The sequence below is a fragment of the Endozoicomonas sp. SCSIO W0465 genome, from assembly GCF_023716865.1.
Lineage (GTDB): Bacteria > Pseudomonadota > Gammaproteobacteria > Pseudomonadales > Endozoicomonadaceae > Endozoicomonas.
The window spans coordinates 328,358-1,251,103 of the sequence record NZ_CP092417.1 but is presented as its reverse complement, the minus strand read 5'-3'; the positions used below and the strand labels follow the sequence as shown (position 1 = coordinate 1,251,103).

Genomic DNA, 922,746 nt, shown 5'->3' with positions numbered 1-922,746 from the left:
TTACCATCATCATTGAGAGCTTCAACATACTGCCGGTTGCCCCCATTGACCTCTCCCGAATCGTTCTGGAACAATTGCCGGGCCTGGTTTCATGGATGTTTGCCAGTGCCCTGTTGATGGTGGTGCCTGCCATTATTTCCCTGCTGATTGTCTCGTTTACCTTTGGCGTAATGAACCGCTCGGCACCACAGTTCAATATTTTCAGCCTCGGCTTCCCGCTGACCATGCTGGGTGGGCTGATTATTTTAATGCTGGTCAGCAGTCAGTTTTCAGGAATATTTGTTCGATTCACTGAAGCAGGGCTGGAAGCTCTTTCCAGCCTGCTGATATAAATGAGGGTTCTCAAGAATGGCCGATGAACCCCAACAGGAAGAACGCACCGAAGAGCCTTCCGAACGAAAAATCCAGAAAAGCCGGGAAGAAGGTCAGGTTCCCCGCTCCCGGGAGCTGGTGACTACCGCACTGATTGGCGGTACCTTGCTGGCTATGTGGTTTAGCGGCAACCTGATCAGCCAGCAGTTGCAGAGCGTTATGCGCACCAGTTTCACCTTTGATAAGGCCGTGCTTCGTCAGGAAAACTGGCTGAAAAGCCATTTGATTAACAGCCTGACCGAAGGGTTCTCCGGGCTGATGCCTTTTTTCCTGCTGATCACCCTGGCCACCGTTGGTGCTTCTCTGGCACTGGGAGGCTGGCTGTTCAGCAATAAACTGCTGCAGTTTAAAGGCGAACGCATCAGCCCGCTGAAAGGACTGCAGCGGATGTTTTCTGCCCGCTCACTGATGGAAGTGGTCAAGTCCATAGCCAAACTACTCTTGCTTGGCTTTTGTCTCTGGCTCACTGCCCAGTGGTTTTTTACCGAATTAATGACCATTAACCAGTTATCTATTACCACTGCCCTTTACCTGGGAGCAGGTTACCTGGTTAAGGCTATTGCGATGATGACTCTGGCGCTGGTGATTATCTGCATCATCGATATTCCATTTCAGCAATGGAGCCACTTACGCAAGTTACGCATGACACATAAAGAAATGCGTGATGAAATGAAAGAGCTGGAGGGGCAGCCTGAAGTTCGCTCCCGCTTGAAGGAAAAGCAGCAGGAAATTGCCGGACGACGTATGATGCAGGCGGTACCGGGAGCCGATGTGATCATCACCAACCCGACACACTTTGCCGTGGCTATTCGCTACGACCAGAACCGGGCAAAAGCGCCCTATCTGGTGGCCAAAGGCGTTGATCAGGTTGCCCTAAGAATTTGTGCAGTAGCCAGGGAATATAATCGCCCGGTGATTCAATCACCGGTTCTGGCCCGGGTGGTTTATCACACGACAGGACTAAACCAGGAAATAGCCGACGAGCTGTACATAGCTGTTGCTAAGATACTGGCTTACATCAAGCACCTGAATGACTATCAGGCTGGAAGAATGCCCACAAGGCCAGAAATGCCGGAACCAGAGGTTCCCCGGGCTTTTCAGGAAAAGTGGGATAAGCAGGGATAAACAGGCTTTATAACAAGGACCAGACAATGATCAGGGAAGCTCAACGTCTGCTGGGAGAATTATCGGGCAAAACCAATGGACTGCGTATTGGCATTCCATTGATCGTGCTAATGACCCTCGGCATGGTAACACTCCCCATGCCGCCTTTTATGCTGGATGCTTTTTTCACCTTTAATATAGCCCTCTCCCTGCTGGTTCTACTGGTCAGTGTTTACACGCTCAGGCCACTGGATTTTGCGGTTTTCCCAACCATTCTGCTGGTATCTACCTTACTCCGTCTTGCACTGAATGTTGCATCAACCCGTGTCGTTTTACTGAACGGTCATACTGGCCCGGATGCTGCCGGTAAAGTGATTCAATCTTTTGGTGAAGTGGTTATTGGCAACAACTATGTGGTCGGCCTGGTGGTATTTGCCATTCTGGTCATTATCAACTTTGTCGTGGTCACCAAAGGGGCCGGCCGAATATCAGAAGTCACCGCCCGTTTCACTCTGGATGCTCTTCCTGGCAAGCAGATGGCCATTGATGCCGATTTGAATGCTGGCATCATTGACCAGCAAAAAGCCCATGACCGACGGGAGAGTGTACGACGGGAGGCAGATTTCTACGGTTCCATGGACGGTGCCAGTAAATTTGTCCGTGGCGATGCGGTGGCAGGGCTGCTGATTCTGGCCATCAATATTATTGGCGGCATGCTGATCGGTACGCTTGGGCAGGGGCTCAGTGCCGGTGAGGCCTTTACTGTCTACTCACTGTTGACCATTGGTGATGGTCTGGTCGCCCAAATACCCTCACTCTTGTTATCGACAGCTGCAGCCATGATGGTCACCCGGGTTTCAGAATCCGCCGATATGGGAGACCAGGTATCGGAACAGATGCTGTCGTCCCCCAAAGCCATGATGCTGACGGGTGTTATCCTGATCGTCATGGGGCTGGTTCCCGGAATGCCATTTATTCCTTTTGTGGGCCTGGGTGCATTGGTCTTACTGTTATTCTGGTGGCTCAGCAAAAACTCCCCCCCCGCAGAACCGGACAATACCAAAGAGCAGCAGGAGCAAAGCTCGCCGGATACCCCCTGGTCCTGGGGGGATATTCCGCCGGTAGATACGTTGAAGATGGAACTTGGCTTCAGGCTTATTACCCTGGCTGACGAAAAACAGGGTGGCCAGCTGCTAACCCAGATCAAGGGTATCCGCAAAAGCCAGTCCCGCCAGCTGGGCTTTCTGGTTCCCAGTGTTCATATCAAAGACAACTTAAGCCTGAAACCCGATAGTTATACCATTGAATTAAAGGGAGTCACCGTCGCTGAAGGTCAGGTTGACCCTGGAAAGTTATTAGCTATCAACCCTGGTGAGGTATTTGGGGAACTTAATGGTTCCCCAACCAAAGATCCTGCTTACCAGCTGGATGCACTCTGGATTGAACCACACGACAGAGATCATGCATCAGGACTGGGCTATACCGTCGTTGATCCCGCCAGTGTCATGGCAACCCATCTGAATAAAATCATTGATGAACATGCCAGTGAACTGCTTGGTCACGATGAAGTGGAGCAGCTGGTGGATAAGCTGCGTCATTACTCCCCGAAACTGGCCGATGAGTTAATTCCCAAAAAAATTTCCATCAGTATCTTTTCCAAGGTACTCAGGGAATTATTGATGGAAGATGTACCGGTCAGTGATATTCGTACAATCGGCTCTACGCTGTTGGAGTCCTCGGAAAATAACAAGGAAACCTGGCAGCTCACTGCTGAAGTCCGGGTCGCCCTGCGCCGGGCTATTGTACAGAACCTGATCGGTCATCAGCAGACGCTGCCTGCGGTTACCATGAGTCCAGAGCTGGAGCAGGTCATCATGCAGAGTTTTCAACAGGCAGTAAAAAACAGCCATTTCTCACCGGACTCCCTGCCACTGGAGCCGGGCATTGCTGAACAGCTTCAACAGCAGCTACCCGTTGTTGCTGATAAGTTGATCGCTGAAGGAAAGCCTCCAATCATGCTGGTAAACGATACCATTCGCCCGGCCATGGCCCGCTATGCAAGACTGTGTACCGATGGCATGCATGTATTGTCGTTTAATGAAATCCCTGAAAATAAAGAAGTCATTGTTGTGGGCAAAGTCGGGTAAAACCATGCCCTTAAAAGAAAACATAAAAGAAAAGTTGTTTGTTTTTAAGGCATGATAACGGTATCGTGAATTAGGCTATTTCATAAAAAAAGCTGACAAAGCTTGCGCTTAATGTTCGATTAGCGTTCCCTGTGGACAGGATTTTTCATGGACAGGAAGTCAAAATCATCACTGAACAGCCGGGGGCTGTCAGGTGCTGCAAAAGTACAGAAGGTACACTCTTCTTCCGAGTTCAAGGATCTGGAAACCTATGATCTGACCAACCCGGATTATAAAATTCATGATTTACTGCCCACCCTTGAGTTGATCAACCAGCGTTTTTCACAGCTGTTCCGGCACGCCATCAGCAGTATTTTCCGGTGTAATGTTGATGTGCATTTTGACAGCGTTGACTCATTACAGGTAGGCGATTACCTTGCTAATGAATCAACACCCGATATCAAACATATCTATAAATCAACCACTCTGAAATGCTCTGGCTTTATGGCCATTGAGTCCCCGATGTTATTCTCACTGGTTGATATTTTCTTCAGTGGATCCGGAGAAAGTGTAAATCCAAAACGAAATGAACTGACGACAGCTGAAGTCAGAATTCTACAGAGGGTTCTGAAAGCCGCCGCCGATAAACAGACAGAAGCCTGGGGAAGTATACTCTCGTTTAAAATCAAGCTGGCTGATAATTACAACAGCCCAATTTCAACACTGTTTCGATCTGACACGGAAATTATTCTCCTTAGCCAATTTACGCTGCAGCTGGGCAGTCAATCCTGCGCATTCCATATTGTCATGCCCTATCAGGCACTGGAGCCGGTCAGAGAAAAGCTTCAGGCATTTAAATTTGCTGAACAGGATCCTCTCTGGCAACGTAATATGCTGATGGGACTGATGCAGGCTCCACTGGAAATGTCCTCACGTCTGTGTGAAGTTGATATCAGCCTCAGGGATGTGATGCGACTCAAGCCCGGCCAGATCATTCAGGCCGATGTCCCCCCCAATGTTACCGTCAAAGTTGCAGGCGTACCCTGCTATAAAGCGTCGGTATGTACCGTGCAAAACAGTCTGGCCATCAAGATCACCAAAAAATTGCATAACGAAGAAGTAGAGGTGTACCAGCACGAGGAGAAGGAAATCCATGAGTAACGAACAAGACGACAGCGTTACCCCAAATGACAGCATGAGCTTCCAGGACAGCCTGGAATCTGAACAATCCACCCAGCCCGTTGAAGAGACAGCAAATCTCCCCCAGGCCATGAGTGACCTGGGGATGATTCTGGATATTCCCGTCACCCTCTCGCTGGAACTGGGCAGCACTAAAATTAATATCGGTGATTTGATGCGCCTGAACAAAGGCTCTATTGTTGAACTGGAAAAAGAGGCATCAGAGCCGTTGGAAGTGATGGTGAATGGCAAGCTCATTGCCTATGCCGAGGTCGTGGTTATTCATGATAAATACGGCATTCGTTTCCTGGATGTGGTCAGTGAATCAGAAAGACTGAAGCATATTTCCTGAATGAAAAACAACAACAATAAATACAGGCTGATGACGTTTGCATTATCAGCCTTCTTTTGCTTTTTTGCTGCTGACAGTTTTGCCGAGTCAGGCCTGCCACTGATTACGGTAACCAACAACGGGGATTCAACGGAGTACAGTGCCAGTCTTCAGATCCTGATTCTGATGACATTACTCAGCTTTATCCCGGCAGCATTATTGATGATGACCTCGTTTACCCGGATCATCATCGTTCTGGCTATTCTCAGGCAAGCACTGGGTTTACAGCAAACACCGCCTAATCAAGTGTTGCTGGGCATTACACTGGCGTTGACAATACTGATCATGACCCCATTATTTGAAGACATTTACGCCGTGGCAGTGGTTCCCTATCTGGAAGATAGCAAGACCTTGCTCGAAGCATTTGCCCAGGCAAGCTTGCCAATCAAAGACTTTATGTTGAAGCAAACCAGAGAAACGGATCTTGAACTGTTTTTCGGTATCGCCAAACAGGACATACCGGTAAATTTGACGGATACGCCATTATCCATTGCAATACCTGCTTTTGTGACCAGCGAACTGAAAACCGCTTTCCAGATCGGTTTTATTATCTATATCCCCTTTCTGGTCATTGACCTTGTGGTAGCCAGTGTTTTGATGGCAATGGGTATGATTATGCTGTCACCACAGATGATCTCTCTACCATTTAAATTAATGCTGTTTGTTCTGGTGGATGGCTGGGCAATGATTATGGGAACAATGGCATCCAGCTTTTTTTAAATGACTTTTAAAAAACGGACGCCAGAATAATAAATAATCATCAAACTTCTTCCTGATTACCACCGACCCTACGTCGTGAGCCAGCTGCTATAATAAACGTCGATAGTCATGTGTTTTGGAGGTAAAACTGATGTGTAAAAACACCATTCAGTTCCAAAAAGGCCTTGGCATTATGCAATTTCTGGCTAATTACGGCAGTGAAGAGCAGTGTGAGAACGCGCTGTCCTCTTGGCGCTGGCCAGATGGCTTCCAATGCCCGAAGTGTGGCTCCCGCAGTTTCTGCAAGCTTCACCGGAAAGCTGAATTCCAGTGCAATTGCTGCCGTTGCCAAACCTCGCTTACCAGTAACACTATCTTTGACTCAACAAAGCTGCCTCTAGCTAGTTCTCGTCCAAAAACGCATCAGGCAATCATAATTAGATTGTACGTGCGTTTTGATATTTCCTGAAATTCCAGAGAGCCGCAAAAACTCTTCCCTTTTTTTCTCTAATCTGGGACGGATATTGGAGAAAAACGCGAAAAGCAGGCAGAAAACATCCTCCCACCATGCTGGAAAGGTACTTTCATGTAGCGTGGAGGTGGCTATCAGGATGGTGCCGGGTGTCTGGCCAGAATCACCAGGTTGTAACAGACCACCGATAACCAGCAATGAGAATCAAAACGCTCAGAACCCTTGCAGTGGCAACGTGATAGCCCAAAACATCTCTTTAGCCACGAAATTCCCGCTTCAATACCTGCCCGGAAGCGAAAGAGCGTTTTATACACATACTGACTTTTAGTCATCTCTTCGACTTCAAGTCCGCGCTTCTTATTAAAAGCTACATCGCTGATTCCCATGGCCTTGGCTTTTTCCAAATTAGCGCGACACGCGTATCCGCCGTCACCGCTTGTCTGGCGAGGTACACGACCATAAATTTCTTTTTGTCTTTCCATCATCGGAATGAATTGGTCCGAATCCGCTGGGTTACCTTCCTCAATAACCAGGTCCAGGATCAATCGACTTTTTCCCTGAACCAGGTTCAGTTTATGGCCATACTGTACTTGCCGCCTGTCTTTTACGATGATATCCGTATGGGGTTCATACAGGCTAACCACTTTTTCCTGGGCTGGCACCTTTTCACCCTTAAAGACCCTGCGCTCTGTCTGGGAGACTATTGCATCCACCAGGGGTAACAGGTGATCCACATCGGCCTGCCACTTGTCGGCATCATCAGCCAGGAGACACTGCCCCTGCTGACGGGCGTTTGCTAGCGTGACAGTAGCTTCGATAAGTACCTTCCGGGATTTTCGGGTCAACTGCAGCAGTTTTTTATAATGCTGATGCCGCTCTTCTTTGCCAGCGTAGATGCATTTTCTGGCCGCATCTTTTACGGCTCGGTTGTGATGGGTATATTCATAAAGCGGTGTCGCTGTCAGTGTTTGTCCCCGTTCCAGCAGCCGACAAATTTCTTTAACGGAACTGGCTAAAAGATCACTGTCGCAAGGAGGTTTGATATCCGATTCGGTGACTGTGCTGTCAATAGCCACAGTGCGCCCTTTTTCAATACCCTGATCTTTAGCGGTCATTAGCTGACAGTTATTAATCCGTTCCCATGTAGATGCAGTAAGAAGGCTGATGAGCCCATGCAAACTGGAGCGACTGGGGCGCTGGTTTGGTTCGAGGCGACAAAAGTCTCGAAAGAGCATGGAGTCCATCAAAACAAACGACAAGTAGTCATAATCACAATTCAAATACTGTTTCAGGAGTGCCGCACGAAGAACGGATTCTGCTGATAGTCCGTTCCGCCCAGTGTTCTGTTTATCACCAGAACTTAAGTCCTCATAAATCCAGTCATTGAACTGTGGATGGGCGTCAAGCCATTGCGAGATACCGGAAAGCTGGGAGCAGATTTCATGAGGTACGTAATGGAGTTCCATACTACACTGCGGGTTGCGTTTTTTGCGCATTTGGAGTCCTCTGTTTTTGGCAATCCCTTATGTTTCTTGCTCTTGGGAAGTTTAGTCGCCAGATAGCAGTAGGGCTCCACTTAATTTTTCAGGATAAAATCTACAGTTTTCAATTGGTTGTGTTTTTGGACGAGAACTAGCTACCTGGTTTCTGGGTATCTATCTCGTCACCCAGAATAAAGCGGGGATTTCTTGCCTGACGCTTCATCGACAACTTGGCATTTCCTACAATGCCGCATTGCGCATGAAACACAAACTCATGCAGGTCATGATGGAAAGAGATAACAGCTGGCAGTTGAGTGGTTTTGTTCAGATTGATGACGCCTATTGGGGCGGAGAGCGCCACGGAGGCCGCCGGGGCAGAGGCTCAGAGAACAAAGCCCCCTTCGTGGCCGCAGTTCAGACAGATGCTGATAACCACCCTATCTACATGAAGTTCAATGCCGTTGATAACTTCCGGCGAAAAACCATTCAGGAGTGGGCAGAACATGCCCTGAAAAAGGGTGTCCGGGCCGTCAGCGATGGCTTGTCCTGTTTCCGGGGTATTGAAGATGCCGGATGCCAGCACACAGCCATCATTACCGGTGGTGGGCATGCATCCATGGAGAATGAGTTGTTCACCTGGGTAAATACCATGCTGGGAAACGTGAAAACAGCGATTACCGGTACTTACCATAAGCTCGACCCCAAGCATCTGGGCCGTTATCTATCAGAGTTCAACTATCGGTTTAACCGGCGTTTTGATATGCCTTCAATGATCTCAAGGCTAGGTCGGGCTGCAGTCAATACAGCACCGATGCCGGATCGACTTCTCAAACTGCCAGACGTCCAGTGGAAACCGGGTTAGCCATCAACCGATAATTGAAAGTCAGTTGACGTATTAATATCATTATTTCGAATGATGATGTGGGTCTTTGCTTGTTCGGAGCGGTTATGAAACCGAATTTAGTTGATAATCTGGAGAACAAGCCGTCATGATGCCTGCTCCACCGGTAATACTGGAGAGGTTCTATTATTTCTTTACCGGGTTATAGACATTAGGACTTACGCATTGATGACACCGATAAATTTTGGTAGGAGGTGATCCTTCCCCTTTGCAAAACTCTCAATGAAAGCGCCTATTGTCTCTTTAAACAGCCCCCGTTGGTGCTGATAAATATTCGTAAACTCCTGCTCTATCTGCATTTTCTGGAGATAAACAAAAGCTAAAATTGCAGCAAATATATGGTTTCTGACGGGTCGTTCGCTGCGAACCTGAAAGTGCTCAATATGGCAAACCTGCTTGATCGCCCTGTGAAACTGTTCGATCTGCCAGTGCTGGTCATGGATCTGCTTGAAGTCATTGCGTTCAAAAGGGACTTCCTCTGGCAAGTAAACCACGTAGTGGCGACGCTGGTCTTTTAGCATCGTCCTGAACAACCGGATCTTACCGAAGTCTTTGAGCCATACATCCAGACCATTGTCGGGGATGTCGAGGTGTTGAACCTGCTGCCATTTACCTTTTTCCAGTGATACTGTCCTGTTTTTCTCAACGGCAAACATAAACCCAGTCTGATGGTTTTTAATCGTCTTCAGGTTAGTCGTGCAGCTGTACCAGGAGTCACCGGTAACGAACGCTGGCTTCAGCCCCCATACCAGCACTTCAATCAACATTTCACGGAAGTAGTCGTTTTTTGTCTTGTCTTCCGATTTGTCGTATATCCTGTAATTCACCGGCATATGGCGCCCGGATACGTCGGTGTAATAAAGGGTGATGAGGTTAACTCCCTTAACCACTCGGTGATGTTTACCCGACCAAAAGTGGCCAACCAGTGCCACGGAGTAGCTATAAGGTTTGTCGAGCACGCTGTCATCAACGCTCAGGGTGCCGCCAATAGGGTTTAAACTTTTGACTGCTTCATCGTACATATCTTTGGGCTGATAGTTTTCACGCTTAAGAAAGCGGTTTGCGCTATCGTGAGAAAAGTCGGTAACCTCGGCCAGTCTTGTGCATGTTGATGATTTTGGCTCACTAATCAAAAAGCCAATGTATTTTGCAAGAGTGCATCGTGCAGTGGTCGGTCGAGTGGTAGTTCTCACTTTCATCCCTGAAGACATCTGTTTTTTGGCATTATCAAATTTTAGAGCCTGTTGTCAATGCGTAAGTCCTAGACATAAAGAATGAAAAGCTGCACGTATATTCTTAAATTATCTTTCCCTGTGTCATGACGTACGATCAGTGGTAATCAAAAACTTCTTTTAGTATTGCCCGCTCAATCAGCTCAGCCTTTTCCCGGAAAAATTTCATCCTGGCATAGAGTTTTAACACTTCCTCGTGGGCCTGACAGGCCTGCTCCTGCTCCAGGTCGGACCAGCAAGGTACCGGTAATTGCTTTAAATCCTGACTGTGGATAAATGGCACATTATTATCTGTACGTATGGAATCAATCAGTTTCTGGCCCGTCTCAGACTTCAGAAATCGAAACAGGACAACCGGGCTATGGAGCCCATTACCAGGCTTTTGTCGTAAGATAACAAAGGACTGGCCAGCAACCCAGTTATTGCCACATAACTCTGGAACTAATGCCAGTTTTCCCGCCTGCCCCTTTATCGCCAGCAATATATCGCCAGCTTGTAATGTCTGCCCTTTCGCTCTTTGCAATTTGTCAGGACCAATCTGAACAGCACGTTTTGGTGCTTCAACTAATCCGGCATCGTTTATATCATTGACAGTCACTTCCATGAATATCCGGATATCCTGCTGATGCTCCACACCTCTCAACGCCTGGGCCCGAATAATTTCAAACCCATCGTCCAATGCTGAAACCGCTCCGGTGGAACGAAAAACCACGGAACGATTGGCTCCCAAATAATGGCCCGGATCCAGTGGGAAATTGGTATCGCCAGCACTCAATAAATCAGTGCAATTTACCTGATAACTGACTCTGGTATTTCCGGGATCCCGGATTTCTTCGACAATCACATCCGGGCTATTTAATCGATACTTTGCTTCTCCACGCCTTTTCACCGCGACGGCCTTAAAATAATCGTTATCACTGTTGATAAAGCAAATTGTATTGGACGTATCCCCCCCAAAAACAAGAACAAACAAGGGCTGTGCCCGCCCTGGTAATAAACCGGAAGGTAAACGGATAACTCCGGAAAGACGTCCATCCTTAATCAATTTTTTCCGGAAGTTTCGGCTTTCAGCGGTATTTTTCAGGAGAAAACGACCAGGGATCACCAGAACCATTGAGCCACTGCATTGGTGAAGCATATGAGTAACAAACAATATTTCCTTCTGACGTATGCCCGAAGAAAACCGGCCAAATAGATCCCTGACTTCATTCACCTTATAGCAGTGATCATGCAATAAAACACCGACACCGTAAGAAAATTTTTTAAGCCTGCCATGTTGGAAAAAAGCCGGATTCAAGACCGGGTCGCCTTCTTGCAGAGTCACATGGCTACTCAGTAAAGAAATAAGAGAGGGCATTGTCTCAGGCTGGGGGTGTTCAGAGAACAGCTGTATACTTTGGCCTTTCAGTAAAGGCATGAAGCCAAAGGCTCCGTCGCCAGAAAGATAAATATTGTGCTGAAGGTCTTTTGGTAACAGGTTGACCATCAGATCTCTAACCTCCGTGGGCAGGGATGGCCGAACTTGTAGATATTTACCATAAAGAATATCCGGCAGCTCATCATACCTGATAAGCCCATGTCGCCTTGCTGTAGCAAGAGAAGCCGTTAGTCGTTCAAGTTCTGAAGAAGGAATAATCTGGAGATAGTGTTGGTAATTTGACCACGCTGAATTCCAGACAGGATCACTTCGAAAGGCTGAAACGCCTGACAGACCTGCTGAAATTATTCCTGCCATCAATGATTGGTCAGCAGTATTGTAGATATCCCCGTTAAACCGTATCTCTTCATTGAGCAGACCATGCTCACTCAAGTAGCACCAGGTTAATAGCTGCCCCATCAGATGAATATAATCCGGATACCAGCTGTTTTTTCTGAGCTGATCCGGTGCCAGTGCATTTACTATCTCTCTTCCCATTATCTATCCCTGATGAAATTAAAAGAAAATAAGCAGCAGATGAACGTAGTCAATGAAGCGTATATTTAATCATCTGCTGATTTGATATTTCGCTGCAGAAAAAGCTAATCAGCAGATGATTAGCCATTTCATGTGCGGATTTTTCCTGATGACATACTGAAAAGCATCCAAATATATTACAACCCGGTCTGGACTTTATTTTCTGCGATCACCCGGGCATCCACCACCTTTCCTGAGGAGCGATTGCGAACCCGGATAGTCTCAGACATTAAGCCACTTTCCAGCGCAATACCGGCCATGGCAACATACAGGTTGTCACGCCCCGCCAGTATGGTGACCACTTGCCCCTTCTGAACCAGATAATCAGGAACCAGGGCACTCCCGGAAACCAGACTACCTATTGACAGTGAGCGCCTCAGCTGTCGCCCGGATACCTGTTCAGGCTTCTGGAAAAACTCTCCTCTCAATTTCTCCCAGGAAACACTCAGAAGCTGCAAAGCATCTTCAGTGATGATATCTCCACGGGATAACGCCTTACGAACATGAACCGCAGGAACCTGAACATCTACATCGGCAGTCACATAATGTCGCCATTGCCCGGGGCACTCAACGTTCAGCCTTAACTGGCCAACAGGTGGACGATGATCAGACCGTCTGGAAACCCTCAGAGTCTGCTGACAATGTCCGGGGATCTTTTTTAATGGTCTTACCGTTATCGATTGGCTGGCATCAGGGTAGGCTTGCAGGAAGTCGCCAAGAGACTTATCTAAATAGTTGGCAACCTGATCATTAATGGTCTCTTCAATCGACGGCCGGGCTGCGGAAAGAGGCGTGCTGCCAAATAGCAATGGGGCAAAAAGTAATGAGGTGAAAATACCGGACAGAAGCGGTTTTCTGAATGACATATGCGATCCCTGCTTTTGCTCATTCAGCAATCAGGCTATCACAATCATCTATTTATGGGAAAACCAGTATCAATATCGTTGTAAGACTTCTTCCAACTCACGTTTCATCAGTTGATCTGCTCGTTTTCTGTTTTTGATGTGTTCCTTATGGGAAAGATGCTCCAGCACCCGAGTTTTTTTCTTCTGCTCTTCAAGGCTGGTTTCCAATTGCTCAAAGTTCTGCTGCTTCGCGGCTAGTTTCTGATCCAGTAATAATAAAACGTCGTTAACCAAAGCGGAGAACTGATTTCGATTCCAGCATGACAAGGCATTAACGGTATGGCCAAAATTCAGGGCACTGCTGCGTTGAGAACCAGTGATCAGCTGTTTCTGCTGATCAAGCGCCAATACTTCGGTTTGTGCCACAGCAACCTTTTGTTGCAGCCGTCTGGTTTGGCAATCCATCGCTTTGCAGAGACTCTTAAGCTGCTGCTCATCAGCCATGGGTCAACACTTCCTTTCTTAACATCATGCGATTAAGCAGCTGGGTGCTATCTTCCGGGTTCACCTGTTCAAAGCGGCTCTGTTGAAGAAACTGCTCCATGGACGGCCGCAGCTCAATGGCACGATCCAGCTCAAGATCAGCTCCCGCCTGATAGGCACCAATGGCCATAAGCTCCTGAAATTGGTTATACCTGGCATAGTAGCGACGAAAGTGACCGGCATTTTCCCGGTGACGTTCATCCACCACCTGGGGCATCACCCGACTTATCGATTTGTCCAAATCAATGGCCGGGTAATGCCCTTTTTCGGCAAGTTCCCGACTCAATACAATATGCCCATCCAGTACCGAACGAGCACTGTCTACTATAGGATCCATCAGGTCATCGCCATCCGCCAGAACGGTATAGACGGCAGTAATAGCGCCATTGCCTGAGCCTGTGCCAGAGCGTTCCAGCAAAATGGGAATTTTACTGAATACCGAAGGAGGAAATCCCCGTGAGGCAGGCGCTTCCCCCATGGCCAGTGCAACCTCTCGATGCGCCTGGGCATATCGGGTTAATGAGTCCATCAGCAGTAAGACTGACTTTCCCTGATCCCGGAAGTACTCTGCAATGCGATGACAATAGGAAGCTGCACGAATTCTTCTGACCGGAGATTCATCACCCGGCGCAGCAACCACGATGGTGCGGGCCATCCCCTCTGCTCCCAGGGTATTTTCAACAAACTCTTTCACTTCCCTGGAGCGCTCACCGATAAGCCCGACCACCGTTACATCCGCCTGAGTGTTTCTGGTCATCATGCCAAGTAATGTACTCTTACCGACACCACTCCCCGCTAACAGTCCAACTCTCTGCCCCTGGCCTAAAGTTAACAGTCCATCAATTGCCCTGATCCCAACGTACTGCGGGGTATCAACAGCTCTTCTATGCATTGGATTGATAGGGTGAGGCAAAGCAGGTATCCGCTCGTTGACAACCAGTGGCCGGTTATCCAATGGTTGCCCCATGGCGTCTATCACACGTCCAATGAGTCCACTGTCGATCGGTATACTTTTATTCGCTGCTGCCGGAATAATCAGGTCACCCGGAGCCAGGCCATCCTGATGATTAGACAATGACATAAGGAAAGACTGATTTTTATTAAATCCAACCACTTCTGCGTCAAACTCCCCCCCCGATCGTGAGCGAATACGACACAGCTGGCCAACAGGTAATTTGATACCTGTCGCCTCAAGCAATAAGCCATTGATTGAGGCGATCTTGCCAGTGACGGTGGCCACGGGAACGCAACGCAAGCGATTGATCAGGTTATCACCATCCATTGTCAGCCCCGTCATGAAGAGACCACCTCCAGGTCTGCAGGCAGAGATTCCCGGATAATATCCAGACATTGCATCAGCCTGCTCTCCAGCCGGGCATCGGCCTCTCCATCACTGGCAACAATACGACAGTCTCCGGGAGTCAGCTCATGACTGACTGACAGTTGCCATGGAATACCAAAATCAGGTTTCACCTCTCTGAGAAGCTCTGCATCCTGCCCGCAAACAAGAATCGAGTACTCATCACTCTCAGGTATAAGATCCAGTGTCTGGCGAATAATCTCGACAATTTGTCCCTGTTGCGTACTGACCTCCTTACGAACCACCTGACGGCATACTTCTTCCACCACCTGCCCAAGCCAGACAGACAGTTGTTCACGATTTTTAAGGTGCTCAGTCTGAAGTGATGCCAGTTCTTTATGAAGGTTCTCAAGAAAGGCTTTATGTTGTTCAGAAACCTGCTGCGCCTGACTGGCTACTTTATTGGAGGCTTCCTCAAACCCCAGACGCCTTCCTTCTTCATAACCCCGTTGATAGCTTTGCTTCTCAACTTTTTGCAACTCTGCAACATGTTGTACCTTTGCAGCATTATTGTCTGCCAGCGCTTTTTCGTTGGCGTCTAAGCTCTGCACGTTATTTGAATTATGGATAGCGGGTTCTGGCTTGATAGCGTGAGTCTGGTAACTTTTTTCTTTAAATGGGCCTGCTTCGCTTTCAGTAGAAACTGCGCCATTGTGCTCCTGAATGGACTTACGATCATGCACGGGAAACTGAAACCGTTTATAGGCTGCTGTCTCAGGCTGCCAGATCCTGTTTCTGTTTTTCATGGTAGCCTCTTGGCAATTACTCGATCATCTCTTCATCATCATTGAAGCTCAGCTCAATTTCGCCACTGGCCGCCAGCTGCCGAGCGATGCGCAGAACATCATTCCTTGCGCCCTGCACCTGGCTGGCACGGACAGAACCGAGGTTTTCAATATCTTCCAGAAGAAACTTTGCAGTACGTTTGGTCATGGTAGCCAGAATGGCATCCATCACATCCTGAGCCACGCCCTTAAGCGCCAACGCCAGAATATCCTGACTGACATCACTGATAATTCTGCGCAATACATCCTCATCCAGACGGACAATGTGCTCGAAAACAAACATCTGTTGTTCAATTTTTTCTGCCAGCTTCTTATCCTGCTCTTTAAAGAAGCCCAGGACATTTTTAACAGTAGTTTCCCCCATCCGGTTCATAATATCGGCAACCTGTCGTAGGCCACTGACCGTGGTGTTATGGCTGGTGCCCAGTCGGCCAATATTGTCATCAAACATCCGGTTCAGTTCTTGCAAAATGGAAGGGTGGAGTTCTTCAAGTCTTGCGACCCTGGACAAGAGATCCTGATGAGAGGCGACCGGCAATCGCTGCAATACTTCAGCGGCCTGTTCTGGTTCAAGATAGGTCAGAACGACAGCCTGCAACTGAGGGTGTTCACCCGCAATCAACTCGGTAATGGTTGCTGAGTCCATTAACTTCATGGTTTCCAGAGAGTTATCTTCATCACCAAAAATGGAGTCCATCACCCCCTTTGCTTCTTTATCTCCCAGGGCCAGCTTCAACGTCTTATCCAGATACCCCCGGGATGAACCGGTTAAACCGCTGTCATAACGATAGGTGTGAAAGAAAAGTTCCAGAACTTCCTGCACCTGGTCACGTTTCAGTGGTGCCATGGCGGCCATTGAAGCACTGATCTGGCGAACCTCTCTCTGGCTGAGATGCCCCATTACCTTGGCTGCACCTTTCTCACCCAGGCTCAGCAGTAAAATAGCAATATCTCTGGTCGTCGGCTGTCGTAAAGCCAGTGCTGTCGAATCAGTCATAGCTGCTCATCCATAATTTAATGACCTGGGCAACCCGCTCAGGCTGCTTGGTCGACAGTTTTCTCATATGAGTTATCTGGGTTTCAAAGTCTGCCAGTTCAGGAGGGAGCAAATTGAACGTTTCGTCAAACAGAATACGGCGCTCATTTTCTTCTCCTTCCTGACTGTCCTGTGCACCACCTTCAACCAGTGCCGGTAAAGACTCTTTAGGAGGCTCCAGATTAACGGTCAGCTGCTTCATTAATGGACGAATAAGAAACATCAGCACCATAACCGCCAGTAACGTGCCGCTACCATATTTGACGTAGTACAACGCCTGAGGTTGCTGCCACCAGGCAAGGGGCTCCGGAGCAACACTTGCCACAGGCACAAACGGTGCCGTGTGAATACTGATCTGATCACCTCTTGCCTGATCCAGACCGGTGGCATCAATGATCAACTGACGGATACTCTCCAGTCTGGCCTGATCCCAACTCACCGTTCCCAGCGCCTGATCGGGCTTCTCGTTAAAAACCACCGCTATACTGAGCTTGTCGATCCGACCCTGCTGATTGGAAACCTGTCGTACCACCTTGTCGACCTCATAATTACGCACAAACTCAGACTGGGTACTGGTTTCAGTATCACCCTCAGGGCCGGTCTCTTCCGGCGGCTGATTACTCAACGTACCGGGAACACCTCTTGCCTGACCACCGGTATTGATCCGCTCTTTACCCTGCTCGCTGCGCAACACGGCGGTACCGGGGTCAAACTGTTCAACGGTCTGAATAACTTTTTCAAAGTCAACGCTGGCCGTTACCTGGGCCCGATAATTTCCCGGGCCTACCAGTGGCTCCAGCAAATGACTGATTCTTTCCTGGTAACGGGATTCCACCTGTTGCTTGAAATCAAACTGCCTTGAGACCTCTCCCAGAGCACTGTTATTCAGCAGAACCTCTGAAGAGAGCAGCTTGCCACTTTGATCAATGACCGACACATCCTCTCTATTCATATTGGCGACACTGGTAGCGACCAGATTGATAATGCCTTCTATCTGTTCAGAGCTCAGCCGGTAACCCGCATAAAGACTTACAAAAACAGATGCCGATGGTTTTTCCTGACGCCGGATAAAGCTGCTTCTCTTGGGAATGGCCAGGTGAATCCGTGCGTTTTTGACCGGTTTCAGACTGATAATGGTTTGGGCAAGTTCACCCTCCAGCCCTCTGAGGAATCGAACCCCCTCAACAAACTGGCTGGTGCCAAGCTCCTGTTGATTCAACGCATCAAGGCCTTCAGGGGACCTTGCCTGAACGCCCGCAACGGAAAGCTTCATTCTGGCTTCACTGAGTCGGCCGGCATCGACCAATACCTGGCCAGACTCCGGGTGAAGCTTATATTCCATACCTTCCCGGTCGAGGACTTCAACAATGCTGGCGACATCGTATAATTCCTGATTACCGTATAGCGGTTGGTAATCCGCAGACTGAGACCAGAGCCAGAACACCACCAGCAACGCTATACCAGCGGCCAGCATGACCATCATGATGGTTTGATAGCCACGATTATCCTGAATAAATGATCGTGCCCTCTCCAGATATACCTGCCAGGATGCTTTGACTTGCTCTTCCTGACCAGAGGCCTCCGGTGGGCTATCAGCTACCGTTTCTGCCATGGCTTATTCTGCCTTTACCTAAAGATTAAATTTGCATACGCATGATTTCTTCATAGGCTGCTACTGCCTTGTTTCTGACCTGTAGCAGTGCCTGAAAAGAGATACTGGCCTTTTGGGTAGAAATCATGGTTCCAAGAAGATCCTGGGACGCACCGGTATCCACCTCATGCATTTTCGCAGAGGCGGTCTGTTGCAGTTCATTGACTTTATCCATGGCAGTTTTCAACACATGTGAGAATTCCGGTAGCTCACTGCCGGAGGCATGCCCTGAAGGTAGAGCTGACGATGTGCGCTCAGCCAGCACAGGACTGATAACATCAGAGGGTAATCCTTTGATATCCATTTGCATTCCCTTGCACATTTCGCAATAGCATCTGGAATCAGGCTCAAAAGGCCCATGAATAAACTACGATTCCAGAATATTTAGGATATCGACGGAGTATTGACAGAGTTTAGGAAGGTTGTCGTTATGATTTATCGCTTTAACCAAATCTCGACACGCCTGTTTTTATCACGACCGGCTTTTGTCCGGTTATCTGCCACAGGATATCGCTCGCCATGAAAGCGCATTAAGATCTTATCCCCGGAAACACCCATCTGCTTCAGGCTTGCGGCAACCGTCTCACTTCTTTTTTTAGACAACGCCCGGTTAGCCAGTTCAGGGCCATAAGAGTCCGTATGCGCATCAATGGTTATTTGCTGAACAGACGGGTCGGCCATAACATAGTCGGCAATATGTGTGAGCAGTTCACGCTGCCCGGAATCCAGGCGCAACTTCCCCGATGAGTAGTAGAGAGTATTATGCTCAGCCTCCTCAAAGCTGAGAAAAAGTAAATCATCCATACAGCGATAAAACTGCTCAGCAACCGGCTGAACCTCCAGCGGAGTAACCTGAATAACCACATCTTTGCTGGTCTCAGTTGTAATCTGCAATTTCAACTGTTTTCCCTGCTGGAAAGCTTTCATCAGGGTCAATGTATTGAGATGAATGCTAAGCGGGTCACCCTCATAAAGTTGGGCATGGGCAACAACCCTGTCTTCCGTCACCGCCTGCCAGGGTGACGATGCCAGTGAAACAGTGACGTGCCTGTCATTATCCGAGAATGGGTCAGGGACGATAGAAAGCGTTTCCCTGTCGCCTGCTTCAGCGGTCAAACTGACATCACCCAAACCGTGTACGCGGTTTTTCAGCGAACAGAAGAAGCGATTACCGGAATGATGCCACCGGGTATCAGAAAGATCATGAGGATACACATCATCCGCGAGAATAAAAAAAGCCTGAAACAACAGGCTTAACACAATCCCATGTAAGATATGCTTCATTATTCAGCCATTGAATTAACGGTCAGGCCATTCTGATCATAAGTAGCGGCTGTCTGCTCAGAAAAAGTTAACGCAATGATTTTTCGCGTACTTGCCGACAACCTGGCCAGCAATCGTCCATTAGCACTGTTGATCTGCTGACAACGGTTCGCTGATCCCTCTAATTGGTTCCAGTATTTATCCAGTGTCGTTCCGTTAACGGTTGTCGTATTTGGCTGTTGCCGATTCACCAGCAAAAAGAAATGTGACATTCCCTGCTGATCGGGACTGAGGCCAAAGTGCTTAAGATAGTGCTCCCGAAGAGCCCCGTTCATTTGCAGCATATTCAGCAGTTGAACCTGCGTTTCCAGAGAGTGTTCAAGGGCCGTAATATTACGTTCCAGCATTTTCTGATGAACTGACTCCAGAACTCGCTCCAGCTTTCTCGACAGCGCCAGGGCATCCTGAATATTACCCAGCATTTTCTGACAAAGGTCTTCTAATCCACTATCAACACCGGATGGTTGGAGGGCTGAGGCATCACCAGCACTTTTTGAATCAGTCGTCATTCTCTGAGTTGAGTTCATCAGAAAGTTCCAGAATTTTGTCAGCGAGCCGCTGATAATCAATGGGAAAGTTGCCCTTTTTAATTGACTCGCGAACACTTCTGATTCTGGCTGCATTGACATCATCCAAGTCAGCCAGCTGCTGGAAAAGCTCATCAATTTGCTGGGCCGAGGCGCTTACATTTAAACGGTCTTCGGCTACCCGGGGAGAACGGTCTACAGCGGCACTTTTTTCTACACGAACCTTTGAGCTATTGACTGCTCCCGCCTTTTTTCCACCTGGGCCTTTTATGCTGGACATAACTGCACTCTCCCGAAAACGTTCTGTACAAACATCGGCAAGAGTATTGAAAATCTTAAATTACCGGGGATTATGACCTTTGGATCAAATCCGGTTTACCGAAGGCTATCAGGCAAAGTAGTTGAACAGAGATAGCCGCTTGATGCTGGCATATACCTGCTGGCTGGCAGACAGAATCAACTGCTGCTGATTTAACCGGGTTGTCGCTTCAACCATATCAATATTTTCAATGCCTGATTTCAACTGTTCGGCAAAAAGGCGAATATCCGCGTGACTTTCTGAAACCCGATCCACCAGGTTCAGGTCACTGCCACTGCGAGTTTGTGCGCTGCCAATGCGCTCCATGGTTGCATCAACCCAGACAATGGTATCGGCAAGAACCGTTGGCAGATTGACTGGATTATTCAGTTCAGACACTGCGGTCGTTAACGCATCAAAAATACTGTCCAGGGGCGGGGTAGCAGAGTTATCAAAGAACAGTTCGTTGCCGGGCTGAGTAATCTGAACCTGTGCAGAGCCACTGATGGCGACCTGACGATACTGGTTATTGCCGTTGTAGGCATAATCGCCAACGGATTGAACCACCGGTTGCTGGTTTGTCGTCGTACCAGAAAACAGATACTGACCATCTGCCGTCTGATAATTGGCAAGACTGAGCAGCGATTCATTCAAAGAGCCTAGCTCTGTGGCAAATGACTTGAGGTCAGCATTACTCTGTGTACCATTGGACGCTTGTAGCAGCAAATCTCTTGCTCTGAGCAGCAAATCATTCATTCCACTGTAAAGTGCGTCCTGCTGCTGAAGCCAGCCAGTAACGGAACTGATATTATTTTCAAATTGACCAATAGCCGTCAGTTCATTATTAAGATGTAAAATCTTTACGGTATCAATGGCATCATCTGAAGGCTGAAGAATTCGTTTACCGGTTGACAGCTGATCTGAAGTTTTTGCCAGGTCAGTCATAGTTTGCTGCATGACCTGAAGCATCACTCTATTGAAATTACCCGTACTTATCCTCATGCTTCCTTCTCCCTGGAATGCTTTTCCCCGTCAATGCTTTTTAAAGAGCAGAGTTCGTTCAGAACATTGCCAGCAAGGCATCAAAGGTTGTACGCGCCACAGATATCACTCGGGCATTGGCACTGTAAAGCTGTTGGAAACGAAGAATACTGGCCGCTTCTTCATCCAGATTAACGCCACTGTAGGTACTGACAGCCGCTTCCGCCTGACTTAGCAAGGCCTGCCCACCATCAGCCTCTGTTTTAATCCGTGCCGTTTGCACGGCGATATCACCCACAAACCCTGAATAGGCAGTCATCAATGTGCTCTGGCCATTATTGAGCAATCCTTTGGACTGAATGGCCAACAGCTCAAGCAGGTTACTGTTATCCCCAACTCCACCGGCAGGCGCTGAAAATGCCAAAGCAGCCGGATCTGTCAGGGAAGTCTGGATCTCTCTGGCACCGTAGCGCACCGGTGATAAACGATAAAGCTGGTCTGTTGCAGCCCCGTCAACACTGATTTCAACACCATCAAAAGCAATAATATCAGTGCCAGAACCAGACAAGATACCAGAAGCAACCTGAGCACCGTCGTATCTGCGCACCAGACTGTAATTACCGGAGTTATCTACCCGGAAGTCATATTCACTGGCCTGCAACTGATTGGCATTAACAATCGTTAACGCAGAAATTGCTGTCGATGATATATCCATCGCCATCACTGCCCCAACGGGTGTCTTAAGGTCATTGAATAATGCAGCACCCGAATTGCCATTCAAGTCCTCTCCGGCCTGCAATTGATCATTAATTTCACTGGAAACCAGCACTGCCAGACGCCCCAGCTCATTGCGTGCCTGAACAAGCTCTTCTGACTGATAAGTAATCAGCCCTCCTATAACGCCTCCGGGATCACCCGTAATCGGAATTTCAGAATTGTCGGTATTGAGCTGTAATTGAAATCCATTGGCGGCATCTACCTGACCATTGACGCTGAGCGCATTGAATTGATTACCCAGAATAAGAGGCTGGCCAGATTTCATATACAGACTGTATGAGCCATCTGGCTGCTCCAGTACATTAACCGATACCAGCCCGGACAAATCCCGAATGGCCTGGTCTCTCTGATCCAGTATTTCATTGGCAGGCTGGTTACCTGTGGATAAAGAACGCAGCTGATCATTGAATGCCGCAATGTTAGCCAGCAAACCATTGGCCTGATCCGCTGCCGCATTCAGTTGCTGGCCGATCATGGTCGCCTGACCTTGTAGCTGGGCATAAAGGGTGTTAAAACGTTCGGCGAGCCCAACACCCTCAGCCAGAACCACCTGTCGTGCACTTGACGCATAGGGGTCAACAGAACTGCCATTCAATGCTGAAAAAAATTGCTCAAAACCCTTCGATAACGACGTATTGTCATTGCCCAGCCATTGATCAAGATCGTTAAGGTACTGGGCATGGGTATTACTATCACTGGCAATAGACTGACTCTCCCACATCTGGGCAGTCAGAAAACTGCTGGTGATGCGGTTAACGGCACTGGCACTTACTCCTGTGCCAAGAGCGCCTGTCCCGGGGTATAACGTATAGGTAGGGCTGTATTGGACCGTCTGTCGGCTATACCCTTCAGTCTCGGCATTAGCGATATTATTACTGGCAACATTCAGTGCTTTCTGACTGGCCAGTAATCCTGAGGTGGCAATTTGAGTCAAACTCATGGTGGCTTCCGGAATTTTATCTTCTGCTCTGGGAGGCCATCGACCGTTGAAAGCGGGTTCTTGAGCCCCTTTAACTGCTCAAGACCTGCTCAAGACCTGCTGAAGGCTCTCAATCACCCAACTGCCTGATCAAGGCCTGGGCAATACCAAGCCCCCCGTTTGCACTCAAATGTTCTGCTAACTGAGAATCAAACATGGAGTGGAAGAACTGAGTGTCTTTACTCATCATGGGCAGATCACTGCCTGCCATCATGACTTCATTTGCTTTACGCATACTTTTCAGCAATTCATTGACAAACAAGGATTCAAACGCCTTGGCCGCAGACTCAATGTCCTCAACCTTTTCAGCTGGCGAATTGGCAGATATAGACATATCAAACGATGGTTTTATACCTGAGAGCATTTGAGTTCCTTCTCTGATTATTGAAAGCAGTCGGCAAGGCTTAAATCACGATCAACTCTGCTTCCAGAGCCCCCGCAGCCTTCAAGGCTTCCAGAATTGACATCAGGTCTGTTGGTGTCGCGCCAACCCCATTAATTGCCGCAACCACTTCTGATAACGACACGCCTTCTGGCACCAGGTATATCGCCGATGCCTCTTCCTCAATGGCAACATCACTGTTTAGAATGACTTCGGTGGAGCCACCATCAGCGAATGCACCGGGCTGACTCGCCGTTGCCGTCTGCCTGACACGAACCACCAGATTGCCATGACTTACAGCAGCGGGTCGGACCCGAACGTTTTCACCCATGACCACCGTTCCTGTCCGTGAGTTAAACACGATCCGGGCGGCCGGGCTGGCAGACTCCACATTGATCTGCTCAAGCATGGACATAAACGCAACGCGCTGGCTACTGTCCACAGGGGCTGAAACTTTTATCGACACGCCATTGGTCGCGGAAGCAACACCTGGTCCAAAATAATTATTGATGGCTTTGACAATACGTCGTGCCGAGGTGAATCCGGGCTCCTTCAGATTAAGCACCAGATGATTACCATAATTAAAGGGCGTCTGAACCGCTTTCTCGATTAATGCTCCGCCGGGGATACGGCCGGCATTTGTACTGTTGATTTGAACTTTGCTCCCGGCCCCAGGATTATCCGCACGCCCCGACAAACCTTCGGCAGAAACACCACCGACAATAAGGCTGCCCTGGGCAATGGCATAAATCTGGTTATCAGCGCCTTTCAGTGGGGTAAACAATAAAGTCCCCCCTCTGAGACTCTTGGCATCGCCAATGGATGAGACAGTAACATCCAGTTTCTGCCCCGGGCGGGAAAAGGCTGGCAACGTTGCGTGTACCGTCACCGCAGCTACATTTTTTGAATTAACATCGACGGTAGAGATCGTCAGTCCAAACTCCCTGAGCATATTTACCAGGGATTGTTTGGTAAACGCTGACTTATCTCCGGTGCCGTCAAGACCAACCACCAGGCCATAGCCTATCAGCTGATTACTCCGCACACCTTCAACGTCAACCATATCCAGAAGCCGACGACCATGGGCTAATGGAGAAGTTCCCACAACCGTAATGGTCAGGCATAGAAAAAAGAAGACGCTACTCAAATAGTAATGACTTTTGTTCCCTGTCATACCGTCTCCCTGAAGTGAAATCCCTTAATATGGAAACTCTTTAAAATGGAAATAATGGACTGTTCAGCATTTTTGTGAACCATCCTGGCTCATGGGCATTGGCATTATCGCCCAAAGCAACATAGTCCACCCTGGCCTCCGCTATACGTTCAGAAGAGACTTTGTTATCCGTGCTGATATCTTCCGGACGGACCAATCCACTGATTCGTATCTGCTCCCGGCCTGAGTTAATCGTCAGCCACTTATTCCCTTCGATACGCAAGGTGCCATTGTGCAGCACTTCAACCACCTTAACGGCCACACTGCCTTCCAGTCGGTTATTTCTACTGGAGCTCGTGGTGCCACCATACTCCCTTGTTGGTTGAATATCCGAGGCCAGTGACCAGCCACTGCCAAGAATGGAGGCACTGCTTCGTCCCAGCAGCGTTGGGTCAGGAATGGACACTGTCGCACTTTTATTGGTGCTGCTTCCGCCGCCCATACTGATATTGGTGGTACCTTCCAGCTCAATGGTCAGAATATCGCCAAGACGATAGGCTCTTCGGTCAGAAACCATAAGGCTGCTGTAACGGGCATTGAACAGGCTGCCAGTTGGTGGAATTTCAGATTGAGGCAACGCTTCACTGGTAGCCTTCGTATTTGCCTTTTGAATGTGTCGGCTTTCAACGGTCGTTTCCGGGCTGGCAGGTGGTTTTACAGGCTGATGCTGACAGCCAGCCAGAATCAGAGACAGTAATAGCAACCACCCTTTCATATAAAGACTCCTTCCTCTTTTTACAGCGCCTTGAAAGCCAGATCAGAGTGTCTGATTAACAAACTGCATCATTTCATCCGCTGCCGCGATAACTTTTGAGTTCATCTCATAAGCCCGTTGCACTGAAATCATATTCACCAGTTCTTCCACGGTACTGACATTGGACGTTTCCAGGGTAAATTGCTTTAACAAACCCAGGCCTTCCTGACCAGGCAACGCCTCTATGGGGTCACCGCTGGCGGTAGTCTGCTGATAAAGGTTGCCACCCTGTGCCAGCAGCCCTGCCGGATTGACAAAGTTAACCAACGTTATCTGGCCAACTTCCAGGGGATCTATCACACCCTGTTGTTTCACCATCACAATGCCGTCATCACTGATGGTGATACCGGTAGCATCGGCAGGGATGGTAATACCCGGCTCCAGGGGCAAACCATTACCATTAACGATCTGACCATCGGCATCAATCTGGAACTGCCCATTCCTTGAGTAAACAGGGGTTCCGTCTGGCTGCACAAATTGAAAAAAACCATTGCCCACAATGGCAAGATCCAGCGCCTGGCTGGTTGTCTCATAATTGCCCGGGGTAAATACTTTCTGAGTTCCGGTCATTTTGACCCCAGTGCCAACCTGCAGACCGGAAGGCAGCTCATTATCCTGATCATTCAGCGCTCCCGGCTGGCGCTGAATATGATAAAAAAGATCCTCAAATGTCGCTCTGTCCCTTTTAAACCCGACAGTATTCACATTGGCCAGGTTATTGGAAATGATCGACATCTGCTTTTCCTGGGCTGCCAGCCCGGTTTTACTGACCCATAATGATGGATTCATTTCAGATCTCCCTATCCTGTCTTTTATGTATCAGACGACTATTGATCTCTGACCAAACGGTCACCTGAGGAGGCCATATCACCGGCAGCCTTCATGATTTTCATCTGCGCTTCAAACTGGCGGCTCAATGAGAGAAACGACACCATTTCATTGAGCGCATTAACATTACTCGATTCCAGGTAGCCTGTTCTGAGGCGAACCTCTGGGTCGGCATCCAGTTCATCCCCAGCAGTGGCAACAAACAACCCATCTGCGGACTTCTGCAGTTCGCCCGGCTCCGGGTTAACCAGCTTCAGCCGCCCTACTAGAACCGGTTCATTGGCCCCTCCGGGGGGAATTATCGTTATTGTGCCGTCTATACCAATATCGATAGATTGAAATTCCGGCAACTGTATGGCACCTGCTTCACCCACCACCGCTAACCCTCCGGCAATAACCAGCTGTCCATCCGGAGTAACCTGAAGCTGCCCTGAACGGGTATAGCCCTCGGTACCAGCTGCGGTTTCGACACTTAGCCAGCCATCCCCGTTAATGGCGACATCCAGATTCCTGCCGGTAGTTTCCATAATGCCCGCATCAAAACTGCTGCCAAGGCCTCGGGCAACAGGCATTACCCGGCTACCAAGGCCATCGCCCTGAAGCTCAACAGCCAGACTGCTGACAAAGTCACGCCGGAAACCGGGTGTACTGCTATTGGCGAGATTATTGGCATGAACCTGCTGGGCCCGCATGGCCAGGTTTGCCCCGGCCGAGCTGATATAAAGCACCTTATCCATAGGTAATCAATGTGTCCGTCAGATGATATTCATCAAGGTCTGAGTCAGGTTATTGCTGGTTTCTATGGTTTTAGCATTGGCCTGATAATTACTCTGAGCCTCAATCAGTCTTACCAGCTGTGAAGAGATATCGACATTTGACTGTTCCAAAGCACCCGATTCCAGAGAGCCCATAATACCTGAGCCAGGAGTGCCAACTAATGGGTTTCCTGATGCGAAGCTGGACTGCCATAAACTGTCACCCATGGGAATAAGTCCACTGTCGTTAGGAAAGTCAGCCAATACAACCTGCCCCTGCGTCTGGGTCTGACCATTGGAGTACAACGCCTGCAAGATACCTTCCTGGGTAATCTGAATGCCGGTCAGAGAACCGGGGGGGTAGCCATTCTGTGCGACCTGATTGACAGAAAAGTCTGCACCCAGCTGGGAAAATCTTGAAATATCAATATCCATGTTCATGGCACCAGCCCCGGCAAGACGGGAGTCTCCAGCTGTAATACCCAGCGTTATCGAGCCACCAGCCGGTGTTGCCAGACTGCCATCGCTATTAAAGGTGATACTCTGGCTGAGATCAGCGGTGGAAGCATTGTCAAAGTAGAGGTCTACCTGCCAGGTATTATCCGCCGTTTTGGCAAAATAAAGACTGACGGTATGTGACGCACCAAGACTGTCATTCACATCAAACGCCATGGTTGAGTTAAACGTCCCTGGATCACTGGTATCAATCGTTCCGGCAAGCAATGATGCCCGGGCATCAAGGTTTGCTGCGCTACTCACCTGACTGGTTGCCTGGGCTGGCATGGTGCTTTGACTAATTCTTAAATCCGTCTGGGTTCCTGCCAGAATATTGCCTGAAGCATCAGCAGAATAACCTTGCAGGTTCATTCCCTGGTTATTGACCAGATAGTTATTGGCATCCAGTGAGAAATAACCCGCCCTCGAATAGGAAAGCTCACCATTGTTGCTCACCATGAAAAAGCCCTGACCGTTAATGGCCATGTCCAGGGCATTCTCAGTATAGGTAATACTTCCCTGGGCAAACTGTTGACTGATGTCTGCCACCTGAACACCCGCAACCTGACTGTTGCCACCGGCTACCGAAGAAGCATAAACATCAGCGAACTCTGCCCTGGAGCTTTTAAATCCTACAGTATTGGTATTGGCAATATTATTACTGACAACCTGAAGATCCTGCTGGGCAGCATTGAGTCCACTGAGCCCTATTTTAAAAGACATGTTTATCCTCCCTGATCGTTGTTTCCATAAATGGTTTCAACATCTCCATTGCTGAGTAGCGCTATTTATTCCGAGATGGCCTGAACCGATGACAGTGGATAGGTACCAAGGTTAGCCAGTTTCAAATAGGTTCCTGCGCCAGTGGCTTCAACACCGGATACGCGCCCACCAAGCGTAACGCCTGCTGCATAAGCCTCGTCACCACTGACCGCCGTGGCGGTTATGGTGTATTGTCCCGGGCTGATATCATCAAGGGTAAAGCTGACTTTCCCACTGCCATGGGATCCCAAAGACTGTGAGGCAACCTGTACACCATTGATATCATAGGCCCGGATCAATACATCATTGGCCGCTACCGGTATTTGCGCTTCACCCGTTACACTACCTGATTGGTCAAGCTCAACTCGATTGGTATTGACTTTTATATCTTTACCCACCAGCTGTGAGGCCCCTAACATTTGTGACTGCTGGAGTGAGCTGATAAGCCCATCAATACGATCATCAATGGAGTTGAGGCTCTCTACCGACGATATCTGGGAAAGCTGTGTCAGCATCTGGTTGGTGTCCAGGGGCGCTAAAGGATCCTGGTTATTCAGCTGGGCTACAAAGAGCTCGATGAACTGATTCTGATCCACCTGCAGGGAGCTTGAAGACGGTTGAACTGACGAACCTGGAGCATTATTTACCGGACTGATCCCTGTCACATAGCACCTTTAACACTTATCCATGGGTTATCTGAATCATTCATTACTCAGCCAGTGACAACAGCTTTTGCTGTAACTTTCTGGCGCTGACCATCACTTCCATACTGCTCTGATAACTGCGTGTAGCAGATAACATATCTGCCATCTCCTGAATGACATTAATGTCCGGGTAATACACATAGCCAGACTCATCCGCCAAGGGACTGCCCGGCTCATAACGGCGATTCTTATCACTGGGGGGCATTCTGAACACTTCGTCTACGGTGACCTGGGCAGACTGCCCACCATTCTGAAGCTGGTCATACACCGTAGAAAAAACAGGCCGCAATGGCCGGTATGCAGCTTCCGGAGAGCTGCCGGCACTGGACATATTGGCCAGGTTACTGGCGATACTGTTCAACCTGACCGTTTGCGCATTAAGCGCTGAACCGGAAATTGCGTAGAGGTTATTCAGTGACATGCTACATACCTCCCCTGATCGCCAACTCAAGTCCGCTCAGTTTTTTTCTGACAAATGTCAGGCTGGTTTGAAAATCCAGGGAGTTACGGGCAAACGATGACTGCTCGACCCCAAGCTCAACGGTATTGCCGTCACTGCTTTGTTGGTGGGGAATTCTATACATCAACGACTGGGTATCCGCCGTCAGGTTTAAGGCCTGCTGAGCTGCTTCCGCACCTTCTGGCTGATGCAATTGATGATTCAACACAGCAGAAAATTCGATATCCCGAGCCTTGAACCCCGGCGTATCAACATTGGCAAGATTACCGGCCAGAACTTCAGCCCTTACCCCCCGGAATGCCAGTGCCTGTGGATGTACGCCTAACACTTTTTCGAAACTGATAGCCATATTAAGCCTGCCCTATAAATAATTTTTCCGTATGCCATGCAGTAGAGCAAAACCAAAAAAATTCTACGAATGTACAAAACATATCAGGTTATCTGTAAACCATGGCGATACTTTATCAATTAAGGCATACCACTGTTATTGGCGGGACAAGATGCTCTCTTTCCCATTTACATGTGCAATAAATTCAGTCGAGAGAAACAACTTTTTTTCTTTCGGGCAGCCTTTCAATATGAACTTTCTGGACGTATCAATTACAGCCAGATCATTCAGAGTATTTCTGCCCAACAATATACTCTGGGGAAAGTTGGATCGTGAAGTAAGGCTGAACTCGGTGGTCGTTTTTATACTCCCAAATTTAATAGTAGTTTCGATTACTGGCCGTTTTTGTGGTTTACCGTTATGGGTTAATACATGGATATAACGCTTAACAGGTTTGAGCAAGGTAACTTTTCGCCCTTGGCCATCACGGCCTATCAAGGCTAAGTTACCGTTAATGGTTGGAAGCACCAATGTTCAGTAATTCTGCTGATCAACCGGCCAACAGTTAATTTTTTTGCTGCCGTCAGTTCTCGCCTCCAGGCCAGATAATGGGGAAGGTAACGAGTTGCAACCCCTTGGAATACGCCGCCAATCCAGCGTTTTAAATGACTGTGATAAGAATTTACAGTCTGGATGTGGTAGATGCCTTCAACAACATGTTGACCTGCTGATGTCACCAGCTCCTTGAAGACAAATCCAAGCTTGTCAGCAAGTTTTTCGTGAGCGAGGTGTGCATCCGCACAGACCGTGGCCTGTATCGATATGCGGCCATTTAAATGCCTGCACAATTCATTAGCACTTTCGTTTTCTAATACACCGTCAACGGTATTTCGATTACGGTCCCGAGCCACCATTACCGGGACTTTTCGGGCTTTGTTGGGATCATTACCCCGCTTTCGGGTTGGCCGTGGAAGGCCTTCTCTTTGCCCTTTGAAGGATTCACGGAAAAATGTTTCATCAAGCTCAGTAATGCCACAAAGCTCTTCTGCTTGATCATTATTAATCACTTCAAGAAAGCGGTGACGCCAGCGGAACGCAGTTTTCAAGTCAATGGCATTCTCAGCAGCAGCTGGTCGCAAGACCATAGAGTGAGTCATACCTGCGAGGTACTTGTTCCATTTTTCAGGGTGCCTGAGCCTTGCCAAAGGCGTTCCACTAAAGGCGTTAAACGTTGAGTCGCAAGTCTTGCAGTGGTAGCGCTGTCGGCCATTTCGTATGCCCCAGCGACCAACGCTATGGCTTTTGCATTTGGGGCACCTGGGGTTTTCGGCAAATTGGGCAAGTATGCTCTTTTCTACGTCAGGTGTTGCATTATCGTTATTGGGTATAGATTCACTGTAAACAGGTTCAGAGTCAGTGGTTTCTACTACCTCGGTAACCTCTATTTGAGTACTAAGGAGCGAGTTGTTAAGAATGTCTCGCTGTTCACTGGTTAATGTTGAAATGGAATCAATAAAATTCTGGAAGAGTTCAGATTGCATATCACTCCCCTACAACGTAGATTTTATGGGAGTTTAGCTGATTCAACCATTAACGGTAACTTAGCCGCCTATCAAGATCTTGAACCTTACCCAGTACCGGTTATTACCAATAGTTTCGTGAGTAATATCGATAACGTCCATCGAAGAGGTAGTTGCGCCAGAGTCAATCAGTGCCAGCAGGTTGGTATCGAACTGATGATCAATGCGAGTGACTGTTTCCAAATATCTGAACAGAAGCAGGTTGCCAACGGAATACCCTCCTGATGTATTGGCAGCAGAGGAGGTGGACATCGGTAGGGAGAATATTATTACTACAAATAATAGAAATCCTGCGACATACTACTCCCCCTTAGGAGAATACAACATATCTTCCTCCATGAAGGCAAACTTCTTAATCTCTCCTTAACTATAAGTATGTGGAATTAAACCGCTGAAAATATCCAATCAGCAGTAGGTAAATGGCGACATCCCAAAAAAAGATGTAACTATTCAGCACTGAGCAAAGGCATATTACAGTAATTCCGAACAGCTCTATGAAGTGATTGATATATGTCCATTCCCTGTTTTCTGGCAGACGACAAATAGCTGCGAATCCGTGCAAACATAGAACCACCGTCTGCACTCCTGAAGCAGCCTGAGATTTTCTGCTTTAACTTGGCCATTCGAACATCCCGCTCACTGCCATTGTTATCGAAGGGAATGGTAAAATCTGACATGAAGCGCAGTGTCTCAGCCTTGAACTCAGTGAGTCGTTTGAAGAGATTGTAAGTTTAGTATTCTTGACTTTCTTGCGCTTAAGCTCCTCTCGTTGCTTCTCCATATAGACGACTTCTTTCATTAGAGCCCGCTGAAGCAACCGGTCATAAATCTTCTCGATTCGTTCACAGACAACACTTGGCATCTGTAGCATACCTATGGTCTTAAAGCCCTTGCAGTAATGCCAGGAAAGCCTCAGTAGCTTCATCAATCGCAACGCCAGTTGATTGCTGTCCCTATCAACAACACCCAAAAGCTCCCTCAGGTGATGGGCATTGCAAAGTACGTGAGTTGCCGCATATGCAAAATAGGATTTCCAATGATCATGAACCAGAACGCCTGCAAATGTTAGCAGTATGCCCATCGTGTCCATGGCCTCACGACCTCGCTTTTCAGACAAGTAGTAGAGCGTCCATTGTTCATCCCGCATAACGTGTAGCCAGTGCAAAGAGCCCTCGGCCCGCATACCCGTTTCATCGGCTCCGGCAACAGACGATTCCCGCAAGGCGTCACGAATAACCTCTTCAGTAGAAGCCAGATTTTCATAGGTTCTGGCCACAAAATTGGCGACAGTGCCTGCACTTACACTCATTTTATAGAGAGTATTAAAATACTCTGACACGCGCTTAAAAGGCAGGAAATGGTATTGGTTAAGATAGACGGCCATAGCCTGTGTGGCTGAGCCATATTGTGCGGCAGCGGTAACACCTTCCGGGAATTCAGCCTGATTCCGACAACCACAAGTGCAGATTTTTACTTCAGCTCTATGGGCCGTTACTTCAAATTCACCCGGTCTCCCTGGTTCAAACACCTGTCGTTCAATATATTTGACCGGCTCACTATCAAGAAGAGACGCCTGACATTTATTGCATTCTTTAACCGGAAGGTACTCAATATAGTCAGGGATATCGACCTGTTTAAGACAAGTGCCCTGATGCCCTTTCTTTCCACCGGCTTTATTACCAGAAGACTGTCTCAGACTTTTAGGATTGGGTTTTTCATCCGATGGATCGGTACCTTTATCTGCGGAAAGGTCGTCAGAATGATCTGGAGAATTACTGTTTTTACAAGGTTTTTGATAACCATCAGACGATGGCGGCTTGCTGCTGTTTTGACTGTTCTTGCCAACCTTTTCTTCCAATTCTCGACATCGCTCTTCCAGACAGGCAACTCTCATCCGCAGCTCTGCATTCTCTTTCAAGAGAATCTCAGCCGACATAGTTGCGGGTAGTTCTGGAATCATGCTGGCGAATATTGTGGAAAAATGGTGCTTAAGAGGATGGTATAAAAATCAGAAAATTCCAGATTTATGTGGGGGTGCTGAACAGTTACTAAAGATATTAGATCCAATAACCGTAGCCACTGTCATATCGTGCAGTCCTTTCCGGGCACTGACCACCACTGCCGCCAGTTCAGGAAGGCTGGTGCCAAAAGCTACCAGCGTCAAGCCAATAATCAGCTCATTGACTCCCATCGCCAAGGCAATACCTTTAGCGCCCCAGACCAGGAGCTGAGAACCCAGCACAAGCAGCAACAGCATAATCAAAGACTCTGCAAAGGCCCGGGGAGTACTGATCGGTAGCACGGGGATATCCTGCTCGGCTTCCTGTCCGGTTGAAGACTTCAGCAAATAGCAGCTGTAGGTAAAAAATGCAGCGGAAAAAATAATCCCATCCAACAGGCTTAATCTACCGTCCATTAACATCACAGCAGCAGCTACGGTCGTAATCAGCAGGATAGAGAGTTCGCGATAGACAATACGTGCCTTAACGACCAGAGGAGCAATCAGTCCACCTATCGCCAGAATCAGGCCGATGTTGACGATATTTGAGCCAACCACATTGCCAATGGCGATCCCGCCGGAGCCATTAAATGCCGCAACGGAAGAGACCATTAACTCAGGAGCAGAAGTACCAAAAGCAACCACGGTAACACCAATGGTCAACAGAGGCATGCCCAGACGAAATGCCAGGGTAGATGCCACTTCAACGAGACGATTTGCACTCCAGCAAAGCAAAGCAAAACCGACAGCAACTGCCAGAATAAATTGGAGAATGGAAATCATGAGCAGGAATCACTGAGGGCATGGCAATCAGATAACAGACACCAGGCCCTCTTGCTGGTATCCATCATCTGAGTCTGGCCAAATGTTGCTCGTTAGCAAACATCGTATACACCATGACCAAAAGGTCAATGCATGTTGATGTATACACCGGTCAGCCGAAAATGGCCGGGGCAGGCTACTCCCTCAATATCAGGCCGATTATAGCGATTACAGAGAGGGAGGGAAGTCGTTTTAATGCGCTATGAGTAAGTACTTTTCTTATAAAAAATACCGACTCAGCACAGATTATCTATCTCAAGACCGCTTATTCACAGAAAGCAGACGAACCTTCTTGATAATGACCAGATCCCGCATAGGGATAAAGTCATTGCTCCTGGTATACAGCTTGATTTCTGCATCGACTGCTTCGCGGAGTTTTACTCGACCTGCCGCCTGCTCCTGAAGGTTAATCCGGATAGCGCCAGGCTTGATTTTTTCAAGATAGCGATCCATGGACGTAAAAAATCGCAGTGCTACAGGAATAATATATGCCGGCAGCAACTTTGCTTCTGCCATCTCTTTGTGAATACCGATCTTGAGGGGCCGGGGATCTGAAACATTGAACGCGCCGGGCCAGATAATTCGTACCAGGCGCAGCGCCTCCGAATTCATTACGTCACTATCAGGCCGACTGTGCAGCCTCTCAAGAATTTTCCTGGCCTCTTCCGGAAGCGATTGACTCATGGCGGAGCCATCCTGTTCAGTTGCCAGCTGCATTTCCTGTTCATGGTTGCTCTGGTCAGAAATATTACTGTTTTCTGCTGTCATCGACTGCCTTGCCCGCATAACTCCGGGCATCTCGGAAAAGTAATAAAGCAGTGTCACCACTAGCCTGAGACGCCCCTGAAAACCAACACCCAGCAGCCTGGGAGCCTGACCGAGAATAGCGCCCGTAGCGAGGATGGCAGAAAATTGAGGATAAAAAGTCGGAAATTTTTAGTGAATAGTGGTTCTATTTGCTAAAAATTTCCGACTTGTTAGACCAATTTGCTGCCACCGCAGTAGGGCAGTCTATTCTCGGTCAGGCTCCTGGGCTAAAGGGAACACTATAATGACGGATTCAGCACCGCCATAAAAGTGTAATTTGTCAGCAAACTGTATCAGGCATCCGGCTGGTATTGAAGATCCGGGAGGCTCGGGTGCTGTTGCCGAGCTGTTGTCGATAGGTGTGGACGGTTGTGATATTTGATGGTTGCGGCACTGAAACCGGCGGATGTTAATCGTTTCAGGGCACGCGCGACAGCCGCTTAATTGACTTTTCCCTTCCTGTTTCTGCGCATACGATATAGCCTTCCAAGTTTCAGATGTAATTGAATTGCCGATGGTTTCCATAAAAGACGTAGCTAGTTCTCGTCCAAAAACGCATCAGGCAATCATAATTAGATTGTACGTGCGTTTTGATATTTCCTGAAATTCCAGAGAGCCGCAAAAACTCTTCCCTTTTTTTCTCTAATCTGGGACGGATATTGGAGAAAAACGCGAAAAGCAGGCAGAAAACATCCTCCCACCATGCTGGAAAGGTACTTTCATGTAGCGTGGAGGTGGCTATCAGGATGGTGCCGGGTGTCTGGCCAGAATCACCAGGTTGTAACAGACCACCGATAACCAGCAATGAGAATCAAAACGCTCAGAACCCTTGCAGTGGCAACGTGATAGCCCAAAACATCTCTTTAGCCACGAAATTCCCGCTTCAATACCTGCCCGGAAGCGAAAGAGCGTTTTATACACATACTGACTTTTAGTCATCTCTTCGACTTCAAGTCCGCGCTTCTTATTAAAAGCTACATCGCTGATTCCCATGGCCTTGGCTTTTTCCAAATTAGCGCGACACGCGTATCCGCCGTCACCGCTTGTCTGGCGAGGTACACGACCATAAATTTCTTTTTGTCTTTCCATCATCGGAATGAATTGGTCCGAATCCGCTGGTTACCTTCCTCAATAACCAGGTCCAGGATCAATCGACTTTTTCCCTGAACCAGGTTCAGTTTATGGCCATACTGTACTTGCCGCCTGTCTTTTACGATGATATCCGTATGGGGTTCATACAGGCTAACCACTTTTTCCTGGGCTGGCACCTTTTCACCCTTAAAGACCCTGCGCTCTGTCTGGGAGACTATTGCATCCACCAGGGGTAACAGGTGATCCACATCGGCCTGCCACTTGTCGGCATCATCAGCCAGGAGACACTGCCCCTGCTGACGGGCGTTTGCTAGCGTGACAGTAGCTTCGATAAGTACCTTCCGGGATTTTCGGGTCAACTGCAGCAGTTTTTTATAATGCTGATGCCGCTCTTCTTTGCCAGCGTAGATGCATTTTCTGGCCGCATCTTTTACGGCTCGGTTGTGATGGGTATATTCATAAAGCGGTGTCGCTGTCAGTGTTTGTCCCCGTTCCAGCAGCCGACAAATTTCTTTAACGGAACTGGCTAAAAGATCACTGTCGCAAGGAGGTTTGATATCCGATTCGGTGACTGTGCTGTCAATAGCCACAGTGCGCCCTTTTTCAATACCCTGATCTTTAGCGGTCATTAGCTGACAGTTATTAATCCGTTCCCATGTAGATGCAGTAAGAAGGCTGATGAGCCCATGCAAACTGGAGCGACTGGGGCGCTGGTTTGGTTCGAGGCGACAAAAGTCTCGAAAGAGCATGGAGTCCATCAAAACAAACGACAAGTAGTCATAATCACAATTCAAATACTGTTTCAGGAGTGCCGCACGAAGAACGGATTCTGCTGATAGTCCGTTCCGCCCAGTGTTCTGTTTATCACCAGAACTTAAGTCCTCATAAATCCAGTCATTGAACTGTGGATGGGCGTCAAGCCATTGCGAGATACCGGAAAGCTGGGAGCAGATTTCATGAGGTACGTAATGGAGTTCCATACTACACTGCGGGTTGCGTTTTTTGCGCATTTGGAGTCCTCTGTTTTTGGCAATCCCTTATGTTTCTTGCTCTTGGGAAGTTTAGTCGCCAGATAGCAGTAGGGCTCCACTTAATTTTTCAGGATAAAATCTACAGTTTTCAATTGGTTGTGTTTTTGGACGAGAACTAGCTAAAGAGGCCGATGTTTCAACGGCAACGGTTTCCCGGGTCGTGAACCGTTCTGCCAAAACCAGCGAAGAAGTCGTGCAGCGTGTCTGGCAGGCTATTCGCAAGTTAGGGTATCGTCCGGTGATTGGCAGACAGTCAGCAACCACAATTGGTGCTGTTGTCTCGGACGTTTCAGAGCCTTTTTTCGGACAAATGCTAAAAGGCATTGATCAGATAGCCAGAGTCCATGATAAACAACTGTTGATCCATAATGGTCATTACAGTGAGCAGTCAGAGTACCAGGCCATTGAAAGGCTGATAGGCCGTTGTGAATGCGCCATTGTCCACAGTAAATGGCTTTCCGATGATGTTCTGGTGGATTTTGCCAGCCGGATTCCGGGATTTGTTCTGATTAACCGTTACATTGAGTCCATAGCCCACCGTTGCATTGCCCTTGATAATGTTCACGGTGGTTACCTTGCTTCCCGCTACCTTGTACAAAAAGGCCATCGACATATTGCCTATTTATGCTCGGAGCAATTCATTGATGATTCACACAATCGACTCCAGGGGCATCGGATGGCCCTGGCGGAAGCCAATATTGATTTGGATCATCGCTATATCGTTGCCTGTCCACCTTCTGAAGACGGAGGCCGACTGGGTGTCTACGATCTGCTGGCAAACGGTTTGCCACTAACAGCAATTGTGACCTACAACGATGTAATGGCAGCAGGCGTACTGTTCGGTCTCCAGGAAAATGGGCTGACATGCCCGCAGGATGTTTCTGTGGTTGGCTACGACGATCTGGTTATTGCCCGTTACCTGCATCCAAAACTGTCGACGGTGCGCTATCCCATTTCCGTGATGGCGCAGCAGGCAACAAGGCTGGCTATCAGCCTGAGCCGGGGCAGCGGGGAAAATATTGCGGGGCAAGTCATGATGCCAACGTTTGTGGAGCGCAGCAGTGTTCTGGATCGTTCAATTTGAAAAAATAGCCAATAGTGATTTTTACTGAGTCGTGTAACTGTTACATGGGTGTTGAGCTGGATCAATATTTGTAAGCCTGTTCACCGTTATCATGGGCTAAGTTACCGTTAATGGTTGAATCAGCTAAACTCCCATAAAATCTACGTTGTAGGGGAGTGATATGCAATCTGAACTCTTCCAGAATTTTATTGATTCCATTTCAACATTAACCAGTGAACAGCGAGACATTCTTAACAACTCGCTCCTTAGTACTCAAATAGAGGTTACCGAGGTAGTAGAAACCACTGACTCTGAACCTGTTTACAGTGAATCTATACCCAATAACGATAATGCAACACCTGACGTAGAAAAGAGCATACTTGCCCAATTTGCCGAAAACCCCAGGTGCCCCAAATGCAAAAGCCATAGCGTTGGTCGCTGGGGCATACGAAATGGCCGACAGCGCTACCACTGCAAGACTTGCGACTCAACGTTTAACGCCTTTAGTGGAACGCCTTTGGCAAGGCTCAGGCACCCTGAAAAATGGAACAAGTACCTCGCAGGTATGACTCACTCTATGGTCTTGCGACCAGCTGCTGCTGAGAATGCCATTGACTTGAAAACTGCGTTCCGCTGGCGTCACCGCTTTCTTGAAGTGATTAATAATGATCAAGCAGAAGAGCTTTGTGGCATTACTGAGCTTGATGAAACATTTTTCCGTGAATCCTTCAAAGGGCAAAGAGAAGGCCTTCCACGGCCAACCCGAAAGCGGGGTAATGATCCCAACAAAGCCCGAAAAGTCCCGGTAATGGTGGCTCGGGACCGTAATCGAAATACCGTTGACGGTGTATTAGAAAACGAAAGTGCTAATGAATTGTGCAGGCATTTAAATGGCCGCATATCGATACAGGCCACGGTCTGTGCGGATGCACACCTCGCTCACGAAAAACTTGCTGACAAGCTTGGATTTGTCTTCAAGGAGCTGGTGACATCAGCAGGTCAACATGTTGTTGAAGGCATCTACCACATCCAGACTGTAAATTCTTATCACAGTCATTTAAAACGCTGGATTGGCGGCGTATTCCAAGGGGTTGCAACTCGTTACCTTCCCCATTATCTGGCCTGGAGGCGAGAACTGACGGCAGCAAAAAAATTAACTGTTGGCCGGTTGATCAGCAGAATTACTGAACATTGGTGCTTCCAACCATTAACGGTAACTTAGCCGTTATCATGCTTCTGTTGAAATTTGAAAATTCTGGAAAACTCTCGTCCGTGTTTTCTCCAACGATGAAATGTTCTGTAACTCCGGAAAAAAGACAGTAGTAACAGGTAATTGATGAACAATTCCATGCAACGTGACTGGGAAAGCCCGCAAATCAACTCACGAAACCGGTTGCCAGCGCACACGCCCATGAGCAGCTGGCGCAGTGAAACAGATGCACGATATGAGACGTTGAGCTCATCGGTGTTGAGTCTGGACGGCGACTGGGCATTTGCGCTCTATGATAGGCCGGAACTGGTGCCTGAAACGTTTGCACGGGATGGCTCCGATCCGGCACAAACCATCCCGGTTCCCGCTAACTGGCAATTGCATGGCCATGACCGGCCGATTTATACCAACGTTAAATATCCATTTGTCTGCAATCCCCCTTATGTCCCGGCGGAAAACCCTACCGGCTGTTACTCAACTGTGTTTACCCTGCCGTCCGAATGGTCAGACGACAGTCAGACACGGGTGATTTTTGATGGCGTCAACAGTGCTTTTTATCTTTGGTGTAATGGTCAACCCGCAGGTTATTCGCAGGACAGCCGACTGGCTGCCGAGTTTGACCTGACCCCTTACCTGCACACTGGCAACAATAAACTGTGTGTTATGGTGTTGCGCTGGTCCGATGGCAGTTACATGGAGGATCAGGATATGTGGTGGCTGAGCGGTATCTATCGCTCCGTACGTCTCCTGAATAAGCCTGCACACCGGTTGAGTGACGTCCGCATTACTCCGGGGCTGGATGATCGTTATGAGCATGGCACTCTGAGCATCGTGGTTGATACCGAAAATGCTGCGGGGTTGAAGATTCGTAGCACTCTGTACTCTGGCGACGACGTGGTAGCCAGCACCACATCTGCCATTGGCACAGCACCGATGGATGAGCGCGGTGGATACGATAATCGTACGTTCATCAATATGACGGTCAGCAATCCAGCTAAATGGAGTGCTGAAGCGCCAAACCTTTATCGTTTGACGGTCATGCTGTTCGATTCGCAGACCGGTATGGATCTTGAAAGTGAAGCATACGACGTTGGTTTCCGTAAGGTAGAAATCAGGGATGGTCAGCTGCAGTTGAACGGCAAGCCGCTGATGATTCGGGGTGTTAACAAGCATGAGCACAACCCGACAACCGGGCACTTTGAAACCGCAGAGGATCTTCGTCAACATCTGATACTGATGAAGCAGCACAACTTCAATGCGGTGCGCTGCTCACACTACCCGCATCAACCTGCGTTCTATCAGCTTTGTGATCGCCTGGGGCTGTACGTGGTGGATGAGGCCAATATCGAAACCCATGGCATGATCCCGATGCGCAAGCTGGCAGATGACCCGTTGTGGGCCAACGCTTTCCTTGAACGTATGATGCGCATGGTGAGCCGGGACTTTAACCACCCGTCCATCATCATTTGGTCCCTTGGCAATGAATCTGGCCACGGAGCGGCCCACGACGCCATGTACCAGTGGACCAAACGGACAGACCCATCCCGTCCGGTGCAGTATGAAGGTGGCTGCTCCGACACACCGGCAACGGATATTATCTGCCCGATGTACGGACGAACCCATCAGGATCAGCCACAGCAGTTCCTGGGTAAGAATAAGTGGGCACTGACCAAATGGATCGGTATGCCCAACGAAACCCGTCCGATTATTCTCTGCGAGTATGCCCACGCTATGGGCAATAGCCTGGGTGGCTTTGGGGAGTACTGGGATGCATTCAGAACCCACCCCCGTTTGCAGGGCGGTTTTATCTGGGATTGGGTAGATCAGGGACTGGATAAATTTGACGACAACGGTCAACACTTCTGGGCATATGGTGGCGACTTTGGGGATGTCATCAATGACCGTCAGTTCTGCATTAATGGCCTGGTTTTTCCGGACAAAACCCCACACCCGGCACTGTTTGAAGCAAAACGGGTACAGCAACCGTTCACCTTTGAGCTAGTGTCGACTCAGCCATTAGCCATCAAAGTGACCAGTGAAGCCTGTTTTACCTCGACCGATAACCATCAGTTGCTGTGGCAGGTAATGGGTGATGACAGGGTTCTGACTGGCGGAGAAATCACCCTGGCCATTGCACCGGGCGCGACCGACCTGCTGACCCTGTCTGAACAGTTGCTGGTCATGTCCGGTAAACAACCCCGACTGAACCTGGCCATTATCCAGCCGAAAGCGACCAACTGGTCTGAAGCTGGTCATGAGGTCGCACGCTATCAATTCATGCTGAAACCTTCTCTTTCTGCTCAAACGGCTGCACCTCGCCTTCAGAAAGTAGCCAGCATTATCGAGTCAGACAGGCACTTCTCAGTCTCGGCTGGCAGTAATCGCTGGAGTATTGACCGACGCAGCGGACAACTGGTGAGCTGGCTGAAAGCTGGTAATGAGCAACTGCTGGCACCGCTGACGGATAACTTTTTCCGAGCGCCACTGGATAACGATATTGGTGTCAGTGAAGTGGACCGTCCGGATCCAAACGCCTGGATGCCCCGCTGGGAAAAAGCTGGCCTCTCGAACCTGCAACATCGCTGTCTTTTAGTTGAATGTGACACAGAGCAGGGCATGATAGTGGCACACCAGGGTTACGCCCATCCGGAACGCCCTGAGCAGACAGTGATTCGCAGTATCTGGACGTACCGCTTCAGCGCCGCTGGCGAGTTGAATATTGCCGTTGAGGTGATGATTGATGGCGACATGCCGCCAATGCCTCGCATCGGTGCATGCCTGCAACTGCAGGAACAACCGGAGGTGGTCAGCTGGTTTGGCCGTGGCCCTCACGAAAACTATCCGGATCGCTGTCGCAGTGCGGATATTGGTCGATGGTCGTTAAATATGGAAAATATGCACACGCCGTATATCTTCCCAAGTGAAAATGGTCTGCGCTGTGATACACGGCATCTGAATATTGGTTCAGCCAATATTTCCGGACAGTTTCACTTCAGTGTCAGTCGCTACGGTCAGCAAGCCCTGGCCAAAGCAACCCATACCAACGAGCTGGAAACCGGTGAGGGTGTTTACGTCTATCTGGATGGCTTTCATATGGGTATTGGTGGCGACGATTCCTGGACTCCGAGTGTGCGGCCGGAATATCTGCTAGCCAATGGTGAATACCGTTGGCAGTTTGCCCTGTCTTAATCATTTGTTTGTCATTGATGTCGGCTGGGTGCTACCCGGCCGTCCGGTTTTATCATAACAACTAGTAGAAGTAGCCGATATGAATGCACAAACCGATAGTCAGCACATTACGCTGAAGACCAAAGCGTCCTATGGACTTGGAGCCTTGGGCAAAGACTTTGCCTGCTCGATCATTTACATCTTTTTGATGTATTACTATACCGACGTTGTCGGTCTGTCTGCGGCTTTTGTCGGTGGGCTGTTCCTGGTGGCCAGAATTATCGATGCGTTCACTGATCCGATGATGGGGATGATTGTCGATAATACCCGCTCCCGGTTCGGTAAGTTCCGCCCATGGATACTGATCGGTACAGCGGCGAATTCAGTTGTTCTGCTGATGGTATTCAGTGCCCACAACTTTGCCGGTATGGCCGCTTACGTTTACGCTGCAATCACCTATATTCTCTGGGGGGTAACGTACACCATCATGGATATTCCCTACTGGTCCATGATTCCGTCACTTTCCTCGAAGCGTGAGGAGCGTGAACACCTTGTGGTCTGGCCTCGTATTTTTGCCAGCATTGCGTGGACGGTCATGGGAACCTATGGTCTCCATGCCATTGGCCTGTTGGGCGATGGAAATAACGGCAGCGGTTTCTTCTACCTGTGTATCGGTATCATTATCTCCTTTATTGCCAGCGCCCTGATTACCTTCTTCCAGGTCAGGGAAAAGGTGGAAACAAAAATTTCTGGCGAAAAATTCGGTGTTGCAGACGTCAGGAGCATTATTGGTAACAACGATCAACTCAAATCCCTGATTGGTTTTGTCTTGTCGTTTAATATTGCCATTCAGCTGATTGGCGGTTTTGCCATTTATTACTTTACCTACGCCATCGGTAAGGCCGAACTGTTCCCGATGTTTTCCCTGGTGGCTGGTATTGCCGAGTTCTCCGGTATCTTCCTGTTCCCGTGGATTGCCAAAGTCGTTGACCGTCGTTTTATGTGGCCACTGGCTTGCGGATTCCCGATTATATGCAGCCTCGTATTGTTCGGCTCCAGTGTTATTGCACCTGAAAGCACTGTGCTGGTCGGTATGGCCGGTGCTGCCCTGAAGTTTGGTAACGGCCTGTTTAATGGTCTGTCCACGGTAATGCTGGCAGACGTGGTGGATTATGGGGAGAAGAAAACCGGCCTGCGCAGTGAAAGCATTATTTTCTCCGTCCAGACCATGCTGGTGAAAGGTGCCGGTGCCATGGCCGGGTTTCTGATTGGCTTTGGCCTGACACTGATTGGTTATGTACCTAACGAGGTGCAGTCACCGGACACCATTACCGGCCTGAAGGTGCTGATGATCCTGATTCCTGCGGTATTGGTGATACTCAGTGCGGTGATCTACAAGAAAACCTATCGTTTGGACGATCGGCTCAGTCAGGAATATAGCCTTGTCCTGAACCCTGCCTGATACTCCCTGTTGCTCTATTACCACACATGCCCTGAATTCAGGGTATGTGGCTTTTATCTATATTACACTGCTCCTGAAACATAGGTTGCCATGAATAAACTACTTCATTTGCATACCGAGACCACCAGTCTGGTCATCAAAGCGGATAAGACGCTCCCTGAGATGCTTTACTGGGGTAAACGCTTACCGGAAGGAACCGATCTGGATACCTTCTTTGCCGCCAACCATCATCCGGTGCCTCAGGCCCGTATTGATACAGACACTGTCGTATCCCTTTGTCCGGAACATGCCCGCGGTCTCTTTACAGCACCGGGACTGGAAGGCTGTCGAAATGGTGATAACTGGTCGCCGGAATTCACACTGGAAGAAACCGTGCTGAATGGACAGCAGGTCTCTTTTCTGTGCCGTGACCGGCTGGCAGCACTGAAACTGGATATTCATCTATCCCTGAACCTGAAGTCCCATGTTCTGTCGACCCACCTTGAGTTGACCAACGAAGGCAACAGTAATTATCAGCTGCATAAGTTGACCAACACACTGTTATTGCCAACCATAGCCAGGGAGATTATGTACTTCCATGGTCGCTGGACCCATGAATTCCAGACTGAGCGGAAGAAACTGGATCGTAGCGGCTTTATTCTGGAGAACCGCCGTGGTCGTACATCCCATGAACACTTTCCCGGCATTATGATTGGTCAGGCAAACTTCAGTGAAACCGCTGGTAAAGTGTATGGCTTTCATCTGGCCTGGAGTGCCAATCACCGTTTCCACGCCGAGGCAATGAGCGACGGTCGTCGTTATCTTCAGGCCGGTGAACTGTTGATGCCTGGTGAAGTGGAACTGATTCCCGGCGAGTCCTATCGTACCCCGACGCTATATAGCACCTACAGTAATAAAGGACTCAATGGTATCAGTCAGAACTTCCATCGCCATGTGCGCAATGAAATTGTTCGTTTCCCGGAACCACAAAAGGTACGCCCGGTGCATCTGAATACGTGGGAAGGCATCTATTTTAACCACGATCCTGAGTACATTATGAAGATGGTGCGCTCTTCTGCTGAGATTGGTGTAGAACGCTTTATCATTGACGATGGCTGGTTCCGGAGCCGCAACGATGATAAAGCTGCTCTGGGTGACTGGTATCTGGATGAAAAAAAATACCCGAATGGCCTGCAACCCATCATTAATTGTGTCAAAGAGCACGGTATGGAGTTCGGACTCTGGTTTGAGCCGGAAATGATCAGCCCGGATTCCGATCTTTACCGCGCCCATCCTGAATGGATGCTGCACACCGAAGGCTACGAACAGGTCACCATTCGCAACCAATATGTGCTGAACCTGCAAATACCGGAAGCGTTCGATTATGTGCTGGATCGTTTGGACAACATGCTGACCGGGTACGATATCCGTTATATCAAGTGGGATATGAACCGGGAGCTGGTGCAACCAACCAACAACTGTCGTGCAGCTTTTCATGGTCATGTTGAGGCATATTACCGTCTGGTGGATGAGGTGCGCAGGCGACACCCGATGGTAGAAATTGAAACCTGCTCCGGCGGCGGAGGCCGTGTGGACTTTGAAATTCTCAAGCGCACCCAGCGATTCTGGGCCTCCGACTGTAACGATGCCCTTGAACGGCAAACCATCCAGCGCGGCGCCAGCTACTTCTTTCCACTGGAAATTACCGGTGCGCATATTGGGGCAAAACTGTGTCATACCACCGGGCGCCAGCACAATGCCGACTTCCGAGGTATAACTGCCCTATTTGGCCATATGGGGGTTGAACTGGACCCGGTAAGGGCTTGTGAAGAAGAGAAGCGCGGTTTTGCCAGGTACATTTCGCTGTACAAATCCTTACGTCAGTTGTTGTATACAGGGGATTTCTTCCGGTATGACACGGCGCACAGGGAATCCCAAGCTTGGGGCGTAGTCAGCCTTGACCAGCGGGAAGCGGTGGTGATGTTTGCCCAGATGGATATGCCGGAATATGCAATGTCAGCACCATTGCCGATTCCCGGTCTGAACCAGACAAAAGACTACAAAGTACGGGTATTGGAAAACAGTTCTTCCAATATTTATATGAAACAGTGCCCACCCTGGATGACCGAGCCTGCCATAATGAGTGCCGCCTTACTGGAGCAAGTAGGTTTGATGATGCCAGTCATGCAGCCAGAAAGTGCCCTGCTCATTCAGATTTCCCAGGTTTAGAGGTTGTCGCAAAACCCTGCGGACACTCCGGACATCTCGTTCCCACGCGGAGAGGTTGTCGCAAAACCCTCCGAACACTCCGGACATCTCGTTCCCACGCTCTGCGTGGGAACGAGGATTTTGCGACACCCTCCGGAGCGTGGGAACGAGGCGTAAGTAGCTAACCATATGAAATTTATTCTGGTTGTTTCGCTAAATACCCCAAAGAAGATAGCTGAGGCCAAGATTCAGGACATCAACCGCAAGTATTTCGCATAAAGACCCTGAAGCGTGAGGTTCTACCTGATTCACTCTTTATGGTCTCCGTGGTCGAAAGAATCCCTGTTGCCGCCGCGGGGCTGAAAAAATATTCCATTAAAGCCATAAAGACTACGCGAAATGAGTAGCTTTCATTCGCGTCTGGTCACTATTTGCGCGAAAAATACTTAAAAATAAAAAGCTATAACAAGGGATTGTTCTTATTGCAATATCGTTTATAATGTACTGCATTGATTGTGCATGGATTTGAAAAAGGCAGGCTAAAACCAATACCATTAGCCTTCCTGGAGGAAGGTCTGCAGGTTTATGTCTGGCAGTCTGCTGTCGCATGACCTCTATAAGCTAACGGCTCGCTGTTCCAACATGGTGCGAAAAGGTGGTGGGCGGTAGCGTTGCTTTCAGGAAAGTGTTGGTGTTGGCCCGGTGCTGTTCATTAAATCAAATGCATTCATTTCCAGAACATCCAATAAATCAATTATGCACGATGAAAGACCTGACCCGTTTTTTCTGGCTGAAGGCATGAGTAATGAAGAAATTCTGGGCGAACACCCCAACCTGAAAGCAATAGAGATCAAGGCAGCCTTGCTCTTTGCAGCAAACAGTATTGATGGTGCAGCCTGATGCTGCTGTTGGATGAAAACCTTTCCCCTCGCCCTGATCCCGATATCTCTTGGAAAAACCCGGCAAAAAAGTTACGCTGCCTGAATCATTACCGATAGAGCTAATATCACACCAATGGAACCACTGTGCAAGGCAGTCATCGTATCATTTCTCAGGCAAGCTTATGGTGACTTGTTACAAGGTATACTGCTCTTTGGGAGCCATGCCAACGGCACAGCCAATAAAGAAAGTGACATAGACTTGGGTATTTTGATTGATGGTATGGCTGACCCGGTTGAACTATGGGAAAACGCCCAGACACTAGCCAGCCAGGTGAATACCAATATTGACCTGATAGATTTACGCGCAGCAACCACTGTACTACAGCATGAAGTGATCAACACAGGACTCTGGCTGTGGCAGCAAGATACCCTGACTTGTGACTTATTCGAACTCCAGGTTATGTCGTTGTACCAGCAACTACAATACGATAGACGGGAAATCCTGGACGACTTAAAAAGAAGGCTGCGTAATGAATGACATTATTCTTAACAAATACTCAATCATTCAGCGTTGTATTGCCCGTATTAATGAAGAATACAAAGGTCATGAGTCGGAACTGGCCACAAATTACACTCAGCAGGATTCTATAATTCTGAATATTCAGAGAGCGTGCCAGGCCGCCCAGGATATGGCGAACTACGTTATCAAACTGAAAAAATTGGGAATCCCCCAGAATGCCAGAGAATCTTTCCAGCTACTAAACGATCATGGACTGGTATCAGCCCCACTCACAGTCAGTATGATAAAAATGGTGGGGTTCAGGAATATAGCTGTCCATGAGTACCAAAAATTGAACATAGCTATTCTCAAATCTGTTATAGAAAACCATGTTGATGAAATTAACGGGTTCGCAGAGGAAGTTATGTGCAGTTTTAATAATGATGGACAATGAAAGACCATATATGACCCCGGTTTTTGCACTGGTACATCATTTCGATGAGTTTGATATGTACTATCTCCGTTCACCCTGAGCGCCCTTCGGCTCGGCACAGGATGCACGGTCGAACGGTGATTGGCACAGTCTTTATTCAGGGCATGGTGTTTACAGAAGAACTGCTGGAGCAGGGAGTAGCGCTCAATCTGGCCATTCATTTATTTCGAAATGACGTGGTAACTCTTGATAAAGGAGCCAGGATAGCCCGTCTTTCCCTTGCTGATTTTATCCAGATGCTGGGGACACAGGGTATTCCTGTCGTTCATCATGACCCTGAGGATCTGGACAGTGACCTTGAAAACCTCAGATAAGCCCTCAGGCACTGCACAGATCATTGCCGATAGCAGCCCATTAATTGCACTGGCGATATTCAGGTTTGTTTATCCATTTGTCTGACCTGTGCGGTGAAGTGTGGGTACCTCAACAGGTGTTGAATGAATGTCTGGCAAAAGAGGGTGCTCCGGGTTTTGCTGAGATACAAAAGTCAGCCAAAGAAGGAGTCATCCATGTGCACCCGGATATTCCTGAAACCGATGAGATGATCAGGAGTTTGAGTCGTTTGCTTGATCCCGGGGAGGCTCAAGCCATTAAGCTAGGAGCCTGTCCGAGAATAGACTGCCCTACTGCGGTGGCAGCAAATTGGTCTAAAAATTCCGTTTTGTTCGGCAAATAGCCCCGCTATTCACCTCACAAAACGAAATTTTTATCCTCAATCTTCTGCCATCCTCGCTACGGGCGCTATTCTCGGACAGGCTCCTGGCCCTGATGTATCAGTCTGTTTTACTGATTGATGAAAAGTCTGGTCGCTCAACAGTCAGAAGTCTTGACATTCCGGTTACCGGTAACCTGGCAGTGCTGCTGAAAGCTAAAAAAACGGGTGTTATTCCATCGGTAAAAAGTGTCGTTGAAAAGTTGCAACTGCATAATTACCGATATTCAAAAGCACTCATTGCCCAACTGCTTAAAAAGGCAGGTGAGTAGCTGTTGCTCCTGCCCTTGGTCTGGACCCGAAATGGCATTTATTGCTTTCAATAATCACCAGAAATTCAACACAAAACAGTGGCAATCAGCCTTTTACCTATAGTTTTTTTTAGGACGTCACCAATGGGTTTACGCACTATCCGGCTGACGGTTGTATAGTGCAGGCCAACATAATCAGCGATCTCGGTAAGGCTATAGCCACCCGATTGATAAGCAGAAATAATAGCCTCATCACGATGATTGGCTGATGCCAGAAAGTAGCTCAGTGGTGGTGCTGTTTTCCGCCTCTGCTTATGGGGCACTTCAGAGAGAGCAGCCTTCCCTTTGGGTTTATAGGCCAACTGTTCATTGATGAAATTATCGTCGCCCAGATAGATCTGCTGTTTAAGATGCTCCCAGATATTAACGCCAACGCCCTCGGCAACAAACCGGGCAAAACGGAGAATCGCTTCATCACGGTCTCTGGCAAAATAACGCAGCTGTGGGCTTGCCATTGTCAGTAAAGATAAGGATTTTGTAACTGTTCAGCACCCCCACATAAATCTGGAATTTTCTGATTTTTATACCATCCTCTTAAGCACCATTTTTCCACAATATTCGCCAGCATGATTCCAGAACTACCCGCAACTATGTCGGCTGAGAGTAATTTCTCAAAAACTGCTGGCAGCACCACACGGAAGATGACGTGAAGCCTCCTCAATCAGGTTACTCAATCTCGGAAATAACCCATCGCCCATTAGTCGGCTTTTCAGATAATCCCAAAAAGAGAGACCATACAGGCGACACGTTTTTTTCAGGCTGGCAAAGGTGTCGCGACATTGCCGCCCCAAATCGCTTCGCGTCCCACTACTGATCTTTCGTCGTTTAACATATTCTCGTATCTGACTCTCGCTCAGGTTGTTGTGCAGCGGTAAGCTCGGGTCATCCAGAACCAGTAATAGCTCTTCCTTGATTACAGCCAACCCTGACAGAGCATCCTGAAGAAGCCCACTGCACGTTTGGGTTTGGATCAGCGCCTGGAACCCCTGTCGTACTTTTATTGCCTTTTTTTCAGTTGGCTCTGTCTTGAAGTCTTTAAGGTCATCGTAAATGGCCCAGAACCATGTCCGAAGCCATTTCTGAGCCATGGCCTGCTGATCATTGACCGGATGAACTTTTGCCAGCCCTCGCTCTGCATGTATCCAGCACTGGCTGTGTTTGAAAACGTCGAACTGCCTTGCCCCATCACTGAAGGTGGTAAGATGTCCTGCTCCATGCTGTATCAGGCTGCCATAAATCATGGCTTCACTGGCCTGCTGGCGCCGTCTACCAGTTAGTCTCAGGTCTTTCATACATTCTTCCCAGGCTTCATGGCTCAGGAAGGTGACGCCTCTGTATGGATTAAGAACGCGTAGCCACTTTTTGGGGTAATCCAGTTTTTCCAGATAGATCAAGGCATCGTCGGTGAACGTGTAAGTTGACCATGGGCGGTGCAGTAGGCTTACGAAATTTTCCCGGCTTTTGCTGTCTGTGCTCTCGAACCAGGCAAAGGACTCGTTATTGATGATGGTGCAGTAACCGTTCTTCCCCTTATGCCTTGTTCCCGTGTCGTCTGTCTGGATATAACTTGAACAGCGAATACCTGTAGTCAACAGCTCATCTTTCTCAGCATGGAACTGCTCGTGTCCTTTCGTCAGAAGCTGGCTGAGTTCCCCGCTGGAAATAGAGATTCCAATGTCCCATAGCCAGTCCAGCAGTTCTGGCTGGGTAACGGAGCAACCATGATACTGGTGCAGAACGTAGGCCTGCAGCATTGGCCCGTAATGATGTCCATGAAGGCTGGCTGGCGGTTTGGCCGTAATGGTTTGTCCATCGGGTGTCACCCATTGCTCTAAAAGATATTCAATACTGGATGTTTGTATTGTCAGTTCCTGAACATGAAAAGGGGTGGTTCCATTCCTGATTGATCCCTCCGGAACATCAGTGGCAGCAATGGGTATGGATTTTTCCGCCGATGGCTTTCGGGGCTGTTTACGCTGCTTTCTGGTTTTCTCGTTGGGCTTCTTAACCTTCTGCTTTGACGAGGTGTCTGGGCTGGCTCCATCGTTACCCTCAGGAGCGGATGGATCTCCATCAGGGCTGCCGGTGTCATCATCGGGAGGTTTGGTGTTTGGTTTGATGTCAGGCTTTGCGGGCAGTTTTTTTAGACGACGAATCTCTGCTTCAAGCAATTCTATCTGCTCTTTGAGCTGAATGATCTGCTCTTGCTGCTGAGTGATGAATCTCAGTAGATCTTCAGGTTGTAACTGCTGGTGTTCTAGAAAAGCCATGGTGAGAGGATAGACGACTGACCGAAATTATCCTGCTTCCAGCACTTTTTGAGAAATTACGGCTGAGATTCTCTTGAAAGAGAATGCAGAGCTGCGGATGAGAGTTGCCTGTCTGGAAGAGCGATGTCGAGAATTGGAAGAAAAGGTTGGCAAGAACAGTCAAAACAGCAGCAAGCCGCCATCGTCTGATGGTTATCAAAAACCTTGTAAAAACAGTAATTCTCCAGATCATTCTGACGACCTTTCCGCAGATAAAGGTACCGATCCATCGGATGAAAAACCCAATCCTAAAAGTCTGAGACAGTCTTCTGGTAATAAAGCCGGTGGAAAGAAAGGGCATCAGGGCACTTGTCTTAAACAGGTCGATATCCCTGACTATATTGAGTACCTTCCGGTTAAAGAATGCAATAAATGTCAGGCGTCTCTTCTTGATACTCGACTTTAGAGTCTGTATAAAACGATAATTCGGTCAGCTTTTTATAGTGAAGCAAGCCGAAATCAGTGAACTGTTTTTCCAAGTTCGTTATTACTTCCGTTTTTTGCCTAAAAGCCTTTAGTTATGCTGCTTCTGAATTATCCGGTATTAACTGGTCGATCAGATCGCGAAAATTGAACTCATATTTTTGCTTATATCTGTTCCAGCCCTTGCGAATAGAGAACCTCGGAATAATTCCTGAAAGAGCAATTTTCATCATGCCTGCAGTGGTTGTATCCGGGCTTCTCCAGGGTATCCGAGAAATATTCAGACATGCCTGATTTTTACAAACGGTTAATAACTGCAATAATGCATAGCCTGCCATTTTCAAATGCATCCATCGAAGCAGTGTTCGCAATTTCTGCTGCCATAAATGGCAACAGCCAAAAGCATGTTTGAGTTGGTGAAACATTGGCTCTACCGGCCATCTCCGGGAATAGGCACGAAGCACCTCCAGTCCCTCAAGTTCCGGATTGGTCGAGATGAATATTCTGCTTTCGGTCAGACCTTTGTCATTTTCAAAGCGACTCCAGACGACGCGTACTTCACGACCTTTAAGGAATCTGGCGCGACAGATCAGGGTACGATAACGTATTTTGCGAAATTTGCCGTACATCCATACTGTTGCTTTTTCTTCCGGCAGTGTAACTATTCAGCACTGAGCAAAGGCATATTACAGTAATTCCGAACAGCTCTATGAAGTGATTGATATATGTCCATTCCCTGTTTTCTGGCAGACGACAAATAGCTGCGAATCCGTGCAAACATAGAACCACCGTCTGCACTCCTGAAGCAGCCTGAGATTTTCTGCTTTAACTTGGCCATTCGAACATCCCGTTCACTGCCATTGTTATCGAAGGGAATGGTAAAATCTGACATGAAGCGCAGTGTCTCAGCCTTGAACTCAGTGAGTCGTTTGAAGAGATTGTAAGCTTTAGTATTCTTGACTTTCTTGCGCTTAAGCTCCTCTCGTTGCTTCTCCATATAGACGACTTCTTTCATTAGAGCCCGCTGAAGCAACCGGTCATAAATCTTCTCGATTCGTTCACAGACAACACTTGGCATCTGTAGCATACCTATGGTCTTAAAGCCCTTGCAGTAATGCCAGGAAAGCCTCAGTAGCTTCATCAATCGCAACGCCAGTTGATTGCTGTCCCTATCAACAACACCCAAAAGCTCCCTCAGGTGATGGGCATTGCAAAGTACGTGAGTTGCCGCATATGCAAAATAGGATTTCCAATGATCATGAACCAGAACGCCTGCAAATGTTAGCAGTATGCCCATCGTGTCCATGGCCTCACGACCTCGCTTTTCAGACAAGTAGTAGAGCGTCCATTGTTCATCCCGCATAACGTGTAGCCAGTGCAAAGAGCCCTCGGCCCGCATACCCGTTTCATCGGCTCCGGCAACAGACGATTCCCGCAAGGCGTCACGAATAACCTCTTCAGTAGAAGCCAGATTTTCATAGGTTCTGGCCACAAAATTGGCGACAGTGCCTGCACTTACACTCATTTTATAGAGAGTATTAAAATACTCTGACACGCGCTTAAAAGGCAGGAAATGGTATTGGTTAAGATAGACGGCCATAGCCTGTGTGGCTGAGCCATATTGTGCGGCAGCGGTAACACCTTCCGGGAATTCAGCCTGATTCCGACAACCACAAGTGCAGATTTTTACTTCAGCTCTATGGGCCGTTACTTCAAATTCACCCGGTCTCCCTGGTTCAAACACCTGTCGTTCAATATATTTGACCGGCTCACTATCAAGAAGAGACGCCTGACATTTATTGCATTCTTTAACCGGAAGGTACTCAATATAGTCAGGGATATCGACCTGTTTAAGACAAGTGCCCTGATGCCCTTTCTTTCCACCGGCTTTATTACCAGAAGACTGTCTCAGACTTTTAGGATTGGGTTTTTCATCCGATGGATCGGTACCTTTATCTGCGGAAAGGTCGTCAGAATGATCTGGAGAATTACTGTTTTTACAAGGTTTTTGATAACCATCAGACGATGGCGGCTTGCTGCTGTTTTGACTGTTCTTGCCAACCTTTTCTTCCAATTCTCGACATCGCTCTTCCAGACAGGCAACTCTCATCCGCAGCTCTGCATTCTCTTTCAAGAGAATCTCAGCCGACATAGTTGCGGGTAGTTCTGGAATCATGCTGGCGAATATTGTGGAAAAATGGTGCTTAAGAGGATGGTATAAAAATCAGAAAATTCCAGATTTATGTGGGGGTGCTGAACAGTTACCCGGCAGTTTCTTAACCTGTTCTGTCGTCATCTTGATGCCGTACTTTTTTGGGCGCCCTCGCTTCTTTACGGTGGGTGCTGGCGGCAAAGCATAGAGGGCCCGATTTGAAGGTATCTGACCAACAACTTCTATGTTCATTTCCAGAGCTGGCTTTATCAGTGTCCAGTTCATATACCAGCAATCGGTTAGCAGGCGTAGCACTCGATCCTTCACTTCATTGCGTACCACCCTGAGCATGGCCACGGCAATTTTCAGTTTGCTGGTGTTACCTGAAGCTGGTGTCGGAAATGAGATCACCGGTATGGCAGTAAATACTTCATCTGCAGCCCGCTCAAATATGATGGCCAGGGAAACCCAACACTGCCCCCAGATGTACGTCGGCCGATTGCGTTTCTTGCTGTGTTGATGATGTGTACGACAAGCAGGGGCTTTGTCGGAAAACCGTTCGATTACCCAGTCATCAAGCCCCAGGACCACAGGTTGATTCTCAGGAGCTTTGGAGCAGACCAGACGGATCAAGTGGCGTGCCAAGTTCTTCCATTGCCACTTGCCCTGAGATAGCCAGTGGTGGTAGCTGCTCCACACACAATGAAAATCAATTGTTAACAACGCCTGTGTAACAAAGCCGTCGGCTGAAAGCATGCAACCGAACAGCAGTTCGCAGAACGTTGGTACTGCAGTTGATGATAGCGCTCCAGCAAGAAAGGTTGTATATGAAGCGAGCTCCCTGAGGATTACTTGATGATCTGAAGTGAGCATGGCAACCATCTCGAATTTCGTCATTGGGGATGGTTGCTTTTAGCAGATTATGCGCCGGAACTATTGTGCTCTTAAAACTCTAAAGTCGAGAAAATACTCTGACACGCGCTTAAAAGGCAGGAAATGGTATTGGTTAAGATAGACGGCCATAGCCTGTGTGGCTGAGCCATATTGTGCGGCAGCGGTAACACCTTCCGGGAATTCAGCCTGATTCCGACAACCACAAGTGCAGATTTTTACTTCAGCTCTATGGGCCGTTACTTCAAATTCACCCGGTCTCCCTGGTTCAAACACCTGTCGTTCAATATATTTGACCGGCTCACTATCAAGAAGAGACGCCTGACATTTATTGCATTCTTTAACCGGAAGGTACTCAATATAGTCAGGGATATCGACCTGTTTAAGACAAGTGCCCTGATGCCCTTTCTTTCCACCGGCTTTATTACCAGAAGACTGTCTCAGACTTTTAGGATTGGGTTTTTCATCCGATGGATCGGTACCTTTATCTGCGGAAAGGTCGTCAGAATGATCTGGAGAATTACTGTTTTTACAAGGTTTTTGATAACCATCAGACGATGGCGGCTTGCTGCTGTTTTGACTGTTCTTGCCAACCTTTTCTTCCAATTCTCGACATCGCTCTTCCAGACAGGCAACTCTCATCCGCAGCTCTGCATTCTCTTTCAAGAGAATCTCAGCCGACATAGTTGCGGGTAGTTCTGGAATCATGCTGGCGAATATTGTGGAAAAATGGTGCTTAAGAGGATGGTATAAAAATCAGAAAATTCCAGATTTATGTGGGGGTGCTGAACAGTTACGAGAGATCATTCAGTATTTGCCAGAACTGCACTTTTATTCATTCATGACTGCAAACTAATTATTGCTGTTATTCACTGAAGTTACGCAGCTAACAGCTCTCTCAGCTGCCCCAACGAAGCTTTCAGCCCTGCCATATAGATTTTGGCTCTGAGCTGAAAGTGATTCAGATTTACTTTCAATGACAATACTTCCAACCTGAAGGCTGAGTAAATTGAAAGAAAGATATGATTACTCTGTGTTCTCACAGTATGCGCCGGTGACTTGGCCATTGACGCATTCGATTTCAGCGTTTTATGGAAGACCTCGACTTTCCACCGTTTCTCGTAGATTGCCTTGAGAGTCTCGGCATCACAGTCAAGATCGCTGCAAACCAGATAGAGAATGCCTGTGCTTCCGTCTTTGTTTTTAAAGACCTGACGGTATAGCAGAACAGGGAAATCGACACCTGCTATCCACCCTTGTACAGGCTTATCTTCTGAAAAATCAACAGTATCTATACGCTGTGAACGGCCTTGTAATTTGTCGTCCAGACTGAGGGATACCTTGCGGTTTGACTTCATCGCCATCAGGAAATGTTTATTACAGTCGTGTCGAATAAACATCATATTGTCGTTTGAGCAAAACCAGCTATCTGCAAGGACATAGCGGAACATAAGCTGGTTATGGCAGCAAATCATCAGCATCTCCCGCATCATTTCATTTTTGGTTTGCTCTGCATATCGTCTTACCTTTTTTGTCTTCAAGTCGGTGTACAGGATGGTTTTCTCGATCAATTTATAGGCGACAGGAATCGACGCATCTCCGGCATGGTAGTGTGCATTGAGCAGATTTATACCTTTCACGGTGCGATTTTTTGTATGATCAAAATGCCAGGTGTTCAGGGCATTCTCTTTGCTGAACTGCTTTTCCTGAATCGTATCGTCAAAGATCAAAACCCCATCACTGCACTCAACCTGTCGCACGACGGGTTTAACGTAAAGCCATAAGTCACGACTGGTAAACTCATTGTTTGAAAGCAATCGGGTGAATTGGTCATGACTGTAGACATTATCCAAAAGCTCTGACACTCCCGTTGCAGTGGTCTTCCCAGACGACGACAACAGGTAGTCAGAATAAAGTTCTATGAGATCATTTTTCATGCCACCAATAATGGCTGATTTTCAGCAAGGTGCGTAACTTGAGTTATTCATTTGCCTATTCCAGGGAAAATATTAGTGCCATCATGTGGCTATTGGTTGGTAACCTGAGACAGTATTTATTTTTTGTCTTTTCAGGCAACTTTTACTCTGGAAAGTCCCCCTTATGTATTAAAAATCCTCTGCTATTCTTGTGAAGTGTAAAAAATCATTGGGGCTCAAATGAGTACGATCTTTTCACAGATTACTACCGTTATTTGGGAATACTTACTGATCTACTTGCTACTGAGTGCAGGTCTTTACTTCACTGTCAGGAGTCGCTTTGTTCAGTTGCGTTATTTTTTTCACGCATGGAAGCTGATGCTGGGGTCGCGCAAGACATCCAGTAATGAAATATCGTCTTTTCAGGCCCTGTGTACCAGCCTGGCCGCACACGTAGGTACCGGTAACCTGGCCGGAGTTGCCATTGCCATCTTTGTTGGTGGGCCTGGTGCTGTATTCTGGATGTGGGTCGTTGCCCTGCTGGGAATGGCATCCAGTTTTGTTGAAAACACGTTGGCACAACTCTATAAGACGAATAATAAAGACGGAACCTTTCGTGGAGGCCCTGCCTACTATATAGAGAAAGCACTTGGTTTGCGCTGGCTGGGTATCCTCTTTTCAGTTCTGTTGTTAACCACTTTTGGTTTTGTCTTTAATGCGGTTCATGCTAACTCGGTATCCCAGGCCGTTTCTGGTCATATGGCGGTAAGCCCGATGTTGGTCGGCCTGGTCATTGCCGGTGTGACTGCCTTTATCATTTTCAGGGGCATACACTCGATTGTTCGTTTTGCCGAGTCAGTGGTTCCCGCAATGGCCCTGACTTATCTGCTCATTGCCTTTGGTGTTGTGGTTTTGCGTTTTGATGAAATGCCTGCTGTCATTACGCTGATCTTTGAAAGTGCGTTTGGTCTGCATTCAGCCACAGGCGGTGCTATCGGTTATTCTGTGTCTCAGGCCATGATGCAGGGTATCAAGCGAGGCCTTTTCTCCAATGAAGCCGGTATGGGCAGTGGTCCCAATGCTGCAGCAACAGCAACACCCAAACCAAACCATCCGGCGACCCAGGGCATCGTATCCATGGTCAGCGTCTTTATCGATACAATGGTGATCTGTACAGCAACTGCTGCCATTGTGCTGTTATCCGGCCAGCTGGAAGCAGGCAGTACGCTGAATGGCATCCAGCTCACTCAGGCTGCTCTTGGTGGTATTGTCGGAGGCTGGGGGCAGTGGTTCATCTCCATTGCTGTCGTCTTTTTTGGTTTTACATCGGTTATTGCCAATTATTACTACGGTGAGTCAAACCTTTTGTTTATTCGAAACAATCCTCATTTGTTGCTGGCTTATCGTATCATTGTCGTATTTTTGGTCTTTCTGGGTTCAATCGCATCCCTCGAGATGGTATGGATGGTCGCAGACCTTGCCATGGGGCTTATGGCATTGATTAATCTTGTGATCATTCTGTTGCTCAGTGGTCCGGTTATGCTGGTATTGCGGGATTATGATTTGCAGTCAAGATCAGGGCTTTCCCCCGAGTTTAAACGCAGTCGCTTTCCTTTTCTGGATAGAACTATTGATAAGGATGTCTGGGTTGCTAAAACGGAGTGTGGTGATTCACTTGATAGCGTTGGTAATGGCGATTTTCAGGAACCAAAATCTTGTTAGTAAAGTTTTAGTCTCTGTTTTGCCATGATTGCGCTGGAAGTATGCTGGAAGTGTGCCGGGAAACCAAACTAAATTTGTTTCTTACTGAAAACTTGCTTTACAGTTTGTTATGCTGAAATGCTGGCATTTTTTAGTTTTTTTTAAGGAATGCTCCATTTTATCGTAAAAATAGTCTAAAGATTTGTTCAGTCTTTCAATCGTGCTGAACGCTATCTTTACCTATTTAACATCTGGTTTGTACGTATTTCACATGCTTTATTATTTGATTCGAATTATGTACCTAACATCTTGTTTTCAAAGATTTTCAGCGGGATCGATTAAAACATTTACGCAGCCTGACTAATAGGTATTTACACTTAACACTCAAAGTTTATTCACTACTATTATAAATTCTTATTTGAAATAAAAATCAGTAATACATAATGCGCCGGAAATTTTATGAATAACTTAATAGACTCCATCAATGGTCTGCTATGGGGCAGCATTCTAATGTACCTGCTTTTGGGTGCAGGTCTGCTTTTCACGGTAAAAACCCGCTTTGTCCAGATTCGCCGGTTTACCCTGGCAATGAAAACCATGCTGGGTAGTCGTGCGACCGATTGTTCCACTCATGTATCTCCGTTTCAGGCGTTTTGTACCAGTCTTGCTGCGCGCATCGGTACTGGCAACATAGCCGGTGTTGCAGTCGCCATTACCATGGGGGGACCTGGTGCTGTTTTCTGGATGTGGCTGATTGCGGTTCTGGGCATGTCGACCAGTCTTGCAGAGAATGTGCTTGCTCAGCTCTATAAGACCAATAACGGTGACGGTACTTATCGTGGCGGTCCGGCTTACTACATTGAGAAAGCTCTGGGGCAGCGCTGGTTAGGTATTATCTTCTCCATTTCCCTGATTATTGCATTTGGCTTCGCCTTTAACAGCGTGCAGTCAAACTCCATTGCAGCAGCATTCACTGGCTACGGGATTCCAACACAAGCGATTGGCATCGGTCTGGCAATGGTGAGTGCCCTGATCATCTTTGGAGGCATACGTTCCATTGCCAAAGTAGCGGAGATGATCGTACCGATCATGGCCTTTGGTTATCTGGGTGTGGCTCTGGTCGTGGTATTTATGAATATCGCAGAGCTGCCAGCGGTCTTCAGCCTGATCATCAAGAGTGCTTTTGGCCTTGAGAGTGCTGTCGGTGGTGGCGCCGGATACGCGGTATCCCAAGCGATGCAGCAGGGCATCAAGCGTGGCTTGTTCTCCAATGAAGCGGGTATGGGTAGTGCCCCCAATGCTGCTGCAACTGCACACTCCAACCACCCTGTCAATCAGGGTCTGATGGGAATGCTGGGTGTATTTATGGACACGATCATTGTCTGCACGGCAACCGCTTCTATCATCCTGATGTCCGGTGCAATGGACGGTTCCAGCACGACAGGTATCCAGTTGACGCAGCTGGCTCTGGTTAGTCAGGTGGGACCGATCGGTGAGCATCTGGTAGCGGCCGCTATTTTGCTGTTTGCTTTCAGCTCGATCATTGCCAACTACTATTACGGTGAATCAAACCTGCGCTTCATCATGGACAACAAATGGCTGGTCAATGCTTACCGCATTGCTGTTTTGGGTATGGTGGTCTGGGGAGCAAGCAGTAGCCTGCCAACCGTGTGGGCATTTGCCGACGCTTCCATGGGGGTGATGGCGCTGATTAACCTGACTGCTATTCTGCTGTTGTCGAGTATCGTTGTTCAGGTTCTAAAGGACTTTGATGACCAGGTGGCCTCTGGTGTAACGCCGGTATTCAATCGTCGTAAATTCCCGTTCCTGGATAAAACCATGGATGCGGATGTATGGACAGAGCACAGTTCTGGCCCGATAGAAAATGCCGATAAAGCTAAGGTAAAACGTACTCCAATGACTGATATTTAATGTTGCACTGAATAGTCAGGAGTCATGGAAGGCCGTTTTTTAACGGCCTTTTTATGTTTAAGGCAGGGCAGGATCCAGATTGTTATGGATTGTTCGAATAAATAACCTGGCATCAGCAAGCTCAATGTCGACAAGGGACAACTCCTGATGATTTTTAGTGCCATCGGTTGTCAATCGAAGACCATCAAAGTTCAGTTCCCCGAAGGAGCTGGGGATCCGAAGCCGGATCAGGCCATTGTGCTTGATTTCAATCGTCGACAAATCAGGATCGAACTCAAATGTAGCAACAGAACCTGTTAACAAAAGAGGCTTGAGCAATGCTTCCAGAGTGCCATCAACTGACTCTGCACTTTCTTGCGAAAGTAGTTTGTAAACCGGAGTGAGCAGGGCCATTGACAGCGAGGCGGATAAACGAAGCTGACTCTGCCTGGAAAGTGCTCTGCGCAACTGCCATCGTGAAAGCATGCGGTGTTCTACCAGGAATTCTCCGAGACGTTGGTGATGGCTTGCTGATATGTGAATGGCTTCATCCAGCTGTTGCCGGGAGATATACCCTTTTTTCATCAGGATCTGGCCCAGCCTCGAGTTGTGATAGGCTCCTTTCCATTTATCTTCTGCCATTATCAAAGTCCATCATCTTGCCAAAGCATTGCTTTCAATATCGGCCAACGGGATAATGGTTTGATCATTGCGGGTGGTCTGAAGCGGTTTGTCAAACGGGTGCGGAAATCGTTTTTGCCAACTATTCTCGTCATGGCGCGTTGGGAGCGTGCTATGAATGTTTTCTTTAACAGGCTCATTCATGTCAAAAAATATGGTGGATTCTGAGAGTTTTGCTTTTGAGCAGTCCTTGGCCGAGCTGGAGACATTAGTCCAGAAAATGGAATCCGGCGATATGAGCCTGGAAGACTCTCTGAAGGCCTTTGAACAGGGCATTAAACTGACTCGTAGCTGCCAGAAAGCATTAACCGATGCTGAGCAGAAAGTTGAAAAACTGCTTGAGCAAAATGGTGAGCTGACCACAGAGCCATTTGATGCTGTAAATACAGAGCCTTCAGCTAAAGGAGAGCCGTCAGCAGAAAAGCCGTCAGTAGATAGAGGGCAGTGAAGATGGCAATCCCTGTGTCGCTATCAATATTTGTTGAGCAGTGTCGTTTACAGGTGGACAATGTACTGTCTACCGTCCTGCCTGATGAAAGCAAGGTCAGCCCCCTCCTGCTGGAAGCTATGCGATACAGTGTCTTTAATGGTGGCAAAAGAGTTCGGCCAGCACTGGTCTATGCAGCCTGTCATGCATTGGGGGGGATGAGAGAGCAAGCAGACCCTGCCGCCTGTGCTGTTGAGTTAATTCATGCCTACTCACTGGTTCATGATGACTTGCCAGCGATGGATGATGATGACCTGCGCAGGGGGAAGCCAACTTGCCACAAGGCATACGATGAGGCAACCGCGATCCTGGTCGGTGACACGCTTCAGAGTCAGGCCTTTGAGGTGTTGGGTAATGCCCGTTTATGTCCTGAATCAACCCTGACTGACAGTGTACGATTGCAGCTGGTGACCACCCTCAGTCAGGCTTCGGGATTGGCTGGTATGGCGGGCGGTCAGGCTATGGACCAGTGTGCAACCGGAAGCGTTCTGGACCGGCAGCAGCTTGAGCTGATGCACACCCATAAAACAGGTGCTCTGATTCGGGCCAGTGTGCGTATGGGGGCATTGTGTGCCAGACCGTTGCAGGATGATGAATTGAAGTCATTGGATCATTATGCAAGATCAGTCGGTCTTGCCTTTCAGGTCCGTGACGATATTCTGGACGTTACTGCTGATACCGAGACGCTGGGTAAGCACCAGGGAGCGGATATGGCTCTGAATAAACCAACTTACGTTTCTCTGATGGGACTGGAGCAGGCGAGAGCTTATGCAGAAGAGCTTCACCATTCTGCGATCAGTGCCCTTACCGGGTTTGACCATTCCGCTGATTTTCTTCGCCAGATCGCCGATTACATTGTTCGAAGAAGCTATTAAAACCGCTGTTGGTTTCTTCGGGGAACCAACCTGCCTCTTGGTCAATTCAACGGGCTAGGCTGCACAACGAGATTGTGCGATGCTATTCCTGTCAGGTTGGGTGTACAATGCCAGCCGGCAGAACAGCCCAGACGTTATTACGAGCACATGTTTCACGAGATACCCAAGACACTGCCTGATACTCCGTTACTGGACCAGGTAAATAATCCGGAACAACTTCGCGCACTTGAAGAATCCCAGCTACCACAATTAGCACGGGAGCTGCGGGAGTTTTTATTGTACTCCGTTGGGCAGACAGGAGGGCATTTTGGTGCCGGTCTTGGCGTAGTAGAGCTGACCATTGCGCTTCATTATATGTTTAATACACCGGAAGACCGTCTGGTCTGGGATGTGGGTCACCAGGCTTATCCGCATAAAATTCTGACCGGACGCAGGGATAGAATGTCATCCCTGAGACAAAAGGATGGCCTTGCTGCCTTCCCCAAAAGAGGGGAAAGTGCGTTCGATACTTTTGGCGTGGGACATTCCAGCACGTCTATCAGTGCGGCTCTTGGCATGGCAATTGCCGCCCGGGCCAAGGGTGAAAACAGACGGGCTATTGCAGTTATTGGTGACGGGGCCATGACGGCGGGTATGGCTTATGAGGCCATGAATCATGCTGCCGATGTAAAGCCCAATATGCTGGTGATTCTTAATGATAACGATATGTCTATTTCCAGAAGTGTTGGCGGGCTCTCCAACTATCTGGCCAAAGTGCTTTCCAGCCGGACTTACCACCACATTCGTGAAGGCAGTAAAAAGGTTCTGAATGTCATTCCTCATGCTTGGGAGCTGGCGAGAAGAACCGAAGAACACGTCAAGGGAATGGTCATTCCCGGAACGCTGTTTGAAGAGATGGGCTTCAACTATATCGGCCCTATCGACGGACATGACCTGCCAATGTTAATTCATACATTGAAAAACATGAGAGACCTGGAAGGCCCTCAGTTTTTGCATGTGGTGACTCAGAAGGGTAAAGGGTTCAATCCGGCCGAGCAGGACCCTATAGGCTACCATGCCATCACCAAACTGGAGCCTCAGGGCAACAGAGACTCCGAAGGTCGTTGCCCCCAAAAAGCCCAAGTACGCCAATGTTTTTGGACAGTGGTTGTATGATATGGCTGCAGCGGATGAGCGGTTGATGGGTATCACGCCAGCGATGAAAGAGGGCTCTGACCTGATTCGTTTTGCCGATCATTTTCCAGAGCGTTATTTTGATGCGGCGATTGCTGAACAACACTCTGTCACACTGGCAGCGGGAATGGCCTGTGAAGGCCTCAAGCCCGTTGTTGCCATCTACTCCACATTCCTGCAGCGGGCTTATGATCAACTGATTCATGATGTTGCTGTTCAGAAGCTGGACGTGCTTTTTGCCATCGACCGTGCGGGAATGGTGGGGGAAGATGGCCCGACCCATGGCGGATGCTATGACATTGCCTATCTGCGTTGTATCCCCGATATGCTGGTGATGACGCCGGGTGATGAAAATGAAACCCGACAGTTGCTGTCTACTGGTTTTCTTTATGATGGGCCGGCATCGGTTCGTTATCCGCGTGGAACGGGCCCCGGTGCTGAGATCTGCTCCGATCTTGAACCTTTGCCTATTGGTAAAGGTGAAATTCGTCGCAAGGGAAGTCGGGTTGCCCTTCTGGTATTTGGCACATTATTGGGGAATGCTCTGGCAGCTGCTGATCACTGGATGCAACGGTTGCGAACATGCGGTTTGTTAAACCTCTGGATGACGCGCTGGTCAAAGAGCTGACTGCCAGCCATGAACTGTTGGTGACCATCGAAGAAGGGTGTACTACCGGCGGTGCAGGCTCATGCGTTATTGAATACCTGCAGAGGCAGGAAATCAATGTTCCTGTTCTGAACCTCGGTATCCCTGATATCTACATTGAAGCGGCGAGCCATAAGGAACAGTTGGCTCAGTGTGGACTGGATAAGGATGGTATTGTTCGTTCGGTCCGTGACCGAATGGAGCGGATAGAGCGTAAGTCATTCCAGCTTGGTGAGAGAGCAGATGCAGCTTTGGTGTAGTTTGGTCCTGAACAACAGTCAGCTTCGCTGCAACGGCGAAGCAGTGCAAAGGGCCTAATGATCGGCTTGTCTCCTTGCTCCTGCGCCCGGTGGTGAAAAAAGTAACGGCATGATCAAATAAGGGAGTCCGATGGCTCCCTTATTTGATTGGTTCAGGCCCATGTTATACATGTGCCCCAGTTTCCACACTTTAGTGGCGAGATAACGCTCGTTATGAGGATTTTGACCGGTCTGGTGAGGAATCCTTTCGGCAACCTGAATCCCCAGATTGGTGAGAGATTCAACTTTGCGTGGATTGTTGGTCATCAGTTTCAGACTGGAAACGCCAAGATGATCAAGCATGGTTTTGCACATATCATACTTGCGCATGTCCGGCTCAAAACCCAGTTCTTCATTAGCCTGAACCGTATCCATGCCACTGTCCTGAAGATGATAGGCACGAACCTTGTTCAACAGACCAATGCCTCGGCCTTCCTGGCGGAGATAAAGCAATACGCCCCGACCTTCTTCAGCGATACGCTCCAGGGCGGCCTGAAGTTGTGGACCGCAGTCACAACGCATGCTGAACAGTGCATCACCGGTCAGACATTCGGAATGAACCCTGGCAAGTACCGCCCCCCCCTGACTGACATCCCCCATGGTTAATGCCAAATGCTCCTTGCCCGTACCACTGTCTTCGAAGCCATACATGATGAATTCGCCATAGGGCGTGGGTAAGCGAGACTCTGCAACAAAACGAACAGACACTCACTGCTCCTTAAGTAATTCGTGACCGGATTGTATCAGTCTGTGAGGCTTCTAGCGAGTATGGTAATAAGGCAGAAAGATCGAGAGAACTACAGGCGGACCAGGGTCAATAGACTCATCATCCGCAGCAATCCGCATCACGCCGCAATACTCTGAGCGTTTGCCGTGTTTAAGGAAGCATCCGGTAGATATAATGAATGGTTTGAAGAGATACAAAAGCAAAAACGCCAGCCACCAGGTCATCAACCATAATGCCAACACCACCATGTACTTTCCTGTCCAGCCAGCTGATGGGCCATGGTTTCCAGATGTCAAACAACCTGAACAGTACAAAGCCCACCAGAATCCACTGCCATCCTGCCGGGGCGGCAATCATGGTTAGCCAGAAACCGCAGAATTCATCCCAGACAATGGCTGGATGATCATGCACACCCAAGTCTTTTGCGGTTCGTCCGCACAACCAGAAACCCACCACGGAAGCAACCAACACAATCCCCAGGTATGTCCAGAGACTCAATCCCTCAAGTAGCAGGTAAAAGGCAACTGCCGCAATGGTGCCGAAGGTGCCTGGTGCTTTTGGTGCCAACCCGCTGCCGCAACCAAAGGCGAGAAAGTGAACAGGATTTTTCCAGCAGGTTGTTCTTGGTGTTATCGCTTGTTTGCTAGAGAGTGTCATTGGCTTGATAATCTTTCCGAAATCAAAAATGAGTGTAGGCTTTTTTGGTGAGCAGCTTGCCCTGCGGGTCTCTTATTATTCCAGGCTCATCATTGATCTGGCCAATACAGGTAATACGGCAGCCATCTGACAATTTCGACGGCAGTGCCTGAGCCAGGGACCGGGGGATAGTAAAACAGAGTTCGTAATCGTCACCCCCCGTCAGGGCCAGGGTGAGGGCAGTATCCTGATCATGGAACTGGTCAAGGGCTGCAGACCGGGGTACCAGCTCGGGCGCAATTTCTGCTCCCACATTGCTGGCTTCGAGGATATGCCCAAGATCACCCAGCAATCCATCTGAAATATCCAGGGCTGAGGTAGCACCTGCCTGGCGCAGCCACTGCCCGGCAAATAGACGAGGGGATGGATACCAGTAGCGATTTAACAGGAATTTCAGATTGTCATCTCCACAGGTTTCCGGTGTATCGCCGTTCAGAACAGAAGGCAAAGCCCCGGCTGCATCACCCAGTGTGCCGGTAATACAGATAAGATCACCGGACCGGGCACCGCTTCGTAATAACGCCTGCCCTTTGGGGATCAGCCCCTGAACCTGCAGAGAGAGGGTCAGTGGTCCTTTCGTGGTATCCCCACCAATCAGGGGGACTTTAAATCGCTGGGCTAGCTGAGCAAGACCTTCAGAGAACTCCTTCAGCCAGAGCTCAGAAACCCGGGGCAGGGTCAGGCCAAGGGTAAAACTGTGCGGTTCTGCCCCCATGGCGGCGAGATCACTGAGGCTAACCGCCAGGGCCCGGTAACCAAGGGCAAAGGGATCGCACTCCCCGGGGAAGTGGACCCCTTCCACCAACGTATCCAGTGACTGGGCCAGCTGCATGTGTGAGGGGATGTCAAACAGTGCACAATCATCACCAATGCCAAGAATGCTGCTGGTATATTGTCCTTGAATCTGTGAGATCCCGGGGCGAGCAAAGTAGCGTTTTATCAGCTCGAACTCACCCATTGCACCCGTGGCCATAAATCCCCATTAAACGGTCAAGTCGTTTGCAGTGCCTGACAACCACCATGTGACACCCACCATGGCGTGAGCAGCATATCCAATAATCTGCCTATTTTTTGCGGTACGCTTTCACTTCCTCAGAACGCAGGCGCGGTGCCAGCTTATCGAGGATACCGTTAATATAGCGATGGGAATCCTGGGCACCAAAGCGCTTAACCAGTTCAATCGCTTCATTGATCACAACCCGGTAAGGCACATCCTTCCGGTTCATCAGTTCAAAGCAACCAATGCGCAGAGCTGAAAGCTCAACCGGGTCAAGCTGATTCAATGAGCGGTCCAGTACGGCCGTCATCGCTTCATCCAGCTGGTTAGCCTGGCTGGGAACACCGTGAATGATGGCGCTGAAGTAGCCGTCATCCACTTTGCTGAAATCATTGTCGGTGCGGAATTGCGCTTCAATCTGGTTCAGTGGCGATTTGGCAATTTGCCACTGATACAAAGCCTGAAGGGCCAGCTGACGGGCTCTTCTGCGAGCCGATGGGTTGAGCCGGTCCGGGCTTTTCTTTTGAAAAGGGGCGCCTTGTGGATTATTCATTGCCGAGGTACTCACCTCAAGCCTCCAATGTCTATAAAAGGGGAGAATGTCATGTTCCAGATTAACCTGAGACCGCTTTTTAACACATTCGTTAGCAACGCAGTCAAAGTGCGGTGTTCCACCCAAAAGGGTACTGACCAAAAAGTGCACCAACCAATGGTAATGGCAAAGACAATTATTGCATTAAATAAAGATGGGCGATATCGGATCAGTTTATATGACCTGATATCGCCCATCGTGATTGCTTTACCCTACTGAGAGGACATTACCATCGGATTACTCACCGAATGGCAGATACTCTACAACTTCCAGATCAAATCCGGAAAGTGCCGCAAAGCGGATTGGTGAACTCAACAGGCGCATTTTACCAACGCCCAGGTCCCGCAGAATCTGTGAGCCGGTACCAATGGCTTGATAGGCTCTGGACATGCCATCAGAAGGCGTGCGCTCGTTGGCATCGATAAAGCGTTCCAGGGCCACTCCCAGATCCTGATGACTGCCGGAATCGAGCAGCACAACAACGCCGGAACCCTCTTCTGCTACTTTGGCCATGGCCTTATGAAGCGACCAGCCTGGGCGGGTCCCTTCACTATGGGCCGCCAGAAAGTCACGGAACGGTTCCATGGCATGGACACGAACCAGTGTCGGAGAGTCCGGGGTAATATAGCCTTTGCTGAGTGCCAGGTGTTTGCAGTCGCTGATACTGTCCTGATAAACCGAAAGATCGAACTGGCCAAAATCGGTATTGATGACTCGCTGCTCAACCTTTTCGACGGTTTTTTCATGAAGAATCCGGTAGTGGATCAGGTCGGCAATCGTACCAATTCTCAGGTCGTGCTTTTCGGCAAAGGCTTCCAGATCAGGGCGTCGGGCCATTGAGCCATCTTCATTCATGATCTCAATAATCGCCGCTGCAGGCGTTAACCCAGCCAGACGGGCAAGATCACAGCCTGCTTCAGTGTGACCGGCACGGCTAAGAACGCCACCGGGCTTGGCACGCAGCGGGAAGATGTGGCCGGGCTGGACAATATCCACCGGGCGTGAAAGGGGGTCAACAGCGGTCAAAATGGTCCTGGCCCGATCCTGCGCAGAAATGCCGGTAGTCACACCTTCAGCGGCCTCAATGGACACCGTGAATGGAGTGCCGTATCCGGACTGGTTGTCAGCAGCCCCCACCATTTGAGGCAGACCGAGGAAATCACAGCGGTCTCCGGTCAGTGTCAGGCACAGAAGTCCTCTTGCCTCACGGGTCATGAAGTTAACCATTTCCGGGGTGATTTTTTCCGCAGCGATGATCAAATCACCTTCGTTCTCACGGTCTTCATCATCCATCAGTATGACCGGCTTACCAAGGCGAATATCCTCTAGAAGTTCTTCGATGGAGTTCAGCTGCATAATGTCCCTCTGGTACCCGGTGGTTTCCGGCACAATTTTTTAGCCCGGGCTCGGCTCGTGGCTTACGATTAGGAATTGTCCCTGAATTATTTCCCTATTTCCGTTCACCCTGAGCTTGTCGAAGGGTGGTGCCAGCGGACTTCGACAAGCTCAGTCCGAACGAAGCACGGGACTGAAAACAGGGAAGTTATTTCAGGACAATTTTTTAGCTCAAGGCTGTCTAATGGCTCAAGGCTGTCTAATGGCTCAAGGCTATTGACAGTCATTTGGCTGTGAGCACGCCATTCTACCTTTTTCATCATGGGTTAACAGCTGTTTCCAGCAACGTTCACTATTTTGCTAATCCTGAAAAAGACTTGCGGGCGCTATTTCAAGACTGGTCGTGCAGTGATTTTCCAGTCATCACCAACGGCTCGAATATCTTTGATAACAAGCTGCTGTTTTTCAGCCATACTGTGCAGGGGCAGGTGAAGCAGTGGTCTTGCTTCTGAACCCAACAGAACCGGGGCCATAAAAACGACCAACTCATCAATCAGATTTTCAGCCATCATACTGCCAGCGAGCTGAGCCCCGGTTTCCAGCAGCACGTCATTGCACTCCCTTCGGCCAAGCTCGGCTAATAGCGCCCGGAGGTTCACTTTGTTATCCGTGCTGTTGGCGGCACTATCCAGAATCAGTACTTCTGCGCCCGCTTGCTCAAGCTGGGATTTTTTCGTCGGGCTGCTTTGTGAAGTCGTAACGATCAGACAATTTCCGGTGCCTGAAATAACGTTGGCATCAACAGGGGTTTGCAATGTGGAGTCCAGAACCACTCGCAGGGGCTGACGTTTGCAGATCACTGCCGCATTGGCTAAACCCAGTTCATCGGGGCGAACGGTCAAAGAAGCGTTGTCTTTAAGGATCGAGCCTACACCCGTGATAATTGCACAACTCTGTGCTCTGAGTTTTTGCACTTCGCTGCGAGCCATGGGGCCGGTAATCCACTGGGATTCGCCGCTGGCCATGGCGGTTCTTCCATCCAGACTCATGGCCAGTTTAGCTCTCACCAAGGGCAGGCCAGTGGACATGCGCTTGAAAAAACCTTCATTCAGGGCTCGTGCTTCCTCTTCAAGAACACCGGATCGGGTTTCGATCCCCGCTTCCTGAAGCATGGCCATGCCTTTACCAGCGACTGAAGGATTTACATCCCGTATCGCAGCAACCACCCGTGCAATGCCGGCTGCTTTGAGTGCCTCTGCACAAGGCGGGGTTCTGCCAAAATGGCTGCAGGGTTCCAGCGTTACATACGCCGTGGCTCCCCTGGCCTTGGAACCGGCCATGCGCAGTGCATGCACTTCGGCATGAGGCTCCCCTGCCCGTTCATGCCAGCCTTCTCCAACAATATGACCGGTGGTGTCGATAATGACACAACCAACTCTCGGATTAGGCATGGTGGTATACCAACCTGAGCGGGCCAGCTTGACAGCTTTGGCCATAAAGCCTCTGTCTATCGCTTCCTGGGTCATTAGCGCCTCAGTTTAACGTCTCTTTATTTCGGGAAGGGTCCCGGGCAAAAGATGCGTTTATTCATGGAATTATATGTTGTGGTTACTGCTTTTTCTTATCGATAACGATATGGCTGAACGAACCATCCGCATTGATTTTGAAGGCTTTCCCGAAGCCTACAGTATATTGTCCATTTTCAGGCTGCAGGGCAAAAAGGTGGAAGTCCGGCAGGTTGCGCAATACTTCCACTGTGTTACCAAACTTTTCCTGAATCAGGTCCAGCCAGTGGTTACAACTTTCCGTTCCTCTTGGCAGTACTTCCGCCTGGCAGTGGAAAAAGACCCGCTCGCGGGCAAACAGGTTTTTGGTTTCTGACTCCGGGGCTGCAAACAGGATTGAGCAGAAAGGGTTGGCCTGCAGATTGGAGGTGTGATGAGCCAGCTCACTGATGAATATATAAAAAGTACCATCCTCCCCGCGCAGGTAAGGCGTGTAGCTGATTTCCGGTTTTCCTTCCGGAGAAAGAGTGGAAAGAGTTAACGTTCGATGGCTGTTCACCAGTTTCTGGCAACTTCTGGCGATTGCCGCAAGCTCTTCACCTTCTATTACTGCTACTTTCTTACTCATGATTACCTTAAATGAGAATTAACATCATTAGCGGCGTACTATAACCTATTGGCAACTTTATTGTCTTTTCCTAAACTCCCGCTTAATTTTGAATGGTTGAGAATCGTTATGACTTTGCGGGAAATTATTTCCAGACACTGTATCCACAGCTACAGGGCAAGAGTAGGCAGCGCGTCTTTTTTAGCCTGATCGTGAAGGATAACTGAGCAAATAACTGAAAATGATGAAACTTATTTCTAAATTCAGGGTCAGCAATATTAATTATGTTTGAGGTCAGCTACATGCAAGTAACATCATCGTCTGTTCAAATGTCTCAGGTTAGTGGTACGACAGCTAATGAGCAATCGGATAATCCAGATCAGTGTCAATGTCAGTGCTTCGGACGAGCGTGTTCACTGAGGAGTAGTAATGCTGTATTTCTGGCTGCAGCCCTGACGGTAGCAGTGCTTGTAGCCGTGCCTGCTGCAGCTTCAGGTAGTGCCGGTAGTGTCGTAGGTGGTTGCGCAATAGGGTCTTTCACAGGTTTTATCGCAGGTAGTATGGCCAAGTGTCTGTGGACGCATTATCAGAACATAGACTCCACAAACCCAACTCCACCCCCATCTCTACCAATCTTTGGCTCGCCGGGTGGCGAGGTTTCATTACCGACTTACCTTCATCATCAACGTTAGAGTTTTTATGAAACGATAATTCGGTCATCTTTCTGCAACGAAGAAAGCTGAAATCAATGAACTGTTTTTCCAAGTTCGCTTACTTTCGCAAGCTACCAAGCCTGATTAAATCATTACTTAGCCAAACAATGTACTCTTCATGGCTATAAATGACCATTGTCTTTCTGAAAAATATTTTATTGCCGTACGCAGTGACCCTATCCCATTTTTTTATCAATAGGCATTCCGCGACAGCTTACCGCCTGTTAAACGCTATGCTTATTTAAAAAATAGCGACAAGAGACAGGATAAGTGCCCATGAACATTGACGATGTTATTAACCGGCTATCAAACCATGTGGTGGGTGAGCTACCCGGAGAAGCACTGCTGGCGGCCAGTGAACAGCGGATAGAATTGATTCCACGCCTGCTGGAATACCTGGAAGTCGTTGCCGGGCAGGGGGATGAGATACCCGAAGAGCAGCGTGTGGATCTGGTCTTTTTTGCCTTTTACCTGCTTGCTCAATTCCGTGAATCAAAGGCTTTGCCGGTGATGCTGCAGATTGTTTCTGCTAACCCCCGGACGGTCAACCGACTGCTCGGTTATGTGGTCAGTGAGAGCCTGGCACGAATACTGGCATCGGTAATGGCCGGTGAAGACAATAGCGGAGGTGGCATCGGCAACCGTGGTCATGTAGAGCCGCTGAAGCGGTTGATTGAGAATACAGCCGTACATCCTCACGTTCGGTCTTCCTGTCTGACCTGCCTGACGATTCTGGTTTTCCATGGGTTTCTGTCCCGCGAGGCGCTGGTCAGCTACTTTGAACAGCTGTTTAATGGTGGGCTTGAACAGCAGCGCAACCCGGTCTGGGACGGGCTGGTTTCTAACTGTATCATTGCCGGAGCTGCCGGGCTGGAAGCTGCCGTTTTAGAGGTGTTTGACAAAGGCTTACTGACCGATTCATTTATGGGCAGGGAACGGTTAAGTACCATGTTACAAGAGCACTCCGGTGACTTGCGGTTTCCTTCTTATGAAAGCTTTGCCCTGATTGATGACTGTGTAGCTGAGTTGCAAGGCTGGGCCAGCTTTACCAGCAGTCGACCCAAAGAGAAGCCGACTGAGAGAGTAACAGTCGGGAGCAACGCAGAGCCAGCGGCTGTTCAGCGTGTTACCAGGCCCTGGCCAGCCAGAAAACCCAATCCTCATGTAAAAAGGCCGGCATTGCCTCAGTGGTTATCGGATCAGCAACGGCCCTTTTCGTCTAACTCCCCCAATAACCATAAACAGCCGCTGGTCAGGCAACACCCGAAGGTGGGAAGAAATGACCCCTGCCCCTGTGGTAGCGGGCGCAAGTATAAGAAGTGTTGCGGCTGATGGGTGAGAAAACATCGTTTCCCACGGGGTGGCCAGTGGGAATGAAGTGGGAGGCCGTTGACCGGCAATGGTTTAACGATGCTATCGAATACGACCGGTGTTGGTGGCAAATCTGAAATCCTGTCAGGGATTTGTGCAGCTGAGGGTATCGATCGTTCAGGGTGGAGCCATGCTTCCGAAGTTGCCGTTATTGGCAAGCGGAACGGCTTTACCGGGCTTAAAATTGCCAGGTATGAAAGGCGTGGGCGATCTTTAACAATTCCTGCCGGGCAGGAAGAGCAGGAGCACGATAAAGATCCAGGCAGGCGAAATGATAGTGTTGCCCGGTCGTTAAGGTCTCGTCGTATATATCCTCTACAACGCTTTATTCGCCCTTTTTTATTTCATCCTCTTTTATTCCGTCCTCATAAGCTGCAAAGGCGCTGCTCGTCGAGCAGTTGCTCCACTCATTTACCATTAAGCAGTCACTGCCTTCGAACCCGTGTGATGGTTGGGCTGATTGTTTTTGTGCAAACTGGCAAGACCGCACAAAGGTCCCAGCCAGTTGCCAGAAGAAGGCGGTCGCTGAAAGCCACAAAAAAAGGGAAAAGCCCAATCACGAAAACAGTTCGGAAAGAGAGTGACCGACCAGTCGGCCACGGTATGATTGTGGGTGGTAAAGCTATTTTTCCGGACAATGACCGGGTCTTTTTTCAGTTGTGTCTTGACTATTATGCCAACTATCATGCCAACCATGCCAACAACGCGAATTACCCTGCCAGGCGGGGGACACCATCCCAATGTGGTCCGCTACAACAGCCTTCCTGTGATCGGTCCTGTGGTGATCAGGCAGTGGCCTTATATAGTGAAAATAACCAGGATCCGGTAATGGGCTGCTCTAAGGGTTGTGCTGGTCAATGCGGGCCAGGATGTTGGCCAGAAGGGGCGGTAGAGGGCAAGAACCCCGGGGAGCATCCCTGCTCTGTGAAAGGTTCTTACTTTGTTGGCAAAGACAATGATTCCGGTTTTGTTATGGTCAGAACATTTCGGTTCGGACTTTGGAACATCAAACTGTTGACCGCGTTGTTATTGCTTTTTCTCCTGATTACCATTCTGGATGCATTTACAGGTATTCGTGGCTATGTCTCTATGGTCAGCCCATCAGCTTTGGAACTTTTGTCCGGATTAATCATTGCCCTGGGGATGATGGCAATGGCCCTGATGGTTTTGTGTGTAATGATAAAATAATACCCATTCCACCTTCAAAATAAATCCAATAGCAGGGCGTGGCATATTATATCGAGTTTCGGGCAATCGCATTCAACAAGCTGATTTCGTGGGCAGGCAGGTCTGAGTGTGCCAGCAACCAGTTGGCTATGGCATAATCCGTGCTTTGCTTCTGCCTGTTTTTATTGGTGCAGTAATGTGCCCACAAAGCCATGCGCCCCAACCGTTCTGCCCATTTTCCCCGGGCAGGTGCAATCACCTCTGCAAAAAACGTTTCGTCACTCCGGGTATTCAGCTTGCTGAAGGGACCAATCATATCGGGGGCTTCAAACCACGACCGACCAATGGCACTTTGTGTCCATTTTGCCGAGCGTTTCTGTACCGAGGCAATTTCTGCCAGCGAAGGTGCTTTCAATAACAAGGGATTAAAAAGCGTAGTTAATTCCGTACTTTCCGGATTCCAGTCCTCCACTCCCAGAAGCTCCATCACTTGTACCAGTTCGTGGTCAATGGCAATACCGCTTTTCAGATTAAGAGCGAGGAAAAATGGCAGCTGCTTGTGGATAAGTTCCATAGAAACTCTTTCTGCCGCCAAATCCTGTTGTTTCATCGTTGAGACATACTGTTGTATCTGACGTTTCGGTACCGGCGGTGTGACCAGCACATCCAAAATACCTGCGGACTCTTTCAGGACAAACGAGATCAACCGCTGATGATTGCCGTCGCGGAGGATGATCATCGTGCCTTGTGCGCCAGCACCATCAACCGCAGACATATAGATGTCGAGGATATCACTGGCTGGCAATGGCTCTGGAGCACTGGGTACTATGCCTTTTTTGCGGGCAGCCTGAATCAGTTTGTCCACTTTGTCCTTGACGGGGGCTTTCAGCCAGTTACGCATTCGAATCAGCCGGGCCAGGGTCACCGGCGTAATGGCGGCAACATTCTGGCTCAGCACTTTCACAATGCTTATGGCCCGCTCCTGATTATCATCCAGCATCATCAGGGCGACACCGTTCAGGCCTTTTTCGGAGGTGATGAGCGCATGGCTGATCAGTTCCAATCCTTCCGGCGGAAGAAAAGCCAGTTGTTCGTGCAGGATAGAGACCAGAGCAAACTCGTCCGGTATCTCGCTGATCATCTTCTGCAGCGTCTGTCCAACAGCTTCCGGGGTCAACTCATCGGGTGCCATTTCGGTGACATTGTCCGTATACCACTGATGAACAAATTCAAGAAATTGCGGAGACAGGAATTGCTTATGGTGGGATAACACGGCAAACACCACATTCATGCCATCAGGATTGAGGGCATTATCTTCACCGCTGTGGATGATCTGATGCTCCATGGATTGCCAGAACGTTCGGGCCTGTTGGTCACCTTGCCTGATCCGCATAAAAACATCCTGGAAGGCACAGCCCAGCAGTTCAGAAACGGCCTCATCGGCGCCAGGGAGCTGATGGTCAAAACCAATATGGCAAACATAATCCAGCAATTCAGCGACATTGGTCAGCTCGCGAAGTGGCAGCCAATGATCTGGCGGGGCGGGCTGTTGTTTGTACTCTGGCAAATGCCTTGCAGCGTCGGCAATCAGTTCAGCCACCCAGTCATTGTCCTGTCCGACTGGTGGATTCAGCGCTTCCTGCATTAATGTCTGAAAATCAACACCTGCGAAAGGATGACTGCCTCCCTTGCCCTGATAAATACTCAGGTAGTTTTTGCGAATACTGTCCAGGAAGGTAATGACGCTCTCAGCATGCTTTAGTCTGCGCTGCTTGCCCCCATTCAGGATGCGGTGGAGCATCTGCCAGTAGGCAATCAACTCCGGCACAATGGTTTTGGCCTGAGTGTCGGAGCAGATCAACTTGCGGGGATAGAGATCCAGCATAATCTGCTCCGCTGCATCCACATCCAGATCTTTCAGGTCTGTGCCAATGTAGTTCAGGTAGAGGTTCATAAACATATCGAACCAGCTGCCTTCCCCTTTTTTATTGGCTTTGGACAACTTCTGGTACTCAGGGGATGCGAGAAAAAATAAGCGGGTGTTATTCAGCCATTGCTCAAGTTTATCGTTGGCGGCATCCGGGTCTTCATACTGGTCAATATTACCTAATCGAAAGGGGGCTATAGCCATGGGAGTCATCTCTGGGCTTTTGGGAAATCTGGCATCATAGAGGCTGGCGGTGATTTTGCAATACCGATTGTCTTGTGACTTGCTGCTCTCATCTGGCGTACTGAACGTTTCATACCAGGATCAGTTGGTTAGTGAAATAGCGAGATTTGTTTACGTTGAAATTAGCATCGACCACTGTGATTCATGGTCCTGGATTTGTTGCAATCAGCGGGTTTTGTCCGGCCAACTGATGAATTAACCGCGCCGCCAGCCGAGCCGTGTGAGCATCAATATCGTATTTCGGACAAGTTTCAGCGATATCAAAGAGTTTCAGCTTACCACTGTGTTTGATGGTATCCAGCAACGGTTCAACAACCTCCGGGGGTATTCCTCTGGCAGCGGGTGCGCTGACGCCGGGGGCCAGGGAGGCCGGGAAGGCATCTATGTCGATGGTCAGGTAGATATGATCCACCTTATCGATAAATTGCCGGATATCCTGTTGCAGTGATGGCAGGTTCAGCAGAGTCATTGCCCTATCGAGTCGATAAGTAACACCCAGTTCATCTGCTCGATTAAACAGTGCCCGGGTATTACTGCTTTCACTGATGCCAAGACAAAAGTAATTGAAGGGGATATTTTGCTCCCTGGCATACTCAGACGCCTGCCAGAAAGGGGTTCCTGAGCTTGGACCCACTTCGGGCAGCCGGAGGTCAAAGTGGGCATCAAAGTTGATGATGCCCACTTTGACCGGGTGACTGTCTTTACCCTTCTCTGGCTTTTCCAGATGTTTCATTAAGCCCCGGTAGGAAGCCCAGCCAATTTCATGGCCACCGCCCAGGCCAATCACCAAGTGACCATTATCTAACAGTTTGCACATTTGTCGGGCATAGCTCTGTTGTGCCTGCTCAAGATCCGTGCCATTGCAGCGGATGTTGCCCACATCCCAAACCGGGGCATTGCGATTCCAGGGAAGGTTGGTCAGGGCTTGTCGAATATGGTCTGGCCCTTTGGCCGCGCCGGGGCGCCCCTGATTTCGACGCACACCTTCATCCGACTCAAACCCCAGTAAAGCAACCCCTTTTTCGCCACCCGGTGCATAAGGACGAACCTTCTGATGCCAGCGTTGTGCAGCTTGTGAGTCCGTTTCCTGATCAATACGGCCAGACCAGGAGAATGATTGGTTACTGGAGATGGTTGATTTCACAATTTGGCCACTTTTTATGATCAGGGAAGGGGAGATTCCTGTGAGTCCGGCCGCCAGCGAGGCAGGATGGCTGACAGGCCAGAGTAACAGGTCCGCATCCAGGCCCTCTTTGATTCTGCCGGTTTTTTCCTGAAGCCCAAGAGCCTGTGCCGCATTTCGGGTACAACCGGCAAGTGCCTCGGAAGGGGTCATACGAAACAAGGTGCAGGCCATATTCATCATTAGCCGTATAGAGGCGAGAGGGGATGTGCCGGGGTTCAAATCGGTTGCAATGGCAATGGGAACGCCAGCTTCCCTTAACCCATCGACAGGTGGCAGTTTGGTTTCCCGGAGGAAGTAGAAGGCACCGGGCAGCAGTGTGGCCACTGTATTGCTGTTTTTAAGGGCATCAATACCAGACTGGCTCAGGTATTCCAGATGGTCCACGGAAAGCGCCTGATGCTTTACCGCCAGTTGGGTACCGCCACTGTCAGAAAGTTGCTCCCCATGGAGCTTAATGCCCAGCCCATGGGCTTTGGCAGCCTTGAACACCTGTTCGGTCTGCTCGGGTGAAAAGGCAATGTTTTCACAAAACACATCCACAGCATCGGCCAGTTGTCCTTTCGCAATGGCAGGAATCATCTCCGTGCAGACGTGCTCAATATAATCGTCTGCCCGGTTTTGGTATTCCGGTGGCAAAGCATGGGCACCCAGGAAGGTACGAATGACGGTGACAGGGTACTCGCTGGCCAGCAGGCTTGCCGCCTGGAGCATTTTCGTTTCGGTTTCGGTATCCAGGCCATAGCCGGATTTGATTTCCAGGGTGGTGACCCCTTCCGCCAGCAGCGCCTCGAGCCGGGGACGGGAATCAGCGACCAGTTCATCAACTGTAGCTGCCCGGGTGGCTTTGACGGTGGAGAGAATACCGCCCCCCTGTTTGGCGATGGTTTCATAGCTAACGCCTTCAAGCCGTTGTTCAAATTCTCTGGAGCGGTCGCCGGCGTAGACCAGGTGAGTGTGGCAGTCGATCAGGCCGGGTGTTAACCACTGTCCCTGGCCATCGATGGTTGTTTTTGCCCTGCTGTCTTTGGGTAATTCCGACTCTACACCTGCCCACACAATCTTTCCGTCCCGCACCAGAATGGCTCCCTGACGGATGCTGTTATAGGGGCATGATGCGCTCTTGTGGTGCCAGTCAGGGTTGATTGAAGCCCGTGCCGGGTCCATGGTGGCAAGGTGAATATTCCGAATAAGCAGATCGCAGGAGGTCAGGGATTCGCCAGCATTACTGTTGTTCATGGTGTCCGGCCATTATCGGTTGACTGAGTGATGAGCGGTAGCCTCAAGAGTGATTCACATCTTGATTAAAACCGGGCAATTTGCATTATTGTTAAATTGTATATACAACTATATACAATAAAGTTTCAAGAGCAACCTGTGATTCCGTAGAATCGCCTGATGCCTGATCGGTACCCATACATTATGAATCAAAGCCTATTGCCTCGTTATCAGCAGATTAAGCACTTTATTCTGGACAAGATCGAGTGTGGTGAGTGGGCTGAATCCAGTAAAGTGCCTTCTGAGAATGAGCTTTGCCAGCAATTCTCGGTAAGCCGGATGACCGCCAGAAAAGCACTGCAGGAGCTGACTGCTTCGGGCATTCTGATGCGTCAGCAGGGGTTGGGCACGTTTGTGGCGCCTCCCAGGCCGCAATCATCCATGCTGACGGTGAGAAATATTGCCGACGAGATCAGGGAACGGGGGCATGGATACAGCAACCGGGTAATGCGTCTGCGTGAAGAAAAAGCATCCGAGGCCATTGCGGTTTCTCTGGAGTTACCCGAGTCGGCTTCGTTTTTTCACTCCATCATTGTTCACTATGAAAACGGGCTGCCCCTGCAGTGGGAAGATCGTCATATTAACCCACGGTTTGCTCCTGACTATCTGAAACAGGATTTTTCCCGGGAAACCCCCAATGTTTATCTGAACCGGGTAGCCGCACTGACAGAAGCAACACATGTCGTAGAGGCGATATTACCTTCGGAAGACATTGCCGGAGCACTGGCGATGGAATCCGGCGCTCCCTGTCTGAGAATTATGAGAAGAAGCTGGTGTCGTTATGGTGTGGTCAGCCTGGCCAAGCTGATGCACCCCGGCGACCGATACCGGCTGGGAGACCATTTACAGTTTGCAGGCGATATTTCCACAATAAAACAACGTAATGTAAAGGATGGTGAATATGGCAAATGAACAGGCGAAGAGGCTTATAGCCGATGGCAAAGAGCCTACTGGCAAGGCTGGCAGTAAAGGGCATCGACGATTTGACCCTGACCGGATTATTCGGGCTCCCAGAGGTGCTGATCTGAATACCTGCAGCTGGCAGGTAGAAGCCCCTCTGCGTATGTTGATGAATAACCTGGATCCGGAAGTAGCGGAGCATCCTGAGCAGCTGGTGGTTTATGGCGGTATTGGCCGGGCAGCCCGGGATTGGGATTGCTACGACCAGATTGTGGCAACCCTGAAGCGCCTGCAAACCGATGAGACATTGCTCGTGCAGTCCGGAAAACCTGTCGGGGTGTTCAAAACCCACTCCGAGGCTCCCCGGGTATTGATTGCCAACTCGAACATTGTGCCTTACTGGGCAAATTGGGAGCACTTCCATGAGTTGGATAAGCAAGGCCTGATGATGTATGGCCAGATGACCGCTGGCTCATGGATTTACATTGGTTCCCAGGGCATTGTCCAGGGCACCTACGAAACCTTTGTGGCTATGGCCAAAACCCACTTTAACGGCAACGCAGCGGGCAAGTGGATTCTTACCGGTGGTCTTGGTGGCATGGGAGGGGCTCAGCCTCTGGCCGCAACTATGGCCGGTTTTTCCATGCTGGCCTGTGAAGTGGATGAGTCTCGAATCGACTTTCGCCTGAAAACCCGTTACCTGGATAAAAAAGCGGCAACGCTGGATGAAGCGCTGGCCATGATTGAACAGGCCAAGTCGGAAAATAAAGTGATTTCGGTTGGTTTGCTGGCGAATGCGGCGGATGTATTCCCCGAACTGGTTGAGCGCAACATTACGCCGGATGTGGTGACGGATCAGACATCAGCCCATGACCCGTTAAATGGTTATTTGCCCAAAGGGTGGACGTTGGAACAGGCCAGTGAGCGCCGTCATTCAGATGAAGCGTCTGTCACCGGGGCGGCACGAGAGTCAATGGCCATCCAGGTGCGAGCCATGCTGGAACTGCAGAAACGGGGGGCTGCAACGGTTGATTACGGCAACAATATAAGACAGATGGCAAAAGAAGTCGGGGTTGAAAATGCCTTTGACTTCCCCGGTTTTGTACCCGCCTATATTCGCCCACTCTTCTGCCAGGGGATTGGCCCTTTCCGCTGGGCGGCCTTGTCCGGTGATCCTGAAGACATCTACAAGACTGACCAGAAAGTCAAAGAGCTGATTCCAGACGATGCGCATCTCCATAACTGGCTGGATATGGCCAGGGAGCGTATCGCTTTCCAGGGGCTGCCTGCCCGTATCTGCTGGGTAGGCTTGCAGGACCGGGCTCGCCTGGGGCAGGCCTTTAACGATATGGTGGCTAGTGGTGAGCTCAGTGCGCCAGTGGTAATTGGCCGTGATCACCTGGATTCTGGTTCAGTTGCCAGCCCTAACCGGGAAACCGAGGGTATGCAGGATGGCAGTGATGCCGTCTCTGACTGGCCGCTGCTGAATGCCTTGTTGAATACTGCATCGGGTGCCACCTGGGTGAGTATCCATCATGGTGGTGGCGTTGGTATTGGGTACAGCCAGCATTCGGGGGTCGTCATTGTGGCCGATGGTAGCGATGAAGCCCGGGAGAAACTCGGCAAAGTGTTGTGGAATGACCCGGGAACCGGAGTGATGCGTCATGCCGATGCGGGGTATGACATTGCCCGGGAGTGCGCGCAGGAGAACGGCCTGGATCTGCCCATGCAGTCGGGACACAGCCTTGAGCACAAAGATAGCCTTGAGCGTGAGGATAGCCCTGAGCACAAAGATAGCCCTGAACACAAGGAGAGCCAGGCATGAGTGAGTTAGTGATTTCACCGGGAAAATTATCACTGAGCGACCTGCGTAAGGTTAGCCGCTACGAGGTCCAGATTAAGCTGGACCCAGCCTGTTATCCGGCCATTAACAAAAGTGTTGCCTGTGTCAATCAGGCACTGGCTGAGAATCGGGTCGTATATGGCATCAATACCGGTTTTGGCCTTCTGGCCAACACCCGAATTCAAGACCGGGAGCTTGAGGCTCTACAGCGCAGTATTGTGCTCTCTCATGCCACCGGTGTCGGTCAGTTTATGGATCAAAGCACTGTCCGCCTGATGATGGTATTGAAAATTAACAGCCTTGCCCGAGGCCTTTCAGGCGTAAGGCTGGAATTAATTGACGCGCTGATGCAACTGATCAATCTGGGGGTTTATCCCTGTGTACCCGAGAAGGGGTCGGTGGGGGCCAGTGGTGATCTTGCACCGCTGGCCCACATGAGCTGTTTGTTATTGGGTGAAGGTCATGCCCTGGTGAATGGTCAGCAGATGACGGCCATGGAAGCCCTGGCTTACGCTGGTATGGAGCCCATGAAACTGGCCCCCAAGGAAGGGCTTGCACTATTGAATGGCACCCAGGCCAGTACCGCCTTTGCTTTGCAGGGACTGTTTGGTGCCGAGGATTTAATGGCATCAGCCGTCATTGCCGGAAGTCTTTCCGTTGAAGCCGCGATGGGCAGTCGTCGCCCTTTTGACCCACGTATTCACCAGGCTCGCGGCCTTAAAGGGCAAATTGATATTGCCCATGCCTACCGTATCACGCTGGACCACAGTGACATTGGACAGGCCCACATAGACTGTGACAAGGTCCAGGATCCATATTCACTGAGGTGCCAGCCTCAGGTAATGGGAGCCTGTCTGGAGCAAATGCGTTATGCCGCACGCCTGCTTGAAGTGGAAGCTAACGGCGTCACAGATAACCCCCTGGTCTTTGTTGAGGAGAATGAAATACTCTCCGGTGGTAACTTTCACGCCGAGCCTACCGGAATGGCCGCCGAAGCACTGGCTCTGGCCATTGCCGAAATCGGAGCCATCAGTGAACGACGCATCGCTTTGCTGGTGGATCAACACCTGAGTGGACTGCCACCCTTTCTGGTCAAGAATAGCGGCGTCAATTCCGGCTTTATGATTGCCCATAATACGGCGGCAGCCCTGGCCAGTGAAAACCGTTGTCTTTGCCATCCTTCCGTTGCTGATAGTCTGCCCACTTCTGCCAACCAGGAAGATCATGTGTCCATGGCAACTTACGGAGCGCGTCGATTGCGGGAGATGAACGGTAATACCTCGTCTATTGTGGGTATTGAATTGCTGGCGGCGGCACAGGGAGTGGATATGAGGAAGCCCTACAAAACGTCGAAAACGTTGCAGCGAGTGATGAAAACGGTGAGAAAGGATATTCCGTTCTATGATCAGGACCGGTATTTCTTTCCTGATATTCAAAAGGCATCGGAGCTGGTGGCCAGTGGCGAGTTGAACTGTTATATGCCAACCGAGTTGTTGCCAAGCTACTCGTAATCAATACCATTACCACTGCCTTGGGGAGGCGTTAAAAAAACGCCAGTCTTTACATGAATTCCCGGGTTTTGTTGGTACCGGGGCGCTTCCCGTTGTCAGAGAAAGATAAGTTCAATGCTTTTTCGGTTGCCATGCAACGGGGAACAACCCAAAGCGATATCTGATAACAGATAGCGAGTTTGTCTGGTATTGGTTGCGGAAAAAAACATTGTGCTGAAAGCTGAATTTTTATTTGCAGGCCGGGATGGAACATGCATAACCCCATACCCTGATAACGGCTTTCTCGAATGAGAAAGGCCGATATCCGGTCATGATTCAGACCGGATATCGGTTAGATTGAAATGCTATTTTTTACTAGAAGCGGGGTGACCAAAAACTCAAAAAGTTAGTGGTCACTTACGGTTTAACCCAGCCAGGCTAACTACCTGCGCGACTCTCGTCGCATTACATCATGCCGCCCATACCACCCATTCCACCCATGCCACCCATATCAGGCATCGCTGGAGCGTCGTCCTGAGGCTCATCAGCAACCATGGCAGCAGTAGTGATCATCAGGCCTGCGACAGAAGCGGCAGCCTGCAGAGCAGCACGGGTTACCTTGGCTGGATCCAGGATACCCATTTCGATCATGTCGCCGTATTCACCGGTAGCCGCATTGTAACCGAAGTTACCAGAGCCAGCCTTAACCTTGTCAACCACAACAGAGGCTTCGTCACCAGAGTTGGTAGCGATTTGACGGATTGGTCCTTCCAGGGCACGCAGGATCAGTTCAACACCGGCACGCTGTTCTGCGTTGATGGTTTCAACATTGATGGCAGACAGAGCGCGAACCAGGGCAACACCACCACCGGCAACCACACCTTCTTCAACCGCCGCACGGGTAGCGTGCAGGGCGTCTTCAACGCGGGCTTTCTTCTCTTTCATCTCAACTTCGGTAGCAGCGCCAACCTTAACAACGGCAACACCACCCGCCAGCTTCGCTACGCGCTCCTGCAACTTCTCTTTGTCGTAGTCAGAAGAAGAGTTTTCGATCTCGGCACGGATCTGCTCAACACGGGCAACGATGTCAGCGTGAACGCCAGCACCGTCAACGATGGTGGTATCTTCTTTGGTTACCTGCACACGCTTGGCAGTACCCAGGTCGTCCAGAGTGGCGGTTTCCAGAGACAGGCCAACTTCTTCAGAGATCACAGTCGCGCCGGTCAGGATAGCGATATCCTGCAGCATGGCCTTACGACGATCACCGAAGCCGGGGGCTTTAACGGCAGTCACCTTAACGATACCGCGCATGTTGTTCACCACCAGAGTTGCCAGGGCTTCGCCTTCAACATCTTCAGCGATGATCATCAGCGGCTTGCCAGCTTTGGCAACGGCTTCCAGTACTGGCAGCAGTTCACGGATATTGGAGATTTTCTTGTCAACCAGCAGGATGAACGGGCTTTCCAGTTCAGCCGACATTCTTTCCTGGTTGTTGATGAAGTATGGAGAGAGGTAGCCGCGGTCAAATTGCATGCCTTCGACGACTTCCAGTTCGTTTTCCAGACCACTGCCTTCTTCAACAGTGATAACGCCTTCCTTGCCAACTTTTTCCATGGCTTCAGCGATGATCTGACCAACGATTTCATCGGAGTTGGCAGAGATGGTACCCACCTGGGCGATGGATTTGCTGTCTTCACATGGAGTGGACATGGCCTTGAGCTGTTCCACAACAGCGGCAACCGCTTTGTCGATACCACGCTTCAGATCCATTGGATTCATGCCAGCGGCAACGTACTTAAGACCTTCGTTCAGGATGGACTGAGCCAGTACGGTAGCAGTGGTAGTACCATCACCTGCCTGATCGTTAGCCTGGGAAGCCACTTCCTTAACCAGCTGGGCACCCATGTTCTGGAACTTGTCTTTCAGTTCGATTTCCTTGGCGACGGAAACACCATCTTTAGTGATGGTAGGAGCGCCGAAGGACTTTTCGAGCAGAACGTTACGTCCCTTGGGACCCAGAGTAGCCTTTACAGCATCAGCCAGGATGTTGACGCCCTTGAGCATTTCTTTGCGAGCTTCGTCGCCGAATTTTACTTGTTTAGCTGCCATGGTTGGTGACCCTGTGCACTATTTTAAGAAATCGTGTAAAACCGAGAAAATATCGTGTGATTGCTGAACAATCAGCCTTCCAGAACGGCGGAAATGTCATTCTCAGACAGAATGATCAGCTCTTCACCATCAATCTTCACGGTGTTTGAGTCTGCATATTTGCCGAAGATAACCTTGTCACCAACGCTAACGCCAACAGGACGCTTTTCACCATTGTCCAGAAACACGCCATCGCCGACGGCAACCACAACGCCCTGGTTAGGCTTTTCAGTGGCAGTACCTGGCAGCACGATGCCACCAGCAGAGGTAGTTTCTTCTTCGACACGACGAACGACCACGCGATCACGCAACGGACGGATTTTCATCGATTCTTTCTCCAACAGTTTGCTTGGTTAATCCGATTTGACCCGGAGCGGCAAGCTGCTCCGGGCCGTCACCCTATCAGGTGATCTACTTAGTATGGGTGGGCAACTTTGTTTTCAAGAGGCAGCTATAAAAAAAATCGTAACTGTTCAGCACCCCCACATAAATCTGGAATTTTCTGATTTTTATACCATCCTCTTAAGCACCATTTTTCCACAATATTCGCCAGCATGATTCCAGAACTACCCGCAACTATGTCGGCTGAGATTCTCTTGAAAGAGAATGCAGAGCTGCGGATGAGAGTTGCCTGTCTGGAAGAGCGATGTCGAGAATTGGAAGAAAAGGTTGGCAAGAACAGTCAAAACAGCAGCAAGCCGCCATCGTCTGATGGTTATCAAAAACCTTGTAAAAACAGTAATTCTCCAGATCATTCTGACGACCTTTCCGCAGATAAAGGTACCGATCCATCGGATGAAAAACCCAATCCTAAAAGTCTGAGACAGTCTTCTGGTAATAAAGCCGGTGGAAAGAAAGGGCATCAGGGCACTTGTCTTAAACAGGTCGATATCCCTGACTATATTGAGTACCTTCCGGTTAAAGAATGCAATAAATGTCAGGCGTCTCTTCTTGATAGTGAGCCGGTCAAATATATTGAACGACAGGTGTTTGAACCAGGGAGACCGGGTGAATTTGAAGTAACGGCCCATAGAGCTGAAGTAAAAATCTGCACTTGTGGTTGTCGGAATCAGGCTGAATTCCCGGAAGGTGTTACCGCTGCCGCACAATATGGCTCAGCCACACAGGCTATGGCCGTCTATCTTAACCAATACCATTTCCTGCCTTTTAAGCGCGTGTCAGAGTATTTTAATACTCTCTATAAAATGAGTGTAAGTGCAGGCACTGTCGCCAATTTTGTGGCCAGAACCTATGAAAATCTGGCTTCTACTGAAGAGGTTATTCGTGACGCCTTGCGGGAATCGTCTGTTGCCGGAGCCGATGAAACGGGTATGCGGGCCGAGGGCTCTTTGCACTGGCTACACGTTATGCGGGATGAACAATGGACGCTCTACTACTTGTCTGAAAAGCGAGGTCGTGAGGCCATGGACACGATGGGCATACTGCTAACATTTGCAGGCGTTCTGGTTCATGATCATTGGAAATCCTATTTTGCATATGCGGCAACTCACGTACTTTGCAATGCCCATCACCTGAGGGAGCTTTTGGGTGTTGTTGATAGGGACAGCAATCAACTGGCGTTGCGATTGATGAAGCTACTGAGGCTTTCCTGGCATTACTGCAAGGGCTTTAAGACCATAGGTATGCTACAGATGCCAAGTGTTGTCTGTGAACGAATCGAGAAGATTTATGACCGGTTGCTTCAGCGGGCTCTAATGAAAGAAGTCGTCTATATGGAGAAGCAACGAGAGGAGCTTAAGCGCAAGAAAGTCAAGAATACTAAAGCTTACAATCTCTTCAAACGACTCACTGAGTTCAAGGCTGAGACACTGCGCTTCATGTCAGATTTTACCATTCCCTTCGATAACAATGGCAGTGAGCGGGATGTTCGAATGGCCAAGTTAAAGCAGAAAATCTCAGGCTGCTTCAGGAGTGCAGACGGTGGTTCTATGTTTGCACGGATTCGCAGCTATTTGTCGTCTGCCAGAAAACAGGGAATGGAGGCTAAGTTCCCTTTAATGGTTGGTGGTAGTTTTAATAGCTGTAGATATTCAGGTATTAAACAGAAATACTGAAACGCTATTAAAATTAAATATCAGCCATTGCCAGCTAAGAAATCCACTGAGCAAGGTCTTTCACTGCTCTTCCCAAGCCCTATGCTCTGTTGGTTTTTCTCAAGTACCTATAATAAATCTAAGTACTTATTACTCCAAGGTATGAAGAAAAAAACAACGCCAACCACTAAAGGGAACATAGCCGGGAATGGACATATATCAATCACTTCATAGAGCTGTTCGGAATTACTGTAATATGCCTTTGCTCAGTGCTGAATAGTTACAAAAAATCATTCCGGGCACTCTTCCCGACCATCAGTCACAACCTGCTTTTTGCCGTGAAAGCTCCTGAGCAAGGAACTCAATGGATTGCCCCGTGAGGGCTATGAAGTCAGACCGCTAGAGGAATCGGGCCGGCTCAAAATGTGGAATTGTCTTGGTGCCGGATGGCCAAAAAATCAGATGCCCCATTCCCATGACCGGCTATGCCGGTCATGGGAATTTGGAAACTATTTAATGGTAGCCAGTGTCCAAAGGGCTGGAGTAAGTAAGCAGTCCAAGTTGTGAAATTATTGTCAGGCCTTCATACAAATATTTTTTTAATGGTGATAAAAATGAATATCAGCCTGTTTGCCAATAACACCACTTTTGGTGTTCCTTACATCAGTCCTCCTGAAAGTTTTACCGCTGGTAGTGGGTTTGGGCAGGAATATCATGCCCACATTCGTCATATCAGAATGATTCCGGTGCCAGAAAAAAGAGCCTGCTTTGCCAATCCGATTTTTTCCAGAGTTTTTACCGACGGAGCGAGCTTGCGTGAGGATGTCGATTTTGAATACACGATCAGGATGTTAGACACAGACATGGTGTATTTAAATCCGGAATTACGATTTATGCCCGCTGAGATTTTTAGCCGCTGCGAGCCCATCCCCCTGAAATCGCTGGCAAACAGACATGTGGCTGTCGTGGCCAGTGACACTGAATATCAAACGCTCGTAGAGGTTGGTGAACAGAACCGGCGTCAATCATTTTATCATTCCAATACGCGTATGCATCCTGAATTATGTGATGAGCGCATAGCCGAATTGGCAAGACTCGGGTTCTTTCGTCTGCCTGATGGTTCCTTATGTGGTTTCGCAGACCATTCTCTGTTCAATATCAGCATGTGTTCGAAAAATGGTGTATATATGGCCTATGACTCTTTGGACCTGGCAACCTCAAATGGCCGACTTCCTGAATACAAACATTTAATCAATAATGATTTATTGCGGTGGCCCATCATCGAAATTGATCAGGTTGCGCAGGCAGCTTGTGTCTCTTCCGTTTATTCACCGACGAACAAAAATCACCTGATGCTCATCAGGCCTGCTAATACCAAACTGCCCATGCTGCAGGGGACTGAGCTTTTCGAAACGAAGTATCAGGCAATTATCGACCGGGCTACTGACGTTAGCCAGCCAACAAGCATTGAACCTGAGCAGTTGGCCAAATCGTTATGGGAAGCGGAGTTTTTTATGGCCCCTTACCAAAAGGCGATCAGGTTTTGTCAATCGGTTATCGGGGAGCTGGGAAAATACCAGCAAGAGGAATACCCAAACCTCTTTGTTGCCATTGATAAAGCAATCAGTCAATTGGCATTCTCTGAACAATACATGACCGATTGTTCGAATCTGGTCAGGCAAGCCATCGTTTGTGATGAACTGATCCGGCTTGAAAGTTCTGAGCCTATCGAAGACTGGAAAAAAAAGCAGGAAGAAAACAGGAAGCAGTTGATTCACAAGGAGGTCGAATGGCTTAAAAAAGCGGTGCAGCAAGAAATCCTGCCCAGAAAAACCGCTTATTTTCCGATGATCTACATGCACTCTCTCAGCATGGTGTCGCTCGGTGGCTTATTAATGGACATGGGGAATCACGACCAATGGAGGGAAAAAGCATTGCACGACAAAATCACTGATTGGAAAACAGAGGCACAAACTATTTGTGCCCAGACTGATGAGCTGATGTCGAATCTGGAGACCCTGCATTCATTAAAGCGAATGAGTATTTTGGTTTCCGTTGAGGACATGGATTCAGCGGATGACATTTAAAATCGCTGACAACCTGCGATCACTGTTGATTACCTCCAGACTGCAAATCAATTGGCCTGGCGCCCTGTTAATCTTTTGGGTGAAAGTCTCATATTGATGAGTACTAACGTTCAATATTACCCTTCCCTGATGAAAATGGAATCACATTATCACTGACCATATTTACCTTGGCCCGGTACGTTACCGACAGCAGCATCCAGCCACAGTCGAACCAACCACTTTGAATTAGTGACCTGAGTGTCAGAATGCCTTGCCCCCCGGGACACCGCCAACGCATTCCCGAACACTTCATTCGCTGTGTAACCAGCGTTTTACAGGACGCCTCAATGACCCCTGAGCCTATGGGCAGGTTGCGCGACAGGTGTTCTGCATAATTCATCCGTAACCGGTTTTTTCTGAAGTACTTTAACTCTGTCTTTAATTTCGATCGGCGGGGATGCTTGCTATGCTGGTAAGCCAGTGCCTTGATTATTTTTTCAACCCCACCCGGCTCCTCCTTCAGGATATGTCGGTAGGTGCTGAATTTCTCTTTGGACTTCGCGCTATTTTCACCGTAAGCCAGGTCAAATGCCTTCTTCAGGTGTTCTGCCGCATGGTAATAATCAACAATTTCTTCTCCCTCCGGTAGCTCTTTGGTGAAGTATGTCCAATTGTCCCGGGCTCCATCTGCCACTTTGACCAGAGTCAGATTTGGCTTTTGCTGAAGCACCTTATCCAGAAGGTTTGAAAGGGATTTTTTCAATGTCGCTTTCTTGCTTTCAGGCATTCGTCCCATCCTGATCGTAGAGAGGCGATCTCCCTGGTCATCGTAAAACGACAGTGTTCCACAACTGGCCTCCTGACAACCTGCTGGCCCTCGGGTACGTTTGCCTTCAGCAACACTCTTTTCACGTTTCTCCTGACGCTTGCCGTCTTTCATTGGTAGCATCACACCGTCAAGGGAAGCAGCTACCGTCACCGCGTCAGGCGGTACTGTGAGATTCTCCGCGAGAAGGGTCTCGAAAGGGTCAAGGTGCTGCTCCCATTGTTCGTTGAGTTTTTTGGGAAGACGTGCCAGAGAGCTGGTTGAGGGTGACATATTCCCCATTAGATCGAGTAAGCTTTTTACGTCCGCGGGCGGCAACTGGGCAACCATCCATGCTGCTTGCTTCGCAGCCTTTGGTAACCAGTAGCCTTCTACAACGCCAGCCTTGAGCTCTAAAGGGACAATGCACTTATCCCCTGCATTGCGGTAGAGGCTGCGCAATACCCGGACAGGTCCTGCTGCTGACTGGTAGGTTTGATAGCTGCGTAATGCCTGGTGATACACGACCCCATTCACTTCGATAGAAGCTTTATTGATGTCTAATTTTTGCAGTTCTTCTGCCAGTATTTCTCGCTCCGCCTGAATAAAGAGGGAGTGAATCTCGTTTTCATGATCCTCAAAATGCTGGATTGGATTATTGGACTGACGAAGTAGGGTCAGTTTTTGCTGCAGTTGGTCAATAGCAGGACAGGAATCATTGGCGACTTTGGTTAGTGGCTGACATACTTCCATCGGAGCGGCCTCTCACCGTTGACTCTTTGTTTGCTGTTAGAATCATAGCTGTGTTTGGCTGCTCTCCATTCAGTTTGAAAAATTTGGTGTTACGTCTGTTTGCTGTAGCTCAAGGCCTGTGGGTGTGATCAATATGAGACTTTCACCCAATCTTTTTGTTGCCGTTTTGATGTCGTTCGGCCAAAAGCCCCCTGTTTTGTGCCCGGACTAGCCAATAATGGGCTCCGCTTCAATGATGACCTCCATCACCGGTGCGATGAGTGATCATCTTGTTCCCTGGTAAACTCACCATCCAGAGTCTGGCGGATCTGAGAGCGCTTCCGATCATCGGCTTCCCTGCGATACTCAGCCTCATAAATGTTAGCGGACTCAACACGAACACCACAGGTTGCCAGCCATCGCCGAATTAATAACCTGCGAACCGGCGGGATCAACAGGAAGATCCCCATAAAGTCGGTGATAAAGCCCGGAATCAGCATTAACAAGCCACCCAGGCCAAGGGCCAAATGCTCAAGCATTTCCATGGCCGGTGTTTCGCCGGCAGCCATTTTCTGGCGGGCACTTAACATTGTTCTGAAGCCCTGACGGCGAATCACTTCAATGCCAATAAATATCGACAGAATAACCAGGGCAACTGCATTCCAGGCTCCGATGATACTGCCCACTTTGATCAGCACCACCATTTCCAGAATGGGCAATAGAATAAATAGTAGAAAGAGGAAGCGCATAAGAGGCCCCATTAATCATTGGAGCCTCCTATATAAAGGCGGTGTCGTTTTTTTTCAAGAGTTGTCAGTTCAGAGTGATATTAAGCCGCTTTGGCCATGGCAACCAGCTGCTGACGAACTTCCATGGCACTTTTAGCATTCTCTGGAAATGGGATACGGACAACTTTTCTACCCAGCAGGATATGTATACCCTCTGAGTCTACGCCTGCCATTTTTGGACTAACCCCTTCAGGAATCACAACGTTGGCTGCCAGACAATACTTCACCATGGCATCTGCATGATCTTCATTCATATGATCAATCATGCCCTTGCCCGCTTCGCCAAAGAATGGGTTCTCTTTGCAGAGCAGCTCATTTTTCACCCAGAAAATCTTACCAAAACCACCGATAAAACGCGCCTTCACCAGCTTGATACGGTAGAAGTCAAAGTTATGGGTATTGTTGTAGTTTCTGGCCTGAGGGAAATAGTTGAAGTAGTGCCCGGCGACTTCTTCCGGGTTCTTGATTTTTTCAGCGTCCCCCATCCAGGTCAGGCGTCCTGCGGTGTGTACGTCGTCGGTGTCCGTGTCACTGACGATCAGAGAAACCCTTGGGTTTTCTTCGATATTTTTGGTGTGCTGGGCAATGGTGCTGATCTGAATAACTGGACAACCATTGGCATCCAGACAGTAAGGCATAACGGAACCAAAGGGGTAACCCGGAACATCCCTGGAGTGCGTAGATAAAATGCCGTGGTATTCCTCAAGCAGCAGTTTTCTCGCTTCACACGCTGCCTCTTCCCTGGTATCCATCATAACCAGACTCCTCCGGGTGTTTATTCATTATCGTTTATGGCTCTTTTCGAATTCCGAACTGCTGAACTATCCTTGGTGGATATAATTAGCCATCGCCAGCATTGACCATGAATATAGGCCGAATCTCAGATATCATCAGTAATGACACCTGCTTTGAGATGATCCGTGAGAACCGCTGGCCAGATGGCACTGTTCTCTGTCCGCACTGTGATTCTGAGAATGTCAAAAAGAATGGACACGACAATGTGCAGGTAGAGTGCCAGCACTATTACTGTAAGTCCTGTAAGCGCTACTTCGATGACCTGACAAATACGGTTTTCGCAGGACACCACCGACCACTCAAAGTCTGGATTGCCTGTCTCTATTTAATGGGGCTGAACGTCTCCAACAGCCAGATAGCTCAGGAACTTGATCTGTGTGTCAGTGATGCACACCATATGACCACAGTCTTACGAAATGGTGTTGTTGACCGAAAGCCTGAAGTGATTCTTGATGGCGAAGTTGAATTCGACGAGGTCTACATTGTAGCTGGTCACAAGGGACACCCTGAAGCATTAAAAAAATCTGGATCGTCCACCGAGAAAAAGAAGGCTTAAAGGCGCTCCGGGCCGTGGGACTCTTGAAAAAGACAAACCGCCGGTATTGGGAATGATTCAAAGGGGAGGTCAGGTCATTATCAACATGCTGTCGAACGTTAAGAAGGCGACAATCGAACCATTTATCAAGAAACACGTAGCCCCACAGAGCCAGATTTATACCGATGAATACAACATCTATGATGACCTTGAAAGCTGGGGCTTCAGACATAAAACGGTCTGTCACGGCAAAGGTGAGTATGCTCGTGATGATGACAAAGACGGTATTTACGAGGTGCATGTTAATACTATGGAGGGGTTTTGGTCACTTCTACGCTCGTGGCTAAGGCCTCACAGGGGAATATCCCAAGAGGCTTTACCCCTTTACCTTGGCTTTTTTGAGTTTTTGCATAATATTGGCCGAAGAGGCAAAAGTCTTCTTCAGCCCTTAGTCAACTTGCTGGTTACATAGCAGTCTGGAATTGGAAAAGAGCCTCGTTTATTATCAAGTCGCTGTTGAAGAATCAGCCACTGATGACGCGTTGGATCGCATTATATGGGAATGAGATTTATTATCAACAAGCGATAAGAACGTTGTCTTTTGTTCGAAATCGTTTCAGGATAATCACCGAACCCCTTGGCAACAAAGAATAAGAACAATTATGAACATCAAAAATAAAAATATCCTGATCACCGGTGCCGCCAGAGGACTTGGCCTGGCAATGGCCAACTGGTTTGCAGAGCGTGGTGCCAATTTGGGTCTTATCGACCTTGATACGCCCGAACTTCATCAAGCAGCAGAACTCTGTCGTGCAAAAGGTGTCAGTGCCGTAGCACTGCCAGCGAACGTTGCTGAGGAGGCCCAGGTTGAAGCGGCTGTTCAGAAAGCCTGTGCGGAACTCGGCCCATTGAACGGCCTGATAAACAACGCCGGTATTCTCAGGGATGGTCTGCTGATCAAAGCCAAAGACGGTAAAGTGACTGGCAAACTCTCCTTCGACAAATGGCAGTCCGTGATTAATGTTAACCTGACCGGGGTATTCCTCTGCGGCCGTGAAGTCGCCGCCAGTATGATCGACAGTGGTTCACAAGGCGTTATTGTCAATATCGCCAGCATTGCCCGTGAAGGAAACTTTGGACAAAGTAACTACTCCGCTGCCAAAGCCGGTGTCTCAGCCATGACGGTGACCTGGTCGAAAGAACTGGCTAAATACGGCATCCGTTGTGCAGCCATTGCCCCGGGGGTGATTGAAACAGCAATGACCGGCAGCATGAAGCCTGAAGCCAAAGCCAGGTTAACTGCTGGCATTCCCGTTGGACGGATGGGTACACCGGAAGAGATTGCTCAAACTGTTGGCTTTATTTTTGAAAATGATTATTACAATGGACGGGTTTTAGAGCTGGATGGTGGGTTAAAACTCTAACTGTGGCCGTATCAGCCACATCAAACTCTGCTTCAATCCGGAATAGAAGCAGAGTTTACGTAATTCCCTTTAAGTAGCTGGCCATATGGAATCGAATATTTCTGGCTACTTGGGCTGGTACTATGCGAGGCACAACGGAGGGAGCATAGCCGTAGCTATGTGACCGGAGTTGTAACGAAGCAGGGTGCCGGCACAAGGAGTCAGAAATATATGATTTCATATGGTTAGCTACTTATGCATTTGTCTGAAGACCCGTCATATCACCCTCTCCCCTAACCTTGGTATACTGGGACACTTCTCTCCCATGACTTGCCTGAAACAGAACGCGTGCAAAGACTCAATGATCGACAGGCTGAGGCCGTAAAGTATATCGATACCCCACTGCTGGTACTGGCCGGTGCTGGTAGTGGTAAAACCAGTGTTATTACCACCAAAATTGCCTACCTGATTCAACAGTGCGGTATCAGCGCCAAAAACATCGTGGCCGTTACCTTTACCAACAAAGCCGCCCGGGAAATGAAAGAGCGGGTTGGCAAGCTGGTAAAAGGCAGAGCCTCTTCAGGGCTAACGGTTTCTACGTTCCATAACCTTGGCCTGAATATTATCCGCCGTGAATACCAGATTCTGGGCTATAAACCCGGGTTTTCAATTTTTGACCAGCAGGATGCCCGATCACTGATTACCGATCTGATGCAGCGGGATGCCTCGGCAGATGATAACGGTGTGGATCAGATTCAGCACTGCATCTCCAACTGGAAAAATGATCTGATCACTCCGGCACAGGCGTTACAGATGGCGAGGCAGCCCTGGGAGCAGTCTGCAGCGATTGTCTATGAACACTATAACCGCATGCTGAAAGCCTACAACTCCGTGGACTTTGATGACCTGATCATGAAACCGGTGGAGTTATTCAGACATTACCCACAGGTCCAGCAACGCTGGCAGGACAAAGTTCACTATATGCTGGTGGATGAGTACCAGGACACCAATGGTGCCCAGTACGAGCTAGTCAAGCGACTGGTGGGCGACCGTCGTAAATTGACCGTAGTGGGTGATGATGACCAGTCTATCTATGCCTGGCGTGGTGCCAAACCGGAAAATCTGGCGCAGCTGAAAGAAGATTATCCCAGCTTAAAGGTGATCAAGCTGGAGCAGAATTACCGTTCCACCAGCCGTATTCTGAAGGCAGCAAATACGTTGATTGCCAACAACCCCCATGTGTTTGAAAAAACATTATGGAGTGAGATGGGGGTTGGGGATGAAATTCGCGTCATCAAATGTCGAAACGACGAAATGGAGTGTGAACGTATTGCCACAGAGATCATCGCCCACAAACTTCGCCACGATAACCGCTACAAAGATTATGCTGTCCTCTACCGGGGAAATTTCCAGTCGCGGTTGCTGGAGCTGAAACTTCAGCATCATGGTATTCCTTATCACATTAATGGCGGCACTTCTTTCTTTGCCCGGGCGGAAGTGAAAGACATCATGGCCTATCTGCGCCTGCTGATTAACCAGGACGATGACAATGCTTTTCTACGGGTGGTGAATACCCCCAAGCGGGAGATCGGTCCATCGACACTGGAGAAGCTGGGCAACTACGCCAACAAGCACCACATCAGTATGTACAAAGCCTGTGAAGAAGCCGCCCTTGCAGAGGACCTGGCCCCTCAGTATGTCGACAGGCTGCGACGCTTTACCGGGTGGATGGACGACGTTTCACGACGGCTGCAAACCAGCGAAGACCCAATGCAGGTGGTTCGAGAAATGATTGCCGATACCGATTATGAAAACTGGCTGATGCAGCACTCCTCAACGCCAACCCAGGCTGAAAAGCGCATGGCCAATGTCTGGTTTCTGGTGGATGCCCTGCAGCAAACCCTGGAACGGGGTGACGAAGACAGAACCGTTGAAGATGCCATTGCCCGGCTGATTTTGCGGGATATGCTGGAACGCAATGAGGAAGAGGAAGATGCCGACCGTGTTCAGCTACTGACGCTCCATGCCTCCAAAGGCCTTGAGTATCCCCATGTCTTTATGATGGGGATGGAAGAAGAGTTGCTGCCGCACCGAACCAGTATTGAAGAAGATAATATTGAGGAAGAGCGTCGTCTTACTTATGTCGGTATTACCCGGGCCCGGAAATCACTGACCATGACACTGGCCGGGCAAAGAAAGCAGTTTGGCGAGATCATTGATACGATGCCCAGCCGCTTCCTGGATGAGTTGCCACAGGAAGACCTGGTGTATACGGGCTTTGATGAATCATCCCGTCAGGAAACCAAAAAAATGGCGGGCAAAATGGGGTTGGACGCCCTGTATAAATCCATTGGAGCCTGAGTAGCCATTACCAGCATCAGCAGAGGTTGCGTGAAGACGTAACCTGTCAAGCAAATCAAGAAAGTCAAAACGGGTCAATGACATCCTCTGACTCAATAGCATGATGGAACTAATATATTTTTTATTGGTCTGACTTGCTCAAAAGATCTTTGAGGATTGAACATGTTTTCCAGAGTCAGACGCTTATCCATCATCATGCTTTCTTTGTGTATGTTTTTTATCTCCTGCTTCTCCAACGCCTATGTGAATGAAGAAGTTCATTCATTAAATCGAGAAGATATGGTTATCAATAAACTCCATCAGGTTGTTGATCGAAGCCTGCTTGAAGAATTTGAAGATAATGGCCTTGCATCAATTGCCGGTGGTATTGTTGGTTCGATGATCGGGATCAGCTGGGATGGTCTTACAACAGGCAATGCCAGCCCCTTATTTGTTGATTTTACGATCAGCGCATTACGCACCGGGGCTGCGTTGGGGACTCTGTCCATCGTATCCCGAACGTATTTAAAGACACCTTTTGATTACCTTTCCCGACCACTTTCCTGGGGAGTATACACATATTCACAATGGCATGATTGGGTTTTGCATGAAGAGCCATCCTCCGGGCTAAAGCAGAAGTACTCAGAGTTTCTTGACCCGGTTTCCAAACGTTTAAAAGCCATTGTTGAGCAGGTTTTTGATGTCCCCGCCCATTACTGGACAATCACTCATATGGATATGAGGGCGCCCAATGCCTTTGCAACCAGTGGCTATAATATCGCTGTTTATCACTCGTTTTTTCCACTGGCTAAAAATCAGGCCGGTATGGCTTGTATCCTGGGCCATGAAATGGGGCATGTACTGGCAAAACACGTGGGTCAGGGTTTAAGTGATTTCATTTTTCTTAATCTGAAGGCCCTCGCCAGTATTCCTTTTACCAACTCAATTTTCCAGAATCGTGAAGCCCAGGCTGATGAAATAGGCATCTATCTGACAGCATTGGCTGGATATGATCCTTCCGAATGTTCCAGAGTCTGGGGCAGGATATCTGCCTTTAGTGGAAACCTGCGAGAAGTGGTCAATATATTCCTTTCAACACATCCAACCAACAAAACTCGCATGAATGCCTTGAAACAGCATGAAAACGCATTACAGGAATACTACTCAAACAAACCACAGGTACTTGGGCTGGGGCTGGAATATACGTTGTAAACTGGCCCGTATTCGTTTGGGGTGTTCTCTCTGAATAATTGAAACCTATGTGCACCCCAATCACGACTATTATGGGAACCATCTTTCACAGTCGTAATCTGTCGCCATGCCTGCTTCTGTCGTTGCCCGTAAACCAAAAACCATTGTGTTGCAAATTGAAGTACCCATTGAATCTGGCAACATGCTGGATCTTGAAGATGGACTGCAGCGAGCATTGAATGAAGCAGGACAGCTCGGAACAAAAGAGTTGCTTGAACTGTTTGAACCACCCAACAAAGACCCCATTGTCGTAAACCAGCAGAAGTGGAGTTACAAGGGAAAGGTGCTGAAGCGATATGAAACCATGTATGGATGTGTGCCTATGGAACGTTCTGTTTATCAGGGGGGCAGAGGTGGTGTTACGCTGGCGCCTCTTGATCTTCGCACCGGTATTGTCGGCTCAGCTACCCCCAAGTTTGCCAAAACACTCGCTTGGAAATACAGTCAGATGCCCGCTCCTGCTGTTAAAGAAGACTTTGCAACCAACCATCAAAGAACTCTGTCTAACTCGTATATCAAGCATTTATCCGACAGGGTAGGTGCATTAATTGAAGACCAGAATGACATCGAATATGACTTGCCGCTCCTGCCAGAACCTGTCGAAACCATTGCCATAGGTCTGGATGGCACCTGCATGTTGCTCTGTGAACACGGCTGGAGAGAAGCGATGTGTGGAACCCTGAGTCTTTACTCGGCCAATGGTGATCGATTGCACACTATTTATACCGCCAGCTCACCTGAATATGGCAAGCAAAGCTTTATGGGCAAACTGGACGAGGAGATTGCAAAACTAAAACGCCTTTACCCACAAGCGACTTATGTGGGGGTCGCTGATGGGGCTAAAGAAAACTGGTGCTATCTGACGAAGCATACCTCTGCTCAGATACTCGATTTTTATCATGCCTCGGAATACTTGGCCGGGGCAGCAAAAGCATTATTTCCGGACAGTAAAGCCAGGAGAAAGGTCTGGTTAGAAGATAGGCTCCATAACTTGAAACACACATGCGGTGCGGCCAGGAAAATACTGAAGGAGATTGAATCAGCAGAACTCCCGAAAAAGACGACGGCACTGATAGAAAAGCGTTACAAGGCAGTGACCTACTTTACCAACAATCATCACTTAATGAAGTATCAAGAGGCTCTGGAGCACAACTGGCCGATCGGTTCCGGAGTCACAGAAGCAGCATGTAAGACATTGGTCAAACAACGGCTATGCAGTTCAGGAATGAGGTGGAAATTAGCCGGGGCAGAAGTACTGCTGGAAACAAGGTCTCTTATCCATAGCAAGGGACGCTGGGAACAACTGTGGTCTAACGTTATGTCAGGCAAAGTTTTACTTGATTGCTAAGTCAGCTATTAACCCGAGAGAGCACCCTTCGTTTGATTGATCTCAGGGTATTGAGAACTTGCAACGAATCGTCAACAGGCTCTAACATGCATTGGTGAACGTAGAAAGGTTTCGGTGCACAGCGAACTACACATTACATAAGTCACTTTACCTCAAGCTGGTCCCCTCAATTTAGTGAAGTTGATGGTCTGATGAAAATAATTGTAAAAATCAAAAAAATAGTCTTAGCCGCTGTTTTTTCGCTGGCTGGATGTACTGACCAACAGTCTGCCACCCAAATTCAGCCGCCACCCAGACACCTTGAAGCAGCACAGGCAAAGGCAATGCTGCTCTGCGCAGGATGCCATGGCCCAACCGGCATCGGTACAACGCCATATAACCCTAATCTGGCCTGTCAGAAAAAAGAATATATGGTTAAGCAACTGCAATACTACCGAAACGGCTCAAGATCCACTCACCAGCCTATGAATAATATTGCCAGGCTGTTATCAGAAGAAGAAGTTGAGAGTATCAGCGAGTGGTACTCAATTACCGGGTGCTTATAAATTCCCACAAATTCAGGATATCCCGGTAAATCAACAAAACTTACTCTCCCCTGTGAAGATCTGTTTTTCTAACCGTCAGGCCATGATCAATTAACTTTTCAAACAAAATGGGAACCTTAATTGTCTAATTAGGTCTGAAGTATCAAAGTGAATTAAAAAGTGTGCTCAAAATGTTTCCAACAGACCAACCTATAGGCAGTAATTTCTCCGCATCAATCCCCGGTACCAGGGAATCCCATAGCCACAGTAAGAAAAGTGGTTCCAGCTTTGGGAGAAATATCAGCAACTTTTTTAGCAAAAGTCATATGTCTTACCGTTCCAGTGAAGAGCATTCTGTATGGAACAGCATCTCAAGTATTTTCAAAAGTTTATATGATCGATCGGTTAAGCTTGTGGATTATATCTCCAGACATATTCATGAAATGTTACCGCCATATTTTACCAAAGCCGGAATTGGCAGCGTGGCAGGATTCTTTGTGGGTGCCTTGACACCGATTGGTCCGCTATGGGGCACCGTTGGCGGATTGCTGATCGCTAATGGATGGCAACTTTGTGTTGAATGCAATACTGATCGGGATAAACCTGCTTCAGTACGTCTATAGTGTCTCAAACTTAATAGGGGATTATCTTCCCCTATTTTTTATTTTCCACCTTGAATCCCACCCTACAGCAACTAGCTTTATATAGGTAAATGTTATTTTCAATACCGGCATGGAGCCCCTCATGGAAGAGCAAAACATCAAGAAACTGGCGCTTATCATATCTGCCAACTGTATTCGTCAATCAACCATTGAAGAGTGTCAGAAAAAAGGACAGATAGACGACCAACAACTGAATCAGATCAATAAAGAAATGTCCGATCGAATATTTACCTTCCTGACCTACCTGCTACAAAAACCCGCTGATGAATACACCGTCATGATGGAAGCAATGGCAAAGCATTACCCTGAGCACTGGGAGCAACCTGAGCTGAGCCAGCTTATTCTCCAGCAACAGGCACAAACAGCCACATCGGCGTCAACTCAGCATTAATAATCCGTTACTCAGAGAAGCAGCTATGCTTGTCCCTGCGCAATCAGGGACAAAAACAATGCCCGGCAGGAATAGTCAATTCAATCACCAATGGTTTCTGGTAGGGACACTGATGCATCTTTCCATGCTTTCCCAAGCCGATACAGTCGATCCGGGTGAAAATTACGAAGTACTCTCGTTAACACTTAACGAACTGTTAACGGCGCTTTGCATTGCCCATGACTCTACTCTGGAATCCATGATCGATACCAGCCAGATCTGGCGCAGAAAACCAGGGCAGGAACGCTGGGAATTACCTGCGCTGAATATATCAACCAGCCAAGTAGACAGAGCTTTTGATCTGCTTGAAACACTTGGACTCATCTCCCCCATCGCGCCATTAATCAAGCAATATGATTATGCGCTGCTGCTCGGATCCACTGCCCCCGGCATGAAACGAAGGCTTGACTATATTACTGACTGGTGGAGTCAGGGCGTCCGATTCAAGCGTTTGATTTTCCTGGTTGGCCAACGCCCCCTCACCCCGGGAGCTGATTACCTGGACATTCTAAAAAGACAGCCTGACAAGAACCTGGATCCATTCCCTTTTACCGAAACAGAAGCGGCTATCATGCTCCATCAACTGGTCCCTATGCCAGAAGCCATAAGAGCCGTGCCGGTTGAGTTTATTGATACACCAAGAAACTGGAGGAACGGATTCTGGCACAGACCCAATACCCGCGACACACTGAAGCACTGGCTAAAAGCAGATCCGATACCGGGAGCTGCCCTGGTTATCTCAGACCAGCCCCACGGGGTTTACCAGAAAGAAGTCGTAAGACAGGAGCTACCGGGTTTTGTGATTGATCTGATGGCGGGACCAGCAGATCCGGCAGCAACGCTACCCGTTTATCTGGATGCCCTCGCGCTATGGCTTTACAACCTGAAACCTTTTATCCCCCAGTCAGCCCTTCAAAGACAATGATTACCCCAGGACGGCATTAACTCCTGGTTGATTCCCAGCTGATCCAGTATCCGGGCCACAATAAAATCAATCAGGTCACCCACGCTTTCAGGCCGGTGGTAAAATCCCGGAGAGGCCGGCAGAATGACGCTCCCCATTCGGCTCAATTTCAACATATTTTCCAGATGTATATCAGAATAAGGTGCTTCCCTGGGCACGATGACCAGCTTGCGCCGCTCCTTCAATACCACTGTTGCTGCCCGCTGTGTCAGATTATTACTTAAACCGCAGGCAATGGCTGACAAAGTTCCGGTACTGCAGGGACAGATCACCATTGAACCCGGAGCACCACTGCCTGAAGCAACAGGTGACATCCAGTCATCCTCGCCAAATACACGGATTTGCCGGGGAGCGGCACGATATCGGTTGATAAAAAACTGCTCGATAGCTTCCGGAGTATCACCAACCTCAAGAGCCATTTCTGTGGCCAGAACCACTTTTGCCGCTCTGGAAACCAAAACGAAAACCTGTTGCTCTGCAGCGACGAGACACTCTAAAAGCCGAAGCCCATACTGGGCTCCGGAAGCACCGGTGATAGCTAATGTCACTCTTGCGGGATTTGTTGGACTTATCACTCTACTTTCAACCTGCTTTCAACATTAATTTGCCTTGAATTTTTCTTTCAACCCACTGGCTATACGACCATGAATCCCCTCAAACCCGCCATTACTCATCACCAGCAAATGGTCACCAGCCGAGGTAGTATCAACCAGATAACGCACAATGGCCTCTGTCGATTCCATAACGGATGACTTTACCCGGCTACCCAGCGCTAACTCGGCCAATGGCCAGTCAAGCCCCGGTGGTTTAAACCAGATAACTTCGGAAGCCTGTGCGGTAGAAGCAATCAATGTCTCCTGATGCACACCCATTTTCATGGTGTTTGATCTGGGTTCAATGATGACTCGAATATTGGCATTTTCCCCCAGTTTGGCTCTCTGTCCGGCCAGAGTGGTGGCAATAGCTGTTGGATGATGGGCAAAATCATCATAAATCCGTATACCTTCAATCTCCGCGACCATTTCCATCCGTCGCTTTACCCCCTGAAAGACAGAAAGGGCCGCACAGGCTACGTCTGGTAAAACACCGACATGGTGAGCCGCCGCAATGGCGGCCAGGCCATTGGCAACATTGTGGTCGCCTTCCTGTTGCCAGTTTACGGTTCCAACAACCGTTCCTTTATACAAAACCTTAAAGTGGCTGCCATCGCTACCTACCGGTGAAACTTGCCAAAGACTTTGACTGCCACCCAGATCTTCCTGCTCAGACCAGCAGTCCATCGTCATTACATCGTTAATCCCGGGTGTATCGGCAGGATAGATAATTCGACCGGTGCCTGGCATTGTCCTGACCAAATGATGGAACTGTCGCTGAATGGCCGCAAGATCGGCAAAAATATCAGCATGGTCAAATTCAAGATTATTGATAATCAATGTTCGCGGGTGATAGTGGATGAATTTTGAGCGTTTATCGAAAAAAGCGGTGTCGTACTCATCCGCTTCAATAACAAAAAAAGGGGTACGACCGAGTCTTGCTGAAATCCCGAAATCCTTGGGTATGCCGCCAATCAAAAAGCCCGGAGACATGCCTGCATACTCCAGAATCCATGCCAGCATACTGCTGGTACTGGTTTTGCCGTGGGTACCGGAAGCGGCCAATACCCAGCGATCAGGGGCTATGTACCTGGAGAAAAATTCGGGACCTGAAACGTAGGGAAGCCCCTTCTCAAGCACATATTCTACCGCAGGAATCCCCCGTTTCATGGCATTGCCAATCACCACAAGATCCGGTGACGGGCTGAGTGCTTCAACACCATAGCCCTTAAATAGTGAAATCCCCTGTTCTTCCAGTTGTGTGCTCATCGGAGGATAAACGTTCTCATCAGAGCCGGACACGTCAAATCCAAGCTCTCTGGCCAGCATTGCCAGACTCCCCATAAACGTTCCACAAATACCCAGAATGTGTATGTGCATTCCCTATTTCTCCAAAACCGGAATGTTGACATTGTTCTTGCCTTATCCACAAAAGGACATTGACATCGAAAGACTGTCAGCTCATAAAGACTATTAGATCATAAAAGTATTACATAACAACCAACCCGACAAAGCGCTACCAATAAGCTATCGATCGGGTATCATCTGCAACCAGTAAAAAAATACAAAACATACAGCAATACCGGGAACTTAACCGATGACCTTGAAGCACGCTTTTTACGCACAGTCTGGCGGTGTTACCGCGGTTATCAATGCCAGCGCCTGCGCGGTTATTGAAACAGCTCGTCGTTACCCGGATAAAATCGGCAAAGTCTACGCAGGGCACAATGGCATTCTCGGCGCTTTGCGCGAGGAGCTTATCGACACCTCATACGAGTCCGATGAAACCATCGGTGCATTACTGAGGACGCCCGGCGGCGCCTTTGGTTCCTGCCGTTACAAACTGAAGTCATTCGAAGAAAGTGAAGCGGAATATCGTCGGTTAATTCAAGTATTTCAAACGCACAACATCGGCTATTTTTTCTATAATGGCGGCAATGACTCCATGGATACCGCCTGGAAAGTTTCCCAGCTCAGTGAAAAGATGGGGTACCCAATTACCTGTATTGGTGTACCCAAAACCATCGATAACGACCTGGCGGTTACCGATAACTGCCCGGGCTTTGGCTCTGCAGCCAAATACCTTGCTGTATCCACCAAAGAGGCCAGCCACGATATTGCTTCAATGTGCGACACCTCCACCAAAGTATTTGTCATGGAAGTCATGGGAAGGCATGCTGGCTGGCTGGCAGCAGCTACCGGCCTGGCTGCCCGGCAGGATGGCGACCCACCGCATATTATCATTTTCCCTGAGCTGCCTCTGGACAAGGAAAAATTTCTCAAAAAAGTCAATGAAACCGTTAGCAACCAGGGTTATTGCGTGATCGTTGCTTCAGAAGGTGCAAAATACGACGATGGCAGCTTTATCTCGGCATCAACAACCGTCATTGACTCCTTTGGCCACCAGCAACTTGGCGGTGTGGCTCCGGCCCTGTGCAATATGATCAAGCAGGAGCTGGGTTACAAATACCACTACGCTGTCGCAGATTATCTGCAGCGCTCAGCACGCCACATCGCTTCACGGGTAGACGTAGAGCAGGCTTACGCTGTGGGTAAAGCAGCGGTTGAGCTCGCCGTAACGGGTCACAATGCGGTAATGCCGGCAATCGTTCGAGAGTCTGACCTGCCTTATCGCTGGGCAATCAAAGAGGTTCCCCTGGAAAAGGTAGCCAACTTTGAACGCAAAATGCCGCTGGATTTCATCAATGACGATGGATTCAACATTACCCCAACCTGCCGGGGCTACCTTGAACCATTGATTGAAGGAGAGGAGTATCCAGCTTATCTGAACGGCTTACCCCGTTTTGCAAGATTGAAAAAAGTGTTTGTCGATAAGCAGCTGGATACACCATTCGAAGTATAATTTAACTGTAAAAAATCAAATCACTGTTTCAGGTCGGAGTAAAACCGAAAGTCATTCCGACCTTCATTTTTCGCTGCATACATTGCCTCATCTGCCGCCTTGATCAAACCGTCAATATCCCCCCCATTTTCAGGATAAAATGCAATACCAATACTGGTGCCTACGTTTCTTGAAGAACCACCCAGATCATGAGGCTCCCTGAGGGCATTGAGAATTTTATTGGCGACCGTTCGGGTATCTTCCGGGTTCTTCACATCATCCAGAACCACGGCAAACTCATCACCACCGAGCCTGGCAATTATGTCAACCTTGCGGATACAGCCCTCAAGACGATGGGCAACACTGGAAAGCAACTGATCGCCGGCATCATGACCAAGCTGATCATTGATCTCTTTAAAATGATCCAGGTCCAGGAACATAACCGCTGTATTATTGTGGTAGCGGTCACTTCGATCCATTGAGGACTGAAGAAACTCCCTGAATAACGTACGGTTAGCCAGACCCGTGAGGCTATCATACTTAGCCATTCTCAATAGCTGGTCTTCCATCTTTTTGCGCTCAGTTATATCCTGAAAGACAAACACCGCCCCCTGAACGGAGTTCCGACTATTAACGATGGCAGCAATATTGAACTCAGCTGGAAACCTTCCCTGGCCCAGGTTTATTAATTCTGTAGATTGTTTAATGGTCCCGCCTTTTTCAAGGCACTCACGGTAAATATCTGACCTCTGCCATTGGTCCTGAGCGGTTTCTCCAGAGTCAGCGTCAAAAAGAAACGGACTGATATGCTGATCGAGAAATGCTTCTTCAACACCGCCCAACAGCTCACAGGCGGTCGGATTGATAAAGGTTATTTTTCCCTCTTTATCTACCCCGACAATACCTTCCCCAGCGCAGTCCAGGAGCAGCTTGTTTTTCCGACTGATCCATCGAAGCTCTTTGGTGACCTGTTCAAGCTCCAGCCGCTGTGCCTCCAATTGTAAAAACACGTTCACTTTACCCAGAAGAATTTCCGGAACAATCGGCTTAGGCAAATAATCAACGGCTCCCGATTGGTACCCTTTGGCGACATAGTTATGATCTTTATTAATTGCGGTAACAAAAATGATGGGGATGTTGGCCGTTTGCTTGTTACTGTGCAGCAATGTGGCTGTCTCAAAGCCATCCATTCCGGGCATTTGTACATCCAGAAGAATAACCGCAAAGTGATGGGCCAGAACTTCAGACAGAGCCTTTTCTCCAGAGTCCACCTTGTGGATTTCTGCCCCCAGCGGCTTTAGTAACTTATCCATAGCCAACAAGTTCTCCGGTCGATCATCCACAACCAGAATTTTGGCCTTGTCATTTGTCTCGATACCAGACATTCCCTGTCTCACTCCTTAAAGGCAAAGTTTCGCCGTCCTTGCGTCATGAGCTTTTATCAATTGGAGGAATCAAGTGCCGCCAATCTGATCCAGAAAGGCTGGTATTTCCTCGAGCATCATCAGGTGATCCACACAACCAGTATCCAGTGATGCCCTGGGCATATCCCCCATTTCTGCATTTCCGGGACACTGAATAACCGTGGTTCCGCCAACATTTTTCACTGCTCGAATACCATCGGCACCATCCCGGTTAGCACCAGTTAAAACGACCGCTACCAGATCAGCCCCATAGATTCTTGCTGCTGACTGGAATAACACATCAATGGAAGGACGTGAATACGCAACAGGCGCCTCAAGATTCAGGCTGATCATGTCCTGCCCCTCTATCAGCATATGATAGCCAGCCGGTGCAAGATAAATCGTTCCCGGCTGTATTCGCTGCTTATCTTTCGCCACTTTGACCGGGTAATGTGCTCTGCCGGGCAAGGACCCGGAGCATACCCTGGTCATCATTCAACCCTACATGCCTGGTGACCAGTATGGGCAATGGGAAGTCCTCTCCAAGCTCATTGAAGATATACCCAAGCGCATTGATTCCCCCTGCCGATGCTCCCAACACCAAAGCCCCGGGCTTCCCCCCCACTGAAGCAAGACTCACGAACCAATTTTCCTGTATATTCGAAGCGTATTACTGACACCCTCAAGGTGATTTCTGATCGGGCTAAACTTCAGGTTTTCCCTTCGTCCGATACAGAGAAACCCCCTTGGGCATAAACTGTCGTTAATGAGCGTTAACGCCCTGTCCTGCAATTGTTCATTAAAATAAATCAGCACATTGCGGCACATCACCAGATGCATTTCACCAAAAACACCGTCAGTCACCAGGTTGTGATTGGCAAACGTTACCCTGTCCGATAAACGGCTGTTGATCTTGATGGCGTCATAAAGGTTTACCCAGTAGTCATCCAGCTGATTCTTACCCCCTGAAAGGCGGTAATTATTTTCATAAAGCGCAATATTTTCCGCAGGATAAATCCCCTTTTTGGCCAGCTTCAGAGCATCATCATTGAAGTCAGTGGCGTAAATCTGGCAACGATCCAGTATCCCCTCCTCTTCCAACAGAATCGCCATAGAGTACACTTCCTGACCTGAAGCACACCCTGCATGCCATATCTTGATAAACGGATAAGTCTTGAGCACAGGAATGACCTCTTCTCTCAACACTTGAAATACATCCGGATCCCGGAACATTTCCGTAACCACAACGGAAAGGCTTTTCACAAACCGATAAAATGCACGATGATCGTGCAGGAACAGTGGGATCAACTCACTGACCTGATGGATGCCGGTCTGCTCCATGTATTTTCTTACCCGACGTATCATTGATGCCCTGGCATAGTCATGAAAGTCATAGCCGTAGCGTGTCTTGACAGCGTCCAGCAGTAATTCCAGTTCCAGTCGTTCCAGATCAGCTACCGGGTATGTCTCCATCATCGCAGCAGCCACACCTTCAGCATTGCTGTCAGCTTGTCCATATCCAGAGGTTTGGTCATATAATCATTGGCTCCCGCCTCAAGACATTTTGCCTTGTCATCAGCCATTGCCTTGGCGGTCAGGGCTATCACCGGAAGCTCTTTAAATTCATTCTTTTGCCGAATAATCGCGGTGGCTTCGTAGCCATCCATAACCGGCATCATAATATCCATTAACACCAGTTCAATGCCGTCTTCTTCCTCAAGCTTGCTGATCGCATTTTTACCATGGTCTGCCAACACAACGTCCAGCCCCATACCCTGAAGCGCTTTGGACAGGGCAAAGGTATTGCGCAAATCATCATCAACCAGCAAAATCTTGTGTCCATCAAGACGCTTCTCTGACCCGGTCACGGTTTCATCTGTCTTATCATCAACCTGATCCTCATTGATGGTATGCAAGAACAGGCTGACTTCATCAGTGAGTCTTTCCAGGGCCCTTTCACCTTTTATCACTATGGCATTGGTAAATTCCTGCAGCCGGGAGTGCTCTGTTTTATCAACAGGACGTGCCGTATGAATCACTACTGAAGGCATATCAGATCCCAGCTTGCCTTTCATTTTTTCCAAAAATGCCAGCCCGCCTATCTCTCCTAACTCCAGGTCCATAATCAGGCAGTGCCAGTGATGGTCATCAAGCTCCTTCTCGGCATCCGTTGCGGAGCTGGCATAACCAACATGAAGGCCTTTTTGCTCCAACATATTGCCTAATTGAGATCGCTGCTCTGCATCCAGATCAAGAATCAGCACATCACGAATATCCTGGCTAATGGCCTTCTCAAGGGTCAGAAACACTTTATCAATATCTGTCACACTCACTGGCTTCATTAAGTAGCCAACAGCTCCCGGACTGGAAACCGATCCGGGATCCCGTCCCGATACGATATGTACCGGTATATGCCGGGTTTCCTCATCACTTTTTAAATGGCTAAGCACCTCTTGACCATCCATATCCGGCAAGCCTAAATCCAGAATGATGGCTGATGGCTGGTGCTGTCGGGCCAATGCAAGTCCCTGTTCTCCCGTCGATGCATACAAACAGCCAAACTGATGCTTGTCGGCCAATTGATGAAGAATGGCAACAAAGTGAGGATCATCCTCAATAACCAGTAGCTGGTAATCAAACGTTTGCATAACCGGGGGTTCAGCCCCCCCCACCTCCGGCTTATCCTTTTCTGGTGGCTCATGGGAAACACTGCCTGGCTCATCGGCTCCAGAGGACTGATCAAACACATCGGACACATAGTTTTCTGCCAATACTGGCTCAGGTTCAAGAGAACAGACTGGATTGACTGGAAGAAACAGAGTAAAGGTCGTCCCTTCGTCTTCCTTACTTTCCAGCTCAATAAAGCCACCCAGAAGCTCGGCCATCTCTTTGGATATCGCCAGACCGAGTCCGGTGCCGCCATATTTTCGGCTGGTAGAACCATCGGCCTGCTGGAATGATCCAAAAATAGATGCCTGCTTCTCTTTGGGAATACCAATCCCGCTATCTTTAACAGCAAAACCAAGCCATGTATCTTCTGAAAAGTGGCCAGACCGGGTTTCATTAAACATGCTTACCTGAACACTGCCTTGCTCGGTAAACTTGAACGCATTCGAAAGGAAATTCTTAACAATTTGCATTAGTCGCTGGCTGTCAGTGAAAACAGACTTGCTCGCACCTCTCTCTATACAGACCCGGAATTGCAAGCTTCGGCTTTCCGCCAGAGGATTGAACATGGTTTCAATACTGCCTTTAATCTCCTCCAAAGGCGTATCATCAAGATTGACCGACATCTTTCCCGCTTCAACTTTGGACAGATCAAGGATGTCGTTAATCAGCTCCAGCAACTCTTTACCACCGTTGTAGATAACCTGTGCCGACTCCACCTGATCTTCTGTCAGGTTGCCTTCGTCGTTTTCTGCCAGCATCTGTGAAAGGAGCAATAAAGAGTTCAATGGCGTACGAAGCTCATGAGACATATTGGCAAGGAACTCAGATTTATATTGACTGGCCCGGGCAAGCTCCTCCGCCTTTTCCGTTATCTTTTTACTGGATAACTTAATATCTTTATTTTTTCGCTCAATTTCCTCTTTCTGAATCATCAGCTGTTCACTGAGTTCTTCCAGTTCGGCATTGGATTTCTGCAGTTCCTCACTTTGCGCTTTAAGCTCCTCCTCAGACTCTTCCAGAATACCGGCTCGTTTTTCCAGCTCTTCATTAACCGAACGCAATTCTTCTTTTTGCTCTTTCAAAGCCTCTGACTGCAAAGTGGTGGTATCCAGAAGTTGATTTACCCGGGTTCGATACTGAGCAGAGTTGATGGCAATGGCAATGCTTTCGACAGAGTGATCAAGAAACAGGCTTTGCTCATCCGTCATCGGGCCAAGCCGGGCAAACTCAAATACCCCTTTTAACTCGTTCTCGTAGCACAGTGGGACAATGATAAGATGACCTGGCCTGGCACAGCCCAGTCCGGACTCAATGTCCATATAACCATCCGGCACACGGGTTATCTCTATCACCTCTCTTTCCAGTGCAGCCTGACCAATCAGCCCTTCACCCATCTCAAAACAGTTGGCGTGCTGATTGCGCTTGCGCCAGGCATAGGTTCCCATCAACTGCAGCAGTTTTTTATCATCTTTCACAAACATTGCGCCGGAATGCATATCCAGATATCGGGCGATATAGGTAACGATGTTACGACACAGTTCAGCCATGTCCTGCTCGCCACGGACGCTGTTGTACAATCCAGCCATGCCCTCCTGCAGCCAGTTTTTCCGGGTATTTTCATTGCTGACGGTACGCAGCCTATCGGTCATCTGGGCAAAACTGCGACTCAGTTCACTGATCTCATTATTTCCTCTGAGTACACTACCTTTTTCATAATCGCCAGCGGCAACACGATTGACCCACCGGGTAATCAACCGAATAGGCTTTACCAGTTGGCGCGTAACAACGAATGCAATAACAACCACCAGGGCAAAGGTGATGGCGATAAGAACAAAAAGGCGTTTGCGAAAGTCCTGAACGGATGCAAACGCGTGTCGGTGCGTAACTTCCGACAGCATCGCCATGGGTGTTCCGGCAATATTGATGGGTAGATAGATCCCCAGAACCTCTTCACCATGAAGGTAACTTCGTATATGACTTAAACTGGCTTTTGCCGCTCGATTCAGTACGCTTTCCTCTTCCAGATTTAAAGCGTCAAGATCCCCTGAAAATGATTCCAGACCATGCTCTCCGGATTCCTCATGAGAATGGGCGTTATCAGCAATGATGGCTCCGAAATGAGCTTCACTCTCTCTATAGCTTCCATCGTCCTCAAGATGGCTTAGCCATAAGTTAATCAATGGATTATCTTCTCCAAATTCAAGCGCTTGGTAATGTTCAAACTGAGTACCAAAGCGAATTTTACGATCCTTGCCAACCAGAAACGATGAAAGGCCGACAGTACTCGACTCTCCACTATCGAACATAACCTGAATATTCTTTGGGTGAATCTGAACCGCAATAAACCCAATGGGTTTCTGATGAGTATCGGCCAGTGGCAGGATCAAAAAGACAACGTTCTCATTGCCAATCGGTGGATAGGCAGCAAGGTCCGCGTACTTCGGCTGCTGATCATAAAAACTGGCTTTAACCGCTTGAGAAAAAAGGGTATTTTCCAGCTCTGAAGAAAACAGGTTGCGCCCTAAATCGCTGTACTCATTAACTGTGTACAAAATATTCCCTGCCGCATCGCCCAGAATGACATCGGAATAATCATAGAATCGGAGAAAATCCACATATTCCATGGAGTACTGTTCATATATATCGCCGTACTCCCTTGAATTGATAAATTCAGAAACTGGCTGTGTTTTATAGCCAGGCGCCATTACCAGTTCAGTAATAAATGCTTCCGAAGGTGACGCCATAATGAATAAGTTGGTTAACACCGTATCAAAGTATTCATTAATGCGTTGAGTCAACTGAAAGTTGACCGATGACAGTTGATCATAACGATCTTTAATGATCGCCTCTTTTCCCGTCTGATATTCATTCAGCCCAACAATAACCACAGGGCCAATGGATAAAACAATAAACCAGAGAAACAGCGTGAGTGCCAGTCCGCCCGTCTTTCGCTGACTGTTTTCACTGGATGATTCTGAACTCATGGTCTGATCTCTGTGCTTTGCCAAAGGATGGAAGTGGGCACTTTTCCATCTCTTATTCATCGTTAAATTGCACAAAAAACTTAGGGTTCAATCCAGTAGGAACATCAGAAAAATCAGCCAGACCAACATCTGATCTGAGCCTGATACTGTCATTTGGGGGTTTTTCTCATCAGAAGAGTGACATTAAGGAAGAATTATCCGATCAAGCTTTCCTATTCCCTATTCTCTATAGCACAATCAAGCTATGAAATTAAACAGCCGTCAGTACCATCGTTATTTTTTGCAAGACTGTTTTGTAGTCGACCGGCTTCTTTTTGATATCTGTCATATTCTGCTGGCGATATGCTGCGGCCGCAGATCTCTTGATAGTCAGTATGATCAAAGATGTGATTTTCATCCGCTTTGTCAAAAAGTGGATCAATAGGCCCAAGCAACGTAGACATAAGATAAAACCCCTCTGTAAAAGGAAAATCTGATCCCTGATGCATCTTTACCTCTCTCATTTCTGATTGAAAATCATCCACTACATGAACGTTTGGTTGCTCGTCTGCCTCGTTCATCCACCCGACGGCAGACTCACTATCAGTGCAAGCAACCAGACACACCGGGCTCCTCTCAGCCTTTCTGTCTCTCAGCAATTGACAAACCTGTTCTTTTGATCCGCCCGTATTGGGCTCCCCGTCATTAAACACATAGATAATGCGGGGGGGAGATTGCGAGGAGATTTCGGACTCTTTTACACTGTGCAACAGTGCAGGATAAAGAGGGGTTGAATGATATCTTGGAGCCATAGCAATATTCTCCAGGCACCCCTTCATTTGTGCTGCCACCTCAGCGGGTGTTCTACTGGTATCAATTGGCAGAAAATCCTGGGAAAAACTTTGAATTTTTATTCCCATTACCGGTATATAGGCCAATAAATCGGCAATGTTACTCAATCGGTAACACGCCTCCTGAAGCCTGGTCATTTTTATTCCGGCTTCAGGATGCACCATTCCATCCTGAGTATCCATTGAAGCACTGTTATCAATGATAAAATGCAGTTCATAATTTTTAAGGGCGGCCAGTCGATAAGCCAGCCAGGTTGATCCTTTTATTGAACCACCCAGCACCTCTTTAATTGCACGTTGCTGATCAGTGGTAAATGCTTGCTGAAACCTCTCTAGCGGAGACTGGAACGGGGTGGCCATGGTTGCAGCTGATGGTCGGGAGCCAAACCCGGGATTCTGGTTATTGATTCCAGGGTATGGAGGTGGAGGGTCAGGGTACGGAGGTGGAGGATCCGGGTACAGTTGAGGATGAGCAGTGGCCCGCAATGCAGCACCTTGTGGCAGAGAATCAACACTTCTTGGGTGATCCCGGCTAATATTTGAACGATTACGGGGAGCGTGCGCCATATGCTGCCTATTGGCATTATGTGAGTTTAAAGTGAATCCAAAGTAATTGGCGGGCTCTGGATAGTCAGAGCCATCGGGTGATTGCCATGTGTCTGATGGAGAAAAAGGCGGTTGTGATTGTGGATATCTTAACTGTCGGTTATCAGCAGGATTTGTTTGGCGACCTTTAGTGTCCATAACTCAAACCTTTATGAATAATTTATTCTTTGAGTAGACAAAAGTAGACAATAAACACCGACAGAGTATTTTTTATTTTGCAACAGAAGTCAGGAAAAACTGAAACCAGGATCATTCGGTCCCTCCCTGATGACGAAGCCGGGGAGGAACCGCGCGCCCATTAAGCCAGACCGCAGATATAGCCTCTTATCAAGGCATAGCGGCAGGAAAGTCCAGGCCGGTCATTTCATTCAGTCCGAACATAATATTCATATTCTGAACGGCCTGCCCGGCCGCCCCTTTTACCAGGTTATCAATAACAGACAAGATAACCACTGTGTCCCCGCCCTGTGGACGATGAACTGCTATACGACACTGGTTACATCCACGAACAGAACGGGTTTCCGGGTGGCTGCCCTCAGGCATCACATCGACAAAGGGCTCTCCCGCAAAGGTATTCTCATACAACTCCTGAAGATCAACACCATGGTCTTTGACAGTGCAATATAGCGTGGAGTGGATCCCCCGGATCATTGGCGTCAAATGAGGAACAAATACCAGATCACCGGTAAATGGCAATACGCCTGTTCCTGGCATGCGTTCAATACCCTGCTGAATTTCTGGCAAATGACGATGGCCGGGAACACCATAGGCCTTGAAAGATTCTGACGCTTCACAGAGCAGAGTGCCTACATTGGCTCCACGTCCAGCACCACTGACACCGGACTTGGCATCGACAATGATTTTCCCGCTGACCAACCCTGCGCTCACCAGAGGTAATAAGCCAAGCTGGGTTGCCGTGGGATAGCAGCCGGGATTGGCGACCAGACGGGCGCCAGCAATATCGGTACGATTCATTTCCGGCAAGCCATACACCGCCTCCTTCAAAACGTCCGGACAAGCATGCTCACTACCGTACCACTGCTGCCACAGGCTGGTATCACGCAAACGAAAGTCTGCCGCCAGATCAATCACCCGCACACCAGCAGACAGTAATTCCGGCACAGATTCCATGGCAATACCATTGGGTGTTGCAAAGAACACCAGGTCACATGACGAAAGCTGTTCAGTGTTCGGTAATGAAAAGTTCAGGTTCAGCTTTCCTCGTAATCCGGAAAAAAGCGCACTAACCGGCTTTCCCGCCTCAGAACGGGAAGTGATCATACTCAGCTGGCTATTGGGATGAACCGACAGCAAGCGCAAAAGCTCTGCTCCGGTATAACCCGTTCCACCGACAATCCCCACTTTAATCATCTGACGCTTCCGTTACTGCTGAATTATTGTTCGACCCACCCATCTTACCAGACCTCTCCCGGATCACGTTGTTGCTTCATTACTGAAGGAGCTGAATCAGTATTGTTTCAATGGTGTAATCAGCTCATTCAACCCATTCACCTGAACCTCCAGAGCCAATGCCAGCAGTTTCCCCAGTTCTCCCTCAGGAAACCCTTTTCCAGCAAACCATAGTAAATAAGGTTCTGGCAGGTCGATCAGCCTTCTGCCCTGATACTTCCCAAAGGGCATGGTCTGATTGGCAATTTTAATCAGGTCTGCTTTATCAAACATTAAGATTTCTCAGAGCTAATGACTCAATTACAGTAATAGGCTGATCAGCCATGGTACAAGAAGCGGCATATAGATAGCACACAGACACATCCCCAGGCTGGAATAAACCCCCATGGTCACATCCAGTTCAAAGGCTCGGGCAGTGCCGCCTGCATGGGCATTAACCCCCATGGCAAAGCCAATGGCTCTTGGGTCGGTCACGCCAAACATACGACACAGTGCTGGTCCCACCAGTGAACCATAAACGCCGGAAATAATAACCACGGCAGCCACCAGGGGAATGATAGCGCCATACTGTTCACCCATCACCAGGGCAACTGCGGTGGTTACCGCCTTGGTTGCAATGGATAACACAACGTCTCTTGAGCCTCCGGTTGCCAGTGCCATCCCCATACCAATAAACACGGCCAGGAACCCTCCAATCAGCAATGAACACATGAGAGGTCCCGCTAACTGGCGAAGCATATGCAGCTGTCTTGACAGCGGAACTGCCAGTGATACCGTAAATGGTGCCAACAACATCTTCAGCAACTCACTGTGCTTTGTGTACATGTCAGGCTCAAGTGGAGAGAAACGAATAACCAGAAAGACCATAAGGCTGGTGGTAAACAGTGGATGGAACCAGCCTTTACGGCCCATACGAACAAACAACTTCTCCGCCAGCAGGTAAGCACCCAGGTTAATCAAAAGGATCGCCACCGGATTGTTAATTTGCCGTTGCAATAACCCGTAAGAAAAATTGATCACCTCATCCATGATGATTATCTCCGCTCTGTGCAGCAAAGCGTTTAAGCAACCATTGCAGAAGCACCGCCGTTAATACCAGAGAAACTGGCGTCGCCACCAGCACGGCCAGCGTGATAGGCAACCACTGTTGTAACAGCAGGTCACTCAGGAAGAAAATACCCACACAGCCCGGGATAAATAGTACGGCCAGGTAGCGGATACAAAACTGGCTGACCTTGTCCAGAGACTCACTGACATCACCGGACAACTGGAGATAGATAACAAGAAGTATCAATCCCATCACCGAGCCCGGAACCGGAAGGCTGAATGCATCGCTTAACAGGTCACCCAGCACGGTGAACAATAGCAAAGTGACAATGCCCGATAATGTTCCTGATGACATCGTTTGACCTCTCCTGAAGCAGCTATATGCTGCGTTCTAAAAACGTGTCAGGATCTGCAGCCGGTGTTAGACATTCAACACAACTGGCCGCAAAGCATCAACCGATCCTGAGATAAACCATCCAAAATGACGTACAAAAAACAATCGATCGTACCTGAAAAGAAAAACCAGGGCGTTTTACCGGTACTCCGCTTTAGAGTTTAATAGACATGGTCGTTTGATAAAATTGCTCTCTCTGCCAAACACTCTCCCGAACACTCGGCCAAAGAAAGCGCAGGACAAACCCGGGCCTGGTCAGACTCGGGAATTTCCACTGGACAATCATTGAAAACATTGAAAAGTTCCCCTATTGAAGGGTAATTGGCAGAATTAGCCACAATTCAACGGTTGAGTTGAGAACCTGCAGTTAGATACCGGTTTATGGTTCAGTGGTTTGATTACGGAAATAGTCATGCCAATATTGGACCATTAACTATCAGGTACTGGTCAGGGAAGACTGGCCAGCCATACTGATAACCATCAGGGAACTGTGTGAATGTCACCGATTATAGAACTTATTGAGAGCTCAACGCCTTACCTGACCTTTGTGCTGACAATCCTTGGATTGATTGTCGGTAGTTTTCTCAATGTAGTGATTCACCGCTTGCCCATTATGATGGAAAGGCAGTGGCAGCAGCAGAGTGAAGCTATTTTGCACCCTGAAAAGGAACCCAAACCTCTACCTGCCTACAACCTTGTCGTGCCGGCCTCAACCTGTCCTTCCTGTCAGCATAAAATCCGTGCCTGGGAGAACATTCCGGTCATTAGCTATCTATTCCTGAGAGGTAAATGCTCAGCCTGTAAGACCTCAATTTCGTTCCGTTACCCGGCCATTGAGGTGCTCAGTGCCGTCACGACGGTAATGATTGGTTTTACCTACGGTTTTACCTTACACACCCTGGTCTTCTGTCTGTTTGCCTGGTCACTGCTGGCCCTGACCATGATCGACTACGATACACAGCTCCTGCCTGACGATATTACCCTCCCACTGCTCTGGGCAGGCCTGATCGTGAACAGCTTTGGCCTGGTCGTCCCCCTTGAACAGGCTCTATGGGGAGCCATTGTCGGTTATCTTTCCTTATGGAGTGTTTACTGGGTATTCAAACTGATTACTGGCAAGGAAGGCATGGGCTACGGCGACTTCAAACTGCTGGCGGCTCTGGGAGCCTGGCTGGGCTGGATGAAGCTGCCTTTGATTATTCTGCTCTCATCACTGGTTGGCACTATTGCTGCAATACTGTTGATCGTCACCAAACGGCAGGAACGATCCAACCCGATTCCCTTTGGACCTTATCTGGCCATTGCCGGCTTCATTGCCCTGATGTGGGGCGATAAACTGATTGAGGCTTATCTGAGCTTTTCGGGGTTAACCTGATGACAACTGAATCTTCACCACAGTCGAAAAAAAAACGTCCGTTTACTGTCGGTGTGACCGGCGGTATTGGCAGTGGCAAGACGACAGTGACCGATTTTTTCGCCAGTCACGGAATTCGGATTGTTGATGCGGATATCGCTTCCCGGATGGTTGTCGAGCCGGGAAAGCCAGCACTGGCTGACATTGAACAGCGCTATGGCCCGGAGATTCTGATCGATGGCGGTCTTGACCGCAGAAAGCTGAGAACCATCATCTTCGATGATACTGCTGAGCGAAAGTGGCTGGAAGGCCTGCTTCACCCCCTCATCCGGGATCAGATTACCCTTGAGCTGGGTGATGCTGAATCACGTTATGCCGTACTGGTTTCTCCGCTGATGCTGGAAACCAGTCAGCATGAATTGGTCGATCGTGTGCTGGTCGTGGATGTGCCAGAGCGCATTCAGCTATCCCGAACCATGAGCCGTGATCAGATGACAGAGGAGCAGACCCGGCAGATCCTTGATAATCAGATGAAACGGGAACAGCGAATGGCCAGGGCTGATGATATCATTGATAACAGCGGTTCCATGGCCCGGTTGCACCAGTCATTGGACAAACTGCATCAATTTTACCTGAGCCTCGCCTGAGGCTCAGGCTCCCCAAAACGGACGGTTAGTTAAACGCCCGGCCTCCAGCCGTTGGTAATCGGATAACGACGATCCCGACCAAACCCTCTTGGCGTAATTCTGACACCAATCGCTGCCTGACGACGTTTGTATTCATTGATATCCACCAGCCTTAGCACGCGATAGACCGTATCCCGGTCAAACCCTTCATTTACAATGGACTCAGCACTTTGATCCTGCTCAATATAGAGCTCAAGAATACGATCCAGCTCATCGTAAGGTGGCAAGCTGTCTTCATCCACCTGGTCCGGAGCAAGCTCAGCAGAGGGTGGACGGTCTATCACTCGCTGGGGAATCACGTAACCCCGGGTATTGCGATATTCGCACAGTTTAAACACCAGTGTTTTCGGTACATCTTTGAGAACATCAAAACCACCGGCCATATCGCCGTAAAGCGTGGCATAACCTACTGCCATTTCACTTTTATTCCCCGTGGTCAGAACCATATACCCCTTCTTATTGGAGATGGCCATGAGCATGACGCCTCGGCACCGGGACTGCAGGTTCTCCTCCGTCGTATCCCGATCATAACCGGCAAACTCACTGTTAAGCGTACCCATAAAGGCATCAAACATGGGTTCAATGGGCAGAACCTTGTAGTGAATATCCAGAATTTTTGCCTCTTCTGCTGCATCCTCAAGGCTCATATCGGATGTGTAACGATAGGGCATCATGACCGCCTGAACCCGATCCTTACCCAGGGCATCGGTGGCTATTGCCAGAGTCAAAGCAGAGTCAATCCCTCCAGACAAACCCAGCACAACGCCTTTGAAACCATTCTTGTTGACATAATCCCTGACGCCGGTCACCAGGGCATCATAAACCCTTGAGCAAACTTCCGGTATTTCAGCAATCTCTCCCTGGTCAAAAGCCATAGAGCCCTTGTCGAAGGAAACACAGAAAAGCTCTTCCGTAAACCAGGTCGCCCCAAAGGCCATTTCACCATTGCCATTCATGGCGAATGAGCCACCGTCAAATACCAGCTCATCCTGCCCCCCCACCAGGTTGGTATAAAGGACAGGAAGGCCTGACTCCAGGCAGCGCTCCCTGACCACCTGCTGGCGCAGCGACTGTTTGTTCATATGGAAGGGCGACGCATTCAGACTGATGACCAGGTCTGCTCCAGCTTCTTTAGCTCGACGGACAGGGCCCTGATACCAGAGATCTTCACAGATCAACAGTGCGATATTCACGCCTTTACAGGCATAAATAACCGTATCCTGACCTTTAACAAAATAGCGTTTTTCATCAAATACCTGATAGTTGGGCAGATGCTGTTTCCCATATCGGGCAAGAATCTCACCATCACGCATCACCAGCGCCTGGTTTTCAAGACCATGAGGTCCCATCAGCGGCACACCGATAATCAAATCGATGCCCTTGACCACCCGGAGTCGACCAAGCGCCTGCTCCACCCGAACAATCAGGCTGGGTCGTAACAACAGATCTTCTGGCGGATAACCACAAAGGGCCAGCTCCGGAAAAACAACAACATCGGCATCCAGCTGATCCCGTGCCTGCTCGGCAGCCTCAATGACACGGGACGTGTTCCCGTCAATGTCGCCCACCACCAGATTCAGCTGGGCCATGACCATATTGAGCTTTGCTGACATGGAAATACCTGTCTATCCCTTCTTAAAAACTTCTATCACCTGAGAACCTGTTGATAATCTTTTGTAAATAGTCACATTGGTGGAGAGAAACAAGGAAGCCTTATTGCCGTTTGCTGCTTACAGAAAGATGATGAACAACGCCTCAGGGACGGTATTGTCTTGCAAGTATTAGCGTCTGTAAATTGAAATACCCAATGAAGATGATAAACCCATGAATCACAGGGAGCATAGAGATTAAAAGATGCAGGATGACAGGTTAATGAAAAGGCGGTGTTACCCATCCGCCCCGAAATCAAAATTCATGCTCTCTGAAGGAGGCTGCATATAACTTCCCTGAATGAAATCAGCGCCAAATTGCCAGACAGGAGTCATTTCTGCTGCTGTATCAATACCAGGCACAATCACTTTCCGTCCACTTTGGCTGAGAGCCTGGATCATTTTCTGCAACTCCTGGGCATTTCCACCACTTAGGCCTTCTGTGAAGGAGTGGTCAAGCTTTACCAGGTCAATATCAAGATGGGCAATCCCTTCCAATGGGTTAAGGCTACAACCAAACTCACTGATTACTGTCTGGCACCCCATCGCTTTCAGAGACTTGAAAAAATCAGGAATCACTTCTGAGTAGCGGGCCAGATTCTGTTCACTCAATTCAATGGCAACGGCACCCGCAGGAATTCCCGCGGCTTTCAGGGCAACTTTCATCCATGGAATAAACGTATCATCCTTTGCAGAACAACCACCGATATGCAGCAACAGCCGGGTATCACTTCCTTCTTTTCTCTTGGCCACCAATGCCTTACTGGCTTCAATCAGTTGCCATCGGTCCAGCTTGTTCCAAAGGCTGATTTTTTCCAGTTGTGGCCTGAATTCCGAAGCCTCATGTTCCTTCCCTTCTGTATCGGTCAGGACAAAAGAGACCTCATAATACTCACCAGCGGATCCTGCAAGGGAGAGGACGGGCTGAAAGCTCAATCTGATTTTTTTGTTCTTTATCGCCTGACTTACCATGCCGGCCAGCTGCTTTTCAACGGAATGAACCGGGCAGGCTTTACGCTTCTGGTAAAAGCACAGTTGGTTGCCACCTTGCTTTTGCGCCAACACCGTGGCTTGACGACTCTGATCAGTCAATACATTGGCATCGCTGACGGTATCACTGAGAATAACCGCTCCTATTGACAGTTTGACCGGCAACAGATGTTGATCAATGACAGTATATTCAGCTGTCACGGCTGCCAGCAAACTGTCCACGAGTGTGGTAATGCCCTGTTCTTTCCCTTCCTGAAGCAGGGCGGCAAAGTTTGCCCCCCCCATGCTGGTCACATGGTGCATGGCATCAAGATGTGATGTTATCTTTTTCGCAACCGATTTAAACAGTTTCTGGCTAACCTCTTTCCCATGCTGTTCATGGGTCGCTTTCAGGGTTTCCAGGTGGAGAAAGCATAACGTTGACTTTCCCTTACCTTCTACTGCCCTCTGAATAGCTATAGCCAGCGCCTGATCGAACAATTTTCGGTTAAATAGTCCTGTTTCCGGGTCCGGCGCTGACTTTTCCAGGGTTTTCTCCACCCCGTCCTGCTCACCTTTTTCCCCATTGAGCCTAATCTGCAGGCTGAGGGTAAACTCACCATTAAATGATGTCGGGGAGATCACTATGGAAACAGGCACTTCTGAGCCATTGTGAGCGACTAAAGGACATTGAATGACTGCCAGTGCCTGACCACTTTCTTCAACCCCCATCAGAAACGCTTCTACATCCTGCTGATCTTTGGTAATGATCAGGTCCCTGAAGAGTTTTCCTTCCGGGGATTCCTCTTCCGGAAGCCCCAGCATGTTAATCAACGCAGTGTTAGCAAACCGTATTCGTCCATGATTAATGTATACGACCGCATCAACCTGATCATCCAGCAATAACCTGCGCTGTTTTTCTGATTCGTGCAGGGCAACACTCATGCGTCTGTGGTGCCGCCTGACCGTCAGGTCTTCCAGCTCTTTCAGGGCAACCGTCAAAAGATATTCATCATGCCCCGGAGGGATAACGGCACGTGCTCCCATTTTCATCAGGGACAGCTCATCTGTTTGATCATCCGGGATCGCCAGAACGATTCCGGGCAAATCAACATCTTTCTGATTAATGTAATCAAATATCTGAGAATGACTTAAGGGTTCAGGGGGCTCTGCCATCAACAGCAGATCCCAGTGCTGCTGTCCGGACGTGGCATCGGCAAGATCATCCAGAGAACTGATCTGATTGGCACGAGTAGAATAGCCGGCCTCGCGGAAAACATTCAAAAATGATTCTGCTTCCCTGGTTGATGAGTCAATGATTAAAAAACGAATTGGATCCTTGTTACCCGATGCCATGGTTATACTTTCCCTGTTGATCTTAGAAAGCTATCGGCGCTTACCTGCTGAATTATATAGCGCTACTATCATCGATAGAAATTCAGGAAAGTTTGCCAGCCGTGGCTATTGAAGGCCATGCTGTCATCAGCAGGTTGCTCCGTATAAACAGCCCCGTTCATTGAAAAATCGTCCTGCCGATACGCTTAACATGAAATACATCACTCCCCCCTCTCAATGATGATTGAAGCCTATGGCAAGGAGCTTGGCTGAATGAACTCTGTTTTACCGCGTATTTTAATAGGCCTGGCCGTATTAATCTCATTTCATGGGATTTCGGCTGATGAACCTGTTGCCGAGGACGCCATCGAGTTTGAACGTATTGATGTGTTATTTTCAACAGACACAGCCGGAATCATTGAGGCATACCAATGCCGATCCTGCCCGGCAAAGGTTTTTCAGTTTGATGCCCAGCTGGTTGTTCACAACATTGAAGGCGCTACACTGTTTGAGCAACTACAAAACGTGGATGGAAAAGCGGGAACGGTGACCTGGCTGCAAGGAACAACCCGTGCTGCAAGAATATTCATGTACTAATACTTTTCACAGGGATTGTGAAACCCATGAGATCTACTTTAAAAGTCATATCTATTGCTCTTCTTGCCAGCCCTCTATTAGCCAAGGCTGAGGATATTGACTTATTTGTTCAAGAGCTGGATGCCGCAGTTCGAAGTAATGTGATTTTTGTCATGGACAATTCCGGCAGTATGAGAGCCATTGCCGGCACCCGATCCGGCAGAACATTCACCCGGATGACTGCGGCCAAAGATTCCATGACCCGGTTTATCTCAACGGCTGAGAACATCAATCTTGGGTTGATGAGTTTTAACGCCAATAGGCAGGGAGGCAAAGTCGATCTTGCAGCCCAACCGATAGAAGACAAACGCACTCAAGCGTTACAAATTGTGGCCGGCTATCAGCCCAATGTAATAGCGACTCCAATGGTAGAAACTCTCTACGAAGCCTTCCGTTATCTGAGAGGTTATCAACCGTACTATGGGGGTTCATCCAGTACGTCAGAGGCTTTGTCCGGCGGACGTTACAAGTCTCCGGTTGTTAACGAGTGCCAGAAAAGCAACATTATCTATTTTACCGATGGCTATCCGTGGCGGGACGGCAATGCCAACCGTCTGGTTCGTGGCTTGTTAAGTGGCAGGGCTATGCCTTCTTCCCTGAATCGCTACTGCAACGGTGGCGAATCAACCAGTGCAGACAGTTGCTTCGATGAGATGGCCTGGTATCTGTACAATACCGATATGCGCTCGGACCTGAGTGGCAATCAAAATATTAAGATATTTACCATCGCTGGCTTCGGCAGTGCTCCGGATGCACTCATGCGCAGTGCTGCGCAAAATGGCGGTGGAGCATTTTACAGCGCCCTGGACGATGTCCAACTGGATAACGCTCTGGCAGACATCATGGTAAAAATCCGGGCCTCTGCCACTACCTTTACCTCACCAGGAACCAGCACCAACGCTTTCAATGCCCTCGAAACGTCGGATGACGTTTATTACGCACTGTTCAAACCAATCGATGGCAACCGCTGGAAAGGTAACCTCAAGCGTTACCGACTGGGGGATGACAACCAGATTTATGATGCCGATGGTCAGCTGGCTATTGACCCTGATACCGGATTTTTCAAGGATACGGCCAGAAGTTTCTGGAGCAGCAGTAAGGATGGCGGTACGGTAGAGGCGGGAGGAATGGCAGAAAACCGCAGCCAAAATGCTCCGGCCTTTACCAACCTGGGGGGCGATACCAATCAGGTACTTTCAACAACGCAAAACCGTTTTCATGAAAGTAACTGGGGCATCACTCAGGAAAAACTGGGGGTTCTGAGCAGTAATAACAGGGATACCATTATTCGCTGGGCTCGTGGTGTGGACGTGGATGATGAGAACACCAATGGCTCTACCACCGATGACCGGGACACGGTCGGTGACCCTCTGCACACACAGCCACAGGCCATTTCTTACTTTCCCAATGATAAAACCGTGTATTTTTCCACTAACGATGGCTTTTTGTATGCCGTCAATGCTGACGATGGAACTACTGAGTTTTCGTTTATCCCGGATGATCTGCTTGACAACCTGGCCCGCTATCGGGGCATCGAAGATAATACCTGGAGTATCTCTGAAACCTTTACTGTAACCGGGAGCAGCAGTTACACAACCCGAATGTACTTCAGGCGAGTACTGCAAGCTGAATTTGCCCTGGGCTCCGGATCTCAGACCATGGAAGTCTCGTCTGGTCGTTATGATATTCTGGAAAGTTTAGGGCAATTGATTCAACGGCAGGTCAATGTGACCAATGGCGGTAAAACGCTGCAGGTGTCAACGGATGGGGTCAACTGGGGGGAATATGAGCTGACGGTTACTCACGGTTTTTTCACTAATTTCGGAACACGTGTTCAGTATGTTATTCCTGAGCCCAGAGATGAACAGAATAAAATTTATGGCCTGGATGGTCCAATAACTGCCTGGGTAAATGATGCCAACGATAACGGCCAAATTCTTCGATCCAATAACGGCACCCCAGAACCGGGAGAGCATGTCTATCTCTATCTGACCATGCGCAGGGGAGGCACTAATGTCTATGCACTGGATGTGACGGATAGAACAAACCCTAAATTGAAATGGGTGCTTCGTGGCAATACCAATAACGGGGGCAGTACTGATCGCGACTTCGGGCTATTGGGTCAGACGTGGTCTGCGGTAAAAATGGCAAAAGTGAAATGGAAGGGCAGTGACCGGAATGTGCTGCTTTTTGGCGGAGGTTATGATCCCTCCATTGACTTTGCAGGTGTGGACTCAAGCGTGGGTAAAAACCTTCTTTTACCCAGCTGGCAGACAGATAATGCCACTGAGGCAATAGAAGCCCTGCCCGCGTCAACTTACGGCAGTGGCCTGGGATCGGATATTGCCCTCGAAATGGAAGCAGATAGCGAAGATACTGGCAATATTTATCAGTACATTAACGCCAGCCATGGTGATATTGTTCGGATCACTTTTGACTACTCAGCACGAGATAGCGATCCGGGCATTGGTTCTACGCTCTACGTGTACTTTGGCAATCAATGGCTGGATGTTCTCTCCAGGCCAGCCCACGGATGGTTCCGGTATACGTACGATGTCGTTGTCGATCAGCATAATCCAAGACTGGAATTTCATGCTCAGGACCCCAGAGGCAACAACAGTCAGGGTGGTATCATCAATTCCCAAACGATTTCAGCGGTCAAGATAGCCTCTGCCAGTAGTCAGTCTTCCTCATTAGCGGGCGGATCCAGCCTTCCACCAAGTGGTATGGGCAATGCCGTGTTTATGGTGGATGCAGAAACAGGAGCACTGCTATGGCGGGCGTCTGACAGTGGTTCCAACCTGAATATCGGCAATATGCGATACAGCATACCGGCAGACCTTACTCTGGCAGATATCGATCAGGATGGTTTGACAGACTATTTTTTTGCTGCAGATACCGGTGGGCAAATCATCCGGTTCGATATCAATGAAGCCAACTCCGGCGCCAGTAATTTTGCCCGTGGCGGGGTAATCGCCAGTATTTCCCAACCCTCTGCCACGGAGGCCCGACGCTTCTTTCAGTCACCGGATGTCAGTGTTTCATCGACCGCTGAATATCTGAATATTGCAGTGGGTACAGGGCTTCGACACAGTCCGCTGGATACGTCTGTCGATGACCGCATGTATGTGTTCCGTGACCCACATATTTATGAGCCACCGACCAGTTATAACTATGACAATGGCTCGGTGATAACAGAATCTTCTTTATACGATGCCACATCAAATGTACTTCAGGAGGGCAGTAGCACCCAGAAGAAGGCGGCACTGAAAAATCTTAACAACAGGAATGGCTGGTTTATCAGACTAGAGGAACCCGGGGAAAAAATTCTGAGTAATGTGAAAACCTTTGGCGGGCTCCTGCTATTTAACTCTTTTGCGGTGAATACCTCTTCGAGCAGTGCCTGCTCATCAAACCCGGGATTAAATTACTTCTACGCGCTGGATATTGAAAATGCCGGATCCCTCCTTAATTTTGATAACCCTGGCAATGCCGGATCACTGAATAAGTCTAATCGGAAGACACAGCTTAAACACTCTTCTCTGGCTCCGGATCCATCCATCATCAGCAGAGGAAATAAGTCTGAAGTCTGTGTAGGGACTGAATGTTTTCAGGACACACTGAAAGACATCGGGTTGATCCCTGTGAGTCGGCAATACTGGAGAGAGAGGCGCTGAACTGGTTTTCCTGATAGGTATAGCAGTGTTTACGGCAGTGGTATACCTATGCATTTTCTACTAATCCCGGAAAACGATTAGCGATTAGTACTATTAAAATTGGTAGATATTAAGAGCTGCACATTACAGCCAGTGGCTCTGAGGTGTGCGCACGCCACGGCTGTTCAGAGTCATATCGCCATCTGCTGCCTGCTCCCCCTGCGCCACGGCAGTTAATTGCACGCAACGCTCCAGAGGTTCTGAAAGACACTGGGCTGCCTGTATCTGGTAAGTGCCATTTTCAGACTCAACAGGGCTTGCGGTGTCAAATCCTAAATCAGCCAGATCAGCAGAGTATCTTAACGTTTCAGTGTAGTACCGCTCCTGCTGCTGCATGACGTTCAACAGCATGGCAACGCCCTCACTTCTTCTTGACTCGGTTACGTATTGACGATAGCTGGGGAGCATAATGGATGCCAAAATGCCAACAATGACCATAGCAATCATCAGTTCAATCAGGTTGAAACCTTTATTAGCCTTATTCATCGGTTCTCTCTCCAGAACTGTCGGATAGTTGGTTTCATTAAGATGTCCCCCCCTTTGCCGTTACATAAATAACGCCAAGAGTTTGATCAGACTTCGCCCCTGTGCCATCAATGGTTGCTTTGCTGTTTAATTCAAAAGACATGCCCATAAAATTGTTAACGCTGAAGCCCGGTGGGGGAGCCACCCGACCAATAAACCGAATAGTGACGTCCTGTTGAACCCCGGGGGCATTAACCAGCGGAGTCAGGTTTTGCACCCCACTTAAAGCGACAGTAAACATTGAGGGATTTTGCTCCAATTCAGCGAGCTGTGCCTCTAACTCACTGTAAGCAACTTGATATACCTGTATGGTGCGTTGTTCATTACCGACTGACACCTCTTCCAGCATAGCCATTTCCATAACAAAGAGACCGGAAAAGGTCATAACCATCATGACGATCATGACGATCAGTAAAAAAGATCCTCTCTGTTTTTTTCTTCCTGAACAACCTTTCATAATTACAACCCTGTATTGTTCAAACGAATGGCAGTGCTATACATGTACCTTGGCGTCTGGTCATTCAGTGGCATATTCCCACTGTTGAGCAGGTTATACGTTCTGGTTCTTTGATCAAAAACACGTGATGGCTCACCGGCACTGACCAGAACACCAACACGTATACCTAAAACCTGTCGCCAGTCTGCAACTGCAGACGCAGTAACATACTGATTAATCATCTTTGTTCCCGCTGGAGCGGTGCCGTATACTACCTGAAGACGCTCAACCCCCTGAACCACTGCCTGGGCACTGCCCCGAGGGGTTCCAGTCAATGGATCATAGCCACGGCAAAACAAGGTACTGATGTTATTGTTTGCACTATCTTGATCAACAAAATAAACATCTGCCGTTAATGCGCCAGCAGTCACAACTGCTCCTGTACAGTCCTCAATTTGACCACTGTTAGGGTCTGGCATGGGCTCGTACTGAATCGCTATCCGGTCACTGTCTGTACCACCACCATCAACAGTACAAATCGTATCCCCTTCACACCTCCCTCGGTAGAAAGGCTGGATTGGGGACACTCCGGAGCCAGATCTGAACCCGGCTTTGCGAAACTCAGTACTCATGATATACAAGCTGTGACGTCCGTTTTCCTGGGCGGTAGCAATAAACTCATTCACATTAGCAGAGCGACTATTACTCACCATTAACTGCAAAGCACTGCCCGCAACAATCAGCCCCATGATAAAGGCCAGCATCATTTCAATAATGCTGAACCCCTTTTGATGATTGATTATGTCAGTCCCTGACATTTTTTAATTCCTGTTGTACCTGAACTCAACCAACTGACGATCAGCAAGAGCACCTTGCTCTGCTCTCCTTGAACCCCAGGAAATCTGAATCCTGACTTTATCCGTCGGTCCGCAGGAAGCATTACATTCAATTTCGATTCTCGGCTCGATAATGGTATTTACGCTGCTGCACATCAAATCATGGATATCAAACTCCGCCATTTGATCTGAACTACAGGTAGAACCTATACACTGAGGTGGTGCGGCCGGGCAGTAGGCGTTTAAATTGGCAGAAGCTCTCGAGGCAGCTGTTTGATATGCAGAACTTGCCAGCCCTGCCGGATTTAACTTCATTAATTCGGCAGCGGCATTGGCCATCCAGACCGCCTGCGATCGCTGGATTGCGTCATGATTCGTTTGAATGGCCTTAGTTTGCATGCCTGCGATAGCCATAACGCCTCCGACAAAAATCAGAACACCGATCATAACTTCAATAAGCCCAATGCCTTTTTGCCGAATCAGCCCTATTCGCCTTCCTGAGTTAAATAAAGCCGCAAGTGAAAGCGAACCTGGTTGAGCATTTATGGGCTTGGTATGGTCGGTAATAAACACTTCACACCCTCCCGCTTCCGAATTAAACCCGATCCTGAAATATCCACCAGCCGCTGTTCCATTGGTCTTTTTGGTACAGAGCATAAAGTGAAGGTACCCTGACGATCCGGACTGCCTCGGGGCCTGAAGTTGAGAAGCGGAACACTGCCACTCCAGGTAATCTCTACCGGGCTGCTGGCCGGGTTATAAACACGAATAATCTCTTCACCCGGGTCAATGCTGTTGTTCCCGTTGTTATTAACAAAAATGACCCAGCCATCTGCCCAGTTCGTCCCAGTCTGGCAAGCCGTTCCTGAGATGGATCGACAGACACTGACGGTCTCAGAACGCTTAATCGCTTCACTTCTTGCCAGAACGGCACTGGAATAGATTCGCTGATTCACATAATCAAGTTTGAACCCTTCAGCAATCTGCCCCATGGGGGCCACCAGATTGACCATAATGGCGATCAGGACAACCGTGATCATCATCTCTACAAGCGTGAAGCCACGGTTGTCTTTATGGTTTAACGTTGTATGAAGAAATAACAAATCCACCCACTTCCCTGTCGAGGACGCCTTTCTTTAAATCTAGGTGTGTGGATTAAACAGACGATCAGAAGTCGATAGACGGTACAAAAATAAGGATAAAAACTGGAAGTCGTCAAAATCCGTGCCTTATTTCCAGCACGCTTCCGGCGCCAGAACGCCTAAATGATTCACAGTGAACTGTGTGCAACCTGAATCCGTTGCCTGGACACCATTACTCAGCGCAGTCGCTGTCAGGGTATATGAGGAGTTGTCTACTTCAACACTCAGGGTGTAATAACCTTCAGGAGAGCCACTGCCACCGAGCTTATCCATAGAGTCCGTGTAGGTATGGTTAACGGAGTACCAGCGCTCCTGGGCAGCCACAGCTGCAGTCAGGGCGGCCAGGGCATCGCTGCGTCGAACTTCATACATATATTGGCTATAAGTGGGATAGACGATACCGGCCAGAAGACTAATAATGGCGACAACAATGATCAGCTCCGGTAATGAAAAACCCTTTTTATGACTCTTTATCAGTGGCTCACTGGTATTCATATCAATCAATCCATGGAATGCTGAAAATCTGCCACCAGCTCTGTCGTCCTTCCGAGCTGAAATGGTAATTAAGGTTTGTTGCCGTAATACTGCCTCCAGCACCCTGGGTCACTGCCGTCAACTTGCCTTTTTCCCCCTGATGGATCACCGGTGAAGAGGCATATCCAATCCCCAGACTTTCATTGTTCAGCGAACGCTCAAGCTCCAGGCTATCCACGTGTAAACTTCCCAGAACGGGACCCGGAGATGCGGTACCGGTCAGGTAATGAACGGCATAGAGTGAGCTTGTACCATCACTGGAACAACTGTCTGCAGGTGGACGGTACTCTGTAAACAGGATTTGGGAGAACAACCTGGCTGCCCTATTAACGCTTCGCCCGGATGGGTCAGAGCCATCAACACTAAGAGGCAGCTTCCACCCCCCCTGCTCAGCGACCACCGCCTGTAAGGTGCCAAAACTATTGATGGTTTGGGAACCTAGCGTAAATGGCGTATAGGTGGAGCCAGACTTCTGCCGGACATCGCCATTGGTAAATACTGCCACATCACCCACATTGACCAGACTACTCTGGCTTACGGATGCATAGGTAAACTGCCTGGAGCTGTTCAACGGTTCCTGAACACCATAAAAATAGTTGGCCTCAGTACTGCGATTGTCACCATTGGTCATCAGCCGCCCTGTTCCAGAGTAAACCCAGAAGCTGTTTTCATCAGTCACCGTCATGGGCGGGGCCATAATCGGCTGCCCGGCATCCATAAGCACATTTAAACTGGCGTTGCCCAGCGCCGATGTCAGCCTGAGCCGCATCAGCTTCCCACTCAAACTGACACCCCCGGTCTCAACCGTGCCGAAGTAAACGGCATCATCCTGGTAGTCCCGGTCCCAGTCTTCAGCAATCATATCGCCTGCATAAGCCTTGGAATAAGAAGTCTCCAGAGGGTCAAAACCGGACACAAAATCCTTATTACTCAAATCATAAATAAAAACCCGTAGATTCTGATCCGACGTTCCCTGCTCCAGGGCTGATCTCAGGGCAGTAGAGCTGCTGCCCGCTGGTCCGGAGCCAAACACCAGGTACCATTCGTTTTGTAGCGGATTGCTCCAGTCTGTCTCGCCATTAACATCAGTGCCTGCTTCCCGCCTTTTAACCAAGGCAGGCCGTGAGGTTGTGAAACCCAGATCAGCATGGGTAATTTCAGCCAACAACGCTGGTGGTTGTTCAGGGTCAGTTATGTCCAGCACGACCCAGGCAGAACGCATGGTGCGACTTTGGCTGTCGATAGTGACATCAATGTTACCTCCACCCAGTCGCATACCCACCACCAGAACCGTTCCCCAGCCGCCAGGGTGAGTGCTGTCATCAGGAAAGATATTGGCATCGAAGACCAGGGGCTCTGAATCCATGTAATACACATGAGGATAATCGGTCTCAGTGAGCCAGCGGAGATGTGGCAACAGGTTCATGGGTGCATAGCTCCAGAGTTCAGCCCCCAGTGGATGCTGCACCTCACCATTACTGGTTGTGCGCTCATAACGGTAGGAACTCTCTTCCCAGAACCCGCCATTAAAGGCATGAATCAAACCATCGTTGGCACCGACATAGAGAACATGCCGCCGATTAAGGTATTGGTTGCGAAAAGTTCGATAGCTGCTGTCATTGTAATAGGCGTCAAAACGGCTATCGGGTGCTGCCACCAGTCTGGGGGTTGAATGAACGATATCCCCAAGGCGCCAGACATCATCAATACCATCTTCATCAAAATCGATGGTACGGGAACGGGTCCCGGTCAGTTCTTCTCCCCGAACATAGTTAACGACTGTAGTGACTTCACTGGCAATTACCCCCAGATAACCTTCATTTCCAGTAAAGGTTGAAGGCATAAAAGGCAGCTGTTCGCCATCATCCACCTGCTGATTATTATTGATATCCAGCCAGGTCAGCATATGTCGGCCACCGGAGGCGAGCGCATTATAGGTTCTCTGGTTGGTCAGGTCAGTCAATAAGGCCAGCTGTTCCCTGGCATCCCAAATCGTTTCCAGCGAAGCCAGTGATTTCAGTGAGCCGTCTGCTACCGTGGTGACACCAAAGTCGTCAGAGGTGTAGCGCTGGACCATTGTCTGGCCTGCATTCGGATCAAAAAACAGATCAACGATTTTATCTGAGCTGTAGTCGTCCAGTTGGGCATTACCGTTGCCGTCTTCCCGGATATGGCCTTTGCTATCGATAAACAGGGAATACAGCAGCCCCCCCCAGCGGATGGATTTACCATCAACCTCCAGGCTGGGTTGAAACAACGCCTGATAAACGGCACCGGTTCCCGTTGAGCTATTGGCAAACAGGGCCGCGTTGGTGGCCGAAGATACCCGGCTCGAAATATCGGATAGAACCTGTTCAAGCTGCTCTGCCAGCAACGATGGATTCCGGGAGAAAAAGGAAGTTATCCGGAAGACCATCAGAACCAATCGCTCCCGTTTCATTATCCCTGTTATCCCACTCCCTGTAGTCATTTGCCTCTGGAGTGCCATCACCATCCAGGTCAAAACCGGGCGTCTCATCACCATCCAGGTCAATAAAGCCGCCATATTTGGCGGCAAACCATATGGGCTTGGGTAATATTATTGCAGCACTTCCAACCACTGCATCAAAGATTCTTGTAACAGCCGTTCCCTGCCCCTGAGTGGTTGCTGAGCCGGTATCTTCGGCTAAAGGAATCTGGATGCCATCCTGTGAAGTGCCTGTAACCGTGTAGGAATACCAGGTTTCAGCGCCGGCATTCTTGGCTTCCTGGCGGACTGATATCTGAACCTGAGATGGTCCAATGGCTGGCGAACAGGCGTCACCTATACAGTACTCAATACTTGAGCTGGCATCGTAGTCATAGTCATTTCCCCAGAGAGAGTCTTCCCAGGTGAAGAGAAAGCGCCCGCTTTTAGCATCCGCTGACAGATAGTCCACCACCACATCCGTCAACGAACATTCACTTCTATTGCTGTGAGCCTGACAGACTGGCTGAAACGTGACAGTTTTTCCGCCGACATCCAGAGAGAATGACGGGATATTTTCACTCACCTGAATTACATAGCTTTTAACCGACTGAACACCACCAAGGTCTTCCCGTAAGTCAGTTTTACGACCATGCCATGCCAGTCCGGCAATCTGAAACCCGCCCTCAAGTTGAGGGAGTTCAGGGCAAATCCCCCGAATATCTGAAAGCCTGGATATTTCAGCCTCCTCACATTGCCGGTCTCCACCATTTTTATCAACCAGATAGGTTCCCGGAAAGCTGACCGCTGGATTCGTAGCTGCCTCAATAACCCCGACAGCGTCGGTAAGACTGTGGACGCCTGCAGACCCATTAATCCCGGGAACATCATTGGCAGCGCCAAACTGGTCAGCATCAAAGGAATTCAAGCCGGTGGAGAGCAGAATGATGGAGCAGTTAGCACAGGGGTTGTCCGAAGTCTGCGGAGATACCCAGTCCACGGCACTAATTCCGGGAACAAAATAGTCATCATCATCGCTGTAATACTGGTTCGAAGGTGATACTTTGCCGGAAAAGTAGCGCAGTGCCTCCAGGTACATCTCGGCAAGGGGATTCCCCCAGTTACTGCAATGACGGTCGGATCTCAGTGCCCTGGCAAGCCCGCCCCTGAAAGTATCCACTTTAATTCCATAGGTACTGCAATCCAGATATTTGCTGCTGCTGAAACTGTATTGGGCAATTCGGAACGTATTAATGTGGTGAATAATGCCGTTCACACTGCTGTTGAACTGCCCGGTTGCGAGAATAACTTCATCGTCACTGGCATCCTCATTTCCCGCTAACCGGGCAATATTCTGACGAAGGACCCCACCGGCAATGTTGTTATCATAACCTCCGCTGATCAGACCAAAACGAATACCGCCACTCTCCCCATACTTCTGTAACAGCCCTGTCGGTTTACTATTGCCAGATGGGTAACGCTTGCAGCGATCTTCATTACTGTCGTCTTTGCCACTGACACAGCGCTCAACGTAGACACTATTTTCGGCCAAAACCTGACTATATGACGGGCTGTTGGGATCACTGGAACTCCATTGGCACTGCCTGACTTCAGTGGATGCCCAGCGAGGCCATCTACCTGACGTAACTCTGACGACCGGAGTACCATTCTCGCTGGCTGCAACACTGCAGAGGCTGATATCGCCATCGGTATAGGGCGTGAAATTTTCTGTTGGAACACCAGAAACACTGCTCTTGTACACTTTAACAAATGCATGGACATCCCTGGGGATATAGGCTCTTTCCAGAATGGTCTGACTGTTACTGTCAGTGGAACGTTTGCCGCCAAACAGAACAGTGCGAATAACATCCATCCGTGTCATGGTGGCCCAGTTCAGAAAGTTACCACTCCATGGAGCCTGAGCGGTGGTGCAATAATGCCCGTGCTCACCGGTAGCTTCCTCTACTGGTGAATAACGTCCGGAAGCGTATTGATAACACCAGTTACTGTCGAAGTACCCCAGATAATCAAAACTGTCCACATAGCTGGTATCCAGCCGGCCATCCGAATCCAGGTCCGTATAATCACTGTACGCTTTTTTAAAAAGTTCATGATCAACGGACATCACCAGCATAACCAATGGTTCCGAGGTGTTACTGATCAAGGGGGGCGTTGCTGCATAATCACTGGACACTGCTTCAGCACTGGCCCTGAAAGAAAGCAGCAACAGCAGTCCGGACAACATGACCTGCCTGAAAGTAAAACCATGTGAGGTATATCGATCCATGATCACCTCCACTTCCCTGTTAGAATTCCACCGCTAACTCAACATCAGCTGCTTTTTTTATACGACGATTGAAGCATTACCCGCGAATCACCCGAACCGCCGGTAGCCAGAGCGGTAATCCGATAGAACTTAGCCCAATCCCCACGATTGGCCGGGTCTGGTAACGGCCCAGAGGCTTCTTTGGCGATATAGCAGCGAAATTCAATAATATATTTGGCCTGAGCCGATATACCGCTGATGGAAACTGTCGTTACTCTGTGTCGACCGTTATCACTCCACAGGGTGCCAGTTAACCATGGCTCGGAAACACCCGGGTCACAGCTGCCAATATCGTCAATGTCGTTTCCGGTAAAACAGTACCCATTGTCACAATTTACGCCAAAGCCGGATAAGGCCAGTTCATTGTCGGCAATAAAATTTTCTGCCTGTTTTAACGCAGCCTCTGCGGCATAAAACGCCATCTGCTGGTCCTGATAATTACCACTCATCTTCTCTTCAAGCGTTGCCATTTTTACTGCGGTCAAACCAGCAACGGTAATAACCAGCAACATCACAAGGCTGACCAGCAATACACTTCCTTTCTCGTCTATTTCTGAGCTCAGTAAACTTCTTTTCCGGAAAGGTACAGTGCTTTGCCTGATTCTTGATGTAGTTAAAAAATCACCCATCATAGCCCACGATTCCTTAGCTTAATGGTTTTCATAAAGCTCCGGCGAACATAGAGATCATTGGGTAGCACACGCTGGCCGGCAAAGAAATAGGCCTGAGCTTCCGGGGCCACTTCAGTGAAACTCCGAGCCAGCAGTTCAAGCTTGATGGTAATGATGCGCCGCCACTCATCGCTGTAGGGCGTTATTTCACCGGCTGTCATATACCGGTTGGCAACCCCGTCATTGTCACTGTCCAGCCCATAACGAATGCTTAGCCCTTCAATACCTTCAACCAGCGCTTCTGCATTAATACTGTTGCCACTGACGTATTCACCCGCCAGTTTCCGATACAGTACAGGTACGTTATTACTTTCCCTCAGATAGAAAGCATAAGACTGCAGTGGTACCAGTCGTGATCCCTGATGGTTGATATTGCCGGAATCAACAGTACTGCCATGGCAACTGAAGTTACCCTGTAACTGACTGATACAGTTATAAAGGCTGCCACTGACGGCAGCCGGATGCGTTACAACTCTGTTGCTTGTTTCAACCCCTGCCCGGAAGATGGAAACCTGTCGACAATCTGATGAAATCAGAGCCAGAAGATCACCTTCATCCTGGCTTCGGCTTTCAGCCAGTGTGACCGAAGCAATGCCTGTATTATGGCCACTGACCAGGGTGGACTGGTTGCTATCAACGCTGTGGATAATAATGGCTTCAGAGATCGCATTACTGTCCAGCTGTTGTTCAACACTGTTACCGGAAGGAATACCCAGAACGCCTTTATCAAAGTGCATCATCCACTGACGATTATCGTTTTCAGAATAGAGTAAATTGGCCAGCTTTGCCTGGGCAGGACAGCCAGTATACGCCGCAGTATTGATACTTTGCCCCAGAATATCCAGAGCCAGCCGGCCATTTTCCTGAACTCGTGCCAGTTCATCCTGCAATGCCCACGATCGGCTGGATGCCAGCACCAGGTGGCCAACCCCGGTAAAAAGCACCAGCCCAAGAGCCAGGGCAATCATCATTTCAACCAGTGAGAATCCGTTCTCAATCCGTTTCATAGTATCCCCCGTAATACCACGTCACTCAGGGGAACCCTGTTGCCCATCTCCGGAAAACTGAGGCGGATGATATAAGTTCGAACACCATCGCTGTCCTGATAGGTAATTGAACCCTGGCTTCCCGGGATCTGACATCTCAGCTGAAACTTCCATTGCAGAATATCGTAAGCCGCCATCTCCTCTGGGCTGCAGTTTCCAGCCTCACAACTATCGGGGTAGCCACTTTCAACACATTGGCTGTACTCAAGATCATTTAATCCAACCTGATAACTTGCACCACTTTTAGCCAGATGGTTGTTGGCCTGAATACGATCCAGCATATCGGTAGCTAAAAAGGTAGCCTGTGATTGCACATAAGATGACTGGTTATACTGCAAACTACTACTATGCACCCCTGCCATACCAAGAATGCCAATGGTGATCACCAGCAGGCTGATCAGCACTTCAATCAACCCTACGCCCTGATTTTTTTCAGGACTTTTTTCATCACAATGGAAATCCTTCAGCCGCATGCTTCCCGCTCCTCCGTCCGGAGACGTCCTGTCATGCTGATGATAATCGCTTTGGCTTTGGCATCGCTGTTACTGCCCTGGTCACAAACCTGAAAAGTACCGGCTTGATTTGTCTGTCCACGACTATTGAATCGAAGGCTGTAACCACGATTCCACAAGATTGTGATAAGCGCTGATTGCTCTGTAACACGGCGAATCAACTGATCATTGTCATTCAACAGGCCATCGTCACTTGCATCCGTAAAAATGAGCCAGCCATGATGCCAGCCGGAGTTACTTTCATCACAGGTCAGGTCATCCACGGTACTGCACAATGTAACGGTCCGTTGTCGCTTGACAGCCTCAGACCTGGCCAGCATCAAATTGCCATACAGTTCATCAGCCACATTTTCGATCCGGTTGTTAACGATAAGGGTTTTCATATTGGGAGCAGACGCTGCAATCAAAATAGCTGCAATGGACAAGGAGACCAGTAACTCTATCAGAGAAACCCCCATTGCCTTGGAAGGACTAAACCGATGATAGGGAGAACGAGGAGGATGGCCTGACAAATGGTAGCGAGTGCCCTCATGCGCTTTATCAGAGCTGGCAACATAATTTGCTGAGTAACGATGCCCAACCATGTACTTCATTGCCCAATCCCTGGCACCCAGTTTGTTCGATAATTTACGATATCCAATTGCCAGAAGCTGTGTTCCATCTACATCTTAATCAGGCTTTCTGGTATAGACATCGCTTCTTTACCCAATTTTAACCCCGGAAACAGAAGTACCCGGATTTAATCTATTAAAGGTTCCTTTCTTTTGATCAATGGATCAGCAATCAACAAAAAGCCCAAAAATCCAGTTAGAAAAGCACAGACGTATTTTTAACCAACCTGTACAGTTCGTCGCTTTTCATCACCATTGATCGGCTTTTATTAGACGAATCACGCTTATTATGACCTAATTTTCTGCCAATTAGTTCACACCATTTGGCCTTGCCAATAGATAGAAAATGATCACAAACAGCAGTAAGGGATTTACCCTGCTTGAGTTAATGATCGCTGTTGCCATCCTTGGCATACTGGCAGCGATTGCCTACCCCAGCTTTGAAAGCAGCATACAAGACAATCGACTTACATCTCAGATCAACCGGATTCTGGCAGCTTTGCATTTTGCGCGCAGTGAAGCGGCAGCCAACAGCACCGCTATTACCGTCTGCAGCTCGAGCGATGCCACTACCTGCGATGGTGGTGATTGGAGTAATGGCTTTATTATCCTCGAAGACTCCGAAGTTTTGCAGGTTTTTGACGGTCTGGAAGCTGTCTCTTGATCACAAATAGCTACCTTGTTCTATCATTTCTCACTGATAAAACAGGTCATGCTTCCACTTTCTCCTAAACCATGGTCAGAACTAACTTTTGGATGTGCTGATTTGGGCGATACTCGACGTACAAAACGACTTGTCAAAGTTGCTGCCGAGCTTTCAGCTCATACCGGTAATTCTTTGTCATCTTCATGCGAAGGTTATACCGCACTGGTAACTGGAGCTTACCGGCTGATTGAGAATGAGGCCGTAAAGCCTGAAGCAATAGCTGAGGCAGGCTTTCAGGCAACTGCCAAAATAGGCCAAAATAGCGAGACAGTCTCGCCTACTTCTGGCTCTCGAAGATACAACAACCCTGGGTTATAAACATGCTGTCAGATCCGAGCTTGGTGATCTTGGAGGTCCTGAAGGCTCTAAAACCAGAGGATTCCACGTCCACTCTGTCTTCTTGGTTGATGCGGATACAGAGCGAAGCATTGGGCTTATTGATCAAGAACGATGGGTTAGAGAGGACGTTCAGCGGGGGAAAAAGAACCAACGTCGTCAGCTACCTTACGAGGGAAAGGAAAGCTTTAAGTGGCAAAGAGCCTCTGAAAACACAGAACAAAGGATGGGGGGTAAAATGCCTGACATCATCAGTGTTTGCGACCGGGAGGCGGATATATACGAATATATGCACTACAAACTGGATAACCGACAGCGGTTTGTTGTAAGAGCTACACAAAACAGAATCCTGGTAGATGGCGAACTCTTATTATTTGATTCCTTAGCTCAGACTGAAGTGTTGGGGAAATATACGATAGTGGTTCCTCAAAAAGGAGGTAGAAAGAAGCGAAAGGCAACGCTGCAGGTCAAAAGAAAGAAGATGACAATACAGGCGCCGCAAAGGCCAGGCGGCAGGCCGGAACCGGTAACTATGAATATTGTGTCGGCTGAAGAGATTGGCAATGACTCCGAAGACCGTTTGCACTGGGTACTATTGACAACTGAAGATATTGAAACATTCGAAGACTGTCGCTCTATCATTCGATTTTACGAGCTCCGATGGCGAATAGAAGAGTTCCACAAGGCTTGGAAATCGGGAGCAGGAGTAGAAAGGCTTCGTCTGCAATCTCCGGATAACATTGAACGACTTGCGGTCATATTAATGTTTGTCGCTGTCAGACTAATGCAAATCCGTGAAGCATTAATGTTACCGAATGACAGGCAGCACAAAGACAGAAAGCTTTGGAGTGAAAAAACACTCGCGAATGAGGTGGTCAGTGATGATGAATGGCAGGTTCTCTGGCTAACCTATGAAAAAAAAGCGTTGCCCGATAAGCCGCCAACAGTCACTTGGCTGCTTCAAACGATTGCTCGGCTTGGTGGTTGGGGTGATTCAAAGCATACAGGGCAGCCCGGCTGGTTAGTGGTATGGGAAGGCTGGGCGAAATTGCAGGATCGGGTAAAAACCTGGCAGATAGCCCGGCAGTTCAGCGCTGGAGAGATGTGATCAAGAGTCAGGGCTTCGGGAGAGGGAACTGTTTGATGCCTGCAGGCTCATAAGCTGAAGGCCTGCCATGCCAAGTAACCCGATGCTGAGAATTAAAACAGCAACTAATACTTCAATGAGCGTAAAGCCCTGTGCTTTTACTCTGGGCATACTGGTGTGCCTCCGGCTCTTGCCTGACCCGCCCCGTTTATCCAGATTCCCCTGGCAGGCCCTTCTTTGAGAGAGTTGCAAAGACTGAGTTGGATCGTTTCGGAGATTTGTCCGGCTGCACCAAATAAAACCTGGCCTTCTTCTGTGCCGGTAAGGGTGTTGCCACCTTCCAGACCTGACTCTTGATCACATCTCTCCAGCGCTGAACTGCCGGGCTATCTGCCAGGTTTTTACCCGATCCTGCAATTTCGCCCAGCCTTCCCATACCACTAACCAGCCGGGCTGCCCTGTATGCTTTGAATCACCCCAACCACCAAGCCGAGCAATCGTTTGAAGCAGCCAAGTGACTGTTGGCGGCTTATCGGGCAACGCTTTTTTTTCATAGGTTAGCCAGAGAACCTGCCATTCATCATCACTGACCACCTCATTCGCGAGTGTTTTTTCACTCCAAAGCTTTCTGTCTTTGTGCTGCCTGTCATTCGGTAACATTAATGCTTCACGGATTTGCATTAGTCTGACAGCGACAAACATTAATATGACCGCAAGTCGTTCAATGTTATCCGGAGATTGCAGACGAAGCCTTTCTACTCCTGCTCCCGATTTCCAAGCCTTGTGGAACTCTTCTATTCGCCATCGGAGCTCGTAAAATCGAATGATAGAGCGACAGTCTTCGAATGTTTCAATATCTTCAGTTGTCAATAGTACCCAGTGCAAACGGTCTTCGGAGTCATTGCCAATCTCTTCAGCCGACACAATATTCATAGTTACCGGTTCCGGCCTGCCGCCTGGCCTTTGCGGCGCCTGTATTGTCATCTTCTTTCTTTTGACCTGCAGCGTTGCCTTTCGCTTCTTTCTACCTCCTTTTTGAGGAACCACTATCGTATATTTCCCCAACACTTCAGTCTGAGCTAAGGAATCAAATAATAAGAGTTCGCCATCTACCAGGATTCTGTTTTGTGTAGCTCTTACAACAAACCGCTGTCGGTTATCCAGTTTGTAGTGCATATATTCGTATATATCCGCCTCCCGGTCGCAAACACTGATGATGTCAGGCATTTTACCCCCCATCCTTTGTTCTGTGTTTTCAGAGGCTCTTTGCCACTTAAAGCTTTCCTTTCCCTCGTAAGGTAGCTGACGACGTTGGTTCTTTTTCCCCCGCTGAACGTCCTCTCTAACCCATCGTTCTTGATCAATAAGCCCAATGCTTCGCTCTGTATCCGCATCAACCAAGAAGACAGAGTGGACGTGGAATCCTCTGGTTTTAGAGCCTTCAGGACCTCCAAGATCACCAAGCTCGGATCTGACAGCATGTTTATAACCCAGGGTTGTTGTATCTTCGAGAGCCAGAAGTAGGCGAGACTGTCTCGCTATTTTGGCAGGCAGTTGCCTGAAAGCCTGCCTCAGCTATTGCTTCAGGCTTTACGGCCTCATTCTCAATCAGCCGGTAAGCTCCAGTTACCAGTGCGGTATAACCTTCGCATGAAGATGACAAAGAATTACCGGTATGAGCTGAAAGCTCGGCAGCAACTTTGACAAGTCGTTTTGTACGTCGAGTATCGCCCAAATCAGCACATCCAAAAGTTAGTTCTGACCATGGTTTAGGAGAAAGTGGAAGCATGACCTGTTTTATCAGTGAGAAATGATAGAACAAGGTAGCTATTTGTGATCAAGAGACAGCCCGAAGCCAGGCGACCATTTTATCCTACGACCTGATAGAGAGGATGAGGCGTAACAGCAGTGTAGCCAATAATTACGAAGAACTTTTTAGTGATTTTCCAGATATTCCAGCATCTGGCGGCTGTTTGAAGACTGACTGTGGGCCGGCAAGTCTGGCGATAGACGATGTTACTCAGTGGAACGCTGAGCTTGAACGAACCATGCCCGGAGCTGGTGCCCGTTTGCAACAGCCAGAAGCCAGTGAACCTGAGTACACGCTGTTTATCGCCTGGAGTGAGAGTAATTACGGACAAAATAACAGCAATATGTCTTACGAAATCACATTTGAATTATGAACTGAAGTTACGCAGCTAACAGCTCTCTCAGCTGCCCCAACGAAGCTTTCAGCCCTGCCATATAGATTTTGGCTCTGAGCTGAAACCGTCATTCAGCACTCAATCTGAGAATTTCCCTACACCGGCTAAAATGTAAAAAATTCTCAGAATGAACATGTCCAATGCATCCTCATCAGTTCCACATTCAACGTATCGATCATATGGGTTTGGTTGCCGGTATGTGCAAAGAACTCGGTATCTCTAATCATCTGGATTCCCTGGTTCCTAACCAATCTGAACACCGGAATATTTCCTTTGGCGAAACCGTAGTATCAATGCTGCTTAACGGCCTTGGGTTCACTGCCCGCACGCTTCATATGTTCCCGGAGTTTCATGCTGATAAACCGCTGGATAAACTCATCAGGCCCGGTATTAAACCCGAACACATTAACGACAGTGTACTCGGCAGAGCCCTGGATCAGCTTTTTGAACTGGATGTAAGTGAGGTCTATTTATCGCTGGCTGTCAAGGCAGTGAATGTCTTAAAACTGCCGTGCAAGGCTCTGAACCTTGACTCAACAAGCTTGCATGTGGACGGCGTTTATAACAGCGAATCTGACGTCGACGAAGAAGATATGCACTGTATCAAACTCTGTCGTGGATACAGCAGGGATCATCGACCCGAGCTCAACCAGGCAATACTGCTGATGATGACGGAAAATCAGGCCGGTATTCCCGTTTTTATGAAAGCGTCCAGTGGCAACGTAAACGACAATAAAAACTTTAAAAAAGTCATCAGCAGCCATTTGAAATCCTACCGGGAAGCCCTGAATAATCGCTACCTGATTGGTGATGCAGCACTTTATACAACAGATAACGTACAGATACTTCATCAGCAGGGCCAGCAATTTATCACCCGGGTTCCGTCAAAAATCAAAGAAGCCAGAGAACTGATTGACAGTGTCGCTTCTTGTGAAATGACACCAGTGGAGGGTGCTGAGGGCTATGAGAGTCATGAAATGCTGTCAGATCATGCGGGTGTCTCCCAGCGCTGGATTCTGGTCCGCAGCGAGCAGGCTCGAAAGAGCGAACAAAAAACACTGCTGAAAAAAATGCTAAAGAAGTCTGAGAAAGAAGCAGAAGCGCTGACCAGTAAACTGGCCAAAAAAGCCTTCAAGTGTGAAACCGACGCATTGCGTGCGTTCGATGAATGGCAGTCAAAAACTATTTATTGTCAGGCGGAACCTGTCATTACTGAGAAACCCTGCTATACCAAGGTAGGTCGTCCGGAGAAAGGCTCTAAACCGGACAGTATTGAATATTATGTGAGCGGATATCCTTGGGTATCCGTTGACTGTCGCAAAGATGCAGAGTGTTCTCTGGGTTGCTTTGTGCTGGCGACGAATGATCTGGACGACAGTCGGCTGAGTACAGCAGAAGTGCTAAGTACTTACAAATCACAACAGTCAGTAGAGCGTGGCTTTCGGTTTTTGAAGAGCCCGGAGTTTCTGGTTTCTTCGCTGTTTTTAAAGAAACCGGAACGAATAGAAGCCTTGCTGATGGTGATGACGCTGTGTCTGTTAGTGTATGCGGCGATTCAGCATCGAATTAGGCATGAGCTAAAACGACAGAGTCGGTTTTTCCCGGACATGAAGCGGAAACCCTGCCAAAACCCGACAGCGCGTTGGGTGTTTTTCTGCTTTCAGGGTATCAACGTGCTATTGGTCGATGGACATGAAAAGCATGTGGTTGGATTACAAGAAAGGCAGTTGACTATTATTTCAATTCTTGGGCGACCGTATCAGGAAATTTATTCCTGATACGGGTGCTGAATGACGGGTTCAGTATCAGCAGGATGTTTTTCTGGTCCGGGGCCCCTGAACAATGCCCGGATGGGCTGCGCATCAGACCCCAGCCGCTCTGTCTCATAAACTTTGTAGACCATGCCAGCGGTGCTGCCCAAACTGTATAATAATGGGCAGTTTTCAGGGGAGTCACCGCTGCAGTTCGGAGGGATTATGTATTCGTCTAAGGATAAATTTCCCGTTTTTCCTTTGGGTGTAATCAGGTTGTGTACTTCCGGGCTGTCATCACAAGCGTATTGATCATCGCTCTGTTGGGGCTGAAACACAGCAAGTGAACGACAGTCAGATACCAGTAACACGTCGGTATTTGAATAACAAATGGCACGATCCAGCTCTATTTTTCCTGAATTATCAAAATTTTTAAGGCTCTTTTCGGGTTACAGACTGCTCTGCAATGAAAATTGGCCAAAGGCCTTGATATACAATGCCTTCAGGAAACTGCTGGCTAAATATTGCCAAGCCCTGCCACAGGAGGATTCCAGCCTGATTTATGAAATCAGCAGTCTGCAATACGAAAAGAGCCATTTTTAATTTCCACAGTTGTTAGTGTTGAGTCCATTGGACTTATTGTACGCATCACCTCTTCAGCTCTGAGGACGGCCAACGTATCACTTTGGGTCCCCCCACCTTCAGTCCCCGAGATTGACTCACTGTTGAAGTCGATCAGCGAACCGGGTGTTAATTCGGCATCCGACGGAACGCATACCCCCCTGAAACCGGCCATACGAACATCGTGTTTTATGATTTCCATGGCAATACGAGCACTGTCCTGAATCTGCATCAGGGCAGTATCAGCAGCACTTGAGCGAGTGCTGTCTACAAACATACGCATAACGCCAAGCATTATCAGGGAACTCAGGGTAAGGGCAATCATCAGCTCAATCAGGCTTAATCCTGATTGAAGGGTAAAAGAGGGTCTTGATGTCGGAGTCTTCATAACTCAAGTTACGCACCTTGCTGAAAATCAGCCATTATTGGTGGCATGAAAAATGATCTCATAGAACTTTATTCTGACTACCTGTTGTCGTCGTCTGGGAAGACCACTGCAACGGGAGTGTCAGAGCTTTTGGATAATGTCTACAGTCATGACCAATTCACCCGATTGCTTTCAAACAATGAGTTTACCAGTCGTGACTTATGGCTTTACGTTAAACCCGTCGTGCGACAGGTTGAGTGCAGTGATGGGGTTTTGATCTTTGACGATACGATTCAGGAAAAGCAGTTCAGCAAAGAGAATGCCCTGAACACCTGGCATTTTGATCATACGTAACTATTCAGCACTGAGCAAAGGCATATTACAGTAATTCCGAACAGCTCTATGAAGTGATTGATATATGTCCATTCCCTGTTTTCTGGCAGACGACAAATAGCTGCGAATCCGTGCAAACATAAAACCACCGTCTGCACTCCTGAAGCAGCCTGAGATTTTCTGCTTTAACTTGGCCATTCGAACATCCCGCTCACTGCCATTGTTATCGAAGGGAATGGTAAAATCTGACATGAAGCGCAGTGTCTCAGCCTTGAACTCAGTGAGTCGTTTGAAGAGATTGTAAGCTTTAGTATTCTTGACTTTCTTGCGCTTAAGCTCCTCTCGTTGCTTCTCCATATAGACGACTTCTTTCATTAGAGCCCGCTGAAGCAACCGGTCATAAATCTTCTCGATTCGTTCACAGACAACACTTGGCATCTGTAGCATACCTATGGTCTTAAAGCCCTTGCAGTAATGCCAGGAAAGCCTCAGTAGCTTCATCAATCGCAACGCCAGTTTGTGCTGTCCCTATCAACAACACCCAAAAGCTCCCTCAGGTGATGGGCATTGCAAAGTACGTGAGTTGCCGCATATGCAAAATAGGATTTCCAATGATCATGAACCAGAACGCCTGCAAATGTTAGCAGTATGCCCATCGTGTCCATGGCCTCACGACCTCGCTTTTCAGACAAGTAGTAGAGCGTCCATTGTTCATCCCGCATAACGTGTAGCCAGTGCAAAGAGCCCTCGGCCCGCATACCCGTTTCATCGGCTCCGGCAACAGACGATTCCCGCAAGGCGTCACGAATAACCTCTTCAGTAGAAGCCAGATTTTCATAGGTTCTGGCCACAAAATTGGCGACAGTGCCTGCACTTACACTCATTTTATAGAGAGTATTAAAATACTCTGACACGCGCTTAAAAGGCAGGAAATGGTATTGGTTAAGATAGACGGCCATAGCCTGTGTGGCTGAGCCATATTGTGCGGCAGCGGTAACACCTTCCGGGAATTCAGCCTGATTCCGACAACCACAAGTGCAGATTTTTACTTCAGCTCTATGGGCCGTTACTTCAAATTCACCCGGTCTCCCTGGTTCAAACACCTGTCGTTCAATATATTTGACCGGCTCACTATCAAGAAGAGACGCCTGACATTTATTGCATTCTTTAACCGGAAGGTACTCAATATAGTCAGGGATATCGACCTGTTTAAGACAAGTGCCCTGATGCCCTTTCTTTCCACCGGCTTTATTACCAGAAGACTGTCTCAGACTTTTAGGATTGGGTTTTTCATCCGATGGATCGGTACCTTTATCTGCGGAAAGGTCGTCAGAATGATCTGGAGAATTACTGTTTTTACAAGGTTTTTGATAACCATCAGACGATGGCGGCTTGCTGCTGTTTTGACTGTTCTTGCCAACCTTTTCTTCCAATTCTCGACATCGCTCTTCCAGACAGGCAACTCTCATCCGCAGCTCTGCATTCTCTTTCAAGAGAATCTCAGCCGACATAGTTGCGGGTAGTTCTGGAATCATGCTGGCGAATATTGTGGAAAAATGGTGCTTAAGAGGATGGTATAAAAATCAGAAAATTCCAGATTTATGTGGGGGTGCTGAACAGTTACGATCATACAAAAAATCGCACCGTGAAAGGTATAAATCTGCTCAATGCACACTACCATGCCGGAGATGCGTCGATTCCTGTCGCCTATAAATTGATCGAGAAAACCATCCTGTACACCGACTTGAAGACAAAAAAGGTAAGACGATATGCAGAGCAAACCAAAAATGAAATGATGCGGGAGATGCTGATGATTTGCTGCCATAACCAGCTTATGTTCCGCTATGTCCTTGCAGATAGCTGGTTTTGCTCAAACGACAATATGATGTTTATTCGACACGACTGTAATAAACATTTCCTGATGGCGATGAAGTCAAACCGCAAGGTATCCCTCAGTCTGGACGACAAATTACAAGGCCGTTCACAGCGTATAGATACTGTTGATTTTTCGTAACTGTTCAGCACCCCCACATAAATCTGGAATTTTCTGATTTTTATACCATCCTCTTAAGCACCATTTTTCCACAATATTCGCCAGCATGATTCCAGAACTACCCGCAACTATGTCGGCTGAGATTCTCTTGAAAGAGAATGCAGAGCTGCGGATGAGAGTTGCCTGTCTGGAAGAGCGATGTCGAGAATTGGAAGAAAAGGTTGGCAAGAACAGTCAAAACAGCAGCAAGCCGCCATCGTCTGATGGTTATCAAAAACCTTGTAAAAACAGTAATTCTCCAGATCATTCTGACGACCTTTCCGCAGATAAAGGTACCGATCCATCGGATGAAAAACCCAATCCTAAAAGTCTGAGACAGTCTTCTGGTAATAAAGCCGGTGGAAAGAAAGGGCATCAGGGCACTTGTCTTAAACCTGTCTCTTGATCACAAATAGCTACCTTGTTCTATCATTTCTCACTGATAAAACAGGTCATGCTTCCACTTTCTCCTAAACCATGGTCAGAACTAACTTTTGGATGTGCTGATTTGGGCGATACTCGACGTACAAAACGACTTGTCAAAGTTGCTGCCGAGCTTTCAGCTCATACCGGTAATTCTTTGTCATCTTCATGCGAAGGTTATACCGCACTGGTAACTGGAGCTTACCGGCTGATTGAGAATGAGGCCGTAAAGCCTGAAGCAATAGCTGAGGCAGGCTTTCAGGCAACTGCCAAAATAGCGAGACAGTCTCGCCTACTTCTGGCTCTCGAAGATACAACAACCCTGGGTTATAAACATGCTGTCAGATCCGAGCTTGGTGATCTTGGAGGTCCTGAAGGCTCTAAAACCAGAGGATTCCACGTCCACTCTGTCTTCTTGGTTGATGCGGATACAGAGCGAAGCATTGGGCTTATTGATCAAGAACGATGGGTTAGAGAGGACGTTCAGCGGGGGAAAAAGAACCAACGTCGTCAGCTACCTTACGAGGGAAAGGAAAGCTTTAAGTGGCAAAGAGCCTCTGAAAACACAGAACAAAGGATGGGGGGTAAAATGCCTGACATCATCAGTGTTTGCGACCGGGAGGCGGATATATACGAATATATGCACTACAAACTGGATAACCGACAGCGGTTTGTTGTAAGAGCACAAAACAGAATCCTGGTGGATGGCGAACTCTTATTATTTGATTCCTTAGCTCAGACTGAAGTGTTGGGGAAATATACGATAGTGGTTCCTCAAAAAGGAGGTAGAAAGAAGCGAAAGGCAACGCTGCAGGTCAAAAGAAAGAAGATGACAATACAGGCGCCGCAAAGGCCAGGCGGCAGGCCGGAACCGGTAACTATGAATATTGTGTCGGCTGAAGAGATTGGCAATGACTCCGAAGACCGTTTGCACTGGGTACTATTGACAACTGAAGATATTGAAACATTCGAAGACTGTCGCTCTATCATTCGATTTTACGAGCTCCGATGGCGAATAGAAGAGTTCCATAAGGCTTGGAAATCGGGAGCAGGAGTAGAAAGGCTTCGTCTGCAATCTCCGGATAACATTGAACGACTTGCGGTCATATTAATGTTTGTCGCTGTCAGACTAATGCAAATCCGTGAAGCATTAATGTTACCGAATGACAGGCAGCACAAAGACAGAAAGCTTTGGAGTGAAAAAACACTCGCGAATGAGGTGGTCAGTGATGATGAATGGCAGGTTCTCTGGCTAACCTATGAAAAAAAAGCGTTGCCCGATAAGCCGCCAACAGTCACTTGGCTGCTTCAAACGATTGCTCGGCTTGGTGGTTGGGGTGATTCAAAGCATACAGGGCAGCCCGGCTGGTTAGTGGTATGGGAAGGCTGGGCGAAATTGCAGGATCGGGTAAAAACCTGGCAGATAGCCCGGCAGTTCAGCGCTGGAGAGATGTGATCAAGAGTCAGGTCTTAAACAGGTCGATATCCCTGACTATATTGAGTACCTTCCGGTTAAAGAATGCAATAAATGTCAGGCGTCTCTTCTTGATAGTGAGCCGGTCAAATATATTGAACGACAGGTGTTTGAACCAGGGAGACCGGGTGAATTTGAAGTAACGGCCCATAGAGCTGAAGTAAAAATCTGCACATGTGGTTGTCGGAATCAGGCTGAATTCCCGGAAGGTGTTACCGCTGCCGCACAATATGGCTCAGCCACACAGGCTATGGCCGTCTATCTTAACCAATACCATTTCCTGCCTTTTAAGCGCGTGTCAGAGTATTTTAATACTCTCTATAAAATGAGTGTAAGTGCAGGCACTGTCGCCAATTTTGTGGCCAGAACCTATGAAAATCTGGCTTCTACTGAAGAGGTTATTCGTGACGCCTTGCGGGAATCGTCTGTTGCCGGAGCCGATGAAACGGGTATGCGGGCCGAGGGCTCTTTGCACTGGCTACACGTTATGCGGGATGAACAATGGACGCTCTACTACTTGTCTGAAAAGCGAGGTCGTGAGGCCATGGACACGATGGGCATACTGCTAACATTTGCAGGCGTTCTGGTTCATGATCATTGGAAATCCTATTTTGCATATGCGGCAACTCACGTACTTTGCAATGCCCATCACCTGAGGGAGCTTTTGGGTGTTGTTGATAGGGACAGCAATCAACTGGCGTTGCGATTGATGAAGCTACTGAGGCTTTCCTGGCATTACTGCAAGGGCTTTAAGACCATAGGTATGCTACAGATGCCAAGTGTTGTCTGTGAACGAATCGAGAAGATTTATGACCGGTTGCTTCAGCGGGCTCTAATGAAAGAAGTCGTCTATATGGAGAAGCAACGAGAGGAGCTTAAGCGCAAGAAAGTCAAGAATACTAAAGCTTACAATCTCTTCAAACGACTCACTGAGTTCAAGGCTGAGACACTGCGCTTCATGTCAGATTTTACCATTCCCTTCGATAACAATGGCAGTGAGCGGGATGTTCGAATGGCCAAGTTAAAGCAGAAAATCTCAGGCTGCTTCAGGAGTGCAGACGGTGGTTCTATGTTTGCACGGATTCGCAGCTATTTGTCGTCTGCCAGAAAACAGGGAATGGACATATATCAATCACTTCATAGAGCTGTTCGGAATTACTGTAATATGCCTTTGCTCAGTGCTGAATAGTTACGATTTTTCAGAAGATAAGCCTGTACAAGGGTGGATAGCAGGTGTCGATTTCCCTGTTCTGCTATACCGTCAGGTCTTTAAAAACAAAGACGGAAGCACAGGCATTCTCTATCTGGTTTGCAGCGATCTTGACTGTGATGCCGAGACTCTCAAGGCAATCTACGAGAAACGGTGGAAAGTCGAGGTCTTCCATAAAACGCTGAAATCGAATGCGTCAATGGCCAAGTCACCGGCGCATACTGTGAGAACACAGAGTAATCATATCTTTCTTTCAATTTACTCAGCCTTCAGGTTGGAAGTATTGTCATTGAAAGTAAATCTGAATCACTTTCAGCCGTCATTCAGCACTCAATCTGAGAATTTCCCTACACCGGCTAAAATGTAAAAAATTCTCAGAATGAACATGTCCAATGCATCCTCATCAGTTCCACATTCAACGTATCGATCATATGGGCTAAGTTACCGTTAATGGTTGGAAGCACCAATGTTCAGTAATTCTGCTGATCAACCGGCCAACAGTTAATTTTTTTGCTGCCGTCAGTTCTCGCCTCCAGGCCAGATAATGGGGAAGGTAACGAGTTGCAACCCCTTGGAATACGCCGCCAATCCAGCGTTTTAAATGACTGTGATAAGAATTTACAGTCTGGATGTGGTAGATGCCTTCAACAACATGTTGACCTGCTGATGTCACCAGCTCCTTGAAGACAAATCCAAGCTTGTCAGCAAGTTTTTCGTGAGCGAGGTGTGCATCCGCACAGACCGTGGCCTGTATCGATATGCGGCCATTTAAATGCCTGCACAATTCATTAGCACTTTCGTTTTCTAATACACCGTCAACGGTATTTCGATTACGGTCCCGAGCCACCATTACCGGGACTTTTCGGGCTTTGTTGGGATCATTACCCCGCTTTCGGGTTGGCCGTGGAAGGCCTTCTCTTTGCCCTTTGAAGGATTCACGGAAAAATGTTTCATCAAGCTCAGTAATGCCACAAAGCTCTTCTGCTTGATCATTATTAATCACTTCAAGAAAGCGGTGACGCCAGCGGAACGCAGTTTTCAAGTCAATGGCATTCTCAGCAGCAGCTGGTCGCAAGACCATAGAGTGAGTCATACCTGCGAGGTACTTGTTCCATTTTTCAGGGTGCCTGAGCCTTGCCAAAGGCGTTCCACTAAAGGCGTTAAACGTTGAGTCGCAAGTCTTGCAGTGGTAGCGCTGTCGGCCATTTCGTATGCCCCAGCGACCAACGCTATGGCTTTTGCATTTGGGGCACCTGGGGTTTTCGGCAAATTGGGCAAGTATGCTCTTTTCTACGTCAGGTGTTGCATTATCGTTATTGGGTATAGATTCACTGTAAACAGGTTCAGAGTCAGTGGTTTCTACTACCTCGGTAACCTCTATTTGAGTACTAAGGAGCGAGTTGTTAAGAATGTCTCGCTGTTCACTGGTTAATGTTGAAATGGAATCAATAAAATTCTGGAAGAGTTCAGATTGCATATCACTCCCCTACAACGTAGATTTTATGGGAGTTTAGCTGATTCAACCATTAACGGTAACTTAGCCGATCATATGGGTTTGGTTGCCGGTATGTGCAAAGAACTCGGTATCTCTAATCATCTGGATTCCCTGGTTCCTAACCAATCTGAACACCGGAATATTTCCTTTGGCGAAACCGTAGTATCAATGCTGCTTAACGGCCTTGGGTTCACTGCCCGCACGCTTCATATGTTCCCGGAGTTTCATGCTGATAAACCGCTGGATAAACTCATCAGGCCCGGTATTAAACCCGAACACATTAACGACAGTGTACTCGGCAGAGCCCTGGATCAGCTTTTTGAACTGGATGTAAGTGAGGTCTATTTATCGCTGGCTGTCAAGGCAGTGAATGTCTTAAAACTGCCGTGCAAGGCTCTGAACCTTGACTCAACAAGCTTGCATGTGGACGGCGTTTATAACAGCGAATCTGACGTCGACGAAGAAGATATGCACTGTATCAAACTCTGTCGTGGATACAGCAGGGATCATCGACCCGAGCTCAACCAGGCAATACTGCTGATGATGACGGAAAATCAGGCCGGTATTCCCGTTTTTATGAAAGCGTCCAGTGGCAACGTAAACGACAATAAAAACTTTAAAAAAGTCATCAGCAGCCATTTGAAATCCTACCGGGAAGCCCTGAATAATCGCTACCTGATTGGTGATGCAGCACTTTATACAACAGATAACGTACAGATACTTCATCAGCAGGGCCAGCAATTTATCACCCGGGTTCCGTCAAAAATCAAAGAAGCCAGAGAACTGATTGACAGTGTCGCTTCTTGTGAAATGACACCAGTGGAGGGTGCTGAGGGCTATGAGAGTCATGAAATGCTGTCAGATCATGCGGGTGTCTCCCAGCGCTGGATTCTGGTCCGCAGCGAGCAGGCTCGAAAGAGCGAACAAAAAACACTGCTGAAAAAAATGCTAAAGAAGTCTGAGAAAGAAGCAGAAGCGCTGACCAGTAAACTGGCCAAAAAAGCCTTCAAGTGTGAAACCGACGCATTGCGTGCGTTCGATGAATGGCAGTCAAAAACTATTTATTGTCAGGCGGAACCTGTCATTACTGAGAAACCCTGCTATACCAAGGTAGGTCGTCCGGAGAAAGGCTCTAAACCGGACAGTATTGAATATTATGTGAGCGGATATCCTTGGGTATCCGTTGACTGTCGCAAAGATGCAGAGTGTTCTCTGGGTTGCTTTGTGCTGGCGACGAATGATCTGGACGACAGTCGGCTGAGTACAGCAGAAGTGCTAAGTACTTACAAATCACAACAGTCAGTAGAGCGTGGCTTTCGGTTTTTGAAGAGCCCGGAGTTTCTGGTTTCTTCGCTGTTTTTAAAGAAACCGGAACGAATAGAAGCCTTGCTGATGGTGATGACGCTGTGTCTGTTAGTGTATGCGGCGATTCAGCATCGAATTAGGCATGAGCTAAAACGACAGAGTCGGTTTTTCCCGGACATGAAGCGGAAACCCTGCCAAAACCCGACAGCGCGTTGGGTGTTTTTCTGCTTTCAGGGTATCAACGTGCTATTGGTCGATGGACATGAAAAGCATGTGGTTGGATTACAAGAAAGGCAGTTGACTATTATTTCAATTCTTGGGCGACCGTATCAGGAAATGTATTCCTGATACGGGTGCTGAATGACGGGTACAACTCACCACAGCTATTTCGTTGATGTCAGTGATTTGATGAATAAAGTTGTTGGCTCAGATGAGTGGTGTGGGAATAATTCGGCCACTTTCTATTTTCAGCCCACGGATTACTCAACAGGCAACCGGATTGCACACAGCTACGATAGCCATCCAGCATTTCGACCCAAACTGCGGGTTGAATACACCGATGGTCAAAATGGCTGTAGTAATGAATGGGTCAACACCCGTATTCTATCCCAGTCATACGATGCTTATGAGGAATCTGCAAGTTCTAAGGTAAAGGATCGAAGTGGCACACTTTATCTTGGAGTCATTAATCAGAATATCACTTCCTCGAACATTGGCTTATATTATCCAAATATTCCCATCCATAAGGATGCCAGGGTATTATCGGCTACGCTTGAGCTTACATCGGCCATCGATAGTCAGAATAAAACCGGGTTTACCCTTGGTATTGAACGAATCGCCAATGCCCCCGAAATCGACGCCAAAAAGAACAAAAATCTATCGTCGCGGGACATCATCAAGGCAAAAGACTCATGGGAAGAAGATAGCTGGAAAAAAGACCAAACTTACTCCAGAGACATTACAGACCTGATCACCCAGACCATTACCCGAAGCGATTGGCAAGCGGGCAACAGCCTCGTGTTAATGCTCGAACACGAAGAAGGCAAAGCGGAGTTCTATAGCTACGATGGTAGCCCCACCTTCTCCCCTCGCCTGTCTATTAAAGTAGCCAGTGGTGGCGTTGTGGACGACGGGGAATACACCGCCCGGGACTTCATGATTGAAAAAGTAAATGCCATCAGTTTGAGTGGGAAAACGCCAATTACCTCCACCTATTATGATGCGGCCAATTATCTCCAGAATGGCTGGAGTGACGAATATGACAGTCCAGTCATTAATGAATGTCAATCAAACTACGCGATCATCCTGACGGACGGTATGGCCTATGGCGATACCGGGTCACAGGATAAAATCACACAACTTATAGGGCATAACGATGCGTGTGTTGAACCGGAAAAGCTCGATGGCAATAAAAACAACGTTCAATCTGAGGTATGTTCCAGAGAGCTGGCCTACTGGCTTAACACCCACGACCTGAAACATAACCTGAACGGACAACAAAAAGTCATCACCCACACCATTGCCTTTGCCTTGGACAAAAAACAAGGTGTTCAGTTTATGAAACACCTGGCCGAAGAAGGGGGTGGTAAATTCTATAACGCCGACAATGCCCAGAGTCTGGCCAATGCCTTCCAGAACATCATCACCGGTATTCTCGAAGATGAAGCTACCTTTGTCAGCCCCGGCGTTTCAGCGAACCAGTTTAATAACTCACGACATTTGTCGCAGCTTTATTACTCGGTATTCAAACCTTCGAAAACCGATCGCTGGCACGGTAATTTGAAGCGTTATCGGATGACGAGTCTTGATGGACAGGAGAACACCACAGGTATTTACGATGCCAACGATCAACTGGCCGTTGATTCAGAAACGGGATTCTTCAAGGATAATGCCAAAAGTTACTGGAGTAATCAGGCAGATGGTCGGACCGTTACCCTGGGAGGTGCTGGTAGCCAATTGCCGGAAGATCGAAATCTGATGACGTATCTGGATCAGAATCCTGCTGGCAAGCCAAAGGATCTCAGCCAGGAAAACTATGCCCTCACAGACAGAAATCTGAGCCCACAAGATCTGAATGTCGCTTCCGAAGAACAGAAAACAGAGCTGCTGAACTGGATCAAAGATGGTAATACTTGGTATGGCGACCCACTGCATTCCACTCCGGGTCTGGTGACCTATCGATGCCATGTCGAAAAATACCCCTGCCCCGAGTTTACAGAAACCCTCGGGGTAGATGGAGAAACAATACGTAAGGACACCCAGGAACTCGGCATATTCTTTGGCACCAATGATGGTTTTTTCCATGGCATTGATGCCACCACCGGCGAAGAACGTTTTGGTTTTATTCCCAGAGAGTTACTGCCCAACCTGGATAAGCTCTACCAGAATAACGACACCAGCCGGGTGACTGGAGAAGGCCGTCCCTACGGTATGGATGGTTCTGTCACCCTGTGGGTCAACGATGCAAACCATAATGGCGTGCTTTACGGCGGCTATAACCCGGATAATACCAATGATCCATTTCTGTCCAATGACCAACTCAACCCTGGTGAGTTTGCCTATGCCTATATCGGCATGCGCCGGGGTGGCGATGCGTACTACGCCTTTGATGTCACCGATATCGATGCACCCAGCCTGCTCTGGACCATAAACAGCAACAGTGAGGGGTTTGGCAGTCTGGGGCAAACCTGGTCCAAACCGGTAAAAACCAGAATAAATGTTAAGGGTACTGTCAGGGATGTACTGATTTTTGCCGGCGGTTACGACCCTAATCAAGATACAGCCACTGAATATCAGCCGGACAGTGTCGGCAATGCCGTGTTTATGGTAGATGCCAAAACCGGTCAGCGGATTTGGTCAGCTGGAAACAATCAGGATGAGGATCATGATCTTATATTAACCAACATGAACTACAGCATTCCCGGTGCGGTGAGAGTCATTGACATCAACGGTGATGAGCTGGCTGATCAGATGTTCTTTGCCGATACCGGCGGTCAGGTATGGAGACTGTTCATTAATAACTGTACGTCATCAGACACCAGAGACTGTGTTGACAATATTACCAACCTTGTCTGGCCAACGGATAGCGATGGTGATGGCTCCTGGGACAAATCAGAGGGGCTGCTGGCATACATTGGCACGACCAGCGAGCAGGCAAACAACCGGGACTTACGGATTATGAACTCCCGTCGTTTTTTTGTTGAGCCTGATGTGTCCCTGTTCCGCCTGAATGGTGCCACCCACATGGCCATTGCCATCGGCAGTGGAAATCGGCCAGACCCACTGGGCCGGGTCAACTGGACCATAAAGGACCGAATGTACCTGTTTGCCGTGTCCAACTATCAAAACCCCAGTGTAGATTCATCAACTGACATACTGCGTGAAGTGGATACCCATAGGCTCATCACCGAGTCGACCATGAAAGACATTACCAATGAGGTTGGCATCACTGCCGGTGGCTCACAGGGTATTTTTGGCAGCGATAGTAGCCTGGATAGACAAGGCTGGTACCTGAGACTTCAGCCAAAAGAAAAAGTCATGAGCGATGCCGTGACCTTCGAGGATGTAATTTATTTTAAGGGGCTTTTACAGGTTGGCTGATCATTTCAGAGCCTCCTGTCTAATTTTCAAATATAGGTAATCAAGGTCATTGTAACCGCATGCTTTATAGATGATCCGTTTGATAACCCCATTGAAGGCTTCGATTTTCGCGCTGGTTATACGATGCTGGCAGTATGACAGTAACCCTTCTCTAGCTCTGTCTAACCCCTTGGCGAACTTCTTTAACTCGGATATCCCTGTTTCTTTGGCAAGTGCTATCCAGTTGTCCAGGCACTTTCTGGCACAGGCTTTATATTTGTACGTCCATAGCTGTTTTAGCATATCTTTCAGGATATATGCCTGATTGAGATCCTCATTCATGGCTAACAACTCCTTCAGATTACTTTGCCCTTTTGGTGTTAAATTCTCAGGATTTCTGAACAGGTTAAAGCGTTGCCCTTTGATAAACGGCTTGTCCTCTTCTTCTGCCTGTCGCCACTCCCTGCGCCTGATTTGGTCAATCACATCGTTGTAATTGGCAATAATATGAAACTTGTCGTATACAATATCGGCGGCGTTTGGCAGATGCTCTCTCACTGAAGCCTGATAGCTTCCACCACGGTCAATACCAACGCATTCAATGCTTGCTTTTTGTTCTTCTGTCAGACTGGAAAGGAACCGATCCAGAACTTCTTTCTTTTTTCCTTCACCAAGGAACAGCGTTTCACCGGTATCAGCATTCAGAGCAACGGTTAAAAAATGATGCCCCTTACCAATGGATTTTTCATCGATAAGAAGAGCGCGAATACCATCCCGCTTGGGTGCAGGCAGCATCTTCATGAGCATCTCTTTATCCCAGCGACGAGCGGTGCCGCCAGAGATAGCAATGAATTCAGGAACCTTGTCACATGGCATATAGCGGCATAGATGGCTGACATGCCTTTTAAGTCGCTCTGTTGCTTGAGCTTTAGGTGCAAGCCCCGGAGGCGTGACTGTTTCTATATTACCGCAACGAGAGCAACGCCCTTGAAATGCAGTGAAGAGAAGATTTACCTGAAGAGTCCCCAGTGGCAGATCCTGAACGCTTCGATCGTTTGTCTTCATCTGCCCCATAGGTGTTTCGCACTTACTACATCTGACGTGTTGTATACGGCCATCCCGACGGAGATGGACAAAGGCATGTTTGATATTCCAGTCAATATCAATTCGCTCGATTACCCAGCCAGGAAATGCGAACATAGGACGAAGTGATGGGGTTGCAGACATGTCTGATCCTTCAGAAGTTTTGATCCTTACAAATCAATCTTCCTCTGAAGGCTATTTCTGTTGCAACCCCTCACTTTTCATCCGCCAACCTGTAAAAGCCCCTATTTTAATACCTATCAACCCTCCAGTGAGATCGTGAGTCACTGTAACCCTTCTGCTGGCCTGGCGCGAGCTTATGCCGTTGACCTGCTTACCGGAAACCCGGTCGGGGCAGAGGATTTGGATAACCCGAACCAATCAGACCGTTACTCCCACCTGGCAAACACCGGGATACCACCAACACCCAGCATCCTGTTCCCGGAAGGTAGTAAAGATGCACTGGTCTGCGTAGGAGCAGAGTGTGATCCTCTGGAAATCGGCGATGATAAACAGACTACCTATTGGCGGCAGGTGCGTTAGAAGACTGGCAACGCCATCGAAGATCAAGAGACACAACATAAACCGAGAACTACCAATGAGCAAAACCAAAGGCTTTACCCTGATTGAGTTGATGATCACAGTCGTCATTGTGGGTATTTTGGCGAGCATAGCGATCCCCGGCTATAACCGTCATGTGGAAGCGGCCATCATTGCGGATGCGCAGGCTTCACTGCTTGGCCTGGCCAATAACATGGAACAACACAGAGCACAGAATGGCAGTTATCTTGCAGCTGCAGTGGACGACGATGGAAATGTCATGGATCAAGGCAAACCTGGCATCTACCATCAACAGAGCCCTGAGTCGGGAACCGCACGCTTTGATCTGACCATCAGCTCAGTGACGGCCAACAGCTACACCCTGACGGCAAGCGCAACCGCCAATTCCACACTGTGGGACGGTAATAATGGCGCACCAACAATAACCCTGACGTCTACCGGAAGCAAAGGCGGCACAGGCACACTGGCAAATGTCTGGTAATGCCAACCCGCTCCCGTGCTCCCTGTCGGTAAGGCGTGGGGACGATGCGGAGCGGATTCGCCACCTGAGCACCAATTAATCAGGCACCAATTAATCAGGCACCAATTAATCAGGCACCAATTAATCAGGTACCAATTAATCAGCAATCGTTTTCAAACGCAGCTCTTTAGGCATGGTAAAGACGATATTTTCTTCTTTACCATCCAGCTCTTCTGGTAATTTTGCCCCAAGCTCTTTTAACCGCTCGATAACACCCTGAACCAGAATATCCGGTGCCGATGCACCGGCAGTGATACCGATGGATGCTTTATCCACCAGCCATCCCGGTTTAACATCTTCGGCATTATCCACCAGATAAGCTTCAGCGCCTGTGCGCTCGGCCAGTTCACGCAGGCGATTGGAGTTTGAACTATTAACCGAACCGACCACTAATACCAGATCACACTGCTCCGCCAGAATCTTTACCGCATCCTGCCGGTTCTGGGTGGCATAACAGATGTCGTCTTTTCGTGGTCCCTGTATCTCCGGGAATTTGAGCCGCAGGGCTTCAATCACCCTGGCCGTATCATCCATGGAGAGTGTTGTCTGGGTAACGTAAGCCAGCCTGGAAGGGTCAGCTACCTCAAGAGCACGAACATCGTCTTCGTTCTCAACCAGATACATGGCCCCACCGTTTCTTGAGTCGTACTGTCCCATAGTACCTTCCACTTCCGGATGACCGTGATGACCGATCAGGACACACTCCATACCATCGCGGGAGTAGCGCACTACTTCCATATGAACTTTTTTCACCAGCGGGCAGGAGGCATCAAACACTTTCAGGCCCCGACGTTCCGCCTCATCCTCTACCGCCTTGGAAACACCGTGAGCACTGAAGATAACGATGACATCATCAGGCACCTGATCCAGCTCGTCGACAAAGATTGCCCCGCGCTCTTTCAGGTTTTCCACCACAAACTTGTTGTGGACCACCTCATGACGGACATAAATAGGGGGACCAAAAACATCAAGCGCCCGGTTGACGATCTCAATGGCACGGTCCACACCTGCACAAAAGCCACGGGGATTGGCCAGTTTGATTTTCATAGGGGAATCACCAGTCTTTTCTGTCACGGCTCTTTCCAGGAGGCTGTACATCCAGAATCTGTACCTCAAAGATCAGGTGTCGACCTGCCAGAGGATGATTAAAGTCAACTTCAACCATGTCATCATCAAAAGCCCGGACAACGCCAGGAAGTTCACTTTTAGCGGCATCAACAAAGGACATTACCAACCCTTCTTCCAGCTCAACCCCGCTGGCAAAGGTGCCCCTGGGGATACGCTGCACATTATTGGGGTTGGGCATGCCAAACGCCTTCTCCGGAGGAATCCGGGAGACCCGGTCGTCACCAGAAGCCAGACCATACAGCGTTGCTTCAAAACCTTCCGGGAGATTACCGTCACCAACGGTCAGAGATGCCGGTTTTTCTGCTGGCGTACCGTCCACCACACGCCCATCATCCAGCTTCAGGGAAAAGTGCAGAGTGACCTTACTGCCTTTCTCAATGACTACTGACACCGTGACTCACTCCTGCTCTTCTACTTATCGTTACTGCTTCTTTCAGCGGAAGGATTATTCCGGAACATATCCAGAATCAACATGGCGGCTCCCACCGTAATGGCCATGTCCGCCAGGTTGAACGCAGGAAAATACCAGTTTTTATAGTAAAACAACAGAAAGTCGGTGACTTGGCCGTGCAACAAACGGTCTATCAAATTGCCCAACGCACCGCCGAGTATCAATGACAAAGAGCACGCCTGCCAGTTTTCACCGGAACGCAGCTGTTTCATCCACCCGACCAGCATGATGCTGACAATAATGGCCACACCACTGAGAAACCAACGCTGCCAACCGGACGCATCGCCCAGAAAGCTGAATGCCGCCCCGGTATTGTAGGCAAGGGTAAGGGAAAAGAAGGGCAATACCGGTAATTGCTGGTAAAGGGAAAACTCCTGAATAACCCACCATTTTACCAGTTGGTCAAGGCCGAACACGATGGCACTGAGCCAGAGCCAGTGAAGCTTTCCTGAAGTATTACTCTGCATGGCCGGTTCCTGCTAAAAATCCATATCATTCAGTGAGTCTTGTCAATACTAAGTGTCTTGAATAGTGAAGGGATAGTGCGAATTACCGAAGTCCATCAGGATGTAACCAGTTGCAACACCCAAGTATTTAATAACACGTAATAAAATAGATTACTGTCCAAAAAAATACCCGGTACTGACCGGGTATTTTTATACCAACCGCTAATATCAGGCGAATTGCCGCTGTTCACCACTGCCTGCTACGTTTTCGACACAGCGGCCACAAAGGTCCGGATGTGCCGCAATGGTGCCTACATCTTCACGACGATGCCAGCAGCGTTCACACTTTTGGTAACCGGACTTGTTAACCCGTACTTGCAGTCCAGCCAGCTCAGTAGTTGCGGCATCACCAGCATCAGTCAGTGGCTCAACGGTAGCCGCTGAGGTAATCAACACAAAACGCAACTCATTACCCAGACGGCTCAGTTTCTCTGTCAACGCCTCATCGGCAAACAGCGTCACTTCCGCTTCCAGCGATCCGCCGATGATTCCAGCTACCCGGGCATCTTCCAGCGCTTTATTAACCGCAGTCTTTACGTCCAGAATGGTATTCCAGAACTCACGCCCCAGCTCATCACCTTCCAGACTGTTCAGCCCTTGATACCAGGTTTCCAGGAAAACAGAAGCCCCGCGCTCGCCGGGAATCACCGCCCAGATTTCATCTGCGGTAAAGCTGGTAATTGGCGCCATCCAGCGGGCAAAGGCCTCGATGATATGGTACATCGCGGTCTGACAGCTACGACGAGCGAGACTGCTCTGCGCAGTGGTGTACTGACGGTCCTTGATGATATCCAGATAAAAACCACCCAGATCCAGTGAGCAGAAATTATGAACTTTCTGGTAGACCGATAGGAAGTTGTAGCTGTTGTACGCGTCCACCACTTCATTTTGCAGTCTCAGGGTACGATCCACAGCCCACTTATCCAGTGACAGCATATCGTCCCAGGCAACCGCATCGGTCTGTGGGTTGAAGCCGGTCAGGTTGGACAGCAGGAAGCGTGCAGTGTTACGGATACGGCGATAGCTGTCTGCCGTGCGCTTGAGGATATCATCAGAAACGGTCATTTCTGAGGTGTAGTCTGTTGCAGAAACCCACAGACGCAGGATGTCAGCACCCAGAGATTTGAAAACCTTCTGGGGGGCAATCACATTACCCAGCGACTTGGACATCTTCCGGCCATTGGCATCCACGGTAAAGCCATGGGTCAGCAGGCCTTTGTAAGGAGGCACGCCATTCATGGCGATACTGGTTTTCAGAGACGACTGGAACCAGCCGCGATGCTGATCAGAACCTTCCAGGTAAAGGTCTGCCGGGAATTGCAGCGCTTCCCGTCGCTCAATAACCGAATAGTGCGTGACACCGGAATCAAACCAGACATCCAGAGTATCGGTCACTTTGACATACTGCTCAGCGTCTTCCGCAGTAAGCAGGTCAGCAGGTTCCAGATCAAACCAGGCGTCCATCCCTTCCTGTTCCACTTTCAGTGCGACTGTTTCAATCAGTGCCTGAGTATCCGGATGCAGCTCTTCTGTCTCTTTATGGATAAACAGGGCAATTGGTACGCCCCAAGTACGCTGACGGGAGATACACCAGTCCGGGCTCTGGCCCAGCATGGCTTCCATCCGGTTACGGCCCCACTCTGGCGTGAATCTGACACCTTTCAGGGACTCCATGGCGGTATCCAGCAGGTGCTCTTTGGTCATGCTGATAAACCACTGGGGCGTGGCACGGAAAATCAGGGGTGTTTTGGTACGCCAGCAGTGAGGGTAACTGTGGGTCAGTTTTTCCTGAGCCAGCAGGCGGCCTTTCTCAACCAGAACTTCAACAACTTTAGGATCAACCTTGTAAACGTGGTCACCGGCAAACAGCTCGACGTTGGCACGATAATAACCACTGTCGTCCAGATAATTCAGTGTCCCGATACCGTATTGACGCCCCACATTAAAGTCATCAACACCATGGTCAGGTGCCGTATGAACATTACCGGTACCCGCATCAATGGTGACGTGGTCACCCAGTATCAGCGGCAGCTCCCGGTCATAGAATGGATGGGCAACTTTCTTGTTTTCAAACGCTGCACCCTTTGCCCGGCCAATGATCGTGAAGCCATCAATGCCATAGCGCTGCATGGCACTTTCCACCAGGGCTTCAGCCAGAACAAGACGGGCAGGTTCGCCATTAACGTGACACTGCACCAGGGCGTAATCCAGTTCGCTACCCATGCTGACCGCCTGGGAGGATGGCAGAGTCCATGGTGTTGTCGTCCAGATGACGACGGCTACCTCACCTTCACCCTGTTCTTTTGCAGAGCCATCTTCAAAAGCAAATGCACTTAACAGATCGGCTTCATCAATCGCTGCGTAACGCACGTCAATCTGGGTGGAGGTTTTATCCTGATACTCGACTTCCGCTTCAGCCAGGGCTGACCCGCCAACAACACTCCAGTAAACCGGCTTATAACCTTTGACCAGGTGGCCGTTAGCGGCAATTTTGCCAAGGGCACGAATGATGTCGGCCTCGGTCTGGAAATCCATGGTCAGGTATGGATTGTCCCAGTCACCAAAAACCCCCATGCGCTTGAAGTCTTCACGCTGGCCATCCACCTGTTTGCCGGCGTATTCACGGCACTTTTTGCGGAAGGTTTTGAAATCGACTTTATCGCCTGCCTTGCCCAGCATCCCTTCTACTTTGTGTTCGATCGGCAGGCCATGGCAGTCCCAGCCCGGAACGTAAGGTGCATCAAAACCACTCAATGTTTTGGCCTTGACGATAATATCCTTCAGGATCTTGTTAACGGCATGGCCGATATGGATATCGCCATTGGCATAGGGAGGGCCATCATGCAGAATAAACTTGTCCCGTCCCTGGCTGACCTTGCGAATTGCTTCGTAGAGATCCATATCATACCAGCGCTTGAGCATTTGTGGCTCACGCTGGGCCAAATTGCCGCGCATCGGAAAATCGGTCTGCGGCAAATTCAATGTATGCTTGTAGTCGGACTTTTCAGAAGACATAAGTTGTTTACCGGAATCTCTGCATTAAAGAAGCTTGCGGGCGGTTTTAATATCATTGGTAATCGCTGCCCGCAAGGCTTCAAGCGATTCAAACTTCTGTTCATCCCTGATTTTTTCCACAAATTCTACCCGCAAGGTCTGATCATACAGATCGCCCCTGAAGTCGAGCATATGTACTTCAAGCAGCGGCTTGACGCCCGATACGGATGGCCTGACCCCCAGATTGGCAACCGCATTAAAACGATGCCCCTTCACCAGAGTACGAACAGCAAACACCCCTTGCAAGGGCAGACGCCGACGACATACTCTGATGTTCGCGGTCGGAAAGCCAAGAGTTCTGCCCAACTGCTGCCCCTTCACCACCCGCCCAATCATGGTGAACGGTCTACCCAGCATATGTTCCGCCTCGGCAAATTCATTTTCAGCCAGTGCATCACGAATCCGGGTACTGCTGATACGCCCTTGCTGCATTAATACTGTCTGGGTATCACACACTTCGAAGCCATAGCACTCCCCCATCAGTTCCAGATGGGTAAAATCGCCTTTGCGGTCGCAGCCATAGCGAAAGTCATCACCGACAATCAGATAGCGAATATCCAGTCCTTCGACCAGGGCACGCAAGACGAAATCATCAGCGCTCAGGCTGCGCAGTCGGTCGTTAAAAGGCAGGCAAAGCACCTGATCGACATGATTTTCTGCCAGTAGCGCCAGTTTCTCCCGAAGACTGGACAGTCTCGGTGGTGCAGCATCACCCTGAAAATACTCTCTGGGCTGGGGTTCAAAGGTGATGACACATACCCTGGCATCCAGCTCAAAAGCCTGCTGTTTCAGCGCCTCAAGAATGGTTCTGTGGCCCACATGCACACCATCAAAATTGCCGATGGTGGCCACGCATCGCTGATGTTCTGGCCTGATGTTGTGCAACCCGCGGATCAACTGCATGGAGAGGCTCAGACTCCCTTACTTCCTGTAATTCAACCATCGTTGCAAAAATGTGTTGAAAAAATGTGCTGAAAAAATGTTTACCCAAGCCTCCTGATGATGGCGAAGCTGGCTTAACGATGAAGCCGGGCAGTATAACCCAGCAGGGGGACATGGGTCACTGAGTTGGGAAAGAAGCAAGGGAATTTATGACAGCACAAAAAAAATGGAGCCGTCAGGCTCCATTTTCTGGTTCTGCTCTTCGCTTGCCTCAGGCAGTAGCCAGGGCCTTGATCTGAGCATTCAGGCGGCTCTTATGACGAGCAGCCTTGTTCTTGTGGATGATGCCCTTGTCGGCCATGCGGTCGATCACAGGTACTACTGCTGTGAAGGCAGCTGTAGCGGCTTCAACGTCTTTAGTGTCGATAGCCTTGATCACCTTCTTGATAGAAGTACGAACCATGGAACGCAGGCTGGCGTTGTGCTGACGACGGTTTTCAGCCTGACGGGCGCGCTTGCGGGCAGAAGGAGAGTTAGCCATTTTGGTGCTCCTGGAAAATCAAATTCGTTCGGGTTATCTCAGGGCGGCTTTGGGGCACCCTGCATGGAATAGGTTGTTTGCCGCAGTTACTGGCAATGCCCCGGGTAAGACATTGACCAGCCCATATCCCACTTTGATCTAGCTCAAGGCTTTACCAGCTCAAGGCTATTTAGCCGCCGAACTATGCCGACTTAGACCTGTCTTGTCAATACGACATACTGTCTGCAGGGCTTTAAATCTGCCGGACTGTAGCGTTTTTCGATAGACCGCGAGTAATGCTTTTTATGGGTAAACCCGACGATTTTCAGAATAAATGTGGCAATCGCTATTACCTTGGATATGATGAGGCGTTTATTCTTATGCTTTTTAATTCAATTGCAACATGAGTGATTCCAATAACAGCCCACCATCCAATCCACCATCCAATCAGCCCGAACCGAAAAAATCCGGATTGCTGAGATCCAGTCTGATGGTGGGAATAATGACCATGCTCTCTCGAGTATTGGGTCTGGCCAGGGATGTGGTGGTTGCTGGCTACTTTGGCTCGACAGCGTCAGCTGATGCCTTTTTTGTGGCGTTCAAGATCCCGAACTTTCTCCGCCGTCTGTTTGCCGAAGGGGCGTTTTCTCAGGCCTTTGTACCGGTACTGTCAGAATATCGTTCACAGAGAAGTGCCGGTGAGGTTCGTGAACTGGTAAGTCGCGTCAGCGGAACGCTGGCAGGAACGTTGCTACTGGTCACGGTCGCGGGTATTCTGGCAGCTCCTCTGCTGATCCGGTTGTTTGCACCCGGCTTTATTAATGAGCCGGAAAAGCTGGCGCTTGCCGGTGACATGCTGCGTATTACCTTTCCCTACTTGCTGTTGATTTCCCTGACAGCACTGGCGGGCTCAATCCTGAATACTTATGGCCGATTTGCGGTACCGGCATTTACCCCGGTACTGCTTAACCTGAGCTTGATTGGCTCGACGCTTCTGCTGACGCCTTATTTTGATGAACCCGTCATAGCTCTGGCCTGGGGGGTAGCGATTGCAGGCATCTCCCAGCTGCTGCTGCAAATTCCTTTTCTTTTGCAGATTCACCTTTTGCCCATGCCCAAATGGGGGCCTCAACATGAAGGCAGCCGAAGAATCATGAAGCTTATGGTGCCGGCGCTGTTCGGGGTTTCTGTCAGCCAGATCAATCTGTTGCTGGATACCGTACTGGCCTCTTTCCTGCAGACCGGCAGTGTTTCCTGGCTTTATTACTCCGACCGTTTATCTGAGCTGCCCCTGGGGGTGTTTGGCATTGCCATTGCTACGGTGATTCTGCCCAGCCTCTCTACCAGGCACGCGGAAGCAGATGACAGACATTTCTCCAGAACGCTGGACTGGGCAATTCGTCTGGTATTGCTGATCGGCGTGCCGGCGGCTGTTGCGCTCTTTATTCTGGCAGGGCCATTAATCGCAACCCTGTTTGATTATGGCGAAATGACTGACCATGATGTGTTGATGTCAGCCATGAGCTTGAAAGCCTACTCCCTTGGCTTGATTGCTTTTATGTTGATCAAAGTGTTGGCGCCTGGCTATTTTGCCCGCCAGGACACCAAAACACCGGTAAAAATTGCCATTAAAGCAATGGTCGCCAATATGGTGTTTAACCTGATACTGGTATTACCACTTCAACACGCGGGGTTGGCGCTGGCGACTACGATCTCCGCATTTCTCAACGCAGCATTGCTTTATCGTGGCTTGAAACAATCAGGTATTTACCAGCCTGCAAAAGGGTGGTTGTTTTATTTTGCCCGACTGCTGGCTGCCAACCTGGCCATGGCAGCGACCCTGGTCTGGCTATCCCCGGATATTGAGAAATGGCTGGCCTGGTCACTATGGGAGCGAGTATCCCAGACTGGCCTGCTGGTCCTGTCGGGGATAGTGATTTATATCATTGTACTTTTAGTCGGCGGTGCCAGACTTCAGCATTTTAAGCATTGAAAATGGCTTTCTTGATATCACTGGTAGTTGGCCATTGGAAATCACCCGAATTCGTATCAACCAGGATTTAATTAAAATACTGAAGTCATGCTTTGGCTGATCACCTGGCAATATCTGCCAGACGCCCAGACGTCAGCCTGACCAGGTCCGCAGGGGCAAGCTCAATTTCAAGCCCTCTGCGCCCTGCACTGACAAATACGGTTGCAAACGTCCCAGCACTGCTGTTAACAACCGTAGGCAACCGCTTTTTCTGACCCAATGGACTGATGCCCCCCAGTATATAACCGGTGCTTCGTTCTGCTTCCTGCTGCTCTGCCATTGCAGCCTTTTTGGCGCCACAGACACTGGCCATCGCTTTTAAATCCAGTTTGGCAGCCACTGGTAACACTGCAACGGCCAGCTGCTTACCATCCAGTTTCACCATCAGGGTTTTAAAGACCCGCTGAGGGTTCTGCCCCATTTTTTCAACTGCCTCCTCACCGTAGGACTGGCTGTCAGGGTCATGATGGTATTGGTGAACCTGGTGAGTGGCTTTGGCTTTTTTCAGCGCGTTAATGGCTGGAGTCATGATAGTTCTCAATCAAAGGACACGCTGGGTATACCTCTCCCAATCCTGACTCTTGATCACATCTCTCCAGCGCTGAACTGCCGGGCTATCTGCCAGGTTTTTACCCGATCCTGCAATTTCGCCCAGCCTTCCCATACCACTAACCAGCCGGGCTGCCCTGTATGCTTTGAATCACCCCAACCACCAAGCCGAGCAATCGTTTGAAGCAGCCAAGTGACTGTTGGCGGCTTATCGGGCAACGCTTTTTTTTCATAGGTTAGCCAGAGAACCTGCCATTCATCATCACTGACCACCTCATTCGCGAGTGTTTTTTCACTCCAAAGCTTTCTGTCTTTGTGCTGCCTGTCATTCGGTAACATTAATGCTTCACGGATTTGCATTAGTCTGACAGCGACAAACATTAATATGACCGCAAGTCGTTCAATGTTATCCGGAGATTGCAGACGAAGCCTTTCTATCCTGCTCCCGATTTCCAAGCCTTATGGAACTCTTCTATTCGCCATCGGAGCTCGTAAAATCGAATGATAGAGCGACAGTCTTCGAATGTTTCAATATCTTCAGTTGTCAATAGTACCCAGTGCAAACGGTCTTCGGAGTCATTGCCAATCTCTTCAGCCGACACAATATTCATAGTTACCGGTTCCGGCCTGCCGCCTGGCCTTTGCGGCGCCTGTATTGTCATCTTCTTTCTTTTGACCTGCAGCGTTGCCTTTCGCTTCTTTCTACCTCCTTTTTGAGGAACCACTATCGTATATTTCCCCAACACTTCAGTCTGAGCTAAGGAATCAAATAATAAGAGTTCGCCATCCACCAGGATTCTGTTTTGTGTAGCTCTTACAACAAACCGCTGTCGGTTATCCAGTTTGTAGTGCATATATTCGTATATATCCGCCTCCCGGTCGCAAACACTGATGATGTCAGGCATTTTACCCCCCATCCTTTGTTCTGTGTTTTCAGAGGCTCTTTGCCACTTAAAGCTTTCCTTTCCCTCGTAAGGTAGCTGACGACGTTGGTTCTTTTTCCCCCGCTGAACGTCCTCTCTAACCCATCGTTCTTGATCAATAAGCCCAATGCTTCGCTCTGTATCCGCATCAACCAAGAAGACAGAGTGGACGTGGAATCCTCTGGTTTTAGAGCCTTCAGGACCTCCAAGATCACCAAGCTCGGATCTGACAGCATGTTTATAACCCAGGGTTGTTGTATCTTCGAGAGCCAGAAGTAGGCGAGACTGTCTCGCTATTTTGGCAGTTGCCTGAAAGCCTGCCTCAGCTATTGCTTCAGGCTTTACGGCCTCATTCTCAATCAGCCGGTAAGCTCCAGTTACCAGTGCGGTATAACCTTCGCATGAAGATGACAAAGAATTACCGGTATGAGCTGAAAGCTCGGCAGCAACTTTGACAAGTCGTTTTGTACGTCGAGTATCGCCCAAATCAGCACATCCAAAAGTTAGTTCTGACCATGGTTTAGGAGAAAGTGGAAGCATGACCTGTTTTATCAGTGAGAAATGATAGAACAAGGTAGCTATTTGTGATCAAGAGACAGCTCCCAATCAGAAAGAAGCTCGCTTTTTCTGCCCCATAATTTCTTGCATTTGCCAATTACCCAGCGAATCGGCATTGCTTCCGTTACAGAATCATCACTTGGGTACTTACCGCCTCAGCCAGCGTATTATTCGATGATTAATAGAATTGCTCAAGCGTGGATCATTTTTCAGAAGGTTGATAATCTCGGTTAATCTTTTTCTTCTGGCTTTTGTCAAAGCTGTATCCATATCTTTATTGACCTGGTTCAAATTTGTACGTGGATCATTGATTAGCAGTCTTGCGCACTCTGTATGCTCGAAAATTATGGATGATATTAGCGGTGTATTTTTATAATTACTTGTTATATTGACCATAATGCCCGTGGCGCCCAGTAACGCCTTAACGCACTCTGCGTGGCCTGCAAGAGCAGCACTGTGCAGAGGCGTAAAGCCATATCTATTCTTATCATTAACCTGAACACCCCGGGCGGACAATAACGCCTCAACACATTTTGTGTGGCCTGCATCGGCAGCGCTGTTCAGGGGTGTAAAGCCACCTCTATTCTGCTCATTAACCAGAATGCCGTAGGCGGTCAATAACGCCGTAACGCACTCTGCGTGTCCGTGTCTGGCAGCACAGTTCAGGGGCGTAAAGCCATCGTTAGTCTTCTTATTAACCTGAATGTCGCAGGCGGTCAGTAACGCCCTGATGCACCCTGCGTGGCCAAAAATGGCAGCGTTGTTCAGGGGGGTAATACCATTTTTATTCTTCTCGTTAACCAGAATACCATTGGCTTTCAGTAACGCCTTGACGCACTCCGTGTGGCCGTACCTGGCAGCGAAGTTCAGGGGCGTGTCACCTTGCTTGTTCTTCTCATTGACGATAATGCCGCTGGCGTTAAGTAACGCCTCGACGCACTCCACTTGGCCGTATCTGGCAGCGAAATGCAGTGGCGTATTACCCCCGTTGCCCTTCTCATTGACGTTAATGCCGAAGGCAGTCAACAGCGCCTTGATGCACTCCACGCGGCCTTCACGGGCAGCGCAGGTCAGGGGGGTATTGCCCTTAAGTGTTTTCACATTGACGTCAATGCCTTCGGCGGTCAGTAACGCCTGAACACACTCCACATGGCCGGACCTGGCAGCGCAGTAAAGAGGTGATAAGCCATCATGAGTCTTCCCATTGACGTCAATACCTTCGGCGGTCAGTAACGCCCTGACGCACGCAGCATGGCCGTTTCTGGCAGCGCAGTTCAGGGAGGTCAAGCCATCGCGATTCCTCCCATTAACGTCAATACCTTCGGCGGTCTGTAGCGCCCGGACGCACTCCACGTGGCCGTAACTGGCAGCGCAGTTCAGGGGGGTAAAGCCATCGCCATTCCTCCCATTGACGTCGATGCCTTCGGCGGTCAGTAACGCCCTGACGCACGCTACATGGCCGTTTCTGGCAGCGCTGTTCAGGGGCGCAGTGCCCTTGGGAGTCTTCACATTGACGTCAATACTGTCAGCGGCCAGTAACGCTCTGACGCAAGCTGCGTGGCCATATCTGGCAGCGCTGAACAGGGGCGTCCAGCCGAACCTGTCTTTTTGGTTAACCTCCGGGTTGCCCAATTTCAACAGGTATTCCAACCCGGGCAAATTACCGGAGCAAGCAAAAAGAGCCAGAGGGGTTTCCTGATCATCGTTCAAGAGGTGGGACAATTGGTCACAATGACCGGTTAACAGCAGATTGGACAGGATTTCTGCTTGCTTCCGCTTAAATGCCTGGTTGAATAGCCGCTGACAATCGTTGGGGGTCAGCAATTCTTTTATATCGTCGTGTGAAAAATCAGAGATCTGCCAGCTGGCCAGGTTTTTTACGATCGGCGAAATATCTATTTCTTGTTTTTTAAGCCTCAATAAGACCGGCTTCAGCAGTGGTGTATTGGTCAGCCAGTCCAGTGCGCCCGGAGCAATGGTTGTGTTATCAGAGGCAAAATGATCACATACGCGCTGACACAACGTTTCTTTAAAGGTGTCGTCATGTTTGATCAGCTTATCACAGAGCTGGTTGGAAAGTGCCTTAACCACCATCGCTGATGCTTTACCATGCTGTTCGCTGATGGCGTTTTGCAGGAAAAACGAGGCAATATGCTCGGCCTCATCCGTCTGCTCCATTGCCTGAGTGAGCAGGGCATAAGCAGTAGTCTCAGGCCAGGTTGATAAGTCAATCAACGTTAAATAAGGTAATGTCAGCGTGGTGTGATTATCCGCTTCAAAAGAACACGCCTGCCCGGCGGGCAAGCGCTGGTCATGATGAAATACCCAGAAGAAAAGCTCATTTATTGTCCCGATATGTAATAGCGAATCGACGCCTCCGGGGATAGCGGTGAACACCCGGGCTGATGACTCACCGAAATGGTGGGCCGTCCAGGCCAGTAACTTCTCCCGATACCGGCCAAGGTGATAGTTGCCATTGCTCGTTTCCTCGATCATGGCCCAAAGATCAAGCGACTGTTCTTCTGTTGTTTTCAGTAAATGATTGACCGGTTTAAAGAGTGTGCTTTCAAGAATACCCGTTCTGTCTGAGGTCAGTTCAGCGGGAACAATCGCTTGGCTTTCCCATGCCTGCACCCCCATTTTTTCGAGGGTTTCGCTCAGTTGACCTGACCACTCTGACGAGAGTTTACGCAGGATGGTACAGGCATTGACGGACAGTGGTGCTGCAGAAAGAAACCGCCGGGTCAGGGCATCACTCAGAATGGTCGGTGCCATTGGATCAACGATGGGAGCAAGCCCCAGAGGCTCACAGAAAAGATTGTGAAAGCTGTTAAACCAGTGAATTTCCATGCTGGGCAATGTATTAATCAATCCCTCCCGTTGCTGCTCAAGCAGGAATGACTGAATAAATTGATGAAACAGCTCACTCCTTATCTTGTAGAGTTTCCCACCCAATCCTGCCCGGGAGGCTTCAAGATTCAGAAAACTTTGACTGAAGCGGCTATGAACACCGGCAGGGCAATACTCAATACCGTTCAGGCAGTCATGAAGTACAGAAGCAATATAATCTTTGTTGTCAACGTTTGGATCGTTTTGTTGATCCTTGAGTTGCTGGACTAGCTGATGAATCTGGAAACGCGTCTCACGATACAGGGGCAGCAGGCTGCCTTTGAGATGTTCAGGAGCCGATTTCAGCTTGCCATGAAAAGCGTCTATTGGTTTGTCGTACTGATGATTAACAAAGAGGGATACCCGTTGCTTCATTTCCAGAATATCACTCAGGAAACGGGATTTTATCTCAGGAAAAAAAGCATGGTTTTCCAGTTCCTCATAACGATTAACCTTGGGCAATTCAATATAATCTGATTGATGGCCTGGCGTTTGTGCCGGTGACTCTCCAGTAGTGACAGGCTGCCAAGGTTGAAAAAGTCTTGAGTAGATTCCTGCATTGAAGGGTTGCATGGACTTGTCCTGTATTTATAAATTCTTTTTATTGATTTTTGACTCAAAAATGATGAAAAAGTTCATATAAACCTTACAACCGTCTGGTTAAAAATTCAGAGTTCGCAGGAAATCAATGAAAATTATGTTCTGTCGTCGTCATATTGAAAGAGAAAGGACCTATCACTATATTTTCGAGATAATATTTTCGAGACAATATTTTCGAGACAAGAGTGGATATTGAAGTAACAGTTAGTGAGTTTAAGCTTGTCAATTGTCTTCAGCCTGGTCGAAATATGATAATCGGTAATGAGGTGCCCAGGCATGGTTATAAGCTTGTCTCTAAAAAGAATATTCTTGCTTTTTTATCAAGTACCAAGTGTTTATTTCAAATAATTGTTGTGGTTGGTGAACAAGCGTCAGATTTTTAATTTTCTTCTCTTCTACAATATGGCTTGTCAAAAAATAAGCTTTTCTAACGAGTTGTTTTTGGTTGTTTTTTTGTTGATGTTATAGTTGTTGTAATGATCTGGCTTATGTTCACTAATTTACTAATAAACTTTCATTCAAATCGTTTTTTATTGAAAAGGATTATCTATGCCCCATCCAGGATCCCCATCATCAGGAAATTCAGTTGATTCTTTCGTTCCCCCAGCACACACCGATACCAGAGAAACTGCTGAAACAGGTACAACATCAACCAGGCAGAGTGTTTCTCCTCATCCAGCAGGAAAACACATTCCTGAAAATGGCAGACCTGGCAGAAATAGCGGGCTACCTGAAAATATTCAGACAGCAAATGCCACGGGGAATATGGTTTCTCCCAATAGAATGGGGGGAGCTGAAGGAATCAAGCGCAATTTAAATACGCTTTTGGCAGTTGATCAACCTCTGGAGAAAAGTTTCAAAACCATTGCAGAGATGAAATATATTGATGCAACGGCAACTGCACTGGAAAAAATCAAGGAAGAAATGAGTGACAAATGGGATCTTCCAAATAGCGATCTTATCGCCGCATTTAAAAAAGCGCACAAGACAACCATTAAACAACTGAAAAAAGATGGGACCGGTGATGTTAAAGTCACTTTCAACTCACCCGATGGACAACGCATTCGTTTAATTCCACCTGAGCTGGATGATTTGGATTTATCGGACTTGCAATCATGGATGCAGCGATCTCTTGAGCTAGTTAATACATTGAAATTGGAAAAACAGGCTGTTATCAATTCTGCACTCACCGAACAGACCATTACCGATGGTAATCAAAAATTTAACTCTCTTCTTTCTCAGCTGGCTCAACTCGGCTCATCCGAGGAAGAGATTCAGGGATTTCAGGCCCGCTATGATTCCATACAACACCCAATCATCAGCCTTTATTTTGATGGCAGCAGCCTGCAGTCTTCAGGTAGACCAAGGAACGTTAGTACACCAGAGCCACGTCCTGCCATTGAAATCACCAATGATCCTGAAAAGGAACCGGTGGTTTTTGAAGACGGAGATTCAACTGTTGGGGCAGGACGTTCTCCCTCTATGGAAACTGATCACAAGCAGCAGGTTGAAAAGGCTAAGAAGGCTTACGAGGCGCTCACTATGGGAGGCCGTTATGGCGACCCGGTTAAACCCAGTGAAGAAATGTTTGATGCGAAAGCGAAGCTAATGGCAGAGTTAGAGCAACGGTTACAAGACAAGCCTGAAGATGATGAAGATACAGACTCTGTTATTGCCCCCCCGGAATTTCCTCCGCTAAGCCCAGAATACGCAACTACCACACCCACGCCCCCGCCTGAATGGAGAGATGATGCTCATAGTTCAATGGGGGAATTCCACTCTTTTGGAAGTTCCAGTGATATAACAGGAAGCTCCGAAGGCGGTCTCCATTTAGACAATGATGATAGCCTGTTGCATCCTGTCCAGCCGTTGCCGATGTTACCCATTAAGAATGATGATGGTGTCGGCTTATTCCGTACTTTGCTTGCCTATCGTGACGTAAGAAGCTGGCATAATGCCTCTGAAGATCAAGTACGTGAGAGGATGAAACGCGAGGATATCGCTCAACCGGTAAAACAGGCAATTCTGGAGGGTATTAATTCCTACCTTTTCCAAGATTTCTACAGTGAAGCCCAGCGTTCAGTAGCTCAGAAGTTGAATAAGTGGGAGGATAAGGAGCTTTTAGCCTCGGAAATTTTTGACAGAGCAATGGTGAATGGAACGTTCTCTGGCCAATCATTCAGTCGTCTTCCAGAGGTACTTGGTATCACCAGTTCAAGGCCCGATGATCGTTTCTATACCTTTGAGATGAGACTTTTATCCGTTTTTATTACCGACAATCTACCCAAAGCTTTTAAAGTACCTATATCCAACGGTAATGAACCGGGAGTTCAAAGGCTTGCGGGGGGAGGGTATTTTGGTCTGGTGGCTGGAACTGACGAATGGCAGGATGGTGAGGACCATGTCCCGACTTTATCAAGCCCGCCATCTCCTGAAACAGGCCCATCATCCGGGAGTGCTGTGGCTGATTCTTTCAGGGCAGACAATCAACCACCTGCACCACCGCCCATAGAGGGTTTGGAAGGATTTTTGAATAATCGAAAGTAGTAAACCGATTACCAGTGCAGAAAAGCGCTAATACCCATACAGCCAGCCCTCTCGTTCCCATGCTCTGGAGGTTGTCACAAAACCCTCGTTCCCATGCTCCGCGTGGGAATGCATACGGATCTGGCAGCATGAGAAAGAGCCACTGCCTGGTAGGGTTTTCGGGGGCTCCATGCGAGTATGGTATCTGTGGTGGGATCGGTATGCATTCCCACGCGGAGCGTGGGAACGAGGTGTCCGGAGGGTTTTGCGACAACCTCTCTGCGTGGGAACGAGGTGCTGATAACAACAACCCGTCAATCTCATTGAAACCATGTGCTAGTGACTCTGCAAAAACAGCAGTTGTTCAATTAATGTTGGAATGGATAGATCGAACCCAGATTAAGAATACGGGTCAGTTCATCCAGGGCGGTTCGGGATTCTGTCAGTAAAAGAGGATCTGCGAGGTCTTTTTCAGACAACTGATCACGATAGTGTTTTTTGACCCAGCGGCTGAGCGTTAAAAAACGTTGACTGTCGATCAGACACTGCTGGTTGGTCGCTGCCAGCTCCTGGTCATTTAATACAACCCTTAGTCGCAGGCAGGCCGGTCCGCCGCCGTTATTCATGCTCTGGCGAAGATCAAAAACCTTCAGGTCGGTAATTGGGCAACTTGCATCGTTTAGTATGCTTTGCAGGTAACTCCAGACCGCAGGTTCATGTTCACACTCGGACGGAACAACAATCATTGTCCCGCCATTTTCCAGCGAGAGCAGTTGACTATTGAACAGGTAAGTTCCTACCGCCTGTCCTACTGAAACCTGTTGATCGGCTACTTCAACAATGTGCAAGCCCTGTGGACCACAAGACCTTCTTAATGACTCATAAACAGCGCCCTGGCCGACAAAGGACTGTTCATGGCAGAACAGCAGGTTGCGGTTGCCGACAGCGATAACATCATTATGGAAAACGCCCTGATCGATGACCGCTGGGTTTTGTTGTGCAAATACCACTTTGTCAGGATCAAGCTGATGCAGGCGGGCAACAGCCTGACTGGCTTCAAGGCTCTGGCGGGCAGGGTATTTCTGTGGTGATAAACTGTGCCGACCAAACCCACTTCGCTGGTTAAATGCCTCTTTGCCGTAGACGAAGAATTCAACACCCTGTGCTCCGTATTCATGGCAAAAACGGGTGTGGTTCGCAGCACCTTCATCACCGAAGTACTCGGTGGATGGCAGAGCCTGGTGGTGAACAAAATGGTCAGGGCTGTTAAACGTGGCTTTTAGGATATTTCCCGTGACGTCATGCTCAATGGATCGATGAAATTTATTGATTAAATTGGCGGGAGTGAAATGCACTTTGCCATCAGCACAGTCAGCACTGGGAGAGACCGTCGCTGCATTGGCGGTCCACATACTGGAGGCAGAACAGCAGGCTGCCAGTACGGCAGGCATCTGTTGCGCCGCATCGGAGAGGATTCGTGAGTCACTGCCCGTGAAGCCCAGCCTTCTCAGTGTGGCAATGTCCGGACGCTCCTGGGGGGCTAACACGCCCTGGACAAAACCCAGTTCACTGAGCGCCTTCATTTTCTCCAGCCCCTGGAGAGCCGCTTGTCTTGGGTTGGCCAGATTGCCTGCATGATGGATTGAAGCCTTGTTGCCTTTGGATAACCCTGCATAGTTGTGGGTTGGGCCAACCAGTCCGTCAAAGTTTGCTTCTATTGTTGTCATTATTTACTTCTCATAATCGGTTTAACGCACAGGTGCTCTTTATCAATCAAGTGACAAATCAAGCCCGGGAGCCAGCTCTTTTGGCATACACAGTGAGTCTGACTCAACACTGGCCACCGGGTAGGCGCAGTAATCTGCAGCGAAATAGGCACTGGGGCGGTGGTTGCCACTGTCGCCGGGGCCTCCAAAAGGCGCGGCGCTGCTGGCTCCGGTGATTGGGCGGTTCCAGTTAACGATACCTGCACGTATTCTCTGCAAAAAGTACTGGTACTGCTCTGAGGATTCACTGAACAATCCGGCAGAGAGACCAAAGCGCGTGTTATTGGCTTCGGTAACGGCATCCTCAAAACGATCATAGCGAATAATTTGTAAAAGAGGGCCAAAGTACTCTTCATCAGGACGATCTTTGATATCGGTCACATCCATAATGCCCGGGGATAGTAATCCGGTGTCGGCTTGCAGATGTATTGATGAAAGCAGGCTCTTGCCTCCCAGATTTTGCAGCGTTTCCTGGGCTGCTAATAGCTGTTTGGCAGCGGCTTCAGAGATCAGTGCTCCCATAAAAGGCGCTTGGTGATCATCCCATTGACCTACTTTGATTTTGGCCGCAGCGCCAGTGAGTGCATCAACAAACTGGTCCCCCCAGGAAGTCGCTGGAACCAAAAGGCGTCGGGCACAGGTACAGCGCTGGCCAGCGGTAATGAATGCTGAATGAATCGTGTCGTGTACTGCCGCTTTGATATCTGCCATCTCGGTGATAATCAGCGGATTGTTACCGCCCATTTCCAGCGCCAGGATTTTTCCGGGCTGGCCGCCATACTGCTGGTGGATCATCTTGCCGGTGTTTGAACTGCCGGTGAAAAACAGACCATCAAGCCCCGGGTGTCCAGCCAGTGCGATACCGGTCTCTTTCTCGCCCTGAACCAGATTAACAACACCGTCAGGTATCCCTGCCTGCTGCCAGAGTTTTACTGTGTATTCCGCAACGGCCGGTGTTAACTCACTGGGCTTGAAAACCACCGTATTTCCAGCCAGTAGTGCAGGAACGATATGCCCATTGGGCAGATGGCCCGGAAAGTTATAGGGACCAAAGACCGCAACAACACCGTGCGGTTTATGACGGATGACGGCTTTTCCAACAGGCATGTCATTTTCAACCGTCCCCGTTCGCTCATGGTACGCTTTTATTGAAATGGCAATTTTCCCGGCCATAGCCGCTGCTTCGGTTTTGGCTTCCCAGAGGGGTTTGCCGGTTTCTCTGGCAATGATTTCCGCCAGAGCCTCTTTATTCTGCTCAAGCTGGTTGGCAAAAGCCTTAATGAAAGCTTCTCGCTCCGAATAAGGACGAAAAGCCCAGTGATGGCTGGCTTCCCGGGCGGCGTGTATTGCCTTATCCACTTGCTTTGCAGTTGCACTGGCACCTTGCCAGAGCACATGACCTGTACCCGGATTGTCTGATGAAAAGGGTTGGTCATCAGCTTCAAGCCACTTGCCATTGATAAAGAGACCTTTGCTGGAAAGGCATTGTTGTTCTTTTCTGTCGGACATGGTCTTAATCCTCTCAATTCGTTGATTCAGGATGAGCTTTGGACCAGAACTAGTTGGATAAAGGAACTACCCGCAATAATTGGTCTTCTTCAATGTTAAGCGCTGCAGCCTGCGCATTCGTGATTTTAACGAACTCCAACCCTTCGAAAGAGAGATTGCCCATGATGCAGCGAAAGCCTGCCAGTTCATTATTGGCCATCAGCCAGCGACGCTGATCGGTTGTGTTGCTTTCAGCAATTTTAACCTTGTACTGTCGGGAATCCCTCACTGACCGTACATCCTTGACTCTGGCTTCCAGCAACGGACCCGCATCAAAAATATCAACATAGTCGGTGTAATGAAATCCTTCTGACTCCAGGAGATAGCGGGCAGGTGTTGTACTTTCATGGGTAACCCCGATAACCTCACGGGCATCATCCGGTAGCAGGTTAGTATAGATGGGGTGTCGCGGCATCAGTTCGGCGATAAAGGCTTTATCCACCATCAACTGCCGATCAGCCTCGGTAAAATCCACAGCAAAAAAATGACGGCCCAAACCTTCCCAGAAGGGGGAAACCTCCTGATCATCACAGTAGCCACGCATCTCTGCAATGATGTTCTCATCAAACAGCTCGGGAAAAGCGGACAGAAACAACAGTCGACTCTTGGACAGAAATGCACCGTTTTTCGAGTGACGGTACTCCGGGAGAAGAAAAAGTGTACACAGTTCTGAGAAGCCGGTGTGGTCGTTGCAGAGCATCAAGGTATCGACCATAGTGTAGACATTCAATTGCAGGGAGGCATGCACCTGTTTGTTGACTTTATAGTTATACCACGGTGCATCAAGCCCGACAGCAGACTCTATGCCCGCCGTACCCACCACCTGACCGGTTTCGGTATCTTCCATCACAAACAGATAGAGTTTGTTTTTCTGTTCTGGCTCGGAGGCACTTTCTGCCCCCGATAGCCGGGCAGCCTGCTTGAATGAAGAGAGTGTCCAGGCCAGTTTGTTATCAATCATGGTACGGTTGGGTTGCAGGGAGGTGAATCCGGCACCCGTCTGGTTGGCGATTTGCCAGAGCGCTTCACGATCCTGCTCATGTATGGGACGAATAACAATCATAGTCACACTCTGCCTTTTTAATAATCAGTTAGTTATCGCGATGCAAAGAGACCGGAAAATGGTAACTCAATTTTTATTGATTGAAAGACCATGCAAACAGAAAAAATGGATCTATAGTTAGACGCACATTAAAAAAAGAATATAACGGCTCACACAGCAGTGGAAAGGATAGCGAAAACCGTCTCTCAAAAATACCCATGACTCAACCACCTGCAGCTACTGATCCTCCTTTAGTGATACATCATCCACCTGCACAGGCTGCAGTTCCTGTCAGCACACCTGAAACTTACCTTAAAAAGGAACCCTTCCTGTTTACTGAGGGGTGCAAGACACTGGTCAGCAGAGTCATCTGTGCAGTGGAAACGACCCTGTGGCATGTTATGGATGCATTCAACTGGGCAGGCTATCTGGCGGTTTGGGCCATGGCTGGTGCGACTTTTATGGTTGGTATGATGGCATTACCGTTTATTCTTAAATCTGCTCTGACCGGCATCATTATCATGGCTTGTGAAGCGATCGGGGAAGCCGTGCTGCGCTATTATTCCAGTGATCAGTTCCCAACCGATCGGCTGCCAGTACTGCTGGACAGGCTCCCGCTAGAGAAACTGCCCGTGCTTGGGGACTTTCTGAGCTTTCGGTGGTTGAGGCATCTTCCGTTTCAAGGGGAGCGCTGTGATGAAAATAAATTGACTTACTTTGGTAGTCGAGTGGTGGTTGGTGGGGTTTATGGCAGCTTTCTCGGTTTTTTCTCGTCGTTAATTACGCTGTCGCCCTACAGTATACTGGCCACGGGAGCCGTAGCCGCAGGAATTGCTTTTGGCCTAAGGTGTCTGGGATGCGCCAAAGTAGCTCTGGATTTTTTATTTCTTTCCAATCATGAAATGAATGAAAGCCGTCTCTACCACAAAGATAATTTTGTCAACCGCCCTGTCAGGGACAGGCTGATTGGGAATACAGAGTCTTCGAATTATTTCCCCATGCCACCTCCCGAGAATATCAATGTCGCCTTACAGTTACTGAACATACAGCAGGATAAAGAGGTGGTTACACAGGATGAAATTTATCAGGCGGCGGAAGCGCGTTGCAATGAAAAAGCACAGCAGGGGCTGCCAAAAGCACTCTTTAACCGGGAAGTCAGTCTTATCAAACACGCCCAGGAACAATTATATCGCTTTGTCACCCAGCGGGATTTGCAAGACGCCAAACAGCGGACGTTGCAGACGAAGCTTGTTCAGCTGGCTCAGGAGCAGGAGAGAACAGACCGGGCTTTGCTGGATTTACCGGCCGAGGGTGAGTTGACTTCTGAACAGGTTAAAGCAAACTATCGACGGGCCCTGAATGACTATGCCCGCTACAGGGATAAAGACATCAATGAGATTGACCGGGCCGCATCACGTTTGAACCGTTCAGAAATACACCCTGTTCATTATTCCTAAGGCTTCATTTTTTCCAGTTCATGTACCACCGGGCAAACTTTTCTAACCCTGCTTCAATAGACGTCGATGGTTTAAAACCGACCGTTTCCATCAAATCACTGACATCGGCATAGGTTGCATAAACGTCACCGGGCTGCATTGGTAAATACTGTTTCTCGGCCTGTTTACCAATGGCATTTTCCAGTGCTGTAATAAACGTCATCAGTTCAACAGGCTGGTTATTACCAATATTGTAAACCCGGTAGGGTGCTGAACTGCGGCTTGGGTCAGTGCTGTCAAAATGATCTGACCTGGTCGGAATAACATCCTGAATGCGCACGATGCCTTCCACGATATCATCAATGTAGGTGAAGTCTCTTTTCAGCTTGCCCTCATTAAAGACGGGGATGGCTTCTCCACGGTTGACCATCTGGGTGAACTTGAAGTAAGCCATGTCCGGCCGCCCCCATGGACCGTACACTGTAAAAAAGCGCAGGCCAGTGGTCGGTATGCCATAGAGATGTGAGTAGGTGTGGGACATCAACTCATTGGATTTCTTGGTCGCAGCGTAGAGTGAAACCGGGTGGTCAACCGCATCCGTCGTTGAAAATGGCATTTTGGTATTCATGCCATAAACAGAGCTGGATGAGGCGTAGACAAGGTGTTCTACCTCGTTGTTGCGGCAACCTTCAAGAATGGTGGCATGGCCGACAAGGTTGCTGTCGATATAGGCCATTGGGTTGTCGATGGAGTAACGGACACCTGCCTGAGCAGCCAGATGGATCACCCGGTTGAACTTTTCCTGTTTGAACAGTGCCGCAATACCCTCGCGATCGGCCAGGTCGAGTTCAACAAAACGGAAGTTTTCAGCGGAGCCAGTTCATTGAGGCGGCCGTGTTTGAGGCTGACGTCGTAATAGTCATTGAGATTATCAATTCCAACCACTTCATGTCCCATTTCACAGAGACGTTTGGTGGTAAAGAAGCCAATAAAGCCTGCGGCTCCCGTGACCAGATATTTCATCGTGGTTTACCTGTAAGGTGGGCTTAGGAATTGCCCCGAAATAATTTGCATAGACTCGTTCCCACGGTTCCCCGTGGGAATGCATACCGGACCTCTTTGCAAATTGGAATCCCTCATTAAACTCTCTTGATTCCGGGCAAAAACAGGTTGTTTTATATCCTGCAGGTTCCTGTATGCATTCCCACACAGGATCCAATGGGCCTTAAAAATGGGAACGAGTAGGAATGGACTCGTTCCCACGGTCCCCCGTGGGAATGCATACCGGACCTCTTAGCAAATTGGAATCCCCCATAAACGCTCTTGATTCCGGGCAAAAACAGATTGTTTTATATCCTGCAGGTTCCGGTATGCATTCCCACGCAGAGCATGGGAACGAGGAAAGACGACTTAGTCAGCAAGGCCCACACTAGCGGCCAATAGCGTAGTATGTAAAGCCTTTCTGTCTCATTCGTTCTGGCTCGTACATGTTACGACCATCAAAAATTACAGGCTCTTTCAATAACTCTCTAAGCTGGTCAAAGTCGGGCGCACGGAATTGACGCCACTCGGTGCAGATAACCAAAGCATCAGCGCCTTTAATCGCTGCCTGTGGTGTACCAGACAGTGTCAGGTCATCCCGGAGACCGTAGATGCGTTGTGCCTCTTCCATCGCCTCCGGGTCATAGGCCTGCACGGTTGCTCCTGCCTGCCAGAGTGATTCCATCAGCACACGGCTGGGAGCGTCGCGCATATCATCAGTATTGGGTTTGAATGCCAATCCCCAAAGCGCAATGGTTCTACCTGCCAGCTGCCCATTAAAGTGCGTGCTGAGTTTGGTGAACAGAACATTTTTCTGCTGGGCATTGCGCTCTTCAACGGCTCTCAATATCAGGGGCTCAAAGTCAATGTCCTCTGCGGTTCTTTTCAGTGCCTGAACATCTTTTGGGAAACAGGAGCCACCGTAACCACAGCCAGGGTAGATAAAATGGAAGCCAATACGGGGATCAGAGCCAATGCCCTGACGAACCATCTCAATATCAGCCCCCAGTCGATCAGCCAGGCCTGCCATCTCATTCATAAAGCTGATTTTGGTCGCCAGCATGCAGTTCGCTGCATACTTGGTCAGTTCGGCACTGCGCACATCCATAAAAATCATACGGTCATGGTTGCGGTTGAAAGGGGCGTAAAGCTCTTTCATGGTATCAATCACATGATTGTTTTTAAGATCAGCACTGTCAGTCCCGACCACAATTCGATCCGGTCTCATGCAGTCATTAACGGCTGCCCCTTCTTTCAGGAATTCAGGGTTAGACGCGACGGAAAACTCAAGCTGCACCCCTCGCTTCTGCAGAACTTCTGCCACTTTGGCGGCCACTTTATCGGCGGTGCCTACAGGGACCGTGGACTTGTTCACAATGATTTTCCGGTCCTCCATATGCTCGGCAATGGTGCTGGCCACGGCAAGGACATATTGCAAATCGGCAGAACCGTCTTCATCCGGCGGAGTTCCCACGGCAATAAACTGCAAGGTGCCATGGGCTATGCCCTCGGCGGCATCCGTGGTGAAGCGCAACCGACCAGCCTCACTGTTCTCCTTCACAATAGATTCAAGCCCAGGCTCGTAGATGGGAATGATGCCGCGCTTCAGGTTATCCACCTTGTTTTGATCGATGTCGACACAGACAACATCATGACCCACTTCTGCCAGAACCGCAGCCTGTACCAGACCAACGTAGCCGATACCGAAAACCGTGACTTTCATAGTGAATGGTTACCGTGGAAAATTAAGGGGAGTTATTCTAACTGAAAGCGTATCGGGCGGAAATGTCAGGCTGATAAAGCACCTCGTTTACTGGGTTCCACAAAGCCGATATGATTCGTCTATTTTGCTGGCTGGATCTTCGAGACAGCTTCTTTAAAAGCGAGCCGAGCCACTCATGTCTCAAGCAAATACCCTTTCTGTTGTCCTGATTGCCAAAAACAGCAGTGCTACTCTGGAGAGTAGCCTGAACTCCGTGCAATGGGCCGATGAAATCATTCTTCTGGACGCTGGCAGTACCGATGATACGGTTGAGATCGCCACTCGTTGTGGTGCTAGGGTTTATCAGCACACTGACTGGCAGGGTTATGGCAGGCAGCGTCAGATTGCCCAGCAATATGCGACATCTGACTATGTATTTATGCTGGATACGGATGAGCAGGTAACCGATGAACTCAAGGCGAGCATTTCAGAGGTGCTGTCAAAACCGCAGCAAGCCAATAAAGTATATTCCTGTGCCCGGCGTAACTGGTTTCTTGGCCGCTATATGATGCATTGTGGCTGGTATCCGGATCGAGTCCTGCGTCTTTATCTGAATAACGAGAGATCCTATAACAGCAACCTGGTGCACGAATCCGTTGATACCGCCGGAGCTGAAGTGATCAACCTCGCTGGTGACTTGTTGCACCGTACCTGTGATGACTATATGCAGTTTCAGCAGAAGCAACTGGTTTACGCCCGAAGCTGGGCTGAAGAGCGTTTTTTGCAAGGTAAAAAGGTTGGCCTGGTGACTGCATTTGGCCATGCGCTGGGTGCCTTTATTAAAACCTTTTTACTGAGAAAAGGCTTCCTTGATGGCAGCCATGGGCTCCTCCTTTCGCTGGTGGTTACCCAGTATACCTTTAATAAATATGCCGCACTGTGGGCTATGGGTAAGACCCGCAAGCAGGCAATAACGGGGCCCTGAATTCATGATCAAGCTTGCTATTGTCAGACAAAAATACCGGCCCGATGGCGGTGCCGAGCGTTTTGTGGCATCGGCTTTGTCTGCACTCTCTCAACAAAAAGCAGAGCAACAGCCACTGGATATTACCGTATTAACCCGACAGTGGCAGGGTATAAAGAACCCGTCTTTTCATGTTGAGGTTTGCAACCCGTTTAAATGGGGCCGTGTCAGCCGCGAACGAGGTTTTGCCAGGGCAGCACAAAAACACTTCTCCAGTTTTGATATTGTTCAAAGCCATGAACGCATACCGGGTTGTACCATTTATCGTGCTGGTGATGGTGTGCATAAATGCTGGCTGGAACATCGATCGAGAATTATCCCTGAAGCTCAGGCGAAGCGAATGAAAAATGATCGTTTTCACCGTTATGTGATGGATGCGGAGAAGCAGATGTTTGAGCATCCGAAGTTGAGAGCGGTGATTTGCAACTCCCAAATGGTAAAAGTGGAAGTGTGCCGGGAGTTTGCCATCAATCCAGAGATTGTTCACGTTATCTACAACAGTGTTAATCAGGAAAAATTTAATCCTGCCCTGAAACAGGCTGAAGGATTGGCAGTCCGGGAAGCATTGGGAATTGAAGCAGATGCAACGGCTATGCTGTTTGTGGGTTCCGGCTTTGAACGAAAAGGCCTGGCAGCGACATTGGAAGCCATTGCCGCAACAAAAGCGCACCTAATTGTTGTGGGCAAAGACAAGCAGGAAGAAAAGTATCAGCAGCAGGCCCGTGATCTGGGTTGTGCTGAGCATGTTCATTTTATGGGGATGCAGAACGACAGTAGTCGTTTTTACGGTGCTGCTGACGGCTTTATTCTGCCCACGATTTATGACCCTTTTCCGAATGTTATTCTGGAGGCTATGGCATCCGGCCTTGGCGTAATTACCAGTACCAGCTGTGGTGGGGCTGAGATTATTGAGGAAGGGCAAAATGGCTACTGCTGTGATGCCCTGGAGATACCCGCTTTATCCTCTGCCATCAACGCATTTACTGATAAAGGCCATGCCGCGAGCCTGGGTATGATGGCTCGGGAAACCATTAAACCATTTACTTCAGAACGGCTTACGAGCCAGTTGTTGTCTCTGTATAGCCAGATATTGAATACTTGAGAAGTAACTATTCAGCACTGAGCAAAGGCATATTACAGTAATTCCGAACAGCTCTATGAAGTGATTGATATATGTCCATTCCCTGTTTTCTGGCAGACGACAAATAGCTGCGAATCCGTGCAAACATAGAACCACCGTCTGCACTCCTGAAGCAGCCTGAGATTTTCTGCTTTAACTTGGCCATTCGAACATCCCGCTCACTGCCATTGTTATCGAAGGGAATGGTAAAATCTGACATGAAGCGCAGTGTCTCAGCCTTGAACTCAGTGAGTCGTTTGAAGAGATTGTAAGCTTTAGTATTCTTGACTTTCTTGCGCTTAAGCTCCTCTCGTTGCTTCTCCATATAGACGACTTCTTTCATTAGAGCCCGCTGAAGCAACCGGTCATAAATCTTCTCGATTCGTTCACAGACAACACTTGGCATCTGTAGCATACCTATGGTCTTAAAGCCCTTGCAGTAATGCCAGGAAAGCCTCAGTAGCTTCATCAATCGCAACGCCAGTTGATTGCTGTCCCTATCAACAACACCCAAAAGCTCCCTCAGGTGATGGGCATTGCAAAGTACGTGAGTTGCCGCATATGCAAAATAGGATTTCCAATGATCATGAACCAGAACGCCTGCAAATGTTAGCAGTATGCCCATCGTGTCCATGGCCTCACGACCTCGCTTTTCAGACAAGTAGTAGAGCGTCCATTGTTCATCCCGCATAACGTGTAGCCAGTGCAAAGAGCCCTCGGCCCGCATACCCGTTTCATCGGCTCCGGCAACAGACGATTCCCGCAAGGCGTCACGAATAACCTCTTCAGTAGAAGCCAGATTTTCATAGGTTCTGGCCACAAAATTGGCGACAGTGCCTGCACTTACACTCATTTTATAGAGAGTATTAAAATACTCTGACACGCGCTTAAAAGGCAGGAAATGGTATTGGTTAAGATAGACGGCCATAGCCTGTGTGGCTGAGCCATATTGTGCGGCAGCGGTAACACCTTCCGGGAATTCAGCCTGATTCCGACAACCACAAGTGCAGATTTTTACTTCAGCTCTATGGGCCGTTACTTCAAATTCACCCGGTCTCCCTGGTTCAAACACCTGTCGTTCAATATATTTGACCGGCTCACTATCAAGAGAGACGCCTGACATTTATTGCATTCTTTAACCGGAAGGTACTCAATAGTCAGGGATATCGACCTGTTTAAGACAAGTGCCCTGATGCCCTTTCTTTCCACCGGCTTTATTACCAGAAGACTGTCTCAGACTTTTAGGATTGGGTTTTTCATCCGATGGATCGGTACCTTTATCTGCGGAAAGGTCGTCAGAATGATCTGGAGAATTACTGTTTTTACAAGGTTTTTGATAACCATCAGACGATGGCGGCTTGCTGCTGTTTTGACTGTTCTTGCCAACCTTTTCTTCCAATTCTCGACATCGCTCTTCCAGACAGGCAACTCTCATCCGCAGCTCTGCATTCTCTTTCAAGAGAATCTCAGCCGACATAGTTGCGGGTAGTTCTGGAATCATGCTGGCGAATATTGTGGAAAAATGGTGCTTAAGAGGATGGTATAAAAATCAGAAAATTCCAGATTTATGTGGGGGTGCTGAACAGTTACCTTGAGAAAAAGCATGAGAATTTTACATACAGAGTCATCCTGTGGATGGGGTGGTCAGGAAATCAGGATTCTGACTGAGTCTGAAGGTATGATGGAACGAGGCCATCAGGTCACCATCGCCTGTCCCGAACACGCAAAAATCTATGAGGCAGCCCTGAAAAGAGGTATTCCGGCGGTTGCTCTGCCGATTCAAAAGAAGAAGCTTTCTTCTTTATGGGCAATGCATCAGTACCTGTCGGCTAATCACTTTGATGTCATTAACACCCACAGTTCTACCGATAGCTGGCTGGTTTCGCTGTGTCTGGCCTGGAAAAAGCAGCGACCACGAATTGTACGAACCCGGCATCTATCAACAGCGGTACACAACAACCGAAGTACATTGTGGCTATATAATAAAGGGAATGACTTTATTGTTACCACGGGAGAGCAGTTGCGTCAGACACTGCACAGCCACAATGGCATTCCGCTGGAAAAGATGAAATCTATTCCTACCGGTATCGATCAATCCCGTTTTGTACCGGCTGATAACAAAAATGAAATTCGCCAGGCTCTGGGTTTACCCGTGGAGAAAACCATTATTGGTATTCTTGCAACCCTGCGTTCCTGGAAAGGGCATGAGTACCTGATCAATGCTTTTGCGCAGTTGTCCAGGGATGATATACATCTGCTGATCGTTGGTGACGGACCACAGTTTGAAAATGTTCAACAGCAAGTTTCAGAGCTAGGTATTTCAGAAAGGGTAACTATGCCTGGTAATCAGGAGAATGTAGTTCCATGGCTTCAGTCGATGGAGATTTTTTGTCTTCCTTCCTACGGTAATGAAGGGGTTCCGCAGGGGATTATGCAGGCTATGCTGTGCAGGCTCCCGATTATATCTACTGATGTTGGTAGTATTCTTGAGGTTCTCCACCCTGGGGAAAATGGCCTGTTGGTTAAGACCAAAGATATGGATAGCATTCGGGAAGCTCTTGAAATATTAGTGAATGATTCTGAAAAGAGAGAGCAGTTTGCAAGATGCAGTCTGGATTATGCTTTGGCCAACTGTACTAAAAATAAAATGGTGCATGATATGGAGTTGGTGTTCCGTGGGGCGGATTGACTCATTAATTGAATGGCCAGGCTACTGATCCACAGGTTGTTCAGTAGCCGATGAGATTGGTGCAATGTGAATGTTAGTGTGACGATGATTTTCTGGGCTAAATAAAGACTTTCTTCTTATTCGAATTGGCCTCAGGATCCTCGTAGCATCGTTTTTCGTGAATTAATGCTTCCAGCTTGTTCTGATTTCTCTGTTTAATGACTTGAGCCGGGTTTCCACCTACTACCGTATAAGGCGGAACATCTTTAACAACAACACTGCCAGCGGCGACTATTGATGCATCACCGATGGTTACTCCAGGCATAATCATTACATTACGACCTATCCAGCAATACCTGCCAATCTTGACTGGCTTTCTGACCATACGATTGTCGTAAGGCAGAAATTCAAGGTCATTTTCATCATAAAAATGATTGCTGGTTATGATCGTGCATAGGGGAGCCAGTACTGAGCCCCGGCCTATAAAAATACCGCCACTGCCGTCAATATAGGCATGGCCAAGGATTTTGCAGTGGTCATCAAGCACGATATTTTCAGTGTGAAGGTACTTTGAATCCAGTTCTTTAAAGTGAACATTCTTGCCAATTTTTTTGAACTTCTTTTTCCGGTACTTGAAAAAGATAGTCAGCTTTTTGTATAAGCTCATAGTCGTTTCAGGTCTTGGATCGGGTAAGGGCCGGTCTTTCTCCAGCCCTCCCCACAGCACCCGGCATGCGGGTCCGCACCGGGCGGTTCAACGATGATGGTGAAACCTGATCCATAAGTCTTTCAATGAAACAAGCCCAATTTTCGCGAGGTAACTGTTATTCAGTGCCTGTTGTACCGCATAGGTTTTACTCAGACGGTAATACCCTTTGCTGCTGGCTGCGATCTTGGCGGCGTTAATTTTATCAACGCCTAACCTGACCAGATTCTTAAAACGGGTTTTCGGCTTGCGCCATTGCTTCAGAAAGCAGCAACGGATTCGCCGACGTATCCATTGATCCAGCAGGGGAATTGGTCGGTGATATTCCGATAACCGGAAATACCCCATCCAACCCCGGATATATTGTGCCAATTTGCGTAACCGATGTTGCATTGAGACACCCCAGCGACGACTGGTCAACTTGAGTATCCGGTATTTGAATCGGTCCAGACACTTCTGGGCCCAGCGAACTTTCTTCCCTGTGAAGGTGAAACTCAGGAATTCGCTTTCTGTTGCTTTCACAACTTTACTTTTCCGGGAGTTAATCTTCAGTTTCAATTTGCGTTCAATGAATTGGGTAATGCTGTGCATCACCCGATCCCCTGCACGCTGACTTTTGACGAGAATCACAAAATCATCACAGTATCTTGCAAAGCAATGACCCCGATATTCAAGCTCCTTGTCGAGTTCGTCGAGGACCACATTAGACAGCAAGGGTGATAAAGGCCCACCCTGTGGCATGCCAACCCTGGTCGGGTAGACATTGCCCTCAATCATGACACCGGAGCGCAGGTAGCTACCAATCAGTTTCAGAAGGCGTTTGTCGCGGACCTTACGGGAGACCCTCGACATCAAAACGTCGTGATTAACCGTATCAAAGAATTTACTCAGATCAACGTCAACAGCGTAATGAAGCCCCCGGTTGATCAACTGCTTAACCTGACGGACTCCGTCGTGTGCTGACCGTCCCGGTCGGTAGCCGAAGCTGTTTGGAGAGAAACCCGGATCAAAGACAGGGGTCAGCACCTGCACAATGGCCTGCTGTATGACCCTATCCATCACGGTAGGGATTCCCAGCAAACGCTCACCGCCGTCCGGCTTTTCTATAACATGTCGGCGCACGGGTGATGGCTGGTAGGTTCCGTCCAATAAGGCTTGACGCACTGAAGGCCAATGCTGTTTGGCAAAGTGATAAGCTTCAATAGTGACTCCATCAATACCCGGAGCACCCTTGTTGCTTTTGACCTGTTCCATGCACTTGCCAGATTAGCCGGTTCAAGTACGCAATTTAGTAGATCATGGTTCAAAGCTGGTTAAAGATTCTGTCGCCAAGTACGGTGAGTCGCCGGACGGCTGCATCGCCTTGAGGGAATCAGTCTCCTCTTTGTCGTCGATGTTCGGCCCTTCGCTAACGACTTCCCATCCGTTAATGGCTTCTGTCGTACAGCTACTATGGCCTCTGCTGACTTCTGTCCAATCACCACGCGGAGTTACCTCTGCTGGCGCTATTGGTTGCCATCGGGTTTGCTCGAACAGGATGATGAGACCTGTTCGCCGAGCCTGTTGTAACCAGTGGCTGAGAACTGGGAATTACCAATCGCATGTTGAACAGATCTCCCCGGATAAGGACATGAACTTTCAGTGCACAACCGCCGCATTTACCGTGTCTCACGAACCATAGGGCTTTGTGATCCTTGGCTCACTCGCCCAGAGACTCAGCCTTATATGCGATTTCTGTACGTCGGCTCGCACCTTTGCACTCAGACTGCCTCCGCACAGCCCCTCGCGGGACTGCACTTGCCTTAAGCTAGTGGTTGTCATCAGCAGGCGTCTTTACCGCCAGTCAGATGTAGGTTCTCCCACAGGGGACTTTCACCCCATCAGTTCATGCCCATGCCGGGCGTACCAAGATAGTTAATGGAAGGCAAAAGGCTCCGGCAATCGGTTAGATATGCCGAGAAATGGTCCACTTGTGTGTTGATTTACTGAGTCGGTTCAATATTCTTCTGCGGGAGTAGCTGATCAACCTCTTTGCTTTTCCGGTTTTTTTCCAACGTTCAAACTCTGGAGTAACAAACTCCTCCATTCTGACCCAGTAAGACAGTACTGATGGTTCACTGTAGTCTCGAGCAAGTTTTTGGCCTTCAGTCAGAACTTCTGAAAAAAGCTCAGGCTGTTCCCGTAAACGATCAATAATTGCCAGAACACCGTCGACTGTTGTGGCGTGTAAAACTGCTTTATTGCTCTTAAATGCTGCTGTTATGGCAGGCTCATCACCCGTAATACATAATGCACCAGCAAGCCAGGCGTTGGTGGCTTTATTGACGGGTTTGATTTTGAGCAATTCTACTGGCACATCCCGGACAGCAATCACAACATCTACATTAGAGTAATCATGCCACTCAACACTGTCGCTGCTTTTACCTTTAATAATAAACTCGATATCGCGCTTTTTCAGTTCGGACAAAAATTCTTCGGACTGAAATGCTTCGGCCAGATTTCGCTTGGGTTGGCCAAAAAATGCCACGGTTTTGATATCATTGCCACGTTGGTTGTCACGAAGAATCAGTCCGGGTTGAGGTAATTGGGGGACATAGATTTCGTTGCTCTTACCCGTCTTAATCAAGTTCTGATGCAAAACAAAATGACCAAATTCCGGGTAGTGAGCATCCGTTCTGCAGGCCACATAGAAATAATCGGAAAAGGTGTTTTTGGTACGGGATTTAACACCATCGATAACATTGATTTTGTCTGAACGAGGCTCACTACCCAGAGTTACTTCATAGCCAGCATGACGAAAATGAAGGTAGGTCAGTAGCACCCAAATATCTTCTCCGGTAATAATTCGGTGTTTGATATCTGCTGGCGTCGGCTGGTCGCCGGACAGTAAATCCTGCCAGCGAGCTGTATCATTCAGGATAAAATGAAGGTTTGATGGTTTGCTCATTATCAGGTATCTGAGTTAAAAAAATGTGGCTCTTATATTGCACCAGGAGTCAGCTCGACAGTATTTGTGATATCGCGTATCTGCCGAGTGTTTGACAGCTTTTCCAGTTCATTATCCAGCTTTGATATCACTTGGGAAAGTGATATCGCCATCATTCCTCTTGATAATTTTCTGTCACCATCAAAGTAGAGCTCCATATTTTCATTCGATATGACGCAGTGAATACCATTGTGCTGAACACCGGTCATCAGCCGGTAGTTACTTCCCTGTTCATTATCCCAAGGCCCCCAGAGATTTGGCTCACTGGCTCCGAAAAGTGCAATGACAGGTGTATCTGTAGAGGCAGCAATATGCATGGGAGCTGAGTCAATGCCAAAAAACATACAAGCTTTAGAAGTGAGGTAGGCGTAAGCCTGCAGGTTAACTGGTTGTGGCAGTTGGAGAGGCTTTTGCTGGCAGTGGCTGGCAATTTCATTTGCCATTTGGATCTCTTCAGGATCGGAGGAGGTTGTTAAAAGAACCAGCTTTTGCCATTTTTCCTGGATGTGGTCGATACATTGAGCAACTTTGGCCGAGTCCCAACACTTGTACATCCATCGTGATACCGGGTGAACGACCACAAAGCCATCATTTAGCCCTAGTCTAGACAACAGTTCATCGACCATTTTTTCATGATCTTTCCGCCAGCCTAAGGTGACTTTCTTTATTACTTTTCGGGAATCGATGGCCTCAGCAAATTGCAGGTCTTTCTGAACCGTAGGAATACGTTGCTGGCTATTGAATGCCGTATCAAAACGAGCAAGCCGGTTGATCAATGTTGGCTTTTTAATGTACCCCATTCGCCGGGATGCACCCGAAAGAGCACTGATGATACAACCACGATCCCCTTCCGTAAGGTTAATAACGAGGTCGTACTGTCCTTTGAACTGCCAGTAAAACTCAATTTCCGTGCGAATACGCTGCCAGAAGGTTTGCTCGCTTTTCTTGCCTCTGGAATAGGGAATCACCTTATCCACATGGGGATTATCGGCTACTACTTGAGTACAGAAATCGTTAACGGAAACATGAAGCTCCGAGTCTGGGTAGATTGCTTTCAAGCTGGCAAACAGTGGTGTTGATAGTAAAACATCACCGAGATTACGAAACTTGGTCACCAGAATTTTCATACGCAAAGCCTTGCTTTTTTCACCATAAAGGCACCCATAACAGATTCAAAACTATCTTCATGGCTTTCAAGCTTGAGTCAAGATCAATGGCAATTGTAACGCCAGCAGAAAACAGCCTTTTTGCCACCAGCTTATGGTTTTCTTCATGCTAGAGCACATGATCCTCTGAATTCCGGCTGGACTTTTTTATTGAGTGCTCAGAAATAGAATAAGTCTGAGCATCAATCAATTTTCGATTGGTCTTTCTCTGCAGGTATCCCATGGAAAGCCCGATCAGACAGAATGCTAATTGACCATGTTCAACATAGAGGGTTGAGTTGCCCATACCTCCAACAATGATGTATATGCCTGTCATAATACCGATGACCGGTTCAAGCTCCAGTTTCCGCTCAGAGTAATATTGAATAAGCCACTGCAGATGCTTCCAGGCGGCTATCAGGATAAAAGCGAGCATCAGAAACAATCCAACATACCCCCGATTCAACAGAACGGAAGCGACCATGTTATGACCATGGTTGGTATGGAAAAAACGCTCAGACTCGTATGGAGTTCCCCGTTGTGCAGCAACAGACTCCATATACTCTTCACTGGTGGCAATGTCAAAATGACGGTCGCCCGCACCAAACATCGGGAAGTCAGAAAGAACATAAATAACGGAGTTAAAAATGACATCCCGCTTGCTCAGGAATGAGCTGCCGGTATCACCGCCTTGCATATGATAGGCGATATTAGCCTTAAAACTATTTACCTTGGGAATATGGTTGCTGGCGACAAAGAGCGAAATCCCGATAATAACCACGCTCGCAGTGAGCAGGGTCAGGTGTTTCCGGTCAGGCCGGAACTGCATAAAAATAGCGGCAATAGCCATTGCCGCAATAACAGCAACAGCGGTAATTGAGATGGTGGGAACCATGGCAATGGCAAAGAACAGAGTGGCAATGGCAGATAGTCCTTTTATCCAGCCTTTCTGAAACATGAACAATGACAGAGATACACCAAAAGCAATGGCAATATACAACGCTGACTGATTAACATGTCCAACCGAGTGGAGTTCTGGATATTCGCCGCCATCTCGATTCCAGACATACCAGGACTCAAGTATTGCAATCAATGTTCCCAATACGATTGATGATCCCAAAAGAGTGACTTTTGGTGTTGGGATACTGGTCCTTGAAATCAGCAGTGCCGGTATAATCAGTTTGGCAAAAGTCAGTGCACCGCTTACTGGCTTATCCCACCCAAACGGATTGGTGTGGGCCGAGATAAAGCCTGCGGCAAGAAACAGGACAAGAACCCATTCCCAAGAGCGAAGCTTGCCGCCAAAATCCTTTGCTCTCCAGCTTTGCATACACCAGCTAATAATATAAGCCACTAACAACAGGTTTTTAGGGCCTTCGTACATTGGCAGCACAAAAAAGAAAGCAACCAACAGAAAAAGCTCTGCTTTTGATATGGCTCGCATAGGGACACCAAACAGATCAGAAAATTTAAAATCTGCGTAGTCTATCTGTTCAGCGGACCAATTTCAGTAAGAATTCAACTTGATATCATTTGCCTCCTTGTTACCTAGTTCTCGTCCAAAAACGCATCAGGCAATCATAATTAGATTGTACGTGCGTTTTGATATTTCCTGAAATTCCAGAGAGCCGCAAAAACTCTTCCCTTTTTTTCTCTAATCTGGGACGGATATTGGAGAAAAACGCGAAAAGCAGGCAGAAAACATCCTCCCACCATGCTGGAAAGGTACTTTCATGTAGCGTGGAGGTGGCTATCAGGATGGTGCCGGGTGTCTGGCCAGAATCACCAGGTTGTAACAGACCACCGATAACCAGCAATGAGAATCAAAACGCTCAGAACCCTTGCAGTGGCAACGTGATAGCCCAAAACATCTCTTTAGCCACGAAATTCCCGCTTCAATACCTGCCCGGAAGCGAAAGAGCGTTTTATACACATACTGACTTTTAGTCATCTCTTCGACTTCAAGTCCGCGCTTCTTATTAAAAGCTACATCGCTGATTCCCATGGCCTTGGCTTTTTCCAAATTAGCGCGACACGCGTATCCGCCGTCACCGCTTGTCTGGCGAGGTACACGACCATAAATTTCTTTTTGTCTTTCCATCATCGGAATGAATTGGTCCGAATCCGCTGGGTTACCTTCCTCAATAACCAGGTCCAGGATCAATCGACTTTTTCCCTGAACCAGGTTCAGTTTATGGCCATACTGTACTTGCCGCCTGTCTTTTACGATGATATCCGTATGGGGTTCATACAGGCTAACCACTTTTTCCTGGGCTGGCACCTTTTCACCCTTAAAGACCCTGCGCTCTGTCCTGACTCTTGATCACATCTCTCCAGCGCTGAACTGCCGGGCTATCTGCCAGGTTTTTACCCGATCCTGCAATTTCGCCCAGCCTTCCCATACCACTAACCAGCCGGGCTGCCCTGTATGCTTTGAATCACCCCAACCACCAAGCCGAGCAATCGTTTGAAGCAGCCAAGTGACTGTTGGCGGCTTATCGGGCAACGCTTTTTTTTCATAGGTTAGCCAGAGAACCTGCCATTCATCATCACTGACCACCTCATTCGCGAGTGTTTTTTCACTCCAAAGCTTTCTGTCTTTGTGCTGCCTGTCATTCGGTAACATTAATGCTTCACGGATTTGCATTAGTCTGACAGCGACAAACATTAATATGACCGCAAGTCGTTCAATGTTATCCGGAGATTGCAGACGAAGCCTTTCTACTCCTGCTCCCGATTTCCAAGCCTTATGGAACTCTTCTATTCGCCATCGGAGCTCGTAAAATCGAATGATAGAGCGACAGTCTTCGAATGTTTCAATATCTTCAGTTGTCAATAGTACCCAGTGCAAACGGTCTTCGGAGTCATTGCCAATCTCTTCAGCCGACACAATATTCATAGTTACCGGTTCCGGCCTGCCGCCTGGCCTTTGCGGCGCCTGTATTGTCATCTTCTTTCTTTTGACCTGCAGCGTTGCCTTTCGCTTCTTTCTACCTCCTTTTTGAGGAACCACTATCGTATATTTCCCCAACACTTCAGTCTGAGCTAAGGAATCAAATAATAAGAGTTCGCCATCCACCAGGATTCTGTTTTGTGTAGCTCTTACAACAAACCGCTGTCGGTTATCCAGTTTGTAGTGCATATATTCGTATATATCCGCCTCCCGGTCGCAAACACTGATGATGTCAGGCATTTTACCCCCCATCCTTTGTTCTGTGTTTTCAGAGGCTCTTTGCCACTTAAAGCTTTCCTTTCCCTCGTAAGGTAGCTGACGACGTTGGTTCTTTTTCCCCCGCTGAACGTCCTCTCTAACCCATCGTTCTTGATCAATAAGCCCAATGCTTCGCTCTGTATCCGCATCAACCAAGAAGACAGAGTGGACGTGGAATCCTCTGGTTTTAGAGCCTTCAGGACCTCCAAGATCACCAAGCTCGGATCTGACAGCATGTTTATAACCCAGGGTTGTTGTATCTTCGAGAGCCAGAAGTAGGCGAGACTGTCTCGCTATTTTGGCAGTTGCCTGAAAGCCTGCCTCAGCTATTGCTTCAGGCTTTACGGCCTCATTCTCAATCAGCCGGTAAGCTCCAGTTACCAGTGCGGTATAACCTTCGCATGAAGATGACAAAGAATTACCGGTATGAGCTGAAAGCTCGGCAGCAACTTTGACAAGTCGTTTTGTACGTCGAGTATCGCCCAAATCAGCACATCCAAAAGTTAGTTCTGACCATGGTTTAGGAGAAAGTGGAAGCATGACCTGTTTTATCAGTGAGAAATGATAGAACAAGGTAGCTATTTGTGATCAAGAGACAGCGCTCTGTCTGGGAGACTATTGCATCCACCAGGGGTAACAGGTGATCCACATCGGCCTGCCACTTGTCGGCATCATCAGCCAGGAGACACTGCCCCTGCTGACGGGCGTTTGCTAGCGTGACAGTAGCTTCGATAAGTACCTTCCGGGATTTTCGGGTCAACTGCAGCAGTTTTTTATAATGCTGATGCCGCTCTTCTTTGCCAGCGTAGATGCATTTTCTGGCCCATCTTTTACGGCTCGGTTGTGATGGGTATATTCATAAAGCGGTGTCGCTGTCAGTGTTTGTCCCGTTCCAGCAGCCGACAAATTTCTTTAACGGAACTGGCTAAAAGATCACTGTCGCAAGGAGGTTTGATATCCGATTCGGTGACTGTGCTGTCAATAGCCACAGTGCGCCCTTTTTCAATACCCTGATCTTTAGCGGTCATTAGCTGACAGTTATTAATCCGTTCCCATGTAGATGCAGTAAGAAGGCTGATGAGCCCATGCAAACTGGAGCGACTGGGGCGCTGGTTTTGGTTCGAGGCGACAAAAGTCTCGAAAGAGCATGGAGTCCATCAAAACAAACGACAAGTAGTCATAATCACAATTCAAATACTGTTTCAGGAGTGCCGCACGAAGAACGGATTCTGCTGATAGTCCGTTCCGCCCAGTGTTCTGTTTATCACCAGAACTTAAGTCCTCATAAATCCAGTCATTGAACTGTGGATGGGCGTCAAGCCATTGCGAGATACCGGAAAGCTGGGAGCAGATTTCATGAGGTACGTAATGGAGTTCCATACTACACTGCGGGTTGCGTTTTTTGCGCATTTGGAGTCCTCTGTTTTTGGCAATCCCTTATGTTTCTTGCTCTTGGGAAGTTTAGTCGCCAGATAGCAGTAGGGCTCCACTTAATTTTTCAGGATAAAATCTACAGTTTTCAATTGGTTGTGTTTTTGGACGAGAACTACCTACCATTCCCCAACTATCCTGAATACCACATAATAAACACACCATCAGGCACGACCCTGAAACCACTTATGAAAACCTACCCAATCAATGCCGCTGAGTACCTTGAAGCGGAGAAAACAGCTGAGGTTAAACGCGAATTTGTCAATGGTTACGTTTATGCCATGGTCGGTGCCAGTCGGCGGCATAACTTGTTAACGTCGACACTCTCCAGGCTGCTGGGCAATCAGCTTCAGGGCACAGCCTGCCAGGTCTTTGCCTCCGATATGAAAGTCCGCGCCGGTGGTAAGAATGACACCATGTTCTTTTACCCGGATATGATGGTAACTTGCAGTCACCCCTCTGATGAAACTTCAAAAGACCCCTATGTAGAGGAAGCCCCTAAGCTGATTATTGAGGTACTGTCGCCCAGTACCGAGCAGTATGATCGTTTGGGCAAGCTGGCTGTCTATACGCAAATTGCCAGTCTGGAAGAGTACCTGCTGGTGGATCAGCAGGATATGCTGGTGGATCTTTACCGTCGCTCTGGCGAGCAGTGGCAGTTAACCCAGCTGAAAAAGGGTGATCTGCTGGTATTGAATTCGGTAGAGCTTGAATTTCCTGTTGCGGATATCTACCGGGATGTTATTGGGGGGCTAGTAATGGAAACGACAGGCGGCAATGGTCAGATGAGTATCGGAAGGCTGGTAGATCAGTCGGTGTTCATCGCTGATGCGTCTTGACCAGAAGCCTTGCCAATTGCCTTTCAGAGGTTCGGGCTTGCCAAGGCCGCTAAACGGGTCCCGCAGACACTCAGTGATTAATTTGTTGATGCGTTTCAAGGTTTTTCTGTCCTGTTCCTGCCAGTACAGATAATCGTTCCAGGCGTTGTGTGACCAACAGAGATGCCTCTGTTTACTGGTCATCGAGCAGGCCCTTGTCAACGATCTGACCGCCCCTGATTTGTTCAATGGAGTCGTTCAAGTGTTTGGCGTTGGCAGGGGATGACATCAGATGCAGGGTTTCCATCAGGCTGTTGTAGCTTGCCAGTGACATGAGCACGGCATCCTGACCGTCACGACGATGAATGATGGTTTCACTGGCGTCTTCCGCCACCTGGTCAAGCAGTGACTTCAAGTTGTTCCGGGCTTCAGAGTAAGAGACTACTTTCATAATTAATCCGTTAGTTGGTCAAGTTATTGGACAAGTATAGACAGAAAGTTCTCCGTGTCCAAAGCCTGAAGAATTCATACAATGTCTTCATTTTCATTGTGGGTTCGCCACTTGTCTCCCTTAACTTTCGTATGACAGGTTCCCACAGTTCCATAGAGAGCCCAGTAAAAAAATTATCCGATCCCGGTACTCTCTGCGTAGCATAAAAGAGGGCTTTTCCTTTAATTCCCCCACAATCCAGCATTTCTTTCGTAAATACGTTTCGTCGATTGCATCGCGGATGAGAATCCGGATGCGGCACAACGTGTAAAAGGGGAGGCAGTGTCGTTTACCAGTTTTGATCAGCCTACCAATGGGGCGTTGACCGATGGCGGCACTGAGTTGGTCTATTTGTCCAATCCCCGGTATTACGGCGTTGATCCGTTCACCTTTTACGTTCAGGACGCCTCCGGAGTGATCGGTTCGGGCATCTGTACGGTGGTAGTCAATCCGGGGGCTGGACCTGTCCGTGCTGACCGATGAAGAACGAACACTGTTGAGCAACGCACTGTCCGACTTCCTGGCGCTAAAATAAGGAGCCTGCCACCTCAATGAAAATAGTAATTCATGGCAAACAGCACACACGCCGTCAGCATCATGCCGAGAAAGGTGATGATGAACTGGCGGTTGCTGTTGGCGTACAGTTCGGTGCATTTGGCATACAGTTCGGTGGATTTGGCCTGTTGCTCCACCATGGCTTTGCGCCATTCCACGTCCACTTTTTTCAGGGCTTGCTCCAGCCGGATGATGTCCTTTTTGGCGGACAGGCGTGAGTCGAGAATCAGCTTTTCCAGCCGCAATACGTCTTGTTGGGTGGCGATATGGTCAGGACTGAGAGAGGCGGCGACGGCATGGGCGGTTTCTTTGCTGATGCCGATTTCTATGAGGTCGTTAAACAGTTTGTCGTCCATTGGTTTGTTCTCAGTCTGTCTGGCAAAAAATTATAAAAGTGGCACACAGACGGCTCAGGGTAGCCAATCCTCATCCAGCAGTTGTTCCCATGGCCAGGGACAGGTTTCAGGAAAACTGGCGTCGGTGAGCCATTGTTCACGGGGCAGGTATTGATTCATCTGTTTAATGGCACGTTGTTTAGCGTAAGGGTAGCTGGTTGCCACTGCTTCATCCTGGTGGCTTTTCAGATACGGGTATTTATTGAGCAGTCGACTGATCTCACCACGGGGTGAATCAATACAAGAATTCATACCATGTTGTCATTTCCCTTGCGGAACCACATCCGTACTCTCAAATATCTTATCCGCCGAAGCCGCCACAAACCCCTGGTAGAGTTGACCGTTGGGCATCGGGTAGCGCAGGGCAAACTCGTAATAGCAGCCGGGTATTGTTAATGTGCCGTCCGTAAAGTTTACCGGGACCTCTTTGGCCAGGGTTGAGGACTGTTCCAGCAAGACGTCCGGGGAGCCTTTAATCAGCCCTCCACTGGTATTCATTTCATAACCTTTATCCAGCAGCAGTTGATTGACGCTTTGCATATCCGGGTGTGAATGCGCCTGATTAAAGCAAAGGTGGTTAATGGATACCGTAAAGTGATTGGGGCGAAAGCCATGGGCAGCCACCCAGGAGGCATACTCACTCTCACTGGCAAGCGTTTGATACTGTTCCTGACTAACATGCCATGGGCGACCGGAATAGCAGAACCCCTGTTGACGCACAGACTCCTCAGACACCTGGGCTACCAACGCTTTAATAATTTCACGACAATGTTCGTTTAGCTCCTCAACTTTCAGCTCACTGATAAACACCTTGGGCAGGGTATCATCGTTATGCTGATAGTATTTGGCATAGAGCTTTTTAGCCGGGAAGTGATAATCATCCACGGGCTGGTATCCCGCATCAAGAAATGGTTTGGCTATTTTATCCAGAGATACCTGGTCGAGATTGAAGGTGCGCAGGGCAATGTGGTCATTGACCACGGTACCTTGATTCAGGTCAGCAAATAGCTGGTGGATAGGTTTGGCGTCGGGGGTGAGTGCCAGGTAATCCTGCCACATGGCATTCAATAACTCATGAATTGAAAGTTTCATAATCTCTCCGTAACAAAACTATTTCACATCAGAACCCTGCAGATAGATGGGTATACCGGCTTTAAGTGCAGCTTTGCGCAGTATTTTATCCAGTGTTGCCAAAGGCAGGTTTTCTCGTATGGCAAGTTCCAGGTAGGCTGCATCGTAGCTGCTCAGATGGTAACTACGTGCCAACGTAGCAATGCGATTAAACGCCTGATTCGTCGTCAAAGGGTCAACGTAAATTGGCAGATTTTCCAGCTGGGCGAGAAACCCTTCTGCCGTGGCTGTATTTATTTCATTCCGTTTTTCCAGCCCCAGGGTGACATTGACCACTTCCAGATGCCAGAGGTTGGGAACCAGGGCGTCGGAATGTGAGAAGCTTTTGAGTACCGATTCTGCATAAACCTGATCCTGCTTTTTGCTGGTTTCTGACAACCAGCGCATGGAAACGGAGTTATCCAGGATAAAGCCAGTCATTTCCTGCCACGCTCCCGGAGTTCTTGCAGGTCACTCTCAGAAACAACAGGCTTTTTGGCTTTGAGCAAATTTTCGATGGCAGACTGTGCTTTTAAACGACTTTTCGCCTTGCTGGGAATCAGGTCTGCGATTGGTTTTCCCCGGTTGGTTATGGTGAAGGATTCACCGGCTTCAACACGACGCAAAATTTCCGGCAGTTTTGTTTTTGCATCGTAAGAACCGATTTCTTCAAGCATACCTTGGCCTCCGTGTTTTTATTTGATCCATTATAGACCAGTATTCTGGTCTATGTGTTGTTATATCAGACCTGCCCGGGAGGCTGTCCGAGAATAGCACCCGTCTAGACGACCCCGTAGCGAGGATGGCAGAAAATTGAGGATCGCCTCGTTCCCACGGTCCTCCGTGGGAATGCATACCGAACCTCACCGCAAATGTAGAACCCCCTTTAAACTCTGATGATTCCGGGCATAAACAGGTTGTTCCACATCCAGCAGGCTACGGGGTGAGTAGACCTGCCCGGTCACCCGGGCAAGCCCCTCCTCAGAACCGGACTTGCGGAATTATCGCATCCGGCTCCCGATAGACCCGTGTCCCCACACATGTTCGGTGAGACCGGAACATTGACACCGTTTTCCAGCTCTCTGGATACGCCAACACTTTAAGAATTTTCACCAGCTTTCCCCAGCTCAAGTATCCTTTTCCTCCCTGACGATTAAGCCATCTGTGGATCGTTCGTTTGCCTTGCAGAATGAACTGCCTGACCCGTCCTTGATTGTCTGTGATCCCATGATAGTTGATCCATCCCTTGATCCCCCGAATCGCTCTCTTCAGCGTTTGCACACGGTCAGAACTCAGGCGCTTCCAGAGGAACTCACTTAACCCTTTGAGCTTCGATGCAAAACGATCTTTACGGCTGGTGAACTTCAGTCGCCAACCACCTTTTCGCATCTTACCCCAGTAACAGGTGAACCCCAGGAAGTTAAACGTCGAAAGACGCTTACCTGATTGATTGGCCCTCTGAGCTGCAATCCATCCTGCAGGAATTATCTGCGATTTCTCTCTATGCAACTCCAGACCAAACTTCTCTAACCGTTTTGGCAACACTTTATAAAAGCGCTCTGCTTCACTGGCATCCCCAAAAAGGAATACCATATCGTCAGCGTACCTCACCATTTCCGCCCGCCCTTTGATGTGAGAACGGCTTACCTCGGCAAACCATTCATCTATCACGTAGTGCAGGTAGATATTGGCCAGCACTGGCGACAGGATAGCCCCTTGCGGACATCCTTCCCGATTGTCGGATACTTGCTTGTGTTCCATCACAGGTGCTGTAATCAGGACTTCTATCAGCCTGAGAAAACGCTGGTCTGATATCTTCATTCGCAAAATCTTCATCAGCTCCCTGTGAGGAATTCTGTTGAAGTACTTGCAGATATCAATTTCTACCACAGCACCATCCCGAATTCGGGAACTGGACTGCAGCAAAGTCCTCAAAGCATCGTGACAACTCAAGCCGGGCCTGAATCCGTATGAGCACGGTAGAAACAGCGGTTCGTATATCTTGCCAGGGATTTGACTGGCTGCAAGTTGCACCAGTTTGTCTTCAAAGCAGGATATGACCAGTGGCCGTTTGCTCCCATCCTCTTTCGGGATTTCAGTGACCCTCGCGGGTTTTGGCCTGTAAGTCCCACGGCGAATGCGCTGGAAAAGGTGTTTCAGATTTTCATCCAGTTTTACGCCGTAAGTCTCCTTTGTCTCACGGTCAATACCTACGGCTTTATTCCCGTTCAACCGATGGAATTGCTCCTTCAGCATGTCAACATTTAGCAGGTGACCAAGGTTATTGAACACCATTTGTCTGTCGTATGCCGATTTCTCACCTATGCGCTCAAGTTTCGTTAACCATGATTGTCCGTCGTTGCTGAGTACGGTCATTGTTTCTCTCTCACGCTCGATCTATCTGCCAGCCCTTCGCTCCACGGTCGTTACCCGCTTCATCACTACTATGACTGACTCCGACTTCCATAGAGCCATCTGTAAAGCCTCGTGTTTTGCACTTGTACTTAACATACTCAATCCTTTGAGAGCCCTATGGATCTCCTGGGTTCAGTCGTATATCTCTATAAACTCGCCGACGCCTGCGACTCCGGAGGGTAGTGCTGTTCGGATTCCCAGATTGACCTTACACAGCACTCTTGGGCCTGCTGCCTGCATAAGAGCATCGGCACCCACAACAAGTGGTATTTCGGAGCTGTGACGTTCACCATTTGGTTTCGGCTCGGATATTTCGCTGTCTACGCTTCATCACTGTCGTTACCTTCAGCAACGCAAGACTCGCTATACGGTGGAGCTGGTTCTCCTTCCGCAACGGGACTTTCACCCGCAAGATATACGCCGCTTATCCCAGCGCACTATGCATTCCCACGCGGGCATGGGAGGGTGTGCGCTTTTCTGCCTGGCTATTACTCTTTTCGTTTTAACCAGTCAAAGCAATCACCCTGTGCACTGGCATGGGCCAGACTCAGTAATAATGCCGCACTGAGCCTGGCCCTTGGCACAAGGCTTTTGACGTTTAAATATTCCTGATCACTATGGATCGCTCCCCCCTGAACCCCAAGCGTATCAATATTGGGAATCCCGGCAGAGGCAAGGTTGTTACCATCGCAACAACCTCCGGTGGGTTTGATCTCCAGTGGAATCCCCAGTTCATGCCCGATGTTTTTTGCCAGTGCCAGTAGCTGTTCATTGGCAGGGCTCAGCACCTTGGGTTTGCGGGTAAATCCGCCATGCAGTGCCAGTTGAATGCCGTCACGCTGATTTATGCTATCAATGATCCCATTAAGTTTTTGCAGGCACCACTGTTCATCATCCGGTTGTTCAAGACGAATATTGAACTTGTGAATACAGCGATCAGGCACAATGTTGGTCGGGCCGCCACCGTGAATGTAGCCGGGGTTAAAGGTGATGCCCGGCCGCCGACCATTCAGGTCGTCCATGGCGGAGACAAAATCACAGAGGGCACGAATAGCGTTGCGGCCCAGATGATGTTCCCGCCCTGCGTGAGCTGCTTTGCCATAACTGACCACGGTAAAGTTACCGCTGCCTTTGCGTTGGCCGGCAAGGTTGCCATCTGGAAAGCAGGGTTCAAATATCATGCCCAGGTGTACTCGTTGCGCAGCCTCCTGAATTAAAGGGGCTGAGCCGGGGGAGCCAATCTCCTCATCCGGGTTAAACAATATTTCCCAACCGATCTGCTCAGCCCATGGACTTTGCTCAAGTACTTCCAGCGCCTTGAGCATCACCATAATCCCCCCTTTTAAGTCAGTAACTCCGGGACCATTGATGGTGTCATCATCCAGCCAGCGAACCTTTTGAAAAGGGCTGTCTTTGGGAAAAACGGTATCCATATGCCCGCACAGAAAGACCTGAAGAGGTGCTTCGGGGCGTTTACGAATTCTCAACGCATCACCCAATGGGTGCCGGATGATCTCTCCACTGTCGTTTACAACCTCCCAGGGATTGACAGGTATACGTTCATGGTCTTTTGATAAATCCGAAGTCAGTGTCAACAGCTTTGCCAAAACCTTGTTGACGCCGTCACGGTTAAGGCTGCCAGAATTTATTTCAGCCAGTTCAATGGTTCTGGCCTGCATTTCATCGTGCTGGTCATTGAGTAAATCCAGCCAGGGGAGGAGTTCAGGGGGAAGTGTTTTAGCTGGCTTTACCATACGACATGCTCATTCTGTTTTAACTCCAGGTATGGAGGTCAGGAAGGGTATGCATTCCCACGCGGAGCGTGGGAACGAGAAGTACCTCTGCCGGCGTGGCGAGGTATTCAGGACTCTCAGGCAGAAACCACGGTAGCAACAGCCCTTTCCAGACGTGCCATACCCTCATCAATGTCTTCATCAGGAATAATGAGTGATGGTGCAAAGCGCAGAACATTTGGCCCGGCAACCAGCATCATCAGTCCCTCGTCGGCCGCAGCAGAAAGAAATTCTTTCCCTCGACCGTGATATTTTTCGACCAGTTCAGCGCCAATCAGCAGGCCTTTACCACGCACCTCGGCAAAGATGTCATATTTGCTGTTAATGGATTCCAGGTGTTTACGGATGCGGTTATGTTTTTTACTAACATTATCCAGCAGTTGTGGATCATTAATGATGTTGATCACTTCCAGCGCCACTGCACAGGCCAGCGGGTTACCACCGTATGTGCTGCCATGCGTCCCAAAACCAAAACTTTCTGCCACTTTGTTGGTCGTTAGCATGGCTCCGATCGGGAAGCCCCCGCCAAGGGATTTGGCACTGGTCAGAATGTCCGGCAATACATCAAGCCCCATATAGGCAAAGAGTTTACCGGTTCTGCCCATACCGGACTGGACTTCATCTAAAACCAGCAGGGCATTATGCTGGTCGCAAAGTTCTCTGACCCCTTTCATAAATTCAGGGTCTGCAGGAATAACCCCGCCTTCACCCTGAACGGGTTCAGCGACAACGGCGCAGGTACGGTCAGAAATAAGTGCCCTGAGCGCATCAAGGTCGTTATAGGCAGTGTGCAGAACACCGCCGGGAACAGGCTCAAAGCCTTCACAGTATTTCTTCTGGCCACCTACGGTAACGGTAAAAAGTGTTCGACCATGGAACGATTGGTAGAAGGAGATGATCTCATGTTTTTCCGGACCAAAATTATCGTACGCATACTTTCTGGCCAGTTTAAAGGCAGCTTCATTGGCTTCTGCACCGGAATTGCAGAAAAAGACTTTGTCAGCAAAGGTGTTGTTGATTAACTGCTGCGCCAGCTCAAGCGCCGGTTCATTGGTATAAACATTACTCAGATGCCACAGTTTTTCACCTTGCTGTTTCAAGGCATCAATCAGCGCCGGATGACAATGCCCCAAGGCATTGACAGCGATGCCGCCAGCAAAGTCCAGATACTCTTTCCCTTCCTGATCCCAGATTCGCGACCCCTTTCCTCGCACTGGCACCATGGCCTGGGGCGCATAATTGGGAACCATCACCTGATCAAAGGTTGAGCGATCGACGGGGTGCTCTGACATACTATTACCTCTTGACTGAAGTGGGCTGCTATCTACTCTGGAGATCTGTCGGACTTAAGACGATCCTGCGGTGGTTGCGACAAATTGCTCTGAAAATGCCTGCTACCAGGTAAAATAACCCGGCTGTTTTCCTCAGAAGTTTGAACTGCCCATGGCTGTTCGAATAGCTAAAGCCCGTTTTTATCATTTATACGCATGATTCTACACAAGCCTTAATAGTTTGTACGGTTATATTTACGTTTTTATACGGTGTTTTCCTGTATTTTTCTCGACTTTAGAGTCTGTATAAAACGATAATTCGGTCAGCTTTTTATAGTGAAGCAAGCCGAAATCAGTGAACTGTTTTTCCAAGTTCGTTATTACTTCCGTTTTTTGCCTAAAAGCCTTTAGTTAGTTCTCGTCCAAAAACACAACCAATTGAAAACTGTAGATTTTATCCTGAAAAATTAAGTGGAGCCCTACTGCTATCTGGCGACTAAACTTCCCAAGAGCAAGAAACATAAGGGATTGCCAAAAACAGAGGACTCCAAATGCGCAAAAAACGCAACCCGCAGTGTAGTATGGAACTCCATTACGTACCTCATGAAATCTGCTCCCAGCTTTCCGGTATCTCGCAATGGCTTGACGCCCATCCACAGTTCAATGACTGGATTTATGAGGACTTAAGTTCTGGTGATAAACAGAACACTGGGCGGAACGGACTATCAGCAGAATCCGTTCTTCGTGCGGCACTCCTGAAACAGTATTTGAATTGTGATTATGACTACTTGTCGTTTGTTTTGATGGACTCCATGCTCTTTCGAGACTTTTGTCGCCTCGAACCAAACCAGCGCCCCAGTCGCTCCAGTTTGCATGGGCTCATCAGCCTTCTTACTGCATCTACATGGGAACGGATTAATAACTGTCAGCTAATGACCGCTAAAGATCAGGGTATTGAAAAAGGGCGCACTGTGGCTATTGACAGCACAGTCACCGAATCGGATATCAAACCTCCTTGCGACAGTGATCTTTTAGCCAGTTCCGTTAAAGAAATTTGTCGGCTGCTGGAACGGGGACAAACACTGACAGCGACACCGCTTTATGAATATACCCATCACAACCGAGCCGTAAAAGATGCGGCCAGAAAATGCATCTACGCTGGCAAAGAAGAGCGGCATCAGCATTATAAAAAACTGCTGCAGTTGACCCGAAAATCCCGGAAGGTACTTATCGAAGCTACTGTCACGCTAGCAAACGCCCGTCAGCAGGGGCAGTGTCTCCTGGCTGATGATGCCGACAAGTGGCAGGCCGATGTGGATCACCTGTTACCCCTGGTGGATGCAATAGTCTCCCAGACAGAGCGCAGGGTCTTTAAGGGTGAAAAGGTGCCAGCCCAGGAAAAAGTGGTTAGCCTGTATGAACCCCATACGGATATCATCGTAAAAGACAGGCGGCAAGTACAGTATGGCCATAAACTGAACCTGGTTCAGGGAAAAAGTCGATTGATCCTGGACCTGGTTATTGAGGAAGGTAACCCAGCGGATTCGGACCAATTCATTCCGATGATGGAAAGACAAAAAGAAATTTATGGTCGTGTACCTCGCCAGACAAGCGGTGACGGCGGATACGCGTGTCGCGCTAATTTGGAAAAAGCCAAGGCCATGGGAATCAGCGATGTAGCTTTTAATAAGAAGCGCGGACTTGAAGTCGAAGAGATGACTAAAAGTCAGTATGTGTATAAAACGCTCTTTCGCTTCCGGGCAGGTATTGAAGCGGGAATTTCGTGGCTAAAGAGATGTTTTGGGCTATCACGTTGCCACTGCAAGGGTTCTGAGCGTTTTGATTCTCATTGCTGGTTATCGGTGGTCTGTTACAACCTGGTGATTCTGGCCAGACACCCGGCACCATCCTGATAGCCACCTCCACGCTACATGAAAGTACCTTTCCAGCATGGTGGGAGGATGTTTTCTGCCTGCTTTTCGCGTTTTTCTCCAATATCCGTCCCAGATTAGAGAAAAAAAGGGAAGAGTTTTTGCGGCTCTCTGGAATTTCAGGAAATATCAAAACGCACGTACAATCTAATTATGATTGCCTGATGCGTTTTTGGACGAGAACTAGTTATGCTGCTTCTGAATTATCCGGTATTAACTGGTCGATCAGATCGCGAAAATTGAACTCATATTTTTGCTTATATCTGTTCCAGCCCTTGCGAATAGAGAAACCTCGGAATAATTCCTGAAAGAGCAATTTTCATCATGCCTGCAGTGGTTGTATCCGGGCTTCTCCAGGGTATCCGAGAAATATTCAGACATGCCTGATTTTTACAAACGGTTAATAACTGCAATAATGCATAGCCTGCCATTTTCAAATGCATCCATCGAAGCAGTGTTCGCAATTTCTGCTGCCATAAATGGCAACAGCCAAAAGCATGTTTGAGTTGGTGAAACATTGGCTCTACCGGCCATCTCCGGGAATAGGCACGAAGCACCTCCAGTCCCTCAAGTTCCGGATTGGTCGAGATGAATATTCTGCTTTCGGTCAGACCTTTGTCATTTTCAAAGCGACTCCAGACGACGCGTACTTCACGACCTTTAAGGAATCTGGCGCGACAGATCAGGGTACGATGTAACTATTCAGCACTGAGCAAAGGCATATTACAGTAATTCCGAACAGCTCTATGAAGTGATTGATATATGTCCATTCCCTGTTTTCTGGCAGACGACAAATAGCTGCGAATCCGTGCAAACATAGAACCACCGTCTGCACTCCTGAAGCAGCCTGAGATTTTCTGCTTTAACTTGGCCATTCGAACATCCCGCTCACTGCCATTGTTATCGAAGGGAATGGTAAAATCTGACATGAAGCGCAGTGTCTCAGCCTTGAACTCAGTGAGTCGTTTGAAGAGATTGTAAGCTTTAGTATTCTTGACTTTCTTGCGCTTAAGCTCCTCTCGTTGCTTCTCCATATAGACGACTTCTTTCATTAGAGCCCGCTGAAGCAACCGGTCATAAATCTTCTCGATTCGTTCACAGACAACACTTGGCATCTGTAGCATACCTATGGTCTTAAAGCCCTTGCAGTAATGCCAGGAAAGCCTCAGTAGCTTCATCAATCGCAACGCCAGTTGATTGCTGTCCCTATCAACAACACCCAAAAGCTCCCTCAGGTGATGGGCATTGCAAAGTACGTGAGTTGCCGCATATGCAAAATAGGATTTCCAATGATCATGAACCAGAACGCCTGCAAATGTTAGCAGTATGCCCATCGTGTCCATGGCCTCACGACCTCGCTTTTCAGACAAGTAGTAGAGCGTCCATTGTTCATCCCGCATAACGTGTAGCCAGTGCAAAGAGCCCTCGGCCCGCATACCCGTTTCATCGGCTCCGGCAACAGACGATTCCCGCAAGGCGTCACGAATAACCTCTTCAGTAGAAGCCAGATTTTCATAGGTTCTGGCCACAAAATTGGCGACAGTGCCTGCACTTACACTCATTTTATAGAGAGTATTAAAATACTCTGACACGCGCTTAAAAGGCAGGAAATGGTATTGGTTAAGATAGACGGCCATAGCCTGTGTGGCTGAGCCATATTGTGCGGCAGCGGTAACACCTTCCGGGAATTCAGCCTGATTCCGACAACCACAAGTGCAGATTTTTACTTCAGCTCTATGGGCCGTTACTTCAAATTCACCCGGTCTCCCTGGTTCAAACACCTGTCGTTCAATATATTTGACCGGCTCACTATCAAGAAGAGACGCCTGACATTTATTGCATTCTTTAACCGGAAGGTACTCAATATAGTCAGGGATATCGACCTGTTTAAGACAAGTGCCCTGATGCCCTTTCTTTCCACCGGCTTTATTACCAGAAGACTGTCTCAGACTTTTAGGATTGGGTTTTTCATCCGATGGATCGGTACCTTTATCTGCGGAAAGGTCGTCAGAATGATCTGGAGAATTACTGTTTTTACAAGGTTTTTGATAACCATCAGACGATGGCGGCTTGCTGCTGTTTTGACTGTTCTTGCCAACCTTTTCTTCCAATTCTCGACATCGCTCTTCCAGACAGGCAACTCTCATCCGCAGCTCTGCATTCTCTTTCAAGAGAATCTCAGCCGACATAGTTGCGGGTAGTTCTGGAATCATGCTGGCGAATATTGTGGAAAAATGGTGCTTAAGAGGATGGTATAAAAATCAGAAAATTCCAGATTTATGTGGGGGTGCTGAACAGTTACGGTACGATAACGTATTTTGCGAAATTTGCCGTACATCCATACTGTTGCTTTTTCTTCCGGCAGTTTCTTAACCTGTTCTGTCGTCATCTTGATGCCGTACTTTTTTGGGCGCCCTCGCTTCTTTACGGTGGGTGCTGGCGGCAAAGCATAGAGGGCCCGATTTGAAGGTATCTGACCAACAACTTCTATGTTCATTTCCAGAGCTGGCTTTATCAGTGTCCAGTTCATATACCAGCAATCGGTTAGCAGGCGTAGCACTCGATCCTTCACTTCATTGCGTACCACCCTGAGCATGGCCACGGCAATTTTCAGTTTGCTGGTGTTACCTGAAGCTGGTGTCGGAAATGAGATCACCGGTATGGCGGTAAATACTTCATCTGCAGCCCGCTCAAATATGATGGCCAGGGAAACCCAACACTGCCCCCAGATGTACGTCGGCCGATTGCGTTTCTTGCTGTGTTGATGATGTGTACGACAAGCAGGGGCTTTGTCGGAAAACCGTTCGATTACCCAGTCATCAAGCCCCAGGACCACAGGTTGATTCTCAGGAGCTTTGGAGCAGACCAGACGGATCAAGTGGCGTGCCAAGTTCTTCCATTGCCACTTGCCCTGAGATAGCCAGTGGTGGTAGCTGCTCCACACACAATGAAAATCAATTGTTAACAACGCCTGTGTAACAAAGCCGTCGGCTGAAAGCATGCAACCGAACAGCAGTTCGCAGAACGTTGGTACTGCAGTTGATGATAGCGCTCCAGCAAGAAAGGTTGTATATGAAGCGAGCTCCCTGAGGATTACTTGATGATCTGAAGTGAGCATGGCAACCATCTCGAATTTCGTCATTGGGGATGGTTGCTTTTAGCAGATTATGCGCCGGAACTATTGTGCTCTTAAAACTCTAAAGTCGAGCTGTATTTTTCTCATCCGATAATAAAACGACCAAAGCCAGCAGTGTGGAACCGGTATAGCCAAGCGCTAATACCCATTCTGTAGTGGTCAAGTAAAAATGGACACCTGTAATGGCCGACCTCCACAGACTCAATTAAAAGGCTTGGCCGTTTTTCATTGAAGAAGCTTGTTCACGAAGGCATATATTTCTTAATGGAGCATTAAAAAACAAAGGCGTTGCAATAGGGAATTGGAACCACTCTCTGTGGAGAGTGGTTGTCAGGGCTCAGTAAGCGCTCTTACGGGCGATTTCTGCCTGCTTTAATTCTTGCTGTATAACACCAAAGATCTGCTGGAACTCGCTATCATAGCGAAACAGGCTTTGGGTAAATTCCGGCATTAACTGAGCTATTGGCTGGCCTGTATTCTCTGGAAGCGTTTCCGGGATCAGTTTAATCGCTTGAGTTAAGTGGTATTCAGTTTGACGAACAAACGTCATCAGGCGCTCATACTCTATTCCCAAATTATGCAGTTCTGGTTTTCTGCCGGAACGGGAAAGAGCCATTTCATCAAATACCTGCTGAAGTCGTACATCATATTCTGCCAACGCCGCATTAACTTGCCTCAGCTTGCTAACGTGGCTTGCATCCACAATAGCGCCAACCGGAGCGACAGGTGCTGATTGAGCACTATTGCTGGCATCAATGGCAGCTACCTCTGGCTGCTTGCCCAAAGCCATATCCGGACGAAATGGGTTAGTAGCGGCCACATTGGCCAGAAGGTTTTCTACCTTGTTGAAATCCATCTCCAGCATCCTGGGCAGCTCAGCAAGCATATTGGTATAGCTGGATTCAACTTTCTCCTCAGCAGCTGCCTGAACTGATGTCCCGATCTCCGGGTCTTTAACAGGGTCGGGCTGGACTGGTCGGTTATTAATCTGATCCGTCAGTGAAGACGACATAGCACATTCTCCTTTTTGGCCATTACCTAAAGATTAGTTGACTGCTGATAGTTTTTTTCTATCCGGTCAAGTTGTTTGTTTTATTTATATAATTGATAATCATTCTCATATAATAAAACCAACAACGATGACATGATTACCAAGATCGGAGCATATGATGGCTAAAACCGTTTCCTTCGCAGCAGTACACTTCTGTGTCGCGTTTTCAGTGGGGTACCTGATGACCGGTGATATCATGATTGGTGGTGCGCTGGCGATGGTTGAACCTGCCGTAAATACAGTAGCTTATTATTTCCACGAAAAAATCTGGTTTCGATTTAAAACAGCTCAAGCAAAACATTCAACCACGTCCCTTTACCTACGGAAGGCTCCCAACCCGCTAAAGGCTCTCAACCCGCTGAAGGCTCTCAACCCGCTGAAGGCTCTGAGTGCATAGCAATGGCTCCTTTATTGAGGCCCTCAAAAGCAACGACCCGAATGGTTTTGCCGGGATTTTGCTCAGACAAACAGAGCGCAATATGTCTGGCCAGCAGTTCAACAGTGGTGTCAGTGTCAATCAAGTAGCAGTCAGTGCTGGGCAGGCTGATTTCAAAATATCCCTGGTTGGCTGTGTAGCCGAATCGATAATACTCAACGTTATCCCTGGTGTAGGAGCCCAGTAGATCCTCTTTTGTAGCGATATAAATATCACGCCATTGTGATGCCCACCTGGCTTCCAGCGCCTGATCCCGGAGTTCATCAACAAAAACCCGAATCTGTGAGCGATGACCATGAGCAATCCGCTGGCAATCCCCATCGTGTTTCTTCAACCCATGGCTGTAGTGATAGTAAGCCCCGCCAATCTCTTCAGGGTATAACCTGAACTCAACGGTTGTAACATTGTCTGGCAGAACCTGTTGTATGGCCTTCTCCAGGAAGGGGGTGAGTAATTCCGGCGTTATAGCCTCTGCATCCACCAGCAGCACAGCCTGTGCCGGTGCGGAACAGGTAATCATCCCATGAAGGGTGGTAAAGCTGACAACCAACTGCTCTTTGTTATGGATAATGTTATGGGTAACGGAAGCCTCTGCTGTATTCAGGGGAACCAGAAGGCGGTGATCAGACAGATTGTCGAGCGATGCTTTAACCTGTTTCTTTACATGGCCAAAATCAAACACCATGCCCTGTTCATCAAGCTCCCCCCCCAGCATGACATCCACAAGCCAGGTTTCACCCACCAACCCACGTTTTGGACAGAGGTAACTGAAATCCAGGGTAGTCAGCTGGTTTACGAACAGAACCTGTATATTACTCCCGCAATTTACATCCACAATTTACATCCACAATTTACATCTGCAATTTACATCTGCTATTTACATCTACAAGAGCTACAGGGGCAGAGTAGGCCAGAAACCCGAAAACAGCCATTGGCCGTAGTGAACACCTGCCGTGAATTTGAGGGGTATAAAGTACTGGTTACACTTGCTACCAAATAGCGCCGCGATTATCTTCTCCTACCAAAAAGGCCAATATGTATCAAAAGGAGTCAGGCTTGAGCCTTGTTATAACCCCGGAAGAGCTGGTATTTGATGCCGAACATATCTGGCATCCCTACAGTACGACCATTAATCGGGCGGATATGTTCCCGGTGATTGGGGCTGAGGGTGTCTATTTGTACCTGAATGATGGCCGCCGGATCATAGATGGCATGTCGTCCTGGTGGTGCATGGTGCATGGCTATAACCATCCTGAAATGAATGCGGCACTGAAGCATCAGATTGATGATTTCTCTCATGTCATGTTCGGCGGCCTGACCCATAAACCGGCGATTGACCTGGCTAAAAAACTAGTGGCCATGACACCCGAACCGATGCAAACGGTGTTTTTTGCTGACTCCGGATCGGTGGCCGTTGAAGTCGCGATCAAAATGGCCATGCAATACTGGATAGCCCGGGAGCGACCGGAAAAAAACAAGATGCTGACCGTCAGGGGCGGGTATTACGGCGATACCACGGGGGGAATGTCTATTTGTGATCCCGATGGCGGCATGCACCACTGGTTTACCGGTATTCTGCCTCAGCATTATTTTGTTCCCCGCCCTGAGTGCCGTTTTGGTGAAGCCTTTGCAGAAAGTCATATTGAGGCATTGCGGCAGATGCTGGATCGACTGGGAAACCAGTTGGCCGGTGTGATTCTTGAACCGATCGTTCAGGGTGGCGGTATGTATTTTTATTCTCCGGACTATCTGGTTCGTCTGCGCCAGCTGTGTGACGACTATGAGGTGCTGCTGGTTCATGATGAAATTGCTACGGGGGTTTGGTCGTACCGGGAAGCTTTTTGCCTGCGAGCATGCGGGTGTGGTTCCGGATATCATGTGCGTCGGCAAGGCCCTGACCGGCGGGTATATGACGATGGCGGCAACCCTTTGTTCTGAACAGGTCAGCCACACCATTTCCGAACACGGCCCTTTTATGCACGGCCCTACCTTTATGGCCAACCCATTGGCCTGTGCTGCCGGTAATGCCAGTCTGGAGATTTTATCCAGAGGCGAATGGCAGGGTCAGTTATCGGCGATTGAAAAGACACTCAGGGAAGGCCTGATGCCCTGTTGTGAAATGCCAGCGGTTGCTGATGTCAGGGTGTTGGGTGGTGTTGGTGTCGTGGAGCTCAAAGAGCCGGTCGTGATGTCTGAAATTCAACCGCTGTTTGTTGCAGAAGGAGTTTGGGTCCGGCCCTTTGGCAGGCTGGTTTATGTGATGCCTCCCTATGTGATTTCCAGCGACGAGCTGAAAGCACTTTGCAGCAGCATTTGTCGGGTGCTTCATCAGATTGGCCGCTGAACCGGTTTGCCGGACGACCGGTAGCCAGCTAACTTTCACCTTCAAACTATTTTTAATCGTTTCTTTCAAGGAGTATTACTGATGGGCGCAGGCCTTCCCAAAACCCCGGAGCAGTTCCATAAAATTCCCCATGCCCGGTTGGCGATTATCGGCAGTAGCTGGCACAGTGACTGTGTCGATGCCATGATTAACCGGGCTCAACAAGAGCTTCTGGCACTGGATGTCAAGCCGGAGAATATCTCTATTCACAAAGTCCCGGGCTCACTGGAACTGCCACTTGCTGCACGAATTCTGTTTGAAAAAGACCCTGACCTGGACGCCATCCTGGCGTTCGGGGTGGTTCTGAAAGGGATCACCAGTCATGATGAGATGGTACTTCATGGCGTCTTTGAAGGTTTTATGCAGGTAACAGAGCGTTTCGGAAAGCCTGTGATTAATGAAGTAATCGGGGTGGACAGCGTTGAAGACGCGAAAAGAAGATCCGGTGACGATCACATGAATAAAGGCGTTGAAGCGGTGTACGCTATCTCTGAGCTGTTGCACTGGGTACAGCAGGTTAAAGGATAAAACTTATTAGCCCCGAACTGGATCACGTCAATTGTGATCCATCCGGGTAGCTTCGTCACTCTCCCCCTTGCCCAAATCCCTATCGGTTAATAGATCTGCGTTAACCATGGCTGTTACACAAGAGTCTGACCACACGTTAATTGCACTCTCGAACATATCGATCAACGCATAAAACGGCAGAATAATAACCAGCAGTTGAAGTGGCACTCCCATAGCCGAAAGAAAGGCGCTGGATAACATATAACAGCCCATGGGAACACCTGCATTACCGATGGCGGCAATACTGGCAATGGCTATCCAGGAGAGCAACTCCAAGGGTGAGAACATGATGCCGTTGCTTTGTGAAACAAACAGAACCGTTATCAGTATGAAAGCAGCACAAGCGTTCATATTGACGGTAATGCACAAGGGGAGACTGAAACGAGCCACTTTGCCTTGAATATTCATGTCTTTTTCTGCGCACTCGACGGCATAGGGCAGTGCAGCTGCTGATGATTTAGCGAAAAAAGCGACAGTCAGGGCTGGCCACATGGCTTTTATGGTTTGCCAGGGTGAAATACCTTTGAACTTCAGCAATATTGGCAATATCAAGCCAGCCTGCACGATATTGGCCAGCAGAACGCACAGCAGATAGAGGGCGAGGTCCTGGAGAATTTTCTGACTCTGCAGATCATGAATAAACTGGTTAACGAAAGCCCAGACAGCCAGAGGCATCAGTTGCAGGATCAGTCCGGTCATTTTCATAATGGCGGCAAACATACTGTCAAAAAACGAGTGCAGAATTTCTTTCTGGCTACGTTCCAAAGTCATGATGGCGGCGCTAAGAAGGAGGGCTAAAAATAAAACACCCATCACATTATGGGTATAAAAAGGTTCAACAAAGCTGGCAGGAATCACCCCAATCAGATAGGACCAGTAACTTCCTGCAGGGCCTGCAGGCTCAACCGTTGCCGCCAATGGGTTAAGATTGCCCGCCGGAGCAATCAACAGGTACAGTGCCAGGGCAACAGTGGCTGCGATCAGAGTAGTGATCACCGTGTATTTCAGAACCTGGCCACCAAGGCGTTTTACCTCTGACGCTTCGACCATTCCGGAAAGGGTAGAAACCAGGGCGAAAAAGATAATCGGTAGGCTCATCAGCTTCAGCATTCGTATAAACAGGTCGGATACCACTTCACTGGCCTGATTAAACACACTGAGATCCAGCCATCCTGTGACAACCCCGTATAGTCCGGCTATGAGAAGAATCATACTGCTGTTTAAAACAAATTGTTTTTCCTTGTTTTTTTTGCCTGATTGCATAGTTACGGGAATCTGTCTGCCGGATTAAATTGTGAGCATAGACACGATCTTTACCGGTTATTATTTTGTTTTGGTATTTACTTAGGCTCTATTGGTAAAGATAGGTTCATTCTTGATCAGATCGTTCATTGTTAGGTTTATTTAAATTGGCTGTTTGACCAGTTTTTTTTGACTACACTATCATCCTCTAAGGCCTGTGCAGCTGCGAGCTAATAACTCTATAAAGTGATGACTGCTGAATGACTGAGGAGTACGAGGAGTAGTAAAGTGCTGAGACGAACCCGCTTTTCACTATCTTTATCTGAACCAGGGCCCAAGCCGACAAAAAAAGAATGGCGCTGCCATCGGTGGCCCCTGATTGAGGACTTTGCCACAGAAGATACCGATGATGCTGATGAGTACATTCATGAATGGCACTTCCCATATCCCGGGCAGAAAGCATTTCTGCGGGTGGATCCGGCGGGTCCGGTTAACACCACTGAGCCTCTGATGCAGAAAAAGTTCGCTAACGGCTACATCAGAAAAGCGCCCTGTGATCGTCGACAAGATCTAACCATGGTTTTTCTGCACAAAACCGCCAGCAAAAGGAAAGACCCGATACAAAAATAAGATTAGAATCTCGGCCGAATATAGAAAACTACTGTGAAGGTCAAATGACAAACCAAACAGCCTTTATTCGGCAGACTTTCCCCGTCGGGCCACTGCAATGCAACTGTACAATTATTGGTGATCCGGTAACCCGTAAGGCATTTGTCGTGGATCCCGGTGGTGATCCTGACATTATTATGGCAAAGCTTAGGGAGCTGGATTTACAGGTTGTCGCCCTTATCCACACCCATGCGCACCTGGACCATTTCCTTGCCAGTGGCGATATCAAAAAACAGACAGGTGCTCCAATCTTCCTTCATGAGGAAGATAAGTTCCTCTGGGATAACCTTGAAATGCAATGCCGTATGTTCGGTGTCCCTTATCGCCCGGTTCCGGATCCGGATCACTGGTTAAAAGACGACGAAGAGCTGCCATGCTGTGAAGGGGTCGCTATGCACACCCCCGGGCATACGCCGGGTTCCATGTGCTTCTGGTTTGACAAGCCCAAGCTGCTTATTGCCGGGGATACACTGTTTCGCAGGTCTATTGGACGAACTGACCTGTGGGGCGGTGATTACAAAGCGATTGAACGTTCGATCAAACAAAGGCTCTATACGCTGGATGAAGAAGCGGTGGTGGTCGCCGGACATGGTCCTGATACCACAATAGGTGAAGAAATTCGGGAAAATAGTATTATTCGCGGCTAAGTCGCGTTGCGCTGATTTACTAAGGAAAAACGTTATGTCTCTGAAAAAATTATTTACCGTCGCAGCTCTCTTGATGGTAACGTTGACAGGATCTTTGCTGACCGGCTGTCAGACAACCAACCCATACACCGGTGAACAACAGGCCAGCAAGTCAACCAAGTATGGCCTGGGTGGGGTTCTGGCGGGTGCTGCTATTGGAGCTATTGCCGATGGCGGTGATGGAGCCCTGAAAGGCGCCATTATTGGTGGTGCTGCCGGTGCCGGTTATGGCCACTATCTGGATCGACAGGAGAGGGTGCTGAGGGCTGAGCTGCAGGGAACCGGTGTGCAGGTTTACCGCCAGGGCGATGAGCTGAAACTGATCATGCCATCCAATATCACGTTTGACTCCAGCAAGTCAGATATCAAGTCGGCGTTCTATCCGGTGCTTGGTTCTATTTCGAGAGTATTCAAGGAATATGACCGTAACCTGATCGAAGTGGTTGGTTATACCGACAGCACCGGGGGGGATAAGATCAACGTACCTTTGTCTCAGGACCGTGCTGACAGTGTTGCTAACTATATTGCATTTCAGGGGGTCAGTGGTGACCGCATTTTTGCCTATGGCAGGGGCTCTGCAGATCCTATTGCCAGCAATAAAACTGTTGAAGGTCGTGCACAAAACCGCCGCGTAGAAATCAACCTGCTTCCAGTCCAGCAGCGTTGATGATAAAGAGGCGGAGTTCCGCCTCTATGAGAGAAAACAGCGGTAACTGCCGTAAACCCAGAGCCTGAAAGAAACAAAAGTTAAGGGCCATTTAGAGAAATTCAAAGCGTGCAACTTGATTTACTTTTCCAACCTGTAAAAATGCATACAAATGCAATAACAATCGGGTTTACAAATGCTTTGGGTAACTTCTTTTCATATCATCGCCATGACCTGCTGGTTTGCAGCCCTCTTTTACCTGCCGAGGCTTTTCGTCTATCACGCCATGAGTGAAGACCAAATCAGCAAAGATCGCTTTGTTATTATGGAAAGAAAGCTCATGCGAGGCATCGCCACGCCCTCCATGATTGCCACCCTGATTCTTGGCCTGTGGCTGCTACACTATATCCCGAGCTACATCCATGCTCCCTGGATGCATGCAAAGCTGACCCTGGTCGCTCTGACCATAGGCTATCACCATATGTGTGGCCGCTATATGAAACAATTGGCCACCGGAACCAGCACCCACAGCCATCAGTTTTTCCGGGTATTCAATGAAATTCCCGTTATTTTTCTCGTTGGTATTGTCGTTTTGGTTGTGGTTAAACCGTTTTAAGCGTTCGGCCACCGGGAGCATAAAGACCAAAAAGCAAACCTGCTCTTTATGTAAGTTTTGTGGGCACTGTGATTAACAACAAAAAAGCCTCATTCTCCCCCATGCCAGCCGATAACCTGTCTCAGAACATATTTCAGGACAGGCCACCATGGATGACTCACTCTATAAGCTGATTTTCGAGGGAGAAACGCTGCCAGGCTTTGAAGAAAGGAAGGTTCGAAAAAACCTGAACGAACTCCTCAATGCAGACAAGGCAAAACTGAAGCAACTGTTCTCAGGAAAGCCGATCATTATTCGCAAGAATCTTACCGCCAGTGACATCCGTCATTATGAAAGAGCCATGATGAAGGCTGGAGCTCAATGCCGGATTGTTGCTATGACCAGTGATGAAGAGTTGCCACCTACGCCACTGGAAAACATTCTGGAACAGGACCCGAATCAACTGACCAAGCCATCCAGATCATCCCGGACGTTGCAACTGTTCCCCAGAATGGGAAGAGTACAATTTATTGCCTCCCTTTGGATAGTTGTCCTGCTGGGCATCTGTGCCTGGTGGATACCAGAGTGGTTAACCCCTCACTATCCATCTTTAGAGTCAATGCACCTGACACTTGGTTTGATCACTATTGCCTGCCTCCTTATGCTGACCATGTCGGTCAGAAGACTTCATGATATTGGGTACAATGGCTGGACGAGCGTTGTGTTGGTGCTTCCGGGGGTCAACCTTTTGTTTTTGTTATGGCTGATCTTTTCTTCAGGTACTCCCGATACTAACCGGTTTGGTTCGACTCCCCATTCCGCTGGCGCAATCGCACAAGTTTTTGGCCTCTGGATGCCATTACTGACCATCATTGCCGCTGGGACCTATGGCTGGCTTTACCAGAAAGAGCTTCAACAGCTGGCCGCCAATGTTCCGGCAATGATCGACCTGCTGATTCTTCCCGCGCTGGAGCAATACCTCTGACATTGTTGAACAATTAACCACAACCTATCAACGATATACGCATCAATACGCAGTCCACTGACACAGGTCAATGGTTATAATGTTTTCTTACCGCTTCTCTACTTTATACAAACCGTGATCATTTTAAGCCGTCATTCAGCACCCGTATCAGGAATACATTTCCTGATACGGTCGCCCAAGAATTGAAATAATAGTCAACTGCCTTTCTTGTAATCCAACCACATGCTTTTCATGTCCATCGACCAATAGCACGTTGATACCCTGAAAGCAGAAAAACACCCAACGCGCTGTCGGGTTTTGGCAGGGTTTCCGCTTCATGTCCGGGAAAAACCGACTCTGTCGTTTTAGCTCATGCCTAATTCGATGCTGAATCGCCGCATACACTAACAGACACAGCGTCATCACCATCAGCAAGGCTTCTATTCGTTCCGGTTTCTTTAAAAACAGCGAAGAAACCAGAAACTCCGGGCTCTTCAAAAACCGAAAGCCACGCTCTACTGACTGTTGTGATTTGTAAGTACTTAGCACTTCTGCTGTACTCAGCCGACTGTCGTCCAGATCATTCGTCGCCAGCACAAAGCAACCCAGAGAACACTCTGCATCTTTGCGACAGTCAACGGATACCCAAGGATATCCGCTCACATAATATTCAATACTGTCCGGTTTAGAGCCTTTCTCCGGACGACCTACCTTGGTATAGCAGGGTTTCTCAGTAATGACAGGTTCCGCCTGACAATAAATAGTTTTTGACTGCCATTCATCGAACGCACGCAATGCGTCGGTTTCACACTTGAAGGCTTTTTTGGCCAGTTTACTGGTCAGCGATTCTGCTTCTTTCTCAGACTTCTTTAGCATTTTTTTCAGCAGTGTTTTTTGTTCGCTCTTTCGAGCCTGCTCGCTGCGGACCAGAATCCAGCGCTGGGAGACACCCGCATGATCTGACAGCATTTCATGACTCTCATAGCCCTCAGCACCCTCCACTGGTGTCATTTCACAAGAAGCGACACTGTCAATCAGTTCTCTGGCTTCTTTGATTTTTGACGGAACCCGGGTGATAAATTGCTGGCCCTGCTGATGAAGTATCTGTACGTTATCTGTTGTATAAAGTGCTGCATCACCAATCAGGTAGCGATTATTCAGGGCTTCCCGGTAGGATTTCAAATGGCTGCTGATGACTTTTTTAAAGTTTTTATTGTCGTTTACGTTGCCACTGGACGCTTTCATAAAAACGGGAATACCGGCCTGATTTTCCGTCATCATCAGCAGTATTGCCTGGTTGAGCTCGGGTCGATGATCCCTGCTGTATCCACGACAGAGTTTGATACAGTGCATATCTTCTTCGTCGACGTCAGATTCGCTGTTATAAACGCCGTCCACATGCAAGCTTGTTGAGTCAAGGTTCAGAGCCTTGCACGGCAGTTTTAAGACATTCACTGCCTTGACAGCCAGCGATAAATAGACCTCACTTACATCCAGTTCAAAAAGCTGATCCAGGGCTCTGCCGAGTACACTGTCGTTAATGTGTTCGGGTTTAATACCGGGCCTGATGAGTTTATCCAGCGGTTTATCAGCATGAAACTCCGGGGCTAAGTTACCGTTAATGGTTGAATCAGCTAAACTCCCATAAAATCTACGTTGTAGGGGAGTGATATGCAATCTGAACTCTTCCAGAATTTTATTGATTCCATTTCAACATTAACCAGTGAACAGCGAGACATTCTTAACAACTCGCTCCTTAGTACTCAAATAGAGGTTACCGAGGTAGTAGAAACCACTGACTCTGAACCTGTTTACAGTGAATCTATACCCAATAACGATAATGCAACACCTGACGTAGAAAAGAGCATACTTGCCCAATTTGCCGAAAACCCCAGGTGCCCCAAATGCAAAAGCCATAGCGTTGGTCGCTGGGGCATACGAAATGGCCGACAGCGCTACCACTGCAAGACTTGCGACTCAACGTTTAACGCCTTTAGTGGAACGCCTTTGGCAAGGCTCAGGCACCCTGAAAAATGGAACAAGTACCTCGCAGGTATGACTCACTCTATGGTCTTGCGACCAGCTGCTGCTGAGAATGCCATTGACTTGAAAACTGCGTTCCGCTGGCGTCACCGCTTTCTTGAAGTGATTAATAATGATCAAGCAGAAGAGCTTTGTGGCATTACTGAGCTTGATGAAACATTTTTCCGTGAATCCTTCAAAGGGCAAAGAGAAGGCCTTCCACGGCCAACCCGAAAGCGGGGTAATGATCCCAACAAAGCCCGAAAAGTCCCGGTAATGGTGGCTCGGGACCGTAATCGAAATACCGTTGACGGTGTATTAGAAAACGAAAGTGCTAATGAATTGTGCAGGCATTTAAATGGCCGCATATCGATACAGGCCACGGTCTGTGCGGATGCACACCTCGCTCACGAAAAACTTGCTGACAAGCTTGGATTTGTCTTCAAGGAGCTGGTGACATCAGCAGGTCAACATGTTGTTGAAGGCATCTACCACATCCAGACTGTAAATTCTTATCACAGTCATTTAAAACGCTGGATTGGCGGCGTATTCCAAGGGGTTGCAACTCGTTACCTTCCCCATTATCTGGCCTGGAGGCGAGAACTGACGGCAGCAAAAAAATTAACTGTTGGCCGGTTGATCAGCAGAATTACTGAACATTGGTGCTTCCAACCATTAACGGTAACTTAGCCAAACTCCGGGAACATATGAAGCGTGCGGGCAGTGAACCCAAGGCCGTTAAGCAGCATTGATACTACGGTTTCGCCAAAGGAAATATTCCGGTGTTCAGATTGGTTAGGAACCAGGGAATCCAGATGATTAGAGATACCGAGTTCTTTGCACATACCGGCAACCAAACCCATATGATCGATACGTTGAATGTGGAACTGATGAGGATGCATTGGACATGTTCATTCTGAGAATTTTTTACATTTTAGCCGGTGTAGGGAAATTCTCAGATTGAGTGCTGAATGACGGTTTAAGTGATCGGTTCCGGCCGGTGCGTTTGGCGATATTCGTGACAATCCGCTTACATTAAAAGCATTACACGGGAATTTTCGGAAACTGCACGGTCATTTTCACTGGTACCCTTTTACCTGTAAGGCACTGGAAATAGTTTCTATGAGCAAAGACAGCGTTCTGGTTATTAACTGTGGCAGTTCTTCCCTGAAGTTCGCAGTCATCAACCCGAAAACCGAAGAGGAAAGCATCAGCGGCATCGCCGAGCGCCTCGTGGGCAACGAAGCCTCGATCACCTGGAAACTGAACGGAGAGAAGCAAACCCTCAATCTTGGTGCTGCTGGCCACGAAGGTGCTATTGAAGCGCTGGTGGGCATTCTCCGCGACAACAACCTGATGGACCGCATTGAAGCCATCGGTCACCGTGTTGTCCACGGTGGTGAGAAGTTTACTGAATCCACCCTGATCACTGATGAAGTGATCAAGGGCATCGAAGACTGCAACCACCTGGCACCTCTGCACAACCCGGCTCACCTGCTGGGTATCCGTGCCTGCATGAAATACTTCCCGGGCCTGCCACAGTCCGTCGTATTTGACACGGCATTCCACCAGACCATGCCTGCGGAAAGCTACCTGTACGCAGTTCCTTATGACCTCTACAAAGAACACGGTCTGCGTCGTTATGGCATGCACGGCACCAGCTACCGTTATGTCAGCAAAACCGCTGCCGACATGCTCGGTCTGGACTATGACAACAGCTCTATTCTGGTTGCCCACCTGGGTAATGGTGCCAGCGCCTGTGCGGTCAAAAACGGCAAATCCGTTGACACCACCATGGGTTTGACGCCGCTGGAGGGCTTGGTGATGGGTACCCGTTCCGGTGACATTGACCCGAACGTGTTCAACTTCCTGAACAAACAGTGCGGCTACTCTCTGGACGAGATCACTGACATCCTGAACAAAAAATCCGGCATGCTGGGTCTGTCCGGTCTGGACAACGATTGCCGTGTTCTTGAAAACGCGGCAGCAGAAGGTCATGAACGTGCCCAGCTTACTCTGGATATATTCTGCAATGTTCTGGCCAAGAAACTGGCTGGTTTTGCGTCTGAACTGGGCCGCATTGATGCCCTGGTCTTCACCGGCGGTATCGGTGAGAACTCCAGCATGATCCGTAAGAATGTGCTTGAGCGTCTGTCCATCTTCGGCTTTGAAATTGATGAAAAAGCCAACGACGAGACTTTCCGTGGCAAGAGTGGGGTTATCACTAAACCCGGATCAACCGTAGCCATGGTTGTTGCTACCAATGAAGAACTGATGATTGCCCGAGATACCGAAGCGCTCATTGCTGGCTAAACTGGTTATCTAAATGATGTAAGCAACAGGAGGTTCAACCTCCTGTTTTTATATCAGTATTTCATGAGAAGGATTTTTTCCGGATATGCGTACTTTTTTCCTGGCGCCAACACGTTATGGTGTTGGCCTGACCTCCGTCACCCTGGGCCTGGTTCGGGCACTCGATAATCTCGGTCTTAGAGTCAAGTTTTTCAAGCCGATTGCCCAGCTGCATGTTGGCGACACGGGACCAGAGCGTTCCACCAAACTGGTTCAGCGTATCATGGACCACGAGCCGCCTACCCCCATTTCCGCCCATCGCGCTGAAGACCTGCTGGGTGATAACAAGGGCGATGTCCTGATGGAAGAGATCGTCGCCCTGTTCGAGCAGGCTTCCAGGGACTGCGACGTGATGGTGGTGGAAGGCCTGGTTCCCACCCGGGAAATGCCCTATGCCAACCGCCTGAACAGCAACATCGCCAAAACCATTAATGCCGACATCATCCTGGTGTCTGAGCCTGGTGATGACCCTCTGGAAGAGCTGGCCGACAAACTGGAAATCGCTGCAGACAGCTTTGGTGGCATCAAGAACCCGAATGTTGTCGGCTATGCCCTGAATAAACTGACGCCGGAAGTGGTTGCCCGTCTGAACAAAGAAGGTCATTTCCAAAGCTTGCCGGAATTTGCCCGCAAGCCATTCCAGCCACTGGGCTATATTCCGTTTGACAATAACCTGGCTTCTCCAAGAACCATGGATATTGCCGAGCACCTGAAAGCAGAAATCATCAATGCCGGTGAGATGGATACCCGTCGGGTGACTTCTTACACGCTGAGTGCCAGAACGCCAACCAATATGATTCATCACCTGAAGCCGGGTAATCTGGTGATTACTCCGGGCGACCGTGATGACATCATTCTGGCCACCTGCATGGCGGCCCTGAACGGCGTTCCCCTGGCGGGTCTTCTGCTGACCAGTGGTATCACACCATCGAAACCCATCATGGAACTGTGCAACAAGGCCATCGGTACTGGCCTTCCTGTGATGATGACCGGGGAAGACTCTTACACCACAGCAACGTTGTTGGATCGTCGCCATAACGAACTGCCGGTTGACGACACTGCTCGTGTTGAAATGGTGATGGATACCATCGCTGCCAACCTGAACACCGAGTGGCTGAAGCAACAATGCTCTGCCCTGGCAGAGCGCAGACTCTCTCCTCCTGCCTTCCGTTACCAGCTGGTTCAGCGAGCCCAGGGTGCCAAGAAGCGCATCGTTCTGCCAGAAGGTGATGAGCCACGTACCATTCAGGCTGCCGTTATCTGTCAGGAGCGTGGTATTGCCCAATGTATTCTGCTTGGACAGCGCAGCGTTATTGAACAGGTTGCCAGAGACAACGGCATTACGCTGCCAGATGGCCTGGTCATCATGGAACCTGATAGCATCCGCGCCCGATATGTTGACCCGATGGTTGAGCTGCGTAAGAGCAAAGGTCTTACCGCCCCGATGGCGGAAGCCCAGCTGGAAGATACGGTAGTACTCGGTACCATGATGCTGGCGCTTAACGAGGTGGACGGCCTGGTTTCCGGTGCGGTACACACCACTGCCAACACCATCCGTCCGGCATTCCAGCTGGTCAAGACGAAGAAAGATGCCGGTGGTCTGGTTTCCTCTGTCTTCTTCATGCTGCTGCCTGACCAGGTTCTGGTATACGGCGACTGTGCCGTTAATCCAAACCCGAATGCAGAACAGCTGGCCAATATCGCCATCCAGAGTGCTGCCTCCGCTACGGCGTTTGGCATTGAACCACGTATCGCGATGATTAGTTACAGCACCGGAACCTCTGGCATCGGTGCCGATGTTGAGAAAGTGCGCGAGGCCACTGAAATCGTTAAGGCCAAACGTCCGGACCTGATTATTGACGGCCCTCTGCAGTACGATGCCGCATCCGTTGAGTCAGTAGCCCAGAGCAAAGCGCCTGGCAGTAATGTTGCAGGTCGTGCTACCGTGTTTATTTTCCCGGATCTCAACACAGGTAACACGACTTACAAAGCGGTACAGCGCAGCGCGGACGTTATCAGTGTCGGTCCAATGCTTCAGGGTCTTAACAAGCCAGTGAATGACCTTTCCCGTGGTGCATTGGTAGACGACATCGTTTACACCATTGCCCTGACCGCTATTCAGGCCGAAAACGACTAAATATAAAAACCGGGCGTTCTGCCCGGTTTTTATTATTGTAAGTCAGTTGTCATATTATTTTGTTATTTCTGTTTACGTTCCCGCTTTACACTCTTGGTTTTCACTCTCGGTTTACAAAGCTGGCTCATTACCTGCATTATAAAAAAACATGTAACTGTTCAGCACCCCCACATAAATCTGGAATTTTCTGATTTTTATACCATCCTCTTAAGCACCATTTTTCCACAATATTCGCCAGCATGATTCCAGAACTACCCGCAACTATGTCGGCTGAGATTCTCTTGAAAGAGAATGCAGAGCTGCGGATGAGAGTTGCCTGTCTGGAAGAGCGATGTCGAGAATTGGAAGAAAAGGTTGGCAAGAACAGTCAAAACAGCAGCAAGCCGCCATCGTCTGATGGTTATCAAAAACCTTGTAAAAACAGTAATTCTCCAGATCATTCTGACGACCTTTCCGCAGATAAAGGTACCGATCCATCGGATGAAAAACCCAATCCTAAAAGTCTGAGACAGTCTTCTGGTAATAAAGCCGGTGGAAAGAAAGGGCATCAGGGCACTTGTCTTAAACAGGTCGATATCCCTGACTATATTGAGTACCTTCCGGTTAAAGAATGCAATAAATGTCAGGCGTCTCTTCTTGATAGTGAGCCGGTCAAATATATTGAACGACAGGTGTTTGAACCAGGGAGACCGGGTGAATTTGAAGTAACGGCCCATAGAGCTGAAGTAAAAATCTGCACTTGTGGTTGTCGGAATCAGGCTGAATTCCCGGAAGGTGTTACCGCTGCCGCACAATATGGCTCAGCCACACAGGCTATGGCCGTCTATCTTAACCAATACCATTTCCTGCCTTTTAAGCGCGTGTCAGAGTATTTTAATACTCTCTATAAAATGAGTGTAAGTGCAGGCACTGTCGCCAATTTTGTGGCCAGAACCTATGAAAATCTGGCTTCTACTGAAGAGGTTATTCGTGACGCCTTGCGGGAATCGTCTGTTGCCGGAGCCGATGAAACGGGTATGCGGGCCGAGGGCTCTTTGCACTGGCTACACGTTATGCGGGATGAACAATGGACGCTCTACTACTTGTCTGAAAAGCGAGGTCGTGAGGCCATGGACACGATGGGCATACTGCTAACATTTGCAGGCGTTCTGGTTCATGATCATTGGAAATCCTATTTTGCATATGCGGCAACTCACGTACTTTGCAATGCCCATCACCTGAGGGAGCTTTTGGGTGTTGTTGATAGGGACAGCAATCAACTGGCGTTGCGATTGATGAAGCTACTGAGGCTTTCCTGGCATTACTGCAAGGGCTTTAAGACCATAGGTATGCTACAGATGCCAAGTGTTGTCTGTGAACGAATCGAGAAGATTTATGACCGGTTGCTTCAGCGGGCTCTAATGAAAGAAGTCGTCTATATGGAGAAGCAACGAGAGGAGCTTAAGCGCAAGAAAGTCAAGAATACTAAAGCTTACAATCTCTTCAAACGACTCACTGAGTTCAAGGCTGAGACACTGCGCTTCATGTCAGATTTTACCATTCCCTTCGATAACAATGGCAGTGAGCGGGATGTTCGAATGGCCAAGTTAAAGCAGAAAATCTCAGGCTGCTTCAGGAGTGCAGACGGTGGTTCTATGTTTGCACGGATTCGCAGCTATTTGTCGTCTGCCAGAAAACAGGGAATGGACATATATCAATCACTTCATAGAGCTGTTCGGAATTACTGTAATATGCCTTTGCTCAGTGCTGAATAGTTACAAAAACATTGTGCGTTTCTAAGGGAGGCCGATAACTCAATCCAATGCCAAAAGCGAAAAATGCAAAGAACGGCACAGGAAGTGCCAGGAGAAAAAATATGTCCACTAAAAATTATACAAGCGCGAAGCCCCTTGCATCGACGTCCATCATCACCTGCCCGGACTGTATGCACCATGCCATTGAAACCATGCCCCAGGATGCCTGTGTTTATCTTTACGAATGCAAAAACTGCCAGAAACTGATTACCCCACAACAAGGCGATTGCTGTGTTTTCTGTTCACACGCAAACCAACCGTGCCCAACATCACAACGAGATAAAAAAGCCTACGCTGAAATGACACACCTCTGTGAAGAAGTGGCTGATAGCATCTCTGCCTCTGCCCTGTAAAAGGCCTGGTAGAACCATATCCGGGGTTTTGAAGTGTCTGCTTACTCTATAAGCAGCACCTCTTTACTTTAAAACCAGACACCAGCGTCAATGGAGAGGACAAAAAAACCGGCATCTTTCATCAATCAAAATGTCCTGCTGCCGCTATTAACAGAAGTGATTCTGAAAAAGTACCTTATAACAATGAAAGTCAGAAAAACCCTGATTTTTCCCCTTGAACATCAAAACCCGGAAAATTTAACCCGACACTCGCTGCTCTATCGTGCAGCCAACTGGCTGGAATCCACCATGCGTGCTTTACAGGAACACCGCGAGAATGAAAATCAAGCCGGGGCACCTGCACAACAGATTACCCAACAAAGAGCTGCTTGCCCGTCCTCAGGGCAATACCCATTCCGGCGGCATCTGGTGAAAACCCGGTTTTTTTTGCCTACAAGGGGACGCTTACCTGTATGCACCAATCTGAAGCGCTCTGATCCTTACCAATGGTAACCAATGCCCATTTTGATGCGGCTGTCTACCTTACGAGTCTTATCAACCGGGTCACTGTCGTAATCAACAGTATGCGTCAGATTTGAACTAATATGGTCCGTTAGCCCGACTTTTATTCCCTGATTAACATTGACCAGTGTCGTTGACTGATTCAAACGAAAGAATGTTCTGCTGTTGGCAAAATATTCCCAGTCATTAATAATCTGTTGACGGAAATTAAAGACCCAGGTCAGCGCATAATCCCGCTGGGAGTCGTTGGTCTTATAATCCTCCCAGAGCTGACTGATACCCCCACTGGTTTTCAAGGCTTTTTCTGCAGTCTCCCAAAAACGATAACCCAGCGTTCCCCCCAGCGATGTCCGGCTTTTCAGATCCTCCTCAGAATCATACTCCTGCTCCGCAGCGCCCTGCACAAACCAGTGTTCATCCAGATAACGGCTGTATGAATAACCAACCACCCACTCAGAGCTTTTAACGCCGTCATCATCTTCCGCTTCAATATCCCAGTAAAAAGCATTTTTATTCCACTGGTCATCAATATTGAGCTTGCCCTGCACCCCAATCAACAGCTCATCGTCATTGCCAGACTTACTGTCCAGCGTGGCCACCAGACTGCCTCCCAGCTCCGTAGTATCAGCGATCACCGGCTTCTCTATATGGATAGCGGCTACGGGCCAGACTGCAGAGAATGAACGCTTTCGACCACTGTCGTCAATCACCGTAACACCGGCTTCCCGGCCTTCAAAACGTCGTAACCGGGCCTCATCTTCACCAATCAGACTGACCCAGAATGTTTTCTCTGAATCGAGCGCTGTTACATAGCGCCAGTCCAGCTCTATAGTACCTGCATACCTGGTCTGCAAACTCAACTTGCCAGAGTCCAGTTTAACAATATCACCGGACAACACATCGCCATTGTTCATCCAGACAGTATCGGCCCACGCTGTACTGATGGAAAACAGACAAAATATCCCCAGCAACCTGGAAAAACGGCAAAGGCTCCTTTGGAGCAACATAGAACGAACTTCCCCCGGACAGGTTTTACCAACCTATATAAAGGCCGTCTGAGAATAGACAGCATCTAAAAGTTATAAAGGCGACAGAATCCACAATATTGATTCTCAAATCAATGGTAATTACAGCTATACCCTCATTGCCTCTTCCTGCCTCTCCCTGTGGCTCTGACCGGTTGTCCCGAGAATTCCTTCAGGGTATTAATGGGTCTATAATTATTTTCTGTCGTGGTCAGGCAGCGCAGGATATACAACGATGGCATTATTTCAACGGATCGGTAAAGCACTGGAGCCGTTGATGCTGGTAATGGGGATCGTTAGTCCACTAGGAGGCTGTCCGAGAACTAGCTATTGAAAAAACGAAAGCTTCAGCATTTTCTTGGCTGATCAAATATTGACCTAAATTTAGCCTGTTTTGGGGTAAAAATTGCGTTTTTTACCCTTTTGCTTGCCTTTATGCTTCTTCAAGACGGATTGATCCCGTTGAAACCGATTTGACAATTTTTTTGAAATTATAAGCACTGCTCGACTTTAGAGTTTTAAGAGCACAATAGTTCCGGCGCATAATCTGCTAAAAGCAACCATCCCCAATGACGAAATTCGAGATGGTTGCCATGCTCACTTCAGATCATCAAGTAATCCTCAGGGAGCTCGCTTCATATACAACCTTTCTTGCTGGAGCGCTATCATCAACTGCAGTACCAACGTTCTGCGAACTGCTGTTCGGTTGCATGCTTTCAGCCGACGGCTTTGTTACACAGGCGTTGTTAACAATTGATTTTCATTGTGTGTGGAGCAGCTACCACCACTGGCTATCTCAGGGCAAGTGGCAATGGAAGAACTTGGCACGCCACTTGATCCGTCTGGTCTGCTCCAAAGCTCCTGAGAATCAACCTGTGGTCCTGGGGCTTGATGACTGGGTAATCGAACGGTTTTCCGACAAAGCCCCTGCTTGTCGTACACATCATCAACACAGCAAGAAACGCAATCGGCCGACGTACATCTGGGGGCAGTGTTGGGTTTCCCTGGCCATCATATTTGAGCGGGCTGCAGATGAAGTATTTACCGCCATACCGGTGATCTCATTTCCGACACCAGCTTCAGGTAACACCAGCAAACTGAAAATTGCCGTGGCCATGCTCAGGGTGGTACGCAATGAAGTGAAGGATCGAGTGCTACGCCTGCTAACCGATTGCTGGTATATGAACTGGACACTGATAAAGCCAGCTCTGGAAATGAACATAGAAGTTGTTGGTCAGATACCTTCAAATCGGGCCCTCTATGCTTTGCCGCCAGCACCCACCGTAAAGAAGCGAGGGCGCCCAAAAAAGTACGGCATCAAGATGACGACAGAACAGGTTAAGAAACTGCCGGAAGAAAAAGCAACAGTATGGATGTACGGCAAATTTCGCAAAATACGTTATCGTACCCTGATCTGTCGCGCCAGATTCCTTAAAGGTCGTGAAGTACGCGTCGTCTGGAGTCGCTTTGAAAATGACAAAGGTCTGACCGAAAGCAGAATATTCATCTCGACCAATCCGGAACTTGAGGGACTGGAGGTGCTTCGTGCCTATTCCCGGAGATGGCCGGTAGAGCCAATGTTTCACCAACTCAAACATGCTTTTGGCTGTTGCCATTTATGGCAGCAGAAATTGCGAACACTGCTTCGATGGATGCATTTGAAAATGGCAGGCTATGCATTATTGCAGTTATTAACCGTTTGTAAAAATCAGGCATGTCTGAATATTTCTCGGATACCCTGGAGAAGCCCGGATACAACCACTGCAGGCATGATGAAAATTGCTCTTTCAGGAATTATTCCGAGGTTCTCTATTCGCAAGGGCTGGAACAGATATAAGCAAAAATATGAGTTCAATTTTCGCGATCTGATCGACCAGTTAATACCGGATAATTCAGAAGCAGCATAACTAAAGGCTTTTAGGCAAAAAACGGAAGTAATAACGAACTTGGAAAAACAGTTCACTGATTTCGGCTTGCTTCACTATAAAAAGCTGACCGAATTATCGTTTTATACAGACTCTAAAGTCGAGAAGCACTGCAGACCAGTGAAAATTCTCCAGCCACTTTTTCCTTACCCCGGACACTGAACCCTCTGAATCCTGAGTTCTTGATTTGGCCAAAAGGCGGTTCCGCAATCACCTTGCGACGCTCATAAACCGCTTTGGCCTCTTTGGTTTCCATTTTGCGGTTCATCGCCTGGCGTATGGCTTCGTGGCGGTCTGTGCGAATCACTTTCCCCGGGTCTTTGTTGTCACCACTGCACCTTTTACGTAACGGGCAATCCCGGCAGATATCTTTACTGACGCGGTAGCTTTTGTGTTTTGCTTTGCTAGCCGTGTTATAAATCAGCTTCTCACCGGCAGGGCAGGTAAAGCTGTCGTCTGCTTCATGGTAAATAAAATCCGCTTTGACAAACTTTCTGTCAGAGTCTTCCAGTCCCTCTGTTGCAGGCTTCTCCTGTCGATCCGTAGCCATGTAAGCGTCAATGTTCGCATCATCAAACGCTTGCAGGTTGGGCCCTGAGTAATAGCCATTATCCTCACTCATTTTGCCAATGGACGCGTTATCTGTTGCTTCTGCAATGGCTTCAAGTGCAGGCTTTACTTCCTGCTTGTCATTGGCATGCTGGCTGATGTGCTGGCCAACAATGATACCATTATCGCTGTCGACGCTGATCTGGGCGTTATAACTGTACTGATAGCCACTGCCTTTTTTACCCATGATCCTGGCATCATGATCAGCAAAGCTGATTTGCTTTTTGTCGTCTATCGGCTTATCGGGATTCAGGGCCTGTTCCCGTTCTTCAAGCGCTTTTTTGGCCTCCTGGATTTTCTCTAACCGTTCCTGCTTGAATTGCAAGTCTTCAGGAATGCTGTAGCCAGTCTCCTGCTGATAAGCATCGTCCTCTTCACTGTCACTGGTTTCGGCTTTTTTAATCAGGGCCTCAACTTCAGCCATTAATTCAGCTTCTTTGGCCTTAAGTCGTGCGTAGCTCATGGCCTTATGCTTTGATGAGTCGGCTTTGAATTTGGAACCATCAAGAGCGATGTGGCCCAGCGAGGCCATCTGTAGTTCCCGGGCGAGCAGCACGCTCTGTTTGAAACTGCTTTTAAAAAAGGTGGCCTGGTTTTTACGAAAGTCACTGAGCACCCGGAAATTTGGGCAGTGCTGTTTGGCGATATACATGAAAGCCAAGTCCTGATTGCAGCGCCGTTCAATCTCCCTGGAGCTGAACACACCATGGCTATAGGCATAGATCAGGATCGATATAATCAGTCGTGGGTGGTAGGCATTCTGGCCAAGATGGTGATACTGCTTTTCCACTTCAGAGGTGTCGATATGCTTGAAGATATCTTCAAAAACGAAGCAATCATGATCTGGTGGCAGCAGGTCGAAGATGTTCGATGGGAACATCAGGTGCTGGTCAAAATCAGCAGGGTTATCTTTGAATTTGATTGATGACATCCGTTTCGGCAACAACAAAGTGGGCAGAAGATGCCTGATTATACTTAATCAGGGTAACTGTTCAGCACCCCCACATAAATCTGGAATTTTCTGATTTTTATACCATCCTCTTAAGCACCATTTTTCCACAATATTCGCCAGCATGATTCCAGAACTACCCGCAACTATGTCGGCTGAGATTCTCTTGAAAGAGAATGCAGAGCTGCGGATGAGAGTTGCCTGTCTGGAAGAGCGATGTCGAGAATTGGAAGAAAAGGTTGGCAAGAACAGTCAAAACAGCAGCAAGCCGCCATCGTCTGATGGTTATCAAAAACCTTGTAAAAACAGTAATTCTCCAGATCATTCTGACGACCTTTCCGCAGATAAAGGTACCGATCCATCGGATGAAAAACCCAATCCTAAAAGTCTGAGACAGTCTTCTGGTAATAAAGCCGGTGGAAAGAAAGGGCATCAGGGCACTTGTCTTAAACAGGTCGATATCCCTGACTATATTGAGTACCTTCCGGTTAAAGAATGCAATAAATGTCAGGCGTCTCTTCTTGATAGTGAGCCGGTCAAATATATTGAACGACAGGTGTTTGAACCAGGGAGACCGGGTGAATTTGAAGTAACGGCCCATAGAGCTGAAGTAAAAATCTGCACTTGTGGTTGTCGGAATCAGGCTGAATTCCCGGAAGGTGTTACCGCTGCCGCACAATATGGCTCAGCCACACAGGCTATGGCCGTCTATCTTAACCAATACCATTTCCTGCCTTTTAAGCGCGTGTCAGAGTATTTTAATACTCTCTATAAAATGAGTGTAAGTGCAGGCACTGTCGCCAATTTTGTGGCCAGAACCTATGAAAATCTGGCTTCTACTGAAGAGGTTATTCGTGACGCCTTGCGGGAATCGTCTGTTGCCGGAGCCGATGAAACGGGTATGCGGGCCGAGGGCTCTTTGCACTGGCTACACGTTATGCGGGATGAACAATGGACGCTCTACTACTTGTCTGAAAAGCGAGGTCGTGAGGCCATGGACACGATGGGCATACTGCTAACATTTGCAGGCGTTCTGGTTCATGATCATTGGAAATCCTATTTTGCATATGCGGCAACTCACGTACTTTGCAATGCCCATCACCTGAGGGAGCTTTTGGGTGTTGTTGATAGGGACAGCAATCAACTGGCGTTGCGATTGATGAAGCTACTGAGGCTTTCCTGGCATTACTGCAAGGGCTTTAAGACCATAGGTATGCTACAGATGCCAAGTGTTGTCTGTGAACGAATCGAGAAGATTTATGACCGGTTGCTTCAGCGGGCTCTAATGAAAGAAGTCGTCTATATGGAGAAGCAACGAGAGGAGCTTAAGCGCAAGAAAGTCAAGAATACTAAAGCTTACAATCTCTTCAAACGACTCACTGAGTTCAAGGCTGAGACACTGCGCTTCATGTCAGATTTTACCATTCCCTTCGATAACAATGGCAGTGAGCGGGATGTTCGAATGGCCAAGTTAAAGCAGAAAATCTCAGGCTGCTTCAGGAGTGCAGACGGTGGTTCTATGTTTGCACGGATTCGCAGCTATTTGTCGTCTGCCAGAAAACAGGGAATGGACATATATCAATCACTTCATAGAGCTGTTCGGAATTACTGTAATATGCCTTTGCTCAGTGCTGAATAGTTACTAATCAGGCTATTCTCGGACAGCCTCCTAGCCACGCTACCGCAGCTTTACAAACTTTTCTTTTCTCATAGCCAGCATGCTGCCGGGCTTTCGCTCGTCACATGGGCTCTTTATGCCTTCATTGCGTTCTTATGGACACTGTATGGTGCATACCATAAAAACCCTACTATATGGATAGGAAACTGCCTTGGTTTTCTGATGGACGCCACCATGTCGATAGGTATTTATCTGCAAGTCGGGTTGGTGGTATAAAAGCCCCGGTCATTGATGGGGTGAATGGTCTTGCAGCAAGAAGATGGCCTGTAATTTTGATCAAACCATTTGGTTAACGACTTAATTTTCTTTCCCATTCCATACTTTTCCAATATCCTGAAATCTGTTGTTTATGATTGATGCTATCGTGGAAAGCATCTTGGAAAGTATCGCGGAGAGCCAACGTTGACTGCCCCCTTTACCCCTTCGGAAATATGGTATCTGATCAGCAAGATTCCGAAAGGCTCTGTTGTCACCTATGGCCAACTCGCACAGTTGGCTGGGGCTCCCGGTTATGCTCGTGTTGTGGGAAATGTTCTGAAACAGCTGCCCGCAGGGACCGACCTTCCCTGGCACCGTGTGATTAACGGCAAAGGTCAGATTTCATTTCCTGAGGGGTCGAGTCGGTACAGCCTGCAAAAACAGCGTTTGCAACAGGAGGGCGTGACGATCTCCTCGGGAAAAATCAATCTGAAAGCGCATCAATGGCATGGAGAGTAAATACATGGATGGAGCACCGGAAGATATTGCCCTGGCCGTCGAAATTATTCGTCAACTGGAAAACCTCGAGTACCCGGAAGAAAACATTCTCAAGGCGATGGTTCATATCTGCCAGGATACACTGAACAAGCTCCCCAACAACGAAACCCGGGAGTTTTGGCGACAGAGGCTGATTGCCGAACTGATGGACTCATCAAACGACCAAACCCATTAAACTGGACAAATGAATCAGTCACCCGACTGATGACTGCCCAGTAATCGCCCTACATACGTCACCAGCCATATAACCGGCAGCCCCAGCAGTGCTGAACCAATAAAGAATACCGGATAGTCCAGGGCATCCACAAAAGTACCTGAATAACCCGCCAGCAGCTTGGGCAGCAACGTCATCAGTGAGCTGAAAATAGCATACTGCATGGCCGTAAAGGCCCGGTTGGTCAGGCTGGATAAAAAGGCAATAAACGCGGCTGACGACATGCCACCACTGAGATTATCTGCCGCAATTACCAGGCTTAAATAGAGGCTGGAGGGTTCAAGATTGGCCAGAAGTGCAAAAAGCGCGTTAGATAATGCCGCCAACAATGCGCCTACCCAGAGAATTCGCATCACTCCGAAGCGAATGGCCAATACTCCGCCCAGAAAGCCTCCGGCGATGGTCATGATCAGGCCAAAGGTTTTGGTGATGGTGGCGATTTGCTCTTTGGTGTAGCCCATATCGTTGTAGAACACATTGGATATCGTGCCCAAAACAATATCAGCAATACGATAGGTACCTATCAATAACAATAGGTAGATAGCGACTTTGCCGTAGCGCTCAAAGAAATCAGCAAAGGGGGCCACGTACGTTTCCTTCACCATTTCTCTCGGTGCAAGGCGCACTTTCACCAGCAACCAGGCGGTAACTCCTGCAGCAGCAACACTGCCTGCAAATCGCCCGGCACCAGCCAGAAAACCGGCGATGGGCATAGACACCCCGGTATCGATCAAATAGGTTTTTAACGCAGAGAAAGCATCGGCCAGCTGAGTAAAAGAAAGAACAAATGCGCTTGCTGCAAGGGCAAAGAGCAACAGAAAGCGCAGATAATGAACGGTACTGTGCGACGATTCGGCAGTTCGATCAACATCAGGCTCAGCAACCAACAGCGTGGTAATGACCCCAATCAGCATAAACACGGCCATACAGCGATAGGCCCAGGCCCAGGCCAGATAGTCGTAGTTACCATCCTCCGTCATGGTAAACCAGCTGGCCAGCGCCAGTGTACCAGCCCCGGCCACCAGCATACCGATCCGATACCCGGCAATGTAGGCCGAGGACATCATGGCCTGCAGGTCATCATCCGCCGCTTCTATTCGATAGGCATCAATAACGATATCCTGCGTGGCAGAAGAAAACCCAAGCATCACCGCGCCACAGGCGATCCAGAACAGACCATCAACCGGGTTATGGGCCGCCATAAATAACAGTGCGGCAATCACTGAGACCTGAGACAACAACAACCACGACCGGCGACGCCCAAGCAGACCATGCAATACCGGCAATGGAATACGATCCACCAGAGGGGCCCAGACAAACTTGAAGGAATAGCCTAATGCCGCCCAGCTGAAAAAGGTGACAGCACTTCGCTCCACACCTGCTTCGCGAAGCCAGAGGGAAAGGCTACTGAAAATCAGCAGAATGGGCAGGCCTGCTGAAAAACCGAGAAACAGAAGAGCAATCACCCGACGGTTAAAAAAGCTTTTACAGGCATCGCCCCAATTCCTGGAAGAATCTGCTGCCAGCCCCATTCAAATTGCTCCATCATTAATGTGAAAATTTACAGCACCCTGCTTCTTCTAATAAGAAATCCTGCTTTAAAAAGAAGATACCAGCTTACCTGAGAAATAAAGATCCGTTTTCACCATCCGGTAAAAACGGTTTTCTATGCCACTGTTGCCTGTGCCACCAAGAGCCAATCAATCTCTGAAATTATTGTACTGCAGCGGCATGTCCAATTCGGCTTCTCGCAAAAAGGCGATAACCGTCTGCAAATCATCCCTTTTCTTACCGGTCACCCGAACCTGATCGCCCTGAATGGCTGCCTGCACTTTCAGTTTTGCGTCCTTGATCATTTTCACGATCTTTTTGGACACGTCCTTATCCAGCCCCTGTCGAACAACCACTTCCTGCTTGACCTGTTTGCCAGAACCGTAGTGATCCTTCACTTCAAGGCATTTAACATCAATGCCCCGCTTGACCATCTTGGTTTTCAACATTTCTACCATTTGAGCCAGTTGAAAGTCGGCATCGGTGGTCAGAACAATCTGTTTGTCGCCACTTTTCTCAAAGCTGGCATCAACACCCCGAAAGTCAAAGCGGGTGGCCAGTTCTCGGTTTGCCTGGTCAACAGCGTTGGCCAGCTCATGCATATCCACTTCAGAGACAATGTCAAATGAAGGCATAGTGAATGATCTCCTTGAGGAATCGAAAGAAACAATTAACCGCTATTGTATCCATGATTGTCCCGGAAAGACCATGGAGAAAATCAACACACCAGCGACAGGGCTCCCTTATGTATGCATTTATTGGGTGGCAGCGCGACTATTGATCTTTACCCTTTAGCCTGAAGCCAATCTTTACCGTTACCTGCCAATGGGCAATTTTGCCATTCTCAATATGGCCACGTTGCTCCACCACTTCAAACCAGCCCATATGCTCCAGGGTCATGCCGGCTGCGGCAATGGCATTCTGAATAGCATCATCACTACTGACCGTTGAACTGCCAACCAGTTCAGTCATTTTATAGGTATGGCTCATTGTCTATCTCCCACTATTGTATTGAAAAGCTGTATAACACCAGCTGTTTGAGTATAGGCAGCAAATGGTAGACTCGACGTCTCTTCACCCTCTGATGGAATTTACACCTTCATGCCGAATGATACCTGGTATATTTTGGGTGCTGGCAGCATCGGTTGCCTTTGGGCCGCCAGCCTTTGCCATAAAGGGGCAAGCCCCCGCCTGATCCTGAGAGAAAGTAGCTATCAGCAATTTGCCCGAAAACGCGTGCCACTCAAGCTATCCACTCCAGACCAGACCGCACTGTTTGATGTCGATATCGTCTCACCAGAAACGATCAACAGCCCCATCAACCGGCTGATTGTCTGCACAAAGGCGCAGGATGCACTGGCAGCACTGAACAGCGTAAAGGCACACCTGGCGGATAACTGCCAAATACTGTTGCTGTACAATGGCATGGGCAGCCAGCAGACCGTTCGGGATGCGATGCCAACGCAAACCGTTTGGGCGGGTTCCAGTACCGATGGAGCTTACCTGGCAGCCCCGTTTGAAGTTTACCATGCAGGCCGGGGTAACACCTGGATTGGCTCGCTCAGGAATGATCAACGATCCGAACCGGGTTTTGATGATCTGTGCAGCAACTTCAGGTTAAACGTCAGTCAGTGCGATGCCATTGAACAAAAGTTATGGGAAAAGCTGGCCATTAATAGCTGCATTAACGGCCTGACCGCACTGTTCAACTGCCGTAATGGGGAACTGCTGGATAATGGTGAAAAGCAGGTCTGGCTGGACCAATTAATTATCGAAGCAAGCTCCGTTCTGGCGGCACTGGAGATCCCGGCAACCTCACTCAGAGAAAAAGTACATGGTGTCTGCCAGAACACCGCCAGCAACCTGTCATCAACCTGTCAGGATGCCCGAAGGGGGAGAGCCACCGAGCTTTCATTTATTGTAACTATTCAGCACTGAGCAAAGGCATATTACAGTAATTCCGAACAGCTCTATGAAGTGATTGATATATGTCCATTCCCTGTTTTCTGGCAGACGACAAATAGCTGCGAATCCGTGCAAACATAGAACCACCGTCTGCACTCCTGAAGCAGCCTGAGATTTTCTGCTTTAACTTGGCCATTCGAACATCCCGCTCACTGCCATTGTTATCGAAGGGAATGGTAAAATCTGACATGAAGCGCAGTGTCTCAGCCTTGAACTCAGTGAGTCGTTTGAAGAGATTGTAAGCTTTAGTATTCTTGACTTTCTTGCGCTTAAGCTCCTCTCGTTGCTTCTCCATATAGACGACTTCTTTCATTAGAGCCCGCTGAAGCAACCGGTCATAAATCTTCTCGATTCGTTCACAGACAACACTTGGCATCTGTAGCATACCTATGGTCTTAAAGCCCTTGCAGTAATGCCAGGAAAGCCTCAGTAGCTTCATCAATCGCAACGCCAGTTGATTGCTGTCCCTATCAACAACACCCAAAAGCTCCCTCAGGTGATGGGCATTGCAAAGTACGTGAGTTGCCGCATATGCAAAATAGGATTTCCAATGATCATGAACCAGAACGCCTGCAAATGTTAGCAGTATGCCCATCGTGTCCATGGCCTCACGACCTCGCTTTTCAGACAAGTAGTAGAGCGTCCATTGTTCATCCCGCATAACGTGTAGCCAGTGCAAAGAGCCCTCGGCCCGCATACCCGTTTCATCGGCTCCGGCAACAGACGATTCCCGCAAGGCGTCACGAATAACCTCTTCAGTAGAAGCCAGATTTTCATAGGTTCTGGCCACAAAATTGGCGACATTGCCTGCACTTACACTCATTTTATAGAGAGTATTAAAATACTCTGACACGCGCTTAAAAGGCAGGAAATGGTATTGGTTAAGATAGACGGCCATAGCCTGTGTGGCTGAGCCATATTGTGCGGCAGCGGTAACACCTTCCGGGAATTCAGCCTGATTCCGACAACCACAAGTGCAGATTTTTACTTCAGCTCTATGGGCCGTTACTTCAAATTCACCCGGTCTCCCTGGTTCAAACACCTGTCGTTCAATATATTTGACCGGCTCACTATCAAGAAGAGACGCCTGACATTTATTGCATTCTTTAACCGGAAGGTACTCAATATAGTCAGGGATATCGACCTGTTTAAGACAAGTGCCCTGATGCCCTTTCTTTCCACCGGCTTTATTACCAGAAGACTGTCTCAGACTTTTAGGATTGGGTTTTTCATCCGATGGATCGGTACCTTTATCTGCGGAAAGGTCGTCAGAATGATCTGGAGAATTACTGTTTTTACAAGGTTTTTGATAACCATCAGACGATGGCGGCTTGCTGCTGTTTTGACTGTTCTTGCCAACCTTTTCTTCCAATTCTCGACATCGCTCTTCCAGACAGGCAACTCTCATCCGCAGCTCTGCATTCTCTTTCAAGAGAATCTCAGCCGACATAGTTGCGGGTAGTTCTGGAATCATGCTGGCGAATATTGTGGAAAAATGGTGCTTAAGAGGATGGTATAAAAATCAGAAAATTCCAGATTTATGTGGGGGTGCTGAACAGTTACCATTTATTAACGGCTTTCTGATCCAACAGGCAAACACCCTGGGGATCTCCGTCAGCAGCCATAACCAACTGATGGATCAGCTGGGTATAGCAGGCATCAGATAATCCCATCAGGGCTGCCTGCAAAGACTTTGCCTTTGGGTATATAATCCCGGCCAAAGAGCATGACAACCAAGCCTGTGACCTCCAAAATGACCATAAAAGTATCCTGCACACTGCCTGAAAACCTGAGCCCGGTTCTGCAAGACCAGATACACTGTGCCGTAAAAACCAATGTTCGTCAGGCTTTGGCTGAAGATATTGGCTCCGGAGACATTACGGCTTCCCTGATTCCGCCAGACCAGCAGTCAGTCGCCAGAATCATCTGCCGTGACCATGCGGTCATCTGCGGGCGCCCCTGGTTTGATGAGGTCTTTCGTCAAATTGATCCCGATGTCCAACTGGAATGGCACATAAAAGAAGGTGAGCGGGTTGAGCCGAACCAGGTGCTTGTGGTTCTCAGGGGTTCTGCCCGCAGCCTTCTGACCGGCGAAAGAGCCGCCATGAACTTCCTGCAGGCCCTCTCCGGCACGGCAACCCGCTGCCAGCGCTATGCTAATCTGGTCAGTAATACTAATGTCAAATTGCTGGATACCCGCAAGACTCTGCCCGGTCTGCGGGTAGCCCAAAAATACGCCGTCGCTGCTGGCGGCTGCCACAACCACCGGATCGGGCTCTTTGATGCTTTCTTAATCAAAGAAAATCATATTGCCGCCTGTGGTGGCATTGCCCGGGCCGTCGCCAGGGCTCACGAAGTCGCTCCCGGCAAACCGGTTGAGATCGAAGTGGAAAACATGGAAGAGTTTAATGTCGCCAGAGAGGCCGGAGCAGACATCATCATGCTCGATAACTTCCCACTGGCGCAGCTGGCCGAAGCCGTTCGGCTAAACAGGGAACTTCCCGGAACAGCCCCGCAACTGGAAGCATCCGGTGGCATTAATGACCAGACACTGGTACCCATCGCCGAAACCGGGGTCGACTTTATCTCTATTGGCACACTGACCAAAGACTGCCAGTCTGTAGATCTGTCAATGCGGATCGTTGAGCAGCTTTAACTACACGGAGGCAGCCTTGAGTAACACAATAAACCAAAAAATTCTGGTAACCGGTGGCGCTGGCTATATTGGTAGCCATACCTGCGTCGAACTCCTCAACGATGGTTACGAGATCATTGTTCTGGATAATCTCAGTAACAGCAGCGAGGAATCCCTGAGGCGGGTTCAGGAGATCACCGGTAAGTCACTGGAGTTTGTGAAGGGGGATATTCGCGACCATCAACTGTTGAACTCACTGTTCAGCAACCATGAGATATCGTCTGTTATCCATTTTGCTGGCCTGAAAGCCGTTGGAGAATCGGTCTCCATGCCCCTGGCTTACTACGATAACAATGTGCACGGAACCCTGGTGTTGCTGGAAGCAATGAAGCAGGCCAATGCGAAAACCCTGGTGTTCAGCTCTTCTGCCACGGTGTATGGCGACCCGGCCAGCCTACCCATCAGTGAGGACTTCCCAACCTCGGCAACCAACCCTTATGGCCGCTCCAAGTTGATGATCGAGGAAATCCTTCAAGATCTTCATGTGTCAGACAATAGCTGGCGAATTGCCTTGCTTCGCTATTTCAACCCGGTTGGCGCGCATCCTTCCGGGAGAATCGGTGAAGACCCGAATGATATTCCCAATAACCTGATGCCTTATATCTCCCAGGTGGCCATCGGTAAGCTGGAAAAGCTCAGTGTCTTCGGTGATGACTATCCTACCCATGATGGTACCGGGGTCAGGGACTATATCCATGTGGTTGACCTCGCTATTGGCCATGTGCGTGCTATTGAAAAACTGCAGAAAAGCGCAGGTATCCATGCCTGGAACCTGGGGGTTGGCAAGGGCTACAGCGTGCTGGAAATGGTCGCCGCTTTTGAACAGGCATCGGAACAGCCGGTACCTTACCAGATCGCCCCAAGACGCTCTGGTGATATTGCTGCCTGTTATGCCAACCCGGAAAAGGCCCTGAGTGAACTGGGCTGGAAAGCGGAAAAAGGGTTGGATGATATGGTGTCTGATAGCTGGCGCTGGCAGTCAGCCAATCCGAATGGCTATCACAGCTAAAAATCGTCGCCTCCCCGTTCCCACGGCCCACCGTGGGAATACCCGACCGCCCGGTCCTTCTTAACTGTCAACAATGGTCTATCCTGTCTATTCGAATTATTAAGCGGGAAGGAACCGGAATGACCGACTCACTGTTCCAGCAGCTCAAACGTCTTGGTATCGATGAAGAACTGGCCAACCAGGTCAGCGTCGCCCTTGATCCTGACCATAACGCCAGTAAAAAGGATGTGCTGGTGTTACAGGAGACCATTCTAAAAGTGCAGACAAGATTCGATGAGCGATTTTCCCAGTTAAAAGCAGAATCCGATGAACGCTATTACCAGCAAAAAGCAGCATCCGATGAACGCTATTACCAGCAAAAAGCAGCATCCGATGAGCGCTATTACCAGCAAAAAGCAGAGTCCGATCAGCGCTATAACCAGCAAATAGCAGAGTCCGATCAACGCTTTGCCCAGCAAAAAGCCGAGTCGGATCAACGCTATTTCCAGCTAAGGGAAGAGACCAATCAACAAAGGGCAGAATCCAACAGAAATTATCACGAACTCAAGCATGCACTGAAAAGCGAGCTAACCAACAGCCTGACCGATGTCCGTGTTGAGTTTCACAGCATGCACCGCCACTCCATCTATGCCTTCGGTGCCATTCTGGTATCGATCCTTACGGTGCTGGCTGTGAATATCTATTTCCACCTTTGAGCAGGCCATGAAAACCATACTCCTGCTCCTGTGGATAACTTTTCTGCTACCAGCCTGGGCGAATGATTGCCCACAGTGGGATCATAAAGAAGCCACTGAGAACATCAGCCGGCTTACTGATGACGTGGGTCATCATGATGAACAGTACTTTATCAACAATGCCCCCATGATCAGTGATATTGAATACGACGCCCTCGTAGCCAGACTGAACTATTGGCAAGCCTGCTTCCCTTGGGTAATAACAGCCAAGCCTCCCCTCAAAATACCGCACAAACAAGCCACGATTATCCATCAGGCTCCCATGGGGAGCTTGAAGAAGGCCGCAACTGAAGAAGCAATAAAAGGATTTTTACAGCGAATATCGGGTAGTGATGCCCTGGTTCAGCCGAAGATTGACGGGGTTGCTGTCGAACTGGTCTATAACAGTGGACAACTGATTCAAGCATCCACCCGTGGCAATGGCGAAACCGGCGTCGATATTCTTGGTCATATCCTGCAAATGCCGTTAATCCCCAAAACGCTCTTACGTCGGGATTATGATGAACCGATAGATCTGGTGCTCCATGGTGAGCTATTTGCGCGAATCGACAGCATCCCTGCATCAATTCTTAACCCGTATGCCAGCGCCCGACATCTGGTTGCCGGTCAGCTCAATCGAGCTGATCCAGACACTGAAGCGGTAAAAGCCTTTGATTTTTTCCCATGGCATTGGGTTGAGAGCCCGTATAATGACGATTTCCAGTCCATAAAAGCCTTGGCAGGCATGGGCTTTCCTCTTCCCTTGGAGTATACCCACCAAACCACATCCTACCCTGAAATCAAACAGTGCCTTGAGCATTACGCTGCCAGCAAAAAACCACTGTTTTTGATGGATGGAATTGTCATTAAGGCCGACAGCAACCCAATCAGAAAGCAGCTGGGCTGGTCAGGTAATACACCCGCCTGGGCCATGGCATGGAAGTTTCCACCAGAAACTGCAACATCAACAGTGCAAGCCATTGAATTTACCATTGGCCGAACCGGCCATATCACACCCCAGGTCCATATTCAGCCCGTAATGATCAACAACCGCACCATCTCAACCCTTTCACTGGGCAGTATTCCAAATCTGGAAAAGAAAGGGCTTGCCGTGGGAGATCAAATCAGTTTCAAACTCAAGGGGAATGCCATACCGGTCTTTGGCAAGGTACTGTTTCGCCCGGCCAACAGAGTAAGCCCGGAACGCCCTGATACAAGCCGCTATTCCCCTTTTACCTGCCTTGGTATGGCACCGGGTTGTGCAGAACAATTTGCCGCTCGCCTGATATGGCTAACCGGTAAGCAGGGGCTTGATCTGGCAGTGATCAACAAGCCTGTTATTTATCAATGGATTCAGGCCGGCATCGTCCAGACACCCGTCGATATTCTTAAACTCAAAGCCACTGCACTGCAATCTGCCGGGCTGCATCCGCAAGCAACCCGGCAGTACATCGAGTCCATCCAACGTCCAAAAAGCCTGGAGCAACGAATACGTGCGCTCAGCATTCCTGGCATTGGTAAAAGCACTGCCCATGAGCTGGCTGGGTGTATAACGGATTTACAGGGATTGTTATCCAGACAGCTTTCAGATCAATGCCCAGCGATTGGCAGTAAACGGATGATAGATTTGCAGGACTATGTGAATAGGCAGGAAGTCAGGGAGCTGATTGATTTTCTGGATAAGCTTGATCGTCGGGAAACCAGGTAAAAGCAAAGTTTCTCCCAAGATCCTTGATGTCTCGTTCCCATGCTTTTAGGCCCTGTGGGTCCTGCGTGGGAACGAGGTAAAAATTATTAGTTCAGACCTGCGAGCCATTTAGTATAAGCATCTGTTGCCACAATTGAGGCTCCTGGAGTGCCAGTAACGGACCAGTTCGAACCATCTGTGGTTTCAATCACGACAGCTTCAGTACCCAATGATCCACCTGGAGTTATAGTAATCGTTGGTGTACCACCGCTTGGGATTGCATAACCTATTTTGCCGCTAGTTGCACTCAATCCGATTTTCGTGGCAGTACAGGTAGTTAATACACTGGTTTGAGCACAAATTGCAACTGCAGTACGATACGGGGCTGCTTCAGTAAGAGCCGCAGAAACCTGAGCATTCCGGGTGTAGTTCTGATACTGCGGAATGGCAACACTAGCCAAAATACCAATGATCGCCACAACGATCATCAATTCAATCAGGGTAAAGCCCGACGTCTTACGGATTTCCGACATCCTTGTCTTCATAATCTTTTCCTCGACCAATGAGTTTCTTTGACAGCGTGCTGAAGTCCATTGCTCAATCTGTCGGCACCGTCCTGCAGCTCTTTAAACAGGATAGTTAAGTTCATTAATGGTGGCGGGCTGCCTACTCACATACCCGGTGACAGCAAAACCATACAGGTAGCTGTCCCCATAGCCAAAATTCACCCTAAATACGACATATCCCATTGATTAGTATAATAAAGCCGAAAAGCACGGCTTCTTTTAGAATAAAGTTGTCCACACCGCTTATTTTGCAATAACCCCTCCCTGCCACGCTTTTTTGACAGATCAGCTATTTATTTTTGCCATTCATCCGATAGCCAAAGTAATGACGTTATCGATTGAACAAGGATGCAAAAGGCAGGCATGGCTATGCAAAATAAAACCCTGGTCAATAACCAGTTGGGCTCATGGCTGGCACGGATGGGGATTGTATCCATCGTTATTCTGTCCGCTTTTATCACCGGGTTTATCAGCCTGCAATTCTTTTATCAGCAGAAAGTCGACAGTTACTTCTCGAATCCGGGTATCAGCAGCCTGCCAACCGACGAGTCCGCCCTGATTATCAGAACCAGAGACCATTGGATTACGACTACCGGACAGCATCGGGAAACCTACAGGCCCTTACTGACTGACCAAAGAGCTGGGAAATTATTTACATCATCGCTACGTTGGTTGGTTTTCCAGCTATAGTGACTGGCTGAACAGCAATGATGGACTGCCGTTTACCCTGTTATATGAAGTGCAGTATGAGCATGGTGTCAGCGAAGAAACTTTTCTCTTTAAAGGTCTGCTGTCCACAAGGTTGGTGGCAAGGCAGGTGAAGATCAATTAAGCAGCAAAACCACTGAATCTATAAGACCCGGATCAAATACTCTTCAAGCATGAAAATATACAATCACCACACAGTGATCACATCCAGCAAACCATTCCTTTGCCCAGCGTAATTCCGGGCACTGGAATAACGCCAATGCACTGGCAGATCCACATAGCCACGCTTGACCGGATTCTGGTGAATATAATCAATCTTCTGAACCATCATCGCTTCATCGATGATTAACTCTGGATGAACGCCTTCCTGCCAGAACTGAAGGGCCCTGTCTGCCTTGTGTTTCTTCTTATAAAAAGCCAGTTGGTCAAGAATGGTACTGACTTTTCGCTGCTTCAGATAATTTATCAACTGCTTTGCCGTGTATGACTTGTAGCGGGCAATATCCTTATCCAGCTGCGGGCTTTGGGCTAACAAATGCAGGTGATTTTCCAATATCACATAGGCATAGAGCCGGAAATTATCCTTCACCAGCCAGCGCAGAGAATCCAACAGAATGCAGACTGTATTCTGCCGGGTAAACACCGGTATCCAGTGAAGCACGGTAAGGGTAAGAAAGTGAGGCTTGTCGGGCTGGATGAATGAATATCGGCTGCGCCCCATGATTTGACCTGACGTTTATTGTAGATAACGTTTATAGGACTGGAAAAAGTAAAAATAGTTCCTCAGGCATTCCCACGGAGGAACGAGGTCAGCACCCACCTTCTCGTTCCCATGCTCTGCGTGGGAATGCATACCTGTACTTGCAGACATTCTCGTCGCTGGTATTTTACCGGGAGCTTGGGGTAGGCATTCCCACGGAGGACCGTGGGAACGAGGTCACGAGGTCAGGCATTCCAACGGAGGAACGAGGTCAGCACCCACCTTCTCGTTCCCATGCTCTGCGTGGGAATGCATACCGGTACTCGCAGACATTCTCGTCGCTAGTATTTTACCGGGAGCTTGGGGTAGGCATTCCCACGGAGGACCGTGGGAACGAGGTCACGGGTTTCGCGACAGCCTCAGGACCGTGGGAACGAGGTCAGCACCCACCTTCTCGTTCCCATGCTCTGCGTGGGAATGCATACCAGAACTCGCAGACATTCTCGTCGCTGGTATTTTACCGGGAGCTTGGGGTAGGCATTCCCACGGAGGAAAGTAAGACGAGCTCCTCAGGCATTCCCACGTAGGAACGAGGTCAGCACCCACCTTCTCGTTCCCATGCTCTGCGTGGGAATGCATAACGGTACTCGCAGAAATTCTCGTCGCTGGTATTTTACCGGGAGCTTGGGGTAGGCATTCCCACGGAGGACCGTGGGAACGAGGTCAGGGTTTTGCGACAACCTCAGGACCGTGGGAACGAGGTCACGGAGGACCGTGGGAACGAGGTCATGCATACCGGTACTCGCAGACATTCTCGTCGCTAGTATTTTACCGGGAGCTTGGGGTAGGCATTCCCACGGAGGACCGTGGGAACGAGGTCAAAAGAGTTCCTCAGGCATTCCCACGTAGGAACGAGGTCAGCACCTACCTTCTCGTTCCCATGCTCTGCGTGGGAATGCATACCGGTACTCGCAGACATTCTCGTCGCTGGTATTTTACCGGGAGCTTGGGGTAGGCATTCCCACGGAGGACCGTGGGAACGAGGTCAACGGAGGAACGAGGTCAGCACCCACCTTCTCGTTCCCATGCTCTGCGTGGGAATGCATACCGGTACTCGCAGACATTCTCGTCGCTAGTATTTTACCGGGAGCTTGGGGTAGGCATTCCCACGGAGGACCGTGGGAACGAGGTCATATTCTGCCAAATACCCTGTCGCCTATTCTGGTGATCTCTACGGTGCAGATTGCCAATGCGATTATCAGTGAGGCAGCGTTGTCTTTCCTTGGCCTTGGTATGCCGGTATCACAGCCGTCACTGGGCTCGCTGATCTCCAGTGGTTTTGAGTATATCTTCTCTGGCAGCTGGTGGATTACGGTCATTCCCGGAATTGTGCTGGTGGTGCTGGTGCTGGTGCTGAACCTTCTGGGTGACTGGCTCAGGGATGTCTTGAATCCGAAGCTGTATAAGGGGTGATGGTTGCCATGATTCAATGCCAAACCGGTACACCTCACTCCCACGGTACTCCCGTGGGAATGCATATAACCCTGTAACTTTGTGGTTTGAACAAAAACTATTTGGCTCTTTTCGAATTCCGAACTGCTGAACTATCCTTGGTGGATATAATTAGCCATCGCCAGCATTGACCATGAATATAGGCCGAATCTCAGATCTCATCAGTAATGACACCTGCTTTGAGATGATCCGTGAGAACCGCTGGCCAGATGGCACTGTTCTCTGTCCGCACTGTGATTCTGAGAATGTCAAAAAGAATGGACACGACAATGTGCAGGTAGAGTGCCAGCACTATTACTGTAAGTCCTGTAAGCGCTACTTCGATGACCTGACAAATACGGTTTTCGCAGGACACCACCGACCACTCAAAGTCTGGATTGCCTGTCTCTATTTAATGGGGCTGAACGTCTCCAACAGCCAGATAGCTCAGGAACTTGATCTGTGTGTCAGTGATGCACACCATATGACCACAGTCTTACGAAATGGTGTTGTTGACCGAAAGCCTGAAGTGATTCTTGATGGCGAAGTTGAATTCGACGAGGTCTACATTGTAGCTGGTCACAAGGGACACCCTGAAGCATTAAAAAAATCTGGATCGTCCACCGAGAAAAAGAAGGCTTAAAGGCGCTCCGGGCCGTGGGACTCTTGAAAAAGACAAACCGCCGGTATTGGGAATGATTCAAAGGGGAGGTCAGGTCATTATCAACATGCTGTCGAACGTTAAGAAGGCGACAATCGAACCATTTATCAAGAAACACGTAGCCCCACAGAGCCAGATTTATACCGATGAATACAACATCTATGATGACCTTGAAAGCTGGGGCTTCAGACATAAAACGGTCTGTCACGGCAAAGGTGAGTATGCTCGTGATGATGACAAAGACGGTATTTACGAGGTGCATGTTAATACTATGGAGGGGTTTTGGTCACTTCTACGCTCGTGGCTAAGGCCTCACAGGGGAATATCCCAAGAGGCTTTACCCCTTTACCTTGGCTTTTTTGAGTTTTTGCATAATATTGGCCGAAGAGGCAAAAGTCTTCTTCAGCCCTTAGTCAACTTGCTGGTTACATAGCAGTCTGGAATTGGAAAAGAGCCATAACTAATAACAGACGTATTATTACCAACCACATAAGCGAGCCGGCGAGAAGATAGCACGGCAAAACCATATCACGCAATTGATACAACGCAGCTTTTCCTTACGTTGTGATCTTCGCGGTTCTCACCACAAAAGCACCCTTAACTATCCGCCATGGATGCTGATATATTACCTATCGATAATCTATTCAACCCCATGGACAGAAACAGGTTATGGCAAACAAACCTCTGACCGGGCTGGCTGCCCGCCTGCTGGCCGATAAAGCGATGGAAGAGGCCGCCCTGCACAACGCTGAAGCGGCTGCCGCCAAGGCAAACAAGCCCCTGGCCCGCTATCTGCTGGAAAAAAAACTCGTTGACGGCAAAGCACTGATTCTGGCGATTGCCGAAGAGTTTGGCCTGCCAGTGTTCGACCTCAGTGCCTTTGATAAAGAGCACCTTGTTAAAGAGGTTGTAGAGGAAAAGCTGATCCGAAAACACAATGTGCTGCCGCTGATCAAACGGGGCTCGCACCTGTTTGTCGCGGTTTCCGACCCTTCCAACCTGCAGAGCCTGGATGAAATCCGCTTTAATACCGGCCTGACCATTCATACCGTACTGTCCGAGCCCGACCGCCTGGAGAAAATGATTGATGCCGCCCTGGATGATACCAGCGGCGCGTTTTCAGATCTTGGCGACGATGGCCTGGTTGATCTTGAAGACCTTGAAGTCAGTGCCATTGATGACGGGGCAAATGACGCTCAGGGCACTATCGGTGGTGGAGAAGATGATACTCCGGTGGTTAAGTTCGTTAATAAAATGCTGCTTTCCGCCATCAAAGGGGGTGCATCGGATCTTCACTTTGAGCCTTATGAAAGAGCCTACCGGGTGCGTTTCAGAACCGACGGTGTGCTCCATGAAGTCAGTCGCCCTCCGGTCACTCTTGGCTCCCGGATTGCCTCCCGTCTGAAGATCATGTCGGCCATGGACATTTCCGAGCGCAGAAAGCCTCAGGATGGCCGGATAAAAATGAAAATTTCCAAAACCAAGGCCATCGACTTCCGTGTCAACACCCTGCCGACGCTCTGGGGGGAGAAAATCGTCCTTCGTATCCTCGATCCTTCCAGTGCCAAAATGGGGATTGATGCCCTGGGCTATGAAGCCGAGCAGAAGGAGATGTACCTGAACGCCCTGCACCAGCCACAGGGTATGATTCTGGTCACCGGCCCTACCGGTTCGGGCAAAACCGTCTCTCTGTATACCGGTTTGAATATTCTGAATACCAATGAAAGGAACATCTCCACGGCGGAAGATCCGGTGGAAATCAACCTGGAAGGGATTAACCAGGTCAACGTCAACCCCAGACAGGGCATGGACTTCAGCCAAGCCTTGAGAGCGTTTCTACGTCAGGACCCCGATATCATCATGGTGGGTGAGATACGGGATCTGGAAACGGCCAATATTGCCATCAAGGCAGCCCAGACCGGTCACATGGTGATGTCCACACTGCACACCAACAGTGCGGCAGAGACCCTGACCCGTTTGCAGAATATGGGGGTTCCCTCATTTAACATTGCCACCTCTGTCAGTCTGATTATTGCCCAGCGCCTGGCGCGAAGGCTGTGCAATCACTGCAAGGTGAAGGTGCAAATCCCCAAAGAAACACTGCTGGAACAGGGCTTTACTGAAGAGCAGGCGGACTCCGCCGAGATTTTTGGTCCTAAAGGCTGTGAAAACTGCAAGAGCGGTTATAAAGGTCGTGTGGGTATTTATGAGGTGGTGTCGATCACCCCCGGTATGCAGCAGATTATTATGGCCGAAGGTAACTCTCTGGAAATCTCGAAACAGGCACAGAAGGAAGGCTTTAATAACCTGCGCCAATCCGGTCTGTTAAAGGCTTTGCAAGGTGTGACCAGTCTCGAAGAGGTCAACCGGGTAACGCAGGATTAGCCAGGCATGGCCACCCTCTCGTTCCCACGGTCCCCGTGGGAATGCATACCAGAACGTTCAGAGACTCCGTAACCAGGAATTTGGCGGAGTCGGGTATGCATTCCCAGTGCGCAGGAACGAGACGTCTGCCGGTTACACCGACTCACTTCCCAAAGACAGCAGCGTGGCATTTCCCCCAACCGCCGTGGTATTAATCGACAACGTCTGCTCGGTAGCAAACCTCTGCAGATAGTTTGGCCCTCCCGCTTTCGGACCGGTGCCGGACAGCCCCTGACCACCAAATGGCTGCACCCCGACCACAGCACCCGTCTGGTTCCGGTTAATGTAGATATTGCCAACCCTGACCCGCTCTTCAATCAATGTTGCCGTCACTTCGTTTCTGCTGTGAATGCCCAGGGTAAGGCCATAACCGGTACTGTTGATCTGATTAATCACCTCCGGTAATGCGTTGGCATCGTAACGAATCACATGGAGAACCGGACCAAAATGCTCCTTCTCCAGTTGACCAATATGGTCAATTTCAAAGGCAACCGGGGCAACAAAGCTGCCGTTAGCACAATCGGCAGGCAATTCGCACTCAAACAGCAGTGCGGCCTCTTTTTTCATCCGTTCGATATGTGCCTGCAGTGATTGGCGGGCCTTCTCATCAATCACCGGACCAATATCGGTAGCATGCAGGCCCGGATTCCCGATCGATAATTCTTGCATGGCCCCCTGCAGCAGAGCGATGACCCGGTCAGCAATATCTTTCTGCACATAGAGCACCCTGAGGGCAGAACAGCGCTGCCCCGCACTGCCAAAGGCGGACAGAACCACGTCAGTGACCACCTGTTCCGGCAAGGCGGTGGAATCGACGACCATGGCATTCTGCCCCCCGGTTTCTGCAATCAGCGGCACAATCGGGCCGGGACGATTGGCCAGAGCCTGGTTAATCACCCGGGCTGTCTCCGTAGAGCCGGTAAAAGCGACACCGGCAATACGGCTATCGGCTACCAGTTGACGACCCACGGTCGCACCGTCGCCAGGCAACAACTGAATCACATCGCCGGGGATACCGGCTTCCAGCATCAGCTGAATCGTCCTGCCAGCAATCAGGCCGGTCTGTTCAGCCGGTTTGGCAATCACCGTATTCCCGGCAGCCAGGGCAGCGGTCATCTGACCGAGGAAAATGGCCAGGGGAAAGTTCCACGGGCTGATGCAGAGGAATACTCCCCGGCCTGAAAGTCGTAACTCGTTAGACTCTCCGGTAGGGCCCGGCATCACGCTGGATGACGCAAACTGCTCCCTTGCCTGACCGGCGTAGTAGCGGCAAAAATCGACCGCTTCACGCACCTCATCAATAGCATCGTGCAAGGTTTTACCGGCTTCCCGATGACAGAGGGCCACCAGCTCTGCACGGTTGTCTTCCAGCAGGTCAGCCAGCTTCTCCAGGCAGGCTGCCCGTTGTTCTGCCGGTGTTGAATTCCAACGTTCAAAGGCAGATTCAGCGATACCAACGGCTGCATCAGCCTGAGACGCATCGCTCCAACCCAAATGGCCAGTGGTTTGCGTGCGATCATAGGGGCAAGCTACATCTGACATCTCCGTGGACGGTAACAGCTGCCCATCAACCCACGGCCCCTGAGTCCATTTATGCCCCATAAAGCGCTGAACTTTTTGCTGGAATGGCTGCCATTGACTGTCAATATCGATATTCACGCCCAGTGAGTTTTTGCGTGACTGGCCATAAATATCCGGTGGCAGCGGGATCTGGTCATTTTGAAAACAAACCCGGCTGGTCAACGTCTCGACCGGGTGCTGAACCAGTGAAGCCACCGGCGTTTTGGCATCCACAAGACGGTGAACAAATGATGAATTGGCACCATTTTCCAGCAATCGACGAACCAGATAAGGCAACAGGTCCTTATGACTGCCAACCGGAGCATAGATACGAACCGGATGACGATGTTCACTCAGGATATAATGATAAAGCGCATCCCCCATACCGTGGAGGCGCTGGAATTCAAAGTCATCTGTACGTTGGTTATCAAGACCTGCCCGCTCCGCCATGGTAAGAATACTGGCAACCGTGTGGGCATTATGACTGGCAAACTGGGGATAGAGCGTTGCCCTGACCGGCTCTGATAAAAGAAATTTGGCACACACCAGGTAAGCAACATCGGTCGCTTCCTTACGGGTATAGACCGGATAACCGGGCAACCCCTGTTGCTGACACCGCTTCACTTCGCTGTCCCAGTAAGCCCCTTTTACCAGCCGAACCGGAATACGATCTCCCTGTTCACGGGCCAGGGCAGAAAGCCAGCATAAAGACGGCAGTGCCCGTTTGCCATAGGCCTGGATCACCAGACCGAGCCCACCCCAGCCACGGCAATCGGGATGGCGGTATACCCGCTCAAATACTTGCAGAAACAGCTCATGGCGATCCTGTTCCTCGGCATCCATATTGATGGCAACATTGCCCGCCCTGGCTGCACGAACCAGATCCAGAAGCGCAGGCACCAGCTCCCGGAACACCCGTTCTTTTTGTGCCACTTCATACCGTGGATGGAGAGCAGAGAGCTTGATGGAAATGCCGGCACGAGAGGAGTTTTCGTGATCAGGCTCAGCGGAAACCGCCCTGATTGCCGCAAGGTATTCATCATGATAACGCCGGGCATCTGCCATCGTCAGGGCAGACTCCCCCAACATATCAAAAGAGTAGGTATACCCCTTATCCCGCTGTTTCAGACCGTTTTTTAATGCCTCTGAAATGGTACGCCCCAGGACAAAATGACGCCCCATAATCTTCATGGCCTGGTTAACCGCCTGACGAATGACCGGCTCACCCATCCGGTTCACCAGTTTGCCAATAACCCCGCCGGCAGAACCATCCACTCCGGCTTCCAGATTGACCACCTTGCCCGTCAGCAGCAGTCCCCAGGTAGAGGCATTGACCAGTAGCGAGTCACTTTGGCTCAGATGCTTTTTCCAGTCAGCCACACTTAACTTATCGCGGATCAGAGCATCCGCCGTCCGATGATCAGGAATACGCAGCAGGGCCTCGGCCAGGCACATCAGAAGAATACCTTCCCGGGTATCCAGACTGTATTGCAGTAGCAACGCATCAATCATATGAATGCCATTATCACTGCCCCTGACCTGCTCAATGATTCTGGTGGCTTTATTGGCTGTCTCCTGGTAATCCCCGGACTGCACATCCAGAACCTGAACCAGTTCCTCTAGCCAGGAAGCTTCATCCACAGAGTAATGAGGGGAGATCATCGACCAGAGTTCAGCTGGCTTTTGCCCGGCTATTTTTGGCTGGACTCTTTTTTGCTGGACTGCTTTTTGCTGGTCATTGCCTGCGTTAAATGCATCTTTTACCTGAAACATACCCTTCTCCAATTAAGGCATGCAGAAAAAACAATCAAACTGCAGCCAATGGTTCTGATCATTTATTTAAAATATCTGCGTTCTTCCTAAATCTGCACGACAATACCTGATTAAAAATATCCGGTTAAATATAAGTAGCTAACCATATGAAAGGGTGAAAGTCTCATATTGATCACACCCACAGGCCTTGAGCTACAGCAAACAGACGTAACACCAAATTTTTCAAACTGAATGGAGAGCAGCCAAACACAGCTATGATTCTAACAGCAAACAAAGAGTCAACTGTGAGAGGCCGCTCCGATGGAAGTATGTCAGCCACTAACCAAAGTCGCCAATGATTCCTGTCCTGCTATTGACCAACTGCAGCAAAAACTGACCCTCCTTCGTCAGTCCAATAATCCAATCCAGCATTTTGAGGATCATGAAAACGAGATTCACTCCCTCTTTATTCAGGCGGAGCGAGAAATACTGGCAGAAGAACTGCAAAAATTAGACATCAATAAAGCTTCTATCGAAGTGAATGGGGTCGTGTATCACCAGGCATTACGCAGCTATCAAACCTACCAGTCAGCAGCAGGACCTGTCCGGGTATTGCGCAGCCTCTACCGCAATGCCGGGGATAAGTGCATTGTCCCTTTAGAGCTCAAGGCTGGCGTTGTAGAAGGCTACTGGTTACCAAAGGCTGCGAAGCAAGCAGCATGGATGGTTGCCCAGTTGCCGCCCGCGGACGTAAAAAGCTTACTCGATCTAATGGGGAATATGTCACCCTCAACCAGCTCTCTGGCACGTCTTCCCAAAAAAACTCAACGAACAATGGGAGCAGCACCTTGACCCTTTCGAGACCCTTCTCGCGGAGAATCTCACAGTACCGCCTGACGCGTGACGGTAGCTGCTTCCCTTGACGGTGTGATGCTACCAATGAAAGACGGCAAGCGTCAGGAGAAACGTGAAAAGAGTGTTGCTGATGGCAAACGTACCCGAGGGCCAGCAGGTTGTCAGGAGGCCAGTTGTGGAACACTGTCGTTTTACGATGACCAGGGAGATCGCCTCTCTACGATCAGGATGGGACGAATGCCTGAAAGCAAGAAAGCGACATTGAAAAAATCCCTTTCAAACCTTCTGGATAAGGTGCTTCAGCAAAAGCCAAATCTGACTCTGGTCAAAGTGGCAGATGGAGCCCGGGACAATTGGACATACTTCACCAAAGAGCTACCGGAGGGAGAAGAAATTGTTGATTATTACCATGCGGCAGAACACCTGAAGAAGGCATTTGACCTGGCTTACGGTGAAAATAGCGCGAAGTCCAAAGAGAAATTCAGCACCTACCGACATATCCTGAAGGAGGAGCCGGGTGGGGTTGAAAAAATAATCAAGGCACTGGCTTACCAGCATAGCAAGCATCCCCGCCGATCGAAATTAAAGACAGAGTTAAAGTACTTCAGAAAAAACCGGTTACGGATGAATTATGCAGAACACCTGTCGCGCAACCTGCCCATAGGCTCAGGGGTCATTGAGGCGTCCTGTAAAACGCTGGTTACACAGCGAATGAAGTGTTCGGGAATGCGTTGGCGGTGTCCCGGGGGGCAAGGCATTCTGACACTCAGGTCACTAATTCAAAGTGGTTGGTTCGACTGTGGCTGGATGCTGCTGTCGGTAACGTACCGGGCTAAGGTAAATATGGTCAGTGATAATGTGATTCCATTTTCATCAGGGAAGGGTGATCTTGAACGTTAGTACTCATCAATATGAGACTTTCACCCATATGAAATCATCAATCAATTGTCTTTTAACAAAACCCACAGATTCCTGTTAAAAACCAATGAGAAAAAAACAATTAAAATACTATATATTTCTAAAATAATAATTACTAATTGATATAGAACCAATATAACCACGACCTGTCGAATGTTGTCGCCATCTTGGCAAATTGAGATCCGTATACACCAAATTTTAATTCCAGACTTTCCATCAGTTTAACAAGGATTCAATAATGGAAGCGTACGGCGCCAACCCAGCAGCATATCAAAATTACCAAACACCACCAGCAGCGGCTGGCGGGTATGGAGTCAGCAATACGGGATATCCAGGGGGGCAGCATGGCCAATATGGTGGTTATGGTATTAGTTCACACACCCCTTCCGCAAGCTACTTTACCGGAGCCGGGGCTCCACCACCCCAATCGTATCAACACGGAGGAGAACCCTTCGGCTCGGTGTCTCCTCATCATGCTCCCAATTATATGACTCAGCATCCACCGGGAGCACCGGAAGCCCAACCACCTGCTGCCGGTGAGGCAACCGCCCCAACGGCAGGTAAGACTGCAGTTGAGGCCGGGCCGGATGGGGGTAACAAAACCACTGACGGTACAGCAGGCAAGGATGACAGTTGGCTTGGAGGGTTAACCTGGGGAGGGTTAACCTGGAAAGGAATCTTTACCAATACTCGGCACACGAATCCAGATGATGACCCAAGATTGCAACAAAAGGCTGCTGGAGGTGACCAGAAAGTCGCTGGAGGTGACCAGAAAACCGCTGGAGGCGACCAGAAAGCCGCTGAAGGCAATCAGAAAACTGCTGAGAAAGAACAACCGGAAACGGCTCCTGGCCAAACGGCTACATCATCAGCACCTGCCCCCGGTACGGCTTATAGCCATCAGCCCTATCAACCAGGCGTGGGCATGGGTTATCAACATTTATACCGTTCTGCAATGCCGCCATATACACCAGCCACCGGGGCGCATCTACCTCCAACTTCCGGGCATGCACATACTCAGGTTTCCCACAGCCATACACAGGTCACAACGTCTGGAGCACCTCAAGGCAGTCACTCCGTTCCTCCCGGTGGCAAAGAGCCTGCTCCGATGCAACATCGCTCAGGTCTTGAGCAGACCGCTCAAGGTCACATTAAACATATGGATCAGTTAGTGAATAGTGGTGGTTCCCGAACTGAACAACCAGGTTATTTAACATCATCTCTGGATTCCCTGGTCATGAGAGACCTTGCCGCACATCGTAGAAATGTAGCTGACTGCGAGAGCTTTCTTAACAGATCTTCAGATCCATTGACACAGAAACTGATGGCTGAAAATCGGGCTTCAGAGCAGCTTCACAAGACTGAAGCGCATGCCACGACTACCCAACAACACGCCAAAACTACCCAACAACATGCCAAAACTACCCAACAACATGCCAGGACTACCCAACAATATGGACAATCCTCTATGTTCGACAGTGTCTCAGGACAGGATGCATATAGTAGTGCCAAGAAAGGTACTATTGATGGCCACCGTGAAGCCCTGGACGCCCAAGCCAAGGGAATGGATGACAGATTCGGAGCATTCGTGAAGAGATGAAGCCCAACATTATTAATGTTTAATTTTCTACGGTCGCATCTTGCGACCGTTTTATCTTGTAAAGCTTTCTTCCACTCCTAAAACATTCCCAAGTGCGAACAAGGGCAGCCAGTAGCCATTGCAAAGGCGATGGGCAGGACTTTATTTTCCAGTCAGCAGGGAGAGTTCCTCTATCCATGGTTGTATATCCCCAACCTGAGCAGCAATCCAGTCAGGGTTATAACAGGTATCAAGATAACGATCACCCGGATCACACAACAGGGTAACGATAGCCCCTTCCTGACCATTGGACTGCATCTCAGAAGCAATTTGCAGGGCGCCGTATAAATTAGTTCCAGTACTCGGGCCAGCCTTTCGACCCAGTATCCTTTCCAGCCAATGAATGGTTGCGATAGATGCCACATCAGGCACACGACGCATGTCATCAATTACACCAGGAATAAACGATGGCTCGACTCTTGGGCGTCCAATACCTTCTATACGGGAACCCTGATCCACAGTCAGGCTGGTGTCTCCACTGGTGTAATAATCCATAAAAACGGAGTGCTCCGGATCTACCACGCATAAACGGGTAGACAGCTTTTGATATCGGATGTAGCGCCCAATAGTAGCAGACGTTCCTCCGGTTCCGGGGCTCATTACAATCCAGCTGGGCTCCGGGTACTGCTCAGCCTGCATCTGTCGAAAAATCGAATCTGCAATATTGTTGTTACCCCGCCAGTCTGTTGCCCTCTCGGCATAGGTAAACTGATCCATATAGTGTCCGTCCAGCGCCCTGGCCAACCGCTCGGATTCTGCATAAATCTCACTGGAGCAATTGACCAGGTGGCACTGACCACCGTAAAACTCAATCTGCCGTATCTTGCGCACAGATGTCGATCTGGGCATCACGGCAATAAATGGCAAGCCCAGTAGCCGGGCAAAGTAGGCTTCAGAAACAGCAGTACTTCCTGAAGAGGACTCAATAATGGTGGTCTGCTCACCAACCCAACCATTGCAGATGGCATAAAGAAATAAAGATCGGGCCAGGCGGTGCTTAAGGCTTCCCGTAGGGTGCGTGCTTTCGTCTTTAAGATACACCTCTATCCCGTTAATTCCCGGTAATTCAAGCCGTATCAGGTGTGTATCTGCACTGCGTTGAAAATCCGCTTCAATTTTGCCAATGGCTTCATTAACCCATTGATGCTTATTCATAACCTTATCCCTCCCTTCAGGGCCGAAGTACGTCCATATGAATTTATCGGGCGGGAAAAAAGCGTCATCAGGCTCTATTGATGTGGATACTTTTGTACTTTTCCCTGTACCCGGGATGCTATTGGGAATACTTTATGGCGTTAGCAAGAGAAAAGTATTTCAAAAAACCCTGACGCAACCATTTCTATAAAAAAATTATCCACAAAATGTCAAAACCGTAAAATAATATTCCAAACAGGAAAAAAACACACCATTTTGCTATAAACAACAATTCTTACTTTTATATCTGGAATAGTCCTCATTTATGCAATTCTATCGGGTGGGCGGTGCCGTCAGAGATCAATTACTGGGTTTGCCGGTTAAGGACAATGACTGGGTTGTCATTGGGGCAACCCCCGAACAGATGAAGGATCTGGGCTTTCAGCCCGTTGGCCGGGATTTCCCGGTTTTCCTTCACCCCCAAACCAAAGAGGAATACGCCCTGGCCCGGACGGAACGCAAAACCGGTCATGGTTATGCAGGTTTCAGCTTTTACACGTCCATTGATATATCCCTTGAAGAAGATTTGCTGAGACGGGATTTAACCATTAATGCCATGGCAGAAGATCAACACGGCAACATCATTGACCCGTATGGCGGCCAGAAAGACCTGAAAAACCGCCAGCTTCGCCATATATCGTCCGCCTTTCAGGAAGATCCTCTGAGAATCCTCAGGGTTGCCCGGTTCGCAGCAAGGCTTGCGCCGCTGGGCTTTACGGTTGCCGAAGAAACGCTGGAATTAATGCGCAACATGGTAAAGAGTGGAGAAGCATCGCATCTGGTACCAGAAAGAGTATGGCAGGAAACATCAAAAGCGTTGATGGAACCGAGCCCATCCGTCTACTTTCAAACGCTGGAAAGCTGCGGCGCCCTTCAAGCCGTCATGCCCGAGTTCAGATCCCTGATCCATAACCAGACCTTAGTACACCTTAATAAAGCGGTCCGGGCAGACAGTACTGCTCTGATCCGGTTTGGGTGCCTATTCTCACCTCGTCTGCCTCAGCCCGAGGCGGAAAAAATTGATAATATACTCACGGTTCAGGCCGCTTCATCCAGAATGCGACTGCCATCAGACTTTGCCGATATGGCACTTCTGGTCACAGAGCACGCCCAACGCGTTGCTTCTGTTTTTCATACCAGCGATGCAGAGTCCCTGATGTCCCTGTTTGACGCCATTGATGCCCTGCGACGACCCGAACGCTTTATCAGCCTCATCACGATTCTTTCCTATGGCTTTGAAACGGTTCAATTGAAAAAAAACCAGGTGATTAAACTATTGGATTGCTGTTTATCCATTAAAGCCAGAGATTTAATGACTGAAAACCTCAAAGGCAAAGCCATTGGTGAAGCATTAAGGCAGAAACGGCTTCAGAAAATTCAATCAACCGTTGATCTTATCAAATACAATCAGCAATGAATGTCACTGTATTAAGAGCTATTGATATTAATTTCAAGCGCTTAATACACACCCAATTACAGTCTGATGAGTGGCACTTCATTAATTACTATCAAACTGGAACAAAACTCCAAATAAACTGTCAAAACGTTCAGTCAATAATCTATTGATGTAAATCAATCATACAAACTGAATAAGGACATAAACCATGGCAAACACCGGTCCTGTTGTAGCACCCCAGGTAACTACTACCCATGTCCCATTTGCTTCCCCGCATCTACCCGGAGCCAAACCGCCTACCGTCACCAAAGCCAGGCCCGTGGCAGTAGCTCCAACAATGAAAGTTGACCAATCAACCCAAACGCCGCCACAGGCACCATTTGTACCGATATCGGATAGAGCTGAAGAAGGCGTCACTGTCTCAGGAGAGCCCAAACGAGTCAGGTCTGCAGAAAACCTTGCCGAAGAAATACCTGCTCAGCCTGCACCTGCCGGGCAACCCGAGAAAAAAGAAGAGTCAATCGTTGTCCTTCACAAACGCAGCCTCAGTGAGCGTGCTGTTGAAACATTGAAAGTCGTGGGTTCATACCTTGCTCTTCCCTTGAAGCTCATCGTTAACATCGTTAAGTTGGTTGCCAAACCTCTGCAAAATTACGTCATTACCCCTGCTTACGAAGGGTTTCTCTATGTGTTCCAGCCAGCCAGGTATGACGCCAGAAAGCTGGAGCAGAAAGCTATTGCAGAGAAGGCTCAGCTTGATCATAGCGAAGCAAAGCGTCAGGCATTTGAAAAGGCCTGTCTGGATGTGGCCATGAAAGGATTCACTGATATTCACACGCAACTGTTGTGTACCGATCTGGCCAAACAATTCGATGTTACCGAACAAGAAGCTTACGACGAGATAATGAGTCAAAAAGCCCGCGCGGCAGCTAACCGATTGTTCAATCAACAACTAAAGACGGGCCATCTGGAGCTGAACAAAGAAAGCGTTCGCCGCGTGAATCAACAAACCAATGAAGAATACCAGGTTATCCCAACCCGGGCCCTGACGCTTGCTGATGAAAAAAATCGCGCCGCCGTTGTGGTTACCGAGAAGACCCCCGATGGTCAGGTTACTGAGAAGCTCCTTGATGCCGACAATGCAGAAGTAGCGAGGAGACTGGGTAATGACCCAGCGTACGCAACCGCTCTGAATGATTACAACAAAGATCTGGAAGCTTACCAACAGAAGCTGGCCGCATATAATCAGGAACATGCAAAATATCAGAAAGCCAAAGAGAAAGCTGACAAGAAAGATAAAGCTTTTGACAAACAAGCACCTGTTCACCCTGGCATGCCTCCCAAACGTCCGGCGCTCAAGTGTACTGATCAGCACGTGATCGACGCATACAAGCTGCAAAGCGGACAACATCGCTACAATCTTCATTCAGCAGCTCAAACCCTTGTCAATGACCTGGACGTGATGAAGGCTGATTTTCACGCTGCCTACCCGGGCAACTGGGATACCACACGCTACATTGGGGGAGCGAGGGATCCTGAAGCCTATAAGGCGGAAGTTGAAGCACTGGTTAATGCCTTAGAAGCCAGCCTTGCAGAACAGCGAAGGGATCTGACACTGGCAGAAGAAATCGGAGACAGGTTTACGATACAGGCATCGAGAGACCGGGCCAGGCGTTTGGAAATGGATATCGATATCAACAGGCGCCACCTGGCAATCTATGCCAAAGAGTGTACGCTGATGTCGATTCATAAAGAGCTTGAATACCTGAACAGGATGTGCCCTGCCCTTCAGGAACACCGTGCACAAGACATCGATGACTGGAAAAACGGTGCACTGGTACTTGATTCTGCAGATCCTCATTACGGGTACAGAGCATCAGGCACACGGGACAGACTGGATATTGATCGCCTGAAGAACTGGGTTTATAAAGATGCGAAAGGCGATGTCCTGGATATCTTTGCCCGAGATAGCAGTGGCAGAGTCGTCGGTGTTAGCTCAACCACGTATGCCAAGGTGAACGATATTGTCATCCCCACGCCTGACAAGAAGATAACCCCGGAGTACAACGGAAAAACGTCTGACTCCGATTACCAGCATCAGCAAGGCATGAAGTGGAGCAAGGCTAGCCCGTCGGAGCTGGAATACAGAAGCTATGTTGCCCAAAGAGATGAGTATGGCAAAGTCCTGAAAGACCTGGATGGTAATGTCAAATGGCAAGAAGCACCCGGCCAGCTCAGTAATCACTGGGTGGTTAAGTGCAGTAACATCAATGGCAGGCATGAGGGCTATGATAAGTTCAGAACCATTGTCAAAAACCAGGAGCCTGTCAGTAAACCGGTAGTTTCTGTAAGAATACCGGAAGCACCTGTGGGAATGACAAGGCTTGAGAAAATAGAGCAGGAATCAGACCAACGAGTCGCCAAAATGTCCGCCTTGTTAAAAGCGAATGGAGAAAAACGCCACACTCTGACCGAGGAAAATTTGCTTGCTTATAATCAGCAGCTGGCAGCAGAACGCAGCAAACAAAGGTTTCGTTCAGCATCAGCCGATAATGTTCCCGGCCAATCCGGCAACGACACGTCAGAGATTGACGATAACATCGCCGCCATGCCCAGGCAGTTGTTTCAGCTCCAGAAGCAAGGTTCAGACGCTGGCGATGATTCTGATGACAGCAGCATGATGTACGAGATAATCAGGGACGCCACACCAGGAGCCCGTGAATTCATGTCCGACAGTCAGTTCCTGCAGCAGTATATTGCCGGGAAAGCTGAACGAGTTAGACGGGGTGTTGTGAGTGTTTGTTCGTCACATTCTGACGACGGTTTTGAAACCATTGACGATAACCCCCTTATTGAGCCAAGCACGGAGGATTTTTCGTTCATAGGTCATCCCGTCCAATCATAGGGTCAGGCCAGTGAAATAATGAGGTAAACTCAACACGTTCGATAAGTACAGAGCTTTTGCCATGTCTTATCAGGTTAACCCCTGATATCCTCAGGCCGTCTTTGCAAGGCGGCCTTTTTTTATCCTTTTTTCTGGAACTGGCTGATCATGGCCAGAAAATCAGGTCCGAACAACCCTTATCATTGATCATTTAACAACTCAGCCACCAGAGGCCGAAACCAGGGTTCTTCAACCTGATTGACAAGCTTTTCAATTAACAAACCCTCTGCCGGATTAACAGCCAGCAACAGGTCAATATCTGCAGCACAAAGGATCTGCTCACGATCCCTCCCCAGTTGCTCTTCAAGCTTCTTGCACCATTGTTGCAATGCCTCAGCACTGATGTCTGATTCAAAGCAAACCACCCCATTCATATAATCGGGGGCCTCAAGACCAACCGCCTTAGTTGTCACCAGCGCACTAACCCTGACCTGACCAAATCGCTGCTCCAGGGCAGCGATTATCTGACGGCACTGATACTCAGCGTTTATATTGGCACCAATACCAAGCACATAGACAGTCACGGTTAACTATTCCTGCGCCATCATTTGTGCACGGGTCCGCTCACACCAGACAGTGGCAAGCGCATTGGTCAAAGCCTTCGGCTTTCGAATGGTCACAGCCACTCTATCGACCGGGTAATGCGCTATTACCTCAGTGATGATGCCGCCAGCCAGAGCCTCTATCAGCTGATACCTTGACCCTTCACAAAATGCCCTGACCCGCTGGGTGATCGCATCGTAATCCAGGGCATCCTGCAGGTCGTCACTGATAAATGCACGGCTAAAATCAGTCGTCAGTTCCAGATCCAGCACCAATGGCTGTGGAGCCGCGTGCTCAAACTCATAAACACCGATGACCGCTTGAGTTTCTACGGCTTCTATTCGTACTTTATCCATGGGAGTCAGACTCATTCTCTCTTGTAATCACGAAGACGGCGCAAGCACCGGCTGAAAAAGACTGTCCAAAAATAGCGCTGAATAGCGCCTGTAGCGATCCAGTCTCAGACAACCACCTGACTGACAGGTTCAAGCTCTTCCATAGACCAACGGGGTACAGGCACCACTTCAGGCCCGTCACACTGGCCAGCCAACAGCCGCTGGCAGCCAGCATAGGCGATCATGGCACCATTATCTGTGCAAAACCGGGGGCGGGCATATCGCAACACGGCACCTTCTTTTTCTACCATGGATTCCAAAGCAGTCCGCAGTGACTCATTGGCACTGACACCACCGGCAATAATCAGCTGCTTCATACCCGTCTGCTGCAGGGCCCGACGACACTTGATAGTCAACGTGGCCACCACCGCCTCTTCAAACGCACGGGCGATATCGGCACGATCCTGATCGGTGAGCGCTTTAGCCATAGACGCTTCACAACATTTTGCGACAGTATTAAAGGTGTAGGTTTTCAAGCCACTGAAGCTGAAATCCAGGCCCGGACGATCCGTCATAGGCCGGGGAAAACGGAAACGCCCCGCCTGTCCTTCTGTTGCCAGCCGGGCAATGGCAGGACCGCCGGGATAATCCAGACCCAGCATCGCAGCCACTTTGTCAAACGCTTCTCCGGCAGCATCGTCAACAGACTCGCCCAGCAGGGTGTAACGGCCAATGCCATCCACCTGAACCAGCTGGGTGTGGCCACCGGACACCAACAGTGCCACAAACGGAAAGACTACAGGCGTGTCTTCCAGCATAGGTGCCAGCAGATGACCTTCCATATGGTGAACACCCACCGATGGAATACGCCATGCCCAGGCCAATGCTTTGCCAATACAAGCGCCCACCATCAAGGCTCCCACCAGCCCCGGTCCACGAGTGTAAGCCACAGCATCGATCTGATCTTTACCGATACCGGCCTGCCCTAGCACTTCATTAATCAGGGGCAAAACTCTCTGGATATGGTCTCTGGAAGCCAGTTCAGGTACGACACCACCGTAATCAATGTGCATATCAATCTGACTGAACAGGGCATCGCTCAGCAGGCCTTTCTCGCTGTCATAAAGGGCAATGCCGGTTTCATCGCAGGAAGTTTCAATCCCGAGAACAATCATTTAGCAAACCTGTGATACAAATTACGCAAAAATAGCTGAGGAAAATCCCTAACCCGGATATTTCCTAAAAGCAAAAGGATCATACGGTAAGTGGGCGTTTTTTGCATTTTTGTTGAATAAGCTTTAAAATTCGCGCCCTTGAAAAGCTGCGACCCATCGGTCCTGTTAGTGTGAGTATTAACGTTCCGCTTTTGCGTAAAGACCCGTCTTTTCCAAGCATGAAATTAGTAATCACAGGGGTTGGATGATCGCATTCGCGCAGCATTGGCTGTAATCCAGCCGTGAGTTTTTTAGCCTTCAGTCGCACTGACCGGGGCGGATTCATGGTCAACATTTGTTATTAAAAGGAAGGTGATCTCTGCATGCCTGCTGTTAAAGTTAAAGAGAATGAACCGTTTGACGTAGCCCTGCGCCGTTTCAAGCGCTCTTGTGAAAAAGCCGGTATCCTGGCGGAAGTTCGTCGTCGTGAGCACTACGAGAAGCCAACTACCGTTCGCAAGCGCAAGGCCGCTGCTGCTGTTAAGCGTCATCTTAAAAAACTGCAGCGCGAGCAGCGTCGTCGTGAGCGTCTGTATTGATCAACTGACGTTACCGTCTGTTGCATCAATCGTATGATTTACGCTTCGACTCCCATTGGGCTTTAGACCCACCAACCCTACTTCAGGTAAAAAGGAACGTGTCATGAGTGATTGCATTGTCAGGGACCAACTGACAGAAGCCATGAAGGAAGCCATGCGCAATCGCGACAAGCCACGACTGGGTACTATCCGTTTGGCCCTGGCCGAACTGAAGCGCATTGAAGTCGATGAAAAATCATTAGACGATCAACGTGCCCTGGCGGCTCTGGACAAAATGGTAAAGCAGCGTCGCGATGCCATTGAACAGTTCGAGTCTGCCGGGCGCACGGATCTTGCCGATCAGGAAAAGCTGGAACTTGAGGTTCTTGCCGACTTCCTCCCTGCCCCACTATCGGACACTGAAATCACCGAACTGGTCGACCTTGCCATTAATAGCACAGGCGCATCCGGCATGGCCGACATGGGCAAGGTAATGGGCATGGTCAAACCACAGGCACAGGGCCGGGCAGACATGTCATCCATCAGCAAAATTGTTAAATCACGACTGAGCCAGCAATAATCATGGGTAACTGGCAGCACCTAATCCTGTCCACTTAAGCTACTGACTTGTGCTTGCACAATTGGCTTTACTTTTTTGATCCCCAGTTTAATCCCAATCTCCAATGCATAGCCAGCAAGCCTAACTGATGGCAATCGATTTTTTTGCAGTACTTTAGCCGTGTTGCTGACAGTCGCCCTTCCGAAAAGCTTCAGCGCCAGCTCAACCTTGTCTCGATTATCACCCGGAAGATAAATGCACTCAGGATCAGAGATAGCAGCTTTACGGCCAGACACATCATCCAATTGTTTATCGCTGTACGACAAATAATGAATCCCGCACAATTTCATTAAAAACATAGCGACCTCCCTATCGGCTAATTTCCCTTTGACCCAATTACGTTAACGTAAGTAAAGTATGTCTGCTATTACACCAAGGTATACAGCCTCCTGGACAAAAGTCTTATCTATAGCTTATTAAATACCGACACAAGCCCACGCAGATGATAAAATAAGTCATCACATCAAATTCTTTCGTTGTTCAAGAACACTCCACCATGGCCGGACGGATTCCCCAGTATTTTATTGATGACCTCCTTACCCGCATTGACATCGTCGATGTTATTGATCTCCGGGTTAAGTTGAAAAAAACCGGTCGCAACTACTCGGCCTGCTGTCCTTTCCACAAAGAGAAAACCCCATCCTTTTCGGTGAGTCCTGACAAGCAGTTCTACTACTGCTTTGGCTGCGGAGCCAGTGGCAACGCCCTTGGCTTTGTCATGGATCACGACCATCTGGACTTCCCTGAAGCGGTTGAAACCTTGGCAGGACAGCTGGGCCTGGACGTTCCCAGGGAAGAAAACCCTCACCAACAACGCGGCCCGGACCACAGCGAACTCTACAACCTGATGGCACGCGCAGTAGACTTCTATAGCCGCCAACTTAAACAGCATGGGCACTCGCCAAAGGCATCCCACTACTTGAAAAGCCGGGGCCTCGATCAGCAGACCTGCCAGCACTTTGCTATCGGCTTTGCCCCGCCCGGCTGGGACAACCTGAAGAAAGAACTGGCTACATCACCAGAAAAAGAACAACAACTGATCACGACCGGAATGTTGGTCAATAATGAAGACCGCAATACAGTCTATGACCGCTTCCGGGAGCGCATCATTTTCCCTATCCGGGATAGCCGGGGTCGTTATATTGCCTTTGGCGGGCGTGTTCTTGGTGATGAAAAACCCAAGTATCTGAACTCTCCCGAATCCCCTGTTTTTCATAAAGGCAAGGAACTTTACGGATTATTTGAAGCTCGACAGGCCAACCGCAAGCTGAGCCGCATCCTGGTGGTTGAAGGGTATATGGATGTCATTGCCCTTGCCCAGCAAGGCATCACCAATGCTGTCGCCACTTTGGGCACCGCCACCACTTCTGACCATATGCAGCGACTTTTTAAAGTCGTACCCGAGGTCATTTTCTGCTTCGATGGCGATGACGCCGGCCGACGCGCCGCATGGCGTGCACTGGAGTCCACACTAGCCAATATGCTAGATGGTCGCCAGGCTCGCTTCCTGTTTCTACCACAGGGGGAGGATCCGGACACCATGGTTCGCCAGGAAGGCGCTGAAGGCTTTATTGAGCGAATCAAGAGTCAGGCCATCAGCCTTGATAATTTACTGTTCCGGGAACTGGAGTCAGAGCTGGATTTGACGACCATGGATGGTCGCGCCCGTTTGGCCAAACTGGCTCAACCCTACATAGACAAACTGCCCGAAGGCTTGTTTCGCCAGTTGCTTCTGAAAAAGCTCTCAGACCGCACAGGACTGGATACTCATTACCTGGAAGCCCATTTTCAGGAGAGTGCTCGCACCAGAGAGTTACCCGGCAGTCGACCAGAGCCAGAAACACGCAGCATCGTCCAGGAGGAACACTTTCATCACAATCATTATGAGCCAATCCCTTTCTACGATACTGACGAAAGGCAGTACCCACCCAACGAACATCAGAACCATACCACAGAGACTTTACGCAAGCCTTCACCAGCCCGTCTGGCCAACTCTGCAAGATTGGTGACTTCCGGTTACGCCATACGACAGCTATTATGTAGTCCGGAGTTTGCCCGGGAAGTTTCAGAGCCATTTGATAATCTGAAACTGGAAAACGACAATGATAGTCAATTATTGATCGACCTGTTAACCATACTCAAAAAAGAACCGTTACTTAATACCAGTACGCTCATCGCCCAATGGTACGGGACAGACAAGGGAAAACGCCTACAGGCCTTGGCAGCTCTGGATCACGGCACCACTGCGCATCGGGATGAGTTTCTGGAAACCCTGGCAAAAATCCGCAAGAAGCATAACGAAGTTCAAAACCACAATGAGCACAGCAGCTTTCTGAGTTCCAGTCTGCAAAACAAACGACCAAGCCAACTTGACGAAGAAACACGAAAAAAATACCTGAAACTACTTGAAAGTAAGCGACAAAGCCTCAAGTATAAGGAAAGTGATTCTCAGTTAACGAAGGACTGAAACCACAAGGCCATAAAAAAAAACTGCACAACAAAAAATATTAGGTATACTTGAATGTCACTGTGTCCCGTGGAACTGCATTATTGGCCACATGTCTAACTCAAAGCCGGTCTGAAAACACCAAGGAAAGGTAACCTGCGTCATGGAATGCATTCCGGTACCTCGTCCAACCAAGTCGGGCCGCTGCCCTGTGGTACTATACCCAGTTTATGAGCTATAATTGCCTGCTTACTTTTTTTGTCCGGTTCGTCAATATCCGCTGTTAAAGGGTTGATATGTCAGCAAATTCGCAACAACAATCCAGATTAAAAGAGCTTATCGCCCGTGGTAAGGAACAGGGGTACCTGACTTACGCGGAGGTTAATGACCATCTTCCGGAAGATATTTCCGATCCTGATCAGGTGGAAGATATTATCCGCATGATCAATGACATGGGTATCAGCGTCTACGAGACTGCTCCTGACGCCGATACCCTGCTCATGGCCGAAGCCGATACCGATGAGGCTGCCGCTGAAGAAGCCGCCGCAGCGCTTGCCGCCGTCGAGCAGGAAGCAGGAAGAACCACCGACCCTGTCCGCATGTACATGCGGGAAATGGGTACAGTAGAGCTGTTAACCCGTGAAGGCGAAATCCAGATTGCCAAACGCATTGAGGAAGGCTGGCGTGAAGTCATGTCAGCACTGGCTCAGTTTCCTGGTTCCGCCCAGATTGTACTCGACGAGTATGATCGCCTTACCGAAGAAGAAGGACGCCTCACCGACGTCATCAGCGGCTACATAGATCCCGACGATGACACCGAGTTTGCCACCACGAATGATGAAGATGTAGAAATCGACGAGTCACTTGATGACGACGACGATGACGATGGTGATGAAGAAGATAGTGAAGAAGAAGGCGACAGCGGACTTGATCCGGAAGAAGCCAGAGAACGCTTTACCCTCCTGAGAGACGCCCTGGAAAAAGCCACTGCGGCTATTGCCAATAATGGTCGTGATAACAGCCAGGCGGCCCTCGATGAACTGGCCGAAGCGTTCATGCCTCTGAAGCTGGTTCCACGCATCTTCGACATGCTGGTGTTCAGAATCCGCAATGCAGTAGAGCGCATCCGAGATAATGAACGCGCGGTAATGCAGCTGTGTGTCCGCAAATCAAAAATGCCGCGCAAGATCTTCCTTAAGGCATTTCCGGGCAACGAAACCAACCTTGGCTGGATCGATGAGCTGGCAGCCGGAAGCGGCAGTTACGTTGAAGCTTTGCAGAACTATCGTGAAGAGATCATTCGCGCCCAGAAAAAGCTGGCCAACATCGAGAAAGAGTTCGAGCTTTCCCTGATCCAGGTAAAAGACATCAACCGTAAAATGTCCCTTGGCGAAGCTCGTGCCCGCCGAGCCAAAAAAGAGATGGTTGAAGCCAACCTTCGTCTGGTTATTTCTATTGCCAAGAAATACACCAATCGCGGCCTGCAATTCCTCGACCTGATTCAGGAAGGCAACATCGGTCTGATGAAGGCGGTGGACAAGTTCGAATATCGCCGTGGTTACAAGTTTTCAACCTATGCCACCTGGTGGATTCGACAGGCAATTACCCGATCAATCGCGGACCAGGCCCGCACCATCCGTATTCCGGTGCATATGATTGAAACCATCAACAAGCTGAACCGGATCTCACGACAGATGCTTCAGGAGATGGGTCGGGAGCCAACACCTGACGAACTGGCTTTGCGCATGGATATGCCAGAAGACAAGATTCGCAAGGTACTGAAGATCTCCAAAGAGCCAATTTCCATGGAGACTCCCATTGGTGATGATGAAGATTCTCACCTGGGTGACTTTATTGAAGACGCCACCATGCAGTCGCCAATCGACCGTGCAACGGGTGAAGGCCTGAAAGAATCGACCCGTATGGTTCTGGCTGGCCTGACTGCCCGGGAAGCCAAGGTCCTGAGAATGCGCTTTGGTATCGACATGAACACCGACCACACACTGGAAGAAGTGGGCAAGCAGTTCGATGTTACTCGTGAGCGTATCCGTCAGATCGAAGCGAAGGCCTTGAGAAAACTTCGCCATCCAACTCGCTCGGACCACCTCCGCAGCTTCCTTGATGAATAAAAAAGCGCCGTAAGGCGCTTTTTATTACCAGGGCCTTATTCCGTAGCCGCTGCTGCCTGCTGCTCTTTAATACGAGCAACTTCTTTCATACTCAGCTTGATGCGACCGCGACTATCCAGATCCATCACAATCACGTCCAGCTTCTGACCCATCTTGACGTAGTCAGCAACGTTCTCAACCCGGTGATCAGCAATCTGGGAAATATGCACCAGACCATCCTGACCGGGCAGAATGTTAACAAAAGCACCAAACTCGACAATGCGAGTTACCGTACCGCTGTAAATCTTACCGATTTCAGCTTCAGCAGTGACGCCATAGACACGGTCATAAGCAGCCTGACAGGCTTCACGGGTCTCACCATAAATCTTAACGGTGCCATCGTCAGAAATATCAACTGATGCACCGGTATCTTCACAGATCGAACGGATGGTGGCGCCGCCTTTACCAATAACGTCACGTATCTTGTCCTGATCAATCTTCAGGGTCATGGTCATTGGTGCATTGGGCGACAGCTCATTGCGGGAACGGGCAATGACCTTATTCATCTCGGCCAGGATATGCAGACGCGCCTGCAGAGCCTGCTCAAGAGCGATATCCATGATCTCTTCAGTGATACCGGCAATCTTGATATCCATCTGCAGCGCAGTTACACCATGGGCAGTACCGGCCACTTTAAAGTCCATATCACCCAGGTAATCTTCATCTCCCAGAATATCGGTCAGTACAGCAAACTGCTCACCTTCCTTAACCAGGCCCATGGCAATACCGGCAACCGGGGCTTTCAGAGGCACACCCGCATCCATCAGTGCCAGGGAAGAACCGCAGACAGAAGCCATGGAGCTGGAACCGTTGGATTCGGTAATTTCAGAAACCACACGAATGGTATAAGGGAACTCCTCTTCTCCTGGCAGTACCGCCTGGATACCACGACGAGCCAGACGACCGTGACCGATTTCACGGCGTCCCGGAGGCCCCATACGACCAGCTTCGCCTACAGAGTAGGGAGGAAAGTTGTAGTGCAGCATGAACGGGTCACGACTTTCACCTTCCAGGGCGTCGACAAACTGCGCATCGCGGGCAGTACCCAGTGTCGTGGTCACAATTGCCTGAGTTTCACCACGAGTGAACAGGGCAGAACCGTGGGTCTTTTTCAGAACGCCGACTTCTACCGTGATCGGGCGAACGGTTTTGGTGTCACGGCCATCGATACGTGGCTGACCGTTAATGATATTGCCACGAACGACAGACTTCTCCAGCTTGCTGAAGTAGGTCTGAACGTCATCAGCACTGAACTTGCCTTCGCCTTCGCCAACCAGCGCAGCTTCAGCTTCAGTCCGCAGCTCAGCCAACTTATTGCTGCGCTCCTGTTTGATGGTGATGCCATAGGCGTCACGAATTTTCTGCTCAAAACCAGCGGCAACGGCTTCTTTAACAGCGGTCTTTTCTGGCTCCGGCTGCCAATCCCAGGTTGGCTTACCCGCTTGTGCGGCAAAATCTTTAACGGCAGCAATAACCGCCTGGTACTCCTGCTGGGCAAACAGAACGGCACCGAGCATTTCATCTTCCGTCAGTTCCTGAGCTTCAGACTCAACCATCAGAACCGCGTCACTGGTACCGGCAACCACCATGTCCAGCTCAGACTTTTTCATCTGCTCGAAGGAAGGGTTAAGGATGTAACCATCGTCTTCAGTGAAACCAACACGGGCAGCCCCCACAGGACCGGCGAACGGAATACCGGAAATCGCCAGGGCTGCAGACGTGGCAATCATTCCCAGAATGTCAGGATCGTTCTTCTTATCCACAGACATCACCGTGATAATGACCTGAACTTCGTTCATGAAGCCTTTCGGGAACAGCGGACGAATAGGACGGTCAATCAAACGGGAAGTCAGCGTCTCTTTTTCGCTGGCCTTACCTTCACGCTTCATAAAGCCGCCGGGAATTTTTCCCGCAGCGTAAACCTTTTCCTGATAGTGTACGGACAGCGGGAAAAAGTCCTGGCCATCACGGGCACTCTTGGCACCCACTACCGTTGCCAGCACCTGAAGTTCGCCCATGGTGGCCAGCACAGCACCGCTGGCCTGACGGGCAATCCGCCCGGTTTCCAGCGTGACGGTGTGCTCACCGAACTGGAAAGTTTTTGTATACGCTTTTGGAGCAATACTCACGTTATTTTCCTTTATTACCAAACGATATCACCCCGCCTGCATCCACACTGTCATAGAGATGGATGCAATTCAGAGACCTCTGAACAAAAGTCTCTGAATTGCACCCCATGCAGACAGAGTGCAGGCATGGGCAACTCTTGTCTCACCCATCAGGACTAACAGGGAACACGTCCATCGACAGTCCTGACCAGCAACAGGTCAGATAACATTCTCAACCCGTAAATAACAAAACACCGCCAGCCACAGATAATGCAGCTCGCGGTGCCTTGACTGTGGGCGGTGATATCAAGACACCACCATCCCATATGACCGATCAAACGGTTAGCGACGCAGACCCAGAAGCTGGATCAGGCTACGGTAACGTTCAACATCCTTACGCTTCAGGTAGTCCAGCAGGTTACGACGCTGGTTTACCATGCGAATCAAACCACGACGGGAGTGATGATCCTTATGATTCGCCTTGAAGTGTCCCTGCAGACCTTCAATGTTAGCAGTCAGCAGAGCCACCTGAACTTCAGGTGATCCGGTGTCGCCTTCAGAGCGAGCGAATTTCTTCAGGATTTCAGCTTTCTTTTCAGCAGTCAAAGCCATTGTTCAATCTCCAGATAATATGCAATACAGAAAACCGGCATGACCGTGCATATTTACAGCCAGCCATTTAAACAAGCGACGAATTCTATCACTATGTTGCGAGGGCGTCCAAGAAAACGATGTTCGGATAGCCACTCAGAATGCCTGGTGGCTTAGCCCTTGACCAGGCGTTTAGGTGCAACCAGACCATCATCCGTAATTTCGCCGATCCCCAGAAACACCAGACCGTCAACACCTTCAGCAACACCATAAATACGGACATTGCCTGATGTCGGCGCCTGAGGCACCTGGACGGGATTCCCCTGGGAAATATAAAAACTGCTGGTTTCGCCCAGTTTTACCTGCGGCCAGTCACTGACGGCACTATCCTGGGGCAACAGCAGATCATCAATCACACGATCACCGGCCATATTCCGGATTTTGGACAATACCTTCAGACGCTCTGACTGCGCTTTTTCCAGCTTGTCACGTCCCAGCTCTTGTGCCTGTCCGGACAGTTCGGCAAACTCAATACGCTCGTCGACATCCAGGGCAGACTCACGGGCTTCATCACGCATGCTGGCAAGCTCATCCAGAGAGTGCGCCTGATGCTCAGTGTAAGGGCCTGCCTTGAGCCGCTTCAGCTCAGCAACATGCCCCAGGCAGCCCAGAGCCTCACCAATATCTTCAATCAATGTGCGGATATAGGTTCCCTTGGTACAATCCACCTCAAAAACACACTCATCACCCTCAAAGTCCAGCAGTTCCAGACGGTGAATGGTAATGGTGCGCGCAGGGCGCTCAATTTCAATACCTTCCCGGGCATACTCATACAGCGGCCTGCCGTTGTGCTTGAGCGCAGAGAACATACTGGGCACCTGTTCAATATCACCCCGGAACTGTTGCAGAACAGCCTCCACATCGGAGCGAGTTACCGTCACAGGGCGCTCTGCAACGATCTCCCCTTCACGATCACCAGTGGTGGTTCTCACCCCCATTTTCATGGTGGTACGGTAGGACTTGTCAGAATCCAGCAAATACTGGGAAAACTTGGTCGCCTCCCCCAGACAGATGGGCAAAACGCCCGTTGCCAGCGGATCGAGACTGCCTGTATGACCCGCCTTGGCAGCATTAAACAGCCGCTTCACTCGCTGGAGCACCTCATTGGAAGAAGCGCCATACACTTTATCAACCACAATAATGCCGTCCACCGGACGGCCCCGATTAGCGCGTCGACCTCTTCTGGCCATGATTTACTCCTCAGTACCTTCTTCTGAGCCTTTATCCGCTTTAGTATCGCTGGCAACAGCCTGATCGATCAGCGAGGACAGATAAGCCCCGCGCCGCAGGCTGTTGTCATAGTAAAAGCGGAGCCGTGGGGTAAACCTCAGCTTGATGGCTTTAGCCAGCTGAGAGCGCAGAAACCCTGCAGCCTGACTCAATATCGCCAGGGACTCATCAATTTTCTTCTGGTCATCAACCCCCAGAAAAGAGACATAAACATCTGCAAAAGCGAGATCCCGACTGACTTCGACCACACTAACCGTGACCATACCCAGACGGGGATCTTTCATTTCCAGCTGAATCAGCTGAGCCAGTTCTTTCTGAATCTGGTCGGCTACTCGCTGGGTACGACTGTACTCTTTAGCCATTGAATACTCACTCCAAAAACCAAAAAGGCACAGAGACACAAAGCAATACCTCCCTTTGTGACTTTGTGCCTTTGTGGTTAAAAAAAGCCTGCGAAAGAAACCGCAGGCTTTGGCGTCTATTTATTTCACACGCAATTTCACACGCAAAACGAATTAGGCTCTTTTCGGGTTACAGACTGCTCTGCAATGAAAATTGGCCAAAGGCCTTGATATACAATGCCTTCAGGAAACTGCTGGCTAAATATTGCCAAGCCCTGCCACAGGAGGATTCCAGCCTGATTTATGAAATCAGCAGTCTGCAATACGAAAAGAGCCACGAATTAAAGTGTACGCTGTACTTCAATCGTCTTGTAAACCTCGATCTTGTCGCCAGGCTTAACGTCGTTGTAGCTCTTAACGGCGATACCACACTCCATACCGTTACGAACGTCGTTGACATCATCCTTGTAACGACGCAGTGACTCCAGCTCACCTTCGTAGATCACCACGTTATCACGCAGTACGCGGATGCGGTCGTTGCGGTACACGGTACCTTCAATAACCATACAGCCAGCCACAGCGCCAAACTTCGGTGAACGGAATACTTCACGAACTTCAGCGGTACCCACGATCTGTTCACGGATATCGGAGCCCAACATACCGGTCAGTGCTTTCTTCACGTCATCAATAATGTCGTAGATAACACTGTAGTAACGCAGATCCAGCTCTTCAGTCTCAACCACTTTACGGGCAGAAGCATCAGCACGAACGTTAAAGCCGACGATAACCGCATTCGAAGCCAGGGCCAGGTTAGCGTCGGTTTCGGTAATACCACCCACACCCCCGGAGATAACGCGTACTTCGACTTCGTCGTTACCCTGCTCTTCCAGGGAAGCAGTCAGCGCTTCGAGAGAACCACGAACGTCAGCTTTCAGGACAATGTTCAGCGTCTTCTTCTCGGCAGTTCCCATTCTGGAGAACATGTTCTCCAGTTTCGACGCCTGCTGACGAGCCAGCTTCACTTCGCGGAACTTACCCTGACGGAACAGGGCAATTTCACGGGCTTTACGCTCATCGCGAACCACCAGCATTTCGTCACCGGCATCCGGAGTACCATCCAGGCCCAGGATCTCTACCGGAATAGAAGGACCCGCTTCCTTGATAGGCTGACCATTCTCATCCAGCATCGCACGAACACGGCCGTATTGCTGGCCCACCAGAATGTTATCACCCTGATTCAGTTTACCGCCCTGAACCAGAACGGTCGCCACAGGACCACGACCTTTATCCAGTCGGGACTCAACAACTACGCCGCGAGCAGGGCCTTCATCCGGAGCGGTCAGCTCAAGAACTTCCGCCTGAAGAATAACGGCTTCCAGCAGATCTTCAATACCCTCCCCGGTCAGGGCGGACACAGGCATAAACTGCGTATCACCACCCCACTCCTCAGGAATAACGTCACGGGCAGCCAGTTCGTTCTTCACGCGATCCGGATCCGCTTCCGGCTTATCCATCTTATTGACCGCAACGACTATGGGTACACCAGCCGCTTTAGCGTGTTGAACCGCTTCTTCGGTCTGTGGCATTACGCCGTCGTCTGCAGCAACAACCAGGATAACGATATCCGTAGCCTTGGCACCACGGGCACGCATGGCGGTAAACGCCGCGTGTCCGGGCGTATCCAGGAAGGACACCATGCCACGATCCGTTTCTACGTGATACGCACCGATGTGCTGGGTAATACCACCGGCTTCGCCAGCCTGAACGCGACTCTTGCGAATGTAGTCCAGAAGAGAGGTCTTACCATGGTCAACGTGACCCATTACGGTCACCACCGGTGCACGAGGCTTGGCTTCGTAAGACACATCTTCCAGCTGATCATCCACCAGCGTATCTTCGATGGCATCCGCCTTGGTCAGCTTGTATTTGTGGCCCATTTCTTCAACCACAATACTGGCCGTATCCTGATCGATGACCTGGTTAATCGTTACCATGGAGCCCATTTTGAACATGGTCTTGATAACGTCAGCCGCTTTGACCGCCATCTTGCTGGCCAGTTCAGCAACCGTGATGGTTTCAGGAATTGAAACTTCACGAACTACCGGAGCCGTTGGCTTGGTAAAGCCATGAGCCGCCATGGACTCAGGTGCCATGGTGCGCGCAAATTTACGACTGCCGCCACGACGATCATCGCGCTCATTGCGACCACCTTTACCACGGCGGGGCATATCGTCATTGTCATTGCGACGATCCTTGCCTTTACTGCCACGCTTGTTACGTGACTTACGGTCATCAGCCGGCGGTGGTGGCGCATCACCAAATGAAGGAGCTGCCGAAGGTGCCGGTGCGCCACCAGTGCGCGGACCACGGTCACCACCGGGACGCGGGCCACGATCACCACCGGGACGTGGGCCACGATCACCACCGGAACGATCCCCCCCCGGACGACCCCGATCACCCGAACGGGGAGCACGGTCATCACTTCGGGCACCGCGCTCATCTTTCTGACCGCGATCCTGGCCACGATCATCTCTGCGTGGGCTGCGGTCATCTTTACGCTGACCACTATCATCCCGACGCTGACCGCGCTCTTCCTGCTTATCAGAGCGAGCGGCCGCCTCATCAGCTTTTGGTGCTTCTTCAGCCGCATCACGCTTGACGTAGGTACGCTTTTTGCGCACTTCTACGTTAACAACTTTGTTTTTGCCTGAACTACCGCCAGACACTTTCATGCGGCTGACCGTCTTGCGCTTCAGCGTAATCCTGGTCGGTTCAGAACCGGTACCGGCATCACCATGAGTTTGCTTCAGGTGGGCCAGCAGTTGCTGTTTCTCTGCATCGGACACAGATTCCTGGGCGCTGTTTTTAGTAAGACCAGCGTCCTTCATCTGCTGCAACAACCGCTCCACTGGAGCGCCGACCACTGCTGCGAGTTGCTCTACGGTTACATCTGCCATTCACACTTCTCCTCTCAGTGGCCCGCTCAGTTACCCGCTTCTTCAAACCACGGTTTCCGTGCCGTCATGATCAGCTCACCAGCCCGATCTTCATCCATTCCTTCAATATCCAGAAGGTCATCGATCGACTGTTCAGCCAGGTCTTCCATCGTGACGACACCGCGACTGGCCAGCTCATAGGCCAGTTGCTGCTCCATACCTTCCATATTCAGAAGGTCATCAGCAGGCTGGGTACCATCGAGCTTTTCTTCCTGGGCAATGGCCTGAGTCAATAACTGATCCTTGGCCCTTGAGCGCAACTGTTCAACGATCTCTTCATCAAAGCCTTCAATGGCCAGCATCTCCTCCAAGGGAACGTATGCAATTTCTTCCATGGAGGTAAAACCTTCCGCCACCAGCAGTTCTGCCAGATCATCATCAACATCCAGCCTTTCCCTGAAGGTCTGAACCACCCGACCCGCTTCCTGCTCCTGCTTGGCGGCGGCATCTTCTTCGGTCATGACATTCAGGATCCAGCCTGTCAGCTCACTGGCGAGGCGGACGTTCTGACCACCTCGTCCAATGGCCTGGGCCAGATTATCTTCACTGACGGCAATATCCATCGTGCCTTTGTCTTCATCAACAACGATCGAAGCCACTTCTGCCGGCTGCATGGCGTTAATCACGTACTGAACCGGGTTATCATCGTAAAGCACAATATCAACACGCTCATTGCCCAGTTCGCCGGAAACCGCCTGAACACGGGCACCACGCATACCAACGCAGGCACCTACCGGATCAATCCGGCCGTCATTGGTTTTTACGGCTATCTTGGCCCGAGAACCCGGATCTCTGGCAGCACCTCGAATCTCAATCACTTCTTCTGAAATTTCAGGAACTTCAATACGAAACAGCTCAATCAGCATGGCCGGTGCTGTTCTTGACAGCATCAACTGGGGACCGCGCCCCTCAGTGGAAACTTCATGGAGCAAAGCCCGAACATGAGCACCCATTCTGAAGTTTTCACGGGGCAAGACCTGATCTTTCTTTAATACCGCCTCAGCGTTATTGCCCAGATCCACAATAATGCTGTCACGGGTTGTCTTCTTAACGGTACCGGAAATGAGGGTACCCATTTTGTCACGGTACTGTTCAACCATCTGCAGGCGCTCAGCTTCACGCACCTTCTGAACAATCACCTGCTTGGCTGTCTGGGCGGCAATACGCCCAAAACCGACCGACTCAATCGGCTCTTCCCAGATACCACCGATTTCAAGAGACTCATCCTGCTCCTTGCCTTCATCAAGCGTCAGATGCATGCCGGGAAACTCAAAATCCTCGTCCGCAACCACAGTCCAGCGACGGAAGGTATCGTACTCCCCATTAGCCCGGTTGATCGCCACCCGGATATCCACTTCGGTTTCATACCGTTTTTTGGTCGCTGTCGCCAGAGCGGTTTCCAACGCCTCAAAGATGACCTCGGGCGGTACTCCCTTCTCATTGGATACGGACTCTACGACCAACAGAATCTCTTTACTCATGCTCTGCCTCGCCTATGCTGAACCAGTCCATGCCTATGCCAACACATCCCTGGCCGCTAAACCGGGATATCCGCCCGGCCTGAAGGATAATTCAGTCGAACTGTGGTATCACCTGCGCCTTCTCGATACTCTCGATTGGCAACAGAAGCTCATGGCCATCGGCCTCTATAACGACATCCTGATCTTCAATTCCCTTGATGATGCCCCGATACTTTCTGCGCCCTTCAAAAGGCACCCTCAGGCGTAGATTGGCTACATAGCCAGTCATCATCTCATACTGCTCAAGCCGGAACAGCGGCCTGTCCAATCCCGGAGAAGATACTTCCAAGGTATATTCGTCTGCAATGGGGTCTTCTACATCCATAACGGCACTCACCTGACGGCTGACTTTTTCACAATCATCCAGGCTGATGCCATTTTCTGCATCGATATAAACCCGAAGCAGCGAATTCCGCCCACGGGAAACAAACTCAATACCCCAGAGACGGTAATCAAGCGACTCCACAATCGGCTCGATAAGTGTCTCCAGCTGCGACTGCTTACCTGCCACGACTGAACACCTGCTAAAAAAACAAAAAAAGGGCTATAAAGCCCCATGTATTCGCACAATGGCCAGAACAGCCATTACACATCAATTACTCGCCACCTAATAAAAAACCCCGCAAAGGGGGTTTTTCAAGTTTGGTAGCGGGGGCTGGATTCGAACCAACGACCTTCGGGTTATGAGCCCGACGAGCTACCAGGCTGCTCCACCCCGCATCAAAGTGTGTATCAGTATACTTCGGCAAGAGCCAGCTGACAACCTCTCCCCATTATCAAATTTACTACCCACCGGCAAAGAGTTAGTGCTTAACCTGATCAGCAGAACTTCACAAAACCAGCATACAAATGGTAGTGGCTAAACTCTATACCATACAACAAACGCTGCTATTATCTACCTTTTCCCACCACTGTCAACTCGATCAAGACATTGCCATAGATGCTAAAGAAGAAGACCTCACCCACCTACTTGTTGTTGTTTGTTGTTGTTTTGTTGTTGCTGAATTTTGTTGCTGAATTGTTGTTGACGCTCCAATAGGTCACCGAGTTACCTTACCCAGCTACTGACGCATAAGAAATATCGATGCTGTTTGGCAAAAACCAGCAGCAATCTCTCCTTCGACTGTGAGCAGCAGTCTGTTTAGCAGTTACCACCGCCTCTGGTGATTATCGGCTACGCCGACAGCGGTAAAACCCGCCCTGACCCCGGAGAAATCAAGCAGACGACAATCGACGCACTCTATATCTTCCACTCCACCTTCCTGGCACAAACGCCCACAATTTTTTCTTCACCTACCACCACGATAAGTTGAAGGCTTTTTTACCGGTTTATTACCGGATACCAAGAACTAAACAACGAAACAATTGTCCAATCGACCGACGCCTCGGTTGCGATAGTTAGAGAATGATTTAATGATTGAAAAGCATCACAATGCAAGCGCATCACTCTATGACATACCCAGTACCAGCTCGACCGTTGGCTCTGTTTCTAATCAAGATGAAAAGTCTCATAAAAGAAAGTCTCATCAAAAAAACAGCTGGCAGCTACACAATTCAACAAAGTGCCCGGGTAACTCATTTGGACGATCGGAAATTTTTGCTAACAAAGGTATAACAGCCCTTCCAAATGAATTGGTGGTAAAAATCCTTTCCAACCTGGACATAAGAAATGTTTCTGCTTGCAAGCGAGTAAACAGCCTCTGGGAAGCACTTGTTGATAAAAATCACTTACAAGCCCTCGCTTTCAGTCGAAGTCGCCACCATCAACCTTTTCTACAACCCGTTGAGCACTACCATTTATTCGTCAGAAGCTGGCTAACAGGATTTAGCAACAAAGGAAAAGAATTAGCCGGCCAGTTAGATAATATCCTGGAGCATCAATACTTCCCTGAGATATTATTTTTCAACATTGCCCAACTATTAGCTAACACAAAGCTTTTAACCTGCCAAAATGTATACACCGCCCATCATTCTGGCACGGTGGACAATACCAGCTTCAACCTCGACGGAATTCACTTTGCGACAGCCTCTCGCGATAAAACCACTAAAATCTTAAGGCTTGTTGCGGGGCAATGGTTGGAAAAAGCCACCATCCAACATTCAAATTGGGTGAATAATGCCAGCTTCAGCCCCGGGGGGCGTTACCTTGTGACAGCCTCTGAAGATCACACCGCCAAAATCCGGGAGCTTGTTGCCGGACAATGGCAGGAAAAAGCGACCATCCAACATTCTGATTGGGTGATGAATGCCAAGTTCAGCCCCGATGGAACTTATCTTGTAACATCTTCTCTCGATCACTCCGCTAAAATCTGGGGACTTGTTGCCGGGCAATGGCAGGAAATAGCCACTATCCACCATTCTAATTGGGTGATGAATGCCAACTTCAGCCCCGATGGAAGTCTCCTTGTAACGGCCTCCCGGGATACCACGGCCAAAATCTGGGAACTTGTTTCCGGACAATGGTACGAAAAAGCTACCATCCAACATCTTAAACCGGTAATCAACGCCAGCTTTAGCCCCAATGGACGCCACCTTATGACATCTGGTCATAAAACTGCGATAATCTGGGAGCCTGATGCCGGACAATGGCATAAAAAATTCTTCATACAGCATTCTGCTCAGTTGAGCGATGCCAGCTTCAGCCCCGATGGCAGTCACTTTGCGACAGCCTCTTTTGATAACACCGCCATAATCTGGGGACTAGTTGCTGGGAAATGGCAGGAAAAAGCGACCATCCAGCACTCTGACCAGGTAATGAATGCCAGCTTCAGCCCCGATGGAAGTCACCTTGCGACAGCCTCACACGATGGAACCGCCAAAATCTGGGGGATTGTTAACGGGCATTGGCAGGAAAAAGCCACCATCGTTCATTCAAACCAGGTAAATAGTGTCAGCTTCAGCCCCGATGGAACCCACCTTGCAACAGCCTCTGAGGATCACACAACCCAAATCTGGGGGATTTTTGCCGGACAATGGCAGAAAAAAGACACCATTCGCCACGCTAAATCGGTGAAAAGTGGCCGCTTCAGCCCCGATGGCAGCCACCTTGTAACAACCCTTGGCGATGGCCCCACCAAAATCTGGCTGTTGAAACAGGCTGCTAACGTGGCAGAAATTACCCTTCGTACTCACCACCTCACTATTTCCAACACCTCTTAACAAACCCCGCCACTCTGGTGCAACCTAATATAAGGAAGCAATAGGTTACGTGATGTAATTGTTGCTGAGTTGTCGAATTATACTCATCATGAAGGAAAGGTATCCGGACACCAAACCCCGGAAGTCAAGAAGGTTTATATCCGTAAGACACAGGAAGTCAAAGGAACGAGATAAAGAAAACGAAGATACAAAAAAAGACCATCTCAGGCCTTGTATATACGACTATTGTCAAACAACAGTAATGAATCAAAGTACTATTAAGAGGCTGTTTTTTTTGGCCGCTTTTTTTGGGTATTTTTTTGTAAAAGACTATGTAAGTCTATTCCAAAACTCCCATAACTCATTGACTCTATTGGTGCCGAAGACGAGACTCGAACTCGTACGCCCATACAGGCACTGCCCCCTCAAGACAGCGTGTCTACCAATTCCACCACTTCGGCCATAACTGTCACTCTCAGCGACAGTTAAATTATTTCTGAAAACTCTTTATAAATCAATAGGATTATAAATCTTACTGCGTGTTTTCAGAGCTATTGAAGCCACTGCTCTCAACCGGCTGAGACTCTAACACAGGCGCATCGCTTTCGGTAGCATCTTCTAATGAATCAACCGAAAAAGGTGCGTCGTTTACCGGCACAATCTGTTCAACCTGAACAGAAGGCAAACCGACATCAGCAACACTGTCAGCTTTCTGCCTGGCCATCATCGCCAAACCGATACTGGTTACGAAAAAAATCGTTGCCAGAATAGCGGTCGTACGACTCAGAAAGTTTGCTGAGCCCTGACTCCCAAACACCGTTTGAGAAGCCCCTGAGCCAAAACTGGCTCCTGTTTCTGCACCTTTGCCCTGCTGCAGCATGATCAGAGCGATCACGCCAACAGCTACCAGCACGTGCACAAGAAGAATAATGGTTTCCATTACTATCCCGCAGCGTGACAAATCACCTTGAAATCAGCAGCTACCAGCGAAGCTCCACCAATCAGACCACCATCAACATCAGGCTGGCTCATCAGTTCTGCCGCGTTGTCAGCCTTCATGCTACCACCATACAGAACACGGGTTCTGTCCGCCATGGACGGATCGCTTTCTGCCAGCAGCGCACGAATTTCAGCATGAACTTCCTGCGCCTGCTCCGGGGTTGCAGTCAGACCAGTTCCAATAGCCCAAACTGGTTCATAGGCAATTACAAAATTAGCCAGACGCTCCGAACCAGCAGTTCGAAGCACAGTATTAATCTGATGAGCCACTACTTTCATAGTGTCACCAGCTTCGCGTTCCGACAGAGTCTCACCAACACAAAGGACTGGCACCAGACCCTGATCAACCAGAGCACAGAATTTCGCAGCCACATCAGCATCGGTTTCGCCATAGAGGGAGCGACGCTCAGAGTGACCAATCAGTACATATTCACAGCCAAGGTCTTTGGCCATCAGAGGAGAGATTTCACCTGTGTAGGCTCCTGACAACTTATCGGAGGCATTTTGCACACCAAATTTAACAGGAGACCCCTTCAGCAAGTCGCGTACCTGCTGAACGTATACACTAGGTGGAAAAACGAGCACCTCAGCCTTCGTTTCAAGTCCAGAAAGGATTCCATCAACAAGCTCACGGATACTGTCTGAAGACCCATTCATCTTCCAGTTTCCGGCTACCAGTGGCTGACGCATACCGCTTACCTCTTTGATCGCGAGGCCGGAATACTAACCTGAAAGACGCCAACATACAATAAGTCAAGTCCTCTGAACTGATTGAAATCAAGACCATACCCGGACAACACAGCCCCGGTATAAGCCAATGCCTGCAACGGGCATCAATCAGCACATTTCCTGCTCAACCACTTTTGCCAGTTGTTCAGCCTGAGCCTTTACCTGGGCACCATCTTCACCCTCAACCATCACCCGGATAACCGGTTCTGTTCCGGAAGGTCTCAGAAGTACACGGCCTTTGCCAGCCATTTCCCGTTCTGCTTTTTTTACCGCGTCAACAATACCGGGAATACCATCAGTATCCCGCTTATTCTGAACCCGAACATTGATCATCACTTGTGGATAAAGGGTAATCGCCCCTACCATTTCTGACAGAGACTGACCTGCTGTTTGCATCGCTTTTAATACTTTCAGGGCTGACACAATACCATCACCGGTAGTCGATGCATCGCGACAGATAATGTGGCCTGAAGACTCACCACCCAGCTGCCAGTCATTGGCTATCAGCAGTTCATTAACATAACGGTCACCAACTTTGGCCCTGGCAAATGGTATCCCGGCAGCTTCAAGCGCCTTCTCCATCCCCAGATTGGTCATCAAGGTACCCACCACACCACCATTCAATATTCCTCTGGAATGGCGGTCCATGGCAATAATAAAGAGCAGCTGGTCACCATCGACGATCTCCCCCTGATCATCCACCATAATGACCCGGTCTCCATCACCGTCAAAAGCAATCCCCAGATCCGCACCGGTTTCCCGAACTCTGGCTGCCATGCCTTCCGGGTTGGTAGAGCCTGCATTCTCATTGATATTGACGCCATCCGGATGAGTGCCCATTGTGATCACTTCAGCACCCAGTTCACAAAAAACTGCAGGTCCAACCTGATAAGTTGCACCATGACCGGCATCAATCACCATTTTCATGCCACGCAGATCCAGCTGCTGGGAAGTGCTGCCCTTGCAGTACTCAATGTACCGGCCTGCAGCATCATTCATCCGGGTCACTTTTCCCAGGCTCTGGGAATCAACCACGTCAATTTCTGACTCGAGCAATGCTTCAATCTTTTGTTCAACGTCGTCGGATAACTTGGTACCGTCACCGGCAAAGAACTTTATACCATTGTCGTAAAATGGGTTATGGGAGGCGCTGATCACAATACCCGCCTGCCCATTAAAGGTTCGGGTCAGATAGGCAATAGCAGGGGTCGGCATTGGACCGGTCAGGACAACATCAATACCGGCAGCAGACAGACCTGCCTCAAGAGCGGACTCAAACATATAGCCGGAAATGCGGGTATCTTTGCCAATAATGACCTTCCCTTCACCTTCCTCAGCCAGTACCCGGCCTGCGGCCCAACCCAGCTTCAGGACAAAGTCCGGTGTGATGGGAAATTCACCAACCTTTCCCCGAACTCCATCAGTACCAAAATATTTACGCGCCATAGACATTTACCAAAAATTTCTGAAAGCAATAACCAATCATCATCTCACTCATTCAATTGAACCTCCAGTACTATCAGGTCATGTTGACAACAGGAATGAAATGATGAAATAAGCAGTATTAGAGACTTATCCGTCAACGCTCCCCCTTCGGAAAACCATACTTCCGGGCTGACGTGCATTATTAAACAACGATAATCAACTACGCTTCATCAACTGCCTGTAGAAAACGGAGAACATCAACCGTCTCCCTGACATCATGCACACGAATGATATGAGCACCTGCCTGTATAGCCAGCATGGCTGCAGCCAGACTACCCGGGAGCCGGTCTTCGGCATCCCGGTCCAAGGTTGCGCCAATAAAGGACTTTCTGGACATGCCTGCCAATACCGGCAGACCCAACTCATGAAAGCGACGAAAGCCCTTCAGCATTTCAAGATCGTACATCGGCGTTTTACCAAACATGCCCCCTCCAAAGCCCGGATCCAGTATCAAGCGCTCCCGGAGAATCCCTGCATGTTCACAGCGCTGCACACAATCCATCAAATACTGGCGGACCTCTTCAACAACATCACCATAGACAGGTACCAACCCTGGCTCAGGCTGATCAACGAAGGAGTGCATCAAAATAATGGGAACATCCGTTTCAGCTGCCGCTTCCAACGCGCCTTCACGATGCAACGCCCGTACATCATTAATCATCCCCGCCCCCGCTTTCACCGCTTCCCTGATCACCAGGGGAGAGCTGGTATCCACTGAGATAACCACGTTAAAACGCGATGCCAAACCTTCAATCACGGGCAGAACCCGTTCCAACTCCTGCTCTGGGGTTGGCGCACCTGAGGCACCGGGGCGTGTCGACTCACCACCAATATCGAGAATTTCTGCCCCGTCCCGGATCATCTCCTGTGCCACATTCAGCCAGTTATCAGAACAGCGGCTTCCTTGATAAAAAGAGTCGGGGGTAACGTTCAAAATCCCCATCACCCCCGGCTTTTTCAGATCCAGTATTTTCCCTGCACAATTCAACTTAAATTCGTTGCTCATGAAAACTCCCCAGATACAAAAAAGGGCAGGATAAACCTGCCCTTGACGATCATAGACCTGACGTAAGATCAGTGTTCCCCGGCAGGGCCACCAATCGAACCGCCCGAATCCTTGTTATCACGCTCTTCAGTCTTGTCGTCAGCCGTCGCCTCCGGCTCATCGGCAACAGCCTTAACACCACTGTCACCGTTATCCTGGTCACCAGAATCTTTTGGAGGGCGAACTTCACGGCCGGACATGATGTCATCAATCTGATCACTGTCGATGGTTTCGTACTGAATCAGAGCCTCAGCCATTTTATCCAGCTTGTCGCGATTATCGACGAGAATCTGGTTAGCACGGGAATAGCACTCATCAACCACCCGTCGAACTTCCTCATCAATGATCTTTGCCGTTTCACCGGAGACATTCATTCTGGAGCCCCCACTGCCATAGCTTTTGCCCAGAAAGACTTCACCTTCATCTTCATCGTAAAGCAGTGGACCCAGCTTGTCAGAGAGACCCCACTTGGTCACCATGCTTCTGGCAATCTGGGTAGCGCGCTGAATATCATTGGAGGCACCGGTTGTGACACCATCTTTCCCCAGCGTCATCTCTTCGGCGATACGGCCACCAAATAGTGAGGAGATCTGACTAAGCAGCGCCTGTCGGCTCTGACTGTAACGGTCCTCCTCAGGCAGGAACATGGTAACCCCAAGCGCCCGGCCCCGTGGAATGATACTCACTTTATACACCGGGTCATGATCAGGAACCAATCGACCGACAATCGCATGTCCGGCTTCGTGATAAGCAGTATTGCTCTTCTCCTTATCACTCATGACCATGGACTTGCGCTCGGCCCCCATCATGATCTTATCTTTTGCCAGATCAAACTCTTTCTGCCCCACCGTGCGCTGGTTAGCTCGCGCAGCAAAGAGTGCCGCCTCGTTGACCAGGTTTGCCAGATCAGCACCGGAGAATCCCGGAGTACCACGGGCGATAACCGAAGGCTTCACATTGTCTGAAACCGGAACCTTGCGCATGTGTACCTTGAGGATCTGCTCACGACCACGGATATCAGGTAACCCAACGACAACCTGACGGTCAAAACGACCGGGACGCAACAATGCAGGATCAAGCACATCCGGACGGTTAGTGGCAGCAATAACAATAATACCGTCGTTTGCTTCAAAACCATCCATCTCAACCAGCAGCTGGTTAAGGGTCTGTTCACGCTCATCGTGACCACCACCCATACCGGCACCACGATGACGACCGACCGCATCAATCTCGTCAATAAAGATAATGCAGGGTGCCTGCTTCTTGGCCTGTTCAAACATGTCACGGACACGGGAAGCACCAACACCCACGAACATTTCAACAAAGTCAGAACCGGAGATGGTGAAGAACGGCACCTTGGCCTCACCGGCAATGGCCTTGGCGATCAGGGTTTTACCGGTACCCGGAGGGCCAACCATGAGAACACCCCGGGGTATACGTCCACCCAGACGCTGGAATTTACCGGGATCTTTCAGGAAGTCCACCAGTTCCTGAACATCTTCCTTGGCTTCTTCAACACCGGCCACATCGGCAAACGTGGTTTTGATCTGATCTTCAGACAGCAGACGGGCCTTGCTTTTGCCAAAACTCATCGGGCCACCCCGGCCTCCGCCGCCGCCCTGCATCTGACGCATGAAGAACATAAATACGGCAAGAATCACCAGAATCGGGAAGCTGGCTACCAATAGCTGCGTCCAGATACTCTGCTTCTCAATCGGCTTGGATTCAACCTGCACCTTACCCAGCAAGAGTTCATCCATCAGTTTGTTGTCCGGCACAGTGGGCGGCAAATTGGTTTCAAAACGCTCACTGTTGTTTAACATGCCGGTAATGGTAAAACCATCGATGACAACTTTGCTGACCTGGCGATTCTCTACCATGCTGATGAAGTCAGAATAGGCAACCTTCTGGCTGGACGACTGCATGCCATCAAAGTTTTTAAAGACGGTCAATAACACCAAGGCGATTATGACCCAGAGAATCAAATTTTTTGCCATATCATTCAAGGGGCTAACCTCTCTCGAGCGTACTTAAGCCTCAGGTAATCGTTTATATTGAGCACGGTACCCTGACTCATCGGGATTACGTACTAATGCTTATCTGCAACAATACATGATCAGCGAACAGTGTGACAGTGATTGTCTTCTATCATGCTGATTAATGCATCCTATAATTGTCTTTTATTGACACGATTCCGTATCATCCCCTGAAGCCCGTGGCCAGCAGATATACTTCTCTCGAGCGCGCCCTGGAAGCCGTAGGCTTCCGAGTCTGCACTTTGTCAAAACCGCTTTTCATGTCTTTCAGGTAGGCATCAAAGCCTTCACCCTGAAAGACTTTAACCAGAAAAACACCTCCTTTACGCAATACCTGCCTTGACAGATCCAGTGCCAGTTCAACCAGGTACATGGCATTGGGCTGATCAACTGAGAGTGCTCCGGTCATATTGGGGGCCATATCGGAAATTACAAGGTCTACCCGGTCCGAACCAATGGTTTCAAGTATTCTCTCCAGTACGGCATCTGCCGTGAAGTCACCCTGAACAAAATCAACCCCGGCAATAGGGTCCATTGGCAGAATATCAGAAGCAACCACCCGCCCCTGGTCACCGACCAGTTCAACCGCTACCTGGGACCAGCCACCGGGTGCCGCACCAAGGTCAACTACCCGAATGCCCGGGCGAAAGATTTTATCTTTCTCCTGAATCTCCAGAAGTTTATAGCTGGCCCTGGATCGCCACCCGTCTTTTTGCGACTGTTTAACATAATGGTCATCAAAATGCTCTTTTAACCAGCGACCACTACTTTTGGATCTTGCCATAATCTTTTTGCAAACTGCCTGTAAATCAAGATCAAACGTTGTTTGAATAACCTCGAACCAGAAAACCGAGAGAAATAAAAGTGTACACGTGAAAATAACTGAGATTAACATCAGCCGGTACAGTAAAAGCCATGAAGATAATATCTTATAAGATATGGCTGTGACAGCAGAAGACAATAAAAGATAAACAGGAAAATTAGGTATTAGTGCATATTACCAGTTAACACATACCGCACTCTTCTGATGGTCAAGTGCGTTGGCAACTTTATCCATACAGCGCTCATAATATCCAAGAGTAGTAACGTTATCAGCAAGATAAGTATTACTCAACCATAGCTGAAACATAAAGACTCCCTTCTTCACTTCTCATAAAAAAACGCTCTGCCTGGGGGGCAACGTTTTACTAATAACCAGGTGATAAAAACTTGTGACTCAATCAAACAGCCCATGCCCTGAAGTGAGCAGCATGGATGTCAATTTTGCATGATCCAGTGTTTCACCATTGAGCACACAGGCCAGAATCTCGCTGCCAAACAGTTGTGGCGATAGGAGAACATCTGCCTTGACCTGTTTGATTTTTTTCATGTTTTTAGCATCATTCACCACAAGTACGGTTCTGACCTCAGGGTTTATTTCTTTCGCAGACAATACAATAAATGCGTTCGCTGCATCATCATCAGTGAGCGCTAACAAAGCACGGCAACTCATAATTCCAGCATTGCCTAACACGGTGTTATCCGTAGTGTCCCCGGAAATCAAGTCCAGTTTTTTCCCTATTTTCTGCTCTATCAGGGGAAATTCATTTTCCGGACGCTCCGTGACTACCACAAAATCAAGCCCCCGCTGAATCAGTTGGTTGATAGTTCCCATTGCCATAATGGAAGTACCACAGACAATAAAATGAGGCTCTTTTCCAATTCCAGACTGCTATGTAGTTCTCGTCCAAAAACACAACCAATTGAAAACTGTAGATTTTATCCTGAAAAATTAAGTGGAGCCCTACTGCTATCTGGCGACTAAACTTCCCAAGAGCAAGAAACATAAGGGATTGCCAAAAACAGAGGACTCCAAATGCGCAAAAAACGCAACCCGCAGTGTAGTATGGAACTCCATTACGTACCTCATGAAATCTGCTCCCAGCTTTCCGGTATCTCGCAATGGCTTGACGCCCATCCACAGTTCAATGACTGGATTTATGAGGACTTAAGTTCTGGTGATAAACAGAACACTGGGCGGAACGGACTATCAGCAGAATCCGTTCTTCGTGCGGCACTCCTGAAACAGTATTTGAATTGTGATTATGACTACTTGTCGTTTGTTTTGATGGACTCCATGCTCTTTCGAGACTTTTGTCGCCTCGAACCAAACCAGCGCCCCAGTCGCTCCAGTTTGCATGGGCTCATCAGCCTTCTTACTGCATCTACATGGGAACGGATTAATAACTGTCAGCTAATGACCGCTAAAGATCAGGGTATTGAAAAAGGGCGCACTGTGGCTATTGACAGCACAGTCACCGAATCGGATATCAAACCTCCTTGCGACAGTGATCTTTTAGCCAGTTCCGTTAAAGAAATTTGTCGGCTGCTGGAACGGGGACAAACACTGACAGCGACACCGCTTTATGAATATACCCATCACAACCGAGCCGTAAAAGATGCGGCCAGAAAATGCATCTACGCTGGCAAAGAAGAGCGGCATCAGCATTATAAAAAACTGCTGCAGTTGACCCGAAAATCCCGGAAGGTACTTATCGAAGCTACTGTCACGCTAGCAAACGCCCGTCAGCAGGGGCAGTGTCTCCTGGCTGATGATGCCGACAAGTGGCAGGCCGATGTGGATCACCTGTTACCCCTGGTGGATGCAATAGTCTCCCAGACAGAGCGCAGGGTCTTTAAGGGTGAAAAGGTGCCAGCCCAGGAAAAAGTGGTTAGCCTGTATGAACCCCATACGGATATCATCGTAAAAGACAGGCGGCAAGTACAGTATGGCCATAAACTGAACCTGGTTCAGGGAAAAAGTCGATTGATCCTGGACCTGGTTATTGAGGAAGGTAACCCAGCGGATTCGGACCAATTCATTCCGATGATGGAAAGACAAAAAGAAATTTATGGTCGTGTACCTCGCCAGACAAGCGGTGACGGCGGATACGCGTGTCGCGCTAATTTGGAAAAAGCCAAGGCCATGGGAATCAGCGATGTAGCTTTTAATAAGAAGCGCGGACTTGAAGTCGAAGAGATGACTAAAAGTCAGTATGTGTATAAAACGCTCTTTCGCTTCCGGGCAGGTATTGAAGCGGGAATTTCGTGGCTAAAGAGATGTTTTGGGCTATCACGTTGCCACTGCAAGGGTTCTGAGCGTTTTGATTCTCATTGCTGGTTATCGGTGGTCTGTTACAACCTGGTGATTCTGGCCAGACACCCGGCACCATCCTGATAGCCACCTCCACGCTACATGAAAGTACCTTTCCAGCATGGTGGGAGGATGTTTTCTGCCTGCTTTTCGCGTTTTTCTCCAATATCCGTCCCAGATTAGAGAAAAAAAGGGAAGAGTTTTTGCGGCTCTCTGGAATTTCAGGAAATATCAAAACGCACGTACAATCTAATTATGATTGCCTGATGCGTTTTTGGACGAGAACTATGTAACCAGCAAGTTGACTAAGGGCTGAAGAAGACTTTTGCCTCTTCGGCCAATATTATGCAAAAACTCAAAAAAGCCAAGGTAAAGGGGTAAAGCCTCTTGGGATATTCCCCTGTGAGGCCTTAGCCACGAGCGTAGAAGTGACCAAAACCCCTCCATAGTATTAACATGCACCTCGTAAATACCGTCTTTGTCATCATCACGAGCATACTCACCTTTGCCGTGACAGACCGTTTTATGTCTGAAGCCCCAGCTTTCAAGGTCATCATAGATGTTGTATTCATCGGTATAAATCTGGCTCTGTGGGGCTACGTGTTTCTTGATAAATGGTTCGATTGTCGCCTTCTTAACGTTCGACAGCATGTTGATAATGACCTGACCTCCCCTTTGAATCATTCCCAATACCGGCGGTTTGTCTTTTTCAAGAGTCCCACGGCCCGGAGCGCCTTTAAGCCTTCTTTTTCTCGGTGGACGATCCAGATTTTTTTAATGCTTCAGGGTGTCCCTTGTGACCAGCTACAATGTAGACCTCGTCGAATTCAACTTCGCCATCAAGAATCACTTCAGGCTTTCGGTCAACAACACCATTTCGTAAGACTGTGGTCATATGGTGTGCATCACTGACACACAGATCAAGTTCCTGAGCTATCTGGCTGTTGGAGACGTTCAGCCCCATTAAATAGAGACAGGCAATCCAGACTTTGAGTGGTCGGTGGTGTCCTGCGAAAACCGTATTTGTCAGGTCATCGAAGTAGCGCTTACAGGACTTACAGTAATAGTGCTGGCACTCTACCTGCACATTGTCGTGTCCATTCTTTTTGACATTCTCAGAATCACAGTGCGGACAGAGAACAGTGCCATCTGGCCAGCGGTTCTCACGGATCATCTCAAAGCAGGTGTCATTACTGATGAGATCTGAGATTCGGCCTATATTCATGGTCAATGCTGGCGATGGCTAATTATATCCACCAAGGATAGTTCAGCAGTTCGGAATTCGAAAAGAGCCTAAAATGATCTGTCCTGTTCATAGCCCGCTCTTTGCCTTTAATCAACTTGCCAATACCACTGCGAATTACCGAACCAAAAATCGTCGTCAGCGATGTAGCAAACACGGTGATACCGGCGATTATCATAGACACGGTGAACAACCGGGCCGACTCTGTTTTGGGAATAATGTCGCCATATCCGACCGTCGTCATCGTGACAATGGAATAGTAGAAAGCCGTTACCAGGTTATCAATTTCCGGAGAAAAGCCACTGCCAAAATAGAGCGATCCGTAACTGGCATAAAACAGTAGAATTGAAAAGCTGATGATGGCAAAAATACTCCCTGCAGTTGCACTGGAACGATTGAAATCCCTTCCCAGCAACAGTATTCCGAACAGCGTCAACGCACAAAACAGAATTCTTGTCCGTAGCAAGGGATAAAAGTGCATGGTAAATGCCAATGTAATAATTAACAAAAATACACTGAGAGCCCAGGCAATTCTTGCCCGGAACAACATACCCAGCGCATTCAGCATCAGGAAAACACTGAGCAAAAACCACGGTCCATCGGCCACGTCAGACCAATCCATATCAACAAGGTTATTGATCTGAAAAAGATCAAGAAGATCAACCGGCATCCCCCAGATGGTTTTAACAATCAGCAAACCGTTGGCAAAAACAGCAAACGCAGCAAACGAATGCCTGGATTCAAGCCAAAGCTTCACCAACCTTCGCCAAAAATGAGTGTAATAGCCCAATACCCCACCCTTTATCTGGTTACCCGTCACAAATCTGGTAAATGGTTTCAACGAGTATGATGTGCACAATCGATCATACAGGGGATCATAAAGGAATCATCCAGTTGCTTTCCAAGAGGTGGAAAGGTTGGCATTAGCGGCGCTATATCAAGCCCGTTAATGAAGCAGGAATCAAAATACGCAGTTTGGATGGCGCAGCATCCACACTTCCCTCAGCAGCCAGAAAGCGATAGCATGCTACCAGAAGCTTGAATATGCTGTCGAGTGACTTATGTGTTGCCAGCCTACTACCAATCCAGCAGTCAACGGCACCGAACATTAATTCGCTCTCTTCGACCCCAGTCAATGAGCGTAAGTACTTTTAAAAAGCACTTCTCTGTCCCCAACCGCATTAACAAAAACTTCTCCGCAACAATCAGGTCATACCTATCATCAGACATCGTGTATGACGATTCGTTATTAAAGAAATTATCAGGAATTGCAATCATGAGCTTGAATGCAGCCAAAAAGAAGCATTTTCGTACCATCGGCCACAACCTGAACCCTGTCGTCATTGTGGCAGAGAAGGGGCTGACGGATGGAGTGGTTGAAGAAACATTGCGCGCGCTGAATGACCATGAACTGATCAAGGTTAAATTCGCCATTGCCGATCGGGAAATCCGCCAGCAACTGATCAGTGAGCTGATCAGCGCTACAAACTCGGACCTTATTCAAACGATTGGCAAAATCGCGCTGATTTTCAAAGCCGCCGACAAACCTAATCCGGCACTGTCCAACCTGCTGAGAGTCGGAGGCTGAATATGGAAAAGGCCACGGGAGGTGGCCTTTATCAACTAGGATTGGCTTTGACTGGCCGGAAATCCATATTTTCAGTTCGGAATCTGAAGAGCGGAAATACTTATCCACACTGATAAAGCTCAACAGGAAGTCCATCAGGATCCTGGACAAAGGTAAATTTAGCCCGGGTATACGGGTCAATCCTCACAGGCTCAGCCACCACGCCACCCTCAGCCAGCTTTACCAGTACTTTATCAAGGTCATCAACAGCAAAGGCTAAATGACGAAGGCCCCTGGCCTCCGGGTAACTTAAACGTTCTGGCGCATCATTGAAAATAAACAGCTCAAGCTGCGGACCATCGGGTACCGATAAATCAATCTTCCAGCTACCCCTGGCTTCCTGATAATCCTCAGCTATCACCGGCAACCCCAGGATATCTCGATAAAAACGCAAAGATGCGGCTTTATCACTGCCGATAATTGCAACATGATGCAGACACTTGATCATACCTGGTCCGGGATAAATGAGATGAAACCGAATGGGATTAAACGTCAATTGTGACCGTAAGACAATCCTCAAACAGGCGTAATATGCCAGAAGAACTTTAAACACCCCCTACCTTGAAAATACACAAGTCCGGCATACACTCCTGCGAAAAGCCCTGTAAATATACATGGTTTTGATGGTCTGCTCTGTAAATGTCTGTCCGTACAACCGGGATGAGTGGAATGTACTCAGTGAATAATGCCAGAAATACAAACCACATGTTGCAGCTTTTGCAGCCAGCAATTGGCAGCTGCAGGACAATGGAGTGCTTTGGCCGACTTAGCGCAACAGCAGGGACAAGCAATACTGCCAGAGCATGGTTCCGCAATGTTACTGCTATGGCAGGAGCAACCATGGTAACGGCAGGTTTATCTAATCCGTTGATAAAGACTAACAGGAAAGACACCGGAAGCCTTGTGCAAAACAGGCCGGTATGGATGGTTTGTGCTGGTCAGTCAAACAAAGACGATAATAGGCGTTTATGTCACTCAATGGCCGGGAATAACTCTGGCCCCGTACGTACAGATTTAAACGACGTTTGTTGCTCAGAAAGACTTGAAGCCGCATTAAAATCACTAAAAGCATGCCCGCAAAATGATTCGTATTGGCAAACCATTAATTCGCCGATAGTTCAGTTGGTCCGTTTGTTATCCCCTGCGGTTGCCGTTGATCAACCCGGCAACTTCATTATCTCCCCCCTTTCCCTCGCCTATCCCCTGACTCTGTTAGCCTGTGGGGCCGGTGGTGACACTCGCACAGAAATGGCTCATTTGCTGGGAGGCGGTAAACCCGGTGACCTCATTCAATCTCTGGCAGGTTTGCAGCAATTGGGCCAATCCCTGGCCGGGAGTGATCAGATAAAAATGGTGAATGCCGTGTATGTCTGTAATGATTTTCCACTCAGGCCCGAATTTAACAATCTGCAGAATGGCTCTCTGACGTCTTTTGGCAAGACTGATGGTCATATCAGGTCGATTTTTGAGTCGCGCAGTGACCTGAGCACAAACACATTTATGGATCACATTAACCGCCTGACATGTGAATCTACCGGCGGAATGATTGATTCATTACTCAGTGAACCACTACCGGCTCCGGCCCTTATGGCTATCCTTAATGCCTTGCATTTTCAGGGTCACTGGCAAAATACCGCCAGCAAAACAACAATGGATTTTCGTGACGGTGACCAACAGGTTCACCACAATATTCCTGCAGTAATGGTTAACAACGTCAACTACAGACAATGCAAAATTCAGGGACAAGACTGGGCAGTGGCCTGGTCTCCTTATTCTGGCAATCAGTATGGATTGCTGCTGGCCATGCCCGTTGGCAATGAGGGTGCCGCAAACCTGAATGCACCTGAGGTGTATGAACAGGTGAGTAAGGCCATATTTACTGAGGCTGTTGGTCGTCGGGTTACCGCTGTTTTTCCCGGTTTCAGATTGGCAAGTGCCTGGCAACTGAGAGGCCCCCTGCAGAAAGCCAGACTGCTACAGAAAGCTTTTGATCCTGCAGAGGCCGACTTCAGCCAGCTGTCTGCATCAGCCACTAAAGGCAGTGCCTTTCATATTGGCAATATCATACACAAGGCATCGGTTAATGTGGATGAATACGGTACAGAAGCGTCTGCCGCAACGCTTGTTTTGACTGAACGCTGTGCACCACAAACGCACTCTTTTGATAAACCTTTTAAAGCTTTTATTGTTAATCAAAAGACAAAAACCCCTTGTTTTGAAATCAGCATCTCACAAAAGCCAGAACCTCCAGCGGAAAGGAATCAAAATAGCTGAATCGATAGCTAAAACCCCCGTATGCTGCATCATACCCGTTCTTAAGGCGCCAAAAATCGCCACCCATTGGTTTCGACAAAAAAAGTCTATTTTTTGCCCCTCCCCGGATAAGAACATATAATGATAACCGTTACTTGTCGGAGTGCCTCTTCCTTAAGTGAAATGGCTGAGATCGTGTATACGGGATCCGTGAACCTGAATAGATTAGTATCTACGTAGGGAACAAGATGTTTAACCGTCAGTATTTGCTTGCCATTTGGCAAACAAACCCTCTTGTTGTATAGCTCTTTTCGTTGTGCTTTCTATCCCCGGGCGAATACGCATTCCATCTGTCACGAACTTTGGCAAGACCGTCACTCGATTTGAATGAATTAGAGGTACGTCATGTCACAACGTAATACAAGTTCAGCAAATCAAATCAGCCGTCGTGATTTACGACAGGCGGCTTCTGATTATATCTACCATCTCAAAACACAATCATTTCCAAACTCCAGGAAAATCTATGTCACTGGGGATAACCCCGGCGTTCGTGTCGGTATGCGTGAAATCAGTTTATCTGACACCTTTGCCGGTGGCACCGAAGATAATCCAATCTATGAAAAAAACGACCCGGTACGTGTTTATGACACATCAGGACTGTACTCAGACCCGGAAGCAGAGCTTGATGTTCAGATAGGGTTACCTAAATTCCGTCAAGCCTGGATTGCAGGTCGGGATGATACCCGGGAGCTGGCTTCGGTCACTTCTCAATACACTCAGCAGCGTATGGCGGATGAAGGCCTGGAGCATTTACGTTTTGAACATTTACCCACTGTTCGCTGCGCCAAACCTGGTAAAAACGTTACCCAAATGCACTATGCCCGAAAGGGCATTATCACGCCAGAAATGGAGTACGTGGCAATCCGGGAAAATATGGGGCGTGAACGTATTCGTGAGGATATTCTTGCCCAGCAACACAAGGGTGAATCGTTTGGCGCCCAACTGCCCGATTTTATTACACCTGAATTTGTGCGCGAGGAAATTGCCCGGGGTCGGGCTGTGCTGCCGAACAATATCAATCATCCGGAATCTGAGCCGATGATCATTGGTCGGAACTTCCTGGTAAAAGTAAACTCAAACATTGGTAACTCAGCGGTTTCCAGCTCCATTGAAGAAGAAGTAGAAAAGCTCGTATGGTCAACCTGCTGGGGTGCCGATACGGTGATGGACCTGTCGACTGGCCGTTACATCCACGAAACTCGTGAATGGATTGTACGAAACTCACCGGTACCCATCGGCACAGTCCCGATTTACCAAGCGCTTGAAAAGGTAAATGGTGTTGCAGAAGAGCTGTGTTGGGATGTGTTCCGCGATACGTTAATCGAGCAAGCTGAGCAGGGTGTTGACTATTTTACCATTCATGCCGGTGTACTGCTTCGCTACGTACCCATGACGGCCAGGCGGGTAACCGGTATCGTCTCCCGGGGTGGTTCGATTATGGCTAAATGGTGTTTAGCGCACCATCAAGAAAACTTCCTGTACACACACTTTGAGGATATTTGTAAAATTTTAAAACAATACGACGTCAGTTTCTCGCTGGGTGATGGTTTGCGCCCCGGTTCCGTGGCCGATGCCAATGACGAGGCACAATTCTCAGAACTTCGCACCCTTGGTGAACTCACTAAAATAGCGTGGAAACACGATGTGCAGGTCTTTATTGAAGGCCCGGGGCACGTGCCCATGCACATGATCAAAAAAAATATGGAAGAGCAGCTTGAACACTGTCATGAAGCGCCATTCTATACCCTCGGCCCTCTGACCACTGATATTGCCCCGGGCTATGATCACTTTACCTCGGGTATCGGTGCGGCTCAAATCGCCTGGTATGGCACGGCGATGTTGTGCTATGTAACGCCAAAAGAACACCTCGGGTTACCCAATAAAGAAGACGTAAAAGAGGGCTTGATCGCCTATAAAATTGCAGCCCATGCAGCGGATCTGGCCAAAGGCCACCCGGGGGCACAAATTCGTGATAACGCCTTGTCCAAAGCGCGTTTTGAGTTCCGCTGGTACGACCAGTTTAACCTGGGTCTTGACCCTGACCGGGCGCTGGAATATCACGATGAAACCTTGCCAAAAGAGTCCGGTAAAGTTGCCCACTTCTGTTCAATGTGCGGGCCAAAATTCTGCTCGATGAAAATCACCCGGGAAGTTCGCGACTATGCCAACGGGCTCGAAAAAGAGGGTGTCGATATTTCTGATGCAAACGCCATTGAAATGAAGATGATCGACATTGAAGCGGGGATGAGAGCGAAATCAGAGGAGTTCAAATCGTCTGGTGCTGAAATCTACCAGCAAGTCAATGCCAATCAGGGTGTTGTGTAGGTGATGGTATTGTGTAAGTAACGGTGTCGTTTTGTCGTGTCAGGCACGTATTAACGTGCCTGTTTCCCGGCTTTCAGATTTTGGTGCCAGATGTCAAAACAGCGAAAAAAAATAGCGATTTCAGGTTTTGGATTAACCGGTCGCCTGGCGACGTTAGCGCTTTACCATGATCACCAGTTAGATATCTACGAAACCGGCAACATCAGCGGTGAACAAAGTGCCGGTTTTGTAGCGGCAGCCATGTTGGCGCCATTGGCAGAGTCCGTGTTGTGTGAACAGGATCTGGCGCAAATGGGTCTTGAAGCCATAGCCATGTGGCAGCGTATACTGGAGCGTCTGGATCACCCGGTATTCTTCCAGCAGGCTGGCAGTCTGGTGATCGCGCATCAGCAGGACCGCGGCGATTTGGTGTCGTTCCGACACCGTTTAAAAGCGCTAAATGGTATCAAACCTGAAATTGTTGACAGTCGCATAGCGGACCTGGAGCCTGAACTTGCCGACCGTTTTCACCAAGGTATATTTCTTCCCTGTGAAGGACAGCTGGATAATCGTGCTTTTTATATTGCCAGTTATGAACAGGTTAAAGACAAAGTACGCTTCCTGGAAAAAAGTGCCGACTCAGTGTGTATGCAAGCGTATGACTACGTCATTGACTGTCGTGGTCTGGGGGCAAAAAGAGACCTCTGTGGGCTTCGCGGGGTACGTGGCGAAGTCGTTCGTCTGTACGCACCTGAGGTCACATTACATCGCCCGATACGTTTAATGCACCCACGCTATCCAATTTATATTGCGCCAAAGCCCAATCATGAGTTCGTCATTGGTGCCACGGAAATTGAATCTCAGTCAAATAAGCCAATCACCTTGCGCTCTGCCATGGAGCTGCTTTCATCAGCGTATACCGTACACAGAGGCTTTGCTGAAGCAGAAATAGTGGATATGCGGGCAGGATTAAGGCCGAGCTTACCCGATAATCGTCCATTGGTAGAAACGAAAGGCAATCACATCATGATCAATGGCTTATATAGGCATGGCTATTTATTAGCGCCCAAGGTCGTGGATATAGCGCTGTCACATATCAATTAATGGAGTGGAAGATGAAATTATTTATTAATGGCGCTGAACAATCAGTTGCCAGAAAAATGAACTTATTATCCTTACTTCAACAGATAGAAACGCAAGAGCACTTTGCCGTTGCCGTTAATCAATCCTTTGTTCCCCGCTCGGGCTATGAAAGTTATGAATTAAAAGATGGTGATAAAGTCGAAATAGTATCGCCAATTCAGGGTGGCTGAATGGATAACCCTCTAACGATATACGGCCAGGAACTGTCGAGCCGCTTATTAATTGGTTCTGCATTGTATCCATCCCCGGCAATTATGCAGGCATCTATTCAAGCCTCAAACGCTGATGTGGTAACGGTATCGTTGCGTCGCCAGGGAACGATAGAAGCAGGCAGTGACTTTTGGCAGTTAATTAAAGACATGGGGCTTCACGTATTGCCCAACACAGCGGGATGCCACAGCGTACAAGAAGCGATAACGCTGGCACAAATGTGTCGTGCAGTATTCAGTACCAACTGGATCAAACTTGAGCTGATTGGCGATGACTACAATTTGCAGCCCGACCCTATTGGTTTATTGGAGGCCACAAAAATACTGATGGATGACGGATTTGAAGTGCTACCTTACTGCACCGATGACCTGGTAGTGTGCCAACGCCTGGTCGATTTAGGGTGTGAAGTATTGATGCCCTGGGGAGCACCGATTGGTACAGGGAAAGGGTTATTAAACCCCTATGCGTTAAAAACTATCCGCGAGCGTTTACCCAATACAACGTTATTGGTTGATGCTGGTATCGGTTTACCGTCGCATGCTGCTCAGGCAATGGAAATCGGTTTTGATGCGGTATTACTCAATAGCGCCGTTGCACAGGCGGGTGATCCGGTTAAGATGGCGCGAGCCTTTGCCAGCAGTGTAGTAGCGGGCAGATTAGCCTACGAGGCGCAGGCAATGCCTGAAAAAGAGGTGGCCAAGCCCTCAACACCAACGATGGGTATGCCTTTTTGGCATCAGGAATCATAAAAGAGCCCGGAATCCTGCCAACAGCTGCACCGGCAATGGTATTGCCTCTGCGTTACTCTGGCTTCTGCATTCATGCAATCGCGTGGTGGCAGTACAGTATATTGGCCACAAAATTCCATGTTGTTCGGGGGATAGAATTGCTATTCACCGCAAAAAACGGAATTTTCATCCTTAATTTTCTGCCATCCTCGCTTTGGGTTTGCCTGGACGGAGTCGCCTGGACGGGGTCGCCCAGATGGGGTCTACCCTCAGACAGCCTCTTAGAAGTGGTAACCAAGAGTACCCATCAGTTGCACTGAACTGGCGATGCTATCGTAGTGATAGTTAGTTCTCGTCCAAAAACGCATCAGGCAATCATAATTAGATTGTACGTGCGTTTTGATATTTCCTGAAATTCCAGAGAGCCGCAAAAACTCTTCCCTTTTTTTCTCTAATCTGGGACGGATATTGGAGAAAAACGCGAAAAGCAGGCAGAAAACATCCTCCCACCATGCTGGAAAGGTACTTTCATGTAGCGTGGAGGTGGCTATCAGGATGGTGCCGGGTGTCTGGCCAGAATCACCAGGTTGTAACAGACCACCGATAACCAGCAATGAGAATCAAAACGCTCAGAACCCTTGCAGTGGCAACGTGATAGCCCAAAACATCTCTTTAGCCACGAAATTCCCGCTTCAATACCTGCCCGGAAGCGAAAGAGCGTTTTATACACATACTGACTTTTAGTCATCTCTTCGACTTCAAGTCCGCGCTTCTTATTAAAAGCTACATCGCTGATTCCCATGGCCTTGGCTTTTTCCAAATTAGCGCGACACGCGTATCCGCCGTCACCGCTTGTCTGGCGAGGTACACGACCATAAATTTCTTTTTGTCTTTCCATCATCGGAATGAATTGGTCCGAATCCGCTGGGTTACCTTCCTCAATAACCAGGTCCAGGATCAATCGACTTTTTCCCTGAACCAGGTTCAGTTTATGGCCATACTGTACTTGCCGCCTGTCTTTTACGATGATATCCGTATGGGGTTCATACAGGCTAACCACTTTTTCCTGGGCTGGCACCTTTTCACCCTTAAAGACCCTGCGCTCTGTCTGGGAGACTATTGCATCCACCAGGGGTAACAGGTGATCCACATCGGCCTGCCACTTGTCGGCATCATCAGCCAGGAGACACTGCCCCTGCTGACGGGCGTTTGCTAGCGTGACAGTAGCTTCGATAAGTACCTTCCGGGATTTTCGGGTCAACTGCAGCAGTTTTTTATAATGCTGATGCCGCTCTTCTTTGCCAGCGTAGATGCATTTTCTGGCCGCATCTTTTACGGCTCGGTTGTGATGGGTATATTCATAAAGCGGTGTCGCTGTCAGTGTTTGTCCCCGTTCCAGCAGCCGACAAATTTCTTTAACGGAACTGGCTAAAAGATCACTGTCGCAAGGAGGTTTGATATCCGATTCGGTGACTGTGCTGTCAATAGCCACAGTGCGCCCTTTTTCAATACCCTGATCTTTAGCGGTCATTAGCTGACAGTTATTAATCCGTTCCCATGTAGATGCAGTAAGAAGGCTGATGAGCCCATGCAAACTGGAGCGACTGGGGCGCTGGTTTGGTTCGAGGCGACAAAAGTCTCGAAAGAGCATGGAGTCCATCAAAACAAACGACAAGTAGTCATAATCACAATTCAAATACTGTTTCAGGAGTGCCGCACGAAGAACGGATTCTGCTGATAGTCCGTTCCGCCCAGTGTTCTGTTTATCACCAGAACTTAAGTCCTCATAAATCCAGTCATTGAACTGTGGATGGGCGTCAAGCCATTGCGAGATACCGGAAAGCTGGGAGCAGATTTCATGAGGTACGTAATGGAGTTCCATACTACACTGCGGGTTGCGTTTTTTGCGCATTTGGAGTCCTCTGTTTTTGGCAATCCCTTATGTTTCTTGCTCTTGGGAAGTTTAGTCGCCAGATAGCAGTAGGGCTCCACTTAATTTTTCAGGATAAAATCTACAGTTTTCAATTGGTTGTGTTTTTGGACGAGAACTAGTTAGCTTCTGCACCAATATGCAACCCTTTATACAGCTGATATTCGGCAGCTAAACCGACAATTACGCCCACGGCACTATTCTTTTGCTCAGGGATGGTTCCCACATGCTGATTAAACTCACGGTCATCATCAAGGATAGATTCGTTCTCAATATAGCTAACACCTGACGTTTTATACTCGGTGTAGGTCAGGCCCAGGGTGCCCTTTAAAGTAAAGCTGTCGCTAAGATCGAAGAAATAGGCAGGTTTGATGGCGACCTGTCTCGCTTTCATATTCGCTTCCCACTCCTTTTCCCGACGCATCAGGGAGTCGACCCCAAGGTACTGGCTTTTGGAGTTATCCTGATCAAACTGGCTGTAGCTGACTTCAAGGCCAAAGTTGTTGTCAAAGCGATAGCCCGGGCCAACGGCAAATATCAGGTCAGAGTTGTCCAGAGCCAGATGGGTGCCGTCATTGAAGACCACCTCTTTATCGTGGGAGAGGACGCCAACACCATAACCGGCGTTAAAATAAGGCCCGGCCACAGCAGAGATGGAGGCCAGCAGAAGAGGAAGAGCTATCAGTTGCTTCATGGAAAATCAGTACGGTTTGTCAAAAGAGGTCATCTCAGACAATGCACCATGAACTTAAGATGAACATTGTTTTCATCCATGGTTCAGGCAGGCCATCCCCAAATTTCATATAACAACTAACAAAAGGAATAGGCTATGTATCTCGACATAGTGCGTCGTATAGTGCCAGAAAGAAAATCCATATTGTCGACAGGTTTTCTTGAGGTTTGCAAAGGTATCTCTGCTCCGTCGGCCACCCTCACTTTAAAAGACCCATTTTAAACCTGCAAAACCATATCGGCACTACACAGTAGCAAATTTCGCCGAATACTTCTGGCACAAGTAATCCTTATAGGTTTCAAAGTTCTGCCTGGATTCCAGAAGTGTGGTAACTGTATACAACAATTCATTTTGAAAGTTTTGAAGTTCGTGCTGGTATTGCGCGGGAGAGAATCTAACCAGGCGGCTGTTCGATAGAACTTCAACTTCCGGGGATGTCAACTCCCTATCCTTCAATGAGGTTAAAGCCTCAGCATACCCAGAGCGCAGCAAAGCAATATGTCTCATTTTAGTCGCCGATGGTGAATCGATATCCTCTCGAATATACTTTTCTCCAGCAACGATTTCCCACATCGATTCAGCTAACCAGGCAGCAGTCCCCTGCTCCCCTCTGGTATAAGCGTTGGGTCTGGTAAGAATAGACAAAAACTCATGCTCTAAAGCAACCAACTTATCAACAGGTGCTTTGCCTGGCAGCATCTTCAGTAAACTCTTGGCAGCATCCGTTTCATTCATTCCTTCCAGACTCGTCATAAAACCGGTAAGTTGTTTACTTTTAGCAGGATCACCCTCCCTGCCATCGTTAAATTCTTTACAGAGACGAGATTGACTGAACTCTGCCACCTGTTTTGGCGTAAACCGGTATTTTGCAATTCCGGGCGTAGCGGCCATCAGCGGTTCAACCCACCCATTGTCTTTTGTGAAAACATCGGTGAATTGAACCCGTGCCGCAAAACCTTCCTGTAAAAATTGGCAAACCTTCCGCTTACATTCCTCGTTACCATTTAACATTTTTTCTACCAACACTTTTGCTTCTGATACCACAGCCTCCAAATGCATTCGCTGAGTATCGGTAAAATCAACTTGTTGGCGCCGTGAATATAATGAAAAAGGCCTGAAACTGGAGTGATGCGTGTATGGCTTAACGGCTCCATCAATGGTCTCATTACAAAAAATGGATTTGGCAAGATCATTCAGGTAGATGATTTTCACAAAATAGGATTGCTGTGCTTCTAAAATGCCGGGAAGTTTCTTGGCAAACTCAGCTTTATCCACATCAGCCCGGTTACTTGCCAGTATTTTTAAACTGGCCAGAGGAGCATAAAGGTTTTCATACAATCTGCATGACAGTTCGTGTACTTTTTCGGCTTCAGATACCTTCTCAGACTCCAGTTTTTTCTTTTGGGCTACAGCCTCACGCAATCTATCCATGGACTTTTTATGGTCGTTTCGCTCACACTCCAACGCCAATTCATATTTAGTAATTTTTTCCTCTGCCTTAACTCGTGCTTGCTCTACCTCAAGTTTGCGATTCTCAACCTCTGAAACCACGCCCTTCAGTTCATCTACCGTTCGACAGTGACTGTCAAGGTTTAACTCCATCCGCTTGGCTTCATCTGTCAGCTGCTCAACTTCGACAGTCATCGTTTGCAATTTCTCTGACAGGTGTTTCTGACAACTTTCAGCATTTCTTGCCCTTCGCTCAAGAAGAACTGCTTGCTGCTGCAGCTCCCTGTTTCTTTGTTTTTCCTTATCAAGCGCCTTGTTCTGCTCCTTCATCATGCCGTCCAACTCTTTTTTCTGCGCCTCCTTCATATCATTCAGGGTTTGTTCCTGTTGAAGGAGCGTTTCCTGCAAAAGTCTTTGTTTATTGTCACCCTCTGCTGTGAGCCTGCGAATCTCTTCCTGACTTTTATGATCAAGCTTCATTGCAGCGTTCTTCTTTTTTAACAGAGAAAGCTGCTTTTGCAAGTGGTTTACCTGTTCATTCTGCTGCATAATTTTATTTTCAGACGTGCTGATTACTTGGAAAGCACTTTGAAACGCCGTCATCTGCGCCAGGCATACCGACATCTGCGGGCGAAGTTCTTTGTCATTAGCAACCATCTCAAGAAGAAAACTCACAAACTGCCTGACAAAACCTTCATTCGTTTGCGCCAGCCCTGAGAGCACCTTTTCAGGATGCAGTTCAGGCTGTAATCCATCTACCGCTCTGGACCTTGCGGCCTCATAATGGTCAGGAGTATTAGAGAAGAGGTTTAATAAAATAATCCCCAAAGAAAACACCATCGATTTTTGTGACATATGCATGCCTGAATACTGTTCAGGAGCGATAAACCATGGTGTCCCGCGCGGTCCTTCTGGCCTGATGTCTGCAGGAGCGTGAACATCTCGTACATGTGCGTTGTCAATAAAGCCGGCCTGCTTTTTCGCAGGATCATAGATCATGTTATCTGGCTTGAGATCGGGATGTAATTTATCACCCACTACATAGTTCTGGGCACACTCAAGAATAGCCACAGCACACTCAAACTTTTCTCCCAATGGCCAATCAGGCCTTTGAAAGAAAGACTTCAATGTTTCTCCGGGAAGCCGTAATTGGTCCAGGTATCGAACACCATTAATAATCCCGGCTCCTAATGTTCCCTGTTGTTGCAATTGAAAGCTAACCTCGGTTTGTGCATCATCAGATTCCTCCTGAATCTTCATCACTCTTTTATATTGGTCACCCTCAGGCACTATCCAACTTCGGCCATGCTTTATGACTAACTGACTGCTTTCATAAACATAACCAAATGCACCACGGCCAATATACTTATTCGATTTGTCATGCACTTGTATGATTACCGGGTTTTTACCCGGCCATTTAAATCCAACCAGCGTATCGGACTGGGGGCTGCGTTTTACCGCACAATGGCAAGCCAGGTCAGTATTGGTGTTATGCTTCTTGTTTTTTAGCTCCAGATATAACTCAGTTGCCAAGCCAGCTTCCCTTTTGCTCAGCTCACGAAGCGTTTTAACAGCCTCTTTAGGCTCTCTGCTTCGTGCTGCCTGCTCCGGATAAGCTTGCATGGGTCGAGTTACGACACGGGAATGATCAGAAGGGGGAAACATTATTAATACCTGTATAAAATTGATCCTGAAGATTGGATCATCAAAAGTATTAATAGTTCTTTTTTTGTCCTGAACTCACCAGGATTAACCGATTATCAGGTTACATTAGTAATACGACAGGCGACTTTAATTCCAATGGTATTCTTTTACTACTGTTATAAGCAGGGTGAGGATTTCAGGAGGGGACAAGAGACTGCATATAAAAAAGCCGGGATAACCCGGCTTTTTTATCTGACTTACTCGTCGTCAGCTGACTCTACCGCTTCAGCAGCAGGACGGTCCAGCAACTCGACATAAGCCATCGGCGCGTTATCACCATGGCGGAAACCACACTTGATGATACGGATGTAACCACCCGGACGCTCTTTGAAACGCGGACCCAGATCAGTAAACAGTTTGCCTACCACAGCCTTGTTACGGAGACGATCGAACGCCAGCCGACGGTTAGCAACGCTGTCTTCCTTAGCCAGGGTGATCAGCGGTTCAGCAACACGGCGCAGCTCTTTAGCCTTTGGCAGTGTTGTCTTGATTACTTCATGCTCAACCAGGGAAGCAGCCATATTCTTGAACATCGCTTTGCGATGAGAACTGTTCCGGTTAAGCTTGCGGCCACTCTTACGATGACGCATGGCACAAACTTCCTCTTCTTTCTGAGAGCTGCCTCGCTTTTAGTAATGAAAAGCGCCACAGTGGCAACCCTCAGCCGCAATTAAGCAGAAACCTTGTCGTCACTCTTCAAACTGGCAGGTGGCCAGTTGTCGAGACGCATACCCAAGCTCAGACCACGGGAGGCCAGAACATCCTTGATCTCAGTCAGGGACTTCTTACCCAGGTTCGGGGTCTTGAGCAACTCAACTTCAGTGCGCTGGATCAGGTCACCAATGTAGTAGATATTCTCTGCCTTCAGGCAGTTTGCACTACGTACCGTCAGTTCGAGATCATCAACCGGACGAAGAAGAATTGGATCAACCTCATCTTCTTCCTTCACCGGCTCTGGCTCGGACACACCCTCCAGATCCACAAACACCGCCAACTGCTGCTGCAGAATAGTAGCAGCGCGACGGATGGCTTCATCAGGATCCAGGGTACCATTGGTTTCCAGGTCGATAACCAGCTTGTCGAGGTCAGTACGCTGTTCTACACGAGCACTTTCTACGACATAGGAAACACGGTATACAGGGCTATAGGTGGCATCCAACTGCAGACGGCCGATAGCGCGAGTTTCCTCTTCATCCTGACGGCGGCTGTCGGCTGATTCATACCCACGACCACGAGCAACCTTCAGCTTCATGTTGAGCTTGCCCTTGTCATTCATGTGGGCAATAACATGATCAGGATTCACGATTTCAACATCGTGATCCAGCTGGATGTCAGCAGCGGTGACGACACCCTCACCGTTTTTGCTCAGAGTCAGAGTAACGCTGTCACGGCCAGTCATGCGAATAGCCAGGCCTTTCAGGTTGAGCAGGATTTCAATAACGTCTTCCTGAACACCTTCAATAGCACTGTATTCATGCTGCACGCCATCAATCTCTACCTCAGTCACGGCACAGCCGGGCATAGAGGAAAGAAGAATGCGACGCAGGGCATTGCCTAAGGTATGCCCAAAACCACGTTCCAGCGGCTCCAGGGTGACCTTTGCCCGTGTCAGACTGATTTCCTCAACATCAATATGTCGAGGGGTTAGAAATTCAGTAACCGAATTCTGCATGGATGTTACACCCCACCTAACTGTCTATCCCTTACTTGGAGTACAGCTCGACGATCAAGCTCTCGTTGATGTCGGCCGCCAGATCACTCCGCTCGGGCAGCGTCTTGAAGACACCTTCTTTTTTACTGGCGTCTACTTCTACCCAGATGGAAAAACCACGCTGGGCAGCAAGTTCAAGCGCTGCATTGATGCGCAGCTGGTTCTTTGCCTTTTCACGGATAGCAACTACGTCACCAGGACGAACCTGGAAAGACGGGATGTTTACAGTCTTGCCATTAACCATGACAGCTTTGTGGCTGACCAGCTGGCGTGCTTCTGCACGGGTAGAACCGAATCCCATGCGGTAAACCACATTATCAAGCCGAGCCTCAAGAAGTTGCAACAGGTTTGAGCCTGTAGCGCCCTTCAGACGGTCAGCTTCCTTGTAGTAGTTACGGAACTGCTTTTCCAGTACACCGTAGATACGACGAACTTTCTGCTTCTCACGAAGCTGAACACCGTAGTCAGAAAGACGACCACGACGCTGGCCATGCTGGCCAGGAGCATTTTCTGCCTTGCACTTTGACTCAAGCGCGCGAACACCACTCTTCAGGAAGAGATCAGTGCCTTCACGACGAGACAGTTTGCACTTAGGACCTATATATCTAGCCATTTACCGGTCTCCTGCTTATACACGACGCTTCTTGGGCGGACGACAACCATTGTGTGGGATCGGGGTAACATCAGTGATGTTATTGATCTTGAAACCACAAGCGTTGAGCGCGCGTACGGCGGATTCACGGCCTGGACCAGGCCCTTTAACATTCACGTCCAAATTCTTCAGACCGAACTCAGCGGCAGCACGTCCGGCACGCTCAGCTGCAACCTGTGCAGCGAACGGAGTGCTCTTACGGGAACCACGGAAGCCGGAGCCACCTGCAGTTGCCCAGGACAGTGCATTACCCTGGCGGTCGGTAATTGTCACGATAGTGTTGTTAAAAGAGGCGTGAATATGGGCGATGCCATCCACAACCGACTTTTTAACTTTCTTACGTGTACGAGTACCTGGCTTTGCCATATCAGAACAAATCCTGTATTAAAAAGTTCGTTGCTCTCTTCAAAGAGATTTTTTTTAACAAAAACCTTTACAGAGAAGCTCAACATAAGGAGTTTCTCTTGAGAAATGCAACGTGCTTATTTGCGAATCGGTTTGCGCGGACCCTTACGAGTACGGGCATTGGTCTTCGAGCGCTGACCACGAACCGGCAGACTGCGACGATGGCGAAGGCCACGGTAGCAACCCAGGTCCATCAGGCGCTTGATGTTCATGCTGATTTCGCGACGCAGGTCACCTTCTACGTTCAGTTTTGCAACTTCAGTACGCAGGGATTCCAGCTGATCTTCGCTCAGATCAGATACTTTGGCAGACGGGTTAACGCCAGTGGCAGCACAAAGCTGCTGAGCTGAAGTTTTGCCGATACCAAAAATGTAGGTCAACGAGATAACGGCATGTTTGTTATCTGGAATGTTGACGCCAGCAATACGGGCCATTCAATCGTCTCCGTTATTACATTTAACCGTGCAACAGCTATTCGGTTGATCATTCCTGATTGCTCAGCAAGAACTGATTAAACTGAAACACGTCACCATATTGAAACGCCAGAAAATCCGTTATTTCAGAAATGGCTGCTTTCATCCTGAGAAAACACCTTTGAAATGGAGCAATCCAGCAAAGCTAAAACACTCACGCACCCAAAGACACTTCCAACAGGTCGAAAGGCGGAAATTGTAATCCTCCTTTCGATAAAACACAACCGCTCATGAAAAAAATCATGAACGGTTGTTTTTGCCTGAGGTCACATAAGACCAGAGTCCGGCTTTTTCAGAATCCGTAGATTCGCAAAAACGTTTAGCCCTGACGCTGTTTGTGACGCGGCTCCTGACAGATCACGCGCACATTACCCTTACGCTTGATAATCTTACAGTTGCGGCAGATTTTTTTAACCGACGCACGTACTTTCATAACTTACTCCACAACCGTTGCAGAACTATTGCTGGTTGAGTCTCGTTGAGAGAGACTCAGCGGATCAGACCGCCAGAGCCATAGCCCTTAAGATTGGATTTCTTCAGCAGCGACTCATACTGATGCGACATGAGATGCGACTGCACCTGAGCCATGGTATCCATCACCACAACCACCACGATCAACAGGCTGGTACCACCCAGATAGAACGGAACATTGGCCGACACTACCAGGAACTGCGGCAACAAACACACTGCTGTCATATAGAGAGCACCGAACATGGTCAGGCGAGTCAGGACACCATCAATATAACGGGCAGACTGCTCCCCCGGACGAATACCGGGAATGAATGCACCCGACTTCTTCAGGTTATCTGCCACGTCTTTTGGATTAAAGACCAGCGCAGTATAGAAGAAGCAGAAAAAGATGATACCTGCCGAGAACAGTATAATGTTCAGTGGCTGACCCGGACCCAGCGCCAGGGCAATTTCCTGCAGCCATCCCATGCCTTCACCTTGTCCGAACCACTGCGCAATCGACGCAGGGAACAGCAGCAAACTTGAAGCAAAAATGGCTGGAATAACACCGGCCATATTCACCTTCAATGGCAGATGGCTGGTCTGGGCCGCAAACACCTTACGCCCTTGTTGACGCTTGGCATAGTTCACGGTTATCCGGCGCTGACCCCGTTCGATAAAGACCACAAATGCGATGATCGCGATTGCCAGAAGGGCAACGGCGAGCAACATCAGGATATTGATATCACCCTGACGTGCGGACTCGAAAGACCGCACAATCGCACTGGGAAGACCAGCGACAATACCTGCAAAAATAAGAATCGAAATACCATTGCCGATTCCCCGTTCAGTCACTTGCTCGCCCAGCCACATCATAAAGACGGCACCGGTGACGAACGTAACCACAGCAACCACATAGAAGCTGAAGTCAGTACTGAAGGCAACACCCTGATTGGCCAGACCGACAGTCATGCCAGTCCCCTGAATCAGAGCAAGGGCAACGGTCAGGTAGCGGGTGTACTGGCTGATCTTGCGACGTCCGGACTCACCTTCCTTCTTGAGCTGCTCCAACTGCGGGCTCACCACGCTCATCAGCTGAACGATAATGGATGCCGAAATATAAGGCATGATACCCAGGGCCAGTACCGACATTCTCTCCAGCGCACCGCCAGAGAACATGTTGAACAGACCCAGAATGGTGCCTTCATTTTGTTGAAACATCCGGGCCAGTGCATCAGGGTTGATACCTGGCACAGGGATGTGCGCACCGATCCTGTAAACCAGGATCGCCAGAAACACGAACTTAACGCGAGACCAGAGCTCGTTTAAGCCGCTTTGATTCCCAACAGGTAATGTCTTAGCCATTTAGTCCTCGATCTTACCACCGGCAGCTTCAATCGCAGCACGGGCGCCTTTGGTAACAGCCAGACCTTTAATGGTGACTGCTTTAGCCAATTCGCCAGACAGTACCACTTTAGCACGCTGGATGCTACCGCTGACCAGGTCAGCAGCTTTCAGTGCAGCCAGATCAATCACGTCCGCTTCCACCTTGCTCAGCTCGTGCAGACGAATCTCAGCAGTGAAGCGTGCTTTGCGTGAAGTAAAGCCATACTTTGGCAGACGACGCTGCAGTGGCTGCTGACCGCCTTCAAAACCTGGCTTGACAGAACCACCGGAACGGGACTTCTGACCCTTGTGACCACGGCCACAGGTCTTGCCCAGGCCGGAGCCAATGCCACGACCTACGCGCTTACCCTCTTTGCGACTGCCTTCAGCCGGGCTCAGAGTATTCAAACGCATGTTATTCTCCTTCTACCCGGACAAGGTAGGATACCTTGTTGATCATGCCACGAACTGAAGGAGTGTCTTCCACTGCAACAGTGTGGTTGATACGACGCAGGCCCAGACCCCGTACGCAAGCCTTGTGGCTTTCGAGGCGACCGTTGGTGCTCTTCACGAGCGTCACTTTGATCATCTTCTCAGCCATGACTTACCCCAGGATATCCTCAACCGACTTGCCACGCTTGGCAGCAATGCCTTCAGGAGAACGCATGTCGCGCAGACCATTAAAAGTAGCACGAACTACGTTCACAGGATTGGTAGAACCGTAGCACTTGGCCAGTACGTTGTGTACGCCAGCCACTTCAAGAACGGCACGCATTGCACCACCGGCGATAACACCGGTACCCGCAGATGCTGGCTGCATGTAAACCTTGGAAGCACCGTGACGGGCTTTTACCGGGTACTGCAGAGTGTCACCATTCAGATCAACATGAATCATGTTGCGACGGGCAGCTTCCATTGCTTTCTGGATAGCGATTGGCACTTCACGGGCCTTGCCGCGACCGAAACCAACCTTACCCTTGCCATCACCAACGACTGTCAGCGCTGTGAAGCCAAAGATACGACCACCTTTCACCACCTTGGCGACACGGTTAACCTGTACCAGCTTCTCAATCAAGCCTTCGTCGTTGTTAGGCTTACGCTCATCTCTTTCTCTTGCCATGACGTTCTACCCTTAGAATTCCAGTCCGCCTTCACGGGCTGCATCGGCAAGCGCCTTGACACGACCGTGATATTTGAAACCAGAGCGGTCAAACGCCACCTTGGTTACACCCGCCGCCTTGGCACGCTCAGCAACCAGAGCACCCACTTTCCTGGCCGCTTCTACGTTACCGGTAGCGTCGCCACGCAGTTCTTTTTCAACAGTGGAGGCAGTTGCCAGCACTTTGTCGCCGTCAGCGGCGATAACCTGCGCATAGATGTGGCGAGGCGTACGATGAATGCTCAGACGAATGGCACCCAGCTCACGCATCTTGACCCTTGCACGAAGGGCACGACGCAGGCGAGAAGATTTTTTGTCCATCATGATCTCACCCTACCTTACTTTTTCTTGGCTTCTTTGCGACGAACGCGTTCGTCAGCATAGCGAACACCCTTGCCTTTATAAGGCTCAGGACGACGGAATTCACGAATTTCCGCAGCAACCTGTCCAACCAGCTGCTTGTCGATACCACGAACCAGAATTTCGGTCTGGGTCGGAGTTTCACAAGTTACGCCTGCTGGCAGTTGGTATTCTACCGGATGGGAGAAGCCCAGGTTCAAAGTCAGGCTATTACCTTTGGCCGCTGCACGATAACCAACACCGACCAGCTGCAGCTTCTTCTCAAAGCCAGCGGTAACGCCGGTTACCATGTTGTAAACCAGGGCACGGGTAGTACCGGCCAGAGCACGGGAGTGCTTGGCACCATCACGTGGAGCAAACGTCAGAACGTTTTCTTCCTGAGCAACTTCGACATTGTTGTGAACAACAAGTTCCAGTTGTCCCTTGGATCCTTTGATAATAAGGACCTGGCCATTGCGCTTGATCTCTACACCAGCAGGGACAGCAACAGGGCTTTTGGCTACTCGAGACATAATACCCCTCCCTTAGAACACAGTGCAGAGAACTTCACCACCAACACCGGCTGCACGGGCAGCGCGATCGGTCATAACACCTTTGTTGGTGGAAACGATAGCGATACCCAGACCGCCGTTCACTTTTGGCAGCGCTTCCTTGCCAGCGTAAGAACGCAAGCCAGGACGGCTGGTGCGCTTCAGGCTTTCAATAACCGGCTTACCTTCGAAATACTTCAGCTCAATTACCAGTTCAGCCTTGGCTTCGCCAGCTACATTGTAGTCAGCAATAAAACCTTCGTCTTTCAAAACCCGGGCTACAGCAACCTTGATTTTGGAGGACGGCATGGTGACAGAGGCGTGCTCTGCCATCTGGGCATTACGGATACGAGTTAGCATATCTGCTAACGGGTCCTGCATACTCATTATCTATATCTCCCGAAGATGAAATGCGCTTACCAGCTGGCTTTGACCAGACCTGGAACATCACCACGCATCGCTGCTTCACGCAGCTTGATACGGCTCAGGCCGAACTTGCGCAGTACGCCGTGTGGACGGCCAGTGATGCGGCAGCGGTTACGCAGACGCGCCTTGCTGGCATTGCGAGGCTGCTTCTGCAGGGCTACCTGGGCATCCCAACGCTCATCTTCAGTGCTGTTAGGGTTGTTAATCACAGCTTTCAGCTGTGCACGCTTTTCAGCATATTTGGCAACGGTGCGCTGACGCTTCAGTTCCCGCTGCTTCATGGATACTTTTGCCATAAAACTCGTACCGGTATCAGTTACGGAATGGGAAGTTGAAAGCCTTCAGCAGAGCACGGCCTTCTTCGTCATTCTTGGCGGTAGTGGTCAGAGTGATGTCCAGACCGCGCAGAGTGTCGATTTTGTCGTAATCAACTTCAGGGAAGATGATCTGCTCTTTAACACCCATGCTGTAGTTACCACGGCCGTCGAAAGACTTGGGGCTCAGACCACGGAAGTCACGTACCCGTGGCAGAGCGATGTCAACCAGACGCTCCAGGAACTCATACATGCGCTCGCGACGCAGAGTCACCTTAACACCGATTGGCCAGCCTTCACGGACTTTAAAGCCAGCAACGGATTTGCGGGCCTTGGTCACGATAGCTTTCTGACCGGCGATCTTTTCCAGGTCAGCAATCGCGTGCTCGATGACTTTCTTGTCACCAATCGCTTCACCAACACCCATGTTCAGGGTGATTTTAGTGATGCGTGGCACTTCATGAACGTTCTTCACGCCCAGCTCTTCTTTCAGCTTGGGCAGAATCTCTTCACGATACTTGGTTTTAAAATTTGCCATCACTCACCCCTCACCCGTTAACTGCGTCAACAGGCTTGCCGTTAGACTTGAATATGCGCTGCTTTTTGCCATCTTCAATAGCAAAGCCAACACGATCAGCCTTGTTGGTTTCAGGGTTCAGAAGCGCAACGTTAGAAGCCTGAATAGCGGCCTCTTTCTCTACGATTCCACCAGGAGTGCCCAACATCGGGTTAGGCTTCTGATGCTTCTTGATCATATTGATACCAGAAACAATCAGCTTGCCATCAGCACGAACGGTCAGCACTTTACCGTGCTTACCCTTGTCCTTGCCGGCAATTACGATGACTTCGTCATCACGACGGATCTTTTTCATGACCTGCTCCCGTTACAGTACTTCTGGGGCCAGTGAGATGATCTTCATGAACTGCTCACCGCGCAGCTCACGAGTCACTGGTCCAAAGATACGGGTACCGATGGGCTGCAGGTTGGCGTTCAGAAGAACGGCTGCATTGCCATCGAATTTGATCAGGGAACCGTCTGGACGACGAACACCTTTTTTGGTACGCACGACAACAGCGTTCATCACCTGGCCTTTTTTGACCTTACCGCGGGGAATCGCTTCCTTCACGGAGACTTTGATGATGTCGCCAATGCCAGCGTAACGGCGATGGGATCCACCCAGCACCTTGATACACTGAACTCGACGGGCGCCGCTGTTATCAGCGACTTCGAGTTGACTTTCTGTCTGGATCATTGCTTATTCTCCAAGCCCAAACTGCAGACGGGTACTCGCCGGCTTGCACAAAAACAACCGTTCCGGCAGGCTTTTAACAGATCTGCCGGAACGGTCATTATTCACTCAAGCCCAAAGCACCGTAGCCTTAGATCTGAGTAGCACGCTCGTCAATGGATACAAGCGTAAACGTCTTGCTCTTTGACAGAGGACGCGTCTCTTTGATGGTAACAACGTCACCCATACGGCAGTCGTTGTTTTCATCATGAGCGTGCAACTTGGTGGACCGCTTCACGATTTTACCCAGAAGCGGATGTTTTACCCGGCGCTCAATGAGCACAGTGATGGTTTTATCCATCTTGTCGCTCACGACCTTACCGGACAGTGTACGGATCTTTTTCTGACCTACCAGTTCTTCAGCCATCTTATGCTCCTGCCTTTTGGTTCAGGATGGTTTTCACACGAGCGATGTCGCGCTTAACCTGCTTCAGCAGATGGCTTTGACCCAGCTGGCCAGTAGCTTTCTGCATACGGAAGTTAAACTGATCCCGCAGCAGAGAGAGCAGCTCAGCATTGAGCTCCTCTACAGACTTTTCACGCAGTTCAGCAGCTTTCATCACATTACGCTCCGCTTAACGAAGGCAGTTTCCAGTGGCAGCTTGGCTGCTGCAAGAGCAAAGGCTTCACAAGCCAGCTCTTCGGACACACCTTCCATCTCATAGAGAACGCGGCCTGGTTGAATCTGGCACACCCAGTATTCCACGTTACCCTTACCTTTACCCTGACGAACCTCAAGAGGCTTACCGGTGATCGGCTTGTCAGGGAAGACGCGGATCCAGATTTTACCGCCACGTTTAATGTGACGGGTCATGGCACGACGAGCCGCCTCGATCTGGCGAGCTGTTATACGTCCACGACCGATTGCTTTCAATGCGTATTCGCCGAAGCTAACCTTGGAGCCGCGGAGTGCCAGACCACGATTGCGGCCTTTTTGCTGCTTACGAAATTTCGTACGCTTAGGCTGTAACATTTCCGCGCTCCTTAACTCTTAGCCTGACGCTTCTTAGGGCGACGAGCTGGCTGTTCTTTATCTTTGGAAGGCTCAACCGTTGGCGCCATGCCACCGATAACCTCACCTTTAAAGATCCAGACCTTCACACCCAGAATGCCGTAGGTGGTCAGTGCTTCATAATGTGCATAATCGATGTCAGCACGCAGGGTGTGCAGTGGCACACGACCTTCGCGGTACCATTCAGTACGCGCGATTTCAGCACCGCCAAGACGGCCACTCAGTTGAACCTTGATACCCTTGGCACCCAGTCGCATAGCGTTCTGTACAGAGCGCTTCATGGCACGACGGAACATCACACGACGCTCCAGCTGGCCAGCGATGCTCTGAGCCACCAGCATGGCATTCAGTTCAGGCTTGCGGATTTCTTCAATGTTGATGTGCACAGGCACGCCCATCATTTTGGACACAGCCTGACGCAGCTTCTCAACGTCTTCACCCTTTTTACCGATCACGATACCCGGACGGGCAGTGTGAATGGTAACGCGAGCGCTTTGAGCTGGACGCTGAATTTCAACATGGCTCACAGAAGCGTTTTTCAGCTTCTCTTCAATGAAACTGCGCACCGCCAAGTCAGCATTCAGTTTGTCAGCGTAATCGCTGCCATCTGCAAACCAGACTGAACGGTGGGGCTTTACGATGCCCAGGCGAATTCCATTAGGATGTACTTTCTGACCCATCTGACCGCTCCTTAGACCTCTGCAACCTTAACCGTAATATGGCAAGACCGCTTCAGAATGCGATCAGCACGACCCTTGGCACGGGGACGAATGCGCTTCATCGTCATGCCTTCGTCAACGAAGACAGTAGAGACTTTCAGCTCATCGATGTCCATGCCGTCATTGTGCTCAGCGTTTGCAATAGCAGACTCAAGCACTTTCTTAACCAGAACTGCAGCTTTTTTCGGGCTGTAGCTCAGGAGATCCAGGGCGTCGCCAACTGCCTTGCCGCGGATCTGGTCAGCGACCAGACGCGCTTTCTGGGCAGAAATGCGAGCGCCTTTATGCATAGCAGCAACTTCTTTCATTTCTATACCCTCTTAGCGCTTCTTGGCCTTCTTGTCTGCTGCGTGACCGCGATAAGTACGGGTTGCAGCAAACTCACCCAGCTTGTGGCCAACCATATCTTCGGTAACGAAGACCGGAACGTGCTGACGACCGTTGTGCACAGCCAGAGTCAGACCAACCATCGTTGGGATAATCATGGAGCGGCGAGACCAGGTCTTGATCGGACGCTTGTTGCCGCTTTCAGCCGCTTCTTCGACTTTCTTCAGCAGGTGAAGGTCGATAAATGGGCCTTTTTTCAATGAACGTGGCACTATCGTATCCTCTCTCTAGGCTTACTTCGCGCTGCGACGACGTACGATCATTTTGTCCGTACGCTTGTTGGAACGAGTCTTGCGACCCTTGGTCGGAACACCCCATGGCGTCACAGGATGACGACCACCGGAAGTACGACCTTCACCACCACCATGTGGGTGATCTACCGGGTTCATGGCAACACCACGAACGGTCGGACGCACACCACGCCAGCGCTTAGCACCCGCTTTACCCAGAGAGCGCAGGTTGTGCTCACTGTTAGAGACTTCGCCCAGAGTGGCGCGACAGTCAGCCAATACTTTACGCATTTCACCGGAACGCAGACGCAGGGTAACGTAAGCACCGTCACGAGCGACCAGCTGGGCAGAAGCACCAGCACTGCGAATCATCTGAGCGCCTTTACCAGGCTTCATTTCTACACAGTGTACGATGGAACCCTGTGGAATATTGCGCAGCGGCAGAGTATTACCAGCCTTGATCGGGGCATCGACACCGGAGAACAGCTCATCACCGGCTTTCACACCTTTAGGTGCGATAATGTAACGACGCTCACCGTCCATGTATTTCAACAGGGCGATGTGCGCAGTACGGTTTGGATCGTATTCCAGACGCTCAACAACCGCTGGAATGCCGTCCTTGTTGCGACGAAAATCGACGATACGATAGTGCTGCTTGTGACCACCCCCGCGATGACGGGTAGTGATACGACCAGCATTGTTGCGACCACCAGTTTTGCCTTTCTTTTCCAACAGAGGCGCGTAAGGACGGCCCTTGTGGAGGTCAGGGTTAACTACCTTGACAACGAAGCGGCGACCTGGAGAAGTCGGCTTGCATTTGATTACTGCCATTCTCTAGCTCCTTATTCCGCGTCCGCGAAGTCAATTTCCTGACCTTGCTCCAGGCTGACGTAAGCCTTTTTCCAGTCTGAGCGCTGGCCCATACCGAAACGAGTACGCTTGGTCTTGCCCTTAACAACGGCAGTCCTGACAGCTTTAACGCTGACTTCAAACAGCTGCTCAACAGCTTTTTTGATTTCGAGCTTGGTTGCGTCCTTAGCTACCTTGAAGACGTACTGGTTGTGCTCTTCAGCAACGACAGTGGCCTTCTCGGAAATGTGCGGACCAAGCAGAACTTTAAAAATACGTTCCTGGTTCATCCCAGCATCTCCTCGAACTTCTTGATGGCAGACACGGTCATCACGACTTTCTCGTGAGCAACCAGGCTAACCGGATCAATGCCCTGCACGTCACGAACATCCACGTGAGGAATGTTGCGAGCGGCCAGATAAATGTTCTGATCCACTTCATCAGCAACGATCAACGCGCCGTTAGCGTTCAGTTCATTCAGCTTGGCAACAACCAGCTTGGTCTTTGGTGATTCAACAGCGAACTGCTCAACCACTACCAGACGCTCCTGACGAACCAGCTCGGACAAGATGGAGCGCAGTGCTGCGCGATACATCTTCTTGTTCAGCTTTTGAGCATGATTCTGTGGTTTGGCAGCAAAGGTCTTGCCGCCCCCGCGCCACAGTGGGCTGCGGATAGTACCGGCGCGTGCACGACCGGAACCTTTCTGACGCCAGGGCTTACGACCACCGCCACTTACGTCGCTGCGGCTTTTCTGAGCTCTGGTGCCTTGACGCGCACCGGCCATGAATGCAACAACCGCCTGGTGAACCAGGGTTTCGTTGAATTCAGTGCCAAAAGTCACGTCTGAGACCTGAACGGCATCTGCACCGTTTACCTTCAGTTCCATCGTCTAATCCCCTCAGGCGTGAGCACGTGCTTTAACTGCTGGACGAACAATAACGTCAGCACCGGTTGCACCGGGTACTGCGCCTTTGACCAGCAGCAGGTTACGCTCGCTATCAACGCGAACGAGTTCCAGGGACTGTACGGTCACGTTTTCCGCGCCCATATGTCCAGCCATTTTCTTGCCTTTGAAGACACGACCAGGAGTCTGACACTGGCCGATAGAGCCAGGTGCACGGTGAGACAGCGAGTTACCGTGCGTGGCGTCCTGCATACGGAAGTTCCAGCGCTTGATTGCACCCTGGAAGCCCTTACCCTTGGACTGACCGGTAACATCTACTTTCTGACCTTGCTCAAACAGGTCTACACCGATAACGTCGCCCGCTTTATATTCAGCGTCAGCGTCGATACGGAATTCCCAGAGACCAGAACCAGCTTCAACGCCTGCTTTGGCGAAGTGGCCAGCTTCCGGCTTGCTCAGACGGCTGCTTTTCTTGCTACCAGAAGTCACCTGAATTGCAGTGTATCCATCGGTTTCCAGGGTTTTCACCTGGGTAACACGGTTTGGATCTACCTCAATTACGGTCACTGGTATGGAAGCACCGTCTTCGGTGAAAACACGGGTCATACCGCGTTTCTTGCCGACTAATCCAATAGTCATTTCAACCTCTCTCGTGTACGGGGCTATCACCCACTATGGCCGCTCACTTCAGAGCTGTTACACAAAAGTGTGCACACTTTGATGGAGAGCCCATGGCCTCATTAACCGAGACTGATCTGCACTTCGACACCGGCTGCCAGATCCAGTTTCATCAGTGCGTCTACAGTTTTTTCGGTGGGCTCGATAATGTCGAGAAGACGCTTATGGGTACGGATCTCATACTGGTCACGGGCGTCTTTGTTGACGTGTGGAGAAATCAGTACCGTAAAACGTTCTTTTCGTGTTGGCAGAGGGATTGGACCACGAACCTGCGCACCAGTTCTTTTTGCAGTATCAACGATTTCCTGCGTAGACTGGTCAATCAGGCGATGGTCAAAAGCCTTCAGGCGAATACGAATTTGCTGCGCCTGTGAGGACTGCTTTGATTGTTGGCTCATTTTGTTCTAACCATGGCATCTATAAAGAACAAAGTCCGGTGAACTATGTCACCTGGACAAAAGGACGCGAAATTCTACTAACCACAAAACCTGCTGTCAATACAAGCGTTCAAACAAGTTTTTGTTATATGAGGGGCTGAGGGTTATTTATCGGGCGGGCACTATACTGGGCTGGCGGGGAAATTGAATAGGGACTATCGGAAGGCAGACTGGTTACAGTCCACAATTCATCAATCTCCTATCGTTAATTTTCTATAAGGTCGAGCATTTTTCCCCACGGATTTTTAATTACTCTGACTGCCAACTGACTTTCTATGTCTGAAAATGCCTCCTGAGCTACTCGTTTTTTAAAACCGCAACGCCCTTTAGACATTTTGCCTGATTTCAAATCTTTTACCGCTTCCGAAAAGTCACAAACCTTGTCATAAACTTTGTGGCTCACTTCTTCGTCAGAAACATAGCATGCGGTCTCTGCTGCACTCTTAAGAAATGATGCGTACAGCCAATCATCACTCTTGACGGAATCAACAAATTCGGTCATTGACTGCTCTTTAAATTCATTATGATTCGGCAAATGCAACATTTGATCCCCACCCATGGAAAGCGCTACATGAGCGTTACCGTAAAAGAGAATAATATCGCCCGGTTCCGGAACAGTATCGTGCAAAGGTAAGGAATTCTCCATGCCAAACAGCTCAGTGATTTTCCCGGTATAATCAAAGTCGCTGCTCATGGCCTCGTTTTTTTTCATCCATTTTACCAGTTCATCCTCAGGCAATACTCCACTTTTCATCCCCGCCTGTAAAACCCCCTCCCAACAGTTAAGCCTGGATTGCTCATTGATCGGTTTGCCATGTTTCACCAGCTCTTCCATACCATTTTTACCACCATCAACATTCATCGCCGGCGGTCCCCAGTGATACCGACCAACCATCTTATTGGCAGCCTCCACTACTTTAGCTCCTGCCGCATTGGCATGGTCAGATTGAACTTTTATCTTATTATTAATTGCTGTTGATGAAATCTTATAGCTTGACAAGAGTTTCGCAACAAACTTGATACCGAACTGAAAGTTACGCTTTGCGATGTGCTGGCCTACTTTGCGCTGATCCGCTGTCTTGCCAACATTCCTGGTTTCCGCGTTATCACAATTATTATTCACCACCCCCGGATTTTTGTTAACCTTCATAAATTCATCATCCCTGATCATTATTCATTGGTTATATCCTTACAATCATAGTAAAAAGCCATTAATAAGAAACGGATCATTCCAATGTCACCCTGCAGACACAGCCCTTATAGGCGACATAACTTTTGTCTATATAGTAAAGCGAAAGTGCCATTATAATGTCCCACCTTAATTATGGCTTTCTCATTAGAACGATATTTACGGCCTTATTTCATGCAAAATCCAACACTTAAACTCTGGCTGGCGTTCTGTGCAATGCTGCCGCTTGGGATTTTTCTGCTGATCGGCGCCAGCTATAAACCACCCGAGTCCCTAATGTATTGGCCCTGGATTCCGTCACTGGGTATTGATTTTTCACTCCGCCTTGATGGCCTCAGCGTCCTGTTTGCCAGTTTAATCAGCGGCGTCGGGTTTCTGGTCCAGCTCTATGCCCTGACTCTTGATCACATCTCTCCAGCGCTGAACTGCCGGGCTATCTGCCAGGTTTTTACCCGATCCTGCAATTTCGCCCAGCCTTCCCATACCACTAACCAGCCGGGCTGCCCTGTATGCTTTGAATCACCCCAACCACCAAGCCGAGCAATCGTTTGAAGCAGCCAAGTGACTGTTGGCGGCTTATCGGGCAACGCTTTTTTTTCATAGGTTAGCCAGAGAACCTGCCATTCATCATCACTGACCACCTCATTCGCGAGTGTTTTTTCACTCCAAAGCTTTCTGTCTTTGTGCTGCCTGTCATTCGGTAACATTAATGCTTCACGGATTTGCATTAGTCTGACAGCGACAAACATTAACCTGATTACCACTGATCGTACGTCATGACACAGGGAAAGATAATTTAAGAATATACGTGCAGCTTTTCATTCTTTATGTCTATAACCCGGTAAAGAAATAATAGAACCTCTCCAGTATTACCGGTGGAGCAGGCATCATGACGGCTTGTTCTCCAGATTATCAACTAAATTCGGTTTCATAACCGCTCCGAACAAGCAAAGACCCACATCATCATTCGAAATAATGATATTAATACGTCAACTGACTTTCAATTATCGGTTGATGGCTAACCCGGTTTCCACTGGACGTCTGGCAGTTTGAGAAGTCGATCCGGCATCGGTGCTGTATTGACTGCAGCCCGACCTAGCCTTGAGATCATTGAAGGCATATCAAAACGCCGGTTAAACCGATAGTTGAACTCTGATAGATAACGGCCCAGATGCTTGGGGTCGAGCTTATGGTAAGTACCGGTAATCGCTGTTTTCACGTTTCCCAGCATGGTATTTACCCAGGTGAACAACTCATTCTCCATGGATGCATGCCCACCACCGGTAATGATGGCTGTGTGCTGGCATCCGGCATCTTCAATACCCCGGAAACAGGACAAGCCATCGCTGACGGCCCGGACACCCTTTTTCAGGGCATGTTCTGCCCACTCCTGAATGGTTTTTCGCCGGAAGTTATCAACGGCATTGAACTTCATGTAGATAGGGTGGTTATCAGCATCTGTCTGAACTGCGGCCACGAAGGGGGCTTTGTTCTCTGAGCCTCTGCCCCGGCGGCCTCCGTGGCGCTCTCCGCCCCAATAGGCGTCATCAATCTGAACAAAACCACTCAACTGCCAGCTGTTATCTCTTTCCATCATGACCTGCATGAGTTTGTGTTTCATGCGCAATGCGGCATTGTAGGAAATGCCAAGTTGTCGATGAAGCGTCAGGCAAGAAATCCCCGCTTTATTCTGGGTGACGAGATAGATACCCAGAAACCAGGTAGCTAGAGGCAGCTTTGTTGAGTCAAAGATAGTGTTACTGGTAAGCGAGGTTTGGCAACGGCAGCAATTGCACTGGAATTCAGCTTTCCGGTGAAGCTTGCAGAAACTGCGGGAGCCACACTTCGGGCATTGGAAGCCATCTGGCCAGCGCCAAGAGGACAGCGCGTTCTCACACTGCTCTTCACTGCCGTAATTAGCCAGAAATTGCATAATGCCAAGGCCTTTTTGGAACTGAATGGTGTTTTTACACATCAGTTTTACCTCCAAAACACATGACTATCGACGTTTATTATAGCAGCTGGCTCACGACGTAGGGTCGGTGGTAATCAGGAACATTAATATGACCGCAAGTCGTTCAATGTTATCCGGAGATTGCAGACGAAGCCTTTCTACTCCTGCTCCCGATTTCCAAGCCTTATGGAACTCTTCTATTCGCCATCGGAGCTCGTGAAATCGAATGATAGAGCGACAGTCTTCGAATGTTTCAATATCTTCAGTTGTCAATAGTACCCAGTGCAAACGGTCTTCGGAGTCATTGCCAATCTCTTCAGCCGACACAATATTCATAGTTACCGGTTCCGGCCTGCCGCCTGGCCTTTGCGGCGCCTGTATTGTCATCTTCTTTCTTTTGACCTGCAGCGTTGCCTTTCGCTTCTTTCTACCTCCTTTTTGAGGAACCACTATCGTATATTTCCCCAACACTTCAGTCTGAGCTAAGGAATCAAATAATAAGAGTTCGCCATCCACCAGGATTCTGTTTTGTGTAGCTCTTACAACAAACCGCTGTCGGTTATCCAGTTTGTAGTGCATATATTCGTATATATCCGCCTCCCGGTCGCAAACACTGATGATGTCAGGCATTTTACCCCCCATCCTTTGTTCTGTGTTTTCAGAGGCTCTTTGCCACTTAAAGCTTTCCTTTCCCTCGTAAGGTAGCTGACGACGTTGGTTCTTTTTCCCCCGCTGAACGTCCTCTCTAACCCATCGTTCTTGATCAATAAGCCCAATGCTTCGCTCTGTATCCGCATCAACCAAGAAGACAGAGTGGACGTGGAATCCTCTGGTTTTAGAGCCTTCAGGACCTCCAAGATCACCAAGCTCGGATCTGACAGCATGTTTATAACCCAGGGTTGTTGTATCTTCGAGAGCCAGAAGTAGGCGAGACTGTCTCGCTATTTTGGCAGTTGCCTGAAAGCCTGCCTCAGCTATTGCTTCAGGCTTTACGGCCTCATTCTCAATCAGCCGGTAAGCTCCAGTTACCAGTGCGGTATAACCTTCGCATGAAGATGACAAAGAATTACCGGTATGAGCTGAAAGCTCGGCAGCAACTTTGACAAGTCGTTTTGTACGTCGAGTATCGCCCAAATCAGCACATCCAAAAGTTAGTTCTGACCATGGTTTAGGAGAAAGTGGAAGCATGACCTGTTTTATCAGTGAGAAATGATAGAACAAGGTAGCTATTTGTGATCAAGAGACAGCTCTATGCCATCGCTTATATGAAAGCCTACAAAGGTCGCGGTGCGTTTCATCTGTATCTGACCCTGTTTATGCTGGCCATGCTGGGTCTGGTGCTGGCCGATAACCTGCTATTGCTGTTCGTATTTTGGGAATTAACCACCCTCACCTCTTATCTGCTAATTGGCTTTAACCACGAACAGGAAAAATCCCGCAAGAACGCTCTGCAAGCCATGCTGGTTACCGGCAGCGGCGGTCTGGCACTGTTGGCGGGCCTGATTATGCTGGGCGAAATGGCGGGGACTTACAGCCTCAGTGCCATCATTACCCAAGGTGTTTTGCTGTCTCAGCACGCCTGGTTTACCCCATCACTGCTACTTATTCTGCTTGGTGCATTCACTAAATCGGCGCAATTTCCCTTTCATTTCTGGCTACCAGGTGCCATGGCTGCCCCCACACCGGTCAGCGCTTATCTACACTCGTCCACCATGGTGAAGGCCGGCGTTTATCTGTTGGCACGACTGCTGCCCTTGTATGGCGACAGCACGTTATGGTTCACCCTGCTGTGCAGTGCCGGTGCTTTTACTGCGCTGTGGTGCGCCATACAGGCTTACCGTCAGACTGACCTAAAACTGATGCTCGCCTTCAGTACCAATGTCATCCTGGGCCAGCTGGTGATGCTGATCGGCATCGGCAGCAGCTATGCCGTCACTGCCGCGTTACTGTTAATTGCCGCACACTCCTTTTATAAGGCCGGATTGTTTATGGTGGTCGGCAATATCGATAAGGCCACCGGCACCCGTGAATACCATGAGCTGGCCGGCCTGCGTGCGGTACTGGCCATCAGTTTCACCGCCGCTCTGGTAACCGCAGCTTCCAAAGCTGGTCTGCCGCCATCGTTTGGCTTTCTATCCAAGGAATACCTCTATAAAGCAGGCCTCGAATTTGGCTGGGCGCTTTCCGGCATCATGCTGCTGGCTAACGCCATCATGGTTGCTCTGGCATTGCTAATCCTGATCAAACCTTTTTTAAAACCTCATCACCCAAAAGCCGCACCAATGAAAGCCGTTGAGCATAATCATCTGCTGTGGTTGCCGCCCATGGTTCTGGCACTACTGTCAGTTATTGTGCCGGTAGCATTGCTGAACTGGTATCAGGGTCTGGTGATAGATCCTGCTGCTGCAGTGATGCTGGCAACCCCTCAGGTGAAAACGGTCAAACTCTGGGAGGGCTTAAACCTGCCACTGTTGTTGAGCGCACTCACGCTGTTACTCGGTATCCTGCTCTATGTAGCTTATCCACGCCTGAAACCAAGGCTCGACCAGCTCCTGTCCGGGTTACCCTCCGGGCCAGCGGTTTATCAGCACCTGCTGGATGCGGTGATTAAACTGGCGAACTGGCAAACCCATGTGTTGCAGCATGGCCACCTTACCCAATACAGCCTGCAGTTCTTCCTGGTGCTGCTGGCTTTTCTCGGGACAGTTCTTGCCAGAGCGCTCTGGCCAATACACCCACTGCCCTCTATTGAATGGGGCCTGTATTACTACGACGTCGTTCTTGCAGTCTTTCTGGTCATCGCCGCTTTTGTAGTGGTTAAAGCTCGTACCCTGCTACTGGCGGTTGCCGCACTTGGCACCATTGGCTTTCTGACCACCATGGTATTTCTGGTTTACAGCGCACCGGATGTTGCCAAAACACAGCTGCTGGTCGAAACCCTTCTGGTCGTCTTTATTGCCATCGTGTTGCGCCACTTATCCGCAGTCAGCTCCGTGCCCCGGCATTCAACGTCTCGCCGTCTGGTTCACGCCTTCGTTGCTGCAGGTATCGGGATCAGCATCACTCTGGCGCTGTGGATCATCACTGCCGTCCCCATGAATCAGGCAATCTCCGAGTTCTATGCCCAAACCAGCGTCAGCGGTGGCAAGGGACGCAATATCGTCAATGTTATCCTGGTGGATTTCCGAGCTTTCGACACCCTTGGTGAGGCCGTCGTGGTGGTCATTGCCGGACTGGCCGCCGTCGCCGTATTGGCCGGTAAACGGATTAATAAGCTGGTCTCTGATACCGACAAGGAGCACCGTTAATGTCATCGATTATTTTTCGTACCAGTGCCCATTTCGTCACGGTGCTGATGCTGGTGTTTTCCGTCTACCTGCTGTTGCGCGGCCACAACAATCCGGGCGGTGGGTTTATCGCGGGTCTTATTGCGGTGATTGCCTTTGCCCTGTTAATGCTGGCTGAAACCACTGGCTATGTGCGCGACCGCCTGGTCTATCCACCTGCGGTCTTTGCCGGCTCCGGTGTATTAATAGCGCTTCTGGCCGGACTGCTGCCACTGTTCTTTGGACAGCCTTTTCTCTCTGGTCTGTGGTGGGGCAAAATGGGTAGCCCACTGTTGTTTGACATCGGCATCTATCTTGCCGTGATCGGCTCCGTACTGATGGTCCTGCTCAATGTGGAAGAGGAGTTAAGTTAATGGAATTTCTCTGGTGCCTGGTCGTCGGTCTGATGACGGCCTGCGGTGTTTTCCTGATGCTGGAACGCCATATCGTGCGCTTTCTGTTCGGTATGATTCTGGTCAGTAATGCCATCAACCTGGCCATTTTTGTCGCCGGCCGATTAACCCGTGGTAATCCACCGTTGATTGCCAGTGACGCTTTACTGCCTGCTGCCGGTTACGCAAACCCACTGCCTCAGGCACTCATTCTTACTGCTATCGTGATCGGTTTCGGCCTGCTGTTATTCACCTTATTACTGGCCTATCGCGCCATCAAAGAGCTTGGCACTGCTGACATGGATAAAATGCAACACGCGGAGGCCGGGCAATGACGCATTGGCTGCTGGTTATGCCTGTTTTTATTCCGTTGCTTACCGCAACGGCCTGCGCCTTCAGCTTTCGTGCCAGTTCACTGTCGTCTGTGATCAGCTGGTGCGGTGCGATCGCCAATCTGTGTGTCGCCCTATTGCTGATGCAACAGGTTATCTCAGGAGGACTGCAGGTGACCGCTTTTGGGGACTGGAAAGCCCCCTTCGGTATTGTCTTTGTTGCTGACCTGCTGTCTGCCAGCATGGTATTGATTACTGCCATTATCGGTACCGCCATTGTGCTATACAGCACCGCCGATTTACGCAGCAAACCGTTCTATGCTATTTATCACAGCCTGATTCATGCGCTGCTGGCCGGTGTTATGGGCAGCTTTTTAACCGGAGACATCTTCAACCTCTATGTATTTTTTGAAGTCATGCTGATTACTTCATTTGGCTTGATGGTGCTGAACGCAAATAAGCAGCAAGTGGATGCTGCGGTGAAATACGTCGTACTCAACCTGATATCCACCATGGTTTTCCTGCTGGCTATCGGTCTGCTTTATGGTGCTACCGGTACATTGAATATGGCCGACCTGCACGCCAAAGTTGCACAGCTGCCGGACACCACCATGATGCTTGTTTCCGGGCTGTTTCTCTTTGGTTTTGCCATCAAGGCATCGGCGTTCCCGGTCTTCTCCTGGCTGCCAGCATCCTACCATCACCTGCCCAGCGCCATCGTTGCCCTGTACGCTGCGCTGCTGACCAAGGTTGGCGTTTACGCCTTGATGCGGGTCTTCACTGTCGTGTTTGACCTTGTTGACAGTGGTTACCAGCCATTACTGATTGTGATTGCCGGCCTGACCATGCTCACCGGCGTTCTCGGTGCTGCCAGCCAGTTCAATATTAAACGAATACTGTCGTTTCATATTATCAGTCAGATTGGGTATATGCTGATGGGGCTGGCCATCTATACACCGCTGGCCATTACCGGGGCGATTTTCTACATCATCCATCACATTATTGTTAAGGCTAATCTGTTCCTGATTGGCGGCTTTCTGAAACGTAAACAGGGCAGCGATAACCTGCGTGAGCTCGGTGGTGCCTATAGCGCCATGCCCTGGCTGGCGCTGCTGTTCTTAATTCCGGCTTTCTCTCTGGCCGGCTTTCCACCACTGTCCGGTTTCTGGGGCAAGTTTCTGGTGATCAAGGCAAGCCTGCTAACTGAAGACTATCTGCTGGCTGCAACTGCGTTGTTTGTTGGTCTGATGACCATTTACTCCATGACTAAAATCTGGGCAGAAGCGTTCTGGAAACCGCTGCCGGAGAATGCAGCAGCACCCATTACCCTGACGTGGAAGGAAAACTGCCTGTACATCGTACCCATTGCGGCACTGGCGGTGATTACCATTCTGATCGGTTTGGTGGTCGAGCCCATTTATCAGCTGGCAGAAACCTCCGCAACAAACCTGCTTAACCCACAGCCGTACATTGAAGCAGTGCTGGGCAACGACACCCGCTCGTATACGACGGAGCTCTCTTTACTCACAGGAGGGTCGCAACAATGAACCTGTTTTTATTAAACATTCTCCTGGCATTTGGTTGGATGCTGCTGAACGGCAACTACGGCAGTACCGATTTTACCATTGGTTTTGTGGTTGGTTTTTTTGCCCTGCTATTGACGGAACCGTTCCGGAATAAACCCAATTATGGGCGCAAGTTATGGGCAGCCCTGAAACTGCTGTTGGTCTTCCTCTACAAGCTGCTGACCAGCAGCCTGCAAGTAGTATGGGATGTCATCACACCTACCCACCTGAGTCATCCGGCCATCATCAACGTGCCACTGGCGGTTGAGTCTGACTTTGAGATTATGTTGCTGGCCAATATCGTATCGCTGACACCGGGATCACTGAGCCTGGATGTCAGTGAAGATCGCCGGTATTTGATCATCCATGCCATGTTCAGCCAGGATGAGCAATCGGTGATCGACGACATTAAAGACACATTGGAACGCCGTATTCTGGAGGTGACCCGTGACTGACCTGATGGCGTTTGCGACTAACTTCGCCTTTGCCGGTCTGTTAGCCAGCCTGGCCCTGGCATTTATCAGGCTGTGCAGAGGCCCCTCTCTGGCTGACCGGGTTATTGCTCTGGACCTGATTGCCTTTATCACCATCGGCTTTATTGGTGTGTTTACCATCTACAGCAACGCCACTGCGTTTATGGATATTGCCATTACTCTGGCGCTGGTTGCGTTTCTCAGCACCATTGCCTTTGCCCGCTTTATCATGCGCGTGCCATCGGGTCACTCGGTGACAGACTCAAACCCGCGCCCAGGAGAAGAATTATGATGGATTGGGTGGTCGCCAGCTGTCTGATAGTCGGAGTACTGTTCAGCTTTTTCTCTGCGCTGGGTATTTTACGAATGCCGGATGCCTATATTCGCATGCATTCATCCACCAAGGCGGGCACCATTGGGGTGGGTTTGATTATGGCGGCTGTTGCGCTGCACTTTCACGATACGTCTGTTATTTCACGGGCTGTGGGAATTATCGCATTCATTCTGATGACGGCTCCTGTTGCCGCACAACTGCTGGGTAAATCGCTGTTGATGAATAACTACAAGATGTGGCGTGGTCATCAGCAGGATTAGTTCGTGCAGTATCTTCCCCTCTGAAACTGGCCTGACATTTCAGGCCTTTAGTTCCTTCCGCTGCCTCCTTACTCTCCACTTCGGGTCAACAGATGATGGGGAAATAATTAAAGGATAATTACCCGGGAGGCTGCCAGGGAACTTCCTGTTTTCGGGCTTGTCAATTTGAACAATGAATTAATGATTTCATTACTCTTAGTATTGTCGGCAATAGCGCGTTTAAGAGTGGAACAAGACCATGAACTATCCTGTGTCTTCAGGTGCAGCAGCAGGCCTTTCTCCAATGATGCAGGATTGGCCTGTAAATCAGCCTGAAAAAACTGCGCCCGCCAACACTCTGTCCGCTATCGCACTCCCGGAGCCAGGCCCTCAGAATCAGGCCCTGCAGAATCAGCCTTTGCAGCAACGAAGGATTACCGAACTCCCTACTGAACTTCTGGTCATGATTTTTGACTGCCTTGAATTCGATGATATCCGGCAGGTCAATGCAACCTGTCTTGCCTTCAGGGAAGTGGTTAAAGAATTCAATTATATTCAGGAACTGTCTTATTTTGCCCGACTTCCCCAACACTTCCGGGAACAGTACCAGAAAACGGTCCCGCAGCAGAAAAAATACCTGCACTTGCATCCATTTGCTGCGTCAGCCCCCCTCAACGACCGAGTGATATCGTTCAGAGAGAGGAAAGTTAAGAGCCTGCCACAGACACCCGCGCTACTGTGCCTCAGCACATTAGGGAAGATGGAACAATGCCCGGCTTACCATCTGGTTGAGCGATTTAAAGTAACGCTCCCTCTGCATAGGTTTGCAAATAATCAGGCTGGCGTTGCTCAAGATGTGTGCTTCAGCCCGTCCGGTTGTCATTTGTTTTTTTTTGGCCACCATTTGAATGACTCTCGACTTCTGGCCAGGGATGACCGGGGGCAATGGGCAGAAGAGCACATTAATTGGTCCGATAACAGTGAGCGTCGGGTAATTATCGAGGCAAACTTCAGTGCTTGCACAAATCGCCTGTCAACCTGCAGCCAGCAGCATTGTGTTAATACCTTACGACCTGCTCACAGCGGTTGGGACGACGTCGGCACGGTAACTTTACGATCGGATCAGGATGTCGAATTCAGCCGTTCGGGGAAATATATGGTGGCCTTAAGCAGCAACAACCCGGTAAACGTCTGGCGCATGAATGGAGATGATGGTTGGCTGAAAATGGAGGTTCGCGGCCTCGACCCGAAAACGCCAGTGGTTACCACCCTGTTCAGTCCATCGGAGCAGTATCTGGCACTGGTTAACGCGCAGCAAATGACGATGTTAGCTCTGGATGATCATGGCGCCTGTTCAGCGCAGCCGTTGGAATTATTAACAGAAGGTCGTATTGAATATGTCACATTCAGCCAGATGGCAGATCAACTTCTGGTGGGTATTGCCGGAGATGGTCCCCAAAGCAAACGGGTCTCAATTTACCGCCCAAAGCCATCGGGAATATGGGAAGAAGCCACAATTTTTCCGGACTTCCGTCTAGTTTACTTCAGCCCCGCCGGTAACTACTTATTCACTAACAGTGGACGTGATGTGCTGCTATTGCGCATACCGGAAGAATGGTCTGACCGACCGCTGGACCATCTTCCATCGCCGCCGCTGGAGGCCCCATCAAGAGCGGAGTTTGACTCAATAAATCTCCATAATCGTTTCCATGTGGAAAGTGTCGTGTTCAGTCCGTCTGACCGCCACATACTGGTCAGCTGCGAGCACGGCACTATTTATTGCATCTGGGGGAGGAGCCAGGCAGAAGAATGGTCTCTTCAAACCCTTTCCAGGCAATACTCACCACCACTCACCAGATACTGCTTTAGCCTGTCTGGCCTTCATGTATTGACTTACAACAGTTCGAAGATAGAAATCCTGGGACACCGCGATCGAAAACACTGGGCACTTAAGGGGGTTATCAAGCAAGACTTTATAACGAAAGCCAGCTTCAATCCAACGGCAGAGCATGAAGTGTTGGTCATGAGCTTTACTCCGGATCACGGCACTTTTAATGTCACTCTGCGCGTCTGGGAAATAAGTGATTCAGGCAAGCCGATTCCGGCAGCATCATCAACCCAAAGCAGCAATGGAATAGCGGAGGTACTACAGAATGAATGATGGCTTAAATCAATCATCATCTCTGCCAGCAGGAAAGCAGCTATTCATTTGCTTCTGAATCAGGATCAAACCGGGAAGTTATTTTGGGGTAGATCCCAACAACAAAGGTCAATAATGTTCAGCACAGGCAAACCGGCAACATAAATAAGAGTACCTATACTGCTTTTTCAATCGAGGGACCGGTATGCTCCAGCGTGCTCTGGGAGGCTGCCAGGGAACTTCCTTTTTTCGGGCTTGTCAATTTGAACATTGAATCAATGATTTCAATAGTCTTGGTATTGTCAGCAATAGCGCGTTTAAGAGTGGATCAAGACCATGAGCTATCCTGTGTCTTCAGGTGCAGCAGGCCTTTCAATGATGCAGGATTGGCCTGTAAATCAGCCTGAAAAAACCGCTCCCGCCAATACCCTGTCCGCTATCGCACTCCCTGAGCCAGGGCCTCAGAATCAGGCTTCGCAGAATAAGCCTTTGCAGCAACGAAGGATTACCGAACTCCCTACTGAACTTCTGGTCATGATTTTTGACTGCCTTGAATTCGATGATATCCGGCAGGTCAATGCAACCTGTCTTGCATTTCGGGATGTGGTCAAAGAATACAAATACATTCAGGAACTGTCTTATTTTGCCCGACTTCCCCTAAGCTTTCGGGAACAGTACCAGCAAAATGCTCCCTGGCAGAAAAAATGCCTGGCTTCGCATCCATTTGCCTCTTCAGCACCATTCAACAACAAAGTGATACCGTTCAGGGACAGAATAATAAAGAGCCTTCCGCAGCTGCCCGCACTACTATGCCTTGACACTTTGGGGAAGATGGAAAAGTGCCCGGCTTACCGGCTGGTTGAGCGGCATACAGTCACTCTCCCAATGCGTGTACGTGAACTAAGTGAACCATATGACCAGACCGCAGCTATTCTTGATGTTCGGTTCAGTCCGTCCAGTCGACATCTGTTGTTTTATGGCCGTCTTTTGAATGACTCCCGAATTCTGGCCAGGGATGACCGGGGGCGATGGGCAGAAGAGCCACTGAACTGGTCCGATAACCGCGGCAGTCGGGTAATTACCGAGGCAAACTTCAGTGCTTGCAGCAATCGCCTGTTAACCTGCAGCAGTGAGGGTTACGTTAACACCTTGCGACCTGCTGACAACTGCTGGAAAGAAGTCGGCAAGGAAACTTTGCCGGATCAAATGGTCAAATTCAGCCCTTCAGGGAACTATATGGTGACCAGTGAGGGGGGCGAACCGGCAATCCTCTGGCGCATGAACGCCAATAATAATGGTTGGCTAAAAATGGAAGTTTCCGGCCTCTCCCCCGGAGTATTGGTGGGTGGCATCCAGTTCAGTCCTTCGGAGCGGTACCTGGCACTGCGCACGATGGATAAAACGACCATATTATCTCTGGATGATCGTGGAGTCTGGTCAGCACAGCATTCAATATTAACAAGATGGCTTATTGATTTAGCCTACTTCAGCCCAGTGGAAGATCAGCTTCTGGTGCTTATTGATAAAAATTCTAACCATCCCGGACGGGTCTCAATTCACAGCCCGGAACCATCGGGGAAATGGCAAGAGACGGTGATCTTCCCGGAGTTCCTTGATCTTCAATTCAGCTCTACCGGTAAATACCTGTTCACTAAATCTAATACAATTGGTGGTCCGATGCCTTGCGAGGATGTGCTGCTATGGCGCAGACCGGAAAATTGGTCTGACTGGTCGCTGAACCAGTGTCTCTCGCCGCAGTTGAGTTCCCCATCAAGGCTTGAATCAGCAATAAGGCTCAAGCATGATTTCGCTGTGAAAAAGGCGCTATTCAGCCCGTCTGACAGTCATGTGCTGACCACCAGCTATAGTGCGGAAAGCACAATCTGTATCTGGGAGAAGAGCCAGGCAGGGATATGGTCAATTCAAACCATCACCAGGGAGGTCACCGCAGACTTCACCAGCTTTAGCCTCTCAGGTCTTCATGCGCTGACTTGCAACGATCACATGGTAGGAATTCTGGGGCGCAACGATCAAAAGCAATGGCAACTCAAAGGGAGTATCAAGCAAGACGGTATCCAGATGGCATACTTCAATCCAACATCAGAGCATGAAGTGGTGGTCCTTAGCGTAACTATGGATGGCGACATGGTGAATATCACTCTACAAGTCTGGGAAATAAGCGATTCAGGCAAGCCGATTCCGGCAGCATCATCAACCCAAAGCAGCAATGAAATGGTGAAGGCACTACCGAATGAATGATGGCTTACATCAATCATCATCTCTACCAGCAGGAAAGCAGCTATTCATTTGCTTCTGAATCAGGATCAAACCGGGAAGTTATTTTGGGGCAGATCCCAAGGGTCAATAATGTTCAGCGCAGGAAACTGGCAACACAAATGTTCATAACGATGGTTTGTCACCCTCTGTCATTTAAAGCTTTAGCCACAGAGTCACGGAGACACAGAGGAAAAGCTTTTTTTCTGTTCTCCCTGTCTCCGTGGCAATTTTCTTTCACGGCAAATAAAAGCCCGATACTGCTTTTTCAATCGAGGGACCGGTATGCTACAGCGTGCTCTGGGAGGCTGCCAGGGAACTTCCTTTTTTCGGGCTTGTCAATTTGAACAATGAATCAATGATTTCAATAATCTTGGCATTGTCGGCAATAGCGCGTTTAAGAGTGGAGCAAGACCATGAGCTATCCTGTGTCTTCAGGTGCAGCAGGCCTTTCAATGATGCAGGATTGGCCTGTAAATCAGCCTGAAAAAACGACTCCCGCCAACACCCTGCCCGCTATCGCACTCCCAGAGCCAGGCCCTCAGAATCAGGCCCCGCAGAATCAGCCTTTGCAGCAACGAAGGATTACCGAACTCCCTACTGAACTTCTGGTCATGATTTTTGACTGCCTTGAATTCGATGATATCCGGCAGGTCAATGCAACCTGTCTTGCCTTCAGGGAAGTGGTTAAAGAATTTAATTATATTCAGGAACTGTCTTATTTTGCCCGACTTCCCCAATACTTCCGGGAACAGTACCAGAAAGCGGTTCCATGGCAGAAAAAATACCTGCACTTGCATCCATTTGCTGCGTCAGCACCCCTCAACAACCGAGCGATATCGTTCAGAGAGAGAAAAGTAAAGAACCTGCCACAGGCACCAGCACTACTGTGCCTCAACACATTAGGAAGGATGGAACAATGCCCGGCTTACCATCTGGTTGAGCGCTTTAAAGTTGCGCTCCCTCTGCCTGCGAGGCTTGCAAATAGTCAGGCTGGTATTCCTCATGATGTTTGCTTCAGCTCGTCCGGTTGTCATTTGTTGTTTTATGGCTACCATTTGAATGACTCTCGACTTCTGGCCAGAGATGATCGGGGGCAATGGGCAGAACAGCACTTGAATTGGTCCGATAACAGTGAGCGTCGGATAATTACCGTGGCAAACTTCAGTGCTTGCGCAAATCGCCTGTCAACCTACAGCGAGCACCATTGTGTTAATACCTTACGACCTGCTCACAACGGTTGGGACGACGTCGGCACGGTAACTTTACGGTCGGATCAGGATGTCGAATTCAGCCCTTCGGGGAAATACATGGTGGCCTTTAGCCGCAACAACCCGGTAATCGTCTGGCGCATGAATGGAGATGATGGTTGGCTGAAAATGGAAGTTCGCGGCCTCGACCCGGAAACGCCAGCTGTTAGCGCCCTGTTCAGTCCATCGGAGCAGTATCTGGCACTGGTTCACGATATGCAAATGACGATGTTAGCTCTGGATGATCATGGCGCCTGTTCAGCGCAGCCGTTGGAGTTATTAACAGAAGGTCGTATTAAATATGCCACATTCAGCCAGATGGCGGATCAACTTCTGGTGGGTATTGACGGAGCTTGTCCCCATAGCAGGCGGGTCTCAATTTATCGCTCAAAGCCATCGGGAATATGGGAAGAGACCACAATTTTTCCGGACTTCCGTCCAGTTTACTTCAGCCCCGCCGGTAACTACTTATTCACTAACATTGGACGTGATGTGCTGCTATGGCGCATGCCGGAAGAATGGTCTGACCGACCGCAGGACCATCTTCTATCACCGCCGCTGGAGGCCGCAAGAGCGGTGTTTGACTCAGGAATAAAGCTCCATCATCCTTTCCGTGTGAAAAGTATCTTGTTCAGTCCGTCTGACCGCCACATACTGGTTAGCTGCAAACAGGACATTAATTATTTCATTTGGGGGAAGACCCAGGCAGAAGAATGGTCTCTTCAAACCCATTCCAGGCAATGCTTACCACTCGCCAGATACCGCTTTAGCCTGTCTGGCCTTCATGTATTGATTCACAATGGTTCGACGATACAAATCCTGGGACACAGCGATCAAGAACGCTGGTCACTCAAGGGAGTTATCAAGCAAGAGGGTATAATGCAAGCCTGCTTCAATCCACTGGCAGACCATGAAGTGGTGGTCATGAGCTTTACTACGGATCACGGCATTCCCGTTATCACTCTGCATATCTGGGAAATAAGCGATTCGGGCAAGCCGATTCCGGCAGCATCATCAACCCAAAGCAGCAATGCAAAGAACAAAGTTCAATAATTTTCAGCGCAGGAAGACCGGCAACATAAATTAAAGCTTCTATACTGCTTTTTCAATCGAGGGACCGGTTATGCTACGGCGTGCTTGAGCCACCTGCATAATTGCATGGATTGATATGATATATCCAGAAGGTTTCCAAATGCTCGTTACAACTTCTGCCGTGCCAAACGATTTCCCCTTCCAGTCAGGGGCTTCGAGCTCTGCGAAAACGTCAAATGGAACAGGTATCGCTGTTTGTCAGGCCCACACCAGATGCCATCATGATTCCGTTCAACAGCCTGAACACAAGGCGATTTCTGACTACAGGGTAAGGCAACTGGCCGGTGATGCCTTGCAGACCGGAAGAAAACTGGTGCGCAGTGCGGTACATTTTGCCTTCAGCCAGGTAATGAGCTCACCCTATATTGGCGCCGTAGCGCCGGGGCTTAAAGAAACACTGCTCGGGTTGGCGGTATTGTATAGTCAGCAGCAGCCGACTCTGGCAGCGTGCGCTTCCGGGCAATTCCAATGCAACAATAACATATGTATTAATCCGGGATGGCAGTGCGATGGCGATATTCAATGTTTTGACAGCTCGGATGAGCAGGGTTGCACACAGGACAAGTGTAAAGAGTTGGGGCGGTTTATCTGCGACAACAACAAGTGTATTAACCCCGAATTGCAGTGCGATGGGGATAATAATTGTGGTGATAACTCGGATGAACAGGGATGCACACAGGAGAAATGTGAAGCGCTAGGGCGGTTTATCTGTGACAACAAAGAATGCATTAACCTCAGTTTGCAGTGCGATGATTATGATGACTGTGGGGATAACTCGGATGAGCAGGGCTGTACAAAGGACAAATGTGAAGAGTTAGGGCGGTTTATCTGTGACAACAAGGAATGTATTGACTCCGAATGGCAGTGCGATGGAGATAAGGATTGTAGTGATAACTCGGATGAACAGGGATGCACACAGGACAAATGTGAAAGGCTTGGACGTGATTTCCACTGCGCCAACGACATATGTATTGACACCGGATTGCAGTGCAATGGATTCAATGATTGTTATGATAGCTCGGATGAGGATGGATGCACACAGGACAAATGTGAAATGCTGGGGCGTGATTTCCACTGCGACAACAACCAATGTATTGATCCCAAAGGGCTGTGCAATGGGTATGATGATTGTCATGATAGCTCGGATGAGCAAATGGTTTTATGCAGCCCTGTAACCAGCTCATCAAGCAACTCTTCAAGCAACCCTGCAACCAGCCCAATACTCAATGCTACCGATACGGGTCTTGAAGCATCAGCCGAACCCTCCCCTTATGCCTGGCTTGCATTACCCGCTGTTTTGGCAGCAGGTGCAGCCGCTGCCTATGGAGTTTGCACCTATAAAAGCTACAAAACCCTCCGGCAGGGAAATCCGAACGCACCAACAACACCTTTATTATTGAACGCACTCAGGCATCCGTTGCAATTCCGACAGTCTCATCATCAACCCGAAGCAGCAATGGAACTGCATACTCTTTCCGGAAGCGCTAAAAGGGCGGTGGCACTACAGAACGTATGATGGCTCAAATCAATCATCATCTCTTCCAGCAGGAAAGCAGCTATTCATTTGCTTCTGAATCAGGATGTAACCGGGAAGTTATTTTGGGGCAGATCCCAAGGACAAAGGTCAATAATGTTCAGGGCAGGAAACCGGCAACATAAATATAAGCACCTATACAGCTTTTTCAATCGAGGGACCGGTATGCTACAGCGTGCTCGAGCCACCAGCATACCGGCATGGATAATTACCCGGCAGGCTGTCTGGGAACTTCCTGTTTTCGGGTTTGTCAATTTGAGCAATGAATCGCAGTAGCGCGTTTAATCGCAGTGGCGCGTTTAAGTGGAGCAAGACCATGAGCTATCCTGTGTCTGCAGGTGCAGCAGGGCTTTCAATGATGCAGGATTGGCCTGTAAATCAGCCTGAAAAAACGGCTCCCGCCAACACCCTGCCCGCTATCGCACTCCCGGAGCCAAGCCCGCAGAATCAGCCTTTGCAGCAACGAAGGATTACCGAACTCCCTACTGAACTTCTGGTCATGATTTTTGACTACCTTGAATTCGATGATATCCGGCAGGTCAATGGGACCTGTCTTGCATTCAGGGAAGTGGTTAAAGAATTCAATTATATTCAGGAACTGTCTTATTTTGCCCGACTTCCCCAACACTTCCGGGAACAGTACCAGAAAGTGGTTCCGTGGCAGAAAAAGTACCTGCGCTTGCATCCATTTGCTGCGTCAGCACCCCTCAACGACAGAGTGATATCGTTCAGGGAGAGAAAAGTAAAAAACCTGCCACAGACACCCGCACTACTATGCCTCAGCACATTAGGAAGGATGGAACAATGCCCGGCTTACCGTCTGGTTGAGCGATTTAAAGTAGCGCTCCCTCTGAATGCGAGGATTGCAAATAGTCAGGCTGCTATTCCTTATGATGTTTGCTTCAGCCCGTCCGGTTGTCATTTATTGTTTTATGGCTACCATTTGAATGACACTCGACTTCTGGCCAGGGATGACCGGGGGCAATGGGCAGAAGAGCACTTGAATTGGTCCGATAACAGCGAGCGTCGGGTAATTACCGAGGCAAAATTCAGTGCTTGCACAAATCGCCTGTCAACCTGCAGCGAGGCACCACATTGTGTTGTTAATACCTTTCGACCTGCTCACAGCGGTTGGGACGACGTCGGCACGGTAACTTTGCGGTCGGATCAGGTTGTCGAATTCAGCCCTTCGGGGAAATACATGGTGGCCTGTAGCAGCAACAATCCGGTAATCGTCTGGCGCATGGAAGATAATGGCTGGCTGAAAATGGAAGTTCGCGGCCTCGACCCGAAAACGCCAGTGGTTACCGCCCTGTTCAGTCCATCGGAGCAGTATCTGGCACTGCTTCACATGAAGCAAATGACGATGTTAGCTCTGGATGATCATGGCGCCTGTTCAGCGCAGCCGTTGGAATTATTAACAGAAGGTAGTATTGATTATGCCACATTCAGTCAGATGAAGAATCAACTTCTGGTGGGTATTGACGGAGATTGTCCCCATAGCAGACGGGTCTCAATTTACCGCCCAAAGCCATCGGGAATATGGGAAAAGACCACAATTTTTTCGGACTTCCGTTTAATTTACTTCAGTCATGTCGGTAACTACTTATTCAGCAACCGTGAACGTGATGTGCTGCTATGGCGCATATCGGAAGAATGGCCTGACCGGTCGCTGGACGATCTTCTATCGTCGCCGCCGGAGGCTGCATCAAGAGGGGGGGGTGACTCAGCAATAAAGCTCCATCATAATTTTCGTGTGGAAAGTGTCTTGTTCAGTCCGTCTGACCGCCACATACTGGTCAGCGGCAGGGACGGCTGTACTTATTGCATCTGGGGGAGGAGCCGGGCAGATGAATGGTCTCTTCAAACCCATTTCAGGCAATGCCCACCACTCACCAGTTACCACTTTAGCCTGTCTGGCCTTCATGCATTGACTTACAATGTTTCGAAGATAGAAATCCTGGGACACAGCGATCAAAGACGCTGGTCACTCAAGGGGGTTATCAAGCAAGATCGTATAATGAACGCCTGCTTCAATCCACTGGCAGAGCATGAAGTGTTGGCCGTGAGCCTTACTATGGCTCACGGCATTCCCCCCGGTTTCACTCTGCACGTCTGGGAAATAAACGATTCAGGCAAGCCGATTCCGGCAGCTTCATCAACCCAAAGCAGCAATGAAATGGCGGAGGCACTACCGAATGAATGATGGCTTAAATCAAACCTCATCTCTGCCAGCAGGACAGCAGCTATTCATTTGCTTCTGAATCAGGATCAAACCGGGAAGTTATTTCGGGGCAGATCCCGGGAACAAAGTTCAATAATTTCCAGCGCAGGAAAACCGGCAACATAAATAAAAGCTTCTATACTGCTTTTAGACCAATTTATCGCAACCGCAGTAGGGCAGCCTTAAGTCCGACAGGCTCCCGGCCACCGGCATACTGGAATGGATTGATATGATATATCCAAAAGGTTTCCCGATGCTCGTTACAACGTATGCCGTGCCAAATGCTTCCCCCTTCCAGTCCGGGGCTTCAAACTCTGCGAAAACGTCAAATGAAACCGGTATCGCTGTTTGTCAGGCCCACGCCAGATGCCATCATGATTCCGTTCAAAAGCCTGAACACAAAGCGATTTCTGACTACAGGGTAAGGCAACTGGCCGGTGATGCCTTGCAGACCGGAAGGAAACTGGTGCGCAGTGCAGTACATTTTGCCTTCAGCCAGGTAATGAGCTCACCCTATATTGGCGCCGTAGCGCCGGGGCTTAAAGAAACACTGCTTGGATTGGCGGTATTGTATAATCAGCAGCAATCAGCGGCGGCGTGCCCTTCTAACGAATTCCCATGCAACAATGGCAGATGCCTTTCACGAAATGACCAGTGCGATGGGTTATATGATTGTTGCGGTGAGCCAGAAGATTGTGATGATCAATCGGACGAACAAGGTTGCACACAGGAAAAATGTACAGAGTTAGGACGGTTTATCTGCAATAACGGCAAATGTCTTGATTATGAAGACGTCTGTGATGGGTTTAATAATGATTGTGGTGATAACTCGGATGAGAGGGAGGATTTATGCGGCCCCACAACCAATCCTACAACCAGCCCTACAACCAGCCCTATAACCAACCCTATAACCAGTCCTGCAACAAACCCTACAACAAACCCTGCAACCAGTCCCGCAACCTGCGCTTCCGGCCAATTTCTCTGCGACACCAGCAAATGTATTAAGCCCGATTGGCTGTGCGATGGAATTCTAGACTGTATTGATCGCTCGGATGAGCAAGGATGCACACAGGAAAAATGTGAAGAGTTAGGACGTGGTTTCCTCTGCGACGGCAGCGCCTGTATTGATCCCGATTGGCAGTGCGATGGCGATTCAGACTGCATTGATCGCTTGGATGAGCAGGGATGCACACAGGATAAATGTGCAGAGCTAGGTCGTGGTTTGCTCTGCGACAACAGCACCTGCATTGAGCCCGACTTGCAGTGTGATGGAGATCCGGGGCTAAGTTACCGTTAATGGTTGGAAGCACCAATGTTCAGTAATTCTGCTGATCAACCGGCCAACAGTTAATTTTTTTGCTGCCGTCAGTTCTCGCCTCCAGGCCAGATAATGGGGAAGGTAACGAGTTGCAACCCCTTGGAATACGCCGCCAATCCAGCGTTTTAAATGACTGTGATAAGAATTTACAGTCTGGATGTGGTAGATGCCTTCAACAACATGTTGACCTGCTGATGTCACCAGCTCCTTGAAGACAAATCCAAGCTTGTCAGCAAGTTTTTCGTGAGCGAGGTGTGCATCCGCACAGACCGTGGCCTGTATCGATATGCGGCCATTTAAATGCCTGCACAATTCATTAGCACTTTCGTTTTCTAATACACCGTCAACGGTATTTCGATTACGGTCCCGAGCCACCATTACCGGGACTTTTCGGGCTTTGTTGGGATCATTACCCCGCTTTCGGGTTGGCCGTGGAAGGCCTTCTCTTTGCCCTTTGAAGGATTCACGGAAAAATGTTTCATCAAGCTCAGTAATGCCACAAAGCTCTTCTGCTTGATCATTATTAATCACTTCAAGAAAGCGGTGACGCCAGCGGAACGCAGTTTTCAAGTCAATGGCATTCTCAGCAGCAGCTGGTCGCAAGACCATAGAGTGAGTCATACCTGCGAGGTACTTGTTCCATTTTTCAGGGTGCCTGAGCCTTGCCAAAGGCGTTCCACTAAAGGCGTTAAACGTTGAGTCGCAAGTCTTGCAGTGGTAGCGCTGTCGGCCATTTCGTATGCCCCAGCGACCAACGCTATGGCTTTTGCATTTGGGGCACCTGGGGTTTTCGGCAAATTGGGCAAGTATGCTCTTTTCTACGTCAGGTGTTGCATTATCGTTATTGGGTATAGATTCACTGTAAACAGGTTCAGAGTCAGTGGTTTCTACTACCTCGGTAACCTCTATTTGAGTACTAAGGAGCGAGTTGTTAAGAATGTCTCGCTGTTCACTGGTTAATGTTGAAATGGAATCAATAAAATTCTGGAAGAGTTCAGATTGCATATCACTCCCCTACAACGTAGATTTTATGGGAGTTTAGCTGATTCAACCATTAACGGTAACTTAGCCGAGATCCGGACTGTACTGATGGCTCGGATGAGCAAGCGGTTTTATGCAGCGCTGTCACCAGCGCTCCTAACGGTCCTGTCACCAGCTCCTCAAACAGCTCTGGCACCAATGCTATCGATACGGAACCTGAAGCCCCGGCCGAAACCTCCCCTTATCTCATGTATGCTTTACCCGCTGTGTTGGCAGCAGGTGCCGCTGCCTATGGACTTTGCACCTATAAAAGCTACCAGGCCCTTCGGCGGGAAAATCCGGGCTCACCAACAACACCTTTATTATTGAACGCACTCAGGCACCCGTTGCGATTCCGACAGTCTCATCATCAACCGGAAGCAGCAATGGAGCTGAAGACTCGTTCCGGGAGTGCTAGAAGGGCGGTGGCACTCCAGAACGTATGATGGCTCAAATCAATCATCATATTCTCCTGCAAAAAAGCAGTTATTCATTTGTTCCTGAATCAGGATGAAACCGGCAACCTGAATAAAAGCACCTATACTGCTTTTTCAATCGAGGGACCGGTTATGCTTCGATGTGCCGGGCCACGAGCATACTGGTATGAATTGATATGAAATTTCCAAAAGGTTTCCGAATGCTCGTTGCAACTTCTACCGTGCCGAACGCTACCCCCTCACAGTCCGGGGCTTCAGGCTCTGCGAAAACTTCAAATCGAACAGGTATCGCTGTTTGTCAGGCTTGCGCCAGATGTCGTCGTGAGTCCATTCAAAAGCCCGAACACAAAGCGATCTCTTGCTATAGGGTAAGACAACTTGCCGGTGATGCCTTGCAGGCCGGTGGGAGGCTTGTGCACAGTGCAGCAGGTTTTGCTTTCAGCCAGGTGATGAATTCACCCTATATTGGTTCTGTAGTGCCGGGTCTTAAAGAAACACTGCTCGGATTGGCGGTATTGTATAACCAGCAACAGTCGACGGTGGCGTGCGCTTCCGGGCAATTCCAATGTAACAATGGCGAATGTATTGCCCCAGGGTGGCAATGCGATGGAGAAGATGATTGTGATGATGCATCGGATGAGCAAGGGTGCACACAGGAAGAATGTGAAAGCCCCGATTTTTTTTCCTGTGACAACAAGGAATGTATTAAACCCGGTTTGCAGTGCAACGGGTATGATAATTGTGGTGATAACTCGGATGAGCAGGGATGCACACAGGACAAATGTGCAGAGTTAGGGCGGTTTATCTGTGACAACAAGGAATGTATTGACCCAGTATGGCAGTGCGATGGGGAAAATGATTGCAGTGATAGCTCGGATGAGCAGAGATGCACACAGGACAAATGTACAGAGCTAGGGCGTGATTTCCACTGTGACAACAACCAATGCATTGACCCCAAAGGGCTGTGCAATGGGTATGATGACTGTTTTGACCGCTCGGATGAGCGAGCGGTTTTATGCAACTCTGTCACCAGCCCTGCAACCAGCACTATCACCACCAGCCCTGTCACCAGCCCTGTCACCAGCTCTTCAACCAGCCCTGTAACCTATGCTACCAATACTGATCTTGAAGTACCAGCCGAACCCTCCCCTTATGCCTGGCTTGCATTACCCAGTGTTTTGGCAGCAGGTGCAGCCGCTGCCTATGGAGTTTGCACCTATAAAAGCTACAAAACCCTCCGGCAGGGAAATCCGAATGCACCAGCAACACCTTTATTATTGAACGCACTCAGGCACCCGTTGCAATTCCGGCAGTCTCATCATCAACCGGAAGCCGCAATGGAACTGCAGACTCGTTCCGGAAGTGCTAGAAGTGCTGAAAGTGCCGTGGCACTCCAGAACGTATGATGACTCAATCATTCATTACCCTGAACAATCAATAGTAACCCTTTCAGAACAGCGCATCGATATGACTGAGCAGTGCTCTTGACTGATCAATCACGCCCAGAGCCGCCCGGGTTTCACCTTGTTGCAAATGCGCCATAAGCTGCTGCTGATAAGCCTGTGATAGTCGTTGGTCGATTTCCTGCGAGCCGGAAGCGATGCTGTCAATGTCATGATCCACGGATTCACGCTTATAAAGCGCAGCAAACGCCGCCTGCAGATCAGCATACATCTGGCTGGCACTTTCCCGCAAAACCAAAGCCTCCTGAACCTTGCCATCGTCCAGTAACTGAAGGACGGTCTCACGATACTCTTTGCCTAAAGCGATGGTATCAAACCGGTCAGCCTCCACGGCCTCACTTCCTGTAGAAACCGGCGGTGTATAAGCAGGCTCTGGCGCAGCACTGCCACTGTAGGCAGCAGTCAGTGCCATGGCTTCCAGGGTAATCACGCCCTGATCACTGGCCGTCGCCACTACATCGTTGGTAGCCGGAGGCAAAGTACCACGGACCTTGGCATACTCCTTTTCCATATCGAGAACCGGAATCCTATGGCTGCGCCCATCGTCACTCATATTAACGACAATGTATTCGACAGGGGGCAGTAGCGGGTCGCGATTATCCACCACAAAACTGTGATAAAAATATTCTTGTCCGAGCAGGCCCGGCTTCTGATAATGCAAAGCGGTGGCTGGCAGGGTTTTAACCAGCTGGTAGTTCTTATCCAGCAGCTGCACCTGCGGCATAAACGCCGAAGCTTCCCGGCCAAATTTCCCACGTTTAATCTGACTTCTGATTTTGAACCGGTAGGCGCCATATCCGGGGAGCTTCCAGCCTGTAACAACAGAATCACTGTTAGCAGTTTTCAGCGTTGCCGATTGATCCGTCAGCCTGATTGTCTGTTCAATAGCTTCGTCGTATATCTGCAGGGGTTGATAGTTCAGGGTCTCTAAAGAGTAGTAAGCAGCCACAGGCTCTTTAGTTGCCGGGGCTGTCACCGAATCATTGGTTGCACAGCCAGCCAGTAAGCCTAGAGCCAGGCACAGCGCTATTTTTTTCATCCGATCACTCAATGGGTAAAATCAATTGGCCAGGGCCTGCATTGTATCGGTATTAATCAGAGGGCGAGCCTGAAAACGATTACAGATTCAGAGATTTTTGATATATGGAATTGTCCTGAAATAACTTCCCTGTTTTCAGTCCCGGGCTTCGTTCGGACTGAGCTTGTCGAAGTCCGCTGGCACCACCCTTCGACAAACTCAGGGTGAACGGAAATAGGGAGATAATTCAGGGACAATTCCTATATCAGTAGGGCCTGTTGTCGACTCCTTCAGGAAGCCGACAAACAGGATAGCAATGGTAAGGAGGCAAGGATCAGGAGCCAGACGCTACTTCGCCTTCCGGCAGCCACCCAGGTTGGCAAAGAACTGCTGGTTCTCTTTGCTGGCAAGCATTTCACCAATACTCTTAGGTAGACGACGACGCCAGTTTGGGTATTCACTACTGGTGCCCGGTACGTTAACCGGAGAATCAATCATCATCACATCTTCCAGCTGGAAAGCCGCTATCTGCGAAGCCGACAGGGCCAGGTAATAGCTGAATTTCTCCATGATTTGACGACTGAATGCCGGTGCAGTATTTCCCTGCAGGTCAACGCCTTGCGGAAATTCCCCCAACTCCGCCAGTGTGTTCAGAACCGCCTTGCGGGCCTGTTCACGGGCATCGTGGTCAGCAGCGGCCCGCTGTTCAGAATAAAAGCCCAGGGATTCCATCAGGTCGATATCTCTGCCATCCCACCAGCCTTTCAGGGTTGGTGTGTCATGGCATACCAGCATCGCCAGGGCTTTTTCACGATACTCATCGGGTGACGTATAACGATCCTCATTCTGTTGGAAAATACCCATCACACTGCCGTACATTCTTGCCGGTGGCAAACTGTCAGTGATCTCCTGTGGCACCACCCCCAGGTCTTCACCAAACACCAGGCACTGCTGGCGATGACTTTCCAGCTTGATAATGCCCAGCAAATCCTGCAGCGGGTAGTGAACGTAGCAGCCGTAACGGGCGCCTTTTCTCTCATCGCTGTTTTCCGTACTGCTATTCGGACACCACCAGAGGCGGAACAGCCCCATGGCATGGTCAATACGCAACGCACCGCAGTTACGCATATTGTTGCGGATCAGCTCAACAAAAGGCTGGTAACGCTCTTCTTTCAATACCACCGGGTTGAACGGGGGCAACCCCCAGTCCTGCCCCATCGGCCCCAGACCATCCGGTGGAGCACCAGTGCTGGCTTCGAGAACAAATAAATTCCGATCCGCCCAGACATCTGCACCGTTGCTGTCTACACCCACTGCAAGGTCACGGTAGAGGCCGACCAACATACCGGCATCTTTGGCTTTTATATGAGCCGCGTGCAGCTGCTCATCCATCAACCACTGCAGGTATTTGAAGAACGTAATCCGTGCCTGATGCGCTTTGGCAAAGGCCTTGACCTCATCACTGTCCGGCGTCTGGTAAGCCTCTGGCCAGCAGCGCCAGCCCCAGCTGTTAATATCACTTTTCCTGAAATGCTCAAACAGTGTTTCAAACAGGGCAAACTGATCCAATCGCTCACCCCTGGACTGGCAGAAAGCCGTGTACGCCAGATCCCGGTCGGTTCCCTTACCCAGATGTTGTTCGGCAAACTCATTAAACAACAGTTCCAGTACCGACATTTTCAACGGTGCAACCTTGTCGTATTCAACAAAGTCGGTACTGCGCAATTGATCAATCAACCCCCGGTGTTGCGCCACCATCTCCCGGGCTGCTGCACTGTCTGCGTACTCCGCTACCTGCTCAGGATCAATGTACAGCACATTATCAAACAGGCGGGTCGATGGACTGTAAGGCGAGCAGTGCAATGGGTTGGATGGATACAATGCATGCACCGGGTTCAGGCCAACAAAATCAGCCCCCTGCCCCCCCATACCCGCAGCCAGATCACCCAGATCGGTCAGGTCTCCCATCCCCCAGTTACGCTCAGAGCGGACCGTGTATAACTGAATACCGGAACCCCAGATTTTAGCGCCCTGCTTCATGGCTTCCGGTTCATAGCAGACTTCCGGTACCACAATCAATCCGGCTTCTGCGGTCAGCCCTTTACCCTGAACGGCCAGGTTGTGATAACCCAGCGGCAGGTATTCCGGTACTGAAACCTCAAGGGCGATATACTCTTTGCGCTCAAGCTTCACGGTTTCGGTCACAATAGCCGTCGACAGGTCAGCATGATGGATAACCTGATCGCCGTTTTCCAGCGTAATGTTCAAATCAACAGATGATGGCCGTTTACCTTTAGAACAGCGCAGAACAAAGGAGAAGCCTTGCCCCTGATGTACAACAATCACCGGCGATAAGGGAGACTGCCACAGGTTCAGCTGCTCAGCGGTGATTGCCCGTTGCAACGCAGCATTACTGCTAACGTCATAGCCCATAGCAGCCAGCAGTGGAATTTTGTTCTCAGTGTCGATCGCTACCGGAGTACCATCCCAGTCCTGATAGCCGCTGGCCATGCCACACAGGTCACCCAGGTGGTCAATTAATTGGTGATCAAGCATTGTGTTTCTTCAAAAGTCGGCCGGCAACCCATCAGGTTGCCGGCAATTGCACAAGTTAGGTCGGATAAAGCGTCTCTTATTACCACGGTTCTGAGGTTGTCACAAAACCCTCCGAACACTCCGGACATCTCGTTCCCACGCTCTGCGTGGGAATGCATACCGATCCCGCCACAAATACCATACTCGCATGAAGCCCTCGAAAACCCTGCCAGGCAGTAGCTCTTTCTCATGCTGCCAGATCCGTATGCATTCCCACGCGGAGCGTGGGAACGAGGGTTTTGCGACAGCCTCGTAGCGTGGGAACGAGGGTTTCGCAACACCCTCTTATCCGTGGGAATAAGTCATCAACAATATCAGTCAAATGTTGGTGACTTGGTCCGCGAAAACGCCACACCATGGGCATCAAACAGATGACAGTTTTCAGCCGGGACCCCCACATGGAATTCTGCACCGCAATCACGACGCAGGGAGTCCTCTACCCGGGCGATAAACGCCTCGTGAATATCCGGATGGTTCAGGTAGATAAATGACTCATTACCCAGACGCTCAATGGTCTCGATCGTGCCGGTAATGCAGTTTTCTGCCCCATCAGCCTCTTCATGATTCAGCACGTCCTGCGGCCGAATACCCAGGGTTACCTTATCGCCGGGTTTTGCCCTGAGGGTGTCGTTGCAAACACGCAGCTCAGTGCCACACTCCAGCTTGACCCGCGACACACTCTTACCTCGTTCCTCAATCGTGGCGCGGAAGAAGTTCATCTTCGGTGAGCCGATAAAACTGGCCACAAACAGATTGCACGGGTTGTGATACAGCGCCAGTGGTGCACCCACCTGTTCCAGATTACTTTTTGCACCGTCGGCCAGTGGGCTCAGCACCACGATACGATCGGCCAGGGTCATGGCCTCTACCTGGTCGTGGGTTACATAGATGGCCGTGGTCTTCAGTTTATGGTGAAGACGGGACAACTCCTGGCGCATCTGTACCCGCAGGGATACATCCAGGTTAGACAGCGGTTCATCAAACAGAAACAGCCTTGGTTCCTGCACAATGGAACGGCCAATAGCCACCCGCTGACGCTGACCACCGGACATCGCCTTGGGTTTACGATCCAGCAGTTTTTCCAGCTGCAAAATTCTGGCGGCTTCATCCACCCGACGGTTGATCTCGGCCTTGTCCGCTTTCGCCAGCTTCAGGCCAAACTCCATATTTTCCCGCACCGTCATGTGTGGATAGAGCGCATAAGACTGGAACACCATCCCCACACGACGCTCATTGGGGGGCATATCGTTGGAACGCTCACCGTCCAGTTCCAGCAAACCGTCGGTAATATCTTCCAGGCCACAGATCATCCGCAGCAACGTGGACTTACCACAACCGGAAGGCCCGACAAAAGCCACAAACTCGCCATCCTTAATGTGCAGGTTGATGTTCTTCAGAACAAATGTCTTGCCATCATCGTAACTTTTATCCAGTTGAGTCAGCTTTACTTCAGCCATTGTCTCTCTCTTGGTACGCCCGGCATGGGCATGAACTGATGGGGTGAAAGTCCCCTGTGGGAGAACCTACATCTGACTGGCGGTAAAGACGCCTGCTGATGACAACCACTAGCTTAAGGCAAGTGCAGTCCCGCGAGGGGCTGTGCGGAGGCAGTCTGAGTGCAAAGGTGCGAGCCGACGTACAGAAATCGCATATAAGGCTGAGTCTCTGGGCGAGTGAGCCAAGGATCACAAAGCCCTATGGTTCGTGAGACACGGTAAATGCGGCGGTTGTGCACTGAAAGTTCATGTCCTTATCCGGGGAGATCTGTTCAACATGCGATTGGTAATTCCCAGTTCTCAGCCACTGGTTACAACAGGCTCGGCGAACAGGTCTCATCATCCTGTTCGAGCAAACCCGATGGCAACCAATAGCGCCAGCAGAGGTAACTCCGCGTGGTGATTGGACAGAAGTCAGCAGAGGCCATAGTAGCTGTACGACAGAAGCCATTAACGGATGGGAAGTCGTTAGCGAAGGGCCGAACATCGACGACAAAGAGGAGACTGATTCCCTCAAGGCGATGCAGCCGTCCGGCGACTCACCGTACTTGGCGACAGAATCTTTAACCAGCTTTGAACCATGATCTACTAAATTGCGTACTTGAACCGGCTAATCTGGCAAGTGCATGGAAACAGGTCAAAAGCAACAAGGGTGCTCCGGGTATTGATGGAGTCACTATTGAAGCTTATCCAGACTTTGCCAAACAGCATTGGCCTTCAGTGCGTCAAGCCTTATTGGACGGAACCTACCAGCCATCACCCGTGCGCCGACATGTTATAGAAAAGCCGGACGGCGGTGAGCGTTTGCTGGGAATCCCTACCGTGATGGATAGGGTCATACAGCAGGCCATTGTGCAGGTGCTGACCCCTGTCTTTGATCCGGGTTTCTCTCCAAACAGCTTCGGCTACCGACCGGGACGGTCAGCACACGACGGAGTCCGTCAGGTTAAGCAGTTGATCAACCGGGGGCTTCATTACGCTGTTGACGTTGATCTGAGTAAATTCTTTGATACGGTTAATCACGACGTTTTGATGTCGAGGGTCTCCCGTAAGGTCCGCGACAAACGCCTTCTGAAACTGATTGGTAGCTACCTGCGCTCCGGTGTCATGATTGAGGGCAATGTCTACCCGACCAGGGTTGGCATGCCACAGGGTGGGCCTTTATCACCCTTGCTGTCTAATGTGGTCCTCGACGAACTCGACAAGGAGCTTGAATATCGGGGTCATTGCTTTGCAAGATACTGTGATGATTTTGTGATTCTCGTCAAAAGTCAGCGTGCAGGGGATCGGGTGATGCACAGCATTACCCAATTCATTGAACGCAAATTGAAACTGAAGATTAACTCCCGGAAAAGTAAAGTTGTGAAAGCAACAGAAAGCGAATTCCTGAGTTTCACCTTCACAGGGAAGAAAGTTCGCTGGGCCCAGAAGTGTCTGGACCGATTCAAATACCGGATACTCAAGTTGACCAGTCGTCGCTGGGGTGTCTCAATGCAACATCGGTTACGCAAATTGGCACAATATATCCGGGGTTGGATGGGGTATTTCCGGTTATCGGAATATCACCGACCAATTCCCCTGCTGGATCAATGGATACGTCGGCGAATCCGTTGCTGCTTTCTGAAGCAATGGCGCAAGCCGAAAACCCGTTTTAAGAATCTGGTCAGGTTAGGCGTTGATAAAATTAACGCCGCCAAGATCGCAGCCAGCAGCAAAGGGTATTACCGTCTGAGTAAAACCTATGCGGTACAACAGGCACTGAATAACAGTTACCTCGCGAAAATTGGGCTTGTTTCATTGAAAGACTTATGGATCAGGTTTCACCATCATCGTTGAACCGCCCGGTGCGGACCCGCATGCCGGGTGCTGTGGGGAGGGCTGGAGAAAGACCGGCCCTTACCCGATTAAGCGTTTATCTTGTAAACCTTTCTCTGGTAAACGGTATATCCGTTAACCTTTCACACCACCGGCCGTCAAACCGTTGACCAGATAACGCTGGGCCATCAGGAAGACGACAGTAATGGGCATACCGGTCAAAATGGCGGCAGCGGCAAAATCACCCCAGAGGTAGTTCTGGGCATAAAGGAACTGTTTCATCCCAACGGCCAGGGTCAGCTGTTCAACGCCCTGGAGCAGCACAGATGCAATCGGGTACTCACCAATTACACCGATAAACGACAGTACAAAAACAACCGCCAGAATAGGCACAGACAGAGGCAGCAGGATATATCGGAATGCCTGCCAGGGGCTGGCACCGTCGATGTAGGCAGACTCTTCCAGGGCCACATCAATACTTTCGAAATAACCTTTGATCAGCCAGATGTGCATGGTGATACCGCCCAGATAGGACATCACCAGGGCGCTGTGGGTATTCAACCCCAGCCATGGCACCACACTGCCCAATTTGTTAAAGAAAGCGTGGAAAGCCACCAGGGCCAATACTGCCGGGAACATCTGCAGAATCATCATGCTGGTGAGCAGATGGTTCTTGAAACGGAAACGCAACCGGGCAAAGGCATAAGCGCCGGTTGTGGATAGCATCAGGATCAGCGCCGAGGTGGTAAAGCTGACTTTCAGGGAGTTCCACAACCAGGTCAGCACCGGAAACGTTGGCTGAACCACTGTACCATCCGCTGTGGTGTACTCAAATCCCAATACCATCGCCCAGTGTTCCAGACTGGGATTTTCCGGAATCAAACTCCCCGTGGCAAAGTTACCGGTGCGAAAAGAGACCGAAATAATCATCAAAAACGGAAACATCACCAGACACAGCAGCAGAACCATAACGATCCGCGCCGCCCATACCCGATATTTCAGGTTTCGTGGTTGTACCATTGCCATCATCAATACTCCTGTGAGCTGCGGGTGGCCCTGAGGTTAACCCAGGAGATAAATCCGACGATCAGGAAGATCATCGTGGCAATAGCTGAGGCAAGACCAAAGTCCTGTCCTGCGACGAATGCCGTACGGAAGGTGAAGTTCACCAGCAAATCCGTGAAGCCTGCTGCAGTGGTGGTGCCCGGCATCATGGGGCCGCCCGCAGTCAACAGGTCAATCAGTACGAAGTTATTGAAGTTAAAGGCAAAACTGGCAATCAGGATCGGCGCCAGCGGTTTGGCAATATTGGGCAGTGTTATATAGAGCAGGTTATGGACCGGGTTGGCACCGTCAATGGCAGAGGCTTCATACAGATCCTCCGGAATCGCTTTCAGCAGTCCCATACAAACGATCATCATATAGGGGTAGCCAAGCCAGGTGTTGACGATCAGAATCATGGCCCTGGCAAAGGCCGGGTTGGTCATCCACTCCGGACTGATGCCAAACAGCCCTTCCAGGATCATGTTGATCTCACCGAAGTTCTGGTTAAACAGGCACTTGAAAATAAGAATGGAAATAAACGCCGGCACGGCATAAGGCAGGATCAGCAGCACCCGGTAAATTCCCCGTTCTCTCAGTGGTTCCCATTGCATCAGGTTCGCCAGCAACAGGCCGATCACCAGACAGAACAGCACGCTGCCCGCTGAAAACACCACAGTCCAGACAAAAATCTTGAAAAACGGCTCACGGATACCTTTGTCTGTGACCAGTTGAGAGTAATTTTCGCCACCAATATACACAGAGAAACCGGGTGCAACCTGCTCACCCGCTTCGGTCAAATAAAACCCCGTGGTCATATCCGGGCGCAGGATCTCACCGCTTTTAATATCAACCAGATAGTCGTTTGACTGCTCCCGATACTGCGGCGCCATCGCCGCAAATTCACGCAGGGACGACATCACCAGACGAGTATCGTCTTCCAGGATAACGGCCACAGAACCCAGGGCCGAACGCTGCTTCACCACCTCCCGCATGGACAGTTTGTTACCCTTTGCGTAGGCACCTGAACGGGCAGAAACCTCTGTCAGGTCACCATTGAGCACAAAAGTGTCGGAGGTATAAATACTTTTACTGTCGTTTTTATCAGTCAGTTGCAGTTGAAACTGATCGTCATCACGAAAAAGAGCCAGCGTGTAGGTATGGTCGCCTGTTTTTACCAGTTTATTCAGGTGAATTTCCTTGACCCGCTCAAGGCTCAGAATATTGGCAGAACCGTAATTCGTAAACGAAATACTAAAGGTATACGCCATGGGAAAAACAATAAACATGATAATGCCCAGCAAACAGGGATACACGTAGCGATAGCTGTAACCGCGCTTGCTGGTAAAAATCCATGTACCCAGGCTGCCCAGAACCAGCAGGGTTAATGGGAAAAGTATTTCACCCTGGAAATACAGCAGGGCAATAACGTAAAGCAGGGCTAGATCAATCAGGGCAACAAGCGCCCACTTTGGCCCGTTGCCAGACAACAATAATCTGACATTGGCGGGTATGGTCATGGTATTTCTCTCTCCGGGAGGGTTTCAAGCCGGTCATCTGAATGACGACCGGCAGATGTAACGGGTCACGTCAATGTGAGCCTGCGTTACACCTCGTGTTGCATTTTTTAGTTGGCAATCAGCTTGACAGCGTCGTTCAGCGCTACTTCAACGGATTCCTGACCGGTGGTGATATTGGTCAGGGCAGACTGGGTAGCCGACCAGAACTTGCCCATTTCCGGAACGTTAGGCATCAGCAGACCGTTCATCACGTTCTGGTAGGTGGCTTCAATACGTGGGTCCACAGCCAGCTTCTTCATGTAAGCCTTGTGAGCAACAGCACCGAGCGGCTTGTCGTTGTTCAGGGTTGCCAGACCTTCCTCGGTGAGGACGTAGCTCTCAATAAACTCTTTCGCCAGTTCCTGGTTTGGCGAAGCGTTATTCAGAGCAGCGGCCCAGACACCAACAAACGCACGGGATGGGCTACCGTCGATAGAAGGCAGTGGTGCAACACCGTAGTTGATTTTGCTCTTTTCCAGGTTGGCCCAGGCCCATGGACCGGAGATCATCATGGCCACTTCACCCTTGTTGAAGCCGGCTTCCATCACACCGTAGTCAACGCCCCGTGGCATCACGCCCTCATCGATGATTTTGGCCAGCATCTTGCCACCTTTGATGGCACCGGCACTGTTCAGGCCGATATCAGCCACGTCGTAGCCACCGGGTACTTCCTTGAATACGTAACCGCCGTTGGAGGCCAGCATCGGCGTAGTGAAGTAAGGCTGAACCTGGTCCCACATGATAGTGGTGATATCTTTCTTATCCAGCTCTTTTTTCAGATCAAACATCTCTTCAAAAGAGGCTGGCGCCGTTTTGATGATGTCCTTGTTGTAAATAAGACTGATCGCTTCCATGGCCACCGGATAACCGTAGATGTTGCCATTATGGGAAGTAGCCTGCCAGCCTTTGGCTTCGATATCCGCCTTTACCTTATCAGATGGCTTGACCGGTGCCAGCAGACCAGACTGTGCCCACTCACCGAAACGGTCGTGTGCCCACAGAACGATGTCCGGACCTTTACCGGTGGCAGCAGCCTGCTGGAAACGGTCGGTCAGATTCTCAGGAATCTCAACCTTCACCTTGACACCCAGATCTTCTTCAAAGCGCTTACCCACAGTTTCCATACCGTTGTAAGCTTTATCTCCTCCGATCCACACCACCAGTTCGTCATCAGAGAACGCCATGGCGGTGCTTGCCCCCATGGAGATAGCCAGTGCGGAAGCAACCGCTGCGGCAACCGTTTTCTTCATCATCTTCAATCTCCAGCAACCCCGGATCCCCCGGGTTATTAGTGTTAACTACTGTTCAACTTCGTTAGCAAGCCAGCGCAGGGTACTCTGCGAAGGTACTCTGCGACCGGCCAGATCCGTCAAATCGTCCCTATAATCAATGAATCAGCCGTGGAAAAAAATCGAAAAACGTTTACAGGGCAGCACAGGAACTTTTCATATCAAACAATGTCGAACAATTATCGAATGTCTATGTAATTTAAGGAAAACAGTTACTGCATCCATGAATACTGCATCTATGAATAATCAATCCAATCCCGGTGAAGTTTGTCATCGACCTGTTCTTCATATGCCTCCATTGCTGCCTACTAAAGTCAACATGCTGCTTGGTTGCTGTTTCGGTTGTGTGGTCGGGCAGTACTTTGGCCAGCCGGTTTTAGGTGGTCTGAGTGGTGCAACCTGCTGTTTCGCTTCCGAAGTGATGTACAGGATGGAGGCGAGCCTCATTGAAAGAGAGGTAACTTTACAGTCCAACTCCGTTGTTCACATCAACCAACCTCAGCTGCAAGCAGAGCAACACCTACACAGGGACTAGTGCAGAAAGGCGATAATACCCATACAGCCAGACCCCTCGTTCCCATGCTCTGCGTGGGAATGCATACCGGAGCCTGCCAGATGCAAAACAATCTATTTATGCCCGGAATCATGAGAGTTTAATGGAGACCCACTGTTCCACAGAGGCCCGGTATGCATTCCCACGGGGGACCGTGGGAACGAGGTGCAACCCTCCGGACACTCCGGACACTCCGGACATCTCGTTCCCATGCTCCGCGTGGGAATGCATACCGATCCCGCCACAAATACCATACTCGCATGGAGCCCCCGAAAACCCTACCAGGCAGTGGCTCTTTCTCCTGCTGCCAGATCCGTATGCATTCCCACGCGGGACCCACAGGGCCTAAAAGCGTGGGAACGAGGTGTCCTGAGGGTTTTGCGACACCCTCCAGAGCATTGGAGCGAGGGAGCTGGCTGTATGGGTATTAGCGCTTTTTGCACTAGGAGCCTGTCGGACTTAAGCGTCCGTAGCGAGGATTGCGAGAAATTGAGGATAAAAATTTCTGATTCTGAGGAGAATAGCAGGGCTATTTGACGAAGAAGCAGGAATTTTTAGACCAATTTATCGCAACCGCAGTAGGACAGCCTTAAGTCCGACAGGCTCCTAGCTATGGATTATCACTAATCATTGCAACGCCACCACAGCGCTCATCGTCAATTCCCCTTGTGGTCTGGCCACGGCGCAAGAAGATATCCAGCCAGCAACCTCTGGGCGGCTGTTGCTTGATGGCCTCCATCACCAACTCGGCTCCCTGAACGGCAATGCTTTCTATATCCTGTCGCACCGTTGTCAGTGAATGATAGCGATCATCATCGATACCATCGTAACCCACCACCTGGACATCATCCGGTACCCGCTTACCGGTATCCGCCAGTGCCATGGAAATACCGGTGGCAACAATGTCAGAAAAAGCGACAAAGGCATCGGGCTTGATTCCGGATTCCAGCATACCGCGTATACGACGATAACTGTCTAATGCCGGAAGACCGGTATCCACGGATATTTCTATGGCTTCTGAGGGAATCAGGCCGGCTTCCAGCATCGCCTTGCGATAGCCCTGGTAACGCATGCCCGAAACCGCATGGTCACTGTGCAGACACACATAATAAATAGTACGACAGCCATTCCCCAGCAGGTGCGTAGTCGCCAGAAAACCACCCTGTTCATCATTAGAAGCCACCCAGAAATGATCCTCCCGCACATCACCGATACTCACATAGGGAGCCTCCTGGGCCTGAACCTGCTGATAACGGGGATCATCATGGTGCAAGCCAATGCCAATATAGGCTTTGGCCACCGTCATCAGCTCACCTTCAGGGGAAAACTTCACCCGCTTGACCCGGTACCCCTGCCGCTCCAGCTCAATCTTCAGTGCCTCATACACCTTTAAGGCAAAGGGTGAAATAGTGCCCAGGTCCAGCCCCAGCACAACCCCCACCACAAAGGCATCCTGCCCGTGCAACTGCCGGGCCATATAATTGGGTTGATAGTTCAGCTCTTGCGCTGCTGCCAATACCTTCTCGCGGGTACTTTCTGAAACGTATTTGCCGCCATTGAGCACCCGACTGACGGTTGCAATGGATAAACCGGCCAGTGCTGCCACCTGGAGAATGGTTGATTGCCCAGACACTTGATTCCTTCCCAAAGGGATTTATCCCTCTATCAAATAACTGACGTTTATTCGCGATATAACGATTGCTGATAATATATTTTGTTTGCCGTTTTCATCAAAAGACGCAGATCAATAGACGAACAACTTCTTCTAAAAACCTTTTCATATTGCTCTTCACCCCACAAATGCCAAAAAATCCCACTGCCTGTAAAACGTCAACACGTTGTAACGTCTGCTGACAGATTCTGGACGATTTATTTTGTTTCAGGGGGGACTGCAGCAGGCAAGATGGCGAATACACAACAACACACTTGAAGGAATTTGGTTGTGACCAAAGCAAGAATTCTGCCACTGGCTGGTGCCATCGCTGCCGTACTGCTTTCCGGCAATGCAATGGCCAGTGAAACCACCACTGAAACTCTGAATCTGAAGCCCACTGACATCCTGACCGATGGCTGGCAGGTAAACGGTTATATCCGTGCTGGCTGGCGGGTGAATGAAAACGGTACATCTACCGGTAATGAATATGGCAAACCTGACTACAATGTAGCAGGTACAACTGGCAAGAATGCTAACCAAGTTGAATTCAACGTCAGCAAAAACACCACTTTCCAGAATGGTGTATGGTCTCAGCTGGGCGTGCGTGCGGAGTATGGTAATGGCGACTCCAGCTTCTACTCTTCTAGTGGCAGTGAAGACAGTGGTAAAGATAATAGTTACGAAGGCAACTTTGAAATCAAGGAAGCATTCATTCGCCTGGGTGGTATGAGCTACCTGCCAGAAAATGCAGAAATCTGGGCTGGTCGCCGTTATTTGAACCGTGAACAAGCCCTTTTGTCTGGTGAGTTCTGGAAGCAGTCTTCTGGTGTAGGCTTTGGTTATGAGCAAAACGGCAATGGTATTGCTGTTGTCTCTGTTGACCCAGGTGCAGGAAATGAAAAGCCTGATGGCAAAACTATCCACTCTTTAGACCTTTACAGTTATAACCACAGCGCGCTGGGCGGCAGCTTTAACTTTGACCTCAAACTGATGACAGCTGGTGACAGCGACAACTATGCGGCCAATGAAGCCACCGATGGTGTTGGTGCAGCAATTACCTACAAACGTGACTATTACGGACTGGATGGCTGGACCACAACAGCACTGGCATACGGTCAGGGCCTGGCGGCTAACCGTGGTGTCAACTTTGGACAGTGGAGTGGTGGCACTTCCACCACTGACAGTGATGAAGGCACCAGCATCTTCTTCACTTCTTACGGTGTGATGAATATCAATGATCGCTGGCAAATGGGTTCTGAAATCGTCTACCTGCACGGTGACAAAATCTGGGGACTGGGTTCTAACGCTGCCGCTGAAGGTGATACCGTTGACCGCTTGCTGATGGCCGTTCGCCCAACTTACAAAGTTAACGACAACTTCCGTTGGGAATTCACTGGCTCTTATGGTTATGAAAAGAGCTACTGGGGCAAAGATAAAGACGGAAAAGACAATCAGTCTGAAAACAAGATCAACTTCTACACTGCTGAAGTTGCCGCTGTTTTTACCGTTAACTCGGACTACTTCGGTCGTCCACAGATCAAGCCTTTCATAACCTATCTGTCTAGAGATGATAGCAACGAGTGGGCCGATAAGAATGGTTGGGGTAGTGACTCCGACAATGACAGCAACACCTTCCAGTTTGGTGTGGAAGCAGAAATCTGGTTCTAATTTACCCAATTTCTGCGTAAAACCTGCAGCCATATGCCAATGGCTGCAGTCCTGAATTCCCATTCCTGTGATTGTGTTTATTTGACGGAGCCGCTGCTCCGTCTTTTCGTGAATGCCCCATGAAAAACAAATTCTCACTGTGTACCCTGCCCCTGGTGGTCTCCCTGCTCTCTGGCTGCCAGAATGCCACCACACCGGTTGCGCCCGAATCATTATGCCCTGAGCCCAAAGCCAGCCAGTCCGTTATGCTGTGTGTTACCTCATTACCCGATAACCACCCGCAAGGTGATCCGGTTTATCTGGCAGGCACCATGAACCAGTGGCACGCCGGCGGTCATCAGCACAAGGAGGTCATTCTGAAAGATAACGGCAATGGTAGTTACAGCCACGAACTGTCATTTGACAAACCGGGCGATATTCATCTATTTAAATTTACCCGTGGCGACTGGAGTTCAGTAGAGATTGATAATGACCGCTACGATGCCCCGAATCGCAACGTGCAATTCACTGGAGAGAAGCAAACCATCATGCTGACTATTGATAAGTGGGCGGATCTTGAAGGCGGTTCTCTGGGTAGCAGCCCAACCCTGGTTGGCAAACTGGAAACCCTCACCACCACTTTCCCGCAAAATAAAGGTGAACGAACCATTCGCATCTGGCTGCCGGAAAACCACGACGCTAGTCGCAAGGAAGCCTACCCGGTCATCTACGCCTGGGATGGCCAGAACCTGTTTGATAAACAGACCGCCGGCTACGGCATGGAGTGGCAGCTGGATGAAACCCTGACCGCGTTGGGGGAGGATTATGTGGTCATCGGCTTTGACAGCCCCAGCGACGCCCTGTCCCGCTATGTTGAATACAGCGGCCTTGACTGGACCCACCCAACCGTCGGCAAAGTACATGCACGGGGCAATGAAACGGTGGATTTTGTCGTGGACACACTGATCCCCCGGCTGGAAAAACAATACAACATCAGCAGCAACCCGGCCGATCGTACGTTAATGGGTTCATCCATGGGAGGCTATATCACCCTCTACGCCATGAGCTATCGCCCCGGTGTGTTTGGTACCGGCCTGGCCCTGTCCCACGCCACCAGTGACCACTACGGCGGCAAACAGTTACGGGAGTATTTCCGGAAAAACGGTTTTGCAAATGATGCCCGCCTCTATCTTGATATGGGTGGCCAGGAGACCGTTGGCCCCTGGGGACCAGATGAGTGGTTGCAAGGTCACCACGCCATGGTAGCTGCATTGAACGACGCCGGTATATCACTGCAACACCAGGTGATTGCCGATGGCGTCCATGATGAAACCGCCTGGGCAAAACGCTTTGGTGAAATTTTTCAGACCGTGATTAAACAATCGCAGTGAAATGTGACCTCCCACGGTCCTCCGTGGGAATGCCTACCCCAAGTTCCCGATAAATTGCCTGCAACGAGGATACCTGTGAACTCCGGTATGCATTCCCACGCGGGACCCACAGGGCCTAAAAGCATGGGAACGAGGTAAAGGCGTACCGCCGATCTTTGACAAACCCGGCAGGTCGTATTGCACCATTTTCACAAAAGCTGCTTTTGTTGCGCTACCCTTCCCAAAGTCTGTAAAACGTTTACAACTTCCCACCATCCCATTTCACGGCCATAATGCATGGGAAAAAACGAACCTCCTCTCTCGCAGTGATTTAAAATGCCCGGAAAAAAATTAATGGGTGCTGAACTGATACCGGTAACCCAGAGCCTGAGCCAGGTGATGAATGCCTCACCTTTTTCCATCCTGGGAATCCACCCGGCGCCATCCGGCAGCGGCCTGACCATTCGCGCCTGGCACCCTGATGCCGAGTGCATCGACGTGGTGCAGGAAAGCACCGGTAAATCACTGGGCAGAATGAACCGACTGGCCAATGGCCTTTTTGAGCTGGATTTTCCCCGGCGCAAAAAAACCTTTTACTATCTGCTGAACATCACCCTGAAGGACGGATCAGAAGAACTCCGGTTTGATCCCTACCAGTTTGGCGAGTACACCCTCTGCCAACAGGATATCGACCCGCTGCACCTGTACCGCCACCTGGGTGCCCTGAAAGTGGAGCACGCCATTACCCGCCAGCGTCGTGTTTCCGGTGTGCTATTCAAGGTCTATGCTCCCCATGCCCGTTCCGTCAGCGTGATTGGTGATTTTAACCAGTGGGACGGTCGCTGCCATCCCATGGCCAGTGCCGATGACGGTATCTGGCGACTGTTTGTGCCAGGGGTTACCGAAGGTGCCCTGTATAAATATGAGCTGCACGACCAGCATGGCCAGCTGCTGCCGGAAAAAACCGACCCCTTTGGCCATAAAGTGGAACAGTGGCCGGGCCTTGCCTCCATTGTACAAACGGAAAGTACCTATACATGGTCTGACAGCCAATGGCTGAACAAACGCGAGCTGAACCATAATAAACCCATGTCCGTTTATGAACTCCACTTGGGCTCATGGAAAAAATCCCATGACGGTGGTTTCATGAATTACCGGGAACTGGCCGACGAACTGATTCCCTATATCCGCAAAACCGGCTTTACCCATATCGAGTTACTGCCCATTGCCGAGCACCCCCTGTACGAGTCCTGGGGCTATCAGCCGTTGGGGCTGTTTGCGCCCACCAGCCGCTACGGCACACCGGATGACTTCCGCTACCTGGTTGACCAGTGCCACCAGCACAATATAGGTGTGATTCTGGACTGGGTACCCGCCCACTTTCCCCAGGATGAACACGGCCTGTTCCGTTTTGACGGGACCGCTATTTATGAATATGAAGATCCCCAGCGGGGCTGGCATCCGGACTGGAAATCTTGCATTTACAATTACGGTTCGCCATGGGTACAGGATTTTCTCATCAGTAATGCCCTGTACTGGCTGGATGAGTTTCATATTGATGGCCTGAGGGTGGATGCCGTGGCCTCCATGCTCTACCTGGACTACTCCAGAAAGCAGGGCGAGTGGACACCCAACCACCTGGGCGGCAATGAACACCTTGAAGCCGTCGCCTTTTTGCAGCGCCTCAACCATGAAGTACACCGACTGCATCCCAACTGCATGATGATCGCCGAGGAGTCCACCAGCTGGCCCTGTGTATCACGCCCCGGACACCCGCAAAGCCTCGGGTTTGATTACAATAGGACTTACGCATTGACAACAGGCTCTAAAATTTGATAATGCCAAAAAACAGATGTCTTCAGGGATGAAAGTGAGAACTACCACTCGACCGACCACTGCACGATGCACTCTTGCAAAATACATTGGCTTTTTGATTAGTGAGCCAAAATCATCAACATGCACAAGACTGGCCGAGGTTACCGACTTTTCTCACGATAGCGCAAACCGCTTTCTTAAGCGTGAAAACTATCAGCCCAAAGATATGTACGATGAAGCAGTCAAAAGTTTAAACCCTATTGGCGGCACCCTGAGCGTTGATGACAGCGTGCTCGACAAACCTTATAGCTACTCCGTGGCACTGGTTGGCCACTTTTGGTCGGGTAAACATCACCGAGTGGTTAAGGGAGTTAACCTCATCACCCTTTATTACACCGACGTATCCGGGCGCCATATGCCGGTGAATTACAGGATATACGACAAATCGGAAGACAAGACAAAAAACGACTACTTCCGTGAAATGTTGATTGAAGTGCTGGTATGGGGGCTGAAGCCAGCGTTCGTTACCGGTGACTCCTGGTACAGCTGCACGACTAACCTGAAGACGATTAAAAACCATCAGACTGGGTTTATGTTTGCCGTTGAGAAAAACAGGACAGTATCACTGGAAAAAGGTAAATGGCAGCAGGTTCAACACCTCGACATCCCCGACAATGGTCTGGATGTATGGCTCAAAGACTTCGGTAAGATCCGGTTGTTCAGGACGATGCTAAAAGACCAGCGTCGCCACTACGTGGTTTACTTGCCAGAGGAAGTCCCTTTTGAACGCAATGACTTCAAGCAGATCCATGACCAGCACTGGCAGATCGAACAGTTTCACAGGGCGATCAAGCAGGTTTGCCATATTGAGCACTTTCAGGTTCGCAGCGAACGACCCGTCAGAAACCATATATTTGCTGCAATTTTAGCTTTTGCTCGACTTTAGAGTCTGTATAAAACGATAATTCGGTCAGCTTTTTATAGTGAAGCAAGCCGAAATCAGTGAACTGTTTTTCCAAGTTCGTTATTACTTCCGTTTTTTGCCTAAAAGCCTTTAGTTATGCTGCTTCTGAATTATCCGGTATTAACTGGTCGATCAGATCGCGAAAATTGAACTCATATTTTTGCTTATATCTGTTCCAGCCCTTGCGAATAGAGAACCTCGGAATAATTCCTGAAAGAGCAATTTTCATCATGCCTGCAGTGGTTGTATCCGGGCTTCTCCAGGGTATCCGAGAAATATTCAGACATGCCTGATTTTTACAAACGGTTAATAACTGCAATAATGCATAGCCTGCCATTTTCAAATGCATCCATCGAAGCAGTGTTCGCAATTTCTGCTGCCATAAATGGCAACAGCCAAAAGCATGTTTGAGTTGGTGAAACATTGGCTCTACCGGCCATCTCCGGGAATAGGCACGAAGCACCTCCAGTCCCTCAAGTTCCGGATTGGTCGAGATGAATATTCTGCTTTCGGTCAGACCTTTGTCATTTTCAAAGCGACTCCAGACGACGCGTACTTCACGACCTTTAAGGAATCTGGCGCGACAGATCAGGGTACGATAACGTATTTTGCGAAATTTGCCGTACATCCATACTGTTGCTTTTTCTTCCGGCAGTTTCTTAACCTGTTCTGTCGTCATCTTGATGCCGTACTTTTTTGGGCGCCCTCGCTTCTTTACGGTGGGTGCTGGCGGCAAAGCATAGAGGGCCCGATTTGAAGGTATCTGACCAACAACTTCTATGTTCATTTCCAGAGCTGGCTTTATCAGTGTCCAGTTCATATACCAGCAATCGGTTAGCAGGCGTAGCACTCGATCCTTCACTTCATTGCGTACCACCCTGAGCATGGCCACGGCAATTTTCAGTTTGCTGGTGTTACCTGAAGCTGGTGTCGGAAATGAGATCACCGGTATGGCGGTAAATACTTCATCTGCAGCCCGCTCAAATATGATGGCCAGGGAAACCCAACACTGCCCCCAGATGTACGTCGGCCGATTGCGTTTCTTGCTGTGTTGATGATGTGTACGACAAGCAGGGGCTTTGTCGGAAAACCGTTCGATTACCCAGTCATCAAGCCCCAGGACCACAGGTTGATTCTCAGGAGCTTTGGAGCAGACCAGACGGATCAAGTGGCGTGCCAAGTTCTTCCATTGCCACTTGCCCTGAGATAGCCAGTGGTGGTAGCTGCTCCACACACAATGAAAATCAATTGTTAACAACGCCTGTGTAACAAAGCCGTCGGCTGAAAGCATGCAACCGAACAGCAGTTCGCAGAACGTTGGTACTGCAGTTGATGATAGCGCTCCAGCAAGAAAGGTTGTATATGAAGCGAGCTCCCTGAGGATTACTTGATGATCTGAAGTGAGCATGGCAACCATCTCGAATTTCGTCATTGGGGATGGTTGCTTTTAGCAGATTATGCGCCGGAACTATTGTGCTCTTAAAACTCTAAAGTCGAGTAGCTTTTGTTTATCTCCAGAAAATGCAGATAGAGCAGGAGTTTACGAATATTTATCAGCACCAACGGGGGCTGTTTAAAGAGACAATAGGCGCTTTCATTGAGAGTTTTGCAAAGGGGAAGGATCACCTCCTACCAAAATTTATCGGTGTCATCAATGCGTAAGTCCTATACAAGTGGAATATGGGCTGGATGCACGATTCATTGGCCTATATGAAGCGGGACCCGATTTATCGCCAGCATCACCATCATGAAATGACCTTCAGTATGGTGTACGCCTATAACGAGAACTTTGTGCTCTCCCTCTCCCACGATGAAGTGGTGCACGGTAAAGGCACAATCCTCAGCCGAATGCCCGGCGATGACTGGCAGCGCTTTGCCAACCTCCGGGCTTATTACGGGTTTATGTTCGGGCACCCCGGTAAAAAGCTGATGTTTATGGGCTCCGAGTTTGGTGTGACCAACGAGTGGAACCCGGCAGAAAGCCTGAACTGGAACCTGTTGCAGCAGGGCCCTTACCACCAGGGTATGCTAACGATGATCAGTGAGTTGAATACCCTGTATCAGCGTTACCCGGCACTGCATGAGCTTGATTTTGATCGCGATGGTTTTCGCTGGCTGATACTGGAAGACCATGGACAAAGCGTTTTCGCCTTTTACCGAAAGGACAGCGCAGGTAAAACTATGGTCATTATCAGTAACATGACGCCCTATGTCCGACATGATTATTGTATTGGTGTGCCGGTCGATGGGTTATGGCAAGAAATATTTAACAGCGATGACCAGCGCTTTGGTGGCAGTCATATTGTCAATGGTTCCGTCGCAACCCGACCGGTAGCGCAACATTCTCAAACCCAGAGTATCAGCCTGACTTTGCCACCACTGGCAACTATTATGCTGACCGCTGACCGGGAGTAACTCCCATAACGGGAAAAAGCCCCCGGCACTTACTGTCTGCTTTGATCCCGTTTGTGTTACCCTCGTTCCCACGCTCTGCGTGGGAATGCATACGGATCTGGCAGCATGAGAAAGAGCCACTGCCTGGAAGGGTTTTCGGGGGCTCCATGCGAGTATGGTATTTGTGGCGGGATCGGTATGCATTCCCACGCAGAGCATGGGAACGAAACGTCCAGAGTGTCCGCAGGGTTTTGCGACAACCTCTCTGCGTGGGAATGCAGACCGGAGTCTGCAGAATATGGAAAAACTTTTGATCATGCCAAATAGAGCTTCACACGCTATGAATTCGCCGTCTGCTTATTCCACCTTTCCCGGAAAAACCACGCCACAGGGCGCCACGTTAGTCAATGCCAGTCTTATGGCAGTGCCTGGTAATCAGGCGACAGGTGTCAATTTTTCTGTGTACGCCCCGCAAGCAGAACAACTGTTTGTGTCATTATTTGATGCACAGGGGAATGAACAACAACTGAAAATGTTTCCTTCCGCTGAGGGCATCTGGCATCTGTATGTTGAGGGCATTACCGAAGGTCAGCACTACGGATTCCGGGCGGATGGTTACTGGGCTCCCGATGCAACACCACGTTTTAACAGGAACAAACTGCTGATGGACCCCTATGCCCGGGAAATCAGTGGTGAGGTGCAATGGTGCCCGGACATTTTTGACTATATTTCAGACGACAACGCTCAATGGCTATTCAACGAACAGGACAGCGCCGCCAAAATGCCCCGCAGCGTGGTGCGGGACGCCGCCTTTGACTGGCAGGACATCACCCACCCACAGATTCCGGACCAGCAGAGCATTTATTACGAAACCCACCTCAAGGGGTTCACCAAAACCCACCCGGATATCCCGGAGGCTATTCGCGGTACCTATCTGGGCATGTGCCACCCGGTTACCATTGACTATCTGCAAAACCTCGGCATTACTGCGGTCGAACTGCTGCCGGTTACTTACAGTGCCAGTGAGGAGCGACTCACTCACCTTGGCTTGGCCAATTACTGGGGTTACAACCCCCTGTGCATGATGGCACCACACACTCCTTATGCCATGTCCGACCCGGTTATTGAGATGAAAACCATGGTACGGGAGCTGCACCGCGCCGGTATTGAAGTCATTATGGATGTGGTGTTCAACCATACCTGCGAAGGTGGCCATGGTGGTCCATTCCTGAGCATGCGTGGTCTGGCTGAAACCGACTACTACCATATGAACCATCACGACGGTGAAATTTCCTCGGAAAATTACAGTGGTTGCGGCAACACCATGAACTTCGATAGCCACCAGACCCTGCGTCTGACCATGGATGCACTGCGTCACTGGGTGGTGGAGTATCAGATCGATGGTTTCCGTTTTGACCTGGCCCCCACCATGGCCCGTCAGCACCGTCATTACAGCAAAGATGCACCTTTCTTTTATGCCGTTAGCCAGGACCCGGTGCTGAGCCGGGTAAAAATGATTGCCGAGCCCTGGGATATCGGGCCGGACGGTTATCATATGACCGACTTTCCCAATGACTGGCAGTCATGGAATGATCGTTACCGTGATACCTGCCGAAAGTTCTGGAAAGGCAGCAAGGGAGCACAAACCGAAATGGCCTGGCGCTTTTCCGGTTCGGAAGACCTGTTCAGCCAGCAAAGTTACCTTGCCACCGTCAACTATATTTGCAGCCATGATGGCTTTAACCTGATGGATCTGGTTTCTTACCAGCAGCGCCACAATCTGGCCAATGGTGAAGACGGGCGGGATGGTGATGAGCATAACTACTCCTGGAACCATGGCGAAGAAGGCGTCACTGACAACCCTGAAATCAATAAAGCCCGCTTGCGCAGCCGGAAAAACCTGGTGGGTATGTTAATGCTGGCCAAGGGCTCACCCATGCTGTTTGCCGGTGATGAGTTCAGCAACACACAGGACGGCAATAATAATGCCTATTGTCAGGACTCACCCATCACCTGGCTAGACTGGGACTGGCTGCACAACAGCGACTCTGACGGTGCCATGATGCACGATTTCACCCGCCAGATGATGCATTTTCGTCGCAATGAACCACTGTTGACTGATGGTTTGGGCCGTACAGAATACCAGTTATATTCCCCGAAGGGTGAAATCGTGGACCCTCTTTATTTCAGTGAGCGCCACTGTTACACCCTGACGGTTAAAATTCACGACCCGAATGATGATGAAAAAGGGACCATCTGGGTCATCATGAACGCTGGTAAACATATAGGCAGGGTGTTAATCCCTGAGACCGGCCAATTCAAACACCGGATGATCATGGTGAATACCGACCAGGAGGCTTCCTTTATCCGGGAACCGTCTGTTGATCAGTGCAGCTATGAAGTTCACCCGCACAGCCTGATCATGCTAAAAGAGATGAATTAGCAGGGAGTTGCCCTGAAATAACGCTCAGACTCGTTCCCACGCAGAGAGTTTGTCGCAAAACACTGCGGACACTCTGGACATCTCGTTCCCATGCTCTGCGTGGGAATGCATACCGATCCCGCCACAAATACCATACTCGCATGGAGCCCCCGAAAACCCTGCCAGGCAGTAGCTCTTTCTCATGCTGCCAGATCCGTATGCATTCCCACGCGGAGCGTGGGAACGAGGGACGAGGGAGAGTTTCGCGACTGCTTCTCCCCCATGGTTAGAAAGTTCGATGGATATTACTCCGCACAGCGGGAAACCATCACCTGATCTATCTCACCACTGTCTTTGAACGTCAGGCTCCACACGTACCGTCCTGCCTCCGGTATCATCACCGAGGTATCCGTACCGTACCCGCCGTTTTTCCCAGCGGTTGGCTGACCCGGCTTTTGTGACAGGTCAGCAACCGTGTATTGCGGGCTCCAGCTGGCGGTGGCGTACTGGAAGCGATAGCTGCCTTTGCGCTCGTTGGTAACGGTTTGATAAACGCCATTGCCTTTATAGCTAAAAGCCCTGGCTGGTTTGTGCATCCAGTTAGAGTCCGGGAAGCTGCCCACCACAAACAGCGTACCTTCTGCCGGGCCCACTTCATTCACAGTTGGGTTGTCACACTGGGCCAGGAAGCCTTCACCGGTCATTGCCTCAGCATTACGTTTGGCGACCTTTGGGCCGGCTGCAATCGGTCTGGCAATGCGCAGGAATCGTGATTCAAACCCTTTCATACGAATGGAGTATTCGTTGTTTTTCGGCAGGAACACCTCACCGGTCAGCAGATCCACCAGCCGACCTTCCGAACCGGCTTCCGCCGTGGTCAGCGTCACCATTTGGAAAGCACTGTCGGTGCTGACCATGTAGAGCAGGGCATCATCGCCGTGTTGTTTGTGGTCGATGTAAATCTCTTTCTCTGCACGCAGGTTAATGCGCTCACCTGCAGACAACGCCGTGTGTTGATCCCGCAACGCCATCAATGACGAGACATAGGCTTTAAGATCACGCTGCTGTTGATTTAACTCAGCGGTTACCCCGTCAATCTTGGCACTGGTGCGTCCAGAATGGTCATCACACATACCACGAACCGCGCAACTATTATCCGGCTGTTTTTCAGCAAAGCCCGGCGTTTCATCACCTATTTCATCACCGTAATACAAGGTGATTGGTCCGGTGTAAGCGGCCATAAACGACATAGCTGCTTTATGGCGCAACCAGTATTCCGCACTGTCCGGATTGGCAATGCCACCACGCTGCAAAAGGTCACCAAAACGCAACACATCATGATTACCGAGCATCAGGTTAGGTTGCGCATGGGGCGGATAGAGTGAGTGCAGGTTCATACCTTCATCCAACCAGTCACCACCTTTACCACCAATACCGTTTTCATTCACTGCAAACGTTTCCACCAGGCGATAACGCATCGGGAAGTCAAACGCTGAACAGAGTGCCGGGGCTTCCTGACTGCCGTATCCCTCCTGCTGGATAGCATTTTCCTCTTTCCAGATCTCCGCCACCATGTAACCCAGCGGATTAACGGTTTCACCATTGTGGTTCTGGTAAGTCACAGACCGGGAGGCTTCATCCACTGCTTTGCGGATTGCTGTCCAGGCGTCGGTGGGCACCTGATAGGCCTGATCCAAACGCCAGCCGTCTATTTTCAGTTCCTTCACCCACCAGGTGGCCACCTCCTGGTAAAATGGCAGGCTCTGGGGATAGTCCACGGGATTGTGGTTGCCGGAAGGCAGCAAGCCGGATGGTGATGGTACGACACCGGATTTCTTGTGGTGGCCAAATACACCATCAAAAAACACGTACAGCCCTTTGGCATGGGCTTTTTCCACCAGCTCTTTTGCCTGTTCCAGGGTGCCGAAGCGTGGGTCGATGGAAAAATAGTCCGTGGCAAAATAGCCGGTAGCATCCAGTCGGTCATCCCAGTGTACCTGACCTTCGACAGGTTCTGAATTGAAGATCGGTGTCATCCAGATGGCATTCATGCCCAGAGACTTGATGTAGTCCAGTGAGTCAATAATACCCTGCAAATCCCCCTGGTGATGGCTGGTACCGTAGCCGGTGCCGTGACCGGTTCCTTTTTCGCCATCGACAAAGCTTTCCACCATAATCTGGTAGATTCTCAGGTCGTTGGCTTTTTCATGGGTGCTGGTACTGCACTCATAGGCCGGTGCCAGGCTGGTGCTGGCCGTGGACGTTGTATCAGATGACTGGCTGGCACAGCCAGTTATCAGTAAGGCAGAAAACGCAGAGATGGCCACGGCCAATGTTTTGGGTTTCGTCATCGGTTCCCCCGATTGATCACATTACAATACTGAAAAGAGGTGGTTCCACATCCGCAGACAGGATTGGGACGAGATACAAAATATTATCTATTTGAGCATTTTCAATATATTGATTTACAGCAATTTCAACTTACCTGACAAAACCGTTGTAATCGTTTTCATAGGTTTGCAGCAAACCGCAAAAATTGAAATCGGCCTCATTTGTGGTCTGTTTTTCTCTTGGCTCTTTTCGTATTGCAGACTGCTGATTTCATAAATCAGGCTGGAATCCTCCTGTGGCAGGGCTTGGCAATATTTAGCCAGCAGTTTCCTGAAGGCATTGTATATCAAGGCCTTTGGCCAATTTTCATTGCAGAGCAGTCTGTAACCCGAAAAGAGCCTTTCTCTTTATAAAATTGACATTTGACTCATTAAACAACAATGCATTACTAACCATCTGTGTCCTCGATTTTTAAAATAATGTAGCTGACACAAAAAATGAAAGCGTTTACAAGTCAACATTCATTTTTTTTTCGTTACACTGACTTACACAATTTCATCAGATTCATCAGAGCCTTTTACAAACCCGCTGAAACAGGTTATCAGTGAAAAAGGCTAACCTAATAGCAAAGAAAGAGAGAAGCACATTGCATGGATCAAAAAGCGTTTACCACTGAACTGGAAAAACACCTGCGTCGTGAACTGGGCACTACCCCAAAGCAAGCTACCTATCGCGACTGGTGGCAGGCACTGTCCCTGGTACTGCGAGACATTAATCTGGATCAGCTGCAGGAAAGCAGCCTGAGCGATAAAAGCAGCCTGAGCGATAAAAACAGCCTGAGCGATAAAAACAGCCTGAGCGATAAAAAAGCCAAGGCTCTTTTCGGGTTACAGACTGCTCTGCAATGAAAATTGGCCAAAGGCCTTGATATACAATGCCTTCAGGAAACTGCTGGCTAAATATTGCCAAGCCCTGCCACAGGAGGATTCCAGCCTGATTTATGAAATCAGCAGTCTGCAATACGAAAAGAGCCAAAGCCAAAGGCAAACAACCACAGCGTCACGTTTGCTACCTGTCCATGGAATTCCTGATGGGCCGCCTGCTGGGCGATGCGCTGATGAACCTGGGTCTGTACGAACCGGCAGCCAAGCTGCTGCAATCCCACGGGGTAAAAATTGCCGACGTTCTGGACCAGGAACGGGATATGTCTCTGGGCAATGGCGGCCTGGGTCGTCTGGCAGCCTGCTTTATGGACTCCCTCGCCAACCAGAACATACCTGCCACCGGTTACGGCATCAACTACCGTTACGGCCTGTTCCGACAGGTATTTGAAAACGGTCACCAAAAAGAGATGCCGGACGTATGGCGGGAGTTTGGCAGCCCATGGGAAACCTGTCGTCCATCGGAAACCGTTGAAATTGGCCTGTTTGGTCGTGTTGAAATGGACAGCGACGGGAATAATTACTGGATACCTGCTAAAAAACTGCTGGGGGTTCCCTGGGACATTACCATCCCCTCCTTTGGCGCTGACTCTTGATCACATCTCTCCAGCGCTGAACTGCCGGGCTATCTGCCAGGTTTTTACCCGATCCTGCAATTTCGCCCAGCCTTCCCATACCACTAACCAGCCGGGCTGCCCTGTATGCTTTGAATCACCCCAACCACCAAGCCGAGCAATCGTTTGAAGCAGCCAAGTGACTGTTGGCGGCTTATCGGGCAACGCTTTTTTTTCATAGGTTAGCCAGAGAACCTGCCATTCATCATCACTGACCACCTCATTCGCGAGTGTTTTTTCACTCCAAAGCTTTCTGTCTTTGTGCTGCCTGTCATTCGGTAACATTAATGCTTCACGGATTTGCATTAGTCTGACAGCGACAAACATTAATATGACCGCAAGTCGTTCAATGTTATCCGGAGATTGCAGACGAAGCCTTTCTACTCCTGCTCCCGATTTCCAAGCCTTATGGAACTCTTCTATTCGCCATCGGAGCTCGTGAAATCGAATGATAGAGCGACAGTCTTCGAATGTTTCAATATCTTCAGTTGTCAATAGTACCCAGTGCAAACGGTCTTCGGAGTCATTGCCAATCTCTTCAGCCGACACAATATTCATAGTTACCGGTTCCGGCCTGCCGCCTGGCCTTTGCGGCGCCTGTATTGTCATCTTCTTTCTTTTGACCTGCAGCGTTGCCTTTCGCTTCTTTCTACCTCCTTTTTGAGGAACCACTATCGTATATTTCCCCAACACTTCAGTCTGAGCTAAGGAATCAAATAATAAGAGTTCGCCATCCACCAGGATTCTGTTTTGTGTAGCTCTTACAACAAACCGCTGTCGGTTATCCAGTTTGTAGTGCATATATTCGTATATATCCGCCTCCCGGTCGCAAACACTGATGATGTCAGGCATTTTACCCCCCATCCTTTGTTCTGTGTTTTCAGAGGCTCTTTGCCACTTAAAGCTTTCCTTTCCCTCGTAAGGTAGCTGACGACGTTGGTTCTTTTTCCCCCGCTGAACGTCCTCTCTAACCCATCGTTCTTGATCAATAAGCCCAATGCTTCGCTCTGTATCCGCATCAACCAAGAAGACAGAGTGGACGTGGAATCCTCTGGTTTTAGAGCCTTCAGGACCTCCAAGATCACCAAGCTCGGATCTGACAGCATGTTTATAACCCAGGGTTGTTGTATCTTCGAGAGCCAGAAGTAGGCGAGACTGTCTCGCTATTTTGGCAGTTGCCTGAAAGCCTGCCTCAGCTATTGCTTCAGGCTTTACGGCCTCATTCTCAATCAGCCGGTAAGCTCCAGTTACCAGTGCGGTATAACCTTCGCATGAAGATGACAAAGAATTACCGGTATGAGCTGAAAGCTCGGCAGCAACTTTGACAAGTCGTTTTGTACGTCGAGTATCGCCCAAATCAGCACATCCAAAAGTTAGTTCTGACCATGGTTTAGGAGAAAGTGGAAGCATGACCTGTTTTATCAGTGAGAAATGATAGAACAAGGTAGCTATTTGTGATCAAGAGACAGCCTTTGGCGGCCAGTATGTCAACCGCCTGCGTCTGTGGGAAAGTCAGGTGGGTCAGTACCCGATTGACCTGGACAAGTACAATCAGGGAGAGTATCTGGAAGCCTGCCGCAACCTGGTTGATGGCGACGCCATTTCCGGTGTTCTCTACCCGGAAGATTCTACCCCACAGGGTAAAGACCTGCGTTTGATCCAGCAGTACTTCTTCTCAGCCTGTTCGCTGCAGGATATTCTTCGCCAGCACAAGTCGAAAGGGCTGAAGCTGAGCGATCTGCCAAAGCACTATGCCCTGCAGTTAAACGACACTCATCCTGCTATTGCCATTCCTGAGCTGATGCGTCTGTTGATGGACGAAGAAGGCATGGTATGGAACGAGGCGTGGGACATTACCCGCAAGATGTGCCACTACACCAACCACACCCTGTTGCCAGAAGCTCTGGAAAAGTGGTCTGCTGCTTTGCTGGGTCGTATTCTGCCACGTCATCTGCAAATCATTGAGATGATCAACCATGTGTTCCTCACCGGCGAAGCCGCTGACCAATGGGGTGAAAATGTTGAGATCATCCAGAAGGTCAGCATCTTTGAAGAACTGGAAGGTGGTGACCGCCTGATTCGCATGGCAAACCTTTCCGTCATCGGTAGTCGTCGTGTGAATGGTGTGGCAGCACTGCACAGCAGTCTGGTCAAGAGCAACCTGTTCCCTGAATTCAACGAGCTGTATCCGGGTAAGCTGGTTAACGTGACCAACGGTGTCACCCCCCGCCGCTGGCTGGCCCACTGCAACCCCTGTCTGGCCAAATTGCTGGATCGCAATATCGGTACTGAGTGGCGCACTGACCTGACGCAACTGAGTCAGCTGGAGCCACTGGCCAGTAAAGAAGAGTTTCTGGATGCCTTTTCCGGTGTGCGCTTCAAGAACAAGGAACGCCTGGCGCGTCTGATCGAAAAAGAGTGCAAGATTACCGTTAACCCGAATGCGATGTTTGATGTACAAATCAAGCGTCTGCACGAGTACAAGCGCCAGCAGATGAACCTGCTGCATATTATCAGCCTGTATCATGAGATTCTCGATAACCCGTATGCTGAACACACGCCACGGGTATTCATCTTCGGTGCCAAGGCGGCTCCTGGCTATGTCATGGCCAAACAGATTATTCTGGCCATTAACAAAGTTGCCAAGGTTATCAACAACGACCGTCGTTTGGATGACCGCCTGAAAGTAGTTTTCCTGCCCGATTATCGCGTGACTATCGCTGAGCAGATTATCCCTGCCGCAGATGTGTCCGAGCAGATCTCTACTGCCGGTTTTGAAGCCTCCGGTACCGGTAATATGAAGCTCGGTCTGAATGGTGCGCTGACGGTGGGAACCATGGACGGCGCCAACGTTGAGATCGCCGAAGCGGTGGGCAGTGATAATATCTTTATCTTCGGTAAGACCGTAGACGAGGTAGAAGCCCTCCAGAAGGAAGGCTACAACCCTTACCAGTACTACGAGAAAAACCCGGTGATCAAGCGTGCTATCAACTCGCTGATGGATGGCTCCTTCAGCCAGCACAGCCCGGAATTACTCAAAGCCCTGGCCGAAGACCTGATTCACAACGATCCGTTTATGGCACTGGCAGACTTCGAAAGCTACCGTTTAGCCCAGCAAAAAGCGGCTGAGTTGTTCCGCAAGCCACGGGTCTGGTGGAAGAAAGCGGTACTGAATACTGCTCGACTGGGCCACTTCTCTTCTGACCGGTCCATCGCCGACTATGCAGAGGAGGTTTGGAAAATTTAATAACCGCTTGGTCCTGGCAGCTTATTGAGCAAGAAGCTGCCAATGTACTTAGCTGTACTGAGGAGTCAGCCTTTAAAAGGGCTGACTTTTCCCGTTACTATTCATTACTCCTCCCTGATTGTTTCCCATACCCTTTCTTAATCATCGCATTTACCGCCTCAAAGTGACTGTCAGAAGGTCCGGCAGAAGGTCCGGAAAAGCTTCTGACTCATTTATCAGTTTCAATATACTTCTCTATTCCCCGCTTCATCTCGATTCCAGCATCTATACTAAGGCTCTGATCTGTAATTAGAATCGGAGTATCTATGACTGATAACAAAAAGGCCATCGTTGCCAAACTTAATGCGATTCTTGAACATGAACTGGCAGGTGTTGTCCGTTATACCCATTACAGTTTTATGGTGTTTGGCTACAGCCGTATTCCTATTGTCGGTTGGCTGCGCAGTGCCGCTACCGAAACACTGACACACGCCAATGAAGCCGGAGAAATGATTACCCTGATGGGAGAACATCCGTCATTGGGTATTGGTGAGCTACTGGAAACGTCCAGGCATGATATACACCATATCATGACTGAATCTCTGGAGTTCGAAAAAACGGGTATAAAGCATTACTATGAATTACTGGAACTGGCGGAACAATCTCATCAGATTTTTATTGAAGAATACGCCCGTCGACTGATATCGGAAGAAGAGCAGCATATTGGCGATATTGACAAAATGCTGCGTAAGCCGGGTGAAATTGCCAGTGTCGTATAGTAATTTTAATCTATGCAGTGGCAGGTAATACGGGCATAGAGGCTGGTGTTGTCCTGATCCGGTACTACCTCTTCCATTGCATTGGCGACAGTCAGGTCAAAGCTGAACCACTCATTTCCTGACACATTAATCCCCACTCCAGCGGAAGACAGCGTCTGCTTTGGGTTCAGGGATTCAACCTGACCATGGTCGTAGAACCCATAAAGGTCAAACAGATATTCATCAAATGAGAAGCCGTTGTAGTGGAGTTCAATCTGCTGGTACCAGCCCTGGTCACCGCTGGCAATGCCCTGTTGATAGCCTCTCAGGGTTGATGGGCCACCAAGGGTGAATGAAGCAGAACCAGGCAGAGCCTCTTCAGAAGCAAACTGAGCATCTACCGTCGTCAGTGCATAGAAAGGGTTATCAAAGTTATAAATAAACGTCAGTCGAGTATTAAATAGATTAAATCGTCGGTTATCACCAACAAATTTTTCTTTACTGTTAACCGAGCTGTATAACTGTTGTCCGGTTAACTGCCACTGATTGCCTAACCAGCTTAATTCTGCACCCAGCTGATAACGGCTGGTGTGGTACTCAGAAAGCGTAGCGCCTGAAACCTCATTATTTGACGTGGTAGTACTGATTCCGGTCTTCAGATTAATCCAGATATGGGTATCGGAATAAAGCAGATATCCCCCATCGAGCGCAAACCTCAGAGTGTCACCAGAGTACTCGGTGTCGACAAAATCGCCGGCAACAACCTCCGCATTGGTAAACTGAAAACTGCCCCCCAAACTGAAGCCAGAAGTGCCCAGTACCGTACTATAACTACCCACAACCGATTTCAATCCTTTCGATGCCAATGCATAAGCCATCGCCTTGTCTGACGATCGGAACAACTGATTGCGTTGATAAAGGGCACTGAGCTGGACTTCGCCGGAACTTTCATAACCATAATTATCGAGATACAGCTGAAAGGTATTCCGACCCGGCTCCGGCACCTTGATCACTATATCGGTCAGACCAAAGGCTTTACCTGCCCGAAGCTCTGCCTGGAGCCGCTGGTTATGTATACGGTTATAAAAAAGGATATCGTCTTCCAACGAGCTGATATCAATGGAAAGCAGCTGGTTATCGTGATTTATCCACTGTCTCAGATAGTCGTCTTCTGTGTATTCATTGCCTTCAAAGACAATCTCCCCGATTGAGCCTTCAACCAGCTGGATAATAACAACGCCATCAGCAACCTGCTGCTCCGGAAAAACGGCAACCGCCGTGTAGATATTTTTTTGCCGATAGAGTTGGTTGATGGTTGCCAGAATCTTCTGGAGTCCCTGGTAATCAATCTCTTCACCGAGAACAGGCTGGACAATGTTCTGCAGCTCTTCCTGTGTCAGGTGGGCAGACCTGGTAAATCGAATCCCCCGGAGGATAAATGTCGGGCCTCCGCTGACCTCTTCAGTGGGCTCAGTCTGTTCTGTGATGGCTGGCAGGCTGGGTTTCTGCTCTTTCTCCCGAAGTCGTATCTCCTGATCAAAGAGATCTTTGCTGGCCTTACCGGCAGGGTCCGGCCTGGGCTCTGGATTACCCTGAGCAATTAAAGGGCTTAATCCCAACAAACCGACCAGAACCGTGCTTCTGATCTGAGCCCCCAACCCCGAAAATAACGCCTCGTTCCCACGCTCCTGCGTGGGAATGCATACCTCATCCATCCGCCCGCCACTTGGCCATCTCTGGTGGGTCCGGCGGGCATTCCCACGGGGAGCCGTGGAAACGAGATTCTGATCTTCCTGATTTACCTTGTTATTCTTCTTGGTCCAGGTGTTCATTTACGACTCCTTTTCAACGCCCGGTTCAGCAATCAACCAGAACTCTTCCTCTTCTTCCGACTGCTCTGCCTCGATTTCAACTTCACCATCAAAGCTATCTATGTCGGCCGGGGTACCATTAGCCGCGATCCAGCCGTCAGAGAGCGAAACCGGATCGCTATCTGCCACCAGCTGATCGGTTGCCGGATCATTCTGGATAACCTGGGCCAACTCCTGGTTGGTAATTTCATTCTGATACTCAAGACTCAGGCGGAAGAAAGACTCTGGCAGAGTGATACTGGAAAGATCATCCTGGCTGCTCTTATAGGTCAGTAGTAACGGCAGGTCATAACGGGTGAACTGGGCATTGGTGGTCACATTGACATCATCCACCGACATCCAGAACTCACCATAGGGTGTCATAAACTGGCCATCGACCCGTAACCCTGTCCCGTCTGAGTTATTGAGGTTAATGGTTAATTCATCCACTGTCTGATAACCGGTCACCATCCTGAAATTGTATCCCGGGCCGGTATTCACCGTCGCCGCATCAATCAGCAGGTCACCGGTCATTTGCAGGTCACCGCCCTGTGTGAGCAGGTCAGTGATATGCAGCTGGTCAGTATTGCTGATATCTACCCGAACATCGTTGGCAAAGCTGCCAGGTTTGAAGGCAGCGGCCTCAAGGTTCTGATAGTAGCTTCTGGCATCCGACGTCAGTGACAGGGTTTCATTGAAGCCACCCATGGCCATTAATGTCTCCGTTGCGTCGCCGCCATCAATCGTCAGGTCAATTGCCGGGGCATAAACCGCCAGAGGTCCGCCGTCAGTCATATTGACCTGATTCACCACCACACTGTCCCTGGAGGCCAGACCACCCCGATCCAGGGTCATCCGATCAGCAAACAGGAAGTCATTCACCAGTAGCCATGGGGTACCAATCAGTTCTTCGATCTCAAGGTAACCCAGTGCTGTCATGTAGATATTGCCATTGGTGGCTTTCAGCAGGCGGGCATGCAGGTCTGAGCTGGCCAGAATATTGATATCGCCATTGTCGGTTTCTGCAGACAGCCAGGGCAGATCAATCACCAGTGGGTCACCAATACCGGTGGCTGCCTTCAATTGTCCCTGGCCACCGGTGCATTGACCACCTGCTGCATCACAACCCACTCGCTGTGTTGCCTTCAGGTGACGCTCACCACCGGCAATATCCAGATCGTTGCGGCCATTAATGGCACCTTCTGTCGTCTTAAGGTAAAACGCAGAATCAACAACATCGGATACCAGCTGACCAATCAGCTGATCACCACGGGTATGAACCAGTGTCAGTTCACGGGTGTTGATAACCGCATCTCCACCCATGGAGAAACTGTCTGCGCCCAGCAATGTTTCGGAACCAATGGCCATTGAGCCAGCGTTGATTGCCTGTTGGGCTGCCAGGGTAATTTCACGGGCAGCCAGCAGGTTTATATCATTGGCGACAGTGACCGACTCATTAAAGTAAATGGCGCCCTGTTGGCTGGTTGCGGTAAAGTCATCACCAATATCCAGGGTCGCCAGCGCCTGATCACCGTCGGTAAGCAATGAAGTGCTCTCACCGGATTCGATAACCGAACGATTACCCATGGTGAAAGTATCTGAGTCAGCCCGTATCCAGCCGGTGCTTGCTATTTTCTGGTCGTCAGCAAGAGTGATGGCGCCGGCAACCCGAAGGTCAGTATTGCCGAGCACGGTCACATGCTCCTGAAAGTCCACAGCACCAGCTGAACTATCAATATCCAGACTGCCACCGACGTTCAATGTAGCCAGTTTCTGATTGCCTGAGGTAGCGATGGTCAGGTCGGAACCGATATCAAGGCGGGCAGCATCACCCATGGTGACACTGGCAGACTGAATAGAAGCACTGCCACCTGAAGTCATGGTTTTACCATCGGCCAGGCTAACACCATTGGTGATCACCAGGTTGATTGAGTCATTGATGGCAACATCATCATTGAAGGCCAGAGCACCACTGCCCTGAATATCGAGCAGACCGGCATTGCTGGTCAGGGCACCATTAAACTCAACATCCTCACCGACAGTAAGACGAATGTCGTTTTCTACGGTCAGGGTGTCATTAACCGTCAGCCTGCCATCAATATCTTCTGCCAGCAGGGAATTGCCAATTTTGACTGCCTTGTTGAAAGTGGTATCACCCGCCACATCGAGAGTCAGGCTGTCACCGATCAGTACGTCGCTATTGGTAGTGAGGTTTCCACCGTTGGTAAACTCAGCACCGTTCGCCACATCCACTTTGAACAGTTCGGCATCCGCTTTGGTGCTCACATCAAGAGCACCATCAACATCCAGCACTGAACCATTAGCAAACGTCAGTGATTCGGCGTTAATAGTTGCATCACCGCCAGAATAAAGTTGTTGATTCTCTGCCAACGTCACAGCGCCATCGAGAGCATCAATAGTTACGGCATTCATAACCGTGGCATGCTCTTTCAGCCCAACAAGACCATTGGCACTGTCGATATCGAGAAGACCATCCACATCCAGGGTTGCCAGCACCTGGTCACCGGACGTATCCATTACCAGGTCAGACCCGATATCAAAACGGGCAGCATCACCCATGGTGACACTGGCAGACTGGATCGAGGTGCTGCCACCTGAGGCCATGGTTTTACCATCAGCCAGGCTGACACCATTGGTGATCACCAGATTGATTGAGTCATTGATGGCAACATCATCATTGAAGGCCAGAGCACCACTGCCCTGAATATCGAGCAGCCCGGCATTGCTGGTCAGGGCACCATTAAACTCAACATCCTCACCGACAGTAAAACGAATGTCGTTTTCTACAGTCAGGGTGTCATTAACCGTCAGCTGGCCATCAATATCCTCTGCCAGCAGGGAGTTGCCAATATTGACTGCCTTGTTAAAGGTGGTATCACCCGCCACATCGAGAGTCAGGCTGTCTCCGATCAGTACGTCGCTATTGGTAATAAGGTTTCCACCGTTGGTAAACTCAGCACCATTCGCCACATCCACTTTGAACAGTCCGGCATCCGCTATGGTGCTCACATTAAAAGCACCATCAACATCCAGTACTGAACCATTAGCAAACGTCAGTGATTCGGCGTTAATAGTTGCATCACCGCCAGAATAAAGTTGTTGATTCTCTGCCAACGTCACAGCGCCATCGAGAGCATCAATAGTTACGGCATTCATAACCGTGGCATGCTCTTTCAGCTCAACAAGACCATTGGCACTGTCGATATCGAGACGACCATCCACATCCAGGGTTGCCAATACCTGATCACCGGATGTATCCATTACCAGGTCAGACCCGATATCAAAACGGGCAGTATCCCCCATGGTGACACTGGCCGACTGAATAGAAGCACCGCCACCTGAAGCCATGGTTTTACCATCAGCCAGGCTAACACCATTGGTGATCACCAGGTTGATTGAGTCATCGATGGCAACATCATCATTGAAGACCAGAGCGCCACTGCCCTGGATATCGAGCAGCCCGGCATTGCTGGTCAGAACACCATTAAACTCAACATCCTTGCCAATAGTAAGACGAATGTCGTTTTCTATAGTCAGGGTGTCATTAACCGTCAGCTGGCCATCAATATCGTCAGCCACCAGGGCATTCTCAACCAGTACTGCACCATTGAACGTAGCATCACCACCCACATCCAGGGTCAGGTTATCCACCACCTCCACCTGGTCATTGATAATCAGGTTACCGCCATTGGTCAGTGTCGCACCGCCTTCAACGTCAACCTTATAAAGTGTTGCCTGTCCGGCTGTGGATAAGTTCAGTGAGCCATCAACATTCAGGATGGAGTTATCACCAAAGTTAACCGAGTTGGCGTTAATGTCTGTGCCAAGTGCTGAGTTGAAGCCCTGATTGTCCGCTAATGTCAGGGAACCACTGGCATCAATATCTGCGGCTCCCAGGGTGTTGACCGTTTCATCAAAAGCGACCCATCCGGTAGAACTTGCAACTTTCAGATCATCACCTGCTTCCAGGGTCGCCAGCTGCTGATTGCCGGTTGTCGTCAGTGTCAGTGCTGACAGTGCATCCAGCTTGCTGCCTGCCCCCATCTGAATAGCAGCCGCATTAATGGCAACAGCACTGTCAGAGACGATACTTTTACCCGTTGCCAGGGATACCGCTTGAGCATCAGTAACCGTAAAGTTGCCCCTGGTAGAGACCGTGTTATTAATCATCAGGTTACTGTCACCACGGAACTGGAAGCTCCCTTCTGTTGACGTCACCTGACGATTGATGGTAGCCACGCCAACAGCATCAATCGTGATATTGTCTTTGGTGGTAACTGCTTTATGCAGTGTCAGCGTTCCATCGGCGTCGATCGTCAGCGCACTACCCGCATCAATCTTGCTGTTCACCGTCAGCGCATCACCGGCTGACAGGTTAATCGCCTGCAGAGACTGAATTTTATGAAACGTCGCACTGCCTGAGGTTTTGGTCTGAATGTCCTGTGCGGCTTTCAGCAGAGAACCATCCCCCATACTCAGGGTGTTGTTGATCAGGTTGAGTGTGGTGCCAGCATCCAGAGTACTGCCAGACATAAGCTCCAGGGTACTGGATTGAACCTTCAGTTCACTGCCTGTGGATAACTTCTGCTGCTCCGCTATGGTCACGTTACCTGCGGCAAAGATATCTGCAGCCTTAGCTATATCGGCCCGTTCATTGAAGCGGATGGAGCCAGTGGCACTGTCCGTATCCAGCCAGCCTTCTACATCCAATTGTGCAAGTACCTGGTCAGCGGACGTTGCCAGTTCAAGATCACCTTCGATATCCAGCAGGCTACCTGTGTTCATTTGCAGGCTGGCAGCTTTCAGCGTTGTCTTCTGACCGGAAGCGATGGTTTGTGCAGCATCCAGGATTAACGCCCCGACAACATCCACATCCACTTCACGGCTGGCATCCAGACGACGATTGACAAACAGATCTTTCTGGCCACGAAGGATGATCGAACCCTGCTCGCTGGTCAGTGGGCCATTGATGGAAATATCGTCACCGGCGGTGATGCTGAAGTTGCCACCGGAGGTCGCCACAGCATTAACCGTGGTAAAGGTGCCACTGTTCAGAACTGCGGTATTGTCAATATCGACCTGGCCAGCAGTAATACTTGTCTGACTGGTAATTTCAGCCTCTCTGGCGGTCAATCCTGTCAGTACAATCGTGCCCAGAGCAGCGTTCTGATTATTGGCCGTGGTCAGCTTAACCTTGCCGGTATTGGCCGTCAGGTTAAACAGGGTCATGGCGTCGGATGCTGTGGCGGTGATATTACCGGCACTATTAATCGTTGCCTGGCTATCCATCATCAGACGGTTGGCATCCATTACCAGATTACCGGACTGAGTAAGTAAGCCGCCTTTCAGGTTTATCTGGCCATTGGCCAAGAGAGACATCAAGCCACTGCCATTACCACTGAAAGTCGTGATATCGGACAATGTCAGGCTACCACTTTGGGCATAAAGGCTGGCGGTTCCGGCCCGGACGGTTACTCCTTCCAGATCGATGCTGGCAGCGTCCAGGTCAACATGATTATTAACATTGACTGACAGGCCACCATCGCCGGTAATATCGCCGGAAATATCCAGCTTCAATCCCTTCGCCTTGATATTGCCCTGAATATCCAGTGCACCGGCGCTGGTCAGGGTAAACTGGTTATCCACATCGGTGCTGTCGAGAGTAAAGAGGCTGGTATCGCGCACATTCAACCAGGCATTACCAGCGTCCATCTGCAGTCCGCCGGTACCGGTCATAATGACATCAAGCGCACCGCTGGAGGCACCAATATTGTGGTTTTCTGCATCAAGTACAAAGCTGTCCGCAGAAATAAAGCTCTCATCGTTATAGGCCAGCAGATCATTATTGTTGTAGATCGACAGCAGGCCACCGGCACTGACCGAACCCAGACGGAGGTCGCCATTAACATGGTGAAGGTACATATCCGCCGCAGCACCCGCCTGGCGAAGGGCACCGCTGAGATCCATCTTCAGTGCATTGCCGGAAGCACCGATATCACCACGGGTATTGGAAATATAGAGATCACGGCCAAGGATATTAGTCAGGCCGGACTTTGATCCGATGGCACCATCAACAATCAGACGAACATCATCACTGGTTGAGATCAGTTGTCCTATCGTCAGCCCGGAGGTGGACTCAATATAAATCTCATCGCTGGCTGAAGCATAAAGCTCTCCGGGAACATCCACTTTGATGGGATCAACCTGCTTGACCCGGAAGGTAACTGAGCTGTCGGCAACCTCGGTGGCAATATCACCAGCACCGGCGGCCAGCAGTGCGGCTTTCTGGGCATCAGAAACAGTGCCATTACCGGTGGTATTGACCGTAAACACCAGGTCATCCAGGTTTTCACCAACCCCACCATTGCTCACCAGAAAGTGAACGTCAGAAGCCGTAACATTGGCATCCCGATTGGATAACTGGCTGGACGCATCACCGTTCAGGGCGGTGGAGGAGATACTGATATCCAGCTGGCTCTGCTGCCATTGGGCACCATCCACCATATCGGTGTACCAGGAAGAGTCCTGAGCCAGGGTCAGTTTATAATCCTGGTTATAATCGCCGGTCAACAGGTCCCCATAGTCGTAACCATAAAGGATGCCTTTCTGCTCCACGCCAATGGCATCTTCCGGGTTCACGAAATTTTCCGGTGTGGCAACCTGGTCAGCAAACCACTGCTCAAGGCCCTGATAGTCTGATTTGACCAGGCTGGTCAGTACAGCTTCATCTGATTCGTTGTAACGGAGCTTCAGAGCTTCAATATAGGCTGGGTCAATGGTAAACCCCTGGTCGCTGGTATCACTCAGACGCTGCTTCAGCATCCACAGGGTGTGATATTTGTGGGTAAACTGGTTTTCGTAGGAGGATACGGTGACTGCACCGGCATCATCATCCAGAAGATTGAGGCTGTCCCATACGGCGGCATCGTAGGCCAGCTCCTCATCGGTCTTATCCAGACGACCAATGGCATTTTTCAAACGGCCATTGCCCAGTTTAATCACCACCTCTTCGCTGGCATTGGCGCTGTACAGTTCCAGGTCACCACTGGACTGATTAACCGCTATATCCGTCGCCGCGTTCAGTTTCACCGCACCAGTGGTGGAGATATTAATAAACTGGTAAGTACTGGTATTACCAATGGTACCCACTTTACCAATACCACCGGTTGAACTGGTCAGATCCAGCTGGTCTGCCTGGATAATGGTGCTGCTGTTTTTGGCCGCAATCCCCTTATCAAACACACCGACGATATCGTATTTTGCTTTCAGGTGCTGAAGCTCAACATCGCCATCGGTACCGGTGACATTGAAGTACAGGGAGCCATGACTTGAAGCCATGCCCAGTTCATCAGTAATCACCGACAGCGGATTCTCAATGCTGCCAATATCCCCTCTTGCCGATATCGTGGTGATATCCGAGGTGATGGCCGTTGAACCGGCGGTGATCAGATTCTTCTGGGTACTGATGTTGGTGGTACCGCTGGGATTATAGACATTCCCGGTCAGTTCAATATTGCCCTTGGAAGTCAGGTCAATGGAACCATTAGCAAGACCGGTGAACTGAAATTTGATGGCATTGTCGGCCTTGACGTAGGTATGGGTATCCATGCTGAGCCGGTAGGCAACTTCCACCAGTGGGTCCACATTGGTCATATTACTGCCGTAATACTTGTCGTAACTCAGCCCCCAGTTCACCCGCCAGACAGACGCACTGCCATAGTCGTAGGTTTGCGTCAGATAGTTGGAGGCAGTGCCACCGCTACAGGCTTCCGGTTTGTAGGTACAGGTGGTGTAGTAGCTGGTTTCGGTGTTCCAGTTGGTCTCGTAATACCAGTCACCCAGGGTGTTCGGGTATTTGCCAAAGTAACCATCAATAGAGCCACCATCATAAGGCGCGGAACTGTCTCCGGGTGGGTCAAAGCTGCGGGCAATCGTCGCACCTTCGCGGATGTAATAGAGCTGACCGGCCACCGGGTTATAGGTCATGGTTGAGGTGGTGCCAGTACCGCCATATTCCCCGATAAAGTCCGATTCTTGGTAACTGACATCCCATGCACTGGTTTCATATTTGCGGATTTTGCTGCCGGGTGAATGGACAAACCATTCACTGTACTCGACCGCATATCCACGACCATCGTCTGGAATATCCTTTCTTTTGTTCAGGTCGGTAATGCGGATAATACCGGTGGCATCATCCCCGGCACTGATGGTGCCCAGCACCAGCTGACTGTTTGAGTCATTGTTGATATCGATCTGGCCAAGACCATCCTTGACCGTGATATTGCCATCCTCCCCGGTGGATGAAATCCGGGCCCGGATGGCAACGTAACCACCACCACTGACCGGAATATCATCAGCGGTAATATGCCCGGTGGCCACATCATAGGTGAGCCCGATACCGGAGGAGCCGGAATTGGTTGAAACATCAAAGTCGTACCACTTCCAGGCACCATTGACAAACAACACTTTACTCTGGCCCGGAGTGATAGAAACCTTATCGCCCGCTGACAATCCGGCATCGCGAATATACTGGGCAATTTCCGCATCAAAGCCGCTACCCACATCAACCGACCAGCTGTTATCGGTACCCACAACAATCTTGCCGTTGATATCCAGACGCTGGGCATTAATGACCACCTTTTCCCCAATGATCGAAGTGCCTGTTCCTCCCAGTGAATTTTTCACCTGACTGTAGCTGGCACTTTTCGTCAGGCTGGACTGTTTATTGGAGATCGGTTTGAACTTCCACTTGCTGCCACCACGACTGTCGCTATTGCTCCTCATCTCAAACACAATAGCGTCATTACCGTGGTATTCAGCGGCATTGGCGAATCCCCAGTTAAAGTAGATGTTCATCTCATCGTAGCCGTAGTCACAGGACTTACAGCTGCTGCTGTTCTGGTAATAGCTGATCTGGCTATCGGTATGGCGAATAGCCCGCCCGGAGAACCAGTTATTGAAGTTACTGATGCCTGTGGCGTTAATGGCCGTACTGTATTTGTCGTTTATATAGTAATTGACAAAGTCATCTGCAGAGGCCGGTTTCCACCCTGAGGTATAATTCACCAGGGCATCCGGATCGCGTCCATAAGTCTGCGGCTTATTGCTGTTCAATAACAGGCTGCCATTTTTCACATCCAGGTTAATGGCGTTTGCTTCAATAGTGGCCTGTTGAATCAAATCACCTTCCGCCACGCTGATATTGACACTGGACAGAAGATTGGCAATATCACCGTTAATGATGACATCGGAGTCCAGATAGTTAGCGCCCGTTGGCGCGTGATCAATGGTGATCCCGGTGGTATCGGTATAATCACTGCCGGATTGCTCATCGATATAGGTATCCGACAGTGATGCACCACCGGTGACAAAGACGTTACCACCGGTCTGATTGGTAATGCTCAGGTTGTTGAGCACCAGGTGCTCGTCGGTTTTATTGTCAACCCGGATGTATGCGTCACCTTTGGCGGTAAAGGAAGGCTTGCCGGAACCGGCCAGGGTAATGGTATCTGCCACCAGATTAACGTTACCGGCGGTTGCCCGGACATTGGCAACCTCAATGGCAAAATTGGGGTTCTCGGACAGATCGTCCACGATGGCCGACAGTAATACGACTTCCGACTTCAATTGATCAATTTCCGTCTGGTACGGATTGCTGTTATCCACAGCCAGATTATCGCCACTGCCACCGGATGCAGCAGGGTCTTCAGCACCAGGATCACCCACCGCATCATCATCAGCACCATCGGCCACATCAATACCCTCAGCACCGGAGTCTGGTGTCCAGGCCTCCAGCTCGGCAATGCGGTCTTGCAGCTCCTGAATATAGGTTTCCAGCTCTGCCCGGCTGGAATACTTGTCGTCCATTTGCGCGGCAGTACCATAACGGTAGAGCTGAGATGTGATACTGCCATTGGTATCCACCTCAACCCACTGATAGGCATACTGCCCTGCCACAACGGAACCACTGCCGTTAAAGGTCAGCACATTGCTGGTGCTGGAATCACTGCTGCCAAAGGTGGTTTCCGAACTGAACAGCTCCAGGTAGGGATTTTTTTCAATGCCGCGATGGGTGGCGCTTAACGCGCCTTCATTCGCCTCTATAAAGACGTGGCTATCGGAGCCCACCGCAAAACCATCGGCAAACTCGACATTATTGGTCAGTGATATATTGGACTTGGCTTTGTTGCCTGCAGGAATGGGTATAGCGGTCCAGTTATACACATTGGCCAGCGCATTACTGGTCAGCTGGTTTTCCTGGAAGTAGTTACTGGCCCGGCCACTGTAGATACCAACATCACCATAGCCGTTGATAACAGCATTCTTACCAATATTCACCTGGTTAAGGACGTCCAGATTAACCTTGCTGACCCCACCGGCCACACCGGCTGCCGCCCACACACTGACGTTTGCCTGGGCAACCGCTGATCCCCTGGAGTAGGTGCCAATCCCGATTTCGCCCACCGGGTTGTAAATGTTGTAACCTTCACCGACGGTGATCTTGTTTCGGGTATTAACATCAACGTCTGACTCCGCACCGGCCCCCTGCAGTGCGCCACCAATTTCCAGTTTGGACTCGTCGTATACATAGAAGTCGGTGTTGGCGTCGATGGTAATGTTGTGATCGTAAGTACTGTCCAGCCAGGCCAGGTCCGATATTTTCAGGACACCTTTCTTGCCAAGCACCACCTCAGCGGTCAGGTTTTTCAGATTCTGGTAAGAGAGACCGGCAGAGCCATTGGCCGCACCACCGCCTGCGCCATACACGGAAGCGGTGAAACCGCTGAAATAGGGGTTCTGGATCTGGTAAGCGCTGTTGAAGGCATCAATATCCACCTGCATGGCAGAGAAGCTGACGTTTTTGCCCAGGTCTACCCGAACATTGGTATCCACTTCGGTTTTTGAGGTGGCACCAGAACCACCAACAACCGATACCGTGGTGGAATCAGTACCGGCGAAAAACTCGGTTTCGCTGGCGGCGGAAATATAAACACCACCGGCGTCTACCGGCAACACCCGGTAATTACTGGACCAGTCATCCACCAGCACCGCTGCCGAGTACTGGCCGCTGCCATAATCACCGGCATCCATCACCGACTCGGCAGCACTGCCCGCGTAGTAACCACCGCCACCGGCGGTGGTAAAGCTCTGGTTCTGGTTGAAACTGTTGGCGTTCAGAATCAGATCACCGGTGCGCTCCAGTGCAGCAATGGGGTCTTTGCCAAATTCAACCCGGGTAGAGGTAAAGGATTGAGCAACACCCGTCTGATAACCGCCAGCCACCAGACCGACAAAATAACCATCCGCATCGGTAATCTGAACACCGGTGTGGCGGGCATAAACGGAAAAGTCAGAATAAGGAATGGATACCCCATCACCCACTTTGGCAATGGACTGTGAACGGTTGGTTGCCCGGGCTTCACTGCCGGCAATACCGGCCAGAAGGCCACCTGATGCGGCAAAGGCGGCTGCGTACGCGGTTTCATAACCGTCGTTACCGCTGCCCGTTTCGGAGCGGACAACCACATTACCGTTGCCATTAAAAATGGCACCATCGGCAATTTCTGCTTGTGCCTTGGTCTCTGTGGTTGCATAAGCAAACGAGCCACCCATGGCACCACCGGCAGCCACGGTCACGCCATAGGCACTGGAGTAAAGGCTGGGTGCTGACTGGGCATTGACATTAACCACACCAGAGCCGGTACCGATCGTGCCATAAACGGTAGCATTAACATCCGAGTCATCATGGGCAGATGTGACCACTCCCTGAACACCTGCCAGCAGACCACCAGCCAGGGCAAAGCCAGTGCTCTTGACCATACCCTCATTAACAGCGGATAGCGTCATGTTGTTATAGCCATCAATCAGTTTGCCCTGCTCGCCGATCCAGGCATCAATATCGCCATCTTTCTCGGCATAGCCGACACTGGCACCGATAGCGGCAGCACCGATATTGATATTCAGCGAACCATCGGTAACAGACGACGGTTTGCCACTGCTGACATCACCAAGACGGATTTCCGTACTGTCCCTGGCGGTAACCTGCAGGTCACCGGTATCATCACCTTCAGCGGAATTGATACCAGCCACCACCCGGTTCTCACTGCGGGCATCGGTGTAGTTGATAACCACACTGGTGCCACCCAGACCGACAATAAAGCTTTTCATCTCCAGGGCTGCATCGTCATCGCTGACATTTTCCAGGCTGGCACCAATCACCACATCGTTGGCTTTAACACTGCTATCCACCGTGGCAATGTTCATTTCATAGGAGCGGCTGATGCCCACCACCCCGGCAATCCCGACGGAGCTTGCCTGGGCCGCCCCCAGTCCCTGGTAACTGTGCTGCAGTGTCCGGCTGTTGATATTCAGGGTATCTACATCCACCAGACCACCACTGATACGGGCGGCAGTGACACTCTCCCCACTGAGTTTGAGGGATTTTCCGGATTCGGTGGTCGTGGACGGCGCCGGTGCGCTACCCCGGGCAATAGTCAGTCCGGAATCCGCTTCCAGGGCAGCAATATCTTCATCAGACAGATGTCGGTTATAACCGGCAGTGTCGGTAGCCAGAACGGTATTGGCTTCATTACGGCTGGGGTCAAATTCATCTTCCGCGTTAGTGCCATCTTCCGCCGTGGTATCACCCTGACCGTACAGAGCCACACCAATACTGACAGCGGCAGCAACATTGGTTGAAGCTGCACCGGCCACACTGATCAGGTCTGATTCCCGCTGCGCCGTGGCATCCACATCCAGGGTACCGGCTTTAATATCAGAACCTACCACCTCGCTATAGACCTGGGAGCGCCCCAGCACCACGTTGGCAACCGCACCAACACCGAGGCTGGCACCAGCACCAATCCCGGCAGCCATCTGATTGGCGTATTGAATCTCCTGGGCATTGACCGTTACATTGGTTGCCGCAGACGTGCCATCACTGCCGCGAATATCGGTGGTCAGATCACTGGAGTCCAGATAGCCATGAATGGCCGCCCGGGTTTCACCACGGAACTCCGTGGTATTGATCATGGCGGCAACCCCATAACTGCCGCCAATACCGGCACCAAAGGTATAACTGTTAACACTGGAAACACGGTCAGCATCAACCGTCACCGTGTCTGAATTGACAGTAGTCGTATAAGTGTCGCCATTGTCGTCCAGGTCGTTACCAATGATGGCCTGAGAATCACCACCGACAATATTGACCGCCAGACCAATCCCGACACCAACAGTGGTTCCGATACCTGCAGCACCGGCAGCGACATTGGACTCCTGTCTGCGGTCAGCCACCACCACCACTTTATTGGCATTGGTGGTGCCACCACGGAGCCATGCCCGGGTGTCGCCCATCTGTTCGGTAATCACCACCGAAGCAGCCCCGCCCAGGCCGCCAGTGGTCCCAAGTCCGGCAGCAACACCGGCAGATACCGCCTGAGCCAGCTTGGAGCTATTGGCATCGATGGTCAGCTGGTCAGCATTGACGGTACTGTTAACCACGGTGGCTTCGCTGGAACGCTTCTGGGCATTGGTGGCAAAGCCGCCCACTCCGGCACCAGCGGCTTCGCCACCACCGGAAACCGCCACACCGGCAGACACCACCAGCCCGGCTTCATGGGCGTTGGCGCGCACATAGACGTCGGCACCATTCTCATTGGTCACGCCACTGTTGATGGTTGAATCTTTGATATAGGCTTTGGTGGCATTGTAGGTACCATTGGTGGCAACGTTGGCATTGATCGCCACGGTCTTGCCGCCGGCACCACCCACCGTAATAGCACGCTGTTTGGTTCTTGATGTGGCGTTCACCACCAGACCGTTGACAGACTCTTCGGTGCGGTTCACCGAGAGCAGATCAAACCCGCTGGTCAGATCATTCATTGATACCGAATCAGGGTCAGAATCATCCCCGGCTGTGGATAAATCCGGCAGATCACCGTAGCCCTGCAGGTCACCGGTATCCACCTGCATGGTGCTGCCCTTGCCTTTGGCGATCACCACCGCATCATCAATCCAGGCTTCTGTTTTGCCATATTCCATGGCTGTGGAGATGGCCACAGCACCGGCACCACTGTCGAGACCAATACCCACAGCGCCACTGCCAACCAGGTTGACACTCAGTGCATCGGCATTGACCAGGACATTATTCCAGGCTTCAACCCGGGCATCCTCAGCAATCCTTGCCGTTACATCGCCGTCTATAACGCCGGTTCCTACTGAGCCGGCCAGGGAAACCTGTTTGGAAGCGGCCACCCCGGCATCAATGGTTAACAGCCAGTTTCTGCGGAAGGCATCCACCACCAGGTTCTGTGCCTTTAACGTGGTGCTCCCTGCGGTACTGCCATTGCCCAGCACCTCTGCCGTCACATCGGAATCCACCCGGTTGGTGGCAATAGCGACACCACCCGCAGAGCCGTTACCGGACCCTGCGCCCATCCAGGCTGTGGCAACACTGTCGGTGTAATCCTGCCCCTTGACGGTGATATCGCCACCACTGCTGGAAGAAGCGGCACCGGAGCGATTGGTGGCCGTATCCTTGATGGCCGCCTGAATGGTCTGATCAACATTATTGGTGGAAATCGCGCCGGCAAAGGCAATGCCGCTCTGGCCAAGAGAAGCACCGATGGCAATGGCATTCCCCACCAGCAGGTTCTTATTGTTTGAGGTACCACTGAGGGCTTTGACCGTCAGGTCTTCATCCACTTTCAGCGTGGTATTACTGACCCTCGCTTTGGTGGAGTGTTCATCGGTTCCCACAAGATTGAGGGCAACGGCCAGACCACCGGCATTGGCACCACCCTGCCCGCTGGCAACAGCTACCGAGCCAGCGACGTTAATCATATCCATATCGTTCTGGGCGGTGACCGCCACATCAGACGCATTGATGGTGCCTTTATCGCTGCCATCCCAGTCACCAATCTCTGCCAGAATCTGGTTATTGAGCCGGTTCACGGCCACTGAACCAACACCGGAAAATCCGCCGGTACCCACCCCCACACCGATGGCAACGCTGTAGAGCAGTGAGTTATCACGGGCATTAACATTTACCGTGGCCCCGGTGTTGTCGTTCTTGTTGATATTGCTGTCGACAATGCGGGCTTTGGTTTCGCTTTTTACATCCGCATGGGCGTATGAGATGCCGAGATTCTTTTTACCCACCTGGACCACACCGGCCACGGCAATAATCCGCTTGCCTTCGCTGTTGTAACGGTAGGTTGAGCCACTGCCGTCTTCTGTTGTATGGACATTGGTATTGTCCATGGCTTCAGCGCCGCTGAAGTCAAAGTCTTTATTGGTAGCACTGCTGCCAAGGTTACTGATGATGGTATCGAGATCGCCGTCTTTTTCCCCGGTGGCGTTGATATTCACCGTGGTTGCACCGGATATATCCGCGCCCTTGACCAGTGCTTTGGTGTCCGCACCGATGGAGCCAATGGCAAAGCTGCCCTGGAAGCCGAGAGAGTCCTCAAGGTTATCGTTATAGCCGACACCCGCCGCACCAATACCGATCCGGTTCAGACTGCGGGCACTGATATCAATCTGGTCAAAATTGGTAATAGTAGAACGGGTGCTGCCACTGAAATCGATGATTGCTTCTGTCGCTTTTCCTTTGTAGACATCCTCATCGTAGGCGGAACTGAGGGTATTATTGCCATCGGGATTGGCATCGCCAACAATGGCCGAAGGGTCATTGATTTCAGCAAAGGTAATGGCCAGGCCTCCCCCCTGTTTACCACCGCCATAGAGCGTACCGCCACCGACGCCCACATAACAGTTGTTGTAGGCAGACACTTCCAGATCGTTATTGGCGCCATTATTCGAGCTGATTGACGAACCTTCGATTCTGGCTGAAGTACCGTCGTATATCTGGGCTCCGGAAATGGACAGGGCACCGTTCCGGGTCAGCTGGGAATTACCCGCCGGACGGGTGACAGACAGTGCCAGGGCAACGGAGGTTAATTCACCACCATGAAGTGCCTGAACCGCCACATCATCGGCATAGCTGATAGTCGTGTCTTTTATCCAGGCCAGGGCATCGTTAAAGCTGATCTGGTAGGCAATGGCACCGGCAATGGTATTCTGGTTAGCGGGCGACTGGGTTCCCAGCATGGAAAGAGCGGCTGAACCGGAGGCACTGGCAGAGATAACTTTTTCCAGCGCCTGTACTTCCACATCAACATCGTTATAGCTGTTTCCGTTGGCATGACCACTGATGGATGCCCCATCAATCATCGCCTTGGCATCCATATTGTTGACGGATACCGTAAAACTGCCGGCGCCGGTTAAACCGGTTTGTGCTGACGATACTTCGGCACTGCTCTGGCCATTATTGGCATTGCTATCATCATTCGCGCCATTGTTGGCAGACTGACCAATGGATGAGTCTCCATTACTGCTATTGGCCCCGGTATAGTTCGCCGCTACCTTGGAGGACAGACCGTTATACCAGTTCTCAAACTTCTGTCCGATTCCCGGCTCGCTGCTTGGCTCTGTGGTTAACGCACCGGCACCGGCAACCGCAATAGAACCATTGGTACCACTTGAACGACCACGGACAGATACGCTATTGGCAACAATCCCTTTGGTGGGTGCGGGAGCAGTCGGTGATGTAGGGGCAGGTTTGGTAGTATTGCTGTTGCTGCCGTCCTGAAACTTGACCTTGTCGTATTCGCTGCTGTTATCGCCAATAAACGCTTTGGTATCGCCCTGGGATACGTTAGCGGCGATGGCAATCCCCACTGCGGACTCATCGGACCAGTTAACCGCACCGGCTGCCGCCCAGTTGCCAAACTCATGCTCGGCAACAATCACCAGGTCACCGGCACTCAGCTGGGCATCGTTATGGAGCGATGCATGAGTCAGCACCTCAGAGTTCAGAAAACCCAGAACCCCGTTAAAACCAAGCCCTTTCCCCATACCGGATGACGGCGTAACCAGAACGTGTCGTTCATCGGTTTCAGCGTAAATATCAACATCACCGGTAGCGGTTACGGTTGCTTTACCGATACCGGCCACCGCCTGACCACTTTGCTGAACGTAGGTAATGGAAGCACCAACGGCTTTACCCTGTTTGTTGGTACCATTGCCATTGGGCAGAATACCCAATGAGCCGATATTCCCGGCCAGGTTGGCCGTTTCCATCAGGTTATAGGCACTGACTTCAACGGCGTTATCAAAGCTGAAGTTATAATTGATGTCTTTAAAAACACTGTAGTCACCCAGAAGACTGGTGACTTTGCTATTGGCTTTAAGCTCACGGCTGGCATTCCAGCTGCCAGTCCCCGTGGTGGTCACCTCGGCGTTATCACCAATCCACGCCTTGGTGTCCATATCGTTCCAGACCACATTGAGGGATCCACCATAGGCTTCTTTATCCGCCGCAGCACCGGCGTTGGCAAACGTGGTCAGTAAATTGTTTTGCAAACCACCAATGCCGTTAAATTTACCCAGCACATCGGCAATGGTATCCCACTTGTCATAGGTGCTGACGATGGGCATATATTGACCGGCGATAACGCCAAGATTGGCTGCTTTAATCCGGGTTGACTCGCCCACTTCAGCAACCGCATCACTGTCGTTGATGGCAAAATTCAACGCCATTGCCAGGCTGGTGTCTGATGCCGCTGACTGCCCTGCGCCGGCAGTGCCTTCTTCCGGCGCAGTTACCGCGGTCTCTGCAGACGTTCGGTACCCTCCCTGATCACCGCCCAGAGAGCCTGCACCGTAACCACCGGCCATTTTTTCATTGTCGCTGCCAATATCAACCTGGCTGGCCAGCAGCACGTTACCGGTGGCATTGATGTTCGGGGCATCTGTCTGTCCGCTGACATTATTGCCAAGGTAGCTATAGGCGTCATGGTCCGAGAGGTTCAGGGAAAACGACAGACCACCCTTGAAACTGACCTTTCCTGACTCATCGGTATCTACGCTCTGCCCCGATCCCTTCAGAAACTTCTGGGTGTAATTGGTGACACCGGATTGTAACGCCGATAAACCCTGTACCGCTTTCGACCCCACCGTTCTTAAAAACAGGTTGCTGCCCACCGTCACACCGGAATGGACCCGTTGATTTAATGTACGGTTAAGGGAGGTGATGGTGACGTTGCCCACTTTATCATTATCAGTGCCAAGACTGCTGCCCAGCTCTGCCGTGGTATTGGTATTAAAATCACCAACGGCAATGGCAATACCGTATTGGGTATTGGTCAAACCATAAGCGGATGCGGAAACGTAATAATAATTCTGGTTTTCTGCGGCCAGCACCAGGTTGTCAGCGTCCAGGGTGACTCCTGAGTCGATAATCGCTTTAGCATCAACATCCGACTCAGCCACAGCGGCAGCAATAACAACCTTATTGTCATCTTCAGCAATAATGTCTAACGCAGAGGCCGAGATATACGCTTCATTGTGAGCTGAAACCTCAAGATTACCCTCTGCTTCAATCGTCGCACCACTTTTGACATGGGTGGTACTGTTAGCGTCACTGCTGGCGTAGATGGCTGGTAAGGACGCAGGGAATGTCTCCCCAATAACAATAGAAGACGCTTCCGTTAAGGCATGGGTCTCGGATTGCAACGAAACATTGCCGCTGGCCTGAATATTCGCACTACCGTTGACGTTGACAGTGGCATCGGCTTCAGCCTCCATCATATAGAAAGAAGCCCCGACAAAAGCGCCAGCGGCCAGTATGCCCATGGACGTACCCGGCTCTTCATAAAACGAACTGTTGGCGATGGATTTGGCCTCAACCGTGACATCCTTTGCGTAGACCTGCCCTCCCAGGTCAATACTGGTGTCTGAATCGGCTTTGCCAAAACCTATCTTTTTGGTCACTGATGCCGTCAGCGTCACATCTCCTCGGGCTGAGTCATCGCTGTTACGGGTATCGAGTGTACTGCCGGCATTCAGATCAATATCTTTTGCGGTGATGGTGATTCCGGACTCAGCGGCCAGGGTGCCGGACATATCAGCCTTGCTGTCGGCAACCACGGTCAGGCTGCCACTGAGATCCAGACTGCTGTTTGCTGTGGTTTTGAACGTGTCAGCAGAAACCGTGGCAGAGCCTGCTACTGTCGTATTACCAATGATGGCAATACCTTCAGCCGCCTGTTCAGGACTGGAGGCGGTGCCGGACTCGAAAAGCACTGTTTTCCCGGAAGCGTTTAAGTTCAGGGCAGTTGTGGTCTGATCAGTCTTTCCTTTAAAGGCAATGGTACCGGCAGCACTGGCTGAGTTTGAGTCCCGACTGTCCAGCGTTGCCCCGGCATTGACATCAATAGTATCCGCCATGATGGTGAAGCCACCATCAGCGTAAAGATCGCCGGAAAGATCAATGGCTCCGGCTGCCGAACTGGACGCCTTCAGGGTAATGACGCCACCATCGACATTGAGCTCTGTGGGAATGGTCAGATCGTCGACATTAACAGCACTTAATGCAACCGCACTGGCCCGGGCTGCACGCCCTGAAATAACAATACCGCCACTATCCACCTGAATGGTATTGGCATTGATATCCAGGCCACTGGCGGTATTGATCTTGCCTTTGATGCGAACCGTACCGGAGGATGAAACACTAAAACTGTCGTTAAGTAGATCAGTGATTTTTGCATCAACGGCATCTGTACTGCTGATCAGCCCCGAGATTTCAGAGTCTGTTGGTGTCTTGATCGCCAGACTGCCAACGTTCACTACTCCCGACTCACCCACCAGGAAACCCGCTGAACTGGCAAACACCACATCACCACCCAGTGAGCCATTCTGGTAGCTGTTCATAATCCCGTGGACAGCCGGCGCTTCAGAACCCCGGACAATATTGACCAGTTTGCTGGCACTGTCAGGAACCTGAAGGTTTACGGTATGGGAAGAACCTACTACAAATTTATCGAATACGTTGATCGCGGACGTACCCGACATTTTTTTGGAGGTAATATCATGAACATTGTTATTACTGCTGATGGAGGTGAAGTCACTGACGGCCTGGATATCGTGATCAACAGCCACCGCTGCGCCCGATAACAACACACCAAACGCAGCAGGTGCCCTCAGAGCAGAAGAAAATGATGCCCCGGTGGATTTCTGGTAAGCCCTCGTCGAGTTAACCCGACCGATGGAAACCGATAGCTGAGTACGATCAAAGTCAGCCATAATTTGCTTCCTTGTCTAATAATTATTCTTTTACCAAACCACTTACTTCCTGTGGTCCGGGGCTACCGGTGCTGAACTCAAATACCCGGAGCTGTCTGCCTTAACCAATCCAACAGTTCAAATATATTGGTATAGACGCCCGGGTAGCCCGGCTCAGCACAGCCAAAACCCCAACTCACGACACCCAGCTGGTACCAGGTGCCCTGATGGTTATAAATCAGGGGGCCACCACTGTCGCCCTGACAGGAGTCTTTGCCTCCTTCATCAAAGCCAGCGCACAGCATGTTTTTGGTAATGGCTCCGTCATATCTGGAGTTACAAAGCTCTCTATCCACATTGGGAACCTTGACTACCTGTAGCGTGTCCGGCTGCCCTTTTTTGTACCCCAGGGTTCCCCAGCCCATAGTCTCAAATACTGAACCTGTATCTATGTCGGCAAATTGTTCTGCAGAAATCAGGGGAACAGGTTCAATACCCTCAACGTCCTGCTGTAATTCGACAATGGCAATATCGTTATCGATGGTTTCATTGTCATAGTCAGGGTGGGTATAAAACCTTGCCACCTGGTAGATTCTGCCAGTGTCCGGCTCACTGAGTTTATGCCCTCCCAGCCAGACGGAAACAGAGTCGGCATGATCCTCAACGGCTTCGACACAGTGGGCGGCCGTCAGAACATACTTACCGCCGATGAAGGTTCCACCACAAAAATGGATCTCTCCCAATACTCTTAATGACGCCATATAAGGACGTGAAAATGGAGAAAGTTCATCACCACCAACAATCCTTATTCCTGAATAATCACTCGTCTCTTCAGGATGTGCATGGACACTTGCAGCAACCACTAAAACTAAACGACTGAATACCAACGTGGCCATTTGCATGAGTTTTTTCACTATTGAAGTCCCCTTCAACGTTAAACCCAGTTAAACCCGAAAAATGTTATTGATATTACAGTTTTGGTTTCTGCCGCTTCACAAGACGGTTTAACGCACCCAGTGAGTGTAAGTGTGCATAGGTCCACGCCAGCCAACCGGAATCAAACCAGCTTTTCACTTTATCTTCCGGGATTGAGTTGAGTTTCTTTTCATCAATAACGAATAACCCTTCAAGCCTTAAGGGCTTATCCTCCTCCAAAAGAATCTGGAGATTAAACGGAGATAGCAGATCCAGTGCTTTTAATTCATTACAGTAAGCAAGCGTATTCTTGTACTGCTGATCATAGCTATTAAGGAATTGAATAATGTTATTCAGAGCTTCCGTATTCTCTCCGTCATCACTGAACAGCGCCTCTCCGTCGTCGCCATCAAACTGACTGGCTTTCTGATCAAAACAGACGGAGCCTTCATCGGTCAGGGCGAAAGGGTAACGGCGGATAAACGCAGGAATATAGCTGTCACTCCAGCTGCCCGCCTTACCCAGATGTTTATGCCCTGCATCCATCAACGAAAGCAGGGCAAGGGGGAAAAAATTTCCCTGATCATCTTTACTGAAGAGCACAGGCATATCACGGCTGGCTTCAAAAAACTCAATACCCGTCAGTGGCACAGAGTTTACCTCTTCCGTAAACGAGTAGTCGTCAGATGTCTTGAACTTAAGGGTCTTATGCACTTCACGGTTGAGAAATGCCGGTTCATTGTAAAACAGTAATGTTGCCATAGTCAGGGACCGCCTCTCCTGTTTTGTCTGGCTATCAAGCCATTTTTAAAAATTGTTATATTGACGTTTTTAAGCTGACCTGAGTTTAGAATTCTCACACAGCGCAGTATAGGTATCAACGAATAAAATGTTATATGCTTGTGAAGCACGAACGATTTCTGCAACAATTTTTACAACAAGCTCTACAACAATTTCTACAACAGAGTAACAACAATGAATAATAATTAACCATTTTCAGATTTCTATTTTTGACTTAATAGTCAGCAATAAAATCCACAGGTTCGATTTATTTTTGGCTCTTGTAGGATTTCAGACTGCTACTGGGTTGAACATTGCTGAAGCCCTTTATCTACAAAGGTTGTCAGCATATTGTCCGGTAATGTTGCCCAATCCTTGTTTTTCGTGACCTACAGTCAGTTTTCACTGTAGAGCAGTTCGTAATCAAAATAGAGCCTTATTTTTTTGTAACTGTTCAGCACCCCCACATAAATCTGGAATTTTCTGATTTTTATACCATCCTCTTAAGCACCATTTTTCCACAATATTCGCCAGCATGATTCCAGAACTACCCGCAACTATGTCGGCTGAGATTCTCTTGAAAGAGAATGCAGAGCTGCGGATGAGAGTTGCCTGTCTGGAAGAGCGATGTCGAGAATTGGAAGAAAAGGTTGGCAAGAACAGTCAAAACAGCAGCAAGCCGCCATCGTCTGATGGTTATCAAAAACCTTGTAAAAACAGTAATTCTCCAGATCATTCTGACGACCTTTCCGCAGATAAAGGTACCGATCCATCGGATGAAAAACCCAATCCTAAAAGTCTGAGACAGTCTTCTGGTAATAAAGCCGGTGGAAAGAAAGGGCATCAGGGCACTTGTCTTAAACAGGTCGATATCCCTGACTATATTGAGTACCTTCCGGTTAAAGAATGCAATAAATGTCAGGCGTCTCTTCTTGATAGTGAGCCGGTCAAATATATTGAACGACAGGTGTTTGAACCAGGGAGACCGGGTGAATTTGAAGTAACGGCCCATAGAGCTGAAGTAAAAATCTGCACTTGTGGTTGTCGGAATCAGGCTGAATTCCCGGAAGGTGTTACCGCTGCCGCACAATATGGCTCAGCCACACAGGCTATGGCCGTCTATCTTAACCAATACCATTTCCTGCCTTTTAAGCGCGTGTCAGAGTATTTTAATACTCTCTATAAAATGAGTGTAAGTGCAGGCACTGTCGCCAATTTTGTGGCCAGAACCTATGAAAATCTGGCTTCTACTGAAGAGGTTATTCGTGACGCCTTGCGGGAATCGTCTGTTGCCGGAGCCGATGAAACGGGTATGCGGGCCGAGGGCTCTTTGCACTGGCTACACGTTATGCGGGATGAACAATGGACGCTCTACTACTTGTCTGAAAAGCGAGGTCGTGAGGCCATGGACACGATGGGCATACTGCTAACATTTGCAGGCGTTCTGGTTCATGATCATTGGAAATCCTATTTTGCATATGCGGCAACTCACGTACTTTGCAATGCCCATCACCTGAGGGAGCTTTTGGGTGTTGTTGATAGGGACAGCAATCAACTGGCGTTGCGATTGATGAAGCTACTGAGGCTTTCCTGGCATTACTGCAAGGGCTTTAAGACCATAGGTATGCTACAGATGCCAAGTGTTGTCTGTGAACGAATCGAGAAGATTTATGACCGGTTGCTTCAGCGGGCTCTAATGAAAGAAGTCGTCTATATGGAGAAGCAACGAGAGGAGCTTAAGCGCAAGAAAGTCAAGAATACTAAAGCTTACAATCTCTTCAAACGACTCACTGAGTTCAAGGCTGAGACACTGCGCTTCATGTCAGATTTTACCATTCCCTTCGATAACAATGGCAGTGAGCGGGATGTTCGAATGGCCAAGTTAAAGCAGAAAATCTCAGGCTGCTTCAGGAGTGCAGACGGTGGTTCTATGTTTGCACGGATTCGCAGCTATTTGTCGTCTGCCAGAAAACAGGGAATGGACATATATCAATCACTTCATAGAGCTGTTCGGAATTACTGTAATATGCCTTTGCTCAGTGCTGAATAGTTACATTTTTTTAGATGAAATAAAAGGAATCCCTTCAGCAATGTCCACTGAAACCCTGCAACTCAATGATACGCTTTATCAATACATTTATAATGTTGGTCTACGTGAGCATCCGGTATTAAAAGAGCTGCGTGAATTGACCAGCCACCATCGTTACCGAATGATGCAAATCTCTGCCGAACAAGGGCAGCTTATGGCCATGCTGGCAAAAATAGCCAATGCACGCAGGACCATCGAAATTGGCGTTTTCACCGGCTATAGTGCGCTTTCCGTCGCCCTTGCACTACCCGCAGATGGCGAGTTAATTGCCTGTGATATCAGTCCTGAATACACCGATATAGCCAAAACCTACTGGGAAAAAGCCGGTGTCTCTGAGCGAATCAGGCTTCATCTGGCCCCGGCATCGGAAACCCTGGATCAGCTGATCAGCAAGGGTGAAGGAAATCAGTTTGATATGGCCTTTATTGATGCAGATAAAACGGGGTATGAAGCTTACTACGAACAATGCCTGCAACTGATTCGCCCGGGAGGCCTTATTCTAATTGATAATGTGCTGTGGAGCGGCAAGGTTGCAGACAAAAACCCCAGCGATGAAGATACCCTGGCCCTAAAGGCGTTAAACCGGAAGATTTACGATGATGACCGTGTTGATATGATGATACTGCCCGTCTCCGATGGACTCACGATAGCCATAAAGCGTTAAGAATAGTTAAAAATAAAAGGCTCTTTTCCAATTCCAGACTGCTATGTAACCAGCAAGTTGACTAAGGGCTGAAGAAGACTTTTGCCTCTTCGGCCAATATTATGCAAAAACTCAAAAAAGCCAAGGTAAAGGGGTAAAGCCTCTTGGGATATTCCCCTGTGAGGCCTTAGCCACGAGCGTAGAAGTGACCAAAACCCCTCCATAGTATTAACATGCACCTCGTAAATACCGTCTTTGTCATCATCACGAGCATACTCACCTTTGCCGTGACAGACCGTTTTATGTCTGAAGCCCCAGCTTTCAAGGTCATCATAGATGTTGTATTCATCGGTATAAATCTGGCTCTGTGGGGCTACGTGTTTCTTGATAAATGGTTCGATTGTCGCCTTCTTAACGTTCGACAGCATGTTGATAATGACCTGACCTCCCCTTTGAATCATTCCCAATACCGGCGGTTTGTCTTTTTCAAGAGTCCCACGGCCCGGAGCGCCTTTAAGCCTTCTTTTTCTCGGTGGACGATCCAGATTTTTTTAATGCTTCAGGGTGTCCCTTGTGACCAGCTACAATGTAGACCTCGTCGAATTCAACTTCGCCATCAAGAATCACTTCAGGCTTTCGGTCAACAACACCATTTCGTAAGACTGTGGTCATATGGTGTGCATCACTGACACACAGATCAAGTTCCTGAGCTATCTGGCTGTTGGAGACGTTCAGCCCCATTAAATAGAGACAGGCAATCCAGACTTTGAGTGGTCGGTGGTGTCCTGCGAAAACCGTATTTGTCAGGTCATCGAAGTAGCGCTTACAGGACTTACAGTAATAGTGCTGGCACTCTACCTGCACATTGTCGTGTCCATTCTTTTTGACATTCTCAGAATCACAGTGCGGACAGAGAACAGTGCCATCTGGCCAGCGGTTCTCACGGATCATCTCAAAGCAGGTGTCATTACTGATGATATCTGAGATTCGGCCTATATTCATGGTCAATGCTGGCGATGGCTAATTATATCCACCAAGGATAGTTCAGCAGTTCGGAATTCGAAAAGAGCCAAATAAAAAGTCAGGTAAAGCATCGCAATGGGATGACTGGGTAAAACCTTGTGACTCCATCCCGCCCCCCGGATGCCTGACGAAACGGGCCGCAAATATTAGCATTGATTTGAAATGACTTGTTTTCACCGATGTTAGTGTTTCTTACCGGCCTGTTAGTGATTTGTCAAAAAACAAATAGTTAGATGTTTTTAAAATAATCAAGCACCGACAAAACCGGCTGATCTTTTTCCCACCAATATTTGCCAACCCAATCTAAATGCAAGGAGCGACCTGTGCATAACGGAATTAATCCCTGTTTATCGACCATGCCACAATGGCATCCCTTATATGAAGTAGCACCAGTTCAGCAAGAGGACAATAAAGCAATTGAGCATACACGCCACCCAGACCCGGGGCAGTCACTATTCCACAGGACAGTATCTTTGGCCAGGACTCATCCAGAGTCTGATGTGACAGTAAATCCCGAACCACCAAGGGCATCTTCACCGAGACCAACAGCGTTTAACCAGATGGCGTCCCCATTTAAAGCTGACGATATCACCATTGATGATCCGGAGTTTAAGCGGCCACCCGGCAAAATAAATAAACTGGCTTTGGCTATTAAAATGCTTTGCACAAGCTTTTGGAGTGCATCCCGGGTCAATAATCCGGAGACTGACCGGAGTGCACGGGTAGAAACCATTCGTAGCAGAGTTTTCACAGTGACCTATACAACGATAAGCATACTATGCACCGTATTAAGCGCTGTCACATTGTTCGCTGTTTCTTTAGCAGGTGCTGCTCTGCTTGGACCCCAGCCAAATGATTTGGCGCTGATGGGGATTTTAATGATCACAATAATCTCCGCGTTTGTGGTTGCTGGTATTGGCTTGCTGATCACCCAGGGAGTCTCTTATTTTATGACTTCAGCAATATCAGCGGCAGTGGATACCCGGGAAAAGTTAACCGAAATAACCGGCTTTACTTCACCCAAAGAGCGGTTTTTAAAAAAATACCAAAGAATGGAGGAATCTCTCTCTGCATTGCAAACCATGCTTTATGATAACGAGCTTGCCAGAATTGACAACATAAAATATCGGCCCATTGCAAAGGAAACCAAACTAAAGATCCAAACCGAGCAGCATGCCAGGCTTGAGGCTGCCAGACTTGAGGCCGGTTTTTCGAAACCTGAAAAAGAGCAATGGTATCACGCCCTGCAGCGCAGATGTCTGATGGAGTGGTATGGGTTTGATACCGGGAAAATAAAGGATGCCATCGGTAAAACCAGGGACTGGCTTGACAGGGCAGCAAAACAGAAAGAACTGCTCACTCATGAACGCATTGAACTCCGGGAACTGAATAGTATCCCGAATAGAGTAAGCCGAAGCCATGCTGATTGCAGGCAGGGAAGCGACAAAATACATTCCACTCCGGCTTCTGACCATCCGTTGGCGAAATTGCCGGAGGTTCATTTTTTAATGGACCCAAAAAAGGAAACTGAAAAATCAGCAACCCCTATTGTCAGATTTCGTAACGATACCTGAGATTAACATGGCTTTGGAACCTTACAACTATCTGATGGTCTGAATAATAATTGTCCAATTAGAATCAAAAAAACACTAATTATGAGGTTTGTTTATTATGAATTTGAATCACGTTTCTCATACTCCTGCAGCTTGGCAGAGCACGGCACATGGAGCCTCAGAACAGGATACGAAAAAGTTTGTTCAGGCTGAAGCAGATAAGCTCTTTGTATCCATGCAGCAATCCGGATGGGGGTCAACACGTATTGCGCAGTTTGCCTGCAGTATATTCCAGCGCGCTACTCAATGTGCCCCCTTTCCTTCAGAATCCATTCCTGATTCTACTTATCGCAAAGCAATAGACTTCTTTAAAAACAAACTGGGTTATCATGATGAAAAAACGCTTCTGATTAAAGCAGCAGGAATTAGTTTTTTTGAACAAGTAAGAGACAATATAGAAAGATTTGCTCTGGCTGAAATTTTTGAAAAAGATGAACTAGCTTATATCGCACGTAAACATATGAATTCTCCTACTATTGACGGAATTCAACAAGATTACCATTGTCAAGAAACTGCTGATTTTGGTTTTCACGTTCTAGAAAAAATAAAGTTAATGAATGGCCACACATATGACTTAGCAACATTTTTGAATAAATTAAACCCCTCACTTAAGTTTCCTGATTTCCGTTAATTTTCCTGATGTTGTCTGAGACAGAGGCTATCCAGTGATGGTCTCTGAATCTGGTTTGAAATTCCGGTATTGCTGAATTTATCTCTCTCTGCATTGCAAGCCATGCTTTATGAGTGGTATGGGTTTGATCCCGGAAAAATAAAGGATGCCATCGGTAAAACCAGGGACTGGCTTGAAACTGAAAAATCAGCAACACCTATTGTCAGATTTCGTAACGATACCTGAGATTAACATGGCGTTGGAAGCGTTGGAACTTTACAACTATCTGGTGGTCTGAATTATATTGGACCACACAGAATCAAAAAATCATTAATTAAGAATTATGAGGTTTGTTTATTATGAATTTGAATCAAGTTTCTCATACTCCTGCAGCTTGGCAGAGCACTGCTCCCGGATGTTCAGAACAGGATACGAAAAAGTTTGTTCAGGTTGAAGCAGATAAGCTCTTTGTACACTTACAGAATTCCGGATGGGGGTCACCACATATTGAGGCGCTTGGCCGCAGTCTAACCGAGCGCGCTACTCAATGTGCCCCCTTCCCTGCAGAATCCATCCCTGATTCTACTTATCGTAAAGCAATAGACTACTTTAAAAATAAACTGGGTTATCATGATGAAGAAGAACTTCTGATTAATGCAGCCAAAATTAGGCTTTCAAAACAAATAAGTAGTGAAAGTTATTCAGAGGAAAATTTACGTCTGGCTGAATGTTTTACTAAAACCGAAATGGAATACATCGCACGCAAAAATCTGCATTCTGGCGACATTGCAGGTATTGAAAATGATCACGCTCTGACTATTCGGGACGGTGCTGAATATATATATGGGCTTTATGTTCTACAAAAGATACATTCAGTAAGATACGATGATTACCTGGCAACATTTTTGAATAAATTAAACCCCTCACTCAAGTTTCCTGATGCCTCTTTATTTCCCTGATGTTGTCTGAGACAGAGGCCATCTAGTGATGGCCTCTCAAGCAGGTTTGAAATTCCGGTATGGATGGATTTATTTTCAAGCTACGTATGCTTTCAGATTGCAACCATGGCTTGCGCTTTCCGGGCAGCCCTTATCAATATTAATAGCAGGTCATCCTTTCTGACTTAAAGCAGGCAAGACAACAAACCACAGCCACTCTTTCACTGGGAAGTACCTAATAACATACCACCTCTAAAAGTTCGATGCGTTAGGCCCCCCCAGGGCAACCAAGAGCATCTTCACCGAAACCAACAGCGTTTAACCTGATGCAGTCCCCATTTAAAGCTGAGGATAAATTATTGAGCCGTCATTCAACACTCAATCTGAGAATTTCCCTACACCGGCTAAAATGTAAAAAATTCTCAGAATGAACATGTCCAATGCATCCTCATCAGTTCCACATTCAACGTATCGATCATATGGGTTTGGTTGCCGGTATGTGCAAAGAACTCGGTATCTCTAATCATCTGGATTCCCTGGTTCCTAACCAATCTGAACACCGGAATATTTCCTTTGGCGAAACCGTAGTATCAATGCTGCTTAACGGCCTTGGGTTCACTGCCCGCACGCTTCATATGTTCCCGGAGTTTCATGCTGATAAACCGCTGGATAAACTCATCAGGCCCGGTATTAAACCCGAACACATTAACGACAGTGTACTCGGCAGAGCCCTGGATCAGCTTTTTGAACTGGATGTAAGTGAGGTCTATTTATCGCTGGCTGTCAAGGCAGTGAATGTCTTAAAACTGCCGTGCAAGGCTCTGAACCTTGACTCAACAAGCTTGCATGTGGACGGCGTTTATAACAGCGAATCTGACGTCGACGAAGAAGATATGCACTGTATCAAACTCTGTCGTGGATACAGCAGGGATCATCGACCCGAGCTCAACCAGGCAATACTGCTGATGATGACGGAAAATCAGGCCGGTATTCCCGTTTTTATGAAAGCGTCCAGTGGCAACGTAAACGACAATAAAAACTTTAAAAAAGTCATCAGCAGCCATTTGAAATCCTACCGGGAAGCCCTGAATAATCGCTACCTGATTGGTGATGCAGCACTTTATACAACAGATAACGTACAGATACTTCATCAGCAGGGCCAGCAATTTATCACCCGGGTTCCGTCAAAAATCAAAGAAGCCAGAGAACTGATTGACAGTGTCGCTTCTTGTGAAATGACACCAGTGGAGGGTGCTGAGGGCTATGAGAGTCATGAAATGCTGTCAGATCATGCGGGTGTCTCCCAGCGCTGGATTCTGGTCCGCAGCGAGCAGGCTCGAAAGAGCGAACAAAAAACACTGCTGAAAAAAATGCTAAAGAAGTCTGAGAAAGAAGCAGAAGCGCTGACCAGTAAACTGGCCAAAAAAGCCTTCAAGTGTGAAACCGACGCATTGCGTGCGTTCGATGAATGGCAGTCAAAAACTATTTATTGTCAGGCGGAACCTGTCATTACTGAGAAACCCTGCTATACCAAGGTAGGTCGTCCGGAGAAAGGCTCTAAACCGGACAGTATTGAATATTATGTGAGCGGATATCCTTGGGTATCCGTTGACTGTCGCAAAGATGCAGAGTGTTCTCTGGGTTGCTTTGTGCTGGCGACGAATGATCTGGACGACAGTCGGCTGAGTACAGCAGAAGTGCTAAGTACTTACAAATCACAACAGTCAGTAGAGCGTGGCTTTCGGTTTTTGAAGAGCCCGGAGTTTCTGGTTTCTTCGCTGTTTTTAAAGAAACCGGAACGAATAGAAGCCTTGCTGATGGTGATGACGCTGTGTCTGTTAGTGTATGCGGCGATTCAGCATCGAATTAGGCATGAGCTAAAACGACAGAGTCGGTTTTTCCCGGACATGAAGCGGAAACCCTGCCAAAACCCGACAGCGCGTTGGGTGTTTTTCTGCTTTCAGGGTATCAACGTGCTATTGGTCGATGGACATGAAAAGCATGTGGTTGGATTACAAGAAAGGCGGTTGACTATTATTTCAATTCTTGGGCGACCGTATCAGGAAATTTATTCCTGATACGGGTTCTGAATGACGGTTCAGTAATCTGAATTTTTTTTGTTTTTTTTGTCTTAATTGTTCCCGGTTAATTTATTACGGTTTCCAGTAGTGATTAATTCCGTTTTTTTGCCTTGTCCTTCTGATCCTTCTGAAGTTATTGGTCTTGCGGATGATTGCCCGATTTGTTTGGAGGGGTGTTTCCAACAGCGCGAGGTGCTTGTTACGCCCTGCAATCATCGTTATCACGAGGGTTGCATTACCAAATGGCTTAGAGTTAAGGGTGTTAACGAGCGAACCTGTGCCGTGTGTCGCAGCATCGCAGTACCACTGGTTCGTGAAAGTTCATCTTTATTCGATGATGACAAAGAGACTAATCCGTTCGTTGAGTCGCCAGTACTCAGGTCTGTTCGGCAGGGGCAGCGCGATTTAATCGCTCAGTTGTTGGTATCGTCTCCTGAAATGGCTAACCGCCGTTTTCTGAGTGCCATTAGTGGAGAAAAAGTTTCTTTGTTGTACATCTCGGCCCAGAACGGCCACCGGGAGCTGGCTGCTGACTTGCTGGCTGCCGGGGCCGGGGTTAATGCACCGTGCAAGGATGGCGCCACCCCCCTGTTCATCGCGGCCCAGAACGGCCACCGGGCGCTGGCTGCTGACCTGCTGGCTGCCGGGGCCGGGGTTAATGCACCGCACAAGGATGGCGCCACTCCCCTGTTCATCGCCGCCCAGAACGGCCATCGGGAGCTGGCTGCTGACCTGCTGGCTGCCGGGGCCAGGGTTAACGCACCGTGCAAGGATGGCGCCACTCCCCTGTTCATCGCCGCCCAGAACGGCCACCGGGCGCTGGCTGCTGACCTGCTGGCTGCCGGGGCCGCGGTTAATGCACCGCACAAGGATGGCGCCACTCCCCTGTACATCGCCGCCCAGAACGGCCACCGGGAGCTGGCTGCTGACCTGCTGGCTGCCGGGGGCGGGGTTGATGCACCGCGCAAGGATGGCGCCCCCCCCCTGTTCATCGCGGCCCAGAACGGCCACCGGGCGCTGGCTGCTGACCTGTTGGCTGCCGGGGCCGGGGTTAATGCACCGCGCAACGATGGCGCCACTCCCCTGTACATCGCCGCCCAGAACGGCCACCGGGCGCTGGCTGCTGACCTGCTGGCTGCCGGGGCCTGGGTTAATGCACCGTGCAAGGATGGCACCACTCCCCTGTTCATCGCCGTCCAGAACGGCCACCGGGCGCTGGCTGCTGACCTGCTGGCTGCCGGGGCCGGGGTTAATGCACCGCGCAAGACGGGTGCCACCCCCCTGTACATCGCCGCCCAGAACGGCCACCGGGCGCTGGCTGCTGACCTGCTGGCTGCCGGGGCCGGGGTTAATGCACCGGGCAAGGATGGCGCCACCCCCCTGTTCATCGCCGCCCAGAACGGCCATCGGGCGCTGGCTGCGGACCTGCTGGCTGCCGGGGCCTGGGTTAATGCACCGTGCAAGGATGCCACCACCCCCCTGTTCATCGCCGCCCAGAACGGCCACCGGGAGCTGGTTGCTGACCTGCTGGCTGCCGGGGCCTGGGTTAATGCACCGCGCAAGACGGGTGCCACCCCCCTGTACATCGCCGCCCAGAACGGCCACCGGGAGTTGGCTGCTGACCTGCTGGCTGCCGGGGCCGGGGTTAATGCACCGCACAAGGATGGCGCCACTCCCCTGTTCATCGCCGCCCAGAACGGCCACCGGGCGCTGGCTGCTGACCTGCTGGCTGCCGGGGCCGGGGTTAATGCACCGCACAAGGATGGCGCCACTCCCCTGTACATCGCCGCCCAGAACGGCCACCGGGAGCTGGCTGCTGACCTGCTGGCTGCCGGGGCCGGGGTTAATGCACCGCGCAAGGATGGCGCCACTCCCCTGTACATCGCCGCCAAGAACGGCCACCGGGAGCTGGCTGCTGACCTGCTGGCTGCCGGGGCTGATCCTAAGAAAAAACGGCGAATTCTCGGCCACCTGATAAAAAAATCTGCAATTCAGGTTGCAAGAGAAAATCATCATTACGATATTGCTCAAATGCTAACAGAGTTGATGCCTACGAGGACCGTGGGAACGAGGTACGAAAGAACGAGGCGCCTTTTTAGTCAGTAATCTGAAATATTGTTGTTTTTTTTTGTCTTACTCGACTTTAGAGTTTTAAGAGCACAATAGTTCCGGCGCATAATCTGCTAAAAGCAACCATCCCCAATGACGAAATTCGAGATGGTTGCCATGCTCACTTCAGATCATCAAGTAATCCTCAGGGAGCTCGCTTCATATACAACCTTTCTTGCTGGAGCGCTATCATCAACTGCAGTACCAACGTTCTGCGAACTGCTGTTCGGTTGCATGCTTTCAGCCGACGGCTTTGTTACACAGGCGTTGTTAACAATTGATTTTCATTGTGTGTGGAGCAGCTACCACCACTGGCTATCTCAGGGCAAGTGGCAATGGAAGAACTTGGCACGCCACTTGATCCGTCTGGTCTGCTCCAAAGCTCCTGAGAATCAACCTGTGGTCCTGGGGCTTGATGACTGGGTAATCGAACGGTTTTCCGACAAAGCCCCTGCTTGTCGTACACATCATCAACACAGCAAGAAACGCAATCGGCCGACGTACATCTGGGGGCAGTGTTGGGTTTCCCTGGCCATCATATTTGAGCGGGCTGCAGATGAAGTATTTACCGCCATACCGGTGATCTCATTTCCGACACCAGCTTCAGGTAACACCAGCAAACTGAAAATTGCCGTGGCCATGCTCAGGGTGGTACGCAATGAAGTGAAGGATCGAGTGCTACGCCTGCTAACCGATTGCTGGTATATGAACTGGACACTGATAAAGCCAGCTCTGGAAATGAACATAGAAGTTGTTGGTCAGATACCTTCAAATCGGGCCCTCTATGCTTTGCCGCCAGCACCCACCGTAAAGAAGCGAGGGCGCCCAAAAAAGTACGGCATCAAGATGACGACAGAACAGGTTAAGAAACTGCCGGAAGAAAAAGCAACAGTATGGATGTACGGCAAATTTCGCAAAATACGTTATCGTACCCTGATCTGTCGCGCCAGATTCCTTAAAGGTCGTGAAGTACGCGTCGTCTGGAGTCGCTTTGAAAATGACAAAGGTCTGACCGAAAGCAGAATATTCATCTCGACCAATCCGGAACTTGAGGGACTGGAGGTGCTTCGTGCCTATTCCCGGAGATGGCCGGTAGAGCCAATGTTTCACCAACTCAAACATGCTTTTGGCTGTTGCCATTTATGGCAGCAGAAATTGCGAACACTGCTTCGATGGATGCATTTGAAAATGGCAGGCTATGCATTATTGCAGTTATTAACCGTTTGTAAAAATCAGGCATGTCTGAATATTTCTCGGATACCCTGGAGAAGCCCGGATACAACCACTGCAGGCATGATGAAAATTGCTCTTTCAGGAATTATTCCGAGGTTCTCTATTCGCAAGGGCTGGAACAGATATAAGCAAAAATATGAGTTCAATTTTCGCGATCTGATCGACCAGTTAATACCGGATAATTCAGAAGCAGCATAACTAAAGGCTTTTAGGCAAAAAACGGAAGTAATAACGAACTTGGAAAAACAGTTCACTGATTTCGGCTTGCTTCACTATAAAAAGCTGACCGAATTATCGTTTTATACAGACTCTAAAGTCGAGTTGTCTTAATTGTTCCCGGTTAATTTATTACGGTTTCCAGTAGTGATTAATTCCGCTTTTTTGTCTTGTCCTTCTGATCCTTCTGAAGTTATTGGTCTTGCGGATGATTGCCCGATTTGTTTGGAGGGGTGTTTCCAACAGCGCGAGGTGCTTGTTACGCCCTGCAATCATCGTTATCACGAGGATTGCATTACCAAATGGCTTAGAGTCAAGGGTGTTAACGAGCGAACCTGTGCCGTGTGTCGCAGCATCGCAGTACCACTGGTTCGTGAAAGTTCATCTTTATTCGATGATGACAAAGAGACTAATCCGTTCGTTGAGTTGCCAGTACTCAGGTCTGTTCGGCAGGGGCAGCGCGATTTAATCGCTCAGTTGTTGGTATCGTCTCCTGAAATGGCTAACCGGCGTTTTCTGAGTGCCATTAGTGGCGAAAAAGTTTCTTTGTTGTGCATCGCGGCCCAGAACGGCCACCGGGAGCTGGCTGCTGACCTGCTGGCTGCCAGGGCCGGGGTTAATGTACCGTGCAAGACTACTGGCACCACTCCCCTGTACATCGCCGCCCAGAACGGCCACCGGGCGCTGGCTGCGGACCTGCTGGCTGCCGGGGCCGGGGTTAATGCACCGTGTAAGGATGGCACCACCCCCCTGTACATCGCCGCCCAGAACGGCCACCGGGCGCTGCTGCTGACCTGCTGGCTGCCGGGGCCGGGTTAATGCACCGTGCAAGACGGGTGCCACCCCCTTGTTCATCGCCGTCCAGAACGGCCACCGGGAGCTGCTGACCTGCTGGCTGCCGGGGCCGGGTTAATGCACGCGCAAGACGGGTGCCACCCCTCTGTTCATGCCGTCCAGACGGCCACCGGGCGCTGGTTGCTGACCTGCTGGCTGCCGGGCCGGGGTTAATGCACCGCAAGATGGCGCTACCCCCCTGTCATCCGGCCCAGACCGGCCACCGGGAGCTGGCTGCTACTGCTGGCTGCCGGGCCGGGGTTAATGCACGCGCAAGAGTGCCACCCCCCTGTACATCGCGGCCCAGAACGGCCACCGGGCGCTGGCTGCTTTTTGGCTGCCGGGGCCGGGGTTAATGCACCGCGCAAGATGGTCCACCCCCCTGTACATCGCCACCCAGAACGGCCACCGGGCGCTGGCTGCTGATTTGTTGGCTGCCGGGCCGGGGTTAATGCACGCACAAGGTGCCACCCCCTGTTCATCGCCCCAGAAGGCCACCGGGCGCTGGCTGCTGACCTGCTGGCTGCCGGGCCGGGGTTAATGCACCATGCAAGACAGGTGCCACCCTCTGTCATCGCCGCCCAGAAAGGCCACCGGGCGCTGGCTGCTGACCTGCTGGCTGCCGGGGCCGGGGTTAATGCACCATGCAAGACAGGTGCCACTCCCCTGTACATCGCCGCCCAGAACGGCCACCGGGCGCTGGCTGCTGACCTGCTGGCTGCCGGGGCCGGGGTTAATGCACCGCACAAGGATGGCTCCACCCCCCTGTACATCGCCACCCAGAAGGGCCACCGGGAGCTGGCTGCGGACCTGCTGGCTGCCGGAGCCGGGGTTAATGCACCGCGCAAGGATGGCGCCACTCCCCTGTACATCGCCGCCAAGAACGGCCACCGGGAGCTGGCTGCTGACCTGCTGGCTGCCGGGGCTGATCCTAAGAAAAAACGGCGAATTCTCGGCCACCTGATAAAAAAATCTGCAATTCAGGTTGCAAGAGAAAATCATCATTACGATATTGCTCAAATGCTAACAGAGTGGATGCCTACGAGGACCGTGGGAACGAGGTACGAAAGAACGAGGCGCCTTTTTAGTCAGTAATCTGAAATATTGTTGTTTTTTTTTGTCTTAATTGTTCCCGGTTAATTTATTACGGTTTCCAGTAGTGATTAATTCCGCTTTTTTGTCTTGTCCTTCTGATCCTTCTGAAGTTATTGGTCTTGCGGATGATTGCCCGATTTGTTTGGAGGGGTGTTTCCAACAGCGCGAGGTGCTTGTTACGCCCTGCAATCATCGTTATCACGAGGATTGCATTACCAAATGGCTTAGAGTCAAGGGTGTTAACGAGCGAACCTGTGCCGTGTGTCGCAGCATCGCAGTACCACTGGTTCGTGAAAGTTCATCTTTATTCGATGATGACAAAGAGACTAATCCGTTCGTTGAGTTGCCAGTACTCAGGTCTGTTCGGCAGGGGCAGCGCGATTTAATCGCTCAGTTGTTGGTATCGTCTCCTGAAATGGCTAACCAGCGTTTTCTGAGTGCCATTAGTGGCGAAAAAGTTTCTTTGTTGTGCATCGCCGCCCAGAACGGCCACCGGGCGCTGGCTGCGGACCTGCTGGCTGCCGGGGCCGGGGTTAATGCACCGTGCAAGACGGGTGCCACTCCCCTGTACATCGCCGCCCAGAACGGCCACCGGGAGCTGGCTGCTGACCTGCTGGCTGCCGGGGCCGGGGTTAATGCACCGCGCAAGGATGGCGCCACCCCCCTGTTCGTTGCCGCCCAGAAAGGCCATCGGGTGCTGGCTGCGGACCTGCTGGCTGCCGGGGCCGGGGTTAATGCACCGCACAAGGATGGCGCTACCCCCCTGTACATCGCCGCCCAGAACGGCCACCGGGAACTGGCTGCTGACCTGCTGGCTGCCGGGGCCGGGGTTAATGTACCGCGCAAGACGGGTGCCACCCCCTTGTTCATCGCGGCCCAGAACGGCCACCGGGCGCTGGCTGCTGACCTGCTGGCTGCCGGGGCCGGGGTTAATGCACCGCACAAGGATGGCGCCACTCCCCTGTTCATCGCCGCCCAGAACGGCCACCGGGCGCTGGCTGCTGACCTGCTGGCTGCCGGGGCCGCGGTTAATGCACCGCACAAGGATGGCGCCACTCCCCTGTACATCGCCGCCCAGAACGGCCACCGGGAGCTGGCTGCTGACCTGCTGGCTGCCGGGGGCGGGGTTGATGCACCGCGCAAGGATGGCGCCCCCCCCCTGTTCATCGCGGCCCAGAACGGCCACCGGGCGCTGGCTGCTGACCTGTTGGCTGCCGGGGCCGGGGTTAATGCACCGCGCAACGATGGCGCCACTCCCCTGTACATCGCCGCCCAGAACGGCCACCGGGCGCTGGCTGCTGACCTGCTGGCTGCCGGGGCCTGGGTTAATGCACCGTGCAAGGATGGCACCACTCCCCTGTTCATCGCCGTCCAGAACGGCCACCGGGAGCTGGCTGCTGACCTGCTGGCTGCCGGGGCCGGGGTTAATGCACCGCGCAAGACGGGTGCCACTCCGCTGTTCATCGCCGCCCAGAACGGCCACCGGGCGCTGGCTGCTGACCTGTTGGCTGCCGGGGCCTGGGTTAATGCACTGCGCAAGGATGGCGTCACCCCCCTGTTCATCGCCGCCCAGACCGGCCACCGGGAGCTGGCCGCTGACCTGCTGGCTGCCGGGGCCTGGGTTAATGCACCGAGCAAGACGGGTACCACTCCCCTGTTCATCGCCGCCCAGACCGGCCACCGTGAGCTGGCTGCTGACCTGCTGGCTGCCGGGGCCGGGGTTAATGCACCGCGCAAGACGGGTGCCACTCCCCTGTTCATCGCCGCCCAGAACGGCCACCGGGCGCTGGCTGCTGACCTGCTGGCTGCCGGGGCCAGGGTTAATGCACCGTGCAAGGATGGCGCCACCCCCCTGTACATCGCCGCCCAGAACGGCCACCGGGCGCTGGCTGCTGACCTGCTGGCTGCCGGGGCTGATCCTAAGAAAAAATGCCGAATTCTCGGCCACCTGATAAAAAGATCTGCAATTCAGGTTGCAAGAGAAAATCATCATTACGATATTGCTCAAATGCTAACGGAGTGGATGCGTGACAGAAGAGAAGAAATGACCGCCAGCATTAACCCCCGCGATACCCGGAGCGGCAGGAGGGAAAGGTAGATTAGAGGGATGGGGTGAGTAGACCTGCCCGGTCACCCGGGCAAGCCCCTCCTCAGAACCGGACTTGCGGAATTACCGCATCCGGCTCCCGATAGACCCGTGTCCCCACACATGTTCGGTGAGACCGGAACATTGACACCGTTTTCCAGCTCTCTGGATACGCCAACACTTTAAGAATTTTCACCAGCTTTCCCCAGCTCAAGTATCCTTTTCCTCCCTGACGATTAAGCCATCTGTGGATCGTTCGTTTGCCTTGCAGAATGAACTGCCTGACCCGTCCTTGATTGTCTGTGATCCCATGATAGTTGATCCATCCCTTGATCCCCCGAATCGCTCTCTTCAGCGTTTGCACACGGTCAGAACTCAGGCGCTTCCAGAGGAACTCCCTTAACCCTTTGAGCTTCGATGCAAAACGATCTTTACGGCTGGTGAACTTCAGTCGCCAACCACCTTTTCGCATCTTACCCCAGTAACAGGTGAACCCCAGGAAGTTAAACGTCGAAAGACGCTTACCTGATTGATTGGCCCTCTGAGCTGCAATCCATCCTGCAGGAATTATCTGCGATTTCTCTCTATGCAACTCCAGACCAAACTTCTCTAACCGTTTTGGCAACACTTTATAAAAGCGCTCTGCTTCACTGGCATCCCCAAAAAGGAATACCATATCGTCAGCGTACCTCACCATTTCCGCCCGCCCTTTGATGTGAGAACGGCTTACCTCGGCAAACCATTCATCTATCACGTAGACAGCACCATCCCGAATTCGGGAACTGGACTGCAGCAAAGTCCTCAAAGCATCGTGACAACTCAAGCCGGGCCTGAATCCGTATGAGCACGGTAGAAACAGCGGTTCGTATATCTTGCCAGGGATTTGACTGGCTGCAAGTTGCACCAGTTTGTCTTCAAAGCAGGATATGACCAGTGGCCGTTTGCTCCCATCCTCTTTCGGGATTTCAGTGACCCTCGCGGGTTTTGACCTGTAAGTCCCACGGCGAATGCGCTGGAGAAGGTGTTTCAGATTTTCATCCAGTTTTACGCCGTAAGTCTCCTTTGTCTCACGGTCAATACCTACGGCTTTATTCCCGTTCAACCGATGGAATTGCTCCTTCAGCATGTCAACATTTAGCAGGTGACCAAGGTTATTGAACACCATTTGTCTGTCGTATGCCGATTTCTCACCTATGCGCTCAAGTTTCGTTAACCATGATTGTCCGTCGTTGCTGAGTACGGTCATTGTTTCTCTCTCACGCTTGATCTATCTGCCAGCCCTTCGCTCCACGGTCGTTACCCGCTTCATCACTACTATGACTGACTCCGACTTCCATAGAGCCATCTGTAAAGCCTCGTGTTTTGCACTTGTACTTAACATACTCAATCCTTTGAGAGCCCTATGGATCTCCTGGGTTCAGTCGTATATCTCTATAAACTCGCCGACGCCTGCGACTCCGGTGGGTAGTGCTGCTCGGATTCCCAGATTGACCTTACACAGCACTCTTGGGCCTGCTGCCTGCATAAGAGCATCGGCACCCACAACAAGTGGTATTTCGGAGCTGTCACGTTCACCATTTGGTTTCGGCTCGGATATTTCACTGTCTACGCTTCATCACTGTCGTTACCTTCAGCAACGCAAGACTCGCTATACGGTGGAGCTGGTTCTCCTTCCGCAACGGGACTTTCACCCGCAAGATATACGCCGCTTATCCCAGCGCACTATGCATTCCCACGCGGAGCGTGGGAACGAGATGTCCGGAGTGTTCGGAGGGTTTTGCGACAACCTCGGGACCGTGGGAACGAGGTGCTTGTGTATGTATAACAACGCTTGGCTGCACTAGTGCTCTGCCGTATTGAAGGCTTGCAAAAAGATGCCCTGATAGTGATCCGCAGTGACCACACAGAACAGGCCATCACTGTTAATCCATCATGAGTCCCCGAAGAACAAAGTGTGACGTCAGCTCCATTGTCTGACTAATGACGGAACCAAACTCGCTAAGGGTTGTCTTTTCATGCATGAACACGGCTGATCACTCTATCATCGGTAAAAACTCATCCGGGCCAATCGGTAGATCACCTCCCGTTATCGGAAGAGGATCAGTGAGAAGGGCAGGAAGGGAAAGCGCTGGCAGGGCTGCTGGAGTGCCAGGCTGTCAGGGAGCAACAGTGAGGCCGGTAACCTCTGCAAGCACCCGTGGTTTAAGACAAAATCCTGACCGGGATTCTTATCCATTGGCCTTAACGAGAGCGGTAAAAAGGACAGTAAATACAGAAGAGCTTCTTTCTCAAGGGTTCGAATTGCTCAGAAAAAAGCAGTGGTACCGGGCGGTTAACGTGTTTCAGAGTATCAAACCGACGACCCAAAAACAGAATGAATGCAAAGTCATTGGTCTTGCCCGGGCACTTTATCCCCAGCCCGGAAAGGCTAAAGAGGCACTGAATTTATTAAATCAATTACCGGCTTCTGCCCAGACCGGTGCCTTGCTGACAAAGTCCAGGATTCTGGAAGAACTAAAACGTTATCAAGAGGCAGAAGCGCTACTGAAGCGGATTGTTGAGAGGGAAGCGGGTGATTGGGAAAAAGGCAGGGCCTGCAAGCACCATGATACCAATCTCGCCCTGGCTCGTCTCTGGCAGGTGATGGGTAAGCTCGATCAGGCCGAACGCCTGCTGATCGCCACCTTCAGGCAGAAATCTGTCAAGGCGCGTGATCTGGAGGAAGGCAGGGCCTGTAAAAACCATGATACGAATCTCACGCTGGCTCGTCACTGGCAGATAATTGGTAAGCACGATCAGGCCGAACGTCTGCTGATCGCCATGTTCCGGCAGGAATCAGCGAAGTCGGGTGATCTGGAAGAAGGCAGGGCCTGCAAGAATCATCAGACAAATCTGGGGCTGGCCCGTCACTGGCAAATGATGGGCAAGCACGATCAAGCCGAACGTCTGCTGATTGCTACGTTCAGGCAGGAATCGGCAAAGCCGGGTGACCTGGAATCAGACATGCCCTGCAGGCAGCATGCGACAAATCTCGCTCTGGCTCGTCACTGGCAGATAATGGGTAAGCACGATAAAGCCGAACGTCTGCTGATTGCCACTTTCAGGCAAGAATCAGCAACAAATGCGGGCGACCCGCAAGCTGGCAGGGCCTGCAAATACCATGAGACGAATCTCACACTGGCTCGTCACTGGCAGATGATGGGTAAGTACGATAAGGCCGAACGTCTGTTGATTGCCACATTCCGGCAGGAATCAGCAAATGCGGGCGACCTGGAAGCTGGCAGGGCCTGCAAATACCATGAGACAAATCTCACGCTGGCCCGTCACTGGCAGATCATGGGCAAGCTCTATCATGCTGAACGCCTGCTGATCGCCACGTTCCGGCAAGAGTCGCCGCAGGCAGGTGACCCGGAAGCAGGCAGGGTCTGCAAGCACCATGATACGAATCTGGGGCTGGCTCGTCACTGGCAGATGATGGGCAAGCACGATAAAGCCGAACGTCTGCTGATTGCCACGTTCAGGCAGGAATCGGTGACGGCAGGTGACCTGGAAGCAGGCAAGGCCTGTAAGCATCATGACACGAATCTGGGGCTGGCCCGTCTCTGGCAGCTCATGGGGAAACTTGACCAAGCCGGACGTCTCCTGACTGCCATGTTCAGGCAGGAATCGGCGGAGGCGGGCGACCTGGAAAAGGGTAAGGCTTGCAAGCACCATGAGACCAATCTGGGGCTGGCTCGTCAATGGGAGATGATGGGTCAGCTTGATAAGGCCGAGCGTCTGCTGATTGCCACCTTCAGGCAGGAATCGGCAAGGGCGGATGACCTGGAAGCAGGCATGGCCTGCAAGCACCATGAGACGAATCTCACATTGGCCCGTTTCTGGCAGATGATGGGTAAGCTCGATCAATCTGAACGCCTGCTGATTGCCATGTTCAGGCAGGAATCGGAGCAAGTGGACGACCTGGAAGCAGGCAGGGCCTGCAAGCATCATGATACGAATCTCACCCTGGCCCGTCTCTGGCAGATGATGGCTAAGCACGATAAAGCCGAACGCCTGCTGATCGACACCTTTAGGCAAGAATCCGTGACGGCGGAGGACCTGGAAGCAGACAGGGCCTGCAAGCACAATGATACGAATCTCGCGCTGGCCCGTCACTGGGAGATAATGGGTAAGCTCGATAAAGCCGAACACCTGCTGATCGCCACTTTCAGGCAGGAATCGGCGAAGAAGGGTGATCTGGAAGCAGGCAAGCCCTGCAAAAACAATGACACGAATCTCTCGCTGTCCCGTCTCTGGCAAATCATGGGTAAGTTCGATGAAGCCGAACGCTTGCTGATCGCCATGTTCAGTCAGGAATCGGTGCAGGCGGACGACCTGGAAGCAGGCAGGGCATGCCAACACCATGCAACGAATCTGGGGCTGGCCCTGCTCTGGCAAAACATGGGTAAACTCGAAAAAGCCGAATACCTGCTGATCGCCACCTTCAGGCAGGAATCGGCGAAGAAGGGTGATCTGGAAGCAGGCAAGCCCTGCAAAAACAATGACACGAATCTCGCGCTGTCCCGTCTCTGGCAAATCATGGGTAAGATCGATGAAGCCGAACGCTTGCTGATCGCCATGTTCAGGCAGGAATCGGTGCAGGCGGACGACCTGGAAGCAGGCAGGGCCTGCCAACACCATTTAACAAATCTGGGGCTGGCCCTGCTCTGGCAAAACATGGGTAAACTCGAAAAAGCCGAATACCTGCTGATCGCCATGTTCAGGCAAGAATCGGCGAAGCCGGGCGACCTGGAAGCAGGCAGGGCCTGCAAGCTCCATGAGACCAATCTGGGGCTGGCCCGTCTCTGGGAGATGATGGGCAAGCTTGATCAAGCCGAACATCTGCTGATCGCCACGTGCAGGCAGGAATCGGCAAGGGCCGGCGACCAGGAAGCAGATATAGCCTGCAAAAATCATGAGACGAATATCGCGCTGTCCCGTCTCTGGCAGAGGATGGGTAAGGTCGATAACGCCAAACGTTTGCTCCAGCAATGCCTGTCTGATAATGCGTTGGTCAATGCACAAAAAGACCGTTACCGGCTGGCATTAAGCATTCTGCATTCCGGAACCAATGAATTTGATACTTATATTGGTGATATCACCAACGGTGTAGATAAAGCACTTGTCCAGTCAATCCATCGTTTCAGAATTTTTTGCCAACGTGTTGTCGAAAACGGTTCGCAAGAGCGTATATTCCTGGATCAGGCTTTCGATTATGTTGAGGAGGCTATGCAACTTTCTTCCTCAAGTTCCACCAGTTCCTCCAGTGAAAAACAGGCGCAATTGTTATCGCAGAAAGCTCACATCATGAGAATGCAGCAAAAGGCTGACAGTGAATGGCAGTCACTTTTTCAGCTAGCATCCTGTTTAGACCCTGCAAGAGTATTAAAAGAAAAAACAGAGCCCTGGAGGACAACAGAGCAGCGGGCCCTGAAAAAGTTAAAAATCCTGAGCACCACTTAACGATCTGAAAAACTGTCCAGTACCCAACCCTATTGAAGGCTTGCAAAAAGATGCCCGGATGGTGATCCACAGTGACAACACAGAACAGGCCATCATTGTTAATCCATCGTGGTTAATCCAGCCTGAGTCCCTGAAGAACAAAGTGTGACGTCAGCTCCTCTGATTGATGACGGAACCAAACTCGCTAAGGATTGTCTTTTCATGCATGAACACGGCTAACTACTCTACCATCGGTACAGACTCATCCGGGCCAACCAACGGAAGCAGGACCGTAAGAGGAGCAGGAAGACAAAACACTGAAGGGGCTGCTGCATTGTCAGGCTGGCAGGGAACGACAGTGAAGCCGGCAACCTCTGCTGGTACCCGGGGGTTAAGACAGAATCCTGTCCGGGGGGCTTATCCATCGGCATTAGCAAAATCGGTAAAAAGGACAGGAAATACCGAGGAGCTTATTTCTCAGGGGTTCGAATTACTCAGGACCGGGCAGTGGCACCTCGCGTTTAACGTATTTCAGGCCATCAAACCGGCGACTCGACAACAAAATGAAAGCAAAATCACCGGCCTTGCCCGGGCACTATATCTCCAGCCCGGAAAGGCTAAAGAGGCACTGGATTTATTAAATCAATTACCGGCTTCTGCCCAGACCGGCACCTTGCTGACAAAGTCCAGGGTTCTGGAAACACTGAAACGTTATCAAGAGGCAGAAGCTCTGCTAAAGCAGATTGTTAAGAAGGAAGCGGGCGATCCGGAAAAAGGCCGGGCCTGCAAGCACCATAATACCAATCTCACGCTGGCCCGTCTCTGGCAGACTATGGGTAAGCTTGATCAAGCCGAACGTCTGCTGATCGCCACGTTCCGGCAGGAATCGGCCAAGACAGATGACCTGGAAGCAGGCAGGGCCTGCAGGCAGCATGAGACCAATCTCACACTGGCCCGTCACTGGCAGATGATGGGCAAGCACGATCATGCCGAACGTCTGCTGATCGCCACGTTCCGGATGGAATCAGCAAAGGCGAGTGATCTGGAAGAAGGCAGGGCCTGCAAGAATCATCAGACGAATCTGGGGCTGGTCCGTCACTGGGAGGTAATGGGCAAACAAGATAGAGCCGAACGTCTGCTGATCGCCACGTTCCGGCAGGAATCGGCAAAGCCGGGTGACCTGGGTGAAGGTAGGGCCTGCAAGAATCATGAGACCAATTTCACGCTGGCCCGTCTCTGGCAGATGATGGGTAAGCATGATAAAGCCGAGCATCTGCTGATTGCCATGTTCCGGCAGGAATCGGCAAAGGCAAATGACCTGGAAGCCGGCAGAGCCTGCAAGAATCATCAGACGAATCTGGAGCTGGCCCGTCACTGGCAGATGATTGGCAAGCTCGATAAATCTGAACGGCTGCTGATCGCCACCTTCAGGCAGGAATCGTCGCAGCCGGGTGACCCGGAAGCAGGCAGGCCCTGCCAGGATCACAAGACGAATCTGGCGCTGGTCCGTCTCTGGGAAATGATGGGGCAGCTTGATAAAGCCGAACGTTTGCTGATCGCCTTGTTCAAACAGGAATCGGTTACCGCAGATGACCTGGAAGCAGGCAAGACCTGCAAACACCTTGAAACGACTCTCACGCTGGCCCGTCTCTGGCAGTTGATGGATAAGCTCGATAAGGCCGAATGTCTGCTGATTGCCACCTTCAGGCAGGAGTCGGCCCAGGTGGGCGACCTGGAAGCAGGCAGGGCCTGCAAACATCATGGGACAAATCTGGCGCTGGCCCGCCTCTGGCAACTGATGGGGAAACTTGATAAAGCCGGACGTCTGCTGGTTGCCATGTTCAGGCAGGAATCAGCGAAAGCGGATGACCTGAAAAAGGGCAGGGCCTGCAAGCACCATGAGACCAATCTGGGGCTGGCTCATCAATGGGAAATGATGGGGCAGTTCGATAAAGCCGAACGGCTGCTGATCGCCACCTTCAGGCAGGAATCCGTGCAGGCGGGGAATCTGGAAGCAGGCAGGGCCTGCAAGCACAATAAGACCAATCTCTCACTGGTCCGTCACTGGGAGATGGTGGGGAAGCTCGATAAAGCCGAACGCCTGCTGATCGCTACGTTCAGGCAGGAGTCTGTGATGGCAGAGGACCTGGAAGCAGGCAGGGCCTGCAAGGACCATGACACCAATCTCACGCTGGTCCGTCTCTGGCAGATTATGGGTAAGCACGATAAAGCCGAACGCCTGCTGATCGCTACGTTCAGGCAGGAATCAGTGCTGGCAGGCGATCTGGAAGCAGGCAGAGCCTGCAAGAACCATGAAACCAATCTTACGCTGACCCGTCACTGGGAGATGATGGGTCAGTTCGATAAGGCTGAACGCCTGCTGATCGCCGCGTCCCGGCAGGAATCGGTGAAGACTGCTGGCCCGCAAGCCGACATGGCCTGCAAGCACCATGAAACCAATCTGGGACTGGCCCGCCTCTGGCAGACAATGGGTCAGCTCGATAAAGCCGAACGCCTGCTGATCGCCACGTTCCGGCAGAATTCAGAGAAGCCGGGCGACCTGGAAGACGGCAGAGCCTGCCAGCACCATGAGACGAATCTCACGCTGGCCCGTCACTGGCAGATCATGGGTAAGCACGATCATGCCGAACGTCTGCTGATCGCCACGTTCAGGCAGGAATCGGCGAATGCGAACGACCTGGAAGCAGGCAGGGCCTGCAAGCACCATGAAACGAATCTTACGCTGACTCATCACTGGCGGATAATGGGTAAGGTCGATAAAGCTCAACGTCTGCTGCAACAATGCCTGTCGGATAATACGTTGATTGATGTGCAAAAAGACCCTTACCGGCTGGCATTAAGCATTCTACACTGTAGTACCAATGAATTTGATACTTATGTTGTTGCTATCACTAACCGTGTCGATAAGGCACTTGTCCAGTCAATCCATAAATTCATGATTTATTGCCAGCATGTCGACGAACACGATTCGGCAGAGCGTATATTACTGGATGAAGCATTCAATTTTGTGGAAGAGGCTATGCAACTTCCTTCCTCCAGTGAAAAACGGGCACAATTATTGTCGCAAAAAGGACACATCATGAGAATGCAGAACAAGGCCGAAAGTGAATGGAAATTTTTTTTTCAGCAAGCATCCTGTCTAGACCCTTCAAGAGTATCAAAAGAGAAAACAGAACTCTGGAGGAAAACAGAGCAACGGGCGCTGAAAAAATTAAATATCATTAACTGATACTCATCATGGAACTTAGTCTTTTTTTTTCCTTCTAACCGGCATCCCATTGTTGAATGATCCGGTTGTTTTATTATGGATGCCATTGCCCATTCACCCGTCCCCCAACCCATCCATACTGATGTTGCTGAGAAGTGTCCCATTTGTCTTGAGGAATTCCATGGCCGTGATGTGCTGCCCACTGTCCTCAAAACCCGGTGTGGTCATTGCTTCGATCTGGAGTGTATTTCACAGGATTTTGTTTCACGGCCCGTAGGCACACGACGGTGTGCGTATTGTCGTCAAGACCCGATGCCGTTGGTGAATGAGAATACCGACAAATTTTACCCGGACGAATTTTTCCCTGATCAGTTTTTTTTTGATGCCTGCAGCAATGGGGATCTGGCATTTGTGAGCTCCAGACTGTTAAAGGGGGGCAGCGTCAATGGAGCCATGGACAATAATAATTATGGTTTCACTGCCTTGATGCTGGCAGCCCAGAACGGACAATTAGAGGTCGTAAAGCTTCTGCTTGATAAAGGGGCTGAGGTCCGTGCCGTGAATAAACATGGCTTCACAGCCCTGATGCTGGCAGCCCGGAACGGACAATTGGAGGTCGTAAAGCTGCTGATTGATACAGGAGCTAAGGTCAGTGCCGTGAATAAAGATGGCTGCACTGCCCGGATGTTAGCAGCCCATAACGGTCACGCAGATATTATCGATTTCCTGATTGGCAAGGAGGCTGGAGACAATACTAACCCTGAGACAAATCTCAGGCTGGCCCGCCGCTGGCAGATGATGGGTAAGCCCGATAAAGCCAAACATCTGCTGGTCGCCGCGTTCAGGCGAGCATCGGCAGAGGCGGGAGATCTTGAAGCAGGCAGGGCCTGTCAGCACCATGGGACGAATCTGGCGATGGCCCGTCTCTGGCTAATGGAAGGTAAGCACGATAAAGCCGAACGCCTGCTGATCGCCACATTCCGACAGGAATCGGAGCAGCCGGACGACCTGGAAGAAGACAGGCCCTGCCAGGACCATGAGACGAATCTCACGCTGGCTCGTTTCTGGCAGATGACAGGTAAGCTCGATAAAGCCGAACGTCTGCTGATCGCCACCTTCAGGCAGGAATCGGAGCAGGCGGAGAATCTGGAAGAAGGCAGGCCCCGTCAGAACCATGAGACGAATCTGGCACTGGCCGGTCTCTGGCAAATGATGGGCCAGCACGATAAAGCCGAACGCCTGTTGATCGCCACCTTCAGGCAGGAATCGGTCAATACGAACGACCTGGAAGCAGGCAAGCCCTGCCGACACCATGGGACGAATGTGAGTCTGGCCCGTCTCTGGAGCCGGAGTGGCAAGCTCGATAAAGCCGAACGCCTGCTGATTGCCACGTTCAGAAAGGAATCGACGGTGGTGGGCGACCTGGAAGCAGGCAGGGCCTGCAGGCACCATGAGACGAATTTGGAGCTGGCCCGGCTCTGGCAGATGAAGGGCAAGCTAAATCAAGCCGAACACCTGCTGATCGCTACGTTCAGAACGGAGTCAACGAAGGTAGGCGACCTGGAAGAAGGCAAGGCCTGCAAACATCATGAGACAAATCTTGCGCTGGTCCGTGTCTGGCAGATGATGGGCAAACATGATCGAGCTGAACGCCTGCTGATCGCTACGTTCAGAAAGGAATCAATGAGGCCGGACGACCTGGAAGTGGGCAGAGCCTGTCAGAATCATGAGACGAATCTGGAGCTGGCCCGTCTTTGGCAGATGATGGGCAAGCATGCTCGAGCCGAACGCCTGCTCATCGTTACGTTCAGGAAGGAATCGGCCAGGGCGAGCGACCTGGAAGCAGGCAGGGCCTGCCAGAATCATGAGACGAATCTGGAGATGGCCCGCTTCTGGCAGATGATGGGCAAGCATGATCGAGCCGAACGTCTGCTGATGGCCACGCGCAGCCAGGAGTCGGCTCAAATGGATGCCCCGGAAGCAGAGAGGACTGGCAAGTATCACGAAACCAATCTTTCGCTGGCCCGTCTCTGGCAGACAATGGGTAAGATCGATAACGCCCAACATCTGCTCCAACAATGCCTGTCCGACAGCACGCTGGTCGATGCGCAAAAAGACCGTTACAGGCTGGCATTAGGTATTCTACATTGCGGCTCCAATGAATTTGATACGTATATTAGTGCTATCACCAACGGTGTCGACAGGGCACTTGCCCAGTCAATCCATCAATTCATGATCTATTGCGAACGTGTCGGCGAAAACAGTTTGGACGAGCGTATATTCCTGGATCAAGCCTTTAATTCTGTAGAGGAAGCGATTCAACTCTCTGCTCCCAGAGAAAAGCGGGCACAATTGTTGTCGCAAAAAGCGCACATCATGAGAATGCAGAAAAAGGCCGAAAGCGAATGGCAATCGCTTTTTCAGCAGGCGTCCTGTCTGGACCCTTCAAGAGTATTAAAAGAGAAAACTGAGCCCTGGAGGAAAGCAGAGCAGCAAGCGCTGAAAAATTTAAACATCCCGGGCTCCGCTTGATGATTTGAAAAGTCGTCCAGTAGTCGAATTTATTGAGGGCTGGCAAAAAAGTGACAGGACGCTGATCCGTAGTCACAACACAGAATAAACCATCACGGTTAATCCGTTGTGGGTTGGCAATGAACACAGTACGAACGCTGTTTCACTGTTTTATTGAAGATAGAACCAAACTCGCTAAGGGTTGTCATGTCAAGACATGAACACAACTGCCCACTCCACCATCGGTAAAAACGCCTCCGGGCCGACCTATAGCTCACCTCCCATTGGCGCAAGCAGAGGTTCCAGCTGGGCTGCGGTGGTGTCAGGCTCTGCGGGAGTAACAATGAGGCCGGTCACCTCTGCTGGCACCCGTGGGTTAAGGCAAAATTCTTCCCGGGGTTCTTATCAATCTGCCGTAACAAGAACGGTAAAAACGGCAGGAATCAGCGAAGGCGGGCGACCTGGAAGCAGGCAGGGCCTGCAAGCACCATGAGACCAATCTGGGGCTGGCTCGTCTCTGGCAGATAATGGGCAAGCTTGATAAAGCCGAACACCTGCTGATCGCTACCTTCAGGCAGGAATCGGCCAAGGCGGGTGACCTGGAAGAAGGCAGGGCCTGCGAGAACCATGAGACAAATCTGGGGCTGGCCCGTCTCTGGCAAATGATGGGTAAGCTCGATAAAGCCGAACGCCTGCTGATCGCCACCTTCAGGCAGGAATCGGCGAAACCGGGAGACCTGGAAGCAGGCAGGGCCTGTCAGAACCATGAGACGAATCTCACGCTGGCCCGCCACTGGCAGATAATGGGCAAGCTCGATAAAGCCGAACACCTGCTGATCGCAACGTTCAGGCAGGAATCGGCAAACGTGGACGACCTGGAAGCCGGCAGAGTCTGCAAGCACCATGAGACGAATCTGGGATTGACCCGCCTTTGGCAGATAATGGGTAAGCTCGATAACGCCGAATCCCTGCTGATCGCTACGTTCAGGCAGGAATCGGCAAAGGCCGACGACCTGGAAGCCGGAAGAGCCTGCAAGAATCATGAGACGAATCTGGGGCTAGCCCGTCACTGGCAGGTGATTGGCAAGCTCGATAAATCTGAACGGCTGCTGATCGCCACCTTCAGTCAGGAATCGGCACAAGCAGGAGGCCCGGAAGGAGACAGGGCCAGCAAGCACCATGAGACCAATCTGGGGCTGGCCTGCCTCTGGCAGATGACAGGTAAGGTGGGTAAAGCCCAACGTCTGCTCCTGCAATGCCTGTCTGATAATACGTTGGTCAACACTCAAAAAGACCTTTACCAGCTGGCATTAAGCATTCTGCATTCCGGGACCAATGAATTTGATACGTATATTGGAGACATCACCAATAGTGTCGATAAGACACTTGCCCAGTCAATCCATCGTTTAAAAATTTTTTGCCAACGTATTGTAGAAAACGGTTCGGAAGAGCCTATACTCCTGGATCAAGCCTTCAATTATGTGGAGGAGGCTATGCAACTTCCTTCCTCCATTGAAAAGCGGGCACAACTGTTGTCGCAAAAAGCGCACATTATTAGAATGCAGAAAAAGGCTGAAAGTGAATGGAAACCCCTTTTTCAGCAAGCCTCCTGTTTAGACCCTTCGAGAACATTAAAAGAAAAAACCGAGCCCTGGAGGAAAATAGAGCAGCGGGCGCTGGAACAGTTAAATCTCCCGAGCCGGGTTCCGCTTTACGATATAACAGGGAAAACCGAGTGAGTTGAAAGGATTGTCCTCTGTGCTGTTCAGGTAAAATACCTGTGCAAAGAATAAAACACCTGCAAAATTGATTCGAAGCGTAGCTTTTGAGTTGGGGGTCGCATTTATCCGCTTCCTGTCGATATAAATAATCAGGAAATTGAACGGCTTCCTAAACTCTTCAACTAACTATAAATATAATTTATTTGTCATTCCTATGAATAAAACAACCTTTGAATATATTAATAATCTTGTGGCAACGGGGGAGTATAGGATTAATCAGGCAAGGGGCGTATTGGAAACCAAAGCTGGTCACCCTGTCCTTTGGAATGGTCATTCGATTACGGTATGTGAAAGTGCTCACCACCTGTCGAGTGATGAATTGGATAAAGCAAACAACACGCTGACACAGTTTCGAGCTTTTACGGTTAAGAATGCCAGGCAAGTCGAAGCATGTTCAGGCACAGCTGACAATAACGGTGGTTTGGATAAAGAACGTGTGGCGGCACTGTTTGATCAGTGGGTTGAAGAGTCTGAAGCTTACCTGAAGAAAAACTGTGAAAAGGCCCAGGCTGCCATTGACGGAATTGACCATGAACTGGACGGTTACGATGGGAAATACGGTCAAGAGATTAAGAGAAGAACGTTAGCCTCCAGACGACGATATGATGTTGCCAAACAGCGCTTTGATGCTGATGCTGAGTATCTGTGTCAGGTTAAAGCCAATCAGGCCATCAGGCAGTTGTTCTGGCAACTTGATACTGAGCGATTCAAAAATGAGGGTGAGGTCCTGGCAGCAATTAAAAACGTAGCGGCTGATTATCATAGGGAACAGCAGAACCGGCTCCTGACTGAAGTGGTTCAGTTGAGCGAACTGTTAGTCCGGGAAGCCAGGATGTCGAATAAGGTGTTGGTATTTCCGGGGCGAAGCCTCATTGCCTGCGCGGCTTATATTGAGAAAAAATACCCGGAAATTTCCGTAGTCAAGGTACCGATCAGTAGTGTTGGCCACTTTGACAATCTTTCTCGTGCCGGGCTAACTTCCAATACCTCTGCCATTATAGCCAGGGCGTTGAGTTTGGAAGAAATCATGATGGTCGAGAAAGCGTTGATAGAGGGGCGAGAAATACCGGAACAGGTTATAAACACACTGACCGAGCCTATGTACGAGAAAGGAGATGACTTCAAATATTTGGGCCCGGAGGTTTGGGATATATGCGATGAATATATTGCTAGCTATCTTGACGAGTTCAAGGAGCGTGAATTGATGCTGGTTGATTATGTGGTTTCTGGAGAAGGACTTAAAAACTTTGCCGATATGGTCGCTGCCAGTCGTCGGAGTTTCGATGGTCTTAGTACTCTGGCAGTTTTTGGTAACAGTATTAGTAAAGGTAATAAGCTTCTGGAGGAGTTCAAAACGATAGCAAAAAAGTTCACTCAGGTTGCCGGTTGTTTTGCCGGGCAAAAGTTGTCTGGCGATAGCCCGCTGGTGATGCTGTTAACCGACTCCACGTTTGATGGTTTTTCCCCTTATGGTAAACAGACCATTGAGAATATTATTCGTGGTATCGGGGTTACCGGAAACACGCCAGAGGATTTCGCCGGTTTTGACGAAATTGGCAGTGAAGCAGCAGAACTGGTGCCGTCGGAGAGTTATGGGCAGCCAGAGTGGAGAATTCTGACTGACGATAACCCTCCTGTGGTGAGCGATGAAAGTGATGACATATTCCTTGATTGGTAAACGATCAGAAACTACGTACGACCGCAAAGTCCGCAAGGTCTGCCATTGCGCTGCGGTACTTACCTTCAGGAAGCAAACGCAGGCACCGCTTGGCATTGGCTGAGTATTCCCGGGCTTTAGCAGCCGTGTACTGAAGTGCTCCACAACTGCGAACGGCTTCTACCACGGCTTCAATATTCTCTCTTCCACCCTGCTCAATGGCATCTCTAACGAGAGCCTTCTGAGCGTTGGTACCATGTTTCAGAGTATAGATCAGAGGCAGTGTGGGTTTACCTTCAGCCAGATCATCACCAAGATTTTTGCCCATGCTTTCGGTGTCACCTTGATAGTCCAGCAGGTCATCAATCAGCTGAAAGGCAATGCCGAGGTAATTACCATAGTGAGTCATATCACTTTCCAGTTCCGGGCTGGCTTTGCTCAGCACCGCAGCGGTCTGGCTGGAGGCCCTGAACAACATGGCGGTTTTGCAGCGAATAACTTCCATATAGTCATCTTCAGAGATATCAGCATCATTGATGTTCATCAGCTGCATGACCTCACCCTCGGCAATGACATTAGTGGCATCTGCCAGAATATGCAACAGCTTCAAACTCTCCAGCCCAACCATCATCTGAAATGCGCGGGAATAAAGAAAGTCACCCACCAGAACACTGGGCGCGTTGCCCCATAGCGCATTGGCGGTGTCCCTGCCACGGCGCAGGTCCGACTGATCCACAACATCATCATGGAGCAGGGTCGCTGTGTGCAGGAATTCAATAATGGCCGCCAGTGGGACATGGTTGTAGTCATTGTAACCACAGGCCCGGGCCGTCAGCAGGACCAGCAATGGGCGCAACCGCTTGCCACCGGATTTTATGATGTATTCACCGATTTGGCTGACCAGGGCGACATCAGAGTACAACTGCTCATGAATGCACTCGTTCACTCTGTGGAAATCGTCATGGACTGCGGTCTGAAAAGAGGCTTGTTGTCTGTCCGGCATCTGGCTTATTTGGTGGGACAAAATGGGGCATCGTATTTAGTGCTACTGCAACTGTCAATAGCAGCCTGTGATGAAGGCACGAATACAGAGCCGTTGTGTGGTGTTTGCTTATTCCTGTGCAACTTTCTGTGCAACTTTCTGTGCAACTTCCTGTGCAACAAGCGGCAAGCCTTTTTATCCCTCTCTCCGGGCAGGGGAGGATAAAATGCCAACAGGTCTTGCCAGTGGGGCTGGACTCCCTTAAAATTTGCACCCCTATCTGAGAATCCGGTGCGGTGTGCCGCTTTGTCATGGATCGCTAATGAATGACTGGTTTCAGTTATCCTTCAGCTCATGAGGTGCCGCCCAACCCTGATGGTGCCTGCAAGGCGATAATCGCCCGTTTGGCGTGCAGGAGCCTTCAGCTTCAAATAAGGAGCCTTCAGCTTCAAATAAGGAGCCTTCAGCTTCAAATAAGGAGCCTTCAGCTTCACATAAGGAGCTTTCAGCTTCAAATTAGGAGCCTTCAGGTTTATTAAGAAAGCGTCCAGCTTTATTAATAAGCCTCCAGCTTCACGAGAAGTGGTTTTTAGATAGCTAAAAATTCCCCTGTGCCTTTCCGGGGCAGGTGGATGCCTTTGACAAAGAGGCTCTTAAGGATTTTCGGAGATCAAATCATGTACGCAGTTATCAGAACTGGTGGTAAACAGTACCGCGTTACCGAAGGAGAAATCCTGAAGGTAGAAAAACTGGGCAACGCCGCTGGCGAAAGCGTGGAAATCAACGACGTTCTGCTGATCGCCAATGGCGAAGAGCTGAAAGTCGGTGCTCCCGTGGTTGAAGGTGCCAGGGTTACTGCTGAAGTTGTCAGCCACGGCCGTGGTCCAAAAATCAAGATCATCAAGTTCAAGCGTCGTAAGCATCACCGCAAGCAGATGGGCCATCGTCAGTGGTTCACTGAGCTGAAGATCACCGGAATTGCCGGTTAATAATTGCTGACAGGTTGGTAGCAAACCTGTTGAATACTTCTAAGGGCAGTCCCTGGTGTGGTAGCCGGTGACAGGTCCGGGATAAAAGGAGAGCAAGATGGCTCACAAAAAAGCTGGCGGTAGTACCCGCAACGGTCGCGATTCAGAAAGTAAACGCCTTGGTGTCAAGATCTTTGGCGGCCAGGCTATCCAGGCGGGTGCCATCATCGTTCGTCAGCGTGGAACCAAATTCCACGCTGGTGCTAACGTCGGTATCGGTAAGGATCACACCCTGTTTGCCAAGACCGACGGTAAAGTCGTGTTTGAGGTAAAAGGCCCTAAAAAACGCAAGTATGTCAGCGTAGCTGCTGCATAATGGCGCTTGGGTTGTCAGTGATTATCTGATGATAGCTGTGCGTTCATCAGGCTGACTCCTCCTCTGAAAGCCCCGCTACTGCGGGGCTTTTGCATGTATAGGGAACCATTACAGGGTTAAGCTGTCCAACGATTAACCTGATTCAATGTGCGAATGCATGTAAATACAAAGGAGTGTATCTATTATGGACGGTTTACCAGTTCAGCCCGCCACATATTCAGCTGTTTTGGATTCGAGCCCTTTGCTGGGCAGTTCTATGCCGATTGCTGAATCAGCATCGACTGGGATTAAGCCAGTTTCCCTAAGTTTTACGTACTTCCCCAAAAGCGAGTCAGGATTAAATGCGGTAAAGCTAACAGAAAGGGCTGTATTTCCCAGTGATGTGTTAACCCTTTATTACCCTAAAGGTAAAATTTTTTTTACCGGAAAGGAGTGCCAGCGATCGCTGTCTTACGGGCTGGGAGATATGATTTTTAATGACCAGCCAGAGCATGAAGCCAGATTGCACCGAGCTGAGTATCCAACCACCCAAACAGACTGTATTAACGGGTGGCATTGCCATATTAAAGTTAAAAAGGAAAATATCCCCAACTTTATCGAGGCTCTGTTTCTGAGACACGGTTTAGATTCTGTTAACAGTGATACTCATAAAAATCAGTTTTTACGCTCCATGACTGTTTTAAAGGATGCACCCGGAACAACAGGCTTAAAATTCCCGGATGGCAGTTACTCCCAGAATCAGGAATGCAAGGATATGACTGAAAGCATTCCTCTTGATGACACTGATTTCCAGTTTGTCCACTAAGCAGCATCAATGAACAACCTGACTATTTCCACATAATCGGTTGTTATTGAAAGTTTGTCAGGACATGTATTTCTTAATATCCATGACCAACAACCATACCACTCCAGTGATACTCAGTTGAAAGCGAGTATTTATGTTTTGGTACATTTGTTATTATGCTCAGATGCGTTTTGCCTGGTGCTAATGACTGCATCTGGCTGAATATTTTCTTGAATTGATAGAACGTTTCTGAATGGCTGTTTATCGCAGTTCTTGCTGTGGACAGTCCGAGCAGAATATGGGTGACGTCTGGCTAAGATGTCGATTTCTATCTGGTTCGAACTAAAATCCCTTCAAGTCTATAGATCACTCAATGTCAGGGTTTTCAGGTTTCTCACCGGGAGTCTCCAGCGGCAATTGAATATGTGCCGGTACGTACAGTGGGTGGTTGAGCGATGCATGGTGCTCCCTGTCTGTAGGGATGTAAGAGAGTCAGGCAATGAAGTTTGTAGATGAAGCGACAATCACGGTTCAGGCGGGTAAAGGTGGTAATGGCTGTCTGAGCTTTCGCCGTGAAAAATTTATTGAAAAAGGCGGCCCCGATGGTGGCGACGGTGGTGATGGTGGCAGCATCTATGTGATTGCTGACAATGACCTGAACACCCTTGTGGATTACCGTTACCAGAAACACTATCAGGCGCAGAATGGCGAGCCCGGGCGTGGCCGCAACTGTACCGGTGCCAAAGGTGTGGATATTGAGTTGAAAGTACCGGTAGGTACCACGGTTGTGGATAACGAGACTGAAGAAGTTATCTGTGATCTGACTCATGTTGGTGAGCGTGTTAAGGTCGCCCAGGGTGGCTTTCACGGCCTGGGGAATACCCGCTACAAATCCAGTGTCAACCGGGCGCCGAGACAGACCAGCCCAGGGTCAGAAGGCGAGCGCCGGGATCTTCGCCTTGAGCTTAAGGTGATTGCCGATGTGGGGCTGCTGGGTATGCCCAACGCGGGTAAATCCACATTCATTCGTGCCGTATCCCAGGCTCGTCCAAAGGTGGCTGATTATCCATTCACTACCCTTGTTCCCAATCTTGGTGTGGTAGCGGTAGACCGCCATCGTGGCTTCGTCATTGCTGATATTCCCGGTCTGATCGAGGGCGCTGCTGAAGGCGCTGGTCTTGGTATTCGCTTCCTGAAGCATCTGGCTCGCTGCCGCATCCTGCTGCACCTTGTTGATGTGGCGCCTTATGACAACACCGATCCGGCTGAATCGGCCAGGGCGATCATTCATGAACTGGAGCAGTTCAGTGAAACCCTGGCGAACCGGGATCGCTGGCTGGTACTGAATAAAGTTGATTTGCTACCAGATGATCAGCGTGAAGCTGTCTGCCAGCATATTATCAAGGAGCTGAACTGGACGGGACCTGTTTACCAGACATCCGCTATTTCTGGTATGGGTACCGAGATTCTTTGCCAGAATATCATGAGTTTTATCGAAGAGCGTGCCCTGGAACAAAGTGAGAATGAAGAGCTGGCCAGGCAGGAAGAAGAGCAGCTGAGCAAGATGGAATCTGAGGCTCGCATGCGCATGCGCGAGCTGGCGGAAGAGCGTCGCGCCCGTCGAGCGGCCAAAAAAGCGGCAGATAACGATGACGACGACAATGATGATGATGATCATGATGTCGAGGTGTTCTACGTATGAGCGCACGCAATCGGTTACGGGCAGCCCGGCGCTGGGTTATCAAAATTGGCAGTGCGCTGCTAACCAATGAAGGGCAGGGTCTTGATCTCGATCGAATGGACGCCTGGGTAACTCAGATGTGCCAGCTGCGTGATCAGGGGGCTGAGGTTGTGCTGGTCTCTTCCGGTGCCGTAGCTGCAGGCATGGAAAAGCTGGGCTGGATGGAACGGCCAACGGCACTTCATCAGTTGCAGGCAGCAGCGGCGGTTGGTCAGGCTCGTTTGGTGCAGGCCTGGGAGGTTGGTTTTCAGAAATACGGTGTTCAACCAGCACTGGTGTTGTTGACCCACGATGATCACAGTCATCGCCGACGTTATCTGAATGCCCGAAGCACACTGAAAACCCTGCTGGCAATGGGTGTGGTGCCGGTTATTAATGAAAATGACACCGTGGTTACTGACGAACTTCGTTTTGGTGATAACGACACATTGGCAGCACTGGTGGCAAATCAGGTGGAAGCGGATGTTCTGGTGATTCTGACGGATCAGGATGGCCTGTTTACCGCCGACCCAAGAACCAATCCCGATGCCAGACTGATTCATGAAGTGCGTGCCCGAGAGGAATCTCTGGATGCCATGGCCGGTGGTGGCAGTGGTCGCCTGGGGCGTGGTGGCATGCAGACCAAGTTACGGGCTTCCCGTCAGGCTTCGGCATCCGGCGCAGCTACAGTGATTGTGGGTGGTCGTACGGACAATGTCATTAGCCGGGTTTTTGCCGGTGAAGCACTGGGTACTTTGCTGCTTCCGGATCAGGAGCCGATGGCAGCACGCAAGCAGTGGCTGCAGGGACACCTCAAGACGTCGGGTGAATTGATACTGGATGCGGGAGCTGTTGGTGTACTCAAGACGCAGGGTAAGAGCCTGTTGCCAGTGGGGGTAAAAGCGCTGAGAGGAAACTTCCAGCGTGGCGAAATGGTTACCTGTCTGGATGAAAGTGGTCGTGAAGTGGCCCGTGGTCTGATCAATTATGGTGCCAGCGAAGCACAACGCATTATTGGCAAGCCCAGTCACCAGATCAAGGCACTGTTAGGTTATCAGCGTGAGCCTGAGTTGCTGCACCGGGATAATATGGTGCTCTCATCCTGAAGGAATGGGCGTCATTCATAGTGGAAGAGACTAAACCAGAGCGGAACAACTAAAAACCAATAAGGAATTGTCCCGAAATAATTTCCACATTTTGAACTCAATTTCCGTTCATCCTGAGCTTGTCGACGGGTGATTGGCACAATAAATGAGGCCGGAGTTCACGCCCTTCGACAGCCTCAGGACGAACGTAGTTTTGATATTCAGAAATGTGGATATTATTTCAGGACAGATCCGCTCCTAAAATGCAATTCATCAGCAATTCCCGCTTGGTTGTGCTAAACATTTTATGCCATCTGCGAGATGCTCAAGATCCCATGTGACTCCCCCGGCTTGCCGGGGACCATGCTTATCAAGCACAAAATTCAGGTAAAAGAGTTTGCGATACTCATATCCTTTAACTCGCCACCAGCGCAGAAAAATTAAGGGTTTTAGTTCAGATTGGGAATTGCTATCCGGTCAATAGGGCCAAGAACTGACCATGCTAATTATCAACAGGCGCTGAAAATATCTATAAGAAATGCTCCCCCTCTTTCTGACAGACTGGATTAAATTTCGGATAACCTTTATGCAACCAGTTCAACGATACCAGCGAACAGCAACCATCGGCACAGGACATGAAAGCGAAAAAAACATTCACTCACAACAAAAAATTCCTGGCCATTCGATTATCAAGCATCAAGTTCAAATATCAGCCCCCTGCCCCTCCATGATTACAGCAAGAACCGTTACCCCTGCCAGTTCCGGTTTATACAGTATACAAACTGACATCACACCACCCGTGTTCAAATCAGCACCCATCATGACTGAAAACATTCAGGCATCGACTTCTGCATGCCATGCTTATAAATACAACAATACCGGTATTCCGGTCGAACTGGTCAGAATGCTCATAGAACACACCCAAACTACGGCCTACGTATATCATGGATCTTTCGCCTTACATGCACAGAATTTTGATGTAAAGCCTAACGATATTGATATCCTATGCTCTATGAGTTCCGCAATGGACTTGCTGAGCAGACTAACAAAAGAGCCCGGGCTGCAAGGTCTGATCAGTTCAAAAGTAATACCCGGAATTGAACAACTTGGCATACCGGAACAAATCAGCATCTCCATAGCTGACAAAAACAGTACGGGCAAGACATTAATCATTCAGTTGAATATTATTGATGAAGATAAAATACCGGGCATTAAAACAAAAATATGTACTGCAGAAAAATTCGACCACAGAGGCACAATTTATATTGAAGACCCGGAAGAAAAAGTGCGATTTTTAACAGAGAACAATCAGAAATTCTTGACACAATACCTCCAAGGGGACTATCACAAAAACCTACCCACTACGGTCTCAAGATCACTTCTATTTAACAGTGAGTCATCTGATGAAGCCAGGCAATTCTCGGTAATGATGAGAGCACTCATGGCTGCTCATCAATCGAAGAATGCAATCAATACATTTGAGAAAAACCCTGATCAAGCCATTAAATTTTGCAACCAGGATAGTATGGAGACACTGAAACAAAGCAGAATAGACTTAATAAAATGTCTAAGAGAGCATGTAAAATTCAATGACTTCCTCGCAGCAATTACGGCCAGATTAACCAGCATGCCAAAAAATACCGAGTTTGCACAGAAACTGCTGGAACCCTTCAATCTTGAACACCTTCAGGAAAGTCAGACAAACAAAACCAGAGTGATTATGCAAAATCACCCTGCGCCAGAAGGTTGTGCCGGGTTCCAGCCTGTAGATCCGGGAAATCTTCAACACACTGCCACCAGGATGCCAGACATTGATGTGACAAAACTATCCCCTATGGATAATTCCCGGGATAGAAAGAAAATGGACCCCGATATGAAACTCCTATTTCTAAACCACTTACCTCTTGATCAATCACACAAGAAAGGAAACTCAAATGACTATTTTTTACAAATACAGAGAAATCAACATCTACATAATGATACCAGCATTCCCAACTATGATAAACGACAACAAATTATTACCAGCCTCACAAAGTATATGCATAAAAACAGCACCTATAAAATGATGAAAGATGAAGAAAAAAAGCTACCGGATATGATGAAAACAAATCAATCGAGGGAAGCGGTAAAGAATAGTAAAAAAACCTGCCCTGACCACTGTATTTACTTGTGCATTGCTCCATCTTTACCCTTTACTGCGAATGTCATGATGCGGTTTTCAACAAAATTTCTGCCGGAATATTGCATACCGTCTTTTTCTACCCAATCACTATTGTCTATCAGTCAAAAGCATAAAGTTCTAAAAGATGCATTTGGAGCAGACAATATAAAGGAATTATCAGGCAGCCATTTACAGCCAATCGTGTATGTATTTGAAATATTGGATGACACATTTCATGAAAAAGTGAAGAAATTAGCCAATTCCACTAACGAAAATAAGTCTGAGGTAGAAAGTGATCTTTTGCTTCATAGCAAATTCATTACTCACATAACATTGATCGCTTTACTTCACTTTCAGCGTGATGTTTCTCTGGATAATGCATTTATATTTTCTTCAATCTTTTACTACATGCTAACTCATATTAAAACAAGCAGAACAGTTTATGCCATCACAAAAGCCCCATATTTTGAGCTGGTCAGAGGCCTTCTTACCATGCTGAGTCACGATACCATTAAGGAAGAAATCGCCCCCATCATGCTTGGTATGGTAAAAAGAACAACGACAGAAGAGTCATTACCAGCTTTCAATTTTTCAAGACAAGAGCAACAAAAAGAAAGACTGAGAAAGAAACTCCAAGACAGAAAAGATAAACATAATTCTTATGAAGACATGATTATCAACATGGGAAATCACGTAGCTGCATTACTACAAGAAGAGTTGGTTCACATATTAATATGCAGCTTTAAAAAAATGGATTTAACCCCATATTACCTTGCCACATTTGATACAGTATCCGACTTACCGATATTCAGCCCAAAAATTTCTAAAAACCAGAGAATATATCAGGAGTTTAGAAACCACCTGCTTGGATTAATCCATTTCATGATAGATAACACACAAAAGATGTGCCACTGGAACGCTGATGTCGTTACTTCCAGAAAGTTCATTGAATCGGTAGAAGCATGGCACCCAAGACTGAACCAGTTATTGGCAACATTAGCGGGCTGGCAGCCAGGTCATGGTGAGAAAACCACTTACAACCAATGGCCTTCAATGGCTTTGAATAAACATAAAAATGGAGAACAACCGCTTCCACCTGATTTACTCCCTCTGATCGAAGATTCTATTCAACTGAAAAAAGAAACCATTATTAAAAAACTTGAAGAAGATAAATCAATCAGACAGTTTGAACAGGATGCGGATTGTTGGGCAAAGCAGATAGATGAGTTGAATAAAAAGAAAGTTAAAAAATTAGCTAAACCTTACAAAGAGCAGCAATCAAAGAAATCAACCAGCTTGACGATGACGAAAGAAAGCCCGGAACAAAATAGTGGAAAATCACCAGAACAAAAAGCAGAAGGAACCACCGGCCTGTTCTTCGCTGACAAAGTCGTAAACTACTGTAGAGGCATAGATTTTACCAAAGATTTCGAAACCCTTCAGGCAAAGGTTCCAGAACACATGGATAGAGAACTTGGTTCTGATGGTGACAGGCTATTTCTATACACAGAAATGGCCTTCCAATGCTTTCATGCTAACCGACAAAGAATTGCCATGACAAGCGTAGCCATGAGAGATGCAACCAGCACCTATAAAAAACTCACTTCTGCCTTATCAACACCCAAAAGAGAGTTCACCAATAGAAGACAGTCCACTGAATGGCTTGCCCGTTTCTTTTCCTCCAGTGAGCTCTCTCCTAAAAAGTTGCTGCGGCTCTCGCTGGAGACAACCGTAGAGCGACTGGAGGACACCAGAAAATCACTTGACAATGCTCTGTCACTGTTCCGGCTGGCGGTAGAGCCCGGACTGGAACTTATTCAGGCTATGGAAGAGCCCGATTTTATCTTCCGGGGGAAACTCCCCCTTAAAGAATTGATTTTACACTTCGATATGTGCAGGGATGCCATGAAGTTGCTGACATATGAATTTAGAGAACCACTGAATTACCCAATCATCACACATGAACTTCCCGATTTAAAAAAGAAACTCTTTGAGCAGCTGCGGTTTTATGGGCCAAACAGCTTCAAGAGCATTGCACATATCCATTCAAAAGACCCATCCTATGAGAGTGCAATGGCAGCTCTTAAACAAATGGAAGACGATAAAGAAAAGTATTGTAAATATAATCAATCCGCTGGCAGTACAGAAAAAACAGAGACTGATGAACTGCTGAACAAGTTCATACAAATAGACAATGGTCTGAAATCTTTTTATAGCAAAACGTCAGGTGTTAGTACTGTTTTGTACTGATTAGAGGTGACCACCAGCGAAACCGATGGTCAGTGAGAGGCTTTTGCGGTTGCCTGACACCCGTTATGCAGCCGCAAGCGTACGTATAATGTCTAGTGATTAATAGATCACCTAAAGGATTAAAAATGGATAACCGAACGGCGAGCAACTTTACCCTTCCCCTGACCACACAACACAACTCCCTTCAACAAGGCCCGATAGTGGTACAAGATCAACAACAGTATCTGAAACCAGCTCCACAGCTTTTTCCGGCTCGCCCTATCATCCGTCAGGCGCAAGACTTTAGCCTTTCCCCCTCCACTGAAATGGTTGTGGAGAGAGCGGTTACCTCTGCAAGAGCGAACCCTCACCTTACAAACCCTGACTCTACACGATCAGTGAACCCATCTGAGAATCAAAGAGCTTCCGGTACCCAAAAGCAGGATACAGGCCTTCCGGCAGAGCTTGTCAGCGTGGTCATAGAGCTCACCCAAAATCCGGAATACATATTTCATGGGTCAATGGCCCTGCTGATGCAGGAATTTAATGTACTACCTAATGACATTGATCTTTTCTGTACCATGGAGTCTGCAACGAACTTGAAAAAAAGTCTAATGAAGAAGTTCTCTCCCGTAGTCAACACAATTCCGGGTATTGAGCCACTTGCTATTCCTGAACAAATCAACATCAGGCTACACCATGCAAGATATCCAAAGAATCCGTTAAAAATTCAATTAAATATTCTGACTGAGGAGGAAATAAAGGCAATAAAAACCAGAGAATACCTTGCAGCCAAATTTGATCACAGCGGTACTGTCTATATTGAATCCCTGGAAGAAAAAGTAAAAAAATCAACAGACAACAACCATCAATTCACCACGAAGTACCTTCAGGAAGGCTTCCACAAAAACATCCCCACCCCAATCATAAGATCACTTTTATTCAACAATGAATCATCTGATGAAGCCAGACAGTTCTCAGTAATGATCCGGGCTCTTATGGCAGCACATGAATCACTAAAGACATTATGTATTGTTGAACAAAATCCTGACCAGGCAACAGGATTGTGTAGTGCAGAAAGAATAGATGAGCTTAGGCAAAGCAGAGAGGGGTTATTAATATCCCTGAGAAACCAAAATAGATTCAATGAATTTCTTTCAGCCATAAAAGACAGGTCCGCTACAATGCCGGTCACAATGGATTTTGCAAAACAGCTGATTGAGCCAATAAACACTGAACATCCCGAGTTCACACGCAACGCTACAGGGTCACCTTCAATTCAGGTTAGTGAGCTGCTGAGCCTGAAACAGACGACAGACACAGGCATCAGGAAGCACCCAGCTGTACTGGAGTTACTGTATCTCAACAACTTTAAATTAGATAAACCCAAACGTTCCCATCTCTCTAAAGCGCAACTAAGAACCAAGCTTAAAGAATGTAGAGAAAAACTGGATCAGTTTGGTTTAAATGTAAAAACCCCAAATGAAAAAGACTTAAAAAGATTGCTTAACCCAAATTATATTTTAACCAGACCTACAAGCACTGCCGACATTCACTCTTGTAGTCAGCGACTGTTATACTATGCAGCGATCAAGAATCCGGAATTGTTTCAACAGAGGGCCAGACTGATCACCAGTCTTGCAGCTGAATTTTCCAGACAGAAAACCTCCCAAGAGGAGTACGAAATCCTTAAGTCAGGAGTTTTTACATCAGCCGGGAAAAATCTAACGGAAGCACTGGCAACACATGATCAGTGGTATGTTGAAACCATACTCATGTTATTTTTTCCCAATCTAAAACCAAGCATGCACAAAGTTAGTGCTCCATTTCTTCGACCTGCACAAGCTTTATACTGCCGGGCAAATCTATCTAATCATGAAGTCATGAAAAAAGTACCGCAGATATTCAAATCCGAAGAAGTTAACCTGGATGATTTGAGAAATTGTGATGCTCAGATTTTTAAACTACTTGGTGCTATTCATACGCTTCAACTATGCCTGGATAAAAAATTAAACAATATAGTCAGTAACACAGTAGCTTGCCCACCGGACACATTTTCCAAGCGATGCATTAAGGATCATATTCTATTCACGTGTGACCTTGTTCACAAAATAATCCTTCTGCCGTTAGCTATGCACACACCAAACATTGACTCAGAGCTGCTATGGGCCTTGTACAGTTACCTTGGGATAATTTCAACCATGAGAAATCATATTCAATCGTTTCCCAATGAGCACCTCATGCTTACAGAGACTCTATGTTTCGTTCTACAAAGCAACACCATTCAGAATCTACTATCAAAACAAGAAACTGAAACCAGAAAAAACATTAAAACACTACTCTCCGAGACTCTGAAAAAACTGGAATGTACAATACTTTCTACCTTGAAAACACCCTTGCAATCTCAGGATCACCTCAGCATTTTCATGTGCTTACTAAAGACCATCTGTAACCATAAGATGTTCCTGACCGCCCAGGACGGCAACCATAAAGAAAGAATTTCTCAACTGGCAATCATTGTGACACACATGGCAGAGCAATTGCTCAGCCTTGTCAGGCAAGGTGACTTACAAATTACACCTGAATATAGTCAACTGGTCCATCGTATTCATAGCGTATGTACCCCACTTCTTAAAGAAGTTTGTACAAGTGTAGTTCAAGTAAAAATCCCTGAATTGAGTGCGACCAAAGGGTTAATCGAAACGGTCAATTCCCTTTCGGAAGAGTGTCAGAATAAGCTGAATAATATCGAACACATATATCAGAATTATTTAAAGGAGCTGGAAAAAAGTGAAAGGGAGTACAATAAAAAAATACTGAATATCTATCAAGATAAAAAACGGCAGATTGATCAAAAACAAGCGCTAAGAATTGAGAGCCAAAGACATCTACACGATAATATGACAAGAAAAATCACTGAAAAACTGGAGGGTTCAAAGTTTGCTTCAGATTATGCAAAACTGGTTAACACAACGGGAGATATACTGAAACAGCTAGCCATACAGCTTGAATGCTGTGAAGACGAAGTCAGTTTAAACGACATACTCAATAACGCTGATCACCAATTGTCTGTAATTGAAAAATTTCCCGTACTCAGGGTCTGGGCCTATGGTGATCAAGCTTACAGTTTATGGCAGCCACACACTGACCAGTTTAATAGAGCAGGACGGTTTGTTGAACATTTCAAGAACATGAAAGAGTTTTGCACAAAAGCACGTGATGAAGCTATTGCACGGCCAAAGCAGTACGACTCGAAATGGCTGCATAAAAAAAATCCAGAGCAACCTATCAGCTTACAAAACCTCTATTTTCTTACACGCTTATATGACCCTCAGGAAATCCCGAAACTGATAAAACGAGCAGGCTACAGCGTATCCCTTTATGAAAAAGCACTTCAGCAAGCCAGCAATGCCAGTCATCAACTGACTCAGAGTATGATGGTAGATCCTGAAAATTCAGAACATCATCATCAAAAACATCATCTTGAGCAGAGAATAGCTTTTATCATCAATGAAATGAATCAGATCAAGCAGTTTATGGAAGAGCTTCACCCCATACCCGATATGCAGGATTTCCTGAAAACAAGAAAGGAACTTTTCAGAAATCTACAGACACAAACAGCTACAACCACAAAAGATCAGCCCACCAGTGATTCTGAACGAATGCTGCAAGCCCTTTCGGCTAATTGGAAGCCGGATCAATCGGTTTTTGAAGGACAACGCTCTGCAGTACAAAGACTTGATCAGGCCATCGTTGGATTTATCGCGCTTAAAACACTTTTAGAAAAAGACGATTCTCAGGTAACAGCAAAACATAACGAATGTTGCCAATGAGAGAGTGCCCGACTGAAAGAAAGGCATGCCATTTTAACAAGGCGGCAACCCTTATGCCCCGCAAGGATTCTTTGTCAGAGAAGTCTCTGGGCCTCCAGCTCATCAGAAACCCTCAGGAAAGGTTGTAAAGCATTATTTCTAATGAGCAAGAAAAAATGCGCAGCTTTATGACCTGGCTCAGGGCAGTTAACAATAACATTGTGCAAAACTGTTCTATAACAAAGGTGTGTTCTGGCTCCGGGTAGTGATAACCAGCATTTTGCACTGAGTGATTTAACCGCCAATCATTAAAAGAACGACAATGTCTGCTTTCTACTGATTAGCCTCGGTGCTTCAGCTATTTGAACACATCCCCCATTTTATTGGCTCATGTATGGTATGGTTCAAATGACTTCGCTTAAAAAGATTGTCCCCATAGCAATCGTTTTTTTGGTGCTGTTTTGCTTTCCCGAACTGGTATTTCCTGAAGGTTTATTTTCAGTCTTACAACAACGGGTGATGGCTATTTTTATTCTTGCCACTCTGTTGTGGGTCAGTGATGCCGTACCAGCGTTTGCTACCTCCCTCCTGATTATCATGTTGCTGGTTTTGACCGCTTCAAACAGCGCACCTTTTCCTCTCAGGGAGGGTCTTGGGGAGGACATGCTGAACTATGTGACTATTTTTAATAGCCTGGCATCCCCCGTTATTGTTCTTTTCCTGGGAGGATTCTTTATTGCGCTGGCCTGTGCGAAATACAAAGTCGATATCAACCTGGCCCGGGTATTATTAAAGCCTTTTGGCCAAAAGTACGAAATTGTGATGCTGGGCGTGATGATCATTACAGCCATCTTCTCCATGTTCATGAGCAACACCGCGACCAGCGTTATGATGTTGACCATTATGACGCCACTGGTGTCCCGCATGGACAGTCAGGACCCGGGCTGTCGCGCTATGGTTCTGAGCATTCCCATTGCAGCAAACCTCGGTGGTATGGGAACACCGATCGGTACACCACCCAATGCCATTGCATTTCGTTACTTTGTTGGTGAGCATGCATTGTCGTTTGGTGGCTGGATGCTGTTCGCAGTACCCATTACCGTCATTATGATTGCTTTCAGTTGGTGGTTGCTTCAGAAGATGTACCCTGCCAACGGCAGCGATCTGGATGTCCAGATTGATGGTCGTTTTGAAAGGGGCCTGAAGCCCTACATTGTTTATGTCACCATGGCGTTGACCATCCTGCTGTGGATGTTCTCCAGCGTCCACGGCATCAATGCTTATGCCGTCGCTATTATCCCGGTCGCTGTATTCAGTCTGTGTGGTATCGTGGACAAGCATGATTTGAAGCATATCAGCTGGGATGTACTCTGGCTCCTTTCCGGTGGTATTGCCATTGGGACTGCGCTTGCTTCTTCCGGGCTGGCCAAGCTGATTGTCAGCCTGGTGCCATTTGAACAGTTTGGTGCGGTGGCCATCATTCTGGGTATCAGTGTGTTGTGCATGATTATGGCGACGTTTATGTCCCATACGGCCACTGCTAACCTGTTGATGCCCATTGCCGTCTCTATGTCAACATCTGTCGCCAGTATTGACGAGATGGGTGGGCTGGTGGTCATTGGTACTGCGGTTGCCCTGGCGTCTTCTCTGGGTATGGGCCTGCCAATTAGTACTCCTCCAAATGCCCTGGCCCATGCGACCGGTCTGGTGAGTACTAGGAGGCTGTCCGAGAACTAGCTATTGAAAAAACGAAAGCTTCAGCATTTTCTTGGCTGATCAAATATTGACCTAAATTTAGCCTGTTTTGGGGTAAAAATTGCGTTTTTTACCCTTTTGCTTGCCTTTATGCTGCCATTTTAAGCCTTTTTGCTTCTTCAAGACGGATTGATCCCGTTGAAACCGATTTGACAATTTTTTTGAAATTATAAGCACTGCAGACCAGTGAAAATTCTCCAGCCACTTTTTCCTTACCCCGGACACTGAACCCTCTGAATCCTGAGTTCTTGATTTGGCCAAAAGGCGGTTCCGCAATCACCTTGCGACGCTCATAAACCGCTTTGGCCTCTTTGGTTTCCATTTTGCGGTTCATCGCCTGGCGTATGGCTTCGTGGCGGTCTGTGCGAATCACTTTCCCCGGGTCTTTGTTGTCACCACTGCACCTTTTACGTAACGGGCAATCCCGGCAGATATCTTTACTGACGCGGTAGCTTTTGTGTTTTGCTTTGCTAGCCGTGTTATAAATCAGCTTCTCACCGGCAGGGCAGGTAAAGCTGTCGTCTGCTTCATGGTAAATAAAATCCGCTTTGACAAACTTTCTGTCAGAGTCTTCCAGTCCCTCTGTTGCAGGCTTCTCCTGTCGATCCGTAGCCATGTAAGCGTCAATGTTCGCATCATCAAACGCTTGCAGGTTGGGCCCTGAGTAATAGCCATTATCCTCACTCATTTTGCCAATGGACGCGTTATCTGTTGCTTCTGCAATGGCTTCAAGTGCAGGCTTTACTTCCTGCTTGTCATTGGCATGCTGGCTGATGTGCTGGCCAACAATGATACCATTATCGCTGTCGACGCTGATCTGGGCGTTATAACTGTACTGATAGCCACTGCCTTTTTTACCCATGATCCTGGCATCATGATCAGCAAAGCTGATTTGCTTTTTGTCGTCTATCGGCTTATCGGGATTCAGGGCCTGTTCCCGTTCTTCAAGCGCTTTTTTGGCCTCCTGGATTTTCTCTAACCGTTCCTGCTTGAATTGCAAGTCTTCAGGAATGCTGTAGCCAGTCTCCTGCTGATAAGCATCGTCCTCTTCACTGTCACTGGTTTCGGCTTTTTTAATCAGGGCCTCAACTTCAGCCATTAATTCAGCTTCTTTGGCCTTAAGTCGTGCGTAGCTCATGGCCTTATGCTTTGATGAGTCGGCTTTGAATTTGGAACCATCAAGAGCGATGTGGCCCAGCGAGGCCATCTGTAGTTCCCGGGCGAGCAGCACGCTCTGTTTGAAACTGCTTTTAAAAAAGGTGGCCTGGTTTTTACGAAAGTCACTGAGCACCCGGAAATTTGGGCAGTGCTGTTTGGCGATATACATGAAAGCCAAGTCCTGATTGCAGCGCCGTTCAATCTCCCTGGAGCTGAACACACCATGGCTATAGGCATAGATCAGGATCGATATAATCAGTCGTGGGTGGTAGGCATTCTGGCCAAGATGGTGATACTGCTTTTCCACTTCAGAGGTGTCGATATGCTTGAAGATATCTTCAAAAACGAAGCAATCATGATCTGGTGGCAGCAGGTCGAAGATGTTCGATGGAAACATCAGGTGCTGGTCAAAATCAGCAGGGTTATCTTTGAATTTGATTGATGACATCCGTTTCGGCAACAACAAAGTGGGCAGAAGATGCCTGATTATACTTAATCAGGCTATTCTCGGACAGCCTCCTAGGGACTTTATCAAAACAGCCCGGATTCTTAGCCCATTGGGGGTACTGTTAATCTTTGCGGTATTGATGCTGATGACCTGGATGGGCTTCTTTTAAGGGGGAATGTCATTCAGGTATGGGGTGATTTTTGCAGTTAAATCGAGATGACAGGATGACAGCCCCCTGATCGGGGTTGTCAATCGGGGTTGTCAAAAGTGGACAGCCAGGATCAGTAATTGCTCAGATACAGGGCTTGGGTAGGGTAATAGGTTGTCTTGCCAGCCACTCCTGCTCCCATTGAGGGATCTCATTGGCGGGCATGGGCTGGGCAATGAAGAAGCCCTGCGCCTGATCACAATTTAACTCATTCAGCAACTGCCAGCCCTCAAGTGTTTCTACACCCTCTGCAACGGTTTGCATATTAAGCTTGTGGGCCAGGCCGATATTGGCTTCAACAATCGCTTTATGGGTTTTGTCATTGCAGGCATTAGAGACAAATGAGCGATCAATTTTCAGTTCACTGAAAGGAATCCGGTTTAACTGCTGCATGCTCGAATAGCCAGTACCAAAGTCATCAATGGAGAGAGAGAAGCCGTGGAGCTTGAGCCTGGCCAAGGTCTCCAGGGAAAGTGCCGCATTTTGAATCAGGCTGCTTTCTGTAATCTCAAGGATCAGAAGCTCTGGAGGAATACTCAGGTCCCGCATCTTGCGAATCAGCATGTCGGGTAGATCGGTATTGATCAGAATAGCGGCAGAGAGATTTATGCCTACGGCAATATTTCTTTCCTGCTCACGCCAGGTTCGAATCTGCTCCAGTGCCAGGTCGATCATTTTGGTGGTCATTGGGGTGATCAAACCGGAGCTCTCCATCATGGGGATAAAGTGGACGGGGCTGATAACCCCGACGTCCGGATGATGCCAGCGGGTCAGGGCTTCAACAGAGATCATGCGCCCACTTTTCAGCAAGACCTTTGGCTGGTAATAAAGTACGAACTGATTGTCATCAATGGCTTGCTCAAGCACATCTTCATTAAGGATCAGTTCTCTGGAGGTGACGGGGCAGGCTTTATTCTCAGCCTGTTCTGAGCAGTAAAATTCCAGTAATTCCCTGAGGCGGGTGCGGGACATGGGTTTGGTCATATGGCCCAGCACCATCAGCCCATGAGCCTGGGCCATATCTTCCACCATTCGGATTAAAGACGCCTCCATGGCACTGAGAACAATCACGCCCCGGGAAAGCTGTTGCTCTGCGAGGTGGCGGATAAACTGAATACCATCCATGCCCGGCATATCAAGATCACAGATAACGATATCAACGGCACCCCCGCTTTGAAGCAACTTCAGAGCCTCTTCACTGCTCTGTGCAGTAAGCAGTCTGCCAACGTTAAGGCCTGATACCGTTTGCTCTGCGACCATGCGCTGAAAGGGATGGTCTTCCAAAATCAGGATACTGAGAGAGGTTATTCTACTGTCCATGTACTGGCCGGGTGAAAATGAATCAATCATTAAAGTATGGCGTATTGGGCAGTGCTTGTTGTTTTTTTTAGAATGATTGGATGAGTGGAGCCAGGGTAACCGTTATCAGAAAGGTTCGTTCTGATAACGGTTTGAAAAACATCAGTTTCCAGACTTGATTCTGGCCCACTCACGGGTGATATAACGTTTCAGCTTGGATGGCAGCTCTTTGAAAACAAAGAGCTTTTCGATGGTCTCATCGCTTGGGAAGACACCGGGATCTTTAGCGATTTCCGGATCAACGTACGGTTTAGAAGCAGGATTAGGGTTGCTGTAGTTAACGTAGTTGGTCACATCGGCAATCACCTTTGGCTCCATCAGATAGTTCAGCATCTGATGGGCTGCGTCTTTATGAGGCGCATCATTGGGAATTGCCAGCATATCAAACCACATGGCTGCTCCCTCTTTGGGAACAACATAACGGATGTCCAGGCCATTCCCTGCCTCTTTGGCACGATCACGGGCAATCATCGCATCACCGGACCACATCAGGGCTACACAGATATCACCATTGGCCAGGTCAGACAAAGAACGGGAAGAGTGATAGTAAGCGATGTAAGGAGAAATGGCTTTCATCCTGGCAACGGCTTTCTTGTAATCCGCCATGTCCAGACTATCGCCGGGAATGTTGAGGTAAGCCATCACAGAAGGCAGTACTTCACTTGGGGCATCAAGGAACGCCACGCCACATTGTTGCAGCTTCTTCATATTCTCAGGCTCAAGGATCAGAGACCAGCTATCTACCGGGGCATCTTTTCCGAGCGCTTTTTCCACCGCCGCCTTGTTATAGCCAATACCCGTGGTTCCCCAGAGGTAGGGGATGCCGTATGTATTGCCTTCATCAAAGTTCTCTGAGATGGCCTTCATAATGACAGGGTCGAGATGCTTCAGGTTGGGCAGCCTGGACTTATCCAGTGGCTCATAAACACCCGCACGAATCTGCGTCTTGTAAAAATCGTGGGAAGGTGAAACCAGGTCGAAACCACTGCGTCCGGAGAGCAGTTTACCTTCAAGCACCTCATTACTGTCATAAACGTCATAAACGACGTTGATGCCGGTTTTATCGGTAAAATTCTTGATGGTGTCTTCAGCGATGTAATCGCTCCAGTTATAGAAATACAGTTTTTCAGCCGTATTTCCTGAAGAATTATCTGAGGCCTGGAGCTGGGCGGCACAGAGCAGTGCGGCGACGATGAACATTCTCTTAATCAGTTTCATAAACGTGCCGTGAACCTTATACAGGAGAAATCATTGGGAGCGCGATTATATAGCAGTAATATTGTTCTAATCGGGTAAGGGCCGGTCTTTCTCCAGCCCTCCCCACAGCACCCGGCATGCGGGTCCGCACCGGGCGGTTCAACGATGATGGTGAAACCTGATCCATAAGTCTTTCAATGAAACAAGCCCAATTTTCGCGAGGTAACTGTTATTCAGTGCCTGTTGTACCGCATAGGTTTTACTCAGACGGTAATACCCTTTGCTGCTGGCTGCGATCTTGGCGGCGTTAATTTTATCAACGCCTAACCTGACCAGATTCTTAAAACGGGTTTTCGGCTTGCGCCATTGCTTCAGAAAGCAGCAACGGATTCGCCGACGTATCCATTGATCCAGCAGGGGAATTGGTCGGTGATATTCCGATAACCGGAAATACCCCATCCAACCCCGGATATATTGTGCCAATTTGCGTAACCGATGTTGCATTGAGACACCCCAGCGACGACTGGTCAACTTGAGTATCCGGTATTTGAATCGGTCCAGACACTTCTGGGCCCAGCGAACTTTCTTCCCTGTGAAGGTGAAACTCAGGAATTCGCTTTCTGTTGCTTTCACAACTTTACTTTTCCGGGAGTTAATCTTCAGTTTCAATTTGCGTTCAATGAATTGGGTAATGCTGTGCATCACCCGATCCCAGCACGCTGACTTTTGACGAGAATCACAAAATCATCACAGTATCTTGCAAAGCAATGACCCCGATATTCAAGCTCCTTGTCGAGTTCGTCGAGGACCACATTAGACAGCAAGGGTGATAAAGGCCCACCCTGTGGCATGCCAACCCTGGTCGGGTAGACATTGCCCTCAATCATGACACCGGAGCGCAGGTAGCTACCAATCAGTTTCAGAAGGCGTTTGTCGCGGACCTTACGGGAGACCCTCGACATCAAAACGTCGTGATTAACCGTATCAAAGAATTTACTCAGATCAACGTCAACAGCGTAATGAAGCCCCCGGTTGATCAACTGCTTAACCTGACGGACTCCGTCGTGTGCTGACCGTCCCGGTCGGTAGCCGAAGCTGTTTGGAGAGAAACCCGGATCAAAGACAGGGGTCAGCACCTGCACAATGGCCTGCTGTATGACCCTATCCATCACGGTAGGGATTCCCAGCAAACGCTCACCGCCGTCCGGCTTTTCTATAACATGTCGGCGCACGGGTGATGGCTGGTAGGTTCCGTCCAATAAGGCTTGACGCACTGAAGGCCAATGCTGTTTGGCAAAGTCTGGATAAGCTTCAATAGTGACTCCATCAATACCCGGAGCACCCTTGTTGCTTTTGACCTGTTTCCATGCACTTGCCAGATTAGCCGGTTCAAGTACGCAATTTAGTAGATCATGGTTCAAAGCTGGTTAAAGATTCTGTCGCCAAGTACGGTGAGTCGCCGGACGGCTGCATCGCCTTGAGGGAATCAGTCTCCTCTTTGTCGTCGATGTTCGGCCCTTCGCTAACGACTTCCCATCCGTTAATGGCTTCTGTCGTACAGCTACTATGGCCTCTGCTGACTTCTGTCCAATCACCACGCGGAGTTACCTCTGCTGGCGCTATTGGTTGCCATCGGGTTTGCTCGAACAGGATGATGAGACCTGTTCGCCGAGCCTGTTGTAACCAGTGGCTGAGAACTGGGAATTACCAATCGCATGTTGAACAGATCTCCCCGGATAAGGACATGAACTTTCAGTGCACAACCGCCGCATTTACCGTGTCTCACGAACCATAGGGCTTTGTGATCCTTGGCTCACTCGCCCAGAGACTCAGCCTTATATGCGATTTCTGTACGTCGGCTCGCACCTTTGCACTCAGACTGCCTCCGCACAGCCCCTCGCGGGACTGCACTTGCCTTAAGCTAGTGGTTGTCATCAGCAGGCGTCTTTACCGCCAGTCAGATGTAGGTTCTCCCACAGGGGACTTTCACCCCATCAGTTCATGCCCATGCCGGGCGTACCAAGTCTGTAGCAACAGGTTTCGTAGCAGAATTCCGGGGTTACCAACAGAATATCAGGCAAGGTGACCAATTCCTGCGATACTGAGTAGGGTTGTTATTGGTTTGAGACTAAGTTGATGCATGCTTTTCGTTCGATTCTTCTGGCTGTTACCCGACAACACACCTCGGATATGGAGCTACAGCAGGCCTTTCGATTGGCTCTGGATAACCGGGCCACGTTACTGATCGCCCTGTTTGATCAGAGTCTGGAAACTCTGAACCATCTGCAATTCATCCCGCTGGAAAAAAAACTGGAAGACCACCTCAGGCAGCAACTTGCGGATGAGCTTGAACAGCTGAAGGCCATGGCCTGGGAACAGGGTATTGAAGCGGAGACATTAATTGTTCCCGGACGCCCCAGGCAAGCTATCCATAAGGTGATAAAAGCGCATCATATTGACCTGGTCATCAAACTGGCGGATACCAGTGGCGCCCTGACTCGTAAGCAGTTAACCGGCAATGACCTGGCTTTGCTCAGAAAATGCCCGGTTCCGGTTTTGATGATGGCAGATCGGGATCAACTCCCGCAATTTAATAGCAAAATCATGGTGGCCATGGATGCTGGCGACCCGGACTCAGATGCCCATGACCTGAATCGTACGCTCCTGCAGTACGGGGTCTATCTGGCCAGCCAGGAAAAGGCTGAGCTGCATCTGGTCAGTGTCTGGAATGTCCCTCTCGGGAGACGCTCCCTGAAAACATTGTCTGATGAAGAGCTGTATGAATTACAGGAAATAACCCAGCGGCGCTACCACAACAAATTGCAGGAAATCATGCAGGAAGTCGGAGTGACCGAGCAGGATGAACAGCAGTCAGTAACCATTCACTTACTCAGAGGCAACCCTGCAGCCCAAATCCAACAACTGGCCAATGAGTTAAATGTTGATGTGATTGTAATGGGAACGCTTGGCCGCCATAAGGAAGGTATTCTGGTGGGAAATACGGCTGAAAACATCATGAACAGTATCTACTGCTCAATACTGGCAGTGAAACCGGAAGGATTTATCAGTCCACTGGCAAAAGCTGCCAGTAGCTGATCATAAAACCTGAGGTAAGCAGTCAGGGCTTGAGGCCACTCATGTATTCAATAGAAATACTGATCTCTTCATCAGAACAATCCATACAGGTACCTTTGGCAGGCATGCTGCGAATACCGTTGATGGCATTGGAGAGCAGGCTGCTGAATCCACCAGCAGTTTTCTCTGCAGCTTGCCATGCAGCAACATCATCCTTTTTCGGTGCACCTAACAGGCCGGAACCATGGCAGGCCACACAATACTGGCTGTAAATGGCATCACCACTTCTCGGGCCGCTGCTGGAGCTTGCTGCTATCCCGGCAGTACTGGCACACTCTTCACCGGCAAGACACACAGAACCGACGGGAGCAAGACGCTGGCTTATCTCACCGCGAGTAGTTGAATCAAGGTCTGCAGTCGGCTTGGCAAAGACCAGCGACGCAAATAGTCCCCCGACTAGCAGAATCAAAGCACGCATATGAGTTCCCCGTGACACTCGCTTGTCCTCTTAAGGCGATTAATGGCTATCTTGTTTTAGGCGTTACATGAGCTGGTGCTGCCAGAGCTAATAGAAAAAGTAGCTTAAGACTCGTTTATAAGCTTTCGCCTGTGTAGCCGAATTATTTTAGACAATGGGATTATAGATCAATTGCCATTCCTAAAACAGCGGTTTATACGGTGCAGACTTCGGTAATCCTTATGGCTTGCTTTTGTGAAGTACCTTGCCCGGGGTTAGAGCTGTGATACCAGAAAGGCTCCAGTATTTTGTCTGCTGGACTTTGAAAACACTTTGAAAACACTTGAAACTCATACACATCAGGATACTCTTACCGTTTTTCAAAATGGTTGGGTCCTGGCCAGTTCAAGCCGTTCATTTTCGGGAGAGTAAACCATGCCATTCAGTCTGGAGATGAAAGTTCGTGACTATGAGTGCGACCTGCAGGGAATCGTCAACAACGGTGTTTACTTCAACTATCTTGAGCATGCGCGGCATGAGTTTCTGCACGCTCATGACATTGATTTTGCCCGGTTGGCAGCAGAGAAGATTAATCTGGTGGTGTTGAGAAGCGAGCTGGATTACAAAATATCGCTGGTGCCCGGGGATGAGTTTTATGTAGAAGTAGTACCCGTGCGACTTTCCAAACTTAAATTTGGCTTTAGGCAGCAAATCTTCCGTAAACGGGATAACAGGCTGGCTATTGATGCATTGGTCATCGGCACATCGTTGAATGCTAAAGGAAGGCCTTTTCTCTCTGAGGACATTGAACGGGTATTTCCACTTACTGAAAAAGCATAACGACAAAAGACAGGAACGTCAGATCTGACGTTGATGTTGATCTAGCGCCGCCAGTAATGGATAAAACTGACAGCGCACCAAAGGGGGAAGGTACACCCGATTTTTTAGTCAAAAGCGTAACTGTCAAATCCTACTCCCGGATCAAAACCTTCCCTTAGTAACATTTGTCGTTTACCAAGATCCATCAACAGCGTCACCAATGTACCACCATATCCGGTTAACTCATGGTAGCTATAGGGGCGAAGAATCGGGTAGGGCTGCTCATTCTCATTGAGCAGTCGCTGCATGGTGTTCAGGTTTAACCCGGACGTTTGCTGAATTGCCCCCCGCAGTTTTTCCAGTCGGGTCTCTGTGCAGGGACGTGACGATGTGGGCTGCGCCTGCCCGGCTTGCAGATAGTGATTGGTATGAAGATAGACCGACTGCTCCGTTGACTGAAACCAGGGCTGATCAGGTGCCAGCTCTACGGCAATGGATGTATGTTGATCGGCTACTATCACATGGCTGGCTTTGCCTGATCCATATTGATTGATCAGATCTCTGGCCTCCTGCAGGGACTGGCATTCAAGCAGAGCCCTGAGCAGGAAATGCACCGGCAGGCCGGTTAACTTCTGATTGGCAGGCAGAATATTGAGACAAACACCAAGCCCGGCGGAATTCATGCCGATTTTGGCCAGCATTCCCGGCTCGGTCATGGTCAACAGCCGATGCCCCGATTCCAGCTCAATATCGGCCAGTGCTAATTGGCCTTGCAAAGCCCGGGCCCAGTCCCAGTTCTGTCCCAGTAAGCCCTGTTGAGGAAAAGCGATGACTGAACATTCAGTGGGGACGGGGGATGACATGAGTTCACTGCGGCCATTGATGCAATAAATCCAGAATGGTTCAACACCAGACGCTTCCGCTATGGCATCCATTTCAACCCGGTATTCAGGTCTGAATGCCATTAACGGTTGCATCAGCAGGTTCACATGGTTCTGCAGCCTTGCCCTGTCACCTGAGAATTGGGCGCGATAATAATCCAGGGCGGTGTTGATCTCTTCACGCATCAGCTCACCATGAAGGTATCCACGTTCTCTGGCTGATCCTTTTAACTGCAATTTTTTCATCAGCGGTAATCCTGTACTTTGTACTATCTATTGTTGCCCTGCTGACAATGACTTTGGCAAGTGTTTGGCCAAAGTTCTCTGGCGTCCTTTTCCAAGACCAAGCCCTGTTGATAATAGTTCATCAATGCCTGCTCAACATTGGCATCATAATGAACGGTTCAATGACAAGGAGATAAGACTGAAGTCATAATGTTGATAGCTTGTTTTTCTGAATACTAAAAACGGCACATAAAGTGCCGTTTTTAGTTAATCAATTTTCTGACCAGTCAAACATGCTTCACTTCATCAATCTCATACTCAACACCACCGGAAGGCGTGTTAACCACCACCACATCCCCTTCTTCCTTGCCGATCAGGGCCCGGGCAATCGGAGAGTTCACAGAGATCTTGTTCACTTTGATATCCGCTTCATCGTCACCGACAATCTTGTAGGTGACCTCCCGGTCATCATCCAGGTTGATCAGTACAATCGTGGCACCGAACAGCACCTTGCCGGTCTTGGCGATAGAGGTAATATCAATTACCTGGGCATTGGAGAGCTTGGCCTCAATCTCGTTGATGCGACCTTCGGCAAAGCTCTGCTGCTCGCGGGCAGCATGGTATTCAGCGTTTTCCTTAAGGTCTCCGAGCTCCCGCGCTTCGGCAATCGCCGCAGAAATACGAGGACGTTCCACCCCCTTCAAATGAGCCAGTTCCTCACGGAGGGCTTTTTCACCCTCCACCGTCATGGGAATTCTTTTCATCCAACGTTACCTTCGTGTAAATCCTGAAGCCGTCTGACCAATCTTTCTGACCCAAAGGCGATCGAACGTGCAATCGCTTCTGCTCCCGCCATGGTGGTTGTATATAGCACCTTATTGGTCAGTGCAGAGCGACGGATCAGGTAAGAATCGGCAATGGCCTGACGACCTTCAGTAGTGTTGATCATGAAGGCTATATCACCATTGACGATCATGTCCACCAGATGCGGTCTTCCCTGATGCACTTTGTTGATGGTGGTAACCGGCAGACCCGCTTCTTCAATCACTTTCGCAGTGCCGGACGTGGCCAGCAGCTCAAAGCCGATATCCATCAGCAGACGTGCAACCATGGGGACCTCAGGCTTATCGAAGTCACGCACCGTGAGAATCACCTTACCACCGCTGGGCAGCTGCATATTCTCTGCCAGCTGAGCCTTATGGAACGCTTCCGGGAAGGTTGCCCCCACCCCCATCACTTCACCGGTGGATTTCATTTCCGGGCCGAGAATCGGGTCCACACCGGGGAACTTATTGAAGGGGAATACCGCTTCTTTGACACTATAGTATGGAGGAACAATCTCAGTAGTAAAGTTCAGTTCTTCCAGCGTTTTGCCCATCATGACCCGTGCCGCAATCTTGGCCAGAGAGTGGCCGATGCACTTGGACACAAATGGAACGGTTCGGGAAGCCCTTGGGTTCACCTCAATCACGTACACCAGGTCATCCTGAATCGCCAGCTGCACATTCATCAGGCCCACAACACCCAGTTCCAGTGCCATGGCCCGAACCTGCTCACGGATTTCGTCCTGGTGACGACGGTTCAGACTGTAAGGCGGCAGCGAACAACTGGAGTCACCGGAGTGAATACCCGCCTGTTCGATGTGCTGCATGATCGCACCAATAACCACACGCTCACCGTCACAGACCGCATCAACGTCCACTTCTACCGCCCGGTTCAGGAAGGAGTCCAGCAGCACCGGGCTGTCGTTGGATACCTGAACAGCGTCTTTCATATAACGCACCAGCTCATCTTCGCCGGCGACGATTTCCATGGCACGGCCACCCAGTACATAGGACGGTCGAACCACCAGTGGATAACCAATCTCTGCCGCTTTGGCCACCGCTTCCTGTTCACTGCGAACCGTTGCATTAGCAGGCTGCAACAAACCCAGTTTCCGGATCATCTGCTGGAAGCGCTCACGGTCCTCCGCACGGTCAATGGCTTCAGGGCTGGTACCGATAATCGGCACACCTTCGGCTTCCAGGGCACGAGCCAGTTTCAGCGGCGTCTGGCCACCGTACTGAACGATCACACCGGTGGGTTTCTCAACATCGATGATGGCCAGAACGTCTTCCAGGGTTACCGGCTCAAAATAAAGTCGGTCAGAGGTGTCGTAATCGGTAGAAACGGTCTCCGGGTTACAGTTCACCATAATGGTTTCGTAACCGTCTTCCCGCGCCGCCAGTGCCGCATGGACACAGCAGTAGTCAAACTCGATCCCCTGACCGATACGGTTTGGACCACCACCAATCACCATGATCTTGTCACGGCCGGAAGGCTCGGCTTCACACTCTTCGTCATAGGAAGAGTACATGTACGCTGTCGTAGACTGGAATTCCGCTGCACAGGTATCCACCCGCTTGTAGACCGGCCTGACCTGCTGTTCACGACGATAGTTGCGTACCTCGGCTTCGGTAATACCCAGCAGTTCAGCCATACGGGCATCGCTGAAGCCTTTCTGCTTCAGACGGAACAGGCGCTCTTTCGACAGAGAGGCCAGACCTTTGCCATTAACAGCGTCGTTAGCCAGCAACGCTTCTTCATTCACCAGATCCTGAATCTGTACCAGGAACCAGGGATCAATCATGCACTCAGCAAAGATCTCCTCCAGAGTCATACCGGCACGGAAGGCATCTGCAACGTAGTAGATACGGTCAGCTTTTGGCGTCACCAGTTCCCGGCGGATTCGGGTCAGGGCCTCTTCACGCTCCGCATCAGAGCAGGCATCCAGTTTGCTATCAAACATGGAGTTAAAGCCCGTGGCACCGGTTTCCAGGCCGCGCAGTGCTTTCTGCACGGACTCCTGGAATGAACGACCAATGGCCATTACCTCACCCACCGACTTCATCTGAGTGGTCAGACGGTCATCAGCCTGGGGGAACTTTTCAAAGGCAAAGCGAGGAATTTTGGTAACTACGTAATCGATGGATGGCTCAAAAGAGGCTGGAACCACACCACCGGTGATCTCATTGCTCAGCTCATCCAGGGTGTAACCCACCGCCAGCTTGGCCGCCACACGGGCAATCGGGAAACCGGTAGCTTTGGAAGCCAGGGCAGAAGAACGGGATACCCGTGGATTCATCTCAATGACCACCATACGTCCCGTATCCGGACAGATACCGAACTGTACGTTGGAACCACCGGTTTCCACACCAATCTCACGCAGTACCGCGATGGAGGCGTTACGCATGATCTGGTATTCCTTATCAGTCAGCGTCTGGGCTGGCGCGACGGTAATGGAATCACCGGTATGAACCCCCATGGGGTCAAAGTTTTCGATGGAGCAGACAATGATACAGTTGTCATTGCGGTCACGGACCACCTCCATCTCGTACTCTTTCCAGCCAATCAGCGACTCATCAATCAGCAGCTCATTGGTGGGAGAAAGGTCGAGACCACGGAAGCAGATCTCTTCAAACTCTGCCTTGTTGTAGGCAATCCCACCACCAGTGCCGCCCATGGTAAACGACGGACGAATAATACAGGGGAAGCCAACCTGATCCAGAACAGCCCGTGCGTCTTCCATGGTATGGGCAATACCGGAGCGAGGCGTTTCCAGACCGATATTTTTCATGGCCTGGTCAAACAGCTGACGATCTTCCGCTTTGTCGATCGCCTGCTGGTTGGCGCCAATCATGGTCACGCCATACTTTTCCAGCACACCTTTATGGAAAAGATCCAGGGCGCAGTTCAGTGCGGTCTGACCACCCATGGTGGGGAGAATCGCGTCAGGGCGCTCTTTTTCGATAATCTTTTCCACGGTCTCCCAGCGGATCGGCTCAATATAGGTTGAGTCCGCCATGGCCGGGTCGGTCATGATGGTCGCCGGGTTGGAGTTGACCAGGATGACCCGGTACCCCTCTTCCTTCAGCGCTTTACAGGCCTGCGCTCCGGAATAGTCAAACTCACAGGCCTGGCCGATAATAATTGGACCAGCCCCGAGTATCAGAATACTTTCAATATCAGTACGCTTTGGCATCTTGTTCTCACATCAAAACGGGGTTGGTTACTTTGCTGCCTTCAGCATCTCAACAAAACGGTCAAACAGCCCGGCTACATCGTGGGGGCCTGGGCTCGCTTCCGGGTGCCCCTGGAAGCTGAAAGCAGGACGATCGGTTCGCTCGATTCCCTGGAGACTGCCATCAAATAACGACTTGTGGGTTGCTTGCAGGTTATCAGGCAAAGAGTCTTCAGCTACTGCGAAACCGTGGTTCTGGCTGGTGATCATGACCTGTCCGGTCTTGAGATCCTGAACCGGATGGTTGGCACCGTGGTGACCAAACTTCATCTTCTCGGTCCTGGCACCACTGGCCAGGGCCAGCAGCTGGTGACCCAGGCAGATACCAAATACAGGCACTGCGGGAGAGGATGTGTCCAGAATTTCCTTGATGGCGGCAATGGCGTAATTGCAAGGCTCGGGGTCACCCGGGCCGTTAGAGAGGAAAACACCATCCGGATTCAGGGCCAGGACCTCGCTGGCCGGCGTTTTGGCCGGCACAACGGTAAGGCGACAGCCCCGCTGAGCCAGCATGCGCAGAATGTTTCTCTTAACACCAAAATCGTAAGCCACTACGTGGAAAGGCAGATCCGTCACGTCGGCATGACTGTCGGTCTCCAGGCTCCAGACACCTTCTGTCCAGGCGTAAGGCTGGTCAGTGGTCACTTCTTTGGCCAGATCCATACCTTTCAGGCCCGGGAATTCACGAGCCCTGGCCAGTGCCCTGGTTTCGTCAGCTTTACCAAGGGCGTCGCCAGCAATAATACAGCCGTTCTGCGCCCCTTTTTCCCGAAGAATCCGGGTCAGCCTGCGGGTATCAATGCCGGCGATGGCGACAATGTTGCGGGACTTCAGATAGTCATCCAGTGACATTTTGCTGCGCCAGTTGCTGGCCAGCAGTGGCAAGTCCTTGATGACCAGACCTGCCGCATGGATTTGTGGAGATTCTTCGTCTTCCGGAGTAATACCTGTATTACCAATATGGGGATAGGTGAGCGTAACGATTTGGCGGGAATAGGAAGGGTCAGTGAGAATTTCCTGATAACCGGTCATTGCCGTGTTAAAAACCACCTCACCACTGGTTTCACCATCAATACCGATGGCAATTCCCCGGAAAATACTGCCATCTTCCAGAGCTAAAACAGCCGTCTTAGTCAAAGGATCCTCCCGAACTTGAACCTGAGCGTTTTATGCCCGAACGCTATGATGTCCCACAGTTTGCAGACCCAAAAAAAGCGAGATGTTTTAAAAAACCATCTCGCTTTTGATCACGCATTCTGTTGCCAGCACCATAAATTCAATGCAAATTTTTCTCATTTTATCACAGCAACTCGAACTTGTCCATCATTATTTCAGAACAACCATTCAAATCCCATCATCATACACCCATCAAATTTTCCCACTGTGGGCATGAATACCTGAAGCGTAACCAAGGCTTGAACAATGTAATGGGTATTACTTCAGGCCCAGCACATCCTGCATATCGAACAGGCCGGACTTTTTGTCGGCAAGGAAATGGACCGCCCGCAAGGAACCCCGGGCATAGATCACCCGGCTGCTGGCTTTATGGGTGACTTCAATTCGCTCACCTTCACAGGCAAACAGTACGGTATGATCACCAATCACATCACCGGCTCGAACCGTTGCAAAGCCAATGGTTTCACGATCTCTTGGCCCGGTATACCCTTGACGACCGTAAACCGCACACTTCTGCAGGTCACGTCCCATGGTATCTGCCACCACTTCACCCATTTTCAACGCCGTTCCGGAAGGAGAGTCCACCTTGTGGCGATGATGCGCCTCAATGACCTCTATATCTGCATCATCACCCAGCACTTTTGCCGCCATCTCCAGAAGCTTGAATACCAGATTGACCCCGATACTCATATTAGGTGCAAAGATGATGGCCGTATCGTCTGCCGCTTTTGCGAGCTCCGCTTTCTGATCATTGCTCAAACCCGTGGTGCCAATCACAATACCTTTCCCCTGCTGTCGGCACAGTACAACATTCTGCATGGTCAACTCAGGCGTCGTGAAATCGATCAGAACGTCAAAATCGTTGACGGCTGCCGCCAGGTTATCCGTTAATGGCACACCCAGTGCGCCAACACCAACCAAATCCCCCGCATCCACCCCCAACAGGCTATCACCAGGCTGGATAATTGCTGCTCCCAGCTGGCATTGCTGATCAGCAGCAACGGCTTCCACAAGCATTCGCCCCATTCTTCCGGCGGCACCTACAATGGCAACTCTGGTCACGTCACACTCCCTCTGGCATTTTGATCGTTGGCAATAAATCGTCCGTAGTCTATCGAACTCTGAAGCTTAGAAGCATACTTTCTGCACAATTTACTCACTCACTGCCTGAACTTTCTAACTTTTTCAACAATCACCATCCAAAGGTCAACAAGCTTAAGAGTCGCCATCAGAAATTTCTACAGGCTTTCGTTTTGGTATGTCGAGCTGACTAAAGAAGGTTTTTTGTGTTTGCCTGCTTTCACTGACTTCTATTTAGACGGACTGTTCTGCCACCCACAATGGAGCCTGGTCGTTGATGCGATGAGGTAGTGAAGTTAATACTGTTGCCTCTTCTTTTATCACTCTTATCTCATCGCCCTGGGTGTTATCCGATCGCTGTTTCAGGAAGGCTTCCACTTTCGCCTTTCCCGGTAGGCCCTTGCAATGAAACATGGGGGAAATGTTGTTGATCAGTACCCGGTCAAGTGGCTTGTCCTTAACGGCCTCATCAACGCCCTGCCATCCTTTTTTCAGGCAGCCCAACTTGAGAAAGGCTTCCACTCTCGCCTTTTCCGGTAAACCTTTGCCAGAACACATAGAGGAAATGCTGGAGACCAGTGCCCGATCGAGCGGCTTGCCCTTAACAGCCTCATCAATGCCTTGCCACCCCTCTTTCAGGCAGTCCAGCGTCAGGAAAGCTTCCACTTTTTCCTTTTCCGGTAAGCCTTTGCTGGAAGACATAGAGGAAATTTTGGCGACCAGTGCCCGGTCAAGTGGTTTGTCCTTAACAGCCTCATCAATGCCCTGCCATCCTTTTTTCAGACAGCCCAGCTTCAGGAAGGCTTCCAGTTTCAGCTTTTCCGGTAAGCCTTTGCGATGACACATGGAGGAAATGTGGGTGACCATTGCCCGATCAAGCGGCCGGTCCTTAACGGCATCATCAATGCCCCGCCATCCCTCTTTCAGACAGTCCAGCTTCAGGAAGGCTTCCAGTTTCAGTTTTTCCGGAAAGCCTTTGCCATGATACATGGAGGAAATGTGGGTGACCATTGCCCGGTCAAGCGGCCGGTCCTTAACGGCATCATCAATGCCCTGCCATCCCTCTTTCAGACAGCCCAGTTTCAGGAAGGCTTCCACTTTCCTCTTTTCTGGTAAGCCTTTACCACAACACATGGAGGAAATGTGAGTGATCAGTGCCCGGTCGAGTGGCTGGTCCTTAACGGCCTTATCAATGCCCTGCCAACCCTCTTTCAGGCAGCCTAGCCTCAGGAAAGCTTCCACTTTCGCCTTGTCCGGTAAGCCTTTGCTATGACACATGGAGGAAATGCTGGTGATCAGTGCCCGGTCGACCGGCTTGCCCTTAACGGCCTCATCATTGCCCTGCCATCCCTCTTTCAAGCAGCCCAGCTTCAGGAAGGCTTCCAGTTTCTGCTTTTCCGGTAAACCCTTGCCATTACACATGGAGGAAACGTTGGTAACCAGAGCCCGGTCGAGGGGCTGGTCCTTAACAGCCTCATCAATGCCCTGCCATCCCTGTTTCAAGCAGTCCAACTGCAGGAAGGCTTCCACTTTCACCTTTTCCGGTAAGCCTTTGCCATTACACATGGAGGAAATCTTGCTGACCAGTGACCGGTCGAGTGGCTTGTCCCTAACAGCCTCATCAATGCCCCGCCATCCCTCTTTCAGGCAGCCCAGCTTCAGGAAGGCTTCTAACTTCACCTTTTCTGGTAAGCCTTTGCTATTACACATGGAGGCAATCTGCTTTAAAAACGGGCTGGCAGCAATTGATGCTACATCACCATCTTCCATGGCCGTGAACAGGGTTATGCTGCGCTTGGTATACAGCATACTGGTTAAACAGCCAGTGTTGTTCGTTGTTTTGCCAATAGCCGAAAAAAACACATTGGATTTTACAAAATACCCTGAACATACCTGATACTCTGTAACAATATTAAATCGCTCAAGTTTTGAAAAGAGAGTAGGCAGGGGAGGATTACCTCTGTTCATGGATAACTGAATACTCCTCCCCTCAAGCGTTTTCAGTAATGTGCTGGCGCCAGACAATACAGTTTTGACGACTGGGTGACTCAGGTTTGACGTTATTTGCTGTTGATGAGTGGCGGTAAACTTTGCAATGATTTCGCTGTAATCTGGCTCCCGATCAATACTTAACAGCTCAGGTCGCTCTGTCGGATGTCCAGCAGAAAATAAGGAAGAGGAATCTTCACCCGGTTCAATACCCATTGGCTGTGGGTGGATGAAAATCACAGAGTGAGGAGCACGATTATTATGCTTCACCAGTGGTACAGTTGAAGCCCGCTCAGTGGATGTCGATGTGCCAGTCTCTTCGGTATTCACACGTTGCCGGCACCTCCGTTTTTTCGAAGGCCGTTTCGATTCACGCAACTGTGGTCTGAATTCCGCTTGATTTTGCCCGTTTTCCGCATCAGCAGGTTGAACCCTGCGCCCAGAAAAATAGCGCTTTCTGTTATTGCCCAGTAGTGGCTCAGTCGTAGCATTGGAAGCCGGGGAAGTGATCAAAGCAGCTTGATTTGATACAGGGGTTGACATAGGTGAGTACGGATATTTCTACTTAATCGGCCAGATTATGCCTTTATGGCGCATTGATACTGACCAGATAAACCTCCCATAGTTCAATCATAAAGCCGAAAAAGTAAGCTTAAAGCAAACAAGTTCTACAGCTAACAACCGGGAAGGATGTTTGGGCATGATCAACACCGAATTCCAGTTTGTTGATTAAAAAGCCACTGACAATATCGTGCATTTTTTCCGGCTTTGAAAAACAAATTGGCATCAGCAATTGGGATCAAACAAAAGCAAACCGTATTGGCGGGAAAATAGAAGGACAGCTGCTGAATGCAGAAACCTATGAGAATCTGATGGAAGCTGGAGCAGAGAAAAATTTGGCCAGAATCCGAACTGATTCCGTATCTGACCACATACACAAAAGGCCTCCATTAAGGAAGCCTTTGTTTTTACCGCATTTAAAATTAAGTGCCTGGCGATGACCTACTCTCACATGGGGAAACCCCACACTACCATCGGCGATAAGTCATTTCACTGCTGAGTTCGGGATGGGATCAGGTGGTTCTAACTTTCTATGGTCGCCAGGCTTATCTGGTTGTCGGTTAACAGTGAACAGTGAACAGTGAACAGTTGACTGTTATCAGTTATCACTATTAACCAGGAATCCACTATTTAAGCTTTATATTCTTGCACGACACTCTACATGTATGGCTTTAACTGTTCACAGTAAACTGTCTACTGTTTACTGGAGATCGCTTTGGCGTTATATGGTCAAGCCGCACGAGTCATTAGTATTGGTTAGCTCAATGCCTCACAGCACTTACACACCCAACCTATCAACGTCATAGTCTTTAACGGCTCTTCAGGGGCATCTAGTGCCCAGGGAAGTCTCATCTTGAAGGGGGCTTCCCGCTTAGATGCTTTCAGCGGTTATCCCGTCCGAACATAGCTACCGGGCAATGCGTCTGGCGACACAACCCGAACACCAGTGGTCCGTCCACTCCGGTCCTCTCGTACTAGGAGCAGCTCTTCTCAAACTTCCAACGTCCACGGCAGATAGGGACCGAACTGTCTCACGACGTTCTAAACCCAGCTCGCGTACCACTTTAAATGGCGAACAGCCATACCCTTGGGACCGGCTTCAGCCCCAGGATGTGATGAGCCGACATCGAGGTGCCAAACACCGCCGTCGATGTGAACTCTTGGGCGGTATCAGCCTGTTATCCCCGGAGTACCTTTTATCCGTTGAGCGATGGCCCTTCCATGCAGAACCACCGGATCACTAAGACCTACTTTCGTACCTGCTCGAGATGTACCTCTCGCAGTCAAGCGTGCTTGTGCCTTTACACTAACCGTACGATGTCCGACCGTACTTAGCACACCTTCGTGCTCCTCCGTTACTCTTTGGGAGGAGACCGCCCCAGTCAAACTACCCACCACACAATGTCCCCGATCCCGTTTCGGGACCCGGGTTAGAACCTCAATATTGCCAGGGTGGTATTTCAAGGTTGGCTCCACGATGACTGGCGTCACCGCTTCAAAGCCTCCCACCTATCCTACACAAGCAACATCAAGATCCACTGTGAAGCTGTAGTAAAGGTTCACGGGGTCTTTCCGTCTAGCCGCGGATACGCTGCATCTTAACAGCGATTTCAATTTCACTGAGTCTCGGGTGGAGACAGCGTGGCCATCGTTACGCCATTCGTGCAGGTCGGAACTTACCCGACAAGGAATTTCGCTACCTTAGGACCGTTATAGTTACGGCCGCCGTTTACCGGGGCTTCGATCAACCGCTTCTCTTGCGATAACAGCATCAATTAACCTTCCGGCACCGGGCAGGCGTCACACCGTATACGTCCACTTTCGTGTTGGCACAGTGCTGTGTTTTTAATAAACAGTCGCAGCCACCTGGTATCTTCGACCAGCCTCAGCTTACGGAGCAAGTCCGATCACCAAAGCCGGCGCACCTTCTCCCGAAGTTACGGTGCCATTTGCCTAGTTCCTTCACCCGAGTTCTCTCAAGCGCCTTGGTATTCTCTACCTGACCACCTGTGTCGGTTTGGGGTACGGTCCCTTCTGACCTGATGCTTAGAAGTTTTTCCTGGAAGCATGGCATCAATCACTTCAGTTCCGTAGAACCTCGTCATCAATTCTCGGCATTCTCAATTAAGAGAGCGATCCGGATTTGCCTGGATCCCTTGCCTACTATCTTAAACGCAGACAACCAACGCTGCGCTGACCTAGCCTTCTCCGTCACTCCGTCGCAGTCAGAAGGGGTACAGGAATATTGACCTGTTTCCCATCGATTACGTCTTTCGACCTCACCTTAGGGGCCGACTCACCCTGCGCCGATTAGCGTTGCGCAGGAACCCTTGGTCTTCCGGCGGGGGAGCTTCTCACTCCCCTTGTCGTTACTCATGTCAGCATTCGCACTTCTGATACCTCCAGCACACCTCCCGATGCACCTTCAACGGCTTACAGAACGCTCCTCTACCGGTTCAGTAGACAGTTGACAGTAGACGGTGGACGGTTTTGCCTTGAGTCATTGGTGACTTTTGTGCAAATTCGTTAGCATTTTGGCAATTGTCTGGTATTCAGTTTTCAGGTGTTCCCACTGATTTTTCGATGTATCCGAGATCCAGTGAGTATCTGATCCATACTCGCATTTCGTCGGCTGATCCGATGGCCATTAATAAGAACCTTCGAAATTCAGCTTTTGAAATACTCATTTTGCCATAGCCTTCAGCAACATTTGCGCATATGCCTTTACTGGCTCTGCGCATTTGATCAGCAAGCCCACGCACTTGTTCATGCTTTGGAAAGTCAAATGTTAGCTTATGAACTTCAAGTGAAGTCCGATACGCTTTTTTGAAAACTTCCAATTGCTCAAAACCTTGCATGACTTACTCAACAAACTGTGTACTGTCCACTGTCAACTGCCCACTGAACCCCGTAGCTTCGGTGAACAGTTTGAGCCCCGTTAAATCTTCCGCGCGAGCCGACTCGACCAGTGAGCTATTACGCTTTCTTTAAAGGGTGGCTGCTTCTAAGCCAACCTCCTGGCTGTCTGGGCCTTCTCACATCGTTTCCCACTTAACTGTTACTTTGGGACCTTAGCTGACGGTCTGGGTTGTTTCCCTTTCCACGACGGACGTTAGCACCCGCCGTGTGTCTCCCGTGATTGCACTCATCGGTATTCGGAGTTTGCATGGGGTTGGTAAGTCGGGATGACCCCCTAGCCCAAACAGTGCTCTACCCCCGATGGTGAGACACGAGGCGCTACCTAAATAGCTTTCGAGGAGAACCAGCTATCTCCGGGCTTGATTAGCCTTTCACTCCTATCCACAGGTCATCCGCTAGCTTTTCAACGATAGTCGGTTCGGTCCTCCAGTTGATGTTACTCAACCTTCAACCTGCCCATGGATAGATCGCCCGGTTTCGGGTCTACTCCCAGCGACTGTTGTTCCGAAGAACACGCCCTATTAAGACTCGGTTTCCCTACGGCTCCCCTATGCGGTTAACCTTGCCACTGAAAGTAAGTCGCTGACCCATTATACAAAAGGTACGCAGTCATCAGTGGACAGTTGACAGTAGACGGTGAACGGTTCAGGAAGTGCCTGTTTCTGGCTCCCTGTTCCATTCCGACGTTCTATCATCCAGCGACGGTGTTTCAGCCTTGCAGTCAACCGTGCTTTTGCACATTAACTGTCTACTGTCCACTGTCAACTGTCCACCGACTCCCACTGCTTGTACGTACACGGATTCAGGTTCTATTTCACTCCCCTCAACGGGGTTCTTTTCGCCTTTCCCTCACGGTACTGGTTCACTATCGGTCAGTCAGGAGTATTTAGCCTTGGAGGATGGTCCCCCCATGTTCAAACAGGATTTCACGTGTCCCGTCCTACTCGATTTCACAATGATTGGCCTTTCGTGTACGGGGCTATCACCCACTATGGCGACACTTTCCAGAGTCTTCCACTAAACCAAAAATTGCTTAAGGGCTGGTCCCCGTTCGCTCGCCGCTACTGGGGGAATCTCAATTGATTTCTTTTCCTCCGGGTACTTAGATGTTTCAGTTCCCCGGGTTCGCCTTCCAAAGCCTATGTATTCAGCTAAGGAATAACGGCTTATGCCGTTGGGTTTCCCCATTCGGAAATTCCTGGATCACAGCTTGTTTATCAGCTCCCCAAGACTTATCGCAGATTACCACGTCCTTCATCGCCTCTGACTGCCAAGGCATCCACCGTGCACGCTTAGTCACTTGACCATATAACCCGAAGCAATCTGTTTCAGGTCCGCTTCCCGCCACCCGCTACCTGCGGCCCGTAAAAGCAATGGTAAATAACTACCTTAACGATCTTCAGTCATCAACTGGTCACTGTTAACTGACCACTGACAACTGAACGCCATACACATTAGCTATTACCTTTCGGTAATTAACTTGAGAGTGTCTCAGCAAGAATTTTCTTTAAAAGACGCACGTCTTTTAAATCAATTCAGCTTAACTTGGATTCCACATTTTTAAAGAACAATGACTTATAAAACTGCGAATGCAGTTTTATTATCAAACAATTCGTGTGAACGCTTATGGACGGCGGTTGGTTAGTATCAATTAAGGAGGTGATCCAGCCCCAGGTTCCCCTAGGGCTACCTTGTTACGACTTCACCCCAGTCATGAATCACTCCGTGGTAACCGCTCTCCCGAAGGTTAAGCTAGCTACTTCTGGAGCAACCCACTCCCATGGTGTGACGGGCGGTGTGTACAAGGCCCGGGAACGTATTCACCGTGACATTCTGATTCACGATTACTAGCGATTCCGACTTCATGGAGTCGAGTTGCAGACTCCAATCCGGACTACGATGCACTTTCTCAGATTAGCTCCACCTCGCGGCTTGGCAACCGTCTGTATGCACCATTGTAGCACGTGTGTAGCCCTGGCCTTAAGGGCCATGATGACTTGACGTCGTCCCCACCTTCCTCCGGTTTGTCACCGGCAGTCTCCCCAGAGTGCCCACCATCACGTGCTGGTAACTGAGGACAAGGGTTGCGCTCGTTGCGGGACTTAACCCAACATCTCACGACACGAGCTGACGACAGCCATGCAGCACCTGTCTCTGCGTTCCCGAAGGCACCAATCTATCTCTAGAAAGTTCGCAGGATGTCAAGGCCAGGTAAGGTTCTTCGCGTTGCTTCGAATTAAACCACATGCTCCACCGCTTGTGCGGGCCCCCGTCAATTCATTTGAGTTTTAACCTTGCGGCCGTACTCCCCAGGCGGTCTACTTATCGCGTTAGCTGCGTTACCAGTCGTACAAGACAACCGACAACTAGTAGACATCGTTTACGGCGTGGACTACCAGGGTATCTAATCCTGTTTGCTCCCCACGCTTTCGTACCTCAGCGTCAGTATCAGGCCAGAGTGTCGCCTTCGCCACTGGTGTTCCTTCCTATATCTACGCATTTCACCGCTACACAGGAAATTCCACACTCCTCTCCCGTACTCTAGCCACCCAGTTTTGGATGCAGTTCCCAGGTTGAGCCCGGGGCTTTCACATCCAACTTAGGTAGCCGCCTACGCACGCTTTACGCCCAGTAATTCCGATTAACGCTCGCACCCTCCGTATTACCGCGGCTGCTGGCACGGAGTTAGCCGGTGCTTCTTCTGTGAGTAACGTCACAGCTCGCGGGTATTAACCGCAAACCTTTCCTCCCCACTGAAAGTGCTTTACAACCCTAGGGCCTTCTTCACACACGCGGCATGGCTGCATCAGGCTTTCGCCCATTGTGCAATATTCCCCACTGCTGCCTCCCGTAGGAGTCTGGGCCGTGTCTCAGTCCCAGTGTGGCTGATCATCCTCTCAGACCAGCTACGGATCGTCGCCTTGGTAGGCCTTTACCCCACCAACCAGCTAATCCGACGCAGGCTCATCTGATAGCGAAAGGTCCGAAGATCCCCTCCTTTCCACCGCTCTTGAAGAGCTAGTGCGTATGCGGTATTAATCCGGATTTCTCCGGGCTATCCCCCACTACCAGGCAGATTCCTACGTGTTACGCACCCGTCCGCCGCTCGTCGGCAAAGAGCAAGCTCTTCCCGCTACCGCTCGACTTGCATGTGTTAGGCCTGCCGCCAGCGTTCAATCTGAGCCATGATCAAACTCTTCAGTTTAAATCGTTTTGTCATTTTATTCCGAAGAACAAAACAACGGCTCAATGTCACAATTAAACGTACATGAATTTACAGGTATGTTCGCTTGATCAATTAAGCATCTTAAAGTGTTCAAAGCCGAAGCTTTGTTACCGATGCCATCGCACAAGCGCCCACACGAATTGTCTGATATCTTGTTAAAGAACCTGATTAAGTCGTTGAGACTTAATCTCTAACCGGCGATGTTGCCGATCAGCGAGGCCGCTATCATACCGAAGCAGCTTTCGTTGTCAAGCTCTCGTTTTTCCGAGGAAGAAAGTAGCTTTCCAACTCACTGACGTTGCCACTCAAGCCCTGTCAGCGGAGGCGCATACTACCGCGCCGGTTTGATTTGTCAACCGGTTGTTTTTCATTCAATCCAAATAACCTGTTTTCAAACCGCACTTCCCAGTCAGCGATGATGATTCATTCCGCTGATCCGTGGGCAACCGTTTCCGGAGTTCCCGTGGAAGAGCAGCGCATTGTACGCAGCTCAGGATAAAAATCAATACACAGCAATTTTGAATTCATAATCAGGTAAGGCGGGGCGATTAGCCCCGTCCTTCCTACAGAACCGTGCGTACGGGCCTCGTACACGGCTCCTGCACTCTTATATCCCTATATCAGGGACGAAAACGCCCGTTTCAACCCTTTCCAGATTGAACAGTTTCAGCTCATCGAACCAGCTGTTCTTCATGGCAAGGTGCACCAACGGACTCGCCGCATTTCTCCATGAACGCATCTTGATGTATTTGAACGGTGGCTTATATCCCAGCTGTTTTAGCCGCCTATGCAGCTTGGCCGGTTTCTTCCACTGTTTCAGCTGTATACATCGAAGTCTGCGCCTGACCCAACTCATGACTCCCTTCAATACACTGCGACAATTGGCTATCTTGAAGTAGTTGGCAAACCCTCTCAGCACCGGGTTCAGTTCCTTGATGATCGTCACCAGATTACTGCCCTTGTTGCGCTTCGTTATCTGCTTTACCCTTGCCTTCAGTTTCTTGAGCTTCTTTTCCTGTATGCGGGTATAGCCGCTGTAGATTTCCACTCCCAGAAATTTCACGCCATCACCACTGTGGGCTATGTGCGTTTTATTCCGGTTCACTGTCAGCTTCAGGTCTTCTTCCAGTACTTTGACCGCCACTTTCAGCGCATTGTCTGCCGCTGACTTTGAGCCACACAGGATCAGTATGTCATCCGCATAGCGCACAATCCGATGATTGCGACGCTTCATCTCCTGATCAAAGGCATCAAGATACACATTACTGATCAGAGGACTGATAACCCCACCCTGTGGGCTGCCTACTTCTGTGGCATCCAGTTGGTCACCAATCATCACACCGCTTTTCAGGAACATCCTGATCAGGTTCAGAATGCTCCCGTCGGCCACTTTCTGTCGGAAGGCTTTGATGATGATCTCATGGTCGAGCCGGTCAAAACACTTCGACAGATCCATATCCACTACCCAGTGCCTGCCATACTCCCGTATGAACATCGTCGCCTTGGTAACGGCTTGCTGGCCACTTCTCTTTGGCCGGTATCCATAGCTGGATGGATGAAAGTCCGGATCAAAGATCGGGGTCAGGATATCCAGTAGAGCCTGCTGGACTATCCGGTCTCTCACTGCGGGAATCCCCAGAAGACGCATTCCGCCGTCTTCCTTCTCAATCTCCACCCGTTTCACCGGCAGTGGTTGATAACGTTTTTCCCTCAGTTCAAGTAACAGCTGCCTGAGATTACCATCCAGATTCAGGGCAAAGTCGCTCAGGCTCTGCCAGTCAATACCAGCCGCGCCATTCGCTCTCTTCACCTTTTTAAACCCGTTGTACAGTGCCTCCATTGAGAGCAGGCGACCATACAGGCTGTAGTAAACTCTCACAACTCACCGTCCCGCGTCGTACAGATGACGTATTCCTTTCTCTGTGGTCAGGTTATTCCCAGACTTTCACCAGCGTTCTAGCTCAAGGCAATCTACCGGCTACCTGTCTGGTACTCCTTTATACAGTTCTGTCAGTCAGCATGGTCGTTCCCGACCCCACCGGCTGAAGATACCAAGCAGCTTGTGCATCCACAAAGTCATTCCTACGCTCTGGACGCTCTTAAAGAATGCTTCACCCCTTCGCAACATCTGCCGCTTTTGACGACAAATGTCCCACAGATACCAGACTGTGATCACTCCGGTTTTGCCCTCCAGACGGTTGCCCGCTTTCACAGGCCGGAGTTTCAACACTACTACGGGCTCATCTGCCACCTCACACCACTGCCACCCTTGAGTTTCCTCTTGCGATAACAGCCCCGATGATTCAGGGATTGATGCCAGGCTTCCCCAGTTACTAAACGGATCCCTGCCAGAAATTCCACCCTCTAACACTTGTCGGGACTGACTGAGTATTGGGCGTCGCGCTATTTCGCACGCTTGCCGCTCCCGACCTGCCGAATCAGGTTCGCTTACGCTGTGTACCTCTGACTTCCTATGGCTTCCTTCAGACGGGGTCGCCCAGACCCTGCCGTTGGCCAGCAACGCCCTTGCCATTTGGATTACCTTCCCCTCAGTCGGGGTGGTTCAGGCTTCTTTCAGCCTGACGGGTTTGCCCGCTTCGCTGGGCAAACAAAAAAGGCTCTTTTCCAATTCCAGACTGCTATGTAACCAGCAAGTTGACTAAGGGCTGAAGAAGACTTTTGCCTCTTCGGCCAATATTATGCAAAAACTCAAAAAAGCCAAGGTAAAGGGGTAAAGCCTCTTGGGATATTCCCCTGTGAGGCCTTAGCCACGAGCGTAGAAGTGACCAAAACCCCTCCATAGTATTAACATGCACCTCGTAAATACCGTCTTTGTCATCATCACGAGCATACTCACCTTTGCCGTGACAGACCGTTTTATGTCTGAAGCCCCAGCTTTCAAGGTCATCATAGATGTTGTATTCATCGGTATAAATCTGGCTCTGTGGGGCTACGTGTTTCTTGATAAATGGTTCGATTGTCGCCTTCTTAACGTTCGACAGCATGTTGATAATGACCTGACCTCCCCTTTGAATCATTCCCAATACCGGCGGTTTGTCTTTTTCAAGAGTCCCACGGCCCGGAGCGCCTTTAAGCCTTCTTTTTCTCGGTGGACGATCCAGATTTTTTTAATGCTTCAGGGTGTCCCTTGTGACCAGCTACAATGTAGACCTCGTCGAATTCAACTTCGCCATCAAGAATCACTTCAGGCTTTCGGTCAACAACACCATTTCGTAAGACTGTGGTCATATGGTGTGCATCACTGACACACAGATCAAGTTCCTGAGCTATCTGGCTGTTGGAGACGTTCAGCCCCATTAAATAGAGACAGGCAATCCAGACTTTGAGTGGTCGGTGGTGTCCTGCGAAAACCGTATTTGTCAGGTCATCGAAGTAGCGCTTACAGGACTTACAGTAATAGTGCTGGCACTCTACCTGCACATTGTCGTGTCCATTCTTTTTGACATTCTCAGAATCACAGTGCGGACAGAGAACAGTGCCATCTGGCCAGCGGTTCTCACGGATCATCTCAAAGCAGGTGTCATTACTGATGATATCTGAGATTCGGCCTATATTCATGGTCAATGCTGGCGATGGCTAATTATATCCACCAAGGATAGTTCAGCAGTTCGGAATTCGAAAAGAGCCACAAAAAAAGCCGCTATTCAGCGGCTTTATTCAGAACGTTTTATCTACTTCAGGCTTCCATAGAACCTTTCAGCTTTTTCATCGCATTCTTTTCCAGCTGACGTATGCGTTCAGCTGAGACTCCATAGGTATCGGCCAGCTCATGCAGTGTTGCTTTTTCTTCTGTCAGCCAGCGTTTTTGCAAGATATCCCGGCTGCGTTCGTCCAGCTGTGCCAGAGCACTTCTCAGCTGGGAAATTGAACTGTCGGACCAGTCGGCATCTTCAAGCAAAGCAGATGGATCTGAGTTATGGTCTTCCAGATAGTAGGCAGGTGCCTGATAAGCAGTATCGCTATCATCATCCGCATAGCCATCGAAAGCGGTATCCTGGCCAGCCATTCGGCCTTCCATTTCACGAACCACTTTAGCCTCAACACCCAGATCTTTGGCTACGGCATCCGCTTCATCATTGGTTAACCAGGACAGACGTTTTTTAGCGCTGCGCAGGTTGAAGAAGAGTTTGCGTTGTGCTTTGGTGGTCGCAACTTTAACAATGCGCCAGTTGCGCAGAATAAATTCGTGTATCTCTGCTTTGACCCAATGCACAGCGAAAGAGACAAGCCTTACCCCAACCTCAGGGTTAAAACGCTTCACCGCTTTCATAAGGCCAACATTGCCTTCCTGAATCAAGTCCGCCAGCGGCAGACCATAGCCGGAATAACTTTTGGCAATGTGAACAACAAAGCGAAGGTGAGACATGACCAGCTGGCGAGCCGCTTCGAGATCATTATGAAAGAAGAGGCGTTCAGCAAGATTTTTTTCCTGTTCAGCAGACAACACAGCAATACTACTAACTGACACAACGTACGCATCAATATTGCGGCCAGGAACTAACATATCGACTGGTTGAAGACTGGTGCCCATACTGACTCCGTCAAGATACCCTCTTAATTGATTGGACTCTATTAAAGTAGCTGAAGTTCAAACTAATACTAATAATAACAACAGTTAGCTCTGTAATCGCTATCGACTTTACAGGACATTTTCTTACTTTACACCGACTAATCCGGTACCAGAACCTGAAAATGTCGATAACAACTGCTTATTGCCCCCAGCACACCAAATGCTATTCCGAAAAGCAGCAATGAGCCTAAAATACTAAAACCGGGGTAGGATAATACCATTTCACTACTATACAGTCCGGCAATTTTCATCATTTCATGACTCAAGACAGACAATAATGAAAAAACTATAACCTGAGCCAGAACAGCACCCATCACGCCATACCAAATCCCCATATAAATGAAGGGCATGGCGATAAAGCCCCGTGTCCCACCCACCATACTGATAATCTTGATTTCATCACGTCGGCTTTCAATACTCAGACGCACGGTATTGCTGATCACCAAAACCACGGTAAGCCCAAGAATACCACCCAGCATGAAAGCGAAGCGTTCAAGCATCGTTAATATGGTCTGAAGCCTCTGCACCCATTGCCGATCCAGACGAACCTGGTCGACTCCGTCCATTCGTTGAAAATAGACTAACGCCTCATCCAACTGTTCAAAGGAAGCCTCATTGACAGGTCGCAGCTCAATCACACCAGGTAATGGGTTAAATCCAAGTTGGGCAATCACATCCTGCAACCCGGCCTGTTGCTGAAAGTCATTCACCCCCTGTTCAGGCGATATGTAGACGACCTCTTTAATGAGAGGGTTCTCACGGTAATCAGCAAGGCGTTGATCAATAGTTTTCTGACTAACCCCGTGATTGAGGTAAATTGAGATTTTAGGATGTCCATCCCAGGTCGCCCCAAGTATCTGCACATTACTCACCAGCACGACAAGTAACACCGGCAGGGAACAACAGCGATCAGCAAACTATTTAACAGACTTGCCACAGGGTTCTTAAGCAGACGATTCAGCGCATCCTTACCCACCTGCCGATGCAGACTAAACAGCGAATGCAGCGTCAGGGTAGCGGCCTCCTGACGGTTAGCCCCCCTTTTGTGAATCTCTTTATGGACAAAACTTCCTGCATACTTTCCAGCAGCTTTTCCCACACCAGCCTTTCCATCCACTGCTCGCTGGCGGCGGCCATCTTGCTGATGCCTGTTGTTCTTATTGAACAGACTCACTGAACCTCCTGGTCTGCAACCAGCCTGCCATGATCCAGAGTCAGGATACGGTGTCGCATTCGAGCCACCAGCGCCAGGTCATGGCTGGCAATCAACACGGTAACCCCCACCTGATTGAAGCTCTCAAACAGCTTCATGATTTCGGTGGACAACTGCGGATCAAGGTTACCGGTCGGTTCGTCCGCCAGCAGCAAAGCCGGACGATTCACTACCGCCCGCGCCAGACCAACACGCTGTTGCTCTCCACCGGACAAGGCAACCGGAAACAATTTTTCCTTGCTTAATAACCCGACCATATCCAGCGCAGCCCGAACCCGACCAGCACAGTCACCGGGAGAATAGCCTGCAATCAGGAGTGGTAAAGCGACATTATCAAAAACGGTACGATCGAATAGCAACTGGTGGTCCTGAAAAACCACACCGATATTGCGTCGGAGATAAGGAATTCGACTATTCTTAAGAGCCCGCAGGTTATGACCTCCCACCCAGATCTGACCTGCACTGACCCTCTCAAGAAGCATGACCAGCTTCATCAGAGTGCTTTTTCCTGCACCAGAGTGGCCTGTCAGAAACGCTATTTCACCCCTTTCCAGGTGAAAACTGATCTGCTCAAGGCCAACATGACCTCCGGGGGTAACGTTTGCTGACACCATCAAAGCGAATCATCCAGCTGTCCTTACTCTATTCTTTCGTGGATGTTACTCATGTCCACAGTATGAGCGGATCAAACCGTCTAATGAATGCCATTTGCCGCTCATTACCTGCTATATCAACCTTCTTGGGAGAACAGTGCTTTAACAAATTCCTTAGCCGAGAACGGTCTCAGGTCATCAATCTGTTCACCCACGCCCAGGAAGCGAATAGGTAGTTTCATCTGTTTGGACAGCGCAAAGATCACCCCCCCCCTTGGCGGTACCATCCAGTTTGGTCAGGGCCATTCCGGTTAGCTGCACCGCTTCATGGAACAGGCGGGCCTGACTCAGGGCATTCTGTCCGGTTCCGGCATCCAGCACCAGCAATACTTCATGAGGAGCATTCAAGTCCAATTTACCCAGAACCCGCTTCACCTTTGTCAACTCCTCCATCAAGTGATCCTTGTTGTGGAGACGACCGGCGGTATCGGCAATCAGGACGTCAATATTGCGTGCTCTTGCTGCTTCGAAGGCATCAAAAATAACAGAAGCGCTGTCAGCGCCGGTATGCTGGGCAACCACCGGAATTTCATTCCGTTCACCCCAAACCTGCAGCTGCTCAACCGCCGCAGCACGGAAGGTATCGCCGGCGGCAAGCATAACCTTACGCCCTTCAGACTGAAATTTATGGGCCAGTTTGCCTATAGTGGTGGTTTTACCCACACCGTTAACGCCCACCACCAGGATCACAAAAGGTGTGTCCTGCTTCGGGATGACCAGTGGTTGATCAGCAGGCTCAAGAATATCAGCAAGCTCGGATTGCAGCGCAACCATCAGGGCATCCGCATCATCCAGCTCTTGGTACTTAACTTTCCGGGTCAGTTTTTCAATAATGTCAGTGGTGGCTTCAACCCCCACATCGGCAACCAGCAACTGAGTTTCCAGTTCATCCAGAAGATCATCATCAATCTCCTTTTTACCAATGAACAGTTCTGCAATGCCTTCGACCAGAACGTTACGGGTTTTGCTCAACCCTTGACGCATCCGGGCAAAGAAGCCACCTTTGGCTTCAGGCTTGCTCTCTGGCTCAACAGGCACTTTATCTGGCTCAGCAGCCCGGGGAATTTCAGCTGCAGCAACCAACGGAGCTTCTTTTTCAGATGCTTCAGATGCATTGTGGACGAGTTCATCCAGAGACGCTTGATAGACAGGCTTATCTTCAGGGCACTGAACGACCTCAGGTAAATCGTCAACAACACCAGCTGAAGATTCAGCAGCCGACTCTGGAGTAACACCGGGGGTTTCTACAGAAGATACAACGTCTTCTGCTGCTTCAGGCTCCGTTTTTGACACCACCTGCTCTTCAGAAACTTCATTCCGGGTGTGTCGACCCCAGGGCCAAAAACGGCGTTTGGCTTTTTTCTCATCGTCTTTGCGCGAACCGAACATAGACTACTTCAATAACCTTGGTGGGAGCGCCTGATGAATATCAGATTGTCGTATATATAAAGCCTGTCCGGAGCGGTTTCCGTAAAAGCCAATAAAAAAGCAATGACAATCAATCATGCAAGCTATGGATAATCGCTTATCCTATCTTAATTCAGACTGTCACGAAACGAACTTTCTTCGGGTAAATAGCCATGATCTCATAAACCCGAATGTAACTGTTCAGCACCCCCACATAAATCTGGAATTTTCTGATTTTTATACCATCCTCTTAAGCACCATTTTTCCACAATATTCGCCAGCATGATTCCAGAACTACCCGCAACTATGTCGGCTGAGATTCTCTTGAAAGAGAATGCAGAGCTGCGGATGAGAGTTGCCTGTCTGGAAGAGCGATGTCGAGAATTGGAAGAAAAGGTTGGCAAGAACAGTCAAAACAGCAGCAAGCCGCCATCGTCTGATGGTTATCAAAAACCTTGTAAAAACAGTAATTCTCCAGATCATTCTGACGACCTTTCCGCAGATAAAGGTACCGATCCATCGGATGAAAAACCCAATCCTAAAAGTCTGAGACAGTCTTCTGGTAATAAAGCCGGTGGAAAGAAAGGGCATCAGGGCACTTGTCTTAAACAGGTCGATATCCCTGACTATATTGAGTACCTTCCGGTTAAAGAATGCAATAAATGTCAGGCGTCTCTTCTTGATAGTGAGCCGGTCAAATATATTGAACGACAGGTGTTTGAACCAGGGAGACCGGGTGAATTTGAAGTAACGGCCCATAGAGCTGAAGTAAAAATCTGCACTTGTGGTTGTCGGAATCAGGCTGAATTCCCGGAAGGTGTTACCGCTGCCGCACAATATGGCTCAGCCACACAGGCTATGGCCGTCTATCTTAACCAATACCATTTCCTGCCTTTTAAGCGCGTGTCAGAGTATTTTAATACTCTCTATAAAATGAGTGTAAGTGCAGGCACTGTCGCCAATTTTGTGGCCAGAACCTATGAAAATCTGGCTTCTACTGAAGAGGTTATTCGTGACGCCTTGCGGGAATCGTCTGTTGCCGGAGCCGATGAAACGGGTATGCGGGCCGAGGGCTCTTTGCACTGGCTACACGTTATGCGGGATGAACAATGGACGCTCTACTACTTGTCTGAAAAGCGAGGTCGTGAGGCCATGGACACGATGGGCATACTGCTAACATTTGCAGGCGTTCTGGTTCATGATCATTGGAAATCCTATTTTGCATATGCGGCAACTCACGTACTTTGCAATGCCCATCACCTGAGGGAGCTTTTGGGTGTTGTTGATAGGGACAGCAATCAACTGGCGTTGCGATTGATGAAGCTACTGAGGCTTTCCTGGCATTACTGCAAGGGCTTTAAGACCATAGGTATGCTACAGATGCCAAGTGTTGTCTGTGAACGAATCGAGAAGATTTATGACCGGTTGCTTCAGCGGGCTCTAATGAAAGAAGTCGTCTATATGGAGAAGCAACGAGAGGAGCTTAAGCGCAAGAAAGTCAAGAATACTAAAGCTTACAATCTCTTCAAACGACTCACTGAGTTCAAGGCTGAGACACTGCGCTTCATGTCAGATTTTACCATTCCCTTCGATAACAATGGCAGTGAGCGGGATGTTCGAATGGCCAAGTTAAAGCAGAAAATCTCAGGCTGCTTCAGGAGTGCAGACGGTGGTTCTATGTTTGCACGGATTCGCAGCTATTTGTCGTCTGCCAGAAAACAGGGAATGGACATATATCAATCACTTCATAGAGCTGTTCGGAATTACTGTAATATGCCTTTGCTCAGTGCTGAATAGTTACAAATCTTTCATCGATAACCCAGCAATACTTCTGAACTTCATCGGCATACGAATATCTGATAGAAACATTCGCACGGCTGCGCTTTTCAACCCGTCCGTCACCCTGCCTTCAACACAGCCAACATCGTAGTTCAGGTGGGTACCTGTTGAGGCTTCCCGCTGGTTTCCGGAGTCAATATCCGGTCTTTGGCCATTCACTAAATTTTGATATGAGGAATTAACGCATCCAACGTCCATTATATACACCTGCAATAGTTGATTATTTTTTTGTTCAGACTCATTGAGACAAAAAATTAGTACAAAAGTTTCAAATAATAATCTCCAAGGCACGCATACAGGCGTTTGTCCCACAAACCAACCGAATTCCCCATGATTTATTGACCAATTGTCAGTATGATTTCCGACCTTTTCATTCCACCAACGGAGCCGATTGATGCCCGGCAAAGCCAGACACTCAAAACCTCACCCACATAATGGTTCAACACCTACCCCTGGTGGTCAGCTGCGGATTATTGCGGGCGAGTGGCGAAGCCGTAAATTACCCGTGGCCAATGTGCCAGGCTTGCGCCCCACATCTGACCGGATACGAGAAACAGTGTTTAACTGGCTGACCGTGTTTACGCCAGGAGCCAGGGTTCTGGATGTATTCAGTGGCACCGGTGCGCTGTCGATAGAAGCACTTTCCCGGGGCGCCTCATCAGCAACGCTGCTGGAGAAAAGCCCGGTTGCGGCAAGCACCTTGAAGAATAACCTCGCACTGTTAAACGCTGAGGGTGCCAAGGTGGTTGAGACTGATAGTCTCAGCTGGTTAAACCAACCGGCTGAAACCGGTTTTGACCTGATTTTCCTGGACCCACCTTTTCGGATGAATCTGCTGGAACCTGCATGCCATCTGCTTGAAAGCAATGGCTACCTGAATGAGCACAGCCGCATTTATATTGAGGTAGAAAAAGAACTTAACCCTTTACCCATCCCCAAAAACTGGCAGCTGGAGAAAAGCAAGACTGCCGGGCAAGTAAGCTTCAGCCTCTGGTCTCGCATTAAAAAACAAAAATAACCAACGTCTTACATATGGACTTGCCGAAATGATGTCAGTAATCTGTGCACGGCTGATCTTTATCAAATAAACAGTACGTCTGAACCCTGTATTATCCACTGGCCTACCATTCAGGATGCCGTGGGCCGGATGTCTCTTTTACGACTGTTCAGTACAATTTTTAGTACAAGAGCGTACAAAAAGCTTCCACAAAAAATGGCTCATGGCGATTTGGACGTATTGCTAATCCAAGAACCAATCTGACAACTCTAAGGAGCAGTTCCCCATGAAACAACCCGTACGAATTGCGGTCACAGGTGCAGCTGGCAACATCAGCTACTCTCTGCTGTTCAAAATCGCGGCCGGTGAAATGCTGGGGCCTGATCAGCCTGTGATCCTGCAACTGGTTGAAATCCCACAGGCTATGGACAAACTTCGTGGCGTTGCCATGGAGCTGGAAGACTGCGCCTTCCCACTGGTTCACAGTATCAGCCTGCACGACAATCCGTTTGATGGTTTCCGTGGCATTCATTACGCCATGCTGGTCGGTGCCCGGCCCCGTTCCAAAGGCATGGAGCGCGCCGACCTGCTGGAAGCCAATGCGGTTATCTTTGCCGAACAGGGCAAGGCTCTGAACGACGTGGCTAACCGTGATGTTAAAGCTCTGGTGGTGGGTAACCCGGCAAACACCAACTGCCTGATTCTGTCCCGCAATGCGCCAGACCTGGCGCCATCCCAGTTCTGTGCCATGACCCGTCTGGACCACAACCGTGCACAGGGTATTCTGGGCAACAAGCTGGGTGTAAACCCTGCCGATATCGAAGGTGTCTGCGTGTGGGGCAACCACTCACCAACCATGTACCCTGATCTGCACCACGCCCAGGTACTGGGTGATGAAGCCGCCATCGATATGATCGATGAACAATGGTACAAGGAAGAATACACACCCCGTATCCAGAAGCGTGGCGCTGAAATCATCGAGTGGCGTGGCCTCTCCAGCGCCGCCTCCGCCGCACAGGCCGCCCTTGACCATATGCGTGACTGGGCCCTGGGCAGTGATGGCCGCATCGTGTCCATGGGTATTATTTCCGATGGTAGCTACGGTGTTGCCAAGGGCATCTACTACTCTTTCCCTGTCGTTTGTGAATTTGGTAGCTACCAGATTGTTCAAAACCTTCACATTAACGACTACGGTCAGCAAATGATGAAGAAAACCGAACAGGAGCTGTTAGAAGAAAAGGCAGCTGTAGATCACCTGCTGCCTAAAGAAACTGCTGCCTCCCGCGAAGAGCTGAGAACGTCCGGCCGCAGCGGTCAAACTGAGTTTGATGCTGGTATTGATATCAACGAGGTTTATTATCAGGCAAATCGTATTTGCTAATTCACAGGGCATCTTGATGATGCTGCTAGTAAAAAGGTTCGCTTGCGAACCTTTTTCTATTTCCGGGAAGCTGGCCGGGAATAGCGCCCGTAGCCACCACTCGCTCTATCGAACCATGCAGTAGTCCGGCATAATATTCACTCCTGACTTGCATTAACAGCCTGCCCAGCCGATTCTCTCCGGTTCTGCGCCTGCCCAACCCCCAGTATTCGTCGTAGGGACTCTTCTCATAGAGGAAACAAGTCTGCGAGCGTTCCAGGGTTTCACAAAACTCAGGGCAGCTCTCAACCTTTGCCCGCAGAGCTTTGAGCATAACCTTATCCTTTATTGAATCCCATTCCTCACTGCCAAATCGAAGGTCAGCAGAGCTGTTTTGCACTGCAGCACGAGCCACTTGCTTGGCTGACTCTGGTTTTTTTGCTGCCCGGATTTTTTCCCACCCTGAGGATTGATAATGAAATTTGCACGCCTGAAAATAATGTTCAACTGACCGCCACTCAAGCCCATCAATAGTTAAACGTGCTGTTGTCGAACACCAGAAATTTGAGAGCTCGCCCCATTGCTCATTTACCCGAAAAAATCCACAGAATTCTTTATCTTTTTTATTCTTTGCTTTTCGTTTTTCATTCGTGTCTTCATGGAGAAAATAATCATAATGTGGGTGAAGATAATGGGTGACAAAATCTGTAAACACCGGCTTCTCCCGGGCATCCATATGGATTACCGGTTCGACCCAGATGATCTTGGCAAAACCACTACTCGAATCCCCGATCCCATCAACCTCTTGCATTTTTATCCGCTGATCAGAAAGTATCTCCCGAATAATCGATTTATAGATGCTCGACTGACGTTGATTATCGTGTAAATCCGTCAGCTGCCTGGTGAAAATTATATGGCTGATCTTTTCTAATCGGGCATTCTCCAACACGCTTGCCAGTTCCTTTTTACACTGGTTTTGCCAGCTCTCTGCCTCCATGTCCTCTGTTGCATCACTGCCGGTTGATGCTTCGACCTCTCTGACATGATCCTTTGCCAGCAACAGCGTCCTTTGCTTTACCGGAACGCCACTTACCTTGGCCTCTACATCAGCTTGGTTTACTTTTAGAGTATCTACAGCACTTACCCTTATCTCTTTTCCTGAACCATTTCTGGCCAATATACGGTTGGATTGAAATTCCTGGTTTTCAGGCCATCCACAGGATGGCGTGAATGTTGCCAGAGTACATATCCCAATTGAGCAACTCTGGCCAGGTCCATCAGCAACAAACGAAGGGTCACTGTATAAGAAATATGCAGCCGTGGGGGCACCACCAATGGTGTACCACTCCTCCAGCTCAGGAACTGATGGTGTAGACTGCATTGGATCAATACACGATCTACCGACAGCAGAAGTAATGGTTTTTGTATGAAGAGCGGAATGTCCGCTAACGCTCGCCATTTGCCGTTGCTTCTGATCAGGCGGCAAGCCTCCTGGAGCGATTGTTACTCTTCTATCGCCAGCCATCCCTGTCACCGGTTGTTGTTGCGCCTGAAGCGGAGAGAACCCACAGGCTTGACTGAACAATAAGTCATCACGTACTGCATTCGACACAAACTGCTCCTTGAAGTTATTGGAAATTGTTTGTACCAATGTAGTTCACTTACTGGTCATTCAAGTTTTTTTTCAGCTACGGAGTCATTTTTTCTTTATGAATTCACGTACACTCTCTGAGAAGATAACCCGATCAATAGCGGACTTATCAAGGAAATAATTATGACAATAATTGAAACCATCGACTCAGAACAAAATCTGGCAGTCCGTCCAGCCACACTCCCCTTGCCGGATCTTCTGTCCCTTCAGCGCCAGGCTTTTCTGAAAGACCCTAACCCCGGCTACCAGGAAAGGGTAGCCCGACTGAAATCCCTTGAGACAGCATTACTGAATCATAAAGATGCTTTGCTGTCAGCTTTAGATGAGGATTTTGGTGGCCGGGCCAGCAGCGAGTCTTTACTTACTGAATTCATGCCGAACCTGGGCAATATTCATTACACGCTCAAGCGACTCAAACAGTGGATGAAACCCAGCAAGCGAAAGCTGAGCCCTCAGCTACTGCCTGCCTCGGCAAAAGTGGTTTACCAACCATTGGGCGTGGTCGGTATTGTGGTGCCCTTTAATTACCCACTGTTCCTTTCATTGGGACCATTGCTGACCACTCTTGCCGCAGGCAACCGGGCGATGATCAAGATGTCGGAGTTCACACCAAAAACCTCGGAACGGGTTGCCCAAATGATTGAGCAAGCATTCCCCAGGGATCTGGTCACCGTCGTTTGCGGTGATGCACAAGTGGCAACCGAGTTTACCAGCCTGCCCTTTGACCATATTATTTTCACCGGTTCTACTGCTGTCGGTCATCATGTCATGCGAGCCGCAGCAAATAACCTGACCCCGGTAACACTGGAGCTTGGCGGTAAATCACCCGTTATTGTCGATAACGATTTTCCGATACAGGAAGCGGCTGAAAGAATCTGCTATGCAAAAGCCCTGAACGCTGGTCAGACTTGCGTAGCACCGGACTATGTACTGGTAAAAAATGACCAAAAGGCAGCCTTTATTGAGCACTACCTGAAAGCCTTTCGCAAAATGTACCCAAAGGTCAACGGCAACCATGATTACACCGCCATCATCAATGACCGCCACCACCAGCGTTTACTGAAATTGCTTGACGATGCCAAAGCTCAGGGCGCAATCATCCATAATCCGGGCAATGAAGACATTGACGACGGTAGCCGTCGAATACCGATCCACCTGATCGAAAACCCATCCGATGGCATGGGCATTATGCAGGAAGAAATTTTTGGTCCTCTGCTACCCATCATTGGCATCGATAGCCTTGACCAAGCCATTCAGTTTGTTCAGCAGCGACCCAGGCCTCTGGCGCTCTATTACTTCGGCTCTGATCCGAAAAATCAGGAAACCGTATTGGCACAAACCCACTCTGGCGGTGTATGCATTAATGAGTGTCTGTTCCACGTCGCTGTTGAAGATATGCCTTTTGGTGGCATTGGCCCATCAGGTATGGGGCACTACCATGGTTACGAAGGTTTCCAGACATTTTCCAAAGCAAAGGCAGTACTAACTAAAGGCAAGTTTAATAGTGCCAAATTGATCTTTCCTCCCTATGGTGGCTGGCTGCAGAAAAAAGTGCTGGCGTTTCTTTCTGGCAACAAATAATTCTAACCATTAACATCTGGCTGCCAAACCGGGAGCCAGAAGCTTCATCAGACAGGTAGTCATCCCGCTCCTATCCCGGTATCGGGCACAAAGCAAGAAAGCGTCTGATTACCCAGCCATTTGAACCCTTCTGACTATTTCGTTAACATGCCCTTTTACTAGAAAAAGGTCACCATAGTCGCAGATCAGCGGACTGCTTCACCGGGAGTCTGTCCAACAAATTACAAGACAGTTTTCTGATGAAATGCAGAATTCCTGCTGTTTATTGTCACCCTGACCTGTTGCTGGATTTGTGGCCGGAGAGTCATTTTTAATGATCAAGGTAATCTATCCTGGTACGTTTGACCCTATCACTAAGGGCCATATGGATCTTGTTGAAAGAGCGGCCAGGCTATTTGATACAATCGTTATTGCCGTTGCTGAAAGCCCCAGGAAAAGGCCATTATTTGATCTGGAATCCCGGGTCAACCTTGCCAAAGAATCAACGGCTCATTTACCAAATGTCCAGGTGACCGGATTCAGCTCTCTGCTCGCAAGCTTTGTGGAAGAGCAGCAGGCCCAGGTTATTCTCAGGGGATTAAGAGCCGTTTCTGACTTTGAATATGAATTTCAGATGGCCAATATGAACCGGGTACTGGCGCCGAAAGTAGAAAGCCTTTTTCTGACACCTGCTGAGCAATACTCCTATATTTCCTCCACACTGGTTCGGGAAATTGCATCCCTGGGTGGGGATATTTCCAAGTTTGTGTCGCCATGTGTTCAGAAAGCACTGACAGATAAGTTCAACGAAAACTGAGACACTACCGGTCTGTTTTTGTTTTCACCTGCCTGAAGCAAGCGAAGCTGAATTCCAAAGGTCACCTATGGCTTTAATGATTACTGACGATTGCATTAACTGCGACGTCTGCGAACCGGAATGCCCAAATAGTGCTATTTCACCCGGGGAAGAGATTTACGAGATTGACCCTCTACTGTGCACAGAGTGTGTTGGCCATTATGATGAGCCTCAATGCCAGCAGGTTTGCCCGGTGGACTGTATTGCGAAGAACCCGGACTGCGAAGAGGCTCAGGATGAGCTGATGGAAAAATACCTGATCATTACTGCCGCCTGACGATGAGTCATAAGATGAGTCGCAAAAGTATCATTGCTTTTGCGACAACCGGGGCCTTTTTTGACTCACCGCAGCCCATCATGCAACGAGGCTATCTATTACTTTCTCTGCATCATTGATTGCCTGCCCCTTGATATCATCTCCCATGTTAAGCCCCTCTGCATAGACAAACTCAACATCCTGAATACCAATGAAACTGAGAAAGTGTCGCACAAGGGCCGTCTGTGTATCGTGTTCAGTACCTGCATACTGCCCACCCCGGGCAGCCATGATGTAAGCTTTCTTGCCTGCCAGAAGCCCGACCGGACCCTGCTCGGTATATTTAAATGTAACCCCAGCCCTGGCAATAAAATCAAACCAGGACTTCAACGTTGACGGCAAACTGAAGTTATACATTGGCAACCCAATGACCAGAACATCAGCAGACCTCACTTCCTCTATCAGGAGATCCGAAAGGGCTGTCATCTCCACCTGTCGATCATTTTTCTGATCTTCAGGGGTCCCAAAACCCATCACGATTTCAGCATCCAGGTGTGGGATTTGAGCGATAGCCAAATCTCTCATTTTATGCTGAGTGTCAGGATTAACTGTCAGAAAACGCTGAACAAACTTCTGTGACAATTGAGTTGACTGCCCATGCTCACCAAACAGGCTACTGTTAATTTGCAGTATTAATCTGCGACAATTATAGGTAACTATTGACGTATGGTATTATCCTCTACCTTATAAATGAGGTAGTAATGAACAACATTGACGGACGCAGACTTTCCGATTCCATCAGGGAAGAAATTCGATTCAAAGCCATAAAAGACTGGCATTCTGGCATGAATCCTACAAATCTTGCTCGAAAGTATGGCACCTCAAGAAAAATCGTCTATCAATGGATTGATCGTTATAACCAAGAAGGCTGGGATGGCCTGAAAACCCGGACAGGTAAAACTGGACCCAAGCCCAGGCTATCGCAAGAGCAGGAACAGCAGCTTAAGATATTACTGAGAACTCGAACTCCTATTGATTATGGTTACCAGACGTCACTGTGGACGAGCCAAATCATCACCACTCTGATTGAAAAGACCTTTCAGGTTAAATACGTTCCTTCTGGAGTTGCCAGGCTCTTGAAACGCTTGGGCTTCTCTCCACAAAAGCCTCGCTGGGGAGCGTGGGAACAGGATAAAAGAAAGTAGAAGAATGGCTGAACGTCCGTTACCCGGCGATACTCCAGCAGGCAGAAGAGCAAGATGCAATCATCTTCTTTCTTGATGAATCTACAGCAAAATCCGAGTGTCACCGTGGTCGAACCTGGGGCATAAAAGGTCTAACCCCAGTTGTAAAAACAACAGGCTCCAGGCATCGGTTAAACCTTATTTCAGTTGTGAGTTCAGAAGGTTGCCTGAGGTACAAGACATTCACCGGGAAAATGGATCGGTTTATGTTTGTTAAATATCTAAAGTCACTGGTTCGCAGCGTTGATAAGCCAGTGATCATAATCACTGATGGACATCCTGCACACCGAGCGAAGTATACGAAAGATTACGTAGAACAAGAGCCGAAGTTGCTGGGCCTACACTTGCTGCCAAGCTATTCCCCGGAGCTGAATCCTGATGAACAGGTCTGGAATCACCTGAAAGAAAAGCTTGGAAAAACCGCTTTGAAGACCAAAGCTGACTTTATAGATTTCATTCGCAGCAAAATGAGAGCACTGCAAAAAATGCCAGAAGCGGTAAAAGGTTTCTTCAGGTTGCATAACACAGGTTATGCCTGCAGGCAGTGTTACCTAGTTCTCGTCCAAAAACGCATCAGGCAATCATAATTAGATTGTACGTGCGTTTTGATATTTCCTGAAATTCCAGAGAGCCGCAAAAACTCTTCCCTTTTTTTCTCTAATCTGGGACGGATATTGGAGAAAAACGCGAAAAGCAGGCAGAAAACATCCTCCCACCATGCTGGAAAGGTACTTTCATGTAGCGTGGAGGTGGCTATCAGGATGGTGCCGGGTGTCTGGCCAGAATCACCAGGTTGTAACAGACCACCGATAACCAGCAATGAGAATCAAAACGCTCAGAACCCTTGCAGTGGCAACGTGATAGCCCAAAACATCTCTTTAGCCACGAAATTCCCGCTTCAATACCTGCCCGGAAGCGAAAGAGCGTTTTATACACATACTGACTTTTAGTCATCTCTTCGACTTCAAGTCCGCGCTTCTTATTAAAAGCTACATCGCTGATTCCCATGGCCTTGGCTTTTTCCAAATTAGCGCGACACGCGTATCCGCCGTCACCGCTTGTCTGGCGAGGTACACGACCATAAATTTCTTTTTGTCTTTCCATCATCGGAATGAATTGGTCCGAATCCGCTGGGTTACCTTCCTCAATAACCAGGTCCAGGATCAATCGACTTTTTCCCTGAACCAGGTTCAGTTTATGGCCATACTGTACTTGCCGCCTGTCTTTTACGATGATATCCGTATGGGGTTCATACAGGCTAACCACTTTTTCCTGGGCTGGCACCTTTTCACCCTTAAAGACCCTGCGCTCTGTCTGGGAGACTATTGCATCCACCAGGGGTAACAGGTGATCCACATCGGCCTGCCACTTGTCGGCATCATCAGCCAGGAGACACTGCCCCTGCTGACGGGCGTTTGCTAGCGTGACAGTAGCTTCGATAAGTACCTTCCGGGATTTTCGGGTCAACTGCAGCAGTTTTTTATAATGCTGATGCCGCTCTTCTTTGCCAGCGTAGATGCATTTTCTGGCCGCATCTTTTACGGCTCGGTTGTGATGGGTATATTCATAAAGCGGTGTCGCTGTCAGTGTTTGTCCCCGTTCCAGCAGCCGACAAATTTCTTTAACGGAACTGGCTAAAAGATCACTGTCGCAAGGAGGTTTGATATCCGATTCGGTGACTGTGCTGTCAATAGCCACAGTGCGCCCTTTTTCAATACCCTGATCTTTAGCGGTCATTAGCTGACAGTTATTAATCCGTTCCCATGTAGATGCAGTAAGAAGGCTGATGAGCCCATGCAAACTGGAGCGACTGGGGCGCTGGTTTGGTTCGAGGCGACAAAAGTCTCGAAAGAGCATGGAGTCCATCAAAACAAACGACAAGTAGTCATAATCACAATTCAAATACTGTTTCAGGAGTGCCGCACGAAGAACGGATTCTGCTGATAGTCCGTTCCGCCCAGTGTTCTGTTTATCACCAGAACTTAAGTCCTCATAAATCCAGTCATTGAACTGTGGATGGGCGTCAAGCCATTGCGAGATACCGGAAAGCTGGGAGCAGATTTCATGAGGTACGTAATGGAGTTCCATACTACACTGCGGGTTGCGTTTTTTGCGCATTTGGAGTCCTCTGTTTTTGGCAATCCCTTATGTTTCTTGCTCTTGGGAAGTTTAGTCGCCAGATAGCAGTAGGGCTCCACTTAATTTTTCAGGATAAAATCTACAGTTTTCAATTGGTTGTGTTTTTGGACGAGAACTACCTATAATAGTCATAAATCAATATAGTGTTTCTGGCAAAGCAGTTTTTGAGCTTTTTCCTTCGTGCAACGCCAAGCCAAAATCTGTGCCCGTGGTTTGGCAGTAAATTTCAGCTTTGTCGTTTACCGCAGCTTTTCTGTTCGTCAGGGCTTCATGGCCTCTGCCATGAACAGAGAAAACATAGTTGGGTGCCGGCCTTCAGGCTCACGAGCGGCGAGTTCGCGCACAACAAGAGCATCCAGCGGTCGGCGCTAGACGCGCCGCCGCTTATGCAGGCGTTATGTCGCTTCCTTCATTTCTGTACCAAGTGATAGAAAATCTCATTGCATATGTTATCAAATATGATAACCTTTGTGTATGAAATGGCGTATTACGTTTTATAACCAAAAAGTTGAGGAAGAGACCTTATCTTTTCCAAAGGGCATATTGGCCAATTTTATCCATATTGCGGAAATTATTGAAGAATTTGGTCCAGCTCTCGGAAAGCCCTACACAGCTCCAATGGGTGATGGTCTCTTTGAAATCAGGGCAAAAGGCAAGGAAGGTATTGGTCGTTCTCTGTACTGCATGGTGAAAGGGAAAGAAATAGTCATTCTCAATTCATTCATTAAAAAGTCGCAGAAAACACCAAAAAAGGAGCTAGAGCTTGCCAAGAAACGAATGAAGGAGATCAAAAAATGACTAGACCATCATTTTCTGACTTTAAGAAAAAGGCTCTTGCTGATCCTGAGGTTCGTGAGGAGTACGAGCAGCAAGAATTAGCTTGTGAGCTGAGAAAGAAATTAATATCTCTTCGTAAAGAAGCTGGCCTGACTCAAGAAGATCTTGCTGAAATGTTGCATACCCAGAAAAGCAATATTTCCAGGTTGGAGAACGTGAACTCAACAACATCCCCAAAGCTGTCAACTATAGAAGACTATGCTAAGGCAATTGGCTATAAAGTAAAAATTAGCTTTGAACCTCGACCAGCCACATAAATCGGGTAAGGGCCGGTCTTTCTCCAGCCCTCCCCACAGCACCCGGCATGCGGGTCCGCACCGGGCGGTTCAACGATGATGGTGAAACCTGATCCATAAGTCTTTCAATGAAACAAGCCCAATTTTCGCGCTGTCTCTTGATCACAAATAGCTACCTTGTTCTATCATTTCTCACTGATAAAACAGGTCATGCTTCCACTTTCTCCTAAACCATGGTCAGAACTAACTTTTGGATGTGCTGATTTGGGCGATACTCGACGTACAAAACGACTTGTCAAAGTTGCTGCCGAGCTTTCAGCTCATACCGGTAATTCTTTGTCATCTTCATGCGAAGGTTATACCGCACTGGTAACTGGAGCTTACCGGCTGATTGAGAATGAGGCCGTAAAGCCTGAAGCAATAGCTGAGGCAGGCTTTCAGGCAACTGCCAAAATAGCGAGACAGTCTCGCCTACTTCTGGCTCTCGAAGATACAACAACCCTGGGTTATAAACATGCTGTCAGATCCGAGCTTGGTGATCTTGGAGGTCCTGAAGGCTCTAAAACCAGAGGATTCCACGTCCACTCTGTCTTCTTGGTTGATGCGGATACAGAGCGAAGCATTGGGCTTATTGATCAAGAACGATGGGTTAGAGAGGACGTTCAGCGGGGGAAAAAGAACCAACGTCGTCAGCTACCTTACGAGGGAAAGGAAAGCTTTAAGTGGCAAAGAGCCTCTGAAAACACAGAACAAAGGATGGGGGGTAAAATGCCTGACATCATCAGTGTTTGCGACCGGGAGGCGGATATATACGAATATATGCACTACAAACTGGATAACCGACAGCGGTTTGTTGTAAGAGCTACACAAAACAGAATCCTGGTGGATGGCGAACTCTTATTATTTGATTCCTTAGCTCAGACTGAAGTGTTGGGGAAATATACGATAGTGGTTCCTCAAAAAGGAGGTAGAAAGAAGCGAAAGGCAACGCTGCAGGTCAAAAGAAAGAAGATGACAATACAGGCGCCGCAAAGGCCAGGCGGCAGGCCGGAACCGGTAACTATGAATATTGTGTCGGCTGAAGAGATTGGCAATGACTCCGAAGACCGTTTGCACTGGGTACTATTGACAACTGAAGATATTGAAACATTCGAAGACTGTCGCTCTATCATTCGATTTTACGAGCTCCGATGGCGAATAGAAGAGTTCCATAAGGCTTGGAAATCGGGAGCAGGAGTAGAAAGGCTTCGTCTGCAATCTCCGGATAACATTGAACGACTTGCGGTCATATTAATGTTTGTCGCTGTCAGACTAATGCAAATCCGTGAAGCATTAATGTTACCGAATGACAGGCAGCACAAAGACAGAAAGCTTTGGAGTGAAAAAACACTCGCGAATGAGGTGGTCAGTGATGATGAATGGCAGGTTCTCTGGCTAACCTATGAAAAAAAAGCGTTGCCCGATAAGCCGCCAACAGTCACTTGGCTGCTTCAAACGATTGCTCGGCTTGGTGGTTGGGGTGATTCAAAGCATACAGGGCAGCCCGGCTGGTTAGTGGTATGGGAAGGCTGGGCGAAATTGCAGGATCGGGTAAAAACCTGGCAGATAGCCCGGCAGTTCAGCGCTGGAGAGATGTGATCAAGAGTCAGAATTTTCGCGAGGTAACTGTTATTCAGTGCCTGTTGTACCGCATAGGTTTTACTCAGACGGTAATACCCTTTGCTGCTGGCTGCGATCTTGGCGGCGTTAATTTTATGTAACTGTTCAGCACCCCCACATAAATCTGGAATTTTCTGATTTTTAGTAACTGTTCAGCACCCCCACATAAATCTGGAATTTTCTGATTTTTATACCATCCTCTTAAGCACCATTTTTCCACAATATTCGCCAGCATGATTCCAGAACTACCCGCAACTATGTCGGCTGAGATTCTCTTGAAAGAGAATGCAGAGCTGCGGATGAGAGTTGCCTGTCTGGAAGAGCGATGTCGAGAATTGGAAGAAAAGGTTGGCAAGAACAGTCAAAACAGCAGCAAGCCGCCATCGTCTGATGGTTATCAAAAACCTTGTAAAAACAGTAATTCTCCAGATCATTCTGACGACCTTTCCGCAGATAAAGGTACCGATCCATCGGATGAAAAACCCAATCCTAAAAGTCTGAGACAGTCTTCTGGTAATAAAGCCGGTGGAAAGAAAGGGCATCAGGGCACTTGTCTTAAACAGGTCGATATCCCTGACTATATTGAGTACCTTCCGGTTAAAGAATGCAATAAATGTCAGGCGTCTCTTCTTGATAGTGAGCCGGTCAAATATATTGAACGACAGGTGTTTGAACCAGGGAGACCGGGTGAATTTGAAGTAACGGCCCATAGAGCTGAAGTAAAAATCTGCACTTGTGGTTGTCGGAATCAGGCTGAATTCCCGGAAGGTGTTACCGCTGCCGCACAATATGGCTCAGCCACACAGGCTATGGCCGTCTATCTTAACCAATACCATTTCCTGCCTTTTAAGCGCGTGTCAGAGTATTTTAATACTCTCTATAAAATGAGTGTAAGTGCAGGCACTGTCGCCAATTTTGTGGCCAGAACCTATGAAAATCTGGCTTCTACTGAAGAGGTTATTCGTGACGCCTTGCGGGAATCGTCTGTTGCCGGAGCCGATGAAACGGGTATGCGGGCCGAGGGCTCTTTGCACTGGCTACACGTTATGCGGGATGAACAATGGACGCTCTACTACTTGTCTGAAAAGCGAGGTCGTGAGGCCATGGACACGATGGGCATACTGCTAACATTTGCAGGCGTTCTGGTTCATGATCATTGGAAATCCTATTTTGCATATGCGGCAACTCACGTACTTTGCAATGCCCATCACCTGAGGGAGCTTTTGGGTGTTGTTGATAGGGACAGCAATCAACTGGCGTTGCGATTGATGAAGCTACTGAGGCTTTCCTGGCATTACTGCAAGGGCTTTAAGACCATAGGTATGCTACAGATGCCAAGTGTTGTCTGTGAACGAATCGAGAAGATTTATGACCGGTTGCTTCAGCGGGCTCTAATGAAAGAAGTCGTCTATATGGAGAAGCAACGAGAGGAGCTTAAGCGCAAGAAAGTCAAGAATACTAAAGCTTACAATCTCTTCAAACGACTCACTGAGTTCAAGGCTGAGACACTGCGCTTCATGTCAGATTTTACCATTCCCTTCGATAACAATGGCAGTGAGCGGGATGTTCGAATGGCCAAGTTAAAGCAGAAAATCTCAGGCTGCTTCAGGAGTGCAGACGGTGGTTCTATGTTTGCACGGATTCGCAGCTATTTGTCGTCTGCCAGAAAACAGGGAATGGACATATATCAATCACTTCATAGAGCTGTTCGGAATTACTGTAATATGCCTTTGCTCAGTGCTGAATAGTTACGATTTTTATACCATCCTCTTAAGCACCATTTTTCCACAATATTCGCCAGCATGATTCCAGAACTACCCGCAACTATGTCGGCTGAGATTCTCTTGAAAGAGAATGCAGAGCTGCGGATGAGAGTTGCCTGTCTGGAAGAGCGATGTCGAGAATTGGAAGAAAAGGTTGGCAAGAACAGTCAAAACAGCAGCAAGCCGCCATCGTCTGATGGTTATCAAAAACCTTGTAAAAACAGTAATTCTCCAGATCATTCTGACGACCTTTCCGCAGATAAAGGTACCGATCCATCGGATGAAAAACCCAATCCTAAAAGTCTGAGACAGTCTTCTGGTAATAAAGCCGGTGGAAAGAAAGGGCATCAGGGCACTTGTCTTAAACAGGTCGATATCCCTGACTATATTGAGTACCTTCCGGTTAAAGAATGCAATAAATGTCAGGCGTCTCTTCTTGATAGTGAGCCGGTCAAATATATTGAACGACAGGTGTTTGAACCAGGGAGACCGGGTGAATTTGAAGTAACGGCCCATAGAGCTGAAGTAAAAATCTGCACTTGTGGTTGTCGGAATCAGGCTGAATTCCCGGAAGGTGTTACCGCTGCCGCACAATATGGCTCAGCCACACAGGCTATGGCCGTCTATCTTAACCAATACCATTTCCTGCCTTTTAAGCGCGTGTCAGAGTATTTTAATACTCTCTATAAAATGAGTGTAAGTGCAGGCACTGTCGCCAATTTTGTGGCCAGAACCTATGAAAATCTGGCTTCTACTGAAGAGGTTATTCGTGACGCCTTGCGGGAATCGTCTGTTGCCGGAGCCGATGAAACGGGTATGCGGGCCGAGGGCTCTTTGCACTGGCTACACGTTATGCGGGATGAACAATGGACGCCCTACTACTTGTCTGAAAAGCGAGGTCGTGAGGCCATGGACACGATGGGCATACTGCTAACATTTGCAGGCGTTCTGGTTCATGATCATTGGAAATCCTATTTTGCATATGCGGCAACTCACGTACTTTGCAATGCCCATCACCTGAGGGAGCTTTTGGGTGTTGTTGATAGGGACAGCAATCAACTGGCGTTGCGATTGATGAAGCTACTGAGGCTTTCCTGGCATTACTGCAAGGGCTTTAAGACCATAGGTATGCTACAGATGCCAAGTGTTGTCTGTGAACGAATCGAGAAGATTTATGACCGGTTGCTTCAGCGGGCTCTAATGAAAGAAGTCGTCTATATGGAGAAGCAACGAGAGGAGCTTAAGCGCAAGAAAGTCAAGAATACTAAAGCTTACAATCTCTTCAAACGACTCACTGAGTTCAAGGCTGAGACACTGCGCTTCATGTCAGATTTTACCATTCCCTTCGATAACAATGGCAGTGAGCGGGATGTTCGAATGGCCAAGTTAAAGCAGAAAATCTCAGGCTGCTTCAGGAGTGCAGACGGTGGTTCTATGTTTGCACGGATTCGCAGCTATTTGTCGTCTGCCAGAAAACAGGGAATGGACATATATCAATCACTTCATAGAGCTGTTCGGAATTACTGTAATATGCCTTTGCTCAGTGCTGAATAGTTACAATTTTATCAACGCCTAACCTGACCAGATTCTTAAAACGGGTTTTCGGCTTGCGCCATTGCTTCAGAAAGCAGCAACGGATTCGCCGACGTATCCATTGATCCAGCAGGGGAATTGGTCGGTGATATTCCGATAACCGGAAATACCCCATCCAACCCCGGATATATTGTGCCAATTTGCGTAACCGATGTTGCATTGAGACACCCCAGCGACGACTGGTCAACTTGAGTATCCGGTATTTGAATCGGTCCAGACACTTCTGGGCCCAGCGAACTTTCTTCCCTGTGAAGGTGAAACTCAGGAATTCGCTTTCTGTTGCTTTCACAACTTTACTTTTCCGGGAGTTAATCTTTTTTCAATTTGCGTTCAATGATTGGGTAATGCTGTGCATCACCCGATCCCCTGCACGCTGACTTTTGACGAGAATCACAAAATCATCACAGTATCTTGCAAAGCAATGACCCCGATATTCAAGCTCCTTGTCGAGTTCGTCGAGGACCACATTAGACAGCAAGGGTGATAAAGGCCCACCCTGTGGCATGCCAACCCTGGTCGGGTAGACATTGCCCTCAATCATGACACCGGAGCGCAGGTAGCTACCAATCAGTTTCAGAAGGCGTTTGTCGCGGACCTTACGGGAGACCCTCGACATCAAAACGTCGTGATTAACCGTATCAAAGAATTTACTCAGATCAACGTCAACAGCGTGATGAAGCCCCCGGTTGATCAACTGCTTAACCTGACGGACTCCGTCGTGTGCTGACCGTCCCGGTCGGTAGCCGAAGCTGTTTGGAGAGAAACCCGGATCAAAGACCTGTCTCTTGATCACAAATAGCTACCTTGTTCTATCATTTCTCACTGATAAAACAGGTCATGCTTCCACTTTCTCCTAAACCATGGTCAGAACTAACTTTTGGATGTGCTGATTTGGGCGATACTCGACGTACAAAACGACTTGTCAAAGTTGCTGCCGAGCTTTCAGCTCATACCGGTAATTCTTTGTCATCTTCATGCGAAGGTTATACCGCACTGGTAACTGGAGCTTACCGGCTGATTGAGAATGAGGCCGTAAAGCCTGAAGCAATAGCTGAGGCAGGCTTTCAGGCAACTGCCAAAATAGCGAGACAGTCTCGCCTACTTCTGGCTCTCGAAGATACAACAACCCTGGGTTATAAACATGCTGTCAGATCCGAGCTTGGTGATCTTGGAGGTCCTGAAGGCTCTAAAACCAGAGGATTCCACGTCCACTCTGTCTTCTTGGTTGATGCGGATACAGAGCGAAGCATTGGGCTTATTGATCAAGAACGATGGGTTAGAGAGGACGTTCAGCGGGGGAAAAAGAACCAACGTCGTCAGCTACCTTACGAGGGAAAGGAAAGCTTTAAGTGGCAAAGAGCCTCTGAAAACACAGAACAAAGGATGGGGGGTAAAATGCCTGACATCATCAGTGTGAAGTGGTTTAATGACTTAGGACACCTCGTTAAGCACAATAGTGCAGTTAGTGACGAGGTAGAAAGTGACAAAGCAGCGTAAAAATTATTCTCCGGAATTCAAGCGTAAAGCCATTGCCATGGTAGTGGAGCAGAAGCAGGCTGTAACAGAGGTTGCCAGAAGTCTTGGTATCAATGATGGCAACCTGAGACGCTGGATACGGGAACAGGATGAAAAAAAGGAAATGTCTTTTCCAGGCAAAGGGCAGCAAGCTTTGACGCCTGATCAGCAGCGAATAAAAGAGCTGGAAGCTGAAAACCGCCAGTTGAAAATGGAACAGGAAATATTAAAAAAGGCGACGGCCTTCTTCGCGAAAGACCTGTTGTAAGATTTGCATTTATACAACAGGAGAAGGAGGTCTATCCGGTGCAGGTGCTCTGTAAAGTAATGCAGGTTGGGCGCAGTGGCTTTTATCGCTGGCAGAATCAACAGGAACATCAGAAGGACTCTCTGGCCAAGCAGTTCCGCCTGGATTCTGATGCACAACAAATTTTTATCGACTCCGATCGCTCATATGGCAGCCGGAGAATGGCAAAAGCCCTGCAAGGCAAGGGTTACAATATTGGCCGCTATCAAGCAGCAACACTGATGAAGCGCTTGGGACTGGTTGTGAAGTATGCAAAAAAATTCAAGGTGACGACGATGCGTATTCTGGTTAACTTGAACACCTATTCTGTTTCATTTGAACACCCTGAACTCCTTACACATTGCCCAGTGTGATTTTTAGACCAGGTGTTCAACTGCGTCCAATTTTCCAAGCTTTTTGCGCATGGATTCGCCTTTGAGTTCAATCCGGTGGGCATTGTGCATAAGCCGGTCAAGAATGGCGTCGGCCAGAGTTTCATCACCAATGCTGGCATGCCACTTCCGGGTGGGCAATTGACTGGTAACCAACGTGGAACCTTGCTCGTGCCTGTCATCCATGACTTCCAGCAGATCGTTCCTTTGTTGCTGCGTCAGTGGTTCCAGGCCCCAGTCGTCCAGAATCAGCAAGTCTACTTTTGCCAGTTGTTTCAACTGCCTGCTGTAGCTGCCATCACCGTGGGCAAGGATCAGTTCATCCAGTAGCCTGGACATCCGATAGTACCGGACACTGTAGCCTTTCAGACAAGCCATGTGCCCAAGGGCGCAGGCCAGGTAGCTCTTACCGGAACCACAAGGTCCGGTGATCAACAGGTTCCTGTACCGGTCAAGCCAGCCTCCTCCAGACAGGCTGGCCATCTGGTTCTGTTTGAGACCTCTGGGGTGTTCATAGTCAATGTCGTGTATCCGGGCAGCCAGTTTAAACCGGGCGCTTCTGAGCAGCCGAGCCAGACGTTTATTGTTTCGCTCTGTTTCTTCCTGCTCAGTAAGCAACGACAGTCGTTCTTCAAAGCTAAGGCTACTGTAGGTGCCCGGCTGGTCCAGCTGTTGATTGAGGGCATCTGCCATTCCGGTCAGTCGCAGTGACCTAAGGCGAGCCAGTGTTTCATTGATCATGTTCGCCTCCGGTTATTGATAGCAAATAGCGCCACGAATATTTTCGTGATCATCATGCAAGGGACCTGTCGTTTGTTTTAACTGTGGCTCCAATGGCATCAGGTCTTTGCCTGACTGGAGGATTGATCGGACATTTTTTAACCGATAACCCCCGATGTTCCTGGCATGGGCGCAGGCGTTGTTGAGTCGTTCAGTTCCATATTCCCGCTGCAGGTTTAGCAGCCCCAATGAAGCTCGATAGGCTTGTTCAGGATGCTCCTTGCTATCCAGCAGTGATTGAATAAAACAATAGACTTCCTGACCAATGTCGTTAGCCCAGTTAAGTAAACGCTCAGGCGTCCAATCCTGATGGTGACGATGTCGTTCCGGCATATGAACTGCTAACGTCGTAAATCCACGTGTGTGCTTGCGAGCGTGGCTGGCCACCACTTTACCGTTAGCGTAGATCGTGACGCAGTGCTCAGTCGCCTGTACTTCTACTTCCTGCCTGGCAAGCTGATGGGGAACCGAGTAGGCGTGCCCCTTGCAGATAATATGATAATCCACATTCACCCGGGCCTTGATAAACTCAGCGAACACAAAAGATTGCTTCGGCAGTGGCTTGAGGGCTGGTTCATCCAGTTGTTCAAACGCACTACGTCGCGTTCCTGGCAACTGCTTAAAGGGCTTCAGGTTCAGTTCGATTAACAGCTCACGTATCCGCAGGTTCAGCTCTGCCAGGGTAAAGAACATTTCATGACGAAGCCTGGCCAGTATCCACCGCTCCACTACCTGTACACCGACTTCTGCTTTGGCCTTGTCTTTGGGTTTGTAGGGGCGTGCCGGAATGACTGCCACCTGGTAGTGACAAGCCAGGTGCTGGTATGATGGGTTGAGATCCGGCTCGTACCGACAGGCTTTGATAACTGCGCACTTTGGGTTGTCTGGCACAACAATTTCTGGCACCCCACCAAAGAACTCAAAGGCCCGTTCATGAGACCCCAGCCAGTCCTCTGTTTTTTGTGACAGAGTCGCTTCAGCGTAGGTATAGTTGGACGCTCCCAGCACTGCCACAAATATCTGGGCATTGTGGGCAATTTCGCCGGTGTCCGGGTTGATGATTGGCATGGTTGGCCCGGCATAATCAACAAATAACTTTTCACCTGCATTGTGCAGCTGTCGCATAGATCGCTTTTGACAACCACGCCACTGATTGTAACGGTGACAGTACTGGGCATAGCTGTAGGCATTGAGGGGGTGGGCCTGACAGTATTCTTCCCAGAGTCGTTGTTTGGTCACTTCCTTGCGCTTCAGTTCCTGATGCACCTCAGCCCAGTCAGGATCAATCAACCCTTTTCGATTGGCTATCGAGGCATCGGGAAACAGCGCCTGAATAAGCTCAGGCTCAGATATATCCTCTGCCAGGGGCCAGCTTAATTCCGATTCCTGAAAGGCCTTAACGTAGTTGGATACCGTCCCCACACTGACCCGTACACTGCGGGAAATTTGTCGGAAGCTGAGTTGGCTGCCAAACCGCATCCGGAGTATTTCTAGTAGCTTACGCATGGTAATCCTGTTTTCTGTCATGGCCGGTTCCCTCTCTTGGTACAGATAAGAACGGCCAAAGTTATGGAAAATCAATGCATAAGAAGATATTTGTTAGCTGTATTAGACCGGTTTATGGTCTGTTGAACAGCGTTTCTGGAAGCTTGAACGGTGATTCTGGAAATCATCAAAAAGTGTTCAAAAGAAACCAGAATAGGTGTTCAAGTGTTACCAGAATGGGTGTTCAAGTGTTACCAGAATGAGTGTTCAAGAGTTACCAGAATATGCAGTCCATTTTTACTTGACCACTACATTCGTGATTCCGGCGTAAAAAGGGACACTGATGCTGGCTGGCTTGGATCTGAAGAGCGATGGACAGTCAGCCACATCAGCTCTTCGATAAGGCTGGTCAAGCAGGGACTTGGATTTGCATGGCTACCCACACACCATATTCAACAGGAACTTGAAGAGGGAATCATCAAACAACTGGAAACCAAACTCGGCAATAGCCGGGGCGTACAGCTTTACATGATATTTCCTGACCCGAATGCTGTTGGCCCTGCCGCAAGAAAATTAGCAACAATCCTCAGGGAATGCTGCCGTGATAAAGTGCATCAGCATTAACTCAAACGGGTAATATCCAGAAATTTCCCATCATCTCCGTAAGTTAATTGAAATCGTCCATAAATCCCCTCTCTGGTGACAAATTTCAGCATAATGTCATAGGGAATACTCATCGTCTGACCAGATTCGGTGCGCACCTTCACCGAACTCTTTTGCCCTTTATAATACTGAAGCACTTGTTCAGAGTTGAGTTTTACGGAGAACACGGCCTTATGCATCGCTCAAACCTTTGTGTTTCTTATTAAAAATAAAAGTTAAAAGAAAGCTAGTATCAGTTTAGCAATACTCGCTCACAAGGGTTACAGAACAATGCTAAATTACCGTAATTGCTGTGGAAAATGACAACTCTTTGATTGGCGGAAAACCCGGCACCTGCACAAAAATGTGAAGTAAGAAAACAGCGCCAAACGCTGGTTGATCAACAAGTGTTTATAATCACCAATGGCAATTTGCTCTATACAGCCAGTAAAAACTGCTGGGAAGTGCAGAGCCTCTATCAAGAAAAGCTACACATTGCTCTAAAAGCAAAATTTGGTTACACCATACGGCCTGCGAACCCTGCTAAAGAAGACAAGGGTCATGGTCTTATCAGCAATTTGTTACCCAAGCGCTGACTCAGTATATGCCTGTTCATCTGGCGGGTTCGGCTGAAATCTAAATTGTATTGATACCCTTAAAAGGCATGGGGAACACCATGCCTCTCTCAAAAGCCCCGCTCAACGTATCTCCTTCCCTTTGGCTATACTAGCGAGTTGTTTTATTAATGGGTCATCGCTAAACTCGCACATCGCCCAAGCCACATCTCTCGCAACAGTATCATTACGTCGAGCATAAGCCCTGTAAGCTGCGGCATCAAGCAGTGTAGCAAGGACAGCAGGTTTTTTAACAGCATCATCAGTAACAACTACTTTTTCGTACATATTCGCTTTGAAACTCAATAAAAGCCTGACCATCTCTTCTGAAGAGTCTTTAAGATCCATAATGGCCGATTGTAATGGTGATAGTTGTTTTGGGTTAGACGGGTCAATGTTATTTGGAGTCCCTCCTTTTGAGAGGAGTTGTTCCAGGATAATAGTGTTTCCGGACTGTACTGCCTGCATTACAGGAGTTAACCAGAGCTGGCTTGAAGGTATTGACTCTCCCTCTCCATAGCCGCCAATCGGTTTGATCTTAACTATATTCTTATGAGTTGACTCACCCTCTTCATTGTCGCCAATCCCTCTGATCTCATCCACATTCTTATCAATTGACTCACCCTCTTCAAAGCTGCCAATCTCTGTGGGCTCCACCTTCTCTTCAAAAATAGCGCAACGGATTTTGTAATCAGGGTCAGCATTATGCTGCAAAAGAACTTTCGTGACTTCAGCGTTACCACATTTTATGGCCATAAACATTGCGGTAAGGCCATCACCCCCGGGCTTGTCAGGTTGAAATTCTTTGGAGTTGGCCATCGCCTGGATAACCTCCAGATGATTCTCCTGGGCAGCAATAACCAATGCATTACTCTGAGCGGGGTTCGATGGGTTATTCTCACAGGGATTTGCCTGGTAGTCGATTAATGCCTTAACCACTGCTACATGACCATGCCGGGCAGCATACATCAAGGGGGTATCCTTATTGTCGTTGCATGCCAGTGAGCTGCTGAACCAATCACGCCGTGATGGCTCATCCATACCCGATAATAAGTTGGCAAGCTCCTCGCCATTATCAGAGCTGCAAAATGTCAAGAAGTGTGCGTTTATATCCTCAACTGTTGTGCTGAGTTGTGCAGGATCTTTGGGCGTAAGAAGCTGTGCTTTATGGGGATTGTGCTTAGATGGAGCGACAACAGCGGTTATGGTGGATTCAGAAAACGATAACTTAGCCTTTTCCATGTTCCCGCTATCATTGCGGGGAATCTGAGGAGCTGACGCTGTATCCGTTTTATCCGATTGTTTTTTTTCCATGATACTGGATTGAACGGTCGTATAATTCGTGTTTAAAGCATGATTGCAGTCCATAGTTAACAAGCCTCCGAAATTGTTTGATAAATTTTTTTAACTTACTTGGTGAAAATGCCAGTCTTAAAATACTAGGTTAGACGTGAAGACCTGAATCTGTATATACTCAAAAAGTCTTACTTTTCATGTTGTACTACGAGTTTTTGAATCGATACCTGAATGTTGCCCGACTCAAGAATTTCCACATTTTTTTACCCACAATACTTATTTTGACCGATCAATCATTAAAAGATTCCCCTATTGAGTCAAAATTAGCCACAATTCAAAAGTTCAATGAAAACCTGCATTCACTTCATCACCCGCAGGTGTCGGCAGAAATGATCCTTGCCCCCTGTGTCAGCGGCAAAAACTCAATAAGTGTTGTTTGCACTGATCACCAGCACCAGAAGGTTATTTCCCATGGGAAGAGGCTGTTTAAAAAGCTGTGCAGAGCTCCGTCTGCATTGGGTATGCGCTGGCCAGTATTATTTGACCGGAATGACATCCAGCAAAGCCAGCAAAGAAAAGAAAGTGGGGTAAATCAATCAAGCCTGCTCATCGGTAAAGGACAGTTCATGGTGCCGACGCAGGCAGCCACAGAGAATCAGCAGATTGAGCGTGTGCGTCTGCTGATCCCGGTTATAGAGCGTCAGGGCCTGGTCAAAGAGGTTGTCCATCTGCTGCTGGCACTCCCGATCCTTCGCAGTCATGGCCGTAGTCGGCAGATGCAAATGGCTGAGCAGGTTGTCCAGCTGCTGCCGCACCTCAGCAAACAGCGCTCTGGCACGGTCACAGGCCTGCGGATTACTGTCCAGCCCCTGCAGTTTCAGGCACATGCTTCCGATAGACCCCAAGGTGTCCACCCAGTTAAGGATCATCGTTTGCTGCTCTGGAAACAGTTCCAGCATTGCTGCCCCCAGGGGCAGTATCTGTCGGCGGAATAGCGGCGGCGTAATCCCCCCTGCGCCCCGGTTTATGGTTCGCTGCATTACAGTGGCAAGGCTTTTGAGATAATCCTTGCACAACTTGTCCCGTGGTGGCGTGCCGATCACTTCAATACAGATATAACCAATCAGGAAACCGAGCAGCAATGCAAAGGCATTATTGACAAGATTCAGCGGCTGAAGTGTCTGCTCATTGCTCACCGGTATCAGCACTGTGACCAGAATAACGTTGAACAGTCCGACGATGCTCAACTTCCGGTAGAGCGTCCAGGCCAGCACGGCCAGTGGGGTACTGGTGAGCAGAAACAACGGCCAGAAACTATTGGCGTAGACCACCAGCACACACTGGGTGAAAAAGACGATCAGCGTTGAAGCCAGCACCGTAGTCAATACTTTGGACAGTGGTATCCTGGGGGCACCGGTCATCACCCGGACCCCTGTGAGAATGATACCCCCTATGGTCATCAACCCCCCCTCTGGTGTCCCGGTTATGACGTAGAACCAATAGCCCATCACCAGGGCTGCCACGGCGGTTAAGCTGCCGTATAAGGTAGAGCGCCAGTTCTGAAGATTGAGCAGTGAATTATGGCCCGGTTCTGCTTCCTGCTGGCGGATCTCTTCCGGTTGGTTGAGCAGGTGGGTCAGGTGCTCCATTTCATTGTCCAGCTCCTGACGACGGTGATCAACTGCGTTCTTGATGGCCTGATGTTCATGCGGGCTGGTTTCCTGGCGAAGCAGAAGGCGGCGCAGCATGGTAAGGCTGGCCATGAGGTTCAGCACAGAGAGGATAACCCGTTGCAGATAACCGGAAAGATGGCCAATCCGGTTATCCAGAAACAATGTGTAGTAGCGTTGCTGGTCACAGTCGATCACCATCCGGCTCAACTGAGTATGCAGACTGACAAACGCCGGGTATGGGTACTGCTCTGGCTGACTGGCCATGTCTTCAAGCCGGGCAACCTGATGACGCAGTGCGACAACCGAATCAGTCAGCCGATCGATACCGCTGTTTGGCCAGATGGCCAGAGCACTGATCAGCATGGCCAAGGACCCGAGGCTGATTTCGGTGATCCGGTTGAGGGTGTAGAAACAAATAGAAGACTGACTGTTATTGTTCAGATTGAGCAGCACCACCACCAGGCAGGTAATACAGGTCAGAAAACTGGTATAACCGGCCATGGCCTTATAAAGGCTGGTAATAGCTACACATACCCATACCACCAGGCTGAGCAGGATAACCACCACCAGCGGGTATTGACCAAACCAGATGGTGATCAGGGCACCGACAATACCGCCAGCGGCCGTACTGACAATGCGAGCAAGGGATTTGATATAAATATTGCCCAGCTCCACCTTGAAGCCGAGCAGGGCAATGCTCATCAATGCCCAGCTCGGGTAAGGCAGGTCATAATACAGGCTGACAACGAGCACAATCAGTGTCGCCAGCACCATCCGGGCAACCACCGCCAGATCGGGAAGATAGCGAACCGGAATGATCATGGGCAAGGCCAGTTACCCTGAACCACCACCGAGGTGGTACGTCCGGCAATCAGGGCTGGCTCAGGGAGGGGCTGGTCAAACGCCACCCGGACCGGTATCCGCTGGGCCAGGCGAATCCAGGGAAAGGTCTGGTCAACATTGGCCAGCAGCTGACTGCTAGTGTTCTGGTTACTGTCGGCAATGCCCCGGCCAACACTGGTCACCTTACCCGGATAGACCGTATCCTCGCCGAGAAAGGTGATGCTGGCCGGAGCCCCCGGGCACACGCCTTTAAGCCGGTTCTCCTGAAAGTAGCCGACCACAAAAAAGTCACGCCGGTTGATAAATGCCAGCACGGCTTGCCCGGCACTCAGCCAGCTGCCGATGCGCAGATCCATATTGGCCACAAACCCATCAAAAGGTGCCCTGACCCGGGTGCGTTGCAGATTCAGCTGTGCCTGACTCAGTGCCGCTTCAGCAGCCTTGACCGCCTGCTGCTGGGCTTTCCAGGCCAGATTGGCATCGGTGACCTGCTCAGCACTCACCAGATGTGGCGGCATCTTATCCAGACGGCGTGCGTTACTGGCCAGTTGTTCCTCCTGGAATTTCGCTCCGGAAAGCTCTGCCTCACACTGAGCCAGGGCAATACGGTAGTTACTGGGATCAATCTCCAGAATGACGTCATCCTTTTTGACAAAGCCATTGTCAGGTACGGCAATGTGGACAATGTTGCCGGACACCTGCGGAGCGATTTCGGCGATCTCTGCCCGAAGCCGTCCGTCCCGGGTCCAGGGAGCTTCCAGATAGGTCTGCCAGAGATAATAGGAACAGTATGCGCCAATAGCGACCACTACCACGGTCAAAAGGACAGGGCGCAACCAGTTTTGCAAAAAGGCAGTCATGGTCAAATACTCAGAATCCGGCTGGTAATGGCACAACTGATGATCAGGAAAGACAGTTCAACCAGTCCGGTGTGCCAGAACCACCGATCAATGGAAAAACGACGATAGATGTATCTTAGAACCAGCCAGAGAATCATGCCGAAAAAGGCTGTGCGGAAAAGCGGTGGAAAGGCCAGCGAACCAAACCAGATCCAGTCATTCATCATGAGGTATTCCAGAAAGGCGAAGGGGGAGAGTCCAGAAACGGTTGTGCCTGAGTCTCTGTCGAAGAGCATATTTGCCGATTGAGCAGACGGCTTTCTCAGCCTTTTCTCAAGCACCAAACCCTTCTGCAAAACTCTGGAATGAAGCTAGTACATGGACTTGCTCTGTGCAAACCTCAAGGTCAATCAATAACACTGCATTCCCGGTGTAACACTGCTTCATTATGGAGTTGTACGACCTTTTAGACGTCGATATTCGTATATCCTTTAGCAAAGACTATTCTCCATCAGCCCTTCCTATAGTAAGCTCTGCTCAAACAACGAAGACAGGGTGGAATCCACCGCCCGATAATAACGACAAAATGACCTGCAAAAAGGGGGATGAACAACATGAGACGTATAGCTGTTGCATTTGCAATGCTGTTGCCCATGGTTGCTTTCGCACAAAACTATTCCATTGGTACTGGTGGACAAAGTGGCATTTATTATCCCTTTGGTGGTGCTCTTGCCAAAGTCTGGTCGGACGAAGTCGGCAGTATCAATGTTAAAGCCGAAGTAACTGCGGCTTCCGTTGAAAACACTATTAAAGTCGTCCGTGGTGATATGCTGGCCGGCATCGCCATGGGCAATGTGGTAATGGACGCTTACCAGGGGGAGGGAAAGTTTCCTGCCAAAATGCCGGTTAAGGTGTTGTTCGCCCTTTACCCAAACCTTGTGCATCCCATGACGCTGCAAAACTCCGATATCCAGACGCTGGATGACCTGAAAGGTAAGCGTGTCTCTCTGGGAGCGCCGGGTTCCGGGACTGCCGTTACCTCGGCAGCATTGTTGAAAACTCTGGGGATTAATCCTGAAAAGGATATCAATGCCGTCTATCTCAATTACTCTGAAACCACCAATGCGTTGGCTAATGGTCAGATTGATGCTGGCTTTATTGTTGGCGGACAAGGTGTTGGTGCGGTAACCCAGATTGCTTTAACACATAAGCTGCGTGTCATTCCGGTCTCTCAGAAAGAAAGACAGGCATTTATTGCCGAGTATCCCGCTTACAGTGAATACACGATTCCTGAGGGCGTTTATAACAATGTTCCGGCAACAGACACGTTAAGTATTTGGAACGTGCTGGTGGTTCGTGCCGATATGGCCGACGACATGGCTTATGAGCTAACCCGGGCTGCCTATGAAAATATGGATGAAGTCCGCAAGGTGGTAAACGTTGCTGAAGCAACTGTTCCTGCTAATGCCAAGCAGCTGGCGGGCGTGCCTCTTCACCCGGGCGCAGAAAAGTATCTGAACAGCATTCAATAATTATGATCAGTACTGAAGAGTAGAGATAGCAGTTTTGCTATCTCTACCTCCCTCTTATAATCTGTCGGACGAATGATATGAGCAGGCTTAAGCAAGGACTGGACTATTTGTTGTTGGCCTTGGCAGTAATGCTGTCAGTCTTCCAGATCTGGCAGGGTGTGACCTCCACTATTTCTGCAACGTACTTTAGGCCTGCTCACCTGACCTGGGTAATGGTGCTTATTTTTCTTCACTATCCACTGTTTAAAAACACCAGAATCGAACAAAAAAATAGCCCACTTATGGCGACTGGCCGATGGGTAGACAGTGGTTTATGTACTCTGGCCGTGCTGGCTGGATACCAGATCATCCAGTTTGACTATAACGATATTAACTACCTGCTGTTTGGCCTGGCCAAAATGGATTTGATCGCTGGTGCTGTTTTTGCACTTTTGTTATTAGAAGCCTGTCGACGTACTGTAGGTTGGGTCATGGTGATTATTGCCAGTATATTTCTGGTATACAGTGCGTTTGGTGACCTGCTTCCGGGAACACTGGCAACCAAGGCATACAGCCTTCAGGAAATAGTACAGTTCCAGATTTTTTCCAGTAACGGAATTTTTGGCTCTGCACTGGGTATTGCCGCCACAACCGTTTTTATCTTTGTATTGTTTGGTGCTTTTCTGGAAGTGACCGGGGCGGGCAAGTTCTTTATTGACCTGGCCTTTGCCATTGCCGGCAAATATCGGGGAGGTCCTGCAAAAGCTGCAGTCATCTCTTCTGCTGGATTGGGCTCAATTTCCGGATCGGCCATTGCCAACACGGTAACCACCGGTTCCATTACCATCCCAATGATGAAGAAACTGGGTTACAAGCCAGAACAGGCGGCAGGCATTGAAGCAGCAGCTTCAACCGGTGGACAGATTATGCCGCCTATTATGGGGGCCGGTGCTTTTGTGATGGCACAGTTTACGGGTGTGCCCTACAGCGACATTATGATTGCCTCCATTGTGCCGGCACTGCTTTATTTCTTCTGTACACTGCTTTATGTGCATATCATGGCCTGCAAGCTGGATTTACCGACGGTCAATCGTACAGAAGCTGTTCTTAAGGTGATGAAGCAGGGGGCTCACTTCCTGATTCCCCTGGTGCTGATTACTGCATTGTTGATGATGGGGTACTCCCCCTTGCTGGTGGGTGTGGCTGGCTGTGCAGCCATATTGGTTAGCGCCGCTTTACGCAAACACAGTCGGGTAAGTATTGCGAAGGTGATTGAAGGGATGAAGGCGGGGGCATTGCTGGCGCTTCCTATCTCTGCAGCCTGTGGTGCTGCCGGCATTATTGTGGGTGTCGTTGGGCAGACGGGCATTGGCCTGCAGTTTACCCAGTTTGTTATGGCGCTTTCCGGTGGTTATCTGTTTACTGCGTTGTTGTTGATTAGCCTTGTTGCTCTGATTCTGGGTATGGGATTACCGGTCACTGCTGCGTATATCGTACTTGCTGTGATTGCCGTGCCTTTATTGGGTGATTTCGGGTTGCCACTGTTAACCTCCCATCTGATTATTTTCTGGCTGTCACAAACCTCTAATGTAACTCCGCCCATTGCCCTGGCAGCATTTGCCGGTGCGGGTGTGGCCAATGCCAATCCAATGAAGGCTTCGGTTGAGGCATTTAAGCTTGCAGCGGGCTTATTTGTCATCCCAATGATGATGGCCTATACGGGGCTGATCAATACCACGGGCGACTTTTTGGGCCTGGCATTGGCAACCCTGCAGACGGCCACCATCATTGTTGCGATGGCGATGACCATCGAAGGCTATCTGCTAAGGAAGTTAAATACCTGGGAGAGACTGATGTCCCTGGCCAGTCTGCCTGTGCTGCTATTAAATCCATATGGAGGTGCATTGCTGGGCACTTTAGTCGTGGTTGTATTGGTTGCCCTGCAATGGCGGCCCGGGGTAGAGCAACGCCTGCAAACTACTGGCAAAGGTTGTTAATACGAAGCACACCATGCGCTTTGCACTTGGTTCGGGGTCTTGTGCTGCGATGAAGCAAAGATAAAAACGTTGAGAGGCTATGTATGAAACCTCCCCACCCTGCCGCTGCCACGTTTGCCCGTGGCCGTAACGGTCACGGTGGGGGCTGCTGAGGTGAATCGGGCTTTCCGCTACGAGGCGGACCTGCACTCCAGCACCTGCCAGGAGCTCCCTGGGTAGTATTATCGGCTCGGGACGTATGGTGACTGGCGAACAGGCCAGGGAGATTTCATCGGCATTATATCGACAATTGAGAAGATGTCTGCAAGTTTTTTCAGCTATCAGTTTTCGTGAAAATCACCAAAGGTTATCATTTTAACGCTCAACAGCTGACAGTGCCTGATCCAGCTTACCCAGCAACTGGTCAATATGCTCCCGGGTGTCCTGCTTTTCATCTTCATTCTGACGACGGCTCTGCATCAGCTCGTAACTGATATTCAGAGCCGCCATCACAGCAATACGTTCAATACCAACCACTTTACCCGTAGAGCGGATTTCATGCATTTTTTCGTTCAGGTAGCGTGCAGCCGTGTGCAGTGAGTCCTGATTGTCTCTGGGACAGGCAACACGATACTCTTTATCCAGAATATGAACGGATGTAACTGATGATTTATCCGTCATGACTCATGCTCCAAAGACCTGAGACGCTGAATCATCGCTTCTACTTTATTGCGTGCAACGTCGTTTTTTTCCATCAACTTCGCTTTTTCAGCTCTCCAGGACTGCTCCTGCTGTCGCAGTTGCCGGTTTTCAGTTGTCAGTTTCTGACAAAGGGCAACCAGGTAGTTGATTTTCTGGTCGAGGGCGATGAAATCGGATTCTTTCATAGCTTCCCTGAATGCTCGGTTATTAAGGCTACTATAGCCTCTGGAGAAATTCAGAACAATGACTTAATGCTTGACAATGTTTTATTTTTAATTCGTCTGGTAATGCTGTTTCAAACCGATCAAGCTGTCTTTTGCAAAAGGAGGGAATAAAGCAAAATACCTAAAAACAGAGCCAATAAAGTAGGCACAAGAATACCTGAGGCAGTCAGGCAAAAGATGACAAAAGATCCAGTTTCTGACTTGGGTACTGGTGAAAAAATTGACACTCGAATCCATCTATCATGCAGGTTTTTTGCCAATAATTCTTATTTGATCCTGATCCCCATGACTCCATACCGGGTAATGGGGAGCTTCACCCTGTTCGCATACTTCGATAATAAAACCAGCATTTTCGATTAATAACCCCAGCTGCTCGGAAGAGAAAAAACAAAAGTCTCTTCCGGGAATATTAAGTTCATGTGCCGCCAACACCGGATCGGTTTTTTCCGGGCAGTTAAATGTTTTTGCAGCCTGCGCCAGAAGGCTGAGAAAATCCCGTTGACAGGTAACGGTTAATGGCGATTTTCTTAGGCTTTCCCGTACTTCCTTACTCAAGCCCGTCGTTTGCAACACAGCAACATCACAGGAGCAACAGGTAAGCAACAGAGTGCCCCCGGGTTCAAGAATTCGGTAAAGTTCTCTAATAGATGGAATCACGTCTTCATTGGCAAGAAAATGAAAAACTTCAGCGCAAAGAATTCCGCAGAAGGCACTGTCTTCAAAAGGAATATTTCCTGGCAGTTTTGTTGCTCTGCATGCGAGCGCTTTTTGCTGAGTTACCGATAAGTCATTCAGCCATTTAGACAAGTTCGGTTTATCGATGTCAGTGGCGACCACCTGTGCTCCATGCACCAGGGCCTCGCGGGTGTTGACTCCGTGACCACATCCTATGTCCAGGAGTGGGTTATCTTCTTTCCAGCTATTTAACCAGCTATCCAGATAAATAACCGGATTATGAAATGTAAAACCAATGCCCTGCTGATTTCTTTCGTACAAACTTTCTGACATGCCGACACTCCCGATGTAATGAAGTTAACAGCATAGACACTTTTTTACTTATGACGTCTATTCAAGACGTCTATCTAAGACATCCCAAGACATCCCAAGACATCCCAAGACATCCCAAGACATCCCAAGACATCCCAAGACATCCATTTAAGACGTATAATTAACAAGTTTGTTCGGGAAGTCTGTTAGAATCCCTGTCAAGTTTGGCTTATTAACGTTGATGGCTTTTTATCATGACGACCGTCTCTTCTCAGCCTGGTGATGCACCCGTCCCCGTATCTTTTGATGAACTGGCTGACCTGCTGGCAGAACAGAGTCATCCATCGGAGGTTCATGGTTACTTATGTGGTCTGTTATCAGCGGGGGCTCATCCTGATGTTAAGCAGTGGTTGGAGCAGCTTGCTGAGCAGATAGGTGATCAATCGTTTGATGAACATACGAAACAGTTATTAAGTCAGTTATTTTGGCATACTCAGGATGAACTTTCGTCAGGTAGCTTATCAGTAACACTATTTTTGCCCGGTGATGATGAATCGCTGGCGTTAAGAACTCAATCAATGGGATTATGGTGCCAATCTTTTATTTCCGGCTTTGGTCAAGGGCTTGAAAGCCGTAAGGTCAGTGAGATGGTGGAAGAAGTGCTCAGGGACTTTGCTGAAATCAGCCTGATAGAAACCGCAGAGGAGAATGACGAATCTGAAAAGCTGTATGTCGAAGTGAGTGAGTTTGTTCGTTTAGCCTGGCTGAATGTCTATGCAGAGGTTTGTGGGTTACCAGAGGATTCCAGTGGTGATGACCATTCTGGGCAATATTCTGGCAATCAGGACGCCGCCAAAACCCTGCACTGAGTATAAAAAACAGAGTTCCACAGGTTCATGGTGGTGGCCGAGACATGAATAATTCTGCAGACAAGATGGATTTCGATGTTTTGATTGTTGGTGCCGGGTTGGTTGGAGCCAGTCTGGTGTGCGCCCTGGAAAAGGCAGTGATAAAGCAGGGCTTGAGGCTGGCGATGGTGGAGACCCACGATCTGAGTCAGCCTGGCGATATTCCTCCGGGCTTTGATGCCCGTGCCTCTGCGCTATCATGGGGAACCTGCTGTATTTACGACCAGCTTGGGCTGTGGCCAGACCTTGTTGGTCAGGCTGAAGCCATTACCAATATTCATGTTTCCGATCAGGGCAGCTTTGGGGTTTCCCGTTTGCAGGCCTCTGATGAAGGTGTTCCGGCACTGGGGTATGTGGTCAAAAATCATCTGTTGGGTGATGTCCTTTTGCATCGGTTGCAGGCTCTCCAAAAACAGGGGACGGTAACGATATTCAGTCCTGATGAAGTGCAAAGACTGAGTCCTGTCCAGGGAGGTATGAGGGTTCAGCTAAAGCAGTCAGACGTTTCGGTTTCACTGGTTGTGCTTGCTGATGGCGGCCGCTCAGGTTTGATGGCTCAGCTGGGAATAGGAGTGGAGCAAAAGGACTATCATCAGCATGGAATCATTGCCAATATTGCCCTTGACCGCCCCCACAACGGTATGGCCTGGGAGCGTTTTGCCGGTAAAGGACCGATGGCGCTGCTCCCGTTAACCGGTGATCACCATTTTGAGCACCGGGTGGGGCTGGTGTGGACAGTACCCGATGAGGAAGTCGATCGTATTGATCATCTTGCGGACGATGCGTTTCTGGCACTGTTGCAGAAGCGGTTTGGTTACCGGGCCGGACGTTTTCTGGCTGTGGGAAAGCGGGACCGATATCCACTGGCCATGCGCATAGCCAAAGAGCAGGTAAGGCCGGGGCTGGTGGTTTTGGGTAACGCTGCCCATGCAATACATCCGGTTGCTGGCCAGGGTTATAATCTTTCTATCCGCGATACCATGGCTTTGGCAGAGAATATTTCGATTTCTCTGGAAAGAAAGGTTCCGGTAGGAGAGCTTGGGCGGTTACAGGAATACAGGCAACAGCGTTTGAGCGACCAGAGCCTGACCAGCCGTTTTTGTGATGGTCTCATACACCTCTTCTCACGTACCGATAGTGCATCTGTCTTGTCTCGAAACCTGGGACTGGTGACGCTTGATTATTGTTATTTGGTAAAGTCAAAATTTACCCGCAAGGCGATGGGACTATAAACCGTGATGAGCGGGCTTTACCGCTCTTGAATCTGGGAAAACAGGGATCAGAAATGCAGGCAATTGATGTCATTATTGTCGGGGGAGGAATGGTGGGCGCCTCTCTGGCTCTGGCTCTTGATCGATCTGGCATACAGACGGCACTGGTTGAACAGCAGGCATTGCAGCCCTGTTCGCTGTCAATACATGACCCGTGGCAGCCAAGAGTCAGTGCTTTAACAGAAGCATCGATAAAACTGCTGAACTATCTGGATGCGTGGCAAGGAATGCTGACCCAGCGGGTTTGTCCTTACACGCGCATGATCGTCTGGGATGGTGAGGGTACCGGAGAAGTTGCGTTTGACGCCAAAAACCGGGCACAAAAAAATCTTGGCTATATTGTCGAAAATAAAGTGATTCGAAACGCACTGTTGCAACAGCTGGCCCGCTCGACAGTTCAATGTTTTGGTGACCAGCCAAGACTTGAATACCAACTGTCCGGTCAAGGCGGTGAGATCATTCTGAGCAATGGTGAAGTGCTTTGTGCTCCTCTGCTGGTGGCTGCCGATGGTGCGGAGTCACGGTTACGACAGCTGTCTGGAATTCCCTCAAACCGAAAAGATTATCGTCATCATGCACTGGTAACAACGGTTGAAACCGAACGCTTTCACCATCACACAGCCCGCCAGGTATTTCTGGATTCCGGTCCGTTGGCATTTCTACCCCTTGAAAGTCAGGATGGGCGACATTACTGCTCAATTGTCTGGTCTCTTTTGCCTGCTGAGGCAGACCGGATAGAGGCCTTGAGTGACCAAGCTTTCTGCCATGAACTAGAGAGAGCGTTTGAACATCGAGCGGGTAAAATTCTGAAGGTAGAAAAGCGATTCCGCCATCCGCTGTGTCAACGGCATGCCAGGCAGTATCATCGACAAGGTGTTGTTCTGGTAGGAGATGCCGCTCATACCATTCATCCGCTTGCGGGTCAGGGGGTGAATTTGGGTTTCATGGATGTGGCAGTGCTGACTGATGAGTTGATCACAGCCGCCGGTCGTGGGGATGATTATTTTGCAGCGCATATTCTGGATCGTTATCAGCGTCGTCGCAGAGGGCATAACACGTTGATGATGGCTGCCATGACGGGTTTTCAGAATCTGTTCGGGGCCAATGATCCTGGCATTCGCTGGTTGAGGAACACGGGTCTGAGACTGACCAACCGATTACCGTTGATCAAGGACATGATTGTTGATCAGGCGACCGGGTTATCAAACGATATACCTGAATTTATTCGCTAAATCTCAACCGATCCCGCAATTTTTTTCTATCCTGACTGCTGAATTTGATGATCAGGCAGGCAGGATATGAAACTTCAGACGCTTCTTGGATACTGTCTAAAAAAAGTGATGGCTTTTGACTTTGGTAATCACTACCAACAGTCGCTGTCACTCTTCATACCTGATAGAAATAATACCCGGTTGTCAACGCGTGTGATAATCAGGCCTGGTGTTAAAAAAATACATCGGGTTTCCTATGCCGTATTTGCTTTGTGTGTTCTGTCCATTGCTTCTGATGCTGCAGATCCTGAACCGGTAATGGCAGCTCCCGCTGATTACCTGATCAGCCTGGTCAGGCATGGAGATCGCTCGCCAAGAGATCTCGGCGATATGGCCAGCTACTGGCCAATGGGCGCAGGACAGTTAACAGTAGGAGGCCTTGAGCAGGAATATTTGTTGGGAAAGAAAATTCGCAGTCATTATTTTTCGGAATCCCTACCTCATTCCTGGTCCCCCAGGATCAGTCAGCATTTTGCCAAAGGTCTGGACCGAACCATTCAAAGTGCCAGTGCTTTGCTTCAGGGCATTTACCCCAAGCAGACCAGAAGCATGGGGATACCGGGTGGCATTCAGGTCCCACCGGTTTACGCATCACCGTTAGCCAGTGATGACTTGTTCTCTGCCCAAAGGCTGTGTCCGGGGTATTTGCACAGGGTACAAGCTCTTGAGAACAGTGCAGACTGGTTAAGGAAGAAAGAACAATATCGTGACCAGCTGGCTTCCTGGCTTGAGTTTGGCAAGCAGGTTGGTGAGGTTGGAGAAAAGAGCGATAACAGAGATCTGTATTCTCTACTTCCTTTGATTGACCTGATTGCCATACATCGGATGCACAATCTGCCAATGCCTAAAGGGATTAGCCGACAGGAAGCTATTGAACTGGAATCGTTATTAAACTGGGTGGTCAGCCGAACGGTTGCCAATTATGAGATTGCCCAGTTGATTGGTGCTCCTTTGGCAAAAGCGATGATCAGAGATATTAAACGGGTACAGCAATGCCTGGAAGAAAAAGGCAGTTGCCACGCCTGCCAGCGCTGGACACTGTATTCTGCCAGTGACACTAATTTGCTGGCTATTATGACCATGCTCGGAGCGCCATCAGATAGAATCGTTGATTATGCCACCCATTTTGGTGTTCAGCTGAACTGGAATGATGGGCGACCAGAAATAGTGCTTTCACTTAATCATGAGCCTTTTGCCATTCCCGGCTGTGTTGGGCGCTGCTCTCTCAACCAGTGGCTGGTCCTGCTTGAGCGATCGTTACCCGATGACTGGGATTATCTCTGCGCAAGGGGCAGAGGTGGTCTGACGCCCTATCCAGAACCCTATGTACCCTCAGGCAGTGTAGCGAATCGCCAGGAGGCTGTCGGACTTAAGACTGTCCTACTGCGGTTGCAATAAATGGGTCTAAAAATTCCTGCTTCCTCGTCAAATAGCCCCGCTATTCTCCTCAGAGTCGGAAATTTTTATCCTCAACTTCTCGCAATCCTCGCCAAGGACGCTTAAGTCCGACGCTGCTGGTTAATTTACATGGATTCCTGCCCAAACCTGAAAAAAAAACTGAACTATATTTACTCAGTCTCGTCAAAACTGTACTGAATAACAAGTTCATCAGTTTCTGGAAAGGAGCAGTTAAATGCGGAAGTATTGTCTGGCGTCAGCTTTGCCAGTATTGACAATTCTGGTCATGTTGCCGGGTTGTAATAAAGCACCTGAATGCCCAGAAGTGGCAACGGTAGTTTATGAAGACTTGTCCGGTGTAGAAAAAGGCGTTGAATCTTACTCCTGCTCTAACCCCGGCAAAACAAGCGTTTTGGAACAAACTTGGTGTGAAGCAAAGGAGCTGTTCGAAAAGCAGGGCCTGTCCTCCGGCTCGGAAGATTTTCTGACTTATCTTCAGGGTTTCCGTGAAGGTTATTCTCAGGCCAGCCAGGCTGATGATAGCAAGTTGAATCTGTTTGATGTCGATAGCCAGCCTGAGCCTGCGTATGATATGGGCTACCGGGCCGGTTATCTTGCCATTACAGACGCCATGGGTGTGATTGAGTACAACTGCAATTCCACTGATTTGGCCAGTGAGTATAAAGATCGCTGGTGTGAGGCGGCCGATGCCTACCGCTCCAGTGGCGCTGGTAGTGTCAGTAACCCTTTTGTTAAGGGACAATTTATCGATGGTTATATGACAGGTGGTCGTGTTGCCTTGACGGTACCAACTTCCATGGAAGCTTTCTTCGGCGGGGAAAATCCTGAAGGAAAGCAGCCTGCCATTGTTCAGCCTTCAGGAGAGCTGAACAATACGGAGCTTGCTTTTTACCAGGGGTTTGATATTGGTTATAAGGCAATGATTGACAGCATCAGAGAGTCCATCAATCAAGTAATGCAACAGATGCAGATACCCAATAATATGGAATTTCCAGAAGGGTTGATGCCACCACCGGGGCAATAGTTGGTCTTGATACCATGGCAATGGCACTGACTTAAGCTCACTTCCCTTGGTGTTTCTTGAGTCTCCATGCCTGCGATCCCGGAAATTGGAGCCTTTTATGCAACGGCACTGACTTCAGGCCCAATCCCCCCATAATGGAAGGCTTACTCGGAAAGAAACGACTATAAAATCACATTCCCACACATTTCTACTATCCCTTTAGATAATCGCCCCTATCAGACCATTCCATGCCGATCGATATGGCGCAGGCATCAGGCCAGCACTTAGCGATATAAACCATAGTTTTGGAACTTTTCCATAACTTAATCATCCAAGACTTATACAACTTAATGGAATCATATGTAGTTACGGAGGATTAATGAATATAAATGGCCCCCAGGCAAATAGCTGTGAACTTCATAAAATTTGCACTTTTGGACAAAAAAACTCACCGCAATTAGCAGTCAAATGTCTTTCAGAAGAGCAATGGGTCCAACATAAAGACACTGCACACGCAGAGCAAACACCAGAGCTTGGTTGTATTTTGCCAGATTGCCATTATCCGAGTGCCAATCTGACTATCCCTGAGCGAAAAGTTTCCCATTTGGTTACAACTGGCTCTGCTTCAACTGCTGGCTCTGCTTCAACTGATAGTAGAAATCCGTTTGAATATCTTAAGAGGTCTTTGAGCGATGGTCCGGATATGGGCCCGGTACCAAGAAAAATGGTATTACAAGACTCGTCCACTATGAGTAGCAACGGGGACATTGTTAGCGGTGAGGCTGAAGTTTTAACCAATGGGAGCGCAAGCAAAACGTTTACCGCTGAGGAGGTGGCTGGACGTGTTAAAACAACCATTGAATACCTTATTCGTTCGTTAAAATATGATCAAATCATAAGAGAATTCGATGGAGAAGATGATCAAAGCAATGAGGTAATCGGGGTTTTTATTGATTTTATCTTGTATCAGGAAGGTCTGGTCAATGATCGGTGTTTTACTGTTGCAAGCCGTCCCGATAAATATGTGCCGGGTAACACCGTCAGTCAGGCGCGGGTTGAAGATATACAGTCTGACTTGAAAGATATTTTTACCGAACGAAAAGCAGCAAAGTCGGTTAACAGCAGATTAAGTTATAGTTTGGGGGAAATGCTGGTTGATTATCTCAGCAAAAAAGAGAACGTACCGAATGATATTATCCCTGAAGTACTCACTATGTTTAATTACAGGCGTAAATCTATATACGACCGACTACTAAAGGATATATTTCCATTTTTTGAAACCCTGCTTGCCGGAAAAGGTCTTTTTTCTGAGCTGGGGGTTATCTTTAATTTTGCCATAACATTCAGGCATGAAATCATTGATGGTAACGCAACCCGTTGGCGTAATAATTTGTTAATCAGTAGTTTGCGCATTAACAACAGTGGTATGAGAGAGTATTTTAACCGACACGTTATGGATGTTATTTTTGCCGGTCGCTGTGATGCTATTGTCAATGCCCCGTTTGATAGCTGCTCTTTACCCACTGACAGTGCGGTAAAACCGGCAAGCCCATTAAAGCTTACATTTGGTGAAGAGCTTGAATATGATCTTGTTCGAGATGATGGGTATCTTGAGAGAAAGCATCAGCTTGTTAATGATTTTGCATCCCGACTCCAGGAAAAAGGGATGAGTCTTTATAACTCCGGTCGCTATCGTCATGGTGAATATTATGGCTTTAGTGATGGCTTTGTCGTGAACCCTTTTTTGGACACAGATCGTTGGTTTGAAATAAACTGCACACCTTATCATGCTGACGATCGACGTGCGGAATCATGTTTTGAGAAGGTCATTGACGTTATTGATTCCATGCGCAACGATGAATTGATCAGTTATAGCTCCGGGCATAAACATATTGATGTCCTGAGTGCCACTCAGGGTGATACCGATGTGCTTCTGGCAATGGAGTCTGAGATCCAGCGAAATCCTTTTTTATTGAGGGCATTTGGGAATAACGATCGTATCGTACGGAACGATGAAATGTTTTGGTACAAAACATTTGCTGATTATAACCCAGACACCAAACCATTTGCCGTGCAGCGGTTAAATTGGATGATTGACCGATATAACAAAAAAATAGCAGCAAGTTGTGCTGAAGATTTAAGCGGTATAGGAGGCACTGAATCGGAAAAAAAAGACAGGCTTGAACAATTTGCGCATTTTTATAGCCAGTTTGTCCATATGACCACCCTACAAAATGGGCTTGGTGTCATTGATGATGACAATATGGAAAAGTATATGGCCATGTCTTTATTGCACATTACCGGAGCGAGCGAAGTCGTTAAGTTGTCAACACTGGAGTTTCGTTTTTTCCGGTGCCCGAAAACAGTAGAGGAAATAAAGTTGATTAACCGGTTTTTACAAGCCTGGTTTCATCATCTTCATCAGTGCAAAAAGGATAAAATCCCTTTGCAGCTTGTTCCTGAAGATATCCAATCCTGCCGGGATTATACGGCCGGAGAAGTTCAGACAAAAACCATCGACTACCTTAGTAAATTAGGACTGAACCCGGAGGATTATCGCTGTTTTTGGGGCGACGTACGGGACATTCCGTTAGTGGCCGTTTGAACAAGGATTTCTGGTTACGGGCTAATAAGTCAGGCTTGATCCATCGATGCTTTATCTTTCTGAGCCTTGTTATTCGGGTGTTGTGTCCAGTTAAGATAAGGCCTGCCGGTTTGCTGTCTGACCATGGATATACAGTTATCCACCGGACAGGTGATCTGGCAGAGGTTACACCCCACGCAGGCTTCCTCGATAACATCAAACCGGTGTTGGGTTGAATGTTTTATCGGTGTCATGGCTATGGCCTGGTGCGCAGTATCTTCACAGGCCGCGTAGCATCGACCGCACTGGATACAGCTGTCCTGGTCAATGCTGGCAATGGTCTTGTAATTCAGATCCAGGTATTTCCAGTCCGTTAGATTGGGGACTGCCGCGCCCCGAAAGCTGTCCAGAGTTGAATAGTGTTTGCTATCCATCCACCGTGACAGGCCATCAATCATGTCCTGGACAATCTTGAAGCCGTTCAGCATGGCAGCAGTACACACCTGAACGTTGCCTGCCCCAAGGGCGATAAACTCGGCAGCGTCCCGCCAGGTACTGATACCGCCAATAGCCGAGATGGGCAGTCCGCCGGTGTCCGGGCTGCGGGCAATCTGTCCGACCATGTTCAGGGCGATGGGTTTCACCGCTGCCCCACAATAACCGCCACTGGTGAACTTATCGTTGACGGCGTGGTATCCCACCATCCGGTCCAGATCAATACCGGTAATGGAGTTGATGGTATTGATCAGTGATACGGCATCGGCACCACCGGCCTGAGCCGCTTCAGCAGCCACCACGATATTGGTGATATTGGGTGTGAGTTTAACGACAACGGGCAGATTGCTGTGCAGTTTGCACCAGCGGGTAACCATTTCAATATAGTCCGGTACCTGACCGATCGCTGAGCCCATTCCCCGTTCTGGCATGCCGTGGGGGCAACCGAAATTCAGTTCGACACCATCACACCCGGTTTCCGCTACCTGGCTGAGGATAGCTTTCCAGCTTTCTTCCTCGCAGGGCACCATCAGCGAAACCAGTAGCGCCCGGTCTGGCCAGTCTTTTTTGGTCTGGCGTATTTCATCCAGATTCACCTGAAGCGGGCGATCCGTGATCAGTTCGATATTGTTGAACCCGATCACGTCACCACGGGTATTCCTGTGACAGGAATAACGGGAACATACATTGACCGCTGCCGGGTCTTCTCCCAGGGTTTTCCAGACAGCACCGCCCCAGCCTGCCGCAAACGCCCGATAGACATTGTAAGCCTTATCCGTCGGTGGCGCAGAGGCCAGCCAGAACGGGTTAGGGGAGCGAATACCGAGAAAATTACTGGTTAAGTCAGCCATTATCTTTATCTCTCTGCCGGTATTACCCGCAAGTATTGGTGAATGGCATGGGCCGCTCTTTTACCATGCTCAACCGCATGGACGGTCAGGTCTTTACCTTTATCAATGCAGTCGCCACCGGCCCAGACGTTAAATAGCGATGTGCGTAAGTTATCATCGGTTACGATACGGTTGCCGTTGACCTCAGGGCTTTCACGGGTATTGGCAAATGACTCCACCAGCAAATGCTGGCCAATGGCTTTGTAGAGTGTGTCTACCGGTAAGGTGATCAGCTCACCCGTACCCTGTAATTGGCCGCAGGCATCCATCGTGGTCTTTTCCAGCCGGATGGCGGTGATGCAGCCACCTTCGGTCTCCAGGGCTGAAGGCTGAACCCAGGTGAGGATGCGCACACCATTGTCCCGGGCAAAAGCCTGTTCATGATCCGTGGCTGACATCTGTTCACGGCCGCGACGATAGGCAATGGTGACTTCCTCTGCACCCAGTCGTCGGTATTGGCAGGCAATATCAATCGCGGTGTTGCCCCCGCCAATAACCACGATACGTCTGCCAACGGGCAGTTGGTTCAGGTCATTACACTGGCGAAGGCGGGATATGGTGGGGAGGGCATCTTCAACTCCCTGTGCGGCTTCGCCCTGAAGGCCCAGTGAATGGCAACCGCCCAATCCGAGACCGAGAAACACTGCGTCAAATTGCTTTCTTAACTGATCCAGGCTGAGGTTCTGTCCAAGCCGACAACCGTACTCCGGACGGATACCACCAATTTCCATGATGAACTCCACTTCCTGTCGGGCATAATTATCCACCAGTTTATAGGAAGCAATACCGTACTCGTTCAGTCCGCCAGGTTGTGTCTGTGCATCATACAGGGTGATGTTGTGTCCTTCCCTGGCCAGGTGATGGGCACAGGTCAGCCCTGCCGGACCGGCACCCACCACGGCAATGGTTTTTCCTGTTTCAGGCAGGCGGGTAAATGGATGGTCGCGGGACTGTCGGTTATCCACGGCGTAACGCTGCAGCCGGCCAATCCTGACTGGACGGCACTCTGGCTCATGATGTCGGACGCAGGCCTGCTCGCAGAGGATTTCTGTCGGGCAGACCCGGGCACAGCTTCCTCCCAGAATATTGGCATCCAGAATAACCTGTGCGGCACCGTCAATATTGTCAGTGGCGATACGGTTGATAAAGGAGGGAATATTGATGCCGGTGGGACAGGCAGGGATACAGGGCGCCGCTTCGCAGTACAGGCAGCGGCTGGCTTCAATATGAGCCTGGTAATCATTGAGTGCCGGTTTAATATCCGCAAAGTTGCGGCGGTATTCTTCCGCTGGCAGCCTGCCGCTGTCAATATCGGGTCTCTTCATGGCGGTTAATCCTCATCAAGTGTAAGAAGACTAGCAGCCAGAATGTATTCGGAAAGAATACCGGCATATGGCTATGTATCGTTGTGGAAAACAAATCTATAATTGTCTGTTAAATTACTTTTTCGTAGATTCGTTAATGCTGCTCTATATTCTTGACCTCTTTGGTACTGCGGTTTTCGCCATTAGTGGTGTCTGGCTGGCCTGTCGGAAAGATATGGATTTGTTCGGTGCCATGGTACTTGCCTTTGTGACTGCCGTTGGGGGTGGCACGATAAGGGACGTTCTACTCTCCTCAACTCCCGTATTCTGGATAAAAGATACGCTCTACTTACTGGTTATTCTTGCAACGACTCTGTTTGCCATCGTGGTTCGCCAGTGGCATGAGCGCAGTAAATGGATTCTTCAGGTATCTGATGCCCTGGGGCTGGCTGTCTTTGTCGTTATTGGTGTTACCAAGTCGTTGTCGTTTGGCGTGGAGCCAATGGTGGCGATTATGATGGGTGTGCTCACTGGCTGTGGTGGTGGTGCTATCCGGGATATGCTGGCCGGGGAAGTTCCCATGGTGTTGAGAAAGGAAATTTATGCATCAGCCGCCATGGCCGGTGGAGCGGCATTTGTATTGCTAGAGCCGGTGATTCATAACAGTAACGTAACCACTGTTATTGCCATGTTGACCGTGTTGGTATTGAGGCTGTTAGCACTTTATAAAGACTTGTCACTGCCACGTTTCAGTTTGCCGATATAAATTATTGGTATGTTAAGACCGGTTCTGTAAAAAGCAGAATCGGTCAGCTTGTCTCAGATATTTAGAATCCCCACTTTTCATATATGGTGTTCAGATAGATTTCCCATTCCTGTTCGATATAAGTTTGTATTGCTTCTGCTTTATCCGCATTGCCAGCTGCCATTGCCTTTTTCAGTAGTACCGATGGATACCTTGGGTATCTGGGGTCACTCCGGTCATCCTCAATAACATACCCGTCCAGTCCCATGGTTTGAACACAATCGTTAATAAACTGATTGTCCAACTGATGTTTTCTGTCAATTTCTACGCAGCCGGTACGAACCACATCAAGGTAGGACATGACAATTTTCTTGTGATCGTGTCCTTTATCAAAATAGAACTTTGATGCTGTACGAGGAGAATAAATAAAAACTTCAGTACTCTGTCCGCCCTGAGTAACCAGATCCCGATGAGCATCCAGATAAAAAGAAACGTTTTCAATGGGGATCCTGATTCTCTGGTAAGCGGGGCCTTCACGCTCATCGAAAGCGCCAAGCTGGTCTTTTTTTACCGCAAAGATCAGACCGTTAACGTAGGCGTCTGGAGCCGAACCCGGTTCAACACCGAGGGTTCTCTGCTGACTGCGCTCGATCCATAAGTTCCATAGCCGTTCTACTCCCCGGATTTTCACCGGTATATACACGGCATCTTCCGGGTCCGGTGCTGTAGCCGTTCTGGCAGGTGTCTGCATAAGGCTGCCATAACCGAAAATAAAAGCGTAATCGTCATCCGCTTTTGCCACAGTGGTCAATAACATAATAACAACAAACGTTAGGGAGATTTTTAAATGCATAATGATCAGTCCTCTCATTATTGTAATATTGAGGGCTTCCTGCCAGAGAAAGAAATGTCAGTGAAGCTCAAAATTATTGTGGTACTTATGTTTAGACTGGTCGGTGCTTAATTAGTTCCTGCGACGTGTTGCTCCAATGCCCATTGGATATGTTCCTGAACCAGCTCTGAAGGATAATCCAGACGGCTTTTCAGGGCGGCAATGATGATGCTATCACTGCCCGGGGCATTACCCAGGGCAACGGCAATATTCCGCAGCCAGCTCTCATAACCCGCCCTGCGGATCGGTGAACCAGCCGTTCGTTCCAGAAACTGAGCTTCACTCCAGTTGAACAGTTCCACCAGGTCACTGCTATCCAGGTGATGGCGAGGTTGGAAGTCTTGTTCCAGGGTTGGTTTGGCAAAACGATTCCAGGGGCAGGCCAGCTGGCAGTCATCACAGCCATAGATGCGGTTTCCCATCAGAGGACGCAGCGCTTCAGGAATGGGGCCCTTGTTTTCGATGGTCAGATAAGAGATACAGCGCCGGGCATCCACCTGATAGGGGGCAACAATGGCTTGGGTGGGGCATTTATCCATGCAGGAAGTACAGCGGCCGCAGTGATTCTTTTCGTAGGGTTTATCCACAGGCAGAGGGAGATTGGTGAACAGTTCCCCCAGAAAGAAAAATGAGCCTGCCTGACGGTTCAGTATCAGGGAGTGCTTGCCCATCCAGCCCAGTCCCGCCTGTTGCGCCAACGGACGTTCCATGACCGGGGCACTGTCCACAAAAGCGCGATAGCCATGTTCACCAACCGCTGTCTCGATCTGCTGACCCAATTGGGTGAGCCGTTTGCGGATTAACTTATGGTAGTCCCGGCCCAATGCATAGCGGGAAACGTACGCTTTTTCCGGCTCATTGAGCAGTTTGACGGTTTCCGTGTCGGCAGGCAGGTAATCCATGCGTGCAGAAATAACCCGCAATGACCCGGGGTGCAGTTGCTCCGGTTGTGCCCGCAGTTCCCGGTGCCGGGCCATATAGGCCATATCGCCGTGATAGCCTTTATCCAGCCACGCTTCCAGATGCTTAACATCATGGTCAGGTATTTTCGCTTCAGTGATGCCGATCTCCTGAAAGCCAAGCTCTCTGGCCCAGGTGCGAATATTCTCAACGAGTTGTTCCATATCCGGTGCTGGCGATGAGTCCGTCAATGTGGTTAAAGTGGATGGTAAAGATAACGGTTCAGACACAGAATTGATTAACTCTTTTGGCCGGGACGTACAGCATCGTTTCAATGCAGAATATAATCGGTATTCTATCATCGCGGGCATGCTTATGAATAAGAGCTTACCAGAGTCTCTCTACACAGCGGATCAGGTTCGACAGCTGGATCATGTGGCCATTCATCAGGCAGGCATCCCGGGTTTTCAGCTAATGGCCAGAGCAGCCAGCACGGTTCTGTCTACCATTGTCCGCTTCTGGCCAGAAGCCAGAACCCTGCTGGTATTGTGCGGGGCAGGAAACAATGGCGGCGATGGTTATCTGGTGGCCAAACAGGCAAAAGAGCAAGGGCTGAACGTTTCAGTGCTGGCCTTTAAAAATCCGGCAGAACTGACCGGCGATGCCCTGACCGCCTGGCAGGCCTGCACTGATGCCGGCGTAGTTATTCGACCTTACGACAGTGGACAGTCCCTCTGTGGGAATGTGGCTGCGGCTGCGGATGTGGATGTGGATGTGGATGTGGATGTGGATTTGGATGTGGTTGTGGATGCCATGCTCGGCACCGGGCTTTCCGGTCATGTGCGAGGCGACTATAAAGAGGCCATAACACGCCTGAATCATCTTGAAAAGCCGGTGTGTGCTGTGGATATCCCGTCCGGCCTGTGCGCTGATACCGGAGTCCCCCTGGGAGTAGCAGTCAAGGCCAAACTTACTGTCTCTTTTATCGGTCTGAAGCAGGGTCTAATGACAGGACAGGGGCCTGAGTACTGTGGTGAGCTGGTATTTAATAGCCTGAGCGTTCCTGAATCGGTTTATCAATCCGTTCCCTCTGGTTGTCACCGAATTTCTCCGGGCCAGCTGCGCGGTTGGCTTTCACCCAGGAGCCGTGCAGCCCACAAAGGTGATTTTGGGCATGTGCTGCTCATCGGCGGTAACAAAGGGATGCCGGGAGCGATCATCATGGCTGCAGAGTCTGCCATCCATTGCGGTGCTGGCCGTGTTACGGTGGTTACTCGCAAACAACACCTTTGTGCGCTGGCTGCTCGCTGCCCGGAGGTGATGGGGACAGCGGTCAGGAGTCGCTCCGGTCTGGGTACGCTTGCCAACGGCAAGCAGGTCATCGTTATTGGCCCCGGTCTGGGTAGCGATGACTGGGGTCTGAAACTGCTGAAAGATGCGCTGGCGGCAAAGTGCCCACTGGTACTTGATGCTGATGCCCTTAACCTTTTATCGGATCATCCACAATTGCTAAAGGGACGAAAGTCACCGATGATTTTCACCCCTCATCCGGGTGAGCTGGCCCGTTTATCGGGTTTGGATGTGCCAACGATTCAGAAAAATCGATTTACAGCAGTGGTAGACAGTCATCGACAATTAACCGCGCTTACTGCAGAGCATGGAGTGGCAAGGCAACAAGATACAGTCCTGCTGTTAAAAGGGGCGGGGACACTGATTTTTGATGGCCAAAACACAGCGCTGTGCTCTGACGGCAACCCCGGTATGGCTGTGGCGGGCATGGGTGATGTCCTCAGTGGCGTTATTGGCGCCCTGCTGGCACAGGGGCTGTCACCTTTCAAGGCTGCTCAAATGGCCGCCTGGCTGCATGCATCTGCAGCGGATGAGGTAGTTGCCGGTCAGGGTGAAACCGGCCTGCGGGCAACAGAATTGCTGCCGGTTATTCGACAACGACTGAATTTTATCATTGGTCATTAAGGGTCAGACATTGGTAACTGACTGTGTGGAAAGGCTTATGCAAGGCAGATACGAACTGCTGATAGAAAATGAAGACGCCATGGTGGCGCTGGGGGGTCATCTGGCAGAAGCCCTGGGTGACCGGGGAATTGTTTTTCTGCATGGTGATCTTGGCGCGGGTAAGACCACGTTCTGCCGGGGCGTCCTGCGGCATCTTGGTCATCAGGGTGCTGTAAAAAGCCCAACCTATACTCTGGTAGAGCCTTACGAAGTCAATCACCACAGGGTTTACCACTTTGACCTTTATCGCCTGGCCGACCCTGAAGAGTTAGAGTTTATTGGTGGCCGCGACTATTTCAGTGAAGCAGCGCTTTGTCTGGTTGAGTGGCCATCTCGCGGACAGGGGGAACTGCCAGAAGCTGATCTGGACATTACCTTTGCCTATCATTTTTTTGACAGGAATGCTGACAAAAGTGCCGAAAAGAGTGCTGACAAGAGTGATTTGCCCGGAAGGAAAGCGACGATTGTCGCAGGTACTGAAACAGGGATGAGAGCGCTGGACACCTTGAAAGTGCTTAAGGGGGGCGGATGAGTCAGAGAACAGGGATTGTTCGCCGGGGTCTGAACATGCTTGACATAAAACCATGGGCAGCAACACTTACCCGTAAAAAAGCCCCCTCTGCAAATGAGGCTGCCCCGGTATTTTCGAATGGTAGACGTCGTTTCATAAAGCAGCTGGGTATCCTGGCAGTGGGCCTTTCAGCCCTGAAAGCCCAGGTTGCCGAAGCGGTCTATAAGCTGATTAAAAATGTCAGGCTCTGGCGGTCACCGGATAAAACACGGCTGGTGTTTGATGTTTCCGATGCGGTTGAGCACAACAAATTCCATCTGAATAACCCCAGTCGACTGGTTATTGATGTTGATGGTGCCCGGCTCAGCGGCTCATTCAGTAGCCTGCAGCTGAAGGATACGCCAATTCAAAATATCCGCCATGGTGCTCGTAATCAGAATGACCTGCGTATCGTGCTGGACCTGAGTGAAAAAGTGTCCAGCGACAGTTTTCTGCTTAAACCCAATGCGACGTATGGCCACCGTCTGGTCGTTGACCTGTTTGATGATGAGAGCAGAAAACCAAAGCCAGTGATAAAACCCAAGCCCGCTGGTCATCGGGATATTGTGGTGGCGATAGATGCCGGTCACGGTGGGGAGGATCCCGGGGCCATTGCCTACGGTGGCGGCTATGAGAAACATGTAACCCTGGCGATAGCGAAAGAGCTGGCAGCCCTGTTGGGTAGAGAAAAGGGGTTTCGGCCCGTTCTGGTTCGCACAGGTGATTATTATATTGATCTGCGTCGTCGTACCAAGATAGCCCGGGATAATAACGCCGATCTGTTTATCTCCATTCATGCGGATGGCTTTAAAGATCGTCGTGCCAAAGGGGCGTCTGTCTATGCCCTGTCACGCAGTGGTGCCACATCGGAAACTGCTCGCTGGCTGGCCCAGAAAGAGAACGCATCGGATCAGATTGGCGGTGAAGATGGTATTTCCCTGGGAGATAAGGATGATATTCTGGCGGGCGTTCTGCTGGATCTGTCCATGACCTCAACGTTATCGTCCAGTCTGGAAGTGGGTAATAAAGTTCTGGCCAATATGGGGGGAATTAACCGGCTTCATAAAAAACAGGTGGAGCAGGCAGGTTTTGTGGTACTCAAATCTCCGGACATTCCATCCATCCTGGTAGAAACTGGATTTATCACCAATCCGGAAGAGGCCAGAAAACTGAAGAGCCACAGCCACCAGAAAGCGATGGCGACAGCCATTTTCAATGGTGCGAAAAGCTGGTTTTATAACAAGCCGCCACCGGACACGCTGATTGCCAAGTGGAAGCAGGATGGCACCCTTAACACCCGGCCATCACGGTACGTGATCAAGCCCGGGGATACGCTGTCAGAGATTGCTGACCAGTTTGATATCAGTATGAATGATCTGAAGCGTGCTAACCGGTTATCCAGTGCCAATAATATTCGTGTTGGTCAGGTGTTGGTGATTCCAAATTAAACTCTAGCCCGGATATTTCATATATCCGGGCTAGCCCTCAAACAATGCGGTAGCCAGTGTTTGTTGAGGGCTTTTGCTACTGACGTTAGAAAAAAAATATAAATCGGGAACTTTTACTTCACAGGATGAACTAAATCAGCTCTGAGTGATTGTCCAGTAATTTTCCTTACCGTTCCTTAAATCATTAAAGTTGGTTTACTTTATGACTCCAGGCTCTTTTCACCATACAGGTAATGTTTATTATCCAACAGGCGCCACACCACAACAGACCGCTTACGGTCAATCTGCTATCAACGACCCCAATCCGGATGAGGTCTTTAAACATAAACGGATTAACATCACCAGAACCATGGGTACACAGGGGCTGAAATCCAATCAGCATCATTTTCATTCAGACCAACCAGCAACCACCCCGTTACCGCTCGCCAGAATCAGTACCAACTATACACACCAGCCGTACTTTAATAAGCAGCCACAACAACAGCCAACGTTCCCCACGACGCCCATGTTGAATTGGGATTTTTCCGGTGCCAATTGGCAGGCCTCCCAGTATCAAACAATCCACCAGGGCAGGTACATCCCCCTGACGCCAGCCAGCATGCCTTACATCCCCGTACAAGCCCATCAGGTCAACGGCAATCCATCCACAAATCCTTTTTCCAGCACCGATGGAAGCCGTTATCCGGAACCGATGCAATGGCATCAACCGCTGTTAAAATCCATGGCAGATCGGCAAGATGAAGAAATCACTGAATTTCTGAGTAAGTTGTGTGACAGCCAATCCGGGGCACCTGCACTGGTAAAATCAGAAAGCTTTGTACAGAGTGCTCCCCATGCTCCCCCACGGAAGCGTCCACACCACCCGGATTGGAACCGACACGCAGAATTTGGGGCATTTCAGCGCACAAAACATTCCCCATACACCATGACTAATATCAGCGATCAAGCTACCTTTACCGATAAAAACTTATACCCTGCAAGCCATATAAATCAGCTTGAACAACATCTTGCGACAACCCCTTTATACCCCTTGCAGTCACCAATACCAAAGCAATCTGCAACCACTCATACGACTACCGTCTGGTCAAGTTCGGGTAATCGACCCAACCCATTACCCATGAATACTTCCATAAGCCAACCACCGTCGGTCAGTTCAGACACGTTGCAACAAGGCATGGATTGCCCAGGGAACAGAAAAACCAGCGAAGAATCACAGCTGAGAATCACCGCACCAGCAATTAAAGTTTCAGGCGCGAACGACCAGGTTGATTTTAATTGGCAAGCTCCTGAGTTTGATCGGCACTCTAAAGTGATGATGACGTTAATCCGTAAGACACAGAATATTTTGGGGATATATAATTTGAATCTACCCTGGATTACTCCCGCACATGTTTTCATCATTGCTGCAGATGCCATTGACGGCTCCATATCAGAAATAACGATGCACATATTGCGGTTAGGCTATTTAAGAAGCCTGCCATATGAGCCAGATAACCCATTGGAACATGTCAATCCGGAGGTGGCCAAGGTAGTCAGCAATTGGTATGAGCAAAGCGAAGAAGACAAAATAGAAGCTGAGTACTTCGAACTGTTAAAAACCATCAATAGTTACAGAAAAAATAGTGGTAAATTAACATTTAAGAAAAATGCTTCTTATAGCAGGATTCTTAAAACAGCTGCTAATATTCTGGAGTCTGAAAACAACTTCAGTGGGACCAGACATTTACCACCAAGGAGTGAAAGAGCCGACCTTATTGAATACATTCAAACTGCCTTGCAATACATTCATAGTGTCTCAAGTAGTGGAACCACCCGGCAGACACCTCATACTGCATCTGGTGATGGCCAGATCGGAATAACCGGTTAAACGCCAGGTGTCAGAATCTTCCAGCCAGGATTTATTCCAGTCCCAGCGCACAAAGTAACGATATCAGCCGCAGAGACCGGGCAACACCGGAAGAAAAGCAAAGAAAGTGCTTCAAGATTTATACTGCCAACCTTTAAAAATGAAAGTAAGAGACGGTAACAGATCGGACCGAATCACCCAATCAGGAAATTCTCAGGGCAATGAGTTTCATCACTGATGAACCTGACAAAATCCGGTTCAATTGCCTGAGCGATGATCACCCGCAACACATACGCTGACTTTCAACCAGCACCGCTTCGGTAAAACCCTAAATACACACCGGAGAATGCGCTGTACAGTGCATGTTGACTTCTATTTTACCGACACAAAGCGAATCTCACCCTAATGAAAAAAACAATCAGTTTATCCTTGCTCTTACTCTCCAGTACACTCACCCAGGCAGATATTATTGGCGCAAAGGCCGGAGTCGATTACTGGCACACCAAAGACCACGGAAAAGCGGGCTCTGCCTATGTGCAAATCGAACACCCGGTCCCTCTGGTGCCCAACGTTGCCCTGCGAGCCATCACTGTTGAAGGCGAGGGTGAAGCCGACAGCCTGAACAATGTCGATGCCTATGGCTACTACGAAATCCTGGATAACGACCTGGTCTCCATGGACCTGGGCGCAGGCCTGCACAATATCAGTGGCAGTCGTCATTACAACGAAACCCTGCCCATGGCGGTTGCCGATGCCGAATGGTTCCCGGGCAGCCAGATTTCTTACTACAGCAAACTGAACTATGCCAAAAACGCCGATGCCACTGTAACAGACATCAGTGCCGGTGCCCGTTTCCAGTTGCTCTCTGCCATCTATCTTCAGGCCGGTTATCGCCATTATGAAATGGAGACCGATAACGCTGGCGGGCATTCAGACACCATTAAAGGACTCACCGCCGGGCTGCATATCGATATGTAATAACTGCCAGCACCAATGCTGGCATGTTGCTGGCATTGATGATTAAACATTGCCAAAATCACCGGTGATTTTCACATAGTTATCAAATATTATTTCTCGATCCCGCTGCTAACCCGATTATACTCAAATAAAAATCGAGTATCTGAGCAGAGGTATGCTTCGTCAGATAGCGCCAGTTTTCTTTAGCCCCATCAGCGCACCCACATAAGTCGTTTGTGGGTAAAGGCGTTTTAGTTTTGCAATCTCCTCGTCCAGTTTGCTCATAAAGCTTTGCTTGCCATATTCAGGTGAGCTGGCGGTATAAATGGTGTGCAATCGATCACCATTGGCCGAGTAAAAACTCAGGGTTCCACACATCGCTTCTCTCCAGCCGTGTTCACAGAGCAACATGCAGGTGCCATCCAGACCTATGGCAATGATTTCGACAGGTTCTGGCAGGAACGGCAAGTCATATTAGATGTCTTTCTGGTCTTCAATTAATGCACCTACCCTGTCGGATAAATGCTTGATATACGAGTTAGACAGAGTCCTTTGATGGTTGGTTGCAGAGTCTTCTTTAACAGCAGGAGCGGGCATCTGGCTGTATTTCCAAGCGAGTGTTTTAGCAAACTTGGGGGTAGCTGAGCCGACAATACCGGTGCGAAGATCAAGAGGCGCCAGCGTAACACCACTTCTTAACATAAAATCTCTGTAAGAAAGTTACAGCGTTACAGCGTTACAGCGTTACAGCGTTACAGCGTTACAGCGTTACAGCGTTACAGCGTTACAGCGTTACAGCGTTTAAGCGTTGCAACATTGAGTGTTTAAACAAAATCACGTAGTGATTTTCACCTTACCAATGGTTTTAATACGTACTAATTTGAAAAAATGATACGTATTGTAGTGAGGGTGACAAAATGAACAAATTAACCCTGACGGTTGATCCTGAAGTGGTAAGGCAAGCTAAAGCCTACGCCGCAAAGCAGCAGAAAAGCTTGTCAAAGCTGGTGGAGAATTATTTGAAAAGCTTACCCCGTACAGAAACTTCTCAGGCACCACCACTCACGGGTGCAGTCGCCGAGCTGGCAGGAATTATTAGCGAAAAAGAGCTGGAAGATGCCAAAGGCTATAGCGATTTTCTGCAGGACACATACCAATGACCCCAACCCTGTTTCTGGATACCGATATTGTGCTGGACTTACTGGCCAGGCGGGGCTAGGCGGGAGCCCTGGTTTCAACAAAGTGCCGCTATTTTTTCCCAAATCCAGGCCGGTGAATATTGGTGAATATTATGGTGCAACATCGGTGCTGGTGTTTGCCAATGTCTTTTATATTCTCCGAAAAATCAAAGGCCAGAAGGCGGCACGGGAAGCACTGCAAACACTCAAAAGCCTGCTCAGGGTAATGTCCACCTCTGAAGCCAAGTCTGGAAACCGCCCTGCACTCCACGTTCACAGACTTTAAAGACGGTATTCAATACTTCACCGCACAAAGTAGTGGCGCCAGCCTGCTCATTACCCGCAACATAAAAGACTATAAAACACAAAACCTGCCGGTAATGACACCGCAGCAGTTTCTGGAAAGCCTTGAGCCTTAAAGTGTTACAGCGTTGAAACGCTTTAATCTTCAACGCTTGAACAAAATCTCCCGTGATTTTCGCATCAACTTGACATTAATACCCCGCTTGCTACGTTACATGTAACGCAATCAACATTATTGAAAACTTAGCCAAGGAGGCGTTATGTCTACCAATGCCAGCCAACCAAAAACCACAAGGGAACGTGTAGAAAGCCACAGAGAAGCACTGCGTCAGGCCGGTTTGCGCCCTTTGCAGATTTGGGTTCCAGATACGCGGGTCAAGGGCTTCGATCTGGAGTGTCAGCGACAATCAGCCATGCTCAAATCTGATAAACTGGAACGTGACACCATGGACTGGATTGAACAAACCAGCGACGATGAGGGCTGGGCATGAAGCGGGGCGACATCGTTACCGTCTCAATCAAGGGAGACTATGGCAAACCAAGGCCTGCCTTAATCATCCAGTCCAACCTGTTTCCGGATCACCCTTCGATAACTATCCTGCCAATCACAGGAGAGTTGAGGGATGTACCCCTATTCCGCTACACCCTGTTTGAAAGTAAAGACAACGGACTCAACAAAACCTCCCAGGTGATGATCGATAAAATCACCACGATAAAAGCCGACAACATCGGCAAAACCATCGGCTCACTGAGTCAACAAGAACTGACAGAAGTCACCCGACTGATGGCGTTATGGTTGGGAATGGCCTGAAGGGCAATGTTTCAAGGTTAGTAAAGTTACAGCGTTACAACGTTTAAGCACTTAAACCTTCAATGTATATCAATAAAAGAGTATTCTGCAAGCGCGGAAAGAAATGTTATCAAGTGTTGATGAATAAATGGTTGTATGAGAGTTTCAATATACAAATACGAGAAAAGAATGCTGATTTATGGTGATATAAAGCGACCAAACCAATAACGCCATGAACCAGCCTCTTGTGCACGCATCATACGCCAATACCCTGAAATCGTCATCCTCTGCAGACTTTTTTTCCGCCCGCACAGGATCAGTTGAATCACATGATCAAACATCTTGAGACTATGTTCAGACTATGGAGATTGATACCCCCACCCCATCTAACGCCCTCGCAAAAACAACTTATCCAATTGGTCCATGGTGAGCATGGTCCAGGTTGGACGACCATGGTTGCATTGTCCACTGCGCTCCGTCTGTTCCATATCCCGGAGCAGGGCATTCATCTCTTCAATGGATAGCTTTCGGTTCGCTCGCACCGAGCCATGACAAGCCATGGTGGCCAGGATTTCATTGATATGAGCTTCAATCCGGTCGCTGGTACCGTGTTGCATCAAATCGGACAGTACATCCCTCAACAATTTATCAACATCGGCATTTTGCAGCATTACGGGTATCTGGCGTACCAGCAGGGTTTCCGGCCCCATCCGTTCCAGCGTCAGGCCCAAACGGGAAAAGTACTCACTGTTTTCCTCTGCGCAGTCTGCCTCACGCTCACTGACCGATACGGATTTAGGTACCAATAGTGGTTGAGCTCGAATCCCCTGCTCCTGATAGGACTGCTTCATGCGCTCATAGGTAATCCGCTCATGAGCCGCGTGCATGTCCACCAGAATCATCCCCTGGTCATTTTCAGCAAGAATATAGATCCCTTTCAGCTGGGCAATGGCATAGCCCAAAGGCGGTGCCAGAGCATCGTTTTCCGGCAACGGCTGAGCAGGCACCGTCGCTAAAAATGCTACACCGGATTCCTGTACAGCATCATCACCCACCGCCCTGGCCTGGCTTGCATTCAATGGCTCAGCAGCGGTGGCATATAACTGACTATAGGCTTCTATCTGTCGCTTAACCTGCCCGGAAGAAGGTACTTCTGATAAAGCAGGACGACAATCATAGCTGCCACCACCGCCTGAGCGTTCACTGGCAGAGTAACCGGTACCGGAAGATGCAGGAGCCGCAGAGAGGTGAATGGTTTCCTGCCCCTGAAACTCACCGGCATCAACACCCGATGCCCGGGGTTGAGGCGGACTGGTCAATACCGTGGGAGGCAACTGATCTTCCGGGCGAACTTCGCCCAGGGCACGATTTAATGTGCTGAACAGAAAGTTATGGACCGTTCGGCCATCACGGAAACGGACTTCATGCTTGGTGGGATGAACATTGACATCCACCATGGCCGGATCTAATTCAAGGTAGAGAACAAATGTCGGATGACGCCCACTGTAGAGTACATCACGGTAAGCCTGACGAACGGCGTGAGCCACCAGTTTATCCCGAATAACCCGGCCGTTCACAAAGAAATATTGCAGGTCAGCACTGGCCCTGGAGAAAGTGGGCAGCCCCACCCAGCCATACAGTTTCAGGCCAGAGGCCGCAACATCAATAATGACCGCATGTTCAATAAATTTAGGGCTGCAAAGTGCAGCGACCCGGCGATCTTTTTCCGCCTGTGTCACCGCTGGACGAAGCTGATGGACACTGCGCTGGTTATGGCGCAGGGTAAAGCCCACATCAAAGCGGGACAGGGCCAGGCGCTTAACCACCTCTTCAAGGTGAGAAAACTCGGTTTTTTCGGTACGGAGAAATTTGCGCCGGGCCGGTGTATTAAAGAACAGGTCTTTGACTTCGATGGTGGTCCCCACCGGGTGCGGTGCGGGCATCACCTGCGCTTCCATATCCCGGCCTTCCACCCTGGCTTGCCAGCCGGACTCCTGCTCTGCAACATTCGACGTCAGGGTCAGTCTGGAAACCGAGCTGATGGAGGCAAGGGCCTCGCCACGAAATCCAAGGGTGGCGACACCTTCCAAATCTTCCAGTTCGGATATCTTACTGGTCGCGTGACGGGAGAGCGCCAGGGCTAACTCCTCCTGAGGTATACCGTGGCCATCATCGCGGATACGGATCAATTTAACACCTCCGTTTTCCACCTCAACCGTCAGGCGCCCGGCCCCGGCATCAATGCTGTTTTCCAGCAGTTCCTTCACTACAGACGCAGGGCGTTCCACCACCTCGCCGGCGGCAATCTGGTTAGCCAGTCGATTATCAAGGAGACGAATGGGTTTCATGGTCAATTACCAAGTCCAATAAGCGTGCACAGACCTATGGCTATCTGCACAGGTGACTGACTACAACAATGCCGGGAGGAACTTTTCCCGGATTACACCATCAAATATTAGAGATGAAACGGAATTACCAGATAAAAGGGATTGTTTACATGTGTACTATTCAGCCAGGCGCTGCAGGTTATGTTTCCAATGACTATTCACAGCCCAATGGTCATTTTGTCTGCCAGGTATTAGCGAATACCGCACTTACCAACCCACTCGGTAATATCACCCCATCACTGATTGTATCAGTTACCTGAAGCAATCGGCCCCCGATGCAAGGGATGCGTTTCATTCTTTCGAATCTGAGGGTGAGGTGCAAGATTTATCGAAAAACTATCTTCCAGAGGTTTAGCCGTTGGGATAAAGAACTAAATACAGGGATTGCAATCATGTTGAGTACACAGCCAGATGTTAATAGCCTCTGCGACCCAGGCTCTTGTTCCACCCGTTTGCCTGACACCGGAGCTGCTGGCATCGCCAATCCTGACACTCCGGTATCCGGCGTTCCAGATATCCAAGCTTTTTCTTTAAAAAGAAAGTGCCAGGCTACCGAGAGCAATGCGACGGTAACGCTTGGCTGTGCCGACCGAAAAATCAATGCAATACCATTAAAAATCAGACGCTGTAGCGAATCGCAGTTGGACGTCCATTCCCAAAATATCCCAAGCCGGGAAGGGTTGGGTGGGAAAGGGATGTTCCTGACCCTGATGCAGAACGCAGGATTACCCGTTCCGCCGTTTCGCTGCATTAAGACGGACACCGTGCAGGCGCTTGAAAATGTTCAGCTTGATGTCCGCCCATTACTGGCGACGCTGAAGGATGGCCATGAGTTTCCCGATGAAACAGCCAGTCTGGCGGCCATGAAACGGTGGATAGCCAGAATGGACCCATCGGAACAACAGCAGCGTTGGCTTGAAGCACTCTATTCATTTGTTGCCGGGCCGGATTGTTATCAGCAAATACGGGCACTTCCCATTGCCGACACCCTGCGCACGGTTTATGAGGATTTGCGCACCGGCCTGACACCACCCGATAGCCCGGTTATCGTGCGCAGCTCCGGCGTGGCTGAGGACTCGTTTGGTAACGCCCAGGCCGGCAAGTACGAATCAGTGGTGCATGGCCAGGCAGATATTGTAGCCACCTGTCTTCAGGTACTCGCTTCGGCCTACCGTCCTGCTGTGTTTTCCCAACAGGCCACTCAAGGCATGTCAATCATTCTGCAACAGTGCATTCCATGCCGTGTGGTGGGTGGCCATGAGTTATCGTGGCATTGAGGACAGCACGTTAGTGATTGAGTATGGACCGGGGCAACCCAAGGCGGTGGTGTCCGGCAACACGGTATCACCCCCATGTTATGAGATCAAGCGTAACGGCAAGCAGTGGGAGGCGGTCTTCAACCCCGGAAGTCCTGATGGTGGATTCGTGTTGCGCGCCAATGAACAGGGTGGCTATGTTGAAGAGTGGACCACCTTTGACGGTAACACTGAAGCGCTGCCCCTTGGCAAAGACACTCTGGACAGTCTGGTTCAGGGAGGGAAAAAACTGGAAGATGCGCTGATGTCGCCGGTGGATTTTGAATTTGCCATTGATCAGGATAACCGGGTCTGGTTTCTGCAGGTGCGCCCGATTACCCGTCTGCCCGGCGGCAGCCAGTTTTCCATCGCCTCTCCTTCCCGCTATCTGGATCAGGGAACCCCGGTCAGTGACGGTTGTGGCTCAGGGTTGGCGCTGGCCACCGATCGTCCATCACGACAGCTGTCTGCCTGACAACGTCGTCCTGTTTTGTGATCATGGCGGTGACTGGCTGCTGGCGCCTGAGGTGCTGGCGAAAATCCAAGGGGTGGTGCTGAAAATCCAAGGGGTGGTGCTGAAAAAAGGCGCTCGTAACGACCATATATCCATCAGCTTGCGACAGGCAGCCATACCCTGCCTGTTGGTGGACCAGCCCCAATGGTGGCCTGATGGTGATTCCCCTGAGCAGGTCACACTGGTGTGTGGCCAGTTTCAGCAGCAGTCCGGTGGTTTTTTGTTGTCGGGTGATCGGGAGCAGGAATTGCTGGGTCTGAGTGGCGGCTCTGCCAGCCCCGATTATCAAACTGCGTTGGCGACCCTGCAGGCATGGCAACCTGCGCTGCCGGAAAAAGAACCCTGTGTCGCACGCTGGTTCTCGTGGCTGAGCGAGCAAAATTCCAGGCTGCTGAACTTTCTCGGAGCGGAACGACTGGTCAATCTCTGTTTGTCGAAAAACGGCGCAGTCCAACTGAGCATGCACCCCGAACGACGGGCGATTTTGCAAGGCTGTGTCCGGGAGATCGGCAACTTTATGCAAGAGACCCGGGCTTTTCTCTCCGGCTACGAAGTTTTTAATGCTGGGCGCAGCCGCAGATCCGAAACTGGAGCAGTCATATCGTGAGGAGATAACAGCGCTTGATCAGCAACTGGCGTTGCTGCAGGCAAAGGTTGAACAAACACTGGCCGATGTCACCAGGCCATTCCTGTCTGAAGGGGAGTTACCTGCCTCGGGTTCGGATTTTCAACAATGGCGGGCCAGTTGTCAGTTACTGAAAGACCTCCTGCAACGGCTTGAGTCGGTCAATTCTGTACAGCGCATCGAGAGTGTCCATGAACTGATTCTATGGTTGCACAAATGTTTTATTGCCAGGCTCTGGCCCGTGGCCACCGCTTCCGGGCAGGGTACCGTGAGCAGACTGTTTACCACCAAGTTTTCTGGAGCACATTATGACTGTTTTCATATTATTGACTTTTCAACGTCTCAGGAAGCGCCATTATTCGACAGCACCTGCTATGACGCACTCAGACAATTTTCTGCCGACAGCGCGACCGTTCTCAACATGCCAGAGTGTACCCGGTTATCGATCCAGCTCCAGGCTCATGCCTGTACCATCGATCTGTTGGAACAGGCCGACAGTGGCAAACAACGGACCTTTCGGTTGTGTTATTCGGAGCCATTGACCGGGCCATCGAAAGAACTCCGACGTGCAAAGTTGCAGCGAGTGTGTTTTTTGACGCAAACACTGTCTCAATATCAGAAAAATAACGGTTTTGATGCCCCGGAAGTCCATTTCAATGAACAGACAGGTCAGGTCCTTTTTGAATTCACTCACCTTCCTGCCAGAAAAGATCTGCAGCGGATGTTTGTGGACATTCTGAGTGTATTAAAAAAGTTGGCCAATGTGGACTTTTTTTTGGAGTCATTAAATCTGGATGAAAGTCAGACACAATGGAATATGGCCGCGATCAGGGAACGGCTGAATAATCCTGCTTTCTCTGCGACCAATCAATTCGCCCTGGAGCATATTTACTGGTGCTTTGCTTACAAGGAGAGAGAATCACTGATTAGCCGCTGCACCCACGATAGGACAATCCGCCACCTGGTTGAAGCGGCACTGATCTTTTCCCACCCTTCCACTTGCACCAGTGAAATTGAAGCCTTGCTGGAAGATCAACCGGAAACAGACAGAAATACATTACTTTGGCATTGGTTACTTTCTGATCCAGGCAAAGCCAAGCCTCTGGTTGAGCAATCTGTTAACTGGTTAGCTGACGAGACAATGGCCCTGCGTCTGGTGTCCCAAAATGGCCACATCCTCGAACACCTTGCTCCTGAAATCCGCAACCGGCGAGCCGTTGTTTTTGCTGCCATCAAAAGCCATCCCGAAGTCATTGCCAAAGCGCCGGAATCCTTTAGAAACGATTTGGAAATGATGAATTATGCGTTGGCAAATGCAGTAGATCCTGAAGGCTTGATTGCTCTAATCGGGGCAGAACTGAGGTCAAATCCTGTGCTTTTCCGTCAGTTGTTAACCACAGCGGTTGAAAACAAAGCATCTGCTCTTTCCTCTGACGCTATCACCGCATATCTGGAACAGAATCCCGAATTTTATAAAGAGCTTGTTCTGTTGGCCATAGAGCGAGCAAAAGACGTTTTCTACCCAATATACCGCAACGCTTGCAGGATAAACCTGCTTAAGAACGATCCTCTTTATCGAAAACTGGCCTTAGCGATGGTGTCACAAGAATCTTGTGAGGATAATCTGAAATATTTGTCGGATTGGAAGCACGATCAGGAGGTCGTGTATACGGCGGTTGGCTATGAACCCTTGGCATTGAAATTTGCCGGACCTGAATTTCAAGCGGATAAAGCATTAGTCAAAGAAGCTGTCGGGAAGATGGGGAGAGTTCTGGAATTTGCCAGTGAAGAACTCAGGGATGATAAAGAGATTGTACTGGCAGCCGTCAGAAATAATGGCTCTGCCCTGAAATACGCCAGTGAACGATTAAGGGCTGATCCGATCATTGTTTCCGCAGCGCTGAAAAATACGGCCTATGCCTTGAAGTTTGCTGCTGAGCCATTTAAACAGGCCCCCTATTACCTTCGACTGGCTGTTCATCATCATGATTCTAAACAAACTATTCGCGCTTATCTTGATGAGGTACAGCGTGGCAATAAGGAATTATTAACCATTGCCGTGTCAATAGACCCCAATAGCTTTGAATACGCCAGTCATGGACTAAGAGATGATGAAGCATTGGCGCAGCTGGCGGTGCAAGGTAACGGTATACTGCTCGAGTTTGCCAGTTGCACGCTGCGTGGTCATAAGCCTACTGTCCGGCTAGCCGTGCAACATAATGGTTTGGCACTTGAGTATGCCAGCTGGGACTTACGGGACAATGAAGATCTGGTCAGGCTGGCAGTACAAAATTACGGTATGGCGCTGGAGTTTGCCAGTGAACGGCTCAGAAATAATCCGGAAGTAGTCAAACTTGCCCTGCAACAAAATCCGTCGGCGCTCCAGTTTGCCAGTGATGCCTGTCGCAATGATCCAGAACTGGTCGGCATGGCTTTGGAGCTTGATGGCAATGTCCTGCGGTACGTTGGACGTTCATTACAAAACGAGCCCTGGGTCATTACTGCAGCTGTTAATAGTATCGGGGCTGTTGCTGTAAGGCATATTCAACAATCCATTGCCCGGGAGTCCCTGGCGGTTGAATTTGTCGCATCCCCCTCGGAAACAGCAGACACTGAAGACTGTGGTAGTGTTTCTTCAACAGATACGGCCACTGAAGATAACCCATCCGTTGATACTCCCGACGACATTGTTCAAACATGCACACAAAACGACATTTGTTATGAAGATCTTTTCTCTGAATCTTTTCTGGCAGAAATAAAAATATTGTGTGACAAGAGTACTGTGAAAGATATACCGAAAGCTGAAGGTGGCACTAAACCTGTTTATCTTCCTGAATCCTGTCCGCAAATAGTGTTAAAACACATTAATAAAATAAATGCACAAGCCAGGTTAGATCAAAAGCAGAAAGTCAGGGAGGTGCTTAGTCAATTGGAATGTTCACACCTGGTGGTTCCAAAAGCGATTGCCTGCAATGACTTTCTGGTAGAAGAGAGATTACCAATAAATATTGACATCTATCATAATTTACGTTGTTACTTATCAGAACCGGAATTATTTGATGAGCCAGTCCGGGAAATGGTGAGACTTTCATCTAAATTTTTTATGCAAAATATACTGACTGGCATTCCCTTTTCCCTCAAATTTAGATATTTAGACGGTGTCAGGTATTATCCAAAATATGAAAATCTACCTCTTTATTCAGTAAAAGAGAATGGCTTAAAACAAGGCAGGATAGGGCTGATTGATCTTGAAGCTTTCTTTCATGAAGAAAGCAGTGGCCAAACCCTGCCATATTTGGCAAGAATATTCCCACTCCATGAGGATATCATTCGGGATGAGGCTGACCGTTTAGGGTTACCATACGATGAAGATGAACTGAGTATGGCTTTTTCTCAAGGTAACAAGTGTCTCAAAGCCGGGTATTCTGATCATGCTGATTGGTTAAAATCAAAAGGCATTACCAGTGAATATATGAATTGGTCCTTTGATATCAGCCAAAAATCGTCAGATGGTTTGAATAATATAATTCAACAAGAGTTAATTCTTATGAATCAAGGGAAGAGTGTCGTTTATACACGAAATGTTATTGAAAATCCCAGGGGAGGTTTTTTGACCGGAGAGGCGATCTCTTCAGCAAAAATGCTCACTGACAAAATAGCACCGATGATTATCGCTAATTTAAAGCAAGTAATGAGTGAGTATATTTATCAAAACACATCTGGCAAGATTTTTACTGACATCACAGAAGATCAAATGATTTTTTTAAGATCACCCATTGCCAAAATCTCACGTTATTACCAAGGTATTGAAGATGTTCTTGATTCTTCTCCTTGTTTTCATCTCAATAACATTAAATCGGGTGAACTGTCCTCCATTGCAGAGCAGTTAACCCATAGTGCATTGAGTCACCTGGTGACTTGTAAAGAGATACTGTATTACAGCCAGAAAGTGTACGATGGTATTGAAAAATACTATTCGCCCTACTCAAAACGTTGCTGGCTTGGCTATTGAGTATTTTTATAAACGAGGAGTGGGTTTGCGCTCATATTGGTATGGGCTCGGATTGCCGGGAGTCCCTGGCGGTTGAATTTGTCACATTACCCTTGGAAAAAGCAGACACTGAAGACTGTGTTGTTCTAAATTCCGTTTTATTCGGCCAATAGAACCGCTATTAACTTCAGTTAAAGGAATTTTTATCCCGGATTCTCTGTAATCCTCGCTACGGGCTATTCTCGGACAGCCTCTTAGGCTGTTGCCGAATCTGATTATCCCATGTAAACAAGATCCGGCAGGTACGCAGACCGTTTAAAATAGCCGACAGCTGGTCGGGCCGGATTGATTATTGTGTTGTTTTGACAATTGCTGTTTTCTCAGCATTATTTGTTCCTGCTCTATTGCCCTTAACGCCCCATGATCTTCATTTTTCAGAAAAGATAATGGTCGACCTAGACGGCCAAGTCCAGCTTCATAAAATCGTAAGGCTGCGGTACGTTTAAAACCTTCGTCACTTCGATCTTTTAAACAACCCAGATCACTTATTTCAAATTTTTTCCATGGATCTTGGCGTTTGAAGATAAATGCGCCGTCAATAGTCCCTCTGTCCTCTTCCAGTGTTGCACCATGTTGTAATAATCTCTTAACAACTTCGATGTTATTAGCGAAAGCTGCAAGATGCATTGGAGTAGCACCATCGTCATTTTTTTTTCTTACATCTGCGCCATGTTTAACTAAGATATCAATGCTCTTAATGTCTCCAAAATGAGCAGCCACTTGAAGTGGAGTTATGCCTTCGGAACCGAGTGTTTTATTTGCGTTAGCGCCCCTGTTCAATAACAGCTCAAGTATTGCAGGATTTCGCTGCTCGTCAATTTTTTCATAAAGTTCTTTATCGCCAGCAATGGCAGCATAAAGTAAGGATTCATAGAGTTTCTTAGGATGTTTTTTAATTTCAGCTCCATGATTCAACAATATTTCCACTGCTTGTACATTATTCTTGGCAATGCTAATCCAAAGGGGAGTCTGTCCAGCATTATTGCGAACATTGATATCAGTCCCGGGATGATTCAATAATACTTTCATAGCCTCGAGATTATTATTAGCGGTTGCCAGCATAAGGGGAGTCTGTCCAGCATGGTTACGGACATTGATATCAATCTCAGGATATTTGCACAGTTTGTTAATAAGCTCACTATTATTCTTTATGGCCGCCAAGTGTAGTGGGTGCAAAGCGGTTGACATGCCTGAATACTTTTGAAAACGGTGTATCCCTGCAGGGCGAATGCTCAGCAGCTCATTAACCTTTTTTATATTACCCGATAAGCAAGCTGTTGCCATTCGGTTATCGAATTCATTGTCATCTATTTTCACTTCGGACGACGATGCAGGATTTGAGCCTGATATTGCCTTAGTCCCCTCCTTTGCGAAAGACCGCGCTGAAGATTGAGCATTGCTATCATTAATTACCCGACGGCCGACGGGAGTTGCCGATGGGTTAGTCGGGTACAAAGAGGAATAGCTTGGCGGGGGGAAATCTTGGGTTGAACGGTTATCAACCGAGTAGTTTGCGAATTGACTTGTATCTGGATTCGCTCTGTTGGATTGACAGGGAGGGTTTATTTCGATGGCAACTGAAGGCACGCTGGTTGCCGGGGAAGTTCCGGTTGGACTGGCTAACATCGTTTAGATCCCAGGTTGTATTCAGGAAAATTGATAAACATTCAGAGGTATCATAAAAGGTTGCAGAGCAGCACTGTATGACAGACTCTGAAGTTACCCCGGTTGATATGCTTTACATTTAGGGCATTAAAGAGGGTTAATTACTCTCTTCTTGCACTCAGACCAGTGACTTATTCCATAGTTCCTTTCGTGTATTTATTTTTCATAAAAGCCCCATTCCTTGTTTTTGTGTCAACAGAAACAGGCTATCAACTTAATGGAACGGAACCCTATCATCCAAATAACCTTACCGTTCTTTCTAGTGGTAAGTAGGGTAAAAATTGAAAACGGATATTTCTCAGCCACTGCGTCAGAACTAACGGGAAATGCTCCTCAAAAGCAAACTATGGACTACTTATAGGCCCGGATTGCCCGGAGTCGCTGGAAAAATAAAACACATAATCAGTGAACATTTTGCGACCGTAATTGTCCAATTCCAGGGTGAAGATGAAGAGGCTGTCGCAAAACCCTCGTTCCCACGCTCCGCGTGGGAATGCATACGGATCTGGCAGCATGAGAAAGAGCTACTGCCTGGCAGGGTTTTCGGGGGCTTCATGCGAGTATGGTATTTGTGGCGGGATCGGTATGCATTCCCACGCGGAGCGTGGGAACGAGATGTCCGGAGTGTTCGGAGGGTTTTGCGACAACCTATGAACGCTTGGGACGAGGACAACACTTGAATAATTGATGGCATGCCAGCCAGCATGAAACGCATTCGATAATATCTGGCTGGCAAATGTCATGACTCAATAAATATTAAACAACATAAAGGGATTTTCATGATGTTAAATGCACCCTATGACTTTAGTAGGTACTCTGACGCAGGGTCTGGCTTTACAGTTTTGCCTGATATCGGAACCGCTGGCACCCCTAACCGTGAAACCCCAACATCCGGCATTGCAGATACTCATGTTGCCTTCTCTTCGCCAATAAAGTACCAGACTACCAGAAGCGATACGACGATAAAGCCTGGCTGTGCCGACCGAAAAATCAATGCAATACCATTAAAAATCAGACGCTGTAGCGAATCGCAGTTGGACGTCCATTCCCAAAATATCCCAAGCCGGGAAGGGCTGGGTGGGAAAGGGATGTTCCTGACCCTGATGCAGAATGCAGGATTATCCGTTCCGCCGTTTCGCTGCATTAAGACGGACACCGTGCAGGCGATTGAAAATGTTCAGCTTGATGTCCGCCCATTACTGGCGACGCTGGAGGATGGCCATGAGTTTCCCGATGAAATGGCCAAAACGACCAGTCTGGCGGCCATAAAACGGTGGATAGCCAGAATGGACCCATCGGAACAACAGCAGCGTTGGCTTGAAGCACTCTATTCATTTGTTGCCGGGCCGGATTGTTATCAGCAAATACGGGCACTTCCCATTGCCGACACCCTGCGCACGGTTTATGACGATTTGCGCACCGGCCTGACACCACCCGATAGCCCGGTTATCGTGCGCAGCTCCGGCGTGGCTGAGGACTCGTTTGGTAACGCCCAGGCCGGCAAGTACGAATCAGTGGTGCATGGCCAGGCAGATATTGTGGCCACCTGTCTTCAGGTACTCGCTTCGGCCTACCGTCCCGCTGTGTTTTCCCAACAGGCCACTCAAGGCATGTCAATCATCCTGCAACAGTGCATTCCATGCCGTGTGGGCGGAGTGGCCATGAGTTATCGTGGCATTGAGGACAGCACGTTAGTGATTGAGTATGGACCGGGGCAGCCCAAGGCGGTGGTGTCCGGTCAACACGGTATCACCCCCCATTGTTATGAGATCAAGCGTAACGGCAAGCAGTGGGAGGCGGTCTTCAATCCGGGAAGTCCTGATGGTGGATTCGTGTTGCGCGCCAATGAACAGGGTGGCTATGTTGAAGAGTGGACCACTTTTGACGGTAACACTAAAGCGGCTGAACCCCTTGGCAAAGACGCTCTGGACAGTCTGGTTCAGGGAGGGAAAAAACTGGAAGATGCGCTGATGTCGCCGGTGGATTTTGAATTTGCCATTGATCAGGATAACCGGGTCTGGTTTCTGCAGGTGCGCCCGATTACCCGCCTGCCCGGCGGCAGCCAGTTTTCCACCGCCTCTCCTTCCTGCTATCTGGATCAGGGAACCCCGGTCAGTGACGGTTGTGGCTCAGGGTTGGCGCTGGCCACCGATCGTCCAATCAACGACAGTTGTCTGCCTGACAACGTCGTCCTGTTTTGTGATCATGGCGGTGACTGGCTGCTGGCACCTGAGGTGCTGGCGAAAACCCAAGGGGTGGTGCTGAAGAAAGGTGCCCGTAACGACCATATATCCATCAGTTTGCGACAGGCAGCCATACCCTGCCTGTTGGTGGACCAGCCCCAATGGTGGCCTGATGGTGATTCCCCTGAGCAGGTCACACTGGTGTGTGGCCAGTTTCAGCAGCAGTCCGGTGGTTTTTTGTTGTCGGGTGATCGGGAGCAGGAATTGTTGGGTCTGAGTGGCGGCTCTGCCAGCCCCGATTATCAAACTGCGTTGGCGACCCTGCAGGCATGGCAACCTGCGCTGCCAGAAAAAGAACCCTGTGTCGCACGCCGGTTCTCTTGGCTGGGCGAGCAAAATTCCAGGCTGCTGAACTTTCTCGGAGCGGAGCGACTGGTCAATCTCTGTTTGTCGAAAAGTGGCACAGTCCAACTGAGCATGCACCCCGAACGACGGGCGATTTTGCAAGGCTGTGTCCGGGAGATCGGCAACTTTATGCAAGAGACCCGGGCTTTTCTCTCCGGCTACGCACAGTTTTTAATGCTGGGCGCAGCCGCAGATCCAAAACTCGAGCAACCATATCGTGAGGAGATAACAGCGCTTGATCAGCAACTGGCGTTGCTGCAGGCAAAGGTTGAACAAACACTGGCCGATGTCACCAGGCCGTTCCTGTCTGAAGGGGAGTTACCTGCTCCGGGTTCAGATTTTCAACAATGGCGGGCCAGCTGCCAGTTATTGAAAGACCGCCTGCAACGGCTTGAGTCGGTCAATTCTGTACAGCGCATCGAGAGTGTCCATGAACTGATTCTATGGTTGCACAAATGTTTTCTTGCCAGGCTCTGGCCCGTGGCCGCTGCTTCAGGGCAGGGTAAACTGAGCAGAATGTTTACCAACGCGTATCATGGAGTAAAGCCCAAATGTTTTGATATTGTTGACTTTTCAGTATCTCAGAAGCAGCCATTATTCGACAACACATGTCGTGACGCACTCAGGCAATTTTCTGCCAAAAGCTTGACCGTTCTCAATCTGCCAGATTGTACCCGGTTATCGATCCAGCTCCAGCATCATGCCTGTACTATCGACCTGTTAGAACAGGCCGACAGTGGCAAACAGCGGACCTTGCGATTGTGTTATTCAGAGCCATTGTCCGGGGAATCGAAAGAACGCCGACGTGGAAAGTTACAGCGAGTGTGGTTTTTGGCACAAACACTGTCTCAATATCAGAAAAATTGCGGTTTCAATGCCCGGGAAGTCCATTTCAATGAACAGACAGGCCAGGTCCTTTTTGAATTCACTCACCTTCCTGCCAGAAAAGACCTGCAGCAGATGTTTGTGGACATTCTGAGTGTATTGGATAACCTGGACAATCTGGACATTCTTTTGCGGTCATTGAATCTGGATGAAAGTCAGACGCAATGGAATATGGCTGCGATCAGGGAACGGCTGAATAATCCAGCTTTCTCTGCAACCAATCGATTTGCCCTGGAGCATCTTTACTGGTGCTCCGCTTACATGGAGGGAAAATCACTGATGAGCCGCTGCACCCAAGATAGGGCAATCCGCCACCTGGTGGAAGCGGCACTGATCTTTTCCCAACCTTCCACTTCCATCAGTGAGATTGAATCCTTGCTGGAAGATCAACCAGAAACAGGCAGAAATACATTACTTTGGCATTGGTTACTTTCTGATCCAGCCAAAGCCAGGCCTCTGGTTGAGCAATCTGTTAACTGGTTAGCTGACGAGACAATGGCCCTGCGTCTGGTGTCCCAAAATGGCCGCATCCTTAAACACCTTGCCCCTGAAATCCGCAACCAGCGGACCATTGTTTTTGCAGCTATCAAAAGCCATCCTGAAATCATTGCCGAAGGGCCGGAATCCTTTAGAAACGATTTGGAAATGATGAATTATGCGTTGGCAAATGCAGTAGATCCTGAAGGCTTGATTACTCTAATAGGGGCAGAACTGTGGGCAAATCCTGTGCTTTTCCGTCAGTTGTTAACCACAGCGGTTGAAAACAAAGCATCTGCTCTTTCCTCTGACGCTATAACTGCGTATCTGGAACAAAATTCTGAATTCTATAAAGAACTTGTTCTGTTAGCCATTGAGCAAGCAAAAGATAATTCGTACAAAATACCTCTCAGCGCTTACAGGGAAAACCTGCTTAAGGACGATCCTCTTGATCGAAAACTGGCCTTAACGATATTAGCGCAAAAAACTTTCGGTCGGCATCTGAAATATTTTTCGGATTTAATGAACGATCAGGAGGTAGTGTATGCTGCAGTTCGCTCTCACCCCTTCGCGTTAGAATATGCCGGAGCTCAATTTCAAGCAGATAAAGCATTAGTCAAAGAAGCTGTCGAAAAAATGGGGTTAGTTCTGCAATTTGCCAGTGAAGAACTCAGGGATGATGAAGAGATTGTACTGGCAGCCGTCAGAAATAATGGCATTGCCTTGGCATTCGCCAGTGAACGATTAAGAGCAGATCCGAAAATTATTAAAGCAGCACTGGAACATGCGGCCCATGCCCTGGAGTTTGCCGCTAAGCCATTCAAACAGGACCCCTATTACCTTCGATTGGCTGTTCGTCATCATGATTCTCAACACACTATTCGTCGTTATCTTGATGTGGTTCAGCGTGGCAATAAGGAATTATTAACCATTGCCGTGTCAATAGACCCCAATAGCTTTGAATACGCCAGTCATGGACTAAGAGATGATGAAGCATTGGCGCAGCAGGCGGTGCAAGGTAACGGTATACTGCTCAAGTTTGCCAGTTGCAGGCTGCGTGGTCATGAGCCTACTGTCCGGCTGGCCGTTCAAAAAAATGGTATGGCACTTGAGTATGCCAGCCCGGACTTGCAGGACAATGAAGAACTGGTCAAGCTGGCAGTGCAAGATTGCGGTTTGGTACTGGAGTTTGCCAGTGAACGGCTCAGGAATAATCCGGAAGTGGTCAGACTTGCCCTGCAACAAAATCCGCTGGCACTACAGTTTGCCAGTGATGCCTGTCGCAATGATCCAGAACTGGTCGGCATGGCCTTGGAGCTTGATGGCAATGTCCTGCGGTATGTTGGACGTTTTTTGCAAAACCAGCGCTGGGTCTTGACTGCAGCCGTAAACAGTATCGGGTCTGTTGCTGTAAGGCATATTCAACAATCCATTGCCCGGAAGTCCCTGGCAATTGAATAAAATGGTTCAATAAGATTTACTTCTTATGAAAAAGAGAGATGAGGTAATTATTTGAATAAAATTTTGAGGCTCTATTTTGATTACGAACTGCTCTACAGTGAAAACTGACTGTAGGTCACGAAAAACAAGGATTGAGCAACATTACCGGACAATATGCTGACAACCTTTGTAGATAAAGGGCTTCAGCAATGTTCAACCCAGTAGCAGTCTGAAATCCTACAAGAGCCAATTTTGATTATCAGCAAGCTCTCTTCCATAGATCGGATATTCCGATGAGCAAGCATACCGGATCTTATCTTCCAATGAATGTATGATCCGGCAGCTATCCGGGCTGTTTAAGGTAATCGACAAACTGAACGGAGATAATTGCTATTGCTGTTTCTCAGGCAATGGATTTTTTCTCAACATTATTTGTTCATTCTCCATTGCTCTTAAAATTCCATGATCTTCATTTTTCAGAAATGATAATGGTGTACCATAACAGCCGTTTCCTGCTCTCTCCCATGCATCCTGATAGTCTAAATTAGCGCGTAACTCGTCTCTGGTTTTAGGATCTTGAATTTGTTTCATCCCTAAACCTACGCGTTTTAAGTAAAATCGGCGGTCAATCCCCCCAGCCTGATCTTCCAATGTTGCACCATGTTGTAATAATCTCTTAACCACTTCGATATTTTTAGTGAGAGCAGCAAAGTGCATTGGAGCAGCGCCTCTGTTACTTTTTTTCCTAACATCTGCGCCATGTGCAATTAACAGGTCTATGCTACCAATGTCTTCAAAATGTGCCGCTACATGAAGTGGAGTTATACCCCCTATAGAACAGAGTTTTTTATTTGGGTCGCAGCCCCTGTTTAATAGCAGCTCCAGTACTGCGGTGTTATGCTGTTCGTCAATATTCTCATTAAGCGCTTTATCACCAGCAATGGCAGCATATAGCAAAGTATTATGAAGTTTGTCAGTACGTGTTTTAATATTGGCTCCATGGTCCAATAGCAGGCTTACTGCTTCTGCGTTTTTATGAATGATGCCAATCAAAAGGGCAGTCTGTTTAGCATTATTTTGGGCATTGATGTCAATCCTGGGATGCTTCAATAATAACTTCATCGCCTCCAGATTTTTAGCGGCTGCCATCATAAGGGGAGTCTGTCCATCATGAGTAATTACATTAATCGGGATCTCAGACTTTTCGCAAAGGGATGCTATAAGGTCCGTATTGTTCTCTTTGGCTGCCAAATGCAGTGGGTGCATTGCAAATGGCTCGCCAGGATACTTTTGAACACGGTGTATCCCCGTAGGGCGAATATCCAGCAGTGCATCCACTTCTTTTATATCCCCCGATAAGCAAGCTGCTGCCATTCGGCTATCAAACTCATTGTCGCATATTCCCAGTTCATACAGTGGTGCAGGTTGTGAGCCGGATGTCGCCTTGGTCCTGTCATTTGCAAAATGCAGTGCTGAAGATTGAGCTGTGGCGTCATTAATTTCCCGATCACTGACGGGCGTTGCTGATGCGTCAGCGCTAGTCGGGGACAAAGATGAATAGCTCGGAGGAGGAAAATCGGGTAATGGCAGGTTACCTACCGAGTGGTTTGCGAAGCGACCCGCACCCGGATTCTCTCTTTCGGATTGACAGGGAGGGTTTATTTCGATGGCAACTGAAGGCACGCTGGTTGCCGGGGACGTTCCGGTTGGACTGGCTAACATCGTTTAGATCCCAGGTTGTATTCAGGAAAATTGATGAAACATTCAGAGGTATCATAAAAGGTTGCAGAGCAGCACTTTATGACAGACTCTGAAGTTACCCCTGATATGCTTTACATTTAGGGCATTAAAGAGGGTTAATTACTCTCTTCTTGCACTCAGACCAGTGACTTATTCCATAGGGTGAAAGTCTCATATTGATGAGTACTAACGTTCAATATTACCCTTCCCTGATGAAAATGGAATCACATTATCACTGACCATATTTACCTTGGCCCGGTACGTTACCGACAGCAGCATCCAGCCACAGTCGAACCAACCACTTTGAATTAGTGACCTGAGTGTCAGAATGCCTTGCCCCCCGGGACACCGCCAACGCATTCCCGAACACTTCATTCGCTGTGTAACCAGCGTTTTACAGGACGCCTCAATGACCCCTGAGCCTATGGGCAGGTTGCGCGACAGGTGTTCTGCATAATTCATCCGTAACCGGTTTTTTCTGAAGTACTTTAACTCTGTCTTTAATTTCGATCGGCGGGGATGCTTGCTATGCTGGTAAGCCAGTGCCTTGATTATTTTTTCAACCCCACCCGGCTCCTCCTTCAGGATATGTCGGTAGGTGCTGAATTTCTCTTTGGACTTCGCGCTATTTTCACCGTAAGCCAGGTCAAATGCCTTCTTCAGGTGTTCTGCCGCATGGTAATAATCAACAATTTCTTCTCCCTCCGGTAGCTCTTTGGTGAAGTATGTCCAATTGTCCCGGGCTCCATCTGCCACTTTGACCAGAGTCAGATTTGGCTTTTGCTGAAGCACCTTATCCAGAAGGTTTGAAAGGGATTTTTTCAATGTCGCTTTCTTGCTTTCAGGCATTCGTCCCATCCTGATCGTAGAGAGGCGATCTCCCTGGTCATCGTAAAACGACAGTGTTCCACAACTGGCCTCCTGACAACCTGCTGGCCCTCGGGTACGTTTGCCATCAGCAACACTCTTTTCACGTTTCTCCTGACGCTTGCCGTCTTTCATTGGTAGCATCACACCGTCAAGGGAAGCAGCTACCGTCACCGCGTCAGGCGGTACTGTGAGATTCTCCGCGAGAAGGGTCTCGAAAGGGTCAAGGTGCTGCTCCCATTGTTCGTTGAGTTTTTTGGGAAGACGTGCCAGAGAGCTGGTTGAGGGTGACATATTCCCCATTAGATCGAGTAAGCTTTTTACGTCCGCGGGCGGCAACTGGGCAACCATCCATGCTGCTTGCTTCGCAGCCTTTGGTAACCAGTAGCCTTCTACAACGCCAGCCTTGAGCTCTAAAGGGACAATGCACTTATCCCCGGCATTGCGGTAGAGGCTGCGCAATACCCGGACAGGTCCTGCTGCTGACTGGTAGGTTTGATAGCTGCGTAATGCCTGGTGATACACGACCCCATTCACTTCGATAGAAGCTTTATTGATGTCTAATTTTTGCAGTTCTTCTGCCAGTATTTCTCGCTCCGCCTGAATAAAGAGGGAGTGAATCTCGTTTTCATGATCCTCAAAATGCTGGATTGGATTATTGGACTGACGAAGTAGGGTCAGTTTTTGCTGCAGTTGGTCAATAGCAGGACAGGAATCATTGGCGACTTTGGTTAGTGGCTGACATACTTCCATCGGAGCGGCCTCTCACAGTTGACTCTTTGTTTGCTGTTAGAATCATAGCTGTGTTTGGCTGCTCTCCATTCAGTTTGAAAAATTTGGTGTTACGTCTGTTTGCTGTAGCTCAAGGCCTGTGGGTGTGATCAATATGAGACTTTCACCCATTCCATAGTTCCTTTCGTGTATTTATTTTTCATAAAAGCCCCATTCCTTGTTTTTGTGTCAACAGAAACAGGCTATCAACTTCTTAATGGAACGTAGCCTCATCATCCGAATGACCTTACCGTTCTTTCTAGTGGTATAGGCCCGGATTGCCTGGAGTCGCTGGAAAAATAAAACACATAATCAGTGAACATTTTGCGACCGTAATTGTCTAACTCCAGGGTGACGAGGCTGTCGCAAAACCCTCGTTCCCACGCTTCGCGTGGGAATGCATACGGATCTGGCAGCATGAGAAAGAGCTACTGCCTGGCAGGGTTTTCGGGGGCTTCATGCGAGTATGGTCTTTGTGGCGGGATCAGTATGCATTCCCACGCAGAGCGTGGGAACGAGATGTCCGGAGTGTTCGGAGGGTTTTGCGACAACCTATGAACGCTTGGGACGAGGACAACACTTGAATAATTGATGACATGCCAGCCAGCATGAAACGCATTTGATAATATCTGGCTGGCAAATGTCATGACCCAATAAATATTAAACAATATAAAGGGATTTTAATGATGTTAAATGCACCCTCTGATTTTAGTAGATACTCTGACACAGGGTCTGGCTTTACAGTTTTGCCTGATACCGGAACTGCTGGCACCCCTAACCGTGAAACTCCAGCATCCGTCATTTCAGATACTCACGCTGCCTTCTCTTCGCCAATAAAGTACCAGACTACCAGAAGCGATACGACGATAAAGCTTGGCTGTGCCGACCGCAAAATCAATGCAATACCATTAAAAATCAGACACTGTAGCGAATCGCAGTTGGACGTCCATTCCCAAAATATCCCAAGCCGGGAAGGGTTGGGTGGGAAAGGGATGTTCCTGGCCCTGATGCAGAATGCAGGATTATCCGTTCCGCCGTTTCGCTGCATTAAGACGGACACCGTGCAGGCGCTTGAAAATGTTCAGCTTGATGTCCGCCCATTACTGGCGACGCTGGAGGATGGCCATGAGTTTCCCGATGAAATGGCCAAAACGACCAGTCTGGCGGCCATGAAACGGTGGATAGCCAGAATAGACCCATCGGAACAACAGCAGCGCTGGCTTGAAGCACTCTCTTCGTTTGTTGCCGGGCCGGATTGTTATCAGCAAATACGGACACTTCCCATTGCCGACACCCTGCGCACGGTTTATGAGGATTTGCGCACCGGCCTGACACAACCCGATAGCCCGGTTATCGTGCGCAGCTCCGGCGTGGCTGAGGACTCGTTTGGTAACGCCCAGGCCGGCAAGTACGAATCAGTGGTGCATGGCCAGGCAGATATTGTAGCCACCTGTCTTCAGGTACTCGCTTCGGCCTACCGTCCTGCTGTGTTTTCCCAACAGGCCACTCAAGGCATGTCAATCATTCTGCAACAGTGCATTCCATGCCGTGTAGGTGGGGTGGCCATGAGTTATCGTGGCATTGAGGACAGCACATTAGTGATTGAGTATGGACCGGGGCAACCCAAGGCGGTGGTGTCCGGCCAGCACGGTATCACTCCCCACTGTTATGAGATCAAGCGTAACGGCAAGCAGTGGGAGGCGGTCTTCAACCCCGGAAGTCCTGATGGTGGATTCGTGTTGCGCGCCAATGAACAGGGTGGCTATGTCGAAGAGTGGACCACCTTTGACGGTAACACTGAAGCAGCTGCCTCCCTTGGCAAAGACACTCTGGACAGTCTGGTTCAGGGAGGGAAAAAACTGGAAGATGCGCTGATGTCGCCGGTGGATTTTGAATTTGCCATTGATCAGGATAACCGGGTCTGGTTTCTGCAGGTGCGCCCGATTACCCGTCTGCCCGGCGGCAGCCAGTTTTCCATCGCCTCTCCTTCCCGCTATCTGGATCAGGGAACCCCGGTCAGTGACGGTTGTGGCTCAGGGTTGGCGCTGGCCACTGATCGTCCGATCGACGACAGCTGTCTGCCTGACAACGTCGTCCTGTTTTGTGATCATGGCGGTGACTGGCTGCTGGCGCCTGAGGTGCTGGCGAAAATCCAAGGGGTGGTGCTGAAAAAAGGCGCTCGTAACGACCATATATCCATCAGCTTGCGACAGGCAGCCATACCCTGCCTGTTGGTGGACCAGCCCCAATGGTGGCCTGATGGTGATTCCCCTGAGCAGGTCACACTGGTGTGTGGCCAGTTTCAGCAGCAGTCCGGTGGTTTTTTGTTGTCGGGTGATCGGGAGCAGGAATTGCTGGGTCTGAGTGGCGGCTCTGCCAGCCCCGATTATCAAACTGCGTTGGCGACCCTGCAGGCATGGCAACCTGCGCTGCCGGAAAAAGAACCCTGTGTCGCACGCTGGTTCTCGTGGCTGAGCGAGCAAAATTCCAGGCTGCTGAACTTTCTCGGAGCGGAACGACTGGTCAATCTCTGTTTGTCGAAAAACGGCGCAGTCCAACTGAGCATGCACCCCGAACGACGGGCGATTTTGCAAGGCTGTGTCCGGGAGATCGGCAACTTTATGCAAGAGACCCGGGCTTTTCTCTCCGGCTATGAACAGTTTTTAATGCTGGGCGCAGCCGCAGATCCGAAACTGGAGCAGTCATATCGTGAGGAGATAACAGCGCTTGATCAGCAACTGGCGTTGCTGCAGGCAAAGGTTGAACAAACACTGGCCGATGTCACCAGGCCGTTCCTGTCTGAAGGGGAGTTACCTGCCCCGGGTTCGGATTTTCAACAATGGCGAGCCAGTTGTCAGTTATTAAAAGACCACCTGCAACGGCTTGAGTCGGTCAATTCTGTACAGCGCATCGAGAGTGTCCATGAACTGATTCTATGGTTGCACAAATGTTTTCTTACCAGGCTCTGGCCTGTGGCCACCGCTTCCGGACAGGGCAAAGTGAGCAGAATATTTGCCATCAAGAATTATGTAGCAACGCCTCTATATGTCGATATTGTTGATTTTTCGACGTCCCGGAAAGAGCCATTATTCGACAACACATGTCGTGACGCACTCAGGCAATTTTCTGCCAAAAGCTTGACCGTTCTCAATATGCCAGATTGCACCCGATTATCGATCCAGCTCTATGAGCATGCTTGTACCATCGATCTGTTAGAACAAGCCGACGGTGGCAAACAACGAACCTTTCGGTTGTGTTATTCAGAGGCATTAGCCGGGGCATCAAAAGAACGTCGGCGTGGAAAGTTGCAGCGAGTGTGGTTTTTGATGTTCACACTGCTGCAGTACCAGAAAAATAACGGTTTCAATGCCCCGGAAATCCATTTTAATGAACAGACCGGTCAGGCCCTTTTTGAACTCACCCATCTTCCTGCCAAAAAAGATCTGCAGCGGATCTTTGTCGACATTTTGAGTGTATTAGAAGAGTTGGGCAATATGGACCTTCTTTTGGAGTCATTGAATCTCGATGGAAGTCAGACGCAATGGAATATGGCTGCGATCAGGGAACGGCTGATTAATCCTGCTTTCTTTTCAACTAATCAATTTGCCCTGGAGCATATCTACTGGTGCTTTGCTTACATGAAGAGAAAATCACTGATGAGCCGCTGCACCCACGATAGGAAGATTCGTCATCTGGTTGAAGCGGGACTGATTTTTTCCAAGGCGACCTCCAGTGAGATTGAAGCCTTACTACACGATCAATCAGCAGAAGACAGGAATACATTACTTTGGCATTGGTTACTTTCTGATCCAGACAAAGCCATGCCCGTGGTAAACCAATACGTTAACTGGCTTGCTGACGAGACAACGGCCCTGCGTCTGGTGTCCCAAAATGGCCATATCCTCAAGTACCTTGATCCTGAAATCCGCAACCAGCGGGCCATTGTTTTTGCCGCCATCAAAAGCCATCCTGAGGTCATTGCTGATGTGCCAGAACCCTTTAGAAACGATGTTGAAATGATGACTTGTGCTCTGGCAAATGCGGTAAACCCTGCAGACTTAATTGCCTTTACCGGAGCAGAGCTGTGGTCAAATCCCGTGCTTTTCCGTCAGTTGTTAACCACAGCGGTTGAAAATCGGGCATCTGCTCTTTCCTCTGGCGCTATGACGGCGTATCTGCAACAAAATCCCGAGTTCTATAGAGAGCTTCTTCTGCTGGCCATGGAGCGAGCAAAAGACGATGCCTATCGAATATATCTCAGCGCTTGCAAAAAAAACCTGCTTAACGGCGATCCCCTTTATCGAAAACTGGCCTTAACGATATTGGCCCAAAAAAAAATGGGCCATCTGTTGGAATATTTTAAGGATTTGAATAACGATCGGGACGTAGTATACGCGGCAGTTCGCTCTGACCCCATTGCATTGCGATATGCCGGACTTGAACTTCAAGCGGATAAACAATTAGTCAAAGAAGCAGTCGAGAAAGAGGGACACGTTCTGGAATTTGCCAGTGCAGAACTCAAGGATGATAAGCACATCGTGTTGGCAGCCGTCAGCAACGATGGCACTGCCCTGAAATACGCCAGTGAACGATTAAGGGCTGATCCGGAAATTGTTACCGCAGCGTTGACAAATACAGGCCGGGCACTAAAGCATGTCAATGAACAATTTAAACATCTTCAGGATTACCTTCAATTGGCGGTCAACCATCGTATGATTTCCAATGCTATCGTTTTTTTTGATGCGGTTCTGCGTGGCAATAAGAAATTATTAACCATTGCCGTCTCAAAAGCCTCCAATAACTTTCAATTCGCTACTCAGGAGCTGAGAGATGATGAAGCGTTGGCGCGACTGGCTGTGCAAAATAACGGCGCAATGCTGGTGTATGCCAGTAGCAGGCTGTGTAATCACAAGGACGTTGTCTGGCTTGCCGTTCGGCATAATTGTATGGCACTTGAGTATGCCAGCCCGGAATTGCGGGATAATGAAGAACTGGTCAGGCTGGCAGTGCAAGATTGCGGTTTGGCGCTGAGGTTTGCCAGTGAACGGCTTAAGGGCTGTCGGGAAGTGGTCGAACTTGCCCTGCAACAAAATCCGCTGGCGCTACAGTTTGCCAGTGATGCCTGTCGCAATGATCCAGAGCTGGTCGGCATGGCTTTGCAACTTGATGGCAATGTCCTGCGGTATGTTGGACGTTCATTACAAAACGAGCCCTGGGTCATTAGTGCAGCTGTCAACAGTATCGGGGCTGTTGCTGTAAGGCATATTCAACGATCCTTGGGCTTACGTGCTGACAGAGTCTTTAGTGGTCAAGTTAAAATGGGCACCTGATTAAGCTGCTTTCCTGAGTTTGTCACTTTCTACCTTGTCATCAACTGCACTATTGTGCTTAACGAGGTGTCCAAAGACATTAAACCACTTCATTTTCAGGAGGCAATCAGTTTGAGCACGTTATCCGATATGGAGGATGGTACGGAAGAGCAACAGAAGGAATGGAAGAAATAACGATTTAAGTCGAAAAATACAGGGTATGTTTCGCCGTCGACACTTCGTTGACAGAAAAAGACAATGTTTAGAAAAGGAAATCAAGAGATTACAGAAGAGATAATGGCGGTGAGGGAGGGATTCGAACCCTCGGTACGCGATTAACGTACACACACTTTCCAGGCGTGCTCCTTCAGCCACTCGGACACCTCACCGTTTGTTCAAAACGTTTGCCGCCCTGAACAGGTGGCGTACTTTATATCACCTGTGTCACAAAGGCAAAAAGAATAGGCTCTATTTTGATTACGAACTGCTCTACAGTGAAAACTGACTGTAGGTCACGAAAAACAAGGATTGAGCAACATTACCGGACAATATGCTGACAACCTTTGTAGATAAAGGGCTTCAGCAATGTTCAACCCAGTAGCAGTCTGAAATCCTACAAGAGCCAAAGAATATATACCTACGGGTAAAAAAAGTCACCGAAGGCGATGCAGACCAAATATTCTACCCAGAACGGTCTCAAGAACAGCGGTTGGCAACAGTGCTTTCAGTACTGGAAAGGCCCGGCTGCCATTGGCCAGGCGGATGATGTTGAGCCTGCGTCCGGACTCCAGTTTATCCACCAGGTCACGACAGAAACGATCTGTCGGTGTGGGGTTATCCTGTGAAGCATTGGCTCGCGCCCTGACCTTTGCGTCAATGGGTCTATAGAGGCTGTCCGGGTTGAACACGTGTTGCAACACCCGGCTGGCATTATCCGCAAACCGGGACTGGACGGCCCCGGGTTGAACCGTTACCACCTGCACACCAAAAGGCTTTAATTCCATTCTCAGCACATCAGACAGTGCATTGAAGGCGGCTTTTGAGGCACAGTAACTGCCTGAAAACGGGGTAAACAACACACCGGAGATACTGCCAATATTGACGATAGTCCCCTGTTTGCGGGCACACATGCCAGGAGCCACCTTACGGATAAGGGTCATGGGCGCAAACACATTGGTGGAGAACTGCTGTTCCAGCTCTTCGCCGGGCATATCCATCAATGGTCCCATGCTGCCATAGCCCGCATTATTCACCAGTATATCCAGATGACCATCGCTGCTGAGAATATGCTGCACCACCTCATGCACCCGGGGCTCACTGGTCACGTCCAGCTCCAGTACCCGGATATTCTGATCTGTCAGCGTCTGAATGTTCTGCAGGTTACGGGCGGTTGCCCAGACCCGATAGCCTCTTCGCTGAAACTCCAGGGCCAGTTCCCGGCCGATGCCACTGGAACATCCGGTAATCAGTACATTTTTAGTGTTTGCGGGCATGGTTTATCCCTTTGCGGGTCTGTATATAATTTTCAGCTCCACGCTAGTGTAAAAAAGTGCTGATTGCCATACAACGCACACCCTCAGGGCGATGGGAGCGAGATGCCAACAGCAAAAAGTGCACAAGAAAAACTTTTCTTTGTGCACTCTGTAATCTCTGCAATTGGCCTGAAAATCAGCTATAGGCACCCGCTGAGTAGGTTAACTCATAGCTGTGGCTGTAGATCTCCAGGATGTTGCCAAACGGATCTTCCATGTAGATCATGCGGTAAGGCTTTTCGCCCGGGTAGTAGAACCGTGGTTTTGCCATACGGCGCTTACCACCGGCGGCAACAATTTTTTCTGCCAGCCCTTCGACATCCGGATCCTGTACGCAGAAGTGGAAAATGCCGGTTTTCCAGTATTCGAAGTTATTTTCAGGGTTTTCCTGGTTTTTGAACTCAAAGATCTCAACACCGATCTTGTCGCCTGTGGATAAGTGAGCAATGCGGAAGTGCTCCCAACCGGCCCCAAATACATCGGTACACATCTCACCAATGGCACTGTCGTCTTCGACAATCGTGGTGGGTTCCATAATCAGGTACCAGCCCAGTACTTCGGTGTAAAACTTAACGGCCTTTTCCAAGTCTGGAACAGAAATACCGATATGAGAAAAGGTTCTTGGGTATACTTGGTCTGTCATTGTCTTCTACCTCAGGATCAATGACATCAGTTTAGAAGCTTATTTCCAGAACAAAAAATTATCATTTTTGATGGTGTTGATAATTTATGAAACCATCTACCTGACTCATAAGCGGCATCGCCCGGTGGCAAGCCGCTACCAGTTTATTCTGAATGCACTATTCCGGAACCCGCTGTGATTTGGAAATAGCAGGCTTAAAGATATAACGCCATCTGGCAACCAGCAGGGCCATAAAGATCAACCCACAACCGAAAAGCTTCCGGGCAGTCATGGATTCCCCCATCCAGATCGCACTCATTACCGCAGTCCATACCGGCTCAATCACCATGATCAGCGCAGCATGGCCTGCTTCTGACTGTTTCAGAGCCCAGGTATACAGGAAATAGCGCAGGCTGGTGGCCATCAGTACCGCTGCGGCCACCCAACCCCAGGTGTCTGCTGCAATCTGTGCCGGCCAGCTTTCCGTAGTGAAGGAGATGATCATGCCCACTACGCCTGGCACCAGCAACAGCATAAAGGTTAGGGCCATGGACGGGATACCTGGCGCATTATGATTGGTATACACAAAATGCAGGGCAACAAACAGGGTCGCTATCAGATAAAGCCCCTGGGCTGGCTCAAATTCCCAGTGTCCTTTCAATGCCAGCAAGGCAATACCGGCAATGGCAAATGGCAGGGCAAGCAGCGTGAAGCGGTCAATCCGGCTGCCATAGAGCACCCTTCTCATAAAGGGCACCATAATCATGGACAGACTCATGATGAATGCCCCTTCACCCAGGCGATCAGAACTGTCCACCGCCTGAATCCAGAGATACATGGCCATGGTCTGAATCAATCCCACCATCACACAGATGAACAGCTGTTTTTTGTTCAGCCGGAAGAGTTGTCTTGCGGCAAAGGGCAGTAACAACAGGGCAGCCGCCATATAACGGATGCCGATGTAACCCAGCGGAGGCATTCCCCCGATGGCAAATTTGGAGAACAGCCAGCCAGACGCGGCCAACAGAGTTACCAGCAGAAGTACCAGGTCTGCCTTTATCGTGGTGTTCATTGGAGTGTGCCGGGATTGAGATTTCAGGTATGCCAGAGTTATGCTAGCTTACTGAAATCTCATGTGAGGCACAGTGGGGATAAATACGCTATTAGAGGACGTTACTTTGAGGGGGGATCTTCTGGCCGGAACTGCTGTTCAAAGTCAGACCAGGAATATTCCGTATGCTCCTGCTCCAACCTCGCCAGTTCAGCTTCAAGAGAAGGCAGCCCCCCTTCAGGAGATGGCAAATCACTGCCCAGTTCTGAAAGCCTGGACTCCAGCGCAGAAAAGTCTGGCGTACCCGGAAGATCACTTTTACCTGACAAGGTATTGTCCTCCGATGGAGGGGCTGTGTGGTATAAGTTGTCAGTGGTCGCTTCCGCAAACTCCGGGCCAGGCTCCGTCTCCAGTGAAGCGAAATCAGGCATCGAACTCTCTGCCACCGTTAACGGTTGATGAGTTGTCTCTGCAGCAGGCTCATCTCTAATGTCATCAATGTCATCAATGTCATCTGCATGAGTCTGAGCCGGTTCAGGCGAGCCAGGGTTCTGATGATATTCAGCAGGTTGTATTTCAGCCTCAAGCGCTAATAACTCTTCTGCCTCAAGTGGCTCCAAATCAGCGGTTTCCAGAGTCTTGGCAGGCAACTCCTTCTTGACCCGAACACCCAGTGCCAGGAACTGATCTGCCTGCGCAATCAGGTTTCCGCGACCGTGCTTCAGTGTGCTCATGGCATCATCGTAAGTGGTGCGGGTATTACCCAGCTGAATATCCAGTTTCTCCATCTTTTCAACAAAAATACGAAGTTTATCGTATACCTGGCGACCTTTGTCAGCCAGCTTACGGGTGTTGGCATTCTGCCGCTCAATGGTCCACAGGTTGGCCACGGTTCTCAGGGTTGCCAGGAGGGTCGTCGGGTTTACCACAACGATGCGCTTTTCAAAAGCATCATTGAACAGCTTCTGGTCATACTGGAATGCCGAGATAAATGCCGGCTCTATGGGCATGAACATAAAGACAAAGTCAGGCGCCTTGATTTCTGGCAGGCTGGGATAATCTTTTTGATTCAGGCTGTTGATGTGATTGCGAATACTCTGGATATGGCGGGCCATGGCAGCATCACGGTCGGCATCCGTTTCAGCATTAACAAAGGCCATGTAATCCACCAGCGATACCTTGGAGTCAATAATCAGGTGTTTGCCTTCCGGCAGATGGACAATAAAGTCAGGCCGTTTATTCTGGCCATCTTCATCCCTGAAATTCGGTTCCCGTTGGTATTCCTGCCCTTTAATCAGGCCACTGCTGTCAAGAATGGTCTCAACCTGCATTTCACCCCAGTTGCCCTGGAGCTTTTTATCCCCCTTCAATGCCTTGGCCAGGCTCTCTGCATCATCCGTCATCTTACGGTTGAGCTGATGCATGGTTTCCAACTGCTGCTTCAGTGCCGCACGGCTGACACTGTCTTCCCGGTGGGCCTCTTCAACCTTGCTGCGGAATTCACCCAGTTGCTCCTTGAACGGTGCCAGCAGTGAATGCAGTTGTTCATGGTGCTGATCAGAGAGCACTTTACCCCTGGCCTCAAAGATTTCATGAGCCAGGTGTTTGAATTCCTGCTTGAGGGCTTCCTTGTTTTCCTGCAACTGCAGCAGCGCTTTCTGGTTCTGTGCCTGCTGCTCTTCAAGACGGGTTTCCAGTTCTTTTACCCGCTGCTCAGCCTGGCCTCTGCCAGCACGCTCAGCCGTAAGCTCTTTAACCAGCGCCTGAAGATCCCTGCTTTTCTCCGCTTCACGTTTGCGCTCAGAAATCAGCATGGCCTCAAGACGTCCAGCCTTGATCTGATGTTGACTGATCTGCTCGTTAAGGTGTGAAGTCTCTTTCTGAAGCAGGGCTTTACCTGCATCCAGCTGTTCCTGCATGACCACTTTCTGTTCGATCAGCTCGTCCTGCAGGTCGGCGTTCTGCTCGGTCAGCTGGGCAATCTGCAGATGCTGGGCATCCACTTCCCGCTCCGTTTGCAATTTCAGGCTTTGGTGGGTCTGTCGGCAAACAAACCACGCCATTGCAAAAGACAGCAGTGATGCAACAGCAACTACGACGAGGGCAGTAAGCGTCATGGAACGATCTCTCTGGATTTACTCTGAAAACTTTTTGACAGGTTCGACGAGAAAAAAGTTCAGGTCAATAGCAATAAATCTTGCCAAAGACCTGACTTGCAGCATTTATAGCTGAAAAAATGGTTGCAAGAGTCGTGGAACCAACCCTTTAAAGCGGAGAGGGCCGTCCGTTGCAATCAGGCAGATACAGCCTTCATGGGTATCGGCAACCGGTTGATGGGTCATATCCGGGTCCACATCGGCCACATCTCCGACGGAGAAGCGCCCCAGCTCATCACTGTAGGAACCCTTGAGCACCAGGGTCAGTTCAGAACCGCTGTGACCATGGGAGGGCATGAATGTGCCCGGAGCAATTTTCAGCAGCCGCAGCTTGCCCCGGGAGGCAGGCAGGATAAATTGCTTCATACCGGGGGCCATGGTACGCCAGTGAAGATCACTGAACGAATGGCCAATCAGCGGGCACAGTGGCTCTGGTATATCTGAGTTAACATCCGATGTTTTACCGACTTCAGAACCGGCATCATCGACAGACTCATCCAACATGGCCAGCATCCAGTCCCGGGAGCTTTGGGATATGGACTCCACGGGTTCCTGCTCCATCAGACCGAGGCCGATCTGTTCTGCTTCCACAACCTTGTCATAACACTGGTCACAGACAGCCAGATGGCAGGCGACTACCATGGCAAGCGCATCCGGCAAGCTGCCAGCGCCATAGCACAGCAGGGTACTGTCATCGGGGTGGTGATTGCAGCTCATGACTCACCTCCAATGCGCACCCGTAATTTATCAAAAGCCAGTCTGAGGCCGGATTTTACGCTGCCAATAGGCATATCCATATCTTCAGCGATTTCGCGATGGGATTTTCCTTCGTAATACACTTTGTAAACCAATTGAGCCTGTTGCTGAGGCAGAGCGCCCAAGGCATCTTGCAAACGCCCTGAATCACAGACCGCCATACTGGGTGAGTAACCTGCCTCGGGATAGCTGTTCAGCGGTGAGAGCATGTCGGGCTTTTCTTTACGAAGTCGGTCAATCCACAGATTCCTGGCAATTCGAAAAATCCAGGTGGATGCCGTTGCTTTTCCGGGGTCATAACTGGATGTCTTGCGCCAGACCGACAGCAGGGTTTCCTGAACCAGCTCTTTTGCCAGTTCTTCGTTTGCACCTTTTCTGACCAGAAAGCTTTTCAGCCGCGGAGCAAAGTAGTCATAAAGCTGTATAAACAGCTTTTTATCGCGACTTTTCGCCAGATCAACCAGAACCTGCCTGAAGTCCTGCTTTTGCACCGCCTGATCAGGTTTGGATTCCATAGAGGTTTCAATAAGCCGAAGATGCACCATAATTCTTTAATTTTCTTATACATGTCTGCCTATACGTAAAAAGTGCCAATAGGGATCTCTTCACTGTAAGTACAGTCACTGCCCATCATAATACCCCCATTAATGAAGGTTGTGTCCTAAAATTTTTCTTCTGTTGGAGATGTTTTTCTTGTCTTGATATTTCACATATTTACCAATAATTTTTCGAAAAATAATAACGGAACTTATATTTTTTTATCTCATCTATTAACAAGGTGTTGCATGGCCAGTCTGGGGAATAACAGGAATACCCATTGCGATAGCCCTCTCAGAGGTACCAAAACACCGATATATCCGGGGATCTTCCCATTGTCAGCCAGAGTAGCAATCATTCTATGCTTCCCACAGACAACTCTGCTAACAGCCATCATAACTCAGCCATTGCACCAGTGTATTGCAACCATCAGACTCAGGTTCAAGCGCAAGATTTCTATTCTTCTCAGGCTGTGCCTGCAGGGCAAATCTTATTCGCTGGATATAGTATCGCCTGGTACCAACTCCAACCAATCTGCAGTACGCTGGTGTATTTATCCAATCCGTCCCCGATACCAACGGAGGATCACCATTTTTCCTATGCCGTTCCATTGGGGCAAAACGTATTTGCGGGACACCGCGTTGCTTTGTACCAACCCCAACCAGGGAGCAGTATGCCGGTTTATTTATACAGTCAGTCCCGGGATCCAACAGCGTATTACTATCCACAACAAACGCTGTCAGTGGCGCAAGGTGCATTTGCTGATCCATATTATTTTGCTGCTTACCAACCACTACCGGACTGTGTTCCGGTTCAGCCTCAGCATTTTTCCATTCAAGACCCACACCGATTTCATAGTGTCTCAAGTCAAACGGCAACTCCTGCTGAATTTACTGAATCGGGTGGGGTAATACGCAGAGCGTATGACTTACTTAGAACATTTCCGCACCGGGCTGAGATGGAGTTCAGAAAAATATATGAAAGTTGCCTTGAACATCTGCCTGAGAATATACAGGTAAACGTTGTCACGGGGTTGGCCAGAGCAATTAAAGATCAACACGATGCTCGTAAGTATATGGATGCAGAAGTCATCATATTGTCCTTTAGAGGAAATCCTGTTGATCCGGCAATACCTTCAGGGCATCACAACCTTGACATCACGTTAGCCAGACTCTGGCAGGTCATGACCAAAAACAAGGCGGCCGAAAAACTCCTACTGGCCATGATCGGAAAGACACCCAACATGCCTGGTGCCGTGCTGTGCAGACCCTCTGGCAAGCACGATATCGATTTGACCCTGGCAATACTCTGGAAGACGATGGGCAACAATCAGGCAGCCGAAAAGCTGCTGCTGGCCATCAGCAAGAAGACAGCAGACATGCCCGAGGCCGAGCTGTGCAAACCCTCCGGGCAGGACGATATCGATCTGGCACTGGCAAGAATCTGGGAGGTTATGGGTCAAAACAGGCCGACCGAAAAGCTGTTGCTGGCGATGAGCAAGAAGACACCCGACATGCCCGAAGCTGAGCTGTGTAAACCTACTGGCAAGCACGATATTGATCTGGCAAAGCACTGGCAGTTACTGGGAAAAAATGAGTCAGCCGAAAAATTGCTGCTGGCCATGATCAGGAAGACACCCGACATGCCCGAGGTCGAACTGTGCAAACCCTGTGGCAAGCACAAAATGGATATGGCACTGGTCAGACTCTGGCAGGCCATGGGTAAAAATGAGTTGGCCGAAAAGCTGCTGCTGGCCATGAGCAGGAAGACACCGGGCATGCCTGAAGCCAGGCTGTGCACTCCTTCCGGAAAACCCGATACCGATCTGGCACTGGTCAGACTCTGGGGGGGCATGGGCAAAAATGACCCGGCCGAAAAACTGCTGCTGGCCATGAGCAGGAAGACACCCGACATGCCCGGGGCCGAACTGTGCAAGCCATCCGGCAGGCTTGATCTCGATCTGGCAAGGTTCTGGCAGGCCAGGGGTAAAAACGAGCAGGCCGAAAAGTTGCTGCTGGCCATGAGCAGGAAGACACCCGACATGCCCGAGGCCGGGCTGTGCAAACCCTTCGGTAAGCACGATATCGATCTGGCACTGGCAAGGCACTGGCAGACCATAGGCAAAAATGAGCTGGCCGAAAAGCTGTTGCTGGCCATGAGCAGAAAGACGCCAGACATGCCCGTGGCCGCACTGTGCAAACCCTCCGGCCAGCACTATATCGATCTGGCACTGGCCATGCTCTGGGAGGACATGGGCAAAACCGGGCCGGCCGAAAAGCTGTTACTGGCCATGACCAGCAAGACACCCGACATGCCCGAGGCCGGGCTGTGCAAACCCTCCGGCCAACAGGATATCGATCTGGCACTGGCCGTGCTCTGGGAGGACATGGGCAAAACCGGGCCGGCCGAAAAGCTGTTACTGGCCATGACCAGCAAGACACCCGACATGCCCGAGGCCGGGCTGTGCAAACCCTCTGGCCAACAGGATATCGATCTGGCACTGGTAAGACTCTGGGAGATCATGGGTAAAGATGAACCGGCCGAAAAGTTGCTGCTGGCCATGGGCAAAAAGACACCGGACATGCCCGAGGCCGAGCTGTGCAAACCCTCCGGCAAGTACGATATCGATCTGGTAAGGCACTGGGAGATCATGGGCAAAACCGGGCCTGCTGAAAAGTTGCTGCTGGCCATGGGCAAGAAGACACCCGACATGCCCGAGGCTGAGCTGTGCAAACCCTCCGGCAAGTACGATATCGATCTGGCAAGGTACTGGCAGGTCATCGGCAAAAATGGACTGGCCGAACAGCTGCTGCTGGCCATGAGCCAGAAGACACCGGGCATGCCAGAGGCTGAGCTGTGCAAACCCTCCGGCAAGCACATTATCGATCTGGCATTGGTAAGGCTCTGGGAGGTTATGGGCAAATATGAGCAGGCCAAAAAGCTATGCAGCCTGGCAGGTATCCAACATGACTGGCCAGAAAACAGGTAATGTTTCAGAAGCGCTGCCATCCTGATCTTTGATGGGTAAGGTTCATTGGTGAACCATTATGCCACTCTGTGCGTAATTGCTCTTAACAGTACTTAACTGCTTTAATAAAGACCTTTGTGTTCGTAGGGCATCTTCCTCAAAATGTCTTTTTCAGGTCTTTCAATAGCTAATAAAAGCAACAGGGAGCCTCACTTGTGTCTACTAAAGGAATGAATATAGCTGTCGTTGGTTCCGGTATTAGCGGTCTATCCTGTGCCTGGTTACTGTCCAGGCAGCACAACGTTACCCTATTTGAGAAGGACGACCGCTTTGGAGGACATAGTCATACCGTCTCTGTTGGTGATAAGGAGCCAACTCCTGTAGACACCGGATTTATTGTGTTTAATGAAAAAACTTATCCCAATCTGATTGCTTTTTTCAAACACCTGCAGGTGCCTTTTGTCCCTACGGATATGTCATTTTCTGTATCGCTTAATAATGGGGCTACAGAGTATGCCGGCACTGATTTATCGGGATTATTCGCACAGAAGAAAAACCTGTTACGTCCGGGGTTCTGGTTGATGCTGGCTGATATTCTGCGTTTTTATCGCAACAGTGATAAATGGCTGGGCAGCCTTGAGCATAAAGGCAGCCTTGAGCATAAAAGCAGCCTTGGGCATGAAAAAGGCATTGATGCCTCGTTGACCCTTGGCCAGCTGTTGCATCGTGAACGTTTCAGCCAACGGTTTATCCATGACCATCTTATTCCCATGGGCGCCGCCATCTGGTCAACACCTGCGGACAAAATGCTCGACTACCCTGCCCTGGCCTTTCTGCGCTTCTGCTCAAATCATGGCCTGCTTCAGTTGTCGGATCGTCCACAGTGGCAGACGGTAAAAGGCGGCAGTCGTGAATATGTCCAGCGTATTATTGATGAGCTGGGCGCATCTGCACTCACTAACCGTTGCATCAGGAAGGTCAAGCGCTTCCCTGACCGGGTTCAATTGACCGATTTCCAGGGTAAAGACTGGAACTTTGACCATGTGGTTATGGCCTGTCATGCGGACACATCGTTGAATTTACTGTCCGAGCCCGATGAATTTGAACAGCACTTGCTGGGAGCCTTCACTTTCCAACGGAATAAAGCGCTGTTGCACAGTGATGAGCAGTTGATGCCTGAGAACAAAAAGGCCTGGGCCAGCTGGAACTATCTTGGTTCCACTAAAAAAGAAAAAGACCAGGAGCATGGTCCTGCGATCACTTACTGGATGAATAACCTGCAGCACCTCGACGGTCCCCCACTGTTTGTCACTTTGAATCCTGAACAAGAGCCTGCCACTGATCTGATTCATGGCTGCTATCTTTATGACCATCCGGTATTCAATCGTGACGCTATTGAAGCGCAACAAAGACTCTGGGAGCTCCAAGGCAGAAACCGGACCTGGTATTGTGGTGCCTGGATGGGCTATGGCTTCCATGAAGATGGGCTACAATCCGGCCTTGCTGTTGCGGAAAGCCTTGGTGGCATTCGCCGACCCTGGCAGGTTAAGGGAGAAAATGACCGACTTCACCGTCCGGATCTTTTTGGACACAGTTTTTTTGGCCCCGACTTCTCCAACACCCAACTGGCATCGTCTGAACCTCAAAAGCAGGAATCCTGAGAATGGAGTCTTACCCTGGTTGTTCTATCTATGTGGGCCAATTGATGCACCACCGGTTCAAACCGAAAAAGCATCGCTTCTCTTATCGTGTTGCCTCCTGGTTACTGGATCTGGATGACATGGATGCGCTGGATAAACGGCTGACCCTGTTTTCCATCAACCGTTTTAATGTGGTGTCGTTTTACCCCCGTGACCATGGCGATGGTTCAGATACACCATTGCAGGAACAGATTAACCAGTTGCTGCAAGACCACAGCATTGAAACACCGGACAACATCAGTCTGCTTTGTTACCCACGGATGTTTGGCTACACCTTTAATCCATTGGCGGTGTACTTTTGCTATCGGGACCAGCGGTTGACAGCGATCGTCTATGAAGTCAGTAATACCTTCGGGGAAAGACACGCCTATGTGGCAGCTGTCGGACCGGAAGACCAGCCAGACGATCACCAGACGATAGATCATAAAAAGCAAATGGTTAAGCAGCATGTGGTTCAACAGCAGGCTGACAAAGCACTGCATGTGTCCCCCTTCTTTCCCATGGATTGCTATTACCATTTTCGTACACGGCCGCCAGAAGAGTATGTCACCCTTGGCATCAATCTGAATAACAACCATGGCAAGCTGTTCACTGCCGTCTTCAAAGGTCTTCGCCAACCCATCAGCGATGGCTTTATCGTAAAACAGACCATGCTGCTGCCACTGCAAACCCTGAAAGTTATAGCTGCTATCCATTGGGAAGCCCTGCGGCTATGGCTCAAGGGCATAGCCATTCACACGCATACGCCCAGAAATTTCTTTTTCAGTCACAGCCGGGCAGAAATGCCCATAGCAAAAGAAAAAAATGCAGCGAACAGGGGGAAAAACAGATGAACTCAACCAGCTCCACGGAAATAACCGCCAAGCCGCTGTTCCCTGCCCTGAGAAAAGTCCTTTCCTGGCTGGAAAAACGTCTGATCAAGGCCGGGGTGAGCAGAATAGAGCTGCGTATTGATGGCAATGAAGGCGTGATGGTTGGGCAGTTCAAGTCAGGCACCCCCATTCCCTGCCTGCAGATCCATAATCCAGTGGGTTTAATCCAGCAAAGCAGCCAGGGATTACTGGGCTGGTCAGAGTCCTACATCAACGGTGACTGGAGCACCCCGGATCTGAGAGCACTGACCGACTGGGCAATGGTCAATGAGGACAACCTGCAGGGCGTGATGGCATCCAACTGGCTCAGCAATACGTTCAACCGGTTGTTGCACAGGTTGCGTCGTAACAGCTGCTCTGGCAGCCGTCGCAATATTGCCGCCCATTATGACCTGGGCAATGACTTTTATCGGCAATGGCTTGATGCGTCCATGACCTATTCAAGTGCCCTTTATCTTGAGGAGCATGAGGACCTGGAAACGGCGCAGAGTAATAAATACAACACCATTGTCGATTGGCTTGAGCTGCGTCCGGGAAGTTCCGTTCTTGAAATAGGCTGTGGCTGGGGAGGCTTTGCCCGCACACTGAGCCAGAGACATAATGGCGCTTACCATGGGATCACACTGTCAAAAGAACAGCTGGCTTATGCACAGCGCGCTCACCAAGACGTTTACCAAGACGTTGACAAAGACACTCGCACAGAACCGCTGCCTGACAACCGGTCCCACCAATTCAGTCTCACGGATTACCGGGATATCCATGGGCAGTTTGACCACATCGTCTCCATCGAAATGATTGAGGCGGTCGGTGAAGAGCTCTGGCCAACGTATTTTGAAAAAATCTACAACAGTTTGAAACCCGGAGGTTCTGCGGTTATCCAGGCCATCCTGATTGATAACGCCCGCTTTGAGGCGTATCGCCGTGGTGTCGATTTTATCCAGCGTTACATCTTCCCGGGAGGTATGCTGCCCAGTGACAGGGTAATGAAAGAGCAAACCAGCAAAGCCGGGTTAGCCATCACCAACAGGCTTTCCTTCGGGCTTGACTATGCAAAAACCCTGGGTGAGTGGAAACGGCATTTCCTTACCGCCTGGCCCACCATTGAAAAACTCGGATTTGATCAACGATTTAAACGGATGTGGCAGTTCTACCTGGATTACTGCGCTACCGGTTTTCAATTCAAGAGTATTGATGTTTGTCTCTACAAGCTGAGCAAACCGGTGTCTGTAGAGCCCGTGGAGGCAATGTCATGTCAGTCACGTTAACAACAATTAAAGATCGGAAGTCAGGACGAGAGCGACTCCTGACCCTGCTATTTATGATGACGATTATGCTGACGGGGTGCTCGACCATGAATATTGAAGATTATGCAGGCAGCGAACCAAGCCTGAAAATTGAACAATACTTTGCCGGAGAAACCGTTGCCTGGGGCATGTTTCAGGACCGGTTTGGCAATGTACAACAGCGCTTTAAAGTACTGATGATCGGTGAAGTAAAAGACGATGTGCTGACTTTGAATGAGGATTTCATCTATTCAGACGGTACCGAATCAAAACGTATCTGGAAGGTCAAAATGCTCAGTGACGGACACTACCAGGGAACCGCCGGAGATATCGTTGGTCATGCCATTGGGCAAAGTGCCGGTAATGCCTTTAATTTCAAATACCAGATGCGGCTGCCCATCCGTGGCCGGGAGTGGGTGGTTACCTTTGATGACTGGATGTTCCTGCAGGAAGATGGCGTGTTACTGAATATTGCGACCATGAGCAAATGGGGTATTAAGCTCGGCACCCTGACCGTTGCTTTTGCAAAAGCAACCCCAGAAAAAGCCGCTGACGAAAAGCAATAGAGGCTGTGCAGACATGAATTCTCACCACGATTTAACGCCGCCTGCCAACCCTCCGGTCATCTGGATCACCGGCGCCAGTCAGGGCATTGGTGAGGCGGTTGCCATCGCCATGGCCCGGGCAGGAATGGTGGTCGCAGCCAGTGCCCGAAACGTGGAACGGTTGGCAGCACTGGCCAATCAATCAACTGACTTGACCGGCAGTATTGCTCCCTACCCCCTGGATGTTACGGATCAAGCTGCGGTAAAGATGACGGTAGACAAGATTATTGCGCAGCACGGTGGTATTGATCAGGCCATTCTCAATGCTGGAACCTATATCCCCAGTCCGGCAACCGGGTTTACCAGTGATGCCGTGCGTCAACAGGTGGAACTGAACCTGATGGGCGTTTGCCACTGCCTTGAGCCATTGATCACCTATATGACCGGGCGAGGCAAAGGAACCATTGCCATGAATGCATCTCTGGCAGGTTATCGTGGGCTGCCCAGAGCAGCGGGCTATGGCGCGAGCAAGGCGGCCCTGATCAATATGGCAGAATCCCTGAATACTGAGCTGTCTGACGTGGGCATTGATATCAAAGTGATCAACCCGGGGTTTGTGAAAACCCCACTCACCAGCAAGAACCGATTCCCCATGCCCTTTCTGATGGAGGTGGATAAGGCTGCGGAATTGATTGTCAAAGGGATGAAGGGGCGCCAGTTCGAAATTCGATTCCCCCGTATTTTCGCCGCCATCCTCGGGCTTCTGAGAAGCCTGCCTTACCCTCTGTATTTCTGGTTAATCCGCAAGGCCGGATAAGCGTCAATTGACTCAACTCACTGGACAGTTTATAGCAAACCCCATAGACTCGACCGGAGTTGGTTGGGGTGTTCTGCCATCCTGCAATGCAAGGCAGAACTGAGATAGACCCATAGAACCTGAACCAGATAATGCTGGCGTAGGAAACCGACGGGCCTGAGAGCTGATAAAACGCTGATGTACTGACCTCCGTGCAAGCCTGTTATGCAATGCCTTTGATTGCCCCGGCATGGCGCAATATTCTCGACAGGAACCAGAGTTTAACCCAACGCCTCACCCTCTTTTCCCGCCAGTCCCAATGATGACCGATGGAGTTTCTCTTGTGGAGAGGCGCGAGCTTATGTCTTCGACACCAATCGCATTGACCATTGCCGGTTCTGACAGTGGTGGTGGTGCCGGCATTCAGGCAGACCTGAAAACCTTCTCAGCCCTTGGTGCCTACGGCTGCAGTGTGATCACTGCGCTGACCGCACAGAACACGCTGGGTGTTCAGGGTATTTTTGACATCTCACCCGCCTTTGTCCGTGAGCAGCTGGACTCTGTCTTTGCCGACCTGACGGTCTCTGCCGCCAAGGTGGGCATGCTGAGCCAGCCAGAAGTGATTGATACGGTTGCCCGCGCTGTCAGTGATTACCCGCTGAAATATCTGGTGGTTGACCCGGTCATGGTGGCCACCAGCGGTGATGTTCTGCTTCAGGAAGCGGCCATTGATAACCTGCGTCGCAAGCTGATTCCCAAAGCCACACTGATCACGCCCAACCTGCCGGAAGCGGCGGTTCTTTTGAATTGTCCGCGCCCGGAGTCACTGGCCACCATGATCGCCATGGTTGATCCGTTGATGGATCTGGGAGCCAGTGCCGTATTGCTCAAAGGTGGTCACCTTTCCTCAGACGGTGGCAACAACAAGGCTGTTGATCTGTTCCATGACGGTAAGACCCTGCACCAGCTCGAATCATCATGGGTAGTAACCCGGAATACCCACGGCACAGGCTGTACATTGTCGTCTGCTGTAACCGCTTTGCTGGCCAGGGATTACCCTTTGACGGACGCCGTCAGGTCTGCCAAAGAGTATATTTCCGGAGCCATTGCCCACGCCGATGATCTGAACATCGGTTCTGGCCACGGTCCGGTTCATCACTTTTACCGCAGCTGGTCATAACGCGCATCATAAGGAATACACAAACGCATGTTTGATGTGATGATTCACAACGCCACCCTGAAATTTGGCAACCTCTGTGTTTTTGAAGACCTTAACCTGACCCTTAAGGGCGGCCAGTGGACCTGCCTGCTCGGTGGCAGCGGTGTGGGAAAAACCAGCCTCCTGCGTTTGATTGCCGGCTTGCCGGCGGGCGAGACAACGGCAGAGGTCACTTGTCAGGACGGCCTGCCGGTGAATCACCGAATAGCCTGGATGGCGCAACAGGACCTGCTGTTGCCCTGGTTTTCAGTACTCGACAATATCACCCTGGGGCAGCGCCTGCGTCGCCATCTGGCCGATGTGTTCAAACGCCGCCCGGGCTTATCAGCAGAGGTTCAGGACCGGGCCATGTCGATCCTGGAGAAGGTCGGCCTGTCAGAAAAAGCGCATGCTCTGCCCCAGCACCTGTCCGGTGGTCAGCGGCAGCGGGTGGCCCTGGCCCGGACGCTGATGGAAAACCGGCCACTGGTGTTGATGGATGAACCCTTCGGCGCACTGGATGCCATCACCCGACTCAACCTGCAGGATCTTGCCTGTGAGCTGCTGCAGCACCGTACCGTGTTATTGATCACCCATGATCCACTGGAAGCCCTGCGCCTCGGTCACGCGGTTTATCACCTGCAGGGGCATCCAGCCCGACTGACGGATGCCATTACCCCACCGGGCAAGACACCCCGGTCACTGGACAGCCACGGCCTGATGACATTACAGGGCAAACTGCTGGATCGTTTACGTCATGAGTCGTTTGATGATCAATCAGGAGAACTTTCTTTTCAGGAGCACAGTCAGGGATGAAAGATTCCATCAAACCCTTCATTGTCCTTTCTGGTCTCCTGATTCTATGGCATGCATTGGTGGTTGCCTTTGCTATGCCTGCCTACATCCTTCCCGGTCCGTTGGAAGTGGCCAACAGCATGGTTGAGCATGCCAGCCTGCTGTGGGAACACACGCTGGTGACCCTCAGTGAAATGCTACTGGGCCTGTTGCTCGGCGTTCTGCTGGGCATTATTCTGGCGCTGATTCTCGTCTATTTTACCGCGTTACGACCCTGGCTCTTGCCGCCACTGCTGATTACCCAGGCCATTCCGGTATTTGCCCTCGCACCGATATTGATGCTCTGGTTTGGTTACGGCCTGACCTCCAAAGTGGTGATGACGATTCTGGTCATCTTCTTTCCCGTCGCCACCTGCTGTTATGACGGACTGCGTCACACTCATCAGGGCTGGCTGGATATGGCCCAGACCATGGGCGGAAACCGGTTTGCCATTCTTCGCCATATTCGCTGGCCTGCAGCACTGCCAGCCCTGGCATCAGGGTTGCGGGTAGCCGTTGTGGTTGCGCCGATCGGTGCCGTTGTCGGGGAGTGGGTTGGCTCCAGCGCTGGCCTTGGCTACCTCATGCTGCAGGCCAATGCACGACTCTGGGTTGATCAGATGTTCGCCGCCCTGACCGTGCTGGCCTTCTGTTCTGTCACCCTTTACTACACGACCGACCGTCTTTTGCGCAGGCTCATTCCGTGGCAACCGGAAACCTCTCAGGAATAAGTAATGAAAAAACTGATCCAATATACCGTCCTGTGGGCAATGACCTTGATGCTGTCCTTCAGCCTGCATGCCAGCACGAGCAGCCGGGCATCCGATACTGAGTCAGCAAAGGCACTTAAAGAACTGACGTTGATGCTGGAATGGTTTGTCAATCCTGACCACGGCCCCATCATTATTGCCCGGGAGAATGGCTACTTCGAAGACTTGGGCCTCAAGGTCAATATTCAGGAACCAGCAGACCCCAACCTTCCCCCCAAACTGGTGGCGGCTGAACAAGTGGATCTCGCCGTGTATTATCAGCCTAGCCTGACACACGCTGTGGCCAATGGCCTTCCCCTTATCTGGGCAGGTACGCTGGTGGGCACCCCGCTGGACGGTCTGTTGGTTCTGGAAGATGGCCCGATCAAATCCCTGAACGATATGAAGGGAAAAACCATCGGTTTGAATATAGGCGGTATCGAGAATGCGTTTCTGAACACACTCTTTGCACCTTATGGTTTTGGAGCCGGGGATGTGAAGCTGGTCAATGTCGGCTGGAACCTGTCCTCTTCCCTGATGAGTGGCCGGGTGGATGCCATCATGGGCGCCTATCGCAACTTCGAGCTGAACCAGCTGGCGATTGAAGGCCATAAGGGCCGTATGTTTTATTACGAGGAAAACAACATTCCACCTTACGATGAACTGATTTTTATCGCCAACAGCAAGAAGCACGATAAAGACGCTATTCGTCGTTTTCTCAGGGCGATTGAACTGGGTACCCAATATATTGTGAATAATCCGGAAAAATCCTGGGCGATCTTCAGGGATTACAGTCCAAAGAAACTGGATAACGAGCTGAATCGTCGTGCCTGGTTTGCTACTATTTCACGTTTTGATCTGCGCCCTGCCGCCAAAGATACTGGCCGTTACCAGGCATTTGCCGACTATTTGCAAGAACATGGGGAGCTTGAGGAAACCGTGAACGCCGTTGATTTTATGATCACCTTTTAAATCCATGGCCATGCCGAAAAAGCCTGAAAACAGTCAGGCATAAACAAATGCTGTCAGTGGCTCTGGCTCTGTCCCTGTTGATAGTAACTGTGCGTCTACTGGCAGTAATTTCCGGGCCTCTTCAGCTGCCTGGCCGGCAGTCACTCTCTGGTCAGGATGCCATTTCAGTGTTTTTTCAATCAGCGAGACAAGCTCCCTTGCCCCGGGAAGAGTCGGATCGTTCAGCGTCAGCTTGAGATCACACCGGTCCCCAACTCTGCGATAGCCAGAATCAATAACCTGATAATCACAAAGAATACTGGCAATGGTCAGGCCCAATGAATAGATATCACTCTGATAGGTCTGGGTTTGGTCTACTCCGGGCTTTGGCTTGGTTTCCGGTGCAGCAAACTGCTCTGAGCCGGATATAGCAGCGCCTTTACCATCCCGGCAGATTTTAAAGCCATTGGCTGCGTCATAGGCAAAGCCAAAATCAGCAATTTTAAGCACGGGTTTACCGGTCGGGTTGTCATCAACCAGCAGGTTTTCCGGTTTAATATCGCAGTGAACAATCTCCGATTCCTGCAGGTAAGTCAGTGCCTCAAAGCACTGGCAGGAGAAGTCAGTCAGCCTATTGACCAGTGCCTCAGGACTTAATGCCTGCTTACCGAGCCAGGCGAGCAGATTATCACCTACATATTCCATTTGCAGGTAAGACTGCTGCACATTAGTCTTATTACCACTGTCGTTTGGATAACCCACAATCCGTTGCTCACCAGAGCTGATATAGGCAACAATATGGTCATGTTCCAGATTGCGAAGAATAGTAGACTCACTGGCGACAGCCCTGTTTTTGCGACCCAGAGCAATCACTTCAACTTTAACAACCATTGGCGTATTCTCCGGCATATCCTCAGGATCGGGGGCAGAGAAAACTGAATCAGTTCGCCTGTCATCCGGTGGTTTGACAAGCCATACCTGAGACTCCCCCGGCACTGGATCGGGAATATCGTGTTTTTCGGTCTCATTCTCTGGTGTGCTACTCATTCCAACTGACAGCGCTTCGATCTGGCAACCCCGGGTTTTCCACTCTCTTAATGTGCTGATGATGGGAAATAAGGAAGGGGTTTCCGGCCTGATCGTCGAGCCCGAAGACAGTGAGTCAGTCCTTTCAAAATTCGGCAAACCAGGGCTCTTGCGCAGCTCCCGCTTACGCTCATTTTCACAATCTGCAGAATCCTGCGGACACTCGTCGGATTGGGAATCGGACTCTTCACCGGAGACATCGGCATCCCCTGATGGCGAATAAAGGCCAACTTTGCGCTCACTCAGGGTCAATTGATACAGCTGTTGCTCCTGTCCGGAAACAGAAAATGCATTACCCTCGTCAACAAAGCTACTGCCCGCACTGGCCACGCTCCAGGAACTGCCGGGTGATGAGACCGTCGAGCTCACCCCCGCTTTTCCATCAGGAATATTCACTGGAGCGCTATGTCTGATCCAAAAGCCCGGAACACTCACATCTGAGCTGGATTCCGATGACCGGCGTTTCTTCGTTCCCTGAATGCTGCCTGTCTCTTCTGAACACGATTCCGATTCTGACTCTGATAACTTACGCTTGCCCGGTTCTGATATGACACCGGAATATTGCACAGCAGCATTGCCCGCTGCGGGAAGACTCATGACTAAACCCCTGAAATAACCACTTCAATATGCTCCAATGTGGAGAACGCGCAGTTATTGTAGAAGCTTTATTGGGCTGCAGAAGGGCGGTTTACCAAAAAAACTAACCCAAAGGACAGTTCATCAACCGAAGCCAATATCTCAGCGGGCCTAACACCATCGTTTATATCCAAAAGCAGTAGAGCATCAAATAAAATAGTCTAAAAAACAGTTGATTAACCTGCTGTCGGCACTGTTGTTTTCATGAATAATGGCCGCCGGGATTAAACTGTTCGTCATTATCACACGCATTGAATGGAACTTAAGTAACAATTTTTAACTCTCAATTGAAATGATCAGCGTGAATGATTCTAATGCTTTCGATTAAGCGTAATTTTCCCGGCAAACAGGCTCACTCACAATACCTTTTTAAAGCAGGAAGGGAATAAGAACCATGTCTTTAGCAGTATTGGCCAATATCGTTATCATGGCGGGGTTGCTCTACCTGCTCTACCGATTCCAGAAACAATACATGCCCTTCACCCGGCGGGTGTTTATCGCCCTGGGTATGGGGGTCGGTTACGGAGCCTGCCTGCAGCTCGTTTATGGCTATATGGCTGATGGCTATATGGCTGATGGCTATATGGCTGATGGCTATATGGCTGATGGCTCTTCTTCTGAATCCCTGATCGAGTCCATCAGCTGGTTCAATATTGTTGGCAATGGCTATGTCGGCCTGTTGAAAATGATCGTTGTGCCATTGGTCATGGTCTCTGTAATCTCAGCCATTATGAAACTGAAAGGCGCCGGTACCCTTGGCAAGATCAGCGGCTGGATACTGGCTCTGCTGATGATGACCGTATCCATCGCTGCCGCTATTGGTATTATTTCTGCCCTTGGCTTTGGATTAAGCGCTGAATCCATCACTTCCGGAGTTCGTGAAGCGACTCGTGGAGAACAACTGCTCTCTACCGTCACCCGGGTAGAAAACCTGTCGATCCCGGATATGCTGGTCAGCCTGATTCCTGCCAATCCATTCCTGGATATGACGGGTACCCGCAGCACCTCTATTATTGGTGTGGTGATTTTCTCCACCTTTATCGGTGTGGCAGTACTTGGCCTGCACCGCAAGCAACCGGAAGTAGCCGATACCTTTGAGCGGGCTGTTGAAGTGGCCCACGCCATTGTGATGCGCATTGTGACCATGGTGCTGCGACTGACACCGTTCGGCATTCTGGCATTGATGACCAAAGTCGTCGCTGGCAGCAATTTCACCGATATCCTGCAGCTGATCCGGTTTGTTATTGCGTCTTATGCGGCCTTGATTGCCGTCTTTGTGGTTCACCTGCTGATGGTCACCATGGTCGGCGCAAGTCCGGTAAAGTTCATCAGGAAAATACTGCCGGTACTGACCTTCGCCTTTACCTCTCGCAGCAGTGCCGGCACCCTGCCACTGACCATCCAGACCATGACCCAGCGTCTGGGGGTGTCGGAAGGTGTTGCCAACTTTGCCGCTTCTTTTGGCACCACCATCGGCCAGAATGGTTGCGCCGGTATCTACCCCGCCATGCTGGCCGTGATGATTGCCCCCACCGTGGGCATAGACCCAACCAGCCTGAGCTTTATTGGTACCCTTATTATCACCATCGCCATTGGTTCATTCGGCGTTGCCGGTGTGGGTGGTGGTGCCACCTTTGCGGCCCTGATTGTTCTCTCAGCCCTTGGCCTTCCCGTTGAGCTGGCCGGCCTGTTGATTTCCATCGAGCCTCTGATTGATATGGGCCGCACGGCCATCAATGTCAGTGGAGCCATTACTACCGGCTTTGTCGGTGGCCGCGCCATGGGTGAAGTGAATATGGCAACCTTCAACAGCAATGACTCCCTTGAACTGGATATGGATGCAATTTCCTGATGTCTGCTTATTCTGCAAAGCGAGAGCCTGAACTGAATCAGTCTACGACTTCCGAGTCACTCAGAATCGTCATTATTGGTGGTGAGGCTGCCGGCATGAGTGCTGCAGCCAAAGCCCGCCGGGTGGCCAGAGAGGCCACCATTACCGTTTATGAGCAGTCCGATGTCATCTCGTTCGGTGCCTGCGGCCTGCCCTATTATGTGGGTGACTTCTTCTCTGATGCGGGTGAGATGTCAGAATTTTCACCTGAGCAGTTTGCTGCCCGGGGGATTACTGTACGAACCCGGCATCAGGTCACCCAGATCAATGCCAAAGACCAGATGATTCACGTACATAACCTGACCACTGGCGAGCACTTTGAACAGCCTTATGACCGCCTGCTGATAGCAACCGGTGCTGAACCAGTGATTCCACCGGTTCCCGGCCTGAAAGAAGGCCTTAACAATGGGCGGGTGTTCTGTGTCAAAACCATGAAGGATGGCATCGACCTCAAGCAAGCCATCACCAATCCGGAAATCAGGGAGGTTGCCATCATTGGTGCCGGCTATATTGGTCTGGAAATGGCGGAGGCACTTGAGCGACAGGGCAAGACTGTTCGCATCATTGAGAGTGCCTCTTATCCCCTGGCCCGGACCTTTGACCAGGAGGTGGCAGAGTGGGTGATAAAGACCCTGGATAAGGAGGGGATTCAGTGCCATTGGCAAGAGTCAGTGAAATCCCTGTCTGAGTATGACCTATTTGAGTATGACCTATCTGAGTATGAAAAGCCTGAAGATGAAGACCATCGCCTTCTATTAACCACTGACAAAGGCCAGTACCGGGCGGATCTGGTGGTGCTTTGTACCGGAGTCCGCCCCAATACCCGTTTTGTCAGCGACTCTCTTGTTGTTGTTGGTGGCACCGGTCTGGAAATGCTGGACAATGGCGCCATTGTTACTGATGATCAGGGCAGAACCAATCTGCCCAATATCTTTAGTGCCGGAGACTGTGCAACGGTCATCCATGGACAGCTGCAAAAACCGGTATGGATTCCCCTCGCCACATACGCCAATAAAATGGGACGCCTTGTCGGCGAAGTAATGGGTGGTCTGGATAAACACTTCCCTGGTGCGTATGGCGCTGCCTGCGTCAAAGTGCTCAGCCTGGAAGCCGGACGTGTTGGTCTCGGTGAACAGGAAGCACAGGAACAGGGTATCGACTACCAGACCGTGGTGATCAAAGACAAAGACCATACCAACTACTACCCGGGACAGTCTGATATTCTGGTGAAGCTGGTTTATGAAACCGCCAGCAAAAAACTGCTGGGTGGCCAGATTGCCGGTGGACGAGGCGCGGTATTAAGGGTTGATGCTTTGGTTGCGGCCATTAAAGGTGGTTTAACAACGGACGATCTGGGGATGATGGACTTCTGTTATGCTCCACCCTTTGCCCGAACGTGGGATGCCTTGAACGTTGCTGGTAATGTGGCCCGGTAAGTATAAGCATACTGCATATTTTCAACACCACATAAACAGCAGGAATTAGCCCGGTAAGCCTGTCAGGTTTGCCGGATGATTTTCCAATATTGCCCGCAACGTTGACTTTATACCCTGTAACGGACTGCTGGCATAACCGGTATCGTATTTACACATCTGCAACACCCTCTCCTCAAAGCTCTTACCATCTCTCACTCGTGGCAGAGCGTCTATAGTGTCTTTGTAATTTTCGATGATAACCCGGCCTTCGTCCTCTAGCGCTTCAATCAGGATGATTAACTTCTTTATAACCTCCAGGTTGTTGGGTTCAATACGGGAATAGTCAACCTCAAAGTCTAACTGTCCATTGACCCTCCTCGATGCATCGTATTTAGCCAAACCAGTGGACGCATACTCTTTCTCGATCAACATAACCGCCAGATTGTAAGACACACATGCCTTTAACAAATCAATATTCCCTCTCTGTTTTTCCAAAATTGTATGGACCGCTATTTTCCTGGCGACCGCTGCCTTCTCTGCTCGGTATTTTTTTGATTCAATCACTTCCGCAATTTTCGATACAAAGTTTCGGAAATAGAAGAAAATTGCAGAGGAGCATTCAGATAAAAGTTGCAAATTTCCACTTTTGTTTTTGAGTGATGCCTTATCACCTTGTTTAAAAGACAGTGTTTCATAGAGTTGGACACGATCAATGACCCTGATTTCTCCGCAAAAGCATCGGTGGACATCCCTTCGGACATTTGCATGCAGTTGTGCAGCTTGAGAAATACACTCAAAGGCACTGGTATTATTTTCGAGCCAAAAAATAAATTTTGGACTCAACCGATGACTTGTACCGGTAAAAAGATTCATGTTTTTACCGTCAGCATCAAGCCAGCCCATCCATTTGGCAAAGCTTTGCAACAAGAAATTTTCCACTGTCGTTATCGTCAAAGATGGAGACTGGTATTTCTTGAACCAGCCGGGTACCACATGGGGGTCATAAGTGATCAGTCTGCTGAATATCTGCCTGGAAACGGGTTCTAAACATTGGCGCGAATCACTTATCATTTCAGCTATTTCGCAAATCTGCCGGCCATTCCTGAAGAGACTGCCACTGGCAGTGGCAGAATTTGAAGAACTGTTGGCCGTGTCCAAAGAGCTGTTAGACTGTCGGTCAAGAGAAGGCATTGCGCCTGTCGAGGAACAATAGGAACCAGTTTCTGAAACAGTGTCTACCCTTGAGGATGACAGGTTTCTCAATGCCTCTGACAGGTCAGACGGTTCAGTGCCAATCAGCGCGGAATCTTTTGGACTTCTGACAATGCCCGAATCTCGAGCGCGTTGAGTCAGAAAGACGGCTTCCTCTGAAATGTCCAGATTATTGCTGTGTAACTCTGCAGATTCCCTGAAATCGTCCCAGACAAGGTCTTCACCGTCACTTCCTACTGACCCGTCAACGGATCCCTGGCCCACTGGTACACTTTGGAACCGGATACTGAACGATTTTTTAAGGCAATCTTCGTTCCCTGTTTCCGAATTCAAACCAGGGAAAAATTTGACGACCACCCTATCCTTTTGCTTTTGTACGGAAATCTCTCTCTGATCTGGCAAATGACCAGTAAACATGACCACGTTATCCATACGGCGAACGTCGTAGGGTCCCATGGCACCGGGGCTTCCTTCACCAGATTCAGTTTGGGTAGAATTATGAACAGGCGTTTGCGTAGAAGCATCGACCAATTGAGATCTATTGATAGATGTGTCCATATGAGATTCGCTTTACCCTGACAGGTTTCAAATAATTTTTGTCCTGTAAATAATAATGGTTGCCGGATAACCTGCCGGTATTCTTTGTTTATTTTTGTTAAAACCATCGGATCGAACAGTACATGGTTTCAATGAGTTTGACGTGTACAATCTCCGTTCACCTTGAGCGCCCTTCGGCTTGGCTCAGGATGCACGGACGAAGGGTGCTTGGCACAATCTATCAGAGTCCGGAGTTTCCGCCCTTCGACAGGCTCAGGACGAACGGAGCGCGGAGGCACGTCAACCCGTCAAACTCATTGAAACCATGTACTAGCTGTTCCCGGACGGTTTATAAGAGAACGTACTGCTGTCTATTTATCTTTTTTCTTCCTCGCTCTTGGGTGCGCCTTATCATACACCGCCGCCAGATGCTGAAAATCCAGATGGGTATAGATCTGGGTGGTGGAGATATCGCTGTGCCCCAGCAGTTCCTGAATTGAGCGCAGGTCACCGCTGGATTCCAGCAGGTGACTGGCAAACGAGTGTCTCAGCATATGAGGATGAACCCCCACCGGCATGCCCGCTTCCCTGGCAAACGCCTTGATACGATACTGAATCTGTCGGGTACTGATGCGCTTGCCCGGCTTTGACAGGAACAGGGCACTGCCACTCTCGCTCCGAACGAACTGTTGGCGAAACCTCAGCCAGTGTTGAATCGCCTGCCGGGCTTTGCTTCCCACCGGGACCATGCGCTCTTTACTGCGTTTCCCAAGCACTCTCACCTGTGACCAATCACCGGAAAAACTGTCAATATTCAGTGCCGCCAACTCGGCCAGCCGCAAACCTGAAGAGTAGAAGAGTTCCAGAATAGCCAGATCACGGCACTTGAGAGGATCACCATCCGCCTGACCATAGGGGTCATCCAGCAAGTGATTGACCTGATCTGCATCCAGCGTCACCGGCAGAGGCCGAGCGGTTTTCGGCGCCCGAAGCAGCCGGGCCGGATTATTGGCTACCACACCCTGAGTTAACAGGTACTGATAAAAACGACGAACCGATGAAATCAGCCGCTGCAGGCTGCGGCTGGATAAACCCTCTTCATGCCAGAGTCCGAGCCAGTGCTTTAACTGCTGCTCGGTAATCTGTTCCCAGCCCTGAATGTCTCCGGCTGTCGCCTGTTGCATAATACGGGAGAGATCACGCTGATAGGCACAGAGCGTATGCGGTGAGTGCTGCTTTTCATAGCGAAGGTAGTCCATAAAAGCGGCCACTGACTGTTGCAGGCCGCTATTGACCGGGGAATCGGCAGCAGAGGGACTCATGAATGAAGCTGACGAGCCAGAATTCGGCTCAATATATCGCCCAGGTAACTGATAAACAGGGTGCCCATGCTGGCCTTGAAATGGTGCTTATCCTGACTACCCAATGCCAGAATCCCCAGTTGCTGCGGTTCACTGAGGACATAGCTCAGGGGCGCAATGGCCACCGAGCCAACATTGCCGGCCTGCTCCTGAAACAGGAAGTCCAGTTCTGCCTGAGTCACCTGCCCACAAATGGCTTTACCACTGGTCATGATGGAACCCAGAGTTTCGACAACAACGTCGGTATGCTCAATCCTCACGGGCAGGCTCATCGGTTTTTCACTGAACAGAATCAGCGAATGAAATTCGATACCAAACTCATGGTTAAGGCTGTCACCGATGACCTCCACCAGCTGTTCCAGGTCTTTGCTTTCCAGCAATGACAGTACCAGAAGACGCATGCGGTCAAAGAGTTTTTCATTCTCTCTGGCGTTATCAGCCATACGTGCCAGCTGGTGCCGGTAGTCCAGCGCCCGTTCACGCAGCAGTGCCACCTGACGCTCCACCAGCGAGATGGTATCACCACGTTGATGGGGCAATTTCAGATCCAGCAACAAGTCGTCACGCCCAACAAAGAAGTCAGAGTGCTCTCTCAGGTAGTCAGCAACCTGTCCCGGTTTCAGAGCCTGCGGCTGATCAATGGATTGCTGTTTTTCCTTGTCGGCTGCGACGATTGGTTCAGTCATTATCTTTGGCCCTTAGCTGATTTATAGCCGGGTGTATCCTTCATAAACACGGGTTGCTGCACCTGTCATCATAACCGGACTACCCTCTCCCGGCCAATAAATAGACAGGCTGCCCCCTGGTAAATTCACTTTAACGGTATCGCCGAGCAGGCCTAGCTGACGTCCTGCTACCACAGCGGCACAGGCACCGGTGCCACAGGCGAGTGTTTCACCAACACCGCGCTCAAATACCCGCAGGTTAATCTCATCAGCACTGAGAACCTGCATGAAGCCGGCGTTGCACTTTCGGGGAAAATCCGGATGCGCTGCAATCAGCGGCCCCCAGGTTTCTACCGGCGCCCTGTGAACGTCATCCACCGGGTAAACGCAGTGCGGATTGCCCATGGAAACGACAGCAACCTCAATGACCTGGCCATCAACCCGGAGGGGGTATGTCTCTGAGCGCTGCGGCGCATTAAATGGTACCTGCTCAGGCTCCAGCCCGGGCACCCCCATATCCACACAAACCTCACCATTACTCAGTATACTCAGCTCAATGTTCCCCCCGGCGGTTTGCACCCGAATCCGGTCACTGCCAATCAGCCTTTTGTCCCGTACAAAACGGGCGAAACAGCGGGCCCCATTGCCACACTGCTCCACTTCACTGCCATCGGCATTGAAGATACGGTAGCGGAAATCGATATCAGGATGGGTTGGGGGCTCAACCAATAGCAACTGGTCAAAGCCGATCCCGAACCGCCGGTCCGCCAGTCGACGGATTTTTTCCGGGGGCAGGCGCAGGTTCTGGGACACCATATCGACCACCATAAAGTCGTTACCCAGACCGTGCATCTTGGTGAAATGTAGCAGCATATATCAGGTTCTTTCTTGGTACATTTTTGGAACATTCCTGGAGCATTGCTTCGGCAGCAGGGCTACGGCAGCAGGCTTTCTGCAGCAAACTGTTCGGCAATGGTTTCCCGACGACGGATCACATAAGCCTCGGTACCATCTACCATGACTTCTGCGGCACGATTTCGGGCGTTGTAATTGGAACTCATCACAAAACCATACGCACCGGCCGAATACACCGCCAGCAGATCACCCTCCCTGATGGTCAGATGCCGCTGCTTACCCAGGAAGTCACCACTTTCACAGACCGGCCCGACAATGTCGTACACCTGAGGATCGACATCACTGTGTTGCACAGTGTTGACAATGGTATGCCAGGCACTATAGATGGCCGGCCTCAGCAGGTCATTCATGGCGCCATCGACAATGGCAAAGTGCTTCTGCTCAGTGGTTTTGATCAGCTCAACGCGGGTCAGCATGATACCGGCCCGGGCGGCAATGGAACGGCCGGGCTCCACCACCAGGGTCAAATCACCATAGCCCTGTTCAACCAGTCGCTGTTTTACCGAAATCAGGTAGTCAGAAGGGGATGGTATTGTTTCATCCTGATACTGAACCCCAAGGCCACCGCCAATATCGAGATGTTGCAAATGAATACCCAGAGCTTTCAAGCGATCCATTAACAGCAGGAGACGATCCAGGGCATCCAGGAACGGTTCGGTGGTGGTCAGCTGGGAGCCAATATGACAGTCAACACCCACCACCTCAATATGACTCAATTCAGCAGCACGGGCATAAACGGCAGGAGCCCGGTCAATATCAATGCCGAACTTATTATCTTTCAGGCCAGTGGAGATGTATGGGTGCGTCCGGGCATCAACATCCGGGTTGACCCGCAGGGAGATGCGGGCCACTTGACCCATTGCCTGCGCTTCTTCCTGAATACGTTGCAGCTCCTGTTCTGACTCAATATTGAAGCAGTGGACACCCACTTCAAGCGCCCGACGGATTTCATGGCGTTGCTTGGCAACCCCGGAAAAAACCACTTTGCCCGGATCACCGCCAGCCGCCAGAACACGCTCCAGCTCACCGACAGAGACAATATCAAAGCCAGCCCCCAGTCGAGCCAGAACATTCAGCACCGCCAGGTTGCCATTCGCTTTTACCGCATAACAAATCAGATGCGGCCAGTCCGCCATGGCCTGATGGTATGCCAGATAGCTGTCCTCCAGAGCTTTTCTGGAGTAGACATACAAAGGCGTACCGTATTGACTGGCCAGCCGTTGAACCGGAATAGCTTCTGCAAATAACGCCTTACCTGCCGGTTTTTCCGAGGGCTGAAAAGTAAACCACTCCATCAGGTGACTGCTCCCCATTCCAATGTATTTATTGGTGTAATAATCCAGCAGTTTGCCAAAACCGCGTTATTTGAAGCCCTTTTCAACAAGGCGAGTCTGCGCATCAGTACTGACCAGTGATGATGTGGGTTGGTACAGGTCACCTTTCTGCCCACAGCCGGTCAGCAGCAGAACCAGCAACGCAGCAGCGGCAAATGCGGAAGTTTTCAGCTGATGGCCAGCAGTGAACACGCTCATAACCCGATCCTTAATTCTGAATAGCCCACAGTATAACTGGCTAATTACCGATGGCTCTAGTTAAAATGGCTGAGGGCTTTTTTAATGATTGAGGTTACTCTGCTATCTGATTGAAGCTGACTGAAGCGTTTTCCTTTCATGGAAGGCTCTATCAGCAAAACCGGAAGCAGGTTAACATTTGCCCATTCAGAACAGTATTGCACCGAGACACGTATGATAGAGCGTCAATTTCACGAGCTTCTGGACGGCTTGATGCTGGCCATTGAAGACGCCATAGACGATTCCGGGCTGGACATTGACTATGAGACGTCAGCAGGCATTCTCACGTTAACCTGTGAAGACAACAGTAAAATTATCCTCAGCCGTCAGACACCACTTTTGCAATTATGGATGGCGGCCCGCCGTGGTGGATTCCATTTTGACTATGATGAGGAACAGGGCGACTGGTTACTTGAGGGCAAAGGAGAAGCGTTGCTCGATGTACTCAACCGTTGCCTTACCGAACAAACCGGTGAAACTGTCCAGCTATCTATTTAACGCTCACTGACTTTTAAACCGGTTCCGCAGCCATCGTTATTTCATTGCGGAACCACTAACGATTTATGGTCAAATTCCCCTGGTTATTATCAAAATTCCCCTGGCATGACATTCATGACCTATACTCCAGCCCATTTGTGACAGCTTCTTCTGGTATTGATTCTTTACGGCAGGGTTCGGAGAGTTGGAACCACCATTTTCTGCGCTTGAGACAATGCTGACACTCTTAAAAAAACATCAGTAGCATCGGGAGGTCATCACAATGAGCAACCTGTATAAAACGGACTTTTATCAGTGGACCCGTGAGCAAATTGATTTACTGAAAAAAAACAAGTTTCGAGCGTTGGACTTGGAAAACCTGATTGAGGAAGTAGACGACCTTGGCCAGGAAAAGGTGAATACTCTGGAAAATCATCTGACCCGGATACTGGTTCTACTGCTCAAATGGCAGATGCGTGCCTTCAAGGAAGATTTACGAACACTCAACCGCTGGTATCGCAGCTGGTTTATGGTCATTGATTACAGTCTGGAAAAAGAACGGGCGATCGTTAAACGACTGTTGATGAAGAATCCCAGTTTGTACGGATTAGTGGATGAATGTTTGCTGGAGTGTTACCCCATTGCCTGTCGGGATGCTTCGCGGGAACTGGAAATACCTGAGGATGAGTTTCCGGATACCAATCCGTGGACCATGGAGCAAATGATGACGGATGGGTTTCCCCCGGGGCCGGAATAGAGTTTTAAACCGCAAAGGACATGAAAAATCGCAGGGACGGCCGCTTCAGGGCCTCAGATAATGAAAAGTAATGGAGTTTGCTGATAGATAGAGGGTGAGTAGACCTGCCCGGTCACCCGGGCAAGCCCCTCCTCAGAACCGGACTTGCGGAATTACCGCATCCGGCTCCCGATAGACCCGTGTCCCCACACATGTTCGGTGAGACCGGAACATTGACACCGTTTTCCAGCTCTCTGGATACGCCAACACTTTAAGAATTTTCACCAGCTTTCCCCAGCTCAAGTATCCTTTTCCTCCCTGACGATTAAGCCATCTGTGGATCGTTCGTTTGCCTTGCAGAATGAACTGCCTGACCCGTCCTTGATTGTCTGTGATCCCATGATAGTTGATCCATCCCTTGATCCCCCGAATCGCTCTCTTCAGCGTTTGCACACGGTCAGAACTCAGGCGCTTCCAGAGGAACTCCCTTAACCCTTTGAGCTTCGATGCAAAACGATCTTTACGGCTGGTGAACTTCAGTCGCCAACCACCTTTTCGCATCTTACCCCAGTAACAGGTGAACCCCAGGAAGTTAAACGTCGAAAGACGCTTACCTGATTGATTGGCCCTCTGAGCTGCAATCCATCCTGCAGGAATTATCTGCGATTTCTCTCTATGCAACTCCAGACCAAACTTCTCTAACCGTTTTGGCAACACTTTATAAAAGCGCTCTGCTTCACTGGCATCCCCAAAAAGGAATACCATATCGTCAGCGTACCTCACCATTTCCGCCCGCCCTTTGATGTGAGAACGGCTTACCTCGGCAAACCATTCATCTATCACGTAGACAGCACCATCCCGGTTTCGGGAACTGGACTGCAGCAAAGTCCTCAAAGCATCGTGACAACTCAAGCCGGGCCTGAATCCGTATGAGCACGGTAGAAACAGCGGTTCGTATATCTTGCCAGGGATTTGACTGGCTGCAAGTTGCACCAGTTTGTCTTCAAAGCAGGATATGACCAGTGGCCGTTTGCTCCCATCCTCTTTCGGGATTTCAGTGACCCTCGCGGGTTTTGGCCTGTAAGTCCCACGGCGAATGCGCTGGAGAAGGTGTTTCAGATTTTCATCCAGTTTTACGCCGTAAGTCTCCTTTGTCTCACGGTCAATACCTACGGCTTTATTCCCGTTCAACCAATGGAATTGCTCCTTCAGCATGTCAACATTTAGCAGGTGGCCAAGGTTATTGAACACCATTTGTCTGTCGTATGCCGATTTCTCACCTATGCGCTCAAGTTTCGTTAACCATGATTGTCCGTCGTTGCTGAGTACGGTCATTGTTTCTCTCTCACGCTCGATCTATCTGCCAGCCCTTCGCTCCACGGTCGTTACCCGCTTCATCACTACTATGACTGACTCCGACTTCCATAGAGCCATCTGTAAAGCCTCGTGTTTTGCACTTGTACTTAACATACTCAATCCTTTGAGAGCCCTATGGATCTCCTGGGTTCAGTCGTATATCTCTATAAACTCGCCGACGCCTGCGACTCCGGAGGGTAGTGCTGTTCGGATTCCCAGATTGACCTTACACAGCACTCTTGGGCCTGCTGCCTGCATAAGAGCATCGGCACCCACAACAAGTGGTATTTCGGAGCTGTCACGTTCACCATTTGGTTTCGGCTCGGATATTTCGCTGTCTACGCTTCATCACTTTCGTTACCTTCAGCAACGCAAGACTCGCTATACGGTGGAGCTGGTTCTCCTTCCGCAACGGGACTTTCACCCGCAAGATATACGCCGCTTATCCCAGCGCACTATGCATTCCCACGGAGGAGAGGGTGTCGCAAAACCCTCCGAACACTCCGAACACTCCGGACATCTCGTTCCCACGCTCTGCGTGGGAATGCATACCGATCCCGCCACAAATACCATACTCGCATGAAGCCCCCGAAAACCCTGCCAGGCAGTAGCTCTTTCTCATGCTGCCAGATCCGTATGCATTCCCACGCGGAGCGTGGGAACGAGGGTTTTGCGACAGCCTCAGGACCGTGGGAACGAGGTAAATCGGTGTATTACACATATGTATGAATTTTATTATAAATTGTCCGAATAATAATATACCAAATGAAAAATATTGAGGCATCGGAAATGAACTCATCATCAGGGACATCGTTGACCCAAGGGTTAGCAAAATTAGTCAACCTGGGGGCCATTGGTAAAGATGACCAATTGGAACTACACGAGGGCACTTTCACAACAAAAGCACAATTGAAACAACATCATGTAAAAAAACCGAACGGAGATATAAAACAGTATCTGCATGATTTAGAGAGTGAAATACGTAGTAATGGTGTCAAGCCTGCAATATCACTGAAGGATAGAAAGAAAATTACTGTAACAGATGTTCTTTCTGTGCTGTCTCAGTATGAGCAAGTTACTTGTAAGTCTGCTCCTGAGCCTATTTATGCCAAGTCTACTAAAATCAAGCGTGCGGAAAGCAAAGACAGTGGGATAGTTAGTGATTCCTCTGACGTTGATTCACTTGATGATGAGAATCCACCACCGCTGCCACCTCGATATACTTTAACTGCTGATGATGTTTGGAACAGGTTTGGAGATTTTTTTGATAAACAAGGGAATCCTATTGATAAAGAAGGCTGGAAAGATTTAATTAATACACTCGGTATTGGTGAGTTAAAAAAACTGGCGTTCAATATAATATCTAATACAAATGGGTTTAAGGATACCGATCCTGTTCGAGTCATGAGTGTAAAAGCTTATGCCAAAAAAAGAATGGCAGAGCTTGTTGATTCAAAAGGTGTTGAAGGTGCAGTAAAATACATTAATAAAAACATGAATTACCAGCCAAATAAGCTGTTAGGTGTTGAGGCTAGAAGTGCCTTCTCGAAAATAGTCGAAGCCAAAGATGTTATCCATTTAACCAGTAGTGATAACTGGTTAGATATTATTAAACTAATGTCTTCTTCTGAAGTAAAAAAACTGGCTTTTAGTGAGCTAACTAAAAAAAATGGCTTTCAGAATGATGATTTATCTCGAATAGCGGTAATTAAAGTTTACGCTGAGAAAAGGTTAGCTGAAATAATATCAAGCACTGGTATCTCTGGTGCTGAAGAATTTCTTCATGACCCCAAAAATAGTAAAAATTATGCACAAGGAACGGTTTTGGGAGATACATACAGAGAATTATTGGGCATCAAACAAGATGTATATGCGGAAGTAACATTTGACGGCTCAAAATTAGTGAACTGTCTTAAAGTACTGGGATTGAATTATAAGAATAAAGCATATACACGAGATCAATTGAATGAAGCCTATGTTGAAAAACTTAGAATGCTTGAAGAAAAAAATGATGTGAAATCTGATCACAAGCGACGCTCCTATAGTGAAGCTTTTGAGTACCTCATTGAGAATCCACCTGAATGGTGGGGATGGGATGCGGGCCTTGAGGGAGAAAAAGTACATAGCTATGATCCTGATGATTTGGTTGTGCTTGGCTTGGATAGAGAGAGCGAACCAGGTAGTAACGAACTGAAAAAAGCTTATCGTCGCCTGGCCTTACAACATCATCCTGATAAGGGGGGTGACGTTGAGAAGTTTCAGGCGCTGGATGCAGCCTATAACAGGCTTATAAAATACTTTTCATGAAAATATCAGGGAACTTGATGTGTCAAGTGATGGCACATCAAAACCTATGTTGCATAAGGGATGATATGGCCACCACCAACATCTGGCAGCAATTCAAATCGCTGATTCCCGAAGGAGCCAGGACCGTCGTCACCATAACCAACAACAACGGCGACGGAACCAACAGCGCAACATTGAGGGATGGAACGAGTATCAAATGGCAGATGCGTGCCTTCAAGGAAAGATAATGGAAAGGAATGGAGTCTGCTGATAGATAGAGTATGCATTCCCACGGAGGACCGTGGGAACGAGGTACGGCGACGGAACCAACAGCGCAACATTGAGGGATGGAACGAGTATCAAATGGCAGATGCGTGCCTTCAAGGAAAGATAATGGAAAGGAATGGAGTCTGCTGATAGACAGAGTATGCATTCCCACGGAGGACCGTGGGAACGAGGCAATATTAGAAGTAGTAACGAGCTTGCAGGATCAGCTTGTCATCAACACTCTCAGTAGTGCCAGCTATTACGCTGTCCTGGAACTCATAAGTACCGGACAGCTGAACTGGGCCCTGAGTGTAAACAACTTCAACTGGGATGTACTTGATTTCACCCTTGTTGGCTACTGCAGAGTTAGACTCATCCTTCAGCTGGTTGTAACCACCACCAACTTTGAACATCTCGTTCAGCTGATAGCTGGCGTACAGTTCCATACCTTGAGCTTCTTTAACAAAGCCCAGATAATCTTTATCATCCAGATTGCGCAGCTCTGCGTAGGTGAAAGCAGCATAGATCTTGTCAGCTTCGAACTTGGCACCGATAACAGCAGACTTTGCTTTCAGTTTGTCAGAACCATAAACCACAGGCTTCAGGTCTTTGACTTCGGCCTGGTTATAAGCAGCACCAAAGCTCAGACCCATTGGCAGATCATAGCTGGCGGCAATAGCGTAAGAGCTATCACGAGTACCAAAATCCACCGCTGCTTTACTATCAATAACTTCTCTCTCACCCAGCTGTGCCTGAGCAGAGATATTCAGACCCATGATGCTGTGGTTGTACTGAATAGCGTCGTCAGCACGGGCTGTACCCAGAGCGTCACCGAATCTAGAGTAAGTACCAATAGTGTTACCACCAGTAGTAGCCAGTACATCAGTCCAGCCAGCAACTGTGTAGTAAGTAGACCACTGCTTACCGTAAGAGATAGAACCGAACTGGTCGTTCTTAGCACCCAGGTAACCCAGACGGTTACTGAAAACGTCTCCGTCAGTATCAGTCACGTCGAAGCCCCACTCAGCTTTGGCAAAAGCAGTAGTCGCTTCAGTCAGCTTGTGTTCGAAGCCAAAGTTGATACGGCTGCTGTCGCCTTCAGATTTGCCATCAGTCTGGTCAACATAACGCATACCAACGTGACCACCGATGGTCACTTTGTCAGTGCCGTTGTCGATAACAGTAACAGCCATAGCCTGACCAGCCATGACGGAAGCAACAACAGCTGCAAGAATTTTCTTTTGCATGGAGTTCACTCCTGAAATTGTGTGTGATGTGTGTGCTTTTTGCTGTCGCCTTTCTTCTTATGCATGGCATAGGGCAGAAGCCCCTCACCGATGCGAGCGACTTAATTTGGAGGCAATTATTCAAGAGTGTTTGTACTAAGGTCACATTAAATAATTGAATCTGCTTATGACTTTTTCTCCTGCAAATAGGGTAAATATTAATCAGAATGTGATAACAAATAATCAAAACCAGGAATAAAGGCCTTGATTAATAAGGGAAGGAAATAAACTGCAACGAAGGGCACAATCTAAAATACCCAGACAACAAGGTAGGTAGATACCGAAACAATCAATTGAGTTTGATATTCCCGGTTGATGAAAATTTACATTCCATTGATGTATATCAACCCAGAAATAATCAAAGCAAAAGCTGAATCCGGGCTTTCCTGAGAAGACTCGTTCCCACGGTCCCGAGGTTGTCGCAAAACCCTGCGGACACTCTGAACATCTCGTTCCCATGCTCTGCGTGGGAATGCATACCGATCCCGCCACAATTACCATACTCGCATGGAGCCCCCGAAAACCCTACCAGGCAGTGGCTCTTTCTCATGCTGCCAGATCCGCATGCATTCCCACGCGGAGCGTGGGAACGAGGTGTCCGGAGAGTTTTTCGACACCCTCTCCCCCGTGGGAATGCGTGCCCGAAACTCCCAGCCAGGTAGATGCGGCGGGAATGCCTGAAAACGAGAAAAAGCGTGTTGTCGTTCCTATGGAGAACCACAGGAACGGGAACCGGTTTAGATGGCGGGCTGGTCAGGAAGGCGACCGATGATCTGGATCAGAATTTCTTCAATCTTGTCAAAGCGCTTGTCCTGCTGATCAAAGCGCTGGTCAATCTGCCGGAACTGGGCCTTGACTTCCCCCTTGAACTCATTCAGCTCTTTACGGGTGTCCTGCTGCTCTTTGAGAATAAGAGCAACCACTTCATGGGTGGCACTGACGACATTTGCCAGATCGCGAAAGGCGTGATTAAGTGCTTCCTGCCCCATCTCCAGTTTCTCAACTCTCGATTCAAGATTCATACGCATGCCTTTACGGGTTATGAGTTATAGGTTATGAATTGTTGTTCGAGGGCTTAGGATAGCAGAGAAATACAAACCGCCACCGGACGTTAAAACGAGCAATCCAGCCCCATCTGCCAGAACCCGATTTCCAGCCGGGTGGCTGCCCGGAACGTCTGGCAGAGTGAATCCATCCGGGCAGCGTTATAACGGGACTGGGCCAGATGATCCAGCCGCTGGACCTGCTTTCTGGCACCTTCCAGAAACGCTTCACCACCGTAGGCTTCGATCCAGGCCCAGTAGGGGTTGCCCTCTTTGAGGGTATTGGGATCGTGCTTCAAACGATGGCCGATTTCCGCATAACCAACGGCACAGGGCGATAACGCCGTGTATAAATCCAGAATATCACCGGCCATTCCCCGTTCCAGCACGTAGCGGGTATAAGCCATATTGGCCCGGGCTTCCGGCAGGCTGACCACATCCTTTTCTGTCAGCCCCCACTCCCGGCAATAGGACAGGTGCAGTGTCATCTCGCCCAGGATACCGCTGACAGAGGCCGATGCCGAACGCATATCGTCCAGATTATCGGACTTGTAAACCGCCAGTGAGTAGGCCCTGGCAAAGTGAATCAGAAACAGATAGTCCTGCTGAAGGTAGTGGCGAAAACAGGCCAGAGGCAGTGTGCCATCAGCAATTCCCTGAACAAATGGGTGATGACAGTAGTCATGCCAGTCCTCCTGGCAGGCTGCTTTCATGCGCCCATACAAGCTGTTTTCATCGTTGAGGCGTTGCATATCTGAGCTCATGTCCGGACTCCAGGCATTATGATCGGCCCGCATCATAGCTCATCACTAAAAAGTTAAGGAACATTATTGTCATAAACAGGGTCAAAGATGTTTTGGGAGCTGGTTTGGAGTCCGGTTTGGAATCTATGAAGTCATGCCCCTTGAGGTGATTAGATAATGCAAGCAAACACATCGTACGTTTCAGCAACGATTACCCGGCTTAACAGTGTGGATGTCTCCGATGAAATACGAAACGCCGGGAAAGAAGATATCGTTTTTGCCCATATTCCTAAAACCGGTGGCACCAACATTGATTATCTGATGAAAGCCATCAGCAGGGATTCTGGAAAGGTATTTAATCATCGCTTCCCTGTTAAGCGACAAGAAGGGGTTTCCCCAAATCTTTTCAAAATGGGCGCCATGGGCGGTTATCCCTCCCGGGAAGCGCTTCAAACCCTTGCAGCACAGAATCCACCTCGATTTATCAGCGGTCATATGCCAACCGGCCTGATAGCAGATGGTGGTTTTAAAGGACGATACATCGCCTTGGTTCGGGAGCCGGTTGAAAGAGCCATATCCTCCATTAATTTTGATTACCAACGGGGTTACCTTGCCAAAGAAGATGTTGAAACTTATGCCAGTGCTACCATGATTGATAATTTACAAACCCGGCTGATTGCCGGGAAACATTATATGAATGGTGAATGCTCAGAAAAAACCTGGCAGGAAGCGACCACAAGGATAGAGAACGACTTTCTGTTTGTCGCACCGACAGAGGCTGCCAATTCGGTAACGGCACTGGTGGGTTCACTGTATGGCGAGAAAAAAGTGGCAACTGCTCGCTTTCAGGTAACGGGCGATAAGCTTTACGATGAGAAATCCCCGCCGGAACACCTTAAGTCTGTTTTAACGGAGCGCAATCACTTTGATATCCGGCTTTATAATCATGTCGTTAACCAGTGGGCGTTATTCAAGGAGCGCCATGTTACCGAACTACCAGCGGGTAACAATGAAGAAGCCCCCTACTTAACCTTACCTCCAGACATGTTAACGACTAAAGCATGGAAAAGACTAACCGACCATGAAATTGAGGAGCACAACCGCAAAACAGATGGTTCACTGATTCGTGTTCGACAGCTTTAGGCGTTTACAGGCGTAATTTTCACTGCCTGGTTTCGGACTTTTACTAAAATAAAAGGTTTTCAAATGATTAACTCAAGCACCTCACCATCAACCGTTTCTCCAAACTTTGCTGTTGCCATGAAACAAATTCAACATCAAAGATTGAACAAGCAATTATCAACTGCTATTAGCGAAGTTGAAGCTATTATTTCAGAAAGAGCAATGCGCTGTAATTGTCCTAAGCAAGATTTTGTCAGATTACTGACCGATTATTTTGTATGTTATTATCAATTACCCAAACCGCAACTTTCAACGACCAGTCCCACTGCACAAAATCCTACAGCCCCCGATGAGTGGAATTGGGCCAGCTGGGAAAGTAAACATTATGAGCAGGTTCCCAAATCATCAAAATCAAGCGAGACTGGCTACGCTCACAAATCAAGGGAGAAAAAAAATCAAATTATTATCGAACTTAATAGTGCTTTAGGTTGTGACCATCGATTTAAAATCTGCAAAGAACTGTCTTATGTAAAGAATAAAATTGGTGAAGGCATACTTGAAGGATGTAATGATATGTTTGAACTTTCAAACCTTCTTGATCAGCAATTACTGTCACTAACACCACTTATTCACGAATGCATTCAGGCGGGTCTGTTCACAGAAGAATTTATTAATAATTTGTACTCTATGTGAATCGTTTCGCTACCACAGAAACATCGACTCGAAATCTACTACAAGGTTGTCAAATGTATAATCCAACGATAAGCAATAGTTCCGCACTACCCTCTGCTCCTCCATCTTATGATACCGTTCTGGCAGAAATGGAAAGAACAGCAACAACGAGCGAGATTTACAACAGTAACTGGCCAGGTTAATGCTATTATTTCAAGCGGTGCTATGGACGATAATTGTCGTCCGAAGGATTATGCCAAATCACTGGTCAAAAAATATCTTATAAAGCATTATAAATTGTCTGCATCGGAGCTTCTGCCGATCAGTCGCACGTCACAAAACCCCACTGACCCCGATGAGTGGCCCTGGTATGAATGGCAAGACAGACTTTATAACGAATATGCGTCCTGGCCCAGAGATACGATTTGCTACCGTTTTAAATCAGTCGAAAAAAGGGATAAAATCAGATCTATGCTTATTAGCTTTGGCTTGAACAATTTTGATAAATTTAAAGCCTGCAAAAATTTGGATCTTTTAATGTCTCAATTCGGTGCGCGTCGAGTGAATCGTTGCAATAATACTTTTGAACTTTTAGATCTATACAAACATGAGAGTATACCCATAACACCACTTATTCGCGCCTGCATTCAGAAAGGTTTGTTTACAAGAGATTTCATTAATGATTTGTACAATGTATCGAAGCCCTCTACTTATTTGTAAGTGCATAACCCGGTGAAATTACCTGTCTTCTTGCCCACAACCCCAAGATTTCAACATAATTGGAAATATTCGAGAGTACATCATAGCCCCGCTAGTTTGGTTCTTTTGAGGTTCCCTGTCGCCAGTACCTGCCGGTAATAGCACCAGAGAGAAAACGGCTGCTAAGCTAAATATCAGAAATAAAAATAAATAACAGGAATAAAAGAAGGTCGGACAAGACTTAATGGTTATCAGGAGAGATAAAAATGCAGATTAACTCGACAAACTCCACTCCACAATTGACTACCCCACAAAATGAAAAAGTGGCCGGTTCTGAGGGTAAAACGTCCGACAATAGACACGTGGTTACCACTGAGGCTAATAAGCAGATGCCGGAACCTTCAGGTGCGAATGCTAAATTGACAACTTCACTGGCGGAGCGAAGTGTAGGTCAAGGTTCAGAAATTGCGAGACCGGAAGATTTTCAGCCAGGTATTGACCAGAGAGAGTACTTTAACTCGATCAAAAATCGGATAGATTCGAATCCGGCTTTCAGCGCTGCTGATTCAAAGATGGTCGGTGTAGACACAAGCCTTGCCAAGGGCACCAATGTCGCCGTACTTTCTGCTTTCAATTCCATTGTTTTCGCTGGCGGTACTGAGGGTGCGACACCATCTGGAGCAAGAACCCATCTCGAAAATGCCTTTAGGATGATTAAAGAGATGCAAAGCCTGGATACCAGGCTTAATGAGTTTTCCAGCGTGGATATTGCCTTGTCTCGGACAATACCTAAAAACAGAGAAGTCCTTCGGCCACATGTTGAGGCTGTTTTTGCCAACGAGGAAAATAAACTCCAGCAATAGTCTGTACTATTTATTCAGTAGGAGGCATGGCATCGACAATCAAAATAGCTTTGCCATCATCCATCCGGGTTTTCAGTTCAGCAGTCGTTTGTATTAGTTTCACCACTATGTTTCAGTGTTGAAACTAATAAGGTCTATTTATCTTGCAACCCCCTGTATGTGATCTATGTTTCCTGCACATAAGAAAAAACCCGGATCATCGGAGTTCGCACCTCCTACCGGGTTTTCCTCAAAACAAGTGAGCTATTGCTCGGGAAGTATTATAGCAATGATTTCCTTTGCCTACACAATCGGGATTGCAAAGTTGATACGGGTAAAACTCAATACTGAGGGTTTGGAAAACCTGAACATGACCCAGAAGTACCTGCTAGTTGTGCTGGCGACCTTTGCCAACTCTGAAGGGGAGTGCTGGCCGAGCCAGGGAGTACTGGCAGAAATTCTTGGCGTAACACAGGGAACGATCTGCACCAGTTTGAGAAAGTTGGAAAAAGAAAAATTCATTGAAAGTTGTCATCGAAAAACCAGAAACGGGGGTAAGGCCAGTAAAATCTACCGGATGCTGTTTGAACCGTTTATGTTTAAGCGTATCAAGGAGGAACAATACAACTGCTTCGGCCAGCGGATCGACGATCCTCGCATGACCGACACTGCCTGGGCAGAAGGATTGGAGTAAAGCAAACATAACAACCCGCTCAACCGGGCAAGCCGGTTAGCTCTCGGATATGCGAACTACTTGCCTGGCCAAGGAGCTCAACAAATCAAGGTTTAACGGATCTCTGTAAGTTTGCTCAAATAGCCTGAAAACTGTTGGGTCGTGTTGTTGCAAATAGTTGAAACTCTTCTTTGAGCCTAAATACCACAAACCGCGCATATCAAAATATATTTCCAGTAAGTCATGTTGTAGCCACGTACGGCGATAATTGCCATCCAGGTCTTTATCATGCGCCCGCTCCAGCATTTTCATTACCCACTGATGAAGGTGTGCCCTATCATCATCAGACATGGGCGGTTTCCCGTCTGCGAGCTTTTGCTTCACTTTAGCCAGGTAGTCAATTCCCAGGCCCCGTGTATCGTGAATTACTTTTCCATCACTGAAACGGAGTGCTTCTTCAGGAATTGAGTCGAGAAAAGCGGTTGGATAAACCCATACATCAAGGAAAACACCTTGAAATAGCCTTGCCTCTTTATGCTCATTCGGGCGATCCCAGAAACAGGCGATGTCTATGTCACTGGTTTCCGTCGCTTCACCACGGGCATGAGAACCATAAAGGATGATGGTATGAGGCTCATATTTTTCTTTCAGCTCTTCCAGTGCCAAATCCAGGATATCGTCCATTTTTCCTCCGGGGATGTACTTCGGGCCAGTGCAGCACGCCATTCAGCCTCGTTCAAGTCATTTTGACCGGGCAGGAGTGAGGTAGTTGAGGTTTCATCATATTTAATTCTTTAATTTATATTGTTTATCCAACCGGCAACTGCCTGACCAATGTAATACTATCCGGCGACATTTCTGCCCCCCAGGCCATCACCTCCACTCCGGCCTTAACCGCCTGTTGCAACGCATCCGCATAAACCGGATCAATCTCTGTTGCTGCAGCCACATGATCAATACCGCTGTGCTGGACGCAGAAAAACAACACAGACCGGTGACCAGCAGCAACCATCCGGGTCAGCTCCCGGAGATGTTTTACGCCACGACTGGTTACGGCATCCGGGAACAGGCCAAGGCCATTCCCCATTGCCAGCGTGACACTTTTTACTTCCACATAACAGTCGGGCAGGCCTTCCTGGGGCAGGCCATCCTGGGGCAGGCCATCCTGCTGCAGCAATAAATCAATACGGCTGTTTTGTTCGCCATAGCGAACCTCACGACGGATAGTCTGATAGCCGGCTAGCTCCAACACCTGACCAGATAATATAAGCTCCTCAACAAGGGCATTGGCCCGACCGGTATTCAGCCCGGCCAGAGTCAGGCGTTCTGCACCGTTAAACACCACCGGAATTTCAGCCTGTTCCCAGGTGCAGGGGTATTTACGCCGGGGATTGCCTGAGTCTGAATACCATACACGGTAACCCGGGTAGAGGCAGTTTTTCATGGAACCGGTATTCGGGCAGTGAAGAGTAATCTGTGAGCCATCGGCCAGCTCGACATCGGCCATGAACCGTTTGTATCTTTTTATCAGGCTGGCCTCAGAGAGGCGACTATCGTATTTCATTATCGATACTCATTACTTAATTTCATTAATTTACTTATTAATATCCTAAAATAGAATTTTATTATGCCGATTGTTTATTCCTGTCCTTGCAGGGCTGACAGGCTCTCTGAATCCATTGGATCACCGATTCAGCGATGAATATCAGTTGACCTGAGGACAGGTTTTGGTCAATGTCGTAAAGCGGATGACATTTTTTTATGGCGTCTTGCCATGTGTTTTGGTAGTTTCTCCGCTTCTTTAAGGAAGGCAAGAGGCAAGTGCCAGGGGCTTTTGTTCTCGCCAGGCATCCGTGGTGTTGACCTTGGCTTTCAGGGAGCCGGCTTACCGGCGATAACAGAGGGATCGCAGAGGCTGCTTTCAACAGGCAGAACGCGAGCGCCTCTAAATGGAGAGATTCAGGATTCTTGATCATTTGCGAGATCCCCTGGCTCATGAATAGAAGGTGGTGAGGCTGTAATCATGTCAGCACAGAAAAACGCGGATACAGGCAATCTGCTCAAATCGTATACCCCCTACCAGGAAAAGGATGGGGAAGAATACATGAACGAGCAACAGATCGCTCACTTCACCAGAATCCTGCAGAATTGGAAGCAGGAGCTGATGGAAGAAGTGGATCGTACAGTTAACCATATGCAGGATGAGGCCGCGAACTTCCCTGATCCGGCAGACCGCGCCAGTCAGGAAGAAGAGTTCAGCCTTGAACTGAGAACCCGTGACCGTGAGCGTAAACTGATCAAGAAAATCAACGATACACTGTCCCGGATCGAAGAAGACGATTACGGCTACTGCGACAGCTGTGGCGTAGAAATAGGCATCCGTCGTCTGGAAGCACGCCCCACCGCTACGCTCTGTATCGACTGCAAGACACTGGCCGAGATCAAGGAAAGACAACTGGGTAACTGATTTACCCGGATGATGAGTCAGGCTGTGACTCGATGATGAGTATCGCAGGCTGATTCATCCCTCGACTGGTTTGATTTTTTATCGTTAATGGCACATTAGCTGCAAACAGACCTCTGCCAACTGCATCGGCTACGACACTCACAAAATACCACTTGCCTGATTTATAATCACTCGCTATGGGCGACAAACTGAACATTCCTCCCTACATTGGTCGTTTTGCGCCCTCCCCTTCCGGCCCTCTGCACTTTGGCTCTCTGGTTGCGGCACTGGCCAGTTACCTGGATGCTCGAGCCCATCATGGAAAATGGCTGGTTCGTATGGAAGATATTGACCCGCCGAGAGAACAGCCCAAAGCTGCAGACCAGATTCTCAAGGCCCTGGACGTTTATGGCCTGCACTGGGATGACAGCGTACTTTTTCAGAGTGATCGTAGCGAGGCCTATGATGACGCCCTGGACGCTCTGCTGCGTGAAGAGAAACTGTATCCATGTACCTGCACCCGCAAAAAACTGGCCGGTTTGAACGGTGTGTATCCCGGTTATTGTCGACACCGCCGGGTAATCCCAAGCCAGCCTCATGGCCTCAGGCTGTTATGCAATAACCAGATCATTCAATTTCAGGATCGTATTCAAGGTGACCAGTCGTTTGCTTTGAACACGCTTGGCGATTTTATTCTCAAGCGTAAGGACGGGCTGTATGCCTACCAACTGGCCGTTTGCATTGATGATAACTTTCAAGGGGTAACTCATATTGTCAGGGGAGTAGACATTCTGGATTCAACCCCGAGACAGCTCTATCTGCAAAGCCAGTTACATTATCCCCACCCTGTTTATGCCCATATTCCGGTGATTACCCGGAACAATGGCAATAAACTCAGTAAACAAAACCATGCTCCGGCCATACCACTGACCAACCCCCGTCCACTGATGATCAAAGCATTGACTGCTTTTGGCCTGAAGCCAGAGCCAGAGCTGTTAATGAACTCGGTTGAAGAGATTCTGTCCTGGGGAATAAAACACTGGTCTATGAGGAACATGGCAGGGAAAAAAGAGATTTTTCAGGATTCTCTTTAAGAGCCACACTCCACTGCCACAATTAGAAACGCAGTCAGTCATGACACCCTTCCGGTTAATCCTCCTGTGCCATGCGCTGAGTCCCCTGTGGATAGGGTCATGGTAACGCTGAACGCACAATAAAACCTCAACAACCCTGAGCAAACCTACCGCTATCCTGTCGAACATGTTATATATGGTCGAATAAATCATATCCGGGTGCCTTAGCGTCTGGTGGTGGACCCCGAAAAGATGTGTTCAAGGAGCGAATATGTCGATAGTCCTTAAAACAGCGCTTGCTGCTGCTCTCTCATTTCTAGCCATTAACCTGCCGGCAAATACACTGGCTTTTTCCTCCCCAAGTACTGCCTCCAGCAGACCTGCAGCAGAAAAACCCGCCTTGTGTGATGCTGCCAGACGAACCCGGGAGCAGCTTATACGTCAAGAACCATCTATAAACAGCGACGCCCCCATTCACACACAGGGTTTATCATCCTGCTTTACACCGGATGAAAACCTGACCTTTGTCGCTATTCTTGAAGCGCAAAGAGTGCTTGGCCCTAATGCCCCCTGGTATAAAGAACTCAGCCAGGATGTAAAAAACCGTGTGACTGAAGCCTGCGGCATCATGGGCTATGAGAACAGTGATGTCAGTCGCGCTTATGATTATTGTCTGGAAAGCCGCCAGAAAGAACTGATGAGTCCATACGAAGAAAAGTTTGCCAAAGAGTCCAGTAAATATCTTCGCAAACGTCAGCAGGTAGCAGACAGCCTTGTGGTTCGTTGTGATGCATCATTAAGTGTAAAACGCAGCCAGCTCCCCAAAAATATGCGTTTCCCGGTGGCATGGTACAACTCGGACAGTCAGTCTGTCCCCAGTTGGTTACTGGAAGAAAAACTGGACGATGACCGGTGGCTGGAACAAATGGGCAAATTAAAAATTGATAATATTATGGCTGACGTTCTGGGTAGCGACTGTCCCGGTGAAATGATCTACTGGGTAACTTACGACGCTCCGGGACTGTAAACCGGTAAAGTCTCAGACTCTGTTGGCGCCCCGGCAGACCTGAGACGATCACAGGTGCTCAAGTAAGTTGTCAGGAGCCCGAACATGAATACATTCAACGCCGTTACAACACCTCCGGAAATTTACACCCCCCCCGATGCTCACCTGCTTCTATGGTCTCAGATAGTCCCCGAATCCACAGACTGGCAGTTATACTCAGAGCTTTACTCCACATTGCCCTGGCAACAGGATCAGATAACCATTTACGGTAAAACCCTCCCGGTACCCAGACTCCAGGTGTGGATGGGAGATCCTGATGCGCATTATCAGTATTCAGGCCTGGCGCTTTCTCCACAGCCATGGAGTCAGACCGTGACCGCCATTAAACAGCAGGTCGAAACGATCTGTTGCCATCACTTTAACTCGGTATTAATCAACCTTTATCGCAGTGGACAGGACAGCAATGGCTGGCACAGTGACGATGAGCCCGAATTAGGAGAAAACCCGGTGATTGCCTCATTCAACCTGGGAGCGACACGACGATTCCGGCTGCGCCACAAATACCGAAAAGACATTCAACCTTACAGCTTTGACCTGGTGTCAGGCTCTCTATTGTTAATGGCCGGAACTACCCAAAAATACTGGCAGCACTGCCTGACCAAAACAGCAAGACCCGTAGAGCCAAGGATCAACTTGACCTTTCGTCGCGTGATTACACGCTCCCCCGACTAACAATGGGCAAAAAAAACGGATAGAAAGATAATCACCGGAAAAGCCAGACATTAGCCTCAATCTTACTCCAACTTTGCAAGTGAACTTATTTCCACTGCAATAATCAAAAATGAAAGTAAAAATATTTAACAAAAGTAGTTTATTTAATTATTTCAGCTAGACAGTCACATATTTAGTTTAAAAAAAGGTTGACCAAAATGGCTAATTCATCACAGTCTTATCCAAGCACAAACTTTCAGGATCAAAGTTTCTGGCTAATGCCTGCCACTGGCTCACCGGAGAACCCTGCACCAGCAACTGGAACTTTTCACTCACGAGAGACCTCGATAAGGCCCTTGGAACGGCAGGAATTGAAGATTCGGGGATTTTCACAACAGGAAATTGAGGCCGCAGAGAAAGCATTGCGAGAAAGAAACACCACCCCTACCTATAACGCCATATTCCACTTTCTGGCTTCAGACTCTGACAATGATGCTTCCCCTCTCTTTCACCAACTCATTGAAGCTATTGGCCGGACATCAGGTGTGCAGAGTAAAATCCGCCTGGCGGAGGAACTGAGAAAATATTCAAATTCATTAAAAAATCAGACCGAAAAAAAACTTGACCAACACTACGCATCCCTGTGGCCCAATAGACAGACAATTGAAACCATCGTTGGGGGGTGGCCTGATTCGCTCGAAAAGCAAGCTGAATATATCAAAATTAACTGGCCAGAACTGGTGATAAAAGGCGATATGGTGTTTAACTTCAGTTCGACATCAAAAGTTTGTTCCAACAACTATGGATTCACCAGTGAGCCCCCGTCACCGTTAGGGTATCTGGCCTTTTTCCGCCTGATCAAAGACATCTGGTTCGACGCCTATGAGACTGAAAATCTATGCATCATGAATAGAGTCAGCCATCTGCTGATCTCCTTTACCCGGGCGATATCCGACAACACCAGAAAATGCAAAGGTGGTAGTCGAAAAGAACAATACGAAAATGTCATTAAACGAGAGCTGAAAAAAGGCATCTCATCGACTTATGATATCGGTGCTTTTGCTTTTTTGCTGGTAACAAACCCACCGTTATGGCGTGATCATAAAAATGAAGCATTAAAATTGCTGACCAGTAGAGCTTTTAATAATAAGGAAAAAAAACTGGCTTCCCTGTATTCACAGTGGCTGGATCCGGACCAGCAAGATCAGGCTTGCAAAACTGTCGAGTCCGAGGTAATCCCTGAGATTACCTTTGCTTCCCTTTACCTTGATAGCATTTATGACTACCTGATGAAATATAAAGCACAGAGTTTTCTGGGTATAGGAACACCAGGTAAAGAAATAGCCTACGGAGAGTACTTTGATAGCACCACTAAACAGTTAGTAAACCCCATTCAAATGCCTGACTGGAAGTCATTACCGCCTATTCCTGAGATAAAAGAAACACTGTCTCAATTTTATGCCAACCCCTGCCATCAACAGCTTTTTTTAGGAACAGAAGAATTCAAGGCATACCAGCAAGAACAAAGGCAGCTGAAAGCCAGGCAACGGTTCACTGATGCCATTACAATGACCACCAGGCAGATTAGAAAAGAGAAGGCAGCGTTGATTAAGAAACAATTCAAAGAACAGGGATTTGCAGCCAGAAAGGACTGTCTGGGCAACGTCAGCTACGGAGAGGCCTACTATAAACAACGCAAAAAATACATTAGTTACCTTAAGAAGCAAAAACTGGCCGTTGAACAACAAATTGGCGTTCCTATTCCCTTTAAAGTGACTGCTGCACAGCTGAACCAGGTACTTGATGCCTTTGATGACTTACCAACTGCTGAGCAACGGTACTGGAAAATGAGCCCTGCCTACGCAAAAAGTACAGCCATTCCAGATCTATTAGCTGATTTAACATTGACTCAAAATTCGGTGCCTGAAGAAATGTTGGCCCATGAGCACGAAAACCTGCTGGAACAACAAAGCAAATTTATTACTTGCCGCTGCTCAGAGTGTACCATTTGCGAAGCGACCCGTTATCTTTGCGAATGCCGGGATGGTTTGAACCAGAGAGTTACCAAAAGAGAGAACAAACGTAGAGATGTTGTTCTGAAAAAAAATATTATTAAAAACATTAAGGCTTACTATTCTAAAAACTACTGTACAGAAGGCACACCTGTGCCTGAGAAAGATAAGCAGACAGCACTGCCTGCAACACATACATTAAACCGATATAAGAGAAAATACACACAACTCTCTGGTGACCGTAAGAAAATCTTCCCTTCCGGTTCTTTCGCTCAACTTTCTCGCTATGAGCACACGCTCAACGATGGCAGCCAGTGTGAGAAAAAACACCGTCCGGATTGTGTGATTGACAAGCAACAGCGCGAGCTAATTCACAAAGTATTAGATAAAAGATTGTATGCCCCTGAAAGAGGCAAACAACGTCACTGACTTTCACCAGAACCTGCCGGGCAACGAAAATACTATCAAGTGTTGAGTCAACTTTATAAACATCATGCTGACAAACCGCTATCCCGGATAAGCACGACTGAAATCCTTGACTGGTTTGCTAAAAACCCGAAACAGGCAGAGGCAGCCGTTAACGATTTGCAGGACAAGCCACAGCTGGTCAAGTCGCTGTTTACACCAGGTACTCTGGAGTTTGCCACACCCAAGACACTGGCGGCTATTCCCTGTCAGATAATCTACCACGATATTGAATCATTTAATAAACACCTCCATGCCCTGGCAACCAAAAAGAAGAGTAATTTTGTTCCTCTGGATAATAAGAAAGTGAAGGGCTTTTACCTTCATAAGACATTCTGCCTTGCCTGTCGTACAAACTTTGGCCAGAGGCGGGAGCTGCAGGCTCATTTACAAGCAACGCATCAGGCCACCATGGATAAAACGTTTGCCAGTATCCGGGCACATGAGCCGATAGATGAACCTGCCCCCATTAACACGCCGGGCTTACCTATAGAAAATATGGAGCGAATCCCCTTCCATCGACAACCAGAGGCATTCTCAGCCCTCTTCAAGCATGAACGTGCATAGATACACGGTTTATCCAGGGAGCCCTGCCGCACAAGATAATCTGTCAGTAATCTTTTGCGGTTTACCCATATAACCATTACCATGTCCGTCCAATTGCGAAACTACCCCAGCGTAATATGTATATCTACCGACTGGTTCTGCTTCTGGTGATCGGTATTTACCTTTTTTCTCCCGCCATCATGGGCTGGTGGATTACGTTTGGTGAACAGTGGTATCAGCCCTGGATACTCTGGTTCATCCTGATTGTCGCAGGCTTTACCCTTCAGATCAGGGGTAATAGCGATGAGCTTTGAACTGGAGTATATCGTTCTGGCCAGTGTTGCCTATCTGGCGGTTCTTTTTCTCTGCGCCTGGGCCACGGATCGTGGCATCATCCCGCGCAGAGTGGTTCATCACCCGGCAACCTATGTTCTCTCCCTGGGCATCTACGCCAGCAGCTGGGCCTATTATGGCAGTATCGGGGTTGCCCACGACGATGGTTATTAGGACTTACGCATTGATGACACCGATAAATTTTGGTAGGAGGTGATCCTTCCCCTTTGCAAAACTCTCAATGAAAGCGCCTATTGTCTCTTTAAACAGCCCCCGTTGGTGCTGATAAATATTCGTAAACTCCTGCTCTATCTGCATTTTCTGGAGATAAACAAAAGCTAAAATTGCAGCAAATATATGGTTTCTGACGGGTCGTTCGCTGCGAACCTGAAAGTGCTCAATATGGCAAACCTGCTTGATCGCCCTGTGAAACTGTTCGATCTGCCAGTGCTGGTCATGGATCTGCTTGAAGTCATTGCGTTCAAAAGGGACTTCCTCTGGCAAGTAAACCACGTAGTGGCGACGCTGGTCTTTTAGCATCGTCCTGAACAACCGGATCTTACCGAAGTCTTTGAGCCATACATCCAGACCATTGTCGGGGATGTCGAGGTGTTGAACCTGCTGCCATTTACCTTTTTCCAGTGATACTGTCCTGTTTTTCTCAACGGCAAACATAAACCCAGTCTGATGGTTTTTAATCGTCTTCAGGTTAGTCGTGCAGCTGTACCAGGAGTCACCGGTAACGAACGCTGGCTTCAGCCCCCATACCAGCACTTCAATCAACATTTCACGGAAGTAGTCGTTTTTTGTCTTGTCTTCCGATTTGTCGTATATCCTGTAATTCACCGGCATATGGCGCCCGGATACGTCGGTGTAATAAAGGGTGATGAGGTTAACTCCCTTAACCACTCGGTGATGTTTACCCGACCAAAAGTGGCCAACCAGTGCCACGGAGTAGCTATAAGGTTTGTCGAGCACGCTGTCATCAACGCTCAGGGTGCCGCCAATAGGGTTTAAACTTTTGACTGCTTCATCGTACATATCTTTGGGCTGATAGTTTTCACGCTTAAGAAAGCGGTTTGCGCTATCGTGAGAAAAGTCGGTAACCTCGGCCAGTCTTGTGCATGTTGATGATTTTGGCTCACTAATCAAAAAGCCAATGTATTTTGCAAGAGTGCATCGTGCAGTGGTCGGTCGAGTGGTAGTTCTCACTTTCATCCCTGAAGACATCTGTTTTTTGGCATTATCAAATTTTAGAGCCTGTTGTCAATGCGTAAGTCCTAGTTATGTTTTTCTCGGTTTTTACTTTGGCTTGAGCGGTGCATTTTTGTTAGCCCCCGTTCTGCTGGTGCCACTATTAAGAATAACCTCCACCTATCAACTCAGTTCTCTGGCCGATGTACTGGCATTCCGTTTTCGAAGCCCGGTAGCGGGTACCTTAAGCACACTTTTACTGTTGTTTATCACCTTTCCCCTGCTGGCCCTGCAAATACAGGCCGTGGCAGATGGCGTTTATCTGCTAAGTGATGAAACATCCCCGGAAATGCTGGCCTTCGGTTTTTGTATTCTGGTCACGTTACTGACCATGATGTTTGGCACCCGGCACTTGGCCAGCCGCCACCAGCATGATGGTCTGGTGGTGGCGATTGCCTTTGAGTCTCTGCTCAAGCTGCTGATCATGGTACTGCTTGGGAGCGTCGTTATCGCCGAGGTGTTTGGTGGCTTTTCCGGATTAAACCACTGGCTTGAAGCAAACTCTGACGTCATTATCGGGATGAACTCTCATCTGGAAGACGGCCCCTGGCGGACAACGCTGTTAATGTATTTTGCCTCTGCTATCGTTATGCCTCATATGTTTCATATGACGTTTGCCGAAAACCGCGACAAAAAAATGTTGTTCACAGCCAGTTGGGGCCTGCCTTTCTTTTTATTACTGTTGAGTATTTCCACCCCTCTGATTCTCTGGGCAGGTCTCAAAATTGCGAGCCCTTATCCGCCTGAGTACTTTCCATTGGCTATTGGTCATGCACTGGATAGTCGATGGTTAACCATCATCGCCTATATAGGAGGACTTTCTGCAGCCAGTGGCCTGTTTATGGTGACCTCACTGGCACTGTCATCCATGCTGCTTAACCACGTCGTTCTGCCCCTTTATCAGACCCTTTATCAGGCAAAAGAGCCAGTCCAGGCCCAGATGAATATCTACCGCTGGTTGACCAACGTAAAACGTCTGATTATTGCCACACTGGTCCTCGCCTGTTATGGGTTTTACCGGCTATTGCATAACGAGGTGGACATGTACAGCCTGAGTATCGTCGCCTATGTGGGTGCCTTGCAGCTGCTCCCCGGTACTCTTTCTACTCTCTATTGGGGCAGGGCAAACCATAAGGGGCTGATTCTCGGGATTCTTTCTGGAACTTTAGTTTGGTTTTTTACCCTGATGCTGCCTTTAACCATCGGACTTGAGATTTTCCCAATCCGCAGCGTCAACTTCGGCACCATCACTAACGATGGCTGGTATATTGCCGCCACTTCATCATTGCTCGTGAATGTTCTGGTGTTTTACCTGGTATCCTGTTTTACCAGAATGCCTGATGAAGAGAGCAGCGCGGCTGCCGCCTGTCTGGTTCGGGAGGTGAGCCAGCAACCCTACAAAATCCCCAAGGCCAGCTCTTCCTACGAATTTCAGGAGATGCTCAGTGCTCCACTGGGCCCGGTGGCCGCTCAGACGGAAATCAATAAGGCCCTGACGGATCTCAATATGAGGCCCGACGACAACCGACCACACTCCCTGAGACGCCTCAGGGAACGTATTGAGAATAACCTGTCCGGGCTTATGGGCCCGACCATTGCCCATGATATCGTTAACTCCTTTTTACCACTGGATGTTGACAATGATTACGTCCCGAAAGATATCCATTTTATGGAGTCCCGGCTGGAAGCGTATCACTCTAAACTGACCGGTCTGGCGGGTGAGCTTGATAGCCTGAGACGTTATCATCGGGACACATTGAACAGCCTGCCCATGGCCGTCTGCTCCATTGACGCGGTCATTGAGAGCTCGTCGGCTAATAACCGGGAATCGCTGCCATCGAACAGCACGGGTGAAGTCATGCTCTGGAATCAGGCCATGGCAGAATTAACCGGTATTCCTGCCGAAGCTGTCCTGGGAGTGCCCCTGAAGACCATTCCTGCTCCCTGGAACCAGATCCTCAGTGATTTTATGCAACTCCCTGATAATCACCTGAACAAGCACAGTGTCGAATGGGATGGACACACCCGCTATTTCAGCTTGCACAAAGCCGCTGTTCAGGCACCTGTTTCCGGTACCGGTGGTAATCAGGTCATGTTGCTGGAAGACCAGACGGAAACCCAAATGCTGGAAGAACAGCTCTTTCACAGTGAACGACTGGCGTCTATCGGTCAGCTGGCCGCCGGTGTTGCCCATGAGATTGGTAACCCGATTACCGGTATTGACTGCCTTGCCCAGGAAATGAGTGCGCTCTCACCGGACCCGGATATACAACAGAGTTCCCGGCAGATACTGGAGCAAACCCAAAGGGTGAGTCGCATTGTGCAAACGCTGGTGTCTTATGCCCACTCCGGCAAGAAAGGAGGACAGAAAATCGGACATAACAGTGACTCCCCTTCCGTAACAGAGCCCGTAGAAGTTTTCAGCACCATCCAGGAAGCCATTAGCCTGTTGCAATTGAGCCATAAGAACAGCAATATCGTATTCCGCAATTTATGTACCGATGGCCTATGCGTCAGCGGTAATAGCCAAAAATTACAACAGGTGTTTATCAATCTGCTGAAAAATGCGGCCGATGCCTCAGACGAGGGCAACGATACGCAGGACACTGTGAACACTGAAAGCCTGGTTACCGTCAGCACCACAGCCAACCAGCACACGGTCACCATTCGTTTTGCAGACCAGGGGCACGGCATCCCGAAAGCGATTCAGGAAAGGCTGTTTGAGCCGTTTTTCACCACCAAAGAGGCGGGCAAAGGGACTGGCCTGGGCCTGGCGCTGACCTGGAATATTATCGAAGAACATTTTGGCAGCATTCAGGTGGTGAGTCCGCTGGACCCACTCACAGGGAGGGGAACCTGCTTCATCATTTCGCTTCCACGCTACGAGTCTGAGTCATTGATGACTGCAGACGCCGGGGAGCAGCCGTTGGAATTTCAGGGGGATATGGCATGAGTCAGGACCAGATACTGATTGTCGAAGATGAAGAAATTATCCGGTCGTCACTGCGTCGTCTTCTTGAACGACAGGGATATAGTATTACTGAGGCCGGCTCAGTCCATGAAGCCGAGGGCTTTCTTCAGCCACAGGCGTTTGTAAAACAACCGCCATTTTCACTGATCATCAGCGATCTGCGACTTCCCGGTAAACCCGGTACTGAAATGATTAACCTGGCCAATGGCATTCCCGTATTGATCATGACCAGCTACGCCAGCCTGAACTCGGCAGTCTCAACCATGAAGCAGGGTGCCGTTGATTATATTGCCAAGCCCTTTGATCATGCAGAGATGATTCAGAGAGTGGCTGAGGCTATTGAAAAACAGGTGGCTCACAGCACCGATCCCGATCAGGACGATCATGAAAGCCAGGTTCAGGAGACCTGCTCTGGCAATGGTTTTAATGGCATTCTGGCACAATGTGATGCCATGCAGCTGTTGTTTCGGCAAATACAGAAAGTGGCACCAACCGATGCAACGGTATTGATTCAGGGTGAATCAGGCACCGGTAAAGAACTGGTTGCCAAAGCCATCCATGACAACAGTAAACGCGTCAATGGACCAATGATTTCGGTCAACTGTGCAGCCATTCCTGAAACACTGATTGAATCCGAACTTTTTGGCCATGAAAAAGGGTCATTTACCGGGGCAACAGCCGCCAGAACCGGTCTGATCGAAGCAGCCAATGGTGGCACACTGTTTCTTGATGAAATCGGCGAACTGCCACTGGAAGCCCAGGCCAGGCTACTTCGCGTTCTTCAGGAAGGTGAAATTCGTCGTGTAGGTTCAGTACAGCCTCAGTCCGTTGATGTTCGACTGATTGCCGCTACTCACCGGAATCTCCGTCAGCTCTCTTCACAGAATGCATTTCGTGAAGACCTCTATTATCGACTGAAAGTGGTGGAACTGCGCATACCACCGCTCAGGGAAAGGGGCAACGATATCCTGATGCTGGCGGAAAAACTGCTGGCCAGAACCTGTGAAAAAATGGGGCTGGACGTCTACTCACTGGCCCCCGAAACCATGGCCGCCATCTCTCAGTATCAGTGGCCCGGGAATGTTCGCGAAATGGAGCATGCCATCGAACGGGCAGTCATCCTTTCCGAAGACAATATCATCACTCCGGAAAATCTGGATATAGAAGTTCGTGTCAAACAGACCCTGTTCCGTCAGGATGCAGAGGAGCTTCAGGATGGCCTGACACTGGAAGACTACTTCCAGCGTTTTGTTCTTGAACATCAGGATCAAATGACCGAAACCGAGCTGGCGCAAAAACTGGGTATCAGTAGAAAAACACTCTGGGAACGGCGCCAGCGACTGGGTATTCCAAGAAAGAAGACAACAGCAACTTAGGGCCTGAAAAATCAAAGCCTATGCCGGTTTGAACGAGAGCTCGTGATGATGGCGCAGACAACCACAAAGAATCAGCAGATCAAGGTTGTGTAAGTGCTGATCCCGGTCATAGAGCACCAGGGCCTGGTCAAACAGGCTGTCCAGGTGCTGCTGGCGTTCCTGGTCGGCGGCGCCCATGACCGTTACTGGCAAATGCAGCTGGTTAACCAGCCAGGCCATCTCCCGGTGAGCCTGTTGGAATATCGCCTGGCTCTGGCGGCAGGCCAGCGGGTTATGCTCCAGCCTTCGTAGCTTCAGCCACGTGCTGCCCAGTGATGCCAGAGTATCCATCCAGTCCAGTATCAGTGCCTGCTGCTCCGGGAAGAGCGTCAGCATGTCAAAATTCAGGGGCAGTATCTGGCGCCGGAACAGTGGTGGTGTTATCCCATCGCCCCCCCGGCTCATGGTGCGCTGCATCAGAGAAGACAGTGTTCGCAAATAATCCCGGCACAGTGCTGCCCTGTTCGGTGAGCCAATCACCTCAATGCACAAATAACCAATAAAAAAAACCGGCACTCAGCGACAGAACATTATTCAGCAGCGCCAGTGGCTGCATGTCGTGTACCGTAGAAATTGGCATCAGAATCGGAACCAGCAGAGCGCAGAGCAACCCGGTGATGCTTGGCTTGCGGTAAACGGTGACGATGACAAAAGCCATCACCGGCACGGTCAGCATAATACTGCTCCGGATCTGCAGCCATTACCGCCAGCCGACCAAGCTGACTGCGCAGGGCCGCCAATGATTGGGCCAGTCGATCCTGACTGCTGGATGGCCAGATCACCATGCTGCTGATCAGCAGAGCAATAACGCCAAGGCAGATTTCGCTGACCCGGTAAATGGCGTAGTAACCAATAGATGACTGGTCACTGGTGTTGAGCGTGAACAGTGGCACCAGCAAGCAGGTTATGCAACCCAGAAAGCTGGCATAGCCCGCCATCGCCTGGTAGCGGCTGGTAGCGGCTGGTGAAAGCTACGCACACAAAAACCACAAGGCTGAGTGCGATAATCAGCAACAACGGGTATTGACCGAATGCAACGGTGATCATGGCACCGGCCACACCACCAATCACGGTGCCAGCAATCCGGGCAAGGGATTTGATGTAGATATTGCCCAGTTCTACTTTCATCGCCAGAAAAGCGATGGTCAGCAACCCCCAGCTTGGGTAGGGAAGATTAAAATATAAGCTGGTGGAAAGTGCTATCAGCCCGGCCAGCACAAGTGATAGTGGCAGGCGCACCGGGACAGACGCCCTGCAAGCGAGTCTCCTGAAAGTAGCCAACCACAAAGTAGTGATCCCTGTTGATAAAGGCCAGCACCGATTGTCCTGCCGTCAGCCAGCTGCCAACGCGCAGATCCATGTTGGCCACAAAACCATCAAAAGGTGCCCTGACACGGGTTCGTTTCAGGTCCAGTTGCGCCTGACTGAGCGCTGCTTCAGCGGTTTTCACTGCCTGTTGCTGGGCTTTCCAGGCAAGACGGGCGTTGGTGACCTGCTCGGCACTGACCATATGTTCCGGCATCCCATCAAGACGACGCGCAGTACTGGCCAGCTGCTCCTGTTTGAATCTGGCAGCGGCCAGCTCCGATTCAGAGCGCGCCGGGGCAATGCGGTAGTTGCTGGGGTCAATCTCCAGAATGACATCGCCTTTTTTTACTAAACCGTTGTCGGGTACAGCGATCCTGATGATATTACCAGACACCTGCTGGGCAATTTCTGCTATCTCGGCCCGAAGTCGTCCATCACGAGTCCAGGGCGCGGCCAGGTATTGTTGCCAGAGATAGCCAGAGATAGCCAGAGATAGCCAGAGATAGCCAGAGATAGCCAGAGATAGCCAGAGATAATAGGTGCAGAACGCACCGATGGCGACTATCGTCGCGGTCAGGAGGATGGGACGCAGCCTGATTTTGGCAAAAGCAAGAATCGTCATAAACTCAAAATCCAGCTGGTGAACGCATAACTAATAACCAGTAACGAGAGTTCAACCAGTCCGGAATGCCAGAACCAGCGATCAAGAGAAAAACGACGGTAAGCGTATCTCAGGGCAAACCAGATAATCGAGCCCAGCAAAGCGGTTCGGGAAAATGCAGGAAAGGCCAGGGAGCCAAACCAGACCCAGTCATTCACGCGGGAACCCCCGTACTTGTTGCGTGGAGGATGTTAACAGGGAGAGGTTCCGTAAAGGCGAGGAACGAGTCTGCGTAGCCGTCCGCTGTCAAAATCGGTGATATTGCGCATCCCTTTTTGTCATCGAAAACCAACAAAAAGTTCGAAAAGTCAGTACTTTATAGTATGCCTGCGGGCTTGAGGAATAGGGGTTTCTACCGGCACTCAACCGGGTCCGGGAGAGTGTCCTTTCATTCTTTCCCCGTGCCTGTTCACTCTGGAACCCGTCAATTTCATTGAAACCATGTCCCGGTACCTGCATTTGTCAGGTGTCAGTGGCTGGTAAAACAGCCATATGCAGGACGGGCATGAGAAGTTCTGCCCGGCACCAGTCACATCAGGCTTTGGCCATTACTAATACACGACTATAGCAGTCCATTACACATTCGCCACAGCCACTGCAGAGGCTGAGGTCTATCACCGGTTTTTTATCCGCACCAAAGCTGATCGCCTGTTCAGGGCAGGCTTCCTCACAAAGGTTACAATACAACCCCAGCTCTGCCTGGCAACTGCCAGAAAGCTGGGGAATAGTCTGTCTCTTTTTCCCTTTCTCACGGCTCAAAGCTTCCGCTGGGCAGGCATCAACGCACTGTCCACAAAAGTCACAGCTGCCATAAGAAAGGTCCAGCACGGGACGACCAGAAAGAATCTCTTCTTTCTCATCAGATCGTCCCAGTACTCGCATTGGGCATTGATCAATACACTGATCACACTGTGTGCACAGCGCCAGAAACAGTGTGTTAGCTACCGCCCATGGAGGTCGTGGATAGCGACTATTCGGGACCACCTGCTCTGGTTCAGGGGCGAAACGCCGGAAAAAAGCCCGCCTTGCCGGCGATATCAACTGTTCGTCTTCTGTTCTCTGTATATCTGACACGACTTAACCAGAAGCCTGCACGTTTGAAAATTCTGACTCAAAATACCTTGTTTAAATAATGATTAAAGCGGTATTTATACTCGACTTCTTCTGATCAATAAATTGAGTAGCGCAGGGAAGAACACGTATGAACATGGTCACATGAATGTTGCCAATACATTATTTGCAACCAGCCTTGGTACAGCGGGCCTCCTGTTGCCACGATGAAGGCTTTGCGCAGCCGTAAAGCCCGGGTAGCAGCAGTGAGACCTGCTCAGATTTGACCACTGATCAATCTGAAACTTTAGAGTCGAGTAAGAAGGTAAAAATACGACGAAGGTTTCTAAAAAGCAGGATTTGTCATTCGTGAACAGACCATTTGAATATGATCAATAACGCCCATAGTGTGTGAAAAGGGCGTGAAAAGGGCGTGAAAATTTTTTTGCACGACAAACGTCCATAGTGAAAGAAAAGCATTTTGTGCCAACGCTGGGGATAAACTACGGCGACACACAGTCCTCACCGGCAAAGGAAATTGCCGGTAGCTTTATGCAGTCCGAAATGTAGTCCAAAGCAATCTTATCAAGCCTGAAATAACGACAAAAAACCATCTAATCTAAAGACTTGCTAGCCATATGCTTCGTTTAGCGCCCGTGCACCAATAGCACTTTCTCTAACCGAAATATCATGCATGGAGTGAATTATGCATCTGTCTTCTTTAACTCATGCGCCACTGTCAAATATAACCAGCAATCCCTACCTTAACGAACCAGCAAGAGCCAATCCCACCGGCACATCAGGAAAGTTTGCTGTTGCCGTCCAGTCAGGTGTTACCGCCTTCTTCAGCTCCCTCTCCCCCAATTATGTTCCTGAACATCAACGACAAACCAACCAGCCAACTACTTTGGCTGCAAGTGCACCGCCAGCTGAAAGTAAAAACGACAATACAAGTTTAATGACCAATGTCGTTCAAGGTGTTGGGCTGGTGAGCAAGGCTCTTTCCTGCTGGGTGCCACATATCAGGGTAGTGAGCGACACGGTAGGAATACTCTGTTCTTCCATTTCCCTGGCTGAGAGTTTGGGCAATATGGCCAGGTCGGGCAAGCCAGATAAGGAGCCAACCTGCGGCCCGGAAAATAGACCAAAAGCCCATTGGCAAAAGATTACCAATAAAGAAGATGAAAAACCGGGCAAACCGGTATCCACGTCCAGCGCGGCAACGTCTAGCGCGGCAACGTCCAGCCCAATTAACCGTCTGTCCGGTCCGGCCATGGCGACCGTCGCCCTGGTGGCGATGGATCGGCTGGCAGGTGCGGCGGCCCTGCCCACAGAAGGAAGTCCCGGGTCCCGGAACAACCCGATACCCGTTGGTGATAGTGAAACACTTGGCAAAATCGGACGTAACAGTCGCTATCCCAATAAGGCCCACTATCGACAGACGGGAAGCTTCAGCCATAAAACCGGTGTTCCGGTTGGCAACCCCCTATTTCAAGGCCATTATGACGGTGGGTGCCATACCATAAGCGATCTGAAGCACTGTTTATTCCATAAACTCGGGTCCGGTGCCGAGGTTAAGAACCTGCGTATTGCCAATGCCACCATTGATGATCAACCCGGCAGGCACTCCGCCGTATTGGCCTGTGAAGTGTCCGGAGAATCTGCCGTTGTTGATGTCCGGGTTGAACACAGCGCCGTTTCAACCAGCCAGAGTGGAAGCGGATTAGAGCCGGTCAGTGCCGGGGTGATCACCGGGTTACAGGGTGAAGGAAGCGTTCTGGAAGATATCGAGATTCTTGACTGTTCAGTCACCAGTTCAGGGAGGAATACCTATACCGGAGTGGGGGGCGGAAGGGTTGCCGGTGATATCAGGCGCATGACCGTTACAAACACTCAGGTTACCAGCACAGGTGACTCTTCTCCGGCCGCTATAGGTGGTGGGCATGTCACTGGCCAGATAGAGCAACTTACCGTACTCAACAGTCAGGTCACAACCAGGGGAACCCGTGCGCATGGCGCCATTGGCGGTGGGGAGGTTGGCAGGTTGCAGTCGCGTGCTACTGGCAAGGTCAGCGAGCTTGTTGCCCTGAACAGCCGAGTCACAACAGAGGGTATTTCTGCTACTGCTATTGGTGGAGGGTTAGTAGCTCTGCACAGTGAGATCAACGGTATAACGGCGATCGATTGTTCTGTTGCCACTGGTGCCACCCGCAGTCTCGGGGCTGCTATTGGGGCGGGCCTGAACACGGGGCAGGTTACTAATACCACTGCAGTGAACAGTTCCGTCACCGGCAGTGTTGCGAATATTGGTAGTGGTCTGAATGTCGGGGGCAGCGTGACGGGTACCGCATCCTTGAACAGCCAGGTTAACGGTAAACTGAAAAACATTGGCAGTGTGACTCTACCCGGTTTATGTCGTACGGCTGATGCACATTTTGTGACCAGTGATTGCCAGCTTAACCCTGATTCACTCACCGAAGACTATTGGAACAGGGTCTGTTCAACAACATCTACTGCATCTACTGCATCTACTGCATCTACTGCATCTACTGCATCTACTGCATCTACCGCACCTACCGCTGCACCGGGTCGTTCACCTGGTAACCGGCAACATAGCCCGTTACCACAGCCAACGGCAGCCTCTGTCAATGAAACCGTGACGGCTGATACCACCTCACAACAACCGGCAATGACACCGCTCAACAACACAGCCATGGACGAGACAAGCACCCCGTCGTCCAGCCTGACTCTGGCAACCCCGACACCGTTCAACAACACGATAATGATCAACGCGACCACGCCAGAACAGAGCATCGCAACGCCGTTACCGACCAGCAATGCCACGGACTATCCCACAGCACCATTGGCAACGGCTGCAATGATAACTACCACCCCGCTGTCCAGTGTTAATCTGACAGCCCCGGCAATTTTCAACGAAACGGCAATGGCCAACACTGCATCTACCGCCACACCGGGCCATTCACCTGGTACCCGGCAACATAGCCCGTTACCGCAGCCAACGGCGGCCTACGTCAATGAAGCGGTGATGGCTGATACGACCTCACAACAACCGGCAATGACACCGCTCAACAACACAGCCATGGCCGAGACAAGCACCCCGTCGTCCAGCCTGGCTCTGGCAACCCCGACACCGCTCAACAACACGGTAATGATCAACGCGACCACGCCAGAACAGAGCATCGCAACGCCATTACCAACCAGCAATGCCACGGGCTATTCCACAGCACCATTGGCAACGGACGCAATGATAACTACCACCCCGCTGTCCAGCGTTAATCTGACAGCTTCGACACTTTTCAACGAAACGGCAATGGCCAACACCGCATCTACCGCCGCACCGGGCCGTTCACCGGATACCCGGCAGCATAGCCCGTTACCGCAACCAACGGCAGCCTCCGTCAATGAAACCGTGATGGCTGATACCACCTCACAACAACCGGCAATGACACCGCTCAACAACACAGCCATGGCCGAGACAAGCACCCCGTCGTCCAGCCTGACTCTGGCAACCCCGACACCGCTCAACAACACGATAATGATCAACGCGACCACGCCAGAACAGAGCATCGCAACGCCGTTACCGACCAGCAATGCCACGGGCTATTCCACAGCACCATTGGCAACGGACGCAATGATAACTACCACCCCGCTGTCCAGCGTTAATCTGACAGCTCCGACACTTTTCAACAAAACGGCAATGGCCAACACTGCATCTACCGCCGCACCGGGCCGTTCACCGGATACCCGGCAGCATAGCCCGTTACCGCAACCAACGGCAGCCTCCGTCAATGAAACCGTGATGGCTGATACCACCTCACAACAACCGGCAATGACACCGCTCAACAACACAGCCATGGCTGAGACAAGCATCCCGTCGTCCAGCCTGGCTCTGGCAACCCCGACACCGCTCAACAACACAATAATGATCAACGCGACCACGCCAGAACAGAGCATCGCAACGCCATTACCAACCAGCAATGCCACGGGCTATTCCACAGCACCATTGGCAACGGACGCAATGATAACTACCACCCCGCTGTCCAGCGTTAATCTGACAGCTCCGACACTTTTCAACGAAACGGCAATGGCCAACACCGCATCTACCGCCGCACCAGGCCATTCGGCTGGTGCCCGGCAACATAGTCCGTTACCGCAGCCAACGGCGGCGGCCTACGTCAATGGAGCCGTGATGGCTGATACGACCTCACAACAACCGGCAATGACACCGCTCAACAACACAGCCATGGCTGAGACAAGCATCCCGTCGTCCAGCCTGACTCTGGCAACCCCGACACCGCTCAACAACACAATAATGATCAACGCGACCATGCCAGAACAGAGCATCGCAACGCCGTTACCAACCATCAATGCCACGATCAATGCCACGATCAATGCCACAACACCATTGGCAGCGGCTGCAATGACAACCACTGCACCAGTGACAGAAACTGTGGTGACGTTACCGGAAGCCTCAATGACATTTGCTGGCATGCCCCCAACACTGGGACTGCCCACAACGCCCGCACCATTGGTTGCAACCATAAACACCGGGATTGTCGTAGGTGTCAGCTTAGGTACGGCATTCACGATCCTTGCATGCATTGGCCTATGTGCTCTCAGCCGATTCTATCAACAGCAGAACCGGGCAGAGGAGGTACCTGCGGAACCGGCAATACCGTTGGGCCCTTTAAATCAGCAGGCCAATAACTGATTGTGCCCATTTATACCATTAATAAATGTTCTGCTTGAAAAATGATGTGCTGTCTGAATGGCTGGCTGTTGCAAGCAGAAGATTCTTCCTTACAGATACTTAATCCCAGGTTTTTGCCCGTTTGAAACGGCGTTGATGACATTATGAAATAACATTATGGAGAACGATCATGCAAACGCATTTGCCTTTGAATGCTCCCCTGCTCCCCCCCTCAGAAAACCCGGGGATAGCCTTGACAACCCAGTCTGAACCCGTGGGCAGATCAGGGAGGTTTGCCGTTAGCGTTCGATCAGGCATCAGCTCTTTCTTCGCTTCACTGTCGCCGGGTTATATTCCCAAACACCTGCGACAAACACTGAACAGCCAGTCAGTAACCGTGGATGCAATGCCTCCTGCCTTTTCCGATAAAAGCGTCAGGACAGGCTCGATGAACGATATCGTCCGGCAGGTTGGACTGGCCAGTAAGGTAGCCTCCTGCTGGGTGCCTTCCGTCAAGGTCGTGAGCGATGCAATCGCCACCCTCTGTTCTTCTGCTGCCCTGGCCCAGGAGCTGGGCAGTGTGATACTGGAGAGCAGAGAGAAGGCCACAGATGCTGAAGCATCACAAAGGAAACGGAACAGACCGGTTAACCGTTGCGGGGGCAGCGTGTCTGGCCCCGCCGTTGCAACCATGGCACTGGTTGCCATGGACAGGCTCTCAGGTGCAGCGGCTGTCCCCTCTGCCGGAACACCAGGCTCACCCGACAACCCGATACCGGTTGGCAATAGCGAAACCCTGGTCAAAATTGGTCAGGAAGGCTACCCCGCTAACGCTCACTACCGACAGACCCAAAACTTCAGCCATAACAGCAGCGTGTCGGCCGATGATGATCATCATCTGTTCGCCGGCCATTATGACGGTGACTGTTATACCATCAGTGGTCCCCGCCGCTGTCTGTTCCAAAAGCTCGGGGATTCTTCCGAGGTACATGACCTGCGCGTGGTCAATGCTGATATCAATAATGCGGATAAGTTATCAGCGGTATTGGCCTGTGAAATGGAGGAAGGATCAACGATCCGCAATGTCCGGATTGAGGATAGCCGCATTATCAATAGCAGAAATAGCAGAAGAAAACTTGAGTGGGTTGAAACCGGTGTTATTACCGGGCAACAGCGAAAAGGTAGCTTGATCGAAAGGGCCGAGGTGAAAAACAGTTCGGTCTCAACCTCAGGACACTTTTCCCGAGCCGGTATCGGTGCAGGCGTAATGGCAGGACAGATTGAGCGTCTGACGGTGACGGACAGTCAGGTGGAAACCCGTGGCATATCTTCACATGCGGGAGTTGGTGGGGGTAAGGTCGATGGTGATATACAACATCTGACAGTGTTGGAGTCCAATATCAGCACTCACCAAAATAGGTCACATGCCGGCATTGGCGGAGGAGTGGTAACCGGGAATATCAATGACATCACGGTCGTGAAAAGCCGGGTGAATGTCCGTGGCTATGAGGCTAACGCCGGCATAGGTGGTGGGCGGGTTGGATACAATTCGATACGTGGATACAGCAGAGGTTCCGTCAATAATCTTGTTGCCCGGGACAGCCATGTGAGAACCGAAGGTAATGGTACCTCGGCCGCCGGCATTGGCGGCGGATGGGTGAGACAACGAGTCAACGGAACCACCGCAATTAACTGCTCGGTTTCAGCCGTTGGCGTGCGCGTGGATGATGGCGCTGCCATTGGTGCAGGTTACAGTACTGGCAAGGTGATCAATACCCGTGCAGTGGACTGCACAGTCACCACCAAGACTGGCCAACATGCTGGCATCGCTATCGGTGCTGGTAGCGGTGCAATCAACGGGGATTTCAGGTCACTCAACAGCCGGGTTAACGGTAAATTGGAAAATATTGGGAATCTGACGATGCCGGGTTTATGCGGTACTGCCGACCCGCGTTTCGTCACCGATGACTGTCAGGTACATGCTGATCCTGTTCTCGATACCCCCGGGAATTGTTCAACGCCCTTTATTCCGGAACCAGAGTCCGTCTGGAAACCCATTCCGATGATGGCTAATACAACCACAACAGGGCATCCCGGGGCGACGCCGTTACCGTCCGTCAACGCCACGATTACGGCCACAGTACTATCGGCATCGGCATCGGCATCGACTGCAATGACAACCACCGCACCAGTGACCAAATCCGTGGTGACGCTACCGGAGGCATCAATGACATTTGCTGGCATGCCCCCAACATCGGGACTGCCTACCACGCCCGCACCAGTGGCTACAACCGTAGCCACCGGGGTTATCGTAAGTGCCAGCTTAGGTACAGCTTTCACGATCTTTGCGGGCATTGGCCTATATGCTCTCTATCAATATTGCCAGCACCGCAACCGGGCACCGATTCCTGCAGAACCAGAAATACCGTTGATCCCCTTAAATCAGCAGGCCAATAACTGATATACCCATTTATGAATGCTCTGCTGCCTGCATGGTTGCCACCTGCTGACCGTTGCAGGCAGCGGGTTCCGCTTGGCAGATGCCCAACGGTTTCTGCCGGTTTGAAACGGTGTTGAAAACATGATGGAGAACCATACATGCAGTCACATTTGTCTTTGAACGCTCCTCTAACGCCCCCTTCAGAAAACCGGGGAATTACCCTGACAACCCAGCCTGAACCTGCGGGAAAATCAGGGAGATTTGTCGTGACCGCCCGATCAGGCATCACCTCTTTCTTCCGGTCGCTATCGCCGGGTTATGTCCCCGGACACCTGCAACAACCTAATCTGAACGGACAGTCAATTACCATGAATGCAATGCCTCCCGCCGTTTCCGATAAAAGCGTCAGGGCAGGCCCGATGACCGATATCGTCCGGCAAGTTGGACTGGCCAGCAAGGTCGCTTCCTGCTGGGTGCCTTCCGTCAAGGTCGTGAGCGATGCAGTCGCCACCCTCTGCTCTTCTGTTGCCCTGGCCCAGGAGCTGGGCAGCGTGATACTGGAGAACAGAGCAAAGGCCACTGATTCTGAAGCATCAGGACGGAAACAGAACAGACCTGCCAACCGTTTCGGGGGCAGCGTGTCCGGCACCGCTGCCGCGACTCTGGCACTGGTTGCTATGGACAGGCTCTCAGGTGCAGCGGCCGTCCCCTCTGCCGGCACACCGGGATCGCCGGAGAACCCGATACTGGTTGGCGATAGCGAAACCCTGGGCAAAATTGGTCAGGAAGGCTTCCCTGCTGACGCTTACTACCGCCAGACAGATAACTTCAGCCATAACAGTAGCGTGTCGGCCGGTGATGATGAGTTCAACGGCTATTATGACGGTGACTGTTTTACCATCAGTGATCCCCGCCGCTGTCTGTTTCACAAGCTTGGGCGTTATTCCGAGGTACGCAACCTGCGCGTGGCCAATGCCGATATCAATAATGCGGATAAGTTCTCAGCGGCTTTGGCCTGTGAAATGGAGGCAGAATCCTCGATCCGCGATGTCCGGATTGAGGATGCCCGCGTCATCAATAGCAGAAAATCTGGACAGCTTGACCCAACGTTTACCGGTGTCATTACCGGGCGCCAGAAAAAAGGCGGCTTAATCGAGAGAGTCGGGGTGAAAAACAGTTCGGTCTCAACCTCAGGGGACTATTCCCCCACCGGGATTGGCGCAGGTAGAAGCCTGGGTAAGATGAACCACCTGAATGTAAAGGGTGCCCGGGTCACAACATCAGGTTCACACTCAGATGCCGGTATCGGCGCTGGCGAAATGGAAGGACAAATTGAGCGGCTGTCGGTAATGGACAGTCAGGTGAAAACCCGGGGCAAACATGCACATGCGGGGGTTGGCGGGGGTGAGGTCGATGGTGATATACAACATCTGACGGTGTCGGGGGCCAATATCAGTACCCATCAAGTTGGGGCAGATGCCGGCATTGGCGGAGGAATGGTAACCGGGAATATCAATAACATGACGGTCGTGAACAGCCGGGTCACTACCCTTGGCAACAGTGCTTACGCCGGTATAGGTGGTGGGCAGGTTGGCAACACCCGGCCATTCGGTGGGGGAAAAATTGAGGGTTCCATCAATGAACTTGTTGCCCTGGACAGCTATGTGAGATCCGAAGGGAATTCTGCCGCTGCCGGCATTGGCGCCGGGTATGTGCATCATCAGGTCAGCGGAACCACCGCAATTAACTGCTCGGTTTCAGCCGGTGGCAGATACGTACATGATGGTGCGGCCATTGGCGCAGGCTACAGCACTGGCACGGTGATCAATACCCGTGCAGTGAACTGCACGGTAACCACGGATACTGGTCAGAATGCTGGCATCGCTATCGGTGCTGGTAGCGGTGCAATCATCCGGGATTTCAGGTCACTCAACAGCCGGGTTAACGGTACATTGGAAAATATTGGGGATCTGACGATGCCGGGTTTATGCCGTACTGCCGCCCCCCGTTTAGTCACCAGTAACTGTCAGGTGCACCCTGATCCTGTTATTGATAATCCTGATAATTGTTCAACAACATCATTGATTTCGGAACGAGGGTCTGTCTGGAATCCTATTCCGATAAACGACAGCAAAACGTTCAATAAAATTGGCTTGAATGCTGATTATCCAAGCGATGCCCACTACATCCAGACCGGTGACCTGGACGGCTCTGGGCTGAAAAGCGATGAAAATGTGGTTTTTTCCGGTCATTATGATGGACAGAAGCATACGGTTGATCAGCAAAAAATGTGTTTATTCCGCGACCTTCGGGGCAGCGTTCACAATCTGCAACTGGTTAATGCCCAGATATCGGCAGAAAACCAGGCCGCAGCAGTGGTCGCCTGTACCATGGACGGCACCAGCCAGATCGAGAATATCCGGGTAGCCAACGCCAGCGTAGCCATTCATGGGGATTCACCGGCTGCGGGGGGAATTATTACGGCACAACAACGCAGCGAGCAAGGCCGGATTGAAAATGTTCGAGTACACAACTGCAGCGTTGAAACAGAGGGAAGAGACCAGCTTGCCGGTATTGTCGCGGGGCAGATCCGGGGGCAGGCTGATGACATAACGGTACAGAATAGCCGGTTGAGTACACAAGGCCAGGGAGCCCATGGGGGTATCGGAGGTGGGCTTATTGAGGGCAAACTCAGCCGTGTCACGTCGGTATGTAATAGCGTGGAGGTTTCGGGGCCTAATGCTTTCGCCGGCATTGGCGGTGGCCAGGTTAATCATTTGGGTGAAGTCGTTGACCTGACGGCGATTAACAGCTCCGTTAGAACCATGAGCGATGGTGCCAATGCAGGAGTGGGTGCCGGACACATAAGCCATCTCGGGGAAGTGAACGATATCAAGGCGTTGAACAGTTGGGTGCTCACCATGGGCAACAATGCTAATGCCGGAGTCGGTGCCGGTGAAATTGAATGTGGCCAACTCAATAACATAACCGCCGTAAACAGCCAGGTGGCTGCGGTTGGTAGCAACAGCAGTGCAGGTGTTGGCTATGCGGCTACCGGGTGTGCCGATCAATTCGATGCGAAATTGACGGATATCCGTTCGGTAAACACCGGGGTTAATTTTCAGACCGTCAGTGATACCAATATCAGTGCCGATACACTCTGCGCCTCAGCTGACCGGCGCTTTGTCAGCTCCGATTGCCATGTCAGTTCATCACTGCCTGCTGGCACATGCCCCACACCAATGCCATTATTTCCTGCCACGCCTTTAACCCTGCCAACATCAACAATGACTGCAGCCATGGCAACAGGCCTGAGTACAGGTGCAATTGCCGGTATTGCCGCCGGTGTAACGGCACTGGTTGCCGCCGGTCTTGGTGGTGTGTGTCTCTATCGCCATTACTGTCGGGAACCCGGGCCTGAACAACCACAGCAACTGCTGCCATTGGATGATATGGCGCTATCTGATTCAGGGGAAACCGAGGTCAGGTTTTGACTCTTGATTTTGTCACGCCTTTGATTCGTACTGCGCCATACCTGGCGCAGTACCCTTTTTCTCTCCACACTGAATAATAGCCTTGTAGATATCCGTCCTGGATGTTCCTGCAAAAGGTTTCTGTAAAATCCCGAAAAAAAAGTATCTTCTGAAAACGCTGGTGAACAAGGCGGAGACCACCAGGGCTAAAACCACAGAAACCATGAAATGACTATTCAATTCATCAATAAACCACTGACCAAACCTCTGAAAGTTCTGCTGGTAACCCCAGCCACCCCGGTTACTCCACCAGCCCGGCAGTGGTTGTCCCAGATGATCCATGTCATTTCATCACTGTATATTTGATATTGTCCTGTTGCCAAAAATTATGCCTTAATCGCAGATCCAGAATTGGCAGGTGTAATTTTTTTGCTATGTGTTGCATTATCAATGGCCATTTTTCAGAATCAGGATCTTCTGGTTTTGGTTTATAATTACAATCAGCACAGAAAAAAATGCCAATAATTTTTGCCTGGCTAAGTTTGCCCTCATGAACAACATTGGGATAAAAAGCAATTTCATTTCTAGACGACCATTCGCCAATTTCTTCACGGGTACAACAACGATTGTATTTTGGTCCAAATGTTTCACGTTTCAGTAATTCTTCTTCACGCTTATCAATAGCTTTACAGTAAACAGCTTCTTTATAAGTAGCTTCAACACTCTTATAATTTGGGTAGTTAAATTCTTTTGCTGCTTCATCAAATATTGCATTAACTTCAGTGCTGGAAAGTGGATTGGGTGACCGGTATAAGGATCTGAATATCTCCGCACCAGGCTTATTCCGCCGACCAAAGCCCAACATGCCCAGCATGGGAACATTGGCATCCTTAGGGGATGTAAGAAAAATATTTTTTGACGGTACTTCATATATATAACCAAAAGAATACCAGAATCCCATTCTGGGTTTGTCTACATCAATGCTGGCATAGGAAGCAGAAATCGTTGGTCGGTTAAGTGCCAGATAATACGAGGATCGTAATATGTCTGACGGAGTCATTGTATCACCGTCCTCAAAAAAAAATTGGCATAAGGTTGAGTAAGAGTGGTGTCCAACGCCACCGGCGATGATGGTTGTTGGATCATTTTTTTCTTCATCCCAGTTTGCCACTTGATCAAATCGCTCAGCAATAGTGCCAGTGAGATCAAATGGTTGACTGGGAAATGTTCGAAAAGGCTCTGTAGTCGGGTTTTCAAGGGATCCACTGGGCTTTGTGCGTATTGTCAACGATGCCAGCTCGGGTGGCATGGTCAACATATCAAGGGTGAGACCACTGGTAAATGGTGCATCCTCAGGATTGATGACAAAAGGGCTGGAAGCCAGTTTATTACCTGCACCACACTCTGCAAAGGACTCACCTTTTTTTGTTATATTACCGACAGATGGGTCATTAACTGATATTTCTTTTGCCGATAAACCTGGCTGACCTTTCCTGTCAAAAGTGTGAACAACAGGCTCGCCAAGTCCATTGCCAGAGACTGAAACGGTAGAAATACCACGACCGATAAACTTATGGTTGGTTTCCGGTTGTACAGGGAGCAATGGGGGTAGATTTTCAGTTTGAGTAGAATCAATCCGTTGTGAACTAATAATCATCTTAATATCTCCATTATTAATGATTCATTAATTAAAAATAATGTTTTTTTAAGAATCACTAACAAGAGTGTTCATTCTGGCTAACCGTGGACACGAATTCTGGCCAGGCGCGAACATGGATTCTTGCTGAACGTGAAGATTTTTGGCCGATGTCCGGAATCGCGGTCACGACTCCAGAATTCATGTTCACGAGACCAGAATCAGATGTGACTAGCCTTATACGGATGTCAGGACGATATGTAACTGGCAACGGTTAAATGTCCAACCAATCAGAGCAAAACTATAATCAGGCTTTTCTCAGGCGGACACTTCCAGATGATCACACACCCCACAGGAATATTTGATAACTCGGCAAAAGCGTATAAGCACATTAGCGTGACACCGCTCTCGGCAGCAATGGGGGCAAAAGTCTCAGGTGTGGATTTAAGCTGTTTAACGGCGCATCAATTTCGTGAAATTGAACACGCGCTGTTTCGGCATAAAATGATCTATTTCCGTGATCAACACTTAACCCATGGTGATCAGGAGGCATTCAGTTTACGTTTTGGCCCTTTTGCAGAAGATGCCTATACAAAAGGCGTCAACGGGCATGTGAATGTACAACCCATCATCAGAGAGGCTGATGGTTTTGAACCCCTGGTCTTTGGATTTGGCTGGCACACAGACTCACCCTTTTTACTCAGGCCGCCTGCTATATCCATGCTGTACGCTGTCGACGTTCCTCCTTTTGGTGGTGACACTATCTGGGCAAACTCTGCGCTCGCCTATCATGCGCTGTCCGAAACCATGAGATCGATCATTAAGCCACTGTCAGTGCACATGTCCATGGAAAAGGTTGTAACCCTGGCACAAACAGAAATGTCCCCCAGCAACTCTCTCCTGGGTCGCATAGCAGCAACCAGGGATATGGATAATTTGCCAGAGGCGATTGCCCACAAAGTTGCTGGCGCTTTTCACCCTCTGGTCAGAACTCACCCCGGAACGGGAGAGAAATCCATTTACTGTGACCAGACCTATTCCTCGGGCATTAAAGGACTTTCACAGGATGAAGCCCTGCCCATTATCGATTTCCTGATTAAGCACATTACGCAACCCGCCTTCACCTGCAGGCTTCGCTGGAAAGGAAATACACTTGCGGTCTGGGACAATCGCCTCGGCATCCATCAGGCATTTAATGATTACAATGGCTTCCGCCGTGAGATGTACCGAACAACAGTAGCTGGTGAAGTGCCTGCTTAATAAATGCCGGGTCACAGTCCAAAATCACCCATTGCCACTGCTACGGGATCATTAAATGGCTGCGAAACGCTTTGCCAATGGCCGTAAGGCGGTTGAAACAATGCCCGTTGATTTCCAAAGCCCCCACCGAACGGAGGACTGAACACCGCCTTACTTCGCGATCCCGGGCATCTGTGGTGGTTATAGCAATTACACAGTGCTTGCAGGTGTGTTGTGGGTAACTTTTACCGTCTCCAGGTATGCCTGCTCAGCCATCTTCAGGGCACCATGCAGTGCATCCCGGTCCGGTCCCGGAATGAACGTCACCCTCGCCAGATCCTCTGGCAGGAAAGGCTTGATGTGCCCACTCAACCCGCCAACCAGTGCGCAGCCGCTGGCACCGCGCTTTAAAAGGCAACGGATCATCTCAGCTGCCTCTTCTGCAGCTCCCTGCATTAACTGCTTAGCCAGTGCATCCCCTTGCTTCAAATGCCTGGTGATTAGCTCCGCCACTTTGCCATAGTCGGCAGGTTTTGCCTTTTGTTGCCAGCCAACTGCGTCTTCCGCCCGGTTGTGAAACAGCGTTGCCATGATCTCTTCACTCAGTGGCGTTTTGTCCTTGATGCCTTCATGGGCCTTCAGGGCGTATTGAATGGCTGCAAGTCCCAGGCGGGCACCACTGGCCTGATCAGAGATCGGGAACCCCCAGCCAGCTAATGTGGTTAACTCTCCATTATTCATAATGCCACCGCAGGAGCCGGTACCCAGAATCAGGATGGCGCCATCCTTGCCATCAAAAGCACCCAGGCAGGCAGAATAGACGTCAGTATCCAGGTAGAAGCCGGCAAAAGGGAATTTATAATTCTGCATCTGACTCCGCTGCGGTTCCTGGTTGACACCGGCCAGGCCAATACCTGCGTACATACTGCCCAGGGCACTTACTTTCAGATCGGCCTTGGCAAGCGCTTCATGGACTGCCGTCATAATCGTTTTAGCGGAGTCCTCAACCCCGACAGTGCAGGTGTTTGAGCAGCCGGACTTGCCACGACCCAGAACTTTGCCATCTTGTCCGAAAATAGTCGCAGCGGTTTTAGTACCCCCCCCATCGACACCAACCCAATAGGTGGTTTCTCGTTGCTTGAGTTCAGTTGGATTGGCTTGCCTCATGTCAGAGAGGCAGTAATCATCCCCGGCGGCAGAGGATACATGGGAGGCAACAGCAGGTGCGGCGACCACCGAACGACCGGCACATGATCCTTCTGAGGCGTTAGCTGGCAATGTTGATGGCGTTTGATCAACAGCCACATCGGCTGGTTTAGCAGGGGTAATGTTCATGTCTATCACCTTAATTAAAAACATATGGACTTAATTGGACATACGGACAATAATTTGGTTCCTGCAGACCTTGCCCAACAGACGAATTCGGGTGGACTGGCTTGTACTGGAGTGAAAGTCCGGGCGACCTTGTCAACTCTGTATTCTGAACTTGCTAAAAATATTCTGATGATCGAACAGCTCAGACAGATCCCAACCATTTGTCTGTCCATTAAATATTCCCACCAACATATTTACTGTAAAAAATAAAAAGTTGAATATCTTTCCAAAAAAAATTTTTATCCTTGATTACCTTTCAAATATCCTTTTGAACTTATAATTAATCGAAAGGTCTTCATATCAATACGATTTCAGCACAGTTACTTATGGCATGTACAACTCATCATCATTCAACCCGGCTTCATTAGCAGGCCAAGCACACTATACTGTTGCAAGCTTGAAAGGAGAAGAAAGAGCAGTATTGACAAAAGAAAGTCAAACCCATGTCTATAACAATACATCAGTTCCGGGCTTGCGCTCTCCCGAAACATTGTTGCCAGCCCCGCAGACTATTACTCAAATTCAGGAAAGGTCGATCACATTGACAGAACCCTTATACTGTAATTTGAGCCGGGAAATGCTCACGCATTCACCTCATAATCGCTCTTCTGCAGTTAGCGCTCAGACGGACAAACTATCTCCAGAGTCATCTTTCTCCCCACTGCCTACAGATAACCCGCAATGCACACTTCGCCATCAGCCCTGCGAAGAAACAACATCAATGTTAATGACAGCTCAGCTTGCACATAGTCAACATTCACCGTTTCCCTCAACAAGTCAATTCGGGCAAACAAATCAACAGTTGTTCTCACCGTCACAACAAACTTCAGGTCTGCGCTCAGATAGTCAGGATCCCTTATTGTCCGGAGGATGCAAACGATCTAATAGTACCCCGTCAACCTCATCTCCCTATCCACAAGTAATAGATCAATCTTCGGAAAGCCAACGATTGGCTCACGTTCCTAACTATAGGGCCATTCATCAATCCCACCAGATTGCCCATGGTCAGCACCGGCAGCTAGTGCCTCAAAGCCATCTTCTGGCTTCGATACCCAATGCTCAGGGGTTAAGTACACCGGAAACACAGGCTTTGTCTGTCAGAACGGCCATAGATGATATTGGTTGTGCATCAACGACAAATAGCCAAGACCCTGCAAAAAAAAAGCCACAACAATTGCTAGCAATGGCAAAAGCCTTTATTAACACCATTATACCTTTGCTCAATACGGATCTTTCTGATGCTATTAGATCCATGATGCCCGAAATACTGCGCGAACAACTCAGAAGAGAGACGACAGAAGTTGTTAACGCTGTGATGCCCGGATTTCAGGAACAGGTAGGTGAAATGGCTTCATCATTAGTGACAGCAATGATGCCAGCAATGCAAACCAGTCTGGTAAAGTTAGTGGAAGATGTAGCCAAGCCTTTAATAGAAAAACAGCTAGAGGAAGCCAATAAACAATTCCTGGAAAAAACTGGTGAGATGCTACAAAAAGCCACCGACAAATGCACCAGGGCATTTGAAGAAAGCTTGTCTCAATATCAAGAGCAGCAGAAAAAAAATGAAGTAGCAATAAATCAAACAATTGAAAGATTAACTCAAGTCCAGGACACATCACTTCAGACCGCTGATGTATATAGACAAGTAATAGACGATTTTAGAGAGTTAATTAATAGCCAGACGGTAGTACGGAAAGCAGTATCAACCGATGACAGTGTAAATCCACCTCAAATAGATCCATCAGAGACAACGACAGAAGCTCCAGTCACGTCAGCTTCATCCAGCCAGGTTTCGGAAACCTCAGATGGCCCTGCAACGAAAAAAATGCGTATTTCAGGGGAGTCATACTCCATACCTGTGTCCGATATAGAGGTTAAGAGAACAAATCCTTGCGTTGTACAATTAAGTGCCGAGGTGAGTCGGGCCATGGGGATCATGCCGCTGACTAACAATGAGTGTACTACCGGGCAGATTCTGCTACTTGCCGCTCGATTAATTAATGATGATAAAGAGTTGCTTGTCCGGGCGGCAAAGCCCAGAACAAAAAGACCTACTGGAAACCTGAGTCATCAGGAACAGGTGAAAGCAAAAAAAGATAAAATCAAAAAAAATCAAAAAAAAATTAATTCAGGATTCAGGGAACTGAAAAATAGTGTTATACAATTTTCAAAAGATCACGGCAAAGAAATTACTTTTAATAGCAGTGATATCCCTTATGGCGTCATCTGGGCCGCCAGGTCCATCTTGAGTGATCAAAATATAAATGACCCAAAGAGATCCTCTAAAATACCGCACAGCTTACGTAGTGCTGGAGAGATAGGAAATCTCAAAGGCTATTACAAAAATGCTTTGGTACTATTAGCTGCAGAGAAGAGTGCGCTACAAAATAATGATACTTCATAAAAGAGAAATCGTTTAAATACTATTGAGTACACCTGTTTCAGACGTTATATCGGTGTGACTTTTCGGTTATTCCGTTTGTTCTGCTCTGGCACTAAGGATTATCCTTTGTACCTCTGCGGACACTGACTGTTATATCTGTAGTCCTGATTACACTTTTGCTGGCAAAATGGCTGAAAAGCGGCTGAAAAGCGGCTGAAAAAACACAGGAAAAAAATGAGCGAACACGACCAATGCATCCATACAGGCCTGACAGGCCGTTTGCTACTGGAAAACTCCCTGTTGAATAAGGGGACCGCTTTTTCTATGGAAGAGCGGAGTGAGCTGGACCTTCATGGTCTTCTGCCGCCAAGGGTAGAGTCGATGGAAGAACAATGTCGTCGGGCTTATAAGTCCTTCTCAATCAAGCCTACGCCGATACTGAAACATATCTACCTGCGCTCATTGCAGGATACTAACGAAACACTGTTTTATGCCCTGCTGCAACGCCATCTTCAGGAAATGCTGCCGATCATCTACACACCGGTGGTAGGGCAGGCCTGCCAGCGCTTCAGTGACCTCTATCGTCGACCAAGAGGTATCTACATTTCCTATCCCCAGCGCGAACATATCTCAGCCATGCTGGCCAACTTTAAGCGCAATATTGAAGTCATTGTTATCACCGATGGTGAGCGCATTCTGGGTCTCGGCGACCAGGGTATTGGTGGTATGGGAATCTGTATTGGCAAGCTGTCTCTCTACAGTGCTGTGGGAGGAATTGCGCCGAACAAAACACTGCCCATCGTGCTGGATTGCGGCACCAATAACCGACAGCTGTTGAACGACCCTAATTACCTGGGATGGCGCCATGAACGTATTGCAGACGACGAATACTATGCGTTTGTCGATGACTTCATCCGTGCACTGAAACGGCGTTGGCCAAAAGCGCTGTTACAATTTGAAGATTTTGCCATCAACCACGCAACACCTCTGCTGGAAAAATACCGGGATGAGCTCTGTTCATTCAATGATGATATTCAGGGCACTGCAGGGGTTACTGCGGCGACATTGCTGGCAGCAGCCAAAGCCGCAGGTAAATCCATTGAAGACATGAAAATAGCCTTCCTTGGCGCGGGTTCTGCCGGTTGCGGTATTGCCGAGCAGCTGATCCGCCTGATGGTGGGCCGGGGGCTCATTGATGAAGAAGCCCGTCAGCGCATATTTATGGTTGACCGCTACGGTGTGCTGAATAATCAAATGAAAGACCTGCGGCCGTTCCAACAACGATTGGGACAGCGTTGTGAAGAACTCCGGCAATGGGGTTGCGATGAGAATCCCGGATTACTGGACGTTGTTACCCAGGTAAAGCCTGATGCCATTATTGGTGTTTCTGGCCAGCCGGGGCTGTTCACCCGGGAAGTCATTAAAAAAATGGCTGAGAACCATGAGCGCCCCATCATTTTCCCTCTGTCAAACCCCATCAGCCAGGTTGAAGCAGCGCCAGAGGACATTATTCAGTGGAGTAACGGTCGTGCCTTGATTGCTACTGGCAGTCCATTTGATCCGGTCGAGTACAATGGTAACCGTTACCCGGTTACTCAATGTAACAACATCTATATCTTCCCGGGGCTGGGTCTTGGTGTTCTGGCCAGCAATGCTGAGAGAGTCTCCGATGGCATGCTGGATGCTGCGGTCGAAAAGCTGGCCATGGCTTCACCCGCCATTATGAATCCGGAAGCGGCTCTTCTGCCTGAATTGAATCGTATTCACCAGGTGACCTGCGAAATAGCGATTGCTGTAGCCAGAAGGGCACAGGAAGAAGGGCTTGCGCCGAAATGCGAACAAACGACCCTGGAGGCAAGAGTCAGAGCCAGGCGTTGGAACCCTGAGTATCGCAGACTCTATTTGTCCGATTCATGAAGTGTTCAGGTGAAAGGAGCATCGCAGTAGAACAAGGATAAGCAGATAGGTTTACAAACTACCAGGCATCTTTATTGTTGTTATTAGCTGACCGATGTCTGGTATGTCCTGTTGCCTTCCTGATGGTGCAGTCTTCAAAGATACTGCGGCAATCTTTTTAACATCCCATCAATTTGCCAGTTGATGTCCTTCTGTATTCTGCAAACTTATCTGCTTTAAATCACGACCGGTTGTTATTTTTATCGGTGGTCAGGATTCGCCATATTGTTGTTGTTATTTGGTTTTTTTGTTGTCAGCTGGTCATCTGCACAGGATGTGCCAAGATTATTAAATTTCATTTAACTCATTGATATAAAATAAAAATATATTTATTTGCCCTTTAGACAGCCTCCCCTGCACGACCTCAATCTGTTACCTGATGAGTATTGGGTTGTGAAGTTTGTAACCCGGGTAACAGGTTAAAATGATTCAAGCGTCACTGGCACTAAGGATTATCCTTTGTACCTCTGCGGACACTGACTGTTATATCTGTAGTCCTGATTACACTTTTGCTGGCAAAATGGCTGAAAAGCGGCTGAAAAGCGGCTGAAAAAACACAGGAAAAAAATGAGCGAACACGACCAATGCATCCATACAGGCCTGACAGGCCGTTTGCTACTGGAAAACTCCCTGTTGAATAAGGGGACCGCTTTTTCTATGGAAGAGCGGAGTGAGCTGGACCTTCATGGTCTTCTGCCGCCAAGGGTAGAGTCGATGGAAGAACAATGTCGTCGGGCTTATAAGTCCTTCTCAATCAAGCCTACGCCGATACTGAAACATATCTACCTGCGCTCATTGCAGGATACTAACGAAACACTGTTTTATGCCCTGCTGCAACGCCATCTTCAGGAAATGCTGCCGATCATCTACACACCGGTGGTAGGGCAGGCCTGCCAGCGCTTCAGTGACCTCTATCGTCGACCAAGAGGTATCTACATTTCCTATCCCCAGCGCGAACATATCTCAGCCATGCTGGCCAACTTTAAGCGCAATATTGAAGTCATTGTTATCACCGATGGTGAGCGCATTCTGGGTCTCGGCGACCAGGGTATTGGTGGTATGGGAATCTGTATTGGCAAGCTGTCTCTCTACAGTGCTGTGGGAGGAATTGCGCCGAACAAAACACTGCCCATCGTGCTGGATTGCGGCACCAATAACCGACAGCTGTTGAACGACCCTAATTACCTGGGATGGCGCCATGAACGTATTGCAGACGACGAATACTATGCGTTTGTCGATGACTTCATCCGTGCACTGAAACGGCGTTGGCCAAAAGCGCTGTTACAATTTGAAGATTTTGCCATCAACCACGCAACACCTCTGCTGGAAAAATACCGGGATGAGCTCTGTTCATTCAATGATGATATTCAGGGCACTGCAGGGGTTACTGCGGCGACATTGCTGGCAGCAGCCAAAGCCGCAGGTAAATCCATTGAAGACATGAAAATAGCCTTCCTTGGCGCGGGTTCTGCCGGTTGCGGTATTGCCGAGCAGCTGATCCGCCTGATGGTGGGCCGGGGGCTCATTGATGAAGAAGCCCGTCAGCGCATATTTATGGTTGACCGCTACGGTGTGCTGAATAATCAAATGAAAGACCTGCGGCCGTTCCAACAACGATTGGGACAGCGTTGTGAAGAACTCCGGCAATGGGGTTGCGATGAGAATCCCGGATTACTGGACGTTGTTACCCAGGTAAAGCCTGATGCCATTATTGGTGTTTCTGGCCAGCCGGGGCTGTTCACCCGGGAAGTCATTAAAAAAATGGCTGAGAACCATGAGCGCCCCATCATTTTCCCTCTGTCAAACCCCATCAGCCAGGTTGAAGCAGCGCCAGAGGACATTATTCAGTGGAGTAACGGTCGTGCCTTGATTGCTACTGGCAGTCCATTTGATCCGGTCGAGTACAATGGTAACCGTTACCCGGTTACTCAATGTAACAACATCTATATCTTCCCGGGGCTGGGTCTTGGTGTTCTGGCCAGCAATGCTGAGAGAGTCTCCGATGGCATGCTGGATGCTGCGGTCGAAAAGCTGGCCATGGCTTCACCCGCCATTATGAATCCGGAAGCGGCTCTTCTGCCTGAATTGAATCGTATTCACCAGGTGACCTGCGAAATAGCGATTGCTGTAGCCAGAAGGGCACAGGAAGAAGGGCTTGCGCCGAAATGCGAACAAACGACCCTGGAGGCAAGAGTCAGAGCCAGGCGTTGGAACCCTGAGTATCGCAGACTCTATTTGTCCGATTCATGAAGTGTTCAGGTGAAAGGAGCATCGCAGTAGAACAAGGATAAGCAGATAGGTTTACAAACTACCAGGCATCTTTATTGTTGTTATTAGCTGACCGATGTCTGGTATGTCCTGTTGCCTTCCTGATGGTGCAGTCTTCAAAGATACTGCGGCAATCTTTTTAACATCCCATCAATTTGCCAGTTGATGTCCTTCTGTATTCTGCAAACTTATCTGCTTTAAATCACGACCGGTTGTTATTTTTATCGGTGGTCAGGATTCGCCATATTGTTGTTGTTATTTGGTTTTTTTGTTGTCAGCTGGTCATCTGCACAGGATGTGCCAAGATTATTAAATTTCATTTAACTCATTGATATAAAATAAAAATATATTTATTTGCCCTTTAGACAGCCTCCCCTGCACGACCTCAATCTGTTACCTGATGAGTATTGGGTTGTGAAGTTTGTAACCCGGGTAACAGGTTAAAATGATTCAAGCGTCAGCGTTTGGGGAGCTGCTTAATTCCACCAGAACTTCCACTTCATACTCCTAACAGAGCAGTTAGCGATAGTAACAATTTTGACCTTTGCGCTTTGGTTGGGTATTAAATGGCTTGAATATTTTCCTGAAACTGGCCTGAAAATGAAAATATTGAACTTTTTAATTAAAAGAGGGACTAAATAGATATCTGTTAATGAAATCCAGTAACTCATTGTATTCAGATTCTGAACTCTTTAAATCAGAGTATTGTCCAAAAAAATTAAATTATTGAAAAATCTAATGGAGGTAGCATTCAAATGGATCCCATCACAACTCCCGTCAGTCATCATCATAAAATCAGTCATCACCACTCAACGTGTGATGCTTTGGGCAGAGCTGCGAAATGCTTTGGTCGATGGGTATGTAAGCTGACCGTAGCCATTCCCTATGTTGCATATCATACCTTTAGCACCAGCACTGAACTCCTGTTTGGTGCCGGTGGTGCTGTTGTAGGTGCAGTAAGAGGCGGCACTGTAATACTTGCAAAGGAGGCGGGGTCAAGGCTGGGCCTGTGTCAGAAATCAACAAAGCCTCTCTCGGAGTATATAATCAAGGATTTCCACCGTGGTGCTAATGTTGGCTGGCTTCCTGGTCAGATAATGGGTGTGGCTGGTTCCGTGATCACTGCAGCGGCACTTTTGGATCCGGTCGGGCTGGTCCTGGCTGGAGCGAGTATTGGAGCATTCAGTCTGGTTGAAGGTGTCTTTGCCTACAAGGGCATTAAAAGCACAGGATACTCTTGCCTTGAACAGGATTCTAAAAATGCCTTGAGAGATATCCGCCGTGAATGCAGAGAATTGCATGATTGGCTTTATGGTGACAAAAAGTTCTAATGGTACTTTCAGGCTGCTGCCGAGTTCAGTTCTTCGCTTGACATAGTACCCTGTCCTGTCAGGAGGCAGACAGTAGACGGTCATCTCTACCCCCAGGGCTGACCGTTCACATTTTGTTTCAGTGGGGGAGCCTGAGAACGAGGAAAACAGAAACTGTAACTACTTCAATCATTCCAAGAATAAAAAGACTTAAACTAGAAGAATGATCATTTTGTAACTGTTCAGCACCCCCACATAAATCTGGAATTTTCTGATTTTTATACCATCCTCTTAAGCACCATTTTTCCACAATATTCGCCAGCATGATTCCAGAACTACCCGCAACTATGTCGGCTGAGATTCTCTTGAAAGAGAATGCAGAGCTGCGGATGAGAGTTGCCTGTCTGGAAGAGCGATGTCGAGAATTGGAAGAAAAGGTTGGCAAGAACAGTCAAAACAGCAGCAAGCCGCCATCGTCTGATGGTTATCAAAAACCTTGTAAAAACAGTAATTCTCCAGATCATTCTGACGACCTTTCCGCAGATAAAGGTACCGATCCATCGGATGAAAAACCCAATCCTAAAAGTCTGAGACAGTCTTCTGGTAATAAAGCCGGTGGAAAGAAAGGGCATCAGGGCACTTGTCTTAAACAGGTCGATATCCCTGACTATATTGAGTACCTTCCGGTTAAAGAATGCAATAAATGTCAGGCGTCTCTTCTTGATAGTGAGCCGGTCAAATATATTGAACGACAGGTGTTTGAACCAGGGAGACCGGGTGAATTTGAAGTAACGGCCCATAGAGCTGAAGTAAAAATCTGCACTTGTGGTTGTCGGAATCAGGCTGAATTCCCGGAAGGTGTTACCGCTGCCGCACAATATGGCTCAGCCACACAGGCTATGGCCGTCTATCTTAACCAATACCATTTCCTGCCTTTTAAGCGCGTGTCAGAGTATTTTAATACTCTCTATAAAATGAGTGTAAGTGCAGGCACTGTCGCCAATTTTGTGGCCAGAACCTATGAAAATCTGGCTTCTACTGAAGAGGTTATTCGTGACGCCTTGCGGGAATCGTCTGTTGCCGGAGCCGATGAAACGGGTATGCGGGCCGAGGGCTCTTTGCACTGGCTACACGTTATGCGGGATGAACAATGGACGCTCTACTACTTGTCTGAAAAGCGAGGTCGTGAGGCCATGGACACGATGGGCATACTGCTAACATTTGCAGGCGTTCTGGTTCATGATCATTGGAAATCCTATTTTGCATATGCGGCAACTCACGTACTTTGCAATGCCCATCACCTGAGGGAGCTTTTGGGTGTTGTTGATAGGGACAGCAATCAACTGGCGTTGCGATTGATGAAGCTACTGAGGCTTTCCTGGCATTACTGCAAGGGCTTTAAGACCATAGGTATGCTACAGATGCCAAGTGTTGTCTGTGAACGAATCGAGAAGATTTATGACCGGTTGCTTCAGCGGGCTCTAATGAAAGAAGTCGTCTATATGGAGAAGCAACGAGAGGAGCTTAAGCGCAAGAAAGTCAAGAATACTAAAGCTTACAATCTCTTCAAACGACTCACTGAGTTCAAGGCTGAGACACTGCGCTTCATGTCAGATTTTACCATTCCCTTCGATAACAATGGCAGTGAGCGGGATGTTCGAATGGCCAAGTTAAAGCAGAAAATCTCAGGCTGCTTCAGGAGTGCAGACGGTGGTTCTATGTTTGCACGGATTCGCAGCTATTTGTCGTCTGCCAGAAAACAGGGAATGGACACATATCAATCACTTCATAGAGCTGTTCGGAATTACTGTAATATGCCTTTGCTCAGTGCTGAATAGTTACATCATTTTTAAACTAAAAATGCTGTTAGATAGTTCTCGTCCAAAAACACAACCAATTGAAAACTGTAGATTTTATCCTGAAAAATTAAGTGGAGCCCTACTGCTATCTGGCGACTAAACTTCCCAAGAGCAAGAAACATAAGGGATTGCCAAAAACAGAGGACTCCAAATGCGCAAAAAACGCAACCCGCAGTGTAGTATGGAACTCCATTACGTACCTCATGAAATCTGCTCCCAGCTTTCCGGTATCTCGCAATGGCTTGACGCCCATCCACAGTTCAATGACTGGATTTATGAGGACTTAAGTTCTGGTGATAAACAGAACACTGGGCGGAACGGACTATCAGCAGAATCCGTTCTTCGTGCGGCACTCCTGAAACAGTATTTGAATTGTGATTATGACTACTTGTCGTTTGTTTTGATGGACTCCATGCTCTTTCGAGACTTTTGTCGCCTCGAACCAAACCAGCGCCCCAGTCGCTCCAGTTTGCATGGGCTCATCAGCCTTCTTACTGCATCTACATGGGAACGGATTAATAACTGTCAGCTAATGACCGCTAAAGATCAGGGTATTGAAAAAGGGCGCACTGTGGCTATTGACAGCACAGTCACCGAATCGGATATCAAACCTCCTTGCGACAGTGATCTTTTAGCCAGTTCCGTTAAAGAAATTTGTCGGCTGCTGGAACGGGGACAAACACTGACAGCGACACCGCTTTATGAATATACCCATCACAACCGAGCCGTAAAAGATGCGGCCAGAAAATGCATCTACGCTGGCAAAGAAGAGCGGCATCAGCATTATAAAAAACTGCTGCAGTTGACCCGAAAATCCCGGAAGGTACTTATCGAAGCTACTGTCACGCTAGCAAACGCCCGTCAGCAGGGGCAGTGTCTCCTGGCTGATGATGCCGACAAGTGGCAGGCCGATGTGGATCACCTGTTACCCCTGGTGGATGCAATAGTCTCCCAGACAGAGCGCAGGGTCTTTAAGGGTGAAAAGGTGCCAGCCCAGGAAAAAGTGGTTAGCCTGTATGAACCCCATACGGATATCATCGTAAAAGACAGGCGGCAAGTACAGTATGGCCATAAACTGAACCTGGTTCAGGGAAAAAGTCGATTGATCCTGGACCTGGTTATTGAGGAAGGTAACCCAGCGGATTCGGACCAATTCATTCCGATGATGGAAAGACAAAAAGAAATTTATGGTCGTGTACCTCGCCAGACAAGCGGTGACGGCGGATACGCGTGTCGCGCTAATTTGGAAAAAGCCAAGGCCATGGGAATCAGCGATGTAGCTTTTAATAAGAAGCGCGGACTTGAAGTCGAAGAGATGACTAAAAGTCAGTATGTGTATAAAACGCTCTTTCGCTTCCGGGCAGGTATTGAAGCGGGAATTTCGTGGCTAAAGAGATGTTTTGGGCTATCACGTTGCCACTGCAAGGGTTCTGAGCGTTTTGATTCTCATTGCTGGTTATCGGTGGTCTGTTACAACCTGGTGATTCTGGCCAGACACCCGGCACCATCCTGATAGCCACCTCCACGCTACATGAAAGTACCTTTCCAGCATGGTGGGAGGATGTTTTCTGCCTGCTTTTCGCGTTTTTCTCCAATATCCGTCCCAGATTAGAGAAAAAAAGGGAAGAGTTTTTGCGGCTCTCTGGAATTTCAGGAAATATAAAAACGAACGTACAATCTAATTATGATTGCCTGATGCGTTTTTGGACGAGAACTAGATAATTCTTGGATGGCAGAGATGTTTATTCCTTCCAAAAACTCAAGACTCAATAAGGGTCTTCTTGTAGCCGCCCTGATTTTTTCCTCATGGCTATTTCCTCCAACACGTCTCATTTGGAACTTTGTTGATTACCGGGTATTCAGCATCCTAAATGGCAGTCTGGCTAACTGGCCTGGCGCTCAAACCTTCTGGGCCTTAATGAATTACAAATTTGGACATTCCTTTCCCTCAACCAATTTAGCCCTCGCCCCACTCGCCGCACTCTTCTTCTGCGACCTACTTAAGCAAAATCAGGGCTCAGGAGCTAAAGCCTTTGGCTGCCTTGGCGTCATAATCCTTCTGATCGTCATCACCCTCTTCATCAATAAGCAAGTTCTTCACCCCTTTATGCAACACGTCCTCGACTTCACAAGAGATAGCCCCACCCTCGTTGTGGAGAACCCCATCCGACTCTCGCTCGTCTTCCCCGACCTCAACATTCGGGACCAATCCCATCAAAGTTTTCCCGGAGATAACTCCATCATGTGGATCTCATGGGCAGGCTTTATGCTACTTTACAGCACTCGCCCCTTTGTGTGGATTCAAGTCCTTGCTGCCGCTTTCCTCTGCACTCCGCGCCTTTTTAGTGGTGGACACTGGTTAAGCGATATCATTGTGGGTGGTGGAAGTGTATCTCTTGGTACGCCCGGCATGGGCATGAACTGATGGGGTGAAAGTCCCCTGTGGGAGAACCTACATCTGACTGGCGGTAAAGACGCCTGCTGATGACAACCACTAGCTTAAGGCAAGTGCAGTCCCGCGAGGGGCTGTGCGGAGGCAGTCTGAGTGCAAAGGTGCGAGCCGACGTACAGAAATCGCATATAAGGCTGAGTCTCTGGGCGAGTGAGCCAAGGATCACAAAGCCCTATGGTTCGTGAGACACGGTAAATGCGGCGGTTGTGCACTGAAAGTTCATGTCCTTATCCGGGGAGATCTGTTCAACATGCGATTGGTAATTCCCAGTTCTCAGCCACTGGTTACAACAGGCTCGGCGAACAGGTCTCATCATCCTGTTCGAGCAAACCCGATGGCAACCAATAGCGCCAGCAGAGGTAACTCCGCGTGGTGATTGGACAGAAGTCAGCAGAGGCCATAGTAGCTGTACGACAGAAGCCATTAACGGATGGGAAGTCGTTAGCGAAGGGCCGAACATCGACGACAAAGAGGAGACTGATTCCCTCAAGGCGATGCAGCCGTCCGGCGACTCACCGTACTTGGCGACAGAATCTTTAACCAGCTTTGAACCATGATCTACTAAATTGCGTACTTGAACCGGCTAATCTGGCAAGTGCATGGAAACAGGTCAAAAGCAACAAGGGTGCTCCGGGTATTGATGGAGTCACTATTGAAGCTTATCCAGACTTTGCCAAACAGCATTGGCCTTCAGTGCGTCAAGCCTTATTGGACGGAACCTACCAGCCATCACCCGTGCGCCGACATGTTATAGAAAAGCCGGACGGCGGTGAGCGTTTGCTGGGAATCCCTACCGTGATGGATAGGGTCATACAGCAGGCCATTGTGCAGGTGCTGACCCCTGTCTTTGATCCGGGTTTCTCTCCAAACAGCTTCGGCTACCGACCGGGACGGTCAGCACACGACGGAGTCCGTCAGGTTAAGCAGTTGATCAACCGGGGGCTTCATTACGCTGTTGACGTTGATCTGAGTAAATTCTTTGATACGGTTAATCACGACGTTTTGATGTCGAGGGTCTCCCGTAAGGTCCGCGACAAACGCCTTCTGAAACTGATTGGTAGCTACCTGCGCTCCGGTGTCATGATTGAGGGCAATGTCTACCCGACCAGGGTTGGCATGCCACAGGGTGGGCCTTTATCACCCTTGCTGTCTAATGTGGTCCTCGACGAACTCGACAAGGAGCTTGAATATCGGGGTCATTGCTTTGCAAGATACTGTGATGATTTTGTGATTCTCGTCAAAAGTCAGCGTGCAGGGGATCGGGTGATGCACAGCATTACCCAATTCATTGAACGCAAATTGAAACTGAAGATTAACTCCCGGAAAAGTAAAGTTGTGAAAGCAACAGAAAGCGAATTCCTGAGTTTCACCTTCACAGGGAAGAAAGTTCGCTGGGCCCAGAAGTGTCTGGACCGATTCAAATACCGGATACTCAAGTTGACCAGTCGTCGCTGGGGTGTCTCAATGCAACATCGGTTACGCAAATTGGCACAATATATCCGGGGTTGGATGGGGTATTTCCGGTTATCGGAATATCACCGACCAATTCCCCTGCTGGATCAATGGATACGTCGGCGAATCCGTTGCTGCTTTCTGAAGCAATGGCGCAAGCCGAAAACCCGTTTTAAGAATCTGGTCAGGTTAGGCGTTGATAAAATTAACGCCGCCAAGATCGCAGCCAGCAGCAAAGGGTATTACCGTCTGAGTAAAACCTATGCGGTACAACAGGCACTGAATAACAGTTACCTCGCGAAAATTGGGCTTGTTTCATTGAAAGACTTATGGATCAGGTTTCACCATCATCGTTGAACCGCCCGGTGCGGACCCGCATGCCGGGTGCTGTGGGGAGGGCTGGAGAAAGACCGGCCCTTACCCGATTAGCCCTGAGTATTTATACTGGGACAAATATTTACAACAATCTGAATGCTTGGCTCACTTGCAGGATTTCAGGAAAATATCAATCGAGGTGGTGAAAGGCAGATGGTAACGGGGATTCTGCTTAATCTGCTGAAAGAGTGCTGTACATCTGCATGGCTTTCTTTTATGATGCACGCCGCTGACGAGAGCTGGTTTGTGATGCAAACCTTTCTGCCAGGAAGTTAAACAATTATTGTTGACTCCTGCAGGAAACTGAGTATCATTCGCCCTCGTTGATGCAGCGCGCTCGTAGCTCAGCTGGATAGAGTACCTGGCTACGAACCAGGCGGTCGGAGGTTCGAATCCTCCCGAGCGCGCCATATCTGAAAAGCCCATTTCAATAAGATGGGCTTTTTTTTGTGTCTGAAAAAAATATCTGCTCAAACTGCGTTCGTACTGTAACTGAAGAGACTCAATGTTTGTTGCCGGGGAGGGGCAGGAGCATTGGTAAGGGCGTATGAACTAAAGGACAGCAATATTCATCACTGTCCTGTGTTGGCAATGCTATCTGTTGAAAACGTTATCAAGCGTTGCCTGCGGCCATCGTCAGGGCAGGCTGTTGAGTTGTGCCCAGCTGCTCTTGAGTCTGCTGTGCCAGGTAAAGATCGCGATAGTGTCCTTCCTGCAGCAGCAACTGCTCATGGGTGCCACGCTGCACAATCTTTCCTTCATCCATTACCAGAATCTGGTCGGCATCCTGAATCGTGGACAGACGATGAGCCACGGCAATGGTGGTCCTGTTTTCCCGCAGAGTAATCAGCGCCTCTTTAATATGGTGTTCGGTCTCACCATCGATATTGGCAGTGGCTTCATCCAGCAGCAGAATTTTTGGATTCTGGGCAATGGTTCTGGCAAACAACAAGAGTTGTTTTTCGCCGGTTGACAGCGCTTTGCCCCCGGGGCCGGGCTTGTGCTCATAGCCTTCATCCAACCCTCGGATGAATGGATCAGCATGCACTTTTCTGGCCGCTGCCTGAACGTGCTCATCGGTGATCTGGTGATGATTCAGACTGATGTTTTCAGCCATGGTTCCACTGAAAATATAGGGTTCCTGGAATACCAGCCCCAAACCCTGGCGCAATGTCTCTTCCTTCAGGCTGGTCAGAGGCTGGTCATCAATCAGGATCTGCCCTTCCTGATGCTGGTAAAAGCGCATCAACAGGTTGATTACGGAGCTTTTGCCGCTACCACTGTGGCCCACAATGGCGACAAACTGACCTGGTTCTACCGTGAAGCTGACATTGTCCAGTGCCCGATTTTTGGAGTCATAGGACAGTGTTACGTTATTGAATTCCAGCTTGCCGCACTGGATCTCAGGGCTTGCACTCTTGCTTGCACTCTTGCTTGCACTCTTGCTTGCACTCTTGCTTGCACTCTGGCTTTTACTCTGGTTATGCCGGGCGTCTTCGGTCTCTTCGTTCAACACCTGGAACAGTCTTTCCGAGGCGACCAGAGACTGCTGCAGACTGCTCATCTGCATGGTGATCTGCCTGAATGGTTCAAAAAAACGGCCCAGGTAATTGATAAAAGCATAGAGCGTACCCACTTCAACCAGAGAAAAACCGGACCGGTAGCCAAACCAGCCCACCACAACCGCCAGGGCAATACCGTTAAGCAAGTGGGTAAAGGGCATCAGCAACAGGCTATCGATATTGATGTTCCTGCGCTTGAGCTGGCTCCACGTTTCATTGTCCTGGTCAAACTGTTGTTGCAGATGTGCTTCCTGTCCCATGGCCTGAACAATACGCATACCATTGAGTGATTCGTTGATGCGAGTGTTAATGTTGGCCAGCTGGCTACGCACTCCGTGAATCACGGGATGGCTGATTTTCTGATAGAGATGGATCGCCAGCAGCATGACGGGTATCAGCAGCACGGTCATCAACATCAGGTGGATATCCAGCAGTGCCATGGCAATGAAGATACCGGCAATCCGGAAAAAGGCCTGCAGAATCGCTGGAATCACGCCCACAAACATCTGGCGCAGAACTTCCGAATCATTGGTAATACGGGACACCAGACGTCCAGTGGGCTCACGGTCGAAGTAACTCATCGGTAACCTCAGAACATGGGCGAACAGCATACGCCGGATGTCATGAACCACCTTGAGCGCATTTTCCTGAAACTTCACATTCTGGATGTACTGCAGGATGGCCGAACCCAGGTAGGTACCAAACAGGGCAGAGCCCATAATGGCAAGACCCATCACATCATTTACGCCGGGGGCGATGTGCTCATCCAGAATAATCTTCATCAGCCATGGTGCCAGCATTTCCAGGCTGGTGGCCAGCAGCAGGATCAGGAAGGCACCCAGGAATTGCCACTGATAGGGTTTGGCGTAACGAACCAGCCTGGCCAGTCCACGGTAGCCTGATGTTTTTTTCGTGTCGTTTGCTAACACAGTTTGTGCCAACATAAGCTTATTCCTCAGGCAACATCGGACTTGGTCACAACATCTGGTGTCGCTTCCAATGGTTGCAGCAGTGTTCTTGCCTGCTGTTGGAAGATTTTTGCATACCAGTGTTCGGTCGTATTCTCTTCTGGCTGGTCGTTCGTTCTTTTATTTTTACCTATAGAGAGCAGTTGCTCATGGTTGCCTTGCTCAATAATGTGGCCACGGTCCAGTACCAGGATATGGTCAGCAGTAATCAGCTCAGGTAGCCGCTGAGTAACCAGAATGATGGTTTTCTTACCCTTCATGGCCATCAGATTTTTCAGAATACGGGCCTCGGTTTTCATATCCAGGGCACTGAAAGCATCATCCAGCAATAAGATTTCAGCGTCAGCCAACAGTGCCCTGGCCAATGCCAGACGTTGCTTCTGACCACCGGACAGGTTGATGCCGTTCTCACCCAGCAGGGTGTTGTAGCCATCCTTGAAGCCCATGATCTCTTCATCGATAGCAGCCAGTGCTGCTGCTTTTTCGACGGCTTCCAGACTGGCATCCGGTGCCGGGAAGCGAATGTTGTCTGCGATGGTTCCGGAGAACAGCATGGGCTCCTGGGGTACCCAGGCCAGTTTTTTCCGTAACGATTCCACTGTGATCTGTTGCAGCGGGATATCTCCCATGGTGATGGATGACCCCTCAGGCAGATCAAACTCACGCAGAATGAGCCTGAGCAAAGTACTTTTGCCGCTGCCAGTACGACCGGTAATACCGATAAATGAACCTGCTGGTATTTTGCTGGTGATGTTCTTCAGCACCGATTCTTTGCCGTAACCGAACGACTGGATATTAATTGAAAAACTATTGTCGTTTGGTGCCTGATGAGCATCGGGGGCATTACTCACTTTTGGCTGACGGGCCAGCAGTTTTTCCAGACGTCCCCAGGACGCACTACCGCGCTGAAAAACATTGAACTGCCAGCCAAATTGCAGCATGGGACCGAGCATCTGGCTGAGGTAAAGAGTGAAACTGGTTAACAGACCGACGGTCAGTTGACCCTGGCTGATCAACCAGGCACCGCCGACCAGGGCCAGGACAAAAGAGAGACCAAAAAACAGGCTGATACTCGGGCCAAACAGGGCATCAACTCTGGCAACGCTGGTATTCGCTTCCACAGCCTCCATGGAGAGCTGTTCAAAGCGCTGGGTTTGCCGCTCGGTCAACTGATGTGCTTTGACCGCACGAATACCGGTGATGGATTCACGGGTCTCCTCGTTCAGGCTGGAAAAGGCTGCCTGGGAGCGGCCAAAGCGTGAGTACAATGCAACACCGTAGCGTTTGGTCACCCAGACCAGTACCGGAAAAGGCAGCATGGCCAGCAGGGTCAGTTGACCACTGACCAGGAACACCATGGCAAACAGAACGGTAATGCCTGCAATCAGTGAGTCCACCAGAGTCATGACTCCGACGCCAACACTCTCCTCAACCGCATTGAGGTCGTTGGTGGCATGGGCCATCAGGTCACCTGTGGTGTGGTGCTGGTAAAATTCCGGCGAGAGCTGGGTGAAATGGGCAAACAGGCGGCTGCGCTGCTTGCGGATCAGCTCAATGGAGGCACCGTAAAGTCTGGATCTCCAGACGTAGCGGAAACCATAGACCGTCAGACCCGTGATCATTATGCCGGCAACATAGCCGGTCAGCTCCCGGTTGGTGAGGCTATTGTCTTTTATACCGTCAACCACCTGACCAATCAGCCAGGGTGGCAGCAGGTTCAGAGCGGAGACAATCTGCAGGCAGATAAAGGCCAGCAGGTATTGCTGCCAGTAGTCCTTCAGAATAAACCGGAGTTTCCAGAGTAGTTTCAATGAACGGCCTTTTGCGTGAAATCTGGCTCATCCAGCAATGCCATGATGAGGTAGACAGTGCGATAAATTAAATTTGGTTCTATTGTGCTAATTTATAAACGGCCATTGAACTGAAAATGATTCTCATCGTCAACGAAGTGATTACCGAACCGGGTGTTCGGGGTACGAAAAATTGATGCGACACGCATCAACCCTGCGGGACCATTGTCTTTTTGCGACTTACCTGCCGACAGTTTTTCCGAATTTCTTCCGACGCATAATAAGCGGGTGCGGCAACAAACGGCGATATCGGCGGTTTGTCGGGCATAGTCGTATTGAGTATATCGACTATGCCAAGCCGGTCCGACCGGGTCCTGTTATAAAATGCTCTTTCCTCAGTTGCAGTCCCCATCAGGCGCAATTGTTGTTCGGCATCAGGATTGACAAAATAACCCATTAATAACTCCTGCCCGGCAGTAATTCCCCTGGCGGCAATTAAGACGGGGATCGTAAAATCGGCAGAACCGGTATTAACAGCAATAAACGTAATAGCCGTATTGACCTCTTCGGCCCTATTGGCGGAATTAACAAAGTGCATAGGAGTATAACGCTCGTTGTCTGGCAAAATGGCAATCATGTTCAAGGATTCTTTGTCGGTCATCCCTTCCAGAGTGTATTTCGAAAGCGTACGTTGTGTTTGCTCTTTACCCCTGAGGCCGGCGATCAGGGTTCGGTAGTAACTCATGAAATCGGGCATATCTTCAGTGAACTTCCGTTGCAAATGCTCAGGTCGCCAATCACGGTTTTCCGCAGCCCACGACGGTTTGTTGAGTGCGTACCCGATCCCTGAATAGATCCCGAGTAACTCCCCTTTGGCTACTGATTTGGTGGCGAAGACACCGTAATTTTTTTCTGGCCCGGCAGACGCATCAGGACAGGTAAAGCCATAATCAACCAGACGGTATTCAAACCGCGCCCGAAAATCTCGCCGGGCCCTGCCCTCTGACATCTGTAACTGGTCAATGACCTGAAACTGCATATCGGCATGGTGGCCGGCAGAGGGGATCAGCAGCTGGTGGGCCAAGTGTGATATCCAGAAATATGGCTGGTAGGTATGCCCGCAAGGGAGATCAGCATCGTCACAGATCACTGGCTTGCCAATCGGTTTACTGACCATATCGGATCGATAACGGCCAGCGCTGACAACCTTGATAGCGCAATGGGGTAACGGCTCATTCCGGACTGATAAAATCTTCGTTTCAGTTCTTGCCCGGTCGATTAACGTGGTGTCTGTCGGTGTATCTGCATCATCTGCCGGTTGCTTTTCTGAGACGGCATGTTCGTTGCCTTGCCCCGGGCGGGCGAGACCCGGTAAATGACCGTGAGCAGCAACGACATGACGGGCATAGGCCACCCCCTGGTGCTGGTTATCTTCTGGTTTAGCGGTATCAGATGGTACAGGCTGCCTTTCCGGGAAACTGGCCATGCCTTGAGGTGATGAGGTAATGGACTGCATAATTGATCACTTGAAGCTGATAAGAATACTGGGTAAGACACAATATTCCCCCGAAGATTCAATAGACTGCACCAAATATACATGATCACAACAAGGTCAATTGAAATGGGCATGCTGAGCGATGTGATGAAATGCAGAGACTATCTTTTAAACCATCCGGGCAGGTGTGACGTCAGGGAAAATACGCATCAGCTGGGGAGCAGAAAGTTGCCAGTGTTCCACCAGTACTGCTGAGATCCACTGACGAATATCAGACGTTGGACGTAAATCCCGTGCTTCATACAGGTCTTTTCTGGCAAGCCCCGGCCAGTCACCCAGCACCTTGCCACCGTTAACCGCGCCACCGGCGATAAAGAGGCAGGAGGCGGTTCCATGATCGGTACCACCGGTACCATTGAGCGCCACGGTTCGGCCAAACTCGGTAGCAATCATGATAATGGTATTGCTCCATGTCTGTTCTCCCATACTGGCTCTCATGCTTTGCAGGCCCGAATCCAGTTCCTGAAACTGGCGTGAAAGCCGCGCCAGCTGGTTGTCATGGGTGTCCCAGCCGCCCATTTCCAGCATGATGGCATCGGGGCCTTCCTGATGGCTGAGCAACGTACCTGCCGCTTCTGCCAGTGCTTTGAATTTACGACTATTACCATCCATTGAGCTGCCCACAATACCGCGGATATCAAGGGCTTCTTCCAGGCGGTTGTGCAGCAGGTCATCCTGCTGGTAGATCTGGAAAAGTCTTCGATACAGGTCTTCTTTAGCCGAGGGAATCGTGTTTGGGTACCAGGTACCTGCCTGCTGTCCTCCACGCAGGCTGACGGGCAACGAGTGAGATACTGACAGTCCGGTTTTTCCGGTGGCCTCCCGTGCCCGGGACAGCCAGCCATTATCCTGACTCATTGGCACAAGGCCTGACTCCAGTACATCCTGACCTTCAAAGTGCGAGCGTTGGCGATAAGGAGAGGCAACCGCAACCACAGGCACCATTTGCTGCTGTCGATACCAGCCATGCAACGTTGCCAGGTTATTGTTCAGACCAAACCCTCGCTCCAGTGGCAGCATGGCATCAAGGGCCGGCTCGGCAATAACACGACGATGCACCAACAGGTGGTCATCAAAGGCTGGCAGAACAGCGTGCAGTGAGTCCATCGCACCACGCAGAACGATCCATACCAGTTTGGGTGAAACGTTCTGACGACGGTTAGAATTCTGGCCGAACGCCAGATTGCCAGTAACGGGAATTTGTGAGCAGACCACGCCGGCCCCAAGCCATTTGATCAGGTCGCGTCGGTTAATTTTCGTCACCAATCTCTCTCCTTAATATGCCTCTCCTCACCAGCCATCTCCCCACATGGTTATCGTCTCATGAATTCGGGACTGAGCAGTAATAACGATAACCCCTGCTGGCGGCTTTCTGCACGGCTAATAATGGTTCGGGAATGACCAGTCATCTGCGCACCCAGGATGGTATCGGTGAGTGCCAGTGGGTCGATGCTTTTTTTCAGGCTTTCTACCCAGCGGTTCGTCCAGTCAATCCGGGTCAGTAACGCATCAGAACCATCCCAGGCACTGCTGACATCAGCAAAGCCAGCGGGGGAACCTGCCCCAAAGGGCTTATGGCCCATGGCAGTCAACGCATTGACCAGCATTCTGCTGTGTTGTTCCCGGTTGTTCTTGCGGGGAGCGAGCCCATCGGTTGCCCGGCAGACGGAAACCAGAAATTCACGGGGTGTTTTCAGTTTCTGTTGCTCAATCTGCCAGCTTCGGGGGTCTTGAATCAGTACCGTAATCACTTCTTTCAGATTGCCCCCGGTTTTTATCCACTGCTCCTGCATGTTGTCCACAAGGGCAGCCGGTGGCTGGTCATTGATGAGGTGCCTCGCCAGCTTCCAGGAAACATACCGGGCCGTTGCCGGGTGTATGGCAAGATCGCGAAGAATAGCTTCCCCCTGACTGGCTCCGGTATCCGGGTACGTTTTTCCCAAAACAGTACGCTGTCCTGGCTGGTGAGTCTGTTCACGGAATAAAAAACCATGGCCTTCTGCTTTTTTTGGCAGGGCTACACTCCAGCCAGTAATGGCTTTCGCCAGTTCCTGAAGATCTTCCAGCTGGTAGCCGCCATTCACTCCCATGGTATGGAGTTCCAGAATCTCCCGCGCCAGGTTTTCATTCATGCCTCTGGTATTTTTTGATTTCTTCTTAAGGTAGTTGGCCTGTCTGGAATCCGGACCAATGGATTTTTCATTATCCAGGTAGATCAGCATGGCCGGGTGCTGTTCCACCGCAACCAGCAGATCAGCAAAAGAACCAAAAAGATTTGGGGCTATGGCCTCCCGTTCAAGAGTGGGAGCCAGTGCAGTCATCAGTCCGCCCTGGTCTGAAACACTGAAGTGATTGGAGAAGAAATCCAGTAGCCGCCAGCTGAATGAATGTTCGCTGGTAATGCTCCGGATCAGGGTATCGCTGCAGAACTGGAAGTAAGCACTTCTCAATGGTGCCGTCATGGCATTCTGGTTACCGGCCTTTTGGCCGGATTGTTCTGCACGCTTTCTGGCGCGAAACGCAGCATGCTGTTTTATCACAGCTGAGCTATCGGGCAGGCTGTTATTAAGGACAGGAGGGATCAGGTGTGTACTCAGCCACCCTTGAGGATCTGACAGTGCCTCTTTTATTTCATGATCCCTGGCCCCCATACCAAAGCGGTTGGTGGCGATGACTGCCAGATGGTTGGTCATATTGGTTGCGTCCGTTTCTGTTGCAGCGCTTCATTGCCAAAGTCTAAAGGAATTGGGAGTTGGCTGGAATATTGGTCCTGTTGATTCTGATCAATCAAAAGAATCAATAGGCATAATAGACAACAGCTGTTTATCATCGATGACTGTTTTCAGCATTGGGTATGTAGCCTGTGGATCAGTTATTCACCATTTTCTGGCAGTTTTTCCTGTTGGGCTGGACCAGCTTTGGAGGCCCGGCCGCTCATATCGGATATTTTCGCAATACGTTTGTTGAGAAACGCAAGTGGTTAACGGATGTTGAGTATTCTCAGTTGATTGCCCTCAGTCAGTTCTTGCCAGGTCCCGGTTCCAGCCAGATCGGTTTTGCTCTGGGTTACCAGAGGGCAGGATTGCCAGGTGGAGTTGCTGCGTTTGTTGGTTTTACCTTACCCTCGTTTGCCATTCTGCTGATGGTAGCCATGAGCAGTCAGCTGTTCCTGTCCGCTGACTGGTATCAGGGGATTATTGCCGGCTTGAAGCTGCTGGCTGTGGTCGTGGTGGCAGACGCTACTCTGCAGATGTTTCGGTCTTTCTGTCAAAGTCGGTTGACCATCAGTTTGTGTGTCTTCAGTGCAGCACTGTTACTGGTGTTTCCCGGTGTATTGGTACAGATGGCTATTCTGTTAGCGGCAGCACTGATCGGATATCGCTGGTTGCGGGGTAATAGCGACAGCCAGGCCAGGTGTCGCTTTGTTTTCTGGCCACTTATTCTGTTTGCCATTTTGTTGTTTGGTCTGCCCCTGCTTGCTGGCTATTCACCACTGGCAAGGGTGATCAGTGATTTCTATCAGGCTGGCAGTATGGTGTTTGGCGGTGGTCATGTGGTTCTGCCGCTTCTGCAGAACACGACAGAAGGCATGATCAGTACGGATACCTTCCTGACTGGCTATGCCGCAGCCCAGGCGGTACCGGGACCGATGTTTACCCTGGCCACGTACCTTGGGTACTTTGCTTCTGAGTCGACTCCAATTCTGGGGGCCATAGCGGCAACGCTGGCCATTTTCCTGCCGGGTTTCCTGCTGGTGATCGGTGTACTTCCTGCCTGGCAGGCATTGGCGGGACGGGCCCGGATTGCCGGGGCGGTTGCCGGCATTAATGCTTCTGTTGTGGGCCTGCTGCTCTCAGCACTTTATTCACCGGTATTTTCGTCTGCTGTGCATTCGGCAACAGAAATGGCACTGGTTCTGATTGGTTGTTTCCTGCTTCGTGCCATGAAGCTTTCTGTTCTCTGGCTGGTGGTGATGTTTATTGGTATCGGGGTTGTGCTTTTGTAGTAACAGGAATTTGAACCTGCCAGCTTCCGATGGACATTGCCGTAAAGCCCTGTGCTCCATATAACGCCGCCTCTGTCTGGCCTGTGTTAAAGGCTCTGAGGCTGCGAACAATCTGAAACTTAAGGGGCAATACGCTGAGTCGATAAATGGGTCTTATGCTGACTCAGGAATTATAAAAATGTCGTGGATAAGCTGTTAGATCAACCGGGTATTCGTACCAGTCTGCCCAGACAAGATGGTGCAATGCCATTACACAGTGCCTGTTATTATGGTCACGTTGAAATAGTGGAAAAATTGCTTGCCAAAGCGGATGTTCAAATAAATCATCAAACGAATGAGGGCTTTACCCCGATACAATTGGCGATCAAGGCGGGGCATATTGAAGTCGTTAAACGTCTTATTGAGCACGGTGCTGATATTGATCCTGCCTCAGTAGCGTTAGCCCCGGAAGCATGTCATGGTGAAATGACACGGCTGATAGGGGAAGGGCGTCAGTAGCCTGGGGATAATCAGCAGACAAGACACAAATGCAGAAAAGCGCTAATACCCATACAGTCACACCTCTCGTTCCCACGCAGAGCGTGGGAACGAGAGGTTCGAAGTGTTCGGAGAGTTTTGCGACAGCCTCGGGACCGTGGGAACGAGGTGCTTGTGTATGTATAACAACGCTTGGCCGCACTAACTCAAAGCCATTCCTCGAACTCTGCAAGCGTATTATCCCTGACCACCTGTTGCCAGCCATCACCTGTGGTTTTACCCCGTAATTCCTGCAGGCTGGTCCGTGCTATCTGGGCGATTAATTCACCTTTCAGTTGCGGGTCACTGACGGTGTTGCCAAACACCTGCGGGAATTGTTCACTGGCCAGCGACTTGATAGCGCTATAGCTGCTGAGTATGTCGTTAATGCCCTGGTGGGTAAACCGGTGCAGCCTGGCCACCGTCGGCAGTGCCTCTGTGCCGGTGGCGATCTGGCTAGCCCGTTCGCTGGCGCTGGTCCGGTTCGGCAGCAGCTGCACCACCAGCTGGCCAAGATAGTGGGCATTGTCCTGGTTTGGCTCAATCCCTTCGTGGGTAATCCGTTCGGTAATTTTCTGCTGGTTGATCGCTTCACCCAACGCTTCTACCCTGGTGTCGTATAAGTGGGTAAACAGTTGCCAGGCTCTCTGGCTCAGCCTGCAGCTTTGCCAGTCTGATGTCCGGGATGCATTTTCGCCAGTATGGGCTGTAGCCAGATTACGGACATCGATCTGTAATTGCGCCAGCGATCCGGAAAAAGAATCCAGGCCCTGATGATCCGGCTGTTTGCCCAGTGACGCCAGCAGTTCCAGCTGTTCAGACAGTGGCAGCTGCATAAACCCGGATTGAGCTTCATCATAGTTGCCGCTGGACAGCTCTTTGATCAGAGTGGTCTCTGCTGGCTGGTGGTCAAGCGGGCTTGTGGAAGTCAGTTGTTGTTCAATCAGTGTGGTGCCCTGACTGTTATCTGCCGCAGCTGCTTGGCGCTGATGGGCTAAAGGGCGGCCACTGACTTTGGCGGCCAGTAGATTGGCCAGCAGAAGTGTGCCGGCTACCGGATAGTCTGCCGGTGTCAGGATGGCGTTGCTGCGCGCTTGGAGATTGCCGGAAATTCCTGGGGGTGCGCTGCCCCGGAGTGACAGCGGATTCAGATAGCCAGCCAGCTGGCCCAGTGATTGCAGAGCACCTGCCAGCATTCCTTTGTGCTGGTTTGCCCCTGAGACGGCCGACTGCCCGGAGAGATCCCGGCGCTTTCTGAGGAGACTCTGGTTCCTGCTGTTTGCTGGCTGCGGATTGACCGGGTTTGGCAGCGCGGCACGATAGCCATCCGGATCTTTGATCACATCCAGAAAAGTAGAAGGCAGAAAAAGTACATCCTGGCCAGCCTCTGCACGGGTGATTTCATCGGTAAACTGGCCCTTATGGTTCAGGTAAATTTGCTGGAGGGCATCAATAAACAGCCCTTTTTCCCGTTGTAGAATATCGGTTAACACCTGTTCACTGCGGACTCTGTCCGGGTTGGCAACAAGAGCCCGGCTGATCTCGCCCCGGGTAAATGTCATGGCTGCAGCCAACCGTTGTTCCTGCTGGCGGGCAACAGGGCTGAGGGTTGCCGATTCAGTCTCTGCCTGGTGCAACTGCCGGACTTTGTCCTGATTTTCCAGTAACAGGCCCATATCCCCGATAAAACGGTCGAAGCTGTCTGATGATTGAGATGCCGGGTGTTGTTTGATGGCCTTGACCAGACTGTCTCCGGCAAACGTATCCTTGCCATGGTCGTCATGGTCAGCTGCCTCCTGTTGCCTGCTACCTTCCCCGGTAAGCCAGTTGCTGTCGATATAGTTGGCGTCAGCAAACAGCTGCAGACGAAGATTCTCCATGATCGTGTACATATTCTCAAAGCTGGAGATCAGTGTGCTGGTGATTCTGGCACTGGCTGGCAACGTTATCTGGTCATCATCACTGGCTATTGAGCGTACTGACTGGCTGGCATTATGGGCTAACTGATAGATATCAAGAAAGTGGTGGCTGAACTGTCGCTTGATGCTGTTGAGCCCGTCACCCAGAGCGATCCGTTTCTGAATGCTTCGTTGCTCTTGATCAGCAGTGGCTAATTGCCGGATTTGTGTCAGTGTCCGGTTGCAGGTTTCAGCAATTCCTTCGTTGAACAATCGGGTGATGGTCCCGGCGCTGTCAGTGAGGGACTGAGTGATGTTTGCCAGTTGTTGGTCATTACCAGTGGCGAACTGTGATAACGGGGCAATGGTGGCGCTGGTGACGTTGCCAGTTGTCGTGGTATCTGCCATTGAGTTGCCTGGCCGTGGGGTAGCCGACGGCGAGGCAGCGTTACTGGAGCTGAGGGTTGAAGCCTGTGGTACTTGCAAGGTAGACGACGCATGAACAGGGGTTATGGTCGCGTAGGTTTCCGACCGCTGATGGTTTTGGCCAACTGACGAAGGTGCTTGCTGGTCTAGACAGGCAGCGAATTTTTTTTCCAGCAGGTGGAGCTGCTGGCGCAATTGGGACAACTTCTCTTCACTCCTGATCAATTGCTGCGCCTGTGAGCTGGACACTATCTGCCGGGACTTGAATTTGCCCTTTGCTGATTGGCCGGAGGCACTGTCAACACGGGTGAAAGTCAGAGCAGATTGATAGGCGGATGCCGTTGATGGGGCTGGGTGATGCATAGTGATTAACCCTGAAATTGATTGAATGACTGATTTTTCAGCTGGCTTCAGCCTGGTCACCACGAAAGTCAGCAAACTCCCTGACCAGTTGCCCCCTGACTGCCTGTTGCCACTGATCGCCTGTCGTTTTGCCCCTGAGTTCCTGCAAACTGGCCCTTGCAATCTGGGCAATCAGCTCATCCTGCAGCTGGGCGTCCTTAACCTGGTCGTTGAATACCTGCGGGAATTCTGTGCTGACCAGCGACTTGATGGCAGCGTAGCTGCTGAGAATTTCGTCGATGCGTTGACGGTTGAACTGGTGCAGTCTGACGGGCCCCGGCAGCACTTTGCCCCCGGTGTCAATAAGGTGGGCCCGGTCACTGGCACTGGTGCGCACCGGCAGCAGTGTTAACAGCAGCTGATTGAGTCGTTGGGCGTCATCCGGATGGGGCTCAATGCCCTGGCGCTGGATCAGTGCCGCTGTTTTTATCCGGTCGATTGCCTCTGCCGGTGCCTCAAACCGGGCATTATACAGATGGGTAAACAGTTGCCAGGCTTGCTGGTTAAGCTGGAAGATTTGCCAGTCGGGGGGCTGCCTGTCCGAAGGCTGATCCGAGTCTGCCGGGATAGACGATGGTGTATATGCAGCTAGTGCGAAATCGGCCTCCAGCCGGGCCAGTGACTCAGAAAAATGGTCAAGGCCCAGATAGTCGGGTTTGCTGGCCAACGACTGCAGCAGCTCCAGTTGCCTGGCCGGTGCCAGATTCATAAAGCGGGACCGGGTTTCATGGTAACGACCGGAGACCAGACCGTTGACCAGTGGCAGATCGGTTGGTGGTGCGAAGTCGGCACTCTGACTGGACGTCAGTCGTTGTTCAAGAAGTTGGGCCAGTGACTCCCGTGTGCTGGCCGATGAACCTTGCGTCAGCCCAAGCCACTGGCTTAGTTGAGCAGCGACCCCCTGAGGCTGGCGGTTCTGCAATTGTGCTGCCTGTTCAATAATCTTGCTGGACAAGTGTTGTGGTATATGGTCGTTAACGCTCTGTTCAAACAGCCGACTTCTGGCCATGGCCTGTAACATGATTCTCGCCAATTGCCTGGTTGCACCGTGGTCAATGGTCTGGCCCGTTGACGGATCATGGAAAAGTGCCGTGCCAGGGGCCCGGCTGGTGCCGCGCAGGGAGCCATCAGCCCGGAAAATATGGTCAGGCTGCTGGTATTGTATGCCCACTGTCGTCGAGGTGAGAACGTTTGACAGAAAGGTTTCCATCACCTTGCTAACGGATGCTTCTGGCAGGCTCTGGACAATGGCCAAATTGATCAGATCGTCCTGGTTCCACTGTGTACTGACCTGTTTATCCGGGGTGGCCAGATCGTTGGCCAGGGCCGAGAGCTCTGTCCGCAGTTGTCCGGCCAGGGCCTGGCTGTCGGTCAACAGCTTCATGCCCGGTGACTGGTCAAGCGGGGAGGAGTCCTTGCCTCTGGTTCCCGGAGCTACGGCGTGGCTCATGCGTATGGGGCGATCGCTGATTTTGGCAGCCAGCAAGTTGGCCAGCATCAGGTTGTCGGTGACCGGATAGTTTGCCGGTGTTATGGCATTGGTCGCGGTAGGGTCATCCGGGTTGGGAGTAATGGCTATAGCCTATGGTGTGTTGGTCTTGCCAAATATTGGAGCCGGATGGTCGATGGATTTGCCCGGCTCAGGCTGAACAGTGACTGCGCCCCGGGATTGGTGAGTTGGTGCAGTATTACTTTTCAGTTCCCTGACAGGATGTACGTCCGGCTGCTGGATATTGGCAAGCAACAGGGCTTGCTCCCGTTGCAGGATATCGGTTAATAACTGAAGGTTCCGGGGCCGGTTTTGCCGGGCAATGATATCGCTGTTAAATCGATTATCGGGCCGTTTTTCCGCTGGCTCAGGGTTCTCCTGTGGTTGGGAGTTCCCGGTTTCTTCTGTCGTCTGCGGTGTCTGGCCGGTTTTTCCCCGCAGAAACTGGCTCATGTCAGTTATAAAACGATCAAAGCCAGCAGAATTGGCTGACGGTGGTTGCTGCTCTATGGCCTTGAGCAGATGAGTTGTATTCACGGAGACGGCTGCAGCAGGGACATGGGACCAGACGCCAGTTGGATAATGGTGGCACGGTCCAGCGGTTGTTGGTCGGTATAACCCAGGTCTGACAACATCTGCAAACGTATATCGCTGAACGTGGCATACATTGTCTGGAACTCGGACATTACCCTGGCACTGATCATGGATTGGGCAGCACGACGGTTATTTTCACTGATCGGAACCGAGCGCAGAGACTTCATGAACCGGTGAGCCGATTGATAAATAGTCAGGAAATCGTTGCTGAATTGTTGATTCAGTTTGTTCAGTGAATCCCCCAGAAGAATCCCTTTTTGAAAACTGTCTAGCGGTTGCCCCAAGGTTTTTGGTGCCCGGCGAACCTGGTTGCGTGTCGAGGTATAGGTTCTGGCCATCTGTTTATTGAATCGTGAATGGATTGTTTTGCTTTTTTCTGTGAATGATTTGATAACTCCCTGCAGTCGTTGTTTGGTATCAGATTCAACCTGCGGCAAAGGCGTAGCATTTGTCGTTGCAGTGTCCGTTGTGTTTTCAGTTGAGTTGGTATGATTGGAAATAATAGCGATCTTTTCTTGTAGGGTGCTGTCGGATGCCGGCGCTGCTGTTACCGAATGTTGCGCTGTAGCCTCCTTGACTGCTGTTGAGGTTGGAGACGCCGTTGTACTGTCAGATAGATCAGAGTCACCGTTGGTTGCGGTGGTTTCAGAGGTTGATGATGCTATTTTTCCGGTTGTCGATTGATGTCTTGTTTGTTTGTCAATGGTCGTCTGAGTTGTCGTGGCAACTGCTGGCGGGGTTGTTGATGCTGCTGATTGGCCTGTTCCTGTGGATGTTGCGGTTTCTGTCAACGATGAGGCAGCCAATTGTGCTATCCGGAATATGGGTAGTGCCCCGGAGTTCTGTGCTACCGGCCGTTGATTGTGCTTTTTCTTGAGTGACTGATTGTTGCGTTGTTGTTTGTTCGGCTGTCGTACCAATTGAGGTCGTCGTCAATGATGAAGAATCGGTTGAGCTGGCTTTGAAACCGGGGGTAACTGTCTGTCCAGTAGAGTCAGGGGCTGGTGCGGTTGACGGACTGGTTTGTCCGGTCTGTGCAGCGGTTGAAATCGCGGTTGAGGTTTCTGTCACTGGTGAAGCAGCCGTTGTGCTATCTGGAACAATGGCAATACCTGCATTTGCACTGTTGCTGTTCCCGGCGGTTGATGATGTCACTGGCTCTGTTAATGGCTGCAGCGTGGTGTGCTCTGCGACAACTGCCTGTTTTACTGGTGGCTGTGTTTTTGCCACTGAGCCTTGAGTGGTTTGCTTGTCAGACTGTTTTTGTTGATCGTTTTTGTGTTTGTCAACAGCGTCTTTTCTACCCTTGACCGACTTTTCTAATGCCTTGGCTGCTTTATGTACCACGACACCACCAGCGGCTGCGCCACCAGCGCCGGCTCCAGCACCGGCTCCAGCTCCAGCGCCCGCTCCGACACCGGCACCTGCTCCCGCTCCAGCACCCGCTCCAGCTGCGCCACCTCCACCACCACCTTCACCACCTTCACCACCTTCACCACCTTCACCATCGCCGTCTCCCTGACGGCCACAGCCGCCAATTGACCGTTTGCATTTAAGGGCCTGTTTTGCTAGTTTTTTGACAGCTTCCTCACCAGCTTTCTTTGCGCCCTTTTTAAGGGCTTCGCTTCCAGCTTTTTTTCCAACTTCTTCCCCAGTTTCTTCTCCGGCTTTTTCTCCAACTTTCTTTCCGACTTCCTTGCCAAGTTTTTCCCCAAGTTTCTTCCCAACTTTCTCACCTACCTTTTGAGATATCTGGCCAACGACGTTTGTCAGTCTTTCGCCAACATTCTCGGTGAGTTCACTGGCCAATTCTGACAGGCAGCCGGGGCAGGCTATCTTGAATGCCGTCAATGCCCCGCCAACCGTACCGGCAAAGCTGCCGATCCCACCGGCGATGTATCCACCCATACTGGTGGATTCACCGCTGGCCTGGCTTTCGGGTGCTGCATGGGCCCCGCCCGGTGGTGCGGCAATGGCATCAGCGACCGGCTCTGGGTCAAGCAAGCTGAAGTCTCTTTCAATACCCAGCTTGACCAGCTCTCCGGCAGTGCTGGTGGCCAGGTCAGTCTGCACCCTGCGGCGCTGATTGGGCATCGGTATCAGCAGTTTTTTTCGGGTGGCTGGCCTGATGTTCGGCAATGTTATTCAGCGTTGTAATAACGTGGGCATTCATCAACTGTAAGTCGGTAAATTTTGAGTCACCGAAGAATTGAGCAGGATTCGGATCCAATTCGAGAGCTGTAAGCACTTCCCGCATCAGCATAACCATGGGTAATTGCGCGAACTTTGCCAGATCCTTTGACTCTGATTCTGACAGGGATTTCAGGTTGATTTTCAGAAGCTTCCGGTTGGCATCCTCACTGACGGTCTCAAGGTATTTTTTAGTCATGGCCCGGGTTCTTTCCTGGTCAAGTTCTTTGAGTTGGGATGGGGTGTGGGTCATGATATCTTTAACGGTTAGTGCTGAATCCTTGATCAGTTCCATGCTTTCCAGTGGATCCAGCAAAGAGTCGGTCAGTTGACCGAAGCCTCTACCGGGAAGGAGGGCAGTATCAGGCCCGGAGTTCAGTGGTATGTTAAAAGTTTGAGCGAATGGCTCCAGCGCATTTATTATGGCGGTTTTTAGCTGCTCCAGAGTGGTTCCGGTAACCGTGGTTACACCGGTATAGTGATCTTGAACAATGAGCCTGAAGAGATTGTTACTTTTGCTGAAAGCAAAGTAACAGACGTGATTTACAACAGGAAAAACCACAAATTGAACCAGCTCGGTACCAAGACTGTCGATCGGAATCTGTGCTAACATTTTATCGATCAGATTACTAATTGAATTATAACCGTACTGTATGTTTTTACTCAGTTCCTGCAGTTTTTCCGCCACTTGAGCTGCTTTTTTGATTATCTCGTCGATATATATGATTCCTTCATCCAGGCCCATTGAATCGACATGGTTGTATGGTATAGGGACCCCGTAAAATAATGCATCCTGTAAGACCATTCTGACCTGGAGCGGGAATCGACTGTAATCGAAACCATATAACAATGCATTTGCCAGACTCACTATTGAATTGGTGAACATCCCATAACGACCGGCAATGGCTGTGGCAAATAACCCCCCGGCACAAAACCCTTTTATGGAGAAATCATTGAATGCCAGGTTTAAGGCATCCTGGACAAACCATTCGGTAAAGAATTCATTTAGAGGGACCGAGGCAGCTGCCTTATCGGTCAGTGATTTCAAGTCATTAAGCTGCTTTACTTCAAGCTTTCTGATCCTGATTAACAGATCAAGATAAGGATTGTTTGATACGTAATCATCAGGGGTGGTCATTACTTTGTGATGAAGTACATTAACACTGAAGGTTAGTTGGCCAACTCGATAATAATTACTGTCAGCTATGGCCTGTTCAATTTCACTACTGTACTTTTTCAGCCCTCTAATCATTGTATTTTTATTTTTCATCAATTCAAGCATCTCTTTAAATGCAGGATCCTCAATGAGGCTATCGTCATTATAGAGGGCCCTGTTGTAACCATCTCGCCTTTCTTCAAAGCCTTTGAAGAACACTTTCATTTCTGCAGTCATTGGCGCTTTCTCAAACTTAATCAGTGCTTCAAGCAGAGCCTCAGTCAATTCTTTGGTAATTCCTCTTCTTGTTCTTTCACTTTTTGTGTCACCCCGGTCGTGGTTCAGGATGTAATTACTTATTTGATCAGTGAGCTGTTTCAGTTCATTGTCATAAACTCTGGCAACCGCCGGGAAGGATTTTTTAATAGTCTCAGCGAAGGAGGAAACAATGAATAAGTAGTTGATAATTTGCTTTCGGATAAATTGACTGAACGATTATTTAGTATTTGCAAACGAAATCATATGACTCTCTCCAAATGAAGCGAACACTCGTTCAACTTCCTTTTCAAATTCCGTGAAACTCTTGATTGACAATAGATTGAGCCATTCATACTTTACTTTCCTCCACAGGATCTCAATCAGATTGAGTTCAGGTGAATATGTTGGAAGAAAGCAGATCAGTAACTTTTTCTCAAGAGTCCAGTCAGCGATTCTGTCACGAAACTTTTTGCTGGTATGAATACTGGCATTGTCCACCATAACTACGGTGTAGCGGTCATTTGAACTGTATTTTTCATCCTCCATTTTCTCTGCGAAGTCGTCAAAGGCTGCAATCACTGTATCACTATTCACAGAGCCCACAACAGGGTAATGAAACAGCTCACAGCTCCGATTCATAAAGCCCAGCACGTTGATGCGCTTACTTTTGACTGATGGAATTCTGAGCTGCTTTCCTTTTTCCTGCCAGCCATATGGCACACAAGGTTCTTGAGTAAATCCGGACTCATCAAAATAAAACAAGTTTATTAACCCTTTGCGCTCAGCTTCCTGGGCGTCTTTCAGTGCAGTTTTACAACGCTGGAAATGCTCTTCGTCCCGTTTATGTTTGCACGATTTACGGAGTCTTTTGTAAACCAGTCCTAACTTTTTTACGATGTTGGCCAGAGTAAGTTTTGATGAGGATTTACCGGTCTCATCCTCAATTTTGGATTTTACATACGATAAACGACGAGGCTCTTCTGCTACTAACTCTTTTATGCGTTGCACTTCAGATTCATCATATATGCAAGATCTTCCACCACCATGTTTCTTATACAATGCACGAATACCATAGTCCTCCCAATCATCAATCCATTGGGAAACGGTCTGATATTTAATCTCAAGGATTTCTGCAATTTGCTCAAGGGTAAAGCCTCGATTACTCAATAGAAGACCATGAGCTCTTTCCCTGATACACCTCAGAGGGCCGTAGTGCTTGGCGTATTTCAAAGTTAATACAACAGCTTCATCAGTGATATTGACATACTTCATAGGTTGGGGACGTTTTAGTTCAAGACCCACTTATAATAGATTAAGGATCTCTTTCTTTGTCTGCCTGATAGTACGATCAAAATATCCATAAGCAAACTTTTAACTACTTACCAGATTGAATAATTCATACATTTCCACTCTTTTTTCAATACTTGCTATTAACTGGGACAAGTCAACTGTTGGTTGTGGTTGCTGCTGACGGATTGGCAAAACTGGATCATCCGGACGTACACCGACGATTTTACCTGGCTGCTGAGCTAGCCCGGTGACATTCCCCTGGTAAGGCTGGGTATTTGCTGCGTGCCTGTTGAGCTGTTGTTGATACTCTGCCAGCCTGTCTTTCAGTGATGCCAGTATGGTGAGTTTCACACTATTGGAAACCAGTTCCCCTAATGGGGGGAGGGCAGTCGTCGGGATAAGTGCGCTTGTTGCATTGGTCGCCCGGGTTGTGGCTTCTGACTGGGTTGTTGCAGCCGTTACTGAATTGTCGTTAACGGTTGTATGTGTTGGTATTGATGGTGTGAAAGCACGGGCATGGTCTGTATTATCAGCAGCTAATAAGTCAGGTGATGAGCCAGTGCCGTCAGTTGCAGAGTCAGGTGGTCGTCGTGTGATTTCCGGGTTGACACCAGAGGCAGTTAAGTTTTCGGATAAAGGTGTGTGCGGTTTGTTAGCAATGGAATTTATGACAGAGCTATTGCGGTTTTGAGTGGTGCTTTGAGTAGTGCTTTGAGGAGCGTTCTGACCAGAGACAGAGGGTGGTTTAATGAAAACTGCATATGGGTACGATGTTGGAGGCATTCAGTTAATTTCTTTTGCATATTTTTTATCTTGCCTTCCAGAACCTTGGTTTCTGCCTGGTTTTTATTAATCAGTTTCTGGACATCTGACTCAGCATTTGTTCGATAGGACAGAAATTTCTTTTTGCTTGATGGTTCGGATAAATCGTTTTTAATGCTCTCAGCAGTGTATGTGTTCAGATAAGTAGCTGTCGTTGGTACTATCTGGTTGTTCATTAACTGTTACCTTTATCTTGGTTGGTTAATATGGAACAATGTGTTGGCCAGCCTTTTAATTATTTTGTAACTGTTCAGCACCCCCACATAAATCTGGAATTTTCTGATTTTTATACCATCCTCTTAAGCACCATTTTTCCACAATATTCGCCAGCATGATTCCAGAACTACCCGCAACTATGTCGGCTGAGATTCTCTTGAAAGAGAATGCAGAGCTGCGGATGAGAGTTGCCTGTCTGGAAGAGCGATGTCGAGAATTGGAAGAAAAGGTTGGCAAGAACAGTCAAAACAGCAGCAAGCCGCCATCGTCTGATGGTTATCAAAAACCTTGTAAAAACAGTAATTCTCCAGATCATTCTGACGACCTTTCCGCAGATAAAGGTACCGATCCATCGGATGAAAAACCCAATCCTAAAAGTCTGAGACAGTCTTCTGGTAATAAAGCCGGTGGAAAGAAAGGGCATCAGGGCACTTGTCTTAAACAGGTCGATATCCCTGACTATATTGAGTACCTTCCGGTTAAAGAATGCAATAAATGTCAGGCGTCTCTTCTTGATAGTGAGCCGGTCAAATATATTGAACGACAGGTGTTTGAACCAGGGAGACCGGGTGAATTTGAAGTAACGGCCCATAGAGCTGAAGTAAAAATCTGCACTTGTGGTTGTCGGAATCAGGCTGAATTCCCGGAAGGTGTTACCGCTGCCGCACAATATGGCTCAGCCACACAGGCTATGGCCGTCTATCTTAACCAATACCATTTCCTGCCTTTTAAGCGCGTGTCAGAGTATTTTAATACTCTCTATAAAATGAGTGTAAGTGCAGGCACTGTCGCCAATTTTGTGGCCAGAACCTATGAAAATCTGGCTTCTACTGAAGAGGTTATTCGTGACGCCTTGCGGGAATCGTCTGTTGCCGGAGCCGATGAAACGGGTATGCGGGCCGAGGGCTCTTTGCACTGGCTACACGTTATGCGGGATGAACAATGGACGCTCTACTACTTGTCTGAAAAGCGAGGTCGTGAGGCCATGGACACGATGGGCATACTGCTAACATTTGCAGGCGTTCTGGTTCATGATCATTGGAAATCCTATTTTGCATATGCGGCAACTCACGTACTTTGCAATGCCCATCACCTGAGGGAGCTTTTGGGTGTTGTTGATAGGGACAGCAATCAACTGGCGTTGCGATTGATGAAGCTACTGAGGCTTTCCTGGCATTACTGCAAGGGCTTTAAGACCATAGGTATGCTACAGATGCCAAGTGTTGTCTGTGAACGAATCGAGAAGATTTATGACCGGTTGCTTCAGCGGGCTCTAATGAAAGAAGTCGTCTATATGGAGAAGCAACGAGAGGAGCTTAAGCGCAAGAAAGTCAAGAATACTAAAGCTTACAATCTCTTCAAACGACTCACTGAGTTCAAGGCTGAGACACTGCGCTTCATGTCAGATTTTACCATTCCCTTCGATAACAATGGCAGTGAGCGGGATGTTCGAATGGCCAAGTTAAAGCAGAAAATCTCAGGCTGCTTCAGGAGTGCAGACGGTGGTTCTATGTTTGCACGGATTCGCAGCTATTTGTCGTCTGCCAGAAAACAGGGAATGGACATATATCAATCACTTCATAGAGCTGTTCGGAATTACTGTAATATGCCTTTGCTCAGTGCTGAATAGTTACATTATTTTTACTGACAGATATACAGATAAATCAGACGCTATTCTTTTTTTGTAACCATTCAGCACCAGCAAAGGTATATTGCTCTATTCCGAACAGCTCTACATAAGTAGCCAGAAATATTCGATTCCATATGGCCAGCTACTTAGTGACTGGTAAATGTCCATTAAATGGAGGACTGTTGATATAGTCAGAGGTATTAATCTGCCTGAGATAAATACCCTAACGCCCTCTTTGCCCACCTATTTTCATTACCATAAAATTGCCTAAGGCTTTTTGCATGCAGCGGACCCTCTTCCAAGAGCACCTCAGACGACAAAGTTACAGTTAGTTAGTTCTCGTCCAAAAACTCTGCAGCCTATGCGTGCCAAGGCTTAGAGGGAAAAAATCAAGTTTTGTTTTGACGCCTTTTTCAACCAGTTTTCGGGGGCTACAGCGGAGTTGATGTGATTTTCCTGTAAATTCAGAGCACGTCAAATCTCTGTAGGCTACGTGGCCCAAGGGCTATAGTTTTTGGATGGGAACTAGTTATGGAACTATATTAATGAAGGCTAATAAAAAATAATGTTTAAGATAATGGTATATAAATCAGAAAATTCCAGATTGAATTACGATCATATCTTCCTTCAAGAGCCGTACAACGCTTGACCAGTCCAAAGGGGTATTGGTTAACGGATTCTTACCATTTTCCACGTAAGCCTTAACCAGGGTGTTGTAATCCAGATGGGTATCGCCCAGTGCAACCATTTCACCGGTTTTTTCTGTACATATAATACAGTTATCAATACGGGCTACGGTTTTTGGTGGCAGTTGGTCAAAAGACGGTACGGCTTGCAAGCGCTGAAATTTTTGCCAGGGTGCCCACTGTTCGAGATAGGCCTCAAATTCAGCCCCGGAACATTGGGTATTCACTTGCTGAACAGCGTTGGCGATATCCTGATCCGACACATAGGCGCACCCTCTAAAAAACATATGCTGAGTTGAACCGGGCAGGTCCAGTTGCTGCTGGCGTACACCAATCTGAAAAGCCAGCTCTACTTCAATTTCATCCACCCAGCTTAGGGTCTTCATATGGTCACGGGCAATTCGTTTCACCACATCCAGGCGCATCATTTGCAGGCCTAATGATTTTAATTCGTGAGGATCACGGTTTTCAAAGGCCAGTGTTTCCGCCCAATGGCGTAATTGCAACGTTTCCAGATCATCCAGAGCCAGGATGATCCGGTCATCACAGGAACTGAGGGCTTGGTTTATGTGTCGCAGAGCATCTTCCCGAACCCGGTCATTCACAGTAAGTAACAACATAAGCGCCATCACCCGCTGGGCCAATACAGGGCGGGATACCTGGTTCTGGTAGTCTGCAGTGCTGGTCAGTCGACTCAGGTAGTGAACCAGTTCAGTCGCCTGGTCATGGCGGAGGTCAAGTTCTGGCATTTCCAGGTCGGATGAAGCCAAATCACGCCAGAAAGCAAAGCCTTGTTCCATGTTTGAAAACTGTTGTTCGGACTGTCCTGCACTTCTGGAAAAATGAAACTGAATATCAGGCGCCGTGGTGGTGTGCAGACGGTTAATCAAGTTATCTGACAGACCTGTATTGTCAAGATAGACAGAGCGGATTGTACCCTGAGAGGTTCGTCCAATCCTGGTAATCCAGTCAGGCAGGGTTGTAAGGCTGGTGCAATCGGTAAGATAAATGTTGCGTCCCACGGATAGGTTGTCTGGTAGCTCCGTTAGGCTGATGCAACCGGTAAGATAAATGTCACCCCCCACGGATAGGTTGTCTGGTAACTCCGTTAGGCTGGTGCAACCGATAAGATAAAGGCCACGCTCCACATAAAGATTATCGGGCAGGGCCGTCAGACATGTGCAACTGGAAAGATGAAGATAACCCCTCACGGAAAGGCTATTGGGCACAGTTGTAAGGCTGGTGCAATGGGAGAGATCAATGTTGCCCGCAACGAAGAGGTTGTCAGGCAGGTCCATCAGGCCGGTGCAATGGTAAAGATGAAGGTCCCCCTCCACAAAAAGATTATCGGGTAGGATCGTCAGACCGATGCAATAGCTAAGATAAAGGCTGCCTCTCACAGAGAAGTTCTCGGGCAGGGTTGTAAGGCTGGAGCAACTGGAAAGATCAAGGCAGCCCCCCACGGAGAGGTTATTAGGCAAGGTTGTAAGGCTGATGCAACGGGAAAGATTAAGGTTGCCTTTGACTTGGTAATGAACATCGTTTGAATAATCCTGTTGTAAAATCAGCTCCTTCATTTCATCCGGTGTAATGCTTTTTGTCTCAAGGGCAGAACGATCTGCTAATGGTTTGATTTCTGATGAGTAAGAGGCTGCTTGAGACTGCGGGGTATGATTTTGACCACCTACCTGGTTATCAGCAGCATTTAATGATGCTACTGCTATGGGAGAGGACTCTGAAGAAAAAGTATTATTAGCAGGAATTAAGTTATTCATACAATTATGACAACATTTTGATGGATAAATTCCCCTACCTCTTAATGGATAAATTCCCCTACCTCCGGATTTTATTTATAGAGTAATGAAAAGTAAGTTTTTGAAAATACTTTTCTAATAGGTGTGCGGAAGCAGATTTTTCTTTTTTATTTGGCTTTGGTTTCCATTGAACTCAGATATTAAGGGGCATGGAACTTAGATGGCGCGTCTGCCACTATCATTGACTTTCTTTTTCCTCCAGAAGCCGAAAAACGCTTGACCAGTCCAAAGGGGTATTGGTTAACGGATTCTTACCATTTTCCATGTAAGCCTTAACCAGGGTGTTGTAATCCAGATGGGTATCAGCCAGTGCAACCATTTCACCGGTTTTTTCTGTACATATAATGCAGTTATCAATACGGGCTACGGTTTTTGGTGGCAGTTGGTCAAAAAACGGTACGGCTTGCAAGCGCTGAAATTTTTGCCAGGGTGCCCACTGTAACAGGTAGGCCTCAAGCTTAGCCCCGGAACAATGGGTATTCACTTGCTGAACAGCGTTGGCGATATCCTGATCCGACACATAGGCGCATCCTCTAAATAACATATGCTGAGTTGAACCGGGCAGGTCCAGTTTCTTCTGGCGTACACCAATCTGAAAAGCCAGCACTACTTCAACTTCATCTACCCAGCTCAGGCTCTTCATATGGTCACGGGCAATTCGTTTCACCTCATCCAGGTGCATCATTTTCAGGCCTAATGCCCTTAATTCTTGAGGATCACGGTTTTCCAGGGCCAGTTTTTCCGCCGAATGGCGTAATTGCAACGTTTCCAGATCATCCAGAGCCAGGATGATCCGGTCATCACAGGAACTGAGGGCTTGGTTTATGTGTCGCAGGGCATCCTCCCGAACCCGTTCATTCACGGTAAGTAACGACATAAGTGCCATCACCCGCTGGGCCAATACAGGGCGGGTTACCCGGTTCTGGTAGTCCGCAGTGCTGGTCAGTCGACTCAGGTAGTGAACAAGTTCAGTCGCCTGGTCATGGCGGAGATCAAGTTCTGGCATTTCCAGATCGGATGAAGCCAAATCACGCCAGAAAGCAAAGCCTTGCTCCATGTTTGAAAAAAGCTTTTCAGGCTGCCCTGCATTTCTGGAAAAATGAAACTGAATACCGGGCTGCGTGGTGGTGCGCAGACGATCAATCAAGGTATCTGACAATCCGGCATTCTCAAGATGGATACTGCGGGTTGTACCCTGAGAAGTTTGTCGAAGCGTTGTAATCCAGTTAGGTAGGGTCGTCAGGCCTGTGCAATTATCAAGAAAAAGGTTACCTCCCACGAAGAGGTTCTCTGGCAGGGCCGTCAGGCGGCTGCAAGCTCCAAGGTCAAGGTCCCCCCCCACGGAAAGGTACTCAGGCAGTGCCGTCAGGCCGTGGGAACCGACAAGATTAAGATGGCCACTCACGAAGAGGTGCTTGGGCAGGGGCCTCGAGCGGGAGCAACAGGAAGCAAGATAAAGGTTGCCTTCGACTTGGTAGTGAACATCGTTTGAATAATCCTGTTGTAAAATCTGTTCTTTCATTTCATCCGGTGTAATACTTTTTGTCTCAAGAGCAGAACGATCTGCTAATGGTTTGATTTCTGTTGAGTAAGAGGCTATTTGAGACTGCGGGGTATGATTTTGACCACCTACCTCGTTATCAGCAGCATTTGATGATGCTCCTGCAATGGGAGAGGACTCTGAAGAAATAGTATTATTAGTAGGAATTAAGTTTTGCATGCTTCTTAGACAAAATTTTAATGGATAAATTCCTCTACCTTCGGATTTTATTTATAAGTATTAAAAAGTAAGTTCTTGCTAATAGGTGTGCGAAATTGGATTTTTCTTTTTTATTTGGCTTTGCTTCCCATTAAACTCAGATATTAAGGTGCGTGGAACTTAGATGGCGCGTCTGCCACTATCATTGACCTTCTTCCAGGAGCCTTGCAACGCGTGACCAGTCCAAAGGGGTATTGGTTAACGGATTCTTACCATTTTCCATGTAAGCCTTAACCAGGGTGTTGTAATCCAGATGGGTATCGCCCAGTGCAACCATTTCACCTGTTTTTTCTGTACATATAATGCAGTTATCAATACGGGCTACGGTTTTTGGTGGCAGTTGGTCAAAAGACGGTACGGCTTGCAAGCGCTGAAATTTTTGCCAGGGTGCCCACTGTAACAGGTAGGCCTCAAGCTTAGCCCCGGAACAATGGGTATTCACTTGCTGAACAGCGTTGGCGATATCCTGATCCGACACATAGGCGCATCCTCTAAATAACATATGCTGAGTTGAACCGGGCAGGTCCAGTTTCTGCTGGCGTACACCAATCTGAAAAGCCAGCACTACTTCAACTTCATCTACCCAGCTCAGGCTCTTCATATGGTCACGGGCAATTCGTTTCACCTCATCCAGGTGCATCATTTTCAGGCCTAATGCCCTTAATTCTTGAGGATCACGGTTTTCCAGGGCCAGTTTTTCCGCCGAATGGCGTAATTGCAACGTTTCCAGATCATCCAGAGCCAGGATGATCCGGTCATCACAGGAACTGAGGGCTTGGTTTATGTGTCGCAGGGCATCCTCCCGAACCCGTTCATTCACGGTAAGTAACGACATAAGTGCCATCACCCGCTGGGCCAATACAGGGCGGGTTACCCGGTTCTGGTAGTCCGCAGTGCTGGTCAGTCGACTCAGGAAACTAACAAGTTCTGTCGTCTGGTCATGGCAGAGGTCAAGTTCTGGCATTTCCAGGTGGGATGAAGCCAACTTTCGCCAGAAGGCAAAGCCTTGTTCCATGCTTGAAAACTGCTGTTCAGGCTGCCCTGCATTTCTGGAAAAATGAAACTGAATACCAGGTGGCCTGGTGGTGCGCAGACGATCAATCAAGGTATCTGACAGACCTGTATTGTCAAGAAAGACATGGCGGATTAAACCCTGAGAGGTTCGTCCAATCCTGGTAATCCAGTCAGGCAGGGTTGTAAGGCTGGTGCAACCGGTAAGATGAATGTTGCCCGCAACGAAGAGGTTGTCAGGCAGGCACGTCAGGCCGGTGCAACGTTTAAGAAGAAGGTCCCCCCCCACAAAAAGATTATCGGGTAGGGTCGTCAGATAGATGCAATCGTTAAGAAAAAGGCTGCCTCTCACTGAGAAGTTCTCGGGCAGGGCCGTCAGACAGGTGCAACCGGAAAGATCAAGGAAGACCCCCACGAAGAAGTTATTGGGCAGGGTTGTAAGGCTGGTGCATCTGTCAAGAAAGACATGGCGGATTAAACCCTGAGAGGTTCGTCCAATCTTGGTAATCCAGTCAGGCAGGGTTGTAAGGCTGGTGCAACCGGTAAGATGAATGTCACCTCCCACGCATAGGTTGTCTGGTAGCTCTGTCAGGCTGGTGCAATCGCTAAGATTAAGGCCTCCCCCCACAGAAAGATTATCGGGCAGGGTGGTCAGACATGTGCAACCGGAAAGATCAAGGAAGCCCCTCACGGAAAAGTTATTGGGCAGGGTTGTAAGGCTGGTGCAATTGGAGAGATTAATGCTGCCCTCAACGGAGAGGTTATTGGGCAGGGTTGTAAGGCTGGTGCAATTGGAGAGATTAATGCTGCCCTCAACGGAGAGGTTATTGGGCAGGGTTGTAAGGCTGGTGCAATTGGAGAGATTAATGCTGCCCTTAACGGAGAGGTTATTGGGCAGGGTTGTAAGGCTGGTGCAATTGGAGAGATCAATGTCGCCCTCAACGGAGAGGTTATTGGGCAGGGTTGTAAGGCTGGTGCAATTGGAGAGATTAATGCTGCCCTTAACGGAGAGGTTATTGGGCAGGGTTGTAAGGCTGGTGCAATTGGAGAGATCAATGTCGCCCTCAACGGAGAGGTTATTGGGCAGGGTTGTAAGGCTGGTACAACCGGTAAGATGAATGTTGCCCTCAACGAAGAGGTTGTCAGGCAGGGTCATCAGGTTGGTGTAACCGTCAAGACTGAAAAGACTAAGGTTGCCTTTGACATGGTAATGAACATCATTAGAATAACCCTGTCGTAAAATCCGTTCTTTCATTTCATTCGGTGTAATCATTTCTGTCAAAATAGCCGAACGATCTACTAATGATTTAATTTCTGATGAGTGAGGGGCTTCTCGAGACTGCGGAGTATGATTTTGATTATCGACATCGCTACCATTAACAGTTGATGATGGTACTGCCAAGGATGAAGATTCTGAAGAAAAAGATCTTATGTTCATTGCTCCATTACCATTATTATTTTGAATAGAACCTCGAAGTTGAGGTTTGACAACATGTTAATGGATAAATTCCTTTCCCTCCGAATTTCGTTTATGGAGTAATGAAAAGTAAGTTATTGCTCATATTGCCCTGTCGCTGTCTTGGTGAAATGGTTTCAGATCCCGGTCATATCTTCCTTCAAGAGCCGAACAACGCTTGACCAGTCCAAAGGGGTATTGGTTAACGGATTCTTACCATTTTCCATGTAAGCCTTAACCAGGGTGTTGTAATCCAGATGGGTATCGCCCAGTGCAACCATTTCACCTGTTTTTTCTGTACATATAATGCAGTTATCAATACGGGCTACGGTTTTTGGTGGCAGTTGGTCAAAAGACGGTACGGCTTGCAAGCGCTGAAATTTTTGCCAGGGTGCCCACTGTAACAGGTAGGCCTCAAGCTTAGCCCCGGAACAATGGGTATTCACTTGCTGAACAGCGTTGGCGATATCCTGATCCGACACATAGGCGCATCCTCTAAATAACATATGCTGAGTTGAACCGGGCAGGTCCAGTTTCTGCTGGCGTACACCAATCTGAAAAGCCAGCACTACTTCAACTTCATCTACCCAGCTCAGGCTCTTCATATGGTCACGGGCAATTCGTTTCACCTCATCCAGGTGCATCATTTTCAGGCCTAATGCCCTTAATTCTTGAGGATCACGGTTTTCCAGGGCCAGTTTTTCCGCCGAATGGCGTAATTGCAACGTTTCCAGATCATCCAGAGCTAGGATGATCCGGTCATCACAGGAACTGAGAGCCTCGTTTATGTGTCGCAGAGCATCTTCCCGAACCCGTTCATTCACGGTAAGTAACGACATAAGTGCCATCACCCGCTGGGCCAATACAGGGCGGGTTACCCTGTTCTGGTAGTCCGCAGTGCTGGTCAGTCGACTCAGGAAACTAACAAGTTCTGTCGTCTGGTCATGGCGGAGATCAAGTTCTGGCATTTCCAGGTCGGATGAAGCCAACTTACGCCAGAAGGCAAAGCCTTGTTCCATGCTTGAAAACTGTTGTTCAGGCTGCCCTGTATTTCTGGAAAAATGAAACTGAATACCAGGTGGCCTGGTGGTGCGCAGACGGTCAATCAAGGTATCTGACAGACCTGTATTGTCAAGAAAGACATGGCGGATTAAACCCTGAGAGGTTCGTCCAATCCTGGTAATCCAGTCAGGCAGGGTTGTAAGGCTGGTGCAACCGGTAAGATTAATGTCACCCCCCACGGATAGGTTGTCTGGTAGCTCCGTCAGGCTGGTGCAACCGACAAGATAAAGGCCATTCCCCACAGAAAGATTATCGGGGAGGGCCGTCAGACATGTGCAACCGGAAAGGCCAAGATAACCCCTCACGGAGAGGCTATTGGGCAGGGTTGTAAGGCTGGTGCAACTGCAGAGATTAATGAAGCCTTCAACGAAGAGGTTGTCAGGCAGGGTCGTCAGGCTGGTGCAACCGGAAAGATAAAGGTTGCCCTTGCCCCCCACGGAGAAGTTATTGGTCACGGTTGTAAGGCTGGTGCAATGGGAAAGATCAATGGTGCCTGCAACGAAGAGGTTGTCAGGCAGGTCCGTCAGGCCGGTGCAATATCTAAGAAAAAGGTCCTCCCCCACAAAAAGATTATCGGGTAGGGTCGTCAGACCGATGCAATAGTTAAGATAAAGGCTGCCTCCCACGGAGAAGTTCTCGGGCAGGGCCGTCAGACAGGTGCAACCGGAAAGATCAAGGTAGCCCCTCACGTAGAGGTTATTGGGCAGGGTTGTAAGGCTGGTGCAATTGGGGAGATTAATGCTACCTTCAACAAAGAGGTTGTCAGACAGGATAGTCAGTCTGGTGCAACCGAAAAGATAAAGGTCACCCCCCACGGAGAAGTTATTGGGCAGGGTTGTAAGGCTGGTGCAATTGGAAAGATGAATGTTGCCCTCAACGAAGAGGTTGTCAGGCAGGGTCGTCAGGCTGGTGTAACCGGAAAGATCAAGGTTGCCTTTGACTTGGTAATGAACATCATTAGAAAAATCCTGTTGTAAAATCCGTGCTTTCATTTCATTCGGTGTAATCATTTCTGTCAACATAGCCGAACGATCTACTAATGATTTAATTTCTGATGAGTGAGGGGCTTCTCGAGACTGCGGAGTAAGATTTTGATTATCTACACCGTTACCATTAACATTTGATGATGGTACTGCCAAGGGTGAAGATTCTGAAGAAAAAGATCTGATGTTCATTGTTCCATTACCATTATTATTGTGAGTAGAACCCCGCAGGTGATTTTGGACAACATTTTTAATGGATAAATTCCTTTCCCTCCGAATTTCGTTTATGGAGTAATGAAAAGTAAGTTATTGCTCATATTGCCCTGTCGCTGTCTTGGTGAAATGGTTTCAGATCCCGGTCATATCTTCCTTCAAGAGCCGAACAACGCTTGACCAGTCCAAAGGGGTATTGGTTAACGGATTCTTTCCATTTTCCATGTAAGCCTTAACCAGGGTGTTGTAATCCAGATGGGTATCGCCCAGCGCAACCATTTCACCGGTTTTTTCTGTACATATAATACAGTGATCAATACGAGCTACGGTTTTTGTTGGCAGTTGGTCAAAAGACGGTACGGCTTGCAGGCGCTGAAATTTTTGCCAGGGTGCCCACTGTTCGAGATAGGCTTCAAGTTCAGCCCCGGAACAATGGGTATTCACTTGCTGAACAGCGTTGGCAATATCCTGATCCGACACATAGGCGCACCCTCTAAATAACATATGCCGAGTTGAACCGGGCAGGTCCAGTTTCTTCTGGCGTACACCAATCTGAAAAGCCAGCTCTACTTCAATTTCATCCACCCAAGTCAGGGTCTTCATATGGTCACGGGCAATTCGTTTCACCACATCCAGGCGCATCATTTGCAGGCCTAATGATTTTAATTCGTGAGGATCACGGTTTTCAAAGGCCAGTGTTTCCGCCGAATGGCGTAATTGCAATGTTTCCAGATCATCCAGAGCCAGGATGATCCGGTCATCACAGGAACTGAGGGCTTGGTTTATGTGTCGCAGGGCATCCTCCCGAACCCTGTCATTCTCTACAAGTAAGCATATAAGCGCCATCACCCGCTGGGCCAGTATAGGGCGGCATACCTGGTTATGATAGTCAGCAGTGCCAGTCAGTCGACTCAGGTAGTGAACAAGTTCAGTCGCCTGGTCATGGCGGAGATCAAGTTCTGGCATTTCCAGGTCGGATGAAGCCAAATCACGCCAGAAAGCAAAGCCTTGCTCCATGTTTAAAAACTGTTGTTCGGACTGCCATGCACTTCTGGAAAAATGAAACTGAATACCGGGCGCCGTGGTGGTGCGCAGACGGTCAATCAAGGAATCTGACAGACCTGTATTGTTAAAACAGACATTGCGGATTAAACCCTGAGAGGTTCGTCCAATCCTGGTAATCCAGTCAGGCAGGGTTGTAAGGCTGGTGCAACCGGTAAGATAAATGTTGCGCCCCACGGATAGGTTGTCTGGTAGCTCCGTTAGGCTGGCGCAACCGATAAAATAAAGGCTACCCTCCACAGAAAGATTATCGGGTAGGGTCGTCAGACCGATGCAATCGTTAAGATAAAGGTTGCCTCCCACGGTGAAGTTCTCGGGCAGGGTTGTAAGGCCGGTGCAACCGATAAGATAAAGGCCACCCTCCACAGAAAGATTATCGGGCAGGGCCGTCAGACAGGTGCAACCGCAAAGATCAAGGTACTCCCCCACGGAGAGGTTGTTGGGCAGGGTTGTAAGGCTTGTGCAACCGGAAAGATCAAGGTGCCCCCCCACGGAGAGGTTATTGGGCAGGGTTGTAAGGCTGGTGCAACCGAAAAGTTTAAGGTTGCCTTCGACTTGGTAATGAACATCGTTTGAATAATTCTGTCGTAAAATCTGTTCTTTCATTTCATCCGGTGTAATGCTTTTTGTCTCAAGGGCAGAACGATCTGCTAATGGTTTGATTTCTGATGAGTAAGAGGCTGCTTGAGACTGCGGGGTATGATTTTGACCACCTACCTGGTTATCAGCAGCATTTAATGATGCTACTGCTATGGGAGAGGACTCTGAAGAAAAAGTATTATTAGCAGGAATTAAGTTATTCATACAATTATGACAACATTTTGATGGATAAATTCCCCTACCTCTTAATGGATAAATTCCCCTACCTCCGGATTTTATTTATAGAGTAATGAAAAGTAAGTTTTTGAAAATACTTTTCTAATAGGTGTGCGGAAGCAGATTTTTCTTTTTTATTTGGCTTTGGTTTCCATTGAACTCAGATATTAAGGGGCATGGAACTTAGATGGCGCGTCTGCCACTATCATTGACTTTCTTTTTCCTCCAGAAGCCGAAAAACGCTTGACCAGTCCAAAGGGGTATTGGTTAACGGATTCTTACCATTTTCCATGTAAGCCTTAACCAGGGTGTTGTAATCCAGATGGGTATCAGCCAGTGCAACCATTTCACCGGTTTTTTCTGTACATATAATGCAGTTATCAATACGGGCTACGGTTTTTGGTGGCAGTTGGTCAAAAAACGGTACGGCTTGCAAGCGCTGAAATTTTTGCCAGGGTGCCCACTGTTCGAGATAGGCTTCAAGTTCAGCCCCGGAACAATGGGTATTCACTTGCTGAACAGCGTTGGCAATATCCTGATCCGACACATAGGCGCACCCTCTAAATAACATATGCCGAGTTGAACCGGGCAGGTCCAGTTTCTTCTGGCGTACACCAATCTGAAAAGCCAGCTCTACTTCAATTTCATCCACCCAAGTCAGGGTCTTCATATGGTCACGGGCAATTCGTTTCACCTCATCCAGGCGCATCATTTTCAGGCCTAATGCCCTTAATTCGCCAGGATCACGGTTTTCCAGGGCCAGTGTTTCCGCCGAATGGCGTAATTGCAACGTTTCCAGATCATCCAGAGCCAGGATAATCCGGTCATCACAGGAACTGAGGGCTTGGTTTATGTGTCGCAGAGCATCTTCCCGAACCCGTTCATTCACGGTAAGTAACGACATAAGTGCCATCACCCGCTGGGCCAATACAGGGCGGGTTACCCTGTTCTGGTAGTCCGCAGTGCTGGTCAGTCGACTCAGGAAACTAACAAATTCTGTCGTCTGGTCATGGCGGAGATCAAGTTCTGGCATTTCCAGGTCGGATGAAGCCAACTTACGCCAGAAGACAAAGCCTTGTTCCATGCTTGAAAACTGTTGTTCAGGCTGCCCTGTATTTCTGGAAAAATGAAACTGAATACCAGGTGGCCTGGTGGTGCGCAGACGGTCAATCAAGGTATCTGACAGACCTGTATTGTCAAGAAAGACATGGCGGATTAAACCCTGAGAGGTTCGTCCAATCCTGGTAATCCAGTCAGGCAGGGTTGTAAGGCTGGTGCAACCGGTAAGATTAATGTCACCCCCCAGGGATGGGTTGTCTGGTAGCTCCGTCAGGCTGGTGCAACCGACAAGATAAAGGCCATTCCCCACAGAAAGATTATCGGGGAGGGCCGTCAGACATGTGCAACCGGAAAGGCCAAGATAACCCCTCACGGAGAGGCTATTGGGCAGGGTCGTAAGGCTGGTGCAACTGCAGAGATTAATGAAGCCTTCAACGAAGAGGTTGTCAGGCAGGGTCGTCAGGCTGGTGCAACCGGTAAGATAAAGGTTGCCCTTGCCCCCCACGGAGAAGTTATTGGTCACGGTTGTAAGGCTGGTGCAATGGGAAAGATCAATGATGCCTGCAACGAAGAGGTTGTCAGGCAGAGGCAGGTCCGTCAGGCCGGTGCAATATCTAAGAAAAAGGTCCTCCCCCACAAAAAGATTATCGGGTAGGGTCGTCAGACCGATGCAATAGTTCAGATAAAGGCTGCCTCCCACGGAGAAGTTCTCGGGCAGGGCCGTCAGACAGGTGCAACCGGAAAGATCAAGGTAGCCCCTCACGTAGAGGTTATTGGGCAGGGTTGTAAGGCTGGTGCAATTGGGGAGATTAATGCTACCTTCAACAAAGAGGTTGTCAGACAGGATAGTCAGTCTGGTGCAACCGAAAAGATAAAGGTCACCCCCCACGGAGAAGTTATTGGGCAGAGTTGTAAGGCTGGTGCAATTGGAAAGATGAATGTTGCCCTCAACGAAGAGGTTGTCAGGCAGGGTCGTCAGGCTGGTGTAACCGGAAAGATCAAGGTTGCCTTTGACTTGGTAATGAACATCATTAGAAAAATCCTGTTGTAAAATCCGTGCTTTCATTTCATTCGGTGTAATCATTTCTGTCAACATAGCCGAACGATCTACTAATGATTTAATTTCTGATGAGTGAGGGGCTTCTCGAGACTGCGGAGTAAGATTTTGATTATCTACACCGTTACCATTAACATTTGATGATGGTACTGCCAAGGGTGAAGATTCTGAAGAAAAAGATCTGATGTTCATTGTTCCATTACCATTATTATTGTGAGTAGAACCCCGCAGGTGATTTTGGACAACATTTTTAATGGATAAATTCCTTTCCCTCCGAATTTCGTTTAAGGAGTAATGAAAAGGTAATTTCTCAAAAAGTGCTGGAAGCAGGATAATTTCGGTCAGTCGTCTATCCTCTCACCATGGCTTTTCTAGAACACCAGCAGTTACAACCTGAAGATCTACTGAGATTCATCACTCAGCAGCAAGAGCAGATCATTCAGCTCAAAGAGCAGATAGAATTGCTTGAAGCAGAGATTCGTCGTCTAAAAAAACTGCCCGCAAAGCCTGACATCAAACCAAACACCAAACCTCCCGATGATGACACCGGCAGCCCTGATGGAGATCCATCCGCTCCTGAGGGTAACGATGGAGCCAGCCCAGACACCTCGTCAAAGCAGAAGGTTAAGAAGCCCAACGAGAAAACCAGAAAGCAGCGTAAACAGCCCCGAAAGCCATCGGCGGAAAAATCCATACCCATTGCTGCCACTGATGTTCCGGAGGGATCAATCAGGAATGGAACCACCCCTTTTCATGTTCAGGAACTGACAATACAAACATCCAGTATTGAATATCTTTTAGAGCAATGGGTGACACCCGATGGACAAACCATTACGGCCAAACCGCCAGCCAGCCTTCATGGACATCATTACGGGCCAATGCTGCAGGCCTACGTTCTGCACCAGTATCATGGTTGCTCCGTTACCCAGCCAGAACTGCTGGACTGGCTATGGGACATTGGAATCTCTATTTCCAGCGGGGAACTCAGCCAGCTTCTGACGAAAGGACACGAGCAGTTCCATGCTGAGAAAGATGAGCTGTTGACTACAGGTATTCGCTGTTCAAGTTATATCCAGACAGACGACACGGGAACAAGGCATAAGGTGAAGAACGGTTACTGCACCATCATCAATAACGAGTCCTTTGCCTGGTTCGAGAGCACAGACAGCAAAAGCCGGGAAAATTTCGTAAGCCTACTGCACCGCCCATGGTCAACTTACACGTTCACCGACGATGCCTTGATCTATCTGGAAAAACTGGATTACCCCAAAAAGTGGCTACGCGTTCTTAATCCATACAGAGGCGTCACCTTCCTGAGCCATGAAGCCTGGGAAGAATGTATGAAAGACCTGAGACTAACTGGTAGACGGCGCCAGCAGGCCAGTGAAGCCATGATTTATGGCAGCCTGATACAGCATGGAGCAGGACATCTTACCACCTTCAGTGATGGGGCAAGGCAGTTCGACGTTTTCAAACACAGCCAGTGCTGGATACATGCAGAGCGAGGGCTGGCAAAAGTTCATCCGGTCAATGATCAGCAGGCCATGGCTCAGAAATGGCTTCGGACATGGTTCTGGGCCATTTACGATGACCTTAAAGACTTCAAGACAGAGCCAACTGAAAAAAAGGCAATAAAAGTACGACAGGGGTTCCAGGCGCTGATCCAAACCCAAACGTGCAGTGGGCTTCTTCAGGATGCTCTGTCAGGGTTGGCTGTAATCAAGGAAGAGCTATTACTGGTTCTGGATGACCCGAGCTTACCGCTGCACAACAACCTGAGCGAGAGTCAGATACGAGAATATGTTAAACGACGAAAGATCAGTAGTGGGACGCGAAGCGATTTGGGGCGGCAATGTCGCGACACCTTTGCCAGCCTGAAAAAAACGTGTCGCCTGTATGGTCTCTCTTTTTGGGATTATCTGAAAAGCCGACTAATGGGCGATGGGTTATTTCCGAGATTGAGTAACCTGATTGAGGAGGCTTCACGTCATCTTCCGTGTGGTGCTGCCAGCAGTTTTTGAGAAATTACATGAAAAGTAAGTTATTGCTCATATTGCCCTGTCGCTGTCTTGGTGAAATGGTTTCAGATCCCGGTCATATCTTCCTTCAAGAGCCGTACAACGCTTGACCAGTCCAAAGGGGTATTGGTTAACGGATTCTTTCCATTTTTCATGTAAGCCTTAACCAGGGTGTTGTAATCCAGATGGGTATCGCCCAGTGCAACCATTTCACCGGTTTTTTCTGTACATATTATACAGTGATCAATACGGGCTACGGTTTTTGGTGGCAGTTGGTCAAAAGACGGTACGGCTTGCAGGCGCTGAAATTTTTGCCAGGGTGCCCACTGTTCGAGATAGGCTTCAAGTTCAGCCCCGGAACAATGGGCATTCACTTGCTGAACAGCATTGGCGATATCCTGATCCGACACATAGGCGCACCCTCTAAATAACATATGCTGAGTTGAACCGGGCAGATCCAGTTTCTTCTGGCGTACACCAATCTGAAAAGCCAGCACTACTTCAACTTCATCTACCCAGCTCAGGCTCTTCATATGGTCACGGGCAATTCGTTTCACCTCATCCAGGCGCATCATTTTCAGGCCTAATGCTCTTAATTCGCCAAGATCACGGTTTTCCAGGGCCAGTGTTTCCGCCGAATGGCGTAATTGCAACGTTTCCAGATCATCCAGAGCCAGGATGATCCGGTCATCACAGGAACTGAGAGCTTCGTTTATGTGTCGCAGAGCATCTTCCCGAGCCCGGTCATCAGCAAGTAACGACATAAGCGCCATCACCCGCTGGGCCAGTACAGGGCGGGATACCCGGTTCTGGTAGTCTGCAGTGCTGGTCAGTCGACTCAGGTAATGAACAAGTTCAGTCGCCTGGTCATGCCGGAGGTCGAGTTCTGGCATTTCCAGCTCGGATGAAGCCAAATCACGCCAGAAAGCAAAGCCTTGCTCCATGTTTAAAAACTGTTGTTCGGACTGCCATGCACTTCTGGAAAAATGAAACTGAATACCAGCCGCCGTGGTGGTGCGCAGACGGTCAATCAAGGAATCTGACAGACCTGTATTGTCAAGATAGACAGAGCGGATTGTACCCTGAGAGGTTCGTCCAATCCTGGTAATCCAGTCAGGCAGGGTTGTAAGGCTGGTGCAACCGGTAAGAGTAATGTCACCCCCCACGGATAGGTTGTCTGGTAGCTCCGTCAGGCTGGTGCAACCGATAAGATAAAGGTTGCCCTCCACAGAAAGATTATCGGGCAGGGCCGTCAGACAGATGCAACCGGAAAGACCAAGATAACCCTTCACGGAGAGGCCATTGGGCAGGGTTGTAAGGCTGGTGCAACCGTAAAGATAAAGTTTGCCCCCCACGGAGAAGTTATTGGGCACGGTTGTAAGGCTGGTGCAACCGGTAAGATTAATGTCACCCCCCACGGATAGGTTGTCTGGTAGCTCTGTCAGGCTGGTGCAACTGATAAGATAAAGGTCTCCCCCCACAGAAAGATTATCGGGCAGGGCCGTCAGAGATGTGCAACCGGAAAGACGAAGATCACCCCCCAAGGAGAGGCTATTGGGCAGGGTTGTAAGGCTGGAATAGCAGAGATAAATGGAGCCCTCAACGGAGAGGTTGTCAGGCAGGGTCGTCAGGCTGGTACAATTGGAGAGATGAAGGTTGCCCTCAACGAAAAGGTTGTCAGGCAGGGTCGTCAGGCTGGTGCAACCGCAAAGGTTAAGGTTGCCTTTGACCTGGTAATGAACATCATTGGAAAAATCCTGTTGTAAAATCCGTGCTTTCATTACATCCGGTGTAATCATTTCTGTCAAAATAGCCGAACGATCTACTAATGATTTAATTTCTGATGAGTGAGGGGATTCTCGAGACTGCGGAGTATGATTTTGATTATCGACATCGCTACCATTAACATTTGATGATGGTACTGCCAAGGGTGAAGATCCTGCAGAAAAAGATCTGATATTCATTGTTCCATTACCATTATTATTTTGAATAGAACCTGGATGTTGATGTTGGACAACATATTAATGGATAAATTCCTTTCCCTCCGGATTTCGTTTATAGAGTAATGAAAAGTAAGTTATTGCTCATATTGCCCTGTCGCTGTCTTGGTGAAATGGTTTCAGATCCCGGTCATATCTTCCTTCAAGAGCCGAACAACGCTTGACCAGTCCAAAGGGGTATTGGTTAACGGATTCTTTCCATTTTCCATGTAAGCCTTAACCAGGGTGTTGTAATCCAGATGGGTATCGCCCAGTGCAACCATTTCACCGGTTTTTTCTGTACATATAACACAGTTATCAATGCTGGCTACGGTTTTTGGTGGCAGTTGGTCAAAAGACGGTACGGCTTGCAGGCGTTGAAATTTTTGCCAGGGTGCCCACTGTTCGAGATAGGCTTCAAGTTCAGCCCCGGAACATTGGGTATTCACTTGCTTAACAGCGTTGGCAATATCCTGATCCGACACATAGGCGCACCCTCTAAATAACATATGCCGAGTTGAACCGGGCAGGTCCAGTTTTCGCTGGCGTACACCAATCTGAAAAGCCAGCTCTACTTCAATTTCGTCCACCCAGCTCAGTTTCTTCATATGGTCACGGGCAATTCGTTTTACCTCATCCAGGCGCATCATTTTCAGGCCTAATGCCCTTAATTCGCGAGGATCACGGTTTTCCAGGGCCAGTGTTTCCGCCGAATGGCGTAATTGCAACGTTTCCAGATCATCCAGAGCCAGGATGATCCGGTCATCACAGGAACTGAGAGCCTGGTTTATGTGTCGCAGAGCATCCTCCCGAACCCGGTCATCGGCAAGTAACGACATAAGTGCCATCACCCGATGGGCCAGTACAGGGCGGGATACCTGGTTCTGGTAGTCTGCAGTGCTGGTCAGTCGACTCAGATAGCGAACAAGGTCAGCAGCCTGGTCATGCCGGAGGTCAAGTTCTGGTATTTCCAGGTCGGATGACGCCAACATACGCCAGAAGGCAAAGCCTCGTTCCATGTTTGAAAACAGCTTTTCAGGCTGCCTTGCATTTCTGGAAAAATGAAACTGAATACCAGGCGACCTGGTGGTGCGCAGACGGTCAATCAAGGTATCTGACAGTCCGGTATTCTCAAGATGGATATTGCGGGTTCTACCCTGAGAAGTTTGTCCAATCGTTGTAATCCAGTTAGGCAGGGCCGTCAGGCTGGTGCAATTACTAAGATTAAGGTCACCTCCCACGGAGAGGTTTTCTGGCAGGGCCGTCAGGCTATAGCAACGTACAAGCTCAAGGTGTCCCCCTACGGAGAGGTTCTCGGGTAGTACCGTCAGGTCGGTGCAATAAAAAAGATGAAGGTTGCCCCTCACGGAGAGGTTCTCGGGCAGGGTCGTCAGGCGGGAGTATCGGGCAAGCAAAAGGTCGCCTTCGACTTGGTAATGAACATCATTAGAAAAACTCTGTTGTGCAATCAGGTCTATCAATTTACTTTGTATAATCTTTTTTGTCTCAATGGCAGAACGATCTACCAATGATTTGATTTCTGATGAGCAAGAGACTGCTCGAGATTGCGGGATATGATTTTGACCGTCTACATCGTTATCATCAACAGTTGATGATGGTACTGCCAAGGGAGAAGATCCCGGTGAAAGAGGTCTTAGGTTCATTACTTCATTATTTCTATAAATAAAGTCTTGAATATAATGTTTGACGACATTTTGGTGGATAGGTTTTCACCATCCCCCTGTGCCAACATAGTTGACATAGTACTGACTCATGAACTCCGAAAAATAACTATATGCCCTGCCAAGCCTGTTTAAAGGTTGTCCAGTTCTATATTGTATGCGATATGACAAGGGATACATGCGAGGCCACCCATGACAGAAATATAGACGTTGCGAACTGAGGAGGCAGAGTCATTTGCGTCGACAAATACGTCATAGGAATAAGCCCCGGCTAAAGCCCCAGAAGCAAACGCGACAGCAACTCCGAAATAATCAGCAACTTCACAAGCAGCCCCGAGAGCTCCAACGGCAGAACCGAGAGTTAAGGCCGCAGCGACTGTCCCGTCAAAGACAGCTAAACCTTTGATGATCTCCAGAGCATTCCCAAGGGGCAAAAGCTTGACAGTTCCCTCGGTAATACCCGAGAGAACAACCGCGGGAACAGCCAAGCTACAAAAAGTGCATAAAGGTAAGATTTCATTAAGAAAGTCACGAGCAACACGATAGAAAGTTGGTCTGAAAATGGCAAAAGCTGTTGTCGAAATATTAACTATACGCTCATATAATGGGGTATGGTTTATCCTCTGCAAATCACCATCAGTTAATTGTTGTGAGCACATAAGACACCGCTTTTGGTCAGAAGTCTCTATCCATGTCTGCATACATGATCTGCCAAAAGTATGTCCACATGTTAGTTCGATAATTTCGCAATTTTTTACGTCATAACATATTGGACATGCAACACCATTAACGTTCATAAATCTCTCGCATTTATTACTTTAATGGAGGTTAGAGCATCTTTATTTGGCTTTGGTTCCCTTCGGATACCCGGGTTTCAAAGTAAGTCTGCCACTGTCGTTGAACTTCTTCTGCCAAGATCTTCTGCCAAGAGCCGTACAACGCTTGACCAGTCCAAAGGGGTATTGGTTAACGGATTCTTACCACTTTCCATGTAAGAATTAACAAGGCTGATAGCGTTTATCAGAGCAAGTGGTTAACTGTTTATTGCTGCTCTTTGGCTGCGATCCGGTCCCTGACCATGTTGTAACGTTCCAATGGCATACCATTTTTGGCCAGCCCCATCTCTTTTACCAGAGAGTTGTCTTTAGTCACGATGGTTACGTTAAAGCCGTCTTTTGTCGGGGTTACTTTGCCTACTTTAACATTGGGGTTGCCCTGCATGATCAGTCGGGCTTCATTGAGGGTTCTGATTTCAGTGGCAGAGAACTCGCGATTCATGTGCTCTTTGACGTTATTGCCCATCATGCCACGCTTGTCGTGCTCTCCTTTCATGAACTGACCTGAGCGATTGCCTTCAGAGCAGTGTCTGCCATCACCTCGCCCATTGTCACCCCACCAGGCGAAAGCTGAGGAAGCGGTCAATACAGTGACCAGGGTGGTTGCTATCAAGGTTGTCTTTTTCATGGCTTTTATCCTCAATTGTCCTCAATCGGTTTCCACGTTGGTTTGCTGAAACCCGGGAAATTATTTCGGGCTTCAATGAATTTTATTAAAAACCATGAATTTCTCAGAAATATCCCAAAATTATGGGTCTTTGTCGCAATTTGTATCAATTGTTCGCAGCCTATCCAAAGCAACCCCATTTCAACCTTATAATGTCAACTGATGTCAACAAGGCCTGAACCGAAATCCGGGTGTGGAACGCCATGAAAAAACACATTCTTGTGGTTGATGACCACGATGAGATTCGTGATCTGTTAGGACGCTATCTGGATCAGCATGGCTACCTTGTTTCTCTGGCCGATGGCGGAGCAGCCATGCGTGAAGTCCTTGAGCGTGAAGCCATTGACCTTGTAGTTCTGGATATCATGATGCCGGGAGAAGACGGGCTGACGTTATGTCGTTATCTTCAGGAAAATGATGGCCCGCCCGTGATCATGTTGACCGCCATGAGTGAGGAAGCCGATACCATCGTCGGTTTGGAGATGGGGGCGGATGATTATGTCTCCAAACCGTTCAGCCCGAGGGAGTTGCTGGCACGAATCAAGGCCGTTTTGCGTCGTCTGGAGCATGTTTCAGCCAGGGAGCCAGCTGTCAGTGATCATTCCACATTGACGTTTAAGGGCTGGAGCCTGGATGTTCATCAGCATCAGCTGACTCGGGAAGATGGTTTGCTGGTGGATTTGAGCGCTGCCGAGTTTCGATTGTTAAAGGTTTTTCTGGAGCATTCACGGCAGGTATTGAGCCGGGATCAGCTGATGGACCTCACCAGGGGGCGTGAGGCTTTGCCATTTGACCGGAGTATTGATAACCATATCAGCCGGTTGAGAAAGAAGATTGAGAAAGATCCGAAACATCCAACACTGATTAAAACCGTCTGGGGTGGGGGATACATGTTTACAGAAGTATCAAAAGCGGTATGAACGACTTATTCCCTGATTCTATTCGCAAGAGGATCAGCAAACCGGGCGCATTTAAACGTCTATGGTCGAGTATGGTGACCCAGATGGTTTTGGTTGTTCTGGTCGCCCTTGTTTTTGCCCAGGTGTTCAGCTTTGTCATTCTTGGCAATGCCTACCGCACGGTTCTGTCGGATATCAGTCAGAGGTCACAGTTTCAACAGATAGAGTCCCTGGTCTGGTTACTGGAAAATAACCCGGTCACTGATTACTCAGCCATTCTTGCAGCAGCCAGAACCCAGAATGCCTGGTTTACTGTTGATGAACGCAGTGAGCTGACCAGCAAAGATATGAATGTTCACGATCAACGACTGATGCAGCGTTTATTGCACTTGATGGGGAGCCAATACAAAGGGCGTATACTGGTAAAAGTGGACCACTCACGGGGTGAGGGGCTGATAAAAAGCGTTACTGCCAAAGCCCCGGCCTTCAGAAGCGGGGAGTCAGAGTACCGGAAGTCTTCCAGACCTTGCAGTGATGGAGATAGTTGTCAGAAACCATGGCATCATCAGCGTCCAGTGCCAGATTCCCGGGGTGATGCCAACCGCCGCTATTTCCGGGAAGGGTGGCGCCCCCCGCTGATAACCAGCCTGCAGGTTTCTGTGCATATGGTTAATGGTTACTGGCTGAACCTGAAAGCCACGGCTCCTGCAGCACCACCGCTGGCTGCAAAACAGACCGTTATTTTCCTGGTTACGTCCATGGTACTGGTTCTGGCAGCCCTTGCGGTGATGGTGAGGCGTATTACACGGCCCTTACGCATGCTGGCAAAAGCGTCTACCCGTTTGGGGGTTGGAGAGCAGGTAGAGCCTTTGCCTGAGAAAGGCCCAGCAGACCTGAAGGAAACCATCCGGGCATTTAACAAGATGAATGATCGTCTGCAGCGGTTTGTGTCGGATCGAACCCGGATGCTGGCGGCATTATCCCATGACCTCAGAACCCCTATCACCAGCATGCGGCTCCGGGTCGAACTGATGCCCCGGAGCAAGGATCGTGACCAGCTTCTGGCCACTCTGGAGGAGATGCAGCAGATGTCCGAGGCCACATTGGCATTTATGCGTCAGGCATCGGACAACGAAGTGACTCGACAGGTGGATCTGAACGCCATGACCGGCAGCCTGTGTGACGATCTTGCTGAGCTCGGGCAGGATGTGAGTTTCCGGGAAGCTGGTGAGGTCATTATCCGCTGTCGTCCAGTGAGTCTTAAGCGGGCACTGAGGAACCTGATTGAGAACGGCGTTAAATATGGCCAGCGGACTGAGGTGAGTCTGAAGCAACATCACCGGGCCGGTCAGCATTTTGTGGCTGTGGTGATTCAGGACCATGGGCCGGGTATTCCTGAAGATAAGATGGAGCAGGTGTTTGAGCCCTTTTTCAGACTGGAAGAGTCAAGGAACCGGGATACCGGGGGGATTGGCCTGGGGATGGCTATTGCCCGCAATATTGTCCGTAATCATGGTGGTGAGATCACTCTCGAAAACCGTCTGCAGGGGCTCACAGTTACACTGGAGTTGCCATTGAACCGGGGATAAAGCACAAACCTCAAGCTGATCGCCGCCCCATGGATGGCCGCCCCACGGATGGCCGCCCCACGGATGGCCGCCCCACAGCACACTCCACGCGTTCCTGTCTGATACCTCTTGATCGCACCCGAAGGGCATAAAGGTAAAGCGTTACGATGGTTTGGTAATTCCTGTCCGCTGCCGATAGTAATGGCAATACTTTCGGCCAGTTATTGATCATGCACAACTTCCTGAGATATCCACTTTGCAGTATCCCTTCTGGTGCCATTGACCCCAGTTCTGCCCATCATGCCTCAGTGCCATTGCCATCTTCTCAGACCACTGATGCCAAATTTGCCACTCGCCAGGCTGAAGTCATGCCGGATGTGTCGTCAAAAGTCAGCTATCCGGAGGTAACGAATTATGACCAGGCGCGAACCGCTATCGACGGTAAAGCGCTTTGTGACAGGGAAATCCAACCAGCCACAGGTGAGTCGCTTCCCTCCATTAAGGGCGGTCAGCTGGATAAAGCTGACCAGAAAGAACTGAAGAAAACACAAAACCAACTGCTCAAACAGGCCGATGAACTGCTTAAGAAAAGCAATGAAAAGAAGGCGGTAACGGCCTCTCTGAGTGGGTTGAAACAGTCGTTAGTGGAATTGAAAAAAGCTCAGAACAATAGCCCGGAGGAGGCTCTCAAAGCACTTAAAAATACCCAGTTCCCCCCCGCCCTGAAGGTCAAAATAACGCTGAAAAGTAGAGAAGAGTTCAGCCTGATTCCTCCCGGGGATAAGTTAAAAGATCAGCCCAATCTGGGCAAGCTAATGGAGAAAGCCGTAGCGATTCTTGAAAAGCATCACAATGAACACTTCGCGTCATTCGATCAGGCCACCACTGACCGGGAAATCACCGACCTGAAACAGCATGTCTCGGACATTGATCAACAAATCGGGGAAGAAGCCACGGGTCTTAATGACTTCGCCAGGCTTGAGAACAGACATTGCCTGCTTACCATCAATGTTCGTAGAAGTTCTGTCAACGCCACACACATTGATCGTGGTCCGATAGCCCAACGACCGACAACGGGTAGTCCTATGGCAGGGCCAGGGCATACCGGCACAACTGGGCAGCCTCCTCAAGCCGGTCCTCGGGTGGAGCAGGACAATGACAGGCCTGCAATACCTGAAGTAACAAGACAGGATCTGACAGATTCGAACCCGGCTGATCAGGATATGTCCATCAATTCCACGAATAACGGGGATAATACAGACTCCCTGTATGAACCCGGCGTAGACGCGACTTTCGATAATCCTGCTATGAGAGGAGACGCTTCGCTGATCCCCGGTATAGTGCAGAACCCTTCTGAACAAACAGACTCTACAACAACTACAAGTTCACAGCCCGATGATCCACGTCACACTGGTAATACCGGGGATGATTACAGTGAGCTTGATGGCGTCGCTGATCTGTTTGCCGAGCCAGAGCTTTCCGGCGACAGTGCAGGATTATCAGTTGGGGACGATTACAGCGAGCTTGATGGCGTTGCGAAGTTGTTTGCCGAGCCAGGGCTTTCCGGCGACAGTGCAGGATTATCAGTTGGGGACGATTACAGCAAGCTTGATGGCGTTGCGAAGCTGTTTACTGAGCCAGAGCTTTCCGGCGACAGTGCAGAATTAGACGACAATCAATCGACAAATATCAGTGTAAGAGAAAGGTCAGGAGATAAAGTACCAATCGACAGTGTTAACACCACCGAAGGTACCGGTCAAAGTGATGTTGGTGCTGCATTGACCCAGACAGAGGAGGAATTGGCAAGATCTGGCGATGAAATATCCATCCACAGTACTATACCCAACGGTGAAACCGATCAAAGTGAAACCGGGTCGCTCCGGGAAGCAGTGAAATCAACTGGGGAAACACCACTTGAGGAAGATTTCAGTGAGCTTGATGGTGTCGCTGATCTGTTTGCCGAGCCAGAGCTTACTGGCGACAGTGCAGATTTAGAGGACAATCAGGGGATCGATGTCAGTGTAAGGGGAAGATCTGGAGATAACGCGTCAATCAACAGTGTTACATCAACCGATGATGCTGATCAAAGTGATGTTGGTACTGAGTCGGTTCAGACAGAAACGGCATTGGAAATATCTGGAGATAAAGCATCCATCGACCGTACTATACCCAACGGTGAAACCGATCAAAGTGAAACCGGGTCGCTCCGGGAAGCAGTGAAATCAACTGGGGAAACACCACTTGAGGAGGATTTCAGTGAGCTTGATGGTGTCGCTGATCTGTTTGCCGAGCCAGAGCTTACTGGCGACAGTGCAGATTTAGACGACAATCAGGAGATCGATGTCAGTGTAAGGGGAAGATCTAGAGATAACGCGTCAATCGACAGTGTTACATCAACCGATGATGCTGATCAAAGTGATGTTGGTACTGAGTCGGTTCAGACAGAAACGGCATTGGAAATATCTGGAGATAAAGCATCCATCGACCGTACTATACCCAACGGTGAAACCGATCAAAGTGAAACCGGGTCGCTCCGGGAAGCAGTGAAATCAACTGGGGAAACACCACTTGAGGAGGATTTCAGTGAGCTTGATGGTGTCGCTGATCTGTTTGCCGAGCCAGAGCTTACTGGCGACAGTGCAGCTTTAGACGACAATCAGGAGATCGATGTCAGTGTAAGGGGAAGATCTGGAGATAACGCGTCAATCGACAGTGTTACATCAACCGATGATGCTGATCAAAGTGATGTTGATACTGAGTCGGTCCAGACAGAAACGGCATTGGAATTATCTGGAGATAAAGCATCCATCGACCGCACTATACCCAACGGTGAAACCGATCAAAGTGAAACCGGGTCGCTCCGGGAAGCAGTGAAATCAACTGGGGAAACACCACTTGAGGAGAATTTCAGTGAGCTTGATGGCGTCGCTGATCTGTTTGCCGAGCCAGAGCTTACTGGCGACAGTGCAGCTTTAGACGACAATCAGGGGATCGATGTCAGTGTAAGTGGAAGATCTGGAGATAACTCGTCAATCGACAGTGTTACATCAACCGATGATGCCGATCAAAGTGATGTTGGTACTGAGTCATTTGTTGAGTTAAAGACTCAGGAGAACCCGGAGCTGATCTCTGCCCTGGCCACCGGTGAGGATAAACCTTCTCTGGTCAATGTTGCTGGAATTGATGACGCTGAACCGTCTGAAATGGCTTTGCAGCAATCAGATAATAGCGGGGGAGATCAGGACAGTATTCCAGAAGGAACTGTATTTCATGCTGATAATCCGGGCCATCTGGAAGGCTCGGTATCAAACGATCCTGATAACTTCTCTGAAGGCGAAGAGGGTCGGGTTACCACACAGACGCTCAGGCCAGAGCCAGATGTTCCTGTGGATGTAACGGAAGAGTCAGTCCCGATGGACAGGGCTGAAGAAGTCCGTCAAGCAATGGCTAATACCAGTGAGCGCGCAGAGCTTCGGATGAAAAAAGAGTTGCAGCCCGGCTCAACTTCCGAAAGTACAACGCCTTCTCCTGCGACACCAACAAACCGTAGCCCTGCCATTAACAAGAACAAGGATCATTCCGGGTCTTCCGAACTTAACCAGTCTCAGGTTGCTCAAGCCACAGCAGGTACAACTCACTCTTCATTTGCCTCGAAGTCAACGTCTGAAATAATAAACAAGCCTATTGATGTGAGTGGTGTAACGTCAATTGTTGCTGCTCAGATAAACGCCACCAGGAAGGCCAAATCAATAGACTCAATACCAAAAGAGGAGAGAGCCATTGATCAAAAAAAGCTGGGTGTTTCGAGTGTCTATAACGAAGCAAATGTCATTAAGAATGCTTTTGACAAGCTGCAGAAGAATGCAAGTAATCTGAAAGTTTCAAAAGATATCGCCAGGATAGGCAGAAAATACATTTCCAACGAAGCTCAGGATAGTAAACCTTTTCTGTCCGGTCCTGACCGGGGGCAGTCAGAAGCGCTGCGTTTTCTTGGTTTGACAAGCAATGCCTCAGAGCGAGATATTCGTCTGGCCCTGTTTGACAAGGCCAGTGAATCGGCTGAATCAGGCAACAGGAAGCATGACAGTACTATGAAAACACTGAGCAAACACCATAAGGCACTGTTTAACAAGTGATGGCGTAGAAAAATAGCACTTATGAGGCAGTCTTTATGCCTCGTTCCCAGGCAGAGCAGGGGAACGAGGGGGGGCAGAGATTGTTCACATCAAACCCATTGAAATGAAGTGCTCAGTCTTCTCCGGGGGTTGGCGTTGGAGCCGGAGCTGCTTCGGGCTGTGGAGCCGGGGTGGGAACCTTGCTTTGGATGGTGGCCTCATGAAACGGGAATTCCTCGCCATTTGCCAGTCGACTAATAGTGATCCCCTTATCCACATGGGAATAATATCGGGATTCAAACTGAACTTCCGAAGCTCTGACCGGAAGTTTATTCTTCTGCTTTCTTTCATTAATTTCTTTCTGGATAGCCTTCAGCGTTTCAAGCAGATCATTCAGCCTTGCTTCCGCTTGTGCAAGCCCCTGGTCTGCGTTAAGTTCCTGGGCCTGATTTTTCATGGCACCAAGCGCATGGACGTAGCAATTGTAGATCTCTATAGGTGCTTTTTGTTCGAGACCAGCACCTACCGGAATCAGTGAGATGGCTTGATGGTCGGGCGGTGGGAAGGTGATGGTAACGGTCAGATCCTTTGGCGCGCCGGGGGGCAACTCAATATTCTTTAAGGCAGTAATCATCTCTAGCGAATTTTTATACCAGCCAACACTACCAGGGCCATTGAGGCCCTTGGCGCAGGCGGCAAAGATTTCAAGAGTATCCCGAGCCTTGAGGGCAATGTTCATTTCGCCAAAGGCTGTATAGGCCTTTTGGGCTTCTTGCAGTTGGTTTTTACCCCGATTGATCAGTTCCCCATTGTCCAGGGCCTGCAACGCTTTAGCCATTCTCCCGGGATCTTCAGTCTTGGGAGGCTGAGTTACGGTGGGGGACCCATTGACGGAAATGTCAGGGTTCACACTCTTTACGTTATCAGGTAAGCCCTGTGGTTGAGCCGAAGGTGGTGGTTTAGGTGTGCGTTTCGGCTGAGCAAAATGCGACTGGGGTGGTGGTGCTAATTTGGCACCGTGTCCGTTAAACGCACGAGGTGCATCGAATCGGGTTGGCCGCGAACCAGTGCCGAAGCTCTGTGCGGGAAAGGCTGGTGGAGCAATCTGAGCAGTCATTGCAATTACCTCCTTGTGCTGGATTAAGTAATCAGTGTCATATTCCTTTGGACAGGATAAGCCTGATTTAGTTCCGATCAGGCTTTGAGAGGGAGCGCTTAGAGACGATTGGTTAATGAAGACTACAAACGCCGAACCTTGAATTTTCTGCCCTTAATATCCTTTCTTTCCTGTTTCCAGCTTTTTCAGTGCAGATCGGGCATTTTCCCGTTTGACCGCAACATAGGCGGTAAAGTCAAAAATATTGATCTTGCCGACTTGGTCTGCGGGAATCCCGGCATCGCCGGTCAGCGCTCCGAGGATGTCGCCAGGACGGACTTTATGCTTTCGGCCACCATCAATGGCCAGGGTAACCATGGGGGCTGGTGCTGGCTGTTGGTTTCCGGTGAGTGTTTTCGGGTCACCAAAGACCAGGGGAGCCTTGAGGTAATCGCTGATATTATCCAGCTTGTACTGTTCCCGTTGGGTATGCAGGCTGAGTGCCAGGCCTTTTTTTCCGGCCCGTCCGGTGCGGCCAACCCGGTGAACATGCACTTCAGGGTCCCGGCTCAGATCGTAATTGATCACCGCTGCAAGGTTTTCTAAATCCAATCCCCGGGCGGCAACGTCGGTGGCAATCAACAGATTTGAGCTTTGATTGGCGAAGCGAACCAACATCTGGTCACGTTCTTTCTGTTCCATATCCCCATGCAGTACCACCGGTTTGTAGCCCGCCTCATAGAGCTCAGTGCCTACCTCTTTGCAGACTTGCCTGGTGTTACAGAAAATGACGCTGGACTCTGGTTGGTAGTGTTTGAGCAGCTTGACCAGCATGGCGGGCTTATCAGCATTTTCAGCGTGATAGAAGCGCTGCTCGATATGCTCATGGCTATGGGTACTCTCAACAGTCACTTCAACAGGCAGATGTTGAAAGCGTTCGCTTAATTCCCGGATACCTTTTGGGTAAGTGGCTGAAAAGAGGAGGGTCTGTCTCTGTTCTGGTAAATGACCAATGATATTTTCGATGGCATCAATAAAGCCCATATCCAGCATACGGTCTGCTTCATCAAGAACCAGCGTGTTGACTCGATCGATTGATAAGGTCTTTTTCCGCAAGTGGTCCTGAATCCTCCCGGGGGTGCCAACAACCACATGGGCACCATGCTCCAGTGAGCCGATCTGTGGACCAATAGGCTGGCCACCAAAAAGCGTAACGACCTTGATATTTTGTTGATACCGAGCCAGTCGCCGGATTTCCAGGGCAACCTGAGTTGCCAGCTCTCTGGTAGGACAGAGAACCAGTGCCTGGCAGCCAAAATCCTTCTGCTTCAGTTTGAGAATCAGGCCAATGGCAAAAGCAGCTGTTTTGCCGCTGCCGGTTTTTGCTTTGGCAATAACATCTTTGCCTTCCAGAAGTACTGGCAAGCCGTGCTGTTGAATAGCGGTCATTTCCTTATAACCCAGACTGTTCAGGTTACTGATGAGGGACTCAGGTAAAGAGAGATCACTAAAGCGGGAAAGCGCTGATGCGCACAGAGTGGGTGAAGTCAAATCAAGCTCTTGGCATGTGCCATGGTACAAAAAGGGTAATTGATTATAACAGAGTCTACCTTTAATGACGGCGAATCATTACAGCAACTTATCAGGAGCTTTGTGGTTTGTTGGGGTCGAAAGGCTCAATCTACGGTGCTATTAACCGATTTACTGTTGAATTGCTTATAAATTTTATTGAATGCAATGGAGCGAATCATGAATTCAGGTTCTTCGGGGTTGTCACCAGGGCCTGCACGACAGGAAAGTCAGCAGGAAAGTCCACAGGAGGGGAAGCCGCTCTTCTGGCTCACAGGACTTCTGATTGGCATTGCACTACAACTATTCACATTACTGATTGAACCCCCGGACGGGATGAATGAGATGGCCTGGCGCTGTGCCGGGCTTGCCATGATGATGGCCGTGTTCTGGTCGGTAGAAATTCTCCCGACTGCCATTACGGCACTGCTACCCCTTATTTTGTCTCCCATGCTTGGTTTGGCAAGCATCGATAAAGCGGCTACTCCTTATGCACACCCGGTAATATTCCTGTTTATGGGTGGTTTTGTTCTTGGCCTTGCGATGGAGCGCTGGAACCTGCACAGCCGTATAGCGCTCAGAATCATGATAATTATGGGTACAGGAGAAAAGCGACTGGTACTGGGTTTTATGATGGCTACCGCCCTGATCAGTATGTGGGTTTCCAATACAGCAACCACGATCATGATGCTGCCGATCGGTTTATCCGTTATTGCCATGATGCGTCACCAGGGGAAGATGAGTCGGGGCTTTCCGGTCGCTTTGTTACTTTCCATTGCTTATGGGGCTTCGATCGGCGGCTTTGGTACCCTTATCGGTACCCCTCCTAATGCATTACTGGTTGCTTTTCTCCAGGAACAATACGGTATAGAGATTGGTTTTGCCCATTGGCTGATCATTGGCCTGCCAGCGTCCATCATTTTGCTGGCAATTACCGGCATTTGGCTGGGCTATTTTGGCTACCGTCTGGGTGGGGAAGAAAACCATGAGGTGAGGGAATCTATTAAGGCGCAGCAAAAAAAGAATGGTGCCATGAGTGGTGCAGAAAAAGCAGTAACGGCCATCTTCCTGCTCACCGCTCTGGCCTGGATCGTGCGGCCCTGGCTGGGCAATGTGATTCCGGCAATGGAACTCTCAGATACCATGATTGCCCTGGTTGCCACTGTTTTATTGTTTATCCTGCCAACCCGATGGAAAAAGCTTGAGTTTCTGATGAGCTGGAAAGAAATGCACCGTCTTCCCTGGGATGTGCTGTTGTTGTTTGGGGGAGGGTTGAGTCTGGCTGCGATGATTCGACGGACAGGGCTGGCAGAGTGGATCGCCGGATCATTAAATATCCTCGGAGACATTCCTGTATTGATGGCTATTGCCCTGGTGGTAACCATTATTATTTTTTTGACCGAGGTCACCAGTAACACCGCTACAACGGCGGCCTTCCTCCCTCCTTTAGGTGCACTGGCCATTTCGTTGGGAATGGACCCCGCCATTCTTGCCATCCCTGCCGCTATTGCTGCAAGCTGCGCCTTTATGTTGCCAGTCGCTACACCACCCAATGCTATAGTCTATGGCTCCGGGATGCTGCCTATCCGTCATATGGTGCGCAGTGGTATGGTTTTGAATCTTGCGGGTATCGTCATTATTACGCTGTTATGCCATTGGCTGGCGGAATTTATTATTTAGTTTCCTCTTGATAAACCCGCAGACCTCTGGCCTGGTAGTTTTTCAGTGCAAATGGGTGATCCAGCGAACAGGTATGCACCCAGACTCGCTTTGCCCCCCAGTTCCAGGCTTCCTGAATGGCGGTACTTAACAGGGTCCCACCCAGACCTTTGCCAATGAATGGCTGGGCAAGGCCAAAGTAGACAATCTCAATATCACCATTTACTTTTTGCAATTCAAAATAACCGGCCGGGCTGCCTCTGTAGTAGCCTACCCAGAGACGAAGATTATTATTTTCGGCGTAGTCACGCCATTGATCTTCAGACCAGACCAGCTTGTCAGTCCATTGCCACGGCTGGCCAATGTAGCTGTAGAGGAAACGGTTGAATTGAAATTGCTTTACCTGACACTCCTGAATGACCAAATCCGGGTCGGTGACAGGTTTATGGATCAATTCATCCTGAGAGGTCATTTCCAGAGACCAGATGGTAACGGCTTCTTTTTCCATAATGCTGCTTTATTTCCGGAATGTTGATGTTACATGATATCACTCGCGAAAGCTGAGGATACCACATTCATGTTGTTCATGGATTTAATTACTCGATCCGGTATAAGAAAGTTATCCATAAAGACCTGTCTGTGGTCTTTGTGGATATTTTTTTAGAGTATTTTCAATCTACAGGAAAATTCATCTCCTGATCGGTTGTTTATAATAGATAAAACGAATAAATAACAGGAAGGAAAGAATGAGATTATTTTATGGAGAAATAATTGGGCTCTTCTCCCTAATATTCATATTAACGCTGGATTTCCCTGCTTTGGCAGAAGAAGGTAGCTGGTCCAGCAACTATAAAAACCCCGACTATTTTACAGCTAATAATAATACCCCTGATATTTCTGACCAGAACCACACAATCATTACGCCTGATGACAAGTCATTAAAAGGTTTTATTTTTGAAGTCAATAATCATCATCCTGATATCGATATAGACTTTATCAAAATCCCATACAGCCAGTATTTTTCCCGTTTTGGTATTCAGACAAAAGATGTTCTGTCTTCACATGACACCCATATATTCTATTTATTGAAAACGGAGAATGATCCTCTGTTTTATAGCAATTTCAGCAGGGTCATTTCCTGGTATTTACTAAATAGAAGGGATAGCTCAGTGGTTGTCAGACCGATCATCGATGATGAAGGGCTGATGCCACAAAGAGTGCTGGTTATGGATCGATCTCAGGTGATGGTGGGCGATACGGGGGCTGAATTCAGGGATCCGGAAGAGGTGATTATTGATGGTTATCACATCCATATGGATTATCTTGCAGGACAGGAGCAACAGGCAAAATTACTGTTTGACCGTTTCCGGGAATATATTGCCGGGGAAAGGTTGATTTATTCCGATCTGGACTGGTATCCGGCTCGCTCCAATGGCCCACATGTACGAGCCGGTTGGGAAATAAAATTTGAGCGGGCGGGTAGCCAGCTTATGTATGATTATGGCAAAGCCATGATCTGGCTGGTGTTGAATCATGGTGATATTCCCATCTACTCCCACAGCAAAAACTGGGTGTTTGGCGAAAATGAAAATCGGTTGATCTCCCACCTTGATCATGCCTGGTACAGTGGTTTTCGTCCAAATCTCAATCAGCGGTTTTTTTATGATCCCGGAAATAAGAAAAGTGGCCTTTATCGATGGGATCAACAGCTACCAGGCTCAAGATTTTTATCAGCAGCAGCGATCCAGTCGAAACAGCAAGAGATCCTTGACTTCTGGTTTGCCGATGGCATGGAAACGAAATGGTTCAAAAAACAGAGCGCAAACTCAGACCTTCTGGATCAGGAAATAGAAGAACGATTCATGAAAGATCTGGTCCTGCTGGCTAATGGGTTTTACGATAACTGGTTGACCAGCCCAAAAGGACAACTGGCTTATATCATTTTGGCTGACCAGTTTCCGCGAAGTATTTATCGCGGCACTCCGATGATTTTAGCCTACGATAACCTGTCCCTGCGTGTTGCCAGAACCGCCATACAGTCAGGAGAGGACCGGCAATTAAACTACTATGAACGGCTGTTTCTGTACTTGCCGCTGGTACACAGCGAGTCAGTGGATGATCAGACCCTGGCGCTGTCCCTGTTTCAGAAATTGACTGAAGAAGTTCCTGATGATTTGAAACCGAAATTTGAAGTTCATTACAAACAGGCATTGAAACATAAAGCAGTCATTGATCAATTTTCACGATTTATTCACAGGGATAGAATTTTCGGAAAATCATCAACCGAAGAAGAAATTGAATTTATCAGGAAAATTGATGCAGAGTTTTAACCAATACTGATAATAGCCGGTTTCCCGGAACCGGCAACGGGATTAATAAGGCTTCTCTATTGAGTTAATGGTTGATCACCTGCTGACAGCACTTATCCAATAAGTCAGAGTTAAAAACAACTTTTAATATGTCACGTATTTCATCAGGGTGGACCGATAGATCAAAAAACAACCAATTGGATAACAATTCAGAATTTTCTTTACTCATGTTTCTTACTAATTGATACAGGTCAAAGTCAGATAAATTATCAATTAAACTGCACCAGTCAGGTGCAACAAAGAGATTAGAGTAGTCTAACTCAAACCTGCTGCGATCAAAACGATATTGGAAATGGAATGGATCCCCACTTTTCAGTAATCCAAATGCAATGCGTATTTCAGCCCAGTCCTCTTCGCCATCACGATAGGAATATATTGTTTGTACTTCTGGTTCAGTGCCTGGCTTCAATGAATGCATCTTCATATTTGGCAACGGGGCACCTCGAATTTCAGTATAAGCATCGAAATTCATTAAATTATTATAATTAATGCCGTTTTCGTCCTTTACTTCCTTGGGTGTCAGTAAAAGCTTCAGTGAATTCTTATCATTTTTCGATTCAGATGATGCAGTTAAAGTACAAACTGATTTTAATAAGCGGATAATATCATCAATTGATTTTATAGAATTTTCAGCCTTGGAAATATTCTCATCTGATTTAATATCTGGAAGTTCACCCTCGTTATTGATAATAGATGAACTGTCGTACACCTTATGCACCCGCTCTGTTACAGGGATAGGGGATATTGTGTAGGTGTTAAAGTTGAATTGCTGATGATTATTAACTTCAACATATTCATCACAGGAATCACTGGGCCTGTTGAAAATAATGGATGGCTCTCTTGTTTCAGTATTCCAGCTGGCTGTTATAGCTTCAGAGCCGTCATTCAGTGGTCTTTTAAGATATTTATCTGTATTTTTATCGTCAACTGAACCTGAGTTAAAATAATTGTTATAATTTTCTGGCACATAGGAGTTAGATATATTCAAAATAATTGTCCTCTAAGCTAATTATTATTTAAATTGCTTTTAATTAGACAACATTTTTAGGAAGAAAGTTTAAATTCATTAAGGCTCTTTTCGGGTTACAGACTGCTCTGCAATGAAAATTGGCCAAAGGCCTTGATATACAATGCCTTCAGGAAACTGCTGGCTAAATATTGCCAAGCCCTGCCACAGGAGGATTCCAGCCTGATTTATGAAATCAGCAGTCTGCAATACGAAAAGAGCCTTCATTAATAATGAATCAAACGTTGACCATGTACAAAAAAAACCTCAAGTGATTGCCTGGCAGGGTATTCAGACCATTTTCAAACTGAACACCCCTTTGCATCAAAGGTTGACAGGGACCGATTCCCGCTTCACGGGAACCGGCATTGGAATTAATGAGACTGCTCCAACTGCTTGGCATAGACGACGGCGTTATAACCGACCGTCGCCACAACATTACCTGCAACAAAGAACAGGATAACCAATGCTGCGTTAAGAATGCTGAAACTTGCCAGCAGTTGAGTTAAACGACCAAAACCCTCTATAAAGAACAGGTAAATACCAAATACATAGGGAATATAGCTGGGAATGCCCGCTAACGCTTTGCGTGCTCCTTTACTAAGACCGGTGAGAACAACCATAGAGAACAGTGATCCCACCAGTAACAGCATCCAGCTGGCTTCCATGCCTTTTATGGCCTGCTGTAAGATGGCAATGGTCAGCGTTATCGCAAGAATAATATCGGCTTTGAGGGCCAGGACGGTGAACAGGTCTTTTTCACTTTTTCCGATGATGATCTGAGCTAACTGAATCATGGTGTATCCCCCGATCAGGCTATGGCCATGGCTCAGTTATACCACCAGTCAAGTTTGGTAAAATTGATGTAAGACAGTATTTTTACTTATTTTGCTTCACTGAGTTTCTGTATATTGCTGTTTGTACAACAGACAGGCGCATTTCCAGTTCACATTCCAGCTGACCCAGTTGCTCAAGCTGCTCTTTTTGTCGGGCATTGACATGCCAGTAGTGAGGCGTCATGACCAGCAGATCCATAATGACCTGAGCGTTTTCCAGTAGCATCCGTTGATGGATGGTCTGGCTTTCCAGCAGCGCAGGATTTTCCGGTAGATCCTGTAAGCGCTTATCTTCCGGGCAAGAAACTGGGGGTTGACCCGTTTTATCATTTCAACAGACGCTATTGCTCAAGCTGATAATACCGTTTGGGTTTCGGGATGCCATTTTTCATGGTCGGTCCGCTTAATGACTTCAGAAACTCCACCACGGCATAAATCTCGTCATTGTCCAGAATGGCACTAAACCAGTCATGCCCCTGATTGGATCGCCCCATTCCGGATGTGTTGTACCATCTTCTGAATTCCCGGGCTTCCTCACTTAGAGGGTTGGCCTTGGCAGCGGTTTTCCAGCGGGCATAGCTTTCCGAAGAGATATCTTTTTCCTGGTAAAGGAGGCCCACTTTTTTCAGGTCGTAGGCAAAGGGGTCTGTATTGGTACGACTCCAGACAGCAGGTCGCTCATCGGCTTTCAGGACATGGTATAGTGTGGGTACAGAGCCATTGTGAAAATAGGGTGCTGAAGCCCATACACCGTCCAATGGCGGTGCTAGGTAGCCTACTTTGTCAGGCAAAAAGGCTTCGGGCAGCAGTTCCGGGTCATCAAAAAATCGGGCTAACAAGCGACCCTTTTTGTTCAGGGGAGTGAAGGATAGCAGCAACCTGGCGTATTCAGGGTCAGTTCCGACATTTTTCAATCTACGGTCCGGATCAAAATCATCGTAGTAAACGGTGTAACCCCCGGGAGTATCAAAATCGGTTTCTTTCTGGTAACGGCCGTGGCAGGAAAAGCAATCCAGCCTGTGACCGGATCTGGACGTTGTTTCACTATGAAATAACTGTTTACCCAGTTTGACTTTTTCTGCATCAAGCTTGCCAGGGTAGGCCGGGGATGTTGTGTTGTCTGCATAGACCAGAATCTTGGAAATATCGGCAACATGTTGAGGATGGTACTCGTTCACCCCGGGAAACTGCTTGGTAAAGTTGAAGGAGAAGTGTGGGACAATATATTCGATCGGGTCTGCATAGCGATAGTTGGTTGACTTGTATTTTCTTATCCACCATGGATTGGAAATAACGGTGGGCAGCTCCGGCACCTGAAAAAAGTAATCGAGAGGGGATGTTTCATCAGGGCGCAGGGTCAGTAAGCCGCTGTTTGCAGGGTCTTTCAGTCTGGCAATCTTTTTCCAGACGATGTATGGCCCCATGTTATCACCACGAACCAGGGCCCTGGATAAAATCGGTTGTGATTCCGCTTTCACATCATCAAACAGGTAGGCTAATTCAAGGAGCTTGTTATTGAACCGGGCCCTGGCAATGGCGTTGAATGAAACCAACTGTAATAAGCTAAGGTGCCTTTCCAGTAATGTGGCAAAACTGATCAGGAAAGTCAGCTCAGCAGCATAGCCTGATTGGTCGATATGGGCATTGGGTTGACCGGCACTGACAATACCGGCACTCACGCCACTGTGGCAGAAAAAACAGTTACTGTTTTTATAAAACCCCTCATTTCTTTTGATAATACTGGTGGTTAAGTCGGGTTTTGCCAATGGCTGGCCTTCATCATTGTACATCGGATTGTACATCGGCGGGCGGTTTGCCGGGGATGGCAGCCTGCCGTAGAGTTGGAATCGTTTCACATCGGAGTTAAACGGGTGGAAGGGTTTTCGCTGTTGCCACGTTGCAGAGAAAATAGAGTCCGATATCCCGGTGGATAAAGATGTGATTCTATCGTTTAACTGTTTAGCTGACTCAATAGCTGCTACTGATTCCACAGGAAAAGCCAAGCGAAAACCTTTGCCAGTAAAAATATTTTCCAGACCTTTTTGCCGCATGGCCATCCGCACAGGATCATCATCGACGATATCAAAGCCATGATATTCCAGCCCGATATAATTTCCCTCTGCGGTGACACCTTGATAGGGTGGAGGTGCGGCATGGGAGAGCACAGACCAAATTGTTACAGACAGCAATATGGAAAGTATTATTACAGGGATAAACGCTTTTTCGACAACTGCAGCCATCATTAATCAGTACAACAAGACTTCATTATGTTTAACATGCTTGCCCATCATTGACGTTTGGTTCTCCATCGAAAGCTATTTTAGCAGGTCTGCTGTATTGATAGTGAAAATCTGCCCGATGGCATGGTGCAGCGTTCATACCCTCAATAGTTTTTCAAGATAGTTGTCCCAAAAACCAAATTTCAATTCCTGGTTCCAGTCTTTCAGCTCACGAATGATCTTGGCCGGAGTACCAGCTTTCCTGGTTTAATCCTCGAAATTATCAAAAAAGTAACATTTATTGTAAATGTGAAATCTCGTTTCACTGAACAATTGACAAGAGTGACAATAAGTTCCTTAGCCAGTGGGTGATGCTGACGTTGGTGCTCCAGTGGTTTAATGCTGCTGAGTCAACCTTGCGGACCGGGTCACAATTTTTTTCAACTGTTTTTTAACAAACTTGCCTGAAACAGCAGTTATCAAGAACAGCAAAAATACAGTGCAGTGGCATTACTGGCTTGATATTCGCGAAGGTCTGGCCGATATTTTCCTGTGGAAATACCCGGGCCTTGAATTAAGTTAGGGTTGTCGCTCCGAACCTTACTGAAAATGACAACTGCAGAATTTGTAAACTACTTATTGGCTCAAGGGAATAGTCACTGTAGTCTGCGTCACTTTTTATCAATAATTAAGCTATTTACCATTAATTAAGCTTTTTACCATTAATTAAACAAGGCAGGACAATAAATTTGATTTCAACAGCCAACATCACCATGCAGTTCGGTGACAAGCCCCTTTTTGAGGACATTTCCGTCAAGTTTGGCGAAGGTAACCGTTACGGACTCATTGGTGCCAACGGTTGTGGTAAATCAACGTTCATGAAAATCCTGGGCGGAGAACTGGAGCCAACCTCCGGTACGGTCAGCAAAGACCCTCACGAACGTATGGCCAAGCTGAGTCAGGATCAGTTTGCCTATGAGAACTACACCGTGATCGATACGGTCATCATGGGACATGCCGAACTCTGGAAGGTAAAAGCCGAACGGGATGCTATTTATGCCAAAGCTGACATGACGGAAGAAGAAGGTATGCGTGTTGCCGACCTTGAAGTCCAGTTCGGCGAGATGGATGGTTACTCCGCTGAAGCCCGCGCGGGTGAATTGCTGCTGGGGCTGGATATCCCTATCGAGCAGCATTATGGGCTGATGAGTGCTGTGGCTCCGGGTTGGAAACTGCGCGTACTGCTGGCTCAGGTGCTATTTGCTGACCCGGAGATCATGCTGCTGGACGAACCGACCAACAACCTGGATATTAATGCAATTCGCTGGCTGGAAGGCGTATTGAAGCAGCGTGACTGCACCATGATCATCATCTCCCACGACCGTCACTTTCTGAACAGTGTCTGTACCCACATGGCAGACCTAGATTACGGCAAGCTGCAAGTGATGCCTGGTAATTACGATGAGTATATGACCGCTGCCACCGCGGCCCGGGAGCGTCTGCAGGCCGATAATGCCCGCAAGAAGGCCCAGATTGCCGAGTTGCAATCCTTTGTCAGCCGCTTCTCTGCCAACGCTTCAAAAGCACGACAGGCGACGTCCAGGGCCAAGCAGATCGATAAAATTCAGCTGGCCGAAATCAAACCATCCAGCCGCCAGAATCCGTTTATCCGCTTTGAGCAGGAAAAGAAACTGTTCCGTAATGCGCTGGTGGTGGAAAAGCTGAGCCAGGGTTACGAAGACGATCTGTTCAGCAAAGTTAACCTGATGGTGGAAGTGGGTGAGCGTATTGCCATTATTGGCCAGAACGGTATCGGTAAAACCACATTACTGCATACGCTGGCAGGCAAGATGAAACCGCGTACAGGTACTATCCAGTGGTCGGAAAATGCCAACATCGGTTACTACGCACAAAATCACAGTGCTGATTTTGATCTGGATATGAACCTGTTCGACTGGATGAGCCAGTGGATGAATGAAGGCGACGATGAGCAGGTGATTCGTGGCGTATTGGGCCGGATGTTGTTCTCCCAGGGCGACCTGAAGAAATCCGTACGGGTCATTTCCGGTGGCGAGCAGGGTCGTATGCTGTTTGGCAAGCTGATCCAGCAACGGCCTAATATTCTGTTGATGGATGAGCCAACCAACCATATGGATATGGAATCCATTGAGTCGCTGAACCTGGCGCTGGAAAATTATAAAGGCACCCTGATTTTTGTCTCCCATGACCGTCAGTTTGTCTCATCGCTGGCCACCCGGATCATCGAAATCAAGGATACCGGTATTGTGGATTTCCACGGTACTTATGATGATTACCTGCGCACTCAGGGTATTGAGTGAAAAGCCTGTTGATACCAACCGTTATGTATCAATTACAAACGCTATTCAGAAAGGCGCTTCAGACTCAAAAGCCATGGGCGCTCCGGTTATTGGATGGGCAAAGCCGAGATTTGTCGCATGCAAGTTCAGGCGTTGGCTGGCCTGTTGTGCAGCAAAGTGGGCATAAAACTCACAGCCCAGAATGGGGTGGCCAAGTTCAGCCAGATGTACGCGTAACTGATGAGAGCGACCGGTAACGGGTTCGAGCAGTACCCGATCAGATGTCGGCTTCTGATTGTCAATCACCTGAAAGAACGTCAGTGATGGTTTGCCAAGCTCATGGTCAACCATCTGCTTCGGGCGGTTCGGCCAATCACAGCGCAGAGGCAGTTCTACTTTTCCTTCCGCTTCTGCAAGTTTTCCCCACACGTCGGCAATATAGGCCTTGGTCACCGTACGGTTCTGAAACTGACGGCTTAATGCGCGATGACTGTCGGCATCCAGTGCAAAGACCATCAGGCCGGAAGTCGACATATCCAGCCGGTGAACAACCCGGGTTTCCGGGTTGATTTTCTGCAGCCGTGACAGTGCGCTGTCTTCATGATTGGGTGGTTTTCCGGGAACGCTGAGCAGGCCTGCCGGCTTATTCACAACGACAATGCACTCATCGCGGTAGAGTTCCGTCAATGGCTCGTTACAGAAGGGGACAATAAAAGTATCATTCATGCGCTGATTATCAGAATAAAGCCGGGGTAAGTCATCTGGGGATAATGCGGATGCCAATTTCAGCGCTGGCTAAAACGGCTCAAAAGATATTCACCGCTCTGGAAAAGAATAACCTGGTGCAGCCCTCGAAGGCTGTATCTTAAGGCCGTGAACGTCTATTCTAGCGCCCAATTTCATTGATATGTTGGATTAACTGGTTATGACCCTTTCTACCGAGGATATCTCCGGACTGAAAAAAAGCCTCTCCCGGGTTTCCAGTGAGTTGCCTCTTCCGGCCTTAAGAGAGGCCTCAGAGCATCAGGAAGCGATCACACCGATGCTCCTGCAGGCGCTGGAAGCGGTCAAAATACGTGATAAGCACAGCAGTTCATCGGCAAAAAGCCGTCTGGCTCTTCATGCGCTTTACCTGTTAACGCAATTTCGTGAACCGGCAGCCTGGCCCATTGTTATCGACCTGTTCAGCGCCATGAGCTCTGCAGACAACATTGCCATTGGTGATGATTTTGATGAGGTGGTCTGTGACCGGTTAAGCCAGATTTTTGCCACGCTCTGCCCGGGCGATATTCGCCCGCTCCAGTCCATCGTTGAAAACACCAGTATTGATGAATACGTCCGAGATGCCGCACTGGGCGCACTGGTTGTCCGTTATCAACAGGGAGACCTTGAGCTTCAGGCGTTGATTGCCTATCTGCATCAGCTCTATGAGTATGGTCTTGAGCAGGAAAAGAATCAGGTATGGAATGCCTGGGTTCAGGCTTGTTATAACACTCAGCCTGAGCCTTTTATGGTGGCACTGAAAGACCTCTATGAAAAAGAGTGGGCTGATAGCTATTACATTACCTTGGATGAACTTAAATTACGCTGTGGTGTGGCTCCGGACGCGGTTAAGAAGTCGGTTATGAAGCAGGAAGGTGAGTTTTATTGCTACCTGGATGATGCTGTAGCCGCATTAAGGCAGTTGAGCTGTTATTCCTCACAGAGCAACGAGCTGTTAACCAACCTGGAGAATATGGTGATCAATCAGACGACTGCAAAGCAGGCTGAGCATGCTCGGCCAACCGCTCCGTTTACGTCATTACCGGCCGGTGTGGGCAGAAATGACCCTTGTCCTTGTGGCAGCGGTAAGAAATTCAAGAAGTGTTGTCTGCACTGATTACCAAGTGGTATCTCTACAGCTATTAACTGCACAGCTGAAAATCATCTGCACACTTGGCTGGAGCTATGGGAGAGTGATGATCCGACCTTACCGGCCTTGATCACCAATACATTGGCTTGGGCACCGGAGACCACGTTCTATTACTGTGTCGATAATTAAAGCTCGTGGTTGCACATGTTGCACATGTTGCACATTAAGGTTGCACATTAATGTGCAGGTTATCAATGGAGCAGGCCAAACAGAGTGTTGCCCATCTCGTCCTTACCCGTTGCGGTCTTATAGCCGGGTACATTGATATTCTGCATCTGTACCTCCAGGTTACCTGCCCCCATGGCAAAGGTCTGCACCGCTTCCCTGTGGTCTCTGGTCAGTGCGGCATTGTAAGCAGGCACATAACCCAGCCGATCCACTTCCGATGCCAATTGGCGAGTGCGGGCGTCTGCTTCCCCAGTACGATCCTTGCCGCTCTTGCAATTCATATGGGGCACTGCACCAATCATAAACGCCAGTAACTGCACGCGCTCGGCCAGTTTGTAGGCATCCATGCCCTCGGAATGGTGTTCGTTCCGGGCATACATGGTACGAATTTGCTGTACCAACCCGATAACCTTGTCACGATCGGCAGAATCAGCACCGGGGCCGGTGAGCCACTCACCGACCATACCACCCATTGCTGCGTCCGGGTGGATATTGCCGAACAGCGCTTGAAAACCTTTGTTGTTTTCACTGTCAGATGTTTGCCAGATGCGGCCACCCGTTGCTAACAGCGGATCAAAACCAAGCTTATTGACCGGAACATTCACCGTGGTCAGGCGAATATTAGCGGTAACATTGTGGGGCTGGCCCGTACTATCCATAAGAGAGAGCGGCAGTGGCTCGCTACATAGACGAGCCAGGGTCTGGACCTGGAGCGCCTGCATGTTGTACTCATCATCATGAAAACCGGTGATGTGGCGCACCCTATCGGGGGAGAGCATGGAGCAACTCACCATATCGAAGGTGATCGTTTCTGCTCCAGAGAGAATGCGCTGCTGCTGATCGGCTGGCAGTTGCTTCAGTTTTTTGACGACAGCAGCCTGCAACAGCTCTTTGGCACGGGTCTCAGTAATATTGTCAATGTTGGGCGTACCAGTGGGCGGAGTCAATGTACCACTGCGTAAGCCGTCGTATAAAACACGACCATCGTCTGTGGTCAGACGGGTCTCGGCGAGGTTAACAGCATGCTTTGCCTCTGTGCGCGTGGCCGAGCTGCACCCGGTACCGTGGTAACTGACCGCAAAAGGATCGCGCTCTCCCTCCGGCTGCCCCGGCACATTGAGCCGCATCTGTGCCGCTGGGGTAATCTTGCCCTGGTAGAGCAGGACGCCGTTATCAGTACGTACTGGCAAGGTCTTCTCTATCGTGCGCCACTCTTTGGTGTTGCTAATATTTAACGACACTGTCTGCCAACGCTGGTCCATGCGTCTGGAAGAGAGGCCAGCCTGAACCAAACGGTCTCGCAGTTCATTAGCGTGAGCACGTATTGCCTGCTGCATAAACACGATCTGCTCTTTGGGATCGTTCTGGAGGTCATGGATCTCCTGCACAAGCTGAGCACGCAGTACCGCCATCTCCGTGCGTTTTTTCTCAGGAAAATCCTTATCCGCAAGCGCCGCTTCGGCTACCTGAAGAGCAGTAGTCAAATTGTGCCTACGGGCACTAAACATATTATCTGGTGAACGGAAGTCACAGGCCTGCAAAGTCTGTAAATACTGCACATGACTTTTCGCCTTAACGACTTGTCCATGGAGATCCTGCACCAGTGCCTGCTGGAGCAGCTCGGGAATCTCCTGATTTTGCAACAGATGTCGTGCTGTCGCCTGTAACTTGTCGATATGGCTTTCCGTAGCCGCAATCTGCTCGGCCCAGCCCTGCTTGTCGAGCGCATCAAAAGGTGACTGCCACTGTAACCGGGCACTTTGCGAGCTATAGACCCGAAAATTGTGGAACTGATTGCGGGTCATGACACTGAATGGCTGTTGATCCTGCCATTGGCTAAAGCTATCGGGATAGAGCTGGGTATTACCTGATACCTGCTGCAACTCTTGCTGCAACACTCGGCCGGTCTCAGGTGTCATCTCGGCAAAACCGGGGGTGTGGTTACGAAACACATCGAGGATCAGCGCCTGTGCTTCTTCCCTGGATAGTTTGTGGTCGCCATGATGATAGAAACTCTGTTCGATGTGCTGACTGAGACGGTTTTTTTCATAATCCGGCAACATAGTACTGGAACAAGCGTAGGCACAGGTAAACAGTTTGGCCGCCATAGATTCCGGGTTCGCCATATTGCCCCACTCTTTACTATTGAGTCGGTTCCTGGCTTCAATTTTACCCAATTGGCGGATCGCTTTGCCGTGCAGTTTGACAATCTTGCGGACCGTCAACGGACGCTGGTCACCCTGCACCATCACCTGATTACCAACCGGCTCACCGTAGTTCTGAATAAGATTTTTCCTGACCGAACGAACAGAATAGATCGCTTCCTGTTGCTGCTCTTTACCCCGCAGACGCAACAGCCAACGCTTGAACGGATTACCACTGACCGATTTTGAGGGAATGCTCCCCACTTGTTCGTAACTGCTGGCTGTTCCCGTTTGGAGGGCGTGTCCCAAAGCTTTCATCAAGTTCATGGCATCGTCTAAAAATAGTGATTCTGCTAAAGCCAATATCGGCAACGTCACAAATTTAAGCAGTTACCCAGCTCAACAGTACAATCGTTCAACATCTGTCGTACTTTGATTGAAACATGTATTGACTTTAGATCTGTCTAAACGTAAGTTTCAAACAACTGTTTGAAATCGTGCTATTCTTATCATCATCCATAAATAAAAGAAAATTGAGGATGCGTCATGCCAGAATACAAAGCTCCCCTGCGAGATATCCGCTTCGTCCGTAATGAAGTCTTGGGCTTCGAAGCACATTACGCGAACTTGCCTGAAGGCCAGGATGCCACTCCGGACATGGTGGATGCGATCCTGGAAGAAGGCGCCAAATTCTGTGAGCAGGTACTGTCACCGCTGAATCGTGTTGGTGATGAGGAAGGTTGTACCTGGACTGAAGATGGCGTTAAAACCCCAACCGGATTTAAAGAAGCCTATCAACAGTTCGTCGAAGGTGGCTGGCCATCACTGGCCAGTGATGCTGAGTATGGTGGTCAGGGGCTCCCGGCCTCACTGGGCCTGGTGCTCAGTGAAATGATGGGTGAAGCCAACTGGTCCTGGGGGATGTATCCCGGACTGAGCCATGGTGCAATGAATACTCTGGAAGCTCATGGTACCGATGAGCAGAAGGAAACGTACCTTACCCGCCTGATCTCGGGTGAGTGGACAGGCACGATGTGTCTGACCGAATCTCACTGCGGTACGGATCTGGGTATGCTGAAAACCAAAGCGATACCACAGGCAGATGGTACTTACCGTATTACAGGTACCAAAATTTTCATCTCTGCCGGGGAGCACGATATGGCAGAGAATATTGTTCACATCGTTCTTGCCCGTTTGCCAGATGCTCCCGGAGGCACCAAAGGTATCTCCCTGTTTATTGTTCCCCGTCATCGCCCGGATGCGCTTGAAGAGAGTAACGGTGTCAGCTGTGGTTCCATTGAGCACAAGATGGGTATTCATGGTAACGCCACCTGTGTGATGAACTTTGACGGTGCGACCGGCTATTTGATCGGTGAACCGAATAAAGGGTTGAACTGCATGTTCACCTTTATGAACTCTGCCCGCCTGGGCACGGGTATACAGGGGCTTGCCCATGCAGAAGTCGCTTATCAAGGTGCCGTTCGCTATGCCCGGGACCGCTTGCAGATGCGCTCACTGTCTGGTCCGAAGAACCCTGATGGTCCTGCCGACCCGATCATTGTTCACCCGGATGTGCGTCGCATGCTGTTGACCATCAAGGCACTGACGGAAGGTAACCGTGCACTGGTTTACTACACGGCACAAATTGCCGACTTAATGAACAGCCCTGATGAAGAAGTCAGGAAACAGGCAGATCTGGAACTGAGTTTCCTGACTCCTATTGTCAAGGCATTTATCACTGAGACAGGGTTTGAAGCAGCAAACCATGGCTTGCAATGTTATGGTGGCCACGGCTTTATCAGTGAGTGGGGTATGGAACAGAATGTTCGTGACTGCCGTATCTCTATGCTCTACGAGGGGACCACGGGTATTCAGGCGTTGGATCTGTTGGGTCGTAAAGTTCTGATGACTCAGGGTGCCACGATGAGGCCATTCACCAAGGTGGTTCATAAGTTCTGTCAGGCTCAGGCTGATAATGAAGCGCTCCGGGAGTTTATCAAGCCATTGACTGCCCTGAATAAGGAATGGGGTGATCTGACCACGCAGATTGGTATGAAGGCCATGCAGAACAAGGAAGAAGTGGGAGCTGCTGCAGTTGACTATCTGATGTACTCCGGTTATGCCTGCCTGGCTTACTTCTGGGCCCGGATGGCACTGACTGCAACAGAGGCTCTGGCAAATGGTACCACCGAGGAAGGATTCTACCAGGCCAAAATTCAGACTGCACAGTTCTATTTCCAGCGTCTGCTGCCAAGGGCTCAGATGCACAAAGCCTGCATTGAGTCGGGTGCTGACAATCTGCTGGCCATGAAAGAGCAGGATTTTGGTGACGTTTAATTAGTTCTCGTCCAAAAACACAACCAATTGAAAACTGTAGATTTTATCCTGAAAAATTAAGTGGAGCCCTACTGCTATCTGGCGACTAAACTTCCCAAGAGCAAGAAACATAAGGGATTGCCAAAAACAGAGGACTCCAAATGCGCAAAAAACGCAACCCGCAGTGTAGTATGGAACTCCATTACGTACCTCATGAAATCTGCTCCCAGCTTTCCGGTATCTCGCAATGGCTTGACGCCCATCCACAGTTCAATGACTGGATTTATGAGGACTTAAGTTCTGGTGATAAACAGAACACTGGGCGGAACGGACTATCAGCAGAATCCGTTCTTCGTGCGGCACTCCTGAAACAGTATTTGAATTGTGATTATGACTACTTGTCGTTTGTTTTGATGGACTCCATGCTCTTTCGAGACTTTTGTCGCCTCGAACCAAACCAGCGCCCCAGTCGCTCCAGTTTGCATGGGCTCATCAGCCTTCTTACTGCATCTACATGGGAACGGATTAATAACTGTCAGCTAATGACCGCTAAAGATCAGGGTATTGAAAAAGGGCGCACTGTGGCTATTGACAGCACAGTCACCGAATCGGATATCAAACCTCCTTGCGACAGTGATCTTTTAGCCAGTTCCGTTAAAGAAATTTGTCGGCTGCTGGAACGGGGACAAACACTGACAGCGACACCGCTTTATGAATATACCCATCACAACCGAGCCGTAAAAGATGCGGCCAGAAAATGCATCTACGCTGGCAAAGAAGAGCGGCATCAGCATTATAAAAAACTGCTGCAGTTGACCCGAAAATCCCGGAAGGTACTTATCGAAGCTACTGTCACGCTAGCAAACGCCCGTCAGCAGGAGCAGTGTCTCCTGGCTGATGATGCCGACAAGTGGCAGGCCGATGTGGATCACCTGTTACCCCTGGTGGATGCAATAGTCTCCCAGACAGAGCGCAGGGTCTTTAAGGGTGAAAAGGTGCCAGCCCAGGAAAAAGTGGTTAGCCTGTATGAACCCCATACGGATATCATCGTAAAAGACAGGCGGCAAGTACAGTATGGCCATAAACTGAACCTGGTTCAGGGAAAAAGTCGATTGATCCTGGACCTGGTTATTGAGGAAGGTAACCCAGCGGATTCGGACCAATTCATTCCGATGATGGAAAGACAAAAAGAAATTTATGGTCGTGTACCTCGCCAGACAAGCGGTGACGGCGGATACGCGTGTCGCGCTAATTTGGAAAAAGCCAAGGCCATGGGAATCAGCGATGTAGCTTTTAATAAGAAGCGCGGACTTGAAGTCGAAGAGATGACTAAAAGTCAGTATGTGTATAAAACGCTCTTTCGCTTCCGGGCAGGTATTGAAGCGGGAATTTCGTGGCTAAAGAGATGTTTTGGGCTATCACGTTGCCACTGCAAGGGTTCTGAGCGTTTTGATTCTCATTGCTGGTTATCGGTGGTCTGTTACAACCTGGTGATTCTGGCCAGACACCCGGCACCATCCTGATAGCCACCTCCACGCTACATGAAAGTACCTTTCCAGCATGGTGGGAGGATGTTTTCTGCCTGCTTTTCGCGTTTTTCTCCAATATCCGTCCCAGATTAGAGAAAAAAAGGGAAGAGTTTTTGCGGCTCTCTGGAATTTCAGGAAATATCAAAACGAACGTACAATCTAATTATGATTGCCTGATGCGTTTTTGGACGAGAACTAATTAGCTTGTCTGCAGAATGTAGCAATCAAACCAACGCTATTCGATCTGATTAACGATCAAGTAAAAAGCGGCTATTAAAACAAACCAGCTTACTTCATCGACAATAGGACTTACGCATTGATGACACCGATAAATTTTGGTAGGAGGTGATCCTTCCCCTTTGCAAAACTCTCAATGAAAGCGCCTATTGTCTCTTTAAACAGCCCCCGTTGGTGCTGATAAATATTCGTAAACTCCTGCTCTATCTGCATTTTCTGGAGATAAACAAAAGCTAAAATTGCAGCAAATATATGGTTTCTGACGGGTCGTTCGCTGCGAACCTGAAAGTGCTCAATATGGCAAACCTGCTTGATCGCCCTGTGAAACTGTTCGATCTGCCAGTGCTGGTCATGGATCTGCTTGAAGTCATTGCGTTCAAAAGGGACTTCCTCTGGCAAGTAAACCACGTAGTGGCGACGCTGGTCTTTTAGCATCGTCCTGAACAACCGGATCTTACCGAAGTCTTTGAGCCATACATCCAGACCATTGTCGGGGATGTCGAGGTGTTGAACCTGCTGCCATTTACCTTTTTCCAGTGATACTGTCCTGTTTTTCTCAACGGCAAACATAAACCCAGTCTGATGGTTTTTAATCGTCTTCAGGTTAGTCGTGCAGCTGTACCAGGAGTCACCGGTAACGAACGCTGGCTTCAGCCCCCATACCAGCACTTCAATCAACATTTCACGGAAGTAGTCGTTTTTTGTCTTGTCTTCCGATTTGTCGTATATCCTGTAATTCACCGGCATATGGCGCCCGGATACGTCGGTGTAATAAAGGGTGATGAGGTTAACTCCCTTAACCACTCGGTGATGTTTACCCGACCAAAAGTGGCCAACCAGTGCCACGGAGTAGCTATAAGGTTTGTCGAGCACGCTGTCATCAACGCTCAGGGTGCCGCCAATAGGGTTTAAACTTTTGACTGCTTCATCGTACATATCTTTGGGCTGATAGTTTTCACGCTTAAGAAAGCGGTTTGCGCTATCGTGAGAAAAGTCGGTAACCTCGGCCAGTCTTGTGCATGTTGATGATTTTGGCTCACTAATCAAAAAGCCAATGTATTTTGCAAGAGTGCATCGTGCAGTGGTCGGTCGAGTGGTAGTTCTCACTTTCATCCCTGAAGACATCTGTTTTTTGGCATTATCAAATTTTAGAGCCTGTTGTCAATGCGTAAGTCCTAGACAATTGGCATTTGTTTGTGATGGGTGTTGATGAAGATGACAGCAGGAAAGGATTTCTTCTCCCGCTTTGACGATTTTGGTGCCTTTGAATTCAGCGGCCGGGATCATTAAACGCTTTGCCAGCTATGAGAATATGGTCTATAAAAATTGGTTTATTTTCTTAGACCTTGTTTTCTTGGACCTTGGAGCTGAATTCAGCAAATAACGCTGTGCTGATGTCGCATCATCATGAAGAAGAATACTCAAACGATAAAAAGCCTGCTGATTCTTCTTGCCTTCTTTCTTTTGTCCCCGGGATTGCTGGAGCCAGTATTTTCTGATGACTGGCGCTGGTCTTTGGAGGATAAGGACAAAGGTTGGGATATCACTCTCTTTGACAAGTATCCGGAAGAGAATCAGGCCAAACTGTGGTACCAGACTAAAGTGACGTTTGGACTGGCATTGGGCGTTTTGAGTGTGATAGCGCTGCTGCCGGAAAGTGTTTCCAAATGGGATAAGTCAGACATCAGACCCATCAGTAAATGGTGGCACAATGTCAAGTCAGGGCCTGTATGGGATACCGATAAATGGTACATCAATTATATCGGACACCCTTATTTTGGTGGCGTGTACTATGTAATGGCTCGCTCATCGGGCTATAACCAGTGGAACTCCTTTGTTTATTCATTTTTGATGTCCACTTTCCTGTATGAATATGGCATTGAAGCGATGTGTGAGCCGCCCTCTATCCAAGACATTATGGTCACTCCTCTTGGAGGATGGCTGTATGGGGAATGGGCTTATCAGGAAAAACTGAAAATCCTGGACAATGGCAGTGAAGTAATGGGCTCTAAATCGTTGGGTTCTACTGCTCTGTTTCTGCTCGACCCGGTTGGTAAAATCAGTCAATGGATCGGTGGTGATAGTGACGATGGAACTGTACAAAACCTGTCGATCCGTTTGAGTGTTGTGCCGCCGGCTTCCAGCTTTTCATCTTACCGAAAAAAAACCTTCAACCTTGATGATCGTTACTTTGGCGTGGAGATTTTCTTTAACTTTTAAATACAGCAATTAAACACAAAGAAGCACAGGCTTTTGCTGAAAAACAGGTGTTTTTCGGGTAGGATGGCGTCACGGAACCGGCCATCCTGTGTGGTTAAAAGCTGTTCTGGTGCGGTTGTGATGGTTGTAATAAATGGACAAAAATTTCCTGCTTCTTCGTCAATTAGCCCACCATTCTCTTCTGAAGCTGACATTTTTAACGCCATTTCTCAACACCATCATCGGTGCTCAAATCGGACCGGTTTCCAGTAAAACAGCTATGAGCCACTTTGGGCCTTCCTGCGTAAAATTCAGGCAGACAATAGCTGTATTCCTATAGTAAGAAGGTAACTGTTCAGCACCCCCACATAAATCTGGAATTTTCTGATTTTTATACCATCCTCTTAAGCACCATTTTTCCACAATATTCGCCAGCATGATTCCAGAACTACCCGCAACTATGTCGGCTGAGATTCTCTTGAAAGAGAATGCAGAGCTGCGGATGAGAGTTGCCTGTCTGGAAGAGCGATGTCGAGAATTGGAAGAAAAGGTTGGCAAGAACAGTCAAAACAGCAGCAAGCCGCCATCGTCTGATGGTTATCAAAAACCTTGTAAAAACAGTAATTCTCCAGATCATTCTGACGACCTTTCCGCAGATAAAGGTACCGATCCATCGGATGAAAAACCCAATCCTAAAAGTCTGAGACAGTCTTCTGGTAATAAAGCCGGTGGAAAGAAAGGGCATCAGGGCACTTGTCTTAAACAGGTCGATATCCCTGACTATATTGAGTACCTTCCGGTTAAAGAATGCAATAAATGTCAGGCGTCTCTTCTTGATAGTGAGCCGGTCAAATATATTGAACGACAGGTGTTTGAACCAGGGAGACCGGGTGAATTTGAAGTAACGGCCCATAGAGCTGAAGTAAAAATCTGCACTTGTGGTTGTCGGAATCAGGCTGAATTCCCGGAAGGTGTTACCGCTGCCGCACAATATGGCTCAGCCACACAGGCTATGGCCGTCTATCTTAACCAATACCATTTCCTGCCTTTTAAGCGCGTGTCAGAGTATTTTAATACTCTCTATAAAATGAGTGTAAGTGCAGGCACTGTCGCCAATTTTGTGGCCAGAACCTATGAAAATCTGGCTTCTACTGAAGAGGTTATTCGTGACGCCTTGCGGGAATCGTCTGTTGCCGGAGCCGATGAAACGGGTATGCGGGCCGAGGGCTCTTTGCACTGGCTACACGTTATGCGGGATGAACAATGGACGCTCTACTACTTGTCTGAAAAGCGAGGTCGTGAGGCCATGGACACGATGGGCATACTGCTAACATTTGCAGGCGTTCTGGTTCATGATCATTGGAAATCCTATTTTGCATATGCGGCAACTCACGTACTTTGCAATGCCCATCACCTGAGGGAGCTTTTGGGTGTTGTTGATAGGGACAGCAATCAACTGGCGTTGCGATTGATGAAGCTACTGAGGCTTTCCTGGCATTACTGCAAGGGCTTTAAGACCATAGGTATGCTACAGATGCCAAGTGTTGTCTGTGAACGAATCGAGAAGATTTATGACCGGTTGCTTCAGCGGGCTCTAATGAAAGAAGTCGTCTATATGGAGAAGCAACGAGAGGAGCTTAAGCGCAAGAAAGTCAAGAATACTAAAGCTTACAATCTCTTCAAACGACTCACTGAGTTCAAGGCTGAGACACTGCGCTTCATGTCAGATTTTACCATTCCCTTCGATAACAATGGCAGTGAGCGGGATGTTCGAATGGCCAAGTTAAAGCAGAAAATCTCAGGCTGCTTCAGGAGTGCAGACGGTGGTTCTATGTTTGCACGGATTCGCAGCTATTTGTCGTCTGCCAGAAAACAGGGAATGGACATATATCAATCACTTCATAGAGCTGTTCGGAATTACTGTAATATGCCTTTGCTCAGTGCTGAATAGTTACGTAAGAAGAATAATTCCAGGAGTGGAGAGTAATGGCCGACTACAAAGCCCCCCTTCGCGATATGCGTTTCGTCATGTATGACGTGTTCAACGTGGCAGAACAGTGGTCTCAGTGGCCCGCTGTCAATGAAACGGTGGATCAGGAGACCGCCGATGCGATTCTGGAAGAAGCCGCCAAACTGGCTTCTCGTACCATTGCACCTTTGAACCGCTCGGGAGACGAAGCAGGGTGCAAATGGGACAGCGGTGAGGTGACCACTCCAGAAGGTTATAAAGAAGCCTATAAGCTGTTTGCTGAAGGGGGCTGGACCGGACTTGGTGGTAACCCGGTCTATGGCGGTATGGGGATGCCCAAGGTATTGGCAGCTCAGTTTGATGAAATGATTTGCAGTGCCAGCCTGGCATTCACTCTCTATCCCAGCCTGGGTGCCGGTGCCAGCCTGGCCATTGATGCCCACGCTTGTGATGCGTTAAAAGAAGTTTATCTGCCTCAAATGTATTCCGGCGAGTGGGCGGGTACCATGTGTCTGACCGAACCCCATGCTGGCAGTGACCTTGGCATTATTCGCACCAGGGCAGAAGATAATGGTGATGGCAGCCATGGGATCACCGGCACCAAAATTTTTATTACCGGCGGCGAGCACGACCTTACCGGGAATATCATCCACCTTGTGCTGGCCAAGCTCCCTGATGCACCTCCCGGACCCAAGGGTATCTCATTATTTCTGGTGCCCAAGTTCCTGGTCAATGAAGACGGATCATTGGGGGAGAGAAATAACCTTGCCTGCGGCTCGATTGAGCACAAGATGGGAATTAATGGTTCTGCAACCTGTGTGATGAACTTCGACGGCGCCAAGGGCTATCTGGTTGGAGAACTGAACAAAGGCCTGAATGCCATGTTTACCATGATGAACTATGAGCGCCTGTTTGTGGGAATTCAGGGGCTTGGCAGTAGTGAGATGTCATATCAGAATGCGCTGGAATATGCCCAGGATCGTATTCAGGGGCGTTCTGCCAGCGGCGCATGGCAAAAAGATAAGGCGGCTGACCCATTGATGGTCCACGGGGATATCCGACGAATGTTGCTGAATATGAAAGCCTTGAATGAAGGTGGCCGGGCTTTCTCCACCTATGTGGCCAGGCAACTGGATATTGCCAAGTTCAGTCAAGATGACCATGAAAAAGAGAAGGCTTCCACCCTCGCAGCGTTATTGACCCCTGTGGTTAAGGCCTTTTTGACCGATGTCGGCCTGGAAAGCTGTGTTGCAGGCCAGCAAGTATTGGGTGGCCATGGCTTTATTCGGGAGTGGGGTCAGGAACAACTGGTTAGAGATGTTCGTATTACCCAGATTTACGAAGGAACTAATGGTATCCAGGCACTGGATCTGCTCGGTCGTAAAATTGCCCTGAGTGGCGGCAGTTCACTGGAGACATTCCTTGCCGAGGTCCGCAGTTCAGTCAACCCTGATGATGAGTTTTCTGAAGAGCTGCTGTCTGCGGTTGATAAGCTTGAGGAGCTGACTCGCCAACTGCTGGCACAGTCTGAAAATGATCCGAATGTCATTAACTCTGCCTGCGTTGATTACCTGAATGCTTTTGCTTATGTTGCCTATGCCTGGATGTGGTCATTAATGTCCAAAACAGCAGCGAATAAGCTTGCGAAAGGTGGTGAAGATCAGTCCTGGCTGGAAGCCAAGCAGGTCACTGCACGCTATTATTTCAAGCGTCTACTGCCTCGTTTTGAAAGTTCAGCTGCAGCGGCTCTTTCGGGAACCGAGGAACTTTTTACCTTATCTGCTGACCAATTCTAACAGAACGCAATAATCGCCCCGGGAATCACGGACAAACCCCGCTTTGCGGGGTTTTCGGTTTTTTGGGTCTTAATTTTTCAGGATCACGGCCTGTAAAACAGAGAAATCCTGATTCTCCCCAGATGGGTTATAAGTAGCTAACCGTTTCACAGAATTTCTGTTGGAATATATATTGGAGGTCAACATGATTTTCAACTCAGTCCACAGGTCTTTGTACCCGGTATATTGCTATCTGTTATTCATGGTTTATGGAAACAGTTCCTATGGAGTTGATAATGTTAACCCTCAGATACATGCCAATAACTTTCTTCTCAAACAGAAAGATACAGGACTTTGTCTGGTAGTGATGGATGAGCTGGAAGGCTGTAGCACCGAAAAAAGCTGGCTGACGAATGGCTGTATTAATAGCAACAGGGTAACGTTCAGGGAGTGTAACGAAGAAAACCCTGAACACAGGTGGACATTTGACTTTCAAAATAAACGAATTCACTCACAGGCACGACGTGCTGATCTATGCCTGACCCGGCTGTCGGAAAATCTATCCATGGCTGCTTGCCAACCAGCAAATCTGCAACAGCTATGGTTTTTTAATCAACAGGATCATCTTTATAGCCGAGTGGATCTCCTTGACTCACTTGCTTTTGTGAAATTATTGCAAGGGAATACGAGTGCACCTTCACCGGTCACGTTTAGCTTTATTGAATCTGAAACGGGTGATGATCAATGCTATCTGAGCCCTTTTACCGGTAGGGTAGAGTGTCCGGGATTTGAAGTTGATGAAGAGTCACTGAAACAACAGGAAGTTAAACTCTGGCACTGGTCAGGTCATTGGCCATGGCAGCCAAAGCCGATGAAACTGACAGAAGACTTGAAGCTGGGTGACTTCAGGAACAATCATTGTCTTGCGGTAACTCATTGTCATATGGATAGCGTTGGACAGTCCGACTGTTTTGGTGGAGCAAAGATCAAGGTAAGTGCCTGTAAATCGGTCAGTCATCAGGTCTGGCGCTATGACCTTATCTCCAAAAGGCTGTTTAATAAACAAGCAGGGGAGCAGTTTTGCTTAAGCTGGCTATCGGGACATCTCACACTCGAACACTGTTTGGCCGGTAGTGCTGGTTCCCAGAGATGGTATTTTTCCCTGGGTAAAGGAAGTCAATATGGGGAGAGAGGCCAACTGCGCTGGTTTTCCAATTCATGGGAACATTATGACTATGTTAAAACCCTTGACTTTGATCCTGTCGTTAAAGTTGAAATCCTAAAGAAAGACAGTCAGGGAGAAGGCTGTGGCTATGATCCCATTGATGGCACCTGGAAAGGCCTATGTGCTAATCAGGCTATCTGATAAATGAAGTCATTTCTAATCATAATTTCTCCATTGGTTTATTTTGCTTTTATAGGCAAAAACCCCCACTCACTCATTAAAATAAAATATTTGCTTGTTGTATTTGGTGTCTCAAAAGAAGTTTACTGCTAACTTTGCATGCATCAGACGATTTATAGAAAGTCTTAGGATCATAACAGCTATACAATACTATTCCATTTTTTCATTAGATGCAGCGTTAGAAAAATTCACGACAATATTAATTTAAATTATGAGACTCCAGGATTATTTATGGCTCTTGTAGGATTTCAGACTGCTACTGGGTTGAACATTGCTGAAGCCCTTTATCTACAAAGGTTGTCAGCATATTGTCCGGTAATGTTGCCCAATCCTTGTTTTTCGTGACCTACAGTCAGTTTTCACTGTAGAGCAGTTCGTAATCAAAATAGAGCCTTATTTATTATTTGTTTTCAGCAATCTTTTTTACTCTGTTTTTAAGCTGTGAACCAAAATAAGGAAGGAGTTGTTTGTGACTGATTTACTCCAGTGGGGGTTGGATTATGTTGCCTGGATACAGCAATACCGAAATCCGATAGCCGATATATTCATGCAGCACACCACAGATCTGGGAGGTAAGCATTGTATTTATTTACTCCCATTTCTGCTCTGGTGTTTTAATTTCCATTTTATGGTTCGTGTTGGCAGCCTGTTTTTATTGTCTTTTTTCATCAATATCAGTTTCAAGGATTTATTGGCTTTACCAAGACCATTTGACGTTAATCCTGCTATTACACTTAATAGGGAATGGGGCTATGGGATGCCAAGTGGCCACTCTCAAAACTCAGCCATATTATGGATTATGTTGGCCATCCGCATAGCTAAACGATGGTTCTGGTTTATGGCTTTATCCATTATTTTTTTGATCGGGTTTTCAAGAGCCTACTTTGGTCTTCACTTTCCCGGAGATATTCTCGGAGGGTGGTTTTTGTCAGCGGCATTGCTATGGATAAATTATTTCTGGGGTAACCAAGTGATCCAATGGTTAAATAAGCAAGCTTTTCTGTTGTTGATTGGAAGTTTGTGGCTGCTATTAACGGGACTTTATCTTCTCTATTGGCTATTCAATATGCCAATCATGGCGGGACTTTTTGCCATCAGTCTTGGGTTTGCCATAGGGTATTTGATTACTTTCCGGTTCCTTGATTACAATGGCGCTGGAAATACCTGGCAGCGTTTATTGCGTAGTGCAGCTGGATTGACTGTTCTGATTTATTATCTGAAGGCTACAAGCAGCTTTTTTCCGGACGTTAAGAACGGAAAATATTATCTGATTCTGTTTGTAGTGAATACAATAGCAGGCTTATGGCTGACATTAGGGGCTCCAATGTTTTTTTCTCTTCTTTTTCTTGAAAGAAGGCAAAGCAAATCGGAAAGTTAATGCTAGCGACAGCTGAAGCAGCAGATACGGAGCTGTTAGCCTTTAAAAATCCTGCTGAGAAAAGTTTCCCTGCCATTGGCAAACCCCGGCGTAATAACCGGGATAACCCGAAGATATACGTAAAGTGTTTAATACAACGAATGCCACCGAATTGATTGAACTTATGACAAGTTATTTACTCTTATTATATAAATCATCAAAACATTAATAGTAAGGAATATACCGTGGATCTACATGGCAGTGATGCTGCACGTATTGGCCATCAACGTGTAGCACCATTTTCTGTGCAGCCTGAAAACTCTCAAATCAAAGCAGGCAGGAATATCAAAGTTCATTTTGATCCTTTCGGGTCAACAGTCCGTCCTGTGCCTCCGGACACTGAGCCATTAGAGCGTAGCGCGTCAGAGTATCACATTGCTATCGTCAGAGAGAGTATAAGCGGCAGCTATCCGGAAACGGGGCGCAGAGCCTCTCCTGAGTTTTTCATCTGTCTGGAAAAGATCAGGTCATTATTAGCAGGACCCTTGACTGAAGAGTCTCTCAAGAAAATAGACGCACTATATAATCGTATAAATGAATGTGATTTCTTCACTGCAGAGCTGGAAACGATGAATGATTTGAAAAAAAGGATATCCTCCCGCTTTTCATATTATGTCGAACAACAAAAAAAAGCGCTGGTTGATCAACTGAAAACCTGCTTTACCATGGACAGCAGTGGCGGAGCGGATCGCTTTTATGACCAGTTTACCTGCAATATCAAACGGCTTTTTTCTGAACTCACTCCGGTCATGCAGGAGTTGTTGTATGATGTTGGCTTAACCATTCTGCTCAATGAGTTGGACCCAAGTGTAATTTCACACCTGAAAGATCAGCTCTACAAAAACGTCAGCCCCGACTATCGGGTGAGTCATCAGAGTCCCGACGTGCTGTCACAGCTGAAAGAGGGTGTCCACACTGCCAAGATGATTGTCCGACGCCAGGGAAAACACAGGCCTGCTGTAATGCAGAATTATCTGGAAAGACTCTCATCTCTGATTGGCCGATCGGTGAGCATGTCGGAGTCAGACTGCCGTTTACATCGGCATACCCTCGAATTGATTGATTCCGTTATGATTGACGCATTAGAAATAAGATCGGGTTCAGATGCCGATAATCGTTGGCATCGTATGCTTTTTGAGGCCGTCCTTAATACCCGGTTTGCTTCCGGATTTATGGCTACCTACCAACACCGGATTTCGTCATTACCACCACAGGAATGGGGTTTGGAACAGCTGGAGCGACTTGTCCCCCTGATAAGGCAGTCCGGTCAGGTCATCGCTTATTGTTCGCGAGAGTTTCTCTCATTGCTTGCCAAAATGGACTGCACTGATAACGAGCAACCTGTTGGCACAGCTGAGACGGCTGCCAGCCATTATGACGAAGACGACGATTGCCGGGCTGTTGAGTGCGACGAAGCACCAAGTGAAGCGGAAAAAAGCTTAACCGAAGACGTTCGTAAAAAGGAACTGGAAAAATTCTTGCGCGTTGTTGCCCTGGAAGCCTCGGGAGTGTTCTGTCTTGCAAACTACGACAGAAGCTATTCTGACTGGCACGTAGTCGTTGAAATGCTGTTCGGGAAACAAGCGTTCACAAGCCCTCACGCCAGAAAAGCGATCCAATTATTGGTTGATTTATCCGAGGGGGGAGTCAAGACTGCCAATTTTCATTTTTTCGATACTACGGGCAACAAAGCCAAAGCGGAAAAAAGGTTAGAGCAGGTGATGAACAGAATCAGGGAAAAGCAACCGGACAAGATCGATATCCGACAAAATGGCCATTCCATCAAGGTGTCCATCCAGCTCTGGAAAGATGGCCAAATATGTTATACCTGCAATGTGCCTGCCGTCACTGAATCTGGAATACCTTTTGAAAGTATGGCGATGGCGGTACAAATTCTGTGTGGCAAGGAACTGATGAAACATCTGTACTCCTATCATGGCAGAGCCCTTGAGTTCCGATATTACCGACCCACCCAGCTTGTTGCTCCTTGATTACTGCTTCTCTGATGCTTGCTATTTTCTGATTTTGCCAAGGCAGGCATGTTCAGATGAGAGTTAATGATGTCAGTACACACCATTATTTAAAGGCTCAATTACTACTTCTGCAGGTTTCGTATCAGCAAACTGACCCCTTCAGTTAACTCTCCAATAGCATGGGGTGCATAAGCAATTTCCAACCACCGCTCTTTTTGCTCATGGGTAGAAGGATAGAATACCCAACAAAGCTGTTCCTGCCATGAGCAGTCGGATTCAAGCTCATAGTGAATGCCGTATACCGGTAAGCTTTTATTGTCTATCTCCATACCGTATCTGCCCTGTTTGCTGCGGGTAGCAACAATGGTTCCTTCCTGGTTGGCTTGAATTTGATATACCAGCGTGGGTTTCTCATTGTTTTCGCTCTGCCTATAAACAGCATGAGCTTTTAGCAAGCTGTTGATATAGTTCTGCAGCGCCTGCTTACGGCCCTGGCTGGGAGTGTTTGCCGTTATTTGTCTGGCAAATGAATCAGACTCCTCTGTAACGATGATTTTCATACCCTTCTTATCAGAGGAGTACATAGCGCTCATGGTTGACTTATTACTGCTCCCGGTAACCAGCGTCGGAAAGATCAAAAGTAATAAAAGAAAAGAATGTTTCGTCATCGATTCCAAAGCCCCGAATTTATGATGTGTTATTGTCTTCAATGAAAGCCATTCCCTGTCTGAAAATCATCTCTTTTTTGTCAGATAGTTCCGCTCTTCTCTTCAGATGAGCCCGAAGGGTCCCTGAAGAGAAGAGCGGGATTACTCGGGAGTGACCCGCATCACTTCTGCTATGGTTGTCATTCCAGCAGCCACTTTTTGTGCACCTGAGAGTCTCAGGCTATACATGCCTTCCTTAATACATTGTCGGCTGAGCAGGCTAATATCAGGACTTTCGTTAATCAGAGCTTTGACCTGAGGGGTCATGGTTAAAATCTCATACAGGCCGGCACGTCCACGATAACCGGTTTCACGGCAATCAAGGCAGCCGACAGGCTGATAGACTTCTGATGGTGCGGATGCTGACCAGGGTTTTGTTAAAGCTTTCCAGTCACTGCTATCCAGCGGTGCTTTTGTTTTGCAGTTAGGGCAGAGTGTTCTGACCAGGCGCTGAGCCATCACACCAAGCACTGTGTTTTTAATGAGATAAGGGGGAACGCCAAGTTCCAGCAAACGGGTTAAGGCAGAGGGTGCATCATTGGTGTGCAGGGTGGAAATGACCAAATGACCGGTGAGCGCTGCCTGAATAGCCATCTCAGCGGTTTCAAGATCACGAATCTCACCCACCATAATGATGTCCGGATCTTGTCTTAACAACGCCCGAAGCCCTGAGGAAAAGGTCAGGTCAATGTTGTGTTGCACCTGCATCTGATTGAATGCCGGCTCCACCATTTCAATAGGGTCTTCGACCGTACAGACATTGACCTGATCCGTGGCCAGCTGTTTTAGTGTTGAATACAGTGTGGTGGTTTTACCGGAGCCAGTGGGCCCAGTCACCAGAATAATACCGTTGGGTTGGGCTGACATTGCTTTCCAACGCCTTTCATCCTCTCTGGAAAAACCCAGATCGTTGAATGATTTTACCAGCACTTCCGGGTCAAAAATCCGCATGACCAGTTTTTCACCAAATGCGGTCGGTAATGTAGACAAACGCAGCTCAACCTCATAGCCATCAGCATTACGGGTTTTCAACCGCCCGTCTTGTGGCTTTCGTTTTTCAGCAACATTCATACGGCCAAGAATTTTCAGTCGGCTGGTCATGGCAGCTGCGACTTTGGCTGGCATCTGATAAATCGAGTGAAGTACACCGTCAATACGAAATCGGAGATTGCATTGCTCACGGCGGGGTTCAATGTGGATATCGCTGGCTCTTTGTTCAAAGGCGTATTGCAAAAGCCAGTCAACAATGTTCACGATATGCTGATCATTTGCATCCGGAGCCTTCATGTTACCCAGCTCCAGCATTTGCTCAAAACTATTGAGTGAGGCTGACGTGACGCCAGCATCGGAGCTGGCTCCCATGACTGACTGGGCCAGACGATAAAACTCGACAGTGTAACGACGGATATCGGTCGGATTGGCAACAACCCGCCTGATATCCCGGCGATTAACATGGCGTAAATTGTCTTCCCAGGTGCGATGCCATGGCTGGGCAGAGGCTACCACAATCTCGCTGCTGGTCACTTCAACGGCAAGAATCTGGTGTCGCATGGCAAAGGCGTGGGACATGATGGGGGTAATGGCCGTAGCATCAATCTTTAGAGGGTCTATGTGGAAGTACTCTTGACCAGCCAGCTCGGCAAGCCACTGGCACAGGTCCTCAATAACCAACTTTTTACCCGGACGGCAATGGTCATCCAGCTCCAGATGAGCAAGGTATTCCAGAGGGTGCAAACGGACTTGTTCGGGTGTGCGCGGCCTGCTGAGAATATCATAAGCTGTCGCCTGATTGATGTGCCGGCTTCTCACCAGATCAGAGACAACCATTGCCAGATCGAGCATTTGCTCCCTGTGTTGCAGGCCGTTTGCTTTCACATTGCTCACTTGAAATACCGTTTTAAGCTGCAGGGATGGAATTTCTTTATATTCTCTCTTTAATTTCGGCGTGGGAACAAATGGATTTATCTCTACCTGCTGCCAGCCAATGATTCATCCTGCTCAGTGTCGGGAAGTGACTTGGTGGCTATCAGTTTGAACCCTTTTTCAGCCTTGCTCTGGTCCGACGGCGTAAGTTCAAATAAGCACTTTAGTACATTTGAAATGGCTATCAGCGCAGACTCATCCCCTTCAATCAGTTCAAGCTCCAGTTCACAAATGGGGCTTGAATTATTTCCTGATTTGACCGATCCCCGGTCAAGTGCTGCCTCAACCCTGGCAAAAGGGCTTTGCCAGACCAGTAGCCAGCGAGTGCGATAGAAATCAGTAGTAAATAAGGGCTTCAGCTGTGCTACGGATATATCACTGAGTTCAGCGGGCCAGAGAGCAGGCAAAACCTGGCCGTTTAGCCCATTGACACTCAGTGGCCACTCCCATTCGCCACGGCGGGTCAGGCCATTTACGCTTTCCCCTCTGGTTTTCAGGGCCTGGGTTTTCAGGGTCTGGATATACTGCCCATTCACTTCACGAATCCGCAGAGCAACTTTGGCCTGATTGAGTCTCAGGTCTGGCGTATCAAAGTAAGTATTTCCCAGATGAAGTGTCTCTGGTGGCTTTATTGCATGTTCCTGCCAGAATGGGTGACTTTTCAGCAGCTCAATCTGATGTGCAGGCACAGAAAGCTTTAACTCGGTTTCCTGCCCCATCTTCTTACCCACAATCTTATCCATCATGTTACCCACATATTTACCCACAAACTTACTCACAAATTTATCCACAGAACGACAGATAAATTCTATGTAACTGAGAAATTATATAAAAATCATAGGGTCATGTGCGATGAAGCCGGGTACTCTGTCCGTCAGAATATGGGTAGATGTGCAAGAAGTGAAACTGCCTTCTATAATCAGGCGTTCAACCGGATGGATTTGAAAAATGCCTACCAGCAACATACTGGCGAGTGTTTTTGGCCGCTCACCCATAGGACCTATTCAAAAGCATATTACCACTGTTCATGAATGTGCGTCACAGCTGGAGCCATTCTTTCAGGCAGTGTTTGCTAAAGAGTGGGAGACTGCTTATGACATTCAGCAAGAAATCATCAAATTTGAGCACGAAGCGGATGCCATCAAGCGAAGTATCCGTTTGTCTCTTCCCAAAAGTCTTTTTCTACCCGTTCCCCGTACCGATCTGCTGGAGATTGTGACCGTTCAGGATAAGGTGGCTAACCGTGCCAAGGATATCGCAGGTCTTGTGGTAGGACGAAAGATGATTATTCCTGAATCAATGCATGAAGCATTTATTACTTATGTACGCCGTACAATTGCCACATCTGCGCAGGCATTGAAAGCTATTCATGAGCTGGATGGGCTTCTGGAGACGGGTTTTCAGGGGCGGGAAGTCGATCTGGTGGAAAAAATGGTTGAAGAGCTGGACAACATTGAGAGTGAGACTGACAAGGATCAGGTAAAAATACGCCGTATGCTGTTTGACCTTGAGCAAACACTGCCACCGGTGGAAGTCATGTTTCTGTACAAAACTATCGACTGGGTAGGTGATCTTGCGGATCGGGCTTCCCGTGTTGGTAGTCACCTCCAGTTGTTGCTGGCCCGTTAACTGAACCGGATGCAGACTGATGAGTATTATCGCTGAATATGGCACAGTTTTCCTGATTCTGGCTTGTCTTTTTGGGTTTTTCATGGCGTGGGGGGTTGGTGCCAACGATGTCGCTAATGCCATGGGAACTTCGGTTGGATCGGATGCCCTGACGGTAAAACAGGCAATTTTAATTGCTGTGTTGCTGGAGTTCACTGGTGCTTACCTGGCAGGTGGATCGGTCACGGATACGATACGCAAGGGGATTATTGATCCCTCCATGCCTCTTCTGGTGGAGAACCCCAACCTGCTGGTCTATGGCATGCTGGCCTCACTGCTGGCCGCTGGAACCTGGTTGCTGGTTGCCACTCATTACGGCTGGCCAGTGTCCACTACCCACTCCATTGTCGGAGCCATTGTTGGTTTTGCTGCTGTTGGCATCTCTGCCGATGCGGTCAGTTGGGGAAAAGTGGCAACCATTGTGGCCAGCTGGGTCGTTTCTCCTCTGATGTCCGGTCTGTTCGCCTTCCTGATTTTTGTCAGTGTACAGAAACTGATTCTCGATACCGACAATCCCTTCAGAAACGCCAAACGCTATATGCCCCTTTACATGTTTCTGGTTGGCTTCATGATGTCGATGGTGACGCTGATTAAAGGCCTGAAGCATATTGGCTTACCGTTGGATTACACCGAAAGCATCGTGCTCTCTCTCATCATCGGCCTGGTCATTATGTTCATTGGCCAGATGGCACTCGCGAAAATCAAGGAAGATGTTCAGGCGGATAAGTCATTTCATTTTTCCAGCGTGGAGAAGGTTTTCGGCGTCATGATGATTTTTACCGCCTGCTCCATGGCTTTTGCCCATGGCTCCAACGATGTTGCCAATGCAGTAGGACCATTGGCAGCGGTTGTCAGTGTAGTTCACAGTGGTGGTGAAATAGCCGGTAAGTCTTCCGTTCCGCCCTGGGTTTTGCTGCTGGGTGCTGTAGGTATTGTTGTCGGATTAGCAACCTGGGGCTATAAAGTCATGGCAACGATAGGGTCTCATATCACAGAACTGACTCCCAGCAGAGGTTTTGCCGCAGAGCTTGCTGCAGCCTCTACTGTGGTAATGGCATCTGGTACTGGTTTGCCGATCTCCACAACCCATACGCTGGTTGGTGCAGTTCTTGGCGTGGGGCTTGCCAGAGGAATCGGCGCTTTGAACCTTCGCGTTATCAGTACCATTTTCATGTCCTGGCTGATCACTCTACCAGCAGGAGCGATTCTGGCTATTATCTTTTTCCACTGCCTTAAACTGTTTTTTGGTTAGGTGTAACTGTTCAGCACCCCCACATAAATCTGGAATTTTCTGATTTTTATACCATCCTCTTAAGCACCTCGACTTTAGAGTTTTAAGAGCACAATAGTTCCGGCGCATAATCTGCTAAAAGCAACCATCCCCAATGACGAAATTCGAGATGGTTGCCATGCTCACTTCAGATCATCAAGTAATCCTCAGGGAGCTCGCTTCATATACAACCTTTCTTGCTGGAGCGCTATCATCAACTGCAGTACCAACGTTCTGCGAACTGCTGTTCGGTTGCATGCTTTCAGCCGACGGCTTTGTTACACAGGCGTTGTTAACAATTGATTTTCATTGTGTGTGGAGCAGCTACCACCACTGGCTATCTCAGGGCAAGTGGCAATGGAAGAACTTGGCACGCCACTTGATCCGTCTGGTCTGCTCCAAAGCTCCTGAGAATCAACCTGTGGTCCTGGGGCTTGATGACTGGGTAATCGAACGGTTTTCCGACAAAGCCCCTGCTTGTCGTACACATCATCAACACAGCAAGAAACGCAATCGGCCGACGTACATCTGGGGGCAGTGTTGGGTTTCCCTGGCCATCATATTTGAGCGGGCTGCAGATGAAGTATTTACCGCCATACCGGTGATCTCATTTCCGACACCAGCTTCAGGTAACACCAGCAAACTGAAAAGGCTCTTTTCGGGTTACAGACTGCTCTGCAATGAAAATTGGCCAAAGGCCTTGATATACAATGCCTTCAGGAAACTGCTGGCTAAATATTGCCAAGCCCTGCCACAGGAGGATTCCAGCCTGATTTATGAAATCAGCAGTCTGCAATACGAAAAGAGCCACTGAAAATTGCCGTGGCCATGCTCAGGGTGGTACGCAATGAAGTGAAGGATCGAGTGCTACGCCTGCTAACCGATTGCTGGTATATGAACTGGACACTGATAAAGCCAGCTCTGGAAATGAACATAGAAGTTGTTGGTCAGATACCTTCAAATCGGGCCCTCTATGCTTTGCCGCCAGCACCCACCGTAAAGAAGCGAGGGCGCCCAAAAAAGTACGGCATCAAGATGACGACAGAACAGGTTAAGAAACTGCCGGAAGAAAAAGCAACAGTATGGATGTACGGCAAATTTCGCAAAATACGTTATCGTACCCTGATCTGTCGCGCCAGATTCCTTAAAGGTCGTGAAGTACGCGTCGTCTGGAGTCGCTTTGAAAATGACAAAGGTCTGACCGAAAGCAGAATATTCATCTCGACCAATCCGGAACTTGAGGGACTGGAGGTGCTTCGTGCCTATTCCCGGAGATGGCCGGTAGAGCCAATGTTTCACCAACTCAAACATGCTTTTGGCTGTTGCCATTTATGGCAGCAGAAATTGCGAACACTGCTTCGATGGATGCATTTGAAAATGGCAGGCTATGCATTATTGCAGTTATTAACCGTTTGTAAAAATCAGGCATGTCTGAATATTTCTCGGATACCCTGGAGAAGCCCGGATACAACCACTGCAGGCATGATGAAAATTGCTCTTTCAGGAATTATTCCGAGGTTCTCTATTCGCAAGGGCTGGAACAGATATAAGCAAAAATATGAGTTCAATTTTCGCGATCTGATCGACCAGTTAATACCGGATAATTCAGAAGCAGCATAACTAAAGGCTTTTAGGCAAAAAACGGAAGTAATAACGAACTTGGAAAAACAGTTCACTGATTTCGGCTTGCTTCACTATAAAAAGCTGACCGAATTATCGTTTTATACAGACTCTAAAGTCGAGTTCATGGTCATACATTCGTTTTTTTTCAGGAGGTGAAGCTGCATAGACCATTCTCTTATTCTTTATACTGTAGAATTCACTGGCAGTTTCTGAAGAGCTAAAATTCCTCGCATTCAGAAACCCCTCGTAACCATATTCATTGACTCTTTCTAGCTGCATATTCTGGTAACTCTTGAACACTCATTCTGGTAACACTTGAACACCCATTCTGGTAACACTTGAACACCTATTCTGGTTTCTTTTGAACACTTTTTGATGATTTCCAGAATCACCGTTCAAGCTTCCAGAAACGCTGTTCAACAGACCATAAACCGGTCTAATACAGCTAACAAATATCTTCTTATGCATTGATTTTCCATAACTTTGGCCGTTCTTATCTGTACCAAGAGAGGGAACCGGCCATGACAGAAAACAGGATTACCATGCGTAAGCTACTAGAAATACTCCGGATGCGGTTTGGCAGCCAACTCAGCTTCCGACAAATTTCCCGCAGTGTACGGGTCAGTGTGGGGACGGTATCCAACTACGTTAAGGCCTTTCAGGAATCGGAATTAAGCTGGCCCCTGGCAGAGGATATATCTGAGCCTGAGCTTATTCAGGCGCTGTTTCCCGATGCCTCGATAGCCAATCGAAAAGGGTTGATTGATCCTGACTGGGCTGAGGTGCATCAGGAACTGAAGCGCAAGGAAGTGACCAAACAACGACTCTGGGAAGAATACTGTCAGGCCCACCCCCTCAATGCCTACAGCTATGCCCAGTACTGTCACCGTTACAATCAGTGGCGTGGTTGTCAAAAGCGATCTATGCGACAGCTGCACAATGCAGGTGAAAAGTTATTTGTTGATTATGCCGGGCCAACCATGCCAATCATCAACCCGGACACCGGCGAAATTGCCCACAATGCCCAGATATTTGTGGCAGTGCTGGGAGCGTCCAACTATACCTACGCTGAAGCGACTCTGTCACAAAAAACAGAGGACTGGCTGGGGTCTCATGAACGGGCCTTTGAGTTCTTTGGTGGGGTGCCAGAAATTGTTGTGCCAGACAACCCAAAGTGCGCAGTTATCAAAGCCTGTCGGTACGAGCCGGATCTCAACCCATCATACCAGCACCTGGCTTGTCACTACCAGGTGGCAGTCATTCCGGCACGCCCCTACAAACCCAAAGACAAGGCCAAAGCAGAAGTCGGTGTACAGGTAGTGGAGCGGTGGATACTGGCCAGGCTTCGTCATGAAATGTTCGTAACTATTCAGCACTGAGCAAAGGCATATTACAGTAATTCCGAACAGCTCTATGAAGTGATTGATATATGTCCATTCCCTGTTTTCTGGCAGACGACAAATAGCTGCGAATCCGTGCAAACATAGAACCACCGTCTGCACTCCTGAAGCAGCCTGAGATTTTCTGCTTTAACTTGACCATTCGAACATCCCGCTCACTGCCATTGTTATCGAAGGGAATGGTAAAATCTGACATGAAGCGCAGTGTCTCAGCCTTGAACTCAGTGAGTCGTTTGAAGAGATTGTAAGCTTTAGTATTCTTGACTTTCTTGCGCTTAAGCTCCTCTCGTTGCTTCTCCATATAGACGACTTCTTTCATTAGAGCCCGCTGAAGCAACCGGTCATAAATCTTCTCGATTCGTTCACAGACAACACTTGGCATCTGTAGCATACCTATGGTCTTAAAGCCCTTGCAGTAATGCCAGGAAAGCCTCAGTAGCTTCATCAATCGCAACGCCAGTTGATTGCTGTCCCTATCAACAACACCCAAAAGCTCCCTCAGGTGATGGGCATTGCAAAGTACGTGAGTTGCCGCATATGCAAAATAGGATTTCCAATGATCATGAACCAGAACGCCTGCAAATGTTAGCAGTATGCCCATCGTGTCCATGGCCTCACGACCTCGCTTTTCAGAATCGGGTAAGGGCCGGTCTTTCTCCAGCCCTCCCCACAGCACCCGGCATGCGGGTCCGCACCGGGCGGTTCAACGATGATGGTGAAACCTGATCCATAAGTCTTTCAATGAAACAAGCCCAATTTTCGCGAGGTAACTGTTATTCAGTGCCTGTTGTACCGCATAGGTTTTACTCAGACGGTAATACCCTTTGCTGCTGGCTGCGATCTTGGCGGCGTTAATTTTATCAACGCCTAACCTGACCAGATTCTTAAAACGGGTTTTCGGCTTGCGCCATTGCTTCAGAAAGCAGCAACGGATTCGCCGACGTATCCATTGATCCAGCAGGGGAATTGGTCGGTGATATTCCGATAACCGGAAATACCCCATCCAACCCCGGATATATTGTGCCAATTTGCGTAACCGATGTTGCATTGAGACACCCCAGCGACGACTGGTCAACTTGAGTATCCGGTATTTGAATCGGTCCAGACACTTCTGGGCCCAGCGAACTTTCTTCCCTGTGAAGGTGAAACTCAGGAATTCGCTTTCTGTTGCTTTCACAACTTTACTTTTCCGGGAGTTAATCTTCAGTTTCAATTTGCGTTCAATGAATTGGGTAATGCTGTGCATCACCCGATCCCCTGCACGCTGACTTTTGACGAGAATCACAAAATCATCACAGTATCTTGCAAAGCAATGACCCCGATATTCAAGCTCCTTGTCGAGTTCGTCGAGGACCACATTAGACAGCAAGGGTGATAAAGGCCCACCCTGTGGCATGCCAACCCTGGTCGGGTAGACATTGCCCTCAATCATGACACCGGAGCGCAGGTAGCTACCAATCAGTTTCAGAAGGCGTTTGTCGCGGACCTTACGGGAGACCCTCGACATCAAAACGTCGTGATTAACCGTATCAAAGAATTTACTCAGATCAACGTCAACAGCGTAATGAAGCCCCCGGTTGATCAACTGCTTAACCTGACGGACTCCGTCGTGTGCTGACCGTCCCGGTCGGTAGCCGAAGCTGTTTGGAGAGAAACCCGGATCAAAGACAGGGGTCAGCACCTGCACAATGGCCTGCTGTATGACCCTATCCATCACGGTAGGGATTCCCAGCAAACGCTCACCGCCGTCCGGCTTTTCTATAACATGTCGGCGCACGGGTGATGGCTGGTAGGTTCCGTCCAATAAGGCTTGACGCACTGAAGGCCAATGCTGTTTGGCAAAGTCTGGATAAGCTTCAATAGTGACTCCATCAATACCCGGAGCACCCTTGTTGCTTTTGACCTGTTTCCATGCACTTGCCAGATTAGCCGGTTCAAGTACGCAATTTAGTAGATCATGGTTCAAAGCTGGTTAAAGATTCTGTCGCCAAGTACGGTGAGTCGCCGGACGGCTGCATCGCCTTGAGGGAATCAGTCTCCTCTTTGTCGTCGATGTTCGGCCCTTCGCTAACGACTTCCCATCCGTTAATGGCTTCTGTCGTACAGCTACTATGGCCTCTGCTGACTTCTGTCCAATCACCACGCGGAGTTACCTCTGCTGGCGCTATTGGTTGCCATCGGGTTTGCTCGAACAGGATGATGAGACCTGTTCGCCGAGCCTGTTGTAACCAGTGGCTGAGAACTGGGAATTACCAATCGCATGTTGAACAGATCTCCCCGGATAAGGACATGAACTTTCAGTGCACAACCGCCGCATTTACCGTGTCTCACGAACCATAGGGCTTTGTGATCCTTGGCTCACTCGCCCAGAGACTCAGCCTTATATGCGATTTCTGTACGTCGGCTCGCACCTTTGCACTCAGACTGCCTCCGCACAGCCCCTCGCGGGACTGCACTTGCCTTAAGCTAGTGGTTGTCATCAGCAGGCGTCTTTACCGCCAGTCAGATGTAGGTTCTCCCACAGGGGACTTTCACCCCATCAGTTCATGCCCATGCCGGGCGTACCAAGTAGTAGAGCGTCCATTGTTCATCCCGCATAACGTGTAGCCAGTGCAAAGAGCCCTCGGCCCGCATACCCGTTTCATCGGCTCCGGCAACAGACGATTCCCGCAAGGCGTCACGAATAACCTCTTCAGTAGAAGCCAGATTTTCATAGGTTCTGGCCACAAAATTGGCGACAGTGCCTGCACTTACACTCATTTTATAGAGAGTATTAAAATACTCTGACACGCGCTTAAAAGGCAGGAAATGGTATTGGTTAAGATAGACGGCCATAGCCTGTGTGGCTGAGCCATATTGTGCGGCAGCGGTAACACCTTCCGGGAATTCAGCCTGATTCCGACAACCACAAGTGCAGATTTTTACTTCAGCTCTATGGGCCGTTACTTCAAATTCACCCGGTCTCCCTGGTTCAAACACCTGTCGTTCAATATATTTGACCGGCTCACTATCAAGAAGAGACGCCTGACATTTATTGCATTCTTTAACCGGAAGGTACTCAATATAGTCAGGGATATCGACCTGTTTAAGACAAGTGCCCTGATGCCCTTTCTTTCCACCGGCTTTATTACCAGAAGACTGTCTCAGACTTTTAGGATTGGGTTTTTCATCCGATGGATCGGTACCTTTATCTGCGGAAAGGTCGTCAGAATGATCTGGAGAATTACTGTTTTTACAAGGTTTTTGATAACCATCAGACGATGGCGGCTTGCTGCTGTTTTGACTGTTCTTGCCAACCTTTTCTTCCAATTCTCGACATCGCTCTTCCAGACAGGCAACTCTCATCCGCAGCTCTGCATTCTCTTTCAAGAGAATCTCAGCCGACATAGTTGCGGGTAGTTCTGGAATCATGCTGGCGAATATTGTGGAAAAATGGTGCTTAAGAGGATGGTATAAAAATCAGAAAATTCCAGATTTATGTGGGGGTGCTGAACAGTTACAAATGTTCTTTACCCTGGCAGAGCTGAACCTGCGGATACGTGAGCTGTTAATCGAACTGAACCTGAAGCCCTTTAAGCAGTTGCCAGGAACGCGACGTAGTGCGTTTGAACAACTGGATGAACCAGCCCTCAAGCCACTGCCGAAGCAATCTTTTGTGTTCGCTGAGTTTATCAAGGCCCGGGTGAATGTGGATTATCATATTATCTGCAAGGGGCACGCCTACTCGGTTCCCCATCAGCTTGCCAGGCAGGAAGTAGAAGTACAGGCGACTGAGCACTGCGTCACGATCTACGCTAACGGTAAAGTGGTGGCCAGCCACGCTCGCAAGCACACACGTGGATTTACGACGTTAGCAGTTCATATGCCGGAACGACATCGTCACCATCAGGATTGGACGCCTGAGCGTTTACTTAACTGGGCTAACGACATTGGTCAGGAAGTCTATTGTTTTATTCAATCACTGCTGGATAGCAAGGAGCATCCTGAACAAGCCTATCGAGCTTCATTGGGGCTGCTAAACCTGCAGCGGGAATATGGAACTGAACGACTCAACAACGCCTGCGCCCATGCCAGGAACATCGGGGGTTATCGGTTAAAAAATGTCCGATCAATCCTCCAGTCAGGCAAAGACCTGATGCCATTGGAGCCACAGTTAAAACAAACGACAGGTCCCTTGCATGATGATCACGAAAATATTCGTGGCGCTATTTGCTATCAATAACCGGAGGCGAACATGATCAATGAAACACTGGCTCGCCTTAGGTCACTGCGACTGACCGGAATGGCAGATGCCCTCAATCAACAGCTGGACCAGCCGGGCACCTACAGTAGCCTTAGCTTTGAAGAACGACTGTCGTTGCTTACTGAGCAGGAAGAAACAGAGCGAAACAATAAACGTCTGGCTCGGCTGCTCAGAAGCGCCCGGTTTAAACTGGCTGCCCGGATACACGACATTGACTATGAACACCCCAGAGGTCTCAAACAGAACCAGATGGCCAGCCTGTCTGGAGGAGGCTGGCTTGACCGGTACAGGAACCTGTTGATCACCGGACCTTGTGGTTCCGGTAAGAGCTACCTGGCCTGCGCCCTTGGGCACATGGCTTGTCTGAAAGGCTACAGTGTCCGGTACTATCGGATGTCCAGGCTACTGGATGAACTGATCCTTGCCCACGGTGATGGCAGCTACAGCAGGCAGTTGAAACAACTGGCAAAAGTAGACTTGCTGATTCTGGACGACTGGGGCCTGGAACCACTGACGCAGCAACAAAGGAACGATCTGCTGGAAGTCATGGATGACAGGCACGAGCAAGGTTCCACGTTGGTTACCAGTCAATTGCCCACCCGGAAGTGGCATGCCAGCATTGGTGATGAAACTCTGGCCGACGCCATTCTTGACCGGCTTATGCACAATGCCCACCGGATTGAACTCAAAGGCGAATCCATGCGCAAAAAGCTTGGAAAATTGGACGCAGTTGAACACCTGGTCTAAAAATCACACTGGGCAATGTGTAAGGAGTTCAGGGTGTTCAAATGAAACAGAATAGGTGTTCAAGTTAACCAGAATACGCACTAGCCAATCGTCATAACTCCAGCGTGGTCTCAAAGACATAAAAAAACCATACTCCTCTCCGCATCGTGTTGTGGGTCAGAGTATGGTTGAGTTTCAGGAAGTTGCCAGAATAATTTAGGACTTACGCATTGACAACAGGCTCTAAAATTTGATAATGCCAAAAAACAGATGTCTTCAGGGATGAAAGTGAGAACTACCACTCGACCGACCACTGCACGATGCACTCTTGCAAAATACATTGGCTTTTTGATTAGTGAGCCAAAATCATCAACATGCACAAGACTGGCCGAGGTTACCGACTTTTCTCACGATAGCGCAAACCGCTTTCTTAAGCGTGAAAACTATCAGCCCAAAGATATGTACGATGAAGCAGTCAAAAGTTTAAACCCTATTGGCGGCACCCTGAGCGTTGATGACAGCGTGCTCGACAAACCTTATAGCTACTCCGTGGCACTGGTTGGCCACTTTTGGTCGGGTAAACATCACCGAGTGGTTAAGGGAGTTAACCTCATCACCCTTTATTACACCGACGTATCCGGGCGCCATATGCCGGTGAATTACAGGATATACGACAAATCGGAAGACAAGACAAAAAACGACTACTTCCGTGAAATGTTGATTGAAGTGCTGGTATGGGGGCTGAAGCCAGCGTTCGTTACCGGTGACTCCTGGTACAGCTGCACGACTAACCTGAAGACGATTAAAAACCATCAGACTGGGTTTATGTTTGCCGTTGAGAAAAACAGGACAGTATCACTGGAAAAAGGTAAATGGCAGCAGGTTCAACACCTCGACATCCCCGACAATGGTCTGGATGTATGGCTCAAAGACTTCGGTAAGATCCGGTTGTTCAGGACGATGCTAAAAGACCAGCGTCGCCACTACGTGGTTTACTTGCCAGAGGAAGTCCCTTTTGAACGCAATGACTTCAAGCAGATCCATGACCAGCACTGGCAGATCGAACAGTTTCACAGGGCGATCAAGCAGGTTTGCCATATTGAGCACTTTCAGGTTCGCAGCGAACGACCCGTCAGAAACCATATATTTGCTGCAATTTTAGCTTTTGTTTATCTCCAGAAAATGCAGATAGAGCAGGAGTTTACGAATATTTATCAGCACCAACGGGGGCTGTTTAAAGAGACAATAGGCGCTTTCATTGAGAGTTTTGCAAAGGGGAAGGATCACCTCCTACCAAAATTTATCGGTGTCATCAATGCGTAAGTCCTATAATTATGAGTTGCCAAAACATTTACCTGATTACCACTGATCGTACGTCATGACACAGGGAAAGATAATTTAAGAATATACGTGCAGCTTTTCATTCTTTATGTCTATAACCCGGTAAAGAAATAATAGAACCTCTCCAGTATTACCGGTGGAGCAGGCATCATGACGGCTTGTTCTCCAGATTATCAACTAAATTCGGTTTCATAACCGCTCCGAACAAGCAAAGACCCACATCATCATTCGAAATAATGATATTAATACGTCAACTGACTTTCAATTATCGGTTGATGGCTAACCCGGTTTCCACTGGACGTCTGGCAGTTTGAGAAGTCGATCCGGCATCGGTGCTGTATTGACTGCAGCCCGACCTAGCCTTGAGATCATTGAAGGCATATCAAAACGCCGGTTAAACCGATAGTTGAACTCTGATAGATAACGGCCCAGATGCTTGGGGTCGAGCTTATGGTAAGTACCGGTAATCGCTGTTTTCACGTTTCCCAGCATGGTATTTACCCAGGTGAACAACTCATTCTCCATGGATGCATGCCCACCACCGGTAATGATGGCTGTGTGCTGGCATCCGGCATCTTCAATACCCCGGAAACAGGACAAGCCATCGCTGACGGCCCGGACACCCTTTTTCAGGGCATGTTCTGCCCACTCCTGAATGGTTTTTCGCCGGAAGTTATCAACGGCATTGAACTTCATGTAGATAGGGTGGTTATCAGCATCTGTCTGAACTGCGGCCACGAAGGGGGCTTTGTTCTCTGAGCCTCTGCCCCGGCGGCCTCCGTGGCGCTCTCCGCCCCAATAGGCGTCATCAATCTGAACAAAACCACTCAACTGCCAGCTGTTATCTCTTTCCATCATGACCTGCATGAGTTTGTGTTTCATGCGCAATGCGGCATTGTAGGAAATGCCAAGTTGTCGATGAAGCGTCAGGCAAGAAATCCCCGCTTTATTCTGGGTGACGAGATAGATACCCAGAAACCAGGTAGCTAGAGGCAGCTTTGTTGAGTCAAAGATAGTGTTACTGGTAAGCGAGGTTTGGCAACGGCAGCAATTGCACTGGAATTCAGCTTTCCGGTGAAGCTTGCAGAAACTGCGGGAGCCACACTTCGGGCATTGGAAGCCATCTGGCCAGCGCCAAGAGGACAGCGCGTTCTCACACTGCTCTTCACTGCCGTAATTAGCCAGAAATTGCATAATGCCAAGGCCTTTTTGGAACTGAATGGTGTTTTTACACATCAGTTTTACCTCCAAAACACATGACTATCGACGTTTATTATAGCAGCTGGCTCACGACGTAGGGTCGGTGGTAATCAGGAACATTTATGAGTTGTCAAAACAATTATCCTCCTCGAATAACACTCATCGCATAGTAACAAACTCTTCAGCAGAGGTTGGGTGGATGGCAACGGTATTATCAAAGTCAGCTTTGGTAGCCCCCATCTTTAAAGCCACGGCAAACCCCTGGAGCATTTCATCGGCACCATGTCCAATCGCATGGATTCCGACGATTTTCTCTTCCGCACCCACAGTGACCAGCTTCATCCGCGATGGCTGGCGATGACTGGTCAATGCGCTGTACATCGCCGTAAACTGGCTGGTGTACACTTTGACATTCTCCTCACCGTACTCATCACGAGCAGCCTGCTCACTTAAACCCACGGTACCGATAGGAGGATGGCTGAAGACGACGGTGGCCACATTGTCGTAGTTCAAATGCTCATCCGGCTTATTATTGAACAGGCGCTCTGACAGGCGACGGCCTGCTGCAACGGCAACCGGAGTCAATTCAATTTTGCCGATGTTGTCACCCACGGCATAAATTCCATCAACATTGGTGTTCTGATATTTATCAACAGAAATGTAACCTCGGTCGTCCATCGTAACACCTGCTGCACCAAGGTTAATACCAGAGGTATGCGGCTTACGGCCTATAGCCCAGATCACCGTATCAACGTTCAATGAGTTACCGTTTTCCAAATGAACAGTCAGACTTCCATCGTCCTCTTTAACAACTTCTTTTGGTACTGAGTGGGTATGCAGCTGAGGGCCTTCGGACGCCATCACTTCCACCAGCGTATCTGACAACATCTCTTCAAAATTACGCAATGGTTTGTGTTTACGAACCAGCAGATGCGTTTCACTGCCCAGGGCGTGTAACACACCGGCCAGTTCAACGGCAATGTAACCTGCCCCCATTACAGCCACCCGGCCGGGGCGCTCAGTCAACTCAAAGAACCCATCGGAATCGATACCGTATTCTGCTCCGGGAACCTCTGGAATCAGGGGCTCACCACCGGTTGCAATGGTGATATGGTCTGCTGTGTAGTGCTCTCCATTCACCTCTACCGTTTTGGCATCAACAAATCGTCCATAGCCGTTTAGTACGGTAATTTCATTATTACCCAGGACCCGTTCATAAGAAGCATGTATGCGACTGATGTAAGCCTCGCGACTTTCAACGAGCTTACTCCAGTTAAATGATTTCAACTGCTCGTCAGTACTGATATCAAATCCGTAGTCAGGCCCATAACGGCAAGCATCAGCAATTTGTCCGGCGAACCACATGGCTTTCTTGGGAACACACCCTACATTGACGCAGGTACCTCCCAGATACTTTGCCTCTACCAGCGCCACTTTCTTACCGTACATAGCCGCACGATTTGCTGAAGCGATACCACCGCTTCCACCACCGATAACCAGATAATCAAAGTGGTTTGATATCATCATTTTATTGTCCTGATCATTGCAAAGCCGACAGAAGCCTGCCCGGGGAAAATCTCTGATTACTCTATAAGGTCAAACTGCCTGATCTAAAGTATCAATGTGCATTTGATACCTATCACGCAACATGAGCAACCCTCTTTATCATTTGAAATGGCCAACCCATATTTGTTACGTATATTCCGAAAATTGCATCCAGGGGGTAAATGCAGTAACTGAGAAACAATACCAGGCATCTATCCATAAAGTACTAGTGCAGCAAGCTCTAATACCCGTACAACTTCATACCTGTGATGGTCGATCCTTATCAGTCCACTTAAAAGGCTTGGCCATTTTCTCAGTAAAGAAGTCCACAAACCAATGGCGATGACTTAAGGCCTCAACCCTAATAATTCAAGGCTCACTCGGAAAGAAGCAACTATAAAAAGTCACAAGCCTGAATATTTTCCTTCCGAGCAAGTCATGAACAAGTGTAGCCAAGAGTTCCTTTGCTTTGCAGATGATTGCCTTCACCAATTTGCACAGACTGACAACGCTGAGCTTTCATTAATTCTTATCTCTTCTTACTTTTACTCGGCATGAATTAATAACGTCGCCGGCTGTTTTGACCCCTGAAAGCCGATTTTCGGCTTGGCAATCAATTTTCGGGCGCTATTGCGGCAATCTTGTTCAACGCCAAATAATGCCGAGGGTTGTTCAGTAATCCGGGTTTCTCCCATGGGTTCGGAGATGGCTAAATCCACACCGTTGGCTCCGCTGGAGGCCAGGCTGAATTGGGACAGGCCGCCACGCCCTGAGACACATAGAGAGACCGGGCGATCAAAACGCAGCGTGCTGGTTGGGATAATGGCCGGATTGCCGTCTTCATCCATTGCACTCTCATCCACAATGGCAACCTGAGATTTCAACGACGGGTAAACGATGAGCGTGATAGAAAATGAGCCGGTGGAGGTGTTACCCGGTTTTCCCTGAGAGGCTGCCTCAACGTTAGTCAACCAACTGACGGCAAACATGCCGGTTAAGAAAAGTACGCCAATTCCCTGGCGTAGAGATGGATTCCGTTTCATGATGTTACTGCCTTACTGCTACATTCTGTTTTCAGTATAGGTAGTGTGGAATAGGAATCTCTGACCTTACGTCTTGTCAGGTTTCCTTATATCGGGAGTATGCTTTTTAACAAATCTTTAGCTCAAGCCAGCCTGCTGACGTCGACAAAAATAAGCACCGGGAACGGGAACTAAATAGATAGACAGAAGTCGAATAGACTTTACAATCAGAGATCGGGGCAATAGATATGCAGGGAATAACTTCAGCCAACAACCCTAATAATCAGCAATCACTTAATCAACTCCCGGCCGACAATTGCTCTATCTGTCACTCTGCTTTTGCCGGATGCGAAGTGAGGGTTACCGGAGCATGTAACCATAAGTTTCACGTAATCTGTCTGAGGGGTTGGCTATCGAGTAATACTACCTGTCCTTTATGCAAAAGGGAGGTTCAACCAGCGTCTGCCATGCCCGATCATCCCGAACCGTTGGAAGATAAGCCATTGGACCGAGAATTAATAAGACGCATCTCAGAAATGTGTCACCAGAGGGGAGGCCCCAATGACAACGCTGTGAACAGGTTTCTTAGCCTTCCCGCCCCATATTGGAATCCATAATTGGATGAATAAAGAACAATCCCTGATTTTGTAGGGAACTAAATTGATATACAGAAATTCGAGACAAGAGATATGCAGGCCATAACGCCACCCAACAGCCCAAATAATCAGTCATCACCTTATCAACTTCCGACTGATGATTGCTCGATTTGTCACATGGCTTTTGCCGGAAGTGAAGTCAGGGTTACCGAACCATGCAACCATATGTTTCACACAACCTGCCTGACGACTTGGCTATCGCGTCATACAACCTGTCCTTTATGCAGAACCAGTCTCAGGGAAAGGGCAGCACAACCAGTGCCTGCCATCATCGACAATCCTGAACTGCCAGTGCTTGTCATCATCGGTAATCCCGAACAGATGGAGGACTCCTCACTTGACCTCGTCCGGGCCATCGCACGCGCCATCACACGCAATGATAATGGTTATTCCACCCTAGATGTTATCCTCCAGAGGATGAATGAGTCTTTCAATATACGGCGCTGATTCGAATTTGAACCACTTAAACGACTAAATTAGGCTTTAAAGCGAATGGTTAAGCCCGTAAATGGCTTTATGAGATCATATGCCTGTAGCTCTTTTATTGTGTGCTTAATCAATCAGCTCTTCTTTTATTGGCGCTGAGGGTCTTTCCACTGACGCTGAAGCCCCTTCCACGGAGGTTGGTGGCTCCGGATTCAGCTCCTTGATCTTTCGGGTGAGCGTATTTCGCCCCCATCCCAGCAACTCTGCAGCATCTTTTTTACGGCCGCCGGTATGGACCAGTGCGGATTCTATAGCAATGCTTTCAAAGTCTGGCACCGCCTGATCCAGAATACCGACATGACCCGCTGCCAGCTCATGATCACACCATTGGCGGAACAGTTGCTGCCAGCTACCATCATTGGTTACCGACCCGGAGATACTGTCCCCTTTATCTATCAACTCGGGCGGCAAATCAGAAACAAGCACTTCCCGACCAGAGGCCATCACCGTTAACCAGCGGCAGGTGTTTTCCAGCTGTCGGACATTACCTGGCCAGGCCAGTGTGCTAATGTAACTGGCGGTTTCCGGATGAAGGACTTTTGGCTCTACTTCAAGCTCTTTGCCAGCCTTATCCAGAAAGAAACGCGCCAGTCCTGGAATATCTTCACGTCGATCCTTAAGCCTTGGCAGATGTACCCGGATAACATTCAGTCGGTGAAAAAGGTCTTCCCGGAACTTGCCTTCTGCCACCAGTTTTTCAAGGTGCTGATGAGTCGCGGCAATAATACGCACATCCGCTTTAACAGGCGTGTATCCGCCCACGCGGTAAAACTCACCATCAGCCAGCACGCGCAGTAAACGGGTCTGGGTATCGGCGGGCATATCGCCAATTTCATCCAGAAACAGGGTGCCACCACCGGCCTGTTCAAAGCGTCCACGGCGCATGCCACCAGCACCGGTAAATGCCCCTTTTTCATGACCAAAGAGTTCAGATTCAATCAGGTCCCGGGGAATCGCAGCCATATTCAACGCAATAAAGGATCGGTCCGCTCGCGGGCTATGGCGATGCAGCGCTCTGGCGACCAGCTCTTTGCCCGTTCCGGATTCACCATTAATCAATACGGTGATGTTGGAATGAGACAAACGGCCAATGGCACGGAACACTTCCTGCATGGCGGGGGCTTCACCGATAATTTCCGTTGACTCATCTCCTGGTAGGGAGGTCTCCTGCGTCGGCGTTTCAGCCAGTTGCTGCTGACGATGCTCCTGACCACGCTTAACCAACGCCACTGCCTCATCAATATCAAAAGGCTTTGGCAAGTATTCAAAAGCACCGCTCTGGTATGATGATACTGCACTATCCAGGTCAGAATGGGCCGTCATGATAATAACGGGGATATCGGGTTGCCGCTCATGAACCGCCTTCAACAGCTCCAGACCGCTCATGCCCGGCATGCGGACATCACTGATCAACACTGCCGGCTCATTATGTTCCAGCGCAGCCAATACTTTTTCCGGCGCATCAAAAGACTCTGTTTCAATGCCTGCTGAATTGAGGGCACGCTCCAGAACCCAGCGTATCGCCTGATCATCATCCACGATCCAGACTTTCCCGTCCTTCAAGCCATTCAAACTCATACTTCACTCCTGTGATATATCTAGGAGGCTGTCCGAGAACTAGCTATTGAAAAAACGAAAGCTTCAGCATTTTCTTGGCTGATCAAATATTGACCTAAATTTAGCCTGTTTTGGGGTAAAAATTGCGTTTTTTACCCTTTTGCTTGCCTTTATGCTGCCATTTTAAGCCTTTTTGCTTCTTCAAGACGGATTGATCCCGTTGAAACCGATTTGACAATTTTTTTGAAATTATAAGCACTGCAGACCAGTGAAAATTCTCCAGCCACTTTTTCCTTACCCCGGACACTGAACCCTCTGAATCCTGAGTTCTTGATTTGGCCAAAAGGCGGTTCCGCAATCACCTTGCGACGCTCATAAACCGCTTTGGCCTCTTTGGTTTCCATTTTGCGGTTCATCGCCTGGCGTATGGCTTCGTGGCGGTCTGTGCGAATCACTTTCCCCGGGTCTTTGTTGTCGTCACCACTGCACCTTTTACGTAACGGGCAATCCCGGCAGATATCTTTACTGACGCGGTAGCTTTTGTGTTTTGCTTTGCTAGCCGTGTTATAAATCAGCTTCTCACCGGCAGGGCAGGTAAAGCTGTCGTCTGCTTCATGGTAAATAAAATCCGCTTTGACAAACTTTCTGTCAGAGTCTTCCAGTCCCTCTGTTGCAGGCTTCTCCTGTCGATCCGTAGCCATGTAAGCGTCAATGTTCGCATCATCAAACGCTTGCAGGTTGGGCCCTGAGTAATAGCCATTATCCTCACTCATTTTGCCAATGGACGCGTTATCTGTTGCTTCTGCAATGGCTTCAAGTGCAGGCTTTACTTCCTGCTTGTCATTGGCATGCTGGCTGATGTGCTGGCCAACAATGATACCATTATCGCTGTCGACGCTGATCTGGGCGTTATAACTGTACTGATAGCCACTGCCTTTTTTACCCATGATCCTGGCATCATGATCAGCAAAGCTGATTTGCTTTTTGTCGTCTATCGGCTTATCGGGATTCAGGGCCTGTTCCCGTTCTTCAAGCGCTTTTTTGGCCTCCTGGATTTTCTCTAACCGTTCCTGCTTGAATTGCAAGTCTTCAGGAATGCTGTAGCCAGTCTCCTGCTGATAAGCATCGTCCTCTTCACTGTCACTGGTTTCGGCTTTTTTAATCAGGGCCTCAACTTCAGCCATTAATTCAGCTTCTTTGGCCTTAAGTCGTGCGTAGCTCATGGCCTTATGCTTTGATGAGTCGGCTTTGAATTTGGAACCATCAAGAGCGATGTGGCCCAGCGAGGCCATCTGTAGTTCCCGGGCGAGCAGCACGCTCTGTTTGAAACTGCTTTTAAAAAAGGTGGCCTGGTTTTTACGAAAGTCACTGAGCACCCGGAAATTTGGGCAGTGCTGTTTGGCGATATACATGAAAGCCAAGTCCTGATTGCAGCGCCGTTCAATCTCCCTGGAGCTGAACACACCATGGCTATAGGCATAGATCAGGATCGATATAATCAGTCGTGGGTGGTAGGCATTCTGGCCAAGATGGTGATACTGCTTTTCCACTTCAGAGGTGTCGATATGCTTGAAGATATCTTCAAAAACGAAGCAATCATGATCTGGTGGCAGCAGGTCGAAGATGTTCGATGGGAACATCAGGTGCTGGTCAAAATCAGCAGGGTTATCTTTGAATTTGATTGATGACATCCGTTTCGGCAACAATAAAGTGGGCAGAAGATGCCTGATTATACTTAATCAGGCTATTCTCGGACAGCCTCCTAGGAGGCTGTCCGAGAATAGACTGCCCTACTGCGGTGGCAGCAAATTGGTCTAAAAATTCCGTTTTGTTCGGCAAATAGCCCCGCTATTCACCTCACAAAACGAAATTTTTATCCTCAATTTTCTGCCATCCTCGCTACGGGCGCTATTCTCGGTCAGCCTCCTAGCGATAGCGGTTCTCTGATTATGGGTAAGAACACGTTAAAAATGGTTTCGCCCGGCTTACTCTCACACTCAACCAGCCCCTGATGCAGGCTGATGATTGACTGTGCCATGGGTAACCCCAGACCCGTTCCATCGGCACGACCACTGATCATGGGGTAGAAAATATTATCGATCAGATCAGGAGGTATACCTGGCCCGTTATCAATAATTGATAAGTGACAAACCAGCCGCTGCCGCTGGGTACCGATGGTAAATTGCCGGGCAATACGGGTTCTCAGCGTGATCCGGCCTTCACAACGGGGCATTGCCTGATCAATGGCCTGCATGGCATTGCGCACCAGGTTCAGAATGGCCTGTATCAGCCGTTCAAAGTCTCCCGGTATGTCGGGAATACTTGGGTCATAGTCTCGCTTGAGTCTGAGTTCTCCACCGGTTTCGGCATTGATTAACTGGATTACCCGTTCAAGTACTTCGTGAATATTCAGGTCTGCCATCTTCGGTGGCTGCAGCGGACCCAGCATCTGGTCGACCAGGTCACGCAGCCGATCCGCCTCCCGGATAATAATATCGGTGAATTCGTTAAGCCCCTGGTCATCCAGTTCCCTGGCCAGTAGCTGAGCCGCACCACGAATACCACCAAGGGGGTTTTTCACTTCATGGGCCAGCCCCCGCACCAGGATTCTGGAGGTTTCCTGTTTGGCTATCAGCGACTCTTCCCGTGAAATTTTCTGGACCCGATCACGGGGATTGATTTCCAGAAGCAGCCTTGCTTCCCCGCAGTTGATCGGTGAAATGCTGTAATCCACGTTAATCATCTCACCATTGATGGGAAAGTCGGTTTCCCGGCGGGTAAACTGCTGATTCTGTCCAAGACTGCGATCCAGGTCTGCCTTGAAGTTTTCTTCAGGAATCACGGTAGTTACCGGCTGGTTCAGAACCCTTTTCAAACTGGTATCCAGCAGGTTTTCTGCCGCCGGATTCAGGGTAACCACCCTGAACTCCTGATCGAGCACTATCACCACGGTATTCAGGTGATCCAGAACAATGTTTTGCATTGTTCCTGTTTCAGGGGTTGTCTCTACTAAAGAGCCCGATAAAAGCTGCTTCATGGTCAGGTCTTGTTATTACGTTTATACCCGTAGCTTTTGGGTATATCGTTCATTTTTGAAGAAAATGGCATCGAGTATTGTGAAAGCAAAATTCAAACCACCCTGGATAGAAAACCAGACTTTTTGCAACTAAACGTCCAAGCGGCCTGAGGTTCAATTTCTCCAGTCCATGCCAATGTAAACCACTCAAAAGATGTTTAAACGATAATTCCGGCTTATTAACTTTCAATTGCACCATAATAGTGCATTCTGATCATCAGAGCATCAGGTTTATGGCGTTTAAGTTAGAGGCAATTTTGTGGTTGAAGGGGAAAACCTGTGGTTCACTCTCCCCCCTTTTTAGTGCCATCAGGAGGCAGGAGGGTTTATAGAGACTGCGGGAGTGTATATGGTTCGGTGTACATGGATCGTATTGCTGGAAGACTTAATAACGTTGGCCTGGTTATCAATGATCTCCACAGTAAGGTTGTGGGTTCCACGATCTACATTCTTGAGTTCAAAGGTTAACTTTCTCCGGGACTCTCCTACAACCTGACCATTAAGCAGCAGGCGCACTTTGTGACCCGCAAGGATTTTTGGCGCTGTCGCAATTTTTACCATGAAATTTTCCTGGGTACGCACCGTGGCATCATCGGCTGGCTCTATAATCTCCAGGCTGGAGTAAAGCTCTCTGCTCGGTTTTTGAGCAGATTTTAATGGTTCAGGCTCACTCCCCGGTACTGGAGAAATTGGCGTAATCGGGCGTAACTTGACCTCTTCACTGGGCTGATCTGCAGGGCGCGAGTCAGTAAAGGTCACATTTCCGTCCTTATCCACCGTTTTATAGATAGCGCCAAAAGCAAACTCCATGGATACCAAAGGCAGAATAACCGCCAGAAAAGACCGAACCATTACCTCTTTTATATTCATGAGCCTCTTGCCCCGGATGAAGTTTTACACGACCTGTATCGTGTTGAACACTGGTTAGCTTAATAGTTACCAATACTTTATAACAGGGAATAACAGGAAAAACATACTGCAATTGCTTCCCGGTAACTGGTGCTGCGTTACCCTGTCCATTACATCCGTAAAGTCGTGTATTTACGGGATGCCATCTATTCCCGGATACAAAAAAGCCAGAACTTTTGCCCTGGCTTGAGGTGAAACAACAGATTATTCGGTCGCTAAAAGTGCTTTATACAGGCGCCTTAGACAGAATAGTACAGATCAAACTCTACCGGGTGAGTTGTCTGGCTGACAGCAAGACACTCTTCCTTCTTGAGCTCAATGTAACCGTCGATCATGTCGTCTGTGAATACGCCACCGGCGGTCAGGAACTCACGATCAGCGTCCAGGGCAGCCAGGGCTTCTTCAAAACTGGCACAAACCGTTGGGATCTCAGCGGCTTCTTCCGGTGGCAGATCGTACAGATCCTTATCAGCCGCATCTCCGGGGTGGATCTTGTTCTTGATACCGTCCAGACCAGCCATCATCAGGGCAGCAAAAGCCAGGTATGGGTTGGCAGTCGGGTCAGGGAAACGTACTTCAATACGACGGGCCTTAGGGCTGTTAACGTAGGGAATACGGATAGAAGCAGAGCGGTTGCGGGCAGAGTAAGCCAGCATAACCGGAGCCTCAAAGCCCGGAATCAGACGCTTGTAGGAGTTAGTAGACGCATTGGCAAACGCATTGATCGCCTTGGCATGCTTGATAACACCACCGATGTAGTACAGGGCTTCTTCAGACAGACCTGCATAGCCGTCACCGGCAAACAGGTTTTCACCGTTCTTGGACAGAGACATGTGAACGTGCATGCCAGAACCATTGTCGCCTACCAGTGGTTTCGGCATAAAGGTAGCCGTCTTGCCATAGGCATGAGCAACGTTATGAACCGCGTACTTCAGAATCTGAACTTCGTCTGCCTTCTTTACCAGGGTGTTGAATTTAACACCGATTTCGCACTGACCGGCAGTTCCTACTTCGTGGTGATGAACTTCAACGTCCAGGCCCTGTGCTTCCATGGCATCGCACATGGCAGCACGCAGGTCATGCAGGGAGTCAACCGGTGGCACCGGGAAGTATCCGCCCTTAACTTTTGGACGGTGGCCAATGTTACCGCCTTCAAATTTGGCGTTGGAAGACCAGGCAGCTTCTTCAGAGTTAACCTCGTAAGAAGCACCGGAGATGTCAACACTCCACTTAACGTCGTCAAAAACAAAGAACTCTGGCTCAGGACCAAAGAAAGCAGTGTCAGCAATACCGGTGGACTTCAGATACTCTTCAGCACGCTTGGCAACAGAGCGTGGATCACGCTCATAACCCTGCATGGTGGACGGCTCAACGATGTCACAACGCAGGTTCAGAGTGGCAGCTTCAGTGAAGGGATCGATGGTCGCTGTGCTGTCATCTGGCATCAGAATCATGTCGGATTCGTTAATGCCCTTCCAGCCGGCAATAGAGGAACCGTCGAACATCTTGCCAACTTCGAAGAATTCGTCGTCTATTTCACTGATGGGAATCGATACGTGCTGCTCTTTACCCTTGGTATCGGTGAAACGCATATCGACCCATTTAACGTCATGTTCCTTAATCAGGCTAAGAGTCTTCGACATTTATTATTTCCCCTCTAGAGGACAAGAAAACCGGACAAAAAAAACCGGGCAAACACCGCACTGGCAACGACTGTGTTCAGATCAGGCGGTTTACTGATCAATCTCTTTGCTTTCAGGTCTCATCAACGAGCAACAGCTAAAGAAATACGCTTGTTGAAGCGCGCGCAATAACCATGCCATATTCTGCAACCTTAATCAGATGGGATGGACAAAAAAGTATTCTTCAATGAAAAGTCTGAAAAAAGGCAAAAAATGAGCAGGAAAAGACCGGAAAACAACCAAATACCAGATCAGTTCACACCGTTATTGTTCGCCTTATCATCTTCAGACTACTCAAAGTACACCCGTTCTCAGCTCTCACGCACCTGAACGATGTACGACACCGCGAGATCTGTAAGAAGTCCACCCGATACGGTGCAAGAAAAAACAGAAATGCACCAAATAAGTGCAAGCGGTTTTTGAAACACCTATCTGACAAAAAGCGACAGACAGTGTACCCCCTTTGAAAAGGGATTTGCAGCCTTACTTATCTACATAAAGGTAAACACTGGGCAACGCTCATTTAAACCCGTTCTCAGGAGTATCCAGCAGCGTGCTTTAAGGGTGCCAGAGTACCCGGTTATTCGGTATAATGTGCCATTAATTAATGGTTATGTTATCCGCCCTACCTGCCCGGACTATCCAGCCAGCTTTTTATTACTCAAGCTAATCCCCAAACTATTCCTCAAGGTCTCCTGATCCATGAAGTTCATCATCAAACTGTTTCCGGAAATCACGATTAAAAGTGCCCCGGTAAGAAAACGCTTTATCAAAATGCTGCGAAAAAACATTCGCACCATTCTTAAGCGCGTGGATGAGAATATCGATGTCGCGGGTGTATGGGATCATATTGAAGTCACGACCAGTAGCAATGATGGGATCCTGGTGGCAGAAGTTGGTGACCTGTTAAGCCATATTCCGGGGATTGCCTACTGGCTGCAGGTTGCAGAACACAAGCTGGTCAGCCTGGACGATATTCTGGAAAAAGCCGTCGAGGCTCATTCAGAGACACTGGCTGGCAAAACGTTCTGCGTTCGCTGCAACCGGACGGGTAAGCACGATTTCCAGTCCATTGAGGTAGAACGATTTGTCGGAGGAGGCCTTAACCAACAGACCGAGGCCAGTGGGGTCAGCCTTAAAAATCCTGACATAACGGTTCGTATTGATATCAGGAATGACCGCTATTTTATGACCCAAAAGCGGGGAGAAGGTCTGGGTGGCTATCCCCTGGGGTCTCAGGAGCCGGTTCTTTCCCTGATTTCCGGCGGTTTTGACTCTACGGTGTCGAGCTTTCTGACCATGAAGCGTGGCATCCGAACTCACTTCTGCTTCTTCAACCTGGGTGGGCATGCTCATGAACTGGCAGTAAAAGAAGTGGCTTTTTACCTGTGGAACCGCTTTGGTTCTTCTCGCCAGGTTAAGTTCATTACCGTACCCTTTGAAGGCGTTGTTGAAGAAATACTGACCAAAGTGGACAACGCCCAGATGGGCGTTATTCTCAAGCGGATGATGCTCAGGGCAGCCAGTAAGGTGGCCGGCGAGATGGAGATGGCTGCGCTGGTCACTGGCGAAGCTATTGGTCAGGTTTCCAGCCAGACACTGCCTAACCTCGCGGTAATTGACTCGGTTACCGATGCCCTGGTGCTCAGGCCTCTGATTACCATGGATAAGCAGGCGATCATCGATATATCCATACAAATCGGTACTGAGGAGTTCGTTCGTAATATTCCGGAATACTGTGCGGTTATCTCGAAAAACCCTACAACCCGGGCCAGGGAAGAGAAAATTACCGCAGAAGAAGAACGGTTTGACTTCGATATCCTCGAAGAGGCTATCCAGAGCCGGAGAGTGGTCTCTATCCACGATATCATTGCGGACGACCTGACCCGGGAAGAAATTGAAGTAGTTAATGAGGTTCACCAGGGTGACGTGATTATCGACATTCGTCACCCGACAGAAGAAGAGATAAAGCCATTTACCATGCCCGGGCGAGAGGTGGTGACCATTCCTTTCTATCAGCTTCGCACTCGCTTCCCTGAGCTGGACAAAGCCCGTCATTACCTGCTCTACTGCGAAAGGGGTGTCATGAGTCAGCTGCATGCCATGCACCTTCGTGAAGAAGGACATGAAAATGTTGGGGTCTTCAACCCAAAGGCTGAACAATAATTGTTAACCACAACACGCTTTCCGAGAGTATTATGGATCAAACTGGAGTAAACACCGATGAAGCTGGCCTTGATAGCTGCAGTGGCAGATAACAATGTAATTGGCATCAACAATAAAATGCCCTGGTATCTGCCGAGAGACCTGCGCTACTTCAAGGCCGTCACCATGGGGAAACCGGTCATCATGGGCCGAAAAACCTTTGACTCCCTGAGCAAGCCTCTGCCTGGCAGAACCAATATCGTTATTACCCGGGATAAAGACTGGCAACATGATGGAGTAAACGTAGTCCACAGCCTGAATGATGCGATTGCACTGGCTGAAGCGTTGATCATGGCGGAGGCTCCCGCTCTGACCAACGGGAACGAAGAAATCATGATCATTGGTGGCGAACAGATTTATCGACAGGCGATTGACCGGGCTGACCGGCTTTATCTGACCCGGGTGTGTCAACGTTTTGACGGTGATGCCTTTTTCCCGGATATCAGCCGACAAGAGTGGCAGGAAATCTCCCGGGAGGATGTTAAATCTGAAGATGATCAGCCACTGACACACAGTTATCTGGTGCTTGATAAGGCCTGAATGTCAGAGCATAACGCTTTTTCTTCCTTCTCCCCTCAGGGCATAAGTTCCATCTCCTGCTACCTCTGAGGCAGGAGACGTAGCCACTCTCAGGTTCAATATGAAAACACTGATTGTCTATATTTAACTGAGCAACCGGTTAAGTTTCAGGAAGCAGGGAAAAGCTACCTTTTGTCTGTCCTGTTTGCTGGGCAGACGAGTTTTTATTTTTATAAATATTTATTAAACAAAACAACCTTTAAATAAGGGTTACCATTAGGGAATGGGGAATGCCTCGTATACCATCATCAGACCATATATCTTCGCGCAGCGCAGGACATCCCCTATCCGATCATGGTAAGGGTCAACACGCCAGTAAAGTCGGGGGGGAAGCGTCAACAGCCACTATTCAGAAGGCTGAGCATATTGAATCGAAATATTGGCACAATCGTTTAATTTCTTTCTGCAAGAAAACAATAAACAGCATTATTCACCCCCCACCCTCAATAAAAGTAAGTGAACTGGTTGACGACCTCACAAAACACAATCCTAATAACCCGCAGAAAGTGCTTGCTGCAATAAAGCTGCATACTGGGCGATCCGTCAAACTGCATCGGTCAGACGATGGCCGATTGGGTATTTCGGATGGAAAAGTTGCTATCAGTACAGAAACGATAGAAGCTGTCATCAAATCCTCTCAACTCAGTAGCATGGACATGGCCTATGAGTATTTGCGTAAAGGAGAAATATTACCTGAAGGTTTCCTGCAACAAATAATCCTGCCGCATCTCCATAGGAAAATTCATCTGGCTATTCAGTATGAAAAAAAATCCGGGTTACCAGCGACTCAACAACAATTTCAGGGAAGACAGCAGTATGGTGTACATCCCGAACAACAATACCAATATATTAAAGATTTATTAAAAAAGGCGGGAATAGCCGATGAAAAATCATTTACTTTTGAACGAATGCTTGAATTTAAAAAAGCATTGAGAAACAACCTGGTCCTGCCTATTGAGGAACAAAAATCAGTGACAGGTAACAAAATACACGTTACCGACAATGCAGCAAGCAATCATCGGCAGCTACCTTCTCCTCCACAACTATCTGAGCCGAGGAAGACAGATCACTTTATTGAGAAAGAAGACTGTAAACATATTCAAAAACTTGCTTCAGGAGAACGTTTTTTCTCAAAGATACACATTACAGATGTTGGCAACAGAGTTAAGAGAACACTTTTGCGCAACAAACTAAATCAGATTTTAATTTTCTGTGGTCTTGTCGCCGGTGGCATTCTCACAGCTATTTTTCCACCCGCTGGAATGGTCATCGGTATCGCTGTTGCTGTCGGACTGGTCTCTGATATTGGCTATCTCGTTTTTTGGTCTTCTGGCACGGCACTCTGGCGTAGAGTCAGGATGGTCAGAGGACTTAAACAAATCAAAAAATTTGCTGATTTTGATCATGCCAACTTTGATAAAGCAAATGATCAAAAAAGAAAAAAACTAATAAAGAAGCTTCGTTATCGATGTACATATAAGACCTTTACACAGATATACAATGCTTATGCTGAGCTAGAAAAACAAGCGATCAAACTAAAGAAAATGGCAGAAAAAGAACACAAGACAATTTCAGAGTCTATTGCCTTAGAGAAAGAGAAAGCACTGTATTTTAAACGAAGGAAAAAGCTGAAAGCCAATTTATTTTTCTTTGACAAGCTTATTGAGAATGTAGTTATCAGTCGAACTATCCTTGAAAATCGGCATATAGAGGATCTTCAAAACCTATGGGATTCAAAATTCAAAGATATGCCTCATGAAAAAAGGGAAGAACTGTTCAAACGTGTTTCCAGAAATAAACAGTTAATGATTCACGGTCATCAAATTAAAACAAGTAATGATAAGTGGATGCAACGAATTATCCCACACTGGATGAGTCGTGACAGCAGCATTGCAGATCAGCCAGATCTTGATAATTCCGCTATTGAACCCCAAAAAGTATCTACTGCTTTTAAGTCTGCCGGAGTTTTGAAAGGGATGACTCAGGGGTATTTCTATAGTCAGGTCAAAGGCACGTTGTATTCTAACGTAGTGAAAATTTTCAAGATAGCTGTGAAAAGAGGCAATACTATCGATATAACCCCGGCAGCTCCCAAGATTACTTTAAATGGTGCCTTGTGCTTTGTGGCTTTATTTTTTGCTGAAATGGCTGGTGATCATGCAAATACAAAAATTAATGAAAAGCGAATGGCCAAAATAATCAAAAGGCAGCCTGATTATACAAGACAATTGTTCGGCAAACGATTAAGAACTGGACGAGAAGAAGTTGCCACACTGCGCTCACTGGCCAAGCGACAGGTGGAACCAATGGTTGACCATTTGCTCCAGTCTATAAAATCAATGGAAGAAGTTGGCAATAGCCTGGAAGAAGCCAAACAGCGAAGTGAGCTTCTCAACAAAAAGCCGTTTGGGGCGATGAGTGATGAAGAGGCTGCCATAATTATCCTTAAACATGCAGCATTGCAACAGTTGCTTGATAAAGAAATTAATAGTGCATTCGGTACATTCCATCGCGTAGTTCAGGAAAAAACTTCCAACTGGCATAGAAAAATAGCCAGAACACTGATTGATAATAGTAAACAGGTTATTTCTGTGGCATCTGAAGGCCAGGAGCGCAGCCACACACTACAGACAGCCCAGAGCAGGGAAACGCCTGATCTCTATCATCCCTCCCACCATGAAATTCAGCACTTGTCATCAGAGGATTTCTTACAATCTCTCCGGGACCGCCCCTGTGGCCGTCTGATTATCAGATTTCGCAGAGGAGAAATATCTGAAGGTCTGGCGCTCAAGGAAATCAGAGAACTCGATAGCCTGGATGATCTGCATGACTTAAGAACCTGGATTGACAAGGCACAAGAAGAAGCAGGTTACCGGAAGCATAAAGAGGCTCTTAAACTGTTTGGTAGTGTGGTTGCTTATGTCATTGGTAGTCAATATAAGTCTTCCCATCCACCTCAACACCCAACTGGAAACCAGCGTCCGATTGATCCGGTTTAGCCCCGGCCTGGTCAGTTCCGTTCACAACTCGATATCTGCCCAGATGACCAAACTTTACGCCCATAGGTTCGGAAAACAACGATACGAACCGGTAGTTATACCAACCTATAATCGACAGACTATCGATAGGAGAACACAGCCTTATGTTTGTACGTCGTCTGTTGGGTGCACTGTTGGTATCCACTCTGGCCATGCCCGTTATTGCTGACAACACACTGGTGCTGCCCGAGAAAACAAAGCTGCTGGTACTTGATGGTAAGGATGCCAATGAACTAAGCAGCAAGAAGGATCTTTCTCTTGGCAATGGCCGTCATCAGTTGGTATTTCAGTTGAAAACGCTGGTGCGGGAAGGTGGTGACACCAAAATGTTTACCACCAGTCCCTATATCATGACATTTAATCTGTCTGGTGATCAGACCTACACCATCAATGCCCCAACACTGAAAACGGCAAGAGATACCAATAAACTGTCACAGTCGCCTAAGACTCAATTCTCAATTACCAATGCCAAAGGCCAGACGATTCCCTTTGAGTTTAGCGTTCTTAACAAATCTGGCTTGTTAATCGGGGGAGACACGGTTGAGGATATTCAGAAGTTTAACTTGTCTGATAGTCCGGCTGCTGTTCGGGAAATGGCTGGAACTGTTTATATCGCTACCCCGCAAGGCATTTCATATCAGGTTGCTCAGCAACCACAACCTGCTGTCATGCCAGCGTCGGCAACGGCTCAACCAATGAGTGAAAGCATGCTTCAGTACTGGTATAACCAGGCAGATGAGACGACCCGTGAACGGTTCCTTCAATGGATCTCTGAAAGCGAGAAAACCGGAAAGTAGTCCGCCCGGTTTTGGACTCGTTTACTTTGCCCATTTTCATCACTACGTGTTATTTGTCACCTGAAGATGATAATAGGCTTTCCTGTGAAACAGGAGGCAGGGTTCTTAACAGTTAACCTATCGTTTTCATAAGAACCTTTGACTGCCTTTTCGGGTTATATTTTGCTTTCAGCTCTGCTGGTAAATCCTCATAGGCCACTTCAGCAAATTCTCGCTCAATAAACCAATGGGTAGTCTGGGTTGTCATGACGTAGATTTCGCTCATGCCCTGTTCTTCCGCCAATGCTTCAATATGCGCAAGCAAACGATCACCGCGTTGTGCTTTGCGATATTCAGGATGAACGACAACACAGGCAAGTTCCGCTCTGCTGATACCATTTTCATAGTACGGATGAAGAGCAGCGCAGCCAATGATCATGCCATCCAGCAAAACAACACTGAACAGCTTTATTTCCCGCTCCAGTTCTTTTCGGGAGCGACGGCGCAGTATGCCTTTTTCCTCAAAAGGATGGATCAGTTCCAGAATGCCACCCACATCCTCAATGGTTGCACCACGGACTTCTTCATAGTGATCTCTGGAAATAAGCGTGCCAGCACCATTACGGGTGAATAGCTCCATCAGCAGTGATCCATCATCCTGGTAGCTGATAATCTGAGCCCGCTCAACACCATGGGAGCAAGCGATAATCGCAGAGGAAAGCAGTCTTCGGGACTCACCAACCTGCGACTCAAGCGCTTTATTGGCGTCATGGGGAGAAATTCTACTGATCAGATTACCCTGATGATCAATAATTCCCTGCTGTTCAGCATAAAGTATCAGTTTTTCAGCTTCCAGACTGATTGCGGTCCGGGTAGCCACTTCCTCTACTTCAATATTGAAGACCTCTCCGGTCGGAGAAAGCCCGAGGCAGGAGAGTAAGACTACATAGCCACTATCCAGCAGATGAGCAATCGCCTGACTGTCTATCTTTCGGACTTCGCCAGTATGCTGAAAGTCGATACCATCCAATACTCCCAGGGGTTTGGCAGTCACAAAGTTACCACTGACAACCCGAATCCTGGCACCATGCATCGGAGAGTTAACCAAGCCTACCGAGAGCCTTGATTCAATCAAGGCTCTCATATTTCCTACTGCATCCTTGACACACTCAAGGCTCTGCTTATCCGTAACCCGTCGTTCATTATGCGGTCTTCCATTGCCTGCTCCGCCTTGATGAATAACCGTTTTAATACCCCGCTCACGTAATCGTTCATCAATCTGGGGCCGGGCACCGTGCACAAGTACCAGTCGGACACCCAGGCTGCTCATCAAAGCAATATCACTGATGATGTTACCCAGGTTCGGGTGAGCCAGCGTTTCACCACTGAGCATGATCACAAAGGTTTTACCTCTGTGGGCATGAATATAGGGTGACGATTGACGGAAAAACTTCACGTACTTTTCGGCGTTGTCTGCTGAATTATCCTTTTTTTTCACGCAAGCCACACTTGTTTACTCATTATAAAGCAGCCCTGAGAATGATAGGCTCAGGCTAAACGAACATCATGTACTTCATCTGCTCAAGACAAGCAGTACTGTCTGATCAATGACTTCAAAACCTCAATCATTGGGTTTATTCGATCATGAGAGAGGTATTCATCTGGCTGGTGCGCCTGATCGATATCACCCGGACCCAATACCACGGTATCCATGCCCAGTTGGCTAAAAAATGGAGCCTCTGTACCAAATGCAACACTTTCTGCCTGATGTCCTGTCAGCTTCTCACAGGCGGTAACCAGCTCCGAGTTCTCCATACCAGCAAAAGCTTCAATAGCAGGTGTAATCGACTCGAGTGAAATCTCAACCTGATCCGCTTCAGCAATGGGCTTAAGCCTCTGACGAATTTGCTGTCGAAGTTGTTTACTGTCCATCCCCGGCAACATACGAATATCAAAGTCCAGCTGGCACTGCCCACAAATCCGGTTGGGATTGTCACCACCATGAATACAACCCAGGTTCAAGGTAGGGGTAGGAATGGTGAAGCCATGATTCTGATAACGCTCTGCCAGTTCTGCACGGAACTGCACCAAGTCAGTGATCACCTTATGGGCGGTCTCCATGGCATTTCGGCCCAGTGCCGGATTACTGGAATGGCCTGATTGCCCAAGGATCTGAATGCGCTCCATCATAATGCCTTTGTGCATATGAACCGGTCGCATCCCGGTAGGTTCTCCAACCACAGCATACCGCGCTTTTGGTCGACCGAGTTCAGCCAGTGCACGAGCACCATTCATAGAAGACTCTTCATCAGCTGTGGCCAGAACGATCAATGGTGCTGTCAATGGCGTGTTCAAGTACTCCCGAACAGCTTCCATTACCAATGCAAAGAAGCCTTTCATATCACAGACTCCCAACCCATAAAACCGGCCATCTCTTTCTTCCAGAGTGAAGGGAGAGCTTTTCCAAAGGTTGTCATCGTAAGGAACCGTATCCGTATGTCCGGCAAGCACCAAACCTCCCGGGCCACTGCCCAGGGTTGCAATCAGGTTTGCCTTGTGTGGAGCCCGGGGCAGCGGTTGAATCTCACACTGAAACCCCATCGCTTCAAACCACGCCGCCAGCTCATTGATCACCGGCAGGTTACTCATGTCCAGATCAGGAAGGGTTGAGCTGACCGAAGGTATCTCTATCAATCGTGAAAGTGCGTGCAATGTTGGATGATGGCTGCTCATAACCCTGATTATCACCGTCTACTGAAGGGAATATCTATTGATGATAAACAGGGCAAGCCTTCTTGGAAACCAAATCTGTCTTAACCTAACCGTAACTATTCAGCACTGAGCAAAGGCATATTACAGTAATTCCGAACAGCTCTATGAAGTGATTGATATTAGGACTTACGCATTGACAACAGGCTCTAAAATTTGATAATGCCAAAAAACAGATGTCTTCAGGGATGAAAGTGAGAACTACCACTCGACCGACCACTGCACGATGCACTCTTGCAAAATACATTGGCTTTTTGATTAGTGAGCCAAAATCATCAACATGCACAAGACTGGCCGAGGTTACCGACTTTTCTCACGATAGCGCAAACCGCTTTCTTAAGCGTGAAAACTATCAGCCCAAAGATATGTACGATGAAGCAGTCAAAAGTTTAAACCCTATTGGCGGCACCCTGAGCGTTGATGACAGCGTGCTCGACAAACCTTATAGCTACTCCGTGGCACTGGTTGGCCACTTTTGGTCGGGTAAACATCACCGAGTGGTTAAGGGAGTTAACCTCATCACCCTTTATTACACCGACGTATCCGGGCGCCATATGCCGGTGAATTACAGGATATACGACAAATCGGAAGACAAGACAAAAAACGACTACTTCCGTGAAATGTTGATTGAAGTGCTGGTATGGGGGCTGAAGCCAGCGTTCGTTACCGGTGACTCCTGGTACAGCTGCACGACTAACCTGAAGACGATTAAAAACCATCAGACTGGGTTTTAGGACTTACGCATTGACAACAGGCTCTAAAATTTGATAATGCCAAAAAACAGATGTCTTCAGGGATGAAAGTGAGAACTACCACTCGACCGACCACTGCACGATGCACTCTTGCAAAATACATTGGCTTTTTGATTAGTGAGCCAAAATCATCAACATGCACAAGACTGGCCGAGGTTACCGACTTTTCTCACGATAGCGCAAACCGCTTTCTTAAGCGTGAAAACTATCAGCCCAAAGATATGTACGATGAAGCAGTCAAAAGTTTAAACCCTATTGGCGGCACCCTGAGCGTTGATGACAGCGTGCTCGACAAACCTTATAGCTACTCCGTGGCACTGGTTGGCCACTTTTGGTCGGGTAAACATCACCGAGTGGTTAAGGGAGTTAACCTCATCACCCTTTATTACACCGACGTATCCGGGCGCCATATGCCGGTGAATTACAGGATATACGACAAATCGGAAGACAAGACAAAAAACGACTACTTCCGTGAAATGTTGATTGAAGTGCTGGTATGGGGGCTGAAGCCAGCGTTCGTTACCGGTGACTCCTGGTACAGCTGCACGACTAACCTGAAGACGATTAAAAACCATCAGACTGGGTTTATGTTTGCCGTTGAGAAAAACAGGACAGTATCACTGGAAAAAGGTAAATGGCAGCAGGTTCAACACCTCGACATCCCCGACAATGGTCTGGATGTATGGCTCAAAGACTTCGGTAAGATCCGGTTGTTCAGGACGATGCTAAAAGACCAGCGTCGCCACTACGTGGTTTACTTGCCAGAGGAAGTCCCTTTTGAACGCAATGACTTCAAGCAGATCCATGACCAGCACTGGCAGATCGAACAGTTTCACAGGGCGATCAAGCAGGTTTGCCATATTGAGCACTTTCAGGTTCGCAGCGAACGACCCGTCAGAAACCATATATTTGCTGCAATTTTAGCTTTTGTTTATCTCCAGAAAATGCAGATAGAGCAGGAGTTTACGAATATTTATCAGCACCAACGGGGGCTGTTTAAAGAGACAATAGGCGCTTTCATTGAGAGTTTTGCAAAGGGGAAGGATCACCTCCTACCAAAATTTATCGGTGTCATCAATGCGTAAGTCCTAGGTTTATGTTTGCCGTTGAGAAAAACAGGACAGTATCACTGGAAAAAGGTAAATGGCAGCAGGTTCAACACCTCGACATCCCCGACAATGGTCTGGATGTATGGCTCAAAGACTTCGGTAAGATCCGGTTGTTCAGGACGATGCTAAAAGACCAGCGTCGCCACTACGTGGTTTACTTGCCAGAGGAAGTCCCTTTTGAACGCAATGACTTCAAGCAGATCCATGACCAGCACTGGCAGATCGAACAGTTTCACAGGGCGATCAAGCAGGTTTGCCATATTGAGCACTTTCAGGTTCGCAGCGAACGACCCGTCAGAAACCATATATTTGCTGCAATTTTAGCTTTTGTTTATCTCCAGAAAATGCAGATAGAGCAGGAGTTTACGAATATTTATCAGCACCAACGGGGGCTGTTTAAAGAGACAATAGGCGCTTTCATTGAGAGTTTTGCAAAGGGGAAGGATCACCTCCTACCAAAATTTATCGGTGTCATCAATGCGTAAGTCCTAGATATATGTCCATTCCCTGTTTTCTGGCAGACGACAAATAGCTGCGAATCCGTGCAAACATAGAACCACCGTCTGCACTCCTGAAGCAGCCTGAGATTTTCTGCTTTAACTTGGCCATTCGAACATCCCGCTCACTGCCATTGTTATCGAAGGGAATGGTAAAATCTGACATGAAGCGCAGTGTCTCAGCCTTGAACTCAGTGAGTCGTTTGAAGAGATTGTAAGCTTTAGTATTCTTGACTTTCTTGCGCTTAAGCTCCTCTCGTTGCTTCTCCATATAGACGACTTCTTTCATTAGAGCCCGCTGAAGCAACCGGTCATAAATCTTCTCGATTCGTTCACAGACAACACTTGGCATCTGTAGCATACCTATGGTCTTAAAGCCCTTGCAGTAATGCCAGGAAAGCCTCAGTAGCTTCATCAATCGCAACGCCAGTTGATTTGCTGTCCCTATCAACAACACCCAAAAGCTCCCTCAGGTGATGGGCATTGCAAAGTACGTGAGTTGCCGCATATGCAAAATAGGATTTCCAATGATCATGAACCAGAACGCCTGCAAATGTTAGCAGTATGCCCATCGTGTCCATGGCCTCACGACCTCGCTTTTCAGACAAGTAGTAGAGCGTCCATTGTTCATCCCGCATAACGTGTAGCCAGTGCAAAGAGCCCTCGGCCCGCATACCCGTTTCATCGGCTCCGGCAACAGACGATTCCCGCAAGGCGTCACGAATAACCTCTTCAGTAGAAGCCAGATTTTCATAGGTTCTGGCCACAAAATTGGCGACAGTGCCTGCACTTACACTCATTTTATAGAGAGTATTAAAATACCTCGACTTTAGAGTCTGTATAAAACGATAATTCGGTCAGCTTTTTATAGTGAAGCAAGCCGAAATCAGTGAACTGTTTTTCCAAGTTCGTTATTACTTCCGTTTTTTGCCTAAAAGCCTTTAGTTATGCTGCTTCTGAATTATCCGGTATTAACTGGTCGATCAGATCGCGAAAATTGAACTCATATTTTTGCTTATATCTGTTCCAGCCCTTGCGAATAGAGAACCTCGGAATAATTCCTGAAAGAGCAATTTTCATCATGCCTGCAGTGGTTGTATCCGGGCTTCTCCAGGGTATCCGAGAAATATTCAGACATGCCTGATTTTTACAAACGGTTAATAACTGCAATAATGCATAGCCTGCCATTTTCAAATGCATCCATCGAAGCAGTGTTCGCAATTTCTGCTGCCATAAATGGCAACAGCCAAAAGCATGTTTGAGTTGGTGAAACATTGGCTCTACCGGCCATCTCCGGGAATAGGCACGAAGCACCTCCAGTCCCTCAAGTTCCGGATTGGTCGAGATGAATATTCTGCTTTCGGTCAGACCTTTGTCATTTTCAAAGCGACTCCAGACGACGCGTACTTCACGACCTTTAAGGAATCTGGCGCGACAGATCAGGGTACGATAACGTATTTTGCGAAATTTGCCGTACATCCATACTGTTGCTTTTTCTTCCGGCAGTTTCTTAACCTGTTCTGTCGTCATCTTGATGCCGTACTTTTTTGGGCGCCCTCGCTTCTTTACGGTGGGTGCTGGCGGCAAAGCATAGAGGGCCCGATTTGAAGGTATCTGACCAACAACTTCTATGTTCATTTCCAGAGCTGGCTTTATCAGTGTCCAGTTCATATACCAGCAATCGGTTAGCAGGCGTAGCACTCGATCCTTCACTTCATTGCGTACCACCCTGAGCATGGCCACGGCAATTTTCAGTTTGCTGGTGTTACCTGAAGCTGGTGTCGGAAATGAGATCACCGGTATGGCGGTAAATACTTCATCTGCAGCCCGCTCAAATATGATGGCCAGGGAAACCCAACACTGCCCCCAGATGTACGTCGGCCGATTGCGTTTCTTGCTGTGTTGATGATGTGTACGACAAGCAGGGGCTTTGTCGGAAAACCGTTCGATTACCCAGTCATCAAGCCCCAGGACCACAGGTTGATTCTCAGGAGCTTTGGAGCAGACCAGACGGATCAAGTGGCGTGCCAAGTTCTTCCATTGCCACTTGCCCTGAGATAGCCAGTGGTGGTAGCTGCTCCACACACAATGAAAATCAATTGTTAACAACGCCTGTGTAACAAAGCCGTCGGCTGAAAGCATGCAACCGAACAGCAGTTCGCAGAACGTTGGTACTGCAGTTGATGATAGCGCTCCAGCAAGAAAGGTTGTATATGAAGCGAGCTCCCTGAGGATTACTTGATGATCTGAAGTGAGCATGGCAACCATCTCGAATTTCGTCATTGGGGATGGTTGCTTTTAGCAGATTATGCGCCGGAACTATTGTGCTCTTAAAACTCTAAAGTCGAGGACCATGAATTCTCTGATGATGTGACGTCATACTATGATCAGTTTGCTATCCCACCAGAGATTAGTATGGCCGTTTGTCAAGAGTGGGGATTGCGACATCACCTTAATGGTGATTTTGTCATCACCATTGATATAGTTCTCTTCTCTTCAACAAATAACACTGGCTGGTCTGAATCAATAAAAGGTGACTCAGAAGTTATAGAAAAAATATCCTTGGATTCATTAAAAGTCTTTAGTCGTTTTCAAGAGAGACTTTTGATAGAAAAATTGAGTAGTGAGCGATATGGTTTGCCATGGAAGCCTGTAACAAGTAATCAACTTTCTGAAAATAGATTCAGAAACTTTGAATGGATGTATGCAGGAAATAATGCCACTGATAACGAAAGGAAGATGATTGGAGATTATTTTGAGCTGTTTGTTAAGGCAAGGGAAACATTTCATGAAATGCCTAAGCTTCTCGATATACATAAAGCTTTATCGTAACTATTCAGCACTGAGCAAAGGCATATTACAGTAATTCCGAACAGCTCTATGAAGTGATTGATATATGTCCATTCCCTGTTTTCTGGCAGACGACAAATAGCTGCGAATCCGTGCAAACATAGAACCACCGTCTGCACTCCTGAAGCAGCCTGAGATTTTCTGCTTTAACTTGGCCATTCGAACATCCCGCTCACTGCCATTGTTATCGAAGGGAATGGTAAAATCTGACATGAAGCGCAGTGTCTCAGCCTTGAACTCAGTGAGTCGTTTGAAGAGATTGTAAGCTTTAGTATTCTTGACTTTCTTGCGCTTAAGCTCCTCTCGTTGCTTCTCCATATAGACGACTTCTTTCATTAGAGCCCGCTGAAGCAACCGGTCATAAATCTTCTCGATTCGTTCACAGACAACACTTGGCATCTGTAGCATACCTATGGTCTTAAAGCCCTTGCAGTAATGCCAGGAAAGCCTCAGTAGCTTCATCAATCGCAACGCCAGTTGATTGCTGTCCCTATCAACAACACCCAAAAGCTCCCTCAGGTGATGGGCATTGCAAAGTACGTGAGTTGCCGCATATGCAAAATAGGATTTCCAATGATCATGAACCAGAACGCCTGCAAATGTTAGCAGTATGCCCATCGTGTCCATGGCCTCACGACCTCGCTTTTCAGACAAGTAGTAGAGCGTCCATTGTTCATCCCGCATAACGTGTAGCCAGTGCAAAGAGCCCTCGGCCCGCATACCCGTTTCATCGGCTCCGGCAACAGACGATTCCCGCAAGGCGTCACGAATAACCTCTTCAGTAGAAGCCAGATTTTCATAGGTTCTGGCCACAAAATTGGCGACAGTGCCTGCACTTACACTCATTTTATAGAGAGTATTAAAATACTCTGACACGCGCTTAAAAGGCAGGAAATGGTATTGGTTAAGATAGACGGCCATAGCCTGTGTGGCTGAGCCATATTGTGCGGCAGCGGTAACACCTTCCGGGAATTCAGCCTGATTCCGACAACCACAAGTGCAGATTTTTACTTCAGCTCTATGGGCCGTTACTTCAAATTCACCCGGTCTCCCTGGTTCAAACACCTGTCGTTCAATATATTTGACCGGCTCACTATCAAGAAGAGACGCCTGACATTTATTGCATTCTTTAACCGGAAGGTACTCAATATAGTCAGGGATATCGACCTGTTTAAGACAAGTGCCCTGATGCCCTTTCTTTCCACCGGCTTTATTACCAGAAGACTGTCTCAGACTTTTAGGATTGGGTTTTTCATCCGATGGATCGGTACCTTTATCTGCGGAAAGGTCGTCAGAATGATCTGGAGAATTACTGTTTTTACAAGGTTTTTGGTAACTATTCAGCACTGAGCAAAGGCATATTACAGTAATTCCGAACAGCTCTATGAAGTGATTGATATATGTCCATTCCCTGTTTTCTGGCAGACGACAAATAGCTGCGAATCCGTGCAAACATAGAACCACCGTCTGCACTCCTGAAGCAGCCTGAGATTTTCTGCTTTAACTTGGCCATTCGAACATCCCGCTCACTGCCATTGTTATCGAAGGGAATGGTAAAATCTGACATGAAGCGCAGTGTCTCAGCCTTGAACTCAGTGAGTCGTTTGAAGAGATTGTAAGCTTTAGTATTCTTGACTTTCTTGCGCTTAAGCTCCTCTCGTTGCTTCTCCATATAGACGACTTCTTTCATTAGAGCCCGCTGAAGCAACCGGTCATAAATCTTCTCGATTCGTTCACAGACAACACTTGGCATCTGTAGCATACCTATGGTCTTAAAGCCCTTGCAGTAATGCCAGGAAAGCCTCAGTAGCTTCATCAATCGCAACGCCAGTTGATTGCTGTCCCTATCAACAACACCCAAAAGCTCCCTCAGGTGATGGGCATTGCAAAGTACGTGAGTTGCCGCATATGCAAAATAGGATTTCCAATGATCATGAACCAGAACGCCTGCAAATGTTAGCAGTATGCCCATCGTGTCCATGGCCTCACGACCTCGCTTTTCAGACAAGTAGTAGAGCGTCCATTGTTCATCCCGCATAACGTGTAGCCAGTGCAAAGAGCCCTCGGCCCGCATACCCGTTTCATCGGCTCCGGCAACAGACGATTCCCGCAAGGCGTCACGAATAACCTCTTCAGTAGAAGCCAGATTTTCATAGGTTCTGGCCACAAAATTGGCGACAGTGCCTGCACTTACACTCATTTTATAGAGAGTATTAAAATACTCTGACACGCGCTTAAAAGGCAGGAAATGGTATTGGTTAAGATAGACGGCCATAGCCTGTGTGGCTGAGCCATATTGTGCGGCAGCGGTAACACCTTCCGGGAATTCAGCCTGATTCCGACAACCACAAGTGCAGATTTTTACTTCAGCTCTATGGGCCGTTACTTCAAATTCACCCGGTCTCCCTGGTTCAAACACCTGTCGTTCAATATATTTGACCGGCTCACTATCAAGAAGAGACGCCTGACATTTATTGCATTCTTTAACCGGAAGGTACTCAATATAGTCAGGGATATCGACCTGTTTAAGACAAGTGCCCTGATGCCCTTTCTTTCCACCGGCTTTATTACCAGAAGACTGTCTCAGACTTTTAGGATTGGGTTTTTCATCCGATGGATCGGTACCTTTATCTGCGGAAAGGTCGTCAGAATGATCTGGAGAATTACTGTTTTTACAAGGTTTTTGATAACCATCAGACGATGGCGGCTTGCTGCTGTTTTGACTGTTCTTGCCAACCTTTTCTTCCAATTCTCGACATCGCTCTTCCAGACAGGCAACTCTCATCCGCAGCTCTGCATTCTCTTTCAAGAGAATCTCAGCCGACATAGTTGCGGGTAGTTCTGGAATCATGCTGGCGAATATTGTGGAAAAATGGTGCTTAAGAGGATGGTATAAAAATCAGAAAATTCCAGATTTATGTGGGGGTGCTGAACAGTTACGGTTTTTGATAACCATCAGACGATGGCGGCTTGCTGCTGTTTTGACTGTTCTTGCCAACCTTTTCTTCCAATTCTCGACATCGCTCTTCCAGACAGGCAACTCTCATCCGCAGCTCTGCATTCTCTTTCAAGAGAATCTCAGCCGACATAGTTGCGGGTAGTTCTGGAATCATGCTGGCGAATATTGTGGAAAAATGGTGCTTAAGAGGATGGTATAAAAATCAGAAAATTCCAGATTTATGTGGGGGTGCTGAACAGTTACGCTAGTATGATAGTTTACTCAAGCTCTTTGTTCTTGTAGCGAGTTAGCAAAATTGCAAAAACCTGACCTTGCATATTCTGGTAACTCTTGAACACTCATTCTGGTAACACTTGAACACCCATTCTGGTAACACTTGAACACCTATTCTGGTTTCTTTTGAACACTTTTTGATGATTTCCAGAATCACCGTTCAAGCTTCCAGAAACGCTGTTCAACAGACCATAAACCGGTCTAATACAGCTAACAAATATCTTCTTATGCATTGATTTTCCATAACTTTGGCCGTTCTTATCTGTACCAAGAGAGGGAACCGGCCATGACAGAAAACAGGATTACCATGCGTAAGCTACTAGAAATACTCCGGATGCGGTTTGGCAGCCAACTCAGCTTCCGACAAATTTCCCGCAGTGTACGGGTCAGTGTGGGGACGGTATCCAACTACGTTAAGGCCTTTCAGGAATCGGAATTAAGCTGGCCCCTGGCAGAGGATATATCTGAGCCTGAGCTTATTCAGGCGCTGTTTCCCGATGCCTCGATAGCCAATCGAAAAGGGTTGATTGATCCTGACTGGGCTGAGGTGCATCAGGAACTGAAGCGCAAGGAAGTGACCAAACAACGACTCTGGGAAGAATACTGTCAGGCCCACCCCCTCAATGCCTACAGCTATGCCCAGTACTGTCACCGTTACAATCAGTGGCGTGGTTGTCAAAAGCGATCTATGCGACAGCTGCACAATGCAGGTGAAAAGTTATTTGTTGATTATGCCGGGCCAACCATGCCAATCATCAACCCGGACACCGGCGAAATTGCCCACAATGCCCAGATATTTGTGGCAGTGCTGGGAGCGTCCAACTATACCTACGCTGAAGCGACTCTGTCACAAAAAACAGAGGACTGGCTGGGGTCTCATGAACGGGCCTTTGAGTTCTTTGGTGGGGTGCCAGAAATTGTTGTGCCGGTGTTTGTCAACATAGTTGTCGCCTCAACTTAAGCGGCTTTGCTTAGTTGATCATCAGCAGGTCTGTCGGGATTCAACCAGACTTCATCAGCCAGATCCCAGTTCCTTGTTGACCTCTTTCCCCAGCGCTCTGGGTGACGTTCTTTGGCTTGTTCATAAACCTTTCTGCGGTTAGCCATAAGCACCTTGGTTTCACCACGATGCCTTTGCCCGGGTGTCAGAAATTTCAGCCCACTGTGCTTGTGCTCTTCGTTGTACCATTGGGCAAAACCATGCACCCAGCTACGTGCTGCTTCAAGATCAGCAAATGGCGTGCGCGGATAACCAGGGCGGTATTTCAGGGTTCTGAATATGGCCTCGGAAAAGGGGTTATCATCACTGACCCGGGGACGACTGAATGAGCTCACGACCCCAAGACGCTGCAGTGTTGACAGCATAGTGCCACCCTTCATGGGACTACCATTATCTGAGTGCAGAACCAGTGGCCACTCCAAGGCTGCAATTCCCTGTTTGATACAGGCTTTAGTGATCATTTCTGATGCATGCTCAGCTGATTCGGTTTCATGAATTTCCCATGTAACAATCATACGACTAAAGATGTCTATCACCAGGTACAGGTAATAAAACTGCCCCCGTATCGGAGAGCGCAGATAGGTAATATCCCAGGACCAGACCTGGTTGGGTCCGGTAGCACACCAGGACGTTGGCTTATACCTGTTTGGCTTGGCAGCACTGCCCCGATGATGCTGTTGCCCTGTTTCCTCCAACACCCGGTAAAATGTCCTTTCAGACCCCATATAGAGACCTTCATCTAACAATGTGGGCACAATCTGGCTGGGCGGAAGGCTTTTGAACCGCTCGCTGTTACAGACGTCAACAATCGCCTGTCGCTCAGCTTCAGAAAACTTGTTAACCGGTTCTGGCCTGTCAGCATTTTTGCGATTATCTGCGCGCACGTCATCACCCTGCATCCAGCGTTGTACAGTTCTTTCTGTAAGACCAAGGGCTTTGCAGGCTTTTGACTGACGAGCCCCATCTTTAACTGCCTGTTTAATCAGGCTAACAGCATTTTGTCGATCCGGGAGAGAGACTAATCGTCCTCTGGCGCCCCCCAGATCTCTTGGGCCTTTTTTGTGAGTACCAGCAAGGCAGCAGTTTCTGCTAACGCCTTGTCCTTGCGATTGAGTTCACGCTCAAGCTTTTTGATGGTTTTCTTATCTTTTTTGTGTTCGTCAGACAGCGCCTTACGCTGTTTTGACTGACTTTCAGGCTGGACAGAAACACTGTTAATAAAGGCAGCCTTCCACTGCTGAATTTGTTCAGCAAACAGACCTTTTTTACGACAGTATTCAGCCATTTCTGCTTCATTTAACGCAGCCGTTTCAATGATTACGGCTAACTTGTTTTCAGTTGTCCATTGATCTGGATTCTTTCCGTCGCCCGGCACAGGCACTCCTTTAGATACTGCTTTCTTTCGCCAAGTGTACAGGGTCACATCAGAGATACCAGTCTCACGTACCAACTGCGAAACTGGCACATTATTGGGTGGCATCATCTTCTGAATGATGGACTCTTTGAACTCTTCTGAATAGCGGGCCATTGATTACTCATAGACCGCCCCCTGTTGAGATTTCTAATTTCAGGAGAGGCGACAACTATGCTGACACAGGGGGGTGCCAGACAACCCAAAGTGCGCAGTTATCAAAGCCTGTCGGTACGAGCCGGATCTCAACCCATCATACCAGCACCTGGCTTGTCACTACCAGGTGGCAGTCATTCCGGCACGCCCCTACAAACCCAAAGACAAGGCCAAAGCAGAAGTCGGTGTACAGGTAGTGGAGCGGTGGATACTGGCCAGGCTTCGTCATGAAATGTTCTTTACCCTGGCAGAGCTGAACCTGCGGATACGTGAGCTGTTAATCGAACTGAACCTGAAGCCCTTTAAGCAGTTGCCAGGAACGCGACGTAGTGCGTTTGAACAACTGGATGAACCAGCCCTCAAGCCACTGCCGAAGCAATCTTTTGTGTTCGCTGAGTTTATCAAGGCCCGGGTGAATGTGGATTATCATATTATCTGCAAGGGGCACGCCTACTCGGTTCCCCATCAGCTTGCCAGGCAGGAAGTAGAAGTACAGGCGACTGAGCACTGCGTCACGATCTACGCTAACGGTAAAGTGGTGGCCAGCCACGCTCGCAAGCACACACGTGGATTTACGACGTTAGCAGTTCATATGCCGGAACGACATCGTCACCATCAGGATTGGACGCCTGAGCGTTTACTTAACTGGGCTAACGACATTGGTCAGGAAGTCTATTGTTTTATTCAATCACTGCTGGATAGCAAGGAGCATCCTGAACAAGCCTATCGAGCTTCATTGGGGCTGCTAAACCTGCAGCGGGAATATGGAACTGAACGACTCAACAACGCCTGCGCCCATGCCAGGAACATCGGGGATTATCGGTTAAAAAATGTCCGATCAATCCTCCAGTCAGGCAAAGACCTGATGCCATTGGAGCCACAGTTAAAACAAACGACAGGTCCCTTGCATGATGATCACGAAAATATTCGTGGCGCTATTTGCTATCAATAACCGGAGGCGAACATGATCAATGAAACACTGGCTCGCCTTAGGTCACTGCGACTGACCGGAATGGCAGATGCCCTCAATCAACAGCTGGACCAGCCGGGCACCTACAGTAGCCTTAGCTTTGAAGAACGACTGTCGTTGCTTACTGAGCAGGAAGAAACAGAGCGAAACAATAAACGTCTGGCTCGGCTGCTCAGAAGCGCCCGGTTTAAACTGGCTGCCCGGATACACGACATTGACTATGAACACCCCAGAGGTCTCAAACAGAACCAGATGGCCAGCCTGTCTGGAGGAGGCTGGCTTGACCGGTACAGGAACCTGTTGATCACCGGACCTTGTGGTTCCGGTAAGAGCTACCTGGCCTGCGCCCTTGGGCACATGGCTTGTCTGAAAGGCTACAGTGTCCGGTACTATCGGATGTCCAGGCTACTGGATGAACTGATCCTTGCCCACGGTGATGGCAGCTACAGCAGGCAGTTGAAACAACTGGCAAAAGTAGACTTGCTGATTCTGGACGACTGGGGCCTGGAACCACTGACGCAGCAACAAAGGAACGATCTGCTGGAAGTCATGGATGACAGGCACGAGCAAGGTTCCACGTTGGTTACCAGTCAATTGCCCACCCGGAAGTGGCATGCCAGCATTGGTGATGAAACTCTGGCCGACGCCATTCTTGACCGGCTTATGCACAATGCCCACCGGATTGAACTCAAAGGCGAATCCATGCGCAAAAAGCTTGGAAAATTGGACGCAGTTGAACACCTGGTCTAAAAATCACACTGGGCAATGTGTAAGGAGTTCAGGGTGTTCAAATGAAACAGAATAGGTGTTCAAGTTAACCAGAATACGCAGACCTAATGGATACAAAGGTACATAGGCTTCGAGTTTTTTTTGCGAAGCAAATAAGCAACCTTTGCCCGTCAGTTGAGCAACTGTATTTGTTTTCATCTGCAAGATCAATGCAGTCTCCTGTTTTGTAAGCAGTAAGCTTGACACTGCGTGACGGCTTTTAGTTTCTTTCTCACTCGCACATACTTTCTGAAAAAATTCTAGAGTTTCTCTGAGGACTGCGTTGTGTTTCAAACAATTATCTGGAAGATTTTGAACTTCTTGTATTAGTCTTCCAAATACCTTATTGAATCCTGTTTTATATGCAGGCTTAACCAACAGCCGTAAACCTTTTATCACGGCTAAGTTACCGTTAATGGTTGGAAGCACCAATGTTCAGTAATTCTGCTGATCAACCGGCCAACAGTTAATTTTTTTGCTGCCGTCAGTTCTCGCCTCCAGGCCAGATAATGGGGAAGGTAACGAGTTGCAACCCCTTGGAATACGCCGCCAATCCAGCGTTTTAAATGACTGTGATAAGAATTTACAGTCTGGATGTGGTAGATGCCTTCAACAACATGTTGACCTGCTGATGTCACCAGCTCCTTGAAGACAAATCCAAGCTTGTCAGCAAGTTTTTCGTGAGCGAGGTGTGCATCCGCACAGACCGTGGCCTGTATCGATATGCGGCCATTTAAATGCCTGCACAATTCATTAGCACTTTCGTTTTCTAATACACCGTCAACGGTATTTCGATTACGGTCCCGAGCCACCATTACCGGGACTTTTCGGGCTTTGTTGGGATCATTACCCCGCTTTCGGGTTGGCCGTGGAAGGCCTTCTCTTTGCCCTTTGAAGGATTCACGGAAAAATGTTTCATCAAGCTCAGTAATGCCACAAAGCTCTTCTGCTTGATCATTATTAATCACTTCAAGAAAGCGGTGACGCCAGCGGAACGCAGTTTTCAAGTCAATGGCATTCTCAGCAGCAGCTGGTCGCAAGACCATAGAGTGAGTCATACCTGCGAGGTACTTGTTCCATTTTTCAGGGTGCCTGAGCCTTGCCAAAGGCGTTCCACTAAAGGCGTTAAACGTTGAGTCGCAAGTCTTGCAGTGGTAGCGCTGTCGGCCATTTCGTATGCCCCAGCGACCAACGCTATGGCTTTTGCATTTGGGGCACCTGGGGTTTTCGGCAAATTGGGCAAGTATGCTCTTTTCTACGTCAGGTGTTGCATTATCGTTATTGGGTATAGATTCACTGTAAACAGGTTCAGAGTCAGTGGTTTCTACTACCTCGGTAACCTCTATTTGAGTACTAAGGAGCGAGTTGTTAAGAATGTCTCGCTGTTCACTGGTTAATGTTGAAATGGAATCAATAAAATTCTGGAAGAGTTCAGATTGCATATCACTCCCCTACAACGTAGATTTTATGGGAGTTTAGCTGATTCAACCATTAACGGTAACTTAGCCTTTTATCACTTTATTTTCCAAGAAGTCTTTATAAGCAACTGGCCAGTCGCGTAGAAAATCATGAAAAGCTAGTATCTTATCTGAGTCAACACCATATTCGCTAATAGAATTGCCATCATCAATATAGCGAAAGTAAAAAAGCGCAAAGCAGAACAGATGAAATACATTACTACCCAGGCAGGATAATTTTTCTGATTCAAATACAATACCTTTATTAAAAGCATGAGCAATTAAACTCGAGGTTTCTAATAACAAATCATATTCAAGATTTATAGATAGAGAGGTTGAAGTGGCTTTTTTCAAATCAAACCCACACGAACAGTTAGAGATGCTCCTGTTTTTTATATAAGAAATAGAGACCCCACACTTTGGACACTTATCAATCAAAAAAACTTTATGTGTCGGACAGATTATATTGATAGATACGTGCCAATACTGCCGTATATATCCACTTTCGGCCAAACAGGCAGGGCAAACCGGAACGAAATACCTTCGATACAGAGTATTTGGTATTTTTACATTTTGGTAAATAAAGTTTGATAGATTATTTGAGCACTTGGTTATCGATCTGCTCAAGGTTATATCTCGTAGCGATTGACTTGTAATGCCAACTCTGGCTGCCAGCTGATCAACGCCTCTATAACGAATCTCGGGGTGCAAATTAGCATGAAACAGATTAAATTCATCAAATCCAGGGACAGAACTATCTTCTACGCCATCGATACCTAAGCATATGAATCTAATCAAACTTCTCAGCGAAATACTATTTGATCTTGCAACTCTTATCAAATAGCTTTCTAGCGTTTCATCTGGGAAGACTTTAGGCCTGCTTAAGAATGGCGAACAACCAATTTCTCTATCCACTTAAATACCAACATAAAAAAACAATCAAAAAAAACCTGCTGATCGACCTAAGGTAAAGATGTCTCGTACACTCAACTCTCTGGAGTTTGGTAGAACTATCTTCTTCTTAGACTTATCCCAATCTGGGCTTGATTCAATCTGAACAGCTTTCATATCCTTATATTCAGGCACGAATGGATTTGGCTTAGAAGAACCAAAATGAAACCTATATAGATTATAAAATGTTTTTACATTTAAAACCCTCACTTCGGATAATGATGACGCATGAGCAATTAGCTTCATGATTAGCTTGGGGCAGCCATTACTCGATATAAATAATGGAAACAACACTTCTGGCTCAATTAAACAACCAGCATCTATTGAAAATTCTTTTTTCAATCTTGAGGATAATGTATTCAAAAAACTGCAGTATATTTCAAGACTATCTTCATCACTTATTTTAAAAGGAAACAACTCTTCGACCATTGTAAATATTGTCCCCATTTGCTGATTATTACTTTGGATACGTTGAGCCCAAGGCATACCAATACCAACGATCGGGATCTTAGTTTCCTTTATTAGAAGCTTCAACCAATCAGCAGTAAAAACAATTTCAGCACTGCTCATTGCCTGCGTTAAATGATGAAACTCGTCAATGATAATCATCTTAGTCTTACAGGTATCTCTAAGATAATCTATAAGACGCGCATTTTTGAGATCAAATGAATCACTTGAATCCCAACGAGGATCACCTATAGCCTTTAAAAAGGCTCGAATTGCTTCGTATCTTTTAGCATGGGAAGGAAGAGAAAAACGTACAATCGGTTTAATTGAATTAATTCTGTCACCTAAATCTTCTTCATAGTCAGGATAAGATTTATGAAACAATTCTGCAACCAGTGACTTTCCTAGACCACTGTCACCGATAAGCAAAAAGCATGTAGGCTCAGTAGCTCCATCAAAGCTATCGAAGCAGAATTGCAATAACTCTTTGAGTAATTTCTCAAAAACTGCTGGCAGCACCACACGGAAGATGACGTGAAGCCTCCTCAATCAGGTTACTCAATCTCGGAAATAACCCATCGCCCATTAGTCGGCTTTTCAGATAATCCCAAAAAGAGAGACCATACAGGCGACACGTTTTTTTCAGGCTGGCAAAGGTGTCGCGACATTGCCGCCCCAAATCGCTTCGCGTCCCACTACTGATCTTTCGTCGTTTAACATATTCTCGTATCTGACTCTCGCTCAGGTTGTTGTGCAGCGGTAAGCTCGGGTCATCCAGAACCAGTAATAGCTCTTCCTTGATTACAGCCAACCCTGACAGAGCATCCTGAAGAAGCCCACTGCACGTTTGGGTTTGGATCAGCGCCTGGAACCCCTGTCGTACTTTTATTGCCTTTTTTTCAGTTGGCTCTGTCTTGAAGTCTTTAAGGTCATCGTAAATGGCCCAGAACCATGTCCGAAGCCATTTCTGAGCCATGGCCTGCTGATCATTGACCGGATGAACTTTTGCCAGCCCTCGCTCTGCATGTATCCAGCACTGGCTGTGTTTGAAAACGTCGAACTGCCTTGCCCCATCACTGAAGGTGGTAAGATGTCCTGCTCCATGCTGTATCAGGCTGCCATAAATCATGGCTTCACTGGCCTGCTGGCGCCGTCTACCAGTTAGTCTCAGGTCTTTCATACATTCTTCCCAGGCTTCATGGCTCAGGAAGGTGACGCCTCTGTATGGATTAAGAACGCGTAGCCACTTTTTGGGGTAATCCAGTTTTTCCAGATAGATCAAGGCATCGTCGGTGAACGTGTAAGTTGACCATGGGCGGTGCAGTAGGCTTACGAAATTTTCCCGGCTTTTGCTGTCTGTGCTCTCGAACCAGGCAAAGGACTCGTTATTGATGATGGTGCAGTAACCGTTCTTCCCCTTATGCCTTGTTCCCGTGTCGTCTGTCTGGATATAACTTGAACAGCGAATACCTGTAGTCAACAGCTCATCTTTCTCAGCATGGAACTGCTCGTGTCCTTTCGTCAGAAGCTGGCTGAGTTCCCCGCTGGAAATAGAGATTCCAATGTCCCATAGCCAGTCCAGCAGTTCTGGCTGGGTAACGGAGCAACCATGATACTGGTGCAGAACGTAGGCCTGCAGCATTGGCCCGTAATGATGTCCATGAAGGCTGGCTGGCGGTTTGGCCGTAATGGTTTGTCCATCGGGTGTCACCCATTGCTCTAAAAGATATTCAATACTGGATGTTTGTATTGTCAGTTCCTGAACATGAAAAGGGGTGGTTCCATTCCTGATTGATCCCTCCGGAACATCAGTGGCAGCAATGGGTATGGATTTTTCCGCCGATGGCTTTCGGGGCTGTTTACGCTGCTTTCTGGTTTTCTCGTTGGGCTTCTTAACCTTCTGCTTTGACGAGGTGTCTGGGCTGGCTCCATCGTTACCCTCAGGAGCGGATGGATCTCCATCAGGGCTGCCGGTGTCATCATCGGGAGGTTTGGTGTTTGGTTTGATGTCAGGCTTTGCGGGCAGTTTTTTTAGACGACGAATCTCTGCTTCAAGCAATTCTATCTGCTCTTTGAGCTGAATGATCTGCTCTTGCTGCTGAGTGATGAATCTCAGTAGATCTTCAGGTTGTAACTGCTGGTGTTCTAGAAAAGCCATGGTGAGAGGATAGACGACTGACCGAAATTATCCTGCTTCCAGCACTTTTTGAGAAATTACCTCTTTGACTCCTTTAGCTGATTCATGCCAAATAAAATATTCATTATAAATCTTTCCGTATATTTTATTATGGCTCTTTTCGTATTGCAGACTGCTGATTTCATAAATCAGGCTGGAATCCTCCTGTGGCAGGGCTTGGCAATATTTAGCCAGCAGTTTCCTGAAGGCATTGTATATCAAGGCCTTTGGCCAATTTTCATTGCAGAGCAGTCTGTAACCCGAAAAGAGCCTTTATTATTTTTGCTACTCATCATCAAAGTTCCTTAGCTTACGCTTCCCCATTGTCTGAGTTGATAGAGACTCCAAGTCTTGATGATCTTCTCTACGACTACTTTCATTGACGGAAGCACCTTCTTTTGTTGATGTTCCTCTATATTTTGCTATGGCTTTTGAAGCGGCTTTTTTACTCTTACCATCAACAAGGGTCTTTACTAATTTATTTAGCTCCACCTTTGCTGCGTGTAAATTCTCACCCTCTTTATTTGAAAGTTTCATAAAGTCATTTGCATAACGCCTAATCACTTTATGCTGCCAGTAAGTCAACCCTCCAGCATATTCAATATCAATTGCAGGAACAGAAAAATATTCACCACTAAACTTATTAAGCACATATATACAACCCATATCTTCAGGATTGTATTTAATCAGTACATTTTCATTATTTTGATATCTTGCTCTATATTCAGATAACTCTCTTGAATCATATTTAAGATAATCTATCTGAACACCGCCAACTTTCAGCATACGCTCTTCTGTTTTTCCAAGAATTATATCCAGACTATCTTTAGAAAAAATCTCTCTGGGAACTTCATTAATACTACTAACCCAAGCTTTATGCGGAACAAGTACTCGACCATTACTGATCCTAATCTCTTCATAAGGATAGATATCAACCAGCCATTTATAGAATACTGAAAGAAACTCATTAAAGGTCATAATTGCTTCTTTTTCAGGGTCATATTCTTGTTTTTTGAAAATACTGGAGAATGTTTTACCTTTTATATTCTCAATAAGTCTTGCATTTTGTCGTCTAAAGAAATTTTCGATACTGCCTTTTTCCCACCCTTTCTTCACTCTTGCATAATGAAGATTTATATCAAGATCAAGACAGGCAAACTTTAAGTCTTCAGACCAAAATTCCCTGGCATTATCAACTGTAAGCTCATCCATCTTACCGAAATATGGAAAGCTATTTTTTATATTTTGAAACTGTGATTTTAAATATGTTTTTGGCAAAAGTGCACTTTTAAGCGCTTTGGCAACAGTTAGATAACTCCCCTCATAAAATGAGATACAGACACCTAGTGGCACTCTTGAGTATTTATCAATAATCACTGTTATATAAGGTCTCCCAAGTGGTAGAAGGGTTTCATCATCAAGCAAAAAATAATCCAAGGTTGTATGATCTGCTTCCGCTCTCTGTAACACACGCTTTGGGGGTGCATAAAATTTAGTAACCCTGAACTCTTCTTTGGCCTGTCTTACTCCTTCCCTCTTTTCTTTTATTTCATAAGGAGGAATTTTCTTAATTTCTCTCTGCATTGTTGAATAAGATGGAACCGGAATATCATCATCATTCTGTTTATTGTACTCCTTTATCGCTGTTTCTAATTGTCGATGAGTTTCACTCAAGCTAATCCTTTCCTTAGTCAAATAAACCTCTTTAATAACTTCATCAATCAACTCTTGTAGTTTGCCCCTTTTTCTTTCATAGCTACCACAGTTATCCAGGTGACCAATCAATCCCCTTATAGATCTTCCATTTTTTATATACTCTTTTCTCCAACGACTTACAGACCTCCAAGAGGGTGACTTCAGATTATTATTCTCCGCTATGCTATCGATTATCACTTGAGTTTTAGGAGAAATAGAAAAAACTCCTTCTTCTTCTAAACCTTTTATAAATTTATGTCGATACTCTGCCCTTTCCTTTTCTGATTTATCATATGAATTTAAATCTTTACTCTTAGACTGAAGCCTTTCATTTCCAACAGTTTCTTCATTAATTAATTTAATACTTCCATTTTCAATACCTTCTAAAACCTCTATTTCAGGAATCCTGATCTCTGTCTTAGAGAGTACATCTAAAGTTAGAACTATTCTGCTATTCCATGAAATAACTTCACATAGCCGATCATTATAATGAAACTGCATTCCAGATGTTAGTGTTACCTTCATCTGCGAACCTCACATACATATTCGTGGAAAACATTTTATGAACATCAAACTCTATAATCCCCTTACTAATTAATGTATATGCATGATAGTTTACAACCTCTGGTTCGTTACCAGTCAATCTACATGCTATTTTCAGAAGTTCTTTTAACCTTACGAAATTTCCTTCATACCCAGAGAAGATATTTTTAAATAGATTCATATACTGCTCATTAATATCTGATTTTCGATAGCTTTTAAATTGCAACATATTTTGATAAAGCACGCTGTTCTTTTCAAGAAACTCATCAATAATTAAAAAATTAAAACCTTGCTTCTTTAAATCGTATTCAATAGATTCATATTTCTCTTTATCACTCTTATGGGCATTTATATCAAAAGAATCAGTTTTCACTTCAAAATACCATTCTCCATCTGAAAATGTATAAGCAAAAAAATCGGCTGTGTATTCATGACTCTCCTGATCTATGTGGTACATTATCCTTGGCGGCTGTGAAATGTAACTCTGAATTCGCGTATCAAACTCCAGAAAATGACAGAACTTATATTCATCTTCAGTCTGAAGGAACAGCACATTGTTATTCTTTCTGCTTGCGAACATCCAGTTAGAGTTCACAGCCGACATTTTAATTACTCTGCCGTGCTTATCTTTTGGTTGAAATCTCCGACTCACAAAAAAAAGCCCCCTACACAGATACCTTAGTATCAAACATAGGAGGCTTTTTAGGCTTGTCAATTTTACTGATTAAAATATTGACAAGCTTTATGACGAATTGCCAAACTTAACGATGAAATTCACAGGAATTAAGCAATTTCAACCAGATTACCCCTGGACTCCAGCCAAAGCTTGCGGTCTGAACTGCGTTTCTTGGCCAGCAGCATATCCATCCGCTGAGTCGTCTCCTCCTCGTTGTCCAGGGTTAACTGAACAAGACGACGAGTGTCTGCAGACATCGTAGTTTCTCGCAACTGCAAAGGGTTCATCTCACCCAGTCCCTTAAAGCGTTGCACATTGACCTTGCCTTTCTTTTTCTCGGCACGGATGCGTTCAAGAATGCCTTCTTTCTCTGCTTCATCCAGGGCGTAATAGACGTCTTTGGCCACATCAATCCGGTAAAGCGGCGGCATGGCAACATAAATATGGCCGCGTTCCACCAGTGGGCGGAAGTGTTGAACGAACAGCGCACAGAGCAGGGTCGCGATGTGCAAGCCATCAGAGTCCGCATCGGCAAGAATGCAGATTTTACCGTAGCGCAAACCGTCCAGGTTATCCGATGCCGGATCAACCCCCAGGGCTACGGAGATATCGTGTATTTCCTGGGAGGCCAGTACTTCTGAGGAGTCTACTTCCCAGCTGTTAAGGATTTTACCCCGCAACGGCATGATGGCCTGATACTCACGGTCACGGGCCTGTTTGGCAGAGCCGCCTGCTGAGTCCCCTTCCACCAGGAACAGTTCGGTCATGCCCAGGTCCTGACTGGCACAATCCGCCAGTTTGCCTGGCAGTGCTGGCCCCTGGGTCACTTTTTTACGAGCAACCTTTTTGGCTTTGCGCATCCGTTTCTGGGCATTGCTGATGCAGAGTTCTGCCAGCAGTTCAGCTTCAGCGGTGTGTTGGTTCAGCCAGAGGCTAAAGGCATCTTTTGCCACACCAGAGACAAAGGCGGCACACTCCCTGGAAGAGAGACGTTCCTTGGTCTGGCCGGAGAATTGCGGGTCTGCCAACTTGGCAGATAATACGTAGGCGCAGTTTTCCCACAAATCATCGCCACCGAGTTTCACGCCACGGGGCAACAGGTTCCTGAATTCACAGAATTCCCGGATGGCTTCCAGCAGGCCGGTTCTGAGGCCATTCACATGGGTGCCGCCCAACGGGGTGGGAATCAGGTTGACATAGCTTTCCGTCAGCAGTTCACCGCCCTCGGGTAGCCATTGGACGGCCCAGTCTACCGCCTCGCTTTCCCCTTTCAGGGAACCGGTAAAGGGTTCAACGGGGAGCACGGCAAAGCCTCTTGTGGCACTTTTGAGATAGTCGTTCAGGCCATCCTCGTAGTACCACTCGGTCACGTCTTCAGAAATCCGGTCATCAAATTCAACCCGCAGGCCAGGGCAAAGCACTGCCTTGGCCCGCAGAATGTGCATTAGCCGTGGTACGGAAAATCGTGGGGAGTCGAAGTAGCTGGCATCGGGCCAGAAACGAACCATTGTTCCGGTATTGCGACGTCCGCAGGTGCCGGTTTCGTGGAGGTCTTCATCCTTATAGCCATCTTTAAAGCTGATGGCTGAAACGATGCCGCCACGGCGAACGGTCACTTCCAGGCGGCTGGAGAGCGCATTGACCACAGAAACACCCACCCCGTGCAAACCACCGGAGAACTGGTAATTCTTGCTGGAGAATTTACCACCGGCATGCAGGCGGGTGAGAATAAGCTCAATACCCGAGATGCCATGTTCCGGGTGGATATCGGTGGGCATACCCCGGCCATCATCCACCACTTCCAGAGACTGGTCTTTGTGCAGGGTGACTTTGATATGGGAAGCAAAACCTGCCAGGGCCTCATCCACGCTGTTGTCGATGATTTCCTGGGCAAGATGGTTTGGCCGGGTGGTGTCGGTGTACATTCCGGGGCGTTTGCGCACCGGGTCGAGGCCACTGAGTACCTCAATCGCCTCGGCATTGTAGTCGTTCTTTACCATGAGTCCTTGCTGACTGATCGCTTTATGACGCAAAGCGTGAAAATAGAGAGTGTAACGAATCGACGGTGATTTGTTCAAACGGATGTGGGAAAATCCTGTCCCAGAAAGTCTAAGATTTCTGGCAGCATTGTCTCAAAATGATCAAAGGCGTGGCTGCCGCCGTCCTGTACGATCACTGTGCATTGCTGGTACTTTTCCACCGCCAGGCGGTAGTCCAGTGTTTCATCACCCGTTTGTACCATAAGAAGCGTGTTTTCCGGTGATGCCGGGGGCTCTGTTTCCAGAAGGAGCAGCTGTGCAACATACTCGTCGGTCATCACCCAGTCGGCACCGGTATGAAAGTTTTTCTGGGGACCAAGAAACGCTTCGAATCGTTTATGGGGAACAACGGCCGGGTTAATCAGCACCAGCCTTGCCTTTTTCCTGTGCCCATTATCAAGCAACCAGTGTTGCAGCCAGGCACCCAGGAAGCCACCAAGGGAGCTGCCAATGATGTAGATATCCCGCAGGTTCAGCGACTTTTTCAGGTGGCTCTGTAAACACTGCACAATATCCGATGGAAAAACCGGCAGATCCGGTATCCATAATTCAACATCCAACTGGTTATCCTGAACATACTCTGTGGTTTGAATAGCCTTCCTTGACTGTGAAGAGCTGTTCAGACCATGCAGATAAACCAGTAGCGGCTTCATATTTTCGTGCCCATCATTCTGCTCACCAGTTCTTCCGGGGAGTGGTCAATCACCAGCTGGTCATACCAGTACCGGGTTAGAAAACCTTCATCCACGGCATTTTCCAACCAAGCTACTAAATGATCATAATAGCCAGCCGTATTCAGAATGGCACAGGGTTTGCCATGGTAGCCTACCTGCTTATGGGCAATTTCCTGAAACAGTTCATCCATACTGCCAGCACCGCCAGACAGTGTGATAAAGCCATCCGCCAATTCATTCATTTTCTGCTTGCGCTCATGCATGTCATTAACATGGATTAACTCATTCAAACCATTGTGAGCCTGTTCCTGTTGGACAAGGGCATGAGGAATAACGCCAACCACCCTTCCACCACCAGCAATGGCCCGATCAGCGATAGCACCCATCAGCCCGATATTGCCACCGCCATAGACAATGGTGATGCCTTGTTCTAACAGTGAGTCCACCAATGCTTCGGCTGCCTGTCGGTAGGCTTCCTTGCGACCAGAGCGGGCACCACAGAATATTGCGACTGACTTCATTGTTTCTTCCTCTGTTTCTCTGCTGGCCGTAGCAATCATACACAATAAGCTATACTGCTGCCTGTCCTGATGGCCAGAATAATGCTTACACCATGCATAATATCCAGATTGACATTGATTATCGGGAAAGGGCTTCAGGGATAATTGACTCACTGCAGAATCGGGATGGTGTTGTTGTTAACACCGTCTGTCTTGCAAACGGAGATTATAAAGTTAACAACGACTGGCTGGTTGAGAGGAAAACACTGATCGATCTGGCTGCCTCTATTATCGATGGTCGGTTATTCCGGCAACTGAGCCAGTATTGTTTTCCTTATCGTAAAGTATTGCTGATTGAGGGTTCTGCGGGAATGTTATGTTCATCCGGTATACGGCGGGAGTCTATTCAGGGGGCTCTTGTCATGGTTTCACTGTATTTTGGTATTCCCGTACTTCGTTCCATGAACCCGAATGAAACGGCTGCATTATTGATTATGATGGGGCGACAGTGGAGTAAATTCAGAGGGGTTATGAATGTTTCGGATATGGGCTCACGGCCTGCTCATTCCAAAGATCCGCACCGGCAAACACTGAATATGTTGCAGTGTTTGCCGGGTGTTGGCTCACTGAAAGCCCGTGCTCTATTGCAGAAATTTGGCTCGATTGAAGCGGTCTTGTTGAGCACAGTTGAAGAGCTGGCACAAACCAGGGGGATCGGCAGAAAAACAGCGCAGAGCATCAAACAGATGGTCACACACTCCCACGCCCGGTTCTGATAGCTTGGGAACGGGCACACCCGCAGTCATTCAGTGAAGCACCGATTAACCTTTAACACGAAGGTATACAAACCACTTGCTCAGGCCGACCATCACACCACCACCGATGATATTGCCGATGGTCACCGGCAACAGGTTCATAAAGATGTTGCCCAGGTTGATCACGTCGAAATCGGCAGCGGTGTAACCAATCGCCTGCCAGAATTCGGGGCCCGCCAGGGACTTGATCATATAACCCACAGGCAACAGGTACATGTTGGCAACGGAGTGCTCAAAACCGGCGGCAACAAACGCCGCTACCGGCAAAATACAGGCCATCATTTTACCGGCAGCCGTGCGGGCACTCAGGCTCATCCAGTAGGTCAGGCAAACCAGCAGGTTACAGAGAATCCCCAGGATCAGGGCCTGGAAGAATGGATCTTAAGGTAGACATTAAGCTCCACCCACTGCACAGAAGCCTAATCTTGTACGCCCTGAACAACCATCCCGTGCAGGGTGTTCTCGTTTCGCATTATTTCCCCAGAAGTCCAGTAGCTTTTTAATGCATGAGACCAATGGGCTAAGTTACCGTTAATGGTTGAATCAGCTAAACTCCCATAAAATCTACGTTGTAGGGGAGTGATATGCAATCTGAACTCTTCCAGAATTTTATTGATTCCATTTCAACATTAACCAGTGAACAGCGAGACATTCTTAACAACTCGCTCCTTAGTACTCAAATAGAGGTTACCGAGGTAGTAGAAACCACTGACTCTGAACCTGTTTACAGTGAATCTATACCCAATAACGATAATGCAACACCTGACGTAGAAAAGAGCATACTTGCCCAATTTGCCGAAAACCCCAGGTGCCCCAAATGCAAAAGCCATAGCGTTGGTCGCTGGGGCATACGAAATGGCCGACAGCGCTACCACTGCAAGACTTGCGACTCAACGTTTAACGCCTTTAGTGGAACGCCTTTGGCAAGGCTCAGGCACCCTGAAAAATGGAACAAGTACCTCGCAGGTATGACTCACTCTATGGTCTTGCGACCAGCTGCTGCTGAGAATGCCATTGACTTGAAAACTGCGTTCCGCTGGCGTCACCGCTTTCTTGAAGTGATTAATAATGATCAAGCAGAAGAGCTTTGTGGCATTACTGAGCTTGATGAAACATTTTTCCGTGAATCCTTCAAAGGGCAAAGAGAAGGCCTTCCACGGCCAACCCGAAAGCGGGGTAATGATCCCAACAAAGCCCGAAAAGTCCCGGTAATGGTGGCTCGGGACCGTAATCGAAATACCGTTGACGGTGTATTAGAAAACGAAAGTGCTAATGAATTGTGCAGGCATTTAAATGGCCGCATATCGATACAGGCCACGGTCTGTGCGGATGCACACCTCGCTCACGAAAAACTTGCTGACAAGCTTGGATTTGTCTTCAAGGAGCTGGTGACATCAGCAGGTCAACATGTTGTTGAAGGCATCTACCACATCCAGACTGTAAATTCTTATCACAGTCATTTAAAACGCTGGATTGGCGGCGTATTCCAAGGGGTTGCAACTCGTTACCTTCCCCATTATCTGGCCTGGAGGCGAGAACTGACGGCAGCAAAAAAATTAACTGTTGGCCGGTTGATCAGCAGAATTACTGAACATTGGTGCTTCCAACCATTAACGGTAACTTAGCCAGACCAATGACTTTCCTGCATTCATCAACGATGAAATCACATTACCAAACAGGTGAGTCCCACTTTTCATCACCTTGTGCGTCGAGATTTCCTCAATGCTCCCACTTTCACAGAGGTTCGCCTGTGCAGCATGGGCAAGGTACCTTTTCAACGTCACAACCACAAAGGACATCAGAATCAGGCTAAACACCAGTGTCGCTGATTTGGTGTTAAAACGATGCCACCCTGAATAGGATTTGATCTCTTTGAAAATCAGCTCTATCTGCCACCGTAGACGATAGGCCTGGAGCACATCACTCAAGGTGAACTCCACCCGGTTCAGGTTGGTCACAACGAAAACCCACTTCTGTTTTTTGTCATTCCAGCGGACAACCAAGCGGAATGGCCAGGCTTTGAATCCCGGCCATTCTACATCCAGGTCGAGGCACTGGTCTTTGGGGAAGCCAGACAGTACATCCTTCAGTTTTTGTCCTTTGTAGCGATTGAGATTCTTGCCATCCTCCCGTACCGCGCTGAGTATCGTCGGGTTGATACTCTGAGGTGCCTTGCAGATAAAAGAACCCTCCCTGTCATCAATAGCGGCAAAGAGTTCCAGCTCAAAATAACCGGCATCCATTAGCATCAGGATATAGGCCATGGATGTTGGCAGTGGTGGCAGACAGTCTCTTTCTGAACGGGTATCTTCAGTCAGCTGCACCCGCACCAGGTTGTTGGTGAGAAGATCCATTGTCGTATGAAGCTCGACGGCAGCAGGACTGACCGTTGAGAACCTGCCGGGAAATGCTTCTTTCAGGGCATCATAGACAGCTTGTGACGAACCGTCCTGAATCAGAATGTGCTCAAACTCTGAAAATGGACTGTCTTCATCAAACGCCATGACTTTGCGGGAAAATATTTCCAGACACTGCACCCATAGCCACAGGATAAGAGTAGGCAGCGCGTCCTTTTTAGCCTGATTTGCCCAAGAACGATAAGAGACATTCAGCCCCGTCAACTCGTTAAATTTACGGTGTAGATCCGCCTGGGTATCGCAGTTTCCATCACCAGCGAGGGCATCGATCAGTGAGAGGATAAAATCCAAAGGACGGATATCTCGCTGTCGTATAGTAAAACCAAGCTGTTCCGCCATACTTAGGAGTTCTGACCGGTCGAAACAGGTCAACAGTTTTTTTCAACTAATCTACTATTTGCAGTACTCATCTTGTTCAGCCATTGATAATGGTTTCGAAGCTTTATTGTGGCTGTTCAAGGTGGGTTCTGCCGCCGGAAACGAACCTTTTTTGAGCTTAATGTCTACCCTAAGAAGAATGGATAGCCCAGCTTGGCCTTGGCAATATACATGGAGGAGAGTCCTACCTGACCATTGCCGCCTTCCCAGACACCACCGCCAATAATCAGCAGGGCAAAGAGAATGGAACCGATAAAGTTACCCACATAAACCAGCCCCCAGTTTTTAACGATGTTACGTAACTTGAGTTTACCCGTTGCCTTACCCATCAACAGCAGAGTACTGCTGGTAAACAATTCGGCACCGCAGAGCACCACCAGCATCAGGCCGGTACTGAACGCAATACCGCCCACCAGTTTGGACATACCGTAGGGCATGCTCTGGGCACCGGCCACCACCACGGAATAGAACATGCCGGCAATGGCAACAAAGACACCAGCCATAATGGCCAGAATCACAGTTACCTCAGGGTGTTTTTTTGCTTTGCCTATTGCCGCCTGCTCAGCCAGCTTTGCCATTTCCGCAGGGGGAACAGCACCATAGTTGGGCATATTTTGAACTTGCATGGGGGATATCCATAGCCAATCGATGTTGGCGCTAAGTCTATCAGTGAGAAGAATCTGGCATCAGAGTGGTAAATTCAGCGGGTATTGCGAAAAATACTTAGTACATGAACCGTATACTTTATGAAAGTGAATCAGTGAACATCAGCAGTGCATTAAAAAATAGATAGAATTTGCGTAAATGAACAGTTGCTTCTTGTGATAAATACAGAGACGATAGGTAAATAGCCTTGAAAAAATGCTGTTCAATATTCACCGGCATAGAGCATACCGTTTTCCAGTTCTTCAGATATCAATGGAGATCAGGGTGGAGGGAAGTGCCATAAATAGTCACCTGCTAATTATTGCCCTGGGAATAACCGTTCTGAGCACTGCGCAGGCAGATGACCATGTTCAGATTATTGATGCTGTCGATCTAGCTACTGAGCAGCACGCGGTAGCTTCCCGGGATAAGGCCCACTCTTCTGTCATAGAACTAAGTAACCAATCCCTAAGCCCGTCCGATAACGCCAAAGGCCTGCGCATTGACTACCAGCCATTTGATAACAACTTCAGTATGTCTGCTGGCAGCTTTCATCATTCATCTAAAGATTCACAGAGTGTACGCTATAACAACAAGACCTATCTTGGGGTAGGTTGGAAAACAATGGTCGATCAGGCCCGTCTGGGCGTTAGGGTCGATATTGGTGCTGTTTATGAAAACAATGAGGGGAGCAACCTCGCAACCCCAGCTGTCAATAGTTTGAAATCCATTTCCAGAAGTGACTTTGATGATACGGCAACTACTCGCTGGCAACCGGTCATCAGTTTGGGCGTTTCCTATCGCTTTTAGCAGCGATTTTCTTCTCTTCAGACTTACCAGCTGTTATTGCGTTGATGTGCATCCCTTTTAATACGTTTAACGCCTGATTTAGTTGATAATCCTGGGCCAGCAGCTCAGCCAGCTCTTTCTCTGCCTTACTGGCTCCGGCTTTCTTAATGTTCGATACGTCATCTTTATTACCGTTGTCGAGATGTCGCTGCAAATCAGCTTCCTTATACTGCTGAGGTGCATCAATCGGGGTTACCTTGGCACGCTGAACCACAATATCCGGTTTAATACCTTCGGCCTGGATGGATCGGCCATTGGGCGTATAATACAAGGCAGTGGTCAACTTTAAACCTTTTGCTGAATCAACACTCAAGGGCAATACGGTTTGTACAGACCCCTTGCCAAAAGACTCGGTCCCCATCAGAACCGCACGCTTATGATCCTGCAGGGCTCCGGCAACAATTTCTGAAGCAGAGGCTGAACCGCCATTGATCAATACCACCAGCGGGACGCCCTTTGAAGGGTCATCAGCCGATGCGTTAAACCTCAGCTCAGAGTTTGGAATTCTCCCTTCGGTATAAACAATCAACCCTTCGCTGATAAAGGCATCGGTAACACCAACCGCCGCCTGAAGCACCCCCCCGGGATTATTGCGAAGGTCAAGAACCAGTCCGTGAAGTTTACCGTCTTGCTGTTCTTTCCTGAGTTTTTTCAATGTATCGACCAGCTCATTGCCGGTATCTGCCTGAAACTGACTGACACGAATATAGCCATAACCTGTCTCAAGATGTTTGGCCCTTACACTTTGAACTTTAATAACCGCACGCTTTAGAGTGATCTCAAGCGGTTTCTCCTTGCCCTTGCGGACAATAGTCAACTTAATCGGGGTATCTGCTTTACCGCGCATTTTATCAACCGACTCACCCAGGCTCATTCCCTTAACAGACACATTATCCAGCTTGATGATCAAATCTCCCGCCTGAATGCCGGCTTTTGCAGCAGGTGTATCATCAATGGGGCTCACCACCTTGATAAAGCCATCTTCCATGCCCACTTCGATGCCCAGACCACCAAATTCTCCAGACGTATTTTCTTCCAGTTCCTTGAAATCATCAGGTTTCAGATAGGCAGAATGAGGGTCAAGGCCACTGAGCATTCCTTGAATAGCATTTTCAAGCAGCGTCCTGTCGTCCACTTCCTCAACATAGGCTTTTTTAATGCGCTCCATCACTTCAGTAAATGCGCGCAGTTCATCCAGTGGCAGCTTTGCTTTGGGCTGTTCAGCAAGCCCTGTGTCCCGGGCTACTGGAGACTGGCGGTTATGTTCATCGGCAGGAGTCTCCGGAGTCTGCGGTACCTGACCAGCGGCATCAGCCCAGCTATTCAATGCCAGACCGATAGCCAGCACCAGAAGCGCCGACCGCACAAAAGATGCCTTGATAAGCCGGTTCAGGTTAAAAATCAAATTCATGAATGCTCCCGGGCATTATTTGAAATCAGTGAAGTATAGGAATTACTTATCGGTATCACTGATTGAAACTACACTGAATTCGGGATACTGCCTGGTGCTTGCTATTCCCGGCCAAGCCATAGCGAAGGGTTCTGGGGTTTGCCATTGAGGCGTACTTCAAAATAAACCCCCTCATTTTGCTGCCCACCACTGTAACCACTTAATGCCAGTGGCTCACCCGCCAGCACGGTATCACCTTCCTGCCTGAGAATGAAGTTGTTGTGAGCGTAAAGCGTCAGGAAATCATCGCCATGGTCAACGATCACCAAAAGGCCATAACTGCTCAGCCAATCGGCAAAGAGAACCCGGCCATCATGAACGGCATTAACCGTCGTTCCGGCTGCCGTAGCAATGAACATGCCCTGCCAACGCATGCGAGTTTCCGGATTCTGATCGTTGAACTGAAACAGGACTCGTCCTTTTACTGGCCACAACAACTTGCCTTTACGGCTGTTGAAAGAGTCACTGTTGCTGAGCTGCCGACTGATAATGCTGGCCAGCATCTGATCCAGCTTCTCCCGCTCCTGTTCCAGCTGTTTAAGCTCCTTACCTCCCTTTCGATAACGACTCGCCAACTCACTTAATCGTTTTTTACGCTCCGACTGCTGTTTGACCAGAGACTGCTTTTTCTGGTCAATCACGGTTTTTTCCTGGTTAAGTCGGGTGATGAGGGTTTGCCGGGTCTTTTCCACAGATTGCAGTTCCACAAGGGTTTTCTCATACTCCTGAATGGACTGAAGTTGCGCCTTTTGAAAATAGTCAAGATAAACCAGTTGTCGGGAAACCGTTTCCGGATCTTCCTGGTTCAGCAATAACTTGATGCGGTTGTCACCCAGACTCTTATAAAGTGATTGCAGACTCTGGACAACCTGAACCTTCTGCTGTTCACTCTTTGCCGTCAGTACCTGCTGACGGCTCTGGAGCTTTTTTATTTCGCCCTGCCCCTCCTTGAGACGAGTTTCCAGAGTACTGATATCACTGTTCAGTTGTTGAATAGCCCTCTCATTCTTCTGAACCTGTTCCCGGGCAGAAGTTTGTGCAGCATTAAGCGATTCCAATAGCTCTTTTGCATGCTGGATATCACTTTCAATGGCTTTGATTTCAGTCTCAGTTGCGGCCTGTTCATTACCTACACCCAACTGGGGAATGATCGAGCAGGCAGCAAACAACAGTGCTGTGAAAATCCTTTTATATTTACCCCTTTCAGGGCGCAGCAAATTGAAAAACATCATGGGAGGAGTCTTTGGTTATTGGCTAAAACCCTGTCAGTATGCCTGCAATTAAAGATCAGATATAGATAAGTGCCCAACCAAATGAAACCATACCGACGGAAAAGGTGACACTCAATTCATATAATTGAGTGTCACCGGGTGGAACTGTTCAGGCACAGGCTTCGGCAATCAGAGCTTTCTGAACAGTGGCGGGAACCTGCTCATAACGACGGAAGGTCATGGAAAACTCACCCTCACCAGCGGTCATGGATTTCAGGGCATTGCTGTATTCCATGGTACTGGCCAGTGGTACTTCTGCCTCGATACAGACTTCATCTCCATCTCTGGATTCTGAACCAGTAATCACGCCACGATCAGCGGACAGGTGACCGGTGATGTCCCCGACACTCCATACCGGAGCGGTCACTTTCAAGGCCATATAAGGCTCAAGGAGAACGGCGTCTGCCCGGCTGATGGCATCCAGAAATGCTCTCTTCCCGGCAGTAACAAAAGCAACCTCCTTGGAGTCCACACTGTGATGCTTACCATCATAAACAACGACCCGAATATCCTGCATCGGGTAACCGGCAATGGCACCAGCGCCCATCACCTCAAGCACACCTTTTTCTACGGCCGGGATATACTGGCTGGGTATCACACCGCCGACCACCTCACTGGTAAACTCAAAACCCGCCCCCCGGGGTAATGGCTCGATCCGCAGAAAAACCTCGCCGAACTGGCCGGAACCACCACTTTGTTTCTTATGCCGATGATGACCTTCTGATGCGGTGAGAATCGTTTCACGATAAGGGATTCCGGGTAACCGTGTATTCACATCAATGTTATATACAGCCTGCATTTTTTCCAGGACCATCTGTAGATGGGCGCTGCCCAGACCACTGATAACCGTTTCATTCTGAGACTCCCGATGCTCAACGATCAGGCTGGGATCCTCAAGCGTCATCCGGTGTAAGGCATCCGACAATTTCTGCTCATCACCATGACGGACAGTATCAATGGCCAGACTGCTCATGGGCTCAGGAAAAGTCAGTGGTTCCAGATAGAAATGGTCTTCATCGTGGGAGTCGTGTAACACGGCATCAAAGTGGATACTATCGACTTTTGCCACGGCACAGATATCCCCCGGGCCTGCAGAGCTGACTTCCTGTGACTGCTCCCCCTGAAGTTTCAGCAGATGATTGACCCTGAAGGCTTTGCGTCCATCACCAATAAAGAGCTGGCTGCCTGTTTTTACGGTGCCCTGGTGGATTCTGAATATCCCCATACGACCAATAAAAGGATCGGTAACGACCTTGAAAACAGGGCTATCGTATGGGCTTCGGGATCAGCGGTTACCGAAACAGCTACCCCTGGTTCTCCCATCTTTGAGTCGTCCTTCTTCAACTCTCTGTGACAAAACTGCGGGGCATTCCCTTCTTCCGGAGTGGGCATTAACTCACTCATAATTCTCAGAAGTTGGTCAACCCCTGCCCCTGTTCTGGCGGAAACAAAACACACCGGCAACAGATGGCCTTCTCTCAGGCACTGCTCAAAAGGATCATGAAGCTGGGGAGGCTCAATAGACTGGCCTTGTTCCAGATAGAGGTCCATCAAGCCATCATCCACCTCGATCACCTGTTCAACCAGACGATCATGGGCCTCACTGACCGAGCTGAAAACATCAACTTCCCATAATCGATTTGTTACGGCCATTTATTGACCCAAACGTCATGTTCATTTTGTAAATAATATTTCTTATCGAAGACTTCTGGTAATCTATCTGAAAAAGATCCTTGATTAGATCTCTGACATTCGCCATATTCCATATGCCATCATTAATTCCAAAATCAGAGGGTTTCTGGCTTTGCAGGATTGTCCTCAGCTGCTCTTTTTGCTCTTGAGATAGTCCCGGAGCCTTTCCTTGATAAGAGAATGGAACAGGTGCTGAGTCAGTTGCTCTCAGCCAATACGGCGACAGTTCACATTTAAACAAGCCGGACAGCTCCAGCTTTTCTCTTTTGCCAGACAAAAAGTCCTGAATATACCGATTGACTGTACCGGCAGGAAAGAATGGTTTCACTTCCTCAATCAGATCCTGATAACGACTGAGTTCCTTCACCCGCTGCGCATTTACCTGCTCTTGAACAGAAAAACCCCGTGTCGCACATACCGGGGGATTAAACCGGTGCATATCGGTAAAGTGCCGGGGGGGTTTTTGTTTCCTGTTCTTTCGGTATACGCCTGAGACATTTCCAGCCGGGTCCATCTTACGCCGAGACATTTGCTCAACTTGAAATAGCCGGTTATTTCCGGAAAAATCCCCAAAAAAGTCAGCTCTTGCTGCCGGCATTTCATATCGGTTGAAATGCTGGTGAGATCTTGTCTCTGCAAAGGAGTCAAACATCGGTTCGGCATAAGATGACACTGACCTCGGGCTGCTGATATCGAACAAACGATCGTGAGCCCGGTTGAACCGTGGTGCAGTATATTCGCTACCACGGTAATTTTGCTGATCTGTGAGGTCCCTGTATAAATGACGTTCTGAAGAAATGGCCCGGACAGAACGGTGATAGCAATCTCTCTCTGAATCCAAAGCATCACCTGTAATCCAAAAATCCGTTAAGTCAGCAACTCTACGCTTACCCACCACCTCTTTACATCGATACGTATTGAAGCTGGCAGATTCATCAGCCGGTACCTCTATACCAACCGCTCTGCGGTTCATAGAGGTTAATCTTGAATCACAATAATGACATCCGGGAAAAGCCATAGATAGACTCCTGATAGAAAATTTATTTGAAAAGCAAAACCGTATAGACAACAAAAAAGAAAAGTATTTCATCAACGGTATGAAGCATTATTCTGGTACAATAACTACATATTGTGATCAAAGCAGGGGTTCATGAGACTGACTTTTCTGGGAACTTCAGCAGGAATGCCAACTACGGAAAGAAATGTCACGGCGCTGGCACTGGCCATTGATGATGCCAGGCAGTGGTATCTTGTGGACTGTGGTGAGGGAACGCAACATCAGCTGCTTCGCTGCCGCTACACCCTCAATAATCTCAAAACCATCTTTATTACTCATGTTCATGGTGATCACATGTATGGTCTGCCCGGGTTGATCTCTTCTGCCAGTATGCAGGGGCGGCAGGCCTCCATGACAATTTGCGCACCTGATGGCGTTCAGCAGTTTGTTGAGGCAGCATTACACTATGCCGGTGTCTCGGAACTGCCATTCAGTATTGAGTTTATTCGTACTGACCAGCCTGCCTTTAAGTATCAGGATTCCCAGGTGGCTGTCACGGCTCACCAGCTCTCTCATCGTGTTCCGAGCTTCGCCTATCGTTTTGTGGAAAAAACCGTCAGTACCCAGTTAAATATTGCGCAGCTGAATGCTCTGGGCGTTCCCAGGGGAGAGCTCTGGGGGCGTTTGCAAAAAGGGCAGACAGTGACGCTTGAGGATGGTCGGCAGATTCTCCCTGAACAGGTTCTGCAACCTCCACCAGCAAGCCGGATTGCCATTATTGCTGGTGATAATGACCAGCCGGAACTATTAATTGATGCTCTACAAGGTAGCCATCTGTTAGTTCACGAAGCCACACTGACCGATGCGGCCCTGCAAAAAGTCGGACCTGTCTGGATGCACAGCTCCGCCCGTATGGTTGCTGAGGCAGCGGAAGCCAGTGGCATCCCAAACCTGATCCTTACTCACTTCAGTGGACGCTATCAACCTTTCCCCTCAACAGGCCCCAACAGTGTCTCAGCTATAAAGGCCGAAGCCGAAGACTATTATTCCGGCAATGTGGGTTTAGCCAGTGACCTGAGCATTTGGGCACTGAACCGATCGGGTCAACTGATTCCTCTCCAACCGTGATATACTCTGCCACTTAATTTATAAAGAAGTTGATAATTAATGTCTGATATCTACCAAACCATGGAAGAACGGGTCAGCTACGGTATTGGCCGCCAGATGGGTGACCAGCTGGCCTCCAACCCAATCGCGGGCTTATCCATTGATGCCGTTCTGGCCGGCCTTGCTGACGCACTGAACGGCGTTGAAAGTGCTGTTTCTCATGAAGACCTGCACGCTGCCTTTACTGAGATGCAAAAGCGCCTGCAGGCAGAAGACGCTGAAAAAGCCCGGGTTCTTTCTGCTGAAGGTGAGCAGTTCCTGGCAGAGAATGCCCAGCGCGAAGGCGTTCAGGTTACCGAATCCGGTCTGCAATTTGAAGTCATGGCTGAAGGCAGTGGCGAAAAACCAACCCGGGCCAGTACAGTCCGTACCCATTATCATGGCACGCTGATTGATGGAACCGTCTTTGACAGTTCTGTTCAACGTGGGGAGCCCGCTGAATTTCCGGTATCCGGTGTTATTGCCGGCTGGACAGAAGCTCTGCAAATGATGAGCGTAGGTGCCAAGTGGAAGCTGTTTGTTCCCTATCAACTGGCTTATGGTGAACGTGGAGCCGGTGGAGCCATCGGTCCATACACGACGTTAGTTTTTGAAGTTGAACTGCTGGATATTGTTTCCTGATTGATCAGAGTTTTTCAAACCTCTGTCTTCTCTGACCAGGGGCTTGAAAAACTCATGAACTCTTTGATAAGTTTGCTGGATTGCTCATTAATTAAGAAAAATCATTCATCACTTTTCAGTAGTTAATCCCCATCAAGAAAAACCTTACTCATTGGCAGTAAATCTTCCTTTTTGAATTAAAAAATCAAACTGAAAATAAATGTTCATCTATTATGGTATTTTGTAAGAAATATGAGATCGGAATAACTCGATAAAAGATTTAAAGGTAAGCCACAGATGAATAGTTCAGGTTCCTATTATGGTCAGGCAGGCGGGTATCTGACGCTTGACCAGCCTCCACAAACGCCAAGGCCTATCAGGCCTGACCAACAGACACCGTTTTCAACTACCCGGTCAGGCCATTCATCAAAGACCGCAAAAACTTCCAATGGCCTGGCGTGCACACCAACCCGACCGACCACTTTCGTGAATCAGGCCAAATCCCGCTCTGATGACAACAGGGATGACAACAGATCATCATTTCGACCCAAAGAGCACGCATTTACTGGCAGGCCCGTTCACATTACTGAAACGATTAAATCCAAGACCACTGTATTCCAGGTTACTGACGCTGAAATACAACAATTGTTTTCACAGGATCTGCTTTCCAGGCAGGGCTTTACCGAAATCAGCTTTGTCGATGACCCTTTGCTGGCAGAAGAATCTCTCCCTGATCAAAATGTAGAGATACATACCATTATCACTGACCTGAATACCAAACAAAGCCGCTCTGCCCAGTCAGGGACTCAATCACAATCACGACCACAATCCAAATCTCTACCGCCATCACCAACCCGATCCCCCAGTGTTCGGCGGGCTTCATCGCACCGGTCTCAGTTGGTGAATGAATCTGGCACGGGTAGCCTCCCTCATCTCCGACACAATTATCAACATAGCAGCTACTTTTCTTCGTCTCCCAGCCACAGGAGTGAACCATAAGGCACTTGGAAACTGTCCCGAAAAACTGCCTGCGCTACCCGTCGCCTGCTGCCCAAAAAGGCGGGAGTGCATACTCTGCTGTGGGCAACAGGCAGCGACCTGAAAGAACTTACTTAACCAGTAGCGACTTTCCAGACATCTCGGCAGGCTGCTCCAGACCCATCAGTGCCAGGAGGGTAGGTGCCAGGTCAGACAGGATACCGTCCTTCAGCTGAATAGCCTGAGGACCGGCATACACCAGGGGAACCAGCTCGCAAGTGTGGGCAGTGTGAGCCTGTCCGGTTGCCGGGTCTTCCATCTGCTCGGCATTACCATGGTCAGCAGTAATCAGGCACTGGCCACCTACCTCTTCCAGGGTTGCCACAACACGGCCAATACTTGCGTCTACCGCTTCAACCGCTTTAACCGCTGCATTGAAGTCACCGGTATGACCAACCATGTCACAGTTGGCGTAGTTGCAGATGATCAGGTCGTGTTCGCCGCTGCGAATCTCCTGCACCAGACGATCGGTGACTTCCGGTGCACTCATCTCTGGCTGCAGATCATAGGTTGCTACCTTCGGAGACGCCACCAATACACGCTTCTCACCGTCAAATGGCTCTTCACGGCCGCCGCTGAAGAAGAAAGTTACGTGAGCGTACTTCTCGGTTTCAGCAATACGGAGTTGGGTTTTGCCCAGTTTCTCCATGTATTCACCCAGCGTATTCACCAGTTCACTCGGTGGAAATGCACAAGGCGCATGAATGTCAGCAGCGTACTGAGTCAACATCACAAAGCCCGCCAGATCCGCCACACGGCTGCGTTGGAAGCCATCAAAGTCCCGGTCAACAAACGCACGGGTAATTTCCCGGGCACGGTCGGCACGAAAGTTCATAAATACCAGCGCATCGCCATCGTCCAGGTGGGCAGCTTCAGTACCGATAACGGTCGCTTTGACAAACTCGTCGTTTTCATCACGTTCATAAGCAGCCTGCAGACCCTCTACAGCGGTTGCCGCTGAAAACTCAGCCTTGCCATCAGTGATAAGGTCATAAGCCTGTTGTACACGATCCCAGCGATTGTCACGATCCATAGCGTAGTAACGGCCGATCAGGCTGGCTACACGACCAATGCCTTTCTCTTGCAACAGGGCGTCGAGTTTTTCCAGGGACGATTCGGCACTGCGCGGGGGAGTATCACGGCCATCCAGGAAGGCATGCACATAGACTGCTTTAGCACCGCGACGGGCAGCCAACTCAACCATGGCATGAATGTGATCCTCATGGCTGTGAACACCACCGGGTGAAACCAGCCCCATAATATGAACGGCTTTGCCAGCGTTGATGGCTTTATCCACAACACCGGTAATCACGTCGTTTTCGTAGAAGTCACCGTCCTGAATCGCTTTGGTAATGCGGGTCAGCTCCTGGTAAACCACGCGACCGGCCCCCAGATTCATATGGCCAACTTCACTGTTCCCCATCTGACCATCCGGCAGGCCAACGTCCATTCCGGAACCGGAAACAAAACTGTGTGGATTCTCTTGCCACAGACGATCCATTACCGGCGTTTTGGCCGCTAGAATGGCGTTACTGTCTTTTTCTTCACGGTAGCCGTAACCATCAAGGATAATCAGGGCGGTAGGTGTGCGTTTATCAGTCATGGGTTCTTAACCTAGGCGAACCGGATGGCCATAGAAAAGGCTGCGTCTGGAAGCGAGTCCGGTAAAAGGCTGCATTGTTGTCTTATCAGCCTGCGTCAGCGATCTCTTGAACCAACCTCATGGTGAGTGGAATGGTTTGCATTCTACCTGCTTTGCTGCCGGTTTCCAGTGAAATACCTGCGCTGATTGAACAGCGCAAACTATCACATCAGAAGCCGTCAACTGGCGATATATCGTGGAAGTTTCTGCAGTTTTCTGAAACTTTTCGCACAAATATCACGGGTAGTACTGATCCATCAATTTTAGTTGCCGGTGGTTTATTGTACTAACGCACAAGACATAAAAGCAGGTATACAAAACGCCTGCTCGTTTTTTTCCATGGTTTCGTCCTTACTTTCCTGAGGCGGGATCAGTATACTTGCCTCCTTTCAATTTATAGATTGACAGCTTGTCGGCATGGAACAATTCATCGAGTTTATTATTAACCACCCCCTGCACATTGGTGCACTGGTGGCGCTGGCCAGCGCACTGGCTTTTACTGAAATGCGCAAGGGTGGACAGAGCATCTCCACCGCCGGGCTGACCCGGATGGTCAACCAGGATCAGGGCGTGGTGATCGACGTTCGGGAAAAGGCAGACTTCTCCAAAGGTCATATCGTCAACGCCATCAATGTTCCCTATACCAAAATCAAGGAACGTGCAGGTGAACTGGAAAAATACCGCGAAAAGACCATCATTGTTGTTGATGCCATGGGCCAGCACAGCGGCAGTGTTGGCAAAACCCTGAAAGCCGAAGGCTTTGCCAATGTGGTCAGACTCCAGGGCGGTATGTCTACCTGGACCTCTGACAACCTGCCCGTCGTGAAGAAATAGGCCTTGGCTGGACAATCTTTATGATCGTTACCAAAATGCGTTATTCGCTTGGATTATCATTAGCTCATCAAAAGTAAGGAAATGACAATGGCTGAAAATCAGCAGCAGGGTTCTCATCAGCAGCAGCAGGCACCACAGTTTGCCTTGCAGCGAATCTACATGAAAGATATCTCCTTTGAATCACCAAAGGCCCCTGAGATCTTTCAGAAGCAGTGGCAGCCAGAAGTCAAACTGGACCTGAGCACCAGTAACCGTCCTCTGGAAGAGGGTCTGTACGAAGTGGTTCTGTCCCTGACGGTTACAGTGGAAAACAGTTCCGGAAACAACCCTTCAGATAAGAAGGAAACCGCTTTCGTTACTGAAGTACATCAGGCAGGCGTCTTCCTGGCCAAAGGTCTGGATGAAGAAGAACTGCACCGTACCCTGGGTGCCTTCTGCCCGAACATTCTGTTTCCATACGCCCGCGAAGCCATCGACAATCTGGTACTGCGTGGCAGCTTCCCTCCGCTTATGCTGGCACCGGTGAATTTCGACGCGCTGTATATGCAGGCACGCGAACAGCAGTCCGCCCAGCAGCAGCCAGAAGCTGTTAATTGATTTTTGTGTAAACGCTACCTGCAGCCCGCTTCCAGCAAAAGCCAGATTACCTGTGCTGTGCGGGAAGCGGGAAACGGAAAGCAAACTTCAAAGCTACTTCCCACCAATAAACCCCATCTGCCGCCAGGCTTCATAAACCATCACTGCCACGGTATTGGACAGGTTCAGGCTCCGGCTGTCCGGAAGCATGGGTAATCTCAGCACCTGATCGACAGGCAGAGAACTCAGTATCTCCGCTGGCAGGCCCCGGGTTTCCGGGCCAAATAGCAACGCATCCCCTTCCCGAAACGCACAGCAACTGTAATTGCTGGTGCCCTTGGTGCTCAATGCCAGCAACCGGCCCGGTTTGACGGTTCCCAGAAAACCCGGATAGTCCGGGTGAATCTTCAGCTCAGCAAACTCATGGTAATCCAGACCCGCCCGCTTCAGTCGTTGATCATCCAGCTCAAAGCCCAGGGGTTCAATCAGGTGCAGACGAAAGCCGGTATTGGCACAGAGACGGATAATATTACCGGTATTGGGAGGGATTTCCGGCTGGTAGAGAACAACATCAAGCATGGGCAGTTCCAACAGATGACAGAGCGCCAATAATAGAGCATCTACCGCCTTAATGGCATTGCCCATAGCGACTGGATAGGCAGTCGAGCCCCGGGCAACGTTCTCAATGCTTGAACTGCAGAGGCGCACCGCGTTAAGGTTGTTGGTATATGATCAACGGCCTGTATCCGCAGGCTGACTTGCCATTGATAAAAATAACCGGAGCAGCGTGTAATCAATCTAATGAAGTATTTCCTGCAAACGACTGTCGCCATGATGATGATGCTAATGGCTTTATCTTCCACAAACGTCATGGCTTTGATTTGTGAACCTAAGCCGGGTGCAAATCCACAAACCGGGAAGGTGGGGCTCACACTCTGTGAAAGTGGTTCAAGAATAGAAGACAATAACCTCTCGGACTTCTCTGCATCCTGGTTAGGTAATGGCCTGCTATCAGCAAGCATCCCATTCCAGATTCGTTCCTGTGGTGATTTCTATTGCAATCGTGCCACCCGGTTTTCACTCAAAAGTGATGGCTTAACTCTTAATGATAAAAAGGGCTCCTCGCAAATACCTCTGACCGTGACGGTGAGGCAGATCCACACAGGCTCTGAAATCACCTTTCCCGATAATCGGGATTGCGAAAGCGGCACAACCAACTGCCCTTTCCGTGGGGCAGGCCGTCAAAGGAACCTGTCTCCGGACTTTTGCGAAAGCTGTGTTGATTTCGAGCTGCTGATCAGTGCTGATCTCAACGCACTGATCAACAGTAACACGCTAACAACCTCCGGCACGCACTCGGGCACTCTCACCTTCACCATTGATCAGGCCCTCGAGTCATCCAATACCGGCAGTGGTGATTCCGGCCTCAATAAGGATGTTGATATCACCATTAAAATTAACATTCCGGACCTGGTACAGATCAGTGGTCTGAATGATATGACTCTGAGCAAAAACAGTTCAGTGGCTGGACGCAACTATTTTGCAGTGCAACCGTTCTGCGTGTACCGCCTGGGTGGTGGGAAATTTGCAATCAAAGCTGAAGGTACAGGCGTCAGTGCAGGTGACAGCTTTCGGTTAGCTGGAAATAGTCAAAGCACTACTTACAAGATGAAGATAGGCCGAACGGATAAGAAATTGTTGGTTGACTTCAAGCAGGAAGACACAAAATCCAGCGGGCAGTGGCGAGGGGATTGTGAATCCTTTGGCAACAATCTCACTGGTGATACCAACATGACGCTGGAAGTTCGAATAAACAAAGCCGAAGCTGACTCACTCCCTGCCGGTGTCTATACAGATACAATGACTCTGACCGTTATTCCAAAATAAATTCATTCTAAACCCCACCCAGAGTGAAAACCGGAGTTTTTTTTGACTTCGGTTTTCTCTCGACTCTTAAACTTTTGCAAAGTCCTATTGCTCCGCCTCACGCCGCTTGCTTATCGCCAGCTGCCCCTCCAGCAATGGCCCACACTGGGCATCAGCAAGATCGATGGTGCCCATCTGCAGCACATAACCGGCATCCAGTGGTTTCACTGGCAGCTGGCAGAGCCAGCCGTTGTTCAGTTCTACCTGCAGGTTACCGACATCGGAACGGGTCTCCAACTGAAACATCCCGATACCATCAGTGCTGCCCGGGTAGAGGCCACCGTTAATACGGGCGCCTTTCAGTGGTTGACCATTAAACAACAGTCGTCCAAACAGCAGCTGCAGGGGAATTGCTTCATAATTCAGTGTCATTACATTACCGGGGTAGAGCGTTACGTTTTTTTCCCGCTCATCAAAGCTGTACAGGGTTTCACCAGCTGGGCTCAGGCTGACACGGTATTGCTTATAAGGTGACAGGGCGATAATGGATGGGGAGCCGGCGATGGCATAGCCACGACGCTGGCCGTTTACCTTGACATCAAATACATCACCGGGACGACCATCCAGATTCACCACCAGGGCGCTCTCTGCTCGCTCTTCCCCTCCCAAGGCGAACACGTCGCCATCAGTCAGAAAGCTGGTGCTCATACTGCCACCCCAAGAGGTGGTATTACTGTCACTGCCACGGGTATGGCTGGTACTGAAGCTGGCCCGGCCATAGCGGTTGGCGTACTGAACGCTGCCGTCCATACGATCATCGCCACTTCCACCCTCAACGCCCACATCAAAGCGCAAATCACCGTCCAACAGGTTTCCATCATCCCAGGAAGTGGACAGTCGCATGCGCTCAGAGCTATCAGTTTGACCATCACGTTTGCTGATCTCTGCTGCGGGCGTTGCCCGGAAGTTCCAGCGGTCTTCACGGTAACGGAAACTGAAGCTGACCAGACCAATCTCAGTATCGTCGGATTTGCTCAGGCTCACAGTTACGTCACTATCGTAATCAAAGGTGCGAAACAGGGTACGACGATAGTCCAGGCTGTGAGTACGGGTTGGGTCCTGCTCTTCGTTATTGTCGTCGTAGCTCTGGTTCAGGCTGTAACGGTAGCCAAGGCTGCCATCGAATAGGGGCATGGATGCGGAAAATGAGTGCTGTTCAAAGGCATTGCCAAACAGCCCCGGGAGTCCGTCTCCATTCTGGTCAATGTCATTGTCAATGACTTCATCATGCCATAAACGACGGTAGTTACCTGAAAGTGAGAGGTCTCCGAGGGTTAATCGACCGTTAACGGTAAAGCCCTCACTGCCGTTATCCGCCAGCATCAGTGATGGGGATATTTCGTAACGGTAACCAAAGTGGTATAGCCCGAACTCCATCAGGGCATCGTTATTATCGATGGCCACCGCACCCGTCGCAGCGAGGGTATCAAATACCCGGCGGCTGGCACCCGCTCGGGACAGCCATTGTTCAGTGATTTCTGGCAGGGCGTTGTCCGCTTCACGGTTTACCACGCGACCGGTCTCCATAAAATAGAGCCACTCACCGATGGGTGGAATCTGGCTCTGCTTGGCAAAGAAGCGCGTTTCGGTAGAGATCAGGTTGCCACTTTCATCGAGAATACGAATCTCGATATTGTAAGCGCCACTGGGAAAGCTGGTGGTATCCAGTTGCTGGGAGCCCGCTTCAAAAAAGGAACTGTCGAGTAACCGGTCATCTTTGCGTACTTCCACACGGCCACGGGTGGGCAGGAATACTTCCACTGGCATACCACCGGAGAAGTCCAGGTCTTCCCGGGTATTGTCAGAGCTGTTAATCCTCAGGCCGACCATGGGCTGGTCAGAGGTCAGGTTAAAACCAAAGCCGCTGGTGGATAATAGGCCAGCGTTGTATTCCACCCCTTCAAAATCACGCTGGCCGTAGAACTGGTTGACGGAGAAGTGGTTAGTATCGGAATAGTCCCAGCTCCAATAGATACTGTTTTCTTTCCAGGCGGCCATGGTCAGACCATTCAGCGTATAACTGTTATCGCTGTCCCCGGCACTGGAGCCGCTGACAGCAGCGGAAAAGTTCTGCATCAGGGCAAAGCCCGCATCGGAGGGGGGCAGGTATTTACGCACATCTGCAGCGCGGGTCAGCATAAAACGACGATTGATGAATATATCCACACGAAAGCGGGACTCATCAAAAATCACACCTGCGACCGAGGTTGCCAGAATGCCGCAGTTTTGTGATGAGTTAGTCAGGCATACCAGGTCAGCATGGCTGTTCAGTTCACCGGTCAGGGTGCTGACAATCAGGGTTGGGTCATTCAGATTGCCGATCTGGCGCACCAGCTCGGCGGGGTTGGGTAGTTCAATAATTCCGGGGCTGAACCAGGCCAGCTGGGAACCGATATAGCGGTTACCAAAATAGATATCCACCAGGGATTGCTGGGTGTCGCTGAGCTCTTCAAAACCCGGAGGTGGGGTGGCAGCGAGAAAAATGGGGTCATCAGCCTGAGCCATGTTGCTGAAAGCGAACATGGAAAATGCACAAAGCATTGAGAGGATGCACTTCCAACGACGCATAATAGTTATAGTTATTCCCGGTTATTTATTTAAACCACGAAGAGCATGGCGCTTAAAATGTTGGCTCTTATTGGATTACAGACTGTTCCCAGATTGAACCTGGCTGAAGCACTTATCATTAAAGGCTCTCAGAGCTTTGCTCGGCAATTTGCCCTCAAGCCTTACATTGCGTGGTCCACATCCAATTTTCACTGCAGAGCAGTTCGGAAATCAAATAGAGCCAAAATGTTTTATTGGTTTTTATTTTTCATGATTTTCGTTCTCACGGAAGTCCGCGAGGACGAGGTTTTTTCTCTGATCGGTTTCCTTTTCAGGACAGTCGACAAGTGATTTGCTTACCTGCCTCGTTATTCACGTTCCCACGCTCTGTATGGGGGTGCATGATCCGAGTTCCAGGGTATTCGGGCTTTCCATTAACTGTGAAGCTTCAGGAAAGTCCGGTATGTATTCCCACGGGGAACCGTGGGGAATGAGGACACGTTCTGCGTTGGAACGAGTTCAGGTTATTGCCTTATTGATTAATTTGGGCTGATAGCGAGATAAACTGTCCCGGTGTATGTACCAGAAGTAGCACCAGTTGGATCAATAGTTACTCGGACGTTTGCATTCGTATCTGCTGCATTACAAACATCTCCTAAAGTCGGATCCGGTTGAGTGAAGAGGTTACCTGCGTTCAGTTCGTCAACTTCAGCGCCTATGGTTCCTGCAGATATTAACGTTTGGTATCCACTTGCTGCATCTTTAGAGTCACTATACTCGACGGTGTAATTCAGAGTGTCACTCCCCCCCCCGTTTGATAGGACAAGATCGCTACCTGTAGCTATGATATCGTATTGACCATCAGAGGTAGATGTTGAGTCATTAGTAAAGATGCAAACATTGATATCAGATTGTTGAAGAGAGGATGTTCCATCAGTATCAAAAGTAAAGTCTTGAAGGCCCCAAATTCTTACACCGCTACTATTTACAAGAGTTATATCAAAATCACCATTCGAAGTAGCGCCTAAAGAACCCTGATTGGCTGCCATCGCCCCAACAGAACCCAACAACCCAGCAGAAACCGCTGTCGCCAGTGCCAATGTCCTTATTGTTTTCATTCTTATGCTCCCATGCAGTGGTTAACTGCTGTTTTTCTGTGAATATATTCTTATTTGGCGTTGTCTGGTTGTTGGATGGGAAAGGGAAGTGTTAAGGGCGAATAGTTACCAGGATATGCCTGCTTATTAAACATAACCATTCACTATTTACAGTGGCTCTATTTTGATTACGAACTGCTCTACAGTGAAAACTGACTGTAGGTCACGAAAAACAAGGATTGGGCAACATTACCGGACAATATGCTGACAACCTTTGTAGATAAAGGGCTTCAGCAATGTTCAACCCAGTAGCAGTCTGAAATCCTACAAGAGCCTTTACAGTTAACAATTCACGCCCACAAATCCAGTCACAAACCTTATAAAATCAACACGCATAATGTTTATTAACCAAAACTTACGACTGTAAAGCTGTTAGTCGAATTGTAAGCTTCTGGTCAGTCATTATATTGAACATTGATTTTTAAATATTTCGGAATAATTCACAAGAATTTTTTTGACTTATATCACAATAAGCTTTGTTATGCCTCGGTTTAGACGAGCGCTATATATACAACCTTTTTCTTTTTGTCTACTATATCGGGTTTTATCTCATAATACTGGCATTAATGCTTGTTAATCCTTACAGTTTTAGCATTGATTTTGTTGTCAGAAGATACTTCCTGTTTCCTCACAGTATTTGGACAAATATATAATGCAGTGGTCATCTGAATAGTTTCTGGATGGTCAGCCACTCTTGGTTCATAAAGACAGAAACGAGTTTGTCACATAACAGTGATGATAATGGTCAATATGCATCAAACCTGTTGTTCTCTGCTACCTGAGTTGTCTGAACAAGACATGGGGAGACTGGCAAAAATTTTCAAACATATAAAATAAATTTATATAAATAGATTTTGATTTGCCTGGAGTGAAGTCATGTCACGTTGCTCAGCACCCAAAAGTGTCAGCCAACCGGACGACACAATGAAAAACAGCTGTGCTGCAGCTTCTCACTGCAGCAATCAAACTCAGTCAGAAGGTTCTTCAATAGAAAAAAATCATAATCCTTCAGCTTGTGAATATACGCAGCTGACTTGGCTCATCAGTGGTATGGACTGCCCAAGCTGTGCCACCAAAATTGAGAATGCCGTAAAAGGCCTGACCGGTGTTAACCGGGCTCGGGTCACATTCGCAACGGAGCGTCTGTTGGTCAGGGCCGAAAATCGGGCAAACATCGGTGATGACATCCTTACAACCATTGAAGCACTCGGCTTTTCGGTTAAAGACGACAGATCTTCCGAATTCGCTGCAAAGAGCTTTTTGAAAAAATACTGGCGTATTATTTCATTGGCCTTAGTCATGCTGTTTGCAGTCCTGATTCAGGAAGCCTTGCCAGCTGTTGGCAACGTGCTTTTTTATCTGGCTACACTCTGGGGGCTCTTCCCTGTGGCCGCCAAAGCATGGCAATTAGCCAGAAATGGCAGCCCTTTTTCTATCGAAACCCTGATGAGTATTGCTGCCATTGGCGCTCTGTTCCTCGGTGAAACAATTGAAGCAGCCATGGTGCTTCTGCTGTTCATGATCGGTGAGCATATGGAGGCGTTTGCTGCGGGAAGGGCCAGGCAGGGCATCCAGAAGTTGACGGAGCTGACACCGGAAACGGCTTACCAAATTGACCAGAAGGGCAATAAATCGGAGGTTTCTGCCCACATTCTGAAACCAGGAGATATCATCGAAATATTACCAGGTAGTCGTCTGCCTGTTGATGGTGAGCTCTTAACACCTGGCGTCAGCTTCGATGAAAGCGCACTGACCGGCGAATCTGTCCCCATAGAATACAATGCTGGTGAACGTGTGATGGCTGGCGCTCTGTCGGTGGACCGGGTAGCCCGGTTCAGGGTTATTTCAAGGCCCGGAGAGAGTGCGGTTGATCGTATCATCCGTCTTATCGAAGAAGCAGAAGAGCGAAAAGCGCCCGTTGAGCGTTTTATTGATACTTTTAGCCGCTGGTATACTCCATTAATGATGTTTATGGCGATTCTGGTGGCTTTTGTTCCTCCACTTGTATTCTCCCAGCCTTGGGGGGAGTGGATCTACAAGGCACTGACGCTGCTACTGATTGCCTGCCCATGCGCACTGGTTATTTCAACGCCTGCAGCCGTCACCTCAGCCCTGGCCAGAGCATCTCGAAATGGTGCGCTGATCAAGGGTGGCGCCATCCTTGAGCTTCTTGGGTCGGTAACAACGGTCGCCTTTGATAAAACTGGCACACTCACAGAAGGCAAACCCGCTGTTACTCAAATAGTGTCGTTTGACACTTCAACACTCAGCCCGGAGCAAGCTGTGCTTCGACTGGCTGCAGCCATTGAGTCAGGCTCAACTCACCCGCTGGCAAAAGCTATCGTAGCCAGCGCTGATGAGATAAAGATCAGCCTCCCTGTAGCAGAGGGCGTTGAGGTCAAACCCGGGCTTGGCGTTCAAGGCCTGGTTGAAGGCAAAATAGTCGTCGTTGGCTCCCCACGACACTTACAGGGCAGTATTGATCGGATTGCAGGCGCTCAACACAAACGCGAGCAGCTTGAAGAGCAGGGTAATACCATTGCGGTGGTGACGGTTGAAGGACATTTAGTCGGATTTATTGTTCTTCGGGATAACCCAAGAACCGATGCTCAAAGCGCCATTACAGCTCTCAACACGATGGGGATCAAGAGCGTCATGCTCACTGGTGATAATCCACGCGCTGCAACAGCCATTGCCCGTCAGTTGGGCATGGAATATCGCGCAGGCCTCCTTCCCGGGGATAAATCCACTGAAGTAGAGCAGCTGAAAAACGAAGGACGAGTTGCAATGATCGGTGACGGCATCAACGATGCCCCTGCTCTGAAGGCAGCAGATATCGGGATTGCCATGGGATCAGGTGCCGACGTCGCCCTTGAAACTGCGGATGGCGCACTCACCCATAACCGGGTGGAAGAACTGCCCGCCCTCATAGACCTTTCCCGTTCCACCATGACCATTATCCGCCAGAACGTTTTCCTCGCAGTGGGAAGTAAAGCGGTGTTTTTAGTCACGACATTACTGGGGATGACCGGTCTCTGGGTCGCCGTTCTCGCCGACACCGGTGCCACAGCCCTGGTCACCGCCAATGCCCTCAGGCTATTGCGGAATAAAAAGAAAGGCTAAACCTTTAATCGTTCCGGGCGACTCAGAATGAAATGAGCTCGTCCGGAGATTTTCACCTGTGCCACAGAAAAAACGTCCATCATCGAAGTCTTTGCCAAAAAAGAACGCTTCGGCAGCGTCTGGCAACCATAATATTCTGGATACCGACGGACTCAAAACCTCCGGCTTAACAGCCAATAAAAATATTCTTTTACCAAAAGGTGTCGGAAAGTATCAGGTCCAATCGAAATCAGGGCTGGCTTCCCGGTTTGAGCAGGAAAAAGAGAAAGCTACGCAGAAGCAAGAATTACTGAAAAGTCTCCATCCAGGATGGACAGCCCCGGAGCAATCAGACTTTACCGGACTATCTCTGAGCAATCGGGATCTGGAGCGCATACGCTTTAAAAACAGTCTGATGAAATGCTGTAAATTCCTGTCCAGCAAACTGCGTGGCGTTCGCTGGAAAAATTGTGACCTCCGGGGTGCCGACTTTCGTCATGCCGATCTGCGGGACTGCATCCTGGATGGCTGTAATTTGAATGGCGCCGACCTTCGTCATGCCAACCTGACCAATGCCAGAGTCATTGATTCTGATCTCTCAGCGGCAAACTTTGATCATGCCGTACTGGATATGGCGGTGGTTGAGAACTGTGATATGTCCGCACAAACCTTCCACAACAGCTCCTGTAGGGAAATTCATTTATACAACAGTCAGATTATCCATGGATTTTTTGATAATGCTGATTTTTCACAGTCCGAAATTCAGGATATGGAGTTTCGTCACTGTACGCTAACCAAAACATCATTCAACCATGCTGAGATAAACAACACGTCATTTAAAGGGTGTGAAAGTTTTGATGAAGGCCCGTCTTTTGCCAATGCAAAAATGAATGAAGTAACGATGGTTGACTGTGAACTTCAGTCTGTGAGTCTGGACAATACCGAAATATCCCGGTGTCTTTGGGAACGTGTAAGCTTAACCAACGCCCAATTGGATAATACCGTTTTCAATAAGGTCAGTTTCAATGAAGGCGCTTTTACCGACTGCTTCAGTGTGGAAAAAGCGCCAACATTTAACTATTGCCATCTCAATCATTGGGTAATCGAACATACTGACCTGACCGATGCCCACTTCAGCAAGAGTCGTTTTGCCGGAACGATTATAAAAGACTCAGATGTTGAACAGTGGCAACTGCACAATACCAGAATCGACCCGGACACCATGATTGAGTAACTTGCTGACAGGCTGGAATACCGGTGCTTCAGAAGCTACCTTTACTGATCACATCGATAAGCTTTTCCAACCGCTGTCGTATTGGTGGTACCTAATGAGCCATAAGCATTGGTGTTTTTCATATCCTGAATGTAGACAACATTAGCCCCCAGATTATAAGCCTGATTTCTCAACTCATTTCTGGCACCAATAACAAGATTTTTATTGGAGGTAAAATCACCGATAAACCAGTTCCCCTGGGAACCCACTATCTCGGCAAGAAACTGGCATTTGCTACCATCCGGTGGTTCATTAACCAACTCTACACTCATTGCTGCTGGCATCGTCTCTTTTGCAGCACATCCAAACAACGCCAGAAAACTGAAACTGCAAGCAACCAGCCTGAACGATTTTTTCATACTACTCTCCTTCTGTTTATCTTTCTGTCAACGCATTCTGCTTAGCCCTGAGAATAGGCTTAAGCAGATAGGCCATCAGCGTCTTATCTCCAGTGATAATATCCACATTGGTTCTCATACCTGGAATAATCAGAAGTGGTTTGGCCTCTGAGCCGACAAAGTTATTTTTTGTTCTGATACGGACAATATAAAAACTCTCACCTTTCTCATCCTTGATGGTATCAGCACTGATGTGCTCAACCTCGCCTTCAAGCCCTCCATAAATAGCAAAATCATAGGCAGTCAGCTTTACGATAGCTCTCATCCCTTCTCGGAGGAAACCGATGTCTTTGGGCTGAATTTGAGCCTCAATCATCAGGTTATCTTCCAGTGGTACAATCTCCATCAGGCTCATACCCGGCTGAATCACCCCACCAAGCGTAGTGACATGAATTTTCTTAACGATGCCATCCATCGGAGATCTAACCAGCGTTCGGTCTACCTGATCTTCAAGGGCATTATTAGACTCACCCAACTGATCCAGATGAACCTCAGTCTCCTTGAGTTCTTGAACAATTTCAGCACGGTATTCCTGAACGACTTCCTCTTTTCGTGACATTGCCTCCTGAAAGGCCGCTTTGAGCTTTGGAATACTCAACTCAGTTCTTCGCTTTTCTGACTCCAGGTCATTCACCCGCTGTCTTAATTGAATCAATTCAACTCTGGAGACAACACCCTGCTCTGCCAGCGGAACCGTCAATTCAAGTTCGTCCTGTCCCAGTTCAAAACTGGTGGTCAGAAATTTCAGCTGATCTTCTGTTGTTGCCAACTCATGCTGGGCCTGTACAGCTCGCTCTCTGGCTACATTGAGCTCTGCAATAAACCGGTCAGCACGCTGATAAAAAATTTCACGCTCTCGATCGACATAAGCCGGGTAGTCGTCCAGTTCAGCAGGAAAACTCAATGCCTTACCTGACAGCTCAGCTTTCAGTCTGGCAGCTTTAGCCAGCTCACTGTAATACTCAATGGCACTTTCCCGAAAGCTGGAAGAAAAACGGGTATCATCCAGCTGCATCAACGGTTGCCCGGAGTGCACCTGTTGACCTTCTTCAACAAAAATCTGCTCCAGAATCCCACCTTCCAGGTTTTGCACAACCTGCAGTCGAGACGATGGAATGACGATCCCCACTCCCCGGGTAATCTCATCCAGCCGGGCAACGCTGGCCCAGGCAATGGCGGAAAACAGGGCCAACAGCATGGTGTAAATGAGTAAACGACCACCTCTTGGCGTTTTGATCAGCACGGCGACATTGGTGTCAGAGATATACTCCATATCATCCGGTGACACCGAGTCTTCTAAATTCTCTATAGAAGCTTTGCCTTTGTCATCCTCAGAAGCAATCTGTTCTTTGCCATCAGCAAGATTAAACTCCAGGTCTGACATATCCTGTTCTAAATCATTCGGCTGCTTTTTGCGATCTTCTGATGATTCAGCCTGATTCACAGGGATCTTTTTTTTGTCATTCACTGCCTTATCATCGCTGCTACTCATTCCGGCCTATCCTATTTTGAGTTTGCCCTGCTTTAACGCAGCATGTACCTGATCCTTGGGTCCATCCGCAACGACACGCCCGTTGTCCATAACGATCAATCGATCCACCAGATCCAGCATTGAGGCTTTATGGGTCACCAGTATCAGTGTTTTGTCACGACACCGGGTCTTCAGTTGCCCCTTCATTCGCAGCTCAGTCGTGTTGTCCATAGAGCTGGATGGCTCATCCATCACCATAATCGGTGGGTTCATCAGCAGAGCCCGGGCCAGTGCAATACTCTGTCGCTGCCCTCCTGACAGATTCTGACCCCGCTCACCAACGACCATATCCAGACCATTCGGATGCTTATTGGCAAACTCGGTCACTCCGGCGATCTCAGCGGCCTCCAGTAACTGACTGTCCTCTACATGGCTTGCTCCAAGGGTAATATTATCCTTAATGGAACCGTAGAACAGGGTTATATCCTGACTAACGCAGCCGATGCTGGAACGGAGATCTGTCGGATTGATCTGGCGCAAGTCAATACCATCAATCCGGACAGCGCCTTCATCCGGTTCGTACAGGCCCATTATCAGCTTTTCGATGGTTGTCTTTCCGGAACCGATCCGGCCAATAATGGCTACTTTTTCACCAACACTGATGTTTATGTTTATATCCCTTAAGGCCTTAATTTCCTGTTCAGGATAGGCAAAATTAACCGCATCAAATTCAATACTGCCCTTCAGGTCTGGACGGTTAACGTAATCCCTGTCTTCATGACGCTCAATTGGCATTTCCATAATCTGATTCAGGCCATCGAGAGCCGATTTGGACTGGTTATAACGGGTTGCCAACCCGGCAATCTGAGCCATCGGCGCCAGACATCGACCAGAAAGCATTACGGACGCAATCAGGCCACCCATGCTCAGTTCACCCTCAGAGATCAGATAAACCCCCAGGATGACCATCCCAACGTTTGCCATTTGCTGCACATATGCGCTGAAACTGGTAGCGGAAGCACTGAGCAGTTTGGTCTTGATACTCCAGGTTGCAATATGACTGACAGACTTTTCCCACTTGTACTGAACATCACTCTCAGCCTGGGCAATCTTCAACGCTTCCATGCCAGCCAGACTTTCAATCAAAGTGGCATTCTTCTGCTGATTGGAACGCAGAGTCTTATCAATAGACTGCTTAAGGGGCTCCTGGATAATGAAGCTATAAAGACCAATAATGATCATGGCAACCAGAGGAATAATGGCAACTGGCCCTCCAAGCATAAAGATCACGAACAGGATGATGCAGGTGAACGGCAGGTCAACCAGAGCCATGACGGTTGAAGAGGTAATAAACTCCCGGATACTTTCGAAATCCTGGAGATTTTTAGCAAATGAACCCACTGATGCAGGTCTGGCTTTCATACTCAGACCTAACACCTGCTCCATGATCGTAGAAGAGAGTAAGATATCGGATTTCTTACCAGCCAGATCAATAAAATAACTGCGCACCATTTTCAGAATAAAATCAAAACTGAAAACGATAATGGTACCTATGGCCAGAACCCAGAGTGTATCGAACGCCTGATTAGGAACGACCCGATCATAAACATTCATAACAAACAGAGGGCTGGCAATAACAAAAACATTAATTAACAGTGATGCCAGTAAAACATCACGATAAACTCTCCATGAACCAAGAATGGTTCCCCAGAACCAATGTCTGGATTTAAAATTTAACTTCTGAGGTGTCCGACGATCATAACGATGTTTCTCCCGGACATAGATCACATAGCCGCTGTAAAACGCTTCCAACTCTGCAAAACTGATTGTTTTCGTGCCCTCTCCGGTTTCCGGCATAATAAGTCGGGCCGTGCCTGCTGAATGGTCAATGTCAGTCAAAAGACAGGCTTTTCGTTTATTCAGTAACAAAACGGCAGGAACAACCAGTGAAGATATTTCTGCAATATCTTTCTTATGAACTTTACAAGCCAGGCCTGCGCGCTCGGATGCCCTGATAAATACTTCTGCGGTAAACTGACCATTTTCAAGAGGCAACCCGGCCTTTAATGACTCTCTGGAATACGGGTTCCCATAATGGCGGGTTAACAGGGTAAGGCATTCAAGAAGATCATCGCTGCTGGCCGGTTGCTCATCGGGGATATCCCAGCCTTCATGCACAGTACTGGATTGATTCATAGCTACCTGCTGATTGCTTTATTCATGTTTTTTTTAAAAGTGTTTTATTCATATGCAAACAACATGATTGCCTGAAAGGTATTAATAACTATAGATTAGCGCAAAACACAAACCAGCTAATTAAAAACACCAGACAGATAAAATAAAAATAATTAAAACAATATTTTTGACTGCATTGTTAATAATAAAAAAACAGGGGAATTTAATCCCCTAAACACTGTTAACTAATACATAAGCTTGATATTACCTTAATTATCCAGCTGTTTATCCAACACCTCTTCCTGCCTCCGTTTAATACCGATAACTAACAAGGAATTATTCTGAAACAACATCACAATGCCCATTCACCTTACACTAGTCGAAGGGTGGTACCACTGGACCTCGACAAGCCTCAGTCCAGTTTAAGATTGCCATCATTAATCAGGCTGTTGATAATTTCGGCATCGGTGTTGCCCAACACCGAAAGGTCGACCCCTTCCAACTTGATTGTCTGAGTCACATCACCGCCAGACTGTGGGCGAACCTCAACGGTACTGTCGCCATTGTCGAAATTAAAGCTTAAATACTGATCCAGGGCATTATGCTCTTCATCAATCAGTACATCACTGAGGTCGAGCACGTCGCCACCGAGGCCGCGCTGAAAATCCTTGATGATATCATTGGCCGGATTGTCTGCCGTTCCCACCTTATCCGCATGCCAGATAAAAGCATCACTGCCGTCGCCACCTATCAGAATATCATCGCCGGCTACGGTGACAAGATTTTCAGCGATGTCTAAACCTTCTCTCACCCAGCTACCACCGGTCAAATTCAGATGATTGCCAGCGGGGCCGCTGTCCAGGGTATCGCCATTGAGTTTGTAATGACTCACTAAACCGGCTGAGGCAGGGTCCAGGTCAGTATTTTTTATGTTTGTCAGAATTTCATCCTGAGTACGCACCCCATCCCAAATACGAACATCCTTCATTTCACCGGAGTAGGAATGGTTCTCCCGAGGGGCATAACTCGAAGGAAAATGTATCATGGGTGATTGCCCCAGATACAAGCTCTCACCGTTCAGATCGCCAGTGCTGAGAGATTCGCCCGGCGGTAAGTCTGAGTTATTCACCAATGCACCATCCAGATACGTCTTAATGGCCCGGGAATTCATATCAACACTCAAAGCCAAGTGGTGCCAGTTACCATCAAACACATCGGGCAAGCTGAAGTTGTGTCTGAGCGCATCAATTTCCAGGGCGATTTCATTATCAACCGGTTTCGCAATGATCTGCAGTTGAGGACCTTTGTTGATATTTTGCCAACTCATCAGAGTCTCATAATAGGAGGCAGTTCCGGGTTTAATCCACATCTCAACCGTTATAGCCGACGATGGCAAATTATCCACATGAGTGCTCGCATATTGCCCTGTAGTGCCATTCAAAGCCAGAGACCGATCATTACTTTCCTGAGCCACCACAACAGCATATTGCTGCTCACTGAAGTCACCGGCCGAATCCGTCACCCGTACGTTCAGCTGATGGCGTGGGGCGGTCTCATAATCCAGTGCGCCAGCAACGGTAATCTCGCCGGTTGACGCATCAATGGCAAACAACCCGTCGGCATCGTCTGTCAGGCTGTAGGTCATGGAGCCTCCTTCAGGATCACTGCCCTGCACCTGACCCACAACGGTACCAGGCCGAGCGTTTTCAGCAATACCCTCCCGGCTCAGGGTGACCATATCCAGCAGTGGGCCACCCCCATCATTCTGACCAGCCACTTCACGGATCTCCAGCTGAGTACTGGCCAGGCCGGTATCCGGCAAAGTGACCACATATTCGCCCCAGCTATTGGACGGGTCAATGGTCTCGACCACCGCACCATTCCAGACCACTTCCACATGATCCGATCCATCATATCCCGGGCGTTCGTGAATCCAGAGACTTAGTTTATGATTGAGGCCCTGTCCGGTCTCTAATGTATAATACAGGGCGTCTGGCGAACCACCGCTGCCATAATCCAGCTCCAGACCATGCCCCCCCTCATAGGGGGAGGCCCCGTGAGGTCCGCTCAGTTGACTGATTTCAGAACCATTGGCATCGGTCCAGCCATCTGCCAGCACACCACCCTCAAAGTCCAGTATCGAAATATTTGTACCTACATCCAGGAGAGCTGCTGTCTGATCAGTGCCGCCTATCTGGCTCAGGGTGATCAAATCCAGCAGGGGGCCACCCCCGTCATTCTGGTCGGCCACTTCACGGATCTCCAGCTGGGTACTGGCCAGGCCGGTATCCGGCAAGGTGACCATATACTCGCCCCAGCCAGAGGTGGGGTTAATGGTCTCGACCACCTCACCGTTCCAGACCACTTCCACATGATCCGTTCCATCATATCCCGGACGTTCATGAACCCGGAGACTCAGTTTATGACTGAGGCCCTGCCCGGTATTCACCGTATAGTACAGGGCATCCGGGGTACCACCTGCGCCGTTATCCAGCTCCAGGCCATGCCTTCCCTCATAATTGGAAGCACCATAAGGGCCCTCCAGGGAGACAATTTCGGAACCATTGGCATCGGTCCAGCCCTCGGCCAGTACACCGCCTTCAAAGCCCAATACTGAAATGATGGTTTCATCAGGAACAATCAGATCCGGTGCGATGTTCTGGTCGTCAATCACAGGCACAACATACACCTGCTCACTGAAATCACCGACCGAATCGGTCACCCGCACAGTCAACTCATAGCTGGTGGCGGTCTCATAATCGAGCTTGCCAGCAACGGTAATCACGCCGGTTGACGCATCAATGGCAAACACCCCGCCGACATCGTCTGTCAGGCTGTAGGTCAGGGAATCACCCTCAACATCACTGCCCTGCACATAACCCACAATGGTCCCGGGCTGTGCGTTTTCCTCAATGCCTAACTTGCTCAGGGTAATCAGATCCAGCAGGGGCCCCCCCCCATCATCTTGCCCTTCCACTTCACGGATCTCCAGCTGGGTTCTGGCCAGGCCGGTATCCGGCAAGATGAACACATACTCGCCCCAGCTATTGGTCGGGTCAATAGTCTCAATCACCACATTGTTCCAGACCACTTCGACATGATCCGATCCATCATATCCCGGACGTTCGTGGACCCAGAGACTCAGTTTATGACTGACGCCCTGCCCGGTATCCACCAAATAGTACATGCCATCTGCTAAACCACCGCTGCCATTATCCAGCTCCAGACCATGTCCTCCCTCATGGGAGGAAACACCGTAAGGATTGCCCGCGCCCATTGACACAATTTCGGAACCGTTATGATCATACCAGCCCGCTGCCAGTGCACCACCTTCAAAGTCCATTATCGAAATATTTGTACCTGAATCCAGGAGAGCCGCTGTCTGATCAGTGCTGCCCACCCGGCTCACGGTAATCAGATCCAGCATGGGGCCCCCCCCATCATTCTGATCGCCGGCTTCACGTATCTCCAGCTGGGTACTGTCCAGCCCGGTATCCGGCAAGGTAACCACATACTCGTCCCAGCTATTGGTCGGGTTAATGGTCTCAACCACCTCTCCATTCCAGACCACTTCCACATGATCCGTTCCATCATATCCCGGACGTTCATGAACGTGGAGACTCACCTTATGACTGAAGCCCTGCCCGGTAGCCACCGTATAGTACAGGGCATCCGGGGTACCACCGGCGCCGTTATCCAGCTCCAGGCCATGTTCTCCCTCATAGTAGTGAATACCGTAAGGGTTGCCCCCGGCAAGTGACACAATTTCGGAACCGTTGGCATCGGTCCAGCCCTCTGCCAGCACACCACCTTCAAAGCCCAGTCTCGAAATGATGATCTCATCAGCCACAACCAGATCCGGTGCGGTGTTATGGTCATCCAACACGGGCACGACATAAACCTGCTCACCGGAAGCACCAAACGGGTCGGTTACCCGCACGGTCAACTGATGACTGGTGGCGGTCTCATAATCCAGCGCATTAGCGACGGTAATCACGCCGGTTGACGCACCAATGGCAAACAACCCGCCGGCATCGTCTATCAGGCTATAGGTCAGGGAGTCACCGTCAACATCAGTACCCAGCACCTGACCCACAACGGTGCCAGGCTGCGCGTTTTCGTCAATGCCCACCCGGTTCAGGGTGACCAGATCCACCAGGGGGCCAACCCCATCATTCTGGTCGGCCACTTCACGGATTTCCAGCTGGGTACTGGCCAGGCCGGTATCCGGCAGGGTGATCACATGCTCGCCCCAGCCAACAATGCTCGGGTCAAAGGTCTCAAGCACCTCACCGTTCCAGACCACTTCTACATGATCCGAGTCACCATATCCCGGGCGCGCCCTGAGCCAAAGACTCAATTTATGACTGACGCCCTGACTGGTATCCACTGTGTAATACAGGGCATCCGGCGTACCACCACCGTCATTATCCAGCTCCAGGGCATGCCCTCCCTCATAGGGGAAGATCCCGACCCCGTAACTGTAGTCGGGGTTTTCCCCAGCGGCCATTGGGCTGATATCGGCACCGTTGTTAGTGGTCCAACCCTCAGCCAGCACAGCACCTTCAAAGTCCAGCACCGAAATGTCCGTACTAACACCCAGGTGAGCGACTGGCGCATCAATGCTGCCATCCCGGCTCAGGGTGATAAAATCCAGCAGGGGGCCAGCTCCATCATTCATCCAGCTGCCCCTTTCACGGATCTCCAGCTGGGTACTGAGCTGGCCGGTATCCGGCAGGGTAACCACATATTCGCCCCAGTCAGTGGTCGGGTCAATGGTCTCGAGCACCTCACCGTTCCAGACCACTTCCACGTGATCCGAGTCATAATATCCCGGACGTTCCGCAATCCAGAGACTCACTTTATGATTGAGGCCCTGTCCGGTAGCCACTGTATAGTACAGAGCATCAGGTGCACCACCGGCGCCATTATCCAGCTCCAGGGCATACTCCCCCTCATAGGGGGAAGTCCCTCCGTAAGCATCGCCCAGTGTAATGATTTCGGAACCGTTGTTATCGGTCCAGCCGCTGGCCAGCACACCACCTTCAAAGTCCAATACCGAAAGGATGACCTCACCATCATCAGGAACAATCAGATCCGGTGCAGTGTTCTCCACCACCGAAACGCTGTATTGCTGCTCACTGAAGGCACCTGCCGGGTCAGCCACCCTCACGGTCAGCTGATGGCTGCGGGCCGTCTCACTATCCAGCACGCCGGCGACGGTAATGACGCCGGTTGCCCCATCAATGGCAAACAGGCCGCCAGCATCATCGGTCAGGCTGAAGGTCAGCGTATCGCCATCGGCATCACTGGCCTGTACCTGACCCACCACCGTTCCGGGCTGGGCATCCTCGGCAATAGCCAGTTGCGTCAAATAAGCCTCGATGTCACCGTTTGCTATTGCGGTTGCCAGCTCCGGGTTATCGGCGCTGGCGGCCTGCACAGAGACATTATCGACCCACAAGTCCGTAGCGGCGCCATGCTCGGTGGTATCCGAGATCCGGATGACCATATTGCCCGCAGACCGGGCAGTGAACCCCAGGTTCAGGGTTTGCAATGAACCGGAGTCAGTACTGAACGACTTCGTTGCCAGTACTTCACCGGATGCCTGGTCAATCACCTCCACCTGGCCGGTCGCGGTTGGATTTCCGCCCAAGTGGTAGCCAAGGCTCAGGGCGTAGTTGACATCCGGGTATCCGGGCATGACATGCTCGGCTACCCCGTCACTGAAATCGCCACCACCACCGAACTGCAGGGCGTCTGATACGTCGATGGTTCCCGACAGCGTCCAGTCATCGCCTGTGGCAAAATGGCCATTGCTAACCAGCTCAGTGTCCAGCACCAGGCCGTTGTAAGTATCGGTATTCAGGATGATTTCCGGCGGGGTGTTTTCCCGGCTCAGGGTGATCAGGTCCAGCAGCGGGCCACCCCCGTCATCCTGACCGGCCACTTCACGGATTGCCAGCTGGGTACTGGCCAGGCCGGTATCCGGCAGGGTCACCACATACTCGCCCCAGGCATCGGTCGGGTTAATGGTCTCGAGCACCTCACCGTTCCAGACCACTTCCACATGATCCGTACCATCATAGTCCGGACGTTCGTGAACCCGCAGGCTCACTTTATGGCTGAGGCCCTGCCCGGTTGCCACCGTATAGTACAGGGCATCCGGCGTACCACCGGCGCCATTATCCAGCTCCAGGCCATACTCGCCCTCGTAGGGGGAGACCCCGTAAGGACCGCCCAGTGTGACAATTTCCGACCCGTTGGCATCGCTCCAGCCCTCGGCCAGCACACCCCCTTCAAAGTCCAGTACCGACAGGACGGTCTCTTCGGCCACTACCGGATCGGGGGCCTCATTCTGATCCACCACCGAAACGCTGTATTGCTGCTCACTGAAGGCACCTGCCGGGTCAGCCACCCGCACGGTCAGCTGATGGCTGCTGGCCGTCTCATAATCCAGCACGCCGGCGACGGTAATGACGCCGGTTGCCCCATCAATGGCAAACAGGCCGCCAGCATCATCGGTCAGGCTGAAGGTCAGCGTATCGCCATCGGCATCACTGGCCTGTACCTGACCCACCTCCGTTCCGGGCTGGGCATCCTCGGCAATCGCCAGTTGCGTCAAATAAGCCTCGATGTCACCGTTCGCTATTGCGGTTGCCAGCTCCGGGTTATCCGCGCTGGCGGCCTGCACAGAGACATTATCGACCCACAAGTCCGTAGCGGCGCCATGCTCGGTGGTATCCGAAATCCGGATGACCATATTGCCCGCAGACCGGGCAGTGAACCCGAGGCTCAGGGTTTGCAGGGAATCGGAGTCGGTACTGAACGGCTCCGTTGCCAGTATGTCACCGGTTGCCTGGTCAATCACCTCCACCCGGCCGGTCGCGGTTGGGTTGCCGCCCAAGCGGTAGCCAAGGCTCAGGGCATAGTTAACATCCGGATATCCGGGCATGACATGCTCGGCTACCCCGTCACTGAAATCGCCACCACCACCGAACTGCAGGGCGTCTGATACGTCGATGGTTCCCGACAGCGTCCAGTCATCGCCCGTGGCGAAATCGCCATTGCTGACCAGCTCGGTGTCCAGCACCAGGCCGGCGTAGGTATCGCCGTTCAGGATGAATTCAGGGGGGGCATTTTCAACCACGTCCACCCGGCTCAGGGTGATCAGGTCCAGCAGAGGGCCAGACCCGTCATCCTGACCGGCCACTTCACGGATTGCCAGCTGGGTACTGGCCAGGCCGGTATCCGGCAGGGTCACCACATACTCGCCCCAGGCATCAGTCGGGTTAATGGTCTCGAGTACCTCACCGTTCCAGACCACTTCCACGTGATCCGAGCCATCACCGCCCGGACGTTCGTGAACCCGCAGGCTCACTTTATGGCTGAGGCCCTGCCCGGTTGCCACCGTATAGTACAGGGCATCCGGCGTACCACCGGCGCCATTATCCAGCTCCAGGCCATACTCGCCCTCGTAGGGGGAGACCCCGTAAGGACCACCCAGTGTGACAATTTCGGAACCGTTGGCATCGCTCCAGCCCTCGGCCAGCACACCGCCTTCAAAGTCCAGTACCGACAGGACAGTCTCTTCGGCCACCACCGGATCCGGTGCCTCATGTTGATCCACCACCGAAACGCTGTATTGCTGCTCACTGAAGGCTCCCGCCGGGTCAGCCACCCGCACGGTCAGCTGATGGCTGCTGGCCGTCTCATAATCCAGCACGCCGGCGACGGTAATGACGCCGGTTGCCCCATCAATGGCAAACAGGCCGCCAGCATCATCGGTCAGGCTGAAGGTCAGCGTATCGCCATCGGCATCACTGGCCTGTACCTGACCCACCACCGTTCCAGGCTGGGCATCCTCGGCAATCGCCAGTTGCGTCAAATAAGCCTCGATATCACCGTTCGCTATTGCGGTTGCCAGCTCCGGGTTATCCGCGCTGGCGGCCTGCACAGAGACATTATCGACCCACAAGTCCGTAGCGGCGCCATGCTCGGTGGTATCCGAAATCCGGATGACCATATTGCCCGCAGATTGGGCAGTGAACCCCAGGTTCAGGGTTTGCAGGGAATCGGAGTCGGTACTGAACGACTCCGTTACCAGTATGTCACCGGATGCCTGGTCAATCACCTCCACCCGGCCGGTCGCGGTTGGGTTGCCGCCCAAGCGGTAGCCAAGGCTCAGGGCATAGTTAACATCCGGATATCCGGGCATGACATGCTCGGCTACCCCGTCACTGAAATCGCCACCACCACCGAACTGCAGGGCGTCTGATACGTCGATGGTTCCCGACAGCGTCCAGTCATCGCCCGTGGCGAAATCGCCATTGCTGACCAGCTCGGTGTCCAGCACCAGGCCGGCGTAGGTATCGCCGTTCAGGATGAATTCAGGGGGGGCATTTTCAACCACGTCCACCCGGCTCAGGGTGATCAGGTCCAGCAGAGGGCCAGACCCGTCATCCTGACCGGCCACTTCACGGATTGCCAGCTGGGTACTGGCCAGGCCGGTATCCGGCAGGGTCACCACATACTCGCCCCAGGCATCGGTCGGGTTAATGGTCTCGAGCACCTCACCGTTCCAGACCACTTCCACGTGATCCGAGCCATCACCGCCCGGACGTTCGTGAACCCGCAGGCTCACTTTATGGCTGAGGCCCTGCCCGGTTGCCACCGTATAGTACAGGGCATCCGGCGTACCACCGGCGCCATTGTCCAGCTCCAGGCCATACTCGCCCTCGTAGGGGGAGACCCCATAAGGACCACCCAGTGTGACAATTTCCGACCCGTTGGCATCGCTCCAGCCCTCGGCCAGCACACCACCTTCAAAGTCCAGTACCGACAGAACGGTCTCTTCGGTAACCACCGGATCCGGGGCGTCATCACGGCCGTTGACAGTGATGGTCACCGTATGAGCCGTGCCGTCCAGCGAGTACACGGTCAGGGTGTCGCTCAGGGTCTCACCGTCGTTCAGTGATTGAATGGCCGGCTGGCTGTTGTCCGCGCTGTAACTCCAGTTGCCGCTGGCATCGAGGGTCAGGTCACCGTAGCTGCCATTGATCGTGCCGGCGGTGAACTGTGCTTCACCGGCATCCACATCACTGATTGACAAGGCACCGGAGACCGTCAGCATGCTGGCGCTGTCTTCGCTGACGCTGCCACTGTCGGTGCCGCTGATTACCGCCCCGTCGTTGCTGCCGGTGACGGTGAGGGTCAGGGTATGGTCGGTGCCGCCCTCCGATTGGATAGTCACGGTATCGCTGAGGGTATCCCCGTCGCCCAGGGACTGGATGGCCGGCTGGCTGTTATCGGCACTGTAGGTCCAGTTGCCCGCTGCATCCAGGGCCACGGTACCGTACAGGCCGCTGTAGCTGCCGGCGGCAAACTGCGCCTGGCCACTGTCCGGGTGACTGATGGTCAGGGTACCGGAGGCGGTCAGGGTCGCGTCGCTGTCCTCGGTCATCGCACCGGTGTCCACGCCGCCGATCTCCGCCGGGGTATTAACGTCGCCCATCCGGCTCAGGGTGATCAGGTCCAGCAACGGGCCACCCGTCATCCTGACCGGCCACTTCACGGATTGCCAGCTGGGTACTGGCCAGGCCGGTATCCGGCAGGGTCACCACATACTCGCCCCAGGCATCGGTCGGGTTAATGGTCTCAAGCACCTCACCGTTCCAGACCACTTCCACGTGATCCGACCATCATAGTCCGGACGTTCGTGAACCCGCAGGCTCACTTTATGACTGAGCCCTGACCGGTTGCTACCGTATAGTACAGGGCATCCGGCGTACCACCGGCGCCATTGTCCAGCTCCAGGCCATACTCGCCCTCGTAGGGGGAGACCCCGTAAGGACCGCCCAGTGTGACAATTTCCGACCGTTGGCATCGCTCCAGCCCTCGGCCAGCACACCCCTTCAAAGTCCAGTACCGACAGGACGGTCTCTTCGGCCACTACCGGATCGGGCCTCATTCTGATCCACCACCGAAACGCTGTATTGCTGCTCACTGAAGGCCCGCCGGGTCAGCCACCCGCACGGTCAGCTGATGGCTGCTGGCCGTCTCATAATCCAGCACGCCGGCGACGGTAATGACGCCGGTTGCCCCATCAATGGCAAACAGGCCGCCAGCATCATCGGTCAGGCTGAAGGTCAGCGTATCGCCATCGGCATCACTGGCCTGTACCTGACCCACCTCCGTTCCGGGCTGGGCATCCTCGGCAATCGCCAGTTGCGTCAAATAAGCCTCGATGTCACCGTTCGCTATTGCGGTTGCCAGCTCCGGGTTATCCGCGCTGGCGGCCTGCACAGAGACATTATCGACCCACAAGTCCGTAGCGGCGCCATGCTCGGTGGTATCCGAAATCCGGATGACCATATTGCCCGCAGACCGGGCAGTGAACCCGAGGCTCAGGGTTTGCAGGGAATCGGAGTCGGTACTGAACGGCTCCGTTGCCAGTATGTCACCGGTTGCCTGGTCAATCACCTCCACCCGGCCGGTCGCGGTTGGGTTGCCGCCCAAGCGGTAGCCAAGGCTCAGGGCATAGTTAACATCCGGATATCCGGGCATGACATGCTCGGCTACCCCGTCACTGAAATCGCCACCACCACCGAACTGCAGGGCGTCTGATACGTCGATGGTTCCCGACAGCGTCCAGTCATCGCCCGTGGCGAAATCGCCATTGCTGACCAGCTCGGTGTCCAGCACCAGGCCGGCGTAGGTATCGCCGTTCAGGATGAATTCAGGGGGGGCATTTTCAACCACGTCCACCCGGCTCAGGGTGATCAGGTCCAGCAGAGGGCCAGACCCGTCATCCTGACCGGCCACTTCACGGATTGCCAGCTGGGTACTGGCCAGGCCGGTATCCGGCAGGGTCACCACATACTCGCCCCAGGCATCAGTCGGGTTAATGGTCTCGAGTACCTCACCGTTCCAGACCACTTCCACGTGATCCGAGCCATCACCGCCCGGACGTTCGTGAACCCGCAGGCTCACTTTATGGCTGAGGCCCTGCCCGGTTGCCACCGTATAGTACAGGGCATCCGGCGTACCACCGGCGCCATTATCCAGCTCCAGGCCATACTCGCCCTCGTAGGGGGAGACCCCGTAAGGACCCCAGTGTGACAATTTCGGAACCGTTGGCATCGCTCCAGCCCTCGGCCAGCACACCACCTTCAAAGTCCAGTACCGACAGAACGGTCTCTTCGGTAACCACCGGATCCGGTGCCTCATGTTGATCCACCACCGAAACGCTGTATTGCTGCTCACTGAAGGCACCCGCCGGGTCAGTAACCCGCACGGTCAGCTGATGGCTGCTGGCCGTCTCATAATCCAGCACGCCGGCGACGGTAATGACGCCGGTTGCCCCATCAATGGCAAACAGGCCGCCAGCATCATCGGTCAGGCTGAAGGTCAGCGTATCGCCATCGGCATCACTGGCCTGTACCTGACCCACCACCGTTCCAGGCTGGGCATCCTCGGCAATCGCCAGTTGCGTCAAATAAGCCTCGATATCACCGTTCGCTATTGCGGTTGCCAGCTCCGGGTTATCCGCGCTGGCGGCCTGCACAGAGACATTATCGACCCACAAGTCCGTAGCGGCGCCATGCTCGGTGGTATCCGAAATCCGGATGACCATATTGCCCGCAGATTGGGCAGTGAACCCCAGGTTCAGGGTTTGCAGGGAATCGGAGTCGGTACTGAACGACTCCGTTACCAGTATGTCACCGGATGCCTGGTCAATCACCTCCACCCGGCCGGTCGCGGTTGGGTTGCCGCCCAAGCGGTAGCCAAGGCTCAGGGCATAGTTAACATCCGGATATCCGGGCATGACATGCTCGGCTACCCCGTCACTGAAATCGCCACCACCACCGAACTGCAGGGCGTCTGATACGTCGATGGTTCCCGACAGCGTCCAGTCATCGCCCGTGGCGAAATCGCCATTGCTGACCAGCTCGGTGTCCAGCACCAGGCCGGCGTAGGTATCGCCGTTCAGGATGAATTCAGGGGGGGCATTTTCAACCACGTCCACCCGGCTCAGGGTGATCAGGTCCAGCAGAGGGCCAGACCCGTCATCCTGACCGGCCACTTCACGGATTGCCAGCTGGGTACTGGCCAGGCCGGTATCCGGCAGGGTCACCACATACTCGCCCCAGGCATCGGTCGGGTTAATGGTCTCGAGCACCTCACCGTTCCAGACCACTTCCACGTGATCCGAGCCATCACCGCCCGGACGTTCGTGAACCCGCAGGCTCACTTTATGGCTGAGGCCCTGCCCGGTTGCCACCGTATAGTACAGGGCATCCGGCGTACCACCGGCGCCATTGTCCAGCTCCAGGCCATACTCGCCCTCGTAGGGGAGACCCATAAGGACCACCCAGTGTGACAATTTCCGACCCGTTTGGCATCGCTCCAGCCCTCGGCCAGCACACCACCTTCAAAGTCCAGTAACCGACAGAACGGTCTCTTCGGTAACCACCGGATCCGGGGCGTCATCACGGCCGTTGACAGTGATGGTCCCCGTATGAGCCGTGCCGTCCAGCGAGTACCGGTCAGGGTGTCGCTCAGGGTCTCACCGTCGTTCAGTGATTGAATGGCCGGCTGGCTGTTGTCCGCGCTGTAACTCCAGTTGCCGCTGGCATCGAGGTCAGGTCACCGTAGCTGCCATTGATCGTGCCGGCGGTGAACTGTGCTTCACCGGCATCCACATCACTGATTGACAAGGCACCGGAGACCGTCAGCATGCTGTCGCTGTCTTCGCTGACGCTGCCACTGTCGGTGCCGCTGATTACCGCCCCGTCGTTGCTGCCGGTGACGGTGAGGGTCAGGGTATGGTCGGTGCCGCCCTCCGATTGGATAGTCACGGTATCGCTGAGGGTATCCCCGTCGCCCAGGGACTGGATGGCCGGCTGGCTGTTATCGGCACTGTAGGTCCAGTTGCCCGCTGCATCCAGGCCCACGGTACCGTACAGGCCGCTGTAGCTGCCGGCGGCAAACTGCGCCTGGCCACTGTCCGGGTGACTGATGGTCAGGGTACCGGAGGCGGTCAGGGTCGCGTCGCTGTCCTCGGTCATCGCACCGGTGTCCACGCCGCCGATCTCCGCCGGGGTATTAACGTCGCCCATCCGGCTCAGGGTGATCAGGTCCAGCAGCGGGCCAGACCCGTCATCCTGACCGGCCACTTCACGGATCGCCAGCTGGGTACTGGCCAGGCCGGTATCCGGCAGGGTCACCACATACTCGCCCCAGGCATCGGTCGGGTTAATGGTCTCAAGCACCTCACCGTTCCAGACCACTTCCACGTGATCCGAGCCATCACCGCCGGACGTTCGTGAACCCGCAGGCTCACTTTATGACTGAGCCCTGACCGGTTGCTACCGTATAGTACAGGGCATCCGGCGTACCACCGGCGCCATTGTCCAGCTCCAGGCCATACTCGCCCTCGTAGGGGGAGACCCCGTAAGGACCGCCCAGTGTGACAATTTCCGACCGTTGGCATCGCTCCAGCCCTCGGCCAGCACACCCCTTCAAAGTCCAGTACCGACAGGACGGTCTCTTCGGCCACTACCGGATCGGGGGCCTCATTCTGATCCACCACCGAAACGCTGTATTGCTGCTCACTGAAGGCACCTGCCGGGTCAGCCACCCGCACGGTCAGCTGATGGCTGCTGGCCGTCTCATAATCCAGCACGCCGGCGACGGTAATGACGCCGGTTGCCCCATCAATGGCAAACAGGCCGCCAGCATCATCGGTCAGGCTGAAGGTCAGCGTATCGCCATCGGCATCACTGGCCTGTACCTGACCCACCTCCGTTCCGGGCTGGGCATCCTCGGCAATCGCCAGTTGCGTCAAATAAGCCTCGATGTCACCGTTCGCTATTGCGGTTGCCAGCTCCGGGTTATCCGCGCTGGCGGCCTGCACAGAGACATTATCGACCCACAAGTCCGTAGCGGCGCCATGCTCGGTGGTATCCGAAATCCGGATGACCATATTGCCCGCAGACCGGGCAGTGAACCCGAGGCTCAGGGTTTGCAGGGAATCGGAGTCGGTACTGAACGGCTCCGTTGCCAGTATGTCACCGGTTGCCTGGTCAATCACCTCCACCCGGCCGGTCGCGGTTGGGTTGCCGCCCAAGCGGTAGCCAAGGCTCAGGGCATAGTTAACATCCGGATATCCGGGCATGACATGCTCGGCTACCCCGTCACTGAAATCGCCACCACCACCGAACTGCAGGGCGTCTGATACGTCGATGGTTCCCGACAGCGTCCAGTCATCGCCCGTGGCGAAATCGCCATTGCTGACCAGCTCGGTGTCCAGCACCAGGCCGGCGTAGGTATCGCCGTTCAGGATGAATTCAGGGGGGGCATTTTCAACCACGTCCACCCGGCTCAGGGTGATCAGGTCCAGCAGAGGGCCAGACCCGTCATCCTGACCGGCCACTTCACGGATTGCCAGCTGGGTACTGGCCAGGCCGGTATCCGGCAGGGTCACCACATACTCGCCCCAGGCATCAGTCGGGTTAATGGTCTCGAGTACCTCACCGTTCCAGACCACTTCCACATGATCCGAGCCATCACCGCCCGGACGTTCGTGAACCCGCAGGCTCACTTTATGGCTGAGGCCCTGCCCGGTTGCCACCGTATAGTACAGGGCATCCGGCGTACCACCGGCGCCATTGTCCAGCTCCAGGCCATACTCGCCCTCGTAGGGGGAGACCCCGTAAGGACCGCCCAGTGTGACAATTTCCGACCCGTTGGCATCGCTCCAGCCCTCGGCCAGCACACCCCCTTCAAAGTCCAGTACCGACAGAACGGTCTCTTCGGTAACCACCGGATCCGGGGCGTCATCACGGCCGTTGACAGTGATGGTCACCGTATGAGCCGTGCCGTCCAGCGAGTACACGGTCAGGGTGTCGCTCAGGGTCTCACCGTCGTTCAGTGATTGAATGGCCGGCTGGCTGTTGTCCGCGCTGTAACTCCAGTTGCCGCTGGCATCGAGGGTCAGGTCACCGTAGCTGCCATTGATCGTGCCGGCGGTGAACTGTGCTTCACCGGCATCCACATCACTGATTGACAAGGCACCGGAGACCGTCAGCATGCTGTCGCTGTCTTCGCTACGCTGCCACTGTCGGTGCCGCTGATTACCGCCCCGTCGTTGCTGCCGGTGACGGTGAGGGTCAGGGTATGGTCGGTGCCGCCCTCCGATTGGATAGTCACGGTATCGCTGAGGGTATCCCCGTCGCCCAGGGACTGGATGGCCGGCTGGCTGTTATCGGCACTGTAGGTCCAGTTGCCCGCTGCATCCAGGCCCACGGTACCGTACAGGCCGCTGTAGCTGCCGGCGGCAAACTGCGCCTGGCCACTGTCCGGGTGACTGATGGTCAGGGTACCGGAGGCGGTCAGGGTCGCGTCGCTGTCCTCGGTCATCGCACCGGTGTCCACGCCGCCGATCTCCGCCGGGGTATTAACGTCGCCCATCCGGCTCAGGGTGATCAGGTCCAGCAACGGGCCACCCCCGTCATCCTGACCGGCCACTTCACGGATTGCCAGCTGGGTACTGGCCAGGCCGGTATCCGGCAGGGTCACCACATACTCGCCCCAGGCATCGGTCGGGTTAATGGTCTCGAGCACCTCACCGTTCCAGACCACTTCCACATGATCCGTACCATCATAGTCCGGACGTTCGTGAACCCGCAGGCTCACTTTATGGCTGAGGCCCTGCCCGGTTGCCACCGTATAGTACAGGGCATCCGGCGTACCACCGGCGCCATTATCCAGCTCCAGGCCATACTCGCCCTCGTAGGGGGAGACCCCGTAAGGACCACCCAGTGTGACAATTTCGGAACCGTTGGCATCGCTCCAGCCCTCGGCCAGCACACCGCCTTCAAAGTCCAGTACCGACAGGACAGTCTCTTCGGCCACCACCGGATCCGGTGCCTCATGTTGATCCACCACCGAAACGCTGTATTGCTGCTCACTGAAGGCTCCCGCCGGGTCAGCCACCCGCACGGTCAGCTGATGGCTGCTGGCCGTCTCATAATCCAGCACGCCGGCGACGGTAATGACGCCGGTTGCCCCATCAATGGCAAACAGGCCGCCAGCATCATCGGTCAGGCTGAAGGTCAGCGTATCGCCATCGGCATCACTGGCCTGTACCTGACCCACCTCCGTTCCGGGCTGGGCATCCTCGGCAATCGCCAGTTGCGTCAAATAAGCCTCGATATCACCGTTCGCTATTGCGGTTGCCAGCTCCGGGTTATCCGCGCTGGCGGCCTGCACAGAGACATTATCGACCCACAAGTCCGTAGCGGCGCCATGCTCGGTGGTATCCGAAATCCGGATGACCATATTGCCCGCAGACCGGGCAGTGAACCCGAGGTTCAGGGTTTGCAGGGAATCGGAGTCGGTACTGAACGACTCCGTTGCCAGTATGTCACCGGTTGCCTGGTCAATCACCTCCACCTGGCCGGTCGCGGTTGGGTTGCCGCCCAGGCGGTAGCCAAGGCTCAGGGCATAGTTAACATCCGGATATCCGGGCATGACATGCTCGGCTACCCCGTCACTGAAATCGCCACCACCACCGAACTGCAGGGCGTCTGATACGTCGATGGTTCCCGACAGCGTCCAGTCATCGCCCGTGGCGAAATCGCCATTGCTGACCAGCTCGGTGTCCAGCACCAGGCCGGCGTAGGTCTCGCCGTTCAGGATGAATTCAGGGGGGGCATTTTCAACCACGTCCACGCGGCTCAGGGTGATCAGGTCCAGCAGAGGGCCAGACCCGTCATCCTGACCGGCCACTTCACGGATTGCCAGCTGGGTACTGGCCAGGCCGGTATCCGGCAGGGTCACCACATACTCGCCCCAGGCATCGGTCGGGTTAATGGTCTCGAGCACCTCACCGTTCCAGACCACTTCCACGTGATCCGAGCCATCACCGCCCGGACGTTCGTGAACCCGCAGGCTCACTTTATGGCTGAGGCCCTGCCCGGTTGCCACCGTATAGTACAGGGCATCCGGCGTACCACCGGCGCCATTGTCCAGCTCCAGGCCATACTCGCCCTCGTAGGGGGAGACCCCGTAAGGACCGCCCAGTGTGACAATTTCCGACCCGTTGGCATCGCTCCAGCCCTCGGCCAGCACACCCCCTTCAAAGTCCAGTACCGACAGAACGGTCTCTTCGGTAACCACCGGATCCGGGGCGTCATCACGGCCGTTGACAGTGATGGTCACCGTATGAGCCGTGCCGTCCAGCGAGTACACGGTCAGGGTGTCGCTCAGGGTCTCACCGTCGTTCAGTGATTGAATGGCCGGCTGGCTGTTGTCCGCGCTGTAACTCCAGTTGCCGCTGGCATCGAGGGTCAGGTCACCGTAGCTGCCATTGATCGTGCCGGCGGTGAACTGTGCTTCACCGGCATCCACATCACTGATTGACAAGGCACCGGAGACCGTCAGCATGCTGTCGCTGTCTTCGCTGACGCTGCCACTGTCGGTGCCGCTGATTACCGCCCCGTCGTTGCTGCCGGTGACGGTGAGGGTCAGGGTATGGTCGGTGCCGCCCTCCGATTGGATGATCACGGTATCGCTGAGGGTCACCCCGTCGCCCAGGGACTGGATGGCTGACTGGCTGTTGTCGGCACTGTAGGTCCAGTTGCCCGCTGCATCCAGGGCCCACGGTACCGTACAGGCCGCTGTAGCTGCCGGCGGCAAACTGCGCCTGGCCACTGTCGGGTGACTGATGGTCAGGGTACCGGAGGCGGTCAGGGTCGCGTCGCTGTCCTCGGTCATCGCACCGGTGTCCACGCCGCCGATCTCCGCCGGGGTATTAACGTCGCCCATCCGGCTCAGGGTGATCAGGTCCAGCAGCGGGCCAGACCCGTCATCCTGACCGGCCACTTCACGGATCGCCAGCTGGGTACTGGCCAGGCCGGTATCCGGCAGGGTCACCACATACTCGCCCCAGGCATCGGTCGGGTTAATGGTCTCAAGCACCTCACCGTTCCAGACCACTTCCACGTGATCCGAGCCATCACCGCCCGGACGTTCGTGAACCCGCAGGCTCACTTTATGACTGAGCCCCTGACCGGTTGCTACCGTATAGTACAGGGCATCCGGCGTACCACCGGCGCCATTGTCCAGCTCCAGGCCATACTCGCCCTCGTAGGGGGAGACCCCGTAAGGACCGCCCAGTGTGACAATTTCCGACCCGTTGGCATCGCTCCAGCCCTCGGCCAGCACACCCCCTTCAAAGTCCAGTACCGACAGGACGGTCTCTTCGGCCACTACCGGATCGGGGGCCTCATTCTGATCCACCACCGAAACGCTGTATTGCTGCTCACTGAAGGCACCTGCCGGGTCAGCCACCCGCACGGTCAGCTGATGGCTGCTGGCCGTCTCATAATCCAGCACGCCGGCGACGGTAATGACGCCGGTTGCCCCATCAATGGCAAACAGGCCGCCAGCATCATCGGTCAGGCTGAAGGTCAGCGTATCGCCATCGGCATCACTGGCCTGTACCTGACCCACCTCCGTTCGGGCTGGGCTCCTCGGCAATCGCCAGTTGCGTCAAATAAGCCTCGATGTCACCGTTCGCTATTGCGGTTGCCAGCTCCGGGTTATCCGCGCTGGCGGCCTGCACAGAGACATTATCGACCACAAGTCCGTAGCGGCGCCATGCTCGGTGGTATCCGAAATCCGGATGACCATATTGCCCGCAGACCGGGCAGTGAACCCGAGGCTCAGGGTTTGCAGGGAATCGGAGTCGGTACTGAACGGCTCCGTTGCCAGTATGTCACCGGTTGCCTGGTCAATCACCTCCACCCGGCCGGTCGCGGTTGGGTTGCCGCCCAAGCGGTAGCCAAGGCTCAGGGCATAGTTAACATCCGGATATCCGGGCATGACATGCTCGGCTACCCCGTCACTGAAATCGCCACCACCACCGAACTGCAGGGCGTCTGATACGTCGATGGTTCCCGACAGCGTCCAGTCATCGCCCGTGGCGAAATCGCCATTGCTGACCAGCTCGGTGTCCAGCACCAGGCCGGCGTAGGTATCGCCGTTCAGGATGAATTCAGGGGGGGCATTTTCAACCACGTCCACCCGGCTCAGGGTGATCAGGTCCAGCAGAGGGCCAGACCCGTCATCCTGACCGGCCACTTCACGGATTGCCAGCTGGGTACTGGCCAGGCCGGTATCCGGCAGGGTCACCACATACTCGCCCCAGGCATCAGTCGGGTTAATGGTCTCGAGTACCTCACCGTTCCAGACCACTTCCACGTGATCCGAGCCATCACCGCCCGGACGTTCGTGAACCCGCAGGCTCACTTTATGACTGAGGCCCCTGCCCGGTTGCCACCGTATAGTACAGGGCATCCGGCGTACCACCGGCGCCATTATCCAGCTCCAGGCCATACTCGCCCTCGTAGGGGAGACCCCGTAAGGACCGCCCAGTGTGACAATTTCGGAACCGTTGGCATCGCTCCAGCCCTCGGCCAGCACACCACCTTCAAAGTCCAGTACCGACAGACAGGTCTCTTCGGCACCACCGGATCCGGTGCCTCATGTTGATCCACCACCGAAACGCTGTATTGCTGCTCACTGAAGGCTCCCGCCGGGTCAGCCACCCGCACGGTCAGCTGATGGCTGCTGGCCGTCTCATAATCCAGCACGCCGGCGACGGTAATGACACCGGTTGCCCCATCAATGGCAAACAGGCCGCCAGCATCATCGGTCAGGCTGAAGGTCAGCGTATCGCCATCGGCATCACTGGCCTGTACCTGACCCACCTCCGCTCCGGGCTGAGCATCCTCGGCAATCGCCAGTTGCGTCAAATAAGCCTCGATATCACCGTTCGCTATCGCGGCTGCCAGCTCCGGGTTATCCGCGCTGGCGGCCTGCACAGAGACATTATCGACCCACAAGTCCGTAGAGGCGCCATGCTCGGTGGTATCCGAAATCCGGATGACCATATTGCCCGCAGACCGTCCAGTGAACCCGAGGTTCAGGGTTTGCAGGGAATCGGAGTCGGTACTGAACGACTCCGTTGCCAGTATGTCACCGGATGCCTGGTCAATCACCTCGATCTGGCCGGACGCGGTTGGATTCCCCCCTAACCGATAGCTCAGGCTCAGGGCGTAGTTGACATCCGGGTATCCGGGCATGACATGCTCGGCTACCCCGTCACTGAAATCGCCACCACCACCGAACTGCAGGGCGTCTGATACGTCGATGGTTCCCGACAGCGTCCAGTCATCGCCCGTGGCGAAATCGCCATTGCTGACCAGCTCGGTGTCCAGCACCAGCCGGCGTAGGTCTCGCCGTTCAGGATGAATTCAGGGGGGGCATTTTCAACCACGTCCACCCGGCTCAGGGTGATCAGGTCCAGCAGAGGGCCAGACCCGTCATCCTGACCGGCCACTTCACGGATTGCCAGCTGGGTACTGGCCAGGCCGGTATCCGGCAGGGTCACCACATACTCGCCCCAGGCATCGGTCGGGTTAATGGTCTCGAGCACCTCACCGTTCCAGACCACTTCCACGTGATCCGAGCCATCACCGCCCGGACGTTCGTGAACCCGCAGGCTCACTTTATGGCTGAGGCCCTGCCCGGTTGCCACCGTATAGTACAGGGCATCCGGCGTACCACCGGCGCCATTGTCCAGCTCCAGGCCATACTCGCCCTCGTAGGGGAGACCCCATAAGGACCACCCAGTGTGACAATTTCGACCCGTTGGCATCGCTCCAGCCCTCGGCCAGCACACCACCTTCAAAGTCCAGTACCGACAGAACGGTCTCTTCGGTAACCACCGGATCCGGGGCGTCATCACGGCCGTTGACAGTGATGGTCACCGTATGAGCCGTGCCGTCCAGCGAGTACACGGTCAGGGTGTCGCTCAGGGTCTCACCGTCGTTCAGTGATTGAATGGCCGGCTGGCTGTTGTCCGCGCTGTAACTCCAGTTGCCGCTGGCATCGAGGGTCAGGTCACCGTAGCTGCCATTGATCGTGCCGGCGGTGAACTGTGCTTCACGGCATCCACATCACTGATTGACAAGGCACCGGAGACCGTCAGCATGCTGTCGCTGTCTTCGCTGACGCTGCCACTGTCGGTGCCGCTGATTACCGCCCCGTCGTTGCTGCCGTGACGGTGAGGGTCAGGGTATGGTCGGTGCCGCCCTCGGATTGGATGATCACGGTATCGCTGAGGGTATCCCCGTCGCCCAGGGACTGGATGGCCGGCTGGCTGTTATCGGCACTGTAGGTCCAGTTGCCCGCTGCATCCAGGCCCACGGTACCGTACAGGCCGCTGTAGCTGCCGGCGGCAAACTGCGCCTGGCCACTGTCCGGGTGACTGATGGTCAGGGTACCGGAGGCGGTCAGGGTCGCGTCGCTGTCCTCGGTCATCGCACCGGTGTCCACGCCGCCGATCTCCGCCGGGGTATTAACGTCGCCCATCCGGCTCAGGGTGATCAGGTCCAGCAGCGGGCCAGACCCGTCATCCTGACCGGCCACTTCACGGATCGCCAGCTGGGTACTGGCCAGGCCGGTATCCGGCAGGGTCACCACATACTCGCCCCAGGCATCGGTCGGGTTAATGGTCTCAAGCACCTCACCGTTCCAGACCACTTCCACGTGATCCGAGCCATCACCGCCCGGACGTTCGTGAACCCGCAGGCTCACTTTATGACTGAGCCCCTGACCGGTTGCTACCGTATAGTACAGGGCATCCGGCGTACCACCGGCGCCATTGTCCAGCTCCAGGCCATACTCGCCCTCGTAGGGGGAGACCCCGTAAGGACCGCCCAGTGTGACAATTTCCGACCCGTTGGCATCGCTCCAGCCCTCGGCCAGCACACCCCCTTCAAAGTCCAGTACCGACAGGACGGTCTCTTCGGCCACTACCGGATCGGGGGCCTCATTCTGATCCACCACCGAAACGCTGTATTGCTGCTCACTGAAGGCACCTGCCGGGTCAGCCACCCGCACGGTCAGCTGATGGCTGCTGGCCGTCTCATAATCCAGCACGCCGGCGACGGTAATGACGCCGGTTGCCCCATCAATGGCAAACAGGCCGCCAGCATCATCGGTCAGGCTGAAGGTCAGCGTATCGCCATCGGCATCACTGGCCTGTACCTGACCCACCTCCGTTCCGGGCTGGGCATCCTCGGCAATCGCCAGTTGCGTCAAATAAGCCTCGATGTCACCGTTCGCTATTGCGGTTGCCAGCTCCGGGTTATCCGCGCTGGCGGCCTGCACAGAGACATTATCGACCCACAAGTCCGTAGCGGCGCCATGCTCGGTGGTATCCGAAATCCGGATGACCATATTGCCCGCAGACCGGGCAGTGAACCCGAGGCTCAGGGTTTGCAGGGAATCGGAGTCGGTACTGAACGGCTCCGTTGCCAGTATGTCACCGGTTGCCTGGTCAATCACCTCCACCCGGCCGGTCGCGGTTGGGTTGCCGCCCAAGCGGTAGCCAAGGCTCAGGGCATAGTTAACATCCGGATATCCGGGCATGACATGCTCGGCTACCCCGTCACTGAAATCGCCACCCCACCGAACTGCATGGCGTCTGATACGTCGATGGTTCCCGACAGCGTCCAGTCATCGCCCGTGGCGAAATCGCCATTGCTGACCAGCTCGGTGTCCAGCACCAGGCCGGCGTAGGTATCGCCGTTCAGGATGAATTCAGGGGGGGCATTTTCAACCACGTCCACCCGGCTCAGGGTGATCAGGTCCAGCAGAGGGCCAGACCCGTCATCCTGACCGGCCACTTCACGGATTGCCAGCTGGGTACTGGCCAGGCCGGTATCCGGCAGGGTCACCACATACTCGCCCCAGGCATCAGTCGGGTTAATGGTCTCGAGTACCTCACCGTTCCAGACCACTTCCACGTGATCCGAGCCATCACCGCCCGGACGTTCGTGAACCCGCAGGCTCACTTTATGCTGAGGCCCTGCCCGGTTGCCACCGTATAGTACAGGGCATCCGGCGTACCACCGGCGCCATTATCCAGCTCCAGGCCATACTCGCCCTCGTAGGGGGAGACCCCGTAAGGACCGCCCAGTGTGACAATTTCGGAACCGTTGGCATCGCTCCAGCCCTCGGCCAGCACACCCCTTCAAAGTCCAGTACCGACAGACGGTCTCTTCGGTAACCACCGGATCCGGTGCCTCATGTTGATCCACCACCGAAACGCTGTATTGCTGCTCACTGAAGGCTCCCGCCGGGTCAGCCACCCGCACGGTCAGCTGATGGCTGCTGGCCGTCTCATAATCCAGCACGCCGGCGACGGTAATGACGCCGGTTGCCCCATCAATGGCAAACAGGCCGCCAGCATCATCGGTCAGGCTGAAGGTCAGCGTATCGCCATCGGCATCACTGGCCTGTACCTGACCCACCACCGTTCCGGGCTGGGCATCCTCGGCAATCGCCAGTTGCGTCAAATAAGCCTCGATATCACCGTTCGCTATCGCGGTTGCCAGCTCCGGGTTATCCGCGCTGGCGGCCTGCACAGAGACATTATCGACCCACAAGTCCGTAGCGGCGCCATGCTCGGTGGTATCCGAAATCCGGATGACCATATTGCCCGCAGACCGTCCAGTGAACCCAGGTTCAGGGTTTGCAGGGAATCGGAGTCGGTACTGAACGACTCCGTTGCCAGTATGTCACCGGATGCCTGGTCAATCACCTCACTGGCCCGGTCGCGGTTGGGGTTCCCCCAAGCGGTAGCCAGGCTCAGGGCATAGTTAACATCCGGTATCCGGGCATGACATGCTCGGCTACCCCGTCACTGAAATCGCCACCACCACCGAACTGCAGGGCGTCTGATACGTCGATGGTTCCCGACAGCGTCCAGTCATCGCCCGTGGCGAAATCGCCATTGCTGACCAGCTCGGTGTCCAGCACCAGGCCGGCGTAGGTCTCGCCGTTCAGGATGAATTCGGGGGGGCATTTTCAACCACGTCCACCCGGCTCAGGGTGATCAGGTCCAGCAGAGGGCCAGACCCGTCATCCTGACCGGCCACTTCACGGATTGCCAGCTGGGTACTGGCCAGGCCGGTATCCGGCAGGGTCACCACATACTCGCCCCAGGCATCGGTCGGGTTAATGGTCTCGAGCACCTCACCGTTCCAGACCACTTCCACGTGATCCGAGCCATCACCGCCCGGACGTTCGTGAACCCGCAGGCTCACTTTATGGCTGAGGCCCTGCCCGGTTGCCACCGTATAGTACAGGGCATCCGGCGTACCACCGGCGCCATTGTCCAGCTCCAGGCCATACTCGCCCTCGTAGGGGGAGACCCCATAAGGACCACCCAGTGTGACAATTTCCGACCCGTTGGCATCGCTCCAGCCCTCGGCCAGCACACCACCTTCAAAGTCCAGTACCGACAGAACGGTCTCTTCGGTAACCACCGGATCCGGGGCGTCATCACGGCCGTTGACAGTGATGGTCACCGTATGAGCCGTGCCGTCCAGCGAGTACACGGTCAGGGTGTCGCTCAGGGTCTCACCGTCGTTCAGTGATTGAATGGCCGGCTGGCTGTTGTCCGCGCTGTAACTCCAGTTGCCGCTGGCATCGAGGGTCAGGTCACCGTAGCTGCCATTGATCGTGCCGGCGGTGAACTGTGCTTCACCGGCATCCACATCACTGATTGACAAGGCACCGGAGACCGTCAGCATGCTGTCGCTGTCTTCGCTGACGCTGCCACTGTCGGTGCCGCTGATTACCGCCCCGTCGTTGCTGCCGGTGACGGTGAGGGTCAGGGTATGGTCGGTGCCGCCCTCCGATTGGATAGTCACGGTATCGCTGAGGGTATCCCCGTCGCCCAGGGACTGGATGGCGGCTGGCTGTTATCGGCACTGTAGGTCCAGTTGCCCGCTGCATCCAGGCCCACGGTACCGTACAGGCCGCTGTAGCTGCCGGCGGCAAACTGCGCCTGGCCACTGTCCGGGTGACTGATGGTCAGGGTACCGGAGGCGGTCAGGGTCGCGTCGCTGTCCTCGGTCATCGCACCGGTGTCCACGCCGCCGATCTCCGCCGGGGTATTAACGTCGCCCATCCGGCTCAGGGTGATCAGGTCCAGCAGCGGGCCAGACCCGTCATCCTGACCGGCCACTTCACGGATCGCCAGCTGGGTACTGGCCAGGCCGGTATCCGGCAGGGTCACCACATACTCGCCCCAGGCATCGGTCGGGTTAATGGTCTCAAGCACCTCACCGTTCCAGACCACTTCCACGTGATCCGAGCCATCACCGCCCGGACGTTCGTGAACCCGCAGGCTCACTTTATGACTGAGCCCCTGACCGGTTGCTACCGTATAGTACAGGGCATCCGGCGTACCACCGGCGCCATTGTCCAGCTCCAGGCCATACTCGCCCTCGTAGGGGGAGACCCCGTAAGGACCGCCCAGTGTGACAATTTCCGACCCGTTGGCATCGCTCCAGCCCTCGGCCAGCACACCCCCTTCAAAGTCCAGTACCGACAGGACGGTCTCTTCGGCCACTACCGGATCGGGGGCCTCATTCTGATCCACCACCGAAACGCTGTATTGCTGCTCACTGAAGGCACCTGCCGGGTCAGCCACCCGCACGGTCAGCTGATGGCTGCTGGCCGTCTCATAATCCAGCACGCCGGCGACGGTAATGACGCCGGTTGCCCCATCAATGGCAAACAGGCCGCCAGCATCATCGGTCAGGCTGAAGGTCAGCGTATCGCCATCGGCATCACTGGCCTGTACCTGACCCACCTCCGTTCCGGGCTGGGCATCCTCGGCAATCGCCAGTTGCGTCAAATAAGCCTCGATGTCACCGTTCGCTATTGCGGTTGCCAGCTCCGGGTTATCCGCGCTGGCGGCCTGCACAGAGACATTATCGACCCACAAGTCCGTAGCGGCGCCATGCTCGGTGGTATCCGAAATCCGGATGACCATATTGCCCGCAGACCGGGCAGTGAACCCGAGGCTCAGGGTTTGCAGGGAATCGGAGTCGGTACTGAACGGCTCCGTTGCCAGTATGTCACCGGTTGCCTGGTCAATCACCTCCACCCGGCCGGTCGCGGTTGGGTTGCCGCCCAAGCGGTAGCCAAGGCTCAGGGCATAGTTAACATCCGGATATCCGGGCATGACATGCTCGGCTACCCCGTCACTGAAATCGCCACCACCACCGAACTGCAGGGCGTCTGATACGTCGATGGTTCCCGACAGCGTCCAGTCATCGCCCGTGGCGAAATCGCCATTGCTGACCAGCTCGGTGTCCAGCACCAGGCCGGCGTAGGTATCGCCGTTCAGGATGAATTCAGGGGGGGCATTTTCAACCACGTCCACCCGGCTCAGGGTGATCAGGTCCAGCAGAGGGCCAGACCCGTCATCCTGACCGGCCACTTCACGGATTGCCAGCTGGGTACTGGCCAGGCCGGTATCCGGCAGGGTCACCACATACTCGCCCCAGGCATCAGTCGGGTTAATGGTCTCGAGTACCTCACCGTTCCAGACCACTTCCACGTGATCCGAGCCATCACCGCCCGGACGTTCGTGAACCCGCAGGCTCACTTTATGGCTGAGGCCCTGCCCGGTTGCCACCGTATAGTACAGGGCATCCGGCGTACCACCGGCGCCATTATCCAGCTCCAGGCCATACTCGCCCTCGTAGGGGGAGACCCCGTAAGGACCACCCAGTGTGACAATTTCGGAACCGTTGGCATCGCTCCAGCCCTCGGCCAGCACACCACCTTCAAAGTCCAGTACCGACAGAACGGTCTCTTCGGTAACCACCGGATCCGGTGCCTCATGTTGATCCACCACCGAAACGCTGTATTGCTGCTCACTGAAGGCACCCGCCGGGTCAGTAACCCGCACGGTCAGCTGATGGCTGCTGGCCGTCTCATAATCCAGCACGCCGGCGACGGTAATGACGCCGGTTGCCCCATCAATGGCAAACAGGCCGCCAGCATCATCGGTCAGGCTGAAGGTCAGCGTATCGCCATCGGCATCACTGGCCTGTACCTGACCCACCACCGTTCCAGGCTGGGCATCCTCGGCAATCGCCAGTTGCGTCAAATAAGCCTCGATATCACCGTTCGCTATTGCGGTTGCCAGCTCCGGGTTATCCGCGCTGGCGGCCTGCACAGAGACATTATCGACCCACAAGTCCGTAGCGGCGCCATGCTCGGTGGTATCCGAAATCCGGATGACCATATTGCCCGCAGGGCAGTGAACCCGAGGTTCAGGGTTTGCAGGGAATCGGAGTCGGTACTGAACGACTCCGTTACCAGTATGTCACCGGTGCCTGGTCAATCACCTCCACCCGGCCGGTCGCGGTTGGGTTGCCGCCCAAGCGGTAGCCAAGGCTCAGGGCATAGTTAACATCCGGATATCCGGGCATGACATGCTCGGCTACCCCGTCACTGAAATCGCCACCACCACCGAACTGCAGGGCGTCTGATACGTCGATGGTTCCCGACAGCGTCCAGTCATCGCCCGTGGCGAAATCGCCATTGCTGACCAGCTCGGTGTCCAGCACCAGGCCGGCGTAGGTATCGCCGTTCAGGATGAATTCAGGGGGGGCATTTTCAACCACGTCCACCCGGCTCAGGGTGATCAGGTCCAGCAGAGGGCCAGACCCGTCATCCTGACCGGCCACTTCACGGATTGCCAGCTGGGTACTGGCCAGGCCGGTATCCGGCAGGGTCACCACATACTCGCCCCAGGCATCAGTCGGGTTAATGGTCTCGAGTACCTCACCGTTCCAGACCACTTCCACGTGATCCGAGCCATCACCGCCCGGACGTTCGTGAACCCGCAGGCTCACTTTATGACTGAGGCCCTGCCCGGTTGCCACCGTATAGTACAGGGCATCCGGCGTACCACCGGCGCCATTATCCAGCTCCAGGCCATACTCGCCCTCGTAGGGGGAGACCCCGTAAGGACCGCCCAGTGTGACAATTTCGGAACCGTTGGCATCGCTCCAGCCCTCGGCCAGCACACCACCTTCAAAGTCCAGTACCGACAGAACGGTCTCTTCGGTAACCACCGGATCCGGTGCCTCATGTTGATCCACCACCGAAACGCTGTATTGCTGCTCACTGAAGGCACCCGCCGGGTCAGTAACCCGCACGGTCAGCTGATGACTGGTGGCTGTCTCATAATCCAGCACGCCGGCGACGGTAATGACACCGGTTGCCCCATCAATGGCAAACAGGCCGCCAGCATCATCGGTCAGGCTGAAGGTCAGCGTATCGCCATCGGCATCACTGGCCTGTACCTGACCCACCTCCGCTCCGGGCTGAGCATCCTCGGCAATCGCCAGTTGCGTCAAATAAGCCTCGATATCACCGTTCGCTATCGCGGCTGCCAGCTCCGGGTTATCCGCGCTGGCGGCCTGCACAGAGACATTATCGACCCACAAGTCCGTAGAGGCGCCATGCTCGGTGGTATCCGAAATCCGGATGACCATATTGCCCGCAGACCGTCCAGTGAACCCGAGGTTCAGGGTTTGCAGGGAATCGGAGTCGGTACTGAACGACTCCGTTGCCAGTATGTCACCGGATGCCTGGTCAATCACCTCGATCTGGCCGGACGCGGTTGGATTCCCCCCTAACCGATAGCTCAGGCTCAGGGCGTAGTTGACATCCGGGTATCCGGGCATGACATGCTCGGCTACCCCGTCACTGAAATCGCCACCACCACCGAACTGCAGGGCGTCTGATACGTCGATGGTTCCCGACAGCGTCCAGTCATCGCCCGTGGCGAAATCGCCATTGCTGACCAGCTCGGTGTCCAGCACCAGGCCGGCGTAGGTCTCGCCGTTCAGGATGAATTCAGGGGGGGCATTTTCAACCACGTCCACGCGGCTCAGGGTGATCAGGTCCAGCAGAGGGCCAGACCCGTCATCCTGACCGGCCACTTCACGGATTGCCAGCTGGGTACTGGCCAGGCCGGTATCCGGCAGGGTCACCACATACTCGCCCCAGGCATCGGTCGGGTTAATGGTCTCGAGCACCTCACCGTTCCAGACCACTTCCACGTGATCCGAGCCATCACCGCCCGGACGTTCGTGAACCCGCAGGCTCACTTTATGGCTGAGGCCCTGCCCGGTTTGCCACCGTATAGTACAGGGCATCCGGCGTACCACCGGCGCCATTGTCCAGCTCCAGGCCATACTCGCCCTCGTAGGGGGAGACCCCATAAGGACCACCCCAGTGTGACAATTTCCGACCCGTTGGCATCGCTCCAGCCCTCGGCCAGCACACCACCTTCAAAGTCCAGTACCGACAGAACGGTCTCTTCGGTAACCACCGGATCCGGGCGTCATCACGGCCGTTGACAGTGATGGTCACCGTATGAGCCGTGCCGTCCAGCGAGTACACGGTCAGGGTGTCGCTCAGGGTCTCACCGTCGTTCAGTGATTGAATGGCCGGCTGGCTGTTGTCCGCGCTGTAACTCCAGTTGCCGCTGGCATCGAGGGTCAGGTCACCGTAGCTGCCATTGATCGTGCCGGCGGTGAACTGTGCTTCACCGGCATCCACATCACTGATTGACAAGGCACCGGAGACCGTCAGCATGCTGTCGCTGTCTTCGCTGACGCTGCCACTGTCGGTGCCGCTGATTACCGCCCCGTCGTTGCTGCCGGTGACGGTGAGGGTCAGGGTATGGTCGGTGCCGCCCTCCGATTGGATAGTCACGGTATCGCTGAGGGTATCCCCGTCGCCCAGGGACTGGATGGCCGGCTGGCTGTTATCGGCACTGTAGGTCCAGTTGCCCGCTGCATCCAGGCCCACGGTACCGTACAGGCCGCTGTAGCTGCCGGCGGCAAACTGCGCCTGGCCACTGTCCGGGTGACTGATGGTCAGGGTACCGGAGGCGGTCAGGGTCGCGTCGCTGTCCTCGGTCATCGCACCGGTGTCCACGCCGCCGATCTCCGCCGGGGTATTAACGTCGCCCATCCGGCTCAGGGTGATCAGGTCCAGCAGCGGGCCAGACCCGTCATCCTGACCGGCCACTTCACGGATCGCCAGCTGGGTACTGGCCAGGCCGGTATCCGGCAGGGTCACCACATACTCGCCCCAGGCATCGGTCGGGTTTAATGGTCTCAAGCACCTCACCGTTCCAGACCACTTCCACGTGATCCGACCATCACCGCCCGGACGTTTCGTGAACCCGCAGGCTCACTTTATGACTGAGCCCCTGACGGTTGCTACCGTATAGTACAGGGCATCCGGCGTACCACCGGCGCCATTGTCCAGCTCCAGGCCATACTCGCCCTCGTAGGGGGAGACCCCGTAAGGACCGCCCAGTGTGACAATTTCCGACCCGTTGGCATCGCTCCAGCCCTCGGCCAGCACACCCCCTTCAAAGTCCAGTACCGACAGGACGTCTCTTCGGCCACTACCGGATCGGGGCCTCATTCTGATCCACCACCGAAACGCTGTATTGCTGCTCACTGAAGGCACCTGCCGGGTCAGCCACCCGCACGGTCAGCTGATGGCTGCTGGCCGTCTCATAATCCAGCACGCCGGCGACGGTAATGACGCCGGTTGCCCATCAATGGCAAACAGGCCGCCAGCATCATCGGTCAGGCTGAAGGTCAGCGTATCGCCATCGGCATCACTGGCCTGTACCTGACCCACCTCCGTTCCGGGCTGGGCATCCTCGGCAATCGCCAGTTGCGTCAAATAAGCCTCGATGTCACCGTTCGCTATTGCGGTTGCCAGCTCCGGGTTATCCGCGCTGGCGGCCTGCACAGAGACATTATCGACCCACAAGTCCGTAGCGGCGCCATGCTCGGTGGTATCCGAAATCCGGATGACCATATTGCCCGCAGACCGGGCAGTGAACCCGAGGCTCAGGGTTTGCAGGGAACGGAGTCGGTACTGAACGGCTCCGTTGCCAGTATGTCACCGGTTGCCTGGTCAATCACCTCCCACCCGGCCGGTCGCGGTTGGGTTGCCGCCCAAGCGGTAGCCAAGGCTCAGGGCATAGTTAACATCCGGATATCCGGGCATGACATGCTCGGCTACCCCGTCACTGAAATCGCCACCACCACCGAACTGCAGGGCGTCTGATACGTCGATGGTTCCCGACAGCGTCCAGTCATCGCCCGTGGCGAAATCGCCATTGCTGACCAGCTCGGTGTCCAGCACCAGGCCGGCGTAGGTATCGCCGTTCAGGATGAATTCAGGGGGGGCATTTTCAACCACGTCCACCCGGCTCAGGGTGATCAGGTCCAGCAGAGGGCCAGACCCGTCATCCTGACCGGCCACTTCACGGATTGCCAGCTGGGTACTGGCCAGGCCGGTATCCGGCAGGGTCACCACATACTCGCCCCAGGCATCAGTCGGGTTAATGTCTCGAGTACCTCACCGTTCCAGACCACTTCCACGTGATCCGAGCCATCACCGCCCGGACGTTCGTGAACCCGCAGGCTCACTTTATGGCTGAGGCCCTGCCCGTTGCCACCGTATAGTACAGGGCATCCGGCGTACCACCGCGCCATTGTCCAGCTCCAGGCCATACTCGCCCTCGTAGGGGGAGACCCCATAAGGACCGCCCAGTGTGACAATTTCGACCCGTTGGCATCGCTCCAGCCCTCGGCCACACACCCCTTCAAAGTCCAGTACCGACAGAACGGTCTCTTCGGTAACCACCGGATCCGGGGCGTCATCACGGCCGTTGACAGTGATGGTCACCGTATGAGCCGTGCCGTCCAGCGAGTACACGGTCAGGGTGTCGCTCAGGGTCTCACCGTCGTTTCAGTGATTGAATGGCCGCTGGCTGTTGTCCGCGCTGTAACTCCAGTTGCCGCTGGCATCGAGGGTCAGGTCACCGTAGCTGCCATTGATCGTGCCGGCGGTGAACTGTGCTTCACCGGCATCCACATCACTGATTGACAAGGCACCGGAGACCGTCAGCATGCTGTCGCTGTCTTCGCTGACGCTGCCACTGTCGGTGCCGCTGATTACCGCCCCGTCGTTGCTGCCGGTGACGGTGAGGGTCAGGGTATGCTCGGTGCCGCCCTCCGATTGGATGATCACGGTATCGCTGAGGGTCACCCCGTCGCCCAGGGACTGGATGGCTGACTGGCTGTTGTCGGCACTGTAGGTCCAGTTGCCCACTGCATCCAGGGCCACGGTGCCGTACAGGCCGCTGTAGCTGCCGGCGGCAAACTGCGCCTCGCCACTGTCCGGGTCGCTGATGGTCAGGGTGCCCGAGGCGGTCAGGGTGGCAGCGCTGTCTTCGGTCAGCGCGCCGGTGTCCACGCCGGCAATCACGGCCGGATCATTAACGTTGCCGACGGCGAGGGTGAAGGTGGCATCGGTACTGGTCACCCCGTCACTGGCGGTCACCCTGACCGACAAGCTGCCCACATCGCTGTTGCCGGGGGTGCCCGAGAAGGTCCGGGTGCCGGCATCGAAAGCCAGCCAGGCCGGCAGGGCGCTGCCGTCGGCCAGGGTGGCGCTGTAGCTCAGGGCGTCACCGTCCTGGTCACTGAAACTGTTGGCCGGCACCTGGTAACTGAAGCCGCTGTCCTGGCTGGCGTTCTGATTGAGCAGGCCGATGTCCAGTACCGGGCTATCATTGCTGCCGTTGACGGTGATGGTCACCGTATGGGCCGTACCGTCCAGCGAGCTGACGGCCAGTGTGTCGGTCAGGGTATCCCCGTCACCCAGCGCCTGAATGGCCGGCTGGCTGTTATCGGCGCTGTAGCTCCAGTTGCCATTGGCATCGACGGTCAGGTCACCGTAGCTGCCATTGACGGTGCCGGCGGTGAACCGGGCTTCGCCGCTGTCCACATCGCTGATCAACAAGGCCCCGGAGACGGTCAGCGTGCCGCCGCTGTCTTCGCTGATGTTACCGCTGTCACTGCCGCTGATCACCGCCCCGTCGTTGCTGCCGGTGACGGTGAGGGTCAGGGTATGCTCGGTGCCGCCCTCCGATTGGATAGTCACGGTATCGCTGAGGGTATCCCCGTCGCCCAGGGACTGGATGGCCGGCTGGCTGTTGTCGGCACTGTAGGTCCAGTTGCCCGAGGCATCCAGGGCCACGGTGCCGTACAGGCCGCTGTAGCTGCCGGCGGCAAACTGCGCCTCGCCACTGTCCGGGTCGCTGATGGTCAGGGTGCCCGAGGCGGTCAGGGTGGCAGCGCTGTCTTCGGTCAGCGCGCCGGTGTCCACGCCGGCAATCACGGCCGGATCATTAACGTTGCCGACGGCGAGGGTGAAGGTGGCATCGGTACTGGTCACCCCGTCACTGGCGGTCACCCTGACCGACAAGCTGCCCACATCGCTGTTGCCGGGGGTGCCCGAGAAGGTCCGGGTGCCGGCATCGAAAGCCAGCCAGGCCGGCAGGGCGCTGCCGTCGGCCAGGGTGGCGCTGTAGCTCAGGGCGTCACCGTCCTGGTCACTGAAACTGTTGGCCGGCACCTGGTAACTGAAGCCGCTGTCCTGGCTGGCGTTCTGATTGAGCAGGCCGATGTCCAGTACCGGGCTATCATTGCTGCCGTTGACGGTGATGGTCACCGTATGGGCCGTACCGTCCAGCGAGCTGACGGTCAGTGTGTCGGTCAGGGTATCCCCGTCACCCAGCGCCTGAATGGCCGGCTGGCTATTATCGGCGCTGTAGCTCCAGTTGCCATTGGCATCGACGGTCAGGTCACCGTAGCTGCCATTGACGGTGCCGGCGGTGAACCGGGCTTCGCCGCTGTCCACATCGCTGATCAACAAGGCCCCGGAGACGGTCAGCGTACCGCCGCTGTCTTCGCTGATGTTACCGCTGTCACTGCCGCTGATCACCGCCCCGTCGTTGCTGCCGGTGACGGTGAGGGTCAGGGTATGCTCGGTGCCGCCCTCCGATTGGATAGTCACGGTATCGCTGAGGGTATCCCCGTCGCCCAGGGACTGGATGGCCGGCTGGCTGTTGTCGGCACTGTAGGTCCAGTTGCCCGAGGCATCCAGGGCCACGGTGCCGTACAGGCCGCTGTAGCTGCCGGCGGCAAACTGCGCCTCGCCACTGTCCGGGTCGCTGATGGTCAGGGTGCCGGAGGCGGTCAGGGTGGCAGCGCTGTCTTCGGTCAGCGCGCCGGTGTCCACGCCGGCAATCACGGCCGGATCATTAACGTTGCCGACGGCGAGGGTGAAGGTGGCATCGGTACTGGTCACCCCGTCACTGGCGGTCACCCTGACCGACAAGCTGCCCACATCGCTGTTGCCGGGGGTGCCCGAGAAGGTCCGGGTGCCGGCATCGAAAGCCAGCCAGGCCGGCAGGGCGCTGCCGTCGGCCAGGGTGGCGCTGTAGCTCAGGGCGTCACCGTCCTGGTCACTGAAACTGTTGGCCGGCACCTGGTAACTGAAGCCGCTGTCCTGGCTGGCGTTCTGATTGAGCAGGCCGATGTCCAGTACCGGGCTATCATTGCTGCCGTTGACGGTGATGGTCACCGTATGGGCCGTACCGTCCAGCGAGCTGACGGTCAGTGTGTCGGTCAGGGTATCCCCGTCACCCAGCGCCTGAATGGCCGGCTGGCTATTATCGGCGCTGTAGCTCCAGTTGCCATTGGCATCGACGGTCAGGTCACCGTAGCTGCCATTGACGGTGCCGGCGGTGAACCGGGCTTCGCCGCTGTCCACATCGCTGATCAACAAGGCCCCGGAGACGGTCAGCGTACCGCCGCTGTCTTCGCTGATGTTACCGCTGTCACTGCCGCTGATCACCGCCCCGTCGTTGCTGCCGGTGACGGTGAGGGTCAGGGTATGCTCGGTGCCGCCCTCCGATTGGATAGTCACGGTATCGCTGAGGGTATCCCCGTCGCCCAGGGACTGGATGGCCGGCTGGCTGTTGTCGGCACTGTAGGTCCAGTTGCCCGAGGCATCCAGGGCCACGGTGCCGTACAGGCCGCTGTAGCTGCCGGCGGCAAACTGCGCCTCGCCACTGTCCGGGTCGCTGATGGTCAGGGTGCCGGAGGCGGTCAGGGTGGCAGCGCTGTCTTCGGTCAGCGCGCCGGTGTCCACGCCGGCAATCACGGCCGGATCATTAACGTTGCCGACGGCGAGGGTGAAGGTGGCATCGGTACTGGTCACCCCGTCACTGGCGGTCACCCTGACCGACAAGCTGCCCACATCGCTGTTGCCGGGGGTGCCCGAGAAGGTCCGGGTGCCGGCATCGAAAGCCAGCCAGGCCGGCAGGGCGCTGCCGTCGGCCAGGGTGGCGCTGTAGCTCAGGGCGTCGCCGTCCTGGTCACTGAAACTGTTGGCCGGCACCTGGTAACTGAAGCCGCTGTCCTGGCTGGCGTTCTGATTGAGCAGGCCGATGTCCAGTACCGGGCCATCATTGCTGCCGTTGACGGTGATGGTCACCGTATGGGCCGTACCGTCCAGCGAGCTGACGGTCAGTGTGTCGGTCAGGGTATCCCCGTCACCCAGCGCCTGAATGGCCGGCTGGCTGTTATCGGCGCTGTAGCTCCAGTTGCCATTGGCATCGACGGTCAGGTCACCGTAGCTGCCATTGACGGTGCCGGCGGTGAACCGGGCTTCGCCGCTGTCCACATCGCTGATCAACAAGGCCCCGGAGACGGTCAGCGTGCCGCCGCTGTCTTCGCTGATGTTACCGCTGTCACTGCCGCTGATCACCGCCCCGTCGTTGCTGCCGGTGACGGTGAGGGTCAGGGTATGCTCGGTGCCGCCCTCCGATTGGATAGTCACGGTATCGCTGAGGGTATCCCCGTCGCCCAGGGACTGGATGGCCGGCTGGCTGTTGTCGGCACTGTAGGTCCAGTTGCCCACTGCATCCAGGGCCACGGTGCCGTACAGGCCACTGTAGCTGCCGGCGGCAAACTGCGCCTCGCCACTGTCCGGGTCGCTGATGGTCAGGGTGCCGGAGGCGGTCAGGGTGGCACCGCTGTCTTCACTCAGCGCACCCGTGTCCACGCCGGCGATCACGGCCGGGTCATTGACGTTGCCGACAGCGAGGGTGAAGGTGGCATCGGTACTGGCCACCCCGTCACTGGCGGTCACCCTGACCGACAAGCTGCCCACATCGCTGTTGCCGGGGGTGCCCGAGAAGGTCCGGGTGCCGGCATCGAAAGCCAGCCAGGCCGGCAGGGCGCTGCCGTCGGCCAGGGTGGCGCTGTAGCTCAGGGCGTCGCCGTCCTGGTCACTGAAACTGTTGGCCGGCACCTGGTAACTGAAGCCGCTGTCCTGGCTGGCGTTCTGATTGAGCAGGCCGATGTCCAGTACCGGGCCATCATTGCCGCCGTTGACGGTGATGGTCACCATATGGGTTGTGCCGTCCAGCGAGCTTACGGTCAGGGTGTCGGTCAGGGTATCGCCGTTGCCCAGCGCCTGAATGGCCGGCTGGCTGTTATCGGCGCTGTAGCTCCAGTTGCCGTTGGTATCGACGGTCAGGTCACCGTAGCTGCCATTGACCGTGCCGGCGGTGAACCGGGCTTCGCCGGCATCCACATCGCTAACCGACAGGGCCCCGGAGACGGTCAGCGTGCTGCCGCTGTCTTCGCTGATGCTGCCGCTGTCCGTGCCGCTGATCACCGCCCCGTCGTTGCTGCCGGTGACGGTGAGGGTCAGGGTATGGTTGGTGCCGTCCACTGACTGGATGATCACGGTATCGCCGAGGGTATCCCCGTCGCCCAGGGACTGGATGGCTGACTGGCTGTTGTCGGCACTGTAGGTCCAGTTGCCCGAGGCATCCAGGGCCACGGTGCCGTACAGGCCACTGTAGCTGCCGGCGGCGAACTGTGCCTCGCCACTGTCCGGGTCGCTGATGGTCAGGGTGCCCGAGGCGGTCAGGGTCGCGGCGCTGTCTTCACTCAGCGCACCCGTGTCCACGCCGGCCATCACGGCCGGATCATTAACGTTGCCGACGGCGAGGGTGAAGGTAGCATCGGTACTGGCCACCCCGTCACTGGCGGTCACCCTGACCGACAAGCTGCCCACATCGCTGTTGCCGGGGGTGCCCGAGAAGGTCCGGGTGCCGGCATCGAAAGCCAGCCAGGCCGGCAGGGCGCTGCCGTCGGCCAGGGTGGCGCTGTAGCTCAGGGCGTCGCCGTCCTGGTCACTGAAACTGTTGGCCGGCACCTGGTAACTGAAGCCGCTGTCCTGGCTGGCGTTCTGATTGAGCAGGCCGATGTCCAGTACCGGGCCATCATTGCTGCCATTGACGGTGATGGTCACCGTATGGGCCGTGCCGTCCAGCGAGCTGACGGTCAGGGTGTCGGTCAGGGTATCCCCGTCGCCCAGGGCCTGAATGGCCGGCTGGCTGTTATCGGCGCTGTAGCTCCAGTTGCCATTGGCATCGAGGGTCAGGTCACCGTAGCTGCCATTGACCGTGCCGGCGGTGAATTGGGCTTCGCCGCTGTCCACATCGCTGATCGACAGGGCCCCGGAGACGGTCAGCGTGCTGCCGCTGTCTTCGCTGATGCTGCCGCTGTCCGTGCCGCTGATCACTGCCCCGTCGTTGCTGCCGGTGACGGTGAGGGTCAGGGTATGATTCGTGCCGTCCACTGACTGGATGATCACGGTCTCACCGAGGGTATCCCCGTCGCCCAGGGACTGGATGGCTGACTGGCTGTTGTCGGCACGGTAGGTCCAGTTGCCCGCTGCGTCCAGGGCCACGGTGCCGTACAGGCCACTGTAGCTGCCGGCGGCAAACTGCGCCTCGCCACTGTCCGGGTCGTTGATGGTCAGGGTGCCGGAGGCGGTCAGGGTGGCACCGCTGTCTTCACTCAGCGCACCCGTGTCCACGCCGGCAATCACGGCCGGATCATTGACGTTGCCGACGGCGAGGGTGAAGGTGGCATCGGTACTGGCCACCCCGTCACTGGCGGTCACCCTGACCGACAAGCTGCCCACATCGCTGTTGCCGGGGGTGCCCGAGAAGGTCCGGGTGCCGGCATCGAAAGCCAGCCAGGCCGGCAGGGCACTGCCGTCGGTCAGGGTGGCGCTGTAGCTCAGGGCGTCACCGTCCTGGTCACTGAAACTGTTGGCCGGCACCTGGTAACTGAAGCCGCTGTCCTGGCTGGCGTTCTGATTGAGCAGGCCGATGTCCAGTACCGGGCCATCATTGCCGCCGTTGACGGTGATGGTCACCGTATGGGCCGTGCCGTCCAGCGAGCTGACGGTCAGGGTGTCGGTCAGGGTATCCCCGTCGCCCAGCGCCTGAATGGCCGGCTGGCTGTTATCGGCGCTGTAGCTCCAGTTGCCATTGGCATCGAGGGTCAGGTCACCGTAGCTGCCATTGACCGTGCCGGCGGTGAACCGGGCTTCGCCGCTGTCCACATCGCTGATTGACAGGGCCCCGGAGACGGTCAGCGTGCCGCCGCTGTCTTCGCTGATGCTACCACTGTCCGTGCCGCTGATCACCGCCCCGTCGTTGCTGCCGGTGACGGTGAGGGTCAGGGTATGGTTGGTGCCGTCCACTGACTGGATGATCACGGTCTCACCGAGGGTATCCCCGTCGCCCAGGGACTGGATGGCTGGCTGGCTGTTGTCGGCACTGTAGGTCCAGTTGCCCGAGGCATCCAGGGCCACGGTGCCGTACAGGCCACTGTAGCTGCCGGCGGCGAACTGTGCCTCGCCACTGTCCGGGTCGCTGATGGTCAGGGTGCCCGAGGCGGTCAGGGTCGCGGCGCTGTCTTCACTCAGCGCACCCGTGTCCACGCCGGCCATCACGGCCGGATCATTAACGTTGCCGACGGCGAGGGTGAAGGTAGCATCGGTACTGGCCACCCCGTCACTGGCGGTCACCCTGACCGACAAGCTGCCCACATCGCTGTTGCCGGGGGTGCCCGAGAAGGTCCGGGTGCCGGCATCGAAAGCCAGCCAGGCCGGCAGGGCGCTGCCGTCCGCCAGGGTGGCGCTGTAGCTCAGGGCGTCACCGTCCTGGTCACTGAAACTGTTGGCCGGCACCTGGTAACTGAAGCCGCTGTCCTGGCTGGCGTTCTGATTGAGCAGGCCGATGTCCAGTACCGGGCCATCATTGCTGCCGTTGACGGTGATGGTCACCGTATGGGCCGTGCCGTCCAGCGAGCTGACGGTCAGGGTGTCGGTCAGGGTATCCCCGTTGCCCAGGGCCTGAATGGCCGGCTGGCTGTTATCGGCGCTGTAGCTCCAGTTGCCGTTGGCATCGACGGTCAGGTCACCGTAGCTGCCATTGACCGTGCCGGCGGTGAATTGGGCTTCGCCGCTGTCCACATCGCTGATCGACAGGGCCCCGGAGACAGTCAGCGTGCCGCCGCTGTCTTCGCTGATGCTGCCACTGTCCGTGCCGCTGATCACTGCCCCGTCGTTGCTGCCGGTGACGGTGAGGGTCAGGGTATGATTCGTGCCGTCCACTGACTGGATGATCACGGTCTCACCGAGGGTATCCCCGTCGCCCAGGGACTGGATGGCTGACTGGCTGTTGTCGGCACGGTAGGTCCAGTTGCCCGAGGCATCCAGGGCCACGGTGCCGTACAGGCCACTGTAGCTGCCGGCAGCAAACTGCGCCTCGCCACTGTCCGGGTCGTTGATGGTCAGGGTGCCGGAGGCGGTCAGGGTGGCACCGCTGTCTTCACTCAGCGCACCCGTGTCCACGCCGGCAATCACGGCCGGATCATTGACGTTGCCGACGGCGAGGGTGAAGGTGGCATCGGTACTGGCCACCCCGTCACTGGCGGTCACCCTGACCGACAAGCTGCCCACATCGCTGTTGCCGGGGGTGCCCGAGAAGGTCCGGGTGCCGGCATCGAAAGCCAGCCAGGCCGGCAGGGCACTGCCGTCGGTCAGGGTGGCGCTGTAGCTCAGGGCGTCACCGTCCTGGTCACTGAAACTGTTGGCCGGCACCTGGTAACTGAAGCCGCTGTCCTGGCTGGCGTTCTGATTGAGCAGGCCGATGTCCAGTACCGGGCCATCATTGCCGCCGTTGACGGTGATGGTCACCGTATGGGCCGTGCCGTCCAGCGAGCTGACGGTCAGGGTGTCGGTCAGGGTATCCCCGTCGCCAGCGCCTGAATGGCCGGCTGGCTGTTATCGGCGCTGTAGCTCCAGTTGCCATTGGCATCGAGGGTCAGGTCACCGTAGCTGCCATTGACCGTGCCGGCGGTGAACCGGGCTTCGCCGCTGTCCACATCGCTGATCGACAGGGCCCCGGAGACGGTCAGCGTGCCGCCGCTGTCTTCGCTGATGCTGCCACTGTCCGTGCCGCTGATCACCGCCCCGTCGTTGCTGCTGCCGGTGACGGTGAGGGTCAGGGTATGGTTGGTGCCGTCCACTGACTGGATGATCACGGTCTCACCGAGGGTATCCCCGTCGCCCAGGGACTGGATGGCTGCTGGCTGTTGTCGGCACTGTAGGTCCAGTTGCCCGAGGCATCCAGGGCCACGGTGGTGCCGTACAGGCCACTGTACTGCCGGCGGCAAACTGCGCCTCGCCACTGTCCGGGTCGCTGATGGTCAGGGTGCCGGAGGCGGTCAGGGTGGCGGCGCTGTCTTCACTCAGCGCACCGGTGTCCACGCCGGCAATCACGGCCGGGTCATTGACGTTGCCGACGGCAAGGGTGAAGGTGGCATCGCTACTGGCTACCCCGTCACTGGCGGTCACCCTGACCGACAGGCTGCCCACATCGCTGTTGCCGGGGGTGCCCGAGAAGGTCCGGGTGCCGGCATCGAAAGCCAGCCAGGCCGGCAGGGCGCTGCCGTCCGCCAGGGTGGCGCTGTAGCTCAGGGCGTCACCGTCCTGGTCACTGAAACTGTTGGCCGGCACCTGGTAACTGAAGCCGCTGTCCTGGCTGGCGTTCTGATTGAGCAGGCCGATGTCCAGTACCGGGCCATCATTGCTGCCGTTGACGGTGATGGTCACCGTATGGGCCGTGCCGTCCAGCGAGCTGACGGTCAGGGTGTCGGTCAGGGTATCCCCGTTGCCCAGGGCCTGAATGGCCGGCTGGCTGTTATCGGCGCTGTAGCTCCAGTTGCCATTGGCATCGAGGATCAGGTCACCGTAGCTGCCATTGACCGTGCCGGCGGTGAATTGGGCTTCGCCGCTGTCCACATCGCTGATCGACAGGGCCCCGGAGACGGTCAGCGTGCCGCCGCTGTCTTCGCTGATGCTGCCACTGTCCGTGCCGCTGATCACTGCCCCGTCGTTGCTGCCGGTGACGGTGAGGGTCAGGGTATGATTCGTGCCGTCCACTGACTGGATGATCACGGTCTCACCGAGGGTATCCCCGTCACCCAGGGACTGGATGGCTGACTGGCTGTTGTCGGCACTGTAGGTCCAGTTGCCCGAGGCATCCAGAGCCACGGTGCCGTACAGGCCACTGTAGCTGCCGGCGGCAAACTGCGCCTCGCCACTGTCCGGGTCGCTGATGGTCAGGGTGCCCGAGGCGGTCAGGGTGGCGGCGCTGTCTTCACTCAGCGCACCGGTGTCCACGCCGGCAATCACGGCCGGGTCATTGACGTTGCCGACGGCAAGGGTGAAGGTGGCATCGCTACTGGCTACCCCGTCACTGGCGGTCACCCTGACCGACAAGCTGCCCACATCGCTGTTGCCGGGGGTGCCCGAGAAGGTCCGGGTGCCGGCATCGAAAGCCAGCCAGGCCGGCAGGGCGCTGCCGTCGGCCAGGGTGGCGCTGTAGCTCAGGGCGTCGCCGTCCTGGTCACTGAAACTGTTGGCCGGCACCTGGTAACTGAAGCCGCTGTCCTGGCTGGCGTTCTGATTGAGCAGGCCGATGTCCAGTACCGGGCCATCATTGCCGCCGTTGACGGTGATGGTCACCTTATGGGTTGTGCCGTCCAGCGAGCTTACGGTCAGGGTGTCGGTCAGGGTATCGCCGTTGCCCAGCGCCTGAATGGCCGGCTGGCTGTTATCGGCGCTGTAGCTCCAGTTGCCGTTGGCATCGAGGGTCAGGTCACCGTAGCTGCCATTGACCGTGCCGGCGGTGAACCGGGCTTCGCCGGCATCCACATCGCTAACCGACAGGGCCCCGGAGACGGTCAGCGTGCTGCCGCTGTCTTCGCTGATGCTGCCGCTGTCCGTGCCGCTGATCACCGCCCCGTCGTTGCTGCCGGTGACGGTGAGGGTCAGGGTATGGTTAGTGCCGTCCACTGACTGGATGATCACGGTCTCACCGAGGGTATCCCCGTCGCCCAGGGACTGGATGGCTGACTGGCTGTTGTCGGCACTGTAGGTCCAGTTGCCCGAGGCATCCAGGGCCACGGTGCCGTACAGGCCACTGTAGCTGCCGGCGGCAAACTGTGCCTGGCCACTGTCCGGGTCGTTGATGGTCAGGGTACCGGAGGCGGTCAGGGTGGCGGCGCTGTCTTCAGTCAGCGCGCCCGTGTCCACGCCGGCCATCACGGCCGGGTCATTGACGTTGCCGACGGCGAGGGTGAAGGTGGCATCGGTACTGGCCACCCCGTCACTGGCGGTCACCCTGACCGACAAGCTGCCCACATCGCTGTTGCCGGGGGTGCCCGAGAAGGTCCGGGTGCCGGCATCGAAAGCCAGCCAGGCCGGCAGGGCGCTGCCGTCGGTCAGGGTGGCGCTGTAGCTCAGGGCGTCGCCGTCCTGGTCACTGAAACTGTTGGCCGGCACCTGGTAACTGAAGCCGCTGTCCTGGCTGGCGTTCTGATTGAGCAGGCCGATGTCCAGTACCGGGCCATCATTGCCGCCGTTGACGGTGATGGTCACCGTATGGGTTGTGCCGTCCAGCGAGCTTACGGTCAGGGTGTCGGTCAGGGTATCGCCGTTGCCCAGCGCCTGAATGGCCGGCTGGCTGTTATCGGCGCTGTAGCTCCAGTTGCCGTTGGCATCGAGGGTCAGGTCACCGTAGCTGCCATTGACCGTGCCGGCGGTGAACCGGGCTTCGCCGGCATCCACATCGCTAACCGACAGGGCCCCGGAGACGGTCAGCGTGCTGCCGCTGTCTTCGCTGATGCTGCCGCTGTCCGTGCCGCTGATCACCGCCCCGTCGTTGCTGCCGGTGACGGTGAGGGTCAGGGTATGGTTAGTGCCGTCCACTGACTGGATGATCACGGTCTCACCGAGGGTATCCCCGTCGCCCAGGGACTGGATGGCTGACTGGCTGTTGTCGGCACTGTAGGTCCAGTTGCCCGAGGCATCCAGGGCCACGGTGCCGTACAGGCCACTGTAGCTGCCGGCAGCAAACTGCGCCTCGCCACTGTCCGGGTCGTTGATGGTCAGGGTGCCGGAGGCGGTCAGGGTGGCACCGCTGTCTTCACTCAGCGCACCCGTGTCCACGCCGGCAATCACGGCCGGATCATTGACGTTGCCGACGGCGAGGGTGAAGGTGGCATCGGTACTGGCCACCCCGTCACTGGCGGTCACCCTGACCGACAAGCTGCCCACATCGCTGTTGCCGGGGGTGCCCGAGAAGGTCCGGGTGCCGGCATCGAAAGCCAGCCAGGCCGGCAGGGCACTGCCGTCGGTCAGGGTGGCGCTGTAGCTCAGGGCGTCACCGTCCTGGTCACTGAAACTGTTGGCCGGCACCTGGTAACTGAAGCCGCTGTCCTGGCTGGCGTTCTGATTGAGCAGGCCGATGTCCAGTACCGGGCCATCATTGCCGCCGTTGACGGTGATGGTCACCGTATGGGCCGTGCCGTCCAGCGAGCTGACGGTCAGGGTGTCGGTCAGGGTATCCCCGTCGCCCAGCGCCTGAATGGCCGGCTGGCTGTTATCGGCGCTGTAGCTCCAGTTGCCATTGGCATCGAGGGTCAGGTCACCGTAGCTGCCATTGACCGTGCCGGCGGTGAACCGGGCTTCGCCGCTGTCCACATCGCTGATTGACAGGGCCCCGGAGACGGTCAGCGTGCCGCCGCTGTCTTCGCTGATGCTGCCACTGTCCGTGCCGCTGATCACCGCCCCGTCGTTGCTGCCGGTGACGGTGAGGGTCAGGGTATGGTTGGTGCCGTCCACTGACTGGATGATCACGGTATCGCCGAGGGTATCCCCGTCGCCCAGGGACTGGATGGCTGGCTGGCTGTTATTGGCACTGTAGGTCCAGTTGCCCGAGGCATCCAGGGCCACAGTGCCGTACAGGCCACTGTAGCTGCCGGCGGCAAATTGCGCCTCGCCACTGTCCGGGTCGTTGATGGTCAGGGTGCCGGAGGCGGTCAGGGTGGCGGCGCTGTCTTCACTCAGCGCACCCGTGTCCACGCCGGCAATCACGGCCGGATCATTGACGTTGCCGACGGCTAGGGTGAAGGTAGCATCGCTACTGGCTACCCCGTCACTGGCGGTCACCCTGACCGACAGGCTGCCCACATCGCTGTTGCCGGGGGTGCCCGAGAAGGTCCGGGTGCCGGCATCGAAAGCCAGCCAGGCCGGCAGGGCGCTGCCGTCCGCCAGGGTGGCGCTGTAGCTCAGGGCGTCACCGTCCTGGTCACTGAAACTGTTGGCCGGCACCTGGTAACTGAAGCCGCTGTCCTGGCTGGCATTCTGATTGAGCAGGCCGATGTCCAGTACCGGGCCATCATTGCTGCCGTTGACGGTGATGGTCACCGTATGGGCCGTGCCGTCCAGCGAGCTGACGGTCAGGGTGTCGGTCAGGGTATCCCCGTTGCCCAGGGCCTGAATGGCCGGCTGGCTGTTATCGGCGCTGTAGCTCCAGTTGCCATTGGCATCGAGGATCAGGTCACCGTAGCTGCCATTGACCGTGCCGGCGGTGAATTGGGCTTCGCCGCTGTCCACATCGCTGATCGACAGGGCCCCGGAGACGGTCAGCGTGCCGCCGCTGTCTTCGCTGATGCTGCCACTGTCCGTGCCGCTGATCACTGCCCCGTCGTTGCTGCCGGTGACGGTGAGGGTCAGGGTATGATTCGTGCCGTCCACTGACTGGATGATCACGGTCTCACCGAGGGTATCCCCGTCACCCAGGGACTGGATGGCTGACTGGCTGTTGTCGGCACTGTAGGTCCAGTTGCCCGAGGCATCCAGGGCCACGGTGCCGTACAGGCCACTGTAGCTGCCGGCGGCGAACTGTGCCTCGCCACTGTCCGGGTCGCTGATGGTCAGGGTGCCCGAGGCGGTCAGGGTCGCGGCGCTGTCTTCACTCAGCGCACCCGTGTCCACGCCGGCCATCACGGCCGGATCATTAACGTTGCCGACGGCGAGGGTGAAGGTAGCATCGGTACTGGCCACCCCGTCACTGGCGGTCACCCTGACCGACAAGCTGCCCACATCGCTGTTGCCGGGGGTGCCCGAGAAGGTCCGGGTGCCGGCATCGAAAGCCAGCCAGGCCGGCAGGGCGCTGCCGTCGGCCAGGGTGGCGCTGTAGCTCAGGGTGTCACCGTCCTGGTCACTGAAACTGTTGCCCGGCACCTGGTAACTGAAGCCGCTGTCCTGGCTGGCGTTCTGATTGAGCAGGCCGATGTCCAGTACCGGGCCATCATTGCCGCCGTTGACGGTGATGGTCACCGTATGGGTTGTGCCGTCCAGCGAGCTTACGGTCAGGGTGTCGGTCAGGGTATCGCCGTTGCCCAGCGCCTGAATGGCCGGCTGGCTGTTATCGGCGCTGTAGCTCCAGTTGCCGTTGGTATCGACGGTCAGGTCTCCGTAGCTGCCATTGACCGTGCCGGCGGTGAACCGGGCTTCGCCGGCATCCACATCGCTAACCGACAGGGCCCCGGAGACGGTCAGCGTGCTGCCGCTGTCTTCGCTGATGCTGCCGCTGTCCGTGCCGCTGATCACCGCCCCGTCGTTGCTGCCGGTGACGGTGAGGGTCAGGGTATGGTTGGTGCCGTCCACTGACTGGATGATCACGGTATCGCCGAGGGTATCCCCGTCGCCCAGGGACTGGATGGCTGACTGGCTGTTGTCGGCACTGTAGGTCCAGTTGCCCGAGGCATCCAGGGCCACGGTGCCGTACAGGCCACTGTAGCTGCCGGCGGCGAACTGCGCCTCGCCACTGTCCGGGTCGCTGATGGTCAGGGTGCCGGAGGCGGTCAGGGTGGCACCGCTGTCTTCACTCAGCGCACCCGTGTCCACGCCGGCGATCACGGCCGGGTCATTGACGTTGCCGACAGCGAGGGTGAAGGTGGCATCGGTACTGGCCACCCCGTCACTGGCGGTCACCCTGACCGACAAGCTGCCCACATCGCTGTTGCCGGGGGTGCCCGAGAAGGTCCGGGTGCCGGCATCGAAAGCCAGCCAGGCCGGCAGGGCGCTGCCGTCGGCCAGGGTGGCGCTGTAGCTCAGGGCGTCGCCGTCCTGGTCACTGAAACTGTTGGCCGGCACCTGGTAACTGAAGCCGCTGTCCTGGCTGGCGTTCTGATTGAGCAGGCCGATGTCCAGTACCGGGCCATCATTGCCGCCGTTGACGGTGATGGTCACCGTATGGGTTGTGCCGTCCAGCGAGCTTACGGTCAGGGTGTCGGTCAGGGTATCGCCGTTGCCCAGCGCCTGAATGGCCGGCTGGCTGTTATCGGCGCTGTAGCTCCAGTTGCCGTTGGCATCGACGGTCAGGTCACCGTAGCTGCCATTGACCGTGCCGGCGGTGAACCGGGCTTCGCCGGCATCCACATCGCTAACCGACAGGGCCCCGGAGACGGTCAGCGTGCTGCCGCTGTCTTCGCTGATGCTGCCGCTGTCCGTGCCGCTGATCACCGCCCCGTCGTTGCTGCCGGTGACGGTGAGGGTCAGGGTATGGTTGGTGCCGTCCACTGACTGGATGATCACGGTATCGCCGAGGGTATCCCCGTCGCCCAGGGACTGGATGGCTGACTGGCTGTTGTCGGCACTGTAGGTCCAGTTGCCCGAGGCATCCAGGGCCACGGTGCCGTACAGGCCACTGTAGCTGCCGGCGACGAACTGCGCCTCGCCACTGTCCGGGTCGCTGATGGTCAGGGTGCCCGAGGCGGTCAGGGTCGCGGCGCTGTCCTCAGTGACCGTCCCGCTGTTGGTGCCGCTAATTACGGAAGGAACACCTGCAACCGGAATCACTACTGGTGCTTGATCAACTTCTGATTCTGCTGCTGCCTGGTATGCCTGATAATTGTTGTGTTCATCAGCAGTTTCTGAGAGGGTTTCAAAGTCATCTTCTGTATCAGCAATATCAACACTATCATCGCGTTCAATAATCAGTGCATCATCCGTAATTATTGAACTGTCTGATTCACTGTCCTCACCTGCTTCAGGGCTATTCATTTCGTTCACCGATGCTTCATCACTTGCAGCATCGACACGATCGCTCTCTACCGGCGTCTCGCTGTCACTGGCTTCATCACTGCCAGCCTCATCCTGTTCTTCATCACTTTCTTCATCACTTTCTTTATCGTCTGCTGACACGGAAGCAATGAAGGCATTGTCGAATAGTTGGGTTGACTGCGGATTCAGCTCCACAACACTGCCACTACTTAGCTGGATCTGAACAGTTACACCATCCTGGGTGGTAACCTGATCACCTTCGTAAACAGGATCACCTTCCTTGAGTACACGGACGGTGCCGTCTGCAGAAACGGCCATTACCCGCCCACTGGCACTCGACACACTACCAACAACAATCCCTGTATTTGCATCCATAATCTTTTACCCCGTTAGCATTGTGTCAGTGCAATTTGCCTGGTTCGAAATATTGGCTTCAGCGGGTAAGCCATCAGTGTTTTATTTATGAGATTAATCTCTTCAATGATCATGGCGATCAAAAGGCTGGAAATAACAAAAACATGAATTAACAGTGATTGCAGTAAAACATCACAGTTAATTCTCCATGAACCAAGAATGGTTCCGCAGTGCCAATACCAGGTTTTAACATGTAATTTCATAGGTGACGGACGATCATGGATTGTACCAGCCAGCCCTGTTTGTTCAGACGTCCTGATAAATGCTTTCGCTGAAAACTGGCCATTTTCATGAGGCCGTCCAGCATTTAACAACTCCGTGGAATTCGGATTCCCATAATGGCGGGTTAATAAGGCAAGGGATTTGAGAAGATCATCACTGCAGACCGGTTGCTCATCGGGCATGCCCCGGCATTCATGCTTAGTAATGGAGTGATCCATAGCTACCTGCTGATTGCTTCATCCATGTTTTCTTACAAGTGTGTGATTCAGTAACAAAAAGCGTGATTGTCTGAAAGGTATTAATAACTATAGATTAGCGTAAAAAGAGAATCATTATTCAACAATCAAAAATAACCAATAGACAGTTCAAATAATCAAATAGAAGACCAAACGAAGGAATATTGACAATACATTTGAAAAGTAGAAAGAGAGGCATCCGGCCAGATACCTCCCGAATAAACAAGTTAATTCAAAGCATTAATTTAGTTTTTCTATTTCAATCATCAATCGGCTTATCAAATACTTCTTCCTGCATCCGCTTCAGGCCAATATGCCTGACATCCGTGCCTTTTACGAGGTAAATAACGTATTCCGCAATATTTCTGGCATGATCTCCAATACGCTCCAGAGAGCGTAAAACCCACATAATATTCAAAACACGGGTAATGGAGCGGGGATCTTCCATCATATAGGTAACCAATTCACGGGTAGCGCTCTTATACTCCCGGTCAACCGCTTTATCCTCTTTGGCCACAGCAAGGGCCTGCTCTGCATCAAACCGGGCAAACGCATTCAGTGCATCCTGAGTCATCTGACGGACATGACTGCCAATATGACGGGTTTCAATATAACCTTTGGGCGCTTCCCCCTGTTCCGATAATTTTATGGCGAATCGTGCAATTTTGGCCGCTTCATCACCAATGCGCTCGAGATCCGTCGCCACTTTGGTACATGCCAGAACCAGCCGTAAATCGCTGGCTGCTGGCTGACGTCGCGCCAGAATTCTGGAACACTCCTGATCAATGGAGGTTTCCATAAAATTGATGTCCGTGTCTTTTTCACAGACAACAATGGCCAGGTCACTGTCGGCATTGATCAGTGATTCAATGGCATCACTGACCTGCTTTTCTACCATGCCGCCCATGGACAACAGGTTATTTCTCAGCTCCTCCAGTTCATGATTGAACTGCTGGGAGATATGGTGGGTCAACAAATCGCTCTGGTTAGGCATGGGTAATCCTTCGAGGCTGCTTGAGATCGATCATGGGGTTCAGGAAGCGCACCAGCAGTCCTCAGCCGTAACGGCCAGTAATATAATCTTCAGTCTGTTTCTTACGGGGGTTGGTAAACAGTCTGTCCATATCGCCATACTCAATCATCCGCCCCATATACATAAATGCGGTGTAGTCCGAAACCCGTGCCGCCTGCTGCATATTGTGAGTGACAATCACAATGGTAAATCTGGACTTCAGCTCATTGATCAACTCTTCAATCTTCAGTGTGGAGATGGGGTCAAGTGCCGATGCAGGCTCATCCAGAAGCAATACTTCAGGCTCCACCGCAATGGTCCTGGCAATCACCAGGCGTTGCTGCTGCCCGCCGGATAGGCCCAGTGCGCTTTCATGCAGCCGATCCTTCACTTCATTCCACAGAGCAGCCCCTCTCAGCGCCCATTCCACAACCTCATCGAGAATCCGCTTTTTATTGATGCCCTGAATCCTCAAGCCATAAGCAACGTTCTCATAAATGCTCTTTGGGAATGGGTTTGGTTTCTGAAACACCATCCCAACGCGACGACGAAGATCAGCCACATTGACTGATTTCCCGTAGATATTTTGTGGGCCATCAGCGGCGTTAGCGAGCAGAATCTGCCCAGCCACACGGCAGCCATCCACCAGATCATTCATCCGGTTCATGCTGCGTAACAATGTGGACTTACCACAACCTGAAGGTCCGATAAACGCAGTTACACGCTTTTGCGGTATCTTCATGGAGATATCAAACAGCGCTTGCTTCTCTCCATAGAACAGGTTCAGGCCCGACACTTCCATACTGGTCGGCTCATGCTCAAGGTTCAGTAAGGATCGACCACGTCCGAGCGACCCAGGGTTAAAAGTCCGGGAAAAACCGGAGGACGGTTCAACACTGCTGGCCTGAACAGAAGCATTGGCACTGCTATTCACTGAAACATTGGCTCCCTTTTCGAGACTGTTTTCAGGATGGGTTATTGAGGTTTTCACAGTATGTGCCTCTTCCGGCTTGCTATCAATGACATCAGGCTCTTCAGCAGACATCGTGTTCAGTCCTCAAGGCTCTTGTATTTTTCCCGTAAATGGTTGCGAATCGCAACGGCGGACAGATTCAGTACCGCAATGACAACCACCAGCAGCAACGCTGTAGCGTATACCAGGGGCCTGGCAGCCTCCACGTTCGGGCTTTGGAAACCCACATCATAAATATGAAAGCCCAGATGCATGAACTTCTGATCAAGGTGCAGATAGGGATAGTTGCCATCCAACGGTAAGCTGGGAGCCAGCTTAACAACACCCACCAGCATCAGTGGTGCTACTTCACCAGCAGCACGGGCAACGGCCAGTATCAAGCCGGTCATCATGGCTGGGCTTGCCATGGGCAGCACGACCCGCCACAGCGTTTCCGCCTTGGTGGCACCGAGCGCCAGACTCCCCTCCCGAACAGAGCGGGGGATACGGGACAGTCCCTCTTCCGTGGCGACAATCACCACCGGCAGGGTCAGCAGAGCCAGGGTGATGGATGCCCACAGCAGTCCCGGCGTACCAAATGTAGGTGATGGCAGGGCCTCTGCAAAAAACAGGTTATCGATTTTTGCCCCGGCAAAGTAGATGAAAAAGCCAAGACCAAAAACCCCATAGACAATTGAGGGAACCCCCGCGAGGTTGTTCACAGCCACCCGAATTGCCCGGGTCATCCAGCCCTGACTGGCATACTCTCGAAGATAGACGGCAGCGATGACACCAAAAGGGGTCACCATAATGGACATCAGAATCACCATCATCACCGTGCCAAAGATGGCGGGGAATACACCGCCCTCTGTATTAGCTTCCCTGGGATCATCAAGGATAAACTCAGCCACCTTGTCAAAATAGAAGCTAATTTTGTCAGTCAACGACATGGTATTGGGCTGATAGGCTCGAACCACCTTGCTGATGGGCTGCTCCAACGGTTGTCCATCAACGGTTCTGGCCACAAAACTGTCACGATTGAATGCCCGGTAAAGATCATCCAGCTGGGTTTCCAGCTGCTGATATTCCTGATTCAGCCGTCTACGTTCAGCCTGAATCCCGGCCTGACGAACAGGATCAATATCACCGCTCAGCTTCAGGCGACGCTCTGCCAGTCGCAGCTACTCTATTGATGCATTAATTGAGCCGATATCGTGCTTTTCAATCTGGTAAATTGCCTCATAAATCACCAGGGCCCGGTCTAAACGCTCATTGAAAACAGCCCAGGCTGATTCACCACTGGCAACGGTGGCTCCACCTTCCTGAACTGATTCAAGGAAGCCGTAGAAATTACCCCATTCACGGCGCTCAAGTACCATGATGTCTTCAGGGTATTGCCGCTTGCTTAACCACTCATCCACGATCCAGACAAAGTCAGCACCACTCAGGTCCCGATTGCCCTGCTTCAATAGATCACGGGTATACAGCTCTTGCCCATCAACCACGGTAAGGCCTGATGACACCAGGCGGGTCGCAGGAACTTGTTCGCTGTCGGTAATTTCTCCCGCAACCTTTCTGATGGTCTGCCCCGGTGGCTGGTAATTGGCCACCATGATCTGGCTTGGCCAGAAATGTCCCAGCCCCCGGACAGCAATCAATCCCAATAGCCCGATCACCAGAACAAGACTGATGGCGACAGCCCCGGCATTCAACCAGACCCAGGGGGAGCCACTTTTAACCCATTCTCCAACAGAGTACTTTCTGGAACGTTGAAGGGTATTATTCATGGTCATTTCCTATTCTCTTTCCCTTCTGCGGCCTAAAGCGAGCTGTACTTCTTACGGAGTCGATGACGCACCACCTCCGCAGCGGTATTAACCACAAAAGTGAACAGGAATAGCACCAGTGCGGCCAGAAAGAGAATCCGGTAATGACTACTACCCACCTCAGACTCAGGCATCTCAACGGCAATATTGGCAGCTAGCGTCCGCATTCCCTCAAAAATATTGGCATCCATAATGGGGGTATTCCCTGTCGCCATCAGCACGATCATGGTTTCACCGACAGCTCGTCCCATACCAATCATCACCGCCGAGAAAATACCCGGACTGGCCGTTAACAGAACCACACGAGTCAGGGTTTGCCATGGAGTCGCCCCCAGGGCAAGAGAACCGTAAGTCAGATGTCGGGGCACACTGAATATCGCATCTTCAGCGATAGAGAATATGGTGGGAATAACAGCAAAACCCATGGCCAGTCCGACCACCAGGGCATTACGCTGGTCGTAGGGAATACCCAGCTCTGTATTAAGCCAGGTGCGCATATCTCCATCAAAGAGCCAGAGCTCAAGACTGGAACTGAGTGACATGGCCAGAGCACTACTGACCAGTACTACGGGAACCAGCAATCCCGCCTGCATACCATCAGGAATTCGGTGTCGAATACTTGAAGGTAAACTGTCCCAGGCAAAAGCAAACATCAGGATGCCTGCTGGCACAAAGAGCAACAGGGCGAAAATACCCACCAACTGATTCTCAACCAAAGGAGCCAGCCAGAGCCCGGCAAGGAAACCAAGAATGACCGTGGGCAGAGCCTCCATCAGCTCGATAACCGGCTTTACTTTTCTGCGCATGCCCGGAGCCATAAAATAGGCTGTGTAGATTGCCGCACAAATCGCCAGAGGTGCTGCCAGCAACATGGCGTAAAACGCCGCTTTGAGTGTCCCGAATGACAATGGCATCAGGCTGAGTTTCGGCTCAAAATCATTATTTGATGCAGAAGACTGCCATATATAATCAGGCTGACTATAGGATTCGTACCAGACTTTACCCCATAGGGCAGACCAGGAGATTTCCGGATGCTCATTCTTGATGTTCAGGAATCGAGTCTCGCCCTGACTTTCCAGAATCAGATAAGGCTCTTTTCGGGTTACAGACTGCTCTGCAATGAAAATTGGCCAAAGGCCTTGATATACAATGCCTTCAGGAAACTGCTGGCTAAATATTGCCAAGCCCTGCCACAGGAGGATTCCAGCCTGATTTATGAAATCAGCAGTCTGCAATACGAAAAGAGCCTCAGATAATTTCCTCTTGGCGCTATGGCCATCTGATCGATTCGACCCGCAGCCATTGGCTCCACCAGCAGAGAACGATTGGCTGTCGTATAAAACAGACCGACCTGACCCGTTACGTCCGCAGCCAGAAAACCCTTGCGCCGGTGCTCCGGAACAATCTTGTCGACCGGATCACTGCCCAGACTGAAGGAGCGAATATTCTTCAGGCTCAGGCTGCCAGCATCGTCACGAACCATAAACCACTGAGTGATATTGCCCTCTGAGTCGCCCACCAGCAGTGACACTCCGCCCAACAGGAACGTCAACTCGGTAACGTCTACCCCCTGAGCGGTTAGATTGAGTGACTCATGGATGTAGGGACGATCAATATTGCTGATATTGATCACCGTCAGTTGATTGCTGCCACTGAGAACGTAAAGCCAGGTTTGCTCGGGATCGATCAGCAACTGACGGATCTGCAGATCACCTCCCACAGAAAGTGAGCTGATAGCCGGGAGTGTGACTGACTGTTGCTCAATAGTGACCGACTCGGTTAAAAAATCTTCTTCCTTGTAAATAACATCCATCACCAATTGGTTATCGATGCCGGCGGCTATCAAGAGCTTTTCCTCACCGTCACTGATCGCCAGCTGTGCAACAGGTGCCGAACTATTGCTGATGGCAACGGCCTGCCGATCATAGGGATAGCTGACTTCCGGTGTGATCTTCCGACGGTCATCGGGCCAGGTAATCTTATAGCCCTGCTTGAACAGGATGATCCCGCCTGTTGTAAGGCCAGCAGCCATCAGATTGGAGCCGGACACATCCTTTACCACCCGGGTCACTTCACTGCCTTCAGGGACTGGCAGTGGCTCATTCAGTAGCCATTCACCGGTTTCTGCCGAGAAAAAAAGCAGAGGCTCTATTTTGATTACGAACTGCTCTACAGTGAAAACTGACTGTAGGTCACGAAAAACAAGGATTGGGCAACATTACCGGACAATATGCTGACAACCTTTGTAGATAAAGGGCTTCAGCAATGTTCAACCCAGTAGCAGTCTGAAATCCTACAAGAGCCAAAGCAGATTACCAAAAGCCTCTGCTTTCATTGCGACTTCTGCCTGTTCCTCAATGGACAGAAACATGGGTACTTTCTTATTTGCGACAGATAGCTGAGTCGATGGGTATGAAGAAACCAGCTTAATCTTCGCACTGTTGAATAGCGGCAGGACTTCATAGAGCAGGTAAAAGAATATCAGAAGAATCGCCAGAATAACCCCAAGGCCACCGGAGGCAACGCCCCAGTGAGCAAGACGATCTTTTAAGAAGCGCTGGGAACGATATCTTTTTAGTACCAGTGTATTGAAATCAATACCCGGGCTGTTATCTATCGATTTTTGATACATAGCGCAAGCCGGATTAAATCATGCTGGTAACATATAGGATCAGTATGACAGTAATGTGACAGAGGGAAAAAGTCATTGCCTGAGCAGGCAGATCATTGTAATTTAGCGACTGTCGAGGACTGCTGTAAGCACAAACCTTCTGAACTTACAGCCCCGTTGTAAGAGCATAATGACCAGAGAAAATAACGATGTTGCCCATAAAGCTGCTAAAAATACCAGGTGCTGACACGCCATCAGGACAATGCAATTCTGACTTCTCTCTTATATCTTCCCTGCATTCCCGCCGACACCATCATCACCATTGATCTTATGGTTCGATCATACCCGAATACATTTACTTTTATCGCCTGAGCTTCTAGCATCAAGGTTTTGGCAGTTTTCTATGACATGTCACAATTTTAGAGCCTGAGTCATGTTCATAGTGCCGAGCGTGTGACATTTCCCGCTGAAGGCTGCAATTTCCAACTGGCAAAAAAGATCTCAAGGCAAAACTAATCGCTGGATGCGACTGCTCTTAACGAATGCCACACTGCTTTGCTATCGATTGCACTGTGGGTTGAAGTATCGCAAACCGTTTATAACTCAAAAGAACATAAAACTGGATTACTATGAACGCTGTCATTTTGGCTGTTGCCATCATGCTGACCTTGAGTGTCTTGCGTGTAAACGTTGTACTCGCGCTTTTCCTGGGCGCTATTGCCGGCGGCCTTGCCGGTGGCCTGGAGTTTGATGCCACGCTTGCTGCCTTTACCGAAGGTTTGGGGGGCGGTGCCAGCATCGCCATCAGCTACGGTATGCTGGGTGCCTTTGCCATGGCCATATCGGCATCCGGAATCCCCCAATGGCTGGCTGACCGTATCATTCAGCGGGTAGGCAAAACTCAAAAAACGGCAGGCATCCGTATTTCTATCCTGGGAAGCATTCTGCTGATGGCATTTGCCTCTCAGAATGTAGTGCCCGTGCACATAGCCTTTATCCCTATTCTGATACCACCACTACTGGGTGTTTTCAGCTCTTTACAGCTGGACCGCCGGGCAGTAGCAAGCACATTGTCGTTTGGGCTGATTGCGACCTATCTGCTGGTCCCCATTGGTTTCGGGAATATCTATCTGACCCAGATCCTGGCGGGCAATCTCAACGATAATGGCTTGAATATTGACCCTGACCTGATGCCATTGGCCATGGCTTTGCCGGTGTTTGGCATGTTTATTGGCCTGCTTGTCGCCGTATTCTGGACTTACCGGAAACCTCGTCACTACCACATTGATGAGGATGCCCTGAAAACGGCTGAAGAAGAGCAGCAAACCATGGAGCCAAAGGCAGTCTTGATGACCCTGGCGTCCATCGCCGCAGCACTCGGTGTTCAACTGTTTACTGACTCCATGGCCATGGGTGCAGCCACAGGCTTTGTGATGATGATCCTTGGCGGTGTGGTGTACTGGCGGGAAGCGGATGATGTCTTTGCCCGGGGCGTAAGAATGATGGCACTGTGTGGATTTATCATGATCTCTGCTTCTGGCTTTGCCGAAGTACTCAGAGCAACCGGTGATATCCCGGCACTGGTCGCCATGGTTGAGGAGCTGGTGTTTGGCAGCAAAGCGCTGGCTGCGTTGCTAATGCTGGTTGTTGGATTGCTGATCACTATGGGCATTGGTTCTTCATTCTCAACCATCCCCATCATTGCCACACTCTATGTTCCGCTGGCACTGGCTCTTGGCTTCTCACCTCTGGCAACCGCAGCAATTGTTGGTGCATCCGGTGCTCTTGGTGACGCAGGCTCGCCAGCTTCAGACTCTACCATTGGCCCAACAGCCGGGCTGGATGTCGATGGCCAGCACGATCACATTCGTGACACCGTCATTCCCACATTCATGCACTACAACATTCCCATGATCCTTTTTGGCTGGATCGCAGCGATGATTCTGTAATCTGGCAGCAAACCGCAGGCAGGGCAGATGCGTTTGTCTGCGGTTTACCGCCAGCAATGCCGTTATTTGCTGGCAACGGTCGTATTATCAAGACCCAGCTGAGCAAGGTATTTATCCACCACCTCGCCGGGAAGTGGGATATAGCCATCTTTCACCACCACTTCCTGCCCCTGTCTGGAAAGCACCAGCTTAACGAACTCTCGCTCAAGTGGAGGCAATGGCCTGTTGGGCTGCTTATTCACATAGACGTAAAGGAAACGTGACAGAGGGTAACTGCCATTAACGGCATTCAACGGCGTCGCTTCTTCAAAGGCCTGGCCTTCGTCCATGGCAAGTGCAACGGTTCTTACGCTGGAGGTTTGGTAACCAATACCGGAATAACCGATACCATTCAGTGATGCAGAGACAGACTGAACAACAGAGGCGGAGCCGGGTTGCTGATTCACACTGTTTTTGAAGTCCCCCTTACACAGGGCCTTCTTCTTGAAGTAGCCATAAGTGCCAGATACCGAGTTACGCCCATAGAGCTGCAGCGATCGATTCGCCCAGGCGCCACTCAGACCCAGATCCCCCCAGGTTTTTACATCACTGTCGGCACCACACTTGCGAGTTGATGAGAAAATGGCGTCCACTTCAGCCATGGTCAGACCTTTGATGGGGTTATCCTTGTTCACAAAGACAGCCAGCGCATCAATAGCCACAGGAATTGCCGTTGGCTTGTAACCATGCTTTTTCTCAAATGCCTCCAGCTCTTTATCCTTCATTTTCCGGCTCATGGGTCCAAAGTTTGAGGTACTTTCTGTCAGAGCGGGAGGTGCAGTGGAAGAGCCTGCAGCCTGAATCTGAACATTCACACTGGGATAAATACGCTTGAAATCTTCGGCCCAGAGCGTCATCAGGTTAGCCAGCGTATCTGAGCCGACGGATGACAGGTTACCGGATACCCCACTGGACTTATTATACGTTGGCAGCGTTGGATCCAGCGGGCTGGCCATTGCTGAGCCTATGGCCAGTACTGCAGCAGCAGACGCTGCCAGGGCCGATGCTGCCAGAGCCGATAAGAACGTTACGAGTTTTTTTATTTTCATCATTTGCTCTCCAGGTTTCGCACGCCCTGTCCTATTAAAAGTACCCTCCGGGGCTAGCAAAGATTGATCCGAGGCATGAGCCTCCTTACTTAACTTCTGGAAATCAAATATAGCGTTCTAATATGACAATTCTATGAAGGCAGAATAATTATCTGGATAAAATGCATGCAGAGATAGCTAAAGAGGAACCGGCATTCACAGACAGAGGCTACCTGCTACCTGTACCAGTCGAATCCGGAAAGGAAACTTTTTGTTTGTTTAACGGTCCAAGTTCATAAACGTATAAATCACGGATGGCCAGCGTCACCGAATTCCCAATTAAAATAATACAATAATTCAGGATAAGGGCGATCCCGGCGCATTAAAGGAACATGACTATGGATACTTCTCTTTTGCGGGCTTCCGCTGCAATATCACCCCCTCTGGATAGCAAAGCAACAATTAACTCTCAACCATTCAGTCCCGGCCCCCCAGCTGATTCTGACTACGGGACTTTAGCCGATAACTCCCGATTTGAATATCATTCAGTTGGTGAAAAGTCGATCGATCGGTGGTCGATAACCAAACCGGCCCAGGGCATTTATTCTGCTGTACGTGCATCCGGCAGTAGTCAGGGACGAGAAGACTGTTGCATACCAGAGAGCCAAAACCCTGAATCACCCTCAGTCAATAACGCTGCGATTACATTACTGAAAAAGTTAAAAGTAAAATCCGGATGGCTATCCAACGAGACTATTAAAGCAGCAATTATTGATCTTCAAAGGACAAATACATCACCAGTTACTTCAGATTCATTTGGTAAGATCATCCATCATTTAATCTTTTCGCATCTTATATATGCCGACAATCAACGCGTGCTCGAAAAGCTGCTCGATTTTGGTTACCAAATACCCACAGAAAGTGCTTGTTGCGAATTGATGAGCTTCGCGCTGTTCAAAAAAGTCTGTGAGCATGCACAGAACCCCGGAGCATTTGTAAGGGCGAATACCCTTAATATACTGACATACGGAACAGAGGAAAGCCTGCAGTTTTTGCTAGGGTACCTGACAGAACAAGAGGTTATTCAGGTAGTCAGGAAAAGTAACAGGTATTATGTCTCAACCTGTTTTGCCGGGTTCAAGCGTCTTATGGGGGCGCTTCCCGATACCTGTCCCGGCGTTGTAAAACTGTTCTGGAACGCCCTTCTCCCAATAACCTGTAAGGCGATTGACCGGGTGATCATGAAGCCGCAACAGGCCAATTGGCCCTCGCTGGCAGAAATGGGAGCGCTTAATACAACCATGCTGATTCAGACTTTGGTATGGTTAGACTTTCACCATCCTGAAACTATTTTACCATTGCTCAACGACTTGTCCGATCAACAACTAAATGTGCTGAGGTTGTTGACCCTCTCCCTGGGGTTAGAGCATTTTTCTTCCTGTCTTGCCAAAAGTAAACTTTCACCGCTCTCAGTAAATCAAAAGGATCTGTTTCACCAATTGCTTAAGTGCTTGAAAACAAAACCTGATTATTATTTGCTGCGGCCAGAAACCTGCACAGTGCTGTCTCCTCTTTTTGCGGCATCCGGATTAACCGTTGACGACATGAAAACACTGGCATCTGAGCGAGATGACCGTCAGCGCTTGCCGTTACAGACATTGTTGGAAGAGCATCTTGACTGTGCTGATGCCGATCCGTTTTTTGATCTGGATGAATCCCGATTCCAAACCTGGTTTGAGTTTCTGGTGCAACATACCCCAAAAGAAGCGCTTCCCGAGTGCCTCGGCTGCCTGCTGCGCAGCAAGGAACCCAAAAACATCAATTATTACTGGGCACTGCTCCTATTCCAACGGGCAGGCTGTGACCTCCTGAAAGTTCCGCTGAACATCACTTCAAATCCCCATTCGGAGCAGTGGATAAGTGATTTACCGGTCAGGGATTATACCAATGATCCAACCACCATTCATGAACTGTTGACATACCTTCAACAGCACCCTGACACCCTCTGTGACCCTGACAAAACCGACCGGATGATCACTCGCCTGAAGCTTTCACCCGCTTTTCAGGCAGTGACTCTGCTGGCCATGTCAGCAGCTGAACGCCGGGCATTGATTGCTCGCTGGCACCAGGACCCGGCCCGCATGAAGTCGCTGTTTTTAGACCGATACTTCTCATTGGAACAACATTACACAGGCCCCTGGCTGCCATTTATGGTTATCCTGCAGCATGATCTTCCAACCGTGACTGCTGATGCCGACGCTGCCGAAGTCCTGGAGACCCGGGTTGATCAATCGATGGCTGGTTTGCAGGACCGTGAACAGCTTGCCAGTTTACCACCTGGTTTGGTTACTGACTGGCAGAATGCCGAACAATTGGATATCTACGGTCGCAGTATTCATATTCGCAAAAAACGCAAGCACGCATCCAATGAACCATCGGATCCATGCAGCTTTCGTCTGAAATTCCGTAAAAAGCAGGATAATACCGCACCGGAACCCTGGGCCGATTTCACCCGAGAGCAGGCGGTATTGTCGGTGCTGGATGGTGGCAAACTGCCGCTTCAGTTAGAGAGCGGCTTGTTAAAGGCCGGAGGTGTGTACCGTTTACCGGAGGCTCGTCGCCTTTTATCCCGTGCTTGTTTTATCCCGGAGCCACTTCAGCAACCATTCCTTGATAGCGTGCATATCGAACCGCAAGGCCACACCTTTGTGCAGGTTTTGCAGGATACGCCCGCTACCAGGCACTATCACCACTATCCCTACCTGATCAATCCTGAATTGGGATTGACCAGGGACAGCGCCTTTGCCGGGATTCGGCTTTACTGCCGGGACAGCGGCAGACTCTGGCGGGCAGGGATCAAGAGCCCTGATGCCATGGGCGTTTTCCATACGCAGTCTGGCAGCAAAACCTGGAATCCACTGCCGGGCTATACCCTCAGGCGGCAGCACTTGTTCTGTACCAGCACCCTCTGCGCCTGGAATGCCCAGATTCCTGATATCGCCCATGCCCCTGCCGGGGCACGCGACTTTCAGGGGGTTATGGCTATGGACAAACTGCCTGGTGATATTTACGGAGAACGTCGGCTGGACTGGAATCATCCACAGGATGTCCGCCGTGCCCGATTGGTAGAACTGGCCAAACAGTTTTACGGCGCCACCCTGAATTGGCTGCGTGTACGCCATGATCTTGATGAGCTGGATCATAACGATCCAGAGCATTTGCACAGCCTTGCCAGTGAACTCATGACACTTTATGTGGATCTGTTCAGCCAGGCTTTTGGCGGAACCAATGAGTTCTGGACTGATACCTTCCGTCAGCGCCTGCCAGATGAGACCCTGAAACAGGCCGTTCGAGAGTGTCTCTATTGGTGCAGCCCGCAACACCCCTATGTCACGGACATTCATACCGGTCGGTTTCCCTCAGAGGTTTACCCGGAGCACCAACACCGTGATCTGCAGCTGCTAAGTCACGATCTGTATCAAGATGGGTTCAAGAGTCACCCTGATGTAGTCGGCGCCAATCTGGGGCTCACAAATATGGGTCAGATGGTGCTGCAACACCTGTCAGGCATTTTCTGGTTCGGGGTAATGGAAGGGGTGTATACAATACAGAGCGAGAAAAATAAGGATTTATCCGGCTCTGAATAATTTCCAGCGGTTATTTGATGGCAACCAGAGGTGAGATATCCAGATACCCTGCAACCCGACCAGAGCTGGTGTCTGACAGAAACGGCACCACACCAAGACAGGGGGCTGGAATCAGGTTTTTTAGTGTCTGAAAGTTTTCTTCGTATCGACTCATCCCGGGATCTATCTGATTGGCCACCCAGCCTGCCAATTTAACACCATCACGGAGAATGGCTTCAGCGGTAAGTAAAGCCTGACTGATACAACCCAGCTTCATGCCAACCACCAGAATGGCCGGAGTATTCAGTGCTTTTGCCAGCCCGGAGATCATCTCCCGTGAGTTCAGGGGCACGCGCCAGCCACCAGCGCCTTCAATAAGGGCCAGATCACTTTTATGCATCAAAGCACCGCGACAGTAACCCACCAGTCGATCCAGAGTGATACAAACACCCGCTTCCGCTGCAGCAATATGGGGTGCAACAGGAGGCTCCAGAGCCAGAGGGTTTACCTGCTCGTAAGGCAAAGAGAGCGTCATGGCCTCCATCAATGCCAGGGCATCCTGATTGCGAAGAGCGCTGTTCAGGCCATTTTCACTTTGGTGGCAGCCCGCAGAAACGGGCTTTAAGGCCAGTGTCGTTAACCCTGTTAATCGAGCGGCCTCAAGGAGCCCACAGGTAATGACCGTTTTTCCGGCATCGGTATCAGTACCGGTAACAAAATAAGTTTTCCCCATTTACTGCTCTCAATGTGGTTTCTGCAAGACGCCGTATATTACCTGATAGGTCAAAGGTAACCCTTCAGGCTGACGTATTTTTTCATAAGCCTGCTGTAACGTTTCGAGTTTCCGCCGGGTCAAAAGGCCACCTTTATCGGCCAAGACGGTGTTTACCCCCAGAGACTTTAAACTGTGCAACAGCGTGATCAAGTCCGGATAGAAGAGGGTCTCAGCTTTTATTGAAAAAGCCTGTCGAACCAGATCACTGTCATTCAAACACTGCTTCTGAGTTACAAAATTGTCAAAGCGGTTAACCCGGTCTTTTTCTCCTGCCAGGCACCATGCGTTATCCAGCTCTTTCAGGCTCCCTTCAGCCAGGGTAGAAAACACAAAAGTTCCACCAGGCTGCAGCACTCTGCTGACCTCGCACAGCACTTTTGCAAAGCTGCACCATTGGATAGCCAGATTGGAATAGATCAAATCAACAGCCCCGGACTTCAATGGAATGGACTCAATATCACCAGAACACCAATCAACCCTCGGGTGTTGGCTATGGTGCCGGGCAAAGTGGAGCATGCCCATGGCCAGATCCATACCGATAACCACGGCATCGTCATACCGTTCAGCCAACGTCATTGCATGCAAACCGGTTCCGGTACCCAGATCAAGAATACGGTAGGAAGCCTGTGACCCTGTTGATCCGGGCTGATTTGTTCTAATATCCGACCTGAGTTCCGCCGGTAACCCCAGCATCGTCCGGTCAGCAACCCGTTTCTGCAATATGGCCACCTGATCATAACTGTCCGCAGCCCGACTGAAATTGTCAGCGATACGCCGCTTTACACGAGCATTTGCCCGGTCCGTTATCACGCTTCTGGCAGAGGAGGCAGATTGACCATCTGAAATGGCATCTGCAACTTCATTATGTACAAGGGTCGTCTTCATGTTGCGACTCGCCCTTTCCCGCTGGACAATCGCCGCACCTCACTGACAACTGGCTCAGGATCATCCATAAAGAAACAATGCCCACCATCCAGAACCTGAACCCGATGTGCCGGAAAATCTTGCCCAATGGCATTAGCAGCACCCACAGGAACCAGCGCATCCTCTTTACCAAACAGATGGGTCACCGGACAGCGAATATCTGCAAACGCTGAACGCATATCGCTCTTGCCCAGTATGTCCAGAAGACTTAACAAGGTGTTGTCTTCGGCCTGATGATCAAGGTCCGCATCAGACATTAATGTCTGAAGGGCTTTCGTCAATGCTTTCGATTGTAAACTGCCAGAGCTGCAGAGCCGAGTAAACTGTTGCAGTGTCTTTTCACGGGACCGGGACATTCCGTGATAAAAGCGGGTAAATAACACCGGGTCCATTGCTGGTTCCCAGCCGTCATTCTGCACAAAACAGGCATTTGCCCCCAAGTTAACGACAGCTGCCACATTATTCGGATACCGGCTGGCATACAGTGTTGCCAGCATTCCGCCAAGCGACCATCCCACCAGCACTGTTGGCTTTTCAAACAGCTGGTGATCCAGATAAGTCAGCAATGATTCCCAGTCATGGCTTCTTTTGCAGGCTTCCGACTCACGAACCAGGCCAGGCAACTGGACGATGGAAACCCTGCGATGGTCAGCATCAAGGGCCTGGGCCAATGACTCCATCGCTCCGGCTGGCATGGCCCAGCCACTGATTAAAACGATCGGGTAATGGCTCATCAGGACAACGCTCCCCCGTTCCCACGCTCTGTGTGGGAATGCATGGATTGAACAGCTTGTGCGGCTATTTTAAGGGCATCCAACAGGCGATCGACATGATGCAACTCATGAGAGGTGCTGAAGGTAATGCGTAACCGGGAAGAGCCTTCAGGTATCGTCGGTGGACGGATTGCAGTGACCAGAATTCCCTGCTCAGACAACCGCTGACTCATGTCCGTTGCACGCCTTGCACAACCAAGCAGCAACGGTTGTATCGGTGTTTGGGAAGGCATCAGCGGCAACCCAAGCTGTTCACAACCGGACCTGAAATGCTTAATCAATGATTGCAAATGTTCCCTGCGCCAGTGTTGCTCCTGTAAAAGCTGCAGGCTGGTGCAGGTTGCCGAAGCCACTGCCGGCGGCATGGACGTGGTATAGATATAAGTCCGGGCAAACTGAATCAGTGTTTCGATCAATGCGTCGCTGCCGGCAACAAACGCACCCGCCGTTCCAAACGCTTTGCCCAGTGTGCCCACCAGAACAGGCAGTTGGTTCTGATCTAAGCCATAAGCTTCAGCAACACCACCGCCGGTTGCCCCCAGGAAACCGAAGCCGTGGGCATCATCCACCATTAACCAGGCCTGATGCTGTTCGGCAAGATCCGACAGTGCCTCTACCGGTGCAACGTCGCCATCCATGCTGAACACACCATCGGTGACGATCAGCTTGCGTCGGGCAGTGGTTTTCTGCAGTCGGTTATTGAGGTTATTCACATCGTTATGCAGGTAACGCTGGAAACGTGCGCCGGACAACTGCCCGGCATCCAGCAGCGATGCATGGTTCAGACGATCCTGAAACACCGCATCCTGCTTGCCCAGCAAGGCACTGATGACCCCCAGGTTGGCCATATAACCATTGGAAAACAGCAGGGTACGCTCCCGACCGGTAAATTCAGCCAGTGCTTCTTCCAGCTGGTGATGTGCTCTGCTGTGTCCCACCACCAAATGCGAGGCACCACCACCGAGCCCGTAGCTATCCGTTGCCTGACGAAAGCTCGCAATAACCTCCGGGTGGTTGGCCAGTCCGAGGTAGTCATTGCTGCAGAACGCCAGGTAGTGCTGACCATTAATAATAATCTCCGGCCCCTGAGGTGAGTCCAGCGTTTTACGACGACGATAAAGGCCAGCAGCGTAGCGGGCCTCAAGGTCCTGTTCCAGATTGAAACTCATCAGCCACGACCAGCCATGCTTTCAGGCGAGCTTGTCTGGGCCATTGCGTCGTAGTAGTGATCATTGTTTTTTTCAGCGTCGTACATCGCTTTGATCGGACACTGTCCATTGAGTTCAGACTGCTGCGGTGCCGATAACTCACCCCAATCATGACCTTCATTGATGCCGAGCCTGGCAAACAGCTGTCGGTCTTTGTTCGCTTCAGGGTTAGCGGTGGTCAGCAGTTTGTCGCCCAGGAAGATGGAGTTGGCGCCGGCAAGAAATGCCAGAGCCTGGAGCTCGTCACTCATCTGTTCCCGTCCGGCAGACAGACGAACATTGGAGGCTGGCATCATAATTTTGGCCACAGCAATGGTACGGACAAAATCAATGCCATCCACCGCATCCACATCAGCCAACGGAGTGCCGGCGACTTTCACCAGCATATTGATGGGTACACTCTCCGGATGCTTCGGCATGTTGGCCAGCTGAACCAGCATCCCGGCACGATCGCGTTCGGTTTCCCCCAACCCCACAATACCGCCACTACAGACATTCATGCCTGCCTCCCGGACAAACGCCAGGGTGTTCAGGCGGTCAGCATAAGTACGGGTTGTAATGATGTTGCCATAAAACTCTGGCGAAGTATCCAGATTGTGGTTGTAGTAATCCAGTCCTGCCTGAGCCAGTGCCGTTGCCTGATCCTCACTCAGCATGCCCAGGGTCATACAGGACTCAAGACCCAGTGCTTTCACCCCCTTGATCATCTCAATGATGTAGGGCATGTCCCTGGCGGGTGGGTTTTTCCAGGCGGCCCCCATACAGAAGCGGGTAGCACCGGAAGCTTTGGCTCTCTGAGCTTCTTCCAGTACTTTCTTTACCTCCATTAATTTCTCTTTTTCCAAACCGGTGTTGTAGTGACCACTCTGGGGACAATACTTGCAGTCTTCCGGACAGGCACCCGTCTTGATGGACAGCAATGTGCTAACTTGCACCTGATTGGGATCAAAATGTTTCCTGTGAGCCAGCTGGGCCTGAAAGATCAGATCATTGAACGGCTTTTGGAAAAGCGCTGCTACTTCTGGCAGAGTCCAGTCATGGCGAATAACGCTGTGGCCTTGAGAGACGCTGTGGCTGATGGCGCTGTGGCTGATGGCGCCGTGGCTGATGGCGCCGTGGCTGATGGCGCCGTGGCTGATAGAGCTGCGGAGACTTTCTGATGAAGCAGAGCTGGTACTGGTCATGACATCCTCTGGGGGAGAACTTCACGTTCAAAAATAAAGATGCAAAAGATGATAGCGAAATTACCGTGACCGTCAATCTATGAAACTTTTAAAGGTTTACAACTGGTCATACTTTAAACAGCAAGTGCAAATCAAATGCATTCTTTGCCGGGGTTTTACCACATTTGCCGAGCCACTCTGCCATTTATGCCTGGCAACATGTCCTGCCCCACTGAGCTTTTGCTCTTGCTGTGGCTTGCCCATTCAAGACAGTGAAACGGGAATGTGTGGTCAGTGCCTGAAACAGCCGCCTTTATTTGACCACTGTCTGGCACCATTCCTGTACCAGTTTCCCGTTAACCGAATATTACAACTGGTGAAATACCAGTCCAGACTGGAGCTGATAAAGCCAATGGCCACATCACTCGCTGAATTGTTGATGGAGTATTATCTTGATGATCAGTGGCCGGAAACCATGCTGCCGGTACCATTGCACCGTAAAAGGTTACGGGAAAGGGGTTATGACCAGACGCTACTGCTGACAAAAGCACTGAAAAAACTGCTCATCACCAAAGATCTGAGCATCGACCAGAAGCTGATCAAAAGAACCATCCACTCAGTGCCACAACAAAGTCTTGATGCCACCGCCCGGCAAAAAAACATTCGCAATGCTTTCACATTGAGCCGTAAACCGAAGTGGCATCATGTTGCCTTAGTCGACGATGTAGTCACCACAGGCGCCACCGTCAGTGAGATCACCAAACTATTGAAAAAAAGTGGTGTTGAACGTGTGGATATCTGGAGTATTGCCCGAACACCAGAGACCTGATCATTGCGCAGGATTATTCGCCATGACCAGTCCTGACAACTCACGGCCAAGGCCAGCAATCAATTGGTCAGTCGCTTTTGCCAGAGCATTGACCAATGCCGTATAACCATCAGCAGCCAGAGGTTCCTTAATGCTGAACGGCTGAGACTTAAGCAGCGCTCCCTGACCATCCAGTAAAGACCACTCTCCGGCAACCACGGCATACCCCTGATAACTGCCATTAAATTGTCGCAAGTTAACCAGCAGCGTTGCCACTTCAGGCGTCTTAATCTGCAGTGCACCAGGTACTAACCAGTAGCGATTTTGTTCCTGTCGGAGTCCGATCAGGAGGCGGTTGGCTAACTGCGTCGAAATATTCCCTGCCCAAAGATGCTGACGGGCAACCACCGCCTCGGTCGGTGACGTTTGGTAGACAATACCTTTGCTACCAAGAAGGTTATCCAAGCCAACAGGGGCAAGAACGATGATCGGTTTTTCAGCTTGATAGTCAGCATTGGCCTTGATTGAGTCGGAAGTGAGCAGGTAGCTTTTTGCCTGAGGTACCTGCGAACCACACCCTGTCAGGAAGGATACGATAATCGTAACAGCAAGCAATACGTTCATGGGTTGCTTCCTTTAACCGGGATAGGGTCGGCGGCCTCTTTCGCACCAAAAATAAGGGCGTCCGGCTGTTCATTCAGGGTTTGCAGTAATGGGGACAGTTGCCCCAGTGCCTGATTGATGCGCAACAGCACCTGCGCAATTTCTGCGTAGTTGGTTGAGCCGGGCCTGAACCCCTGCAAAATAGACTGCAAGTCGGCCAGGGTTCCATGGATAGCCTGTGGCAGTTGCTGCGTCTCTTTCTGCACCAGCAGGCTGTCAACATCCTTCAGTGTTTTCTTAAGTTGCTGACCTGCAACATCAAGACTGACCAGGCTCTGGTTCAAATAATCAGCCGTCTTATCAATGGGCAGTTTTTCGAGTTTGCTGAGAATATGTTCAACCTGATGCTGCAGTAGGACAAACTCGCCCTCTATGGTTGGGAATACGTTGTAACCGTAGTAGGTTCTGGTAGCGTCACTCCCGGATGTATGCACTTTATCCGGATAAAAATTGATGTCGATATACAACGAGCCGGTGAGATAGTTTGCCGTTTTGAGGGATGCACGAAGACCATTATTAAAGGCATTGGCAAAGCTCTGCTCCAGCTGCTCAATGTTTTCCCGGGAGGATGCCAGCTGATCAATACGCTCCAGCTCGAAATTAACCAGCACAGGAATTTTCATCTCAGCCACCGAGGCCTTGCCGTTCAACACCAAAGGAACCTGCTTTACCGTGCCGATACGAATGCCACGGTACTCAACCGGAGCACCCGGTGAGAGACCACGCACAGAGTCAGTAAACAACATGGCGTAGGAGATAAGCTGCTCATACATGTTAGCCCTGACTTCCTGTAAATTATCGTAGAGTTCAAACTCGGACATTTCTTCTTTTAAAAGCTCCCCTTCAGGGGAACCCTCAGGTACCGCAAAAGTAACGCCTCCGGCAATCAACGTTTCCAGAGAAGCAAAGTCGATGCTGAATCCCCGGGCGTTCAGATTAAAATCAATACCTGAGTTGAGCCAAAACCGACTTCGGGTACGAAGCAGGCCGCTATAGGGTTGGAAGATAAACAGCTGATAATTGGCCTGATGCTTTTCCACATCAAAACCGGTTTTCTCAACCCGCCCCACCACATAACCTTCGTACATGACAGGATCCCCGATAGTCAGCTTTCCCGCTTCTCTGGCAACCAGCATGACCCGGGTTCCCTTAACGTCTGGCCCGGCAATGGGAGGGGCACTGAGCATAACAAAATCAGCTCGTTTCTCTTTTGAATCGCCGGGTTCCAGCTCTATGTAAGGACCTGAAAGCAGGGTTTCCAGACCCGTCACACCTTCAGTACCGATGCGCGGTTTCACCAGCCAGAACTCGCTGTCTTTACGCAGCATGCGATCGGTGCCGCTATCCATTCGAACCGTCAGGTCAATCTGATTGTAGTCCTGACTCAACTTGATGGCCGTTACCATGCCCACTTTGACACTGCGCACCTTAACCAGAGTTTTGTCCGGTACCACACCCTCTGCGGTCTGAACGGTTAAATGGATTTCAGCCCCTTGCTGACTCATGTACTGATAGATCATCCAGGCGGCCACAATCAAAGACACGATCGGAATGATCCAGACTGGCGAAAAGCGTCGATCCTGGGATACGGTTGCCGTTGGCTTTACTTTATCCATTAAAGCGCTGCCTTGCTGTCAAAATGCTGATGGTTTTTAGCAGTCATAGGTTCATTACCGGAGGAACAGGGAATCGTTTTCCAGAGGATGCGCGGGTCGAAAAACCGGGTGGAGAGCCTGACTCTTGATCACATCTCTCCAGCGCTGAACTGCCGGGCTATCTGCCAGGTTTTTACCCGATCCTGCAATTTCGCCCAGCCTTCCCATACCACTAACCAGCCGGGCTGCCCTGTATGCTTTGAATCACCCCAACCACCAAGCCGAGCAATCGTTTGAAGCAGCCAAGTGACTGTTGGCGGCTTATCGGGCAACGCTTTTTTTTCATAGGTTAGCCAGAGAACCTGCCATTCATCATCACTGACCACCTCATTCGCGAGTGTTTTTTCACTCCAAAGCTTTCTGTCTTTGTGCTGCCTGTCATTCGGTAACATTAATGCTTCACGGATTTGCATTAGTCTGACAGCGACAAACATTAATATGACCGCAAGTCGTTCAATGTTATCCGGAGATTGCAGACGAAGCCTTTCTACTCCTGCTCCCGATTTCCAAGCCTTATGGAACTCTTCTATTCGCCATCGGAGCTCGTAAAATCGAATGATAGAGCGACAGTCTTCGAATGTTTCAATATCTTCAGTTGTCAATAGTACCCAGTGCAAACGGTCTTCGGAGTCATTGCCAATCTCTTCAGCCGACACAATATTCATAGTTACCGGTTCCGGCCTGCCGCCTGGCCTTTGCGGCGCCTGTATTGTCATCTTCTTTCTTTTGACCTGCAGCGTTGCCTTTCGCTTCTTTCTACCTCCTTTTTGAGGAACCACTATCGTATATTTCCCCAACACTTCAGTCTGAGCTAAGGAATCAAATAATAAGAGTTCGCCATCCACCAGGATTCTGTTTTGTGTAGCTCTTACAACAAACCGCTGTCGGTTATCCAGTTTGTAGTGCATATATTCGTATATATCCGCCTCCCGGTCGCAAACACTGATGATGTCAGGCATTTTACCCCCCATCCTTTGTTCTGTGTTTTCAGAGGCTCTTTGCCACTTAAAGCTTTCGTAACTATTCAGCACTGAGCAAAGGCATATTACAGTAATTCCGAACAGCTCTATGAAGTGATTGATATATGTCCATTCCCTGTTTTCTGGCAGACGACAAATAGCTGCGAATCCGTGCAAACATAGAACCACCGTCTGCACTCCTGAAGCAGCCTGAGATTTTCTGCTTTAACTTGGCCATTCGAACATCCCGCTCACTGCCATTGTTATCGAAGGGAATGGTAAAATCTGACATGAAGCGCAGTGTCTCAGCCTTGAACTCAGTGAGTCGTTTGAAGAGATTGTAAGCTTTAGTATTCTTGACTTTCTTGCGCTTAAGCTCCTCTCGTTGCTTCTCCATATAGACGACTTCTTTCATTAGAGCCCGCTGAAGCAACCGGTCATAAATCTTCTCGATTCGTTCACAGACAACACTTGGCATCTGTAGCATACCTATGGTCTTAAAGCCCTTGCAGTAATGCCAGGAAAGCCTCAGTAGCTTCATCAATCGCAACGCCAGTTGATTGCTGTCCCTATCAACAACACCCAAAAGCTCCCTCAGGTGATGGGCATTGCAAAGTACGTGAGTTGCCGCATATGCAAAATAGGATTTCCAATGATCATGAACCAGAACGCCTGCAAATGTTAGCAGTATGCCCATCGTGTCCATGGCCTCACGACCTCGCTTTTCAGACAAGTAGTAGAGCGTCCATTGTTCATCCCGCATAACGTGTAGCCAGTGCAAAGAGCCCTCGGCCCGCATACCCGTTTCATCGGCTCCGGCAACAGACGATTCCCGCAAGGCGTCACGAATAACCTCTTCAGTAGAAGCCAGATTTTCATAGGTTCTGGCCACAAAATTGGCGACAGTGCCTGCACTTACACTCATTTTATAGAGAGTATTAAAATACTCTGACACGCGCTTAAAAGGCAGGAAATGGTATTGGTTAAGATAGACGGCCATAGCCTGTGTGGCTGAGCCATATTGTGCGGCAGCGGTAACACCTTCCGGGAATTCAGCCTGATTCCGACAACCACAAGTGCAGATTTTTACTTCAGCTCTATGGGCCGTTACTTCAAATTCACCCGGTCTCCCTGGTTCAAACACCTGTCGTTCAATATATTTGACCGGCTCACTATCAAGAAGAGACGCCTGACATTTATTGCATTCTTTAACCGGAAGGTACTCAATATAGTCAGGGATATCGACCTGTTTAAGACAAGTGCCCTGATGCCCTTTCTTTCCACCGGCTTTATTACCAGAAGACTGTCTCAGACTTTTAGGATTGGGTTTTTCATCCGATGGATCGGTACCTTTATCTGCGGAAAGGTCGTCAGAATGATCTGGAGAATTACTGTTTTTACAAGGTTTTTGATAACCATCAGACGATGGCGGCTTGCTGCTGTTTTGACTGTTCTTGCCAACCTTTTCTTCCAATTCTCGACATCGCTCTTCCAGACAGGCAACTCTCATCCGCAGCTCTGCATTCTCTTTCAAGAGAATCTCAGCCGACATAGTTGCGGGTAGTTCTGGAATCATGCTGGCGAATATTGTGGAAAAATGGTGCTTAAGAGGATGGTATAAAAATCAGAAAATTCCAGATTTATGTGGGGGTGCTGAACAGTTACAAGCTTTCCTTTCCCTCGTAAGGTAGCTGACGACGTTGGTTCTTTTTCCCCCGCTGAACGTCCTCTCTAACCCATCGTTCTTGATCAATAAGCCCAATGCTTCGCTCTGTATCCGCATCAACCAAGAAGACAGAGTGGACGTGGAATCCTCTGGTTTTAGAGCCTTCAGGACCTCCAAGATCACCAAGCTCGGATCTGACAGCATGTTTATAACCCAGGGTTGTTGTATCTTCGAGAGCCAGAAGTAGGCGAGACTGTCTCGCTATTTTGGCAGTTGCCTGAAAGCCTGCCTCAGCTATTGCTTCAGGCTTTACGGCCTCATTCTCAATCAGCCGGTAAGCTCCAGTTACCAGTGCGGTATAACCTTCGCATGAAGATGACAAAGAATTACCGGTATGAGCTGAAAGCTCGGCAGCAACTTTGACAAGTCGTTTTGTACGTCGAGTATCGCCCAAATCAGCACATCCAAAAGTTAGTTCTGACCATGGTTTAGGAGAAAGTGGAAGCATGACCTGTTTTATCAGTGAGAAATGATAGAACAAGGTAGCTATTTGTGATCAAGAGACAGGTGGAGAGCAGAGTAAATATCACCACCAGGGCAAAATAAAATACCGCTCTGCCGGGAGTAACACGCATAAGTTCGCCAAATTGAACCAGCGCCGTCAGGATGGCAACGACGAAGACATCAATCATCGACCAGCGTCCGATGACCTCAATAAACCGATAGAGTTTCAATCGCTCCAGCACAACCTGAAAGGAAACTTCTTCGCGCCTGCGCTGAGAGCAGAGCAGGTGGACCAGAATCAGCATCTTGGTCATTGGCAGGATAATGCTGGCGGTCAGAATCACCAGTGCAACCGGGTACGAGCCCAGCTTCCAGAGTAATAGCACGCCATCCATGATGGTGGAGCCGTCAGTGTCACCGAAACTGGTGGTGTACATCATGGGATAGAGGTTAGCCGGAAAATAAAAGATCATAGAGGTCATCAGTACCGCTGTCGTCAGTTGGATACTTTTTCCGGGGTTATAGGGAAACAGCCGAAAATGACAACGCTGACAGTACGTCAGCGTATCGAGGTTTTTATCAGTGGCAGGATTGATCTGGTTGCATAAAAAACAGACCAGATGATTACCGGTCAGATGACTGTCTCCGGGCTGCACATTTGCGGTACTGACCGGTGCAAAAAGACAGGTGCAAAGCCAATACCTGTCGGCTGTGCGAGAACATTTAACCACCAGCAGCGCAAAGACAAAGTAAGTCCAGAAGGCTTTACCAATACTGATATCTGACAGGGATGCCATTTTAATGATACTGATCAACGCCCCAATGAAGAAAATATCCACCAGTAACCAGCGCTCAATGCAAAAAACAAAACGAAAAAGCCGTTTAACCCATGGGGAGTCACCAGGGTACGTTGGCGATGCTGCTGAGTTCCTGGCCATGGCAAACAGAGTCATCAGCCCCATCAAATAGAATGCAGGCAGAAAAATAATAGTCAGCAGCAACAACGAGGCCAGTGCCGCCTTGTTGAAGTAGAAAAATACGATCAATACATCAATCAGGGCGACCTGCTGCGAGATTCCCTCAACATCTATCGCCATAAATGGAAAGAAACAGCTAACCCCCTGCAGTATCAATGCCGCAAGACCAAGGGCAAATACTTTTCTGTGGCTGCCTTTTATTCGTATAACCAGCGAGTTAGCACAGCGCGGGCAGGAAGCGACCTGATTTTCAAGTAAATCGGGAACTCGAGAAACCATGCCGCATTCCTTACAGGCTGCAAGAAATGGGGAGTCGGGAACCATACCTGATAACTGCCAAGGGTATTACCGGGAAATTATAGAATCAAACTCGGTTTATGTATGCCCGGAAAACGGTTGAGTCTTTAATTGAGTCTTTAAAGTAGCAGCCCACAGGTGGTCAGAATATTTCTGACTTCTAATACCGGCACTGTGCAAGACACAACGAAGAACGACGCCTCAGATCAGAATTCCATCCGGCGTTAGTGGCCAGCCTGTACTATTGGTTATAGAATCCCCTCCACAGAACTCAGACTCCTGCGGAGGCCAGCATGAATATGCCTACTCAACATCCATACGACCAGCTGACTCCTGACCGGGTACTGGACGCTGTTGAGAGTGCCGGGTTTCTGAGTGATGCCCGGATTATGGCATTAAACAGCTATGAGAACCGGGTTTACCAGGTAGGCATTGAGGACAATGATCCCCTGATTGCAAAATTCTACCGCCCTGAGCGCTGGTCAAAAGATCAGATCCGGGAAGAGCATCAGTTCACCCTGGACCTCAAGGCCATGGAACTGCCCGTCGTTGCTCCGATCGCTGATGAAGCAGGCCAAACACTGCATGAGTTTGAAGGCTTTCTATTTGCCCTGTTTCCCCGTCAGGGCGGTCATGCACCGGAACTGGACAACCCGGACAACCTGCTAACCCTTGGCCGCACCCTGGGTCGAATGCACAAACTGGGATCAGCCAGTGACTTCCAGCACCGTCCGGCGATCAACTTGCAGCGATACGGCATTGATAATGTTGAGTATCTGCTGGAAAACGACTTTATTCCTGCATCGCTCCTGGAAGCTTACCAGACCCTGACCCGGGATCTGCTCCATCGTCTGGAACGCATGACTCAGCAACACACGTGGCAACCCATTCGTGTCCATGGTGACTGTCATGGGGGAAATATCCTCTGGCGGAATGACGCTCCTCACTTTGTTGATTTTGACGACACCTGTATGGCGCCAGCTATTCAGGATATCTGGATGCTGTTATCGGGAGACCGAAGAGAACAAACTCTGCAAATGGCCGAGATTCTGGAAGGCTACACAGAGTTTATGGATTTCAACCCGTCAGAACTGAATCTGGTGGAATATTTCCGTACCCTGCGATTAATCAATTACAGCGGCTGGCTGGCCAAGCGCTGGGATGATCCCGCCTTTCCCATGGCATTTACCTGGTTTAATACCGAGCGGTACTGGGCGGAGCATATTCTTGAATTGCGGGAACAACTGGCAGCCCTGGACGAGCCACCACTTTCCGTCTTTGGGCAGGTTTAAAAAATCAGTCTTCCTCAAACCGGTAAGCATCCGGTGCCAGATTCTCAAAGCGGGTGAATTGGCCAATAAACGCCAGTCGGCAGGTACCGATAGGGCCATTCCGCTGCTTACCGATAATGATTTCAGCAACCCCCTTGTACTCGGTATCCGGGTTATACACCTCATCCCGGTAGATAAACATGATCACGTCGGCATCCTGCTCGATGGCGCCGGATTCACGCAGGTCGGAGTTGACCGGCCGCTTATTGGGTCGCTGCTCAAGAGAACGGTTCAACTGTGACAGGGCGATAACCGGAACATTAAACTCCTTGGCAATGGCTTTCAACGATCGGGAGATTTCCGAAATCTCGTTGGTCCGTCCCTCACCAAAACCGGGAATCTGCATCAACTGCAGATAGTCGATCATGATCAGGCCCAGGCTCCCATGTTCCCGGACCACCCGGCGAACCCGTGAGCGCATTTCCGAGGGGCTGATACCCGCCGTATCGTCAATAAACAGCTTCTTGTCCTTGATTCGCTCAACCGCCGACAACAGTTTTGGCCAGTCTTCTTCTTCCAGCTGACCACTTCTTACCTTGGACTGGTTGATCCTGCCCAGGGAGGAAAGCATACGCATCATCAGCTGTTCACTGGGCATCTCAAGGCTGAATACCATCACGCCCTTGTCACTGTTCAGCAGGGCGTTTTCCACCAGGTTCATGGCAAACGTTGTCTTACCCATGGACGGACGGGCAGCGACAATAACCATATCGGACGGCTGCAGGCCGGAGGTCATTTCATCCAGATCTTTAAAACCGGTGGTGGTACCGGTAATGGCATTCCCGGCATTAAACATCTCATCAATTTTCTTGACGGTGTTTTCAAGAATTTCCCGGACCCCCATCGGGCCACCGGTGTTCGGGCGTTCTTCGGCAATATTGAAGACCAGCCGCTCGGCCTCATCAAGAATCGCCTGACTGTCTTTCCCTTCCGGATTGTAGGCACTGTCGGCAATCTTCTGGCCGGTATTAATCAGCTTGCGCAGCACCGAACGCTCATAAATGATCTCGGCATAGGCCCGGATATTGGCCACGCTGGGAACGCTGCCGGCCAGCTCCGCCAGGTAAACCAGCCCACCCACTTCATCCAGTTCACCCCGGTTTTCCAGAATTTCGGCAACGGTCAGCGGGTCAAAAGGTTTGCTCTCATTACTCAGTACACTGATGGATGCATAGATACGCCGATGCCCCGGATTGTAAAAATCATCCGACGTCAGCTTATCAACCACCCGGTCCCAGGCCTGATTATCCAGCATCAGCCCACCGAGAACGGACTGCTCCGCTTCGATGGAGTGGGGAGGTGTTTTAATGGCAACCGTCGCTTCATCAATGGGAAGCGCCAGTTCGCGAGGACTGACATCCAGCATATTAACGTTCTGCGGAAAAGAGTAGTGGCATGTCAGGATACCTGATTCCGACGTTCAGAAGGAATAACGATTTTCATCCACTGGCTTCATAACATGGCACAGCATTCAGTCAGAAACTGGAACCATCGTAAAATCAGTGGTTATCTAGTTCTCGTCCAAAAACACAACCAATTGAAAACTGTAGATTTTATCCTGAAAAATTAAGTGGAGCCCTACTGCTATCTGGCGACTAAACTTCCCAAGAGCAAGAAACATAAGGGATTGCCAAAAACAGAGGACTCCAAATGCGCAAAAAACGCAACCCGCAGTGTAGTATGGAACTCCATTACGTACCTCATGAAATCTGCTCCCAGCTTTCCGGTATCTCGCAATGGCTTGACGCCCATCCACAGTTCAATGACTGGATTTATGAGGACTTAAGTTCTGGTGATAAACAGAACACTGGGCGGAACGGACTATCAGCAGAATCCGTTCTTCGTGCGGCACTCCTGAAACAGTATTTGAATTGTGATTATGACTACTTGTCGTTTGTTTTGATGGACTCCATGCTCTTTCGAGACTTTTGTCGCCTCGAACCAAACCAGCGCCCCAGTCGCTCCAGTTTGCATGGGCTCATCAGCCTTCTTACTGCATCTACATGGGAACGGATTAATAACTGTCAGCTAATGACCGCTAAAGATCAGGGTATTGAAAAAGGGCGCACTGTGGCTATTGACAGCACAGTCACCGAATCGGATATCAAACCTCCTTGCGACAGTGATCTTTTAGCCAGTTCCGTTAAAGAAATTTGTCGGCTGCTGGAACGGGGACAAACACTGACAGCGACACCGCTTTATGAATATACCCATCACAACCGAGCCGTAAAAGATGCGGCCAGAAAATGCATCTACGCTGGCAAAGAAGAGCGGCATCAGCATTATAAAAAACTGCTGCAGTTGACCCGAAAATCCCGGAAGGTACTTATCGAAGCTACTGTCACGCTAGCAAACGCCCGTCAGCAGGGCTGTCTCTTGATCACAAATAGCTACCTTGTTCTATCATTTCTCACTGATAAAACAGGTCATGCTTCCACTTTCTCCTAAACCATGGTCAGAACTAACTTTTGGATGTGCTGATTTGGGCGATACTCGACGTACAAAACGACTTGTCAAAGTTGCTGCCGAGCTTTCAGCTCATACCGGTAATTCTTTGTCATCTTCATGCGAAGGTTATACCGCACTGGTAACTGGAGCTTACCGGCTGATTGAGAATGAGGCCGTAAAGCCTGAAGCAATAGCTGAGGCAGGCTTTCAGGCAACTGCCAAAATAGCGAGACAGTCTCGCCTACTTCTGGCTCTCGAAGATACAACAACCCTGGGTTATAAACATGCTGTCAGATCCGAGCTTGGTGATCTTGGAGGTCCTGAAGGCTCTAAAACCAGAGGATTCCACGTCCACTCTGTCTTCTTGGTTGATGCGGATACAGAGCGAAGCATTGGGCTTATTGATCAAGAACGATGGGTTAGAGAGGACGTTCAGCGGGGGAAAAAGAACCAACGTCGTCAGCTACCTTACGAGGGAAAGGAAAGCTTTAAGTGGCAAAGAGCCTCTGAAAACACAGAACAAAGGATGGGGGGTAAAATGCCTGACATCATCAGTGTTTGCGACCGGGAGGCGGATATATACGAATATATGCACGTAACTATTCAGCACTGAGCAAAGGCATATTACAGTAATTCCGAACAGCTCTATGAAGTGATTGATATATGTCCATTCCCTGTTTTCTGGCAGACGACAAATAGCTGCGAATCCGTGCAAACATAGAACCACCGTCTGCACTCCTGAAGCAGCCTGAGATTTTCTGCTTTAACTTGGCCATTCGAACATCCCGCTCACTGCCATTGTTATCGAAGGGAATGGTAAAATCTGACATGAAGCGCAGTGTCTCAGCCTTGAACTCAGTGAGTCGTTTGAAGAGATTGTAAGCTTTAGTATTCTTGACTTTCTTGCGCTTAAGCTCCTCTCGTTGCTTCTCCATATAGACGACTTCTTTCATTAGAGCCCGCTGAAGCAACCGGTCATAAATCTTCTCGATTCGTTCACAGACAACACTTGGCATCTGTAGCATACCTATGGTCTTAAAGCCCTTGCAGTAATGCCAGGAAAGCCTCAGTAGCTTCATCAATCGCAACGCCAGTTGATTGCTGTCCCTATCAACAACACCCAAAAGCTCCCTCAGGTGATGGGCATTGCAAAGTACGTGAGTTGCCGCATATGCAAAATAGGATTTCCAATGATCATGAACCAGAACGCCTGCAAATGTTAGCAGTATGCCCATCGTGTCCATGGCCTCACGACCTCGCTTTTCAGACAAGTAGTAGAGCGTCCATTGTTCATCCCGCATAACGTGTAGCCAGTGCAAAGAGCCCTCGGCCCGCATACCCTTTCATCGGCTCCGGCAACAGACGATTCCCGCAAGGCGTCACGAATAACCTCTTCAGTAGAAGCCAGATTTTCATAGGTTCTGGCCACAAAATTGGCGACAGTGCCTGCACTTACACTCATTTTATAGAGAGTATTAAAATACTCTGACACGCGCTTAAAAGGCAGGAAATGGTATTGGTTAAGATAGACGGCCATAGCCTGTGTGGCTGAGCCATATTGTGCGGCAGCGGTAACACCTTCCGGGAATTCAGCCTGATTCCGACAACCACAAGTGCAGATTTTTACTTCAGCTCTATGGGCCGTTACTTCAAATTCACCCGGTCTCCCTGGTTCAAACACCTGTCGTTCAATATATTTGACCGGCTCACTATCAAGAAGAGACGCCTGACATTTATTGCATTCTTTAACCGGAAGGTACTCAATATAGTCAGGGATATCGACCTGTTTAAGACAAGTGCCCTGATGCCCTTTCTTTCCACCGGCTTTATTACCAGAAGACTGTCTCAGACTTTTAGGATTGGGTTTTTCATCCGATGGATCGGTACCTTTATCTGCGGAAAGGTCGTCAGAATGATCTGGAGAATTACTGTTTTTACAAGGTTTTTGATAACCATCAGACGATGGCGGCTTGCTGCTGTTTTGACTGTTCTTGCCAACCTTTTCTTCCAATTCTCGACATCGCTCTTCCAGACAGGCAACTCTCATCCGCAGCTCTGCATTCTCTTTCAAGAGAATCTCAGCCGACATAGTTGCGGGTAGTTCTGGAATCATGCTGGCGAATATTGTGGAAAAATGGTGCTTAAGAGGATGGTATAAAAATCAGAAAATTCCAGATTTATGTGGGGGTGCTGAACAGTTACATATGCACTACAAACTGGATAACCGACAGCGGTTTGTTGTAAGAGCTACACAAAACAGAATCCTGGTGGATGGCGAACTCTTATTATTTGATTCCTTAGCTCAGACTGAAGTGTTGGGGAAATATACGATAGTGGTTCCTCAAAAAGGAGGTAGAAAGAAGCGAAAGGCAACGCTGCAGGTCAAAAGAAAGAAGATGACAATACAGGCGCCGCAAAGGCCAGGCGGCAGGCCGGAACCGGTAACTATGAATATTGTGTCGGCTGAAGAGATTGGCAATGACTCCGAAGACCGTTTGCACTGGGTACTATTGACAACTGAAGATATTGAAACATTCGAAGACTGTCGCTCTATCATTCGATTTTACGAGCTCGATGGCGAATAGAAGAGTTCCATAAGGCTTGGAAATCGGGAGCAGGAGTAGAAAGGCTTCGTCTGCAATCTCCGGATAACATTGAACGACTTGCGGTCATATTAATGTTTGTCGCTGTCAGACTAATGCAAATCCGTGAAGCATTAATGTTACCGAATGACAGGCAGCACAAAGACAGAAAGCTTTGGAGTGAAAAAACACTCGCGAATGAGGTGGTCAGTGATGATGAATGGCAGGTTCTCTGGCTAACCTATGAAAAAAAAGCGTTGCCCGATAAGCCGCCAACAGTCACTTGGCTGCTTCAAACGATTGCTCGGCTTGGTGGTTGGGGTGATTCAAAGCATACAGGGCAGCCCGGCTGGTTAGTGGTATGGGAAGGCTGGGCGAAATTGCAGGATCGGGTAAAAACCTGGCAGATAGCCCGGCAGTTCAGCGCTGGAGAGATGTGATCAAGAGTCAGGTCAGCAGGGGCAGTGTCTCCTGGCTGATGATGCCGACAAGTGGCAGGCCGATGTGGATCACCTGTTACCCCTGGTGGATGCAATAGTCTCCCAGACAGAGCGCAGGGTCTTTAAGGGTGAAAAGGTGCCAGCCCAGGAAAAAGTGGTTAGCCTGTATGAACCCGGCTAAGTTACCGTTAATGGTTGGAAGCACCAATGTTCAGTAATTCTGCTGATCAACCGGCCAACAGTTAATTTTTTTGCTGCCGTCAGTTCTCGCCTCCAGGCCAGATAATGGGGAAGGTAACGAGTTGCAACCCCTTGGAATACGCCGCCAATCCAGCGTTTTAAATGACTGTGATAAGAATTTACAGTCTGGATGTGGTAGATGCCTTCAACAACATGTTGACCTGCTGATGTCACCAGCTCCTTGAAGACAAATCCAAGCTTGTCAGCAAGTTTTTCGTGAGCGAGGTGTGCATCCGCACAGACCGTGGCCTGTATCGATATGCGGCCATTTAAATGCCTGCACAATTCATTAGCACTTTCGTTTTCTAATACACCGTCAACGGTATTTCGATTACGGTCCCGAGCCACCATTACCGGGACTTTTCGGGCTTTGTTGGGATCATTACCCCGCTTTCGGGTTGGCCGTGGAAGGCCTTCTCTTTGCCCTTTGAAGGATTCACGGAAAAATGTTTCATCAAGCTCAGTAATGCCACAAAGCTCTTCTGCTTGATCATTATTAATCACTTCAAGAAAGCGGTGACGCCAGCGGAACGCAGTTTTCAAGTCAATGGCATTCTCAGCAGCAGCTGGTCGCAAGACCATAGAGTGAGTCATACCTGCGAGGTACTTGTTCCATTTTTCAGGGTGCCTGAGCCTTGCCAAAGGCGTTCCACTAAAGGCGTTAAACGTTGAGTCGCAAGTCTTGCAGTGGTAGCGCTGTCGGCCATTTCGTATGCCCCAGCGACCAACGCTATGGCTTTTGCATTTGGGGCACCTGGGGTTTTCGGCAAATTGGGCAAGTATGCTCTTTTCTACGTCAGGTGTTGCATTATCGTTATTGGGTATAGATTCACTGTAAACAGGTTCAGAGTCAGTGGTTTCTACTACCTCGGTAACCTCTATTTGAGTACTAAGGAGCGAGTTGTTAAGAATGTCTCGCTGTTCACTGGTTAATGTTGAAATGGAATCAATAAAATTCTGGAAGAGTTCAGATTGCATATCACTCCCCTACAACGTAGATTTTATGGGAGTTTAGCTGATTCAACCATTAACGGTAACTTAGCCTATGAACCCCATACGGATATCATCGTAAAAGACAGGCGGCAAGTACAGTATGGCCATAAACTGAACCTGGTTCAGGGAAAAAGTCGATTGATCCTGGACCTGGTTATTGAGGAAGGTAACCCAGCGGATTCGGACCAATTCATTCCGATGATGGAAAGACAAAAAGAAATTTATGGTCGTGTACCTCGCCAGACAAGCGGTGACGGCGGATACGCGTGTCGCGCTAATTTGGAAAAAGCCAAGGCCATGGGAATCAGCGATGTAGCTTTTAATAAGAAGCGCGGACTTGAAGTCGAAGAGATGACTAAAAGTCAGTATGTGTATAAAACGCTCTTTCGCTTCCGGGCAGGTATTGAAGCGGGAATTTCGTGGCTAAAGAGATGTTTTGGGCTATCACGTTGCCACTGCAAGGGTTCTGAGCGTTTTGATTCTCATTGCTGGTTATCGGTGGTCTGTTACAACCTGGTGATTCTGGCCAGACACCCGGCACCATCCTGATAGCCACCTCCACGCTACATGAAAGTACCTTTCCAGCATGGTGGGAGGATGTTTTCTGCCTGCTTTTCGCGTTTTTCTCCAATATCCGTCCCAGATTAGAGAAAAAAAGGGAAGAGTTTTTGCGGCTCTCTGGAATTTCAGGAAATATCAAAACGAACGTACAATCTAATTATGATTGCCTGATGCGTTTTTGGACGAGAACTATCTATTTAACAAATGGATTTTCTGAAACCTTTGTTCAATTAACGAGTCAAATAACGAAAATAAATGTACCAAAGGCTATTTCTCCCATGAACAATTTTCCAATTCAACCACGTACACCAATCCAGACACCTCAGGAAAACCGTTCGCCCAATCCCGGAAGTACCGTACCATCCACTCAAGCATGCCCTGTCAGGCAGCCCTCGGAGTTAACGGTCCCACAGATCCGACAAGGTGCTTCAGCTCTGCATCCACACGCCACCCCATCTTCACTTATCTCAAGAAATATTTCACAAGCACCCGCAGGGGGTAGCAGGGGACCGATGACAGACGCTGTCAAACATGCCCTGAAAGGTCTGCAAGATGCTGGCTTAGACGCACAACAGTGGCAGGGGCTCGGGTTAGTTCTGGAGGTTCCCTATGACAGGATAAAAAGCATCGATACCAATCCGGCACTGAACAACCCCGAGAGCAAGTTATGCGAACTACTCATCTGCGCCGAAGCATCAAACCTTTTGCTACCAGAAAGATTGGTTCAGGCGATCAGCGAACTCATGCACAGTGTGCTGTATGAAGAATGTGAAAATAACGGATTCGGCAATAGTGGATTCCATTATCGGGTTGAATACGTTACCGATAGAAAGAAGAAAATTGTCACCAAAGCACAAAGCTTTTTTGACTGCGGACATCACTCCCCGGAACCTGACTGCTACAACAAGGTCAATCTGGCATGGAACGAGAGCATTTCACCCAGAGATGCTTATCTGATCTTTAATACGGAATTGAATGCTGCAATGCTTTACTCTCTTGCCGCCAGATTAGATCTTCCTGACGCTGACCGGGAAGCATTATTGCCGAAAGTCGGACAATGGAATGTCTATTTCGCAGAACTTTTATGGCGGGCAGACCAACAACAACTGTTAACCTTCGCCAATCTGTGCGCTGTTATTGTTGAATGTCACAATTGCGCTGCAGTCGACAAAGTCTGTTCCAGGCTAGGCCTGGATTATCATCAGCTACCAGCTTTCCAGTCCAAACGGATGTCAGCAAAAAACAACTGCAAGCCCGATCAATTGTTAAGTATGCGCGATTTGGTTGCCATTTTCTTTGAACCAATGTTCATCATCCCGGAATATCTGGCACAGGTCAGTGGTTATTCCGAGTTACTGAAACACCCTCTGATGCAGAGAAAAATTAGGAATGTTACTGAAAAAACAATGATTTTGCTGGAACTGATTTACCAGCAAAACCATCAGAATAACAAAGACGGCTTATCCGTTACCGACGTTGTTCGCATCCTGAATAAACCGGAGGTGATGGAACTCAGAGTAGCCAACCGGTTACTGAGTAACATGACCGTTGATGGTGCTGATCATGCGAGCTCAGTATTTACGAATTCAAAAATATTACTCCTGGCGGACGAACTGGCCATGAATACCGATTTTAAACCAGAAACTCTGGCAAACATGCTGGGTCTGCCCGGCCATAAAAGAAGAGGGATTATTTCCAGGGGGTATGCAATAGATTTACCCGAAGTTACTTATGACATTCTCGCTGAGGCCAAACACCTGGGAAGACTCACTCCAGAAAATCTCGTGTACGCTTTGCATGAGACTTGCTCGTTATCATTCGTGAACAGCGTGTGCAATATGCGTGAATTTTCACATTTACAATCCATCACCGGTGCACCATTACCACCGTTACTACTCGGCCAGCAAGATGAAGCTCCCCGAAAACCAGGCTCCGTGCCCTTAACCATGGATTTCCTGGGTAATATACCGCTAGGCCATAATGCGCACAGAATTGGTATGTGTATGGGACTTGGAATTGATGAGTTAAAAACGTTACAAATTCATACCACTGATAAACCGCAAACAATGGCTTATCGCCTGTCAAAGAAACTGACAGAAACTGAGCGGGGCCTTGAAACGGGTCACCTTTATCATGCGTTGCAATGGCTGGATGATCAGGATGCGCTGGCCTATTTCCCGCAACAACAAACCGATGAGTTCCTGAGTTGTCTGCCTGAGCAGACCGTTAACAACATCCAACAGGGAATAGCTTATATTTCTGCATTCAGCCAGATCCCTGCCAAAGCCGATGAGACTGATTGGATCTTGCCAATTGCCAGCAAAATCGGTTTGCCCAAGGAGAAATTTGATCGCATTACTATCACCCGTGATCCCGGCTGGAACCTCATCCAGTACCTTATGGAAGCCGGAGAATCCCCGTCACCACAGAGGATTAAGGAACTTATTGAGTGGTCCCGGCAATTGACGTTGGCAAAATGTCTTCTAGGTGATGAGCCATCAGCCTATCATTGCCCCATTAGCAGAAATATAATTTCATGGCCGGCGGCAATCGATAACAAGCACACCCAGCGTGGGCCACAGACCGTGTATTTTGAGCGTGACATGCTGTTTAAATGGGTTAATGAAAATCCCATTCATCCGTTAACAAACCAAGCGCTTGACGTGAAACAGATAAGGACTCACTGTCCAGAATTTTTTGAGCAACTTATTGCAACGCTTGACGGTCTACCTGACGACGGCCCTTCCCCCCCTTAAGGCGAACATTCTTAGTTTCACCCGTCCGGAATCTTTGTGCTATCTACCGGTCTGACAAGGAAAATAGGCCAGCAAAGGGCAATGTTTCCTATGAATAATTTTCCGATTCAACCACATGCACCAATCCAGACACCTCAGGAAGGCCGTTCGCCCAAACCTGAACGTGTCGTACCCTCCACTCAAGAATGCCCTGTCACGCAGCACCCGGAGATAGCAGTCCCACAGGTCCGGCAAGGCGCTTCAGCTCTGCAGCCACACGCCATCACATCGTCTCTTACCTCAAGAAATATTTCACAAGCACCCGCAGAGGAAAGTCGGGCGCCGATGACAGACGTCGTCAAACATGCCCTGGAAGGTCTGAAAGATGCTGGTTTAGACCCACAACAGTGGCAGGGGATCGGGTTATTTCTGGAGGTTCCCTATGACAGGATAAAAAGCATTGATACCAATCCTGCACTGAACAACCCCGAGAGCAAGTTGTGCGAATTACTCACCTATGCCGAAACATCAAACCTTTTGCTACCAGAAAGGTTGGTTCAGGCTTTCAGTGAACTCATGGACAGGGCGTTGTATGAAGAATATACCAATAACCTGCACGCCTTGCTTGGATCGCTTTTCTCGTTTGAATTCGTTGCCAATAGTAAAAAGGAAATTACCACCAAAGCACAACGCTTTTTTGACTGCGAATATCTCTCCCCGGAGCCTGAGTGCTATAACAATGATAATCTGTCGTGGCACGACAGGATTTCAGCCAGAGATGCTTACCTGATCATTAACAAACACATGAACGTTGCCGAACGTTATTTTCTTGCCGCCAGATTAAATCTGCCTGACGCCGACCGGGAAGCATTATTGCCATTACTGTTCGGAGAATGGAATGCCTATTTCGCAGAGCTTTTATGGCGGGCAGACGAACAGAACCTGCTAACTTTCGCCAATCTGTGTGCTGTTATGTCTGAAGGTGGCGATCGCTGGTCAGTCGAGAAGTATGTTTGTCCCAGACTGGGACTGGATTATCATCAGCTTCCAGCATATCAATCCAAAAAAATGCTATCAGAAAATAGCAGGAATCCCGATCGGTTGTTAAGTATCCGGGATTTGGTTTCCATTTTTTGTGATCAAATGCTCATCAACCCGGAATATCTGGCACAGGTCAGTGGTTATTCTGAGCTACTTGAACACCCCCTGATGAGGACGATACAGAAAAAAATCAAGCTTTGTCCTGATAGTGTTAAAAGAATAATTTTGCTGGAACTGATTTACCAGCAAAACCGTCAAAAAAACAAAGACGGTTTATCCATTACCGACGTTGTCCGCATCCTGAATAAACCGGAGGTGATGGAGTTCAGAGTAGCCAACCAGTTAATGAATAAAAAGGCCGCTGAGGGTGCTGATCATGTAAGCCCGGAATTTACCATGTCACAAAGGTTTGACCTGGCGAAAATGCTGATTCAGATTCCGGATTTTGAGGCAGAACCCCTGGCAAAAATGCTGGGTCTACCCAACCATAAAAGAAAGTTGATTCTTTCAGGGGAGTATGCAAAAGAGTTACACATAATTGTTTATGACATTCTCTGTGCGGCCAATAGCCTGGGAAGGCTCACTCCAGAAAATGTCCTGTACGCCCTGAACCAGGCTTGTCCGGCATCAGTCGTGGACAGAGTGTGCAACATGAGTGAGTTTCCGCAATTACAAGCCATCACCGGCGCACCATTGCCGCCGTTAGTGGTTGGCCAGCAAGATGACATCCCCCGAAAATCAGGCTCCATGCCCTTAACCATGGAGCTCCTGGGTAATCTACTGCTAAGCCATAACGTACACAGAATTGGTATGTGCATGGGACTTCGATTTAATGAGTTGATAATGTTACAAATTCGCACCGATGATAAACCGCAGGCAATGGCTTATCGCCTGTCAAAGAAACTGACTGAAACCGAGCGAGGCCTTGAAACGGGTCACCTTTATCAGGCGTTGCAATGGCTGGATGACGAGGATGCGCTGGCCTATTTCCCGCAACAACAAACCGATGAGTTCCTGAGTTGTCTGCCTGAGCAGACCGTTAACAACATCCAACAGGGCATGGCTTATATTTCAGCATTCAGCCAGATCCCTGCCACAGTCAATGAGGCTGAATGGATCTTGCCGATTGTCAGCAAAATCGGCTTGCCCAGGTGGAAATTTGATCTCACTCCTGTCTCCTGTGATCCCGGCTGGAACCTCATCCGTTACCTTCTGAAAGCCAGAGAATCCCCATCGCCACAAAGGATTAAAGAACTTGTTGAGTGGTCCGGGCGATTGCAGTTGGCAAAAGACCTGCTCAGTGAATCGGGAAATGGTGAGCCATCAGCCTATCATTGCCCCATTAGTGGAAGTTTAATTTCATGGCCGGCAGCAATCGATAAAAAGCAAAACCAATGTGGCCCACAGACTGTGTATTTTGAGCGTGACATGCTGTTTGAATGGGTTAATAAATACACCACCCATCCGTTAACTTCAGAAGCACTGGATGTGAAACAGATAAGGACTGATTGCCCAGAGTTTTTTGAACAACTTATTGCAACGCTCAATGGTCAATCTGACAACAGCTCCTCACACCATAAGAAGTGAAAACAAACGATAAGTTGCCATAAACAGAGTAAAAAAAACCGGCAACCCGTTAGGATTCCGGTTTTTTTACTATCCGTTAACCGAGCTGATTATTCAGCTTCGATGAACACTTTGATGGTTGCAGCAACATCAGAATGCAGCTGAATGCCAACGTCGTACTCACCAACCGCACGGATTGGGCCTTCTGGCAGACGGATTTCGCTTTTGGCAACCGCAACACCGGCAGAAGTGATCGCTTCAGCCAGGTCACGGGCACCGATAGAACCGAACAGTTTGCCCTCATCGCCTGCTTTGGCGGTCAGGGTCAGTTCGATTTCAGCCATTTCTTCAGCACGCTTCTGAGCACCGCTCAGATGTTCGTTAGCCGCGTTCTCAAGCTCGGCACGACGGGCTTCAAAAGTAGCCAGATTCTCTGCAGTGGCAGGCAGAGCCTTACCAAAAGGAATCAGAAAGTTGCGGCCATAGCCGTTTTTAACGGTGACCTTGTCGCCCAGCTTACCCAGCTTGGCAATTTTTTCGAGCAGGATTACTTCCATTTCGCTAGCCTCTATCTAGTACCTGTCATCCCTGATGCAGTCGGTTATTCGCACGAGTGCGAAAATCAAAAAGACTGTCCAGACATGCAGTTAAAACAATGACCGGGTACGCCAGTTGCGTGACAAAAATCAACAGGATGTAAAACCCTACCAACCAGAAGCTTCCCAGTTTTTTCATGCCAACCAGCCCATGGATCATGGCAAGCCCTGCCACCAGCAGTGGCAGCGTTGCTGTAGGAACCAGCACCAGCAGGAAAGGAACAAAGGTTGCCCCCACCAGGGTGAATGCCAGAAGCCCCATGGCGACCGGTAATGGCAGACGGATCTGGTGAAACTCTTCACGGAATCCACCCGGGTTATAGAGCTGTGCCTGCCAGGATCTGGCCAGCACCAACCCGAGTATGCAGCTCACCAGGTTAAACCAGGTGACCACACCAATAACTCCGTATTCCACCAACGGCCTGATGCCCACTACCAAGTCGTCCGAACTCTGCCCTGCCTGCTTAACGTAGTCACGAATGAAGGTTATGACCAGATCGCTGATCAGGGCGATTTGCTGTGGAGCCAGCTGCGCCAGTATCAGAGCAATTAAAGCTCCGGCAGGCAGCAGCGCCAGTAGTGTTTTCTGCCAGGAAACCGTTTGGCGTAATGCCAGGGCCAAAGCAACGGTCGTTGTCAAACCAATGATCGTGGAGAACTGTCCCATGGCAGCCCAGGCAATACCCGGCAACACCGCCCAGGTGAGTATTTTCAACCCCTCACTGGCACCACGACGCAGTACGACCAGTGAAATGATGGCTGCACTCACCCAGAAGAGCATGGGAATACAGGCAAACACGGTGGCCAGGATCATCGCCTGTTTTGGGCCGCGCATTGCCAGTTCCGCCAATCCACGCATCAGCTATACCCTATGAATAAATCAGTGACGATCGGTGTATGGCAGCAGAGCCACGTAACGAGCGCGCTTGATCGCTGTTGCCAGCTGACGCTGGTAACGAGCCTTGGTACCGGTGATACGGCTAGGAACGATCTTGCCGGTTTCAGAAACATAAGCTTTCAGCGTGTTCAGATCTTTGTAATCGATCTCTTTAACGCCTTCAGCGGTAAAACGGCAGAACTTTCTGCGACGGAAAAAACGTGCCATGGCAACGCCTCCTTGGATTTATGCTTGTATGGTTAAGAGCGGGTTGAATCAGGAACCTGTGAACCTTAGACAGTCATGAACCATTTAACAGTCATGAACCATTTAACAGTCATGAACCATTTAACAGTCATGAACCATTTAACAGTCATGAACATCTAAGCGTCAGGTCTTACTCTTCAGACTCTTCTGCTTCGTCTTCAACGGCTTCTTCAGAGGCACGTTCTTCACGGCGGTCTTCTCGACGATCGTCACGACGATCACGCTTTTCTTCAGACTGCAGCATGATAGAAGCTTCAGTGATGGCTTCATCACGACGAATAACCATGTTACGGATAACCGCGTCGTTATAGCGGAAGTTTTCCGTCAGCTCATCCAGCGTTTCGTTACCACACTCAATGTTCATCAGAACGTAGTGAGCCTTGTGGATCTTGTTGATTGGGTAAGCCAACTGGCGACGACCCCAGTCTTCAAGACGATGTACCTTGCCACCATTTTCGGTGATAGCGCGGGTGTAGCGCTCAACCATGGCAGGTACTTGCTCGCTCTGGTCAGGGTGGACCAGGAAAACGATTTCGTAATGACGCATTATTTGCTCCTTACGGGTTAAATAGCCTTCTGCATTTTTTACCTCCGACATCTGTCGAAAAGATTCTGTAAAGCAGTAAGGCAAGGAGAGTATGAGCGCAAGCGCTCATCGATTACTGCACTCACAATGAATAACCCCTCTGGATCGACTTTTGATCAACCCTTGATTGAAGAGTTCCATTGAAAGTGATATATACGCCGGATAAGTTAACCGGAGCATATAAAGAGCGGGAATTCTAGAGATTTGTGACGCTGGTTGCAAGGGGAGACGCGGTCTGCGTCATGGGTAGTATCCGGTATTGAGGTGGTGATTTACCTCTTTGGGTATACCATCAATCCGATAGGGATTCGAACAAGTTCTGAAAATAAACAGGAAGTCATCCCATATCATAAAAGCTGATAACATACCTAGCCCGTTCGGCCAATAATGCTTTTGCCGGTAATAGGTACCCACTATCATTGAATTATGGCCGATCACGAAAGCACAGCACTCATCCATACACCGAAACGACGAATCGGCCCGTGGCTTCTTATCATCCTGCTTTTTTCTGTGTCAGCCTGGGCTGCAAAGCCTGTGACATATAAAATCAACGGGTTGAACAAAGAATTGAAGCAAAATGCGACGCTTTATCTTGATAACCTGCCAACCATCAAACCCGGCCAACTGGACGAGTACCGGTACGAAATCAGAAAGGCCCTGCAAAAATCACTGATGGCCCTGGGCTACTACCAGCCCACCATTAACTTTCACAGTAATAAAAAAGCAACCCATCAACTCATCATCAATATCAACCCGGGTCAGCCCGTTATCATCCGGTCCCTGCACATCAATCTTGAAGGTGATGCCAGCAAAGACAAGGCCTTTACGCAGTTGATCAGGCAGAGTCGGCTAAGGGTAGGCGATATCCTGAATGATGGTGAATACGACGCTCTGAAAACCAAACTCAATGACCTGGCCCTGACCCGGGGTTATTTTGATGCAGACCTGAGTGAACACCAGATCAGAGTCTACCCGGATGAACAGGCAGCTGACATTACCCTGACCATGAAGTCCGGCAGACGATACCGGTTCGGACCGGTGATTTATGATGCCCCTGTCAGCGAAGCGACTCGTCAGTTGCTTAACACCATGATCAATTTTGAACCGGGGCAACCCTATCGCTCTGAGCTGCTCAGCCAGCTGAACATGGATTTTTCAGCAACCGGATACTTTAAATCCATCGAAGTTCGTGCCCTCAAGGGTAAAGCGGTTGACGGTGAAGTTCCGATTTTCGTCAGCGTGATACCCAAAACCGCCTGGGAGCTGGAGACCGGTATCGGTTTCTCGACAGACGAGGGTCCCAGGGTATCCCTGAGCGTTGATAACCCATGGATGGATGAAAAAGGGCACAGCTTTACCAGCGATATTAAAGTGTCCCAACAAGTGCAGGAACTGAGTGGGCGCTATAAAATCCCGTATGGCAACCCCCTGCTCGAATACTACAGTCTGGATAGCGGCTACCAGAGAAGTACCATCCAGGATACAGACAGTCAGCTCGTTTCCGTTTCGGTTAATAAGTGGAAAAAGCGGCCGGGTAACTGGGACCAGGACTTTTTTATCCGCCTGGATTATGAGAACTACACCCAGGGGCTGCAGAACAGCAGTAACCTGTTGCTCATACCCGGCATGTCATTTGATCGTCGCAAAGCGGTTGGCAGCCCGATGGACCCTCGCTCCGGACACCTCTATAACCTGAAAATCGAAACCTCTGCCAAAGCCTGGCAGTCGGATGCTGACTTTATCAAAGTGTGGAGCCGGGCCAAATGGCTGACCACGTTCTTCAGGCGTCACCGGCTGATCAGCAGAATCGAGCAGGGTGTTATCTGGGTGGATGATATTAACAGTATCCCGCCATCCATTCGCTTCTTTACCGGTGGCGACCAGACGGTCCGTGGCTACAGCTATGACAGCATATCCCCAAGGGACAGCAGTGGGCAGCTGACCGGTGGCCGGTACCTTTCGGTAGCCAGTATTGAATATGACTATGAAATTATTGAAAACTGGCGGATCGCCTTCTTTGTTGACAGCGGAACCGCAACCAATGCCTACAGCAATAATCAGCCTGGCTGGAAAACCGGGATAGGTCCGGGCATACGCTGGGTGACGCCTCTGGGTCCTTTGAAACTGGATTTTGCCTTTGCCATCAGTGAGCCCGGCTCTCCCTGGCAAATCCACTTTTCCATGGGGCCAGATCTATGAGCCACGCTCCAAAACCTACAGCTGAACAGGCTGAGACGAAACCGGGCAAGACAGATCAGCACCCGGTGAAAAGCATATCCATAGTAAAAAGGTGCCTGGTAGTCACGGCCACCTGCCTGATGACCCTGGTCACTCTGGTCTCACTACTGCTGTTTACTCACGTCGGCAACACCTTGCTCTGGCATCAATTGAGAAACGCGCTTCCACCGCTTGATGGTGAGCTGACGGAAGGTCAGTTGATGACGGGCTGGAAAATCAGGAACCTCAGTTGGCAAGACCATCAGATTGCGTTTCAGGCCGATGATATAACGCTGAAATGGCAGCCTGGAAAACTGTTAACAAGGCAACTGCCGGTTCAACTGGTGGAAGTCAAAAATGTCAGCCTTGTGATTCAGCCAACAACGGCAACGACAACAACAACAACAACAACAGAGCCTTCAGAACAGATCTCTGGCGAAACTGCAATGACGATTCCCCTGGATATCCTGATCAATCAGATCAATATCCAGAATGTCGATGTCACCGTTTCAGGAACCATGATCTCCCTGGAAACTTTTACCGCAAGTGCCCGTTTGCAGAATAGCCAGCTGTTCATCCCTGACGTTCGGGCAGATAACCTGCGAGTTTTGTTAACAGACCAGGAAAGCACAACGCCTGCCCCCAAGGTTTTAACGCCAAAAAAACCAACGCCTACGGGGATTGATCTCTCAACAATTACCCTTCCGGAAGTCAATCTCCCAATCCCTGTCAGTCTGGAAAATTTCACTCTGACGAATGCCCGCTACCAGCAGGGTAACATTGATGAAACACTGAAAACGCTGAAACTGAGTTTCAACTGGCAAGCTAATCACATCGATGACCTGAAACTGGAAGCAGAGCAAACCAGGGCAACTATTCTTTTATCCGGTGAGATACAGCTATCTGAACGCTATCCATTGAACCTGAATCTGAATGCCACCATTCTGGATGATTTCAACATTCCCGATTTGGCGGCAATTAAAGGCGATAACCTATCACTGGAAGCGTCGGGGGATCTTGGTCAACTGCAGTTGCGGCTTGCCACTCAAGGCTCCATCAACTCATCACTCGAAGGAAACATTGGCCCTCTTGCCCCCAACTTCCCTTTGAACTTTGTCCTGAAGTGGCCCGAGCTCCAATGGCCGCTGCAAAAAAAAACACCCGGGTTCTCAGCTTCCAACGGTTTCGCCAGGATGACTGGCAACCTCAATCAATATCAGTTCTCACTGGACACAGCGGTTAAAGTGGCTGAACAACCAACAACCCAACTGCGTTTAAATGCCTCCGGAAGTTTGCAGCAGCTGACCATTGAAACGCTGTCACTCAGCCTGGCAGATGAAAAAAATCGCACAGAAAAACCGTTGCAACTGACCGGAAACCTTGACTGGAAAGAGGGAATTAGCTGGCAAGGGCAAATTCAGCTGTCACAACTGAAACCAGCATTGTGGCTACCCGATATTCCGGGGATGCTGAACGGCAAAATCAATACCCAATTCATCATGACCGATGGTTCATGGCAGCTAAGCATTCCGGAGCTCAATATAAAGGGCACATTATTGAATAGCCCCCTTGAGCTGACGGGTAAACTGAAAGCTGACAGCCAGACCCGGTCAATGGCTCTGCTCCCTTTCAGGGTTAATATTCAAAATCTCTATGCAACGCTTGGGGATAATCGACTTGACGTCATTGGACACATCGCAGAACAGGTATCCATGACCGCCAAACTGGATGCTAAATCTCTGGATACGATTACCCCAAGGCTGAAAGGCTCTTTACAAGGCCGTGTTAAGCTAACAGGGAGCGATGAAAATCCAACGCTTTTATTCAATTTTGATAGCCCATCGATTGATGTTCAGCAGACCCGTATCGACCGGTTACAGGTTAATGGCAAATTAGCCAAAGCAACATTACTGGAAGGTAAAATCACCGTTGCAGCAGCCGCTCTGCACAGTGGCAATATTCAACTGGAAAAATTGCTGTTCAATGCCAGTGGCAGTGAACGGCATCATCAAATATCCCTCAAAACCCGGGGTGAACCGGTATCCGGTGAGTTACAGGTTACCGGACGTTGGCAGGGCGCTCAGGGTAAGCAGCCTGGCAAATGGCAGGGACAGTTAGCCAGTGCCAGGGTAATCACCCTGGTGGATAACTGGTCTCTGGAGCAGCCTGTCAACCTGCTGCTGAATGCCACCGATGAAACCGTGAAACTGGCGGATCAATGCTGGCTGGCCAAACCGGCAAGGCTCTGTATTGATGCATCAACATTTTCAGCCAATCGTGGAACAACCCGCTTCCAGCTATCAGACTTTAACCTGTCGAACCTGAAACCACTCCTGCCGGGCAACCTTGACTGGCAGGCTGTACTCTCTGCTAGCGGTGATATTCAATGGGATAGCAAGCGGGATAGCGGCCACCCCATGGCCCATATCCAAATCCAAACGACGCCGGGTGAAGTCACTGGTGACTCAGACAATCCGGTTTCCCTGAAATATCAAACACTCGCCACCATCATTAAGCTGAATAAGGATGATCTGCAGGCAGCGTTGGACTTTGACTCAAAACAGCTGGGGATCGCTCACATTAATCTGGCCATCGACAATCTGCAAAGTGACCAGACCCTCAGTGGGCAAGCCAGACTGCAGGCTATGCATCTGAATGTTCTGCAACCACTGATCCCGGATATTGGCAATATCGCTGGTATCTTATCCGCTGACACCCGCATGGGTGGAACACTGAAAGCCCCCTTGCTTTTTGGCAACCTGACACTCCGTGATGGACGGCTGACCGCCAAACAGGAAATGGTCACCGTCAGCAATCTGATCACTGAGCTGAATATGGATGGCAATAAGGGCAAGGTTAGCGGCAGTATGAAGGTTGGCGATGGCAAGCTGGATTTGTCCGGTAACCTTGACTGGCAACAGATGCCCCCTTCCGGAGTTGTTACCATACAAGGGCAAAACCTTGGAGCCAAAGTTCCCGGAATGCTGCAACTAAGAGCCTCTCCCGACCTGAAGCTGACCATTGGAAAAGCGCAAACCCTGACCGGTAACATTACCATTCCCTGGGCAAGAGTGAACATCAAGCAACTGCCCAGGCAGGCCGTTAAGCCCTCTGATGATGTGGTGATTATCACCCCGGGAACCAGGGAAACAGTGCTGCATGCCGGTCTGCCATTCTCCATGGATGTCAATGTGGTATTAGGCAACGACATCAAGATCGACGCCTATGGGCTGAAGTCAGACCTGGGCGGCCATTTACTGCTGGATCTCCAACCCGGAAAACCACTGGTTGCCGATGGCTCTATTCAACTGATCAACGGCGGCTATCATCAATTTGGTCAGGACCTGCTGATTAAAGAAGGTAATATTATTTTCTCTGGCCCGCTCACAAACCCATACCTGGCAGTCAATGCGATTCGCAACCCTGACAGTATTGAAGGTGATGTATCCGTAGGCATTCAGGTTAGCGGACCACCATCCAGACCAACGTTTTCTATCTATTCGGACCCACCCATGCCACAGCAGGATCAGTGGTCTTATCTGCTCAGAGGGCGGGGTATCGATGATGGTGACAGTTCGGCGGTGCAATCCATGCTGATCGATTTTGGGGTCAGCCAGTTTGGCGGCGTCGTTACTTCTATTGGTAAAAAAATCGGCCTCTCGGATGTCACGCTCGACACTCAGGGCAGTGGTGATGACACCCAGGTCACCATTGGCGGCACTGTTGCGCCCGGCCTGCGGGTGCAATATGGCGCGGGTGTCTTTAACTCCATCGCTGAAGTAAAAGTACGCTATGAATTAATGCCGCGACTTTATCTCCAGGCGATCAGTGGTCTTGCTCAAGCTGTCGACCTGTTTTATCAATTTAAAATTGAAACCGGTAAAAAATAACAAGAATTCATTCAGAGTGAACTTCTGGAACTGGCCCGGTGAACCGATGATTTGTCCCAAGGCGAGTTTCACTGATATCCATAGCAATAGGGTGGTTACCGTCAATGCCTCTGACGAACCGCTTCAAACAGACAAACACCGGTAGCAACGGAGAC

General features: G+C 49.7%; 745 protein-coding genes, 4 tRNA genes, 3 rRNA genes, 1 other RNA gene, 31 pseudogenes and 2 riboswitches (2 of these 786 only partly in view). Of the genes and pseudogenes, 338 read left to right on the top strand and 446 right to left on the bottom strand.

Annotated elements, in window-relative coordinates; all coding sequences use genetic code 11:
* From fliR to MJO57_RS05390, 7 genes and pseudogenes are all read left to right on the top strand, one after another.
* Positions 1-332, top strand: the end of a protein-coding gene (gene fliR / locus MJO57_RS05420; RefSeq protein WP_252023566.1) for a flagellar biosynthetic protein FliR. The gene continues 442 nt to the left of window position 1, outside the view; 332 of the gene's 774 nt are visible here — the last part of the coding sequence; its start codon lies beyond the left edge, outside the window; its stop codon occupies positions 330-332.
* A 16-nt stretch (positions 333-348) separates the two neighbouring features.
* The gene (gene flhB, locus MJO57_RS05415) at positions 349-1,497 is read left to right on the top strand and encodes a flagellar biosynthesis protein FlhB (protein WP_252023563.1); all 1,149 of its coding nucleotides are present in this window, start codon (positions 349-351) and stop codon (positions 1,495-1,497) included.
* 26 nt (positions 1,498-1,523) lie between these two features.
* The gene (gene flhA, locus MJO57_RS05410) at positions 1,524-3,623 is read left to right on the top strand and encodes a flagellar biosynthesis protein FlhA (RefSeq protein ID WP_256493236.1); all 2,100 of its coding nucleotides are present in this window, start codon (positions 1,524-1,526) and stop codon (positions 3,621-3,623) included.
* A gap of 147 nt (positions 3,624-3,770) precedes the next feature.
* Positions 3,771-4,763: a flagellar motor switch protein FliM gene (locus MJO57_RS05405; protein ID WP_252023562.1), complete on the top strand. Its 993-nt coding sequence runs from the start codon at positions 3,771-3,773 to the stop codon at positions 4,761-4,763.
* On the top strand, positions 4,756-5,133 hold the full coding sequence (gene fliN, locus MJO57_RS05400; RefSeq protein WP_101746793.1) for a flagellar motor switch protein FliN: 378 nt from the start codon (positions 4,756-4,758) through the stop codon (positions 5,131-5,133). The genes MJO57_RS05405 and fliN overlap by 8 nt, the downstream gene beginning before the upstream one ends.
* Positions 5,134-5,892, top strand: coding sequence for a flagellar type III secretion system pore protein FliP (fliP, locus tag MJO57_RS05395; RefSeq protein WP_371924781.1), 759 nt, complete (start codon positions 5,134-5,136; stop codon positions 5,890-5,892). It begins immediately after the preceding gene.
* Between the two features lie 130 nt (positions 5,893-6,022).
* A pseudogene (locus MJO57_RS05390) lies at positions 6,023-6,271 on the top strand (transposase); the annotation flags it as partial.
* Positions 6,272-6,477: 206 nt separating this feature from the next.
* Here the strand turns inward: MJO57_RS05390 and MJO57_RS05385 are convergent.
* Complete coding sequence (locus MJO57_RS05385; RefSeq protein WP_252017318.1) at positions 6,478-7,839, bottom strand: ISNCY family transposase; 1,362 nt, start codon at positions 7,837-7,839, stop codon at positions 6,478-6,480.
* A 112-nt stretch (positions 7,840-7,951) separates the two neighbouring features.
* Here MJO57_RS05385 and MJO57_RS05380 point away from each other — a divergent pair, with 112 nt between their 5' ends.
* Positions 7,952-8,686 (top strand): IS1595 family transposase, encoded by a 735-nt coding sequence (locus MJO57_RS05380; protein WP_256493322.1) that lies wholly within the window; start codon positions 7,952-7,954, stop codon positions 8,684-8,686.
* A gap of 197 nt (positions 8,687-8,883) precedes the next feature.
* Here MJO57_RS05380 and MJO57_RS05375 read toward each other — a convergent pair whose 3' ends face one another.
* From MJO57_RS05375 to MJO57_RS05220, 32 genes are all read right to left on the bottom strand, one after another.
* Positions 8,884-9,918, bottom strand: a complete 1,035-nt coding sequence (locus MJO57_RS05375; RefSeq protein ID WP_252026884.1) for a transposase — start codon at positions 9,916-9,918, stop codon at positions 8,884-8,886.
* A gap of 136 nt (positions 9,919-10,054) precedes the next feature.
* Positions 10,055-11,872: an N-6 DNA methylase gene (locus tag MJO57_RS05370; RefSeq protein WP_252023560.1), complete on the bottom strand. Its 1,818-nt coding sequence runs from the start codon at positions 11,870-11,872 to the stop codon at positions 10,055-10,057.
* 176 nt (positions 11,873-12,048) lie between these two features.
* Positions 12,049-12,777, bottom strand: a complete 729-nt coding sequence (gene flgA, locus MJO57_RS05365; protein ID WP_252023558.1) for a flagellar basal body P-ring formation chaperone FlgA — start codon at positions 12,775-12,777, stop codon at positions 12,049-12,051.
* A gap of 69 nt (positions 12,778-12,846) precedes the next feature.
* Positions 12,847-13,260 carry a hypothetical protein gene (locus MJO57_RS05360; protein ID WP_252023556.1) on the bottom strand — a complete coding sequence of 138 codons (414 nt, stop codon included), beginning with the start codon at positions 13,258-13,260 and terminating at the stop codon, positions 12,847-12,849.
* A complete protein-coding gene (locus MJO57_RS05355) occupies positions 13,253-14,596 on the bottom strand; it encodes a FliI/YscN family ATPase (RefSeq protein ID WP_252023554.1) in 1,344 nt (447 codons plus the stop codon). Before MJO57_RS05355 ends, MJO57_RS05360 begins: the two co-directional genes overlap by 8 nt.
* Positions 14,593-15,405 (bottom strand): FliH/SctL family protein, encoded by an 813-nt coding sequence (locus tag MJO57_RS05350; protein ID WP_252023552.1) that lies wholly within the window; start codon positions 15,403-15,405, stop codon positions 14,593-14,595. The genes MJO57_RS05355 and MJO57_RS05350 overlap by 4 nt, the downstream gene beginning before the upstream one ends.
* A 16-nt stretch (positions 15,406-15,421) precedes the next feature.
* Positions 15,422-16,441: a flagellar motor switch protein FliG gene (fliG, locus tag MJO57_RS05345; RefSeq protein ID WP_252023550.1), complete on the bottom strand. Its 1,020-nt coding sequence runs from the start codon at positions 16,439-16,441 to the stop codon at positions 15,422-15,424.
* A complete protein-coding gene (gene fliF, locus MJO57_RS05340) occupies positions 16,434-18,092 on the bottom strand; it encodes a flagellar basal-body MS-ring/collar protein FliF (protein ID WP_252023548.1) in 1,659 nt (552 codons plus the stop codon). The genes fliG and fliF overlap by 8 nt, the downstream gene beginning before the upstream one ends.
* 25 nt (positions 18,093-18,117) lie before the next feature.
* Positions 18,118-18,435 (bottom strand): flagellar hook-basal body complex protein FliE, encoded by a 318-nt coding sequence (gene fliE / locus MJO57_RS05335; protein WP_252023546.1) that lies wholly within the window; start codon positions 18,433-18,435, stop codon positions 18,118-18,120.
* 131 nt (positions 18,436-18,566) lie between these two features.
* Complete coding sequence (locus MJO57_RS05330; RefSeq protein WP_252023544.1) at positions 18,567-19,415, bottom strand: OmpA family protein; 849 nt, start codon at positions 19,413-19,415, stop codon at positions 18,567-18,569.
* Positions 19,415-19,963 (bottom strand): flagellar protein FlgN, encoded by a 549-nt coding sequence (flgN, locus tag MJO57_RS05325; RefSeq protein WP_252023542.1) that lies wholly within the window; start codon positions 19,961-19,963, stop codon positions 19,415-19,417. The genes MJO57_RS05330 and flgN overlap by 1 nt, the downstream gene beginning before the upstream one ends.
* Entirely contained in the window at positions 19,953-20,261 is a 309-nt protein-coding gene (gene flgM / locus MJO57_RS05320; RefSeq protein WP_252023540.1) for a flagellar biosynthesis anti-sigma factor FlgM, read from the bottom strand. Before flgM ends, flgN begins: the two co-directional genes overlap by 11 nt.
* Positions 20,262-20,369: 108 nt before the next feature.
* A complete protein-coding gene (gene flgL / locus MJO57_RS05315; RefSeq protein WP_256493235.1) occupies positions 20,370-21,281 on the bottom strand; it encodes a flagellar hook-associated protein FlgL in 912 nt (303 codons plus the stop codon).
* Between the two features lie 58 nt (positions 21,282-21,339).
* Positions 21,340-22,977, bottom strand: a complete 1,638-nt coding sequence (gene flgK, locus MJO57_RS05310) for a flagellar hook-associated protein FlgK (protein ID WP_252023536.1) — start codon at positions 22,975-22,977, stop codon at positions 21,340-21,342.
* Positions 22,978-23,086: 109 nt separating this feature from the next.
* A complete protein-coding gene (locus MJO57_RS05305; RefSeq protein WP_252023534.1) occupies positions 23,087-23,350 on the bottom strand; it encodes a rod-binding protein in 264 nt (87 codons plus the stop codon).
* A 70-nt stretch (positions 23,351-23,420) separates the two neighbouring features.
* Positions 23,421-24,572 (bottom strand): flagellar basal body P-ring protein FlgI, encoded by a 1,152-nt coding sequence (locus tag MJO57_RS05300; RefSeq protein ID WP_252023532.1) that lies wholly within the window; start codon positions 24,570-24,572, stop codon positions 23,421-23,423.
* 40 nt (positions 24,573-24,612) lie between these two features.
* Entirely contained in the window at positions 24,613-25,326 is a 714-nt protein-coding gene (locus tag MJO57_RS05295; RefSeq protein ID WP_252023530.1) for a flagellar basal body L-ring protein FlgH, read from the bottom strand.
* Between the two features lie 42 nt (positions 25,327-25,368).
* On the bottom strand, positions 25,369-26,154 hold the full coding sequence (flgG, locus tag MJO57_RS05290; protein WP_101746810.1) for a flagellar basal-body rod protein FlgG: 786 nt from the start codon (positions 26,152-26,154) through the stop codon (positions 25,369-25,371).
* Positions 26,155-26,192: 38 nt separating this feature from the next.
* Positions 26,193-26,930 carry a flagellar basal body rod protein FlgF gene (locus tag MJO57_RS05285; protein ID WP_252023528.1) on the bottom strand — a complete coding sequence of 246 codons (738 nt, stop codon included), beginning with the start codon at positions 26,928-26,930 and terminating at the stop codon, positions 26,193-26,195.
* 18 nt (positions 26,931-26,948) lie between these two features.
* A complete protein-coding gene (flgE, locus tag MJO57_RS05280; RefSeq protein ID WP_252023526.1) occupies positions 26,949-28,166 on the bottom strand; it encodes a flagellar hook protein FlgE in 1,218 nt (405 codons plus the stop codon).
* Positions 28,167-28,231: 65 nt separating this feature from the next.
* A complete protein-coding gene (locus tag MJO57_RS05275; RefSeq protein ID WP_256493234.1) occupies positions 28,232-28,870 on the bottom strand; it encodes a flagellar hook assembly protein FlgD in 639 nt (212 codons plus the stop codon).
* A gap of 43 nt (positions 28,871-28,913) precedes the next feature.
* Entirely contained in the window at positions 28,914-29,330 is a 417-nt protein-coding gene (flgC, locus tag MJO57_RS05270; RefSeq protein ID WP_252023522.1) for a flagellar basal body rod protein FlgC, read from the bottom strand.
* Between the two features lies 1 nt (position 29,331).
* Positions 29,332-29,718 (bottom strand): flagellar basal body rod protein FlgB, encoded by a 387-nt coding sequence (gene flgB / locus MJO57_RS05265; protein ID WP_252023520.1) that lies wholly within the window; start codon positions 29,716-29,718, stop codon positions 29,332-29,334.
* A gap of 135 nt (positions 29,719-29,853) precedes the next feature.
* Positions 29,854-30,225, bottom strand: a complete 372-nt coding sequence (locus MJO57_RS05260; RefSeq protein WP_252023518.1) for a RimK/LysX family protein — start codon at positions 30,223-30,225, stop codon at positions 29,854-29,856.
* Entirely contained in the window at positions 30,198-31,238 is a 1,041-nt protein-coding gene (locus MJO57_RS05255) for an IS1595 family transposase (protein WP_252017335.1), read from the bottom strand. The genes MJO57_RS05260 and MJO57_RS05255 overlap by 28 nt, the downstream gene beginning before the upstream one ends.
* Before the next feature lie 60 nt (positions 31,239-31,298).
* On the bottom strand, positions 31,299-31,460 hold the full coding sequence (locus MJO57_RS05250) for a hypothetical protein (protein ID WP_252023516.1): 162 nt from the start codon (positions 31,458-31,460) through the stop codon (positions 31,299-31,301).
* 263 nt (positions 31,461-31,723) lie between these two features.
* The gene (locus MJO57_RS05245; protein ID WP_252023514.1) at positions 31,724-31,954 is read right to left on the bottom strand and encodes a transposase; all 231 of its coding nucleotides are present in this window, start codon (positions 31,952-31,954) and stop codon (positions 31,724-31,726) included.
* A complete protein-coding gene (locus tag MJO57_RS05240; RefSeq protein ID WP_252023512.1) occupies positions 31,888-33,237 on the bottom strand; it encodes an IS66 family transposase in 1,350 nt (449 codons plus the stop codon). Before MJO57_RS05240 ends, MJO57_RS05245 begins: the two co-directional genes overlap by 67 nt.
* Before the next feature lie 48 nt (positions 33,238-33,285).
* Positions 33,286-34,059, bottom strand: a complete 774-nt coding sequence (locus tag MJO57_RS05235; RefSeq protein WP_252023510.1) for a calcium/sodium antiporter — start codon at positions 34,057-34,059, stop codon at positions 33,286-33,288.
* Between the two features lie 294 nt (positions 34,060-34,353).
* The gene (locus tag MJO57_RS05230; RefSeq protein ID WP_252023508.1) at positions 34,354-34,923 is read right to left on the bottom strand and encodes a ProQ/FINO family protein; all 570 of its coding nucleotides are present in this window, start codon (positions 34,921-34,923) and stop codon (positions 34,354-34,356) included.
* A 723-nt stretch (positions 34,924-35,646) separates the two neighbouring features.
* A complete protein-coding gene (locus MJO57_RS05225; protein WP_252023506.1) occupies positions 35,647-35,997 on the bottom strand; it encodes a transposase in 351 nt (116 codons plus the stop codon).
* Positions 35,994-37,007, bottom strand: coding sequence for an ISNCY family transposase (locus MJO57_RS05220; protein ID WP_252023496.1), 1,014 nt, complete (start codon positions 37,005-37,007; stop codon positions 35,994-35,996). The genes MJO57_RS05225 and MJO57_RS05220 overlap by 4 nt, the downstream gene beginning before the upstream one ends.
* A gap of 112 nt (positions 37,008-37,119) precedes the next feature.
* Between MJO57_RS05220 and MJO57_RS05215 the strand changes: the two genes are divergently transcribed.
* The 11 genes from MJO57_RS05215 (at position 37,120) to MJO57_RS05165 (ending at position 48,975) form a co-directional block, all read left to right on the top strand.
* Positions 37,120-38,112: a substrate-binding domain-containing protein gene (locus MJO57_RS05215; protein WP_256493321.1), complete on the top strand. Its 993-nt coding sequence runs from the start codon at positions 37,120-37,122 to the stop codon at positions 38,110-38,112.
* 160 nt (positions 38,113-38,272) lie between these two features.
* Entirely contained in the window at positions 38,273-39,313 is a 1,041-nt protein-coding gene (locus MJO57_RS05210) for an IS1595 family transposase (RefSeq protein ID WP_252017335.1), read from the top strand.
* A 114-nt stretch (positions 39,314-39,427) separates the two neighbouring features.
* Positions 39,428-42,490: a beta-galactosidase gene (locus tag MJO57_RS05205; RefSeq protein WP_252023492.1), complete on the top strand. Its 3,063-nt coding sequence runs from the start codon at positions 39,428-39,430 to the stop codon at positions 42,488-42,490.
* 79 nt (positions 42,491-42,569) lie between these two features.
* Positions 42,570-43,931 (top strand): melibiose:sodium transporter MelB, encoded by a 1,362-nt coding sequence (melB, locus tag MJO57_RS05200; protein ID WP_252023490.1) that lies wholly within the window; start codon positions 42,570-42,572, stop codon positions 43,929-43,931.
* Between the two features lie 90 nt (positions 43,932-44,021).
* A complete protein-coding gene (locus MJO57_RS05195; protein ID WP_252023488.1) occupies positions 44,022-46,139 on the top strand; it encodes an alpha-galactosidase in 2,118 nt (705 codons plus the stop codon).
* Positions 46,140-46,874: 735 nt separating this feature from the next.
* A complete protein-coding gene (locus tag MJO57_RS05190; RefSeq protein WP_252023486.1) occupies positions 46,875-47,018 on the top strand; it encodes a DUF433 domain-containing protein in 144 nt (47 codons plus the stop codon).
* Between the two features lie 114 nt (positions 47,019-47,132).
* Positions 47,133-47,537 carry a nucleotidyltransferase family protein gene (locus MJO57_RS05185; protein WP_252023484.1) on the top strand — a complete coding sequence of 135 codons (405 nt, stop codon included), beginning with the start codon at positions 47,133-47,135 and terminating at the stop codon, positions 47,535-47,537.
* The gene (locus tag MJO57_RS05180; protein WP_252023482.1) at positions 47,530-47,952 is read left to right on the top strand and encodes a DUF86 domain-containing protein; all 423 of its coding nucleotides are present in this window, start codon (positions 47,530-47,532) and stop codon (positions 47,950-47,952) included. Before MJO57_RS05185 ends, MJO57_RS05180 begins: the two co-directional genes overlap by 8 nt.
* 116 nt (positions 47,953-48,068) lie before the next feature.
* On the top strand, positions 48,069-48,305 hold the full coding sequence (locus MJO57_RS05175; RefSeq protein WP_252023480.1) for a UPF0175 family protein: 237 nt from the start codon (positions 48,069-48,071) through the stop codon (positions 48,303-48,305).
* A 119-nt stretch (positions 48,306-48,424) separates the two neighbouring features.
* Positions 48,425-48,667, top strand: coding sequence for a hypothetical protein (locus MJO57_RS05170; protein ID WP_252023479.1), 243 nt, complete (start codon positions 48,425-48,427; stop codon positions 48,665-48,667).
* 92 nt (positions 48,668-48,759) lie between these two features.
* Positions 48,760-48,975 (top strand): DUF3368 domain-containing protein, encoded by a 216-nt coding sequence (locus MJO57_RS05165; protein WP_252023477.1) that lies wholly within the window; start codon positions 48,760-48,762, stop codon positions 48,973-48,975.
* Positions 48,976-49,040: 65 nt separating this feature from the next.
* Here the strand turns inward: MJO57_RS05165 and MJO57_RS05160 are convergent, their stop codons facing one another.
* The gene (locus MJO57_RS05160) at positions 49,041-49,469 is read right to left on the bottom strand and encodes a hypothetical protein (RefSeq protein WP_252023475.1); all 429 of its coding nucleotides are present in this window, start codon (positions 49,467-49,469) and stop codon (positions 49,041-49,043) included.
* 156 nt (positions 49,470-49,625) lie between these two features.
* Positions 49,626-51,284, bottom strand: a complete 1,659-nt coding sequence (locus tag MJO57_RS05155) for a transposase (RefSeq protein WP_252017470.1) — start codon at positions 51,282-51,284, stop codon at positions 49,626-49,628.
* A gap of 73 nt (positions 51,285-51,357) precedes the next feature.
* Between MJO57_RS05155 and MJO57_RS05150 the strand changes: the two genes are divergently transcribed.
* Positions 51,358-51,729: a DUF6444 domain-containing protein gene (locus MJO57_RS05150; protein WP_371924779.1), complete on the top strand. Its 372-nt coding sequence runs from the start codon at positions 51,358-51,360 to the stop codon at positions 51,727-51,729.
* Between the two features lie 112 nt (positions 51,730-51,841).
* On the opposite strand, the gene MJO57_RS05145 is transcribed toward MJO57_RS05150, so the two are convergent.
* From MJO57_RS05145 to MJO57_RS05130, 4 genes are read right to left on the bottom strand one after another with little or no spacing between them, the layout of a single operon-like run.
* The gene (locus tag MJO57_RS05145) at positions 51,842-52,375 is read right to left on the bottom strand and encodes a hypothetical protein (RefSeq protein ID WP_252023473.1); all 534 of its coding nucleotides are present in this window, start codon (positions 52,373-52,375) and stop codon (positions 51,842-51,844) included.
* Positions 52,376-52,407: 32 nt separating this feature from the next.
* Entirely contained in the window at positions 52,408-53,922 is a 1,515-nt protein-coding gene (locus tag MJO57_RS05140) for an IS66 family transposase (RefSeq protein ID WP_252017330.1), read from the bottom strand.
* Between the two features lie 48 nt (positions 53,923-53,970).
* The gene (locus tag MJO57_RS05135; protein WP_252023472.1) at positions 53,971-54,795 is read right to left on the bottom strand and encodes a transposase; all 825 of its coding nucleotides are present in this window, start codon (positions 54,793-54,795) and stop codon (positions 53,971-53,973) included.
* 36 nt (positions 54,796-54,831) lie between these two features.
* A complete protein-coding gene (locus MJO57_RS05130; RefSeq protein WP_252021713.1) occupies positions 54,832-55,497 on the bottom strand; it encodes a DUF6444 domain-containing protein in 666 nt (221 codons plus the stop codon).
* Between MJO57_RS05130 and MJO57_RS05125 the strand changes: the two genes are divergently transcribed.
* Complete coding sequence (locus tag MJO57_RS05125) at positions 55,496-55,645, top strand: hypothetical protein (RefSeq protein ID WP_252023471.1); 150 nt, start codon at positions 55,496-55,498, stop codon at positions 55,643-55,645. The genes MJO57_RS05130 and MJO57_RS05125 overlap by 2 nt on opposite strands.
* A 22-nt stretch (positions 55,646-55,667) precedes the next feature.
* Here the strand turns inward: MJO57_RS05125 and MJO57_RS05120 are convergent, their stop codons facing one another.
* Positions 55,668-56,726: a transposase gene (locus MJO57_RS05120; RefSeq protein WP_252017920.1), complete on the bottom strand. Its 1,059-nt coding sequence runs from the start codon at positions 56,724-56,726 to the stop codon at positions 55,668-55,670.
* Between the two features lie 219 nt (positions 56,727-56,945).
* Here MJO57_RS05120 and MJO57_RS05115 point away from each other — a divergent pair, with 219 nt between their 5' ends.
* The gene (locus MJO57_RS05115) at positions 56,946-58,427 is read left to right on the top strand and encodes a sodium:alanine symporter family protein (RefSeq protein ID WP_252023470.1); all 1,482 of its coding nucleotides are present in this window, start codon (positions 56,946-56,948) and stop codon (positions 58,425-58,427) included.
* Between the two features lie 438 nt (positions 58,428-58,865).
* Positions 58,866-60,338, top strand: a complete 1,473-nt coding sequence (locus tag MJO57_RS05110) for a sodium:alanine symporter family protein (protein ID WP_252023469.1) — start codon at positions 58,866-58,868, stop codon at positions 60,336-60,338.
* Between the two features lie 57 nt (positions 60,339-60,395).
* On the opposite strand, the gene MJO57_RS05105 is transcribed toward MJO57_RS05110, so the two are convergent.
* Together MJO57_RS05105 and MJO57_RS05100 are read right to left on the bottom strand one after the other, a co-directional pair.
* Entirely contained in the window at positions 60,396-60,959 is a 564-nt protein-coding gene (locus tag MJO57_RS05105; RefSeq protein ID WP_252023468.1) for a hypothetical protein, read from the bottom strand.
* Positions 60,960-60,971: 12 nt separating this feature from the next.
* Complete coding sequence (locus MJO57_RS05100) at positions 60,972-61,142, bottom strand: hypothetical protein (RefSeq protein WP_252023467.1); 171 nt, start codon at positions 61,140-61,142, stop codon at positions 60,972-60,974.
* Positions 61,143-61,152: 10 nt separating this feature from the next.
* On the opposite strand from MJO57_RS05100, the gene MJO57_RS05095 reads away from it, so the two are divergent.
* The 3 genes and pseudogenes from MJO57_RS05095 (at position 61,153) to dxs (ending at position 64,439) form a co-directional block, all read left to right on the top strand.
* Positions 61,153-61,446 carry an exodeoxyribonuclease VII small subunit gene (locus MJO57_RS05095; RefSeq protein WP_305881921.1) on the top strand — a complete coding sequence of 98 codons (294 nt, stop codon included), beginning with the start codon at positions 61,153-61,155 and terminating at the stop codon, positions 61,444-61,446.
* Between the two features lie 2 nt (positions 61,447-61,448).
* Positions 61,449-62,360 (top strand): polyprenyl synthetase family protein, encoded by a 912-nt coding sequence (locus MJO57_RS05090; protein WP_252023465.1) that lies wholly within the window; start codon positions 61,449-61,451, stop codon positions 62,358-62,360.
* Between the two features lie 147 nt (positions 62,361-62,507).
* A pseudogene (gene dxs / locus MJO57_RS05085) lies at positions 62,508-64,439 on the top strand (1-deoxy-D-xylulose-5-phosphate synthase).
* A 54-nt stretch (positions 64,440-64,493) separates the two neighbouring features.
* Here the strand turns inward: dxs and ribA are convergent.
* The 7 genes from ribA to MJO57_RS05050 form a co-directional block, all read right to left on the bottom strand.
* Positions 64,494-65,186, bottom strand: a complete 693-nt coding sequence (gene ribA / locus MJO57_RS05080; protein WP_252023464.1) for a GTP cyclohydrolase II — start codon at positions 65,184-65,186, stop codon at positions 64,494-64,496.
* Between the two features lie 169 nt (positions 65,187-65,355).
* Positions 65,356-65,862 (bottom strand): phosphatidylglycerophosphatase A, encoded by a 507-nt coding sequence (locus MJO57_RS05075; protein ID WP_252023463.1) that lies wholly within the window; start codon positions 65,860-65,862, stop codon positions 65,356-65,358.
* 22 nt (positions 65,863-65,884) lie between these two features.
* Entirely contained in the window at positions 65,885-66,859 is a 975-nt protein-coding gene (thiL, locus tag MJO57_RS05070; protein WP_252023462.1) for a thiamine-phosphate kinase, read from the bottom strand.
* 106 nt (positions 66,860-66,965) lie between these two features.
* Positions 66,966-67,451: a transcription antitermination factor NusB gene (gene nusB, locus MJO57_RS05065; RefSeq protein WP_252023461.1), complete on the bottom strand. Its 486-nt coding sequence runs from the start codon at positions 67,449-67,451 to the stop codon at positions 66,966-66,968.
* A 276-nt stretch (positions 67,452-67,727) separates the two neighbouring features.
* A complete protein-coding gene (gene ribBA, locus MJO57_RS05060) occupies positions 67,728-68,846 on the bottom strand; it encodes a bifunctional 3,4-dihydroxy-2-butanone-4-phosphate synthase/GTP cyclohydrolase II (protein WP_252023460.1) in 1,119 nt (372 codons plus the stop codon).
* A 365-nt stretch (positions 68,847-69,211) separates the two neighbouring features.
* On the bottom strand, positions 69,212-70,321 hold the full coding sequence (gene ribD / locus MJO57_RS05055; protein ID WP_252023459.1) for a bifunctional diaminohydroxyphosphoribosylaminopyrimidine deaminase/5-amino-6-(5-phosphoribosylamino)uracil reductase RibD: 1,110 nt from the start codon (positions 70,319-70,321) through the stop codon (positions 69,212-69,214).
* Positions 70,322-70,433: 112 nt separating this feature from the next.
* Entirely contained in the window at positions 70,434-70,958 is a 525-nt protein-coding gene (locus MJO57_RS05050; RefSeq protein WP_252023458.1) for a HugZ family protein, read from the bottom strand.
* 968 nt (positions 70,959-71,926) lie between these two features.
* Here MJO57_RS05050 and MJO57_RS05045 point away from each other — a divergent pair.
* From MJO57_RS05045 to MJO57_RS05040, 3 genes and pseudogenes are all read left to right on the top strand, one after another.
* A pseudogene (locus MJO57_RS05045) lies at positions 71,927-72,685 on the top strand (DUF1186 domain-containing protein); the annotation flags it as partial.
* A 219-nt stretch (positions 72,686-72,904) separates the two neighbouring features.
* A pseudogene (locus MJO57_RS33140) lies at positions 72,905-72,982 on the top strand (SEC-C metal-binding domain-containing protein); the annotation flags it as partial.
* A 78-nt stretch (positions 72,983-73,060) separates the two neighbouring features.
* Positions 73,061-74,209, top strand: a complete 1,149-nt coding sequence (locus MJO57_RS05040; protein ID WP_252023456.1) for a hypothetical protein — start codon at positions 73,061-73,063, stop codon at positions 74,207-74,209.
* 46 nt (positions 74,210-74,255) lie between these two features.
* On the opposite strand, the gene MJO57_RS05035 is transcribed toward MJO57_RS05040, so the two are convergent.
* Together MJO57_RS05035 and hutI are read right to left on the bottom strand one after the other, a co-directional pair.
* Positions 74,256-76,319 (bottom strand): hypothetical protein, encoded by a 2,064-nt coding sequence (locus MJO57_RS05035; RefSeq protein ID WP_252023455.1) that lies wholly within the window; start codon positions 76,317-76,319, stop codon positions 74,256-74,258.
* 181 nt (positions 76,320-76,500) lie between these two features.
* Positions 76,501-78,780 (bottom strand): imidazolonepropionase, encoded by a 2,280-nt coding sequence (gene hutI, locus MJO57_RS05030; protein ID WP_252023454.1) that lies wholly within the window; start codon positions 78,778-78,780, stop codon positions 76,501-76,503.
* Positions 78,781-78,963: 183 nt separating this feature from the next.
* Between hutI and hutC the strand changes: the two genes are divergently transcribed.
* The 3 genes from hutC to hutH are packed head-to-tail and all read left to right on the top strand — an operon-like array spanning position 78,964 to position 83,073.
* On the top strand, positions 78,964-79,731 hold the full coding sequence (gene hutC / locus MJO57_RS05025) for a histidine utilization repressor (RefSeq protein WP_252023453.1): 768 nt from the start codon (positions 78,964-78,966) through the stop codon (positions 79,729-79,731).
* Positions 79,721-81,544: a urocanate hydratase gene (hutU, locus tag MJO57_RS05020; RefSeq protein WP_252023452.1), complete on the top strand. Its 1,824-nt coding sequence runs from the start codon at positions 79,721-79,723 to the stop codon at positions 81,542-81,544. The genes hutC and hutU overlap by 11 nt, the downstream gene beginning before the upstream one ends.
* Positions 81,541-83,073 (top strand): histidine ammonia-lyase, encoded by a 1,533-nt coding sequence (gene hutH, locus MJO57_RS05015; protein ID WP_252023451.1) that lies wholly within the window; start codon positions 81,541-81,543, stop codon positions 83,071-83,073. Before hutU ends, hutH begins: the two co-directional genes overlap by 4 nt.
* Before the next feature lie 444 nt (positions 83,074-83,517).
* Here hutH and groL read toward each other — a convergent pair whose 3' ends face one another.
* Positions 83,518-85,161 carry a chaperonin GroEL gene (gene groL, locus MJO57_RS05010; protein WP_252023450.1) on the bottom strand — a complete coding sequence of 548 codons (1,644 nt, stop codon included), beginning with the start codon at positions 85,159-85,161 and terminating at the stop codon, positions 83,518-83,520.
* A 71-nt stretch (positions 85,162-85,232) separates the two neighbouring features.
* Positions 85,233-85,526, bottom strand: coding sequence for a co-chaperone GroES (locus MJO57_RS05005; RefSeq protein WP_252026950.1), 294 nt, complete (start codon positions 85,524-85,526; stop codon positions 85,233-85,235).
* A gap of 228 nt (positions 85,527-85,754) precedes the next feature.
* On the opposite strand from MJO57_RS05005, the gene MJO57_RS05000 reads away from it, so the two are divergent.
* Together MJO57_RS05000 and MJO57_RS04995 are read left to right on the top strand one after the other, a co-directional pair.
* Positions 85,755-87,275: an IS66 family transposase gene (locus MJO57_RS05000; protein WP_252023449.1), complete on the top strand. Its 1,521-nt coding sequence runs from the start codon at positions 85,755-85,757 to the stop codon at positions 87,273-87,275.
* Positions 87,276-87,868: 593 nt separating this feature from the next.
* The gene (locus MJO57_RS04995; protein ID WP_252023448.1) at positions 87,869-89,341 is read left to right on the top strand and encodes a hypothetical protein; all 1,473 of its coding nucleotides are present in this window, start codon (positions 87,869-87,871) and stop codon (positions 89,339-89,341) included.
* A gap of 103 nt (positions 89,342-89,444) precedes the next feature.
* Here the strand turns inward: MJO57_RS04995 and MJO57_RS04990 are convergent, their stop codons facing one another.
* The 3 genes from MJO57_RS04990 to MJO57_RS04980 form a co-directional block, all read right to left on the bottom strand.
* A complete protein-coding gene (locus tag MJO57_RS04990) occupies positions 89,445-90,878 on the bottom strand; it encodes a hypothetical protein (RefSeq protein ID WP_252023447.1) in 1,434 nt (477 codons plus the stop codon).
* A gap of 245 nt (positions 90,879-91,123) precedes the next feature.
* Positions 91,124-91,618: an FxsA family protein gene (locus MJO57_RS04985; protein WP_252023446.1), complete on the bottom strand. Its 495-nt coding sequence runs from the start codon at positions 91,616-91,618 to the stop codon at positions 91,124-91,126.
* 68 nt (positions 91,619-91,686) lie between these two features.
* Positions 91,687-92,400, bottom strand: a complete 714-nt coding sequence (locus tag MJO57_RS04980) for a HugZ family protein (protein WP_252023445.1) — start codon at positions 92,398-92,400, stop codon at positions 91,687-91,689.
* Positions 92,401-92,507: 107 nt separating this feature from the next.
* Between MJO57_RS04980 and MJO57_RS04975 the strand changes: the two genes are divergently transcribed.
* The 10 genes from MJO57_RS04975 (at position 92,508) to MJO57_RS04930 (ending at position 101,858) form a co-directional block, all read left to right on the top strand.
* On the top strand, positions 92,508-92,996 hold the full coding sequence (locus MJO57_RS04975; protein ID WP_252018524.1) for a transposase: 489 nt from the start codon (positions 92,508-92,510) through the stop codon (positions 92,994-92,996).
* Positions 92,965-93,447: an IS1595 family transposase gene (locus MJO57_RS04970; RefSeq protein ID WP_252026893.1), complete on the top strand. Its 483-nt coding sequence runs from the start codon at positions 92,965-92,967 to the stop codon at positions 93,445-93,447. The genes MJO57_RS04975 and MJO57_RS04970 overlap by 32 nt, the downstream gene beginning before the upstream one ends.
* Before the next feature lie 190 nt (positions 93,448-93,637).
* Positions 93,638-94,399 (top strand): SDR family oxidoreductase, encoded by a 762-nt coding sequence (locus tag MJO57_RS04965; protein ID WP_252023444.1) that lies wholly within the window; start codon positions 93,638-93,640, stop codon positions 94,397-94,399.
* Positions 94,400-94,726: 327 nt separating this feature from the next.
* A complete protein-coding gene (gene rep / locus MJO57_RS04960; protein WP_252023443.1) occupies positions 94,727-96,739 on the top strand; it encodes a DNA helicase Rep in 2,013 nt (670 codons plus the stop codon).
* Between the two features lie 162 nt (positions 96,740-96,901).
* On the top strand, positions 96,902-97,930 hold the full coding sequence (locus tag MJO57_RS04955) for a M48 family metalloprotease (RefSeq protein ID WP_252023442.1): 1,029 nt from the start codon (positions 96,902-96,904) through the stop codon (positions 97,928-97,930).
* A gap of 106 nt (positions 97,931-98,036) precedes the next feature.
* Complete coding sequence (locus tag MJO57_RS04950) at positions 98,037-99,317, top strand: ISKra4 family transposase (protein WP_252023441.1); 1,281 nt, start codon at positions 98,037-98,039, stop codon at positions 99,315-99,317.
* A 191-nt stretch (positions 99,318-99,508) separates the two neighbouring features.
* Positions 99,509-99,862, top strand: coding sequence for a c-type cytochrome (locus MJO57_RS04945; RefSeq protein ID WP_252023440.1), 354 nt, complete (start codon positions 99,509-99,511; stop codon positions 99,860-99,862).
* Between the two features lie 170 nt (positions 99,863-100,032).
* Positions 100,033-100,464, top strand: a complete 432-nt coding sequence (locus MJO57_RS04940) for a hypothetical protein (protein ID WP_252023439.1) — start codon at positions 100,033-100,035, stop codon at positions 100,462-100,464.
* A 121-nt stretch (positions 100,465-100,585) separates the two neighbouring features.
* On the top strand, positions 100,586-100,894 hold the full coding sequence (locus tag MJO57_RS04935; protein ID WP_252023438.1) for a hypothetical protein: 309 nt from the start codon (positions 100,586-100,588) through the stop codon (positions 100,892-100,894).
* Between the two features lie 58 nt (positions 100,895-100,952).
* Positions 100,953-101,858, top strand: coding sequence for a hypothetical protein (locus MJO57_RS04930; RefSeq protein ID WP_252023437.1), 906 nt, complete (start codon positions 100,953-100,955; stop codon positions 101,856-101,858).
* On the opposite strand, the gene MJO57_RS04925 is transcribed toward MJO57_RS04930, so the two are convergent.
* Positions 101,846-102,469, bottom strand: a complete 624-nt coding sequence (locus tag MJO57_RS04925; protein WP_252026949.1) for a flavin prenyltransferase UbiX — start codon at positions 102,467-102,469, stop codon at positions 101,846-101,848. The genes MJO57_RS04930 and MJO57_RS04925 overlap by 13 nt on opposite strands.
* Positions 102,470-102,496: 27 nt before the next feature.
* Entirely contained in the window at positions 102,497-103,870 is a 1,374-nt protein-coding gene (gene mpl, locus MJO57_RS04920; RefSeq protein ID WP_252023436.1) for a UDP-N-acetylmuramate:L-alanyl-gamma-D-glutamyl-meso-diaminopimelate ligase, read from the bottom strand.
* Positions 103,871-104,087: 217 nt separating this feature from the next.
* On the opposite strand from mpl, the gene MJO57_RS04915 reads away from it, so the two are divergent.
* Entirely contained in the window at positions 104,088-105,353 is a 1,266-nt protein-coding gene (locus MJO57_RS04915; RefSeq protein ID WP_252023435.1) for a 6-phosphofructokinase, read from the top strand.
* 20 nt (positions 105,354-105,373) lie between these two features.
* On the opposite strand, the gene MJO57_RS04910 is transcribed toward MJO57_RS04915, so the two are convergent.
* The 10 genes from MJO57_RS04910 to MJO57_RS04865 form a co-directional block, all read right to left on the bottom strand.
* Positions 105,374-106,717, bottom strand: coding sequence for a diguanylate cyclase domain-containing protein (locus MJO57_RS04910; RefSeq protein ID WP_252023434.1), 1,344 nt, complete (start codon positions 106,715-106,717; stop codon positions 105,374-105,376).
* Positions 106,718-106,786: 69 nt separating this feature from the next.
* Positions 106,787-107,173 (bottom strand): chemotaxis protein CheB, encoded by a 387-nt coding sequence (locus MJO57_RS04905; protein WP_252023433.1) that lies wholly within the window; start codon positions 107,171-107,173, stop codon positions 106,787-106,789.
* On the bottom strand, positions 107,160-107,375 hold the full coding sequence (locus tag MJO57_RS04900) for a chemotaxis protein CheB (RefSeq protein WP_252023432.1): 216 nt from the start codon (positions 107,373-107,375) through the stop codon (positions 107,160-107,162). Before MJO57_RS04900 ends, MJO57_RS04905 begins: the two co-directional genes overlap by 14 nt.
* Positions 107,372-108,211: a protein-glutamate O-methyltransferase CheR gene (locus MJO57_RS04895; RefSeq protein WP_252023430.1), complete on the bottom strand. Its 840-nt coding sequence runs from the start codon at positions 108,209-108,211 to the stop codon at positions 107,372-107,374. Before MJO57_RS04895 ends, MJO57_RS04900 begins: the two co-directional genes overlap by 4 nt.
* Complete coding sequence (locus MJO57_RS04890) at positions 108,208-112,389, bottom strand: response regulator (protein ID WP_252023428.1); 4,182 nt, start codon at positions 112,387-112,389, stop codon at positions 108,208-108,210. The genes MJO57_RS04895 and MJO57_RS04890 overlap by 4 nt, the downstream gene beginning before the upstream one ends.
* Positions 112,390-112,631: 242 nt before the next feature.
* A complete protein-coding gene (locus MJO57_RS04885; RefSeq protein ID WP_252023426.1) occupies positions 112,632-113,579 on the bottom strand; it encodes a hypothetical protein in 948 nt (315 codons plus the stop codon).
* A gap of 573 nt (positions 113,580-114,152) precedes the next feature.
* Entirely contained in the window at positions 114,153-115,196 is a 1,044-nt protein-coding gene (gene argC / locus MJO57_RS04880; protein WP_252023424.1) for an N-acetyl-gamma-glutamyl-phosphate reductase, read from the bottom strand.
* A gap of 96 nt (positions 115,197-115,292) precedes the next feature.
* Positions 115,293-115,508 carry a DUF3820 family protein gene (locus MJO57_RS04875; protein ID WP_252023422.1) on the bottom strand — a complete coding sequence of 72 codons (216 nt, stop codon included), beginning with the start codon at positions 115,506-115,508 and terminating at the stop codon, positions 115,293-115,295.
* Between the two features lie 27 nt (positions 115,509-115,535).
* The gene (locus tag MJO57_RS04870; protein ID WP_252023420.1) at positions 115,536-116,264 is read right to left on the bottom strand and encodes an LrgB family protein; all 729 of its coding nucleotides are present in this window, start codon (positions 116,262-116,264) and stop codon (positions 115,536-115,538) included.
* On the bottom strand, positions 116,257-116,637 hold the full coding sequence (locus MJO57_RS04865; protein ID WP_252023418.1) for a CidA/LrgA family protein: 381 nt from the start codon (positions 116,635-116,637) through the stop codon (positions 116,257-116,259). Before MJO57_RS04865 ends, MJO57_RS04870 begins: the two co-directional genes overlap by 8 nt.
* Positions 116,638-117,172: 535 nt before the next feature.
* Between MJO57_RS04865 and MJO57_RS04860 the strand changes: the two genes are divergently transcribed.
* Both MJO57_RS04860 and coaE read left to right on the top strand, forming a co-directional pair.
* Positions 117,173-118,051 (top strand): A24 family peptidase, encoded by an 879-nt coding sequence (locus MJO57_RS04860; RefSeq protein ID WP_252023417.1) that lies wholly within the window; start codon positions 117,173-117,175, stop codon positions 118,049-118,051.
* Positions 118,051-118,677, top strand: coding sequence for a dephospho-CoA kinase (gene coaE, locus MJO57_RS04855; protein ID WP_252023415.1), 627 nt, complete (start codon positions 118,051-118,053; stop codon positions 118,675-118,677). Before MJO57_RS04860 ends, coaE begins: the two co-directional genes overlap by 1 nt.
* Before the next feature lie 29 nt (positions 118,678-118,706).
* Here the strand turns inward: coaE and MJO57_RS04850 are convergent, their stop codons facing one another.
* Both MJO57_RS04850 and MJO57_RS04845 read right to left on the bottom strand, forming a co-directional pair.
* Positions 118,707-120,329 carry an NAD+ synthase gene (locus MJO57_RS04850; RefSeq protein ID WP_252023414.1) on the bottom strand — a complete coding sequence of 541 codons (1,623 nt, stop codon included), beginning with the start codon at positions 120,327-120,329 and terminating at the stop codon, positions 118,707-118,709.
* A 273-nt stretch (positions 120,330-120,602) separates the two neighbouring features.
* Positions 120,603-122,618 carry an EAL domain-containing protein gene (locus MJO57_RS04845; RefSeq protein WP_252023413.1) on the bottom strand — a complete coding sequence of 672 codons (2,016 nt, stop codon included), beginning with the start codon at positions 122,616-122,618 and terminating at the stop codon, positions 120,603-120,605.
* Between the two features lie 31 nt (positions 122,619-122,649).
* Between MJO57_RS04845 and MJO57_RS04840 the strand changes: the two genes are divergently transcribed.
* The 3 genes from MJO57_RS04840 to MJO57_RS04830 all read left to right on the top strand — a co-directional run bounded on the left by MJO57_RS04840 (position 122,650) and on the right by MJO57_RS04830 (position 126,982).
* On the top strand, positions 122,650-122,802 hold the full coding sequence (locus MJO57_RS04840) for a hypothetical protein (protein ID WP_252023412.1): 153 nt from the start codon (positions 122,650-122,652) through the stop codon (positions 122,800-122,802).
* A 140-nt stretch (positions 122,803-122,942) separates the two neighbouring features.
* Positions 122,943-123,266, top strand: coding sequence for a hypothetical protein (locus MJO57_RS04835; RefSeq protein ID WP_252023411.1), 324 nt, complete (start codon positions 122,943-122,945; stop codon positions 123,264-123,266).
* A 26-nt stretch (positions 123,267-123,292) separates the two neighbouring features.
* Positions 123,293-126,982, top strand: a complete 3,690-nt coding sequence (locus MJO57_RS04830) for a pilus assembly protein (protein WP_252023410.1) — start codon at positions 123,293-123,295, stop codon at positions 126,980-126,982.
* A gap of 123 nt (positions 126,983-127,105) precedes the next feature.
* Here the strand turns inward: MJO57_RS04830 and MJO57_RS04825 are convergent, their stop codons facing one another.
* From MJO57_RS04825 to MJO57_RS04765, 12 genes are all read right to left on the bottom strand, one after another.
* The gene (locus tag MJO57_RS04825; RefSeq protein ID WP_256493233.1) at positions 127,106-127,507 is read right to left on the bottom strand and encodes a type IV pilin protein; all 402 of its coding nucleotides are present in this window, start codon (positions 127,505-127,507) and stop codon (positions 127,106-127,108) included.
* Positions 127,508-127,544: 37 nt separating this feature from the next.
* Positions 127,545-128,003, bottom strand: coding sequence for a PilX N-terminal domain-containing pilus assembly protein (locus MJO57_RS04815; RefSeq protein WP_252023409.1), 459 nt, complete (start codon positions 128,001-128,003; stop codon positions 127,545-127,547).
* Between the two features lie 2 nt (positions 128,004-128,005).
* The gene (locus MJO57_RS04810; RefSeq protein ID WP_252023408.1) at positions 128,006-128,800 is read right to left on the bottom strand and encodes a PilW family protein; all 795 of its coding nucleotides are present in this window, start codon (positions 128,798-128,800) and stop codon (positions 128,006-128,008) included.
* 3 nt (positions 128,801-128,803) lie between these two features.
* The gene (gene pilV / locus MJO57_RS04805) at positions 128,804-129,391 is read right to left on the bottom strand and encodes a type IV pilus modification protein PilV (RefSeq protein ID WP_252023407.1); all 588 of its coding nucleotides are present in this window, start codon (positions 129,389-129,391) and stop codon (positions 128,804-128,806) included.
* Complete coding sequence (locus tag MJO57_RS04800) at positions 129,361-129,927, bottom strand: GspH/FimT family pseudopilin (RefSeq protein WP_252023406.1); 567 nt, start codon at positions 129,925-129,927, stop codon at positions 129,361-129,363. Before MJO57_RS04800 ends, pilV (MJO57_RS04805) begins: the two co-directional genes overlap by 31 nt.
* 120 nt (positions 129,928-130,047) lie before the next feature.
* On the bottom strand, positions 130,048-130,455 hold the full coding sequence (locus tag MJO57_RS04795; protein ID WP_252023404.1) for a type IV pilin protein: 408 nt from the start codon (positions 130,453-130,455) through the stop codon (positions 130,048-130,050).
* Between the two features lies 1 nt (position 130,456).
* On the bottom strand, positions 130,457-132,934 hold the full coding sequence (locus tag MJO57_RS04790) for a pilus assembly protein (RefSeq protein ID WP_252023402.1): 2,478 nt from the start codon (positions 132,932-132,934) through the stop codon (positions 130,457-130,459).
* Entirely contained in the window at positions 132,849-135,227 is a 2,379-nt protein-coding gene (locus MJO57_RS04785; RefSeq protein WP_252023400.1) for a hypothetical protein, read from the bottom strand. Before MJO57_RS04785 ends, MJO57_RS04790 begins: the two co-directional genes overlap by 86 nt.
* 44 nt (positions 135,228-135,271) lie before the next feature.
* Positions 135,272-135,898: a PilX N-terminal domain-containing pilus assembly protein gene (locus MJO57_RS04780; RefSeq protein WP_252023397.1), complete on the bottom strand. Its 627-nt coding sequence runs from the start codon at positions 135,896-135,898 to the stop codon at positions 135,272-135,274.
* Complete coding sequence (locus tag MJO57_RS04775; RefSeq protein ID WP_252023395.1) at positions 135,895-136,944, bottom strand: PilW family protein; 1,050 nt, start codon at positions 136,942-136,944, stop codon at positions 135,895-135,897. Before MJO57_RS04775 ends, MJO57_RS04780 begins: the two co-directional genes overlap by 4 nt.
* The gene (gene pilV, locus MJO57_RS04770; protein ID WP_252023392.1) at positions 136,941-137,456 is read right to left on the bottom strand and encodes a type IV pilus modification protein PilV; all 516 of its coding nucleotides are present in this window, start codon (positions 137,454-137,456) and stop codon (positions 136,941-136,943) included. The genes MJO57_RS04775 and pilV (MJO57_RS04770) overlap by 4 nt, the downstream gene beginning before the upstream one ends.
* Positions 137,447-138,088, bottom strand: a complete 642-nt coding sequence (locus MJO57_RS04765; RefSeq protein ID WP_252023391.1) for a GspH/FimT family protein — start codon at positions 138,086-138,088, stop codon at positions 137,447-137,449. Before MJO57_RS04765 ends, pilV (MJO57_RS04770) begins: the two co-directional genes overlap by 10 nt.
* A 364-nt stretch (positions 138,089-138,452) precedes the next feature.
* On the opposite strand from MJO57_RS04765, the gene MJO57_RS04755 reads away from it, so the two are divergent.
* Both MJO57_RS04755 and MJO57_RS04750 read left to right on the top strand, forming a co-directional pair.
* The gene (locus tag MJO57_RS04755) at positions 138,453-138,770 is read left to right on the top strand and encodes a GspH/FimT family pseudopilin (RefSeq protein ID WP_305881905.1); all 318 of its coding nucleotides are present in this window, start codon (positions 138,453-138,455) and stop codon (positions 138,768-138,770) included.
* Between the two features lie 48 nt (positions 138,771-138,818).
* Positions 138,819-140,256 (top strand): annotated as a pseudogene (locus tag MJO57_RS04750) (IS4 family transposase).
* Here the strand turns inward: MJO57_RS04750 and pilV (MJO57_RS33135) are convergent.
* Complete coding sequence (gene pilV / locus MJO57_RS33135) at positions 140,257-140,406, bottom strand: type IV pilus modification protein PilV (protein WP_371924775.1); 150 nt, start codon at positions 140,404-140,406, stop codon at positions 140,257-140,259.
* A gap of 186 nt (positions 140,407-140,592) precedes the next feature.
* Positions 140,593-142,024: pseudogene (locus MJO57_RS04745) on the bottom strand (IS4 family transposase).
* Between the two features lie 103 nt (positions 142,025-142,127).
* Here MJO57_RS04745 and MJO57_RS04740 point away from each other — a divergent pair.
* Together MJO57_RS04740 and MJO57_RS04735 are read left to right on the top strand one after the other, a co-directional pair.
* Positions 142,128-142,418 carry a hypothetical protein gene (locus MJO57_RS04740; RefSeq protein ID WP_252023390.1) on the top strand — a complete coding sequence of 97 codons (291 nt, stop codon included), beginning with the start codon at positions 142,128-142,130 and terminating at the stop codon, positions 142,416-142,418.
* Between the two features lie 161 nt (positions 142,419-142,579).
* Positions 142,580-144,217 (top strand): IS1634 family transposase, encoded by a 1,638-nt coding sequence (locus tag MJO57_RS04735; protein WP_252019985.1) that lies wholly within the window; start codon positions 142,580-142,582, stop codon positions 144,215-144,217.
* A 541-nt stretch (positions 144,218-144,758) separates the two neighbouring features.
* On the opposite strand, the gene MJO57_RS04730 is transcribed toward MJO57_RS04735, so the two are convergent.
* Complete coding sequence (locus tag MJO57_RS04730) at positions 144,759-145,199, bottom strand: PilW family protein (RefSeq protein ID WP_256493232.1); 441 nt, start codon at positions 145,197-145,199, stop codon at positions 144,759-144,761.
* Positions 145,200-145,244: 45 nt separating this feature from the next.
* Here MJO57_RS04730 and MJO57_RS04725 point away from each other — a divergent pair, with 45 nt between their 5' ends.
* On the top strand, positions 145,245-145,532 hold the full coding sequence (locus MJO57_RS04725) for a hypothetical protein (protein ID WP_252023388.1): 288 nt from the start codon (positions 145,245-145,247) through the stop codon (positions 145,530-145,532).
* On the opposite strand, the gene MJO57_RS04720 is transcribed toward MJO57_RS04725, so the two are convergent.
* Both MJO57_RS04720 and MJO57_RS04715 read right to left on the bottom strand, forming a co-directional pair.
* The gene (locus MJO57_RS04720) at positions 145,533-146,012 is read right to left on the bottom strand and encodes a transposase (RefSeq protein ID WP_252026943.1); all 480 of its coding nucleotides are present in this window, start codon (positions 146,010-146,012) and stop codon (positions 145,533-145,535) included.
* The gene (locus MJO57_RS04715) at positions 146,012-147,046 is read right to left on the bottom strand and encodes an IS66 family transposase (protein WP_252023387.1); all 1,035 of its coding nucleotides are present in this window, start codon (positions 147,044-147,046) and stop codon (positions 146,012-146,014) included. Before MJO57_RS04715 ends, MJO57_RS04720 begins: the two co-directional genes overlap by 1 nt.
* On the opposite strand from MJO57_RS04715, the gene MJO57_RS04710 reads away from it, so the two are divergent.
* The 6 genes from MJO57_RS04710 (at position 147,045) to MJO57_RS04685 (ending at position 151,017) form a co-directional block, all read left to right on the top strand.
* Positions 147,045-147,224: a hypothetical protein gene (locus MJO57_RS04710; RefSeq protein ID WP_252023386.1), complete on the top strand. Its 180-nt coding sequence runs from the start codon at positions 147,045-147,047 to the stop codon at positions 147,222-147,224. The two genes, MJO57_RS04715 and MJO57_RS04710, sit on opposite strands and share 2 nt — an antisense overlap.
* Positions 147,157-147,525 (top strand): transposase, encoded by a 369-nt coding sequence (locus tag MJO57_RS04705; RefSeq protein WP_252023384.1) that lies wholly within the window; start codon positions 147,157-147,159, stop codon positions 147,523-147,525. Before MJO57_RS04710 ends, MJO57_RS04705 begins: the two co-directional genes overlap by 68 nt.
* Before the next feature lie 85 nt (positions 147,526-147,610).
* Complete coding sequence (locus tag MJO57_RS04700) at positions 147,611-147,949, top strand: DUF6444 domain-containing protein (protein WP_371924773.1); 339 nt, start codon at positions 147,611-147,613, stop codon at positions 147,947-147,949.
* A gap of 48 nt (positions 147,950-147,997) precedes the next feature.
* A complete protein-coding gene (locus tag MJO57_RS04695; RefSeq protein WP_252023382.1) occupies positions 147,998-149,422 on the top strand; it encodes an IS4 family transposase in 1,425 nt (474 codons plus the stop codon).
* Complete coding sequence (locus MJO57_RS04690; protein WP_371924863.1) at positions 149,409-150,629, top strand: IS66 family transposase; 1,221 nt, start codon at positions 149,409-149,411, stop codon at positions 150,627-150,629. The genes MJO57_RS04695 and MJO57_RS04690 overlap by 14 nt, the downstream gene beginning before the upstream one ends.
* A complete protein-coding gene (locus MJO57_RS04685; protein ID WP_252023380.1) occupies positions 150,619-151,017 on the top strand; it encodes a transposase in 399 nt (132 codons plus the stop codon). The genes MJO57_RS04690 and MJO57_RS04685 overlap by 11 nt, the downstream gene beginning before the upstream one ends.
* 69 nt (positions 151,018-151,086) lie before the next feature.
* On the opposite strand, the gene MJO57_RS04680 is transcribed toward MJO57_RS04685, so the two are convergent.
* Positions 151,087-152,127 carry an IS1595 family transposase gene (locus MJO57_RS04680; protein WP_252017335.1) on the bottom strand — a complete coding sequence of 347 codons (1,041 nt, stop codon included), beginning with the start codon at positions 152,125-152,127 and terminating at the stop codon, positions 151,087-151,089.
* A 72-nt stretch (positions 152,128-152,199) separates the two neighbouring features.
* On the opposite strand from MJO57_RS04680, the gene MJO57_RS04675 reads away from it, so the two are divergent.
* Both MJO57_RS04675 and MJO57_RS04670 read left to right on the top strand, forming a co-directional pair.
* The gene (locus MJO57_RS04675; RefSeq protein ID WP_252023369.1) at positions 152,200-153,798 is read left to right on the top strand and encodes an IS1634 family transposase; all 1,599 of its coding nucleotides are present in this window, start codon (positions 152,200-152,202) and stop codon (positions 153,796-153,798) included.
* 12 nt (positions 153,799-153,810) lie between these two features.
* On the top strand, positions 153,811-157,050 hold the full coding sequence (locus MJO57_RS04670; protein ID WP_252023367.1) for a hypothetical protein: 3,240 nt from the start codon (positions 153,811-153,813) through the stop codon (positions 157,048-157,050).
* On the opposite strand, the gene MJO57_RS04665 is transcribed toward MJO57_RS04670, so the two are convergent.
* The gene (locus tag MJO57_RS04665; RefSeq protein ID WP_252023364.1) at positions 157,051-158,256 is read right to left on the bottom strand and encodes an ISL3 family transposase; all 1,206 of its coding nucleotides are present in this window, start codon (positions 158,254-158,256) and stop codon (positions 157,051-157,053) included.
* 60 nt (positions 158,257-158,316) lie between these two features.
* On the opposite strand from MJO57_RS04665, the gene MJO57_RS04660 reads away from it, so the two are divergent.
* Entirely contained in the window at positions 158,317-158,655 is a 339-nt protein-coding gene (locus tag MJO57_RS04660) for a hypothetical protein (RefSeq protein ID WP_252023362.1), read from the top strand.
* A 55-nt stretch (positions 158,656-158,710) separates the two neighbouring features.
* Complete coding sequence (locus MJO57_RS04655) at positions 158,711-159,154, top strand: type IV pilin protein (protein WP_252023359.1); 444 nt, start codon at positions 158,711-158,713, stop codon at positions 159,152-159,154.
* A 135-nt stretch (positions 159,155-159,289) separates the two neighbouring features.
* Here the strand turns inward: MJO57_RS04655 and ispH are convergent, their stop codons facing one another.
* From ispH to rpsT, 6 genes are all read right to left on the bottom strand, one after another.
* Positions 159,290-160,240 (bottom strand): 4-hydroxy-3-methylbut-2-enyl diphosphate reductase, encoded by a 951-nt coding sequence (gene ispH / locus MJO57_RS04650; RefSeq protein ID WP_252023357.1) that lies wholly within the window; start codon positions 160,238-160,240, stop codon positions 159,290-159,292.
* Between the two features lie 7 nt (positions 160,241-160,247).
* Positions 160,248-160,712: a peptidylprolyl isomerase gene (locus MJO57_RS04645; RefSeq protein ID WP_252023355.1), complete on the bottom strand. Its 465-nt coding sequence runs from the start codon at positions 160,710-160,712 to the stop codon at positions 160,248-160,250.
* A 20-nt stretch (positions 160,713-160,732) separates the two neighbouring features.
* A complete protein-coding gene (gene lspA / locus MJO57_RS04640; protein ID WP_252023353.1) occupies positions 160,733-161,239 on the bottom strand; it encodes a signal peptidase II in 507 nt (168 codons plus the stop codon).
* Between the two features lie 207 nt (positions 161,240-161,446).
* Positions 161,447-164,293, bottom strand: a complete 2,847-nt coding sequence (gene ileS / locus MJO57_RS04635; RefSeq protein WP_252023351.1) for an isoleucine--tRNA ligase — start codon at positions 164,291-164,293, stop codon at positions 161,447-161,449.
* A gap of 24 nt (positions 164,294-164,317) precedes the next feature.
* Positions 164,318-165,235: a bifunctional riboflavin kinase/FAD synthetase gene (gene ribF, locus MJO57_RS04630; protein WP_252023349.1), complete on the bottom strand. Its 918-nt coding sequence runs from the start codon at positions 165,233-165,235 to the stop codon at positions 164,318-164,320.
* A gap of 250 nt (positions 165,236-165,485) precedes the next feature.
* Positions 165,486-165,755 carry a 30S ribosomal protein S20 gene (gene rpsT, locus MJO57_RS04625; RefSeq protein ID WP_252023347.1) on the bottom strand — a complete coding sequence of 90 codons (270 nt, stop codon included), beginning with the start codon at positions 165,753-165,755 and terminating at the stop codon, positions 165,486-165,488.
* A gap of 382 nt (positions 165,756-166,137) precedes the next feature.
* Between rpsT and murJ the strand changes: the two genes are divergently transcribed.
* Positions 166,138-167,727: a murein biosynthesis integral membrane protein MurJ gene (murJ, locus tag MJO57_RS04620; RefSeq protein WP_252023345.1), complete on the top strand. Its 1,590-nt coding sequence runs from the start codon at positions 166,138-166,140 to the stop codon at positions 167,725-167,727.
* 100 nt (positions 167,728-167,827) lie between these two features.
* Here the strand turns inward: murJ and ybaK are convergent, their stop codons facing one another.
* From ybaK to MJO57_RS04605, 3 genes and pseudogenes are all read right to left on the bottom strand, one after another.
* Positions 167,828-168,295, bottom strand: a complete 468-nt coding sequence (gene ybaK, locus MJO57_RS04615) for a Cys-tRNA(Pro) deacylase (protein WP_252023343.1) — start codon at positions 168,293-168,295, stop codon at positions 167,828-167,830.
* A 56-nt stretch (positions 168,296-168,351) separates the two neighbouring features.
* Positions 168,352-169,778, bottom strand: a pseudogene (locus MJO57_RS04610) (IS4 family transposase).
* A gap of 165 nt (positions 169,779-169,943) precedes the next feature.
* On the bottom strand, positions 169,944-173,258 hold the full coding sequence (locus MJO57_RS04605; protein WP_252023341.1) for an ankyrin repeat domain-containing protein: 3,315 nt from the start codon (positions 173,256-173,258) through the stop codon (positions 169,944-169,946).
* A gap of 576 nt (positions 173,259-173,834) precedes the next feature.
* Here MJO57_RS04605 and MJO57_RS04600 point away from each other — a divergent pair.
* A complete protein-coding gene (locus MJO57_RS04600; protein ID WP_252023338.1) occupies positions 173,835-175,832 on the top strand; it encodes a hypothetical protein in 1,998 nt (665 codons plus the stop codon).
* A gap of 347 nt (positions 175,833-176,179) precedes the next feature.
* On the opposite strand, the gene astB is transcribed toward MJO57_RS04600, so the two are convergent.
* The 3 genes from astB to astA are packed head-to-tail and all read right to left on the bottom strand — an operon-like array spanning position 176,180 to position 180,188.
* Complete coding sequence (astB, locus tag MJO57_RS04595) at positions 176,180-177,538, bottom strand: N-succinylarginine dihydrolase (RefSeq protein WP_252023336.1); 1,359 nt, start codon at positions 177,536-177,538, stop codon at positions 176,180-176,182.
* Between the two features lie 42 nt (positions 177,539-177,580).
* A complete protein-coding gene (astD, locus tag MJO57_RS04590; protein ID WP_252023334.1) occupies positions 177,581-179,086 on the bottom strand; it encodes a succinylglutamate-semialdehyde dehydrogenase in 1,506 nt (501 codons plus the stop codon).
* Between the two features lie 49 nt (positions 179,087-179,135).
* Complete coding sequence (gene astA / locus MJO57_RS04585; RefSeq protein ID WP_252023332.1) at positions 179,136-180,188, bottom strand: arginine N-succinyltransferase; 1,053 nt, start codon at positions 180,186-180,188, stop codon at positions 179,136-179,138.
* Between the two features lie 80 nt (positions 180,189-180,268).
* On the opposite strand from astA, the gene MJO57_RS04580 reads away from it, so the two are divergent.
* A complete protein-coding gene (locus MJO57_RS04580; protein ID WP_252023330.1) occupies positions 180,269-181,624 on the top strand; it encodes a hypothetical protein in 1,356 nt (451 codons plus the stop codon).
* Between the two features lie 4 nt (positions 181,625-181,628).
* On the opposite strand, the pseudogene MJO57_RS04575 reads toward MJO57_RS04580, so the two are convergent.
* A pseudogene (locus MJO57_RS04575) lies at positions 181,629-182,626 on the bottom strand (NAD-dependent epimerase).
* Between the two features lie 406 nt (positions 182,627-183,032).
* Positions 183,033-184,367: a UDP-glucose/GDP-mannose dehydrogenase family protein gene (locus MJO57_RS04570; RefSeq protein ID WP_252023328.1), complete on the bottom strand. Its 1,335-nt coding sequence runs from the start codon at positions 184,365-184,367 to the stop codon at positions 183,033-183,035.
* Between the two features lie 175 nt (positions 184,368-184,542).
* On the opposite strand from MJO57_RS04570, the gene MJO57_RS04565 reads away from it, so the two are divergent.
* A complete protein-coding gene (locus tag MJO57_RS04565; protein WP_252023326.1) occupies positions 184,543-185,331 on the top strand; it encodes a glycosyltransferase family 2 protein in 789 nt (262 codons plus the stop codon).
* A gap of 4 nt (positions 185,332-185,335) precedes the next feature.
* Positions 185,336-186,472 carry a glycosyltransferase family 4 protein gene (locus MJO57_RS04560; protein WP_252023324.1) on the top strand — a complete coding sequence of 379 codons (1,137 nt, stop codon included), beginning with the start codon at positions 185,336-185,338 and terminating at the stop codon, positions 186,470-186,472.
* Positions 186,473-186,479: 7 nt separating this feature from the next.
* Here the strand turns inward: MJO57_RS04560 and MJO57_RS04555 are convergent, their stop codons facing one another.
* The gene (locus tag MJO57_RS04555) at positions 186,480-187,613 is read right to left on the bottom strand and encodes an IS66 family transposase (protein WP_252023322.1); all 1,134 of its coding nucleotides are present in this window, start codon (positions 187,611-187,613) and stop codon (positions 186,480-186,482) included.
* A 27-nt stretch (positions 187,614-187,640) separates the two neighbouring features.
* Positions 187,641-187,991 carry a DUF6444 domain-containing protein gene (locus MJO57_RS04550; RefSeq protein WP_252023320.1) on the bottom strand — a complete coding sequence of 117 codons (351 nt, stop codon included), beginning with the start codon at positions 187,989-187,991 and terminating at the stop codon, positions 187,641-187,643.
* Between the two features lie 102 nt (positions 187,992-188,093).
* Between MJO57_RS04550 and MJO57_RS04545 the strand changes: the two genes are divergently transcribed.
* On the top strand, positions 188,094-189,179 hold the full coding sequence (locus tag MJO57_RS04545; protein ID WP_252023317.1) for a glycosyltransferase family 4 protein: 1,086 nt from the start codon (positions 188,094-188,096) through the stop codon (positions 189,177-189,179).
* A 187-nt stretch (positions 189,180-189,366) separates the two neighbouring features.
* Here the strand turns inward: MJO57_RS04545 and MJO57_RS33130 are convergent.
* The 10 genes and pseudogenes from MJO57_RS33130 to MJO57_RS04495 form a co-directional block, all read right to left on the bottom strand.
* Positions 189,367-189,522: pseudogene (locus MJO57_RS33130) on the bottom strand (DapH/DapD/GlmU-related protein); the annotation flags it as partial.
* A gap of 390 nt (positions 189,523-189,912) precedes the next feature.
* Positions 189,913-191,118, bottom strand: coding sequence for a group II intron reverse transcriptase/maturase (gene ltrA / locus MJO57_RS04535; RefSeq protein WP_252023313.1), 1,206 nt, complete (start codon positions 191,116-191,118; stop codon positions 189,913-189,915).
* 691 nt (positions 191,119-191,809) lie between these two features.
* Positions 191,810-192,811, bottom strand: a complete 1,002-nt coding sequence (locus tag MJO57_RS04530) for a hypothetical protein (RefSeq protein WP_252023311.1) — start codon at positions 192,809-192,811, stop codon at positions 191,810-191,812.
* A 32-nt stretch (positions 192,812-192,843) separates the two neighbouring features.
* Positions 192,844-193,977, bottom strand: coding sequence for a putative lipopolysaccharide heptosyltransferase III (rfaQ, locus tag MJO57_RS04525; protein WP_252023309.1), 1,134 nt, complete (start codon positions 193,975-193,977; stop codon positions 192,844-192,846).
* 148 nt (positions 193,978-194,125) lie between these two features.
* Positions 194,126-195,439 (bottom strand): O-antigen ligase, encoded by a 1,314-nt coding sequence (locus MJO57_RS04520; RefSeq protein WP_252023307.1) that lies wholly within the window; start codon positions 195,437-195,439, stop codon positions 194,126-194,128.
* Positions 195,440-195,748: 309 nt separating this feature from the next.
* Positions 195,749-196,309, bottom strand: a pseudogene (locus tag MJO57_RS04515) (transposase); the annotation flags it as partial.
* Between the two features lie 9 nt (positions 196,310-196,318).
* Positions 196,319-197,746 carry an IS4 family transposase gene (locus MJO57_RS04510; RefSeq protein WP_252017676.1) on the bottom strand — a complete coding sequence of 476 codons (1,428 nt, stop codon included), beginning with the start codon at positions 197,744-197,746 and terminating at the stop codon, positions 196,319-196,321.
* Positions 197,727-197,966 (bottom strand): hypothetical protein, encoded by a 240-nt coding sequence (locus MJO57_RS04505; RefSeq protein WP_252023304.1) that lies wholly within the window; start codon positions 197,964-197,966, stop codon positions 197,727-197,729. Before MJO57_RS04505 ends, MJO57_RS04510 begins: the two co-directional genes overlap by 20 nt.
* Positions 197,967-198,081: 115 nt before the next feature.
* A complete protein-coding gene (locus MJO57_RS04500) occupies positions 198,082-198,234 on the bottom strand; it encodes a hypothetical protein (protein ID WP_252023302.1) in 153 nt (50 codons plus the stop codon).
* A 13-nt stretch (positions 198,235-198,247) separates the two neighbouring features.
* Positions 198,248-198,616 (bottom strand): hypothetical protein, encoded by a 369-nt coding sequence (locus tag MJO57_RS04495; protein ID WP_252023300.1) that lies wholly within the window; start codon positions 198,614-198,616, stop codon positions 198,248-198,250.
* A 29-nt stretch (positions 198,617-198,645) separates the two neighbouring features.
* On the opposite strand from MJO57_RS04495, the gene MJO57_RS04490 reads away from it, so the two are divergent.
* Positions 198,646-199,476: a Uma2 family endonuclease gene (locus MJO57_RS04490; RefSeq protein WP_252023298.1), complete on the top strand. Its 831-nt coding sequence runs from the start codon at positions 198,646-198,648 to the stop codon at positions 199,474-199,476.
* On the opposite strand, the gene MJO57_RS04485 is transcribed toward MJO57_RS04490, so the two are convergent.
* Positions 199,390-199,659 (bottom strand): Txe/YoeB family addiction module toxin, encoded by a 270-nt coding sequence (locus MJO57_RS04485; RefSeq protein WP_252023296.1) that lies wholly within the window; start codon positions 199,657-199,659, stop codon positions 199,390-199,392. The two genes, MJO57_RS04490 and MJO57_RS04485, sit on opposite strands and share 87 nt — an antisense overlap.
* Complete coding sequence (locus MJO57_RS04480) at positions 199,649-199,906, bottom strand: type II toxin-antitoxin system Phd/YefM family antitoxin (RefSeq protein WP_252023294.1); 258 nt, start codon at positions 199,904-199,906, stop codon at positions 199,649-199,651. The genes MJO57_RS04485 and MJO57_RS04480 overlap by 11 nt, the downstream gene beginning before the upstream one ends.
* 255 nt (positions 199,907-200,161) lie before the next feature.
* Between MJO57_RS04480 and MJO57_RS04475 the strand changes: the two genes are divergently transcribed.
* Positions 200,162-200,428 (top strand): Ig-like domain-containing protein, encoded by a 267-nt coding sequence (locus MJO57_RS04475; RefSeq protein ID WP_371924862.1) that lies wholly within the window; start codon positions 200,162-200,164, stop codon positions 200,426-200,428.
* A 65-nt stretch (positions 200,429-200,493) separates the two neighbouring features.
* Here the strand turns inward: MJO57_RS04475 and MJO57_RS04470 are convergent, their stop codons facing one another.
* The 8 genes from MJO57_RS04470 to MJO57_RS04435 form a co-directional block, all read right to left on the bottom strand.
* The gene (locus tag MJO57_RS04470) at positions 200,494-200,856 is read right to left on the bottom strand and encodes a hypothetical protein (RefSeq protein WP_252023289.1); all 363 of its coding nucleotides are present in this window, start codon (positions 200,854-200,856) and stop codon (positions 200,494-200,496) included.
* 54 nt (positions 200,857-200,910) lie between these two features.
* Complete coding sequence (locus tag MJO57_RS04465; RefSeq protein WP_252023288.1) at positions 200,911-201,147, bottom strand: DUF29 family protein; 237 nt, start codon at positions 201,145-201,147, stop codon at positions 200,911-200,913.
* 9 nt (positions 201,148-201,156) lie between these two features.
* On the bottom strand, positions 201,157-201,987 hold the full coding sequence (locus MJO57_RS04460; protein WP_252023287.1) for a DUF1338 domain-containing protein: 831 nt from the start codon (positions 201,985-201,987) through the stop codon (positions 201,157-201,159).
* 18 nt (positions 201,988-202,005) lie between these two features.
* The gene (locus MJO57_RS04455; protein WP_252023286.1) at positions 202,006-202,446 is read right to left on the bottom strand and encodes a type II toxin-antitoxin system VapC family toxin; all 441 of its coding nucleotides are present in this window, start codon (positions 202,444-202,446) and stop codon (positions 202,006-202,008) included.
* Positions 202,443-202,682 carry a type II toxin-antitoxin system Phd/YefM family antitoxin gene (locus MJO57_RS04450; RefSeq protein ID WP_252023285.1) on the bottom strand — a complete coding sequence of 80 codons (240 nt, stop codon included), beginning with the start codon at positions 202,680-202,682 and terminating at the stop codon, positions 202,443-202,445. Before MJO57_RS04450 ends, MJO57_RS04455 begins: the two co-directional genes overlap by 4 nt.
* Before the next feature lie 304 nt (positions 202,683-202,986).
* Positions 202,987-204,381, bottom strand: coding sequence for a group II intron reverse transcriptase/maturase (ltrA, locus tag MJO57_RS04445; protein ID WP_252023284.1), 1,395 nt, complete (start codon positions 204,379-204,381; stop codon positions 202,987-202,989).
* Between the two features lie 527 nt (positions 204,382-204,908).
* A complete protein-coding gene (locus MJO57_RS04440; RefSeq protein ID WP_252023283.1) occupies positions 204,909-206,174 on the bottom strand; it encodes a hydrolase in 1,266 nt (421 codons plus the stop codon).
* Positions 206,175-206,290: 116 nt separating this feature from the next.
* Positions 206,291-207,505 carry an aspartate aminotransferase family protein gene (locus MJO57_RS04435; RefSeq protein ID WP_252023282.1) on the bottom strand — a complete coding sequence of 405 codons (1,215 nt, stop codon included), beginning with the start codon at positions 207,503-207,505 and terminating at the stop codon, positions 206,291-206,293.
* 530 nt (positions 207,506-208,035) lie between these two features.
* Here MJO57_RS04435 and MJO57_RS04430 point away from each other — a divergent pair.
* Positions 208,036-209,397 (top strand): ISNCY family transposase, encoded by a 1,362-nt coding sequence (locus tag MJO57_RS04430; RefSeq protein WP_252017318.1) that lies wholly within the window; start codon positions 208,036-208,038, stop codon positions 209,395-209,397.
* Positions 209,398-209,672: 275 nt separating this feature from the next.
* Here the strand turns inward: MJO57_RS04430 and MJO57_RS04425 are convergent, their stop codons facing one another.
* The 4 genes from MJO57_RS04425 to MJO57_RS04410 all read right to left on the bottom strand — a co-directional run bounded on the left by MJO57_RS04425 (position 209,673) and on the right by MJO57_RS04410 (position 213,563).
* On the bottom strand, positions 209,673-209,972 hold the full coding sequence (locus MJO57_RS04425) for a hypothetical protein (RefSeq protein WP_252023281.1): 300 nt from the start codon (positions 209,970-209,972) through the stop codon (positions 209,673-209,675).
* Between the two features lie 141 nt (positions 209,973-210,113).
* On the bottom strand, positions 210,114-211,628 hold the full coding sequence (locus tag MJO57_RS04420) for an IS66 family transposase (RefSeq protein WP_252017330.1): 1,515 nt from the start codon (positions 211,626-211,628) through the stop codon (positions 210,114-210,116).
* Complete coding sequence (locus MJO57_RS04415) at positions 211,625-212,557, bottom strand: transposase (RefSeq protein WP_252023279.1); 933 nt, start codon at positions 212,555-212,557, stop codon at positions 211,625-211,627. Before MJO57_RS04415 ends, MJO57_RS04420 begins: the two co-directional genes overlap by 4 nt.
* 331 nt (positions 212,558-212,888) lie before the next feature.
* Positions 212,889-213,563 carry a hypothetical protein gene (locus tag MJO57_RS04410; protein WP_252023277.1) on the bottom strand — a complete coding sequence of 225 codons (675 nt, stop codon included), beginning with the start codon at positions 213,561-213,563 and terminating at the stop codon, positions 212,889-212,891.
* A gap of 154 nt (positions 213,564-213,717) precedes the next feature.
* Here MJO57_RS04410 and MJO57_RS04405 point away from each other — a divergent pair, with 154 nt between their 5' ends.
* Entirely contained in the window at positions 213,718-213,999 is a 282-nt protein-coding gene (locus tag MJO57_RS04405; RefSeq protein ID WP_371924772.1) for a DUF2061 domain-containing protein, read from the top strand.
* Here MJO57_RS04405 and MJO57_RS04400 read toward each other — a convergent pair.
* Positions 213,971-214,780: a 6-carboxytetrahydropterin synthase gene (locus MJO57_RS04400; RefSeq protein WP_252023275.1), complete on the bottom strand. Its 810-nt coding sequence runs from the start codon at positions 214,778-214,780 to the stop codon at positions 213,971-213,973. The genes MJO57_RS04405 and MJO57_RS04400 overlap by 29 nt on opposite strands.
* A 314-nt stretch (positions 214,781-215,094) precedes the next feature.
* Between MJO57_RS04400 and MJO57_RS33125 the strand changes: the two genes are divergently transcribed.
* From MJO57_RS33125 to ribH, 3 genes are all read left to right on the top strand, one after another.
* Positions 215,095-215,976, top strand: coding sequence for an aminotransferase class III-fold pyridoxal phosphate-dependent enzyme (locus MJO57_RS33125; RefSeq protein WP_371924771.1), 882 nt, complete (start codon positions 215,095-215,097; stop codon positions 215,974-215,976).
* A complete protein-coding gene (locus MJO57_RS33120; RefSeq protein WP_371924770.1) occupies positions 215,915-216,382 on the top strand; it encodes an aminotransferase class III-fold pyridoxal phosphate-dependent enzyme in 468 nt (155 codons plus the stop codon). Before MJO57_RS33125 ends, MJO57_RS33120 begins: the two co-directional genes overlap by 62 nt.
* Positions 216,383-216,463: 81 nt before the next feature.
* A complete protein-coding gene (gene ribH, locus MJO57_RS04390) occupies positions 216,464-216,949 on the top strand; it encodes a 6,7-dimethyl-8-ribityllumazine synthase (protein WP_252023272.1) in 486 nt (161 codons plus the stop codon).
* A 27-nt stretch (positions 216,950-216,976) separates the two neighbouring features.
* Here the strand turns inward: ribH and MJO57_RS04385 are convergent, their stop codons facing one another.
* Positions 216,977-218,200: a dicarboxylate/amino acid:cation symporter gene (locus MJO57_RS04385; protein ID WP_252026937.1), complete on the bottom strand. Its 1,224-nt coding sequence runs from the start codon at positions 218,198-218,200 to the stop codon at positions 216,977-216,979.
* A 318-nt stretch (positions 218,201-218,518) separates the two neighbouring features.
* Here MJO57_RS04385 and MJO57_RS04380 point away from each other — a divergent pair, with 318 nt between their 5' ends.
* The 5 genes from MJO57_RS04380 to MJO57_RS04360 all read left to right on the top strand — a co-directional run bounded on the left by MJO57_RS04380 (position 218,519) and on the right by MJO57_RS04360 (position 221,811).
* The gene (locus MJO57_RS04380) at positions 218,519-218,860 is read left to right on the top strand and encodes a hypothetical protein (RefSeq protein ID WP_252023271.1); all 342 of its coding nucleotides are present in this window, start codon (positions 218,519-218,521) and stop codon (positions 218,858-218,860) included.
* 44 nt (positions 218,861-218,904) lie between these two features.
* Positions 218,905-219,546: an MBL fold metallo-hydrolase gene (locus MJO57_RS04375; protein ID WP_252023269.1), complete on the top strand. Its 642-nt coding sequence runs from the start codon at positions 218,905-218,907 to the stop codon at positions 219,544-219,546.
* 34 nt (positions 219,547-219,580) lie between these two features.
* The gene (locus tag MJO57_RS04370) at positions 219,581-220,252 is read left to right on the top strand and encodes an OmpA family protein (protein WP_252023267.1); all 672 of its coding nucleotides are present in this window, start codon (positions 219,581-219,583) and stop codon (positions 220,250-220,252) included.
* Positions 220,253-220,427: 175 nt separating this feature from the next.
* Positions 220,428-220,847, top strand: coding sequence for a protoporphyrinogen oxidase HemJ (gene hemJ / locus MJO57_RS04365; RefSeq protein ID WP_252023265.1), 420 nt, complete (start codon positions 220,428-220,430; stop codon positions 220,845-220,847).
* 148 nt (positions 220,848-220,995) lie between these two features.
* Positions 220,996-221,811 carry a DUF805 domain-containing protein gene (locus MJO57_RS04360; protein ID WP_252023263.1) on the top strand — a complete coding sequence of 272 codons (816 nt, stop codon included), beginning with the start codon at positions 220,996-220,998 and terminating at the stop codon, positions 221,809-221,811.
* Positions 221,812-221,958: 147 nt separating this feature from the next.
* On the opposite strand, the gene MJO57_RS04355 is transcribed toward MJO57_RS04360, so the two are convergent.
* Positions 221,959-223,467, bottom strand: coding sequence for an IS1634 family transposase (locus MJO57_RS04355; RefSeq protein ID WP_252023261.1), 1,509 nt, complete (start codon positions 223,465-223,467; stop codon positions 221,959-221,961).
* Between MJO57_RS04355 and MJO57_RS04350 the strand changes: the two genes are divergently transcribed.
* Positions 223,462-224,502 (top strand): IS1595 family transposase, encoded by a 1,041-nt coding sequence (locus tag MJO57_RS04350; protein WP_252017335.1) that lies wholly within the window; start codon positions 223,462-223,464, stop codon positions 224,500-224,502. The genes MJO57_RS04355 and MJO57_RS04350 overlap by 6 nt on opposite strands.
* Here MJO57_RS04350 and MJO57_RS04345 read toward each other — a convergent pair.
* On the bottom strand, positions 224,499-224,714 hold the full coding sequence (locus MJO57_RS04345) for a DUF4277 domain-containing protein (protein WP_252023259.1): 216 nt from the start codon (positions 224,712-224,714) through the stop codon (positions 224,499-224,501). The genes MJO57_RS04350 and MJO57_RS04345 overlap by 4 nt on opposite strands.
* A gap of 220 nt (positions 224,715-224,934) precedes the next feature.
* On the opposite strand from MJO57_RS04345, the gene MJO57_RS04340 reads away from it, so the two are divergent.
* The 5 genes from MJO57_RS04340 to MJO57_RS04320 all read left to right on the top strand — a co-directional run bounded on the left by MJO57_RS04340 (position 224,935) and on the right by MJO57_RS04320 (position 230,939).
* A complete protein-coding gene (locus MJO57_RS04340) occupies positions 224,935-226,125 on the top strand; it encodes an acetate kinase (protein ID WP_252023257.1) in 1,191 nt (396 codons plus the stop codon).
* Positions 226,126-226,210: 85 nt separating this feature from the next.
* Entirely contained in the window at positions 226,211-228,301 is a 2,091-nt protein-coding gene (gene pta / locus MJO57_RS04335; RefSeq protein WP_252023255.1) for a phosphate acetyltransferase, read from the top strand.
* A gap of 239 nt (positions 228,302-228,540) precedes the next feature.
* A complete protein-coding gene (locus MJO57_RS04330; protein ID WP_252017330.1) occupies positions 228,541-230,055 on the top strand; it encodes an IS66 family transposase in 1,515 nt (504 codons plus the stop codon).
* Positions 230,056-230,102: 47 nt separating this feature from the next.
* Positions 230,103-230,447 carry a GDCCVxC domain-containing (seleno)protein gene (locus tag MJO57_RS04325; RefSeq protein WP_252023244.1) on the top strand — a complete coding sequence of 115 codons (345 nt, stop codon included), beginning with the start codon at positions 230,103-230,105 and terminating at the stop codon, positions 230,445-230,447.
* 90 nt (positions 230,448-230,537) lie between these two features.
* Positions 230,538-230,939, top strand: a complete 402-nt coding sequence (locus MJO57_RS04320) for a hypothetical protein (protein WP_252023242.1) — start codon at positions 230,538-230,540, stop codon at positions 230,937-230,939.
* Here the strand turns inward: MJO57_RS04320 and MJO57_RS04315 are convergent.
* On the bottom strand, positions 230,927-231,862 hold the full coding sequence (locus MJO57_RS04315; RefSeq protein ID WP_252023240.1) for a DUF481 domain-containing protein: 936 nt from the start codon (positions 231,860-231,862) through the stop codon (positions 230,927-230,929). The genes MJO57_RS04320 and MJO57_RS04315 overlap by 13 nt on opposite strands.
* A 680-nt stretch (positions 231,863-232,542) precedes the next feature.
* Between MJO57_RS04315 and MJO57_RS04310 the strand changes: the two genes are divergently transcribed.
* Entirely contained in the window at positions 232,543-233,880 is a 1,338-nt protein-coding gene (locus MJO57_RS04310; RefSeq protein WP_252017304.1) for a transposase, read from the top strand.
* Positions 233,881-233,992: 112 nt separating this feature from the next.
* Here MJO57_RS04310 and MJO57_RS04305 read toward each other — a convergent pair whose 3' ends face one another.
* Positions 233,993-235,438, bottom strand: coding sequence for an IS1182 family transposase (locus MJO57_RS04305; RefSeq protein ID WP_252023238.1), 1,446 nt, complete (start codon positions 235,436-235,438; stop codon positions 233,993-233,995).
* Positions 235,439-235,580: 142 nt separating this feature from the next.
* Here MJO57_RS04305 and MJO57_RS04300 point away from each other — a divergent pair, with 142 nt between their 5' ends.
* The 4 genes from MJO57_RS04300 (at position 235,581) to MJO57_RS04285 (ending at position 238,065) form a co-directional block, all read left to right on the top strand.
* Complete coding sequence (locus tag MJO57_RS04300) at positions 235,581-237,095, top strand: IS66 family transposase (RefSeq protein ID WP_252017330.1); 1,515 nt, start codon at positions 235,581-235,583, stop codon at positions 237,093-237,095.
* 6 nt (positions 237,096-237,101) lie between these two features.
* A complete protein-coding gene (locus MJO57_RS04295) occupies positions 237,102-237,350 on the top strand; it encodes a SemiSWEET transporter (protein ID WP_252026935.1) in 249 nt (82 codons plus the stop codon).
* A gap of 186 nt (positions 237,351-237,536) precedes the next feature.
* Complete coding sequence (locus tag MJO57_RS04290; RefSeq protein WP_252023236.1) at positions 237,537-237,851, top strand: MGMT family protein; 315 nt, start codon at positions 237,537-237,539, stop codon at positions 237,849-237,851.
* The gene (locus MJO57_RS04285) at positions 237,841-238,065 is read left to right on the top strand and encodes a hypothetical protein (protein ID WP_252023234.1); all 225 of its coding nucleotides are present in this window, start codon (positions 237,841-237,843) and stop codon (positions 238,063-238,065) included. Before MJO57_RS04290 ends, MJO57_RS04285 begins: the two co-directional genes overlap by 11 nt.
* A 14-nt stretch (positions 238,066-238,079) precedes the next feature.
* On the opposite strand, the gene MJO57_RS04280 is transcribed toward MJO57_RS04285, so the two are convergent.
* From MJO57_RS04280 to MJO57_RS04270, 3 genes are all read right to left on the bottom strand, one after another.
* Complete coding sequence (locus MJO57_RS04280) at positions 238,080-239,636, bottom strand: MFS transporter (RefSeq protein WP_252023232.1); 1,557 nt, start codon at positions 239,634-239,636, stop codon at positions 238,080-238,082.
* A 168-nt stretch (positions 239,637-239,804) separates the two neighbouring features.
* The gene (locus tag MJO57_RS04275) at positions 239,805-240,290 is read right to left on the bottom strand and encodes a YajQ family cyclic di-GMP-binding protein (protein ID WP_252023230.1); all 486 of its coding nucleotides are present in this window, start codon (positions 240,288-240,290) and stop codon (positions 239,805-239,807) included.
* Between the two features lie 139 nt (positions 240,291-240,429).
* Positions 240,430-240,645 (bottom strand): dodecin, encoded by a 216-nt coding sequence (locus MJO57_RS04270; RefSeq protein WP_252023228.1) that lies wholly within the window; start codon positions 240,643-240,645, stop codon positions 240,430-240,432.
* A gap of 111 nt (positions 240,646-240,756) precedes the next feature.
* Here MJO57_RS04270 and MJO57_RS04265 point away from each other — a divergent pair, with 111 nt between their 5' ends.
* Positions 240,757-241,593, top strand: a complete 837-nt coding sequence (locus tag MJO57_RS04265) for a ketopantoate reductase family protein (RefSeq protein WP_252023226.1) — start codon at positions 240,757-240,759, stop codon at positions 241,591-241,593.
* Here the strand turns inward: MJO57_RS04265 and MJO57_RS04260 are convergent.
* Entirely contained in the window at positions 241,580-243,094 is a 1,515-nt protein-coding gene (locus tag MJO57_RS04260; RefSeq protein WP_252023224.1) for an IS66 family transposase, read from the bottom strand. The two genes, MJO57_RS04265 and MJO57_RS04260, sit on opposite strands and share 14 nt — an antisense overlap.
* Between MJO57_RS04260 and MJO57_RS04255 the strand changes: the two genes are divergently transcribed.
* From MJO57_RS04255 to MJO57_RS04235, 5 genes are all read left to right on the top strand, one after another.
* On the top strand, positions 243,093-243,287 hold the full coding sequence (locus tag MJO57_RS04255) for a hypothetical protein (protein WP_252023222.1): 195 nt from the start codon (positions 243,093-243,095) through the stop codon (positions 243,285-243,287). The genes MJO57_RS04260 and MJO57_RS04255 overlap by 2 nt on opposite strands.
* Positions 243,288-243,346: 59 nt before the next feature.
* Positions 243,347-244,276: a carboxylating nicotinate-nucleotide diphosphorylase gene (nadC, locus tag MJO57_RS04250; RefSeq protein WP_252023220.1), complete on the top strand. Its 930-nt coding sequence runs from the start codon at positions 243,347-243,349 to the stop codon at positions 244,274-244,276.
* A gap of 16 nt (positions 244,277-244,292) precedes the next feature.
* Positions 244,293-245,324, top strand: a complete 1,032-nt coding sequence (gene galE / locus MJO57_RS04245) for a UDP-glucose 4-epimerase GalE (protein WP_252023218.1) — start codon at positions 244,293-244,295, stop codon at positions 245,322-245,324.
* Between the two features lie 119 nt (positions 245,325-245,443).
* Positions 245,444-246,019, top strand: a complete 576-nt coding sequence (locus MJO57_RS04240; protein WP_252023216.1) for a hypothetical protein — start codon at positions 245,444-245,446, stop codon at positions 246,017-246,019.
* A gap of 7 nt (positions 246,020-246,026) precedes the next feature.
* Positions 246,027-247,745 (top strand): hypothetical protein, encoded by a 1,719-nt coding sequence (locus MJO57_RS04235; protein ID WP_252023214.1) that lies wholly within the window; start codon positions 246,027-246,029, stop codon positions 247,743-247,745.
* 86 nt (positions 247,746-247,831) lie between these two features.
* Here MJO57_RS04235 and MJO57_RS04230 read toward each other — a convergent pair whose 3' ends face one another.
* Complete coding sequence (locus MJO57_RS04230) at positions 247,832-248,257, bottom strand: prepilin-type N-terminal cleavage/methylation domain-containing protein (protein WP_371924861.1); 426 nt, start codon at positions 248,255-248,257, stop codon at positions 247,832-247,834.
* A 402-nt stretch (positions 248,258-248,659) separates the two neighbouring features.
* On the opposite strand from MJO57_RS04230, the gene MJO57_RS04220 reads away from it, so the two are divergent.
* A complete protein-coding gene (locus MJO57_RS04220; protein ID WP_252023212.1) occupies positions 248,660-248,980 on the top strand; it encodes a hypothetical protein in 321 nt (106 codons plus the stop codon).
* Positions 248,981-249,185: 205 nt separating this feature from the next.
* Here the strand turns inward: MJO57_RS04220 and MJO57_RS04215 are convergent, their stop codons facing one another.
* On the bottom strand, positions 249,186-249,719 hold the full coding sequence (locus MJO57_RS04215) for a transposase (RefSeq protein WP_252023210.1): 534 nt from the start codon (positions 249,717-249,719) through the stop codon (positions 249,186-249,188).
* Between the two features lie 1,170 nt (positions 249,720-250,889).
* Here MJO57_RS04215 and MJO57_RS04210 point away from each other — a divergent pair.
* The 4 genes and pseudogenes from MJO57_RS04210 to pilB form a co-directional block, all read left to right on the top strand.
* Positions 250,890-251,171: pseudogene (locus tag MJO57_RS04210) on the top strand (ABC transporter permease subunit); the annotation flags it as partial.
* Between the two features lie 172 nt (positions 251,172-251,343).
* Positions 251,344-251,832 carry a transposase gene (locus tag MJO57_RS04205; RefSeq protein WP_252018121.1) on the top strand — a complete coding sequence of 163 codons (489 nt, stop codon included), beginning with the start codon at positions 251,344-251,346 and terminating at the stop codon, positions 251,830-251,832.
* Positions 251,801-252,283, top strand: a complete 483-nt coding sequence (locus tag MJO57_RS04200) for an IS1595 family transposase (protein ID WP_252026893.1) — start codon at positions 251,801-251,803, stop codon at positions 252,281-252,283. The genes MJO57_RS04205 and MJO57_RS04200 overlap by 32 nt, the downstream gene beginning before the upstream one ends.
* 236 nt (positions 252,284-252,519) lie before the next feature.
* Positions 252,520-254,235: a type IV-A pilus assembly ATPase PilB gene (gene pilB / locus MJO57_RS04195; protein ID WP_252023208.1), complete on the top strand. Its 1,716-nt coding sequence runs from the start codon at positions 252,520-252,522 to the stop codon at positions 254,233-254,235.
* Positions 254,236-254,367: 132 nt separating this feature from the next.
* On the opposite strand, the gene putA is transcribed toward pilB, so the two are convergent.
* Positions 254,368-257,607, bottom strand: coding sequence for a bifunctional proline dehydrogenase/L-glutamate gamma-semialdehyde dehydrogenase PutA (gene putA, locus MJO57_RS04190; protein WP_252023206.1), 3,240 nt, complete (start codon positions 257,605-257,607; stop codon positions 254,368-254,370).
* Positions 257,608-257,907: 300 nt separating this feature from the next.
* Between putA and MJO57_RS04185 the strand changes: the two genes are divergently transcribed.
* The 3 genes from MJO57_RS04185 to MJO57_RS04175 all read left to right on the top strand — a co-directional run bounded on the left by MJO57_RS04185 (position 257,908) and on the right by MJO57_RS04175 (position 260,959).
* Positions 257,908-258,438: a hypothetical protein gene (locus tag MJO57_RS04185; protein WP_252023204.1), complete on the top strand. Its 531-nt coding sequence runs from the start codon at positions 257,908-257,910 to the stop codon at positions 258,436-258,438.
* Between the two features lie 48 nt (positions 258,439-258,486).
* On the top strand, positions 258,487-259,341 hold the full coding sequence (locus MJO57_RS04180; RefSeq protein ID WP_252023203.1) for a hypothetical protein: 855 nt from the start codon (positions 258,487-258,489) through the stop codon (positions 259,339-259,341).
* Between the two features lie 505 nt (positions 259,342-259,846).
* Complete coding sequence (locus MJO57_RS04175) at positions 259,847-260,959, top strand: hypothetical protein (protein ID WP_252023201.1); 1,113 nt, start codon at positions 259,847-259,849, stop codon at positions 260,957-260,959.
* A 141-nt stretch (positions 260,960-261,100) separates the two neighbouring features.
* Here MJO57_RS04175 and MJO57_RS04170 read toward each other — a convergent pair whose 3' ends face one another.
* Positions 261,101-262,153, bottom strand: coding sequence for a PLP-dependent cysteine synthase family protein (locus MJO57_RS04170; protein ID WP_252023199.1), 1,053 nt, complete (start codon positions 262,151-262,153; stop codon positions 261,101-261,103).
* A gap of 304 nt (positions 262,154-262,457) precedes the next feature.
* Between MJO57_RS04170 and MJO57_RS04165 the strand changes: the two genes are divergently transcribed.
* Together MJO57_RS04165 and MJO57_RS04160 are read left to right on the top strand one after the other, a co-directional pair.
* Positions 262,458-263,609 (top strand): polynucleotide adenylyltransferase, encoded by a 1,152-nt coding sequence (locus MJO57_RS04165; RefSeq protein WP_252023197.1) that lies wholly within the window; start codon positions 262,458-262,460, stop codon positions 263,607-263,609.
* Positions 263,610-263,796: 187 nt separating this feature from the next.
* The gene (locus MJO57_RS04160) at positions 263,797-266,493 is read left to right on the top strand and encodes a hypothetical protein (protein WP_252023195.1); all 2,697 of its coding nucleotides are present in this window, start codon (positions 263,797-263,799) and stop codon (positions 266,491-266,493) included.
* A gap of 179 nt (positions 266,494-266,672) precedes the next feature.
* Here the strand turns inward: MJO57_RS04160 and MJO57_RS04155 are convergent, their stop codons facing one another.
* The 3 genes from MJO57_RS04155 to tsaD all read right to left on the bottom strand — a co-directional run bounded on the left by MJO57_RS04155 (position 266,673) and on the right by tsaD (position 268,585).
* On the bottom strand, positions 266,673-267,056 hold the full coding sequence (locus MJO57_RS04155) for a 2-amino-4-hydroxy-6-hydroxymethyldihydropteridine diphosphokinase (RefSeq protein WP_252023193.1): 384 nt from the start codon (positions 267,054-267,056) through the stop codon (positions 266,673-266,675).
* A 6-nt stretch (positions 267,057-267,062) separates the two neighbouring features.
* On the bottom strand, positions 267,063-267,431 hold the full coding sequence (gene folB, locus MJO57_RS04150; RefSeq protein WP_252023191.1) for a dihydroneopterin aldolase: 369 nt from the start codon (positions 267,429-267,431) through the stop codon (positions 267,063-267,065).
* A 104-nt stretch (positions 267,432-267,535) separates the two neighbouring features.
* Entirely contained in the window at positions 267,536-268,585 is a 1,050-nt protein-coding gene (tsaD, locus tag MJO57_RS04145; RefSeq protein ID WP_252023189.1) for a tRNA (adenosine(37)-N6)-threonylcarbamoyltransferase complex transferase subunit TsaD, read from the bottom strand.
* A 362-nt stretch (positions 268,586-268,947) separates the two neighbouring features.
* Here tsaD and rpsU point away from each other — a divergent pair, with 362 nt between their 5' ends.
* Both rpsU and MJO57_RS04135 read left to right on the top strand, forming a co-directional pair.
* On the top strand, positions 268,948-269,163 hold the full coding sequence (gene rpsU / locus MJO57_RS04140) for a 30S ribosomal protein S21 (RefSeq protein WP_020582360.1): 216 nt from the start codon (positions 268,948-268,950) through the stop codon (positions 269,161-269,163).
* Between the two features lie 103 nt (positions 269,164-269,266).
* Positions 269,267-269,722 carry a GatB/YqeY domain-containing protein gene (locus tag MJO57_RS04135; RefSeq protein WP_252023188.1) on the top strand — a complete coding sequence of 152 codons (456 nt, stop codon included), beginning with the start codon at positions 269,267-269,269 and terminating at the stop codon, positions 269,720-269,722.
* 20 nt (positions 269,723-269,742) lie between these two features.
* Here the strand turns inward: MJO57_RS04135 and MJO57_RS04130 are convergent, their stop codons facing one another.
* On the bottom strand, positions 269,743-270,060 hold the full coding sequence (locus tag MJO57_RS04130; protein WP_252023186.1) for a hypothetical protein: 318 nt from the start codon (positions 270,058-270,060) through the stop codon (positions 269,743-269,745).
* A 197-nt stretch (positions 270,061-270,257) separates the two neighbouring features.
* On the opposite strand from MJO57_RS04130, the gene dnaG reads away from it, so the two are divergent.
* Together dnaG and rpoD are read left to right on the top strand one after the other, a co-directional pair.
* Positions 270,258-272,228, top strand: coding sequence for a DNA primase (gene dnaG / locus MJO57_RS04125; protein ID WP_252023184.1), 1,971 nt, complete (start codon positions 270,258-270,260; stop codon positions 272,226-272,228).
* Positions 272,229-272,503: 275 nt separating this feature from the next.
* A complete protein-coding gene (gene rpoD / locus MJO57_RS04120; protein WP_252023182.1) occupies positions 272,504-274,336 on the top strand; it encodes an RNA polymerase sigma factor RpoD in 1,833 nt (610 codons plus the stop codon).
* Between the two features lie 35 nt (positions 274,337-274,371).
* On the opposite strand, the gene pnp is transcribed toward rpoD, so the two are convergent.
* From pnp to MJO57_RS04080, 8 genes are all read right to left on the bottom strand, one after another.
* Positions 274,372-276,504, bottom strand: coding sequence for a polyribonucleotide nucleotidyltransferase (gene pnp, locus MJO57_RS04115; RefSeq protein ID WP_252023180.1), 2,133 nt, complete (start codon positions 276,502-276,504; stop codon positions 274,372-274,374).
* Positions 276,505-276,825: 321 nt separating this feature from the next.
* A complete protein-coding gene (rpsO, locus tag MJO57_RS04110; protein WP_252023178.1) occupies positions 276,826-277,095 on the bottom strand; it encodes a 30S ribosomal protein S15 in 270 nt (89 codons plus the stop codon).
* 152 nt (positions 277,096-277,247) lie between these two features.
* On the bottom strand, positions 277,248-278,324 hold the full coding sequence (truB, locus tag MJO57_RS04105; protein ID WP_252023176.1) for a tRNA pseudouridine(55) synthase TruB: 1,077 nt from the start codon (positions 278,322-278,324) through the stop codon (positions 277,248-277,250).
* 3 nt (positions 278,325-278,327) lie between these two features.
* Positions 278,328-278,726, bottom strand: a complete 399-nt coding sequence (rbfA, locus tag MJO57_RS04100; protein WP_252023174.1) for a 30S ribosome-binding factor RbfA — start codon at positions 278,724-278,726, stop codon at positions 278,328-278,330.
* A 320-nt stretch (positions 278,727-279,046) separates the two neighbouring features.
* Positions 279,047-281,662, bottom strand: coding sequence for a translation initiation factor IF-2 (infB, locus tag MJO57_RS04095; protein WP_252023172.1), 2,616 nt, complete (start codon positions 281,660-281,662; stop codon positions 279,047-279,049).
* Positions 281,663-281,688: 26 nt separating this feature from the next.
* Entirely contained in the window at positions 281,689-283,182 is a 1,494-nt protein-coding gene (nusA, locus tag MJO57_RS04090; RefSeq protein WP_252023170.1) for a transcription termination factor NusA, read from the bottom strand.
* A gap of 91 nt (positions 283,183-283,273) precedes the next feature.
* The gene (gene rimP, locus MJO57_RS04085; protein ID WP_252023168.1) at positions 283,274-283,732 is read right to left on the bottom strand and encodes a ribosome maturation factor RimP; all 459 of its coding nucleotides are present in this window, start codon (positions 283,730-283,732) and stop codon (positions 283,274-283,276) included.
* 132 nt (positions 283,733-283,864) lie between these two features.
* Positions 283,865-283,941 (bottom strand) — tRNA-Met (locus MJO57_RS04080).
* 443 nt (positions 283,942-284,384) lie between these two features.
* Here MJO57_RS04080 and MJO57_RS04075 point away from each other — a divergent pair.
* Together MJO57_RS04075 and MJO57_RS04070 are read left to right on the top strand one after the other, a co-directional pair.
* Positions 284,385-284,534, top strand: a complete 150-nt coding sequence (locus MJO57_RS04075; RefSeq protein WP_252023166.1) for a hypothetical protein — start codon at positions 284,385-284,387, stop codon at positions 284,532-284,534.
* Positions 284,535-284,634: 100 nt separating this feature from the next.
* On the top strand, positions 284,635-286,380 hold the full coding sequence (locus MJO57_RS04070; RefSeq protein ID WP_252023164.1) for an F-box/WD40 repeat-containing protein: 1,746 nt from the start codon (positions 284,635-284,637) through the stop codon (positions 286,378-286,380).
* Positions 286,381-286,733: 353 nt separating this feature from the next.
* On the opposite strand, the gene MJO57_RS04065 is transcribed toward MJO57_RS04070, so the two are convergent.
* The 8 genes from MJO57_RS04065 to MJO57_RS04030 all read right to left on the bottom strand — a co-directional run bounded on the left by MJO57_RS04065 (position 286,734) and on the right by MJO57_RS04030 (position 294,334).
* A tRNA-Leu gene (locus MJO57_RS04065) sits at positions 286,734-286,820 on the bottom strand.
* 71 nt (positions 286,821-286,891) lie between these two features.
* Entirely contained in the window at positions 286,892-287,299 is a 408-nt protein-coding gene (gene secG / locus MJO57_RS04060) for a preprotein translocase subunit SecG (RefSeq protein WP_252023162.1), read from the bottom strand.
* A 2-nt stretch (positions 287,300-287,301) separates the two neighbouring features.
* A complete protein-coding gene (gene tpiA, locus MJO57_RS04055) occupies positions 287,302-288,048 on the bottom strand; it encodes a triose-phosphate isomerase (protein WP_252023160.1) in 747 nt (248 codons plus the stop codon).
* 147 nt (positions 288,049-288,195) lie between these two features.
* On the bottom strand, positions 288,196-289,533 hold the full coding sequence (glmM, locus tag MJO57_RS04050) for a phosphoglucosamine mutase (protein ID WP_252026931.1): 1,338 nt from the start codon (positions 289,531-289,533) through the stop codon (positions 288,196-288,198).
* A 199-nt stretch (positions 289,534-289,732) separates the two neighbouring features.
* Positions 289,733-290,578 carry a dihydropteroate synthase gene (gene folP, locus MJO57_RS04045; protein ID WP_252023158.1) on the bottom strand — a complete coding sequence of 282 codons (846 nt, stop codon included), beginning with the start codon at positions 290,576-290,578 and terminating at the stop codon, positions 289,733-289,735.
* 68 nt (positions 290,579-290,646) lie between these two features.
* Positions 290,647-292,614 carry an ATP-dependent zinc metalloprotease FtsH gene (ftsH, locus tag MJO57_RS04040; protein ID WP_305881903.1) on the bottom strand — a complete coding sequence of 656 codons (1,968 nt, stop codon included), beginning with the start codon at positions 292,612-292,614 and terminating at the stop codon, positions 290,647-290,649.
* Between the two features lie 202 nt (positions 292,615-292,816).
* Positions 292,817-293,437 carry a 23S rRNA (uridine(2552)-2'-O)-methyltransferase RlmE gene (gene rlmE / locus MJO57_RS04035; protein ID WP_252023154.1) on the bottom strand — a complete coding sequence of 207 codons (621 nt, stop codon included), beginning with the start codon at positions 293,435-293,437 and terminating at the stop codon, positions 292,817-292,819.
* A gap of 432 nt (positions 293,438-293,869) precedes the next feature.
* Positions 293,870-294,334: an NAD-binding protein gene (locus MJO57_RS04030; RefSeq protein WP_256493319.1), complete on the bottom strand. Its 465-nt coding sequence runs from the start codon at positions 294,332-294,334 to the stop codon at positions 293,870-293,872.
* Positions 294,335-294,508: 174 nt separating this feature from the next.
* On the opposite strand from MJO57_RS04030, the gene MJO57_RS04025 reads away from it, so the two are divergent.
* On the top strand, positions 294,509-295,870 hold the full coding sequence (locus MJO57_RS04025) for an ISNCY family transposase (protein ID WP_252017318.1): 1,362 nt from the start codon (positions 294,509-294,511) through the stop codon (positions 295,868-295,870).
* A 201-nt stretch (positions 295,871-296,071) separates the two neighbouring features.
* Here MJO57_RS04025 and MJO57_RS04020 read toward each other — a convergent pair whose 3' ends face one another.
* The 3 genes from MJO57_RS04020 to MJO57_RS04010 are packed head-to-tail and all read right to left on the bottom strand — an operon-like array spanning position 296,072 to position 297,849.
* Positions 296,072-296,554, bottom strand: coding sequence for an IS1595 family transposase (locus tag MJO57_RS04020; RefSeq protein WP_252026893.1), 483 nt, complete (start codon positions 296,552-296,554; stop codon positions 296,072-296,074).
* A complete protein-coding gene (locus MJO57_RS04015; protein ID WP_252018121.1) occupies positions 296,523-297,011 on the bottom strand; it encodes a transposase in 489 nt (162 codons plus the stop codon). Before MJO57_RS04015 ends, MJO57_RS04020 begins: the two co-directional genes overlap by 32 nt.
* Positions 297,012-297,033: 22 nt before the next feature.
* Complete coding sequence (locus MJO57_RS04010; RefSeq protein ID WP_252023150.1) at positions 297,034-297,849, bottom strand: ion channel; 816 nt, start codon at positions 297,847-297,849, stop codon at positions 297,034-297,036.
* A 456-nt stretch (positions 297,850-298,305) separates the two neighbouring features.
* Here MJO57_RS04010 and MJO57_RS04005 point away from each other — a divergent pair, with 456 nt between their 5' ends.
* A complete protein-coding gene (locus tag MJO57_RS04005; protein ID WP_252023149.1) occupies positions 298,306-298,617 on the top strand; it encodes a YhbY family RNA-binding protein in 312 nt (103 codons plus the stop codon).
* A 100-nt stretch (positions 298,618-298,717) separates the two neighbouring features.
* Here MJO57_RS04005 and MJO57_RS04000 read toward each other — a convergent pair whose 3' ends face one another.
* Positions 298,718-299,209 (bottom strand): VOC family protein, encoded by a 492-nt coding sequence (locus tag MJO57_RS04000; protein ID WP_371924767.1) that lies wholly within the window; start codon positions 299,207-299,209, stop codon positions 298,718-298,720.
* A 125-nt stretch (positions 299,210-299,334) separates the two neighbouring features.
* Between MJO57_RS04000 and MJO57_RS03995 the strand changes: the two genes are divergently transcribed.
* From MJO57_RS03995 to MJO57_RS03975, 5 genes are all read left to right on the top strand, one after another.
* A complete protein-coding gene (locus MJO57_RS03995; protein WP_252023147.1) occupies positions 299,335-300,930 on the top strand; it encodes a serpin family protein in 1,596 nt (531 codons plus the stop codon).
* 128 nt (positions 300,931-301,058) lie between these two features.
* Positions 301,059-301,169, top strand: a riboswitch (TPP riboswitch).
* 145 nt (positions 301,170-301,314) lie between these two features.
* Positions 301,315-303,294 (top strand): phosphomethylpyrimidine synthase ThiC, encoded by a 1,980-nt coding sequence (gene thiC, locus MJO57_RS03990; RefSeq protein WP_252023145.1) that lies wholly within the window; start codon positions 301,315-301,317, stop codon positions 303,292-303,294.
* Positions 303,295-303,384: 90 nt separating this feature from the next.
* Entirely contained in the window at positions 303,385-304,377 is a 993-nt protein-coding gene (locus MJO57_RS03985) for an FAD-dependent oxidoreductase (RefSeq protein WP_252023143.1), read from the top strand.
* 11 nt (positions 304,378-304,388) lie between these two features.
* Complete coding sequence (gene thiS / locus MJO57_RS03980; protein WP_252023141.1) at positions 304,389-304,586, top strand: sulfur carrier protein ThiS; 198 nt, start codon at positions 304,389-304,391, stop codon at positions 304,584-304,586.
* Positions 304,587-305,375, top strand: coding sequence for a thiazole synthase (locus MJO57_RS03975; RefSeq protein ID WP_252023139.1), 789 nt, complete (start codon positions 304,587-304,589; stop codon positions 305,373-305,375).
* 529 nt (positions 305,376-305,904) lie between these two features.
* Here the strand turns inward: MJO57_RS03975 and MJO57_RS03970 are convergent.
* The 32 genes from MJO57_RS03970 to MJO57_RS03815 form a co-directional block, all read right to left on the bottom strand.
* A complete protein-coding gene (locus MJO57_RS03970) occupies positions 305,905-307,266 on the bottom strand; it encodes an ISNCY family transposase (RefSeq protein WP_252017318.1) in 1,362 nt (453 codons plus the stop codon).
* Positions 307,267-307,402: 136 nt separating this feature from the next.
* Positions 307,403-307,978 (bottom strand): AcfA family outer membrane beta-barrel protein, encoded by a 576-nt coding sequence (locus tag MJO57_RS03965; protein ID WP_252023137.1) that lies wholly within the window; start codon positions 307,976-307,978, stop codon positions 307,403-307,405.
* A 282-nt stretch (positions 307,979-308,260) separates the two neighbouring features.
* Positions 308,261-311,131 carry a hypothetical protein gene (locus tag MJO57_RS03960; protein ID WP_252023135.1) on the bottom strand — a complete coding sequence of 957 codons (2,871 nt, stop codon included), beginning with the start codon at positions 311,129-311,131 and terminating at the stop codon, positions 308,261-308,263.
* A gap of 236 nt (positions 311,132-311,367) precedes the next feature.
* Positions 311,368-311,760 carry a 50S ribosomal protein L17 gene (gene rplQ, locus MJO57_RS03955; protein ID WP_252023134.1) on the bottom strand — a complete coding sequence of 131 codons (393 nt, stop codon included), beginning with the start codon at positions 311,758-311,760 and terminating at the stop codon, positions 311,368-311,370.
* 80 nt (positions 311,761-311,840) lie between these two features.
* On the bottom strand, positions 311,841-312,842 hold the full coding sequence (rpoA, locus tag MJO57_RS03950; RefSeq protein WP_252023132.1) for a DNA-directed RNA polymerase subunit alpha: 1,002 nt from the start codon (positions 312,840-312,842) through the stop codon (positions 311,841-311,843).
* A gap of 31 nt (positions 312,843-312,873) precedes the next feature.
* Positions 312,874-313,494 carry a 30S ribosomal protein S4 gene (gene rpsD, locus MJO57_RS03945; protein WP_066014887.1) on the bottom strand — a complete coding sequence of 207 codons (621 nt, stop codon included), beginning with the start codon at positions 313,492-313,494 and terminating at the stop codon, positions 312,874-312,876.
* Between the two features lie 15 nt (positions 313,495-313,509).
* Positions 313,510-313,899, bottom strand: coding sequence for a 30S ribosomal protein S11 (gene rpsK / locus MJO57_RS03940; RefSeq protein ID WP_020582394.1), 390 nt, complete (start codon positions 313,897-313,899; stop codon positions 313,510-313,512).
* 116 nt (positions 313,900-314,015) lie between these two features.
* Positions 314,016-314,372 (bottom strand): 30S ribosomal protein S13, encoded by a 357-nt coding sequence (gene rpsM / locus MJO57_RS03935; protein WP_066014886.1) that lies wholly within the window; start codon positions 314,370-314,372, stop codon positions 314,016-314,018.
* 358 nt (positions 314,373-314,730) lie between these two features.
* Positions 314,731-314,844: a 50S ribosomal protein L36 gene (gene rpmJ / locus MJO57_RS03930; protein WP_081622108.1), complete on the bottom strand. Its 114-nt coding sequence runs from the start codon at positions 314,842-314,844 to the stop codon at positions 314,731-314,733.
* Between the two features lie 56 nt (positions 314,845-314,900).
* On the bottom strand, positions 314,901-316,226 hold the full coding sequence (gene secY, locus MJO57_RS03925; RefSeq protein ID WP_252023130.1) for a preprotein translocase subunit SecY: 1,326 nt from the start codon (positions 316,224-316,226) through the stop codon (positions 314,901-314,903).
* Positions 316,227-316,661: a 50S ribosomal protein L15 gene (gene rplO / locus MJO57_RS03920; RefSeq protein ID WP_066014884.1), complete on the bottom strand. Its 435-nt coding sequence runs from the start codon at positions 316,659-316,661 to the stop codon at positions 316,227-316,229.
* Position 316,662: 1 nt separating this feature from the next.
* Positions 316,663-316,848, bottom strand: a complete 186-nt coding sequence (gene rpmD, locus MJO57_RS03915; protein WP_252023128.1) for a 50S ribosomal protein L30 — start codon at positions 316,846-316,848, stop codon at positions 316,663-316,665.
* A gap of 3 nt (positions 316,849-316,851) precedes the next feature.
* Positions 316,852-317,367 carry a 30S ribosomal protein S5 gene (gene rpsE / locus MJO57_RS03910; protein WP_252023126.1) on the bottom strand — a complete coding sequence of 172 codons (516 nt, stop codon included), beginning with the start codon at positions 317,365-317,367 and terminating at the stop codon, positions 316,852-316,854.
* Between the two features lie 12 nt (positions 317,368-317,379).
* Entirely contained in the window at positions 317,380-317,730 is a 351-nt protein-coding gene (gene rplR / locus MJO57_RS03905; protein ID WP_252023124.1) for a 50S ribosomal protein L18, read from the bottom strand.
* 14 nt (positions 317,731-317,744) lie between these two features.
* Positions 317,745-318,278, bottom strand: a complete 534-nt coding sequence (gene rplF / locus MJO57_RS03900) for a 50S ribosomal protein L6 (RefSeq protein WP_252023122.1) — start codon at positions 318,276-318,278, stop codon at positions 317,745-317,747.
* 12 nt (positions 318,279-318,290) lie between these two features.
* Complete coding sequence (gene rpsH / locus MJO57_RS03895) at positions 318,291-318,683, bottom strand: 30S ribosomal protein S8 (RefSeq protein ID WP_252023120.1); 393 nt, start codon at positions 318,681-318,683, stop codon at positions 318,291-318,293.
* 29 nt (positions 318,684-318,712) lie between these two features.
* Positions 318,713-319,018: a 30S ribosomal protein S14 gene (gene rpsN / locus MJO57_RS03890; RefSeq protein ID WP_066014878.1), complete on the bottom strand. Its 306-nt coding sequence runs from the start codon at positions 319,016-319,018 to the stop codon at positions 318,713-318,715.
* Between the two features lie 16 nt (positions 319,019-319,034).
* Positions 319,035-319,574 (bottom strand): 50S ribosomal protein L5, encoded by a 540-nt coding sequence (gene rplE, locus MJO57_RS03885; RefSeq protein ID WP_252023118.1) that lies wholly within the window; start codon positions 319,572-319,574, stop codon positions 319,035-319,037.
* 10 nt (positions 319,575-319,584) lie between these two features.
* Entirely contained in the window at positions 319,585-319,908 is a 324-nt protein-coding gene (rplX, locus tag MJO57_RS03880; protein ID WP_252023116.1) for a 50S ribosomal protein L24, read from the bottom strand.
* Positions 319,909-319,920: 12 nt separating this feature from the next.
* Complete coding sequence (gene rplN, locus MJO57_RS03875) at positions 319,921-320,289, bottom strand: 50S ribosomal protein L14 (RefSeq protein WP_066014875.1); 369 nt, start codon at positions 320,287-320,289, stop codon at positions 319,921-319,923.
* Between the two features lie 127 nt (positions 320,290-320,416).
* The gene (gene rpsQ, locus MJO57_RS03870; RefSeq protein ID WP_101746637.1) at positions 320,417-320,692 is read right to left on the bottom strand and encodes a 30S ribosomal protein S17; all 276 of its coding nucleotides are present in this window, start codon (positions 320,690-320,692) and stop codon (positions 320,417-320,419) included.
* Between the two features lies 1 nt (position 320,693).
* Positions 320,694-320,885: a 50S ribosomal protein L29 gene (gene rpmC, locus MJO57_RS03865; RefSeq protein WP_252026927.1), complete on the bottom strand. Its 192-nt coding sequence runs from the start codon at positions 320,883-320,885 to the stop codon at positions 320,694-320,696.
* The gene (gene rplP / locus MJO57_RS03860; protein ID WP_252023114.1) at positions 320,885-321,298 is read right to left on the bottom strand and encodes a 50S ribosomal protein L16; all 414 of its coding nucleotides are present in this window, start codon (positions 321,296-321,298) and stop codon (positions 320,885-320,887) included. The genes rpmC and rplP overlap by 1 nt, the downstream gene beginning before the upstream one ends.
* An 11-nt stretch (positions 321,299-321,309) precedes the next feature.
* Complete coding sequence (gene rpsC, locus MJO57_RS03855) at positions 321,310-322,017, bottom strand: 30S ribosomal protein S3 (RefSeq protein WP_101746638.1); 708 nt, start codon at positions 322,015-322,017, stop codon at positions 321,310-321,312.
* A gap of 11 nt (positions 322,018-322,028) precedes the next feature.
* A complete protein-coding gene (rplV, locus tag MJO57_RS03850) occupies positions 322,029-322,364 on the bottom strand; it encodes a 50S ribosomal protein L22 (RefSeq protein WP_209201929.1) in 336 nt (111 codons plus the stop codon).
* Positions 322,365-322,376: 12 nt separating this feature from the next.
* A complete protein-coding gene (gene rpsS / locus MJO57_RS03845; RefSeq protein WP_066014871.1) occupies positions 322,377-322,655 on the bottom strand; it encodes a 30S ribosomal protein S19 in 279 nt (92 codons plus the stop codon).
* Between the two features lie 21 nt (positions 322,656-322,676).
* Positions 322,677-323,504 (bottom strand): 50S ribosomal protein L2, encoded by an 828-nt coding sequence (gene rplB / locus MJO57_RS03840; RefSeq protein ID WP_252023112.1) that lies wholly within the window; start codon positions 323,502-323,504, stop codon positions 322,677-322,679.
* An 11-nt stretch (positions 323,505-323,515) separates the two neighbouring features.
* Positions 323,516-323,812: a 50S ribosomal protein L23 gene (gene rplW, locus MJO57_RS03835; protein ID WP_066014869.1), complete on the bottom strand. Its 297-nt coding sequence runs from the start codon at positions 323,810-323,812 to the stop codon at positions 323,516-323,518.
* Positions 323,809-324,411, bottom strand: a complete 603-nt coding sequence (rplD, locus tag MJO57_RS03830) for a 50S ribosomal protein L4 (protein WP_252023110.1) — start codon at positions 324,409-324,411, stop codon at positions 323,809-323,811. The genes rplW and rplD overlap by 4 nt, the downstream gene beginning before the upstream one ends.
* A gap of 12 nt (positions 324,412-324,423) precedes the next feature.
* Entirely contained in the window at positions 324,424-325,068 is a 645-nt protein-coding gene (gene rplC, locus MJO57_RS03825; RefSeq protein ID WP_252023108.1) for a 50S ribosomal protein L3, read from the bottom strand.
* Between the two features lie 101 nt (positions 325,069-325,169).
* Positions 325,170-325,505 (bottom strand): 30S ribosomal protein S10, encoded by a 336-nt coding sequence (rpsJ, locus tag MJO57_RS03820; protein WP_066014867.1) that lies wholly within the window; start codon positions 325,503-325,505, stop codon positions 325,170-325,172.
* 244 nt (positions 325,506-325,749) lie between these two features.
* The gene (locus tag MJO57_RS03815) at positions 325,750-326,694 is read right to left on the bottom strand and encodes a C40 family peptidase (protein ID WP_252023106.1); all 945 of its coding nucleotides are present in this window, start codon (positions 326,692-326,694) and stop codon (positions 325,750-325,752) included.
* A 174-nt stretch (positions 326,695-326,868) separates the two neighbouring features.
* Here MJO57_RS03815 and MJO57_RS33115 point away from each other — a divergent pair.
* Positions 326,869-327,117, top strand: a pseudogene (locus MJO57_RS33115) (hypothetical protein); the annotation flags it as partial.
* A 20-nt stretch (positions 327,118-327,137) separates the two neighbouring features.
* On the opposite strand, the gene MJO57_RS03810 reads toward MJO57_RS33115, so the two are convergent.
* The 3 genes from MJO57_RS03810 to MJO57_RS03800 all read right to left on the bottom strand — a co-directional run bounded on the left by MJO57_RS03810 (position 327,138) and on the right by MJO57_RS03800 (position 329,875).
* On the bottom strand, positions 327,138-327,497 hold the full coding sequence (locus MJO57_RS03810) for an IS4 family transposase (protein WP_252023104.1): 360 nt from the start codon (positions 327,495-327,497) through the stop codon (positions 327,138-327,140).
* Between the two features lie 254 nt (positions 327,498-327,751).
* A complete protein-coding gene (locus MJO57_RS03805) occupies positions 327,752-328,708 on the bottom strand; it encodes an IS1595 family transposase (protein WP_252017306.1) in 957 nt (318 codons plus the stop codon).
* 51 nt (positions 328,709-328,759) lie between these two features.
* On the bottom strand, positions 328,760-329,875 hold the full coding sequence (locus MJO57_RS03800; RefSeq protein ID WP_252023102.1) for an IS4 family transposase: 1,116 nt from the start codon (positions 329,873-329,875) through the stop codon (positions 328,760-328,762).
* Between the two features lie 44 nt (positions 329,876-329,919).
* On the opposite strand from MJO57_RS03800, the gene mbhE reads away from it, so the two are divergent.
* The 15 genes and pseudogenes from mbhE (at position 329,920) to MJO57_RS03730 (ending at position 347,159) form a co-directional block, all read left to right on the top strand.
* Positions 329,920-331,995 carry a hydrogen gas-evolving membrane-bound hydrogenase subunit E gene (mbhE, locus tag MJO57_RS03795; protein ID WP_252023100.1) on the top strand — a complete coding sequence of 692 codons (2,076 nt, stop codon included), beginning with the start codon at positions 329,920-329,922 and terminating at the stop codon, positions 331,993-331,995.
* Positions 331,995-332,387: an MnhB domain-containing protein gene (locus MJO57_RS03790; protein WP_252023098.1), complete on the top strand. Its 393-nt coding sequence runs from the start codon at positions 331,995-331,997 to the stop codon at positions 332,385-332,387. The genes mbhE and MJO57_RS03790 overlap by 1 nt, the downstream gene beginning before the upstream one ends.
* Entirely contained in the window at positions 332,387-332,740 is a 354-nt protein-coding gene (locus MJO57_RS03785; protein WP_066014866.1) for a Na+/H+ antiporter subunit C, read from the top strand. The genes MJO57_RS03790 and MJO57_RS03785 overlap by 1 nt, the downstream gene beginning before the upstream one ends.
* A complete protein-coding gene (locus MJO57_RS03780) occupies positions 332,737-334,284 on the top strand; it encodes a proton-conducting transporter membrane subunit (RefSeq protein WP_252023086.1) in 1,548 nt (515 codons plus the stop codon). Before MJO57_RS03785 ends, MJO57_RS03780 begins: the two co-directional genes overlap by 4 nt.
* The gene (locus MJO57_RS03775; protein WP_252023084.1) at positions 334,281-334,757 is read left to right on the top strand and encodes a Na+/H+ antiporter subunit E; all 477 of its coding nucleotides are present in this window, start codon (positions 334,281-334,283) and stop codon (positions 334,755-334,757) included. Before MJO57_RS03780 ends, MJO57_RS03775 begins: the two co-directional genes overlap by 4 nt.
* Positions 334,750-335,067 (top strand): cation:proton antiporter, encoded by a 318-nt coding sequence (locus MJO57_RS03770; protein WP_371924764.1) that lies wholly within the window; start codon positions 334,750-334,752, stop codon positions 335,065-335,067. Before MJO57_RS03775 ends, MJO57_RS03770 begins: the two co-directional genes overlap by 8 nt.
* On the top strand, positions 335,064-335,369 hold the full coding sequence (mnhG, locus tag MJO57_RS03765; RefSeq protein ID WP_252023082.1) for a monovalent cation/H(+) antiporter subunit G: 306 nt from the start codon (positions 335,064-335,066) through the stop codon (positions 335,367-335,369). Before MJO57_RS03770 ends, mnhG begins: the two co-directional genes overlap by 4 nt.
* A gap of 238 nt (positions 335,370-335,607) precedes the next feature.
* Positions 335,608-335,841, top strand: a pseudogene (locus MJO57_RS33110) (hypothetical protein); the annotation flags it as partial.
* A 267-nt stretch (positions 335,842-336,108) separates the two neighbouring features.
* Positions 336,109-337,509: a WD40 repeat domain-containing protein gene (locus MJO57_RS03755; RefSeq protein ID WP_252023078.1), complete on the top strand. Its 1,401-nt coding sequence runs from the start codon at positions 336,109-336,111 to the stop codon at positions 337,507-337,509.
* Between the two features lie 315 nt (positions 337,510-337,824).
* Positions 337,825-338,052 (top strand): annotated as a pseudogene (locus MJO57_RS33105) (hypothetical protein); the annotation flags it as partial.
* Between the two features lie 321 nt (positions 338,053-338,373).
* Positions 338,374-339,747 carry a hypothetical protein gene (locus MJO57_RS03750; protein ID WP_252023076.1) on the top strand — a complete coding sequence of 458 codons (1,374 nt, stop codon included), beginning with the start codon at positions 338,374-338,376 and terminating at the stop codon, positions 339,745-339,747.
* A 431-nt stretch (positions 339,748-340,178) separates the two neighbouring features.
* Positions 340,179-342,065: an F-box/WD40 repeat-containing protein gene (locus MJO57_RS03745; RefSeq protein WP_252023074.1), complete on the top strand. Its 1,887-nt coding sequence runs from the start codon at positions 340,179-340,181 to the stop codon at positions 342,063-342,065.
* 139 nt (positions 342,066-342,204) lie between these two features.
* Complete coding sequence (locus MJO57_RS03740) at positions 342,205-343,620, top strand: LDL receptor domain-containing protein (RefSeq protein ID WP_252023072.1); 1,416 nt, start codon at positions 342,205-342,207, stop codon at positions 343,618-343,620.
* Positions 343,621-343,900: 280 nt separating this feature from the next.
* Complete coding sequence (locus tag MJO57_RS03735; RefSeq protein ID WP_252023070.1) at positions 343,901-345,844, top strand: F-box/WD repeat-containing protein; 1,944 nt, start codon at positions 343,901-343,903, stop codon at positions 345,842-345,844.
* 247 nt (positions 345,845-346,091) lie between these two features.
* The gene (locus MJO57_RS03730; RefSeq protein ID WP_252023068.1) at positions 346,092-347,159 is read left to right on the top strand and encodes an LDL receptor domain-containing protein; all 1,068 of its coding nucleotides are present in this window, start codon (positions 346,092-346,094) and stop codon (positions 347,157-347,159) included.
* Here the strand turns inward: MJO57_RS03730 and MJO57_RS03725 are convergent.
* Positions 347,145-348,185, bottom strand: a complete 1,041-nt coding sequence (locus MJO57_RS03725; RefSeq protein ID WP_252017335.1) for an IS1595 family transposase — start codon at positions 348,183-348,185, stop codon at positions 347,145-347,147. The genes MJO57_RS03730 and MJO57_RS03725 overlap by 15 nt on opposite strands.
* 628 nt (positions 348,186-348,813) lie before the next feature.
* Here MJO57_RS03725 and MJO57_RS03720 point away from each other — a divergent pair.
* Positions 348,814-350,043 (top strand): LDL receptor domain-containing protein, encoded by a 1,230-nt coding sequence (locus tag MJO57_RS03720; protein WP_252023057.1) that lies wholly within the window; start codon positions 348,814-348,816, stop codon positions 350,041-350,043.
* Between the two features lie 43 nt (positions 350,044-350,086).
* Here the strand turns inward: MJO57_RS03720 and MJO57_RS03715 are convergent, their stop codons facing one another.
* The 3 genes from MJO57_RS03715 to MJO57_RS03705 all read right to left on the bottom strand — a co-directional run bounded on the left by MJO57_RS03715 (position 350,087) and on the right by MJO57_RS03705 (position 355,170).
* Entirely contained in the window at positions 350,087-351,151 is a 1,065-nt protein-coding gene (locus MJO57_RS03715; RefSeq protein ID WP_252023055.1) for a MalM family protein, read from the bottom strand.
* 315 nt (positions 351,152-351,466) lie between these two features.
* Positions 351,467-353,674: a 4-alpha-glucanotransferase gene (malQ, locus tag MJO57_RS03710; RefSeq protein ID WP_252023053.1), complete on the bottom strand. Its 2,208-nt coding sequence runs from the start codon at positions 353,672-353,674 to the stop codon at positions 351,467-351,469.
* 353 nt (positions 353,675-354,027) lie between these two features.
* On the bottom strand, positions 354,028-355,170 hold the full coding sequence (locus MJO57_RS03705) for an ABC transporter ATP-binding protein (protein WP_252023051.1): 1,143 nt from the start codon (positions 355,168-355,170) through the stop codon (positions 354,028-354,030).
* Between the two features lie 612 nt (positions 355,171-355,782).
* Between MJO57_RS03705 and ltrA (MJO57_RS03700) the strand changes: the two genes are divergently transcribed.
* Complete coding sequence (gene ltrA, locus MJO57_RS03700; protein ID WP_252017357.1) at positions 355,783-357,045, top strand: group II intron reverse transcriptase/maturase; 1,263 nt, start codon at positions 355,783-355,785, stop codon at positions 357,043-357,045.
* A gap of 114 nt (positions 357,046-357,159) precedes the next feature.
* Here the strand turns inward: ltrA (MJO57_RS03700) and malG are convergent, their stop codons facing one another.
* From malG to malE, 3 genes are all read right to left on the bottom strand, one after another.
* A complete protein-coding gene (gene malG / locus MJO57_RS03695) occupies positions 357,160-358,053 on the bottom strand; it encodes a maltose ABC transporter permease MalG (protein ID WP_252023049.1) in 894 nt (297 codons plus the stop codon).
* A complete protein-coding gene (gene malF / locus MJO57_RS03690) occupies positions 358,053-359,585 on the bottom strand; it encodes a maltose ABC transporter permease MalF (RefSeq protein WP_252023047.1) in 1,533 nt (510 codons plus the stop codon). The genes malG and malF overlap by 1 nt, the downstream gene beginning before the upstream one ends.
* A gap of 107 nt (positions 359,586-359,692) precedes the next feature.
* Positions 359,693-360,877 (bottom strand): maltose/maltodextrin ABC transporter substrate-binding protein MalE, encoded by a 1,185-nt coding sequence (gene malE / locus MJO57_RS03685; protein WP_252023045.1) that lies wholly within the window; start codon positions 360,875-360,877, stop codon positions 359,693-359,695.
* Between the two features lie 136 nt (positions 360,878-361,013).
* Here malE and MJO57_RS03680 point away from each other — a divergent pair, with 136 nt between their 5' ends.
* Complete coding sequence (locus MJO57_RS03680; RefSeq protein ID WP_252023043.1) at positions 361,014-361,448, top strand: hypothetical protein; 435 nt, start codon at positions 361,014-361,016, stop codon at positions 361,446-361,448.
* Between the two features lie 628 nt (positions 361,449-362,076).
* On the opposite strand, the gene MJO57_RS03675 is transcribed toward MJO57_RS03680, so the two are convergent.
* Positions 362,077-363,099, bottom strand: a complete 1,023-nt coding sequence (locus MJO57_RS03675; RefSeq protein WP_252023041.1) for a LacI family DNA-binding transcriptional regulator — start codon at positions 363,097-363,099, stop codon at positions 362,077-362,079.
* A 375-nt stretch (positions 363,100-363,474) separates the two neighbouring features.
* Here MJO57_RS03675 and MJO57_RS03670 point away from each other — a divergent pair, with 375 nt between their 5' ends.
* The 4 genes and pseudogenes from MJO57_RS03670 to MJO57_RS03655 form a co-directional block, all read left to right on the top strand.
* Positions 363,475-364,788: a carbohydrate porin gene (locus MJO57_RS03670; protein ID WP_252023040.1), complete on the top strand. Its 1,314-nt coding sequence runs from the start codon at positions 363,475-363,477 to the stop codon at positions 364,786-364,788.
* A gap of 119 nt (positions 364,789-364,907) precedes the next feature.
* The gene (locus MJO57_RS03665) at positions 364,908-366,158 is read left to right on the top strand and encodes an alpha/beta hydrolase (RefSeq protein WP_252023030.1); all 1,251 of its coding nucleotides are present in this window, start codon (positions 364,908-364,910) and stop codon (positions 366,156-366,158) included.
* Positions 366,159-366,491: 333 nt separating this feature from the next.
* Positions 366,492-367,973 (top strand): 1,4-alpha-glucan branching enzyme, encoded by a 1,482-nt coding sequence (glgB, locus tag MJO57_RS03660; protein ID WP_252023028.1) that lies wholly within the window; start codon positions 366,492-366,494, stop codon positions 367,971-367,973.
* A gap of 34 nt (positions 367,974-368,007) precedes the next feature.
* Positions 368,008-368,895: pseudogene (locus tag MJO57_RS03655) on the top strand (transposase); the annotation flags it as partial.
* Between the two features lie 115 nt (positions 368,896-369,010).
* Here MJO57_RS03655 and MJO57_RS03650 read toward each other — a convergent pair.
* Positions 369,011-370,348, bottom strand: coding sequence for a transposase (locus MJO57_RS03650; protein ID WP_252017304.1), 1,338 nt, complete (start codon positions 370,346-370,348; stop codon positions 369,011-369,013).
* Between the two features lie 89 nt (positions 370,349-370,437).
* Here MJO57_RS03650 and MJO57_RS03645 point away from each other — a divergent pair, with 89 nt between their 5' ends.
* The 3 genes from MJO57_RS03645 to glgX all read left to right on the top strand — a co-directional run bounded on the left by MJO57_RS03645 (position 370,438) and on the right by glgX (position 373,753).
* Positions 370,438-370,578 carry a hypothetical protein gene (locus MJO57_RS03645; RefSeq protein ID WP_252023026.1) on the top strand — a complete coding sequence of 47 codons (141 nt, stop codon included), beginning with the start codon at positions 370,438-370,440 and terminating at the stop codon, positions 370,576-370,578.
* Positions 370,579-370,605: 27 nt separating this feature from the next.
* Positions 370,606-371,331, top strand: a complete 726-nt coding sequence (locus tag MJO57_RS03640) for an alpha amylase C-terminal domain-containing protein (RefSeq protein WP_252023024.1) — start codon at positions 370,606-370,608, stop codon at positions 371,329-371,331.
* Positions 371,332-371,650: 319 nt separating this feature from the next.
* A complete protein-coding gene (gene glgX / locus MJO57_RS03635; protein WP_252023022.1) occupies positions 371,651-373,753 on the top strand; it encodes a glycogen debranching protein GlgX in 2,103 nt (700 codons plus the stop codon).
* A 284-nt stretch (positions 373,754-374,037) separates the two neighbouring features.
* Here the strand turns inward: glgX and MJO57_RS03630 are convergent, their stop codons facing one another.
* A complete protein-coding gene (locus MJO57_RS03630) occupies positions 374,038-376,083 on the bottom strand; it encodes an alpha-amylase family glycosyl hydrolase (RefSeq protein ID WP_252023021.1) in 2,046 nt (681 codons plus the stop codon).
* A gap of 114 nt (positions 376,084-376,197) precedes the next feature.
* Complete coding sequence (locus MJO57_RS03625; RefSeq protein ID WP_252023019.1) at positions 376,198-376,413, bottom strand: hypothetical protein; 216 nt, start codon at positions 376,411-376,413, stop codon at positions 376,198-376,200.
* A gap of 300 nt (positions 376,414-376,713) precedes the next feature.
* Here MJO57_RS03625 and MJO57_RS03620 point away from each other — a divergent pair, with 300 nt between their 5' ends.
* Both MJO57_RS03620 and MJO57_RS03615 read left to right on the top strand, forming a co-directional pair.
* Positions 376,714-376,971: a hypothetical protein gene (locus MJO57_RS03620; RefSeq protein WP_252023017.1), complete on the top strand. Its 258-nt coding sequence runs from the start codon at positions 376,714-376,716 to the stop codon at positions 376,969-376,971.
* A 92-nt stretch (positions 376,972-377,063) separates the two neighbouring features.
* Positions 377,064-377,600 (top strand): glycogen/starch/alpha-glucan phosphorylase, encoded by a 537-nt coding sequence (locus MJO57_RS03615; RefSeq protein ID WP_252023015.1) that lies wholly within the window; start codon positions 377,064-377,066, stop codon positions 377,598-377,600.
* Here MJO57_RS03615 and MJO57_RS03610 read toward each other — a convergent pair whose 3' ends face one another.
* The gene (locus MJO57_RS03610; RefSeq protein WP_252017836.1) at positions 377,601-379,028 is read right to left on the bottom strand and encodes an IS4 family transposase; all 1,428 of its coding nucleotides are present in this window, start codon (positions 379,026-379,028) and stop codon (positions 377,601-377,603) included. It lies immediately after the preceding gene.
* 40 nt (positions 379,029-379,068) lie between these two features.
* On the opposite strand from MJO57_RS03610, the gene MJO57_RS03605 reads away from it, so the two are divergent.
* A complete protein-coding gene (locus MJO57_RS03605; protein ID WP_256493318.1) occupies positions 379,069-380,865 on the top strand; it encodes a glycogen/starch/alpha-glucan phosphorylase in 1,797 nt (598 codons plus the stop codon).
* 305 nt (positions 380,866-381,170) lie between these two features.
* A complete protein-coding gene (locus MJO57_RS03600) occupies positions 381,171-381,623 on the top strand; it encodes a bacterioferritin (RefSeq protein ID WP_252023011.1) in 453 nt (150 codons plus the stop codon).
* A gap of 5 nt (positions 381,624-381,628) precedes the next feature.
* Here MJO57_RS03600 and MJO57_RS03595 read toward each other — a convergent pair whose 3' ends face one another.
* The 4 genes from MJO57_RS03595 to MJO57_RS03580 form a co-directional block, all read right to left on the bottom strand.
* Positions 381,629-383,434, bottom strand: a complete 1,806-nt coding sequence (locus MJO57_RS03595) for a ShlB/FhaC/HecB family hemolysin secretion/activation protein (protein WP_252023009.1) — start codon at positions 383,432-383,434, stop codon at positions 381,629-381,631.
* On the bottom strand, positions 383,435-403,618 hold the full coding sequence (locus MJO57_RS03590) for a leukotoxin LktA family filamentous adhesin (RefSeq protein ID WP_252023007.1): 20,184 nt from the start codon (positions 403,616-403,618) through the stop codon (positions 383,435-383,437). It abuts the gene before it with no gap.
* A gap of 77 nt (positions 403,619-403,695) precedes the next feature.
* The gene (locus tag MJO57_RS03585) at positions 403,696-404,511 is read right to left on the bottom strand and encodes a serine protease (protein WP_252023006.1); all 816 of its coding nucleotides are present in this window, start codon (positions 404,509-404,511) and stop codon (positions 403,696-403,698) included.
* Between the two features lie 55 nt (positions 404,512-404,566).
* The gene (locus MJO57_RS03580; RefSeq protein WP_252023004.1) at positions 404,567-405,274 is read right to left on the bottom strand and encodes a SapC family protein; all 708 of its coding nucleotides are present in this window, start codon (positions 405,272-405,274) and stop codon (positions 404,567-404,569) included.
* Between the two features lie 553 nt (positions 405,275-405,827).
* On the opposite strand from MJO57_RS03580, the gene MJO57_RS03575 reads away from it, so the two are divergent.
* Complete coding sequence (locus MJO57_RS03575) at positions 405,828-407,342, top strand: IS66 family transposase (RefSeq protein WP_252017330.1); 1,515 nt, start codon at positions 405,828-405,830, stop codon at positions 407,340-407,342.
* A gap of 40 nt (positions 407,343-407,382) precedes the next feature.
* Positions 407,383-408,045, top strand: a complete 663-nt coding sequence (locus MJO57_RS03570; protein ID WP_252023002.1) for a class I SAM-dependent methyltransferase — start codon at positions 407,383-407,385, stop codon at positions 408,043-408,045.
* A 41-nt stretch (positions 408,046-408,086) separates the two neighbouring features.
* On the opposite strand, the gene MJO57_RS03565 is transcribed toward MJO57_RS03570, so the two are convergent.
* Both MJO57_RS03565 and MJO57_RS03560 read right to left on the bottom strand, forming a co-directional pair.
* The gene (locus MJO57_RS03565; protein WP_252026893.1) at positions 408,087-408,569 is read right to left on the bottom strand and encodes an IS1595 family transposase; all 483 of its coding nucleotides are present in this window, start codon (positions 408,567-408,569) and stop codon (positions 408,087-408,089) included.
* The gene (locus MJO57_RS03560; protein WP_252018524.1) at positions 408,538-409,026 is read right to left on the bottom strand and encodes a transposase; all 489 of its coding nucleotides are present in this window, start codon (positions 409,024-409,026) and stop codon (positions 408,538-408,540) included. The genes MJO57_RS03565 and MJO57_RS03560 overlap by 32 nt, the downstream gene beginning before the upstream one ends.
* Before the next feature lie 521 nt (positions 409,027-409,547).
* Here MJO57_RS03560 and MJO57_RS03555 point away from each other — a divergent pair.
* The 11 genes and pseudogenes from MJO57_RS03555 (at position 409,548) to MJO57_RS03515 (ending at position 421,874) form a co-directional block, all read left to right on the top strand.
* Positions 409,548-410,621, top strand: a complete 1,074-nt coding sequence (locus MJO57_RS03555; RefSeq protein ID WP_252023000.1) for a hypothetical protein — start codon at positions 409,548-409,550, stop codon at positions 410,619-410,621.
* A 97-nt stretch (positions 410,622-410,718) separates the two neighbouring features.
* Positions 410,719-411,291, top strand: a complete 573-nt coding sequence (locus MJO57_RS03550) for a hypothetical protein (protein ID WP_252022998.1) — start codon at positions 410,719-410,721, stop codon at positions 411,289-411,291.
* A gap of 338 nt (positions 411,292-411,629) precedes the next feature.
* Positions 411,630-412,229, top strand: coding sequence for a hypothetical protein (locus tag MJO57_RS03545; protein ID WP_252022997.1), 600 nt, complete (start codon positions 411,630-411,632; stop codon positions 412,227-412,229).
* Positions 412,230-412,648: 419 nt separating this feature from the next.
* Positions 412,649-414,286 (top strand): IS1634 family transposase, encoded by a 1,638-nt coding sequence (locus MJO57_RS03540; protein ID WP_252022986.1) that lies wholly within the window; start codon positions 412,649-412,651, stop codon positions 414,284-414,286.
* A 90-nt stretch (positions 414,287-414,376) separates the two neighbouring features.
* Complete coding sequence (locus MJO57_RS03535; RefSeq protein WP_256493230.1) at positions 414,377-416,395, top strand: ankyrin repeat domain-containing protein; 2,019 nt, start codon at positions 414,377-414,379, stop codon at positions 416,393-416,395.
* 96 nt (positions 416,396-416,491) lie between these two features.
* Positions 416,492-417,829, top strand: a complete 1,338-nt coding sequence (locus tag MJO57_RS03530) for a transposase (protein ID WP_252017304.1) — start codon at positions 416,492-416,494, stop codon at positions 417,827-417,829.
* 165 nt (positions 417,830-417,994) lie between these two features.
* Positions 417,995-418,186: pseudogene (locus MJO57_RS33100) on the top strand (RING finger domain-containing protein); the annotation flags it as partial.
* A 3-nt stretch (positions 418,187-418,189) separates the two neighbouring features.
* The gene (locus tag MJO57_RS03525; RefSeq protein ID WP_252022982.1) at positions 418,190-418,666 is read left to right on the top strand and encodes an ankyrin repeat domain-containing protein; all 477 of its coding nucleotides are present in this window, start codon (positions 418,190-418,192) and stop codon (positions 418,664-418,666) included.
* Positions 418,667-419,155: 489 nt separating this feature from the next.
* The gene (locus MJO57_RS03520; protein WP_371924860.1) at positions 419,156-419,776 is read left to right on the top strand and encodes an ankyrin repeat domain-containing protein; all 621 of its coding nucleotides are present in this window, start codon (positions 419,156-419,158) and stop codon (positions 419,774-419,776) included.
* 64 nt (positions 419,777-419,840) lie between these two features.
* Positions 419,841-420,032 (top strand): annotated as a pseudogene (locus MJO57_RS33095) (RING finger domain-containing protein); the annotation flags it as partial.
* 3 nt (positions 420,033-420,035) lie between these two features.
* On the top strand, positions 420,036-421,874 hold the full coding sequence (locus MJO57_RS03515; protein ID WP_252022979.1) for an ankyrin repeat domain-containing protein: 1,839 nt from the start codon (positions 420,036-420,038) through the stop codon (positions 421,872-421,874).
* Positions 421,875-421,926: 52 nt separating this feature from the next.
* On the opposite strand, the gene MJO57_RS03510 is transcribed toward MJO57_RS03515, so the two are convergent.
* On the bottom strand, positions 421,927-423,108 hold the full coding sequence (locus MJO57_RS03510; RefSeq protein WP_252022978.1) for a reverse transcriptase domain-containing protein: 1,182 nt from the start codon (positions 423,106-423,108) through the stop codon (positions 421,927-421,929).
* Between the two features lie 1,091 nt (positions 423,109-424,199).
* Here MJO57_RS03510 and MJO57_RS03505 point away from each other — a divergent pair.
* From MJO57_RS03505 to MJO57_RS03485, 5 genes are all read left to right on the top strand, one after another.
* Positions 424,200-427,364, top strand: a complete 3,165-nt coding sequence (locus tag MJO57_RS03505) for a lipopolysaccharide assembly protein LapB (RefSeq protein WP_252022977.1) — start codon at positions 424,200-424,202, stop codon at positions 427,362-427,364.
* Between the two features lie 166 nt (positions 427,365-427,530).
* Positions 427,531-430,593 carry a lipopolysaccharide assembly protein LapB gene (locus tag MJO57_RS03500; RefSeq protein WP_252022976.1) on the top strand — a complete coding sequence of 1,021 codons (3,063 nt, stop codon included), beginning with the start codon at positions 427,531-427,533 and terminating at the stop codon, positions 430,591-430,593.
* A 75-nt stretch (positions 430,594-430,668) separates the two neighbouring features.
* Positions 430,669-433,104, top strand: coding sequence for an ankyrin repeat domain-containing protein (locus tag MJO57_RS03495; protein ID WP_371924763.1), 2,436 nt, complete (start codon positions 430,669-430,671; stop codon positions 433,102-433,104).
* A gap of 506 nt (positions 433,105-433,610) precedes the next feature.
* Positions 433,611-434,822 (top strand): hypothetical protein, encoded by a 1,212-nt coding sequence (locus tag MJO57_RS03490; RefSeq protein ID WP_252022974.1) that lies wholly within the window; start codon positions 433,611-433,613, stop codon positions 434,820-434,822.
* Positions 434,823-434,961: 139 nt separating this feature from the next.
* Positions 434,962-436,542: a hypothetical protein gene (locus MJO57_RS03485; RefSeq protein ID WP_252022973.1), complete on the top strand. Its 1,581-nt coding sequence runs from the start codon at positions 434,962-434,964 to the stop codon at positions 436,540-436,542.
* 4 nt (positions 436,543-436,546) lie between these two features.
* On the opposite strand, the gene ispB is transcribed toward MJO57_RS03485, so the two are convergent.
* Both ispB and MJO57_RS03475 read right to left on the bottom strand, forming a co-directional pair.
* Positions 436,547-437,524 (bottom strand): octaprenyl diphosphate synthase, encoded by a 978-nt coding sequence (gene ispB, locus MJO57_RS03480; RefSeq protein WP_252022972.1) that lies wholly within the window; start codon positions 437,522-437,524, stop codon positions 436,547-436,549.
* A 326-nt stretch (positions 437,525-437,850) separates the two neighbouring features.
* Complete coding sequence (locus MJO57_RS03475; RefSeq protein WP_252022971.1) at positions 437,851-438,018, bottom strand: hypothetical protein; 168 nt, start codon at positions 438,016-438,018, stop codon at positions 437,851-437,853.
* A 162-nt stretch (positions 438,019-438,180) separates the two neighbouring features.
* On the opposite strand from MJO57_RS03475, the gene rplU reads away from it, so the two are divergent.
* The 8 genes from rplU (at position 438,181) to MJO57_RS03435 (ending at position 452,375) form a co-directional block, all read left to right on the top strand.
* Positions 438,181-438,492: a 50S ribosomal protein L21 gene (gene rplU, locus MJO57_RS03470; protein ID WP_252022970.1), complete on the top strand. Its 312-nt coding sequence runs from the start codon at positions 438,181-438,183 to the stop codon at positions 438,490-438,492.
* 97 nt (positions 438,493-438,589) lie between these two features.
* The gene (gene rpmA / locus MJO57_RS03465) at positions 438,590-438,847 is read left to right on the top strand and encodes a 50S ribosomal protein L27 (RefSeq protein WP_066014158.1); all 258 of its coding nucleotides are present in this window, start codon (positions 438,590-438,592) and stop codon (positions 438,845-438,847) included.
* Between the two features lie 184 nt (positions 438,848-439,031).
* The gene (locus MJO57_RS03460) at positions 439,032-439,652 is read left to right on the top strand and encodes a hypothetical protein (RefSeq protein ID WP_252022969.1); all 621 of its coding nucleotides are present in this window, start codon (positions 439,032-439,034) and stop codon (positions 439,650-439,652) included.
* 478 nt (positions 439,653-440,130) lie between these two features.
* Positions 440,131-441,333, top strand: coding sequence for an Obg family GTPase CgtA (cgtA, locus tag MJO57_RS03455; protein WP_252022968.1), 1,203 nt, complete (start codon positions 440,131-440,133; stop codon positions 441,331-441,333).
* A complete protein-coding gene (gene proB, locus MJO57_RS03450; RefSeq protein ID WP_252022967.1) occupies positions 441,330-442,457 on the top strand; it encodes a glutamate 5-kinase in 1,128 nt (375 codons plus the stop codon). The genes cgtA and proB overlap by 4 nt, the downstream gene beginning before the upstream one ends.
* 565 nt (positions 442,458-443,022) lie before the next feature.
* On the top strand, positions 443,023-446,847 hold the full coding sequence (locus MJO57_RS03445; protein WP_252022966.1) for a hypothetical protein: 3,825 nt from the start codon (positions 443,023-443,025) through the stop codon (positions 446,845-446,847).
* Positions 446,848-446,972: 125 nt separating this feature from the next.
* Complete coding sequence (locus MJO57_RS03440; RefSeq protein WP_252022965.1) at positions 446,973-450,659, top strand: hypothetical protein; 3,687 nt, start codon at positions 446,973-446,975, stop codon at positions 450,657-450,659.
* 387 nt (positions 450,660-451,046) lie between these two features.
* Positions 451,047-452,375, top strand: coding sequence for a DASS family sodium-coupled anion symporter (locus MJO57_RS03435; protein WP_252022964.1), 1,329 nt, complete (start codon positions 451,047-451,049; stop codon positions 452,373-452,375).
* 106 nt (positions 452,376-452,481) lie between these two features.
* Here the strand turns inward: MJO57_RS03435 and MJO57_RS03430 are convergent, their stop codons facing one another.
* The 5 genes from MJO57_RS03430 to ltrA (MJO57_RS03410) form a co-directional block, all read right to left on the bottom strand.
* The gene (locus MJO57_RS03430; RefSeq protein ID WP_252017502.1) at positions 452,482-453,999 is read right to left on the bottom strand and encodes an IS1182 family transposase; all 1,518 of its coding nucleotides are present in this window, start codon (positions 453,997-453,999) and stop codon (positions 452,482-452,484) included.
* Between the two features lie 292 nt (positions 454,000-454,291).
* Positions 454,292-455,557, bottom strand: coding sequence for an EAL domain-containing protein (locus MJO57_RS03425; protein WP_252022963.1), 1,266 nt, complete (start codon positions 455,555-455,557; stop codon positions 454,292-454,294).
* A 111-nt stretch (positions 455,558-455,668) separates the two neighbouring features.
* On the bottom strand, positions 455,669-456,784 hold the full coding sequence (locus tag MJO57_RS03420; RefSeq protein ID WP_252022962.1) for a polyamine ABC transporter substrate-binding protein: 1,116 nt from the start codon (positions 456,782-456,784) through the stop codon (positions 455,669-455,671).
* Between the two features lie 138 nt (positions 456,785-456,922).
* Positions 456,923-457,465 (bottom strand): group II intron maturase-specific domain-containing protein, encoded by a 543-nt coding sequence (locus MJO57_RS03415; RefSeq protein ID WP_252022961.1) that lies wholly within the window; start codon positions 457,463-457,465, stop codon positions 456,923-456,925.
* The gene (gene ltrA / locus MJO57_RS03410) at positions 457,465-458,184 is read right to left on the bottom strand and encodes a group II intron reverse transcriptase/maturase (protein WP_252022960.1); all 720 of its coding nucleotides are present in this window, start codon (positions 458,182-458,184) and stop codon (positions 457,465-457,467) included. Before ltrA (MJO57_RS03410) ends, MJO57_RS03415 begins: the two co-directional genes overlap by 1 nt.
* Before the next feature lie 715 nt (positions 458,185-458,899).
* Here ltrA (MJO57_RS03410) and MJO57_RS03405 point away from each other — a divergent pair.
* Complete coding sequence (locus MJO57_RS03405) at positions 458,900-459,859, top strand: universal stress protein (RefSeq protein ID WP_252022959.1); 960 nt, start codon at positions 458,900-458,902, stop codon at positions 459,857-459,859.
* A gap of 22 nt (positions 459,860-459,881) precedes the next feature.
* On the opposite strand, the gene MJO57_RS03400 is transcribed toward MJO57_RS03405, so the two are convergent.
* Positions 459,882-460,316 (bottom strand): cytochrome c5 family protein, encoded by a 435-nt coding sequence (locus MJO57_RS03400; protein ID WP_252022958.1) that lies wholly within the window; start codon positions 460,314-460,316, stop codon positions 459,882-459,884.
* A 414-nt stretch (positions 460,317-460,730) separates the two neighbouring features.
* Here MJO57_RS03400 and MJO57_RS03395 point away from each other — a divergent pair, with 414 nt between their 5' ends.
* On the top strand, positions 460,731-461,135 hold the full coding sequence (locus MJO57_RS03395; RefSeq protein WP_252022957.1) for a thioesterase family protein: 405 nt from the start codon (positions 460,731-460,733) through the stop codon (positions 461,133-461,135).
* A 104-nt stretch (positions 461,136-461,239) separates the two neighbouring features.
* On the opposite strand, the gene MJO57_RS03390 is transcribed toward MJO57_RS03395, so the two are convergent.
* From MJO57_RS03390 to MJO57_RS03365, 6 genes are all read right to left on the bottom strand, one after another.
* On the bottom strand, positions 461,240-462,241 hold the full coding sequence (locus MJO57_RS03390; protein ID WP_252022956.1) for a C45 family peptidase: 1,002 nt from the start codon (positions 462,239-462,241) through the stop codon (positions 461,240-461,242).
* A 266-nt stretch (positions 462,242-462,507) separates the two neighbouring features.
* Positions 462,508-462,984, bottom strand: a complete 477-nt coding sequence (gene greA, locus MJO57_RS03385; protein ID WP_252022955.1) for a transcription elongation factor GreA — start codon at positions 462,982-462,984, stop codon at positions 462,508-462,510.
* On the bottom strand, positions 462,981-466,241 hold the full coding sequence (gene carB / locus MJO57_RS03380) for a carbamoyl-phosphate synthase large subunit (RefSeq protein ID WP_252022954.1): 3,261 nt from the start codon (positions 466,239-466,241) through the stop codon (positions 462,981-462,983). The genes greA and carB overlap by 4 nt, the downstream gene beginning before the upstream one ends.
* A gap of 27 nt (positions 466,242-466,268) precedes the next feature.
* Entirely contained in the window at positions 466,269-467,417 is a 1,149-nt protein-coding gene (gene carA / locus MJO57_RS03375; protein ID WP_252022953.1) for a glutamine-hydrolyzing carbamoyl-phosphate synthase small subunit, read from the bottom strand.
* A gap of 297 nt (positions 467,418-467,714) precedes the next feature.
* Complete coding sequence (gene dapB / locus MJO57_RS03370; protein WP_252022952.1) at positions 467,715-468,518, bottom strand: 4-hydroxy-tetrahydrodipicolinate reductase; 804 nt, start codon at positions 468,516-468,518, stop codon at positions 467,715-467,717.
* Positions 468,519-468,770: 252 nt separating this feature from the next.
* Positions 468,771-470,345: a hypothetical protein gene (locus MJO57_RS03365; protein ID WP_252022951.1), complete on the bottom strand. Its 1,575-nt coding sequence runs from the start codon at positions 470,343-470,345 to the stop codon at positions 468,771-468,773.
* A 905-nt stretch (positions 470,346-471,250) separates the two neighbouring features.
* On the opposite strand from MJO57_RS03365, the gene MJO57_RS03360 reads away from it, so the two are divergent.
* Complete coding sequence (locus MJO57_RS03360; RefSeq protein WP_252022950.1) at positions 471,251-471,526, top strand: hypothetical protein; 276 nt, start codon at positions 471,251-471,253, stop codon at positions 471,524-471,526.
* Here MJO57_RS03360 and rrf read toward each other — a convergent pair.
* From rrf to ftsY, 11 genes and pseudogenes are all read right to left on the bottom strand, one after another.
* Positions 471,515-471,630 (bottom strand): 5S ribosomal RNA (gene rrf, locus MJO57_RS03355). The two genes, MJO57_RS03360 and rrf, sit on opposite strands and share 12 nt — an antisense overlap.
* 181 nt (positions 471,631-471,811) lie before the next feature.
* Positions 471,812-475,311 (bottom strand): 23S ribosomal RNA (locus MJO57_RS03350).
* A gap of 346 nt (positions 475,312-475,657) precedes the next feature.
* Positions 475,658-477,210, bottom strand: a 16S ribosomal RNA gene (locus MJO57_RS03345).
* Together the 16S, 23S and 5S rRNA genes form the textbook arrangement of a ribosomal RNA operon.
* 628 nt (positions 477,211-477,838) lie before the next feature.
* Complete coding sequence (gene ltrA / locus MJO57_RS03340; RefSeq protein WP_252022949.1) at positions 477,839-479,110, bottom strand: group II intron reverse transcriptase/maturase; 1,272 nt, start codon at positions 479,108-479,110, stop codon at positions 477,839-477,841.
* A gap of 760 nt (positions 479,111-479,870) precedes the next feature.
* A complete protein-coding gene (locus MJO57_RS03335) occupies positions 479,871-480,353 on the bottom strand; it encodes an IS1595 family transposase (RefSeq protein WP_252026893.1) in 483 nt (160 codons plus the stop codon).
* Positions 480,322-480,810, bottom strand: coding sequence for a transposase (locus MJO57_RS03330; protein ID WP_252018524.1), 489 nt, complete (start codon positions 480,808-480,810; stop codon positions 480,322-480,324). Before MJO57_RS03330 ends, MJO57_RS03335 begins: the two co-directional genes overlap by 32 nt.
* A 118-nt stretch (positions 480,811-480,928) precedes the next feature.
* Entirely contained in the window at positions 480,929-481,783 is an 855-nt protein-coding gene (rpoH, locus tag MJO57_RS03325; protein WP_252022948.1) for an RNA polymerase sigma factor RpoH, read from the bottom strand.
* A gap of 137 nt (positions 481,784-481,920) precedes the next feature.
* On the bottom strand, positions 481,921-482,700 hold the full coding sequence (locus tag MJO57_RS03320; RefSeq protein WP_252022947.1) for an ABC transporter permease: 780 nt from the start codon (positions 482,698-482,700) through the stop codon (positions 481,921-481,923).
* Positions 482,691-482,996 carry a hypothetical protein gene (locus tag MJO57_RS03315; protein ID WP_252022946.1) on the bottom strand — a complete coding sequence of 102 codons (306 nt, stop codon included), beginning with the start codon at positions 482,994-482,996 and terminating at the stop codon, positions 482,691-482,693. The genes MJO57_RS03320 and MJO57_RS03315 overlap by 10 nt, the downstream gene beginning before the upstream one ends.
* Positions 482,993-483,662, bottom strand: a pseudogene (gene ftsE / locus MJO57_RS03310) (cell division ATP-binding protein FtsE). The gene MJO57_RS03315 and the pseudogene ftsE overlap by 4 nt, the downstream one beginning before the upstream one ends.
* A gap of 103 nt (positions 483,663-483,765) precedes the next feature.
* A pseudogene (gene ftsY, locus MJO57_RS03305) lies at positions 483,766-485,077 on the bottom strand (signal recognition particle-docking protein FtsY).
* Between the two features lie 300 nt (positions 485,078-485,377).
* On the opposite strand from ftsY, the gene MJO57_RS03300 reads away from it, so the two are divergent.
* Positions 485,378-486,892, top strand: a complete 1,515-nt coding sequence (locus MJO57_RS03300) for an IS66 family transposase (RefSeq protein WP_252017330.1) — start codon at positions 485,378-485,380, stop codon at positions 486,890-486,892.
* Here the strand turns inward: MJO57_RS03300 and MJO57_RS03295 are convergent, their stop codons facing one another.
* On the bottom strand, positions 486,893-487,339 hold the full coding sequence (locus MJO57_RS03295) for a hypothetical protein (protein ID WP_252022945.1): 447 nt from the start codon (positions 487,337-487,339) through the stop codon (positions 486,893-486,895).
* Between MJO57_RS03295 and rsmD the strand changes: the two genes are divergently transcribed.
* The gene (gene rsmD / locus MJO57_RS03290) at positions 487,329-487,952 is read left to right on the top strand and encodes a 16S rRNA (guanine(966)-N(2))-methyltransferase RsmD (RefSeq protein ID WP_252022944.1); all 624 of its coding nucleotides are present in this window, start codon (positions 487,329-487,331) and stop codon (positions 487,950-487,952) included. The genes MJO57_RS03295 and rsmD overlap by 11 nt on opposite strands.
* Before the next feature lie 265 nt (positions 487,953-488,217).
* Positions 488,218-489,312, top strand: a complete 1,095-nt coding sequence (locus MJO57_RS03285) for a malate dehydrogenase (protein WP_252022943.1) — start codon at positions 488,218-488,220, stop codon at positions 489,310-489,312.
* Between the two features lie 25 nt (positions 489,313-489,337).
* Here MJO57_RS03285 and MJO57_RS03280 read toward each other — a convergent pair whose 3' ends face one another.
* Positions 489,338-490,942, bottom strand: coding sequence for an NADAR family protein (locus MJO57_RS03280; RefSeq protein ID WP_252022942.1), 1,605 nt, complete (start codon positions 490,940-490,942; stop codon positions 489,338-489,340).
* Between the two features lie 123 nt (positions 490,943-491,065).
* Between MJO57_RS03280 and MJO57_RS03275 the strand changes: the two genes are divergently transcribed.
* The 3 genes from MJO57_RS03275 to MJO57_RS03265 all read left to right on the top strand — a co-directional run bounded on the left by MJO57_RS03275 (position 491,066) and on the right by MJO57_RS03265 (position 493,635).
* Positions 491,066-492,523 (top strand): coniferyl aldehyde dehydrogenase, encoded by a 1,458-nt coding sequence (locus MJO57_RS03275; RefSeq protein WP_252022941.1) that lies wholly within the window; start codon positions 491,066-491,068, stop codon positions 492,521-492,523.
* 313 nt (positions 492,524-492,836) lie between these two features.
* Complete coding sequence (gene coaD / locus MJO57_RS03270; RefSeq protein ID WP_252022940.1) at positions 492,837-493,319, top strand: pantetheine-phosphate adenylyltransferase; 483 nt, start codon at positions 492,837-492,839, stop codon at positions 493,317-493,319.
* Between the two features lie 67 nt (positions 493,320-493,386).
* Positions 493,387-493,635: a YfhL family 4Fe-4S dicluster ferredoxin gene (locus tag MJO57_RS03265; protein WP_252022939.1), complete on the top strand. Its 249-nt coding sequence runs from the start codon at positions 493,387-493,389 to the stop codon at positions 493,633-493,635.
* Between the two features lie 78 nt (positions 493,636-493,713).
* Here the strand turns inward: MJO57_RS03265 and MJO57_RS03260 are convergent, their stop codons facing one another.
* Positions 493,714-494,298, bottom strand: coding sequence for an FMN-dependent NADH-azoreductase (locus tag MJO57_RS03260; RefSeq protein ID WP_256493317.1), 585 nt, complete (start codon positions 494,296-494,298; stop codon positions 493,714-493,716).
* A gap of 77 nt (positions 494,299-494,375) precedes the next feature.
* Between MJO57_RS03260 and MJO57_RS03255 the strand changes: the two genes are divergently transcribed.
* Together MJO57_RS03255 and MJO57_RS03250 are read left to right on the top strand one after the other, a co-directional pair.
* On the top strand, positions 494,376-494,819 hold the full coding sequence (locus MJO57_RS03255; protein WP_252019824.1) for a winged helix-turn-helix domain-containing protein: 444 nt from the start codon (positions 494,376-494,378) through the stop codon (positions 494,817-494,819).
* Positions 494,820-494,827: 8 nt separating this feature from the next.
* Positions 494,828-495,445, top strand: a complete 618-nt coding sequence (locus MJO57_RS03250) for an IS630 family transposase (RefSeq protein WP_371924858.1) — start codon at positions 494,828-494,830, stop codon at positions 495,443-495,445.
* Between the two features lie 169 nt (positions 495,446-495,614).
* Here MJO57_RS03250 and MJO57_RS03245 read toward each other — a convergent pair whose 3' ends face one another.
* On the bottom strand, positions 495,615-496,976 hold the full coding sequence (locus tag MJO57_RS03245; protein ID WP_252017318.1) for an ISNCY family transposase: 1,362 nt from the start codon (positions 496,974-496,976) through the stop codon (positions 495,615-495,617).
* Between the two features lie 495 nt (positions 496,977-497,471).
* Between MJO57_RS03245 and MJO57_RS03240 the strand changes: the two genes are divergently transcribed.
* The 3 genes from MJO57_RS03240 to MJO57_RS03230 all read left to right on the top strand — a co-directional run bounded on the left by MJO57_RS03240 (position 497,472) and on the right by MJO57_RS03230 (position 499,708).
* Positions 497,472-497,795 (top strand): type II toxin-antitoxin system RelE/ParE family toxin, encoded by a 324-nt coding sequence (locus MJO57_RS03240; RefSeq protein ID WP_252022937.1) that lies wholly within the window; start codon positions 497,472-497,474, stop codon positions 497,793-497,795.
* Entirely contained in the window at positions 497,792-498,091 is a 300-nt protein-coding gene (locus MJO57_RS03235; RefSeq protein ID WP_252022936.1) for a helix-turn-helix transcriptional regulator, read from the top strand. The genes MJO57_RS03240 and MJO57_RS03235 overlap by 4 nt, the downstream gene beginning before the upstream one ends.
* Positions 498,092-498,280: 189 nt before the next feature.
* Positions 498,281-499,708: an IS4 family transposase gene (locus MJO57_RS03230; protein ID WP_252017676.1), complete on the top strand. Its 1,428-nt coding sequence runs from the start codon at positions 498,281-498,283 to the stop codon at positions 499,706-499,708.
* 64 nt (positions 499,709-499,772) lie between these two features.
* Here the strand turns inward: MJO57_RS03230 and MJO57_RS03225 are convergent, their stop codons facing one another.
* A complete protein-coding gene (locus MJO57_RS03225) occupies positions 499,773-499,964 on the bottom strand; it encodes a hypothetical protein (RefSeq protein ID WP_252022935.1) in 192 nt (63 codons plus the stop codon).
* On the opposite strand from MJO57_RS03225, the gene MJO57_RS03220 reads away from it, so the two are divergent.
* Both MJO57_RS03220 and MJO57_RS03215 read left to right on the top strand, forming a co-directional pair.
* Positions 499,963-501,477 carry an IS66 family transposase gene (locus MJO57_RS03220; RefSeq protein ID WP_252017330.1) on the top strand — a complete coding sequence of 505 codons (1,515 nt, stop codon included), beginning with the start codon at positions 499,963-499,965 and terminating at the stop codon, positions 501,475-501,477. The genes MJO57_RS03225 and MJO57_RS03220 overlap by 2 nt on opposite strands.
* A gap of 54 nt (positions 501,478-501,531) precedes the next feature.
* Positions 501,532-503,046, top strand: a complete 1,515-nt coding sequence (locus MJO57_RS03215) for an IS66 family transposase (protein ID WP_252022934.1) — start codon at positions 501,532-501,534, stop codon at positions 503,044-503,046.
* Here MJO57_RS03215 and MJO57_RS03210 read toward each other — a convergent pair.
* On the bottom strand, positions 503,033-503,374 hold the full coding sequence (locus MJO57_RS03210) for a group II intron maturase-specific domain-containing protein (protein ID WP_252022933.1): 342 nt from the start codon (positions 503,372-503,374) through the stop codon (positions 503,033-503,035). The genes MJO57_RS03215 and MJO57_RS03210 overlap by 14 nt on opposite strands.
* 30 nt (positions 503,375-503,404) lie before the next feature.
* Positions 503,405-503,878: a reverse transcriptase domain-containing protein gene (locus MJO57_RS03205; protein WP_252022932.1), complete on the bottom strand. Its 474-nt coding sequence runs from the start codon at positions 503,876-503,878 to the stop codon at positions 503,405-503,407.
* 44 nt (positions 503,879-503,922) lie between these two features.
* On the opposite strand from MJO57_RS03205, the gene MJO57_RS03200 reads away from it, so the two are divergent.
* From MJO57_RS03200 to MJO57_RS03190, 3 genes are read left to right on the top strand one after another with little or no spacing between them, the layout of a single operon-like run.
* On the top strand, positions 503,923-504,582 hold the full coding sequence (locus MJO57_RS03200) for a transposase DNA-binding-containing protein (RefSeq protein ID WP_252022931.1): 660 nt from the start codon (positions 503,923-503,925) through the stop codon (positions 504,580-504,582).
* Entirely contained in the window at positions 504,566-504,868 is a 303-nt protein-coding gene (locus MJO57_RS03195; protein WP_252017325.1) for a transposase, read from the top strand. Before MJO57_RS03200 ends, MJO57_RS03195 begins: the two co-directional genes overlap by 17 nt.
* Positions 504,869-504,927: 59 nt before the next feature.
* Positions 504,928-505,260 carry an IS3 family transposase gene (locus MJO57_RS03190; RefSeq protein ID WP_252022930.1) on the top strand — a complete coding sequence of 111 codons (333 nt, stop codon included), beginning with the start codon at positions 504,928-504,930 and terminating at the stop codon, positions 505,258-505,260.
* Positions 505,261-505,263: 3 nt separating this feature from the next.
* Here the strand turns inward: MJO57_RS03190 and istB (MJO57_RS03185) are convergent, their stop codons facing one another.
* Together istB (MJO57_RS03185) and istA (MJO57_RS03180) are read right to left on the bottom strand one after the other, a co-directional pair.
* Positions 505,264-506,019: an IS21-like element helper ATPase IstB gene (istB, locus tag MJO57_RS03185; RefSeq protein WP_252017309.1), complete on the bottom strand. Its 756-nt coding sequence runs from the start codon at positions 506,017-506,019 to the stop codon at positions 505,264-505,266.
* Positions 506,020-506,031: 12 nt separating this feature from the next.
* A complete protein-coding gene (istA, locus tag MJO57_RS03180; RefSeq protein WP_252017310.1) occupies positions 506,032-507,585 on the bottom strand; it encodes an IS21 family transposase in 1,554 nt (517 codons plus the stop codon).
* Positions 507,586-507,783: 198 nt separating this feature from the next.
* Here istA (MJO57_RS03180) and MJO57_RS03175 point away from each other — a divergent pair, with 198 nt between their 5' ends.
* Positions 507,784-508,167, top strand: a complete 384-nt coding sequence (locus MJO57_RS03175; RefSeq protein ID WP_252022929.1) for a LysR substrate-binding domain-containing protein — start codon at positions 507,784-507,786, stop codon at positions 508,165-508,167.
* On the opposite strand, the gene MJO57_RS03170 is transcribed toward MJO57_RS03175, so the two are convergent.
* The gene (locus MJO57_RS03170) at positions 508,164-508,385 is read right to left on the bottom strand and encodes a DUF2835 family protein (protein ID WP_252022928.1); all 222 of its coding nucleotides are present in this window, start codon (positions 508,383-508,385) and stop codon (positions 508,164-508,166) included. The two genes, MJO57_RS03175 and MJO57_RS03170, sit on opposite strands and share 4 nt — an antisense overlap.
* Positions 508,386-508,520: 135 nt before the next feature.
* Between MJO57_RS03170 and MJO57_RS03165 the strand changes: the two genes are divergently transcribed.
* On the top strand, positions 508,521-508,781 hold the full coding sequence (locus tag MJO57_RS03165; protein WP_252022927.1) for a hypothetical protein: 261 nt from the start codon (positions 508,521-508,523) through the stop codon (positions 508,779-508,781).
* A gap of 102 nt (positions 508,782-508,883) precedes the next feature.
* Here the strand turns inward: MJO57_RS03165 and MJO57_RS03160 are convergent, their stop codons facing one another.
* The 4 genes from MJO57_RS03160 to MJO57_RS03145 form a co-directional block, all read right to left on the bottom strand.
* Positions 508,884-510,113 (bottom strand): ankyrin repeat domain-containing protein, encoded by a 1,230-nt coding sequence (locus MJO57_RS03160; RefSeq protein WP_252022926.1) that lies wholly within the window; start codon positions 510,111-510,113, stop codon positions 508,884-508,886.
* Positions 510,114-510,691: 578 nt separating this feature from the next.
* Positions 510,692-512,590, bottom strand: a complete 1,899-nt coding sequence (locus tag MJO57_RS03155) for an FUSC family protein (protein ID WP_252022925.1) — start codon at positions 512,588-512,590, stop codon at positions 510,692-510,694.
* The gene (locus MJO57_RS03150; protein ID WP_252026921.1) at positions 512,587-513,471 is read right to left on the bottom strand and encodes an HlyD family secretion protein; all 885 of its coding nucleotides are present in this window, start codon (positions 513,469-513,471) and stop codon (positions 512,587-512,589) included. The genes MJO57_RS03155 and MJO57_RS03150 overlap by 4 nt, the downstream gene beginning before the upstream one ends.
* Positions 513,472-513,473: 2 nt before the next feature.
* Complete coding sequence (locus tag MJO57_RS03145) at positions 513,474-513,806, bottom strand: DUF1656 domain-containing protein (RefSeq protein ID WP_252022924.1); 333 nt, start codon at positions 513,804-513,806, stop codon at positions 513,474-513,476.
* A 258-nt stretch (positions 513,807-514,064) separates the two neighbouring features.
* Here MJO57_RS03145 and MJO57_RS03140 point away from each other — a divergent pair, with 258 nt between their 5' ends.
* Together MJO57_RS03140 and MJO57_RS03135 are read left to right on the top strand one after the other, a co-directional pair.
* On the top strand, positions 514,065-514,982 hold the full coding sequence (locus MJO57_RS03140) for a TAXI family TRAP transporter solute-binding subunit (protein WP_252022923.1): 918 nt from the start codon (positions 514,065-514,067) through the stop codon (positions 514,980-514,982).
* 77 nt (positions 514,983-515,059) lie between these two features.
* A complete protein-coding gene (locus tag MJO57_RS03135) occupies positions 515,060-516,958 on the top strand; it encodes a TRAP transporter fused permease subunit (protein ID WP_252022922.1) in 1,899 nt (632 codons plus the stop codon).
* Positions 516,959-517,045: 87 nt separating this feature from the next.
* Here the strand turns inward: MJO57_RS03135 and ssrS are convergent.
* From ssrS to MJO57_RS03115, 4 genes are all read right to left on the bottom strand, one after another.
* A non-coding RNA gene (ssrS, locus tag MJO57_RS03130) (6S RNA) lies at positions 517,046-517,225 on the bottom strand.
* Positions 517,226-517,312: 87 nt separating this feature from the next.
* Positions 517,313-517,618, bottom strand: a complete 306-nt coding sequence (locus tag MJO57_RS03125) for a cell division protein ZapA (RefSeq protein ID WP_252022921.1) — start codon at positions 517,616-517,618, stop codon at positions 517,313-517,315.
* On the bottom strand, positions 517,615-517,824 hold the full coding sequence (locus MJO57_RS03120; protein WP_020584012.1) for a TIGR02449 family protein: 210 nt from the start codon (positions 517,822-517,824) through the stop codon (positions 517,615-517,617). Before MJO57_RS03120 ends, MJO57_RS03125 begins: the two co-directional genes overlap by 4 nt.
* Positions 517,825-518,103: 279 nt before the next feature.
* Positions 518,104-518,871: a class I SAM-dependent methyltransferase gene (locus MJO57_RS03115; RefSeq protein ID WP_252022920.1), complete on the bottom strand. Its 768-nt coding sequence runs from the start codon at positions 518,869-518,871 to the stop codon at positions 518,104-518,106.
* 233 nt (positions 518,872-519,104) lie between these two features.
* On the opposite strand from MJO57_RS03115, the gene MJO57_RS03110 reads away from it, so the two are divergent.
* From MJO57_RS03110 to MJO57_RS03100, 3 genes are read left to right on the top strand one after another with little or no spacing between them, the layout of a single operon-like run.
* Complete coding sequence (locus MJO57_RS03110; protein ID WP_252022919.1) at positions 519,105-519,719, top strand: UPF0149 family protein; 615 nt, start codon at positions 519,105-519,107, stop codon at positions 519,717-519,719.
* 44 nt (positions 519,720-519,763) lie between these two features.
* Positions 519,764-520,990, top strand: coding sequence for a 2-octaprenyl-6-methoxyphenyl hydroxylase (gene ubiH / locus MJO57_RS03105; protein WP_252022918.1), 1,227 nt, complete (start codon positions 519,764-519,766; stop codon positions 520,988-520,990).
* Positions 520,991-521,043: 53 nt separating this feature from the next.
* The gene (locus MJO57_RS03100) at positions 521,044-522,261 is read left to right on the top strand and encodes an FAD-dependent oxidoreductase (protein ID WP_252022917.1); all 1,218 of its coding nucleotides are present in this window, start codon (positions 521,044-521,046) and stop codon (positions 522,259-522,261) included.
* On the opposite strand, the gene MJO57_RS03095 is transcribed toward MJO57_RS03100, so the two are convergent.
* Complete coding sequence (locus MJO57_RS03095) at positions 522,251-522,412, bottom strand: hypothetical protein (RefSeq protein WP_252022916.1); 162 nt, start codon at positions 522,410-522,412, stop codon at positions 522,251-522,253. The genes MJO57_RS03100 and MJO57_RS03095 overlap by 11 nt on opposite strands.
* Positions 522,413-522,510: 98 nt before the next feature.
* Between MJO57_RS03095 and MJO57_RS03090 the strand changes: the two genes are divergently transcribed.
* The 3 genes from MJO57_RS03090 (at position 522,511) to MJO57_RS03080 (ending at position 527,327) form a co-directional block, all read left to right on the top strand.
* A complete protein-coding gene (locus MJO57_RS03090; protein WP_252022915.1) occupies positions 522,511-523,698 on the top strand; it encodes a histidine phosphatase family protein in 1,188 nt (395 codons plus the stop codon).
* 349 nt (positions 523,699-524,047) lie between these two features.
* Positions 524,048-524,743, top strand: coding sequence for a hypothetical protein (locus MJO57_RS03085; RefSeq protein ID WP_252022914.1), 696 nt, complete (start codon positions 524,048-524,050; stop codon positions 524,741-524,743).
* Between the two features lie 358 nt (positions 524,744-525,101).
* Positions 525,102-527,327 (top strand): hypothetical protein, encoded by a 2,226-nt coding sequence (locus MJO57_RS03080; protein WP_252022913.1) that lies wholly within the window; start codon positions 525,102-525,104, stop codon positions 527,325-527,327.
* Positions 527,328-527,356: 29 nt separating this feature from the next.
* On the opposite strand, the gene preA is transcribed toward MJO57_RS03080, so the two are convergent.
* Together preA and MJO57_RS03070 are read right to left on the bottom strand one after the other, a co-directional pair.
* A complete protein-coding gene (gene preA, locus MJO57_RS03075) occupies positions 527,357-528,652 on the bottom strand; it encodes an NAD-dependent dihydropyrimidine dehydrogenase subunit PreA (RefSeq protein WP_252022912.1) in 1,296 nt (431 codons plus the stop codon).
* 5 nt (positions 528,653-528,657) lie between these two features.
* Complete coding sequence (locus tag MJO57_RS03070) at positions 528,658-530,016, bottom strand: NAD(P)-dependent oxidoreductase (protein WP_252022911.1); 1,359 nt, start codon at positions 530,014-530,016, stop codon at positions 528,658-528,660.
* A gap of 136 nt (positions 530,017-530,152) precedes the next feature.
* Here MJO57_RS03070 and MJO57_RS03065 point away from each other — a divergent pair, with 136 nt between their 5' ends.
* Positions 530,153-530,761: a trimeric intracellular cation channel family protein gene (locus tag MJO57_RS03065; protein ID WP_252022910.1), complete on the top strand. Its 609-nt coding sequence runs from the start codon at positions 530,153-530,155 to the stop codon at positions 530,759-530,761.
* A gap of 61 nt (positions 530,762-530,822) precedes the next feature.
* Here MJO57_RS03065 and MJO57_RS03060 read toward each other — a convergent pair whose 3' ends face one another.
* Together MJO57_RS03060 and queG are read right to left on the bottom strand one after the other, a co-directional pair.
* Positions 530,823-531,593, bottom strand: coding sequence for a gamma-glutamylcyclotransferase family protein (locus MJO57_RS03060; RefSeq protein ID WP_252022909.1), 771 nt, complete (start codon positions 531,591-531,593; stop codon positions 530,823-530,825).
* Positions 531,594-531,700: 107 nt separating this feature from the next.
* A complete protein-coding gene (queG, locus tag MJO57_RS03055) occupies positions 531,701-532,756 on the bottom strand; it encodes a tRNA epoxyqueuosine(34) reductase QueG (protein ID WP_252022908.1) in 1,056 nt (351 codons plus the stop codon).
* A gap of 145 nt (positions 532,757-532,901) precedes the next feature.
* Between queG and MJO57_RS03050 the strand changes: the two genes are divergently transcribed.
* The 5 genes from MJO57_RS03050 (at position 532,902) to MJO57_RS03030 (ending at position 539,367) form a co-directional block, all read left to right on the top strand.
* On the top strand, positions 532,902-534,506 hold the full coding sequence (locus tag MJO57_RS03050) for an NAD(P)H-hydrate dehydratase (protein ID WP_252022907.1): 1,605 nt from the start codon (positions 532,902-532,904) through the stop codon (positions 534,504-534,506).
* 37 nt (positions 534,507-534,543) lie between these two features.
* Positions 534,544-535,077: a tRNA (adenosine(37)-N6)-threonylcarbamoyltransferase complex ATPase subunit type 1 TsaE gene (tsaE, locus tag MJO57_RS03045; protein ID WP_252022906.1), complete on the top strand. Its 534-nt coding sequence runs from the start codon at positions 534,544-534,546 to the stop codon at positions 535,075-535,077.
* On the top strand, positions 535,074-536,543 hold the full coding sequence (locus MJO57_RS03040; RefSeq protein WP_252022897.1) for an N-acetylmuramoyl-L-alanine amidase: 1,470 nt from the start codon (positions 535,074-535,076) through the stop codon (positions 536,541-536,543). The genes tsaE and MJO57_RS03040 overlap by 4 nt, the downstream gene beginning before the upstream one ends.
* Before the next feature lie 202 nt (positions 536,544-536,745).
* The gene (locus tag MJO57_RS03035) at positions 536,746-538,410 is read left to right on the top strand and encodes a hypothetical protein (RefSeq protein ID WP_252022895.1); all 1,665 of its coding nucleotides are present in this window, start codon (positions 536,746-536,748) and stop codon (positions 538,408-538,410) included.
* Positions 538,411-538,794: 384 nt separating this feature from the next.
* Positions 538,795-539,367 (top strand): TIGR04219 family outer membrane beta-barrel protein, encoded by a 573-nt coding sequence (locus tag MJO57_RS03030; protein WP_252022893.1) that lies wholly within the window; start codon positions 538,795-538,797, stop codon positions 539,365-539,367.
* A gap of 162 nt (positions 539,368-539,529) precedes the next feature.
* On the opposite strand, the gene MJO57_RS03025 is transcribed toward MJO57_RS03030, so the two are convergent.
* Entirely contained in the window at positions 539,530-539,814 is a 285-nt protein-coding gene (locus MJO57_RS03025) for a hypothetical protein (RefSeq protein ID WP_252022891.1), read from the bottom strand.
* Between the two features lie 6 nt (positions 539,815-539,820).
* A complete protein-coding gene (locus tag MJO57_RS03020; RefSeq protein ID WP_252022889.1) occupies positions 539,821-540,048 on the bottom strand; it encodes a hypothetical protein in 228 nt (75 codons plus the stop codon).
* A 215-nt stretch (positions 540,049-540,263) separates the two neighbouring features.
* Here MJO57_RS03020 and MJO57_RS03015 point away from each other — a divergent pair, with 215 nt between their 5' ends.
* From MJO57_RS03015 to MJO57_RS03000, 4 genes are all read left to right on the top strand, one after another.
* Positions 540,264-540,506, top strand: coding sequence for a DUF6364 family protein (locus MJO57_RS03015; RefSeq protein WP_252022887.1), 243 nt, complete (start codon positions 540,264-540,266; stop codon positions 540,504-540,506).
* Between the two features lie 112 nt (positions 540,507-540,618).
* On the top strand, positions 540,619-540,810 hold the full coding sequence (locus MJO57_RS03010; RefSeq protein WP_252022885.1) for a hypothetical protein: 192 nt from the start codon (positions 540,619-540,621) through the stop codon (positions 540,808-540,810).
* Positions 540,811-541,087: 277 nt separating this feature from the next.
* A complete protein-coding gene (locus MJO57_RS03005) occupies positions 541,088-541,318 on the top strand; it encodes an antitoxin MazE family protein (protein ID WP_252022884.1) in 231 nt (76 codons plus the stop codon).
* Positions 541,315-541,638 (top strand): type II toxin-antitoxin system PemK/MazF family toxin, encoded by a 324-nt coding sequence (locus MJO57_RS03000; protein ID WP_252022881.1) that lies wholly within the window; start codon positions 541,315-541,317, stop codon positions 541,636-541,638. Before MJO57_RS03005 ends, MJO57_RS03000 begins: the two co-directional genes overlap by 4 nt.
* Before the next feature lie 365 nt (positions 541,639-542,003).
* On the opposite strand, the gene mutL is transcribed toward MJO57_RS03000, so the two are convergent.
* Positions 542,004-543,965 carry a DNA mismatch repair endonuclease MutL gene (mutL, locus tag MJO57_RS02995; RefSeq protein ID WP_252022879.1) on the bottom strand — a complete coding sequence of 654 codons (1,962 nt, stop codon included), beginning with the start codon at positions 543,963-543,965 and terminating at the stop codon, positions 542,004-542,006.
* 314 nt (positions 543,966-544,279) lie between these two features.
* Here mutL and MJO57_RS32650 point away from each other — a divergent pair, with 314 nt between their 5' ends.
* Genes MJO57_RS32650 through MJO57_RS02975 form a run of 4 tightly spaced genes read left to right on the top strand, consistent with a single transcriptional unit; the run spans position 544,280 to position 550,450 of the window.
* Positions 544,280-545,281: a PEP/pyruvate-binding domain-containing protein gene (locus MJO57_RS32650; protein ID WP_371924761.1), complete on the top strand. Its 1,002-nt coding sequence runs from the start codon at positions 544,280-544,282 to the stop codon at positions 545,279-545,281.
* Positions 545,262-545,774 carry a PEP/pyruvate-binding domain-containing protein gene (locus MJO57_RS02985; RefSeq protein ID WP_252022876.1) on the top strand — a complete coding sequence of 171 codons (513 nt, stop codon included), beginning with the start codon at positions 545,262-545,264 and terminating at the stop codon, positions 545,772-545,774. Before MJO57_RS32650 ends, MJO57_RS02985 begins: the two co-directional genes overlap by 20 nt.
* Before the next feature lie 52 nt (positions 545,775-545,826).
* Positions 545,827-546,420, top strand: coding sequence for a hypothetical protein (locus MJO57_RS02980; RefSeq protein WP_252022865.1), 594 nt, complete (start codon positions 545,827-545,829; stop codon positions 546,418-546,420).
* A complete protein-coding gene (locus MJO57_RS02975) occupies positions 546,374-550,450 on the top strand; it encodes a DUF4116 domain-containing protein (protein ID WP_252022862.1) in 4,077 nt (1,358 codons plus the stop codon). The genes MJO57_RS02980 and MJO57_RS02975 overlap by 47 nt, the downstream gene beginning before the upstream one ends.
* A 294-nt stretch (positions 550,451-550,744) precedes the next feature.
* On the opposite strand, the gene MJO57_RS02970 is transcribed toward MJO57_RS02975, so the two are convergent.
* Positions 550,745-551,806: an ankyrin repeat domain-containing protein gene (locus MJO57_RS02970; RefSeq protein WP_252022859.1), complete on the bottom strand. Its 1,062-nt coding sequence runs from the start codon at positions 551,804-551,806 to the stop codon at positions 550,745-550,747.
* Positions 551,807-552,933: 1,127 nt separating this feature from the next.
* Between MJO57_RS02970 and MJO57_RS02965 the strand changes: the two genes are divergently transcribed.
* Positions 552,934-557,565 carry a DUF4116 domain-containing protein gene (locus tag MJO57_RS02965; protein ID WP_371924759.1) on the top strand — a complete coding sequence of 1,544 codons (4,632 nt, stop codon included), beginning with the start codon at positions 552,934-552,936 and terminating at the stop codon, positions 557,563-557,565.
* Between the two features lie 369 nt (positions 557,566-557,934).
* Here MJO57_RS02965 and MJO57_RS02960 read toward each other — a convergent pair whose 3' ends face one another.
* A complete protein-coding gene (locus MJO57_RS02960) occupies positions 557,935-559,227 on the bottom strand; it encodes an ankyrin repeat domain-containing protein (RefSeq protein ID WP_252022854.1) in 1,293 nt (430 codons plus the stop codon).
* 243 nt (positions 559,228-559,470) lie between these two features.
* A complete protein-coding gene (locus MJO57_RS02955; protein WP_252019438.1) occupies positions 559,471-560,904 on the bottom strand; it encodes a hypothetical protein in 1,434 nt (477 codons plus the stop codon).
* Between the two features lie 701 nt (positions 560,905-561,605).
* Between MJO57_RS02955 and MJO57_RS02950 the strand changes: the two genes are divergently transcribed.
* Positions 561,606-566,252: a DUF4116 domain-containing protein gene (locus tag MJO57_RS02950; protein WP_252022852.1), complete on the top strand. Its 4,647-nt coding sequence runs from the start codon at positions 561,606-561,608 to the stop codon at positions 566,250-566,252.
* Between the two features lie 277 nt (positions 566,253-566,529).
* Here MJO57_RS02950 and MJO57_RS02945 read toward each other — a convergent pair.
* The 7 genes from MJO57_RS02945 to MJO57_RS02915 form a co-directional block, all read right to left on the bottom strand.
* A tRNA-Ser gene (locus MJO57_RS02945) sits at positions 566,530-566,620 on the bottom strand.
* A 264-nt stretch (positions 566,621-566,884) separates the two neighbouring features.
* Positions 566,885-567,724, bottom strand: a complete 840-nt coding sequence (locus MJO57_RS02940) for an SDR family oxidoreductase (protein WP_252022850.1) — start codon at positions 567,722-567,724, stop codon at positions 566,885-566,887.
* Between the two features lie 175 nt (positions 567,725-567,899).
* On the bottom strand, positions 567,900-568,406 hold the full coding sequence (locus tag MJO57_RS02935) for a lactoylglutathione lyase family protein (RefSeq protein ID WP_252022848.1): 507 nt from the start codon (positions 568,404-568,406) through the stop codon (positions 567,900-567,902).
* Positions 568,407-568,563: 157 nt separating this feature from the next.
* Positions 568,564-569,457 carry a DMT family transporter gene (locus MJO57_RS02930; RefSeq protein ID WP_252022846.1) on the bottom strand — a complete coding sequence of 298 codons (894 nt, stop codon included), beginning with the start codon at positions 569,455-569,457 and terminating at the stop codon, positions 568,564-568,566.
* Positions 569,458-569,558: 101 nt separating this feature from the next.
* A complete protein-coding gene (rmuC, locus tag MJO57_RS02925; protein ID WP_252022844.1) occupies positions 569,559-571,553 on the bottom strand; it encodes a DNA recombination protein RmuC in 1,995 nt (664 codons plus the stop codon).
* A 105-nt stretch (positions 571,554-571,658) separates the two neighbouring features.
* Positions 571,659-572,309: a ChrR family anti-sigma-E factor gene (locus tag MJO57_RS02920; protein WP_252022842.1), complete on the bottom strand. Its 651-nt coding sequence runs from the start codon at positions 572,307-572,309 to the stop codon at positions 571,659-571,661.
* Positions 572,306-572,863, bottom strand: a complete 558-nt coding sequence (locus MJO57_RS02915) for a sigma-70 family RNA polymerase sigma factor (protein WP_252022840.1) — start codon at positions 572,861-572,863, stop codon at positions 572,306-572,308. The genes MJO57_RS02920 and MJO57_RS02915 overlap by 4 nt, the downstream gene beginning before the upstream one ends.
* Positions 572,864-574,068: 1,205 nt before the next feature.
* Between MJO57_RS02915 and MJO57_RS02910 the strand changes: the two genes are divergently transcribed.
* The 10 genes from MJO57_RS02910 (at position 574,069) to MJO57_RS02865 (ending at position 584,802) form a co-directional block, all read left to right on the top strand.
* A complete protein-coding gene (locus tag MJO57_RS02910) occupies positions 574,069-575,874 on the top strand; it encodes a lipopolysaccharide assembly protein LapB (protein WP_252022838.1) in 1,806 nt (601 codons plus the stop codon).
* A gap of 209 nt (positions 575,875-576,083) precedes the next feature.
* Positions 576,084-577,514, top strand: coding sequence for an NAD(P)/FAD-dependent oxidoreductase (locus MJO57_RS02905; RefSeq protein WP_252022836.1), 1,431 nt, complete (start codon positions 576,084-576,086; stop codon positions 577,512-577,514).
* A gap of 2 nt (positions 577,515-577,516) precedes the next feature.
* Positions 577,517-578,386, top strand: a complete 870-nt coding sequence (locus tag MJO57_RS02900; protein ID WP_252022835.1) for a DUF1365 domain-containing protein — start codon at positions 577,517-577,519, stop codon at positions 578,384-578,386.
* Positions 578,383-579,690: a cyclopropane-fatty-acyl-phospholipid synthase family protein gene (locus MJO57_RS02895; RefSeq protein ID WP_252022833.1), complete on the top strand. Its 1,308-nt coding sequence runs from the start codon at positions 578,383-578,385 to the stop codon at positions 579,688-579,690. Before MJO57_RS02900 ends, MJO57_RS02895 begins: the two co-directional genes overlap by 4 nt.
* A complete protein-coding gene (locus tag MJO57_RS02890) occupies positions 579,675-580,274 on the top strand; it encodes a DUF3833 domain-containing protein (RefSeq protein WP_256493229.1) in 600 nt (199 codons plus the stop codon). The genes MJO57_RS02895 and MJO57_RS02890 overlap by 16 nt, the downstream gene beginning before the upstream one ends.
* Before the next feature lie 13 nt (positions 580,275-580,287).
* Positions 580,288-581,070, top strand: coding sequence for an SDR family NAD(P)-dependent oxidoreductase (locus MJO57_RS02885; protein WP_252022829.1), 783 nt, complete (start codon positions 580,288-580,290; stop codon positions 581,068-581,070).
* Positions 581,071-581,124: 54 nt separating this feature from the next.
* Positions 581,125-581,233: riboswitch (TPP riboswitch) on the top strand.
* A 177-nt stretch (positions 581,234-581,410) separates the two neighbouring features.
* Entirely contained in the window at positions 581,411-582,229 is an 819-nt protein-coding gene (gene thiD, locus MJO57_RS02880; protein WP_252022827.1) for a bifunctional hydroxymethylpyrimidine kinase/phosphomethylpyrimidine kinase, read from the top strand.
* A gap of 27 nt (positions 582,230-582,256) precedes the next feature.
* Entirely contained in the window at positions 582,257-583,063 is an 807-nt protein-coding gene (locus tag MJO57_RS02875; protein ID WP_252022825.1) for an ABC transporter ATP-binding protein, read from the top strand.
* On the top strand, positions 583,060-583,812 hold the full coding sequence (locus tag MJO57_RS02870) for an ABC transporter permease (RefSeq protein WP_252022823.1): 753 nt from the start codon (positions 583,060-583,062) through the stop codon (positions 583,810-583,812). The genes MJO57_RS02875 and MJO57_RS02870 overlap by 4 nt, the downstream gene beginning before the upstream one ends.
* 3 nt (positions 583,813-583,815) lie before the next feature.
* Positions 583,816-584,802, top strand: a complete 987-nt coding sequence (locus MJO57_RS02865; RefSeq protein WP_252022821.1) for an ABC transporter substrate-binding protein — start codon at positions 583,816-583,818, stop codon at positions 584,800-584,802.
* 33 nt (positions 584,803-584,835) lie between these two features.
* Here MJO57_RS02865 and MJO57_RS02860 read toward each other — a convergent pair whose 3' ends face one another.
* Entirely contained in the window at positions 584,836-586,263 is a 1,428-nt protein-coding gene (locus MJO57_RS02860) for a protein kinase family protein (protein WP_252022819.1), read from the bottom strand.
* A gap of 634 nt (positions 586,264-586,897) precedes the next feature.
* On the opposite strand from MJO57_RS02860, the gene MJO57_RS02855 reads away from it, so the two are divergent.
* Positions 586,898-588,355 carry an L-cystine transporter gene (locus MJO57_RS02855; protein ID WP_252022817.1) on the top strand — a complete coding sequence of 486 codons (1,458 nt, stop codon included), beginning with the start codon at positions 586,898-586,900 and terminating at the stop codon, positions 588,353-588,355.
* On the top strand, positions 588,355-589,830 hold the full coding sequence (locus MJO57_RS02850; RefSeq protein WP_252022816.1) for a CoA-disulfide reductase: 1,476 nt from the start codon (positions 588,355-588,357) through the stop codon (positions 589,828-589,830). The genes MJO57_RS02855 and MJO57_RS02850 overlap by 1 nt, the downstream gene beginning before the upstream one ends.
* 45 nt (positions 589,831-589,875) lie before the next feature.
* On the opposite strand, the gene MJO57_RS02845 is transcribed toward MJO57_RS02850, so the two are convergent.
* From MJO57_RS02845 to MJO57_RS02820, 6 genes are all read right to left on the bottom strand, one after another.
* Entirely contained in the window at positions 589,876-591,552 is a 1,677-nt protein-coding gene (locus MJO57_RS02845; RefSeq protein WP_252022814.1) for a hypothetical protein, read from the bottom strand.
* Between the two features lie 377 nt (positions 591,553-591,929).
* The gene (gene xerC / locus MJO57_RS02840) at positions 591,930-592,841 is read right to left on the bottom strand and encodes a tyrosine recombinase XerC (protein WP_305881920.1); all 912 of its coding nucleotides are present in this window, start codon (positions 592,839-592,841) and stop codon (positions 591,930-591,932) included.
* A 35-nt stretch (positions 592,842-592,876) separates the two neighbouring features.
* Complete coding sequence (locus MJO57_RS02835) at positions 592,877-593,605, bottom strand: DUF484 family protein (RefSeq protein WP_252022809.1); 729 nt, start codon at positions 593,603-593,605, stop codon at positions 592,877-592,879.
* Between the two features lie 21 nt (positions 593,606-593,626).
* Complete coding sequence (gene dapF / locus MJO57_RS02830; protein WP_252022807.1) at positions 593,627-594,457, bottom strand: diaminopimelate epimerase; 831 nt, start codon at positions 594,455-594,457, stop codon at positions 593,627-593,629.
* Positions 594,458-594,519: 62 nt separating this feature from the next.
* A complete protein-coding gene (lysA, locus tag MJO57_RS02825; protein WP_252026917.1) occupies positions 594,520-595,794 on the bottom strand; it encodes a diaminopimelate decarboxylase in 1,275 nt (424 codons plus the stop codon).
* A 66-nt stretch (positions 595,795-595,860) separates the two neighbouring features.
* A complete protein-coding gene (locus tag MJO57_RS02820; RefSeq protein WP_252022805.1) occupies positions 595,861-596,031 on the bottom strand; it encodes a lipoprotein in 171 nt (56 codons plus the stop codon).
* A gap of 138 nt (positions 596,032-596,169) precedes the next feature.
* On the opposite strand from MJO57_RS02820, the gene cyaY reads away from it, so the two are divergent.
* Both cyaY and MJO57_RS02810 read left to right on the top strand, forming a co-directional pair.
* Positions 596,170-596,568: an iron donor protein CyaY gene (gene cyaY, locus MJO57_RS02815; RefSeq protein WP_252022802.1), complete on the top strand. Its 399-nt coding sequence runs from the start codon at positions 596,170-596,172 to the stop codon at positions 596,566-596,568.
* A gap of 262 nt (positions 596,569-596,830) precedes the next feature.
* Positions 596,831-597,304: a DUF29 domain-containing protein gene (locus MJO57_RS02810; protein ID WP_252022800.1), complete on the top strand. Its 474-nt coding sequence runs from the start codon at positions 596,831-596,833 to the stop codon at positions 597,302-597,304.
* Positions 597,305-597,436: 132 nt separating this feature from the next.
* Here the strand turns inward: MJO57_RS02810 and MJO57_RS02805 are convergent, their stop codons facing one another.
* Positions 597,437-598,618 carry a reverse transcriptase domain-containing protein gene (locus MJO57_RS02805; protein WP_252022798.1) on the bottom strand — a complete coding sequence of 394 codons (1,182 nt, stop codon included), beginning with the start codon at positions 598,616-598,618 and terminating at the stop codon, positions 597,437-597,439.
* 786 nt (positions 598,619-599,404) lie between these two features.
* Here MJO57_RS02805 and MJO57_RS02800 point away from each other — a divergent pair.
* Entirely contained in the window at positions 599,405-600,946 is a 1,542-nt protein-coding gene (locus MJO57_RS02800; RefSeq protein WP_252022796.1) for a J domain-containing protein, read from the top strand.
* A gap of 65 nt (positions 600,947-601,011) precedes the next feature.
* A complete protein-coding gene (locus tag MJO57_RS02795; protein WP_252022793.1) occupies positions 601,012-601,173 on the top strand; it encodes a hypothetical protein in 162 nt (53 codons plus the stop codon).
* Between the two features lie 216 nt (positions 601,174-601,389).
* Here MJO57_RS02795 and MJO57_RS02790 read toward each other — a convergent pair whose 3' ends face one another.
* From MJO57_RS02790 to tenA, 3 genes are all read right to left on the bottom strand, one after another.
* Positions 601,390-602,439, bottom strand: coding sequence for a porin (locus tag MJO57_RS02790; RefSeq protein ID WP_252022791.1), 1,050 nt, complete (start codon positions 602,437-602,439; stop codon positions 601,390-601,392).
* Between the two features lie 776 nt (positions 602,440-603,215).
* Positions 603,216-603,506, bottom strand: coding sequence for a hypothetical protein (locus tag MJO57_RS02785; RefSeq protein WP_252022788.1), 291 nt, complete (start codon positions 603,504-603,506; stop codon positions 603,216-603,218).
* An 83-nt stretch (positions 603,507-603,589) separates the two neighbouring features.
* Entirely contained in the window at positions 603,590-604,285 is a 696-nt protein-coding gene (gene tenA, locus MJO57_RS02780; RefSeq protein WP_252022786.1) for a thiaminase II, read from the bottom strand.
* 156 nt (positions 604,286-604,441) lie between these two features.
* Here tenA and MJO57_RS02775 point away from each other — a divergent pair, with 156 nt between their 5' ends.
* The 5 genes from MJO57_RS02775 to MJO57_RS02755 all read left to right on the top strand — a co-directional run bounded on the left by MJO57_RS02775 (position 604,442) and on the right by MJO57_RS02755 (position 608,293).
* The gene (locus MJO57_RS02775; RefSeq protein WP_252022784.1) at positions 604,442-605,407 is read left to right on the top strand and encodes a sulfotransferase domain-containing protein; all 966 of its coding nucleotides are present in this window, start codon (positions 604,442-604,444) and stop codon (positions 605,405-605,407) included.
* A 63-nt stretch (positions 605,408-605,470) separates the two neighbouring features.
* Complete coding sequence (locus tag MJO57_RS02770) at positions 605,471-606,079, top strand: hypothetical protein (RefSeq protein ID WP_252022782.1); 609 nt, start codon at positions 605,471-605,473, stop codon at positions 606,077-606,079.
* Positions 606,080-606,187: 108 nt separating this feature from the next.
* A complete protein-coding gene (locus MJO57_RS02765; RefSeq protein ID WP_252022780.1) occupies positions 606,188-606,778 on the top strand; it encodes a hypothetical protein in 591 nt (196 codons plus the stop codon).
* A gap of 245 nt (positions 606,779-607,023) precedes the next feature.
* On the top strand, positions 607,024-607,620 hold the full coding sequence (locus MJO57_RS02760; RefSeq protein WP_252022778.1) for a hypothetical protein: 597 nt from the start codon (positions 607,024-607,026) through the stop codon (positions 607,618-607,620).
* A 268-nt stretch (positions 607,621-607,888) separates the two neighbouring features.
* Positions 607,889-608,293 carry a helix-turn-helix domain-containing protein gene (locus MJO57_RS02755; protein WP_252022775.1) on the top strand — a complete coding sequence of 135 codons (405 nt, stop codon included), beginning with the start codon at positions 607,889-607,891 and terminating at the stop codon, positions 608,291-608,293.
* A 36-nt stretch (positions 608,294-608,329) separates the two neighbouring features.
* On the opposite strand, the gene MJO57_RS02750 is transcribed toward MJO57_RS02755, so the two are convergent.
* From MJO57_RS02750 to MJO57_RS02740, 3 genes are all read right to left on the bottom strand, one after another.
* Positions 608,330-608,956, bottom strand: coding sequence for a nucleotidyltransferase domain-containing protein (locus tag MJO57_RS02750; RefSeq protein WP_252022772.1), 627 nt, complete (start codon positions 608,954-608,956; stop codon positions 608,330-608,332).
* 124 nt (positions 608,957-609,080) lie between these two features.
* The gene (gene sfsA, locus MJO57_RS02745) at positions 609,081-609,836 is read right to left on the bottom strand and encodes a DNA/RNA nuclease SfsA (RefSeq protein WP_256493228.1); all 756 of its coding nucleotides are present in this window, start codon (positions 609,834-609,836) and stop codon (positions 609,081-609,083) included.
* Positions 609,837-609,897: 61 nt separating this feature from the next.
* A complete protein-coding gene (locus MJO57_RS02740; RefSeq protein WP_252022768.1) occupies positions 609,898-610,248 on the bottom strand; it encodes a hypothetical protein in 351 nt (116 codons plus the stop codon).
* 47 nt (positions 610,249-610,295) lie between these two features.
* Here MJO57_RS02740 and dksA point away from each other — a divergent pair, with 47 nt between their 5' ends.
* The 8 genes from dksA to MJO57_RS02700 all read left to right on the top strand — a co-directional run bounded on the left by dksA (position 610,296) and on the right by MJO57_RS02700 (position 617,038).
* Complete coding sequence (gene dksA, locus MJO57_RS02735) at positions 610,296-610,739, top strand: RNA polymerase-binding protein DksA (protein WP_252022766.1); 444 nt, start codon at positions 610,296-610,298, stop codon at positions 610,737-610,739.
* Positions 610,740-610,915: 176 nt separating this feature from the next.
* Positions 610,916-611,812, top strand: coding sequence for a tRNA glutamyl-Q(34) synthetase GluQRS (gluQRS, locus tag MJO57_RS02730; protein ID WP_252022764.1), 897 nt, complete (start codon positions 610,916-610,918; stop codon positions 611,810-611,812).
* A gap of 250 nt (positions 611,813-612,062) precedes the next feature.
* Positions 612,063-612,818: a hypothetical protein gene (locus MJO57_RS02725; protein WP_252022762.1), complete on the top strand. Its 756-nt coding sequence runs from the start codon at positions 612,063-612,065 to the stop codon at positions 612,816-612,818.
* Positions 612,819-612,902: 84 nt separating this feature from the next.
* The gene (locus tag MJO57_RS02720) at positions 612,903-613,529 is read left to right on the top strand and encodes an alpha-ketoglutarate-dependent dioxygenase AlkB (RefSeq protein ID WP_252022760.1); all 627 of its coding nucleotides are present in this window, start codon (positions 612,903-612,905) and stop codon (positions 613,527-613,529) included.
* A 197-nt stretch (positions 613,530-613,726) separates the two neighbouring features.
* On the top strand, positions 613,727-615,949 hold the full coding sequence (locus MJO57_RS02715; protein ID WP_252022758.1) for a hypothetical protein: 2,223 nt from the start codon (positions 613,727-613,729) through the stop codon (positions 615,947-615,949).
* 42 nt (positions 615,950-615,991) lie between these two features.
* The gene (locus MJO57_RS02710; RefSeq protein WP_252022755.1) at positions 615,992-616,552 is read left to right on the top strand and encodes a hypothetical protein; all 561 of its coding nucleotides are present in this window, start codon (positions 615,992-615,994) and stop codon (positions 616,550-616,552) included.
* 116 nt (positions 616,553-616,668) lie between these two features.
* On the top strand, positions 616,669-616,845 hold the full coding sequence (locus MJO57_RS02705) for a hypothetical protein (RefSeq protein ID WP_163370786.1): 177 nt from the start codon (positions 616,669-616,671) through the stop codon (positions 616,843-616,845).
* Positions 616,835-617,038, top strand: coding sequence for a hypothetical protein (locus MJO57_RS02700; protein WP_252022753.1), 204 nt, complete (start codon positions 616,835-616,837; stop codon positions 617,036-617,038). Before MJO57_RS02705 ends, MJO57_RS02700 begins: the two co-directional genes overlap by 11 nt.
* A 3-nt stretch (positions 617,039-617,041) precedes the next feature.
* Here the strand turns inward: MJO57_RS02700 and MJO57_RS02695 are convergent, their stop codons facing one another.
* Positions 617,042-618,076: a transposase gene (locus MJO57_RS02695; RefSeq protein WP_252026884.1), complete on the bottom strand. Its 1,035-nt coding sequence runs from the start codon at positions 618,074-618,076 to the stop codon at positions 617,042-617,044.
* A 115-nt stretch (positions 618,077-618,191) separates the two neighbouring features.
* Between MJO57_RS02695 and MJO57_RS02690 the strand changes: the two genes are divergently transcribed.
* Together MJO57_RS02690 and MJO57_RS02685 are read left to right on the top strand one after the other, a co-directional pair.
* Entirely contained in the window at positions 618,192-621,071 is a 2,880-nt protein-coding gene (locus MJO57_RS02690) for an ATP-binding protein (protein ID WP_252022751.1), read from the top strand.
* Positions 621,068-622,465, top strand: coding sequence for a sigma-54 dependent transcriptional regulator (locus tag MJO57_RS02685; RefSeq protein WP_252022750.1), 1,398 nt, complete (start codon positions 621,068-621,070; stop codon positions 622,463-622,465). Before MJO57_RS02690 ends, MJO57_RS02685 begins: the two co-directional genes overlap by 4 nt.
* Before the next feature lie 18 nt (positions 622,466-622,483).
* Here the strand turns inward: MJO57_RS02685 and MJO57_RS02680 are convergent, their stop codons facing one another.
* From MJO57_RS02680 to napF, 6 genes are all read right to left on the bottom strand, one after another.
* Positions 622,484-622,921, bottom strand: a complete 438-nt coding sequence (locus tag MJO57_RS02680) for a hypothetical protein (protein ID WP_252022749.1) — start codon at positions 622,919-622,921, stop codon at positions 622,484-622,486.
* A gap of 113 nt (positions 622,922-623,034) precedes the next feature.
* Positions 623,035-623,442: an FUSC family protein gene (locus MJO57_RS02675; RefSeq protein WP_252022748.1), complete on the bottom strand. Its 408-nt coding sequence runs from the start codon at positions 623,440-623,442 to the stop codon at positions 623,035-623,037.
* Positions 623,369-623,722 (bottom strand): FUSC family protein, encoded by a 354-nt coding sequence (locus MJO57_RS02670; RefSeq protein WP_252022747.1) that lies wholly within the window; start codon positions 623,720-623,722, stop codon positions 623,369-623,371. Before MJO57_RS02670 ends, MJO57_RS02675 begins: the two co-directional genes overlap by 74 nt.
* On the bottom strand, positions 623,679-624,434 hold the full coding sequence (locus MJO57_RS02665; RefSeq protein WP_252022746.1) for an HlyD family secretion protein: 756 nt from the start codon (positions 624,432-624,434) through the stop codon (positions 623,679-623,681). The genes MJO57_RS02670 and MJO57_RS02665 overlap by 44 nt, the downstream gene beginning before the upstream one ends.
* Positions 624,431-624,631: a DUF1656 domain-containing protein gene (locus MJO57_RS33090; RefSeq protein WP_371924757.1), complete on the bottom strand. Its 201-nt coding sequence runs from the start codon at positions 624,629-624,631 to the stop codon at positions 624,431-624,433. Before MJO57_RS33090 ends, MJO57_RS02665 begins: the two co-directional genes overlap by 4 nt.
* A gap of 376 nt (positions 624,632-625,007) precedes the next feature.
* Complete coding sequence (gene napF, locus MJO57_RS02660; protein WP_256493227.1) at positions 625,008-625,547, bottom strand: ferredoxin-type protein NapF; 540 nt, start codon at positions 625,545-625,547, stop codon at positions 625,008-625,010.
* A 934-nt stretch (positions 625,548-626,481) separates the two neighbouring features.
* Here napF and MJO57_RS02655 point away from each other — a divergent pair.
* From MJO57_RS02655 to MJO57_RS02645, 3 genes are all read left to right on the top strand, one after another.
* On the top strand, positions 626,482-630,255 hold the full coding sequence (locus MJO57_RS02655; RefSeq protein WP_252022745.1) for a ZmpA/ZmpB/ZmpC family metallo-endopeptidase-related protein: 3,774 nt from the start codon (positions 626,482-626,484) through the stop codon (positions 630,253-630,255).
* A 427-nt stretch (positions 630,256-630,682) separates the two neighbouring features.
* Positions 630,683-632,695 carry a hypothetical protein gene (locus MJO57_RS02650; RefSeq protein ID WP_252022744.1) on the top strand — a complete coding sequence of 671 codons (2,013 nt, stop codon included), beginning with the start codon at positions 630,683-630,685 and terminating at the stop codon, positions 632,693-632,695.
* A gap of 155 nt (positions 632,696-632,850) precedes the next feature.
* A complete protein-coding gene (locus MJO57_RS02645) occupies positions 632,851-636,168 on the top strand; it encodes a hypothetical protein (RefSeq protein ID WP_252022743.1) in 3,318 nt (1,105 codons plus the stop codon).
* A 12-nt stretch (positions 636,169-636,180) separates the two neighbouring features.
* Here MJO57_RS02645 and MJO57_RS02640 read toward each other — a convergent pair whose 3' ends face one another.
* Together MJO57_RS02640 and MJO57_RS02635 are read right to left on the bottom strand one after the other, a co-directional pair.
* Positions 636,181-636,489, bottom strand: coding sequence for a hypothetical protein (locus MJO57_RS02640; RefSeq protein ID WP_252022741.1), 309 nt, complete (start codon positions 636,487-636,489; stop codon positions 636,181-636,183).
* 1 nt (position 636,490) lies between these two features.
* Positions 636,491-637,804: a hypothetical protein gene (locus MJO57_RS02635; RefSeq protein ID WP_252022739.1), complete on the bottom strand. Its 1,314-nt coding sequence runs from the start codon at positions 637,802-637,804 to the stop codon at positions 636,491-636,493.
* Between the two features lie 315 nt (positions 637,805-638,119).
* On the opposite strand from MJO57_RS02635, the gene MJO57_RS02630 reads away from it, so the two are divergent.
* On the top strand, positions 638,120-639,043 hold the full coding sequence (locus MJO57_RS02630) for a TauD/TfdA family dioxygenase (RefSeq protein ID WP_252022737.1): 924 nt from the start codon (positions 638,120-638,122) through the stop codon (positions 639,041-639,043).
* Between the two features lie 189 nt (positions 639,044-639,232).
* On the opposite strand, the gene MJO57_RS02625 is transcribed toward MJO57_RS02630, so the two are convergent.
* Positions 639,233-640,357 carry a BadF/BadG/BcrA/BcrD ATPase family protein gene (locus tag MJO57_RS02625; protein ID WP_252022734.1) on the bottom strand — a complete coding sequence of 375 codons (1,125 nt, stop codon included), beginning with the start codon at positions 640,355-640,357 and terminating at the stop codon, positions 639,233-639,235.
* 370 nt (positions 640,358-640,727) lie between these two features.
* Between MJO57_RS02625 and MJO57_RS02620 the strand changes: the two genes are divergently transcribed.
* The 4 genes from MJO57_RS02620 to MJO57_RS02605 all read left to right on the top strand — a co-directional run bounded on the left by MJO57_RS02620 (position 640,728) and on the right by MJO57_RS02605 (position 648,334).
* A complete protein-coding gene (locus MJO57_RS02620; protein ID WP_252022731.1) occupies positions 640,728-642,800 on the top strand; it encodes a hypothetical protein in 2,073 nt (690 codons plus the stop codon).
* A gap of 213 nt (positions 642,801-643,013) precedes the next feature.
* Positions 643,014-644,696: an NAD-dependent malic enzyme gene (locus MJO57_RS02615; RefSeq protein WP_252022729.1), complete on the top strand. Its 1,683-nt coding sequence runs from the start codon at positions 643,014-643,016 to the stop codon at positions 644,694-644,696.
* A gap of 606 nt (positions 644,697-645,302) precedes the next feature.
* Positions 645,303-646,985, top strand: coding sequence for an NAD-dependent malic enzyme (locus MJO57_RS02610; RefSeq protein WP_252022729.1), 1,683 nt, complete (start codon positions 645,303-645,305; stop codon positions 646,983-646,985).
* A 773-nt stretch (positions 646,986-647,758) separates the two neighbouring features.
* The gene (locus MJO57_RS02605; protein WP_252022727.1) at positions 647,759-648,334 is read left to right on the top strand and encodes a hypothetical protein; all 576 of its coding nucleotides are present in this window, start codon (positions 647,759-647,761) and stop codon (positions 648,332-648,334) included.
* Positions 648,335-648,452: 118 nt separating this feature from the next.
* Here the strand turns inward: MJO57_RS02605 and MJO57_RS02600 are convergent, their stop codons facing one another.
* A complete protein-coding gene (locus tag MJO57_RS02600; RefSeq protein WP_252022725.1) occupies positions 648,453-648,638 on the bottom strand; it encodes a hypothetical protein in 186 nt (61 codons plus the stop codon).
* Here MJO57_RS02600 and MJO57_RS02595 point away from each other — a divergent pair.
* The 6 genes from MJO57_RS02595 to MJO57_RS02570 all read left to right on the top strand — a co-directional run bounded on the left by MJO57_RS02595 (position 648,637) and on the right by MJO57_RS02570 (position 654,861).
* On the top strand, positions 648,637-650,151 hold the full coding sequence (locus MJO57_RS02595) for an IS66 family transposase (RefSeq protein ID WP_252022722.1): 1,515 nt from the start codon (positions 648,637-648,639) through the stop codon (positions 650,149-650,151). The genes MJO57_RS02600 and MJO57_RS02595 overlap by 2 nt on opposite strands.
* Positions 650,152-650,323: 172 nt before the next feature.
* Positions 650,324-651,685: an ISNCY family transposase gene (locus MJO57_RS02590; protein ID WP_252017318.1), complete on the top strand. Its 1,362-nt coding sequence runs from the start codon at positions 650,324-650,326 to the stop codon at positions 651,683-651,685.
* Between the two features lie 216 nt (positions 651,686-651,901).
* On the top strand, positions 651,902-652,597 hold the full coding sequence (locus MJO57_RS02585) for a phosphatase PAP2 family protein (protein ID WP_252022720.1): 696 nt from the start codon (positions 651,902-651,904) through the stop codon (positions 652,595-652,597).
* A 573-nt stretch (positions 652,598-653,170) separates the two neighbouring features.
* Positions 653,171-654,433 carry a group II intron reverse transcriptase/maturase gene (gene ltrA, locus MJO57_RS02580; protein ID WP_252017357.1) on the top strand — a complete coding sequence of 421 codons (1,263 nt, stop codon included), beginning with the start codon at positions 653,171-653,173 and terminating at the stop codon, positions 654,431-654,433.
* Between the two features lie 114 nt (positions 654,434-654,547).
* Complete coding sequence (locus MJO57_RS02575) at positions 654,548-654,727, top strand: hypothetical protein (RefSeq protein WP_252022717.1); 180 nt, start codon at positions 654,548-654,550, stop codon at positions 654,725-654,727.
* A 57-nt stretch (positions 654,728-654,784) separates the two neighbouring features.
* Positions 654,785-654,861, top strand: a tRNA-Arg gene (locus MJO57_RS02570).
* Between the two features lie 203 nt (positions 654,862-655,064).
* Here the strand turns inward: MJO57_RS02570 and MJO57_RS02565 are convergent.
* The 5 genes from MJO57_RS02565 to MJO57_RS02545 form a co-directional block, all read right to left on the bottom strand.
* The gene (locus MJO57_RS02565; RefSeq protein ID WP_252022715.1) at positions 655,065-656,957 is read right to left on the bottom strand and encodes an ABC transporter ATP-binding protein; all 1,893 of its coding nucleotides are present in this window, start codon (positions 656,955-656,957) and stop codon (positions 655,065-655,067) included.
* Positions 656,958-656,968: 11 nt separating this feature from the next.
* Positions 656,969-658,792: an ABC transporter ATP-binding protein gene (locus MJO57_RS02560; protein WP_252022712.1), complete on the bottom strand. Its 1,824-nt coding sequence runs from the start codon at positions 658,790-658,792 to the stop codon at positions 656,969-656,971.
* A gap of 187 nt (positions 658,793-658,979) precedes the next feature.
* Positions 658,980-660,257, bottom strand: coding sequence for a hypothetical protein (locus MJO57_RS02555; protein WP_252022710.1), 1,278 nt, complete (start codon positions 660,255-660,257; stop codon positions 658,980-658,982).
* A gap of 177 nt (positions 660,258-660,434) precedes the next feature.
* On the bottom strand, positions 660,435-661,589 hold the full coding sequence (locus tag MJO57_RS02550) for a DUF1501 domain-containing protein (protein ID WP_252022707.1): 1,155 nt from the start codon (positions 661,587-661,589) through the stop codon (positions 660,435-660,437).
* A 50-nt stretch (positions 661,590-661,639) separates the two neighbouring features.
* A complete protein-coding gene (locus tag MJO57_RS02545; RefSeq protein WP_252022706.1) occupies positions 661,640-663,019 on the bottom strand; it encodes a DUF1800 family protein in 1,380 nt (459 codons plus the stop codon).
* Between the two features lie 170 nt (positions 663,020-663,189).
* On the opposite strand from MJO57_RS02545, the gene chrA reads away from it, so the two are divergent.
* Positions 663,190-664,332, top strand: a complete 1,143-nt coding sequence (chrA, locus tag MJO57_RS02540; RefSeq protein ID WP_252022704.1) for a chromate efflux transporter — start codon at positions 663,190-663,192, stop codon at positions 664,330-664,332.
* A 180-nt stretch (positions 664,333-664,512) separates the two neighbouring features.
* Positions 664,513-664,830: pseudogene (locus MJO57_RS02535) on the top strand (ankyrin repeat domain-containing protein); the annotation flags it as partial.
* Positions 664,831-665,015: 185 nt separating this feature from the next.
* Here the strand turns inward: MJO57_RS02535 and MJO57_RS02530 are convergent.
* The 8 genes from MJO57_RS02530 to MJO57_RS02495 form a co-directional block, all read right to left on the bottom strand.
* Complete coding sequence (locus MJO57_RS02530) at positions 665,016-667,535, bottom strand: hypothetical protein (protein WP_252022701.1); 2,520 nt, start codon at positions 667,533-667,535, stop codon at positions 665,016-665,018.
* 37 nt (positions 667,536-667,572) lie between these two features.
* Entirely contained in the window at positions 667,573-669,072 is a 1,500-nt protein-coding gene (locus MJO57_RS02525; protein WP_252022700.1) for a hypothetical protein, read from the bottom strand.
* 84 nt (positions 669,073-669,156) lie between these two features.
* Positions 669,157-669,600: a hypothetical protein gene (locus tag MJO57_RS02520; RefSeq protein ID WP_252022698.1), complete on the bottom strand. Its 444-nt coding sequence runs from the start codon at positions 669,598-669,600 to the stop codon at positions 669,157-669,159.
* Positions 669,597-669,941, bottom strand: coding sequence for a hypothetical protein (locus MJO57_RS02515; protein WP_252022696.1), 345 nt, complete (start codon positions 669,939-669,941; stop codon positions 669,597-669,599). Before MJO57_RS02515 ends, MJO57_RS02520 begins: the two co-directional genes overlap by 4 nt.
* Before the next feature lie 415 nt (positions 669,942-670,356).
* Entirely contained in the window at positions 670,357-671,751 is a 1,395-nt protein-coding gene (locus MJO57_RS02510) for a hypothetical protein (RefSeq protein WP_252022695.1), read from the bottom strand.
* Positions 671,720-673,288, bottom strand: a complete 1,569-nt coding sequence (locus MJO57_RS02505) for a hypothetical protein (protein WP_252022692.1) — start codon at positions 673,286-673,288, stop codon at positions 671,720-671,722. Before MJO57_RS02505 ends, MJO57_RS02510 begins: the two co-directional genes overlap by 32 nt.
* A 210-nt stretch (positions 673,289-673,498) precedes the next feature.
* Entirely contained in the window at positions 673,499-674,563 is a 1,065-nt protein-coding gene (locus MJO57_RS02500; RefSeq protein WP_252018707.1) for an IS630 family transposase, read from the bottom strand.
* A 69-nt stretch (positions 674,564-674,632) separates the two neighbouring features.
* Positions 674,633-675,334, bottom strand: a complete 702-nt coding sequence (locus MJO57_RS02495; RefSeq protein ID WP_252022690.1) for a hypothetical protein — start codon at positions 675,332-675,334, stop codon at positions 674,633-674,635.
* A gap of 370 nt (positions 675,335-675,704) precedes the next feature.
* Here MJO57_RS02495 and MJO57_RS02490 point away from each other — a divergent pair, with 370 nt between their 5' ends.
* On the top strand, positions 675,705-677,219 hold the full coding sequence (locus MJO57_RS02490; RefSeq protein ID WP_252017330.1) for an IS66 family transposase: 1,515 nt from the start codon (positions 675,705-675,707) through the stop codon (positions 677,217-677,219).
* 589 nt (positions 677,220-677,808) lie between these two features.
* Here MJO57_RS02490 and MJO57_RS02485 read toward each other — a convergent pair.
* The 6 genes from MJO57_RS02485 to MJO57_RS02460 all read right to left on the bottom strand — a co-directional run bounded on the left by MJO57_RS02485 (position 677,809) and on the right by MJO57_RS02460 (position 690,206).
* A complete protein-coding gene (locus MJO57_RS02485) occupies positions 677,809-679,680 on the bottom strand; it encodes an NEL-type E3 ubiquitin ligase domain-containing protein (protein ID WP_252022688.1) in 1,872 nt (623 codons plus the stop codon).
* A 217-nt stretch (positions 679,681-679,897) separates the two neighbouring features.
* The gene (locus MJO57_RS02480; protein WP_252022686.1) at positions 679,898-681,439 is read right to left on the bottom strand and encodes an NEL domain-containing protein; all 1,542 of its coding nucleotides are present in this window, start codon (positions 681,437-681,439) and stop codon (positions 679,898-679,900) included.
* A 181-nt stretch (positions 681,440-681,620) separates the two neighbouring features.
* Positions 681,621-683,744, bottom strand: coding sequence for an NEL-type E3 ubiquitin ligase domain-containing protein (locus tag MJO57_RS02475; protein WP_252022684.1), 2,124 nt, complete (start codon positions 683,742-683,744; stop codon positions 681,621-681,623).
* A gap of 338 nt (positions 683,745-684,082) precedes the next feature.
* Positions 684,083-685,999 carry an NEL-type E3 ubiquitin ligase domain-containing protein gene (locus MJO57_RS02470; RefSeq protein ID WP_252022682.1) on the bottom strand — a complete coding sequence of 639 codons (1,917 nt, stop codon included), beginning with the start codon at positions 685,997-685,999 and terminating at the stop codon, positions 684,083-684,085.
* Between the two features lie 339 nt (positions 686,000-686,338).
* Positions 686,339-688,069, bottom strand: coding sequence for an NEL-type E3 ubiquitin ligase domain-containing protein (locus tag MJO57_RS02465; protein ID WP_252022679.1), 1,731 nt, complete (start codon positions 688,067-688,069; stop codon positions 686,339-686,341).
* Between the two features lie 217 nt (positions 688,070-688,286).
* Positions 688,287-690,206 (bottom strand): NEL-type E3 ubiquitin ligase domain-containing protein, encoded by a 1,920-nt coding sequence (locus MJO57_RS02460; RefSeq protein WP_252022676.1) that lies wholly within the window; start codon positions 690,204-690,206, stop codon positions 688,287-688,289.
* A gap of 353 nt (positions 690,207-690,559) precedes the next feature.
* Here MJO57_RS02460 and MJO57_RS02455 point away from each other — a divergent pair, with 353 nt between their 5' ends.
* Positions 690,560-692,218 carry a transposase gene (locus MJO57_RS02455; protein ID WP_252022674.1) on the top strand — a complete coding sequence of 553 codons (1,659 nt, stop codon included), beginning with the start codon at positions 690,560-690,562 and terminating at the stop codon, positions 692,216-692,218.
* A gap of 62 nt (positions 692,219-692,280) precedes the next feature.
* On the opposite strand, the gene MJO57_RS02450 is transcribed toward MJO57_RS02455, so the two are convergent.
* The 4 genes from MJO57_RS02450 to MJO57_RS02435 all read right to left on the bottom strand — a co-directional run bounded on the left by MJO57_RS02450 (position 692,281) and on the right by MJO57_RS02435 (position 697,340).
* Entirely contained in the window at positions 692,281-693,996 is a 1,716-nt protein-coding gene (locus MJO57_RS02450) for an NEL-type E3 ubiquitin ligase domain-containing protein (protein WP_252022672.1), read from the bottom strand.
* A 338-nt stretch (positions 693,997-694,334) separates the two neighbouring features.
* On the bottom strand, positions 694,335-695,822 hold the full coding sequence (locus MJO57_RS02445) for an NEL-type E3 ubiquitin ligase domain-containing protein (RefSeq protein ID WP_252022670.1): 1,488 nt from the start codon (positions 695,820-695,822) through the stop codon (positions 694,335-694,337).
* Between the two features lie 185 nt (positions 695,823-696,007).
* Positions 696,008-696,673: an RING finger domain-containing protein gene (locus MJO57_RS02440; protein ID WP_256493226.1), complete on the bottom strand. Its 666-nt coding sequence runs from the start codon at positions 696,671-696,673 to the stop codon at positions 696,008-696,010.
* A 244-nt stretch (positions 696,674-696,917) separates the two neighbouring features.
* Positions 696,918-697,340, bottom strand: coding sequence for a hypothetical protein (locus tag MJO57_RS02435; protein WP_252022665.1), 423 nt, complete (start codon positions 697,338-697,340; stop codon positions 696,918-696,920).
* A 242-nt stretch (positions 697,341-697,582) separates the two neighbouring features.
* On the opposite strand from MJO57_RS02435, the gene MJO57_RS02430 reads away from it, so the two are divergent.
* Together MJO57_RS02430 and MJO57_RS02425 are read left to right on the top strand one after the other, a co-directional pair.
* Positions 697,583-698,299, top strand: a complete 717-nt coding sequence (locus tag MJO57_RS02430) for a response regulator (RefSeq protein ID WP_252022663.1) — start codon at positions 697,583-697,585, stop codon at positions 698,297-698,299.
* Positions 698,296-699,867, top strand: a complete 1,572-nt coding sequence (locus MJO57_RS02425) for an ATP-binding protein (RefSeq protein WP_252022660.1) — start codon at positions 698,296-698,298, stop codon at positions 699,865-699,867. Before MJO57_RS02430 ends, MJO57_RS02425 begins: the two co-directional genes overlap by 4 nt.
* A 10-nt stretch (positions 699,868-699,877) precedes the next feature.
* On the opposite strand, the gene MJO57_RS02420 is transcribed toward MJO57_RS02425, so the two are convergent.
* The gene (locus MJO57_RS02420) at positions 699,878-700,078 is read right to left on the bottom strand and encodes a hypothetical protein (protein WP_252022658.1); all 201 of its coding nucleotides are present in this window, start codon (positions 700,076-700,078) and stop codon (positions 699,878-699,880) included.
* Here MJO57_RS02420 and MJO57_RS02415 point away from each other — a divergent pair.
* Positions 700,077-703,982 (top strand): hypothetical protein, encoded by a 3,906-nt coding sequence (locus tag MJO57_RS02415; RefSeq protein ID WP_252022656.1) that lies wholly within the window; start codon positions 700,077-700,079, stop codon positions 703,980-703,982. The genes MJO57_RS02420 and MJO57_RS02415 overlap by 2 nt on opposite strands.
* Before the next feature lie 112 nt (positions 703,983-704,094).
* Here the strand turns inward: MJO57_RS02415 and MJO57_RS02410 are convergent, their stop codons facing one another.
* Both MJO57_RS02410 and dbpA read right to left on the bottom strand, forming a co-directional pair.
* Positions 704,095-705,078, bottom strand: coding sequence for a hypothetical protein (locus MJO57_RS02410; protein ID WP_252022654.1), 984 nt, complete (start codon positions 705,076-705,078; stop codon positions 704,095-704,097).
* A 153-nt stretch (positions 705,079-705,231) separates the two neighbouring features.
* Positions 705,232-706,608: an ATP-dependent RNA helicase DbpA gene (gene dbpA / locus MJO57_RS02405; RefSeq protein WP_371924754.1), complete on the bottom strand. Its 1,377-nt coding sequence runs from the start codon at positions 706,606-706,608 to the stop codon at positions 705,232-705,234.
* A gap of 198 nt (positions 706,609-706,806) precedes the next feature.
* On the opposite strand from dbpA, the gene MJO57_RS02400 reads away from it, so the two are divergent.
* A complete protein-coding gene (locus tag MJO57_RS02400) occupies positions 706,807-708,306 on the top strand; it encodes a DASS family sodium-coupled anion symporter (protein WP_252022652.1) in 1,500 nt (499 codons plus the stop codon).
* Here the strand turns inward: MJO57_RS02400 and MJO57_RS02395 are convergent.
* Entirely contained in the window at positions 708,299-708,793 is a 495-nt protein-coding gene (locus MJO57_RS02395; protein WP_252022649.1) for a GNAT family N-acetyltransferase, read from the bottom strand. The genes MJO57_RS02400 and MJO57_RS02395 overlap by 8 nt on opposite strands.
* Before the next feature lie 238 nt (positions 708,794-709,031).
* Here MJO57_RS02395 and MJO57_RS02390 point away from each other — a divergent pair, with 238 nt between their 5' ends.
* On the top strand, positions 709,032-710,615 hold the full coding sequence (locus MJO57_RS02390) for a DOPA 4,5-dioxygenase family protein (RefSeq protein WP_252022648.1): 1,584 nt from the start codon (positions 709,032-709,034) through the stop codon (positions 710,613-710,615).
* Positions 710,616-710,679: 64 nt separating this feature from the next.
* Here MJO57_RS02390 and MJO57_RS02385 read toward each other — a convergent pair whose 3' ends face one another.
* The 4 genes from MJO57_RS02385 to MJO57_RS02370 all read right to left on the bottom strand — a co-directional run bounded on the left by MJO57_RS02385 (position 710,680) and on the right by MJO57_RS02370 (position 714,352).
* On the bottom strand, positions 710,680-711,642 hold the full coding sequence (locus tag MJO57_RS02385) for a hypothetical protein (RefSeq protein ID WP_252022645.1): 963 nt from the start codon (positions 711,640-711,642) through the stop codon (positions 710,680-710,682).
* 392 nt (positions 711,643-712,034) lie between these two features.
* On the bottom strand, positions 712,035-712,457 hold the full coding sequence (locus tag MJO57_RS02380; RefSeq protein WP_252022643.1) for a hypothetical protein: 423 nt from the start codon (positions 712,455-712,457) through the stop codon (positions 712,035-712,037).
* Positions 712,458-712,539: 82 nt separating this feature from the next.
* The gene (locus MJO57_RS02375) at positions 712,540-712,722 is read right to left on the bottom strand and encodes a hypothetical protein (protein WP_252022641.1); all 183 of its coding nucleotides are present in this window, start codon (positions 712,720-712,722) and stop codon (positions 712,540-712,542) included.
* Between the two features lie 115 nt (positions 712,723-712,837).
* Positions 712,838-714,352, bottom strand: a complete 1,515-nt coding sequence (locus MJO57_RS02370) for a hypothetical protein (RefSeq protein ID WP_252022639.1) — start codon at positions 714,350-714,352, stop codon at positions 712,838-712,840.
* 823 nt (positions 714,353-715,175) lie between these two features.
* On the opposite strand from MJO57_RS02370, the gene MJO57_RS32645 reads away from it, so the two are divergent.
* Both MJO57_RS32645 and MJO57_RS02365 read left to right on the top strand, forming a co-directional pair.
* Positions 715,176-715,298 (top strand): hypothetical protein, encoded by a 123-nt coding sequence (locus tag MJO57_RS32645; RefSeq protein ID WP_256493225.1) that lies wholly within the window; start codon positions 715,176-715,178, stop codon positions 715,296-715,298.
* Between the two features lie 166 nt (positions 715,299-715,464).
* Positions 715,465-717,054 (top strand): ABC-F family ATPase, encoded by a 1,590-nt coding sequence (locus tag MJO57_RS02365; protein WP_252022636.1) that lies wholly within the window; start codon positions 715,465-715,467, stop codon positions 717,052-717,054.
* A gap of 45 nt (positions 717,055-717,099) precedes the next feature.
* Here MJO57_RS02365 and MJO57_RS02360 read toward each other — a convergent pair whose 3' ends face one another.
* A complete protein-coding gene (locus MJO57_RS02360; protein ID WP_252022633.1) occupies positions 717,100-717,759 on the bottom strand; it encodes a pseudouridine synthase in 660 nt (219 codons plus the stop codon).
* A 199-nt stretch (positions 717,760-717,958) separates the two neighbouring features.
* Here MJO57_RS02360 and MJO57_RS02355 point away from each other — a divergent pair, with 199 nt between their 5' ends.
* Together MJO57_RS02355 and MJO57_RS33085 are read left to right on the top strand one after the other, a co-directional pair.
* A complete protein-coding gene (locus MJO57_RS02355; RefSeq protein ID WP_252022630.1) occupies positions 717,959-718,912 on the top strand; it encodes a DUF1186 domain-containing protein in 954 nt (317 codons plus the stop codon).
* A 12-nt stretch (positions 718,913-718,924) separates the two neighbouring features.
* The gene (locus MJO57_RS33085) at positions 718,925-719,074 is read left to right on the top strand and encodes a DUF2947 family protein (RefSeq protein ID WP_371924857.1); all 150 of its coding nucleotides are present in this window, start codon (positions 718,925-718,927) and stop codon (positions 719,072-719,074) included.
* Positions 719,075-719,136: 62 nt separating this feature from the next.
* Here MJO57_RS33085 and MJO57_RS02350 read toward each other — a convergent pair whose 3' ends face one another.
* On the bottom strand, positions 719,137-721,620 hold the full coding sequence (locus MJO57_RS02350) for an inositol phosphate phosphatase SopB (RefSeq protein ID WP_252022628.1): 2,484 nt from the start codon (positions 721,618-721,620) through the stop codon (positions 719,137-719,139).
* Between the two features lie 183 nt (positions 721,621-721,803).
* Here MJO57_RS02350 and MJO57_RS02345 point away from each other — a divergent pair, with 183 nt between their 5' ends.
* Together MJO57_RS02345 and MJO57_RS02340 are read left to right on the top strand one after the other, a co-directional pair.
* Positions 721,804-723,594, top strand: coding sequence for an acyl-CoA dehydrogenase C-terminal domain-containing protein (locus MJO57_RS02345; RefSeq protein WP_252022627.1), 1,791 nt, complete (start codon positions 721,804-721,806; stop codon positions 723,592-723,594).
* A 140-nt stretch (positions 723,595-723,734) separates the two neighbouring features.
* Positions 723,735-725,096: an ISNCY family transposase gene (locus MJO57_RS02340; RefSeq protein WP_252022626.1), complete on the top strand. Its 1,362-nt coding sequence runs from the start codon at positions 723,735-723,737 to the stop codon at positions 725,094-725,096.
* A gap of 315 nt (positions 725,097-725,411) precedes the next feature.
* Here the strand turns inward: MJO57_RS02340 and MJO57_RS02335 are convergent, their stop codons facing one another.
* On the bottom strand, positions 725,412-726,446 hold the full coding sequence (locus tag MJO57_RS02335; RefSeq protein WP_252026884.1) for a transposase: 1,035 nt from the start codon (positions 726,444-726,446) through the stop codon (positions 725,412-725,414).
* A 300-nt stretch (positions 726,447-726,746) separates the two neighbouring features.
* Here MJO57_RS02335 and MJO57_RS02330 point away from each other — a divergent pair, with 300 nt between their 5' ends.
* On the top strand, positions 726,747-727,559 hold the full coding sequence (locus MJO57_RS02330; protein ID WP_252022625.1) for a DUF3943 domain-containing protein: 813 nt from the start codon (positions 726,747-726,749) through the stop codon (positions 727,557-727,559).
* On the opposite strand, the gene MJO57_RS02325 is transcribed toward MJO57_RS02330, so the two are convergent.
* Positions 727,556-727,765, bottom strand: a complete 210-nt coding sequence (locus MJO57_RS02325) for a hypothetical protein (protein ID WP_252022624.1) — start codon at positions 727,763-727,765, stop codon at positions 727,556-727,558. The genes MJO57_RS02330 and MJO57_RS02325 overlap by 4 nt on opposite strands.
* A 22-nt stretch (positions 727,766-727,787) precedes the next feature.
* Complete coding sequence (locus tag MJO57_RS02320; protein WP_252022623.1) at positions 727,788-727,976, bottom strand: hypothetical protein; 189 nt, start codon at positions 727,974-727,976, stop codon at positions 727,788-727,790.
* Between MJO57_RS02320 and MJO57_RS02315 the strand changes: the two genes are divergently transcribed.
* The 5 genes from MJO57_RS02315 to MJO57_RS02295 all read left to right on the top strand — a co-directional run bounded on the left by MJO57_RS02315 (position 727,975) and on the right by MJO57_RS02295 (position 736,095).
* Positions 727,975-729,489 (top strand): IS66 family transposase, encoded by a 1,515-nt coding sequence (locus tag MJO57_RS02315; RefSeq protein WP_252017330.1) that lies wholly within the window; start codon positions 727,975-727,977, stop codon positions 729,487-729,489. The genes MJO57_RS02320 and MJO57_RS02315 overlap by 2 nt on opposite strands.
* 35 nt (positions 729,490-729,524) lie before the next feature.
* On the top strand, positions 729,525-731,303 hold the full coding sequence (locus MJO57_RS02310; RefSeq protein ID WP_252022622.1) for an acyl-CoA dehydrogenase C-terminal domain-containing protein: 1,779 nt from the start codon (positions 729,525-729,527) through the stop codon (positions 731,301-731,303).
* Between the two features lie 343 nt (positions 731,304-731,646).
* Positions 731,647-732,648 carry a hypothetical protein gene (locus MJO57_RS02305; RefSeq protein WP_252022621.1) on the top strand — a complete coding sequence of 334 codons (1,002 nt, stop codon included), beginning with the start codon at positions 731,647-731,649 and terminating at the stop codon, positions 732,646-732,648.
* Positions 732,649-733,156: 508 nt separating this feature from the next.
* A complete protein-coding gene (locus tag MJO57_RS02300; RefSeq protein WP_252022620.1) occupies positions 733,157-734,065 on the top strand; it encodes a phosphatase PAP2 family protein in 909 nt (302 codons plus the stop codon).
* 224 nt (positions 734,066-734,289) lie between these two features.
* Positions 734,290-736,095: a hypothetical protein gene (locus MJO57_RS02295; RefSeq protein WP_252022619.1), complete on the top strand. Its 1,806-nt coding sequence runs from the start codon at positions 734,290-734,292 to the stop codon at positions 736,093-736,095.
* 104 nt (positions 736,096-736,199) lie between these two features.
* Here the strand turns inward: MJO57_RS02295 and MJO57_RS02290 are convergent, their stop codons facing one another.
* The 3 genes from MJO57_RS02290 to MJO57_RS02280 all read right to left on the bottom strand — a co-directional run bounded on the left by MJO57_RS02290 (position 736,200) and on the right by MJO57_RS02280 (position 739,486).
* Complete coding sequence (locus MJO57_RS02290; protein WP_252022618.1) at positions 736,200-736,637, bottom strand: hypothetical protein; 438 nt, start codon at positions 736,635-736,637, stop codon at positions 736,200-736,202.
* Between the two features lie 249 nt (positions 736,638-736,886).
* Entirely contained in the window at positions 736,887-738,626 is a 1,740-nt protein-coding gene (locus MJO57_RS02285; protein WP_252026913.1) for a GspE/PulE family protein, read from the bottom strand.
* Positions 738,627-738,751: 125 nt separating this feature from the next.
* Positions 738,752-739,486: a CYTH domain-containing protein gene (locus tag MJO57_RS02280; protein ID WP_252022617.1), complete on the bottom strand. Its 735-nt coding sequence runs from the start codon at positions 739,484-739,486 to the stop codon at positions 738,752-738,754.
* Positions 739,487-739,655: 169 nt separating this feature from the next.
* Between MJO57_RS02280 and MJO57_RS02275 the strand changes: the two genes are divergently transcribed.
* The 5 genes and pseudogenes from MJO57_RS02275 to istA (MJO57_RS02255) all read left to right on the top strand — a co-directional run.
* Complete coding sequence (locus MJO57_RS02275) at positions 739,656-740,336, top strand: TIGR00153 family protein (RefSeq protein ID WP_252022615.1); 681 nt, start codon at positions 739,656-739,658, stop codon at positions 740,334-740,336.
* Positions 740,337-740,355: 19 nt separating this feature from the next.
* Positions 740,356-741,627 (top strand): inorganic phosphate transporter, encoded by a 1,272-nt coding sequence (locus MJO57_RS02270; RefSeq protein ID WP_252022614.1) that lies wholly within the window; start codon positions 740,356-740,358, stop codon positions 741,625-741,627.
* A gap of 133 nt (positions 741,628-741,760) precedes the next feature.
* A complete protein-coding gene (locus MJO57_RS02265) occupies positions 741,761-742,459 on the top strand; it encodes a transposase (protein WP_252022612.1) in 699 nt (232 codons plus the stop codon).
* 14 nt (positions 742,460-742,473) lie between these two features.
* On the top strand, positions 742,474-743,265 hold the full coding sequence (locus tag MJO57_RS02260; RefSeq protein WP_252026911.1) for a transposase: 792 nt from the start codon (positions 742,474-742,476) through the stop codon (positions 743,263-743,265).
* A 524-nt stretch (positions 743,266-743,789) separates the two neighbouring features.
* A pseudogene (istA, locus tag MJO57_RS02255) lies at positions 743,790-744,638 on the top strand (IS21 family transposase); the annotation flags it as partial.
* On the opposite strand, the gene MJO57_RS02250 reads toward istA (MJO57_RS02255), so the two are convergent.
* From MJO57_RS02250 to MJO57_RS02240, 3 genes are all read right to left on the bottom strand, one after another.
* A complete protein-coding gene (locus MJO57_RS02250; RefSeq protein WP_256493224.1) occupies positions 744,634-745,344 on the bottom strand; it encodes a transposase in 711 nt (236 codons plus the stop codon). The pseudogene istA (MJO57_RS02255) and the gene MJO57_RS02250 overlap by 5 nt on opposite strands.
* 27 nt (positions 745,345-745,371) lie before the next feature.
* Positions 745,372-746,634, bottom strand: coding sequence for a group II intron reverse transcriptase/maturase (gene ltrA / locus MJO57_RS02245; protein ID WP_252017357.1), 1,263 nt, complete (start codon positions 746,632-746,634; stop codon positions 745,372-745,374).
* A gap of 578 nt (positions 746,635-747,212) precedes the next feature.
* Positions 747,213-748,079 carry a transposase gene (locus MJO57_RS02240; protein ID WP_252017442.1) on the bottom strand — a complete coding sequence of 289 codons (867 nt, stop codon included), beginning with the start codon at positions 748,077-748,079 and terminating at the stop codon, positions 747,213-747,215.
* On the opposite strand from MJO57_RS02240, the gene MJO57_RS02235 reads away from it, so the two are divergent.
* The 3 genes from MJO57_RS02235 to MJO57_RS02225 all read left to right on the top strand — a co-directional run bounded on the left by MJO57_RS02235 (position 748,078) and on the right by MJO57_RS02225 (position 750,960).
* Positions 748,078-748,890 (top strand): hypothetical protein, encoded by an 813-nt coding sequence (locus MJO57_RS02235; protein WP_252022256.1) that lies wholly within the window; start codon positions 748,078-748,080, stop codon positions 748,888-748,890. The two genes, MJO57_RS02240 and MJO57_RS02235, sit on opposite strands and share 2 nt — an antisense overlap.
* 12 nt (positions 748,891-748,902) lie before the next feature.
* Entirely contained in the window at positions 748,903-749,658 is a 756-nt protein-coding gene (gene istB / locus MJO57_RS02230; RefSeq protein ID WP_252017309.1) for an IS21-like element helper ATPase IstB, read from the top strand.
* 267 nt (positions 749,659-749,925) lie between these two features.
* On the top strand, positions 749,926-750,960 hold the full coding sequence (locus tag MJO57_RS02225; protein ID WP_252026884.1) for a transposase: 1,035 nt from the start codon (positions 749,926-749,928) through the stop codon (positions 750,958-750,960).
* A gap of 297 nt (positions 750,961-751,257) precedes the next feature.
* Here the strand turns inward: MJO57_RS02225 and MJO57_RS02220 are convergent, their stop codons facing one another.
* From MJO57_RS02220 to MJO57_RS02210, 3 genes are all read right to left on the bottom strand, one after another.
* Positions 751,258-752,214: an IS1595 family transposase gene (locus tag MJO57_RS02220; RefSeq protein ID WP_252017306.1), complete on the bottom strand. Its 957-nt coding sequence runs from the start codon at positions 752,212-752,214 to the stop codon at positions 751,258-751,260.
* A gap of 123 nt (positions 752,215-752,337) precedes the next feature.
* Positions 752,338-753,705, bottom strand: a complete 1,368-nt coding sequence (gene gorA, locus MJO57_RS02215; RefSeq protein WP_252022610.1) for a glutathione-disulfide reductase — start codon at positions 753,703-753,705, stop codon at positions 752,338-752,340.
* A gap of 563 nt (positions 753,706-754,268) precedes the next feature.
* Positions 754,269-754,766 carry a hypothetical protein gene (locus MJO57_RS02210; protein WP_252022608.1) on the bottom strand — a complete coding sequence of 166 codons (498 nt, stop codon included), beginning with the start codon at positions 754,764-754,766 and terminating at the stop codon, positions 754,269-754,271.
* Positions 754,767-754,993: 227 nt separating this feature from the next.
* On the opposite strand from MJO57_RS02210, the gene MJO57_RS33080 reads away from it, so the two are divergent.
* From MJO57_RS33080 to MJO57_RS02205, 3 genes and pseudogenes are all read left to right on the top strand, one after another.
* On the top strand, positions 754,994-755,362 hold the full coding sequence (locus MJO57_RS33080) for an RING finger protein (protein ID WP_371924753.1): 369 nt from the start codon (positions 754,994-754,996) through the stop codon (positions 755,360-755,362).
* 72 nt (positions 755,363-755,434) lie between these two features.
* Positions 755,435-755,617, top strand: a pseudogene (locus MJO57_RS33075) (RING finger domain-containing protein); the annotation flags it as partial.
* A 42-nt stretch (positions 755,618-755,659) separates the two neighbouring features.
* Positions 755,660-755,848 (top strand): hypothetical protein, encoded by a 189-nt coding sequence (locus MJO57_RS02205; protein ID WP_252022606.1) that lies wholly within the window; start codon positions 755,660-755,662, stop codon positions 755,846-755,848.
* A gap of 105 nt (positions 755,849-755,953) precedes the next feature.
* On the opposite strand, the gene glnG is transcribed toward MJO57_RS02205, so the two are convergent.
* From glnG to glnA, 5 genes are all read right to left on the bottom strand, one after another.
* Positions 755,954-757,465, bottom strand: coding sequence for a nitrogen regulation protein NR(I) (glnG, locus tag MJO57_RS02200; protein WP_252022604.1), 1,512 nt, complete (start codon positions 757,463-757,465; stop codon positions 755,954-755,956).
* 149 nt (positions 757,466-757,614) lie between these two features.
* Entirely contained in the window at positions 757,615-759,135 is a 1,521-nt protein-coding gene (locus tag MJO57_RS02195; RefSeq protein ID WP_252022603.1) for an IS1182 family transposase, read from the bottom strand.
* 227 nt (positions 759,136-759,362) lie between these two features.
* On the bottom strand, positions 759,363-760,427 hold the full coding sequence (gene glnL / locus MJO57_RS02190; RefSeq protein ID WP_252022601.1) for a nitrogen regulation protein NR(II): 1,065 nt from the start codon (positions 760,425-760,427) through the stop codon (positions 759,363-759,365).
* A 402-nt stretch (positions 760,428-760,829) separates the two neighbouring features.
* A complete protein-coding gene (locus MJO57_RS02185) occupies positions 760,830-761,372 on the bottom strand; it encodes a DUF4124 domain-containing protein (protein WP_252022599.1) in 543 nt (180 codons plus the stop codon).
* A 296-nt stretch (positions 761,373-761,668) separates the two neighbouring features.
* Positions 761,669-763,072 carry a glutamate--ammonia ligase gene (gene glnA, locus MJO57_RS02180; protein ID WP_252022597.1) on the bottom strand — a complete coding sequence of 468 codons (1,404 nt, stop codon included), beginning with the start codon at positions 763,070-763,072 and terminating at the stop codon, positions 761,669-761,671.
* 741 nt (positions 763,073-763,813) lie between these two features.
* Between glnA and thiI the strand changes: the two genes are divergently transcribed.
* The 4 genes from thiI (at position 763,814) to MJO57_RS02160 (ending at position 769,730) form a co-directional block, all read left to right on the top strand.
* The gene (gene thiI / locus MJO57_RS02175; RefSeq protein WP_252022595.1) at positions 763,814-765,277 is read left to right on the top strand and encodes a tRNA uracil 4-sulfurtransferase ThiI; all 1,464 of its coding nucleotides are present in this window, start codon (positions 763,814-763,816) and stop codon (positions 765,275-765,277) included.
* A 57-nt stretch (positions 765,278-765,334) separates the two neighbouring features.
* On the top strand, positions 765,335-765,856 hold the full coding sequence (locus MJO57_RS02170) for a dihydrofolate reductase (protein WP_252022593.1): 522 nt from the start codon (positions 765,335-765,337) through the stop codon (positions 765,854-765,856).
* 269 nt (positions 765,857-766,125) lie between these two features.
* A complete protein-coding gene (locus MJO57_RS02165) occupies positions 766,126-768,894 on the top strand; it encodes a hypothetical protein (RefSeq protein WP_252022590.1) in 2,769 nt (922 codons plus the stop codon).
* Between the two features lie 143 nt (positions 768,895-769,037).
* Positions 769,038-769,730: a DUF2057 domain-containing protein gene (locus MJO57_RS02160; protein WP_252022587.1), complete on the top strand. Its 693-nt coding sequence runs from the start codon at positions 769,038-769,040 to the stop codon at positions 769,728-769,730.
* A gap of 112 nt (positions 769,731-769,842) precedes the next feature.
* Here the strand turns inward: MJO57_RS02160 and argA are convergent, their stop codons facing one another.
* Both argA and argE read right to left on the bottom strand, forming a co-directional pair.
* Positions 769,843-771,207 carry an amino-acid N-acetyltransferase gene (argA, locus tag MJO57_RS02155; protein WP_252026908.1) on the bottom strand — a complete coding sequence of 455 codons (1,365 nt, stop codon included), beginning with the start codon at positions 771,205-771,207 and terminating at the stop codon, positions 769,843-769,845.
* An 83-nt stretch (positions 771,208-771,290) separates the two neighbouring features.
* A complete protein-coding gene (argE, locus tag MJO57_RS02150) occupies positions 771,291-772,442 on the bottom strand; it encodes an acetylornithine deacetylase (RefSeq protein WP_252022585.1) in 1,152 nt (383 codons plus the stop codon).
* Between the two features lie 230 nt (positions 772,443-772,672).
* Here argE and MJO57_RS02145 point away from each other — a divergent pair.
* From MJO57_RS02145 to MJO57_RS02135, 3 genes and pseudogenes are all read left to right on the top strand, one after another.
* Positions 772,673-773,206, top strand: a pseudogene (locus tag MJO57_RS02145) (IS701 family transposase); the annotation flags it as partial.
* A 74-nt stretch (positions 773,207-773,280) separates the two neighbouring features.
* A complete protein-coding gene (locus tag MJO57_RS02140) occupies positions 773,281-774,315 on the top strand; it encodes a transposase (protein WP_252026884.1) in 1,035 nt (344 codons plus the stop codon).
* Between the two features lie 11 nt (positions 774,316-774,326).
* Positions 774,327-774,824, top strand: a complete 498-nt coding sequence (locus MJO57_RS02135) for a transposase (RefSeq protein ID WP_252022582.1) — start codon at positions 774,327-774,329, stop codon at positions 774,822-774,824.
* Here MJO57_RS02135 and MJO57_RS02130 read toward each other — a convergent pair.
* The 3 genes from MJO57_RS02130 to MJO57_RS02120 form a co-directional block, all read right to left on the bottom strand.
* The gene (locus MJO57_RS02130) at positions 774,814-775,293 is read right to left on the bottom strand and encodes a transposase (RefSeq protein WP_252022569.1); all 480 of its coding nucleotides are present in this window, start codon (positions 775,291-775,293) and stop codon (positions 774,814-774,816) included. The two genes, MJO57_RS02135 and MJO57_RS02130, sit on opposite strands and share 11 nt — an antisense overlap.
* On the bottom strand, positions 775,208-775,636 hold the full coding sequence (locus MJO57_RS02125; RefSeq protein WP_371924751.1) for a transposase: 429 nt from the start codon (positions 775,634-775,636) through the stop codon (positions 775,208-775,210). Before MJO57_RS02125 ends, MJO57_RS02130 begins: the two co-directional genes overlap by 86 nt.
* Positions 775,637-775,781: 145 nt before the next feature.
* Positions 775,782-777,119, bottom strand: coding sequence for a transposase (locus MJO57_RS02120; RefSeq protein WP_252017304.1), 1,338 nt, complete (start codon positions 777,117-777,119; stop codon positions 775,782-775,784).
* Between the two features lie 132 nt (positions 777,120-777,251).
* On the opposite strand from MJO57_RS02120, the gene MJO57_RS02115 reads away from it, so the two are divergent.
* Complete coding sequence (locus tag MJO57_RS02115; RefSeq protein ID WP_252022566.1) at positions 777,252-777,668, top strand: hypothetical protein; 417 nt, start codon at positions 777,252-777,254, stop codon at positions 777,666-777,668.
* Here MJO57_RS02115 and MJO57_RS02110 read toward each other — a convergent pair whose 3' ends face one another.
* The 3 genes from MJO57_RS02110 to MJO57_RS02100 all read right to left on the bottom strand — a co-directional run bounded on the left by MJO57_RS02110 (position 777,669) and on the right by MJO57_RS02100 (position 780,799).
* Complete coding sequence (locus tag MJO57_RS02110; protein WP_252021190.1) at positions 777,669-779,033, bottom strand: IS66 family transposase; 1,365 nt, start codon at positions 779,031-779,033, stop codon at positions 777,669-777,671.
* Positions 779,023-780,537, bottom strand: coding sequence for an IS66 family transposase (locus MJO57_RS02105; RefSeq protein ID WP_252017330.1), 1,515 nt, complete (start codon positions 780,535-780,537; stop codon positions 779,023-779,025). The genes MJO57_RS02110 and MJO57_RS02105 overlap by 11 nt, the downstream gene beginning before the upstream one ends.
* A gap of 85 nt (positions 780,538-780,622) precedes the next feature.
* Positions 780,623-780,799 carry a DUF6444 domain-containing protein gene (locus MJO57_RS02100; RefSeq protein ID WP_252021186.1) on the bottom strand — a complete coding sequence of 59 codons (177 nt, stop codon included), beginning with the start codon at positions 780,797-780,799 and terminating at the stop codon, positions 780,623-780,625.
* 426 nt (positions 780,800-781,225) lie between these two features.
* Here MJO57_RS02100 and MJO57_RS02095 point away from each other — a divergent pair, with 426 nt between their 5' ends.
* Positions 781,226-781,879, top strand: a complete 654-nt coding sequence (locus MJO57_RS02095) for a hypothetical protein (protein WP_252022564.1) — start codon at positions 781,226-781,228, stop codon at positions 781,877-781,879.
* Here the strand turns inward: MJO57_RS02095 and MJO57_RS02090 are convergent.
* Positions 781,876-783,446 (bottom strand): IS3 family transposase gene (locus tag MJO57_RS02090; protein ID WP_252017319.1). Its coding sequence is split into 2 segments (ribosomal slippage): positions 781,876-782,972 and positions 782,972-783,446, totalling 1,572 coding nucleotides; the frame shifts between segments, so codons are not numbered across the junction. The genes MJO57_RS02095 and MJO57_RS02090 overlap by 4 nt on opposite strands.
* 73 nt (positions 783,447-783,519) lie before the next feature.
* On the opposite strand from MJO57_RS02090, the gene MJO57_RS02085 reads away from it, so the two are divergent.
* A complete protein-coding gene (locus MJO57_RS02085; protein WP_252022561.1) occupies positions 783,520-784,437 on the top strand; it encodes a hypothetical protein in 918 nt (305 codons plus the stop codon).
* 12 nt (positions 784,438-784,449) lie between these two features.
* The gene (istB, locus tag MJO57_RS02080; protein ID WP_252017309.1) at positions 784,450-785,205 is read left to right on the top strand and encodes an IS21-like element helper ATPase IstB; all 756 of its coding nucleotides are present in this window, start codon (positions 784,450-784,452) and stop codon (positions 785,203-785,205) included.
* 3 nt (positions 785,206-785,208) lie between these two features.
* Here istB (MJO57_RS02080) and MJO57_RS02075 read toward each other — a convergent pair whose 3' ends face one another.
* The 11 genes from MJO57_RS02075 to MJO57_RS02025 form a co-directional block, all read right to left on the bottom strand.
* Entirely contained in the window at positions 785,209-785,652 is a 444-nt protein-coding gene (locus MJO57_RS02075; protein ID WP_252022559.1) for a hypothetical protein, read from the bottom strand.
* Positions 785,625-786,665, bottom strand: coding sequence for an IS1595 family transposase (locus MJO57_RS02070; RefSeq protein ID WP_252017335.1), 1,041 nt, complete (start codon positions 786,663-786,665; stop codon positions 785,625-785,627). The genes MJO57_RS02075 and MJO57_RS02070 overlap by 28 nt, the downstream gene beginning before the upstream one ends.
* A 60-nt stretch (positions 786,666-786,725) precedes the next feature.
* The gene (locus MJO57_RS02065) at positions 786,726-787,595 is read right to left on the bottom strand and encodes a TniQ family protein (RefSeq protein ID WP_252022556.1); all 870 of its coding nucleotides are present in this window, start codon (positions 787,593-787,595) and stop codon (positions 786,726-786,728) included.
* 24 nt (positions 787,596-787,619) lie between these two features.
* Entirely contained in the window at positions 787,620-788,597 is a 978-nt protein-coding gene (locus MJO57_RS02060; protein ID WP_252022553.1) for a TniB family NTP-binding protein, read from the bottom strand.
* Positions 788,578-790,236, bottom strand: a complete 1,659-nt coding sequence (locus MJO57_RS02055) for a transposase (protein ID WP_252017470.1) — start codon at positions 790,234-790,236, stop codon at positions 788,578-788,580. The genes MJO57_RS02060 and MJO57_RS02055 overlap by 20 nt, the downstream gene beginning before the upstream one ends.
* Before the next feature lie 27 nt (positions 790,237-790,263).
* On the bottom strand, positions 790,264-790,476 hold the full coding sequence (locus MJO57_RS02050; protein ID WP_252022551.1) for a hypothetical protein: 213 nt from the start codon (positions 790,474-790,476) through the stop codon (positions 790,264-790,266).
* Between the two features lie 63 nt (positions 790,477-790,539).
* Positions 790,540-792,474: a Mu transposase C-terminal domain-containing protein gene (locus MJO57_RS02045; RefSeq protein WP_252022549.1), complete on the bottom strand. Its 1,935-nt coding sequence runs from the start codon at positions 792,472-792,474 to the stop codon at positions 790,540-790,542.
* On the bottom strand, positions 792,434-792,949 hold the full coding sequence (locus tag MJO57_RS02040) for a hypothetical protein (RefSeq protein ID WP_252022547.1): 516 nt from the start codon (positions 792,947-792,949) through the stop codon (positions 792,434-792,436). Before MJO57_RS02040 ends, MJO57_RS02045 begins: the two co-directional genes overlap by 41 nt.
* A gap of 326 nt (positions 792,950-793,275) precedes the next feature.
* Positions 793,276-795,168: a DNA topoisomerase IV subunit B gene (parE, locus tag MJO57_RS02035; RefSeq protein ID WP_252022545.1), complete on the bottom strand. Its 1,893-nt coding sequence runs from the start codon at positions 795,166-795,168 to the stop codon at positions 793,276-793,278.
* Positions 795,169-795,242: 74 nt separating this feature from the next.
* Positions 795,243-795,860, bottom strand: coding sequence for a YqiA/YcfP family alpha/beta fold hydrolase (locus MJO57_RS02030; protein WP_252022543.1), 618 nt, complete (start codon positions 795,858-795,860; stop codon positions 795,243-795,245).
* On the bottom strand, positions 795,857-796,402 hold the full coding sequence (locus MJO57_RS02025) for a TIGR00730 family Rossman fold protein (RefSeq protein ID WP_252022542.1): 546 nt from the start codon (positions 796,400-796,402) through the stop codon (positions 795,857-795,859). Before MJO57_RS02025 ends, MJO57_RS02030 begins: the two co-directional genes overlap by 4 nt.
* A gap of 92 nt (positions 796,403-796,494) precedes the next feature.
* Here MJO57_RS02025 and MJO57_RS02020 point away from each other — a divergent pair, with 92 nt between their 5' ends.
* Positions 796,495-797,157, top strand: coding sequence for an ERCC4 domain-containing protein (locus MJO57_RS02020; RefSeq protein ID WP_252022540.1), 663 nt, complete (start codon positions 796,495-796,497; stop codon positions 797,155-797,157).
* A 45-nt stretch (positions 797,158-797,202) separates the two neighbouring features.
* On the opposite strand, the pseudogene MJO57_RS02015 reads toward MJO57_RS02020, so the two are convergent.
* Positions 797,203-797,562 (bottom strand): annotated as a pseudogene (locus tag MJO57_RS02015) (formate/nitrite transporter family protein); the annotation flags it as partial.
* A gap of 218 nt (positions 797,563-797,780) precedes the next feature.
* On the opposite strand from MJO57_RS02015, the gene MJO57_RS02010 reads away from it, so the two are divergent.
* Complete coding sequence (locus tag MJO57_RS02010; protein WP_252017335.1) at positions 797,781-798,821, top strand: IS1595 family transposase; 1,041 nt, start codon at positions 797,781-797,783, stop codon at positions 798,819-798,821.
* Here the strand turns inward: MJO57_RS02010 and MJO57_RS02005 are convergent.
* Both MJO57_RS02005 and MJO57_RS02000 read right to left on the bottom strand, forming a co-directional pair.
* A complete protein-coding gene (locus MJO57_RS02005) occupies positions 798,807-799,985 on the bottom strand; it encodes an IS4 family transposase (protein ID WP_256493207.1) in 1,179 nt (392 codons plus the stop codon). The genes MJO57_RS02010 and MJO57_RS02005 overlap by 15 nt on opposite strands.
* A gap of 131 nt (positions 799,986-800,116) precedes the next feature.
* Positions 800,117-800,617 carry a formate/nitrite transporter family protein gene (locus MJO57_RS02000; RefSeq protein WP_252022535.1) on the bottom strand — a complete coding sequence of 167 codons (501 nt, stop codon included), beginning with the start codon at positions 800,615-800,617 and terminating at the stop codon, positions 800,117-800,119.
* Between the two features lie 235 nt (positions 800,618-800,852).
* Here MJO57_RS02000 and MJO57_RS01995 point away from each other — a divergent pair, with 235 nt between their 5' ends.
* Positions 800,853-801,446, top strand: a complete 594-nt coding sequence (locus MJO57_RS01995; protein ID WP_252022533.1) for a hypothetical protein — start codon at positions 800,853-800,855, stop codon at positions 801,444-801,446.
* Here MJO57_RS01995 and MJO57_RS01990 read toward each other — a convergent pair.
* The 5 genes from MJO57_RS01990 to MJO57_RS01970 all read right to left on the bottom strand — a co-directional run bounded on the left by MJO57_RS01990 (position 801,418) and on the right by MJO57_RS01970 (position 806,916).
* Positions 801,418-802,896, bottom strand: a complete 1,479-nt coding sequence (locus tag MJO57_RS01990) for a S41 family peptidase (protein ID WP_252022531.1) — start codon at positions 802,894-802,896, stop codon at positions 801,418-801,420. The two genes, MJO57_RS01995 and MJO57_RS01990, sit on opposite strands and share 29 nt — an antisense overlap.
* A 101-nt stretch (positions 802,897-802,997) precedes the next feature.
* Positions 802,998-804,167, bottom strand: a complete 1,170-nt coding sequence (locus MJO57_RS01985) for a murein hydrolase activator EnvC (RefSeq protein ID WP_252022529.1) — start codon at positions 804,165-804,167, stop codon at positions 802,998-803,000.
* A gap of 148 nt (positions 804,168-804,315) precedes the next feature.
* Positions 804,316-805,431: a hypothetical protein gene (locus MJO57_RS01980; protein WP_252022527.1), complete on the bottom strand. Its 1,116-nt coding sequence runs from the start codon at positions 805,429-805,431 to the stop codon at positions 804,316-804,318.
* Complete coding sequence (locus MJO57_RS01975; protein WP_252022524.1) at positions 805,398-805,859, bottom strand: hypothetical protein; 462 nt, start codon at positions 805,857-805,859, stop codon at positions 805,398-805,400. Before MJO57_RS01975 ends, MJO57_RS01980 begins: the two co-directional genes overlap by 34 nt.
* Positions 805,828-806,916: a hypothetical protein gene (locus MJO57_RS01970; protein WP_252022521.1), complete on the bottom strand. Its 1,089-nt coding sequence runs from the start codon at positions 806,914-806,916 to the stop codon at positions 805,828-805,830. Before MJO57_RS01970 ends, MJO57_RS01975 begins: the two co-directional genes overlap by 32 nt.
* 132 nt (positions 806,917-807,048) lie before the next feature.
* Between MJO57_RS01970 and MJO57_RS01965 the strand changes: the two genes are divergently transcribed.
* Both MJO57_RS01965 and MJO57_RS01960 read left to right on the top strand, forming a co-directional pair.
* Entirely contained in the window at positions 807,049-808,023 is a 975-nt protein-coding gene (locus tag MJO57_RS01965) for a ribonuclease Z (RefSeq protein WP_252022518.1), read from the top strand.
* Positions 808,024-808,062: 39 nt separating this feature from the next.
* On the top strand, positions 808,063-808,683 hold the full coding sequence (locus MJO57_RS01960) for an FKBP-type peptidyl-prolyl cis-trans isomerase (protein ID WP_252022515.1): 621 nt from the start codon (positions 808,063-808,065) through the stop codon (positions 808,681-808,683).
* A gap of 1,087 nt (positions 808,684-809,770) precedes the next feature.
* Here the strand turns inward: MJO57_RS01960 and gpmM are convergent.
* Positions 809,771-811,303: a 2,3-bisphosphoglycerate-independent phosphoglycerate mutase gene (gene gpmM / locus MJO57_RS01955; RefSeq protein WP_252022512.1), complete on the bottom strand. Its 1,533-nt coding sequence runs from the start codon at positions 811,301-811,303 to the stop codon at positions 809,771-809,773.
* A gap of 456 nt (positions 811,304-811,759) precedes the next feature.
* Between gpmM and MJO57_RS01950 the strand changes: the two genes are divergently transcribed.
* The gene (locus tag MJO57_RS01950) at positions 811,760-812,176 is read left to right on the top strand and encodes a rhodanese-like domain-containing protein (RefSeq protein ID WP_252022510.1); all 417 of its coding nucleotides are present in this window, start codon (positions 811,760-811,762) and stop codon (positions 812,174-812,176) included.
* Positions 812,177-812,263: 87 nt separating this feature from the next.
* Positions 812,264-812,773: a protein-export chaperone SecB gene (secB, locus tag MJO57_RS01945; protein WP_252022506.1), complete on the top strand. Its 510-nt coding sequence runs from the start codon at positions 812,264-812,266 to the stop codon at positions 812,771-812,773.
* Between the two features lie 93 nt (positions 812,774-812,866).
* Here the strand turns inward: secB and trmL are convergent, their stop codons facing one another.
* Positions 812,867-813,331, bottom strand: a complete 465-nt coding sequence (trmL, locus tag MJO57_RS01940; protein ID WP_252026906.1) for a tRNA (uridine(34)/cytosine(34)/5-carboxymethylaminomethyluridine(34)-2'-O)-methyltransferase TrmL — start codon at positions 813,329-813,331, stop codon at positions 812,867-812,869.
* Positions 813,332-813,480: 149 nt separating this feature from the next.
* On the opposite strand from trmL, the gene MJO57_RS01935 reads away from it, so the two are divergent.
* Positions 813,481-813,639: a hypothetical protein gene (locus tag MJO57_RS01935; RefSeq protein WP_252022504.1), complete on the top strand. Its 159-nt coding sequence runs from the start codon at positions 813,481-813,483 to the stop codon at positions 813,637-813,639.
* On the top strand, positions 813,584-814,639 hold the full coding sequence (locus MJO57_RS01930; protein ID WP_252022503.1) for a hypothetical protein: 1,056 nt from the start codon (positions 813,584-813,586) through the stop codon (positions 814,637-814,639). The genes MJO57_RS01935 and MJO57_RS01930 overlap by 56 nt, the downstream gene beginning before the upstream one ends.
* Before the next feature lie 84 nt (positions 814,640-814,723).
* Here MJO57_RS01930 and MJO57_RS01925 read toward each other — a convergent pair whose 3' ends face one another.
* Together MJO57_RS01925 and MJO57_RS01920 are read right to left on the bottom strand one after the other, a co-directional pair.
* Positions 814,724-817,219, bottom strand: a complete 2,496-nt coding sequence (locus tag MJO57_RS01925; RefSeq protein ID WP_252022501.1) for a TcfC E-set like domain-containing protein — start codon at positions 817,217-817,219, stop codon at positions 814,724-814,726.
* 545 nt (positions 817,220-817,764) lie between these two features.
* The gene (locus tag MJO57_RS01920; protein WP_252022499.1) at positions 817,765-818,343 is read right to left on the bottom strand and encodes a hypothetical protein; all 579 of its coding nucleotides are present in this window, start codon (positions 818,341-818,343) and stop codon (positions 817,765-817,767) included.
* 963 nt (positions 818,344-819,306) lie between these two features.
* Here MJO57_RS01920 and MJO57_RS01915 point away from each other — a divergent pair.
* Together MJO57_RS01915 and MJO57_RS01910 are read left to right on the top strand one after the other, a co-directional pair.
* A complete protein-coding gene (locus MJO57_RS01915; protein WP_252022497.1) occupies positions 819,307-821,505 on the top strand; it encodes a zinc/cadmium/mercury/lead-transporting ATPase in 2,199 nt (732 codons plus the stop codon).
* 58 nt (positions 821,506-821,563) lie between these two features.
* Positions 821,564-822,718, top strand: a complete 1,155-nt coding sequence (locus tag MJO57_RS01910; protein ID WP_252022484.1) for a pentapeptide repeat-containing protein — start codon at positions 821,564-821,566, stop codon at positions 822,716-822,718.
* Between the two features lie 41 nt (positions 822,719-822,759).
* Here the strand turns inward: MJO57_RS01910 and MJO57_RS01905 are convergent, their stop codons facing one another.
* From MJO57_RS01905 to MJO57_RS33060, 14 genes and pseudogenes are all read right to left on the bottom strand, one after another.
* The gene (locus MJO57_RS01905; RefSeq protein WP_252022482.1) at positions 822,760-823,116 is read right to left on the bottom strand and encodes a DUF4156 domain-containing protein; all 357 of its coding nucleotides are present in this window, start codon (positions 823,114-823,116) and stop codon (positions 822,760-822,762) included.
* Between the two features lie 16 nt (positions 823,117-823,132).
* The gene (locus tag MJO57_RS01900; protein WP_252022480.1) at positions 823,133-824,647 is read right to left on the bottom strand and encodes an HlyD family type I secretion periplasmic adaptor subunit; all 1,515 of its coding nucleotides are present in this window, start codon (positions 824,645-824,647) and stop codon (positions 823,133-823,135) included.
* A gap of 6 nt (positions 824,648-824,653) precedes the next feature.
* A complete protein-coding gene (locus tag MJO57_RS01895) occupies positions 824,654-826,822 on the bottom strand; it encodes a type I secretion system permease/ATPase (protein WP_252022478.1) in 2,169 nt (722 codons plus the stop codon).
* Between the two features lie 391 nt (positions 826,823-827,213).
* On the bottom strand, positions 827,214-836,342 hold the full coding sequence (locus MJO57_RS01890; protein ID WP_252022477.1) for a cadherin domain-containing protein: 9,129 nt from the start codon (positions 836,340-836,342) through the stop codon (positions 827,214-827,216).
* Positions 836,302-836,490, bottom strand: a complete 189-nt coding sequence (locus MJO57_RS01885; protein ID WP_252022475.1) for a hypothetical protein — start codon at positions 836,488-836,490, stop codon at positions 836,302-836,304. Before MJO57_RS01885 ends, MJO57_RS01890 begins: the two co-directional genes overlap by 41 nt.
* A gap of 43 nt (positions 836,491-836,533) precedes the next feature.
* A complete protein-coding gene (locus tag MJO57_RS01880) occupies positions 836,534-836,719 on the bottom strand; it encodes a hypothetical protein (protein WP_252022474.1) in 186 nt (61 codons plus the stop codon).
* An 84-nt stretch (positions 836,720-836,803) separates the two neighbouring features.
* Positions 836,804-837,925 carry a cadherin repeat domain-containing protein gene (locus MJO57_RS01875; RefSeq protein ID WP_252022472.1) on the bottom strand — a complete coding sequence of 374 codons (1,122 nt, stop codon included), beginning with the start codon at positions 837,923-837,925 and terminating at the stop codon, positions 836,804-836,806.
* On the bottom strand, positions 837,861-839,165 hold the full coding sequence (locus MJO57_RS01870; protein WP_252022470.1) for a cadherin repeat domain-containing protein: 1,305 nt from the start codon (positions 839,163-839,165) through the stop codon (positions 837,861-837,863). Before MJO57_RS01870 ends, MJO57_RS01875 begins: the two co-directional genes overlap by 65 nt.
* Positions 839,051-839,922, bottom strand: a pseudogene (locus MJO57_RS33070) (VCBS domain-containing protein). Before MJO57_RS33070 ends, MJO57_RS01870 begins: the two are co-directional and overlap by 115 nt.
* A 104-nt stretch (positions 839,923-840,026) precedes the next feature.
* The gene (locus MJO57_RS01860; RefSeq protein WP_252022466.1) at positions 840,027-841,895 is read right to left on the bottom strand and encodes a VCBS domain-containing protein; all 1,869 of its coding nucleotides are present in this window, start codon (positions 841,893-841,895) and stop codon (positions 840,027-840,029) included.
* A complete protein-coding gene (locus MJO57_RS01855) occupies positions 841,889-845,347 on the bottom strand; it encodes a VCBS domain-containing protein (protein ID WP_256493183.1) in 3,459 nt (1,152 codons plus the stop codon). The genes MJO57_RS01860 and MJO57_RS01855 overlap by 7 nt, the downstream gene beginning before the upstream one ends.
* A gap of 39 nt (positions 845,348-845,386) precedes the next feature.
* Complete coding sequence (locus tag MJO57_RS01850) at positions 845,387-846,166, bottom strand: hypothetical protein (protein ID WP_252022462.1); 780 nt, start codon at positions 846,164-846,166, stop codon at positions 845,387-845,389.
* Between the two features lie 20 nt (positions 846,167-846,186).
* Positions 846,187-847,092, bottom strand: coding sequence for a cadherin repeat domain-containing protein (locus tag MJO57_RS33065; RefSeq protein ID WP_371924750.1), 906 nt, complete (start codon positions 847,090-847,092; stop codon positions 846,187-846,189).
* A 288-nt stretch (positions 847,093-847,380) separates the two neighbouring features.
* Positions 847,381-847,773: a VCBS domain-containing protein gene (locus MJO57_RS33060; protein ID WP_371924856.1), complete on the bottom strand. Its 393-nt coding sequence runs from the start codon at positions 847,771-847,773 to the stop codon at positions 847,381-847,383.
* Here MJO57_RS33060 and MJO57_RS01835 point away from each other — a divergent pair.
* The gene (locus MJO57_RS01835; RefSeq protein WP_252022457.1) at positions 847,711-847,935 is read left to right on the top strand and encodes a hypothetical protein; all 225 of its coding nucleotides are present in this window, start codon (positions 847,711-847,713) and stop codon (positions 847,933-847,935) included. The two genes, MJO57_RS33060 and MJO57_RS01835, sit on opposite strands and share 63 nt — an antisense overlap.
* Here MJO57_RS01835 and MJO57_RS01830 read toward each other — a convergent pair.
* The 22 genes and pseudogenes from MJO57_RS01830 to MJO57_RS01720 all read right to left on the bottom strand — a co-directional run bounded on the left by MJO57_RS01830 (position 847,910) and on the right by MJO57_RS01720 (position 881,228).
* Positions 847,910-849,307: a VCBS domain-containing protein gene (locus MJO57_RS01830; RefSeq protein WP_252022455.1), complete on the bottom strand. Its 1,398-nt coding sequence runs from the start codon at positions 849,305-849,307 to the stop codon at positions 847,910-847,912. The two genes, MJO57_RS01835 and MJO57_RS01830, sit on opposite strands and share 26 nt — an antisense overlap.
* Positions 849,308-849,318: 11 nt before the next feature.
* Positions 849,319-849,732, bottom strand: coding sequence for a hypothetical protein (locus MJO57_RS01825; RefSeq protein WP_252022452.1), 414 nt, complete (start codon positions 849,730-849,732; stop codon positions 849,319-849,321).
* A gap of 66 nt (positions 849,733-849,798) precedes the next feature.
* On the bottom strand, positions 849,799-850,374 hold the full coding sequence (locus MJO57_RS01820; protein ID WP_252022449.1) for a cadherin repeat domain-containing protein: 576 nt from the start codon (positions 850,372-850,374) through the stop codon (positions 849,799-849,801).
* A gap of 154 nt (positions 850,375-850,528) precedes the next feature.
* Positions 850,529-850,699 carry a hypothetical protein gene (locus tag MJO57_RS01815; protein WP_252022446.1) on the bottom strand — a complete coding sequence of 57 codons (171 nt, stop codon included), beginning with the start codon at positions 850,697-850,699 and terminating at the stop codon, positions 850,529-850,531.
* A gap of 23 nt (positions 850,700-850,722) precedes the next feature.
* Positions 850,723-852,978: pseudogene (locus MJO57_RS32640) on the bottom strand (VCBS domain-containing protein).
* A gap of 674 nt (positions 852,979-853,652) precedes the next feature.
* Positions 853,653-853,988: pseudogene (locus tag MJO57_RS33055) on the bottom strand (cadherin repeat domain-containing protein); the annotation flags it as partial.
* A 70-nt stretch (positions 853,989-854,058) separates the two neighbouring features.
* Positions 854,059-855,864 carry a cadherin repeat domain-containing protein gene (locus tag MJO57_RS01795; protein ID WP_252022443.1) on the bottom strand — a complete coding sequence of 602 codons (1,806 nt, stop codon included), beginning with the start codon at positions 855,862-855,864 and terminating at the stop codon, positions 854,059-854,061.
* Position 855,865: 1 nt separating this feature from the next.
* The gene (locus tag MJO57_RS01790; RefSeq protein ID WP_252022440.1) at positions 855,866-856,885 is read right to left on the bottom strand and encodes a VCBS domain-containing protein; all 1,020 of its coding nucleotides are present in this window, start codon (positions 856,883-856,885) and stop codon (positions 855,866-855,868) included.
* Positions 856,886-856,957: 72 nt separating this feature from the next.
* On the bottom strand, positions 856,958-857,233 hold the full coding sequence (locus MJO57_RS01785; protein ID WP_252022437.1) for a hypothetical protein: 276 nt from the start codon (positions 857,231-857,233) through the stop codon (positions 856,958-856,960).
* Positions 857,234-857,266: 33 nt separating this feature from the next.
* Positions 857,267-857,602 carry a cadherin repeat domain-containing protein gene (locus MJO57_RS01780; RefSeq protein ID WP_252022435.1) on the bottom strand — a complete coding sequence of 112 codons (336 nt, stop codon included), beginning with the start codon at positions 857,600-857,602 and terminating at the stop codon, positions 857,267-857,269.
* A gap of 99 nt (positions 857,603-857,701) precedes the next feature.
* Positions 857,702-858,103: a hypothetical protein gene (locus tag MJO57_RS01775; RefSeq protein WP_252022432.1), complete on the bottom strand. Its 402-nt coding sequence runs from the start codon at positions 858,101-858,103 to the stop codon at positions 857,702-857,704.
* A 117-nt stretch (positions 858,104-858,220) separates the two neighbouring features.
* Entirely contained in the window at positions 858,221-858,526 is a 306-nt protein-coding gene (locus tag MJO57_RS01770) for a VCBS domain-containing protein (RefSeq protein ID WP_256493313.1), read from the bottom strand.
* Positions 858,527-858,541: 15 nt separating this feature from the next.
* Positions 858,542-866,713: a VCBS domain-containing protein gene (locus tag MJO57_RS01765; protein ID WP_252022411.1), complete on the bottom strand. Its 8,172-nt coding sequence runs from the start codon at positions 866,711-866,713 to the stop codon at positions 858,542-858,544.
* Between the two features lie 44 nt (positions 866,714-866,757).
* A complete protein-coding gene (locus tag MJO57_RS01760; protein WP_252026901.1) occupies positions 866,758-867,090 on the bottom strand; it encodes a VCBS domain-containing protein in 333 nt (110 codons plus the stop codon).
* A complete protein-coding gene (locus MJO57_RS01755; protein WP_252022409.1) occupies positions 867,065-874,252 on the bottom strand; it encodes a VCBS domain-containing protein in 7,188 nt (2,395 codons plus the stop codon). Before MJO57_RS01755 ends, MJO57_RS01760 begins: the two co-directional genes overlap by 26 nt.
* 71 nt (positions 874,253-874,323) lie before the next feature.
* A complete protein-coding gene (locus MJO57_RS01750; RefSeq protein WP_252022407.1) occupies positions 874,324-874,788 on the bottom strand; it encodes a hypothetical protein in 465 nt (154 codons plus the stop codon).
* A gap of 277 nt (positions 874,789-875,065) precedes the next feature.
* Positions 875,066-875,800: a phosphate signaling complex protein PhoU gene (gene phoU / locus MJO57_RS01745; RefSeq protein ID WP_252022404.1), complete on the bottom strand. Its 735-nt coding sequence runs from the start codon at positions 875,798-875,800 to the stop codon at positions 875,066-875,068.
* A 61-nt stretch (positions 875,801-875,861) separates the two neighbouring features.
* The gene (gene pstB / locus MJO57_RS01740; RefSeq protein ID WP_252022402.1) at positions 875,862-876,863 is read right to left on the bottom strand and encodes a phosphate ABC transporter ATP-binding protein PstB; all 1,002 of its coding nucleotides are present in this window, start codon (positions 876,861-876,863) and stop codon (positions 875,862-875,864) included.
* A gap of 5 nt (positions 876,864-876,868) precedes the next feature.
* Positions 876,869-878,557: pseudogene (gene pstA, locus MJO57_RS01735) on the bottom strand (phosphate ABC transporter permease PstA).
* A gap of 32 nt (positions 878,558-878,589) precedes the next feature.
* Positions 878,590-879,681, bottom strand: a pseudogene (locus MJO57_RS01730) (ABC transporter permease subunit); the annotation flags it as partial.
* Positions 879,682-879,809: 128 nt separating this feature from the next.
* Positions 879,810-880,667, bottom strand: a complete 858-nt coding sequence (locus tag MJO57_RS01725; protein ID WP_252022399.1) for a hypothetical protein — start codon at positions 880,665-880,667, stop codon at positions 879,810-879,812.
* A 222-nt stretch (positions 880,668-880,889) separates the two neighbouring features.
* Complete coding sequence (locus tag MJO57_RS01720; RefSeq protein ID WP_252022396.1) at positions 880,890-881,228, bottom strand: hypothetical protein; 339 nt, start codon at positions 881,226-881,228, stop codon at positions 880,890-880,892.
* 608 nt (positions 881,229-881,836) lie between these two features.
* Between MJO57_RS01720 and MJO57_RS01715 the strand changes: the two genes are divergently transcribed.
* Positions 881,837-883,156 carry a Na+/H+ antiporter family protein gene (locus tag MJO57_RS01715; protein WP_252022394.1) on the top strand — a complete coding sequence of 440 codons (1,320 nt, stop codon included), beginning with the start codon at positions 881,837-881,839 and terminating at the stop codon, positions 883,154-883,156.
* 62 nt (positions 883,157-883,218) lie between these two features.
* Here MJO57_RS01715 and MJO57_RS01710 read toward each other — a convergent pair whose 3' ends face one another.
* Positions 883,219-884,244 carry a PstS family phosphate ABC transporter substrate-binding protein gene (locus MJO57_RS01710; RefSeq protein WP_252026899.1) on the bottom strand — a complete coding sequence of 342 codons (1,026 nt, stop codon included), beginning with the start codon at positions 884,242-884,244 and terminating at the stop codon, positions 883,219-883,221.
* Between the two features lie 1,127 nt (positions 884,245-885,371).
* Between MJO57_RS01710 and MJO57_RS01705 the strand changes: the two genes are divergently transcribed.
* A complete protein-coding gene (locus tag MJO57_RS01705) occupies positions 885,372-887,870 on the top strand; it encodes a hypothetical protein (protein ID WP_252022392.1) in 2,499 nt (832 codons plus the stop codon).
* Between the two features lie 10 nt (positions 887,871-887,880).
* Here the strand turns inward: MJO57_RS01705 and bioD are convergent, their stop codons facing one another.
* The 5 genes from bioD to bioB are packed head-to-tail and all read right to left on the bottom strand — an operon-like array spanning position 887,881 to position 892,713.
* The gene (gene bioD / locus MJO57_RS01700) at positions 887,881-888,582 is read right to left on the bottom strand and encodes a dethiobiotin synthase (protein ID WP_252022390.1); all 702 of its coding nucleotides are present in this window, start codon (positions 888,580-888,582) and stop codon (positions 887,881-887,883) included.
* A gap of 9 nt (positions 888,583-888,591) precedes the next feature.
* Entirely contained in the window at positions 888,592-889,509 is a 918-nt protein-coding gene (bioC, locus tag MJO57_RS01695) for a malonyl-ACP O-methyltransferase BioC (protein WP_252022388.1), read from the bottom strand.
* Positions 889,506-890,282: an alpha/beta fold hydrolase gene (locus tag MJO57_RS01690; protein WP_252022386.1), complete on the bottom strand. Its 777-nt coding sequence runs from the start codon at positions 890,280-890,282 to the stop codon at positions 889,506-889,508. Before MJO57_RS01690 ends, bioC begins: the two co-directional genes overlap by 4 nt.
* On the bottom strand, positions 890,282-891,490 hold the full coding sequence (gene bioF / locus MJO57_RS01685; protein ID WP_252022384.1) for an 8-amino-7-oxononanoate synthase: 1,209 nt from the start codon (positions 891,488-891,490) through the stop codon (positions 890,282-890,284). Before bioF ends, MJO57_RS01690 begins: the two co-directional genes overlap by 1 nt.
* Positions 891,490-892,713 carry a biotin synthase BioB gene (bioB, locus tag MJO57_RS01680; protein ID WP_252022381.1) on the bottom strand — a complete coding sequence of 408 codons (1,224 nt, stop codon included), beginning with the start codon at positions 892,711-892,713 and terminating at the stop codon, positions 891,490-891,492. Before bioB ends, bioF begins: the two co-directional genes overlap by 1 nt.
* A gap of 262 nt (positions 892,714-892,975) precedes the next feature.
* Here bioB and MJO57_RS01675 point away from each other — a divergent pair, with 262 nt between their 5' ends.
* Positions 892,976-893,521 carry a ComF family protein gene (locus tag MJO57_RS01675; protein WP_252022379.1) on the top strand — a complete coding sequence of 182 codons (546 nt, stop codon included), beginning with the start codon at positions 892,976-892,978 and terminating at the stop codon, positions 893,519-893,521.
* Here the strand turns inward: MJO57_RS01675 and MJO57_RS01670 are convergent, their stop codons facing one another.
* From MJO57_RS01670 to MJO57_RS01645, 6 genes are all read right to left on the bottom strand, one after another.
* Complete coding sequence (locus tag MJO57_RS01670; protein WP_252022377.1) at positions 893,522-894,124, bottom strand: membrane integrity-associated transporter subunit PqiC; 603 nt, start codon at positions 894,122-894,124, stop codon at positions 893,522-893,524. It abuts the gene before it with no gap.
* The gene (pqiB, locus tag MJO57_RS01665) at positions 894,121-895,779 is read right to left on the bottom strand and encodes an intermembrane transport protein PqiB (protein ID WP_252022375.1); all 1,659 of its coding nucleotides are present in this window, start codon (positions 895,777-895,779) and stop codon (positions 894,121-894,123) included. Before pqiB ends, MJO57_RS01670 begins: the two co-directional genes overlap by 4 nt.
* 128 nt (positions 895,780-895,907) lie before the next feature.
* Entirely contained in the window at positions 895,908-896,849 is a 942-nt protein-coding gene (locus MJO57_RS01660; RefSeq protein ID WP_252022374.1) for an IS4 family transposase, read from the bottom strand.
* Positions 896,839-898,353, bottom strand: a complete 1,515-nt coding sequence (locus MJO57_RS01655) for an IS66 family transposase (RefSeq protein ID WP_252017330.1) — start codon at positions 898,351-898,353, stop codon at positions 896,839-896,841. The genes MJO57_RS01660 and MJO57_RS01655 overlap by 11 nt, the downstream gene beginning before the upstream one ends.
* Before the next feature lie 85 nt (positions 898,354-898,438).
* A complete protein-coding gene (locus MJO57_RS01650) occupies positions 898,439-898,951 on the bottom strand; it encodes a transposase DNA-binding-containing protein (protein WP_252022372.1) in 513 nt (170 codons plus the stop codon).
* Entirely contained in the window at positions 898,932-900,203 is a 1,272-nt protein-coding gene (locus MJO57_RS01645) for a paraquat-inducible protein A (RefSeq protein ID WP_252022370.1), read from the bottom strand. The genes MJO57_RS01650 and MJO57_RS01645 overlap by 20 nt, the downstream gene beginning before the upstream one ends.
* Positions 900,204-900,514: 311 nt before the next feature.
* Here MJO57_RS01645 and MJO57_RS01640 point away from each other — a divergent pair, with 311 nt between their 5' ends.
* Entirely contained in the window at positions 900,515-901,513 is a 999-nt protein-coding gene (locus MJO57_RS01640; protein WP_252022368.1) for a serine/threonine protein kinase, read from the top strand.
* A 4-nt stretch (positions 901,514-901,517) separates the two neighbouring features.
* Here MJO57_RS01640 and dnaB read toward each other — a convergent pair whose 3' ends face one another.
* Entirely contained in the window at positions 901,518-902,918 is a 1,401-nt protein-coding gene (gene dnaB, locus MJO57_RS01635; protein WP_252022366.1) for a replicative DNA helicase, read from the bottom strand.
* A 284-nt stretch (positions 902,919-903,202) separates the two neighbouring features.
* On the opposite strand from dnaB, the gene MJO57_RS01630 reads away from it, so the two are divergent.
* Positions 903,203-904,000: a hypothetical protein gene (locus MJO57_RS01630; protein ID WP_252022364.1), complete on the top strand. Its 798-nt coding sequence runs from the start codon at positions 903,203-903,205 to the stop codon at positions 903,998-904,000.
* Entirely contained in the window at positions 903,981-904,613 is a 633-nt protein-coding gene (locus MJO57_RS01625) for an IS4 family transposase (RefSeq protein WP_252022362.1), read from the top strand. The genes MJO57_RS01630 and MJO57_RS01625 overlap by 20 nt, the downstream gene beginning before the upstream one ends.
* Here the strand turns inward: MJO57_RS01625 and MJO57_RS01620 are convergent.
* Together MJO57_RS01620 and MJO57_RS01615 are read right to left on the bottom strand one after the other, a co-directional pair.
* Positions 904,600-905,337 (bottom strand): transposase, encoded by a 738-nt coding sequence (locus tag MJO57_RS01620; RefSeq protein WP_252022361.1) that lies wholly within the window; start codon positions 905,335-905,337, stop codon positions 904,600-904,602. The two genes, MJO57_RS01625 and MJO57_RS01620, sit on opposite strands and share 14 nt — an antisense overlap.
* Positions 905,220-906,113 carry a DUF6444 domain-containing protein gene (locus tag MJO57_RS01615; RefSeq protein WP_252022359.1) on the bottom strand — a complete coding sequence of 298 codons (894 nt, stop codon included), beginning with the start codon at positions 906,111-906,113 and terminating at the stop codon, positions 905,220-905,222. The genes MJO57_RS01620 and MJO57_RS01615 overlap by 118 nt, the downstream gene beginning before the upstream one ends.
* Here MJO57_RS01615 and MJO57_RS01610 point away from each other — a divergent pair.
* From MJO57_RS01610 to MJO57_RS01605, 3 genes and pseudogenes are all read left to right on the top strand, one after another.
* A complete protein-coding gene (locus tag MJO57_RS01610) occupies positions 906,112-906,585 on the top strand; it encodes a hypothetical protein (protein WP_252022356.1) in 474 nt (157 codons plus the stop codon). The two genes, MJO57_RS01615 and MJO57_RS01610, sit on opposite strands and share 2 nt — an antisense overlap.
* A pseudogene (locus MJO57_RS33050) lies at positions 906,561-906,626 on the top strand (hypothetical protein); the annotation flags it as partial. The gene MJO57_RS01610 and the pseudogene MJO57_RS33050, both read left to right, overlap by 25 nt.
* A gap of 51 nt (positions 906,627-906,677) precedes the next feature.
* On the top strand, positions 906,678-907,022 hold the full coding sequence (locus tag MJO57_RS01605; RefSeq protein ID WP_252020037.1) for an IS4 family transposase: 345 nt from the start codon (positions 906,678-906,680) through the stop codon (positions 907,020-907,022).
* 177 nt (positions 907,023-907,199) lie between these two features.
* Here the strand turns inward: MJO57_RS01605 and MJO57_RS01600 are convergent, their stop codons facing one another.
* On the bottom strand, positions 907,200-908,240 hold the full coding sequence (locus tag MJO57_RS01600; protein WP_252017335.1) for an IS1595 family transposase: 1,041 nt from the start codon (positions 908,238-908,240) through the stop codon (positions 907,200-907,202).
* Positions 908,241-908,306: 66 nt separating this feature from the next.
* Here MJO57_RS01600 and MJO57_RS01595 point away from each other — a divergent pair.
* The 3 genes and pseudogenes from MJO57_RS01595 to MJO57_RS01585 form a co-directional block, all read left to right on the top strand.
* Positions 908,307-908,804, top strand: a pseudogene (locus tag MJO57_RS01595) (transposase); the annotation flags it as partial.
* Positions 908,741-911,572 (top strand): hypothetical protein, encoded by a 2,832-nt coding sequence (locus MJO57_RS01590; protein WP_252022354.1) that lies wholly within the window; start codon positions 908,741-908,743, stop codon positions 911,570-911,572. The pseudogene MJO57_RS01595 and the gene MJO57_RS01590, both read left to right, overlap by 64 nt.
* Positions 911,573-911,653: 81 nt before the next feature.
* Positions 911,654-914,179 carry a hypothetical protein gene (locus MJO57_RS01585; RefSeq protein WP_252022352.1) on the top strand — a complete coding sequence of 842 codons (2,526 nt, stop codon included), beginning with the start codon at positions 911,654-911,656 and terminating at the stop codon, positions 914,177-914,179.
* An 89-nt stretch (positions 914,180-914,268) separates the two neighbouring features.
* Here MJO57_RS01585 and rplI read toward each other — a convergent pair whose 3' ends face one another.
* From rplI to rpsF, 4 genes are all read right to left on the bottom strand, one after another.
* Positions 914,269-914,715, bottom strand: a complete 447-nt coding sequence (gene rplI, locus MJO57_RS01580; RefSeq protein ID WP_252022350.1) for a 50S ribosomal protein L9 — start codon at positions 914,713-914,715, stop codon at positions 914,269-914,271.
* A gap of 25 nt (positions 914,716-914,740) precedes the next feature.
* The gene (locus tag MJO57_RS01575; RefSeq protein ID WP_252022348.1) at positions 914,741-915,589 is read right to left on the bottom strand and encodes a hypothetical protein; all 849 of its coding nucleotides are present in this window, start codon (positions 915,587-915,589) and stop codon (positions 914,741-914,743) included.
* Positions 915,590-915,634: 45 nt separating this feature from the next.
* Positions 915,635-915,859: a 30S ribosomal protein S18 gene (rpsR, locus tag MJO57_RS01570; protein WP_020584246.1), complete on the bottom strand. Its 225-nt coding sequence runs from the start codon at positions 915,857-915,859 to the stop codon at positions 915,635-915,637.
* Between the two features lie 169 nt (positions 915,860-916,028).
* Positions 916,029-916,445 carry a 30S ribosomal protein S6 gene (rpsF, locus tag MJO57_RS01565; protein WP_252026897.1) on the bottom strand — a complete coding sequence of 139 codons (417 nt, stop codon included), beginning with the start codon at positions 916,443-916,445 and terminating at the stop codon, positions 916,029-916,031.
* A gap of 465 nt (positions 916,446-916,910) precedes the next feature.
* Between rpsF and MJO57_RS01560 the strand changes: the two genes are divergently transcribed.
* Together MJO57_RS01560 and MJO57_RS01555 are read left to right on the top strand one after the other, a co-directional pair.
* On the top strand, positions 916,911-918,683 hold the full coding sequence (locus MJO57_RS01560) for an autotransporter assembly complex family protein (protein ID WP_256493151.1): 1,773 nt from the start codon (positions 916,911-916,913) through the stop codon (positions 918,681-918,683).
* Positions 918,680-922,591 (top strand): translocation/assembly module TamB domain-containing protein, encoded by a 3,912-nt coding sequence (locus tag MJO57_RS01555; RefSeq protein ID WP_252022343.1) that lies wholly within the window; start codon positions 918,680-918,682, stop codon positions 922,589-922,591. Before MJO57_RS01560 ends, MJO57_RS01555 begins: the two co-directional genes overlap by 4 nt.
* A 101-nt stretch (positions 922,592-922,692) precedes the next feature.
* Here MJO57_RS01555 and rlmB read toward each other — a convergent pair whose 3' ends face one another.
* Positions 922,693-922,746: the 3' end of a 23S rRNA (guanosine(2251)-2'-O)-methyltransferase RlmB gene (rlmB, locus tag MJO57_RS01550; protein WP_252022341.1), read on the bottom strand. 681 nt of this gene lie beyond the right edge of the window; the window shows 54 of its 735 coding nt (coding positions 682-735); its start codon lies beyond the right edge, outside the window; it ends in the stop codon at positions 922,693-922,695.

Bases quoted from the DNA above. Each gene is read 5' to 3' on its own strand.
- flhB (WP_252023563.1), top strand. From the start codon at position 349: ATGGCCGATGAACCCCAACAGGAAGAACGCACCGAAGAGCCTTCCGAA.
- flhA (WP_256493236.1), top strand. From the start codon at position 1,524: ATGATCAGGGAAGCTCAACGTCTGCTGGGAGAATTATCGGGCAAAACC.
- MJO57_RS05405 (WP_252023562.1), top strand. From the start codon at position 3,771: ATGGACAGGAAGTCAAAATCATCACTGAACAGCCGGGGGCTGTCAGGT.
- fliN (WP_101746793.1), top strand. From the start codon at position 4,756: ATGAGTAACGAACAAGACGACAGCGTTACCCCAAATGACAGCATGAGC.
- fliP (WP_371924781.1), top strand. From the start codon at position 5,134: ATGAAAAACAACAACAATAAATACAGGCTGATGACGTTTGCATTATCA.
- MJO57_RS05385 (WP_252017318.1), bottom strand. From the start codon at position 7,839: ATGCGCAAAAAACGCAACCCGCAGTGTAGTATGGAACTCCATTACGTA.
- MJO57_RS05370 (WP_252023560.1), bottom strand. From the start codon at position 11,872: ATGGGAAGAGAGATAGTAAATGCACTGGCACCGGATCAGCTCAGAAAA.
- flgA (WP_252023558.1), bottom strand. From the start codon at position 12,777: ATGTCATTCAGAAAACCGCTTCTGTCCGGTATTTTCACCTCATTACTT.
- MJO57_RS05360 (WP_252023556.1), bottom strand. From the start codon at position 13,260: ATGGCTGATGAGCAGCAGCTTAAGAGTCTCTGCAAAGCGATGGATTGC.
- MJO57_RS05355 (WP_252023554.1), bottom strand. From the start codon at position 14,596: ATGACGGGGCTGACAATGGATGGTGATAACCTGATCAATCGCTTGCGT.
- MJO57_RS05350 (WP_252023552.1), bottom strand. From the start codon at position 15,405: ATGAAAAACAGAAACAGGATCTGGCAGCCTGAGACAGCAGCCTATAAA.
- fliG (WP_252023550.1), bottom strand. From the start codon at position 16,441: ATGACTGATTCGACAGCACTGGCTTTACGACAGCCGACGACCAGAGAT.
- fliF (WP_252023548.1), bottom strand. From the start codon at position 18,092: ATGGCAGAAACGGTAGCTGATAGCCCACCGGAGGCCTCTGGTCAGGAA.
- fliE (WP_252023546.1), bottom strand. From the start codon at position 18,435: ATGGATATCAAAGGATTACCCTCTGATGTTATCAGTCCTGTGCTGGCT.
- MJO57_RS05330 (WP_252023544.1), bottom strand. From the start codon at position 19,415: ATGAAGCATATCTTACATGGGATTGTGTTAAGCCTGTTGTTTCAGGCT.
- flgN (WP_252023542.1), bottom strand. From the start codon at position 19,963: ATGACGACTGATTCAAAAAGTGCTGGTGATGCCTCAGCCCTCCAACCA.
- flgM (WP_252023540.1), bottom strand. From the start codon at position 20,261: ATGTCCAGCATAAAAGGCCCAGGTGGAAAAAAGGCGGGAGCAGTCAAT.
- flgL (WP_256493235.1), bottom strand. From the start codon at position 21,281: ATGAGGATAAGTACGGGTAATTTCAATAGAGTGATGCTTCAGGTCATG.
- flgK (WP_252023536.1), bottom strand. From the start codon at position 22,977: ATGAGTTTGACTCAAATTGCCACCTCAGGATTACTGGCCAGTCAGAAA.
- MJO57_RS05305 (WP_252023534.1), bottom strand. From the start codon at position 23,350: ATGTCTATATCTGCCAATTCGCCAGCTGAAAAGGTTGAGGACATTGAG.
- MJO57_RS05300 (WP_252023532.1), bottom strand. From the start codon at position 24,572: ATGACAGGGAACAAAAGTCATTACTATTTGAGTAGCGTCTTCTTTTTT.
- MJO57_RS05295 (WP_252023530.1), bottom strand. From the start codon at position 25,326: ATGAAAGGGTGGTTGCTATTACTGTCTCTGATTCTGGCTGGCTGTCAG.
- flgG (WP_101746810.1), bottom strand. From the start codon at position 26,154: ATGAATCCATCATTATGGGTCAGTAAAACCGGGCTGGCAGCCCAGGAA.
- MJO57_RS05285 (WP_252023528.1), bottom strand. From the start codon at position 26,930: ATGGATAAGGTGCTTTATATCAGCTCGGCCGGGGCAAACCTGGCCATG.
- flgE (WP_252023526.1), bottom strand. From the start codon at position 28,166: ATGTCTTTTAAAATAGGGCTCAGTGGACTCAATGCTGCCCAGCAGGAT.
- flgC (WP_252023522.1), bottom strand. From the start codon at position 29,330: ATGTCACTGAATAACCTCTACGCAATTTCCGGTTCAGCGCTTAATGCG.
- flgB (WP_252023520.1), bottom strand. From the start codon at position 29,718: ATGGCTATCAGTTTCGAAAAAGTGTTAGGCGTACATCCACAGGCACTG.
- MJO57_RS05255 (WP_252017335.1), bottom strand. From the start codon at position 31,238: ATGCAATCTGAACTCTTCCAGAATTTTATTGATTCCATTTCAACATTA.
- MJO57_RS05245 (WP_252023514.1), bottom strand. From the start codon at position 31,954: ATGTCAGATTTTACCATTCCCTTCGATAACAATGGCAGTGAGCGGGAT.
- MJO57_RS05240 (WP_252023512.1), bottom strand. From the start codon at position 33,237: ATGATTCCAGAACTACCCGCAACTATGTCGGCTGAGATTCTCTTGAAA.
- MJO57_RS05235 (WP_252023510.1), bottom strand. From the start codon at position 34,059: ATGATTTCCATTCTCCAATTTATTCTGGCAGTTGCTGTCGGTTTTGCT.
- MJO57_RS05225 (WP_252023506.1), bottom strand. From the start codon at position 35,997: ATGATGGAAAGACAAAAAGAAATTTATGGTCGTGTACCTCGCCAGACA.
- MJO57_RS05220 (WP_252023496.1), bottom strand. From the start codon at position 37,007: ATGCGCAAAAAACGCAACCCGCAGTGTAGTATGGAACTCCATTACGTA.
- MJO57_RS05210 (WP_252017335.1), top strand. From the start codon at position 38,273: ATGCAATCTGAACTCTTCCAGAATTTTATTGATTCCATTTCAACATTA.
- MJO57_RS05205 (WP_252023492.1), top strand. From the start codon at position 39,428: ATGAACAATTCCATGCAACGTGACTGGGAAAGCCCGCAAATCAACTCA.
- melB (WP_252023490.1), top strand. From the start codon at position 42,570: ATGAATGCACAAACCGATAGTCAGCACATTACGCTGAAGACCAAAGCG.
- MJO57_RS05195 (WP_252023488.1), top strand. From the start codon at position 44,022: ATGAATAAACTACTTCATTTGCATACCGAGACCACCAGTCTGGTCATC.
- MJO57_RS05190 (WP_252023486.1), top strand. From the start codon at position 46,875: ATGCACGATGAAAGACCTGACCCGTTTTTTCTGGCTGAAGGCATGAGT.
- MJO57_RS05185 (WP_252023484.1), top strand. From the start codon at position 47,133: ATGGAACCACTGTGCAAGGCAGTCATCGTATCATTTCTCAGGCAAGCT.
- MJO57_RS05180 (WP_252023482.1), top strand. From the start codon at position 47,530: ATGAATGACATTATTCTTAACAAATACTCAATCATTCAGCGTTGTATT.
- MJO57_RS05165 (WP_252023477.1), top strand. From the start codon at position 48,760: ATGTATCAGTCTGTTTTACTGATTGATGAAAAGTCTGGTCGCTCAACA.
- MJO57_RS05160 (WP_252023475.1), bottom strand. From the start codon at position 49,469: ATGGCAAGCCCACAGCTGCGTTATTTTGCCAGAGACCGTGATGAAGCG.
- MJO57_RS05155 (WP_252017470.1), bottom strand. From the start codon at position 51,284: ATGGCTTTTCTAGAACACCAGCAGTTACAACCTGAAGATCTACTGAGA.
- MJO57_RS05145 (WP_252023473.1), bottom strand. From the start codon at position 52,375: ATGTACGGCAAATTTCGCAAAATACGTTATCGTACCCTGATCTGTCGC.
- MJO57_RS05140 (WP_252017330.1), bottom strand. From the start codon at position 53,922: ATGATTCCAGAACTACCCGCAACTATGTCGGCTGAGATTCTCTTGAAA.
- MJO57_RS05135 (WP_252023472.1), bottom strand. From the start codon at position 54,795: ATGACGAAATTCGAGATGGTTGCCATGCTCACTTCAGATCATCAAGTA.
- MJO57_RS05125 (WP_252023471.1), top strand. From the start codon at position 55,496: ATGCTGGCGAATATTGTGGAAAAATGGTGCTTAAGAGGATGGTATAAA.
- MJO57_RS05130 (WP_252021713.1), bottom strand. From the start codon at position 55,497: ATGATTCCAGAACTACCCGCAACTATGTCGGCTGAGATTCTCTTGAAA.
- MJO57_RS05120 (WP_252017920.1), bottom strand. From the start codon at position 56,726: ATGAAAAATGATCTCATAGAACTTTATTCTGACTACCTGTTGTCGTCG.
- MJO57_RS05115 (WP_252023470.1), top strand. From the start codon at position 56,946: ATGAGTACGATCTTTTCACAGATTACTACCGTTATTTGGGAATACTTA.
- MJO57_RS05110 (WP_252023469.1), top strand. From the start codon at position 58,866: ATGAATAACTTAATAGACTCCATCAATGGTCTGCTATGGGGCAGCATT.
- MJO57_RS05105 (WP_252023468.1), bottom strand. From the start codon at position 60,959: ATGGCAGAAGATAAATGGAAAGGAGCCTATCACAACTCGAGGCTGGGC.
- MJO57_RS05100 (WP_252023467.1), bottom strand. From the start codon at position 61,142: ATGAATGAGCCTGTTAAAGAAAACATTCATAGCACGCTCCCAACGCGC.
- MJO57_RS05095 (WP_305881921.1), top strand. From the start codon at position 61,153: ATGGTGGATTCTGAGAGTTTTGCTTTTGAGCAGTCCTTGGCCGAGCTG.
- MJO57_RS05090 (WP_252023465.1), top strand. From the start codon at position 61,449: ATGGCAATCCCTGTGTCGCTATCAATATTTGTTGAGCAGTGTCGTTTA.
- MJO57_RS05075 (WP_252023463.1), bottom strand. From the start codon at position 65,862: ATGACACTCTCTAGCAAACAAGCGATAACACCAAGAACAACCTGCTGG.
- thiL (WP_252023462.1), bottom strand. From the start codon at position 66,859: ATGGGTGAGTTCGAGCTGATAAAACGCTACTTTGCTCGCCCCGGGATC.
- nusB (WP_252023461.1), bottom strand. From the start codon at position 67,451: ATGAATAATCCACAAGGCGCCCCTTTTCAAAAGAAAAGCCCGGACCGG.
- ribBA (WP_252023460.1), bottom strand. From the start codon at position 68,846: ATGCAGCTGAACTCCATCGAAGAACTTCTAGAGGATATTCGCCTTGGT.
- ribD (WP_252023459.1), bottom strand. From the start codon at position 70,321: ATGGCCAAAGCTGTCAAGCTGGCCCGCTCAGGTTGGTATACCACCATG.
- MJO57_RS05050 (WP_252023458.1), bottom strand. From the start codon at position 70,958: ATGAGTAAGAAAGTAGCAGTAATAGAAGGTGAAGAGCTTGCGGCAATC.
- MJO57_RS05040 (WP_252023456.1), top strand. From the start codon at position 73,061: ATGCTATCGAATACGACCGGTGTTGGTGGCAAATCTGAAATCCTGTCA.
- MJO57_RS05035 (WP_252023455.1), bottom strand. From the start codon at position 76,319: ATGGCTATAGCCCCCTTTCGATTAGGTAATATTGACCAGTATGAAGAC.
- hutI (WP_252023454.1), bottom strand. From the start codon at position 78,780: ATGAACAACAGTAATGCTGGCGAATCCCTGACCTCCTGCGATCTGCTT.
- hutC (WP_252023453.1), top strand. From the start codon at position 78,964: ATGAATCAAAGCCTATTGCCTCGTTATCAGCAGATTAAGCACTTTATT.
- hutU (WP_252023452.1), top strand. From the start codon at position 79,721: ATGGCAAATGAACAGGCGAAGAGGCTTATAGCCGATGGCAAAGAGCCT.
- hutH (WP_252023451.1), top strand. From the start codon at position 81,541: ATGAGTGAGTTAGTGATTTCACCGGGAAAATTATCACTGAGCGACCTG.
- groL (WP_252023450.1), bottom strand. From the start codon at position 85,161: ATGGCAGCTAAACAAGTAAAATTCGGCGACGAAGCTCGCAAAGAAATG.
- MJO57_RS05005 (WP_252026950.1), bottom strand. From the start codon at position 85,526: ATGAAAATCCGTCCGTTGCGTGATCGCGTGGTCGTTCGTCGTGTCGAA.
- MJO57_RS05000 (WP_252023449.1), top strand. From the start codon at position 85,755: ATGATTCCAGAACTACCCGCAACTATGTCGGCTGAGATTCTCTTGAAA.
- MJO57_RS04995 (WP_252023448.1), top strand. From the start codon at position 87,869: ATGAATATCAGCCTGTTTGCCAATAACACCACTTTTGGTGTTCCTTAC.
- MJO57_RS04990 (WP_252023447.1), bottom strand. From the start codon at position 90,878: ATGGAAGTATGTCAGCCACTAACCAAAGTCGCCAATGATTCCTGTCCT.
- MJO57_RS04985 (WP_252023446.1), bottom strand. From the start codon at position 91,618: ATGGGGCCTCTTATGCGCTTCCTCTTTCTACTATTTATTCTATTGCCC.
- MJO57_RS04980 (WP_252023445.1), bottom strand. From the start codon at position 92,400: ATGATGGATACCAGGGAAGAGGCAGCGTGTGAAGCGAGAAAACTGCTG.
- MJO57_RS04975 (WP_252018524.1), top strand. From the start codon at position 92,508: ATGAATATAGGCCGAATCTCAGATATCATCAGTAATGACACCTGCTTT.
- MJO57_RS04965 (WP_252023444.1), top strand. From the start codon at position 93,638: ATGAACATCAAAAATAAAAATATCCTGATCACCGGTGCCGCCAGAGGA.
- MJO57_RS04955 (WP_252023442.1), top strand. From the start codon at position 96,902: ATGTTTTCCAGAGTCAGACGCTTATCCATCATCATGCTTTCTTTGTGT.
- MJO57_RS04950 (WP_252023441.1), top strand. From the start codon at position 98,037: ATGCCTGCTTCTGTCGTTGCCCGTAAACCAAAAACCATTGTGTTGCAA.
- MJO57_RS04945 (WP_252023440.1), top strand. From the start codon at position 99,509: ATGAAAATAATTGTAAAAATCAAAAAAATAGTCTTAGCCGCTGTTTTT.
- MJO57_RS04940 (WP_252023439.1), top strand. From the start codon at position 100,033: ATGTTTCCAACAGACCAACCTATAGGCAGTAATTTCTCCGCATCAATC.
- MJO57_RS04935 (WP_252023438.1), top strand. From the start codon at position 100,586: ATGGAAGAGCAAAACATCAAGAAACTGGCGCTTATCATATCTGCCAAC.
- MJO57_RS04930 (WP_252023437.1), top strand. From the start codon at position 100,953: ATGCCCGGCAGGAATAGTCAATTCAATCACCAATGGTTTCTGGTAGGG.
- mpl (WP_252023436.1), bottom strand. From the start codon at position 103,870: ATGCACATACACATTCTGGGTATTTGTGGAACGTTTATGGGGAGTCTG.
- MJO57_RS04915 (WP_252023435.1), top strand. From the start codon at position 104,088: ATGACCTTGAAGCACGCTTTTTACGCACAGTCTGGCGGTGTTACCGCG.
- MJO57_RS04910 (WP_252023434.1), bottom strand. From the start codon at position 106,717: ATGTCTGGTATCGAGACAAATGACAAGGCCAAAATTCTGGTTGTGGAT.
- MJO57_RS04895 (WP_252023430.1), bottom strand. From the start codon at position 108,211: ATGATGGAGACATACCCGGTAGCTGATCTGGAACGACTGGAACTGGAA.
- MJO57_RS04890 (WP_252023428.1), bottom strand. From the start codon at position 112,389: ATGAGTTCAGAATCATCCAGTGAAAACAGTCAGCGAAAGACGGGCGGA.
- MJO57_RS04885 (WP_252023426.1), bottom strand. From the start codon at position 113,579: ATGGCCACCCCGTTCCAGTCTCCGCTAGAGAGGTTTCAGCAAGCATTT.
- argC (WP_252023424.1), bottom strand. From the start codon at position 115,196: ATGATTAAAGTGGGGATTGTCGGTGGAACGGGTTATACCGGAGCAGAG.
- MJO57_RS04875 (WP_252023422.1), bottom strand. From the start codon at position 115,508: ATGTTTGATAAAGCAGACCTGATTAAAATTGCCAATCAGACCATGCCC.
- MJO57_RS04870 (WP_252023420.1), bottom strand. From the start codon at position 116,264: ATGGATGAGGTGATCAATTTTTCTTACGGGTTATTGCAACGGCAAATT.
- MJO57_RS04865 (WP_252023418.1), bottom strand. From the start codon at position 116,637: ATGTCATCAGGAACATTATCGGGCATTGTCACTTTGCTATTGTTCACC.
- MJO57_RS04860 (WP_252023417.1), top strand. From the start codon at position 117,173: ATGTCACCGATTATAGAACTTATTGAGAGCTCAACGCCTTACCTGACC.
- coaE (WP_252023415.1), top strand. From the start codon at position 118,051: ATGACAACTGAATCTTCACCACAGTCGAAAAAAAAACGTCCGTTTACT.
- MJO57_RS04850 (WP_252023414.1), bottom strand. From the start codon at position 120,329: ATGTCAGCAAAGCTCAATATGGTCATGGCCCAGCTGAATCTGGTGGTG.
- MJO57_RS04840 (WP_252023412.1), top strand. From the start codon at position 122,650: ATGATTAAAAAACGAATTGGATCCTTGTTACCCGATGCCATGGTTATA.
- MJO57_RS04835 (WP_252023411.1), top strand. From the start codon at position 122,943: ATGAACTCTGTTTTACCGCGTATTTTAATAGGCCTGGCCGTATTAATC.
- MJO57_RS04830 (WP_252023410.1), top strand. From the start codon at position 123,293: ATGAGATCTACTTTAAAAGTCATATCTATTGCTCTTCTTGCCAGCCCT.
- MJO57_RS04825 (WP_256493233.1), bottom strand. From the start codon at position 127,507: ATGAATAAGGCTAATAAAGGTTTCAACCTGATTGAACTGATGATTGCT.
- MJO57_RS04815 (WP_252023409.1), bottom strand. From the start codon at position 128,003: ATGAAAGGTTGTTCAGGAAGAAAAAAACAGAGAGGATCTTTTTTACTG.
- MJO57_RS04810 (WP_252023408.1), bottom strand. From the start codon at position 128,800: ATGTCAGGGACTGACATAATCAATCATCAAAAGGGGTTCAGCATTATT.
- MJO57_RS04795 (WP_252023404.1), bottom strand. From the start codon at position 130,455: ATGAATACCAGTGAGCCACTGATAAAGAGTCATAAAAAGGGTTTTTCA.
- MJO57_RS04790 (WP_252023402.1), bottom strand. From the start codon at position 132,934: ATGAAACGGGAGCGATTGGTTCTGATGGTCTTCCGGATAACTTCCTTT.
- MJO57_RS04785 (WP_252023400.1), bottom strand. From the start codon at position 135,227: ATGGATCGATATACCTCACATGGTTTTACTTTCAGGCAGGTCATGTTG.
- MJO57_RS04780 (WP_252023397.1), bottom strand. From the start codon at position 135,898: ATGATGGGTGATTTTTTAACTACATCAAGAATCAGGCAAAGCACTGTA.
- MJO57_RS04775 (WP_252023395.1), bottom strand. From the start codon at position 136,944: ATGAAACGGATTGAGAACGGATTCTCACTGGTTGAAATGATGATTGCC.
- pilV (WP_252023392.1), bottom strand. From the start codon at position 137,456: ATGCGGCTGAAGGATTTCCATTGTGATGAAAAAAGTCCTGAAAAAAAT.
- MJO57_RS04765 (WP_252023391.1), bottom strand. From the start codon at position 138,088: ATGAAGTACATGGTTGGGCATCGTTACTCAGCAAATTATGTTGCCAGC.
- MJO57_RS04755 (WP_305881905.1), top strand. From the start codon at position 138,453: ATGATCACAAACAGCAGTAAGGGATTTACCCTGCTTGAGTTAATGATC.
- pilV (WP_371924775.1), bottom strand. From the start codon at position 140,406: ATGCCCAGAGTAAAAGCACAGGGCTTTACGCTCATTGAAGTATTAGTT.
- MJO57_RS04740 (WP_252023390.1), top strand. From the start codon at position 142,128: ATGAGGCGTAACAGCAGTGTAGCCAATAATTACGAAGAACTTTTTAGT.
- MJO57_RS04735 (WP_252019985.1), top strand. From the start codon at position 142,580: ATGCATCCTCATCAGTTCCACATTCAACGTATCGATCATATGGGTTTG.
- MJO57_RS04730 (WP_256493232.1), bottom strand. From the start codon at position 145,199: ATGAAGACTCCGACATCAAGACCCTCTTTTACCCTTCAATCAGGATTA.
- MJO57_RS04725 (WP_252023388.1), top strand. From the start codon at position 145,245: ATGAAAAATGATCTCATAGAACTTTATTCTGACTACCTGTTGTCGTCG.
- MJO57_RS04720 (WP_252026943.1), bottom strand. From the start codon at position 146,012: ATGAAGCTACTGAGGCTTTCCTGGCATTACTGCAAGGGCTTTAAGACC.
- MJO57_RS04710 (WP_252023386.1), top strand. From the start codon at position 147,045: ATGCTGGCGAATATTGTGGAAAAATGGTGCTTAAGAGGATGGTATAAA.
- MJO57_RS04715 (WP_252023387.1), bottom strand. From the start codon at position 147,046: ATGATTCCAGAACTACCCGCAACTATGTCGGCTGAGATTCTCTTGAAA.
- MJO57_RS04700 (WP_371924773.1), top strand. From the start codon at position 147,611: ATGATTCCAGAACTACCCGCAACTATGTCGGCTGAGATTCTCTTGAAA.
- MJO57_RS04695 (WP_252023382.1), top strand. From the start codon at position 147,998: ATGCTTCCACTTTCTCCTAAACCATGGTCAGAACTAACTTTTGGATGT.
- MJO57_RS04680 (WP_252017335.1), bottom strand. From the start codon at position 152,127: ATGCAATCTGAACTCTTCCAGAATTTTATTGATTCCATTTCAACATTA.
- MJO57_RS04675 (WP_252023369.1), top strand. From the start codon at position 152,200: ATGGGTTTGGTTGCCGGTATGTGCAAAGAACTCGGTATCTCTAATCAT.
- MJO57_RS04670 (WP_252023367.1), top strand. From the start codon at position 153,811: ATGACGGGTACAACTCACCACAGCTATTTCGTTGATGTCAGTGATTTG.
- MJO57_RS04665 (WP_252023364.1), bottom strand. From the start codon at position 158,256: ATGTCTGCAACCCCATCACTTCGTCCTATGTTCGCATTTCCTGGCTGG.
- MJO57_RS04655 (WP_252023359.1), top strand. From the start codon at position 158,711: ATGAGCAAAACCAAAGGCTTTACCCTGATTGAGTTGATGATCACAGTC.
- ispH (WP_252023357.1), bottom strand. From the start codon at position 160,240: ATGAAAATCAAACTGGCCAATCCCCGTGGCTTTTGTGCAGGTGTGGAC.
- lspA (WP_252023353.1), bottom strand. From the start codon at position 161,239: ATGCAGAGTAATACTTCAGGAAAGCTTCACTGGCTCTGGCTCAGTGCC.
- ileS (WP_252023351.1), bottom strand. From the start codon at position 164,293: ATGTCTTCTGAAAAGTCCGACTACAAGCATACATTGAATTTGCCGCAG.
- ribF (WP_252023349.1), bottom strand. From the start codon at position 165,235: ATGCAGTTGATCCGCGGGTTGCACAACATCAGGCCAGAACATCAGCGA.
- rpsT (WP_252023347.1), bottom strand. From the start codon at position 165,755: ATGGCTAACTCTCCTTCTGCCCGCAAGCGCGCCCGTCAGGCTGAAAAC.
- murJ (WP_252023345.1), top strand. From the start codon at position 166,138: ATGAGTGATTCCAATAACAGCCCACCATCCAATCCACCATCCAATCAG.
- ybaK (WP_252023343.1), bottom strand. From the start codon at position 168,295: ATGACTCCAGCCATTAACGCGCTGAAAAAAGCCAAAGCCACTCACCAG.
- MJO57_RS04605 (WP_252023341.1), bottom strand. From the start codon at position 173,258: ATGCAACCCTTCAATGCAGGAATCTACTCAAGACTTTTTCAACCTTGG.
- MJO57_RS04600 (WP_252023338.1), top strand. From the start codon at position 173,835: ATGCCCCATCCAGGATCCCCATCATCAGGAAATTCAGTTGATTCTTTC.
- astB (WP_252023336.1), bottom strand. From the start codon at position 177,538: ATGACAACAATAGAAGCAAACTTTGACGGACTGGTTGGCCCAACCCAC.
- astD (WP_252023334.1), bottom strand. From the start codon at position 179,086: ATGTCCGACAGAAAAGAACAACAATGCCTTTCCAGCAAAGGTCTCTTT.
- astA (WP_252023332.1), bottom strand. From the start codon at position 180,188: ATGATTGTTATTCGTCCCATACATGAGCAGGATCGTGAAGCGCTCTGG.
- MJO57_RS04570 (WP_252023328.1), bottom strand. From the start codon at position 184,367: ATGAAAGTCACGGTTTTCGGTATCGGCTACGTTGGTCTGGTACAGGCT.
- MJO57_RS04565 (WP_252023326.1), top strand. From the start codon at position 184,543: ATGTCTCAAGCAAATACCCTTTCTGTTGTCCTGATTGCCAAAAACAGC.
- MJO57_RS04560 (WP_252023324.1), top strand. From the start codon at position 185,336: ATGATCAAGCTTGCTATTGTCAGACAAAAATACCGGCCCGATGGCGGT.
- MJO57_RS04555 (WP_252023322.1), bottom strand. From the start codon at position 187,613: ATGTCAGGCGTCTCTCTTGATAGTGAGCCGGTCAAATATATTGAACGA.
- MJO57_RS04550 (WP_252023320.1), bottom strand. From the start codon at position 187,991: ATGATTCCAGAACTACCCGCAACTATGTCGGCTGAGATTCTCTTGAAA.
- MJO57_RS04545 (WP_252023317.1), top strand. From the start codon at position 188,094: ATGAGAATTTTACATACAGAGTCATCCTGTGGATGGGGTGGTCAGGAA.
- ltrA (WP_252023313.1), bottom strand. From the start codon at position 191,118: ATGGAACAGGTCAAAAGCAACAAGGGTGCTCCGGGTATTGATGGAGTC.
- MJO57_RS04530 (WP_252023311.1), bottom strand. From the start codon at position 192,811: ATGAGCAAACCATCAAACCTTCATTTTATCCTGAATGATACAGCTCGC.
- rfaQ (WP_252023309.1), bottom strand. From the start codon at position 193,977: ATGAAAATTCTGGTGACCAAGTTTCGTAATCTCGGTGATGTTTTACTA.
- MJO57_RS04520 (WP_252023307.1), bottom strand. From the start codon at position 195,439: ATGCGAGCCATATCAAAAGCAGAGCTTTTTCTGTTGGTTGCTTTCTTT.
- MJO57_RS04510 (WP_252017676.1), bottom strand. From the start codon at position 197,746: ATGCTTCCACTTTCTCCTAAACCATGGTCAGAACTAACTTTTGGATGT.
- MJO57_RS04500 (WP_252023302.1), bottom strand. From the start codon at position 198,234: ATGACCGCTAAAGATCAGGGTATTGAAAAAGGGCGCACTGTGGCTATT.
- MJO57_RS04495 (WP_252023300.1), bottom strand. From the start codon at position 198,616: ATGCGCAAAAAACGCAACCCGCAGTGTAGTATGGAACTCCATTACGTA.
- MJO57_RS04490 (WP_252023298.1), top strand. From the start codon at position 198,646: ATGTTTCTTGCTCTTGGGAAGTTTAGTCGCCAGATAGCAGTAGGGCTC.
- MJO57_RS04485 (WP_252023296.1), bottom strand. From the start codon at position 199,659: ATGACCAGTAAACAGAGGCATCTCTGTTGGTCACACAACGCCTGGAAC.
- MJO57_RS04480 (WP_252023294.1), bottom strand. From the start codon at position 199,906: ATGAAAGTAGTCTCTTACTCTGAAGCCCGGAACAACTTGAAGTCACTG.
- MJO57_RS04470 (WP_252023289.1), bottom strand. From the start codon at position 200,856: ATGGACGACAAACTGTTTAACGACCTCATAGAAATCGGCATCAGCAAA.
- MJO57_RS04465 (WP_252023288.1), bottom strand. From the start codon at position 201,147: ATGAATTCTTGTATTGATTCACCCCGTGGTGAGATCAGTCGACTGCTC.
- MJO57_RS04460 (WP_252023287.1), bottom strand. From the start codon at position 201,987: ATGAAACTTTCAATTCATGAGTTATTGAATGCCATGTGGCAGGATTAC.
- MJO57_RS04455 (WP_252023286.1), bottom strand. From the start codon at position 202,446: ATGACTGGCTTTATCCTGGATAACTCCGTTTCCATGCGCTGGTTGTCA.
- MJO57_RS04450 (WP_252023285.1), bottom strand. From the start codon at position 202,682: ATGCTTGAAGAAATCGGTTCTTACGATGCAAAAACAAAACTGCCGGAA.
- ltrA (WP_252023284.1), bottom strand. From the start codon at position 204,381: ATGACCGTACTCAGCAACGACGGACAATCATGGTTAACGAAACTTGAG.
- MJO57_RS04440 (WP_252023283.1), bottom strand. From the start codon at position 206,174: ATGGTAAAGCCAGCTAAAACACTTCCCCCTGAACTCCTCCCCTGGCTG.
- MJO57_RS04435 (WP_252023282.1), bottom strand. From the start codon at position 207,505: ATGTCAGAGCACCCCGTCGATCGCTCAACCTTTGATCAGGTGATGGTT.
- MJO57_RS04430 (WP_252017318.1), top strand. From the start codon at position 208,036: ATGCGCAAAAAACGCAACCCGCAGTGTAGTATGGAACTCCATTACGTA.
- MJO57_RS04420 (WP_252017330.1), bottom strand. From the start codon at position 211,628: ATGATTCCAGAACTACCCGCAACTATGTCGGCTGAGATTCTCTTGAAA.
- MJO57_RS04415 (WP_252023279.1), bottom strand. From the start codon at position 212,557: ATGACGAAATTCGAGATGGTTGCCATGCTCACTTCAGATCATCAAGTA.
- MJO57_RS04410 (WP_252023277.1), bottom strand. From the start codon at position 213,563: ATGTCGTCTTCACTGACGGATCAGATTAATAACCGACCAGTCCAGCCC.
- MJO57_RS04405 (WP_371924772.1), top strand. From the start codon at position 213,718: ATGATGGCTAAAACCGTTTCCTTCGCAGCAGTACACTTCTGTGTCGCG.
- MJO57_RS33120 (WP_371924770.1), top strand. From the start codon at position 215,915: ATGTGCGTCGGCAAGGCCCTGACCGGCGGGTATATGACGATGGCGGCA.
- ribH (WP_252023272.1), top strand. From the start codon at position 216,464: ATGGGCGCAGGCCTTCCCAAAACCCCGGAGCAGTTCCATAAAATTCCC.
- MJO57_RS04385 (WP_252026937.1), bottom strand. From the start codon at position 218,200: ATGATTCTTCTCATAGCCGGACTATACGGGGTTGTCACAGGATGGCTG.
- MJO57_RS04375 (WP_252023269.1), top strand. From the start codon at position 218,905: ATGACAAACCAAACAGCCTTTATTCGGCAGACTTTCCCCGTCGGGCCA.
- MJO57_RS04370 (WP_252023267.1), top strand. From the start codon at position 219,581: ATGTCTCTGAAAAAATTATTTACCGTCGCAGCTCTCTTGATGGTAACG.
- hemJ (WP_252023265.1), top strand. From the start codon at position 220,428: ATGCTTTGGGTAACTTCTTTTCATATCATCGCCATGACCTGCTGGTTT.
- MJO57_RS04360 (WP_252023263.1), top strand. From the start codon at position 220,996: ATGGATGACTCACTCTATAAGCTGATTTTCGAGGGAGAAACGCTGCCA.
- MJO57_RS04350 (WP_252017335.1), top strand. From the start codon at position 223,462: ATGCAATCTGAACTCTTCCAGAATTTTATTGATTCCATTTCAACATTA.
- MJO57_RS04345 (WP_252023259.1), bottom strand. From the start codon at position 224,714: ATGCATCCTCATCAGTTCCACATTCAACGTATCGATCATATGGGTTTG.
- MJO57_RS04340 (WP_252023257.1), top strand. From the start codon at position 224,935: ATGAGCAAAGACAGCGTTCTGGTTATTAACTGTGGCAGTTCTTCCCTG.
- pta (WP_252023255.1), top strand. From the start codon at position 226,211: ATGCGTACTTTTTTCCTGGCGCCAACACGTTATGGTGTTGGCCTGACC.
- MJO57_RS04330 (WP_252017330.1), top strand. From the start codon at position 228,541: ATGATTCCAGAACTACCCGCAACTATGTCGGCTGAGATTCTCTTGAAA.
- MJO57_RS04325 (WP_252023244.1), top strand. From the start codon at position 230,103: ATGCCAAAAGCGAAAAATGCAAAGAACGGCACAGGAAGTGCCAGGAGA.
- MJO57_RS04320 (WP_252023242.1), top strand. From the start codon at position 230,538: ATGGAGAGGACAAAAAAACCGGCATCTTTCATCAATCAAAATGTCCTG.
- MJO57_RS04315 (WP_252023240.1), bottom strand. From the start codon at position 231,862: ATGAACAATGGCGATGTGTTGTCCGGTGATATTGTTAAACTGGACTCT.
- MJO57_RS04310 (WP_252017304.1), top strand. From the start codon at position 232,543: ATGACGAAATTCGAGATGGTTGCCATGCTCACTTCAGATCATCAAGTA.
- MJO57_RS04305 (WP_252023238.1), bottom strand. From the start codon at position 235,438: ATGTCATCAATCAAATTCAAAGATAACCCTGCTGATTTTGACCAGCAC.
- MJO57_RS04300 (WP_252017330.1), top strand. From the start codon at position 235,581: ATGATTCCAGAACTACCCGCAACTATGTCGGCTGAGATTCTCTTGAAA.
- MJO57_RS04285 (WP_252023234.1), top strand. From the start codon at position 237,841: ATGGAGAGTAAATACATGGATGGAGCACCGGAAGATATTGCCCTGGCC.
- MJO57_RS04280 (WP_252023232.1), bottom strand. From the start codon at position 239,636: ATGGGGCTGGCAGCAGATTCTTCCAGGAATTGGGGCGATGCCTGTAAA.
- MJO57_RS04275 (WP_252023230.1), bottom strand. From the start codon at position 240,290: ATGCCTTCATTTGACATTGTCTCTGAAGTGGATATGCATGAGCTGGCC.
- MJO57_RS04270 (WP_252023228.1), bottom strand. From the start codon at position 240,645: ATGAGCCATACCTATAAAATGACTGAACTGGTTGGCAGTTCAACGGTC.
- MJO57_RS04265 (WP_252023226.1), top strand. From the start codon at position 240,757: ATGCCGAATGATACCTGGTATATTTTGGGTGCTGGCAGCATCGGTTGC.
- MJO57_RS04255 (WP_252023222.1), top strand. From the start codon at position 243,093: ATGCTGGCGAATATTGTGGAAAAATGGTGCTTAAGAGGATGGTATAAA.
- MJO57_RS04260 (WP_252023224.1), bottom strand. From the start codon at position 243,094: ATGATTCCAGAACTACCCGCAACTATGTCGGCTGAGATTCTCTTGAAA.
- nadC (WP_252023220.1), top strand. From the start codon at position 243,347: ATGACAACCAAGCCTGTGACCTCCAAAATGACCATAAAAGTATCCTGC.
- MJO57_RS04240 (WP_252023216.1), top strand. From the start codon at position 245,444: ATGACCGACTCACTGTTCCAGCAGCTCAAACGTCTTGGTATCGATGAA.
- MJO57_RS04235 (WP_252023214.1), top strand. From the start codon at position 246,027: ATGAAAACCATACTCCTGCTCCTGTGGATAACTTTTCTGCTACCAGCC.
- MJO57_RS04230 (WP_371924861.1), bottom strand. From the start codon at position 248,257: ATGTCGGAAATCCGTAAGACGTCGGGCTTTACCCTGATTGAATTGATG.
- MJO57_RS04220 (WP_252023212.1), top strand. From the start codon at position 248,660: ATGCAAAATAAAACCCTGGTCAATAACCAGTTGGGCTCATGGCTGGCA.
- MJO57_RS04215 (WP_252023210.1), bottom strand. From the start codon at position 249,719: ATGGGGCGCAGCCGATATTCATTCATCCAGCCCGACAAGCCTCACTTT.
- MJO57_RS04205 (WP_252018121.1), top strand. From the start codon at position 251,344: ATGAATATAGGCCGAATCTCAGATCTCATCAGTAATGACACCTGCTTT.
- pilB (WP_252023208.1), top strand. From the start codon at position 252,520: ATGGCAAACAAACCTCTGACCGGGCTGGCTGCCCGCCTGCTGGCCGAT.
- putA (WP_252023206.1), bottom strand. From the start codon at position 257,607: ATGTTTCAGGTAAAAGATGCATTTAACGCAGGCAATGACCAGCAAAAA.
- MJO57_RS04185 (WP_252023204.1), top strand. From the start codon at position 257,908: ATGGAAGTATGTCAGCCACTAACCAAAGTCGCCAATGATTCCTGTCCT.
- MJO57_RS04175 (WP_252023201.1), top strand. From the start codon at position 259,847: ATGACTCAGCATCCACCGGGAGCACCGGAAGCCCAACCACCTGCTGCC.
- MJO57_RS04170 (WP_252023199.1), bottom strand. From the start codon at position 262,153: ATGAATAAGCATCAATGGGTTAATGAAGCCATTGGCAAAATTGAAGCG.
- MJO57_RS04165 (WP_252023197.1), top strand. From the start codon at position 262,458: ATGCAATTCTATCGGGTGGGCGGTGCCGTCAGAGATCAATTACTGGGT.
- MJO57_RS04160 (WP_252023195.1), top strand. From the start codon at position 263,797: ATGGCAAACACCGGTCCTGTTGTAGCACCCCAGGTAACTACTACCCAT.
- folB (WP_252023191.1), bottom strand. From the start codon at position 267,431: ATGGATAAAGTACGAATAGAAGCCGTAGAAACTCAAGCGGTCATCGGT.
- tsaD (WP_252023189.1), bottom strand. From the start codon at position 268,585: ATGATTGTTCTCGGGATTGAAACTTCCTGCGATGAAACCGGCATTGCC.
- rpsU (WP_020582360.1), top strand. From the start codon at position 268,948: ATGCCTGCTGTTAAAGTTAAAGAGAATGAACCGTTTGACGTAGCCCTG.
- MJO57_RS04135 (WP_252023188.1), top strand. From the start codon at position 269,267: ATGAGTGATTGCATTGTCAGGGACCAACTGACAGAAGCCATGAAGGAA.
- MJO57_RS04130 (WP_252023186.1), bottom strand. From the start codon at position 270,060: ATGTTTTTAATGAAATTGTGCGGGATTCATTATTTGTCGTACAGCGAT.
- dnaG (WP_252023184.1), top strand. From the start codon at position 270,258: ATGGCCGGACGGATTCCCCAGTATTTTATTGATGACCTCCTTACCCGC.
- rpoD (WP_252023182.1), top strand. From the start codon at position 272,504: ATGTCAGCAAATTCGCAACAACAATCCAGATTAAAAGAGCTTATCGCC.
- rpsO (WP_252023178.1), bottom strand. From the start codon at position 277,095: ATGGCTTTGACTGCTGAAAAGAAAGCTGAAATCCTGAAGAAATTCGCT.
- truB (WP_252023176.1), bottom strand. From the start codon at position 278,324: ATGGCCAGAAGAGGTCGACGCGCTAATCGGGGCCGTCCGGTGGACGGC.
- rbfA (WP_252023174.1), bottom strand. From the start codon at position 278,726: ATGGCTAAAGAGTACAGTCGTACCCAGCGAGTAGCCGACCAGATTCAG.
- infB (WP_252023172.1), bottom strand. From the start codon at position 281,662: ATGGCAGATGTAACCGTAGAGCAACTCGCAGCAGTGGTCGGCGCTCCA.
- nusA (WP_252023170.1), bottom strand. From the start codon at position 283,182: ATGAGTAAAGAGATTCTGTTGGTCGTAGAGTCCGTATCCAATGAGAAG.
- MJO57_RS04070 (WP_252023164.1), top strand. From the start codon at position 284,635: ATGATTGAAAAGCATCACAATGCAAGCGCATCACTCTATGACATACCC.
- secG (WP_252023162.1), bottom strand. From the start codon at position 287,299: ATGGAAACCATTATTCTTCTTGTGCACGTGCTGGTAGCTGTTGGCGTG.
- tpiA (WP_252023160.1), bottom strand. From the start codon at position 288,048: ATGCGTCAGCCACTGGTAGCCGGAAACTGGAAGATGAATGGGTCTTCA.
- glmM (WP_252026931.1), bottom strand. From the start codon at position 289,533: ATGGCGCGTAAATATTTTGGTACTGATGGAGTTCGGGGAAAGGTTGGT.
- folP (WP_252023158.1), bottom strand. From the start codon at position 290,578: ATGAGCAACGAATTTAAGTTGAATTGTGCAGGGAAAATACTGGATCTG.
- ftsH (WP_305881903.1), bottom strand. From the start codon at position 292,614: ATGGCAAAAAATTTGATTCTCTGGGTCATAATCGCCTTGGTGTTATTG.
- rlmE (WP_252023154.1), bottom strand. From the start codon at position 293,437: ATGGCAAGATCCAAAAGTAGTGGTCGCTGGTTAAAAGAGCATTTTGAT.
- MJO57_RS04025 (WP_252017318.1), top strand. From the start codon at position 294,509: ATGCGCAAAAAACGCAACCCGCAGTGTAGTATGGAACTCCATTACGTA.
- MJO57_RS04015 (WP_252018121.1), bottom strand. From the start codon at position 297,011: ATGAATATAGGCCGAATCTCAGATCTCATCAGTAATGACACCTGCTTT.
- MJO57_RS04005 (WP_252023149.1), top strand. From the start codon at position 298,306: ATGAGCTTGAATGCAGCCAAAAAGAAGCATTTTCGTACCATCGGCCAC.
- thiC (WP_252023145.1), top strand. From the start codon at position 301,315: ATGTCACAACGTAATACAAGTTCAGCAAATCAAATCAGCCGTCGTGAT.
- MJO57_RS03985 (WP_252023143.1), top strand. From the start codon at position 303,385: ATGTCAAAACAGCGAAAAAAAATAGCGATTTCAGGTTTTGGATTAACC.
- thiS (WP_252023141.1), top strand. From the start codon at position 304,389: ATGAAATTATTTATTAATGGCGCTGAACAATCAGTTGCCAGAAAAATG.
- MJO57_RS03975 (WP_252023139.1), top strand. From the start codon at position 304,587: ATGGATAACCCTCTAACGATATACGGCCAGGAACTGTCGAGCCGCTTA.
- MJO57_RS03970 (WP_252017318.1), bottom strand. From the start codon at position 307,266: ATGCGCAAAAAACGCAACCCGCAGTGTAGTATGGAACTCCATTACGTA.
- MJO57_RS03965 (WP_252023137.1), bottom strand. From the start codon at position 307,978: ATGAAGCAACTGATAGCTCTTCCTCTTCTGCTGGCCTCCATCTCTGCT.
- MJO57_RS03960 (WP_252023135.1), bottom strand. From the start codon at position 311,131: ATGTTTCCCCCTTCTGATCATTCCCGTGTCGTAACTCGACCCATGCAA.
- rplQ (WP_252023134.1), bottom strand. From the start codon at position 311,760: ATGCGTCATCGTAAGAGTGGCCGCAAGCTTAACCGGAACAGTTCTCAT.
- rpoA (WP_252023132.1), bottom strand. From the start codon at position 312,842: ATGCAGAATTCGGTTACTGAATTTCTAACCCCTCGACATATTGATGTT.
- rpsD (WP_066014887.1), bottom strand. From the start codon at position 313,494: ATGGCTAGATATATAGGTCCTAAGTGCAAACTGTCTCGTCGTGAAGGC.
- rpsK (WP_020582394.1), bottom strand. From the start codon at position 313,899: ATGGCAAAGCCAGGTACTCGTACACGTAAGAAAGTTAAAAAGTCGGTT.
- rpsM (WP_066014886.1), bottom strand. From the start codon at position 314,372: ATGGCCCGTATTGCTGGCGTCAACATTCCAGATAACAAACATGCCGTT.
- rpmJ (WP_081622108.1), bottom strand. From the start codon at position 314,844: ATGAAAGTACGTGCGTCGGTTAAAAAAATCTGCCGCAACTGTAAGATT.
- secY (WP_252023130.1), bottom strand. From the start codon at position 316,226: ATGGCTAAGACATTACCTGTTGGGAATCAAAGCGGCTTAAACGAGCTC.
- rplO (WP_066014884.1), bottom strand. From the start codon at position 316,661: ATGCGTTTGAATACTCTGAGCCCGGCTGAAGGCAGTCGCAAAGAGGGT.
- rpmD (WP_252023128.1), bottom strand. From the start codon at position 316,848: ATGGCTGAGAAGATGATCAAAGTGACGCTCGTGAAGAGCACCAACGGT.
- rpsE (WP_252023126.1), bottom strand. From the start codon at position 317,367: ATGGCAAGAGAAAGAGATGAGCGTAAGCCTAACAACGACGAAGGCTTG.
- rplR (WP_252023124.1), bottom strand. From the start codon at position 317,730: ATGATGGACAAAAAATCTTCTCGCCTGCGTCGTGCCCTTCGTGCAAGG.
- rplF (WP_252023122.1), bottom strand. From the start codon at position 318,278: ATGTCTCGAGTAGCCAAAAGCCCTGTTGCTGTCCCTGCTGGTGTAGAG.
- rpsH (WP_252023120.1), bottom strand. From the start codon at position 318,683: ATGAGTATGCAGGACCCGTTAGCAGATATGCTAACTCGTATCCGTAAT.
- rpsN (WP_066014878.1), bottom strand. From the start codon at position 319,018: ATGGCAAAAGTATCCATGAAGCAGCGGGAACTGAAGCGTCAGCGCACC.
- rplE (WP_252023118.1), bottom strand. From the start codon at position 319,574: ATGGCAAATTTTAAAACCAAGTATCGTGAAGAGATTCTGCCCAAGCTG.
- rplX (WP_252023116.1), bottom strand. From the start codon at position 319,908: ATGAAAAAGATCCGTCGTGATGACGAAGTCATCGTAATTGCCGGCAAG.
- rplN (WP_066014875.1), bottom strand. From the start codon at position 320,289: ATGATCCAGACAGAAAGTCAACTCGAAGTCGCTGATAACAGCGGCGCC.
- rpsQ (WP_101746637.1), bottom strand. From the start codon at position 320,692: ATGGCTGAAGAACTGGTAGGTCAGAAAAAGATCCGTACACTGTCCGGT.
- rpmC (WP_252026927.1), bottom strand. From the start codon at position 320,885: ATGAAAGCTGCTGAACTGCGTGAAAAGTCTGTAGAGGAGCTCAATGCT.
- rplP (WP_252023114.1), bottom strand. From the start codon at position 321,298: ATGTTACAGCCTAAGCGTACGAAATTTCGTAAGCAGCAAAAAGGCCGC.
- rpsC (WP_101746638.1), bottom strand. From the start codon at position 322,017: ATGGGTCAGAAAGTACATCCTAATGGAATTCGCCTGGGCATCGTAAAG.
- rplV (WP_209201929.1), bottom strand. From the start codon at position 322,364: ATGAAAGAAGTTGCTGCTATGCATAAAGGCGCTCGCATTTCTGCCCAG.
- rplB (WP_252023112.1), bottom strand. From the start codon at position 323,504: ATGGCAGTAATCAAATGCAAGCCGACTTCTCCAGGTCGCCGCTTCGTT.
- rplW (WP_066014869.1), bottom strand. From the start codon at position 323,812: ATGAACCAGGAACGTATTTTTAAAGTTCTGCTTGGTCCGCACATTTCC.
- rplD (WP_252023110.1), bottom strand. From the start codon at position 324,411: ATGGAACTGAAGGTAAACGGTGCAGATGCCGTTCAGGTCTCAGACGTG.
- rplC (WP_252023108.1), bottom strand. From the start codon at position 325,068: ATGACTATTGGATTAGTCGGCAAGAAACGCGGTATGACCCGTGTTTTC.
- rpsJ (WP_066014867.1), bottom strand. From the start codon at position 325,505: ATGAGCCAACAATCAAAGCAGTCCTCACAGGCGCAGCAAATTCGTATT.
- MJO57_RS03815 (WP_252023106.1), bottom strand. From the start codon at position 326,694: ATGAAGGTTAACAAAAATCCGGGGGTGGTGAATAATAATTGTGATAAC.
- MJO57_RS03805 (WP_252017306.1), bottom strand. From the start codon at position 328,708: ATGTGTAAAAACACCATTCAGTTCCAAAAAGGCCTTGGCATTATGCAA.
- MJO57_RS03800 (WP_252023102.1), bottom strand. From the start codon at position 329,875: ATGCTTCCACTTTCTCCTAAACCATGGTCAGAACTAACTTTTGGATGT.
- MJO57_RS03790 (WP_252023098.1), top strand. From the start codon at position 331,995: ATGTCATCGATTATTTTTCGTACCAGTGCCCATTTCGTCACGGTGCTG.
- MJO57_RS03785 (WP_066014866.1), top strand. From the start codon at position 332,387: ATGGAATTTCTCTGGTGCCTGGTCGTCGGTCTGATGACGGCCTGCGGT.
- MJO57_RS03780 (WP_252023086.1), top strand. From the start codon at position 332,737: ATGACGCATTGGCTGCTGGTTATGCCTGTTTTTATTCCGTTGCTTACC.
- MJO57_RS03775 (WP_252023084.1), top strand. From the start codon at position 334,281: ATGAACCTGTTTTTATTAAACATTCTCCTGGCATTTGGTTGGATGCTG.
- mnhG (WP_252023082.1), top strand. From the start codon at position 335,064: ATGATGGATTGGGTGGTCGCCAGCTGTCTGATAGTCGGAGTACTGTTC.
- MJO57_RS03755 (WP_252023078.1), top strand. From the start codon at position 336,109: ATGGAACAATGCCCGGCTTACCATCTGGTTGAGCGATTTAAAGTAACG.
- MJO57_RS03750 (WP_252023076.1), top strand. From the start codon at position 338,374: ATGCGTGTACGTGAACTAAGTGAACCATATGACCAGACCGCAGCTATT.
- MJO57_RS03745 (WP_252023074.1), top strand. From the start codon at position 340,179: ATGAGCTATCCTGTGTCTTCAGGTGCAGCAGGCCTTTCAATGATGCAG.
- MJO57_RS03740 (WP_252023072.1), top strand. From the start codon at position 342,205: ATGCTCGTTACAACTTCTGCCGTGCCAAACGATTTCCCCTTCCAGTCA.
- MJO57_RS03735 (WP_252023070.1), top strand. From the start codon at position 343,901: ATGAATCGCAGTAGCGCGTTTAATCGCAGTGGCGCGTTTAAGTGGAGC.
- MJO57_RS03730 (WP_252023068.1), top strand. From the start codon at position 346,092: ATGATATATCCAAAAGGTTTCCCGATGCTCGTTACAACGTATGCCGTG.
- MJO57_RS03725 (WP_252017335.1), bottom strand. From the start codon at position 348,185: ATGCAATCTGAACTCTTCCAGAATTTTATTGATTCCATTTCAACATTA.
- MJO57_RS03720 (WP_252023057.1), top strand. From the start codon at position 348,814: ATGAAATTTCCAAAAGGTTTCCGAATGCTCGTTGCAACTTCTACCGTG.
- malQ (WP_252023053.1), bottom strand. From the start codon at position 353,674: ATGCTTGATCACCAATTAATTGACCACCTGGGTGACCTGTGTGGCATG.
- MJO57_RS03705 (WP_252023051.1), bottom strand. From the start codon at position 355,170: ATGGCTGAAGTAAAGCTGACTCAACTGGATAAAAGTTACGATGATGGC.
- malG (WP_252023049.1), bottom strand. From the start codon at position 358,053: ATGATGGCAATGGTACAACCACGAAACCTGAAATATCGGGTATGGGCG.
- malF (WP_252023047.1), bottom strand. From the start codon at position 359,585: ATGACCATACCCGCCAATGTCAGATTATTGTTGTCTGGCAACGGGCCA.
- malE (WP_252023045.1), bottom strand. From the start codon at position 360,877: ATGATGAAGAAAACGGTTGCCGCAGCGGTTGCTTCCGCACTGGCTATC.
- MJO57_RS03680 (WP_252023043.1), top strand. From the start codon at position 361,014: ATGAATCAGCCGTGGAAAAAAATCGAAAAACGTTTACAGGGCAGCACA.
- MJO57_RS03670 (WP_252023040.1), top strand. From the start codon at position 363,475: ATGGCCAGTGAAACCACCACTGAAACTCTGAATCTGAAGCCCACTGAC.
- MJO57_RS03665 (WP_252023030.1), top strand. From the start codon at position 364,908: ATGAAAAACAAATTCTCACTGTGTACCCTGCCCCTGGTGGTCTCCCTG.
- glgB (WP_252023028.1), top strand. From the start codon at position 366,492: ATGGGTGCTGAACTGATACCGGTAACCCAGAGCCTGAGCCAGGTGATG.
- MJO57_RS03650 (WP_252017304.1), bottom strand. From the start codon at position 370,348: ATGACGAAATTCGAGATGGTTGCCATGCTCACTTCAGATCATCAAGTA.
- MJO57_RS03645 (WP_252023026.1), top strand. From the start codon at position 370,438: ATGCAGATAGAGCAGGAGTTTACGAATATTTATCAGCACCAACGGGGG.
- MJO57_RS03640 (WP_252023024.1), top strand. From the start codon at position 370,606: ATGCACGATTCATTGGCCTATATGAAGCGGGACCCGATTTATCGCCAG.
- glgX (WP_252023022.1), top strand. From the start codon at position 371,651: ATGAATTCGCCGTCTGCTTATTCCACCTTTCCCGGAAAAACCACGCCA.
- MJO57_RS03630 (WP_252023021.1), bottom strand. From the start codon at position 376,083: ATGACGAAACCCAAAACATTGGCCGTGGCCATCTCTGCGTTTTCTGCC.
- MJO57_RS03620 (WP_252023017.1), top strand. From the start codon at position 376,714: ATGGATCAAAAAGCGTTTACCACTGAACTGGAAAAACACCTGCGTCGT.
- MJO57_RS03615 (WP_252023015.1), top strand. From the start codon at position 377,064: ATGAAATCAGCAGTCTGCAATACGAAAAGAGCCAAAGCCAAAGGCAAA.
- MJO57_RS03610 (WP_252017836.1), bottom strand. From the start codon at position 379,028: ATGCTTCCACTTTCTCCTAAACCATGGTCAGAACTAACTTTTGGATGT.
- MJO57_RS03600 (WP_252023011.1), top strand. From the start codon at position 381,171: ATGACTGATAACAAAAAGGCCATCGTTGCCAAACTTAATGCGATTCTT.
- MJO57_RS03595 (WP_252023009.1), bottom strand. From the start codon at position 383,434: ATGAACACCTGGACCAAGAAGAATAACAAGGTAAATCAGGAAGATCAG.
- MJO57_RS03590 (WP_252023007.1), bottom strand. From the start codon at position 403,618: ATGGCTGACTTTGATCGTACTCAGCTATCGGTTTCCATCGGTCGGGTT.
- MJO57_RS03580 (WP_252023004.1), bottom strand. From the start codon at position 405,274: ATGGCAACATTACTGTTTTACAATGAACCGGCATTTCTCAACCGTGAA.
- MJO57_RS03575 (WP_252017330.1), top strand. From the start codon at position 405,828: ATGATTCCAGAACTACCCGCAACTATGTCGGCTGAGATTCTCTTGAAA.
- MJO57_RS03570 (WP_252023002.1), top strand. From the start codon at position 407,383: ATGTCCACTGAAACCCTGCAACTCAATGATACGCTTTATCAATACATT.
- MJO57_RS03560 (WP_252018524.1), bottom strand. From the start codon at position 409,026: ATGAATATAGGCCGAATCTCAGATATCATCAGTAATGACACCTGCTTT.
- MJO57_RS03550 (WP_252022998.1), top strand. From the start codon at position 410,719: ATGAATTTGAATCACGTTTCTCATACTCCTGCAGCTTGGCAGAGCACG.
- MJO57_RS03545 (WP_252022997.1), top strand. From the start codon at position 411,630: ATGAATTTGAATCAAGTTTCTCATACTCCTGCAGCTTGGCAGAGCACT.
- MJO57_RS03540 (WP_252022986.1), top strand. From the start codon at position 412,649: ATGCATCCTCATCAGTTCCACATTCAACGTATCGATCATATGGGTTTG.
- MJO57_RS03530 (WP_252017304.1), top strand. From the start codon at position 416,492: ATGACGAAATTCGAGATGGTTGCCATGCTCACTTCAGATCATCAAGTA.
- MJO57_RS03510 (WP_252022978.1), bottom strand. From the start codon at position 423,108: ATGACCGTACTCAGCAACGACGGACAATCATGGTTAACGAAACTTGAG.
- MJO57_RS03500 (WP_252022976.1), top strand. From the start codon at position 427,531: ATGACGGAACCAAACTCGCTAAGGATTGTCTTTTCATGCATGAACACG.
- MJO57_RS03495 (WP_371924763.1), top strand. From the start codon at position 430,669: ATGGATGCCATTGCCCATTCACCCGTCCCCCAACCCATCCATACTGAT.
- MJO57_RS03490 (WP_252022974.1), top strand. From the start codon at position 433,611: ATGGGCAAGCTTGATAAAGCCGAACACCTGCTGATCGCTACCTTCAGG.
- ispB (WP_252022972.1), bottom strand. From the start codon at position 437,524: ATGCCGGACAGACAACAAGCCTCTTTTCAGACCGCAGTCCATGACGAT.
- rplU (WP_252022970.1), top strand. From the start codon at position 438,181: ATGTACGCAGTTATCAGAACTGGTGGTAAACAGTACCGCGTTACCGAA.
- rpmA (WP_066014158.1), top strand. From the start codon at position 438,590: ATGGCTCACAAAAAAGCTGGCGGTAGTACCCGCAACGGTCGCGATTCA.
- MJO57_RS03460 (WP_252022969.1), top strand. From the start codon at position 439,032: ATGGACGGTTTACCAGTTCAGCCCGCCACATATTCAGCTGTTTTGGAT.
- cgtA (WP_252022968.1), top strand. From the start codon at position 440,131: ATGAAGTTTGTAGATGAAGCGACAATCACGGTTCAGGCGGGTAAAGGT.
- proB (WP_252022967.1), top strand. From the start codon at position 441,330: ATGAGCGCACGCAATCGGTTACGGGCAGCCCGGCGCTGGGTTATCAAA.
- MJO57_RS03445 (WP_252022966.1), top strand. From the start codon at position 443,023: ATGCAACCAGTTCAACGATACCAGCGAACAGCAACCATCGGCACAGGA.
- MJO57_RS03440 (WP_252022965.1), top strand. From the start codon at position 446,973: ATGGATAACCGAACGGCGAGCAACTTTACCCTTCCCCTGACCACACAA.
- MJO57_RS03435 (WP_252022964.1), top strand. From the start codon at position 451,047: ATGACTTCGCTTAAAAAGATTGTCCCCATAGCAATCGTTTTTTTGGTG.
- MJO57_RS03430 (WP_252017502.1), bottom strand. From the start codon at position 453,999: ATGTCATCAATCAAATTCAAAGATAACCCTGCTGATTTTGACCAGCAC.
- MJO57_RS03425 (WP_252022963.1), bottom strand. From the start codon at position 455,557: ATGATTGATTCATTTTCACCCGGCCAGTACATGGACAGTAGAATAACC.
- MJO57_RS03420 (WP_252022962.1), bottom strand. From the start codon at position 456,784: ATGAAACTGATTAAGAGAATGTTCATCGTCGCCGCACTGCTCTGTGCC.
- MJO57_RS03415 (WP_252022961.1), bottom strand. From the start codon at position 457,465: ATGCACAGCATTACCCAATTCATTGAACGCAAATTGAAACTGAAGATT.
- MJO57_RS03405 (WP_252022959.1), top strand. From the start codon at position 458,900: ATGCATGCTTTTCGTTCGATTCTTCTGGCTGTTACCCGACAACACACC.
- MJO57_RS03400 (WP_252022958.1), bottom strand. From the start codon at position 460,316: ATGCGTGCTTTGATTCTGCTAGTCGGGGGACTATTTGCGTCGCTGGTC.
- MJO57_RS03395 (WP_252022957.1), top strand. From the start codon at position 460,731: ATGCCATTCAGTCTGGAGATGAAAGTTCGTGACTATGAGTGCGACCTG.
- MJO57_RS03390 (WP_252022956.1), bottom strand. From the start codon at position 462,241: ATGAAAAAATTGCAGTTAAAAGGATCAGCCAGAGAACGTGGATACCTT.
- greA (WP_252022955.1), bottom strand. From the start codon at position 462,984: ATGAAAAGAATTCCCATGACGGTGGAGGGTGAAAAAGCCCTCCGTGAG.
- carB (WP_252022954.1), bottom strand. From the start codon at position 466,241: ATGCCAAAGCGTACTGATATTGAAAGTATTCTGATACTCGGGGCTGGT.
- MJO57_RS03365 (WP_252022951.1), bottom strand. From the start codon at position 470,345: ATGCTGTATACCAAGCGCAGCATAACCCTGTTCACGGCCATGGAAGAT.
- MJO57_RS03330 (WP_252018524.1), bottom strand. From the start codon at position 480,810: ATGAATATAGGCCGAATCTCAGATATCATCAGTAATGACACCTGCTTT.
- rpoH (WP_252022948.1), bottom strand. From the start codon at position 481,783: ATGGGCACCAGTCTTCAACCAGTCGATATGTTAGTTCCTGGCCGCAAT.
- MJO57_RS03300 (WP_252017330.1), top strand. From the start codon at position 485,378: ATGATTCCAGAACTACCCGCAACTATGTCGGCTGAGATTCTCTTGAAA.
- rsmD (WP_252022944.1), top strand. From the start codon at position 487,329: ATGCCCGGCAAAGCCAGACACTCAAAACCTCACCCACATAATGGTTCA.
- MJO57_RS03285 (WP_252022943.1), top strand. From the start codon at position 488,218: ATGAAACAACCCGTACGAATTGCGGTCACAGGTGCAGCTGGCAACATC.
- MJO57_RS03275 (WP_252022941.1), top strand. From the start codon at position 491,066: ATGACAATAATTGAAACCATCGACTCAGAACAAAATCTGGCAGTCCGT.
- coaD (WP_252022940.1), top strand. From the start codon at position 492,837: ATGATCAAGGTAATCTATCCTGGTACGTTTGACCCTATCACTAAGGGC.
- MJO57_RS03265 (WP_252022939.1), top strand. From the start codon at position 493,387: ATGGCTTTAATGATTACTGACGATTGCATTAACTGCGACGTCTGCGAA.
- MJO57_RS03255 (WP_252019824.1), top strand. From the start codon at position 494,376: ATGAACAACATTGACGGACGCAGACTTTCCGATTCCATCAGGGAAGAA.
- MJO57_RS03245 (WP_252017318.1), bottom strand. From the start codon at position 496,976: ATGCGCAAAAAACGCAACCCGCAGTGTAGTATGGAACTCCATTACGTA.
- MJO57_RS03240 (WP_252022937.1), top strand. From the start codon at position 497,472: ATGAAATGGCGTATTACGTTTTATAACCAAAAAGTTGAGGAAGAGACC.
- MJO57_RS03235 (WP_252022936.1), top strand. From the start codon at position 497,792: ATGACTAGACCATCATTTTCTGACTTTAAGAAAAAGGCTCTTGCTGAT.
- MJO57_RS03230 (WP_252017676.1), top strand. From the start codon at position 498,281: ATGCTTCCACTTTCTCCTAAACCATGGTCAGAACTAACTTTTGGATGT.
- MJO57_RS03220 (WP_252017330.1), top strand. From the start codon at position 499,963: ATGATTCCAGAACTACCCGCAACTATGTCGGCTGAGATTCTCTTGAAA.
- MJO57_RS03225 (WP_252022935.1), bottom strand. From the start codon at position 499,964: ATGCTGGCGAATATTGTGGAAAAATGGTGCTTAAGAGGATGGTATAAA.
- MJO57_RS03215 (WP_252022934.1), top strand. From the start codon at position 501,532: ATGATTCCAGAACTACCCGCAACTATGTCGGCTGAGATTCTCTTGAAA.
- MJO57_RS03200 (WP_252022931.1), top strand. From the start codon at position 503,923: ATGCTTCCACTTTCTCCTAAACCATGGTCAGAACTAACTTTTGGATGT.
- MJO57_RS03190 (WP_252022930.1), top strand. From the start codon at position 504,928: ATGCAGGTTGGGCGCAGTGGCTTTTATCGCTGGCAGAATCAACAGGAA.
- istB (WP_252017309.1), bottom strand. From the start codon at position 506,019: ATGATCAATGAAACACTGGCTCGCCTTAGGTCACTGCGACTGACCGGA.
- istA (WP_252017310.1), bottom strand. From the start codon at position 507,585: ATGACAGAAAACAGGATTACCATGCGTAAGCTACTAGAAATACTCCGG.
- MJO57_RS03170 (WP_252022928.1), bottom strand. From the start codon at position 508,385: ATGCATAAGGCCGTGTTCTCCGTAAAACTCAACTCTGAACAAGTGCTT.
- MJO57_RS03160 (WP_252022926.1), bottom strand. From the start codon at position 510,113: ATGGAAAAAAAACAATCGGATAAAACGGATACAGCGTCAGCTCCTCAG.
- MJO57_RS03155 (WP_252022925.1), bottom strand. From the start codon at position 512,590: ATGATCATTCCGGTTCGCTATCTTCCCGATCTGGCGGTGGTTGCCCGG.
- MJO57_RS03150 (WP_252026921.1), bottom strand. From the start codon at position 513,471: ATGACTGCCTTTTTGCAAAACTGGTTGCGCCCTGTCCTTTTGACCGTG.
- MJO57_RS03140 (WP_252022923.1), top strand. From the start codon at position 514,065: ATGAGACGTATAGCTGTTGCATTTGCAATGCTGTTGCCCATGGTTGCT.
- MJO57_RS03135 (WP_252022922.1), top strand. From the start codon at position 515,060: ATGAGCAGGCTTAAGCAAGGACTGGACTATTTGTTGTTGGCCTTGGCA.
- MJO57_RS03125 (WP_252022921.1), bottom strand. From the start codon at position 517,618: ATGACGGATAAATCATCAGTTACATCCGTTCATATTCTGGATAAAGAG.
- MJO57_RS03120 (WP_020584012.1), bottom strand. From the start codon at position 517,824: ATGAAAGAATCCGATTTCATCGCCCTCGACCAGAAAATCAACTACCTG.
- MJO57_RS03115 (WP_252022920.1), bottom strand. From the start codon at position 518,871: ATGTCAGAAAGTTTGTACGAAAGAAATCAGCAGGGCATTGGTTTTACA.
- MJO57_RS03110 (WP_252022919.1), top strand. From the start codon at position 519,105: ATGACGACCGTCTCTTCTCAGCCTGGTGATGCACCCGTCCCCGTATCT.
- ubiH (WP_252022918.1), top strand. From the start codon at position 519,764: ATGAATAATTCTGCAGACAAGATGGATTTCGATGTTTTGATTGTTGGT.
- MJO57_RS03100 (WP_252022917.1), top strand. From the start codon at position 521,044: ATGCAGGCAATTGATGTCATTATTGTCGGGGGAGGAATGGTGGGCGCC.
- MJO57_RS03080 (WP_252022913.1), top strand. From the start codon at position 525,102: ATGAATATAAATGGCCCCCAGGCAAATAGCTGTGAACTTCATAAAATT.
- preA (WP_252022912.1), bottom strand. From the start codon at position 528,652: ATGGCTGACTTAACCAGTAATTTTCTCGGTATTCGCTCCCCTAACCCG.
- MJO57_RS03070 (WP_252022911.1), bottom strand. From the start codon at position 530,016: ATGAAGAGACCCGATATTGACAGCGGCAGGCTGCCAGCGGAAGAATAC.
- MJO57_RS03065 (WP_252022910.1), top strand. From the start codon at position 530,153: ATGCTGCTCTATATTCTTGACCTCTTTGGTACTGCGGTTTTCGCCATT.
- MJO57_RS03060 (WP_252022909.1), bottom strand. From the start codon at position 531,593: ATGCATTTAAAAATCTCCCTAACGTTTGTTGTTATTATGTTATTGACC.
- queG (WP_252022908.1), bottom strand. From the start codon at position 532,756: ATGGAACAACTCGTTGAGAATATTCGCACCTGGGCCAGAGAGCTTGGC.
- MJO57_RS03050 (WP_252022907.1), top strand. From the start codon at position 532,902: ATGCTTATGAATAAGAGCTTACCAGAGTCTCTCTACACAGCGGATCAG.
- tsaE (WP_252022906.1), top strand. From the start codon at position 534,544: ATGCAAGGCAGATACGAACTGCTGATAGAAAATGAAGACGCCATGGTG.
- MJO57_RS03040 (WP_252022897.1), top strand. From the start codon at position 535,074: ATGAGTCAGAGAACAGGGATTGTTCGCCGGGGTCTGAACATGCTTGAC.
- MJO57_RS03035 (WP_252022895.1), top strand. From the start codon at position 536,746: ATGACTCCAGGCTCTTTTCACCATACAGGTAATGTTTATTATCCAACA.
- MJO57_RS03030 (WP_252022893.1), top strand. From the start codon at position 538,795: ATGAAAAAAACAATCAGTTTATCCTTGCTCTTACTCTCCAGTACACTC.
- MJO57_RS03020 (WP_252022889.1), bottom strand. From the start codon at position 540,048: ATGTTAAGAAGTGGTGTTACGCTGGCGCCTCTTGATCTTCGCACCGGT.
- MJO57_RS03015 (WP_252022887.1), top strand. From the start codon at position 540,264: ATGAACAAATTAACCCTGACGGTTGATCCTGAAGTGGTAAGGCAAGCT.
- MJO57_RS03005 (WP_252022884.1), top strand. From the start codon at position 541,088: ATGTCTACCAATGCCAGCCAACCAAAAACCACAAGGGAACGTGTAGAA.
- MJO57_RS03000 (WP_252022881.1), top strand. From the start codon at position 541,315: ATGAAGCGGGGCGACATCGTTACCGTCTCAATCAAGGGAGACTATGGC.
- mutL (WP_252022879.1), bottom strand. From the start codon at position 543,965: ATGAAACCCATTCGTCTCCTTGATAATCGACTGGCTAACCAGATTGCC.
- MJO57_RS32650 (WP_371924761.1), top strand. From the start codon at position 544,280: ATGCAAGGGATGCGTTTCATTCTTTCGAATCTGAGGGTGAGGTGCAAG.
- MJO57_RS02985 (WP_252022876.1), top strand. From the start codon at position 545,262: ATGAGTTATCGTGGCATTGAGGACAGCACGTTAGTGATTGAGTATGGA.
- MJO57_RS02975 (WP_252022862.1), top strand. From the start codon at position 546,374: ATGCTGGGCGCAGCCGCAGATCCGAAACTGGAGCAGTCATATCGTGAG.
- MJO57_RS02965 (WP_371924759.1), top strand. From the start codon at position 552,934: ATGATGTTAAATGCACCCTATGACTTTAGTAGGTACTCTGACGCAGGG.
- MJO57_RS02955 (WP_252019438.1), bottom strand. From the start codon at position 560,904: ATGGAAGTATGTCAGCCACTAACCAAAGTCGCCAATGATTCCTGTCCT.
- MJO57_RS02950 (WP_252022852.1), top strand. From the start codon at position 561,606: ATGATGTTAAATGCACCCTCTGATTTTAGTAGATACTCTGACACAGGG.
- MJO57_RS02940 (WP_252022850.1), bottom strand. From the start codon at position 567,724: ATGCCCGCAAACACTAAAAATGTACTGATTACCGGATGTTCCAGTGGC.
- MJO57_RS02935 (WP_252022848.1), bottom strand. From the start codon at position 568,406: ATGACAGACCAAGTATACCCAAGAACCTTTTCTCATATCGGTATTTCT.
- MJO57_RS02930 (WP_252022846.1), bottom strand. From the start codon at position 569,457: ATGAACACCACGATAAAGGCAGACCTGGTACTTCTGCTGGTAACTCTG.
- rmuC (WP_252022844.1), bottom strand. From the start codon at position 571,553: ATGACGCTTACTGCCCTCGTCGTAGTTGCTGTTGCATCACTGCTGTCT.
- MJO57_RS02920 (WP_252022842.1), bottom strand. From the start codon at position 572,309: ATGAGCTGCAATCACCACCCCGATGACAGTACCCTGCTGTGCTATGGC.
- MJO57_RS02915 (WP_252022840.1), bottom strand. From the start codon at position 572,863: ATGGAATCCAAACCTGATCAGGCGGTGCAAAAGCAGGACTTCAGGCAG.
- MJO57_RS02910 (WP_252022838.1), top strand. From the start codon at position 574,069: ATGACCAAAAACAAGGCGGCCGAAAAACTCCTACTGGCCATGATCGGA.
- MJO57_RS02905 (WP_252022836.1), top strand. From the start codon at position 576,084: ATGAATATAGCTGTCGTTGGTTCCGGTATTAGCGGTCTATCCTGTGCC.
- MJO57_RS02900 (WP_252022835.1), top strand. From the start codon at position 577,517: ATGGAGTCTTACCCTGGTTGTTCTATCTATGTGGGCCAATTGATGCAC.
- MJO57_RS02895 (WP_252022833.1), top strand. From the start codon at position 578,383: ATGAACTCAACCAGCTCCACGGAAATAACCGCCAAGCCGCTGTTCCCT.
- MJO57_RS02890 (WP_256493229.1), top strand. From the start codon at position 579,675: ATGTCAGTCACGTTAACAACAATTAAAGATCGGAAGTCAGGACGAGAG.
- MJO57_RS02885 (WP_252022829.1), top strand. From the start codon at position 580,288: ATGAATTCTCACCACGATTTAACGCCGCCTGCCAACCCTCCGGTCATC.
- thiD (WP_252022827.1), top strand. From the start codon at position 581,411: ATGTCTTCGACACCAATCGCATTGACCATTGCCGGTTCTGACAGTGGT.
- MJO57_RS02875 (WP_252022825.1), top strand. From the start codon at position 582,257: ATGTTTGATGTGATGATTCACAACGCCACCCTGAAATTTGGCAACCTC.
- MJO57_RS02870 (WP_252022823.1), top strand. From the start codon at position 583,060: ATGAAAGATTCCATCAAACCCTTCATTGTCCTTTCTGGTCTCCTGATT.
- MJO57_RS02865 (WP_252022821.1), top strand. From the start codon at position 583,816: ATGAAAAAACTGATCCAATATACCGTCCTGTGGGCAATGACCTTGATG.
- MJO57_RS02855 (WP_252022817.1), top strand. From the start codon at position 586,898: ATGTCTTTAGCAGTATTGGCCAATATCGTTATCATGGCGGGGTTGCTC.
- MJO57_RS02850 (WP_252022816.1), top strand. From the start codon at position 588,355: ATGTCTGCTTATTCTGCAAAGCGAGAGCCTGAACTGAATCAGTCTACG.
- MJO57_RS02835 (WP_252022809.1), bottom strand. From the start codon at position 593,605: ATGACTGAACCAATCGTCGCAGCCGACAAGGAAAAACAGCAATCCATT.
- dapF (WP_252022807.1), bottom strand. From the start codon at position 594,457: ATGCTGCTACATTTCACCAAGATGCACGGTCTGGGTAACGACTTTATG.
- lysA (WP_252026917.1), bottom strand. From the start codon at position 595,794: ATGGAGTGGTTTACTTTTCAGCCCTCGGAAAAACCGGCAGGTAAGGCG.
- MJO57_RS02820 (WP_252022805.1), bottom strand. From the start codon at position 596,031: ATGAGCGTGTTCACTGCTGGCCATCAGCTGAAAACTTCCGCATTTGCC.
- cyaY (WP_252022802.1), top strand. From the start codon at position 596,170: ATGGAAGGCTCTATCAGCAAAACCGGAAGCAGGTTAACATTTGCCCAT.
- MJO57_RS02810 (WP_252022800.1), top strand. From the start codon at position 596,831: ATGAGCAACCTGTATAAAACGGACTTTTATCAGTGGACCCGTGAGCAA.
- MJO57_RS02805 (WP_252022798.1), bottom strand. From the start codon at position 598,618: ATGACCGTACTCAGCAACGACGGACAATCATGGTTAACGAAACTTGAG.
- MJO57_RS02800 (WP_252022796.1), top strand. From the start codon at position 599,405: ATGAAAAATATTGAGGCATCGGAAATGAACTCATCATCAGGGACATCG.
- MJO57_RS02795 (WP_252022793.1), top strand. From the start codon at position 601,012: ATGGCCACCACCAACATCTGGCAGCAATTCAAATCGCTGATTCCCGAA.
- MJO57_RS02790 (WP_252022791.1), bottom strand. From the start codon at position 602,439: ATGCAAAAGAAAATTCTTGCAGCTGTTGTTGCTTCCGTCATGGCTGGT.
- MJO57_RS02785 (WP_252022788.1), bottom strand. From the start codon at position 603,506: ATGCGTATGAATCTTGAATCGAGAGTTGAGAAACTGGAGATGGGGCAG.
- tenA (WP_252022786.1), bottom strand. From the start codon at position 604,285: ATGAGCTCAGATATGCAACGCCTCAACGATGAAAACAGCTTGTATGGG.
- MJO57_RS02775 (WP_252022784.1), top strand. From the start codon at position 604,442: ATGCAAGCAAACACATCGTACGTTTCAGCAACGATTACCCGGCTTAAC.
- MJO57_RS02770 (WP_252022782.1), top strand. From the start codon at position 605,471: ATGATTAACTCAAGCACCTCACCATCAACCGTTTCTCCAAACTTTGCT.
- MJO57_RS02765 (WP_252022780.1), top strand. From the start codon at position 606,188: ATGATACCGTTCTGGCAGAAATGGAAAGAACAGCAACAACGAGCGAGA.
- MJO57_RS02760 (WP_252022778.1), top strand. From the start codon at position 607,024: ATGCAGATTAACTCGACAAACTCCACTCCACAATTGACTACCCCACAA.
- MJO57_RS02755 (WP_252022775.1), top strand. From the start codon at position 607,889: ATGATTTCCTTTGCCTACACAATCGGGATTGCAAAGTTGATACGGGTA.
- MJO57_RS02750 (WP_252022772.1), bottom strand. From the start codon at position 608,956: ATGGACGATATCCTGGATTTGGCACTGGAAGAGCTGAAAGAAAAATAT.
- sfsA (WP_256493228.1), bottom strand. From the start codon at position 609,836: ATGAAATACGATAGTCGCCTCTCTGAGGCCAGCCTGATAAAAAGATAC.
- MJO57_RS02740 (WP_252022768.1), bottom strand. From the start codon at position 610,248: ATGATCAAGAATCCTGAATCTCTCCATTTAGAGGCGCTCGCGTTCTGC.
- dksA (WP_252022766.1), top strand. From the start codon at position 610,296: ATGTCAGCACAGAAAAACGCGGATACAGGCAATCTGCTCAAATCGTAT.
- gluQRS (WP_252022764.1), top strand. From the start codon at position 610,916: ATGGGCGACAAACTGAACATTCCTCCCTACATTGGTCGTTTTGCGCCC.
- MJO57_RS02725 (WP_252022762.1), top strand. From the start codon at position 612,063: ATGTCGATAGTCCTTAAAACAGCGCTTGCTGCTGCTCTCTCATTTCTA.
- MJO57_RS02720 (WP_252022760.1), top strand. From the start codon at position 612,903: ATGAATACATTCAACGCCGTTACAACACCTCCGGAAATTTACACCCCC.
- MJO57_RS02715 (WP_252022758.1), top strand. From the start codon at position 613,727: ATGGCTAATTCATCACAGTCTTATCCAAGCACAAACTTTCAGGATCAA.
- MJO57_RS02705 (WP_163370786.1), top strand. From the start codon at position 616,669: ATGTATATCTACCGACTGGTTCTGCTTCTGGTGATCGGTATTTACCTT.
- MJO57_RS02700 (WP_252022753.1), top strand. From the start codon at position 616,835: ATGAGCTTTGAACTGGAGTATATCGTTCTGGCCAGTGTTGCCTATCTG.
- MJO57_RS02685 (WP_252022750.1), top strand. From the start codon at position 621,068: ATGAGTCAGGACCAGATACTGATTGTCGAAGATGAAGAAATTATCCGG.
- MJO57_RS02680 (WP_252022749.1), bottom strand. From the start codon at position 622,921: ATGCAGCGCACCATGAGCCGGGGGGGCGATGGGATAACACCACCACTG.
- MJO57_RS02675 (WP_252022748.1), bottom strand. From the start codon at position 623,442: ATGGCGGGCTATGCCAGCTTTCTGGGTTGCATAACCTGCTTGCTGGTG.
- MJO57_RS02665 (WP_252022746.1), bottom strand. From the start codon at position 624,434: ATGACGATTCTTGCTTTTGCCAAAATCAGGCTGCGTCCCATCCTCCTG.
- MJO57_RS02655 (WP_252022745.1), top strand. From the start codon at position 626,482: ATGACCAATGTCGTTCAAGGTGTTGGGCTGGTGAGCAAGGCTCTTTCC.
- MJO57_RS02650 (WP_252022744.1), top strand. From the start codon at position 630,683: ATGAACGATATCGTCCGGCAGGTTGGACTGGCCAGTAAGGTAGCCTCC.
- MJO57_RS02640 (WP_252022741.1), bottom strand. From the start codon at position 636,489: ATGGATCATCTGGGACAACCACTGCCGGGCTGGTGGAGTAACCGGGGT.
- MJO57_RS02635 (WP_252022739.1), bottom strand. From the start codon at position 637,804: ATGATTATTAGTTCACAACGGATTGATTCTACTCAAACTGAAAATCTA.
- MJO57_RS02630 (WP_252022737.1), top strand. From the start codon at position 638,120: ATGATCACACACCCCACAGGAATATTTGATAACTCGGCAAAAGCGTAT.
- MJO57_RS02625 (WP_252022734.1), bottom strand. From the start codon at position 640,357: ATGAACATTACCCCTGCTAAACCAGCCGATGTGGCTGTTGATCAAACG.
- MJO57_RS02620 (WP_252022731.1), top strand. From the start codon at position 640,728: ATGTACAACTCATCATCATTCAACCCGGCTTCATTAGCAGGCCAAGCA.
- MJO57_RS02615 (WP_252022729.1), top strand. From the start codon at position 643,014: ATGAGCGAACACGACCAATGCATCCATACAGGCCTGACAGGCCGTTTG.
- MJO57_RS02610 (WP_252022729.1), top strand. From the start codon at position 645,303: ATGAGCGAACACGACCAATGCATCCATACAGGCCTGACAGGCCGTTTG.
- MJO57_RS02605 (WP_252022727.1), top strand. From the start codon at position 647,759: ATGGATCCCATCACAACTCCCGTCAGTCATCATCATAAAATCAGTCAT.
- MJO57_RS02595 (WP_252022722.1), top strand. From the start codon at position 648,637: ATGATTCCAGAACTACCCGCAACTATGTCGGCTGAGATTCTCTTGAAA.
- MJO57_RS02600 (WP_252022725.1), bottom strand. From the start codon at position 648,638: ATGCTGGCGAATATTGTGGAAAAATGGTGCTTAAGAGGATGGTATAAA.
- MJO57_RS02590 (WP_252017318.1), top strand. From the start codon at position 650,324: ATGCGCAAAAAACGCAACCCGCAGTGTAGTATGGAACTCCATTACGTA.
- MJO57_RS02585 (WP_252022720.1), top strand. From the start codon at position 651,902: ATGGCAGAGATGTTTATTCCTTCCAAAAACTCAAGACTCAATAAGGGT.
- MJO57_RS02575 (WP_252022717.1), top strand. From the start codon at position 654,548: ATGCTTGGCTCACTTGCAGGATTTCAGGAAAATATCAATCGAGGTGGT.
- MJO57_RS02565 (WP_252022715.1), bottom strand. From the start codon at position 656,957: ATGTTGGCACAAACTGTGTTAGCAAACGACACGAAAAAAACATCAGGC.
- MJO57_RS02555 (WP_252022710.1), bottom strand. From the start codon at position 660,257: ATGGCCAGTTTCCCGGAAAGGCAGCCTGTACCATCTGATACCGCTAAA.
- MJO57_RS02545 (WP_252022706.1), bottom strand. From the start codon at position 663,019: ATGACCAACCATCTGGCAGTCATCGCCACCAACCGCTTTGGTATGGGG.
- MJO57_RS02530 (WP_252022701.1), bottom strand. From the start codon at position 667,535: ATGCATCACCCAGCCCCATCAACGGCATCCGCCTATCAATCTGCTCTG.
- MJO57_RS02525 (WP_252022700.1), bottom strand. From the start codon at position 669,072: ATGCTGGCCAACTTGCTGGCTGCCAAAATCAGCGATCGCCCCATACGC.
- MJO57_RS02510 (WP_252022695.1), bottom strand. From the start codon at position 671,751: ATGCCCAATCAGCGCCGCAGGGTGCAGACTGACCTGGCCACCAGCACT.
- MJO57_RS02495 (WP_252022690.1), bottom strand. From the start codon at position 675,334: ATGCCTCCAACATCGTACCCATATGCAGTTTTCATTAAACCACCCTCT.
- MJO57_RS02490 (WP_252017330.1), top strand. From the start codon at position 675,705: ATGATTCCAGAACTACCCGCAACTATGTCGGCTGAGATTCTCTTGAAA.
- MJO57_RS02485 (WP_252022688.1), bottom strand. From the start codon at position 679,680: ATGAATAACTTAATTCCTGCTAATAATACTTTTTCTTCAGAGTCCTCT.
- MJO57_RS02480 (WP_252022686.1), bottom strand. From the start codon at position 681,439: ATGCAAAACTTAATTCCTACTAATAATACTATTTCTTCAGAGTCCTCT.
- MJO57_RS02475 (WP_252022684.1), bottom strand. From the start codon at position 683,744: ATGAAAGAACGGATTTTACGACAGGGTTATTCTAATGATGTTCATTAC.
- MJO57_RS02470 (WP_252022682.1), bottom strand. From the start codon at position 685,999: ATGAAAGCACGGATTTTACAACAGGATTTTTCTAATGATGTTCATTAC.
- MJO57_RS02465 (WP_252022679.1), bottom strand. From the start codon at position 688,069: ATGAATAACTTAATTCCTGCTAATAATACTTTTTCTTCAGAGTCCTCT.
- MJO57_RS02460 (WP_252022676.1), bottom strand. From the start codon at position 690,206: ATGAAAGCACGGATTTTACAACAGGATTTTTCTAATGATGTTCATTAC.
- MJO57_RS02455 (WP_252022674.1), top strand. From the start codon at position 690,560: ATGGCTTTTCTAGAACACCAGCAGTTACAACCTGAAGATCTACTGAGA.
- MJO57_RS02450 (WP_252022672.1), bottom strand. From the start codon at position 693,996: ATGAAAGCACGGATTTTACAACAGGATTTTTCCAATGATGTTCATTAC.
- MJO57_RS02440 (WP_256493226.1), bottom strand. From the start codon at position 696,673: ATGAACGTTAATGGTGTTGCATGTCCAATATGTTATGACGTAAAAAAT.
- MJO57_RS02435 (WP_252022665.1), bottom strand. From the start codon at position 697,340: ATGAAAAAGACAACCTTGATAGCAACCACCCTGGTCACTGTATTGACC.
- MJO57_RS02430 (WP_252022663.1), top strand. From the start codon at position 697,583: ATGAAAAAACACATTCTTGTGGTTGATGACCACGATGAGATTCGTGAT.
- MJO57_RS02425 (WP_252022660.1), top strand. From the start codon at position 698,296: ATGAACGACTTATTCCCTGATTCTATTCGCAAGAGGATCAGCAAACCG.
- MJO57_RS02415 (WP_252022656.1), top strand. From the start codon at position 700,077: ATGCACAACTTCCTGAGATATCCACTTTGCAGTATCCCTTCTGGTGCC.
- MJO57_RS02420 (WP_252022658.1), bottom strand. From the start codon at position 700,078: ATGATCAATAACTGGCCGAAAGTATTGCCATTACTATCGGCAGCGGAC.
- MJO57_RS02410 (WP_252022654.1), bottom strand. From the start codon at position 705,078: ATGACTGCTCAGATTGCTCCACCAGCCTTTCCCGCACAGAGCTTCGGC.
- MJO57_RS02400 (WP_252022652.1), top strand. From the start codon at position 706,807: ATGAATTCAGGTTCTTCGGGGTTGTCACCAGGGCCTGCACGACAGGAA.
- MJO57_RS02395 (WP_252022649.1), bottom strand. From the start codon at position 708,793: ATGGAAAAAGAAGCCGTTACCATCTGGTCTCTGGAAATGACCTCTCAG.
- MJO57_RS02390 (WP_252022648.1), top strand. From the start codon at position 709,032: ATGAGATTATTTTATGGAGAAATAATTGGGCTCTTCTCCCTAATATTC.
- MJO57_RS02380 (WP_252022643.1), bottom strand. From the start codon at position 712,457: ATGATTCAGTTAGCTCAGATCATCATCGGAAAAAGTGAAAAAGACCTG.
- MJO57_RS02375 (WP_252022641.1), bottom strand. From the start codon at position 712,722: ATGCTACTGGAAAACGCTCAGGTCATTATGGATCTGCTGGTCATGACG.
- MJO57_RS02360 (WP_252022633.1), bottom strand. From the start codon at position 717,759: ATGAATGATACTTTTATTGTCCCCTTCTGTAACGAGCCATTGACGGAA.
- MJO57_RS02355 (WP_252022630.1), top strand. From the start codon at position 717,959: ATGACCCTTTCTACCGAGGATATCTCCGGACTGAAAAAAAGCCTCTCC.
- MJO57_RS02345 (WP_252022627.1), top strand. From the start codon at position 721,804: ATGCCAGAATACAAAGCTCCCCTGCGAGATATCCGCTTCGTCCGTAAT.
- MJO57_RS02340 (WP_252022626.1), top strand. From the start codon at position 723,735: ATGCGCAAAAAACGCAACCCGCAGTGTAGTATGGAACTCCATTACGTA.
- MJO57_RS02330 (WP_252022625.1), top strand. From the start codon at position 726,747: ATGAAGAAGAATACTCAAACGATAAAAAGCCTGCTGATTCTTCTTGCC.
- MJO57_RS02325 (WP_252022624.1), bottom strand. From the start codon at position 727,765: ATGGCGTTAAAAATGTCAGCTTCAGAAGAGAATGGTGGGCTAATTGAC.
- MJO57_RS02315 (WP_252017330.1), top strand. From the start codon at position 727,975: ATGATTCCAGAACTACCCGCAACTATGTCGGCTGAGATTCTCTTGAAA.
- MJO57_RS02320 (WP_252022623.1), bottom strand. From the start codon at position 727,976: ATGCTGGCGAATATTGTGGAAAAATGGTGCTTAAGAGGATGGTATAAA.
- MJO57_RS02310 (WP_252022622.1), top strand. From the start codon at position 729,525: ATGGCCGACTACAAAGCCCCCCTTCGCGATATGCGTTTCGTCATGTAT.
- MJO57_RS02290 (WP_252022618.1), bottom strand. From the start codon at position 736,637: ATGAAAATCATCGTTACAGAGGAGTCTGATTCATTTGCCAGACAAATA.
- MJO57_RS02285 (WP_252026913.1), bottom strand. From the start codon at position 738,626: ATGCTCGATCTGGCAATGGTTGTCTCTGATCTGGTGAGAAGCCGGCAC.
- MJO57_RS02275 (WP_252022615.1), top strand. From the start codon at position 739,656: ATGCCTACCAGCAACATACTGGCGAGTGTTTTTGGCCGCTCACCCATA.
- MJO57_RS02270 (WP_252022614.1), top strand. From the start codon at position 740,356: ATGAGTATTATCGCTGAATATGGCACAGTTTTCCTGATTCTGGCTTGT.
- MJO57_RS02265 (WP_252022612.1), top strand. From the start codon at position 741,761: ATGACGAAATTCGAGATGGTTGCCATGCTCACTTCAGATCATCAAGTA.
- MJO57_RS02260 (WP_252026911.1), top strand. From the start codon at position 742,474: ATGCTCAGGGTGGTACGCAATGAAGTGAAGGATCGAGTGCTACGCCTG.
- MJO57_RS02235 (WP_252022256.1), top strand. From the start codon at position 748,078: ATGCTGGCGAATATTGTGGAAAAATGGTGCTTAAGAGGATGGTATAAA.
- MJO57_RS02240 (WP_252017442.1), bottom strand. From the start codon at position 748,079: ATGATTCCAGAACTACCCGCAACTATGTCGGCTGAGATTCTCTTGAAA.
- istB (WP_252017309.1), top strand. From the start codon at position 748,903: ATGATCAATGAAACACTGGCTCGCCTTAGGTCACTGCGACTGACCGGA.
- MJO57_RS02220 (WP_252017306.1), bottom strand. From the start codon at position 752,214: ATGTGTAAAAACACCATTCAGTTCCAAAAAGGCCTTGGCATTATGCAA.
- gorA (WP_252022610.1), bottom strand. From the start codon at position 753,705: ATGATGATATCAAACCACTTTGATTATCTGGTTATCGGTGGTGGAAGC.
- MJO57_RS02210 (WP_252022608.1), bottom strand. From the start codon at position 754,766: ATGAAACGGAATCCATCTCTACGCCAGGGAATTGGCGTACTTTTCTTA.
- MJO57_RS33080 (WP_371924753.1), top strand. From the start codon at position 754,994: ATGCAGGGAATAACTTCAGCCAACAACCCTAATAATCAGCAATCACTT.
- glnG (WP_252022604.1), bottom strand. From the start codon at position 757,465: ATGAGTTTGAATGGCTTGAAGGACGGGAAAGTCTGGATCGTGGATGAT.
- MJO57_RS02195 (WP_252022603.1), bottom strand. From the start codon at position 759,135: ATGTCATCAATCAAATTCAAAGATAACCCTGCTGATTTTGACCAGCAC.
- glnL (WP_252022601.1), bottom strand. From the start codon at position 760,427: ATGCAAAACATTGTTCTGGATCACCTGAATACCGTGGTGATAGTGCTC.
- MJO57_RS02185 (WP_252022599.1), bottom strand. From the start codon at position 761,372: ATGGTTCGGTCTTTTCTGGCGGTTATTCTGCCTTTGGTATCCATGGAG.
- glnA (WP_252022597.1), bottom strand. From the start codon at position 763,072: ATGTCGAAGACTCTTAGCCTGATTAAGGAACATGACGTTAAATGGGTC.
- thiI (WP_252022595.1), top strand. From the start codon at position 763,814: ATGAAGTTCATCATCAAACTGTTTCCGGAAATCACGATTAAAAGTGCC.
- MJO57_RS02170 (WP_252022593.1), top strand. From the start codon at position 765,335: ATGAAGCTGGCCTTGATAGCTGCAGTGGCAGATAACAATGTAATTGGC.
- MJO57_RS02165 (WP_252022590.1), top strand. From the start codon at position 766,126: ATGCCTCGTATACCATCATCAGACCATATATCTTCGCGCAGCGCAGGA.
- MJO57_RS02160 (WP_252022587.1), top strand. From the start codon at position 769,038: ATGTTTGTACGTCGTCTGTTGGGTGCACTGTTGGTATCCACTCTGGCC.
- argE (WP_252022585.1), bottom strand. From the start codon at position 772,442: ATGAGCAGCCATCATCCAACATTGCACGCACTTTCACGATTGATAGAG.
- MJO57_RS02135 (WP_252022582.1), top strand. From the start codon at position 774,327: ATGTTTGCCGTTGAGAAAAACAGGACAGTATCACTGGAAAAAGGTAAA.
- MJO57_RS02125 (WP_371924751.1), bottom strand. From the start codon at position 775,636: ATGAGTGTAAGTGCAGGCACTGTCGCCAATTTTGTGGCCAGAACCTAT.
- MJO57_RS02120 (WP_252017304.1), bottom strand. From the start codon at position 777,119: ATGACGAAATTCGAGATGGTTGCCATGCTCACTTCAGATCATCAAGTA.
- MJO57_RS02115 (WP_252022566.1), top strand. From the start codon at position 777,252: ATGGCCGTTTGTCAAGAGTGGGGATTGCGACATCACCTTAATGGTGAT.
- MJO57_RS02105 (WP_252017330.1), bottom strand. From the start codon at position 780,537: ATGATTCCAGAACTACCCGCAACTATGTCGGCTGAGATTCTCTTGAAA.
- MJO57_RS02100 (WP_252021186.1), bottom strand. From the start codon at position 780,799: ATGATTCCAGAACTACCCGCAACTATGTCGGCTGAGATTCTCTTGAAA.
- MJO57_RS02095 (WP_252022564.1), top strand. From the start codon at position 781,226: ATGCGTAAGCTACTAGAAATACTCCGGATGCGGTTTGGCAGCCAACTC.
- istB (WP_252017309.1), top strand. From the start codon at position 784,450: ATGATCAATGAAACACTGGCTCGCCTTAGGTCACTGCGACTGACCGGA.
- MJO57_RS02070 (WP_252017335.1), bottom strand. From the start codon at position 786,665: ATGCAATCTGAACTCTTCCAGAATTTTATTGATTCCATTTCAACATTA.
- MJO57_RS02055 (WP_252017470.1), bottom strand. From the start codon at position 790,236: ATGGCTTTTCTAGAACACCAGCAGTTACAACCTGAAGATCTACTGAGA.
- MJO57_RS02045 (WP_252022549.1), bottom strand. From the start codon at position 792,474: ATGAAGGTAACACTAACATCTGGAATGCAGTTTCATTATAATGATCGG.
- MJO57_RS02040 (WP_252022547.1), bottom strand. From the start codon at position 792,949: ATGTACCACATAGATCAGGAGAGTCATGAATACACAGCCGATTTTTTT.
- parE (WP_252022545.1), bottom strand. From the start codon at position 795,168: ATGGTAAAGAACGACTACAATGCCGAGGCGATTGAGGTACTCAGTGGC.
- MJO57_RS02030 (WP_252022543.1), bottom strand. From the start codon at position 795,860: ATGAAGCCGCTACTGGTTTATCTGCATGGTCTGAACAGCTCTTCACAG.
- MJO57_RS02025 (WP_252022542.1), bottom strand. From the start codon at position 796,402: ATGAAGTCAGTCGCAATATTCTGTGGTGCCCGCTCTGGTCGCAAGGAA.
- MJO57_RS02020 (WP_252022540.1), top strand. From the start codon at position 796,495: ATGCATAATATCCAGATTGACATTGATTATCGGGAAAGGGCTTCAGGG.
- MJO57_RS02010 (WP_252017335.1), top strand. From the start codon at position 797,781: ATGCAATCTGAACTCTTCCAGAATTTTATTGATTCCATTTCAACATTA.
- MJO57_RS02000 (WP_252022535.1), bottom strand. From the start codon at position 800,617: ATGCAAGTTCAAAATATGCCCAACTATGGTGCTGTTCCCCCTGCGGAA.
- MJO57_RS01995 (WP_252022533.1), top strand. From the start codon at position 800,853: ATGCTGTTCAATATTCACCGGCATAGAGCATACCGTTTTCCAGTTCTT.
- MJO57_RS01990 (WP_252022531.1), bottom strand. From the start codon at position 802,896: ATGAATTTGATTTTTAACCTGAACCGGCTTATCAAGGCATCTTTTGTG.
- MJO57_RS01985 (WP_252022529.1), bottom strand. From the start codon at position 804,167: ATGATGTTTTTCAATTTGCTGCGCCCTGAAAGGGGTAAATATAAAAGG.
- MJO57_RS01980 (WP_252022527.1), bottom strand. From the start codon at position 805,431: ATGGGGATATTCAGAATCCACCAGGGCACCGTAAAAACAGGCAGCCAG.
- MJO57_RS01975 (WP_252022524.1), bottom strand. From the start codon at position 805,859: ATGGCCGTAACAAATCGATTATGGGAAGTTGATGTTTTCAGCTCGGTC.
- MJO57_RS01970 (WP_252022521.1), bottom strand. From the start codon at position 806,916: ATGGCTTTTCCCGGATGTCATTATTGTGATTCAAGATTAACCTCTATG.
- MJO57_RS01965 (WP_252022518.1), top strand. From the start codon at position 807,049: ATGAGACTGACTTTTCTGGGAACTTCAGCAGGAATGCCAACTACGGAA.
- MJO57_RS01960 (WP_252022515.1), top strand. From the start codon at position 808,063: ATGTCTGATATCTACCAAACCATGGAAGAACGGGTCAGCTACGGTATT.
- gpmM (WP_252022512.1), bottom strand. From the start codon at position 811,303: ATGACTGATAAACGCACACCTACCGCCCTGATTATCCTTGATGGTTAC.
- MJO57_RS01950 (WP_252022510.1), top strand. From the start codon at position 811,760: ATGGAACAATTCATCGAGTTTATTATTAACCACCCCCTGCACATTGGT.
- secB (WP_252022506.1), top strand. From the start codon at position 812,264: ATGGCTGAAAATCAGCAGCAGGGTTCTCATCAGCAGCAGCAGGCACCA.
- trmL (WP_252026906.1), bottom strand. From the start codon at position 813,331: ATGCTTGATGTTGTTCTCTACCAGCCGGAAATCCCTCCCAATACCGGT.
- MJO57_RS01935 (WP_252022504.1), top strand. From the start codon at position 813,481: ATGATCAACGGCCTGTATCCGCAGGCTGACTTGCCATTGATAAAAATA.
- MJO57_RS01930 (WP_252022503.1), top strand. From the start codon at position 813,584: ATGATGATGATGCTAATGGCTTTATCTTCCACAAACGTCATGGCTTTG.
- MJO57_RS01925 (WP_252022501.1), bottom strand. From the start codon at position 817,219: ATGCTTTGTGCATTTTCCATGTTCGCTTTCAGCAACATGGCTCAGGCT.
- MJO57_RS01920 (WP_252022499.1), bottom strand. From the start codon at position 818,343: ATGAAAACAATAAGGACATTGGCACTGGCGACAGCGGTTTCTGCTGGG.
- MJO57_RS01915 (WP_252022497.1), top strand. From the start codon at position 819,307: ATGAAAAACAGCTGTGCTGCAGCTTCTCACTGCAGCAATCAAACTCAG.
- MJO57_RS01905 (WP_252022482.1), bottom strand. From the start codon at position 823,116: ATGAAAAAATCGTTCAGGCTGGTTGCTTGCAGTTTCAGTTTTCTGGCG.
- MJO57_RS01900 (WP_252022480.1), bottom strand. From the start codon at position 824,647: ATGAGTAGCAGCGATGATAAGGCAGTGAATGACAAAAAAAAGATCCCT.
- MJO57_RS01895 (WP_252022478.1), bottom strand. From the start codon at position 826,822: ATGAATCAATCCAGTACTGTGCATGAAGGCTGGGATATCCCCGATGAG.
- MJO57_RS01870 (WP_252022470.1), bottom strand. From the start codon at position 839,165: ATGGGTCTCCCCTACGAGGGCGAGTATGGCCTGGAGCTGGACAATGGC.
- MJO57_RS01860 (WP_252022466.1), bottom strand. From the start codon at position 841,895: ATGCTGACGGTCTCCGGTGCCTTGTCAATCAGTGATGTGGATGCCGGT.
- MJO57_RS01850 (WP_252022462.1), bottom strand. From the start codon at position 846,166: ATGCCCTGTACTATACGGTGGCAACCGGGCAGGGGCCTCAGTCATAAA.
- MJO57_RS01830 (WP_252022455.1), bottom strand. From the start codon at position 849,307: ATGCCCGGATATCCGGATGTTAACTATGCCCTGAGCCTTGGCTACCGC.
- MJO57_RS01820 (WP_252022449.1), bottom strand. From the start codon at position 850,374: ATGGTCATCCGGATTTCGGATACCACCGAGCATGGCGCCGCTACGGAC.
- MJO57_RS01780 (WP_252022435.1), bottom strand. From the start codon at position 857,602: ATGGTCATCCGGATTTCGGATACCACCGAGCATGGCGCCGCTACGGAC.
- MJO57_RS01755 (WP_252022409.1), bottom strand. From the start codon at position 874,252: ATGGCCGTTTCTGCAGACGGCACCGTCCGTGTACTCAAGGAAGGTGAT.
- MJO57_RS01750 (WP_252022407.1), bottom strand. From the start codon at position 874,788: ATGGATCACTCCATTACTAAGCATGAATGCCGGGGCATGCCCGATGAG.
- phoU (WP_252022404.1), bottom strand. From the start codon at position 875,800: ATGCCTAACCAGAGCGATTTGTTGACCCACCATATCTCCCAGCAGTTC.
- pstB (WP_252022402.1), bottom strand. From the start codon at position 876,863: ATGTCTGCTGAAGAGCCTGATGTCATTGATAGCAAGCCGGAAGAGGCA.
- MJO57_RS01720 (WP_252022396.1), bottom strand. From the start codon at position 881,228: ATGTATCAAAAATCGATAGATAACAGCCCGGGTATTGATTTCAATACA.
- MJO57_RS01715 (WP_252022394.1), top strand. From the start codon at position 881,837: ATGAACGCTGTCATTTTGGCTGTTGCCATCATGCTGACCTTGAGTGTC.
- MJO57_RS01710 (WP_252026899.1), bottom strand. From the start codon at position 884,244: ATGAAAATAAAAAAACTCGTAACGTTCTTATCGGCTCTGGCAGCATCG.
- MJO57_RS01705 (WP_252022392.1), top strand. From the start codon at position 885,372: ATGGGGGCGCTTCCCGATACCTGTCCCGGCGTTGTAAAACTGTTCTGG.
- bioD (WP_252022390.1), bottom strand. From the start codon at position 888,582: ATGGGGAAAACTTATTTTGTTACCGGTACTGATACCGATGCCGGAAAA.
- bioC (WP_252022388.1), bottom strand. From the start codon at position 889,509: ATGAAGACGACCCTTGTACATAATGAAGTTGCAGATGCCATTTCAGAT.
- MJO57_RS01690 (WP_252022386.1), bottom strand. From the start codon at position 890,282: ATGAGCCATTACCCGATCGTTTTAATCAGTGGCTGGGCCATGCCAGCC.
- bioF (WP_252022384.1), bottom strand. From the start codon at position 891,490: ATGAGTTTCAATCTGGAACAGGACCTTGAGGCCCGCTACGCTGCTGGC.
- bioB (WP_252022381.1), bottom strand. From the start codon at position 892,713: ATGACCAGTACCAGCTCTGCTTCATCAGAAAGTCTCCGCAGCTCTATC.
- MJO57_RS01675 (WP_252022379.1), top strand. From the start codon at position 892,976: ATGTGTGGTCAGTGCCTGAAACAGCCGCCTTTATTTGACCACTGTCTG.
- MJO57_RS01670 (WP_252022377.1), bottom strand. From the start codon at position 894,124: ATGAACGTATTGCTTGCTGTTACGATTATCGTATCCTTCCTGACAGGG.
- pqiB (WP_252022375.1), bottom strand. From the start codon at position 895,779: ATGGATAAAGTAAAGCCAACGGCAACCGTATCCCAGGATCGACGCTTT.
- MJO57_RS01655 (WP_252017330.1), bottom strand. From the start codon at position 898,353: ATGATTCCAGAACTACCCGCAACTATGTCGGCTGAGATTCTCTTGAAA.
- MJO57_RS01650 (WP_252022372.1), bottom strand. From the start codon at position 898,951: ATGCTTCCACTTTCTCCTAAACCATGGTCAGAACTAACTTTTGGATGT.
- MJO57_RS01645 (WP_252022370.1), bottom strand. From the start codon at position 900,203: ATGGTTTCTCGAGTTCCCGATTTACTTGAAAATCAGGTCGCTTCCTGC.
- MJO57_RS01640 (WP_252022368.1), top strand. From the start codon at position 900,515: ATGAATATGCCTACTCAACATCCATACGACCAGCTGACTCCTGACCGG.
- dnaB (WP_252022366.1), bottom strand. From the start codon at position 902,918: ATGCTGGATGTCAGTCCTCGCGAACTGGCGCTTCCCATTGATGAAGCG.
- MJO57_RS01630 (WP_252022364.1), top strand. From the start codon at position 903,203: ATGCGCAAAAAACGCAACCCGCAGTGTAGTATGGAACTCCATTACGTA.
- MJO57_RS01625 (WP_252022362.1), top strand. From the start codon at position 903,981: ATGCTTCCACTTTCTCCTAAACCATGGTCAGAACTAACTTTTGGATGT.
- MJO57_RS01620 (WP_252022361.1), bottom strand. From the start codon at position 905,337: ATGCGGGCCGAGGGCTCTTTGCACTGGCTACACGTTATGCGGGATGAA.
- MJO57_RS01610 (WP_252022356.1), top strand. From the start codon at position 906,112: ATGCTGGCGAATATTGTGGAAAAATGGTGCTTAAGAGGATGGTATAAA.
- MJO57_RS01615 (WP_252022359.1), bottom strand. From the start codon at position 906,113: ATGATTCCAGAACTACCCGCAACTATGTCGGCTGAGATTCTCTTGAAA.
- MJO57_RS01605 (WP_252020037.1), top strand. From the start codon at position 906,678: ATGTTTGTCGCTGTCAGACTAATGCAAATCCGTGAAGCATTAATGTTA.
- MJO57_RS01600 (WP_252017335.1), bottom strand. From the start codon at position 908,240: ATGCAATCTGAACTCTTCCAGAATTTTATTGATTCCATTTCAACATTA.
- MJO57_RS01585 (WP_252022352.1), top strand. From the start codon at position 911,654: ATGTTTCCTATGAATAATTTTCCGATTCAACCACATGCACCAATCCAG.
- rplI (WP_252022350.1), bottom strand. From the start codon at position 914,715: ATGGAAGTAATCCTGCTCGAAAAAATTGCCAAGCTGGGTAAGCTGGGC.
- MJO57_RS01575 (WP_252022348.1), bottom strand. From the start codon at position 915,589: ATGCGCGGCCCAAAACAGGCGATGATCCTGGCCACCGTGTTTGCCTGT.
- rpsR (WP_020584246.1), bottom strand. From the start codon at position 915,859: ATGGCACGTTTTTTCCGTCGCAGAAAGTTCTGCCGTTTTACCGCTGAA.
- rpsF (WP_252026897.1), bottom strand. From the start codon at position 916,445: ATGCGTCATTACGAAATCGTTTTCCTGGTCCACCCTGACCAGAGCGAG.
- MJO57_RS01560 (WP_256493151.1), top strand. From the start codon at position 916,911: ATGGCCGATCACGAAAGCACAGCACTCATCCATACACCGAAACGACGA.
- MJO57_RS01555 (WP_252022343.1), top strand. From the start codon at position 918,680: ATGAGCCACGCTCCAAAACCTACAGCTGAACAGGCTGAGACGAAACCG.